Source organism: Enterobacter cloacae complex sp. ECL72 (assembly GCF_019056635.1).
Classification (GTDB): Bacteria; Pseudomonadota; Gammaproteobacteria; order Enterobacterales; family Enterobacteriaceae; genus Enterobacter; species Enterobacter hormaechei_C.
The window spans coordinates 1943345-2866090 of sequence record NZ_CP077659.1 but is presented as its reverse complement, the minus strand read 5'-3'; the positions used below and the strand labels follow the sequence as shown (position 1 = coordinate 2866090).

Sequence of the window (922746 nt, the reverse complement as noted above, 5' to 3'; positions counted from 1 at the left end):
GCTCAACGGCAACGGTAATCAGATCTTTTTTACCTTTCGTGCCTTTAATATAGCGAGACACACCGGTCAGCGTACCGCCGGTGCCTACGCCGGAGATAAACACATCAACCTGACCGTCGGTATCTTCCCAGATTTCCGGGCCGGTGGTTTTCTCATGAATTTCCGGGTTGGCCGGGTTGCTGAACTGCTGGAGCAGCAGATATTTTGCCGGATCGCTGGCAACAATTTCTTCGGCCTTCTGAATCGCGCCCTTCATGCCTTTTGCGCCTTCGGTCAGGACCAGGTTCGCACCCAGCGCTTTCAGCAGCTTACGACGCTCAATGCTCATGGTTTCAGGCATAGTCAGCGTCAGCTTATAGCCACGCGCCGCCGCAACATAGGCCAGAGCGATACCGGTATTGCCGCTGGTGGGTTCAACCAGCTCAACGCCAGGTTTCAGCACGCCACGCTTTTCAGCATCCCAAATCATATTCGCACCGATACGGCATTTAACGCTGAAGCTTGGGTTACGAGATTCGACCTTCGCCAGAATGCGTCCATTACCGATACGGTTCAGTCGAACCAGGGGCGTATGACCGATAGTCAGCGAGTTGTCTTCATAAATCTTACTCATGGCCTGTCCTTAACTGTATGAAATTGGGATACCGACCCAGCATACCTGTTGAACAGGTATGGGGAAGTAAGGAAATCGCATATCTATATGCTGCAAGGAAATAATGGGGATCAGTATGGAATAAGGGGCGGCATAAGCCACCCCTCTTTTACACATTTTTGCATTACTTCCATAACGCGTGCTTAGCACGGTAGCAGTCCACCCACATCGCCGTCGCGCCGCAAACGGCAACGGGCATGATGAACAAATTCAGGAAAGGGATCATGGTGAACAGGCTGGTCAGCGCGCCAAACTGCATGTTGGCAACCTTCTGAGTGCGCAGGGCAGTGCGCATCTCTTTAAACGGCACTTTGTGGTTATCGAACGGATAATCACAGTACTGGATAGCGAGCATCCAGGCGCTGAACAGGAACCACAGCACGGGCGCGACCGTCTGGCCAATCCCGGGTACAAAATAAAGAATAAGCAGCACAATCGCCCGCGGCAGGTACCAGGCGAACTTCTGCCATTCACGCTTCATGATGCGGGGGAGATCTTTCACGATCCCCAGTACGCCCGTGTCAGGTGGCGTCGCACCGGTCAGGCGCGCTTCCAGCTGTTCGGCCAGCAGACCGTTGAACGGCGCGGCTATCCAGTTTGCTATCGTCGAAAAGAAATAGCCGAAAACCAGCAGCACGGAGATAACCGCAATCGGCCAGAGCAGGTAGTCTAGCCACTGTAACCAGTCCGGCACATAGCTCATCAGGGAAGGGATCCAGCTTTCCAGTCTGGTGAACAGCCACCAGAAGGCCCCGCCCATCAGAATAATGTTGATCAGTAACGGCAAAATAACGAAGCGTCGAATGCCCGGCAGGGAGACCAGTTTCCAGCCCTGAGAAAAGTACCAGACCCCGCTGCGTGGGGCAGAAGAAGATGTTGAAACCATACCAGGCTGTACTCCTTTTTACACAACCAGTGGAATTGCCCGCCTATATTATCCAGTTACGGGCCAATGACCAGTTCGGAAATGTTCGAAAAACCAGCAAAAAGCACGATTTAGTTCATCTTTATGCTGTGAATGCTCTGCATACACTTGCACTTGACGTAAACGGCAAATACTCTTAGTGAGTAAATGTTTGCCGTGGTGGCAAGGTGTTAGAACAACAGAGAATATAATGATGCAGGATTTGCGTCTGATATTAATCATTGTTGGCGCGATCGCCATAATCGCTTTACTGGTACATGGTTTCTGGACCAGCCGTAAAGAGCGTTCCTCTATGTTTCGCGATCGTCCACTGAAGCGCATGAAGTCCAGTCGTGACGACGATGACGTTGAAGACGACATCGACGGTCCTGACGACGACGGCGTGGGTGAAGTTCGTGTTCATCGGGTCAATACTGCGCCCGGCGCAGCGCATGGAGAGCATGAAGCCCCCCGCGCTCCGCAGCACCAGTATCAACCACCGTATGCCTCTGCCCAGCCGCGCCAGCCAGCGCCGCCGCCAGTGGAAGAACCTGTTCGTCATCCGCCGCAGCAGCCTGTGCAACAGCAGCCCGTTGCGCCACAGCCTGTACAGCCACAGCCTGTACAGCCGCAACCTGTACAGCCGCAACCTGTGCAACAGCCTGCACAGCCAGTGCATCAGCCACAGCCTGTTCAGCAGCCGCAGCCGGTACAACAACCGCAGCCGCAGCCTGAACCGCCTGCGCCACAGCCCGCTCCGCGTGTTAAGCCAGAGCCGGTCGCAGAGCCAGAACCGGTTGTTGAAAAGCCGCAGCGTAAAGAAGCGGTGATCATCATGAACGTGGCTGCTCATCATGGCACCCATCTGAACGGTGACGTGCTGCTTAACAGCATCCAACAGGCAGGCTTCAAGTTCGGCGACATGAATATTTTCCATCGCCACCTGAGTCCTGACGGTAGCGGTCCGGCGCTGTTTAGCCTGGCCAATATGGTCAATCCAGGCACGTTTGACCCGGAAATGACCGGTGATTTCGTCACGCCGGGGGTTACGATCTTTATGCAGGTGCCGTCCTACGGTGACGAGCTGCAAAACTTTAAGCTGATGCTACAGTCCGCTCAGCACATCGCCGACGAAGTGGGCGGTGTGGTGCTCGACGATCAGCGTCGAATGATGACGCCGCAGAAACTGCGCGAGTATCAGGACCGCATCCGCGAAGTTAAGGAAGCGAACGCGTAATCGTCGCGTTAACTTCACCTCCTCCTCAACCCCCGCCTGTCGGGGGTTTTTCTCATTGATGGTGCGATATGGACTCAATCGAACAACAACTTACTGAACTGCGAACCACGCTTCGCCATCATGAATATCTCTATCATGTTATGGACGCACCGGAAGTGCCGGATGCGGAATATGACCGCCTGATGCGTGAACTGCGCGAGCTGGAAGCGCAGCACCCCGAACTGATTACGCCCGATTCCCCAACGCAGCGCGTCGGCGCGGAACCGCTGGGCGCTTTCAGCCAGGTGCGCCATGAAGTGCCGATGCTGTCGCTGGATAACGTGTTTGATGAAGAGAGTTTTCTGGCTTTCAACAAGCGTGTGCAGGATCGCCTGAAGAGCATCGACAATCTGAGCTGGTGCTGCGAGCTAAAGCTGGATGGTCTGGCCGTTAGCATTCTTTATGAGAACGGCGTGATGGTGCGTGCCGCAACGCGCGGCGACGGCACTACCGGGGAAGACATCACCACTAATGTGCGCACTATTCGTGCGATCCCGCTGAAACTGCGTGGCGATAACATTCCCGCCCGGCTGGAAGTGCGCGGGGAAGTGTTCCTTCCGCAGGCGGGCTTCGAGAAGATCAACGAAGAAGCGCGTCGTACCGGTGGGAAAGTGTTTGCAAACCCGCGTAACGCGGCGGCAGGTTCGCTGCGTCAGCTCGATCCACGAATCACCGCGAAGCGACCGCTTACTTTCTTCTGCTACGGCGTCGGGATCCTGGAAGGCGGTGACCTGCCAGATACTCACCTGGGTCGTTTAATGCAGTTCAAAGAGTGGGGGTTACCGGTTAGCAACCGCGTGCAGCTCTGCGACTCTCCGGAGGCGGTGCTGGCGTTCTATCACAAGGTTGAAGAGGATCGTCCCACGCTCGGGTTTGATATTGATGGCGTGGTGATCAAGGTTAACTCGCTGGCGTTGCAGGAACAGTTAGGATTTGTGGCCCGTGCGCCGCGCTGGGCGGTAGCCTTTAAGTTCCCGGCGCAGGAGCAGATGACCTTCGTTCGCGACGTGGAGTTTCAGGTAGGGCGTACGGGGGCGATTACGCCTGTGGCGCGTCTGGAGCCTGTGCAGGTGGCTGGCGTGCTGGTAAGTAACGCCACGCTGCATAACGCCGATGAAATTGCCCGCCTGGGCCTGCGCATTGGTGACAAAGTGGTGATTCGCCGCGCGGGCGACGTGATCCCACAGGTGGTTAACGTTGTTGAGTCTGAACGTCCTGCCGATACCCGTGCCATCGAGTTTCCAGCCCACTGTCCGGTATGTGGTTCGGACGTTGAGCGCGTGGAAGGTGAAGCGGTAACGCGCTGTACGGGCGGGTTAATCTGCGGCGCGCAGCGTAAAGAGTCCCTGAAGCACTTTGTCTCCCGCCGGGCGATGGACGTCGACGGAATGGGTGACAAGATTATCGACCAGTTAGTTGAGAAAGAGTACGTCCATACGCCAGCGGACCTCTTTACCCTGACGGCAGGTAAGCTGACCGGTCTTGATCGTATGGGGCCGAAATCTGCCCAGAACATCGTTAACGCGCTCGAGGCGGCCAAAAACACCACCTTTGCCCGTTTCCTTTACGCGCTTGGCATTCGTGAAGTCGGAGAGGCGACGGCGGCAGGGCTGGCGGCGTATTTCGGCACGCTGGACGCGCTGGAGAAAGCCACCATCGACGAGCTACAGAAAGTCCCTGATGTCGGCATTGTGGTCGCTACCCACGTTTTCAACTTCTTCGCCGAAGAGAGCAACCGTGAAGTGATCGGTAAATTACTGGAACAGGGCATTCACTGGCCTGCACCGGTAGTGGTTAATGCCGAAGAGATCGACAGCCCGTTTGCCGGTAAAACGGTGGTGCTGACCGGCAGCCTGAGCCAGCTCTCGCGCGATGACGCGAAAGCGCGCCTGGTGGCGTTGGGGGCAAAAGTGGCGGGCAGCGTATCGAAGAAAACCGACCTGGTGATTGCCGGGGAAGCGGCCGGTTCGAAGCTGGCAAAAGCGCAGGAGCTTGGCATCGAGGTAATCGACGAAGCGGAAATGATGCGCCTGTTAGGAGAGTGACGTGGAAAAAGAGCAGCTCGTTGAGATCGCCAATACGGAGATGCCGTTCGGTAAATATAAGGGTCGCAGGCTGATTGATCTACCGGAAGAGTATCTGCTGTGGTTTGCCCGTAAGGATGAGTTCCCCGCCGGGCGTCTGGGCGAGCTGATGGCTATCACGTTACTGATCAAAACGGAGGGGCTGACCCAGCTGGTTCAGCCCCTGAAACGTCCTTAAACTTTCGCGGCGCGGGTCTCTTCCTGCGCCAGCTTTTCAGTCTGCGCCTTGTAACGCCGCGCCAGTACCGCACACACCATCAGCTGGATCTGATGGAAAATCATCAGCGGCAACACCATCATCCCAATGACGGACGTCGGGAACAGAATATTGGCCATCGGGATCCCGTTGGCCAGGCTCTTTTTCGATCCGCAAAATACAATGGTGATTTCATCGGCCTTGTTGAAGCCGCATTTGCGGGCCACAAAGACGTTAACCGCGATGACAATGGCCAGAAGAACGATGCTTACCACCACAATAAACAGCAGCGATCCAGCGCCCACCCTGTGCCAGATACCGTTCACCACGGCTTCGCTGAAGGCCGTGTAAACCACCAGCAGAATTGAGCTTTGGTCCGTTTTCCCGATCCATTTTTTATGTTTCGCCACAAACGCCCCAATCCAGGGACGGGATAAGTGTCCGAGCACAAACGGCAGCAGCAGTTGCAGACAAATTTTACCCACCTGCTCCAGATTGCCTTCCGCCCCGTGCATGTTCATCAGCAGACCGACCAGCAGCGGTGAAACAAAGATCCCCAGCAGGCTGGAAGCAGAAGCAGAACAGACCGCCGCCGCGACGTTACCGCCCGCCAGCGAGGTAAAGGCAATAGCAGACTGCACGGTGGCCGGTAAAATGCACAGATAAAGGAAACCGGTATACAGCGCCGGATCGACATTCACCGGCGCCCACCAGGCGAACAGCACGCCCAAAACCGGGAAGAGGATAAAGGTGCTGCACATTACCCACAGGTGCAGTCGCCAGTGGCTACCGCCTGCAATAATGGCTTCCCGGGAGAGTTTGGCGCCATGCATAAAGAACAGCAGGGCAATGGCTGCCGTGGTCAGTCCTTCAATAACCGGAACGAAACTGCCCCGCGCCGGGAAGAACGAGGCCAGCAAGACGACACTAATCAGGGTCAGCGTAAACGGATCAAGGATACGAAAAAGTTTCATAATCACTCCTGAAAACAGATGCCGCTATTGTGCTTTCTTCCCTTTGAGAAATAAAATTGATTTATTGCATCCATTCATGAATTAAACAGATGAATTATTCGTTACGTCAGCTTCGCGTTTTCGTCACCGTCGCGCAGGCCCGCAGCTTTAGCCGGGCAGGGGAGATGATTGGCCTCAGCCAGTCGGCGGTGAGCCATAGCGTTAAGGAGCTTGAAACGCAAACGGGCGTGAAGCTGCTCGACCGTACGACGCGAGAAGTGGTGCTCACCGAAGCGGGACAGCAGCTGGCAACGCGTCTGGAAAGGCTGCTGGATGAACTGAACAGTACGCTCAGGGATGTCGGCCGGCTCGGACAACAGCTTTCCGGCACCGTGAGAGTGGCGGCGAGCCAGACGATTTCAGCGCATCTTATTCCCCAGTGCATCGCTGAAAGTAATCACCGCTATCCGGATATCGATTTTGTTTTGCATGACAGGCCGCAGCAGTGGGTACTGGAGAGTATCCGTCAGGGGGATGTGGATTTTGGCATCGTTATTGATCCCGGGGCGGTAAGCGACCTGGAATGTGAAGTGGTGCTCTCGGAGCCCTTTTTACTGCTCTGCCGCGATGATGATCCGCTGGCATCGCTGCCGCAGGTGGCCTGGCAGGCCTTGCAGGGGGCAAACCTGGTGTTACAGGATTATGCATCAGGTAGCCGCCCGCTGATAGATGCCGCACTGACCGCGCAGGGCGTTAAGGCAACCATTGTGCAGGAGATCGGGCATCCTGCCACGCTCTTCCCCATGGTCGAAGCGGGGATTGGCATCAGCGTTCTGCCGGCGCTGGCGCTGCCACTGCCGCAGGGGAGTCGTTTAACGGTGAAGCGTTTCGTACCCTGTGTCGAACGCCAGCTGATGCTGGTACGCCGTAAAAACAGGTCACTTTCCGGCGCGGCGCACGCCTGCTGGGATGTAGTACGTATGCAGGCCAGACGTTTGATGGAGGCCCGCACACGCGATCCACTCTTTAACGAAACCAATAATCAGATGTAGATATTAATCTGATGCTCCGCGGAGGGCTTATTGATGCCTTCCGCCACGGCCTGACCGTTTTCCTGCTTTGGCATCGCCTCTTCGGCCTGCTGACGCTGCAATTGCGCCAGCTGCGCCTGCAACATAGCCAGCTGAGATTCGAGTAATTCCTGCTGCTTTTGCTTCTCTTCTGCTGTGGCATCACCCATGGCCACTTCTTTGAGCTGCTGAGTGACTTTCGTTATCTGTTTGGTCAGACGGGTGATTTGAGAAGCAATGTCGTTTCCGCCGGAGCTGTTATCTACGCTGCCGATTTCCATCGCCGACAGAGAAACGGGCTTAAGAGTTGTCATATTGAGATCCTTTTCGCCATAAAATAGAGGTATCGGCAAAGAAGGCGTGAGCTTGAGTAAAACAAGCGGTCTGGCTGCAAGGGGGAATTGCTATATCGCAGATAGCAAAAAAGCGCCTTTAGGGCGCTTTTTTACATTGGTGGGTCGTGCAGGATTCGAACCTGCGACCAATTGATTAAAAGTCAACTGCTCTACCAACTGAGCTAACGACCCGAAATGGTGGGCGATGACGGGCTCGAACCGCCGACCCCCTCCGTGTAAAGGAGATGCTCTACCAACTGAGCTAATCGCCCATTTCGGAACTGCTGCGATAAGGTGAGAATGGTGGGCGATGACGGGCTCGAACCGCCGACCCCCTCCGTGTAAAGGAGATGCTCTACCAACTGAGCTAATCGCCCAATCTCAATGCTTATCTACACTGCGAGTCTACCGAAGTAGATGGTGGGTGATGACGGGCTCGAACCGCCGACCCCCTCCGTGTAAAGGAGATGCTCTACCAACTGAGCTAATCACCCCCGCTGTGTGGAGTCGCATTATAGGGAGAGTTGAAAATGAGTCAACGCATTTTCTAAAGTTTTTATTCGTTCGTCGTAAAATTAGTCAAAACGATCGCAAAACGGACTGTGGCGCATGATTTATAAACAAAAACAGCAATCTCGAACCGGATAAAGTGATCGACATTGAGGAATCGGCCCACAGTGATAGAATATTGCCCATTGTTTTCTTCCCGGAATTTGCCGATTACCGGCATCTTTATAACGTAAGGCCATTTCATGAAAATCAAAACTCGCTTCGCGCCGAGCCCGACAGGCTATCTGCATGTCGGTGGTGCACGTACCGCTCTCTACTCCTGGCTTTTCGCACGTCACAACAACGGTGAGTTTGTGCTGCGTATTGAAGACACCGATCTGGAGCGCTCAACGCCGGAAGCAATTGAAGCCATTATGGATGGGATGAACTGGCTGAATCTGGCGTGGGACGAAGGCCCATACTTCCAGACCAAACGTTTTGACCGCTATAACGCCGTAATTGACGAGATGCTGGTGGCAGGCACGGCCTATAAGTGCTACTGCTCCAGGGAGCGTCTGGATGCGCTGCGCGAAGAGCAAATGGCAAAAGGCGAAAAACCGCGTTATGACGGTCGTTGCCGCCATGACCACAGCGAGCATGCTGCGGATGAGCCTTGCGTAGTGCGTTTTGCTAACCCACAGGATGGCTCTGTTATCTTTGATGACCAGATCCGCGGCCCGATCGAATTTAGCAACCAGGAGCTGGATGACCTTATCATTCGTCGTACTGACGGATCGCCAACCTATAATTTCTGCGTAGTAGTGGACGACTGGGATATGGAAATCACTCACGTGATCCGTGGTGAAGACCATATCAATAACACCCCGCGTCAGATCAACATTCTGAAAGCGCTGAACGCGCCTGTACCGGTGTATGCGCACGTATCAATGATCAACGGTGACGACGGTAAAAAGCTGTCCAAACGTCATGGCGCGGTGAGCGTGATGCAGTACCGTGATGACGGCTATCTGCCGGAAGCGCTGCTGAACTACCTGGTGCGTCTGGGCTGGGCTCATGGTGACCAGGAGATCTTCAGCCGCGAAGAGATGATCGAGCTGTTCTCTCTGAACTCGGTCAGCAAATCAGCCAGCGCGTTCAACACTGACAAACTGCTGTGGCTGAACCATCACTACATCAATACCATGCAGCCAGAATATGTGGCGACTTATCTGCAATGGCACATTGAACAGGCAAACATCGATACCCGTACGGGCCCTGAACTGGCGGATCTGGTGAAGCTGCTTGGCGAGCGTTGCAAAACGCTGAAAGAAATTGCTGAAAGCTGCCGTTACTTCTATGAAGAGTTTGACGCGTTCGACGCCGACGCGGCCAAGAAACACCTGCGTCCGGTTGCGCGTCAGCCGCTGGAAGTGGTGCGTGATAAACTCGAAGCCATTACCGAATGGACTGCGGAAAATGTTCACCACGCGATTCAGGCTACCGCTGATGAGCTGGAAATTGGCATGGGTAAAGTCGGTATGCCGCTGCGCGTTGCGGTGACGGGGGCAGGCCAGTCTCCGGCGCTGGATGTGACCGTTCATGCCATCGGCAAATCACGTAGCGTTGCGCGTATCAACAAAGCGCTGGGCTTTATTGCTGAGCGTGAAAGCCAGCAGTAATACTCGTGTAATACAAAAAAACGGCAGGGTAACCTGCCGTTTTTTTATGCCTGTTATTCAGCAATACCAAGACGCGTGAGAAAACCCTGCAACCCTTCACGAGCGAGCAACTTGTGCAAACGTTCCTGTTCGACAGTCGTCATGTTTTCCAGCGAGTCGATAATTTGTGGAAGCAGGCTGGATGAGGTTGCCACGCCGTAGTGGGAAGGGCTTTCCGCCACATGGTAAACAGCCCGACGGTTACGAATGGCGGGAAGACTAATGATGTGCTCCTTAACGTGCGCATCAATACATATCACCCTCGCTCTTCCGCCTTTTACACCGTTGATACCCTCCGTTTTCCATCCTTTCTGTCGTATCCAGCGATTAACGGTTTGTCGGGCTACGCCCAGACTGTCCGCCAGCTCTTCCGTGGTCATTTTGCTGCGTAATCTTTTCATATCAGCGTTGGTCGCGAATCCCTAAACGTTGTAACAAGCCGGTAATCCCTTCCCGCAGTAACAGCGATGTCATCTGCTTTTGCTCTTCCGGCGTCATTTCATTCGCCAGCGTCAGGAGCAGGGCATGAAGCGAGCCCTCGTGGTACGCCTTATCTGGCAGTTCCGGCGTCTCTGTTGCCCTGCGCGCGCTGCGAATAAAGTCGCGCACTTTTTCATTGACGTGTACCAGACGCGCTTTGCCACCCTGAACGCCTGGCTTTGGCGATGTAATCCAACCCTCTTTGCGTACCCATTTATTGATGGTCTGTCGGCTATAGCCAGTGAGCAGGGCTAACTCTTCTGGCGTCATTCGTTCCTTGATCATACAATTTCCTGAATATCTGTGGGGTTAATTAGTGGTTCATTTTATAGCACCGTTTTACGTGAAAACGTGACAAGCTTAACTCCTGGCTGCGAGCAGGCTCTCAAAGTGATTCATTTGCATGATTTTTCGGCGATTGAAAGGCGGAGGCTGAATTTGCCGTTGACACTCTGCGGCGGAATTCATATTATGCCGCCCGTCAACATGACAGCTTTACGACGGGGCTATAGCTCAGCTGGGAGAGCGCCTGCATGGCATGCAGGAGGTCAGCGGTTCGATCCCGCTTAGCTCCACCAAACTCTGAACCCAACAGAGTGCGGTAGGTAAAGTAACATGTGGGGCTATAGCTCAGCTGGGAGAGCGCTTGCATGGCATGCAAGAGGTCAGCGGTTCGATCCCGCTTAGCTCCACCAAAATTTAAACCCTCGTCGCAAGACGGGGGTTTTTTTATAGCTTGTAAAATATTTTAGACTGTTTTTGTTGCAATTAACGTCGTTTTCTACACCTCACCTCAATCCAAATCAATAAACAAGTCTATAAATAGACCTGAACTTGATTCGTGTAATTAATAAACCTATTATCCATGCGGTCAATGAGACGATGGTAAAATAGATTATCCGGATTAATGAATAGAAAAATTTACAATAATGTAAAGATATTTATGATTGCCCTGGCGCTAAGCCTGATTGCGATTCCTTTTTCTCGTTATATCTCTCCACGGGCCATCGTCAGCGAAAATGATGTTTATCTGGCGTGGTTGCCCTTAAGTGCCATGCTCGCCATCGTGTTGTTATTTGGACGGCGGGCAATCATTCCTTTGCTGTTAAGTTTTAGTATTACTAATATTTATAATCTTGATTTAGCGCCACTACAATCTGCCGTATTATTATGTTGTCAGACGTTTACCGTCTTCGCCGCCTGTGGCGTCATCCGTCTGGTGCTGGGCAAGCGCTGGCGACACAGCATACCGAATAAGTACATTGGCATACGTATTTTCTGGCTCGGATTTATGGTGCCTGTGGGCATCAAATTATCGATGTATCTGGCGGGATATTTATTTGATTTTCCGGTGACAATCTCCTCCTATTTCGGCGAAGGCTCTGCAATTTATAACGTTATCGATATTCAGAGTCTGATTTGTGCCGCCCTGATTTTCACCATGATGTTCTATTACCCGTTAAGAATGATTATTAATCCTCGCTATGCCCGAACATTCTGGCGGCGAAGCGTGAAGCCCCTCTTTTGTCACAAAAAAGCGTTATTTATCGTTGTTTGGCTGATGCTGTTGACTTCGATGATCGCTATTTTATGCGCGCCTTTTGAGTCGCAGTTTATTGCGGGTTATTTGATGCCAATCGTTTTCATTCTTTTTACCCTGGGGATTGGTCGTCTGAGCTATGCGCTCATCTCTTTATTCTGGGCGGCCTCGGCGCTCATGCTGTTGACCTATAATTATAATTTTCTTAATGGCGTTGAATCGGGCCACTCGCTCTCCTTTATCCTGTCGGTGCTTATCTCTTTCGCCATCTGCCTGCTTTACATGTCGCGGATCTATCAGAAAAGTGAATGGCTGAAACAGGGGTGGCAGGAGAGGGCGCTTACCGATCCGCTCACCGGTCTGCCTAACATTCGTGCGCTGGAAGTGTTTTTACAGCACCATCCCGAGGCCAAAGTCTGCTGCCTGCGCCTGGATAATCTCGAATTCCTGAGCCGTCACTACGGCATCCTCATGCGTGTACATTGTAAAAAGATGATCACCGCGTCGCTGCAACCGTTATTGCAAAAAGACGAGAAGCTCTTCCAGTTGCCGGGCAGTGAGCTGGTGGTGGTCTTGCTGGGTCCGGGCACGGCTGAACGTTTGCAATATATGGTCGATCATCTGAACAGCCGTAAGATTATCTGGAACAAGACTGAGCTCGACATTGAGTTTGGCGCCTCCTGGGGGGAAGTGCCGGATGGAGAAAGCCTGCATCACACGTTGGGTCAGCTGAGCTGGCTTTCCGAGCAGTCCTGTGCCGGGCACAACGTCCTGGCGTTAACCAACAGTCTGGATGATGTCTCCGGTCAGACGACGGACAGAGTGCTGATGCTGGCCCGCATAAAACGCGCCCTTGATATCGGTGGGCTTCACCTTTACGCCCAGCCAATCCATAACGCGCGTGGGGAAGGGTACTTTGAAATCCTCTCAAGGCTTGAAAGCGAGGGGGAGATCATCACGCCTGATCGCTTTATTCCGCTGATTGCTCAGTTTAACCTGAGCCACCGATTTGACCTGAACGTGGTGGAAAAATTGCTGATGTGGATGCGCAGCCATCCGTCCGAACGGGCCGGAACGCGGTTCTCCGTAAATCTGATGCCGCTGACGCTGATGCAAAATGAGATTGCGGCTGAGATCATCGCGCTTTTTGAACGCTACGCCATTGCGCCGCAAGATATCGTCATTGAGATCACCGAGGAACAGGCTTTCTCTGACTCGGGAAGCAGCATCAACAATATCCAGCAGCTGCGGGATTACGGCTTCCGCATTGCTATTGATGACTTTGGTACCGGCTATGCCAACTTTGAGCGCCTGAAGCGGCTGGAGGCCGATATCATTAAGATCGATGGCTGCTTCGTGAAAGATATCTGCACCGACAGCATGGATGCGATGATCGTGCAGTCCATTTGCAACATGGCCAAAACGAAATCGCTTTGTGTGGTGGCTGAATATGTGGAATCGGCTGAACAACGCGAGATGTTGCTGCGATTCGGCGTGGACTATTTGCAGGGCTATTTGATTGGTAAACCACTGCCCCTGACGGCGCTGGAGGCATAAAAAAAACCGGGAGCGATGGCTCCCGGTTTTTATTGCACGGTATGAATTACAGAACCAGTGCTGCAATAGAGGCAGACAGGACGCTCACCAGCGTTGAACCGTAAACCAGCTTCAGGCCAAAGCGAGAAACGACGTTACCTTGCTCTTCGTTCAGGCCTTTAATCGCACCAGCGATAATACCGATGGAAGAGAAGTTCGCGAAGGAGACCAGGAAGACGGACAGGATCCCTTCCGCACGAGGGGAGAGTGTGCTGGCAATCTTCTGGAGATCCATCATCGCCACGAACTCATTGGAAACCAGTTTCGTTGCCATGATACTGCCCACCTGCAACGCTTCGTGAGCGGGCACGCCCATCACCCAGGCAATCGGGTAGAAGATGTAGCCCAGAATACCCTGGAAGGAGATACCGAGTACGGCCGCAAACAGGGCGTTCAGCGCAGCGATCAGCGCGATAAAGCCAATCAGCATCGCGGCGACGATAATTGCAACCTTGAAACCCGCCAGAATGTATTCACCCAGCATTTCGAAGAAGCTCTGTCCCTCGTGCAGGTTTGACATCTGAATGTTCTCTTCGCTGGCATCCACGCGGTACGGGTTAATCAGCGAAAGCACGATAAAGGTGCTGAACATGTTCAGAACCAGCGCCGCAACTACGTATTTTGGTTCCAGCATGGTCATATACGCGCCCACGATAGACATGGAAACGGTAGACATTGCGGTTGCCGCCATGGTGTACATGCGGTTACGGGACATCTTGCCGAGAATATCTTTATACGCAATGAAGTTCTCAGACTGACCCAGGATCAGCGAGCTGACTGCGTTAAAGGATTCCAGTTTGCCCATGCCGTTAACTTTCGATAACAGGAAGCCGATCGCACGGATAACCACCGGCAGAACGCGGATGTGCTGAAGGATACCGATCAGGGCAGAGATGAAGACGATAGGGCAGAGCACCTTCAGGAAGAAGAAGGCCAGACCCTGATCGTTCATGCTGCCAAAGACGAAGTTTGTCCCTTCGTTGGCAAATCCGAGCAGTTTTTCGAACATTTCGGAGAAGCCTTTCACGAAGCCCAGGCCTACGTTGGAGTTCAGGAAGAACCACGCAAGTAAAACTTCAATGACCAGCAGTTGGACAACATAGCGAATACGAATTTTTTTGCGGTCTGTGCTGACCAGCAATGCAAGTGCAGTAACGACAACGAGTGCCAGGACAAAATGAAGGACGCGGTCCATATTTGCTCCAAATATGAGGCAGGTTTAATTTCCGTGCACATTCTATGTAACAAGCACAAAGAAAACGAGATCAAGCCCACACTATAGTTACATCCTGTGACGAGTCTCAAAAATAGTGATCAACAAGACATTTTTGTTATGTTAGGTAAATGAGTGAAAAGTTAAGTTTGTGTGCTACGCTTCACAAATGTCTGCGCATTTTCACATTCTGTGACCTTGCTCCACCTGCCTGTCTATCGTTCCTGACTATCAGAGAAATCATGTTAACCGTTACAAATGAACTTGATAATCATTCTCATTTTGATAGCATAAAACATAGCAAAGGCTATATTTCCAGAGGCAGAAATGACGAATAGTCGCGTAGAGAGTAGCAGCGGCAGAGCGGCACGCAAGCTGCGGTTCGCATTAATGGGACCGGCATTCATTGCCGCGATTGGCTACATCGATCCGGGTAATTTTGCGACCAATATTCAGGCCGGGGCCAGTTTCGGCTATAAACTGCTGTGGGTTGTGGTATGGGCCAATCTGATGGCGATGCTGATTCAGATGCTCTCCGCGAAGCTGGGTATTGCTACCGGAAAAAACCTGGCGGAGCAAATCCGCGATCATTATCCACGTCCGGCAGTTTGGTTTTACTGGGTTCAGGCGGAGATTATCGCCATGGCTACCGATCTCGCCGAGTTTATCGGGGCGGCGATCGGCTTTAAGCTTATCCTGGGCGTCTCCCTGCTTCAGGGGGCCGTGCTGACCGGTATCGCCACTTTCCTGATTCTGATGCTCCAGCGGCGGGGCCAAAAACCGCTGGAGAAAGTCATCGGCGGCCTGCTGCTGTTCGTCGCTGCCGCCTATATTGTTGAGCTGATTTTCTCCCAACCGAATCTGGCGCAGCTGACGAAAGGGATGGTGATCCCGTCGTTACCCACTTCTGAAGCCGTTTTTCTGGCTGCCGGGGTGCTGGGGGCGACCATTATGCCGCACGTCATTTATCTGCACTCTTCATTAACCCAGAATCTGCATGGCGGGACGAGTAAAGAGCGCTACTCCGCCTCGAAATGGGATGTGACTATCGCGATGACCATTGCCGGATTTGTGAATCTGGCGATGATGGCAACCGCCGCCGCCGCGTTCCACTTTAACGGGCATACCGGGGTTGCCGATCTCGACCAGGCTTACCTGACGCTGGAGCCGTTGCTGAGCCATGCCGCAGCCACTATTTTTGGTTTAAGCCTGGTTGCTGCGGGTCTTTCATCTACGGTTGTGGGGACACTGGCCGGGCAGGTGGTGATGCAGGGGTTCGTACGTTTCCATATTCCGCTGTGGGTTCGCCGCTCGGTTACGATGCTGCCTTCCTTTGTTGTGATCCTGATGGGGCTGGATCCGACCCGCATTCTGGTGATGAGTCAGGTACTGCTGAGTTTCGGGATTGCGCTGGCGCTGGTGCCGCTGCTGATCTTCACCAGCAACAAATCGCTGATGGGCGATCTGGTGAATTCGACGTGGGTGAAGCGCGCCGGGTGGGCCATTGTGGTCGTGGTGGTGGCGTTAAACTTGTGGTTGCTGATAGGCACAGCCGCAGGCCTGTAAAAGAAAAAGGAGCCGGAAGGCTCCTTTTTGTTGTTAATGGTGATGGCCGTGACCGTGGCCTCTGCCTTTTCCGTGACCCCAGCCGCCACGGCGGTCGTCGCGATCGTTCCAGCCTTCGCGGTAGCCGCGTTCGTAAGCCTTACGCTTATCCCAGCCACGGTGATAGCCGTTATCGTGTTTCCACCAGCGGTTTTGACGCCATTCATAATGGCGATGCCAGTAGTCACGGTCGCGCCAGTAGCCACCGTCCCAGTATCTGCCGTAGTCATCACGATCGCCAATTTGTAATTTAATCGATGGCAACAGGGTGATTTCGCCCGCACTGGCGACCAGCGGGGCCGAAGCCAGTAATACCGCTGCAAGAATCAGTGACCTGAACATACTCTTCTCCTTCACGATCGGGGCCGCTGTGCGACCTGTTAACGCAATTTTACGAGTTGGTAAACATTCGTTTCATCGCCTCAACTCCTAAATCATGAACGAGAGCACTTTTTGCTAAAAGTGTTTTTAATCTGAACTGGACAGGATCGTATCTATCGTCTTCAGCTCTTCTGCCGTGAACCGACAATTCTCAAGCACGCCTGCTGCATCTTCAATTTGTCCGGTCTTGCTTGCGCCGATGAGCACGGATGTCACCGCATCGTGGCGCAGGATCCAGGCCAGTGCCATTTGCGATAGCTTTTGCCCCCGGTTTTCCGCCAGCGCATTCAGCTTGCGTACCTTTTCCAGCTTTTTGTCGGTGATCTGCTCCGGGTTAAGGAACTTACTGCCGCTTGCTGCGCGAGAATCCGCCGGGATACCGTTCAGATAGCGATCGGTCAACTGTCCGCCCGCCAGGGGGGAGAAGGGGATACATCCCACCCCTTTTTGCTGCAACACGTCCAGCAACCCCTCTTCAGGCGCACGTTCAAACATGGAGTACTTCGGCTGGTGGATCAGACATGGCGTGCCCAGATCCTCCAGTATTTCAATCGCCTGTCTTGCCCGTTCTGCCGGGTAGTTGGACAGACCGATGTACAGCGCCTTGCCCTGACGCACCACATGGTCAAGCGCTTTCATGGTTTCACGTAGCGGCGTTTGTGGATCCGGGCGGTGGTGATAGAAAATATCGACGTACTCCAGCCCCATACGCTTGAGGCTCTGGTCCAGGCTGGCGATCAGATATTTACGTGAGCCCCAGTCGCCATAAGGCCCGTCCCACATGGTGTAGCCCGCTTTAGTGGAGATGATCAGCTCATCGCGCCAGGGCAGGAAATCCTCCTGCAAAATGCGCCCAAAATTACGTTCGGCCGAACCAGGAGGAGGGCCGTAATTATTGGCAAGGTCAAAATGCGTAATACCCAAATCGAAAGCACGCTGTAAAAGTTGACGGCTGTTTTCGAGTAACGTCGCGTCGCCAAAATTATGCCAAAGCCCCAGCGAGATGGCGGGAAGCTTAAGACCGCTTTGTCCACAGCGGCGATATTGCATTGTCTGGTAACGATTTTTGTCAGGCTGATAACCCATTGGCGAGACCTCTGGCGCTGGAAAGAAACATCAGTGTATACGTTTACACTAACCTGAAGAAAATGAGCATAGCTCAGCTTTTTTCGTAAAGCATTCTTTCCAGACCCTGATTATCGCCAATTCTGGACACGCTTCACGCTTATTTAATACTCAGAGTGAGGTCAACGTCAGAAGGACACTTATAATATGCGTACCCCCTATTGCGTCGCCGATTACCTGCTGGACCGACTAACAGATTGTGGTGCCGATCATCTGTTTGGCGTGCCGGGCGACTATAACCTGCAATTTCTCGATCACGTGATAGACAGCCCGGACATCTGCTGGGTGGGCTGTGCCAATGAACTGAACGCGTCTTACGCCGCAGACGGCTATGCCCGCTGTAAGGGCTTTGCCGCGCTCCTGACGACATTCGGCGTTGGGGAGTTAAGCGCCATGAACGGTGTGGCGGGCAGCTTTGCCGAACATGTTCCCGTCCTCCATATTGTGGGGGCCCCGGGTATGGCGGCGCAGCAGCGAGGAGAGTTATTGCACCATACGTTGGGCGACGGCGAGTTCCGCCATTTCTATCATATGAGCGAACCCATCACCGTTGCACAGGCGGTGCTTACCGAACAAAACGCCTGCTATGAAATTGACAGAGTCCTGACCACTATGCTGCGGGAGCGCCGTCCGGGCTACCTGATGCTGCCCGCTGATGTGGCGAAAAAAGCCGCTACGCCCCCTGTAAGCGCTCTCACTGTTAACCCCGCACCGGCTGATTCAGCCTGCTTGCAGGCGTTCCGTGAGGCTGCCGAAAAGCGCTTGTCCACGAGCAAACGCACCGCGCTGTTAGCGGACTTCCTCGTACTCCGCCATGGTCTGCGCACGGCCCTTCAGACGTGGGTGAAAGAGGTGCCGATGGCACACGCCACCATGCTGATGGGCAAGGGCATTTTTGACGAACGACAGAGCGGTTTTGACGGCACCTACAGCGGATCGGCGAGCGCCGCGCCGGTCAAAGAGGCCATCGAGGGGGCTGATACGGTGCTGTGTATTGGCACGCGCTTTACCGATACGCTCACTGCCGGGTTTACCCACCAGCTGACGCCGGACCAGACGATAGAGGTTCAGCCCCACGCGTCCCGCGTCGGCGACGTCTGGTTTACGGGTATCCCGATGAGGGAGGCCATTGAAACGCTGACAGCGCTGTGTAAAACCTATGTTCGTGATACGCGAGCGCCATTGGATCACAGCGGCTTTTCGTTCCCGACTATCGAAGGGGCGCTGACTCAGGAGAGCTTCTGGCGTACCCTGCAAACGTTTATCCGCCCCGGAGACATTATTCTGGCTGACCAGGGAACGTCTGCTTTCGGCGCTATCGATCTGCGTTTACCGGCGGACGTGAACTTTATCGTCCAGCCGCTGTGGGGATCGATTGGCTACACGCTGGCGGCAGCATTTGGCGCGCAAACGGCGTGTCCGAACCGACGCGTGATTGTCCTGACGGGTGACGGCGCCGCGCAGTTGACCATTCAGGAGCTGGGATCGATGCTGCGCGACAAACAGCGCCCGATTATTCTGGTGCTTAACAACGAAGGATACACGGTGGAAAGGGCCATCCACGGGCCGGAGCAGCGCTATAACGATATTGCCCTCTGGAACTGGACGCAGATCCCGCAGGCGCTGAGCCTGGCGCCTCAGGCAGAGTGCTGGCGCGTCAGCGAAGCGGAAGCGCTGGCGGAGGTGCTGGATAAAGTGGCACACCATGAGCGGCTTTCGCTGATCGAGGTGATGCTGCCGAAAGCCGATATTCCGCCGCTGCTGAGCGCGCTGACCAAAGCGCTGGAGGCGCGCAATAACGCCTGATTACCTGTCGTTTCGCCATCCCATCAGCATCGGTTTGCCCGCCAGCAGGAGCCAGGCGGGCAACATCACGATACAGAGCAGCGGCAGAAGCGTGGTATCCGGCACGACAACGGCCGCCATAAACAGGCTCAGCCACGCATCGCGCGTGACCACCAGTACCAGCCCCAGAATGGAACAGGAGACGGTAATCGCCGCAGGGACAGCGTCAACGTGCTCATGCAGCATCAGCCCCAGCGCGACGCCAACAAATACCGCCGGGAAGATTCGACCTCCCCGGAAACCACAGGCCGCAGCGACCACCAGCGCCGCCAGTTTTACCAGCGCGAACAGCAGATAATCGGAGACGCTAAAGACCTGGCTGAAGGCCAGCTGCTGCATCTCGTCCAGACCCTTAAACAGCGTAACCGTCCCGCCGATGGCGCCTAAAACGCCCAGAATAAAACCCCCCATGCCCAGAATCAGCACCGGATGCTTCAGCCTGTGCATCAGGCGATGCAGGCGAGGGAGACACCACACCGCGACCATCCCCAGCGCAATGGCGATCGCGACGACGACGGCACCGCTGAAAATATCGGTGAGTTGCATCTGGCCGTAGTGGGGGATGGTGAGTGAAAAATGGGGATGGAAAAACAGGCTGGTGGTGAGGGCTCCCGCAGCGGCGGCCATTAGCGGCGCGAAGAGTTTATCCCACAGCGGTACTTCATGATCACTGCTGAGGGTTTGCGAAAAAATGAGCGCAGCCGCGACCGGAGTGCCAAACAGCGCCCCGATGGTGCCTGCTGACGCCAGGATCGTCCAGTCCAGCGCGCCAACGCGCGGGAAAAGACGCGCCCCCAGAAAGACCGCCAGCGCGATATTAACCGCCATAATGGGATGTTCAGGCCCGAGGCTTACGCCGCCCGCAAGACCGATAATCAGCGCGATAATAAGCCCCGGCAGAGCAGAGGGAGAGACAGGCGCGCCAATCAAGGGTTCCAGTGCCGGGTCCGGCCCGGCATGACCCGGGCTATAGCGGATCACCAGCCCTACGGCAATCCCGGTCAGGGTCAGCATCATCATGATCCAGCCCGGCGAGTCAATGCTGATGCCGAGTTTTACCGGAAGCGCGGTCCATAAAATCGTTTGCAGCACCGCCGCCACTTTCATGACGACGATGAGCACCAGGCTCGACGCCACGCCAATAATCAGCGCCGGGACAGCCAATAACAGCATGGTTCTGGCTCGCGGATGGAGCATGATGATTTCCTTGTACAAAACGGCTTAACGTTACTTTGCACAATCAGCATTGTGGCAATAGTGCAAAAGGTGCTGAAACGGTAAAGTTATAATGTGACGAAGATCGATAATCCATGGGCAGTCACCTTCTGGTCGTTGTTGTTATCACGCCTTGAATTTACAGTGTCCCAAAGATTTATTCTGACTTTAGCGGAGCAGTAGAAGAATGACAAAGTATGCTTTGGTAGGTGATGTAGGCGGCACCAACGCGCGCCTTGCCCTGTGCGATGTGAACAGCGGTGAAATTTCTCAGGCGAAAACCTATTCAGGGCTGGATTACCCAAGCCTGGAAGCGGTGGTTCGCGTCTATCTGGAAGAGCATAAAGTGAGCGTTGAAGACGGTTGTATCGCTATCGCCTGTCCGATCACCGGCGACTGGGTGGCGATGACCAACCACACGTGGGCCTTCTCAATTGCCGAAATGCGGAAAAACCTCGGCTTCTCGCACCTTGAAATTATCAACGACTTCACTGCGGTTTCCATGGCTATCCCAATGCTTAAACCAGAGCATCTGATTCAGTTCGGCGGTACGGCCCCGGTTGAAGGCAAACCGATTGCCGTTTACGGCGCGGGAACCGGTCTGGGGGTGGCGCACCTGGTCCACGTCGACAAACGCTGGGTCAGCCTGCCGGGCGAAGGCGGTCACGTGGATTTTGCGCCGAACAGCGAAGAAGAGGGCATTATTCTTGAGGAGCTACGCGCCGAGATCGGTCATGTGTCGGCCGAGCGGGTGCTTTCTGGTCCGGGCCTGGTGAACCTGTATCGGGCGATTGTAAAATCAGACGGTCGTCTGCCGGAAAATCTGCAACCTAAAGATGTGACCGAACGCGCGCTGGCCGACAGCTGTATTGACTGCCGCCGCGCGTTGTCGCTGTTCTGCGTCATCATGGGGCGTTTCGGCGGCAACCTGGCGCTGAACCTTGGCACCTTTGGCGGGGTCTATATTGCGGGCGGGATCGTACCGCGCTTCCTCGATTTCTTTACCGCCTCCGGCTTCCGTGGCGGCTTCGAAGACAAAGGCCGCTTCAGGAGCTATGTCCAGGACATTCCTGTTTACCTGATTGTCCACGACAACCCAGGCTTACTGGGCTCCGGGGCGCATCTGCGTCAGGTACTGGGTCAGATCCTCTGATGCTCATTCCCCTCTCCTGCGGGAGAGGGAACGCGCTACAGGTGCATGAGCTGGCGGAACTCTTTCACCCTGCTGCGGCTTACCGGCACCTGAAAATCCAGATCCTTCAGCCGCAAAATATAGGTGTTATTAAACCAGGGTTCGATTTCGCGGATCTTGTTCAGGTTGACGCAGAACGAGCGGTGGCAGCGGAAGAAGTGAGCGGCCGGGAGTTTATTGCAGAATTCGGTGATGTTCATCGCCATGACGTAGGATTCACGCCGCGTATAGACAAACGTCATTTTTTCATGCGCTTCGGCATAGTAAATATCGTCGACAGGCGTGACGATGATCCGTTCGTCCTTCACCAGATTAATGGTGTCGTTTTCCCGCGCTACCGGGCTGGCACTGGCGGGTAATGCTTGCTGCTGCCACGCGGCTTCCAGCTTATGCAGCATGCTGATAATACGCGACTCCTGGTACGGCTTCAGAATATAGTCAAACGCCTCAAGCTCGAAGGCTTCCACGGCATGCTCTTTCCACGCGGTGACAAACACAATAAACGGCTTGTGGGCGAACTGATTGATATTTTGCGCCAGCAGGACGCCGTCCAGCGACGGAATATTAATATCGAGGAATATCGCGTCGACCCGGTTATGCTGTAAAAATTTCAGCACGTCCAGACCATCCTCAAAACAGCCAACAATCTCCATCTGGCTGTGGGTTTTGATAAGCCAGCTCAACTCCTGTTGAGCCAGAAATTCATCTTCTACGATGATGACTTTCATCTGTTACTCCGGCCTACGGCAACAAGGATATGGGGGCATTCACGGGCGTTCGCTCATTCGGAACATAAAAGGCAATTTCGGTGCCCGGCTCAAGACGGTGAATATGCAGCCCGTCACCGTACAGCAGTTTGACCCGGTGATGCACATTCAGCAGTCCGATCTTGTTGCCCGGCATTTCGTTTGATTTGACGCGCTCGATGACTTTCGGATCGATGCCGTGCCCGGTATCGCGCACGGCGATGCGCACGCGGTTACCGCTTTCCGTCACGCTAATCGTTACTACGCCTTTGCCTTTACACGGCTGAATACCGTGAACAATGGCGTTTTCCACCAGAGGCTGGATCAGCAGGCTTGGGATCACGCAGCTGACCTCTTCATCAATATCGTAAATGACCGTGAGCTTATCGCCAAAGCGTGCCTGCTCGATGGCGATGTAATCCTTGATTTGATACAGCTCTTTTTTGATGTCGATCTGCTCGTCGTCATTTAGCTCAATGTTGTAGCGCAGATAGCGTGACAGATTAAATATCAGCTGCCGCGCGGTATCCGGATTCAGACGGATGGAAGAGGAGATAGCGTTCAGCGCGTTAAACAGGAAATGGGGATTGATCTTGCTTTGCAGGGCGCGCAGCTCTGCCTTATTTGCCATCTCGCGCAGCTGCTCTGCACGCGAAACCTCAAGTTGAGTGGAGATAATCTGCGACAGGCCAATCGCCATCTCCTGGAGCGAGGAGGTGATTTGGTGCGCATGGCAGTAGTAAATTTTCAGCGTCCCCGTGACCACGCCTTTTTCCCACAGCGGGATCACCAGCATTGAGTGGATCTCTGGCGTCCGGTGGGCTTCATCATTGTTTTTAATGATGATTTTTCCGTAGTTAATCGCCTGTCTGGTGGTCGGGCTGATGGTATCGTCGCTGTCGCGATAATTGTGCTCCCCGACGCCAACGTAAGCCAGCACGTGGTCAATATTGGTGATGGCGACCGCATCGGCGTGAATATCACGGCGGATGATATCGCAAACCTGACGTAAAGATTCGGCGTTAACGTGTCGGAAAAGCGGCAGCGTCTTGTTGGCGATATCCAGCGCCAGCTTGGCCTGACGCGCGGCGCTGGCCTCTTTTTCGCCCTCCACGCTTTGCACCAGTAGCACGATAAAACCGATACAGACGCTCCCGAGGATCATAGGAATACCGATCTTCGAGACGATATCCAGCCCCAGCGCAACGGTTGGCGCCCAGACGATGACCAGGATCATGGTCAGCGTTTCGCAGACCATCCCCGCGATAATCCCTGCACGCCAGTGCTGCTTTTTCGGGATTTTGCGGTTAATCCAGCCCGAGAGCAGCCCGGCAATAATGCTGGTGATAAAGCAGGGGACTGCCGTCACGCCGCCAATATCAATCAGGTATCGATGGGTGCCGGCGATGATGCCTGTGATAATCCCTACCCAGGGACCAAAGAGGATCCCGCCCGACATGACGGCGATGATGCGCACGTTCACCAGCGAGCCTTCTACCGGCACCCCGGACCAGGTGCTGAACAGGGCAAACATCGAAAAGATAAACGTGACGGCCAGCAGCTCTTTTGGCGAATGGGCAGATTTATGCAACAGTTCGCGGAACAAGCGGATGCGGATAAGGAAAAAGAGACAGATCAGCATTAATGCCGCGCGGTCGAACACCGCCAGGAGCATATTGAAGATTTCGTGCACGGTCAGGCCTGGGAAAACGGGAAAAATCTATGATAGAAAACATAGGGCCTGATGACCAGCTATCCATCAGATTTATCAAATGGGGAAAAACCATAATTCTCAAAGGGGATTGCTGGCTTTTGACTGAAAGCCGGTGCTTTTCCGTTTGGGGAGAAAAGTCAGGTAACGATACTGAAAATATTGTGTTAAATCGTAGCGCTTAAAACTGCCTGTTCGCGATAAGAGTTCCGCTTTTCACTGCAATCACATTCCCGTTTTAGCGCAAAATATTGTTTTGCCGTTATCCTCTCGACAGCGTCTTTTTCTTCAGGTTATTTTCTAAGCACGCCACACGGGTGGCAGCGTCGCTCGGACGGTCCGGGCGCTAACGTGACTCTGAGGAATCTATGGCTGAATTCAGTCCTGAACGCCGTTTTACGCGTATCGATCGTCTCCCCCCTTATGTTTTCAATATCACTGCTGAACTGAAAATGGCTGCGCGTCGGCGCGGCGAAGACATTATCGATTTCAGTATGGGTAACCCTGACGGCCCAACGCCGCCGCATATCGTTGAGAAACTCTGCACGGTTGCGCAGCGTCCTGATACCCATGGGTATTCCACCTCACGCGGCATTCCACGCTTACGTCGGGCGATCTCCCGCTGGTATCAGGATCGTTATCAGGTCGATATCGATCCTGAAAGTGAAGCGATTGTGACCATTGGCTCCAAAGAGGGGCTGGCCCACCTGATGCTGGCGACGCTGGATCACGGCGATACCGTACTGGTGCCGAATCCGAGCTACCCCATTCACATCTATGGGGCGGTGATTGCCGGCGCGCAGGTGCGTTCTGTCCCGCTGGTGGAAGGCGTCGACTTCTTTAACGAGCTGGAACGGGCGATTCGTGAAAGCTATCCGAAGCCGAAAATGATGATCCTCGGTTTCCCGTCAAACCCAACGGCACAATGCGTTGAACTCGAATTCTTCGAGAGAGTGGTCGCGCTGGCTAAGCGTTACGACGTGCTGGTGGTACACGATCTCGCCTACGCCGATATCGTTTATGATGGCTGGAAAGCGCCGTCAATTATGCAGGTACCGGGTGCCCGTGATGTGGCGGTTGAGTTTTTCACCCTGTCGAAAAGCTACAACATGGCGGGCTGGCGAATTGGTTTTATGGTGGGAAACAAAACGCTGGTGAGCGCCCTGGCGCGTATTAAAAGCTACCATGACTATGGCACCTTTACGCCGTTACAGGTCGCGGCCATCGCGGCGCTGGAAGGGGATCAGCAATGCGTGCTCGATATTGCCGCTCAGTACAAACGCCGCCGTGATGTGCTGGTAAAAGGGCTTCATGAAGCAGGCTGGATGGTGGAAATGCCAAAAGCCTCTATGTACGTCTGGGCGAAAATCCCTGAGCCGTATGCGGCGATGGGTTCTCTGGAATTTGCCAAAAAACTGCTTCAGGACGCCAAGGTTTGCGTCTCTCCAGGCATTGGCTTTGGTGACTACGGTGACACGCACGTGCGTTTCGCGCTGATTGAAAACAGCGACCGTATCCGTCAGGCAGTGCGGGGCATTAAAAGCATGTTCCGCGCGGATGGCCTGCTTGCAGCGAAGAGCGTTGCGGAACAACCCGAGTCGTAACGGACAACAAAAAAAACAGGCGCCAACGGCGCCTGTTTTTTTGACTGCATTTTCTTAACTAGATCATCAGAGCAAACGTTCCGGCCCAAACTAAAACAATAACCGAAATGCCCATAAAGAAATATTTCACGTTTCATCGCTCCGCGTATCTTCCGGTACGCATTAAAAAAACAGAGTCCAACTGAGTATAGAGAGTTGAAATCATGCGAAAGGGGAAATCGGAATTATCCCGTGACGTCGCTAACTTCAGCTCTGAATTCTGTGCTTTCCTGTCGCCAGACGGCGCTAATGTACGCCTAAATTTCAGGAGTGACAAGAGGCATTTTTTTAAATAATTTCCTACACTTACGAGTGTCGTGGAACGGCGACAGTTTGATTTCGGTACGCAATAAATGCCTTTTGAGCGACGGTCGAAAAAAGCCGTTACGCACTGCGATTACAGGTGTTTGAAAAGGTTAGTTTCTTAGCGAAACTAACCTTCGGCAGGGGTCAGATATAGAGTGAGGCTTCGCCCAGGGGACGGGTTTTAAAGCGGCGGTGCATCCACAGATACTGCTCAGGTGCACGCATAATCTCAAACTCAATCACCTTATTGATAAAGGTCGCGGCTTCACTCTCATCTTCAGGATAGTTCGCCATCTCTGGGGAGATATGCAGACGATAGCCTGACTTATCCGCTTTTCTGACCATGGTCACCGTCAACATCGCGGCGCCTGAGAGACGTGAAATCACAAAGGTACCGTTCGTCGTAGCGACATCTTTAACCGCAAAGAAAGGGGCAAAACTGCTGCCTTTAGGACCGTAGTCCTGGTCCGGGGCAAACCAGACGGCTTCCCCTTTTTTCAGGGCGCCAACCATACCGCGCAGATTGTTACGGCTGATCATCGCCTTATTTGAACGCATGCGGCCCCGCGTTTGTACCCATTCCATCAGCGCGCTGTTATGCGGGCGATAGGTTGCCATCATCGGCTGACAAAGACCCATAACGCGGCCGCCCAGCTCAAGCGACATAAAATGCACACCCACAACCATCACGCCGCGGTTTTGCATCTGGGCACGTTTCAGGTTATCCAGGCCTTCCACGTCAAACCATTTACGGACACGCTCATCTGGCCAGAACCAGGCCATACCGGTTTCAAGCAGCGCCATACCGATAGATTTAAAGTTTTCCGCAATCAGCGTTTCGCGCTGCTGGGCATTGTAATGCGGAAAGCAAAGTTCGAGATTTTTTCGGGCAATGGATTCACGGCGCTTAAGAAAGTAACGCGATGCGCTGCCGAGCTTAGAACCCAGGAAACGGATCACGGGATATGGAAGTTGAACCAGCAGCCAAAGCACGCCAAGGCCGAACCATGTAAACCAGTAGCGCGGGTGCAGAAACGCCCGCTGAAATTTGGATTGAGACAAAATAGTGGAACCTATGTGAAGCCTGTGAAGGTAGCGCAGACTTCGCGATACCACGTGCCATTGAGACCGTAGGACGAGGTCATGGTTGCAGGCTTTACCGTTCTTTACGACGTTGCCTGGCCATTGCTGACTTGGGTGGGCGGCATAATGTAGCACCGTTATACATTATGAGCTATCACTCGTTTTTGTTTAAAAAAGCGGCAATTGCGGAGTGGTTTGATTTTGCTATTGTTAAATCTGCGTTCCCGCATGTCTCCTGAAGGTGCAGACCATGGAAACCTACCTGCAAACGGTGAAAGAAGAGTGGGTGAAGCTGATTAATGAAACCGATCCCGATGTGCATCGGCTTGCGACTGAGCTTGCCAGGGATAATGCAATGCCACTGGTCGCTGAATTCTATCGTGTTGTGCTGGCAGATCCATCGGCAGCTGAATTCCTGACCACCGAACAGGTGGAGAGGCAGCTTCAGGAGGCGCTTCGTCGCTGGCTTATTGATGTGCTCTCATGCCGTGTGGAGCAGGTTGAAGAGCAGATGCGGGCGCAGCAGCGCGCTGCGGATGTTCATGCCCGTATTGGTATTTCGGTTGATTTAGTTGAAATGGGCTTCCGTGTTCTGAAAAAGCTGCTGTTACCTGTCATTACTACCAGCGCCCATTCGCCTGAGGTGAAGCTGCATATTTATCACTACGCGATAAACAGTATCGATCTGGCCATGGAAGTGATGTCGCGGGCCTATGTATTTAGCGAGAACAATGCGGCGAAAGAGGACGAAAATTATCGCATCTTTTCCTTAATGGAGAACGCAGAAGAGGAGAAGGAGAGACAGACCGCGGCGCTGCTGTCATGGGAAATGGTGCTTCTGTATAAGATCACGCTTAATTCCAGTATCGGCAACAGTCTGCCGCTGGGGCAGTCTGAATTTGGACTGTGGTTTAGCCATAAAGGTCGGCACTATTTCAGCGGCATCGCTGAGGCCGGTCATATCTCTCGTCTGATTCAGGAATTCGATGACCTTTTTAACGAGGTCCGTCTTGCAGGGCAGGGTCTGAGTGATAAAGCGCAGCGGGATAAATTCTTGCAGCGAATGCGTAATACCCTCTCGCAAATCATCACGCTTTTGCGCGAACTGTTTGACGAAGTGTCGCGACACGAGGTGGGGGTTGATGTCCTGACCCGCCTGTTGAATCGCCGTTTCCTGCCAACCATCTTCAAACGCGAAATCCTGCACGCCACCCGGGCGGGAACAAAGCTCTCGACGCTGCTGATTGACGTCGACAAATTTAAACAAATCAACGATACCTGGGGGCACAATACCGGGGACGAGATCCTGCGAAAAGTCTCCGGCGCGTTCTACGACAACGTGCGAACCTGTGATTACGTTTTTCGCTACGGCGGCGATGAATTTCTGATTGTGCTAACGGAAATCTCAGAGGTGGACGCGCTGCGAATTGCCGAGCGTATCCGCAGGCGGGTGGAAAAAATCAAGGTTAACTCCCCAACCGGCGATATTATCCCGCTCTCCCTCTCGATAGGCGTTGCGATGTTCAACGGGCATCCCGATTACGAGCGATTGATTCAGGCGGCGGATGAAGCCTTATACGGCGCGAAACGGCGTGGCCGAAACTGCGTGGAGCTTTGGAAGGGGGCGTAAGGAAAGACAGAAGTGTCCCCTGCAGGAATCGAACCTGCAACTAGCCCTTAGGAGGGGCTCGTTATATCCATTTAACTAAGGGGACGAAGCGGCAAGAGTATAGCGTTATTTACACTTTTCGTTAAGCGCATTGCCGCCTGACTGGTCAAAGAGTCACCGTTCACGCCGATTTTTCGGCAGTTTTATCCTTTTTTTCCTGAGCCTTAAGCTCGGCCTTACGCTTGTTGGACATGTCGTTACGGATTTGCGCATGGCTCAGCAGCGCAAAGATAAAGGTCCCGCCACAAATGTTGCCTGCGAGGGTAGGCAGGGCGAACGGCCAGAAAAAGTCGCTCCAGTGGAGTGTGCCGTTAAATACCAGATAAAGGATTTCAACAGTTCCGACAACAATGTGTGTGGTATCGGCGAGTGCGATAAGCCAGGTCATCAGGATAATTACCACGATTTTCGCGCTACCCGCTGACGGGAACATCCAGACCATAGTGGCGATGATCCAGCCGGAAATTATGGCATTAGAGAACATTTCAACCGGCGTGTTTTTCATCACATCCATGCCAATTTTCACAAATGCGTCGCGGGTCGGTTCATCAAATATTGGCATATACTCGAATGCCCAGGCGGCTATGCCCGTACCGATCAGGTTCCCCAGCAGCACGACGCTCCACAGGCGCATCAGTAAACCGAAATTACCGAGGGTCGGATTTTGCATGACGGGCAGTACGGCAGTGACGGTATTCTCCGTAAAAAGCTGCTGTCGCGCCATAATGACGATAATAAAGCCGAACGTGTAGCCTAAATTTTCAAGCAAAAACCCGCCCGGTACGCCTTCCAGCTGAACGTGAAATATCCCTTTGGCGAGCAGAGAGGCACCCATCGACAGACCGGCTGCAATGGCTGACCACAGCAGGGCCATCGCGTCGCGCTCCATCTCTTTTTCCCCGTCCTGGCGAATATGCTCATGAATAGCCATGGCGCGCGACGGCAGGCGCTCTTCATCGACTTCTATCTCTTCTCCCCGGTCTTTCTCCTCGCTTTCAATCTCATGTTCCTCTTTGCTTTCACCAATTTTCTCTTCGCTAATGTCTTTCATAACAGCTCCTTCGGGGTAATTGCTCATTTAAGCGTAGCGGCTTTTAGCGCTTTCCCCGTGGGGATGCTCTTAAATTGCTGAAAATGGCAATAAAGGTGAGACATCTCTTTCAAAGCCAATATAAAATTGCCAGCGAAACGAATTCCGAAAGACAGGCTATGCTGAAATTAGCGTGATGACGCGAGCGGGTCGACATTGTCCTCGTAGACATCGGTAAGAGTGCTGTTACAATCACTTGCACGTTTCAGGCGGAGCATCACCGGCTCCGTCACAGATGGCATTCAACGATAGCCATATTGAACAGGGAGAAATTTATGAAGCTTCGGCTGTCGGCGCTTGCGCTGGGCGTAACAATGCTTGTGGGCTGCGCCAGCTCTGGCGAGCAAACGGGACGCTCCGATCCTCTCGAAGGATTTAACCGTTCAATGTACAGCTTTAACTATAATGTGCTGGATCCATATCTGGTTCGTCCGGTTGCCGTGGCATGGCGTGACTATGTTCCGCAGCCGGCGCGTAACGGGCTGAGCAACTTTACCAGTAACCTGGAAGAGCCAGCGGTTATGGTCAACTACTTCCTTCAGGGCGACCCGTATCAGGGGATGGTGCATTTCACCCGCTTCTTCCTGAACTCCCTGCTGGGTATGGGCGGCTTAATTGATGTCGCAGGCATGGCGAACCCGAAATTACAGCGTGAACAGCCGCACCGTTTCGGCAGCACGCTGGGTCATTATGGCGTAGGTTATGGTCCGTATGTGCACCTGCCATTCTACGGCAGCTTTACCGTGCGTGATGATGGCGGCGACATGGTGGATACGCTGTATCCTGTACTGTCATGGCTCACCTGGCCGCTGTCGATTGGTAAATGGACCGTGGAAGGAATTGAAACGCGTGCGCAACTGCTGGATTCTGATGGTCTGCTGCGTCAGTCTTCCGATCCGTACATCATGGTGCGCGAGGCCTACTTCCAGAACCATGACTTTATTGCCAACGGCGGTAAGCTGAAGCCGGAAGATAATCCGAACGCGAAAGCCATCGAGAACGAATTAAAAGATATCGATTCGGAATAAAAAAAAGGTGAGCAATGCTCACCTTTTTTAATCGTGTTGGGATTAGAACGCGTAGTTGAAGTTGGTACCAAACAGCCAGGCTTTACCTTCAGAGGAAAACTCGTACGGGCCTTCCTGGAAGGTCACCTTCTGGCCATGCATGTACGACACGCCCGCGTCGATAGAGGCATTCTCGTTGAACGCGTAGGTTGCCCCCGCACTCACCCAGAAACGGTCCTGATCCGGAATGGAGATAGAACGTTTATCGGCCGGTACCGGGCTGTCATCAAATGCCACGCCGGTACGGAACGTCCAGTTGTCATCCATATAATAGGTCGTACCAAGCGCGATACGGTAAGCATCGTGGAAGCTTTCGTCTTTATAGAACAGCGTCTGGCCGTTGCTGCCGGTGGCTTTAAGCTCCTCGAACTGGCTCCAGCTGGTATACGCGAGGCTGTAGTGAATTGCCCACTGCGGCGCAACGCGGTTATAACCTGACACTTCCCACATTTCTGGCAGATGCAGCGACAGTGAACCCGGTACGGTTTGATTCGAGGTACCCCATGGAATGGTGGTGCCCGCGCCTGGGACCATACCGTTGACTGGGCTCAGGATGCCGCTTTTGTAATCGCCATCGAAATCAATTTTCACTTCTGAGCGATAGGTCAGACCCCAGCGGTTGTTTTTATCCAGTTCATACAGGATACCGGCGTTCCAGCCGTAACCCCATTCATCACCTTTCAGGCTGGCAATTTTATTGCTGTTTTTCGGCAGTGCAGCAGTTTGCTCCCCGGAGTAACGCTCGATTTTTGCATCGGCGTAGACAGCATCAAAGCCCAGACCAAAGCTCCAGTTATCGTTCAGACGATATGCGCCGCTCAGGTTGAGGTTCAGGGTCGTCAGGTCGGTTTTACCGCCGTATTCCCCGGCCGGATAGTTGTTATTGAACTCCGTTGCCAGGCCATAGTTAGAGGTGACAGAGGCACCCCAACCAAACTGTTCATTGATTGGCGCAACAAAGTGCAGGTTAGGCACCCACGCGGTCGGCGCAATGTTATCCGCCTTCAGATCTGCGCCGGTGAACTGAGATTTGCCAGAAATGTTGACATCAGGATCGATGTAAACCGCACCGGCAGAGAAGGTAGGGCGATCAAACATCATGATCAGTGCCGGGTTACGACTCGCGTTGCCTGCGTCATCGGCAATCGCACCTTCCCCGGAATACGCACGGCCAAGGCCAGAGGAAGAAAATTCGTTTAACTGGAAGCCCGCTGACCAGGCGGACGTTGAGACGATTGCCACTGCAACTGCTAAAGCAGTTTGTTTGAACAGGGTTTTCTGGCTCATGACCATAACCTCATTGAGTTATTTTTATTCAATAATTGTTACATACCGTAACAGGAGCGCGAAGTGTAGGGTCTGAGGTATGACTTACAAATCAGACCAGTGGCGAGAGTATAGGTCTGACCAGCTGGGATGTTGCAAGTTTGTTTATTAATATTTTCAGATATGTTTCTTGAAACGAGATCTGGTTGGCAAAATTGTGACCAGTGCGATTCCTCTGAAAAGGGGAATTTTGTTTTAGATCATTTTTTAGTGTGATATTGCTCACTTATCCGATTTTGCGCCATTAACGGCTGGAGGGGGCTCGTCCGGGGGCGTAAAATAGACGCATCGTGTTTATCTCGCGCCCTGCGCGAATACAGAGGAAATTGAGCTATGAGTAAATGCAGTGCTGATGAAACCCCGGTTTGCTGCTGTATGGATGTTGGCACCATTATGGACAACACCGATTGCACCGCCTCTTACAGCCGCGTATTCCCTAACCGCGCTGAAGCGGAAGAGACGCTGGCCGCGCTGGGCCAGCGCGCGCGTGAAGTCGAATCTGATCCGTGTGAAATCAAATCCACCTTCACGGAAGTGGAAGGCGGCGTGCGGCTGGATATCGACTTTGTGTTCGCCTGCGAAGCAGAAACGCTGATCTTCCAGCTGGGCCTGCGTTAATACTTTTTGCACGGGCTTACGATCGTGTAGGCCGGGTAAGGCAACGCCGCAACCCGGCAACAAACCGCATAAATGCCTCTGCCATGCAGGGGCATTTTCTTTTTCTTCTCTGTGCCTTAGCTCGCAATTTTTCGCTTCCCCGATTGGCTCAATGTAAAAAAATAGTTAAGACTATTATCAGGTCAGACCACTTAATGTGTGCGCAAAATTTTTTTACAGGGGAGTGTTATGAGTCAGGCATTACCGCTTATCACCCGACACGGTGACCGCATTGCCATTGTCAGCGGGTTACGTACGCCGTTTGCGCGTCAGGCAACCGCGTTTCACGGTATACCGGCTGTCGATCTGGGAAAAATGGTGGTGGGGGAGATGCTGGCTCGCAGCGAGATCCCGCCAGAGGTTATTGAGCAACTGGTTTTCGGCCAGGTGGTGCAAATGCCGGAAGCGCCCAATATCGCACGTGAAATCGTGCTGGGCACCGGCATGAATGTTCACACCGACGCATACAGCGTCAGCCGCGCCTGCGCCACCAGTTTCCAGGCGGTGGCGAACGTGGCGGAAAGCCTGATGGCGGGGACCATTCGCGCGGGGATCGCCGGCGGCGCGGATTCCTCATCCGTACTGCCCATCGGCGTCAGCAAACAGCTGGCCCGCATCCTCGTGGATGCCAACAAAGCCCGGACCACCGGTGCGAAGCTCAAACTCTTCTCGCGTTTACGTCTGCGCGACCTCATGCCCGTGCCACCTGCCGTTGCTGAATACTCCACCGGCCTGCGTATGGGCGACACTGCCGAGCAGATGGCAAAAACCTACGGTATTACCCGCGAACAGCAGGATGCACTGGCGCATCGCTCGCATCAGCTCGCTGCGAAAGCCTGGTCGGAAGGCAAACTTGCCGACGAGGTGATGACGGCTTACATCCCGCCTTTCCGCGAACCGCTGGTGGAAGATAACAATATCCGTGGCACCTCGACGCTGGAGGATTACGCAAAACTGCGCCCGGCGTTTGATCGTAAACATGGCACCGTTACGGCGGCGAACAGTACGCCACTGACGGACGGTGCCGCCGCCGTGATCCTGATGACGGAATCCCGGGCGAAAGAGCTTGGCATCACACCGCTGGGCTATTTGCGTAGCTACGCCTTTACCGCCATTGATGTCTGGCAGGACATGCTGCTCGGTCCGGCCTGGTCCACGCCGCTGGCGCTGGACCGCGCAGGGCTGACGCTCTCCGATCTCACGCTGATTGATATGCATGAAGCCTTTGCCGCACAAACGCTGGCAAACGTGCAGCTTATGGCGAGCGAACGTTTTGCCCGCGACGTGCTGGGCCGTACGCATGCCACAGGCGAAGTGGATCAGAGTAAATTCAACGTGCTGGGTGGCTCTATTGCCTACGGTCATCCGTTTGCGGCGACCGGCGCGAGAATGATAACTCAGACTTTGCATGAGCTGCGTCGCCGCGGCGGCGGTTTTGGTCTCGTTACCGCCTGTGCGGCGGGCGGCCTGGGTGCAGCAATGGTTCTGGAGGCTGAATAATGGAAACGACATCTGCATTTAATCTGGCTGTTCGCCTTGATAACGTGGCTGTTATCACCATTGATGTACCCGACGAAAAGATGAACACCCTGAAGGCCGAGTTCGGCGTTCAGGTGCGTGCGATGCTCAGACAGATCCGCGAAAACAAAGCGATACGTGGCCTGGTATTTATCTCGGCAAAGCCGGATAACTTTATTGCCGGGGCCGATATCAACATGATTGCCCGGGCGAAAAGCGCTCAGGAAGCAGAAGACCTGGCGCGTCAGGGGCAGCAGGTAATGGCGGAGATCCATGCGCTGTCGATACCCGTTGTCGCTGCGATCCACGGGGCCTGCCTGGGCGGTGGGCTTGAGCTGGCGCTGGCCTGTCACAGCCGCATTTGTACCGACGATGCGAAAACGGTACTCGGACTGCCGGAGGTTCAGCTTGGATTGCTGCCCGGTTCAGGGGGCACGCAGCGCCTGCCGCGTCTGGTGGGCGTCAGTACGGCGCTGGAGATGATTTTAACCGGTAAACAGCTGCGCGCCCGTCAGGCGTTAAAGGCGGGTCTGGTTGATGAGGTCGTTCCGCACGCCATCTTGCTTGAAGCCGCTGTTGAGCGGGCGCTGAAAGGTCGTCAGGCGAAACGCCCTCTGCCGGTGCGCGAGCGTATCCTCGCCGGGCCGCTGGGGCGCACGCTGCTGTTCAATATGGTGGGTAAAAAAACCGAGCAAAAAACCAAAGGGAACTATCCGGCAGCGACGCGCATTCTGAAGGTGATTGAAACCGGTTTATCGCAGGGCAGCAGCAGCGGTTATGCTGCGGAAGCGAAAGCCTTTGGCGAGCTGGCGATGACGCCGCAGTCGCAGGCGCTGCGCGGCATTTTCTTTGCCAGCACGGAGGTTAAAAAAGATCCGGGCAGTGAAGCTGAACCGGCTCCGCTGCGCGCCGTTGGCGTTCTGGGTGGTGGGCTGATGGGCGGCGGCATCGCATTTGTCACCGCCAGCAAAGGCAAATTGCCCGTACGTATCAAAGATATCAACCCTAAGGGTATCAACCACGCGTTGCAGTACAGCTGGCAGAACCTTGATCGCAAAGTGAAACGCCGCCATATCAAGGCCAGTGAGCGTGATAAAACCCTCGCGATGATCACTGGCGCCACCGACTACAGTGGGTTTGCACACCGCGATCTGGTGATTGAAGCCGTGTTCGAAGATCTCGCCCTTAAGCAGCAGATGGTGGCGGACGTTGAACAGCATTGCGCGCCGCACACCATTTTCGCGTCAAACACCTCGTCTTTGCCGATCGGCGACATCGCGGCGAAAGCCGTGCGCCCGGAGCAGGTGATAGGGCTGCACTATTTCAGCCCTGTCGAAAAAATGCCGCTGGTGGAGGTTATTCCACATGCCACAACCAGCCCGCAAACTATTGCCACCGTGGTGAAACTGGCGAAAAAACAGGGCAAAACCCCGATTGTGGTCGCGGACAAAGCCGGCTTCTACGTCAACCGCATTCTGGCGCCTTACATTAACGAAGCGATGCGGTTGCTGACGGAAGGGGAGAAAATTGAGCACGTCGATGACGCTCTGGTGAAGTTTGGTTTCCCCGTCGGCCCAATCCAACTTTTGGATGAGGTAGGAATTGATACGGGGACTAAAATTATCCCTGTGCTGGAAGCGGCTTATGGCGATCGTTTTGCGCCGCCTGCAAACGTTGTTTCTGCAATTTTGAAGGACGATCGCAAAGGCAGAAAAAATGAACGCGGTTTCTATCTTTACGCCGCGAAAGGGCGTAAAAGCAAGAAACAGATCGACCCTTCAGTTTATGCGCTTATTCCTGTTACGGGGCAGGGAAAACTGTCGGCGGTTCAGTGTGCTGAGCGCTGTGTGATGATGATGCTCAATGAAGCGGCGCGCTGCTTTGGTGAGCAGGTTATCAAAAGCGCGCGCGACGGCGACATCGGCGCCGTGTTTGGTATCGGTTTTCCGCCATTCCTTGGCGGCCCGTTCCGGTATATGGATACCCTCGGGGCGGGTGAAGTGGTTGCGATCCTGCAACGTCTGGCCTCGCAATACGGTCCACGGTTTACTCCGTGTGACGAATTATTGCAGATGGCGGAACGGGGTCAGACATTCTGGCCCGCAAGGGAAACTGATTGCGTAAACTGAAGTCAAAGAAGGGTAAATCCTGTGGTGAATGAACCTGTTCTGGCGAAATTGTAAACAGAGATTGACTATACTTACGCCATTGAGGTAAAAAACAGCGTTTCATTCACCGAATGGATCAGGCACAATGCCCGGCCATCGGGTTTTCTACCTCAGAGCATTAATCGCGGGTAGTTAACGCCGGTGATTCTGGTTAACAAAAGCGGTGCAATATGCAAGTTTTTATCATGCGTCACGGCGACGCGGCACTCGATGCCGCCAGTGACTCAGTACGTCCTTTAACCGTCTGTGGCTGTGACGAATCCCGTCAGATGGCGACGTGGCTTAAAGGTCAAAAAGTGGACATTGAACGCGTTCTGGTGAGTCCGTTCCTGCGGGCAGAACAGACGCTGGATGTGGTAGGGGAGTGTATGAACCTGCCATCCAGTGTGGATGTTCTCCCTGAACTCACGCCGTGTGGCGATGTCGGTCTTGTCAGTGCTTATCTTCAGGCGCTGTGCAATGAAGGTGTCGCTTCCGCACTGGTCATTTCCCACCTGCCGCTGGTCGGCTATCTGGTATCTGAGCTGTGCCCGGGCGAAACGCCACCGATGTTCACGACGTCCGCCATTGCCAACGTCACCCTCGACGAAACCGGCAAAGGGGTCTTTAACTGGCAAATGAGTCCGTGCAACCTGAAGATGGCAAAAGCCATCTGACGTGACGTGCGATATGGCGGGGTGCAGTGTGCCTCCCGCCATCCTGTCAGGGCAATTCTGGCGGCTGCCACTCCTCCACCTCAATCAATACCAGCAATGCGGCATCTCCGCCGTACTCTTTTGGCGCCTGATGAAAAGCCATCACGTGTGGATGCTGAGCCAGCCACAGCGGTGTCTGTTGCTTAAGAATATGTTTGCCGTGGCCGTGCATCACGCAGGCGCAAAAAACATGCTCGCGACGACATGCCGCGATCAACGCCCCCAGCTCCTGTTTCGCCTGCATCTGGGTCAACCCATGCAGATCGAGGAACAGCTCCGGCGAGTAATCTCCCCGGCGTAATTTTTTCAGTTCAAAATGGCTGACGTCTTCGCGCACGTATTTCACCGCACCCTGCGTATTTAGCAGCGGCTGAAACTCATCTGAAAAATAGTGGCTGTTATCGGCCTGCTCCTGGAGCAACCGTTTGACCGGTACCTCGCTGACTTTTTTACGCTGCGGGCGATGGACAATGGTGTCGTGCGTGATTTGACGCGTCCCGGTCATCAGCTGGCGGAATAGAGCCTGATCCTCCTCACTGAGCGATGTTTTCTTTTTCATTCGTCATTCTCATCTCGTATTTCCGATAGTGTACCCGACTAAACGCATTTTTTAACCTCAAGCGGTACGCGTCATTGCTGATTTATCGCCGTCTTCATGGCAAACTAGCCGCCGAAAATTATGCGAGCATGCCCTGGAGGAAAGAGTGGATAAAATTTTTGTCGATGAAGCAGTAAACGAGCTGCATACCATACAGGACATGTTGCGCTGGTCGGTTAGCCGCTTCAGCGCCGCCAATATCTGGTACGGACACGGTACCGACAATCCGTGGGATGAGGCCGTGCAGCTGGTGCTGCCGTCTCTCTACCTGCCGCTGGATATTCCGGAAGACATGCGCACCGCGCGCCTGACCTCCAGTGAAAAACACCGCATCGTTGAGCGCGTGATCCGTCGCGTAAACGAGCGCATTCCGGTGGCTTACCTGACCAACAAAGCCTGGTTCTGCGGCCACGAATTCTACGTTGATGAGCGCGTGCTGGTGCCGCGTTCGCCGATTGGCGAGCTGATCAACAACCATTTTGACGGCCTGATTAACCATCAGCCGCAGCACATTCTTGATATGTGCACCGGCAGCGGCTGCATCGCCATTGCCTGCGCGTACGCCTTCCCGGAAGCGGAAGTGGACGCCGTCGATATCTCCACCGACGCGCTGGCCGTCACCGAACACAACATTGAAGAGCACGGGCTGATTCATCACGTCACGCCTATCCGCTCTGACCTGTTCCGCGACCTGCCGACGCTGCAATACGACCTGATCGTCACCAATCCGCCGTACGTGGATGCAGAAGATATGTCCGACCTGCCGAACGAGTACCGTCACGAGCCGGAGCTGGGCCTGGCGTCAGGCTCTGACGGGCTGAAGCTGACCCGCCGCATCCTGGCCTGCGCGCCGGATTATCTGACCGACGACGGCTTTCTGATTTGTGAAGTAGGCAACAGCATGGTACATCTGATAGAGCAGTACCCGGATGTGCCGTTCACCTGGCTTGAGTTCGACAACGGCGGTGACGGCGTCTTTATGCTGACCAAGGCGCAACTGCTTGATGCACGCGAATACTTCAGCATTTACAAAGATTAATCCAGCGGGCTTCGGCCCGTTTCACAACGCTCAAACACAAACAACAACATCGGAGCCGTGATGGCAGGAAACAGTATTGGACAGGTATTCCGTGTGACCACCTTTGGCGAGTCGCACGGTCTGGCACTGGGTTGTATCGTTGATGGCGTCCCGCCAGGCATCGAACTGACCGAAGCCGATTTACAGCATGACCTTGACCGTCGTCGTCCGGGTACCTCTCGCTACACCACGCAGCGTCGCGAGCCGGACCAGGTCAAAATTCTCTCCGGCGTATTTGAAGGCCGTACCACAGGAACCAGCATTGGTCTGCTGATTGAAAACACCGATCAGCGTTCTCAGGACTACGGCGCGATTAAGGACGTTTTCCGTCCTGGTCACGCCGACTATACCTACGAACAAAAATATGGCTTTCGCGACTATCGCGGCGGCGGACGTTCTTCCGCGCGTGAAACCGCGATGCGCGTGGCGGCAGGGGCAATTGCCAAAAAATATCTCCAGCAGAAATTCGGCATCGTTATCCGCGGCTGTCTGTCCCAGATGGGCGACATTCCGCTGGCAATCAAAGACTGGGATCAGGTAGAGCTCAACCCGTTCTTCTGCGCCGATGCCGACAAGCTGGACGCGCTGGATGAGCTGATGCGTAGCCTGAAAAAAGAGGGCGACTCCATTGGTGCGAAAGTCACCGTGGTGGCCGACCGCGTGCCGGCTGGCTGGGGCGAGCCGGTATTTGACCGCCTTGACGCCGACATCGCCCACGCGCTGATGAGCATCAACGCGGTGAAAGGCGTTGAAATCGGCGACGGTTTTGACGTGGTCAAGCTTCGCGGCAGCCAGAACCGCGACGAAATCACGAAGGCGGGTTTCCAGAGCAACCATGCGGGCGGCATTCTGGGTGGCATCAGCAGCGGGCAGCAAATTATTGCCAATATTGCGCTGAAGCCAACGTCCAGCATTACCGTCCCGGGCCACACGATTAACCGCGCTGGCGATGAAGTTGAGATGATCACCAAAGGGCGTCACGATCCGTGCGTGGGGATCCGCGCGGTGCCGATCGCAGAAGCGATGCTGGCGATCGTGCTGATGGATCACTTCCTGCGCCAGCGCGCGCAGAATGCGGATGTGACGACCACCATTCCACGCTGGTAACTATGAAAAAAACCGCAATCGCTCTGCTGGCGCTGCTGGCCAGTGGAGCAAGCCTGGCCGCTACGCCGTGGCAGAAAATCACCCACCCGGTAGCGGGGAGTGCGCAGTCCATTGGCGCTTTCTCCAACGGGTGTATCGTAGGTGCGCAGGCGCTGCCGTTGCAGTCGGATACTTATCAGGTGATGCGTACCGATCAGCGCCGTTATTTCGGCCATCCTGACCTGCTGCTGTTTATTCAGCGTCTTGGCAACCAGGTGCATAACCTGGGGCTGGGGACGGTGCTGATTGGCGATATGGGGATGCCTGCCGGTGGTCGCTTCAACGGCGGTCACGCCAGCCACCAGACCGGACTGGATGTGGATATCTTCCTGCAATTGCCGAAAACGCGCTGGAGCTCAGCGCAGCTGCTGAAACCGCAGGCGCTGGATCTGGTCTCGGCCGACGGTAAACGGGTCGTCGCCTCGCGCTGGTCGCCGGAAATTTCCAGCATGATTAAGCTGGCGGCAGAGGATAACGACGTCACGCGGATCTTTGTTAATCCGGCCATCAAGCAGCAGCTTTGCCTGGATGCGGGAACGGATCGCGACTGGTTGCGTAAAGTGCGCCCGTGGTTCCAGCACCGGGCGCATATGCATGTTCGCCTGCGCTGTCCGGCGAACAGCCTGGAATGTGAAGATCAGCCGCTGCCACCGCCTGGCGATGGTTGTGGTTACGAACTGCAAAGCTGGTTTGAACCAGCCAAGCCTGGAACCTCTAAGCCTGAGAAGAAGACACCGCCTCCGCTGCCGCCTTCCTGCCAGGCGCTACTGGATGAGCATGTACTTTAATGGATAATTTCGTCGATCTGTTCATGGTGTCACCGCTGCTGCTGGCGGTGCTCTTTTTTGTTGCGATGTTAGCCGGATTTATCGATGCCCTGGCGGGCGGCGGCGGGTTGCTCACCGTTCCGGCGCTGCTGGCGGCAGGCATGAGCCCTGCCCAGGCGCTTGCCACCAACAAACTCCAGGCGTGTGGCGGTTCGCTCTCCTCGTCGCTCTATTTCATCCGGCGCAAAGTGGTGAATCTCGCCGATCAGAAGCTCAATATCCTGATGACGTTTATTGGCTCAACGGCGGGTGCGCTGCTGGTCCAGCACGTACAGTCCGACATTCTGCGCCAGATCCTGCCGCTGCTGGTTATCTGTATCGGCCTCTATTTCCTGCTGATGCCAAAGCTCGGGGAAGAAGATCGACAGCGTCGTCTTCACGGCCTGCCGTTTGCGCTGATTGCCGGTGGCTGCGTCGGTTTTTACGATGGCTTCTTTGGCCCGGGGGCAGGTTCGTTTTATGCGCTGGCATTCGTGACGCTGGCCGGGTTTAACCTCGCCAAATCCACCGCCCACGCCAAAGTCCTCAACGCGACCTCCAACGTTGGCGGTCTGCTGCTGTTTATCATTGGCGGCAAGGTTATCTGGGCAACCGGGTTTGTGATGATGGCAGGGCAGTTTTTGGGCGCGCGCGCAGGCTCGCGTCTGGTATTAAGCAAAGGGCAAAAGCTGATCCGCCCGATGATTGTTGTCGTCTCTGCGGTGATGAGCGCCAAACTTCTTTATGACAGCCATGGACAGGAGATCCTCACCTGGTTGGGGATGAACTAATGAACAGTACGCATAACTACGAACAGCTGATTGAGATCTTCGATAGCTGTTTTGCTGATGATTTTAATACCCGTCTGATTAAAGGCGACGACGAACCGATCTATCTTCCTGCTGATGACGAGGTTCCGTATAACCGCATCATCTTTGCCCACGGCTTTTACGCCAGCGGTTTGCACGAAATTTCGCACTGGTGTATCGCCGGGAAAGCGCGTCGCGAGCTGGTGGACTTTGGTTACTGGTACTGCCCGGACGGGCGCGACGCCACCACCCAGGGGCAGTTCGAAGATGTGGAGGTGAAACCTCAGGCGCTGGAATGGCTGTTCTGCGTAGCGGCGGGTTTCCCGTTCAACGTAAGTTGTGACAACCTCGAAGGCGACTTCGAGCCAGACCGTATCGTCTTCCAGCGCCGCGTTCATGCGCAGGTGATGGAATATCTTGAGAAAGGCATCCCGGCACGTCCGGCACGCCTGATCGAGGCTTTACAGAATTATTACCACACGCCGGAGATCACGGCGGAATGCTTCCCTTGGCCGGAAGATCTTTAACAGAGGAAAGAAGATGATCGCAGAATTTGAATCACGCATTCTGGCGTTAATTGATGACATGGTGGAACACGCCAGTGATGATGAGCTGTTCGCCAGCGGTTATCTGCGTGGTCACCTGACGCTGGCTGTAGCCGCGCTGGAAGCCGGGGACGATCACTCTGCCGACGCCGTTCACGCGGAAGTCACTCGCAGCCTGGAAAAAGCCATTCTGGCCGGGGAACTCTCTCCGCGCGACCAGTCTTTAGTGCTGGGCATGTGGGACAATTTGTTCCAGCAGGCGAAAGCGAAGTAAGTGTATCACCGCCCTCTCCCACAGGGAGAGGGCGGGGGTGAGGGCACCAGACCGCACCCTACTTGACCATTTTCCCCTTCAGCAATTTCCGCACCCACAGTCGGTTTGGATTCAGCCCCGCGAGCGTAACCCTGTCCAGCGGAACCGGCTCGTCGCTCATTTGCGCGGCTAACGCTTCAGCCAGCAGCGGCGCGGAGCACAATCCCCGCGAGCCTAAGCCACCCAGCATAAACAGCTCGGGATGAACGGGCGCGCTTACCGCCGTTTCTTTGTTGTCAGCAAGATCCTGATAGACTTCAAGCGTGGCGTCATAGTCCGGCACGTTTCCCGCCATCGGCAGGTGATCGCGGGTCGCGCAGCGTACGCCGCAGCGCGCCTGACCCTCACTGACATCCACCTCTTTTGCCCACGACGCATCCGGGAAACAGTCGAGCAGGCGCTGGCGGTTTTGCTGCTGATCCGCTTCGCTGTACTGCATATCTGTTTCACCGCGATGGTAGCTGGCACCGATGCAGTGATGGCCGTTGGACGGATTTTGCGGCGTCAGGTAGCCGTCGTAACACAGCACCTGACGCAGTTTGCTCAGTTGGGGGGCGGCAGGAATATGGCTCACCTGGCCGCCGACCGGATAAACCGGCAATGATGCTGTCTGGGTAAACTTGCTGATATGATGCCCGTTGGCCAGCACAACGCTGGCATGCTGGGCCTCTTTGCCGTCAGCGAAACGCAGTTTCCAGTGCGCAGTGCGGCTTAGCGATTGAACCTTATGGGCATAATGCACTGTCAACCCACACGACTGCCCGAGGGCTATCGCCGCAGAAGTCAGTTCAGCCGGACACAGCCAGCCGCCGAGTGGATACTGAATACCCCCGCAGCCGGTGTCGACGCCAGCGGTCTCAGCAACCTGCTGTGCCGTCACTGCATGGGCGATGGCCTCCGGCAGACCCAGCGACAGCATTTGTGTGATTTTCAGCTGGCTCTTCTCGTCCCAGCCGAGCTGCGTCACGCCGCACCAGTTGTGGTCGAACGCAACCGGCAGGCTATCGTAAAGGCGGCGAGCAAACGTAAACGCCGCCGGGAAGAACTGGAACAGTGCCGGATCGTGTGAACTTAATAAGGGATAAAGCGCGCCCTGACGGTTGCCTGATGCGCCCGTCGCCGGCGCCTCGTCAGCGCAGTAGAGCGTCACCTGCCAGCCACGGTGCAGCAGCGCCAGCGAGAGCAGGGCGCTGGCGATACCCCCGCCCACAATGGCGACCTCACGCGAGGTGCTGGCGCGACGGGCAAACCAGGGGGCCTGCGCCGGGATCGCCAGATCCTGTTCCATCACCCCGACCAGCATGTCGCGTTTGCGGCCAAAGCCTTTGGTTTTCCGCATGGTAAACCCCGCCTCCTGCAACCCACGGCGAACAAATCCCGCCGAGGTGAAGGTAGCAAGCGTCGCGCCCGGGCGCGCCAGACGTGCCATGGCGCTGAACAGGTGCGGGCTCCACATGTCCGGGTTTTTGGCGGGCGCAAAACCGTCCAGGAACCAGGCGTCCACCTTCTGATTCATTGAGTCATCAAGCTTATCGGTCAGGTCATTAATGTCGCCAAGCCACAGGTCGAGCGTGACGCGTCCGTCGTCCAGAATCAGACGATGACAGCCACCGATAGCCGGAGGCCACTGGGCCTGAAGCTGTTCCGCCCAGTGGGTAAGCTCCGGCCAGCGCTGATGGGCAAGCCGCAGATCGTGCGCGGTAAGCGGAAATTTTTCGAAACTGATGAAATGTAATCTTTGTAAGGTAGCCTCGGGGTGTGCAGCGCGAAACTGGTCGAACGCCTGCCAGAGGGTCAGAAAATTCAGCCCGGTGCCGAAACCGCTCTCCGCTACGACAAACAGGCTGCGCGGATGCTCAGGGAAGCGGGTGCTGAGATGATTTCCTTCGAGGAAGACATAGCGCGTCTCTTCCAGTCCGTTATCATTAGAAAAGTAGACGTCATCAAAATCTCGGGAAACAGGTGTACCCTCAGTGTTGAATTCGAGGTTGGCAGGTTGTATGGCGTTTTGTTTCACGTAAGTTACTCGTCCGACAGGCAGTGGCACGATCTTAGCGATGTGAGCCCATCGGTGCAAATTTCCACAGAAAATGGCTGATCGGACTTGTTCGGCGTACAAGTGTACGCTATTGTGCGACTCGAAACTTTTTATAGTGCGACTTACAGAGGTATTGAATGAAACGTGCAGTGATTACTGGCCTGGGCATCGTTTCCAGCATCGGTAATAACCAGCAGGAAGTCCTGGCATCTCTGCGTGAAGGACGCTCCGGGATCACTTTCTCTGAAGAGTTTAAAGATTCTGGAATGCGTAGCCACGTATGGGGTAACGTTAAACTGGACACCACCGGTTTAATTGACCGTAAAGTGGTTCGTTTCATGAACGATGCCTCTATCTACGCCTATCTTTCCATGCAGGAAGCGATCAAGGATTCTGGTCTGAGCGAAGACGCTTACCAGAACAACCCACGCGTGGGCCTGATTGCAGGCTCCGGCGGTTCCTCTAAAGCTCAGGTGTTCGGTGCTGACGCCATGCGCAGCCCGCGCGGCCTGAAAGCGGTCGGTCCATATGTTGTGACCAAAGCCATGGGTTCAGCGGTTTCCGCGTGCCTGGCAACGCCGTTCAAAATCCACGGTGTGAACTACTCCATCAGCTCCGCATGTGCGACCTCCGCACACTGTATCGGTAATGCGGTTGAGCAGATCCAGCTGGGCAAACAGGACATCGTATTTGCTGGCGGCGGCGAAGAGCTGGGCTGGGAAATGGCCTGTGAGTTTGACGCAATGGGCGCACTGTCCACCAAATACAACGAAACGCCAGACAAAGCGTCCCGTACTTATGACGCACACCGCGACGGTTTTGTTATCGCTGGCGGCGGCGGTATGGTTGTGGTTGAAGAGCTGGAACACGCGCTGGCGCGTGGCGCGCACATCTATGCTGAGATCGTGGGCTACGGCGCAACGTCTGACGGCGCTGACATGGTTGCTCCATCCGGTGAAGGCGCGGTGCGCTGCATGAAGATGGCGATGCACGGTGTTGATACTCCAATCGACTACCTGAACTCCCACGGCACCTCAACGCCGGTAGGCGACGTGAAAGAGCTGGGTGCGATCCGTGAAGTGTTCGGCGACAATAGCCCGGCTATCTCTGCAACCAAAGCCATGACCGGTCACTCTCTGGGAGCGGCGGGCGTGCAGGAAGCGATCTACTCTCTGCTGATGCTGGAAAACGGCTTTATCGCGCCAAGCATCAACATCGAAGAGATGGACGAGCAGGCGGCTGGCCTGAACATCGTGACCGAAACCACCGAACGTGAGCTGACGACCGTTATGTCCAACAGCTTCGGTTTCGGCGGCACCAACGCCACGCTGGTGATGCGTAAGCTGAAAGCGTAAGCGTTTGAAGGTATAGTAGAAGGGAGCCGCGCGGCTCCCTTTTTTATGCCTGAACACGGAGTTATGCATGAAGGCTGTTACCCCTGAGAAGAGCGCTCCTTCCGGGAACCTTTCCCTTTTCCGCATCGCCTTTGCGGTGTTTCTGACCTATATGACCGTTGGCCTGCCGCTGCCGGTGATCCCCTTGTTCGTTCACCAGGAGCTGGGCTATGGCAACACCATGGTCGGCATTGCGGTGGGCATTCAGTTTTTAGCGACGGTATTAACCCGGGGCTACGCCGGTCGCCTGGCGGATCAGCACGGCGCAAAACGCTCGGCGTTGCAGGGCATGTTTGCCTGCGGGCTGGCGGGGGGAGCCTGGCTGCTGGCGGCGCTGTTGCCGATAGATGCAGCGTATAAATTCGCGCTGCTGGTGGCAGGGCGTCTGATCCTCGGCTTTGGCGAAAGCCAGCTGCTGACCGGCACCCTTACCTGGGGAATGGGGCTGGTGGGGCCTGCGCGTTCCGGAAAAGTGATGTCCTGGAACGGGATGGCGATTTACGGCGCGCTGGCGGCAGGCGCACCGCTGGGGCTGCTGATCCACAGCCAGTTTGGTTTTGCGGCGCTGGCAGGCACCACCATGGTATTGCCGCTGCTGGCGTGGGCGTTTAACGGTTCGGTGCGTAAGGTGCCCGCCCATAAAGGCGAGCGTCCTTCGCTGTGGAGCGTGGTGGGGCAAATCTGGCAGCCGGGGCTTGGGCTGGCGCTTCAGGGGGTGGGCTTCGCGGTTATTGGTACCTTTGTCTCCCTCTATTTCATGAGCCGCGGCTGGGCGATGGCGGGCTTTACGCTGACGGCCTTTGGCGGCGCGTTTGTATTGATGCGCGTGCTGTTTGGCTGGATGCCGGATCGCTTTGGCGGCGTGAAGGTGGCCGTGGCGTCACTTGTCATTGAGACCGTGGGTCTGGTACTGCTCTGGCAGGCAACCTCTGCATCCGTTGCGCTGCTGGGTGCGGCGTTAACCGGCTGCGGCTGCTCGCTGATCTTCCCGGCGCTGGGCGTTGAAGTGGTGAAGCGCGTGGCTCCGCAAGTGCGCGGCACGGCGCTGGGCGGCTATGCGGCGTTTCAGGATATCTCATACGGGGTCACCGGGCCGCTGGCGGGGCTGCTTGCAACGTCGTTTGGCTATCCTTCCGTCTTCCTGGCCGGTGCGGTGTCAGCGGTGGTGGGAATTGTGGTGACGCTGGTGGCGTTTCGCAGGTCGTAGTTTTTTGCCCGGTGGCGCTTCGCTTACCGGGCCTACAACCGCGCGAACCGTAGGCCGGGTAAGGCGTAGCCGCCACCCGGCAGTTTTAAGCAACCAGCCAGAAAATCGCCAGCGCAATCACCAACGCGATAAACATCAATCCCGGACGGGCAGAAAGCGTTTTGAACGTATCAACTACGGGGGCAAACAGCGGGCTGTAGATCGGCTGAATGTTTCTTACCTCCGGCACGCCGCCTTCCCGCTCGGCGCGGCGAATGAAGATCTGATTGAGCACATCCTGCACCTGCGCGGTGGTCAGCACCGTTTGCGGCGTAGCCTGCCAGCTCTGCTGAGCGTAATCCCGAATCATATCGAACTCGTGCGGTTCCAGCGGTTGTTTCAGCGCCGCCTGTACGCTGTGCAGGGTCGGGGCGCTCTGGGTGCTGAGCGTCTGACGCGCCTGGAGCCAGGTGACCAGATGGGTAAACTGTTTTGCCGGGATCATCTCGCCCGCTTTCACACCGGAAAGTTCCAGCATGGATTGCCAGATAAGCTTTGTGGGTTCGCCGGTAGCGGCAGCCAGCTTAGTGACCATCTGCTTGAGCGTATTATGCTCCGCAGGCTGCAATGGCCGCTCTGTAGACGGGCGCTGTTGCGGCTGCGGGATAGAAAGCTGATTGCTTTGCAGCAGGGTCAACACGGTTTTCAGCTGTTCCGGAGAAAGCTGGCTCAGGGCGGTATGACCGTACTGTTGACGGATAAAATCACTCACCGCCTGGCGATTATTCCCCTGGCCCAATAGCTCGGTCAGCTGCGAGATAATCTGGCGGGTAGTATGTTGCTGCTGTGCGCTGGTAAGACGCTGGTTAAGGTTTTGTTCGGCGGCAGGGAAATGGCGCGACTGTAGCGGCGCATCGTTTCTGACGCCCAAATCGTGCTTAACGCCGGCCCATACCTCTGCGTTTTGCTGTGAGGTTAACGCAATAAGACGCGTGATCAGACGCTCCAGTACGGTGCGTTGCTGCGTGGAGAGCGGTTGTTCGCCTGGCGTGTTGGGCGTTACGGGGCCTTCACCCGGAGGGCGCGGAGGCGTACCTGAAATGGGCTGCATCGTCAAAAATCCTTAAAGTCAAACTCTGCGTAACCGGGCGGAGATATATGCCCGGCGGCGAGATTATGGCACACTTGGCAGGTTTACTTCCTCTCAAACAGGTACTCAGACGTGAAAATCCTCGTTGATGAAAATATGCCTTACGCCCGTGAGCTGTTCAGCCGCCTGGGTGAGGTTAAGGCTGTCCCTGGTCGCCCGATTCCGGTCAGCGAACTGGACGATGCAGACGCCCTGATGGTGCGATCGGTGACCAAAGTAAATGAGGCACTGCTCACCGGCAAAGGGGTTAAATTTGTCGGGACGGCAACGGCCGGGACCGATCATGTGGATGACCAGTGGCTTAAGCAGGCGGGGATTGGTTTTTCCGCGGCGCCAGGCTGTAACGCCATTGCCGTCGTGGAATATGTTTTCTCCTCGCTATTGATGCTGGCCGAGCGCGATGGTTTTGCGCTGAAAGACCGCACCGTCGGGATTGTGGGTGTGGGCAACGTGGGCGGACGTCTGCAAAAGCGTCTGGAAGCCTGGGGTATCCGCACCCTGCTGTGCGATCCGCCGCGTAAGGATAACGGCGATGAAGGCGACTTCCGCACGCTGGATGAGCTGGTCGACGAGTGCGACGTCATCACCTTCCATACACCGCTCTTTAAAGAGGGGCCGTACAAGACTCTGCACCTGGCCGACGAAAAACTGATCCGCCGTCTGAAGGCTGGCACTATTCTGATAAATGCCTGCCGGGGACCGGTGGTGGATAACGCGGCGCTGCTGGCATGTCTCGACGAAGGACAAGAGCTTAGCGTCGTGCTGGACGTCTGGGAACCAGAGCCGGATCTCAACGTCGCCTTGCTGAATAAGGTGGACGTGGGTACCGCGCATATCGCGGGTTATACCCTTGAAGGCAAAGCGCGTGGTACAACCCAGGTGTTTGAGGCTTACAGCGCCTTTATCGGCCATCCGCAGCAGGTGGCGCTGGATACGCTGCTGCCCGCCCCGGAATTCGGCCGCATTACCCTTCATGGCCCGCTGGATGAGGCAACGCTGAAAAGACTGGTGCATTTGGTGTATGATGTGCGCCGCGATGACGCGCTGCTGCGTAAAGTGGCGGGTATTCCGGGTGAGTTTGACAAGCTGCGCAAAAATTACCTTGAGCGCCGCGAGTGGTCTTCCCTGTATGTCATGTGCGATGACGCGTCAGCGGCGGGGCTGCTGCATAAACTGGGATTTAACGCCGTTCACCACCCGGCACGTTAATGTCTTCTTAATGCTCCCTGTCGGATATTCCGGCAGGGACGCTTTTTATTTCTGGAGTAAACCACCATGTCTGAAGGCTGGAACATTGCCATTTTGGGTGCCACTGGCGCCGTGGGCGAAGCCCTGCTTGAAACCCTTGCTGAGCGTCAGTTCCCGGTGGGTGAGATTTACGCACTGGCGCGTACCGACAGCGCAGGAGAACATCTGCGTTTCGGCGGCAAATCCGTGATGGTGCAGGATGCCGCCGCGTTTGACTGGACGCAGGCTCAGCTGGCGTTTTTTGCCGCAGGTGCGGAAGCCACGGCGTCTTACATTGAAGAAGCGACCAGTTCAGGCTGTCTGGTGATCGACCTGAGCGGCCTGTTCTCCCTGGAGCCGGATGTGCCGCTGGTGGTGCCGGACGTCAACCCGTTTGTGCTGGCTGACTACCGCAACCGCAACATCATTGCAGTACCGAACAGCCTCACCAGCCAGCTGCTGACCGCGCTGAAGCCGCTGATCGACGACGGTGGCCTGTCGCGTATTTCCGTGACCAGCCTGCTTTCAGCCTCCGCTAACGGTAAAAAAGCCGTAGACGCACTGGCAGGGCAGAGCGCGAAGCTGTTGAACGGTATCCCGATCGACGAAGATGATTTCTTTGGCCGCCAGCTGGCGTTCAACATGCTGCCGCTGCTGCCGGATCGTGAAGGTTCGGTGCGGGAAGAGCGTCGTATCGTCGATGAAGCACGCAAAATTTTGCAGGATGACGGGCTGATGATCTCCGCGAATGTCGTGCAGTCTCCGGTCTTTTACGGCCACGCGCAGATGGTCGGGTTTGAAGCCCTGCGTCCGCTGGCGGCTGAAGAAGCCCGCGACGCGTTTGGCCGCGGTGAGGACATTGTCCTGTCCGAAGAGAGCGAATTCCCGACGCAGGTGGGCGACGCCACCGGCAGCGCGCATCTCTCTGTGGGCTGCGTGCGTAACGATTACGGTATGCCGGAGCAGGTGCAGTTCTGGTCCGTTGCCGACAACGTGCGTTTTGGCGGCGCGCTGATGGCGGTCAAAATCGCGGAAAAACTGGTGCAGGAGTATCTGTACTGATGTCAGATGTGGAACAAAAGCCGGTCCACAGAATTGCCCTCGGCATTGAATACGATGGCAGTAAATACTATGGCTGGCAGCGGCAGAATGAGGTGCGCAGCGTCCAGGAGAAGCTGGAGAAAGCGCTCTCTCAGGTGGCGAATGAACCGATAAGCGTCTTCTGTGCGGGCCGCACCGATGCCGGCGTTCACGGCACGGGGCAGGTGGTGCATTTTGACACCACCGCCGTGCGCAAAGCCGCGGCCTGGACGCTGGGTGTAAATGCGAATTTGCCTGGTGACATTGCCGTGCGTTGGGTGAAAGCTGTGCCGGATGATTTTCACGCGCGTTTCAGCGCGACGGCGCGGCGCTACCGTTATGTCATCTATAACCAGCGCCTGCGCCCGGCGGTGTTAAGCCAGGGCGTGACGCATTTTTATGAACCGCTGGATGCAGAATGTATGCAGCGTGCGGCGCAGTGTCTGATTGGAGAGAATGATTTTACGTCGTTTCGTGCGGTGCAGTGTCAGTCCCGTACGCCGTGGCGTAACGTCATGCACATTAACGTCAGTCGTTATGGCGCGTATGTGGTGGTGGATATCAAAGCCAATGCCTTTGTACATCATATGGTGCGGAATATTGTAGGCAGCCTGATGGAAGTGGGCGCCGGACACCAGCCGGAGAGCTGGATTGCAGAACTGCTGGCAGCGAAGGACAGAACGCTTGCGGCAGCAACGGCGAAAGCGGAAGGTCTGTATCTGGTTTCGGTGGATTATCCGGACCGGTTCGACCTGCCAAAACCGCCAATGGGCCCGCTGTTTTTAGCGGACTAAACAAAGGTGCAATTAAGGCTTAGACAATATGGACGTAATACGTTTTCTGATTGATTTCATCCTGCATATTGATGTTCACCTGGCGGAGCTGGTCGCGCAGTACGGCGTCTGGGTGTACGCCATTCTGTTCCTCATTCTGTTCTGTGAAACCGGCCTTGTGGTTACCCCGTTCCTGCCGGGAGATTCACTGCTGTTCGTGGCGGGCGCGTTATCCGCACTGCCAACGAATGACCTGAATGTCCATCTGATGGTGGTCCTGATGATCATCGCCGCGATTGTTGGTGATGCGGTCAACTACACCATCGGGCGGGTGTTTGGCGAGCGGTTGTTCAGTAATCCGGACTCGAAGATTTTCCGCCGCAGTTATTTAGATAAGACCCATGCGTTCTATGAGCGCCATGGCGGTAAGACCATTATCCTGGCCCGTTTTGTGCCTATTGTACGTACATTTGCACCGTTTGTGGCGGGAATGGGTCACATGTCCTATCGTCATTTTGCCATGTATAACGTGGTGGGCGCGCTGCTGTGGGTGCTGCTGTTCACCTATGCAGGCTACCTGTTTGGCGATCTGCCGGTGGTTCAGGAAAACCTTAAGTTACTGATTGTAGCGATTATTGTGCTTTCCGTACTGCCTGGCGTCATCGAAATTATCCGTCACAAACGCGCGGCGGCAAAGCAAGCGAAGTAAATGCACGCTGGCGGTTCGACCACTTTTTTATCCAAAGTTTCGGGCTGTTATGTTTTAATGTGCAACATTCATGGTCTGTTGGAGGCAAAAATGGCATTATTCGCCTCTTACAGCAAAACTGGCATACGACCAGGTTCAGGCAGAAAGGTTATCAATGAGCTGGATTGAACGAATTAAAAGCAACATTACCCCAACGCGTAAAGCGAGCATTCCTGAAGGGGTATGGACGAAGTGTGATAGCTGCGGCCAGGTTCTGTATCGCGCAGAGCTGGAACGCAATCTTGAGGTGTGTCCGAAGTGTGACCACCATATGCGTATGTCGGCGCGCAACCGCCTGCATAGCCTGCTGGACGAAGGTTCTCTGGTAGAACTGGGCAGCGAACTGGAGCCAAAAGATGTGCTTAAGTTCCGCGACTCCAAAAAATACAAAGATCGTCTGGCCTCTGCACAGAAAGAGACCGGCGAGAAAGACGCGCTGATCGTCATGAAAGGCACCCTGCACGAGATGCCGGTGGTTGCTGCCGCGTTTGAGTTCTCCTTTATGGGCGGCTCAATGGGCTCTGTGGTTGGCGCGCGCTTCGTGCGTGCCGTTGAGCAGGCGCTGGAAGACAACTGCCCGCTGATCTGCTTCTCCGCCTCCGGTGGCGCACGTATGCAGGAAGCGCTGATGTCCCTGATGCAGATGGCGAAAACCTCTGCGGCGCTGGCGAAAATGCAGGAGCGCGGTCTGCCGTACATCTCGGTACTGACCGATCCAACTATGGGCGGCGTTTCTGCAAGCTTCGCGATGCTGGGCGACCTGAACATCGCTGAGCCAAAAGCGCTGATCGGCTTTGCGGGTCCTCGCGTTATTGAGCAGACCGTACGTGAGAAACTGCCGCCGGGCTTCCAGCGCAGTGAGTTCCTCATTGAGAAGGGCGCCATCGACATGATCGTCCGCCGTCCGGAAATGCGCCTGAAACTGGCAAGCGTCCTGGCGAAGCTGATGAATCTGCCGGCGCCGAACCCGGACGAGCCGCGCGAAGGCGTGGTGGTACCGGATCAGGAACCCGAGGCCTGATAACTGAAAAGGGCAGGGCCGAATGGCGCTGCCCTTTTGCTTTCTAAACCGTTAATGACAACCGGGCATCATGGAAAATAAAAGCATTCCTCAAGCCACGTCGCCCCTGGCCGCGTGGCTTTCTTATCTGGAAAACCTGCACAGTAAAACTATCGACATGGGCCTTGAGCGCGTAAGCCAGGTTGCCGCGCGTCTTGACGTGTTGAAACCCGCGCCTTTCGTATTTACCGTGGCCGGCACTAACGGTAAAGGCACCACCTGCCGCACGCTGGAATCTGTCCTGATGGCTGCGGGGTACAAGGTTGGCGTTTACAGCTCGCCGCATCTGGTGCGCTATACCGAGCGCGTGCGCGTGCAAAACACCGAGCTGGCGGAATCCGCCCATACGGCGTCGTTTGCCGCTATCGAAGCTGCGCGCGGCGAAACCTCATTAACCTATTTCGAATACGGCACCCTGTCGGCGCTGTGGCTGTTTAAGCAGGCGCAGCTGGACGTGGTGATCCTGGAAGTGGGATTGGGCGGGCGTCTGGATGCCACCAATATGGTGGATGCGGATGTCGCCGTCGTCACCAGCATCGCGCTGGATCACACCGACTGGCTGGGCCCGGACCGCGAGAGCATTGGCCGTGAGAAGGCCGGTATTTTCCGGGCCAATAAGCCTGCCGTGGTAGGCGAACCGGACATGCCGCATACCATTGCTGAGGTAGCGAAAGAGAAGGGCGCTCGTCTGCTGCGTCGCGGCGTGGACTGGCAGTATGAGGTGCAGGACAAAGGCTGGCGCTTCAGCGATGCGCAGGGCGTGCTGGAGAATCTGCCCCTGCCGCAGGTGCCACAGCCTAACGCGGCGACTGCGCTGGCAGCCCTGCGCGCCAGCGGATTAGCGGTAAGCGAGCAGGCAATCCGCGACGGCATTCAGAACGCACTGTTACCGGGACGTTTTCAGATTGTGAGTGAGTCACCGCGTCTGATTCTGGATGTTGCACATAACCCGCATGCGGCGGCGTACCTCGCAGGACGTCTCAAATCGTTACCAAAAACCGGGCGCGTGCTGGCGGTTATCGGTATGCTTCATGATAAAGATATCGGCGGCACGCTGGCCTGCATGGAGAGTGTGGTCGATAGCTGGTATTGTGCTCCTCTGGAAGGGCCGCGCGGCGCGACTGCTGAGCAGTTGATGGAACATCTCGGCAAAGGCGAAATCTACAGCAGTGTGGTTTCGGCCTGGCGTGCCGCGATGGCGGAGGCTAAACCAGAAGATACCGTGCTGGTGTGTGGGTCATTCCACACGGTGGCACATGTCATGGAAGTGATGGACGCGGGGAGAACCGGTGGCGAGTAAGTTTCAGAACCGTTTAACAGGAACCATTGTGCTGGTCGCGCTCGGGGTGATTATTCTCCCGGGACTGCTCGACGGGCAAAAAAAGCATTACCAGGATGAATTTGCGGCCATTCCTCTGGTACCCAAACCGGGCGATCGCGACGAGCCCGATATGCTGCCAGCGGCAACGCAGGCGCTGCCTGCCCAGCCGCCAGAAGGTGCAGCGGAAGAGGTGCGCGCAGGTGATGCAGCCGCGCCGTCTCTTGATCCGTCGCGTCTGGCCGCGAATAACAACGTTGAAATCGATCCTGTACCGGTAGAGCAACCCAAACCGGTTGAAAAACCGAAGCCGGTAGAGAAAACGCAGCCTAAACCGCAGCGTGACAAAGCCGACGAGCAGCTGGCTGCGGCAACGGAAACGCCGCCACCGGCCAAACAGACCCAGCAGGAGGCCGCCCCTACGGGTAAAGCCTATGTCGTTCAGCTCGGTGCGTTGAAAAATGCAGATAAGGTCAATGAGATCGTGAGTAAACTGCGCGGCGCGGGATACCGTGTTTATACTTCACCCACCACGCCGGTACAGGGTAAAATTACCCGTATCCTCGTGGGGCCGGATGCGTCTAAAGATAAGCTCAAAGGTTCGCTTGGCGAGCTGAAGCAAATCTCCGGCCTGAGCGGTGTGGTGATGAACTACAGCGCAAACTGATAGAAATTACCCCCTCACCCTAACCCTCTCCCCAAAAGAGCGAGGGGACGGTTTGCTCCCTCTCCCTTGAGGGAGAGGGCCGGGATGAGGGGGAGGCAGACGTTCACAGAAACGTCAAAGGTGCGGGGGCGTTGAGCATTTTTTCAGCGCCTTTTTTATTTACGCGTGGGAAGGAAATCCCTACGCAAACGTTTTCTTTTTCTGTTAGAATTCGCCCCGAACTGGATGACAGGGCGTTTAATCGTGGGACACATATGGTCTGGATTGATTACGCCATCATTGCGGTGATTGGTTTTTCCTGTCTGGTTAGCCTGATCCGTGGCTTTGTTCGTGAAGCGTTATCGCTGGTAACCTGGGGTTGTGCTTTCTTTGTTGCCAGTCATTACTACACTTACCTGTCTGTCTGGTTCACGGGCTTTGAAGATGAACTGGTCCGAAACGGAATCGCCATCGCGGTGCTGTTTATCGCGACGCTGATTGTCGGCGCTATCGTCAATTACGTGATAGGTCAGCTGGTCGAGAAAACCGGTCTGTCAGGAACGGACAGGGTACTCGGCATCTGTTTCGGCGCGTTGCGAGGCGTGCTCATTGTGGCCGCGATCCTGTTCTTCCTGGATACCTTTACCGGGTTCTCCAAAAGTGAAGACTGGCAACAATCGCAGCTCATTCCGGAGTTCAGCTTCATCATCAGATGGTTCTTTGACTATCTGCAAAGCTCGTCGAGTTTCTTGCCCAGGGCATAAACCCTGAGATGTGGCTTAACGAGGAAAAGACGAATGTGCGGTATTGTCGGTATCGCCGGTTTCATGCCGGTAAACCAGTCGATTTATGACGCGTTAACGGTGCTTCAGCACCGTGGGCAGGATGCTGCGGGTATCATCACCATTGATGCAAACAACTGCTTCCGTTTACGCAAGGCGAATGGCCTGGTAAACGATGTGTTTGAAGCCCGCCATATGCAGCGTCTGCAAGGTAATATGGGGATCGGTCACGTTCGTTATCCTACTGCTGGCAGTTCCAGCGCCTCTGAGGCTCAGCCTTTTTACGTTAACTCCCCGTATGGCATCACGCTTGCCCACAATGGCAATCTGACCAATGCCCACGAGCTGCGTAAAAAGCTGTTCGAAGAGAAACGTCGCCACATTAACACCACCTCTGATTCTGAAATCCTGCTCAATATCTTTGCCAGCGAACTGGATAACTTCCGCCATTATCCGCTGGAAGCAGACAACATTTTTGCCGCCGTTGCCGCGACTAACCGCCTGATCCGTGGCGCGTATGCTTGCGTGGCGATGATCATCGGTCACGGCATGGTGGCCTTCCGCGATCCAAACGGCATTCGCCCGCTGGTGCTCGGCAAACGTGACCTCGGCGATGGCCGTTCCGAGTACATGGTTGCCTCCGAAAGCGTGGCGCTGGACACTCTGGGCTTCGAATTCCTGCGTGATGTCGCGCCAGGCGAAGCGGTCTACATCACTGAGAAGGGCCAGCTGTTTACCCGTCAGTGCGCCGACAACCCGGTGAGCAACCCGTGCCTGTTCGAATACGTTTACTTCGCGCGTCCGGACTCGTTCATCGACAAGATTTCCGTTTACAGCGCGCGCGTCAACATGGGGACGAAGCTGGGTGAGAAGATTGCCCGCGAGTGGGACGATCTCGACATCGACGTCGTCATCCCAATCCCTGAAACCTCCTGTGATATCGCGCTGGAAATTGCCCGTATTCTGGACAAGCCGTACCGTCAGGGCTTCGTGAAAAACCGCTACGTGGGCCGCACCTTTATCATGCCGGGCCAGCAGCTGCGTCGTAAGTCCGTACGTCGTAAGCTGAACGCTAACCGTGCCGAGTTCCGCGACAAGAACGTGCTGCTGGTGGACGACTCCATTGTGCGCGGCACGACGTCTGAGCAGATCATCGAGATGGCGCGTGAGGCCGGGGCGAAGAAAGTGTATCTCGCCTCCGCAGCGCCGGAAATTCGCTTCCCGAACGTGTATGGCATTGATATGCCAACCGCTAACGAGCTGATTGCTCACGGTCGTGAAGTAGACGAAATTCGGCAGATCATCGGTGCCGACGGCCTGATTTTCCAGGATCTGAACGATCTGATCGACGCGGTGCGCGCCGAGAACCCGGATATTCAGCAGTTCGAATGCTCGGTATTCAATGGGATCTACGTAACGAAAGACGTTGACCAGCAGTATCTCGACTATCTGGATTCGCTGCGTAACGACGATGCGAAAGCCGTCCAGCTGCAAAACGATCTCGAAAGCTTAGAGATGCACAACGAAGGTTGATGCGTATGCAGGTGAGGGCGCTCGCCCTCACTTGCAACTCCCCGTAAAATCCTGCACAGTCTGCCCTGAAATCAGCAAGGGCGAAAATCATGAAACGACTCATTGTAGGGATCAGCGGTGCCAGCGGCGCGATTTATGGCGTCCGGCTGTTACAGGTGCTGCGTGACGTTGCAGGCGTAGAAACCCATCTGGTGATGAGCCAGGCGGCGCGTCAGACCCTCTCTCTTGAAACCGATCTCTCTCTGCGCGACGTTCAGGCCCTGGCTGACGTTGTCCACGATGCCCGCGATATCGCCGCCAGCATCTCTTCGGGCTCGTTTAAAACGGCCGGCATGGTTATTTTGCCCTGTTCGATTAAAACCCTTTCCGGCATTGTAAACAGCTATACCGACACGCTGGTGACGCGTGCAGCGGATGTGGTGCTAAAAGAGCGTCGTCCTCTGGTGCTCTGCGTGCGGGAAACGCCGCTGCACCTGGGACATCTGCGTTTAATGACGCAGGCAGCCGAACTGGGGGCCGTGATTATGCCGCCGGTCCCCGCGTTCTATCATCGTCCGCAAACGCTGGACGATGTCATCAACCAGACCGTTAACCGCGTACTGGATCAGTTCGATATCGACCTGCCGGAAGATCTCTTTACCCGCTGGCAGGGGGCGTGAAGCTGTGCACAAACAAGGTGCATGAAAAGACAATTTGCCCTGTTTCAGGGCAAAACTGCAACCGCGATCATATCCTCGACATTTAATCCGCTTTTTCCCTTTTTCTCTTTCCGGTTCGTTCGGCAGACCTGCTATCTTTCACCATTAAGGCAGTATCGCAACGTTTTATTAACATATTTAACGTCGTAGTTTTAACCCGACGACAATGTGGCATAAGACCTGCAAGAACAGCCTGCAACACAACACACAACATAAACCATAATAAAATCACGGTTCTTGAGGGTAAATGTATGAAGAAGACGGTTCTGGCTCTGTCTTTGCTCGTGGGCTTGAGTGCAGCAGCAAGTAGCTATGCAGCGCTTCCACAGACAGTTCGTATCGGTACAGACGCAACTTACGCGCCATTCTCCTCCAAGGATGCGAAAGGCGACTTCGTGGGGTTTGATATCGATCTGGGAAATGAGATGTGCAAACGCATGGAAGTGAAATGCACATGGGTGGGCAGTGACTTTGATGCGCTGATCCCGTCGCTGAAAGCCAAGAAAATTGATGCCATTATCTCTTCTCTTTCCATCACGGAAAAACGTCAGCAGGAGATCGCCTTCTCTGAGAAGCTCTACGCTGCCGACTCACGTCTGATTGCCGCGAAAGGCTCGCCAATCCAGCCGACCATCGACTCGCTGAAAGGCAAACATGTTGGCGTGCTTCAGGGCTCGACCCAGGAAGGTTACGCCAATGCTAACTGGCGCGAGAAGGGCGTCGATGTTGTGGCTTACCAGAACCAGGATCTGATCTACTCTGACCTGGCGGCAGGCCGTCTGGATGCCGCGTTTCAGGATGAAGTCGCCGCGAGCGAAGGCTTCCTGAAACAGCCTGCGGGTAAAGAGTACGCCTTTGCTGGCCCGTCGGTAAAAGACAAAAAATACTTTGGCGACGGTACCGGTATTGGCCTGCGTAAGGATGATACCGAGCTGAAAGCCGCCTTCGACAAAGCGTTTAATGAGCTGCGTAAAGACGGTACCTACGACAAACTGGCGAAGAAATACTTCGATTTCAACGTCTACGGTGATTAATGCCTGAATAAGATGCACTGAAGTGGTGCATCTTAACGGGGTTATGTTCCAGTATGGTGCAACACATGCACCATACTGGATCGCTGTGTGCATAGTTAAGCATTTAAAATGCAAAAATTCCCGTTCAAAGGCATTAATCTTTGCTTGAATGAGGGGATTAATGGCACATTAACAACACCCCGTCGTCGTAAAAATCTCGTATTAAGACAGTTTGTTGAGGACAGATATGAAAAAACTGGTGTTGTCACTTTCTCTGGTACTGGCTTTTTCCAGCACCACCGCGGCATTCGCAGCAATTCCGCAGAAAATTCGTATTGGAACTGACCCAACCTATGCACCTTTCGAATCGAAGAATGCGAAGGGGGAACTGGTCGGTTTTGACATCGATCTGGCTAACGAGCTGTGCAAACGCATTAAAGCGCAATGTACCTACGTTGAAAACCCGCTGGATGCGCTGATCCCGTCCCTGAAAGCGAAGAAAATTGACGTGATCATGTCCTCCCTGTCCATCACAGAGAAACGTCAGCAGGAGATTGCCTTTACGGACAAACTCTACGCGGCAGATTCCCGTCTGGTGGTGGCCAAATCCTCTGACATTCAGCCAACCCTCGAATCTCTGAAAGGCAAACGCGTGGGCGTGTTGCAGGGTACGACGCAGGAAACCTACGGCAACGAGCACTGGGCGCCAAAGGGGATTGAAATTGTCTCTTACCAGGGCCAGGAAAACATTTACGCAGACCTCACGGCAGGCCGTATTGACGCGGCATTCCAGGATGAAGTGGCGGCAAGCGAAGGCTTCCTGAAACAGCCTGTGGGTAAAGATTACAAGTTCGGCGGTCCGTCCATTAAGGACGAAAAACTCTTTGGCGTCGGTACCGGTATGGGCCTGCGTAAAGAAGACAACGAACTGCGTGAAGCCCTGAACAAAGCGTTCGCCGAGATGCGCGCGGACGGCACCTATGACAAGCTGGCTAAAAAGTACTTCGATTTTAATGTTTACGGCGGCTAATCGCCCCGTCTGATAACGTGCGGCCCCTCCCGTTGCGGGAGGGGAAAAGACACGGTTCCACCACTCACGAGACGACAGGGCACGCGGTATGCTGTACGGATTTTCTGGCGTTATTTTACAGGGCGCGCTTGTCACCCTTGAGCTGGCTATCAGCTCCGTGGTGCTGGCGGTGCTGATAGGCCTGGCGGGCGCGGGGGCAAAATTATCCGCCAACAGACCGCTGGCGCTGATATTTGAAGGCTATACCACGCTGATTCGCGGCGTGCCTGACCTGGTGCTGATGCTGCTGATCTTTTACGGCCTGCAAATCGCACTTAACGGCGTGACGGATGCCATCGGCATGGAGCAGATCGATATCGACCCGATGGTGGCCGGTATTATTACCCTTGGTTTTATCTACGGTGCCTATTTCACTGAGACTTTCCGCGGCGCTTACATGGCCGTGCCGAAAGGGCATATTGAAGCGGCGACCGCCTACGGTTTTACCTCCTCACAAACGTTTCGCCGGATCATGTTCCCGGCCATGATGCGCTACGCGCTGCCGGGTATCGGTAACAACTGGCAGGTTATTCTCAAGGCAACGGCGCTGGTCTCCCTGCTGGGCCTGGAAGATGTGGTGAAGGCCACGCAGCTGGCGGGTAAAAGCACCTGGGAACCGTTCTATTTTGCGGTGGTTTGCGGCGTAATTTATCTGGTCTTTACGACCGTCTCCAATGGTGTGCTGCTTCTGCTCGAACGTCGCTACTCCGTGGGTGTGAAGAGGGCTGACCTGTGATTGAGATTATTCAGGAGTACTGGAAATCCCTGCTGTGGACGGATGGCTACCGCTTTACTGGCGTGGCCATCACGCTGTGGCTGCTGATCTCCTCGGTGGTAATGGGCGGCATTCTGGCGGTGTTTCTTGCCATTGGCCGCGTGTCGAACAATAAATTTATCCAGTTCCCTATATGGCTATTCACCTACGTGTTTCGCGGTACGCCGCTGTACGTGCAGCTACTGGTGTTCTATTCCGGGATGTACACGCTGGAGATCGTGAAAGGCACCGAGATGCTGAACGCGTTCTTCCGCAGCGGTCTGAACTGTACGGTGCTGGCGCTGACCCTCAATACCTGCGCCTATACCACCGAGATCTTCGCCGGGGCCATCCGTTCTGTGCCGCACGGTGAGATCGAGGCGGCGCGCGCGTACGGCTTCTCGTCCGTGAAGCTCTACCGCTGTATTATTCTGCCTTCGGCGCTGCGTATTGCGCTGCCGGCCTACAGCAACGAAGTGATTTTAATGCTGCATTCGACGGCACTGGCGTTTACCGCCACGGTACCTGATCTGTTAAAGATTGCCCGCGATATTAACTCTGCCACCTACCAGCCGTTTACGGCGTTTGGCATTGCGGCAGTGCTCTATTTGATCATTTCTTACGTCCTGATCAGCCTGTTCCGTAAGGCTGAAAAACGCTGGTTGCAGCATATAAAACCGTCGACGCACTGAGAATTTATGATGGCTGAGAACAAATTAAACGTAATTGATTTGCACAAGCGCTACGGCGAACATGAAGTGCTGAAAGGGGTGTCGCTGGAGGCTAACGCGGGCGACGTGATCAGTATTATCGGCTCATCAGGTTCGGGTAAAAGTACCTTCCTGCGCTGCATCAACTTCCTCGAAAAGCCGAGCGAAGGATCGATTGTGGTGAGCGGACAGAACATCAACATGGTCCGTGATAAAGACGGCCAGCTTAAAGTGGCGGATAAAAACCAGCTGCGCCTGCTGCGTACACGCCTGACGATGGTGTTCCAGCACTTCAACCTCTGGAGCCACATGACGGTGCTGGAGAACGTGATGGAAGCGCCGGTTCAGGTGCTCGGCTTAAGCAAGCAGGAAGCCCGCGAGCGTGCGGTCAAATACCTGGCGAAAGTGGGTATCGACGAGCGGCAGCAGATCAAATATCCGGTGCACCTGTCAGGGGGGCAGCAGCAGCGTGTTTCCATCGCCCGTGCGCTGGCGATGGAGCCGGAAGTGTTGCTGTTTGACGAACCGACTTCCGCGCTGGATCCTGAACTCGTTGGCGAAGTGCTGCGCATCATGCAAAAGCTGGCGGAAGAGGGCAAAACGATGGTGGTGGTGACGCACGAGATGGGCTTCGCCCGTAACGTTTCTAACCACGTTATCTTCCTGCATCAGGGGAAAATTGAAGAGCAGGGTCATCCGAATGAGGTGCTGGCGAACCCGCAAAGCCCGCGGTTGCAGCAGTTCCTGAAAGGCTCGTTGAAGTAGGTTTGGCCTTTCTCCCTCTCCCTGTGGGAGAGGGCCGGGGTGAGGGCATCAGGCCGCAGAGCCGCCCAATTGCCCGGTGGCGCTTCGCTTACCGGGCCTACAAAACCCGTAGGCCGGGCAAACGCAGTGCCGCCCGGCATTCAACACTCCAGCCGATACACCCAGTCGTCATACCGTACGCCGTTAATCTCGTACGCCTTCTCCAGCACCTGCGTGCGCACAAAACCCGCTTTCTCAAGGACCCGCACCGACCCAACGTTATCTGCCAGCACGTACGCGTTTATCGCCTTCACGCCCGTCTGGTTAAATGCATACTCGCACACCGCGTGCAGCGCCTCGCTGGCAATGCCTTTTCCCTGCGCGGCAGTCACAACCGTGTAGCCAATATCCGCCTCTTCACGGTTCGCCGCACTGATTTGCAGGCCGATATCCCCGAGCGGCGTAACGTCGTTATGCAGACGGATCACAAAGACATGCTCCGCCATCAGGCGCGCGGCAAATACGCGGCGCGTCTCTTTTTCCGGCGTGATAGCGGCCATATAGCGCATGATGGCGGGGTCTTCACGCAGAGAGCGGAAGAACGCCCAGTCAGAAGGTTCGAAAGGGGTGAGGTGAAGCCGGGTTGTGGTAATGGTTGCCATAGTTACGCCATCTCATCCAGACATGGCGTATAACTCTAACATATTCACTGCACCACATCCCCCAGCGCCTCTTCCAGGTCATACCAGCGGAACGTGAACCCGGCCGCTTCCAGCCGTTTTGGCAGCGCGCGTTGCCCGCCCAGCGCCAGCACCGAAGACTCACCCATCAACAGACGAATCGCCGTTGCAGGCACGCGCAGCACCGCCGGGCGATGCAGGGCATGCCCCAGGGCGTGAGCAAATTGTTCATTACGTACGGGGTAAGGGGATACCATGTTAAATGGCCCGCGCAGATCGTTATCCAGCAGCCAGAGAATGCCGTTGACCATATCGTCGATATGGATCCACGCCAGATACTGACGACCGTTGCCGATGGGCCCGCCAAGCCCCATTTTAAACGGCGGCAGCATTTTACCGAGAATACCACCCTTCGGCGCAAGTACCACGCCGGTGCGCAGCAGGCAGACGCGGGTACGATCGCTTTGCGCCGCGCAGGCGATGCGCTCCCACTGGGCGCAGAGTTTATGGGTAAACTCGTTGTGCGGCGGCTCCTCTTCGGTCACCACCACTTCACCGAGATCGCCATAGTAGCCTGTAGCAGAGCCGGAAATCAGCACCGAAGGCGGCGTCTCGCTATTGCGAATCAGCTCAACCAGCCTTTCGGTCATGTTCCAGCGGCTGCTGCATAAACGCTGTTTTTGCTCTTCGGTCCAGCGTTTATCGGCGATAGGTTCGCCAGCAAGGTTGATGACGGCGTCAAAGCCGTTCAGATCCTGCCTTTCCGCCAGGCCTTTCCAGATCTCAACGCCGACGCCCAGCACCTGGCGCGCTTTCTCCGGGCTGCGCGTGACCACGGTAATGTCGTGATGCAACGCCTGCAAACGTGGAATGAGATGGCGACCAATCAGGCCCGTACCGCCGGTGAGCAGGATCTTCATACAACCTCCAGGTTTACGCCTGGCGCTGCCAGCTTAACGTCATGGAGACGGAGTCGGCGTAGCGCAGGGCGTGAAGTTTATCGATCTCCACTTCAGCATAAGTGACCCAGTGGTGTTCGCGTGCGATGTCGAGCACATCCTGAGTTAATTTTTCCAGTAGCGCAAAACGGTTGTTCTCAACGTACTGGATGATGCTTTTGGTGATCGTGCGATAGTTCAGCGCGTCATTGATGTCCTCGCTGGCACGCGCCTTGTCTGCCGGGTAGTGGATCACTACATTCACCACGATATCCTGGCGATTCGCGATCTCCTCCTCTTTGATACCAATGAACGTGCGTAAACGTAAGTTTTTTATACGAATAATAGCGTCATGCTGGGACATTGCAGGTCTTCTCCGTGTCAGTATTTTCACCTCATCATACATGAGGAAAACACCTGCACCCAACGGGGCGCAGGCTCAAATCTGATGGATTTTTTGCATGGCGCGTTCGGTGGCCGGGCGCGTCCGGATGCGCTCAAACCAGTTGTTCACTGCCGGATAAGTGGCCAGATCGATCCGGTGGCGTTCATGGGTGTTAATCCACGGCCAGCAGGCGATATCTGCAATGCTGTAATGCTCACCTCCCAGCCACGGTGATTTTTCCAGCCGACGGTTCAGGACCCCGTACAGGCGCTGGGTTTCGACCTGATATCGCTCAATGGCGTAAGGGATCGTCTGCGGCGCATAGGCGGTAAAGTGGTGATTCTGCCCCAGCATTGGCCCCAGGCCGCTCGACTGCCAGAATAACCATTGCAGCGTGTGATGACGCTCGCGCAACTCACCGCTCAGGAGCTTGCCGGTTTTCTCTGCCAGATAGAGCAAAATCTCTCCAGACTCAAACAGGCTTAACGGTTTTCCGCCGTCAGAAGGCAGGTTATCAATGATGGCCGGAATTTTATTGTTGGGCGATATGGCCAGAAAAACGGGGCGGAACTGGTCGCCTTTACTGATATCCACGCGAATGATCCGGTAGTCCACTTCGGCTTCTTCGAGAAAGAGGGTGATCTTATGGCCATTAGGGGTGGGGGCATAATAGAGATCTATCATTCTCAACTCCTGTCAGTGCGAATAGTGTTGCCATAAAAAATCAGTATAGGTGCTTGTTGTAAATCGTGAGTTTTCATCAAGTGACAGCGAGGCAAAGAGATTATATGTTGAGTGAAAACCGATCAGCCGATGAGGATGTTATGAGCCAGCCTGTAATAACGTTGTGGTCCGATGCGAACTTTTTTTCTCCTTATGTCATGAGCGTTTATGTGGCGCTGGCAGAAAAGGGGCTTACTTTTAGTCTGAAAACCGTCGACCTGGACAGCGGCGAACATCTGAAGCCCCAGTGGCAGGGCTACGCGCTCACTCGCCGAGTCCCTGTGCTGGAGATCGACGGTTTTGAGTTGAGTGAATCCTCGGCGATTGACGAGTATCTTGAGGACCGCTTTGCCCCGCCAGAGTGGGAACGCATCTATCCTCACGATCTGCAAAAGCGCGCCCGCGCTCGCCAGATCCAGGCATGGCTGCGTAGCGACCTGGTGCCGATTCGCACAGAACGCTCTACGGACGTGGTGTTCGCTGGCGTCAAAAAGCCCGCCCTCAGCGAGGAAGGCTTATCCAGCGCCCGGAAGCTGATCGAAACTGCCTCATCGCTGCTGGCGCAGGGTAACCCCAACCTGTTTGGCGAGTGGTGTATTGCCGACACCGATCTGGCGCTGATGCTCAATCGCTTGATCCTCAATGGCGATGACGTCCCACAGCTGCTGGTGGATTACGCCACATTCCAGTGGCAACGCGCGTCGGTACAGCGCTATCTGGCACTCTCTGCTAAGCGCGCGGGCTGATAAGACGGGGCGCTTGAGGTATGATAGGGGCAGTCTGAATTCCTGAGGAGTAACTGATGAAACTGATGTTTGCGTCGGATATTCATGGATCGCTGCCCGCGACCGAACGCGTGCTTTCTCTGTTCGCCCAAAGCGGAGCGCAATGGCTGGTGATCCTGGGCGACGTGTTAAACCACGGCCCACGCAATGCGTTGCCGGAAGGCTACGCTCCCGCGCAGGTGGCGGAAAAACTTAATCATTTTGCCTCGCGCATTATCGCCGTTCGCGGCAACTGTGACAGCGAAGTTGACCAGATGCTGCTGCATTTTCCCATCACCGCTCCCTGGCAACAGGTGTTGATGGAAAACAGCCGTTTGTTCCTGACCCACGGGCACCTGTTCGGCCCGGATAACCTGCCGTCACTCGCCGCTGGCGATGTCCTGGTTTATGGTCATACTCATATTCCGGTGGCGGAAAAACGCGGGGCGTTTTATCACTTTAATCCCGGGTCTGTCAGCATTCCTAAAGGCGGCAATCCGGCAAGCTACGGCATGTATGAAGACGGGACATTAAGCGTTATCGCACTTAATGATCAGCAAGTTATTGCGCAGATAGCGATTAATCCGTAAGTTACACCACAACTGCAAACGCGCCGAAAGAGCGCTTAGACGAGAAGGTTTCCCGATGGTGGAGCAGAATCATTTGGCAAGTACTGAGTGGGTTGACATTGTCAGCGAAGAGAATGAAGTGATCGCGCAGGCCAGCCGCGAACAAATGCGTGCGGAGCGTCTGCGTCACCGCGCGACGTACATCGTTGTTCATGATGGCATGGGCAAGATTCTGGTCCAGCGTCGCACCGACACCAAAGATTTTCTTCCTGGTATGCTGGATGCCACAGCAGGTGGCGTTGTGCAGGCCGATGAAGTATTGCTGGATTCCGCGCGTCGTGAAGCGGAAGAAGAGTTAGGTATCGCTGGCGTGCCGTTTGCCGAGCACGGGCAATTTTATTTCGAAGATGAACATTGTCGCGTCTGGGGCGGGCTGTTTAGCTGCGTTTCCCACGGACCTTTCGCCTTGCAGGAAGAGGAAGTGAGCGAAGTGTGCTGGATGACGCCGGAAGAGATCACCGCGCGTTGCGACGAGTTCACGCCAGATTCCCTTAAAGCACTGGCGCTGTGGATGACCCGCAACGCCAAAAACGAATCCGCTAAACCGGAAAATAAGGCGGAAAAAGAGGAAGAGGCTGAGTAAGCCTTAACAGCTTTCCCGCATACACAGGCTGGACGCGATGGGTTTATGATCGCGCCAGTCTCCGTCATTCAGACGTTCCAGTAACGCTTTCCCGGCTTCAATCCCAATCTTGCGATGCGGTACTGCCATCGTTGTCAGCGGCGGCTGACAGACGCGGCTGACGTCGCTGTCACCAAAGCCCACGACCGCTAAATCGTCCGGCACTTTGATGCGTCGACGCTGGCACTCATACAGCGCGCCGCAGGCCAGTTCATCTGATACGCACACCAGCGCATCCAGTTCCGGCCACGCCAGCAGGAACTCTGGCAGTTGTGCCGCGCCGGTGGAGAAGTTCGGCGGCATGGCGGCATTAATCACTCTGTTCGGCGACAGGTGGTGGCGCAGCATCGCCTTGTACCAGCCCTGCAAATGCTGCTGAAAAATCCACTGCTCCTGGTTAGCGCACAGCAGGCCGATATTCTGGTAGCCACGCTGAATCACCATCTCGGTAAGTTCATACATGGCGGCGACGTTATCAATCCCGATATTCATATCAATCGGATCGGCACGCATTGCACCCATTTCCATCACCGGGATAGAGGCGTTTTTCAGCCAGTGGCGTACGGTATCGGAGTGCTCGACGCTGAGCAGTATCGCCGCGGCGATATTCGAGGCCAGCAGCGTTTCGAGCAGTTTCTCTTCCTGTTCAAGACGATGCTGAGATTCCGCCAGCATGATCTGATATCCGGCTGGCTGGAGCACCTGCTGTAGCCCGGCGAACATCTCGGAACAGCCAGCTTCGGAAAGATTGGGAACTACCATCGCGATCGTCCATGACGACGCCGATGCCAGTGCGCTGGCGGCAAGATTGGGCATATAACCCAGCTCCTGCACCGCGGCTTCAATTTTTTCACGCAGTTTATCGGAAACCTGTTCGGGCGTGCGGAGGGCACGGGAAACAGTCATCGTGCCTACGCCGGCAAGCTGTGCGACATCCGCGAGCGTTACTTTTCCGGTACTGCGCCGTTTTCGGGTTAAAGACATACATCTTCCTGCTGACAGGACGCGATTCAGTTTCATCCTTCATTTTACGTGACAGGCAGTATACGCCTTAAATCCCTTTTTTTGCTGTGATTTCGCACCATGATAGCAATTTGATAGCGCTATCACAGTTCTGCATGTTAGTCGTTGGTAGCGCTATCTTTGTGATCGCGATCGCAGTCATTGATTGATGGGTTGAATAGAGTTTGCCCATGTCTGGTCTTTAGCGGGAGTGAAAAATGCTCAAAAAGTGGATATATGATACAACCATCATCCTACAGGATAGCGTTGAAAGCTGGCCCCAGGCGCTGGAACTGTGCGCGAAACCGCTGCTGGATTTGCAGGTCATTGCGCCGGAATATGTCACGGCTATCATCGAGCAGCACCAGACGTTAGGTCCCTACTATGTGCTGGCTCCAGGGCTGGCAATGCCACATGCGCGACCGGAAGAAGGGGCGAAAGGACTTGGCCTGTCATTATTAAAACTAAAACAGGGCGTCTCTTTTGGTGCCGGTGAGTTTGACCCCGTCGATGTGATTGTGATGCTGGCGGCACCGGACAAGCATAGCCATATCGAAATGATCTCAGCCTTAGCGGAATTATTTTCCAGCGACGAAGATATGGCTGAATTACATCGGGCGAATACGCTGGAGGAGATAAAAACCGTTATCGATCGCTTCTGATTTAATTATTTAATCCGATTCATCTCAACATTACGCGTCAGCGTGATGGGGCGTATTCTACTCAAAAAAGGGGATAACAATGAAAATCATGGCTATTTGCGGCTCCGGCCTGGGCAGCAGTTTTATGGTCGAAATGAATATTAAAAAGGTGCTCAAAAAACTGGAAATTGAGGCCGAAGTTGAACACTCCGATCTCTCCTCGGCCACGCCGGGCGCGGCGGACCTGTTTGTAATGGCGAAAGACATTGCCGCCAGCGCCAGCGTGCCGGAAAGCCAGCTGGTGGTAATCAACAATATCATCGATATCAACGAACTCGAAGCGCAGCTGCGCGCCTGGTTCGAAAGACAATAATCCTGATAAGGCGAGGTGGATATGTTTATCCTTGAAACGCTGAATTTCGTTGTTGATATTTTAAAAGTCCCTTCAGTGCTGGTCGGGTTAATTGCTCTGATTGGTCTTGTGGCGCAGAAAAAAGCCTTTTCGGATGTGGTAAAAGGCACAATTAAAACCATTCTCGGCTTTATTGTACTGGGCGGCGGCGCAACTGTGCTGGTGGGCTCTTTAAATCCGCTCGGCGGTATGTTTGAGCACGCCTTTAATATTCAGGGCATTATTCCCAACAATGAAGCTATTGTCTCGATTGCCCTGGAGAAATATGGCGCTTCCACCGCGCTCATTATGGCCTTCGGGATGGTGGCGAATATTATTGTTGCGCGCTTTACCCGCCTGAAATACATCTTCCTCACCGGGCATCACACCTTCTACATGGCATGCATGATCGGCGTGATCCTGACGGTTGCAGGCTTCGAGGGGGTCGGGCTGGTCTTTACCGGTTCGTTGATCCTCGGCCTGATTATGGCCTTCTTCCCGGCGATTGCGCAGCGCTATATGAAGCGTATTACCGGCAACGATGAGATCGCCTTCGGTCATTTCGGCACGCTGGGCTACGTGCTGTCCGGCTGGATTGGCAGCAAGGTCGGGAAAGGCTCGCGCTCCACCGAAGAGATGAACCTGCCGAAGAACCTTAGCTTCCTGCGTGACAGTTCAATCTCCATCTCCCTTACCATGATGATTATCTACCTGATCATGGCGGTGAGCGCCGGACGTGAGTACGTGGAGGCCACCTTCAGCGGCGGCCAGAACTACCTGGTGTACGCCATCATTATGGCCATCACCTTCGCGGCAGGCGTGTTCATCATCTTGCAGGGCGTGCGCCTGATTCTGGCGGAAATCGTCCCGGCCTTTACCGGCTTCTCGGAAAAACTGGTGCCCAATGCGCGGCCTGCGCTGGACTGCCCGGTGGTCTACCCGTATGCGCCAAACGCGGTGCTGATTGGCTTCCTGTTTAGCTTCCTCGGCGGGATTGTGGGCTTGTTCATCTGCGGTCAGTTTAGCTGGGTGCTGATCCTCCCGGGCGTCGTTCCGCACTTCTTCACCGGCGCAACGGCGGGCGTGTTCGGTAACGCCACCGGTGGACGCCGCGGGGCAATGATTGGCGCCTTTGCTAACGGCCTGCTGATCACCTTCCTCCCGGTCCTGCTGCTGCCTGTTCTGGGCGCAATTGGCTTTGCGAATACGACCTTCTCGGACGCTGATTTTGGTGCGGTCGGGATTGTGCTGGGCAACCTGGCACGCTTCCTGTCGCCGCTTGCCATCACCGGACTGGTTGTTGTGTTGTTCGCGCTGCTGGTGGCCTACAACGTCTTCGCTAAAAACAAACCTGCCAGCGGTAACGCGCAGGAAAACCCCGGAGCCAAATCATGAATGAGAATGAAATAACCGACCTGGCGCGTCAGATCCGCCTTGAGACGCTGAAATCCCTTACGCAGCTGGGTTTTGGTCACTACGGCGGCAGCATGTCAGTCGTTGAAACGCTGGCCGTTCTGTACGGCGCGGTAATGAAAATTGACCCGGCCGATCCGGACTGGCCAGAGCGCGATTACTTTGTGCTGTCGAAAGGCCATGCGGGGCCGGCGCTGTACAGCACGCTGGCGATTAAGGGCTACTTCCCGATTGAAGAGTTGAGCACGCTGAACCAGAACGGGACGCGTCTGCCAAGTCACCCGGATCGCCTGAAAACACGCGGCGTGGATGCCACCACCGGTTCACTGGGGCAGGGGATCTCCATCGCTGGCGGCATGGCGCTGTCGCACAAGCTGGCAGGAAGGCCAAACCGGGTGTTTTGCATCGTTGGCGACGGAGAACTGAATGAAGGGCAGTGCTGGGAAGCCTTCCAGTTTATCGCTCACCATCGACTGAACAACCTGACGGTATTCGTGGACTGGAACAAACAGCAGCTCGACGGCGAGCTGGACGAAATCATCAGCGCCTTCGACCTGGAAGGCAAATTCCGCGCCTTTGGTTTTGACGTGGTGACGGTGAAAGGGGATGACATTCCGGCGCTGCTGGAGGTGACCGCGCCGATCCCTGAGGCCGATGCGCGTCCGCGGGTGGTGATCCTCGACAGCATCAAAGGGCAGGGGGTGCCATATCTGGAACAGCTCAGCAACTCGCATCACCTGCGATTAACCGAGGAGAGCAAAGCGGCGCTTAACGAGACGATTCGCCAACTGGAGGCTTCACATGATTAAGGTTGCACCGACAGGACAGAAAGATGCCGTTGAGATGCGTAAGGTCTACGCGGGTTTTGTGGCAAAACAGATTGAGGCCGGGAGCGAGATCATTGCGCTCGAAGCGGATCTGATGAGTTCGATGGCGATGGACGGCGTAGCGCGTGATTATCCACAGCACGTTATCAACTGCGGCATTATGGAGGCCAACGTGATTGGGACGGCCGCCGGGCTGTCGCTCACCGGACGTAAGCCGTTCGTCCATACCTTTACCGCCTTTGCCAGCCGTCGCTGCTTCGACCAGCTGTTTATGTCCCTGGACTACCAGCGCAATAACGTGAAGGTGATTGCCTCGGATGCGGGCGTGACGGCCTGCCACAACGGCGGGACGCATATGTCTTTTGAGGATATGGGCATCGTGCGCGGTCTGGCGCATTCAGTGGTGCTTGAGGTGACCGATGCGGTGATGTTCGAAGATGTGCTGCGTCAGCTTATCGACCTGGAAGGCTTTTACTGGGTAAGGACCATCCGTAAACAGGCGCCGAGCGTGTATGCCCCGGGGTCAACCTTCACCATCGGCAAGGGCAACGTGCTGCGCGAGGGAACCGATATTACCCTGATTGCTAACGGCATTATGGTGGCGGAAGCGCTGGAGGCGGCGCGCCAGCTGGAGCAGGAGGGGGTAAGCGCAGCGGTCATCGACATGTTTACCCTGAAGCCCATCGATCGGATGCTGGTGAAAAACTATGCCGAGAAAACCGGGCGTATTGTGACCTGCGAAAATCACAGCATTCACAACGGGCTGGGGTCGGCGGTGGCGGAAGTGCTGGTGGAAACCTGTCCGGTGCCTATGCGGCGGGTGGGGGTGAAGGAACGGTATGGTCAGGTGGGTACGCAGGACTTCTTGCAGAAGGAGTATGGCCTGACGGCACATGACATTGTGTCGGCGGCGCGGGAGCTGCTGTAATAAAAAAGGCGACCATTTGTGGTCGCCTTTTTGTTGCCCGGTGGCACTCGCGCTTACCGGGCCTACGGTCCTGTAGGCCGGATAAGCGAAGCGACATCCGGCAAGACCTTACAATTACTGCTGCTGCGAAGACTGGATCGCGGTCAGCGCGATGGTGTAGACGATATCGTCAACCAGCGCACCACGGGACAGGTCGTTCACAGGTTTGCGCATGCCTTGCAGCATTGGCCCGATGGAGATCAGGTCTGCTGAACGCTGTACCGCTTTATAGGTGGTGTTACCGGTGTTCAGATCCGGGAAGATGAACACGGTAGCGCGACCTGCAACCGGCGAGTTCGGCGCTTTGGATTTCGCCACGTCAGCCATTACCGCGGCATCGTACTGGAGCGGGCCGTCGATCATCAGATCCGGACGTTTTTCCTGTGCAATGCGGGTCGCTTCACGGACTTTCTCTACGTCACTACCTGCACCAGAGGTGCCGGTGGAGTAGGAGAGCATCGCGACGCGTGGTTCGATACCGAAGGCAATCGCGGAGTCCGCAGACTGGATAGCGATTTCTGCCAGCTGCTCTGCGGTTGGGTCCGGGTTGATCGCGCAGTCGCCGTAAACGTAAACCTGTTCAGGCAGCAGCATGAAGAACACGGAGGAGACCAGAGAGCTGCCCGGTGCAGTTTTGATCAGCTGCAACGGTGGACGGATGGTGTTCGCGGTGGTGTGAACCGCACCGGAAACCAGACCGTCAACTTCGTCCTGCTCCAGCATCAGCGTACCCAGCACCACGTTGTCTTCCAGCTGCTCGCGCGCAACGGCTTCGGTCATGCCTTTGTTCTTACGCAGCTCAACCAGACGGGCAACGTAGCTTTCGCGGACCACGTCAGGATCAACGATTTCGATGCCCGCGCCGAGCTCAACGCCCTGAGACGCCGCAACGCGGTTGATCTCATCCGGGTTACCCAGCAGCACACAGGTCGCGATACCGCGCTCTGCACAGATGGCTGCCGCTTTAACGGTACGTGGTTCGTCGCCTTCTGGCAGAACCACGCGTTTGCCCGCTTTACGCGCCAGCTCGGTCAGCTGGTAACGGAAGGCTGGAGGAGACAGACGACGGCTGCGCTCGGAGGTCGCCGTCAGGGATTCGATCCAGTCTGCGTTGATGTAGCCCGCAACGTATTCCTGAACTTTCTCGATACGCTCGTGGTCATCAACCGGCACTTCGAGGTTGAAGCTTTGCAGGCTCAGGGAGGTCTGCCAGGTGTTAGTGTTCACCATGAAGACTGGCAGGCCAGTGGCGAACGCACGTTCGCACAGCTTGCTTACGCGTGGGTCCATCTCGTAGGCACCGGTCAGCAGGATCGCGCCGATCTCCACGCCGTTCATCGCGGCCAGACAGGCTGCAACCAGCACGTCCGGACGGTCTGCGGAGGTTACCAGCAGGGAACCTGCACGGAAGTGCTCCAGCATGTGTGGAATGCTACGTGCGCAGAAAGTTACGGACTTCACGCGGCGGGTGTTGATATCGCCTTCGTTGATCACGGTGGCGTTCAGGTGGCGCGCCATATCGATTGCACGGGTGGCAATCAGATCGAAGCTCCATGGCACCGCGCCCAGAACTGGCAGCGGGCTGGAATCCTGCAACTTAGCCGGGTCAACTTTAATGACTTTCGCTTTGGAAGAGTCGTCAAAAATTTCGGACAGGTCAGGACGCGTACGGCCCTGCTCATCTACTGGCGCGTTCAGCTTGTTAACAATCACGCCGGTGATGCTGGTGTTTTTCGCACCGCCGAAGCTGCTGCGCGTCAGTTCGATACGCTCTTTCAGCTGCTCTGGGGTATCCGTGCCCTGAGACATCACGAAAACAATCTCTGCGTTGAGGGTTTTCGCGATTTCAAAGTTCAGAGACTGGGCAAACTGGTGTTTACGGGTCGGGACCAGGCCTTCAACCAGCACCACTTCCGCGTCCTGCGCGTTTGCGTGGTAGTTGGCAATGATCTCTTCCATCAGCACGTCTTTCTGGTTGCTGGAGAGCAGAGATTCAACGTGGCTCATCTTCAGCGGTTCAGCCGCTGGCAGATTGGAGTTCTTGCGAACGATGGTGGTGGTCTGGTCTGGCGCATCGCCACCGGCACGTGGCTGGGCGATAGGCTTAAAGACGCTCAGACGAACGCCTTTGCGTTCCATAGCGCGGATCACGCCGAGGCTGACGCTGGTCAGGCCGACGCTGGTTCCGGTAGGGATCAGCATAATAGTACGGGACACGGTTTATCCTCTTTCGTTACCGCCGCGTTGGGCGGGTTACAAAACAGCACCGCCAGCATTGCTGGCGGTGTGGAATCAGGCAGTCAGGCGGTGCGCGTCTTGCGCGATGACCAGCTCTTCGTTAGTTGGGATAACGATAGCAGGGCGGGTGCCTTCTTTGTTGATGAAGCCAGACTTGCCGAAGCGGGCAGCCAGGTTACGCTCATGATCAACTTCGAAGCCCAGAACGCCCAGTTTGCCCAGGGACAGTTCACGTACCATTGCCGCGTTCTCACCGATACCGCCGGTGAAGATAACAGCATCCAGACGGCCTTCCATCAGCGCGGTGTAAGAACCGATGTACTTCGCCAGACGGTGGCAATAAACGTCCATTGCACGTTTAGCGTCAGCTTTTTCTGCGTAGTTGTCTTCAACGTAACGGCAGTCGCTGGTGACCTCGGTCAGGCCCAGCAGGCCAGACTCTTTGGTCAGCATTTTGTTGATGTCGTCAACGCTCATGCCCAGGGTGTCGTGCAGGTGGAAGATGATCGCCGGGTCGATATCACCGGAACGGGTACCCATCACCAGACCTTCCAGCGGGGTCAGACCCATAGAGGTGTCAACACACTTCCCGTTGCGGATAGCGGAAACAGAACCACCGTTGCCCAGGTGGCAGGTGATGATGTTGACTTCTTCAACCGGCTTGTTCAGCACTTTTGCGGCTTCCTGAGTCACATAGAAGTGGCTGGTACCGTGAGCGCCGTAACGACGGACGCCGTGCTCTTTGTACAGGCTGTATGGCAGGGCATAGAGGTAAGACTCTTCCGGCATGGTCTGATGGAACGCGGTATCAAACACGGCCACGTTTTTATCTTTCAGACTCGGGAAGGATTTCAGTGCTTCAGCGATACCGATCAGGTGAGCCGGGTTATGCAGCGGTGCGAAAGACGCAGAGTCTTTGATACCCTGGATCACGGAGTCGTCGATTACCACGGAACTGGTGTATTTTTCGCCGCCGTGGACGATACGGTGACCAATTGCGGTCAGCTGAGCAGACAGTTCTGGTTTTTGTGCCAGAATAGTGTTAACGATAAAGTTCAGCGCTTCACTGTGAGCGGCGCCTGCACCTAAAGCCGCTTCTTGTTTGCTGCCGTCCATCTTCCACTTGATACGTGCTTCAGGCAGATGGAAACATTCGGCCAAACCAGAGAGGTACTCGTCACCGTTGAGCGCATCGATGATGGCGAATTTCAGTGAGGAGCTACCGCAGTTCAGAACCAGTACTAACTTACTCGACATGGAAGTACCTATTATTGATACGTGGCTAAAAAAACGTCAGTGAGTCTAAAAGCGTAACGCATGCTGACCCAGACATTTATGATTAACATCATGCCAAACAAACATTCTGGCAGGATGGAAGAAATACCTATGATTTTAAGCCATTTTGAACATTTTTCAGACAATGGCATAATATGCGATAATTTGACGAGTTAACGCTTATCGTCTACGGCCCTATCAGGCTGGCACAGGATACCCGATACGGGGTAGCGATGACAAAATATTTTGAACGTTGTCATAGCCTGTTGTGGTTTTGCACGAAAATTTTAATTTTTATATGTGAAGTTGAGGTACAGCCATGTCGACACCCGAAATCCCGTCCGTGAACTTTTTTAGTCTGTTTCGTCGGGGACAGCATTACGCAAAGACATGGCCGATGGAAAAGCGCCTCGCGCCCATGTTTATTGAAAATCGCACTATTCGCGCCACGCGCTATGCGATTCGCTTTATGCCCCCGATTGCCGTTTTTACCCTGTGCTGGCAGATAGCGTTAGGTGGACAGCTTGGCCCTGCCGTCGCGACGGCGCTTTTTGCGTTAAGCCTGCCGATGCAGGGGCTATGGTGGTTAGGCAAACGTTCCGTCACGCCACTTCCGCCTTCTGTTTTACACTGGTTTTATGAAGTGCGTGGAAAACTGGAGGAGGCGGGCCAGGCGCTGGCACCGGTTGAAGGCAAGCCAGACTATCAGGCGCTGGCGGATACCCTCAAGCGTGCGTTTAAACAGCTTGATAAAACATTCCTCGATGACTTGTGATTGATCATCGAAACGACGACCAAAAGAAGGCACAGTAACAATCAGTTACCGTGTCTTTTTTTTACAGTGCAATGCGCTACAGGAGTCGAAAGATGGAAATGACCCATGCTCAACGTCTGATTTTGTCTAACCAGTACAAGATGATGACTATGCTTGATCCCGATAACGCTGCGCGCTACAGCCGCCTGCAAACCATTGTTGAACGTGGTTTTGGCTTGCAGATGCGCGAACTGGATCGCGAATTTGGCGAACTGAAAGAGGAAACCTGCCGTATCGTTATCGACATCATGGAGATGTACCATGCGCTGCATGTGTCCTGGACCAATCTGAAGGACCAGCAGACCATTGACGAGCGCCGCGTGACGTTCCTGGGCTTTGATGCTGCGACGGAAGCGCGCTATCTGAGCTATGTACGCTTTATGGTGAATACCGAAGGGCGTTACACCCATTTTGATGCGGGTACGCACGGCTTCAACGCCCAGACCCCGATGTGGGATAAGTATCAACGTATGCTGAGCGCGTGGCACGCCTGTCCGCGTCAGTACCATTTAAGCAGCAACGAAATTCAACAAATCATTAATGCCTGACGGAGGTGTGTGTGCAGTGTAAAGGTTTTCTGTTTGATCTGGACGGTACGCTGGTGGATTCGCTACCGGTGGTGGAGCGCTCGTGGTGCCACTGGGCCGACCGGCATGGCATCGACCATCAGGACGTACTGAATTTCATCCATGGCAAACAGGCCATTACCTCATTGCGGCACTTCCTTGCGGGACGTTCTGAGGAAGAGATTCAGGCGGAGTTCCGCTATCTTGAGCAGATTGAAGCTACCGATACCGAAGGCATCACCGCGCTGCCCGGTGCGCGTGAACTGCTTGAGCACCTGAATGAAGCGCAGATCCCGTGGGCTATCGTCACCTCCGGCTCGGTTCCCGTCGCGCATGCCCGTCATAAGGCGGCAGGTTTACCGACGCCGGACGTCTTCATTACCGCTGAGCGCGTGAAGCGCGGCAAGCCTGAACCGGATGCGTTTCTGCTCGGCGCAGAACTGCTTGGCCTTGCGCCAGCGGAGTGCGTGGTGGTGGAAGACGCGGCGGCAGGCGTGCTGGCCGGGCTGAACGCCGGAAGCCACGTCATTGCCGTTAACGTCCCGGCGGGTTCCCCCCGGCTGGAAGAGGCGGATTTCGTGCTTAACACCCTGACCGCCATCGACGTCTCGAAGGCGTCAGACGGAGTTGTAACCGTCTCGCTAAAAATGTAATCCCATGATATAGCCCCGCATTACCGGGGCTTTTTTATGGCAGAATTGCTTCTCCTCCACTGACAAGGACATGTTGTGAACGGTGAACTGATTTGGGTCCTGAGCCTGCTGTTAATCGCCATCATTCTTTTTGCCACGGGCAAGGTGCGCATGGATGCCGTCGCCCTGTTTGTGATTGTCGCATTCGTTCTGAGCGGTACCCTTTCCCTGCCGGAAGCCTTTTCCGGGTTTAGCGATCCCAACGTTATTTTGATTGCCGCCCTGTTTATTATTGGCGACGGGCTGGTACGCACCGGCGTGGCGACGATGATGGGGTCGTGGTTGGTTAAGGTGGCGGGCAGCAGCGAAACCAAAATGCTGATTTACCTGATGCTGACGGTCGCCGGGCTGGGCGCGTTTATGAGCTCTACGGGCGTCGTGGCCATCTTTATTCCGGTCGTGCTGAGCGTCTGCATGAGGATGCAGATCTCCCCGTCGCGGCTGATGATGCCGTTGAGCTTCGCCGGGCTCATCAGCGGCATGATGACGCTGGTCGCAACGCCGCCGAACCTCGTCGTGAACAGCGAACTGATCCGTGAGGGGCTTGAGGGGTTTAGCTTTTTCAGCGTTACGCCGATCGGGCTGGTGGTACTGGTGATGGGCATTATCTATATGCTATTGACCCGTTTCGCGCTGAAAGGGGAGAAGCAGGATAAAGCCAAAGAGGGCTGGAAGCGGCGCTCTTTCCGCGATCTGATTAAAGAGTATCGTCTGACCGGGCGTGCCCGACGTCTGGCTATCCGCCCGGGATCGCCTATGGTGGGGCAGCGGCTGGATGACCTTAAGCTACGCGAACGCTATGGCGCGAACGTCATCGGGGTTGAGCGCTGGCGTCGTTTTCGCCGGGTGATCGTTAACGTGAACGGGGTGTCAGAGTTTCGCGCGCGTGACGTCCTGCTGATTGATATGTCCACCGCGGACGTGGATCTGCGCGAGTTTTGTAGCGAACAGCTGCTGGAGCCGATGGTGCTGCGCGGTGAGTATTTCTCCGACCAGGCGCTGGATGTGGGAATGGCCGAGGTGTCCCTGATCCCGGAATCGGAGTTATTGGGTAAAACCGTGCGTGAAATCGGCTTTCGTACCCGCTATGGCCTCAACGTGGTGGGCCTGAAGCGCGATGGCGTAGCCCTTGAAGGGGCGGTGGTGGATGAGCCGATCCTGCTGGGGGATATCTTCCTCGTGGTCGGCAACTGGAAACTGATTAGCCAGCTCGGGCAGAAAGGCCGCGATTTTGTGGTGCTGAATATGCCGATTGAAGAGAACGATGCATCACCGGCGCACAGCCAGGCGCCCCATGCGATTTTTTGCCTGGTATTGATGGTCGCGCTGATGCTGACGGACGAGATCCCTAACCCGGTGGCGGCGATAATCGCCTGTCTGTTAATGGGCAAATTCCGCTGTATTGACGCCGAAAGCGCTTACAAAGCGATTCACTGGCCGAGCATCATTCTCATCGTCGGGATGATGCCCTTCGCCCTGGCGCTACAGAAAACCGGCGGGGTGGATTTGATCGTGAAAGGCCTAATGGACGCGGGCGGGGGATATGGTCCGTACCTGATGATGGTTTGCCTGTTCGTCATGTGTGCCACCATCGGTTTGTTCATCTCCAATACCGCAACGGCGGTGCTGATGGCGCCCATTGCGCTGGCGATGGCAAAATCGATGGGCGTTTCGCCGTATCCGTTTGCGATGATCGTTGCGATGGCGGCGTCCGCGGCATTTATGACGCCGGTCTCTTCCCCGGTCAATACGCTGGTGCTGGGGCCCGGGAATTATAGGTTCAGTGATTTCGTGAAGCTGGGTGTGCCGTTCACCGTGCTGGTGATGGTGGTGTGCGTGGTATTGATACCGGTCCTGTTTCCGTTCTGAGCATTTTGCCGGGTGGCGGCTACGCCTTACCCGGCCTACAACCCCGTAGGCCCTGCAAGCGCAGCGCCGCTGGGCGAAAATCAGAGTGGCGAATCCTGGCTAATCTCATCCAGCGACAAATGGAAGCTCGGCACAAACACGCGCATAAAGTAGTCCATCTCTTCGCTGCGACGAGATTCCAGCGTTTTTTCCAGACGCGTTTTTGCCAGTAAAAATTCGTTATTCCCGGCGGACAGTTCTTCCAGACACTTCAGGTAGGCGCACAGCGCATCGGCCTGCTTAACCAGGGATTTCTCCTCTTCCGTATACTGATGCTCATCGATCAGCGGCCCGAAGATATCGCGCAGCTCTTCAGGCACCATGTCGATCAGCTTCTGCTGGGCAATCTTCTCAATGGCCTTATATTCCTGGGCAATCTGCGAGTTGAAATATTTCACCGGCGTAGGCAGATCCCCGGTCAGCACTTCCGATGCATCGTGATACATCGCCAGCAGGGCGATACGTTCGGCATTCACCTGCCCGTTGAATTTGCGGTTTTTAATCGCGGCCAGCGCGTGCGCGACCATGGCAACCTGCAAACTGTGCTCAGACACATTTTCAGTACGCACATTGCGCATCAGCGGCCAGCGGTTGATGAGTTTCAGGCGGGAGAGGTGGGCAAAGAAATGACTCTGACTCATAGGTTACCTTATGTCTTCACTGCGACAGACTTCATTGTGCGGGGAGGGGAGGGAAGATGCAAATTTGCGGATGTTGCAGGCCGGGTAAGCGCAGCGCTACCCGGCGGAAAGTCAGCGTTACTGATGGTACCCGGAGAGGAAGCGCCCGAAGCGGCTGATGGCCATCTCGAGATCGTCTTCGCGCGGCAGGGTGACGATACGCACGTGATCCGGCCACGGCCAGTTAAACGCCGTCCCCTGAACCAGCAGCACTTTTTCCTGCAACAGGAAGTCGAGCACCATTTTCTGGTCGTCGTGAATATTGAAGCGCTTCGCGTCGATTTTCGGGAACATGTACAGCGCGCCGTTAGGCTTCACGCAGGAGACGCCCGGAATATCATTAATCAATTCCCATGCGCGGTTGCGCTGTTCATACAGGCGGCCGCCTGGAACGATAAACTCGCTGATGCTTTGATAGCCGCCGAGTGCTGTCTGGATCGCATGTTGCGCCGGTACGTTGGCGCACAGACGCATGGATGCCAGCATCTCCAGCCCTTCAATGTAGCCTTTCGCATGTTTTTTCGGACCGTTCAGTACCATCCAGCCCTGACGGAAACCGGCAACGCGGTAAGTTTTAGACAGTCCGTTAAAGGTGACCGTCAGCAGATCGGGCGCCAGCGCGGCGATAGAGTGGTGCTGCGCCGCGTCGTACAGGATCTTGTCGTAAATCTCGTCGGCAAAGATGATCAGGTTGTGCTGGCGGGCGATCTCGACGATCTCCATCAGCAGCTCTTTTGAATAGACCGCACCCGTCGGGTTATTCGGGTTAATGATCACGATACCCCGGGTGCGCGGGGTAATTTTGGCGCGAATATCATCCAGATCCGGGAACCAGTCAGAGGATTCGTCGCACAGGTAGTGCACCGCTTTACCGCTGGACAGGGACACCGCAGCCGTCCACAGCGGATAATCCGGGGCAGGAACCAGCATTTCATCGCCGCTGTTCAGGAGCGCCTGCATCGCCTGAACGATCAGCTCCGAGACACCGTTGCCAATGTAGATATCTTCAACGGTGACGTCGCGCATACCGCGAGCCTGATAGTGCTGCATGATGGCTTTACGGGCGGAATAAAGCCCTTTTGAATCGCAGTAGCCTTGTGCAGTGGGCAGGTTACGGATCACATCCACCAGGATCTCATCCGGCGCTTCAAAACCAAATGGCGCGGGGTTGCCGATGTTGAGTTTCAGAACCTTATTGCCTTCCTCTTCAAGGCGTTTTGCCTCTTTGAGTACCGGGCCACGGATGTCGTAACAGACGTTGTCGAGCTTGCTGGATTTTTCGATAGGGGACATGAACCTTTAACCTTTTCGCTATTATTGCAACTTCCTGCCGTGGAAGTGAGCACGGAACAATGTACTCCCACCGCGCTTCGTTTTGAAGGGCGCACAGAAGAAGATTTCGTCCAACCGGGCAATGCCGCGGTGATCGCTTACTCTAAAGACGGAGTGATTTTGTGCCTGAATTTATCGTGATAAAGAGGGGTTCTGGGTGGTTTATGCTAAAAATTTCATATAAGGATGAATATTATTCTGGAATAAATAAAAAGACGATTCGGGCTGATGCATTAGTCCCCCTGAGTGACCATTCGCAAAACCTGAATGCTAAGATACCGATTGCCATATTAGCAAAGCCAGGTTAAAAGTTACTCATGTGAAATTAATGTTAAGGGTTATTAATGAATGGCCTGAATCTAAATTAAACTTTATTTATTATTAACGACGAAAATGCAACTTTCGTTAATTTTAATAAAAAGAGTGTAGTTGCTTATCATTGGCGGTAAATCCTTAATATTGCAATAAGACTTATAAATATAGTGGATTTGGGTTAAGATGTGTTTCGGGAATGCAGCATAGCGATAGGCCTGTTACGTATATCGGATACTGCTTTCCTGTATTAATCGATTGTTATTGTTAAAATTATCTCTGGCTGATTGGGTAAGTCACATCTTGCTACGTTGCCAACGCTGCGATATAGATGGCAGAAAACATGTCTTACTCTTTATGGTATTAACATCGACCTGCAAACAACGAAATATCCTGGACGCAAGAGAATAAAAATAACGTCATGAAACGTGATTTCTGACTGGTGATATACCGCAGTACAATAACTATCTGTCAGGCAGTCTGCCGGGCCGGGATGCGAGGGAAACTCTTCAGAAGGAATTGCTTAACTGTTACACACAGCTTCAACCCGGGCAGCTCCGCACGAGCAACCTGAAAGTGAAAAGATATGATAAATGCAAATCGTCCGATAATGAATCTCGACCTCGATCTGCTGAGAACGTTTGTTGCGGTCGCCGATCTCAACACTTTTGCAGCAGCTGCTGCCGCCGTTTGCCGTACCCAGTCCGCCGTGAGTCAGCAAATGCAGCGGCTGGAACAACTGGTTGGTAAAGAGCTTTTTGCGCGTCATGGACGTAATAAGCTTTTAACAGAACATGGTATTCAGCTTCTGGGTTATGCCAGAAAGATACTGCGCTTTAATGATGAAGCCTGTATGTCATTAATGTTTAGCAACCTTCAGGGAGTGTTAACATTAGGGGCGTCAGATGAATCAGCAGATACCATTTTACCCTTCCTTCTCAACCGAATTAGCTCGGTTTATCCGAAGCTTGCCCTGGACGTTAGCGTTAAACGCAATGCTTTCATGGTTGAGATGCTGAAAGAAAACGAGGTTGACCTGGTGGTCACGACGCATCGACCTGGCCAGTTTGACAGCCTGACGCTGCGTACTTCTCCAACGCACTGGTACTGTGCCGCGGAGTATGTATTGCAGAAAGGTGAGCCGATACCCCTGGTCCTGCTGGACGATCCGAGTCCGTTCCGCGATATGGTGCTGGCTGCGCTCAACGAAGCCGGTATTCCATGGCGCCTGGCGTACGTGGCGTCAACCTTGCCCGCAGTGCGAGCGGCGGTGAAGGCCGGGCTTGGCGTAACGGCCCGTCCGGTGGAGATGATGAGCCCCGATCTGCGTGTGCTGGGTCAATCCGAGGGACTCCCGTCGTTGCCGGATACGGAGTACCTGCTGTGCCATAACGCCGCCAGCAACAACGAGCTGGCAAAAGTGGTGTTCGAGGCAATGGAAAACTACCACAATCCATGGCAGTACGCGCCTGTTACTCCCGAAGGAGGGGACGACTCCCTGATCGTGGAAGGGGATTTTGAGTGATCATTCCCTCAAAATTCTCGTAACAAAATGTAAGTGCAAAAAAGAGCCACTCGCATGATTTTTTCCTGCGAGTGGTTTTTTTTGTTATTCATAACCGTGAACGGAGCAGGGATAAAGCAAATACCGCTTATTTATCAATGCAGTAAATGTTTTTGGTTAAGATGTAAACAATACCTGTTCTAACTTACCTCATACCCCGCCGATGTTAAAAAAACAGGAAATATGTTGCTGTTTTTTTGATTGAATTAACAAAAGCGTGTCTCAGATCAAGAAAATACTCCCATTTGGGGGGAGGAATCGTTGGCAAATCCTGTCAAAATAGGAGGGTTATTTTTTTTACTTCCAAAACGGACACGATTCAACAAGATGCATTTGACGGAAAGTCATGTACCCACCAGGGTTAAAGGGCACCAAATGTTAATGAGAATCGCACGTTGTAATTTAATGTGAAGAAACCTTTGTTAAAGTTGACAAAAGGTTATAGAAAGGAGTAAAAAACCCCATCATTTTGCTGTCTATGTCTCATTTCTGACAGTTAGTGTAAGGTTATTTTGTTCCTCCCCATGAATCGATGTGATGCCCATCTGCCAGCAAGAGCAGTGTCGTCGGTATCACTTTTGATGAGTAAGCAATGAGTATGTCAACATCCACAGAAGTCATCGCTCATCACTGGGCATTCGCAATCTTTCTTATTGTAGCCATTGGCCTGTGCTGCCTGATGTTAGTCGGCGGCTGGTTCTTGGGCGGTCGCGCCCGCGCAAGGCACAAAAACACACCTTTTGAATCAGGTATTGATTCAGTAGGTACCGCTCGCTTACGCCTGTCTGCCAAGTTCTACCTGGTAGCCATGTTCTTCGTCATTTTTGACGTGGAAGCGCTTTACCTCTTCGCGTGGTCTACCTCCATTCGCGAAAGTGGTTGGGTGGGCTTTGTCGAGGCCGCAATTTTCATTTTAGTGTTACTGGCCGGTCTGGTTTATCTGGTGCGTATTGGCGCGCTGGACTGGACACCTGTGCGTTCACGCCGTGAACACATCAACCCGGAAAACAGTATCTCTAATCGTCAGCAGTAACAGCGAGGCAATAAGATGGATTATACGCTCACCCGCATAGATCCTAACGGTGAGAATGACCGTTACCCCCTGCAAAAACAGGAGATCGTAACCGACCCCCTGGAGCAAGAAGTCAACAAAAGCGTGTACATGGGCAAGCTCGAACATGCCATGCACGACATGGTCAACTGGGGTCGTAAGAACTCCATCTGGCCATACAACTTTGGCCTTTCTTGCTGCTACGTTGAAATGGTGACGTCATTCACTGCGGTGCATGACGTTGCGCGTTTTGGGGCCGAGGTACTGCGTGCTTCTCCACGTCAGGCTGACCTGATGGTGGTGGCCGGGACCTGCTTTACCAAGATGGCACCGGTTATTCAGCGTCTTTATGACCAGATGCTGGAGCCAAAATGGGTTATCTCCATGGGCGCATGTGCAAACTCCGGCGGTATGTACGACATTTATTCCGTTGTGCAGGGCGTTGATAAGTTCATTCCGGTGGATGTGTACATCCCGGGCTGCCCGCCGCGTCCAGAGGCCTATATGCAGGCGCTGATGCTGCTCCAGGAGTCAATTGGTAAAGAACGCCGCCCGCTTTCATGGGTTGTTGGCGATCAGGGTGTCTATCGCGCGAACATGCAGTCTGAGCGCGAGCGTAAACGTGGTGAACGTATTGCCGTCACCAACCTGCGTACGCCTGACGAAATTTAATTTGCGCCTGTGGGCCTGGAGAACACCTTCGCATATCACTACTCAAATAGCGCGAAGCCAGGCTTAACAGTCACCACGGACCATTTGCAATGGTGAACAATATGACCGACTTAACCGCGCAAGAAGCCGCCTGGCAGACCCGGGATCATCTCGATGACCCCGTCATTGGCGAACTGCGCAACCGTTTTGGGCCGGATGCCTTTACTGTTCAGGCCACCCGCACCGGGGTACCCGTTGTTTGGGTGAAGCGTGAGCAATTACTGGAAGTTGTCGATTTCCTCAAGAAATTGCCAAAACCTTACGTCATGCTGTTTGACTTACACGGCATGGACGAACGTCTGAGAACGCACCGCCAGGGTCTCCCTGCTGCGGATTTTTCCGTTTTCTACCACCTGATCTCAATAGACCGCAACACGGATATCATGCTCAAGGTGGCATTGTCTGAAAACGACATGCATCTGCCGACGATCACCAAACTTTTCCCGAACGCCAACTGGTACGAGCGTGAAACCTGGGAAATGTTCGGCATGACCTTCGACGGTCACCCGCATCTGACGCGCATCATGATGCCGCAGACCTGGACCGGCCACCCGCTGCGTAAAGACTACCCGGCACGCGCCACCGAATTTGACCCGTTTGAGCTGACCAAAGCCAAGCAGGATCTGGAGATGGAAGCGCTGACCTTCAAGCCGGAAGACTGGGGCATGAAGCGCGGCACCGAAAACGAGGACTTCATGTTCCTCAACCTCGGTCCAAACCACCCGTCTGCGCACGGTGCATTCCGTATTATTCTTCAGCTTGATGGCGAAGAGATTGTCGACTGCGTGCCTGACATCGGCTACCACCACCGTGGTGCCGAGAAGATGGGCGAGCGTCAGTCCTGGCACAGCTACATTCCGTACACCGACCGTATCGAATACCTCGGCGGCTGCGTGAACGAAATGCCATACGTGCTGGCCGTTGAGAAGCTGGCAGGCATCACCGTCCCGGATCGCGTTAACGTGATTCGCGTGATGCTGTCTGAACTGTTCCGTATTAACAGCCACCTGCTGTACATCTCCACGTTCATTCAGGACGTCGGCGCGATGACGCCGGTCTTCTTCGCCTTTACCGACCGTCAGAAAATCTACGATCTGGTGGAAGCGATTACCGGTTTCCGTATGCACCCGGCCTGGTTCCGCATCGGCGGTGTGGCGCACGATCTGCCGCGCGGCTGGGACCGTCTGCTGCGTGAATTCCTCGACTGGATGCCAAAGCGTCTGGCGTCTTACGAGAAAGCCGCGCTGCGTAACTCCATCCTGAAAGGCCGTTCCCAGGGCGTTGCTGCCTACGGCGCGAAAGAAGCGCTGGAGTGGGGAACCACAGGTGCAGGTCTGCGTGCGACCGGGATTGATTTCGACGTGCGTAAAGCCCGTCCTTACTCTGGTTACGAGAACTTCGACTTTGAAGTCCCGGTGGGCGGCGGCGTATCCGACTGCTATACCCGCGTGATGCTGAAAGTGGAAGAGCTGCGCCAGAGCCTGCGCATCCTAGAGCAGTGCCTCAACAACATGCCGGAAGGCCCGTTCAAGGCGGATCACCCGCTGACGACGCCGCCACCGAAAGAGCGCACGCTGCAACATATCGAAACCCTGATCACCCACTTCCTGCAAGTTTCCTGGGGCCCGGTCATGCCGGCACAGGAATCCTTCCAGATGATTGAAGCGACCAAGGGTATCAACAGCTACTACCTCACCAGCGACGGCAGCACCATGAGCTACCGCACCCGCGTGCGTACGCCAAGCTTCGCACACTTGCAGCAGATCCCGGCCGCCATTCGCGGCAGTCTGGTCTCCGACCTGATTGTGTATCTGGGTAGTATCGATTTTGTTATGTCAGATGTGGACCGCTAATTATGCACGAGAATCAACAACCACAAACCGAGGCTTTTGAGCTGAGTGAAGCAGAGCGTGCCGCCATTGAGCACGAGATGCACCACTACGAAGACCCGCGTGCGGCGTCCATTGAAGCGCTGAAAATCGTACAGAAACAGCGTGGTTGGGTGCCGGATGGGGCGATCTACGAGATCGCAAAAGTGCTGGGCATTCCGGCAAGTGACGTAGAAGGCGTAGCCACGTTCTACAGCCAGATCTTCCGTCAGCCGGTAGGCCGCCATGTGATCCGCTACTGTGACAGCGTGGTCTGCCACATCACCGGTTATCAGGGCATTCAGGCTGCGATTGAGAAGAAACTCAATATCAAGCCGGGCCAGACCACCTTCGACGGACGCTTTACTCTGCTGCCAACCTGCTGCCTGGGTAACTGCGACAAGGGGCCGACCATGATGATTGATGAGGACACTCACAGCCATCTGACGCCGGAAGCGATTCCTGACCTGCTGGAGCAGTACAAATGAAAACTGTAATTCGTACTGCTGAGACGCATCCGCTGACCTGGCGTCTGCGTGATGACAAACAGCCGGTCTGGCTCGACGAATATCAGAGCAAAAACGGCTATGCCGGCGCGCGTAAAGCCCTTGGCGGCATGGCGCCGGACGACATCGTTAACGCGGTGAAAGAGTCTGGCCTGAAAGGCCGCGGGGGCGCGGGCTTCTCCACCGGTCTGAAGTGGAGTCTGATGCCGAAAGATGAATCCATGAACATCCGTTACCTGCTGTGTAACGCCGATGAAATGGAGCCGGGTACCTATAAAGACCGCCTGCTGATGGAACAGCTGCCGCACCTGCTGGTGGAAGGCATGCTGATCTCCGCGTTCGCGCTGAAAGCGTACCGTGGCTATATCTTCCTGCGCGGTGAATACATCGAAGCGGCTGAAAACCTGCGTCGCGCGATTGCCGAAGCCACTGAAGCCGGTCTGCTGGGTAAAAACATCCTGGGCACCGGGTTTGACTTCGAGCTGTTCGTGCACACCGGTGCCGGGCGTTATATCTGCGGTGAAGAAACCGCGCTGATTAACTCCCTGGAAGGCCGCCGCGCGAACCCGCGCTCCAAGCCACCGTTCCCGGCAAGCTCCGGCGTGTGGGGTAAACCGACCTGCGTCAACAACGTCGAAACCCTGTGCAACGTCCCGGCGATCCTCGCGAACGGCGTGGAGTGGTATCAGGGCATCTCCTCAAGCAAAGATGCCGGTACCAAGCTGATGGGCTTCTCCGGTCGCGTGAAGAACCCTGGCGTCTGGGAGCTGCCGTTCGGCACCACCGCACGCGAAATTCTTGAAGACTACGCCGGCGGCATGCGCGATGGCCTGAAATTCAAAGCCTGGCAGCCGGGTGGGGCAGGGACGGACTTCCTGACCGAAGCCCACCTTGACCTGCCAATGGAGTTCGAAAGCATTGGTAAAGCAGGCAGCCGTCTGGGTACGGCGCTGGCGATGGCCGTCGACCATGAGATCGGCATGGTATCCCTGGTGCGTAACCTGGAAGAGTTCTTCGCCCGCGAGTCCTGCGGCTGGTGTACACCGTGTCGTGATGGTCTGCCGTGGAGCGTGAAGATCCTGCGTGCTATCGAACGTGGCGAAGGCCAGCCTGGCGATATCGAGACACTTGAGCAACTGTGTCGATTCTTAGGGCCGGGTAAAACCTTCTGTGCCCACGCACCGGGCGCCGTCGAGCCGCTGCAAAGCGCGATTAAATATTTCCGCGACGAATTCGAAGCAGGCATCAAGCAGCCGTTCAGCAATACCCATTCGATCAATGGTATTCAGCCGAACCTGCTGAAAGCGCGCTGGTAAAAACAGAATTTTGATTAACGCTCGGTTTCGGCCGAGCCAACTGGAAGCATGCTAATGGCTACGATTCATGTAGACGGCAAAGAATACGAAGTCAACGGGGCGGACAACCTGCTGGAAGCTTGTCTGTCTCTTGGCCTCGATATTCCGTACTTTTGCTGGCATCCGGCGCTGGGCAGCGTCGGTGCTTGCCGCCAGTGTGCGGTGAAGCAATATCAAAACGCGGAAGACACGCGTGGTCGCCTGGTGATGTCCTGTATGACGCCAGCCGCCGAAGGCACCTTTATTTCGATTGATGACGAAGAAGCCAAACAGTTCCGCGAAAGCGTGGTGGAGTGGTTGATGACCAACCACCCGCACGACTGTCCGGTGTGTGAGGAGGGCGGTAACTGCCACCTTCAGGATATGACCGTCATGACCGGTCACAGCTTCCGTCGCTATCGCTTTACCAAGCGTACCCACCGTAACCAGGATCTGGGGCCGTTCATCTCTCACGAAATGAACCGCTGCATCGCCTGCTACCGCTGCGTGCGTTACTACAAAGATTATGCAGACGGACAGGATCTGGGCGTATATGGCGCGCATGACAACGTCTACTTCGGTCGTCCGGAAGACGGTACGCTGGAAAGCGAATTCTCCGGTAACCTGGTAGAAATCTGTCCGACCGGCGTATTCACGGATAAAACCCACTCTGAACGTTACAACCGTAAATGGGACATGCAGTTTGCGCCAAGCATCTGCCAGCAGTGCTCCCTTGGCTGTAACACCAGCCCGGGTGAACGTTACGGCGAACTGCGTCGTATCGAAAACCGTTACAACGGTACAGTTAACCACTACTTCCTCTGCGACCGCGGTCGTTTCGGCTATGGCTATGTGAACCTGAAAGACCGTCCGCGTCAGCCGGTTCAGCGCCGTGGCGATGACGTCATTACCCTGAACGCTGAGCAGGCGATGCAGGGCGCGGCAGATATTCTGCGTCAGTCGAAGAAAGTGATCGGCATCGGTTCCCCGCGCGCCAGCATCGAAAGCAACTTCGCGCTGCGCGAGCTGGTTGGGGCGGAAAACTTCTATACCGGTATCGCCCAGGGCGAGCAGGAACGTCTCCAGCTGGTGCTGAAAGTGCTGCGTGAAGGCGGCATTCATACGCCTGCGCTGCGCGAAATCGAATCTTATGATGCGGTTCTGGTGCTGGGTGAAGACCTGACGCAGACTGGTGCACGCGCGGCTCTGGCGGTTCGTCAGGCGGTGAAAGGCAAAGCACGTGAAATGGCAGCGGCGCAGAAAGTGGCTGACTGGCAGATTGCGGCCATTCTTAACATCGGCCAGCGCGCGAAGCATCCTCTGTTTGTGACTAACGTCGACAACACCCGTCTGGACGATATCGCCGCGTGGACCTACTGCGCGCCGGTTGAAGATCAGGCGCGCCTCGGCTTTGCCATTGCCCACGCGCTGGACAGCAGCTCGCCGGCCGTTGAACTGGATCGTGACCTGCAAAACAAGGTCGACGTGATTGTTCAGGCGCTGGCGGGGGCGAAGAAACCTCTGATTATTTCCGGTACCAACGCCGGTAGCGCTGAAATCATTCAGGCCGCAGCGAACGTTGCCAAAGCCCTGAAGGGCCGCGGCGCTGACGTCGGTGTGACTATGATTGCCCGTGCGGTGAACAGCATCGGTCTGGGTATGATTGGCGGCGGCTCGCTGGAAGACGCGTTAAGCGAACTGGAATCCGGTGCCGCTGACGCCGTTGTGGTGCTGGAAAACGACCTGCATCGCCATGCTTCTGCCGCTCGCGTTGACGCCGCGCTCTCCAGAGCGCCGCTGGTGATGGTTATCGACCATCAGCGCACCGCGATCATGGACAAAGCGCACCTGGTGCTCTCTGCGGCAAGCTTCGCAGAAAGCGACGGGACGGTGATCAACAACGAAGGCCGCGCCCAGCGTTTCTTCCAGGTTTATGACCCGGCCTACTACGACAGCAACACCGTGATGCTGGAAAGCTGGCGCTGGCTGCACTCTCTGCACAGCACCGTGCAGAGCCGTGAAGTGGACTGGACGCAGCTCGACCACGTTATTGACGCGGTTGTTGAGAAACTGCCTCAGCTGGCGGGCATTAAAGACGCCGCGCCTGACGCAAGCTTCCGCATTCGCGGCCAGAAACTGGCGCGTGAGCCGCACCGCTACAGCGGTCGTACCGCGATGCGCGCCAACATCAGCGTGCACGAACCGCGTCAGCCGCAGGATAAAGACACCATGTTTGCCTTCTCGATGGAAGGGAACAACCAGCCGTCTGCGCCGCGTTCGCAAATCCCGTTTGCATGGGCACCGGGCTGGAACTCCCCGCAGGCATGGAACAAGTTCCAGGCTGAAGTGGGCGGTCACCTGCGCCACGGCGATCCGGGCGTGCGTCTGATTGAAGCCTCCGAAACCGGTCTGGACTTCTTCACCACCGTTCCGGCGAGCTTCCAGGCGCAGGAAGGTCACTGGCGTATTGCACCGTACTACCATCTGTTCGGTAGCGACGAAATGTCCCAGCGTTCTCCGGTATTCCAGCAGCGTATGCCGCAGCCGTACATCAAGCTCAACCCGGCGGATGCCGCGAAGCTTGGCGTTAACGCGGGTGCGAACATTGCCTTTAGCTACGACGGCCAGACAATCAGCCTGCCGCTGATTATTTCTGAACGCCTGTCAGCAGGGCAGGTGGGTCTGCCGATGGGTATGCCTGGCATCGCGCCGGTCCTGGCGGGTGCGCATCTTGATAACCTTCAGGAGGCAAAAGCATGAGTTGGTTAACGCCGGATCTTATCGACATCCTGCTGAGCATTCTGAAAGCGGTTGTGATTCTGCTGGTGGTCGTCACCTGCGGCGCGTTCATGAGCTTTGGTGAACGTCGTCTGCTCGGTCTGTTCCAGAACCGTTACGGACCGAACCGCGTGGGCTGGGGTGGTTCACTCCAGCTGGTCGCGGACATGATCAAGATGTTCTTTAAAGAGGACTGGGTTCCACGCTTCTCGGACCGCGTGATCTTTACGCTGGCGCCGATGATCGCCTTCACCTCGCTGCTGCTGGCGTTTGCTATCGTTCCGGTCAGCCCGACCTGGGTGGTGGCTGACCTGAACATCGGCATTCTGTTCTTCCTGATGATGGCAGGCCTCGCGGTTTACGCGGTGCTGTTCGCAGGCTGGTCCAGTAACAACAAATACTCGCTGCTGGGTGCGATGCGTGCTTCCGCGCAGACGCTGAGCTACGAAGTGTTCCTGGGTCTCTCCCTGATGGGCGTGGTGGCGCAGGCCGGTTCATTTAACATGACCGACATCGTCAACAACCAGGCCGACATCTGGAACGTTATCCCGCAGTTCTTTGGGTTTATTACCTTTGCCATCGCGGGCGTGGCGGTGTGTCACCGTCACCCGTTTGACCAGCCAGAAGCCGAACAGGAACTGGCCGACGGTTACCACATTGAATATTCCGGTATGAAGTTCGGTCTGTTCTTCGTGGGCGAGTACATCGGTATCGTCACCATTTCCGCGTTGATGGTAACGCTGTTCTTTGGTGGCTGGCATGGCCCGTTCTTACCGCCGTTCATCTGGTTCGCGCTGAAAACCGCGTTCTTCATGATGATGTTCATTTTGATTCGCGCAGCGTTACCGCGTCCGCGTTATGACCAGGTAATGTCCTTCGGCTGGAAAGTGTGCCTGCCGCTGACGCTCGTCAACTTGTTGGTAACGGCGGCTGTCATTCTCTGGCAGCAGCCATAAGGGGCTTTGAGATCATGACCTTAAAAGAATTATTGGTAGGTTTCGGCACCCAGGTACGCAGTATCTGGATGATCGGCCTGCATGCGTTTGCCAAACGCGAAACCCGGATGTACCCGGAAGAGCCGGTATATCTGCCGCCGCGCTACCGTGGACGTATCGTGCTGACGCGCGACCCGGACGGTTCCGAGCGTTGCGTTGCCTGTAACCTGTGTGCGGTAGCGTGTCCGGTGGGCTGTATCTCTCTGCAAAAAGCAGAGACGGTAGACGGCCGCTGGTACCCTGAGTTCTTCCGCATCAACTTCTCACGCTGCATTTTCTGCGGTCTGTGTGAAGAAGCGTGCCCAACCACGGCGATTCAGCTGACTCCAGACTTCGAGCTGGGTGAGTACAAGCGTCAGGATCTGGTGTACGAGAAAGAGGATCTGCTGATTTCCGGTCCGGGCAAATACCCGGAATATAACTTCTACCGGATGGCGGGTATGGCAATCGACGGCAAAGATAAAGGCGAAGCAGAGAACGAAGCTAAGCCTATCGACGTCAAGAGCCTGTTACCGTAAGGAGAGGGCAATGGAATTCGCTTTTTATATCTGTGGCCTTATCGCCATCCTGGCTACGCTGCGAGTGATCACGCACACCAATCCGGTGCATGCGCTGCTGTATTTAATCATTTCGCTGCTGGCTATTTCCGGGGTGTTCTTTGCGCTGGGCGCGCACTTCGCTGGTGCGCTGGAAATCATCGTCTACGCCGGGGCCATCATGGTGCTGTTTGTGTTCGTGGTGATGATGCTGAACCTGGGCGGCTCTGAAATTGAGCAGGAACGTCAGTGGTTAAAACCGCAGGTGTGGATTGGTCCGGCAATTTTGTCGGCCATCATGCTGGCGGTGATTGTTTACGCCATTCTGGGCGTCAACGACCAGGGTATCGACGGGACGCCAATCAGCGCGAAAGCTGTGGGTATCACCCTGTTTGGTCCGTACGTTCTGGCGGTTGAGCTGGCCTCAATGCTGCTGCTGGCGGGTCTGGTTGTGGCCTTCCACGTTGGCCGCGAAGAGCGTGTCGGCGAGGTGCTGAGCAACCGCACTGACGACCGCGCGAAAAGAAAAACGGAGGAACGCGCATGATCCCCTTAACACATGGACTGATCCTCGCTGCGATTTTATTCGTTCTGGGCTTAACCGGTCTGGTTATCCGCCGCAATCTGCTGTTTATGCTGATCGGTCTGGAAATCATGATCAACGCTTCCGCGCTGGCCTTTGTGGTCGCCGGTAGCTACTGGGGCCAGACCGATGGTCAGGTGATGTACATTCTCGCCATCAGCCTCGCGGCTGCTGAAGCGAGTATTGGCCTGGCGCTGTTGCTACAGCTCCATCGTCGCCGCCAGAACCTGAACATCGATTCAGTAAGTGAGTTGCGTGGATGAACATGCTTGCCTTAACCATTATTTTTCCGCTGATTGGCTTCGTGCTGCTGGCGTTTTCTCGCGGCCGCTGGTCTGAGAATCTGTCTGCCACCGTGGGCATTGGCTCTATCGGCCTGGCTGCGCTGGTCACAGCGTATGCGGGTATCGACTTCTTTAACAATGGACGTCAGGCCTACAGCGTACCGCTGTGGAACTGGATGTCGGTCGGTAACTTCAACATCGGTTTCAACCTGGTGCTGGATGGTCTGTCTCTGACCATGCTCTCCGTAGTTACCGGCGTCGGCTTCCTGATCCACATGTTCGCCTCCTGGTACATGCGCGGTGAAGAGGGATACTCCCGCTTCTTCGCCTACACCAACCTGTTTATCGCCAGCATGGTGGTTCTGGTGCTGGCCGATAACCTGCTGCTGATGTATCTGGGCTGGGAAGGCGTGGGTCTGTGTTCTTACCTGCTGATCGGTTTCTACTACACCGATCCGAAGAATGGCGCAGCGGCCATGAAAGCGTTCGTCGTGACCCGTGTGGGTGACGTGTTCCTCGCTTTCGCGCTGTTCATTCTTTACAACGAACTGGGCACGCTAAACTTCCGCGAAATGGTGGAACTGGCGCCGGCGCACTTCGAAGCAGGCAACAACATGCTGTGGTGGGCAACGCTGATGCTGCTGGGTGGCGCTGTGGGTAAATCCGCGCAGCTGCCGTTGCAGACATGGCTGGCCGACGCGATGGCGGGTCCAACCCCTGTCTCCGCGTTGATTCACGCCGCGACCATGGTCACCGCCGGTGTCTACCTGATTGCGCGTACCCATGGCCTGTTCCTGATGACCCCGGAAATTCTGCATCTGGTGGGTATTGTCGGTGCGGTTACGCTGGTGCTGGCAGGCTTTGCCGCGCTGGTGCAGACCGACATCAAACGCGTGCTCGCGTACTCCACCATGAGCCAGATTGGTTACATGTTCCTGGCGCTGGGCGTTCAGGCGTGGGACGCGGCCATTTTCCACCTGATGACGCACGCGTTCTTTAAAGCGCTGCTGTTCCTCTCATCCGGTTCGGTGATTCTGGCCTGCCACCACGAGCAGAACATCTTCAAAATGGGCGGACTGCGTAAGTCCATCCCGCTGGTTTATGTCTGCTTCCTGGTAGGCGGCGCGGCGCTGGCGGCACTGCCGCTGATCACCGCGGGCTTCTTCAGTAAGGACGAAATCCTGGCGGGCGCCATGGCGAATGGTCATATCAATCTGATGGTTGCGGGTCTGGTCGGTGCGTTTATGACCTCCCTGTACACCTTCCGTATGATTTTCATCGTCTTCCACGGTAAAGAACAAATTCACGCTCACGCAGGGAAGGGGATTACCCACCACCTGCCGCTGATTGTGCTGCTGGTCCTGTCCACCTTCGTTGGCGCGATGATTGTGCCACCGTTGCAGGGCGTACTGCCGGCGACAACCGAGCTTGAGCACGGTCGCGTTCTGACGCTTGAAATCACCTCCGGCGTAGTGGCTATCGCGGGCATCCTGATTGCCGCATGGCTGTGGCTGGGCAAACGCACGCTGGTGACTGCCGTTGCCAACAGCGCGCCGGGCCGTCTGCTGGGCACCTGGTGGTACAACGCATGGGGCTTCGACTGGCTGTACGACATGATCTTCGTGAAGCCGTTCCTGGGCATTGCGTGGCTGCTGAAGCGCGATCCACTGAACAGCCTGATGAATATCCCGGCGATCCTCTCTCGCTTTGCAGGTAAAGGCCTGCTGTTCAGCGAGAACGGTTATCTGCGCTGGTATGTGGCGTCCATGAGCATCGGTGCGGTTGTCGTACTGGCGCTGCTGATGGTGTTGCGTTGATTTTGAGTTAGCGGGGATTGTCGGGTGGCGCTAGCGCTTACCCGACCTACGGACCGTAGGCCCGGTAAGCGAAGCGCCACCGGGCAAAAGGCCCCGCACTCAAACGTGAATTTTGTCGAATTCGTTGAAAATCGGTCCCTGAGGGACTTTAACAAGGAATAAAAATCGCCATGTTACTACCCTGGCTAATATTAATTCCCTTCATCGGCGGCTTCCTGTGCTGGCAGACCGAACGCTTTGGCGTGAAGATGCCGCGCTGGATCGCGCTGATCACCATGGGATTGACGCTCGCGCTTGGTCTGCAACTCTGGTTGCAGGGTGGCTACTCACTGACCCAGTCCGCGGGCCTTCCGCAGTGGCAGTCTGAGTTCATTCTGCCGTGGATCCCACGTTTCGGTATTACGATCCACCTCGCGATTGACGGTCTGTCGCTGCTGATGGTGGTGCTGACCGGTCTGCTCGGCGTTCTGGCGGTACTCTGCTCCTGGCGAGAAATCGAAAAATACCAGGGCTTCTTCCACCTGAACCTGATGTGGATCCTGGGCGGCGTGATCGGCGTGTTCCTGGCCATCGACATGTTCCTGTTCTTCTTCTTCTGGGAGATGATGCTGGTGCCGATGTACTTCCTGATCGCGCTGTGGGGCCACAAGGCATCCGACGGTAAAACGCGTATCACGGCGGCCACCAAGTTCTTCATCTACACCCAGGCGAGTGGTCTGGTGATGTTGATTGCCATCCTGGCGCTGGTATTTGTGCATTACAATGCGACCGGCGTGTGGACCTTCAACTACGAAGACCTGCTGAAGACCCCGATGTCTCACGGTGTGGAATACCTGCTGATGCTCGGCTTCTTCATCGCCTTCGCGGTGAAAATGCCGGTCGTACCGCTGCACGGCTGGCTGCCGGACGCGCACTCTCAGGCGCCAACGGCGGGTTCCGTTGACCTGGCGGGTATCTTGCTGAAAACGGCGGCCTACGGTCTGCTGCGTTTCTCCCTGCCGCTGTTCCCGAACGCCTCCGCAGAGTTCGCGCCGATTGCCATGTGGCTGGGCGTGATCGGTATCTTCTACGGTGCATGGATGGCCTTCACGCAGTACGACATCAAACGTCTGATTGCTTACACCTCCGTTTCCCACATGGGCTTCGTGCTGATTGCCATCTACACCGGCAGCCAGCTGGCATACCAGGGCGCGGTGATCCAGATGATTGCGCACGGCCTGTCTGCTGCCGGTCTCTTCATCCTGTGTGGTCAGCTGTACGAACGTCTGCATACCCGCGACATGCGTATGATGGGCGGCCTGTGGGGCAAAATGAAATGGCTGCCGGCGCTCTCCATGTTCTTCGCGGTGGCGACTCTGGGTATGCCGGGTACCGGTAACTTCGTCGGCGAGTTTATGATCCTGTTCGGCAGCTTCAACGTGGTACCGACGATCACCGTCATCTCCACCTTTGGTCTGGTATTTGCCTCCGTGTACTCGCTGGCGATGCTGCACCGCGCTTACTTCGGTAAAGCGAAGAGTGAAATTGCTGCACAAGAACTGCCGGGGATGTCGCTGCGTGAGCTGTTCATCATCCTGCTGCTGGTCGTACTGCTGGTGCTGTTGGGCTTCTATCCGCAGCCGATTCTGGATACCTCGCACTCCGCGATGGGTAACATCCAGCAGTGGTTTGTTAATTCTGCTTCTACTACAAGGCCGTAATTCGCCATGACAATAACTCCACAACAACTGATCGCGCTGCTACCGCTGCTGATCGTCGGATTGACGGTGGTGGTTGTGATGCTCTCCATTGCGTGGCGACGCAATCACTTCCTGAATGCGACCCTGTCCGTTCTGGGTCTGAACGCTGCGTTAGTTTCCCTCTGGTTTGTTGGCCAGGCGGGAGCGATGGACGTCACGCCGCTGATGCGCGTTGACGGTTACGCCATGCTCTACACCGGTCTGGTGCTGCTGGCGAGCCTGGCAACCTGTACCTTTGCGTACCCGTGGCTCGAAGGTTACAACGACAACAAAGAAGAGTTTTACCTGCTGGTACTGATTGCCGCACTGGGCGGTATTCTGCTGGCGAACGCGAACCACCTGGCCGCGCTGTTCCTCGGTATTGAGCTGATCTCACTCCCGCTGTTCGGCCTGATTGGTTACGCTTTCCGCCAGAAGCGCTCTCTGGAAGCGGCAATCAAGTACACGATCCTGTCTGCTGCCGCGTCGTCGTTCCTGCTGTTTGGTATCGCGCTGCTGTACGCACAGACGGGTAATCTCTCCTTCATGGCGCTCGGTAAGAGCCTTGGCGACGGCATGATGCATGAGCCGCTGCTGCTGGCGGGTCTGGGCATGATGATTGTTGGCCTTGGCTTTAAACTCTCACTGGTTCCGTTCCACCTGTGGACGCCAGACGTATACCAGGGTGCCCCTGCACCGGTCTCGACCTTCCTGGCGACGGCGAGCAAAATCGCTATCTTCGGTGTGGTCATGCGTCTGTTCCTGTACGCCCCGGTGGGCGACAGCGAAGCGGTCCGCGTGGTGCTGGGCATTATCGCGTTCGTGTCCATCATCTTCGGTAACCTGATGGCGCTGAGCCAGACCAACATCAAGCGTCTGCTGGGCTACTCCTCTATCTCCCATCTGGGTTACCTGCTGGTGGCGCTGATTGCGCTGCAAAGCGGTGAGATGTCGATGGAAACTGTGGGCGTCTATCTGGCCGGTTACCTGTTTAGCAGCCTCGGCGCGTTCGGCGTGGTGAGCCTGATGTCCAGCCCGTACCGTGGCCCGGATGCGGATTCCCTGTTCTCCTACCGTGGTCTGTTCTGGCACCGTCCGATTCTGTCTGCGGTAATGACCGTGATGATGCTCTCTCTGGCGGGTATCCCGATGACGCTGGGCTTTATCGGTAAGTTCTACGTGCTGGCCGTCGGTGTGCAGGCGGGTCTGTGGTGGCTGACGGCGGGTGTCGTTATCGGCTCCGCGATTGGTCTCTACTACTACCTGCGCGTAGCGGTGAGCCTGTACCTGAGCGCGCCTCAGCAGCTCAACCGCGATGCGCCGTCTAACTGGCAGTACAGCGCGGGGGGGCATTGTGGTGCTCATCTCCGCGCTGCTGGTGCTGATCTTCGGTATCTATCCGCAGCCGCTGATTGATATCGTGCAGCGCGCGATGCCGCTGATGTAAAAACAAAAAACCCGCCTCGGCGGGTTTTTTATTGTTTTCTCCCTCTCCCCGTGGGAGAGGGCCGGGGGTGAGGGCACCAGCCCGCACAGAGTAAAACATGCCCAGCGGCGCTACGCTTGCAGGGCCTACGGGTCTTGTAGGTCGGGTAAGCGTAGCGCCACCCGACTAAGCCAGCTGCTTGCGGCTAATCAACGGCCCGTCAATCTTCTTCATCGAGCGGTCCAGCACCTCTTCAATCACCGACGACAGCTCGTTCAGCTCAAACTTCGCCACATAGCCGTCCGCCTTCACTTTGCGAATATGATCTTCGTTCGCGTTGCCGGAAAGAGACGAGTGGATCACCACCGGAATATCTTTCAGTACCGGGTCGGATTTGATTTTTCGCGTCAGCGTAAATCCGTCCATCTCCGGCATTTCGAGGTCGGTTAATACCAGGGCAATCTTATCGGTAACGGGAACGCCCTCGGCCTGTGCCTGCGCGGCCAGCTGAGTGATTTTCTCCCACGCGTCTTTGCCGGTGATATGCAGCTGGGCCGGGATCTCCATCGCCTGCAATCCCTTCTCCAGCATTGAGCGCGCTACTTTTGAATCTTCTGCAACAATCGCGACAGAGCCAGGCTTGATGTTGAATTTGGTGGTTTCCAGATGGGTGGCGTGCAGATCGTGGTTCGCCGGGGTGATGTCGTACAGGATCTGCTCCACGTCCAGCACCATCGCCAGATCGTTGGTATCGGTCTTCTCGTCCAGACAGGCAATGCTGGTGATGTAGCGACCGCTGACGGCGGTTTCCGCGGCGTGCACCTGCTTCCAGTCCAGACGCATGATGTTTTCCACCGATTCTACGGCAAACGCCTGCACGCTGCGGGCATATTCGGTGATCAGCAGGATGTTCAGCCCGGTGGCTGGTTTGCAGCCGGCGACGGCGGCCAGATCGATCACCGGGATCACCTGGTCACGAATGTTCACCATCCCCATCAGCGGAGACTTCATTCCCGCCGGTTTGGTGAAGGTCGGCATCGGCACAATTTCGCGCAATTTGAATACGTTGATGCCGAACAGCTCGGATTTATTTTCGTTCAGAGAGGTGCCAAGACGGAACAGCAACAGTTCAAAACGGTTGGACAGGGTCAGGTTTGCCCTGTCATCAATATCTTTCTGGAAATTATCCATTCTACCCTCAAGAGAAATGCTGGCCTTTTAATCGTTATCGGCACGCTGAGGGAAAAATGAAGGACTAAACGCTGACCTGAGCAAAATCTTCCGCCAGCTCGCATGCCGGAAATACTTCCCGGCACTCTGCCAGCAGGCTTTCAGCGCCGCGGACGTCATAGCGTGAGCTGACGTGAGTAACAATCAGTTTCCGGACGCCGGCCTCACGTGCCAGCTGCGCCGCCTGACGCGTAGAGCTGTGCCCCCGGCTGTTGGCTTTTTCTTCCATCGCCGCTTCCAGCGTCGCCTCATGCACCATCACATCCACACCCCCGGCAAGCCTGAGCGCCGAAGGGCAGGGGGCGGTATCCCCAAAAATAGCCAGTTTTTTGCCCGGCTGCGGTGGGGCGAGGTAATCCTGACCGTTGATGACGCGCCCGTCTTCCAGCGTGACGGTCTCGCCGTGCTTCAGACGCTGGAACAGCGGGCCTGGTTTCACCCCATCAGCCTGCAACGCGGCGGCGTTCAGCGCCCCGGGCTTGTCATGCTCCTCAACGCGATAGCCGTAGCATTCCACCGGATGGTTAAGCGGGTAAGCGCGCACCAGGTAATCTCCGTCATCGAACACCAGACCCTCGCCGATCTCTAACACCTCCAGCGGATAATCGGTCCACGAGCCGCTCAGGCGCAGCGTGGTTTCAACGAATTCCTGAATACCCGCGGGGCCATAAATGGTCAGCGGGTTAGCGTTACCGGCCATCGAACGGCTGCACAGCAGGCCCGGCAGGCCAAACAGATGGTCGCCGTGCAGATGGGTGATAAATATTTTATCCACTTTCCCCGGGTGGTATGAGGTATGCAGCAGCTGATGTTGCGTACCCTCGCCGCAGTCAAACAGCCACAGCCCACCGCGGGTAGGATGCTTAAGATCCAGCAGAATCGCCGTCACGTTTCGTGAGCGGGTTGGCACCCCGGCGGACGTACCCAGAAAAATCAGTTCCATAACGCAATCAGCCCTTTGCCGAATGGGAAGGGGTTTAGTATAACGTGATGAACACCAGGAAGGAGAAACACATGATCCAGTGGCAAGATCTACACCACAGCGAACTGACCGTGCATTCACTCTACGCCCTGCTCAAGCTGCGCTGCGAAGTCTTTGTGGTTGAACAAACCTGCCCGTATCAGGATATCGACGGCGATGACCTGATCGGCGAGAACCGGCACATCCTCGGCTGGCGCGATAACGAGCTGGTGGCGTATGCGAGGATTCTGAAAAGCGAAGAGGATTTTGACCCTGTCGTCATTGGCCGCGTCATTATCAGCGGCCGCGCGCGCGGTGAAAAGCTGGGCTATCAGCTGATGGAAAAAACGCTGGGCGCATGCCAGAAACAGTGGCCGGACAAGGCGTTATACCTGGGCGCGCAGGCGCATTTGCAATCATTCTATGGCCATTTTGGTTTTACCCCGGTCACGGACATTTACGACGAAGACGGCATCCCACACATCGGCATGGCACGCGAAGCGAAACAGGCGCAATAGCAATACGTTGTCTATAGTTACCGGACTGGTGTACTAACATGGAGAAAAATATGTCATTTCAATCCTGGGATACCCGAGTCGACGACGACCTGACGCTGCTAAGCGAAACGCTGGAAGAAGTGCTGCGCTCTTCAGGCGATCCTGCCGATCAGAAGTACATTGAGCTCAAAGCCCGCGCCGAGCAGGCGCTGCATGACGTGAAAAACCGCGTCAGTAACGCATCCGACAATTACTACTACCGCGCCAAGCAGGCGGTTTATCGTGCCGACGATTATGTGCATGAAAAACCGTGGCAGGGCATTGGGGTCGGTGCGGCCGTAGGGCTGGTGCTGGGTCTGCTGTTAGCCCGTCGTTAAGCCGGTAAACCACTCCCTACACGTGGGTACTGCTATTTATCGTCAGTACCCCGTATAATATAAGGCTTTAACAGGGAGAGGTTCGCGTGCACTCGATTTTCCTCGCGCTGCAAAGCCTGCGTACTCAGCTTGCGCAAGCATTGCCAGCTACACCCGGTTTACGCCATTTCGATGTCTCTTTCCCGTTAAACGACGCCTTCGATCCGCTGGCCTGGCTCGGTGTGCAGCGATGCTATCCTCAGTTTTACTGGCAACAGCGCAGCGGTGATGAAGAACTTGCCGCGCTCGGAAGCCTCGCCCATTTCGATTCTCTGGCCTCGGCCTCGCGGTTTTTGCACACCCACGACGTAGCCAATGACACCCGTATCTGCGGCCTGAACGCCTTCAACCCGGCGCAGGGCAAGCTGTTTTTACCGCGCCTTCTCTGGCGACGGTCTGGCGGGGTCGCCACGCTGCGTCTGCAACTGTGGAGCGAAACGTCGCTGCGGGAAGATGCCCGTGAGGCGCTGAATTTTGTCGATAACCTGCGCGACGCCGCGCCGATCCGCCCGTTGTCCGTGCAGATTGTGCAGGAAACCCATCATCCGGAAAAACCGGAATGGCTGGCGTTGATTCGTCAGGCGACGGATACCCTTGCTCGCGGCGATTTTGAGAAAGTGGTCCTCGCACGTGCTACAGACGTGCATTGCCAGCAGCCCGTGAACGCCATCGCGCTGATGGCTGCCAGCCGCGCGCTAAACCTCAACTGCTATCATTTTTGTATGGTCTTTGACGCCAGCAACGCGTTCCTCGGCTCGACGCCTGAACGCCTGTGGCGGCGACGCGGCACGCTGCTGCGCACTGAAGCGCTGGCAGGCACCGTCGCCAGCCATTCTGACGATAAGCAGGCTCAGCGTCTGGGCGACTGGCTGATGAACGACGACAAAAATCAGCGGGAAAATATGCTGGTGGTGGAAGATATCTGCCAGCGTCTTCAGCACCATACCCGGACGCTGGAGATCCTGCCTGCGCAGGTGCTGCGTCTGCGCAAGGTGCAGCATTTACGTCGCTGTATCTGGACCGAACTTAAACAGCCTGACGACGAGCAGTGCCTGCATATTCTGCAACCGACGGCGGCGGTGGCCGGGCTGCCGCGACAGGCGGCGCGAGAATTTATTGCGAAAGTGGAGCCGTTTGACCGGGAGTGGTACGCCGGATCGGCGGGCTATTTATCGCGCGATCAAAGCGAATTCTGTGTGGCATTACGCTCCGCCCGCGTTCACGACGCTGCGCTGCGTCTTTATGCGGGGGCGGGCATCGTCAGCGGCTCCGATCCGGAGCAGGAGTGGCAGGAGATCGAAAACAAGGCAGCCGGGCTGCGTTCCCTTCTCCTAAGGGATTAATACTGATTCGTGCAATCCCGATTCATATCAAAATTCTGACTTTTTCTATTATTTATACTGTGTCGCATTCTTGATACTGGACAATCTCATGTCAGTAAGTTCTTTTAACCGACGCTGGGCGGCGGTGATCCTTGAAGCCCTGACCCGTCATGGTGTCAGGCATGTGTGTATTGCCCCGGGCTCTCGCTCCACGCCGCTCACCCTTGCTGCCGCGGAAAACCGGGCTTTTATTCACCACACCCATTTTGATGAGCGGGGTCTGGGCCATCTGGCGCTCGGGCTGGCGAAAGTCAGCAAAGCGCCCGTGGCGGTGATAGTCACCTCCGGCACGGCGGTGGCGAACCTGTATCCGGCGCTGATTGAAGCGGGATTAACCGGCGAAAAGCTGATATTACTCACCGCCGACCGTCCCCCGGAACTTATTGACTGCGGCGCTAACCAGGCGATTCGTCAGCCTGGCATTTTTGCCTCGCATCCTTCACAGACGGTCTCGTTGCCGCGCCCCACTCAGGACATTCCCGCCAGCTGGCTGGTCTCAACTCTCGACCACGCCATGAACGCACTGCGCAGCGGCGGGCTGCACATTAACTGCCCGTTTGCCGAGCCGCTGTACGGCGAAATGAACGATACTGGCCTCGTCTGGCAACAGCAGCTGGGAGACTGGTGGGAGAGCGAAAAACCCTGGCTGCGCGAGCAGACGCATCTGGAAAGCGCAAAACAGCGCGACTGGTTCTTCTGGCGCCAGAAGCGCGGCGTGGTGATTGCCGGGCGGATGAGTGCGGCGGAAGGCAAGCTGGCGGCGGAGTGGGCACAAACGCTTGGCTGGCCGCTGATTGGTGACGTGCTTTCCCAGACGGGCCAGCCGCTGCCCTGCGCCGACCTCTGGCTGGGTAACGCGAAAGCGGTTACCGAACTGGCGCAGGCGCAGATTGTCGTCCAGCTGGGATCGAGCCTGACGGGGAAGCGTCTGCTCCAGTGGCAGGCCACCTGTACCCCAGAAGAGTACTGGCTGGTGGATCCGCTCGAAGGACGCCTTGACCCGGCGCACCATCGCGGCCGCCGCCTGGTGAGCAACATTGACAGCTGGCTGGAATTGCATCCGGCGGAAAAACGCAAACCCTGGGCGGTGGAGATCCCGGCGCTGTCACGTCAGGCGTGGGAACTCACCAAAGCGCAGTGCGAGGCGTTCAGTGAAGCCGGGCTGGCGCACCGTATCCGCAAATATCTTCCCGAGCAGGGACAACTTTTTGTCGGTAACAGCCTGGTGGTGCGCCTGATTGACGCCTTTTCGCAGCTGCCGGCGGGTTATCCGGTGTACAGCAACCGGGGCGCGAGCGGCATTGACGGCCTGATCTCCACCGCCGCTGGCGTACAGCGGGCCAGCGCGAAATCCACGCTGGCGATTGTGGGGGATCTCTCAGCCCTCTACGATCTCAACGCGCTGGCGCTCCTGCGTCGGGCGTCGGCCCCGTTCGTGCTGATTGTTGTGAACAATAACGGCGGGCAGATTTTCTCGTTGCTGCCGACGCCGCAAAGCGAGCGTGAGCGCTTCTATCTGATGCCGCAAAACGTGCAGTTCGAACACGCCGCCGCCATGTTCAGCCTGAAGTACCATCGCCCGGAAAACTGGGACGCGCTGGAGACGGCGCTGAACACCGCCTGGCGGCAGCCTGGCGCGACGCTGATTGAGCTGGTGGTAAACGATGCTGACGGCGCGCAGAAGCTGCAACATCTGCTTGCGCAGGTGAGTCACCTGTGATCCTCGCAGGCTTCTCCCAGCCAGGAAAACCAGGCTACCCCTGGCTGGTTTTCCTGCACGGTTTTTCCGGCGACTGTCGCGAGTGGCAGGCTGTCGGGGCGTCGCTGCATGACTACCCCCGGCTCTACCTTGACCTGCCCGGGCACGGTGGTTCAGCGGATACGGGCGTGACGGGGTTTGCAGAGGTAAGTGAATTGCTCTCGCATACCCTTGTTAGTTACAACATACTAAGATACTGGCTCGTGGGGTACTCCCTCGGCGGCCGCATTGCGATGTTCCATGCCTGCCAGCATCCTGCGGGGTTAGACGGGGTGATTGTGGAAGGTGGACACCCGGGCCTGCAAGACGCCGATGCGCGCCAGGCGCGGCTGATCGCTGACCGCCGCTGGGCGTCACGCTTTCGCAGTGAGCCGCTGGAGGCCGTCTTTGCCGACTGGTATCAACAGCCGGTCTTTGCCTCCCTTACGGATGATCAGCGCAGGGCGCTGATCGCGCTGCGCTGCCGGAACAACGGCCCGAGGCTGGCAGAGATGCTGGAAGCCACCTCGCTTGCCGTTCAGCCTGATTTACGTCCCGCGCTCACCGCGCGTGATTTTTCTTTTGACTATCTCTATGGCGAACGTGACGGGAAGTTTGCAGCCATCGCCGCTGAACTTAACGTCACGCGTCATGCTATCCCTCACGCCGGACACAACGCTCACCGGGACACCCCGGAAGCTGTTGCCGCGAGTCTGGCTCAGATACTGCGTTATCGAACAAAGGACACGCTATGATCTATCCTGATGAACACATGCTTTACGCGCCGGTTGAATGGCAGGACTGCTCCGAAGGCTACACCGACATTCGTTACCACAAATCCGCCGATGGTATCGCCAAAATCACCATCAACCGTCCACAGGTGCGCAACGCATTTCGTCCGCTGACCGTAAAAGAGATGATCCAGGCGCTGGCGGATGCCCGCTACGACGACACTATCGGCGTCATCATCCTCACCGGGGAAGGGGAGAAAGCCTTCTGCTCCGGCGGCGATCAGAAAGTGCGCGGTGACTACGGCGGATACCAGGATGATGCGGGTACGCACCACCTGAACGTGCTGGATTTCCAGCGCCAGATCCGCACCTGTCCAAAACCGGTGGTCGCGATGGTGGCAGGGTATTCCATCGGCGGCGGTCACGTGCTGCACATGATGTGTGACCTGACGATCGCGGCGGAAAATGCCATCTTCGGTCAGACCGGCCCGAAAGTCGGCTCCTTCGACGGCGGCTGGGGCGCGTCCTATATGGCGCGCATAGTCGGCCAGAAAAAAGCCCGCGAAATCTGGTTCCTGTGCCGTCAGTACAACGCCCAGGAAGCGCTGGATATGGGGCTGGTTAACACCGTTGTGCCGATCGCCGATCTGGAAAAAGAGACCGTGCGCTGGTGTCGCGAAATGCTGCAAAACAGCCCAATGGCGCTGCGCTGCCTGAAAGCGGCCCTCAACGCCGACTGTGACGGTCAGGCGGGCCTTCAGGAGCTGGCGGGTAACGCCACCATGCTGTTCTACATGACCGAAGAGGGTCAGGAAGGGCGCAACGCGTTCAACGAAAAACGCCAGCCAGACTTCAGCAAATACAAACGGAACCCGTAATGCGTCGCGCGCAGGTTTACCGCTGGCAGATACCGATGGACGCGGGCGTGGTGCTGCGTGAACGGCGGTTAAAAACCCGTGACGGCTTTTTCGTGCATCTTCGGCAGGGGGAGCGGGAAGGGTGGGGCGAAATCGCCCCGCTTCCGGGCTTTAGCCTGGAAACGCTGGACGAGGCGCAGGCTGCGCTGATGGCCTGGACGTACGAATGGCATGAGGGAGCAGCTCCGGCGCTGCCGGACGTTCCTTCCGCCGCGTTCGGCATCAGCTGTGCGCTGGCAGAGCTGGACGGCAGTTTACCGGACGCGGCGAACTATTGCGCCGCGCCGCTCTGTACCGGCGATCCGGATGAACTTTTCGCGCTCCTTTCCGCGATGCCTGGCGAGAAGGTGGCGAAAATAAAGGTTGGCCTGTACGAAGCAGTGCGCGACGGAATGGTGGTTAACCTGTTACTGGAAGCCATTCCCGATCTACACCTGCGCCTGGACGCCAACCGCGCCTGGACGCCGCTCAGGGCGCAACAGTTTGCGAAGTACGTCAACCCGGCGTACCGCAGCCGCATCGCGTTTCTCGAAGAGCCGTGCAAAACGCGCGACGACTCGCGCGCCTTTGCCCGGGAAACCGGCATTGCCATTGCCTGGGATGAGAGCCTGCGCGAAGCCGATTTCGCGTTTGCCGCCGAGCCGGGCGTCAGGGCAGTGGTGATTAAGCCAACGCTGACCGGCAGCCTCGACAAGGTGCGCGAGCAGGTTGCGGCGGCTCACGCCGCAGGGCTGACGGCGGTGATCAGTTCATCCATCGAATCCAGCCTCGGGCTGACGCAGCTGGCGCGCATTGCTGCATGGTTAACGCCGGACACCGTTCCCGGTCTCGATACGCTAAACCTGATGCAGGCCCAGCTGATTCGCCAGTGGCCTGGCAGCACCTTGCCGTGCCTCGATGTCGGGGCGCTGGAGCCACTGCGATGAGTTTTACCGACTGGCCGTGGCGGCACTGGCGCACCCGGCGTGCCGATAAACCTGCGCTGCGTTTAGACGATATAACGCTCAGCTGGTCTCAGCTGGGCGAGCGTATCGATCGTCTCGCAGCCGGTTTTCAGTCTCAGGGCGTTACGGACGGTGACGGCGTCATGCTGCTCGCCCACAACCATCCGCAGACCCTGCTGGCCTGGCTGGCCCTGCTTCAGTGCGGCGCCCGCATTTTGCCGGTGAACCCTCAGCTTCCCCGTCCGCTGCTGGACGTCCTCCTGCCGCAGATGACCCTGCGCTTTGCGCTGGTGCTTAACGGTGAGTATGACGGTCTGCCCGCGCTGGCATTAAGAGAGCGCGAGGGGCAGGGCGGCGTGACGTGGCGGGCAGAACGGCTGGCTTCAATGACGCTCACCTCTGGCTCCACCGGCTTGCCGAAAGCGGCGGTGCACACCTGTGCCGCCCACCTTGCCAGCGCAAAAGGGGTGCTGGCGCTGATGCCTTACGGCGATAGCGACGACTGGCTGCTCTCTCTGCCGCTGTTTCACGTCTCCGGTCAGGGGATTTTGTGGCGCTGGTTGCAGGGCGGAGGCCGTCTCACCGTGCGTGAAAAACAGCCGCTGGAGCAGGCACTACAGGGTTGTACCCACGCCTCGCTGGTGCCAACGCAGCTGTGGCGGCTGCTTAATTCACACCATCCCGTCGCGCTGAAAGCCGTGCTGCTCGGCGGGGCGGAAATCCCCGTTGCGCTGACCGAACAGGCGCGCGAGCAGGGGATCCGTACGTTCTGCGGCTACGGTCTGACCGAGTTCGCCTCCACCGTCTGCGCCAAAGAGGCCGACGGCGCGCCGGACGTGGGCAGCGCGCTGCCGGGCAGAGACGTTCAGGTGGTGAACGGTGAAGTCTGGCTCCGGGCGGAAAGCATGGCGGCGGGCTACTGGCGAGACGGCGCATTATTGCCGCTGGTCAATGAGCAGGGCTGGTTTGCCACCCGCGATCGCGGCGAGTGGCATGACGGACGCCTGACCATTCTGGGCCGAATGGACAATCTCTTTTTCAGCGGCGGAGAAGGGATCCAGCCGGAAGCGCTGGAGCGCGTTATCGCCACGCATCCGCAGGTAAGCCAGGCGTTTGTCGTTCCGCTGGATGATGCCGAGTACGGGCAACGTCCGGTGGCGGTAGTGGAATGCGACCCGGGCACGGATATCACGCTGTTGCCGGAGTGGGTTCAGGGCAGGCTGGCGCGCTTTGAGCAGCCGGTACACTGGCTGGCGCTGCCGTCAGAACTGAAAAATGGCGGGATTAAAATCTCCCGCCAGGCGTTAAAGCAGTGGGTCAATGCCCTGTTGAGGGGCTAATCAGCCGATATCCGGCTGCGGTTTGTGCTGGCGTCGGCGGACCCAGCGCAGCACCGGCGGCACGACAATCACCATAACCGCCATTGCCAGCAGGATCTTCGTCACGCTGCTCTCCCACAGGATCCCCATGTTGCCGTTGCTGATGGAGAGGGCGCGGCGCAGGTTCTGCTCCAGCATTTCCCCCAGCACAAACCCTAAAATCAGCGGCGACATCGGGAAGTGCATCTTGCGCAGAATGTAGCCCAGCACGCCGAGCAGCACCATCAACACCAGGTCGAAGGTGGTGCTGTGCACCGCGTACACCCCAACCGCAGAGACGGCGGCGATGGCCGGGACCAGGAACCACAGGGGAATGGTCAGCATACGGGTGAACAGGCCGATCAGCGGGATGTTCATTACCAGCAGCATCACGTTGGCGATCAGCAGGGCGGCAATCAAACCCCAGACGATATCGGGCTGTTCAGTAAACATCGCCGGACCCGGGGTGATGTTATAGAGCGTCAGCGCGCCCATCATTACCGCCGTGGTGCCGGAGCCCGGCACGCCGAGGGTCAGCATCGGGATAAACGAGCCGCAGGCCGAGGCGTTATTCGCCGCCTCCGGCGCCGCCACGCCGCGGATATCGCCTTTGCCGAAGCTGTCGCTGTTACCGCTCAGCTTTTTCTCGGTCATGTAGGTGATGGCGCTGGCGATAGTCGCCCCCGCGCCGGGCAGAATGCCGACGAAGAAACCGATCACCGACGAACGCAGGGTGGCACCAATACACTGCGCCCCCTCTTTGGCATTAAAGAGCATACGTCCGGTTTTACGCACCAGCGTCTGCCCGCTGCTGGTATGCTCCAGCATCAGTAAGATTTCTGAGACAGAGAACAGACCAATCACCACGACGATAAACTGCACGCCGTCGGAGAGGTGAACGCTGTCGAAGGTAAAACGATAAACCCCGGTGTTGGCATCCACGCCGACGGTGGCCAGACTGAGGCCAATCAACGCAGACAAAAACGACTTCAGCGGATTCTGCGCCATCATGCTGCCGAGACAGGCGATGGCGAACACCATCAGGGCAAAATACTCGGCCGGACCAAACGCCAGCGACCACTGGGCCAGCGCCGGGGCGAAGAGGATGATGCCGCCAATGGCGATCAGGGAGCCAAAAAACGAGCTGACGGCGGAAATAGAGAGCGCCACGCCGCCGCGTCCCTGCTGCGCCATCGGGTAGCCATCCAGCGCGGTCATAATGGCGGCGGCATCGCCGGGCACGTTAAGCAGTATCGAGGAAATACGCCCCCCGTATTCGCAGCCGATATAAACCGTCGCCAGCAGGATCAGCGCCGATTCCGCAGGCAGGTGCAGCGCAAAGGCCAGCGGCAGTAAAATCGCCACCCCGTTGATAGGCCCAAGGCCCGGCAGCAGGCCGACGATGGTCCCGACGAAACAGCCGATCAGGGCGATCACCAGGTTTTCCGGGGTCATCGCTACCGCGAACCCCTGAGAGAGATAGATCCAGGTATCCATAGCGTGCTCCGTTAGTTAAACCATGCGCCGAGTGGCAGGGTCACGTCCAGCAGGCGGTCGAAGGCGTACCAGAGTAAAATGCCCAGTACGACCCCGGAGATCCCCGCCGCAGGCAGCGAGGCGTTAAACAGTATGCCAATCACCATCGTCAGCAGGGCGGTGGCAATCGGGAAGCCGAGCCACTCAAAGCCCCACGCGTACATTAGCAGGACAATTACCATTACCAGCAGACGTTGCAGCGTACGGCGTGGCGGCCACTCCACGGTATCCGGATGGCGCAGCAGCAGCGCCACCGAGCAGAGCAGCATCAGGCCGACAATGCCGACGGGGAAGGGGCGTGGCCCCACGGGTTCATAGCTGTATTCGCTGTGGATCTGCCAGGCGACGAACATGCCACCAATGCAGAGCAGCAGCCATATCCCGGCAAAAATGCGATCGCTCATAGCGCCTCCGGTTATTTCGCCAGACCAAAGGCTTTCGCCTGTTCGCGGTAGTCATTCACCTGTTTTTTGACATACTCGTCCAGCTGCTTGCCGTTCAGGTTGAACTCAAACAGCCCGCGCAGATCGCGCTGTTTTTTGAACTCCTCGGTTTGCTGAAGTTTTGCGAAGGTATCCACCCACCACTGGTACTCGGCGTCGGTCACTTTTGGCCCGACGAAGAAGCCGCGGATGATCGGCCAGACCAGGTTATAACCCTGCTCTTTGGCGGTTGGGACGTCTGCCAGCGGGCCCGGCAGACGGTTTTCCGAGAAGACCGCCAGCACGCGGATCTTATCCCCGCTCAGGTAGGGCACCATTTCGCTGAGATCGCCCGATACCGCCTGGACGTGATTGCCCATCAGCGCCGTCACCGGCTCGCCGCCGCCTTCAAAGGCCACGTAACGCATCTTGTGCGGATCCACTTTGGCCTGCTGCGCCAGCAGCGCGGCTTTCATCCAGTCCTGGCTGCCGATAGAGGCGCCCGCGCCAATGACCACGCTGTTCGGATCTTTTTCCATGGCGGTCAGCAGATCTTTCAGGGATTTCCACGGGGAGTCCGCGCGCACGGCGATCATGCCGTAATCAGTGCCTACGGTGGCGAGCCAGCGCACGTCATTCACGTCATAACGACCAAATTTCCCCTGCGACAGGTTCAGCAGCGAACCGCCGGAGAAGGCCACCACGGTGCCCGCTTCGGCAGGGCGCTGCGCGACGATGGCGTTATAGGCTACCGCGCCCACGCCGCCGGGCATGTAGGTGACGCGCATCGGTTTCTCGATGGCCTTCGTCTCCAGCAGGCTGACCTGAATCAGCTTACAGGTCAGGTCGAAGCCGCCGCCGGGTTTGGCCGGGGCGATACATTCGGTACGGGATGGCGCGTCTTGCGCCTGGACGACAGAGGCACTCAACAGCAATACGCTTGCAGCAAGGGTAGAAAGTAATTGTTTTTTCATCGTTTATCCTCACGCCGGAGAACCGGGAGTACGGGTACGGGTGTATTTTTTCTGATTATGTGAACCACCTTGTAGCGGTTCCGTTGCGTGATTGTTAAAACAATAACCTTTCATTTCCCTTTCACTGCGACACCAACTTTACAGGATGTGATATGCGTCTCTTACTGGCGGAAGATAATCGTGAGCTGGCTCACTGGCTGGAAAAAGCGCTGGTACAAAACGGATTTGCCGTGGATTGCGTCAACGATGGACGGGCGGCCGATCATCTTTTGCAGGGAGAAAACTATGCCGTCGCGATCCTTGATATCGGCATGCCCGGCTTCGACGGGCTGGAGGTGGTGCATCGCCTGAGAAAACGCGGGCAGACGCTGCCGGTGCTGTTTCTTACCGCCCGCAGCAACGTGGCAGACAGGGTGAAGGGGTTGAATGCCGGGGCGGATGACTACCTGCCGAAACCGTTCGAGCTGGAGGAGCTTGATGCCCGCCTGCGCGCGCTGCTGCGCCGCAGCGAAGGACGAACCCAGGAGCGCCAGCGGCTGGGAGAGCTGGAGTACGATGATGAAGGCTTTTTTCTGCTGCGCGATGAACCCCTTTCCCTCACGCCGCGCGAACTCTCTTTGCTGAAGGTGCTGATGCACCGCCGGACCCGTCCCGTCTCCCGGCAACAGCTTTTCGACCAGGTATTCAGCCTGAACGACGACGTCAGCCCCGAGAGCATCGATCTCTATATTCACCGCCTGCGTAAGAAGCTGACCGGCAGCGGGGTGCGGATCATTACCCTCCGGGGGCTGGGCTACGTGCTGGAGTGCGGCGATGAGGTGGGTTAAGCCGCAGTCGCTTTACCTGCAACTTTTGCTTTTTCTGGGTTTGCCGCTGCTGCTGTTATGGGGGCTGTCAGCCTTTAACAGCTACGTTAGCGCGCTACAGGCGGCGACGCAGGCCTATGACCGCACGCTGTTATCCTCGGCGCGCACGGTGTCAGAGCGGCTGGTGGTGCACAACGGTAAACTCCAGGTGAACGTGCCCTGGGTCGTGCTCGACAGCTTCGAGCTGAACATGAACGATCGCCTCTATTACAAGGTCGTGGACCCTGACGGGCGGACGATCTCCGGCTACGACGATCTGCCGAATATGCCTCCCTCCACGTCGCGCACTACACACTATCCGGCGCTGGCTTGGTTTTATCATACCGAGTATCGCGGGCAGGCGATCCGCGTGGCGAAGCTGCTCCAGCCGGTTAACGAGGACAGTGTGTTCGGGATGGCGGAGATCTACGTCGCCGAAACGTTGCAGTCGCGGCGCTATCTGGCCACTCAGCTGCTGTTTTCCTCGCTCGTGTCGCAGGGGCTGCTGGTGCTGCTGACGCTGGTCCTGACCGCGTGGCTGCTGCGTCGCGTGCTGCGCCCGATGCGGCAGCTCTCGTCCCTGATGGTGCGCCGTGAGCCGGGGCTGCTGGCTCCGCTGCCGGAGCTGCTGCCCTGGTCGGAAACGCGGCTGCTGATTGTGGCATTTAACCGCTATATCGACAGGTTGCGCGGCGTACTTTCGCGGCAGGCGCGCTTTAACGCCGACGCCTCACACCAGCTCAAAACGCCGCTGGCGGTGCTGAAAACCCAGGTATCGGTTGCCCTGACGCGTAACGATCCGGCGCTGTGGCAGGAGAGCTTACGGGCGATGAACGTCACGCTGGATAACACCATCGTGCTGACGGAAAGGCTGTTGCAGCTTTCGGCGGTGAAGCGAAAAGAGCAGGGGGAGCGACAGTTTGCGCCTGTCGATCTGGTACAGGTGGTGCAAAACTGCTGCTTTTCCCGGCTGGCGCAGGCGCGCAGCAAGGGTATCGATCTCGGTTATGACGGCGTACAGCAGCCGGTAATGATTGAGGGGGATGACGTGTTGCTGGGCGAACTTTGCGCCAACCTGCTGGAGAACGCGATCAAATACACACCGGAGCAGGGCGTCGTGACGGTGTACCTGCGCACGGCTAACGATGCCGTTGAGCTGAGCGTGGAGGACAGCGGACCGGGCATTGCTGAAGACCAGATCTCCCAGGCCATGCTGCCGTTTCATCGGTTGGATAACGTGGGCGATGCCGCCGGGTCCGGCATTGGCCTGGCGCTGGCTAACGATATTGCCCGCCTGCACCGCAGCCATCTTCAGCTGATGCCCAGTGAAAATCTGGGTGGGCTGAGCGTGAAAATGCGCTTTCTGATGCAGGTATAAATGCCGATATTATCAAATCGTTACAAACTAATTGCCCGCCGCACGCGGAGTCCATTGATCACACAGGCAGTCAGGTTAAAATCTCGCGGTTTTTGGACATCTCTGAATAAATTGTGCGGGATCACGACAATGAAAAAAGTGGCATTAATGGGCTTAAGCGGCCTGATGTTTGTTTCAGCAGCGGCAAACGCAATTTCCTTCAACGGCTCGGCGGGACAAGATTATACCCATCTGGGCTTTGGTCTTGGCACGGATAGCGCAGGCCTGGCAATGACCGGCGGCTGGACGCACAACGACGACGATGGGGATGCGGCAAGCCTGGGCCTCGGCTTCAACGTGCCGTTGGGTCCCTTCCTGGCGACCGTCGGCGGTAAAGGCATTTACACCAACCCGAACGACGGCGACGAAGGCTACGCGGCGGCAGTGGGCGGCGGCTTGCAGTGGAAAATTGGCGACAGCTTTGGCCTGTTCGGTGAGTACTACTACTCCCCGGATTCCCTCTCCAGCGGTATCGACAGCTATCAGGAAGCTAATGCCGGCGCGCGCTGGACCATCATGCGTCCGATCACCATCGAAGCGGGCTATCGCTATCTGAACCTGGCCGGTAAAGACGGCAACCGCGACAACGCCCTGGCAGACGGCCCGTACATTGGCGTGAGCGCCGGTTTCTAATCCTCTCGGCGCGGCGTTCAGTCGCGCCAGTTTCTCTCTTCCCCCGGTCCTCGATTGCGCTATAGTGTTTTGACCATTGAAATGGGAGAACACAATGATAAATGTGGAAATGTTATCCACTGGCGACGAAGTGCTGCATGGGCAAATCATTGATACCAATGCCGCCTGGCTCGCCGATCTCTTCTTTGAGCAAGGATTACCGTTAACGCGCCGCAACACCGTAGGTGACAATCTTGAGTCGCTGGTCAACGTTCTGCGCGAGCGCAGCGAACGCTGCGACGTGCTGATTGTGAACGGCGGGCTGGGACCCACCAGCGACGATCTCAGCGCGCTGGCCGCCGCCACGGCCAAAGGCGAAGGCCTGGTTCTGCACGAGGCGTGGCTGGCACAGATGGAGCGCTTTTTCTCCGGGCGTGGCCGCGTGATGGCCCCCAGCAACCGCAAGCAGGCTGAAATTCCCGCCAGCGCGGAACTGATTGATAACCCGGTCGGCACCGCCTGCGGGTTTGCCGTTCAGCTGAACCGCTGCCTGATGTTCTTCACCCCGGGCGTCCCGTCGGAATTTAAAGTGATGGTCGAGCAGCAGATCCTGCCGCGCCTGCGCGCGCGCTTTACGCTGCCTGAACCGCCGCTGTGCCTGCGTCTGACCACCTTTGGTCGCTCGGAAAGCGATCTGGCCCAGAGCCTCGATCACCTGCAACTGCCTCCTGGCGTGTCGATGGGCTATCGCTCCTCCATGCCGATTATTGAACTGAAGCTGACCGGACCGGCGTCAGAGAAAGCCGCCATGCTGGCGCTGTGGCCGGAAGTGCAGCGCGTCGCCGGGGAAAGCCTGATTTTCGAAGGAACGGAAGGGCTGCCGGCGCAGATCGCAGCGCATTTGCAGTCCCGCCAGTTGAGCGTGACGTTAAGCGAGCAGTTTACCGGTGGGCTTCTGGCGCTTCAGCTTACCCGGGCGGGTGCGCCGCTGCTGGCCAGTGAAGTGGTGCCGTTCCAGCAGGAGACGCTGGCGCAGACGGCGCGCTGGGCGTCCGAGCGCAGAGTGAAGCATTTCGCCGGGCTGGCGCTGTTTGTGGGCGGGCTGGATGAGGAGCACCTCAACTTTGCCCTGGCAACGCCGGAAGGGACGCACGCCCTGCGGGTCAGGATGAGCATTACCCGCCACAGCCTGGCCGTGCGTCAGGAGGTGTGCGCGATGATGGCGCTGAACATGCTGCGCCGCTGGCTGAACGGGAAAGAGGTCGCCAGCGAGCACGGCTGGATCAACGTCGTCGAATCGCTGTTCGTGGAGTGAGAGTGTGCCGGGGCCGCGTCCCCGGCAACGGTTACGCCAGAGCTTTTGCCAGCAAGGTAATGGGATGTTCACAGCGTTTGCTGGTGGACATCTCGATCTGCCACTTGCAGGTTTCGCAGTCCGTCACCACGATATCTGCGCCGCTCTCTTCAATCTGCCGGAACAGCGGCGCGCCAATGGCCTGTGACGTTGGGTAGTTTTCACGCTTGAAGCCGTACGTGCCTGCGATGCCGCAGCAGCGTGAGTCCAGCACCGTCAGCTCCAGCCCCGGTATCAGCCGCAGCAGCTCAAGCGTATAGATCGACCAGCCCATCTTCTCCATATGACATGGCGTGTGATACACCACCTTCAGCGGCAATTTGCCCAGCGGTAACGTCTGCCCGCTGTCCAGTTTGCGCCAGAGAAAACGGGTCGCCAGCTCAATGTGCTCGCGCAGGCCGGTGTTATCTACATCCAGCAGATGCGGATATTCATCGCGCAGCGTGAAGGTACAGGTTGACGACGTCGCCAGTACCGGTATGCCTTTGTCGACGATCGCCTCGCGTAAAAAGGTGACGTTGCTGCTCGCCTGCTTGCGCGCTTTGTCGATGAAACCGTTGGCAATCAGCGGAACGCCGCAGCACTTTTCTTTGCTCAGCAGCTGAACGCCCGTTCCCATGGCGTTCAGCACTTTCAGCAGGTCTTTTCCCAGCTGCGGATGGTTGTAGTTCACGTAGCAGCCGTGGAAGAAGGCGACCTGCTCAGAGAACTGCGCCTGTTCTGCCGCCACGGATTTAAACCAGCGGCGGAAGGTGCCGTGAGAATATTTCGGCAGACTGCGGTGATGGTCGATTTTGAGCGTCGCATCCAGCAGCCTGCGCACCGGCTTCAGGGCGGTGGCGGCATTGACGACCGGCGCGAAAGGCGTCGAGAGGCTACCCATCAGATCGGTGTGGCTCAGTATCGCGTCACGCAGCGTCGGTTTTTGCGTACTGTAGCGGGCGCGGGCGCGCTGGATGATATCGCCTATTTTCACGTCCGACGGGCAGGCAACTTCGCAGCGTTTGCAGTTGATGCAGTATTTCAGCGCCTCGTCGTAGAGCGCGCCATCCTTCAGGCGCAGACGCTCCCCGTCGGGACCGGCCTGTTTCGGGCCGGGATAGCGCGGATCGACGCCGCTGACCGGGCAAACCGTGGTGCAGACCGTGCATTTGATACAGCTTTCAAATTGGGTGTCGTTCATTGTGCTCCCTCCCTGCGCTGGATAATCTGCTCCGCGACATGCAGCGCAGTGACGGCGCAGACGCCGCCACCGCAGCCCTGCGCCACGGGATCGTACCCGCCCAGAACCGAGCCGATGGCGTAAAGATTTTCAACCGGTTCCCCGCCCAGCCGCGGGCGCAGTTGGCTGTCGACGATCACGCCGAACTGCTGCCAGGGCTGCGGGGTGAAGAAATCGCTTTGATACCAGTCCGCGCGGGAAGCGCTTTGCCGGACGTCCAGACCGAGGATCGCCTCACGCACGCCATCCCGGCTGCTCAGCAGACCGTTACTGAAGAAACTGCCACTTGCCAGCACCGTAAAGCGTGCGCGAAGCGGGATGTCGCCGTGGTTGCGGGTCCAGATTTCGCTTACCGCGCCCTCAGCCAGGGTGATTTTTTTCACCTCGTCGCCTGCCATCCAGACGCCACCCTGGGCAACAAACTGACGCTGAAGCTGGGTGTGCAGACGAATGCCGGGCACGGAAGGGGGGAGCGTCGGCAGTAAACCGAGCGTACAGGGCAGGCGCGCCGAGAGCCAGCGCCAGAGCCGGTTGTCCGTTAAGCCAAAACAGGCGGGCATAAACAGGGCGTCGCAGGTCTTGCCGAGCGGTTGAAGCGCCGCGTACAGCTGCGGCCAATAACTTTCATTATCCAGCAGGCGGGCAATGTTCACCGCACGAAACTCGCTGGGGTTTTCGCGCAGCACGTCGAGTTCGGGGAGATCAATCTCCGCCGTATCCACCTGAACACCCTGCTGTCTGAGAGACGCGGCGGCCAGATGTGGCTGGAAATCGAGGAAGCCGCTGATCCCCACCACCCGCACGCGCTCGGCAGCGATGGGGGCGACAGGCACCTCTTCCGGGCTAAGCCAGGCGGCGCGCAGGGTGCCGAGCGGCGTGACGCGCTGATGATTTTGCTCGGCGTCACCCTGCATGCGTGCGCCGCAGGTGGTGAGCAGGTGTTCGGTTTCGCAGGCAAAGCGGGCCATATTCTCTGCGCCCGTCAGGCGGTAGGGATGTTCAGGCGGCAGATCGGCGAACGATAGCGCGCCCAGTAAATCCAGCGAGCCGGAAGAGAAGTGCAGGGCACTCTGACCGCGAGTGACAATGGCGCAGCGCAGACCCCGCTGCGTCAGTTTGAGGCCGCACAGCAGGCCCGCCAGCCCCCCACCCACAATCACGGTATCAAATTTCATGGTTGTGCTCCTTCTCCAGACCGCAAAGCCCCTGATAGACCCAGCGGGTAAACTCGCTTTCGCGCAGGGCATCGCCCCAGGCGACGGGCTGAATGCCTTTCCAGCGCTCGTTTAAAAAATCGCTGAGCTGGGCAAGCGACTGGGTTGACGTGGTGGCGTGAAAACGTTGCAGCAGCCCGGCGGCACGGCAGGCGCACAGCTCCCCCTGACAGGTGCCCATCCCGACGCGCGTGCGGCGGCGTAAATCGAGCAGGTTGTTCACCGTCAGGTTTTCCACGGCATACTGCACCTCGCCTGCGGTCACGGCTTCGCATTCGCACACCAGGCTGCGGCTGAGTCGCCCTTCACCGAGCCAGGTTGGGGTGCGGTCGCCGTGACGGTAAATCGCCGAACCGCGAAGCGGGGCAGGGAGTGAAATGATTTTGTGCAGCGTTTTTTCTGTCGATTGCTGCGAGCCGGGCAGAGCCTGTTCCGCCGTCACGCACGGTGCGGTGTTGCCGAGCTTACGGCAGACGGCATCGGTGGCCCACTGGGCCATCAGCCGGTAGGTCATCAGCTTGCCGCCGGTAATGGTGATAAACCCGTCCATGTCGTCGCGTTCGGCGTGATCGAGCAGCACGATGCCGCGGCTGACGTTACGCCCGCTCGGATCGTTATCGCTGGCGACGAGGGGACGCACGCCCGCGTAGGCACGCAGAATACGCGTCTGCGCCATCACCGGGGCCAGCTTTTCCCCTTCGCGCAGCAGGATATCCACCTCTTCAGCGGTGACGCGGTTGTAATCAATTTCGCTGTAGTCCACATGCATTGAGGTCGTGCCGATTAACGAAATGGTGTCCCCCGGCACGAGGATATCGGCGTCAGACGGTTTACGGCAGCGGTTGATGACATGGTTATTGATGCGGTGGTCGAGGATCAGCAGCGAGCCTTTCGCCGGGAACATGCGCACCGACAGGTCCGCGTATTCCGCGATGCGCTGGCCCCAGATCCCCGCCGCGTTGACCACGACGGCGGCATACAGCTCGCGGTGTTCGTTGTACTGCGCATCAAACACGCGCACCCCGCGCACGGTATTACCTTCACGAATAAGCCCGGTGACGTGATGCCCGGTCAGGATCTGGGCGCCATGTTCCCGCGCGTCGAGCATATTGGCGGCGGTCAGGCGGAAAGGATCAACGGTTCCGTCCGGTACTTTTACCGCGCCCAGTAACGCCGGGTTTACCGAGGGTTCAAGACGGCGCGCCTGCGCAGGATCGATCGCCTCGGCCTGAATGCCTGCCGCCGTGCAGGCGGTGATAAAGGTTTGCTGAAAGCCGAGGTCATCTTCTGGAAGGGTGATAAAAAGACCGTTGGTCGGTTCAACGCAGTGGCGGGCGATGCGCCTGAGGATCTGGTTTTCAGCGATACACTCGCGTGCTGACTCAGCGTCAGTGACCGCATAGCGGGCGCCGCTGTGCAACAGACCGTGATTACGTCCCGTCGCGCCGGTGGCGATATCGTGGCGTTCCAGAAGCGTGACGCTCAATCCCCGCAGGGCGCAGTCGCGTGCGATGCCGGCACCCGTCGCGCCACCGCCAATGATAATCACATCGCTGAAGCGTGGATCGTGAATTGTCATTGCCTTTCCTCTATGTTCGTTTTTTAGCATTTAGCCACATTGATCGTGTGGTTTGTTTGATTTCGAACATAAACGCGCGAAATTCGAAAGTGAAACGTGATTTCATGCGCTTTTTTGCGCATTCTGTCATATTTCTGTAACAATCTGTGCGTTGATTCACAGTAACATTCACCGTGATTTCTTAACATCGCCGCCTCTGTAGCCGGGCGCGAGATGCCCGGTCATTTTTTGAAAGGCCACGGAGGCTGTTATGCTCAGTATCTTTAAACCTGCGCCACATCGGGCGCGACTGCCAGAGGCAGAGATTGATCCTCTCTACCGCCGTCTGCGTTGGCAAATCTTCCTCGGGATCTTCTTCGGGTATGCGGCGTACTATCTGGTACGTAAAAACTTTGCGCTCGCCATGCCGTACCTGGTGGAGCAGGGCTTCTCTCGCGGCGATCTGGGATTTGCGCTGTCGGGGATCTCCATCGCGTACGGTTTTTCGAAGTTCATTATGGGGTCGGTGTCGGATCGTTCGAATCCGCGCGTGTTCCTGCCCGCCGGTCTGATCCTCGCGGCAGCGGTGATGCTGTTCATGGGCTTTGTGCCGTGGGCGACCTCCAGCATTGCCATCATGTTCGTGCTGCTGTTCCTCTGCGGCTGGTTCCAGGGGATGGGATGGCCGCCATGCGGACGCACCATGGTTCACTGGTGGTCACAGAAAGAGCGTGGTGGAATTGTATCTGTGTGGAACTGCGCACATAACGTCGGGGGCGGGCTTCCGCCGCTGCTGTTCCTGCTGGGGATGGCCTGGTTCAACGACTGGCATGCCGCGCTCTATATGCCAGCCTTTGGCGCCATTCTGGTGGCGATTATCGCCTTCGCTCTGATGCGCGACACCCCACAGTCCTGCGGCCTGCCGCCGATTGAAGAGTACAAAAACGACTACCCGGATGATTACAGCGAGAAGCACGAAGAAGAGCTGACGGCAAAGCAGATCTTCATGAAGTACGTGCTGCCGAACAAGCTGCTGTGGTACATCGCGGTGGCAAACGTATTTGTCTACCTGCTGCGCTACGGCATCCTCGACTGGTCGCCAACCTACCTGAAAGAGGTGAAGCACTTCGCGCTGGATAAATCCTCCTGGGCCTATTTCCTGTATGAATACGCGGGCATTCCCGGCACGCTGATCTGCGGCTGGATGTCGGACAAAGTGTTTAAGGGCAACCGTGGGGCGACGGGCGTGTTCTTTATGACGCTGGTCACCATCGCGACGGTCGTTTACTGGCTTAACCCGCCGGGGAATCCGGGTGTGGATATGGCCTGTATGATCGTCATCGGCTTCCTGATTTATGGTCCGGTTATGCTGATTGGTCTGCATGCCCTGGAGCTGGCGCCGAAGAAAGCGGCAGGCACGGCGGCAGGCTTTACCGGTCTGTTTGGCTACCTCGGCGGTTCGGTCGCTGCGAGCGCCATCGTCGGCTACACCGTCGACTTCTTCGGCTGGGATGGCGGCTTTATGGTGATGATTGGCGGCAGCGTGCTGGCTGTTCTGCTGCTGGTTGTTGTGATGATTGGTGAAAAACGTCACCACGCCGAAGTGCTGGCGCGTCGTCAATAAGGAGCATTGCGATGAAATTAACTCAGTTAGCGACAGGTCTGCTGCTGGCGGGCCTGATGACAGGCTCCGCGCTGGCGGCGGATAAGATCGTGATCGCCCACCGTGGCGCCAGCGGTTATCTGCCGGAGCATACGCTGCCGGCAAAAGCGATGGCCTATGCCCAGGGCGCGGATTATCTGGAGCAGGATCTGGTGATGACGAAGGACGACCAGCTGGTCGTTCTGCATGACCACTATCTTGACCGCGTGACGGACGTGGCGGAGCGTTTCCCGGATCGCGCCCGTAAAGATGGTCGCTACTACGCCATCGACTTCACGCTGGCGGAGATCCGCTCGCTGAAGTTTACCGAGGGCTTCGAGATTGAAAACGGTAAGAAGGTACAGGTCTATCCGGGACGTTTCCCGATGGGCAAGTCTGACTTCCGTATTCACACCTTCGAAGAGGAGATCGAGTTTGTTCAGGGGCTGAACCACTCGACAGGAAAAAATATCGGTATCTACCCGGAAATCAAAGCGCCGTGGTTCCACCATCAGGAAGGGAAGGACATTGCCGCGAAGACGCTGGAGGTACTGAAAAAGTACGGCTACACCAGCAAGCAGGATAAGGTTTTCCTGCAATGTTTCGACGCCGCGGAACTGAAGCGCATCAAAACCGAGCTGGAGCCGAAAATGGGGATGGATCTCAATCTGGTGCAGCTGATTGCGTATACCGACTGGAATGAAACCCAGGAAAAACAGCCGGACGGGAAGTGGGTGAACTACACCTACGACTGGATGTTTAAGCCGGGCGCGATGAAGCAGATTGCGCAGTACGCCGACGGCATCGGGCCGGATTACCACATGCTGGTGGCGGAAGGCTCAACGCCGGGTCACGTGAAGCTGACGGCGATGGTGAAAGAGGCGCATGCGAGCAAGATGCAGGTGCATCCGTATACCGTACGCGCAGACCAGCTGCCGGAGTATGCGACGGACGTGAATCAGCTTTACGACGTACTGTATAACCAGGCGGATGTGGACGGGGTGTTTACGGATTTCCCGGATAAAGCGGTGAGCTTTTTGAAGGATAAACGCTGAAATTGCCGGGTGGCGGCTGCGCCTTACCCGGCCTACGAACTGCGGTTTTGTAGGTCGGGTCAGCGAAGCGCCACCCGACATAATTACATCTCGATCTCAATATCGCCTTTTGCCCGGCAGCAGCAGGGCAAAATCTCCCCTTCACTGATAAAGGCCAGCGGTTCGGTCAGCCAGTCTACCTGGCCTGCGACCAGACGGCAGCGGCAGGAGCCGCAGTAGCCTTCACGACACTGGTACTCTACTTCTACCTGATGCGCTTCAAGCGCCACCAGCAGAGAAGGGTGCTCTTCCTGGCACAACACCTCTGTACCAGAAAGGCTCAGCGTTACGCGGCTCATCAGAGCTGGAAATCGCTCAGGTCGTCGGTGTTGACTTCAGAATCAATCTGACCGACCAGATAAGAACTCACTTCCACTTCCTGCGGCGCAACCTGCACGTTATCGGACACCAGCCAGGTGTTGATCCACGGAATCGGGTTAGAGCGCGTCTGGAATGGCAGATCGAGACCCACAGCCTGCATGCGGATGTTAGTGATGTACTCCACGTACTGGCACAGAATGTCTTTGTTCAGGCCAATCATGGAGCCGTCGCGGAACAGGTAGTCTGCCCACTCTTTCTCCTGCTGGGCGGCCAGCACGAACAGATCGTAGCATTCCTGCTTGCACTCTTCGGCAATCGCAGCCATTTCCGGGTCGTCCGCGCCGCTGCGCAGCAGGTTCAGCATATGCTGGGTGCCGGTCAGGTGCAGGGCTTCGTCACGGGCGATCAGGCGGATAATTTTGGCGTTACCTTCCATCAGCTTGCGCTCGGCAAAAGCGAAGGAGCAGGCGAAGCTTACGTAGAAGCGGATTGCTTCCAGCGCGTTGACGCTCATCAGGCACAGGTACAGCTGCTTTTTCAGGGCCCGCAGGTTTACGGTAATGGTTTTGCCGTTCACGTTATGCGTGCCTTCGCCCATCAGATGCCAGTAGCTGGTCATCTCGATCAGCTCGTCGTAGTAGTGCGCAATGCCTTCCGCGCGCTTCTGGATCTGCTCATTGGTGACGATATCGTCAAACACCACCGCCGGATCGTTCACGATGTTGCGGATGATGTGGGTGTAAGAGCGGGAGTGGATCGTCTCGGAGAACGCCCAGGTCTCTACCCAGGTTTCCAGCTCAGGAATCGAGATCAGCGGCAGCAGCGCCACGTTTGGACTACGGCCCTGGATGGAGTCCAGCAGCGTCTGGTACTTCAGGTTGCTGAGGAAGATGTGCTTTTCGTGTTCCGGTAGCGCCTGGAAATCGATACGGTCGCGGGAAACGTCAACTTCTTCCGGACGCCAGAAGAAGGAGAGTTGCTTTTCAATCAGCTTTTCGAAGATGTCATATTTTTGCTGATCGTAGCGTGCCACGTTGACCGGCTGGCCGAAGAACATCGGCTCTTTGAGCTGGTCGTTTTTCGTCTGTGAAAAGGTGGTATATGCCATTGCGGTGAGTCCTGTTGAGATTTTATTGCCCGGCGGCACTGCGTTTGCCGGGCCTACAAAACCGTAGGCCGGGTAAGCGTAGCGCCACCCGGCGAAGTGCTTAGATCTTACATGCGCCGCTTTCGCAGCCATCGTCCTGAATTGACGGCACCAGGTCGTCCTGGGCGTCTTCCGCACCATCACGGGTGTTGTGATAGTACAGCGTTTTCACGCCAAATTTGTAGGCGGTGAGCAGGTCTTTCAGCAGTTGCTGCATCGGAACCTTGCCAGACGGGAAGCGCGTTGGGTCGTAGTTGGTATTGGCAGAGATCGACTGGTCGATAAACTTCTGCATGATACCCACCAGTTGCAGATAGCCGTCGTTGTTTGGCATTTCCCACAGCAGCTCGTAGTTGTCACCCAGCGTTTCGTAATCCGGCACCACCTGACGCAGCACGCCGTCTTTCGACGCTTTGATGCTGACGTGGCCGCGCGGTGGCTCAATACCGTTGGTGGCGTTGGAGATCTGCGAAGAGGTCTCGGACGGCATCAGGGCAGAGAGCGTGGAGTTACGCAGGCCGTGAGTTTTAATGGACTCGCGCAGGCCTTCCCAGTCGAGGTGCAGCGGCTCGCTGACGATCGCATCCAGGTCTTTTTTGTAGGTGTCGATCGGCAGAATGCCTTTCGCGTAGGTGGTTTCGTTGAACCACGGACACGCGCCTTGCTCTTTCGCCAGCTCGTTAGAGGCTTTCATCAGGTAGTATTGGATCGCTTCGAACGTCTGGTGCGTCAGATTGTTGGCGCTGCCGTCGGAGTAACGCTTGCCGTTTTTCGCCAGCCAGTAGGCGAAGTTGATCACGCCGATACCTAAAGTGCGACGGCCCATTGCGCCGCGTTTTGCCGCCGGGATTGGGTAATCCTGGTAATCCAGCAGGGCGTCGAGCGCACGAACCGCCAGCACCGCCAGCTCTTCCAGCTCGTCCAGGCTCTTAATCGCACCCAGGTTGAACGCGGACAGCGTACAGAGCGCGATTTCACCGTTTTCGTCGTTCACGTCTTCCAGCGGTTTGGTCGGCAGGGCGATCTCCAGGCACAGGTTGGACTGGCGCACTGGGGCAACCACCGGATCGAACGGGCTGTGGGTGTTGCAGTGGTCAACGTTCTGGATGTAGATACGGCCGGTAGAAGCACGTTCCTGCATCATCAGGGAGAACAGATCGACCGCTTTCACGCGCTGCTTGCGGATGCTGTCGTCTTTTTCATATTTGGTGTACAGACGCTCGAATTCGTCCTGATCGGCGAAGAACGCGTCGTACAGACCCGGGACGTCGGACGGGCTGAACAGGGTGATGTCTTCCCCTTTCAGCAGACGGGTGTACATCAGCTTGTTGATCTGCACGCCGTAGTCCATGTGACGCACGCGGTTGCCTTCCACGCCGCGGTTGTTTTTCAGAACCAGCAGGCTTTCCACTTCCAGGTGCCACATCGGGTAGAACAGGGTCGCTGCACCACCACGCACGCCGCCCTGAGAGCAGGATTTTACTGCCGTCTGGAAGTGCTTGTAGAACGGAATACAGCCGGTGTGGAACGCTTCACCGCCGCGGATCGGGCTGCCCAGCGCACGGATACGGCCGGCGTTGATGCCGATACCGGCACGCTGGGAGACGTATTTCACGATGGCGCTGGAGGTCGCGTTGATAGAATCCAGGCTGTCACCACACTCGATCAGTACGCAGGAGCTGAACTGACGGGTAGGGGTACGCACGCCAGACATGATTGGCGTAGGCAGAGAAATCTTGAACGTAGAGACCGCATCGTAGAAACGCTTCACGTAGTCCAGACGGGTTTCACGCGGGTAATTAGAGAACAGGCAGGCGGCCACCAGAATATAGAGGAACTGGGCGCTCTCGTAGATTTCGCCCGTCACACGGTTCTGAACCAGGTATTTGCCTTCGAGCTGCTTCACCGCCGCGTAGGAGAAGTTCATGTCGCGCCAGTGATCGATAAACCCGTTCATCTGCTCGAACTCTTCTTCCGTATAGTCTTCCAGCAGATGCGTGTCGTATTTGCCCAGCTCGACCATTTTCACTACGTGATCGTAAAGCTTCGGCGGCTCGAACTGGCCGTAGGCTTTTTTACGCAGGTGGAAAATCGCCAGACGCGCAGCGAGGTACTGATAATCCGGTGCGTCGCGGGAGATCAGATCTGCCGCGGCTTTGATAATGGTTTCGTGGATATCAGACGTTTTGATGCCGTCGTAGAACTGAATGTGAGAACGCAGTTCAACCTGGGAGATAGATACGTTGTTCAGTCCTTCTGCTGCCCAGTCGAGAACTCGATGGATTTTGTCCAGATTGATACGCTCGGTGGTACCGTCGCGCTTTGTCACCAGCAGACTCTGATTCATGTGGGTTTTTACCTGTCCGTGAAATAAAAAAATATCCCCCGCTTATCCACAGAACCGTCTTGTGACTAACTCTGTGGATAAATACTACATATAGGGGTTTTGCGATAAGAAGAACGCTATATGGTGAGTATTCTAGTATCGAATCTTTTCAGCACAAGGGTTGATTTTGACGTTAAATTGAGGTTGTGAAAGGGTAAAAAAGGCTAAGTCCTCGTGCCGTAAGGCCTGGAAGAGATGTCAATAATTAAGAAAAAAAATTCAAAATTTGATCGAGTGCTGATTTCTTCAACGGGAGGTCAGAATTGCGCAACATGATGTCGCGCAATCATTATAAGAATAACGGATGACGTTAGTCGTTTTTGGCGGTTGTGTGCAACATATAGTTAACATCCACACCTGGGGCAAGTTTGAATTTATCCGTCAGCGGATTGTAGTGCAGACCCGTCATGTGCTGCTCCTTAAGCCATGTCTGGTCAACCCAGCCCAGCAGTTCGGCAGGCTTGATGAACTTCTTCACGTCGTGCGTCCCTTTCGGCACCATGCGCAGCACGTATTCCGCGCCTACCACGGCCATCAGCCAGGCTTTGCCGTTGCGGTTGATGGTCGAGAAGAAGACCTGTCCACCCGGTTTCACCAGTTTTGCACAGGCGCTGACCACCGACTGCGGATCGGGAACGTGCTCCAGCATCTCCATGCAGGTCACCACGTCATACTGGTGCGCATGTTTTGCCGCGTGCTCTTCCACGGTTTCCTGGACATATTCTACCTGTACGCCGGACTCCAGCGCATGAAGACGCGCAACCTGTAGAGGTTCGAAGCCCATGTCCAGACCGGTGACCGTGGCTCCTTCACGCGCCATACTTTCCGCCAGGATGCCGCCGCCGCAGCCGACGTCGAGCACTTTCTTACCGAACAGACCGCCGGAACGCTCCGCGATATAGCCCAGACGCAGCGGGTTAATACGATGCAGAGGTTTGAACTCACCTTCGAGATCCCACCAGCGGGACGCCACCGCTTCAAATTTGGCAATCTCTTCGTGGTCAACGTTGTGAGCCACCGGGGATTTTTCGGCATTCATGGGCGCTTTTACTCCTTATTTAGCAAGACAAATGAGTATATCAGGCAATCCCTGTGAATAAAGCGTATAGGTTTACCTGTATCACCGCGGCTGTGTTATAATTTGCGACCTTTGAATCCGGGATACAGTAGAGGGATAGCGGTTAGATGAGCGACCTTGCGAGAGAAATTACACCGGTTAACATCGAGGAAGAGCTGAAAAGCTCCTATCTGGACTATGCGATGTCGGTCATTGTTGGCCGTGCGCTGCCGGACGTCCGCGATGGCCTGAAGCCGGTACACCGTCGCGTACTATACGCCATGAACGTATTGGGCAATGACTGGAATAAAGCCTACAAAAAATCTGCCCGTGTCGTTGGTGACGTAATCGGTAAATACCATCCTCATGGTGATGTCGCGGTGTACGACACCATTGTCCGTATGGCGCAGCCCTTCTCGCTGCGTTACATGCTGGTAGATGGTCAGGGTAACTTTGGTTCTATCGACGGCGACTCCGCCGCGGCAATGCGTTATACGGAAATCCGTCTGGCGAAGATTGCCCATGAGCTGATGGCTGACCTGGAAAAAGAGACGGTTGATTTCGTTGATAACTACGACGGCACGGAAAAAATTCCTGACGTTATGCCAACGAAGATCCCAAACCTGCTGGTGAACGGTTCGTCCGGTATCGCCGTCGGTATGGCAACCAACATTCCACCGCACAATATCACGGAAGTGATCAACGGCTGCCTGGCCTACATTGACGATGAAGACATCAGCATTGAAGGGCTGATGGAACACATCCCGGGCCCGGACTTCCCGACGGCGGCAATCATCAATGGCCGTCGCGGTATTGAAGAAGCGTACCGCACCGGTCGCGGCAAGATTTACATCCGTGCCCGCGCCGAAGTGGAAGCGGACGCTAAAACCGGCCGTGAAACCATTATTGTTCACGAGATCCCGTATCAGGTGAACAAAGCGCGACTGATTGAAAAAATCGCCGAGCTGGTAAAAGAAAAACGCGTTGAAGGCATCAGCGCGCTGCGTGACGAGTCTGATAAAGACGGTATGCGCATCGTGATTGAAATCAAGCGCGACGCGGTGGGTGAAGTTGTGTTGAACAACCTTTACTCCCAGACTCAGCTTCAGGTCTCCTTCGGTATCAACATGGTTGCGCTGCACCATGGCCAGCCGAAGATCATGAACCTGAAAGAGATCCTGAGCGCGTTCGTGCGTCACCGCCGTGAAGTGGTGACCCGTCGTACCATCTTCGAACTGCGCAAAGCGCGCGACCGTGCCCATATCCTTGAAGCACTGGCCGTTGCGCTGGCGAACATCGACCCGATCATCGAGCTGATCCGCCGTGCGCCGACGCCGGCAGAAGCGAAGGCGTCGCTGGTTGCGCGTCCATGGGATCTGGGCAACGTGGCGGCAATGCTGGAACGTGCCGGTGATGACGCCGCGCGTCCTGAGTGGCTGGAACCGGAATTCGGCGTGCGTGACGGTCAGTACTACCTGACTGAACAGCAGGCCCAGGCGATTCTGGATCTGCGTTTGCAGAAACTGACCGGCCTTGAGCATGAAAAACTGCTCGACGAGTACAAAGAGCTGCTGGAGCAGATTGCCGAGCTGCTGCATATCCTGGGTAGCGCAGAGCGCCTGATGGAAGTGATCCGTGAAGAGCTGGAGCTGGTTCGCGATCAGTTCGGCGACGAGCGTCGCACCGAAATCACAGCCAACAGCTCTGATATCAACATTGAAGATCTGATCAACCGCGAAGACGTGGTAGTGACGCTGTCTCACCAGGGCTACGTGAAGTATCAGCCGTTGACCGACTACGAAGCACAGCGTCGTGGCGGTAAAGGCAAATCTGCGGCGCGTATTAAAGAAGAAGACTTTATTGACCGTCTGCTGGTGGCCAACACCCACGACACGATCCTCTGCTTCTCCAGCCGGGGCCGTCTGTACTGGATGAAAGTCTATCAGCTGCCGGAAGCGAGCCGTGGCGCGCGGGGTCGACCAATCGTCAACCTGCTGCCGCTGGAAGCGAACGAACGTATCACCGCCATTCTGCCGGTACGCGAGTACGAAGAGGGCGTGAACGTCTTTATGGCGACCGCGAGCGGTACCGTGAAGAAAACTGCGCTGACCGAGTTCAGCCGTCCACGTTCTGCCGGGATCATCGCGGTGAACCTGAACGAAGGCGATGAGCTGATTGGCGTGGATCTGACCTCCGGTTCCGATGAAGTGATGCTGTTCTCTGCCGCCGGTAAAGTGGTGCGCTTTAAAGAGAACGCCGTGCGCGCAATGGGTCGTACGGCGACCGGCGTGCGTGGTATCAAGCTGGCGGGTGAAGACAGCGTGGTTTCCCTGATCGTTCCGCGTGGCGAAGGCGCAATCCTGACCGTCACCCAGAACGGCTACGGTAAACGTACGGCGGAAAGCGAATACCCGACCAAGTCACGCGGCACGCAGGGCGTTATCTCCATCAAAGTGACCGAGCGCAACGGTTCCGTTGTTGGCGCGGTGCAGGTGGACGACGCGGACCAGATCATGATGATCACCGATGCCGGTACGCTGGTGCGTACCCGCGTGTCTGAGATCAGCGTGGTGGGTCGTAACACCCAGGGCGTTATCCTCATCCGCACTGCGGAAGATGAAAACGTCGTCGGTCTGCAACGCGTTGCTGAGCCGGTGGATGACGAAGAGCTCGACTCTATCGACGGCAGCGTTGCGGAAGGGGATGATGAAATCGCCCCGGAAGCGGACACCGATGATGAAGTAGCGGATGACGCTGACGAGTAACGTCTCCTGACGCATAAAGGGCCGGTTTCCGGCCCTTTGGTTTTGCGCAAGCAGACAAGTGAACGTTGCGACAAGCCGCGTTTACCGCTACCTTAACCACATTCTTTTTGACCCCGACGGCGGAGCCTCGCCCCTTTGAAATACCTCGTCTCCTTTCGTACCACGTTAAAAGTCTCTCGCTATCTGTTTCGGGCGCTTGCGCTACTGCTATGGTTGCTGGTGGCACTGCTCTCGGTGTTTTACATCGTTAACGCGTTACACCAGAAAGAAGCGGAGATCCGCCAGGAGTTTAACTTAAGCTCGGATCAGGCTCAGCGCTATATCCAGCGCACGTCTGACGTGATGAAAGAGCTTAAGTATATTGCTGAGAATCGACTCACGGCGGAGAACGGCATTCTTGCTATCCGCGGTCGGGATGAAAAAACCGAAGTACCTGATTTCGAACCGCTCTTCCCGGACTCCGATTGTTCCGCCATGAGCAAAGCCTGGCGTGGTTCACTGGAGTCCCTCTCATGGTTTATGCGCTACTGGCGCGATAATTTCTCGGCCGCCTACGATCTGAACCGTGTCTACCTGATTGGCAACGAAAATCTCTGCATGGCGGATTTCGGCCTGCGGGATATGCCCGTCGAACGCGAAGACGCGCTGAAAAGCCTGCATGAGCGTATAGTGAAATACCGCAATGCGCCTCAGGAAGAGCGCGGGAACAACATCTTCTGGATAAGCCAGGGGCCGCGCATGGGCGTCGGCTATTTCTATGCCCTGACTCCGGTTTACCTCGGAAACCGCCTGCAAGCGCTGCTGGGGATTGAACAAACCATCCGCATGGAAAACTTCTTCACACCGGGCAGTCTGCCGATGGGCGTGACCATTCTGGATGAAAACGGCCATCCGCTCATCTCCCTTACTGGGCCTGAAAACCGCCTGAAGGTGGAACCCAGCTGGATGCAGGAGCGGTCATGGTTTGGCTATACCTCCGGGTTCCGCGAGCTGGTGCTGAAGAAAAGTTTACCGCCATCGTCGCTGAGCATTGTCTACTCGCTGCCGGTGGACAAGGTCCTGGAGCGCATTCGCATCCTGATCCTTAACGCCATTTTGCTGAACATCGCGGTAGGCGTCGCGCTGTTTATGCTGGCGAGAATGTATGAGCGGCGGATCTTTATTCCGGCAGAAGCGGATGCTCAGCGTCTGGAAGAGCATGAGCAGTTTAACCGTAAAATTGTCGCCTCGGCGCCGGTAGGGATCTGCATCCTGCGTACTCAGGACGGGACAAATATCCTCAGTAACGAGCTTGCCCATAACTACCTGAACATGCTCACGCATGAAGACCGCCAGCGGTTAACGCAGATCATCTGCGGTCAGCAGGTTAACTTTGTGGATGTGCTGACCAGCACCCACACCAACCTGCAAATCAGCTTCGTCCATTCTCGCTACCGCAATGAAAACGTGGCCATTTGCGTGCTGGTGGACGTCTCTGCGCGCGTGAAAATGGAAGAGTCGTTGCAGGATATGGCGCAGGCGGCGGAGCAGGCCAGTCAGTCGAAATCGATGTTCCTCGCGACCGTCAGCCATGAGCTGCGTACGCCGCTGTACGGCATTATCGGTAACCTCGATCTGCTCCAGACCAAAGAGCTGCCGAAAGGGGTCGACCGGCTGGTGACGGCCATGAACAACTCGTCCAGCCTGCTGCTGAAAATCATCAGCGATATTCTCGACTTCTCTAAAATTGAATCCGAGCAGTTGAAAATAGAGCCGCGCGAGTTCTCCCCGCGCGAAGTGATGAACCATATCTGCGCTAACTACCTGCCGCTGGTGGTGCGTAAACAGCTTGGGCTGTACTGCTTTATCGAGCCGGATGTGCCGCTGACGCTGCATGGCGATCCGATGCGTCTGCAACAGGTCATCTCAAACCTGCTGAGCAACGCCATCAAATTCACCGATATCGGCTGTATTGTGCTGCACGTCTGTCGGGCAGGGGAGTACCTGACCATTCGCGTGCGCGACACGGGTGTTGGCATTCCGGCGAAAGAGGTCGTTCGCCTGTTCGATCCGTTCTTCCAGGTGGGAACCGGCGTCCAGCGTAATTTCCAGGGGACCGGGCTAGGTCTGGCGATTTGCGAGAAGCTTATCAGTATGATGGATGGAGATATCTCCGTCGATACAGAGCCAGGCATGGGCAGCCAGTTCACCATTCGTATTCCGCTCTATTCGGCGCACTATCCGGCGAAAACCACCGTCGACGGGCTGAGCGATAAGCACTGCTGGCTGGCGGTGCACAACGCCTCCTTACATGATTTCCTGACCTCGATGCTGACCAGCAGCGGCGTGCGGGTTTCACGCTACGAAGGCCAGACGCCGGACGCGGATGACATGCTGATCACCGACGTTGAGCCGGAGCAGGCGTGGGCGGGGCGCGGCGTAGTGATGTTCTGCCGCCGTCATATCGGTATTCCGCTTGAGCGTTCGCCTGGGGTATGGGTGCACAGCGTGGCGACACCGCACGAGCTGCTGGGCTTGCTGGCGCGTATTTACAGCGTGCAGCTTGAGGACAGCGACGGCGCGACCGTGCTGGCTTCCCCTGATGAACTGGCGTCGGTGAACGACGATATGATGATTCTGGTCGTCGACGATCATCCAATTAACCGTCGTCTGCTCGCAGATCAGCTTGGCTCTCTGGGCTATCAGTGTAAAACGGCCAATGATGGCGTGGATGCCCTGAATGTCTTAAGTAAGAACCATATTGATATTGTGCTCAGCGATGTGAACATGCCTAACATGGACGGCTATCGTCTGACGCAGCGTATCCGACAGCTGGGGCTGACGCTGCCGGTGGTAGGGGTGACAGCCAACGCGCTGGCGGAGGAAAAGCAGCGCTGTCTGGAGTCGGGAATGGACAGCTGCCTGTCGAAGCCGGTCACGCTGGATGTACTGAAGCAGACGCTATCCGTGTATGCGGAGCGTGTACGAAAAGCGAGACAATAAAAAAGGCCCGAAAGGGCCTTTTTTATTTCTCCGGCGGTTGTAGGCCGGGTAAGCGCGAGCGCCACCCGGCGTAGACAGCGAAGATCAATCTTTGTCCGTTGCGCTCAGCGTCACGGAAGAGAGATAGTTCAGCAGGGCGATATCGTTATCCACACCCAGCTTCATCATCGCGGATTTTTTCTGGCTACTGATGGTTTTAATACTGCGGTTCAGCTTTTTGGCGATTTCAGTGACCAGGAAACCTTCAGCGAACAGACGCAGAACTTCACTCTCTTTAGGCGAGAGACGCTTGTCGCCATAACCACCCGCGCTGATTTTTTCAAGCAGGCGTGAGACGCTCTCAGGAGTGAATTTCTTCCCTTTCTGTAGCGCCGCCAGCGCTTTTGGCAGATCGGTAGGTGCGCCTTGTTTCAGCACAATCCCTTCAATATCGAGATCCAGAACGGCGCTCAGGATCGCCGGGTTATTGTTCATGGTCAGAACAATGATCGAAATGTCCGGGAAGTGGCGTTTAATGTATTTGATGAGCGTGATCCCATCACCGTACTTATCTCCAGGCATGGAGAGATCGGTAATGAGCACGTGCGCATCAAGTTTAGGCAGATTGTTAATGAGGGCTGTGGAATCTTCAAATTCACCGACTACATTCACCCACTCGATCTGTTCAAGTGATTTGCGAATACCGAACAGTACAATCGGATGGTCATCGGCAATAATTACGTTCATATTGTTCATGTATAAGGCTACCTTGCTACAGCAAGCTCTTGACGTAAGCGTCAATGTCGCTGATGTATTTTTCAATGCCAGAGGCATCTTTCTCACGAATTAGATGTTCCAGCGTTTCACATAACTGCTTGCCGGGAACCAGATTAAGCATGGCAAACACCCCTTTAAGCCGGTGTGCTGTCTGTGCCAGCGCTGCAAAATCCTGCGCAGCGGACTCAGTATACAACCGCTTAACATCATCTGGTACTGTATCAACGAAGAGCGAATAATATCCGCTGGCATGGAGTTCGGCATTTTCATCGCCGCCTAACGGTGACTCGAGGATCTCTTCCTGCGCCAGATTCTCTTCAATCAGTTGTAATACAGCTTCCTGCATTGCATTGCTCATATTAAAGTTGACGCGCAGCTGCCCAGGGCCGATTTTCCGCACGCCTGGCTCATCATCGCTTAAAAGCAAGCCTGAGGCAGTAAGATTAGACGGATTATCAGTTAAAAATAGATCAAATTCTTGACTCGCGAGCCTTTCGTCCGGGGTAATGCAGGACGCCCCCCAGTTTTCCAGCTGACGAACGACGATATTACGGATCTCACTGGAGGTCACATCCACCATCACCACCACATCGTCCAGCAGACGCTCTTCATCCTCTTCCTGGGGATTCGCCGCCATTTTCACGTGTAAAGAGTAGCGGGTGCCGAGGGATTCGCGCGCCTTGATGTTCAGATGACCGCCCAGCTTACGCGCCAGCTGATCGCAGAGCCAGAAGGTGAGGGCATTCGCCTTACCGTAGTGGTCGCGCTGGGTATCGTTCAGGAACGGGAAGTGCAGGTTATCAATTTCGCTCACGGTGACGCCTTCGCCCGTATCCAGAATACGGAACGTCAGACGATCGTCGGTGGACTCATCGGTGCTGACTTCAAGGGTGATCTTGCCGATCTGCGTCGTGGTGACGGCATACTGTATCAACATCATCAGGATGCGACGCAGGGCATCGCGATCGCCGTGACGTTCGTCGTTGGCCGGTAAATGGTTGTTGATCAGCAGCTGGAGTCCCTTGCGCTTGATCACCGGCAGGACTTCCGGCACCACCTCATCAATCAGGTCCTGAATGGAGAAGAGCGTAGGGGTGCCCTTCCAGATGTCATTTTCCAGCATGTTCGCAAGCTGGATTTCGTCCACCAGACGAACCAGGGAGTCGGCCTGGCTGCTGAGCTGTCGGCTTTCCGGCGTGCTCAGATCAGCAATCTGCGTGGCGAGTGACTTCAACGGTTGTTTAAAGGCATCGCCAATATTTTGCATAAACGCCGCGCGGCCATGTTGGTTTTTCTCGTACAGCCTTTGCGCCTGCTTGAGCTTTTTATTCACCAGCACTTCGCGATCCTGATCGCGAATGATGAAGATTTGCGTGCGCGAGGCGACCTGACTGCGGAACTGACGGATCTCATACAGTTCATTATTAACGGTGGCCTGAATAACGCCCTGGTGCTGGTCCGCCATGGCCGTAATATTTTGCAGGTTAAGATGCGGCAGAAGGTGATCGGCAATTTTATTGCTCATTACCGTGCGGTTAGCCTCCTGGTCGTGAACGAGCACCCCAAGCGGCAGCACGGAAATAATCTCTTCATTCAGGGCACGAAGAATGCGCAACTCGTTGCTGGTCCCGGCTGATACCGACGTCGAGTCGCTCTGGCGGCCCGACTGGAAACGGAAGGTGCTGTAGCCAAACAGCGCCAGCGCCAGCAGGCCAATATTCAGCAACAGCGGCAGCAGAATGTTTTGCAGAGTATCAAGCATCAGGGTGCCAAAAGGCACCTGCCACACCAGACGCATACCGGTTGAGTTGAGCGATGAGGCAATCTCAATCTTTGAGCCATTAAAGGAGATCGCTACGCTGTCCGCGCCTTCTTTATCCGACGGCGTGCGCATATTTTGGGTGCTGTTGTCTGGCTCCAGACGGAAACTGTCCAGCGGCATATCCGGTGGGATGAGATCGTTAATCGGCAGGTCGAAGGCAACCACGGTCGCCAGATGGCCCGGCTGGTTAAAGGTGGTTCGCAGCGTAAAGTAGTGGCCATTCTGCCAGGCAAGACGGCGTAATGACGAGAAACTTTCTCGCTCGTCCAGCGCGTTGGCCTGTTGCAGCATTTCTGCCCGACGGGAATCCACAATACTGCCAACGGTGGTCTCTTTAAAGCCGGACGAGAGATCCTTAAGCGGCAGGGTCGAGATCAGGATCATGCTGTTGTCCTGACCGTTCAGGTAATACATTGACCACGGTACGGTCTCGGCGCCCCACAGGGTGTCCAGATACGAGGAGATCCGCTGCGTCATCTCAAGCGTTGCGCTGTCGTGCGAGCCGAAAATCAGGGCTTCCGTCTTGCGCTGCGGTTTTTCAAGGTAATACACATCCTGCTTAAGGCGCGTTTCCTGCAACCCTTCGCCTGACGAGGTGGCAGGCGCGGCAGCGATATTGTCGTAGATTTGCCAGGTCGCATAGCGCCACGTATCAATGCGCTTGTGCACCGCATGGGTGATATCGACGATTTGATAGCTTTTATCTTTAAGCCAGGTATTAACGGCGCTCTGAACCATCACCCCCATTGTGACTAACAGCACAACGATCAACAGAAGAAAGAAACGGGTGATGCTGCCCGGTAGAAGGGAGAATTTGCTCGGGGCGGTAGTTTCAGTCTGACTCATCGATGTGTTTAACCCGTAATGGCCGCGCGGTAATGGGATAGGGCAGTATAAAGGGTAATAACTGAATTTCCAGCGTCGTTAACGGTATGACCTTGACTTTTTATCCGGGTAACCGGCTTCAACGTCCCCGGATGAAAGGTGTACAAAACCCCGTGAAATGTATAAATACGCGATCGCACCGGCGGGAAAATAGCACGAATAAACAAGAAATTAATTTCAATAGCATAAAAAAGAATTCAGCGAAAGCCGGATGCTGGATTTAGTTAATAGTCGTTATCATTTCTGAGGGGTAGCACATAAAATGTAGGCTGACGTAAAGAAAGGTAAAAAAAAACCGAATGCGAAGCATCCGGTTCAATTAGGGATAAACAGACATTCAGAACTGAATGACGGTAATAAATAAAGTTAATGATGATAGCGAGAGTTATTTTAGTGGTGTTGAAGGGAATTTTTTTGTCATTCAGTGCTGTACTGTTTTTTAAGCTAATCAATTGTATTAAATAGAATATATTTTTGTTTTGATTATCCGTGCTATATTTTTAAACTATTTATGCTCTGTAAAAGTTCCTTCAAATTTACAAATTGAAACATGTTGATGGTAAAGTGAAACATCTTCAAAGTTTTCGTATCATATTCCTGTTGGATTATTCTGCATTTTTGAGGAGAATGAACTTGCCGACTGGTTAAGAGGGTTGACCAGTAAGCAGTGGTAAATAATAAGGCATATAACAGAGGGTTAATAAAATGAAAGTTAAAGTACTGTCCCTCCTGGTACCAGCTCTGCTGGTGGCAGGCGCAGCAAATGCGGCTGAAATTTATAACAAAGACGGCAACAAATTAGATCTGTACGGTAAAGTGGATGGTCTGCACTATTTCTCTGATGACGACAGTGCAGACGGCGACCAGACCTACATGCGTCTGGGCTTCAAAGGCGAAACTCAGGTTAACGACCAGCTGACCGGTTACGGCCAGTGGGAATACCAGATCCAGGGTAACTCTGGTGAGAACGAAAACAACTCATGGACGCGTGTGGCGTTCGCAGGTCTGAAATTCGCTGATGCGGGTTCATTCGACTACGGTCGTAACTACGGCGTTGTTTACGATGTGACTTCCTGGACCGACGTTCTGCCGGAATTCGGCGGCGATACCTACGGTTCTGACAACTTCATGCAGCAGCGTGGTAACGGCTTCGCGACCTACCGTAACCAGGACTTCTTCGGTCTGGTTGATGGTCTGAACTTCGCGTTGCAGTACCAGGGTAAAAACGGCAGCGCAAGCGGCGAAGGCCAGACCAACAACGGTCGTGACGCGCTGCGTCAGAACGGTGATGGCTACGGCGGCTCTCTGACCTACGATCTGGGCGAAGGCTTCGCTATCGGTACGGCAGTCACCAGTTCTAAACGTACTGCTGACCAGAACGCTGCGGGCTACTACGGTGAAGGCGATCGCGCAGAGACCTATACCGGTGGTCTGAAATACGACGCGAACAACATCTACCTGGCTGCACAGTATACTCAGACTTACAACGCGACCCGTGCGGGCGACCTGGGCTGGGCTAACAAAGCGCAGAACTTCGAAGTGGTTGCGCAGTATCAGTTCGACTTCGGTCTGCGTCCATCCGTGGCGTACCTGCAATCTAAAGGTAAGGACCTGGAAAACGGCTACGGCGACCAGGATCTGCTGAAATATGTTGATGTTGGCGCGACTTACTACTTCAACAAAAACATGTCCACCTACGTTGATTACAAAATCAACCTGGTTGATGAGAACGACTTCACTCGCGCAGCAGGTATCGGTACTGACGATATCGTCGCGCTGGGTCTGGTTTACCAGTTCTAATTGCTCATACAGCGACAAAGGGGCCATCAGGCCCCTTTTTTCATGCTTTTTTAGGGTCTTACAAATACGCTGTTTTAGTGTACTCTTGCCGCCCTGGCATGAGGATAATAACCAATGGATATGACTTTTTTACGCGCCAGCGTTCTGGCGACTTTTTTACTCCTGACCGCGTGTGACTCTTCCACACAGCCCGCAAAAATCGACGCACCCGCCGCGACGGTGCTGGAAGGGAAAACCATGGGGACCTTCTGGCGCGTCAGCGTGATGGATATTGATAAATCCCGCGCTGAAGAATTACGCGGTAAAATTCAGGCGCAGCTGGATGCCGACGATCAGCTACTCTCTACCTATAAAAATGACTCAGCGCTGATGCGTTTCAATCGCTCCAGCAGCACCTCGCTGTGGCCGGTGAGCGAAGCGATGGCCGATATCGTCACGGAATCCATGCGCGTGGGCTACAAAACCAACGGCGCAATGGATGTGACCGTGGGGCCGCTGGTGAACCTGTGGGGATTTGGCCCCAACAAGCAGCCGGTGACTACACCCGATCAAGCCGCCATCGACGACGCCCGCGCCCGTACGGGGTTACAGCATCTGGCGGTGATCTCCCAGTACGGTCAGCAATACCTGCAAAAAGATATTCCCGACCTGTTTGTCGATCTCTCCACGGTAGGCGAGGGGTATGCTGCGGATCATCTCGCGGCCCTGATGGCGCAGGAAGGCATTCCCCGTTATCTGGTTTCCGTCGGGGGCGCGCTCGTCAGCCGGGGCATGAACGCCAGCGGCAGGCCGTGGCGAGTGGCCATCCAAAAACCAACCGATCAGCAGAACGCGGTGCAGGCGATTGTCGACATCAACGGGCATGGTATCAGCACCTCCGGAAGCTACCGCAACTATTACGAGCTGGATGGCAAACGTATCTCGCACGTGATTGATCCGCAAACCGGACGCCCGATTACCCACAACCTGGTGTCCGTGACGGTGATAGCCCCAACCGCGCTGGAAGCGGATGCCTGGGATACCGGATTGATGGTGCTCGGCACGGAGAAGGCCAAAGAGGTGGTGCGTCAGGAAGGGCTGGCCGTCTATATGATCACCAAAGAGGCTGACGGATTTAAAACCTGGAGTTCGCCGCAGTTCAATAGCTTCCTGGTGAGCGAAAAAAATTAAAAAGCAAGGTTGCGGGTTTTTGTTCGGTGGCGTTCAGGCAAGCTGAGCGTATGCTTGTAAGAGGAGCCGATAATGAAAAACACAACCTATCTTACCGATGAGGATCGCTGGCAGGCCGTACTGGCCCGCGATCCGCGTGCGGATAACCAGTTTGTCTTTGCCGTGCAGACGACCGGCATTTATTGTCGTCCGTCCTGCCGCGCCCGCCACGCGCTGCGTAAAAATGTCTGCTTTTATCCTGATGCTCACCAGGCCGCGCAGGCGGGTTTCCGCCCCTGTAAGCGCTGTAGGCCGGACCAGGTCGACCCTATGGCGCAGAAAAAGGCCAACATTGCGCTGGCCTGTCGACTGCTTGAACAGGATGCCGCGCTGAACCTGGAGGCACTGGCGCAGCAGGTTGCCATGAGTCCGTTCCATTTCCACCGCTTGTTTAAATCCGTCACCGGCATGACGCCGAAAGCATGGCAGCAGGCCGCGCGTGAACAACGCCTGCGCACCCTGCTTGCACAGGGCGGTAAAATCACCGACGCCGTACTGGCCGCTGGCTTTCCGGACGGCAGCAGCTACTACCGTAAAGCCAACGGCGCGCTGGGCATGACGGCAAAACAGTACCGCAACGGAGAGGCTGCGGTCCGCTATGCCATCAGTGACTGCTCGCTGGGCCGCTGTCTGGTGGCGGAAAGCGAGCGCGGGATCTGCGCAATACTGCTGGGTGATGACGACGCCGGGCTGACGGCTGAGCTGCTGTCACTGTTTCCGCTTGCCGTCCGTGAACCGATGGAAGGCGCGTTTGCCGGGCGTGTTCGGCAGGTTATTGCCTCTGTCGACAGCCGCGCGACGCCGCTGATGCTGCCGCTGGATATCCGTGGTACCGCCTTCCAGCAGCAGGTCTGGCAGGCGCTGCGGGATATCCCCTGCGGTGAAACGGCAAGCTATCAGCAGGTGGCGAAGGCCATTGGTAAACCCAATGCCGTACGTGCCGTGGCGGGGGCCTGCGGTGCCAACAAACTGGCGATAGTCATCCCCTGTCACCGCGTGGTGCGTAACGACGGTGCGCTGTCGGGTTATCGCTGGGGCGCAGCGCGTAAGATGCTATTGTTGAAACGTGAGGCGAACAACCCGGAGGGATAATGCTCGATCTTTTTGCTGATGCTGAACCCTGGCACGAGCCGCTCGCGCCGGGGGCGACGATCCTGAGACGCTTCGCGCTTTCCCGCGCGGCGGCGCTGTTCGACGGTATTGATGCCGTTACCGCTTGTTCACCGTTTCGCCATATGGTTACGCCGGGCGGGTATACCATGTCCGTGGCGATGACCAACTGCGGCGAACTGGGATGGGCGACGAATGAGCGGGGCTATGTATATGCCGCGAACGATCCGCTGACGGATCAGCCGTGGCCGCCGATGCCGGAGGCGTTTCAGGCGCTGTGTCATGACGCCGCCGTGGCGGCCGGCTATCCTGATTTTCGACCCGATGCCTGTCTTATCAACCGTTATGCCGTTGGGGCAAAGCTCTCCTTGCATCAGGATAAGGACGAGCCAGACCTGCGCGCGCCGATTGTCTCGGTATCCCTTGGGCTGCCCGCTGTCTTTCAGTTTGGCGGCCTGCGGCGCAACGACCCGCTCAAACGGCTGATGCTGGAGCATGGTGATGTGGTGGTCTGGGGCGGTGAATCACGGCTTTTTTACCACGGTATTCAGCCGCTTAAACCTGGCGATCACCCGGTGGCGGGGGCATTTCGCTACAACCTCACGTTCCGTCAGGCGGCATACAGAGAATAAAAATAAGAATTATTCTTGATGTGTGTGAAAGGCAGTTTACACTGCTGGCTGATTTTTCTTGTCCGGATTGCTCTGCATGCAACTACTTCTTCTTGTCTGGCGGCAGTATCGCTGGCCTTTTATCGCGGTGATGGCGTTAAGCCTTGCCAGCGCGGCGCTGGGGATCGGCCTGATTGCCTTCATTAACGTGCGTTTGATCGAAATGGTCGACACGTCACTCTCCGTCCTGCCGGAATTTCTGGGTTTACTGCTGCTGCTGATGGCAGTCACGCTCGGGTCACAGCTGGCGCTGACCGCCCTCGGCCACCATTTCGTTTTCCGTCTGCGCAGTGAGTTCATCAAACGGATCCTTGATACTCAGGTGGAACGCATCGAGCAGCTGGGAAGTGCCTCTCTGCTGGCGGGGCTGACCAGCGATGTGCGCGCCATTACCATCGCCTTTGTGCGCCTGCCGGAGCTGGTGCAGGGGATCATCCTGACATTTGGCTCGGCAGCCTATCTCGCCTGGCTCTCCAGCAAAATGCTGGCGGTTACGGCGCTGTGGATTGTTATTACCATCTGGGGCGGGTTCCTGCTGGTATCACGCGTCTATAAGCACATGGCGGTGCTGCGCGAAACGGAAGACAAGCTCTATAACGATTATCAGACGGTGCTGGAAGGGCGCAAAGAGCTGACACTGAACCGCGAGCGTGCCGAGCATATCTTCAACCATCTCTATATCCCGGATGCGCACGAATATCGTCATCACATTATCCGCGCCGATACGTTCCACCTGAGCGCCGTGAACTGGTCCAATATCATGATGCTGGGCGCGATTGGCCTGGTGTTCTGGATGGCGAACAGCCTGGGGTGGGCCGATACCAACGTGGCGGCAACCTACTCCCTGACGCTGCTGTTTTTACGCACGCCGCTGCTGTCGGCCGTTGGCGCACTGCCGACGCTGCTGAGCGCTCAGGTGGCCTTCAACAAGCTGAAGAAATTCGACCTTGCGCCGTTTAAGGCTGAGTTCCCGCGCCCGCAGGCCTTCCCGAACTGGCAAACGCTGGAGCTGCGTAACGTTACCTTCCGCTATCAGGATAACGCCTTCTCCGTAGGGCCGATAAACCTGACCATTCACCGCGGCGAACTGCTGTTCCTTATCGGCGGCAACGGCAGCGGCAAATCTACGCTGGCGATGCTGCTGACGGGCCTCTACCAGCCGCAGGCGGGTGAAATTTTGCTGGATGGTAAAGCGCTGAGCGCGGAGAAACCGGAGGACTACCGCAAGCTCTTCTCGGCGGTATTTACCGACGTCTGGCTGTTCGACCGGCTGCTGGGACCGGAAGGGCAGCAGGCGGATCCGGCGCTGGTGGAGAAGTGGCTTGCGCACCTGCAAATGTCGCACAAGCTGGAGCTCCAGGATGGCAAAATCCTGAATCTGAAGCTGTCGAAAGGGCAGAAGAAGCGCGTGGCGTTGCTGCTGGCCCTGGCCGAGGAGCGTGACATCATCCTGCTGGATGAGTGGGCCGCCGATCAGGACCCGCACTTCCGTCGCGAGTTTTATCAGGTCCTGCTGCCGCTGATGCAGGCGATGGGAAAAACCATTTTTGCCATCAGCCATGACGATCACTACTTCATTCACGCCGACCGTCTGCTGGAGATGCGCGACGGCAAGCTGAGCGAGCTGACCGGCGATGAGCGCGATGCGGCGTCACGGGACGCGGTGGCGCGTACGGCCTGATTGCAATTGTGCCGGGTGGCGCCCGGCACACTAATTTTTCATATATGCCGTTTTTTTCTCCATCCCGACCCGCCGTTTATTCTTATTTACATATCCCCGCGCTATGCTTAACGCCAACTCATTTAATGGATTTATGATTGATGTCGGTATTAAAGAAAAACAGCGCCAGGCAGCGTGACCAGGAGCGTGCGCGGCTCATCTGGCTCCTGACGACCGATAAAGCGGTCACGTCAACGTTATTGGGTAAGCTAACCCTGGCTGAGCAATATGATGTCGGCACGCTGGCCGACGATATTGCTGAGGTAGGTGCGCTGGTTGCACATTTACCGCCCCCGGACCTGGCGGACACCCTGGAGGCATTGCCTTCCGAGGAGCGCCACGCCCTGTGGCGGCTGGTGCAGGATCACGAGCGCGGTCAGGTATTGCTTGAAGCCTCGGAAAACGTCTGGGATGACCTTATCGATGAGATGAGCGACCGGGACATCCTTGACGCCCTGCAAACGCTGGATATCGATGAGCAGATTTACCTCGTTCAGCATCTTCCGCGCAACCTGACCGGACGCCTGCTGGCTTCCCTGCCTGCTGAAGAGCGGGCGCGCGTGCGTCAGGTGATGCACTACGAGAAAAACAGCGTCGGCGCGATCATGGAGTTTGGCGTCATCACCGTGCGCCCGGACGTCACCCTGGGTACGGTGCAGCGCTATCTTCGTCGCCTGGGCAGTATGCCGGACAACACCGATAAACTGTTCGTCACCTCGCGGGATAAAACCCTGCTCGGGGAGCTGGAGCTGAAAACGATCCTGCTGAACAGCACCCAGCAGCGGGTGAGTGAGGTCATGGAAACCGAGCCGATGGTCTTCTCGCCGGAAGACGATGCCGAAAAAGCGGCGCGTACCTTCGAACGTGATGACCTGGTGAGCGCGGCGGTGGTGGATTCGGTGGGCAAGCTGATGGGGCGTCTGACCATCGATGAGATCGTTGACGTGGTCTATGAAGAGACCGATAACGACCTGCGTGCCCTTGGCGGGATCAGTGCCGAAGATGACGTTCATGCCTCCGTCGGCAAGGCCGTCAAAACGCGCTGGGCGTGGCTCGCCATCAATTTATGCACCGCGTTCGTGGCGTCCCGCGTTATTGACGGCTTCGAACATACCATTTCCCAGCTGGTGGCCCTGGCGTCGCTGATGCCGATTGTGGCGGGGATCGGCGGGAACACCGGTAACCAGACTATCACCATGATCGTTCGCGCCCTGGCGCTGGAAAACATACAGCCGGGTAATTTCTCGTGGCTGATTTTCAGGGAGATGGGCGTTGCGCTGATTAATGGCCTGGTCTGGGGCGGCATCATGGGCGGCATTACCTGGTGGCTGTATGATGATATGGCGCTGGGCGGGGTCATGATGCTGGCGATGGTGCTGAACCTGCTGGTGGCGGCGATGATGGGCGTGATTATCCCGTTGACCATGACCCGGCTGGGGCGCGACCCCGCGGTGGGGTCGAGCGTGATGATCACCGCCATTACCGATACCGGCGGTTTCTTTATTTTTCTTGGACTGGCGACGATTTTTCTTCTGTAGCCAGCGCTTTTTGCTTAAGTCGGGCAGGGAGGATGAACATCATCACAATCCCGCCCAGCACGCCAATCGCCAGGTTGCCGGTGAAAACCGTTGCCACAACCGTCACCAGCATCACGACGGTTTCAGCCACCGGCGCGTTTTTCAGCGTTCCAGGCTGAACGCTATGCCAGCTAAAGGTCTTGACGGCCACAATGGCCATAATTCCCGCCAGTACCGCCATCGGAATTTTGGCCATCACCTCGCTGAGCGCCGTAACCAGCACCAGCAATACGATGCCCGCCGCAAGGGTGGAGATACGGCTTCTGCCTTTCCCCATCTCCACGTTAACGATGGTCTGCCCAATCATCGCGCAGCCCGCAATGCCGCCGTAGAACCCGGCCATAATATTGCCCACGCCCAGTCCGATGCTCTCGCGGCGCTTACTGGAGGGGGTAGCGGTCAGCTCGTCCACCAGTTTTGCCGTCAACAAGGATTCCAGCAGGCCAACGAAAGCGATACTTAGCGCGCACGGCCAGATGATGCTCAGGGTTTCCAGATTGAGCGGCACCAGCAGTTGCGTAAAGCCCGGCAAACCGCCGCCCATGGAACCTTCATCCCCTACCGTCGGCAGGATTTGCCCGCTGGTGACGGTGAACAAAGTCAGCAGCACAATGGCAATCAGCGGGGAGGGCACGCTTTTGATATAGCGTGGCACCCAGAGCACAATCAGCAGCGTCAGCACGAACAGGCCCACAATCAGCGGGCTTCCGCTCCAGAAATGGGGCACCTGGGCAAAGAAAATCAAAATGCCAAGGGCGTTAACAAACCCGGTCATCACCGACTGGGGAATAAAGCGCATCAGCCGCGCCATACCCAGCGCGCCGAACAGGATCTGAATCACGCCTGCCATCACCACCGCGGGCAGAATGTACTGTACGCCGTGTTGATGGACCATCGGCCCAATCACCAGCGCGACGGAACCTGCCGCCGCCGTCACCATGGCCGGACGCCCGCCGAGCAGGGAAAGGGCGAAACAGAGCACCACGGAGGCGATAAGGCTCACTTTCGGATCCACGCCCGCGACCACGGAAAACGAAATCACTTCCGGGATCAGCGCCAGCGCGGTAATCACACCGGCCAGGGTTTCGCGCATCAGACGGTGAGGCGAACGTAAAACAGTGGCGACATGGCCTTCTTGAGGTACAGACGAGTGGGGTAATGACATAACAATTCGCTGGTAGGGGCAGGCTTCCGTGCGCGCGATCACAAAGTGCAGCATGATAGCCAGGAAAATCGTCGGGTGCCAGCCTGTCTGCCAAATCCCTACAAACAATCCATCATTAAATTTCACAATTACAATAATTTCGTAACCTTTAAACAATATTTAAAAGTTGCTACCGTGCCACCGCAGCGTGTTTCACCTGTAATTTCCACGCATCAAGCACTATTCAACTAAGGCATAAATGATGAAAAAAATGACTGCCGTGCTCTTTTCTCTGGCCGTGGGGCTGAACGTCGTCTCGCTGGCGGCGAAGGCTGACGCACCAAAAGAGCAGGAAACGGATGTCCTTTTAATTGGTGGCGGCATCATGAGCGCCACGCTGGGAACGTATCTTCAGGAATTAGAGCCGAACTGGTCCATGACCATGGTCGAGCGCCTCGATGGCGTGGCACAGGAAAGCTCTAACGGCTGGAACAACGCCGGGACGGGGCACTCGGCACTCATGGAACTGAACTATACGCCGCAGAAAAAGGACGGTTCCATTAGTATCGAGAAGGCGGTAGAGATCAACGAAGCGTTCCAGATCTCACGTCAGTTCTGGTCTCACCAGGTGAACAGCGGTGTGTTGCACAATCCGCACTCCTTCATCAACACCGTACCGCACATGAGCTTTGTGTGGGGCGATCAAAACGTCAACTTCCTGCGCGCGCGCTACGCTGCCCTGCAACAGAGCACGCTTTTCCGCGGGATGAAATACTCTGAAGATCACGCTCAAATCAAAGAGTGGGCGCCGCTGGTCATGGAAGGCCGCGATCCGAACCAGAAAGTAGCGGCGACCCGCACTGAAATTGGTACTGACGTTAACTACGGTGAAATCACCCGTCAGCTGGTGTCCTCTCTGAAGAAAAAAGAGAACTTTAACCTGCAACTCAGCTCCGAAGTGCGTGGTTTCAAGCGCAACGCGGATAATAGCTGGAGCGTGACCGTTGCCGATCTGAAAAACAACGAAGCCGAGCATGTGATTAAGGCGAAGTTCGTGTTTATCGGTGCGGGCGGCGCGGCGCTGAAACTGTTGCAGGAGTCCGGCATTCCGGAAGCAGACGACTACGCGGGCTTCCCGGTTGGCGGCCAGTTCCTGGTGTCGGAAAACCCGGAAGTGGTTAACCGTCATCTGGCGAAAGTGTACGGTCAGGCCTCTGTGGGCGCACCACCGATGTCCGTTCCGCATATCGACACCCGCATGCTGGACGGTAAGCGCGTAGTGCTGTTCGGGCCGTTTGCCACATTCTCCACCAAATTCCTGAAAAACGGTTCCCTGTGGGATCTGCTGAGCGCGACCACGACGTCAAACGTTAAGCCAATGATGGACGTGGGGCTGGATAACTTCGATCTGGTGAAATACCTGATTAGCCAGGTGATGCTCTCTGATGAAGAACGCTTCGAGGCGCTGAAAGAGTACTATCCGCAGGCGAAGAAAGAAGACTGGCGTCTGTGGCAGGCAGGTCAGCGCGTGCAGATTATCAAACGCGATCCGAAAGAGGGCGGCGTGCTGCGTCTGGGCACCGAAGTGGTAAGCGATAAGGATGGCACCATTGCCGCGCTGCTGGGGGCATCTCCGGGGGGCGTCTACCGCTGCGCCAATCATGCTGCACCTGATGGAAAAAGTGTTTAAGGACAAAGTATCCAGCCCGGAATGGCAGGCGAAGCTGAAAACCATTATTCCATCCTACGGTACGAAGCTGAACGGTAACGTTGAAGCCACGGAACAAGAGCTGGAATACACCAGCCGCGTTCTGCAACTGCAATACGTCAAACCGCAGGCTGCGGATGCTGCGCCTAAGGCAGAGCTGAAGCCTCAGGCGGAAAGCAAGCCGGTAGCGGATATCGCGCTGTAAGGTAAACGCAAAACGGTAACATCCGTTACCGTTTTTAGTGTTTTCTCCCTCTCCCGGTGGGAGAGGGTTGGGGGTGAGGGCACCAGAACGCACCCTTTCCTGGTCGGGTAAGCGAGAGCGCCACCCGACTTATTATTAACGAACTACCGCTTGTCCTACCGTCTCATCCGCCTTCCATACGCGATATTTCACATCCACGTTTTCCGGCGTGTATACGACGATCGGCAGCTTGCTGTTATAGCGCAGCAGACTGTTATCACCCAGATACGCGGTAATAAATTTCTTCTCTTTCTTGCCGTCCGGGCACGCCATCATGGTGGAGACTGGCGAGGTTACTTTGTCGAAGACATAGTAGTCATAGCCCCAGCCTTCCAGCGTTTTGCTTTCCAGCTGGCCGCCCAGGCGATGCTGGTTGCAATCCACTTCCAGCGTCTGGCCGATTAACAGCTCAACTTTGAAATTTGCTTCATCCTGCTGAGCCGGGAGCTGAATAACCTGGCGCTTCATCCCTTTGTCCGCTTGCGGATACGGAGCAACTTTTTCCAGCGGCTGCTCTTTCCGGGTTTCGCTGGCGAAAGCACTGGTGCTGGCGCACGCAGCGGCGATGAGGGCGATGGCAAATTTAGGTGCGTTTTTCACTGTCATTCCTTTTTGTTAAAACGATCCTGGAAAGACTAACATATAGTACGTGAATAGTTGGCGCAATTTACTCATATTTTCATTTTAAATGGAGTAATACACTGCTTTTATGTTTATTTATTGGTGTTTAATGCTGTGTTGGAGTCGATGCGGCAATCGTGTTATTTTAAGCGTTAATTATTGTTATTCATCTGTAAAGGGAGGGGAGATGGTACGGGAAAAACTGAAGACACCTGAAGGCCGCAAGTTCCTGCTGGCGTTACTGGTTGTGTTTATGATTGCTGCTGCATGCGTGGGGCGAGCAACCATTGTCGGTGTGATTGAGCAGTACAACATCCCGCTCTCTGCCTGGACAACCAGCATGTTTGTCCTGCAATCGGCGATGATCTTTGTTTACAGCCTGGTGTTCACCGTCCTGCTGGCGATTCCGCTGGGGATTTTCTTTCTCGGTGGGCGTGAAAAACACTAAGCATTGCGCATGCGGAGACAGGCAATAAAAAACCAGCCATAAGCGGCTGGTTTTTTTGTGTAGTTTTGGTCGGCACGAGAGGATTTGAACCTCCGACCCCCGACACCCCATGTCACTGCGTTAAAGCCGCTGCAACCCTTGTAAATACTGGTGCTGTGGCATGTTTGACTGTATATGCAAACAGTGCATATTTTGCAAAATCCGCTCTATATACATCAATGAGTTAGGGGGGAGTTCTTCCCCAATACTGTTCGCATTCGTTGACAAACAACATAGAAGAAAATGAACTATCATGAGTTAATCTTGATTAACTAAAGAACGCCTGTGAAGTTAACAAAAATCTGTTGATTTCTCATCTGGGAGTTGTTATCTTAGTCTCAGAGTCGAGTTGTATGTGACTCTTACGCACATTAGAGAGGCCAAAATATGTTAACGCCGTTTGGTAAGAAAGTTAGGAAATTACGTATAGACGTCGGTGTCACGCTGAAAAGCATGGCTGATGCTATGGGCGTGACCTCGTCTTACCTCTCAGCAATTGAAACAGGAAAACGCGCTGTTACTGATCCTGTGCTGAAAAGCATCATTAGCTATTTCAGTAATGAAGGTGTTCATGCAGGTGACGATTTAACAAAAGCAGCACGTGATTCTCAACAATCTGTTGAGATTAATCTGTCGGGTAAGAATCAGAATGCTCGGGAAGTAGCGATGGCATTTGCACGCAACTTTGATGAACTGAGCGATGATGAGTTTAAACGTCTACGTGAATTGTTAACGAAAAAACAATAAGTAGGAGGCTCTGTTTGAGCGGACAAGATTATCGAGTGCCACCTTTAAGCCGCAACGCGGTGCGTGGTTTAACCAACAACTTACGCTCGATGCTGAAGATACATGATTTGTATTTTCCCGTAATAGAAATGCTGGAGTTCGCGCTACCGCAGATCTTACCTAACTTTTCTTTTGAAACAGCTACGGAAAAGGAGATGGGGGGAACACATGGTCTTACTATGCCTCAGGACTCGTTAATCATTCTTCGTGAGGATGTCTATGAGGGTGCCCATGCTGGAAACGGTCGTGATCGTATGACTGTTGCTCATGAAATTGGTCATCTGCTAATGCATAAGAATATTGCTTTTGCCAGAGCGGCTCCAGGAGTGGAAATTAGAGCTTTTGAAAGCAGCGAATGGCAAGCTAAATGCTTTAGTGGAGAGTTACTCGTTCCCTACAGTCATGCGCCATTATTGCGGGGTATGTCTGTAGAGGAAATCGCAAAGGCGTGTGGAGTGTCTGCGCACGCTGCGGATTATCAAAAACAGCTGTTAAAAAAGTAAAAACCCTGACGGCGGCAACCATCAGGGTTTAACTAGGCGATGATACCAAGAGGCATCGCACCGTGAACTTCTCTATAAGCAGCCCGAACATAACACTTCGGGAGAGTAGGTTCAAGGAAAAATCTCTCTCGGTAAGGAGGTGTTTTATGAATGGGTTTGAAATCAATCGTTTCAAAAGCGGCACCAAAAGGGTTCCGTTGGGTTTTCTGCCGCTACCGCAAGGTACGTGGAAAATCCGCCAAAGTCCTTGATGCTCATGATTATGGGTATGAGGCGTGGGCGTTCTTAGTTCGTTGCTAAGAGTAACCACACAAGGCACCTTCGGGTGCCTTATTTAAGTCTTTATTCAAGGCACCCTTGGGTGCCTTTTTCTATGCCATTTTTATTTCTGCATGGGGTACTTCTACCCATTCAACATGGTTTTGGGTATAAATTTTTGTCGATTTTGCATCACTATGGGCCATCCTTGCCTGCGGATCGATGCCTTGTTTTTCGAAAATATGAGCTGCCAGCGCTCTAATCTCGTGAAAGGTTGGTCTTTCTTTGATAGGTAATTCTGCCGCTACACCTATCCGGTCCCGCAGCTCTGAAAATGCCCTGCTCAAATAATCAGGGGCCACCTGCGTTGGGTGGTTAACTTCCTTGCTTATAGGATTGCTTCTCTTTTCCAGAAGCCGGTGAACAACATAAGGACTGGCCACATTGTCTCTGCTGTTGTCGATGATCTCTTTCAGGGCCCTGCCGATCGGAATAGCAACGTGTGAGGCCTCTTTGTGCTGCACTTTTTGCCGATGAATGTAAAGTGTTCCGAATATGCCAGCCTCTTCCTGATCGAACCATACACAGCCGCAAACCCCTTCTTTAGGTTCCTTGATAGAGTACCGGATCCGGGAAACTTCCAGGCGCGCTTGCGTAGTTTGTATTGCAAGGTCCATTGCAGTCTTCAGCCAAGGTTCAGCAGCTGCATGTATGGCCAGGAACTGTTCCAAAGTAAGTCGCCGGCGGACCTTTTTATCGACACGCCGCATTTTTTTCCGTGTTGCAGGGTTATCCATCATTAGCGATTCATCCACAGCATAAGAGAATAGCTTTTTCAGGAAGCTAACTTTTCGGTTCTGAACATTGGCCGAAGATTCAGAATGGTAATTTCGTATGTAGGCATTTACGTGCTCAAGCTCAATGTCGCATGCGGGTATGTTGTTAAAAAATTCTTTAACCCTGATGGCATCATTATTCCAATCGTCAAGTGTGCTTTTAGAAGGCTGCTCATCTTTGATCGCTCTCTCCATAATGCGATCAACATGTTCAGAAAACGGGTGGGCTTCACCATTCAGCCCTCCAGATTCCCGAATTAATGAATCCATCGATGGTGTATTTTCAGGGCGCATCCTCAGGTTATATTCTCGGGCGATGGCGATAGCCATTACTCGATCCGAACCGAGAGTTTTCTTTTTCCCAGTTATAAGCGTGAACTTATACACGCCACGATCTTTATCAAAAAAAAGATAATCAGGAAGGTGGCGGTATTCTTTTTTTCGTGGCCTTGCTGCCATGGTCAACCCTCAATTATTAACTGACGTACCGCCTGATTAACAATTGAGTCAACTCCCCACTTTTCGGTTTCATAGACAAAAACTGAACCATCTACAATCCTTCCCATGAGTAATCCGTTTTCGACCCAACGTTTAATTGTACGGTTGTCAGGAATGGAGTCTTTGGTAAATTCGCGCTTACTCCAGAGACTCGCTTTCATTAGCTTTGCCATGGTTTCCTTCTCCATAAAGCCCGGCTGCACCCGGGCTGAGTGGTTTACTCGTTGGTGCTGGTGGCAGGGATAAGTTTCTGCCAAATTGCTGACACATATTTTGCCTGATGGCGCGCATCAGCCAGGGCGTTGTGAACATCGCCAATGAAAGGCATGTCACGTTTCGGATCGAAACCAACACTGCGACCGAGGGTAACGATCGTGCGTACATCGTGATCGTTCCAAAATTCCCACGGGCAAATGCGCCCGGCGCGTTCGTAAGCTCCGCGCAGAATCACATTGTCAAAGGTGGCCCCGTTACCCCAGACCTTCATGTATTTGAGATTATATGCATGCCGGTGAATGAAATGGCTAAGTTCCGACAGTGCATCAGTGATAGGCATCGCGTCATCAACACAAATAGCTGAGCGTGCTTCCGGGCTTTGTTTTAGCCACCAAAGAATTGTATCTCCATCCGGTACCGCACCTTGAGCCATTGCGCTTTCAAGCGAGACGGCCGTGTAAAATTCTTGGCCAAGTTCACCTGTTTGGGGGTTAAAAAAGACGGCACCAATTGAGACGATCGGCGCGTTTGGCTTTTTCCCCATTGATTCGAGGTCAATCATTAAGTCGTTCAACTGCTTTCTCCATTGCTAATTCTGCGATTAAAGCCGAGGGGACAACCACCGGCATTGGTACTCTGACGATCTGTGCTCGTACTCTATCGATTTCCCCTGCCAGCTCCAGCAGGCGGGAGCGGCAATCCTCTGCCTCTTCACGCCACCAGGCTACGTCGGCTTTAAGGCGGCGCAAGCGCCGCTGTTTGAGTTTACTGGGCATTAGGCCTCCGGTTTGGGCGCTGCTGCAATCATGGCTGCCCAGCACAGCTTCGCCCGGTGCGCTGCCTGCTGACATCCGCTCATGGCGTCGTATGCTTCCCAGACCTCCGCATCGCTAAAGCTCTCATCTGGCTCTGACTCGAACCCATTGACGATCATGTCTTCTGTCGGCTCAATCGGCACCGCCACCCACCCCTCTGGCAACTTGTAAGCCGTCGTTACAGGTTCGGCACCCTGAAGCATGGCGGCGGCGCGTTCTGCGTCATACAGCCATGCATCAATCGGATTAAGCGAGTTTTCGATTGGTGTCCCGCCTGACTGGTACATCAGAGCCTTTGCACGTAAAAACAGCTCTTTCACCACTTCCAGATCAGCCACACGCTTCTCTGCTTCGTCAGCCTTCACAACGGGAACATGGCCGTAACCGGGGTCCGTGCTACCGAACGCCGCCGGATGGATGTAATAAGTTTTCATGCTTCATCACCTGCTATCGGCTTAATGCTGCTCAGAATCAAACGGCGTGATGTCATCGGTGCACCGCTGCGGCGGCCATCTTCTTTCCGGTAGGTTTCAGTGCGGCCAACACACCAGGTCGTTGGAGTCTCGCGCAACTGCACGGTTTTCTCGCCATCTTTGGTGATGATGGTTCCGGTATGGGTTTTTATTTTCTGGTTTACTGCCATTATCGATTACCCCTTATCTGCTTAACCATGAGCTCTAAAAATTCCTGGCAACTGGCGCACGTTTGGCAGCCAGGCATTGCAACCCGGCGCGCCTCAGGAATGTCCTCTCCGCATTCAGAACAGTGCTCTGCAGAGACTGCATTCTGATCAATACGGTGTTTTTGTATGGCCAGCTGCAGGCGGTGCTCTACCAGCTCGTTTGCCTGATCGATGATGTCTGAACTCATACGGCGCGCTCCTGGCGAAGTAACGCATCGTGCAGCGCCATTGCACCCGCTTCACGGAGTGCAGCATCTTCATAACTGATGCCGTTCGAATCCATGATGCAGTCCCTATCGAGGTACTCCGAACAATCGTTGAGGGCAGATTTGATAGCGTGGGCACGCACTTCATCCAGTACAGCGTCGGTCACATTGCCTGAATGGTCTGGGTCGGTGAACTCGATAAGGACTTCATTTCCTCTCTGAAGAAGTTCTTCATCAGATGCATAGGGGAGTTCATCAGCAGTATTAAGGTGCCCATGATTATACCCAGCTGAATAAACCTGCCCGGCAGCCCATCGCACCGCCTGAACTTCCGCAGCCAGCGCAGCTACCTGCTTCTCAGCGTTTGACAGTTGAAGGAGGAGTTCTTCAACTAACGTCACACGCATCACTACCTTCTGGCAGTCGTTGCGTTTAGCTCTGGCGATGGTGCCGCGCAGAGTCGCGTATTTGTTGGTGGTCATTGGACGGACTCCTGACGAAGATGGTTAATTTCGGCGTCAAGGCTCATTCGCTGGTCCATCGATTCCGTCAAGGCGGCAAATGTAACGTCCAGGCGAGTGGCTACCTCACGCATCAGAGAGGCTTCTGCTGGTGGCAGTTTCCCCGCCGCAGCATGGGCTGCGGCTACCAGTTCTTTTATCTTCATGCGAGGCATGCGCGTGATTCCGTAAGCTCATTGAAACGGTTAATGAACAAGCCATATGCCTGGCCTGGGCGAAGAGGAACGATCTGGATAATGTCGCTGGCCGGAATACCTTCGAGGCAAGGCCAGAGTGAGCCGTCGTCGATATCCAGATCGCGGCGTTCAGTGGCAAGCATCACCAGATCGGCATATTTCACTACCGCTGACATATCAGGGGTGATGCTGAATTTGGCCCGGATCAGCTGTTCTACCTGCTCTTCAATGCGACGGTAATCTGGAAGCAACGCTTTCAGGGGGGCAGGGATGTCCTGGCAATATGCTTCTGCTGCGTCATGCATCAGGGCTTCAAAGGCGAACTCTGGCGGAACTAGCTGGCTGCACAGCACAGAGTGCTGGGCCACGCTGTAAAATTCCGGCAGATGACCAGTGAAGCGGCAGATGTGGGAAAGCGCGGTCGCAATATCCTCGATCTCCACATCGTCAGCAGTTGAATTGAGGTAATCGAATTTCTTACCTGAAAGTGTCTGGATATAACTCATCGTATTTTCTTCTCCATATTTGGCAGCTGCACCTGCGCCAGTTTTGGGTTGTACGAATCCCTCGCCATTGGCGATTAATAAAGGGAATTACGCTTCAATAAATCCCCGCGGCGCCGGGGATTTAATGCAGAGAAATTACGCTTTAAAGTTACCGATAAAGGTTTCAACCGGCTTGTCGGTGAACTTCTCGATCAGCAGGTCACGGAACTCGTTGGCGATAGCTTCTTCCTGGGCTTCCAGTTGAACGATGCGGAGTACAAACACCGGTTCCCCGCTTTTAAGCAGGCTGTTACGCAGACTAAAGCGGCGTTCGCCCAGGCCTTCATATGGCACGCATTTGAACTCGAAGGCGACAGGCATCACGTCTTTACTGCTGGCTTCAACGCTCTGCATCAGGGACTTTCTGCCGCCAAAATCTTCGTCTTCATGAGCTGCTTCCGAGACTTGTTTGATATTGACGCGACGAACGGCACCAGCTGCCTGCGCGATGGACAACACATTCCCGTCGGCATCAAATGCGCTCAGGAAGTCGGCCCAGTCCTCCAGCCATTCAGCAATTTCTTTCTGGCCCAGACGATCGCCGTTTACCTGAAGCAAGGCTCGGAATGGTGCTGTCTTTTTGAGGGTGATAGAGGCGACGTTATCAGCATGGCCAGGGTTAGCCAGCGTACCGATATTGAACACGGAGCGTGCGGTCATGTTGTCAGCATCGATAAAGCATCGTGCTGGTTCGTCGGCTTTGGCGTAGCCTGCGGCGTAACGCACAAAATCAGGAATACTGGTTGTGGTCATGGCGCCACGGAAGCGAAAACGCTCAAACTCGAAACGCTCGAGGCTTTCTACGTGAACCCCTTCAGGAAGCAGGGCCGTCGGGCATGCCGTAACTTTTGCTGCATCCAGGTGGTAACCGGAAAGAACCAGGTCTTTTACCTGCTGCAGGGCATTGCCGTCTAAAATCTGGGACATAAAATTTCCTTAATATGTGGTCATAGGGATGTCAGTGATTTGTCTGCTGCGGATCACTGTGCCGCTTTAAGCTTTCCGTCAACGCCGCCGTTGATCCCGAACAGCTGCCCCTGATCTTCCTGCAGGATGGTCAGCTTGCCGCCTTTGTTAACCCACATTGGTGTTTCGGTGGTGTCTTCTTCGGAGGCTTTACCGCGCGGGGTTGGGGTGACGTAGTTCAGCTTGTGCTTGATCTTGACGCGCTTCTCTTCGACGGAGTTACCCATACGCTCAATATCAAAGGTGAGGACTACTTTGCCTTTGGTACCGTTATTCAGAACGCCAAGCGCGGTAGTGTTTAAAGCTGCCGCGATCTTGTTCATGAACACGCCGGCATCCAGTTCGCCCAGGAAATCGGGCACTACGGTCATGCGGTCACTACTCATGGTTTAACCCTCTGTGAGGCGGCTGCCACCGCCAGTGGAACTTCTCCATACACAACAGAAAAGGGCACCTGCGCTTCGGCTATGGGTAGGTGGTCCATTTCCATAGCGCCCGGGTGGATTGGGGAATGAGCCCGTCGCCCGGTGATGCCCTTGTCTCTTGTGTAAAAAAGGTGCCCACCGATGTGATGGGCAAAGACTACACACAGCAATGATGTTGTTGTGGCGGTGGTGCCTCCACCTGCCGGACCGGCCAGAACCGGCGACGCTACACCACAAGAAACGTATTCATTTCAAATGTTGAAATAAAAACTTGTTGGCCTCGTCACGTGCGCAGAGCCGCATTACCACAACTGGAAGCGCACTCTTTCGGTAACAAACCTGCCCCCGCAGTGAAAGAGAGAAGGAGTGCGCTTTCACGTTGTGCCCTTAAAAAGCTGGCTGTCACCCTCAAGGGGAAAGTTAGCAGCCAGAACAGGGATCACTTCTTATTGCTTTGGCCTGCTTTTAACCACATCAGGCGCGGTGGTTTGGTGTCGACAGAAAAAATCTAACTTAACTTAGTTTATCGGTCAAGTGAAAACATCAAACTAAACTTAGTTTGATGCTTAGAGGAAGAGCGGGAAGGGATCAGAGTTCGTACTGAACCCCTTTAACAACGCCAATAATGAGGCAGTTACCATTGATCGGGATGTTGGGGTAGCGAGGATTTAGTGGCACTAAAAATTTTTGTGGGCCATCAATGACAAGTTTTTTAACAGTCGCTTCGTTAGTGCCATCAATACGCGCAACCACAATCTTGCCATGAAGGGGTTCGGCATCTGGATCAACAAGAACGGTTGCCCCTTCAGGGATTGTTGGGAGGCCATTTGGATTGGTCATTGAATCCCCTTTGACCTCTAAAGCGAACGAGCTATCCCCAATGCGAAGTGATGTTTCAACCCATTTATCGACATCACTGAATAAATCAGCGGCTTTACATTCCGTAAACTGCCCAGCTTGAACCAAGGAAATCACGGGCACACGCCTCATTTTAGTTATGAGGGTACCTTCAAATTCAGTGCCGTAAAGAATGTAATCTATTGATGTATTGAAGAATTTAGCCAGCTTAACCAGTGATTCCCCGTTTGGGATATTCACATCCTTTTCCCAATAACCCACCGCTACGTCACTAACCCCGCAGAACTTACCCAGTTCTTTTTGAGAGGTTTTTGTAACCCTGCGTAGAGCTTTAATGCGCTGACCAACCGTTTCCATGAAAGCACCAAATTTAAAAAAGACTAAGTAATCTTAGTTTTTATTGACCAAAGTTAGATTGGTTATTAATATCTAACCAAACTTAGCTAAGGAGGCTTCATGACAACCGACGAGATTGAACAACATTTCGGCAGCACTGAGAAAGTTGCCGAATTTTTTGGCATCACCAGTGAGGCCGTTTACCAGTGGCGTAATCGCCCCGGACGCTTAATCCCAAAAGGACGAGCTGCTGAAGCTGCGTATCGAACTGCTGGTGAACTGGAATTCAACCCAGAACGTTATGGCAAGAATACTTCGCCTAACGATCAGAAATAACCACAGAAGGGAGGAACTAGCCGTGGGTATAGAACCTGAATGGAAAGTAGATAAGCAGCCAGCCTGGCTGGTGGCCGCAATCAAAAAAACGATCACCGAGCTGCCTGGCGGATATTCAGAAGCTGCTGAGTGGTTGGGTGTGACCGAGAACGCGCTGTTTAACCGGCTGCGTACCGATGGCGATCAGATCTTCCCGCTCGGTTGGGCGATGGTGCTTCAACGTGCTGGTGGTTCAAACCACATAGCGAACGCTATTGCACGTCACTCGAACGGTGTTTTTGTGCCATTGGCTGATGTTGAAGAGATTGAGAACGGCGATATCAACCAGCGTCTCATGGAGTCAGTTGAGTGGATCGGCAGGCATTCGCAATACGTTCGTAAAGCTACCGCTGACGGCGTTATTGATGCTCAGGAACGCGCCCAGATCGAAGAGAACAGCTATCAGGTGATGGCTAAGTGGCAGGAACATTTGACGCTGCTTTTCCGAGTGTTTTGCGTGCCGGAAAAGAATGACGCCCGCGAGTGTGCAGCTCCGGGCGTCGTGGCAGACAAATCTTGTATGGAGAAGTAATCCGCATGACCAGTTTAACGGCTTTTAACCGTTTACCGCAACTCAGGATGATCCCGGTACCGGGCGCTCCGTTGTTTCGGTATGAACGCAGAATAGCAAACCGCTGGGTGCCATGTAACCACAGTCGGGCGGTCGCAATTGTGGGGGTTTACTACAGGAAGGCGAAACGCTTATGCGCGAAGTTAACCGAAGGTTCAAAGACCACAGAGGGATCCCCGTTCGGGTTATCAGGTGGGAGCCAGAGACTCAACGAGTTATCTACCTGCGGGATGGTTATGACCACGAATGTTTCAGCCCGCTCGAACAATTCAAGCGCAAGTTTACCGAGTTAAAGGACGACCATGAGCACTAAATTAACAGGTTACGTTTGGGACGCTTGTGCCGCTTCTGGCATGAAGCTGTCCAGCGTTGCCATCATGGCGCGTCTGGCAGACTTCAGCAGTGATGAGGGGGTTAGCTGGCCTTCCATCGCTACCATCGCGCGCCAGATTGGTGCTGGTGAGAGCACGGTTCGCACAGCCATATCTCAACTGGAAAAAGACGGGTGGTTAACCCGCCAGCAGCGCCGGAAAGGCAACCGCAATGCATCGAACGTTTACCAGCTCAATGTTGCGAAATTACAGGCTGCTGCCTTTTCTCACCTGTCAGATTCTGACGCATCAAAATCTGATGCCTCAAAAACCGACGCGTCAAAATCTGAGGCATCAAAAAACGATGAAAAAGGCGGTTTTCACCCGTCAGAATCTGGGGGGGATCCGTCAGTAAATACAACTACTGATCCATCAGATAAAAAACATTCTTGTCCGGTTGCTGCGCAACCCGACCCTGTGGTGGTTATCACCGATCAGGCGAAGCAGGTTTTATCACATCTGAACAAGACCACCGGATCACGGTATCAGGTCTGCAAATCATCCTTGGAAAACATCCGGGCTCGCCTGGCTGACGGGTTTACGCCCGATGAGCTGCTGTTGGTGGTGGATTACAGCGTCGAGAAGTGGGGCGAGGATCTGAAAATGGCCGAATATCTGCGCCCAACAACGCTGTTTCTGCCAACAAAATTCCCAGGCTACCTGCAATCCGCAAATAAGTGGAACGCAGCAGGACGTCCAGAACGACAGTATTGGGGCTCAATCCGTAAGCATGATCCGATGAAATTTGGTGGACCAGATAAAGCCATTCCAGCTGGCTTCAGGGGAGCGAAATGATGAGCATGAATGCTGATAACAAATATTGCCGCGCGCTGGCTGAACTGCGCTCAAAGCCAGCGCATGAATTGAAAGAGGTTGGCGATCAGTGGCGCACTCCAGATTTGTTGTTTTGGGGCATCAATTCGATATTTGGGCCGATGGTTCTGGATCTGTTTGCAGACGATAGCAATGCTAAATGCCCTGCATGGTATACCGCCGAGGATAACGCGCTGACGCAGGACTGGTCAGAGCGTCTGGCAGAACTCGGTGGCGCCGCGTTTGCAAATCCGCCATATAGCCGTTCTCAGTACCATGAAAAGCAGGCCATCACTGGCATGACCCACATCATGAATCACACAATGGCGATGCGTGATAAAGGTGGTCGTTATATATACCTCGTGAAGTCAGCCACAAGTGAAACATGGTGGCCGGAAGATGCCGATCACATCATGTTTATTCGTGGTCGTATTGGGTTCGATCTTCCTGTTTGGTTTGTTCCCGCTGACGAGAAGCAGCAACCCACCAGCGCATTTTTTGCCGGGGCAATCGCTGTCTTCGACAAAACCTGGCGTGGTGAAAGCTTCAGCTATATCAATCGCACCGAACTGGAAGAAAAAGGGCGTGCAGCATTGTCATTAGCTCAATTCGCCGCGGCAAAAATGGCCCTTCCGTCGGTGTCGGAAAAAGCAATGCCTACTCCCATTGCAACGGCAGATGCAGAGTCGCGCATCTGGCCTCTGGAGGTTGGTCTGGTATTCAATCAGGTCGAGGGGGCGGATTCTCTGGGGGTGAACCAACAGAACAAGTTGAAGGCCAACATCAACCAACTCTGGCTGGAGCGTGTGCCTACCAGCGAAATAATTAGCGTGGCCGGTGGTCTGGTTAGCAGTATGCAGGGGGCCGTCAATGCGTGAAATTATCGTTGATAACTTTGCTGGTGGTGGCGGCGCGAGTACCGGCATTGAACTGGCGATCGGGCGTAGCGTGGATATCGCTATCAACCACGACGAAAACGCTATTGCGATGCATAAGACGAATCACCCGGACACGCTGCATTATTGCGAGTCGGTGTTTGACGTTGACCCAAGCGCAGCCACCAGCGGCAAACCTGTCGGTCTGGCCTGGTTTAGCCCTGACTGCCGCCACTTTTCCAAAGCGAAGGGCGCTAAGCCGGTTAAGAGAGAGATTCGCGGGCTGGCGTGGATTGTCCTGCGCTGGGCGCTGGCAGTACGTCCCCGCGTCATGATGCTGGAGAACGTCGAAGAATTTAAGACATGGGGCCCGCTGCTGGATGAAGAATTACGCCCAGATCCTGAGCGTGCTGGCGAAACATTCGAGGCATTTGTCGGCATGCTGTCGACGGGGATCGCGGCGAATCACCCTGCGCTGGCTGAGGTTTGTGAATTCCTTGCCATTGAGCCGCACGGCCAGCAGGCGCAACAGCTGATCGCCGGGCTTGGTTATGAGGTTGATTATCGGGAGCTGCGCGCATGTGACTACGGCGCGCCGACGATCAGAAAGCGTTTCTTCATGGTCATGCGCTGTGACGGCCGCAAGATTCATTGGCCTGAAGCGACTCATGGGGATCCAAAATCACTGGAAGTACAAAGCGGCAAGCTGGCGCCATGGCGTACCGCGGCGGAGTGCATTGACTGGAATATCCCGGCCCGGTCCATCTTCGACCGCAAAAAGCCGCTGGCGGAAAATACGCTCAAACGTATCGCGCGCGGCATCCAGCGCTTTGTTATCGAAAGCGCATCGCCTTTCATCGTGAAGTGTAACCACACCACGGCGAAAGGAGGTTATGACTGTTTCCGCGGGCAATCGTTGTTAGAGCCATTGCAGACCATCACTAAAAAGCATGGCTACGCGCTGGCGGTACCGCATCTTACTAAATTCCGCACCGGGGCCACCGGGCAGCCAGTGACCGAGCCGGTTCCAACTGTCACCGCTGGTACGTCGGCGCGCCCGGGCGGGAATGGGCATGCGCTTGGCGTAGTTGAGGCCGCCCTGACACCGTTCCTGGCTGGCAATGGCGGCAGTGAGTACCAGGCAAAGCCACGCCCGCTGGATAAACCCGCTCATACAATCCTCAAGCAGTCCCGCGCGTGCGTGGTTGCGCCGGTCATCGCCCGCCAGTTTGGCGCCAGTGTTGGGCACAGGGCTGACGAACCGAGTGCGACGATTACTGCAGGCGGTGGCGGTAAGTCGCAGCTGGTAACTCCAACACTGATCCAGATGGGGTACGGCGAACGCCCAGGGCAAGAACCGCGTGTTCTTCAACTGAATAACCCGCTCGGCACGGTCACTGCTGGTGGTAATAAGTTTGCAACGGTTAGCGCGTTCCTGGCGAAGCACTATGGTGGGAATTACACGGGGCCGGGTGTTGGTATGGATGAGCCTGCCCACTCAGTCACTACTGTTGATCACCACGCGGTAGTTGCGTCGCACCTGGTGAAGCTACGCGGAACCTGCCGCGACGGTCAGACCATGGATACACCTATGCCGACTATTACCGCTGGTGGCCAGCACGTTGGCGAGGTCCGGACATTCCTCGAAACCTACTGCGGTGATAGCGAGGATGAATGGCTGGTGACGATCGAGGGGGTTAAGTACCAGATCGTCGATATCGGAATGCGCATGCTGCAACCGCATGAGCTTTATAAGGCGCAGGGCTTCCCTGACGGCTACGTTATCGATCAGGACTACCGCGGTAACCATTACGCCAAAGACAAGCAGGTAGCGCGCTGCGGTAATGCAGTACCGCCGCCGTTCGCCCGCGCGCTGGTTGAGGCAAATCTTCCTGAGTTCTGTTCTGACAACCAGCAGGAGGTGGCGTGAAACTGGTGCTTCCTTTCCCTCCGAGTGTGAACACCTACTGGCGTGCCCCTAATAAGGGGCCGCTGGCCGGTCGCCACTTAATCAGTGCTGAAGGCCGAAAATATCAAAGTGCCGCATGCGCCGCAATCATTGAGCAGCTGCGCCGTTTACCGAAACCAACTACCTCACCAGCCGCGGTAGAAATCACCCTGTTCCCTCCGGATATGCGCCGTCGGGATCTGGACAATTACAACAAAGCGCTGTTTGACGCGCTGACACATGCTGGCGTGTGGGAGGACGACAGCCAGGTAAAGCGCATGCTGGTGGAGTGGGGGCCAGTGGTGCCGAAAGGAAAGGTTGAAATAACGATCAGCATTTACGAACCGGCGGGTGCAGCCGCCTGATATGGAGAAATAGCATGAATCAATTAACCGCAAAGGGTGTTGTGACAATGTCCAGCCGTGAAATTGCCAGGCTGGTACAGAGCAAACATGGTGATGTGAAGCGCTCAGCTGAACGCCTTGCATCTGCTGGCATTTTAACCGCGCCGTTGGCGCACACCCCCTACACTCACCCGCAAAATGGGCAAACCTACGAGGAGTATTGGTTCAACAAACGTGATTCTCTGGTGATCGTCGCCAGGCTGTCGCCAGAATTTACCGCCGCTGTTGTCGATCGCTGGCAAGAGCTGGAGAACAGCCAGGCCGTAAGTGTCCCGCAAACATTGCCGGAGGCATTACGTCTCGCCGCGGATCTGGCCGAGCAGAAAGAACAACTCAGCCAGAAGTTAGCCGCTGCCGCGCCGAAAATTGAGTTTGTCGATCGGTATTGTACTGCCAAAGGCTCAATGTCTTTCCGCCAGGTGGCAAAGCTGTTGCAGGCCAATGAGACCGATTTCCGCTTGTTCCTCATTGAGAGCGACATTATGTACCGGCTCGGCGGGGTGCTGACACCGCGGCACCAGCACATTGCAGCCGGGCGGTTTGAAGTTAAAACTGGCACTTCGAGCGAAACTAACTACGCCTTTAGCCAGGCACGTTTTACACCCAAAGGCATCGAGTGGATCGGCGGCCTGTGGACGGCACACATCGCTAAGGGGCATGCCGCGTGAGAGGACTGTTTACTGCCGAGACTGTTCCGCGCCTTGGGCTGGTGGTGTTGAAGCCGGGTAGCGAACTGATGTCTCTGTTTCAACAGGGGCGTGTGCTGGTGGAGCCTCAGCCGAAAAGCATGGCTGGGCTTCCGTCGGGGCTCGTCCCTGATGCCAGGCAGCCGCTGGCAGAAGATAAGTCCCTCGAGGGATTCTTCACCGACGAGAGAGTTATCCGTGCAGCAGGCGGTTTGACCGCGTTGGAATCCTGGTTAGAGCGTAACGTGAAGGAATGCCAGTACCCGCACACTGATTATCACCATCATGAGCTGGTAACGATGCGACATCCCCCTGGATCAATGTTGCTCTGTTGGCATTGCGATAACCAGCTGCGCGAGCAAACCACCGCGGCGCTGGCAGAACTTGCCCGGCGTAATCTCATTAACTGGCTGATCGGTTCCATCCTGTCTTCGCTTGGCTACAACAACGAGCGTGAACTTTCCATCGGTGAATTGTGCTGGTGGGCCGTTTATTCAGGCATTGCCGATGCAATTACGGAAGGGATGGCCCAGCAAGCGCTTCGCTTACCGGGTGAGCCGTTTTTATCCGTATATCGAGAAAGTGACATTGTGCCGATGCCCCCGGCAAAAAGAATTTTGCAGAAGAAGGTCACCCCTGCGGTCACGGCTGCGAAATTAAAGCATGGAGCAAAACAGGAAGTAGCCTATGAACAGCCAAAGGTTCTAGCTCTGTATGCGGATCCTGAATCCCCTGAATCCTTCATGTTGCGTCCAAAACACCGCAGGTGGGTGAATGAGGACTATACCCGGTGGGTTAAAACCCAGCCCTGTGAAGGTTGCCGGCGGCCAGCGGATGATCCTCACCATGTCATTGGTCACGGCATGGGCGGTACCGCCACTAAAGCCCACGATTTGTTTGTGATCCCTCTGTGCAGAGAGTGTCACGACAAATTACATGCTGATGTTGCAGCGTTCGAGAAAAAACACGGTACCCAGCTGGAGCTGCTATTCCGATTTATGAATCGAGCGCTGGCGATCGGCGTAATAACAAAAGCGTAATTGTATGGAGCGCTGAGCATAATGAATTTACAAGAACTGGAATATACGCGGATTGAACTGCGCCGCGCGCTGGCGGATTTATCAGGATCGACAAAAGGACAGCTGCAGGCGTTCAGTGAGCATCCACCAGCAGATAAGAATAAATACCCTCGGCACCATCCTGAAATCGTCATGGAGGGTGGGGAAGGTTGTGGATCGAAGGTTGTAAAAACTCTGGCCACTCCGCTTTATGTTCTGGAGACAAGAAGCCGTCGACGCCCATTACCCCCTATGAAGGATGCCGAGTTTGCGAGTTCTGCGTGGCGCCGCTCGGTAAATGGCCTTGGAGAGCATCTGCAGGCGTGGGTCAGGTATTGCTATGGATATGATCTGTCTTTCCGGTACCAGACGTTGATGTGCCAGTACGTTTGGGCACAGTTTCAGCATCAGCAGGGCCGTAAGAAGCTCCAGGATAGAGTCACAAAAAAATTAGTGGGGCTTGTCTGGCTCGCGGCCCAGGAAGTTGCAGCATCACGCAATAACGATACGTACCAGGAATATGCGGGGGCGGCACTGGCCCGCATGGTGAGCGTGGAGCGTTCAACATGGCTCAGGGTATACGCTGCTCACTGGGCAGCATTTAAAGCAGCTTTCGTGGAAATGGACAGCCTGGCGTTACGTGAAAGCCTGGCGCGGTACGAAGAGTATGAAGAAGTGAAAGTGGTAGAAATGTGAAGTAAATTTCACTAACATCTTCAATCAGGCTTGCAAAATGCAACAAAATAAGCGATATTTGAAGCTAATTTGATATGTTGCCAAAAGTATATAAACCCGCCATTGAGCGGGTTTTTTAATGGCTATTTTCCCGGTCTTCTCGGGATGTCGGATTTTCCATTCGGATAATTGAGCGCCTCCAGATCCGGAGGCTTTCTGCTGTGAAAATGGGCGGCTGGTGGATGTTGGAGCACCCACCAGCCATCAGCTCATGCTTTCAGGTCACAAGCTAACCAAGGCCCACCGCTTTAGCGCAAAAGCATAGTGAGCCTATCAGAGTTACGCTTACTGATCTATGAAAAATACTGTAATTATAAACAGTGTTGAGTTAGTCAACGCTGATAGCCTGCAATACATCGCCACTATCCCTGATAACTCCATTGACCTGATAGTCACGGATCCGCCGTACTTCAAAGTGAAACCCAACGGCTGGGACAATCAATGGAAAGGGGATGAGGATTATCTTCGCTGGCTTGATATGTGCCTCGCACAATTCTGGCGAGTGCTAAAACCTGCTGGCAGTCTTTATCTTTTCTCCGGTCACCGCCTGGCGGCAGACATTGAGATCATGATGCGTGAGCGGTTCAACGTCCTGAACCACATCATCTGGGCTAAACCGTCGGGCCGCTGGAATGGCTGTAATAAAGAGAGCCTGCGCTCTTACTTCCCTGCAACAGAGCGCATCCTCTTCGCTGAGCATTACCAGGGGCCGTATAAACCAAAGAGCGACGGTTACGCAGAGAAGGGAAGCGAGCTGAAGCAGCATGTAATGGCTCCCCTCATTTCCTATTTCCGGGATGCACGTGAAGCGCTTGGCATATCTTCAAAACAAATCGCCGATGCGACAGGAAAGAAGAACATGGTGTCTCACTGGTTCAGCGGTAGCCAGTGGCAATTGCCGAATGAATCAGACTACCGGAAACTTCAGTCCCTGTTCACGCAGGTAGCCATCGAAAAGCACCAGAGTGGCGAACTGGCAACACCACACCACCAGCTGGTGGCTATGTGGCATTCGTTGAATCGCAAATATTCAGAGCTGCTCGAAGAGTACAAATCTCTTCGGCGGCATTTCTCTGTGACAGTAGCCGTGCCCTATACAGACGTCTGGACACATAAACCCGTCCAGTTCTATCCAGGCAAACACCCGTGCGAAAAGCCCGCTGATATGTTGCGGCAAATCATCAACGCCAGCAGCAGGCCCGGCGATGTGGTAGCTGATTTCTTTATGGGCTCGGGATCAACTGTTAAAGCAGCCATTGAACTGGGCCGCCAGGCTATCGGCGTAGAACTGGAAGAGGAACGTTTCAACCAGACGGTAAGTGAGGTAAGGCAGCTGGCAGGGGAATAAAAGCTTGGGTCGCTATCGCGGCCCTTTTTATTACCTCAACTGGACACCCGCAACGTAGCGAGGTGAGAGCATGTATCGCATGGAAAAAATAACCACTGGTGCTGCCTATGGCGCTTCAGCCGGGAGCATCCTAAACGGCATGCTTAATGCCTACAGCCCCGAGCAGTGGAACGCTATCGGCGTGCTGGTGGGTATCATCATTGCCGTACTGACGTATCTGACAAATCTCTATTTCAAGATCCGCGAAGACAACCGACGCAGCAGGAGCCGAGATGAACCCAACGTTGAGGAATAAGCTGGTGGGTGCCATCGTTGGCGGATCCGGAGCAATCACCATTGCTGCAGTAATGCTGGGCAATGCGGATGGGCTGGAAGGGCGGCGTTATTACGCCTATCAGGATGTGGTCGGCGTCTGGACTGTTTGCGATGGGCACACCGGTGCCGACATTCGCCGCGGTCACCGCTACACCGACAAAGAGTGCGACAACCTGCTGAAGGCAGATCTGCGAAAGGTGGCAAATGCTATCGACCCGCTGATCAAGGTTCGTATCCCTGAGCCTACCCGTGCAGCGCTTTACTCCTTTACCTACAACGTTGGCTCTGGTGCTTTTGCCAGCTCGACGCTGCTGAAGAAGCTGAACTCCGGAGACGTGCCGGGGGCATGCAAAGAACTGCGACGCTGGACGTATGCCGGTGGCAAGCAGTGGAAGGGGCTGATCACCCGGCGCGAGATTGAGCGTGAAGTCTGCGAGTGGGGCCAGAAATGAGCCGATTAACCGCAATCATCTGCGCTGTCGTTATCTGCCTGCTGGTTTCCATGGCCTGGGCGATTAACCACTACCGCGACAACGCCATCACCTACAAAGGCCAGCGCGATAAAGCCACTCAGAAGCTCATCCTGGCGAACGCCACCATCACCGACATGCAAAAACGTCAGCGTGATGTCGCTGCGCTCGATGCCAAATACACGAAGGAATTGTCCGATGCGAAAAAAACCATTAACGATTTGCGTCGGGATGTCGATTCTGGCGCTAAACGGCTGCGCATCGCCGCAACCTGCCCTGGAGTGTCAAAAGCCACCTCCGCCACCGGCGTGGATGATGCAGGAACCCCCGAACTTACTCCAGACGCTCGACGGAATTATTTCGATCACCGGGACGGAATCGCAACCGCTGACAAAATGATTCGCGGCATGCAGGACTACATCAAAGAGCAGTGTCTTAAGTGATTCGTCACCCAAATAACAGAGCCTGACTTCGGTCGGGCTTTTTTATGCCCGAATTTCACCGCGCACCGCAGCGCATTCAACCCACGTCGAACCATACCCTTTGAAATGAGCCTTTGAGGAAGTCAGTTAGTGCTGGCGAGCCTCGACGGGCTGATTTCCTATGCGGCAAAGGTTCATCTCAAAGAAAGGTACACGCTATGAATAATCCGTCAGTTATTCCGGCCTTCGACTTCCGCGAAATGGTCACGACCCTCGACAACAAGATAATCACCACATCACTCAAGGTGGCGGATTACTTTGGCAAGCGACACAAAGACGTTTTGCGTGCCATACGTAACCTGAAATGCTCCGATGACTTCACCCAGCGCAATTTTGCGCCCATTGATTTCATTGATAAAAATGGCGATGTTCAGCCTATGTATAACATCACCCGCGACGGATGCATGATGCTAGTGATGGGATTCACTGGCAAAACAGCTGCCGCAGTGAAGGAGTGTTACATCAATGCCTTCAACTGGATGGCCGAGCAGCTAAACCGGCGCATGGCGATGGGTGAAGAATTGCAGCATCGCTACGCCATCAAAGAAACGCGCTCAAAGCTGAAGGGAACGATCGGCAGCCGGTTGATGAACGAACGGAAGAAGGAAAAACGCGTGCTGAGGATCGAACATGAGCACATCATGCAGGTGACGCAGCCTGAGTTGCTGATTAGCTAAGCCGGCCATTACAAAGCTCACTTGCTGGTGGGCTTGATAATGGTTATTTCCCAAAAGGTAAAATCGTTCTAAAAGCCCTTCGTATCACGATGGGCTTGGTTAATTTAAATATATCATTAATTTCTAAAGATCCGACCCAAAGCAAGTAACGCTGCGCTTCTGGTTTCAGCGCCACCGTTCTCTGCGGCTTCTTTTAAGCAGTTGATTACTTCTTCCGTTGCTGGCGCACCTTCACCTAAGGCTTTAAGTGCTGCCGCTCTTGTGCTCGCTCCACCGGATTGAGTATTGCGGATAAGGAGATCGACTATATCTTGTGTCATGGCGTTTCCTATTCAGAGGTAATCAGCTATCCCTCCGGGCTTAAGTGCGCCAGTGTCCCAGTGTCCCACCACTGACGGGCTGAACTAACACCATATCGGGTAAATTAATAAAGTTCACGGGTAGGATGACAACCATAAATAGTAGGGGTTCATTCAACAAGTAGATGACATTGCAGCAGGCATTCGCTGAGTGACTGTGATAATGTTTTCGGACATATTATTCAAGGAGTTTATATGTCTGAATATCTTTTAACATGGGAATATTATGACCAGGACTGGAAGTTGCGTGAGAAAGGAAATTTTGTGATGAGGGTTAATAAAGGTGATTCTTTCTCAGATAACCTGACTGGTTACACCGAAGCGATGGCTGAAGCCAGAGGTGCAGAAAAGAACAGGGTCGTGGTTAGCTACTGCACAAAAATAAATTAGTCCTGAAACCAGCCTATAGCCTCGCACCTCGGGGCTTTTTAATGCGCATCGCTCGCGCACATCTAAGAAAGTCTTTCAGCTGTGAGACTGGGCAACCGTTAACTTTCGGTGGCTTTGCCGTGCAATAAAGCTTTACTAAACAGCATTCAGATTTATCCTAATAGCTCTTTAATAAAAGGAGTTAGGTTTATGAGAATTCTCTGGGCTATTTGTGTTGTATTCGGGGCTATTGGTTTTGTTCAAGGTATCGTTGGGGTTTTCGGCGCTGTCAGCGCGCCTCAGCAAGCAGCAGGAGCAGCCATGGGAGTTGCCTGGGCAGTAATTCCTTACTGCATTGTCCGAGCCATACAGCAGATGCGGCCGCAGGAAGTAGTGATTAAAAAAGAAGATTGATTATCATTATCCATATCAAACCAAGCCTCGCGTTAGCGGGGCTTTTTAATGTGCATCGTACGTGCAGATCGAAGAAGGTCTTTCAGATGTGAGCCTGGCCACTGCGGCGAAGCCGCGCTGCATGATATGGCCTACATTCAGCAACGAAAAACAGACGTTTAGATGTCTAAGTGATTGTTGGTGAATGTGTGTAAATGATAATCAATGTCATTATGGGTCCTTTCCGGCAATCCGCCCTGTTACGGGGCGGCGTCCGCGCAGATTCTCGCTATTTATGAAAATTTTCTGGTTTATGCCATTTCCGTTCTTCTTCTTGTTTTCTCATTGTTTTTGTTGAAAACATCCTTTCTCCAGAAAGGAAATGCTAAGCATGGAAAACGGAAGTTAACCGTTGATTGTTTCCTTTCTCTGTTTTGTGCCAGGAGTGAGCCATGGAGGTTAACAAAAAACGCTTATCCGAAATTTTCGGGGTGAGCGTCCGAACGATTCAGAACTGGCAGGAGCAAGGTATGCCGGTTGCCCGCGGTGGTGGCAAGGGTAATGAGGTTCTCTTTGAATCTGCTGCCGCAATCGAATGGTACAGTGCGCGCGATGCAGCCATAGAAAATGAAAAGTTGCGGAAGGAAGTTGAAGATCTCCGCATTGCTTCTGAGTCCGATCTTCAACCTGGCACGATTGAATATGAGCGACACCGACTTACGCGAGCTCAGGCTGACGCTCAGGAATTAAAAAATGCAAAAGAGTCCGCTGAAGTGGTGGAGACCGCATTCTGCACGTTCGTGCTGTCGCGGGTAGCCGGAGAAATTGCCAGCATTCTCGATGGAATACCTCTGTCGGTTCAGCGGCGCTTCCCGGAGCTGGAGAACCGACATATTGATTTCCTCAAGAAGGACATCATTAAGGCCATGAACAAAGCAGCTGCGCTGGATGAAATGATACCGGGGTTGCTGAGTGAATATATCGAACAGTCAGGTTAAGGGGCTGCAGCACTCTGCGCGGGCGGGGCTACGTTCGCTTTACCGGCCAGAACCGCAAACAGCGGTTGAATGGGCAGATGAGAATTACTATCTCCCGAAAGAGTCTGCCTACCAGGAAGGGCGCTGGGAAACACTGCCATTTCAGCGTGCAATTATGAATGCGATGGGCAACGACTATATCCGCGAAGTGAATGTCGTTAAATCTGCTCGTGTCGGCTACTCAAAAATGTTGCTCGGCGTTTACGCATATTTCATCCAGCATAAACAGCGTAACTCGCTAATATGGTTGCCAACCGACGGTGACGCTGAAAACTTCATGAAGTCTCATGTCGAACCGACCATTCGTGATATTCCGACGCTGTTGGCGCTTGCTCCCTGGTACGGCAAAAAACACCGGGACAATACGCTTAGCATGAAGCGTTTCTCAAATGGTCGTGGTTTCTGGTGCCTGGGCGGTAAGGCTGCAAAAAACTACCGTGAAAAATCCGTTGATGTGGCTGGCTACGACGAGCTTGCCGCTTTCGATGATGACATCGAGAAAGAAGGTTCTCCCACCTTTCTGGGAGATAAGCGTATTGAGGGTTCTGTATGGCCGAAATCCATTCGCGGCTCTACACCGAAAGTCAAAGGTACGTGCCAGATAGAAAGGGCTGCTAAGGAGTCAGAACATTTTCTTCGGTTCCATGTTCCATGCCCACACTGCGGGGAAGAGCAGTATCTGAAATTTGGCGATGAAGAGACACCATTTGGCTTTAAATGGTCTCCGGGAGAACCTTCCAGCGTTTACTACCTCTGTGAACACAATGCCTGTGTGATTAAACAACAGGAGCTGGACTTCCTTGAGGCCAGGTATATTTGTGATGAAACAGGTATCTGGACGCGAGACGGCCTTAACTGGTTTGCTTCATCCGGTACTGAAATTGAACCTCCTGACAGCGTTACATTCCACATCTGGACCGCTTACAGCCCGTTCACAACTTGGGTGCAGATCGTCAAGGACTGGATAAAAACAAAAGGTGATACGGGTAAGCGCAAAACCTTCGTTAACACGACCTTGGGCGAAACGTGGGAACCGAAAATAGGCGAACGACCCGATGCTGAAGTTTTAGCGGAGCGCAAAGAGCACTTTGAAGCGTCTGTGCCGGAGCGAGTGGCATATCTAACAGCGGGTATTGACTCCCAGCTTGACCGTTACGAAATGCGTGTATGGGGATGGGGACCGGGAGAGGAAAGCTGGCTTATCGACAAAATCATCGTTATGGGTCGTCATGATGATGAGTCGACTCTCGATCGAGTGGATGAGGCGATCAACAGGACATATAAGCGCCAGAACGGTCTCGAAATGGTTATATCCCGCACTTGCTGGGATATTGGCGGCATTGATCCCACCATCGTCTACAACCGCTCAAAAAAACATGGTCTGTTTCGTGTGATCCCTATAAAGGGTGCGTCGGTTTATGGAAAGCCGGTGGCGAACATGCCACGCAAGCGTAACAAGAGTGGCGTTTACCTCACTGAGGTAGGAACAGACACCGCAAAAGAGCAGATTTATAACCGTTTCACGCTGGTGGCGCAAAGAGACGAGCCGCTGGCTGGAGCGGTTCATTTCCCGAATAACCCAGAAATCTACGATCTAACCGAGGCCCAACAACTAACTGCTGAAGAGCAGGTGGAAAAATGGGTAGACGGAAAGAAAAAGATCGTCTGGGACAGCAAAAAACGACGAAATGAGGCGCTCGATTGCTTTGTTTATGCACTGGCGGCGCTTCGTATCAGCATATCCCGCTGGCAGCTAAATCTTGATTCACTTCTGGCCAGCCTGCTGGAGGAAGAAGGCAGCCGTAACAATAACAAGACCCTGGCGGATTACGCGCGGGCATTATCTGGAGATGAATAATGGCAACACAGACTGAACTGGATGCCGCGCGCGCTGCGTTACATGACCTGATGATGGGAAAGCGCGTGGCGACGGTACAGAAAGACGGTCGAAGAGTGGAATTTACAGCCACATCAGTCAGCGATCTCAAAAAATATATTGCTGACCTTGAATCTCAGGTTGGTACCACATCACGACGCCGGGGGCCAGCAGGGTTTTACGTATGAAAATACCATCTTTAGTGGGACCTGACGGGAAAACATCCCTTCGGGAATACGCGGGATATCATGGTGGTGGTGGCGGGTTTGGTGGGCAGCTGCGGGGCTGGAATCCGCCGAGTGAAAGTGCAGATGCCGCACTCCTTCCCAACTATTCTCGTGGAAATGCCCGCGCTGACGATCTGGTGCGAAATAATGGCTATGCAGCAAACGCCGTGCAGCTCCACCAGGACCACATCGTCGGGTCATTTTTCAGACTCAGTTATCGACCGAGCTGGCGCTATCTTGGCATCAATGAGGAGGATTCACGCGCATTTTCTCGGGATGTGGAAGCCGCCTGGAATGAGTATGCCGAAGATGACTTCTGCGGGATTGATGCCGAACGCAAGCGAACGTTTACGATGATGATTCGTGAAGGTGTAGCAATGCATGCGTTTAACGGTGAATTATGCATGCAGGCGACATGGGACAGCGATTCAACGCGTCTTTTCCGTACTCAGTTCAAAATGGTTAGTCCGAAGCGCGTCAGTAATCCAAACAACATCGGTGATACCCGGAACTGTCGCGCCGGGGTAAAAATCAATAATAGTGGTGCTGCGCTGGGATATTACGTCAGCGATGACGGTTATCCTGGTTGGATGGCGCAGAACTGGACCTACATACCTCGCGAGCTCCCCGGAGGGCGCCCCTCTTTTATCCATGTCTTCGAACCGATGGAGGACGGACAGACCCGTGGAGCCAATGCGTTTTACAGCGTTATGGAGCAGATGAAAATGCTCGATACCCTGCAAAACACCCAGCTCCAGAGTGCGATAGTGAAGGCCATGTATGCTGCCACCATCGAGAGCGAGCTGGATACGCAGACGGCGATGGATTTCATTCTCGGCGCGGATAATAAAGAGCAGCAGAGCAAACTGACGGGCTGGCTCGGTGAAATGGCGTCCTATTACTCAGCTGCGCCGGTTCGCCTGGGTGGGGCAAGGGTTCCACACCTGTTGCCGGGTGATTCTCTCAACCTTCAGTCGGCGCAGGATACCGATAACGGCTACTCGACTTTTGAACAGTCACTGCTGCGCTATATTGCCGCTGGGCTGGGTGTGTCGTATGAGCAGCTTTCGCGAAATTATTCTCAGATGAGTTACTCGACTGCGCGCGCAAGCGCTAACGAGTCATGGGCGTACTTCATGGGCCGTCGCAAGTTTGTGGCATCCCGACAGGCCTGTCAGATGTTTCTTTGCTGGCTGGAAGAGGCAATTGTCCGCCGCGTGGTCACACTTCCTTCAAAAGCCAGATTCAGCTTTCAGGAAGCGAGAACAGCCTGGGGAAATGCCAACTGGATCGGCTCAGGCCGCATGGCTATTGACGGGCTGAAAGAGGTACAGGAAGCCGTCATGCTCATCGAGGCTGGTCTCAGTACGTATGAGAAAGAATGCGCCAAACGCGGTGATGATTATCAGGAAATTTTTGCCCAGCAGGTCCGGGAAACCATGGAGCGTCGTGCTGCGGGTCTGAACCCACCGGCATGGGCCGCTGCCGCTTTTGAGGCTGGAGTGAAAAAATCAAACGAGGAGGAGCAAGATGGCGCACGAGCTGCGTAATCTTCCGCATATCGCCAGTATGGCCTTTAATGAGCCACTTATGCTTGAACCCGCTTACGCGCGGGTTTTCTTTTGTGCACTGGCTGGCCAGCTGGGCATCACCCGGCTGACAGATACCGTCTCTGGCATCACGCTTGACGCCGGACAAATAGCCGAACCGCTGGCGCTGTTTGGTGAAGATGATGACATGGATACCCGACCATCGCGCACCTATCAGGTGGCAAATGGTATCGCGGTATTGCCGGTTTCCGGCACGCTGGTGAGTAAAACCCGTGCGCTGCAGCCTTATTCCGGCATGACGGGTTACAACGGAATTATCGCACGCCTGCAGCAGGCTATCAGTGATCCCGGCGTCGACGGCATTCTGCTGGATATGGATACGCCGGGGGGAATGGTGTCCGGGGCGTTTGACTGCGCCGACATTATAGCCCGTATGCGCGATATCAAACCCATCTGGGCGCTGGCCAATGACATGAACTGCAGTGCAGGACAACTTATTGCCAGTTCAGCATCGCGACGGCTGGTTACGCAAACGGCCAGAACTGGCTCCATCGGGGTCATGATGGCGCATAGCAACTATGGTGCTGCGCTCAAAACTAACGGCGTTGAGGTCACGCTGATTTACAGCGGCGATCACAAGGTCGACGGCAACCCTTACGAAAAACTTCCGGAAGATGTGCGTGCTGATTTCCAGACACGTATCGATGCCACTCGTCAGATGTTTGCCGAAAAGGTTTCCGCTTATACCGGCATGTCCGTTCAGGACGTTCTTGACACCGAAGCGGCAGTATTCTCCGGCCAGGAGTCAGTGGACAACGGGCTGGCGGATGAACTTGTTAACAATACCGATGCGCTCGGCGTGATGCGCGAAGCACTCGACAGACGCAAAAAAACAACCATTGGAGGAACTATGCCATCACCTTCTGCATCTGCAGCGACCAACAATCCAGCCGACCAGGCATCTACTCAGACTACTACTTCAGCTGAACAGCTCACTGACGCTGACACGACCACTGCTGCCATAGCGGCCCCTGCAGACGTCAGTGCGCAGGTCTCTGCAGCAGTAGCTGCAGAGAATAGCCGCATCATGGGCATCCTGAACTGCGACGAGGCGAAAGGGCGTGAGTCACAGGCGCGTGCACTGGCCGAAACGCCGGGTATGACGGTAGAGAGCGCACAGCGCATTCTGGCTGCCGCACCGCAAAGTGCCCAGGCGCGGACCGACACGGCGCTGGATCGTTTGATGGAAACAGCACCAGGCGCACTCGCAGCAGGCAGCGCATCTGCCGATGCCGCTGACGATTTGTTAAACACCCCCGTTTAAGAGGCTATCATGGCAATTACCGAAGTTTTCACACATAACCAGCCGCTCGGTAACAGCGACCCGGCTCACACTGCGTATGGTCCTGGCGAACTAACGGCTTCCACCCCAGCCATGACACCGCTCATGCTGGATGCTACTTCTGGCAAGCTGACCGTATGGGACGGCGCTAACGCCGGCGCGGCAACAGGCATCCTGGCAGTGACAGCTGACCAGAACAGCGTAGAGCTGGCGTATTACAAATCCGGCTCTTTCCGTATTGAAGACGTCCTCTGGCCAGCTGCCGTCACCGACGAAAATATCAAGCGTAACGCGTTCGCCGGAACTGCTATCAGTATTGTTTAATCCGCGTTTTTACAACCATCATCATTCATAAAAGCCGCCTGCGCGGCTTTTTTTACGGGAAAAATCTATGTCTGTTTATACAACTGCTCAGCTGCTGGCGGTCAATGAGAAGAAATTCAAATTCGATCCGCTCTTCCTGCGCATCTTTTTCCGCGAAACCTATCCCTTCAGTACAGAGAAGGTTTACCTGTCGCAAATTCCTGGCCTGGTCAATATGGCGCTGTACGTTTCGCCGATTGTCTCCGGCAAAGTGATCCGCTCACGTGGCGGCAGCACATCTGAATTCACGCCGGGTTATGTGAAGCCGAAACACGAAGTCAACCCACTGATGACCCTTCGCCGTCTGCCTGATGAGGACCCTCAGAATCTCGCTGACCCGGTCTATCGCCGTCGCCGTATCATCCTCCAGAACATGAAGGATGAAGAGCTTGCTATTGCGCAGGTCGAAGAGAAACAGGCTGTTTCGGCAGTGCTCAGCGGTAAATACACCATGACCGGTGATGCGTTTGAACCTGTAGAAGTGGATATGGGCCGCAGTGCTGGTAACAACATTGTCCAGGCCGGTGCGGCAGCGTGGTCCACCCGAGACAAAGAAACGTATGACCCGACCGATGACATTGAAGCCTACGCGCTCAACGCCAGCGGTGTGGTCAACATCATTGTGTTCGATCCAAAGGGCTGGGCGTTGTTCCGTTCCTTCAAGGCTGTAGAGAAGAAACTGGACACGCGTCGTGGTTCTAACTCTGAGCTGGAAACCGCCGTGAAAGATCTGGGTATGGCTGTTTCATACAAGGGGATGTATGGCGATGTGGCCATCGTGGTGTACTCCGGCCAGTACGTCGAAAACGATGTCAAAAAGAACTATCTGCCGGACCTGACAATGGTGCTGGGGAATACCCAGGCTCGCGGCCTGCGTACATATGGTTGCATTCTTGATGCTGATGCCCAGCGCGAAGGTATCAATGCCTCGACACGCTACCCGAAAAACTGGGTGCAGTCGGGCGATCCGGCGCGTGAATTCACCATGATTCAGTCAGCTCCGCTGATGCTGCTGCCGGACCCTGACGCATTCGTGTCCGTCAAGCTGGCATAAATCCCCCCCTGTGGCCCTGTCGGGCCACCTTTCTGGAGTATTTCCCATGACAGAAAAAGAAAAGCTGATTGCTCGGCTGAATGAACTTGGTACCCAGCTTAACCGTGAAGTCAGCACCAGCGGCACCATTCAGGAACTTACGATGCGTATTGCTGAGCTTGAAGAGGAGCTGGACGGAGACGCCATCTCGGTTGACGGCGAAAGCGACGGGCAGAATGCTGCCGACAGCACCGACAGCACCGACAGCACCGACAGCACCGACAGCACCGACAGCACCGACAGCACCGACAGCACCGACAGCACCGACAGCACCGACAGCACCGACAGCACCGACAGCACCGGCAGCGATGTTACAGACGCAGCAAAAGTAAAAACGGGAGCGGGCACAACGGGTGAGCGGGTATCAGTAGAAACGCTGGCAACCCTGCATGTTGACGCACTACATGCCACGCGCAACGAACCGGTATCCATCGTTGAGCCCCGTGTGATTATCCGCGTATCCGAAAAGGATGCAGACGAGCTGATCGCAAAGGGGCTGGCTCGCGAAGTCTGAAGGGGGCCACATGGCTGATTTCGATAATCTCTTTGATGAGGCCATGTCGCGAGCTGATGGCACTATCCGCAGTGTGATGGGCACAGAGGCAAAGGTGATGTCAGGGGTATTGTCTGGCATCACGCTGGTCGGTGTTTTTGATGATCCAGAAAACATCGGTTATGCCAGTGCCGGGATTCGTGTTGAAGGTACCAGCCCGACGCTGTTTGTTAAAACCTCCACTGTCAGCCAGCTGCAGCGCATGGACAAACTGACGATTAACGGGCGGCAATTCTGGGTGGATCGTGTTGGTCCGGATGACTGTGGATCCTGTCACATCTGGCTGGGTAACGGCTCTCCGCCAGCTTCTTCTCGTCGCCGTTAAGGAGCGCCTATGTCAATAAAAGGCCTTGAACAGGCGATAGAAAACCTTAACAGCATCAGTAAAACGGCTGTCCCGCGTGCGTCGGCGCAGGCTGTTAACCGCGTGGCAAACCGGGCCGTCAGCCGCAGCGTGGCAGTCGTATCAAAAGATACGCGCGTACCGCGAAAACTGGTAAAGCAACGTGCCAGGGTGAAGCGTGCCACGGTCAATAAACCTCGCGCGCTTATCCGTGTAAACCGGGGCAATTTACCGGCTATTAAACTCGGTACCGCAAGCGTGCGACTTTCCCGCAGAAAACGGGACAAGAAAGGGGCCAACAGCGTTCTGCGTATAGGGCCGTTCCGTTTTCCGGGCGGTTTTATCCAGCAGCTTAAAAATGGCCGCTGGCATGTCATGAGGCGGACGTCAAAACCCCGTTACCCCATTGAAGTGGTCAGCATCCCGCTGGCAGCTCCATTAACTACGGCGTTTAAAGAAGAACTGCCAAAGCTTATGGAGTCAGATATGCCCAAAGAACTGCGGGCATCCCTTACCAACCAACTCAGGTTAATTCTGACACGATGAAACACAGCGATATTCGCAAGGTGATTATTGACGCGCTGGAGAGCGCGATTGGTACTGACGCCATTTATTTTGACGGCAGACCTGCAGTGCTCGAAGAGGGTGATTTTCCCGCTGTTGCCGTTTACCTGACAGATGCGGAATACACCGGGGAAGAACTGGACGCCGACAGCTGGCAGGCCATTCTGCATATCGAAGTCTTTCTTGAGGCTCAGGTACCTGATTCTGAGCTGGATGACTGGATGGAGACGCGAGTGTATCCGGTTCTCGCAGAGGTTCCGGGGCTTGAATCCCTTATCACCACAATGGTTCAGCAGGGCTATGACTACCAGCGCGATGACGATATGGCGCTGTGGAGTTCTGCGGACCTGAAATATTCCATTACTTACGACATGTGAGGACCCTATGCCCACACCAAACCCGCTGACACCAACAAAAGGTGCTGGTACCACCCTCTGGGTTTACACCGGAACCGGAGATCCATACGCCAATCCGCTTTCAGACGTTGACTGGCTGCGCCTGGCAAAGATTAAAGACCTGCAGCCCGGCGAACTGACAGCTGAATCGGAAGATGACACCTACATTGATGATGAGAATGCCGACTGGACATCAACGATGCAGGGGCAGAAATCAGCCGGCGAAACCAACCTGACGCTCGCGTGGATGCCGGGAGATTCCGGCCAGCAGGACCTGGTGACCTGGTTCGATGAGGGCACCGTGAGGGGATATAAAATCAAATACCCAAATGGTGTCGTCGATGTGTTTAAGGGCTGGGTGAGCAGCCTCGGTAAAACCATCACTTCCAAAGAGGTCATGACCCGCACGGCCAAAATCACCAACAACGGCAAACCATCGCTGGCAGAAGACAGCGGTACCGCGCCGATTGCAGTCACGGGGATCAGCCTGGATAAATCCACTGCGGCCGTGGCGATTGCGGCCACAACGCAACTGGTGGTTTCAGTCCTTCCGGCCAGTGCGTCAGATAAATCCTTCCGCGTAGCCAGCTCTGATCCTTCAAAAGCAACGGTCACCGTTAACGGCAATACCCTGACTGTCACCGGCGTGGCGGCGGGCACCGTAGAAATCATCGTTATGAGCAATGACGGTAACTTTGTGGCGATCTGCAAAGTCACTGTTTCCTGATAACCGGGGCGTGAGCCCCGTTCCGACCCGGAGTAAATATGTTTCTAAAGAGCGAACTGCTGGAAAGTAACGGCAGCAGCGTCACATTGTTCCAGCTTTCGGCGCTTCAGCGTATTGAATACCTCGAATACCTGAAGCAGCTGGAGGCAGTTGAAGCCGGCGATTTCCAGGCGGCCATCACCCTCACCGTAAAAAGTGGGGCGTTCCTCGTGGCGATGTCGCTCTGGCACGGCCACGAACTGAAAGGCTCCCAGGGAGAAAATGCGGCGGCGGAAGTGGCAAAGATTCAGGATGAGGTCATGCAGTCATGGCCGACCGAACTGGTTGCCGAAGCGGAATATAAGGTGAAGCTCCTGTCCGGGATGATTGCGCCGGTAACTGATGACCAGGCAGCGTCCGCCGAAGAAGGTTATAAACCCGCTGAACCCGTTACTGCGGAAAAGCCCTCGCCAGTGAGCTGAAATTTGCCATGAAACTGGCGCGTGAGTTCGGTCGCCCGGACTGGCGTGCCATGCTTGCTGGCATGTCCTCAACGGAGTACGGCGACTGGAAAATCTTCTATCAGGACAATTACTTTCATGATGCGCAGCTGGACGCACACTTCTCCGGCTTGCTCTACACCATCTCAACCCTGTTTTTTGCCGATCCGGAGTTAACCCCGGACAGTTTCAGCATTCTTAATACTGCACCGGAACCCATCGACATTGATGAACCGGATGACAATACGCTGATGGCGAAGGCTGCAGGTATTTCAGGAGGCGTGCGCTATGGCCCAGACGGCAGTAGGTGATCTGGTCGTTAACCTTGACGTTAACTCGTCGAAATTCAGCGAGCAGCTCAACTACGTCAAAAAAGAATTAAAACAGATCGGCAGTGCAGCAAACGACGAAGCGTTACGTATCCAGCAGTCCTTCAGCCGCCAGGAGAACGCCGCGCGCAAAGCGGGTATTTCTGTGGGTCAGTATAACGCCGCAATGCGTATGCTCCCGGCACAGTTTACCGATGTAGCCACGCAGCTGGCGGGTGGGCAGAACCCCTGGCTGATTCTGCTTCAGCAGGGCGGTCAGGTTAAGGACTCCTTTGGCGGGATCATTCCGACATTCCGGGCGTTGCTGGGGACGATTTCCCCGTTGATGGTCGGCATTGGTGCATTGTCCGTTGCAATGGGCGCGTTGTTCTATGCCTGGTACCAGGGCTCTTCCACCCTGTCTGATTTCAACAAAACGCTGGTACTGTCGGGGAACACAGCCGGACTGACCGCTGACCGCATGCTGGCACTGGCGCGTAACGGACAGGCAGCGGGGCTGACCTTCAACCAGACCAGTGAAGCGCTGACCGAACTTATCAACGCGGGTGTGCGTGCTGGCTCGCGCTTTGATGACATGAGCCAGGCGGTGGCGCGGTTTACCGATGCCTCCGGCGTGCCGGTGGAAAAGGTCGCAGCAGCCTATGGCAAGCTCGCAACTGACCCGACATCGGGCCTGATCGCGATGGCCCAGCAGTTCCATAACGTTACTGCTGAACAGATTGCCCATGTGGCGCAGCTGCAGCGTGCCGGTGATGAGGCTGGCGCACTGCAGGCGGCTAACGAGGCTGCTACAGCCGGATTCAACGATCAGACCAAAGCCATCCGCGACAATATGGGGACGATTGAATCTTCAGCGGACTCCCTGAAGCGCGCCTTCAAGTCGATGTGGGATGCAGCCCTCGATATTGGCCGACCTGACACCGCGCAGGAGATGGTGGCAAAAGCCGAAGCCGCGTTCAAAAAAGCCGATGAAATCTGGAACCTGCGTAAAGGTGACCGATATGTCAATGATGAGGCCCGCGCCCGATTCTGGAATGATCGCGAAACGGCCAGGCTGGCGCTGGACATGGCTCAGCAGCATGCGGGAATTGCCAGGGCGAATGAAGAGAATGCTTCGCGCGAAGCGGCTGCGGAATCGGATCGCCAGAAGTATGCTGCGCAGGCTCAGGCAAACTATGCCAAAACGCAGACGGCACTGGAGAAATACACGGCCAGGCAGAGCGAGCTCAACAAGGCGCTGAAAGAGGGGCGAATCCTCCAGGCTGACTACAACATCAACCTGGCTGCCGCGAAAAAAGAGTACGAAGACACCCTTAAAAAGCCGAAGAAGACCCCGGCAATCAGAACCCCCGCAGGTGCCCGTGCAACCGATACGGCCAGCGCCCAGACGCTGGAGCTGCAGGCACAGTTGCGCACCCTGCAGGAGCATAAGGGGATAAATGACACCATCAGTCAGCAGCGTCAGGAGCTGTGGCGTCAACAGTCCCGGTTTACAGTTCTGGAAGAGGCCGCGAAGACCCGGACGCTTTCTGCTGAGGAAAAATCCCTGCTGGCCAGTAAAAGCGAGGTGCTTTCCCGTGCAGAGCTGAACGCGAAGCTTGGCGATCAGATAGTGGCGCAGGAGCGGCTTAACCGCCTGCAGGATACGTCCCAAAAATACGTCACGCAGATCGGCGAGAAAACCAGGGCCCTAGCGGAAAGTGCTGGTATGAGCAGTCGTGCAGCACAACGCCGCAACGAGGAGGCCCAGCTTCTTCAGGGGTGGAAAAATGGTGGCGGTTCGGAGAACGACGCTGGTTATCAGAATGAGTTGCAGGCGCTGCAGGCGTATTACGCCGAGCAGGATAAGCTGCGGGACGACTGGCAATCCGGGGCCAAATCCGCATGGGCAGATTATGTTGATTCTGCTTCAGATGCTTATGGCCAGATGAAGTCGGCTGCTACCAGTACGTTTGATGGAATCGGGCAAAATATGGCTGACATGCTGACGCGCGGTAAGGCTGACTGGGCTGACTTCACCCGCTCCACGCTCTCCATGCTGACACAGATCCTGCTGAAACAGGCGATGGTAGGCTTAGTGGATTCAGCATCAACCGCGCTGGGATTTGCAGGTGGCGGTTATACCGGTTCAGGCGGGAAATATGAGCCAGCAGGTGTCGTTCACCGTGGTGAGTTTGTTTTCACCAAAGAGGCTACCAGCCGGATCGGCGTCGGCAATCTTTACCGGATGATGAAAGGCTATGCAACGGGAGGGTATGTCGGGGGTGGTGGTACAGGCCCGGCTGCAGCACCTTTCGGTGTCAGTGTATATGCCCCGGTGACGGTCGAGAATGCTTCCGGTAACGCACAGCAGCAAAACGACGGAGACAGGCTGGGTAAGGCGTATCAGCAGGTGATTAACAAATCTGTCAACGAGGGTATCGCCAGGGCAATCCAGCCCGGTGGGCTTATCTGGAATGCGACCAATCGCAGGTAACAGTTATGACGATAGAAACATTCCCCTGGGGCATTAAGGTTTCCAGCCAGCCCACCGAGGGAAGCAAAGACACAGTCAGGAAGGTCCAGTTCGGCGACGGGTACGCACAGGTGAGCGGCTCCGGCCTGAATGATGAGATTCGCACCTATGAATATTCTTTTTCAGGGGATCCAACTACAGCGAATGAAATTCACGCTTTCCTTCGGCGGCATAAAGTGAAGTCGTTTATTTTCACTCCGCCTTTCGGCGATTCCGCGCTGTGGCGTGTCGAGGCTGACACGCTCAAAAAGGTGGTTAAAAACGTAAAAGTGATAACCGTAACCGCAACGTTTGAACAGGCATTTGCACCATGAGTCTTAATGCTGATTATCAAAAACTCGAGCCGGGCAATGAAGTCCGGCTTTTTTCTGTCGATGGCACAGCGTTCGGTATGTCAGATGTACTCCGCTTCCACGCACACAATATCGCACACACCCCGGAAGAGATTGAGGCTGCAGGTGGGGATGAGAATAAACTTCCGGCGAAGTCCATCTGGTGGCAGGGGGAGGAGTATAAAGCCTGGCCGTGTCAGGTTGAGGGTATTGAAGCGACCACGGACGGTACCAGCCCACAGCCAAAACTGAGAGTGGCGAACCTGGACAGTTCGATCTCAGCGCTCTGTCTGGCGTATGACGATCTGCTGCAGGCGAAAGTGAGTATCCACGACACGCTGGCACAGTATCTGGACGCCAGAAATTTTCCGCATGGCAATCCCACTGCAGACCCGTCACAGGAAAAGCTGAAGGTCTTTTATATCGATGCCAGAAGCACCGAGACGGATGAAGTTGTCGAATTTACGCTTTCCAGTCCGATGGATTTACAGGGCCAGATGATACCCACGCGGCAGTTGCATTCGTTATGCAGCTGGTGCATCCGGAACAAGTACCGGACCGGCGACGGCTGCGACTATGCCGGAACGCGCTATTTCGACAAAAACAATAATCCGGTTGACGATCCCTCGCTGGATGTCTGCAACGGCACGCTGACGGCCTGCAAGCTCCGGCACGGAGACAGCAACGAGCTGCCGTTCGGTGGTTTCCCCGGTACATCTCTTATCAGGAGTTGATATGCGCCAGAAAACCATTGATGCCATCATGGCACACGCTGCAGCGGAATATCCGCGCGAGTGCTGCGGCGTGGTGGCACAGAAAAGCCGGGTTGAGCGCTATTTTCCCTGTCGTAATCTCGCAGCAGAGCCGACTGAACATTTTCACCTGTCCCCCGAAGATTACGCAGCGGCAGAAGACTGGGGGACGGTGGTGGCCATTGTTCACAGCCATCCTGATGCGACGACGCAGGCCAGCGAGCTGGATAAGGCACAGTGTGATGCAACGCTGCTGCCCTGGCATATTGTGAGCTGGCCAGAGGGGGATTTACGTACCATTCAGCCACGCGGGGAGCAGCCATTGCTGGAGCGTCCGTTCGTGCTTGGCCACTTCGATTGCTGGGGTCTGGTAATGAGCTATTTCCGGCAGACCCACGGTATCGAGCTCCACGATTACCGGGTGGATTATCCCTGGTGGGAAAACGACTACCCGGACAATTTCTATCAGGAGTGCTGGTACGAGTGCGGATTCAGGGAGTTTGATGGCCCGCCTCAGGAAGGGGACCTCGTCATCATGCAGGTGCAGGCCGATAAGTGGAATCATGCCGGGATTTTACTGGAGGGTAACATGCTGCTGCACCATCTTTACGGGCATCTGAGTCAGCGTGTTCCTTATGGCGGATACTGGCAGGAGCGCACGATGAAAATCGTTCGTTATAAAGATGTAATGGCAGGTGAAACATGCAGGAAGTAATGACCCGCATTGAGCTTGGCGGCGTGCTCGGGAAAACATTCGGTAAAATTCACCACCGCCTGATTTCCCGTGTAAGCGAGGCGGGAGTGGCGCTCGCAAAGACTATTCCGGGCTTTGAGCAGTTTATGATTTCCAGCCAGCGCCGTGGGCTCACATACTCCGTATTTAAGGGTAAAAAAAACATCGGTGTGGATGACCTCGGTTTCCCGGTTACCGGCGATGTTATCCGTATTGTCCCGGTAATCATCGGGAGTAAAAAAGCCGGTTTGATTCAAACTATCCTGGGCGCAGTATTAGTGATTGCATCGATCTGGATGCCAGGTCTGAGTATAGCTGCCAGCAATATGATGTTTGCTGCTGGTGCGTCCATAACGCTGGGGGGGGTAGTTCAGATGATATCCCCTCAGGCTACAGGGCTGGCCAGCAAACAGAGCTCAGATAACCGCGCCTCATACGCGTTCGGCGGAGTCACAAATACCGCCGCACAGGGTTACCCGGTTCCGCTCCTGTACGGCCGCCGGAGAATCGGCGGGGCAATTATTTCTGCCGGAATTTATGTCGAAGATCAGCAGTAGTTAACAAACCTTTTTACAAGCCACCTTCGGGTGGCTTTTTTTATGGGCGCGATATGGCTAAAACAATTACCGGACGAAAAGGCGGGAGCTCCAGTTCCCGAACTCCCACCGAACAGCCTGATGATCTGCAATCTGTAGCGAAGGCAAAGATCCTCGTTGCGCTTGGGGAAGGGGAGTTTGCTGGACAGCTCACCGGGAAGGATATCTACCTGGACGGAACGGCGCTGGAGAACGCCGACGGCTCCCAAAACTTCAGCGGCGTGGCGTGGGAATTCCGCCCGGGGACGCAGGCACAAAAATACATTCAGGGCATCCCCGGTACCGAAAACGAAATCAGCGTGGGCACCGCAGTTTCAAGCACCACCGCCTGGACACACACCTTTACCAACACGCAGCTGTCAGCCGTTCGCCTGCGCCTGAAATGGCCATCGCTTTTTAAACAGGAGAACGATGGCGATCTGGTTGGCTATTCAATTAACTACGCCATTGATCTGCAGACTGATGGTGGTACCTGGCAGACGGTACTTAATACCAGCGTAACCGGCAAGACAACTTCCGGCTACGAACGCAGCCATCGCATCGACTTACCACAGGCAGGCAGCACATGGACGGTGCGCCTGCGTAAGCTCACGGCGGATGCCAACAGCGCGAAAATTGGCGACACAATGACGCTGCAGAGCTACACAGAGGTTATCGACGCCAAACTGCGTTATCCAAATACCGCGCTGCTCTACATCGAATTTGACTCAAGCCAGTTTAACGGCTCTATCCCGCAAATAGCCTGCGAACCGCGAGGCCGTGTAATCCGCGTTCCGGATACGTATGACCCGGAGACCCGCACCTATAGCGGCACATGGACGGGGGTGTTTAAGTGGGCGTGGACGGATAATCCGGCCTGGATTTTTTACGATCTGGTGGTGAGCGACCGCTTTGGGCTGGGCAATCGCCTGACGGCGGCCAATATTGATAAATGGACGCTTTACCAGGTCGCACAATATTGCGATCAGCCGGTTCCCGATGGTAAAGGCGGTAGCGGCACCGAGCCTCGTTATACCTGCAACGTGTACGTGCAGGAGAGGAATGACGCCTATACCGTGTTACGTGATTTTGCGGCGATATTCCGGGGCATGACGTACTGGGGTGGCGATCAAATCGTTGCGCTGGCGGATATGCCCCGCGATGTGGATTACAGCTACACGCGTGCAAACGTGGTTAATGGGCGCTTTACCTATTCGGGCAGCACCACGAAAACCCGCTATACCACAGCACTGGTTTCCTGGTCCGATCCGGGTAATGCCTACGCGGATGCGATGGAGCCTGTATTTGAGCAGGATCTCGTTGCTCGCTTTGGCACAAATCAGCTCGAAATGACAGCCATTGGTTGTACCCGGCAGTCAGAGGCAAACCGCAAAGGGCGCTGGGGTATCCTGACCAATAACAAGGATCGCATCGTGTCGTTCGATGTTGGTCTTGACGGCAAGATCCCACAGCCTGGTTATATTATCGCGGTTGCCGATGAGCTGCTTTCCGGAAAAGTGATGGGAGGGCGCATCAGCGCGGTTAACGGTCGCGTTATCACGCTTGATCGTGATTCGGCAGCCGCTCCCGGAAGCCGTCTGATGGTTAACCTTCCGTCCGGCGCATCGCAGAGCAGGACGATACAGAGCGTAAACGGCCGGGCCGTCACCGTGACAACGGCATACAGCGAAACACCTGCAGTGGAATCGGTGTGGATTGTCGAGTCCGAAGAGCTTTACGCGCAGCAATATCGCGTTATCAGCGTTACGGATAATAATGACGGAACGTATTCGATTTCTGGCGCTTTGCACGATCCGGATAAATATGCGCGTATCGATACCGGTGCCATTATCGACCAGCGGCCAATAAGTGTTATTCCGCCAGGTAATCAGTCCCCGCCAGCCAACATCGTCATCAATTCATTCTCTGTGGTTCAGCAGAATGTGAACGTTCAGACCATGCGCGTCAGCTGGGACCAGGCGAAGAACGCCATCGCCTATGAAGCACAGTGGCGCCGCAATGACGGGAACTGGGTCAATGTGCCGCGCAGCTCCACCACATCGTTCGATGTTCCGGGTATTTATGCGGGACGATACCTGGTGCGCGTGCGTGCCATCAATGCCGCTGAAATTTCGTCCGGATGGGGATATTCAGAAGAGAAAACACTGACGGGCAAGGACGGGAATCCGCCGAAGCCGGTGGGTTTCATCGCGTCTGAAAACGTGGTGTTCGGTATCGAGCTGAACTGGGGGTTCCCGGCCAATACGGACGATACACTGAAGACGGAAATTCAGTACAGCCTGACGGGTACTGAGGACGATGCGATGTTGCTGGCCGATGTGCCTTACCCGCAGCGCAAATATCAGCAGATGGGCCTTAAAGCGGGGCAGATTTTCTGGTACCGCGCACAGCTGGTTGACCGAACCGGTAACGAGTCCGGTTATACCGACTGGGTTCGTGGTCAGGCAAGTATCGATGTTTCTGATATTACCGATGTGATCCTGGAGGACATCAAAGGGTCTGAGACGTTCAAGGACCTGATTGAGAATGCCGTTGATACCAACGAAAAAATTGCTGGTATGGCTGACGATATCCTGCAGGCGAATAATGAACTCGAACAGCAGGCGCTGAAGATAGCCAAAAACGCCCAGGACATCGGGCAGGTTCAGACCGATGTGAAGGAACTGACAAGTAACGTTGGGGATGTGTCGTCATCTCTGTCTCAGCTTGAGCAGACCGTCGCAACGGCAGATACCGCTCTTGGCCAGCGTATCGATAATATCAGCGTGTCCATGGATGGTATGGCAGGAGGCGTAAAAAACTCGGCTATCGCCATTATTCAGAACGGGCTGGCGCAGGTGGCCGCGCGTAAAACGTTGTCTGCATCGGTCGCAGGTAACAGCGCTCAGCTGGACCGTCTCGACGAAGTGATCGTCAGTGAGAAGGAAGCCACAGCACGTTCATTGATGAGCCTGCAGACGGACGTCAACGGCAACAAGGCATCCATCAACAGCCTCAACCAGACGTTCTCCGATTATCAGCAGGCCACGGCCACGCAGATAAACGGCATTACGGCGACGGTGAACGGGCATACCTCAGCTATCACAACTAACGCTCAGGCGATAGCGAACGTAAACGGCGGCCTCAGCGCGATGTACAACATCAAGGTGGCTGTAGATGCCAACGGACGTCAGTATGCAGCAGGGATGGGCATAGGCGTGGAAAATACCCCTGGAGGTATGCAGTCGCAGGTACTTTTCCTGGCGGATCGTTTTGCTGTGATGATGCAGGCAGGATCTACGCCTACCATCGTATTCACCACGCAAAATGGTCAGTTGATTATCCGAGATGCAGTTATCGGCGACGGAACGATCAGCAATGCCAAAATCGGCAACTATATCCAGTCGAATAACTATGTGGCTGGCTCAGTCGGGTGGAGGCTGGATAAGGCCGGTACGTTTGAGAACTACGGTTCGACAGCTGGCGAGGGGGCCATGAAACAGACCAACCAGACAATCAGTGTACGGGACTCCAACAATGTGTTGAGGGTGCAGATCGGGAGAATCACTGGTACATGGTGACGGGAGGCCTCTTGTGGGGCCTCTTTTTTTCAGGAGATACGATGGCGGAATACGGTGTTCAAACATGGGACGCATCAGGCAAGGTTAACAACTATGGAATTAAGCCAGTCAGCGTTTGCGGCTATCTGCAACTGGCCGTTAACCAGAAAACAGGCTCTTATTCCGTTGCCCTTCCACCGGGTTGCAAACTGACCTACTTTCAGGTCATGAACGATGATAAGTGGGGAACGGGAAGAAGGAAGATAACCATCTCAGGTGGCACTGCAACGGTTTCCTCAGTGGGGGATACCGACTACTCAGCAGGGACCGAACCCGCTGTTGCAGCTTTTCTCATTTTCCAGATCGAGAGGGCATAAATGGCGCAGTACGGCGGTTTACTGACGACGACGAGCGGTGAGGTGTGGGTTACCGCTAACAGCTCGCCAATTGCATTACAGGCGCGAAAGACAGCGGCACTGCAGGGAACATCGGGTTTTAATACCAAGGTGACGCACACCTTTCCCTCAGGTCAGCCCGTTGTGGCCTTCGTTCATTGCACGGTTGAGGTGGAAATCACTCAGACGGTAAGCGGAAACACCATCACGATTGATTTTCTCAGACCTAATGCAACCGGCACAGCGTATGTTTATTTTTTCACAATTTTCCCCCAGACAAAGCCAGATTATGGGATGGCCGTGTGGGATGCAACGGGGACCCTGATTTTAACCCACGAAACGCGCACGCTGAGCGATGTGGTCACTATCGGCACTGCCGGGGTGGATGCCAGCTCAGGCTACAACATCAATACAACCCGGGCGGGGAAGTGGGCCTGCATGCCTGTTATGCTCGGTCTGATCACAGGGGTTGTTTCAGCGGGCGGGCAACCGCAGCCATATGTGGCAATTTACAAAAGCATGGCGAAACTTGAGGGAAGTAACACCCGAATTTACGCCAGACCGCAAACAACACCCAGTGGCAGCCTGCAAAACGTTGCGTACTCAAACATGAGAAACGTAATCATGGCCATTAATTGCGCCAACTATGATTGATCGTTTTCAACGATCGATTGTGAATAATTGATCTACCAAATCAATTATATCCCGTTGATTCATATTGCTATTGTGTAACCTTGTGAATGCCCTGGGATATAACCACTATGAAAAACATGATTCTTTGCCTGGCGGTGGCGGTTTTGCTCTCCGGTTGCTCTGGCGTTATTGAGAAACAGCAGCCTGTGTGTTCCGGTACAGCCCTTATCGGCGGGCAGGAAAACAGCGTCCAGATTTACGGGGTGCGTAAACAAAACAATCAGACCCAGTACCGCGCCGGTTACCCCTTTAACTGGACCTGGGTTAGCGCCAACACGTTCACCAGTACGACCTGCAACTAACTCATTCTGTTTCAAAATAAACCTCGCTCAGGCGGGGTTTTTTATTGCCTGGAGAAAATATGCTTTATAACACTGGCACCATAGCCATTAACGGAAATACCGCAACCGGCACCGGAACTAACTGGACGGCACCCGCCAGCCAGGTTCGCTCTGGCCAGACGATTATCGTCATGTCTAACCCGGTGCAGCTGTTCCAGATTTCATCCGTGAACAGCGCCACGTCAATGACGGTTACGCCTGCCGCTTCCCCTGCGCTGAGCGGCCAGAAGTATGGAATCCTTGTGTCGGACATTATCTCGGTTGATGGGCTGGCACAGGCCATGTCGCAGCTCATCAAAGAGTACGACGAGAACATTGGCGCGTGGGAGACGTTCGCCACCACCTCCGCAAACCAGACTATCACCGTTACCATCAACGGGGCCTCCGTCAATATTCCTGGTATTGGCGCACTTGCCAGAAAGGGGGCAAACAGCGATATCACGGAGCTGAAAGGGCTCACTACTGCGCTTTCTATTGCACAGGGTGGCACCGGGGCAAAAACGGCAGAAGGCAGTCGCACAAACCTCGGTTTGGGAAGTAGCGCCACGAGGAACTCACTGGATTCTGAGATTGTTACCAATAGTGATACGAGTCAGATTCCAACGCTGAAAGCTCTAGGTTTGGGATATTCTCGTCATATCGACAACTTCTCAAACACAAACATGCTTGGATTCGGGCGCTTCACAAGTCAGACAGTCAATAATCCTGAAAATACCCACGGTGTAGGGGTGCAGCTACAATATGATGCTGGTCCATCCACGTCATGGTTCGTTTGGACGATCGATGGACAGGCATATATACAGACAAGCCATGTGCAGGGCACTACGTATCTATGGAAAAAGGTTTACACGACTGCAAACACTACTGTTGCATCAGATGGCAGCATTAAAGCAGCATCACCAGTGGCCCGTATTGTGACGAGTCGTGACGTATGCCAGCGAGCTGATATAGCGGAGGATGGTTTCTCCTGGTGCGGCTGTGGAACGGCGAACGCCGAGGCGGAGGGAATAATCATTTCCCGCCTTGATGTTGGGGTTTACATGCTCACCGGTTCGGCTGGTCTTGCCTCATCAGGCTGGCAATTACTGCCGCCAATGGACCCGGGTGGAATGGGAGAACTGGGTGTTGTTGAAGCGGAGCAGACAGAAAGCGGTGGGCTGACAATTCGGCTTTTTAAGCGCAAATACATGCTCAACGATGAAGGAGAGATCGTTAAAACGAAAGGGGCTGCTATGGATGTTCCGTCTAACAGTTGGATCGATGTGCGACTGGACATGCCTGAAAACAGTGTATGGAATCAACGCCAGAAAGCAGCCGTGGACGCTGCGGAGAATGAATCTGGTTCGTAAATAAATGTTGGCAGCCAGATAAAAATTGCTGCCAGATTTTGTCACATACCAACCTGACGGACTGTAGGAAACTCAGACACAAGCCACATGTCGGATTCATCAAACATTTCCTCCAGCATGCGATTCAGCTTTTCCCGATCGCTTTTGCTGGCATCACTATTCAAGCCGTTCGCCTGCATCGGTTTTACCTTCACTTTTGCCTCAGGAAAAATCTTGTGCACTCGCTTCGTTAGCTCAGCCAGGATGATCTCTCTGGCCCCTTGGAGCCCTTCAACATTTCGCTTGTCATAAACCAGTTCAACAAACATACCGATCCTCTTATAAGTGAAAAATTTCCTGTGCTTGATCTGTTTTTATAAAAATACTACTGTATATGCATACAGTCAATAAGCGAGTGAGGGTGTGTTCATGCCTCGTCAACCGGATATTCGTGCTGCTTTTATTGCGGCCATACAGCAAAACCCCAAGGGCTATCTCTGCCTGCATACAGACAAATTCATCGCTGAGCTGCAGGAGAGGCACTGGCACTTCAGCCAGGCGGATGCAAATTCATGGATCGAGCGATACCAGCCGGACTTCGCCGATAAGACGACAAACGGAAGTGAGAACCGATACTGGATCCTGCGTAACATGGGGAGGGTTTTCTAATGGGATTTCCATCGCCAGCCATAGATTACCAGGAGCAGCCCATGACAATAGATGTTATCTGCGGTGTAGATAACAACTGCCGGGTTATTGAAACTTCATGCGGCTGGGCCGTTATTAACGTCAGTCTGAAGCCAGAAGGAGGGGACACGTTGCTGGTTAACATGGACGGGAGAAACCAGTTTGTGAAGCTAATGGGCCAAGCGCTGATCACTCAAGATGGTGAAGCGATAGAAGGTGAAGCTTTGGATGACGTAACGGTACACGGCGTTCTTACACATACACTTAATCAAGTTAAAGACGATGAATCGCCTGTAATGTAGCGTGTAAAGGTCGGGGGTTATTCCCCCATTTTTCCCCAATGATTCCCCGTGCAAATTTTAAACATGAAAAAACCAGCCATAAGAGGCTGGTTTTCAATGTGTTTTTGGTCGGCACGAGAGGATTTGAACCTCCGACCCCCGACACCCCATGACGGTGCGCTACCAGGCTGCGCTACGTGCCGACGCATAAAAGGAATACTACTCGATTCCTTTTTGAATGCAAGGGGCAAGCAACGCTAACTGATTCATAAATAATCAGTTAGCGATAAAGCGCTTCTCGTCTGTCAGCACCTGCAACAGCAAACTGAGCTGCGGCTTCTGGTCTTTCAGCTTCTCACCTTCGAGGTTATACGTCTGGTAATTGCCATTGCTGTTCAGCACCAGGGACAACGTTGGCGTGGTCACCACCAGCGTGTTTCCGCCAGCAGCCGTGACCCAGTTATGACGCCGCGTGGCGCTAAAGAGGTCTTGTCCCTGCGAGTACTCAATTGCCGGTGTGCTGACGTGCAGCAGCCGTTGCATTAACGTGGTCATGACGTCTTTATGGTCGGTGAGCATGTTGATGCGCTGCGCGGGAGTGCCCGGCCAGTGGATCACAAGGGGAACATGCAGGTTCGGACGCGACCACTCCATGCCCTTCGCCTCGTCGCCGAGCGGCACGCCATGCCCCGCCGTGATAATCACGACCGTATTATCCAGCTTGCCCGCGTCGCGCAGGGCGGTCAGCACGCGGCCGATCTGCGCATCGACATCGCCCGCCGCACGGCTATAGCGGCGCGCGAAGCCTTTCTGATTGCTGTCATCAAGCGTTGTGCCGTTAAACGCAACCCAGGAGAACCAGCGGTTATCTTCCTGCGCATAGCGCTTCAGCCAGTCTATCCACTGGTCAGCGGTCCGATCGTCAGACTGGCTCTGCGCGGCGGGCAGTGAGAAATCAGACAGCAGCGCCTGGCGGTACAGCGAGCTGTTGAAACCATCAGAGGCGAACAGCCCCAGCTGGTAGCCCTGCTGATTAAGCCCGGTAATTAATGCCGCCGGAATACGGGCCGACAGCACGCCGTCCATATAGCTCGGTGAAATGCCGTAGAACAGGCCGAAAATACCCGCGTCGGTCGAATTACCGGAGCTCATATGCTGAGTGAATACGATGTTGTTCTCAGCGAATTCAGCCAGCGCTGGCATCTGCTTCTCATAGCGGGAATAGTTCAGGCCATCGACGGTAATCAGCAGCACGTTCTGACCGCGGCCCATGTCGCGATATTTCAGATCGCTCAGGGGATACTGCACGCTGACCGCTTCCGGATTACCCTGTTCGACCAGACGACGCTGATACTCCTGCGCGTCCAGCAGGCCGTGTTTTTCGAGGAAACGACGCGCCGTCATCGGATAGGAGAGCGGCAGGTTCGCGCGCTGCATGGTAATCGGGCGGTAGAAGTTCGCATCTGCCCAGATATACATCAGGTGCGAACCGATAAATGAGGCGAAAAAGAGCGCCGCGACGGGCTTCGCATAATGGCGGCGTCGGGTCAGACTGCGGAGTTTTTGCCAGCTCCACGTGGCGAACAGCATTTCGATCAGCAGGATAATCGGCACGCTGATAAACATCAGCTGCCAGTCGCGCGCGGTCTCGTTCTGATCCGGGTTAATCACCAGCTCCCAGACGACAGGATTCAGGTGCAGGTGGAAGCGAGTAAAGACTTCGCTGTCGATCAGCAACAGTGTCATGCCCGCCGTCGCAAGAATGGCGGACAGGAAGCGCATCAGCCGCTGCGACATGACGATAAACGTCAGTGGGAACAGGATCAGCAGATAGGTGGCGAAGACCAGAAAGCTAAAGTGACCAACAAGGCTCATCCACGAGTAGATGCGCCCGGTTAACGTGGTTGGCCAGTCCGCCACAAACAGATAACGGCAGCCGAGCACCATCGCCAACAGAATGTTGAACAGGGCAAACCAGTGCCCCCAGCTGACCATCTGGGAGACTTTTTCACGGTAGCGCTGACGATTCGTCACCATAAACTGTTGTTCGTTTCCCTTAGTGTGCCTGGTCGTCGCTAACGGAGGACTGCAAAGCCTGGGCGAAAGATTTGGCGATCGCCTGACGCTGAGCCGGAGCAACGCTGGTATTGATCAGGTTGGTAACCATATTTCCCAAAACCATCAGGGAGAGATCGGTTGGCGTTTTATGTTTTTCCAGTACGTTGACCAGCTCACTGAGCAATTGTTCAACGTGTTCGTCACTATAGCGGGAATGTTGTGGCATAAATCAAAATCAGTTTGTTGAGAGAAGGGCGACATATTACCGTAGCAACAGCTTTTTTTCCCCTTTTTTATCTTCTGTTGCACACATGCGTTGGTGGTGGTTGAATACCGCCCGGTCTAAAAGGAGAGTTTATCATGAGTCTGGAAATCAACCAGATTGCCTTGCACCAGCTTATCAAGCGTGATGAGCAAACCCTTGAAGTGGTGCTGCGCGATTCGTTACTGGAACCAACGCCTACCGTTGTCGAGATGATGGCGGAGTTGCATCGCGTCTACAGCGCGAAAAATAAAGCCTATGGCTTGTTCAGCGAAGAGAGCGAACTGGCGGATAGCCTGCGCCTGCAACGTCAGGGCGAAGAGGATTTCCTGGCATTCAGCCGCGCTGCTACTGGCCGTCTGCGTGACGAGCTGGCGAAATATCCCTTCGCCGATGGCGGTATCGTCCTGTTCTGCCACTACCGCTATCTGGCGGTAGAGTATCTGCTGGTCACCGTGCTGAATAACTTAAGCAGTATGCGCGTGAACGAGCAGCTGGATATCAGCTCAACGCACTACCTGGATATCAACCATGCGGATATTGTGGCGCGTATCGATTTAACCGAATGGGAAACCAACCCGGAATCAACGCGCTATCTGACCTTCCTTAAAGGCCGCGTGGGCCGCAAAGTGGCGGATTTCTTTATGGACTTCCTCGGCGCCAGCGAAGGGCTGAATGCCAAAGCGCAGAACAAAGGTCTCCTCCAGGCGGTGGATGACTTTACGGCTGAGGCGCAGCTTGATAAATCTGAGCGTCAGACCGTGCGTCAGCAGGTTTACAGCTACTGCAACGAGCAGCTACAGGCTGGAGAAGAGATTGAGCTGGAGTCGCTGTCCAAAGAGCTGGCAGGCGTCAGCGAAGTCAGCTTCCAGGAATTTACTGCGGAAAAAGGCTATGAGCTGGAAGAGAGCTTCCCGGCGGATCGCAGTACGCTGCGTCAGCTGACGAAATTTGCCGGTAGCGGCGGTGGGTTAACCATTAACTTTGATGCCATGCTGCTCGGGGAACGTATCTTCTGGGACCCGGCCACCGACACGCTGACCATTAAAGGCACACCGCCGAATCTGCGCGACCAGCTTCAGCGTCGCACTTCAGGCGGTAAGTAACAGCCATAAAAAAACCCCGCAAACGCGGGGTTTTTCTCGACAGGTTTGCGATTACGCGCGAACGAAGTCGATGTGAGTCAGTTTTGGCTTGAACGCGTGACGCTGAACAGCCTGAACTTTCACTTTTTCTTCTTTACCGTCAACAACGATGGTCAGAACTTCGCTGTAGAATTCAGCTTTGTTCTGCATGTTCCATACTTTGTCGTGATCCAGTTCAATAGCAACTGGAGCAGCTTCGCCACCGTAAACGATAGCCGGGAACTTGTTTGCGGTACGCAGGCGGCGGCTCGCACCCTTACCCTGCACGTTACGTACTTCTGCTTCGATAGTGAACATTGATTTCTCTCTGTATTTAAAACCCTACTACAGGCGACCCAGCAGCAGGTGAGTGTTCTGCCTCACGGATGTGAAGCGGGCGGCATTTTATACTCAAATGGCTCGCGCATCAACGAAAAGTCCCGTTAACCGCGCAATTCGTTTGCCCGGCGAAAGCGTCCTTCATAGTCAAAGACCTTCTCACGCACCTGCCAGAACTGCCCTTTTTTACGGGCGACAACAAAATCAGGATGGCGCAGTAACGCCTGCTGGCGCACGATATCGGCCACGGTTATCCAGCGCAGCGGCACGCCAGGCGTGCGGGTATGCGGGCGGATAAAGAGCTGCTCGAACGCGGTGCGCTGGGCGGGCGTCTGGACCCGGAACCGCTCGCTGACGTCTGCGCCATCCTCGTCGTAGTAGGTAATTTTTAGCCACTCGCCTTTTTCATCCGCGCCGGGCTGTAAGGCCATGCCGGAACAGCGCAGCACCAGCGCATCTTTCAGCTTCAGCGCCGCTTTCAGCATGTCGTCCGGGTCGACCAGGACCGTGTCGCACTCCCGACAGCGGCGGGCGGCAATGTCGTTTTCGGCATTGCACTGCGGGCAGTTTTTGAAGCGGAAGCGGAAATCACACTGTTCGCGATGGCCTTCATCGTCTTCAAACCAGCCCTGACAGCGGCGGCCAAAATGTTCGATCAGCGTGCCGTCGGCGGTGGTTTTCCCCCAGAAGGTGTTGGCAAACCCGCAGGCAGGGCAAAAAACCTGAACGGGCACGTTGTCGCTCTTGCCTTTTGGCGTGCCGACTTCCGGCGAATAGAGATCGTGCGGGTTACCGGCGTAATCAAGGATCAGACAGTCGGTTTTGCCCGGCGCCAGACGCAGCCCGCGGCCAACAATCTGCTGATACAGGCTGACGGATTCCGTCGGGCGAAGAATCGCAATCAGGTCGACGTGCGGGGCGTCAAAGCCGGTGGTTAGTACGGAGACATTCACCAGATAGCGGAACCGCTGAGCTTTGAAGTCCTCAATCAGGCTGTCGCGCTCCGGGCCGGGGGTTTCACCGGTAATTAACGCCGCGTCGTCGGCGGGCAGCAGCCCCGTAATTTCGCGCGCGTGTTCGACAGTGGCAGCAAAAATCATCACCCCTTTGCGCGTTTGTGCGAACTCTTCAATCTGGCTGATGATATGCGGCGTGATCCGCTTCTGTTTTTTCAGCTCATGGTTAAGATCTGCCTCGCTGAACAGCCCGTTGCTCTGCGCCTGTAAGCGGCTGAAATCGTACTGCACGACGGGCATATCCAGCCGCTCCGGCGGCGTCAGGTAGCCATGCTTGATCATGTAGCGCAGCGGAAGCTCATAGATACAGTCGCGGAACAGGGCCTTTTCATCGCCACGCACCATGCCGTGATAATGAAACTGATAAATCCAGCCCTTGCCCAGACGAAACGGCGTGGCGGTGAGGCCAAGCAGACGGAGGTGAGGATTCACCTTTTTCAAATTAGTGAGGATTTGCTGATACTGGCTGTCGTCGTCATCGCTGATGCGGTGACACTCATCGACAATCAGCAGGGAAAACTCGCTGCGAAACAGTTCCAGGTTGCGCGCAACGGATTGTACGCTGCCAAACACCACTTTTCCGTGGCTCTCTTTGCGCTTCAGTCCGGCGGCAAAAATGTCGGCCTCCAGGCCGAGCGCGCAATATTTGGCGTGGTTTTGCGCCACCAGCTCTTTGACGTGCGCCAGCACCAGCACGCGTCCGCGGGCCAGGCGCGCCAGTTCGGCAATCACCAGGCTTTTACCGGCTCCGGTCGGGAGAACGATGGCGGCGGGCTCCCGATGCTTGCGAAACCAGGCGAGGGTGGCATCAACGGCTTCCTGCTGATAGGGGCGTAATGTGAACGTCATGGCTTCTCTATTCAGTTAACTCGCATATAGTATGCCACGAAACTTTTTCCCTTGAGTGGCGCAACCAGACCATTATACTGAACTGTTTCTGACTGCTTCTTTTTCGGACGCGTAGTCCGACTTCCAGCACCATTAAGGCTAAAAAGATTTCATGCGACTTGATAAGTTTATCGCTCAGCAACTCGGCGTAAGCCGGGCTATTGCCGGGCGTGAAATTCGCGCCAGCCGCGTAACCGTGGACGGCGACATTGTGAAAGACAGCGCTTTTAAACTCCAGCCTGAGCACCAGGTGGAGTATGACGGCAACCCGCTGACCCAGCAGAATGGCCCGCGCTACTTCATGCTCAACAAACCGGAAGGTTACGTCTGTTCAACGGACGATCCGGATCACCCGACGGTGCTCTATTTCCTCGACGAACCTGTGGCGCACAAGCTGCATGCGGCAGGGCGACTGGATATCGATACCACCGGCCTGGTGCTGATGACCGATGATGGCCAGTGGTCGCACCGCATCACCTCCCCGCGCCATCACTGTGAGAAAACCTATCGGGTGATGCTTGAGTCTCCGGTCTCGGATGACACGGCAGAGCAATTCGCGAAAGGCGTTCAGCTGCATAATGAGAAGGATCTGACCAAACCGGCGGTGCTGGAAATCCTCACCCCCACGGACGTCCGTCTGACCATCAGTGAAGGCCGCTACCATCAGGTGAAGCGGATGTTTGCCGCCGTGGGCAACCACGTTGTGGGGCTGCATCGTGAACGTATCGGCGCGATTGAACTCGATCCAGACCTGGCCCCAGGGGAATATCGCCCGCTGACGGAAGAAGAGATTGCCAGCGTCGGGCTGCCTTCACGCTAAATTCAGGAGAACCCTGTGACCACCAGGCCACACTCGTCGTTTAAAATTGTATTTATCCTTGGCCTGCTGGCCATGCTGATGCCGCTGTCTATCGATATGTATCTGCCCGCGCTGCCGGTGATTTCCGCTCAGTTTGGCGTACCGGCAGGCAGCGCGCAGATGACGCTCAGCACCTACATTCTTGGTTTTGCCCTCGGTCAGCTCTTTTATGGCCCAATGGCCGACAGCCTGGGGCGTAAACCGGTTATCCTGGGCGGGACATTGATATTTGCCGCGGCGGCGGTGGCCTGCGCGCTGGCGCAGAGTATCGATCAGCTGATTGTGATGCGCTTCTTCCATGGCCTGGCGGCGGCTGCGGCAAGCGTGGTGATTAACGCGCTGATGCGCGACGTCTACCCGAAGGAAGAGTTCTCACGCATGATGTCGTTCGTCATGCTGGTCACGACAATTGCGCCGCTGGTCGCCCCCATGGTGGGCGGGGCGGTCCTGGTGTGGTTCAGCTGGCATGCGATTTTCTGGATCCTGGCGATTGCCGCGCTGCTGGCCTCGGTGATGATCTTCGTCTTTATCGATGAAACGCTGCCGGTCGAGCGACGTCAGAAGTTCCACGTTCGCACCACGCTTGGCAACTTTGCCTCGCTGTTTCGCCATAAGCGTGTGCTCAGCTATATGCTGGCCAGCGGCTTCAGCTTTGCCGGAATGTTCTCGTTCCTGAGCGCGGGGCCGTTTGTGTACATCGAACTGAACCATGTGTCACCCCAGCATTTTGGTTACTACTTCGCGCTGAATATTGTGTTCCTGTTTGTGATGACCATTATCAACAGCCGCTTTGTCCGGCGGGTTGGGGCGCTGAATATGTTCCGCGCCGGGCTGTGGATCCAGTTCGTGATGGCTATCTGGCTGGTATTGAGCGCGTTGCTGGGCGTCGGTTTCTGGGCGCTGGTGGTGGGCGTGGCGGCGTTTGTCGGCTGCGTGTCGATGGTTTCATCCAACGCGATGGCGGTGATCCTCGACGAATTTCCGCATATGGCGGGCACCGCCTCGTCGCTGGCAGGAACGTTCCGTTTCGGAATTGGCGCGATAGTCGGGGCGCTGCTCTCGACGGCGACGTTTAATACCGCCTGGCCGATGCTGTGGGCGATTGCCCTCTGCGCGACCTGCTCCATACTCTTCTATCTTTACGCCAGCCGGCCGCGAAAGACGGCGCATAAATGACCACTTAAGGCCCGTGACGGGCCTTTTTGTTGACCCATATCAACCAACCCTCCGTTCGTTTACCCTGTGTTTGTTTCTTTTATGTAAAATCTATTTATGTAAAAAGTCACATCATTGTATTTAAAAAGGTTGAGTTAGATCGCAGAAACGGGTACATATAGCGCCGACGCGAGCCTGCAACGCCTATAAAATCCGCTAAACAGTGCAGGTTGGCGATGATGTGTTACTATAAATGTAAATAAATTGTGAAGTAAATTTGCTTCCGGGGATCTGAACGTGAATACATTACAACTCTCCATTGTCCATCGCTTGCCCCAGAGCTATCGCTGGTCGACGGGTTTTGCAGGTTCGAAAGTTGAACCGATTCCGCAAAGCGTTACCGGGGAGGATAATTGTCTGGTGGCGCTTAAGCTGCTCAGCCCGAGCGATGAAAATGCGTGGCCGGTCATGGAACGTCTCAGCCAGGCGCTGACGGACATCGAAGTGGACAGCTCCGTGCTGGAATGCGAAGGTGAGCCGTGCCTGTTTGTTAACAGCCAGGATGAGTTTGCCGCCACCTGTCGGCTGAAAAACTTCGGCGTGGCCATTGCCGAGCCGTTCTCTGGTCAATATCCTTTCTGAGTGTTAGTCAGCGGACAATAGCTGGCGCGTGTAATCCTGCGTCGGCGCGGTGAATACGCGCTGGCACTCTCCCTGCTCAACGACTTCTCCCTGCCGCAATACCACCACCTGATGGCAAAGCGCACGCACCACCTGTAAATCGTGGCTGATAAAGATATAGGCCAGCCGATGCTTTTCCTGTAGCCCCTTCAGCAGCGCCAGAATTTGCGCCTGCACGGTGCGGTCCAGGGAAGAGGTTGGCTCGTCCAGCACGATCAGCTCCGGTTTCAGGATCAGCGCGCGGGCAATCGCTATACGCTGGCGCTGTCCGCCGGAAAACTCAGCCGGATACCGGTGCCGGGTCTCGGGATCTAAACCCACTTCCGCCATCACCCGCATCACGTCGATTTCACGCTGTTGCGCCGTCATTGTCGGCTGGTGGACGCGCAGGCCCTCCTCAATAATCTGTAATACGCTCAGGCGCGGGTTAAGCGAAGAGTTTGGATCCTGAAATACCACCTGCATCCGCGGACGCACGGGAAGCATCATCCGGCGATTCAGTTTTTGCAGCGGCATGCCGTCAAAAACAATGCTTCCCTGAGAGGCGATCAGGCGCAGCAGCGCCAGGCCGGTGGTGCTTTTGCCTGAACCGGACTCGCCCACAAGCCCAAGCGATTCGCCCGGACGCAGAGCGAAGCTCATGTCTTTCAGAACATGATTGTGATCGACCACGCGACGCAAAATGCCTTTGCGGATCGGGAATGACACCGACAGCCCCTCAACCCTCAGCAACGGCGCGCTGTCAGTGTTAAGCGGAACCGGGTCGCCAGCGGGTTCGCTATCGAGCAGGCGCTGTGTATACGGGTGCTGAGGCGCGCTCAGCAGGGCGGATGCCCGGTACTGTTCCACGCAGCGGCCGTTTTGCATCACGGCCACCGTGTCAGCGAGCTTTTTCACAATGCTCAGGTTGTGCGTAATAAACAGCAGGCTCATGTTCAGCTCGTCGCGCAGTTCGCGCAGCAGTTGCAGAATTTGTGCCTGTACCGTGACGTCCAGCGCGGTAGTAGGTTCATCGGCAATCAGCAGTTCGGGGCGCGTGAGCAGGGCCATTGCAATCATCACGCGCTGGCGCTCGCCGCCGGAAAGCTGGTGCGGGAAATCGTTCAGCCGTTTCGCCGCATTACGGATACCGGTGCGTTCAAGGCAGTCCAGAATTTCACCCCGCGCTGCCTCTTTACGCATTCCCCGATGAAGTGACAGCACTTCATAGAGCTGTTTTTCCAGGGTATGCAGTGGGTTGAGCGACACCATCGGCTCCTGAAAAATCATGGCGATGTTGTTGCCACGAATGCCGCGCAGGGTTTGCTCGTCAGCGTTCAGCAGCGATTGTCCATGGAACAGAATATCCCCCTGCGGATAGCTGACCGGCGGGGAAGGGAGCAGGCGCAGCACCGACAGCGCCGAAACGCTCTTACCGGAGCCGGATTCCCCGACCAGCGCCAGCGTCTCTCCGCGCTGGATCTGCAACGATAAGTCCGTCACCACCGTGCGTGATTCGCCCTGTTTTGAAAACGCAATCGACAGATTCTCTATGCTCAGAAGAGGCCGGGTCATGTCATACCGCCTTGTTGGGATCGAAGGCATCGCGCACGGCTTCGCCAATAAAAATCAGCAGGGAAAGCAGCACCGCCACGGAGAGGAATGCGGCGATGCCCAGCCAGGGGGCCTGGAGATTGTTTTTGCCCTGCAACAGCAGTTCGCCAAGGGACGGTGAGCCCAGCGGCAAACCGAAACCAAGAAAATCAAGCGACGTCAGGGTGGTAATGGAGCTGCACAAAATAAACGGCAGGAAGGTGAGGGTCGCCACCACCGCATTGGGAAGCATGTGACGGAAGATTATTGCGCCATCGCTCACGCCTAACGCCTGCGCAGCGCGAATATAGTCGTAATTCCGCGTACGCAGAAACTCCGCGCGCACCACGCCGACCAGCGCCATCCAGCCGAACAGGACGGTGATCCCGAGCAGCCACCAGAAGCCAGGCTGTACCACGCTGGACAGCAGGATAATCAGAAACAGCGTCGGCATACCGGACCAGACTTCAATCACGCGCTGTCCCCATAAATCTATTTTACCCCCGTAATAGCCCTGCACGGCGCCCGCCACAACGCCCATTACGCTGCTAAAGAGCGTCAGCAGTAGCCCAAACAGGAGCGAGATGCGGGTGCCATAGAGAATGCGCGCCAGCACATCGCCGCCGTTGGCGTCCGTTCCCAGCCAGTTTTGCGCGGAAGGCGGCGAAGGGAAGGGGGTGGACGTGGCGAAGTTAATACTGTTCGCGCCAAAACGAATCGGTGCCCAGATAGCCCAGCCGTGCTGCGCTATCTGTTCACGTAACCAGGGATCCTGGTACTCGGCTGGCGTCGCAAACGGGCCGCCAAAATCGCTTTCGCTGTAGGTGGTCAGCACCGGCACATACCAGCGGTCTTTGAAATGCACCAGCAGGGGTTTATCGTTGGCAATCAGTTCCGAACACATACTTAAGGCGAACAGGACGGCGAAGATCCACAGCGACCAGTAGCCGCGACGGTTGTGGCGAAAACGCGCCCAGCGGGCCTGATTGACGGGGCTTAAACGCGACATCAGCGGCCCTCAAAATCGATACGGGGATCGACCAGCGTATAGCTGATATCGCTGATGATGTTCAGCAGCAGGCCGATCAGGGTGAAAATGTAGAGCGTGCCAAACATCACCGGATAATCACGGGAGACGGTGGCCTCATAGCCCAGCAGCCCTAATCCGTTGAGCGAGAACATCACCTCTATCAGCAGCGAGCCGGTAAAAAACATACTGATGAACGTGGCGGGGAAACCGGCAATCACCAGCAGCATGGCGTTACGAAAAACGTGCTTCCACATGATCTGCTTTTCACCGACACCCTTGGCGCGCGCGGTGACGACGTACTGTTTGCGGATCTCATCAAGAAAGGCGTTTTTGGTCAGCATCGTAAGCGCCGCAAAACCGCCGATGACCGTCGCCAGCACCGGAAGCGTGATGTGCCAGAAGTAATCGGTGATTTTCTGATACCACGGCAGGGTGCTGAAATCCGCAGAGACCAGCCCGCGCAGCGGGAAGAGGTCGAAATAACTGCCGCCGGCGAAAAAGACAATCAGCAGCACGGCAAACAGAAACGCCGGGATAGCGTAGCCGATGATAATGAATGTGCTGCTCCAGATATCGAAACGGCTACCGTTGTATACCGCTTTTCGGATCCCCAGCGGAATGGAGACCAGATAAATAATCAGCGTCCCCCACAGTCCGAGCGTGATGGAAACCGGCAGGCTTTGTTTGATCAGGGTTAACACCGAGGCGCTGCGAAACAGGCTGTCGCCAAAATCGAAACGGACATAATCCCAGAGCATCCTGAAATAACGCTCGTGCAGCGGCTTGTCAAAACCATAGCGATGGGTGATCTCGGCGATCACCTCCGGATCCAGTCCGCGACCGCCCCGGTAGTGGCTTTCGCTGATGTTGCCCACGCCCGTCCGGGCATGGCTGGCCCCCATTCCTTCACCGCCGCCGCCCGGCATGCCGCCAGCGTGACCAAATTCTATAGCCGCAATTGCCTGGTCCACCGGACCGCCGGGGGCGATCTGGACGATAAAAAAGTTAATGGTAATGATGGCCCACAGCGTCGGGATCACTAACAGCAGCCGGCGGATAAGATAAGCGCCCATCGTCACTCCTTAACGCCGCTCTGCGGGCAGTTTTGCGGCTTTATTCACGTCATACCACCAGGTGTCAAAGCCGAGGGTGTAGACCGGGCGAACGGCAGGCAGGGAGAATTTATCCCAGCGGGCCACGCGATCTTCGCCCATATACCACATCGGCAGCATGTAATAGTTCCAGGTTAAGACCCGATCGAGCGCGCGGCCAAGCGGCAGAAGCTTGTTCTTATCGCCCTGAGCGGCGACAATTTTTGCAATCAGCGCATCTATCACCGGGCTCTTTACGCCCGGGGCGTTGTAGGAGGAGTCGATATACCCCGATGCCCAGGAGATTTGCAGATCTGAACTCGGCCACGGCTGCGCGGCCCACAGGGTCTGCATCATGTCGTAATCGCGACTGCGCTTGCGGTTGGTTAACTGGGCCATATCGACCTGGCGGATATTCATGGTGACGCCAAGCCGGGCAAGGTTCTTCTTAAATGGCAGCACCCACTGATCGTTTGCGCCGGAGGCAATCAGCAGTTCGAAGCTGAGCGGTTTACCGGTTTGCACATTAACCCGTTGCCGATTTTTCAGCACCCAGCCAGCATCATCCAGCAGGTTGCTGGCTTTCAGCAGGTTGTCCCGGTCGAACCCGTTTCCGTCGGATTTGGGCGGTTCAAATACGCGGGTGAACACCTCCGGCGGGAGCTCCGCTTTCATTGGCGCCAGCAAAACCAGCTCGTCCGCGTGGGGATAATCACGGGCGGCATATTCAGTATTCTGGAAATAGCTGTTCGCCCGGCTGTAGGCTCCGTAAAACAGCGCTTTGTTCATCCATTCGAAATCAAACGCCAGGGTAATGGCTTCACGCACCCGACGATCGGAAAAAACCGGGCGCTGAATATTAAACGCCAGCCAGCGCGTGTCCTGCGCGGATTCGTTTTTGTGTTCGTCTTTAACGATATAGCCTTTCGCGAAATTTTTTCCGATATAGCGGGTCGCCCAATTTTTGGCGCTGTTCTCGACACGTAAATCAAACGCGCCCGCCTTAAATGCCTCGAAGGCCACGTTATCATCCAGGTAGTAGTCGTAGCGGATTGTATCGAAGTTCCAGCGGCCCCGGTTTACCGGCAGCGTGGCTGCCCAGTAATCTTTCACCCGGGAATAGATCACGTACTGGCCCATTCGCCAGTCGGTAATGCGATACGGCCCTCCGGCCAGCGGCGGGGTAGAGAGGGGATCGCTCAGCTTATGATTTTTCCAGAAGGATTCGGGCATGACGGGCAGGGAGAACAGGCTCAGCATATTCTCTTTGTTCGGCTCAGGGAGTTCGATTCGCACGGTCAGCGGGGCGATGGCTTTCACCGTGGTGCCCTTGTACACCAGACGAAACTGCGGCACGCCTTCGGTCATAAATTTATGAAAGGTGAATGCCACGTCACGGGCGCTAACCGGCGTACCGTCGTGAAAACGCGCCCGCGGATTAATCGCGATTTCTGCCCAGCTGAAATCATCGGCGTAACGCACGTTCTCAGCAACCAGGGGATAATAGCTGCCGGGCTCGTCGTCGGAGGTGACGAACAGCGTGTCATAGAGGGATTCGGTACGCGCTGCCGCCACGCCGCGCAGGGCAAAGCGGTTAAAGTTGTCAAACGTTCCCGTGGCGGAAAGCGTCACGTTTCCGCCTTTCGGGGCGGCGGGGTTAACGTAATCGTAGTGGTTAAAGTTAACCGCGTACTTCGGCTCGCCAATGACGGCAAAGGCCGTGCTCTCTTTGATGGTCTGCGCCTGGCTCGACAGGCTCACCAGCGCCAATAGCGTCAACACAACGCGCATAATCATAGTGCGGCGGATCCCTTTGTTCACAGGCAGGCTCGGTTGAACAGAATAATAAGGGACAGCGCCGTGATTGTGAAATTATTCCCCGAGCGTGATGTCGGGTTGCCACGTCCTGAACTGCTCCAGCGACATCGGGCGGCCGATCCAGTAGCCCTGAAGATAGTTCACGCCATGCTCGCGCAGCCACGCCGCCTGCTCCGGCGTTTCAACACCCTCGGCAACGGTTAACATATTCAGGCGTTCTGCCAGCGTCAGCACCGCGTCAAGCACTGGCGAGGTGACGGTTTCAGTCCCGATGGCATTCACGAAGCCACGGTCAATTTTCAGGTAATCCATCGTAAAGCGTTCCAGATAGATCAGCGCGCTGTGGCCGGTGCCAAAATCATCGATGGCAATTTCAAAACCTTCTTCGTGCAGCCATTCGAACAGCTGATTAGCCTCGCGGTGGTTGATCATATCGCGCTCGGTTATTTCCAGCACAATCTGGAAGTGATCGGGTGGAAGGGCGGCGGCAAACGCGCGCATATCCTCTTTAAAGCTTTCCGCATGCAGATGCCCGGGCGCGATGTTGATCCCAAACTTGGCCCCAGGCGGGAGCACCGTTTGCAGGACAGGGGCATCGCGGATAATCAGGTCAAAAAGATGCAGCGTCAGTGGGACAATCAGCTTCTGCGCTTCAGCGAAATTAATAAAGGCATCCGGTGGAATTTCTCCCATCACCGGATGCTTCCAGCGCATCAGGACTTCCAGCCCGGTCATTTTGAGCGACTGCGCATCCACGACGGGTTGATAGACCACGTAAAACTGGTCGCGTTTGATGGCCGTTAGGATCTCTTTCCCCGGATTAAGACGGATAGTAAGAATATAGAAATTCAACAGGCCCGCCGCGATACCGCAGACCAGGCCGAAAAACAGGGCGTACAGCACTTCATCGGTCGTCCAGGCTTCCGCATAAACATGGATGGTCAGAGGCACATTTTTCAGCGTGGCGGTACGGACCGGGATATCAGGCAAATCACGCGCAGAGACCAGCGTTCCGGAATGGGTTGATAACGCATAATCGCCAATAATGATGGAAATACCGGCAAACTCATCCTGTCTTGAGGTGTAGAGGAGATAAGGAGTCAGGTTAAGATTAACGGAGGTAAATACACCGCCGTCCTTCACCAGTGGGTTGCGATACCAGATGGCAATCGCGGGCTTGTCCGGCATCATGGGGGTGCCCGGCAGGAGCGCCATATCAACCTGTTTATTGATGTGCAGTTCAGGAATAAGCGCTTCCAGAGGGACATTCATCGGGCCGGTGGCGGAAGAGCAGTAGGCGTTTTTATCCCTGACCAGCAAAAAGGCGCGCACGTTGATGCTAAAGGCCGCCCGGGAGGTCAGGGCGGCACTCACTTCCTCGCAGCTGTTTAGCGTGAGTGGCTGGAGTGTATCAATCGACATTTTGAGCTCATCGAAATAGCTCTCCATGTAGACGCTTAAATCGGTAATAAGGGTATCGAATCTGACGTCTCGCTTGTGGTAACTCCAGTAAAACTGTAATGCTCCCAGGAGCAGGGCAGTGAATAACCCCGTAAGGAAACTGAGAAACAGAATCTTGCGGTTGCTGGAGAAGTAGCGGGTAAACATAGATGTCGTGATTCCTGAAATGCCGCTGGATAGTTATCAGTGTAACGGGCAAAAAAAAACACTGCCGGAGCAGTGCTTTTTTTATCGTATCGCCAGCCAAGGGATAACCAACGATACGACAGCAATATTAACTACGGCTCAGAACGCGGCGAGCTTCGTTGTAGCGCTTCTTCCAGTAAGGTTCGTTCATGCTGGAAATCGTCACACCACTGCTGGTGGAAGCATGGACAAACTGATCGTTACCGATATAGATGCCAACGTGTCGACCGGTTGAACCCGCTCTGAACAGGACTAAATCGCCCGTGCGCAGTTTAGTGCGCGAAATGGATTTGCCCATTTCCTGCTGTTCATAAGTAGAACGCGGAAGGTCTAACCCAAACTGTTCACGGAACGTACGCTGTACGAATGCGGAACAATCGATGCCTTTCTTGGTGCTGCCGCCCAGACGGTAACGCACACCTTTCCAGTCAGCATACTGATCCATAATACGCGACTTAACGTCGAGATTACGTACCATATTTTCAAATTCATCCTGAGAGGCTTGCAGTGAAGAGGAATCTTCCATTCCCACAACACGCGTCTCAGGATGCATATTCTTCGCGGTATTCGTCGTACTACATGCCGAAAGCAGAACCGCCACTGCAATCGCCGGGATCCCCCGCAAGATATATCTCAAGATTGGTTGAGATTTGACCATTTTGTTTGTTTTCCCTTGAAGTCCTTAACGAAAATATCGTTATAAAAATGCCAACCGTGACGAGACTAATAATCTGTTCACAATGAGACAATTCTTTATGGTGAAAACTGTGGCTCAACGCACAAAATTATTCACCATGATAATAATTATCTCAGTGGGGCAAAACGAGTTCGAGGTTAACCGATTGCACGGGGTATTGCGAGCAAAAAAGTCCGTTTTTTTATAAGAAAATGTGATACACAAAGTTACAGCGCGGAATTGCTCAAAATGCCGCCATTCATATCGGTAATCCCTGCAATTGCTTCATTTTTATCACGAATTGTATGACGGGATGATGACAGCGTTGAATGACGCCGAAAAGAAGTGACGCAGGGATCGAAAACGATCCCTGATGAATGGTGTTAATTTTCGTTATTTATTTGTTTCCGGCTTGTTTAAATTTGCCAGGAAGATAGCGATCAAAAATGCCTATTATGCGATCGCTCAGTGGGGTCATCAGCACCCACGGTAAACCAATTAACACCGCCGTGAGGGAGCCTACGGCGATATCTGTCAGCCAGTGAGCGCCAATCATCACCCGCGGGAATGCAAATACCACCACAATAACCAGGGCGATGGTGAAGGCTTTTTTACCAAAATAGCGCAGCATGAAGCCTGCAAAAATCAGCAGCATCATACCGTGGTCGCCCGGGAAACTGTCCTTCGAGGCATCTTTGGTTGGAATATGAAGCAGCTCGCTGACGCGGTTAATATTCGGGAAAAAGAGCGAAGGACTGGCGCGTTTAACCGGCATCAGATGCTGCGCCAGCTGGTTAATAATCACGGCCGTCAGCAGCATCACCAGGCCGATAATCAGAATACGGCGACGACCCGTTTTGTCTTCCTTCAGCCAGAAGGAGAGCATCAGACAGCCCATTGCCAGCAGCGAACAGCCGTCAAACGCGCGGTTGTTGGTGATCGCCACCAGCCACAGGAAGGCTTCATTCTTCGCCAGCGCCTGGTTAAAGAAGTGGAACAGCCCGGAATCCAGCGGGAACCAGAAACCGTGATCCGCCGGGATATACCAGGAGAAAAAGATCGCCAGGCCGGCAGCGTTGAGCAATAAAATAGCAGGAAGTCGAGTCGTCATAGTCTTCAGCAATGTGTGAAATCAGGGGCAACGTTAGCCGCCCAAACTTAAACGAAGCTTCAACAGGCTTGACTGGAGGGCATTCCAGTCGGTATTAACCGCACTAATTAACTCTATCCGGCTGTCGGGTGGCGCGACGTTCTGGGTTTCAATAAAGAAATCCTCGCCCTGACGGTTAATGCGCACCAGACCATCCGGAGTGCGCATGATCCCTTTTACCCGCTCAACCGGCGCGAGTCTCGCCCATTCCAGTATACCAATGGTGTCGAAAACCGTATCGGCATCGAAGATCCACCCGCAGGCCTGGTGCCCCTGGCCGCTATTCAGGTTGCGACGCCAGCGCTGATGCTCCGGCAGGCTCAGTGCAGCCAGGCCTTGCTTCGCGCCGTGGCTATGCGAATGCTCAGCGCTGGCAGGCAGTTGCGTCTGGTTGAGGCGGGGAAGGTCGAGCAAGGCGCCATCAATGTTGCCCTGGGTCGTCTGCACATACTGACGTCCACCGCCAGCCTGCTGCCACCAGGACTGGAACGCGGCCTGACTCTCAGCCGTCGCGCGATCGGATTTATTCGCCACGATAATATCTGCCGAGGCGAGCTGGTCGCGGAAATTGTCATTATTGATCGCTTTTTCATCCAGCAGCTGGCGGGGGTCGAGCAGGCAAAGCGTCGCACGCAGCTCAAGCCACGGCTCGTATACCGGGGCGGTCAGTAAATCAAGGATTTGCTTAGGATGCCCCAGCCCGGTGGGCTCAATCAGCAGACGGTCCGGCTTGCCCTGACGCAGCAGCGTATTCAGCCCGACCTGCATCGGCAGACCATTCACGCAGCACATACACCCGCCCGGGATCTCTTTCACCATCGCGCCGCTGTCGGCGAGCAACGCGCCGTCGATCCCCACTTCGCCAAATTCGTTGACCAGCACGGCCCACTTTTCCGCCGGGTCTTTATTGGCCAGCAAATGCAGAATGGACGTAGTTTTACCGCTGCCTAGAAAACCGGTGATCAGGTTGGTTTTGGTCACGTGCGCTCCGATAAATAATTGTGATGTAGTAACAACTATCTATCATCCTGACGAAAAAATCGGGCATTGAGAAGAGGGAGGGCGAACGGATCATAAAACCGTTCGCCTTAAACGCAATAATCGTTAAATTTTTAACGTTTCGATAACGGCCTGGCGCGCGCCGAGCCGGACGAGGCGCTGGTACGCGCTGGTGATTGCCTCGACAAAGACAGGGTTTTGCGGCAGGTCGTCGCCAAAGATTTCATTTAGCGTCAGCAGGGCGCTAACGCGTTCTGCGTCGCTGCTGGTAGCGACAATGGCCTGAAACTTGTCGCTCAGCGGATCGCGTACGTCAATGGCGTTGCCCTGTTCGTCCGTACCGCTGACGTAGCGCATCCAGCCCGCCACCCCCAGCGCCAGTAATGGCCAGGCGGTGTTACGCTCAAGATGCATGCGGATCCCTTCCAGCATGCGCTGAGGCAGCTTCTGGCTGCCGTCCATGGCGATTTGCCATGTACGATGCTGTAGGGCCGGGTTGGCGAAGCGGTCAAGCAGGCTGTCAGCATAGGCTGTCAGATCAACGTTGGTGATGCGCAGCGTAGGGGCCTGCTCTTTCAGCATCAGCCTGCCGGCCGCCTCGCGGAAACTGTCGTCCTGCATACATTCATTTATGTGCGCGTAGCCGGCAAGGTAGCCCAGATACGCGAGGAAGGAGTGGCTGCCGTTCAGCATCCGCAGCTTCATCTGCTCCCAGGGCAGGACATCCTCAACCATCTGTACGCCTGCGACCTCCCACTCCGGACGCCCGGCGACAAAGTTATCTTCCACTACCCACTGAATGAACGGTTCACAGCTGATGGCGCAGGGATCTTCAACGCCAAGTTCCTGGGTGATTTCCGCGAGTGAGGCGTCGGTGGCGGCGGGCACGATTCGGTCGACCATGGTGCCAGGGAAGCTCACGTGCGCCTCGATCCATGCGGCCAGCTCTGCGGAACGCTTTCCGGCCATGCCGAGAACGGCATTTTTCACCACGTGGCCGTTGTCGGGAATATTGTCGCAGGAGAGCACGGTAAACGCCGGCAGGCCCCGCTCGCGGCGGCGATGAAGCGCTTCAACCAGAATACCCGGCGCGGAATGCGGCTCAGACGGGTGCTCGAGATCGTGCAGGATGCGGCTGTTCCGCATATCCAGTTTTCCCGTCGCCGGATCGATGCAGTAGCCTTTTTCGGTAATGGTGAGGGAGACAATTGCCACCTGCGGTTCGCAGAATTTCTCAATAATGGCTGCCAGCGAGTCGAGTTTTGCGTTCAGGCACTCTTTTACCGCACCGATAATAATGGGCTGATTGCCTTCGGCACCTTTCTCCAGCACGGTAAACAGATGATCCTGCGCCCGGAGCTGGCCCATAAGGACATCGCCGCTAAAGAGGCTAATCTCACAAATTCCCCAGTCGCCTCCTTTGGCATTCAGTACCCGGTTTGTTAACAACGCCTGATGCGCCCGGTGGAACGCGCCAAAACCGAAATGGACGATGCGGGAGCGTAACTGCTCGCGATCGTAGCGGGGCTGCTGGACATGAGCAGGAAGCGCGGTGGAGGCAATAGTCTTCATGTAATACACACCTGATTAACCATTAATTAACAATGCCAGTGTAAAGTTATATGACAACAAATTAAATTGGTAAGCCGTAAATATCCCTGTTATGTGAGTTTGATCAATCAATGCCGCGTGCTGTATTGACCACTTCGATTAAACATGTATGGTAGTCGTCATTGAAGTAACACATATTGGTATAACAACTTGAGAGGGTGGGGCAATGGAACAAACCTGGCGTTGGTACGGGCCGAACGATCCGGTTTCTCTTGATGATGTGCGTCAGGCTGGCGCAACGGGTGTGGTCACGGCGCTGCATCATATTCCGAACGGTCAGGTGTGGCCGGTGGAGGAAATCCAAAAGCGTCAGGCTCAGCTGGCAGAGAAGGGGTTAACCTGGTCTGTTGTGGAAAGTATTCCGGTTCACGAAGATATCAAAACCCACTCCGGTGAGTGTGATACCTGGATTGCGAATTATCAGCAGAGCATTCGTAACCTGGCAGCCTGTGGTATTGATACCGTCTGCTACAACTTTATGCCGATCCTGGACTGGACGCGTACCGACCTGGAATATGAAATGGCCGATGGTTCGAAGGCGCTGCGTTTCGATCAAATCGCTTTTGCGGCTTTCGAACTGCACATTCTGAAGCGTCCGGGGGCGGAAGCAGACTACACCGCCGAAGAGCAGCAGCAGGCGCTGGCGTGGTTCAATGCCGCCGGTGAAGCGGACATTGAGAAGCTGGTTCGCAATATCATCGCGGGCCTGCCCGGTGCGGAAGAGGGCTATACCCTCGATCAGTTCCGCGCGCGCCTGGCGGAATATGGCGATATCGATAAAAACCAGCTGCGTGAAAACATGGCGCACTTCCTGCGCGCTATTGTGCCGGTGGCAGAAGAAGTCGGCGTGCGGCTGGCGGTTCATCCTGACGATCCACCGCGCCCTATCCTCGGCCTGCCGCGTATCGTGTCTACGATTGAAGATATGCAGTGGCTGAAAGAGACGGTGGACAGCATCTACAACGGCTTTACCATGTGTACGGGCTCGTATGGCGTGCGGGCGGATAACGATCTGGTGCGGATGATCGAAACCTTCGGCGATCGCATTCATTTCACCCACCTGCGTGCAACCTGCCGTGAAGAGAACCCGAAAACCTTCCACGAAGCAGCCCATCTTGGCGGCGACGTGAACATGGTTGCGGTGGTGGATGCCATTCTCTCTGAAGAGGTACGTCGTAAGCAGGCGGGGGATGTGCGTCCTATCCCGTTCCGTCCGGATCACGGGCACCAGATGCTGGACGATCTGCGCAAGAAAACGAATCCAGGGTATTCGGCGATTGGCCGTCTGAAAGGGATGGCGGAAGTGCGCGGTATCGAGCTGGCGCTGAAAATGACGAAGTATCCTGAACTTCTTTAAGCCTGATCGCCCGGTGGCGCTACGCTTACCGGGCCTACGAAAAACCGGCTCTGAGGCCGGTTTTTGTGTTTTTGTAGGCCGGGTAAGGCGCAGCCGCCACCCGACAAACGCCGCAATCAGTCAGCACGACCCATATAGCGTTTTTCTTCGATATGGATACGGATTTTCTCGCCCGCCGACAGGTATTCTGGCACCTGTACGACCAGACCGGTAGTCAGGGTAGCCGGTTTGTTACGCGCACTTGCAGACGCGCCTTTGATGCCCGGCGCCGTTTCAACAATTTCCAGATCAACGGTCTGCGGCAGCTCCAGCGCCAGCAGCACGCCATCCCAGGTCAGCACCTGCATGTCCGGCATCCCACCTTCTGGAATAAACAGCAGCTCTTCTTCGATCTGATCTTTAGTGAAGATATACGGGGTGTAATCTTCTTTATCCATGAACACGTATTCGTTGCCGTCGATGTAGGAGAAATCAACGTAGCGACGGGTGAGGGTCACGGTATCGACGATATCGTCGCCTTTAAAACGTTCTTCCACTTTCAGGCCGGTGCGGACATCGGAGAAACGCATTTTGTACAGCGTTGCTGCGCCGCGGGCGCTGGGTGCCTGAATGTCGATATCTTTCACAATCAGCAGTTTGCCGTTGTAATTCAGTACCATACCTTTCTTAATTTCGTTCGCTCTTGGCATTGCAGTAATCCTGTTTACGGGAGGTAAAAAATATCGCGCCAAATTACTCGCGCGCGGCCTTTCAGGCAAGCGGAATTCGTGGGTTTTGCTATCAATACATAAAAGGTGTTACTGTGCGCGCAATGCCCGACTGCGCGGGCATCTGCCACCAACAGAGAGCATGTATGGATTGTCGTTCCGACTGTGGCGCGTGCTGTACCGCACCGTCCATCTCAAGCCCCATTCCAGGCATGCCGGAGGGCAAGCCTGCCAATACCCGCTGCGTTCAGCTCTCTGACACTAACCTGTGCATGATCTTTGGCTCGCCCCTGCGCCCGAAGGTGTGCTCCGGGCTCCAGCCAACCGCCGAAATGTGCGGCAGTACGCGCCAGCAGGCCATCACTTATCTGCTTGAGCTGGAAGCGCTCACCGCGCCTTAAACGTCTTTGATTCGCGTCAGGCAGCTCAGCGTCAGGACGCACATCACCAGCGCAATCCAGAACACCGTATGATAGTTCCAGATTTCAGCCACAACGCCCGCCAGTGAGCCTGCAATAATCCAGCCCACGCGGGTGGTATTAGTATAAAGGGTGGTGGCAGAGCCTGCCTGACCCGGCATCAGATCCTGGAAGTAGAGCATGCCGATACCGGCCAGGATACCGATGTAAATGGCGTTCAGCAGCTGTAAAGCAAGAAGCAAGGCTGGCGTATGAACCGTCAGCATACCGACATAAAACAGCAGCCCGGCTACGGCGGCGACGCGCATCAAAAAGCGCTTGCCGAAGCGCTTCGCGTAATAGCCCGCAATCAGCATGGTGGGGATCTCAAGCCCCGCGGCGGTTCCCATCATGATCCCGGCCAGCTTCTCCGGCAGATGCAACTCATCAATAATAAACAGCGGCATATTAATGATATAGAGGCTGTTGGTTCCCCACATTAGCGTACAAATAATGAATAACAGCAGCGCGTCGCGCCGGTTACGTCGCGGAGCTTCCAGCGTACCGGTCGCCACTTTCGGCTCTTTGCGCATGGAGGGCAGAAAGAACCAGACCATTGCGCCGCATACCACGAAGGCCACGGCTGCGCTGAGGTACATCACCGTAAAGCCAAAACCCATCGCCAGCGCGTAGGCGAGCGGGGGGCCAATCACCCAGGCCAGCGACACCTGCGCGCGCAGTATCGAACTGAACATCACCGCTTCTCGCCCGGTGCGGTCGGCATGCTCGCGGGCAAGGGCGAACATCTGTGGGTTGGCGGTCGAGCCGAAACTGCTCAGGAAGACGCCCACGAACAGCAGAATGAAGTAGTTACGGTTCCAGGCAAACAGCAGGCAGGCAAACACCCCGAGCAGGCAGCAAAAAACGATCAGGCTTTTGCGATCGCCTTTGCGGTCTGAACGCCCGGCAAGAAACTGGCTGACGAAAATGCCGATGATGGCGCTCCCGGTGAAGAAGAAGCCAACCATCGCCGGGCGGGCGTGGACTTCGTTGGTCAGAAACAGGCTCAGCGTAGGCGTTTGTAACGCACCGGCAATACCGGTGAGGAAAGCAACGATCAAAAACGCCGTTGACGTCAAATCAAAAGGCTTTGGTGAGGCGGCAGCGGGGGTGTTATGCATGTTCAGTCTTTGCGAGTAACAGAGAGAGGCGGAGTTTACGCCGCCTGTCATTAAATAAACAGAGGGCAAAATCAAGATTGCCACAATAAATCAAAATAGCATTTCAGTTTATCGCCGTTTCGCTGAAGCGTGCTGAACCTGTTTGCTGAACATCAGCAAAAACCTCCCGACTGAAAAAGAAATGTGCTGCACTTCTAAATTCTGCAACAAGAAATGTAACTTTTCTTGCAACCTTTTGTAGAAAAGACAAGACTTCTTGAAACGTTTCAGCGCTATCTTGCATGTCCTGACGAAGCAGGCTAGCGCTTATTTTCTCAGTTAAGCTGAAACGATTCAATTTCAGCAGGAGAGGAGAATCATGTTCCAGTTATCTGTTCAGGATATTCACCCGGGCGAACAGGCCGGGAATAAAGAGGAGGCTATTCGCCAGGTCGCCGCTGCGCTCGTGCAGGCTGGCAACGTGGCTGACGGCTATGTCAACGGCATGCTGGCGCGTGAACAGCAGACCTCCACCTTCCTCGGTAACGGTATTGCAATTCCGCACGGCACCACGGACACCCGCGATCAGGTGCTGAAAACCGGCGTGCAGGTCTTCCAGTTCCCGCAGGGCGTGCTGTGGGGCGAGGGGCAGGTGGCTTACGTGGCGATTGGCATCGCGGCCAGCGGTGACGAACACCTGGGCCTGCTGCGTCAGCTGACGCACGTGCTGAGTGATGATGCCGTCGCGGAACAGCTTAAATCCGCCACCACTGCTGAAGAGCTGCGTGCCCTGCTGATGGGCGAAAAACAGAGCGAAGCGCTGAAGCTGGATAATGAAACTCTGACGCTGGACGTCGTCGCGTCCGATTTGCTGACGCTCCAGGCGCTGAACGCGGCTCGCCTGAAAGAGGTCGGTGCGGCGGATACCACTTTTGTGACGCGCGCCATCAATGATAAGCCATTAAACCTGGGTCAGGGCATCTGGCTGAACGACAGTGCTGAAGGCAACCTGCGTAGCGCTATCGCGGTCAGCCGTGCTGCGGTTGCCTTTGAGACAGACGGCGAACGCGCCGCGATGCTGGTAACGGTCGCCATGGCGGACGATCAGCCGGTATCCGTGCTGAAGCGTCTGGGCGATCTGCTGCTGAACAATAAAGCTGAAAAACTGCTGAACGCAGACGCGGCGACGGTGCTGGCCCTGCTGACCAGCGACGATGCGCTGACGGATGACCTGCTGAGCGCAGAGTACGTGGTGCGTAACGAACACGGCCTGCATGCCCGTCCGGGCACCATGCTGGTGAATACCATTAAACAATTTGCAAGTGAGATCACCGTGACCAATCTGGACGGTTCGGGTAAACCAGCCAACGGGCGCAGCCTGATGAAAGTTGTCGCGCTGGGCGTGAAGAAAGGCCATCGTCTGCGCTTTACCGCGCAGGGTGCGGATGCTGAACAGGCGCTGAAAGCGATTGGCGACGCCATCGCGGCCGGTCTGGGGGAGGGCGCATAATGAGCAGACGTGTTGCGACCATTACGCTGAACCCGGCTTACGATCTGGTGGGCTTCTGCCCGGAAATTGAGCGTGGCGAAGTTAACCTGGTGCGGACGACCGGCCTGCATGCCGCAGGAAAAGGGATTAACGTGGCGAAGGTGCTGAAAGATCTCGGCATCGACGTCACCGTTGGCGGCTTCCTCGGTAAAGACAACCAGGACGGTTTTCAGCAGTTGTTCAGTGAACTGGGCATCGCTAACCGTTTTCAGGTTGTGCAAGGCCGTACCCGCATCAACGTTAAGCTGACCGAGAAAGACGGTGAAGTGACCGATCTGAACTTCTCCGGCTTCGAAGTGACCCCGGCTGACTGGGAGCGCTTTGTTGCCGATTCCCTGAGCTGGCTGGGCCAGTTTGACATGGTGTGCGTCAGCGGCAGTCTGCCGTCCGGCGTCAGCCCGGAAGCGTTCACCGACTGGATGACGCGCCTGCGCAGCCAGTGCCCGTGCATTATTTTCGACAGCAGCCGCGACGCGCTGGTCGCCGGTCTGAAAGCCTCGCCATGGCTGGTTAAGCCTAACCGCCGCGAACTGGAGATCTGGGCGGGCCGTAAGCTGCCAGAATTAAAGGATGTGATTGACGCTGCCCATGCGCTGCGCGAGCAGGGTATCGCTCACGTGGTGATTTCGCTGGGTGCAGAAGGTGCCCTGTGGGTTAACGCCTCCGGGGAATGGATTGCCAAACCGCCTTCAATGGAGGTGGTCAGCACCGTGGGTGCCGGGGATTCGATGGTTGGCGGCCTGATCTACGGTCTGCTGATGCGCGAATCCAGTGAACATACCTTACGTCTTGCTACCGCCGTTGCGGCCCTGGCCGTGAGCCAGAGCAATGTCGGTATTACCGATCGTACCCAGTTAGCCGCGATGATGGCGCGCGTTGACTTAAAACCTTTTAACTAACAGCAGGAGAGGAATAATGAAAACGCTGCTGATCATTGACTCCGGTCTCGGACAGGCTCGTGCCTATATGGCGAAGACCCTGCTGGGCGCGGCGGCACAAAAAGCGCATCTGGATATCATTGATAACCCGGGTGATGCTGAAATGGCGATTGTTCTGGGCGACAAAATCCCCGCTGACAGCGCCCTGAACGGCAAAAAAGTGTGGCTGGGTGATATTAATCGCGCGGTAGCCCATCCCGAGCTGTTCCTGAGCGAAGCAAAAGGTCATGCGACGGTTTACAGCGCACCTGTTGAGGCGGCGCCGGTTGCCGCCGCTGGGCCGAAACGCATTGTTGCGGTAACGGCCTGCCCGACAGGTGTGGCGCACACCTTTATGGCGGCTGAAGCCATTGAAACCGAAGCGAAAAAACGTGGCTGGTGGGTGAAGGTTGAAACCCGCGGCTCTGTTGGTGCGGGCAATGCCATCACGCCGGAAGAGGTGGCGGAAGCCGATCTGGTGATTGTGGCGGCGGATATCGAAGTGGATCTGGCGAAGTTTGCCGGCAAGCCGATGTACCGTACCTCTACCGGCCTGGCGCTGAAGAAGACCGCGCAGGAGTTTGATAAGGCGCTGGCAGAAGCCAAACCGTATCAGGCAACCGGTGCGGCTAAAACTGCGACCGAAGGGAAAAAAGAGTCTGCGGGCGCGTATCGTCACCTGCTGACCGGCGTGTCCTACATGCTGCCGATGGTGGTGGCGGGCGGCCTGTGTATTGCGCTCTCCTTCGCCTTTGGTATCGAGGCGTTTAAAGAGCCGGGCACACTGGCGGCCGCGTTGATGCAGATTGGCGGCGGCTCCGCGTTTGCGTTGATGGTGCCGGTGCTGGCGGGCTTTATCGCCTTCTCCATTGCTGACCGTCCGGGTCTGACGCCGGGTCTTATCGGCGGTATGCTCGCCGTGAGCACCGGTTCTGGCTTTATCGGCGGTATCATTGCCGGTTTCCTCGCCGGTTATGTGGCGAAGCTGATCAGCTCGAAGCTGAAGCTACCGCAGAGTATGGAGGCGCTGAAACCTATCCTGATCATCCCGCTGATTTCCAGCCTGGTGGTCGGTCTGGCGATGATTTACCTGATTGGTAAGCCGGTCGCGGGCATTCTGGAAGGTCTGACCCACTGGCTGCAAACCATGGGGACGGCGAACGCGGTGCTGCTGGGCGCAATCCTCGGCGGTATGATGTGTACCGACATGGGGGGGCCGGTGAACAAAGCGGCATATGCGTTTGGCGTTGGCCTGCTGAGTACCCAGACCTACGCGCCGATGGCGGCGATCATGGCGGCCGGTATGGTGCCTCCGCTGGCGCTCGGTCTGGCGACGATTATTGCCCGCCGTAAGTTCGATAAAGCGCAGCAGGAAGGCGGTAAAGCGGCGCTGGTGCTGGGCCTGTGCTTCATCACCGAAGGCGCAATCCCGTTTGCGGCACGCGATCCAATGCGTGTTCTGCCGTGCTGTATCGTGGGTGGTGCGGTGACGGGGGCTATCTCCATGGCGGTAGGTGCGAAACTGATGGCGCCGCACGGCGGTCTGTTCGTCCTGCTCATCCCTGGCGCCATCACGCCGGTGCTGGGTTATCTGCTGGCGATTGTTGCCGGTACGCTGGTGGCAGGCCTGTCTTACGCGGTGCTGAAGCGCCCGGAAGCGGAAGTGGTCGCAAAAGCAGCCTAAAAGAGGTGTCGGGTGGCGGCTTCGCCTTACCCGACCTACAAAAAAAGCCGGGTGCGTAAGCAGCCCGGCTTTTTTTATGCCGCCTGTTCAGCGGTTTGCTGCGCCTTCAGCCAGGCAATCTCTTCCGCCCAGATATCCGGGTTAATGGTTTCGAGCACCATCGGAATACCGTCGAAGCGGGCGTCCTGCATGATAAAGCGGAACGCATCATGGCCGATGTTGCCTTCGCCCAGGCTGTGGTGGCGGTCAACGCGGCTGCCGAACGCGCTTTTCGCATCGTTTAAGTGCATACCGCGAAGGTATTTAAAACCGACAATACGCTCGAACTCCTCGAAGGTATTTTTCGTGGCCTCGGTTGTGCGCAGGTCATAGCCGGCGGCAAAGGCGTGACAGGTATCGATGCACACCCCCACGCGGGATTTATCTTCCACGCCGTCGATGATCGCCGCCAGATGCTCAAACTTAAAGCCGAGGTTGCTGCCCTGACCGGCGGTATTCTCAATCACCGCCGTCACGCCCTGGGTTTTATCCAGCGTCATGTTGATGGACTCGGCGATGCGCGCCAGACAGGCGTCTTCGTCAATCTGCATCAGATGGCTGCCGGGATGGAAGTTCAGCAGCGTCAGCCCCAGCTGTTCACAGCGCTGAACCTCATCCAGGAACGCTTCGCGGGATTTTTCCAGCGCCTCGGCAACCGGGTGACCGAGGTTAATGAGGTAGCTGTCGTGGGGAAGGATTTGGCCAGGCCCGTAGCCGTATTTCTCACAGGCGGCTTTGAAATCATCAATCACTTCAGCGGTGAGCGCTGCGGCGCGCCACTGGCGCTGGTTTTTGGTGAACAGGGCGAAAGCGGTCGCCTCGATTTCGGCGGCGCGAATGGCGGCATTCGCAAGGCCACCGGCAGCGCTGACGTGCGCTCCAACATATTTCATAAAAAGACTCCTGTTAACCCGAAATGCCTATGATAGCGGGTTAACAGGAGAAGGACGAGATGGTTTATGCCAACAGGCTGTGTACCGCAAGGTTAATCGCACCACCGCCAACGATTAGCCAGATGAACAGCACCAGCGCCATCAGCAGCGGTTTCGCGCCGGCTTTTTTCAGCGCGCTGACGTGTGTGGTGACGCCCAGCGCCGCCATCGCCATCGCCAGCAGGACCGTATCCAGCGTCACCAGCATATCCACCATCGCTTTTGGCAGCAGGTGGAAAGAGTTGAAGACAGCGACCACGATGAACAGGATCGCAAACCACGGAATGGTGATTTTGCTTTTCTCGGTGCCGCCTGCCGGAGCAAGCTGTTTAACCCGCGCCGCGAGGAAAATCAGGAACGGGGCCAGCATCATCACGCGCAGCATTTTGGCGATGACCGCCGCGTTTTCCGCTTCCGGGTTAATGGCGTGACCTGCCGCCACCACCTGCGCCACTTCGTGCATGGTTGAGCCGATATAAATGCCGTAGGTTTCCGGACTAAACCAGTGCGCCACCAGCGGATACATGGCCGGATACAGGAAGATCGCCAGCGTACCGAAGATAACTACCGTCGCGACGGCAACCGTGACTTTACTGGCTTCGGCTTTAACGACGGGTTCTGTTGCCAGTACCGCCGCCGCGCCGCAGATGCTGCTACCCGCACCGATCAGCCAGCTGGTCTGTTTGTCCAGCCCAAAGATCTTCTGGCCGATAAAGCACGCCAGTAAAAAGGTGCTCGAAAGGGTCAGGACGTCAATGGCAATCCCGCTGACACCGACATCCGCAATCTGCGAAAAGGTGAGACGGAAGCCATAAAGGATGATCCCGAGACGTAATAAATGCTGCTTGGCGAAAATCACGCCGCCGTCGCAGGATTTCCAGATGTGTGGATAAACGGTGTTCCCGACCACCATGCCGAGCAGAATGGCCAGCGTCAGGGCGCTGAACCCTGCGCCGGCAACCGCCGGTATACTCCCGCCCCATAAAGCCACGCCGGTAACCACGGCGCTGAGCGCGAGACCCGGCACGAAGTGCCACACTGTACGATGATGTTGTAAGGTGATTTCTGACATAACCTTCTCCTTTGTCTGGCTAAAGGTTACGGCGCTGTAGCTTAAAAATAAAATTGATTATATATTTATAATCAATCTTTATAAGTGGTAAGCAACCATGCACATTACATTGCGTCAGCTGGAAGTTTTTGCCGAGGTGCTGAAAAGCGGCTCGACAACCCAGGCGTCACAAATGCTGGCGCTCTCGCAGTCCGCCGTTAGCGCGGCCTTGACCGATCTTGAAGGGCAACTGGGCGTTCAGCTTTTCGACAGGGTAGGAAAGCGGCTGGTGGTGAACGAACATGGCCGCCTGCTGTACCCGCGTGCCCTGGCCTTGCTGGAGCAGGCAACGGAGATCGAACAGCTGTTCCGCGAGGACAACGGCGCTATTCGCGTCTACGCCAGCAGCACGATCGGTAACTACATCCTGCCGGAAGTGATTGCCCGCTACCGCCGGGATTTTCCGACCCTGCCGCTGGAAATGAGCGTCGGCAACAGCCAGGACGTGATCAACGCGGTGATCGATTTCCGCGTGGACATCGGGCTTATCGAAGGGCCGTGCCACAACGTGGATATCATTGCGGAACCCTGGCTGGAGGATGAGCTGGTGGTGTTTGCCTCCCCGGCCTCTTCTTTACTCCAGGGCGAGGTGACGCTGGAGCGTCTGGCGCAGGCGCAGTGGATCCTGCGAGAGCAGGGCTCCGGCACGCGTGAGATTGTCGATTATCTGCTGCTGTCCCATCTGCCGCAGTTCCAGTTAGGGATGGAGTTAGGTAACTCCGAGGCGATTAAGCATGCGGTGCGTCATGGCCTGGGCATTAGCTGTCTTTCCCGACGGGTGATTGCCGAACAGCTGGAAACCGGCTCTCTGGTTGAGATCCCCGTTCCGCTGCCGAAGCTGGTGCGCACGCTGTGGTGCATCCATCATCGTCAGAAACACCTTTCCAGCTCGCTCCAGCGTTTTCTGCGCTACTGCGCCATTTAACGTTCCCCGGTGGCGCTTCGCTTACCGGGGCTATGTGCGCTTATCACCCCACATTTTTATGCTTTACTTATAATCCTGGCCGAGTCATGAAGCTCTCTTATAACTGAGCATTTCTGCCGGAAGCAACGCAGATCGTCTGCTACAATCGCGCCTCATTTATTGAATGGACAGCATTTTCACATGGTTTCAGAAACTAAAACCACAGAAGCGCCCGCGCTACGTCGCGCACTTAAGGCGCGTCACCTGACGATGATCGCCATTGGCGGCTCCATCGGTACGGGTCTTTTCGTTGCCTCTGGCGCAACAATTTCGGCAGCCGGCCCGGGTGGGGCACTATTCTCTTATATCCTGATTGGCCTGATGGTCTACTTCCTGATGACCAGCCTGGGTGAACTGGCGGCATACATGCCGGTGTCTGGTTCGTTTTCGACCTACGGACAAAAATACGTTGAGGAAGGCTTCGGCTTCGCGCTGGGCTGGAACTACTGGTACAACTGGGCGGTGACCATCGCCGTTGACCTCGTCGCCGCACAGCTGGTGATGACCTGGTGGTTCCCGGACACGCCAGGCTGGATCTGGAGCGCCCTGTTCCTGGCGGTCATCTTCCTGCTGAACTACATCTCCGTGCGCGGCTTTGGCGAAGCGGAATACTGGTTCTCTTTGATTAAAGTGGCAACCGTCATCATCTTTATCGTCGTCGGTGTGGCGATGATCGTTGGTATTTTCAAAGGGGCTGAACCGGCGGGCTGGAGTAACTGGACTATAGGCGATGCGCCGTTTGCCGGGGGCTTCTCGGCGATGATTGGCGTGGCGATGATTGTCGGCTTCTCCTTCCAGGGTACCGAGCTGATTGGTATCGCGGCCGGTGAATCCGAAAACCCGGAGAAGAACATTCCGCGCGCGGTGCGTCAGGTGTTCTGGCGTATCCTGCTGTTCTATGTGTTCGCGATCCTGATTATCAGCCTGATTATTCCGTATACCGACCCAAGCCTGCTGCGTAATGATGTGAAAGACATCAGCGTCAGCCCGTTCACGCTGGTCTTCCAGCACGCGGGCCTGCTCTCTGCCGCGGCGGTGATGAACGCGGTGATCCTGACGGCGGTACTGTCTGCGGGTAACTCCGGGATGTACGCCTCCACCCGCATGCTCTACACCCTGGCCTGCGACGGTAAAGCGCCGCGTATTTTCTCGAAACTGTCTCGCGGTGGCGTGCCGCGCAACGCGCTGTATGCGACCACGGTAATTGCGGGTCTCTGTTTCCTGACCTCCATGTTCGGCAATCAGACGGTCTACCTGTGGCTGCTTAACACCTCTGGTATGACGGGCTTCATTGCCTGGCTGGGCATTGCCATCAGCCACTACCGTTTCCGTCGCGGGTACGTCAAGCAGGGGCATGATCTGAATAATCTGCCGTACCGGTCAGGGTTCTTCCCGCTGGGGCCGATCTTCGCCTTCGTTCTGTGCCTGATCATTACCCTGGGTCAGAACTATGAGGCCTTCCTTGCGGACACCATTGACTGGGGCGCCGTCACGGCCACCTATATTGGCATTCCGCTGTTCCTGATCATCTGGTTTGGCTACAAACTGACGAAAGGAACACGCTTCGTTCGCTACAGTGAAATGGATTTCCCGGAACGATTTAAACAATAACCGCACTTCCTCTCTTTTAGCCCGCTCAGTTGAGCGGGCTTTTTTATGGGCAGATCAGAAGCTGTAGGTCATGCCGACGGTATAGCGACGGCCATCCAGCACGGTGTCATACGTATCGTAATCAATCTGCTTATCGAGCACGTTATACACACCGGCAGTAACCAGCAGGTTTTTGTTGGCGTTGTAGCGCATACCTACATCAACCTGAGTGTAGGACGGCGTACCCTGGGACATTGACGTGCGGCTCAGGTACTCAGACGTTTTACCGCGCAGGTTCAGACGGCTCCAGAATCCGACATCTGGCGTCGCCTGCCAGTCCAGGGTGGTGTTGAACATGTGTTTCGGCATTTTGTTCAGTGGCTTGCCGGAGAACTGGCCGCTCTTCTGCTCGGACTCCGTATAGGTGTAGTTTGCAGTCCAGTTCACATCACGCGTGATCTTCCACCCGAAGGAGGACTCCACACCGCGCATGTTGGCTTTGTCCACGTTGACGCGATCGCTGACGAAATCATAGCTGTGATCGCCAATCGTACAGGCGGGATCGGCGCTGCTGTTACAGCGGCGAACTTCCGTAATCTTGTCCTTGAAGTCGGTATTAAACAGCGTTACGCCGGCATTCAGGTTATCGTTGTTATCCCAGAGCAGGGCGAGCTCTTCGCTCAGGCTCTTCTCTGGTTTCAGATCCGGGTTGCCAACGATGATACCGTCAAGACGGCCGCCACCCGTTACCTGGCCCCAGCTGGCAGACGACTGACGCAGATCCGGCGCACGATAGCCAGCCGAAACCCCGCCTTTTAACGTCCACTGATCGGCCAGGTGCCATACGCCGTAACCGCGCGGCGTCCAGTTAGTACCGTAGTTTTGGTCTTTGTCCATACGCAGGCCGCCGGTCAACGTAAAGCTTTCCGTCATTGCCCATTCATCTTCGGCAAACAGGGCCCAGCTCCAGCGCGTCAGTTTGTTCAGGCCGTCAGCAGCTTCCAGCTGATTACCCTTGTCGCGCAGTTTCTCATAACGATACTGCCCGCCGAGGGTCAACGTATGATCGCCGAGGAAAATCTGGTTCTGGTTGTTGAAGGTGGTGTTATAGGAGCGCATTTTGCGACCTGGATTATTGGTCTCTTCCTGCTGGATATAGCTGGTGGTATTGAAGTCGTCGTAATACCCGCTGTGCGTTAAGGAGTAGGTCGTGTGCTCATAGCGCGAGTCGCTTTTGGTATTTGGCGTACAGGTTGTTCCCCGGCAGGTTTCAGCCGCTTTCGACATCCCCGGGGTGCTGTTTCTGTCCTGAAGCTCGCGAGCAAAGTCGAGGTCGAAATCGTTCTTCTCGTCCGGGGTGAAGTTCAGCGTAATGCCACCGTTACGCATTTTCTGCTCGTTATAGCCGTTCACGATTTTATCTTCTGCGCGGCGTGACAACAGCCCCGTCACTTTTGCGCCCAGCAGTCCGTCGATCAGGGGACCAGAAGCGTAGGCGTTGGTCTGGAAGATATCGCCGGAATCATGGTTTTCCTGGAAGGTCGCATCGCCATGCAACGAACCGGTCCAGGCTTTGGTGTTCGATACTTTTTTGGTAATGACGTTAATTACGCCACCCATAGCATCGGAGCCGTAAAGCGAGGACATCGGGCCGCGGATGACCTCGATGCGCTCAATGGACTCCAGCGGTGGCAGCCAGCCTTGTTCAATACCCGAGTTGTCGCTGTTGGGGCGGGTGCTTCGCGTACTGACGCGTTTGCCGTTCACCAGGAACAAGGTGTACTGAGAGGCCATGCCGCGAATACTAATATCACTGCTGCTCCCGCCGCCAGTGACGACAACGCCCGGGACGTCTCTCAGGGCATCGGTAACATCACGGTAGGCTTTATCTTCAATCTGCTGTTTTGAAATCACAGAGATGGAGGCGGGGGCATTCTGGATCTTTTGTTCAAAACCCGTCGCGGTGACGACAACGGTGTCCTGATCGGCTGCGTGAACGAAGGGGGAACATGTGGCAGCGCCAATGGCGACGGCCAGGAGCTTAATGCGCGGTATTGTCATTTGTACATTCCGTATAAAAATGAATAAAACTCCATCGGGATAACCCTGAGAACTGTATGATTTTGTCTTGTAAGAACTCTTTGAGATGGAGAAGAGCCTGGAATTGTACAAAAGAATGTAGAATTGTAAACACAAATGATAATTGAAATCATTTGTGTTTGGGTGTCGGCGACAGAAATCAGGCTGGATTCAAGCGGATAGAAGTATGTAAAGAGGGGAAGGGGAAGACCCGGTAGGCAGGAGGCGCTACCGGGCAAAAGGCGGAACTTATCTGAACAGATGCTCCGCATGGAAGCGGAGATGATCCTCAATAAAGGACGCTATGAAGTAATAGCTGTGGTCGTATCCCGGCTGAATGCGCAGCGTTAGCGGCCAGTCCTTCTGGCGCGCGGCTTCCGCCAGCACCGCAGGCTGTAGCTGTCCGGCGAGGAACTGATCCGCATCGCCCTGATCGATAAGCATTGGGATCGCATTCACCGAATCGCTCGCCAGCATCAACGCGCAGCTGTCCCATTCCTGCCATTTTTCTGCATCTTTACCCAGATAGTGCGTAAAGGCTTTTGGCCCCCACGGCACCAGCGTTGGGTTCACAATCGGCGCAAATGCGGACACGCTGGTGTATTTCCCCGGATTTTTCAGCGCCATTATCAGCGCCCCGTGGCCACCCATCGAATGTCCGCTTATCGCGCAGCGCTCGCTGACCGCGAACTGAGAGTGCACCAGGGCAGGAAGTTCATCGCGAATGTAGTCATACATGCGGTAATGGCTCGCCCACGGTTCTTCCGTGGCGTTGAGATAGAACCCGGCGCCTTTACCCAAATCGTATCCGGCATCGTCGGCCACGTCATCGCCACGCGGGCTGGTATCTGGCATCACCAGCGCAATGCCCAGTTCGGCGGCAATACGCTGGGCACCCGCTTTGGTGGTGAAGTTTTCGTCGTTGCAGGTCAGGCCTGAAAGCCAGTACAGCACCGGTGGATTGTCCACAGGGGGCAGGAAAATGCTGAACGTCATAGCACAATTCAGCGCGGTGGAGTCGTGCCGCCAGCGCTGCTGTCGACCTTCAAAACAACGATGCTCTTCGAGCAGTTCCATGCAGGGCTCCTTAAAGGTAAGACGATTCATAAAACGCATAATACAGAGTTTTCATTGACCTGTGAGCAACTTTCACTTTCGCAGGACGGCGAGATGTTGCATCATAAATTTACTTTTCTTTAACAATTGGAGCGATCATGGCGCTGCGTATCGCGCTCAGCGGATTTGTGGTTCTGGTCGTGGCGATGGGGATAGGGCGCTTCGCCTTCACGCCTCAGGTGCCGCTGATGATAGCCGCCGGGCAACTCACGCTTACCAGCGCGGGGCTGGTGGCGGCAATGAACTATCTGGGCTATCTGGTGGGGGCATGGGATGCCATGCGCGCCCATCGCTTCGTTGAAACGTGTCTCTGGCTTGGCATCACCGGTGCGGTGGCGCTAACGCTGCTCTCCGCGGCGGCAGATAATGCCGTTGTTCACGGTCTGCTGCGCTTTGTGATCGGCTGCATGAGCGGCTGGTCGATGGTGCTGATTGCCGCCTGGACCAACGAGCGGCTGGGGCAGCTGGGCAAACCGGGACTCAGTGCGGCCGTCTTTGCCGGACCCGGGGCCGGCATCGCCCTGAGCGGCCTGCTGGCGGTCTATATTCAGGCGAAATCCTTGTCCGCCGGGGCGGCATGGCAAATCTACGGCGTACTGGCGCTGGTGCTGATTGTGCTGGTGGCGCGCTACCTGCCGCGGTCCGGGCAGCTCCATCGGCCCGGTACCGCGCCTGAACCGCTGCTGCTGACCGCAGATCTCAAGCGTCTGGTCTGGAGCTACAGCCTGGCAGGGTTCGGCTATATCCTCCCGGCGACCTTTTTATCGCAAATGGCGGCGGTGCGTTTTCCCGGCAGCCTGTTTGCCCAGTTTGTCTGGCCGATATTTGGCGCCGCCTCGGTGGTGGGAATTGCGCTCAGCATTGCCCTGCGGCATACATCAAGCGCTAACCGCAGGCTGGCGATTGTTCTGTGGTTACAGGGGATTGGCGTGCTGGCGGCCTGGCTGCTGCCGGGCATAGGCGGCTTGCTGACGGGTGGGCTGCTGGTGGGCGGCGGGTTCCTCTGCGCCGTGCAGCTCTCTCTTTTGTACGGTCGCGAGCTGGCGCCAGACCACACGCGTTATATGGCGGGACTGCTCACCACCGGGTATGCCATTGGTCAGCTGGTGGGTCCGGTCACGTCGGCACTGTCGACCTGGCTCACACATCGGCTGGAACCTGCGCTGGGGCTGGCGGGGATCGCGCTGTTCGTTGGCGGAGCGTTAGTCTGGAACCGTCAGGCTGAAAGGCAACAGCAATTGCAATAATTATCGTCGTGAATACTGGATTATGTGCGTCGCCTCACGCACAATGAGCGCACACTTTTGCCACAACGAGGGCAAAAGACGCCACACCTGCAGGAGAAAAGAATGTCATCACTCAGTAAAGAAGCAGCCCTTGTCCATGAAGCGCTGGTTGCGCGCGGTCTTGAAACGCCACTGCGCCCGCCCGTGCAGGAGCTGGACAATGATACCCGCAAGAGTCTGATCGCCGGCCATATGACGGAGATCATGCAACTGCTGAATCTCGATCTGAGCGACGACAGCCTGATGGAGACGCCGCACCGCATCGCGAAGATGTACGTCGACGAAATTTTCTCCGGCCTGGATTACGCGAACTTCCCGAAAATCACCGTCATTGAAAATAAGATGAAGGTCGATGAGATGGTGACGGTACGCGATATCACGCTGACCAGCACCTGCGAGCATCACTTTGTGACCATCGATGGTAAAGCGACGGTGGCCTATATTCCAAAAGATACGGTCATTGGCCTGTCCAAGATCAACCGCATCGTGCAGTTCTTTGCCCAGCGTCCGCAGGTGCAGGAGCGTCTGACGCAGCAGATCCTGACCGCACTGCAAACTCTGTTGGGTACTAACAACGTGGCGGTGTCTATCGACGCGGTGCACTACTGCGTGAAAGCGCGCGGCGTGCGTGATGCAACCAGCGCAACCACCACCACTTCGCTGGGCGGCCTGTTCAAATCGAGCCAGAACACCCGCCAGGAGTTCCTGCGCGCCGTGCGTCACCACAACTAATCAGACAGGGCAGGGACCATGGAGCGAAACGTCACGCTCGATTTTGTTCGCGGCGTCGCCATTCTCGGTATCCTGCTGCTGAATATCAGCGCCTTCGGTCTGCCGAAGGCCGCTTATCTGAATCCTGCGTGGTATGGCGACATCACGCGCAGCGACGCCTGGACGTGGGCAATCCTCGATCTCTTTGCACAGGTTAAATTCCTGACCCTCTTTGCGCTTCTGTTTGGCGCGGGACTTCAGCTTCTCCTTAAACGCGGTACGCGCTGGATCCAGTCGCGTTTAACGCTGCTGGTTATCCTCGGTTTTATTCACGGGCTGCTGTTCTGGGACGGCGATATTCTGCTCGCGTATGGTCTGGTGGGGCTGATTTGCTGGCGGCTGATCCGCGACGCGCCCGGTGTGAAAAGCCTGTTTAATACCGGCGTGATGCTCTATGTCATGGGACTGACCGTGTTATTGCTGCTTGGCATGATTGCCGATGCTTCCACCAGTCGTTCATGGATCCCGGATGCGGCCAACCTGCAATATGAGCAGTTCTGGAAGCTGAAAGGCGGCATGGAAGCGATAGGCAACCGGGCCGATATGCTCGGCGATAATCTGCTGGCGCTGGGCGCGCAATACGGCTGGCAACTGGCGGGGATGATGCTGATGGGCGCAGCCCTGATGCGCACCGGCTGGCTGAAAGGGGAATTTAGCCTGCGACACTATCGTCGTACGGGAGCAGGGCTGGTGCTGCTCGGCGTGATCATCAACCTCCCGGCGGTGATGATGCAGTGGCATCTTCAGTGGGATTACCGCTGGTGTGCATTCCTGTTGCAGGTGCCGCGCGAACTGAGCGCGCCGTTCCAGACTATTGGCTATGCGGCGCTGATCTACGGCTTCTGGCCCCAGCTTTCCCGCCTGTGGATCGTCAGTGCGGTGGCCTGCGTTGGGCGGATGGCGTTAAGCAATTACATCCTGCAAACGCTGATATGCACCACGCTTTTCTACCGATTCGGCCTGTTTATGAAATTCGACCGCCTGACGCTGCTGGCGTTTGTTATTCCGGTCTGGATTGTTAACGTGGTGTTTTCGGTTGTCTGGCTGCGTTTTTTCCGCCAGGGGCCGCTGGAATGGGCATGGCGACGGTTAACCGTCCGTGCTTCGGGCGTGTCATTGCGTAATACATCCAGATAACGATCTGGATCACAATCATTAACAAAACGGATGTAAGCGTTTTCATCTGTGTGAGCTTCTTCACGTAGTCTCCTCTCTCTCGCTGCCAGAATAGCCACCTTGCTAAACACAGGGGGTGTCTGTGAGTTGCTGCAATCCTTTAAAGGGTGGTGAATATGATCACCATTCGTGACGTCGCCCGCCAGGCGGGTGTTTCTGTTGCTACTGTCTCCCGCGTGCTGAACAACAGTGCGCTGGTCAGTCCTGAAACGCGTGAAACCGTAATGAAAGCCGTGACCCAACTGGGGTACCGGCCAAACGCTAATGCCCAGGCGCTGGCGACGCAGGTCAGCGATACCATTGGCGTAGTGGTGATGGACGTGTCTGACGCCTTCTTCGGCGCGCTGGTCAAAGCGGTAGACGTCGTTGCCCAGCAGCACCAGAAATATGTGTTGATTGGCAACAGCTATCACGAGGCTGAAAAAGAGCGTTATGCCATTGAGGTACTGATCCGCCAGCGCTGTAACGCCCTGATTGTGCACTCTAAAGCCCTGAGCGATGAAGAGCTGGCCGGGTTTATGGAGCAAATCCCCGGCATGGTGCTTATCAATCGTATCGTCCCCGGCTACGCGCACCGCTGCGTCGGTCTGGATAACATCAGCGGCGCGATGATGGCGACGCGGATGCTCATCAGCAACGGCCATCAGCGCATTGGTTATCTGGCCTCCAGCCACGGTATTGAAGACGACATGATGCGCCGCGAGGGCTGGCAAAACGCCCTGAAAGAGCAGGGCATTGCGCCGCTGGAAAGCTGGGTAGGTACCGGTTCGCCGGACATGCAGGGCGGTGAAGCGGCAATGGTGGAACTGCTGGGGCGTAATCTTCAGCTGACGGCCGTGTTTGCCTATAACGACAGCATGGCGGCAGGTGCGCTTACCGCGCTGAAAGACAACGGCATTGCGGTGCCACAGCATTTATCGCTGATCGGCTTTGACGATATCCCGATTGCCCGTTACACCGATCCGCAGCTGACAACGGTGCGTTACCCCATTGCGTCGATGGCGAAACTGGCGACAGAGCTGGCGTTACAGGGGGCGGCAGGGCTGTTAGATCCTGACGCAACGCATTGTTTTATGCCGACTTTAGTACGCCGCCATTCGGTCGCTATCCGACAAACTGTGGCTCCGATCACTAACTGATAACATCACTTGATGTAACCGTTTTCAATCTGTGAGTAAATTCACAGTATCTTAACAAGCCGCTGTCTATGATGTCAGCGTTTTAGGGGCTGAAACACAATGTAACGGTGATTATTCACTTTTACCGTTACCAGCATGCCTCAAACAACGAATAAAACGCATTTCTGGAGCGTTACCGAACACGGAAGCTGGACATTTTATAAGTGAACTTCGGCGATCAGTAACGTTTTATTAACTTCTGCCCGCCGACCGTTTTTCACAAAAACTACCCTGCATAAAAAAAACCGGAGATACCATGAATAAGAAGGTGTTGACTCTGTCTGCTGTCATGGCAAGCATGCTTTTTGGCGCAGCAGCACACGCAGCGGATACCCGTATTGGCGTGACTATCTATAAATACGACGACAACTTCATGTCCGTTGTGCGTAAAGCAATTGAAAAAGACGCTAAATCAGCGCCAGACGTGCAGCTGCTGATGAATGACTCCCAGAATGACCAGTCCAAACAGAACGATCAGATTGACGTTCTTCTGGCAAAAGGCGTGAAAGCGCTGGCTATTAACCTGGTTGACCCGGCGGCGGCAGGCACGGTGATCGAGAAAGCGCGCGGCCAGAACGTGCCAATTGTCTTCTTCAACAAAGAACCTTCCCGTAAGGCGCTGGACAGCTACGATAAAGCGTATTACGTGGGTACCGACTCCAAAGAGTCCGGGATTATCCAGGGCGATCTGATTGCGAAACACTGGGCGGCGAACCCGAACTGGGATCTGAACAAAGATGGTCAGATTCAGTTCGTTCTGCTGAAAGGCGAACCGGGCCATCCGGATGCTGAAGCACGTACCACCTACGTTATTAAAGAGCTGAACGACAAGGGCCTGAAAACCCAGCAGCTGGCGTTAGACACCGCAATGTGGGACACCGCTCAGGCGAAAGATAAGATGGACGCGTGGCTCTCTGGTCCGAACGCCAACAAAATTGAAGTGGTCATCGCCAACAACGATGCGATGGCAATGGGTGCGGTAGAAGCGCTGAAAGCCCACAACAAATCCGCCATTCCTGTATTCGGTGTGGATGCCCTGCCAGAAGCGCTGGCGCTGGTGAAATCTGGCGCTATGGCCGGTACCGTGCTGAACGATGCCAACAACCAGGCGAAAGCCACCTTCGATCTGGCGAAAAACCTGGCCGACGGTAAAGGCGCCGCTGACGGGACTAACTGGAAAATTGACAACAAAATCGTTCGCGTTCCTTACGTGGGCGTAGACCAGTCCAACCTGGCTGAGTTTATCGGTAAATAAGTTATCTGCATTGTCTTCACTGGGCGCAATTCGTTGCGCCCTTTTATAACGCGATATGCGAGGCCAACAAGGTATAATTATGGTCAGCACAACTACTCAGTCGTCCGGTGAATACTTGTTGGAAATGACCGGTGTCAACAAGTCATTCCCCGGTGTTAAGGCGCTCGATAATGTTAATTTAAAAGTTCGTCCACACTCTATTCATGCGTTAATGGGTGAAAACGGTGCGGGTAAATCAACATTATTAAAATGCCTCTTTGGGATCTATCAAAAAGATTCTGGCAGCATTCTTTTTCAGGGAAAAGAGATCGACTTCCATTCAGCGAAAGAAGCGCTGGAGAACGGTATCTCGATGGTACACCAGGAATTAAACCTGGTTCTGCAACGTTCAGTTATGGATAATATGTGGTTGGGTCGTTATCCAACCAAAGGTGTCTTTGTCGATCAGGATAAAATGTATCGCGACACCAAAGCCATTTTTGATGAGCTGGATATTGATATCGACCCGCGCGCACGCGTCGGGACATTATCCGTTTCCCAGATGCAGATGATCGAAATTGCCAAAGCGTTCTCCTATGATGCGAAAATCGTGATCATGGATGAACCGACATCGTCATTAACGGAAAAAGAGGTTAACCACCTTTTTACCATTATTCGTAAGCTGAAAGATCGCGGCTGCGGCATTGTCTATATCTCACATAAAATGGAAGAGATCTTCCAGCTGTGCGATGAAATCACCATCCTGCGCGACGGCCAGTGGATCGCCACCCAGCCGCTAGAAGGGCTGGATATGGACAAGATCATTGCCATGATGGTTGGCCGTTCTCTGAACCAGCGTTTCCCGGATAAAGAAAACAAGCCAGGCGAAGTGATTCTGGAGGTGCGTAACCTGACCTCGCTGCGTCAGCCGTCTATCCGCGATGTCTCTTTCGATCTGCACAAGGGGGAGATCCTTGGCATCGCAGGGCTGGTGGGCGCCAAGCGCACCGATATCGTGGAAACCCTGTTTGGTATCCGTGAGAAAGCCGAAGGCACCATTACGCTGCACGGTAAGAAGATCAACAACCACAACGCCAACGAAGCCATTAATAATGGCTTTGCGCTGGTGACGGAAGAGCGTCGTTCCACCGGTATTTACGCTTATCTGGATATTAACTTTAACTCGTTAATTTCTAATATTCGCAATTACAAAAATAAAGTCGGGCTGCTGGATAATTCCCGCATGAAGAGCGATACCCAGTGGGTGATTGACTCCATGCGCGTGAAAACGCCGGGCCACCGCACGCAAATTGGCTCACTCTCGGGAGGGAACCAGCAGAAAGTCATTATTGGTCGCTGGCTATTAACCCAGCCTGAAATTCTGATGCTGGATGAACCTACGCGCGGTATCGACGTGGGTGCAAAATTTGAGATTTACCAGCTGATCGCCGAGCTGGCAAAAAAAGATAAAGGGATCATTATTATTTCTTCCGAAATGCCGGAATTGTTAGGGATCACAGACCGTATTCTGGTTATGAGCAATGGTCTCGTTGCCGGTATTGTTGAAACCAAAACGACAACGCAAAACGAAATTTTGCGTCTTGCGTCTTTGCACCTTTAAGATCAGGGGCTCCTCATGAGTGCGTTAAATAAAAAAAGTTTTCTCACTTATCTGAAAGAAGGCGGTATTTACGTTGTTCTTTTAGTCTTGCTGGCGATTATTATTTTCCAGGACCCTACGTTCTTAAGTCTGCTGAACTTGAGTAACATTCTGACCCAGTCTTCCGTACGTATTATTATCGCGCTTGGCGTGGCGGGACTTATCGTTACCCAGGGGACTGACCTTTCGGCAGGGCGCCAGGTGGGTCTGGCGGCGGTCATTGCGGCAACCCTGTTGCAGTCGATGGAAAACGCCAACAAGGTGTTCCCGGAGATGGCGACCATGCCGATTTTCGTGGTGATCCTGATCGTGTGCGCCATCGGCGCGGTAATTGGCCTGATTAACGGCATCATCATTGCTTACCTGAACGTGACGCCATTCATCACCACGCTTGGCACGATGATCATCGTTTATGGTATCAACTCCTTGTACTACGATTTCGTCGGCGCGTCTCCAATCTCTGGCTTCGACAGCGGCTTCTCGACCTTCACGCAGGGGTTTGTTGCGCTGGGCAGCTTCCGTCTCTCCTACATCACCTTCTATGCGCTGATTGCGGTGGCGTTCGTCTGGATCCTGTGGAACAAAACCCGCTTCGGTAAAAACATCTTTGCTATAGGCGGTAACCCTGAAGCGGCGAAAGTGTCCGGGGTCAACGTGGCTCTGAACCTGCTGATGATTTACGCCCTGTCCGGGGTCTTCTACGCCTTCGGCGGGATGCTGGAAGCGGGCCGTATCGGCTCTGCAACCAACAACCTCGGCTTTATGTACGAACTGGATGCGATTGCAGCCTGCGTGGTTGGCGGCGTCTCCTTCAGCGGCGGCGTGGGGACCGTGCTGGGCGTGGTGACCGGTGTGATCATCTTCACCGTTATCAACTACGGCCTGACCTACATCGGCGTGAACCCCTACTGGCAGTATATCATCAAGGGCGCCATCATCATCTTCGCGGTTGCGCTGGATTCACTGAAGTACGCGCGTAAGAAGTAAGATCTTCAGAATGAAAAGGCCCGCTCACGTAGCGGGCCTTTTTTTGCCTGGTGGCGCGACGCTTACCGGGCCTACAAAATCGCGATCGTAGGTCGGGTAAGGCGAAGCCGCCACCCGACAAAAGTTATTACTTCTTCTGAATTTCCAGCAACTGCTCTGGCGTTACCGCCGGGTAACCCTGTGCATTCTCCGGCACTTCGTGCATCGTTGGGATCGGCACCAGCGGGCCTAAAAAGCGCGGTTCACGTTTGAACAGGTACAGGTCAGCCAGCGCGCCAAAACGAGCGCCGAACTCACGTACGCGCACGCTCAGCATATCCTTTGGCGATGGCACCGCATAACACTGCGCCTGAATGCCCATATGCAGGGCGATAAACAGCGCCCGCTCGCAGTGGAAACGCTGGGTAATGATGATGAAATCATTGGTGTCGAACACCTTGCGGGTACGCACGATGGAATCAAGCGTGCGGAATCCGGCGTAGTCGAGCACGATATCGGCCGGGTCGACGCCTGCGGCAATCAGATCTTTGCGCATCGTCACCGGCTCGTTATAGCTTTGCAGCGCGTTATCGCCGCTCAGCAGCAGATAGTTCACCTTGCCGCTGTTATAGGCGTTCAGCGCGCCCTGAATACGATACCGGTAATACTGATTTATGACGCCAGTGCGGTAATACTTGGCGGTGCCAAGCACCACGCCAACCTGACGGTAGGGGAGATCCTGTAGGTCATCAAAAATGTAGGGGGCTGTTTTCCAGCTCATCCAGCGGTCGAGACCCAGCACGATCAACAGCAGTATGCCGACCAGGACAGACAGGCTGTAAAACACGCGCTTTAACATGCAGATGGCTCGTACCGATGATGAAATTTCCCTCAGGCTACTGTACCCGCCTGGTTAGCGCAAGAAACAGCGATTCAACTGAGGGGTTTTTCGTCAGACTGGCGGGCAACTCTGCCCGCCGAACAGATTATGCCAGCAGCACGCGGTCGATGGTTGAACAGCCCAGCGCTTTCAGCGTGGCTGCGGTCGCGTCCCACTGGATCAGCGGCGCATCGGCCTTTTCAGCCAGGATTGCGCGCTGAATATCCGGGTAGTCATACCCGTTCAGGCTAAGCAGGTTCAGGGCACCCTGGAGCGGAGGCAGCGTCGGGTTAAATGCGGCGTTCTCTGCATAGCTGCCGGTGAAGATGCGGCCGTCGCGGCACTGAAGGGCGACGCCGCTTGGAGATTTGCTGTATGGCGTGTGGCTTTTATTGGCGGCGGCAATGGCCGCTTCGCTCAGCTCATCTCCCGAGAGCGCATAACCGTGGTCCTGCTCGTCCATCAGCAGGGTTTTGATCTCAAGATCTTTCGGGCCGAAAGCATCCGGCAGGTAATCACCCAGCGTATGCGGTGCGCGTCCCGGCAGGTTGATACGCAGTTCAAGACCGCTGTTCAGCTCATTCATAAACTGGCGGCAGTGGCCGCAAGGGGTATAGTTGACGGTGATGGCGCGCAGGGCTTTTTCGCCGCGCAGCCAGGCGTGACTGATGGCGCTCTGCTCCGCGTGGACGGTTTGCTGCATGGTCGCACCAAGAAACTCCATGTTTCCGCCGAAGTACCAGGTTCCGCTCACGCCGCGCGCAATTGCGCCTACGTTAAAATGGGAAAGGTCAGCGCGGGCGCAGGCAGCCGCAAGGGGCAGCAGGGCGAAAGCCAGCGCGTCTTCGTCCAGCCCCGTTGCCTGTTTAAGGGCCGTGACCTGATCTGCCGTCAGCAGGGCGGGGAAATGCGCATCCGCCAGAACCGGAGCCAGGGCTGATTGCAAATTCTCTGCAAGCTGAGAGAAAGCAGCTTGAAAACGTGGATGCATGACGTTGCCTCATCAAGGTTAATGGATCGGTAGTGTACGGAGCCGTACGGCCTTTATATGTGATCCAAATCTCATTATGTGTGCAACTTATGAAATGAAAATGAAAATTGCGCGACGCATCGCAAATTTTAGCCCATGACTGCCAGAATAATCGGGAAGATAAACGGCGCGACCAGGGAAGTGATAATCCCGCAGATCACCAGCGCCAGCGAGCTGAATGCCCCTTCCTGATAATCCAGTTCCGCGCAGCGTGCGGTGCCCAGCGCGTGCGAGGCGGTACCCATCGCCAGACCGCGTGCCGCTTTGGTCCGAATTTTCATGATATTGAGCAGCGTATGACCAAACACCGCGCCCAGGATACCGACAAAAATCACGCACACGGCGCTGATGGCCGGAATGCCCCCGATGCTGCCGCCCACGGCCATGGCAATCGGCGTGGTGACGGATTTAGGCAGGATAGAGGCGGCGATCTGCGGCGACGCGCCCATCAATAAGGCCACCGAGGTGCCGGTGATCATCGCAACAAGGCTACCCACAAAGCAGATGGTAATGATGGATTTCCAGCGCGCGCGGATCTGATGCAGTTGCTCATATAAAGGAAACGCCAGCGCCACCACGGCAGGCTGCAACAAATCGTTGAGGATCTTGCTCCCGGCGAAGTAACGTTCATAAGGAATGCCGGTGAGCAGCAGAAAAGGAATAATCACCACCATGGCGACCAGCAGCGGGTTCAGCAACGGCATTTTGAAACGCACCGCTAGTTTACGCGCAGCAAAGAACACCACCAGGGTTAACGGCAGGGACCACCAGATATTCGCCATCATTTTTTTGTTTTCTCCCCGACCACTTTACGTTCGCCATGCACAATATGTGAACTCCAGCTGACGACCATGAAAACCACCAGCGTACTGATGGCGCAGGAGACCACAATCGGGCCGAACTGCGCTTTAAGCACATCGTAATACTGCATAACCCCAACGCCGATAGGCACAAAAAGCAGGGCCATATAGCGAATGAGAACGAAGCACCTTGGGTTGACCCATTTCGCGGGCAGCACCTGTAATGCCAGCAGCACAAACAAGATCAGCATGCCGATAATGCTGCCGGGTATCGTAATCGGCAGCAGCGAAGCGATAAAAATGCCGGCGTACAGGCAGGCATAAATCAGGACGAAGGCGCGAAGGTATTGCCAGATAGTATTCAGTGATTTGCTCATGGTGAAAGTCCTTGCTGAGACGTATTCATCATACAATTAAACCTGAAAATGTGCCACGGATCACATCATGAATTTTGGGCATACCAGACATTCCGCAATGGAACGCCGGGCTTTCAACATACATAGAGAGCAGCTACTATAGCGCGTCTTTTTTCACAGGTACTCAGAATGCGTGTTTTACTGGCCCCGATGGAAGGTGTGCTCGACTCTCTCGTGCGCGAGCTGCTTACCGAGGTGAACGATTACGATCTCTGCGTGACGGAGTTTCTGCGCGTGGTCGATATGTTGCTGCCAGAAAAATCATTTTATCGTCTCTGCCCGGAACTGCATCGTCAGAGCCGCACTCCGTCCGGTACGCTGGTGCGCGTCCAGCTGCTCGGCCAGTATCCTGAGTGGCTGGCTGAAAACGCCGCCCGCGCGGTAGCGCTTGGTTCGTACGGCGTCGATCTTAACTGCGGCTGTCCGTCAAAGCTGGTCAACGGCAGCGGTGGGGGGGCGACGCTACTTAAAGATCCGGAGCTGATTTATCGCGGCGCAAAGGCCATGCGTGAGGCGGTTCCATCGCATCTGCCGGTGACGGTCAAAGTGCGTCTGGGATGGGACAGCGACGACAAGCAGTTTGAAATTGCTGACGCGGTGCAGCAGGCGGGCGCCACCGAGCTGGTGGTGCACGGGCGAACCAAAGAGGATGGTTATAAAGCCGAGCGCATTAACTGGCAGGCGATTGGCGAGATCCGCAAACGGCTTACGATCCCGGTGATTGCCAACGGCGAAATCTGGGATTACGAGAGCGCGCAGGCCTGCCTCAAAGAGACCGGCTGTAATGCCGTGATGATTGGCCGCGGTGCGCTGAACGTGCCGAACCTCAGCCGGGTGGTGAAATATAATGAGCCGCGGATGCCGTGGGCGGATGTGGTGAAACTACTGCAAAAATACACGCGGCTGGAAAAGCAAGGCGATACCGGCTTGTATCACGTCGCGCGCATTAAGCAGTGGCTGAGTTATTTGCGTAAAGAGTACGACGACGCGCTGGGATTATTTCAGGAGATCCGTACGCTACAGACGTCTGCGGATATTGCCCGGGTGATCCAGTCAAAATCCTGAGCGAAGTGTGAAGTGTTTGCCCGGCGCGGAGCCGGGCAACGGAATCAGAAAATCATCTTGAATACGCCGGTTACCACCAGCAGCCCTATCAGAAATATAATCAAAATAACCCACAATAATATTTTCATTCGCCTCTCCTGCGTATGTCTGTCGAAGTAAGTGTAGCAGTCAATTCATAATTAGCATGAATACATGAAATTAAATCATTGTCTTGGGGAATAAATTTCCGGATATGAAAATGTATAACAATATGCAGATTGCCACGCGTTACTAAAAAACGGAACGTCAGTAAGCGTAAGTTGCGCCTTTATTTTTTTGAGTTCATGGCGTAATGAAACGTTCTCTTACTTTATCTCTGAGTGCTCCTCTTGTTTTTATGCTGGCCGCCTGCGCGCCGGAACATGCCACGGTGTCTCCAGTAAAAACGCAAGCCGCCGCCGCAGCTGTAAATACCCAACTGCGTCATGCCGACTGGCCAAAAAGCGAATGGTGGAAAGACTTTAACGACCCCCAGCTCAACGCGCTGATCGACAAAGCGCTGGCGGATGCGCCGGATATGCAAATTGCCCGTCAGCGTATCACCCTGGCGGAAGCACAGGCGAAAGCCGCTGTCGCTGCTGAGGGTCCACAGCTGGATTTTTCCGCAGATGTTGAACGGCAAAAAATGTCGGCAGAGGGGCTGATGGGGCCATTTGCGCTGACCGACCCGGCGGCGGGGACAACCGGCCCCTGGTACACCAACGGCACCTTTGGTCTGACGGCGGGTTGGGATCTGGATTTATGGGGTAAAAACCGCGCCCAAATTGAGGCCCGCATCGGTCAGGTGAATGCGCAAAAAGCGGAGCTGGAGCAGACCCGCCAGCTGCTCGCCAGCAGCGTCGCGCGGCTGTACTGGGACTGGCAGACCGAGGCCGCGGTGGGTGACGTACTCGCGCAAATCAAACGGGAGCAGGAAAATATCATCGGTGCCGATCGCGAGCTTTATCAGCACGGCATTACCTCCTCGGTGGAAGGCGTTGAAACGGATATCAATGCCAGCAAAACCGATGAACAGCTCGCTGACGTGCACGGCAAAATGAAGGTCATTGAGGCGCGTCTGAATGCGTTGACCCATACCCCTTCAGTCACGCTCGCCCGGCATGCCTTACCTGACGCAGAGGCGTCGTTGCCATCAACGCTCGGTTATGAACTGCTGGCTCGGCGCCCGGATTTGCAGGAGGCGCACTGGTATATCGAAGCATCCATGAGCGAAGTGGATGCCGCCAGAGCCGCGTTCTACCCTGACATCAATTTGATGGCATTCTTGCAGCAGGATGCATTGCACCTGAGTGACCTGTTCCGCTCATCTGCGCAGCAAATGGGCGTAACCGCCGGGCTGACGCTGCCAATTTTTGACAGCGGTCGGTTGAATGCGAACCTGGATATCGCCCAGGCGCAAAACAACCTCTCCGTGGCGAACTACAACAAGGCCGTGGTAGATGCCGTAAACCAGGTTGCCCGGACGGCCAGCGAAGTGGATACGCTGACCGCCAAAAATCAGCACCAGCAGCAGATCGAAAAAGATGCGGCGCGCGTCGTTGCGCTGGCACAGGCGCGTTTCAGCGCCGGGATCATTGCCGGCTCCCGGGTGAGTGAAGCAAAAATTCCGGCGCTCAAAGAGCGTATTGCCGGGTTGATGCTGAAAGGTCAATACGTGGATGCCACGCTCCAGCTCACCTCCGCGCTGGGTGGCGGATATCATCACGGCTAACATTGCGCATTATCTATACTTACCTCTTTGCAGATTATCAGGAGGTGAGTATGACGCGAGTCGCAATTGTTACCGCATCGGATTCAGGAATTGGCAAAACGACGGCCCTGATGCTGGCCGAACGCGGGTTTGATGTCGGAGTAACCTGGCATTCAGATGAGAAAGGGGCGCTGGCAACCTGCCGTGAAATTGAAGCGCGCGGGCAGCGTGCCGAGGCCATTCATCTCGACTTAAGCAATTTGCCGGAAGGCGCAAAGGCCATTGAAACCCTGATTACGCGTTTCGGGCGGCTGGATGTGCTGGTTAACAATGCCGGGGCGATGAATAAAGCGCCATTTCTGGACCTGTCGTTTGACGACTGGCGGCACATATTCACCGTTGACGTGGACGGCGCGTTTCTCTGCTCGCAAATCGCGGCGCGTCAGATGGTGAAGCAGGGGGAAGGGGGGCGGATCGTGAATATCACCTCGGTGCATGAACATACGCCATTGCCGGACGCCAGCGCCTATACGGCGGCCAAACATGCGCTGGGCGGGTTAACAAAGTCGATGGCGCTGGAGCTGGTTAAACATAAGATTCTGGTGAACGCCGTTGCGCCCGGAGCGATCGCCACGCCGATGAATGATATGGACGACAGCGAAGTGAAAGAAGGCGCAATGCCGGAAATCCCGCTGGCACGGCCAGGGCATACCAAAGAAATTGCCAGCCTGGTGGCGTGGCTGTGTGACAGCGACGCCAGCTACACCACCGGGCAGTCGTTTATCGTCGACGGCGGTTTTATGCTGGCGAATCCGCAGTTTAAGCCTGCGGAATAAGCATTCCCCTCACCTCAGCCCTCTCCCCCAAGGGGAGAGGGTGTATAGCGTTTGGGGAGAGGGGTAGGGTGAGGGGCAGCAGGCCGAACTCACTCTTCATCCCGCCGCTTTTCGCGATGCTTGAGCCACAGCCGTACCACAATCACCACCGCAACAACCAGGATCAACCAGGCCCAGTGTTTAAGATGTTGATCGAGATTATGCAGCCACGGACCTATTACTTCGCCACCCACGTAGCCAAGCGTGGTGAAAATCAGTGCCCAGGCAATCGCCCCGAGAATGTTCAGCGGCAGGAAGATTTTCGGCGGTAAGCGGCTCGCGCCAATCAGTATTGGCCCGATGATGCGAAAGCCGTACATAAAGCGGGTACCAATCACAAACAGCCAGGGACGTCGCTGGATAAGCCGCTGAGCACGGCGAATTTTCTTTTGATGCTTAGCAAAACGTTGCAAAAGCGTCGGGCCAAAGCGCAGCCCCAGAAAGTAGAGCAGCTGATCGCCAATCATACCGCCCAACGCGACGGCGGCGACCACCAGCGAGAATTTCAGCAATCCCTGATGTGCGGCCACCCCGCCCAGCAGCGTGATGGTTTCGCCTTCCGCGACGCTGCCGATCACCAGCGCGGCGTATCCATATTGTTCAATAAGACCGTTGATATCCATTACGTAAACGTCATCTCCCTTACTGTGCCTGCGTTAATCATATACCCCATCCATCAACCGCGCGGCAATCAACGGAAATTTCCCACTGTACATAAAATAATCTAAAGCCTGCATTATACTTAAGCTATCGCTGACGGGCCGACAACAAGGGGGCGTTATGAACCATGTCTGGGGACTTTTCTCCCATCCCGATCGTGAAATGCAGGTGATCCGTAACGAGAACGAAACGGTCGCGCATCACTATACCCACCATGTCCTGCTGATGGCAGCGGTGCCGGTGGTCTGCGCGTTTATTGGTACTACGCAGATAGGCTGGAACTTTGGTGACGGCACCGTGGTTCAGCTTTCCTGGTTTACCGGACTGTACCTGGCCATTCTGTTTTATGGCCTGATGCTGGCCGGGGTGGCGGTGATGGGGCGGGTCATCCACTGGATGGCGCGCAACTATCCGCAGCGCCCGTCGCTGGCACACTGTATGGTCTTCGCCGGATACGTCGCGACCCCGCTGTTTTTGAGCGGTATTGTCGCGCTCTATCCACTGGTCTGGCTGTGCGCGCTGATCGGTACGGTTGCCCTCTTTTACACCGGTTATCTGCTGTATGTAGGGGTGCCAACCTTCCTCAATATCAATAAAGAAGAGGGCCTGAGCTTCTCCAGCTCTACGCTTGCCATCGGCGTACTGGTCCTTGAGGCGCTACTGGCCCTGACAGTTATTCTTTGGGGTTATGGATACCGTCTCTTTTAAGTTCCCTGCATTGCTGGCGTAAATGCCAGCAATGCAGCATCTGGTTATGATTCTCCGCTGGCGACAACGCACGGTGAGCGCTATGATGCCGAAGCCAGCCTGTGTTTATCCGTTGACACAGGCGGTGTACGTCATAACGTGCGTGAATCATTATCAGAAGTCTCATCATGCTGAAATTTCGAGTGTCACTCCTTAGTCTTGCGCTGCTGCTGGGCGTCTCCGCTACCGCGCCAGCCATCGCCAAAACGACCGCAGTCGCCACCGCTGCTGCGCAACCCCAGATTGCGTCCGGCAGCGCGATGATCGTTGACCTGAATACCAACAAGGTGATCTACGCCAGTCATCCGGATCTGGTGCGCCCGATCGCTTCCATAACCAAAGTCATGACCGCGATGGTGGTGCTTGATGCACGACTGCCGCTGGACGAAAAGCTGAAGGTGGATATCAGCCACACGCCAGAGATGAAAGGGATCTACTCTCGCGTGCGTCTGAACAGTGAAATCAGCCGTAAAAATATGCTGCTGCTGGCGCTGATGTCCTCTGAGAACCGCGCGGCGGCAAGCCTTGCCCACCATTATCCTGGTGGTTACGACGCGTTTATCCGCGCGATGAACGCCAAAGCCAAAGCGCTGGGGATGAAAAATACCCATTTCGTAGAGCCAACCGGTCTGTCGATTCATAACGTCTCGACGGCGCGTGATTTAACCAAGCTGCTGATCGCCAGTAAGCAATACCCGCTGATCGGTCAGCTCAGTACCACGCGTGAGGAGATGGCGACATTCTCGAACCCGGCGTATACGCTGCCGTTCCGCAACACTAACCATCTGGTGTATCGCGATAACTGGAATATTCAGTTAACCAAGACCGGATTCACTAATGCGGCAGGGCACTGCCTGGTGATGCGCACCGTGTTTAACGGTAAGCCAGTGGCGCTGGTGGTGATGGATGCCTTCGGCAAATATACCCACTTTGCGGACGCCAGCCGCCTGCGCACCTGGATTGAAACCGGGAAAGTGCAGCCGGTGCCGGCTTCAGCGCTGGCGTATAAAAAGCAGAAAGCGGAACAGATGGCGACGGCGCAGAACGACTGAGCCGCCTGTCTGTGCCGGGTGGCGGCTTCGCCTTACCCGGCCTACGGCCCTAAAGCGGCCCCGATACGTAGGCCCGGTAAGCGAAGCGCCACCGGGCGAAAGCGCCTACTCCGGCAGCGTCCAGTCACCATCGTTGAGTGGACGCTGCATGATCAACGTATCCCGCCAGTCGCCCTTCTTATACCCCACGCTGCGCAGTTGACCGACAACCTCGAAGCCATGTTTTTTATGCAGCCGTAACGATCCCGCATTATTGTTTCCGTCACCAACCACGGCAATCATCTGCCGCCAGGGTCCTTGTTCACAACGGGCGATCAGTGCCTGGAGTAAGGCCGAGCCAAACCCGCGCCCGGTAGTGCTGGCATCCACATAGATGGATTCCTCAAGGGTGTACCGGTAGGCCTGGCGTGGACGATAAAACGTGGCGTAGCAGTAGCCGACAACAATGCCGCGATACAGCGCAACCAGCCACGGTAAACCGCTGTCGGTCACGCTCTTCATCCGCTGACGCATCTCATCGACGGTGGGAGGAATTTCCTCGAAGGACGCACGGCCATGAAGCACATGCCAGGCGTATATCGCCGAGATGGCATGCGCATCGTCAGGAAGGGCGTCGCGCACCTCGATTTCAGTTTCGGGGAAAATTTCTACAGCCGACATGTTCTGCCCGCTCCTTGTTTGGAAAGCCAGAGAAACGTTTCTCTGGCAACAGGCAGATACTCTAGTACGTTTGAGGAGGGCTTAACAATCTCTTAAATTTGGCTATAAGAGTTCATCAGAGGCTTGCGTATTGTGTTCCTCTGTTTCGGCACTCTCTTTCCAGTATTTCTTCCGCGTTGTCTTACCAATGCCCGGGTTCATACTGTTTGTAGGGTCATTTTTGCGATAAAACTGTTTAAGCGTCTCCGGCGCTTTGTACAGGTGTCCTACGTTGTGCTCGGCAGGATATTGCGCGCCACGCTCGTGCAGCAGCGCCAGCATCTGTTCTTTCAGCGCGTGTGCATCAACCCCTTTTTTGACGATGTAATCCTGATGGAAGACATAGCACATAAAGTGGCCGTAATAGAGCTTATGCACCAGCTTGCTGTCGATCTCCGGCGGCAGATGTTCAAACCACTCGGTATCGTTGCGACGCAGGGCGATATCCAGCGCCAGAATATCCTCCACCTCTTCGGAATGCACCGCCTGATAACGGATGGCAGCACCCGCCGCGGCGAAGCGGTGCAGGAAGGCTTTGCTGCCTTCTTCCGGCGTACAGGCAAAGAAATCCCCGTCGGCGGTTTTGAAGAATTCGGTGAGCCAGCTCTGCGCTTCGGCAATTCCGTCCCCGGCCATTTTCAGCAGCAGATGGTGCTCATACTTGTCGCGCCAGGTCTTCATCCGCTCCGGTAAATGCGCCGGGAAGACGTTACCCAGCTTCTGCATAAAGCGGTCGGTGAAGTGCGGTTTGAACAACGATACTTTCTCCAGCATCGCGTCGGTGCGGCCCTTCATAGTGAAGAAGAACGGCATTTTGTCGGTGCCGAGCTTGTCGATCATCAGGAAGGTATCTTTGCCGTAGCGCTCGGCGATGTCGTAAATGTCCCGGTGCATATACTCGCCCGCCACCGGCAGGTGAGTGAACTCGGCCAGAATATGACGACGGATCTCCGTCAGCACCTCCGGCTGATTGGTGCCGATGTAAAACACCTGCTGCTTTTTCTCTGCCGGGAAGGTATCGAGGCGCACCGCAAAAACGGCCAGCTTGCCCGCGCAGCCGGAGGATTCAAACAGGCGATCCGGATCGGCATTATAGCGCGCCGGCGTATCGGCATTGATATCGCGCACGCGGGTGATGTAATCGTGGTCATGCGCGTGACGGCCATCGTGCTGAACGTCTTCGTCCTTTACGCGGTCATCGTCGAGTTTGCTGAGGATCTGCTCTGGCGTTACGCCCAGATCGATCCCCAGATGGTTAACCAGCGTCAGCTTGCCGTTTTCATCGATACGGGCGAACAGCGACATTTCCGTGTAAGCCGGGCCGCGCTGCACCAGCGAGCCGCCGGAGTTATTGCAGATCCCGCCGATCACCGAGGCGCCAATGCACGATGAGCCGATCACCGAGTGCGGTTCGCGTCCCAGCGGCTTAAGCGCTTTTTCCAGCGAGTAAAGCGTGGTGCCGGGGAAGGCGAGCACCTGTTCGCCCTTGTCCAGCAGGTGCAGTTTGTCGAGGCGCAGGGTGCTGATAATCACGATGTCACGATCGTAATCGTTGCCGTTCGGCGTGGAGCCTTCGGTCAGGCCGGTATTCGCAGCCTGCATTAAAATAATCTTGTCTGCCGCAACGCAGGCGCTGAGCACGCGCCACAGTTCGAGCAACGTACCGGGGAAGACTACCGCCAGCGCGTCGCCCTGGCCGGAGCGAAAGCCCTTACGATAGCGGGCGGTTTTGGCCGGGTCGGTAAGCAGGTGAGAGTGACCAACCAGGCGAGACAGTTCGTTAATAAATGTAGTGTTATCGTCAGTTCGAACAGAAGACATCTTCCACTCCTTGTGGTGGGGCAAATTTCTCGCTGTAAAGCATAGCGCGATTAGCCGTTGAGCGGTCGGGTATTCATGAGAAAAATCAGAGAATAACCCTGCAAGGTTTTCAGGCTTTATGGCACACTGCGCTTTTCGCACGGTCTGGCCGGGTGCTTCCCGCGGTTATTGATGAGAGAGAATAACAACATGAAATGGCTATGTTCTGTAGGTGTTGCCGTCAGCCTGGCGCTGCAACCTGCGCTGGCAGAGGATTTGTTTGGTAATCACCCGCTCACGCCCGAAGCCCGCGACGCCTTTGTCACGGATTTACTCAAAAAGATGACGGTCGATGAGAAAATCGGCCAGCTGCGCCTGATCAGCGTCGGTCCGGATAACCCGAAGGAAGCCATTCGCGAGATGATCAAAGACGGGCAGGTAGGGGCCATTTTTAACACCGTTACCCGCCAGGATATCCGCAAGATGCAGGATCAGGTGATGGAGCTGAGCCGCCTGAAAATTCCACTGTTCTTCGCTTATGACGTGGTGCACGGCCAGCGTACCGTCTTCCCGATTAGCCTCGGCTTAGCCTCCTCTTTTAATCTTGATGCGGTGAAAACCGTCGGGCGCGTTTCGGCATATGAAGCCGCAGACGACGGCCTGAATATGACCTGGGCGCCGATGGTTGACGTCTCCCGCGATCCGCGCTGGGGCCGCGCTTCGGAGGGCTTCGGTGAAGACACGTATTTAACCGCCACGATGGGCAAAACCATGGTGGAAGCGATGCAGGGCAAAAGCCCGGCAGATCGTTACTCGGTGATGACCAGCGTCAAGCACTTCGCCGCCTATGGCGCGGTGGAGGGCGGTAAAGAGTACAACACCGTCGACATGAGCCCACAGCGCCTGTTTAACGACTACATGCCGCCATACAAGGCAGGGCTGGACGCGGGGAGCGGCGCGGTGATGGTAGCGCTGAACTCTCTCAACGGCACGCCTGCCACCTCCGATTCGTGGCTGCTGAAAGACGTGTTGCGCGACCAGTGGGGCTTTAAGGGCATTACCGTCTCTGACCACGGCGCGATTAAAGAGCTGATTAAACACGGCACGGCGTCCGATCCGGAAGACGCGGTACGCGTGGCGCTCAAGTCCGGCATCAACATGAGCATGAGCGACGAGTACTACAGCAAATACCTGCCGGGGCTGGTGAAGAGCGGCAAAGTGACGATGGCAGAGCTGGACGACGCCGCTCGCCACGTGCTGAACGTGAAATATGACATGGGGCTGTTTAACGATCCTTACAGCCATCTGGGGCCGAAGGATTCAGACCCGGCGGACACCAACGCCGAAAGCCGTCTGCACCGTAAAGAAGCCCGGGAAGTAGCGCGCGAAAGCCTGGTGCTGCTGAAAAACCGTCTCGACACGCTGCCGCTGAAAAAATCCGGCACCATTGCCGTGGTCGGTCCGCTGGCCGACAGCAAGCGTGACGTCATGGGCAGCTGGTCCGCCGCAGGCGTGGCGGATCAGTCCGTTACCGTGCTGACCGGCATTAAGAGCGCCGTGGGTGATAATGCAAAAGTGGTTTACGCCAAAGGCGCGAACGTCACCAACGATAAAGACATCGTGACCTTCCTCAACCAGTATGAGGAAGCGGTGAAGGTGGATCCGCGCACGCCGAAAGAGATGATCGACGAAGCGGTGAACGCCGCGAAGCAGTCCGACGTGGTGGTCGCGGTGGTGGGTGAAGCGCAGGGGATGGCGCACGAAGCCTCCAGCCGGACCGACATCACTATCCCGCAAAGCCAGCGTGATCTGATCGCGGCCCTGAAAGCCACCGGCAAGCCGCTGGTGCTGGTGCTGATGAACGGGCGTCCGCTGGCGCTGGTGAAAGAAGATCAGCAGGCTGACGCCATTCTGGAAACCTGGTTCGCCGGTACCGAAGGCGGTAATGCCATTGCCGACGTGCTGTTTGGCGATTACAACCCGTCCGGCAAGCTGCCGATGTCCTTCCCGCGCTCCGTCGGGCAGATCCCGGTTTACTACAGCCACCTGAACACCGGTCGCCCGTACAACGCCGACAAGCCGAACAAGTACACGTCCCGTTACTTCGACGAAGCTAACGGCCCGCTCTATCCGTTTGGCTATGGCCTGAGCTACACCACCTTCAAGGTGTCTGACGTCAAAATGTCGGCGCCGACCCTGAAGCGTGACGGCAAAGTGACCGCCAGCGTGGAGGTGACCAACAGCGGCAAACGCGAAGGCGCGACGGTGATCCAGATGTACGTTCAGGACGTCACGGCCTCCATGAGCCGTCCGGTGAAACAGCTGCGCGGCTTCGAGAAGGTCAACCTGAAACCGGGCGAAACCAGAACGGTCAGCTTCCCGATTGACGTGAATGCGCTGAAGTTCTGGAATCAGCAGATGAAATACGATGCCGAGCCTGGCAAATTCAACGTCTTCATCGGCGTGGATTCCGCCCGCGTGAACAAAGCCGAATTCGAACTGCAATAATCTTACCTTCCTCCCCATCCCCCGTCTGGCGGGGGATGCCTCTCATCTTGTACGAAAAACGGTTAAATTCGCTGTTTTAAGCTACGCTTTTGTCTCAAGCCTATGAAAAAGGCCACAAAATAATGAGGAAAGCAGAATGACGATTATTAAGGGGATAACAGGATCGGCGGTGCTTCTGGCGGCGCTAAGCCTGCCGCTACAGGCCGCAGAGCCGGTTAAGGTGGGTTCCAAAATTGATACCGAGGGCGCGTTGCTCGGCAATATCATTTTGCAGGTACTCGAAAGCCACGGCGTGAAAACGGTCAATAAAGTACAGCTTGGCACCACACCTGTCGTACGCGGTGCCATCACGTCCGGCGAGCTGGATATCTACCCGGAATACACCGGCAACGGGGCATTCTTCTTCAAGGATGAAAACGATCCGGCCTGGAAAAATGCCAAAGCCGGGTACGAAAAAGTCAAAAAGCTGGACGCGGAAAAAAATAAGCTGGTCTGGCTTACGCCGGCACCGGCCAACAACACCTGGACCATCGCGGTGCGTAAAGATATTGCCGAGAAAGGCAAGCTCACCTCGCTTGACGATCTCAGCCGCTACCTGAAAGAGAAGGGCGAGTTTAAGCTCGCGGCCTCGGCAGAGTTTATCGAGCGCGCTGATGCCCTGCCAGCGTTTGAAAAAGCCTATGATTTCAAGCTCGATCAGGCACAGCTGCTCTCGCTGGCGGGCGGCGACACGGCGGTGACCATTAAGGCGGCGGCACAGCAAACCTCCGGCGTCAACGCGGCGATGGCCTACGGCACCGACGGCCCGGTCGCGGCGCTTGGTCTGCAAACCCTGACCGACCCGAAAGGCGTTCAGCCAATTTACGCCCCAACCCCGGTCGTGCGCGAGGCGGTGCTGAAAGCCTACCCGGATATTGCGGAATGGCTCAAACCGGTGTTTGAAAAACTGGATGCGAAAACGCTGCAACAGCTGAATGCCAGCATTGCCGTTGAGGGGCTGGATGCCAAAAAGGTGGCTGCCGACTTCCTGAAACAACAAGGGCTTGTGAAGTAACGGGACAAGGCTGTGCCAATAAAATGTCATAACCGCGTCCTGCTGCTGTTGGCCTGTGTGGCCATTGCAGCGGTCGCGTTACCCTTTGTAAATGTCGCGCCAAACCGTCTGGTGTCGGGCGAACCGCGCGCGCTCTGGCAGATCTGGTCATTTACGCCGCTACTGCTGGGCGCGGCGCTGGCGAGTACTGTAGCCTTAGCCTTCTGGCCAGGGCGAGCCGCCCTTTGGCTGACGCTTCTGCTCAGCGAAGCACTGTTTATCGTGCTGTTCTGGAGCGCGGGACAGGCAGCAACGCAGATGGCCTCGGTTGAAAGCCCGCTGGCGCGCACGTCGATTGGCAGCGGGCTGTGGCTGTGGCTGGCACTTTGTCTGCTGGTCTGTAGCGATGCCATTCGCCGTCTCACGCCGCTACCCGTCTGGCGCTGGCTGCTGAACGCGCAATTCTGGGTTATCCCTCTGCTGATCCTCTTCAGCGGCGATCTGAATCAACTCTCGCTGTTAAAAGAGTACGCCAACCGCCAGGAGGTGTTTGACAACGCGCTGGCGCAACATCTGACGATCCTGTTCGGGACGCTGATCCCGGCGCTGCTGCTGGGCGTGCCGCTGGGCATCGGGTGCTACCGGCATCCCAGCCGCCAGGGCGCCGTCTTTACCGTGCTCAACGTTATTCAGACCATCCCCTCCGTTGCCCTGTTTGGCCTGTTGATTGCCCCCCTGGCCGGTCTGGTGAAATCCTTCCCTGCGTTGGCCGCGGCAGGCATTGCCGGAACCGGGCTGACGCCTGCCCTTATCGCCCTTGTGCTGTATGCGCTGCTGCCGCTGGTGCGCGGCGTGGTGGCGGGGTTAAGCCAGGTTCCGCCTGACGTGCTGGAAAGCGCCCATGCGATGGGGATGAGTGCGCGCCAGTGTTTCTGGAAAATACAGCTGCCGCTTGCGCTTCCGCTGCTGGTTCGCAGCCTGCGGGTGGTGACGGTGCAAACCGTGGGGATGGCGGTGATTGCCGCGCTGATCGGGGCGGGCGGCTTTGGGGCACTGGTGTTCCAGGGGCTGCTGAGCAGCGCGCTGGATCTGGTGCTGCTGGGCGTTGTGCCCACGATTGCGCTGGCGGTCGTACTGGATGCATTGTTTGCCCTGTGGCTCGCGCTGCTCAGGAGAAGAGCCAATGATTGAATTTCATGATGTGAGTAAAACCTTTGCGGGCCGTCCGGCGGCAAGCCACCTCAATCTGCATTTTGCCGAGGGGGCGTTCTCGGTATTGATCGGGACGTCGGGGTCGGGAAAATCGACGACGCTGAAGATGATCAACCGGCTGGTGGAACATGACAGCGGGACGATTCGCTTTGCCGGAGAGGAGATCCGCAGCCTGCCGGTGCTGGAACTGCGGCGGCGTATGGGCTACGCCATTCAGTCCATCGGCCTGTTTCCCCACTGGACGGTGGCCCAGAACATTGCCACCGTGCTACAGCTGGAAAAATGGTCCCGGGGGAAGATCAATGAGCGTGTCGACGAGCTGATGGCGCTGCTGGGCCTGGACGCGTCGCTTCGCGACCGCTATCCGCACCAGCTTTCCGGCGGACAGCAGCAGCGGGTCGGGGTGGCGCGCGCGCTGGCCGCTAACCCGCAGGTGCTGCTGATGGATGAGCCCTTCGGCGCGCTGGATCCGGTCACCCGCGGCGCACTTCAGGCGGAGATGAGTCGCATCCACCGTATTCTAGGGCGCACCATCGTGCTGGTGACGCATGATATCGACGAAGCGCTGCGGCTGGCCGATCGTCTGATACTGATGGATCACGGCGAAGTCGTCCAGCAGGGTACGCCGCTTGAGCTGTTAACCTCGCCGGCGAATGATTTTGTGCGTGAATTTTTTGGCCGCAGCGAGCTGGGCGTCAGGCTGCTCTCGCTACGCACCGTCAGGGACTATCTGCGTCCGCAGGATGCGCAAATCGGTGGTGAACCGCTGCACGATGGGATGAGCCTGCGCGATGCCCTGTCGGCGTTTGTCGCCCGGCAGTGCGAGGTGTTACCCGTTGCGGACGGGCAGGGGACGCCATGTGGGACGATCCATTTTCGCGATCTGCTGGCGGGGGAGGTGACGCGTGAAGTGGGTCCGTGATCCGTTACTCTGGCTGACAGGGCTGTTTATCGCCTTACTCTACCTGATGCCGCACAGCGCGGCGCTGTTTAATGCGCTTATCCCCGGGCTGCCGCGCCCGGTGTACCAGCAGGAGAGCTTTGTTAATCTCACCCTGGCGCACTTCTGGCTGGTGGCGGTGTCAAGCGTGATTGCCATCGTGCTGGGCACAGGCGCCGGGATTGCGGTGACGAGACCCGCGGGCAGGGAGTTTCGTCCGCTGGTGGAGACCATCGCCGCAACGGGGCAGACCTTCCCGCCGGTGGCCGTGCTGGCGATTGCCGTGCCGGCGATTGGTTTTGGGCAGGAGCCTGCCATCATTGCGCTGATTTTGTACGGCGTGTTGCCCATTCTGCAAGGGACGCTGGCGGGGATTGCGGCGGTGCCTGCATCGGTGCTGAGCGTAGCGGAAGGGATGGGGATGAGCGCCTGGCAGCGGCTGGTGAAGGTCGAACTGCCGCTGGCCGCACCGGTGATTATCGCTGGCGTGCGAACGTCCGTGATTATCAACATTGGTACGGCAACCATCGCCTCGACGGTCGGAGCCAATACGCTGGGAACGCCGATCATTATCGGGTTAAGCGGGTTTAATACGGCTTACATTATTCAGGGGGCGGTTCTGGTTGCGCTGGCGGCGATTGTGGTGGATCGCCTGTTTGAACGCCTGGCCGGATACCTCAGCCAACACCGCCGCGAACAATAAATGAATAACCTGCAAGCATAACGCCACCGATACCGCTGATGGCCATCAGTGCAAAGAGGGTAATTACGGCCAGTTTCGTTGCCTTCATCATGTGCTCCTGTTGTTAACGGAACAATTATACGGTGAAGCGCAGCTGTTAATGAACCATTAAATGCCGTTACGACGCATTTGGCCCCAGCGAGTAAACGGGATAACCATGTTCGCGCCATTCCGTCAGGAGCTGCTGCTGGGAAGCGGAGGGGACTTCGCCGCACCAGACCAGCAGCGTCTGTCCCTCAAACAGTTCCGGCCTGAGCTGGGCCAGGGAGTGGGCAAGCACGTCAACGCGCCAGCCCTGCTGGGTGGCAATCCAGGCTTCGAGCCACAGCCGGGTGGTATCGTGTACGTTCCAGCCGATCACCAGCGCATCTTTGCTGTTTTTATTCCGCGCTGAGGCAAGACAGACGGAAATATAGTTAATCAGCACGCCATCAAGCATGCTGAGCAGTGCCTGTAAGGTGGTTTGCTGACACTGAAGCCGACGCCGTAGGGGAATAAAAAGATGGGTGATCAAGGTTTGCGCCGGGTAGTCTCGACCCTGTTCTTTGATCCAGCCGCGCAAACGCTGCAAATTGCCACTCTGCAACAGCCTCAGCAGCGTTTCCTGCTGCTCGCGCCAGAGAAGCTGCGTATCTGGATCGTCCTGGCTCAGAAGCGATTTTACCTTGCCGACCTGTACGCCATTGTCGATCCAGCTTTTGATCTCGCGGATCCGGTCAATATCCGCATCGTTAAACAGGCGGTGCCCGCCGTCCGTTCTTTGCGGCTTAAGCAATCCATACCGTCGCTGCCACGCCCGTAGCGTAACGGGATTGATATCACACAGGAGTGCCACTTCACCTATTGTGTAAAGCGCCATTTTCGCCCCCAGGCTTGCGCGTCCCCAGCTTAACTGTAGACCCACTTTGCGGAACCAGGAAGATTTGATTCTTTTTTGTACAAATTATACGAAAGACAGGTTATCTCCGGCAAAAGGTGTGATGGCGGACACGATTTATCGCTTTTTTGGCACGTTTCAAAGAAAGTTAACCGCTATCAGTGTATGTTACGCGTTTTTAGAATGTGCGGTTTGTGAGTATGTACGAGTTTAATCTGGTGCTGCTGTTGCTTCAGCAGATGTGCGTGTTCCTTGTCATCGCCTGGTTGATGAGCAAAACGCGCCTGTTTATCCCGCTGATGCAGGTCACCGTCCGTCTGCCGCACAAATTCCTCTGCTACGTCGTATTTTCCATATTCTGCATTATGGGGACCTGGTTTGGTCTCCATATCGAAGATTCCATCGCCAATACGCGCGCCATCGGCGCGGTAATGGGCGGGCTGCTCGGAGGCCCGGTTGTCGGCGGTCTGGTGGGGTTAACCGGCGGCCTGCACCGCTATTCGATGGGTGGTATGACGGCGCTGAGCTGCATGATCTCCACCATCGTCGAAGGGCTGCTCGGTGGTCTCGTCCACAGCTATATGATTAAGCGCGGTCGCCCGGATAAAGTGTTCAGTCCCTTTACCGCAGGGGCGATTACCTTCGTGGCGGAAATGGCGCAGATGGCGATCATCCTGCTGATCGCGCGCCCGTTTGACGATGCGTTACATCTGGTCAGCAGCATTGCCGCACCGATGATGGTCACCAATACTGTAGGTGCGGCGCTGTTTATGCGCATTCTGCTCGACAAACGCGCCATGTTCGAAAAATACACCTCGGCATTTTCTGCCACCGCCTTAAAAGTTGCGGCGTCGACGGAAGGGATCCTGCGGCAGGGATTCAACGAGGAGAACAGTATGAAGGTGGCGCAGGTGCTGTATAAAGAGCTGGATATCGGAGCCGTGGCGATTACCGATCGCGAGAAGCTGCTGGCGTTTACCGGTACCGGCGACGACCACCATCTGCCGGGCAAACCGATCTCCTCGGCCTATACCCTGCGCGCTATTGAAACGGGTGAAGTGGTGTATGCCGACGGAAATGAAGTGCCGTACCGCTGTTCCCTGCATCCGCAGTGCAAACTCGGCTCTACGCTGGTCATTCCCCTGCGGGGTGAAAACCAGCGCGTCATGGGCACTATTAAGCTTTACGAAGCCAAAAACCGCCTGTTCAGCTCCATCAACCGCACGCTGGGGAAGGGGATCGCCCAGCTGCTTTCGGCGCAAATCCTGGCGGGGCATTATGAACGGCAAAAAGCGCTGCTGACGCAGTCAGAAATTAAGCTCCTGCACGCTCAGGTGAACCCGCATTTCCTGTTTAACGCGCTCAACACGCTGAAGGCGGTGATCCGCCGCGACAGCGATCAGGCCGCGCAGCTGGTGCAATTTCTCTCGACCTTTTTCCGCAAAAATCTGAAGCGACCCTCGGAGATCGTCACCCTCGCGGACGAGATTGAGCATGTAAACGCCTATCTGCAAATTGAAAAAGCGCGCTTCCAGTCACGTTTACAGGTGTCGTTATCCGTCCCGGACGATCTGGCGTATCAGCATCTTCCGGCCTTTACCCTGCAACCGATTGTAGAAAATGCCATTAAGCATGGGACGTCGCAGCTGCTGGGAAGTGGAGAGATTATGATTTCCGCTTCCCGTTTTAACCGCCATCTGGTGCTGGATATTGAAGACAACGCGGGGCTGTATGAAGCTTCCGCGTCAGGCGGTCTGGGCATGAGCCTGGTGGATAAACGCCTGCGCGCGCATTTTGGTAACGACTGCGGTATCACCGTCGCCTGTGAGCCAGACCGCTATACCCGAATTACTTTACGATTGCCGCTGGAGGAGAACGCATGTTAAGAGTGCTGATTGTCGATGATGAGCCGTTAGCACGGGAAAACCTGCGTGTTCTGTTGCAGGAGCAGAGTGATATCGAGATTGTGGGGGAATGTGCCAATGCGATTGAAGGCATCGGTGCGGTGCATAAACTGCGCCCGGACGTGCTGTTCCTCGATATTCAGATGCCGCGTATCAGCGGGCTGGAGATGGTCGGCATGCTCGACCCGGAGCACCGTCCCTATATCGTCTTTCTGACGGCCTTTGATGAGTACGCGGTAAAGGCGTTTGAAGAGCACGCATTTGATTATCTGCTGAAGCCGATTGAAGAGAAACGCCTTGAAAAGACCCTGACCCGCCTGCATCAGGAGCGTACCGTGCAGGACGTGACGCTGCTGCCGGAGCATCAGCAGCCCCTGAAGTTTATACCCTGTACCGGGCACAGCCGGATTTACCTCCTGCAAATGGACGACGTTGCCTTTGTCAGCAGCCGTCTGAGCGGGGTATACGTCACCAGCGCTGAAGGTAACGAAGGCTTTACCGAGCTGACCCTGCGCACGCTGGAGAGCCGCACGCCGCTAATCCGCTGCCATCGTCAGTATCTGGTGAACATGGCGCACCTGAAGGAGATCCGTCTGGAAGATAACGGCCAGGCCGAGCTGGTGTTACGTGCCGGGCAAACCGTTCCCGTCAGTCGTCGCTACCTGAAAAGTTTGAAAGAGGCGATAGGGCTGTAAAACTGGTACACTGCGCGCCATTGCATCATCGACATTCGAAGGCTCTATGCTAAGTAACGATATTCTTCGTAGCCTGCGCTACACCCTGAAAGCGAACAATAATGACATGGTGCGCATTCTTGCGCTCTCCGACATGGAATCCACGTCCGCCGGGTTCGACACCTGGATGACTAAAGAAGATGAAGAGGGTTTTGTTCGCTGCCCGGACATTATTCTGTCGGGCTTTCTGAATGGCCTGATCTACGACAAGCGCGGCAAAGATGAATCTGCGCCTGAGCTGGCGTTGGAGCGTCGGGTGAATAACAACACGGTGCTGAAAAAGCTGCGTATTGCTTTCTCCCTGAAAACTGACGACATTCTGGCGATCATGACCGAGCAGAAATTTCGCGTGTCGATGCCGGAAATCACCGCCATGATGCGCGCGCCGGATCATAAGAATTACCGCGAGTGTGGGGATCAGTTTCTGCGTTATTTCCTGCGTGGGTTGACGCAGCGGGTGCATAACCAGAAGGGGTGATTTTTAGCCGGGTGGCGCTTCGCCTGACCCGGCCTGCAAAACCTGTAGGCCCGTGCAAGCGTAGCGCCGCAGGGCAAAAAAAAGCCGGATTCTCATCCGGCTTTTTTGTTATTTCACCTGCTGACCCGGCTTCGCGCCTTCGTCAGGGCTTAACAGGAAGATATCTTTCCCGCCCGGGCCTGCGGCCATCACCATCCCCTCAGAGATGCCGAAGCGCATTTTGCGCGGCGCCAGGTTTGCCACCATCACGGTCTGACGACCAATCAGCACCTGCGGATCAGGATACGCGGAACGAATGCCGGAGAAGACGTTACGCTTCTCGCCGCCCAGATCCAGGGTCAGACGCAGCAGTTTGTCAGAACCTTCCACGAACTCCGCGTTTTCGATCAGCGCCACGCGCAGGTCGACTTTGGCGAAATCATCAAAGGTGATGGTTTCCTGAATCGGATCGTCCGCCAGCGGGCCGGTCACCGGTGCGGCAGCCGCTTTCACCTCTTCTTTGGATGCTTCCACCAGCGCGTCAACCTGCTTCATCTCGATGCGGTTATACAGCGCCTTGAAGGTGTTCACCTTGTGGCCGAGCAGCGGCTGCTGGATGGCATCCCAGGTCAGTTCGGTGTTCAGGAATGCTTCCGCGCGGGCTGCCAGCTGCGGCAGAACCGGCTTCAGCCAGGTCATCAGCACGCGGAACATGTTCAGACCCATGGTGCAGACCGCCTGCAAGTCGGCGTCGCGGCCTTCCTGTTTCGCCACCACCCACGGCGCCTGCTCGTCGACATAGCGGTTGGCCACGTCTGCCAGCGCCATGATTTCGCGAATGGCTTTACCGAATTCACGGCTTTCCCAGGCTTCGCCAACCGCAGCGGCGGCGTCGGTGAAGGTTTTATACAGCTCAGGATCGGCCAGTTCGGCAGAAAGCACGCCGTCAAAGCGTTTGGCGATAAAACCTGCGTTACGGGACGCCAGGTTCACCACCTTGTTGACGATGTCCGCGTTCACGCGCTGCACGAAATCTTCCAGATTCAGGTCGATATCGTCGATGCGGGAAGAGAGCTTCGCGGTGTAGTAGTAGCGCAGGCTGTCCGCGTCAAAGTGGTTCAGCCAGGTGCTGGCCTTAATAAACGTCCCGCGAGATTTAGACATCTTCGCGCCGTTCACCGTTACGTAGCCATGTACGAACAGGTTGGTCGGCTTGCGGAAGTTGCTGCCTTCCAGCATTGCTGGCCAGAACAGGCTGTGGAAGTAAACGATGTCTTTACCGATGAAGTGATACAGCTCGGCATCGGAATCTTTCTTCCAGTATTCGTCGAAGCTTACGGTGTCGCCGCGCTTGTCACACAGATTCTTGAACGACCCCATGTAGCCAATCGGCGCATCAAGCCAGACGTAAAAATATTTGCCCGGCGCGTTCGGGATTTCGAAGCCAAAGTAGGGCGCATCGCGGGAGATATCCCACTGTTGCAGCCCGGATTCGAACCACTCCTGCATTTTGTTCGCGACCTGCTCCTGCAACGCACCGCTGCGGGTCCACGCCTTCAGCATTTCGCTGAACGACGGCAGGTCGAAGAAGAAGTGCTCGGAGTCACGCATCACCGGCGTCGCGCCGGAGACCACGGACTTCGGTTCGATAAGCTCGGTCGGGCTGTAGGTTGCGCCGCACACTTCGCAGTTATCGCCGTACTGGTCCGGGGATTTACATTTCGGACAGGTGCCTTTGACGAAACGGTCCGGCAGGAACATGCCTTTTTCCGGATCGTACAGCTGAGAGATGGTGCGGTTTTTAATGAAACCGTTCTCTTTCAGACGGGAGTAGATCAGCTCTGACAGCTCGCGGTTTTCGTCGCTGTGCGTGGAGTGATAGTTGTCATAGCTGATGTCAAAGCCAGCAAAATCGGTCTGATGCTCCTGACTCATTTCGGCGATCATCTGTTCCGGGGAAATGCCCAGCTGCTGCGCTTTCAGCATGATCGGCGTGCCGTGGGCATCGTCCGCACAGATGAAGTTCACCTCGTGGCCGCGCATTCGCTGGTAACGGACCCAGACATCAGCCTGGATATGCTCCAGCATGTGGCCGAGGTGGATTGAGCCGTTGGCGTACGGCAGGGCGCACGTTACCAGAATTTTTTTCGCGACTTGAGTCATAGTAGGCATTACTTCTTTTAACTGTGAAAAGGGTTTTCGATATTACCAAAAGGGGCATTATTAAGTAAGCACAAACCGCGGCCTTTCAGGTAAACTTGTTTGTCTAAGGTCTTATTCACAAGAACAAAGGAGTCGGGATGAGTTCTCAATCCCAGGCCAAATCACCGGAAGCCTTACGAGCAATGGTCGCCGGGACGCTGGCTAATTTTCAGCATCCAACCCTGAAGCACAATCTCACGACGCTGAAAGCGCTTCATCACGTCGCATGGCTGGACGATACGCTGCACATTGAGCTACAGATGCCGTTCGTCTGGACCAGCGCCTTTGATGCCCTGAAAGAGCAAACCAGCTTTGAGCTGCTGCGCATTACCGGCGCAAATGCAATTGACTGGAAGCTAAGCCACAGCATCGCCACGCTCAAGCGCGTGAAAAATCAGCCGGGCGTTCACGGCGTGAAGAACATCATCGCCGTCAGCTCGGGCAAGGGCGGGGTGGGTAAATCGTCGACCGCCGTGAACCTGGCGCTTGCGCTGGCGGCTGAAGGGGCGAAAGTCGGCATTCTGGATGCGGATATCTACGGCCCGTCCATTCCAAACATGCTGGGGGCGGAAAACCAGCGTCCAACCTCGCCGGACGGCACCCACATGGCGCCAATCGTGGCGCACGGTCTGGCGACCAACTCCATTGGTTACCTGGTCACGGACGATAACGCAATGGTCTGGCGTGGCCCGATGGCCAGCAAGGCGCTGCTGCAAATGTTGCAGGAGACAATGTGGCCTGACCTCGATTATCTGGTACTGGACATGCCGCCGGGCACCGGTGATATCCAGCTGACGCTGGCGCAGAACATTCCGGTTACCGGCGCCGTCGTGGTCACCACGCCGCAGGATATCGCGCTGATCGACGCCAAAAAAGGCATCGTCATGTTCGAGAAGGTGGAGGTGCCGGTACTGGGTATCGTCGAGAACATGAGCATGCACATTTGCAGCAACTGCGGGCACCATGAGCCTATCTTTGGTACCGGTGGTGCCGAAAAGCTGGCGGCGCAATACCACACGCAACTGCTGGGGCAACTGCCGCTGCATATCACACTGCGTGAAGATCTGGATAGCGGTAAGCCGACGGTGGTCAGCCGTCCGGATAGCGAATTCACGGAAATCTATCGTCAGCTGGCGGGGCGCGTTGCGGCGCAGCTTTACTGGCAGGGCGAAGTCATTCCGGGTGAAATCGCCTTCCGCGCGGTGTAACGCCTCTGCGCGTTAGTGCCGGGTGGCGGCTTCGCCTTACCCGGCCTGGCTCGATTTTGTAGGTCAGGTAAGCGTAGCGCCACCTGACTTTACCCAAGCCGATAGTGCATCAAATAATACTCTCCGTCCGGAGAATCTCCCGTCGCCTCAATGTGCCAGCCGTGGCGCTGGTAAAACGCAACCGCCCGCTCATTCTTCACCAGACACTTGAGTGAACCCGTGCTGGTAAACGTCTTCTGCACGTGTTCAAGCAACACATGTCCGACGCCCAGGCTCTGATAGTTCGGATCGACAAACAGGTTGTGCAAAAAATTATCGTTCGTCGAGACTGAGGCAAAGCCAAGTCGGTGCCCATCCTGCTCCGCCACCCAAATCCCTTCGTCCAGGGTTGCCGCGTCAAAATCTTCAAGCTGCCACGCAGAACTGTCCATCCACGGCCAGGCTTCACGTCGGGCGTGAAGGAAGAGCGTGCGCAGGAAAGGGCGATCGCTCTCCTGCCACGGACGGATTAGGATCGTATCAGCGGTGATAGAAAATATCTCCGTTATAGGCTTTGTAGATTTTGCCATCGGCATCGCCAATCAGAACATAATTCTCACCCATGTAGGTCCAGTGTGTGCCGGCATCGGGCGCGGGAAGGTTACGCAGCTGGTACTGTTTGATGGTGTACTCAGGCGTCTGATACTGCGCGGGCGCGGTGTCGCCGATTTTAAACTTCGTAAAATCGGCAATAAACTCTTGCTCTTCATAGGCCTTGATGCCGGAAGGCGCTGTCGATGTTTGCGGTGCAGCGTGCGCGGCCCCCGCCAGTGACAGTAATACACCCAGAAGCAACAATTTACGCTTAGCCATTTTTTCTCCAGTCATATCGTTACTGATACTTTTTGTGTGCAGATCCGCTAACGGATGGCAGACAGTTCATTTTAAGTATCCTCACAGGGTGAGTTTGCAAAAAATGTAACAAAAGTGCACGGTTTTGTGTAGTCGCAACCGTCATTAATTATTACTTCGACGAATAAATATGAGCTTATACAGATAACATAATTATTGGTTTATTAATTAATTCTGAAAAAACATTTTCAAGGCAAATTTACTAAGATTCAGGCATGCATTCAACAAATAGAACATTTAAGATTGCCTGAAACCCTCTTTCCGAAAGCCTGATTAAGACAATGCAGGGCTGTAAAGTCTGCCCAAAGGAATGTCGTGTGGTTTTATAAATACTCTTTGTATTTCTGTTAATTCATTGAATAACAGCAAGTTGTGCTTGAGTGAAATGTTAATGTTTTATCCTGTATACGATAATCACTACTATAAAAGATATTATGTAATAAATGAAAAACACAACAGTTGTATCGATATTATTTTTAATTATTACCCCCTTATCTGGCTGCGTATTTTATCCTGGCCAGCATCTCGATCTCGCTGGGAAAAAGATAATTGCCGCAGAAGATGCAAATGATCGTCTTGAGAAACGGATTGATGTTTATCCTCTTACGCCTTCGTTAATTGAAAAATTGCGGCCATCGGTTTTGAAATCTCAGGCAAATCCTAATCTGGATGAACAGGTCAAAAACTGGGAATACCGTATCGGCATTGGGGATATTCTAACCGTCACCGTCTGGGATCACCCTGAACTGACAACCCCGGCAGGGCAGTATCGTAGCGCCAGTGACACCGGTAACTGGGTCAATGCCGACGGCACGCTTTTCTATCCCTATGTCGGTAAATTGCCGGTGGCTGGCAAAACGGTCGCACGGGTACGCGAGGAGATCACGGCCCGGCTGAACAATGTTATTGAAAGCCCGCAGGTGGATGTCAGCGTCGCCTCTTTTCGCTCACAAAAAGCCTATGTGACGGGCGAGGTGGTGAAGTCAGGGCAGCAGGCTATTACCAATATCCCGTTAACGGTCATGGATGCCGTGAACGCCGCTGGGGGGCTCTCTGCCGACGCGGACTGGCGCAATGTCGTGCTGACGCATAATGGGAAGGACACGCGCCTCTCGCTATATGCGCTGATGCAGCATGGCGATCTCACGCAAAATAAGCTGCTCTATCCCGGCGATATTCTGTTTGTCCCCCGTAACGATGCGCTGAAAGTGTTCGTCATGGGCGAGGTCGTTAAACAGAGCACGCTGAAAATGGATCGCAGCGGCATGACCCTGGCCGAAGCGCTGGGCAATGCCGGTGGGCTGAACCAGAATATGGCCGATGCCACCGGAATTTTTGTCATTCGTTCGCTGCCGAAAAGCGAGCGTTCAGAAAAAATTGCCAACCTCTACCAGCTCAATGCTCAGGACGCATCAGCCATGGTGTTAGGCACCGAGTTTCAGCTTGAGCCCTATGACATTGTCTATGTCACCACTGCACCACTGTCCCGCTGGAATCGTGTGATATCACAGCTTGTTCCGACCATCAGCGGGATGCATGACCTTACCGAAACGGTTCGTTACATCAGATCGTGGCCGCAATAATGTTCAAATCAATACTCGTGGTTTGCACCGGAAATGTCTGCCGTTCTCCGATTGGGGAGCGGCTTTTGCGCCAGCACCTGCCCGACAGATATATCGCCTCGGCGGGCATATTCGGGCTTGAAGGGTGCCCGGCGGATGACAGCGCCCAGGACGTAGCCTGGCGGCATGGGATTTCCCTCGACGGTCATGTGGCGCGCAGGCTGACACGCAATTTGATGCAGGGATCCGATCTTATCCTGGTTATGGAGCCGGAACATCTTCGCTTCATTGCGGCCATGGCGCCGGAGATTCGAGGAAAGTCGCTGCTTTTTGGGCAATGGCTGGAGCCGCAGGAGATCCCCGATCCCTACCGTCAAAGCCGGGAAGCGTTTGAATATGTGTTTGGGTTATTGGGTAAAGCCAGTCAGGAATGGGCACGTCGTTTAGGTCAGAAAGGAATGAAGCATTAATGTCGTCTTACACAACAGACAATTATGGTGCAGCGGCACCCCAACAACATGAAGTCGATCTCGTTCGTTTGCTCGTCGAGATGATCGACCACCGCACGATGATTCTGTGCGTGACGTTCCTGTTCATCCTGTGCGCCGGTCTCTATGCCTGGATTGCGCCACCTGTTTATCAGGCGGATGCCATGGTGCAAATTGAAAACAAACACGATAACAACCTGCTCAAAGGTTTGAGCCAGCTGGGCACCGATGTGTCGCCGGATGTTGCCCCTGAAATTTTACTGCTGAAATCCCGCATGATCCTCGGCGAGACCGTTGACAAATTAGCTCTGACACAGCAGGCAAAGCAGCGCGTTTTGCCTGTGGTGGGGCGTCTCTGGCAGCGTCTGCAAGGGCGTGAGCAGGGCAAAATCACGTTAGGCGAACTCCAGATCCCGCAGGTGGAAGGCAAAGCGCAAGAGCTCACGCTGACCGTACAGGAAGCGGGAAAATATCACCTGACGGGCGAAAACATTGAGGCCGACGGCCAGGTTGGGAAAACGCTGGTTACGCAAGGGATCGTTCTGCTGGTGACGTCGATTGAGGCTGAGCCAGGCACGCAATTTTCGCTTAAGTCGTTGACGCGGCTTGAGACGATCAACGCGCTGAAGAAACGTCTCACGGTTGCGGAATCGGAGAAACAGAGCGGTATCGTGACCTTAACCCTGACGGGCGAAGATCCTGACAGCATCGCCCGGGTGCTGAATGCAATTGCTGAAAATTATCTCCAGCAAAATATCGCGCGCCAGGAGGCTCAGGATTCTCGTAGTCTGGATTTTTTACAGGCGCAGTTGCCGAAAATCAGCGCGGACCTTGATCAGGCAGAAGCGCGGCTGAATGCCTACCGGGCGCAGCGAGACTCGGTGGACCTGTCTCTGGAGGCAAAATCTGTCCTGGATCAGGTTGTTAACGTTGAGAATCAGCTAAATGAGCTGACGTTCCGGGAGGCAGAGATCTCCCAGCTCTTTAAAAAAAGTCACCCTACCTATCGTGCATTGCATGAAAAGAGACAGACCCTTGAGCGGGAACGGGAGCGTCTCAATAACCGTGTGTCAGCTATGCCCTCCACGCAGCAGGAGATTTTACGCCTGAGCCGCGATGTTGAGTCGGGTCGCACGATTTATTTACAGCTATTGACGCGCCAGCAGGAGCTGAATATTTCCCGCTCCAGCGCTGTCGGAAACGTGAGGATCATTGATGAGGCTGTTACGCTGCCGGACCCGATAAAGCCGCGTAAAGCGTTAATCATCGTTCTTGGCGCGCTGTTCGGGCTAATGCTCTCAATGGGGACCGTGCTGGTACGTCAGGCGTTCAAACGTGGGATCACGCTTTCCGAACAGCTGGAAGCGCAGGGGATGCCGGTTCTGGCTACGTTGCCACGTTCACAGTGGCTGTGGAGTAAAACGCAGTTGCGCAGAAAAAATCCGTTTTCTCGTCGCTGGAAACACAAAACCTCGGATGTGCCTTTCCTGCCCGTCGATCGCCCTGCTGATATGTTTGTTGAAGCAGTACGCGGGCTGCGGACCAGTCTGCATTTCACCATGATGGAGGCTGAGAACCGCATTGTGATGATTTCTGGCCCCACGCAGGACTGCGGAAAAACGCTGGTGGCGACGAATCTGGCGGCCATCGCCGGGCAGAGCGGTCAGCGGGTGCTGTTTATTGATGCGGATATGCGCCAGGGCTATGTTCATAATATTTTTGGTCTGGAGAACCGCCACGGATTGTCCTGCCTGCTCGAAGGAAAACGCGACTTAGCGGAGGTCATTCAGCATGCTGAAAAAGGGGGAATTGACGTCATCACCTGCGGCCCGGACCCCCTGCGCCCGTTAGAATTGCTGTTAAGCGAAAGATTCCTTTCCGTCATGTCCTGGGTTAACGAGCAATATGACATTGTCATCATTGATACTCCGCCGGTCCTGGCCGTCACCGATGCCGCGCTGGTCGCCAGAGCAGCCGGAACAACGCTAATGGTTGCCCGTTTCGATAAAACCAGCGTGAAAGAGATGGAGAATACCGTTAAACGGTTACAGCACGTTGGCGTGAAGGTCAGCGGCACAATCCTCAACGATATTGTTAAATCCGCAGCGCTGTATTACAGCTCGGGGTACAGCCAGTATGAATACGGTTATGCTTCGAGGAAAAAAGGGGAAAGGCGTTAGCGCGGGAAAAACAATCCCTCTCCCGGGTGGGAGAGGGATAAGTATTACTTCGCCATCACTTCCTGCGCGGTACGCTCAACCAGGGACAGCAGGATTTTTACGTCCTCCAGCGTCACGGTTGGGTTCAGCAGGGTCAGCTTCAGGCAGGTGATACCGTTATGCTCGGTCACACCGACGTTTGCACGGCCAGACTCCAGCAGCGCATCGCCAATTTTCTGGTTCAGCAGGGCAATACCGGCGTCATCCATCTGCGCCTGTGGACGGAATCGGAACAGCACGCTTGCCAGCTGGGGTTGCATCACCAGTTCCAGAGCAGACTGCTCTTTCACGTAAGCCGCAACCTGCTGTGCCAGCGTCACGCCGTGATCGATGATTGCCGCGTATTGCTCCTGACCCAGCGCTTCCAGGCTCATCCACAGTTTCAGCGCGTCGAAACGGCGCGTGGTTTGCAGAGATTTGGAGACCAGGTTAGGTACACCCGCTTCTTCATCGAACTCAGAGTTCAGATAGGCCGCCTGATAGCGCATCAGTTCATAGTGACGCGCTTCTTTCAGCAGGAACGCACCGCAGCTGATGGTCTGGAAGAACTGCTTGTGGAAGTCCAGGGTGACGGAATCCACGAGCTCGATACCGTCCAGGTAGTGACGATACTGCTCAGACATCAGCAGCGCGCCGCCCCAGGCCGCATCAACGTGCACCCAGATATTCTGTTTCGCAGCCAGCTCAGCAATAGCACGCAGCGGATCGATAGCACCCGCATCGGTCGTACCGGCCGTGGCCACAATCGCCAGGATCTGCTCGCCGTTCGCGTTGCACTGTTCGATTTTCGCCGCCAGATCGGTGAGATCCATGCGGGAGAATTCGTCAGTTTTCACCTGCACCACGGACTGGTAGCCCAGACCCATCAGCGCCATGTTTTTCTGCACGGAGAAGTGGGCATTTTCCGAACACAGCACGCGGATCTTACGCAGATCGCCTGTCAGACCGTCCTGCTGAACCGAGTGGCCCTGACGCGCAAAGAACGCGTCACGCGCCAGCATCAGCCCCATCAGGTTACTCTGGGTGCCGCCGCTGGTGAAGACGCCTGCGTCGCCAGCCTGATAACCCACGCGGGTACGCAGCCATTCGATCAGTTTGATCTCAATGATGGTTGCGGACGGGCTTTGATCCCAGGAGTCCATACTCTGGTTAGTGGCGTTGATCAGCACTTCCGCCGCCTGGCTAACCACCAGGCTTGGGCAGTGCAGGTGCGCCACACACTGCGGGTGATGAACGGACAAACTATCTTTCAGGAAGAACTCCACGGCGCGTTCGATCGCCGCTTCGTTGCCCAGCCCTTTCGGGTTGAAATCCAGCTTAATACGGTCGCGCAGCTCCGCGACCGTTTTGCCCTGGTACATCTCAGGCTGTTTCAGCCACTGCATCACAGCCTGAGTGCTTTGTTCAATCGCCTGCTGGTAAGCTTCAATGCTCTGCGCAGAGGAGAACAAAATTGGGTTTGAATCAGACATCGTATTCAACAACTCCGGTTACGCCGGGCTAACGCCCGCAGCAAGCAGTGCCTGCTCGAATTTATCCAGGAAGACTTTCAGCTCGTCATCGCTGATCAGCAGAGAAGGCAGCAGACGCAGAACGATACCGTTACGGCCGCCACGCTCCAGAATCAGGCCGGCTTCGAAGCATTTCTTCTGGATCAGGGCAGACAGCTCGCCATCGCCCGGGAAGCAACCCATGTGATCGGCGGCTTCATGTGGCTTAACGATTTCAATACCGATCATCATGCCCAGACCGCGAACGTGGCCGATCACCGGATAGCGTTTCGCCATCTCTTTCAGCTGGCCTTTCAGCCATTCGCCCTGTGCAGCTACTTTGCCCGCGATGTTCTGGTCTTTCAGGATCTTCAGCGTGGTCAGACCGGTTGCCATCGCCAGCTGGTTGCCGCGGAAAGTACCGGTATGGTGACCTGGCGCCCATGCATCGAACTGCTTTTTGATACCGAGCACGGCCAGCGGCAGACCGCCACCGACTGCTTTAGACATCACGATGATGTCTGGCTCAATGCCAGCGTGTTCGAAGGCAAAGAATTTACCGGTACGGGCAAAGCCAGCCTGGACTTCGTCGAGGATCAGCAGGATACCGTGTTCCTGAGTGACTTTACGGATGCGCTGCAACCACTCAACAGGCGCCGGGTTCACTCCACCTTCACCCTGAACGGCTTCGAGGATCACCGCGGCAGGTTTACGCACGCCGCTTTCGACGTCGTTAATCAGATTTTCGAAGTAGTAGGTCAGCGCCTTCACGCCCGCTTCACCACCGATACCCAGTGGGCAACGGTACTCGTGTGGGTAAGGCATGAACTGGACTTCTGGCATCATACCGTCAACCGCTTCTTTCGGAGACAGGTTGCCGGTGACGGACAGTGCGCCGTGGGTCATACCGTGGTAACCACCAGAGAAACTGATGATACCGCTACGACCGGTCACTTTTTTTGCCAGCTTCAGCGCCGCTTCAACGGCGTCAGCCCCGGACGGGCCAGTGAATTGCAGGCAGTACTCTTTGCCCTGACCAGGCAACAGAGAGAGCAGGTATTCTGAAAACGCGTCTTTCAACGGCGTGGTCAGATCCAGGGTATGTAACGGCAAGCCGCTGGTAATGACATTTTGGATGCTTTTCAGCACATCAGGATGATTGTGTCCAAGCGCGAGGGTGCCTGCGCCTGCTAAACAGTCAAGGTATTCTTTATTATCTGCATCGGTGATCCACACGCCTTCTGCTTTCGTGATCGCTAAAGGCAATTTGCGCGGATAACTCCTGACGTTAGATTCAAATTCGGCCTGACGGGCCAGATAGGTTTCGTTGCTTTTGTGGGCATCTACGGTGTCAATACGGACTTTATCCGTCATCATATCACTCCTACAACCGCCGCTTCGTTATGAGCAACGATTGAATAAAAAGTTAAAAAACAGATGGGGCCTGAAAAAAACGCCGCCAATATAGAGCCTTTTGTCACCGGGCTCAATGGTTAATTTGCTTACTGTTTTGTGACACAGGGCACAGGGCAGGGAAGAACGCCGTTTGTATGGGGGAGATTGCACTTTATGCTAAATAAAAACAGTAGCTTACGTATGATTTATCCGCATTGTAAAATCAGACAAAAGAGTGTGACAAATCGTGCGATTGTCAGGTGAAAAGGAGGCAGTGAGCCTCCTTACGCTGTTTATTTCTGGCTAACGCGTAAAATACCGTGTTCGCGTCCCTTCGTTTTATTCCACGACGCGTCCGTAATACCGTTTTCATCCAGGCTTAGCGATATCACAAAACCATTACCACGGATCTCATAGAAATTCGCATTCAGGCGTTTAACGCTGGCTTTCTTGCCGTTAACGGTGGCGCTAAAAAAGCCGTTAGAAAGCGTGGCGTTAACCGTGTCCGACGAGAACGAGGCTTCACGCAGGGGATCGTGAACGGATGTCGCTGGTTCGTGTTGTGCCGCGTTTTCCGCTTTGGTTTTGCTGATATCACAAGAGCCATCGCCAGCGCTCATTTGCGTGCATCCCGAACGCTCTAATTGAGCGCGATAATGGGCGTTTATGGCGTGCGCCGGCGAGACACAACCTGCAAGCACGGTGGTACTTATAACGAACATCATTACTTTTTTCATTTTATCGCCTTAAAAACGACACAAATACCATGAGACATACATCACGCCGATCCAGATCCCGACCGAAATCAGCATCAGATACAGGGCTACCGAAATAAAAATATATTTAGACATCTTTTTGTATTAACAAAATGCCCATCCGCTAAAATGAGGCATTCTATTTTTCCCGATGATTATTTTACGCGTTAAAAGCCCATTCCAATCCCAACCGAAGCGCCCATATTATTCGCGGTATCATCTGAGAAGCTCACTTTCGTGATGACATGGGAATTAAAGTTAACGGACGCACCGACAGCAAGCGCGCTCTCGCTGTTGTAAGTCGCGCCGGCATCGCCTTTATCACCTTTCTCTCCATCTGTGCCGTTAGTCGCCACACCCTGTAGGGCCGTCTCACATCAGCAAGCGCACCGGCAAGCAACGCTTTCTGATGTGCGTCGTTAGCTATTTTATCCACGACTAACACACCTGGTTTTGTGGACTGAAGGTCGTCATTAACCTGCGTTAAGCGGTTATCCGTTGCGATATCACGGTTAATGCTATCAGCTTTGTTTTGTGCAATCTGATCCTGATGGTCATTTACAATATTAGTGATTTGCTGATCGTCCCAAACCGTATTCGCGGCTTCAGCCAGGCTCGTTGTACCCGCTAAGACAACGCCCATTACAAAAATAGCAATAAAGGTTTTATTCATAGATTTCATTTGAAAAGCTCACATCATAAACTGTTGAAAAAATACTGAAGCTGAACAGATTTATTTTCGGGATTCAAAAACGGTTGAACGTTGTCTAAATATTATTTAGTAACGCGAGTAAACTATCAATTAAACGCAAACCAATGATTTTGATCTAAGTCATAAATATTATGAATAGTTCCGACGACGTAAAATCATGTTGCGGTTGTTATTAATGTAAGCATTAAGGTGAGAATAACGTAGTGAATGAGATGGTTAAATTAAGTGTTTGACAGGAATGAAATTATGCAAGATAAATGTTTACATTAATATACGGGTTTATTTCATACGAAAGAAGATGGGCTGTCTTATAAAAGTACTCCCGGTGCGTCATTATGGATAAAAATAAAATTTCTCAGCATAGCGAGTGAATAATATTTTTCATGAGTTCTTAACAAATCTGGCGGGATAATTAACTGAACAATAATGTATACATATCAAGGGTAGTTAATATCTTGTCGTTTATTGTTCGTTACAGGGGGTTAACGGACAGCCCAAAACCCCTTGCACCCGGGTTACCCCCCGGTTACACTACATGACTACGAATTGCCATTTCGTAAGTAACTGTTTTATAAGTAATTTGACTCGGGGTGCCCTTCTTTGTGAAGGCTGAGAAATACCCGTATTACCTGATCTGGATAATGCCAGCGTAGGGGGCCAAAATTTGGCCTACTTATCATGAGATTGCATCTCTTTTTGTCCGTGCTGAATGCACTTGAGGTACAAAAAGGGCTTAATCATGAGGTACAGAACTCTTCCATACACGTTTCAACGAAACGGCAATTACTATCTGCAAATCCGGCTTTCAAATGGCAGGATGTATAAAAAATCCCTTCTCACTGATAGTTATCGTGAAGCATCTGCTTTGATGGTTGGTGTTATTCCGCACATTCCTTTTGTTAAATCATTAGCTACACCGATCCCGATGTTTGATGCTTTTGTGTCAAACCTGATTGTGTCAGAACGTAAGACAGTGAAAGTTCCGCAGTTACTCAGTCAGCCGATTGTTGTACCTACTGAAATCGTTGAGCCAGTGGCACAAGTTGTATCGGAAAGGATGCTAACCCTTTCGGATACATGGGCGATGTACAAAGATGAAAAAGGGCGCAACTGGACGAAATCGATCTCAATGGCAAATGAGCGTTACATGGAAGTGTTGCTAACTGTCTTGGGAGGCGAAACTGATGTAACGATGATCACAAAGCAGGACATTAAGCAGGTGATGGAAGTTGTTGAGAACCTCCCTAAGCGCGTTGTACAGCCTTATCGATCAATGACCATCCAGCAACTGATAGAATGTGATGATGTACCACCGGATGATCTCGTGGGTGTTGAAGCTATTCATAAGTACCTCAAAATCTACAAATCCTTGTTTAAAACTTTTCTCACTGAAAGCAAAGACGTTTTGCAGAAGTCCCCAACTGATGGAGTAGTGGCAGCACCTTCAAAAGCGAGGTTCGGTGCTTACAGCACAGCAGAGATGAAAAAGTTTGTGGGGTGGGCGCTAAAACAGCCTGACAACTGGCAAAAGTGGATCACATTGCTGCTGGCATACACCGGAGCCAGAAGAGGCGAGATTGCCAAACTGGAGAAGTCACAGATAAAATTCGATGAAGACAGCCAACGGCATTACTTCCTTATTGCAGAAGGAGGGCAGGGGAAAACTGAAAATGCTACCAGACAAGTAGTGATCCACTCGAAATTGATCGAATGGGGATTTATGGACTACGTTGATCGCCAATGGAAGGAGCGGATTTTCTCAGAAGTTGCAGGATCGAACATGACGAAGATAGGAAAAATGTTTTCAGATCTCCGTGATCAGCTTGGTATTGCGTATCTCGATGATTACGGGCAAAGACGACTTTTGCACAGTATTCGTCATTCTGTTTGCTCTACTGCGATGGCTGGATGGGTAAAGAACATTCTGCATCTACAACAAACGGTTGGTCACGAGAAAAGTGGCGGGATTACTAAACGCTATTTACATACATTCCCACTGCAAAGCATTTGCTATGTGATCGATGGTTTAAACTGGGAATGATAAATTTTGGTTATGTTCTTGTATTTGTTAGTTTTTTCATAGATGATGATTTATCTGTAGACTTCTAATTTATGAGGTTTGAGGTGTTACTAAATAAATTAACTGTTGAAAAATTCCATTCGATAATGGAAAGTATTCTTGAGCGATTAGAGAAAGATGACTATCTCTCATGGGATTTTATCAATCGGTTATCTAAAAATGGATGGGTTCCCCCATTAGCTTTTGATTGTTATGATTACTTTCAATGCCCGTCATCAGAATTATCAGATAAAGAAATTGAATTAGGGTTCATGAGTTTTTTTGAAATTAATTTTGAAAGCGTATTTTTCAAAATAATAAATCTTGAAGAGGAACAAAATCCTTTTATCCACAAGATGTTATTAGAGGTAATTCAAGCATACAGGCAAGGATTTTATCAAATTTGTATTCCTTCATTGTTTGCAATACTTGAAAGGTATTTGGCTGATCTTTCAAATGATGGTGACTTAAGTAATGTGAAGTATAGTATGGGTTTGGCACGAAAAGTTTGGATTGAAAACGATGAGAACGGTCAATTCATTGAAAATGATAGTGAAATTCCTTATCAGTTTGTGCAGAGTATCTATTTAATTAAACAATTCTTAGATAAGTATTTTATCAAGATTGATTTTGAAAGTTTTGATTCGTTGAATAGGCACGCATTTGCCCATGGAAGACAACAATACTATGCAACTCGTGTTGATGTTGTAAAGTTAATTTTTGTTATTACAAGCATTATTAGTATGTATTATGAAATTGAATTCATTACTTCTGAGGAATAGTAATAAATGGCTAATTCAGTTGTAACAAATAAAAATGGGAAAGGGATTTTTAAACGAGATGAATGGATTAAAGAGTCAAAAAGTCTTTATCTGTCTGCAAAGATACTACGTAGTCAAGGAGATGAGAGTAAAAGGAAATTCTCTGATGCTAATAAAAATGATAAGTCTATTTATGAATTGATAGACATAGCGACTGCAACAGATAAAAGCAGTCGTCTTTTATTAGGTTATGCTTTTGAATTGCTATTAAAATCAGCAGTTCTACTTATGAATTATGGCGCTACTGAAAATACAATCTCTCAAAAATTTAAGTTTTACAGCCATGATTTGCTATCTATGATTAAAGATTTAGAACTATCTTTATCAGATTATGATTTAAATTTATTGGATCTTTTGTCTCAAGACATAGTACAGCAAGCTAGGTATCCAATAGGAATTATAAAAGATGAGCTTTATTTAAAAACGATTAATGAAAGAAATGCTAACCTAGCAAATAATAAGTTGTTTAATGAAATGGTTTCCTTATACGATAAAATAAAGTCAATGGTGGTGAAATTAGATAATGATGTGGAGAATTGTGCTCATTTCAATTCATTAACTTTTAAAGATCTATCATTTTTTATGAGAGGCGGTGGAGGATTAAATGCTCGTTGCATCGTAATTTATTCCTCTGATTATCCTCAAGAGAAAAAAACAAAGTCTTATTTAAAAAGCATTCTTGACCGAAATCCAAATGGGATAATGCGTTGGTATACAGTTTATTGGGATGAATACAACTTTTTTGAAGATACAGGTAAAAAACTAATTCCATTGAAAGATTAATTTGGTTTGTTAAGTCATAGTAATTTGGTTTGTTAAGTAATAGTAATTTCTATGGCGAAATCGACTAAAGAGCAATTAGTCTTCATTGTCAAAAGGTGCGTGTGTGTTTGCAGTGTTCGGACGGTCTGATCGTCACTGTCTCTGTATAATTGGCATTGCTGTAAACGCAAAACTTCGCGTTGTCTGTCTCCCGTTCGTCTGTCAAAGTTAATGTGATCCCTGCGAGGGCCAGGGCTGGCAATAGTGTCAACGTTAGCACAAGGTGTTTCATTTATACCCCTTATAAGTCCATCTCATTGATCACACGGCTAACGGCTTGCTTGTCTAAGTCCAGATAGCGCCTGGTGTCGGTGATGTTGCTGTGATTGAGCACGGTCATAGCTAACGCGATGTTGTTTGCAGAGCGCTTGTAAATTGCATTACCTCCCGCCTTTCGAAAACTGTGTGCCGATACTGTGCCATGAATCCCGATAGCTTTAGCGGCTTCTGCAATCTGTTTGCTCACTTCCTCGCGTCGTACAGGCGTTTGCTTGTTCATCGAGCGGTTACGCTGGCTTCTGAACACATGCACATCATGGGGATACTCAGCACGGCGACGTGCGATCATCTGCATCACTGGAGCAGGAAGGGTGAGGGCTTTACGCTTACCTGTCTTCTGTTCTTCTATGTCTATCTCACCGTTGATCACTTCGTCGAAGCGTAACGCGACGGCATCCCCCACACGCAGTACGGCGGCTTGCATCATTAATGTAACGTCAGCTATCAGGCTCTTGTTATGAGCGTTTAGCCACTCTCTGATCGCTTTAGCTTGCTGTTCGTCTAACACTACTGCTCTGTTCAATTTACCCTCCTTCAAGGTCACAGATCTAAACCGATGAAATAAACATTATGATCAATTTCAGTAAGTTACAAGATAAATGATCAAAAATTGATCTGTGTTATGTGTGGTGGATGGCGCGATTATGTCCAGTGTTTAACGCAAAGATTAGGCACACCCAGATCGAAAATTGCACAACTCCCAAATATCATCAACAAAATCAATTGGTTGGCGTTTATGAACATGTGTTTAGACGTTGCAAAACCATTAGATCGGCACAAAAAAGGTTGGTAACACTGGAACATCACACTACAGATGGTTGTGTGTGGTTGTTGTCTATTTCATTGATTTTATGTTGGAAAATGTGAGGGTATTAGGCGAGGGTGGCGCTAACCTGCCAGTATGCACGGAGTATGCAGAGTTTATTCACTTGAAACTGATTGTGTAATGAAATGATTAGAATGCTAATGAAATGGTGGATTTTGGCATGAAAAAATCAGCGGCGTTTCATTTCGTGAAAACTCGTTCGACAAATGCACCTATCATGAAAGTGCTCATAGTGGACAATGATCGCTGTGAGCCGCACGGCGTAAGGCTTTAACAAGGTTAAGTGATTTTAAAATTAAAGTTGAAATTTAACTTAGGCTAAATTTTTCTTGTGTCAATGACGTTTCTTTACCTGCCAATTACCAGCGGATTACGGGCCAGTTTGATGGGAATTACACCAGGGTTATTGCATGGATAAATCGGAGTGAGCAGGGCGACGATTTACCGTCGGGTAAAGTGAGAAACAAGCACCCCTACAGAATTCTGTTACCCTTTGGACTTCTATGCACCAGTACACCTACAAAATACTGTGACCCTACCCCCACAGAAAACTGTTAGACCCCCCCACAGAATTTTGAGGAAGGGGGTAACAGAATTCTGTTAGCTATTAGATCACTTATTAAATTATTTTATTAGATCAGAACTTATGATCTTTTTACGCTGTTCCTGGTCGGTACTCTACGGGAAATCTCACCTACGCCACCCTTGACGGGCTGACGGTTCGACCCCGTACCGCTCAGGAACAAGCACAAGCGTAACTCTGTATCTTCTTGACTCGTGCAAACTTCGTTTCTGACGAACGTCAGGCACGAATGATTTTATGCCGTAGGCAAAGTACCGTTGCGCTGTGCGCGTAATAATCGTGTGCTTCGCCAGTGGCTAAAGTTCACTTACCCCCGTACCTCGTGCAAGTTCACTAAGCCTCAATCCAATACCAACTAACTACAATCCTGATAACTACCGTTATCCCTCTGTAGTTGTGCTATTGGTTTCGGGAGTAAGTGCCAGAGGTGCGCCCGTATGCCGTTATGCTTCACAGCAGCCTCATAGAGCGTTTTAAGCAGGGCAGGGAATACCTTTTAGCGCATGTGTATGCAAACCTCGCATAGCTCGATACAGCGCGTTTTATGGTAATTGGTAGAACTTGATCTCTTTTGGTGAGTATGCTATGATCTTAAATGGGTAAAAATAATTATTGACTTCTATCTTGTTTCGTGTTAGATTAGTATCAGGAGCTAAGAAAAAGATTCTTACCATCTATCTCTGAGGTGTTCAGCCTCCCAAAAATTCCAAATCGCAATGCACTTTGAGCCGTCAGGCTGCAAGGTGTTTTTATTTTATCTCAACTAAGGAGAACCGTTATTAAATACTTCGACATTGACACTACGGTGTCACAGCTTGTTAACGGTGAAGTCACCCGCTTCCAAATTAAAGCTATACGCAACACTAATCGTAAGCACGGCTATAAAGAGCGTGAAGAGTTCTTTAATGAAGTGCTACGACGCTTCGATCTAATTAGAGCAGCACAGAAAGAAACTGACAAATAAGCCAGAAGGAGAAAACCACATGAGCGACATTATAAATGCGATGAAACAACCGCGCACTTGCTTACACATTCCTGATGAAACGTTCCAGGCCTTATTTAAAGAGGCGAGAAATCAAAGAGTGACAGTTACAGAATACATCCTCAATGTTCTGAATAAAGAGGCAACCAATCTTAACAAGGGCAAGTGATCCAATTATCACCATAGTAGCGCCGTGAGCGCGATTACAATTAAGGATAAAATTTCAAATGACAACAAATGATGATCAATTTGTCAGGGTTCCTATGTGGATTCTGAAAATAAGCCACGTCAACGGGCATAAATTTACTGATGGTTCTAAAAATCTCTATTGCTATCTAAGGGGATTTGACCGCGCATTTCCTTCTTATGCAAAAATAGGTGATGTGTTTGGAATAACGCCAAGAGCCGCAGAGGAACGAGTTAAGAAACTGCTTGAAATGGGATTGATTATTAAAGATCCGCGCCCTGGGACTTCTAATCTTTATCAAGTATTAGAGATTCCACGAGAAGAATCTCCAGAACTACAGCCTACTCCCCTTGAAGTGCATGAAAGTGCTCCAGCACCTACGCCAGCCTCTGAACCAGTGAAGACCGCAGAGGAAAAGCCGGATGATGATGTGATTATTGATTCAGTGTGCGAACTGCTGTCAAAGCCTGACAGTTTACGACAGCAAAACAGGGGAGATACATTTATAAATTATGCTCGTCGTGTAATGCAAAGTAACCATAAGAAACTACCTTCCAGATTCGAAGATAAGTTAGAGATGAGATTTGAAAATCGTTATCCACACTTCTATGGACGATTCGGGATACCATTTTAACCAAGGGGAATAATGAACAAACTATACCTATTGAACGAAGCCACACATCATCAAATCGAATGTAACACTGTTTGCCAACGTCTTTATAAAGACAGGCTTTGATACTCGCTCAGTGGGGCCTGCTATCATGGATTGGTTGGGCGTTGGTAGTGGTAATGCTGGAACAGCGGCAAATCAATACAGCCTAAATGGTGATTCTCTTCGCGGTTCTGCAATGTCACTTAGCAGCGGCAATGCGCCAGTGTACACGGTGAACCCTACATTCAATCTAAATCTTGAGGCATCCGTACCGCTCACCATTGCAAGCGATAGCTCAAGATTAAGCGATTACATTGATTTCCAGGCGAGAGCTTCACAAGCCAGCTTTATGCAATCGCTCACGCTGTCAGCTTTAAGCGGTCAATCCTCTACAGGTGGATGAGTATGATACTGAATCAAGGTTATGATAAAATACTTAAGCCAAATTTCAATTAAAGGAATCGATCTTGAACTTTGATGATTTATCCTCTGATGAACTTGATCAGCATGTTATGGATCGCCTCGTATTTGAAGAAGAGGAATTATCTCCCATCTTAAAGGGGCATCTATTTATTGAGAAAGTTCTTGAAACATTAATTTCAAGAAACCTTGTTGAGCCTAAGGCATTTTTCAGGTCTACCCGTTCTTATGATTTAAAAGTAGATTTGGCCTTTGCTATGGGCTTGCTCAATAATAAATACTATTCTGCATTCAAAGCGATTAACAAAGTTAGAAATAACTATGCGCATAAGCATGATTACAAGGTTACTCTTGAAGAATTGAATGCTTTCAAATTTGATTGGGAAGAAATCCAGAATAAAGCATTTGCTGTGGCATGTGGAAAAAGTATTGGCGAGGGGGCAAGTATTGCCACAATGTTTTTATGTTGGAAAGCAATACATCTCCTCGACAAACAAGAAGGTTAAAAAAGGGGCTTGCGCCCCTTTTTATCATTTACGCCCTTTGTTGGACTGAGCCAGAACAGAGGCGGCAAGTTCTTTGGTCAATTCACTTGAGCGAGGGTTGTTGAGGGCAGCAGATGCTTTGTGTTCCATTGCACCGCTTGTTTGGTTCGAAGAACCCTTTTGAGACAGTGCTGAACCAGCAAGGCTCTTTTGGATTCCAGATGCGTTAGGGTTGTTCAAGGTTTGTGCTGCTACTGATGCGACTTTGCTTGATGTTTGCTTTGAATTATTAGCCATTCTCAACACCTATTCAGGAAGTGAATTTTTGCACATGTTGTATCTTATTTATGAATAAACACAACATGTAGTGTTAATGGTAATTCTCACCGCTTCGCTTTGCAACAATGAAAACGCAGTTTACTGGTTAAATTCACAGTTGGTAAATTGTGCGGTATTTTATGCTGCTCAAGTGACTTATTTTACGTGACTCATAGGTGATAACACTGGTTTTGTTGGTCGGTATTTGATCAATGGTTGTGAGTTTAGTGGGGTACAAACTGAGGTACAAGGTGGGGTACAGCGCGAAGAAGCGATAACCGGAAGGGCGAGCTTGCAACAGCAAGCCACTTCCCCTAAGCTGGCAAAAAGTATAGAGATTCAATCTACATGACTCGGGGTGCCCTTCCACGTGAAGGCTGAGAAATACCCGTACCACCTGATCTGGATAATGCCAGCGTAGGGAAGTCAGATGCCTACCCGGTCATCGCTTCTTCACGCACGGCAGGAGCGAAATCATGCAGCCTGACCTGCTAGACTCACACGTTTTACATCAATTCCGAACCCGTTCCCCGCTCACGCACTGTATGACCAACGATGTCGTGCAGACCTTCACCGCCAACGTTTTGCTCGCGCTGGGTGCTTCCCCGGCAATGGTGATCGAAGCCGAGGAAGCGGAACAGTTTGCCGCGCTTGCCGATGCCCTGCTCATCAACGTGGGTACACTCACCGCGCCGCGCGCCCAGTCGATGCGTCGGGCCATTGAGAGCGCGGTAGCCGCGGGTACGCCCTGGGTTCTGGATCCGGTTGCGGTTGGCGCGCTGGCGTATCGCACCCGATTTTGCCAGCAAATATTGTCCCTCAAACCTGCGGCCATTCGTGGAAACGCCTCCGAAATCCTCGCCCTTGCCGGAATGAGTGCGGGCGGGCGCGGGGTTGATTCCACCGATACGGCGGCGAGCGCGTTGACCGCTGCGCAGACGCTCGCCCGCCAGACCCACGCCGTTGTGGTCGTCACAGGAGAAGTGGATCACATCACTGATGGTCAGCGAACCCGTACGGTCGCGGGCGGCGACCCGCTGATGACCCGCGTGGTGGGAACAGGCTGTGCGCTCTCGGCGGTCGTCGCCGCCTGCTGTTCGCTGCCTGGCGACAGGCTTGATAATGCGACGGCAGCCTGCGGCTTTATGAAGCGCGCAGGGGCAGCTGCACTGACTCACAGCCGGGGCCCCGGCAGCTTTGCCCCGGCGTTTCTGGATGCGCTTTACGCGCTGGAGGAGCTGGTATGACACGCATTAATGCCCTGACTATTGCGGGAACCGATCCCAGCGGCGGAGCGGGGATCCAGGCAGACCTGAAAACCTTCTCTGCGCTCGGCGCTTACGGATGCTCGGTTATCACCGCGCTGGTGGCGCAAAACACGCGCGGTGTACAGTCGGTATATCGTATTGAGCCGGATTTTGTCGCCGCACAGCTGGATTCGGTATTCAGCGATGTACGCATCGACACCACCAAAATCGGCATGCTTGCAGAGGCGGACATTGTTGAAGCGGTCGCTGAACGTCTCAAACGTTATCAGATAAAAAACGTGGTGCTCGATACCGTGATGCTGGCCAAAAGCGGCGATCCGTTGCTCTCCGCCTCTGCCGTCGACACCCTGCGTAAAAAGCTGCTGCCGCAGGTGGCGCTGATCACGCCAAACCTCCCTGAAGCCGCCGCGCTGCTGGATGCGTCACACGCGCAAAACGAACGTGAGATGAAAGAGCAGGGCAATGCGCTGCTGGCGATGGGATGCAGCGCGGTGCTGATGAAAGGCGGTCATCTTGATGATGCAGAAAGCCCGGACTGGCTCTTCACCCGCGATGGCGCTCAACGTTTCACCGCCCCGCGGGTACAGACCAAAAACACCCACGGCACGGGATGTACGCTCTCGGCGGCGCTGGCGGCGCTGCGTCCCCGAAACGCGAACTGGGCGGATACGGTGCAGGAGGCGAAGATCTGGCTCTCGTGCGCGCTGGCAAAAGCCGATTCTCTGGAAGTGGGTCACGGTATTGGGCCGGTTCACCATTTTCATGCATGGTGGTAAGCCGTATACTGGCATAAAACCTTATGCCAGAGAAAAACAGAGATGGAACAAGCGCATACCCGGTTAATTGCTCAACTCAAGGAACGAATTGCCGCACCGGACAACACGCCGTTGTACCTGAAATTTGCCGAAACGGTTAAAAACGCGGTACGCAGCGGCGTGCTCGCGCACGGTAATATTTTGCCGGGCGAGCGCGATCTGAGCCAGCTGGCCGGTGTGTCGCGCATTACGGTGCGTAAAGCGATGCAGGCGCTGGAAGAGGCCGGCGTCGTCACCCGCGCGCGTGGATACGGTACGCAAATCAACAATATCTTTGAATATTCGCTAAAAGAGGCGCGCGGGTTTTCTCAGCAGGTGGTGCTGCGGGGCAAAACGCCCAACACGCTGTGGGTTAATAAACGCGTCGTGAAATGTCCGGAGGAGATCGCCCGCCACCTTTCCCTTGCGCCGGACAGCGATGTATTTCTGCTTAAGCGCATCCGCTACGTGGATGACGATGCGGTATCAATAGAGGAGTCCTGGGTACCGGTAGGATTAATCCCCAATCCGGACGACATCGGCGTCTCGCTTTACGATTACTTCCGCAGCCAGAATATCTTTCCGCAGCGCACCCGTTCCCGCGTCAGCGCCCGGATGCCGGACAGCGAGTTTCAGGCGCATATCAAGATGGACGATAAGATACCGGTGCTGGTGATCAAGCAAGTCGCGCTCGATCAACAGCACCGGCCAATTGAGTACAGCATCAGCTACTGCCGCAGCGACCTATACGTCTTTGTGTGCGAGGAGTAGGGCCTCGCGCGTGGGGGCGCAGTCGCCACCGCGATGGCTGACTACCCAGGCGGCTACGGCATTGCCAAGCTGCACCGCCTCTGGCAGTGACCATCCCGCGGCCAGCCCGGCAAGGGTACCTCCCGCATGGCTGTCACCCGCGCCGATGGTATCGACCACGGTAGCAGGAAACGCCGGAACGTGTCCGGAAGCGTCACCGTCGTACCAGACCGCCCCGTCTTTATCATGGCGTACGATCAGCGCAGCGCCAAACCTCTGCTGCCACCGTGTGCCGAGCTCTTCCACGTTTACGCCAAGCCATTCGGCGGCAAGTTCCGCCTCCTGACGATTGAGCGAGACGATTGGTTTGCAGGCCATGATCCGCGCCATCAGCGGGTCGGGAATATCCGCGATGCGCGGACCGAAATCGATAAAGAGCGTCGCATCCTGAAGACTTTCCAGCCAGGCCGTCAGCAGCTCACCGCTGGGGGACGCCAGCTGGTAGCCGGACAAAGAGATCAGGCTCCCTGCCGGCACGCTTAACCCGTCCAGCCAGCGCTGCTGCCACTGGTTCTCCACGCCGCTAAACGACATAAAGGTCCGTTCACCGTCAGGCTCCACCAGCGCCAGGCACCAGCCGTTATCGCCCGTTTCCGCTTCCACGGCGCTGTGCAGATCCTGCTTCGCCATGGCGTTACGGATAATATCGGCCCACACGCCGTGGCCGACGGGAAGGGCGTTTTGCGCAGCAATGCCGAGCCGCTTCAGGGCGATGGCGATATTCAGCGCGCAGCCGCCAATATTCACTCCCTGTTGCTTCAGCTCGATATCACACCCGCGCCAGGGCAGGGCGTAGGCGTCGGCAATCACGTCGATGACCGCCGCGCCGAGTACCGTTACGGGGCGCGTGGCGTGAAGGGTTTCGAGACGGCGGGCAAAAGCACTCATACGCCCTCCCTTTGCTCCCGGAAGTGCAGCAGTTTTTCGCAGTAGTGGCCGAAATCGAGCCGGTTTACGGCATCAAGTTCGTTTTTGAGTGCCGGATCAATGGCCTGTACACCGTGCAGCGCGCCGCAGATGGCCGTTGCCATCGCGCCGATAGTGTCAGTATCACCGCCCAGGTTGGCGCATAACACCGCGCAGCGGTTCGGATCGGTACCCGCGAGTTCGACCATCGCAATCGCCGCCGGAACGGACTCAAGGGTGCTCGTGCCCGCGCCAATAAGCTGATAGATCTGCTCGCTGGCGGACTCGGTACCGTTGGCTTCGCGCACGGTTTTCAGGGCCAGCTCAATACGAGCGGAAAGCGATGCGCTGAAGGTGGTCGTGTTCGCCTCCTGCGCCGCACGGGCAATACCCGGCAGGGCATCGGCGATGTGATGCCAGCGCTCGCCGTCGATAGCGCGTGAAACCGCCAAGGCGATCACCACCGCACCGGCGATGGCGAGATCCGATTTATGGGTCGGGCTGGAGGCTAACGCAACCTGTTCCACAAAGTGCGCCAGACGCGTGGCTGGCAGGAGGCATCCCAGCGGGGAGGCGCGCATCGCCGCCCCGTTGGTAACGCCGTTGTTTTCCAGCTGGCTCACCGGCTTGCCGTCACGGATGGCGTTCAGGGCAATTTTGGAGGTCGGGCCGAGCACATTCTTATTGAACGCGTCAAAATCCAGCGCCCAGTCCAGAATATGCTTACCGATAACGTCAGGGTTAATTTCCCCGTCGCATTCGATAATCGCGTCGGCCAGGCACAGCGCCATCGACGTATCATCCGTAAATTCGGCCTGCTTAAAGTAACAGGCGGCATTATTCTCAGCCGGGCCGGGTAAGAAACGGTCGATCCAGCCGAAGTGCGCTTTCACCCGCTTGCGCGGCCACAGCTCCGACGGCATCCCCATCGCATCCCCTAACGCCTGCCCGTAAAGAGCACCGAGAATACGGTCTTGTTTCATTTAACTTCCCCTCGTGTCAGCGCGGTATCGCCATCAACCACCTCAATTGCGGTGATCTCTTTATCCGATTCGCGGAAAAACAGCATAAACAGCACGGCAATCACCACAATCATGATTGCACCAAACGTCCACATTCCGGCCCAGTTGAAGGTCAGCCCATTCACCGGCTCTTTATATGCGAACATTTTTTCCATCATCACGCCGCCGAGACGGTAACCCAGCAGGCTACCAAAGCCCTGACAGCACAGCGTGATCAAGCCCTGCGCCGCGTTGCGCATGTGCACGGGCGCTTTTTTATCCACGTAGATGTACGCGGTGACGTAATAGAAGTCATAGCTTACGCCGTGCAGCAGAATGCCGAGGAACAGCAGGGCGTAGGTGAAGTATTGCTCGGCGCCGCCGTAAACAAAGAAACCGTAGCGAATGGCGGCGGTGATCAGGCCCAGCAGCAAGACCTTATTAATACCAAAGCGTTTGGTAAAGAATGGCAGAGCGAGCATGAAGAAGATTTCAGAGAACTGGCCGAGGGTCATCCAGCCGGTGGCGTTTTTCATCCCCACTTCGGTGAGATAGCCGTTGGCAAAGATATAGTAGAAGGCCAGCGGCATGGCGAACAGGAACGAGCAGAAGAAGAACACCAGGAAGTTTTTATCGCGCAGCAGGATCAGCGCATCCAGCCCCAGCATCACTTTGAAATCCAGCTTGCCGGTACTCTTCGGCGGGGTATTCGGCAGGAACAGCGCGAAGACGCCAAGCAGAAGGGAGCTGGCAGCGGTCATCAGCAGCGGGATATTGGTGTCAGAGATGTCGCTATAGCCCATCATCTGCGGCAGGAAGCCGCACGCCAGGCCGGAGGCAATCCAGCCGATGGTGCCCATCACGCGGATGCGCGGGAAATCAGCCTCCACGTCATCGACGTTCGCGAAGGCGATGCTGTTGGTCAGCGCGATGGTCGGCATATAGGTCAGGGAGTAGGCCAGCAGCAGCGGGAAGAAGGTGCTGAACTGGGTTTGCTGTGCTGCGAAATACATCAGAATCGCGCCAGCGAACATCAGCACGGCCAGCACTTTCTGGGCGGCGAAGAAACGGTCCGTCAGCGAGCCGACCAGGATGGGAGAGAGGATCGCGGCAATCGCGGTACAGGCGTACGACCAGCCAATTTCCCCGGCGGTAAACCCGCTCTTACTCAGCCACAGCCACAGCGGCACAAACCATGCGCCCCAGATAAACCATTCAACGAACATCATGAATGACAGTTGGACTTTCGTTTTCATTTTTTAATCCTGCATGTCAGAGGTACGCATGTAACATACCATGTGATAATACCTTTTAAATACCTTTAAGGCGATTGTTTGATCAGTGTAACAAAAATGTTGTACACGAAACGAGCCAGCAGATTGTGCTTAAAAAAGTTGCAAATGGTGGAAAATAGGTTAAGTCGGTACCAGGCTTAGTCTGCCTGCAAAAACGTGGGCTTGGATCACACGCTCCGACATCATGTCGGACTTACGGGAGCATCACTATGACTGATATTGCGCAACTGCTTGGCAAAGACGCCGACAGCCTTTTACAGCATCGTTGTATGACCATTCCAGCCGATCAGCTTTATCTGCCTGGCCATGATTACGTAGACCGCGTCATGGTCGACAACAACCGTCCGCCTGCCGTACTGCGAAACATGCAGACGCTTTACAATACCGGTCGTCTGGGCGGGACCGGGTATCTCTCCATTCTGCCCGTTGACCAGGGCGTAGAGCACTCGGCGGGAGCGTCGTTTGCTGCTAACCCGCTCTACTTTGACCCGAAAAACATTGTCGAGCTGGCGATTGAAGCGGGCTGTAACTGTGTGGCATCGACCTATGGCGTGCTGGCCTCCGTTTCCCGCCGCTATGCTCACCGCATTCCGTTCCTCGTCAAGCTGAATCACAACGAAACCCTGAGCTACCCAACCGAATACGACCAGACACTGTACGCCAGCGTCGAACAGGCGTTCAACATGGGTGCGGTAGCGGTCGGGGCGACTATCTATTTTGGCTCTGAGCAGTCGCGTCGGCAGATAGAAGAGATCTCTGCCGCGTTTGAGCGCGCGCACGAGCTGGGGATGGTGACCGTATTGTGGGCCTATCTGCGTAACAACGCGTTTAAGAAAGACGGCGTGGATTACCACGTATCAGCGGATCTGACCGGTCAGGCAAATCACCTGGCGGCAACCATCGGCGCGGACATCGTGAAACAGAAAATGGCCGAGAATAACGGCGGGTATAAAGCGGTGAACTTTGGCTATACCGACGACCGCGTCTACAGCAAGCTGACCAGCGACAACCCTATCGATCTGGTGCGCTACCAGCTGGCTAACTGCTACATGGGCCGCGCCGGGCTGATTAACTCCGGCGGTGCAGCAGGCGGTGAAACCGATCTGACCGACGCGGTGCGCACGGCGGTGATTAACAAACGCGCCGGCGGAATGGGGCTGATCCTGGGCCGCAAAGCGTTTAAAAAATCCATGGCCGACGGCGTGAAGCTGATTAATGCGGTTCAGGATGTCTATCTGGACAATAAAGTGACGATTGCCTAATCGCACGCATCTTCCTGCCGGGATAAGCGTGACCCGGCAGGAAAGTTCTCTCGCTTACTCCTTCAGCGTTTCAGGATGAGGAGTATTCAGCAGACCCGCCATCCCTCTCTTGCTGCTATTTGCTTTTTCTAAGCCCGGCTGCGTGACGCGGATAAAGGCACACAGAACAAAAGCCAGCAGATAAAGCACCGTATAGGCGATGACCACGCCGAGCGTGCTGAACCAGGGCAGCAGCACCACGGCAATCGCCGGCGCAAGGAAGTTAGACAGACCGGCTGACAGGTTATACACCGAAATCGCCGCCCCCTTGTGCCGCGGCTCCAGCGCCGGGAACACCGCCGCCATCGGTACGAAGGCCGCCACAAAAATCCCCAGCGCGATGGCCGGGACCAGCGCCATGGCAAAGTTATGCCCGAAGTGCTGCGGAATGTAGTAAAACGCCAGGCTCGAGAGCGCCATCCCGATGCAGCCAAACCAGCGCACCACCCGCATCCAGCCCATTTTTTCCGCCACCACGCCCCAGAAGACGTTCGAGAAGATGGTGGTGAAGAAGAATACCGCCCAGACCTGAAGCCACTCGGAGGTGGTGAAGCCCAGTTCGTCAACAAACATCATCGGCATGATGACGGCAAACCCGAACAGGGAGAGGGTGTTGATGATACGCACCATGCTGGAGAGCAGAATACTGCGGTTGGTGTAGAGCAGCGTCGCCGCACGGCCCAGCTCGGCGAATTTTTCCCGGGTGGAGAGATTATGCATGTGCGTTGGGGTTTTGACGCTGCGCAGGGATACCATGGCGATGACTCCCCCCGCCAGACAAAACGCCAGTGCCAGCCACAGGGTGCCCATCTCCCCGATGTGCGGAATGGTAAAGCTCGGAATATAACTGCCCGCCACGCCAATACCTACGGAATAAACCGCCCAGTACCAGCCCAGCGCCGAGCTGGATTTATCGCTACGCACATTATGAATAATGACCACGATGAAGGCGTACAAAAATAACGGGTAGGCCAGACCGCGGATCCCATAGAACAGCAGAATTAATGCGTAATTTGCCTGACTCAGACCAAAAACGAGAAACAGGACGTGGAAAACGCACCACAGGACGAAGCCAATCAGCATGGTTTTTTGCGGGGTGATGATTTCAGCCACCACGCCGGAGATCCACGCGGAGAGCGCCGCCGCGAGACCGTAAAGCGTGAAGGCGAAAGAGGCTTCAGCAGGCGTGAAGCCCAGTGATTTAATATAGTGCGACAGGAATGCCAGCTCGAAACCGTCACCCGTCATAAAGACCGCGATCGCCAGATATCCCCATAGCAGGTTCAGCGGCAATCCCAGCCACTGTTTATTTATTTCGGACATATTGACCTCGTTTGTAGCGTACAGGTAAGCCCACACCGGAAATATTCCGGCGTGAGTTTTCTTATTGTCTTTTTCTCTAAATATACTGACGTGTATTTATTCTCTGATTACTGTCGCAGTTTGTTGTAACTGCTTATAAGCCTCGTATCGACGCAGATGAAGGGACTGAAAGTTCGCTTGCGGATAGAAATATTTATCCACGTGGGTAAATTGTTTCATGGCATCGGTCACTGAAGGCGCTATATTTCCCGCCACCGCCCCGAGAATGGCCGAACCCAGTAATACCGGTTCGCTGCATTGGGTCGCTAACACCGGCAGCCCGCAGGTATCTGCCAGCAGCTGGCGAACGAAAGGGTGCTGGCCCGCGCCGCCGCTGATAACGATATTTTCGGTCTGTACGCCGCATTCACGCTGGGCGTCAATGATTTGTCGCAAACCGTAACCGATACCACACAGACCGGCCACATACAGTGCCATCAGGTTATTGATATCGTTCTCCATGCCCAGCCCGCAGATCGTGGCCCGCGCATGGGGATCGGCAAAGGGCGCGCGGTTACCCAGAAATTCGGGTACCACGTGCAGTCCTGCTGCCAGGTTCACCGCCTCTGAGGCGGTGGCGAAGGTCTGTAAAAGCCTGTCCGCCAGGTAAACCGGCAGCGGCAGGTCTGACTCCTGTGCCAGCTGGCGCGCTTGCGGTGCGGCAGGATGGAAACTTAATAACCGATCGATAGCGGCACCCGCGGCGCTTTGTCCGCCCTCAATCAGCCACAGTCCAGGTACCATCGCGCTAAAATAAGGCCCCCAAACGCCGGGCACAAAAACGGCGCTCTCGGCGCTGGTCATGGTGCACGATGAGGTGCCAAAGACATACGCAAGATTGTTCAGCGCGCCGCCGCCAACGCCCAACGTCCCGATGCCGCCAGCGTGGGCATCAATTAACCCTACCGCCACCGGCGTGCCTGGCAGCAAGCCCATCTCACGCGCGGCCTGCTCCGTTAAGCCCTCGCCGCAAGGGGTGCCGGGGGCGGCAATATGCTGCCCTATGCGGACAAAATCTTCTCCGGCCAGCTCGTCCAGGCCAACGGTGCGGAAATAGTCCGGGTCCCAGCGATTCTCATGGGCCAGCCACGTCCATTTACAGGTTACGGTACAGATGGAACGGGTGACATCGCCGGTCGCGCGCCAGGTCAGGAAATCGGCCAAATCGAAAAATTGCCAGGCGCGATCGTAGACCTCTCGGTGGTTTTCTTTCAGCCACAGCAGCTTGGGCGTCTCCATTTCGGGCGATATTTTCCCGCCAACGTAGTCCAGCACCGGATGATGGGTGGCGTTGATGCGCTCCGCCTGGTCTGTCGCACGGTGATCCATCCAGACGATGATATTGTTTTCCGCTTCACCGTCAGGGCTGACCGCCAGCGGTTCGCCATTGTTGTCCAACACCACCAGCGAGCAGGTGGCGTCAAACCCGATGCCGGCAACGCTCTGCGGAGTCGTCCCGGAGCGCGCCAGCGCCTCGCGGATGCAGCGGCAAACGGCCTGCCAGATCTCGGCGCTGGACTGCTCCACGCGGCTTCCGCTGCGGTGCACGGTGGCAATTTTCTGCGTCGCGTGGGAAAGCAGCCTGCCGCTGAGATCGAAAATGCCCGCGCGAACGCTGCCGGAGCCGACGTCTACGCCGATAACGGTTTCTGGTGTACTCTTCATCCTTACGGCCCTTAAAGATCGACGCTGTTAGGCAGAATCACCAGATCCCGGACGGTAACGTTCTTCGAACGGGTCACCATGAACAACACCGATTCTGCGACTTCAATCGGCTGCATCAGGCTGCCGTTTGCCAGCGCTTCATCCATTTTGGCCTGCGGCCAGTCGTCGAGCAGAGCCGTCACTACCGGCCCAGGCAGAACGGCTCCGACGCGTACGCCATGTTCCGCGACCTGACGACGGGTGGTATGCACGAACGCCTGAACGGCAAATTTGGACGCGGTGTAGATCGGCTCCCAGATAACCGGCACCACGCCCGCAATGGAGCTGGTGAAGATAATATCGCCTGACTTCTGCGCAATCATATGCGGCAGTACGGCGCGAACGCAGCGGAAGGCGGCGTTGATATTCAGGTTCAGTACGCGATCCCAGACGTCCGGGTCGCCTTCAGCAACCGGCCCGCCGATGTAGGCGCCTGCATTGGCGTGAAAAATATCCAGGCCGCCGGCGAGGCCGACAATGTCGCTCAGCATCGCGTCGACTTGCTCGGGTTTGAACAGATCGATTTGCAGGGCAAACGCGTTCTCGCCCAGCTCGGCGACAAGGCGCTGAAGCTTTTCGCCTTCCCGGTCGATTAATACCACCTTAGCGCCAGCGCCGAGCAGCGTTTTTGCACACTCCAGGCCAATACCTGAGGCGGCGCCAGTGATAGCAGCGACTTTGCCCTGAAGGGAACTATTCATGGAGGGGACAGAGTGATTCATTTTATAATCCTTTATGCAGAGATGATTTTTAGGGTGTGTCTGCTTTCGCGTGAAGAACGGGGGTTCTGACTGACGCGTGAAGCAAACTGCTCAATCGATGAAGCAGATCTAGCACTTGCTTATTTCTCCAGCAAGAGACATTCAAAATGAAGAGGCGATTTTGTGACGCGCGTTGAGAAAACGAAGAAAACGACCATTTACGATCTGGCGGAACTCACCGGCGTTTCTGCCAGCGCGGTGAGTGCTATTTTGAATGGCAACTGGAAGAAACGCCGCATCAGCGCCAGCCTGGCAGAGAAGGTAACCCGCATTGCACAAGAGCAGGGCTACGCGGTTAACCGTCAGGCAAGCCTGCTGCGCAGCAAGAAATCGAACGTTATCGGCATGATTGTGCCGAAATATGACAACCGCTATTTCGGCTCTATAGCGGAAAAATTCGAAGAGATGGCGCGTGCCAGAGGGCTGTTGCCGATTATTACCTGCACACGCCGACAGCCGGAACTCGAGCTGGATGCCGCCCGTGCCATGCTCTCCTGGCAGGTTGACTGGGTCATTGCCACGGGGGCGACACACCCGGACAAAATTGCTGAACTCTGTCATCAGGCGGGCGTACCTACGCTAAATCTTGATCTGCCGGGTACCCTGGCGCCCTCTATCATTTCGGATAACTACGGCGGCGCGAAGATGCTGACAGAGCGGATCCTCGCCAGCAGCTTTAAACGGTTTGGTTCGCTGGCTCCGCTGACCTTCGTTGGCGGACGCCGGAGTGATAACAACACCGCAGAGCGCCTGCGCGGGTTCCTTGATGCCCATCAGGCCCATGGGCTGACCGTTCCGGAACAGCAGCTGCTGGTCACCGGGTACTCGTCATCGCGCGTGGAGGAGCAGCTCAGAGCCACCTTCCCGTCGCCATCGACGGCGCTAAAGGGGCTGTTTGTCAATTCGACCATTTCGCTGGAGGGGGTGGTACGTTGGCTGGCCCAATACGGGCAGACCGGCCAAAATCAGCCGCCGATGGGTTGTTTTGACTGGGACCCATTTGTCTCTCTGCTGGGACATGATATCGACATGGTGCGCCAGGACGTCCCGGCGATGCTGGAGAAGGTATTTGAAATTCTCGATTCCGGTGATACCTCGGTCAGGCGTATTGAGATCCCACCGGAACTGATTGGCAGCCAGAGCGTCACGGCCTAGCCCTGACGCGTCAGCAGCCAGCGCGCGGTCTGTTCATCCGTCACCAGACCGTTTACCCAGCCGCCTTTGAGGGCGGCAAGGATCGCCGGGCGTTTATCCTCGCCGCAGGCGGCCGCAATACGTGGACACTGGCTCTGGCGAATATCGTAGCTGGTAATAAAGCGATTAATCTGGCTGTCGATGACCTTGCCGTCGGCATCGATAAAGCGTCCGAGTATTTCGCCAACGCCACCGCGCTGGGTCAACTCTTCCAGCTGTGCCTCATCGATAAACCCGTCTTTGAAGATAGGGCTCTGCCTGCCCAGCGCCCCGATGCCGACAAAAATCACATCGGCTGCATCCGCCACGGCGCAGACGTTACGGAACAGGCGGTTTGAGCACCACATCTCATGCTCCTCGCTGGACTGAGCATAGCGCGGCGCCGGCCACTGGTAATATTTTCCCTGAATTTTACGCGCCAGCAGCAACGGCACATCATCGTAATAGTTACATTGCCCGTGCTCGTTCATGGCGCTGATCAGGGCGACACAGCGGGTGTTGTGGCTGTCAAAATCGATACGCTTGATGGTTTTTTTTAGCGTCAGTCCGGAGCCAATTCCGACAACCGTGGGTTTATCACCTTGCAGGTAGCGGGCCATCAGCTGATAACAGCCAAACGTCACGCTATCCAGCGCGCTTTCATTGCGGTAGACGGGCACAATGTTGCAGTGGGTCAGGTGATATTTTTCCGCGAGAAGTTGCGCATAATCGAGGCAGTTAGCGACAGGGTGATGAAGCCCAATCGAGACAATGCCTTCCTCTTTCGCGGCGGCAATCAGCCGCTGCACCACCGGTCTTGATGTGCCGAGCTGGCTGGCAATTTCGCTTTGATTAAGCCCGGCGATGTAATACATCCATGCCGCCCGCACTTTTTGATCGAGCCTGATGTCATCTTCTTTGCTCACGTTTCCCTGCCTCAAGAGTGGGGTTGAGGGCGGTCAACACCCACAACAATTGTCTGTCATTCTGGCGGGTGCTCCGCGCTGAGGCAAGCGGTTTGCTCTTTATTGGTCATTTGTTATTTAAATGGTCATTTGTTCTTTTGTGATCTGTAGCTCTTATTTTAAGCAAATGATCATCTACAGTTCAGCCATAACCTCACTGGAGAACAGAACAATGACCGAGAAATACACATGGCTACATATTGGACTGGGGTCTTTTCATCGTGCGCATCAGGCGTGGTATCTGCACCGCCTTATTGCCGGCGGCGATACGCGCTGGCACATCGCTGCGGGCAACATACGCAACGATGCTGAACATGTGGTGCAGGCGCTGGCCGCGCAGAAGGGGCGATATGTACTGGAGACCGTCAGCCCGGAAGGCGAGAGAGACTATGAAGAGATCGCCTCGATTCAGACGCTGATCCCGTGGCAGGCGGATTTGCAGCCGCTGATTGCCGAAGGGGCGAACCCGCAGACTCGGGTCATCGCGTTTACCGTGACGGAGGGGGGCTACTATCTGGATACCAGCCACAGGCTGGATGTGGCCAATGCCGATCTGGCGAGCGATATTAAGGGCGGCTGTAAAACCATCTACGGGACAATTGCCCGCATCCTCGAAGCGCGTATGGCGAACGGAGCGGGTCCGGTAACCTTGCTTAACTGTGACAACGTGCGGCATAACGGCGAGCGCTTCCACGACGGGTTGATTGAATTCTTAACCCTCAGCGGCAAACAGAGGGTCATCGACTGGCTGAGCGCTAATGCGACCTGTCCGAATACCATGGTGGATCGCATCACCCCGCGTCCGGCGGCCGATCTCCCGGCGCGCATTAAGGCCCGGACGGGCATAGACGATAACGCCCCGGTTATGGGGGAACGCTTTATTCAGTGGGTGGTTGAAGACAATTTCTGCGACGTTCGTCCCGCGCTGGAAACGGTGGGCGTGGAGCTGGTGGGATCCGTCATCCCTTATGAAGAGGCGAAGATCCGCATCCTCAATGCCTCCCATAGCTGTATCGCCTGGGCGGGTACTCTGGTCGGGCAGCAGTATATCCATGAAAGCACGCTGACAGAGTTTATCTACAAGATTGCCGACCGCTACGTGACGGAAGATGTCATTCCCTGCCTGGGAGATAATGGCATCGATCTGCCAGCCTACCGCGACGTGGTGCTTAAGCGTTTTACCAACCCCTGGATTCAGGACACCAACCAGCGCGTCGCGGCCGACGGGTTCTCGAAGATCCCGGCGATGATAGCCCCAACGCTGCGTGAATGTTACCAGCGCGGCGTACGTCCTGACGCTACCGCTATGCTGCCTGCGCTGTTCTACGTCTATATGGAGCAGTGGCATCACGGCAAGCTGCCATATGAATACCAGGACGGTATCCTCAACGCCTCTGCGGTACATGCGATGTTCGAATCGGACGATCCGATAGCCCGATATGCCAGCGATACCGCTCTGTTTGGCGATCTGACCGGCCGGGAAGATTTTGCCGCGCTTCTGCGTGAAAAAATCGCTGACGTCTACGCGCTGATTAAGTGAGAGGTGGGTATGTATCTGGGCATCGATCTTGGCACATCAGAAGTAAAGGCGCTGGTCATTGACGAAAACAACGGCGTTGTCGCCACCCATAGCGCGCCGCTGACGATACAGCGTCCGAAGCCGCACTGGTCTGAACAATCGCCGGAAGCCTGGTGGGAGGCAACCGAATACCTGATTGCCACCCTCCGGGAGAAGTGCGGCCACCACTGGCAGGCGATAAAAGCCATTGGCCTTTCCGGGCAGATGCACGGTGCGGTACTGCTGGATGCCGCGGGTGAACCCCTGCGTCCGGCCATCCTGTGGAATGACACCCGCTGCGCGCAGGAGTGCGCAGAGCTGGAAGAGATGGCGCCCGAACTGCACCAGGTGGCGGGGAACCTGGCAATGCCGGGGTTTACGGCACCAAAGCTGCTCTGGGTGCGCCGTCATGAGCCGCAGAACTTCAGCCGTCTCGCCACCGTGCTGCTGCCGAAGGATTATCTGCGCTTCAAAATGACCGGAAAAAAAATCTCTGATATGTCGGACTCGGCCGGGACGCTGTGGCTGGATGTGGGAAAACGAGACTGGTCGGATGCACTGCTGGAAAAATGTGAGCTGTCGCGTGCCGCCATGCCTGCGCTGGTGGAAGGGTGTGAGGTCTCGGCGCTACTCGAACCTGCGGTAGCGCAGCGGTGGGGTCTGAACCCCTCGGTTATCGTTGCCGGCGGCGGGGGAGATAACGCCGTCAGCGCGATAGGGGTTGGGGCCGTTTCGCCGGGCGATGCGTTTATTTCGCTGGGCACCTCCGGCGTGCTGTTTGTGGTCACAGATGCCTACCGTCCGGCGCCCCAGTCTGCCGTGCACGCGTTCTGTCACGTGCTGCCAAACCTGTGGCATCAGATGAGCGTGATGTTAAGCGCCGCCAGTTGTCTACAGTGGTTTTGCCGTCTGGTGGGCGTCACGGAGCTGGCATTGCTTGAGGAGATCGCCCAGCTAAGCGATGCGGAGAAAGCGAGCGCGCCGATGTTCCTGCCCTACCTTTCCGGGGAACGTACGCCGCATAACGATCCCTGTGCACGGGGCATGTTCTGGGGGCTAACGCACTCCAGCCAGCGTGCGCTGATGGGGTATGCGGTGCTGGAAGGCGTCAGCTTCGGTATTGCCGATGGCCTTCGCGTGTTGCAGGAGAGCGGCACGCAGATTGAACAGTGCTCCCTCGTCGGCGGCGGGGCGCGGAGCCCCTTCTGGGCCCAGCTGCTGGCCGATATTCTGGCGATGCCGGTGGTGACGCATAAGGGCGGCGAAACCGGCGGTGCGCTGGGGGCTGCACGGCTGGCCTGTCTCGCAGCCGGTAAGCCGCTGGCTTCCGTGTGCGAAAAACCTGAAGTCTATAAAACCTGGCGCAGCGATCCGGCGCGCCACCGTGCGCTGATGACGCGTTACCAGCAGTTTAACGCGCTTTACCAAAACGACCTGAACTACCGAAACCCATAATTCTGTGGCAAAGACCCTCCGGTGATGCTGCCGGAGCGGTTCCCTGTACCCTAAAAACGAGGTCAATATGTCGTTAAATAACAAACAATGGCTGGGATTACCCCTAAGTCTGGTCTGGGGGTATATCGCTATCGCGGTCTTTATGACGGGCGATGGTTTCGAGCTGGCATTCCTGTCGCACTATATTAAGGCGCTGGGCTTCACGCCTGCTGAAGCCTCTTTCGCCTTCACGCTCTACGGTCTCGCGGCGGCGCTCTCCGCATGGATTTCCGGCGTGGTGGCTGAAATCATCACCCCGCAAAAAACCATGCTGATTGGCTTCGTCCTGTGGTGCGTTTTCCACGTCCTGTTTCTCGTTTTTGGTCTGGGTCAGGCAAATTACGCATTAATTCTGCTGTTCTACGGGATCCGCGGCTTGGCCTATCCGCTGTTCCTCTATGCCTTTATCGTCGCCATTGTGCATAACGTTCGCAGTGGCAGTACCAGCGCGGCGCTGGGCTGGTTCTGGGCGGTTTACTCTATCGGCATCGGCGTGTTCGGCAGCTACATTCCTAGCTTTACCATTCCGCACATCGGGGAGATGGGCACCCTGTGGCTGGCACTGGCGTTTTGCGTAACCGGCGGGATCATTGCGCTGGTCTCTATGCGTAAGGTGGAAACGCCACGGCATATGCAGACTCTCTCCACCCGGGAAAAATTCGCCGAGCTGGGCCGTGCGGCGACGCTGCTCTACACCAACCGCAGTATTCTGCTCTCCAGCATGGTGCGTATCATCAACACCCTCTCCCTGTTCGGGTTTGCCGTCATCATGCCGATGATGTTTGTTGACGAACTGGGCTTCACCACCTCCGAGTGGCTTCAGGTCTGGGCAGTATTCTTCTTCACCACCATCTTCTCGAACGTCTTCTGGGGCGTGGTGGCGGAAAAAATGGGCTGGATGCGGGTGGTGCGCTGGTTTGGCTGCATCGGGATGGCGCTCTCGAGCCTGGCGTTTTACTACATTCCGCAGCACTTCGGGCATAACTTTGCCATGGCACTGGTGCCGGCCATCGCGCTGGGGATTTTTGTGGCGGCCTTCGTACCGATGGCGGCGGTGTTCCCGGCGCTGGAGCCGCGGCACAAGGGGGCGGCGATTTCGGTGTATAACCTGTCAGCCGGCCTGTCTAACTTCCTTGCGCCGGCGATTGCCGTGGTGCTGCTGCCCTGGTTCAGCACGCTCGGCGTGGTCATTGCCTACACGGCGCTGTATGTCGTGGCCTTTATCCTGTGTCCGTTTATTCGGGTTGAACAGCCTGGGTTTGTTCGTCAGGAAACCTGCAAGGGTGAAACGGTCGGAATTTCGTAATTTATTAAGGCCTGACGGCAGCGTCGGGCCAATCACGGAGACGTATGATGGATGTTAAGGCGGTAATTTTTGACATGGATGGCGTCATCATTGACTCCGAAGGCCTGTGGCGTCAGGCGCAAAAAGCAGCTCTGGCAGGCTGGCGTGCTGAGGTCAGCGACGAAGAGTGTGAGTCACTGACAAAAGGCAAGCGGCTGGATGAGATTGCCCGGACCTGGTGCGAATATTGCAGGCTTGAGGCCGATCCTGCACTGATTGAAGCGGCCATCCGTCTGCGCATCATCGAACTGATTAGCCGGGAAGGCAAAGCGATAGAGGGCGTCTACGACGTGATGACATACTTCCGTGAGGCAGGCTACCGGATTGCACTTGCCACCTCTTCATCGTATGAAATCGTGCATGCTGTGCTAGAGAAACTCAGTATCGGCCACTATTTTGAGGTCATTTGCAGCGCCGACGATGAACGCTACGGTAAACCGCATCCTGCGGTCTATCTCTCTGCGCTGCGAAAATTAGGCCTGGCGGCCTCACAGTGCATAGTGATTGAGGACAGCCAGAGCGGCTACCGTGCCGCCCTGAGCGCGGGGCTCAAAACCCTCATCGTCTCGCCAGCGTGCCATCATGCCAGCTTTAACAATGCCAGTGGCCGGTATGCGTCTATGCATGCGCTGCTGGAAACGCTTGCCGTTCCAGCCCCGGAAGCGGGTTAGTTGACTGATTTGTAAGCGCAGAAGTTTCCGCGGGTTGTTGCCGGTCAGCATATTCCTGCTTCTGCGCTTACCTTCAAATAACGTCTCCCGATCAACCTCACATTTCCCCGCGCATTTGTGAAAATTGTCACGTCCGACCGTGCATATGCCCAAAAAATAGCCTCTCCTTAACGCGTTTTGTCCGAGGACGTGCTGATTTTTTATGCTTAAATTACATACTGAAACGCATTTTTAAAATCATAAAACCCCTTTGTCATTTTCTGCTTCTGGGCTTATCGCCGGACTTAAGGACCGATAATGAAAATTGAATCTGTAAACGTCACCGTTTTTCAGTACCCGACGCGTCGGGTCTCTGACGCCGCGGGGCATTCGCATCCTGGGCCGGAGAGCATGGCCAAAATGGCGATGCTGACCCTCACGGCAGAAGAGGGCTCCCGCGGATATTCGTTCGCGCCGCCGGAAGTGGTGCGCCCCTTTGTGGTCAATACCTTCTTTCGCAAAGTGCTGGTGGGGCAGGACGCATTCAACCGGGAACGCATCTGGCAGGATCTGGCGCACTGGCAGCGGGGAAGCGCGCATCAGCTGACCGAGCGTGCGCTGGACTTCGTTGAACAGGCGCTGTGGGATCTGATTGGCCGTAAGCTCAACCTGCCGGTCTGGAAACTGCTTGGCGGCTATCGCGATAAGGTGCCGGCCTATGGCAGCACCATGTGCGGCGACGATCTGCCGGGCGGATTATCCACGCCAGAGGAGTACGCCAGCTTTGCCGAAAAGCTGGTGGCGCGCGGTTACAAGGCCATCAAGCTGCACACCTGGATGCCGCCGGTCTCTTTCGCCCCCAATCCAAAGATGGACGTCAAAGCCTGTGCCGCCGTGCGTGAAGCGGTTGGCCCGGACATTGACCTGATGATTGACGGCTACCACTGGTACAGCCGTACCGAGGCGCTGTACATCGGCAAAGCGCTGGAAAAGCTTGACTTCGCCTGGTTTGAAGAGCCGATGGAAGAGGAGAGCATGGCCTCCTACGCGTGGCTGGCGGAGAACCTCTCGATTCCGGTTATCGGGCCGGAAAGCCTGGGCGGAAAGCACCACAGCCGTGCTGACTGGATCAAAGCCGGGGCCTGCGACATCCTGCGCGCAGGGTCGAACGGCGTGGGCGGCATTTCCCCAACGCTGAAGGTGGCGAACCTGGCGGAATCTTTTGGCATGGACTGCGAAATACACGGCAACGGCGCGGCCAGCCTGGCGGTGATTGGCGCCATCAAAAACTGCCGCTGGTACGAGCGCGGCCTGCTGCACCCGTTCCTCGACTACGACCAACCGGCGGCGTACCTCAACAGCCTGGTGGACCCGATGGACGAACACGGCATGGTCAGTCTGCCGACCCGCCCGGGGCTGGGCGAAGACATTAATTTTGCATATATCGAAGCCAATACCGTCAGCCACGACTGACAGATAAAAACGTACCCTACAGGCGATATATACATGAAACGATCTCCCTTAGCCGGGGCGTGCTTGCTCGCGCTCTCGCTGATGATGGGGAGCGGTGCGGCGTACGCGAAAACGCCGCCCGACCAGCTCATCATCGGCATGAACATGAATAACCTGCTGACTCTCGATCCGGCGGCAATGACCGGTAACGAAGTGGTCGGCATTGTGGTCAATCTCTACGACTCGCTGGTGGAGCTGGACCCGAACGCGCTCACCAACGTCAGGCCCGCGCTGGCGACGTCCTGGAATATTTCGCCGGACCGTAAAACCCTGACCTTTCACCTGCGTGACGACGTTAAATTCCACTCTGGCAACCCGCTGACGGCGGAGGATGTGGTCTGGTCGATGCGCCGTCTGCTGCACCTCAACCTTGCCCAGGCGTCGGTGTGGAAGTCGTATGGATTTTCTAAGCAAAACATCGACAGCCAAATCAGCGCCCCCGATGCCTACACGGTGCAAATTGTTCTGCCTAAGCCTAACGATCCGCAGCTGGTGATCTACTCCCTCGGCGCGCTCGGCAACCTCGGCGTGCTCGACAGCAAAACGGTGCAACAGCACGCGGTGAATAGCGACTGGGGCAACCGCTGGCTTACCACCAACGAAGCGGGTTCCGGCCCGTTTATGCTGGAAACCTGGCAGGCGAAGGACATGCTGCGCATGCAGCGCAACCCGCAATACTGGCGGGAAGAACCCAAAATGAGCCGGGTGGTGCTGCGTCATTTCCAGGAGTCACAAACCCTGCGCCTGATGATTGAGAAAGGCGATCTCGACGTTGCCAGCAACATGGCGGTGGCGGACATTAACGCCCTGCGCAAAGACCCGCAGCTCACCGTCGAAGCCGTGCAGAAAGGCACGGTCTACTACGTGGCGATGAGCATGAAAGAGGTCCATTTCGCTAACCCGAAGGTGCGCGAAGCGGTGCGCTATCTGATTGACTATCAGGGCATCAACAGCGCGCTGATGCCGGGCTACGGCGTGCTGCACCAGCGCCCGATCAAGGCGGGTATGCCGTCCACGCTGCCGGACCCGGGCTATAGGCTCGATATCCCGCGCGCCAGAAAGCTGCTGGCGGAGGCGGGCTACCCGGACGGGTTTGACACCACCCTGCGGGTGCTGGCGGATCAGCCGTTCCTCAATATCGCCATCGCCGTGCAGTCGACGCTGATGCAGGCGGGCATCAACGCCAAAATCATCACCGGCACCGGGAACCAGATTTACGGCGCAATGCGCGAGCGCAAGTTCGACATGCTGGTGGGGCGCGGCGGTAGCGGCGTCGAACCCCATCCGCACTCCAGCCTGCGGGCGTTGGTCTATAACCCGGACAACAGCGATGGAGCCCGTCTGACCAACTTCCAGGGCTGGCGTACCAGCTTCTACGACAAGCCGCTCAACGAAATGATCGACAAGGCCCTGCTGGAGCGCGATCCGGAAAAACAGATCGCCGACTACCAGCAGATCCAGGTCCGCTACGACGAACTGATCCCGGCGATGATCCCCCTGTCACAGATGGTCGATTCGGTGGTGGTGCGTAACGAGGTGAAGAACTTCCAGTCGCACCCGTCGGCCACCACCTTCCTGCGTGAGGTCTACAAAACCGGAGGTGACAAATGAGTGTGGCAATTCTCGCGCCCGGCTCACGGACCCGGCGCTTCTCAAAGCGGTTAACGCAGGTGGTGGTGACGCTGTTCGGCCTTCTGCTGCTGACCTTTTTCATCGGCCGCGTAATGCCCGTTGATCCGGTGCTGGCGATTGTCGGACCGGATGCCGACCACAGCACCTATCAGCAGGTCTATCACCAGCTGGGATTCGACCGGTCGCTGCTGGCTCAGTTCGGTATTTACCTCAATAACCTGCTGCACGGCGATCTGGGAAATGCCCTGCTGACGGGTAAACCGGTGACTGCCGATATTCTGCGCGTCTTCCCGGCGACGCTCGAGCTGGCGACGATGGCGATTATCGTCGGTGCGGGTCTGGGCATTCCGCTGGGCGTACTGGCGGCGGCGCGGCGCAACAGCGTTTCCGACTACGTGGTGCGCATCATCAGTCTGGCGGGTTATTCCACGCCGATTTTCTGGGTCGGGATGATGGGGCTGCTGCTGTTCTACGCCTGGCTTGGCTGGGTGGGAGGCGCGGGACGTCTGGATCTCGGACTGGAGGGGGTAGTCCCACGCCGCACCGGACTGATGACGGTGGATGCGCTGCTGGCCGGGAACGGCGCGGTGTTCTGGAACGCCATTAACCATCTGGTTTTGCCCGCGTCGCTGCTTGGCTTCCACTCGCTGGCCTATATCAGCCGTATGACCCGCAGCTTCATGCTGGCGCAGCTGTCGCAGGAGTTCATTATCACTGCCCGGGTGAAGGGCTTAACTGAACGTCAGGTGATCTGGAATCACGCGTTTCGCAACATTCTCGTGCAGCTCCTGACGGTAGTGGCGCTGGCCTACGGCTCGCTGCTGGAGGGGGCGGTGCTGATTGAAACCGTCTTCTCCTGGCCGGGCTTCGGTTCGTATCTCACCGGCAGCCTGCTGCTCGGGGATATGAACGCGGTCATGGGCTGCGTGCTGCTGGTGGGGGTCATCTTCGTGATGCTGAACCTGCTCTCCGACATGCTGTATCAACTCTTTGACCCGAGGACGAAATCATGACCGTTTCTCTGGATTCGCCGCTGGGGACCGGGCCATCCGAACGCCGCCAGCGTATCAGACGCACGCTGGGCCGCGCCGCGGGCTTCGTCGGCAAGATGGCGCGCAATCCGCTCACCGCCATCGGCGGCGGGATTATCCTGCTGCTGCTGATTGTGGCGGCGTTTGCCCCGCTGATCGCGCCGTACAACCCGCTGGTGCAGGACCTCAATAACGCGCTGGTCGCCCCGAACGCACTGCACTGGTTCGGCACCGACGAGTTTGGCCGGGACATCTTCAGCCGGCTGGTGTACGGCGCGCGCATCACGCTCTACATCGTGCTGCTGGTCTCCGTGACCGTTGGCCCGCTGGGGCTGCTGCTGGGCGTCACCGCAGGCTACTTCGGCGGCAGGGTGGACGCGGTGCTGATGCGCGTCACCGATATCTTTATCTCCTTCCCGAGCCTGGTGCTGGCGCTGGCGTTTGTCGCGGCGCTCGGGCCGGGGCTGGAGCACGTGGTGATTGCGATTACGCTCACCGCCTGGCCGCCGATTGCCCGTCTGGCGCGCGCCGAAACTCTCTCTCTGCGCCAGGCCGATTTTATCTCCGCCGTGCGGCTTCAGGGTGCTTCCCCGGTGCGCGTACTGTGGCGTCACATCGTCCCGCTGTGCCTGCCGTCAGTGATTATCCGCATCACCATGAACATGGCGGGGATCATTCTCACCGCCGCCGGGCTGGGCTTTCTTGGCCTTGGCGCACAGCCGCCGGAGCCGGAGTGGGGAGCGATGATCTCCAGCGGTCGTACCTACATGATGGAGTGCTGGTGGGTGGTGACTATTCCGGGGCTGGCGATCCTGATCAACAGTCTGGCGTTCAACTTCTTAGGAGATGGCCTGCGTGACATCCTCGATCCTCGTAGCGAATAACCCGATGCTCGACGTGCGCGATCTCCACGTCGATTTTATCAACGGCGGCGCGGTCACCCACGCGGTGCGCGGCGTCTCTTTCCAGCTCGGACGTGAAAAGCTGGCGATTGTCGGTGAATCCGGTTCCGGTAAATCCACCGTCGGGCGGGCGCTGCTACGCCTGCATCCGGCCAAAGCGCAGATCCGCGCCGCGCGGATGCAGTTTGGCGATGTCGATTTACAGGCCGTCAGCGAGGCGCAGATGCGCGGCATTCGCGGCAAGCGCATCTCGATGATCATGCAGGACCCGAAATACTCCCTTAACCCGGTGGTGTGCGTGGGCGACCAAATTGCCGAAGCCTGGCTGACCCATCATCCGGGGCGCAAGGCGGAAGCCAAAGCCAGAGTGCTGGAGATGCTCGACGTGGTGCGCATTCGCCACCCGGAGCGGGTGTATCACCTCTGTCCGCACGAGATTTCCGGCGGGCAGGGGCAACGCATCATGATCGCCATGATGCTGATCGCCGATCCCGAGCTGGTCATTGCCGACGAGCCGACCTCGGCGCTGGACGTGTCGGTGCGCTTGCAGGTGCTGGGGTTACTGGATGACCTGGTGCAGTCCCGCGGTCTGGGGCTGATCTTTATCAGCCACGACATCAACCTGGTGCGCAGCTTCTGCGACCGGGTGCTGGTGATGTACGCCGGACGGGTAGTGGAATCGATTGCCGCGAAGGATCTGCACAACGCCAGGCATCCCTACACCCAGGGGCTCATCAGCGCGCTACCGGAAATCAACCATCGCCGACCGACGCTGCCGGTATTACAGCGTCAGGCCAGCTGGCTCAACGAGTAAGGAGCAGAGATGATCGAGATACAACACCTTAACCTGACGTTTGGCGAGGGCGAGAAGCGTAATCAGGTGCTGGACGATGTGAATATCAGCGTGAGGGACGGCGAGATTTACGGCCTGGTGGGGGAGTCCGGTTCGGGCAAAACCACGGTGCTGAAATGCCTTGCCGGGCTGTTTACCCACTGGGAGGGCGAGCTGGCGATTAACGGCAAGCGGCTGGAAAAACGTATCAGCCAGGAACGCTGCCGCCGGGTGCAGATGGTATTTCAGGATCCGTACGGCTCTTTGCATCCGCGTCACACCATCGGCGATATTCTGGAAGAGCCGCTGCACATTCACCGCATAAAAGATCGGGAGCGGCGCGTTCACGCCCTGCTGGATAAAGTTGGGCTTAGCCGGGCGTTTCGCGATCGCTATCCGCACCAGCTTTCCGGCGGGCAGCGCCAGCGCGTGGCGATTGCCAGGGCGCTGATTCTGGAGCCGCAGGTGCTGCTGCTGGATGAACCTACCTCGGCGCTGGACGTCTCGGTGCAGGCGGAAATCCTCAACCTGCTGGCGGAACTTCAGCGTGAGTCGAACCTGACCTACCTGATGGTGACCCACGATCTGGGCGTGATTGCCCATCTGTGTCAGAAGGTGACGGTAATGCAGTATGGCAAAATCCTTGAAAGCCTGACGGTGGACGAACTGGTCGCCGGGCAGGCCAAAACCGACTATACGCGGATGCTGGTCAATGCCTCACAGCAGTATTCCCGCGAGATGGCGCGGGAGGTGGCGGTGTATTAGGTAGCCGGGTGGCGGCTACGCGATCGGTCCTGTAGGCCGGGTAAGGCGTAGCCGCCACCCGGCAAACCATCAGCGCAAGAGCTGACAATCCGGCGGTAATCGGCACTGCAACGCGCCCGGAACCACTTCGATGCGGAATTTCTCTCCGCTCAGCGGTTCGCCATCAAGGTTAAAGGTCATGCCGTGTGGGGCGATCACTTCAAACCACGCGGATTTCCCGGCGATAATATTGGGGCTCTCCTCTGGCTGCGTCAGCGTCGTAAACAGCGCGGGCAGCAGCCCGTCGCCAGTAAAAATGCGCAGCTGTAGCTGACCATCATTAATCAGGGCTTCCGGGCAAAGCTGCTGTCCGCCGCCTGCCTGACGTCCGTTGCCGATACCAATCACCAGCGCGTCGCCCTGCCAGTGGAAGTTCTCACCGTGGATTTCACAGCTGTCGGGCTTGAGGGTGTCCATGCGCATCAGGCCGTGAATGAGGTACGAGACGCCGCCCAGCGCGGCTTTCAGCTTCTCCGGCGTTTCGCTGGTGATCCGCGTGCCGAAACCGCCCGTTGCCATGTTGATAAAACAGGTTCTTTCATTCACCTGTGCAATGTCGACGGCGGTCGCTTTCCCGAGGATAGCCAGTTGCAGTGCTTTGCCTAAATCCTCAGGTATGCCGGCGCTGGTGGCAAAATCATTGGCGGTACCGAGCGGTAAAATGCCCATCACCGGGCGATGTGCTGTGTTGAGGTCAATAAGCGCACCAGCGATCTCGTTGATTGTTCCGTCGCCGCCGCCTGAAATGATGGTCTCAGCACCTAACCTGATGCCTTCGTCGATATAGCGTGCCGCATCGCCTTTTTCAAAGGTCACCCGCACGTGAATGCGCGCGCCATCTTCACGCAATTCGGTGATCGCCTGGCGCAACAGATCGTTGCCTGCACTTTTGCCATTGAGAATTAATAAACTGTCTGGATAGGATGCCATCCGGGTTGCTCCCTTTTTTAACTATAGAAAGAGTGTATCCCAGAGAAGGAAAAAGCGGGTAAGAACAGGATGAAAGGTAAAAAATAAGCCCGCGTAAGGGAGATTACGCAGGCTAAGGAGGTGGTTCCTGGTACAGCTAGCATTTATGGGTTATGTTTTTCAGCGGGGGGATAATACCCGTATTGAACGAAGCGGTATGTGATCCGATTCTAAGAATTATCCCAGCGTGAAAAAATCCCGTTGATTGACTATTTGCCGTGTGGATTTCGGGTATTTTCACCTTCAAAATTACGCATCAGCAGTGCAAACTCCAGCTCTACCTCTTCAGGAACCGGCAGCCAGACCACATGGCCGTCGCCAGGAGCGACCTCTATCGCCTCACCTTTTTTGTTTTCCAGGTGCTCCAGGCTGAAGTTCATGTTGCCCTGAGGCGTCATCAGCTCCAGGCTGTCGCCTTTAGTGAATTTGTTTTTTACGGCGACGGCGGCCAGCGGACCTTTACGTTCGCCGGTGAAGTCGCCTACAAACTGCTGGCGTTCGGAAATCGAGTAGCCATGCTCGTAGTTCTGGTAGTCGTCGTGGGTGTGACGACGCAGGAAACCTTCGGTATAGCCGCGATGCGCCAGACCTTCCAGCGTTTCCAGCAGGCTAGTGTCGAACGGTTTACCGGCGGCGGCATCGTCGATGGCTTTGCGATACACCTGTGCGGTACGGGCGCAGTAGTAGTAAGACTTGGTGCGGCCTTCGATTTTCAGGGAGTGTACGCCCATCTGGGTTAAACGCTCGACGTGTGCGATGGCGCGCAGATCTTTGGAGTTCATGATGTAGGTGCCATGCTCGTCTTCGAAGGCGGTCATGTATTCGCCCGGACGTTTGGCTTCTTCGATCATAAACACGCTGTCGGTAGGCGCGCCGATACCCAGCGTTGGCTCAACGTTGGTGACCGGGATCGGCTCGTGTTTGTGCACGATATTGCCGATGTCATCTTCTTTGCCTTCCTGAACGTTATATTCCCAGCGGCAGGCGTTGGTGCAGGTGCCCTGGTTCGGGTCACGCTTGTTGATGTAGCCAGAGAGCAGGCAGCGGCCGGAGTAGGCCATGCACAGCGCGCCGTGAACGAAGATTTCGATCTCCATATCCGGCACCTGGGTGCGGATCTCTTCGATCTCTTCGAGGGACAGCTCGCGGGACAGAATGACGCGGGTCAGCCCCATCTGTTTCCAGAATTTCACCGTTGCCCAGTTGACGGCGTTAGCCTGCACCGAGAGGTGAATGTCCATCTCCGGGAAGTTCTCCCGAACCAGCATGATTAAACCCGGGTCCGACATGATCAGCGCGTCCGGCCCCATCTCCACGACCGGCTTCAGGTCGCGAATGAACGTTTTCAGCTTGGCGTTGTGCGGCGCGATGTTCACCACCACGTAGAATTTTTTGCCCAGGGCATGCGCTTCATTGATGCCGAGCTGAAGATTCTCGTGGTTGAATTCGTTGTTACGCACGCGCAGCGAGTAGCGCGGCTGGCCCGCGTAAACGGCGTCGGCACCATAGGCGAAAGCGTAACGCATATTTTGCAGCGTTCCCGCCGGGGAAAGGAGTTCCGGTTTAAACATGTTTGTTCTCGTTCTGATGACAGGTCAGATCCGCGTGCACCTGGTGCAGCGGTAAGGGGAGATCCCCCACTTTAAGGGCGGGCATTGTAGCGCTGCGGGGCGGGGAGGTAAAGCGCCTCACCCCTTTCAGATGACATAATACTTCGTATCTTTAAACCATTAGCGATATGACATACAAACACAAATATATTAAAGCAAGTAGAATAATACCGGCGATAAGAATGAAACCAATGGCATTCATCGTAGCCGTTCCAGAATACTTGACTGTCCAGATGGCAACTGTTCGAATGTTATGCAGTATTTTTGTGATCATATAGCTGATGAAAACAATAAGCAGCGTCAATTGCGTAAACATGGAAAGGTAAAACATGATAGCCTGCGGAATGAAGTAGTTAGATATTGCCCCTTTTGAGGTAAAGATAATCATGGTTTCGTTATCGATGAAATCCAGTGAAGACCGTATCACTTCCAGCGGGTTCCATGTCATTACAGGTCTGTCTTCAAAATACAGGCCTTGCTGGATATAGAGGTCCTCAATCGAAGCATTTTTAAGATGGGTGACGATAAGTGTAAATGAGAGCATAACGCCCAGAACAATTGAAGAAAAATAAACGATCGATTTTACAGACGAAAACCCTTTCGATAGACCTGCGTTAATGTAAGCTCTGATAAGATAAATTGACATCACATCAAGCAGTAAAGAGTACCAAAAGCCAAAATGAATAAAGTCATGTAATGCAACTTTAATGGTCAATGGCAGATGTTGAGGAATGATGTGCTCAGGATTTCTAAAAGTCAGCACCCAGAGATACCAAACTACAAATAAGATACTGGAATATAAAATCAATAAAAACGGTATGGTAATTAATTGCCTTTTTGAGAATGCATGATTACCGAATGCCGGGAAAAAAGCGCTTACCCATTGCTCGGAAAACTTGGTTATTCTGTTTTTTTTAGGTATGAGGAGTTCTATTTTTTGTATTGCTTTTGTTTTCATTTTTTTATTATAAGCAAATAACCCCAAGAAAAGGCTGGCAACGCTTATAGCTGTGGTGATGATAATGAATAAATTACCAATAACATTTTGCATTTCTTGAAGCCGTAATATTGTGATTTATTTCGTTTTTAACATCAAACATTACAATTTGCAATTGTCAAATCAGGTAGGGGTGTTGTTAGAAAGTGAATGTTATGAAGAACGATGATTACCTGGGCAGGTAATCATCGTTAAAGCAAATATTAAGCAATCCTACACGCATCCGCTTCCCAGCGATAACCCACGCCGTACACCGCGCGAATAAACGACTGGTCGGCGTCGAGCGCCTCCAGCTTGCGGCGCAGGTTTTTGATGTGGCTGTCGATGGTGCGGTCGGTCACCACGCGGTAATCGTCATACAGATGGTTGAGCAACTGCTCGCGGGAAAACACTTTTCCCGGCTCGTGGGAGAGCGTTTTCAGCAGGCGGAACTCCGCTGGGGTAAGATCCAATAGTTTGCTGCGCCAGCTCGCCTGGAAGCGGCTTTCGTCGACGATCAGCGGGCTTTGCGCATCCAGCACCTGCAATTCACGCTGTGGCTTACAGCGGCGGAGGATGGTTTTCACCCGAGCGACCACCTCCCGCGGACTGTAAGGCTTGCAGATGTAATCGTCGGCGCCGATTTCGAGCCCCAGCAGACGGTCGATCTCTTCGATTTTGGCCGTCACCATCACGATGGGCACATCGGAGAAACGACGAATTTCCCGGCACAGGGTCAGGCCGTCGGTACCCGGCAGCATCAGATCCAGCAGGATCAGATCCGGCGGCGTCTGGCGCACGTAGGGCAGCACCTGGTCGCCGTGGCTGATAAGCGTTGGCGCGTAACTTGCGGCACGCAGATAGTCGATCAGCAGTTGCCCAAGTTTAGGCTCGTCTTCCACGATCAAAATACGCGGTGTGTTGTCGTCAATCGGTAACTCGGTCATGCTTCCCTCGATAAATCCCGTTCCAGAGGTAACTCTACTGTAATGCTAACCCCGCCAAAAGGCGAATGGGCGGCGCGGATGGTGCCGCCGTGGGCCTCCACAATGTTAACGCAAATCGCCAGCCCAAGGCCGGAACCGCCGCTGGCGCGGTTGCGTGAACCTTCGGTGCGATAGAAGCGCTCGAACAGTTTTTCCAGCTGCGCATCTTTCACGCCAGGGGCGGAGTCCGCAAAGGTCAGGGCAAAGCGCCCGTTTTCCTGCCTGCCGGAGATATGCAGCGCGCCGCCGCCGTCGGTGTAGCGGAGGCTGTTCTCCAGCAGATTATTGAACAGCTGCATCAGGCGATCTCTGTCGCCAAATACCACCGCGCTGTCCGGCAGCGAAAGGTTGATTTTCAGGTCACGGCTGGCGAAGCGTTCGCGGAATGCGCCGGTCACGACTTCAAGGATATTGATCACGTCGACTGGGGCTTTCTGGTAGGCCAGGGCGCCTTCGTCGGACATGGAAAGCTGATGCAGATCGTCCACCAGCTTGGTCAGCGTGCCGACTTCCGCCTGAAGCGAGGCCACGGACTCGGGGGTGAACTGCCGCACGCCATCCTGAATCGCCTCCAGCTCGCCGCGCAGCACCGCCAGCGGGGTGCGCAGCTCGTGCGAAATGTCGGCCATAAAGTCGCGGCGCATCTGCTGGTTTTTTTCCAGCGTGCTGGCGAGCTGGTTGAAGTCCTGCGCCAGCTTGCCCAGTTCATCCTGGCTGCGGGTGTCCACGCGGGTCGAGAAATCACCCGCCGCCAGCTTGTGCGTGCCTTCCACCAGGCGCTTAACCGGCGCCAGCAGGCCGCGCGCCAGCGGGAAGGTGGCGAGCGCCGCAAGCAGGGTAGAAAGCGCGACAATCAGCCAGCTGGTCTGACGCTGCTGGCGGTCAAAGTTGATGTCGGTGTTGCGCGTCAGCCGCTCGACCGGCGAGGCGATAACCCAGCCCACCGTCGCGCCGTTCGAGGTGATGGCGCGCTTTGTACCGTCCGGCGGTACCGGAGAGCGTGGGCCAACGAGCACGCGCATCTCCTGATCTATCACCCAGAACTGGGTGCGCCAGCCGTGCGGCGGCATGCCCAGCCCCGGGCGGTCGTCGTCATTATCGTGCTCCAGCGAGCGCAGGATTTGAAACACAAAGCGATCGTTATTGCGCAGAAAACGCCAGTTACCGTGCAGGCTATACTGTTCGCCCAGCGCGTCGCTTAAGCCCTGTAGTCGCTGTTCGTTACCGTGCTTAATGTAGTCAATAAAGCCGCGCTCAAAGCTGACCCGCACCGCCCAGTGCATGGTAATCAGCAGAACGATACAGGTGGCGAAAATCGCCACAAAAAGCTTACCGGTGATCCCCGGACGCCAGAATTTCATGGTGCACTCCTTTTGCCGCGTCGGATCACGACGTTTTTGGTCGTGTCATTCGGTACTCTGACAAAGATAAAAGCGGGCAGGGCGATAATTACCGCCATGCTGAGGTAAGTGTATAAAAATACCTGATGCGCGACGGGGGTGTCGGCGCTGAGATGGTGCTGCCCGTACATGCCGAGCAGCAATCCGGCGACCGTGACCCCCACGCTCATGGAGAGCTGCATGATCATCGACAGCAGGCTGTTACCGCTGCTCGCCAGCTCGTCCGGCAGATCTTTCAGCGTCAGGGTGTTCATCGACGAGAAGCGCATGGAGTTGATGATCCCCTGGCAGAACAGCACCAGCGGCAGGATGTAGTACCAGCCCAGCAGCGCCACGGCCATAAACAGCAGGCAAACCAACGCCAGCCCGATCGTGGCGGTCACCAGCACCCGGCGATAGCCAAAGCGGTTCACCACCTGCACCACAATACGCTTCATCCCCATGCTGCCGAGCACCATCGGGATCATCATCAGCCCGGCGTGGAACGGCGAGAAGCCCATCCCAATCTGTAAAAACACCGGCGTCATAAACGGCAACATGCCGCTGCCGATGCGTCCGGCAAAGCTGCCGAAGAGACCAAGACGGTAGGTGGGATTTCTGAACAGATTCAGGCTGAACAGCGCGTTAGCGTTGCCTCTGGCATGCCACAGATACCAGAGAATCGCGGTGATCCCCAGCGCCACCAGCAGGGCGAGCGACAGGGAGGAGATCCCCAGCCCTTTTTGCCCGTCGAGGGCCAGGGTGAGCGTCGCCATGCCAGCCGCCAGCAGGATAAAGCCAACGAAATCAAAGCGCCGGGTCTGCATTTTATAGTTCGGCATCAGCGTCAGGGTGGCAATCGCGCCGATAATACCGACCGGCAGGTTGATCAGGAAGATCCAGTGCCAGGAGGCATACTCCACCAGAATACCGCCCAGCGCCGGGCCAAGCAGCGGGCCGACCTGACCGGGCAGGGTGACGAAGGTCATCGCCGCCATATACTGCGCGCGCGGAACAATTTTCATCACCGTTAACCGCCCGACGGGCACCATCATCGCGCCGCCGACGCCCTGTAGCACGCGCGCCATCACCAGCTGGTCGAGGGTATTGGCCTGGGCGCAAAACAGCGACCCGGTGGTAAACAGCACAATGGCGGTGAAGAAGATGTTTCGCACACCGACTTTATCCGCCAGCCAGCCGCTGGCGGGCAGCATCACGGCGACCGTCAGCACGTAGGCGACAATCACCATATGCATGTGCAGCGGGCTCTCCCCCAGGCTTTTCGCCATCGAGGGGAGGGCGGTGTTCACGATGGTCGTGTCCAGCGACTGCATAAAGAAGCCGAACGCGACGATCCACAATTGCCAGCGAACATTACTGGGTAGGTCGGTCATTTACTCGGTCACCGTGGTTCTCTTTTTACGCGAAAAACGCAGCCGCAGTCGGTCAAAGAACAGATAGACTACCGGCGTGGTGTAGAGCGTCAGCAGCTGGCTCATCACCAGGCCGCCGACAATCGTGATCCCCAGCGGCTGGCGCAGTTCAGAGCCGTCACCACCGGATATGACCAGCGGTAGCGCACCGAACAGCGCGGCCAGCGTGGTCATCATGATCGGGCGAAAACGCAGCAGACAGGCCTGGAATATCGCCTCGTCCGGCGTCAGGTTGCCGTTACGCTGGGCGTCCAGGGCAAAGTCGACCATCATAATCGCGTTTTTCTTCACAATACCTATTAATAGCATGATCCCGATGAGCGCGATTAGGCTGAACGGGGCACCGAACAGCTCCAGCGCCAGCAGCGCCCCCACGCCCGCAGAAGGCAGCGTGGAGAGAATGGTCAACGGGTGCACATAGCTTTCGTACAGCACGCCCAGCACGATATAAACCGTGGCAATAGCCGCCAGGATCAAAATGACCTGCGAGTTCATGGTGTCCTGGAACACCTGCGCCGTACCGGCAAAGCTGCCGCGCACGGAGGAGGGCACCCCGAGCTGGGTCATGGCGCGGTTGATGGCGTCGCTGGCCTCAGACAGCGACGAGCCGGTTGGCAGGTTAAACGACACGGTCGAGGCGGCGGAAAGCCCCTGGTGGTTCACCGACAGCGGCGCGTTCGACGGCTGCCAGCTGGCGAAGTACGACAGGGGGATCGCCTTGCCGTCATTATTGATCACAAACATCTTGTCCAGCGCGCTGATGTCCTGGGTGTAGCGCGGATCAACTTCCATCACCACCTTGTACTGGTTCATCGGCTGATAGATGGTGGAGACTTCACGCTGCCCGAAGGCGTTGTTAAGCAGGCTGTTGGCCGCTTCAACGTTAATGCCCAGGCGGGACATGGTTTCGCGATCGTAGGTGAGCGCCATCTCGGCGCCGTTATTCTGGCTGTCGGAGTTCACGTCCGCCAGCTGCGGCAGCGCGGCCAGCGCTTTACGGATCTTCGGCTCCCACTCGCGCAGGGCGGCTAAGTCATCTGAGAGCAGGGTGTACTGATAGCTGGCGTTAGCCTGTCGTCCGCCGACGCGGATATCCTGAACGGCCATCAAAAACAGATTTGCCCCCGGCTCTTTGGCAAGCTTCAGCCGCAGGCGGTCAATGATCTGCTGCGCCGTTTCGTGACGTTCCCCGCGCGGCTTAAGGGTAATAAACATCATCCCGCTGTTAACGCGTGAGCCGCCGGTAAAGCCGGTGACGTTATCCACGGCCGGATCTTCCCGGATGATTTTCATAAAGTCTTGCAGTTTGCCCCGCATCGCCTGGAACGAAATACTCTGGTCCGCCTGAATACCGCCCATCAGCACGCCGGTATCCTGCTCCGGGAAGAAGGTTTTCGGGATGGTGATATACATCCAGACGTTGAGCACAATGGTGCCGATCAGCACCAGCCCGACAAGACGCGTGTGGTTCAGCACCCATTTCAGCGATTTGCCATAGCCTGACTGCATCGCCATCAGGACGCGGCCAAAGCCTTTCCTGCGCGGCTGCGAGTGAGGTTGGCTGCGCTTTAGCATCCAGCCGCACATCATCGGCGTCAGCGTCAGCGAAATCACCAGGGAGATACCGATGGCGACGGAAAGCGTGACGGCAAATTCGCGCAGCAGTCGCCCCGGCAGGCCGCCCATCAGCAGCAGCGGCAGGAACACCGCCACCAGCGACAGGCTCATGGACAGGACCGTGAAGCCCACTTCGCGCGTCCCCTGAAGCGCCGCCTGGAGCGGCTTCATGCCCGCTTCCAGATGGCGCGAGATATTCTCCAGCACCACGATGGCGTCATCCACTACAAACCCGGTGGCAATCGTCAGCGCCATCAGCGACAGGTTGTTAAGACTAAACCCACACAGGTACATGGCGGCAAAGGTGCCTATCAGCGATACCGGAACCGCCACCGCCGGGATCAGCGTGGCGCGCCCCGAGCGCAGGAACAGGAACACCACCAGGATCACCAGCGCGACGGAGATGATCAGCGTTTGCTCTACCTCCTCAAGCGAGGCGCGGATGGTAGGGGAGCGGTCCTGCGCAATCTGGAGGTCGATGGCCGCCGGAATCGTTTCCTGGAGCTCCGGCAGGCGCGCGCGGATGCTGTTCACCGTCTGGATAATGTTGGCTTCCGGCAGTTTGCGGATCATCAGCAAAATCGCCGGTTTGGCGTTAGTCATCCCGGCGTTACGCACGTCCTGCACCGAATCGGTGACGCTGGCGACGTCGCTCAGGCGCACCGCCGCACCGTTGTTGTAGTGAATAATCAACGGCTGATACTCGGCGGCGGTTTTCAGCTCGTCGTTGGTCTGGATCTGCCAGCGGTGGCTGTTGTCCTCAATCGCGCCCTGCGGCTTACGCACGTTGGCGTTGCTGATGGCGGAACGCACGTCGTCCAGCGATACGCCCTGGTTAAACAGCGCCTGCGGATTCAGCCCCACGCGCACGGCGGGCAGAGAGCTGCCGCCGACGTCCACGTCGCCCACGCCGTCAATCTGGGCGATGGTTTGCGCCAGCTGGGTGGAGGCAAAATCGTACAGCTCGCCCTGGGAGTAGGTCTCTGACGTGAGCGTCAGGATCATGATCGGCGCGTCGGACGGGTTAGCCTTGCGGTAGGTTGGACGGCTCGGCATGCCGCTTGGCAGCAGGCTTTGGGCGGCGTTTATCGCGGCCTGCACGTCACGCGCCGCGCCGTTGATGTCCCGGTCGAAGTTAAATTCCAGAATGATGCGCGTGCTGCCCAGCGAACTGCTGGAGGTCATCTCGTTAACCCCGGCAATTCGCCCAAGCGAGCGCTCAAGCGGCGTCGCCACCGATGACGCCATGGTTTCCGGCGAGGCACCCGGCAGCGAGGCGCTGACCATGATCACCGGGAAATCGACCTGCGGCAGCGGGGCCACCGGCAGCAGCCGGAAGCCCAGCACGCCGCACAGGGTAATAGCGACGGAGAGTAAAATCGTCGCCACCGGACGGTAAATGAAGAGGGCGAAAAACTTCACTTACGCCTCCTCTTCACGTTTCGGGAAGCGGCTTTTCGTCCACAGGGCCAGACGGTCAAACAGCAGGTAGATAACCGGCGTGGTAAACAGCGTCAGCACCTGGCTCACCAGCAGGCCGCCCACCATCCCGATGCCCAGCGGACGGCGCAGTTCGGCCCCCACGCCGGTGCTCAGCATCAGCGGCAGCGCGCCCAGCAGGGCGGCGAGGGTGGTCATCAGGATCGGACGAAAACGCAGCAGACAGGCCTGGTAAATGGCCTCGCGCGGCGCCATACCCTGCTCGCGCTCGGCGGCCAGCGCAAAGTCGATCATCATGATGGCGTTTTTCTTCACAATGCCGATAAGCAGGATGATGCCGATGATCGCAATGACGTCCAGCTCGCTCCCCGCCAGCATCAGCGCCAGCAGCGCCCCCACGCCCGCCGTCGGCAGGGTGGAGAGGATGGTGATCGGATGGATAAAGCTTTCATACAGCACGCCAAGCACGATATACATCGCCACCACCGCTGCGACAATCAGCCAGACGGTGCTGCCCAGCGCGGCCTGGAACGCCAGCGTACTGCCCTGGAACTGGGTCTGAATATCGGACGGGAAGCTGAGTTCTTTCTCCGCGCCCAGAATGGCCTCCACCGCTTCGCCCAGGGAATACCCGTCCGGCACGTTGAACGAAATGGTGGTGGACGGGAACTGATCGAGATGGTTAATCGACAGTGGGGTGTGGCGCTCTTCCACGCTGGCAATGGCGCTGAGCGGCACAATCCCGCCGTCTTTGCTGGTCAGGCGCACCGTGTCCAGCGCGGCCAGCCCGGGCGTGTTTTCGGTGTTATGTTCCAGCACCACGCGATACTGGTTGGCCTGGGTATAGATGGTGGAGATCAGGCGCTGGCCAAAGGCGTTATACAGGGCGTTATCCACGTCGGACATGGTAATGCCCAGACGGCTGGCGGTGTCGCGGTTGACGTTCACGTACGCCGCCAGCCCTTTATCCTGCCAGTCGCTGCTGACGTCAGAAACCTGCGGCAGTGCTTTCAGCTTGTCCACCAGCTGCGGCACCCAGGTGCTCAGTGCCTCAAGCGAGGTGGCCTGGAGCGTAAACTGGTACTGCGTGCGGCTCACCTGCGTATCAATGGTTAAATCCTGGATCGGTTGCAGATACAGCTCAATGCCCGGCACGCGCGCCACCGCGCTTTGCAGGCGTTCAATCACCGCGTTAACGCGATCGTCGCGGTCATCGAGCGGTTTAAGGTTAATTTGCAGGCGCGCGCTGTTGAGCGACGGGTTGGTGCCGTCCACGCCCACGTAGGCAGTCAGGCTTTCCACCGCCGGATCTTTCATGATGATCTCAGACACCTGCTGCTGGCGCTGCGCCATGTTGGCGAAGGAGACCGTCTGCGGCGCCTGAAGCGTGCCCTGAATAATGCCGTTGTCCTGAATCGGGAAGAAGCCTTTCGGAATGAAAATCCACAGCATGACGCTGAGCGCCAGGGTGCCGAGCGCCACGCCGAGCGTTGCCCACGGATGGTTCAGCACTTTCGCCAGCACGCGGCCGTAGGCGGCGATAATGCGCTCGAACATCCGCTCGGAGGCGCGCGAGAAGCGGTTTTGCTTGCGCAGGGACTCGTGGCTCAGCATGCGGGCGCACATCATCGGCGTCAGCGTCAGCGACACCACGGCAGAGATCAAAATGGCGACCGCCAGCGTCACGGCAAACTCGCGGAACAGCCGCCCGACGATATCGCCCATAAACAGCAGCGGGATCAGCACCGCAATCAGCGAGAAGGTGAGTGAGATAATGGTAAAGCCAATCTCCCCCGCGCCCTTCAGCGCGGCGGCTAACGGCTTTTCACCTTTTTCGATATAGCGCGAGATGTTCTCGATTACCACGATGGCGTCGTCCACCACAAACCCGGTGGCGATGGTGAGCGCCATCAGCGTCAGGTTGTTAATCGAGAAGTCGAGGAACACCATCACCGCGAAGGTGCCGACCAGCGAGAGCGGCACGGCGACGGCGGGAATGATGGTTGCCGGGACGTTGCGCAGGAACAGGTAGATGATCATCACCACCAGCGCAATCGCCAGCATCAGCTCGAACTGGGTGTCGGTCACTGACGCGCGAATATTCGTGGTGCGGTCAGAGAGCACTTTCACGCTGACCGATTTTGGCAGGCTTTCCACCAGCTGCGGCAGCATGGTGCGAATGCTGTCGGCGGTATCAATAATGTTCGCGCCCGGCTGGCGCTGAACGTTCATGACAATCGCCTGCTGCTTATTGGCCCACGCCCCGAGCCAGCTGTTTTCCGCGCCTTGTTCAACGGTTGCCACGTCGCCCAAACGGATCGGCGCGCCGTTCTGGTAGGCAATGATCAGCTGACGGTACTCATCGGCGGACTGCATCTGGTCGTTGGCGGAGAGCGTGACCGCGCGGGTCGGGCCGTCCAGCGAACCCTTCGCTGAGTTGACGTTGGCGCTGCTGATGGCGGTGCGAATGGTTTCGCTGGTTAACCCCAGCGCGGCAATGGCCTGGGCATTCAGTTTGACGCGCACGGCGGGGCGTTGACCGCCCGCCAGCGTCACCAGCCCCACGCCGGTCACCTGCGAAATCTTCTGCGCCACGCGGGTTTCAACCATGTCTTCCACCTGGGTCATCGGCATGGCGGAGGAGGTGACGGCAAGGGTCATGATCGGCGGATCCGCCGGGTTGACCTTGCTGTAAACAGGTGGATTCGGCAGGTCAGACGGCAGCAGGTTTGTGGCGGCGTTAATCGCGGCCTGCACCTCCTGCTCAGCGACGTCCAGCGACAGCGTGAGCTGGAACTGAAGCGTGACGACCGAAGCGCCACCGGAGCTCTGGGAGGACATTTGCTTCAGGCCAGACATCTGGCCAAACTGACGCTCCAGCGGGGCGGTGATGGCGGACGTCACCACATCCGGACTGGCGCCCGGATAGAGGGTGACAACCTGAATGGTCGGGTAGTCCACTTCCGGCAGCGCCGACACGGGCAGAAAACGGTAGCCAATGATCCCGGCCAGCAGGATCGCCACCATCAGCAGGGTCGTCGCAACCGGACGTAAGATAAACAGGCGTGATGGCCCACCTGTAGAGCTCGGCGGCAAGACCTGCATCAGGCTTTTGCTCCTGTATCCTGCGCTTCCACCACCTCGACCTGCGCCCCTTCGGTCAGACGGTCAATACCGTCGGTCACGACGCGGTCGCCAGCGGACAGTCCGGCGCTGATCACCACCGTCTGGCTGTCCTGGATGCCGGTTTTCACCAGATGTTTGCTGACCTTGTTTTCGCTGTTCAGCACCCAGACAAAGTTGCCTTCACTGCCCATTTGCAGGGCCGCCGTCGGGATCACTACCGCGTTTTCTTCGGTCGCGACCAGCATTCGCGCGTTGACGAACTGATTCGGGAACAGGGCATCGTCCTGATTGTTGAAGCGTGCTTTTAGCTTAATGGTGCCGGTGGTGGTGTCGATCTGGTTATCCAGGCTCAACAGCGAACCTTCGCTCAGCTTCTGCTTGTTGGTGCGATCCCAGGCTTCAACCACCAGCGCTTTTCCGGCCTTCTGCGCCTGTATCACCGTCGCAATGTCGCTTTCCGGCAGGGTAAAGACGAGATCGATAGGGTGCGTCTGGGTGATCACCACGATGCCCGTGGTATCGCCGCTGGAGATTTGGTTCCCGATATCGACCTGTTTCAGGCCCACGCGGCCGTCAATCGGCGCGGTGATCCGGCTCCAGTCGAGCTGGAGCTGGGCGCTGGCGACCGCGGCTTCGTCGGCCTTGATGGTGCCCTGAGATTCACTGACCAGAGACTGCTGGGTGTCCAGCTCCTGGCGTGACACGAGGTTGGTTTTTACCAGCTGCTGATAGCGGGCTAAATCGCGGCGGGCATTGGCGAGGGTGGCTTTGTCTTTCGCGAGCTGCCCCTGCGCCTGCGCCAGGGCCACCTTAAACTGGCTTGGATCGATTTCCGCCAGCAGATCGCCGGCTTTTACCTGCTGACCTTCCTGGAAATGGATGGCCATCAACTGACCGTCCACGCGGCTACGTACCGTCACGGTGTTGGCGGCGGTGATGGTTCCCAGCCCGGAGAGATAACGAGGCACCGCTTTATTCACCGCCGTTGCCGCCTGCACCGGTGCCAGCGCACCGCCGCGCATACCGTGGCGCCCGCCGCCCGTTGAGCGTTGTGAGGGGCTATTAGCGCCAGCAGGTGCCGTGGAGTTCGCGGACTGGCTGTGCCAGTACCAGGCGGCCAGGACCACCACAATCAGACCAACGGCGATTGCCCAGCGGGATTTGTTACTGCCTTTCATCGTTATACGTTCTCATCCTGAAACTCTTTCGGGGAATGATACTAGTTTAGTCAGCTAACACAGCGGAAAAATGGAGGAAATATGGAAGACTGTCGGGAATTGTCTGAGTGTGGCGCGCTGTTTCGCCTTCGCCGGGTGGCGCTGCGCTTACCCGGCCTACGGTTGGAGGATCTTGTAGGCCGGGTAAGGCGAAGCCGCCACCCGGCACAACCCCATTAGCTAAACACCACCTGCGCCCAGCGCGCCAGCCCTGCCGTAACGGAGCCAAAGTCATCGCCGCCGGCAATCGGGATCCCCGGCAGCTGTTCCGCCAGCGCTTTCTTGATCAGCGGCGAACGGGCGCTACCGCCAGTCAGGTAAATTACGTCCGGCTTCACGTTGCCGTTCTCAAGCGCCAGTTGCACCTGCTCCAGAATACGCTGAAGCGGCTGAGTCAGCGCCATTTCCAGCCCTTCCTGAGTGATAGCCGTAGCCAGATCGTCACTGATAAACGGCAGCGAAACCGTATGCTCTGGACGATCGGAAAGGGCAATTTTGCTCTCTTCGGCGGTGCGCACCACCCGGTAGCTCAGGCGCTGACGCCACACCTTATACAGAAGTGCGACCTTCTCTGCATCCTGCGCATCACGCACCAGATCGTTGAGGAAACGGCCATTCGCGGTGCTGTAAAAATCACTCTGGGCAGGGACGTCGTTGATGGCAATCGCGTTCCACCACGGCAGGATCGGCAGGGCGATGCCTTTATCGGTTTGACCGCCCATACCGAGCAGCGGCATCAGGCTCTTGAAGGCCAGGGCAATATCAAGATCGTTACCGCCCACGCGGCAGCCGCTGTGCCCCAGCAGACTATTTTCACGATCGCGACGGTGATGCCACTGGGGACCCATCAGCAGTAATGAACAGTCCGTCGTACCGCCGCCGATGTCCACCACCAGCACCCGTTTCTCTTCCGTCTGCGTGGCTTCAAAATCCAGCCCCGCCGCAACCGGCTCATACTGGAACACCACGTCGCGGAAGCCTGCCCGGTGCGCTGCACGCTCAAGGATCCCCTGCGCCTGCTGGTTGGCTTCGTCGCCGCCCAGCCCCTGAAAGTTAATCGGACGGCCAATCACCGCCTGGGTGATGGCATCCGGCACCTGGGACTGCGCCTGATTGCGGATGTGCAGCATCATCGCGCAGACCAGATCTTCAAACATCGCCACCTGCTGCGGCTTCAGGCCGCTGGCGCCGAGGAAGGATTTCGGCGATTTAACGAAGTAGACCTCTTCCGGGTCTTCAATATACTGCCCGAGGGAAGAGAGGCCGAACTGCACGCTGGACGGGGTAACGTCGATATCTTCCTCGCGGTTAAAGCTGACCGCACGGCGCAGCTGCGCCTGGGTCTCCGCCGCCGTGGCCGGAACCTGATGGTGGCGGAACAGCCACTCGCTCACCGCTTCACGCGTGGGCGCACAAAGCATTGACGGCAACAGCGTACTGCCGTTTTCCATTTTCAGGAGCTGCGGTTGTCCGTTTTGCATTATCGCAACCGAGCAGTTTGCGGTGCCGTAGTCGAATCCAATAAACACAATAAATCCCCATGCCGGTGAGAAGGGGCGAGACTTTAGCGAAATGTCTGCCAGGCGACAACAGGAATATGAAAGCAAGGCGCAAGGCGATCTTTCGGTTTATGCTGAGGTAAATACAAAAGGAGAGACGATGTACACCCTGAACTGGCAACCGCCCTACGACTGGTCGTGGATGTTTGGCTTTCTTGCCGCGCGTGCGGTCACGGGGGTTGAAACCGTTACGGAGGATTACTACGAGCGCAGTTTTGGCTATGCCGGGCACCAGGGCGTTTTCCGGGTTACGCCAGACAGCGCAACCCCTACGCTGGCGGTGTCGCTCAGCCCTGGCCTGATCCCGGTGGCGGATATCTGCCTCGACCGCATCTCCCGCCTGTTTGACCTCGATTGCGACCCGCTGCACATTGCGCAGACTCTCGGCGAGCTCGGCGCGGCGCGGCCGGGCTTACGTTTGCCCGGCGCGATGGATGCATACGAGCAGGGCGTGCGCGCCATTCTCGGGCAACTGGTGAGCGTGGCGATGGCGGCAAAACTGGCGTCACGGGTGGTGGCGCTGTGCGGTGAACCCATTGAGGATGCGCCGGGCTATCTCTGCTTTCCTCCGCCAGAGGTGCTGGCCGCGGCAGATCCGCTGGCGTTGAAAGCCCTCGGGATGCCGCTCAGGCGTGCGGAGTCGTTGATTCATCTGGCGCAGTCGGTGGTGGACGGTGAATTCCCGCTGTTCCCGCCTGCGAACGTTGAGGCCGGGATGAAGGCGCTACAGCAGCGCCCCGGCATCGGGCGCTGGACCGCGAATTATCTGGCCCTGCGCGGCTGGCAGGCGAAGGATGTTTTCCTGCCGGATGACTATCTGATTAAACAGCGCTTTGCCGGTATGACGCCCGCGCAGATCCGTCGCTATGCCGAACGCTGGCAGCCGTGGCGCTCGTATGCGCTGTTACATATCTGGTACACCGACGGCTGGTCGCCGTCAGTTGATGGCGAAATAGCTGGTATTCAGCAGTAGATCGAGCGGCTGCGCTTCCCCGATGGTGTCGCCGTAAATAAAATCAACGCCGATGCCCGACAGCGTATCCATCATGATCGACTGATGGCATGGCCCGGCAATGGTTTTTATGCCCAGACGCTGGGCGTGGCCCTGAATGATTGTCACCATCATCTTATCCATCAGATTGCCGTGGACGTTGGTCACCATGTCTGTATCCAGCAGCAGATAATCGGCGGTGTTGGCGCTGAGCTGGCTGAAGACGTTCATATCGCGTCCGACCCGGGTCAGCACCACGCGACAGCCGGCCTGACGAAGCTTTTGCAGACCCTGCTGCACGTTTTCATCCGTATTGCTCAGCACATCAACGGCGATCGCCAGATGCAGCAGCCGCGCCGGCAGCGGACCTCTGGTGATCAGGTCGAGCAGCTCATCCACCAGCGTGACGCTGGCTAAACCCGCTTCTGAGAGCGGCAGCGCGACGCCCATTCCTTTGGCCGCCACCTGTGCGGCATAGGTACGGAAAAATTCGCTGAATATCCGTCGGTCCAGGGCGTGCAGCAGCTCCGGCTCCGCCAGCCCGGCGCGGAAGGCATGCTCTTCCAGCACTTCCCCCTGGCTGGTCCACAGCCGCAAGGAAATCAGCCAGAAGCTACTGCTCTCGGGAATGCGCGGCGAGGCGACGCTGCGGGCGATCATCAGCAGATGGTTATCTTTAATCATGTGCCACTGCTCGTCCAGCGACATCATGCTGCGCGTGCTGTGGATCCGCTCCTGCTGGGGTTCGTAGACGGTGACCACGCCGCGCCCGCTGTTTTTCGAGGCGTAGCAGGCGATATCGGCCTGAGACATCACTTCCGCAGCCTGGTAATTGGTGTCGTCAATCAGCGTAATCCCCGCGCTGGCGCCAATGCGGTGCAGGCGTCCTTCCCAGGAAAAATGATAGTTGTTGATGGCGTCGATCAACCGGCCCGCAATATAGCGTGCGCTTTCGACGTTGCAGTCCGGCAGCAGCAGGCCAAACTCGTCGCCGCCCAGACGCGCCAGCACGTCGCTGGAGCGCAGCATGGTCAGCATTAGCGAAGAGAGTTCGCGCAGGAGAGCGTCGCCCGCCGCGTGGCCTGCCGTATCGTTCACCGCCTTGAAACGGTCAAGATCGATAAAGACCAGCGCGTGACGCTGATGGGTCTCCTGTACCGTCTGCAACAGGCGCTTAAGGTGGTTTTCAAAGCTGACGCGGTTCGCCAGGTGGGTAAGGGCGTCATGGGAAGCGCTGTAGCTCAGCTGGCGCAGCATTTTGCGCGACTCGGTGACGTCCTGAATCACCAGCACCGAGCCGATGGTGTGCCCTTCCAGAGTGCTGAGGGGGGTAATGCTGTAATGAATGTCGAAACTGCCGCCATTGCGGCAGTTAAGCACCACATCCTGTTCGATATCGGTACGGGACATATCGCCGCTGTGGATGTTTTCCATTAACGGACCGTTCTCGCCGAAGGTAATGTGCAGCACCTTCAGAACGGGCTGACCCAGCGCTTCGCTTTGCGACCAGCCGCTCATCTTCTCGGCGACCGGGTTCATAAAGGTGATGTTCATGTCGATGTCGGTACACAGCACCGCTTCGCCGATGGAGTCGAGGGTGATATGCAGGCGCTCTTTTTCCTGGAACAGCGCCTCGTTCAGCTGCTTCACCTCGGTCATATCCATGTTGATCCCTAACAGCCGCTCCACTTCGCCCTGTTTGTTCAGCACCCGGTTCGCCAGCGAACGAATGTGGCGAATGCCATCCTTGACGCGAATGCGAAATTCCAGCTTGAAAGGTACCCTGGCCTGGAGTGACTCACGCAGGACCTGTTCGGCGTGCGTACGATCTTCAGGCACCATGGCCGCATGCCAGAGCTGCCAGGTGGGTTTAATGTGCGAGGGGATCTCGTACAGCTCAAACATCCGTTTATCCCAGCTGATTACGTCCGGCTCGAGATCCCACTCCCAAATCCCGATTCCGCCGGCTTCGTTAGCGAGAGTGATACGCTCCATCAGACGCTTATTCACCCACTCGGTCTGTTTCAGATCGTTGATGTCTTCAATCTGGGCAATAAAGTAGAGCGGCGTGCCGTCGGCATGGCGCACAACGGAGACGGCCAGCAGCGCCCACACCACCTCTCCGCTGCGGGTGTAGTAGCGTTTTTCGAGGGTGTAGGTGTTGATCTCGCCGTGAATCAGCTGTTGCAACTGCTCCAGGTCGGTATTTAAATCTTCCGGCCAGGTTAACTGCTGGAACGTGAGCGACTGAAGCTCAGACTGGCTGTAACCGAGGAAATTGCACAGCGCCTTGTTGGCCTGGAGCCACTGGCCCTCAACGCCCACCAGCGCCATACCAATCGCGGAATACTCCATCGCATTGCGAAAACGTTCTTCGCTTTCCGTAATATGTTTACGCTCGGCCCGGAAGGCATACATCACCATCGTCATAATGTTGGCGGGGAGCAGCATCATCAGGAAGGGGAGCCACGGCGCGTTGAAGGTGACAATCATGGTGGAGGGCGTCATGGAGAGAGGATTTCGCGCCATCATCAGGGACACCATCATGATGGTGAATAAAAATATCAGGAACGCTTCCATACGCGGCAGACGGACCGCGCTCCACATCAGCAGAACGATAATGCAGGTGAATGGCCACGGCAGCCAGGTGATTGCCGTCCAGCTAAGAACCAGCGTGACGACCAGGGTCACCAGCGTTTCCAGCAGCAGTTTCGGGTTGCGGTGGCGCAGCAGGTAATGCGGTTTAAACAGCAGACCTAACGGCACCAGCGCCAGTGCGCCAATGGCTTCTGAAAGTACCCAGACAAGGAAATTACGCAGCGGCTCCGCGCTCGGCACCAGAAAATGAACCAGAACGCCCCCCACCAGCGGCGGCACCAGGGCACTGCCGAGGGCAAGCCGGACCCAGTCGTTGAGGTTTTGCAGCGGATTATACCAGGGGAGCAACTTACGCAGTAACAGCGCGCCAACCGTGGCCTCAATGATATTGATCGCCGTGTAGGTGATGTTGATCGATGCCCATGAGAAGAGCATCCACGAGGCAAAAATATTGCCAAAGGAGCAGGCGAGCGCAATGCCGGGCCACATTTTTCCCGCATGGCGGTAAAACGCCACCATCATAATTGAAGTCGGGAACCATAGTGGCGCCAGCAGCGTACCGAAGCGAGTCAGCTCGAGGGAAAATAAGGTGAAGATGAACGTGACCAGACCCAGACAGACAAGCCGCAGTAAAGGATGTGGGGTAGTAACCAAAACCCGCTGGTATTGTTTATTCATTACCGCTCTATCCAGGGACGCCATGTTGTCAGGAGCCAGGTCCGGACGCGTGAAATTAATAATTTGGTTTATGCTAGTACAAACATTTTACAATTCATATGCTGAGTGGTCAGATTTTGACTTCATAGACTTATAAAATAGTTACTCTGCGAAGAAGGGTGATGAAATGGCGAAAAACCGCGCGTAAAAATTTTGCTAAAGGCGTGAAACAGCGCTTTTCAGCCCGCCTCGCATAACCTGCGCATTCGACTGGTATCACGCCCCCGAAATCCCTATAATTGCCGCGTTTGACGCTCCGGCGTCGTCCTTCCTTACATCCAGGTTAATCAGGTCGCTAAATTTATGACTGATAAGTCTCATCAGTGCGTCATCATAGGCATCGCCGGCGCATCGGCTTCAGGTAAAAGTCTTATTGCCAGTACGCTTTATCGCGAACTGCGTGAACAAGTGGGTGATGAGCATATCGGTGTGATTCCCGAAGATAGCTATTACAAAGATCAATCCCATCTTTCGATGGAAGAGCGCGTAAAAACCAACTACGACCACCCCAGTGCGATGGATCACAGCCTGCTGTTCCAGCATCTGGAAGCGCTGAAGCGCGGCGAGGCGATTGAGCTGCCCGTCTACAGCTACGTGGAACATACCCGCACCCAGGAAACGATCCGTATCGAGCCCAAGAAGGTGATTATCCTTGAAGGGATTTTGCTGCTCACCGACGCCCGTCTGCGCGAATCTATGAACTTCTCGATTTTCGTCGACACTCCGCTGGATATCTGCCTGATGCGGCGTATTAAACGCGACGTTAACGAACGCGGCCGCTCCATGGACTCCGTGATGGCGCAATATCAGAAAACCGTTCGCCCGATGTTCCTGCAATTTATTGAACCTTCGAAACAATACGCCGATATTATCGTGCCTCGCGGCGGTAAAAACCGTATTGCCATTGATATCTTAAAAGCGAAAATCAGTCAGTTTTTTGAATAAGCCGTGTGAATTGTGTACCGTTCAGAGATAACCTGGTTTTGCCCTGACGCCGTAAGGCTTCAGGGCGCGATGCACGAAAGGAGAAAGTGCCATGCGTCTTTGTGACCGCGATATAGAAGCCTGGCTGGATGAAGGCCGCCTGTCTATCACCCCGCGTCCGCCGGTTGAGCGTATTAACGGCGTGACCGTCGATGTGCGTCTGGGGAATAAATTCCGCACCTTCAGCGGCCACACGGCACCGTTTATCGACCTCAGCGGGCCGAAAGACGAAGTCAGTGCGGCGCTGGATCGCGTCATGAGCGACGAAATCGTCATCGAAGAAGGAGAGGCGTTTTATCTCCATCCTGGCGAACTGGCGCTGGCGGTGACCTTTGAATCGGTCACGCTGCCTGCGGACCTGGTCGGCTGGCTTGACGGACGCTCTTCCCTGGCGCGTCTGGGCCTGATGGTGCACGTCACCGCGCACCGTATCGATCCGGGCTGGTCTGGCCGTATCGTGCTGGAGTTCTTTAACGCCGGTAAATTGCCGCTGGCGCTTCGTCCGGGAATGATGATTGGTGCGTTGAGCTTTGAACCGCTGACCGGCCCGGCAGACCGTCCTTATAACCGCCGTCAGGACGCAAAATATCGCGACCAGCAGGGTGCGGTTGCCAGTCGTATCGATAAAGACTGATCTGTGAGTTCACTGAGGAAGCCATGAGAAGAGTTCTGACAACGCTGATGATTTTGCTGGTGGTGCTGGTGGCTGGCCTTTCAGCGTTGGTGCTGCTGGTTAACCCGAATGACTTCCGGGCCTACATGGTGCGGCAGGTGGAAGCGCGCAGCGGGTATGAACTCAAGCTGGACGGGCCGCTGCGCTGGCACGTCTGGCCTCAGCTCAGCATTCTCTCCGGACGTATGTCCCTCACCGCGCCGGGTGCCGCGCAGCCGCTGGTCACGGCGGATAACATGCGTCTTGATGTCGCGCTCATCCCGCTCTTATCCCATCAGCTCCAGGTTGAACAGGTGATGCTGAAAGGGGCGGTGATTCAGCTTACGCCGCAAACCGAAGCCGTTCGTCAGGCGGATGCTCCGGTCGCACCGCGTGAAAACACCTTGCCTGACGTCCCGTCTGACACCGGCTGGTCGTTCGATATTGGTAATCTGAAAGTTGCCGACAGCGTGCTGGTTTTCCAGCATGAAGATGACGAACAGATCACCGTACGCAATATCAACCTCAGGATGGAGCAGGATGCCAACCATCACGCCACCATGGAGTTCTCCGGGCGGATCAACCGCAATCAGCGCGATCTCAACCTGTCGATGAACGCGAACGTGAACGCCTCTGATTATCCGCACCAGCTGACTGCGGACGTTCAGCAGCTTAACTGGCAGCTGACCGGCGCGGATTTACCCGCGAAGGGGATTGCCGGCCAGGGCACGATGAAGGCGGTGTGGCATGAAGAGCGCAAACAGCTCGAACTGAACGCGCTCAACCTCCAGGCCAACGACAGTGCCCTGAAGGGGCAGGCGAGCGTCACGCTTGATGAGAAACCTAAGTGGGTGCTGGATCTGCAATTCGACAAGCTGAACCTCGAGAACCTGCTTCCGCCCCAACCGGTGAACGCGACCGATGAGGGAGCCACGCAGGTGGGGCAAAGCCAGGTCACGCAGTCGCGTCCGGTGATCTCCTCAAATCTCGATCAGCCTGACTACAACGGCCTGCGCGGATTTACCGCCGACATTCTGCTGAAAGCGAACAGCGTGCGCTGGCGTGGGATTGATTTTACTGACGTCAGCAGCCAGATGTTCAACCACAACGGCCTGCTGGTCATCTCCGAGCTCAGCGGAAAAATGGGAGCAGGGAACCTCTCCCTGCCGGGCACGCTGGATGTACGCAAAGACGTTGCCAGCGCCGCGTTCCAGCCGCGTCTGGAAAACGTTGAGATTGGCACCATCCTGAAAGCCTTTAATTACCCGATTGCCCTCACGGGGCAGCTGTCGCTGGCAGGGGATTTCTCTGGTACGAAGATTGATGCGGACGCCTTCCGTCGTAGCTGGCAGGGGAAGGCGCACGTTGAGCTGAAAGATTCGCGCATGGAAGGGCTGAACTTCCAGCAGCTGGTGCAGCAGGCGGTAGAACGCAGCAGCAGCGTGAAAGCGAATGAAAACTACGACAGCGCAACCCGTCTGGACAGCTTTACCAGCGAGCTTGCCCTCGACAACGGTCAGCTCTCGCTTGACGACATGCAGGGGACGTCGTCACTGCTGGCGCTGACCGGAACCGGCGCGCTGGATCTGGTGAAAGAGACGGCAGACACCCGCTTCAACGTCCGCGTGAAGGCTGGCTGGGAAGGCGAAGGCCAGCTTGTGGAGTTCCTGAAAGAGACGCCGATACCGCTGCGCGTATACGGAAAATGGCAGGAGTTGAATTACAGTTTGCAGGTCGATCAGATCCTGCGTAAGCACCTTCAGGATGAAGCGAAACGTCGGCTGAATGACTGGGCGGACCGCAATAAAGAGTCTCAGTCAGGTAAGGACGTGAAAAAGCTGCTCGATAAGCTGTGATGCCTGTTGTGCCGGGTGGCGGCTTTGCCTTACCCGGCCTACAAAAGCCAGACACCGTAGGCCGGGTAAGCGAAGCGCCACCCGGCTTTTTTACACTTCAAAATCCATCTCATCTTCACCGCGCAGCGGTATCAGCTGCACCTTCTGCACGCGATGGCTCTCTACCTGCAAGGTTTTGATCATGTAATCCCCCACCTGGACCTCTTCGCCCGGCTGCGGAATACGTTGCAGATATTCCATCAGCAAACCGGCGATGGTGTGGTATTCGCGCTTCTCATCCAGCGGAAGCGGAACGAACTGCACCAGATCTTCGAGCGGCATATGGCCGTTGGCGGTCCAGCTGCCGTCGGCGTTTTTCTGAATATCGTGACGCGCATCGATCTCATCCACCTCATTAGGCAGATTACCGGCGATGGTTTCCATCACGTCGCTGAGCGTCACCAGCCCTTCCACAGAACCAAACTCATCAACGACAAACGCGAAGTGGGTACGCGCGTTGCGGAACTGCTCCAGCGCGGAGAGCAGCGGCAGCGCTTCCGGGAAGACCAGCGGCTGGCGCACCAGCGCCCGCAGGTTGAGCGGCTCGCCATGGAGCTGCTGTTGCAGGAGGTCAATCACGTGTACCACGCCCAGCAGCTCTTCTTCCTCTTCACCGCCGGTCACGACCACGCGGGTGTGCTGGTTTTTATCCAGCAGGGCGCGGATCTGCTCTTCCGGCGCCGTCAGGTCAATATGCTCAATGTCATGGCGGGAGGTCATGATACTGCTCACCGAGCGCTGGTTGAGGTTAAGCACGCGCTCTATCATCCGGCGTTCCTGCGGGTTGAAGATCTGCCCGTCGCTGTGGTCGGCAAGCATCGCCGCGGATTCAGCATCCAGCTCGGCATCCTCTTTTTTGCCGCTCAGCAGGCGCATCACCGTATCTGCGGTGCGCTGTCGTAATGTCTGGTTCGCGGAGAGAAAACGGCGACGGTTGAAAATGGCTAGCTGGTTGAGAAACTCAATCAGCACCGAGAAACCAATGGCGGCGTACAGATACCCTTTCGGGATATGGAAGCCAAAACCATCCGCCACCAGGCTAAAGCCAATCATCAGCAGGAAGCTCAGACAGAGGATGACGATAGTCGGGTGACTGTTCACAAAGCGCGTCAGGGCTTTGCTGGCGAGCACCATCAGGGTGATGGCGATGATCACGGCGGCCATCATCACCGCCAGATGGTCAACCATCCCGACGGCCGTGATCACGGAGTCGAGAGAAAAGACGGCATCCAGCACCACTATCTGCGCGACCACCGGCCAGAATTTTGCACCGCGTCGCTGGGTGGGGTTTTCACTGTCTTTTCCTTCCAGCCGCTCATTAAGCTCAACCGTGGCTTTGAACAGCAGGAACAATCCGCCGAAAAGCATGATCAGGTCGCGGGCGCTAAAGCTCAGACCCTGCACGCTGAATAAGGGTTTGGTCAGCGTCACCAGCCAGGAGATTGAGGCCAGTAACAGCAGACGCATCACCATGGCGAGCAGAAGATCCGTCACGCGGGCGCGGTCGCGTTGTGAAGGGGGTAATTTATCGGCAAGGATGGCGATAAACACCAGGTTATCAATGCCGAGCACTAATTCGATGACGACCAGCGTCACCAGCCCGGCCCAGATTGATGGATCGGCAATCCATTCCATAATAAATGCAATACCTTCTGTTATATGACTAATGTCACACTTCGATCATGGATAAAGCCGACGGAAATTGCAATGCCGGGGTGAGATTTCTCTTAATGCTACACTCTGGTAAACCCCATTTGCCGGGCGGTGTAAATAAGTTAATTGCGAAGATTTAATTACACAAGTCGATATTTAGGAAATATCGCAATAAATGGTCCGGCGATCTATTTTGTCAATATAAAGAAAATCCGAAAACCTTAAAACTTTGCTCTTAATATTAATCTTAAAAACGAATATTAGGACGGTTGTCTCCTTGCCTGCTATTAGGTTAGCTGCAACAATTCTTCCAGCATCAAATGTTAAATCTCCTTGTTGCTATTTTTGTTTCGGTCTTTGGTGAAGGTTATACATTATCAATCGCCCCTGTGAGGCGTTTGATATATTTCGCAAAAGGCCTTATCCAAGAGGGTGTCTAACCATAACGCATTGTTTAGTCAGTGGATTGGTAACTGAAAGCCAAGGGCGGTAGCGTGCCTGAAAGCGTGTGAATCAGCCTCAATTATTCTGTCAATAGCCAATGGATGAATAAGCTTTTTTTAGGACTGATGCCAGTTATATTGCTAAATGATTAACTGCATTCTGATTGTCACCACGACCCGCGCTTATTTTAATTGCACAGGATAATTACTCTGCCAAAGTGATAAATAATCAATGATGAAATCCAAAATGAAATTGATGCCATTATTGGTGTCTGTGACCTTGATGAGTGGTTGCACGGTCTTTCCCGGCAGCAATATGTCGACAATGGGCAAGGATGTGATTAAACAGCAGGATGCTGATTTTGATCTCGACAAAATGGTGAATGTGTATCCATTAACCCCACGTCTGGTGGAACAATTACGCCCACGTCCAAATGTTGCTCAGCCAAATATGTCTCTGGACCAGGAAATTGCCTCTTACCAGTATCGTGTGGGTCCGGGTGACGTCATTAATGTGACCGTCTGGGATCACCCTGAACTGACCACGCCTGCGGGCCAGTACCGCAGCTCAAGCGACACCGGTAACTGGGTACAGTCCGATGGCACCATGTTCTATCCCTACATTGGCAAAGTGCACGTCGCGGGCAAAACGCTTGCTGAGATCCGTAGTGATATTACCGGCCGCCTGGCGCAGTACATTGCTGACCCGCAGGTGGACGTTAATATCGCCGCGTTCCGATCCCAGAAAGCCTATATCTCTGGCCAGGTCAATAAATCCGGCCAGCAGGCGATCACTAACGTCCCGCTCACCGTTCTCGATGCGATCAATGCCGCAGGCGGCTTAACCGACGGCGCTGACTGGCGCAACGTGGTGCTGACCCACAACGGCAAAGAGCAGCGCATTTCGCTTCAGGCGCTGATGCAAAACGGTGACCTGACCCAGAACCGCCTCCTTTATCCGGGCGATATTCTGTACGTGCCGCGCAACGACGATCTGAAAGTGTTCGTGATGGGTGAAGTGAAGAAACAGAGCACCCTCAAGATGGACTTCAGCGGTATGACCCTGACCGAAGCGCTGGGCAATGCGGAAGGCATCGATCTGACCGCCTCCAACGCCAGCGGTATCTTCGTGATCCGTCCTATCAAAGGCGAGAACGCGAAGGGCAAGATTGCCAACATCTACCAGCTGGATATGTCCGACGCGACGTCCCTGGTCATGGCAACGTCGTTCCGTCTCCAGCCGTACGATGTGGTCTATGTCACCACCGCGCCGGTTGCCCGCTGGAACCGTCTGATCAACCAGTTGCTGCCTACCATCAGTGGCGTTCGCTACATGACGGATACGGCGAGCGACGTTCATAACTGGTAAGCCGCGATGTTTAACAAAATTCTGGTGGTGTGCGTGGGGAACATTTGCCGTTCCCCCACGGCTGAAAGGCTGTTGAAAAATTACCAGCCTGCGTTAACGGTCGACTCCGCAGGGCTGGGCGCGCTGGTCGGAAAAGGTGCCGACGAACGTGCCGCAAGCGTTGCCCTTGAGCATAACCTCTCACTCGACGGGCACGTTGCCCGTCAGGTCTCTGGCCGGATGTGCCGGGAATATGACCTGATCCTCGCGATGGAAAAACGCCACATTCACGCGCTGTGCGATATCGCACCGGAGATGCGCGGCAAGGTGATGCTGTTTGGTCACTGGGATGGTGAGCGCGAAATTCCCGATCCGTATCGCAAGAGCCGCGAGGCCTTTGAGGCGGTATACACCTTACTAGACCAGTCTGCCCGTCAGTGGGCGCAGGCACTGAAAGCTCAGCAGGGATAACAATGACAGAAAAAACAAGACCTTCTGCCGCCCCGACGTCGGGCAGTGATGAAATCGATATCGGTCGCCTGGTCGGGACCGTTATTGAAGCGAAATGGTGGGTGCTGGGTATTACCGCCATCTTTGCCGTGGCGGCGATCGTTTATACGCTGTTCGCGACGCCTATTTACAGCGCCGACGCGCTGGTGCAGATCGAACAAAATACCGGAAACTCGCTGGTTCAGGATATCGGCTCGGCGCTGGCCAACAAGCCGCCGGCATCGGAAGCCGAAATTCAGCTGATCCAGTCGCGCCTGGTACTGGGCAAAACGGTTCACGATCTGGGGCTGGATATCGCGGTCACCAAAAACACCTTCCCGGTATTTGGCGCAGGCTGGGATCGCCTGATGGGGCGCAGTAACGATACGGTAAAAGTGACCGACTTCGTGATCCCAAAAGGGGCAGGGGACCAAACCTTTACCCTGACCGTGCTGGGACCAAAACAGTATCAGCTGACCAGCGACGCGGGCTTCAGCGCACGCGGTGAGGTGGGGCAGATGCTGACTAAAGAGGGCGTCAGCATCAAGGTCAGCGCAATTCAGGCACATGAGGGCGGGGAGTTTACGGTCACCAAATTCTCGACGCTCGGGATGATCAACAACCTGCAAAACAACCTGACCGTCACCGAAAACGGCAAGGACACCGGCGTCCTGAGCATGACCTTCACCGGTGAAGACAAGGATCAAATTCGCGACATCCTCAATAGCATCACCCGCAACTATCTGGAGCAGAACGTTGAGCGTAAGTCAGCGGAAGCTGCAAAAAGCCTGGCGTTTCTCAGTAAACAGCTGCCGGAGGTGCGCGCCCGTCTGGATGACGCTGAGAACAAGCTGAACGCGTACCGTCAGGACAAGGATTCCGTCGATCTGCCGCTGGAGGCGAAATCGGTTCTCGACTCCATGGTGAATATTGATGCGCAGCTGAACGAGCTGACCTTCAAAGAGGCGGAGATTTCCAAGCTCTATACCAAACGTCACCCGGCGTACCGCACGCTGCTGGAGAAACGTCGTACCCTGGAAGAAGAGAAGGCGAAGCTGAATGACCGCGTGACCGCGATGCCGAAGACGCAGCAGGAAATTGTACGCCTGACGCGTGATGTGGAATCCGGCCAGCAGGTTTACATGCAGCTGCTGAACAAACAGCAGGAGCTGAAAATCACCGAAGCCAGCACCGTCGGCGACGTGCGTATCGTTGACCCGGCGATTACCCAGCCGGGCGTGCTGAAGCCGAAGAAAGCGCTGATTATTCTCGGCAGCATTATTCTCGGCCTGATGCTTTCCATCGTCGGCGTGCTGCTGCGCTCGCTGTTTAACCGCGGTATCGAAAGCCCGCAGGTGCTGGAAGAGAACGGGATCAGCGTGTACGCCAGCATCCCGCTCTCCGAGTGGCAGAAGTCCCGTGACAGCGTCAAAACCGTTAAGGGCGTCAAGCGCTACAAGCAGAGCCAGCTGCTGGCCGTGGGTAACCCGACCGACCTGGCGATTGAAGCGGTGCGCAGCCTGCGTACCAGCCTCCATTTCGCCATGATGCAGGCCAAAAACAACGTCCTGATGATGACCGGTGTCAGCCCGTCAATCGGTAAAACCTTCGTCTGCGCCAACCTGGCGGCGGTGGTGAGCCAGACCAACAAGCGCGTGCTGCTGATCGACTGCGATATGCGTAAGGGCTACACCCACGAGCTGCTGGGCACCAACAACGTTAACGGTCTGTCGGAAATCCTGCTCGGTAAAGGGGAAATCAGCGAGAGCGCCAAGCCGACGTCGATTCCGAAATTTGACCTGATCCCGCGTGGCCAGGTGCCGCCGAACCCGTCTGAACTGCTGATGAGCGAGCGCTTCACGCAGCTGATTGAGTGGGCGAGCAAAAATTATGACCTGGTGCTGATCGATACCCCACCAATTCTGGCGGTCACCGACGCTGCCGTGGTAGGGCGTCATGCGGGCACCACGCTGATGGTTGCACGCTATGCGGTGAACACCCTGAAGGAAGTGGAAACCAGCCTGAGCCGCTTTGAGCAGAACGGTATTGAGGTGAAGGGGGGTCATTCTGAACTCCATCTTCCGCCGCGCGACCGGGTATCAGGATTACGGCTACTACGAGTACGAATACAAGTCTGACAGTAAATAATAATCCCCCTCATCCTAACCCTCTCCCCAGGGGGGAGAGAGGACTGCATGGTGCAGCTTTTCTCCCTCTCCCTCCGGGAGAGGGTCGGGGTGAGGGATAAGGGGGAAGACCATGACCACACAACGCCCTTTGATTTCTATCTATATGCCGACATGGAATCGTCAGCAGCTGGCGATCCGCGCGATTAAATCGGTCCTGCGTCAGGATTACGATAACTGGGAACTGATTATCGTGGATGACTGTTCCTCCTCTTACGAACAACTGCAAAAGTTTGTTGAAGACCTGAACGACCCGCGCGTGGTGTACACCCACAACGCCATCAACTCCGGGGCGTGTGCGGTGCGCAACCAGGCGATTATGCAGGCGAAAGGGCAGTATCTGACCGGTATCGACGACGATGACGAATGGACGCCAAACCGTCTGTCAATCTTCCTGTCGCACAAAGCGCAGCTGGTGACCCACGCGTTTCTGTATGCCAATGACTATGTCTGCCAGGGCGAGGTCTATTCGCAGCCGGCCAGCCTGCCGCTGTATCCGAAATCACCGTATTCCCGCCGCCTGTTCTACAAGCGCAACATTATCGGCAATCAGGTGTTTACCTGGGCATGGCGCTTTAAGGAGTGCCTGTTCGATACCGAGCTGAAGGCCGCGCAGGATTACGACATCTTCCTGCGGATGGTGGTGGAGTACGGCGAGCCGTGGAAGGTGGAAGAGGCCACGCAGATCCTGCACATCAATCACGGGGAGATGCAAATCACCTCGTCACCGAAGAAATTCTCGGGCTACTTCCATTTTTACCGCAAGCACAAGGACAAGTTTGACCGTGCCAGCCGGAAGTATCAGCTCTTCACCCTGTATCAGATCCGTAATAAGCGCATGAACTGGCGCACGCTGCTGACGCTGCTGTCGGTACGTAACGGCAAGCGTCTGGCTGACGGGCTTCGGGGGAAATAATGTTTCTGGAAGATTGCCGCGCTAACAGCTGGAGCCTGCGCCCGTGCTGCATGGTTCTGGCCTACCGTATTGCGCACTTTTGCTCGGTGTGGCGCAAAAAAAATGTGCTGAACAATATCTGGGCCGCGCCGGTGCTGGTGCTGTACCGCATCATCACCGAATGCTTTTTTGGCTATGAAATTCAGGCCGCTGCCACCATTGGCCGCCGCTTTACCATTCATCACGGCTATGCGGTGGTCATCAACAAGTTCGTCGTCGCGGGTGATGATTTCACCATTCGCCACGGGGTGACAATCGGCAACCGCGGGCCAGATAGCCTGGCCTGCCCGGTGATTGGCAATAACGTCGAGCTGGGCGCCAACGTGGTGATGATCGGGGACATTACCGTGGGCAATAACGTGACGATTGGCGCAGGCAGCGTGGTGCTGGACAGCATTCCGGACAACGCGCTGGTGGTGGGCGAGAAAGCCCGCGTGAAGGTGATTAAATGAACATTCTGCAATTTAACGTACGCCTCGCAGAGGGCGGGGCGGCAGGCGTAGCGCTGGATCTGCACCAGCGCGCGCTGCAAAAAGGATTACAGTCGCGTTTTGTTTACGGTTACGGCAAAGGCGGCAAGAAAAGCGTCAGCCATGATAACTATCCGCAGGTGCTGAAGCAGACGCCACGTCTGACCTCCATCGCCAATATTGCGCTGTTCCGTCTGTTTAACCGCGACCTGTTCGGCAACCTGAATAATCTCTACCGCACCGTCACCCGCACTCGCGGCCCGGTTGTGCTGCACTTCCACGTGCTGCACAGCTACTGGCTGAATCTGGAAGAGGTGGTGGCGTTTTGTGGCAAGGTGAAGGCGCACAAGCCGGATACCCGATTTGTCTGGACGCTGCACGACCACTGGAGCGTGACCGGACGTTGCGCCTTTACCGACGGCTGCGAAGGCTGGAAAGATAACTGCCAGAAATGCCCTACGCTCAGCAACTACCCGCCTGTGAAGGTCGATCGCGCGCATCAGCTGGTTGAGGGTAAGCGTCAGCTGTTCCGCGATATGCTCTCGCTCGGCTGCACCTTTATCTCCCCAAGCCAGCACGTGGCGGACGCTTTTAATAGCCTGTACGGAGCAGGGCGCTGCCAGATCATCAACAACGGTATTGATGTGGCAACGGAAGCGATCCTGGCCGAACTGACGCCCGTAGCCGTTACCCCCGGTAGGCCGAAAATTGCGGTCGTCGCCCATGACCTGCGCTACGACGGCAAAACCAACCAGCAGCTGGTGCGCGACATGATGGCGCTCGGCGACAAAATTGAGCTGCATACCTTTGGCAAATTCTCGCCGTTTGATGGCGCTAACGTGGTGAACCACGGGTTTGAAACCGACAAGCGCAAACTGATGAGCGCGCTGAACGGTATGGACGCGCTGGTGTTCAGCTCCCGCGTGGACAACTACCCGCTGATCCTGTGCGAAGCGCTCTCCATCGGCGTACCGGTGATTGCCACCCACAGCGACGCCGCGCGGGAAGTGCTGGAGAAATCCGGCGGTAAAACTTTCAGTGAAAATGAGGTGCTGCCGCTGGTGCAGTTGTCGAAGGCCGATATCGCGCAGGCTGTTTTTGGCACGGACCTGGAATCGTTCCGCAACCGTAGCCGCAAAGCGTACAGTGGACAACAGATGCTGGAGGAGTATGTCTCGTTCTATCAGAATCTGTAGTTATCTGCTGCTGCCGCTGATCTACCTGCTGGTCAACGTTAAGATTGCCCAGCTCGGTGAAAGCTTCCCGATCACTATCGTCACCTTCCTGCCGGTTCTGCTGTTGCTTTACGTTGACAAGCTTAACCTCAAAAAGCTGATGATTTCACTGGGCATCGGGTTTGGTCTGACGGCGTTTAACTACATCTTTGGTCAGTCGCTGGACGCCAGCAAATATGTCACCTCCACCATGCTGTTTGTTTATATCGTTATCATTATTGGCATGGTGTGGAGTATTCGCTTTAAAACTATTTCTCCGCACAATTATAGGAAAATCCTCAGGTTCTTTTATATTGTCGTCGGGCTGATTGTTGTGCTTGCGGCAATGGAGATGGCGCAAATTATTCTCACAGGCGGCAGTAGCCTGATGGAAATAATTTCGAAATATCTTATATACAGTAACAGCTATGTACTGAACTTCATTAAGTTTGGTGGCAAGCGTACAACCGCGCTCTATTTTGAACCGGCGTTTTTTGCTCTGGCATTAATCTCAATTTGGCTCAGCATCAAACAGTTCGGTATCAAAACCCCCAAGACCGATGCTATGATTCTTGCAGGAATCGTTCTGTCAGGGTCGTTCTCCGGGGTAATGACGTTTATTCTGTTTTACCTGCTGGAGTGGGCGTTCCAGTACCTGAACAAAGAGGCGATTAAGAAAAAACTGCCGCTGGCGATAATCTCTCTGACGGTATTTTTAGTGGGCGTAATATTTGCGTTTCCGTACATTTCTGAACGTCTGGGTGATTTGGGAACGGAAGGTTCGTCGTCCTATTATCGCATCATTGGTCCACTGGTGATGGTGGGTTATTCCTTAACCCATATTGATGGCGTAGTAAGATTCGGCTCACTTTACGAATATGTTGCATCATTCGGAATCTTTAACGGTGCGGATGTCGGTAAAACCATAGACAATGGTCTGTATCTGTTAATTATCTATTTTTCCTGGTTCGCCGTACTGTTGACACTGTGGTATCTGTTTAAAGTTTTCAAAATGATGATTAACGCGTTTGGTGATAACCAGAACTTTCGCTTGCAACTTTATCTGTTCACACCGGTGTCGTTGTTTTTTACCGGGTCAATATTTAGCCCGGAATATGCATTCTTAATTGTATGTCCGTTTATTTTGCGCAAAGCGCTGAATATTACGAGCGTATGAAGAAATGAGGTGATTTATGTTTCTTAGCGTCATTACTGTCGCCTTTCGTAACTACGAAGGGGTGGTAAAAACCTGGCGCTCGCTGCGCAACCTGGCGCGCGATCCGAGCCTCACCTTTGAGTGGATCGTGGTCGATGGCGGCTCGAACGACGGCACGGCGGAGTTCCTGGAAAAACTCAACGGTGAGTTCAACTTACGTTACATCAGCGAGAAAGATAAAGGCATTTACGATGCCATGAATAAAGGCATCAACATGGCGCAGGGGCGTTACGCCATCTTCCTCAATTCCGGCGATGTGTTCCATGAAGATGTGGCGCTGTTTGCCCGTCAGCTGGCGCGCCAGAAAGAAGATGCCATGTTTATTGGTGATGCGCTGCTTGATTTCGGCGAGGGGAAAAAAGTGCTGCGCGGCGCGAAACCAGGCTGGTATATCTACCACAGCCTGCCGGCCAGCCATCAGGCTATTTTCTTCCCAATGAGCGGCCTGAAAAAACAGCCTTACGATTTGCGCTATAAAGTGTCATCAGATTATGCCCTGGCGGCCAGCCTGTACAAATCTGGCTACCCGTTCCGTCGAATTAAAGGACTGGTATCTGAATTTTCAATGGGTGGCGTGTCAACCTCGAATAATCTGGAACTGTGCCAGGATGCCAAAAACGTGCAGCGTAAAATATTACGCGTGCCGGGGTTCTGGGCGGAATTATCTTATTTCTTACGTCTGAAAACGACGGGTAAAGCGAAAGCCTTATATAACAAAGCCTGAGATATAAGGAAACGTAATGCAGGAATTAAATGGATTCTCCGTGCCGAAAGGTTTTCGGGGCGGGAGCGGTATTAAAGTTCAACTGTGGTGGGCTGTACAGGCAACGTTATTTGCCTGGTCGCCGCAAATACTGTACCGCTGGCGCGCATTTTTACTGCGTCTGTTTGGCGCAAAAATAGGAAAAAACGTAGTCATTCGACCTTCGGTGAAAATTACTTATCCCTGGAAATTAACGCTTGGGGATTACGCCTGGGTTGGGGATGACGCGGTGTTATATACCCTTGGCGAGATTACGATTGGCGCAAATTCGGTGGTTTCACAGAAGTGTTATTTGTGCACCGGCAGCCACGATTTTATGAGCCCGCATTTTGATATTACCGCTTCGCCTGTTGTGATCGGTGAAAAATGCTGGCTGGCAACAGACGTCTTTGTTGCACCCGGTGTTTCTGTTGGCGATGGCACGGTAGTCGGTGCCCGCAGCAGCGTTTTTAAATCGCTTCCGGCAAATAAAATTTGCCGTGGCAACCCCGCAGTGGTGATACGCGAACGCGTTGAAACTGAAAAACTTTGATAAGTACAGAGGAATATAAACATGTCTAAAGTCGCTCTCATCACCGGCGTTACCGGACAAGATGGTTCTTACCTGGCAGAATTGCTGCTGGAAAAAGGGTATGAAGTTCACGGTATTAAGCGTCGTGCCTCTTCATTCAACACCGAGCGTGTCGATCACATTTACCAGGATCCGCATGCGGCAAACCCGAAATTCCATCTGCACTACGGCGACCTGACCGATACCTCCAACCTGACCCGCATCCTGCAAGAAGTACAGCCGGACGAAGTGTACAACCTGGGGGCAATGAGCCACGTTGCGGTTTCCTTCGAGTCCCCGGAGTACACCGCTGACGTGGATGCGATGGGTACGCTGCGTCTGCTGGAAGCGATTCGCTTCCTTGGTCTTGAGAAGAAAACCCGCTTCTACCAAGCATCTACCTCTGAGCTGTACGGTCTGGTGCAGGAAATTCCGCAGAAAGAGACCACGCCGTTCTACCCACGTTCTCCGTACGCTGTGGCGAAACTGTACGCTTACTGGATCACCGTGAACTACCGTGAATCCTACGGCATGTACGCCTGTAACGGCATTCTGTTCAACCACGAATCTCCGCGTCGCGGCGAAACCTTCGTGACCCGCAAAATCACCCGCGCGATCGCCAACATCGCTCAGGGCCTGGAGTCTTGCCTGCACCTCGGCAACATGGATTCCCTGCGTGACTGGGGCCATGCGAAAGACTACGTGAAAATGCAGTGGATGATGTTGCAGCAGGAACAGCCAGAAGACTTCGTGATCGCGACCGGCGTGCAGTACTCCGTGCGTCAGTTCGTTGAGATGGCTGCGGCACAGCTGGGCATCAAGCTGCGCTTTGAAGGCACCGGCGTGGAAGAGAAGGGTATCGTTGTTTCCGTGACCGGCCACGACGCACCGGGCGTGAAGCCAGGCGACGTGATTGTCCAGGTTGATCCGCGTTACTTCCGTCCTGCTGAAGTGGAAACCCTGCTGGGCGACCCAACCAAAGCGCACGAGAAGCTGGGCTGGAAACCAGAAACCACCCTGCAAGAAATGGTATCCGAGATGGTGGCCAAAGATCTTGAAGCAGCGAAAAAACACTCCCTGCTCAAGTCTCATGGCTACGAGGTTGCCATCGCGCTGGAGTCCTGAGAATGACAAAACAACGTATTTTTGTCGCCGGTCATCGCGGAATGGTGGGTTCCGCGATTGTTCGCCAGCTGGAACAGCGCGGCGACGTTGAGGTGATTGTTCGCACCCGCGACGAGCTGAACCTGCTTGACAGCAAAGCGGTGCAGGACTTCTTCGCCAGCGAACGTATCGACCAGGTGTATCTGGCGGCGGCGAAGGTGGGCGGCATTGTCGCTAACAACACCTACCCGGCGGATTTCATCTACGAGAACATGATGATTGAGAGCAACATCATTCACGCGGCGCATCTGTACAACGTGAATAAGCTGCTGTTCCTCGGCTCATCCTGTATCTACCCGAAAATGGCGAAGCAGCCGATCGCCGAGAGCGAACTGTTGCAGGGCACGCTTGAAGCCACTAACGAGCCGTATGCGATTGCCAAAATTGCCGGGATCAAGCTGTGTGAATCCTACAACCGTCAGTATAACCGCGACTATCGCTCGGTGATGCCGACCAACCTGTACGGACCGCACGACAACTTCCACCCGAGCAATTCGCACGTGATCCCGGCGCTGCTGCGTCGTTTCCACGAGGCGACTGCCGAAAACGCCCCGGACGTGGTGGTGTGGGGCAGCGGTACGCCAATGCGTGAGTTCCTGCACGTGGACGACATGGCGGCGGCCAGCATTCACGTCATGGAGCTGGATCGCGAGGTGTGGCAGGAAAACACCGAGCCGATGCTGTCGCACATTAACGTCGGGACCGGCGTGGACTGCACCATTCGCGAGCTGGCGCAGACCATCGCGCAGGTGGTGGGCTACAAAGGACGCGTGGTGTTTGACGCCACCAAACCGGACGGCACGCCGCGCAAGCTGCTGGACGTGACCCGTCTGCATCAGCTGGGCTGGTATCACGAGGTCTCACTGGAGCAGGGGCTGGCCAGCACCTACCAGTGGTTCCTGGAAAACCAGCACCGCTTCCGGGGGTAATGATGTTTTTAAGTCAGGAAGATTTTGCCACGGTAGTGCGTTCCACTCCGCTGATCTCAATCGATTTGATCGTGGAGAATGAACGCGGCGAGTTCTTGCTGGGGAAACGAACCAATCGTCCTGCACAGGGCTTCTGGTTCGTGCCCGGCGGGCGCGTGCAGAAGGATGAGACGCTTACCGATGCGTTTGAGCGTCTCACTCTGGCGGAACTGGGCCTGCAACTGCCGATGGCAGCGGGCCAGTTTTACGGGGTCTGGCAGCACTTCTATGACGATAACTTTTCAGGCACCGGGTTCACCACGCACTACATCGTGCTGGGGTTCCGCCTGAAGGTGAGTGAGGCAGACCTGCGTCTGCCTGATTCTCAGCATGACGATTACCGCTGGTTAACGCCAGAGGCGCTGCTGGCAAGCGACAACGTCCATGACAACAGTCGGGCGTACTTCCTTGCGGAACGTCAGGCCGAGGTGCCAGGTCTATGAAAATCCTCGTCTACGGAATTAACTACTCGCCGGAGCTTACCGGTATCGGGAAATACACCGGCGAGATGGTCGAGTGGATGGCGAGCCAGGGACATGACGTGCGGGTGATTACTGCCCCGCCGTATTACCCGGAGTGGAAGGTAGGCGAACGCTATTCCAGCTGGCGCTACCGCCGCGAAGAGGGCGCCGCGATCGTCTGGCGCTGCCCGCTCTACGTGCCGAAACAGCCCTCGACGCTGAAACGTTTAATTCATCTGGGCAGCTTTGCCCTGAGCAGTTTCTTCCCGCTGATGGCGCAGCGTCGCTGGAAGCCGGATCGCATCATCGGCGTGGTGCCGACGCTGTTCTGCACGCCAGGCATGCGCCTGCTGGGCAAACTCTCCGGCGCGCGCACCCTGCTGCACATTCAGGATTATGAAGTGGACGCCATGCTCGGGCTGGGGATGGCCGGGAAAGGCAAGGGCGGCAAGGTGGCGAAGCTCGCCAGCGCCTTTGAGCGCAGCGGCCTGCACAACGTGGATTACGTCTCGACCATTTCGCGCTCGATGATGAACAAGGCGCAGGAGAAGGGCGTCCCGGCGGAAAAAGTGATCTTCTTTCCGAACTGGTCCGAAGTGGCGCGCTTCCGCGATGTGACAGACCAGGATGCGCAGGCGTTACGCGCGCAGCTCGGGTTGCCTGCTGAGCAAAAAATCATTCTTTACTCAGGCAACATCGGCGAAAAACAGGGGCTGGAGAGCGTGATTGACGCCGCGCTTCAGCTGAGCGAACACCCGTGGATGTTCGTGATAGTCGGGCAGGGCGGCGGTAAAGCGCGGCTGGAAAAAATGGCCAGCGAGCGCGGACTGACCAACATCCGCTTCTTCCCGCTTCAGTCTTATGACGCGCTGCCCGCGCTGCTGAAAATGGCGGATTGCCATCTGGTGGTGCAAAAACGCGGCGCGGCGGATGCGGTGCTGCCGTCCAAGCTGACCAACATTCTGGCAGTGGGCGGAAACGCGGTGATTACGGCAGAAGCCGCAACAGAATTAGGCCAGCTGTGCAACAGCTACCCGGGCATTGCCGTTTGCGTGGAGCCGGAATCGGTTCCTGCGCTGGTGACCGGAATTGAGCAGGCACTCGCCATGCCAAAAGAGAACACGGTGGCACGTGAATATGCCGAACGCACGCTCGAGAAAGAGAACGTGCTGAGCCAATTTATTGCAGATATACGGGGATAAATCATGAGTCAAACCACTTTGTATCCGGTCGTAATGGCGGGTGGATCCGGGAGCCGGTTGTGGCCACTGTCCCGCGTGCTTTATCCAAAACAATTTCTGTGCCTGAAAGGCGACCTCACCATGCTGCAAACGACGGTTAACCGTCTGCACGGCGTGGAGTGTGAAAGCCCGGTGGTGATCTGTAACGAACAGCACCGCTTTATCGTTGCCGAGCAGCTGCGCCAGCTGAACAAACTGACCGAAAATATCATTCTGGAGCCTGCCGGACGCAACACGGCGCCTGCCATTGCCCTTGCGGCGCTGGCGGCAAAACGCAGCAGCCCGGACTGCGACCCGCTGATGCTGGTGCTGGCGGCTGACCACGTCATCCAGCAGGAAGAGGCCTTCCGCGACGCGGTACGCGCGGCGATTCCTTACGCTGAGAACGGCAAGCTGGTGACCTTCGGCATCGTGCCGGATCTCCCGGAAACCGGCTATGGCTACATTCGCCGCGGCAGCGTTACGCCTGGTGAAGGCGACAGCGTGGCCTTTGACGTGGCGCAGTTTGTCGAAAAACCGAATCTGGAAACCGCGCAGGCGTACGTGGCCAGCGGGGAATACTACTGGAACAGCGGTATGTTCCTGTTCCGCGCCGGTCGCTACCTGGAAGAGCTGGAAAAATATCGCCCGGATATCTTGCGCGCCTGCGAAAAAGCGATGGCGGTGGTGGATCCGGATCTCGATTTTATCCGTGTGGACGAAGAAGCCTTCCTCGCCTGTCCGGAAGAGTCCATTGACTATGCGGTAATGGAACGTACGGCAGATGCGGTAGTGGTACCTATGGATGCGGGCTGGAGCGACGTCGGCTCCTGGTCGTCACTGTGGGAGATCAGCGCGCATACCCCGGAGGGTAACGTCCATCACGGGGATGTGATCAGCCACAAAACGGAAAACAGCTACGTCTACGCCGAATCTGGCCTCGTCACCACGGTAGGGGTGAAGGATCTGGTGGTCGTGCAGACCAAAGACGCGGTGCTGATTGCCGACCGTAATGCCGTGCAGGACGTTAAAAAAGTGGTGGAGCAGATCAAGGCCGATGGCCGCCACGAACACCATATTCACCGCGAAGTCTACCGCCCGTGGGGCAAATATGACTCCATCGACGCCGGCGAGCGTTACCAGGTGAAACGCATCACCGTGAAGCCGGGAGAAGGGCTGTCGGTGCAGATGCACCATCACCGCGCCGAACACTGGGTGGTGGTGGCGGGGACCGCCAAAGTGACCATCGACGGTGAAGTGAAGCTGCTCGGTGAAAACGAGTCCATTTATATTCCGCTGGGGGCGACGCACTGTCTGGAGAACCCGGGGAAAATTCCGCTCGACTTAATTGAGGTGCGTTCCGGCTCCTATCTGGAAGAGGACGACATCATCCGCTTCCAGGATCGCTACGGGCGCGTGTAGCACTCCGCATCATGCCCGGTGGCGCTGCGCTTTCCGGGTCTACGAATGACAAAAATTAATTTGGCCATTACATGGTCAGGGCCAACTGTTGCCTGAAAAAGGGGTCATCATGGAAAAATTAACCTGTTTTAAAGCCTACGATATTCGCGGCAAGCTGGGCGAAGAGCTGAACGAAGACATTGCGTGGCGCATCGGCCGCGCGTACGGCGAATACCTGAAACCACAAACTATCGTGCTGGGCGGCGACGTGCGTCTGACCAGCAAATCCCTGAAGCTGGCGCTGGCGAAAGGGCTACAGGACGCGGGCGTCGATGTGCTGGACATTGGCCTTTCCGGCACCGAAGAGATCTATTTTGCCACCTTCCACCTGGGCGTGGACGGCGGTATCGAAGTGACGGCCAGCCATAACCCGATGGACTACAACGGCATGAAGCTGGTGCGCAAGGGCGCGCGTCCTATCAGCGGCGACACCGGCCTGCGTGACGTGCAGCGTCTGGCCGAGGCCAACGACTTCCCGCCGGTGAATGAAGCCACACGCGGCAGCTATAAGCAGATTAACCTGCAAAAAGAGTACATCGACCACCTGCTGGGCTACATCAACGTGGCGAACCTCAAACCGCTGAAGCTGGTGATTAACTCCGGCAACGGCGCGGCAGGCCCGGTTGTCGATGCACTTGAAGCCCGCTTTAAGGCGCTGAACGTGCCGGTGACCTTCGTCAAAGTGCACAACACGCCTGACGGCAACTTCCCGAACGGTATTCCTAACCCGCTGCTGCCGGAGTGCCGCGACGACACCCGCAACGCGGTGATTGAGCACGGCGCCGATATGGGTATCGCCTTTGACGGCGATTTCGACCGCTGCTTCCTGTTCGACGAGAAAGGGCAGTTTATCGAAGGCTACTACATCGTTGGCCTGCTGGCGGAAGCGTTCCTCGAGAAAAACCCGGGGGCGAAAATCATTCACGATCCGCGTCTTTCCTGGAACACCGTCGACGTGGTGAAGGCCGCGGGCGGCGAGCCGGTGATGTCCAAAACCGGCCACGCGTTTATCAAAGAGCGTATGCGTGAGGAAGACGCCATCTACGGCGGCGAGATGAGCGCCCACCACTATTTCCGTGATTTTGCCTACTGCGACAGCGGGATGATCCCGTGGCTGCTGGTGACTGAGCTGCTGTGCCTGAAAGGGCAGAGCCTGGGGTGAACTGGTGCGTGACCGCATGGCGGCGTTCCCGGCGAGCGGCGAGATCAACAGCAAACTGGCACAGCCCGCTGAGGCCATTGCCCGCGTGGAACAGCACTTTGCCATTCATGCGCTGGAGATTGACCGTACCGACGGTATCAGCATGGCGTTCCCGCAGTGGCGCTTCAACCTGCGCTCCTCCAACACCGAGCCGGTGGTGCGCCTGAACGTGGAGTCCCGCGCCGATACCGCGCTGATGGAAGCCCGAACGAAGGACATTCTGGCGCTGTTGAATCAGTAAAAAGAAAACCTTACCCCTCACCCTAACCCTCTCCCCAAAGGGGAGAGGGAACTTGAACACCCTCTCCCCTTTGGGGAGAGGGCCGGGGTGAGGGGCGAGGGGTAAGGTTTAGAACTAAAGGAACAACGATGACAAATCTAAAAAAGCGCGAACGAGCGAGAACGAATGCATCGTTAATCTCTATGGTGCAGCGTTTTTTCTGATATCACCATCATGGTCGGCGGACTGTGGGCGGTGTGTTGGGTCAGCGGGCAGTCGTTCTTATACATGCACTTGCTGATGGCGTTGATTGCGCTGGTGGTGTTTCAGATGATCGGCGGCATGACCGATTTCTATCGTTCATGGCGCGGCGTCAAAATGACCACCGAACTGATGCTGCTGCTCCAGAACTGGACCTTAAGCCTGGTTTTCAGCGCAGGGCTGGTGGCGTTCAGCCATGATTTTGATAACCGTCTTGTGACCTATCTCTGCTGGTATCTGTTAACCAGCATTGGCATGGTGGTCTGCCGCTCGCTGATCCGCTTTGGCGCGGGCTGGCTGCGCAACCGCGGGTATAACCGTCGCTTCGTTGCCGTGGCGGGCGACCTGCCGGTGGGACAGGTGTTGCTCGACAGCTTCCGCAAAGAGCCGTGGTTAGGTTTTGAAGTGGTCGGGATTTATCACGACGCGAAGCCCGGCGGCGTGCCGTCCGACTGGGCAGGTAACTACGAACAGCTTATTGACGATGCGAAAGCCGGCAAAATTCATAACGTCTACATCGCCATGCAGATGAAAGATGAATCCCGCATCAAGAAACTGATGCGCGAGCTGGCGGATACCACCTGCTCGGTGATCCTCATCCCGGATGTCTTCACCTTCAATATTCTCCACTCCCGTATTGAAGAGGTGAACGGGGTACCGGTTGTTCCACTGTACGACACGCCGCTGTCGGGGATTAACCGCGTGCTGAAGCGCGTGGAAGATATCGTCCTTTCGTCCCTGATCCTGCTGCTCATCTCCCCGGTGCTGTGCTGCATTGCGCTGGCGGTGAAGCTCAGCTCGCCGGGGCCGATCATCTTCCGTCAGACCCGCTACGGCATGGACGGTAAGCCGATCATGGTGTGGAAATTCCGCTCCATGAAGGTGATGGAGAACGACAAGGTGGTGACCCAGGCGACGCAGAACGATCCGCGCGTCACCCGCGTGGGCAACTTCCTGCGCCGTACCTCGCTCGATGAGCTGCCGCAGTTCATCAACGTGTTCACCGGCGGGATGTCCATCGTCGGGCCTCGTCCTCACGCCGTGGCCCATAACGAGCAGTACCGCACCCTGATTGAAGGCTACATGCTGCGCCATAAGGTGAAGCCAGGCATCACCGGCTGGGCGCAGATCAACGGCTGGCGCGGCGAGACCGACACGCTGGAAAAAATGGAAAAACGTATCGAGTTCGATCTGGAGTACATCCGCGAGTGGAGCCTCTGGTTCGATATCAAGATTGTTTTTCTGACCGTTTTCAAAGGTTTCGTGAACAAAGCGGCGTACTAAGATGAGCTTACGAGAAAAAACCATCAGCGGCGCGAAATGGTCAGCCATGGCCACCATCGTCATCATTGGCCTCGGCCTGGTGCAGATGACGGTGCTGGCGCGCATTATCGATAACCACCAGTTTGGTCTGCTGACCGTCTCGCTGGTGATTATCGCCCTGGCCGATACGCTGTCGGACTTTGGTATCGCCAACTCCATTATCCAGCGCAAGGAGATCAGCCACCTGGAGCTGACCACCCTCTACTGGCTGAACGTCGGGCTGGGTATCTTCGTCTTTGTGCTGGTGTTCCTGCTGAGCAATGTGATTGCCGGCGTGCTGCATAACCCGGATCTGGCGCCGCTGATGCGCACCCTGTCGTTCGCTTTCGTGGTGATCCCGCACGGGCAGCAGTTCCGCGCGCTGATGCAGAAGGAGCTGGAGTTCAACAAAATCGGCATGATTGAAACCAGCGCCGTGCTGGCGGGCTTTACCTTCACCGTGGTCAGCGCCCATTTCTGGCCGCTGGCGATGACCGCCATCCTCGGCTACCTCGTTAACTCTGCCGTGCGCACGCTGCTGTTTGGCTTCTTTGGCCGTAAGATTTATCGCCCGGGGCTGCATTTTTCGCTGGCGTCTGTTTCATCCAACCTGCGCTTCGGCGCGTGGCTGACGGCAGACAGCATTATCAATTACGTGAATACTAACCTCTCCACGCTGGTGCTGGCGCGCATTCTGGGCGCGAGCGTCGCGGGTGGCTACAACCTGGCGTATAACGTCGCGGTTGTCCCGCCGATGAAGCTCAACCCTATCATTACCCGCGTGCTGTTCCCGGCGTTCGCCAAAATTCAGGACGATACCGAAAAGCTGCGCGTGAACTTTTACAAGCTGCTCTCCGTCGTGGGGATCATCAACTTCCCGGTGCTGCTGGGGCTGATGGTGGTCGCCAGCAATTTCGTACCGCTGGTGTTTGGCGAGAAGTGGAACAGCATCATCCCGATCCTGCAACTGCTGTGCGTCGTGGGGCTGCTGCGCTCGGTGGGGAACCCGATTGGTTCTCTGCTAATGGCGAAGGCGCGCGTGGATATCAGCTTCAAGTTCAACGTGTTTAAAACCTTCCTGTTTATTCCGGCAATTATTGTGGGCGGCCACACGGCGGGCGCCATTGGCGTGACGCTCGGCTTCCTGCTGGTGCAAATCGTCAATACCGTGCTGAGCTACTTCGTGATGATCAAACCGGTGCTGGGCTCCAGCTACCGTCAGTACATCCTCAGCCTGTGGCTGCCGTTCTATCTCTCCTTACCGACGCTTGCGGTGAGCTACGGCCTGGGCGTGGTGCTCAACGGGCATCTGCCGCTGGCGGCGCTGCTTGCGGTGCAGGTCGCGGCAGGCGCGCTGGCGTTCGGCGTGATGATTGTGCTGTCACGTAATGCGCTGGTGGTCGAGATGAAGCGCCAGTTTTGCCGTAACGAAAAAATGAAAACGCTGCTTCGCGCAGGCTAATTTTACGAGGCCATTATGAAATTACTTATTCTTGGCAACCATACCTGCGGCAACCGTGGCGACAGCGCCATCCTGCGCGGTTTACTGGATGCAATTAACACCCTTAAGCCTGAGACAGAAGTGGATGTGATGAGCCGTTATCCGGTCAGCTCATCCTGGTTACTGAACCGCCCGGTGATGGGCGACCCGCTCTACAGCCAGATGAAACAGCACAACAACGCCGCGGGCGTGATGGGGCGCGTGAAGAAAGTGCTGCGTCGCCGCTACCAGCATCAGGTGCTGCTTTCTCGCGTGACCGACACCGGCAAGCTGCGCAACATTGCCATCGCGCAGGGCTTTACCGATTTTGTTCGTCTGCTGTCCGGCTATGACGCCATTATTCAGGTGGGCGGTTCGTTCTTCGTCGATCTGTACGGCGTGCCGCAGTTTGAGCATGCGCTTTGTACGTTCATGGCGAAAAAGCCGCTGTTTATGATCGGCCACAGCGTCGGGCCATTCCAGGATCCGCAGTTTAACCAGCTGGCGAACTATGTCTTCGGCCACTGCGACGCGCTGATCCTGCGTGAATCGGTCAGCCTCGACATGATGAAACGCAGTGAAATCGACACCACCAAAGTGGAGCACGGTGTGGACACCGCCTGGCTGGTGGATCATCAGGATGACAGTTTCCAGGCCAGCTACGCGGTACAGCACTGGCTGGACGTGGCGGCAAAGCAGAAAACCGTCGCCATTACCCTGCGTGAACTTGCGCCGTTCGATAAACGCCTCGGCACGACCCAGGCGGCGTACGAGAAAGCCTTTGCCGACGTGGTGAACCGCGTGCTGGACAGCGGTTACCAGGTGCTGGCGCTTTCCACCTGTACCGGTATCGACAGCTACAACAAAGATGACCGTATGGTGGCGCTCAACCTGCGCAACCTGGTGAACGATCCGTCCCGCTATCATGTGGTGATGGACGAGCTGAACGATCTGGAGATGGGCAAGCTGCTCTCCGCCTGCGACCTGACCGTGGGCACGCGTCTGCACTCGGCCATTATCTCGATGAACTTCGGCACGCCAGCCATCGCCATTAACTACGAACACAAGTCTGCGGGCATTATGCAGCAGCTCGGTATGCCGGAAATGGCCGTCGATATTCGTCATCTGCTGGACGGGTCGCTGGGTGCGATGGTGGGCGACACGCTCGGTCAGCTGCCTGCGATCAACGAACGTCTGGCGGTGGCGGTAAAAGCCGAACGCGAAAAAGGTATTGGCATGGTGAAATCCGTACTCGACCGCGTCCGGGAGGGGAAATGAAGGTTGGTTTCTTCTTACTGAAATTTCCGCTGTCGTCTGAAACCTTTGTGCTGAACCAAATCACCGCGTTTATCGATATGGGGTATGACGTGGAGATTATCGCCCTGCAAAAGGGCGATACGCAAAACACCCATGCGGCGTATACCCGGTATGGGCTGGAGGCGAAAACCCGCTGGTTGCAGGATGAACCCACCGGACGAATGAACAAACTGCGCCATCGCGCCAGCCAGACGCTGCGCGGCCTTCATCGCGCCTCGACGTGGCGGGCGCTGAATATGTCGCGCTATGGGGCGGAGGCCCGCAACCTGATCCTTTCCGCCATTTGCGGGCAAACGGCCCAGCCGTACCGGGCCGATGTCTTTATCGCCCACTTTGGCCCGGCGGGCGTAACTGCGGCAAAACTGCGTGAGCTGGGGGTGATTGACGGCAAAATCGCAACCATTTTCCACGGTATCGACATCTCCAGCCGGGAAGTACTGAACCACTACACGCCGGAATATCAGCAGCTGTTTCGCCGTGGCGACATGATGCTGCCGATAAGCAACCTGTGGGCCGGACGCCTGAAAACCATGGGGTGCCCGAGCGAGAAAATCACCGTTTCACGCATGGGCGTGGATATGGAACGTTTCACTCAGCGACCGGTTAAGGTGCCGGGCAAGCCGCTGCAAATTATCTCTGTTGCCCGCCTGACCGAAAAGAAAGGGCTGCACGTAGCCATCGAAGCCTGTCGCCAGCTGAAGGCGCGCGGCGTGGACTTCCACTACCGCATCCTGGGTATCGGGCCGTGGGAGCGTCGCCTGCGCACGCTGATTGAACAGTATCAGCTGGAAGACGTGGTCGAGATGCCGGGCTTCAAGCCGAGCCACGAAGTGAAAGCCATGCTTGATGACGCGGATGTGTTCCTGCTGCCTTCCGTAACCGGCGCTGACGGCGATATGGAAGGCATTCCCGTGGCGCTGATGGAGGCGATGGCGGTCGGCATTCCGGTGGTCTCGACCCTGCACAGCGGGATCCCGGAGCTGATCACCTCTGAACACTCCGGCTGGCTGGTCCCTGAAAACAATGCGCTGGCGCTGGCGGATCGTCTGGCCGCGTTCAGCGATATCGATCAGCAGACGCTGATCCCTGTGCTGCAAAATGCGCGGCAAAAAGTTGAAGCAGAATTCAATCAGCAGGTGATTAATCGCCAGTTAGCGAGCCTGCTGCAAACGCTGTAACGCTGAGGTTGTATGCTGAAAAAGATTACCCGACGCCGATTTGTCTCTTCTTTATCCGTCCTGGCTGCCATGCCGCTGCTGTCGCCCCGCGCTGTGCGGGCGGCAACCGGGAAGACGGTTTCTGTCGATCGCTACAACAATAACGACTGGATCGCCGCCTTTAAGCAGGCATTTACCGAGGGCGATACCGTTGTTGTTCCCGCCGGGTTAACCTGTGAAAACATCAATACCGGCATTTTCATTCCTGATGGCAAAACCCTGCTGATCCGCGGTGCGCTGAAGGGCAACGGCCGCGGGCGGTTTGTGCTCCAGGAAGGCTGTAAGGTCATTGGGGAAGGAGAGGGGCGCACGCATAACATTACGCTGGACGTGCGTGGCTCCGACTGTGTCATTAAAGGGCTGGCGATGAGCGGCTTCGGCCCCGTCACCCAGATCTACATCGGCGGTAAAAAGCCGAGAGTGATGCGTAACCTGCTTATCGATCGTATTTCCGTGAGCCAGGCCAACTACGCCATTCTGCGCCAGGGTTTTCATAATCAGGTGGACGGTGCGCGCATTACCAACAGTAAATTCAGCCACTTGCAGGGGGACGCGATTGAGTGGAACGTGGCGATTAACGATCGCAATATCCTGATCTCTGACCACGTGATCGATAACATCAACTGCACAAACGGCAAGATCAACTGGGGCATAGGCATTGGGCTGGCTGGCAGCACGTACGACAATGACTATCCGGAACAGCAGACCGTTAAAAACTTCGTGGTGGCAAATATCACCGGCAGCAACTGTCGGCAGTTGGTCCATGTTGAAAACGGTAAACACTTTGTGATCCGTAATATCAAGGCCAGCAATATTACCCCCGACTTCAGTAAAAAGGCCGGAATTGATAACGCGACGGTAGCTATTTATGGCTGTGATAATTTCGTTATTGATAATATCGATATGGTGAACAGCGCCGGAATGTTAATCGGGTATGGCGTGATCAAGGGCGATTATCTGTCGATACCGCAAAACTTCAAACTTAACGATATTCGCCTGGATAACCGCCAGCTGGCCTATAAGCTGCGCGGGATACAGATTTCCTCCGGCAATGCCACCTCGTTTGTTGCCATCACCAACGTCAACATGCAGCGAGCAACGCTTGAGCTGCACAACAAGCCACAGCATCTTTTCTTGCGTAATATCAACGTGATGCAGGAGTCAGCGACGGGACCAGCGCTTAAGATGAACTTCGACTTGCGCAAAGACGTGCGCGGGAAGTTTATGGCCAAAAACGAGACGCTGTTGTCGCTCGCGAACATAAAAGCGGTTAATGAAAAGGGGCAGAGTTCGGTGGATATTGATCGGGTCGATCAACACGTGGTGAATACGGAACGGTTGAATTTTGCGCTGCCGCACAGGTAATCCTACAGCCTATTTTGCGACTATTCCTGGTACGGAATCGCGATCTATTCAGATTACAACTACTGTAATTTGTGGTGGGGTGACCTAGGATTACTTCATATTTACGGCAAAACATGCTGGCGAAAACAGGTTTAAAAGCTATAATTCGTCAACCATTTTAAGGTGGAAGAAATAATGATTAATTTGAAAGCAGTCATACCGGTAGCGGGTTTGGGCATGCATATGTTGCCCGCCACAAAGGCCATTCCTAAAGAGATGCTGCCGATCGTTGACAAGCCGATGATTCAGTACATCGTCGACGAGATTGTTGCTGCGGGGATCAAAGAAATCGTTCTGGTGACGCACTCTTCGAAGAATGCCGTTGAGAACCACTTCGACACCTCTTATGAACTCGAGGCGCTGCTTGAGCAGCGTGTTAAGCGCCAGCTTCTGGCAGAAGTTCAGTCTATCTGTCCTCCTGGCGTGACCATCATGAACGTGCGTCAGGCGCAGCCGCTGGGTCTGGGGCACTCAATTCTCTGCGCGCGCCCGGTGGTGGGTGATAACCCGTTCATCGTGGTTCTGCCGGACATCATTATTGATACCGCTTCCGCCGATCCGCTGCGTTACAACCTGGCGGCAATGGTCGCGCGCTTCAACGAGACGGGCCGTAGTCAGGTGCTGGCGAAACGTATGAAGGGCGATCTCTCTGAGTATTCTGTAATTCAGAATAAAGAGCCACTGGAGACGGAAGGGCAGGTGAGCCGTATCGTTGAGTTTATCGAAAAACCCGATCAGCCGCAGACCCTGGACTCCGACCTGATGGCAGTTGGCCGTTATGTGCTGAATGCGGATATCTGGGCTGAGCTGGAAAAAACTGAGCCGGGCGCCTGGGATCGTATCCAGCTGACCGATGCGATTGCTGAGCTGGCGAAGAAGCAGTCTGTTGATGCCATGCTGATGACCGGCGATAGCTACGACTGCGGTAAGAAAATCGGGTATATGCAGGCATTTGTGAACTACGGTCTGCGTAACCTGAAGGAAGGGGCGAAGTTCAGAAGCCGGATTGAGAAGCTGCTGGCTGAAGACTGATAGTACTTGAATGATCTGTGCAAACGGCAGTCATCATAAGGATTGATTTCAATTAACCGATATGATGACCGCCGTTTTTTGTTACAAACTTAAATGCATTCCGCTTTGATGAACATGTAAACACATGTTCAAGAGATTTTTGCTTGTTTCTGAAGGCATTTAGGACGACAATTACAGTCGAAATGTAGCTGTAGTTCAAAAATCACTTATATAGTGAGGCTGCTGCAAATGAAACATTATCATATTACTCAGTGCACTGGTAGCTGTTAAGCCAGGGGCGGTAGCGTTAATCTCATTTCCATAAATGACACAAAGCTTGCCGCAAAAATAAACTATAGAATAACCTATTGAATAATAGTAATAATTTTTTATAAATTATATTACGGAACAGCTTCTACAGTAAAATCATTAATTAATGATAAATCTTATATTATATGAGATTAAGTATTCTTACATTTGAAGAGAAGTAAATGACAAGGTTAAAAAAAAATATATTCTCGCTTTTTATACTCCAGGGCTCAAATTATCTCATCCCCCTCATTATTTTCCCTTATCTTGTCAGAGTGCTGGGGCCTGCGGAATATGGAAGGATAGGGTTGGCGACAAGTATAATTCAGTATTTTTGCCTGTTTATTGATTTCGGATTCAACCTCACAGCATCGAAAGCTATAGCAGTGAGTAGTAAAACAAAAGAAGAAATTAGTGCTATTTTTTTTAAAACAATGCTAGCTAAATTGTTTTTATTGTTATTATCTATCGGCCTGATTTTTTTTCTTTCCTGCAAGGTTGAGCAATTTCATAGTATCAATTCATTGCTGCATATATTATGCTTTCAGTTAGTAGGGGCCATGTTGTTACCCGTTTGGTTTTTCCAGGGCGTTGAAAAAATGTCCTCTGTTACGATAAGCTATATTTTAGCAAGAGGGTTGAGTATACCCTTGACATTTATCTTCGTTCAAGAACAGAATGATATAAATATCGCAGCTTTAATTCAGGGAGGAGCGACTTTCGTAGCGGGAATGATTTCGATTTATTTTGTTTATAAAACAAATTGTATTACTTTGAAATTTAGATTACGAATATCTGAAGTATTTGACACGTTAATTAAATCATCGCCAATATTTATCGGAAGTATTGCCATGAGTTTATATACGATGAGCAATCCATTTATATTGGGAATGGTGAGTCAGGTTGAGCAGGTAGGAATATATGTCGCTGCTGATAAACTAAGGCAGGCTTTAATGGGCGCTTTCTTGATTTTAGGTGGTGCTTTATATCCAAGAGTTAATGCTCTTTTTAAAGAATCAAGAGAAATTGGATTTTCTTTTGTTAAAAAGATAATTTTGATACAAGGCGGTTTGGCTTTAATCGCAAGCATAATGTTTTATATATGCTCGAAATATATTTCAAACTTTATGCTTGGCAAAGATTTTGAAGAAGCTATCATTATTCTAAAATTAATGTCACCAATGATAATCTTGATAGTATTATCTGTAATTTTATGCAATTATGTGCTTTTACCTCTTGGGCATAATAAACTATATGCAAAGCTGCCTATTGTTACGGGGTTGCTGCATTTATCTTATGCTATTCCTCTGTCTTCTTTATATGGTGCATCTGGCGCATCATTGTCTATACTTATTACAGAAATACTTACTTTTATTATGCTATTGATAATTACCTTCAAAAAAGGATATCTGAAAGAAATATGGAACAGTTATGAGTGATATTACATTAAGTATTATAATACCATGCTACAATGTTGAAAGTTATATAAAAGAATGTTTAGATTCAGTATTTATACAGTTGGATGCGAATAGTGAAGTTATCATTGTAAATGATGGTTCTACCGATAGCACAAAAAATATTATTGAATCTTTATGTGTTGGTAAGAAGAATATAAAAATAATCAATCAAATCAACGTTGGACTTTCAGGTGCTAGAAATGCTGGTTTAATAAAAGCGCAGGGAAAATATATTGCATTTTTGGATGGTGATGATGTTCTCCATCCAGAATATATACGCAATGTTTCGAATGCTATTTTTGAGTTTTGCCCTGATATTATTGAGATAGATGCATATCGGTTTACTAAAGAATCTACTGAGACTTTTAATTTATGTACTTATTCTGGTCAAAAAGTAATCGATAATAAAATAGAATTAATGCCTGTTTTTGAACTCAACCAGTGGTATGTTTGGGGCAGAATTTACAGTAAAAAAATTATTAATTGTGTATATTTTGAAGATGGGCGTCGATACGAAGATATTATGTTTACTCCCTATCTTTACCTGAAGGCAAAGATTATTTATAGCATAAATAAGCCATTGATTGGTTATAGGCATACTCCTAATAGTATTACCAAGAGTATAAAAGAACGTGATTACCTTGATATAATTTACGCATTGCAAAAGTTTAAAAACCATGCAAACAAAGAAGTTGGTAACGAGGAAAAAATCCTTTTACTTTACTCGAGGGTTCGTACATTTAGTTATCTGAAATTTATTAGTAACAATGTTAATGGATATTTTAGAACTTTAGAAGAAACAAAACGCATTGCAAATGATATTTTAAATGATAATAATTCTTTGGATGTAAAATATCAAATAAAATGGTCAAAATTAATAACTGTAAAATACTATCGATTATCAAGCACATTTTCATGGTTCAAAAAAAAACTCAAGGCCGCTCTCAATTAACTCCTTACATTTTCTAATTAAGCTATTAAATCCAGAGTTTGATAAATGAAAAATAAAAAGATTTGTCTCTTCATTAATGCCCTGCATAATTCCGGTGGTACAGAAAGAATTATCACCGTATTGGCAAATGAACTTACAAAAATTAATTATGAAGTTCACATTGTCACGATTCTAAAAAATAGTAAGCCCTTTTTTCACTTAAACGAAGAAATAAACTTAGTAAGTTTATGCAATTATGAATCATTAACTTCGCATTGGGATAGGTTAAAAATAATTTTAGCGCTCCGAAAATATTTACAAAATTATGAAATTAACACTGTCATTACGGTTGATTCATTATTATGCATATATTCATTACCTGCTGTACTGTTTACTGATATTCGTCATATATGTTGGGAGCATTTTAATTTTAAGATTGATCTTGGTGTAAAAACCCGTAGTTTAGCGAGACAGTTATCTGGATTATTTTCGGATGAAATTGTTGTATTAAGCGAAAAAGATAGAAAATATTGGCAAGAAAATCTCTGGTTAAATAAAAGCAAATTACAAGTTATTTATAATGCCTCACAGTTTCAAATAACTACTAATGATTATCCTGTGGAAAGCAAAAACATATTAAGCGTAGGAAGATTAACAGATCAAAAGGGCTTTGATCTTCTTATACAGGCTTGGGAAGAGGTTCATAACGAATTTCCTGATTGGACTTTAACAATTATTGGGAGTGGTCCCAACAAAGACAGTTTAGAGAATTTAGCAACAGAATTAAGTTTGAACACGTCGATAAAATTCATTGCTGCTACACAAAATATTACTGATTATTATCAAAATTGTGCATTTTTATGTCTCCCGTCCAGATATGAAGGATTTGGCTTGGTTCTCATTGAAGCTATGTCTTTTGGCGTTCCGGCGATTGCGTTCGATTGTGATTGCGGACCTTCTGAAATATTAGATATGGATAATGGAATCTTAGTTCCAAATGAGAACATTAAAATATTCGCTGAATCTTTAAGATTGATGATTAGTCAAAAAGTTTTAAGAATAAATATGTCCAATAATGCTAAATTAAAGGCTAATGCGTTTACAGTTAAAAGATTTAGAGACCGCTGGAATACTATACTAAAAAATGAGAAAGTATAATGTATTGGATTATTTTTTTAACTCTGCAATTGATATGTGTTTTATTAGGTTGGCAATTCCCACCTATTAAAAAAATCATATTTAAATTAATGATTTTTACATTTATGCTTTTTATGGTTGATGGATATTTTAACGGTATCGATTGGGTAAATTATTATTATGGGTTTATTACTTATACAGATTTAGTAGAGTATTTTTCATCATATGAACCTTTATTCGGTTTCGAGGTTTATATTCTCAAGTATTTATTTACGGATTTCTATTTATCTGTAGCTATGTACTATCTTATATTATCGGTGTTGCTTTATTTCGCTATAATAAAACTAAGGGGTTTATTTGATTTTAATATATGTCTGTTCCTCTTCTTGCTAATCATAATCAATGGTATAGATCTATTTAATGATCAACTTAGACAAGCAATGGCATTTGTGATGGCAATGTTTGCTTTTATCCAATTATTAAAAAATGAGAAAACTCGATTTATCATTCTTTCATGTTTAGCTATTTGTTTCCATTTTTCCGCCGCCGTAGTGTTATTGTTTTACCCTCTGGTAAAGAAAAATAAAATAAGTGTTATTTTCTTTGGCAGTTGTTCCGCATTTTGTATAGTTATACTTAGTCTTTCGAATGAACTGTTTTCTAATATAATATCTTTATTAGGTACACCAGGTGCTGTTATCTCAACAAAAATTAAAGTCTATTTTTCACAATTTGAACCTACATTCGGATTGCTCGCTATTATAAATTTGTTGATTATATTTAGATATATCATTGTAAAAAAACATGAAACTGAAATTGAACGTATTCTTTGGAATGGAAGTTTTATTGCCTCTTTATTACATTTGTCGTTTTATTTTTTCCCAATACTGCATCGTTTAAATCCTTATTTTAATCTATTTTATTGTTTGCTTTGTGCATATTACCTGCGTAACTTAACAAGAGTGTTAACAATAAACAGGATTGTAAACTACATATCAATATTACTAATCATTACCTCAGTGAATATATCCTATTTCAATGATCCCGCAAGGCCTGAAAATTATAGGGGATATATCTTAGATTATTGGCTAGGATATTATGATATCGATAATGATAAAATCAAAAGATGTGACTCATTTAATACAGATGTTCCTTTTTGTCGGTGGTAATTTATGAAAGTTGTTTTTTCTTCAAATACAGCATGGTATCTATATAACTTTAGAAAAGGTACTATAAAAAGATTTATTGAAAAAGAATATGAGGTTGTTATTATAGCGCCTACTGATAAATATTCCTATCTATTAAAAGAATTAGGCTGTAAAATTAATCATTTATATATACGTAGTAATTCACTTAATCCAGTCCATGATAGTGTCACTTTAGTGCATTTACTATCTTTATACATCAAGATAAAGCCTGATATTATTTATAACTTTACGCCAAAGATTAATATATATAGTTCTCTTGTCTCATACTTTTTTCCCCGAGTAAAGGTAATTAATAATATTGCTGGGTTAGGCACGGCATTTATTAATGAAGGTATGAAAAAAATTTTTTTAACTTACTTATATAAGCTTTCACAGAAAAGAGCAGATTTTGTTTTTTTCCAAAATAATGAGGACCATAACTACTTTGTCAAAGAAAAAATCGTTTGCGAGAGTAAAAGTAAAAGAATTTTAGGTTCTGGTGTTAATTTAGATTTTTTTAAACCTACTAAAATAAATAAAGAAGATCATATTAAATTTTTGCTTGTGGCTAGATTGATCGAACAAAAAGGTATCAGGTTATATGCTGAGGCTGCGAAAATTATAAAAGAGAAATATCCTCATGTTGAGTTTTCTCTTTTAGGTCCAATAATTTCTAACAATCCGTTTGCTATTCATGAAAAGGAAATAAAAAATTGGGAAGATTTGGGGACTCTTAATTATTTAGGTCATTCTGATAATGTGGCAGAAGTCCTTATTGATTATGATTGCGTAGTTTTGCCATCATTTTATCGCGAGGGTGTTCCAAAATCTCTACTCGAAGCTGCTGCTTCAGGTAAAATTATTATTACGACAGATAATATTGGTTGTCGCGATGCTGTTATTGATGGTGTAACAGGTTTTTTGTGCAAGCCAAAATCTTTAGAAAGCTTATTGGAAGCTTTTTATAAAGTATTACAATTAGATTACGATAGCTTCGTAAAAATGAAAATAGGTGCCAGAGAACTAGCCAAGGCAAAATTTGATGAGAATATTATAATTGAAGAATACCTCAAAACAGCATCTAATTAGAAATCTATACTTACACTTTGAATGAGGAGTGTTGTGAACATAATTCTTAGCTCACTGTATTATGAGAAAAATCGAGTAACTGGTGCTAATAAGCGATTCGATTTTTTTGGGAAGAACTTACAATCAAGGGAAAATATAAATCTTACTGTTTTGGTCAGAGAAGGTGAAACTCCTGACTGGGCTGAAAATATTATTACCCTCCCTCGCTATGATTCAATGCCTTCTGTCATCCGTCGGCTTGTCTATTGTATAAAATTGACTTATATTTTTTATAAGCATGAAGGAGTGATTATTAATGATTTTATGCCAGTCCCGTTAGTTTTTTCGAAACGTAATTATTACTATCAACTTGTCCATGATATTAGAAATTTCACCGATTTTAATCGCGCGGCAGTAAAAAAAATCTCAAGTTTGTTTCAAAAAATACAATGGAGAATAGTGCCAAATATTCTTACTGTAAGTTCTTTCACCAAAAATCAGTTAATTAAATATTGCAATGTTAACCCATATAAAATTGCTGTATCATACAATGGAATTGATCCTGTAAAGCGCAAAAAAGTTAAAAAAGATATTGATTTTTTATATATAGCCACATTTGAAAAGCGGAAAAATCATGATAACTTAATTATAGCTTTTTCTAACTATGTAAAAAAATATGAACAGCATGCTACATTATTTCTCATAGGTCGTGACCTGGGTTATCGAAAACACATTGAGGCCTTGATCTCAAAATATCAGATTGGTGAGTTTGTAACTATTATTGAAAAAATATCTGAGAGCGAATTAAACATTCTTTACGAACGAACTTACTGTTTTGTTAACCCATCTCTATATGAAGGCTTCGGTATGCCATTAATTGAAGCTATGTATTTTGATTGCCATGTTATTTGTAGTGATATAGATGTTTTCCATGAAATTGCTAAAGAACATGCATATTATTTTGATCCCCTCGATCATGAAAGTATTCTCAACGCGATGAAGGAAATCAAGAATACTGAGATAAAAGATGGATGCAAAACAAGCTATGCAATAAAAAACTTTTCATGGTCTGCAATTGCTGATAATTTTATAAACTTATTGGTCAAATAAAATGATACTACCAATCGTTATCGCTGGAGGTACAGGGTCGCGCTTATGGCCCCTTTCGAGGAGTCAATATCCTAAACAATTTTTATCTTTATTGGATGAAAATAGTTTACTTCAAAACACCCTTTCCCGTTTGAAAGAAATTAAACATGCCGCACCAGTTGTTATTTGTAATGAAGAGCATAGATTTATTGTTGCTGAGCAACTGCGAGACGCTAAAGTTGATGTCAATGGTATTATTCTTGAACCCATAGGTAAAAATACAGCTCCAGCAGTTGCTCTTGCTGCTTTTTTTTCTAAAAAAATAAAAGAAAGTCACGGCGATGATCCACTGCTGCTTATTTTGGCCGCGGATCATGTTATTAAGGATGTTGATAAATTTAAAATTGCTATTGAGCATGCCTTGCCTTTAGCTAAACAAGGCAAGATTGTTACATTTGGCGTGGTGCCAACCCATCCTGAAACTGGATATGGATATATCCAAACTGGTGAATTTTTGGCTGAAGATGCCTACGGAATTATTTCTTTCAAAGAAAAACCTGATCTCCAGACTGCACGTAATTATGTTAAAAGCAAGGGTTTTTTGTGGAATAGTGGAATGTTTTTATTCCGCGCTTCTTCTTATCTTCAAGAATTAAAAAAATATCACCCCGAAATATATGATATCTGTAGTGCCTCGATTGCATCCGCAAAAAACGATTTAGATTTTACGAGAGTCGATCGTGAAATTTTCTCTTTATGTAAATCTGAGTCGATTGATTATGCAGTTATGGAGAAGACAGATAAGGGCGTAGTTATTTCTCTAGATGCTGGTTGGAGTGATGTTGGTTCATGGTCATCACTATGGGAGATAGATATAAAAAATGAGGATTATAATGTCATACATGGTGATGTTATAGCACACAATTCCATAAATAACTACATATATTCAGAGTCAGCTTTAGTAGCTACAGTTGGAATACAAGACCTTATTGTTGTTCAAACAAAAGATGCAATACTCATAGCTCAAAAATCTGAATGCCAAGATGTAAAAAATATCGTTGAACGACTTAATAGTTCCAATAGACAAGAATATCGTTGTCATCATACTATATATCGCCCGTGGGGCAAATATGACTCCATCGACGCCGGTGAGCGTTACCAGGTGAAACGCATCACCGTGAAGCCGGGAGAAGGGCTGTCGGTGCAGATGCACCATCACCGCGCCGAACACTGGGTGGTGGTGGCGGGGACCGCCAAAGTGACCATCGACGGTAAAGTGAAGCTGCTCGGTGAAAACGAGTCCATTTATATTCCGCTGGGGGCCACGCACTGTCTGGAAAACCCGGGGAAAATTCCGCTCGACTTAATTGAGGTGCGTTCCGGCTCCTATCTGGAAGAGGACGACATCATCCGCTTCCAGGATCGCTACGGGCGCGTGTAGCACTCCGCATCATGCCCGGTGGCGCTGCGCTTTCCGGGCCTACGAATGACAAAAATAAATTTGGCCATTACATGGTCAGGGCCAACTGTTGCCTGAAAAAGGGGTCATCATGGAAAAATTAACCTGTTTTAAAGCCTACGATATTCGCGGCAAGCTGGGCGAAGAGCTGAACGAAGACATTGCGTGGCGCATCGGCCGCGCGTACGGCGAATACCTGAAACCACAAACTATCGTGCTGGGCGGCGACGTGCGTCTGACCAGCAAATCCCTGAAGCTGGCGCTGGCGAAAGGGCTACAGGACGCGGGCGTCGATGTGCTGGACATTGGCCTTTCCGGTACCGAAGAGATCTATTTTGCCACCTTCCACCTGGGCGTGGACGGCGGTATCGAAGTGACGGCCAGCCATAACCCGATGGACTACAACGGCATGAAGCTGGTACGCAAGGGCGCGCGTCCTATCAGCGGCGACACCGGCCTGCGTGACGTGCAGCGTCTGGCCGAGGCCAACGACTTCCCGCCGGTGAATGAAGCCACACGCGGCAGCTATAAGCAGATTAACCTGCAAAAAGAGTACATCGACCACCTGCTGGGCTACATCAACGTGGCGAACCTCAAACCGCTGAAGCTGGTGATTAACTCCGGCAACGGCGCGGCAGGCCCGGTTGTCGATGCACTTGAAGCCCGCTTTAAGGCGCTGAACGTGCCGGTGACCTTCGTCAAAGTGCACAACACGCCAGACGGCAACTTCCCGAACGGTATTCCTAACCCGCTGCTGCCGGAGTGCCGCGACGACACCCGCAACGCGGTGATTGAGCACGGCGCCGATATGGGTATCGCCTTTGACGGCGATTTCGACCGCTGCTTCCTGTTCGATGAGAAAGGGCAGTTTATCGAAGGCTACTACATCGTTGGCCTGCTGGCGGAAGCGTTCCTCGAGAAAACCCGGGGCGAAAATCATTCACGATCCGCGTCTTTCCGGAACACCGTCGACGTGGTGAAGGCCGCGGGCGGCGAGCCGGTGATGTCCAAAACCGGCCACGCGTTTATCAAAGAGCGTATGCGTGAGGAAGACGCCATCTACGGCGGCGAGATGAGCGCCCACCACTATTTCCGTGATTTTGCCTACTGCGACAGCGGGATGATCCCGTGGCTGCTGGTGACTGAGCTGCTGTGCCTGAAAGGGCAGAGCCTGGGTGAACTGGTGCGTGACCGCATGGCGGCGTTCCCGGCGAGCGGCGAGATCAACAGCAAACTGGCACAGCCCGCTGAGGCCATTGCCCGCGTGGAACAGCACTTTGCCATTCATGCGCTGGAGATTGACCGTACCGACGGTATCAGCATGGCGTTCCCACAGTGGCGCTTCAACCTGCGCTCCTCCAACACCGAGCCGGTGGTGCGCCTGAACGTGGAGTCCCGGGCTGATGTGCCACTCATGGAAGAAAAAACAGAGGAAATTCTTGCGTTGCTAAGAAAGTAATTGTCAAAGCCTGCATTCTTTGGCGGTTTAAATGTACCAGGATTATGCAATCGATGTGACATAGGTCAGCAAAAGCTATTCTTATCATCCGATCCTGAGTTAACATCAGATACACATTTGAAGCCGCGCTTTAGTCGCGGCGACCACACCTGACAGGAGTATGTAATGTCCAAGCAACAGATCGGCGTTGTCGGTATGGCAGTGATGGGGCGCAACCTGGCGCTCAACATCGAAAGCCGTGGTTATACCGTCTCCGTTTTCAACCGCTCCCGTGATAAGACCGAAGAAGTCATCGCTGAGAATCCAGGCAAAAAACTGGTTCCTTTCTATACGGTTAAAGAGTTCGTTGAGTCTCTGGAAACACCTCGTCGTATCCTGTTAATGGTGAAAGCGGGCGCAGGTACCGATGCAGCTATCGATTCACTGAAACCATATCTGGATAAAGGCGACATCATTATCGATGGCGGCAACACCTTCTTCCAGGACACCATTCGTCGTAACCGTGAACTGTCTGCTGAAGGTTTCAACTTCATTGGTACCGGCGTATCCGGCGGTGAAGAGGGCGCTCTGAAAGGTCCATCCATCATGCCTGGCGGTCAGAAAGAAGCGTACGAACTGGTTGCGCCTATTCTGACTAAAATCGCAGCCGTAGCTGAAGACGGCGAGCCATGCGTGACCTATATCGGTCCTGATGGCGCTGGTCATTACGTGAAAATGGTTCACAACGGCATTGAATACGGCGATATGCAGCTGATTGCTGAAGCCTACTCTCTGCTGAAAGGCGGTCTGAACCTCTCCAACGAGGAGCTCGCAGAGACCTTCACCGAGTGGAACAAAGGCGAGCTGAACAGCTACCTTATCGACATCACCAAAGATATCTTCACCAAGAAAGATGAAGAGGGTAAATACCTGGTTGATGTGATTCTGGATGAAGCCGCTAACAAAGGTACCGGTAAATGGACCAGCCAGAGCTCTCTGGATCTGGGTGAGCCGTTGTCCCTGATCACCGAATCCGTATTTGCACGTTATATCTCTTCTCTGAAAGAACAGCGCGTTGCAGCGTCTAAAGTGCTGTCTGGCCCGCAGGCTAAACTCGCTGGTAATAAAGCGGAGTTCGTAGAAAAAGTTCGTCGCGCGCTGTATCTGGGTAAAATCGTCTCTTACGCGCAGGGCTTCTCTCAGCTGCGCGCGGCATCTGACGAGAATAACTGGGATCTGAACTACGGTGAGATTGCGAAGATCTTCCGTGCCGGTTGTATCATTCGCGCTCAGTTCCTGCAAAAAATCACCGATGCTTATGCTGAAAATGCAGGTATCGCGAACCTTCTGCTGGCGCCTTACTTCAAGCAGATTGCTGACGAATATCAGCAGGCGCTGCGTGATGTTGTTGCGTACGCGGTGCAGAACGGTATCCCGGTTCCGACCTTCTCCGCTGCGGTGGCATACTATGACAGCTATCGTGCTGCCGTTCTCCCAGCGAACCTGATTCAGGCACAGCGTGACTACTTCGGTGCGCATACCTATAAGCGTACGGATAAAGAAGGTGTGTTCCACACCGAATGGCTGGATTAATATACGGTTAGTCATGCCATCAAGCCCGGTAGAGATACCGGGCTTTTTTATCTTGCCCGATCCACCTACTGTTTAATGGAATAGATTGCGTGAAAATTCTAGTTACTGGCGGTGCCGGTTTTATCGGTTCCGCGGTTATCCGACATATTATTAGCAATACTCGGGATAGCGTTGTTAACGTTGATAAATTGACCTATGCCGGTAATCTGGAATCCTTGCGTGAAGTAAGCGATAGCGAACGCTATGTTTTTGAGCATGCCGATATATGTGATAAAGAGGCAATGGCGCGTATTTTTGCTACCCATCAGCCTGATGCGATAATGCACCTGGCTGCCGAGAGCCATGTCGACCGTTCTATTACCGGTCCCGCTGCGTTTATTGAAACCAATATTGTTGGCACGTATATCCTGTTAGAAACAAGCCGTGCTTACTGGTCTTCACTGGATGAGGCAGCAAAATCTACTTTCCGTTTCCATCACATTTCAACTGATGAGGTTTACGGCGATCTGCCTCATCCCGATGAACATTCTGACTCCACCCTGTTACCGCTGTTTACCGAGAAAACAGCGTACCAGCCAAGTAGCCCTTACTCAGCGTCAAAAGCGTCCAGCGACCATTTAGTTCGTGCCTGGATACGCACCTATGGTTTACCTGGGATTGTGACAAATTGTTCGAATAATTATGGCCCATACCACTTTCCTGAAAAGCTGATCCCACTTGTTATCCTCAATGCGCTGGATAATAAACCATTGCCGATTTATGGAAAGGGCGATCAGATCCGTGACTGGTTATACGTTGAAGATCATGCTCGTGCACTGTATACGGTTCTGACCACGGGTAAGCCGGGAGAAACCTATAATATTGGCGGTCATAACGAGAAGAAAAATATTGAAGTTGTTCAGACCATTTGTGATCTGCTCGATGAAATGGTACCGAAAGAAACATCCTATCGCGCACAAATTACTTATGTCGCGGACCGACCAGGTCACGACAGACGTTATGCAATTGATGCTCATAAAATTAGCGACGAGCTTGGATGGACTCCTGTGGAAACCTTTGAAAGTGGCATCCGTAAAACGGTTGAATGGTATTTGAATAACCAGGAGTGGGTATCGAATGTAAAAAGCGGCGCCTATAAGAGCTGGATTGAGCAAAATTATGGGGAGCGTAAGTAAATGACGAAACGTAAAGGGATTATATTAGCTGGCGGATCGGGTACACGTCTTTATCCCGTGACTATGGCCGTAAGCAAGCAATTGTTGCCAATTTACGATAAGCCAATGATCTATTATCCGCTCTCTACGCTTATGCTGGCAGGTATACGGGATATTCTGATTATCAGCACGCCTCAGGACACTCCGCGTTTTGAACAACTGCTCGGGAACGGTAGCCAGTGGGGATTGCATATCCAGTACAAAGTGCAACCAAGTCCTGATGGACTGGCACAAGCTTTTATTCTGGGTGAAGAGTTTATCGGTGAGGATAATTGTGCGCTGGTATTAGGCGATAATATTTTCTACGGACACGATCTCCCCAGACTGCTTGAAGGCGCAGCAAGCCAGCAAGAGGGTGCGACCGTATTCGCCTATCATGTCAGCGACCCGGAACGCTATGGCGTCGTTGAGTTTGATAAAGACGGTACTGCAATTGGCCTTGAGGAGAAGCCGCAGCAACCCAAGAGTAATTACGCAATAACCGGTCTTTATTTTTACGACAACGATGTGATTGAGATGGCCAAAAGCTTAACGCCGTCCGAGCGAGGTGAACTCGAAATTACCGACATCAACCGCATCTATATGCAGCAGGGACGATTGTCTGTCGCGATGATGAGACGCGGTTATGCCTGGCTGGATACCGGAACGCATCAGAGTATGATCGAGGCAAGCAATTTTATCGCCACAATTGAAGAGCGACAGGGGCTAAAAGTTTCATGTCCTGAAGAGATTGCGTTCCGACGAGGTTTTATTGATGCCGAACAACTTCGGGTACTCGCTGAACCATTGAAAAAGACCGGGTATGGTCAGTATCTGCTGAATCTGACCAAGGGATTAGTCTGATTTGACGCAGTAAGCAGTTTTCCTCTGCTTACTGCCGAGTGCCTCTTAACGTCTTATTGTCGCTGTAAAACAGGTACTTTACTTAGTGTAACGACAGGTCTTTTTGTTGAGCAAAACATTTTTCAAAAAACCTGAAACCTTGACAGCGAATGAAGGTTAGCGATAAAAAACGCTTAGTTAATCATTGTGGTGACTGTGTTATGGTCATCAAAAACTCAAACGTGTAGAAGTCAAACAAATGAAAATAACCATCTCCGGAACAGGCTATGTTGGTCTCTCAAACGGTATTCTGATTGCACAAAACCATGAAGTGGTTGCGCTGGATATCGTGCAGGCAAAAGTGGACATGCTTAACCAGAAGAAGTCCCCGATCGTCGATAAAGAGATTGAAGAATACCTCGCGACCAAACCGCTGAACTTCCGCGCTACCACGGACAAAGAAGATGCTTACCGCGATGCGGATTTCGTCATCATCGCCACCCCAACCGACTACGATCCTAAAACTAACTACTTCAATACCTCAACCGTTGAAGCGGTGATTAAAGACGTTACGGCAATCAACCCGAACGCAGTGATGATCATCAAGTCGACAATTCCAGTGGGTTTCACCAAATCGATTAAAGAAGAGTTGTGTATTGATAATGTCTTCTTCTCGCCGGAATTTCTCCGCGAGGGCAGGGCGTTATACGATAACCTGCACCCATCCCGTATCGTGATTGGCGAGCGTTCCGAGCGTGCGGAGCGTTTTGCTGCGTTGCTTCAGGAAGGTGCAATCAAAAAAGATATTCCGGTCCTGTTCACCGATTCAACCGAGGCAGAGGCCATTAAGCTTTTCGCCAATACCTATCTGGCGATGCGTGTGGCTTACTTCAACGAACTTGACAGCTATGCCGAGAGCTTAGGTCTGAACACCCGTCAGATCATCGAGGGCGTGTGTCTTGACCCGCGTATCGGTAACCATTACAACAACCCGTCCTTCGGTTACGGTGGTTACTGTCTGCCAAAAGATACCAAGCAGCTGCTGGCTAACTATCAGGCGGTGCCGAACAACCTGATTTCCGCCATTGTGGATGCCAACCGCACGCGTAAAGACTTCATCTCGGATTCCATTCTCGCGCGTCAGCCGAAAGTGGTGGGCGTGTATCGCCTGATCATGAAGAGCGGTTCCGATAACTTCCGCGCTTCTTCCATTCAGGGGATCATGAAGCGTATTAAGGCGAAGGGCGTGCAGGTCATTATTTATGAACCGGCCATGCAGGAAGACGAGTTCTTCCACTCTCGCGTCATTCGCGATCTGGATGCATTCAAGAAAGAAGCGGATGTAATTATCTCCAACCGTATGGCGGAAGAGCTGGCGGACGTGAAAGATAAAGTCTATACCCGCGATTTGTTCGGCAGCGACTGATTAAAATCGTGATATAAAAAAACCCGGCAATCTGCCGGGTTTTTTGTTTTTAAACGTTATAGAAGTTGCGGTACCAGTCGACGAAGTTTTTCACGCCTTCTTTGACTGAGGTTTGTGGTTTAAACCCAATAACGTCATACAGCGCTTTGGTGTCCGCACTGGTCTCCAGCACGTCCCCCGGCTGGATCGGCATCATATTTTTCACCGCTTCTTTGCCCAGCGCCTCTTCAAGCGCGGTGATGTAATCCATCAGTTCGACAGGTGAACTGTTACCGATGTTATACACGCGATACGGGGCAGAACTGGTTGCTGGCGAACCGGTTTCGACCGTCCAGTCGGCATCGGCCTGAGGAATGACGTCCTGTAGGCGAATAATCGCCTCCGCAATATCATCGATATAGGTGAAGTCGCGCTTCATCTTGCCGTAGTTGTATACGTCGATGCTGTTGCCTTCAATCATGGCTTTGGTGAATTTGAACAGCGCCATGTCCGGGCGCCCCCACGGGCCATAGACGGTAAAGAAGCGCAGGCCAGTGGTCGGCAGGTTATACAGATGCGAATAGGTATGCGACATCAGCTCATTGGCTTTTTTGGTTGCGGCATACAGCGATACCGGATGATCTACGGAGTCGTCAGTAGAAAACGGCATCTTACGGTTGAGGCCGTACACAGAGCTGGATGACGCATACAGAAGATGCTGAACCTTATTGTGGCGACAGCCTTCCAGCACGTTCAGGTGACCTACCAGGTTCGCATCAGCGTAGGCATGCGGGTTTTCCAGCGAGTAACGCACGCCCGCCTGTGCGGCAAGATGGATTACGCGGTCAAATTTCTCATTGGCGAAGAGCGCAGCCATGCCCTCGCGGTCCGCTAAGTCCAGCTTGTGGAAGGTGAAACTCTCGGATTTGAGCAGTTCGAGGCGAGCGAGTTTGAGGTTAGGGTCATAGTAATCATTCAGATTATCAAGCCCAACAACTTCATGCCCTGCATCAAGCAGGCGCTTGCTGACATGAGAACCGATAAAGCCCGCCGCGCCCGTTACCAGAAATTTCATAGCTTCCCTCATATAATCTGTATTCTTGCTGATGCCAGTGGGCATCAAAGTCCATCTATGATAACGCGTTGGGCTCGACAAACATAACCCATCTTTCCGATATAACTCATCGGATTCTTATAGAAAAATCGCCAGCAACGGATACACTAAGGAGATAAGATTATGTTTGCCCTTTTTTATCTGTTAGGGATTGTATGACGCAAAACAACAACAACCTGGTCACACGCAACAATGACCCGGAGCAAATTGATTTACTGGATTTAGTGCTACAGCTGTGGCGTAGTAAGTGGGTAATTGGGGCATTTGTTGCTGCTTTCATTGTTCTCGCCGTTATTTATATTACTGTAGCCAAAGAGAAATGGACGTCATCTGCTATCATTGCTCAACCTGATGCCGCACAAATAGCTACCTATTCCAATGCGTTGAATATTCTTTATGGCGGTGCTGCACCGTCGATGCTTGATATTCAGAATCGTGCAATAGGTCGTTTCAACTCCTCGTTCTCTGCATTAGCCCAGGCGCTTGATAATCAGGAAGATCCAGAAAAACTGACAATCGAACCGACTGTTAAAGGACAGGGATTACCCTTAACGGTGACCTATCAGGGCGAATCGGCTGAAGCGGCTCAAAAACAACTTGCTCAGTACATCCAGCAGGTTGACGAACAGACAGCAAAAGAACTTACGCTTGACCTCAGAGACAACCTCAAGCAACAGATCACAACCCTGAACGACTCTCTTCTGAACCAGGAGAAAGTGGCACAGGAGCAAAAAGATCTGCGTATCAAGCAAATTTCTGAGGCGCTTAAGAACGCGGAGGCGGCGAAAATTAGCACACCGCAGCTCCAGCAAACGCAGGATGTTACTCAGGAAACCATGTTCCTGCTGGGCACCGTAGCGCTCAAATCAATGGTTGATAACGAGGCGTCCCGTCCGCTGGTCTTCCCTGGCTCTTACTATCAGACCAAAAAGAACTTACTGGACATTGAAAACCTCAACGTTAACCCAGACACGTTACATGTCTATCGTTACGTAATGAAACCAGATCTGCCAATCAAGCGTGACAGCCCTAAAAAGGCCATCATCCTCATCCTTGCCGTTCTCCTCGGCGGGATCATCGGTTCTGCTGTCGTCCTCGGCCGTAACGCGCTGAGAAACTACAAACCAAGAGCCTGATTTACACACAAAAAAAGACCGGGTCTCCCCGGTCTTTTTTTATTTATGTCGTTTCCGCAAATTCTCAATCACCGTCGTTAAATCCAGCTCCTGATCCTGAAGCAGCACCAGCAGGTGATACATCAAATCCGACGCTTCATTCGTCAGCTCCTCCCGGTCATGCACGGTGGCCGCCAGCGCCGTTTCAACACCTTCTTCACCCACTTTCTGCGCAATCCGTTTGGTGCCGCTGGCGTACAGCTTCGCCGTGTACGAGCTCTCAGGATCCGCTGATTTACGCTCTGCCAGCAGCTGTTCCAGCTGATAGAGGAACAGCCACTGGTGGCTCGCCTCGCCAAAGCAGCTGCTGGTACCTTTGTGGCAGGTCGGCCCAATCGGGTTTACCAGCACCAGCAGGGTGTCGTTGTCGCAGTCTGGCGTAATGCTGACCACATTCAGGAAGTGACCCGAGGTTTCCCCTTTCGTCCACAGGCGCTGTTTGGTGCGCGAGAAAAACGTCACCTTGCCGCTGTCGATCGTTTTTGCCAGTGCCTCCTGGTTCATGTATCCCAGCATCAGCACTTCGCCTGAAACGGCATGCTGTACAACCACCGGCAGTAATCCGTCAGTTTTTTCCCAGTCCAGCTGCGCTTGTTGTTGCTCTGTTAACATACCCTGATCTCCACGCCCTGGTCGGCCAGGTACGTTTTTAACTCACCAATATTGATAATCTGTTTGTGGAACACGGAAGCGGCCAGCGCGCCGTCTACGTTCGCATCGCGGAAGGCTTCAAGGAAGTGTTCCATGGTGCCTGCGCCGCCGGAGGCAATCAGCGGAACCTGGCACACCGCGCGCACTTTTTTCAGCTGCTCGAGGTCGTAACCGTTGCGTACGCCGTCCTGGTTCATCATGTTCAGCACAATTTCACCCGCACCGCGTTTTTGTACTTCCTGCACCCAGTCCAGCGTCTCCCATTGGGTGACGCGCGTGCGGCTTTCATCGCCGGTGTACTGGTTAACGTGATATTTGCCTGTCGCGGAATCAAACCAGGTGTCGATCCCCACGACAATGCACTGCACGCCAAACCGGTCCGCCAGACGCGTAATCAGCTCCGGATCTGCAAGCGCAGGGGAGTTAATCGAAATTTTGTCCGCACCGAAAGAGAGAATTTTCGCCGCATCGTCAGCAGATTTAATCCCGCCCGCCACGCAGAAGGGAATATCAATCACCTCTGCCACGCGCGCCACCCAGCTTTTATCCACCACGCGGCCATCGCTGGAGGCGGTGATATCGTAAAATACCAGTTCGTCTGCGCCTTCTTCGGCATAGCGTTTTGCCAGCGGAACGATGTCGCCAATGATCTCGTGGTTGCGGAACTGCACGCCTTTTACAACCTGACCATCACGCACGTCCAGGCAGGGAATTATCCGTTTTGCCAGCATTGAATCGCCTCCTTCACCGTAAATTTGCCTTCCAGCAGCGCGCGACCCACAATCACGCCGCGTACACCGGTTCCGCGCAGAGCGGTGATATCCGCCAGGTCGCCGATACCGCCAGAGGACTGAAACGCCACCTGCGGATAACGCGCGCAAACCTCTTCATACAGCGAGACGTTCGAGCCTGCGAGCGTACCATCGCGTGAAATATCCGTGCACAGGACGTGCTTCAGCCCTACCGGAAGATACATCCCGACCAGCTCTTCCAGCGTTACGCCGGAGTTTTCCTGCCAGCCGCTGACCGCGACCTGCTTTTTACCCTGCGCGTCAATGCGCACATCCAGCGCCAGCACCAGCGCATCCGCACCGAAGCGGCGGAACCAGCCCTTGACCGTCTCAGGATCTTTCACAGCGGTCGAACCGACCACCACGCGCGCCACGCTCGCGTCCAGTAAGGCGGCAACATCGGCTTCCGTACGCACGCCGCCGCCAACCTGCACGGGGACGTCCACGCCAGCCACCAGTGTTTTAAGCAGCGGGATCTGGCGCTTCGACGGATCTTTCGCGCCGGTCAGATCGACCAGGTGCAAAACCTCAGCGCCCTCGGCGGCGTAAGCCTGTAACCGCGGCAGCGGATCGTTGCCGTAGTCGCGCTGCTGCCCGTAATCGCCCTGGTGGAGACGAACAACCGTGCCGTCAATTAAATCTAAAGCGGGAATTATCATCACATCTCCAGGAAATTTTTCAGCAGTTGCGCACCGGCTGCGCCGGAGCGTTCCGGGTGAAACTGCACGCCGTAAAAGTTATCTTTCTGCACGGCGGCGGTGAACGCCTCGCCGTAATTGCACTGGGCGATGGTATAGGTATTCACGGGCATGGCGTAGCTGTGAACGAAATAGAAGTACGCGCCGTCTTCGATACCCTGGAACAGCCTGTTGCCCGCCTTCGGATAAACGCGGTTCCAGCCCATGTGCGGCAGCGGTAGGCCGTGGTCGGTCATTTTCGGCACGTCTTCTTCTATAATGCCCAGCAGATCAACGCCGTTGCTCTCTTCGCTGCGGCGGCCAAGCAGCTGCATGCCGAGGCAAATGCCCAGCACCGGTTGAGTACAGGCTTTGATGAGCTCCACCAGCTCGCGCTCATGGATCTGATCCATCGCCGCCTGGGCGGTGCCAACGCCCGGCAGAAAGAGTTTATCCGCGCGTAGCACCACGTCCGGGTCGCGGCTCACCACCGGCTCGTAGCCGTGGCGCATAATCGCCGACTGTACGGAGTTCAGGTTGGCGCATCCGGTGTCCAGAATCACCACGTTCATTACAGCACTCCTTTCGACGAGGGCAGGGCGTCACCTTCCACGCGGATCGCCTGGCGCAGGGTACGGCCAAAGGCTTTGAACAGGCTCTCGACGCGGTGGTGATCGTTTTTGCCTTTGGTTTTCAGGTGCAGCGTCAGGCCCATAGTGTAAGAAAGCGAGCGGAAGAAGTGCTCCACCATCTCGGTGCTGAGATCGCCCACGCGCTGGTAGGTAAAGTCGGCTTTATATTCCAGGTGCGGACGCCCGGAGATATCCATCGCGCAGCGCGCCAGGCACTCGTCCATCGGCAGAACAAAGCCGAAGCGGTTGATGCCGCGCTTGTCGCCGAGCGCCAGCTTCAGGGCTTCGCCCAGCGCCAGGCCGGTATCTTCCACGGTGTGGTGATCGTCGATATACAGGTCGCCCTTAACGGTGATCTCCATGCGGAAGCCGCCGTGAGTGGCGATTTGATCCAGCATGTGGTCAAAGAAACCGACGCCGGTGTGGATCTTGCTGCCGCCTTCGCGGTCCAGCCAGACCTTCACGTCGATCTGCGTCTCTTTGGTGTTGCGTTCAACGTGGGAATAGCGGTCGCGTCGGGTGAGCTGCTCGCCAATCATCGCCCAGTTTAGCGTGTCGCGGTTATAGCGCAGGCCCGCAATGCCCATGTTGTCCGCCAGCGTGATATCCGTGACGCGATCGCCGATCACATAGCTGTTGCCTTTATCCAGCGCCTCTTCCGCCAGATAACGCTCAACAAGCTTCACTTTTGGCTTGCGGCAGTCGCACTCGTCGGCAGGCATATGCGGGCAGATCAGCACTTCGTCGAAGGCGATGCCCTGCGAGGTCAGCACCTGCATCATCAGGTTGTGCGGGCCGTCAAAGTCTACCTGCGGGAAGCTGTCGGTGCCCAGACCGTCCTGGTTGGTGATCATCACCAGCTTATAGCCTGCTTTCTGAAGCTTCAGCAGCACCGGGATCACGTCGGGTTCAAACGCCAGTTTGTCGAAACGATCGACCTGAAAATCGCTGGGTGGCTCCGAGATGATGGTGCCGTCACGATCGATAAAGAGATACTTCTGACTCATACTTTCTCCGCTTTCAGGGCGTCAATCACGCGCTGGCTCTCTGCACGGGTGCCGACGGTAATACGCAGGCAGCCGCTCAGGGTAGGTTGTTTATTCTGGTCTCGTAAGATAATGCCCTGATCCCACAACGATTTAAATATCGCGCTTGAGGCGGTGAAGCGCACCAGGATGTAATTGGTTTCCGAGTCGAACACCTGCTCCACGCACGGAATCGTTTTAAGGGCATCGACAAGATACTGACGCTCTTCCAGGATCTGCGCCACACGCTCGCGCATCGCGCTGATGCCCTGCGGGGCCAGCGCCTGTGCCGCAATATCGGCAACCGGCGTTGAGAGCGGATACGGGGCGATCACTTTCAGCAGCAGGTCGATAACCGCTTTATTCGCCAGCGTAAATCCACAGCGAAGGCCGGCGAGGGCGAAGGCTTTGGAAAGGGTACGCAGCACAACGAGATGCGGATACTCCTCAAGCCAGCCTGCCAGCGTCGCCTGCGGGCAGAACTCAATATAGGCTTCATCAGCGACGACCAGCGCCTTGCCGCGCGTCATCTCCAGCAGGGTGCGGATATCCTGCGGATGAATAATCTGCCCGGTGGGGTTGTTCGGGCTACAGACAAACACCACCTTCACGCCGTCGAGGTTATCGGCGATGCCCTGCAAATCCAGCTGCCAGTTGTCGAGCGCCTGCACGTTGCGGCAGGCTACGCCAAAGGTTTCGGCGCTGACGCTGTACATCCCGTACGTGGGCTGGCAGTACATCACCGCGTCTTTACCCGGCTCACAGAAGGCGCGGATCAGCAGCTCAATCCCTTCATCAGCCCCACGGCTGACCAGCACCTGCTCAGGCTTCACGCCTGCATACTGCGCATAGTTCTCGATCACCGCTTTCGGCTGACACTCCGGGTAGCGGTTCAGCGTCTGCTGCGAAAGCTCAAAGGCCACCGCCGTGGGATATTCATTGGCATTCAGCCAGACGTCGCCGTTCCCGCCCAGACGACGCGCAGACTGATAGGGCGTCAGGCGACGGACATTTTCGCGGGCTAATTCTTCGATGTTCATGCTTGCTCCTTCAGGGCGGCAACGCGCAGCGTCACGGCATTTTTGTGGGCAGTCAGGCGCTCGGCGGCGGCCAGGGTTTCAATGGTCGACGCCAGCGAGGCAAATCCCTCGCGGGAGAGTTCCTGCACGGTCATGCGCTTCTGGAAATCCGCCAGCCCCAGGCTGGAGCAGGTTGAGGTATAACCATACGTCGGCAGCACGTGGTTGGTGCCGGAGGCGTAATCCCCGGCGGATTCCGGTGACCAGTCCCCGAGGAACACTGAGCCTGCGCTGGTTATGCTGTCGACCAGATCGCGCGCGTTGCGGGTCTGAATAATCAGGTGCTCAGGACCGTACTGGTTGGAGATGGCGATGCACTGGTCAAGATCGCGGGCCACAATCAGGCGGCTGGCGGATAGCGCCTGACGCGCCGTTTCCGCACGCGGCAGGTCAGCCAGCTGACGCTCAACGGCGTCGCCCACGCGTTTTGCCATGTCGGCATCTGGCGTCAGTAAAATCACCTGCGAGTCAGGGCCGTGCTCGGCCTGCGAGAGCAGGTCAGAGGCCACGAAATCCGGTGTAGCGCCGCTGTCGGCAATCACCAGCACTTCAGACGGACCGGCAGGCATATCAATCGCCGCGCCGTCCAGACGCTGGCTGACCTGACGCTTCGCTTCGGTCACGTAGGCATTGCCCGGGCCAAAGATTTTGTCGACCTTAGGAATGGATACTGTTCCGAACGCCAGGGCAGAAATCGCCTGCGCACCGCCCACTTTATAGATCGCCTGCACGCCGCACAGCTTCGCCGCGTACAGGATCTCATCGGCGATTGGTGGCGGAGAGCAGAGCACCACCTTCTGACAACCGGCAATACGTGCCGGGGTGGCCAGCATCAGGACGGTCGAAAACAGCGGGGCAGAGCCGCCGGGAATATAGAGGCCGACGGACGCCACCGGGCGTGTCACCTGCTGGCAGCGTACGCCGGGCAGGGTTTCCACATCCACCGCCTGCAATTTCTGCGCGGTGTGGAAGGTATCAATATTTTTCACCGCGACGGCCATCGCCTGTTTGATGTCATCACCCAGACGATTGCTGGCATCAATGATGTCCTGCTCGGTAACCTGTAACGCGTCGACCTCAGTTTTATCAAACTTCGCGCTGTACTCGCGCAGCGCGTCGTCCCCGCGGGCTTTGACGTTATCGAGGATCTCCGCCACAGTGCGGGTGATGCTCTCCGAGGCGGAAATTGCCGGGCGCATCAGCAGCTCGCGCTGTTGCGCGTCGCTACAGGTATTCCAGTCGATGATTGTGTTAAAGCTCATGGTCGTTACTCCATCATCTTCTCAATTGGCAGCACCAGAATGGAGCTTGCGCCCAGCGCCTTCAGTTTTTCCATGGTTTCCCAGAACAGGGTTTCGCTGCTGACCATGTGCATCGCCACGCGCTGCTGGTCGCCCGCCAGCGGCAGAATGGTTGGACGCTCAGCGCCCGGCAGCAGGGCAATCACTTCGTCCAGGCGCTCGGTCGGCGCATGCATCATGATGTATTTGGATTCACGCGCCTGAATCACGCCCTGAATGCGGGTCAGCAGCTTGTCGATGAGCTGCTGTTTGGCGTCGGCCATCTCGCCGTCGCGCTGGATAAGGCACGCTTTGGAGCGGTAGATCACCTCCACTTCGCGCAGGCCGTTCGCTTCGAGCGTGGCGCCGGTGGAGACGAGGTCACAGATGGCATCGGCCAGGCCCGCACGCGGCGCCACTTCAACGGAGCCGTTCAGCAGACAGGATTTAAACTGCACGCCTTTTTGATCGAGGTAACGTTTCAGCAGGTGAGGGTAAGAGGTGGCGATACGTTTGCCGTTCAGCGCGGCCGGGCCGTCCCAGGCTTCATCGACCGGCGTAGCCAGCGACAGGCGGCAACCGCCAAAGTCCAGACGACGCAGGGTAAAGTAGCGCGGATCTTCGCCCTGCGCGCGGCGGGTTAATAACTCTTCTTCCAGTACGTTTTCGCCGATGATGCCGAGATCAACGACGCCATCCATCACCAGGCCCGGGATATCGTCATCACGTACGCGCAGAATGTCGATCGGCATATTTTCAGCCAGGGCGATCAGGCGCTGGGTGTGCAGGTTGATTTTAATCCCGCAGCGGGCCAGCAGTTCGCGTGAATCGTCGCTTAAACGGCCTGATTTTTGAATAGCTATGCGTAAACGTGAGTTATCTAACATTCTGTGTTCCTCGTTAACCTGTTTTAACCTGTCTGAATGCGGTCCAAAAAAAAGCCCCCGGAAGAAGATCTTCCGGGGGCTTTTTCATGCGTTCATGCACCACTGGAAGATCCAAACGTCTTCCAGCACACATCGCCTGAAAGACTAGTCAGGATGATGGTGATGATGGTGGTTTTTAAAAGGAACGCGTGTCATATAAATTCTCGTTGAATGCTTATGCATTTGATGTCTTTTAACCTAAACCAGTTGTACGCCATAAAGCAAGGGCTTTTTTTGATCATTAATTCATTTCATATTGATGGTATGAATTGTGCGTTCCACCAGGCTGGCGTAGCCTTATAACAGGCATCGTTAAGCGGAGAATGTAATGAAAAAGGTCGCGATTGTCGGGTTAGGATGGTTAGGAATGCCACTGGCGATGTCATTAGCCGCGAAAGGCTGGCAGGTGACAGGGAGTAAGACCACCCGAGATGGGGTTGAAGCGGCACGCATGTGCGGCATTGATGGTGTTGAGCTGCGTCTCGAACCCGAGCTTATCTGCGATACCGACGAGCTGGATGAACTGATGAATGTGGACGCGCTGGTCATTACCTTACCGGCGCGGCGCAGCGGCCCGGGTGAGTCTTTTTACTTGCAGGCGGTGCAGGAGATCGTCGACAGCGCCCTGGCGCACCATATTCCGCGTATCATTTTCACCAGCTCCACCTCCGTCTATGGCGATATCGACGGTACGGCGAAAGAAAACACCGAGCGCCGTCCGGTGACCGCCAGCGGCCGGGTACTGAAAGAGCTGGAAGACTGGCTGCACAATCTGCCTGGCACGCAGGTGGATATCTTACGTCTGGCCGGGCTGGTGGGGCCGGGGCGTCATCCGGGGCGCTTCTTTGCCGGTAAATCCGCGCCGGATGGCCAGCACGGGGTTAATCTTGTGCATCTTGAGGATGTTATCGGCGCAATAGAACTGCTTTTGCAGGCTCCGAAAGGGGGGCACATCTATAATATATGTGCGCCTTCGCATCCGCCGCGCAGTACCTTTTATCCGCTGATGGCGCGCCAGCTGGGTCTGGCGCCGCCGGTATTCAGCGAGGCGCAGGGGGAACGCAAAGGCAAAATTATTGATGGTAATCGTATTTGCCATGAACTGGGATTTGAATATCAGTATCCCGATCCGCTGGTTATGCCCATGGAATAATTGCGCCGGCGGAGACAATCGCACACCGCAAGGGGGCGAAGATGAAACCGCTGCTGGATGTTCTTGTTATTCTGGATGCGCTGGAAAAAGAGGGGAGCTTTGCCGCCGCCTCGGCGAAGCTCTATAAAACCCCTTCGGCTCTGAGCTACACCGTGCAAAAGCTCGAGAGCGATCTTAATATCCAAATCCTTGACCGCACCGGGCATCGCGCGCGTTTCACCCGTACAGGGCAGATGCTGCTGGAAAAAGGGCGTGACGTGCTGCATACGGTTCGCGAGCTGGAAAAACAGGCCGTCAAACTTCACCAGGGCTGGGAAAATGAGCTGGTGATTGGGGTTGATGATACATTCCCTTTCTCCCTGCTTACCCCGCTTATTGAGGCGTTCTATCAGCGCCACAGCGTCACCCGGCTGGTTTTTATCAATGGCGTGCTGGGCGGTTCCTGGGAGGCCCTGACGCAGGGCAGGGCGGATATCATCGTTGGGGCGCTGCATGAGCCTCCCCAGTTGAGCGAATTTGGTTTTGCGCGGCTCGGCGTTCTGGAGCAGGTTTTTGCCGTTGCGCCTCATCACCCGCTGGCGAATGAACCGGAGCCTGTTACCCGACGCGTCATTAAAAACTATCGCGCCATTGTGGTTGGAGACAGTTCTCGCCCGGAATGCGGCATTTCATCGCAGCTGCTGGATGAGCAGGAGGCCATCACCGTTTTTGATTTTAAAACCAAACTGGAGCTGCAAATAAGCGGCCTGGGGTGCGGTTACCTTCCCCGTTATTTAGCGCAGCGGTTTATTGACAGCGGAGCGCTGGTGGAAAAACAAGTTTTAGCGCAAAGCAGTAACGAATCGGTATGGGTAGGCTGGAATGAACAGACCGCCGGGCTTGCCAGCGCCTGGTGGCGAGACGAAATTTTAGCAAATAGTGCTATCGCCACAGTTTACGCTCAGGCAGATGATGGGAAATCAATCAGTTAGTAAAATTAATTTATGGGCAGGTTTCTCAATGTATTGCCTTTTGTATCTGGAATAGGGCAAAATGCCGCCGCTGCAAACAAATGAATAATCGACGATATAAAAGGCGTCGGTTATTTTTTTTTGCATGTACGAAACGAAACTAAAAACCAAGAGGCCGGGCTTCGTACCGGATAGATATTTACTAAAATCCGACAGTTGTTGTCGCTGAGGAAGAAAGAAATGGGGCAATTTTTCGCTTACGTGGCGGTTATCACCGTAAAGGAGAATAACTATGTCGCATAACGCAACTCCAAACACCTCTCGCGTGGAATTACGTAAAACGCTTACGTTGATTCCGGTTGTTATGATGGGCCTTGCCTATATGCAACCGATGACGCTGTTCGATACATTCGGTATCGTATCAGGCCTTACTGACGGTCACGTTGCAACGGCGTACGCCTTTGCGCTGGTCGCCATCCTCTTTACAGCGCTGAGCTACGGTAAACTGGTTCGCCGTTTCCCGTCCGCAGGCTCTGCGTACACCTATGCTCAGAAGTCCATTAGCCCGGCGGTTGGCTTTATGGTGGGCTGGTCATCACTGCTGGACTACCTGTTCATGCCGATGATCAACATTCTGCTGGCAAAAATTTACTTCGAAGCGCTGGTGCCTTCCGTGCCGTCGTGGATCTTCGTTGTGGCGCTGGTGGCCTTTATGACCATCTCTAACCTGCGCAGCATCAAGACCGTGGCTAACTTCAACACCCTGATTGTGATCCTTCAGATGGGGATTGTTGCGGTTATCGTTGGGCTGATCATCTACGGCGTTTCCCACGGGGAAGGCGCAGGTACGCTGACCAGCACCCGTCCGTTCTGGTCTGAAGGCGCTCACGTAGTGCCGATGATCACCGGTGCAACTATCCTGTGCTTCTCGTTCCTGGGCTTCGACGGTATCTCTTCTCTGTCTGAAGAGACCAAAGACGCTGAGCGCGTGATCCCGAAAGCGATTTTCCTGACCGCGCTGATTGGCGGCCTGATCTTCATCGGTGCGTCTTACTTCTTACAGCTGTACTTCCCGGATATCTCTCGCTTTAAAGATCCGGATGCATCACAGCCTGAAATTATGCTGTACGTGGCGGGTAAAACCTTCCAGTGGGGCGTGCTGATCTTCTCCAGCGTCACCGTACTGGCTTCCGGTATGGCAGCGCACGCGGGCGTCTCTCGTCTGATGTACGTGATGGGCCGTGACGGTGTGTTCCCAACCCGCTTCTTCGGTTACGTGCATCCTAAATGGCGTACCCCGGCGTGGAACGTGCTGCTGGTGGGCGCTATTGCCCTGCTGGCGATTAAATTCGACCTGGTAACGGCCACGGCGCTGATTAACTTTGGTGCGCTGGTGGCGTTCACCTTCGTTAACCTCTCCGTGATTTCGCAGTTCTGGATCCGTGAGAAGCGCAACAAGACGCTGAAGGACCACATCAACTATCTGGTGCTGCCAGTGTGTGGTGCCCTGACGGTGGGTGCGCTGTGGATTAACCTGGAAGAGAGCTCAATGGTTCTGGGTCTGATCTGGGGTGCGATCGGTCTGATTTACCTGGCTTGCGTGACCAGAAGCTTCCGCAACCCGGTTCCTCAGTACGAAGACGTCGCGTAAGACTGTGTCGGGTGGAAGACGTCGCGTAAGACTGTGTCGGGTGGCGGCTACGCACCCGACCTACGGACTTCTAAACCGTAGGCCGGGTAAGCGTTAGCGCCACCCGGCAAAAAAAAGCCGGAGACATCGCCTCCGGCTTTTTTGTACCCGCTACTCAGACAATTTCTTGCGCATACTGGAACAGCGCTTTCAGCAGCGCCTGCTTCTCAGCATTCCCTTCATACTGACCGTAAAGCATCTCCAGCTCCTGGGCGTAGCTATTAAGAAACTCCGGCGTAAACACGTTGCGCCGATGCTGTAACCAGCGTTCCTGCTCTGCTTCATCCAGCGTGCCGGGATAGTTGCGCGCGCGATAATTAAACATCAGCTTCTCAATGCGCTTATCTGCGAAGGTGATATCCAGCGCGGGCAGGTTACGCGGGTCGGTTTGCAGCACGATATTCATCGCCGCGCGATCGGCGTCGCTGAAGAAGCCGTTATAAAGCTGCGCATCCACATTCACAGACGGCACGAACGGCTCTGATTCGGCAAAAATGGCGACGACTTTCTCGCGCACATGCGGGTTGTCGCGCAGCACTTTCAGGTTATCGAGGCAGTGCTGACGGTTAATCCCCAGCCGATCGGCGTCTTCCGGGCGCAGCGTGTTGGCCTGCGCCAGCACCGGGCACTTATTGATGTGCACCAGTTTTACCGGTACGGCTGGCAGGGCACCCAGCGCCTCTTTCGGCGTATAGAGCCGTTCACGTAAGGTGTCGCTGTCGAGCTCAAGCAGCGGGGAGATATCTCCGGCGAGATCCACCATGATGACGGCGTTACGGTTGTCCGGATGCCAGGCAAGCGGCGCCACCCAGCTTGTATTCCCGCGCCACGCACCGAACATCCCTGAAATATGCACCAGCGGTTTCATCTGCGGCACGTCAATTAGCGTCATCAGCTTTTGCTTGCTGCGATGGCTCAACAGATACTCAAACAGGCGCGGCTGCGCGGTTTTTACAAGTTTCGCCATAGCGATGGTCGCGTAAACGTCTGCCATCGCGTCGTGGGCGTTGCTGTGCTCAATGCCGTTGGCCCGCGTCAGGTGCTCGAGCCTGAAGCTCGGCAAGCCGTCGTCGTTCTCCGGCCAGTTAATCCCCTCCGGGCGCAGCGCATAGCAGGCGCGCATGATATCCAGCAAATCCCAGCGTGAATTACGGTTCTGCCAGCTCCAGGCATACGGATCGTAGAAGTTGCGATAGAAGATATTGCGCGTCACTTCATCGTCAAAACGGATGTTGTTGTAACCCACCACGCAGGTATTGGGCACCGTGAACAGGTCGTGGATGCGACGGGCAAATTCTGCTTCGCTAACGCCTTTATCCCGCGCTTCCTGAGGCGTGATGCCCGTCACCATTACCGCGCCCGGCTGCGGCAGATAGTCATCGGCGGGCTTACAGTAAAACACCTCGGGTTCGCCGATGACGTTAAATTCGTCATCGGTACGGATAGCCGCAAACTGCGCCGGTCGGTCCAGCGCCGGATGGGTGCCAAAGGTTTCGTAATCGTGGAACAAAAAAGTCGGGCGCGCGGCAGAGTCAGACACCAGTAATCTCATCCTGTTAAAAATTGACGTCTCTATGGTAAACGATTGGGGTGAGCAGTCCGAATAAAAAGCACCGTCAGGCAAGAAATTTGCGAGATTTGTTCCGAAAAAATCAGCGTGCTGTCACATTTTTTTGCAATTAAGGCAGGTAACGACATCAGAACTCCCGTAAAAAGGTCATCGATTTTTACTGACCTGAGGATATACCGTTGAAACGCCGTCTGTTTATTGCTGTTTCTTTACTCGCTTCGAGTATTTCATCCGCGCTGGCTGCCGAGCCGCTGGATTTTTCACCTCAGCCGCCTGCCATCCAGGCTGGCTCCTGGGTATTGATGGATTACACCACGGGTCAAATCTTAACGGCGGGCAACGAACATCAGCAGCGTAATCCGGCGAGCCTGACCAAACTGATGACGGGGTACGTTGTCGATCGTGCTATTGATAGCCACCGCATCAGCCCCGATGACATTGTGACGGTCGGACGTGACGCCTGGGCAAAAGGCAATCCGGTCTTTGACGGTTCGTCGCTGATGTTTCTGAAGGAGGGCGATCGGGTTTCCGTGCGCGATCTCAGCCGCGGCCTGATTGTTGATTCCGGCAATGACGCCTGCGTGGCGCTGGCGGATCACGTGGCGGGCGGTCAGCCGCAGTTCGTCAGGATGATGAATGACTACGTTGAAAAGCTGAACCTGCGCGATACCCACTTCGAAACCGTACACGGGCTGGATGCACCGGGTCAGCACAGCTCCGCTTACGATCTCGCCGTGCTTTCCCGGGCCATCATTCACGGCGAGCCTGAGTTCTATCACATGTACAGCGAAAAGAGCCTGACCTGGAACGGCATCACCCAGCAGAACCGCAACGGCCTGCTGTGGGATAAGACCATGAACGTGGATGGCCTGAAAACGGGTCACACCTCGGGCGCGGGCTTTAACCTGATTGCCTCCGCGGTGGACGGTCAGCGTCGACTGATTGCGGTGGTGATGGGGGCAGACAGCCCGAAAGGACGTGAAGATCAGGCGCGCAAGCTGCTGCACTGGGGACAGCAAAATTTTGATACGGTGCAGATCCTGCATAACGGTAAAAAAGTGGGAACCGAGCGCATCTGGTACGGCGATAAAGAGCAGATCGCGCTGGGCACGGATCAGGACTTCTGGCTGGCATTACCCAAATCGGAAGTGCCGAACATCAAGGCGAAATACGTGATGGATAAAAAAGAGCTGGAAGCGCCGATCGCCGCGCATCAGCGGGTAGGGGAGATCCAGCTGTACGATCGTGACAAGGTGGTAGCGCACTGGCCATTGGTTACGCTGGAAAGCGTTGAAAAGGGCGGCCTTTTCTCCCGCCTCGGCGATTATCTGCATCATAAACTCTGACCTTTTTGGGCAGACTGGCAGTGTTGCGAGTCTGCTCACATAATAAACACTCCTGGTTTGCCGATAATCTCGATTCTGCTTTACAGTGTATATATATGGGTCTTCCCCGATCATGGTGGGAAGGCTCAGAACGCCATATTCAGCTTTCCGTAGTGGAACATCACCCCCAGTTTAAAGCGCTCCCGGTTTCGGTATCCCCTGGCTTTTATCCTCAGCAGCCTGATCTTGCTGTTAAGTGCCTCCGCATTTCCGTTTGAGACACTGTGTCGCATCGCATTCAGGATCCCGTACAGCCTTTTTCCTATCGTTTTCGCGGCATTTTTCATCATGGGAACGTCACTGTTAGCCGCCAGCGCCAACCATCTCTGCCAGTCACTCCGTCTTTCCTCGCTCCATGGCCTGTTCCAGATATCCTTTGCCAGCTCTTTCAGCGCCCAGCACTGGCTCGTCAGCTTCATCTGTGCACGCAGCCACATCAGCTTTTCCTGCCGGGATTCGGTCATCCACTTATCGCTGTACTGCCACAGGAAGCGGGTTCCTTTTGCCTGGTGTCGGCTTTCAACAGGGAGGTGCGGATGTTCATTCTGACGGGTTTTATCAACTACCTCGCCCAGTTGCTTCGCCACATGGAAGCGGTCAAAGGCGATTTTCTCAACCGCACTGGGTAAGTGGATACGCGCTGCTCTTATATAGCCCGCGTTCATGTCCATTGAGAGCGTTTTGATAGCCAGCAACTGCCCATCAGTGAGCGTGCGAAGATAGCCGGCAAGACTCTCTGTGCCGCGATCATCCGTTAAGGCCAGCGCCCGACCATCGCGATCGGAGATCACCGTTATGTAACGATGTCCTTTTTTAAAGGCGACCTCATCCACATTCATATGACGGGCGGATAATGGCTTTTTTATCCGGGCAAGACCTCGCTTAACTGCCCGGGTCATAATGCCGTCAACCGCATTCCAACTGAGCTTAAGTTGCTTCCTGACAGCATCAACGGTGCTGATTTTCAGCCATGAGAGAACGAACGATTCGAATAGCAACGTATACCGGCTTCCGGGGCCAGCCCACGGAACAGGCAACGTCAGGCAGCCATGCTCCGGACACATAATTCGTGGAACATCGGCTTCAACAATAGTGGTGAACTGGCAGGTATCAAGATGGCGCCATTTACGATGACGGTGATCGTGAACAGAACAGGATTTACCGCAGGTCGGACAGGCTAGCCGGGTGTTTTCAGCGATCTCAATAGTGACAGTAACAGAACCGGCATTTTCATCGAGAGAAAGGGACTTTACCTGCCACGGATCGGACAGGTTGAGAATATGAGCGTAGAGGGACTTTTCGTCCATGGCGGTGACCTCTGGCGATTAAATACACCATTATCATGCCTTCAGCCACCACAACAAGGGAAGACCCATATATATACAGTAATAAACGGAGGCAGCATGGACTACAGCATCAGGCAGCAACAGAAACGTACGATCGCTGGCTTTCATCTCGTGGGGCCGTGGGAAAAGACGGTCAAGCAGGGATTTGAACAGCTGGTCATGTGGGTAGACGGGCGTCATATTCAGCCGCAGGAGTGGGTGGCCGTTTATTATGACAATCCGGATGACGTGCCGGCAGAAAAGCTCCGCTGCGTTACCGCCGTAACGGTAACGGACGATTTCACTATCCCTGAAAACAGCGAAGGGGTGATGATGACCGAAATTGCTGCCGGAGAGTATGCTATTGCCGCCGCGCGCGTCGAAAATCATGATTTCGCCACTCCGTGGTATCAGTTCTTCAACTCCCTGCTGGAAGACAACAAATTCCAGATCGCGGCAAAACCCTGCTTCGAACGCTATCTGAACGATGGCAATGCTGACGGCTACTGGGATATTGAGATGTTTGTACCGGTAGAGCACAAAGTGGGATAATCCTGCGGAATGCAGGGTTTTTCAGCCGGGCGCGATCCACCCGGCTGAAAACACAGTACAATTGTGGTTTGCCGTAGAGCTGGAGACGGGTGTGCGCCCCGACAAGTCATTAACCCCTTTTGAAATTCGGTTATACAAACATTATCGCGTGGTGCACGGTTGCCGCATTGCGCTGGCGTTTGTGTTGACCTTCGTACTGGTTCGTCTGCTGGATATCCCGGAAGGGACGTGGCCGCTGATCACGCTGGTGGTGGTGATGGGGCCGATCTCATTCTGGGGGAACGTGGTCCCGCGCGCTTTCGAACGCATAGGCGGCACCGTTTTAGGCTCAGCGCTTGGGCTTATCGCCCTGAAGCTGGAGCTGATCTCGTTTCCGGTCATGTTGCTGTGGTGCGCGGTGGCGATGTTTCTTTGTGGATGGCTTGCCCTTGGCAAGAAACCGTATCAGGCGCTGCTGATTGGCATTACGCTCGCGGTTGTGGTCGGCGCACCGGCGGGCGATATGACCACCGCATTGTGGCGAAGCGGGGACGTGATCCTTGGCTCGTTGCTCGCCATGCTGTTTACCGGCATCTGGCCGCAGCGCGCCTTCCTGCACTGGCGCATTCAGATGGCAAACTACGTCACGGCATTTAACCGGGTCTACCAGGCCGGGTTTTCGCCGAATCTGATTGAGCGCCCGCGTCTGGAAAAGCACCTGCAAAAAATCCTCAATGATGTGGTCAAAATGCGCGGGTTGATTACCCCGGCAAGCAAAGAAACCCATATCCAGAAAGCCATTTTTGAAGCTATTCAGACGGTCAGCCGTAATCTGGTCTGTATGCTTGAACTGCAAATCAATGCCCACTGGGCCTCACGCCCCAGCCATCTTCTGATGCTCAACGCGCATACGCTAAAAGAGACGCAGCAGATGACGCAACAAACCCTGCTGACCATCGCCCATGCGCTCTACGAAGGTAACCCACAGCCGATACGGGCGAACAGCGAGCGGCTGAACGAAATCGTCGCCGAGCTTAAACAGCTGATGAATGAGCGCCAGGGCGACAATGTGGCGGAAACGCCCATCCATGGTTATGTCTGGCTGAGTATGGAGCTGGCGCGACAGCTGGAGTTGTTATCGCAGCTGATTTGCCGGGCGCTGCGCAAATAAAAAGCGTATGTGATGCCTGCTGCTTCGATTCAGCAACAATTAGGGTTATGATGGTTTTAAACGATATACTCATTGTCATTCGCAGCCGCTGTCTGTTAAAACGGTTGCTTTAACGAATCCGAATCTCACATTATCAGGGGTATAAAAATGGAAACTACCAAGCCTTCGTTCCAGGATGTTCTGGAGTTCGTCCGCCTGTTCCGCCGCAAAAACAAGCTACAGCGCGAAATCCAGGACGTAGAGAAGAAGATCCGTGACAACCAGAAACGTGTCCTGCTGCTGGACAACCTGAGCGACTACATCAAGCCTGGCATGAGCGTTGAAGCTATTCAGGGCATCATCGCCAGCATGAAAAGCGATTATGAAGATCGCGTTGATGACTACATCATCAAAAACGCTGAGCTGTCCAAAGAGCGTCGCGACATCTCCAAGAAGCTGAAAGTGATGGGCGAAATCAAAAACGTCGACGCTAAAGGCGAGTAATCGCACACTCTGTTGCCCGGTGGCGCTGCGCTTACCGGGCCTACAGGACTGTTATCATGTAGGTCGGGTAAGGTGAAGCCGCCACCCGATAATTTCACGAACGCAAAAAAGCAAAAAGCCTGCTCTAAAAGCAGGCTTTTTAAATTTGGCTCCTCTGACTGGACTCGAACCAGTGACATACGGATTAACAGTCCGCCGTTCTACCGACTGAACTACAGAGGAATCGTTGTGGAGGCTTATCTTAGCGGCGAAAAAACTTTTGTCAAACCTGATCTCAGGCAAAAGCGTTTGTTTGATGATTCTGTCGTCATTTTGTTGTAAATCCAAACATAATTTTATGGACAATACTTTGCAGGATACGCATTTCTGCCCCATCATTTGAAATGGAGTTTCAACTTTCTCTCTAAGGTCCATTTTGAACGTCACCGCACCCCTACGCCAGGCGATTATGCGCACGCCCTGGTATGCAAAACGTAAGAGCTATCGAGTTCTGTTCTGGCGTGAAATCACCCCCCTTGCCGTGCCTATTTTCCTGGAGAATACCTGCGTCCTGCTAATGGGGGTGCTGAGCACCTTTCTGGTGAGCTGGCTCGGTAAAGAAGCCATGGCCGGGGTAGGGCTGGCGGACAGTTTCAACATGGTTGTGATGTCCTTCTTTGCCGCTATCGATCTCGGTACGACGGTGGTGGTGGCGTTTAGCCTGGGCAAGCTTGATCCGAAGCGTGCCCGCGAAGCGGCCAGACAGTCGCTAATGATCATGACCCTCTTTTCGATCATCCTTGCGGCGGTTATCCATTATTACGGCAAAGAAATTATCGACATTGTCGCGGGAGAAGCGACCAGCGAGGTGAAGGATCTGGCTCTCACCTACCTGGAAATGACGGTGCTGAGTTATCCGGCGGCTGCCATCGCGCTGATTGGTAGCGGTGCGCTTCGTGGAGCAGGAAATACCAAAATTCCGCTGCTGATCAACGGCGGCATGAACATCCTGAATATCATTATCAGCAGCGTTTTGATTTACGGCGTCTTTTCCTGGGAGGGGCTGGGCTTTGTCGGCGCGGGTTTAGGGCTGACCATTTCCCGCTATATTGGTGCGGCGGCGATAATTGGCGTACTGATGGCGGGAATTACGCCATCGCTGCGCCTGACGCTGAAAAGCTATTTCCGTCCGCTTAACTTCGCCATTATCTGGGAAGTGATGGGGATCGGGATTCCGGCCAGCATCGAATCCGTGTTGTTTAACGGTGGGAAACTGCTGACGCAGATGTTTGTTGCCGGGATGGGAACAGACGTCATCGCCGGCAACTTTATTGCCTTCTCCATCGCCTCGCTCATTAACCTGCCCGGAAACGCGCTGGGGTCGGCGTCGACGATCATCACCGGCAGACGTCTCGGAAAGGGGCAGATAGGGCAGGCGGAACGGCAACTTCGGCACGTCTTCTGGCTTTCAACTATTGGACTGACGGCGATTGCGTGGGGAACTGCGCCTTTTGCCGGGCTGATGGCCTCGTTCTATACGCATGAAAATGACGTGAAAGAGGTCGTGAAGGTGCTCATTTGGCTCAACGCGGCGTTTATGCCAATTTGGGCCGCGTCCTGGGTACTTCCTGCCGGGCTGAAAGGGGCGCGCGATGCCCGGTTTGCGATGTGGGTCTCCATGCTCGGCATGTGGGGCTGTCGCGTTGTGGCGGGCTACACGCTGGGGGTAATGTTGGGTATGGGCGTTGTCGGCGTCTGGCTGGGGATGTTCCTTGACTGGGCCGTGCGCGGGGCGCTGTTCTACTGGCGCATGGTGAGCGGGCGCTGGCTGTGGAAATATCCGCGAAAAAAACCGGAGCAGGAGGTTTCGGAAACGGCAAGTGCCTGACAAATGTGCGAAGTGGAGAATAAATCGGCAAACGATTGAAAATCTGCATTCACCCTTTGACATCCTCAGGGCGCATCGATAATATGCGCCCCGTTCACACGATTCCTCTGTAGTTCAGTCGGTAGAACGGCGGACTGTTAATCCGTATGTCACTGGTTCGAGTCCAGTCAGAGGAGCCAAATTTGAAAAGCCTGCTTTTAAAGCAGGCTTTTTGCTTTTCTGCGTTCGGTCAGTTTGTCGGGTGGCGCTCCGCTTACCCGACCTACGGAATCCCAGGCCGGGTGAGTGGGTCCTTGTTATCAGCGGAACGGTGGCTCATTGAAGGTGCGCAGCTTGCGGGAATGCAGTTTGTCGCCCTCTGCACGCAGTAAATCGATGGCGCGAATACCAATCTGAAGATGCTCTGAGATCGCCCCTTCGTAAAAACGGTTCGCCTGGCCCGGCAGTTTGATCTCGCCGTGCAGCGGTTTATCGGACACGCACAGCAGCGTGCCGTAAGGGACGCGGAAGCGATAGCCCTGCGCGGCAATGGTGGCGCTTTCCATATCGATTGCGACCGCACGGCTGAGATTGAAACGCAGGGCGGAGGCGGAATAGCGCAGCTCCCAGTTACGATCGTCGGTGGTGACGACCGTACCGGTACGCAGGCGCTGCTTTACCTCTTCACCCGGCATGCCGCTCACCTCTTTGGTGGCGTCGTACAGGGCGCGCTGCACTTCCGCGATACTCGGGATAGGAATATCCGGCGGCAGAACCGCGTCAAGGACATGGTCGTCACGCAAATAAGCGTGGGCGAGGACGTAATCGCCAATCAGCTGACTTTCACGCAGGCCGCCGCAGTGGCCGATCATCAGCCAGACGTCCGGGCGCAGTACCGCCAGATGGTCGCAGATGGTTTTCGCATTCGACGGGCCAACGCCGATGTTAATCAGCGTAATGCCCTGACCGTCGGCGGTGATCAGGTGCCAGGCTGGCATCTGGTGCTTTTTCCACGCCAGGTCGGAGATGGCCTCTTCCGGTGCTTCGGTTTCGGCGGTGATCCATATCCCGCCCGCGCAGGATAGGGCGATGTAAGGGCTGTCCGGATCGAGGATCTGGCTACAGCCCCAGCGGACAAATTCGTCCACATAGCGGGTGTAATTGGTAAACAACACGAACGGCTGGAAATGTTCGGCTGGGGTGCCGGTGTAGTGGCGCAGGCGTGCCAGCGAGAAATCGACACGGCGGGCATCAAAGTGCGACAGCGGTGAAAACTCTGCCGGGTGATAGATCCCGTCCGCCGTCTCATCGCCAATCTGCGACAGCTCAGTGGTCGGGAAGTGGCGGGTCAGCCCCGCGCTCATGGAGCGATCCAGCGTCAGCGCTGAACCGTCTATCACGTACGGGTAAGGGATCTCGTGCAGGGACGGTTCAACGCTGATATGCGCGCCGTAATCCTGATACAGCAGGGTAAGCTGCTCTTCCAGGTAGGGGCGGAACAGCGCAGGTCGCGTGATGGTCGTGCTGTAACAGCCGGAGTGGGTGAAACGCGCATAGGCGCGGGTTTTCGGATTGCTGCTGGCGCTGCCGTCCCAGGTGACAGAGAGCGATGGATAAACAAAAAGGCCTTGGGTTCTGGCCTTTTCATCGGGAAGTTTCCCTGTTTCGATATAGTCACTGATGGCGCTGCGCAGTGCATTGACGGACTGTTCATACAGCGCGTCGAGTTTTTCCAGCGCCTGAGCCGGGTTCAGGCTGGAGCCCTTATTATTCATGTCTGTCTCCTTGTTCCACAGGTGTGCGGCTATACCCGATAGTATGTCACACGCCTGTGAAACAAAAGTGAGGAGATCAGCTGTGCGCGGTTTCCTTCATCAACAGAGCGGTGGCGGCAGAAAGCAGGCAACCCGCCAGCAGATAAATCGCCACGCTGTGCCAGTTACCGCCGGAAAACGTCACCAGCGCGGCGGCGATAAACGGTGTAAACCCGCCGCCGACCACGCTCGCCACCTGATATCCCACGCCCGCGCCGCTGTAGCGGTAGCTTGCGCCAAACAGCTCGGTGAACATTGGCTGCTGCACGCAGACCACCATATCGTGAGCGATGTTCGCAAGCATGATCGCGAAGAAGACAATCCAGAAGACCGACTGTGCCTCCAGCGCCATAAAGAACGGCCAGGCGCTGAGTGTGCCGATCAGCGCCCCGGTGATATACACCCGTCGACGGCCAAAGCGATCCGCCAGCCAGGCGAAGCAGGGGATGGTCAGGCAGCTGATCCCGCCCACCACCAGGCCAATATTCAGGAACAATTCCCGCGGCAGGCCGAGGTTTTGCGTGGAGTAGTTCAGGGCAAAGGCGGTGACGATATACATCGTCAGCAGTTCGCACAGGCGCAGGGCGATAATTTTCAGAAAAGCGCCAGGGTGCTGCACCAGCGCTTCCATCACCGGCAGCCGTTTCTTCGCGACCGGTTTTTCGCGCTGCTGCCGTTCAAACTCAGCCGACTCTTCCATGCCGTTACGGATCCACAGGGCCACCACGACCAGCACAATGCTGAAGATAAACGGAATACGCCAGCCCCAGCTCAGGAACTGCTCGTCTGTCGTGAGCTGACTTATTAGCGACACCAGGCCCGTGGAGAGCAGCAGACCCACGCCATAACCCACCTGCACGCCGCTGCTGTAAAACGCTTTCTTATTCTTCGGAGCGCTTTCCACGGACAGCAATGCCGCGCCGCCCCATTCGCCGCCGACGGCAAAGCCCTGAATGGCGCGCAGCGTCACCAGCAACACCGGAGCCCACCAGCCAATCGAGGCAAAGGAGGGCAAAATACCGATCAGCGCGGTGGCAATGCCCATCATCCAGACGGTGAGCATCAGCATACGTTTCCGGCCAAGGCGGTCACCGAAGTGGCCGAAAATTATCCCGCCCAGAGGACGAAACAGAAAACCGACGCCGAAGGTGGCAAACGCAGCAAGCGTGCCCATGGCGGGGCTGATCTGGGGAAAGAATTCACGGTTAAAGACCAGCGCAGCGGTAATACCGTAGAGCAGAAAGTCATACCAGTCGACGACGGCACCTGCGAAGCTACCTAAAGCGGCGCGGCGGGCGCGGTTAAGCGAAGGTGTCTCCTCGTTGCGGCGAGCGGAGATAAGGGTGGAGTCCATAGTTGTCCTGTCTGTACTGATTTTTAATTATTGGTATAAGAAAAGGTCACTCACATCACGGCCATCATATTGACGGAATGTATGAGACTACCGCGACAGGCGGCCTGAGAAAACGTTTTTATCTTTCCTGAAAGCGCAGAATAAATAAATTTCATCTTATCGGGCGACAACATAAATCAGCCTGTTTGGCTCCGGTTAGGGCTGAATGGTTTACAGTAATAACGATCGCTGCGTGACGTAAGCTGAGGGTATAACGATGCAACGCCTCTTTCCTGCACTGTGGGTAGTCCTGTTTTTAGTCGTATCTCCGCTGCATGCGGAGCCGAAAGTCTATGGCGAACAGCGTATTCACCGCTGGTGGGATGCAGTAACGGACGATATTGCGCAAACCTGGGAACAGCCGGATCGTTACGATCTCTACCTTCCGTTTCTGAGCTGGCATGCTCGATTCATGTATGACAAAGAGAAAACCGACAACTACAACGAAATGCCGTGGGGCGGGGGGCTGGGCGTGTCCCGCTACAACGACGAGGGCAACTGGAGCGCCCTCTTTGCCATGATGTTCAAAGATTCACATAACGAATGGCAGCCTGCTATGGGCTACGGCTGGGAGAAGGGCTGGTATCTGGATAACGCAAAAGATTTCCGTCTGGGGCTGGGGGCCGCTGCGGGGATCACGGCACGCGACGACTTTGCCAACTATGTCCCGCTGCCGTTTATCTTCCCGCTTTTCTCTGCCGGATATAAGCGCGTCACCGTCCAGTTCACCTATATTCCCGGGACCTACAACAACGGCAACGTGCTGTTTGCCTGGCTGCGCCTGGGCTTTTAGAGGGTGATCACTTTTTTGGCCACTGCGTTGGACAGGATCAGCAGCGAAAACAGGACCGACGTAACAAACGTAATCACAATCAGAGCAAGTTTGGTGCTCAGGGACGTCACCGGAATGAGCGCGGTCAGCAGGTGAAACACCGAGTAGTGCATAATATAGACCCCGGTCATGGTTTTGCTAATGGCGGCCAGCACGGACTCTTTAAACTCCGCATTGCGGCGAAACCGCACGCCGTTGGCCGCAATCACCAGGGCAATAATCAGAATGTAGATTTGCGATCCGGTGAGGATAAAGGCGTTTCTGTCTGCTTTAAATAGCGCAAAAAAGAAGTGCCGCTCGTAAAACCACGTGAAGAGATAAATAAACGGTATGGCAATCACCGCTGCCCTGACCACATTTTTGCGGCCGATCCACGCCGCGATCTGCGGATCGCAAAAGAGCTGCCCCGTCAGATAAAACAGCAGCCACGTCCACAGGCGATACTGCGGCGACAATGAAAGGACATGGGCATCAGGATAGAGGGCTGACAGTAAATCGTACCCGTATGAGAAAAGCAGCAGGGCGGCAATTACCCCGCAAAAGAGCGTTCGTCGCTGGCTGAGCCACTCCACCACCGGGTGAAACGTGTAAATCACGATAAACGCGAACACGAACCAGGGCTGGATCAGATATCCGCGCTGATAGGGCTCCCACAGGTAGTAAATCGTTACCCAGAACAGAAAGACGATCACCAGGCTTTTGATCTTATCCAGCTGCCAGCGCGTGCCGTGTCGGGATTGCCCGTCCAGATACCCTGCAACCACAAAAAATAACGGCGTGGCGATGGTCGAAATGAAGGTTAAAAAACCGAGGATCCAGTGATAGTCATAATCGTAATGATCCCAGGTGTTGTAGATGGTGAAAAAGGTAACCGCCGTCATACACCCCAGCGTCTTGATGATATTCAGCCCTGTCGCATTCATTGTTGTTCAGCTTTGTCCTTACGATGGAAACACGCGTAAATTACGGGGAGTACCAGCAGCGTCAGGATTGTAGCAAACCCAAGCCCAAACATAATCACAACGGCCATGCTCTGGAAGAACACATCCAGCAGCAGAGGGGCGAGGCCGAGTACGGTCGTAAAGGCGGTGAGCAGGATGGGACGCAGGCGCGACGTGGCGGCGTACACGATCGCACTGTGCTGATCCTGCTGCGCTTTCTGCTGTTCTATCTCTTCCACCAGCACAATGCCGTTGCGGATCAGCATCCCGCTCAGGCTCAACAGGCCAATCAACGCCATAAAGCCAAAAGGGATGCCGGTAATTAAAAACCCCGGCGTCACGCCGATCAGCGCCAGCGGCACGGTCAGCCAGATGGCGACGGCGTTTTTCACCGAACTGAACATCAGCACCGTGATCACAAACATCACCAGATAGCCGAGCGGCAGCGTGGTAAATAGCCCCTGCTGCGCTTCGCTGGAGTTCTCCGCGTCACCGCCCCACTCAATGCTGTAGCCGTGGGGCAGGGGCAGGGCATCAATTTGCGGCTTCACGCGGGCGAGAATATCGCCGGAGGTTTGCTGGCTTAGCGGGTCAGGGTCGGTCTGCACGGTCAGCACGCGGGAGCGGTCACGGCGAAGGATCAGCGGATCTTCCCACTCCAGCGCGAAGCCGCTGATGACGTTGCTCAGCGGAATATACTGCTGCCGGGTCTGGCTCCAGACCAGAACGTTATTCAGGTGATTGGCGTCCAGCCGCTCGCTTTCCGGCGGGCGCACCACCACGGGCAACAGGTCGCTGCCTTCTCTGTACAGTCCTGCCCGACTGCCGGAGAAATTCATCTCCAGTGCGTTATCGACGTCCTGCTTATCCACGCCAAGCTCACGTCCCAGCGCGGTGACGTACTGCGGGCGGATCACTTTGCTACGATTTTGCCAGTCGTTCCTGACGCTGTCCGTCGCCGGATCGCGCGTAAGGATGTTGTCTACCTGGCTGGCGATCAGACGCAGCCTGTCCGGATCGGGGCCTTTAATACGTATTTCAATGGCGCTGTCGCCGGAGGGGCCAAACATCACCCGCTTCGTGCTGGCGTTAACCTGCGGATAGTTCCGTGCGATGTACTCATCCACGTGGCGGGTCAGGGCGGGGATGTTACGCTGGTCGTCCATTCTCACCATAATTTGCGCATAGTTGCTGTACTGCCGCTGTCCGCTGTAGGTCAAAATAAATCGCATACTTCCCTGACCAATCGTCGAGACCGTAGTTTCCACGCCTGGCTGGCCGTTAATGGTTTTCTCGATATCACCGGTCATCTTCTCGGTCCAGTTAATGTCGGTACCGTAAGGGAGCCAGAGGTCGACAAAGAAAATTGGCGTACTGGAGGAGGGGAAGAAGTTCTGCCGCACCGAGCCAAAGCCCCAGATGGCGGCGGCCAGCAGTGCGGCCATCACTACCAGCGTTGGCGCTTTACGCCGTAACAGCGCGTTGAGCACACCCTGATAGATCCCATAGATGCGTTTGTCATAGGGATCCGTTTTGTCGGCCTTTGGCGGTGCAGCATCTCGTTTAAACAGCCACCACTTAATCAGCACTGGCGTAATGGTGAGGGCTGAGAACCAGCTCAGCATGAGCGAAATCAGCAGAACCTGAAACAGCGACTTACAGTATTCGCCGGTGGAATCCTGCGACAGCCCGACGGGCGCAAAGGCCAGGATGGCAATGACCGTCGCTCCCAGCAGCGGCAGCGCAGAACGGCGAATAATGTCGCTAATGGCGTTCATCAGGGACGAGCCCTGCTGCCGGGCTACCAGTACCCCTTCGACAATAACAATGGCATTGTCGACCAGCATGCTGAGGGCGATGATCAGCGCACCCAGTGAAATGCGCTGTAGTTCAATACCCCAGAGATACATGATCAGCAGCGTGCCCAGCACGTTGAGGGCGAGGGAAAAGGCGATAATGATCCCGCTGCGTAAGCCCATAAAGATCAACAACACACCGATGACAATCGCCAGCGCCATCAGGAAGTTAATGATAAATCCGTTAACGGAATGCCCGACCTCCGCCGCCTGATCGTAAAACAGGTCGATATGGATACCTGCCGGTTTCTCGGCTGACATCTGCTCTAGCTTCGCCTCCAGGGCATGTCCCACGTCGATCACGTTAACGCCGGGGATAAAGGAGACGCCCATGGTGACGGCTTTTCTGCCGTTGGCATGGTAGATGCTGGCAGGGGACGCATCCAGCCCGCGTGACAGGGTGGCAATATCCCGTAAACGGGTAGCCGCCCCAACGCCCGGCGGGGTCACGATGAGATCGGCCAGCTCGTCAATACTTTCGAATTCACCGGTAGGATGCAGGCGAATTGACTCAGTACCGGAGGGGATCTCTCCCGCGCTGGAGACCACGTTCAGCCTGCTGAGCTGGGCAGAAAGCTGGTTCAGCGTTATCCCGCGTGCGGCCATTTTGCTCAGAGAAATGTCCACGTTAATCTGTTGGGTGAGGGCTCCGCCGATGGCCACTTTGCCCACGCCTGGTACGAGGACCAACTCCCGGCGCAGCTGCTCGGCATAGCGAACCAGTTCCGGATTGCTGAATTCATCTCCGGAAATGGCAAAGAAAAAGCCGAACACATCGCCAAAATCGTCATTCACAAACGGATTCACTACGCCGGGTGGAAACTGTCGGGCGGCATCTCCCACCCGGCGACGCAGTTCATCCCAGATTTGCGGCAGTGCATTTGAGTGGTAGCGCGAGGCTATGTTGACGGTGATCTGCGACAGGCCGTTGGAGGAGATGGAGCTGACGTTATCCAGGTAAGGTAACTGCTGAAGCGCGTTTTCCAGCGGCAGGGTGACCTCTTCCTCAACCTGCTGCGCCGACGCGCCCGGATAATGGGTGATCACCACCGCCGTTTTGATGGTAAACGCCGGATCTTCCAGTCTGCCGATGTTCAACAGGGCAATAATGCCGCCTACGCCCAGCAGCAAAATCGTCAGCCAGACGCGAACCGGGTTGCTGATAAACTGACGAGAGATATCCATTACAGTCCCCGTTCACGCGTCCAGATACGTACCGGCTGGTTGGGATGTAGCTCCCCAACGCCTGCGGCCACCACGCGTTCACCGGCCTTAAGCCCACCGACGATGACGACCCCCTCAGCGCTGACTTGCCCCACGCTGACCTTACGATCTTCAAGGTGCAACGTATCGCCTTCGCCCGTCACCACCCAGACATGTGGCTCATTGCGCGGGCGGTTATCCGGGTTAAAGACCGCTTCAACCGGCACTACCAGCGCCTCACTGCCCACACCAGCCGGAAGGTTGGTTAAATTGATGGTGACCGTTCCGCTGACGCCGCCCACGACGGGAAAATCATCCGGGCGGGGCATGGTTAAAATCACCTGCCAGGTCAATGTGTTGCTGTCGCTACTGCCTGAGTGCTCTTTGTACACAGCGGTAAACTCGCGACCGGGCAGGGCATTGATCCTCACTACCGGTTTGTACTGCGCATTGCGAATATCGAAGGTATTAAACAGGTTCTCTGGAAGGCTGAACACCACGTCAAGCAGATCGGTACGGGTCAAAGTGACGACGGGCTGGCCGGCGGAGACGACCTGATGATTTCGCACATGGACGCTGGCCGCTGTCCCGCTAAAGGGGGCGATGAGCGTCATCTGGCTTAATTCTTCGCGCGCAATCTGTAGCGCGGCGTTTGCTGAATCGCGGTTGGCGCGCTGGACATCCATCTCGGCTTTCGACACGGCCTGGCGTCCCGCCAGGGTCTGGAAGCGGTCGAATTGCCGCTGAGCCAGGGTCGTCGCCGTTTGCCTGTCGTTCAGGCGCTGCCGGGCTTCACGGGCGTTGAGGCTGGCGAGTCGTTGCCCCTGTTTGACAACGGCACCCTGGCGAATGTCCAGGGTCTCAATCTGCCCGGCTCGTTTGAACGCGAGATCCGTGGCGTCGCCGGATTCAATACGGGCGGGAAACACGCGCTGCTGCGCGTTGCCGGCCTTGACCACCTCTGCGACTTTTACCATTTTCGGCAGGGGCGCGGCGCGGTCGGGTTTCGGATCGCACGCCGTCAGCAGCAATAAAACAGCAGGCAGAAGAGAGAGGTAGCGCTTCACAGTATTCCCCTGATAATAATTGTTTTATTTATTTCGTCATCAATGCTGGGGTGGCGCTATTCTGCCAGGGCCGAGACGACCACATAGGTAAATAAACCGATTGCTGTGCTGGCGATAATGGCGAGCGCAATAAACAAACCAAGGCGAATCAGGCTTAAACCGTACATGCATTCCTCCATGAGGTTGAAGGTGGCGCGGGATAAAGAGAATAAACGTGTTGCATGCCTGACTATGAGCATAGTCGGTGAATAAATAAATGTTAAATAACCATTATTAGTGGCGTGACATACTCAGGCGAAACAAGCGTTACGATGGTGTATCCCCTTTGAATAACATCCTGATATTCCTGTGCTACGTTTAATAGCATCCATTCCTTTTTTCCGTAAAAGGCATTCACGCCTGTACCCATGGGTTTGATGCGATCTCTCCTGATTCACTCACTGTTGTGTTGGTTATAAAAAAGGATGCTTGATATGTATAAAACGATACTGGTGCCGGTGGACGTATACGAAACAGCGTTGTCTGACAAAGCGCTACAGCATGCCCAATTCCTGGCGCAAAGCGCATCGGGTGATGTCCATCTGCTGTACGTTATGCCAAAGTTCTCGGCAGAACTGACCCGCGGTTTTATTGCAGACGCGAGAAAGATGGATGAATATATGATTAATAATGCTAAAGAAAAACTGGCTGCGCTGGTAAAAAAAATCAACCTGCCGGAAGCGAATGTCCATCTTCATGTTCGCAGCGGGAATATACGTGATGAGGTAATCAAACTGGCGGATGAACTTAACGTCGGTGCGATTATTGTGGGATCGCGTAATCCCAATATTCAAACCCATTTATTAGGGTCAGAGGCGGCGAGTATCGTTCGTTATGCGCATGTTCCTGTTTTCGTTATTCGTTAATGACATGAAAGCAAGGTGATTTCTGAAAAGAACCTGAGGAAGGAACGATGATAACAGAAAAGCCTCACCGCCCGTATTATCAACAGACCGTTGATGAAACCCTGACAAATATCCAATCCAGCCTCGACGGACTCAGCAGTACAGAAGCGACCGCCAGGCTGGAAAAATACGGCGAAAATGCCTTACCGCAAAAACCGGGTAAACCTGGCTGGCTGCGCTTTCTGGCCCATTTCAACGATGTCCTTATTTACGTCCTTCTGGCGGCGGCGCTGCTGAAGCTGATAATGGGACACTGGGTGGATATGTTTGTCATTCTTGGGGTAGCCATCATTAACGCCCTGATTGGCCATATTCAGGAGAGCAATGCGGAGAAATCGCTGCAAAGCATTCGCAATATGCTCTCCAGCGAGGCTGTGGTCATCCGGCAGGGCAACCATGAAACTATCCCGACGACAGCGCTGGTGCCCGGAGATATCGTCGTGATACGCGCCGGGGATCGCATTCCTGCCGATCTTCGCGTGACAGAGGCGCACAACCTGCGGGTGGAAGAAGCTATTCTCACCGGCGAATCCACTGTAGTGGAGAAAAGCAGCGATGCGCTCCACGGGGAGTTGCCGTTAGGCGACCGTTACAACCTGCTTTATTCTGGCACCACCGTCAGCTCCGGCGGGGGAAAAGGGCTGGTGGTGGCGACCGGTGGGGAGACTGAACTCGGCCATATCAACCAGATGATGTCAGACATTGAAAAACACCGTACCCCGTTGATGGTGCAAATGGACAAGCTCGGCAAGACCATTTTTATCACCATTCTGGTGATGATGCTGGCGCTGTTCGTTTTCAGTCTTATCTTCCGTGATATGCCCGTATCAGAGCTGGTGCTGTCGCTGATTAGCCTTGCGGTGGCGGCGGTGCCGGAAGGATTACCGGCCATTATCTCGATCATCCTCTCCCTGGGCGTGCAGGCGATGGCGCGTCGCAAGGCGATTATTCGCAAGCTGCCTACCGTAGAAACGCTGGGTGCGATGACGGTTATCTGCTCGGATAAAACCGGCACCCTGACCATGAATGAGATGACGGTAAAAGCGGTGATTACCGCGGACACCACCTACCGCGTGGAGGGAGACAGCTATGAGCCGGTGGGCGCGATTCACCCTGTTGACGATCCGACACCGGTCACCGTGACCCAGGGATCTGTGCTGGAGCGCTATCTGCGCACCGTCGATCTCTGTAATGACAGCCAGCTGATCAAAGATGAGCAGGGGCTGTGGAAAATCACCGGTGGGCCAACTGAAGGCGCGCTGAAGGTGCTGGCCGCCAAAATCCCGCTTCCGGCAATTGACGCCGAACTGCACAGTAAAATCCCATTCGATTCGCAATATAAATACATGTCCACCCTCTATCGCCTGGGTGACGAAGAGGTGATGTTAATCACCGGTGCGCCGGACGTCCTTTTCCGTCTTTGCCAGCACCAGCAGACCCAAAACGGGCTGGAGCCGTTCAACCTGCACTACTGGGAAGAGAAGATTGAAGAGTATGCGCGCGAGGGATTGCGCATGGTGGCTGCGGCCTGGAAACCGGCCGCCAGCGGGCAGCGCGAGCTGACGCATGCGGATCTGCAAGAGGGGGTCATACTGCTCGGCATTGCGGGCATGATGGATCCCCCGCGCCCGGAAGCCATTTCGGCCATTGCCGACTGCTTGCAGGCGGGTATTCGCGTGAAAATGATTACCGGGGATCATCCACAAACGGCGATGAGCATTGGACAGATGCTGGGTATTGGCAACGCGGCGAGCGCCATTACCGGGCGCGAGCTGGAGGCGATGGACGACCACCAGCTGAGCGAGGCGGCGCAAAAATACGATATCTTTGCCCGCACCAGCCCGGAAGATAAATTCCGCCTGGTGCAGGCGCTGCAAAGTAAGCAGGAAGTGGTCGGTATGACCGGGGACGGGGTGAACGATGCGCCTGCGCTGAAGCGGGCGGATGTCGGCATCGCGATGGGGATCAAAGGTACTGAAGTCACCAAAGAAGCCGCCGATATGGTGTTAACGGATGATAACTTTGCCACCATTGCCCGGGCGGTCCATGAAGGGCGTCGGGTCTACGACAACCTGAAAAAGACCATTTTGTTCGTTATCCCGAGCAACATCGCCCAGGCCTTGCTGATCATAATTGCCCTGCTGGCGGGAAACCTGATCCCATTAACGCCGGTACTGATCCTGTGGATGAACATGGCAACCTCGGCAACGCTGTCGTTTGGCCTGGCGTTTGAAGCGGGTGAGAAGGACATCATGAACCGGCCGCCGCGTAAGTCTAACCTGCATGTGATGGACGGTTATGCCATCTGGCGAGTGGTGTTTGTCGGCCTGATGATTGCCATCAGCGCCTTTGTGCTGGAGGCCTGGCTGCAACCACGCGGCTACTCACCGGAGTTCATTCGCACCGTGTTGCTGCAAACGCTGGTCACCGCCCAGTGGTTTTACATGCTCAACTGCCGCGTCACCGACGGCTTCTCCCTGAGTAAAGGTCTGCTGGCTAACAAGGGGATATGGATCGTGAGCGGCGTACTTCTGGCCCTTCAGCTTCTGATCATCTATGCGCCGTTCATGCAAATGCTGTTCGGTACCGAAGCGCTACCGTTCCGCTACTGGATCATTACCTTCCTGATTGGGTTTGCGATGTTCATGATTGTTGAAGCAGAAAAAGTCCTTACCCGGAGATGGCGCACGACGAAAAGATGACTGAATGAGCAGGCTAAGCCTGCCCACTGGCAGGCTTTCTCTTTGACTGAGTACAGAACACTATGATTCGATTTGCCTCGTTCGTTTTTACGCTTGGTATTCTGGTTCCCGCTGCATCTGCTGTAACCTACCCCCTCCCTCCCGAGGGCAGCCGCCTGGTGGGGGCACCGATCACCATCACCGTGCCTGAGGGCAATACTCTGCCGCTCGAAGCGTTTGCAGCGCAGCACGGACAGGGGTTGAGCAATATGCTGGAAGCCAACCCGGGGGGGGATCCGTTTTTACCGCGAGCCGGAACACAGCTGGTGGTACCCCAGCAGCTTATTCTGCCGCCAACGGTGCGCGAGGGGATTGTGGTGAACGTCGCGGAAATGCGACTTTACTATTATCCACCCGGCAGCAACACGGTTGAGGTGCTGCCTATTGGCATCGGTCAGGCCGGGCGCGAAACGCCGCGTAACTGGGTAACCGCCGTTGAGCGCAAACAGGAAGGCCCAACCTGGTCACCCACGCCAAATACGCGACGCGCTTACGCGAAAGAGGGGAAAACGTTGCCCGCGTTCGTTCCCGCCGGGCCGGATAACCCGATGGGGCTGTATGCCCTCTATATCGGCAGGCTGTACGCGATCCACGGTACCAACTCAAATTTCGGCATTGGTCTGCGCGTCAGCCAGGGGCTGCATTCGCCTGCGTAATAACGATATCAAATACCTGTTCGATAACGTTTCGGTGGGGACGCGGGTACAGCTTATCGATCAGCCCGTAAAAGTGACCACCGAGCCGGACGGTAGCCGTTGGGTAGAGGTTCACGAGCCGCTGTCGCGCAATCGCGCGGAATTTGAATCGACAAATAAGGTGCCGCTGCCCATTTCGGCCACGCAAAGGACGCAGCTGATAAGTGAAGGGGCGGGCGCTGAACTGGAACGGCGGTCGGGGATGCCGGTGAAGCTTGCTATGCCCGGTGGCGCTGCGCTTACCGGGCCTACAGGACCGTAGGTCGGGTAAGGCGAAGCCGCCACCCGACAATTTTACCGAACGCAGAATGTAGGTCGGGTAAGCGCAGCGCCACCCGACAAACTGACCGAACGCAGAAAAGCAAAAAAGCCTGCTTTAAAAGCAGGCTTTTCAAATTTGGCTCCTCTGACTGGACTCGAACCAGTGACATACGGATTAACAGTCCGCCGTTCTACCGACTGAACTACAGAGGAATCGTGTGAACGGGGCGCATATTATCGACCTGCGTACGCCTTGTCAAAGGATGGATCGCCGACTTTGAACTGTTTGCTGACAAAACCAGCAAAGTGACGTTTTTGCCAACGGAATGCACCATTATTGTGCAGATATACCCCGAATGGGGCAGATCGGAAACCGTTGTCCCCATCTCAAAACAGGCACCAGTGATTGGCTTTCCTTATTTTCAGCCGCTTAGCAGCGACATACACCCGCTGCAAAAAACTGGCATCCATATTGCAAAACCTGTTTAACAACACAGCCGTTACCGGCACGCTATTTTCGAACAGGGGGCAACATGAACTTAAGACGACTGAAATACTTCGTAAAAATCGTCGATATCGGCAGCCTGACCCAGGCGGCTGAAGTGCTGCATATCGCGCAGCCTGCGCTGAGCCAGCAGGTCGCGACTCTGGAAGGCGAAATGGACCAGCAACTGTTGATCCGCACCAAGCGCGGCGTAACGCCTACCGAAGCGGGAAAAATTTTATATACCCATGCCCGCACGATCCTGCGTCAGTGTGAACAGGCGCAGCTGGCCGTGCACAATGTGGGTCAGACCCTGAGCGGCCATGTCTCCATCGGGCTGGCGCCGGGAACGGCCGCATCGTCTGTCACCATGCCGCTGCTTCAGGCGGTGCGCGCGGAGCTACCGGAAGTGCTGGTTTATCTGCATGAGAACAGTGGTTCCGTGCTCAATGACAAACTGCTCAACGGTCAGCTGGATATGGCGGTGCTGTACGATCGCTCCCCGGTTGCCGGGATCACCAGCCAGCCGCTGCTGAAGGAAGATCTTTACCTGGTCGGTACCCGTGATTGTCCCGGTCAGAGCATTGATTTAACCGCTGTGGCAGAGATGAACCTGTTCCTGCCGCGCGACTACAGTGCCGTGCGCGTGCGCGTTGACGAAGCGTTCTCGCTGCGCCGTCTGACGGCGAAGATCATCGGCGAGATTGATTCCATCTCCACGCTGACTGCCGCCATTGCCAGCGGCATGGGTGTAACGGTTCTGCCCGAGTCTGCCGCACGTTCACTGTGCAGCGCGGCGAACGGCTGGATGGCCCGCATCACCACGCCATCCATGAGCTTACCGCTGTCGTTGAATATGTCCGCGCGCGGCTCCCTGTCACCGCAGGCGCAGGCGGTGAAAGAGATCCTGATGTCTCTGGTCAGTAAGCCGTCGCTGGAAAATCGCGAGCTGCAACTCGTCAGCTGATATTCCAAATAAGCATAAGATGCTGGTTTTTATTATTTGTTCTCCAGCCCGCCTGACTCTAACAATAGCCTTATGTCAGATGCGCCGGAGTGAATTGTGAATTTCCAGCAACTTAAAATTATTCGTGAGGCGGCCAGGCGGGATTACAACCTGACCGAAGTCGCCAATATGCTTTACACCTCTCAGTCGGGCGTCAGCCGACATATCCGCGAGCTGGAGGAGGAGTTAGGCATTGAGATTTTTATCCGTCGCGGCAAGCGCCTGCTGGGTATGACCGAGCCAGGCAAGGCATTGCTGACCATCGCTGAGCGCATTCTCAACGAGGCCAGCAACGTTCGTCGGCTGGCGGATCTCTTTACCAACGACGCTTCCGGTGTGCTGACTATCGCCACCACCCATACACAGGCGCGTTACAGCCTTCCGACGGTTATCAAAGCATTTCGTGAGATCTTCCCGGACGTACGTCTCGAACTGATCCAGGGCACGCCGCAGGAAATTGAAGTGCTGCTGCATAACGGTGGGGCCGATATCGGTATCGCCAGTGAACGGCTGAGCAATGACCCGCTGCTGGTGGCGTTCCCGTGGTTCCGCTGGCACCACAGCCTGCTATTACCCGCCGAACACCCGCTGAACCAGGTTTCACCGTTGACGCTGGAAGAGATCGTCAAATGGCCGCTTATCACCTACCGGCAGGGCATTACCGGGCGTTCGCGCATAGATGAAGCGTTCAAGCGTAAAGGGCTCACGCCGGACGTGGTGCTGAGCGCGCAGGATTCCGACGTGATCAAAACCTACGTCGAGTTAGGGCTGGGGATTGGCCTGGTGGCCGAGCAGTCTGGCGGAGAATATGAGGCTGGTAATCTGGTGCGTCTGGATACACGTCATCTGTTCGATGCGAACACCGTCTGGCTCGGGCTAAAGCGCGGACAGCTTCAGCGTAACTATGTGTGGCGTTTTATCGAGCTGTGCAATGCGGGGCTCTCCGTAGATGAGATCAAACGCAAGGTGATGGAGCCGGAAGAGGTGGCGATTGATTATCAGATTTAACTACGCGTTTGCCCGGGTGCGCTGCGCTTTCCGGGCTTGTATTCCCCCTTCACCCTGTTTCTCCTTTATTTCTGAAGACGGCTTCCATATTTTGCATCCTTAACCTGCATACCAGCCAATCTGTCTGCATAATCGGCACTATAGTTTTGCATCTATATAGTTTTTGATCTATGTTGTACAAGGAGGTCCCGTGTGGGCGATTAAAACTACGGACAGGTTTGACGACTGGTTCACCTCATTAAACGATAGCGAGAGAGCCAGCGTACTGGCCGCGCTACTTGTTTTGCGGGAGAGGGGACCGGGTCTGTCCAGACCGTATGCCGATACGCTGAAAGGCTCCCGCCACAGCAACATGAAAGAGTTGCGTATCCAGAGTAAGGGTGATCCGCTGAGGGCATTTTTCGCTTTCGATCCGAACCGTACGGGTATTGTACTGTGTGCGGGCAATAAGGTCGGTAATGAAAGGCGATTTTACGATGAGATGCTCCTCGTTGCGGATCGGGAATACACTCGCTGGCTGAACACATTAAAAGAAAGGAATTAACGCGATGGGCAGAACCCTGGAGCAGCTTATTGCAGATGAAAAACCTGAGGTTGTTGCCAGCGCACAGGCAATGGCAACGGATATTTTGCTCAATATCCATCTGGCCGAGTTACGTGAAAAAGTGCAAAAAACGCAGGTAGATATGGCCAGGGCGTTGGGTATTAAACAACCTACTGTCGCCGTCATGGAAAAGGCAGGACGCGATATTAAGCTTTCTTCTTTGAAACGCTACGTTGAGGCCGCCGGAGGGAAGCTACGGCTGGATGTAGAACTACCCGATGGTTCTCATTACGAGTTTGTGTTGTAACCCACAAAAGCAAAAAGCCTGCTCTAAAAGCAGGCTTTTCAAATTTGGCTCCTCTGACTGGACTCGAACTTCATCTGTATCTCCTGTTGTTACTGATTTTGTTAAGTTTAACTATATTTTTACCAACATATTTACCATCATTATTGTTTTCTTATCAATAAAATGTCAATTAAAAACAATTGGTTGTTGTCATAACCATCTAACTATACGAATCTTATTTAACTTTATCTATCAACATGATGTTGTCGTTATTTTTGTTAAAGTAATTGATATAAAACAATTAGTTAATTTTTAGTAAAGAAACGATGTTTAGTCAAGATTAAAGCACTTACATCCAAGATCACTTATCTGCTCTCACACCATTTTGAAAACCCGCCCCTCTTTTCCACTTTCTCTATGATGTTGAATGGGTTAACTTTTATGAAACTTAAAAGCAATCGGTAGAATAATGACTACACAAAAGGAAATGGAAGAAATCAGGACTGCATTATCTTGGTTTGATGTACGCCGATACGATGGCCTGAAAGACCTGACCCTAGAACAAATCTATGCAGAGCTTGAAAGACGGATGTTGGCTTACAAAACAAGGCAACAATGGGAAACAGCAGGCAAAGATAATCAAATGCAAGCTATATACCATGATGCCAAAATCCGATGTGGTGATGTGATACTTCAATCGGACTGGATTTCAGGCAATCACAGACTGTCACATAGCTATGCTGTAAGACCAATGAGCAGAGTTCAATTGTTCAACTATGGGCGGGCTATGTATCGGCTGGAGAATTCTGAGCAAACAGACCCTGTTGCTGTGAGTTCTGACTACATCTCTGAGTATCTGAAACAAGGTGGCATGAATCCTGCCAACAAAATACTGGTTGAAATTGACTTGGAAGAAGCCAGCAGCGACGATCTCGCAGAACACCTGAAGGTGCTGATTGCTCTATGGCAAAAGCAGCTTAAAACGGCAAAACCACCAAAACGAACTTTTCGGTTTGGTCATAAGACTTTTCAAAGAATACTTGATTACAAAGTCATCCCTTTGATGGATTTGATCTCATGGGAACAGCTCTACAACGAAGGTAAGAACATACCTTTCAACATCTTAGCTGACATTCTACATGGTACTGGTGGGATTCGGAGCCGTGATAACATCAAAGATACTGATTATGATTACGCGAAAAGTTATCTTGATAACGATGAGTACTTCAAGGTTTTAAATGATTTTTATATTAAAAACAATATGTTAAAGGACTGGAAGATCACTGACGTGATAACATTTAACGATAAAGCCACGGATAAAAACAAAAAGTAAACACAAGGGATGTTCACAAGCTGCGAATGTCCCTATAAAGAGTATCCCTCCAAAAATTTCCGCGAAACTCACGGTTGGTGAACATCCCTAGTTTAGAACCCGCTAAAATCCTAGAATTATCTCCATCGAACAACACAGGAGATAAACATGGTTCAAAACAAAACAGATAAAACTTTAAAACTTATTCGCTTATCAGAAGTAATAAGGAAAACCGGGTTCGGCAAGACGTGGATTTATAAACTTATCAGCGCGGGGAAATTCCCCAAACAAATAAAAATCGGTGAAAGAGCTGTTGCTTTCATTGAAAGCGAAGTTGATGAGTGGATTTATAAAGCTATAACTGCTTCTCGTAATACATCTAACTAATAAAAGGAAAATAACATGAAAAATATAAATGTGCCTGAAATATCATTTATCTTTGATAATGATAAAACTGAAGTTTTCTCAAGAATGGCAATGGATAACTTAGCTCTTTATGTGGAAAATATGTTTAAGATAATGGGTGATCAATTTGAACGTCATCTTTATGATGAAAAATATATGAATATGGTTATGGATCATATTATTTATATCACAAAACCAGACTTCCTCAAGTGGGTGAGAGACAATAATGTTGGGGAATGTATTTTTTTGATTGATGAAGTTATGGAAGATTTAAAATACTCTTATAGAGAGTTCAAAAAAATCTATCCTAAACTTGGCATTAAATAAAGAGGAAGAAATCATGAATAAAGATCTGAAAAAAGAAGCAAACAAGATATTACTGCATTTATCTAAACAATGCTTTGAATTGCGTGTGAGTTCTATTATTCAGAACCATCCTGAACAAGTAGAACAACTCAAGCATGAAGAAGCTTTTATGATGAATACTTATAAGGACAGTATTAAAGTAGCAAAACAGATGTTCCCTAAAGTCGTAAGGAATACATTCTTTGATGTAAAGTTATCACCAAGACTCATTGATAACGATTTTATATTGAAAGCATTAAAGGCATTTCATAAACAAATGGATTTTATGAAAGATTTTCAAAAGTAGTTTTTTGTTTTAGCCCCGTATTCAGGGGCTGAAAATAAGAGTAAGTTAAAATATATCATGTAAAAATGAGGAGTAATCATGACTAAAAATATTGAAATTAAAAATACATCTACTGAGCTGTTCTATGATCTGGCAAAGCGTTCTTTCGAAGCAAGCTGGAAAACAATGCAAGATATGTGTAGTGACAGCATTTCGCATCTTGTCGATGATGCTGATTTTATGAGCGCATTTATACGGCTCACTATTAATCATATTTGTCATAACTTTGAGAAGTTTACTACACAAGAAGGAAATCAAGGACACCTTACAGAGGTCAACTTTGAAGAGGTTGCAGAACGGCTTGTGCGTAATGCTTGGGTGTTTTGTTAATACCTGCGACTACTTTTTATTAAATACTAAATATCAATAAGAGAGGATATAAATGAAAAAAAACAAAATGAATAAAAAAGATGAAACGATGATCTTTGCAATATCAGTGACATTAATGTTATACGTAAACAGGATTTACGGGATGGCAAGTGTAAATGATGAAGATGTTATGACTTTTGTAAAAGAAGAGGATGCTGTTGATTCACTGTTACGTGCTCAAATGTTAGAAATCATTAATGGTTTCGATTATTACAAAGGTCTTTATGGTTCGGGTAAAGAAAAAAAGGAGCATATAGATATGGCAGAGCTATTGGAGAGAGTAACATTTTATTATGACCTTTATATCAGGGATATGTTGATAAGAAATCTGGAAAAAGGACAATCCTTAGTTGATAATGGAGTGCTGGACTGGGATCTGGACATAAATAGATAACATCAGGAAAATGTTATTTAGAGGAATGTATGAGTATATCAATAGTGTAATGACGGAATGGATTCCAGTATTACATATAGCCTGATTTTTAAAACCGTCAAAATATATTGACGGCCTTAGAATGATCAGATTGCGAAGTCTTCCAGTGTTTTACCTGCTTCAATAGCAGTAGCAATTGCTTTAGGAGTACGGCCCTGACCAGTCCAAGTCTGCTCATTGCCATTATCATCTGTATATTTGTATTTGGCAGGGCGTGGAGTTCGTGTCGATTTGGTTTTAGGCTTAGTTGAACCAACCGCTAAAAGTAGTTCAGCAGGATCGATACCATCTTCTAACAGTTTCTGGCGGAAGGCTTCAAGCTTAGCCTGACGTTGTTCTTGTTCCTTGAGTATTGCCTGTTCTTCCTCACGGCGCTCATCAACGATAACAGAGAGTTTTTCCAGCATCTCTTCCAGAGTTGCCAGATCTGTTTCACGAGCCTGTGCGCGGAGTGTACGGATATTATTCAGTGCCTTGAGAGTTTCACTCATACGATGCCTTCCTGTGTTTAAAATGGGGATTTATACAGTTAATGTATAGGATGCGATTGAACAGCCAAAAATATACTAACCGATAAATAATATAGTAAATACTATCGGTTAATCAATCTAATAAATTCCATTTTACACTGAATAGCACAGGATAAGTTTTACAGAGGCATTTTCCTGCGTATCTGACTTGATGGTTTGAACTCTGACGAAATGCGGGAGAGTTGCTCAAGGCTCTGTTCAATAGAACGCTGAAACTCCAGAGCGGCTTCTGTACGCTGTTTTACGACCAAGGCAACAATTTCTTCATCACTTTTTTCTGAAAGTGTTTTGGAATAAAGCATTCTCTCATGCAGTACATCAAAATTACCTGATGATTTTGCTGCTGTTCGTGCTGTTGAACTGCTTATCGGGTTAAGTTCATCAATAAACAATTCAATAAGAGATTCTCTCTTTTTATCCAGTCTGCGAAGTTCGGTATGGGCAGACTTAAATTTTTGAATCTTAATCCACGGAATATTATCAGAGCATAGTTTACGATATTCATTTCGGTATTCCTCTATCGGAATATGATTTTTTAGTTCTTTTACTGTATCTAAATATTGGATTAAATCACTGTTGTCTGTTTTTACTTTTCTCATATAAAACCTCGTTAATAAAATAATGTATATATTTATATTACGAGATATGGTGTAAGTGTCAAATGACCTAATATATAGGCAAAAGTTTTATATGTTTTCTTCTTCATCAAACTCATCTTCTTGAGAATAATCATCAAATATGCTGTCTTCTGAAACAGAGTCCCAGTCAATATCTTCGTCGGGAGTAGAAAGTAAAGGTTTATCATCTTCTTTATCGATTGTTTTCTCTACGTTATTTGTAAGTACCGTATCTTTATAAACGGTGACGAATACGTCTTCTATGCCTTCACTGGTCGTTCTCAGCGACTTCTTAACATATTCTTTCCTTGTGGCATTTAATGTTCTGTACTGGCCTTTCAGAAAGAGATTTGCGTTTATCATGGTATGCTTCCCTTCTTTGACCAGAATTCCTTTATTTATTAGCTTATTCCAGCATTTACATACGTTAGATTTGCTCATATTAAGCTCTTCTGCGAGTGCCGACTGAGATATACTGGCAATGAGGTTTCCATGCTGCATGAGTTTACATAAGCGGATCATTATTGTGTATTCTGCACCAGACATATTTTTTCCGAGTTTTTCCAGATTATCAAGAAAAGCATGAACATAGGATATTCCCGGTTGAATATCAGAACTTCTCTCTTTTTTTACATTTACGGTTATTTTATCTTTTCTGTTTCTGTTATAAAAACTGTAAATTTCCAGTTTCTGTTTGTCAGTAAAATGATTTCTGTTGATATATTCTTCGACTTCTTCACTGCTGGAGGTCATTATTGTATTGTAATCAATGCTCATTGGTTATCCTTTTATTGTTATTATGTTTATTCTATATAATGCAGGATATACTTTTGTCAAAAATAAATGTGAAAAAAGGAAAAATAATACACTTCTGCGAAATAGTGTTCACTTCTTTCTGGGCGTTTTAACTATAAAAAAGTTTCCACAGAAGAAATTTTGGTTTCCGTACAGGAAACTTCGGTTTCCACAGAAGAAACTTAAATTTCCGTACAGGAAACTTTTTCCGTGAAATCTCTTTTAAATATAATAGGTTACACCTCCTTAATACTATAATATGTTTAATAACCTTAACGGGGAGTGTGCCGGTTAAATGGCACCGTCTATTTTTCTACTTTGTTTTTACTTGATGTTATGGACAGCAAGTGATTGTTTTATACAATCACGAAGCGCTGCTGATTTTTTAGTAAATATACAATTGTTTTTCCTCTACGTTATAGCGGCTACGCCGCAATTCTTTATGGATAAATCCATCATTAACAGGGGTGAACCCTGTTTCAGCAGTGTGATTGTCTTGAGCAATCACTAAGTGCTGCTTCTATGAATATAGTTTTCCTATGCGTTTAAGAGCAAATACTATATTTTTTTTAGTGCTAATGCTGTTATGAAATATAGGATCGAAAATATTTAATCATGAATAAAAGAATAGATGTTGATCCTTTTGGCTTTACCCTAAAACATAGCAAGGACCATTGTTAAATCGTTAAATATATTTTACAGTGTTAGGGCGTAGCCGTGCGTCAGCACATGAGCTTTAGCTCATAAGATAAATATCTTTTCAAAAGAATAAGAAAAAACAGGTAAAACGTTTATTAAATGAGTTAAATTTGATTTTTACCGATTCGATATGGTATTAAATAATAAAAAAGAATGAAAATAAAGAATGAACAACATTAAGATTATTACGTTTTTTCATACAAATAAAAAAACCATTTATGACTTGTATTGTTAAAGATGTTGAAGAGAATGAACAAGTAATAAAACTCACTTTGCAAAATGGTGATAATATCCATGTCAAAGATTATGACTATTTCTTCTTATCAGAATCAGCACATGAGTGTGATCAGGAACGAATGATTAACACATACAGAAGATTGATTTCTGAACTGAGCCAAATTAGTGAAGAAACAATAGAGTCCTTAGTTCCGATGATATCGAATAATATGAAAACCAATTTCCCGGCAAGCGGTGTGAGTGCTTTGGAAGATGATTGAAAAATCTGAATGGTAGCAACCATTCCATATGAAACAGCATATTAAAACATGCGTTGCATACAGGTTTTTGCAACACCATATCGGAAGATAGCTACGTTACCTGAGATCTAACAATCCCTGTCTGCGTAATGGTCGACAGGGTATTATCTGTTCCGACCTATACCTTTCTATCTCCATCCATGTGCAAACAGCTACTGACATGGCTCTTCGTGTACATTACACCTCTTATTGATCGATATAAAAGATCAATAAGCTATATTTAATAGATTTTAACTATCAAATTAGCGTCAATTGATCGGTGTTTTAATTGTTTATATCGATCGATTATAGATATGTGATAGTTTTAATCTATTAAATGATTTGAATTCGATCGATACAAACGATATGACGAACAGAAAAATAAATTGAATCCTATCAATTGATTAATGCTTTTTTACAGCCCAGAGAGACCAACCTATGGGTAGGGCTGTCTTTGACATAAAGTTTCCACACATTGGGGATAGATATGAAATTACGGATAGTGATGCCACTGGTACTGTCTGCTGCCGCACTAACAGGTTGCCAGCAGCTCAACGATGGCGTGAATACAGTTAATGGAGCAATCAGTTCTTCGTTGTCTTCAGTAGGTAAAGCGCTGGGGGGAACTGCCACCACTCAAAGCCTTGGCCCGGTATCGTCTGTATCTGGCCTTGGTGCTGTCTGCAAAGACTATGAAGAAAACGCAATGGCAGCAGAGAAAAAATGGACGGGAAAACGGATCTCAATCGCAAATGCGACTGTTCTTGAAGTTACGAAAGGCAGAAGTGCCAGCGATATGATGACGGGGATGCCTAAATCAGCCCCTAACTATTATCTGCTCTTTAAAACAGCCGATACAAGCTACTGCGGCGGGATGGTTTGGCTGGATTACTACTCTGGTATTGATGATGCCGTTCTTACTTACAAGAAAGGCCAGAAAGTCAGCGTTACTGGAACGATAAACAATTTCGAAGTCCGTGGATTTGCCACAGTAAACAATGCCGATATGCCAGTTCGTCTGGTTGTTCTGAGAAACGGCACTATCAATCATTAAAAGGAATAATAACCATGCGTAAAATTTTAGCCATTACTGGCCTTGCCATGTTGTTATCAGGCTGTGGTGAAAAAGGCGATTTTGAGAAAGCTATCAATGCGAAGATTTCACATTCAAAGCTGTGCTACTCCTTGCAGGATAATGACATTGTGTTCAATAAGGGCTTCCCCATCCGGGTCAACCATGGCTACCGTTCAGCGGGGTATAGTGCCAGTGATGAAATATTGAAAGGTCTGGCTAATCAGGGGCTGCTTGATGTTTCTCAACAAGCTAATGGTTTCAGTAGTGTCGATGTTCTGGAAGTAACAGACAAAGGCCAAGCGGTTGAGTTTTGGGATCGTAAAGATGGTGCCTGTGTTGGTCATCGTGCGGTTGCTGAGATAAAGGAATGGACTGAACCGGGAAACGGTAATCAGAAAGTTGTTCGCGTGTCTTATACATGGAAGTTGGCGGATGTTCCTTCATGGGTAGACAAAAAAGTGTTCTCAAGTGTCAAGGGTATGAATGAACCTGAAGAGAGCATGATTAATCTTGTTAAAACCAGCAATGGCTGGAAAGCGATCTAAGGGGGCATCATGGAAAACAACACAATTAAATGCCCTTTCTGCCTGAAAGAAAGCCAAAGGGGTGTTCATGTCTGCACCGGCTGCATGGCGACGGTTCTGTATGGAACCTTCCCCGGCTGGTATGCTTTCGTGGTTATATTATTGACCTTCGGCCTGTCTATACTGATCGGAATGTCTACAGGTATGGCGGGAGCTACTATCAGCCTACCAATCATTGCTGCTGTTGGGTTTATAGCTGGTAAGGCAATTTTCTCTGATAATGTTGTGTTTAGGCGAAGGATGTAGTGACAGTAGTTGGTTTGGGGCCAAAGGCCCCAAACTATAATAAGTTAAACTGAACTATTTTCAATTGCGGAGATAATATTATTTACAATTGAATTTGAGTTCCAGCCTACAATAACATCAGCATTCTCTTGAATTATTACAGGGATGCGTTCTGCCCCCCTAGGTTTCACAGCGATTACAGGAATGTTATTCTTTTTAGCTGTTTCAATTTCCCACTTCATCCAATCACTGTATGACGTATACATTCCAGCCATAACCAGAAAAACATCGGAAGAAATAATTCTTTTCTTCAGGACGCCTCGGATATAATCTCTTTGCTCTGAATTAATGCGATTATCTACAGTAACTTCAGAGTAATCGATAGTAATTGTACTATTTTTTTCAATGAGACTTTTCAAATTTTTCAATTGCTTATCATAATCCCATGAGTGACTAACAAATGCGGTGTAGTTTTTCGTTGTCATATTATTGTTTCCTTAATTTGTTTTTACAGAAGGTTTCAATATCCCATGAATTGTCACAGAATGCTTTAAATCTATCAAAGTAGGTTGAGGATTTATCTGAATCTCCAATATAGTTGGCGGCTTGACATGCTGATGCGAAGACCCATTTTTGGTCACTTCGCTCATCAAAATAATTGGAGTTAATTATTTCCTCTGTTATACCAAGCACTGAGTTGAAAATCATTTCAGCACTTACTTCGTGGTATGCAATTTCCTTGTTTAAATTAGCAGATGTTGCATTTAAGTTTTTGAGGTATTCCATCTTTTCATGATGGCAAATCGCAAGGTTCTCACCATTATAATAATCTTTTTTAATCGTATAACCACGTTCATATAAAAGAATGGCTTTATCTAAAAAAGAAATATCTTTGATTTCTCGCCAAATATTTTTGCTAATAGCTCCAGCTAAACCAGTAGTTTCAGGATCGTTACTGGTATCAGGAGAAAGAGCAGAAAGAATGGACATAGCATCGAAGCAAGCCATAACGGGGCTGATATTATCCGATACGTCCTTATAAGTACAAAGGGTCAGTCGTTGCAAGAGGTAATCATCATTTGGTCTTAATTCGATAGCCTGACTATAATATTTTTTTGCCTCAGTGAAATTACCTTCCTTTAAAAGTTTTTCTGCATTATTGAAAACATCAACCCACTCTTTTTCTGATTCATTCGATTCTTCAACAATTTCTTCTATTTCTTTTTCACTGAATGTTGGTGTTTTTAAATCAGGTAGAAATGTATAAATTGGGCTGTCCGTTTTGCTTTCTTGTAAAGCAGTAGATATCAATTTTTGTAGCTCTGACCTTTTCTTTCTTGCCTCAGAACAACCAATATCATCGCCTAAATGTTCATATATTAGGGTTGCGGTATGATTGAGATCGAAATGAAGAACCCCACTTTTTTCAGACATTATAATGGTTGTTCCCTTCTTGAGGGCATGTCGTACGCCAAGTTCATAGAGTGCATTTGCATTGTTGGTAGATATGTCGGCAATTACAACATCTGCAAGAAGCAATTTCCTGTACATCTCCCTGTCAATAGAACCAGAATGACAAACCTCATCGGCTCTTATGCACTCTATACCACACTCTTCTGCAGCTGGCTTAATAATTTCATAATAAGTTGCGTCTAAATTTAAGGTTTTACCTGATTTGTAATCTGTTTTTTTTCCAAATCCCATAATGACGAAGCATAATTTCTTTTTGGCTGAGGAAGGGGACTTTTTCATTTAATATCCGTGTCATTAAACGTTAAAGCGATAAATTTATCATATAGTAAGTTATTTCACAATGTTTTTTATATGGATCATTGGAGTGTATCATTTTTTGGCAGTTTAGCGTATTCATTGACAATAATTTGGTGTTTTAATTCGTTTACTTGATTTAACCAAATCTAATCAGGAACGGCCAGAGTCATAGTCAGCCTACCAAATATGATGGTTTGGTTAAAGATAATATTTTGCATGATTTCTCGTTTAGGTGAGTTACATAAGACGAATGTTATGCATTTGTCCTAACGCCATTGTTTGTAACTTTGCATTTATTTGACATTGAGTCTTATTTTGTTAATTAATGATAAAAAGGAGAAAATATGAAAGTATTAATTAAATTGAGTAATGACTGGCCTGAACATGTGAGTGGCAATCCAGTCCTTGATAAGTGGGTTCACAAGATTCCTTGGTCCGGCATCGAATGCTTTTTATTATGTGAAGATGGTAATGTTTATCAGTCATATATAAAAATGCCTTTTTCTGTAGAGATAAAAGAATTTCAACTTTTCAGGCATACACACATAGATGAAACTTCATTTATGATTGAAGAAATCAATGAATAGCCTGAAGGCGTTAACACAAGAAAAGGTTTTATATCAAAAATAGATAAAAGACATCCATATAATAAAAAAGAAAATGGCTGCTGGTATGTATCACCTGAAGGGAATGATGCAGTAATTATTTTTGATGCCCCTGAAATTCAGGAGCATAAAAATAGATATAAAGAGATGCCAATTATCTCATGCGAGGTCTTAAAGTAGACTTTAATTTTTCTTCAAGCTCGGCCTTTTTTAGCTGGGCTTCTTCTAAAGAACCATAAATCCCAACAATTTCCTGAGAAATAATATCGAACACGATATAAAGAGGGATTTCCTGAGTGATTTCCTCTCCTTCCCCGATTCTGTAAGTAAGTGTGGTGCTATGTGGAGTAATCAAGAAACGGTCTGTCATTTTTAAACCCTCTGATTTTATAAGACAAGGATTATGTCAGGGGGCATCTGTTTTTCAAGTTCAATGAACGAGGTCAGTGCGGTAAAAACCATCTTATTTTGGGGGGAACCCCGGCGGTCTTAATTTTGTCCCATTGCGCTTACCAGATGAGAGTGTAGGTATGTAGTCTGGTGTGTTACTGGGTTGTTCAGATTTTTTCACACGACTTGGGAAACGATAAATTTCACCTGCCGCTGGTTTCGTGGCGCAGATCTCAGTTTGTTTTTGTTTTTCATCATTATTGAATTTAGCACGTTGTTCATATTCATTACGTGAAACATGACGGCCTAATACCTCATCAAAGACATAGTTTTCAGCAATACGCTTATCATGTTCTTCACTGATAAGATCAATTTGGGATTTGTTTGCTTTAGCCCATATGAATTTATCCCTGATAAAATCAACTAAAAGGGCTGTAAAGCGTTTAAAGACATTCTCCTGACGTGGAGTAGCCTGTTTCCTTTTAAGACGTTTAGGGGCGCTTCTTGATGCCCTGTTTGGGTTTTGAGATATGGATGTTATCAGTATAGTATTTGTTCCAGAATCAGAAATACTGACTGATGGTTTCTTACCAGCAACAACCTTACTAACTTTGGATTTATCACGGTAAGATTTAACACCACGCACATGAGTATGAGGAACTGGTGCTACTAATACAGGCCTTTGTGTTTCATCAGTAGAAGAGCCGGAGTGTGTTTCAGGTAATACGATTTGTTCTGGTTCAGCAAGAGCAGCCACGGTGAAGCTTCTGACATCAACGACGATTTCAAGATCAAGATCGCTGAAAGTCTTGTAGACTTCAACCGCTTCCTGCTTGGCAGCATCACGAACAGCCTGTTCTGCTGCTCTTTGCTCTTGTGCTGCTTTACTACGCCATTTGGCACTATGGATACGCTTCATTGGAGGACGGTTTGTTTCAGCGGCTTTAGCAAGCCATAGTGCTTTTTCTTCATTATCCAGAGCAACCGCCGCTTTTTCTAATGCCTCTTCATGCTGGGCCTGAAGGGAACGATGATCAATACGTTCTGACGAACCAGCAGCAGCAAGGTAGCTGTTAGCCATAGATGCCCATGATTCACGCCACAACACAGACATTTTTCTGTCGTTCCAGCTTCTTTCTTTTTTACCAAAACCTTCAGGGCCTATGGTTTTTAATGTCAACATAACGTGAGCGTGTGGGTTATCGCTATCAAGATCATGAAAAGCGATATCGGCAATCATGCCTTTATCAACGAAATTTTTCTGACAATACTCAAGGACAAGTTTTTTCTTGTCGTCATTGTTTAACTCGGTGGGAATAGCAACATCGAAATAACGTGATGTTTGACCATTTTGCTGACGCTCGACCCGTTCAACTTCATTCCACAATGCTGTAGAGTCTTTTATGATATGTTCCGGTGCATTAACTGGAGCTAATATGAAATGCCCATATAAATCGGTACGGCGGCTATAATCATACGTATCACCTGTTCTTTCATCTGTTATACGTGTACGAGCATGATAGGCAGCCTTCGCAACGGAAGACCTACCTTCTGAACGTTTCACAATTTTAAAATCAAGATGAAAAATAGCCATGCAATAAAAACAACCTCAATATAAATTTAAATATCAAACTAAAATATAAATCTCCAATGCGACTATGCCGGTTTTAGTTTTTCGCAAGAAAAACTCTGGTGTTGACGTTGACCTTGCTTTTAGCCTGCGGCAGGCAACCGTCGGTAGACCCCACACACTGCGTAGCAGTGTATAGGTGGGCATTGCTTTATTTTTATATCTCCTAAAGGAGCTAAAAATAACGACAATGTTTAAAGTTTTTCTATACTTAAATAATAACTCTAGTTTTACTGTCTGTGAAATTTACAAGGCTAGAATCGGATGAACGGCTGAGGTATTACACGAATATTAATGATTATGGTTTTAGAGAGCGCCCGTAAGGGCAAAAGTAGTTTAATTAGTCTCCCGCCGTAGGCGGGAACGTGAATTTTATTAAAATTGAGTTGAAAATCTTTAGTTGATAACTGAAATTCCTAAAATAACAGACTCTTTTATGTGCTGCACAAATCACAGCTTAGTTATGAGAAATAGAATGGATATTAACAGGTTAAATGAAAAGCACTAATATGTAAAAATAAGTAACGCGGAGAGGTCTGGTTTTGAAAGCTAGGTGGATTTTACATATCATGTTTTTAAATTTCATTATTTCCAATATTCCATCACTTTTAGTTTAATTGGTCTAACCTGTTTTATGTGAGTGAGCGCTAGCAAGGTATGAGAATAAAACCCATGATTGGAACAAACCATCATTAATAGGGCAAGCCCTATTCAGCATAGTGATTGTTTATGACAATCACGAAGTGCTGTTTTTGACAAAAGCAAATAAATATAAGAAGAGTATTATCTATTTAGCTGAGGGTGGATAAGATGAGTGAATATAATTCAAATAATAATGAGAAGAAAAACAAAAAACAACTTGAACATATTAATCTATGCATTACACGAGATTTTTATTTTTATGGTAAGTTTTACGATGAGCTAAAAGGTATCATCAAATCATATAATGATGAGATAATGGAAATCAAAAGCGATATAGGCGAAAAAATATCTTTAAGTCTTTTGTGTGATCATGGTGATAAAATTAATAGCGAAATAAAAGAGGTGATGGATGATGCTGATATATCATTTAAAACTGTGACTGAACGTTTCAGAGAGAGTGTTTTGGAAAAAATGATTAATTGGCTAGATAGTGGGAGGATTGTGCATTCTGACGTTCCGATGATTATTACAATTTTTCAACAGGAAGTTTATGGGTTCAATTTTAGAAAATTAAAAATAAGATCATATATAAATGACGGGTTAATTAAGAAGTTCGGTAAAAGTATTGATCATGGGATGGTTAAATGGTAGAAGGCTCAGGCTGCGAAAAAGAGAATATGATTGGCTATAGCTCAATACATAATAATTTGAAAGCTATGTGTGGAAAATATTTTATTGATTATTATTTGACAAATAAAAAATGTCGATGTAAATAAAATGAAGATACAAAAAAAGCCAACTTATCAAAGTTGACTTTTTAAGGACTAAAAAAGTTTTGCCGACTTTTGAAGCCTTGTAATCAGTTAAACAGGAACATGATTACAAATATAAATAAAGTATTATCTAATTAACTTGTATTTGTCAAATCTAAATTTCAACTTTTTACAAGCCTGTCAAATACCATTTCCAAAAACATTTTAGTTCTCGAAAGCAATAACGTTAAACCTGATTGTACGGGTCTGAGAAGGTAGGAGCGACAGTGTTTGATTCATTCTCAAGGTTATTGTTGATGCCAAAGCGGGGAGTCTGCGTAACATCAACTTGAAGCGCACATCTAAGGCTTTTAGAAACAGCAGTATAATTTCTTTAGTAAAACGAGAAATGTTTTTAAAGTTATGATGTTGTCTATGGGAGTGCAGAAGGGTGTCGCAATATGGAAACGTATTGTAGCTCTAAGCCATAGCATGAGAAGCGCCTTTTCCTATTACGTATTATAAAAAATTTAAACCAGTTTCAACAATCAGTTTTAATACTGGTATGTTTTGATTTTTGTTTTTTATATGCGGGTTAGGAGAGGCGAAGCTCTAGAAAAACAAAGTTTTCCTTCGGAAAACTACTACAACTGAAAGTCGCTATCTAAAACCCCAGATCCTAAATTAATTAAATTAAAGTACTACTAGTACGAAATTTTTTAAATAAAATAAAAAAGTTAAATTCCAGAGAATAAATAAGTAAGGTGCCATTTTATAAAGGCACTAACGACAAATAATTAGAACTATAAGATAAATAAATTACATAGATTAATTTGAGTTTCTTTTGTTTTAGTTGTATTAATTAGTAAATTATGAAAAATAAGGAGAATATAGTGATTAATAAAATACAAGCGGCTGAAAATGTAACTGATAACACTTCAAAAAAATTAAAAAATGAAAAGCAACATAGTGGTGGAAGATTGCAGCGAGTGTCATTAACGGAAAAGCGATTTCTTGATGACGCTGTTCATGCAGCGGCTAGAGTTAAAGGGAAAAAATTAACAGCAGAGGAGCGAAGGAAAGTATTATGTGTTGCAAGAGAACAAATACGTTCTCAACGTAAGGCTGAGCAGATTAAAAATGAAAGAAATAAAGAAAGGTTTGAAGCAGAGTTTGAATGGAAAAAACCAGTGTCATTTCGTCGTTAAAGCATCCATTCATTAATGATGATATTATTATTTTTTATAAGAGGGAATACATGGGGAAATTGAAAACAAAAAATCTTAAGGAAAGTGAGTTTATAAGATATATAGAAACTCATCCAGTTTTTTCAGAGTCTTTATGTAAGAAGCATGGGGTTTCTGTTGTATCACTAGGTTATTCCCTTTATGTCCATAGTAATCATTTTTTTCTGGAGAATGGTTATGTGTCAGATGATATTCATTATGACATGGTTAAAAATAACTTAATCATCATGAAACCAACTCTTAAACGATTTTATAAAAGAACAAGGCAGGTAGATTATAATGATTATACTTTCATATCGGGGATTAAAGAGCATCAAGACTATTGTATGTTATTAACGCTTTGTTGCTATCATTGGATTGCCGATGTGTTCACTGTCTATAATCATAATAAAGGGAGTGATATAGTCGTTGACGTTGCCAATGAGCTTTTACAAAGAAGCATTGACTACTTTTCAATTGAACATCAAAACGTAGTTGAATGTTTTAATGAGTTAAAACATAAGTTCCCACATTATAGAAAGCGATAAGAATAATTACTTAAATGTCGGATCTTTTGTAAAAGTCGATTTGACGATAAAGTTCTATTGTTGTATATGATCCATATATAACCGATAAGAGGAACGATTATGGATGACATATCAGAAAAGCAAAAAAACAGAACTAAGCCACGTATTAAAAAGACATTAGAACAGCAGTTGGCTTCAGCTCAGATGCGTTTAAATCGCTTACAACATAAATCCAAGCAAGAAACTAAACAGATTGAAACTCGTCAGAAGATCATTCTAGGTGCAGAAGTTGCTAAAGCATTAGATTGTGATGTTTTCACGGTTGATAAGGAACTGGTTTTAGGAATGCTGTTGGAGACCCCAAATCTACATCCTGACGATAAGGTGAGATTTAGAAAAAATGGGTTGTTATTTCTGGCTAGCATGAAAGGTAGAAAAACTTAATATAATCTTCAATATTTAATTTGACATGCAAACAATAATATTTTAATTAACATCATATGTTGATTTCTAAATTAACACATTCAATCCTTATATAATAAAATACATTTTTTCACGTCCTGACAACAAGCCGCCCTATTTAACCCTTATAGGTCGGTTGTTGTTTTTTATTTTTCTTAATTAATGGCATGTTTCTTTAAAAATTTTTGACAAATACTTTTTTTAATTATATTTTATAAATACTACTACAGATGAATAACTCCATATTCAATCTTGTAAATCTGCGGTGGTTTTAATAAAGTCAGGAAGTTCTCTTCCAGTTAAAGGGTTGGGTTTATCCCGGCCCTTTTTCTTTTAAAATAATCATCAATTATCTAAGTATCCATTAAATTGAAAGTATTATTTATCATCCAATAGAAAAAATCTTGTTTTTCCTCTGTGTTTTTTTGTTCTTTAAAGGTCGTCCGTTTATCGGTTAAGTTTAGATAAAGTTTTATTTGGTATTGTTTTATATGATTTATCCGCTATCTATTTTATATCTTTCAAGTTAACCAAGGAGATATAAAGGAAATGAAAAAAACAGTATTAATTAAAAACAAAAAAAGTAAAAAAGGTTTCTCTCTTTTAGAGCTATTACTTGTTTTAGGTATTATCGCAGCCTTAGTTGTAGCGGCTTTTATAGTATATCCTAAAGTACAGGCATCACAGAGAGCACAGGCTGAAAGTAATAACATCGCAACGATACAGGCTGGTGTGAAAGCACTCTTCACTTCTGCCTCCAGTTTTACTGGATTAACTAACTCTGTTGCTGTTCAGGCGAAGATATTCCCGGATAACATGTTGAGTGGTTCTGGTTCAGCCGCTAAGCCCATCAATGCTTTCAAAGGAGATGTTACATTGGCTGCGGATAAAACTGGTCCGTCAGGGGCGGATGGTTCTTCATTTACTATCACCTATTCAAACGTTCCCGCATCTGAATGTACCAAAATTATCACTGCGGCAGCAGGAAACTTCTACACGGCTGGTGTAGGAACGGCAGGTAATGTTAAAGCAGCAGGTGGAGTTTTAAATGTGGCGTCTGCTGCTACAGAGTGTGATAAAGGTGGAAACAGTAATAAGTTGATTTTCACGTCCATATAAATTGTTTTTCTCTCTCGTGTAATAATCTCACCATCACAGTGAGATTATTATTTTAATAATAAGTATCATTTTCTTAGAATACATCCAGTAGCCCGTCCGTCTAATTTTCATACATGCTTTCTATATTTGTGTTTTTGCGGCCTTGATTTATTTTACACCTCTGTTAATTGTAGGGTTATATATTTTATTATGTGAGGTGGGAAATGAAAATGTTTGGTATAAAAAAGGGATTTTCACTATTGGAGCTGATCCTTGCTCTAGGCATCGGCAGTGCAATAGCTTTAATAAAATTCCAAGATATGAAAGTTGAACAAGAGGATTTAGTTGCTAAAACAGCAGGGGAACAAATTAAACAATTAGGTGAGGCAGTTAATGGTTATATCAGTATGAGATATGATAAGCTATCTACACTGACATCAAGCAGTAATCAAAGTAGCGATCCGGGACCAAGAACCTGTAATTCTACAGGCTGTGAAATTGATTACCATACTCTTGTTAATGAGGGATTACTACCTGCATCATATAACGGGAATAACATATATAAGTCTCCCTATAAAATTATACTTAAACGTGAAGGAACCGCACCTAACTATGTTATTAACGGTTTGATTACAACATCATCAGCATGGATCGAAGGCGGACACATCCGTTATGATCTTCTTGGTAAAGCAATGCAAGTTGCTGGTGTTGACAGTGGTATGACAAAGGATGCGACCTCTGTTGCTGGATTCCAAAGCCAGTGGAAGGAACAAAACACCGCATTCAACAATATTACAAGAGATGGATTACTTGCCTTCAGAGTCGGGTATAACAGCTCGTTATATGCTATCTATCTTCGTCGTGATGGAACATTACCTATGACGGGTAATCTAAACATGGGTGGGAACGATATAAATAATGTTAAAAATATTACTGCATCGGGAACAGGTAATTTCGGTGGTAATATTACTACGGCAGGAAGTGTCACTGCCACTGGTCAGGTTACTGCTCATAATGGGTATGGTGATACTATTACATTCGGTGGCGATGGCGCTGGCGACGATTATGAAATCAGGCTCAGCAATGGTGTTCGCCCCTTAAGTATCTACTCTCCTAATGCTGCAAATTATACAACTGTATTAAAAGTATGGAAAAATGCTTTGATACAACAACGCCTTTCTACCAATGGTCTTGATCCTAATGATTTGCCTTCAGGCTGGAGTGGTGGTTTAAGAACTAATGATGTCTATGCTGCTGGTACGGTTGGTGCTGGTTCAGGTGGTGCTGTTAATGCCTATATGAACAGCAGCGGTAATATATACGCTTCCAATGATGTTAATGTCGGGCATCAGGTTAATGCTCAGTATGTCTGGGCCTCGGGTAATCTTAACTCTAACTATATTCATTCCAATGGTAATATTGATGCTGATGGCAGACTGAATGCAGGGGAGTTCCTATATATTAATGGGAAAGCAAATGTAGGAGCAAACTGTTCACCAAATGGTTTACAGGGCACGGATTCAACGGGATTGTTGTTGTCATGTGTCGGTGGTAAATGGACAAAAGCTTCTGGTGGCGGTGGTGGGCTTTACTCTACTAATACTAAAGATGGTAATAGTGCAACATGTTCGACTCCAAATACAGATACAAACGCATGTTCTTGCCCATCGGGAAAAACATCAGTGGTCATAATGAGTTCAATATCAACAAGCGTTACAATCCGTCCAGATAATGGGCAGGGTGTGACTACAAAAAGTACACAAAGATTATATCAATGTAGATGATTTATAATAAATTTAATATATTAAAATACATTATAAAAATTGAAAATCAAAAAATAATATATTAAATAATAAGAACCTATCCCAAAAGAAATTATCATATTGCATTATCTGACAATTCCTTATGGGATAGGTTCTTAGTGTATGGTGCTTCAGTGTGTTCTAATGGAAAAACATCAACGGCTACATGTACGAGTGGTAGTAAATTTATTTCTGGAAGATATAATTTAACCAGTTGGTATGGAAGTGAAGGAAGGAATGCTCCTGATTCTTCTTATCCTACGACTACAGGATTCGTAGTTGTACCACCGGGAAGTTTTGAAGGTTGTGTTAGAGCTGTTGCATTGTGTTCAAAACTTTAAAACCAGCCAGATTTCACGTAGCACCGCCATCAGACGGTGCTTTGAGTAATTTAAAAAGAGTTAGTGGTATCTACCTAATCGCCAAGATATATCATTTATAAAAATCAAATGCTGCTTATTACTTCTGTAAGATTTGTCGCTCTGATATATTTTGCTGCATTAGTGTTTTCTTCTTTTAAAGCACTGAAATGAGCTGTTCCACAAGTAATTTTCGCATCTTCTTCATTACCAAGACCAATGTGTTTACTTTTTGTTTCTACAACAAAGTAAATATGTTCTTCACCATTGTCTTCAATAACTAAGGCCCAGTCAGGATTGTAAGTTCCCAGTGGAGTCGGAATTTTAAACCAACCGGGAAGCTTCACATAAAGCTTAACTTCATCCTGTTCTTCGAGTTCCTGAGCGAAACGGCTTTCGACTTCAGAATCTTTAGGAACGTATTCGTAAACTGACTTAGACGAGGTTTCAAAAAGATTACGGGCATATCCTGTTAGCTCTTTATCCATAAAGAGACTTTGCGCATACACCTCTCCTTTTAGTGGATAATATTTAATACCATCAACAATTGACAGGCGTTTGCAGTAGTTGATTCGGCCTATAGCTTCACTGATAAACTGCTGTGGATTTTTAGCAAAATCAGCGAGTCTTCCACTCTCTTTCAGGATGGTGCTTAAACTGCGTCTTGTCAGTCCGGTTTTTTCCTGTAGAACACCAAGAATATCTGGCAGTGGCTGCTCTGCAACATCTATAACAGCGCTTGTTGTCCCATTAGACTGAGCTTTGACATCAAGTCCAGATTGACTTTGTTTGATTGTTGCTTTGCTGAAACTGACCATTGCTTTTGCTACAGGCTGCATTTCAGAAAGTGATTTTATACAGGACTTGATCAATACATCTTCATCAAATGCCAGACGATACAGTGTTTTTTGGCAAATGCGCTGCCATAACGCTTCGAATTCAGGGCTGTTTAAGACCTCTTTCCGGTATTTGATTACTTTACGCTCATCAGCATTATTTATATTGAGTCGCCCTGCTGATTTACGCAGGATAGCCTCAATTTGCTCCTGAAGAGGAAGGAACCTTTCGCTAACAGCAAAAGTGCCATCGAGAAGAGTTTCTTTCAGGGTTTTAGTGATTTTTCCCGATTTTTCCAGATAACCTTCAGTCTGTAGTTCAGACCAGATGTCATGCGAACCGGTGATTCCTACACCTTGTGAGGAATCAGAGAAGATCAGATGGGCGAATGCATCTTTTTCGATAATACCAAAACGGATACCCGTTTCGCTCTCAATTTCAGACTGTAATCGTTCAGCGTAGGCTTCGTAATTTTCACTGGCAACGACAGTCAGAATGTTAATGCTGTCATCACGAACACGTTCACCTTCTTGGTTAACGCACAGACGAAGACCACGCCCTAATGTTTGACGACGTTCTCGTTCACTTCCCATCTCTCGAAGGCTACAGATCTGGAACACATTGGGGTTATCCCAGCCTTCTTTCAAAGCAGAGTGTGAAAAAATAAACCTCACCGGATTCGAGAAACTCAAAAGCTTCTCTTTATTTTTCATGATGAGGTTATAACCGCGTTCCGCATTTTCGCGGCCTGCATTATTGCTTTCGGTTGTTTCAGCCCATCCACCTTTTTTATCAATGGAGAAATAACCATCATGAACGTCTTTAGCATGTTCTGGATGAGAAGGGAGCAAATCTTTATATGCGGGGCTTTTGATCGCTTTTAGATATTCTTCTTCAAAGATACGAGCATATTCACCCGGTTCACGAAGTCCTTCTTCATTAGTCTGGCGATAGAAATCAACCTTATCAATGAAGAACAGGGTGAGAACCTTGATTTGCTGGGAATTCAGTCGAAGTTCTTTATCAAGATGTTCACGAATTGTACGCCTAATCATATGACGCTGGATGAGCATCGGGTCAATATCACCCACGACATCACCAACTTGCATATAGTAGGTATTAGAAGGCGTTTCCAGTGTCAGATAGCCTTCTTTGCCCGTGCGGATCTCGCTTATCCTGTATCCCTGATAAATATCACGCCCCGTTTCGTCATCAAGTGCCGTACCGTCATACACGGTAATCTCAGAACGATTCACGCCCCCTTTTTTATCGGCTATATCAACAATAACAGTCGCGCTAATGCTATTCTTCTTACTGTTAATACTGACCAGTTTTACATAGGGGCTATTGCTTGCATTCTGGACTTCAAGCCCGGCAACTTCAATTTGTTTGACCAGTTTCTGATTGTAAGCATCAATGGCATCGAGGCGATACACCATATGATGTTTATGCACATGTGTCGCTGAATAGCGTAAGGTGAACATTGGGTGCATAGCATCAAGTGCGGTTTTACCCGCACCATTTAAGCCACCATCAACACTTTGCGGTTCATCTACAATAATAATTGGGCGTGTAGCACGTATCAGATCAATTGGCTTATCCAGATCGTCAACGGTTGTTTTTTCACTGGACTGATAGAGCTTATTAACGTCTTTTTTGTTAATCGCACCAACTGTCATTACCATGATCTGCATAACAGAGCTGGTTGCAAAATTTCGCACATCCGCAGGTTTAGACGAGTCATACAGATAGTATTCGTATGGAATTCCCGCATAGAGGCTTTTAAAATGTTCTTCAGTGATTTGTAGTGTTTTATAAACGCCTTCCTTGATGGCAACGGAAGGAACTACGATGATAAATTTGCTCATGCCATATCGTTTATTCAACTCAAGCATGGTGCGAAGATAAACATACGTTTTACCTGTCCCTGTTTCCATCTCGACAGTAAAATCATGGCTGTCGAGCACAGGTGAAGGTGGAAGCTGATTCTTCAACTGAACATTGTTTAAGTTTTTCAGCAGAACATCATCTTCGGGTATCTGTGGGTTTACAGGCATTGAACCTGTTGCGCCTTCAAATGAGAGTGCACCCTGAGCTGGGGCCAGCACAGTCATTTCGCTCTCCCACTTCTCCTGTCCCACAAACAAATCACAGACCGAAGTTATGGCGTTTTGCTGATAGGTAAGGTCAGATTCAAAATGTAGTTTCATCTCTTTCCCTTACAGGCTGTGCAGGTTAGTCAGGCCATGCTGTTCCAGAATGGCGCAAAGATTTGTTTTAGCAACGTTATTTTCAAACGCATCATCAAGGAAATAGCAGACCGTATCTTTCCCAACTTTTAAACTCTTATGCCAGTCGATGATCCCCTTGGTCAGTTCTTCTACTGAAGATGCAGGGATTTGTTTGGCAAAGCAGGTAAACAATTTGCCACCGTCAACGCAAGAAACGGTTAATCCATCAAACTGACGGGTTTCAACGTTTACACTCAGATCAATACCACGCTTAAGCATCAGTTCAGTCAGCAAGTCTTCTTCACTACGACCTTCAAGGATTGGGCTTACATAAGCATCAAGCTGTTCTGAAAGGGTTTCTGCTGTGGCTTCCCACGGACGAATGTTAGATGTATCGAGTTTAAACACACGAAAACCGACATCACCATTCCAGTCAGGATTATCTTCACGAACCTTTTTACCTGCACGGCGTAGGCGCTCTTTTGTGATTTCTGATATTTTTAAAGACATTCCATGCTTCTTCAAAAAAGCTGCTGCAATGGCTTGTTCCTTAGTGTTTTCGTCAACTAATTCTGGTAGTTGCGCAATCACAAATTTGATTTTCCTATTCTTAATTGCATTGGCTGTGAAAACAGCGTGACCAAAAGTTCCTGAACCGCCAAAAAAATCAAGTGCTATGCATTCCTCATTAGGGTAAGTAGCTATTTCTATTATGCGAAGAAGAGTGCCTAAAGGTTTTGGTCTAGAAAAAACTTCTTTGTCGAATCCAATTTCAATAAATTGTTCACTTCCTCTTTCACTATTTACGTCTCTATGTGTCCATGAGGAGGTGGCTTTTACCGCATCCCTTTTGGATAGATAGTCTTTCTCCATGATGCCCCACATTTTTTTAGTAGGCATAAATTTAGCGTATACACTCTCGATTTTTGTTTTTGCTGTATCAAATCCCCATCTCCATCGGCCATCCGTACCATCATCTCGAATAGGTTTTATTTCGATAAGACCATCATTTTTTTGATCTTTAGAGACAGATAATTTGTTTTTTACTTCATCATAGTAGAAATAATAAAACATATCAGGTCGATCTTGTCTTCGGTCCGCATCACCTGTTTTACGTAAATCCATATCACGAAAGACTTCACCTGCTTCATCAATCTTATTATATCTTTTTAGGATTTTATCATCAGGTTCAAACCCATAAGTTTTAGCATGGGTTATATTTTTTGTCATTACAAGTATATATTCATGAGCAGTTGCTATGAATTTATCATCAGAGCGACCTTTAGGATTGTTTGTATTAGCTATAAGAGCTATAAAATTCTCTTCTCCAAATATCTCAAAACATAAACTACATAAGTTATGGACTTCATGTTCGTCGATTGAAATAAAAATAAAGCCAGAGTCAGAAAGTAAGTTTCTGGCTAATTTTATACGGGGGTACATCATATTCAACCAATCGGTATGATAACGACCACTGGTTTCTGCATTTGTACTTACCCGGACACCTTCTTCTGTTTGCCCTGTGATTTCAAGATAATTTTTCATATTATCTTGGAAGTTATCAGGATAAACAAAATCTTTCCCGGTGTTGTAAGGAGGATCAATATATATAAGCTTAACTTTTCCAGTGTAGCTTTTTTGAAGAAGCTTTAACACTTCAAGGTTATCACCCTCGATCATGAGGTTCTTGGTGTTATCCCAATCAACGCTTTCATCTTTACATGGGCGTAAGGTGCCACGGGAAGGGGTAAGAGCAAGCTGACGAGCCTGACGCTTACCATGCCAGTTCAGGCCATAGCGTTCTTCTTTTTCGTCTACATTTTCACCCAAAAGCTGTTTTAAAACGTCAAAATCAATGCCGTTTTCATTAAAGGCTTCAGGAAACAATGATTTAAGCTTGGTGATGTTATCAGCAGTGATATTCATTGATTGCAGTTCGGGCATTTCAGGCGAAAGTTTGTTCATTGACCATTCCACGTATCTGTATCAGGTTACTGTGTGATGGGGGATATTTTACGGTAAATAGTGCATTTCATCAATGAACAGTGTGCTACAGATTTCTTTTTAAATCATTATGTTAATGCATTTATTGAATATCCTGTCCTTGTATTAGTACAATTAGCTTTTATGCGTCTACCAAACATTATCAGGATGTGATGATGGCTAAACTGAACAAGAAACAACTTGCTTTACTCAAGGAAATGCCTGCCGATCAACTCATGCAAATAATTTGTGATATTGCAGAGAATAATGGTCAGGCAAAATCCTTTATTATTAATAAATATCTGTTAACTCCAGAAGAATCACTGAAAAAGGCTGAGGCTGAATACAAAAGGGTAATTAAAACAAAACGCTTCTATGATTATTATGAAGCAGCGGTTTTTTTTGAGGGGCTATACAGGAATGTCATATTTCCACTTGAAAAGACGGTATCAACGCTGCCTGAAAAAACCGAGGCGTTTTGCCATGATTTACTGCTCTCATTTGATAAAATCAGCGAAATTGCTGATACATCAGATGGATCATGGATGGACTATTATAATGGTGCTGTCGAAACATGGTTAAAATCCCTGTCCCTACAAAAAGACAAAAGCATTGATGTTATAGCGGATAAAATACTTTCCGTGCTTAAAGGTGATGTATATTTTAACTTTGATATTTTTGATAAGTATAAAAAAGAGCTGGGATACAATGTTATTCGTGCTTTAAGGGAAAGTCTTCTTAAGACAGGTGATGTTAATTATGCTGTGGAGTTAAGTCTGTATATCAGGGATGTTGATTTCATCAGGCAATGCTTTGAGAAAAGAAAACTGAACCAGCCAGAATACATCATTAAGTTTGCTGAGTTGCTGGTTGATGAACTGTGCACTGAGGAAGCCATTCAGGTTCTCAATAAAATCAAAGAAGATAAATCAGTTGATCAGGCAGGGCTTCGTGATAAATGGACTGAGGTGTTGGCTCTGGCGTTGATTGAAGAAGGCGAGATTCAGCAGGCAAAAACAATTTGTATAGACGGATTTAAGAACAGGTGTGATGTTATTTTTTATAATATCTATAATCGGGTAGAGAAAAATAATGACTCACTGGATTTGTTCTCTGGCATAGCAAAGAACAAAGGCTTTCCGTTTGTTATTCTTTTCTTGTCCGGGACAGATAGTTATGGAAAACTTGATTCTGAAGTCATGAATGCGAGTGAAAATGAAATCGCAGAGATGATGTCTTTATTACGCGGTTCTTTTGTTCGTACCTTATCGAGTGAGCTTTACAGGCATGGCTATGCATGTTCTGCAATTCTGCTCCGTAGAGTGCTGGCAGAGGACAGTATCAGTCGTTCTCAGAGTAAATACTACACCTATGCGGCATCTGATATGAAAAAAAGCATTGATTACAGTAAAGATATTGCATGGACTGAAAAAATCCCTTCAACAGAAGAGTATTTAAAATCTCTGTTTATTGAGCACAAAAGAAAATACGCACTCTGGGAAATAATGCTGGAAAAAATCGCTGGTTTAGCGATAGAAAAAGATTCAGTATCATATTCAGCATAGACTGTAATTAAGTATGAAGTTGAAAGGCCGCGAACGGCCTTTCCCTTTATTTATTTGTAGCAAACTCAAACGGCCTTACCATACCGTTTCTGCTTGCATCAAGGTAGTCAGCCCACCATTGGAGCATCAGACCGCGTTGATCAAGGTGTTTAGCCTTGTGGGTATAAGCAGCACGGACGCTGTTGCTTTCCTTATGGCTCATTTGAAGCTCTACAGCGTCTTCTGACCATAGGCCGGACTCAATTAAGGCACTACAGGCCAGAGTGCGGAAACCGTGTCCACAGATGTCCTGCTTCGTGTTATATCCCATATTACGCAGGGCTTTGTTGATGGTGTTTTCACTCATGGGTTTAAACGAGTCATAACAGCCAGTAAAGATTAATCCATCATCATGGCCTTCTTCATAAGTCAGTTGTCGGATCTCTTTTAGTATCCTCATAGCTTGCTTACAAAGGGGAACGAAGTGCTTACGCTTCATTTTGGCACCACGAGTCGAATGTTTGACGTTTTCAATTGCTTCACGCTGTTCGGGTATCACCCATAACTTACTTTTGAAATCAATTTCAGACCAGCGAGCGAAACGAAGCTCACTGGAACGAATGAAAATCATCAGATTGAGCTGTATTGCCAGTATGGTTAACCTGCGGCCTTTGTATTCGGCAATTTTGTTCAGTAGCTGGGGTATTTCTTCCAGCTCAAGTGCAGGGCGGTGTTCAGTTTGTGGTTTCTGAACTGCACCTTCCATATCATAGGCTGGGTTATGGCGTATCAGCTTTTGCTGGACGGCATGACGTAGGATCGCGGTAATGTATTGTTGAATGCGCATGGCAACTTCAAGATAACCAAGAGCCTCAACTTTTTTCACCGGAACCAGCAGATCACCCGTATCCAGTTCGGCAACATCTTTGTCACCGATTACCGGGAAGACATAAGTGTCAAGGCGCTTCCATACGGCATCACCATAATCATCAGACCATTTTGTTTTCGTGGAGAACCACGCTTTGGCTACTGTTCTGAAGGAGCGTGTATTATCACGTTTGGCTTTAAGCTCTTTAACCTCTGCCTGTTTCTTTGCATTAGGGTCAATACCCTGAGCCAGAAGCCTTCTGGCCTCATCACGGCGTTGCCTTGCGTCAGAAAGAGAAACAGCAGGGTAAACACCAATAGAGAAGAGTTTTTGTTTCCCTTCGAAGCGGTAAGCCATTTGCCAGTATTTGGAACCCTTCGGGGTAACGCGAAGGAACATACCAAAGCCATCAGTCAGCTTGTATTCCTTCTCAAGGGGTTTTGCATTTTTTGCTTTGATATCAGTCAGTGACATAAAAATATCCCCTCGTTTGTTGGTAAAAGGGAAATCGAACCAGCATTACCAGCATTTTTACCATCAAAATGATATGGCTTCGAGTGGTTTTTAGTGAACGAGGGTGAACGACTGAGAGGGGATAACCAATTGATAGAAATGCAGAAAGCAGACGTTAGTGAACGTCTGCTTTCTTGAAAATGGCTCCTCTGACTGGACTCGAACCAGTGACATACGGATTAACAGTCCGCCGTTCTACCGACTGAACTACAGAGGAATCGTGTGAACGAGGCGCATATTATCGACCTGCGTGCGCCTTGTCAAAGGGGAAAACACCGTTTTTGTTCGTTTGCCGAGAATTTCAGCAAACCGATGATTTAATAGCAAATTTGCTTTCAAATTGCACAGCAAATCGCGCCGCCCGCAGGCGGCGCGCAGGATCAGAACAGAACGGAGTAGTTCAGGCCAAACGTACGTCCACGGCCTTTATAAGTATAAAGACCCGGTGAGCCATAGGTTGGGCTATACAGCCCCGGTGCGCGCTGGCCCCAGGCGGTGGTGTAGTCTTTGTCCAGCAGGTTTTCCACGCTGAAGCTGACTTTGCCCACCGGCAGGGCGTAGCTGCCAAGGAAATCAACGGTGTTATAGCCATCAATCTTCTTACCGTCGGCGTCAGACACGTCGAAGGTTTGTGTGCTCTGCACGCGCAGGGCCCAGTCGCCCGGCGCCCAGTTAACCCATGCGCTGGCTTTAGACGGGCTGGCGCTGTCGACCGTCAGCTTCTCCCATTTCCCGTTTTCACGCGTTTCGGACTTGATGGCGTTAAAGTTCGCCCCGGTGCTCCAGTCGCTGTCGGTGAAGAAATAGTCCACCTGGCCTTCAACCCCATAGATACGACGTTTGTCGTCCTCCAGGTTGATGGTCATGTCGCTTTTGTTGATGGTGATGGTTTTATCCGAGAGCGAGTAGTACGCCGCCACCTGGGTACGCAGGTTATCGCCGGTGAAGCGCCAGCCCAGCTCGTAGGCATTGACCTTAATACCGTCCAGCGTTGAGTCGTTCACGTTGACGCTGTTTTGCAGGCGATAGTGACCATCGACCAGCTGATAGGTGCCGGAGCCGTAGTACTTCGCCAGGTCCGGGATCTCGAAGCCCTGGGAGAAGTTAAACCACAGCTGCTGCTGTTCGGTAAGACGTCCAAGGATCCCGGCGTTAAACAGGAAGTTGTTGTAGTCGGTTTTCCCGCCCGGCACCGCGTCAGCGGAGGTCGCTTTGCCCGTGGCGATTGCCTGCTGCTGGGCGTAGCCGACAAAATCGTCCACCTTGTTTTCGGTGTACTGGTAACGCACGCCGCCGCTGAGGGTGATGGCGTCAATGTCATAGCTGGCTTGCAGGAACGGCGCGAGGTTGGTAATGCTGTAACCCGGATAACGGCCCACGTTGTAGGCATTGTCCAGCTCCATGCCGCCGCTCGCCGCCGCTTTGCTCAAGTCAAAGAACTGCTGGTTGGCATCGAACGTTTCGTGGTCGGCATCCACACCCCAGGTGAGGGTCAGGTCGTCTATCGGCTTGCTGTTCAGCGTCAGCTTGCCGCCGTAAAAATCGGTTTTCTGCTGGGATGCGCCAATGCTGGTCACCGCGCCTTTGCTCAGCGTCGGGAACGGGTAGTAGGTCAGGCTCTCGTCACGGTAGTAAATCTGCGCAACCAGATCCTGACCCCAGAAATCGGTGTTCGAGTATTGCAGGTTGATCAGGTGACGCTCTGTGCCCGGGATACGGTCAGAGTTCAGGTTATCTTTGTTATAGGCTTTGGCATCGCCCGTGACCGCAGCGAAATTCTCCCCAAGGAACAGGCCGTGCTTGCCGTCGGATTCGCTCTTGTAGTACTGCGTGGTTAACTGGAGCTGCTGATGATCGTCGATGTTGATGGTGCCTGTCCCCATCACGTCGATACGGTCGGAATACTGCAAGCCGGTCTGGGTGTTATCGATAATCACCTCGTCGCCGTTGCCGTCATACCAGCCGCCGTAGCGCTGATAGGAGACCGACAGACGGCCAGAGGCGTTGTCATTGCCGCCGCTCACGGCTGCGGAGACGTTCTCATCATGGTCGTTATGGCTGTTAAACCCGCTTTTTGCCCCGGTCTGGAACTCCACCTCGGTCTCCGGCTGGCCTTTTTTGGTGACGATGTTCACCAGCCCGCCGGTACTGCCGCCGCCGTACAGCGAGGTGGCGCCGGAAATGACTTCGATACGGTCAATGTTGAACGGATCGATAGAGTCGAGCTGGCGGCTGTCGCTGCGGGAAGAGTTCAGACGTACGCCGTCCACCATCACCATCATGGAGCGACCGCGCAGGTTCATGCCGTAGTTGGTACGTCCCTGGCTGCTGACGTCCATGCCGGGGATCAACTGGGCCAGCACGTCTTTAATCTCTTTCCCGCCCTGAACCTGCTGCTCAATTTCCGCCCGCTCAATAACCCAGGTGGTTTGCGCCATCTCTGCCACGCTGCGATGTGCCCGGCTGGCGGAGACCACAATATCTTCTTCCTTTTGTTCTTCCGCCCACGCAGAGGTAGAAAGCATGGCAAGCAAGCACGGATTTAAAACCCAAAGATGAGAACGTTTCATTGTTATGTTGATCCTGAATGTGTGTGTCAGTACTCGGTGGTCTTCATTAATGATTTAAAAACCTGGCTGCTCTCCGGGCTGGTGGTGCTCCGCCAGTGGATCACGCCGGGGGTGGTTGCCAGCTCAAACGGCTCGTCATCGTGAGCGCGATTCAAAATTCGCGCCGCGCGCCAGGCCATCAGGCTGAGCTGGGGTTCGGCAATACCGAGACGGTGCATCCCGGCATTGACGGCAAACAGGCGGTTGCTCTGCGGGCCGTCCCATTCAAGGGTGAAATCGTTGTTGATGCAGAAGGCTTCATCCTCATCCAGACGCAGTCGGGAAGAGAGCGGGGCGAGAAACGCGGGCTGCACGGCGCGGTAGCCGGTGGCGAAAATCACCACGTCGCTCTCCAGCTGTTCGCGCCCGCCGTCCAGGTGATGCTGGATGCTGAGGCGATGTCCGGTTTCCTGGCGCGTCAGCGCCGTCACCGAGCGGGACGGCATCAGATGCGCCCAGGGTTTTTCGCGCAGCACTTCGAAGCGGTGATACATGGCGCGATAGATGGCCAGCAGCGACTCCGTGGTGATCCCGTCGGAGGTCATCTTCTGCTCCTGCAACATCTGACGTCGGGCGTCGTCACCAAGGGTCGAGAAGCTGTCCACGTACTCCGGCGTGAAATACTCATTGGCAAACGCGGCTTCATCCAGCGCGTTGTAGTTGTTGCGGCGCGACACCCAGTTGAGGCTCAGCGGCTGCCCCCACTCCCCACGGAAGATATTTAAAAACAGATCCGCACCGCTCTGGCCGCCGCCGACGACGGTGACGCGCTTGCCCGCTAAATCCGGCGTGCGCAGCATCATTTCGCTGGCGTGGAAGCAGGTGTCGTCCTGCGCGGTGACGCAGTCTGGGAGATTGATCTGCTTCCCAATCCCCACGCAGACGTGGCGCGCCAGGAAGCGATCCCGCTGGGTCACGACCTCAAACAGGCCGTTTTGCTCATCAAAGCTGACCTGCTGTACCTGCTGGCTGAAGGCCAGGTTAGTGAGGTTATCCGCCGCCCAGCACAGGTAGTCGGCAAACTCCTCGCGCGACACGGTGCGCTGCTCGGTGGTGAGGAAACGGTAGAACTTTTTGCGCTGTACCAGATAGTTCAGAAAGCTGTGGCGGTTGGTAGGCTCCACGGCGCTCACCAGATCCTTCAGGAAGCTGGTCTGCATATGGCAGTCCGGCACCATCATCCCCGGGTGCCAGGAGAAGTGCGGCTTGCGTTCAAGAAACAGCGAGCTAAAACCGTCCAGCCCCTCTGCCAGCGCGGCAATACTGAGGTTGAACGGACCGATACCAATGCCGATGAAATCATAGGTTTTCATTGCGCTGACTCCCGGGAGACCAGAAAAAGAGGGTTATCAAGATCGCAGACGTAGTTCGGCAGCATGCGGCTGCCGCCGTCGTGTTCAGAGAAGGTAAGTTTGACTGGGTTGAGGATCACGCGAATAATCTGCGGCTTAAACAGGTCGAATTTGGCGAAGCGCGCCGCAAGATCCGGATGGGCGGCCATATAGCGACGTAACACCAGCGCCAGGATCTGATAGAAGCGGGTTTCGCTCACGCCGCATTGCAGGGTGAGGCGGGATATAAAGCGCAGCACCGTGACAAAGTTGCCGGTTTGCAGGTCGTGGATGATGTAATCCGCGCTGAGGCGCGCCGTCACCGCTTTTACCTGCTCCGGCAGGCTCTGCGCCTGCGGGAAATCTTCATCCACCAGGCGCATATCGCCCTGAAAATCCTTCAGGAAAATGCGCTGCGGAACGTAATCTTTCATCACCAGCGTGACGTTCTGGCCGTGGGCGATGAGCGCCACCCCGTAGCGACAGAGCAGGTGATAGAAGGGGATCACCGTCGCCTCAAACAGCTTTTCCAGCCATGCGTCAGCGGTTAACCCCGAGCGTTTGATCCACGCGTCAATCAGCGGGCGCCCCTGGTTATCGGTTTCCATCAGAGCCGCCATCAGCACCGCCTGTTCGCCATCCTGTAAATAGCAGGATGGGTTCTCGCGCCAGATCACCCCCAGCATCTCCTGATAGCGGTACGGCGCCTCAGGCAATGCGGTATAACCCGGATGCGACAGATATCCGGCTGCGGGTTCGCCAAGCACCTGCGCCCCGGAGTGAATCAGCGTGGCATCGCTGGCGAACTGCTGCTGTAGCCAGCGCGAGGCCAGCGGACCGGCGGCGATATACTTGCCCGGAATACCGCGATAGCAGGAGGTGTTGTAGATAGTCAGCGGCAGCTTGATGTCATACGGCGCGCGACGGCTGGCGTTGGTCAGCGTGCGCAGGGACTGCTGCGCCAGATACTCATCGCCGAACTCACCCAGCTCTACCATCTCACCGCGCGCGAGCTGCGCCAGGAAATGAATGGCAATTTTTTGCTGCCACTGCCACGGGTGCAGCGGCACCGGCAGCCAGCTGTCGTCCAGATCCAGCTCCTGCCAGCGGGCGTCGAACCGCTCGCGCTCGGCATCGTCCATGGCGCTGGAGAGCAGGGCGTTAATATCGCAATCGGCGTCGCTGCTCCAGACCAGACGCTCGCGCTGCACGGCGACCCAGTGCAGGCGGAAACGCCCGCGATATTCCGGCGCGTACAGGCGCAGGGCATCCAGCCCCCAGCCGCGGCGTCCCTTGTTGAAAATAAACTTCGGGTGACCGCGCATCAGGCACTGTAGTTCGTCCGGGTCGAGGTGGATCAGCGCATCGGCATCCAGCGTTTCACGCGCCTGCAACAGCTGCATGTCACCCCGCAGCGTGGCGTAGAGATCTTCCATGTGCTCCGCCGTTTGCGCGTCGCTCATCTCCAGCACGGTGGCCAGTTGCAGCAGCGCGTTTTCCGCTTCGACCGCCGCGCCGCTGGTGGTGGTCAGGGTATCAGGGTCAATATGCAGCCAGCCCCATATCCCACGCGTGGCGCGAAACTGCCAGCACGCGTTGCCCATACTGATGCGCCAGTTGTCCGCCGAAACCGGCTCGGCGCGCAGGGTGCGTTCATATTCCAGTTCGGCGAGGATCTTCGCCACCATCTCGCGGTTCACTTTCTGCCAGAGTGCGTTCACAGTTCCACCTCGTGGAAGAAGTGATGACGCTCGCTCATGATCAGACGGGAGCGTTTGTGCGGGAAGTCGAACTCTTTCACCGTGTCGAAACCGACGGACGCCAGATGGCGGAACAGACGCTGGTTGTCGAAGCGCGGTTCCGCCACAATGCGCGCCGTGCGCGGTTCATCGAGATACAGATAGTGGCTGAGGCCGCGCAGCCAGCTGCGGATGTATTGCGCGCCGCGCCAGTTTTCTTCACCCACCAGCATGTGCAGCCCGCGGTCAAACGGCTGCCAGCGATAGTGGCGGCCAATGCGATCTTCTGCCGCCCAGTAGAGTTCAAAATAGCCGAACGGCTGGTCATCGAAGCAGCCGATAACCGGGTAGCAGTACGTCGAATCAAGCTGGCGGCGCAGGTAGTTCTCCTGCTCGGCCTGCGGTCCCGCCATCTCCCAGAAAGCGTTCACGCGCGGGTTATTCATCCAGCGGGTAAAGCGCTCGCCGTCCTGGGCCACATCGGCCACGCGGAAGCTCAGGGTGCGTTTAATTTGCGGATCGTAACGGCGATACACCTCACCCTGCGGGCGGTGAGGGCGCAGCGGGAAGTACAGCTGACGGCTTTCGTCAAACTGCATTCCGCCGCTCGCCTGCGGACGTTCGCCTTTCAGCCACAGCGGCAGCTGCCAGAAAATTTCACGCGCCAGATAATCCCCGTGAACGAGGCTAAACAGCGCCTGCGCCTGAGGTTCATCCTGCCAGGCTGCCCACGGCAGGGTAATGCCGGTCAGGGCGGGCGCGGCAACAAACAGCTGGTCGAGGGCGTCCACCAGCCAGCCGTCCGGGAGCCCGGTCAGCCGCTCCAGCACCGCGCTGCCGTCGAGACCCAGCGTCAGCGGCAGGTTTTGTTCCGTGACCGTGCAGCGAAAGCCGTAGCCGGAATGGACGATATTCGCGTTTGCCATCACGCCTTCTCCTTATAAAACGGGTTGCTAAAGTCGAAATAGATCACCGCCGGATCGACGATGGTGTTTTCGTTGCGATCGTGCAGATAGCAGAAGAAGTTGCCTTTGCAGTTCCAGGTCGGGCTGTCGAGCACGTAATCGAGGCAGCGGGTCTGCTTCGCCGTCGTGCGCAGTTCGGCCAGCGCGTCACGCACGCGGGACATCAGGTTCTCTTCGCTGTCGAAGCCGGCGGCGGCGAGCGCGGCGGTGACGGCAAGGGTAGAGTTCAGCAGCAGGTAATAAGGGAAGTAGCGCAGCAGCTGGCTCTCACCGAAGCGGTTTTCCACCTCGGTTTCACCTGCCTCTTTCAGCCACGCGTCGGCCCCTTCGGTCCAGGCGCTGCCCTGGCAGTCGCGGTAGATCAGCCCAACGGGGAAATCCTGCTGCATCTCAACGAGGATATTTTGCTGGTGCGCCAGCAGGACCAGACCGTAGTCCGCCTCGGCGCTGAACAGCGGAAGCAATACCCGGTCGCAGTAAGCGTCCAGCCAGCAGCGCGCGGCCTGGGCGAGCGGGAGATCCAGACGCTGGCTCAGACGACGCACCGCCGCGGCGAGCAGGCTGTCGCCGCCGTCCGGCGCGGCCTGGGTCAGGCTCACCAGCACGTTGGTTTGCGTTTCAGGGGTATCGAACAGCAGGTTGACGCGCAGGGCCATCAGGCTCTCTTCCTGGACGACGCCGTGCTCATCGCACAGCCCCGCCCAGCCGTCCTCCTGCATCACGCGCATGGTCGGGTAGCGCGCCTGAAGTTCCTGCCAGCGTGCCGTTTTCGCCAGTCGCGCCAGGCGCATGCCGCGCTTAACCTCTTTCACCGACAGCGTGCGCACGGAGTTGGTCAGCCGCACGCTCAGGGAAAACTTAATCATGTCGCTGTTGGTTTCACTGTACAGCGAGCGGGAAGAGCTGGTGGGCAGCCATTGCGCACCGGCTTCGCCCAGATCGCGCAGGGCGCCTTTTTCTACCAGACGCTGGCACCAGTCCTGCTCCAGCAGATAGTCGGCCTGCCACGGGTGCATCGGCAGCATCCAGCAGGTGTCGGTGAAGTGACCGAGAAGGGCCGGCGCGCTCTGCGCTGCAAAGCGCAGCAGACGTTCCCGCAGGGAGACATTCAGGCTGTCGCCGGTAATCAGCTCATGCTCAACCGCAAACCAGCGCAGCGGGAAGCGGGAGGCGAAATCCGGCAGATAGCGACGCGCCTCGGCCTCGTTGAACGGCTCGTGCGACTTTGGGGCAGGATGAAAAGCATGGCCGACCAGCAGCGCCTGTTCCGCTTCGGCAAACGTCAGCGGCTTATCGCGCAGGTTTGCCCAGTTGTGGCGTAAATCAATGGCCTGCCAGGTGTGCGTATGGCTTTCCAGGACGCGCTGCTTAAAGCGAGCCAGCGTATCGGCATCCAGCTCGCCTTTTACCGTCTCTTTTTGAAGAATGAAATCAATCAGTTGATGAAATGTGACCGTGTCACCGCCGTCGCTGTCGGCCTGAATCAGCGTTGCCGGAAAACGATACTGGTGATGCTGCGTGGGGGAGAAATAGCGTACCGGAACCCGAATGGCCTGGGTTGGGGAGAGCGGGATATGAATCTGTGATAACTCATCCGCACGGGTTGCGGGAAGATAATGCCAGTCCTTCGTTTCGCGCAGCAGCGCGTTCAAAAAACACTGGGCCGCAACATCTGTACCGGCGGAGCGGGGCAGAGTACGCATAGTTGTACCTCATTCCATGACTGATAATAATTCTCGTTATGATATTCATTCTGTTTACAGTGGCAACTATTTTTGCAATATTTGTTTTCATAAACTTCATAATTTCCACACATTTATTGACATTATCTTCACAATTTTATGCGCACCCGTACTGAGAATCTCACTGACGTTGTGACCCCTAAAGCTAACTGGCCCCTGGCACTGGGCGCCGGTTTATTAGGTATTGGGCAAAACGGTTTGCTGGTTATGCTGCCGCAGCTGGTCTCCCTGACCGGACTGTCGCTCTCCGTCTGGGCCGGGCTGCTGATGTTCGGCTCAATGCTCTTTTTACCCGCATCGCCCTGGTGGGGACGCCAGAGCGAGCGGCACGGCTGTAAGATCGTTATGCTGGCCTCGCTGGGCGGCTATCTGGCGAGCTTTGTCGTGATGGCGCTGGTGGTCTGGGCGATGGCGAACGGCGCGCTGAATGCTCTCTGGGGAATGGCAGGCCTGGTGCTGTCGCGCATGCTGTACGGCCTGACGGTATCAGGGCTGGTGCCTGCGGCCCAGACGTGGGCCATTCAACGCGCGGGGCTGGATAAAAGGATGGCGGCGCTGGCGACGATAAGCTCTGGCCTTAGCTGCGGGCGTCTGCTGGGACCGCCCCTGGCCGCGCTGATGCTCAGCGTCAGCCCGGTCGCACCGCTCTGGCTGATGGCGCTGGCGCCGTTTATCGCGCTGCTGCTGGTGCTGCGCGAAGCCGCCGATCCCCCGCTGCCGCCGGTGGTGCACCAGTCGACGCGGTTACAGGCCTCCATGCTGCCTTTCCTGGTGCTGGCACTGCTGCTGGCGGCGCTGGTCAGCCTGATGCAGCTTGGTTTATCGCCGCATCTTCACCCGTTATTTAATGGCGATGCCGTGCAAATCAGCCATCATGTCGCGCTGCTGCTGAGCCTGGCCGCGCTGGCGACCCTGGCGGCGCAGTTTCTGGTGGTACGCCCGCAGCATTTTACCCCGAGAGTTTTACTCTTAATTGCCGCGGTCTTGATGGTGGCGGGTCTTGGGCTGATGTGTCTCGCCAGTTTAGCCCTGTTCTACGTGGGAATTGTCATCACTTCGCTGGGGGCCGCCATGGCAACGCCGGGATACCAGCTTTTGCTCAACGATCGGCTGACGACGGGCAAAGGCGCAGGGGTGATCGCCACCAGCCATACGCTGGGATACGGGGCCAGCGCGCTGCTGGTACCCGTGGTGACGCGCTTTTACGGTGAGCAGTTTTTGATTACTGCCGCATGGGGAATGGCGCTGCTGTTTCTCGCGGTGAGCGTGTGGGTACGATCGACCGATCGTACCCCTTAAACATTAGTGGAACGGATGAGGGGAGGTGCTGGCTGCGTCCTCACTTTGCCGCAGACGCTGGAGCGGATCCTGCTGATAAAACTGGCAAAAACGCTGCCACAGCGCCGGGAAGCGCGGAGCGAAAAGCTCAGGTGCGCTAAAGAAATACTCGGACAATACCGCAAAACACTCGGCGGGATCGGTCGCGGCATAGGCATCAATGCTGGCCGCGCTTTCACCCACCAGGTCTATCTCATCCTGAATGTTTTCCATCGCCGCGTGCAGGTCGTGCTCCCATCCCGCGACTTCACGCAGCGGGATCAGCGGCACGCCGCTGGCGCGATCGCCGTTGCGGGTATCCAGCTTATGCGCCACTTCGTGAATGATCAGGTTGAAGCCCGAGGCATCGAACGAGTCCTGAATATCCAGCCAGTTGAGGATGATTGGCCCTTGCTGCCAGCTTTGCCCGGACTGCACCATACGCTGGTTGTGCACCAGCCCGATGTCATCCTCCCACTCATCATCGACGATAAACGGCGCCGGGTAGATCAGCACTTCGTGGAAGCCATCCAGCCATTCGATACCCAGCTCCAGCACCGGCAAGCAGAAGAGCAGGGCGATGCGGGAATTTTTAAGCGGATCCAGTTCGAAGCCCTGTAGCGGTACCAGCCGTTTTTGCTGTAAAAAACGCTCGGCTAGCTGAATCAGCTTTGATTGCTCTTCAGGCAAGAGATTCGCCAGCACGGGGATCGCCAGAGCCTCATCCCAGGGCAGCGCCATATTTCGACCAGCGTCGTTCGTTTTCCAGGGCCACTTAATCATCGCTTTGCTCGTTACTCGCACGTGAACAAAATGGAAAGGTCAGGGGCTGTTAGCATGCCAACATACTCTGTTAAGCAGTATGACACTCCTCTTCGGCTGCATGCAGACTGGCAGCCTGTTTAAGAGGAATCCAGCCCGCATAAACTATCACTATGTGCCGTCAGGTTGATAGCGCTTTAGGGGTATCCCCTTCATTTTGTGAAGTATGTCGTGCACGACTATGATAAATCTCTTCTTACCCTACCGTGCTTAAGGATCCCGTCAGTATGCCCGTCAATTTTGACCTCAACGATCTCTATGCCTTCCGCGCTTTACTGGAATATGGCAATTTCCGTCTTGCGGCGGAGTCTATCTGCCTTTCCCAGTCGGCGTTGAGTCGCAGAATTGAAAAGCTCGAGGCGGCACTGGGGACAAAACTGTTCGACAGAACCACCCGGCGCGTCACGCTGACCCTGTATGGACAGACCTTTGCCGACCGATGCGGACAGCTGCTTGCTGATGTGGAGTCCATGCTTTCGGATATCGATAAGGCCAGCGAGGAGCGTACGGGGCTAATCACCGTGGCGACGGTGCCGTCCGCCGCCTGTTACTTTATGCCGGATGTTATCCGCCGTTTTCAGTCCCGTTACCCCCGCGTGCGCATAAAACTGATCGACAGCAGCGCCGGAAATGTTATCGAGGCCGTCACCCGCGGACAGGCGGATTTTGGTATCTGCTTTGCCCGGAGTTTGCAGCCCGACATCGAGTTTGTCCCGCTGGTGGAGGATGTCTACGTGGCTGCCTGCCGGCGCGACAGCCCGCTTGCAAAAAGAAAAAGCCTGACGTGGCAGGCTTTTTATCAGCAGGATTATATCGGTCTGGATAAGACCTCCGGCAACCGCAATCTTCTCGACCAGCGGGTCGGGCATATTCGGCCTGAAAGCCCCAGCATCTGCGAAACGCGGCACGTGACGACCATGCTGGGGATGGTTGAAGCCGGGATCGGCATTGCGGCCGTTCCCGCCATGTCAATGCCCCGCGCAGAGCATTCGCTGCTGACGTCGGTGCCCTTAACCGAGCCTGAAGTCAGGCGAACCGTGGGGCTGATCCGCCGCCGCGGGCGGATCCAGTCCTATATTGCTGCCGAACTCGAAACGCTGATCACCGAGCAGTATCGCGAGGTGCACTGACGGGCGTTAAGCCCGTTGCCGTAATGACGCTGGCGGCCTGTGGCGAGGCGAGAAAAGTCAGCAGCGCTTTTCCCTGTTCGGGATGGTCGGCCTTCTGCGTTACGGCTCCGGCGAAACGGGTAATGTACTGCATGTCGTCAGGCAACTTACCGACAAACGTCACCCCCGGAACCGGCAGAAGCTCGCTCACCTGCTGAAAGCCGAGATCGTATTTCCCTTTTGCCACTTCAGACGCCACCGGGATACGCTCAACCCGGTGCGCTTTATCGTGGGCCTGGCCGTCGATGCCCAGCTTACGGAACAGCTGGCTCTCTACATACCGGCCGCTGGCGCTGTCGGAATAAGCCATGGAATGCGCCTTCAGCAGCGTTTGCCGCAGGGCGGGCACCGTACTGATATCCGGCACCGGCGCGCCCGCTTTGACGACCATCCCGACGGGCGAATCCGCCAGCTCCACGCGGGAGCCCGCCGCCGTCCTGCGATCCTGTTCCAGTTTCGCCAGCGCATCGCCCACCATAATCACCACGTCCGCTTTTTCGCCCCGGGCGAGCCGGGCCGGAATGGCCTGCGGCGTTTTGCCCATCGACGGGCCGGAGATCACAATGAGCCTGTCGCCGCTTTGCGCTTCGTACTGCGGCGTCAGCTTCTCCAGCGCCGCTTTGAAGCCGCCAGAAATCATCACCGTCACATCCTGCGCAAGCGCGCCCGCGCTGAGGGTGGCGAAGGTCAGGGCGGCAATCACCGTTCTGAATGTAAGCATGAGGGATCACTCCTTAACGGCAGTTTGCAGGATTAACGTGCGACGACGATAGAGATAAAGCGTTGCCAGCAGGGCGCAAACGGCGGCAAAGCTCATCCAGTAGCCCGGGGAGGCTTTGTCGCCGGTGTACTCAATTAAGGCAGTCGAAATCACCGGCGTGAAACCGCCAAAGACCGCCGTTGCCAGGCTGTAAGCCAGTGAGAAGCCCGCCACGCGCACCTCTGCTGGCATGATCTCCGTCAGGGCCGGGATCATCGCGCCGTTATACAGGCCGTAGAGGAAAGAGAGCCACAGCAGCACGGTCAGCATCATTGAGAAGCTCGGGGCTGCGGCCAGCATCGTCAGCGCCGGATAGCTGGTCGCCAGCGCCAGCAGCGTCATGGCGATCAGCACCGGTTTACGCCCGAAGCGATCCGACAGCGCGCCGCCCACCGGAAGCCAGATGAAGTTGGACACCGCCACCAGCAGCGTGACCAGAAGACTGTCCGACGCGCTAAGCATCAGGACTTTTTTACCGAAGGTCGGCGCGTAAACGGTGATCAGGTAAAACGCGGTGGTGGTCATCGCCACCATCAGCATGCCCGCGACGACTACCGGCCAGTTGGCGAGCAGCGTTGTGAAGACCTGACGCATTGCCAGATGGTGGCGACGGGCGCTGAATTCCTCGGTCTCTTCGAGCTTGCGGCGCAGGAAAAAGATAAACGGCACAATCAGACAGCCAAACAGGAACGGAATACGCCATCCCCATTCGCGAATGGCACTCTCTTGCAGCACCACATTCAGCGCAAATCCCATCGCCGCCGCGATCATAATGGCGACCTGCTGGCTACCCGACTGCCAGCTGGTGTAGAAACCCTTGCGGCCCGGCGTGGCGATCTCCGCCAGATAAACCGAAACCCCGCCCAGCTCGGCGCCTGCCGAAAAACCCTGCAACAGGCGGCCGGTCAGCACCAGCAGCGGCGCCCACAGGCCAATGCTCTGGTAAGAAGGGATCAGCACGATCAGGAAGGTTCCGGTGGCCATAATTGACAGGGTGACGATCAGCCCTTTACGGCGACCCACTTTATCAATTTAAGCCCCCAGCACAATGGCCCCGATCGGACGCATCAGGAAGCCCGCGCCAAAGACGGCGAAGGTCATCATCAGGGACGCAAATTCACTGCTTGCCGGAAAAAAAGTATGGGCGATGTAGGTGGCATAAAAGCCGAACAGAAAGAAGTCGAATTGCTCAAGAAAGTTGCCCGACGTGACGCGGAAAATCGCGCCCGCTTTGGCACGAAGCGTTGCAGGTGAGGTTGAGGAAACCATGATTATCTCCAGTTTTATAGTGACGTTATGCTCGTCTGTTTCTGAAAACTGGATCAGGAAGTGGAAATTAATAAGCGCAAATAGCGCATGGACTGATGCGTGTGGTGCATTAATGACAAAGCGTTGACCAGTATTTACATATTCAACAATAACTTAACATTTTGGTGATCTTTTATTTACTCGATTTCGCTAAGTTGCTGATATATCGGTTTTGTGACATCGCGCAGGTGAGAAGCCAGGCGGGGCCTGGCTTGGGATTATCAGCGCAGCGCGTTCGCAATCGCGCTAAACATCAGCGACGCTTCCAGCGGCTGGGCGCTGAATGACGGCTCTGCCTGCGGCCAGGTGGACCACTGGACGATAACCAGATTTTCTTTCTGATTAACCATGATCATCTGACCAAATATACCCAGCGCCCACAGGGAATCCTTCAGCGAATTTTCGACTTTCGGCTCCACGTGTGTGGCGGTGGCTGGTACTTCGTTGTTCCACCACTGGTAGCCGTATAACCCCTTCGGATGCGCGTCGGACACCGATCCTTTGGCCTGTGTCCAGGCTGAGGACTGTTTCACCCAGCCCTCGGGGAGGATCTGCTTCCCGTCCGGCAGCGTACCGTTATGCAGGATAAACTTCCCGAAACGCCCCCAGTCTTCCAGCGTGGCGTTGAACCCATGCGCACCCACGTCGTGCTGGCCTTTGCTGTAGGCATGCCACACGCCGTCGCTCGCCATGCCGTACGGCTGCCAGATGGTCTTCTCCAGATACGCCGCGAGCGTCATGCTGGTGGCGCGCTCAAGCACATCGCCTAACAGCCAGGCGCCACCCGAGGAATAGGACCAGTTTTCGCCCGCCGGGTGTTCACGGTGTAACCCCTTCACCAGGGTGCGCACGCAGTTGTAGGTGCCCGGCTTCGCTTCGCATTCGGTAAGCCGGGCGAAGTCAGATTGCGGGTTGGTGTAATCTTCGTTCCACGCCACGCCAGAGGTGTGGGTGATGAGCTGTTTTAGCGTTACGCCCTCCCAGGCGGTGCCTTTTAAATCAGGTTCGTATTGGGTGACAAGGTCGTCCAGGGAGTGGATTTTCCCTTCTTTAATTGCAACACCCACCAGCGCGGAGACTACGGATTTGCCCACGGAGCGCGACGTCCAGAGCGTTGAGTCGGTATTGCCTTCTCCCAGGTATTTATAGGCCACTTTGCCATTTTTCAGCACCAGCATGCCGCTGACGTTCTGGCGTTTCAGGTAATCCTGAAGAGTGTAACTCTTACCCTTCACCTGATAGCGGGCATCGGTGAGCGGTTTTTCTGCGGGTAGCAGCGGCGTAGCGTTGCCGTGGCGGAACACATCCCCCGCGTAGTTGCGGTAGTCATTGCGAAAGCCCACCACGCGATCGGCCTGGCTCCAGGTGAGCATGGTATGTGCGTCCGGGAGTCTGGCGTCGAAAGGCGCCGGACAGGTGGTGAGGTCGGTACCGTTGCAGGCCGCCATAACAGCGGGCGAGAGCAGGCTGCTGACAACCAGCGCCGCGAGCAGCGTGCGGTTTGTTTTGATTTTCATATTTATCTCGTTTGGCTCAGGAAGGACTTCAGTTTAAGAACCTGCGGCCTATAATAAAAAACGCGTTATGGGGGAAAATCCCCCGGAAAATCGCGTGGAGAATGACGTGGCATCACTGATCTATTCCTTTGCCCAGCTTGAGGCGTTCACCGCCGTCGCTGAACACGGCAGCCTGATGAAGGCGGCCAGTAAACTCGGCAAAGATCGTACTACCCTGCGGGATCTGATCGATTTTCTTGAGGATGGGCTGGGCTACGCTCTGTTCCTGCGGGAGGGGCGCAGCCTGCGCCTGACGCCGGAGGGGGAGCAGCTTCAGCGGCAGGCACACCTGCTGATGCGGCAGGTCAAAGCGTTTGAGGCGTTTGCCAGATCGGTACCGGACAGCGCGACGCAGGACATCGCCCTCGTTTACGATCCGTTCACCCCCAGAGCTTTTTTACAGGCGCTGATTGCCACACTGGCGGCGAAAAAGATCCGCCTGAGCCTGACCAGCGCATCGCGCGATGAGGCGGAAGCGATGCTGGCAAACGGTCAGGCCGATCTGGGGATCTGCCAGGCGCGCAACCGCAGCGTAGGCAATGAGATGGAGTGGCGGGCGCTGGGGGCGATCGAAATGGATTTTTACGCTGCAACGGCGCTTTTTGCGGAGGTTGCGTCGCCGGTGTCGCTGCTCGCTCTCTCTCTGGTGCCACAGGTGATTATGCATGCCGCATCAGACGAGCCGGTCGCCCGTCGCCTGCAAATTTCAGGGCACACGCTTTTCACTAACGAACTGGAGATGCTGCGCGGCCTGCTGGAGCAGGGCTGCGGCTGGGGGTTTTTGCCGACCCATCTTCAGGCAACGCAGTGGAAAAATGTAAAAAGGCTGCCCACCGAAGTGGGCAGCCAGGGAATAAGCCAGACGATGGTCACTATCTGGAAGCCGGGCAGCGACAAGCGCGGGTTGATCAACGATACGCTGTTGCTGCTTCCGGCGTTATGGAAACGCTCAGCGCTGTGAGCACCCTTTGCACTGTTTATTCTGGATCTGCTGGAAGAAGTCGTTGCCTTTGTCATCCACCAGGATAAACGCCGGGAAGTTCTCCACTTCAATTTTCCAGATCGCTTCCATTCCCAGTTCAGGATACGCCACGCACTCCAGGCTCTTGATGCTGTTTTGCGCCAGCACCGCCGCCGGGCCGCCGATGCTGCCGAGGTAGAAGCCGCCGTGCTTATGGCAGGCGTCGGTGACCTGCTGGCTGCGGTTACCTTTGGCCAGCATGATCATGCTCGCACCGTGGGATTGCAGTAGGTCCACGTAGGAGTCCATACGCCCGGCGGTGGTTGGGCCTAAGGAGCCAGACGCGTAACCTTCTGGCGTTTTCGCCGGGCCTGCGTAGTAAATCGGGTGATCTTTAACGTACTGCGGCAGTTCTTCCCCGTTGTCGAGCAGCTCTTTCAGCTTCGCGTGGGCGATATCGCGCGCCACGATGATGGTGCCGCTCAGCGACAGGCGGGTGGATACCGGGTGCGAGGAAAGCTGCGCCAGAATGTCGGGCATCGGCTTGTTCAGATCAATGCTTACCACGTCGCCTTCTCCCTGCTGGCGCAGGGATTCAGGAATATACTGGCCCGGATTGTGCTCCAGCTTCTCAATCCAGATCCCCTCGCGGTTAATCTTCGCCTTGATGTTGCGGTCAGCGGAGCAGGAGACCCCCATGCCGATCGGGCAGGAGGCGCCGTGGCGCGGCAGACGGATCACGCGAATATCGTGCGCGAAGTATTTCCCGCCGAACTGCGCGCCAAGGCCGAGGTTTTGCGCTTCCTGAAGCAGTTCCTGCTCAAGCTGGACGTCGCGGAACGCCTGGCCGTGCGCATTGCCTTCGGTTGGCAGGCCATCGTAGTAGCGCGCAGAGGCGAGCTTGACGGTTTTCAGCGTGGCTTCCGCTGAGGTGCCGCCGATAACGAAGGCGATATGGTAAGGCGGGCAGGCCGCGGTACCCAGAGTTCGCATCTTCTCAACCAGATAATTTTTCAGCTTCGCCGGGGTGATCAGCGCTTTGGTTTCCTGATACAGATAAGTTTTATTGGCGGAACCGCCGCCTTTCGCCATGCACAGGAATTTATACTCGTCACCATCAACGCTGTAGAGGTCGATCTGCGCGGGCATGTTGGTGCCGGTGTTCACCTCTTTATACATATCCAGCGCCGCATTCTGCGAGTAGCGCAGGTTGTCTTCAATATAGGTATTATACACGCCCTGACTCAGCGCCGCTTCGTCGTCGCCGCCGGTCCAGACGCGCTGGCCTTTCTTACCCATAATGATTGCCGTACCGGTATCCTGACAGGTGGGCAGCACGCCTTTCGCCGCAATCTCGGAGTTGCGCAGGAATTGCAGGGCAACGTACTTATCGTTCTCGCTGGCTTCCGGGTCGCTCAGAATAGCCGCAACCTGCTTCTGGTGAGAGGTGCGCAGCATAAATGCCGCGTCGTGGAAGGCCTGCTGTGCCAGCAGGGTCAACGCCTCTGGCTCGACTTTCAGCACTTCCTGACCGTCGAACTCGGCAACGGAAACGTGCTCTTTGGTCAGCAGATAATATTCGGTGTCGTCATGCGCGAGGGGGAAGGGGTTCTGGTAGATAAAGGGTTTGTTTGACATAGCTTGCTCCACAAAAATTTAACCGCCGGAGGAAATGTCCGGCGGTCAGGAATCAGAACATCATGGACATCCACGGGTAACCAATCAGCAGCAGAGCTGCCAGGAAGATGGCACCGAAGATGGTACCGAGGCGCCAGTAGTCTTTGGTTGGCAGGTAGCCGCTACCGTAGTAAATCGGGCTTGGACCCGTACCGTAGGGGGTAATGATCCCCATCACGCCCAGCGAGGTCACCATCAGCAGAACGAACACTTCCATATTCATGCCCGGAATGGTGGAGGCGATGGTCAGCATCGCAGGCAGCAGCGCCGTGGTGTGCGCGGTGGTGCTGGCGAACAGGTAGTGCAGCAGGTAGAACGCCAGCAGCAGCACGATGGTGGCGACACCCGGAGAAATACCGCTCATCAGCAGGCCGCCTTCTTTACCCAGCCAGCTGATAAAACCGGTGGAGGAGAGGCCATCCGCCAGCGCCACCAGGGTGGCGAACCAGACGAAGGTATTCCACGCGGCTTTGTTACCGGTGATATCGTTCCACTCCAGCACGCCGGTCCACAGCATCAGGCCAACGATCAGCAGGGCAGCCATGGCCGGTTCAATCCACGCCGCGGCGAAGATCCACATCAGCAGCGCACAGCACACGAACACCAGCAGCAGGATCTCATTGCGCGACAGTTTGCCCAGTTTTTCCAGTTCACGGGTCGCCCACAGCGGTACTTCGTTGTTTACCTTCACTTCCGGCGGGTAGAACCAGTAAGCCAGCAGCGGCATGGTCAGGATCAGCAGGATGCCCAGCGGCAGGAAGGCGAGGAACCAGGTCCCCCAGGAGATATCAATTCCGACCGTGCTTTTTACCAGCGCCAGCGCCAGCAGGTTAGGTGCCAAAGCGGAAAGGAACATCGAGCTGGTGATACAGGCCGCGGTGATGGCTACCCACATCAGATACGAACCGATTTTGCGCGCGCTTGGGTCATTGGGTTTTGAACCGTACAGCGGCGGCAGGTTGGCGATGATCGGGTAGATGGTCCCGCCGCTGCGCGCGGTGTTGGACGGGGTGAACGGGGCCAGCAGCAGGTCCGCAAACGTAATGGCGTAACCGAGCGTGAGGCTGCGACGGCCCAGGTACTTCACCAGAATCAGCGCCAGACGGCGGCCGAAGCGGGTTTTGTCGTAGCCTGCGGCGAACATAAAGGCACCGAAAATCAGCCAGACGGTGGAGTTACCAAACCCGCTGACCGCCCATTTAAAGGAGGCGCCCGCCAGCTTGAATTTTGGGTCAGCCAGCTGTTCCGGGCTAAAGAGCACCCACTGGCTGCACAGCGCAATCGCCACGACGCCGGTAAGACCGATCACGGCGCCCGGCAGCGGTTCGAAAATTAAGCCGACGATGACGCCGACAAAGATGGCGAAGTAGTGCCACGCATAAGGCGGCAGCCCTTCCGGAACGGGGACAAACAACAGCAGGACGGCAACAATGACGGGCAAAGCCATCATCAGCAGTCGTTTTGCTGTTCCATTTGATGCCAGATTCGCCGCAGGAGGCGTTACAGCAGTTTTTGTATTCATAGTTTCACGTCTTAAGTTGTCAAAAATTCGTCGCCCGGCGAAAACACAAATTCTATTGAAATATCCTTTTTGCTTTTTTTAGTTATTTAAGGTGCGGATTTGTGTTTTCACTAATAGTGATTTAACGCATTTTGGTTTGCGCTAAATAAAAAATGATGATGTTTTTATATTGCTCTTTTGAATGCCATAACTATTGATCGCGATCAAAAAAACGGAACTGAATGGCTATTTTTATATTTTTTATAATAACCACTCTGAGTAGTGTGGTTATTCGCTAATTTTACGCATTTTATGTATCAAAACTATAACATTTAAATTCTGGTGCTTTTGTTTATCGTTGTTTTATAAGGTTTTTTGATAGATTTGGTGTATTGGTTTGACCTTTTATAATTTAACTTTTTTTAAATTCTTGTGAACGAGTGAAACATTCCCGCTAACACCAATGTGTTATTAATGTTATCGAAGGGATTAAATAGTTTATTAACTAACGTAATGACTTTAGAAACTAAAAAAAGCTTTATATTACTATCATGACATCGGCAAAAAACACGAAATAAAAAATCATCCCGATAACGAATTCTTAATTTTTAAAGTTTGGAGTTTCTATTATGAGCACTAACGAACGTATTTTAAGCCCCTTCACATTACCGAATGGTACTGAACTGAAAAACCGTTTGTTAATGGCCCCGATGACAACCTGTACCGGTTATTACGATGGCACCGTGACCAGCGAGCTGGTGGAGTACTACCGCGCCCGCGCGGGCAGCATCGGCACCATCATCGTTGAGTGCTGTTTTGTTGACGATCTCGGCCTGGCGTTCCCGGGCGCAATTGGTATTGATAACGACGAGAAAATCGCCGGGCTGGCAAAAATCGCTGACGCTATCAAGTCAAAAGGCTCCAAAGCCCTGCTGCAAATCTACCACGGCGGTCGCATGGTCGACCCAAAACTGATCGGCGGTCGCACGCCGGTTGGCCCAAGCGCCGTTGCCGCGCCGCGTGACGGTGCCGCCACGCCGGTTGCCCTGACCGCGGAAGAGGTGGAAGGCATGATCGGCAAGTTTGGCGAAGCCGTGCGCCGCGCAATTCAGGCCGGGTTCGACGGCGTCGAAATCCACGGGGCGAATACCTATCTGATCCAGCAGTTCTTCTCCCCGAACTCTAACCAGCGCGACGACGAGTGGGGCGGCAGCCGCGAAAACCGCGCGAAATTCCCGCTGGCGGTGCTGGACATTACCCACAAGATGGTGCGCCAGTACGCGGACGACGCGTTTATCATTGGCTACCGTTTCTCTCCGGAAGAGCTTGAAGTCCCGGGCATTCGCTTCGAAGACACCCTGTATCTGCTGGAAAAACTGGCCGCGCGCGGGGTGGATTATCTCCACTTCTCCCTTGGCGCCGCCCTGCGTCCTTCTATCGTCGATACTCAGGACCCGACGCCACTTATCGAAAAATACTGCGCCATGCGCTCTGACACGCTGGCGCAGGTACCGGTGATGGGCGTTGGCGGCGTGGTGAATGCCACGGATGTGAATGAAGCACTGGATCACGGTTACGACCTGATTGCCGTTGGCCGCGCCACCATCGCCTATCCGGACTGGACCGATCGCATCGCGGCGGGCGAAAGCCTGGAGCTGTTTATGGACAGCACCCGACGCGAAGAACTGAGCATCCCGGAACCGCTGTGGCGCTTCTCGCTGGTGGAAGCGATGATCCGCGACATGAGCATGGGCGAATCTAAATTCAAACCGGGCACCTTTATTGAAAAAGTGCAGGACGATGCTAACGAACTGGTGATTAACGTCAGCCTCGAAACCGACCGCATCGCCGATATCGAACTGGCCTCCGGCCCGAGTGAAGACGTGGAGTTTGTCACCAGCTTCGAAGAGATCCGTACCCGTATTCTGGATGCCAACACCCCGCACGTGGACGCGATTACGGGCGCGACCAGCCAGAGCGAGGCGGTGAAAAAAGCGGTCTCGAAGGCGATGCTGAAATCCAGCAAAGCGCTGGCGGCGGAAGAGGGCGCAGACCCGAATGAGACTAAAAGCGTGGATGTGGTGGTGGTCGGCAGCGGCGGCGCCGGTCTGGCAGCGGCGATTCAGGCGCATGACGAAGGCGCGAGCGTGCTGATCGTCGAGAAAATGCCCACCATCGGCGGGAACACCATTAAAGCCTCGGCCGGGATGAACGCGGCGGAGACCCGCTTCCAGCGCGTGAAAGGTATTCAGGACAGCAAAGAGCTGTTCTACCAGGAAAGTCTGAAAGGCGGTGGCAACAAGAACGACCCTGAACTGCTGCGTCGCTTTGTCGAGAACGCGCCGCAGGCCATCGAATGGCTGGCCACGCGCGGCATTATGCTGAACGACATTACCACCACCGGCGGGATGAGCATCGACCGTACGCACCGTCCGAAAGACGGTTCCGCAGTGGGCGGGTATCTGATCAGCGGCCTGGTGCGTAACGTCAACAAGCGCAACATCGAGGTGATGCTGGATACCTCCGTGAGCGACATCATTTTCGAAAATGGCGAAGTGACCGGCGTGCGTCTGACCACCGAAGAGAACGAAACCCTCACCGTGGCAACCAAAAGCGTGATTGTGGCAACGGGCGGCTTCAGCGCCAACAGCCAGATGGTGGTGAAATACCGTCCGGATCTGGCAGGGTTCGTTACCACCAACCACAAAGGGGCGACCGGAGGCGGTATCGCGCTGCTGGAGCGTATCGGTGCGGGCACCGTGGATATGGGCGAAATTCAGATCCACCCAACCGTTGAGCAGAAAACGTCGTATCTGATTTCCGAATCCATCCGCGGCGGCGGGGCGATTCTGGTAAACCAGCAGGGCAACCGCTTCTATAACGAAATGTCGACCCGCGACAAAGTCTCGGCGCAGATCATCGCGCTGCCGGAGAAATACGCTTACATCGTCTTTGACGAGCATGTTCGCGCCAAAAACAAAGCCGCGGATGAGTACATCGCAAAAGGGTTTGTTACCAGCGCCAGCTCGCCAAAAGCCCTGGCGGAAGCGCTGGGGATGGATCACCACCAGTTCCTGGCAACGCTGGAACGCTACAACGGCTTTGTGGAGAAACAGCACGACGATGATTTCGGCCGCACCACCGCGCTGCGTGCGCCAATCAACGAAGGGCCGTTCTACGCCATTCAGATTGCACCGGGCGTTCACCACACCATGGGCGGCGTGACCATTAACACAGAAACCTGCGTGCTGGACAGCAACCACAACGTATTGCCGGGAGCGTTTGCTGCGGGTGAGGTTGTCGGGGGCATCCATGGCGGTAACCGCATCGGCGGTAACGCGGTGGCAGATATCATTATTTTTGGTACGCTTGCAGGACATCAGGCGGCTATGCGTTCGAAAACACGGTAAGGCTCCTGTTTCCCCGGCGGCGTGGTGCCTGCCGGGGCTACATCTGAGGACTCATGAAATGCCTGATAGCCATCGCGTTTACAGCTACTCCGCCGTTCTGATGGGATCGCCCATCCTCCTGAAACTCTTTTCCTATGACGAAGCGCTTGCCTCTCGCGTGTTTCGCCTGATCAAACAGTACGAAGATCTGCTTACCGTTAACCGAGCGCACTCCCAGGTAATGGACATCAACCATGCGGCCGGTCAGCATCCGGTTGCCGTCAGTCGCCCGGTGTTCGAGCTGATCCGCTGCGCGAAAGCGGCCAGCCTGCTTAAAGACAGCGCCTTTAACCTGGCGATCGGCCCGCTGGTGAAGCGCTGGAAAATTGGCTTTAAGGGGGACGCTGTACCGCCCGCGGACGAGATCGCCGCCTTGCTGGGCATCACGCATCCTGCGGACGTGGTGCTGGATGAAGCCAACAGCAGCGTGTTCCTTACTCGCCAGGGAATGGAGATCGATCTGGGGGCCATTGCTAAAGGCTATATCGCCGACAGGGTGCGGGATTACCTGCATAAAGAGGGCGTTGAACTTGGGCTGATCAACCTTGGCGGCAACGTCCAGACGTTAGGCTCGCCGGAGGGCGGCTGGCGCGTCGGCCTGAAAAAACCGTTCGCCGGTGACGCGCTGATTGGCGCCATGACGGTCGAAAACCGGTCGGTGGTGACGTCAGGCACCTATGAGCGCTACTTCGAGCTGAACGGCAAACGTTATCACCACATACTTGACCCACGCACCGGCTACCCGCTGGATAACGAACTGGACAGCGTGACGATTATTTCGCCAGACTCCCTCGACGGCGATATCTGGACCACGCTGATCTACGGCATGGGCGTGGAAAAGGGCTGCGCCGCGCTGCGTTCGCGCCCCGATATTGAAGCCATCTTTGTCACCAAAACAAAAGAAGTGGTGATCTCCTCGATGCACCACTTCCGTTTTACCCTTCTGGACGACAGCTACCGAATTACTGGCAGTACTGTTTGAGTAGGCCGACCTGTTCCGGCTGCAAACGGTAGCGATAAACCGGCCGGCCGGTAGCGCCGTAGTGAATGCTGGTGAACAGGATATTAATTTGCGCCAGCCAGATCAGGTATTTGCGGCAGGAGACGCGGGAAATGTTGACCGCATTCGCCAGATCGTCGGTGGAAAATTCTATCTCCGGATGGCTGTAGATCCACTGGCAAATGGTGCGCAGCGTCTGCGGCGTCAGGCCTTTCGGTAATTTTTTGCTGTCGGCCAGCTCCGGCGCGCCGCCGTGGATCAGCCTGTCGACGTCGGCCTGTTCATAATACTGATGCGATCCCATCAGGCTGCGCTTTGCCTTCCAGCCGTTCAGCGCCTCTTCAAAACGCGGGAACTGGAACGGTTTAATCAGGTAATCCACCACGCCATAGTGCATTGAGGTCTGGATCGTTGCGGCGTCGGAGGCCGACGAGATCATGATGACATCAATCGGGCGGCCCGAAGCGCGGATGATGGGCAGCAGATCCAGCCCGTTATCCTGCTGCATATAGACATCCAGCAGCACCAGATCGATCGGCTGGCCTGGGTTGGCGATCAACGCCTCGGCCTGGTTGAGCGTGGAAGCGACGCCGCAGCAGCTAAAACCCTCAACGCGGTTAACATACAGACGGTTGAGGTCGGCTACCATGGCGTCATCATCGACAATTAACACATTTATCACGCGATATTCCTCTCGCTATCCCAGGGGATCTGAACAAAAAATTGGGTAAATACGCCAGGCTCCGACTCGACGGTAATATCTCCGCCCAGATTCTGGATCTGCTGACGCGCAAGGAACAGCCCAACGCCGCGGTTTTCACCTTTTGTTGAGTAGCCCTTTGTAAAAATAGCCTCCAGCCGCTCGGGATCAATGCCGGGACCGTCATCGCTGACCTCACCGCTCAGCCAGCCGTTCTGATAATGCAGCAGCAGGCCGATCTCGCCTTCCGGCTGGCCTTCCATCGCATCCAGGGCATTTTCGATTAAATTGCCCAGCACGGTGATCAGCACCGCAACCTGCTCTTCATTGGCGGTGTCGGGAAGCTGACTCTCCTCCGCCAGCGTCAGGGTCACTCCGGCCTCTTTAGCGCGGTTAATTTTACCCAGCAGGAAGCCCGCAATGACCGGCGATTTAACTTTGCGCTGTATTGCGCCGATATCCGTCTGATAATTCTGCGCGGTCTGGATGATGTACTCCTCCAGCTTATCGTAGCGCTTCATGTGCAGCAGGCCGAGGATCACGTGCAGCTTATTCATAAACTCATGCGTATGGGAGCGCAGGGCATCAACGTAGCTGACCATGCCATCAATACGCTGCATTAACTGGCTGATTTCGGTTTTGTCGCGGAACGTGCTGATCGCCCCGATAACCTGATTCTGGCTTTTCACGGGGACCATGTTGCACAGCAGCAGCCGCCCGTTACAGCCGATCTCCTGATCCTGGCGGGCAATGCCGGTCCTGGATACTTCGCGCAGGCTGGCCAGCAGCGGTTCACTGCTGCTTTCGGAGTGCTGGCCCGAGGTCAGGAGTAATATTTCTCTGGCGGTGTGGTTAATCATCGTCACGCGCCCGTGCATATCCACGGCCATCACGCCTTCGCGCAGGGACTGCAACATGGCCTGGCGCTGCTCAAAGAGGGCTGAGATTTCGTAAGGCTCCAGCCCAAAGAGGATACGTTTCAGAACCCGGACCAGACCCCATATCGCCACTGAGCTCATCAGAACGCTGAATAAGATGGTCCACACGGCGTTGAGCCGCCCGCGGGCAATCTGATCTTCAACTTTATTCAGCGAAATACCCACCACCACCACGCCGATCTGGTCGTGCTGGTCGTCATACACGGGCGTAAAGACGCGCAGCGCTTCCGCGAGCGCGCCGCGGTTAACGGAGACATTCTCTTTCCCTTCCAGGGCGGGCGTCAGATCGTCGCCAATAAAATGCAAACCTAACAGCGCTTCGTTTGGATGGGAATAGCGGATCCCACGCAGGTCGGTGACCACGGTAAACAGCAGGTCGTTGCGCTTCGTCACCGCCTCGGCAATCGGCTGGATGATGCCAGCCTGCGGCGATTCCATCAGGCCACGCTTGATCTCCGGGCTGTCGGCCAGCGTCCTGGCGATACCCAGCGCGGTATCTTTCACGTCATCGCGCGTGGCGCGGGTGATCTGCACAGAGTACAGCGCGAAGACCACCAGCAGCACCGAGCCGATAATCGCGCACACCATCAGCGTAACCAGCGTATTCAGCTTCATAGGGCGCTTGCGCGTCGGGGGGAAGGGCTGCAAATCGCTCATTAACACTCCGCGATGAATAAGAAAGGGCTAATTATCGCTGATGACGGGCGTTTCATAAAGCCATGTAAAGAGAGGCGTTTCGTGAGCCTCCTCTCAGGTGACCTATATAAAACACTTTATAGTGTGAGGGTACTCATAATAAGGAGGCAGTTTATGAGCATTATGCTTACCGGTACGGCCAGGGAAAGACGGCACGCCAGCACCACGAACATCGACAGATTATCGACGCTGGATATGCTTAACGTCATACACCAGGATGACGCGCAAATCTCTTCTGCACTTACCCCTCACTTAAGTATGCTGGCCCGCGTGGTGGATAACGCGGCGGCGACGCTTAGCCACGGCGGACGTCTGGTACTGACCGGCGCGGGCGCGTCCGGACGCGTGGCTGAACAGGCGGCAGAAGCGTTTGCGCCGGGAAAACATCCCGTCATTGCGATGACAGCAGGCGATCACGCCGGTAGCTACGTGCGCGGCGTTGCCGACCTTCAGACGATAGAATTTGGCGAGCATGACATGATGCTGGCGCTGTCCGTCAGCGGCAAAACCCCATGGGTATGGGGCGCGATGCGTCATGCGTGGTCTCTGGGCTCAACGGTTGCGATCATTACGGAGGATGCGCAAAGTGAAGCGGCGCAGCTGGCGAGCATGGTCATTGCTCCCGATCTGGGCGCGGATGTGGTGGCCGGATATACCAACGCTAAAGCAGGCATTGCGCAAAGCATGATCCTGCATATGATTACCACCGGTCTGGCGGTACGTTCCGGACGGGTGTACAGCAACCTGCGCGTTGATCTGGAGGCAAGCAACACCAGATGGGCCGAACGACAAATTGCCATTGTGATGGAAGCGGGGGGATGTAGCCGGGCGCAGGCGAAGGCCGCGCTGGAAAGCTGTAACCACCAGTGCAAAACGGCGGTACTGATGGTGCTGACGGGGCTGGATGCCTGGAAAGCACACGAATTGCTGGCGCAGAATAACGGGTTTGTTCGCCTGGCCTTGCAGGAAGCGCCGTAATATTTCAGTGTCAAATAAAAAAAGCCCGCATCGCGGGCTTTAATATTGAGGGAGATTAGAACTGGTAGGTCATGCCTACGCCAACGATGTCATCGGTAGCAATACCGTTGTCATTGTAGAAGGCATCATCTTCGTCCAGCAGGTTGATTTTATAATCAACGTAGGTGGAGAAGTTTTTGTTGAAGCTGTAGGTCATGCCCACGTCGATGTAGTTAACCAGATCCTGGTCTACATAGTCATAGCCATTGCCTGGGTGATAATCGTTACCGCCCAAATCGATGCCTTTAGAATAGACCCACGCCAGGGATGGACGCAGACCGAAGTCAAACTGGTACTGCGCTACGGCTTCAAAGTTCTGGGTTTTGTTGGCGATGCCATCGTTGCCGTACGGAGTCATGTTACGGGTTTCCGCATACATCATGGCCAGGTAGACATCATTAGCATCGTATTTAGCGCCGATTGTCCACGCTTCCGCACGTTCACCGCCAGCATATTTGCTGAAGCGGTTATAGGTGCCAGCGCCGTAAGCGACCTGGTCGTTAGTACGGTCGGAGGAAGAATAAGCCGCACCCAGCGTCAGGCCGAAATCGAAGTCATAGGTGGTAGACATACCGAAGCCGTCGCCGTTCTGGAAACGAACGTCATCATGGCCATTTTTGGTGCCTTCCTGATTTTCGTTTGGTCCACCTTCATTATTTCCCTGATATTGCAGCGCAAAGTTCAGGCCGTCGACCAGACCAAAGAAATCATTGTTACGGTAGGTTGCCACACCGTTAGTACGGCCAACCATATAGTTATCCGTCCAGGTGTAAGAATCTCCACCAAATACCGGCAGCATATCGGTCCAGGCTTCAACGTCATACACGACGCCGTAATTACGGCCGTAATCAAATGAGCCGTAGTCGCCATATTTCAGGCCAGCGAATGCCAGACGGTTGAAAGATTTATCCCCTGCGCCTTCGGTGTCGTTAGCGTAGGTTTTATATTCCCACTGGCCATAACCTGTCAGGTCGTTCGTGATCTGCGTTTCGCCTTTGAAACCCACCTGTACATAGGTTTCATCACCGTCGTCGCCTGGGTTGTCGGAGAAGGTATGACGCGCATCAACCTTACCGTACAGGTCAACTTTGTTGCCATTCTTGTTATACATTTCCGCCGCATTTACTGCGCCAGCCATTAATAACGCGGGTACGAGAATTGCCAGAACTTTTCTTTTCATTATATATTCCCTTTAAATATAAATTGTCTGAATATATGTAATTACCCTCCGTAACTACATGGCTGATACTATTCTATGGATTATTATTTAGGTTCAAAAATAAATGTAATTAAAGTGGTAAAAATATTACAAAATATTTCTTTTTATCTCTTTATTTTTCATATGAATTAATTCATTGAAAATATAGCGGGTAATTATTATTAAGTATTTCGTAATTCTATTTATAAAGGATTTTAATTCGGGTGTATTATAATTCACTCACTTTTGAGCAACAGGATGGGATGATGGAACTTGCGCAGTGGCAGCACCGTTATGAGCGCTGGCTCGACGAAAATCATTTTACTGATGATGCGGCGCACGATATCGCCCATTTTCGCCGCGTCTGGATGACCGCGCAGGCCATAATGGCTGACGAGGATAGCGATCCGCTGGTTGTGCTGACCGCATGCTACTTCCATGACATTGTCAGCCTGCCGAAAAATCACCCGCAACGTAGCCACTCCTCGCGGCTGGCAGCGCGAAAAACGCGCGAAATCCTGAGTCGCGACTTTCCTGATTTTCCGCCCGATCGTTATGCAGCTGTTGAACATGCTATTGAAGCGCACAGCTTCAGTGCCGGTATCGCGCCGCAAAGTCTGGAGGCCAAAATTGTGCAGGATGCCGACCGGCTGGAGGCGTTAGGCGCTATCGGCCTGGCGCGCGTCTTTGCCGTGTCAGGTGCGCTGGGCGCCGCGCTGTTTGATGCCGACGACCCGTTCGCCGGAACACGAGCGCTGGATGATAAAGCCTTCGCGCTCGACCACTTTCAGACCAAACTCCTGCGCCTGCCTGACACCATGCAAACCGCGCGGGGGCGCGAACTTGCGCGTCACAATGCCGATTTCCTAATCCAGTTTATGGCGAAGCTGAGTGCCGAATTACAGGGCGATTACCTCGGAACCGACAGCCAGATATTGACCCATTTCCGTCGCAGTGTGCGATCCTGAACTGTGGTACTCTGTTTTCTGTCTTTATTGTCCGGTTAAGAGAATGCAGGAAAATCGATCAGTGACTGTGCCCGCGCCTGAGCGGGTTGAGAAATCAACGGCAGCCGTGCAGGCACTCCTGCGTCAGCTGCTGGAAATGTATGATGCTAAAACGCTGGCAAACCAGCTGGTGGCCCATGGCGAGAGCCACTGGAGCCCGGCGATACTCAAGCGGCTTCTGATAAGCGACAGGGCAGGGCACCGCCTGAGCGACGGTGAGTTCCGCTATCTGCAAAATTTGCTGCCGCGTCCTCCTGCTGCGCATCTAAATTATGCCTTTCGCTTTATCGATCTCTTTGCCGGTATCGGCGGCATTCGCCATGGCTTTGAAGCTATTGGCGGGCAGTGTGTATTCACCAGTGAATGGAACAAACATGCCGTCCGTACCTATAAAGCCAACTGGTATTGCGATCCCGACGCGCACCAGTTCAACGCGGATATTCGGGATGTCACGCTGAGCCACAAAACTGGCGTCAGCGATGAAGAGGCCGCCGAACACATTCGCAATACCATTCCGGCTCACGATGTGCTGCTGGCGGGCTTTCCGTGTCAGCCGTTCTCGCTGGCTGGCGTGTCGAAGAAGAACGCGCTGGGACGCGCACACGGCTTTGCCTGCGATACGCAGGGCACACTGTTCTTTGATGTTGCCCGGATCATTGATGCCCGCCGCCCGGCAATTTTTGTGCTGGAGAACGTCAAGAATTTAAAGAGTCATGACGGCGGCAAAACCTTCCGCATTATCATGCAAACGCTGGATGAACTGGGTTATGACGTGGCGGATGCAGAGGACATGGGGCCGGACGATCCGAAAATTATCGACGGCAAACACTTCCTGCCGCAGCACCGCGAACGCATCGTGCTGGTGGGCTTCCGCCGCGATCTCAATCTGAAAGGCGATTTTACGCTGCGTGATTTGCCCTCGCTGTATCCGGCGCGCCGCCCGACGGTGGCCGATCTGCTGGAGCCCGCCGTCGATGCGAAATTCATTCTGACCCCGGTGCTGTGGAAATACCTCTATCGCTATGCCAAAAAGCATCAGGCCAAAGGCAATGGCTTTGGGTTTGGCATGGTCAATCCGCTTAATCCTGACAGCGTGACGCGTACGCTGTCGGCGCGCTATTACAAAGATGGTGCGGAAATTCTTATCGATCGCGGCTGGGATAAGGCGCTGGGCGAAAAAGATTTTGACGATCCCCAGAACCAACAACACCGACCGCGGCGCTTAACGCCGCGCGAGTGCGCCCGCTTAATGGGCTTTGAGACGCCGCAGGGCTACAGTTTTCGCATCCCGGTGTCGGATACCCAAGCCTATCGTCAGTTTGGCAACTCGGTGGTGGTGCCAGCCTTTGCCGCGGTAGCTAAACTGCTGGCCTCACGCATCAGCAAGGCCGTTCAGCTTCGTCAGAGCGAGGCCGTCGATGGCGGACGTTCACAATAAGGCCACGCGCAGTAAAAACATGCGTGCCATCGGCACGCGTGATACCGCGATTGAAAAACGGATCGCGGGCCTTCTGACCGCCGCCGGGTTTGAATTCAGGGTTCAGGATGCCACGCTTGCCGGGCGTCCTGATTTCGTCATCGACGCGTACCAGTGCATCATCTTTACCCACGGCTGTTTCTGGCATCATCACGACTGCTATCTGTTTAAAGTCCCGGCGACACGCACCGACTTCTGGCTGGAGAAGATTGGCAGGAACGTCGAGCGTGATAAACGCGATGTTTCTCAGCTTTACGCTCAGGGCTGGCGGGTGCTGATTGTCTGGGAGTGCGCGCTGCGTGGAAGAATGAAGCTGAATGACTTGGAACTGACGGAGCGGCTGGAAGAGTGGATCTGCGGCGGCGGTCAGGCCGCGCAGATCGATACCCAGGGCATTCACCCGATCACGGTTTCTCCACCTCACACCTCGTGACAATCGGTTTCGCGGGCAGCAAATATTTACCCAGCGTGACCAGTACCACGGCAAAGACAATCACACCCAGCGCCAGCCATTCAATCGTCGACAGCACTTCGCCCGCAAAACCGGTACCCAGCAGCACGGCAACCACCGGGTTAACGTAGGCGTAGCTGGTGGCAACCGCCGGTGAGACGTTGCGAATCAGGTACATATAGGCGTTGATGGCGATAATCGAGCCAAACAGCGCCAGATACCCGACGGCCAGGAAACCTGAAAGGTCTGGCATCGCCGTCAGTTTTTCACCCGTCAACGCGGAGGCCATCAGCAGCACAATGCCCGCCGCGAGCATCTCAATCGCACCTGCCATCATCCCGGAGGGCAGCTCGATGCGTGAACCGTAGACCGAGCCGAAGGCCCAGCTCATGGAGCCGATCATGATCAGAACGGCAGCCCAGGGGTTCCCGCTCAGGTTACCGCCGCTGTTCAGCAGGATGATACCCACAAGCCCAATCGCGATGCCCAGCCATTCGAGCTTACGGGTGCGGATCCCGAAGAGGCGACTAAAGCAGAGCGTAAACAGCGGCACGGTTGCGACGACCACTGCGGCGATGCCCGACGGCACGTTCTGGTGTTCGGCGACGGTTACCGCGCCATTGCCCACCGCCAGCAGCAGCAGGCCAATCAGGGCGGCGTTAAGCAGGGGACGCAGCGGCGGTAGTCTGTGGCCGCGCAGCAATAAAAACGCCATCAGCAGCACGCCGGCCGTAAGGAAACGAATACCGGCCATCATCAGCGGGGGCCAGCTTTCCACGCCTATACGAATGACAAAATAGGTGGACCCCCAGATGATATACAGGGAAAAGAGTGCTCCAATGAGCGGTAATAAATGCCGGAAACGCATAGTCCCTCACGACGAAATAAAAAGTTCGCTCATAGTTAACGCCAAAACTATCAGCCTGGCGAGTGCTTTAATTGTATTGTTGATGTGAAATTTTTGTTGACGCGAGGTGCCAGTTTCCGGGCGGTGAGTTTTGTTCCATACTATTCACTTAATTAGCAAAAAAAGAAGGAAAGAGATTTTGGCAGGAAGTAGCTTATTAACATTACTGGACGACATCGCCACCTTGCTGGATGACATTTCGGTTATGGGAAAACTGGCGGCGAAAAAGACCGCCGGGGTACTGGGAGATGATTTGTCGCTTAACGCGCAGCAGGTCAGCGGCGTGCGGGCGAACCGTGAGTTGCCGGTGGTGTGGGGCGTTGCGAAAGGGTCCTTTATTAACAAGGTGATCCTCGTTCCGCTGGCGCTGCTGATTAGCGCCTTTATACCCTGGGCCATTACGCCCCTGCTGATGATTGGCGGGGCGTTCCTGTGCTTCGAGGGTGCCGAAAAAGTGTTGCATATGTTCGCTGCACGCAAAGAGAAAGACACCCCGGAAATGCGCCAGCAGCGTCTGGAAGCGCTGGCCGCGCAGGATCCAAAAACGTTCGAGCGCGATAAGGTCAAAGGCGCGATCCGCACGGACTTTATCCTCTCGGCCGAGATTGTGGCGATTACGCTGGGGATCGTCTCAGATGCCCCTCTGATGAACCAGGTGCTGATCCTGTCCGGCATTGCGATCCTCGTGACGATAGGGGTTTATGGCCTGGTCGGGCTGATCGTCAAGCTGGACGATATCGGCTTCTGGCTGGAAAAAAAATCCAGCGCAATTGCGCGCGGCATTGGGAAAAGCCTGCTGGTGCTGGCGCCGTGGCTGATGAAAACCTTGTCGGTGGTGGGAACCCTGGCGATGTTCCTGGTCGGCGGCGGAATTATCGTGCACGGTGTTGCTTCGCTGCATCACATGATTGAACATTTTGCGTCAGGCCAGGGAGCGGTAGTTGCTGCAATTCTGCCCACACTGCTTAACCTCGTACTGGGCTTTATCGTCGGTCTGATTGTGGTAGCCGTTGTTAAGCTGGTTGAAAAAGTACGCGGGAAATCGCATTAATTATTGCTGACCCCGGATGCAAAAAGACTATTCCTCGTCTAAATTGAAAACGTTTCACCCTGATACAGGAGGCAGGTATGGTCTTTTTGATCAGTGATGAAGTTAAGCCTAAAAATGGTGGTCCAGGCATGATCGTCACCGGGTATTCCAGCGGAATGGTGGAGTGTCGGTGGCATGATGGATACGGCATTAAGCGGGAGGCTTTTCGCGAAGACGAGCTTCAGCCTGCTAATAAAAGGCAAAAACGCGACAAGGCTTAATCACACAACGCCCGGCCTTGCCGGGCGTTTTTACTGGCAGAAGACTTATCATATCGGATGGTGAGCGACAATCAGGAAGTGTGTGTGCAGCACGATACCTTTGTTGTAAAACAATCTTTTTTGCAGTGGCTGCATAAGCGTAGCAATCCCCGTTTGATTGTTAACTTCTGTTTTATCGTTGTCCTGATCTTTTCCACCCTCCTGACCTGGCGCGAAGTTGTGGTACTGGAAGATGCTTATATCTCCAGCCAGCGTAACCATCTGGAAACGGTTGCCAGTGCGCTGGACAGACAGCTTCAGTTCAGCGTCGATAAGATATTGTTTTTTCGCCACAGCATGCGTGATGCTCTGGAAACGCCGCTGGCGTTTGGCGTGCTGCATGATGCGGTAAAGCGTTTTGCGCATTTGCGCACGTCCCCCAGCTGGCAAATTGCGGTTGATAAACAGCGCACGTTACCGATCAACGGTGTTTCGGATGCCTTCGTTGAAAAGACGACCCTTCTGAACCGTGATGATGAGTACCTTGATAATGAACTGTCCGCCGCGCTTGAAGTGGGGTATTTGCTGCGTCTGGCATCCAGCCCTTCCCGCAACGAAGAGCGCGTGATTTATGTCTCTCGCGCCGGATTCTTTCTGGAAACGGATACGCCGGGAAATTCCAGCGATATCGTGCAGCGCTATTACCATCTGGTCACTCAGCCCTGGTTTACCCAACAGTCCGAGCGTGAAAACCGTGCGCGTGCCGTGCGCTGGTTTATCTCGCCGCCTTCCACCTTTGTCGGCAAAAAGCCGCTGATCACCGCCAGCGTGCCGGTTTATTACAATCACGTCTGGTATGGCGTGGTGGCGATGGATTTCACCTTTGCCACCCTGCGTCGCCTGCTGGTGGAAGCCGTGGGCGATAACCCGGAAGGGGAATACCAACTGTATGACAGTCGGCTTACTCAGCTTGCAACGTCTGAATCACCGGCTGCGGACGTTAATCATTTTGACGCGCGCGAATTAGCGCAGATAGCGCACGCGATAGAATCGGATTCCGAAGGCGGCATTCGCCTGGGGAGTCGTTTTGTCAGCTGGGAGCGTCTCGACCATTTTGATGGCATCGTCCTGCGCGTGCACACCCTGGATGAAGGGGTGCGCGGTGATTTCGGCAGCATCAGCATTGTGCTGGCATTGCTTTGGGCGCTGTTCACCGCGATGCTGCTCATCTCATGGCTGGTGATCCGGCGCATGGTCAGTAATATGTATTCGATGCAGAACTCGCTGCAATGGCAGGCCTGGCACGACCCTCTGACCCGGCTGAATAATCGTGGGTCGCTGTTCGAGCAGGCGAAAATGCTGGCGAAGCAGTGTGAACAGCAGTCGCTGCCTTTCTCGGTCATTCAGATCGATCTTGATTGCTTCAAGAGCATCAATGATCGGTTCGGGCATCAGGCGGGTGATAAGGTGTTGTCCCATGCCGCGGGTCTGATTGTCAGCACCCTCCGGACTAAAGATATTGCCGGACGCGTCGGGGGCGAAGAGTTCTGTGTGGTGCTGCCGGGCATGACGCTTGAAGAGGCGGCGGAAGTCGCAGAGCAGATCCGCGAGCGTATCGACAGCAAAGAGATCCTGATTAAGAAAAGTACCACCCTGCGCGTAAGTGCGTCGTTTGGCGTCTCTGGCGCGCAGGAGAAGGGCAATTATCACTTCGAAAATCTGCAATCCACCGCCGATGCGCGTCTGTATGAGGCGAAACAGCGCGGGCGTAACCGGGTCATCTGGCAGGATCACGTCAAAAAGTAATCAAGCCCCTCGCACCAGCCGGTCGGCCCGGTGTGCTGAGTGTGATAAACCCGGGCGGGATCGTTGTTCTTAAGGCTGACGCCCTCCCGGTTGAAGCCTTTCACCACGACGGCAAAGCCTACGCTGTCCAGCAGCGGGGCATCATTCGGGCCGTCGCCCAGGCCCAGCGTCGTCGGTTCGGAACCCTCGTGCAGGCGATACTGGTCCACAAGCCAGTGAACCGCCGCGTCTTTGCCGCAGCAGGTGTCCAGGATATGCCAGAAGCGTGCTCCCTGGACAATCTTCAGCCCCTGCCGGGCGAGTTCGGCGGCAAAGCGTTCCATTTGTTCATCACTGTCACGCCAGATCAGCGTCACGGAAGCCTCGTGTTTACGCGCAAGCACTGAGCGGGGACAACTCAGCCCAGTCCATCCGGCGACCACGCGCTCATCTACGTCATCGAAGGTGGTGAATTTAAGATGCATTTCCTGACGTACCCGGGCAATACACTGCCGGATATCGTCATGCTTCTTTTCTGAGATGAACCGTGCGGCGTTTTCCCACCGTACGTCAGGCTGGATCACCGCGCCGTTTTCCGCAATATAGGGCAACCCGCCAAGCCCCAGCTCCTGCTGGATGTCATCCATCTCGGACGCGGTTTTGCTGCTGCACAGAATGACCGGTACCTGTTCATCCATTAACTTTTCCAGCCAGGGGGCCGCAGGCCGCCAGTCGAGTGTGTGAAAATCCAACAGCGTGCCGTCGAGGTCGGTAAAAACAAGCAGAGTCTCCTCAAACGAAGGCATAACGTCTCCCGGGTGATGATTTCACCTAAGATAAATCTTAAAAAAACAGGCATTGACGCGCCGTTGAAGTGGAAACGATCCCGACAAACCCACAGGCGGCGCATGTTTATACTCATAACCAAAATTCACATGTATAAAATATAATATTCGCTAAGAGAATATATGCTTGTAAGACTATTCCGTTGGGGATAATGTCTTACCTGCATCAGATTTCCTGGTGTAACGAATTTACAAGTGCTTCTTGCATAAGCAAGTTTGATCCCGGTCATCCCCATGACCGGGATTTTTTTCGCCTTAGCGGTTCGTCTCCGAGACGCTAAAGTCATGGATATCCAGCTCGAATGCTTCAGCCAGTTCACGGTAGGTATGGTAATCCCTACCATTGACCACGACACGGTCGGAATTATCCTCCGCGCGATGAACTTCGGACTCACTGATTTCATTGATGGCGGCAAGCAGGGCATCGACATCCACTTCAACCTCACGCTTAATGGTGTCGCTGTACTCTTTGTCGGTCTTCATGGCGGGTTCCTCATTTAATCGTCTCAACAGTTAAGTATAGACCGCACACAAAAACGCCATTCGCGCCAGGTGGCGATGCCAGGCAATGCAATTTGTTCTACACTGGCTCAAAACCACAGGAGGAATGTATGAAGGTCAACGATCGGGTAACCGTCAAAACGGACGGTGGGCCGCGCCGCCCGGGCGTGGTGCTGGCTATAGAAGAGTTTAATGAAGGCACAATGTATCTGGTGTCGCTGGAAGATTACCCGCTCGGCATCTGGTTCTTCAACGAACTGGGGCACCCGGATGGGATCTTTGTGGAAACGGCGGAATAGGGCGGCGTCGGGGGCGTCTTCTCCCCGGCTCCGGCTACTGAAAAGCAAAATCTCTGGCCAGGCCAGAGATCAAGGTAGGGTACAACATGGCCGTGCAAATTAGCGCATATTAACGAAAATCCCATTCGTCACATTATCTGTCAGGCGTACGACATGGTATATGACTTGCTTATTATGCGTTTTAATTTTCCTTTTAATATTTCCTTTGTGTGACGATACTGTTTTTGCCTTGATATTCATCTGGTCTGAGATCTGAATTGTCCCTTGTCCAGCCATCCACATTCTTAGCATACTTGATTCAGTTCTGCTTAATGATAGGGTGGGTAAGTTAACCGCCCCCTACATTCTTAACTTCTTTATTCAAATAATCGCCCAGGATATCATCAAGCGACTCTGGTTTAATCGATTTCGAACTGATTAATAAGTTTTTTACGCACCAACAAATACTCATCGAAATGAATATTGGCGATCGCCATAAAAACAATAAACAGGGTCTTAGGATGCTGATTAATGATCTGCTTAATGTGCTGACTGTTAGCGGGGTCGTGAATGAAACAGTCCTCATTAATAAACACCACGCCGGGCTTGTGGGCGTCACAAGCGGCTGCGAGTTCTTCAACGGTGTGTGCATCGTTGATGTCTCTCTTTCTTACCCCTCTGCTTGCTAAGTACCCGGTTAACCCTAGCCGGGTGTAGCTGCATAAATCCATAATGATCGTTGACATGGCATACCCTCACTCAATGCGTAACGATAATTCACCACCTGCCTGAGAGCTCATAAACAGCCATACGGGATGGAAAAAATCTAATAAAACCTGTGAGCATGACAAAGACTTTCAGGCGAACTCACTATCCCGTAAAGTTACGTATAATTTGCCAGGAATCATCTTAAAGTAAAGTAAATATTAAGTATTGTGAGGTGGTTAGAAACATTTAAACCGCGTCAGATATATCCTGGTAGATGTTTTTCGAGATTATTTTTAGGAATATCCTCAGAAAGACATTGCAAACACTGGGGGTTATTATTTGCGTGGAAGTTCGCTGACAATATCCGCTAACAGATTGAATATCTCGCTGAATAAATGCTCGCAGAAGGGGGCTATAAGTGGCATCAATAATGACATTAATAAAAGGCCAACCGTCAAAGTCACCGGAAAGCCGATGACGAATACCGACAGCTGCGGAGCCATTCGGTTGAGTAAACCTAATGCGAGGTTAACGGTGAGCAGCAGGGTAATGATCGGCAGCGCCAGCATCAGCCCGTTGAGGAAGATCAGCCCGGCAGCCCGCACCAGCGCCAGAAACGCGTTGCTGTTTACCGGGTTGTCGCCAATCGGCAGCGTGTGGAAGGTGTCCACCAGCATCGAGATGAGCCACAGGTGGCCGTTGAACGAGAGAAACAACAGCATCGCCAGCAGGTCGATAATACGCGCCAGCACGGGCATATTCAGATGGCTGCCCGGGTCAACGAACGTCGCGAAAGACAGGCCCATCTGCAAACCGATAAGTTCACCCGCCGTTCGTACCGCGGCGAAGGCGAGCTGCATCGTAAACCCGACCGCCACGCCAATCATCACCTGTTGCAGGGCAATCCAGATCGCATTCGGGGAAAAGATCGGGATATCCACCGCCGGCAGGGTAGGGGCAACGATAATCGTGATAACGATGCCCAGCCCAATTTTGACGCGTTTAGGCACCGACTTTTCACTGAGTATGGGGGCGGTGGAGATCAGCGCCATGATGCGCAGCATCGGCCAGAAATAGATCCCGAGCCACTGAACAAACTGATCGCTGGTGAAATGCAGCATCGTCCGTCAGCCGATGATGTAAGGCAGATTGGTGAACAGGTTGCGCATATAGTCCAGCAGCAAATTGAGCATCCATGGCCCGGCAACGATAATCGCCACGAATACGGCAATGATCTTCGGGATGAACGACAGGGTCATTTCGTTAATCTGCGTGGCGGCCTGGAGAATACTGATAATCAGACCGGTGACCAGCGCAACCAGCAGCAGGGGCGCGGCGACGGCAATCGCGACTTTCATCGCCTCCGTGCCCATCATCATGACCGACTCAGGCGTCATTGCGCGCTCCTCAACTGTAGAAACTCTGCGCCAGCGAGCTGACCAGCAGCTGCCAGCCGTCGACCAGCACGAACAGCATGATCTTAAAGGGCAGGGCAATGGTTGCGGGCGGGACCATCATCATCCCGAGCGCCATCAGGACGCTGGCGATCACCAGGTCAATAATCAGGAACGGAATGAAAATGGTGAAGCCAATCTGGAACGCCGTTTTCAGCTCACTGGTCACATACGCCGGGAGCAGAATGCGCATCGGCACCGCTTCCGGCCCCTGTAACTCACCGGTGTTAGCGAGACGGGCAAACAGGGCCAGATCCGCTTCGCGCGTCTGGCGAAGCATAAATTCACGTAATGGCTGCGCGCCCTTTTCCAGGGCAACCTGCATGGAAATTTTATCTTCGCTGAACGGCTGGTAGGCCTCGGTGTAAATCTTGTCGATCACCGGCGACATAATGAAAAAGGTCAGGAAGAGGGCTAAACCCAGCAGCACCTGATTGGGCGGCGCGGACGGCGTGCCGAGCGCGTTGCGCAGCAGGCCAAACACAATGATGATGCGGGTGAAGCTGGTCATCATTAGCAGGATCGCCGGAATAAAGGTCAGCGAGGTGATGAATACCAGCGTCTGCACGGACAGGGACCAGCTTTGTCCCCCGTTCGCCAGCGGCGTGGAAACCAGCCCCGGCAGTTGCGCATACACAGAGGGCGCGAACAGGCCCAGGCCTGTCAGCGTAAGGAATAACAAACGGCGCATCAGGATCTCCCGGGACGCTTGAGCAAACTCTTCATTACGGACTGGAAATCCGCAGTGGCCTGGGCGTTAGCCTCCACCGTGACAGGCGCAGGGGGAAGCGTGTGAAGGACGTTAATGCTGGAGGCGGTCACGCCCAGCACCAGTCGTGCATCTTCCACCTCCACAATGACCACGCGCTCGCGCGGTCCTAGCGGGGTGCTGGCGCTGACCTTCAACCCGCGGGTACCGGCCGTTTTCCCCGCCAGACCGAAACGCTTTGCCAGCCAGGCGGCGATAAGGATAAAGGCAATAATACCGAACAGCGCGCCGCTCACCTGGAGCAGCGGTGAGCCGGGTACGGCGGAGGGCGCGGACAGTGTTGCCTGGGTTTTCATACTTAACGACTCAGACGACGCATGCGTTCGGAAGGGGTAATGATGTCGGTGATACGTACGCCGTATTTATCGGCCACCACCACTACTTCGCCCTGTGCAATCAGGTAGCCGTTGATCAGAATATCCAGCGGCTCACCCGCTAAACCGTCAAGCGCCACCACGGAACCCTGCGTCAGGCGCAGCAGCTCTTTAATGGTCATGCGGGTGCGACCCAGCTCAACGGTCAGCTTGACCGGAATGTCCATAATCAGGTCGATGTCCTGCAACGTGCCGCTGACGTCGCCGCCGCCTAACTGCTGAAAGACCGCGTCTGCCGCGCTTTTCGTCGGCGTCGTTTTCTGCTCGTTTAACGCGTCAGCCCACAGATCGTCCAGTGCTCCGCTGTTTTCATCGGACGGATTGTTCATGTCACTCATTTGGGCTGTTCCTCATTCAGCGAATTCAAAATCGGGTTGATCAAGTGCTCAACGCGTAACGCATACTGGCCGTTAATCGTGCCGTACTGGCTTGTCAGCACGGGTACGCCATCCACATGGGCAATAATGCGGTCGGGTTTATCTATCGGCAAAACGTCGCCGGGTTGTAATTTCAGGATCTGCGATAACCGCATGGAGATGTCGGCGAAGTTGGCTACCAGCTCCAGCTGCGAATGCTGCACCTGACGCACCAGGTTTTCACGCCAGTTCTGATCTTCGTGACGTGAGTTCTCCAGCGGCGGGTTCACCAGCAGTTCGCGCAGCGGTTCAATCATGCTGAACGGCAGGCAGATGTTGAACTCGCCCGTCAGGTTGCCGATCTCGACGTGGAACGGGGTGTTCACGACGATGTCATTCGGGGAGGTGGTGATGTTGGTAAACTTCACCTGCATCTCGGAACGCACGTACTCCACTTCCAGCGGGTTAATCGCTTTCCACGCGTCGCTGTAGGATTCCAGCGCCAGCTTCAGCATGCGGTTAATCACACGCTGTTCGGTATGGGTAAACTCGCGGCCTTCCACTTTGGTCGGGAAACGGCCATCGCCACCGAACAGGTTATCCACCGCGATGAACACCAGGCTTGGCGAGAACACAACCAGGCCGGTACCGCGCAGCGGTTTCAGATGGATCAGGTTAAGGTTGGTTGGCACCGGCAGGTTGCGGGCAAACTCATGATACGGCTGAATGCGGATCGCACCGACGGTGATATCCGGGCTACGACGCAGCAGGTTAAACAACCCCATACGGAATTGACGTGCGAAACGTTCGTTGATGATCTCCAGCGCCTGTAAACGCTCGCGCACCACACGACGCTGGGTATTGGGATCGTAGGGACGAATATTATCATCGCCGGTCAGACCCGGTTTCGGTTCGTCACTTTTATCGCTGTCGCCGTTGAGCAGCGCATCGATTTCTGCCTGAGAAAGAATACTGTCGCCCATGTCGTTACCGCAGAATGAAGGCTGTATACAGAACGTCAGTGACTTCCTGCTTAGGTTGGCCGTTTACCAGCGGGGTCGCCAGCGTCTGTTTTATGGCATCGACCAGCTTTTGCTTGCCCACATCGGTGGCGAGCGCGGAGGCATCCTGACGAGAAAACAGCAGCAGCAGACGGCTACGCACTTCTGGCAGGTAGTCGTTCAGGCGTGCACGGGTCGCTTCATCTTTCAGACGCAGCGTAATACCCACGTAAAGCACGCGATCCGCATCGCCCAGGTTCACGGTGAACGTATCCAGCGGGTAGAAGACCGGCGCCGGTGGAGGCGGCGCTTCAGCTTTGGCGGCCGCGCTGGAGGGTTCCTGCTGCATACGCCAGTAACTGTAGCCTGCGGTGGCGCAGGCCGCGAGGGTAATCAACACCAGCAGCGGGATCCAGATGGAACGCTTGCTTTTTTTGGTGATAGCGGAGTCTGTCATCTGATACGAGCTTCCTGTTTCGGTACAGCTTAATACGGTGATTATCCCGTGTCCGGCTTAGGTCAAAGCGTGGAAAAGACGGGGATAATCACGTTACCTCTGGCGTTTAGGCAAAGATGTCTACGGCACGGCTGCCGCGCGCGGCGGATTGCAGGGCGGCAGGGGCAGGCAATAACTCTTCACTCTCATCGTTAAACCCGCCATGCTGGCCGGAACGCGAAGCGTGCTGTTGCTGCCCGGATGAGGACTGCTGTTGCCCGGCAAAGCCCTCGCTGCTGACGCTGCTTTGGGAAAGCTGAATGCCGTTTTCCGCAAGCTGCGTGCGCAGGATCGGCAGGGCCGCTTCCAGCGCCGCGCGGACGTGGCTGTGGGGCGAAACCATCTGCAACTGCGCCTGGTTGTCATCCAGCTTAAGCGAAATTTGCACCTGACCCAGATCCTCCGGGTGCAGACGCAGCTCTGCGGTCTGCTGTCCCTGCTTTGTGAACAGGGTGATGTGCTGGCTCAGATTCTGCTGCCATTCGTGCGTGCCCAGAGGCTGGCTTAACACCGGCGCTGTCGCAACGGTAGCGGCAGGCTGTGAAGGCGCCAGGTGACTGACGATCGGCGCCAGCGTCGCGGTTGGGCTGGCGGCAGACGACGCCGCGCTCGCTACGTCCTGCTTCTCTGCGACGGCGGCGACGGCTGGCGTAACGGCTGCCGTGGCGGGCAGCGACGTGTCGCTGTCCTGAACCGGCATTTTTTCCTGACCCGTTAACGCATGGCTAAGCGGCTGATGCTGGCCGTTGTCCGTCTGGGCTAGCGCAGAGGGGAGGGCAGCTCGGGGGGCGATCTCCCCTGTGCTCGCAGGCTGCGTCGCTACCGGGGTGGTGGTCTGCTGGTGCGGTAACATCGCCATCAGCGCGCTTAACCCGGCCAGCTCCTCTTCTTCAGTCGTGGTCTCGCTGTTTGTTTTCGCCTCCGGCTGGGTCAGCGTCTTCAGCGCATCCGTATTCGCTGCGGGGTTCAGGCCGGAGACGAGGCTTTGCAGGGAGACGGCGGTATCTTCACCAGTCAGGGTCTCCTGACGGGAGAGCAGTTCGGCGATTTTGGCCTGGAGCGTGGTATCACCGTTTTTTTCCTTTGCCGCTGTCGACAGCTTGCTGCCCGCCGCTTTTAGGTCCGCCAGCGTCAGCGGGGCATCTTTGCCTTTGCCGGTGGTCTCGGTCAACGCGCCCGCCAGCAGAGAGAGAAAATCTTGCGCGCCCTCAGCGCCTTTTCCGGTCAGCGTGCCGCCGGACGGGTCGCTGTCGGTCATCAGCAGTTGTTGCAGTGTGATCATTCTGGTTTCCTCATTGATGCGCGCTGGGCAAACTCATCCATTTTTTTCTGATCCAGACGGTTTTCCGCCAGGGTCGAGGCTGCAATCTGCCGGTCCTGTAAGGTTTGCCAGGCCTGCAACCGCTGTTTTTTCTCGCGCCAGAAATTCAGCGCGGTATCGACTTTTTGCGTCCACTGGTTAAGCTGCTGGCGATGCTGCTCAATCGCCTTTTCCAGCGTCTGGATAAACTGCTGATAGTTAATCCAGCGCTGGCTACCAATGCCCTGCGTCATGTCGGTGTTAAGGTTGGTGCGATATTCATGCTGATAGTCGATTAACATCTTCAACTGTTCTTCAGCCTGCTGGCACCCGCGTCGCATTGCGCCAAGCTGCAATGCGGCATCATCAACTTCTTTTTCAGCCAGATCTTTCAGCGTTGATAACGCACTGTTCTGCGCCATGACCTTCGCCCTCCACCTGTGTTACACCTGCGGGAAAATCAGCTCCAGTGCCTGGAGGGAATCTTCCCAGTCGGCGCGTTCAAAAATACCCTGTTGCAGAAATGCCTCCAGCTGCGGCCACAGGGCAATCGCTTTATCGAGCATCGGGTCGCTGCCTTTGGCGTACGCCCCGACGCTCACCAGATCGCGGTTGCGCTGGAAGCTGGAGAGCAGTTGTTTGAAGTTACGCACGCGGGCGTAGTGTTGCTCGGTGATCAAGGCCGTCATCGCACGGCTGATCGAGGCTTCAATATCAATTGCCGGGTAGTGCCCGGCTTCGGCCAGACGGCGCGACAGCACGATATGGCCGTCGAGAATCGCTCGCGCGGAGTCGGCAATCGGGTCCTGCTGGTCATCGCCTTCGGTCAGTACCGTATAGAACGCGGTGATGGAGCCTCCGCCGCTGATGCCGTTCCCCGCGCGCTCAACCAACGCCGGGAGCTTGGCGAAGACCGACGGCGGGTAGCCTTTGGTCGCGGGCGGCTCGCCGATGGCCAGCGCAATCTCACGCTGCGCCATCGCGTAGCGGGTCAGGGAGTCCATAATCAGCAGCACGTGCTGGCCCCGGTCGCGGAAATCTTCCGCAATACGCGTGGCGTAGGCGGCACCCTGCATACGCAGTAGCGGCGACACGTCCGCAGGCGCGGCGATCACCACCGAGCGGGCGCGGCCCTCCGCACCCAGAATGTTTTCGATGAAATCTTTGACTTCGCGACCACGCTCACCAATCAGGCCAACCACGATAACGTCCGCCTGGGTATAACGCGCCATCATGCCGAGCAGGACCGATTTACCCACGCCGGAGCCGGCAAACAGCCCCATACGCTGGCCGCGTCCCACGGTGAGCAGGGCGTTAATCGGCCGCACGCCGGTATCCAGTACGTGCTCGATTGGCGTGCGTTGCAGCGGGTTGAAGGGTTGGGTGATCAGCGCGCCGGTTTCGGTGGTATCAGGGGAGGGCAGGCCATCGAGCGGTTTGCCGCTTCCGTCCAGCACGCGGCCCAGCAGCGCCGGACCGAGCGGGAGCTGTTTGCCGCTTTGCAGGCCGTCACCGCTGATGTTTTTCGCGTAGACGCGGGCGCCGGGCAAAATCCCTTCCACTTCTTCAAGGGGCATCAGAAACAGGCGCTGACCGTTGAACCCGACCACTTCGCTTTCCACTTCACGCGTCTCCCCCCCGTCCTGACGCTCAATCACGCAGGTGGCGCCGAGCGGAAGTTGCAGCCCAGTGGCTTCCAGGACCAGACCGGTGGCGCGCGTCAGGCGTCCATAACGACGAACGGATGGCAGCTGCGCCATCTTCGTTTCAAAATTATCGAGCGTGTTAAGCCAGCGCGTAAGGCGAGCGGTCATCAGATGACTCCCGGTGCCGCCAGGCGGCACAGTTCCTGCCAGCGGGTCGCGACGCTGGCATCCAGATCGCCCTCATCCGCCGAGACCTTACAGCCTCCGTGATGGAGCGACGGATCGCCGCGCAGCCGCCAGCCGTGCAGGCTCAGCGTCGCGCCGAGGCTCTCTTCCACGCGCTGCAAATCATCAGGATGAACGCGCAGCTGCGGTTTGCCGCTGAACAGCGGCTCCTGCTGGAGCAGCCCCTGGATCTGCTTAATCAGCGCGGCGTTATCCACTACCGGCGTCTGGCCGATCACCTGACGGGCCGCCTCCAGCGCCATCTGCATCAGGCGCGAAGCAATCACGCTGTCGAGCGCATCCAGCGTGTGCTGAAACTCGCTCACCAGTTGCTGCATGCGGGCATGCAGCGGCGCCTGCTGCTGGCGCGCCTGCTCGATGCCCTGCTCTAAACCTTTCGCCAGCCCTTCCTGATAGCCCTGTGCGTGCCCGGTCTGACGGCCTTCGTTCATCCCGGCGTTGAAGCCCTGCTCGTGCGCCTGCATTTGCATCTGGGCCAGCATCTGGGCGCGTTGTTCCTCTTCACTCAGCTCGGGGATGCCCGCCCCGGCGTCGCCCTCGTCGGACGACACAACGGCAGGGGTGAACTCTGCGGTGGGAGGGGAGAGGTCGTCAGGCGTCCAGCGCTTCCACGACAGTTCATCAGACATAGGTGTCGTCTCCGCTGCCAATCACCATCTCGCCGGTTTCTGCCAGACGACGAACAATAAGCAGGATCGCCTTCTGTTCGTTTTCCACCTGAGACAAACGCACCGGGCCACGGTTGGCCAGGTCGTCGCGCAGGATATCGGCCGCACGCTGGGACATGTTGCGCAGGAATTTCTCGCGCAGCGGCTGCTCGGCGCCTTTGAGGGCGATAAGCAGCGATTCGGAGTCCACCTCCTGGAGCAGGCGCTGGATGCTGCGATCGTCCACTTCGACCAGGTTTTCGAACAGGAACATCTCGTCGATAATTTTCTGCGCCAGCTCGCCGTCGAACTCGCGTACCGCCGTAATAACCGCCTCTTCCTGCTGCGTTTTCATCAGGTTGATGATTTCCGCTGCCGTTCTCACGCCACCCATTTTGCTGCGCTTGAGGTTCTGGCCGTCGAGCAGGTTGTTCAGCACTTCGGTCAGCTCCGCCAGCGCGGCTGGCTGGACGCCGCCGAAGGTGGCGATACGCAGCATCACGTCGTGGCGCAGGCGCTCGTCAAACAGCGCCAGAATATCGGCTGCCTGACCCCGTTTGAGGTGGACCAGAATGGTGGCGATAATCTGCGGGTGCTCGTCGCGAATAAGATCGGCGGCGCTTTGCGGCTCCATAAAGTTGAGCGTTTCGATCCCGCTGGCGGTGTCGCGCGTTTCGAGAATATCTTCCAGCAGGCTGGCGGCGCGCTCTTCGCCCAGCGCCTTAACCAGCACGGAGCGCAGGTATTCGTTGGCGTTGACGTTGAGCGCGGCAAACTGCTCGGCTTCCTGCTCAAACTCCGCCAGCACTTCTGTCAGCTGCTTGTTGGAGATCTGGCGCACGTTGGCCATCGCCGCGCTGAGGATCTGCACTTCTCGCTGGGAGAGATGTTTAAACACTTCCGCCGCGCGATCTTCGCCAATGGTCATCAGCAGGATGACGCTCTTATCGGTGCCTGTAAGCGTATTACTCATGTTCGTTACCCATCCAACCGCGGATGACCAGCGCGACGACGCGCGGATCGTTATCTGACATTTCGCGAATGCGCTGGCTCATCACCTCTGCGCCCATACGCTGGTTAGCACGGCGCTGCTGCATCTGTTCATCTTTGCTGAGACGAACTTCAACCGCTTCTTCCTCGTCCGGACGCGCGTTCTTCTGTTCCAGCGCGGCTTTCTCGGCTTCAGCACGGCGCTGTAGCTGAGGACGAACGCCCTTACGCCACAGCAGCCACGCGACAATCAGCACCAGCAGCCAGCGGCCTGCGGACATCAGCTGATCGAAGAACGCCTGCTGTTGCCAGAACGGCAGTTCGCCACCGGTCTCATCCACCGGGTTGAACGGTGAGTTCACAACGTTGAGGGTATCGCCACGTTTTTCAGAGAAGCCCATCGCTTCGCGGGTTAAATCTTCGATCTGCTTCATCTGCTCCGCCGTGAGCGGCAGCGGTTTACTGTCCGGCAGCGTTTTGTAGTTCACCACCACGGCAACAGAGAGACGCTGAATATCCCCCGTGTTCAGTTTGGTATGGCGGATAGTCCGGTCGACTTCGTAGTTGGTCGTTTCGTTACGGCTGCTGTTACGCGGGCCGGTACTGTTCGCGGTCGAGGTCGTCTGCTGATTCGTTTGCTGACCGTTCTGCGGGTTTGCCGGCGGGGTGGAGATTGGCGCGGCGTTGGCAGGCGCAGGCTGGTTAGAGAGCGCGCCCGGCACACCGCCAGGATACTGTCCGCCGACCTGTTCCGTCTCATTGATCTGACGCGAGCGTAACACGGCGCGGGAGGCATCCCCGTTCGGAGCGTACTGCTCTTCGGTCTGTTCTTTATTCGAGAAATCAATCTGCGCGGTGACCTGCGCGTGTACGTTGCTGCTGCCGACCACCGGGCCCAGAATCGCTTCGATGCGACGCTGGAGACGGCCTTCCACATCCGCGGCGTATTTCAGCTGGGCGTCATTGAGATCGCGCCCGGCGGTGTTGGACTGCGTCAGCAGATGACCACTCTGATCCACCAGCGTAACGTTACCCGGCGGCAGGCCGGCCACCGCACTGGAGACCAGGTGCGTGACGGCGCTGATCTGCCCTTCATCCAGCGCACGGCCAGGTTCGAGGTTAACGGTCACAGAGGCCGAAGGGGACTTTTGTTCACGGACAAACAGGGACGGCTTAGGCATCGCCAGGTGCACGCGGGCACTTTTCACCGGGCCTAAGGTTTCAATCGTACGGGCCAGCTCACCTTCCAGTGCGCGCTGATAGTTAACCTGCTCGCTGAACTGACTGATGCCGAATTTTTCCTGATCCAGCAGCTCAAAACCAACCGCGCCGCCTTTTGGCAGCCCCTGCTGGGCGAGACGCAGGCGAAGCTCGTGCACTTTATCTGCCGGTACTTCAAGCGCACCACCGTTATCGGCAAAGCGATACGGGATGTTCATCTGGGTTAACTGGGTGACGATGGCACCGCCATCCTGGTCAGAAAGGTTGCTGTAGAGCGTGCGGTAATCCGGGCTTTTTGCCCATAAGACCATCGCGACAACGATCGCAATGGCGGCAGCGCCTGCCACAATCAACGGGATCTTAGGGTTGGCGCGAAGGCGGTTCATCCACTCGAGTGATTTATTCTGTGGCGCTGTCGATGCTGCTGTCGCACTCATTGCGCACCTCTTAAATCCTGGTGGTTTACGTTATTCGTGTAGAGAAACAAAACTGACTCCCGGGTCGGCAAACACGACAAAAGTTCCATACTGATGGCCCTGCCATTATTTGATGATTCGGGATTTTCTATGCGTCAAATAACCTGGTTTTTTAACGCTATTTACCGCCATTATCTTATTGACAAGCTGTTAGTCTTGACCTCGTAAAAAACCATCCAGGGGAGAGTCATGGCTATACAGGGCATTGAAGGGGTACTCAGTCAGTTACAGGCAACGGCGATGACCGCCCGTAATCAGAGCGTGGCTGACCAGCCGCCGGGCGTTAGCTTCGCCGGTCAACTGCATGCGGCGCTGGACCGGATCAGCGACAAGCAAAACGCGGCCCGTACCCAGGCTGAGAGATTTACCCTTGGCGAACCCGGCGTGGCGCTCAACGATGTGATGGCCGATCTGCAAAAAGCGTCGGTGTCATTGCAGATGGGGTTGCAGGTGCGTAACAAGCTGGTGTCGGCATACCAGGAAGTGATGGGGATGCAGGTTTAATCAATACCTATCTTACGCTGGCAGCCTGATGGCTTTAATGCCACAATATTTTTTTCTTCGCATGCAGGAAAGATGATGAAAAAAGTAGCAATTGTGGCTGCGATGCTGACGTTAGCGGGATGTGTTCAGGTAGATAACTATCAGGAAGTGATTAAGCACCCGGTACCTTCGCAACTGGCAGGTTACTGGCAGTCGAAAGGGCCGCAGAGCGCGATGGTGAGCCCGGAAGCGATCGCCACGCTGGTGGTGACGCCAGAGGGGGATACGCTGGATTGCCGTCAGTGGCAGCGCGTTATCGCGGTGCCGGGTAAGATCATGCTGCGTTCAGATGATTATTACAACGTGACGCGTAAGCTGGATGTCTATCCGCTGGAGCGTGATGGGGCGGCGCTGGAGTATGACGGTATGGAACTGTACAAGGTTGACCGTCCAACAGTGGAATGCGCAGATTACCTGAGCAAGAATCCGCTGGAGAGTAAGCTTCCGTAGCGGTAAAAGCAAAACGGCAATCATATTGCCGTTTTTAGGGTTTGCTCCCTCTCCCTGTGGGAGAGGGTCGGGGTGAGGGCATCAGGCCGCACTTTCCCAGCACTACAGCGCGTCCTCAATCACCCAGACGCTGACGCTTCCCCCGTTACAGAAGAACGTCCCTTCGCCATCCGCCGCCGTGGTCACGGTTTCCTCGCGGTTGCCTAAAAAATCACGCCAGGTCTTGTTGCCGTAATTCTCCCCGAGGCAGATCGTCTTCTCGCCGTCATCGCCATTCGACAGCACCACAACACAGCCCGGGTGTTCCTCAGTCCCGCTGCGGCTGAACGCAATGCAGTTTGGATGATCGAAAAACAGCGTCTGCACGCCGTGGGCAAAACGCTGCCGGGCGAGGATCAGCTCGTGGAGCTGTTCAATCACAGGCATATCGATGTGATACGTCTCGCCATCCCCGCCGGTGTCGTCATAGCTGGCGCCAAAAAGATCCGGGTAGAACACGCTCGGCACGCCGTTTTCACGCAGCAGGATGAGCGCGTAGGCCAGCGGTTTGAACCAGGCTTCAACCGGGGCTTCCAGCGCCTGCAAGGGTTGGGTATCGTGGTTGGCAACCAGCGTCACGGCATGGAACGGATCGGCTTCCACCAGCGTACCGGTGAAAATCTGGCTCATATCGTAGTCGCGTCCCTGGCGTGAGGCTTCGTGAAATTTCATTTGCAGTGGCGCATCAAACAGCATGGTTTTACCGTCCACCTGATTGATGTAGTGCTGCAATTTATCCACTTCGTGAGACCAGTATTCCGCCACAATAAACAGCGGCTGCGGGGCCACCTCCTGGACGTGCTCAATCCACTCTTTATAGAACCAGGCCGGGATGTGTTTTACCGCGTCCAGGCGGAAGCCGTCGCAGTGGGTTTGCTCCATCACCCAGCGCGCCCAGTATTTGATCTCCTCCGTCACCGCATGGTTGCGAAAATCGATATTTTCACCCATCAGGTAATCGAAATTGCCCATCTCGTCGTCGACCTGATCGTTCCAGCCTTCGCCGGTGTAGTCGTTCACGATTTTGAAGATACCGTCCTCATTGGGGTTTTCAATGTGGTCGATACCGCTGAAGCATTTGTAATCCCAGATAAATTGCGAATACTGCCCGGCCCGAACGGGGAAGGTGTAACGCGTCCAGGCTTCGCATTCGATGATCTCATCGCTGATTTGGGTGCGATCCTGAGCATCCACGCGCTGCACGCGGACGGGTTCCTTTTCATCGGCCCCCATTTTATGGTTGACCACCACGTCCAGAAGCACCGCAATCTGGTTGCTTTTTAAGGCGTTGATGGCCTCCAGCAGCTGGGCTTTATCGCCGTATTTGGTGGCGAAGCTGCCTTTCTGGTCAAACTCACCGAGGTCGAAAAGGTCATAAGAGTCATACCCGACGGAATAGCCGCCGGATGCCCCTTTGTATGCCGGCGGTAACCAGACCATATTGATGCCGATTTCGTTCAGGTTGGGGGCTAATGCCGTGACTTCTCGCCACAGTTCACCGCCGGTGGGGTAGTACCAGTGAAAACATTGTAAAAGTGTTGGGTTGCGCATGCACCATCTCCATGAGGTCGCGAAACTCAAGTATGGAGCAGGTTTGGCAGAAATGCCTGGCGAACGAAACGGTTAACGTTTGCCCGCCAGTTAAATGGCTAATTAATATCGCTATTACTTTGCGGAACCAGGACATGACCGCCCTGGTTACCGTAGGTGGAGAGAACGGTTTTCTGGATGGAGGATTGCCCAACCAGCTTCGCCAGTTCATCCATTCTGGCTTGCAGCAACGTTTTTACCTGGCCTTCGTTGTCCAGGATCACCCGCAGCGTCGGGCGAAGCTGCTCCTGAATCTGCATCGAAGGTTCACTTTCCTGAGTGAGACGAGCCAGTGAGTGCACCGCATTAACATAGTCGGTTTCACAGATGATCAGATCATCCCATAGTCCCTGCCGGGCCAGTCGCAACATCAACTGGCTCTGCTCAAGGAGTTGCTGATAAAGGGCATAAAGTTGCGGTGCGTTACTCATTAGACGGCGTCCTGGACAAGAGTTGGTATACCTGCAGCCTCCTTCCAGCCATCCGCAATATTGCGCAGTAAACTCTCCACCTCTTCGATGGCACTGGCATCATTGCGAAGGTTGGCCTGAAGCAGGCGACGAACCATATAGGCATAGAGAGCGATCAGGTTTTGTGTTAACTCGTCTTTACTCTCTTCATCCAATCCGACCTTCAGGCCATTTTCGATGATATTAATCGCTTTGGAGAGTGCCAACCCTTTTGCCGGGATATTACCGTCTGCTAGGAACAGACGCGCGCGTACCAGCGCGCTGAGGGCACCATCAAATAGCATGATAACCAGTTGCTGCTGGCTGGCGCTCATCACCGCGCTTTCAACTTCTATCTTTGCGTAGGCTTGCGTGCCTTTTGCGCCGTACATGTTATCCCCCTCGGGTCTGATTATCTGTTACTACTTGTTGGAAGACGTATTTTCGAACTGCTGTGTAAGGTAACTGCTGGTGTTGTTTAGTGATGTCATCATTACATCCAACTGGGTAAATTGAGCTTTGTACCGTGCGACAGTGTTATCAATTCGCTCGCTAACAGCATTGTATTGAGCCGTCAAATTGTTCAGTGTTTTGCTTACGCCATCCTTCGCTGCCTGGATAATGCCTTTAGTTGATAGCCAGTCAGTCAGATTGGTTGCCATTGCAGTAGTGATACCGGTTTTTTTGCCATCACCGACGATGAGTTCTTTGACGCCTGATGAATCTTTGCTGAGTGCAGTTTCAAGCTTGGTGTTATCTAGTTCAAGTTTCCCTGTGCTTGGGTTACTGGTAATACCAATTTGTGAAAGTGACTTAATGTTTGATGTACTAGCAGAATTACTCAGCATGCTTTTAAGCTGTGTCTGGATTGTACGCAAAGTAGTGTCACCAAGTAGTGCACCATTACTTGTGTCTTGCGCATCACTTCCGGCATCAACGGCTGTGTATTTTGTTAATGAGGCGAAGGTATCCTGAAGCGAGTTATAAGCATCTACCCAAGCTTTGATAGCTGTTTCAGCTTTGGATGCATCTTTGGCAATAGTAATTGTTTGATTATCTTTCGTAACATTGTTTAGATTAAGCGTGATGTCTTCCAGAGCATCACTGATGGTGTTGCTACTGTTTTCAATATCAACGTTATTGATCTTCAGTTTTGCATTTTGAGCCGTTACGCTCTCTGTCATGCCGTTACTGGCATCATCGCTGGTACCGTTGTAACCCAAAAAGCTTTTGAGTGTGCTATCACCGCTAACGCTAATACTGACCGCGTTATTTGCCCCTGTTTCAGTTGAGGTCACAGAAAGGCGATACTGCCCATTCCCAACATTAATGATACTTGCTGACACACCCGCATTAGCTTTGTTGATTGCATCGCGGAGCCCAGTTAAGGAAGAGTTTCCTGCACTGATATCAATGGATACCGGATCTTTACCATTCCCCGGAGTAAAGGTGATCTTACTGTCTGTTGATGCGATTGCCGTTTTGGTGTCGGGTTGGGTGTTTTTAGTTGTCAGCGTTTGCGCCTGAGCAAGCTGAGAAATGCTGATGGTGTATTTGCCCGGAATGGCGCTGCCTGTTGTGGTTGCACTGAATGCGTCACTACTGCTCGTCGTAGTTGTAGCCGTAAATAAATCAGCTTTGTTTAACGCTGTATTTGCGGTTTGAAACGCTTCCAAAGAACTTTTCAACGTGCCGTATGCACTCAGCTTGGCTGTATAGGATGTCTGTTGTTTTGAGATCGGCGTTAGCTGGGCTTTTTCCGCTGCAGTCAGGCTATCCAGAATGTCTGCCAACTTAAGGCCAGAACCGATTCCCAATGATGAAATACTTGCCATATTTATTCCTTAATCTATCGACACGTAGAACGACTAGTGGGGTTATCGGCCTCAATGGGGGAAAGTTTACGGTTAATTTCTTTTTTTTAATGGCGGGAATAGCGGTAATAGAGAAGAGCTTTTCCGTGGCTAAAAAAATTATCGCGATCCTGAAAAAATATCTAAAGGTTGGTCTGGACCAGACGATAACACCTTTGACGGCGATGAAGCCGAAGGGTGGAAACCCAAATCTAACCAAACAGATTTGATGAACAACAGGAATCGAAATCATGGCACAAGTCATTAATACCAACAGCCTCTCGCTGATCACTCAGAACAATATCAACAAGAACCAGTCCGCTCTGTCTTCTTCTATCGAGCGTCTGTCTTCTGGTCTGCGTATCAACAGCGCGAAAGATGACGCTGCGGGCCAGGCTATCGCTAACCGCTTCACCTCTAACATCAAAGGTCTGACTCAGGCTGCACGTAACGCTAACGACGGTATCTCTCTGGCGCAGACCACTGAAGGCGCGCTGTCTGAAATCAACAACAACCTTCAGCGTGTTCGTGAACTGACCGTTCAGGCAACAACCGGTACTAACTCTGATTCTGACCTCTCTTCAATCCAGGACGAAATCAAATCCCGTCTATCTGAAATTGACCGCGTATCTGGTCAGACTCAGTTTAACGGCGTGAACGTTCTCGCTAAAGATGGCACCATGAAAATCCAAGTTGGTGCGAATGATGGTGAGACCATCAGTATTGATCTCAAGCAAATTGACGCGAAAACATTGGGCCTCTCTGGCTTCAATGTTGACGGTGCTCAGAAAGTTACCGCTGGTACGTTGATCGCTGACTTTGGTGCAACTGGTACTGATAACTATTCAGTAACTTCTGGCGGTACAACTTCAACTTATCATGTTGATGTTAAAACTGGCGCTGTAACTGATGATGCAGCTACACCTGCTGCGCAGTATATCGATGCTGCAACTGGTAACTTGACAGGTGCTTCCAAGACAACCAACACTGCGGCTATTGATACCACTGACAATACGCAAGCACAGGCAATTGCTGCATTGGCTGCTGGCAAGGCTGATGGCGCGAAAATCAATTATAATGGTGTTGATCTTACACTTGTGGGTGCAGCTGACGCTAACGGCAACGCAACCCTGAAAGCAAACGTTGATGGTAAAGATGTAACGCTCAAAGTTGGTACTTCTACCGCACCTGCAGGTACTGGCGCAACCTTCACTACGACTGATTCAATTTATACCGATGCGGCATCTGGTCAATTGACTACAGCTGCATCAACGGCTAACCGTGAAGCCAAGCTGTCTGACCTTGACCTCCAAGGGGCCACTAAAACCGGTAGCACACTCAAAATTAATGGCAAGCAGTACGACGTGGATTCAACTGGAAATGTAACTTCACTGTTTACTGACCCTGCTAACCCAACGGGTCCACAGATTTCAGAAGATGTTTATCTTGGTAAGACGGCAGCTGGTGCAACAACTCTGATCAGTGCTGATGCTGCAAAATCTCAACAGTCTACTAATGATCCACTGAAAGCATTGGATGATGCTATCGCTCAGGTAGACAAATTCCGTTCTTCACTGGGTGCTATCCAGAACCGTCTGGATTCTGCTGTAACCAACCTGAACAACACCACCACCAACCTGTCTGAAGCGCAGTCCCGTATTCAGGACGCCGACTATGCGACCGAAGTGTCCAACATGTCTAAAGCGCAAATCGTTCAGCAGGCCGGTAACTCCGTGTTGGCCAAAGCTAACCAGGTTCCTCAGCAGGTTCTGTCTCTGCTGCAAGGCTAATCGCCTGATTAAGCTCAAACCCCGCTTCGGCGGGGTTTTTTCTGTCCGCATTTACGCGTAACCCCCCAAATAACCCCTCATTTCACCCACTATTCACCCGATTAAAACCCCTCCAGAATCGGATAATCATGCCGATAACTCAACTAACGCAGGGCTGTTTATCGTGAATTCACTCTATACCGCTGAAGGTGTAATGGATAAACACTCGCTGTGGCAGCGTTATGTTCCGCTGGTGCGTCACGAAGCATTGCGCCTCCAGGTGCGTTTGCCGGCGAGCGTGGAACTGGACGATCTGCTACAGGCGGGCGGTATCGGGTTATTGAATGCAGTTGACCGGTACGACGCTCTGCAAGGAACGGCATTTACGACTTACGCAGTGCAGCGTATTCGTGGTGCGATGCTGGACGAGCTGCGCAGCCGCGACTGGGTGCCGCGCAGCGTTCGCCGCAACGCGCGCGAAGTGGCGCATGCGATGGGGCAGCTGGAACAGGAGCTGGGGCGCAACGCGACGGAAACCGAAGTGGCGGAGCGTCTGGGCATCCCTGTTGAAGAGTATCGCCAGATGTTGCTCGATACCAATAACAGCCAACTCTTCTCCTATGATGAGTGGCGCGAAGAGCATGGCGATAGCATCGAGCTGGTGACCGATGAACACCAGCAAGAAAACCCGTTACACCATTTACTGGAAGGGAATTTACGCCAGCGCGTGATGGAAGCGATTGAAGCTTTACCGGAACGTGAGCAACTGGTGTTAACCCTCTATTACCAGGAAGAGCTCAATCTCAAAGAGATTGGCGCCGTGCTGGAGGTGGGCGAGTCACGGGTGAGCCAGCTGCACAGCCAGGCCATTAAACGCCTGCGCACAAAACTGGGTAAGTTATAGGTGAGTTATTCGCCTTGGAAATGCCGCACAACGTATTGACAACCAGGAGTTATCATGACGGTGCAGCAATCTAAAAGACGGCCTTTAAGCCGCTACCTGAAAGACTTTAAACACAGCCAGACGCATTGCGCCCACTGTAAAAAATTACTCGACCGCATCACGCTGGTTCGTCGCGGTGAAATCGTGAATAAGATTGCGATTTCCCGCCTCGACACGCTGATGGATGAAGCCGCCTGGCTTGAAGAGCAAAAAGAGTGGGTAGCGCTTTGCCGTTTCTGTGGCGATCTCCATTGCAAAGAGCAAAGCGACTTCTTCGATATTATCGGCTTCAAGCAATTCCTGTTTGAACAAACGGAGATGAGTCACGGCACCGTGCGTGAATACGTGGTTCGCCTGCGCCGCCTGGGTCAGCATTTGACCATGCAAAATATCTCCCGCGATCTGCTGACGACCGGATACCTGGATGAAAATCTGGAACCCTGGTTGCCCGCCACCAGTACCAATAATTACCGCATCGCGCTGCGAAAGTACGCGCAATATAAAGTCCAGATGCCGGGCGTCATAAAGCAGAAAGTCCGCGCCGGAACAACTTCTGATATATATTAAAAAAGAATAAGATGTAGCGCAGCCGCCTTTGACGTTGCAGGCGATTTCTCTACACTACTCAAAAATTCCACTGTATCGGGGTACTTATGAAATTAGCACTTCTGGGTCGTCAGGCGCTGATGGGGATGATGGCCGTTGCGCTGGTCGCGGGGATGAGTGTGAAAACGTTCGCGGCAGAGAATCTGCTCAACAAAGTTAAAGAGCGCGGCACGCTGCTGGTTGGGCTGGAAGGAACCTATCCTCCGTTCAGCTTCCAGGGCGACGACGGTAAACTGACCGGTTTTGAAGTGGAGTTTGCGCAGGAGCTGGCGAAACACCTCGGCGTTAAAGCCTCCCTGAAACCCACCAAATGGGACGGGATGTTGGCGTCACTGGATTCCAAACGTATTGACGTGGTGATTAACCAGGTAACCATTTCTGACGAGCGTAAGAAGAAGTATGACTTCTCCACGCCGTACACCGTGTCCGGTATTCAGGCGCTGGTGAAGAAAGGTAACGAAGGCAGCATCAAGTCCGCAGCGGACCTGAAAGGTAAGAAAGTCGGCGTCGGTCTGGGCACCAACTACGAAGAGTGGCTGCGCCAGAACGTGCAGGGCGTGGACATCCGTACCTACGATGATGACCCGACGAAATACCAGGATCTACGCGTAGGCCGTATTGACGCCATTCTGGTTGACCGCCTGGCAGCGCTGGATCTGGTGAAGAAAACCAACAATACCCTGGCTGTCGCGGGTGATGCGTTCTCCCGTCAGGAGTCCGGCGTGGCGGTGCGTAAAGGTAACGAGGATCTGCTGAAAGCCATCGACGGCGCCATTGCTGAGATGCAGAAAGACGGCAGCCTGAAGGCGCTTTCTGAGAAGTGGTTCGGCGCAGACGTGACGAAATAAGTCTCTGACTGACAAAAAAAGGCGCTTTTAAAAGCGCCTTTTTTATTTCTCGCGCGTCTGCGTGCATAATGAAATAACAATTGTTTGCGTGACCGGAGGAACCATGTCACTACAGAATTTAACGCGCTTTCCCCGTCTGGAATTTATCGGCGCACCCACGCCGCTGGAGTATCTGCCGCGATTTTCTGACTACCTGGGGCGCGATATATTCATTAAGCGTGACGATGTGACGCCCATGGCGATGGGCGGAAATAAGCTGCGCAAGCTGGAGTTTCTCGCCGCCGATGCTCTGCGTGAGGGGGCGGACACGCTGATCACCGCCGGGGCAATTCAGTCTAACCACGTTCGCCAGACGGCGGCAGTGGCGGCGAAGCTGGGACTCCACTGCGTAGCCCTGCTGGAGAACCCGATCGGGACGCAGGCAGAGAATTACCTGACTAACGGTAACCGTTTGCTGCTGGATCTGTTCAACGTGCAGGTTGAAATGGTCGACGCGTTGACCGACCCGGCTGCACAGCTCGACGAGCTGGCGACGCGTCTGGAAGCGCAGGGTTTTCGTCCGTACGTGATCCCGGTTGGCGGCTCGAATGCGCTGGGTGCCCTCGGCTATGTTGAGAGCGCGCTGGAAATCGCTCAGCAGTGCGAAGGCGCGGTGAGTTTATCCTCGGTGGTGGTGGCGTCCGGCAGTGCGGGGACCCATGCTGGTTTAGCGGTCGGGCTTGAGCAACTGATGCCGGAGGTCGAGCTGATTGGCGTGACGGTTTCCAGAAGCGTTGCGGAACAGAAGCCGAAAGTCGTCACCCTGCAACAGGCGGTGGCTGAACAGCTTGCGCTTCAGGCGAAGGCGGAAATACTGCTGTGGGATGACTATTTCGCGCCGGGCTATGGCACCCCCAATGATGAAGGGATGGAGGCGGTTAAGCTGCTGGCCCGTCTCGAAGGTATTCTGCTTGACCCGGTCTATACCGGCAAGGCAATGGCGGGCCTGATCGACGGCATCGCCCGCAAGCGCTTTAAGGATGAAGGACCCATTTTGTTTGTTCATACTGGCGGGGCGCCTGCGCTGTTTGCCTATCATCCTCATGTCTAAAAATCAGGTAGAAAAATAATAATGCAAGAAAGTATTCAACTGGTTATTGATTCGCTGCCGTTCTTGCTTAAGGGCGCGGTGTTTACTTTACAGCTCAGTATCGGCGGGATGTTCTTCGGGCTGGTGCTCGGGTTTGTGCTGGCACTGATGCGCATGTCGAACATCTGGCCGGTGCGGTGGCTGGCGCGGTTTTACATCTCCGTGTTCCGCGGAACGCCGCTTATCGCCCAGCTGTTTATGATTTACTACGGGCTGCCACAGTTTGGTATTGAGCTGGATCCGATCCCGGCGGCGATGATTGGCCTGTCGCTGAATACCGCGGCGTACACCTCTGAAACGCTGCGTGCGGCGATCTCCTCCATCGATAAAGGACAGTGGGAAGCGGCGGCCAGTATCGGTATGACCCCGTGGCAGACGCTGCGCCGGGCGATCCTGCCCCAGGCGGCGCGCGTGGCGCTGCCGCCGCTGAGCAACAGCTTTATCAGCCTGGTGAAAGACACCTCGCTTGCGGCGACCATTCAGGTGCCGGAGCTGTTCCGTCAGGCGCAGCTGATCACCTCGCGCACGCTGGAAGTGTTTACCATGTATCTGGCGGCCTCGCTGATTTACTGGGTGATGGCGACGGTACTGTCCGCTCTGCAAAACTATTTTGAAAACCAGCTTAACCGCCAGGAGCGTGATCCAAAATGAGTGCAATTGACGTCAAAAACCTGGTGAAAAAATTCCATGGACAAACGGTGCTGCATGGCATTGATCTTGAGGTTGAGCAGGGCGAAGTGGTAGCAATTATCGGCCCGAGCGGGTCAGGCAAAACCACGCTGCTGCGCAGCATCAATTTACTGGAGCAGCCCGAAGGCGGGACGATCCGCGTGGGTGATATCACCATTGATACCGGGAAACCCATCAGCCAGCAAAAAGGGCTGATTCGCCGCCTGCGCCAGCATGTCGGCTTCGTGTTCCAGAGCTTTAATCTCTTTCCGCACCGCACGGTGCTGGAAAACATTATTGAAGGGCCGGTCATCGTCAAGGGGGAACCTAAGGAAGACGCGACGGTCCGCGCCCGCGAGCTGCTGGCGAAGGTTGGGCTGGCAGGGAAGGAGACGAGCTATCCGCGTCGCTTATCTGGCGGGCAGCAGCAGCGTGTCGCCATTGCGCGCGCGCTGGCGATGCGCCCGGATGTGATCCTGTTTGACGAACCCACGTCCGCGCTCGATCCTGAGCTGGTCGGGGAAGTACTGAACACGATCCGACAGCTGGCGCAGGAGAAACGCACGATGGTGATTGTGACGCATGAAATGAGCTTCGCTCGCGACGTTGCCGATCGGGCTATTTTCATGGATCAGGGGAGAATAGTTGAGCAGGGGCCGGCTAAAGCGCTGTTTGCCAATCCGCAGCAGCCCCGAACCCGTCAGTTCCTTGAAAAATTCTTAATGCAGTAGCATTTTAGCGTTCAATTTGCTCCAGATGCCGCTTCTGGAGCAAATTATCCTCCCTTAAACTCCGTTCTGTTGCTTTTTTATTCCGACTGATGTGGATAAGCCATCGCCAAATTAAAGATAATCTGCCTGTGGCCGATATTTTATATAAATAATCATGCTTTATGTGTTAGGTTATATTCACCATAATAATGATTATCTTTATCAGAGGCTTCATTCAGTAAGTATGAGGGATATAGACTTTTTCACCTGGCGACGGGAATGCTTCCTCCGGTTTCAGGAAATGACCTGTGCCGAAGAGGTATATCAGGAACTTCAGCGACAAACGCAGGCGCTTGAATTCGATTATTATGCGCTTTGTGTTCGACACCCTGTGCCATTTACCCGCCCGCGAACCTCCGTCCATTCCAGTTATCCGCAACAATGGATGGCGCAATATCAGTCCGAGAATTATTTCGCCATTGACCCGGTGCTGAAGCCGGAGAATTTCATTCAGGGACATTTGCCCTGGACGGATGAATTATTCACGGATGCCCAGCAATTATGGGACGGCGCGCGGGACCACGGATTACGCAAGGGAATAACGCAGTGTCTGATGATGCCAAATCATGCGCTCGGTTTCCTCTCCGTGTCATGTACCAGCTTACAGGCACACTCGATATCCAGTGAAGAAGTTGAGCTGCGTTTACAAATGCTCGTCCAGATGGCGCTCACCACACTGTTACGCTTTGAACATGAGACGGTGATGCCGCCTGAAATGAAATTCAGCAAGCGTGAGCGGGAAATTCTGAAGTGGACCGCAGAAGGGAAGACGTCGGCAGAAATCGCCATCATTCTCTCCATCTCGGAAAATACCGTCAATTTCCATCAAAAGAATATGCAGAAGAAATTCAACGCACCGAATAAGATCCAGATAGCGTGTTATGCCGCGGCGACGGGGCTTATCTGACTGATATCACGTTCTGCGTGTCAGACGAGAAAACGGCTGAATGCTTTGCATCCAGCCGTTTTTGTTACTGGCGGTAGGCTTGTTTAATTTGCTTAACCGTATTGGCAAAAACAGCGGATTCCGCCTGGTCTTCCATCTGCGCGATCTGTTTTTCCATTTTAATGATCACACGACCAGCATCAGCCTGGCCCATCGCCTGTAGCATAAGCGTCAGCAGCGACTTCAGGCAGTTTACTTCCTGTGCCAGTTCCTGGTTATTCTCGGCAGTGGCAAATTCAGGTGTGCTCATTTATTTTCCTCATTATAAAACAGCGCATGAGCGCGACGATGAAAGTTAAGGCGGCGGAGTATACCACAAGCTACGGCAAAAAATGCAGTGGTTGTTTTTTATACTTATCGCGCAGTGATTATTGGGCGGCGCGGATTATGAAGGTACCCTGTCCAATATGTTAGCGACAATTAAATGTTTATCCCCGGTTCGCCATTCGTTAATTGTTGTTACAAAAAATCGCGCGCTCTTTTTCGTTTGAGTTAACAACTGTTTTAGTAACTTTTCGAATGTCGATGCTAAAAAATAGCGGTAAAAGCCCGGCGGGCAAGGGTTTTCTTTCCACTTACTGTACAGCTTAATTTCCAAAAACGAGACCAGAATCGAATAGCCGATTTTTTAGCGTTTTAATCTTGCATGGAAAACCGTTAATATAAACCCAATTAGCAGTCAGTAGCGTTATCCCTATTCTGGAGACATTTCCTTTGATCAACGTCCTTCTTGTTGATGACCACGAACTGGTGCGCGCAGGGATACGACGCATTCTTGAAGATATAAAGGGTATTAAAGTTGCCGGCGAGGCGTGCTGTGGCGAAGATGCCGTCAAATGGTGTCGCGCTAACTCCGCAGACGTGGTGCTGATGGATATGAACATGCCCGGTATTGGCGGGCTTGAAGCCACGCGCAAAATCGCGCGCATGTTCGTTGATACCAAAGTTATCATGCTGACCGTCCATACCGAAAATCCGCTGCCTGCCAGGGTTATGCAGGCGGGTGCTGCCGGGTATCTCAGTAAAGGCGCCGCGCCGCAGGAAGTTGTCAATGCGATCCGCACCGTACACGCCGGGCAGCGCTACATCGCTTCTGATATTGCTCAACAGATGGCTCTGAGTCAGATTGAACCGGAAAAAACGGAATCTCCGTTTGCCAGTTTGTCTGAGCGCGAATTGCAGATTATGCTGATGATCACTAAAGGTCAGAAGGTGAATGAGATCTCAGAGCAGCTGAATCTCAGCCCGAAAACGGTCAACAGCTATCGCTATCGAATGTTCAGTAAACTGAACATTCACGGTGATGTCGAACTGACTCACCTGGCCATTCGCCATGGTTTGTGCAATGCGGAGTCGTTAATAAGTCAGTGAGTGAAGCGTTCGATTCAAAAGCATTTCTGAAAACCGTCACCAGCCAGCCAGGCGTCTACCGTATGTACGATGCTGGCGGTACGGTTATCTATGTCGGTAAGGCGAAAGATCTGAAGAAACGCCTTTCCAGCTATTTCCGCAGCAACCTTGCCTCCCGTAAAACCGAAGCGCTGGTCGCACTTATACATAACATTGATGTCACCGTAACGCATACGGAAACGGAAGCGCTGCTCCTTGAGCACAACTACATTAAGTTGTATCAGCCGCGCTACAACGTTCTGCTGCGCGATGACAAATCCTATCCGTTTATCTTCCTGAGCGGCGACACGCACCCGCGGCTGGCGATGCATCGTGGCGCTAAGCATGCGAAAGGTGAATATTTCGGCCCGTTCCCGAACGGTTATGCCGTGCGGGAAACGCTGGCGCTTTTGCAAAAAATCTTTCCTGTTCGCCAGTGCGAAAATAGCGTTTATCGCAACCGCTCCCGGCCATGCCTGCAATATCAGATTGGCCGCTGCCTGGGGCCGTGCGTTGAAGGGCTGGTGAGCGAAGAAGAGTACGCGCAGCAGGTGGAATATGTCCGCCTGTTTTTAGCCGGGAAAGACGATCAGGTGCTGACGCAACTGATTGCCCGTATGGAAAAAGCCAGCGCGGCGCTGGAATTTGAGGAGGCCGCACGCATCCGCGACCAGATTCAGGCGGTGCGCAGGGTGACCGAGAAGCAGTTTGTTTCCAATACGGGCGACGACCTCGATGTTATCGGCGTAGCCTTTGACGCCGGTCTGGCCTGCGTTCATGTGCTTTTTATTCGTCAGGGCAAAGTGCTCGGCAGCCGCAGCTACTTCCCGAAAGTGCCGGGCGGCACTGAGCTGGGTGAAGTGGTGGAGACCTTCGTCGGCCAGTTTTATTTGCAGGGCAGCCAGATGCGTACGCTGCCCTCGGAGATCCTGCTCGACTTCACGCTCGATGATAAAACCCTGCTGGCGGAGTCGCTTTCAGAGCTGGCAGGCCGCCGGGTGAATGTTCAGACGAAACCGCGCGGCGATCGTGCGCGTTATCTGAAGCTGGCGCGAACCAATGCCGCCACGGCGCTGACCACCAAACTGTCCCAGCAGTCGACCGTCAGCCAGCGTTTAACCGCGCTTGCTACGCTGCTTAAGCTGCCGGAAGTGAAACGCATGGAATGCTTCGACATCAGCCATACGATGGGTGAGCAGACCGTGGCGTCGTGTGTGGTCTTTGATGCCAACGGTCCGCTGCGGGCAGAGTATCGTCGCTATAACATCACCGGCATTACGCCCGGTGACGATTATGCCGCCATGAACCAGGTGCTGCGCCGTCGCTATGGTAAAGCGATTGAAGAGAGCAAAATCCCGGACGTTATCCTTATCGACGGCGGGAAAGGGCAGTTGGGGCAGGCGAAAGCGGTATTTGAATCACTCGACGTGGAGTGGGATAAGAACCATCCGCTGCTGCTAGGGGTAGCGAAAGGGGCAGATCGTAAGGCTGGCCTGGAAACGCTGTTCTTTGAGCCGGAAGGCGAGGGCTTTAGCCTGCCGCCGGATTCCCCTGCGCTGCACGTGATCCAGCATATCCGCGATGAGTCGCACGATCACGCCATCAGTGGGCACCGTAAAAAACGGGCAAAAGTGAAAAATACCAGTACCCTTGAGACGATTGAAGGCGTCGGGCCAAAACGTCGCCAGATGCTGTTGAAGTATATGGGCGGATTGCAAGGATTACTCAACGCCAGTATGGAAGAAATTGCAAAAGTGCCGGGTATTTCGCAAGGGCTGGCAGAAAAGATCTACTACTCGTTGAAACATTGAGGGCTCTGTAGCAACATAGAGCTAAATTTTACTGACAACAGACAGTTACCGTCATCATGCGATTTAATATCCCTACGTTGCTCACTCTCTTTCGCGTTGTGCTCATTCCGTTCTTCGTCCTGGCATTTTACCTGCCGGTCGTCTGGGCGCCTTTTGCCTGTGCGCTTATTTTCCTGATCGCTGCCGTGACGGACTGGTTTGACGGTTATCTGGCGCGTCGCTGGAACCAGAGTACCCGCTTTGGCGCGTTCCTCGATCCGGTTGCGGATAAGGTGATGGTGGCAATCGCGATGGTGCTGGTGGCGGAACATTATCATACCTGGTGGGTAACGCTGCCTGCCGCGACCATGATTGGCCGTGAGATTATTATCTCTGCCCTGCGCGAGTGGATGGCGGAGCTGGGTAAACGCAGCAGCGTGGCGGTGTCCTGGATCGGTAAAGTTAAAACCACCGCACAGATGGCGGCGCTGGTATGGATGCTGTGGCGTCCGAATGCCTGGGTAGAGTGGGCCGGCATTGGTCTGCTGTGGGTTGCGGCGGTGCTGACGCTGTGGTCAATGCTGCAATATTTGAACGCTGCGCGCGGTGATTTGCTTGAACAGTGATCGTTTCGGCTTAATTTTCAGCAAACGATCCTGAGATGCAAAAAATAACGTTGACTCAAAACGTCATATCAGTAGAATGCAACGCATCGAACGGCGGCACAGTTAGCCGGACGACAATGAAATCAAGTGGTTAGGAAGTAGTTAAATAGTTACTTGATGACATGCGGGAATAGCTCAGTTGGTAGAGCACGACCTTGCCAAGGTCGGGGTCGCGAGTTCGAGTCTCGTTTCCCGCTCCAGATTAATGCATCGGCAGCTTGCGGGTGCAGGTCGAAAGACAACAGATTTAAGGCGCGTTAGCAAAGCGGTTATGTAGCGGATTGCAAATCCGTCTAGTCCGGTTCGACTCCGGAACGCGCCTCCACTTTCTTCCCTGGCCGGATGGTGGAATCGGTAGACACAAGGGATTTAAAATCCCTCGGCGTTCGCGCTGTGTGGGTTCAAGTCCCACTCCGGCTACCATGGGAAAAAGCAGAATAATCAAAGCAATAAGCAGTGTCGTGAAACCACCGAAAGGTGGTTTTTTTGTGCCTGCAATCCCCCCTTCCTGACAACAAATCTTATTTTCCAGCCCGGCACAGGGACAACTTTAACATGGCTCTCCGGCGACAAGCTCTCAAACGTCCAGGATGTGAACTGGTTTTTAAGTGAAAAATAAGCGGAACGGTAGTGAACCGACCAGCGCATAAAAGCTTCTCAGAAAGCTGTGTAGGGAGGTACGCAGAGGGTATGAAAACGGGAATGCCTCGGGCAAAGCGAACGGAAACTGGTACAACAGGTGGACGAACTGAGGCAGTGCCGCCGTACAGCATTGTCACTTACTGCCCAATCATCTGACTGTAAGCGCCGGGTATAAAAGCATGTGGCGATAATGCACTATGTGGCCGTGTGCACTTTGTATAAGAAATTTCACCTCTTAGCTGCTGCAAACGCATATATGTAAACGACTATTGAATGTCGTCTAAACGCATGTAGTATTGATGATCATCATTTGTAACATGGAGGTGGAATGTATAATCATAATCGTGATAAAAGTCATTTTGAGCATAAAATCCGTGAAATTGAGCTGCTCACAGAGCAAATCGCCGCAAAGCATATACTTTATGGCACTTCAAATCTGTTTTTTGAAATCCAACAGCTTGTGGGGAATTTGAAAAGAGAGATTGAATCCCATTGTCTTACCTATTCTGGGGGGACACATATCCTTGATGAACAGATACGGCACCTCCATGAACAGGATGAGCTGCTTACTTTTAACCGAGCGAAGATATACATAGTTGTCGAAAAAAATCGGACGACAACGACAACCATCGCGCTCAAACAGATTGGCTTCGTCGCCGGTGGCGCATAAGTTTATGGGGGCGCTAGTTTATGTGTTGGTTCGCTGGGTCTGGCATGTGCTGCGTACGGCGCCCCTATGATCGCTCATGGTTTAAATAATATGTACGAAAATGGCTATTATCTCCTTTTCCGTGAAGAACAATCAGGAACCCTGAGAGATGCATATAGATTTGCTGCTACGAAGTTAGGTTATGGTAATAACCAGGCAGACTTAGTCTATGGCGTCGTTGATCTCTCTTTATCAGCATATGGTGCGGGCAGAAAAGTTTTGGGCCCCAGAGAAAAGTCCTGGAGTTTATTCCACAATATCCAATCCGATTATATCAGAGGTTGGCAAGAAGCGTCTAAAACCGCAATGGCGCTGGATTTGACCAGTGGAAGTATTACGGGTTGGCAGATGTACCAGATAGCTAAAGAGAATTGATTATGTCACAAGAATTAGAATTTTCGCTTCATCCACCTGTTTGGCCTGCTATCGTGTATTTTGTTGTATCTGTGGCAATTTTTTTCCTGCTTTATCTCGGTAAACTAAAAGTTAACAGGCTGCGTAAATACCCGCTATTTATCGCATATATGGTGTTTGTAATCGCTGTTGCAGCCGTTCAGATAAACATCTTTGCTAATGGCTACGAGTTTGTCCGCAGCTTTTTGCATATCGATTTTGACCCCTATCGATATGACTCGGTATATTGGGGATCATTGTGTTTCTCCATAATTTACTTGCTGGCGTTGCCCCGGAACAAGTTTTAGCATAATGAAATTTTCATTTAAGGGACGCTATGTCTTTACCGCCATTGTATGCACTGCGTGCGTTTGAAGTTGCTGCGCGGTTGAACTCCTTCAGTAAAGCCGCTGAAACGCTCAATATTACGCCGGGCGCGGTCAGCAGACATGTTCGTACCCTTGAACTGTGGTTCGACTGCGAGCTTTTCAAAAGGCAAGGTCCTCGCGTGGAGGTCACTGAAGCCGGGCGAGTGCTTGCCGGGCAGCTGAACGAAAGCTTCACGAGCATTGAATGGGCCTGCCGGGTATTTCGCAGTGAAAACCACCTGCTGCGGTTAAAAGCGCCCAGCACCCTGACCATGAGATGGCTTCTCGACGTGCTGCGATCTTTTCGCAACAACCATGCAAAACCACAGGTTGAGATTGCCAGCGTCTGGATGGACATTGACACCGTTGATTTCAATCTTGAGCCCTACGATTGCGCCATTCTTCTCGGCAATGGGCGTTTTGGTGACACAACGGAAAGCCAACTGCTATTTCATGAATGGCTTATCCCGGTTTGTACTCCATCGCTTATCGAACCGGCCCGGCAGCGGCTTCCGCAATGCGATCTGATCCATCCTTCACCGGACAGACGTGACTGGCGGCGCTGGCTGCGAAGAACAGGATTGTTCCCGGGGCTCGATATGAGCAGCGGTATGGTGTTCGATACCCTTGAACAGGGAAGTATTGCCGCGATGAACGGGCACGGCATCGCTATCGCCGACCTGCATCTCACGCTTGATGCCCTGAAAAGTGGCCTGCTGGGCCTGCCTTTCAGGGAAGCTATCGCGACGGGGGATGGCTACTACCTCGTCTGGCCAAAAAATTCACTCAAAAGAGAGAGCATTCAGCATCTTCTGGCCTGGCTGCAAAACCATACCCCGGTCGTTCCGGCGCTGGATATCGATTATCTAGCATACGATGACAGTCGGATTTATTAATACCGTTATGAATAAGATATATTTGCCATCTTTTTATAACGTTCTGGCAAAGCGCTGTTCAGGTTGAGCACCTTATCCAGAATATAAAATGCTGGCGTGTTTTTCTGCTGTTCAGCGTCAATAATTGCCGCGCGTAATAGCGTGGCGGCAGACGAAATCTTGTTAAAATAGTCCTCAGACTCCGGCGTCTGTAATTCACCAGAAGTGGCGTAACGCACGTCCGGCCAGCCAGAGAAGTTGAGCAGCGGGAGAGGGTTGCCTGCTTCGGGCTGACAGGATGAAAGCAACGCAGCTGCTTTTTGGGGATCGCGATAGGCAACTGAAAGCATATACGCGCGCTGCGAAAACGGTAACAGGGCGTCAGAATGATTTTTGGTGGAGATAAGCATGGTCATAAAATTCGCTAAATCGCCACCTGATGGTGTTTCAGATGGCGATATAATTTTCATTAACTGAAATAAAGCATCAAGTGTCATGTTTGCCCCGGTTCCTCACATTATGACTATTCAGTTTGCGCCTGAATGTTTTAATTGGCCCACCGTCCGGGTAGGTCGAGAGGATAATATTGGAAGGCGTACGTTTTTGAAAAACGATTAATAATCGCAATCACTGTGAGTTTTTCTCACTATAGCCTTTTCGTTTCACACGCCACCCAGATACGCCTTTCTCACCTCCGGATCCTTCAGCAACGCCTCGCCGCTGCCGCTTAACCGAATCTGCCCGTTAACCATCACATAGCCGCGGTCGGACAACTTCAGCGCGTGGTGCGCATTCTGCTCGACCAGAAAAATCGTCATTCCGTTACGGGCCAGTTCGCGCAGCGTCTGGAAAATCTGTTTAACCACGATTGGCGCGAGGCCGAGGCTGGGTTCATCCAGCAGCAGAAGTTTAGGACGGCTCATCAGCGCGCGGGCGATAGCCAGCATCTGCTGTTCACCGCCGGAGAGCGTCATCGCCCGCTGGTTACGTCGCTCCTTGAGGCGGGGGAAGAGGTCGAACATGCTTTGCATATCTTCCGCTGCATGCTGATTGCCGACGGGGATTGTCCCCATCAGCAGGTTCTCTTCTACAGACATATCCGGGAAAATGCGTCGTCCCTCAGGTGCCTGCGCGATGCCACCGGTGGCAACATAGTGGGTGGATTTGTGGCTGATATCCTCGCCGCAGAAGAGGATCTGCCCGTTGCGGATCCGGGGCTGACCAAAGACAGACATCAGTAATGTTGACTTCCCCGCGCCGTTAGCGCCAATCAGGGCCACAGTTTCCCGTTTGTTAACCTCAAGCGAAACCTGCTTCAACGCCTGGATCACCCCGTAGAAAACATCCACATCCTGAAACTGAAGCATCGGTTCGCTCACAGATTTACCTCGCTTTCGTCGGTGCCCAGATACGCGGCAATCACTTTTTCATTGTGCTGGATCTCAGCTGGTTTACCTCTGGCAATCACATCGCCATGATCGAGCACAATGATGTCATCTGAAATGCCCATCACCATCCCCATATCATGCTCGATCAGCAAAACCGTGATGTCATGGTGGTCGCGCAGGAACCGGATGATCTCACTCAGCTTGTGCGTTTCCACCGGGTTCAGGCCGGCAGCAGGTTCATCGAGACAAATCATCTCCGGGCCGGTACACATGGCGCGGGCGATTTCGAGGCGTCGTTGCTGGCCATAGGACATTTCCCCGGCCAGACGGTTCGCGCAATCCACCAGATCCACCACCTCCAGCCAGTAAAACGCCCGGTCCAGCGCATCGTTCTCTGAGCGACGATACGCAGGGGTGTTCAGCACCCCCGCCAGCAGATTGCGGTTGACGCGCATGTGCTGTGCCACCAGCAGGTTTTCCACAACGGACATCTCGCGGAACAGGCGGATGTTCTGAAACGTGCGCGCAAGACCCGCGCGGTTCACCAGATGCGTGCCGCCAAACATCTTATAGAACAGGCGTTGACCAAGCTGCGCCGGGTTGAGCCAGTCGCCCGGCTGGAATTTCTGGCCGAGCACCTGAATGACATTGGTGGTTTTATTTCGTGCATTGAACAGAATGTTGCCGCCGGAGGCCCGGTAGAAACCGGTCAGGCAGTTAAAGACGGTCGTTTTTCCCGCGCCGTTAGGCCCAATGAGTGCGGTAATGGAGCCGCGCTGCACCTCAAGATTGACGTCGTTTAAGGCCTTGATCCCGCCGAAGTGCATCATCAGATGTTCTACACGTAAAATCGTTGCGTTCATGGCACCACTCCTTTACGCACGGCAAATCCGCTGCGGTTGATGCGGATCAGACCGCGAGGACGCCAGATCATCATCACCACCATCAGCATGCCAAACAGCAGCACGCGATATTCCGCAAAGCTGCGCAGCAGTTCCGGCGTGACGGTCAGCACAAAGGCGGCCAGTACGACGCCGACGGTGGAGCCCATCCCGCCCAGGACCACAATGGCGAGGATCAGGGCCGATTCAAAAAAGGTGAAAGAGGTCGGGTTAACAAACCCCTGGTAGGTGGCAAAAAACACCCCGGCGATACCTGCCGTCGATGCGCCCAGGGTGAAGGCCGAGAGTTTGACCAGAACGTGATTCAGCCCCATGGAACGGCAGGCAATCTCATCCTCACGGAGCGCTTCCCACGCCCGTCCAATGGGCATTCGGGTCAGCCGGTGTTTAATGTACAGCACCAGCATGACTACCAGGAACAGCACCGCATAGATGAAGATAAACTTCAAGTTGGGGTTATAGGTCAGGCCGAAGAACTCGTGGAAGGGGACGCCGCCTTCTTTGGCGCGTCGGCCAAACTCCAGACCAAAAAAGGTCGGGGCAGGGGCTGAAACGCCGTTAGGCCCGCCGGTGAAGGTGAGCCAGTTGTTCAGCACCAGGCGGATGATCTCGCCAAACCCGAGCGTGACGATGGCGAGATAATCCCCGTGCATGCGCAGCACCGGAAAGCCGAGCAGGGCGCCCGCGCCCGCGGCCATTAGCGCCGCCAGCGGCAGCATGCTCCAGAACCCAAGCCCCAGATACTGATACCCGAGCGCCAGCCCGTAAGCGCCGATGGCATAGAAGGCGACATAACCCAGATCCAGCAGCCCTGCCAGGCCAACAACAATGTTCAGCCCAAGACCGAGCAGGACGTAGATCAGTCCGAGAATGGCAACCGTCAGAACGTATTTAGTGGCCACAAACGGGAAGCAGATCGCCAGCGTGACAATCAGCGGAATGATCCAGCGCATGCGGCTTTTATACGCCGGCGGCCGGACATACACCCCCGCATTGTCGGATTCAAACCGTGCCTGTAAACGTCTTCCGGCCGCCGTAGCTGAAAAGGCGCTCAGTAAAAAGCGTCCCACCATCACCGTGCCTACAATCCACGCCAGCCGCTGGCCGTCAAAGGTAAAGCTGTAACCATCCAGTATCACGCCCGCAATCGGGCCGAAAATAATCAGGGCGATCATTCCGGAAAAAATCGAGTCCAGAATGCAGCGCTTCAGGGAAAAACCGTCAGAGGTCATCGCGTTGTTCCTTACACTTTAGCCACGACGGGGCGGCCCAGCAGCCCCTGAGGACGAAAGATCAGAATTAAGACCAGCAATCCAAACGAGAACACGTCTTTATAATCCGAGTTCACCATCCCGGAGAATTGCGCTTCTGCGACGCCCAGAATCAGCCCGCCAAGCATCGCACCGGGCAGAGAGCCGATGCCGCCCAGCACCGCCGCCGTAAAGGCCTTGATGCCGATAACAAACCCGACGTAAAAATCAAAGGTGCCGTAATTCATGGTGATTAGCACGCCCGCCAGCCCGGCCATGGCTGCGCCGATAACAAACACCAGCGAAATAATTCTGTCGGTGTTGATACCCAGGATGGAGGCCATCTTACGATCCTGCTGTACCGCACGGCACATGCGTCCTAAGCGGGTACGGTTGATAATCCAGGTCAGCACCAGCATGCCCGCGAACGAGGCGATGAGAATAAAGACTTTGGTATAGGTTATCTGGACAAACCCTTCGCCGAGGTGAAAACGCAGCACGCCATCAAGCATGGTGGGCACGCCCTGCTGGCGCGGGCCCTGGCTGAGCTGGACGTAGTTTTGCAGTATCAACGACATCCCGATGGCCGAAATCAGCGGTGCCAGACGCGTCGAGTTGCGTAGCGGCTTATAGGCGATGCGCTCAATCGTCCAGCCATAAACGCCGGTGACCACGATGGTGAAAACCAGCGTCCCCAGGATCAGCAGCGGAAAGGAGTGGAGTCCAAAAAACGCCAGCAGGGCCAGGCCAATGGCCGAGAGATAGGCGGAGATCATATACACTTCGCCGTGGGCGAAATTGATCATACCGATGATGCCGTACACCATGGTGTAGCCGATGGCGATAAGACCGTAGACCGAACCCAGCGTTAAGCCATTAATTAATTGTTGCAGGAAGAATGTACTCATGGTCGCGCACCTGAATAAAGGGTTACGCCGACAGTCAGACCTGCCGGCGCTGAGCAGATTCCGTCCCGTTATGGCACTTCTTTATATTTGCCTTTGTCATCCCACTGATAGACCACGTAGTCAGAGACTTTGAGGTCACCTTTGCTGTCCCAGGCTTTTTTACCCATCACCGTGTCGACAGGGTTGGCCTTCAGCCACTCGCTGGCTTTTGCGGAATCCGTCCCTTTCGTGGCCTTGAATGCCGCCGCGATAGCCTGCACAGACGCGTAGGCGTAGAGGGTGTATCCTTCAGGTTCAAATTTACCGGTGCGGAATTTCTCGATGACGGCTTTTCCGTCCGGGATCAGGCGCGGATCTTTACCGAAGGTCATGTAAATACCGTTGGTGTATTGCGCCCCACCGGCGGCGGTGACCATCTCTTCATTGACGATACAGTCTCCCGAGAAGAACTTCGCCTGCACGCCCTGTTCACGCATCTGGCGAACCAGCGGACCCGCTTCCGGGTGACAGCCCCCGAAGAACACCACGTCCGGTTTTTGTGCGCCAATTTTGGTCACCAGCGCGTTAAAGTCTTTCTCCCCGCGGGATAACCCTTCGTACATCACCTCCTTCACGCCGCGTTTCGCCAGCGCCGCCTTAGTGGCGTCCGCCAGCCCCTGACCGTAGGTGTCTTTATCGTGGATGATGACCACCCGTTTGGCTTTCAGCTTATCAAGAATGAAATCGCTGGCGACCTGGCCCTGCTGGTCGTCACGTCCGCACATGCGAAATATATCGCTCATGCCACGTTCGGTAATAAGCGGGTTCGTTGAGCCGGGGGTGATGGAGAGGATCCCGGCATCGCTGTAGACCTCGGAGGCGGGCATGGTCGACGAGGAGCAGAAGTGGCCGACGACCGCTTTCACCTTATCCTGATCGACTAAGCGGTTGGCAACGGCGACGGCCTGTTTGGGCTCGCAGGCGTCGTCGCCCTGAACCAGTTTGATTTTCTCACCGTTGATCCCGCCGGCGGCGTTAATGTCTTCCGCCGCCTGCGTAGCGCCATGCCAGTATTGATCGCCGTAGGTTGCGTTCGGGCCTGTGAACGGCCCGGCCACGCCGATGACGATATCGGCCTGCGCGGAAAAGGCCGTCACCAGACAACCGGCCAGCACCAGGGAGAGGGGAGTTTTGGTAAATTTCAGCGACATTATTATGTTCCTTAGCAAAGAGGTTTTTGCACCAGGTATAAACCCGAACGCCTGATGGCATCGTAAATCCAAAAACAAGAGCGAGAACAAAATGCACTTTAGAAGCAATCTCATGCTTAATACGGCGAGGATCCCACGCACCGCGAAGCGCGCAGAATATTAAGCAAAAAGGTTGCCAGAATGGTTAATCCCTTGACCGGGTCACAACACGTTGAGTATAGAGCGCCGTTTTATGCGCCTTTGCGGGATGAGATGAATTTACAGCGGAGATCACATCTCCTTAACAACAAAGCCCATAAGTTGTGCAACGGTCACGATTTGCACGTTTTTGCAGCAATAAAGACCTAAACTTCAGATAGGCACGCGTGGCGATATATGTCAGGATCGTTTTTTTTATCAGGAGTATCAGCAATGGCTGAAGGCCCATTAAATGAAAGCGAGATGGCGTGGCTGGAAGAGACATTAATCTCTTACGGTCACGACGATGCATCCGTGATTGACGTGTCCGAACTGGACGGCATGCTTACCGCAGTACTTTCCGGTCCCGTTGTGGTGGAGCCCGACACCTGGCTGGTGGCGGTCTGGGGTGGTGAGAAATATATTCCGCGCTGGAAAAACGATCGTGAGATGAACCGTTTTATCGATCTCTGCTTTAAGCACATGAACGATATTGCCGAGCGTTTGAGCGAATACCCGGATCAGTTTGAACCGCTGTTTGGCTATAACGACGTTGACGGTCAGAGCTATACCGTGGTGGAAGAGTGGTGCTATGGCTACATGCGCGGCGTGGCGCTGACGGACTGGTCATCCCTGCCGGAAGCGCTGGAAGCGGACCTGGCGGTGATTGCCCTGCACGGGACGGAAGAGAACAGCGAGAAGCTGGATGCGCTGACCGAAGAGGAGTACATGGCCAGCATCGAGAGCATTCAGCCTGCGGCGCTGCGTTTGTATAACTACTGGGTGGCTAACCCGCAGCAGCCGGAAGCGAAAAAGCCGATCGTGAACGGGTCGAAGGTGGGGCGTAACGATCCGTGCCCGTGCGGGAGTGGGAAGAAGTTTAAAAGCTGCTGCCTGCATTAAATCATTAATTACTGTGGCCTGAATGGGGCACGGGTGTTGAGTCCCCGCTAAAATCGGCGAACCGGAGACCAGATGACAAGGGCTGGACGCCATGGATGGCGGCCAGAGGCGAATCGAGACAGGATGTCGAGTTGAGCCGACCGCAGGCAGATGGTCGGGAGGTGAGCGCAGTGCGAAGCACCGATTTTCCGCGGGGCCGCGGGGATTGATAAGGGGGCCGCGGCGGCCCCCTTATCCCGTTCACATGCTGTGAAAAAATTATATTCTGTTGATCTTAAGGTGAACGGAACAGTACCTCAGGACCTGTATAAATAAGTTATCCCACTTCCGGCAGCATCCCCGCTGCAATCAAAATCTGCACCAGAATAATCACCACCCCACAACCAAACACCGCGCAAAGCATTGGCGTACCGCCCGCTACGCGATACCCCTGCTGCGGATGTTGCTGGCGGCTCTTCCACGCCAGCAGGGAAGGCAGCAGCAGGGCCAGTACCGATAACGCCACGCCAGCATACCCCAGCGCCATCACAAACCCGCGCGGGTAAAAGAGCGCGAAGGCCAGCGGCGGCAGGAAGGTCATCGCCCCCGTCTGTAAGCGTCCGGCAACGGTATTGCGACGCTGGAACAGATCCGCCATATAGTCAAACAGGCCAAGCGCTACGCCGAGGAAGGAGGTTGCCAGCGCCAGGTCTGCAAACAGATGTACCGCCAGCTCCACGTGTGAAGAGGCCACCACGTTACGCAGGGCAACCAGGAATCCATTCAGACCAGAATGCTCTGCCATCAGGCCGATAAAGGTATTGGAATCAATACTGCCCAGCGTCACCAGCTGCCAGAACAGGTAAGCAATCAACGGAATGGCGCTGCCGATAACAAAGACGCGGCGCAGCTTGCGAATATCACCGTTCATATAGCTCACGATGCTCGGCACGCTGCCGTGAAAACCGAAGGAGGTGAAAATAACCGGGATGGCCGAAAGCGCCAGACCTTTCTCCAGCGGGAGGGAGAGCAGGTTAATCTTGTGAACATGCGGTGCCAGCAGCACCAGCATCACAATCAGGAAGAGAATTTTGGCGCTGAACAAAAAACGGTTAAACAGATCGACCAGCGATGTGCCCGCACAAACCACGCCGCCACCGATCAGCGTAAAGACAATGGCGCCTGTTTCCGGTGAAAGTGACGCACCGAAGCCGTCATTGATACTTGACGCAATCAGCTCCCCGGCGCCGCTGATGTAAGCGGCAGTCAGGGCGTACATCAGGAACATCATGCTGAAACCGGTGATCCACTGCCCGTAGCGTCCAAGATAGCGTGCAGCCAGGGAGCCTAAGCCAGTATCGGCAGGGACATGCTGATAAACCTCCAGCAATAATAGCGCGGTGTAACACATCAGGGCCCACAGACCGCCCAGCAGCACTACGGTAACCCCAAACCCGACGCCGGCGGCAGCCAACGGCATGGCCAACATTCCTGCGCCAATTGTCGTTCCGGCGACGATAAAAATACTTCCCAGAGTTCTGTTCTTCACGCTTTCCTCTACAACGCTTCCATACCGCGACTCATTCTGCGGCGCAGAGTAAGGGAAAAGCACCATCTCGTCAAATCACCGTTACATAGGGTGTAATAATTAATTTACAAAAAGAAAAGGGTAACCTGCGCCAGCGCAAAGCGTGCCGTAGAGGGAACGTTTAGTCTGCTTTTTATTTGCGAGAGGTAACCATGTCAATTCACGGACACGACGTGCTGAATATGATGATTGAGTCAGGTGAGCGCTATACGGAGGAGAGTCTGGTTGAGGCGATACATGCCCGCTTTGGCGAAGCGGCGCGTTTCCATACCTGTTCAGCTTCGGAGATGACGGCCGCGGAGCTGGTGGCGTTTCTGGCGGCGCGCGGAAAATTCATTCCAGCAGCAGACGGATTTTCCACTCACGAAAGTAAAATCTGCCGCCATTAAATAATGCGGTGCTGAAAACTCAGCACCGCTTTTCTGTTAATTCTGGGTATCGAGCGTCGACAGCTCTTTATCAATGAAGTACAGACCTTCCCCGGATTTACCTGCCAGAGATAATTTATCCAGCACGGATTTAAACAGCTTCTCTTCTTCGTGCTGTTCAGCCACATACCACTGAAGGAAATTAAAGGTTGGATAATCTTGGCTGGTCATGGCGGCATGAGCCAGTTCATTAATTTTCTGGGTGATCAGCTGTTCATGCTCATAGGTGGCGCGGAACAGTTCATCAAGAGAGCCGTATTCGGCAAAAGGCGATGCCACGTTATCAATGCGCGGCAGGCTGCCGGTGTCCGTCAGGTAATCAAACAGACGCTGCATGTGCGTCATCTCTTCCTGGGCATGACGACGCAGGAAGGCGGCCGCCCCTTCAAAGCTGTGATAGCTGCACCAGGCGCTCATCTGCTGATAAAGCAGGGAAGAAAAAAGCTCAAGATTCATTTGCGCATTGAGCTTGTCGATCATTTCAGTTTTTAACATGGTGCAGCTCCGGTTTATTAATTCTGGTTCACGATGAGCGACACTATAATTTGTTATTTAATTATTTGCAAAAAGTAAAATAAATATTTATTTATTAAAAATACGAATGGGAATAAAACGCATTGCCGTCATTTATATTTATTAATGAGAATTGTTTTAGTTCTTGTTAAATAAACTGCCAGCGTGACTGGCAGTAGCGGTTAATACCACGGATTCTGGCTGGAAGAGGTAACAGCATATCCCTGACATTTATACTGAATGGTCACACTTTCGTTCAGACAGAGTGAACCGCTGATCAGGGTGCAGGTTTTAATTGGCTGCCCGTAGGCTGACGCAGTGGCGTAGCCCATATGTTGACAGGCTTTGGTTGCCGTACCGTTATTAACATACTCATCAGACCAGGCGTTTTGCAGCATGGCCTGGCCATAGTCGAGGCGCACAATTCCGTTTGGGGCATCCGTACTGCTGACTTCTGCCTGACGGTTGATACTGCACCCGGCGAGCAACAGGATCGTTCCGGCTATGATTACACGTTTCATGGTTCACTCTGCGTGACGGGAAATACGCCATTTTAACCAACGCGATGGCACGCAATGGCCGGAATAGCCAGTGGATCTGCCCTTTCACCGTGCAACGAGCCGCGCCAACGCGCGAAATTGTGAGCGCATCTTTGTTTTTTAAAACAAGTTTTCACTTAATTTGAAAGTGCGTTTGTTTGATAGTAAGGTTAAGTTGAAAAGGTATCCACAGCGGGATCGCCCGCCATGCATTCAGGAGAGACAAGATGAAAATTGCACTGATGATGGAAAACAGCCAGGCCGCTAAGAATCCCATCATCCTTAATGAGCTGAAAGCCGTTGCTGATGAGAAAGGTTTTCCGGTCTATAACGTCGGTATGAGTGATGAGAACGATCATCATCTCACCTATATTCACCTGGGCATCATGGCGAGCATTCTGCTTAACGCTAAAGCCGTTGATTTTGTTGTTACCGGCTGCGGTACCGGGCAGGGCGCGCTGATGTCCCTGAACATCCATCCGGGTGTGATTTGCGGTTACTGCATCGATCCTGCGGATGCTTTCCTGTTTGCGCAAATCAACAACGGTAACGCGCTTTCTCTGCCGTTTGCGAAGGGCTTCGGCTGGGGGGCAGAACTGAACGTACGCTTTATCTTTGAGAAAGCGTTTACCGGACGCAATGGCGAAGGCTATCCACCAGAGCGTAAAGAGCCGCAGGTGCGTAACGCCGGGATCCTGAACCAGGTGAAAGCGGCGGTGGTGAAAGAAAACTATCTGGATACCCTGCGAGCAATCGATCCTGAGCTGGTTAAAACCGCCGTATCAGGCCAGCGCTTCCAGCAGTGCTTCTTCGAGAACTGCCAGGACAAAGAGATTGAAGCCTTCGTGCGCGGTATTGTTGGCTGATTTACTTTGCCGGGCGGTGCGTTGCCTGCCCGGCAGATAGCGTTACTTTTTCGATGAGACCGCGCTGCCCGCATCTTTGGTCAGACGCAGCGTGTCAACCATTCCCACCAGGCAGATCAGCGCGATTGCCACAAATGCCAGCCGGAAGCTCATTCCCGGCATACCGGCAATCCCCATCGCCTCACTGACTTTTTCCCCGATACGAATACCAATCGCCCCGAGCGTGATCCCAAGCCCCACGGCAAGCTGCGTTGCGGTTGAAAACAGGGTATTGGCATAGCTCATCTGCGCCGATGGCACATCCGCAAAAGCCAGCGTACTGATGGCTGTAAACTGAATCGAACGGAAAACGCCGCCCAGATAAAGGATCAGCATGATGAGCCACGCGGGCGTCTGCGGCGTAAGAAACGCGCAGGCCAGCAACGCCAGGACATTCAACGCACCGTTAATCAGCAACAGCCGCTTAAACCCCAGGCTGCGGATAAGCGGCGTCGTCGCCGGTTTAATGGTGAGATTGCCAACGAAAACCGCCAGCACCAGCAGGCCAGAATGGAACGCGTCCATGCCAAAGCCGACCTGGAACATCAGCGGTAACAGGAACGGAACCGCGCTGATGGAGGCGCGAAACAGCGATCCGCCGTACAGGGTGACGCGAAACGTCGGCACCTGCATCGCATCGAGCCTGATCATCGGCCAGGTTGCCCGCTTAAAGTGACGCAGCGCCAGGCTTAAGGCGACGACACCGACGATAAACAGCGTGGCGGTTAATCCTGTTCGCAGAGGCTCTGCGCCCATCAACTCCATCGCATAAACCAGGCTCACCATGGCAAGGGTGGTGACAACAAAACCCGGTAAATCAAACGGTCGGCGCGTATCTTCATGCAGGTCTGGAATGATGCGCAGCGCCAGCAAAATGGCGATTATCCCCAGCGGCACGTTAATAAAGAAGATCCAGCGCCAGTCGGCATAGCTGGTAATGAACCCACCCAGCGGCGGGCCGATGATCGGCGCGACCAGCGCAGGCCACGTCAGGGTGGCGATTGCCGTGATGAGCTGATGTTTTGGCGTGGTGCGTAGCACGGCCAGGCGACCTACGGGCACCATCAGCGCGCCACCCATGCCCTGGAGGACGCGCATCGCAACGAACTGATCGAGCGTGGTGGACAGGCCGCAAAATACCGAGGCCAGCGTGAAGATCGCCAGCGCGAGGGCAAACACTTTTCGCGCGCCGAAGCGGTCGGCGATCCAGCCGCTGGCGGGGATCAGTACGGCCAGGGTGATCAGATAGGCGCTGATGCCGATATTCAGATCCACCGCCTGGTCGCCGAAGCTTTTTGCCATATCCGGCAACGCGGTGGCGATCACCGTCCCATCCAGAAACTCCATAAAGAAAGCACCGGCCACCAGCAGCGCCGCAGGCGATAATCCACGGCTCTCTTTGCCGGATACGTTTTCACTCATTCTCTTCCTGCCCGCTCAAAAAATTTTATAAACATTTACTGGAATTTATAAGCCTGTAACGTGCGGATTTATCATGGCTTTTTTTAACAAACCAGCAGCACTGAGGGTTTAATAACCGTGATGCAGGTCACAAAATGGTTGATTTTTGTGATGGTGGTCATATTATAAGCGTATTGACAATAACACCTGCATAACACGTTACTGGAGCAACATAATGAAACTGCGCAAAATCCTGAAAAGCATGTGGGCAAACTACTGCACAACGTTTAAAGACGTCCCACCGGGTGCGATGTTCTGATAAAAAAACCTGCTTCGGCAGGTTTTTTTATGTCTGCGGACGACGAGAGGGAGATGGAAGGGCGTCTATTTTGCTACTATGGCGCCCTTTGAATAAGGAGAACCCCATGTCACAAAACCTGAGCGCCGATCAGGAACTGGTATCTGACGTCGTCGCCTGCCAGCTGGTTATCAAACAAATCCTTGATGTGATTGACGTTATCGCGCCGGTTGAGGTACGCGAAAAGATGTCGACCCAGCTGAAAAACATCGATTTCACCAACCATCCTGCTGCGGCGGACCCGGTTACGCTCCGCGCGATCCAGAAAGCGATTGCGCTGATTGAACTCCGCTTCACACCGCAGGGTGAGTCACACTAAAATAAACCGATGTTTTAAAATTAGAAACTCTTTTCTGCTTTTACGTCGAAGGGCGACAGAGCCTGTCGCCCGCAGAAGGATCAGAAGAACGTCTGCACCAGCAGATAGCTCACCACGCAGGCACAGCTGACGCCAATCAGCCCCGGCAGAATAAAGCTGTGGTTGATGATGAATTTACCGATGCGGGTGGTGCCGGAGCGATCGAACCCGATACAGGCCAGATCGCTCGGATAGGTGGGCAGCACAAAGTAGCCGTAGGATGCCGGGAAGAAGGCCACCAGCATTTTCGGATCGATGCCCAGCATCAACCCCATCGGGGCGACCGCGGTCAAGGCCGCAGCCTGGCTGTTGACCAGTTTTGATACCAGGAACAGCACGATGGCATACGTCCAGGGATGACTTTTCACCACCCCCTCCAGCGCCATTTTCAGCTCGTCGAGATGCGCCTGAAAAAAGGTATCGCTCATCCACGCCACGCCAAACACCGAGAAAATCGCGACCATCCCCGCCTTAAATACCGCCCCGTTTGAAATGGCCGACGCATTCACCTTGCAGGTCATCAGCATGATGGCCCCGGCGATCAGCATCATCATTTGAATGACAAGGTTCATCGACAGGGCTGTCATTTTCCCTTTGATCTCAAACGCCGGACGCAGCTCGGGCAGCGCACCCAGCAGGACCACTACGGCAATCCCGGCGAAGAAGATCCACGTGGACCAGTAGGCCTGTTTCGGGAAACGTTGATCCATCAACGTCTCCGTTCCTCCATAGATAAACTCCCGCTGTTTCGGATCTTTCAGCTTTTCCTGAAATTCGGGATCGTCTGCGAGGTTTTTCCCGCGACGCAAGCTCCACAGTGCCGCAATGGCGACGCCAGACAGTGAGGCCGGTACGGAGACCGCAAGAATTTCAAGGATCCCCCACGCGTGGCCGATACCGTGCTGCGCACCAAGAATCGAGACCAGCGAAACGACGGCCACGGAAACGGGGGAGGCGGTGATCGCCATCTGAGATGCCACCGAGGCCACCGCCATCGGCCGTTCCGGGCGTATGCCTTTTTTCAGGGCGATATCCGCGATAATGGGAAACATGGTGTAGACGACGTGCCCGGTCCCGCACAGGAAGGTCAACATCCAGGTGGTAAACGGTGCGAGAAGGGTGATGTGCTGGGGATGTTTACGCAGCAGGCGCTCTGCAAACTGCATCATTACATTCAGGCCACCGGCGGTCTGTAGCGTGGCCGCACAGCCGATGACGGCGAGGATCGTGAGCATCACGTCAACCGGCGGTTTACCGGGTTGCAGACCAAAGACAAAACTCAAAACAAACAGGCCGATGCCGCTTATCAGCCCCAGGCCCATCCCGCCGAAGCGGGTGCCTATCAGCAGGCAGAGGATAATGACAATAAACTCAATGGTGATCATGATGCTCCCTCGTTAATGAATGTAATTAAACAAATCATTACACGATGTATGGCTATTCATTGGGAGCAAGATCTGATTTGTTAAATGTCAGCAAAAGCAGGAAGTTGGTACCCACTCCCTGACGGGAGTGGGTGAAGGGACTTAGTAGTGTTGCACGGTAGCAATGTCGAGAAGATGGCGGTCCGTCTGCTCCAGACAAATCCCCGCGCGTTTCGCGTTGCGGATTTCATCTGCGAGCGTCTTCAGCAGCATGCCATCCTGCTGCTGCTCTCTGTCCATATCACGTAAAAACTTGAGGGTAATGATGTCCCGTTGCGCTTTGGCTTCATCAGCCAGTTTGCTCAGCTTCGCACAGCGTTGCTCATACTCTTCGAGCGTTTTCTGAAACAGTTCTTCCAGAGAAGTGTAATTATCTTCAATCGTTTCAAGCTCTTTGACGGTAGGGTTTGCGCCGACAGCTTTCAAAAAGTTAAAGACGCGCATCATGTGCGTGACGTTACTTTGCGCCTGAGTACGAAAGAAGGTGGCAGTGCCGTTGAGGCTTTTTCTGGAACACCACGCGCTCAAATGCAGATGCAGATTTGAAGCATAAAACTCCAGGTTCATCTGGGCATTCAGTTTTTGCATCATCGTTTGGGTAGTCATTCTCATATCCTTATTGACTGTGGGACTTGATGTCCGCTACTTAACCTGACCCGGCAGGTATTGACGATTGAATGGCAGAAATAGATTTCTGCAAGGTAAAAAACTCGAAAATTCACTTCCTGTGTTCGATTAAAATAAGCATACGCTTCTCTTTGACTTAAGAAAACTCTTAATTGGGCTGTGTTTACCATACATTACAAATTTAAATATAGCCCAGAACAGAAAGAGGGGTAAGAGATTGAATTTGATATAACCTGTTGATTTTAATGGGTGTGAAATTAATATCGCTCATTTTTATCGTTTCAGGAAACGTTCTTTGGCGGGAAATTCTGTAAAAGTGTTAAATCAGAAATAATATCTGCAAATATATCCTGTCGTATCAAATTTGAGCTAAATCAATTTTCACTTAATATACGGTTCTGTGATCGCGTCGCAAGATTGTGATCTGATAAAGAGTGAAAATGAAACACTGTTTTACATCGTTTAATTCGTTGAGGTTTATGATGGCTAACGTTGCGGTGCTGCTGGCACCCGGTTTTGAAGAAGCAGAAGCGATTATCACGATTGATATTCTGCGGCGTTTACAGATTGAGGTGGAGACGCTGGCCTGTGCGGCGTCCCGTGCGGTAGTGAGTTACCACAATATCCCCATGGTGGCTGACAGTACGTTAACGGAGCGCATTAATACGCTGTATGACGCGGTCGTGTTGCCCGGTGGGCCGCAGGGGAGCGTCAATCTTGCGGCTAACCAAGAGGTGATCCGCTTTGTTTCCGCCCATGACGAGCAGGGCAAACTCATCTGCCCGATCTGCTCTGCGGCCGCGCGGGTGCTGGGCGGTAACGGGCTACTGAAGGGGCGCCGCTACGTCTGTTCCGGCGACCTCTGGCAGAGCGTTGATGATGGAGTATATGTGGATGCGCCGGTCGTGGTAGATAATAACCTCATCAGCGGCAAGGGGCTGGGGCACGCTTTTGACTTTGCGCTGGCGCTCTCTGCTCGTCTGTTGGGTGACGACGCCCCCGTGCGCGATCATGCTGAACACATCTATTACCGCTGGTAATTTTTTCTGCCGGGCGCTAAGGCGTCCGGGTTACAGGGATTTCTTAGCTGACCTTATGGATAATCCTGCTTAACTCCTTTCCATTTGTAGGACAATTACGTCCTTTTTTATGTCATTTTTCGCTGAATTTATGTACGCAATTACTGTAATTCTGCGGTGTGATGTCGCTCTCTTATGGATGATTAATTTCCCGCTAAAACTATCTCCAGCAATAACGCTTATGACGAGGTAAGCGCTAATGCCTTGTTTTAAGTCCGATTAAATAAGTTGTTCGCCATTATTCCCTACAGATAAGAATGCTAAAGCTGGAGTTTACCATGCACAAATTTACTAAAGCGCTGGCGGCCATCGGCCTGGCTGCCGTTATGTCACAATCCGCTATCGCTGAAAATTTAAAGCTCGGTTTTCTGGTTAAACAGCCGGAAGAGCCGTGGTTCCAGACCGAATGGAAATTTGCTGATAAAGCCGGAAAAGATTTGGGATTTGAGGTAATTAAAATCGCCGTACCTGACGGTGAGAAAACGCTGAACGCCATTGATAGCCTGGCGGCCAGCGGCGCGAAAGGTTTCGTTATCTGTACGCCGGATCCAAAACTGGGGTCAGCGATTGCCGCGAAAGCGCGCGGTTACGACATGAAAGTGATTGCGGTGGACGATCAGTTCGTGAACGCCAAAGGTAAACCGATGGATACCGTTCCGCTGGTAATGATGGCGGCCACTAAAATCGGTGAGCGTCAGGGCCAGGAGCTCTACAAAGAGATGCAAAAACGCGGCTGGGATGTCAAAGAGACCGCCGTGATGGCCATTACCGCTGACGAGCTGGACACCGCCCGTCGTCGTACCACCGGGTCCATGGACGCCCTGAAAGCGGCTGGCTTCCCGGAAAAACAGATCTACAAAGTTCCGACCAAATCCAACGATATTCCGGGCGCCTTTGATGCGGCGAACTCCATGCTCGTCCAGCATCCGGAAGTGAAGCACTGGCTGGTGGTGGGGATGAACGACAACACCGTACTGGGCGGCGTGCGTGCAACGGAAGGCCAGGGCTTTAAAGCACCGGACGTGATCGGGATCGGCATCAACGGCGTTGACGCCGTTAGCGAACTGTCTAAAGCGCAGGCGACCGGCTTCTATGGCTCTCTGCTGCCAAGCCCGGATGTCCACGGTTATAAATCCAGCGAAATGCTCTACAACTGGGTGACTAAAGGGGTTGAGCCGCCGAAATTCACCGAAGTGACCGATGTGGTGCTGATCACCCGCGATAACTTCAAAGAGGAGCTGGCGAAAAAAGGACTGGGCGGTAAGTAATACGCTGTGATTGCGCCCCTCACTCACCGTGAGGGGCCAGACGTACACACTACAGGAATCACGGAGTCGTTATGCAACAGTCTGATCCGTATCTCTCTTTCCGCGGCATCGGTAAAACGTTCCCCGGTGTAAACGCGCTGACCGATATCAGCTTCGACTGCTATGCCGGCCAGGTTCACGCCCTGATGGGGGAGAATGGCGCGGGAAAATCCACGCTGCTAAAAATTCTCAGCGGCAACTACACGCCCACCACCGGCACGCTGGCTATTCGCGGCGACGAGGTGGCCTTTGCCGACACCACGGCAGCGTTAAATGCGGGCGTCGCCATCATCTATCAGGAGCTGCATCTCATTCCTGAAATGACCGTGGCGGAGAACATCTATCTGGGCCAGCTTCCGCATAAAAGCGGCGTGGTCAACCGCTCGCTGCTCAACTATGAAGCGGGCTTGCAGCTCAAGCACCTTGGGCTGGATGTCGATCCGCAAACGCCCCTTAAGTATCTCTCCATCGGCCAGTGGCAGATGGTGGAAATTGCCAAAGCGCTGGCACGTAACGCCAAAATTATCGCTTTTGACGAGCCAACCAGCTCGCTCTCGGCGCGTGAAATAGAAAATCTCTTTCGCGTGATCCGCGAGCTGCGCAAAGAGGGCCGCATCATTCTGTACGTTTCTCACCGAATGGAAGAGATTTTTGCCTTAAGCGATGCCATCACCGTGTTTAAAGATGGCCGCTACGTGCGCACCTTCACCGATATGCAGCAGGTTAACCATGACCAACTGGTGCAGGCGATGGTCGGACGCGATCTGGGGGATATTTACCACTGGAAACCGCGCGAGTATGGCCCTGAGCGTCTGCGTCTGGATAACGTCAAAGCCCCGGGCGTGCGCACGCCCATTTCACTCTTGGTGCGCAGCGGCGAAATCGTCGGGCTGTTTGGCCTTGTGGGGGCAGGGCGCAGCGAGCTGATGAAAGGGCTGTTTGGCGGCACCCGAATAACCCAGGGCCAGGTTTTCGTCGACGGGAAAAAGGTCGATATTCAGAAGCCTGCGCAGGCGATTAACGCGGGGATTATGCTCTGCCCGGAGGATCGAAAGGCCGAGGGCATTATTCCGGTGCACTCGGTGCGCGACAACATCAACATCTCTGCCCGGCGCAAGTTCATCCGTGCGGGATGTCTGATTAACGACGGCTGGGAGGCGAGCAACGCGGATCACCATATCCGTTCGCTGAACATCAAAACCCCCGGGGCTGAACAGCTGATCATGAACCTGTCCGGCGGCAATCAGCAAAAAGCCATTCTGGGGCGCTGGCTGTCGGAAGATATGAAGGTCATTTTGCTGGATGAGCCAACGCGCGGTATCGACGTGGGGGCGAAACACGAAATCTATAACGTCATCTATGAACTGGCAAAACGCGGTGTGGCGGTCCTGTTCGCCTCCAGCGATCTGCCTGAGGTGCTGGGCGTCGCCGACCGCATTGTTGTGATGCGTGAAGGTGAAATTGCCGGTGAATTGCTGCATGAACAGGCGAATGAACAACAGGCGTTGAGTCTCGCCATGCCTAAAGTTAGCCAGGCTGTCGCCTGAGTAAGGAGTCAATGATGTCCTCTGTTACTACATCCGGAGCGCCGAAGTCGGCTTTCAGTTTTGGCCGCATCTGGGACCAGTACGGCATGCTGGTGGTCTTTGCTGCCCTGTTCGTCGCCTGCGCGATTTTTGTGCCGAATTTCGCCACGTTCATCAATATGAAGGGGCTGGGGCTGGCTATCTCCATGTCCGGCATGGTGGCCTGCGGAATGCTATTCTGCCTGGCCTCCGGCGATTTTGACCTGTCGGTTGCCTCGGTGATTGCCTGTGCAGGCGTCACCACTGCCGTGGTGATCAACATGACCGAAAGCCTGTGGATCGGCGTGCTGGCCGGGCTGCTGCTCGGCGTGCTGAGCGGCCTGGTGAACGGGTTTGTCATTGCGCGCCTGAAGATTAACGCCCTGATTACGACGCTGGCGACCATGCAAATCGTGCGCGGTCTGGCCTATATCATCTCCGACGGGAAAGCCGTGGGGATTGAAGACGAGCGCTTCTTCACGCTGGGCTATGCCAACTGGCTGGGTCTGCCTGCGCCAATCTGGCTGACGGTAGGCTGTTTGATCCTGTTCGGTTTCCTGCTTAACCGCACCACGTTTGGCCGTAACACGCTGGCGATTGGCGGCAATGAAGAGGCGGCGCGTCTGGCGGGTGTCCCGGTCGTACGGACCAAGATCATTATCTTCGTGCTTTCCGGGCTGGTATCGGCGGCGGCGGGGATTATTCTGGCGTCGCGTATGACCAGCGGCCAGCCAATGACCTCCATTGGTTATGAGCTGATCGTCATCTCAGCCTGCGTTTTAGGGGGCGTTTCCCTCAAGGGCGGCATCGGAAAAATCTCATATGTGGTGGCGGGGATCCTGATTCTGGGGACCGTGGAGAACGCCATGAACCTGCTTAATATTTCTCCGTTCTCTCAGTACGTCGTACGCGGCCTGATCCTGCTGGCAGCGGTGATCTTCGACCGTTACAAGCAAAAAGCGAAGCGTACCGTCTGATTTATTTTTAGCCATCAATATGCTCAACTATTAACCATAGTTGACCCCCTGACCGGCCCGCCAGTTTTGCTGACGGGCCGGTTGCCAAATGGCGAGCACCGTCACACTGTCTATACTTACATGGCTGTTTTGTTCACTGTAAGGAGGATTAGGGTGGCTGACTTGTTAACCGCACCGCCTGTACTGCCCGGAAAATTTGCTTTCTTTTTTGACCTCGACGGGACGCTCGCCGGGATTGAACCGCATCCGGATGACGTCGTTGTACCGGACACGGTGTTAGAGAATTTGCAGCAGCTCTCCCGACAGAACGAGGGGGCACTGGCATTGATTTCAGGGCGCTCAATGGCCGAGCTGGACGTGCTCGCCAGTCCTTATCACTTTCCGCTGGCCGGTGTGCACGGAGCGGAGCGCCGCGATATCCATGATCAACTGCATATAGTTTCACTCCCCGACACGCTGATTCAGGCGCTGCATACGCAACTCTCTTCGGCTCTGGAAATGCTTCCCGGTACGGAACTGGAAGCCAAAGGCATGGCCTTTGCGCTGCACTACCGTCAGGCGCCCCATCATGAGGCGGCGATCTTTGCGGTGGCAAGAAGCGTGGCGGAAGCCCATCCGGAGCTGGCGTTACAGCCGGGTAAATGTGTGGTCGAGATTAAACCGGCAGGAATTAATAAAGGCGCTGCCATTGCAGCGTTTATGGCGGAAGCGCCGTTCAAAGGGCGTACGCCAGTCTTTTTTGGGGATGACCTGACCGACGAGGCCGGGTTCAGGGTGGTAAACCAGGCCCAGGGCATGTCTGTCAAGGTTGGATCTGGTGAAACCATTGCCGGATGGCGGCTGGAAAATGTCGCCAGCGTCTGGCAGTGGATATCTGACGTCGCTAACCAGCAACAACAACAAATAGCGCAAAACAACGGGAGAAATCATTATGGGTCGCTTAGTCGTCGTCTCTAATCGCATCGCACCGCCGGATGATAAAAAAGCCAGTGCCGGTGGCCTGGCGGTCGGGGTATTAGGTGCCCTCAAAGCCGCGGGTGGTCTCTGGTTTGGCTGGAGCGGGGAAATCAGTAATGATGAGAAACCGCTAAAAAAGGTGTCACGGGGCAATATCACGTGGGCCTCCTTCGCCCTTAGCGAGAAGGACTACGATGAATATTATTCCGAGTTCTCAAACGCCGTGCTGTGGCCAGCGTTTCACTATCGTCTGGATCTGGTGAAATTCCAGCGTGAATCCTATGAAGGCTACATGCGCGTTAACGCGCTGCTGGCAGATAAACTGCTGCCGCTAATCGAAGAAGACGATATTTTATGGATCCACGATTACCATCTGCTGCCCTTCGCCAGGGAGCTGCGTAAACGGGGTGTGAAGAACCGGATCGGCTTCTTCCTGCATATTCCGTTCCCGACCCCGGAGATCTTTACGGCGCTACCGCAGCATGATGAAATTCTTGAAGCATTGTCTGATTACGACCTGCTCGGTTTCCAGACGGAAAATGACAGGCTGGCGTTCCTCGACAGCGTGTCGGGTAAAACCCGGCTGGTCACTCACGGCGGCAAATCTCACACCGCGTGGGGACGAAATTTCCATACCGAAGTCTACCCGATTGGTATTGAGCCTGACGAAATCGCCGAGCAGGCCTCTGGTCCGCTGCCGCCGAAGCTTGCCCAGCTCAAGGACGAACTCAAGCACGTTAAGAATATCTTTTCGGTTGAACGACTGGATTATTCCAAAGGGTTGCCGGAGCGATTCCTCGCTTATGAAACCCTGCTGGATAAATTCCCGCAGCATCACGGCAAGATCCGCTATACCCAGATAGCGCCGACCTCGCGCGGTGAGGTTCAGGCTTACCAGGATATTCGTCACCAGCTGGAGACCGAAGCAGGGCGCATCAACGGGCGCTATGGTCAGCTCGGCTGGACTCCACTTTTCTATCTGAATCAGCACTTTGAGCGCAAAATCCTGATGAAAGTGTTCCGCTATGCGGACGTCGGGCTGGTCACCCCGCTGCGCGACGGGATGAATCTGGTGGCAAAAGAGTATGTAGCAGCACAAGATCCTGCTGACCCGGGCGTGCTGGTGCTGTCCCAATTTGCCGGTGCGGCAAACGAGTTAACCTCGGCGCTGATTGTGAACCCTTACGATCGCGATGACGTGGCAAATGCCCTGAACCGCGCGTTAACCATGCCGCTTGCGGAACGTATTTCACGTCATTCAGAAATGATGGAGACCATCGTCAAGAATGATATCAACCGCTGGCAGGCGCGTTTTATTGACGATTTGCGCGCGATCCAGCCGCAAACTCAGGAAGGTGATCTGCAAAAAAAGATCGCGACCTTCCCTAAACTCGCCTGATTTTCTCCGGGGGCATTAATTGCCCCCGAGAGGCACCAGCAGGACATCCACCTGGCTTGACGAAACGATGGATTTTGCCGAGCATGCCGCCCGGGAAAAAAAGCTCTGGTTATGATTTCCGCAAATGACAAGGTCAACATTCTGTTTCTGACAAATGTCGAGAATATGTCCACTTAACTCGCCGGTGGCAATCACCGTCTGGTGGACAGGATATTTTGCCCGCTCAACCAGCTCGCGCAGAAATTGCTGCGTTTCCTCCTGAAGAACCTCACGAATATCTTCCAGCATTGGCGCTGCCAGTTGATTATACATTTCGGGTTCAGCTGCCAGGGTGATCAGACTTATGCGGGCATTATTCGGGCGGGCAATGGAAACGGCACGGGCGACGAGTTGATGACTTTCGGGGGAAACCGCAACAGAAACAAGAAGATGGGAGTAACTCATCACACACTCCTTTTATGTCAGAATGACACGTTTCTCAAGCTTTACCGCGAATCTGCCGCTTCTGCAAGAGGCACATGCGACAATAGTGTGAAGCTTATCATAATTATTCATTAATTATTCTTATAAGAAGAATAACGAAATGGGGACGCTAAATGAAAGTAATTAACAACTTAACGTAAATCACACATTTAGCCTTCCGTGCTGTTAAATCGCGTTAACCGATCGTCAACGCAAGCGTGATGGTTACCCATGGAAACTTTTTTCTCGAAAGGAAAACTTAAGCTGCTGTTTTTACTTAATTAACTCCGCCTCTTCTCTGGCGTTCGCGCCCGTTGTGACGCGAAAGGGTAGTGCTTCTTCGACGTAGCAATTTTCATACCCGATCCCCTCATCCCTCTGCATGAGTATTCGTTCCATAAGAATATAAACAAGCTTCAGTTGCTCAATAAATAGTCAAATTACAAGTCACGCTGATGGATTTATGGGTTACATTCGCGTAAATTATGTGACGTAGATCACATTTTTTTTAAATTCCAGGGGGGGCTGCATTGTATGTGTCAAAACTGACGAGTAGAGTTTGCGTCGAATTAGGAAAAATCTTAGTTATTTGTAAGAAAAGATAAAATGTGTAACCGACATTTTGGCCATGTTAACCGGTCACGCGCTTTACGACGTACAAACCTAAATTCAACTATGCATTTGGCCTTTTCTTTTTATACCGGGTGATTTCCCGGCGACATCACGGGGTGCGGTCTTTCCGCATAAAAATAATAGTTGGTTATTCGGGATGGGAAAAATGCATACATCCGAGTTGCTAAAACATATTTATGACATCAATTTGTCGTATTTATTGCTCGCGCAGCGTTTGATTAGTCAGGACAAACCGTCAGCGATGTTTCGTCTGGGTGTTAACGAAGAGATGGCAACCATGCTGGGTGGATTAACCCTCCCGCAAATGGTCAAGCTGGCTGAAACCAATCAACTTGTCTGCCAGTTCCGTTTTGATAACCCGCAGACCATTACGCGTCTGACTCAGGAATCCCGCGTGGACGATCTGCAACAGATCCACACTGGTATTCTTCTCTCCACCCGCCTGCTCAACGAAATCAGCCAGCCTGATGACGTAGCCCGGAAGAAAAGGGCTTAACAATGAGCGAAAAAAGCATTGTTCAGGAAGCCCGTGATATCCAGCTGGCGATGGAACTCATCACGCTCGGTGCGCGTTTACAAATGCTGGAAAGCGAGACGCAGCTGAGCCGTGGTCGTCTGATCAAGCTGTACAAAGAATTGCGTGGTAGCCCGCCGCCAAAAGGCATGCTGCCGTTTTCGACTGACTGGTTCATGACCTGGGAGCAGAACATTCATGCTTCCATGTTCTGTAACGCCTGGCAGTACCTGCTTAAAACGGGCTTATGCAGCGGCGTTGATGCCGTGATCAAAGCCTACAAACTTTACCTTGAGCAATGCCCGCAGCAGGAAGAGGGACCCCTGCTGGCGCTGACCCGCGCCTGGACGCTGGTGCGTTTTGTTGAAAGCGGAATGCTTGAATTGTCCCGCTGCAACTGCTGTGACGGCAATTTCATTACCCACGCGCACCAGCCTGCGGGCAGCTTCGCCTGTAGTTTGTGCCAGCCTCCATCCCGAGCCGTAAAAAGACGTAAACTTTCCCGGGATGCTGCCGATATTATTCCACAACTGCTGGATGAACAGATCGAACACGCTGTTTAACCCGAACCTGTGGGCAAGATTCCAGCAGCGGTAAGCGATTACCGCTGCTTTTTTTTACCCTGCGTTCAGGTCATGCGCTCGAAATGAACGTCCTGCCATAGTCACTAGCGGAAGGATGATGTCGTGCTTATCTTATTAGGTTACCTGGTAGTTCTCGGTACAGTTTTCGGCGGTTACATGATGACCGGCGGGCACCTTGGAGCACTCTATCAACCGGCTGAACTTGTCATCATCGGCGGTGCAGGGGTAGGGGCTTTTATCGTTGGTAACAACGGTAAATCGATCAAGGGCACGCTGAAGGCGATTCCGCTGCTGTTTCGTCGCTCGAAATACACCAAAAGCATGTATATGGATCTGCTGGCGCTGCTCTATCGCCTGATGGCGAAGTCACGTCAGCAGGGGATGTTCTCGCTGGAGCGGGACATCGAAAACCCGAAAGAGAGCGAAATTTTCGCCAGCTACCCGCGTATTCTGGCCGACGCGATGATGCTCGATTTTATCGTCGATTACCTGCGACTGATCATCAGCGGCAACATGAACACCTTCGAAATTGAAGCCCTGATGGACGAAGAGATCGAAACCCACGAGAGCGAGTCCGAAGTACCGGCCAACAGCCTGGCGCTGGTGGGCGACTCGCTTCCGGCGTTCGGCATCGTGGCGGCGGTCATGGGCGTCGTTCATGCCCTGGCCTCGGCGGATCGCCCGGCGGCTGAACTGGGGGCGCTGATTGCCCACGCGATGGTGGGGACGTTCCTCGGTATTTTACTGGCCTACGGCTTTATCTCCCCGCTGGCGAGCGTGCTGCGCCAGAAGAGCGCCGAAACCACCAAAATGATGCAGTGCGTGAAAATTACGCTGCTCTCAAACCTCAACGGCTATGCGCCACCGATTGCCGTCGAATTTGGTCGTAAGACGCTTTACTCCAGCGAACGTCCGTCGTTTATCGAACTGGAAGAGCACGTGCGCGCGGTGAAAAACCCTAACCAACAGACGACAACTGAGGACGCATGAAAAACCAGTCCCATCCGATCGTCATCGTAAAAAAGCGCAAGCATAAGGGGCACGGGCACGGTTCTCACGGCTCCTGGAAGATCGCGTACGCCGACTTTATGACCGCCATGATGGCCTTCTTTCTGGTGATGTGGCTAATCTCCATCTCCAGCCCGAAAGAGCTTATTCAGATTGCGGAATATTTCAGAACGCCGCTGGCGACGGCGGTTACCGGCGGGCCGCGCATTTCTAACAGCGACAGCCCGATCCCCGGCGGCGGTGACGATTACACCCAGCAGCAGGGTGAAGTGAAAAAACAGCCTAACATCGACGAGCTGAAAAAAAAGATGGAGCAGGCGCGTCTGAAAAAACTGCGCGGTGACCTGGATCAGCTGATTGAAGCAGACCCTAAGCTGCGCGCGCTGCGTCCGCATCTGAAAATTGACCTGGTACAGGAAGGGCTGCGTATTCAGATCATCGACAGCCAGAACCGGCCGATGTTTAAAACCGGCAGCGCCGACGTGGAGCCCTACATGCGCGATATTCTGCGTGCGATTGCACCGGTGCTGAACGGTATTCCTAACCGCATTAGCCTGTCCGGACACACGGATGATTTCCCGTACGCCACGGGAGAGAAGGGATACAGCAACTGGGAGCTTTCTGCCGATCGCGCCAACGCCTCGCGTCGCGAGCTGGTGGCGGGTGGGCTTGATGATGGCAAGGTCCTGCGCGTGGTCGGCATGGCTGCAACCATGCGCCTGACTGACCGCGGACCGGATGACGCCATCAACCGTCGTATCAGTCTTTTAGTGCTGAACCAGCAGGCGGAGCAGGCCATCCTGCATGAAAACGCCGAAAGTCAGAATGAGTCACTGGACGATTTAAAACAGCCTGGGGCCGTCCCTTCGGCTGCCGTTCCAACATCGCCACCAGCCAATCCGAGGTGATAGCGTGAGCATGGATATTACCGATTTTTACCAGACATTTTTTGATGAAGCCGACGAATTGTTGGCCGATATGGAGCAACATTTGCTGGATCTGGTGCCCGAGGCACCGGACTCAGAACAGCTCAATGCCATCTTCCGTGCGGCGCATTCCATTAAAGGCGGAGCCGGAACGTTTGGATTTACCATTTTGCAGGAAACCACCCATTTAATGGAAAACCTGCTGGATGAAGCACGACGCGGTGAGATGCAGCTCAATACCGACATTATCAACCTGTTTTTGGAAACGAAAGATATTATGCAGGAACAGCTCGACGCCTATAAAAGTTCGGCAGAGCCTGATGCCGCCAGCTTTGAATACATCTGCAACGCGCTGCGTCAGTTAGCGCTGGAAGCCAAAGGTGAGGCGTCTGCGCCCGCTGTCCCTGCGGCAAAACTGAGCGTTGTTGACGCCGTGGCCGAACCCGATACGGCGCCTGACGCGCCCGCAGGAAAACTGCGCGTAGTGCTGTCACGTCTGAAGGAGAACGAGGTCAACCTGCTGGAAGAGGAGCTGGGGAACCTGGCGACGCTCAGCAACGTGGTGAAGGGCAAAGACAGCCTGGCCGCGACGCTCGACGGCGGGATTGGCCAGGATGACATCGTGGCGGTGCTCTGCTTCGTGATTGAAGCGGATCAGATTGCGTTTGAAACCGAGGCGGCGGCCGTTGAAGCGCCTGCTCCGGCAGAGAATACCCCTGCGGTAGTTGCCGCTGCCCCGGCCCTGAAAGCCGTGCCAAAAGAGACGGCCGCTCCGGCCCGCGGTGAAAAACCAGCGGCGCGTTCCAGCGAGTCCACGAGCATTCGCGTGGCGGTGGAGAAAGTGGATCAGCTGATCAACCTGGTGGGTGAACTGGTCATCACCCAGTCGATGCTGGCCCAGCGCTCCAACGAGCTGGACCCGGTGACCCATGGCGATCTCATCACCAGCATGGGCCAGTTACAACGTAACGCCCGCGATTTACAGGAATCGGTGATGTCCATCCGCATGATGCCGATGGAATATGTCTTCAGCCGCTTCCCGCGCCTGGTGCGCGACCTGGCCGGCAAGCTCAACAAACAGATCGAACTCACGCTGATGGGCAGCTCCACCGAGCTGGACAAGAGCCTGATTGAACGCATTATCGATCCGTTAACGCACCTGGTGCGTAACAGCCTCGACCACGGCATCGAGCTGCCGGAAAACCGCGTAGCAGCCGGAAAATCGCCCGTGGGCAACCTGATCCTGTCAGCGGAACATCAGGGCGGCAACATCTGCATCGAAGTGACCGATGACGGCGCGGGCCTGAACCGCGAGCGCATTCTGGCGAAGGCGATTTCGCAGGGAATGGCGGTCAACGAAAATATGACCGACGAAGAAGTGGGTATGTTGATTTTTGCCCCGGGCTTCTCAACCGCAGAGCAGGTCACCGACGTTTCCGGCCGCGGCGTGGGCATGGACGTGGTGAAACGTAACATTCAGGAGATGGGCGGTCACGTTGAGATCCAGTCTAAGCAGGGCGCGGGCACCACGATTCGTATCCTGTTGCCGCTGACGCTGGCCATTCTTGACGGCATGTCCGTTAAAGTGGCGGACGAAGTCTTTATTCTGCCGCTGAACGCGGTGATGGAGTCCCTCCAGCCGCGTGAAGAAGATCTGCATCCGCTGGCGGGCGGCGAGCGCGTGCTCGAAGTGCGCGGCGAGTACCTGCCGCTGGTGGAACTGTGGAAAGTGTTTGAAGTGGACGGGGCAAAAACCGAGGCCACGCAGGGTATCGTTGTGATCCTGCAAAGCGCCGGACGCCGCTACGCGCTGCTGGTCGATCAGCTGATTGGTCAGCATCAGGTGGTGGTTAAGAACCTGGAAAGTAACTACCGCAAAGTGCCGGGGATCTCTGCTGCCACCATCCTGGGTGATGGTAGCGTCGCGCTGATCGTCGATGTATCGGCACTTCAGGGATTAAATCGTGAACAACGTGTGGCGAACACAGCCGCCTGATTAAGTAAAAGGTAATAACATGACCGGTATGAGTAACGTAACGAAACTGGCGGGCGAGCCATCTGGACAGGAATTCCTGGTTTTCACTTTAGGGGATGAAGAGTACGGTATCGACATCCTGAAAGTGCAGGAAATTCGCGGTTACGACCAGGTAACGCGCATTGCGAACACGCCAGCGTTTATCAAGGGTGTGACCAACCTGCGCGGTGTGATTGTGCCTATCGTGGACCTGCGCGTGAAGTTTAGCCAGGGCGATGTGGAGTACAACGATAACACGGTGGTGATCGTCCTGAATCTGGGGCAGCGCGTGGTGGGGATCGTGGTGGATGGCGTGTCTGATGTGCTGTCGCTGACCGCCGATCAAATCCGTCCTGCGCCGGAGTTTGCGGTCACGCTGTCGACGGAATACCTGACGGGGCTGGGTGCGCTCGGCGAGCGTATGCTGATTCTGGTGAATATTGAGAAGCTGCTGAACAGCGAAGAGATGGCGCTGCTGGATATCGCGGCGAATCATGTAGCATAAAACAAAGCCGGGTGGCGGCTTCGCCTTACCCGGCCTACAAATGGCTCGAACACGTAGGCCGGGTAAGCGTCAGCGCCACCCGGCTCTTTTGTAACCTTACGCCTCCTGCTCCACCAGCGCTGCTTCCGCTTCCCGCGCCCCTTCATTCTGCGACAGCATCGCCGTTGCAATCCCGTTCCCCAGCACGTTGATGGCCGATCGTCCCATATCCAGGAAATGGTCAATCCCCATCAGGAGCAGGATCCCGGCCACCGGAATGTTAAAGCTCGGAATGGTCGCCGCCAGCACCACCAGCGACGAGCGCGGTACGCCCGCAATCCCTTTCGAGGCCAGCATCAACGTTAACATTAGCACCGTCACCTCGGTGAAACTCAGGTGAATGTTGTATGCCTGGGCGATAAACATCGAGGCGAACGAGCAGTACACCATGGAGCCGACCAGGTTAAACGAGTAGCCGATCGGCAGGACGAAAGAGGCGATATTACGTGAACAGCCGAAGCGCGCTAACTGCTCCAGCGTTTTCGGGTATGCCGCTTCTGAGCTGCTGGTGGTAAACGCGACCAGCACCGGATCTTTCAGCATCGCCACCAGACGTAAAATCTCTTTTTTCAGTACCATGTAACCTACCGCCAGCAATACCAGACAGGTCAGAAGGATCGCCACATAGTAACCGCCAATGAACGAGGCATAGTTCAGCAAAATGCCCAGACCCTGAGTGGCAATCACGGACGAAATCGCGGCAAAAATGGCCAGCGGCGCAACGTACATCACGTAGCCCGTCACTTTCAGCATAATGTGGGAGACCACATCCAGCGCCGCCACCAGCGGGGAGTTGAATTTTTGACCTAATGACGCGCCGCCGATGCCGAAGAACATCGAGAAGACCACAATTTGCAGGATCTCATTGTTCGCCATCGCGCCGGCAATGCTGGTTGGAATGGTGTGTGACAGGAAGGCTTTCAGCGACATCCCGCTAACGGCCAGGCCGGTATCAACCGTCTCTGTCGGAATGCTCAGGTTCAGACCGCTGCCGGGTTGTTCAAGGGTAACAATAAACAGCCCCACCAGAATGGAAAGCACGGATGAGCTGATAAACCACACCATCGCTTTACCCCCGACGCGTCCAATCGTCGACGTTTCACCCAGCTTCATAATGCCCACCGTCAGGGTGCTGAACACCAGCGGGGCAATCACCATCTTAATCAGCCGCAGGAAAATATCGGTCAGCAGGGTGATGTTCTCCGACCAGGCCTGTATCGCGTCGGGCGAAGCATACTCATGGATTGCCGCACCTGAAAGAATGCCCGCCAGCATGAAAATCACGATGAAGAGCGTGAGTTTGTTTGCACTTGCCACAAAAAGATCCTCTATGCGCTAAAAGAGTTTCCTGCGTCAATGCATACAAAATTTTTATTTAAGCGCAGGAAAATATTCGGGGCATAAATTGAAGTAAAGCTGCGTGAGTTACAACTTGTTTTTAATTTTTATGAAATTCGTTGTTTTTACAATGACGATATATTGTGACGCGGATCACATTACAGGCGATATATCCTCAAATTAAGCAAGAATAATGCCCGTTTTATTTTGCTAACTCTTTGTAATGTTTGTTAATAGTCTGTTAATTGGAGGGCGGGTGTCTCACCTTCGTTGAAAGTGGTTGAAGCGTGAACCATAAACTAAATTCTCAGTAACCGCGCCGGGGAATGTTTAAGCGGGGCTAACATATTGAACAGTATGAATAAAATAGGGCAAGCGAACCATTATTTCTTCTGGAGGGTGGTAAATGAAAAGAAAACTTCTTTTTATCTGCGCGGGTACACTGCTGTCGGCGGCGACTGTCGGTCAGGCGCTGGCAGTCACCAGTAGCGGTACTATCGGGGCGACGCTGACGCTGACGAACGGTTGTTTGATCAACGGCTCGCCAACGCAAAACGGCATTAACTTCGGGACACTCGATTTCGGGACCCATCCTGCGACATTCTCCACCCTGACAACCCAGTTAACCGGAGCCAGCAGCGGAAACACCTTTACCATTCAATGTACCACTGCCAGTTACACGGTGGCGATCACCGGCAACACCAACGCGACCGCACCCGGAACCGTTGTTGGCACCCCTGGCACACCCGCCCGCTATCTGGTGAACACCGCCAATGCGGCACAGGGCGTGGCATACAGCCTCTATAGCGACAGCGGGTACAATAACGTGATCGCTAACAACGCCGCGTTGCCCGTAGCTTCCACAGCGGGCGGGGTGAACAGCTATACCCTCTACGGGCGCATAACGGGCGGCGGCAATAGCGTAACGGTTGTACCGGGAACCTATACCGACACGATTAACGTCAGCGTCACCTACTGATTCAGCCATGAAGGCATTGTGTTTATGTCTGCGCGAAAGCGCAGAGGGCGTCGTGCACCCTTTTTTGGCTCTGATCGTCGCGCTGATGATGATCTGCGACGCCGGGGCGGTAACCTCCCAGTCCTTCAGGGTGAGCGCGACGGTAGTACCAGGGTGCTCGGTGAGTACCGGCACGGGCGGGCGCTTTGGGACGCTGGATTTTGGAACCCGCAATGGCGTGGACAACACGCCGGTCAGCACCAGCTTTGTCGCCGACGGCGCGTTGTCCATCGCCTGCACGCCGGGCGTGGCGCTGAGCATGAGCATTGACGGCGGCCAGAATTACAGCTCGGTGCGACGGATGACGCGTTCAGGCGGGACCGAAGTTGTTGGTTACCGGCTCTATAGCAGCAGCTCTCTGGCGGCGAACAGTGAAATTGGGGTTAACCAGGCCATACCGATTACCTATACCAACAGCAATAACATCGCGCTGCCTCTTTTTGGCGTCGCGCTCCTGACGGGGTTTAGCCTGCCGGGAACATATTCAGATCAACTCACCGTGACCTTGTCATGGTAGGAAAGGGAGAACATCGATGAAGCCATTTTTCAGGCGATCGGGCCTGGTGGGTCTGTTGGGGGCAACGGCTCTGGCAGCGGGCCAGGCGCAGGCAGCGGCAACCATTCTTCTGTGGCCCATCGATCCGTGGCTGTCGGCAGAGGCCAGAGCAACTGAATTGTGGATCCAGAATCAGGGCAACAGCGCCACGACAATGCAGGTGCGTATTGTGCGCTGGAAGCAGGAGGGAGGATATGAGCGATACACCGCCCAGCAGGATGTGGTTGCCAGCCCGCCGATCGTGACCATCGCCAAAGGCAGTAAACAGCTTATTCGCCTCATCAAGCAGGGGACGATCCCGTCGGGGGTTGAGCAGGCTTACCGCATTATTGTGGATGAAATTCCCCAGCCGGATGCCAAAGCGGAACCGTCCATGGGCCTCAAACTGCAAATGCGCTATTCGATTCCTTTATTTGTTTATGGGCAGGGGATCCACACCCTCAACGAAGGGGCGCACCACGCGCTGGCGAACACGCAACAGCTGAGCTGGCGGGTCGTTCAGGAGGGGGGGAAACCCGCGTTTCAGGTCCGTAATCAGGGGGATGTTCACGTCCGGCTCAGCCAGGTTGCGGTTGAGCAGGGCGGGCAAAAACGCACGGTTGCCGAGGGGCTGCTGGGTTATGTGCTGCCAGGCAGCACCCGAAGCTGGCCGCTTCCGGCAGGGATTTATCAGCCGAACCGGATGAGCGCGCAAATTAATGCCAGGGATACGCAATGGCAATCGACGCCCGTCAACTGAAACCGGCGATGATGATCCTGCTTTGCGTCAGTACCAGCGCCTTTGCCGAAACCGGCGACGACAGTTTACCGCCGCCGCCGGATGCACGGACGATGAACGGCGAAGCAGTATTCCAGCTCGCCCTGGTGCTGAACCACTATGACACGGGTCTGGTGGTGCCGGTGACGCAGCGTGAGGGCGCCTGGTTTATTTCGGGCGCGGATTTGCTCCGCGCCGGGCTGCCGCCCGCGCATGTGCCAGCCGGAGAGGTGAATCTCTCGACGCTTACGTCGGTACGCGCAGAGTACGACAGCACGGCCCAGCGCCTGTTGCTGACGGTCCCCCGGGACTGGGTTGCCGCGCGGATCACGCCTTTCAGTGAGCAGAGCACGCAAAGCAAACCGCACTATGGCCGCGGCGCGCTGCTCAATTACGACGTTTATACCAATCATTCCGAACACACGGGCGGCCAGGCGTCGGTCTGGCACGAGTTCCGTTATTTCAATGAGGATTATTCATTTTCATCGACGGGCTACGCCCGGCAGAATTTCACCGGTAACAGCGGACAGCAGGAAGGGTATGTGCGTTATGACTCTACGTTACTGATCACCAACGAAGAGGATGCCACCACCTGGTCCGCCGGGGACGTCATCAGCGATGCGCTGAGCTGGAGCACCAGCGTGCGCATGGGCGGGATCAGCTACGGGCGCGACTTCTCCCTGCGTCCGGATCTGGTGACCTGGCCACTGCCCGCGTTTTCCGGCGAGGCGGCCGTCCCGACCTCGGTCGATCTCTTTATTAATGGCTACCGTTCCGGCTCCACCCGCCTTCAGCCGGGGCCGTTTACCCTCACCAATCTGCCGTATATCAACGGTGCCGGGGATGCGGTACTGGTTACCACGGATGCGCTGGGACGTCAGGTGAGTACCACGCTGCCGTTTTATGTCAGCAGCGATCTGCTTAAGCAGGGGTTAAGCGACGGCGCCGTGACGCTGGGCAGCCTGCGGCGTAACTACGGTATTGAGAATTTTGACTATGGCCCGGCGGCGGGCAGCGGATCGTACCGCTACGGGGTGACCGACTGGCTGACGCTGGAGGGGCATGCGGAAGGGGCGGAGTCGCTGGCGCTCGGCGGTGCGGGCACGGTGCTGAAGCTCGGGCGTTTTGGCGTGGTAAATACCTCGTGGACCCAAAGCCGCATGCGCGGCGATAGCGGCGGCCAGATAAACTGGGGCTATCAGTACAACACCAGCGAGTTTAGCGTAGCGACCCAGCATACCCGACGCGACCGTGGCTTCGGCAATCTCGCCCTGTACGATCAGCCCACCGTTTATGATGAAAATGATAACCCCGTTGCCAGCCTGAGCCGCAATACCGACCAGTATTCCTTAACCTTTAACCTCGGCGGATACGGCAATATCGGCGCGGCGTGGATCGGCGTTGAGAGTTTTGACAGCCAGAAAACTGAACTGCTCAACCTCTCCTGGAGCCGTAATCTGTGGGGCTCAAGCAGTATTTATCTGGCTGCCAGCCGTGACCAGCAGCGAGGCGACTGGACGGTTGCGCTGTCGTTGCAGGTTCCCCTCGGCGAACGTGACAGCGCCGCCGTCACCTTTGAAAACACCCCTGACGCAGGCAGCACTCAACGCATTAACTACAACCACTCGATGCCTTCAGACGGCGGCTTTAGCTGGAACATGGCCTGGGCCAACCAGTCGCGGTCGAGTAACTATCAGCAGGCCACGCTCGGCTGGCGGAATAACAACGTGGAGCTACAGGGCGGCGGCTACGGTGAGAAGGGCATGATGACCTGGTGGGGCGAGGCGATGGGCTCTGTCGTGCTGATGGACGGTGAGCTGTTTGCGGCGAACAAAATCAACGATGCGTTTGTGGTGATCAGCACCGACGGTCATCCGGATGTTCCCGTCAGCTACGAAAACCAGCCGGTCGGAAAAACCAATAACAAAGGCTATCTGCTGGTGAGCGGCGTTTCCGCCTATTACCCGGCAAGTTACCGCATTGATACCCTGAACTTACCTGCGGATACCCGGCTGAAAGAGACCGAGCGTCGGGTGGCGATTCGTCGGCATAACGGTTATCTGGTGGATTTCCCGATGGAGCAGGAGCGGGTTGCCAGCGTGATCCTGCACGATGCGCAGGGCAATGCGATCCCGGTAGGAAGCCAGGTCAGACGCGCGTCCCGCAGCAGCGCGGTTGTCGGCTACGACGGCCTCGCCTGGCTGGAAAACCTCAACGACGTGAATCCGCTCGAGGTCATCACCCCGGAGGGTAAACGCTGTACGGCAACGCTGACCGTTGGCGCAAACCCTGAACATAAGCTGCAAACCTACGGTCCGCTGACCTGTCGGGAGGCGCCGTGAGACGCCTGTTAATCGCGCTCCTGCTGCTGTGCTCCGGCGGCAGCTGGGCGGCCTGTACCGTCAGTACGGTGAATGCCTCGTTTGGCAGCGTCACCTCGTTCGCACTCAGCGGCACCGGGGAAGTGGAAACGACGGGCACGCTGGTGGTGACCTGCGATACCGTTCTCAACCTGTTAACTAACGACTCGGTGACGCTGAATTACACCTCGGCATCCGTCTTCGCGAATAGCCGGGCGACCATGAAGCGTACGGACAACGCGGCTATTACCGATGTCATCCCTGCGCGGCTGTGCGGGGCGTCCGGCTGCGGCGGAAACAGTGAAATACAAATCAGCAAAGCCTATACCTGGAGCGGAAACACGCTGCTCGGGCTGCTGGGTTCAAGGCGCTACAACATTCCCCTTTATTTCCGGACCGTAATGGGGCAGAACGTCACCGCCGGGCCGTATCAGGTGTTGTTAACGTTCAGCATTAACTACAACGTGTGCGCCGTTGGCGCGGTCGGAGCGTGCCTGACCCCGCAAACCGGTACGGCAACCACCTCGATCCTCCTCAACATGACCGTCACCAACGATTGCAGCACCATGACCACGCCGGACGTGAATTTTAACAGCGCGCCGCTGGTGCAAAATTTTCCCACCGTTTCACAGTCGGTTGCCGTCACCTGCACCAAAGGCAGCACCTACACCATAGGCATTAATAATGGGGCAAATGCCCTGAACAACGTGCGTCGTATGGTCAGCGGCAGCAACTTCATGAGTTACGACATCTACAAAGAGGCGACCAGCAACCGCTGGGGTAGCAGCGGCAGCGAGCGCTGGGCCAGCGCCAGCTCATCGCAGGTCAGTACGGACGGGCTTTTACGTACCTACAACTACACCGCCAAAGTTCTGACCAGCCAGGCCACGCCGCCTGCCGGAACCTATACCGACACGCTGATTGTCGACGTCGCATTCTGACTCCCGCGCTTTTCCCTTTCGCAAATGTAAAGTTCCTGTGGCCTGTGCCGATAACACCGTTAATAAATCTATGAGAAGGTGTTGTATGTTGAACCGTATCCGCGTTGTCACAATGCTTATGATGGTGCTGGTCATTTTCGCACTTCTTCAGCTTACTTCTGGCGGCCTCTTTTTCTCGTCGTTAAAACAGAACCAGGACAGCTTCGCGGCCTCGAACGATTTGCGTATGCAGCAAAGCGAACTGACCACGACCTGGGATCTGATGTTGCAGACGCGTATCAACCTGAGCCGCTCGTCTGCCCGCATGATGATGGACCCAAATAACCAGCAGAGCAGCGCAAAAACGGAACTGCTGAAGAATGCGCGCGCCACGCTGGCAGACGCGGCGAAACATTACGACGCCTTCAAAAAAATCGCCCCTCAGCCGGCAATGGCGCAGGCGAGCGCGAACATAGATGAAAAATATCAGGCCTACTTCGCCGGCCTCACGGAGCTGGTGCAGTTCCTGGAGATGGGCAATATGGACGCCTATTTCGCGCAGCCGACCCAGGGAATGCAGAACGCCCTCGGCGCGGCACTCGGCGAGTACGCTAAAGCCAGCGGCGAGCTTTATCACTCCGCGTTCACGCAAAGCCAGAACGACTACCGTTTCGCGAAATGGCAGATGGCGGTTCTCGCCCTCGCGCTGGTCATCGTACTGGTGGCCGTGTGGTACGGCATTCGTCATATCCTGCTTAACCCGCTTGGCCGCGTCATTGCCCATATCCGTGATATTGGCCGGGGCGATCTCACGAAAACGCTGACCGTTTCTGGCCGCAATGAGATCACCGAGCTGGCAACCAGCGTCGACCATATGCAGCGTTCGCTGATTGATACCGTCGCCAACGTGCGCGAGGGGGCGGATGCCATCTATACCGGCACGAGTGAAATCGCGATGGGCAACAACGATCTCTCGTCCCGTACCGAACAGCAGGCATCCGCTCTGGAAGAGACGGCGGCCAGCATGGAGCAGCTCACCGCGACCGTGAAGCAGAATGCCGACAATGCCCGCCAGGCGTCGCAGCTTGCAGAAAGCGCGTCCGACACCGCCCAGCGCGGCGGTCGGGTGGTCGACGGCGTGGTGAAAACCATGCATGACATTGCCGACAGCTCGAAGAAAATCGCCGACATCATCAGCGTAATCGACGGTATCGCCTTCCAGACCAATATCCTGGCGCTGAACGCGGCCGTTGAAGCGGCGCGTGCGGGCGAGCAGGGGCGCGGGTTTGCCGTGGTCGCCGGCGAAGTGCGTAACCTCGCCAGCCGCAGCGCCAATGCGGCGAAAGAGATCAAAGCCCTGATTGAAGACTCTGTTTCACGCGTGGATACCGGCTCGGTGCTGGTGGAAAGTGCGGGTGAAACCATGAATGACATCGTGAATGCCGTGACGCGCGTGACGGACATCATGGGTGAAATCGCCTCTGCATCGGATGAGCAGAGTCGTGGTATTGACCAGGTCGCCCTGGCGGTATCGGAAATGGATCGTGTGACGCAGCAAAACGCCGCCCTGGTGCAGGAGTCCGCTGCCGCGGCCGCTGCGCTGGAGGACCAGGCGAGCCGCCTGAAAATGGCCGTCTCGGCGTTCCGTCTTACTTCAAAAACGACAAATACGGTCAGCTCGCGGTCGGCGTACAGCGAAGCAACCCCGGCGCCCGTGACAACACGTACGCGCGCAGCGGTGACCGGACAAGATGAAAACTGGGAAACATTTTGACTGACAATTAAACCGCGGCTGCTTGCCGCTTGATGGGAGCGTGGATGTTAAATCGTATTCGTATCTCGACCACACTGTTTTTGATTCTGATCCTGTGTGGGGTTTTGCAGGTTGGCAGTAACGGGTTGTCTTTCTGGGCGTTTCGCGATGGCTATCAGAATTTGCAGGAAGTTGAGACGAGTAATCAGCAGCGCTCCGCACTGGCACAAACGCGTGCCGTGCTGTTGCAGGCAAGCACTGCGCTGAACAAAGCAGGGACGTTAACCGCGCTGAGCTATCCGCCGGAGGATATTAAGGCGCTGATGGTCGTGGCCCGCAGCAGCCTGAAGCAGGCCGACGCGCAGTTTAAGGCCTTTACGGCGCAGGAGGCGGTCAGTGAGAAAGAGAAAGCGCTGAAAGTCGCCATGAAAAAGACCTTTGATGTGTGGTACGGCGATCTCGACCATCAGGCGACGTGGCTGGAGAACAACCAGCTTTCTGACTTCCTGACCGCGCCGGTGCAGGCGTCTCAGGCGGCGTTCGACGGCAGCTTTAACGCCTGGCAGCAGGATATTAACCAGTTTGTGGCGCGTGCCGGTGCGGACAGCCGTACCAGCTACCGCATGTCAGGGGCGATTTTCCTGACCATGGTGATCCTGGCCGCCCTGCTGACCGGCGGCTCGCTGTGGTGGTCGCGCAAAATGATCGTCCAGCCGCTGGCCATCGTCAGCAGCCACTTCGACAGTATGGCGAAGGGCGATCTGGCGCGTCCGGTGGCCGTGTATGGCAGGAATGAAATATCAGCGATTTTCGCCAGCCTGAAGGCGATGCAGGGGTCGCTGCGGGAAACGGTAAGCAACGTTCGCCAGGGCAGTTACGCCATGCATACCGGGATCTCCGAGATTGCGGCAGGCAATAACGATCTCTCATCCCGCACCGAACAGCAGGCGGCATCGCTGGCGCAGACGGCGGCCAGCATGGAGCAGCTGACCGCGACGGTAAGCCAGAACGCCGATAACGCGCGTCAGGCGTCCGACTTGTCAAAACAGGCGGCGATGACGGCGAAACGTGGGGGCGATCAGGCCTCTCACGTCGCCAGTACGATGCAGGAGATTGCCGCCAGCTCGCAGAAAATTGGCGACATTATCAGCGTCATCGACGGGATCGCGTTCCAGACCAATATTCTGGCGCTGAACGCGGCCGTTGAAGCGGCGCGTGCCGGGGAGCAGGGGCGCGGGTTCGCGGTAGTTGCCGGTGAAGTCCGAAACCTCGCCAGCCGCAGCGCCAATGCGGCGAAAGAGATCAAAGGGCTGATAGAAGAGTCGGTCTCCCGCGTTCAGCAGGGCTCCGCGCTGGTGGATACCGCCGCGCAGACCATGCACGAGATTGTCACCTCCGTGACGCGGGTTAACGACATTATGGGCGAGATTGCCTCGGCGTCTGATGAACAACGCCGTGGTATTGAGCAGGTGGCGCAGGCCGTTACACAGATGGATCAGGTTACGCAGCAGAACGCCTCACTGGTGGAAGAGGCGGCGGCGGCGACCGATCAGCTGGCAAACCAGGCGGATCACCTTACCGGGTTGGTCGCCGTATTTAATGTGAAAGAGCACGTTGAAGCAGTAACAGAAGTCGGACGGTCACAGGCCGTGCCCGTTGTATCCTGAATGTGATTAAGAAGGCGCTATGACATCACCCATGCCCTCAGGGCAAACGTCATTATTGTTGCAGATGACACAGCGCCTCGCGCTGTCCGACGCGCATTTTCGTCGGATATGTCAGTTAATCTACCAGCGTGCGGGGATCGTGCTTGCGGACCATAAGCGAGACATGGTCTACAACCGGCTGGTGCGGCGCTTGCGTACGCTGGGGCTGGATGATTTTGGCCGCTATCTGAGCATGCTCGAAGCGAACCAGAACAGCGCCGAATGGCAGGCATTTATCAACTCATTAACCACCAACCTGACCGCGTTTTTCCGCGAGGCGCATCACTTCCCGGTGCTGGCGGAACACGCCCGTCGCCGTAGCGGAGAGTATCGCGTCTGGAGCGCGGCGGCCTCTACCGGGGAAGAGCCGTACTCGCTGGCCATCACCCTGGCGGACACCCTGGGCATGGCGCCGGGCCGCTGGAAAGTGTACGCCAGCGACATCGATACCGAAGTGCTGGAAAAAGCCCGTAACGGCGTTTATCGCCAGGATGAGCTTAAAACGCTGTCTCCTCAGCAGCTACAGCGTTACTTCATGCGCGGTACCGGCCCGCATGAAGGACTGGTGCGCGTACGCCAGGAGCTGGCGAACTGCGTGGAATTTGCTCCCGTTAATTTACTGGATAAGCAGTACAACGTGCCGGGGCCATTCGACGCCATTTTTTGCCGTAACGTGATGATCTATTTTGATAAAACGACGCAACAGGACATCCTGCGTCGCTTTGTTCCGTTGCTCAAGCCTGACGGTTTACTGTTTGCCGGGCACTCGGAAAACTTCAGCAACCTCGTGCGTGAGTTTAGCCTGCGTGGGCAAACGGTATATGCGCTGAGTAAGGAAAAAGCATGAGTAAAATCAGGGTATTGTCTGTCGATGATTCGGCGCTGATGCGTCAGATCATGACCGAAATCATCAATAGCCACAGCGATATGGAGATGGTGGCGACAGCGCCCGATCCGCTGGTCGCGCGGGATTTAATCAAAAAATATAACCCCGACGTGCTGACGCTGGATGTTGAAATGCCGCGCATGGATGGCATCGATTTCCTGGAAAAATTAATGCGCCTGCGCCCGATGCCGGTGGTGATGGTGTCATCTCTGACCGGTAAAGGTTCAGAAATCACCCTGCGCGCGCTGGAGCTGGGGGCGGTGGATTTTGTCACCAAGCCGCAGCTCGGCATTCGCGAGGGGATGCTGGCGTACAGCGAGATGATCGCCGAGAAAATCCGTACCGCGTCGCGCGCAAAACTCGCGGCCCACAAGCCGATGGCAGCTCCGGCAACCCTGAAGGCAGGGCCGTTACTCAGCTCGGAAAAGTTGCTGGTCATTGGGGCGTCAACCGGAGGAACAGAGGCAATTCGCCATGTACTCCAGCCATTGCCGCTCTCAAGCCCGGGTATTCTGATTACGCAACATATGCCGCCAGGGTTTACCCGTTCGTTCGCGGAGCGCCTGAATAAGCTGTGCCAGATCAGCGTGAAAGAGGCGGAAGACGGCGAGCGCGTGCTGCCGGGTCACGCCTATATCGCCCCGGGTGACAAGCACATGGAGCTGGCGCGCAGCGGGGCGAACTATCAAATCAAAATTCATGACGGGCCGCCGGTTAACCGGCACCGTCCGTCGGTGGATGTGCTGTTTCATTCGGTGGCGAAACATGCGGGGCGCAACGCCGTTGGGGTGATCCTGACGGGGATGGGCAACGACGGCGCCGCCGGAATGCTTGCGATGCACCAGGCTGGCGCCTGGACGATTGCGCAGAATGAAGCAAGTTGTGTGGTGTTCGGCATGCCGCGCGAGGCCATCAATATGGGTGGCGTAAGCGAAGTGGTCGATCTTAGCCAGGTAAGCCAGCAGATGCTGGCGAAAATCAGTGCCGGACAGGCAATACGTATTTGACTCAGGAGTATTATTTTATGGCGGATAAAGAGCTTAAGTTTTTGGTTGTGGATGACTTTTCCACCATGCGTCGCATTGTGCGCAACCTGCTGAAAGAGCTGGGCTTCAACAATGTTGAAGAAGCAGAAGACGGGGTGGATGCGCTGAACAAACTCCAGGCTGGCGGGTTTGGTTTTGTGATTTCCGACTGGAACATGCCGAACATGGACGGTCTCGAACTGCTGAAAACCATCCGCGCGGATGCGGGCATGGCCTCTCTGCCGGTGCTGATGGTGACCGCAGAAGCGAAGAAAGAGAACATTATTGCCGCTGCACAGGCGGGCGCAAGCGGCTACGTGGTGAAGCCATTCACCGCGGCGACTCTGGAAGAGAAGCTCGGGAAGATCTTCGAGAAACTCGGCATGTGAGGTGATGGATATGTTGCAACCTGCTATGAAACCCGTTGAAGAACATTCGCCGAGCGACATTATTGCCCGCATTGGTAGCCTGACCCGCATGCTGCGCGACAGCCTGCGCGAGCTGGGGCTGGACCAGGCTATCGCCGAAGCGGCGGAAGCCATCCCTGACGCGCGCGACCGTCTGGACTACGTCGTGCAGATGACCGCGCAGGCGGCCGAGCGTGCGCTGAACAGCGTTGAAGCCTCGCAGCCGCACCAGGATGCGATGGAGAAGGGGGCGAAAGCGCTGAGCAAACGCTGGGATGAGTGGTTTGAGAACCCTATTGAGCTGGCGGATGCCCGCGAACTGGTAACGGATACCCGTCAGTACCTGGGTGACGTGCCGGGACACACCAGCTTCACTAACGCCCAGCTGCTGGACATCATGATGGCACAGGATTTCCAGGACCTCACCGGCCAGGTGATCAAGCGCATGATGGATGTGATTCAGGAGATTGAACGTCAGCTGCTGATGGTGCTGCTCGAGAACATACCGGAACCGGCTGCCCGTCCGAAACGCGAGAACGAAAGCCTGCTCAATGGTCCACAGCTTGACACCAGCAAAGCGGGCGTGGTGGCGAGCCAGGATCAGGTGGACGATCTGCTGGACAGTCTTGGTTTCTGATTGCCCGTTCTGCCTCAGGTCGTTAACGCGGCCTGAGGCAGCTCAGAACAAAAACAGTGAAAAGAGCCCGAATAAACGGGCTTTTCCCGCCATTGGATTTTCTCTGCGCTGGCATGATACCCGTGAATTAATGGGCTGCGAGCAGGCACAGTGGCAGAAGAGAACGACGACAAAACAGAAGCCCCCACACCCCACCGACTTGAAAAAGCCCGTGAGGATGGGCAGATCCCCCGATCCCGAGAGCTGACATCCCTGCTGATCCTGGTGGTGGGCGTCTGCATAATCTGGTGGGGCGGGGAGATGCTCGCCCGCAGACTGGCGGGAATGCTCTCGGCTGGCTTACGTTTTGATCACAGCATGGTCAATGACCCCAATCTGATCCTCATTCAGATCATCAACCTTGTGAAAAGCGCGATGATCGCCTTGCTGCCGCTGATCGCGGGGGTGGTCATCGTGGCCCTGGTTTCGCCGGTCATGCTCGGTGGCCTGGTGTTCAGCGGAAAATCGCTGCAACCGAAATTTTCTAAGCTCAATCCGTTCCCCGGCATTGCGAAAATGTTTTCCGCGCAAACCGGGGCTGAGCTTCTTAAAGCGATCCTGAAATCGCTTCTTATGGGCAGTACCGCCGGGTTTTTTCTGTGGCACCACTGGCCGGAGATGATGCGCCTCATCAGCGAGTCCCCGATGACGGCGATGAAGAATGCCCTGAACCTGGTCGGGTTATGCTCGCTGCTGGTGGTACTCAGCATTATTCCGATGGTGGCGTTCGACGTTATCTTCCAGATCTATTCCCATATCAAAAAGCTGCGAATGTCGCGTCAGGACATCCGCGATGAATATAAACAGATGGAAGGCGACCCGCACGTTAAGGGCCGTATCCGCCAGATGCAGCGCGCCGCCGCGCGTCGGCGCATGATGGAAGATGTGCCGAAAGCCGACGTCATCGTCACCAACCCGACTCACTATTCCGTGGCGCTTCAGTACGACGAAAACAAAATGAGCGCGCCGAAAGTGGTGGCGAAAGGGGCCGGGCTGATTGCGCTGCGCATTCGTGAAATTGCCACGGAAAACCGTGTGCCGATCCTGGAAGCACCGCCGCTGGCTCGCGCGCTGTATCGCCACGCGGAAATTGGACAACAGATCCCGGGCCAGCTCTACGCCGCTGTCGCAGAGGTGCTGGCCTGGGTGTGGCAACTGAAACGCTGGCGTTTAGCGGGCGGTCAACGACCTGTAAAACCTGAGAACCTGCCGGTGCCTGAAGCACTGGATTTTTTGAACGAGAAGGACACTGATGGCTAATCTGGTGGCAATGTTGCGCCTGCCCGGCAACCTGAAATCGACGCAATGGCAGATCCTTGCCGGACCGATTCTGATCCTGTTAATTCTGTCGATGATGGTGCTGCCGTTACCGGCATTTATCCTCGACCTGCTTTTCACCTTCAACATTGCCTTGTCCATCATGGTGTTGCTGGTGGCGATGTTCACCCAGCGCACGCTGGAGTTCGCCGCGTTTCCAACGATCCTGCTGTTCACCACGCTGCTGCGCCTGGCGCTGAACGTTGCCTCCACGCGTATCATCCTGATGGAAGGGCACACCGGCGCGGCGGCGGCGGGCAAGGTGGTCGAAGCCTTCGGTCACTTCCTGGTGGGCGGCAACTTCGCCATCGGTATCGTGGTGTTCGTCATTCTGGTGATTATCAACTTCATGGTTATCACTAAAGGGGCGGGGCGTATCGCTGAAGTGGGCGCGCGCTTCGTGCTCGACGGGATGCCGGGCAAGCAGATGGCCATCGACGCCGACCTGAATGCCGGGCTGATCGCGGAAGATGAAGCGAAAAAACGCCGTGCCGAAGTGACCCAGGAGGCAGATTTCTATGGCTCCATGGACGGTGCGAGTAAGTTTGTGCGCGGTGACGCCATCGCGGGCATTCTGATCATGGTGATTAACGTCGTCGGCGGCCTGCTCGTCGGCGTGCTGCAACACGGCATGGACATGAGCCACGCGGCGGAAAGCTATACGCTGCTGACCATTGGTGACGGTCTGGTGGCGCAGATCCCGGCGCTTGTGATCTCCACCGCGGCGGGCGTGATTGTGACTCGCGTCAGTACCGATCAGGACGTGGGCGAGCAGATGGTGGGGCAGCTCTTCAGCAACCCGCGCGTTATGCTGCTCTCCGCGGCGGTGCTGGGCCTGCTCGGTATGGTGCCGGGCATGCCAAACCTGGTATTCCTGCTGTTCACCGCTGCGCTGCTGGGGCTTGCCTGGTGGATGCGTGGCCGGGAAACGCAGCCTAAGGCAGAGCCTGCGCCGGTCAAAATGCCTGAGAACACCCAGGCGGTGGAAGCCACCTGGAACGACGTACAGCTCGAAGATTCGCTGGGGATGGAAGTGGGGTACCGCCTGATCCCGATGGTGGATTTCCAGCAGGATGGTGAGCTGCTTGGCCGTATCCGCAGCATTCGTAAAAAATTCGCCCAGGATATGGGCTTCCTGCCGCCGGTGGTCCACATCCGGGACAATATGGATCTCCCGCCCGCGCGCTACCGCATCCTGATGAAAGGGGTGGAAATCGGCAGCGGTGATGCGTACCCCGGCCGCTGGCTGGCGATTAACCCGGGCACCGCCGCAGGCACGTTGCCGGGTGAGCAGACGACCGACCCGGCCTTTGGTCTGGCGGCAATCTGGATTGAGAGCGCCCTGAAAGAGCAGGCCCAGATTCAGGGTTACACGGTCGTTGAGGCCAGTACCGTGGTGGCAACGCACCTCAACCACCTGATTGGCCAGTTCTCCGCGGAACTGTTTGGACGTCAGGAGGCGCAGCAGCTGCTCGACCGCGTAACGCAGGAGATGCCGAAGCTGACCGAAGATTTGGTGCCGGGCGTACTGACCTTAACCACCCTGCACAAAGTGCTGCAAAATCTGCTCGATGAGAAGGTGCCCATTCGCGATATGCGTACCATCCTTGAGACGCTGGCCGAACATGCGCCGCTGCAAAGCGATCCGCACGAACTGACGGCGGTGGTGCGCGTGGCGCTCGGACGCGCCATTACCCAGCAATGGTTCCCGGGAACCGGCGAAGTGCAGGTCATTGGCCTGGACACGCCGCTGGAACGTCTGCTGCTTCAGGCGTTGCAGGGCGGTGGCGGGCTGGAGCCGGGTCTGGCGGACAGATTACTGGCGCAAACCCAGGAGGCGCTGGCGCGTCAGGAGATGCTGGGCGCGCCGCCGGTGCTGCTGGTGAATCACGCGCTGCGTCCGTTGCTGTCGCGCTTCCTGCGCCGGAGCCTGAACCAGCTGGTAGTGCTGTCGAATATGGAGCTGTCCGATAACCGCAATATTCGCATGACGGCGACCATAGGAGGGAAATAATGCGTAAGTGGCTGTGGATCTTACTTTTCCCGCTGGCGGCGCAGGCCGCAGGCGAGGGGGCATGGCAGGCCAGCAGTATCGGCTTGACGCTCAACCATCGGGGGGAGTCGATCTCCTCCCGTCCGCTGTCCGCCTCTGAGCCCGTGTCCGGGCAGATGACGCTGGTGGCCTGGAATTACACCCTGACGGGACCCACACCGGCCGGGTTGCGGGTGCGGCTGTGCTCGCTGACCCGCTGCGCGGAAATCGAGGGTCAACGTGGCACTACCCAGGCCTTCAACGGGGTGTCTGCTCAGGAGCCTTTACGCTTTATCTGGGAAGTGCCAGGCGGTGGACGTCTCATCCCGGCGCTGAAGGTTCAGCGCAACGAGGTGCTCGTCAACTACCGCTAACTGCCCGCCTTTTCGCCAGTCTCCAGGCATTTCTGAAGGCTGGCTCGCAAAAATGACCTTCCCTTTTGATACAAAAGAAACGCTGTTTTATAAATCAGTGACACGCGTATTGACACTCTTTGCGTTTTTGCCATTCACCACTTTGTGATGGCAGAAACAGAAAGGTATCAACAGGTCGATACTTTTACTGTAGCCGTGTAAAAACTCCCGGACGAGGTTGCTTACAGGGAGTCTCCCAAAACTGATTAGGGTTGACGGCAATGAAAACACGTAAAATTGGACTCGCAAATTATTTTGCTTACGGGTCAGGGGACTTCCTCGGGGGCGGGGACTACCGCCCTGACGGCCGCCTGGCTTTTGTATTTTTATACCACCTTCTGTGGACTCACACCGATTGAAGCAACCTTTATCTTCGCTGCCGCAAGGGTGCTGGATGCGGTTGTCAGCCCGTTAATGGGCTTTTTAACCGATAACTTTGGCACCACCTGGCTGGGCAAGCGCTTTGGCCGTCGTAAGTTCTTCATCCTGCTCGGTATTCCCTGCGTTTTCAGCTACTCGCTGATGTGGGTAGGGGACATGAGTTTCTGGTACTACCTGCTGACCTATCTGATCTTTGATATCGTCTACACCATGATCCTGGTGCCATACGAAACGCTGGTGCCGGAGATGACGGACGATTTCAAACAGAAAACCAAATTCTCCGGGGCGCGAATCTCTATGGCGCAGATGTCCGCCATTCTGGCCTCCTTCCTGCCGGGGATCCTGCTCACGCATTTCGGCAAAGACAACGCGATCTCCTTCTTCTATGCAAGCCTGGTCTTCTCCGTACTCTGCGCGCTGATGCTTACTTTCGTCTGGTTCTTCACCTGGGAGCGTCCGCGCGAAGAGTGGTCTGAAGCGGCTCTGCGTGCCGAGGAAGAGAAGAAAAAGCTGACCCTGGGCCAGAGCCTGAACCGTCTTTTTGTCGAATTAAGTTCGACGCTGCGCATCAAGATTTTCCGCCAGCATCTGGGGATGTACCTTGGCGGCTACATCGCCCAGGACGTCTTTAATGCGGTGTTCACCTATTACGTGGTATTTGTGCTGATGCAGGAGGCGTCAATGGCGTCCAACCTGCTGGGCACGATGGCCATCTTCCAGTTCCTCGCCGTGATCGGCATGATCCCGCTGTGCATTCGCTTCGGACCTGCGCCGTCTTACCGCATGGTGGTCGTGCTGTTTGGTCTGGCCTCGCTCTCTTACGCGGTGCTTTATTACGCGGGCCTGAGCGACGTTTACGCTCTGCTGCTGCTGATCTCTGCGGTTGCCGGTCTTGGCCGCGGGGGTATCAACTACGTACCGTGGAATACCTACACCTACATTGCTGACGTGGACGAAGTGATCACCGGTCAGCGTCGCGAAGGGATCTTCGCGGGCATCATGACGCTGACCCGTAAAGCGTCTCAGGCCGGTGCGGTGATGCTGGTGGGGATCGTGATGCAGATGTCGGGCTTTGTCAGCGGGCAAAAAGTGCAACCTGCGGAAGTGAGCCACACCATTCTGATGATCCTGAGCGTTGGCACTATTCTGGTGCTGTTCTGCGGCTTCCTTGTCTCCCTGCGCTTCAAACTCAATTTGCAGACTCACAGCACCCTGCGTGAAGAGACCGCGAAAATGCGCGAGTCCGGCCATGCGATGCCAGAGGCGGTGACCCCGCAGGCCCGCGCTACCGTGGAGATGCTGGCCGGTATGCCGTATGAATCCCTGTGGGGCAACAACAACATCGGTTATCTGAATCGCAATAAGCCGGCGGCCCCTTCGCTGAAGGATCGCGCGGTACTGAATTCGACATACAACAGAGGTTAAGATGATGAAAGTTTGGCCTGTCAAACATAGCCCGTTACTGCGTCAGCCTGAGCGCTTTATCGCCAGGGATGAGCTGAAATCGCTGATTCAAAAGGTGACGCATAACCTGGTCAATATCCACGACAAAACGGGTGAGTTTTTGCTGCGGCTGGACGACGGGCGCGTGATCGACACCAAAGGCTGGGCCGGATGGGAATGGACCCACGGCGTCGGTTTATACGGTATCTGGCAGTATTACTGCCAGACCGGTGACGAAGGCATGCGCGAGATTATCGACAGCTGGTTTGCTGACCGTTTCGCTGAAGGCGCAACCACCAAAAACGTGAATACCATGTCGCCGTTCCTGACGCTGGCGTATCGCTACGAAGAGACCAAAAATCCTGCCTGGCTGCCGTGGCTGGAAAGCTGGGCGGAATGGGCGATGAATGAGATGCCGCGCACCGAACATGGCGGCATGCAGCACATCACCCTGGCGGAAGAGAACCATCAGCAGATGTGGGATGACACGCTGATGATGACGGTGCTGCCGCTGGCGAAAATCGGCAAGCTGCTGAACAAGCCGGAGTACGTCGAGGAGGCGATCTATCAGTTCCTGCTCCACGTACAGAATCTGATGGATCGGGAGACCGGGCTGTGGTTCCACGGCTGGAATTACGACGGCAATCACAACTTTGCCCGGGTCCGCTGGGCGCGCGGCAACAGCTGGCTGACCATCGTCATCCCGGATTTCCTCGAGCTGGTGGATCTGCCGGAAAACAACGCCGTTCGTCGCTATCTGGTGCAGGTACTGAACGCGCAGATCGCCGCACTGGCAAAATGTCAGGACGAGAGCGGATTGTGGCATACGCTGCTGGACGATCCTGATTCTTATCTGGAGGCGTCGGCCACGGCAGGGTTTGCCTACGGCATCCTGAAAGCCGTGCGCAAGCGTTATGTCGGCGCAGAGTACGCAGAGGTGGCGGAGAAAGCGATTCGCGGCATCGTGCAAAACATCTCCCCGGAAGGGGAGCTGCTGCAAACGTCCTTCGGGACGGGGATGGGAAGCGATCTGGCGTTTTACCGCCAGATACCGCTGACCTCGATGCCGTATGGCCAGGCAATGGCGATTCTGTGTCTGACGGAATATTTGCGGAAATATTTCTGATAATAAAAAACCCGGCGCTCGCCGGGTTTCTTTTTTACATACGTTCTACGGTTTCGATACCCAGGGTATCCAGACCGAGCTTCAGTGTCTTCGCCGTCAGCTGCGCCAGCTTCAGGCGGCTGTGACGCACCGCTTCACTCTCAGCAGAGAGGATAGGGCAGTGTTCGTAGAAGCCAGAGAACAGACCGGCCAGATCGTACAGGTAAGCACACATAACGTGCGGCGTACCGTCACGCGCGACCACGGAGAGCGTCTCTTCGAACTGAAGCAGGCGGGCAGCCAGCTGTGCTTCACGATCTTCGGTAAGGGTCACCGTGGCATTCGCCAGCACGCTTTCGTCGATATTGGCTTTACGGAAGACGGAGAGTACGCGGGTATAAGCGTACTGCATATATGGCGCCGTGTTGCCTTCAAACGCCAGCATGTTGTCCCAGTCGAAGATATAGTCGGTGGTACGGTTCTTGGAGAGATCCGCGTATTTCACCGCGCCGATCCCAACCGCGTTAGCCAGTTTCTCCAGCTCGTCAGCAGGCATATCCGGGTTCTTCTCGGCCACCAGGCGACGCGCGCGTTCCAGCGCTTCATCCAGCAGTTCGGAAAGCTTCACGGTGCCGCCCGCACGGGTTTTGAACGGCTTACCGTCTTTACCCAGCATCATGCCGAACATGTGATGTTCCAGCGGCACGGAATCCGGCACATAACCCGCTTTACGCACGATAGTCCACGCCTGCATCAGGTGCTGGTGCTGACGGGAGTCGATGTAATACAGCACGCGGTCCGCATGCAGGGTTTCGTAACGGTATTTCGCACAGGCGATGTCGGTGGTGGTGTAGAGATAGCCGCCATCCTTTTTCTGGACGATCACACCCATCGGTTCGCCTTCCTTGTTTTTATACTCATCAAGGAACACCACCGTTGCGCCTTCGCTTTCCACCGCCAGATTTTTAGCTTTCAGGTCCGCCACAATGCCTGGCAGCATCGGGTTATACAGGCTTTCACCCATCACGTCGTCACGGGTCAGGGTCACGTTCAGACGGTTATAGGTGAGCTGATTCTGGGACATGGTAATGTCCACCAGCTTGCGCCACATCTCGAGGAAGTACGGGTCGCCACCTTGAAGTTTTACCACGTAGCTGCGCGCGCGCTCGGCGAAGGCTTCATCTTCGTCATAGTGCTTTTTGGCTTCACGGTAGAAACCTTCCAGGTCTGCCAGCGCCATTTCGCCTGCGTTTTCCTGCTGCTGCTTTTCCAGATACGCGATCAGCATGCCGAACTGCGTGCCCCAGTCGCCTACGTGGTTAGCGCGGATCACCTTGTGACCAAGGAACTCCAGGGTACGCACCGCCGCGTCACCGATGATGGTGGAGCGCAGGTGACCGACGTGCATCTCTTTCGCCACGTTTGGCGCGGAGTAGTCAACCACCACGGTCTGGGCTTCTGGCTGAGCCACGCCCAGACGGTCAGACTTCAGCGCCGCGTCAACGTGGCTTGCCAGGAACGCAGGCTCAAGGAAAATGTTGATAAAGCCTGGACCGGCGATTTCGGTTTTGCTGGCGATGCCGGTGAGATCCAGATGCGTCAGTACCTGCTCAGCGAGCTGTCGCGGCGGCATGCCCAGTTTTTTAGCCACTGCCATCACGCCATTAGCCTGATAGTCGCCAAACTGTACTTTCGCTGACTGACGAACCTGTGGTTCGCAATCCGCAGGCGCACCTGCGGCAATCAGTGCCTGACTGACTTTTTCTGAGAGAAGAGCCTGAATATTCACCTGGATACCTTACGTTTTTGATGCGGGTAAAAAACACCCACGCCAGTTTAAGAATTTAGGGCGGGAGTATACTGCAAATGCCTTCGGGCGTCAGCCCTGCGGGGGGCGAAGATCGCTCAGAATCCAGGCGAAGACGGTATGCATAATCATGCAGTCGAAAAAACCGTGATTCTGCGGTTGGTCGACAGAGGGCAACAGAGTAAATTAGCGGCTTTGCGACACGAAACGAGACTGACCTATGGCGAACTGGCATACCATTGACGAACTGCATGATATTTCCGCAGATTTACCGCGCTTCATTCAGGCGTTCACAGAACTTGCCACCCGTCTCGGGCTGGATATCGCGCCGCTTGAGGCCGATCACATCTCTTTGCGCTGCCACCAGAATGCCACCGCCGAACGCTGGCGGCGTGGCTTTGAGCAGTGCGGAGAACTGCTGTCGGAGAATATCATTAACGGTCGCCCGATCTGCCTGTTCAAACTTCACGCGCCGGTAACGGTGGCGCACTGGCAATTCACCGTTGTGGAACTGCCCTGGCCAGGAGAGAAGCGTTATCCGCACGAAGGCTGGGAGCATATCGAAATTGTTCTGCCTGGGGAGCCCGAGACGCTGAACGCCCGTGCGCTGGCGCTGCTTTCCGACGAGGGGTTAAGCCAGCCGGGTATTTTCGTCAAAACCAGCTCGCCAAAAGGGGAGCGCGAACGCTTACCGAACCCTACGCTTGCCGTAACGGACGGCAACGTGACGGTGAAATTCCATCCCTGGACTATCGAGCAGATCGTCGCCAGCGAAGCGTAAGCATTGTGAGCGTCGATCCAGACATCAATCGGGCAACGTGCCACGATGGTACGTTGAGTGAAATTTAAGGAGGATGACATGGCGCTGCTGGAAATTTGTTGTTACAGCGTGGAGTGTGGCGTCACTGCGCAACGGCACGGGGCCGATCGCATCGAGCTTTGCGCGGCACCGAAAGAAGGGGGATTAACCCCGTCCTTTGGCGTGCTGAAATCAGCCCGCCAGGCCATCACCATTCCGGTGCACCCGATTATTCGCCCGCGCGGCGGTGATTTTTGTTATACGGCGGGTGAGTTCAGTGCCATGCTTGAGGATATCGCCCTCGTCCGTGATTCCGGTTTTCCGGGGCTTGTGATCGGTGTGCTGGACGAAGACGGCAACATCGATCTTCCGCGTATGCGTCAGGTCATGCGCGCCGCCCGGGGGATGGCGGTCACTTTTCATCGTGCGTTCGATATGTGTAAGGATCCGATACAAGCCTTTGATACGCTGGCAGAACTGGGCGTGGCGCGCGTTCTGACGTCGGGCCAGCAGTCCTCGGCTGAAAAAGGACTGAAATTAATTACGGAACTAAAAGCACATTCCGGTGTTCCAATAATCATGGCGGGCGCAGGAGTACGCGCCAGCAATCTGGAACTGTTTTTAAACGCAGGGGTGGAAGAGCTGCACAGCTCGGCGGGTAAATGGATACCTTCACCCATGCGTTATCGCAATACAGGGTTGTCAATGTCGACGGATGCTGAAGCGGATGAGTACTCGCGCTACGGTGTGGATGGAGAGTCGGTTGCGGTAATGAAATCGTTGATTGAACGTCATCACGTGTAGCAACGTACCGATTTTTTACCGCGCATCATGTCGCCCAATATGATGCTTGCTTGTACCAGGCCCCTGCAAATTACACAGGGGCCTTTTTTTCTTTTTTCTTTTTTGCCCGGTGGCGCTGCGCTTACCGGGCCTACGAAATCACGCGTAGGCCGGGTAAGGCGCAGCCGCCACCCGGCTAAAGGCTACGGCTTGGTCGCAATCAATACCGCACGCATCGGGGCCGGATAGCCTTCGATGGTTTTACTGTGATCGTCCGGGTCGAGGAATTGCTCCAGCGATTCGGTGATCATCCAGTCGGTGCGGCGCTGTTCCTCAACTGACGTCACGCACACATCGGCGATGCGTACATCGACAAACCCACATTTCTCCAGCCAGTTCTTCAGCGCCAGCGCGGAAGGGATGAAGTAAACGTTGCGCATCTGCGCATAGCGATCGCCCGGCACCAGAACGGCATGTTCATCGCCTTCGATGACCAGCGTTTCCAGCACCAGTTCGCCGCCGCTGACCAGCTGATCTTTCAACTGCCAGAGATGCTCCAGCGGGGAACGACGGTGGTACAGCACACCCATCGAGAAAACGGTATCAAACGCTTTCAGGGCAGGGAGTTGCTCGATACCCAGCGGCAGCAGGTGCGCACGCTGGTCGTTACCCAGGAGCTTACGCACCGCTTCAAACTGGCACAGGAACAGCTGCATCGGATCGATACCGACGGCCAGATGCGCGCCTGCGCCGATCATGCGCCACATGTGATAGCCGCTACCGCAGCCCACGTCCAGAATGGTGCGCCCGGTCAGGTCGGATAAATGCGGCAGAACGCGATCCCACTTCCAGTCAGAGCGCCACTCGGTGTTGATATTTACACCGTACAGCGAGAACGGCCCTTTGCGCCACGGCATCAGGTTACGCATCAGCGTTTCGATGCGGTTGATCTGCCCGGCCGGGAGCGGCTCTTCGCTCTCCGCCGTCACGCTGTGCAGCAAATCCAGACGATGAGGCGTCAGTTCAGGCAGAAACTCCACGGCGTTGGACCACTGCTTCAACAGACCATGCTGCTGATCGCGCTGCCAGGCGGCAATTTGCGCAGGCAGGGTTTCCAGCCAGTGGGAAAGGTGGTTTTTGGCAATCAGCTGATAGAAATTACCGAACTCGATCATGCTGCGTCTCCGGCTTTAAGCGCCACCAGAGAACCAAAGTTAAAGCACTGGAACCACAGTTCGCTGTGTTCAAATCCGGCTTTGCGCAGGCGCGCTTTGTGGGTTTCTACAGAATCCGTCAGCATGACGTTTTCAAGCATGCTGCGCTTCTGGCTGATCTCCAGCTCGCTGTAGCCATTTGCACGCTTGAAATCATGGTGCATGTTGAACAGCAGTTCGCCCACGCTGGCGTCTTCAAAGCTGAATTTCTCAGACAACACCAGCGCGCCGCCCGGGTTCAGGCCCTGATAAATCTTATCCAGCAACCGCTGACGATCGTCCGGTACCAGGAACTGAAGGGTAAAGTTCAGTACCACCATCGAGGCGTTCTGGATGTCGATATCGCGGATATCGCCTTCTACCACCTCCACAGGCGTAGGGGCTTTATACGCATCAATGTGGCGACGGCAGCGTTCAACCATAGCCGGTGAGTTATCGACAGCCACAATCTTGCAGCCTTCGTGATGAACGTTACGACGAATAGACAGCGTTGCCGCTCCCAGCGAACAACCCAGGTCATAGACCTGCGTGCCGGGTTGAACAAAACGCTCCGCCAGCATGCCGATCATGGAGATAATATTGGAATAACCGGGAACAGAGCGCTGGATCATATCCGGGAAGACTTCGGCTACCCGTTCATCAAAGGTCCAGTCGCCCAGGCTGGCGATAGGCGCGGAAAAAAGCGTGTCGCGATCTGACATAACGTAAAAATCCGGGAAAAATAAAGGGGCATATTGTGCGCTAATGGAAGGAGAAAACCAACTCCCACGGCATATACCAAAGGTTAGCCAGCACCATCAGCAAAAGCGAGCACCAGGTCGCGCTCATGCCGGAACGACGCCAGCGGATCAGGCGGTGGTGAAAACCATAATAATGCATCAAACGCCCTGCAATCAGCAGCAGCCCACAGACGTGCACCATCCAGGTTTCAGCGCCATCCATCTCCATTAACAGCAGTAAAATTAACGCGACGGGAATGTACTCGACCGCGTTGCCGTGGATGCGGATTGCGCTTTGTAGCTCAGAAAAGCCCCCGTCACCGTACGAGACGCGGTACTGCATTCTCAGGCGCACAACATCAAATGAAAACTTAATCAGCAGTAATGCACCTAACACCGCATACAGCGCGCTGACCATACTAACTCCCTGTTTTTGGCAGATGGCACGTCTCTATGATAGGGGGTGATTTCAGAAAAGAGAAGATTGTTGTGGGATGGACGGCGCGGGGCCAACCGACGGAACCGCCTGCTGCAAGGCCTGCCAGAGAGCATCGACCAGTTCAGGCGCCTGTGCGATATCCGGCGTATGTAAAAAAAGGTACGGCGTGGTGGTGTGCTCCCATTTCGCCAGCGTTTGCAGCCAGACGGCGAACATCTCCTCATTTTGCTGCATGTTATCGCTGCCGATAAACCGGACCATCGGGTTCTGTGCCGTTACGATCGCGTGGACGGGCACTTTCGGTTTTTTGCGCTGGGCATCAACAACGGCTTCGCTGTGCGGGATTGCGCTATGTACGGGGCGGCTGTCGAGGATCACGCGGTTGACCGATCGTTCATGCAGGCCGCGATTGAGCGCTTTCTCCGCGTCGCCCTTGGCAAAGAATTCCGGATGCCTTACTTCTACGCCGTAGGTGAAGCCATGCGGCAGGGCGTCGAGAAACTGCCAGAGGGCAGGCAGGTCGCGCGGGCCAAACGTGGCGGGAAGCTGGAGCCAGTACTGGCCAATACGGTTGGCCAGAGGCGACATCCGGGTGAAAAACTCGTGGGTTAAATCATCGCAGTTGCGCAGCGCGGCGTTGTGGGAGATGGTCGCCGGGAATTTAAAGCAAAAGCGGAAGTCGTCGCTGGTTTGCTCGCGCCAGCGTTCGACGATCTCCGCGCGGGGCAGAGCGTACAGCGTGGTATTGCCCTCCACGCAGTTAAAGTGTCGGGCATACTCTTCAAGGCTGGTAATACCCAGGCGCACCCATTTCGGGTGCGACCACTGGGGCAGGCCCACGTACATCATAGCGCGCTGAGGATCTCATCCGTGCTGCGCACGCGACCGATACGCGGGAAGATATGGGTCATGCTGCCCTGGTGCTGATCCGCAGAGGCTGCGCTGCACGCATCTTCCGCGATCACCAGGTTAAAGCCCAGCTCCCAGGCGTTACGGGCGGTGGATTCCACACCGATGTTGGTGGAGATCCCGCACAGAATAATAGTGTCGATCCCGCGACGGCGCAGCTGGAGCTCCAGGTCGGTGCCGTAGAATGCGCCCCACTGGCGTTTGGTGACTTCTATATCGCTGTCGCGTTTACCGAGCGAGACAGGATATGTCCACCAGTTGTCCGGCAGCGCCTGCGCCGGGGCCTTGGCATCAACCGGCTGTTTTAACGCTTCGGCGAAATCAGCGGACCAGCCGACGCGCACCATAACAACAGGCGAGCCGCTGGCGCGGCATTTTTCTGCCAGGCGCGCAGCGCGGCTGACCACATCGTCAGCGGTGTGCGGACCACCGGCAAAAGGCAGAATGCCTTCCTGTAAATCAATGACCACAAGGGCGGTTTTGGTGGCATCAAGTGTAAACATCGTCACTCCCGTCAAATGATTGCTTTTCTACACCTTACGACGTGATGGCCTGTTATCGGTCGGATAATTTTGTTAATTTTTGTGAGAATAGGCAATAAGAGTTCAGCAAACGCGCGTCAGGCCGTGCTTCGCTCTTATCGTGCGGCAGAATTTCCAGTATAATAGCCGCCTTTTTTCATCCAGTTGTGACATACAGAAAGCTGCGACATCGTAGCCTGCGAGACAGGCGACAATCAGCCTGCGGCTAATTAAGGGATATCTCATGCGTACAGAATATTGCGGGCAGCTGCGTCAGTCCCACGTCGGGCAGCAGGTCACCCTGTGTGGTTGGGTCAATCGTCGTCGCGATCTTGGTAGCCTTATCTTTATTGATATGCGTGACCGCGAAGGTATCGTTCAGGTGTTCTTCGATCCGGATCGCGCTGATGCGTTGAAGCTGGCTTCTGAGCTGCGCAATGAGTTCTGCATTCAGGTGACGGGCACCGTGCGTGCGCGTGACGAGAAAAACGTCAACGCCGACATGGCGACCGGCGCTATCGAAGTGCTGGCGTCCGATCTGACGATCATCAACCGCGCGGAAGCGTTGCCGCTGGACTCCAACCACGTCAACACCGAAGAAGCGCGTCTGAAATACCGCTACCTGGATCTGCGTCGTCCGGAAATGGCTCAGCGCCTGAAAACCCGTGCGAAAATCACCAGCCTGGTGCGCCGTTTTATGGATGACCACGGTTTCCTTGATATCGAAACCCCGATGCTGACCAAAGCCACGCCGGAAGGCGCGCGCGACTACCTGGTGCCATCCCGCGTCCATAAAGGCAAATTCTACGCGCTGCCGCAGTCACCACAGCTTTTCAAACAGCTGCTGATGATGTCCGGCTTCGATCGCTACTATCAGATCGTGAAATGCTTCCGCGACGAAGACCTGCGCGCTGACCGTCAGCCAGAATTTACCCAGATCGATGTGGAAACCTCCTTCATGACCGCTGAGCAGGTGCGTGAGGTGATGGAAGCCCTGGTGCGTAGCCTGTGGAACGACGTGAAAGGCGTTGAGCTGGGCGATTTCCCTGTCATGACCTTCGCGGAAGCCGAGCGTCGCTACGGTTCTGACAAACCAGACCTGCGTAACCCGATGGAGCTGGTGGACGTGGCAGACCTGGTGAAAGCCGTTGAGTTCGCGGTCTTTGCTGGCCCGGCTAACGATCCGAAAGGCCGCGTGGCTGCCCTGCGCGTTCCGGGCGGTGCTGCCCTGAGCCGTAAGCAGATTGACGACTACGGCAGCTTCATCAAGATCTACGGCGCGAAAGGTCTGGCCTATATTAAAGTAACCGAGCGTGCAAAAGGTCTGGAAGGCATCACCAGCCCGGTGGCGAAGTTCCTGAATGCGGACATCGTGGAAGCGATCCTTGAGCGCACCGGCGCGCAGGACGGCGACATGATCTTCTTCGGCGCAGACAACAAGAAAGTGGTTGCGGATGCGATGGGCGCGCTGCGTCTGAAGCTCGGCAAAGACCTGAACCTGACCGACGAAAGCAAATGGGCGCCGCTGTGGGTGATCGACTTCCCGATGTTTGAAGACGACGGTGAAGGCGGCCTGACCGCGATGCACCACCCGTTCACCTCGCCAAAAGAGATGACGGCGGCAGAGCTGAAAGCGGCGCCGGAAGACGCGGTGGCAAACGCCTACGATATGGTCATCAACGGCTACGAAGTGGGCGGCGGCTCCGTGCGTATTCACAGCGGTGAAATGCAGCAGACCGTGTTCGGCATTCTGGGCATTAACGAGCAGGAGCAGCGCGAGAAGTTTGGCTTCCTGCTGGACGCCCTGAAGTACGGTACCCCTCCGCACGCGGGTCTGGCCTTCGGTCTTGACCGTCTGACCATGCTGCTGACCGGCACCGACAACATCCGTGATGTGATCGCCTTCCCGAAAACCACCGCAGCGGCGTGTCTGATGACTGAAGCGCCAAGCTTTGCCAACCCGGCCGCGCTGGCTGAGCTGGGCATTGAGGTGGTGAAGAAGGAAGAGAAAAACTGATATGGCATATAAGCGTCCCGTTTCGGTTCTGGTGGTCATTTATGCAGAAGACACGAAGCGGGTGCTGATGTTGCAGCGGCGCGACGATCCGGATTTCTGGCAGTCGGTTACCGGCAGCCTGGAAGAGGGGGAGACCGCGCCGCAGGCCGCCGCGCGTGAAGTAAAGGAAGAGGTCGCCATTGATGTTGCTTACGAGCAACTGACCCTGAAGGACTGTCAGCGCACGGTGGAGTTTGAAATTTTTAGCCATTTACGTCATCGCTATGCACCGGGCATTGAGCGCAATACGGAATCGTGGTTCTGCCTTGCGCTTCCCCATGAGCGGGAGATCGTGTTCACGGAACACCTGACCTACCGCTGGGTGAATGCGGCGGATGCCGCCGCACTGACCAAGTCGTGGAGCAACCGGCAGGCGATTGAAGAATTTGTAATTAACGCTGCCTGAGAAGGCGCGATTTTTGGAGAACTTTTTATGGCAGGTCATAGTAAGTGGGCCAACACCAAACACCGCAAAGCGGCACAGGATGCCAAACGCGGTAAAATCTTTACCAAAATCATTCGTGAGCTGGTGACAGCGGCGCGTTTGGGCGGCGGCGATCCGGCCTCTAACCCACGTCTGCGCGCGGCGGTGGATAAAGCCCTGTCCAACAACATGACGCGTGACACCCTGAACCGTGCCATCGCACGTGGCGTGGGCGGTGATGAAGACGCGAACATGGAAACCATCATTTATGAAGGTTACGGTCCTGGCGGTACGGCGGTGATGGTTGAGTGTCTGTCCGACAACCGTAATCGTACCGTTGCGGAAGTGCGTCACGCGTTCACCAAAACTGGCGGCAACCTGGGCACTGACGGTTCTGTAGCGTACCTGTTCAGCAAAAAAGGCGTCATCTCCTTCGAGAAAGGCGACGAAGATGCGATCATGGAAGCGGCGCTGGAAGCCGGTGCGGAAGACGTGGTGACCTACGACGACGGTGCTATTGATGTTTACACCGCATGGGAAGAGATGGGTGCCGTGCGCGATGCGCTGGAAGCGGCTGGCCTGAAGGCGGATAACGCTGAAGTCTCCATGATCCCGTCTACCAAAGCGGACATGGATGCGGAAACCGCACCGAAACTGCTGCGTCTGATCGACATGCTCGAAGACTGCGACGACGTGCAGGAAGTGTATCACAACGGTGAAATCTCTGATGAGGTTGCAGCGACTCTCTGATGAGAGCCTGTAAACCGTTTACGGGAGACGCGTGATGTCGATTATTCTCGGGATTGACCCCGGCTCACGCGTCACCGGCTATGGCGTTATCCGTCAGGTGGGACGCCAGCTAACCTACCTCGGCAGCGGCTGTATTCGCACCAAAGTGGACGATCTGCCATCGCGCCTGAAGCTCATCTATGCGGGCGTGTCGGAGATCATCACCCAGTTCCAGCCGGACTATTTCGCCATCGAGCAGGTCTTTATGGCGAAAAACGCTGACTCGGCGTTAAAGCTCGGTCAGGCGCGCGGCGTGGCGATTGTTGCCGCCGTGAACCAGGATCTGCCGGTGTTTGAGTACGCGGCCCGTCAGGTTAAGCAGACGGTGGTGGGCATTGGTAGCGCGGAGAAAAGCCAGGTGCAGCACATGGTGCGTACCCTGCTGAAGCTCCCTGCGAACCCGCAGGCCGACGCCGCGGATGCGCTGGCCATTGCGATTACCCACTGTCACGTCAGCCAGAATGCGATGCAAATGAGCGAGTCGCGGCTCAATCTGGCGCGAGGCAGGTTACGATAATGACAAATCAGGCTGGATGTTTATCCAGCCTTTTTTTATTATGTCGGCAGATAATTTCTTCCAGAACGCAGGAGCGTCACGTGATAGGCAGACTCAGAGGCATCATCATTGAAAAACAACCCCCGTTAGTGCTGCTGGAGGTGGGTGGCGTGGGCTATGAAGTCCATATGCCGATGACCTGCTTCTATGAGCTGCCGGAGGCGGGCAAAGAGGCGGTTGTCTTTACCCAGTTTGTGGTGCGTGAAGATGCTCAGCTGCTGTACGGCTTCAATAACAAACAGGAACGCACACTGTTCCGCGAATTGATTAAAACCAACGGCGTCGGGCCGAAGCTGGCCCTGGCGATTCTGTCCGGTATGTCAGCGCCACAGTTTGTGAACGCCGTTGAGCGTGAAGATCCAGCTGCGTTAATTAAACTTCCGGGCATCGGGAAGAAAACCGCCGAGCGCCTGATTGTCGAGATGAAGGACCGCTTCAAAGGTCTGCATGGCGATCTGTTCACGCCGGCAGCCGATCTGGTGCTGACTTCCCCGGGCGCGCCTGCATCGGATGATGATGCCGAGCAGGAAGCGGTTGCCGCGCTGGTGGCGCTGGGCTATAAACCTCAGGAGGCCAGCCGGATGGTGAGCAAAATTGCTAAACCGGATGCCAGCAGTGAAACTCTGATTCGTGAAGCGCTGCGCGCTGCATTGTGAGGTAAAGGATGATTGAAGCAGACCGCCTGGTATCGGCAGGCACTATTCAGCCAGATGACGTGGTGGATCGCGCGATCCGTCCCAAACTGCTGGATGAGTACATCGGCCAGCCGCAGGTTCGTTCTCAGATGGAGATTTTCATCCAGGCGGCAAAGCTGCGCGGCGATGCGCTCGATCACCTGCTGATTTTTGGGCCGCCGGGGTTAGGTAAAACCACCCTGGCGAATATCGTCGCCAATGAAATGGGCGTTAACCTGCGTACCACCTCCGGCCCGGTACTGGAGAAAGCAGGGGACCTGGCGGCGATGCTGACCAACCTCGAACCGCATGACGTGCTGTTTATCGATGAGATCCACCGTCTTTCACCGGTGGTGGAGGAAGTGCTCTATCCGGCAATGGAGGATTACCAGCTGGATATCATGATCGGTGAAGGCCCGGCCGCGCGCTCGATCAAAATCGATCTGCCGCCGTTTACCCTGATTGGCGCCACGACCCGCGCCGGCTCTCTGACCTCTCCGCTACGCGACCGGTTTGGTATCGTGCAGCGTCTGGAGTTTTATCAGGTGCCTGACCTTCAGCATATTGTGGGCCGCAGCGCGCGCTACATGGGGCTGGATATGAGCGAAGAGGGGGCGTTTGAAGTGGCGAAGCGCTCCCGCGGTACGCCGCGTATCGCCAACCGCCTGCTGCGCCGGGTGCGTGACTTTGCCGAGGTGAAGCACGACGGCACCATATCGGCCGAGATCGCCGCCCAGGCGCTGGATATGCTGAATGTCGATGCCGAAGGCTTTGACTATATGGACCGTAAGCTGCTGCTGGCGGTGCTGGATAAGTTCTTTGGCGGGCCGGTAGGGCTGGATAACCTGGCGGCGGCAATTGGCGAAGAGCGTGAGACTATCGAGGACGTGCTGGAGCCGTATCTGATCCAGCAGGGCTTCTTGCAGCGTACCCCGCGTGGTCGTATGGCAACGGTGCGGGCGTGGAATCATTTCGGCATTACGCCGCCCGCGATGCCGTAAGCAGCGATAAATTGTAGCCCCGGTAAGCGAAGCGCCACCGGGGACATGCTGACTACTGCGCGGTCTTTTTCATCATACTGAAAATAAACAACACCGCCGCGCACAGTACCACCGACGGCCCCGCTGGCGTGTCATAAAACGCCGAGAAGGTTAACCCGCCCGTCACCGCAATCATTCCGATAATCACCGCGATACCGGCCATTTGCTCCGGCGTACGCGCAAAACGGCGCGCAGTGGCGGCAGGAATTATCAGCAGCGACGTGATGATCAGCGCGCCGACAAACTTCATCGCCACGCCGATGGTTAACGCCGTCACCAGCATCAATAGCAGCTTCACGCGCTGAAGCTTCACGCCGTCGACAAAGGCCAGATCCGGGCTGACGGTCATAGCCAGTAAATTTCGCCACTGCCACAGCAGGATCCCGAGCACCACTGCCACGCCAATGGCAATAGAAATCAGATCTTCGGGCGTGACGGCCAGCAGATCGCCGAACAGATAGGCCATCAGGTCTACGCGGATGTTTGACATCAGGCTCACTACCACCAGGCCCAGCGACAGGACGCTGTGCGCCATAATGCCGAGCAGGGTATCAATTGCCAGGTGAGGGCGTTTTTCCAGCCAGACCAGACCGGCAGCCAGCAGCAGCGTGACGACAATCACCGCATAAAACGGGTTCACGTCCAGTAACAAACCAAACGCCACACCCAGCAATGAAGCATGGGCCAGCGTATCGCCGAAATAGGACATTCTGCGCCAGACGACAAACGAGCCGAGTGGACCCGCGGCGCAGGCAAGCATAATCCCGGCCAGCCAGCCGGGCAGTAACAGTTCAATCATGAGTGTCCATTTCCCCGACGCAGGACGATTCGTCCCTGTAAATCATGGCGGTGATTGTGATTATGACGATAGATGCCCAGCTGTTCGGCGCCGCGATGGCCAAACATAGAGATAAATTCCGGATGCATTGACACCACTTCCGGCGTGCCGGAACAACAAATGTGATGGTTCAGGCACAGCACTTCGTCGGTTTTGGCCATCACCAGGTGCAGATCATGGGACACCATCAGCACCGCGCAGTTTAGCTCCCGACGGAGCTGGTCAATCAGATCGTACAGCGCAACCTGACCGTTGACGTCAACACCCTGCGTCGGCTCGTCCAGGACCAGCAGCTGAGGGCTGCTGAGCAGGGCGCGGGCAAGTAATACGCGCTGGGTTTCACCGCCCGACAGCTTTTGCAAGGGCGCCTCAACAAGATGTCCCGCCTGAACGCGTTTCAGCGCCGGGAGGATATCCGCTTTACGCGTACCGGGACGGAGGCGCAGGAAGCGGCTCACCGTCAGGGGCAGGGTGGCATCGAGGTGTAATTTTTGCGGCACATAGCCGATACGCAACTTGTCTTGGCGGACGATAACACCTGCATCAGGGGCTACCAGGCCTAATACGACGCGTACCAGCGTCGACTTGCCTGCACCGTTAGGGCCGAGCAGCGTGAGTATTTTGCCGGGCTTCAGATTCAGCGACACCTCAGAAAGGACGCGGCGCTGGCCGAATGAGACCGAAACATTTTCAAGAGAAACTAAAGTCGTCATGTCAATTTAAGCTTGCAGAAGTCATCGAATGTTATAATATCACATCCAACGCATTCATTACGATGATTAGTCGCATTATGTTACAGAAAAATACGCTTCTTTTCGCAGCTTTATCCGCTGCTCTTTGGGGTACAACAGCACAAGATGTTAACGCCGCCGTTGTCGCTTCGCTTAAACCGCTTGGATTTATCGCCTCTGCCATCGCGGATGGGGTCACTGAGACCCAGGTTCTGCTGCCTGACGGTGCTTCCGAGCATGATTATTCCCTGCGTCCATCTGATGTAAAACGCTTACAGAACGCGGACTTAGTCGTCTGGATTGGTCCTGAGATGGAAGCGTTCATGCAGAAGTCAGCCAGTCAGCTTCCCGCTGAGAAACAGGTGACGATTGCCGGGCTGTCCGGCGTGAAACCGTTACTCATGAAAGGAGCTGAGGACGAGGGTGACGAACACGACCACGACCATGCTCACGGTGAAAAAGGTGACGACCATCACCATCACGGCGAATACAACATGCATCTCTGGCTCTCCCCAGAGATAGCGCGGCTTACAGCGGTTGCAATCCACGACAAATTAGTGGAACTTATGCCGCAAAGTCGAATCAAACTCGACGCCAACCTGAAGGATTTTGAGGCTCAATTAGCCGCAACCGACAAACAGGTGGGTAACGAGCTCGCACCGCTTAAAGGAAAAGGGTACTTCGTTTTTCATGATGCCTACGGGTATTACGAGAAACATTACGGTCTGACCCCGCTGGGGCATTTTACCGTCAACCCTGAAATTCAGCCTGGTGCGCAGCGTTTACATGAAATCAGAACACAGTTGGTTGAGCAAAAAGCGACATGCGTTTTTGCTGAGCCACAGTTCAGGCCAGCGGTCGTAGAAGCCGTGGCCAGGGGAACATCCGTGCGCATGGGAACCCTTGACCCGCTAGGTACGAACATCCAGTTGAGCAAAGCGAGCTATTCGCAGTTCCTCAGCCAACTGGCGAATCAGTATGCGAGCTGCCTGAAAGGAGATTAACGAGGAAGTGAATACGTGCAACAGATAGCCCGCTCTGTCGCCCTGGCATTTAACAATCTGCCTCGACCCCACCGCGTTATGCTGGGGTCGCTTACAGTTCTCACATTAGCGGTCGCCGTCTGGCGGCCCTATGTTTACCACCCGAGTTCCGCCCCAATCATTAAAACCATCGAACTGGAGAAGAGCGAGATCCGCTCTCTGCTGCCTGAGGCCAGCGAGCCTATCGATCAGGCCGCTCAGGAAGATGAAGCGATTCCCCAGGATGAGCTGGATGACAAGATCCAGAATGAAGCCGGCATTCATGAATATGTTGTATCTACTGGCGATACGCTGAGCAGCGTCCTGAACCAGTACGGTATCGACATGGGCAACATCAGCCAGCTCGCCGCATCCGATAAAGAGCTGCGTAACCTGAAAATTGGTCAGCAGCTTTCCTGGACCCTAACGCCCGACGGCGATCTGCAACGTCTGACCTGGGAGATGTCCCGTCGCGAAACCCGCACCTACGATCGCACTGCAAACGGTTTCAAAATGACCAGCGAATTGCAGCAGGGCGACTGGGTTAACAGCGTCATGAAAGGGACCGTCGGCGGCAGCTTTGTTTCCAGCGCACGCGATGCCGGCCTGACCAGCGCTGAAATCAGCTCGGTGATCAAAGCCATGCAGTGGCAGATGGATTTCCGCAAACTGAAAAAAGGCGATCAGTTCTCTGTCCTGATGTCCCGCGAAATGCTGGACGGTAAGCGCGAGCAGAGCCAGCTGGTGGGCGTTCGTCTGCGTTCAGACGGCAAAGACTACTACGCTATTCGCGCGGAAGACGGTAAGTTCTATGACCGCAGCGGTACGGGTCTGGCAAAAGGCTTCCTGCGTTTCCCAACGGCGAAACAGTTCCGCGTCTCCTCCAACTTCAACCCGCGTCGTCTGAACCCGGTAACTGGCCGCGTAGCGCCGCACCGTGGCGTTGACTTCGCCATGCCGCAGGGCACGCCAGTGCTGGCGGTAGGGGATGGTGAAGTGGTCATGGCGAAACGCAGCGGTGCTGCTGGCTACTACGTTGCTATTCGTCACGGTCGTACGTACACCACCCGCTACATGCACCTGCGTAAACTGCTGGTCAAACCGGGCCAGAAAGTGAAACGTGGCGATCGCATCGCGTTGTCCGGTAACACCGGCCGGTCGACGGGGCCGCACCTGCACTACGAAGTGTGGGTCAACCAGCAGGCAGTTAACCCGCTGACGGCAAAACTGCCGCGCACCGAAGGGCTGACCGGCAAAGATCGCAAAGATTACCTGGCGCAGGTGAAAGAGGTGATGCCGCAGCTGCGCTTCGACTAAGCTCTCCTGATTTAAAAAGCCGGCGTCAGTATGCGCCGGCTTTTTCTTTTGTGCGCGGGCGGCAGCCTCGCTACACTATCCGAATATATTTTTGCGTCACCAGACCCTGGAACCCGCATGGAAACCAAAAAAAACAATATTGAGTACATTCCTGAGTTCGAAAAATCTTTTCGCCACCCGCGTAACTGGGGCGCCTGGCTTGGCGTATACGCGTTTGCTGGCATGGCGTTGCTACCTGCCTCCCTCCGCGATCCGGTGCTCGGCAAAGTGGGGCGCCTGGCAGGGCGCTTAGGTAAAAGCGCACGCCGCCGCGCGCAAATAAATCTGTTGTACTGTTTTCCGGATAAAAGCGACGCCGAACGCGAAGCAATCATTGATGACATGTATACCACCGCGCCCCAGGCCATGGCGATGATGGCGGAACTGGCGCTGAAAGGGCCGGAGAAGATCGTCGAACGCGTTGACTGGAAAGGGCTGGAGATCATCGACGAGATGCGTCGCAATGATGAAAAGGTGATTTTCCTGGTGCCGCACGGCTGGGGGGTAGACATTCCGGCGATGTTAATGGCGTCGCAGGGCCAGAAAATGGCGGCGATGTTCCATAATCAGGGAAACAAAATCTACGACTTCGTCTGGAATACCGTGCGCCGTCGCTTTGGCGGGCGTTTGCACGCCCGAAACGATGGCATTAAGCCTTTCATTCAGTCGGTACGTCAGGGTTACTGGGGCTACTATCTGCCCGATCAGGACCACGGCCCGGAACACAGCGAGTTTGTCGATTTCTTCGCAACCTATAAAGCCACGCTACCCGCGATTGGTCGCCTGATGAAAGTCTGCCGCGCCCGCGTGATCCCACTGTTCCCGGTTTATGACGGTAAAACGCATCGCCTGAGCATTGAGGTACGTCCACCGATGGACGATCTGCTGACCGCAGACGATCACACCATCGCACGTCGCATGAATGAAGAGGTGGAGGTGCTGGTGGGGCCGCATAAGGAGCAATATACGTGGATCCTGAAGTTGCTCAAAACGCGTAAACCTGGTGAAACAGAGCCGTACAAGCGTAAAGAGCTTTTCCCGAAGAAATAGGAAACCTTCACCCCTCTCCCCATAGGGGAGAGGGGATCGGAGCTTACTCTACGGTCAGTACGCGGGTGGTATTGGTTGAGCCGATGGTGCTCATCACGTCACCCTGCGTCACGATAACGATATCACCGGATACCAGATAACCTTTGTCGCGCAGCAGGTTCACGGCATCGTGCGCGGCGGCCACGCCGTCGTTGGTGCTGTCGAAGTATACTGGCGTCACGCCGCGATACAGCGCCGTCAGGTTCAGCGTACGCTCGTGACGGGACATGGCGAAGATCGGCAGACCGGAGCTGATACGGGACGTCATTAGCGCGGTACGGCCAGATTCGGTCATGGTGATGATCGCCGTGACCCCTTTCAGGTGGTTGGCTGCGTACATCGCAGACATCGCAATCGCTTCTTCCACATTGTCGAACTGGATATCCAGGCGGTGCTTGGAGACGTTAATGCTTGGGATCTTCTCTGCACCCAGGCACACGCGCGCCATGGCGGCCACGGTTTCTGCCGGATACTGACCTGCCGCGGTTTCCGCTGACAGCATCACCGCATCGGTACCATCCAGCACGGCGTTCGCCACGTCCATGACTTCCGCACGGGTTGGCATTGGATTGGTGATCATGGATTCCATCATCTGGGTGGCGGTGATCACCGCGCGGTTCAGCTGACGCGCGCGACGGATCAGCGCTTTCTGGATACCGACCAGTTCAGGATCGCCAATTTCCACGCCCAGGTCACCACGGGCAACCATCACCACGTCAGACGCCAGGATCACGTCGTCCATCGCGTCCTGATCGCAGACCGCTTCAGCGCGTTCCACTTTCGCAACGATTTTCGCATCGCAGCCTGCATCGCGCGCCAGGCGGCGAGCATAGTTCAGATCTTCGCCGCAGCGCGGGAAGGAGACGGCCAGGTAATCCACGCCGATCTGCGCTGCGGTCACGATATCCGCTTTGTCTTTATCGGTCAGCGCTTCGGCAGACAGGCCACCGCCGAGTTTGTTGATGCCTTTGTTGTTGGAGAGCGGGCCGCCGACGGTCACTTCGGTGAATACCTTCATACCCTGAACTTCCAGCACTTTCAGCTGTACGCGTCCGTCGTCCAGCAGCAGGATGTCGCCAGGCACAACGTCAGCAGGCAGACCTTTGTAGTCGATACCCACTTTTTCCTTATCGCCTTCGCCTTTACTCAGGTTGGCATCCAGCAGGAATTTATCGCCGATGTTGAGGAAGACTTTGCCTTCTTTAAAGGTCGATACGCGGATTTTTGGACCTTGCAGGTCACCGAGGATAGCAACATGGCGGCCCAGTTTAGCTGCGATTTCACGCACTTTGTCGGCACGTAATTTATGGTCTTCTGGCGTACCGTGAGAGAAGTTCATGCGCACCACGTTGGCACCCGCGGCGATAATCTTTTCGAGGTTATTATCGCGGTCGGTGGCCGGGCCTAAGGTGGTGACGATCTTGGTTCTGCGAAGCCTTCTGGACATGTAATACTCCGTTGACTGAAACAACTTTGGTGTTGCGTGAACATAGAATCGGCCTTCATCTATCGCAAGGCAGTAGCGAGGGGACCGAATGCCGTAAATCGTACATCGTAGTTATTAGGGAACATCGCTCTTTATAAGCAATTCTTTATCAAAACGCGATTCTTTCAGGGCTTCCTTGACCCGCTTCAAGTTATCCCGGAATTTTGCGCCCCGGCGTAAGGTAAAACCGGTCGCCAGCACGTCGATGACCGTCAACTGCGCCAGGCGGGAGACCATCGGCATGTACATGTCGGTGTCCTCCGGTACGTCCAGGGTAATGGCGAGCGTTGCTTCCCGGGCCAGCGGCGTACCTGCCGTCGTCAGGGCGATGACCATCGCATCGTTGTCACGCGCGAGCTGCGCCAGCTCCACCTGGCTCTTGGTGCGGCCCGTATGGGAGATGAGTACCACGACATCATCTTCACTACAATTCATACAGCTCATGCGTTGCAGCACAATGTCATCGGAGTAAATCACCGGCACGTTAAAGCGAAAGAACTTATTCATGGCGTCATGCGCCACGGCGGCGGACGAGCCAAGGCCAAAGAAGGCAATCCGTTTGGCCTGCGTGAGAAGATCGACCGCGCGATTCACTGAACTCATGTCCAGAGACTGGCGAACGTGGTCGAGCGTGGCCATAGCCGATTCAAATATTTTTGCGGTGTAAGCATCAACGCTGTCGTCTTCATCTACATTGCGATTAACATACGGGGTGCCGTTTGCCAGACTTTGGGCCAGATGCAGTTTAAAATCAGGAAAGCCGCGCGTGTCCAGACTACGACAGAATCGATTGACCGTCGGTTCGCTGACGCCCGATTCCTGTGCCAGAGCGGCGATGCTTGAATGAATCGCCTGAGCGGGCGCGGCGAGAATAACTTCAGCCACTTTGCGCTCGGATTTGCTAAGGTGTTCCAGTTGAAACTGGATTTTTTCCAGCATGTTCATTGTTAACAAGACGCTCATGAGGGCATAAACGATTTCATAAAGAGATGAAATCTTGATTCGATTTAGCCGATATTACCCCCGGGACTCCCGAAAGGGTAATCGTCGACAAGAAATGTTGTTGTTTTTTTTCATTACTTGATCGACGTCGGGTTTTGCTCTGACCCTGTTGCGCAAAGAATCGACGTTTGTTGCGTCATCAGACGGGCGTAATGGCCCGGGCGACGAAAAATCACCGTATCGCACGCGACGTTAAGCGCTAATGGTTTCAGGAAACGCGTAAAAGCAGTACAGTGCATTGTAATAAAATTACAACGATACCTGGCAGAGTACCAGGCGATCTAACTGAGGAGAATGACATGGCGGTAACGCAAACAGCCCAGGCATGTGACCTGGTCATTTTCGGCGCGAAAGGCGATCTTGCACGCCGAAAATTGCTGCCTTCCCTGTATCAGCTCGAAAAAGCGGGCCAGATCCATCCCGACACCCGAATCCTTGGGGTAGGGCGCGCAGACTGGGATAAGGAGGCTTATACCAAAGTCGTGCGCGAGGCGCTCGAAACGTTCATGAAAGAGAAAATCGATGAAAGCCTTTGGGATAAGCTGAGCGGGCGTCTCGATTTCTGCAACCTGGACGTCAATGATGTAGGCGCCTTTACCCGTCTGGGTGAAATGCTTGACCAGGAAAATCGTGTCACTATTAACTATTTCGCGATGCCGCCAAGCACCTTCGGCGCCATCTGCAAAGGTCTGGGCGAGGCGAAGCTGAACGCCAAACCGGCGCGCGTGGTGATGGAGAAACCGCTGGGTACGTCGCTGGCGACCTCGCGTGAAATCAACGACCAGGTGGGCGAGTTCTTTGAGGAGTGTCAGGTTTACCGTATTGACCACTATCTGGGCAAAGAGACGGTACTGAACCTGCTGGCGCTGCGTTTTGCCAACTCCCTGTTCGTGAACAACTGGGACAACCGCACTATCGACCACGTGGAAATTACCGTGGCGGAAGAGGTGGGCATCGAAGGCCGTTGGGGCTACTTCGACCAGGCCGGCCAGATGCGGGACATGATCCAGAACCACCTGCTGCAAATTCTGTGCATGATTGCCATGTCTCCACCGTCAGATCTGACGGCCGACAGCATTCGTGATGCCAAAGTGAAAGTGCTGAAATCACTGCGCCGTATTGACCGCTCCAACGTGCGTGAGAAAACCGTGCGCGGCCAGTACACCGCAGGTTTTGCCCAGGGGAAAAAAGTTCCTGGCTATCTGGAAGAAGAGGGCGCGAACAAGTCCAGCAACACCGAGACGTTTGTGGCGATCCGCGTGGATATCGACGACTGGCGCTGGGCCGGTGTGCCGTTCTACCTGCGTACCGGTAAACGTCTGCCAGCAAAATGCTCCGAAGTGGTGGTCTACTTCAAAAATCCGGAACTGAACCTGTTCAAAGAATCCTGGCAGGAACTGCCGCAGAACAAACTGACCATCCGTCTGCAACCGGACGAGGGTGTGGATATTCAGATCCTCAACAAAGTGCCGGGCCTTGATCACAAACACAACCTGCAAACTACTAAGCTGGACCTGAGCTACTCTGAAACCTTCAACCAGACGCATCTCGCCGATGCTTACGAGCGTCTGCTGCTGGAAACCATGCGTGGTATCCAGGCGCTGTTCGTCCGCCGCGATGAAGTGGAAGAGGCGTGGAAGTGGGTCGACTCCATCACTGAAGCGTGGGCAGCCGATCAGGACGCGCCAAAACCGTATCAGGCGGGAACCTGGGGACCTGTCGCCTCCGTTGCGATGATCACCCGTGATGGCCGCTCCTGGAACGAGTTTGAATAACCACCTTCTCTAGCCCAAAGGTGTTATTTTACCGGTAACATGATCTAACACAGCAAGTGGCATAATTTTTATCTTTTAAGCTCCGCGTGGATTCACCCGCGGAGCTTTTTTTATTACACTCCCTTCAGACATTTTGCCCCTGTGCTCCGGATATCAGGCGTTTCAGCGTTGTTAACAACCGTCAGAAACTGTGTAAACTCCCGAGCCTGGACAGATAAATTAGAGGAGCTTTTATGAATCCGACATTGTTACGCGTAACACAACGCATCGTTGAACGCTCGAAAGAGACCCGTGCTGCCTACCTTGCCCGCATCGAACAGGCGAAGAGTGAAACTGTCCATCGCTCTCAGCTGGCCTGCGGGAATCTGGCCCACGGCTTTGCGGCCTGCCAGCCTGGTGATAAAGACGCGCTGAAAAGCATGTTGCGTAACAATATCGCCATCATTACCTCCTATAACGACATGCTTTCAGCCCACCAGCCGTATGAGGCCTACCCGGCTATCATCCGCAATGCGCTGCACAGCGTGAACGCGGTGGGCCAGGTTGCAGGCGGCGTGCCGGCCATGTGTGATGGCGTAACCCAAGGCCAGGACGGTATGGAGCTGTCCTTGCTGAGCCGCGAAGTGATCGCCATGTCGGCGGCAGTGGGCCTCTCTCACAACATGTTTGATGGCGCGCTCTATCTGGGCGTGTGCGACAAAATCGTCCCGGGGCTGGTGATGGCCGCGCTGTCGTTTGGCCATCTGCCAGCGATTTTTGTGCCGTCAGGCCCGATGGCTAGCGGTCTGCCAAACAAGGAAAAAGTCCGTATCCGCCAGCTGTATGCCGAAGGAAAAGCGGACCGTCAGGCACTGCTGGAAGCGGAAGCCGCGTCCTATCATGCGCCGGGCACCTGTACGTTCTACGGTACGGCCAACACCAACCAGATGGTGGTGGAGTTTATGGGTATGCAGCTGCCGGGCTCGTCGTTCATCCAGCCGGATGCGCCACTGCGTAAAGCGCTGACCGAAGCCGCAGCCCGTCAGGTGACGCGCCTGACCGGTAACGGCAACGAGTGGATGCCAATGGGCAAAATGGTGGATGAAAAAGTCATCGTAAACGGGATTGTCGCCCTGCTGGCGACCGGCGGTTCAACCAACCATACCATGCACCTTGTCGCGATGGCGCGCGCGGCGGGCATTCTGATCAACTGGGATGACTTCTCCGATATCTCCTCCGTGGTACCGCTGATGGCGCGTCTGTACCCGAACGGTCCGGCGGACATCAACCACTTCCAGGCCGCGGGCGGCGTGCCGGTGCTGATGCGCGAGCTGCTGAAAGGCGGCCTGCTGCATGAGGATGTCAACACGGTGGCGGGCTTTGGTCTGCATCGCTATACCCTTGAACCCTGGCTGAACAACGGTGAGCTGGACTGGCGCGAAGGGGCGAGCGACTCGCTCGATCCTCAGGTTATCGCAACCTTCGAACAGCCGTTCTCTCCTCACGGCGGCACCAAAGTGCTGAGCGGTAACCTTGGACGTGCCGTGATGAAAACCTCTGCCGTGCCGGAAGAGAATCAGGTTATCGAAGCCCCGGCGGTGGTGTTTGAAAGCCAGCACGACGTTTTACCTGCCTTTGACGCGGGTCTGCTTGATAAAGACTGCGTGGTCGTGGTGCGTCATCAGGGACCAAAAGCGAACGGGATGCCAGAATTACATAAACTTATGCCGCCGCTTGGTGTATTATTGGACCGCCGTTTCAAAATTGCGCTGGTAACCGATGGACGCCTCTCGGGGGCATCCGGTAAAGTGCCTTCAGCGATTCATGTCACCCCGGAAGCCTACGACGGCGGCCTGCTGGCGAAAGTGCGTGATGGTGACATGATCCGCGTTAACGGTCAGACAGGCGAGTTAACCCTGCTGGTGGATGAAGCAGAGCTGGCGGCGCGTCAGCCACATATTCCTGACCTGAGCGCGTCACGCGTGGGTACCGGACGCGAAATGTTTGGTGCGTTGCGTGAGAAACTCTCCGGTGCGGAGCAGGGCGCAACCTGTATTACGTTTTAAGACGACTTGATTTTAACGATCTGGCGAGAGAAAACTCTGATGAAAAACTGGAAAACAAGTGCAGAAGCAATCCTGACCACTGGCCCTGTCGTGCCGGTTATTGTGGTAAACAAACTGGAGCACGCTGTCCCAATGGCGAAGGCGCTGGTTGCGGGTGGCGTTCGTGTTCTGGAAGTGACCCTGCGTACGGCCTGTGCGATGGATGCGATCCGCGCTATCGCCAAAGAAGTGCCGGAAGCGATCATCGGTGCAGGTACGGTTCTGAATGCGCAGCAGCTGGCGGAAGTGACCGAAGCGGGCGCACAGTTTGCCATCAGCCCGGGGCTGACTGAGCCGCTACTGAAAGCCGCAACCGAAGGTTCTATTCCGCTGATCCCGGGTATCAGCACCGTTTCTGAACTGATGCTGGGCATGGACTACGGCCTGAAAGAGTTCAAATTCTTCCCGGCTGAAGCGAACGGCGGCACCAAAGCGTTGCAGGCCATTGCGGGCCCATTCTCCCAGGTGCGTTTCTGCCCAACGGGCGGCATCTCTCCGGCCAACTACCGTGACTATCTGGCGCTGAAAAGCGTGCTGTGCATCGGCGGCTCCTGGCTGGTTCCGGCGGATGCGCTGGAAGCAGGCGACTGGGATCGCATCACTAAACTGGCTCGCGAAGCGGTAGAAGGCGCGAAACAGTAAGTTTGTTTGCCGGGTGTCGGCTGCGCCTAACCCGGCCAGCCAGACAGTTAAAACGGGCCTTTCGGCCCGTTTTTTTATCCTGCTACGCTGACGTTCGCAGCCGCTCTTTTTGCTCTCGCGACGGCTTCGTCCACATTTTCCCCGGTCGCTAATGCCACGCCCAGACGACGGCTTCCGTCGATCTCCGGTTTGCCGAACAGCCGGACCTGCAAGCCTGCGCCAACCGCACCTTCGACGTTATCAAAGGTGACATTCTGGCTGGTCAGCTGCGGCAGGATCACCGCCGAGGCTGCCGGGCCGTACTGACGGATGCCGCCAACCGGCAGACCGAGGAAAGCGCGTACATGCAGCGCGAACTCAGAGAGATCCTGTGAAATCAGCGTAACCATCCCGGTATCGTGCGGACGAGGGGAGACTTCGCTGAAGATCATCTCGTCGCCGCAAACAAACAATTCCACGCCGAACAGGCCGTAGCCGCCCAGCGCCAGCACCGTCTTGCGGGCGATCTCCTGTGCGCGTGCCAGCGCCAGCGCGCTCATCTGCTGCGGCTGCCAGGATTCGCGATAATCGCCGTCTTCCTGCCGATGACCAATCGGGTCGCAGAAATAAACGCCATCCACGGCGCTGACGGTGAGCAGGGTAATTTCAAAATCAAACTTCACCACGCCTTCCACGATGACGCGCCCGGCCCCGGCTCGGCCTCCCTGCTGGGCATAGTCCCAGGCGTTGTCCAGCGTGCTGCTGTCGCGGATAAAGCTCTGCCCTTTGCCGGAGGAGCTCATTACCGGCTTAATGATGCACGGGTAGCCAATCTCCTCTACGGCCTGGAGAAACGCAGCTTTATCCCCGGCAAAACGGTAGCTGGAGGTCGGGAGCTGTAATTCTTCTGCCGCCAGGCGACGAATGCCTTCCCGGTTCATGGTCAGTTTTGCCGCAGTGGCGCAGGGCACCACGCGCTGGCCTTCCTGTTCAAGGGCAATCAACATCTCAGTGGCAATGGCCTCAATTTCAGGTACCACGAAATCCGGTTTTTCGTCGGCAATTAACCCCCGCAGCGCATTACCGTCAAGCATATCGATGACGTGCGAGCGATGCGCGACGTGCATGGCGGGCGCATTCGCGTAACGGTCCACCGCAATCACTTCCACACCTAAACGCTGGCATTCAATGGCCACTTCTTTACCCAGTTCACCCGATCCCAACAGCATGACGCGCGTCGCGGCGGGACGCAGCGCGGTTCCTAAACGAGTCATAAAAATCCCCCTGAAAAAGATGCGGGCAGTATAAACGAAAACGTTTGCGTCTGTCTTGTATGGGGATAACCGGACAGCAGGGAAATTTGCGCTTCTTTAGTACTGACAGACATTTCCTGACACCCGCTCGCTTAGGCTGTGAAGGTTACGCACTGTTACGTGAGGAAAAATATGTCAGGCTGGATGAATCAACTGCAATCCCTGTTGGGACAAAAAGGCTCGTCGTCCGGCGAGCAGGGTCTGAGCAAGCTGCTGGTGCCGGGTGCGCTCGGCGGGCTGGCCGGTTTGCTGGTTGCCAATAAATCATCGCGGAAACTGCTTACCAAATATGGTACCGGCGCGCTGCTGGCGGGCGGAGGGGCTATTGCAGGCTCCGTCTTATGGAACAAATACAAAGACAAGGTGCGCAGCGCGCATCAGGATGAACCGCAGTACGGGAAGCAGGTATCGCCGTTAGATTTACGCACCGAGCGGTTGATCCTCGCCCTGGTCTTTGCGGCCAAGAGCGACGGGCATATTGATGCCAGTGAACGTGCCGCAATTGAACAGCAGATGCGGGAAGCGGGCGTTGAGGAACAGGGCAGGGCGCTGGTGGCGCAGGCCATCGAACAGCCGCTTGATCCGCAGCGTCTGGCGCAAAGCGTGAAAAACGAAGAAGAGGCGCTGGAACTCTATTTTCTGAGCTGTGCCGCCATCGATATCGATCACTTTATGGAGCGCAGCTACCTGAACGCCCTGGGCGATGCGCTGAAGATCCCACAGGACGTTCGTGAGGGAATTGAGCAGGATATTCAGCAGCAGAAGCAGACCCTCGTGGGCTAGAAGGCCATGTTTCGCTTGCATCATACGCGTGTTTTGCCAACCTTATAGGATGTAAAACGAAAAAGTAAGAATGCCATGCCTCCAAAAGCCCGACGTACTCCTTATGCGATCACCACGCATGGCGATACGCGTATAGATAACTACTACTGGCTGCGGGACGATTCTCGTTCCCGGCCAGAGGTGCTGGACTATCTGCACGAGGAAAACGACTATGGCCGCCAGGTCATGGCCAGCCAGCAGGCGCTTCAGGATCAACTTCTGAAGGAAATGGTGCAGCGTATCCCCCAGCGTGATGTCTCTGCCCCGTGGTGCAAGAACGGTTATCGCTATCGCCATATTTATGAGCCGGGAAACGAATATCCCATCTACCAGCGCCAGTCTGTGCTGAGCGCCGAGTGGGATGAATGGGAGATCCTGCTGGATGCCAACAAACGTGCTGCCCACAGTGAGTTTTATACGCTGGGCGGCATGTCCATTTCCCCCGATAACGCCATTATGGCGCTGGCTGAGGATTACCTTTCCCGCCGCCAGTACGGTTTGCGTTTCCGCAATCTTGAAACGGGAAACTGGTATCCCGAAATGCTGGATAATGTCTCCCCCGATTTCGTCTGGGGTAACGATTCAGAAACGGTCTACTACGTTAAAAAGCATGTCTCAACGCTGCTGCCTTATCAGGTCTGGCGTCATACGGTGGGGACCGATTCCGCCGACGATGAACTGGTGTATGAGGAAAAAGATGAGACGTTCTATGTCAGCCTGCACAAAACGTCGTCTCGCCACTACGTGATCATTTTCCTCTCCAGCGCCACCACCTCAGAAGTGCTGCTGCTGGATGCAGAGCTGCCGGATGCGCAGCCTCTGTGCTTCCTGCCGCGCCGTAAAGATCATGAGTACAGCCTGGATCACTTCCAGCACAGCTTTTACTTGCGTTCGAACCGCGAGGGCAAAAACTTTGGCCTTTATAAAACCAAAGTGCGCGATGAACGCAAATGGGAAGTGTTAATTCCCGCGCGCGATCAGGTGATGCTGGAGGGGTTCACCCTGTTTACCGACTGGCTGGTGGTGGAAGAGCGTCAGCGCGGACTGACCAGTATCCGCCAAATCAACCGCAAAACCCGCGAAGTGGTGGGCATTGCGTTCGATGACCCGGCTTACGTAACGTGGATCGGCTTTAACCCGGAACCGGAATCGTCCCGCCTGCGGTACGGCTATTCGTCGATGACCACCCCGGATACGTTGTTTGAACTGGATATGGACACCGGGCAGCGTCAGGTGATTAAACAGGCTGAGGTCCGGGGTTTTGAGTCGGAAAATTATCGCAGTGAGCACCTGTGGGTGACCGCACGTGACGGCGTTGAAGTCCCAGTGTCGCTCGTCTATCACAAGGCGCACTTCAACAAAGGTAAAAACCCCATCCTCGTCTATGGCTATGGCTCCTATGGATCCAGCATGGACGCCGATTTCAGCAGCAGCAGGCTGAGCCTGCTCGACCGCGGTTTTGTTTATGCGATTGCCCATATTCGCGGCGGCGGCGAGCTGGGTCAGCACTGGTATGAAGACGGAAAATTTCTCAAAAAGAAAAATACCTTTAATGACTACCTTGATGTTTGCGATGCGCTGATCGCGCAGGGTTATGGCGATCCGCAGCTCTGCTTTGGCATGGGGGGCAGCGCCGGGGGCATGCTTATGGGCGCCGTGATCAACCAGCGGCCTGAACTGTTTAAAGGCGTTATCGCCCAGGTGCCGTTTGTGGACGTGGTGACGACCATGCTGGATGAGTCCATTCCACTGACCACCGGGGAGTTTGAGGAGTGGGGGAACCCGCAGGATGAAACCTATTATCGCTACATGAAAGAGTACAGCCCGTACGATAACGTCGAGGCGAAAGCCTATCCGCATATGCTGGTGACCACCGGCCTGCACGATTCCCAGGTACAGTACTGGGAGCCCGCGAAATGGGTGGCGAAGTTGCGTGAGCTGAAAACTGACGATAATTTACTGCTGCTGTGTACCGATATGGACTCGGGGCACGGAGGGAAATCAGGGCGATTTAAATCCTATGAAGGGGTGGCGCTGGAGTACGCCTTTTTGATTGGCCTGGCGCAGGATACGCTGCCAGGCCGGGCGGGGACTCAGGCTTCGCCTAAATAATGCTTCAGCGTCAGGCGCAGTTCCGGGCTCATTCTGTCGAGGTTGTTGTACAGCCAGCGCAGATAGCCCGGATCTTTGTCCGCCACTTCCGATACTGGCTTCCCGCGATATTTTCCGAACGTAAAGGTGGTCAGTAGCGCGGGGCGCCCGGTAATGGTCGCCATATCGTCTGGCGTCCAGCCGGAAGTATTCATGATATCAATCAGGAGCGCTGCGGTGATGTAGCAGTCGTAAAGAGCGCGGTGATGATGCAGCCCTTCCGGCGTCCGTACGCTGAGTTTGCGCGACTTATACAGCGCCATATTGCTGTATTTGATCCCCGGCCACAGACGGCGCGCCAGCTTCATAGTGCAAATCCATTCGCCGGGCATCTCCGGCAGCACGCGGCGGTCAAAGCTGGCGTTATGGGCCACATACCACTGGCTACCGTGGTAAAGAGGGATGATCTCTTCAATCCACGGCTTATCCGCCACCATCGATTCCGTAATACGATGTATCGCCATCGCCTGCGCACTGATGGGACGATCCGGGCGCACCAGATGGCTCATGGGGTTGACTATCTTTCCGTCAATCACGTCGACAGAAGCGACTTCCACAATTCCACCCTGCAAATCACAGGTTTCGGTATCGATAACGCGCAGCATTGATCGCTCCTGATCCAAAAATGCCTAGCCTAATGGAATGATATCGCCTTGCCAACCCTGTTGGCCTAAAGAACCGGTTAGCAGCAGTTCTCCCTTATCGGCACGTACGATCAGCTGACCTTTTTCATCCCATAACGCGCTACCGCCGCGCGCGTTCGCCATTAATACCGCGATGGCGTACTTGTGCGCGAAGCGTTGTAACGAACCGATGGATTGCCGCCAGCGATGCTCGCCCACGGCCAGGCTGCTGGTGAACAGCGTTGCCTCCGGGTCCAGTTCCGGGGCGTCAGCCTGGTTATCCACGATGGTTAACCGTTTATCGCCAGGAATAACACCTGCACCGTTGCCCTGCGGATAACGCCGGATGGTCGACAGGTTAGGGGGTGAAAAGCGCGAGTCCTTTCTGGCGCTGGCCGTGTTGCTGGAGTGTAATACCAGCAATCACCGTGATGAAACGTGACTGGGCGGCGTGAAGGAGGGGGGCAAGCTGCAAATCGTCAGGGGGTGGGGGTAAGGATGTTCCGCCTGGGCCGGTAAGCGAAAGCTCCGGAAAGACGATTAAATCGCACCCATGCCAGGCAGCCTCGGCAATAAAGTGCAGGTGATGTTTTACGTGCTCATCAACACAGTTGTGCCGCGGGGCATACTGAGCCGCGGCAATATTCCATCGTGACATCGTGACTTCCTTATACACTAAGTCGCTGGGATTTTAAGATTACACCTAAATTTATCAGGGTTTTCTTATCCTGCCACATAACGCGTAAGGAAGTGTAACGAGACGTTAAGCTTATTTAACTTTAGGTTCGTACGGCAGGCGCGAGAGATTGACGGAGGCGAGGCGATGCGCAATGAGACGTTCGCGAAACCAGTCGCGCAGATGCGCGGGTTGTTCACGCTCTACCACTTCAGCCACGACGGGCATGTTGTAACGCTCTTTGAATGCGACCCCCGCGGCGGCGAGATCGACATTCACTTTGTCCATCTCGTCCTGAGGAAGGGCGGCCAGGTTAACGTTCATTTCCTTCTCCTTTTTCTGCGGCGGCAACGTTACCGCGATTGTTCAACGATGACAAGGGAGCAAAGGATGTTCCTCGACTCGTTAATTATACAGAGTTATTCTTTAGCATTCAGGCATAACGAAAAGGAATGATTGTGATGCATTTTACCCCTTCCCGTGTCGCGTGCGCGCTGGCATTTCTGCTCTCTTCAGCCATCACGCCCTCAGTTCTGGCCCATGCGCATCTTAAGCAGCAATCCCCGCAGGAAAATACCGTTGCGGTGGCACCAGAGGTCATTACCCTGAACTTCTCGGAAGGCATTGAGCCAGCCTTCAGCGGCGTGGTGGTGACGGACGCGCAGCAGCACAAGATCCAGACCGGCGCGGTGAAGCGTGACGAGAAGGATAACGCAAAGCTGATTGTTCCTCTTGAGAAACCGTTGACGTCCGGCACCTACACGGTGGACTGGCATGTGGTCTCCGTGGATGGCCACAAAACCAAAGGCAGCTATCACTTTAGCGTGAAATAGCATGCTGACCCTGAGCTACGTCGCGTTACGCTTTATCCATTTTGCTGCGCTGATGCTGCTTTTCGGCAACGCGCTCTACAGCGTCTGGTTTGCGCCGTCTTCGTTGCAGCGCCTCATGACCCGGCGTTTCCAGCGGCAGCAGAAACTCGCGGCCTTAATCAGCCTGATAGCGGCTCTGCTGATGTTTGGCCTGCAAAGTGGGTTGATGGGCAACGGATGGGGCGATGTCATTCGTCCGGCGGTCTGGCGCAGCGTGCTGGGAACGCAATTTGGCGGCGTCTGGTTGTGGCAAATGGTGCTGGCCGCTGTGACGGCGGGCGCTGCATGGCTTACCCCGCAAAAAGGCTCACGGCTGTTACTGCTCGCGATGGGGCAGCTGGTGCTGCTGGCGGGCGTGGGACATGCCGCGATGAACGGTGGCGCACCGGGAGCGTTGCATCGTCTCAACCATGCGCTTCACCTGCTCTGCGCCGCGACCTGGGTGGGTGGTTTACTGCCGCTGCTGTTTTGTATGCGTCTGGCGAAAGGCCGCTGGCAGCCAGCCGCTATCTTTACCATGATGCGCTTCTCCCGCGTGGGGCATTACGCCGTGGCAGGCGTGCTGCTGACCGGGATAATCAATACGTTCTTTATTGTTGGCATAAACGTGCCGTGGCAGGCGCCTTATGTCCAGCTGTTGTTGTTCAAATGTGCGCTGGTCATGATGATGGTGGCAATTGCGCTGGCGAATCGGTATTTTCTTGTGCCACGCTTTCGCCCGGAGGCCGGGCGGGAACAACAGATTTTTATCAGGATGACACAGGCAGAGGTGGTGCTGGGCGCGCTGGTACTGGCCGCCGTCAGCCTGTTCGCGACCTGGGAACCCTTCTGACAAGGTTAAATAACATATGAAAAAGACACTGCTTTCTCTTTTACTTCTCACCTGTGCCAGCAGTGCGTTAGCCGCGCCGCAGGTCATCACCGTCAGCCGGTTTGAGGTGGGTAAGGACAACTGGGCATTTAATCGTGAAGAAGTCATGCTTACCTGCCGTCCCGGTAACGCGCTGTATGTCATCAATCCCAGTACGCTCGTGCAGTATCCGTTAAATGACGTGGCGGAGCAGCAGGTTGCCAGCGGGAAAAGTAACGGACAGCCTGTCAGCGTGATCCAGGTAGATGACCCGGCAAACCCCGGGCAGAAGAAGAGTCTGGCACCGTTTATTGAGCGCGCTGAAAAGCTCTGCTAGCCGTCAGGTTTCCAGTAAAAAAAAACCGCAGGTGCTTGTAAAAGCTCTGCGGTTTTTCACATTTAGTGATGTTCTGACGCTTTTTTTCAGACCACTTTTGCTGTGGACTGGAAAACCTGACGTCGTCATCTATTCTTAAAGGGCAAGGCGATTGAGCCTGCATTAATGCCAACTTTTAGCGCACGGCTCTCTCCCAAGAGCCATTTCCCTGGACCGAATACAGGAATCGTATTCGGTCTCTTTTTATCTGCTTGAAAATAAACGATAAAATCCGGTTTTCGTCTCAGCAGAAGGTTCACTTCCTGTGCGCCTGCCTCAAACATACCACAACCCGGCAGGCGTAAGTCCAGTCCTTTTTGGCTGTTTTGTTAAATTTTTGTTTGTATTTTGCCTGAGACGACTGCGGGATCAATGCGCGCATGTACGGAAGCCGCAATATCATCAAGTAACGCAAAGCGGCGACGGTATTCGGCGCGTTTTTTGCTGGCAATCTCCTCCAGTGCTTTACGCTCCATCTGGAGCGGCAACTGCCAGCAGAAGGGGGAGAGTTTCTTTCCGTTCAGGCCTTCCCAGAACTCGTCGTAGCTGGCGTGAAAATGACGGCCTTTGCTCAGACGGTAGCGCAGCGCGCGGAAAACATGGCCTTCATCGCTGACGGCAAAAATCGCGCTAATGTTCGAGCGTGAGGCAAGCTGGAAGATCACCTCCATCAGCACGCGTTTCGGGAAAAGCCCATGGCAGGCACGGGTAGCCTGCTTAATCACCTCCCGTGAAACATGACGACGTGGACCCTGAAGGCCGCCGATCACCAGCACCGTACGGCCGTTACTGCGTGCGACACAGAACGTCAGGCTGGCAAGCAGCGTATTGTCATTGTCGTGCAGCCAAAGCGTGCTTTCGCCTTCGCGTTCGGCCTTACCTGCGGACGAGGCGTGGACGGTATAGATTTCGCCGTTTTTTGCCTCGAACCGGACAACCGGCACCTCTTGCGGGCTGGTCAGCGCGTGGGCGAGGGCGATGTTTTTCAGACTATCAATCCACTGATAGTGGCTGATGATAGCATCGGCCCGATCGTTTGAGTTCAGGCCGCGCATCAGATACTGGCGGTGAGTTTTGCTCGGCAAGGTAATTTGAGAGGTGAGCAGCCTGTCGAAATCATCGCGCCCGGACAGGGCCTCCAGCATGCGATGGGTGGAGGACCAGAATAAAAGCGAGCGTAGAAGGAACTTTAACCGGTAATCACGTTTGTGCCAGATTGGGCCGGGAACGCGTTTTCCTCTCACCAGTTCAGAAATAATATTTGTGCGATGCGGATAAAAAACATCGTTTTGCAGGTGTATGTTTGACACGTGAAAATCCCTCTTTTTATTCCGCTCTATTTTAAAGGCCAGGGAATAAGGGATTAATAGCGCAGCGATCTTTATTTCCTGCTGGTTTATGGTTTGTTTGGATTGGCAAAATCCAACGCCAGCTCATGACATTTTCTGTGGCAGCTATACTTCTTACAGGAGGCGTTATGTATCAGAAAATAGAGGGAGAACACTGGCGTCATGTCTGGGTTGTCAGCGATATTCATGGTTGCTATCAGTGGCTTATGGATGAGCTGAAACGACGGCATTTTAATCCTGATACGGATCTGCTGATCTCGGTGGGGGATATTATCGATCGCGGGCCTGACAGCGTAAAATGTTTACAGCTGATGCAGGAAAACTGGTTTTATGCGGTACGCGGCAATCACGAGCAAATGGCGTTAGATGCGCTTGAAAATAATGATTTTAGTCCCTGGTCGATAAATGGCGGTAACTGGTTTACCGGGCTTAAGGACGCTCAACAAAAACAGGCGAAGGGTTTACTCGATGCGTGTCGGGACTTACCGCACATTATTGAAATAACCTGCAAAAACGGTCTGAACGTGATTGCTCATGCGGATTATCCCTCCGCCGAATATGGCTGGCATAAGCCGGTGGATGCCCAGCGCGTGCTGTGGGATCGCGACCGGCTAATGGGCTTTATGGTGGGCAAAGGGCAGGGCATTAGCGGTGCGGATCACTTCTGGTTTGGACATACGCCTGTGGACAAACGCTACGATTTTAACAATCTGCACTACATTGATACGGGGGCAGTATTCGGGGGCTTTCTGACGCTGGCGCAGCTTCAGTAATAAATAACCCGCCTTCGGGCGGGTTCTCTTTGGGTCAGGCAAGACGCAAGACCCAGGCATCGGTTTTACTGTCGTAATGCTCACGGTACAGAACGGAATGTTCCCCATCAAGGATCGCCGGGACGCTGGTATCTGCATCCCAGGCGTCCAGCTGCATGCACAAATCCGGATCGGATTTGCAGGGAATACTTAACGTTCGTTCGCCTTGTGATTCGCCGCGCAATTCAGCGTCGTCGATTTCAAAAGCGCCAATGCGTACGCTGGTTTTCGTCATAATGCTCTCCGGTTTGTTGCCCAAAATCTGGTATGACCAGTGCAGTCACCCATTTTTGATCCTAGACAAGGAGAGCGAAATCGCCAGTAAAAAAATGCGCTTTTTTTCAGGCGCTGCGGTTGTTACCGGTAAACAGGCGGCCATCGCGTACCAGTTCGCGCGGATAGCTGTTTTTCAGCCGCGAGCCGACTTTTTTCGCCAGCCCCAGCGGATAGCCCTGATACGTCACGATGACTTCATCCTGTGACGGGCCGTCTTCCGGGTAAACGTCACGACCGCGATACCACTCTTCCGCTTCCTGATGCGTCAGGGCAAAGGTGTTCTCACTGCCGTCCAGCGCAATGACCGCTTCGTGCTGCCAGCGATAGCCTTTGTTGTGGATCTCCGCCAGGCGAATACCGAGGCGGGAGAAACGCACCTTACCAATCAGCGGTTCGATGTTGACCGGGAACAGCCACAGCTCTTTGTCACGCATCCAGAGGCGCAGGCTCTCATCCCAGTGCAGGCCGACTTTGCTCGCAGCCGCTTGCGCCTGTGCCGCCTCACGGCCTTTGACCGGCGTGAACGGGAAGTTGCCGACCTTAAACTTAGGGGCAGGCAAGGGATCGACGGCGCGGGTTTTACGCAGACGGGCAACAAAGAAGCCTTCGCAATCGTAAATCTGTGGGAAGACATGCAGGAAGCCTTCAGGCGTGGCCGCATGACTGGCCGAGTCGAAGAGGGTGTCCAGCGGCAGAAACTCGACGGCATCCGCATAGCGTTGCTTGAGCCACAGGCAGACGTCCTCGTTTTCATCGCGATTCAGCGTGCAGGTGGAATAAACCAGCGTCCCGCCTGGGCGCAGGGCATGAAACGCGCTGTCGATCAGTTCGCGCTGTGTGGCGGCGATCTCCAGGTTGCTTTCAACGGACCAGTTTTTTAACGCATCAGGATCTTTACGCACCACGCCTTCGCCGGAGCAGGGCGCGTCGAGCAGGATGGCATCAAAGGCTTCCGGCAGGGCAGCGCCAAACACGCGACCATCGAAGTGCGTTAACGCGACGTTGTGGATCCCGCAGCGGCTGATATTGGCGTGCAGGACTTTAACGCGGCTGGCGGAAAATTCGTTGGCGAGGATCGCGCCGCGGTTATTCATCCGGGCGGCAATCTGCGTGGTTTTAGAGCCCGGCGCCGCCGCGACATCCATAACCCGCTCAGGCTGGTTCCCGTCGGCAAACAGCGCAGCAACCGGCAGCATGGAGCTGGCTTCCTGAATATAAAACAGCCCGCTCAGGTGCTCGGCGGTGCTGCCGAGCGGCAGGCTCTCCTCGTCATCCCGTTCGATCCAGAAACCCTCTTCACACCACGGCACTGGCGTTAATTGCCAGCCGTAGGGGGAGACGAGATCCAGAAACGCCCCGACGCTGATTTTCAGCGTATTGACGCGAATACTCCGGCGCAAAGGGCGCTGGCAGGCGGCAACGAAATCGTCGAAAGAGAGATGAGCTGGAAGCGCCTCGCGCATCTGTGCGAGGAATTGTTCGGGAAGAAATACGGAGTTTTGAGCCACGGGCACACCACAGGGAAACATTCAGGCGCGCAGTGTAACATAAAGGCTCCGGCGCGTTGACACCGGAGCCTGCAAGATTAACGCGGCAGCGCCGTTCCCCATTCGCGCCACTCTTTCGGTTCACTTTCCAGCAGCAGGAAGTGCTTACCTGCCTGCGCCTTAGGCGCCAGAGGCGTGCCAGGCGGCGTCGCGAAGGCAATGCCGCCGCGAATGAACTGATTAAAGGTCCCCGTTTTGACCACGCCACCGGTCAGGCCGAAGTCCAGCGAGTAGCCTGAAGCGAGCCAGAACACCGAGTTGTTGCGCACCAGATGCTGATAACGCTGGCTGATGCGCAGGCCGACCATCACGCGATCGGACAGATTACCCAGCGTCAGGCTTGTTACTGTCCCTACTTCAATGCCGCGGAACAGGACCGGCGTACCGATGCCCAGCGAACCGGCTTCCGGCACTTCAACCACAATGCTCAGACCGTCCAGGTAACGGGAGTCGGTGATGGTGGCCTCCTGCAACTCAAATTCACGACGTGCGTTGCCGCGACCCGGTTCAACGTTAATGTACGGCTGAAGTATGGTATCGAGATGCTCAACCCCTGCGGCAGAAATTTGCGGCGTAACTACCGAGAAGCGCGAGCCTGCCCGGGCAAACGTCTGCACATATTCCGGATAAAGCACGGCGGTCGCCTGCACTTCATTGCGTGCGGTGATCAGCGTCAGCTTCTGGACCTGCCCGATATCAATGCCGAGATAGCGGATGGGCATGCCTTCTGCCAGTTTACCGGCATCAAAGGTGTGCAGGGTAATCTGCCCCCCGACCGCGCGCGCCGCGGTTTCGGACGGGAAGAGGATCCGCTTGTCACCTTTACGCATGTTGCCGCCCGCGCCGCTCAGGTTATCGAAGCTGATCGCACCGCGCAGGGCACGGGAGAGAGGCGATGCCTGTACGGTCAGCCCGCTGCCGTTGAGCTGCACTTTCGCGCCACCCTCAGCCCAGAACACGCTGTTTGGCGTGAGCAGCTTGCGGTACTCCGGCTTGATATGCAGTTCGATATCAAACGCGTCCGCACGAGGACGAACGGTGATCACTTCCCCCACCTCAAACTTACGGTAAAGCACGACGGAGCCTGCCTGGACATCCGGCAGCGTTTCAGCGCTTAAGGTCAGCGTGGTGGTTGGCAGGTCGCCAAGGCTATTTTCAATGGCTTTGTCCAGATTGGCGAACAGCGGATAGCTTTCGCGCAGCGCACCTTTGCTGCCCGGCAGAATGCGGATCCCGCCGTTAACCCACTCGCTGGCGCTGGCGCCGAGGAACTCAACCCCGTCCAGACCCACCTTCACGTCGACCCGGCTGTTAACCACAAATTTACTGTCGCCGTGGACCAGGTTGCCATACTGCGGATCGATGGCGGCGGAGAAGGAGACCCCTTTTTCCGACAGCTTACGTTCGAGGACCTGGCCCACCTGCACACCGTGCAGGATCAGCGGTTGCCCGGCCTCGATACCGTAGCTTTCCGGCGCATTCAGCGTAACCGTCAACACGCCCGGTTTTTGCAGCAGGGCTTTATCCGCCGGCGCGATAACAAAGTTTTTGTTCGGCGCGCCTTCACCGGGGATCAGCTCAAAGGTGCTTCCCGTCAGCAGAGAACTAATGCTGGCGTCGCTGAGGGAGAGCTTCGGATTACGCAGTTCAATGCGCGTTTTTTCCCGCAGGAGATCCACCACACTCGGATCCACCGTCATTTCGCCGGTAACGGAACCGCCCGCATTGAGGGTTAATTTTGTCAGTTGCCCGACCTCTAAACCCTGGTACATCAGCGGGGTCGAACCGGCTTTCAGGCCTTTGGCATCCGGCAGGGTCAGCTTGACGATGACACCGCGCTGGCTGTGCGCCAGGTCGGCGTACAGGCCAAAGGTATCTTCTGCGGCGGCAGGGCTGGAGTTAGCAGGTGAGTCGAAGGCGATAGCGCCATTCACCAGCGCCGCCAGGCTCTCAAGCTTCACTTTCGCACCGCTTAAGCTCAGGTCAGCATCGACGCCTGAGACGTTCCAGAAGCGGCTGCCTTTTTTCACCAGGTTGGTAAAACGGCGCTCGATGAGTACATCAATGGTCACGCCATCTTTGTTCGGGTTAATGGCGTAGTCGTAAACGCGGCCTACCGGAATTTTGCGGAAATAGACCAGAGAACCACTGTTCAGCGAGCCCAAATCCGGCGCGCGGAGATGGATCATCAAATCGCCGTTATTCAGCCGATATTTCGGCTGGGTATCCAGCGCAACAAAGTGATCCTGTGGCTCACCTTTGCCGGGCATCATGCCGATATAGTTACCGCCCACAAGCGCATCCAGTCCGGAAACGCCGGCCAGGGAGGCTTTAGGCGTGACCAGCCAGAACTGCGTTTCGGCACGCAGGGCATCCTGCATATCAGACTTAATGCTCGCCCGGACCTGGATTTTGTTCAGCCCTTTGCCAAGCGAAATATCCTGCACGGTACCCACTTCCACCCCCTGGAAGCGAACGGGGGTACGTCCGGCGACAATGCCGTCCGCAGACTGGAAATCAATCGTGATGGTACTTCCGCGATCTTCATAGCTCGTCCAGATAAGCCAGCCTGCGATCATCAGCGCGATGACAGGCAGCAACCAGAATGGCGAAATGCGGCGTTTTGTTTTAATTCTCGCTTCAGTCGGCGAAGCGGGCGTTTCCTGACTCATGTGCGTCCCAAAGTAAGCGGCTGTCCAGCCATTCCACTGCAAGAATAGTCAATATCACCGCAGAGCCGAAATAAAAAGCTGCGGGTCCCATGGTAAAAGCAAGTAACTGATCGCGATTGATGAGCGACATCATCAGCGAAATCACGAACAGATCCAACATCGACCAGCGACCAATCCAGGTCACAAATCGCAGAAGCAGGATGCGGGTGCGTAGTCCTTGTTCGCATTTAAAGTGAATGCTGATAAGCAGCGTAAACATCACCACCACTTTGGTAAAGGGCACCAGAATACTGGCGATGAAAACAATGGCGGCGACCCCCACGTTACTGTGCGCCAGAGAGATAATCCCCGAAAGGATAGTATCTTCCTGACGGGCGCCGTTCACATAAATTACGGAGATCGGCAGCATGTTGGCCGGGAATAAAAATACCAGGGAGGCGATTAGCGCCGCCCAGCACTTTTGCAGGCTGTTGTTGCGTCGCAATCTTAACGGAATGTGGCAGCGTGGGCACCTCCCGCGTTTATCCGGAAAACCGGTGTAATGGCAGCCCAGGCAGACGCGCAGGTTTTCATCAGGCCGGGTCGCGGGGCGCTGCGGGTAAAATCGCTCCCAAAGCTGTTCAACATTGAGATGAATCAGGGTCAAAATACTCAGCAGGACCAGTGAAATAAACGCGAAAAGTCCAATGCCGGGTTGTAAAAACGCATAATCCTGCACCTTGATGGAGGCCACGCCAATGCCTACCAGATAGATGTCCAGCATCACCCACTCCTTGAGCTTTTCCAGCATGAGCAGGACAGGGCGCAGGTTCATCCCCAGAATGTTGCCAAACCACAGGTAGGCAATTGCCGCGACCAGCACCAACGGCGCGCCGACGACGCAGAACAGCACCATGGCGGCCGTAAGCGGATCGCCCTGGCGCGTCATCTGCCAGATCCCCTGCAACACGTTAGCGTCAATACGCACGCCAAGCAGGTAGAGCTTTAACAGCGGCTCGGTCCAGGCGAAGGGCATCAGCAGCAGCATGGTGACCGCCATTGCCGCCAGACGCGTCAATGACCAGTCCCGGCCATCGCGGATTTTGGCATCGCAGCATGGACAAAAAGCACTTTGGTGCGATTTCATCTTCGGCAACATAAAAAGCGTATCGCACTGGGGACAACGCTGATAATGTGCACGGGGCAGAGCCTGGCTTACCGTACGGACAACGATCTTTCGTGTCGGCGTAATTTGGGGTGTTTTTAGGGCCATCAGTCGCACACAGATTAGTATTGTTGAAAGTTATAATAACTCATGAACGGATTCATCTTGAGCATGAGCGCATTTAATGCTTATTTTAATAGGCTATGCGGTAACTATGTAAGATAACTAAGTGATTGAATAATGAACAAAACAGAATTCTACGCGGATCTGAATCGCGATTTTAAGGCATTAATGGCAGGGGAAACCAGTTTCTTAGCCACTCTGGCAAATACCAGTGCGTTACTGTTCGAACGCCTTTCTGACGTGAACTGGGCGGGCTTTTATCTGCTGGAAGGTGACACGCTGGTGCTGGGGCCTTTCCAGGGTAAACTCGCCTGCGTACGCATCCCGGTAGGTCGTGGCGTGTGCGGTACCGCAGTGGCGACCCGTCAGGTTCAGCGTGTCGAAGATGTTCATGCGTTTGACGGCCACATTGCCTGCGATGCCAGCAGCAATTCTGAAATCGTACTGCCGCTGGTGGTTAAAAATCAGATTATTGGCGTTCTGGATATCGACAGCACGGTCTTCAGCCGCTTTACTGCCGAGGATGAGCAGGGGCTGCGCGCGCTGGCCGCAAACCTGGAAAATGTTCTGGCAGAGACCGATTATCATAAATTCTTTGCGAGCGTCGCAGGATAATCAACGGATAACGTAGCATTTACTGATAGCGTCATTATAATGTCGCCTGTTCATGCCTGCGCTTGTTGGCAACGTCCGTTGTAATCAGGAAATTTCATGGAAAATCAACCTAAGTTGAATAGCAGTAAAGAAGTTATCGCATTTCTGGCCGAGCGTTTCCCGCAGTGCTTCAGCGCTGAAGGTGAAGCGCGTCCTCTGAAAGTCGGTATCTTTCAGGATCTGGTCGCGCGCGTTGAGGGGGAGATGAACCTCAGCAAAACGCAGCTTCGTTCTGCCTTGCGCCTTTATACCTCGAGCTGGCGTTACCTGTACGGTATCAAGCCGGGTGCGACCCGTGTCGACCTTGACGGCAACCCGTGCGGTGAGCTGGACGAGCAGCACGTAGAACATGCGCGTAAGCAGCTTGAAGAAGCCAAAGCTCGCGTGCAGGCACAGCGTGCGGAACAGCAGGCGAAAAAACGCGAAGCCGCAGCGGCAAACGGTCAGGAAGACGCCCCTCGTCGCGAGCGTAAACCGCGCCCGGCACCGCGTCGTACTGAAAATAACGATCGCAAACCGCGTGCTGACAAACCCGCAGCTAAAGCCCCACGTGCGCCGCGCGAAGAGCCGCGTCACACCCCAGTTTCTGACATCAATGCGCTGAGCGTAGGTCAGTCTCTGAAGGTGAAAGCGGGTAACAACGCGATGGACGCCACCGTACTGGAAATCACCAAAGATGGCGTTCGTGTACAGCTGACTTCTGGTATGTCAATGATTGTACGCGCAGAACACTTGTTGTTCTGAAACGGAGGCCGAGCCTGGCATGAACACTTTTTTTAAGCTCACCGCGCTGGCTGGCCTGTTTGCTATAACAGGCCATGCTTTCGCTGTGGACGATATTACGCGTGTTGATCAAATTCCGGTTCTCAAGGAAGAGACTCAGCACGCGACGGTGAGTGAGCGCGTGACGTCGCGCTTTACTCGTTCGCACTATCGTCAGTTCGATCTCGATCAGGCCTTTTCGGCCAAAATCTTTGACCGTTATCTGAACTTGCTGGATTACAGCCATAACGTACTGCTGGCCAGCGATGTCGAACAGTTCGCTAAACGCAAATCCGAAGTGGGTGATGAGCTGCGCTCCGGAAAGCTCGATCTGTTCTACGATCTGTACAACTTATCGCAAAAGCGCCGTTTTGAGCGTTATCAATACGCGCTGAAAGTGCTGGAACGTCCGATGGACTTCACCGGCAACGACACCTTTAATCTGGACCGCAGCAAAGCGCCATGGCCGAAAGACGAGGCTGAACTGAATGCGCTGTGGGACGGAAAAGTCAAATATGACGAACTGAGCCTCAAGCTTACAGGCAAAGACGAGAAAGAGATCCGTGAGACGTTAAATCGTCGATACAAATTCGCTATTCGTCGTCTGGCGCAGACCAACAGTGAAGATGTTTTCTCGCTGGCGATGACCGCGTTTGCGCATGAAATTGATCCGCACACTAATTATCTCTCTCCACGTAACACCGAACAGTTCAATACCGAAATGAGCCTGTCTCTGGAAGGTATCGGTGCTGTGCTTCAGATGGACGATGACTACACCGTAATCAACTCCATGGTGGCCGGTGGCCCTGCGTCGAAAAGCAAAGCGATCAGCGTAGGCGACCGTATTGTCGGTGTGGGTCAAACCGGAAAGAGCATGGTGGACGTGATTGGCTGGCGTCTTGATGATGTTGTTGCGCTGATCAAAGGGCCGAAGGGCAGCAAAGTTCGCCTGGAGATCCTGCCAGCCGGTAAGGGGACTAAAACCCGTATCGTTACTCTCACCCGTGAGCGTATCCGTCTGGAAGATCGCGCGGTGAAAATGTCGGTGAAAACCGTAGGTAAAGAGAAGGTTGGCGTTCTGGATATCCCAGGTTTCTACGTCGGCCTGACCGATGATGTGAAAGTGCAGCTCCAGAAGCTTGAAAAGCAGAATGTCAGCAGCGTGATCATTGACCTGCGCAGCAACGGCGGCGGGGCATTGACCGAGGCCGTCTCGCTTTCCGGGCTGTTTATCCCGTCTGGCCCGGTGGTACAGGTGCGCGATAACAACGGTAAAGTGCGTGAAGATGCCGATACCGATGGTGTGGTCTACTATAAGGGTCCGCTGGTGGTGCTTGTCGATCGCTTCAGCGCCTCTGCATCGGAAATCTTCGCTGCTGCCATGCAGGATTACGGCCGGGCATTAATCGTCGGCGAACCGACGTTTGGCAAGGGCACCGTTCAGCAGTACCGCTCTCTGAACCGTATTTACGACCAGATGCTGCGCCCTGAGTGGCCTGCGCTGGGCTCAGTACAGTACACCATTCAGAAGTTTTACCGCGTCAACGGCGGCAGTACGCAGCGCAAAGGCGTGACGCCGGATATCATGATGCCGACAGGTACCGAAGAGACGGAAACGGGCGAGAAGTTTGAAGATAACGCGCTGCCGTGGGATAGCATTGATGCCGCGACATTCGTGAAATCAGGTGATATGAAACAGTTCGGACCGGAACTGCTGAAAAATCACAACGATCGCATCGGGAAGGATCCGGAATTCCAGTACATCATGAAGGACATCGCGCGTTTCAACGCTTTGAAAGCGAAACGGAACATTGTGTCTCTGAACTACGCCCAGCGTGAGAAAGAGAACAATGAAGATGACGCGACACGTCTGGCGCGTATCAACGATCGCTTCAAACGTGAAGGCAAGCCTCTGCTCAAAAAACTGGACGATCTGCCTAAGGATTACCAGGAGCCCGATCCGTATCTGGACGAGACGGTGCATATCGCGCTTGATCTCGCGAAGCTGGAAAAAGAGAAACCTGCCCTGCAACCTGCTCCGACAAAATAATCCCCCAACAGGCACAAGAAATTGTGCCTGTTTCTTTATGTACCTCCTCCTTCCGTCAGGCAGATTTCCAATTGTGTAAAGTTGTGTCTTTCTGGTGACTTACGCCGTCTGGATGCTTGAAAATAGCCGTAATACCCATACGATGTGGGTAATCGCATAGTGCGTTTTGTTAAACTGAGGTTAAAAGAATATTATGATGCGAATCGCGCTCTTCCTGCTCACCAACCTGGCGGTGATGGTGGTATTCGGGCTGGTGCTAAGCCTGACGGGAATTCAGTCGAGCAGCGTTCAGGGTCTGTTGATTATGGCGCTGCTGTTTGGTTTCGGTGGCTCTTTCATTTCACTGCTGATGTCCAGGTGGATGGCACTGAAATCCGTGGGCGGTGAAGTTATTGAGCAACCGCGTAACGATATGGAGCAGTGGCTGATGAGCACGGTTGCTCAGCAGTCAAAGCAGGCGGGCATTGCCATGCCGCAGGTAGCCATCTACCACGCGCCGGATATTAACGCGTTTGCTACCGGTGCGCGTCGTGACGCGTCCCTGGTGGCCGTCAGTACCGGCCTGCTGCAAAACATGAGCCGTGACGAAGCGGAAGCGGTTATTGCTCACGAGATCAGCCATATCGCCAATGGCGATATGGTCACCATGACCCTGATCCAGGGTGTGGTGAACACCTTCGTTATCTTTATTTCTCGTATTCTGGCACAGATTGCTGCCGGGTTTATGGGTGGCAACCGTGATGAGGGTGAAGAGAGCAACGGCAACCCGCTGATCTATTTTGCTGTTTCAATGGTGCTGGAGCTGGTGTTCGGTATCCTGGCAAGCATCATTACCATGTGGTTCTCCCGTCATCGTGAGTTCCACGCGGATGCCGGTTCCGCGAAACTGGTGGGTCGTGAAAAGATGATTGCTGCGCTGCAACGTCTTAAAACCAGCTACGAGCCGCAGGAAGCAAACAGCATGATGGCCTTCTGCATCAACGGCAAATCAAAGTCGCTGAGCGAGCTGTTTATGTCTCACCCGCCGCTGGATAAACGTATTGAAGCGCTGCGTAGCGGCGAATACCTGAAGTAACGTAATCGGGTTGAAAAGAACCGGGCTGGAGCCATTCTCCGCCCGGTTTTTTTATGCCTGCGCCTTTGGCTGGGTGACGCGAAGGCCGCTAATGACAGCCGCGAGGGTCGCCAGGGTCCCTGCGGTAATCAGCGCAACGTGTGTCGCATTCTGCCCGGCAAGGTTAAACATCAACGCCACCAGTGCGGCCCCGGTGCTTTGCCCTAACAGTCTTGCCGTGCCCAGCATCCCGCTGGCGCCACCGCTGCGATGACGTGGGGCAGAGGTGATAATCGTGTGGTTATTAGGGGACTGGAACAGACCAAAACCGGCCCCGCACAGGATCATGCGCCAGATAATATCCAGATCCCCCGGCGAGGCGGGCAGGAGCGCCAGCGCAAACAGCCCCACCGCCATGACAACCAGTCCAATCGCCCCCAGAAGCCCGGCATGGACGCGCTCAATAAGGTAACCGGCCAGCGGGGCCATCACCATGGTTGCCAGAGGCCAGGGCGTGAGCAGCAAGCCTGTCTCCACTTCCGAACGGCCAATCACGCTCTGCAAAAAGAACGGCAGCGCAACCAGCGCCAGCATCTGGGCGCAGAACGAGCAAATGGAGGTACAAATGGATAGCGAAAACAGCGGAATACGCAGCAAATCCACCGGCAGTAACGGCACGGGCAGCGCCAGCTGACGTCGTACAAAGAAAAAGCCGATGATAAGCATGGCAACGATTTCTGTGGTAATGAGCGACAGAGACTGTCCCTGCGCAAATCCGCTCAGCGCGGTAATCAGCAGGCCAAAGGTCAGCGCGTTCATCACAGCGCTGGGCAGATCGAAACGTGGCATGGTGTTTTTCGGACCATTTTCCGGAAGATAGCGCAGGGCGAAGAAGATCGCCACAATGCCCAGCGGCACGTTAATGGCAAACAGCCACTGCCACGAGGCAACGGACAGGATGGCGGCGGCAATCGTCGGCCCGGCGGCGGACGACACGGCCACAATAAAGGAGTTAATGCCCATCCCGCGCCCCAGGTGGCGGTGAGGGTAGATAAGCCGTATCAGGGCCGTGTTCACGCTCATTAGCGCCGCACCGCCAAAGCCCTGTGCGATACGCGCCAGCGTAAGGGTGTGCAGTGAATCTGAAAGGGCACAGAAGAGCGAGGTGAGGGTAAAGACCACCAGCCCGCACTGGTACACCCGGCGATAACCAAACATATCGCCCAGGAAAGAGAGTGACAAAAGGGAAATCACAATCGCTATCTGGTACGCGTTGACAATCCAGATGGAGCTGGCCGGCGAAGCATTCAGGTCTTTGGCAATGGTAGGAAGAGCCACGTTGGCAATCGCACCGTCAAGGACAGCCATCGAAATACCGATGACAATAGTGGCAATTGCCCCGTACCGCTGCGGTAAGGGCAGGCCATCAGAAACGTTTTTTTGCATGGGAAAAGAATGACTCAGCGTGAAATTATTTTCAGAGTAACTATTTTAGCATCGTTATTTCGGTTTTATGTCGCAGATTTGTAACGAAGTAAACCCAGATAGATTGCAGCACGCATCACACGAATTTATAATAAAAACCGGTTCTGATTTTTATAAAACACTCTCCATGAGGTGATAAATGGCAATCGCAGATTTGGATAAGCAGCCAGATTCTGTTTCTTCCGTGCTGAAGGTGTTTGGCATCTTGCAGGCGCTCGGAGAAGAGCGTGAAATTGGTATTACAGAGTTGTCGCAGCGTGTGATGATGTCGAAAAGCACCGTTTATCGCTTTTTGCAGACGATGAAATCATTGGGTTATGTCGCGCAGGAAGGAGAATCAGAAAAATATTCTCTGACCCTGAAACTGTTTGAACTGGGCGCCCGCGCCTTGCAGAACGTGGATCTGATCCGCAGCGCTGACATTCAGATGCGTGAACTTTCACGACTGACGAAAGAGACAATTCACCTCGGTGCGCTGGATGAAGACAGTATTGTTTACATCCACAAAATTGACTCCATGTACAACCTGCGCATGTATTCACGCATCGGTCGTCGTAACCCGCTGTACAGCACCGCAATTGGTAAAGTACTGCTGGCCTGGCGCGATCGCGAAGAGGTGAAGCAAATCCTTGACGGGGTGGAATACAAACGCAGCACCGACCGCACGATTACCAGTACGGAAGAACTGCTGAGCGTGCTGGATAAAGTGCGTGAGCAGGGTTACGGGGAAGATAACGAAGAGCAGGAAGAGGGGCTGCGTTGCATCGGTGTGCCGGTGTTTGACCGCTTCGGCGTTGTCATTGCGGGCCTGAGCATTTCGTTCCCAACGCTGCGTTTCTCTGAAGAGCGTCTTCATGAATATGTGGCGATTCTGCATACCGCAGCGCGCAAAATTTCAGAGCAGATGGGCTATAACGATTATCCGTTCTGATCGACGCCACCAATAGAAACGCCGCACTTTTGCGGCGTTTCTGTAAGCGAAATTCAACGCGGATTAACCGTTATCAACCACAACAGATGATTTACGCAGCACAGGACAGTTGGTTAACCCGATGATCCCGCTGTCGGAATGGATGTACTGAGCCGTGCTTATCCCCTGGGCGGTAAGATATTTACACTGGATACCCAGACCCGCGGCATTTTCTTTGCTCCCCATTAATACGCCGTACCCACTTAATAACAGGCCGATCCAGACAATAGCCAGTACAATTACTGTACGAATAAGTAAACGCATCGTTGCCTCTTTTTTCTTTGTTGTCATAGAGTAAGCGTAACGGCTTTACGCAGTGAAACAAGTGCACGATTCCGAAAAGCGTCTGTTGAAGGTACAGTTAGCCCCTGTTTAAGATAACCGTGATAACCTGGCTGTATCAGGTCATAAGACGGAGTGTGGAGTGAAAAAAATACGCTGGGTAATTCTGATTATAGTGTTGATAGCATGCGTGGTGCTGTGGACGCAGACTATCAATGTGATGTGCGATCAGGATGTACAGTTCTTTAGCGGCATTTGTTCAATCAATAAGTTTATCCCCTGGTAGAGACCATTTTTACGCTGAGTGATGTCCTTACGCGGCGGCAGTGGTAAAATGGCGGTTTTTACTGAGGTGGTGAAATGGGTGAGTTACTGAATTCGGGGCTGCTGAGCATCGCATCCCTGGTAATGTCTTTGGTGGTGCTGGTCGTTGGGCTGGTGCTGTGGTTTTTCGTTAACCGCGCCAGCTCCCGCACAAATGAGCAGATTGAGCTGCTGGAAGCATTGCTCGATCAGCAGAAACGGCAGACTGCGCTGCTGCGTCGTTTGTGCGAAGCCAACGAGCCGGAGGAGAAAGCGGTACCGAAGGACGCTGTTGCTCAACAACAAGACGAGGAAGACTTCATTCGCCTGGTAGCTGAGCGATAGTCTGCCCGGAGCGGGGAGGTGGCCTGACGTACGGCGTAAATCCCCTCCCTTATCAAATGCATCCCACAACTTCCCGGCATTTAATTAAGCAGCAGTTAACTCATGTTTTAGCACACTGAAAACTGGCGAATATTTATCCTTATTTAACAAATTCAGTTTCGTTGAATAAATAGTGTGCTTTATCTTTCCTGAAGTGTTTTATTTTTATCGAAACGTTTTGCTTGCCTTGTTTTGAGGCAGAGTCATAAAAATTTCATTATTTTGGTGCAGAATAACACTTATTAAATGGTGGTTTTTAATACAGTTAGCAAAATGTAATTAACATCGTATATTCCCTGACACATGTTGGTGCGTTGCAATGTTTTCAGCATAACTTTTCACAAAATGTTCTAACTCAGTCATTCTTTTAAAGAAACTCTGGGATTGGGATGGACGCTTTGAAATGATTGAGCTATGTTTAAAAAGTCTTTGATTACAGGGCGCGTCAACGCACCCTGCGGGCAGTGAGGTCAGGTGGCGCTTCATTTGACAATTCGCATAACTGTGCAGATTGTTATGGAGTAACGTCTGAATTTGTGCGGCGGATCGAGACACGTTTAAAAATGGCTTGCCATATTAAACGTTGTGTGTGATAACACGTTTTGGGTCAAACGAGGTACAGTTCTGTTTATGTGTGGCATTTTCAGTAAAGAAGTCCTGAGTAAACACGTTGTCGTTGAATACCGCTTCTCTGCCGAACCTTATATTAGTGCCTCAAGCAGTAATGTCTCAGTTTTATCTATGTCAAAGCCCGCGGGCTAAGAAAACACTCTAAGGAATTTTGCAAATGGCAAAGATTAAAGGTCAAGTTAAGTGGTTCAACGAGTCTAAAGGTTTTGGTTTCATTACTCCTGCTGACGGCAGCAAAGACGTGTTCGTACACTTCTCTGCAATCCAGGGTAACGGCTTCAAAACTCTGGCTGAAGGCCAGAACGTTGAGTTCGAAATTCAGGATGGCCAGAAAGGCCCAGCTGCGGTTAACGTAACTGCTATCTGATCGAATCACTGCTGACTGAAGCGCTCAGCGCTTCGATCTCAGACATAAGCCTCGCCGATGCGGGGCTTTTTTATTCGCTTATTTTTCAAAATATTACGTAATCCTCCTCTGTTATTATCTTGTTGCAAACCCGCGAGATTATTAGCATTGTTTTCCCGCCTTATTATCCGCTTTTCTCGTTAAATCAGGGCGTTGATTAACAGCCCTGGGGTTAAGGTGAAAAAAAAGACAATAACCACCACCGGAAATTTTACTCCGGCACGTTTTGCACTTCTGTGTCTCGCCATCTTTTGTAGCCTTGCGTTTCTGCTGGGCCGCGTAGCGTGGCTACAAATTATCAAACCGGATAATCTGGTGAAGCAGGAGGATATGCGCTCCCTGCGCGAAGTGGCGATAGACGCCCCGCGTGGGATGATTGTTGACCGTGAAGGGCGACCCCTTGCGGTGAGCGTACCCGTCCAGGCCGTCTGGGCCGATCCCAAAACAGTGCTGCAAAAAGGGGGGATCGGTTTTGACTCGCGCTGGCAGGCCCTGGCAAATGCCTTACACCTTTCTCTGAGCACGCTCGCATCGCGAATTAACAGTAACCCGCACGGGCGATTTATTTACCTGGCCCGTCAGGTTGATCCCGCCCAGGCAAAGTGGATCGATAAGCTGCGTCTCCCCGGTATCAACCTTCGCGATGAGTCCCGCCGCTTTTATCCTGCCGGGCACGTGGCGGCGAACCTGATTGGCTTCACCAATATTGATGGTCAGGGCATTGAGGGCGTCGAGAAAAGCTTTAACACGCAGCTTACCGGGAAGGCAGGCGTGCGGCTGGTCAGGAAAGATCGCTACGGACATGTGGTGGAGAACCTTACGGAGGTGGCTCCCGTACCTGCACATAATATCCAGCTTAGTATCGATGAACGCCTGCAAACTATCACCGAAGACGCGCTGGATAATGCCGTGGCGTGGAACAAAGCCGAGTCAGGCGCGTCGGTGCTGATTAATATCCGGACGGGCGAAATTCTGGCGATGGCGAGCTTCCCCGACTTCAATCCCAACAACCGGGAAGGGGCAACGCTGGATGATTTTCGCAATCGCGCGATCAGCGACACCTTTGAACCTGGCTCGACCGTTAAGCCTCTGGTGCTGATGACGGCGCTACAGCAGGGGCTGGTACAGCCTGACAGCGTGATAGATACGCATCCCTACACCATTGATGGTCATCGTATTCGTGATGTGGGCTACTACCCCGAGCTGACGATGACCGGGATTTTGCAAAAATCCAGCGACACAGGCGTATCCCGTCTTTCGCTGGCGATGCCCGTGCAACGGTTACTGGATACCTATAAAAACTTTGGTTTTGGCGAGAGTACCGGGCTTGGTTTAACGGGAGAAAGCGCAGGTTTACTGCCGCAGCGAAAATTCTGGAGTCAGTTAGATCGGGCGACCTTTGCCTTTGGGTATGGCCTGATGGTAACCCCCCTCCAGCTGGCGCATGTGTATGCCACCATCGGCAGCTACGGCATTGAACGGCCTCTGTCCATCACCCGTATTGACCCGCCGGTGATTGGCAAGCGGGTGATGCCCGAGGAAATTGTTCACGAGGTGGAACATATGATGGAGAGCGTTGCGTTACCCGGCGGTGGCGGGGTCAAAGCGGCGGTGCGTAACTATCGCGTGGCGATAAAAACCGGGACGGCCAAAAAAATCGATGAACATGGTAAGTATGTGGATAAATACGTCGCCTATACCGCAGGCGTTGCGCCTGCCAGCGATCCCCGTTTCGCGCTGGTGGTGGTGATCAACGATCCGCAAAACGGTGCCTACTATGGCGGGGCCGTTTCTGCGCCCGTGTTCAGCGAAATTATGGGTAACGTCCTGCGCCTGGAAAACGTGAAGCCAGACGGGCTGCCGGCAGATTCTGACCATCTGATCGTGATGCGTCACCCAGCCGTTTATAACCCTGGCGAATAGCGGTACACTTCGCCTTTTGGTTTACGCCCTGGAGCTGTCATGTCTTTCAGTTGTCCCCTTTGCCACGCGCCGCTGACGCGCGCGGAGAAAACGTTTATCTGTCCACAGGGACATCAGTTTGACCGGGCGAAAGAGGGCTATGTAAATCTTCTGCCGGTACAACATAAGCGCTCCCGGGACCCGGGTGACAGTGCGGAGATGATGCAGGCGCGCCGGGCGTTTCTCGATGCCGGGCACTATCAACCGCTCAGGGATGCCGTTGTCGCCTTACTCCGTCAATATCTGACAGAAGGCGCATCCGCCATGCTGGATATCGGCTGCGGCGAAGGTTACTACACCGCCACGTTTGCTGACGTGGCGGCTGAGAAGGGTGCCGAAACTTTCGGGCTGGACGTGTCGAAAGTGGCTATCCGTGCGGCAGCCAAACGCTATTCAGCGGTAACGTTCTGCGTGGCCTCCAGCCACCGCCTGCCGTTTGAGGAAGCGAGTATGGACGCCGTGGTGCGTATCTATGCGCCGTGCAAGGCAGAGGAGCTGGCGCGCGTCGTTAAGCCCGGCGGCTGGGTTATTACCGTCACGCCAGGGCCGCGTCATCTGCTGGAGCTAAAAGGGCTGATCTATGATGAAGTTCACCTGCATGCGCCGCACTCTGAACAGCTGGCGGGCTTTGCGTTAAAGCAGGCGTAGTCGGTAGCGTATGAAATGACGTTGCAGGGAAGTGAAGCGGTGGCGTTACTGCAAATGACGCCGTTTGCATGGCGGGCAAAACCAGAGGTGTGGGAAACGCTGGCAGCGCAGACAGAATTTCGCTGCCAGACGGATTTCAGCATTCATTGCTGGCAGCGCGAAGGTTAACCCGCGAAGTGTGCCCAAAGGATTTGGGCACCAATCCCGATCAACACGATACCGCCCAGAATTTCGGCTCGTTTGCCTAACAGCGGGCCAATGAACCGACCCACCATCATCCCCAGCGTTGACATGATCAGCGTGGCGCAGCCAATCGCCAGCGCGGTGGCGATAATATTGACCTGCAAAAACGCCAGACCGACACCCACGGCCATTGCATCCAGGCTGGTTGCGATGGCGGTTGTCACCAGAAGCCAGAAGCCGTGGCGTTGCAGCGGCGCATCATCTTCATCGCCGTTACCACGAAAGCCTTCAATCACCATGCGTCCGCCGAGGAACACCAGCAGCACGAAAGCAATCCAGTGATTCCACTCCAGCACGAACTGGCTGGCGAGCATCCCCAGACCCCAGCCGATAAGCGGCGTCAGCGTTTCGATAGCACCAAAGATGAGACCGGTACGCAGGGCGTCGGAAAATTTAGGTTTATGGAGGGTGGCACCTTTACCAATAGAGGCGGCAAATGCGTCCATGGACATGCCAAAAGCCAGAAGGATCGTAGCGGAGATATTCATAAGAGCGTCCAGACCGGGGATATCCATATGACACATCACTGCCCCCAGTAAACAGCAGTTGATGTATCTATGGTCTCGCCTGATCGCTTTTGGCACAGTCAGTGTGCTGAAAACGATCCGTACGCGCCACGTTTTTCAACGAGTATGTTGACACGTACATTTCCCGCAGGCAGGAAATCGGCTACTCCCCAACGACGGGCGCAACCTTAACATATTTTGAGAATATAAAACAACAACGAAGATGGCTTTATATAGCCACTATATTGATAACGATTTTCATTTAGATTTATGCGTGAAAATATCGTTAACAAATATAAGGCAATTAACAGAGGAGATATAGCACCGGCTATATTGCTGGTTTAAGAATAATGCAATATATAGCCGATGCTATAATATTAACTCATTGAGTTTTAACGAGTAATTTGTAGATCTTTTCCAGGTCATCAATATTTTTGACCCGGATGAGCAGGCGGCGTTGTTCTAATTGCATCACCAGAACCCCGTCTTCGGATAAATTCATCTCTTTAATACGGTTATATTCTATCCAGACATTAGCGAAGAAGAATCCGTGTTTTTTAAAAATGAGTTTTGGCGAGCGGATCCAGAACAGGTAAATCGCCATTAATGCCAGCGCACATAATAACCATGTGGTTAATATTGCGCCGTGGCTGGTCACATTATTGTAAATCAGGATGACTACCAGACCGGCGAAGATAAACGCATCAATGCGTCCACGGCGTAAGAGGGGAAGGGTCAGCAGCGTCTCGCCGTGGCGGCGAGGCATAATGAACTCGTCATAGATCGCGTAAGCCAGAAGGGCAACAATAAATAAAACCAGTACGGTGTCCGTGACAGTCATTCATCCTCCAGATAAAAAGACCGGGGGCAAGCCCCCGGTCGGTAACGCATTTTATTACAGACCCAGCAGGCCGACGGCGTAGCCCGCGATACCGATGACGAAGAAGCCAACGATGATCCACAGCGGGTTCACTTTCTTACGCAGCAGCCACATACAGGCGAAGGTTAGCAGCAGCGGTACCAGGCCCGGCATCAGCTGGTCCAGAATCGTCTGCACGGTGGTAACGCGCGTCTGACCATCCTGACCAGTGATCGTCGATACCACCAGCGGGATGTTCACGTGCGTCCACTTGTTAACCAGCGCCCCCATTACAAACAGGCCGAGGATTGACGCCCCCTCAGTCAGTTTTTGCAGGAAGCCGCCGCCCATATCCTTAACGATATCCACCCCTTTACGATAACCGTACGCCACGCCGTAGTAACGGGTCAGCAGACGCACCGCGTTGAACAGGATGAAGAACAGCAGAGGACCGAGCAGGCTGCCGCTCATGGCGATCCCGGCGCCCAGCGCCGCAAAGACCGGACGCACGGTACCCCAGAAGATCGGGTCGCCCACGCCTGCCAGCGGCCCCATCAGACCAACTTTGATACCGTTGATGGCACCATCGTCGATCTCAGCCCCGTTCGCACGCTGCTCTTCCATTGCCAGCGTCACGCCCAGAACAGGCGCCGCAACATAAGGATGGGTGTTGAAGAATTCCAGGTGACGCTTAATTGCCTGACGGCGTGCTTCGTTGTTTTCCGGATACAGGCGTTTGATGGCCGGCACCATGGAGAAGCAGAAGCCGAGCGCCTGCATACGTTCGAAGTTCCATGAACCCTGAAACAGGTTAGAACGGATGAACACGCCACGAATATCACCCGGAGTGAGTTTTTTCTCAGTGGTAGTTTTTGTCATATCAACCATTTCGCTCACCTGTTAGTCCAGTTCGTTATCGAGATCGTTGTTACCAGCAGCCTGCGCAGGGGCACCCGCGACACGGTTGTATTTCGGGCTGAGCTGGATATAAAGAATCGCCATCACCGCACCAATCACACCCAGCGCAACCAGGTTGAAGTTGGTGAACGCAGCGGTAACGAAGCCAAGGTAGAAGAATGGCATCAGGTAGCCTGCGCGCATCATGTTGATGACCATCGCATAACCGACCACCACGATCATACCCCCGGCGATATTCAGACCGCTGGTAACCACTTCAGGGATCGCATTCAGCATGCCCTGAACTTCGCTGGTACCGACAGAAATCGCCACGATAACCGCAGGGATTGCGATACGCATCGCTTGCAGGAACAGGGAAGAAACGTGGATCCAGGAGAGCGCGGTGAGGTTGCCGTTTTCGGCCGCCTTATCCGCCGCGTGCTGGAAGGCAACGGTAATAGTACGGACGATAATGGTCAGCACCTGACCCGCTGCGGCCAGCGGGATGGCCAGCGCGATACCGGCACCAATACTCTGATGACCAGCGATAACCAGAACGGTTGAAATAATGGACGCCAGCGCGGCATCTGGCGCAACTGCCGCACCGATGTTCATCCAGCCGAGGGCGATCATTTCCAAAGTACCACCGATGATGATACCGGTTTTCATGTCACCGAGAACGGCGCCAATCAACGTACAGGCCACCAGAGGGCGGTGGAACTGAAATTCATCAAGTACGGACTCCATACCCGCAATACATGCGACGATGAACACCAGCACAATCTGAAGAGTAGTAATCTCCATTGCACTTCTCCTATTACATAAGCTCTATATGAAAAACCGGCCCGGGCTTATTTCCCCACTTTGCCGATCAAATCCATCATTTTCAGTTTCTGGTCCGTGGAAACCTTACGGGCTTCCAGTTCGATACCGCGTGCATTCAGTTTGTTGAAGGCCTCGATATCTTTCGCATCCACTGAAATCGCGTTGTTGACCTGCGTTTTGCCCTGACGGAATGCCATACCGCCAATGTTAACGGAGGTGATTTTCACGCCGCCTTCAACAATGCGTTCGACGTCTGTCGGGTTGGTGAAGAGAAGCATCACGCGCTCACCCGCATATTTCGGGTTGTTGTAAACGCGGATCATTTTGGCGACATCCACGACGTGCGCGGTGACGCCCGGCGGTGCAACCTGGGTAAGAAGGGTTTTACGGACAGTGTCGGCGGCCACTTCGTCACTGACCACGATGATGCGTTGTACGTTGGTCTCTTTGGTCCAGCGTGTTGCCACCTGGCCGTGGATCAGACGGTCATCAATACGCGCAAGGCCGATAACCATGTAATCGTTCGGACCCATTGGCTTCGCCGGTGCTGCCGCCCTTGGTGCAGCAGGGGCAGGGGCCGGTTTTTCAACCGGCTGCGCTTTCAGCGCCTTCACGCCTTCGCGACCGGTTTCCACCGCCAGTGCCACCAGTTCATCAAAACCTGGGTTGTCGTCACGCGCCATGAAGGTTTCCACCAACATCGGGATATTCACCCCGGCGACGACTTCATAATGCTCTTTATCGACGACAATGCGGCTGGCAGCGTTGAACGGGCTGCCGCCCCATGTATCCACGAGAAACAGCACGCCTTTGCTGGTATCCAGCTTCTCAAGCTGAGCAGTGTATTTTTCAATCAGCGTCTCGGCATTTTCACCGGGAACGAAATCGATCCAGCCGACGTTTTCCTGCTCGCCCAACAGCATTTCTGCCGTTTTGAGTAACTGCTCCGCAGCCCAACCATGTGTGCCTATGACAATAGCAATGGTCACTTGCTACCTCCTTTTATTATCATGTATACGTCTGCCAGGCAGGCGTACTGAGAATCGTATTGGCGAACCGAATCGATTCAGATAAGGGTTAGAGTTCAAAAAACTAAGACTTCCGCGAATTATTTTAGATAGTGAAAAAATAATTTATGTGATGAAGATCCGTAATTTAGCTAAGCCTTACAGATTTTTCTTTAAGTTAATCCGCGTGTGTTACAGAAGTTTGCAAAGGAACGTAAATCTTTGCTAAAAACCAATTGTCTCTGATATGTTTAGCGTCCGTTTAATTATTCAGGAGTATAGGGCTACAGCCCACTATATGGACCGTCACCGACGTCAGTCATCTTCCAGGCCACTCCGCGCCTTATTCATCGGCGATCTTCGCCACGCATCGACTCTCATTCCTTTTGAAATGCCCGAAATTAGCGGGGCACCGTTTTGTCATTCCTTTAGCAGGAGCGTGTCATGGAATTCTTAATGGACCCGTCAATCTGGGTAGGCTTGCTTACGCTGGTCGTGCTGGAGATCGTTCTCGGTATTGATAACCTGGTGTTTATCGCCATCCTCGCGGATAAGCTCCCGCCGAAACAGCGTGATAAAGCCCGTCTGATCGGCCTCTCGCTGGCGCTGATCATGCGTCTGGGCTTGCTGTCTGTGATCTCGTGGATGGTTACCCTGACGAAGCCGCTGTTCACCGTCATGGATTTCACCTTCTCCGGCCGCGATTTAATCATGCTGGTGGGGGGCCTGTTCCTGCTGTTCAAAGCCACAACAGAGCTGCATGAACGGCTGGAGAACCGGCAGCACGATGATGGCCACGGTAAGGGTTACGCCAGCTTCTGGGTGGTTGTTCTCCAGATTGTGGTGCTTGATGCGGTCTTCTCTCTGGATGCGGTGATTACGGCAGTCGGCATGGTGAACCATCTGCCGGTGATGATGGCGGCGGTGGTGATTGCGATGGCGGTAATGCTGCTGGCGTCAAAACCGCTGACGCGTTTCGTCAACCAGCATCCGACGGTCGTTGTGCTGTGTCTGAGCTTCCTGCTGATGATTGGTCTGAGCCTGGTGGCAGAAGGGTTTGGCTTCCATATTCCGAAAGGCTACCTGTACGCCGCGATTGGCTTCTCGATTCTGATCGAGCTGTTTAACCAGATTGCGCGCCGTAACTTTATTAAGCAGCAGTCGAATCAGCCGCTGCGAGCCCGTACCGCAGATGCGATTCTGCGACTGATGGGTGGACGTCGTCAGGTCAACGTGCAGGCTGATAACGAGAACCGTAACCCGGTTCCGGTGCCGGAAGGCGCGTTTGTGGAAGAAGAACGCTACATGATCAACGGCGTGCTTTCGCTGGCTTCCCGCTCCCTGCGCGGCATTATGACGCCGCGCGGTGAGATCAGCTGGGTGGACGCCAACCTGAGCGTCGACGAAATTCGTCAGCAGCTGCTCTCCTCGCCACACAGTCTGTTCCCGGTCTGCCGGGGTGAGCTGGATGAGATCATCGGTGTCGTACGCGCGAAAGAGATGCTGGTGGCGCTGGAAGAGGGCGTTAACGTCGAGGCCGTAGCGGCCGCGTCGCCCGCCATCGTAGTACCGGAGACGCTGGATCCGATCAACCTGCTGGGCGTATTGCGTCGTGCCCGCGGGAGCTTTGTTATCGTCACCAATGAATTTGGTGTGGTACAGGGCCTGGTGACGCCGCTGGACGTGCTGGAAGCCATTGCCGGTGAATTCCCTGATGCGGATGAAACCCCGGAAATCGTTGCCGACGGTGACGGCTGGCTGGTGAAAGGCACCACCGACCTGCACGCGCTCTCGCACACGCTGGGCGTCGAAAACGTGGTCAATGATGATGAAGACATTGCCACCGTCGCGGGGCTGGTGATTGCCGTTAACGGGCAGATCCCGCGTATTGGTGATGTGCTGGAGCTGCCGCCGCTGCAAATTACTATCGTCGAAGCCAACGACTATCGCGTTGATATGGTGCGTATTGTTAAAGAGCACTCTGCACACGACGAAGAAGAGTAACGCTATCTAGCGTAACGGCAGTAAGGGCACGATGTGTCCGTTGTGGCGGGCTGGCGGAGAGTGACTTTCCGCCAGCCATTTCGGAAACTCGCGCAGCGGCATTGGCCGCGCATACAAGTACCCCTGCAAAATATGTACGCTGTGACGGCGCAGGTAGCGTGACTGCTCCTCGGTTTCCACCCCTTCCGCAACCAGTTCAATATTCAGCCGCTGACCCAGCGCAATAATAATATCCGTTACCGTTGAGTTCACGGCGTCGGTGCCGATCGCGGTGGTGAAGGATTTATCAATTTTCAGCACATCCGGATGCAGTTTTTCTAGCCATGAAAGTGAGCTGTTGCCGGTACCAAAGTCATCAATCGCAAGTTTCACCCCTTTGCGGTGCAGCTCCCGCACGATGCGGTAATCCACATCCAGCAACGCATCGCGTTCGGTTAACTCCACGATCAACTGTTGAACAGGGCTGGCGTTAAACCAGATGCGGTTGAGATCCTGGATCAGCGCAGCGCGGCGAAAATGGCTGGCGGCCACGTTAATGCCGATATGGAAATCGCGCGAGGCCGGGAAATAGCCTATCTGCCGCACCGTTTCGCTGATGACGTAGCGGGTAAGCGGAACAATCAGGTTATGTTCTTCGGCCAGAGGGATAAAGACATCGGGCGAAATCCATCCCTGACGCGGGTTGTTCCAGCGCAGGAGGATCTCGACGCCGACGCATTCCCGGGTGCGGGCATTCACCAGCGGCTGGCAGAAGAGCTCAAACTCCCTGGCCGCAATTCCCATATTGATTTCCCAGGTGAAACTGATGCGCCGCGCGGTGGCGAGCCAGGCGATATAGCCCATCAGTAAGCTGAGCATTAACGCCAGCGGCAGCTGGGTGGGCAGATTTTTTAACGCCATTTCGCCAGGCCCGGGGCCACTCACCGTGACGCTGAAAGGGTAATGCTGTGACGATTGTTCCAGCAGGGAGGCGTTTTCATCGAAGGTCGGCGTAGTCGTCACCTGTTGCCCGTCGCGGAGGAAGTTATCTCCTACTCTCAGGACAACGTCGGTGATCTGCGGCCGCTGCGGCTCGAGAATCATTTTAGTGATGAGATCGATATTCACCACCTCCATCACCCCGTCGTTGCCGTCGCTCGCGAGGGGAGACCACTGAATCAGTACCGGGCTGCCTTTTACCAGCCACCGATCGGTCAGCAGCAACAGCCTGGATTCACTGACCGGCAGCTCCGGCACAAACTCACTGACGGGCACATTACGGCTGCCAAAGACGCTTGAGCAATACAGTATTCCGTCTTGAATGAGGGCGATGGAGCGTACGGTCTGGAGGATCGCCGCCTGTTTTCGCAGGATCAGATTTGCTTCGGAACAGGGTATGCCAACCAGTGAAAGTAGCGTTTCCCGCTGGGCCTCTAACGAAAGAAGCACCTTATCAAGCGCACGCACGGTGTGGTGGGTAAAGTCGTGGATCCGATCCTGATTTATGTTGCGCTGTGAAATAAAGCGAATACCCAGCGTCAGGACGAGCGTAACGAGCGCAACCGTGACACAGACGATAACGCGTTTTCGGCGATAGTCTTTAATGATCGTTTGTGCAGTTTGCATGAACGGTCGCCTGTTAAGCACCGGCCGGAAAAGCCAGACGCAACAGTGACAGTGTAGTGGGGAATACGTGAAGCGACGAGACGAGAGGGGAAAATTCGCCCATCCGTTGCAGATGGGCGAAAGGAAGGCTTAGTCGCACTGCACCTTAATGGCCAGACCGCCGCGCGAGGTCTCACGGTACTTCGCGTTCATGTCCTTGCCGGTTTCGTACATGGTTTCAATAACCTTATCCAGCGACACGCGTGGCTCGCTGGTACGGCGCATCGCCATACGCGAGGCGTTGATCGCTTTGACGGAGGCGATGGCGTTACGCTCAATGCACGGCACCTGCACCTGACCGGCAACCGGGTCACAGGTCAAGCCGAGGTTGTGCTCCATGCCGATTTCCGCCGCCACGCACACCTGCTCAGGGCTTGCGCCCAGCAGTTCCGCCAGACCCGCTGCCGCCATGGAGCAGGCCACGCCCACTTCACCCTGACAGCCCACTTCAGCGCCGGAGATGGACGCATTCATCTTGTACAGCGCGCCGATAGCGCCTGCCGCGAGGAAATAACGGATGTAGATGTCCGGCGTCACGGGCTCAATAAAGTGATCGTAATAGGCCAGCACCGCCGGAACGATACCGCACGCGCCGTTGGTTGGCGCGGTCACCACGCGGCCCCCTGCGGCGTTCTCTTCGTTCACCGCCAGAGCAAACATGTTCACCCAGTCGACCACGTTCATTGGGTCATTGGAGAACTTGTCGGTAGTGACCAGCATGCGGCGCAGCGCAGAGGCACGACGCGGTACGCGCAGTGGCCCAGGCAGAACGCCTTCGGTGTTCATCCCGCGGTCAATACAGGCGCGCATGGTTTGCCACACGTTAGCAAAATAGTCTTCGATCTCTTTCTTACTGTGCAGCGCCAGTTCGTTCTGCATCACCATGCCTGACAGGGACAGACCGGTCTCTTTGCAGTAGCCCAGCATCTCGGTGGCCGATTTAAACGGATAGGGCACATTGACGTCGCCCGCGCTCTCTTTACCAAAGTGTTCTTCGTCAACGATAAAGCCGCCGCCTATGGAGTAGTAAGTTTTGCTGTAGATCTCTTTTTCGCCACTCCAGGCGTGGATGGTCATGCCGTTTTCATGCAGCGGCAGGTTGTCGCTACGAAAACGCATCCCGTCATCCTGCGGGAAGTCCACTTCGTGCTGGCCGTTAGCCAGCAGCAAACGACCGCGCGTTTCCACGTCGCGGATAAATGCCGGAATGGCATCAATATCAACTGTGTCCGGCATATTGCCCGCCAGACCCATAATAATGGCGATATCGGTGTGGTGGCCTTTACCCGTTAATGACAGTGAACCGTAAACGTCTACGGCGACACGAGTAACGCTTTCCAGTAATCCTTCTTCGACCAGATCATCGACGAACTGTTTACCGGCCTTCATCGGCCCTACAGTGTGGGAAGAAGATGGACCAATCCCCACTTTGAACATGTCGAATATACTAATCACTTTCACACTCCTGACAGGGTTACTGGGGTTCCAGTAACGATGTTATAACTGCGCATAGTGTAAGAGGGAACACCAACCTCGGCTTAACTATTCACATGAATTAAACTAATGGTTAACGATGGTTTTGCTAATAGCGCGACGCCGATCGCAAACCTGCCAGAAAAGGGTGGAATGTAAAGTATAGTCAAGGCTTCAGGCCGATTTGCAGGGCCAGCTCACGAATGATGCCTGCCGTCATGCCCCAGACAAAATAATGCTGATACCACGACAGCCAGACCCGATGATCGTGTCCGCGGCGGTGAATATCCAGCGGGTGATAGCGACCCAGACGAAGGGCCTCTTCCAGCGGCATTTCGAATACCGCTGAAACTTCATCGACGCTGGCGTGATACTGAAGATCGGGCGGAATAATGCCAACGACCGGCGTGACCTGAAAACCGGTTACGCTGTCCACTGGCGGCAGCACGCCGATCACCTCGACCGCCTCCGGGGGGATCGCCACTTCCTCATGCGCTTCGCGCAGTGCGGCGGCAATCAGGGATGCATCGGTGCTGTCCACCGCGCCGCCCGGGAACGCAACCTGACCGGCGTGTTTTCGCATATGCGGTGAGCGCTGGGTAAGCAACAGACCCGGCTGCTCACGACGCACGACCGGGATCAGCACCGCCGCCTGACGTTGATTCAGCGTGGCGCGGTTAACCTGGGGCCGCAGAAGCTGAAAGCGCGACAGAAAATCATCCAGCGTCAGGTTGTCTTTCTTCACCGTGAGTTCTCCAGTTGTTTCAGGATACGATTCACTTTATCAAAGGTTTCCTGATATTCCGCCTCCGCCTGGCTGTCGGCCACAATGCCACCGCCTGCGGAACAGTACAGGTTACCGTCGCAGGCCGTCAGGGTGCGAATAGTGATGCTAGTATCCATGGTGCCGCACAGACTCACATAGCCGATGCTGCCGCACCAGGCGTTGCGGCGATGCGGTTCCAGTTCGTCGATGATCTCCATCGCCCGGACCTTCGGCGCGCCGGTAATGGAGCCGCCCGGAAACGCGGCGCGGAGCAGATCGCAGGCGGTTCGCGAGGCCGGCAGACGTGCGGTGATGGTGCTGACCAGATGATGCACCGCCGGGAATGGCTCCACGACGAACAGCTCCGGCACGCGCACGCTGCCCGGCTCGGCGACGCGGCCAATATCATTGCGCATCAGATCGACAATCATCAGGTTTTCAGCGCGATCTTTCGGCGAGGCCGCCAGCGTCTCCGCCTGCTGACGGTCGGCGTCGGCATCGGCAAGGCGCGGCAGGGTGCCCTTTATCGGGCGGGTCTGAATCATACCGTCAGCCAGGTGAATAAAACGCTCAGGCGAAAGGCTGAGGATGGCGCCGTGTTCAAGGCGTAAAAATGCACTGAACGGGGCCTTATTGCTGGCATTGAGGCGGGTAAACGCCTGCCATTCGTCTCCCTCGTATGCCGCCTGGAAACGCTGGGCGAGGTTGACCTGATAACAGTCGCCGCTGTGAAGATACGCCTGCACGCGGGAGAATTTTTCCGCGTATTCCTCCGCGCTCATGTTCGAGCGCCAGCCGGAGGTTAGCATAAAGCGTTCCGGGGCGGCGGGCCGTTGCGCCTCAAGCCAGGCCAGACGCGCCTGCACGTCCCGGTGGCTTAGCAGAGAAACCGTCTGCTTACGGTGATCCACGATCAGCGCCCAGTCATAGAGCCCCACCGCCATATCCGGCAGGGAAATATCCGCCTGCGCATGCTCGGGCAGCTTTTCGAAACGGCGACCCAGATCGTAACCAAACAGGCCCAGCGCGCCCCCCTGGAAAGGCAGATCCGGATCCGGTGTGGCAGATAAGCCCAGAGCATGGATCTCGTTCTGAAGCCGCATCAGCGGATCGTCCGTTGGCGACAGCGCATCGGTCGTCAGCGTTTTAACCGGGTCGGCCACCAGAATATCAAAGCGGCTGTAGGGGTGATCCGCATGCCCTGAGTGCAGCAGCATGGCAAAAGGAAGGTGGCTCAGACGGGCAAACCAGAACTCGGCGGCGTCTGCACGCCAGGGCAAGGTCATAACAGTGGGGAAGCGCATGTTCATGTATGGCATACTACCGGGCAGCGTGAAATAATTAGCGCGAATAATTTAGCAGGAGTTAACGATGTTTGCAGGTTTACCTTCTCTCAGCCATGACCAACAGCAGAAAGCCGTTGAACGTATTCAGGAGCTGATGTCCCAGGGGATGAGCAGCGGACAGGCAATTTCCCAGGTCGCGGAAGAACTTCGCGCCACCCATACCGGCGAGCGGATCGTGGCGCGCTTTGAGGATGAAGATGAAGAATAACCGGCTTACACTGCCGCGATAATCTTGATCTCAACCTTATATTCCGGTTTCATCAGCGTGGCCTGTACGGTGCAGCGTACAGGCGCGTGACCCGCCACCACCCACGCATCCCAGGCTTTATTCATCGCCGCGAAATCGTCTTTATTCGCCAGAAAAATCGTCGCATCCAGAATGCGGGATTTATCGCTGCCCTGTTTTTCCAGTACGGCGTCGATCTGCGCCAGGGTGTTGGCGGTCTGCTCGAAGGCGTCAGCGTCCAGATTGGCAGGGACGCCGGTGTAGTACAGCGTCTGGTTGTGGATCACCACGTCAGACCAGCGGGCTTCGGCATCAATGCGCGTAATTGTCATAAACGTATCCTCGTTATCTTTCGTCGTCAGGCGGCAAGACTGCCATAATGTTCCGCCGTCGTCACTATTTGGGGTGGCACCGGAGAGAAGGGGCTGACATAATCCCTGTGCAAAAATACAGTGAGAGAACACCGTGGCAGACGATTTTTCCCCAGAAGGTCAGTTAGCACAGGCTATTCCCGGCTTTAAACCGCGCGAACCCCAACGTCAGATGGCGCATGCCGTCGCGCACGCCATCGACAAGGCGCAGCCGCTGGTCGTGGAGGCCGGCACCGGTACGGGGAAAACGTATGCTTACCTCGCTCCTGCGCTGCGGGCGAAAAAAAAGGTGATCATCTCTACGGGATCAAAAGCGCTCCAGGATCAGCTCTACAGCCGCGATTTACCCACGGTGGCGAAAGCGCTGAAATACAAAGGGCGTCTGGCCTTGCTGAAAGGGCGTTCTAACTACCTGTGTCTGGAGCGTCTTGAACAGCAGGCGCTGGCGGGCGGCGACCTGCCGGTACAAACCCTGAGCGATGTGATCGTCCTGCGCGCCTGGGCCAACCAGACGGAGGAGGGGGACATCAGCACCTGCGCGAGCGTGCCGGAAGACTCCCCGGCCTGGCCGCTGGTGACCAGCACCAATGACAACTGCCTCGGCAGCGACTGCCCGCTGTATAAGGACTGTTTTGTGGTGAAAGCGCGTAAAACCGCGATGGACGCCGACGTGGTGGTGGTGAACCATCACCTGTTTCTTGCGGATATGGTGGTCAAAGACAGTGGTTTCGGCGAGCTGATCCCGGAGGCGGAGGTGATGATCTTCGATGAAGCCCATCAGCTACCGGACATCGCCAGCCAGTATTTTGGTCAGTCGCTCTCCAGCCGTCAGCTTCAGGATCTGGCGAAAGATATTACCATTGCCTATCGCACCGAACTCAAAGATACCCAGCAGTTGCAGAAGTGCGCGGACCGCCTGGCGCAATGCGCACAGGATTTCCGCTTACAGCTTGGCGAGCCGGGCTATCGCGGCAACCTGCGCGAACTGCTCGCAGACAAAAATATCCAGCGCGCGCTGCTGCTGCTCGATGATGCCCTTGAACTCTGTTACGACGTGGCGAAGCTGTCCCTCGGACGTTCAGCGCTGCTGGACGCCGCTTTCGAGCGCGCCACGCTCTACCGTGGGCGGCTGAAGCGGCTGAAAGAGATCAACCAGCCGGGCTATAGCTACTGGTACGAATGTACCTCGCGCCACTTCACCCTGGCGCTCACGCCGCTGACCGTTGCTGATAAATTCAAAGAGGTGATGGCGCAAAAGCCCGGCACCTGGGTCTTTACCTCGGCCACGCTGTCGGTCAATGACGATCTGCACCACTTTACCGAGCGCCTCGGCATTGAGCAGGCGGAATCCCTGCTTCTGCCGAGCCCGTTCGACTATGAGAAACAGGCGCTGCTGTGCGTGCCGCGCAATCTGCCGCTGCCTAACCAGCCGGGCGCGGCGCGCCATCTGGCGGCCATGCTGAAGCCGATGATTGAGGCCAACAACGGGCGCTGCTTTATGCTCTGCACCTCACACGCCATGATGCGCGATCTGGCCGAGCAGTTCCGCGCCACCATGACGCTACCGGTGCTGTTGCAGGGGGAAACCAGCAAAGGCCAGCTGCTCCAGCAGTTTGTCAGCGCCGGTAATGCCCTGCTGGTGGCGACCAGCAGCTTCTGGGAAGGGGTGGACGTGCGCGGCGATACGCTCTCGCTGGTGATTATCGATAAGCTGCCGTTCACATCGCCGGACGATCCGCTCCTGAAAGCGCGCATGGAGGATTGCCGTCTGCGCGGGGGCGATCCGTTCGACGACGTCCAGCTGCCGGACGCGGTCATCACGCTTAAACAGGGGGTAGGGCGACTGATCCGCGACGTCACCGACCGCGGGGTGCTGGTGATCTGCGACAACCGCCTGGTGATGCGTCCCTACGGCGCCACCTTCCTCGCCAGCCTGCCGCCCGCGCCGCGCACGCGGGATATTAAACGCGCGGTCCGCTTCCTGGCGAACCCGACGGCGGAGTAATTCTTCCCGGAGTGTGTTAAGATGCGCGCCATTTTGTGACTGACCATTGCGAGAGCGCGACGACTGATGCGAATTCTGGCTATTGATACCGCGACAGAGGCCTGTTCCGTTGCCCTGTGGAACGACGGTACGACTTTTGCTCATTTCGAAGAGTGCCCACGGGAACACACCCAACGTATTCTGCCCCTGGTAAAAACCATTTTAACCGAGGGCAACACCGCCCTGACTGACCTCGACGCGCTGGCCTACGGCCGTGGTCCGGGCAGCTTTACGGGCGTACGTATCGGGATTGGCATTGCGCAGGGGCTGGCGCTGGGCGCTGACCTGCCGATGATCGGCGTCTCAACGCTTGCGACCATGGCTCAGGGCGCCTGGCGCATGACCGGCGCCACCCGCGTGCTGGCTGCGATTGATGCCCGCATGGGGGAAGTCTACTGGGCGGAGTACACCCGTGACGAAAACGGCGTCTGGCACGGCGAAGAGACGGAAGCGGTGCTTAAACCTGAAGCCGTCACCGGGCGCCTGAAGCAGCTCTCCGGTGAGTGGGCGACGGTCGGAACCGGCTGGCCGGCATGGCCTGAGATGGCGAAGGACACCGGCCTTACGCTGGTGGACGGTAACATGCTCCTGCCTGCCGCCGAAGATATGCTGCCGATTGCCTGTCAGCTGCTTGCCGCAGGAAAAACCGTGGCGGTTGAACATGCTGAACCGGTTTATTTACGAAACACCGTCGCGTGGAAGAAACTTCCTGGCCGCGAGTGAATCTCAGTAACAGGAACTGAGAAAAAGGAGTCGCATCATGGCGGTTCAGACTAAAGTTGTACGCTTTCTTATGGCAGGCGCGGTTGCCATAGCACTGAGCGGGTGCGTCACCGTTCCTGATGCGATCAAGGGCACCAGCCCGACGCCACAGCAGGATCTGGTACGCGTGATGAATGCCCCGGAGCTGTATGTCGGGCAGGAAGCGCGGTTTGGCGGCAAGGTGGTTGAAGTGATAAACCAGCAGGGTAAAACCCGACTGGAGATTGCCACTGTCCCGCTGGACGACGGCGCGCGGCCTGTTCTGGGTGAAGCCTCGCGCGGGCGGATCTACGCTGACGTCAGCGGCTTCCTCGATCCGGTAGATTTCCGCGGGCAGCTGGTAACCGTCGTCGGGCCGATTACCGGTTCGGTGGCGGGGAAAATCGGCAATACGCCATACAAATTTATGACCATGCAGGTGAACGGCTACAAACGCTGGCGTATCGCCCAGCAGGTGGTGATGCCGCCACAGCCAATCGATCCGTGGATGTGGGGACCGCATCCGTATCGATACAGCTACGGTGGCTGGGGTTGGTACAATCCAGGCCCTGCACAGGTTCAAACAATCGTAACTGAGTAACTTACTGTTATTGTTAGGAAAGAGACAGCGGCTCAGCCGCTGTCTCTGTTTTTTTACGGATAAAACGAAAAAAAAGAGTGACGCGCTTCGCAACCTGCAATCTGAACAATTAATAAACTGGTACGCTGAGTTAATATAATGTTAACAAACTGTTTATTATCGGGGCTGTGATGACGACGAACACTCATTTCAGAGGTGATGCATTGAAAAAGGTTTGGCTTAACCGTTATCCCGCGGATGTTCCTGCGGAGATCAATCCTGACCGTTATCAATCCCTGATTGAATTATTTGAACACTCGGTACGGCGTTACGCTGACCAGCCTGCATTTGTGAATATGGGTGAAGTGATGACCTTCCGTAAGCTGGAAGAGCGCAGCCGGGCGTTTGCAGCCTATTTACAGGAAGGGTTGGGCTTGCAGAAAGGGGATCGCGTCGCGCTGATGATGCCAAACCTGCTGCAATACCCGGTGGCGCTGTTCGGGATCCTCAGGGCAGGGATGATCGTGGTTAACGTTAACCCGCTCTATACCCCGCGCGAGCTGGAACATCAGTTGAATGACAGCGGCGCGGCGGCGATTGTGATTGTCTCCAACTTTGCCCACACGCTGGAAAAAGTCGTTGAAAGAACCCAGGTTAAACACGTCATCCTGACGCGCATGGGCGACCAGCTCTCTACCGCGAAAGGTACGCTGGTCAACTTTGTCGTTAAATACGTTAAGCGGCTGGTGCCGAAATACCACCTGCCGGATGCCATCTCTTTCCGCCGCGCCCTGCATGCGGGCTACCGGATGCAGTACGTGAAGCCGGAGATCGTGTCCGAGGATCTGGCATTTCTGCAATACACGGGCGGTACCACCGGCGTGGCGAAAGGGGCGATGCTGACCCATCGAAATATGCTGGCGAACCTTGAGCAGGTTAATGCCACCTACGGGCCGCTGCTGCACCCGGGCAAGGAGCTGGTGATCACCGCGCTTCCGCTGTATCACATTTTTGCGCTGACCATGAACTGCCTGCTGTTTATTGAGCTTGGCGGTCAAAACGTATTGATCACCAACCCGCGCGACATTCCGGGGCTGGTCAAAGAGCTGGCGAAATACCCGTTCACCGCCATGACCGGCGTGAACACCCTGTTTAACGCGCTGCTTAACAATAAAGAGTTCCAGCAGCTCGATTTCTCCACGCTGCACCTCTCTGCGGGTGGCGGGATGCCGGTTCAGCAGGCGGTTGCCGAGCGCTGGGTGAAACTCACCGGGCAGTATCTACTGGAAGGCTATGGCCTGACGGAGTGCGCCCCGCTGGTCAGCGTTAACCCGCATGATATCGACTATCACAGCGGCAGTATCGGTCTGCCGGTCCCGTCGACGGAAGCAAAACTGGTGGATGATGAGGATAACGAAGTGCCTCACGGTGAGCCAGGGGAGCTGTGCGTCAGAGGGCCGCAGGTGATGCTGGGCTACTGGCAACGTCCGGATGCCACGGATGAGATCATCAAAGACGGCTGGCTGCACACGGGCGACATCGCGGTGATGGATGACGAAGGCTTCCTGCGCATCGTCGATCGCAAGAAAGACATGATCCTGGTGTCAGGGTTCAACGTCTATCCGAACGAAATCGAAGACGTGGTGATGCAGCACAGCGGCGTGCTGGAAGTGGCGGCGGTGGGCGTTCCCTCCGGCAGCAGCGGTGAAGCGGTGAAGATATTTGTGGTCAAGAAAGATCCTTCTCTGACCGAGGATGCGCTGATAACGTTTTGTCGCCGTCAGCTGACGGGCTATAAAGTGCCGAAGCTGGTGGAATTTCGGGATGAGCTGCCGAAATCCAACGTCGGGAAGATATTACGACGAGAATTACGTGACGAAGCCCGTGCCAAAGTGGACAATAAGGCCTGAGCTTCACGTTAATCGCCCAGACGCCGGTTAAGCCGGCGTTTTTTATGGGCGCAAACAAAAGAGAGTCCGATTTGAATTACCAGATGATCACTACCAACGACGAGCTGGCTTCGCTGTGCGAGGTGACGCGTGAATTTCCCGCTATCGCCCTGGATACGGAATTTGTCCGCACCCGAACGTACTATCCGCAGCTGGGTCTGATTCAGATGTATGACGGCAAACACGTGTCGTTGATTGACCCCCTCGGCATTACCGACTGGGCGCCAATGCGCGAGCTGTTGCTGGATACCGCCGTGACCAAATATCTGCACGCGGGCAGTGAAGATCTGGAAGTCTTTCTCAACACCTTTGGCATCATGCCGCAGCCGCTGATTGATACCCAGATCCTCGCGGCGTTCAGCGGTCGTCCGCTCTCCTGGGGCTTCGCCGCGATGGTGGAAGAGTACACCGGTCTGACGCTGGATAAGAGCGAATCGCGTACCGACTGGCTCGCGCGTCCGCTGACGGCGCGTCAGCTTGAATACGCCGCGGCAGACGTCTTTTACCTGCTACCGATTGCCGGCCAGCTCATGAAAGAGGCTGAGGCGTCCGGTTGGCTGTCTGCCGCACTGGACGAGTGCCGCATGACGCAGCAGCGTCGTCAGGAAGTGGTTGATCCGAAAGAAGCCTGGCGTGACATCACCAACGCCTGGCAGCTGCGCACCCGTCAACTGGCCTGTCTGCAATTGCTGGCTGACTGGCGTCTGCGTAAAGCGCGTGAGCGCGATCTGGCGGTTAACTTCGTGGTGCGTGAAGAACACCTGTGGGCGGTGGCGCGCTATATGCCGGGTAGCCTTGGTGAACTGAACAGCATTGGCCTTTCCGGAAGTGAGATCCGTTTCCACGGTAAAACGCTGCTCGCGCTGGTAGAGAAAGCTCAGCAGCTGCCGGAGGACGCACTGCCAGAACCGCTGCTTAACCTGATGGATATGCCGGGCTACCGCAAGGCGTTCAAAGATATCAAAGCGCTGGTGCAGACGGTGGCGGGGGAAAGCAAACTGAGTGCCGAACTGCTGGCTTCACGTCGTCAGATTAACCAGCTGCTGAACTGGCACTGGAAGTTGAAACCGCAAAATGGTTTACCGGAACTGGTCGCCGGATGGCGGGGGGAACTGATGGCCGAACGCCTGAATACCCTGCTGGAAGGGTATCCGCGCTAAAGAATTGTAGCCCCGGTAAGCGCAGCGCCACCGGGGAAATTGCCGGGCGGCGCGATGCTTACCCGGCCTACAAAACCACAAACGGATTAACGCGACTCTTCCGCTTCCGGAAGCGTCACGTTCAGCTCCAGAATCGAAATATCCCCGTCTTTTTGCTCCAGCTGAACGGTGACCATTTCCGGGTCAATCTGCACGTATTTGCAGATCACTTCCAGAATGTCTTTGCGCAGCTGCGGCAGGTAGTGCGGTTCGGCGTCGCTACGACGACGTTCCGCCACAATGATTTGCAGACGTTCTTTTGCGATGTTGGCGGTGCTTTTTTTCCGCGAGAGAAAAAAGTCCAGTAATGCCATAACTTATCCTCCGAACAGGCGTTTGAGGAAACCTTTCTTCTCTTCTTCAATGAAGCGGAAAGGACGTTCTTCTCCCAGCAGACGGTCAACGGTATCCGCATACGCTTTACCTGCGTCTGCCTGTGTATCCAGGATCACGGGCTCGCCCTGGTTAGAGGCGCGCAACACGGACTGATCTTCCGGGATCACGCCAACCAGTTTGATGCGCAGGATCTCCAGCACGTCTTCCATGCTCAGCATGTCACCTTTGTTCACCCGGCCCGGGTTGTAGCGGGTCAGCAGCAGGTGCTCTTTGATTGGCTCCTGGCCATTTTCCGCGCGACGGGATTTCGAGGCCAGAATGCCGAGAATACGGTCGGAGTCACGTACTGACGAGACTTCCGGGTTGGTGGTGATGATGGCTTCATCCGCGAAGTAGAGCGCCATCAAAGCCCCGGTTTCGATACCGGCCGGGGAGTCGCAGACCACGAAGTCGAACTCCATCTTTTTCAGATCGTCGAGCACCTTTTCCACGCCTTCGCGGGTCAGGGCGTCTTTATCACGGGTCTGGGACGCCGGAAGAATGTAGAGGTTCTCGGTACGCTTATCTTTAATCAGCGCCTGGTTAAGGGTGGCATCGCCCTGAATGACGTTCACGAAGTCATACACCACGCGACGCTCGCAACCCATGATCAGGTCCAGGTTACGCAGACCGATATCGAAGTCGATTACGACGGTTTTCTTTCCCTTCTGGGCCAAACCAGTAGCGATGGCCGCGCTGGAGGTGGTCTTGCCAACGCCTCCTTTACCCGAAGTCACAACAATAATGCGTGCCATAGAAATTCCTTGTTAAAAGGGATCAATTTAACGGTTGAACGGTCAAAGCGTTATCTGCCAGTTGCAGACGGGCCGCTTTGCCATAAAATTCGGCTGGGATTTTATCGCTCAGCCAATATTCACCTGCGATAGACACCAGTTCTGCCGTCAGGTGAGTACAAAAAATTTGTGCTTCTCGATCGCCGCTGGCGCCCGCAAGCGCACGCCCACGCATCATACCGTAAACGTGAATATTGCCATCTGCAATCAGTTCTGCGCCCGCACTGACGTGGCTTGTAACAATCAGATCACAGTTTGGCGCATAAATGCGCTGACCGGAACGAACCGGCAGATCAATCAATCGCGTTTTTGTGACTGGGGCTACATTTTGCGCCGGAGGCGGGGGAGCGGGAACGGTTGCAGGCGTTGCACGCGGGGCTTTTTCTTTGCCCTCGTTTAACAAGGGCAAACCCGCGCGTTCAATTTCGGCTTTTAACTCTGCGTCTTTGCAGCCGCTAATACCCACGATGCGCAACCCCGTGGAGACGACGGCCTGCTGGAGTCGCTTCCAGTTAACCGGCCCCTCAAGGTCGCTTACATTGACGACGACAGGAGCATGCTTAAGAAAAGCGGGAGCCTGCGCGATTTTGTCTTCTAACGCCTGACGAATAACCTCGGGTTTTGCATCATGCAAATGAACCACTGATAAGGTGAAGCTACTGCCTTTAAGCTCGATGGGCGTATTTGACATCCTGGCCTTACTCAATTTGCTATTAACCGCAACACATCGCCGCGATATTCCGAAGAGTATCAGGCATGTTATAGTCAGGAGTATATTGAGGCAAGCAACCACCCGTTAATTCAGAGTAAAAACATGTTTTGTGTGATCTACAGAAGTACCAGCCGCGACCAGACCTACCTTTATGTCGAAAAGAAAGACGATTTTTCCCGCGTGCCTGAAGAATTAATGAAAAGCTTTGGCCGACCGCAGCTGGCGATGCTGCTGCCGCTGGACGGCCGTAAGAAGCTGGTGAACGCCGATCTTGAGAAAGTCAAAAAGGCGTTAATCGAGCAGGGCTATTATTTACAGCTTCCGCCGCCACCGGAGAATTTATTAAAACAGCACCTTGAGCTGAGCGGAAAGAAATAAGCCCGGGACCTTCCGGGAACAACTCATCAACCGATTAGGGGGCGACCATGTATCAACATCATAACTGGCAAGGTGCATTACTGGATTATCCCGTCAGCAAAGTGGTCTGCGTGGGCAGCAACTATGCAAAACATATTCAGGAGATGGGCAGCGCCGTGCCGGAAGAGCCAGTTCTGTTTATTAAGCCAGAAACCGCACTGTGCGATATTCGCCAGCCGCTGGTTCTGCCGCAGGGACTGGGCTCGGTGCATCATGAAGTGGAGCTGGCGGTGCTGATCGGCGCGACGCTGCGCCAGGCAACTGAAGAGCATGTAGAGAAGGCGATTGCGGGTTACGGTGTCGCGCTCGACCTGACGCTGCGTGACGTCCAGGGCAAAATGAAGAAAGCGGGGCAGCCGTGGGAAAAAGCCAAGGGTTTTGATAATTCATGCCCGATTTCTGGTTTCGTTCCGGTGAGTGAATTTACCGACGATCCGCAGAACACGCCGCTCAGCCTGAAGGTCAACGGCGAGATCCGCCAGCAGGGAACAACCGCTGACATGATCCATAAGATCGTTCCGCTGATTGCCTACATGAGCCGCTTCTTCACCCTGAAACCTGGCGACGTGATCCTCACCGGCACTCCGGAAGGTGTGGGGCCGCTGCTTAGCGGCGACGAACTGGACGTCAGTTTTAACGGCCTGTCGCTGAAAACCCGCGTGCTGTAAAAGCACCTTGCCGCCTGAAAAGGGCGGCAAAACTTGCATCAACGTGCCAGACTCGTTATAAGGTGCGCTCTATTTTGACGTGTGGACATCCCGATGAACGACATTCCTTTCTGGCAAAGCAAAACTCTCGACGACATGACCGACGCGGAGTGGGAATCGTTGTGTGACGGCTGTGGGCAGTGCTGCCTGCATAAGCTGATGGATGAAGATTCGGACGAGATCTATTTCACCAACGTAGCCTGCAAGCAGTTAAACATCAAAACCTGCCAGTGCCGCAACTATGAGCGCCGTTTCGAATATGAGCCGGACTGCATCAAGTTAACCCGTGAAAATCTGCCGACCTTTGAGTGGCTGCCGCATACCTGCGCGTATCGCCTGCTGGCGGAAGGAAAAGATCTGCCCACATGGCATCCGCTGTTGACGGGGTCGAAAGCGGCGATGCACGGTGAACGTATTTCCGTGCGCCACATTGCGGTGAAAGAGTCCGAGGTGCGCGACTGGGAAGACCACATTATGAATCACCCTAATAGGTGACAATAAAAAACCCGCCGAGGCGGGTTTTTTATTGTGCGCAATTTTGTCGGGTGGCGCTGCGCTTACCCGATCTACAAAACTGACGTTGCCGTTTTGCTTTTACCTTCCAAAAAGATCGCGTTTCTTTGGTTTGAACGGCTGGGCAATCAGCACCAGCAGCGCCACCACAAAGTAGGCGACAAAAATGCCCACCAGCCACTGCGGCATCTCCAGCGTCAGGAACTCCCACTGGCGTACAGAGCAGTCACCGGAGGCCACAAACACCTGCGGCAGCCATTTATCCAGCGGCAGCCAGCTCGGGAAGCGGGCGGCAAAATCGCAGGTCATAAACGGCGACGGGTGAAGCTGCATCTGGGTGTGCTCCCAGGCAAGCGCAATCCCTTTCCCGGCGCTGTACAGCCAGATGGCAATTGCCGCATAGCGTAACGGTGATTTGGGTGCAATCGCACCTACCAGACCCGCGCCCATAATGCCGAACAGCGCACAACGCTCATAAATACACAGTACGCAAGGTTTCAGCCCCATCACATGCTGAAACCACAGCGCGACCATTTCCAGCGCAAAGGCGGTCAGGGCCATCAACAACCACGCTCCGCGACCGCGTGAGCACTGGTTCAAAAATCGCAACATAATCATTTCCCTGGAACATGCTTAGACAGCGCAGTGTAAACGAATTTTAATGCGCCGCAAGTATACCTGCTTGCAATAACCATTGCGTACAGGGAACGAGAGTAATTTTGATGCACAGCAAACCAACCAGGGTAAGCACCAGCGTATACGGCAGCGCCATCCAGACCATTCTTCCATAAGAAAGTCGTATGAGTGGTGCCAGCGCCGAGGTCAGCAGGAAGAGGAATGCCGCCTGACCGTTCGGGGTTGCCACGGAGGGGAGGTTGGTTCCGGTGTTGATCGCCACCGCCAGCAGCTCGAACTGTTCACTGCTGACAATCCCTTGCTCCATCGCGGCTTTGGCCTCATTGATGTATACCGTCCCGACAAAGACGTTATCGGATATAGAGGACAACAGACCGTTAAACAAATAGAACAGCGTTAGCTGCGAATCTGGCGTAGCCTGAAGCACAAACGCGATGATCGGCGCGAACAGATGTTGGTCAATAATCACCGCCACGACCGCGAAAAACACCGCCAGCAGGGCGGTAAACGGCAGCGCTTCGGTAAAGGCTTTTCCGATAGCATGTTCGTCCGTAACGCCGCCCAGGCTGGTTGCAAGGATAATTACCGACAGGCCAATCAGCCCCACCTCGGCAAGGTGGAAGGCCAGCGCAGCGATAAGCCACACGCCGATGAAACCCTGTGCAATCAGACGCAGCGTCTCCTGGCGCGTGCGTTGTTTGCGGCTCTGCTCGTCAAACTTATGCAGCTCCTGGCGGACCTGATCGGGCAACTTAGCGCCATACCCAAAGAGGTTGAATTTTTCGACCAGCACACAGGTTGCTAACCCGCAGACCAGCACGGGCACGCTGACGGGCGCCATGCGCAGGAAAAATTCGCCAAAATGCCACTCAGCCGCTTTGGCGATAATCAGGTTTTGCGGCTCCCCGACCATGGTCATCACGCCGCCCAGCGCCGTCCCCACGCCCGCATGCATCATCAGGCTGCGCAGAAACGCGCGGAACTGTTCCAGCACATCGCGGTTGTGCGCCTCAACGTGACTGTCGTCCTGCAAGTTATCGCCAGGACGAGACGAGGCCACCCGGTGGTAAATCCCGTAAAAGCCGACGGCGACGCTGATCACCACCGCAACGACCGTCAGCGCATCCAGGAAGGCAGAGAGGAAGGCCGCGGCGAGGCAAAACGCCAGCGAGAGCAGCGTTTTCGATGGAATGCTCAGCAGCAAACGGGTGAAGATAAACAGCAGAAGCTGCTTCATAAAGTAGATCCCCGCCACCATGAAGATCAGCAGCAGCAAGACTTCAAGATTCGACGCTATCTCGTTTTTAACATGCTCCGCGCTGGTCATTCCAATGACCACGGCTTCCAGCGCCAGCAGCCCGCCGGGCAACAGCGGATAGCACTTCAGCGCCATCGCCAGGGTAAAGATAAACTCGGCGACCAACATCCACCCGGCAACGAAGGGATCCAGCAAAAAGATAACGGGATTAACGACCAGGAATACCAGTAAAGTAAGTTTGTACCAGTCAGGTGACTGACCTAAAAAGTTGCGCCACAGCGCGCGCCCAAATGAAATTTCCACGACAGACGTCCTTTACCCGTCAAATAAGACAAGACATCAGTATACGCAAAAATGGCGGCAGAGCGGGGGATTAAGCCATTTGTAAATTTCATAAAAATGAAACGGCGATCCCTCTTTTCTGTCTCTGCTGCGCTATCTGCCTCTGCGCGCCTCTGGTATGATGAGTGCAATTTGCTAAAGCTGTGTAATGGAAATCTCACTATGGTCATTAAGGCGCAGAGCCCGGCGGGTTTCGCGGAAGAGTACATCATTGAAAGCATCTGGAATAATCGTTTCCCTGCGGGATCAATTCTACCTGCTGAACGCGAACTCTCTGAACTGATTGGCGTCACCCGTACCACGCTGCGAGAAGTGCTCCAGCGTCTGGCGCGCGATGGCTGGTTGACGATACAGCATGGCAAACCCACTAAGGTGAACAACTTCTGGGAAACGTCCGGGCTGAACATTCTGGAAACGCTGGCGCGTCTCGACCACGAAAGCGTACCGCAGCTGATTGATAATCTGCTTTCCGTGCGCACCAACATCGCCACCATTTTCATCCGCACCGCGTTTCGTCAGCATCCTGAAGATGCGCTGAAAGTGCTTGCCACCGCTAATGAGGTGGAAGACCACGCGGATGCCTTTGCGACCCTGGATTACAACGTGTTCCGCGGTCTGGCGTTTGCTTCCGGCAATCCGGTTTACGGTCTGATCCTGAATGGAATGAAAGGGTTATATACGCGCATTGGTCGTCACTACTTTGCTAACCCTGAAGCCCGCAGCCTGGCGCTCGGCTTCTACCATAAACTGAGCAAACTCTGCACCGAAGGGCTGCACGATCAGGTCTATGAAACGGTGCGTCGTTACGGCCACGACTCCGGTGAAATCTGGCATCGGATGCAGAAAACGCTGCCGGGCGATTTAGCGATTCAGAGTCGCTGAAAGAAAAAACCTCTCGATTGGGAGGTTTTTTTTCGCCGGGTGGCGGCTTCGCCTGACCCGGCCTACAGGTCCCGTAGGCCCGGTAAGCGTAGCGCCACCGGGCAAAAAATCCCACTACAGCGTATTCAACCGCGCCGGACACCGCTCCAGCAGCTCCACGCTGCCATCTTCGTTCTGCTGCTCCAGCAACACGTCAAATCCCCACAGGCGATGCACATGCTTCAGCACTTCCTTACGCCCCTTATCCAGCGGCGCGCGGTTGTGCGGAATATAGCGCAACGTCAGGGAGCGGTCGCCGCGCAGATCCACGTTCCAGACCTGAATGTTCGGTTCAAGATTACTCAGGTTGTACTGGGATGACAGGCGCGAGCGGATCTCGCGATAACCCTCTTCGTTGTGGATCGCGGAGATCTCCAGGTAGTTGTTGCGGTCATCATCCAGTACGGTGAAGAAGCGGAAATCACGCATGATCTTCGGCGACATGAACTGGCTGATAAAGCTCTCATCCTTAAAATCACGCATCGCGAAGTGCAGCGTTTCCAGCCAGTCGGAACCGGCAATATCCGGGAACCAGTATTTGTCCTCTTCGGTGGGCGACTGACAAATACGCTTGATATCCTGGAACATGGCAAAGCCGAGCGCGTACGGGTTAATGCCGCTGTACCACGGGCTGTTATATGCCGGCTGGAATACCACGTTGGTGTGGCTGTGCAGAAACTCCATCATAAACCGCTCGGTGACTTTTCCTTCGTCGTACAGGTGGTTAAGAATGGTGTAGTGCCAGAAGGTCGCCCAGCCTTCGTTCATCACCTGGGTCTGCTTCTGCGGATAGAAATACTGGCTCACCTTGCGCACGATGCGCAGGATCTCACGCTGCCACGGCTCCAGCAGTGGGGCGTTTTTCTCCATAAAGTAGAGCAGGTTTTCCTGCGGCTCGGAAGGGTAGCGACGCGCCTCGGCGACGGTTTTCTCCTCTTCACGTTTCGGCAGGGTGCGCCACAGCATATTCACCTGGCTTTGCAGATACTCCTCGCGGCTCTTCTGCCGGGCTTTCTCTTCCTGCAATGAGATCTTCTGCGGGCGCTTATAGCGGTCAACGCCGTAGTTCATCAGCGCGTGGCAGGAGTCCAGCAGCTTCTCCACCTCGTCCACGCCGTAGCGCTCTTCGCAGTCGGTAATGTATTTGCGGGCGAAGATCAGGTAATCGACGATGGAGCTGGCGTCCGTCCAGCTGCGGAACAGATAGTTATTTTTGAAGAACGAGTTATGTCCATAGCAGGCGTGCGCCATCACCAGCGCCTGCATGGTAATGGTGTTCTCCTCCATCAGATAGGCAATACACGGGTTAGAGTTAATGACGATTTCATACGCCAGTCCCTGCTGCCCGTGCTTATACAGCCGCTCTGTTTCAATGAATTTTTTGCCAAACGACCAGTGCGGATAGTTAATTGGCATCCCGACGCTGGAGTAAGCGTCCATCATCTGTTCCGAGGTGATGACTTCAATCTGATGGGGATAGGTATCCAGACGATAGAGTTTGGCCACCCGGTCGATCTCCGCCAGGTAGACATCCAGCAACTCGAAGGTCCAGTCGGGTCCATCGCTCAGACGGGTGCTGTCCCTGGACATGGAATCTAGTGTAGCCATTAGCGCGCCCTCGTTGTTGGTCGCTCTCTCTGACTGGAGAGCCTCCTTTCAAGCATAGATCACCCCATTCAAATACGCGGGGCGCAGAAATTTTTTCTTTGCGATTTCGCGTTTTCGATACGGCAAATAAAGCGGTGCTCACAGAATTTTCTACTGGTTAAAAATAACGCGCAGCAGGAGATCCCAAATAAGCGCCATCCCCTGATACAGCGGGATATGTGAGTTGAGTCACCATAAAAAAGTCATATGTTGAATAATATTTTCAACTAGGTTATCAATCTGTAATTAGATGATTGTTCTTTTGCTCATAATGGAGTGGCTATGCGTGTTGTCATACTGGGAAGTGGTGTCGTTGGCGTAACCAGCGCCTGGTATTTAAGTCAGGCGGGACATGAGGTTACCGTTATCGATCGCGAATCCGGTCCGGCGCTGGAAACCAGTGCGGCGAATGCGGGGCAAATCTCTCCGGGCTACGCTGCGCCGTGGGCGGCCCCGGGCGTTCCGCTGAAGGCGATCAAATGGATGTTTCAGCGACATGCGCCCCTGGCGATCAGCCTTGACGGCACGCAGTTCCAGCTTAAGTGGATGTGGCAGATGCTGCGCAACTGCGACACCCGCCACTATATGGAAAACAAGGGGCGTATGGTGCGGCTGGCGGAATACAGCCGCGACTGCCTGAAGGCGCTGCGTGCCTCAACGGGCATTGAATATGAAGGGCGTCAGGGCGGCACGCTTCAGCTGTTCCGTACCCCGCAACAGTACGAAAACGCGACCCGCGATATCGCCGTGCTTGAAGATGCGGGCGTACCGTATCAGCTGCTGGAAGCCAGCCAGCTGGCGCAGGTGGAGCCAGCGCTTGCCGAGGTCGCGCACAAGCTGACGGGCGGTCTGCGTTTACCGAACGATGAAACCGGCGACTGCCAGCTATTCACCCAGCGTCTGGCGCGCATGTGTGAGCAGGCCGGGGTGAAATTCCGCTTCAATACTTCTGTCGACAAACTGCTGTCGGAAGGTGAGAAGATTTACGGCGTGAAGTGTGGGGAAGAGGTAATTAAAGCCGATGCCTACGTGATGGCGTTTGGCTCCTACTCAACCGCGATGCTGAAAGGGATCCTGGATATCCCGGTCTATCCGCTGAAAGGCTACTCCCTGACCATTCCTGTGAAAGAGGACAGCGGCGCGCCGGTCTCGACCATTCTTGATGAAACCTACAAAATCGCCATCACCCGCTTCGATAACCGGATCCGCGTCGGCGGCATGGCGGAAATCGTGGGCTTCAATACCGAGCTGCTCAAACCGCGTCGTGAAACGCTGGAGATGGTCGTGGGCGATCTCTTCCCGCGCGGCGGCTTCATTGAGCAGGCGACGTTCTGGACCGGCCTGCGCCCAATGACCCCGGACGGCACGCCGATTGTGGGCCGTACACCATACAAAAATCTGTGGACTAACACCGGCCACGGCACGCTTGGCTGGACCATGGCCTGCGGTTCGGGCCAGCTGCTGAGCGACCTGATCTCCGGACGGACGCCGGCAATTCCGTTTGACGATTTGAGCGCCGCACGCTATCAATCAGGGTTTACCCCATCGCGTCCACAACACCTGCACGGCGCGCATAATTAAGGAGTCGTCATGTCCCGTCCCATTCTGGCCCAGCTGGATTTGCAGGCGCTGAAGGATAACCTGCAAATTGTTCGCCGTGCTGCGCCGGGTTCTCGTGTCTGGTCGGTGGTGAAAGCCAACGCCTACGGTCATGGTATCGACCGTATCTGGAGTGCGCTCGGCGGCACCGATGGTTTTGCCTTGCTGAATCTGGAAGAGGCCATCCTGCTGCGCGAGCGCGGCTGGAAAGGACCGATCCTGCTGCTGGAAGGATTCTTTCATGCGCAGGATCTGCCTCTGCTGGATAAGTACCGCCTGACGACCAGCGTTCACAGTAACTGGCAGATCAAGGCCATCCAGGACGCGAAGCTGCATGCCCCGCTGGATATCTATCTCAAAGTGAACAGCGGGATGAACCGTCTGGGCTTCCAGCCTGAACGGGTGCATACGGTCTGGCAGCAGCTTCGTGCTCTGAAAAACGTCGGTGAGATGACGCTGATGGCGCACTTCGCCGATGCGGAAAAGCCGGACGGCATTGCCGATGCCATGGTCCGCATTGAGCAGGCGGCAGAAGGTCTGGACTGTCCGCGCTCGCTGTCGAACTCAGCGGCAACGCTCTGGCATCCCGAGGCGCACTACAACTGGGTACGTCCGGGGATCGTACTGTACGGCGCGTCACCCTCAGGTCAGTGGCAGGATATTGCCAACAGCGGCCTGAAGCCGGTGATGACGTTACGAAGCGAGATTATCGGCGTGCAAACCCTGAAAGCGGGCGATACGGTGGGCTATGGGAGCCGCTATCGGGCAGCAGGTGAACAGCGCATCGGTATCGTGGCGGGGGGGCTATGCAGATGGTTATCCGCGCATCGCCCCGAGCGGCACGCCGGTGTGGGTCGATGGCGTGCGCACCGGCACGGTAGGTACCGTCTCCATGGACATGCTGGCCATCGATTTGACGCCGTGTCCCCAGGCGGGGATCGGCTCACCGGTTGAGCTGTGGGGCAACGAGGTTAAAATTGATGATGTGGCCGCTGCGGCGGGCACCGTCGGGTATGAGCTGATGTGCGCGCTGGCGTCAAGAGTGCCTGTTGTGACGGTGTAACTTGTGTGTGCCGGGTGGCGCTAACGCTTACCCGGCCTACGTTCGGGGTTTTGTAGGCCGGGTAAGCGTTAGCGCCACCCGGCAAAAAAGCAGCTACTCCGCCTCCTCCTCCATCGGCCTTACGCCGACTTTGCGCACCGCGTTATCTTCTTTCTCCGCTACCGTCCAGATCATCCCGGCAAACTCCACCTGGTCACCGACGACCGGCGCAGCCCCTAATAATTGCTGAATAATCTCACCCAGGGTTTGCTGGTTATCGCGATTCTCCAGTCCACCTTCCAGGCCATAAATCAGCGCCACATCCGCAAAGCGGGCGCTGGCTTCGAGGATAAAATCGCCGAAGAAACGCTGATCCAGCGCCACCGGGGGGCGACTGGCTGAAGAGCTTGCCTAGGGCAGGTAGGTCGCGCTCGCGGCCAATCACGCAGAGGATATCGTTCTCACGCAGCCGCGTGCTGCCGGTCGGGTGAAGCAGGGCGTTATCACGGAACAGGGCGGCAATGCGCGTTTCAGCGGGCATATGCAGATCGCGCAGGGATGCGCCCACGCACCACTTATCGGCGCTTAGCTGGTAGACAAACTGTTCCCAGGGATTCTCAGGGTGAATATCCAGCCCCACGCGGGAGACCGGCCAGCCAATGGGCGGTACCACCACTTTGGCTTTTTTCGCCGCCCAGCCCAGCGACGTCCCCTGGAATAGCAGCGACACCAGCACTACGAAGAAGGCGACGTTGAAGAACAGACGGGCGTTGTCCAGCCCGGCCATCATAGGGAACACTGCCAGAATAATCGGCACCGCGCCGCGCAGCCCCACCCAACTGATAAATATCCGCTCACGCAGGTTAAACCCGCGGAACGGCAGCAGCCCGGCAAACACCGACAGCGGACGGGCGAAGAAGATCATCCAGGCCGACAAAAGCAGCGCCGGCACGGCGATAGGCAGCAGGTCCGACGGCGTCACCAGCAGGCCCAGCACCAGGAACATGGCGATCTGCGCCAGCCAGGCCAGACCGTCGAAGTTCTGCAAGATGGCGTGACGGTTGCGAATCGGTCGGTTGCCCAACAGGAAACCGCAAAGGTAAACCGCCAGAATACCGCTGCCGTCCAGCGCGGTGGTGACGGCAAAGATCAGGATCCCACCGCTCAGGGCCAGCAGCGGGTAAAGGCCGGAAGGCAGCGTAATACGGTTAATCGTATGCTGTAACAGGTAACCGCCGCCGAGACCAATGATAATCCCGAGGCCAAACTGCTGGAGGATGTGCCAGGCGAACATCCAGCTCAGGCCGGTTTCGTGCTGCTGGATCATCTCAATCAGGGTAATGGTCAGGAACACCGCCATCGGATCGTTACTGCCGGATTCAATCTCAAGCGTGGAGCCAACGCGTTCGTTCAGCCCCTTGCCGCCGAGCAGTGAGAAAACCGCCGCCGCATCGGTAGAGCCGACAATCGCGCCAATCAGCAAGCCTTCCATTATATCGAGGTTAAACAGCCAGGCCGCCATCATGCCGGTCAGGCCGGAGGTGATCAGCACGCCGATGGTCGCCAGAGACAGCGCCGGGCCTAAGGCAACGCGAAACGAACTTGCCTGGGTGCGCATGCCGCCGTCCAGCAGAATCACCGCCAGCGCGAGGTTACTCACCATATAGGCGAAAGGGTAATTATCGAAGGGGATACCGCCGATACCGTCGATCCCGGCAAGCATGCCGATAGCCAGGAAAATGACAAGAATAGGTATGCCAAGACGCGATGAAAATGAACTTAATAAAATGCTAAAGGTTACCAGGATGGAACCCAGAATGAAAAGACTGATTATCGCTGTGGCACCCAATGTCGTCTTACTCCCACCTCAATGTGAACGCTGTTATTAAAACCCTAACATAATAACAACGTTAACTGCGTTTTATTGAGGGGGAATAACGGCTTTTTTATGCCTTTAAGACCGGATGACCGCTGATTGTTAACCGACTGCCTGAATTATCGTGTACAAGGTGCGCCTGGGCACCCAGCGGCAGGGTAACGGTTTGCTGCTCATGGCCGAAATCCAGACCGGCGATCACCGGGATATCCAGCCGGGAACGAATGAAATCAATCATCGTCTCCAGGGAATAGCCCGCATCGTAATCGTTGGGGGCTGAACCACTAAAACTGCCCAGCACAATGGCCGACTGCCGATCCAGGATCCCGGCGTGATACAGCTGCAACAGCATACGTTCGACGCGGAACGGGTGTTCGTTGATATCTTCCAGCACCAGTATGCCGTCCGTGATCTGCGGCAGCCACGGCGTTCCAATCAGCGACACCAGCATCGCGAGGTTGCCGCCCCACAGCTGTCCTTCACATTCCCAGTGCGGTCCATTGCCTTGCCACTCGACGGTGAACGTCGGGTTTTGCAGGGCGCGCCAGAAATGGTCCTGCGTAAATGCATCCAGCTCCGGCGCACCAAAGTTGCCGGCCAGCATCGGGCCGCTAAAGGTAATGACGTTATGCAACGCAAGCAGGCCGAGCTGGATCGCCGTGAAATCGCTGTGTCCGCAGATTAACAGCGGATCCTGCTGCTGGCGCGCGGCCAGCCCGGCCCAGTCGATGCTCTCCAGCAGCCGGCTTGCGCCATAGCCGCCGCGCACGGCCAGCACAATGGTGTTTTCACCTTCCAGCGTCGTCAGGCTGTTGATATCGCTCAGTCTCTGCGCCTCCGTACCGGCAAAACGCTGCATGCGGCGGGGGATAATTGTCTGATTTTCTACCTGATGGCCCATTTCCAGCAGGCGCTGAACGCCCCGCTGTGCCGCCTCCTGGTTGATGCAGTAGCCTGACGGTGCGATGAGATGAAACTGAGGCATGGCAATTCCTTGCTGAATGAGAATCTAATTGTCTATATCATGCCGCTTATACGCCGCCTGCTTCAAGGGGCGACGTACCGCGATGACCGGCTATAAGGATAGATGACGTGAAATTGAGATGGTTTGCTTTTTTGATTGTGCTGCTCGCTGGCTGTAGTTCAAAACATGATTATCAATATCCCCCCTGGAACCCTGAAGTGCCGGTAAAGCGGGCCATGCAGTGGATGCCGATCAGCGAACAAGCCGGGAAGGCCTGGGGCGTGAGCCCGCGTCTGATCACGGCGATCATTGCCGTGGAATCCGGTGGCAACCCGACGCTGGTGAGTAAATCGAATGCGGTGGGGCTGATGCAGTTAAAAGCCTCGACGGCGGGAAGAGAGGTCTATCGCTACATGGGCTGGAAGGGACAGCCATCCACCAGCGAGCTGAAAAACCCGGAACGTAATATCTCTATGGGAACCGCTTACCTGAGTATTCTCGAGCATGGCATTCTGAAGGGGATTGACGATCCGGAAGTGATGCAATATGCGCTGGTGGTGTCGTACGTTAACGGAGCCGGCGCGCTGCTCCGAACCTTCTCATCCGATCGCAAAGAGGCGATAGAAGAGATTAACGATATGGATAAAGATGAATTCTTCGAGCACGTTGTGAAGAATCATCCGTCAGCACAGGCTCCACGTTATATCTGGAAAGTACAGAAAGCGATGGACGCCATGTAACGCCTTTGTCGGGCGGCAGCATGCTGCCCGACGCCTTTCAGCGCACTTTGTTCGCGCGTTCCCGCGCTTCACGCTCCAGTGAGAAGATGATGCGCTGTAGTTCGCGTTCGGCGCCTGGCCCGACATTCAGAAAGCGAAAGCTCAATCGCGGCGTGGTAATGGTTTCGTTTTTGCTGTCCACCACCTTACGCTCGCTGATGGCAATCAGCTGGGCGTCAAACCAGAAGCGTCCCCATCCGCCCATATCCAGCTCAATCTGACTAAAACGCATGCCTTCCACCAGTCCTTCCGGCTTCGGCGTATCCATTAACGCGCCCATCCCGCCCAGTGACAGGTCGAAGAGACGAAAGCGGATCTCTTTTTTGTCCGGCATTTTTGCCTTACAGAAATAGGCCGGGTGAAGCGGGGCGCTGATGCGAAAAAACTCGCGGCGTTGCACGAACCAGAGGTTAGCGGGCAGGGGAGCGATAAACGCAGGCAAACCCTGGTACGCGATCGTGGTCAGGCGGGGCAGTATAAACTCGACTTTAGCCCCCTGCGTTTCGGCCATCACCGAGAGGTTTTCTGCCTGGAGCGCGGCACGGTTTTCTTCGCTCTGGCTACCCAGATCCACGATCAGGTGTTCTGCCGTCACGTCCAGGATCTTGCTGATAAACTGGCTGGTTGACCAGTTGATGCGCAGCGGCACCTCGCCCTTTTTCAGGTCGCGTAACACCCCTAATACAGCCAGCGGATTTTGTTTCAGGAACTGCTCACTGTAGCTACTCACGCCAGATGGCTCCTCGATAGATGACAGACTGTCTCTGGGTTATCGGCACGCTGGCATGAAACTTAATACAAACGATCTGTTTTTCTCCGCCGATATTGATTTGCTAATGGAAATGATAATAATTGGCGTTCCCAATAGCATCTAATAACAAGACGACACTATGAGCACCTCACGTTTTGCGTTATGCGCGTTGGCAGGCGCCGTCACGCTGGCATTGCAAACACAGGCTTTTGCAGAAGAACCCACCATCGTGGTGACCGGTACAGAGCAGGGCAGCGCGCTCCCTGCCTGGACCAACAGCGCCACGAAATCAGCCGTCGCGGAAAGTAAAACGCCCCAGGTGATCAACACCATCGCCGCTAAAGAGATTGAGCAGCGGCACGCCAGTTCGGTAAACGAGATCCTGCGCTATGCGCCGGGCGTTTCCACGGAGGTGCGCGGGAGCACCTCTTACATGAGCGAGTACAAAATCCGCGGGTTCAACGTCGAGCAGGAGTTCTACAACGGCCTGCAACTTCCCTATAACGTCACCGGGAACACTAAAGCGCGAATCGATCCGCTGCTGATTGAGAGCGTCGATATCCTGAAGGGGCCGTCATCCGTGCTGTATGGCGGTGGCTCCCCGGGCGGGCTGGTCAATATTCAGAGTAAAAAGCCGCAGAAAGAGGCGAAAACAGAACTGGGCTTTAACACCGGAAACCGCAATCTGAAAGAGGGGTACCTGGATTCCACGGGGCAGATTGCGACCAGCGACTGGAACTATCGCCTGCTGGGTAAAGCGACAGAGAGTGACGAACAGGCGCACACCACGCGCTATGAAAACTATCTGGTGGCCCCCTCCGTGACCTGGCAGCCGGATGACAAAACGCGCCTGACCATTGACGCGCTGGCGCAAAATACGCCGAGCCTGACGCCGTCTGATCCGATGCCGCTTAGCTATCTGCGGTCTAAATACGCCGATCGTCGTGACTATGCCGGGGATGAGTGGAGCGGCTTTAAGCAGCGCCAGTGGATGCTGGGCTACAGCTTTGAGCACGAGTTTGACAGTGGCTGGGGCTTTAATCAGAAAGCGCGCTACTTTGACGTGGACACCCACCAGCGCAGCGCCTATTCAACCGGGACGGGCAGCGAGGTCTACCAGCTTAACCGCTTCGCCTATACCACGGATGAAGATTTACAGAGCTTCAACATTGATAACCAGGTCACCCGAACCGTCGCGCTGGGGGACTGGAAACATCATCTGCTGGCGGGCTTTGACTACCAGAAGCTGAACTCTCACTTCCATTATCGTTACGCCTCGTCCACACCGGGTATCGATATGCGTAATCCGGATCACTCGCAGATCGATAACGATGCGCTGGGGCTTGAAACCGCGCAGAAAAACCGTCTCAGCTATCAGCAGAATGGCTATTACCTCCAGGATCAGATTGCGTTTGGCGGGCTGAACGTGTTGGCCAGCCTGCGCTATGACGACTACCGTTCCGTCACCACCAACTATCTGCAAAACGGTGACAAAGCCTGGGTATCGCAGGATCGCCTCACCAAGCGACTGGGCGCGCTTTATGCCTTCGACAATGGTCTCTCGCCGTTTATCAGCTATTCGGAAGGGTTCGCCCCGGTATCGCCGCAGGGCACGCTGACCGCGAAAGACGTTAAGCCCACCACCAGCAAGCAGGTGGAGGGTGGGGTGAAATACCTGCTGGCGGAATACGCAACCACCTTCACCGCCTCGGTGTTTAACATTCGTCAGAAAAATGTGGTGACCAGCGATCCGGGCTTCCTCAACTATCGCCAGACCGGGGAAGTGGAATCGAAAGGTGCGGAGCTTTCCGCTATGAGTCGTCCAACGGATAACCTGACGCTGATTGCCAACTATGCCTACACCCACGCCATCAATACCGAAGATGACAAGTACCAGGGCAAACGACCGACGCAGGCCCCTGAGAACGCCTTTAATCTGTGGGGAGATTACACCTTTGACAGCACGCCGCTGAGAGGGTTAACGCTGGGGGCAGGGGCACGCTACACCGGGCCGATGGAGATCTCGCCAGCCAACGACGCAGGCAAGCTGGGCGGTACGACGCAATACGATCTGGCGGCGTCTTACCGCATGGGCGAGCTGGCGCCATCGCTGGAGGGGCTGACGTTGAAAGCGAGCGCGCAGAACGTCACCAACAAAGAGACGCTCACCTGCTATGACGCGACCAACTGCTGGATAGGCCGCGACCGCACGTTCCAGGTCGGGGCGAGTTACAGCTTCTGAAAAAAGCCCGGTGGCGCTTCGCTACCGGGCCAATCTATTGCACGGAACCATCCCCTCGCCCCACCGGGGAGAGGGTCAGGGTGAGGGGCGCTACTGCGCCGCCTGTTTCGCAGGTGCAACATCATCGTTTGCCGCAGGCTGATTCTCCGGTACGCTGTCGCACGGCTTCTCTTTCGGACAGACCATGTCCAGCATTCTGAGCGTCACGCCGTTACTCCAGCCGAAACCGTCCTGCAACGGATACTCACCGCCGCCACCGCCGGTACCGGTCGAAGAGACATCGTACTTCTCAACCAGTTTCTTCTCGCGATCGTAGGTATGCTGAACGTTTTTCAGGAAACGCCAGGTTACGTCCATCGCCACTTTCTGCTGACCATAGTTCTGCAACCCTTCCACCGCTACCCACTGCAACGGCGCCCAGCCGTTCGGCGCATCCCACTGCTGCCCGCTGTTGATGGTGGTGGTAGAAATACCGCCCGGTTTCAGCAGGCGTGACGACGCGGCTGCGGCCACTTTATCGGCGCGATCCTGTGATGCGGCCTTCACATACAGCGGGAAGAGGGCTGCGGCCGTCAGCTGATTACGCACCTTCCCGGTTTTCAGATCGTAATCCGCATACCAGCCCTCTTTATCGTTCCACAGGTGGCTTTCCATGGCTTTCTGACGTGCGGAGGCCAGCGCGTCATATTTACTTGCACTGGCGTTATCGCCGTCTTCCTGACTGGCGCGGGCCAGCAGTTTTTCCATCTTAAACATCAGCGCATTCAGATCCACCGGCACGATGCTGGTGGTGCGGATGGTACCCAGCTTCTGTGGATCGTCCATCCAGCGGGAGCTGAAATCCCAGCCCGAGGCCGCGGCAGAGCGCAGATCGCGGTAAATTTCGGTGGCCGGACGGTTAGGGTTATTTTTGGCGGTGGTCACGTCATCCAGCCACGACTCAGGGCGCGGCGTGTCCCGATCGTCCCAGTAGCGGTTGAGGATCGAGCCGTCATCCAGCTTCACCACGCGTTTGTTCGCCTGACCAGGCTGGAGCCCATCAGCCCCCTCCATCCAGTAAGCGTACTCTTTCTCCATCTGCGGACGGTATTTCTTCAACGCGTCGCTGTCATGCGTGGCCAGCAATTCCACCATCAGCGAGAAGAAAGGCGGCTGAGAGCGGCTCAGGTAGTAGCTGCGGTTACCGTTAGGGATATGGCCCCAGGTATCAAGCTCGTAAGCGAAGTTGTCCACCATGTCGCCGATCTTATCCCAGTGGCCGCTCTCGGCCAGGCCCAGCATGGTGAAATAGCTGTCCCAGTAATAGACTTCGCGGAAGCGTCCTCCCGGCACGACATAGGGCTTTGGCAGGGGCAGGAGGGAGTCCCATTTGTTCGCTTTGTCAGTGGTGCGGGTCAGTACAGGCCACAGATCGTCTATGTGTTCGCGCAGGCTCTGGCCCTCAGGGGGAACGTATTTCTCACCTTCCTTCGGCAGGATAAAGTTCATCTCCACGAAGTGGCGCAGGTCAAAACCGGACTGGGTATGCTGCATCCGGTAATCCGCCAGGATGGTTAGCGGGTCGCTTTTGGGAACGGCATCCGCGAAGGTTTTCTGATCCGGGAACAGTTTGGCACTCTGTACTTCATTAAAGAGGGGGCCAAGGAGAATATCAGGTGAGCTTTGCTGGCTCGTTGGCTGGTCTTCAGCATAACCAAATGCGGTAACACCGAGTAGGGCGCCTGCCAACGTAAGGTGTAACAAGCCAGGGCGTAGCATTCGAGTTTTTATCATCGGTTCATCTCCATTCGTCGCTGGGCAGCGTCACCGCTGTCGTCAATCACCTGAAAACCTTAGACGAATATTGCCCGCTTCGCGTGTTAGATATCCCATTTTGCGCATTACCAGACAATTTACCGCCGCGCCCGGACGTGAGAAGCGCGCCGAAAACTATTTACTCGGGGAATGTTTTTTGGGGAATGATTTTAATTAAATATCCTGTCAGGGCACACTATGAATATTGACCAGGCTTATGGGTTGCAACCTTTTTTAATTCTGTGAGCGGGATTGTGTTTCTTTATTACATTCCGCGAATAACTTTCCGTGAAGGTCACACAAAGTAAAAAACATAACCGACATAACAAAAAACATAATAGCCTGCCGAAAAACATTTAGACGAAATAGAGTGGCCCATCACTTCGGGTATTCACTTTTATTTCAGGATGGATTCTATGCAATTAAAAAAAATGGTTGTCCTCGTGGGGGCACTCTGTTCTGGCTCTCTTTTTGCGGCACAAAGCGCGACGAGCGTAGATGAAAAACTGGCGCAACTGGAGGCGCAAATCGAGGCGTTGAAACAACAGCAGGCGGCCAGTCAGCAGGCTGCTCCCGTGGTCGTCCAGTCAGAAGAGCCCGTCAATAAAGACGCACCACCGAAGCTGACGCTTTCGGGCTTTGGAGATATAAAATTTTATGGCGATGTGGAATTTAATATGGATGCTGCCAGCAAAACCGGCAGTCTGACTTCTGTTAAGCAAAGTGCTAATAGCGACTGGGCACCGGGAGATAAAGAACGGTGGGATATTAATGGTCGTATTTTGCTGGGGTTTGATGGTTATCGAAAAATGGATAACGGCCATTTTTCCGGATTTTCTGTACAACCACTGGGCGATTTGGCAGGGCAAATGTACCTTGATGATGCGGTATTTTTCTTTGGCGCAGAAAACGACTGGGAAATTAAAGTTGGACGTTTTGAAGCCTACGATATGTTCCCGCTCAACCAGGATACCTTTGTTGAATACTCAGGCAATACAGCGGACGATCTTTATAGCGACGGCTATGGTTACATTTATATGCTGAAAGAGGGGCGTGGCCGTACCGACAGCGGCGGTAACTTCCTGATGAGTAAAACGCTGGATAACTGGTATTTCGAGCTGAATACGCTGTTCAAAGACGGCAGCGATCTGTACGTCGACCAGCGCTACCATGGCGCGGAACTGGAAAATGATAAGAACGTCGCCTATGTCCGGCCAGTTATTTCGTGGCAGGACGGCCCGTTCTCAACGGCCGTCGCCATGGAAACCAATCTGGTCAACAATGCTTATGGCTATCGGGATGACGCGGGTCGTTGGGTCGATCAGTCTGACCGCACCGGTTACGGATTCACGATGACCTGGGATGGTCTGAAAGCCGATCCTGAGGATGGCATAGTCGTGAATCTCAACACAGCGTATCTTGACGCCGCAGACGAAACGGACTTCACCTCCGGCGTCAATGCCCTGTGGCGTAACGCTGAGCTGGGCTATATTTATGCGCATAACGAAATCGACGAATTTAACACTTCAACCTTTGACGCAGAGTGTGAGAATGATTGCTGGATCACCGATCCGGGTGAGTATGATATTCACACTGTCCATGCGTCGTACCTTATTCCCAACGTAATGAAGATGAAGAACTTTAACATTTACCTGGGCGCCTACGCTTCGTGGGTGAACGCGTCGCCGAAAAAGGGAAGCGATAAGAACGACGATCGTTATGGCGGTCGTGTGCGGTTTAAATATTATTTCTGAAGAGTGTCATGATGCCCCTCTGTTAGCAGGCAGAGGGGCCATTTTGCAGGCCGGGTATGCGCAAGCGTCACCCGGCAATACGATCGGCTACAACCCTTTCTTATCCATCAGCACCGCCAGATCCACCAGACGGTTCGAGAAGCCCCACTCGTTGTCATACCACGACAGGATCTTCACCATATTCCCGCCAATCACCAGCGTTGAAAGCCCGTCGATGATGGATGAGCGCGGGTCGCCCTGATAATCACGGGAGACCAGCGGTTCATCGCTGTAGCCCAGGATGCCTTTCAGCGGCCCGCTGGCGGCAGCCTGACGGAACGCGTCATTCACCTCTTCGGCGGTCACGTTGCGGCTCAGCGTCACCGTCAGATCGACAATCGACACCACCGGAACCGGCACGCGCAGAGAATACCCGGTGAGTTTACCGTCAAGCTCGGGGATCACTTTCCCGAGCGCTTTTGCCGCGCCGCTGGAGTAAGGCACAATGGATAATGCTGCCGCGCGCGCGCCGCGCAGATCTTTTTCCGGCTGGTCATGCAGCGCCTGGCTGTTGGTGTAGGCATGCGTGGTGTTCATCAGCCCGTGCTCAATGCCAAACTGCTGGTGCAGCACCTGCGCCGCTGGCGCCAGACCATTAGTGGTGCAACTCCCGTTGCTGACCACAAAATGCTGGGCCGGATCGTACAGCGTGTGGTTCACACCCATTACCACCGTCAGATCATCATTTTTAGCCGGGGCGGAAATAATGACGCGTTTTGCGCCGCCGCTCGTGATATGCACCGCCGCCTTTTCACGTTCGGTAAAGAAGCCGGTTGCTTCAATTACCACCTCAACGCCTGCGTCTTTCCACGCAATGTTTGCCGGGTCGCGTTCACTGAATACGGTGATGCGTTGCCCGTCAACCTGTAGCGCGCCGTCCGCCGCTTCAACGGGCACCGGCAGCGTGCCGAGCAGAGAGTCATATTTCAGCAGATGGGCGAGGGTTTTACTGTCCGTCAGATCGTTAATGGCCACAATCTGGAGATCCGGGTTGCCCAGCGCCGCGCGCAGGACATTACGTCCGATACGGCCGAAACCGTTAATACCGACCTTAACCATGATGCACTCCTTATCTGTGTTGTCTGGAGTTACTGTAGGCGTCAGGTCAGATGGCGTAAATGACAAAAAAGGATCATATTACGCCATTCTGCGGCAGTGGAAGCGCTGGCGGTATTCGCCCGGCGTGAGATGAAGCTGCTTTTCAAAAACGCGGCGCAGGTTGATGCTGGTACCAAACCCGCTTTTTTCGGCAATGATCTCAAGCGGATCCTGGGTCTGCTCCAGAAGCTGTCGGGCGGCGGCCAGGCGCGCTTCGGTGACATAACGGGCCGGAGGCACACCCACGTCACGCGTGAACACGCGGGTGAAATTGCGCGGGCTCATGGCGACCCGTTCGGCCAGCCTTTCGACGCACAAATCTGCGGTGAGGTTTTGCAGGATCCAGCTTTGCAGTTCGCTGACCGGTCCGCTCGCGCCGGACTGCTCCAGATTATAGCGGCTGAACTGTAGCTGGCCGCCAGGCCGACGCAGGTACATCACCATATCCTGCGCCACGTTGCGGGCGAGGGTGAAGCCGTAATCATCCTCCACCAGCGCCAGCGTCAGGTCAAACCCGGAGCTGACGCCGCCGGACGTCCAGACGGGGCCATCCTGAACATAGAGCGGGCCGCCCTCAACGTTGACCGCAGGATAGCGGGTTTTCAGGGTTTCCAGAAGCCGCCAGTGGGTCGTTGCCCGGCGCCCATCGAGCAGTCCGGCCTGTGCCAGCAGCAGGGCCCCGCCGCAGACAGAGGCGACGCGTCGCGCATGCGGCGCGGCCAGGTGCAGCCAGTCCACCACGGCGGTGCTCTCCAGCTCATTCATGCCGCGGCCGGTAATGATGATCGTGTCCAGCGGCTCGCGCGGATCAAGCTCCGGCAGGCGATAGTCCGCCAGCAGGTTCAAGCCGGACTGGCCGTGGATCACCAGATGAGGCTGGGTGGTGGCGATAATGATGCGGTAGCGGGGCTGCGCAAGGCCGTCCGGGTGCAGCCGGTTGGCCTGCATCAGAATGTCGGCGATACCGGCGGCCTCAAACAACATGCCACCATCAGGAACGATAATCAGGATCTTCTTCATGTCCTGAAAAGTACCTTTATCACAAAATAAGTCAAGCGGAAGGCGAACATTGTAGAAGAGACAAATGAGGTGTGCCGGGTGAAAGAGTAGAACGGCAGATGTTGGGAAGAAGTAAAAGAAATATGTAGTAACGGTAAAACTTCTTGCGTGAGGTTCACTGTCAGCGCCGCTGAACCCCCCAGTTTATGGGCTGCAAGGGAGCGCGCTGAACGATGAGAGAGCAAAAAGATGTAGCCGGGCTTAATTGTTTAGGTGCAAAAAATAACCCCAAAGGGGAATTTTGCTCAGGTTATTTCGGATCGCGAAATTAAATTTCTGCCATTTTCTTAGCCGCCATTTGTTTATGCGGGACGCTCGTGCACAATAAAAGTTATCTTCTGAATGCAACAATGAAAATATCCCAGATATATCCCGCAGCGCACAGAAAAAATGAAATTCTACTAATTATGGTAGTGGAGATAATAAGGGGTTACGTTAATGATAGTGGTTCTCTTTTTCCTGTTTAGCCATTAATTTTCATAGAGTTATGCTCGAAATCTGTCTAAGAAAAAGACGATTTTACCTAAGTGCGCATTTTTTATGAGATTAATCCTATAATGCATTGGGCGTATCATTAAACGCCATTAAGCAGGTGGGAAATATTGAATTGATGACAAGCTCATGTAAACTTGTCTACCGTTTGTCAAAATATGTCAGGAGCATGCTGGGCCCATTTCTGTCGGGTTCGTGCGGTAGCTATGCCTTAAAATAGTTACCTGCTGAAAATATTCCGACTATTTTAACAATAGCACCTAAGTCAAATTTTATCCCCTCTCTTCATCCTCTAAATATCGCTACGGAAAAGCATATGAAACTGCGCGTATTGTTATCACTTCTGTTTGTTATGGCGGTGGCGGGCTGTAAGGCGCCGCAGAAACCAGCGATCACCGATGATACGATTGTGACCAGCCAGGTGAATGGCATCACGCTGACGCACCGTCACGCTGTTACCCCTCCGGCGGAGTTCACTCAGGTGAATGAACCGTACCGTGCCATGTACCCGGCATCCCTGATGAGCCGTCCTGACTACGGCGGAAAAGTGATCCGTACGCTTGAGACCGGTAAAACTTACGTCGTGCTGGGGCAGGTTGAACATTTCTGGATGGCGCTGGCCGATGAAGGGAGTGAACAGCTGATTGGTTATGTGCCGATGCGTGCCGTAATCAAGGCTGACCAGTACGAAGCCACCGTGCGTAAACAGGCACTGCGCCCGAAAGCGCGCAAGAAAACCACCTGTGTTGATGTCGATGGCAACAGCAAAGCCTGCAAAGACAGCGCGAACGGTACCTGGATCCTGAACTAAACGGGTTTCACGAGCATATTTTTATGAATAATAAAAATTTTCATCGGATGTGGTTCCCTTTTTTTGCGTTGATTTTCGCGCTGATCGGTGGTTGTACGTCGTCTTCACACAGCGACCCATCCCGCTACAATCTTCAGTTTCAGGCTCATCCTCAAATCAATGATTCTGCGCCGCTTAAGGTCAGAGTGTTGCTGCTGAAATCCGATGCGGATTTCATGTCCAGTGACTTCTACTCCTTACAGAACAACGCGTCAGCCACGCTTGGCGCGAATCTGCTGAACAGCGATGTGTTCTTCCTGATGCCGGGCCAGCTTTCGAAAACCCTGAGCGGACAAAGCTCACCGGAAGCGCGCTATATCGGCGTGATGGCGGAATACCAGGCGCTGGACGGCAAAAAATGGCGCGTCTCACTTCCTTTGCCTGTTCCCGGCGAAAACGCGATTTACCAGTTCTGGAAATGGTCCGCAGATGAACTCCAGGCCAGCGTCTTTCTTGACGTAAATGGTATCCGGGTCATCAGCCAGTAACGCCCTTCATAACAGGAAAGAGATCATCATGACGAAAGCAGAAAAGGTCGTCTGGACCGAGGGCATGTTCCTGCGTCCCCACCATTTTCAGCGGACAGAAAGCTACCTCCTCAACCACGTTCGTGAGTGGGGGGCCTTGCAGCGATCGTATCTTTGGGGCTTTCTCGACCTTGAGCTGGATGAAGCGATGCTTCGCCAGGGCTGTATTGCCCTGAGCTACTGTAGCGGTTTGCTGCCTGACGGCACCTTTTTCCAGGTTCGCAGCGACCGCAACGGTCCGGCTCCGCTAAAAATCCCCGATAATCTGACCAATGAAAAGGTGGTGCTTGCGCTGCCGGTTCGTCGCGGTGGCCGTGAAGAGGTGATTTTCAGCGAGGAGCAGTCTTCTCTGGCGCGTTTTATTACCTTTGAACAAGAGGTGGAAGACGACAACGCCATGTCGGTCGGGGAGGCGACGGTCCAGTTTGGCCGCCTGCGTCTGACCCTGATGCTGGAGAAAGATCTGACGGCAGAATGGACCGCCATCGGCGTGGCGTACGTCACCGAAAAGCGCAACGACAACCACGTGCGGCTGGATAACAGCTACATTCCGCCAATGCTGAACGCCAATAACAGCCCGCAGCTGTACGGCATGATCAATGACCTGCACGGCTTGCTGGTGCAGCGTAGCCAGCAGATCGGCGGTCGACTGCGCCAGCCGGGGCGTTTCAATACGTCCGAGATGGTTGAGTTCACGCTTCTCTCGCTGATCAACCGCCACCTTGGCGACGTCTCACATTTAAAAACGCTGCCGCTGCTTCACCCGGAAGCGCTCTGGCGCAGCTGGCTGCCGTTTGCCACGGAGCTCGCCACCTGGACGCCGCAGCGTACCGCAGAGAGCATACTGCCGGTATACGACCATGACGATCTCGCCGTTTGCTTCAGCAAACTGATGCTGATGCTGCGTCAGGGGCTGTCGCTGGTCATGGAAGATCATGCCATCCAGCTGCCGTTGCACGAACGCTCCCACGGGCTGAACATCGCCACCGTGCCGGAGACCAGCATGGTCCGCGAATTTGGCTTCGTGCTGGCGGTAAAAGCCAATGTCCCCGGCGAACACCTGCAAACCCATTTCCCTGCCCAGATGAAGGTTGCGCCAGTGTCGAAAATTCGCGATCTGGTTCAGCTCCAGCTGCCGGGCATCATGCTTCGGGCAATGCCCGTCGCGCCGCCGCAGATCCCGTGGCATGCAGGCTACAGCTATTTCGAGCTCGAGAGGGGCAGCGAACTGTGGCACGAGATGGACAAGTCCGGGGCATTCGCGCTGCATCTCGCAGGGGAGTTCCCGGGTCTCGATATGGAGTTCTGGGCCATCCGTAGCCCGACAGAATAATAAAGCGAGCGCTTAATATGCAGGAACGACAGGATACCGGCAGTGATGCCGTGTTTACCGGAGCCAGTGGGAACAATCAGCTGGTGGCGGCCGCCAATCCGCTGCTCAATGCGATTCCGCAAATCCGTCATTCGGTTTCCCACGACGATCAGGTCGGGCTGCGCCAGCGCCTGATTGACGAAATTCGCCGTTTCGAAGTGCGATGCCAGCAGGCGGGCTTACCGTATGAAGTGATTGTCGGCGCGCGCTACTGCCTCTGCACGGCGCTGGACGAAGCCGCCGCGCTGACCCCGTGGGGAAGCAGCGGCGTCTGGTCAAGCAATGGTCTGTTGGTGACGTTTCATAACGAAACCTGGGGCGGTGAGAAGTTTTTCCAGCTGCTGGCGCGTCTGTCGCAGAATCCGCGCGAACACATTCTGCTGCTGGAGATGATCAACTACTGTCTGCTGCTCGGCTTTGAAGGCCGCTACCGCGTGCTGGACAATGGCCGGACCCAGCTTGAAACCATCAAACAGCGCCTGTGGCAGATGATCCGTGGCGTGCGCGGCAGCTATCCGCCGCCGCTCTCGCCGCACCCGGAAGATCGCCCCGTTCTGCGCAAGCTCTGGCGGCCGATGATCCCACTCTGGGCGTGCGTGGCGCTGGTCGGCTTTATCGCCTGCCTGTTCTATATCGTGCTGAACTGGCGTCTGGGTGATAACACCAGCCCGGTGCTGGCGAAAATTTACCAGTCCCAACTGCCGGAAACCACCATCCAGCAGCCTGCGCGTCAGCTGCCAGCGGTGCTGAACCTGCGCGGCTTCCTGAAACCAGAAATTGATGCCGGTCTGGTGGCCGTTAAGGATGAGGCGGATCGCAGCGTGGTGATCCTGAAAGGGGACGGACTCTTTGCCTCGGCCTCAACGGTGGTGCGCGATCGCTATGAGCCGGTCATCGACCGCATCGCCCAGGCGATGAATAACGTCAGCGGCAAAATTCTGGTGGTGGGGTACAGCGACAACGTGCCGATCCGCAGCGCACGCTTCGCTTCTAACTATGAACTCTCGCTTGAGCGCGCCCGTTCGGTGCAAAAACAGCTCCAGGGTAGCCTCTCACAGCCTGAGCGCGTCAAAGCCGAAGGGCGGGGTGAGATCAACCCGGTAGCGCCTAACACCACGCCTGAAAATCGCGCCCGTAACCGCCGCGTAGAGATTACGCTGCTGGTATCGCCTGACAATACCCAGGCCGAGCTGAACGGATTGCCGCAAGGAAACTAAGGATGCTGACAACTCTACTTTCTATACTGACCAATCGCATTCTGTGGAGCTTCCTGGGCGTAACGGCGCTCGCGGCGGTCATCTGGATGATTGGCCCGCTGTTGTCCATCGTGGATACCCGGCCCCTTGAATCAGAGCAGAACCGCGTCATCAGCATTGCGGTGGTCTACCTGATTTGGGCCCAGAGCCACATTCTGCCGCGGCTGTATAACGCCTGGCTGAACCGTAAGCTGATGGACAAGCTCAACGAAAATACCACCAGCCCGGAGGCGGCCGATCCGCAGAAACGTCTGAACAGCGAGGAGCAGATCCTTGCCGGGCGTTTCGATGAAGCCGCCCAGATGCTGAAAAAAGCCCACTTCAGCAAAGCGGGACATGGCGCGCAGTGGACGCAGCGCTTCAGCACACAGTACCTCTATCAGCTGCCGTGGTACGTCATTATTGGCGCGCCGGGTTCAGGTAAAACCACCGCGCTGGCCAACTCCGGGCTGCAATTCCCGCTGGCGGATCGCTTCGGTAAAACCGCGCTGCGCGGCATTGGCGGCACGCGCAACTGTGACTGGTGGTTTACCAACGAGGCGGTTCTGCTGGATACCGCGGGGCGCTACACCACTCAGGAGAGCGAGCAGGTTCAGGACGCTGGGGAGTGGCTGGAGTTTATCAACCTGCTGCGTAAATACCGCCGTCGCCAGCCCATTAACGGCGTGATTATCACCATCAGCATTTCCGACCTGCTTTCGCAGTCCGCTGAGGCCTCGCGCCAGCAGGCGGTCAACCTGCGCCAGCGTCTCTCCGAGCTGCATGAACAGCTGGGTATTCGCTTCCCGGTGTATGTGATGGTGACCAAAGCGGACCTGCTTAAAGGCTTCCGCGCCTGGTTTGCGGATTACGACAAAGCCCAGCGCGACCAGATCTGGGGCTTTACGCTGCCGTGGGAGCAGACCAAACACGCTGATTACGACCTGATGGGCAACTTCCAGCAGGAATTTTCCCTGCTGCAACAGCGTCTGGACGCCGGCCTGCCGGAAACCATGCTCAAAGAGCATGACGCCAAAACCCGTGCGGAAGCCTATCTCTTCCCGCAGGAGTTCGCCGCGCTGCGTCCGCTGCTGGCAGACTACCTGAGCACGGTCTTTGCCCGTTCAAACTTCGAAACCGAATTTTCGCCGCGCGGCATCTACTTTGCCAGTGGCACTCAGGAAGGGATGCCGTTTGACCGCGTGATGGGCGAGCTGAACCGCGCGCTCTCCTTACCTGAAGGGGGGGAAAGCACGCGCTGGGATTCGGTGAGCAAAGAGGCGCCGATCCCGGGCGCGAAGGGCCAAAGCTTCTTCATTAAAAACCTGCTGCAAAACGTCATTTTCCAGGAAGCGGGCATCGCCGGGGAAAACCGCTGGTGGGAGCTACGCAACCGCGCGGTGATGTGGTCCGGCTACGCGGCGCTGCTCGCTCTGCTGGTGATCCTGGGTGGCCTGTGGCTGACCAGCTACGCCAAGAATAAAGCCTATCTGGAAGAGGTGGATGCAAAAGTGCCGATGCTGGAGCAGCAGAGCAAGGCGCTGCAAAACCAGCCCCAGCGCGATCTGTTTGTGCTTCTGCCGCTGCTTAACAGCCTGGTGGATCTGCCGAAAAGCGATGCCTTCGACGTTAACGACCCGCCGGTTTCCCGCCGTATGGGGCTTTATCGCGGGGATGACGTCAGCGATGCCTCGCAGTCTTTGTATCAGAAGGCGCTGGATCAGATGCTGCTGCCCGCCGTGGCAATGCACATTACCACCTGGCTGCGCAACGACAACGGCAGCGACGTGGAGTACAGCTATGAGGCGCTGAAAGCCTATCAGATGCTCTACCAGCCGAAGCACTATGACGGCAAATTCCTGCACTCGTGGGTGATGCTCAACCTGCAACGCAACCTGCCGCAGAACGTGACGCAGGCGCAGCTTCAGGAGCTGGAATGGCACCTGACCCAGCTGCTGGAGCCAAAAATTCAGGCTTCACCGTATGCGCAGGATGAGGATCTGGTGGCACGTGAAAGGGCGCTTATCAACCAGCAGCCGCTCTCAACACGCGTATATGGCCGCCTGAAACGTCTGCTGGAGCATGATGAGAACCTGAAGCCGGTTTCGCTTTCAGATCTCGGCGGCCCGCAGAGCGAGCTGGTGTTTTCCCGTAAAAGCGGCAAGCCGGTGAGTGAGGGCGTACCGGGCCTCTATACGCCGGACGGCTACTGGAAGAGCTTCAACGACCAGATCGACAGCGTGACCACCGCCCTGCACGAGGACGACGCCTGGGTACTGGGAGCAACCACCGCCCAGGAAGATAAACAGCAGATCGATAACGCCGTGCGCCAGCTCTACATGCGCGACTTTATCGTCAACTGGGATCGCTTTCTCGCTGACATTCAGCTCAACAACAGCGCCGATCTTTCCCAGCGCATTAACACCGCGCGCCTGCTTTCAGGCACCAACTCGCCGCTGCGCCGTCTGGTGCTTAACCTGAGCAAGGTGCTGACCCTGTCGCGCACTGCGCCAGCGCCGGAAGATGCGCAGAAAGCGGAAGACCAAAGCAACCGCGCCACCCGCACGCTGGAAGCGCTGTTCAGCAACGGTGACAACGCCCCGACGCAGGGCGCGGTTGTGACGCAGGCGCCTGAACAACTGGTGACTGACCACTATGCGCCGATGATTGAGCTGGCGCAGCCGCTGGAGAAGGGTGGCAAGACCATCGTCTTTGACGATTTTCTTAAGCAGGTTGACGAGCTTTATCGCTACCTGACCGCCGTTCAGGATGCGGCAAACAGCGGTATGCCCGCGCCGGGCGGCGATGCAATCAGCCGCCTGCAAGCCAGCGCGGGACGTCTGCCGGGCGGGCTGCAAACCATGTTCAGCAATATGGCCGTCGGCGCCAGCAGCGACACCCAGCGTCGCGATCTGGAGAACGTGCGTAAGCGCATTAACGTGGAAGTGGGTGGGTTCTGCCGTCAGGCGATTGCCGGGCGTTATCCACTGGTGCGCAGCGCCAGCACCGAGGTGACGCCGGACGATCTCGCCCGCATGTTCGCGCCGGGCACCGGACTGATGGACACCTTTTTCCGCGACAACCTGACCAACAAGGTGGACACCACCCAGGCGAACTGGCGCTTTATGCCGGGCATCGACGGTAAAACGCTGCCGGGCAGCGAAGGGCTGTTGCGTCCGTTCCAGCAGGCGCAGTCTGTCCGCGATGCCTTCTTCGCCAACGGCGCGACCACGCCATCCTTCAGGGTGACGGTGCGCACCGTGCGGATGGACAACACCATTCTGAACCTGACGCTGGACGTGGACGGCCAGCTGCTGCGCTACAGCCACGGTCCGCAGGCGGTGCAGATCATGACCTGGCCGGGGCCGGGCGGGACGAACCAGGTGCGTATGCAGCTCGGTCTGGCCAATGGCAGCACCGCAACGCTGGTAACTAACGGTTCCTGGGCGCTCAACCGCTTTTTCGACAAGGCGCGCACCAGCCCTGGCGCGGGTAGCCTGAGCCGTCAGGCGACCTTCAACGTCGACGGACATCAGGTCACGCTGGAGTTTGCCCCGAACAGCATCCGCAACCCGTTCCAGCTTCCCCGTTTCACATGCCCATAACCGCAAGGACAGCCGTATGACGAATACCCCTGCGATGAACCGTTATAGCTGGTATGGCAAATTACCCAGCGCCGGAGATTTTTTGCAGCGTCGCTTTCCGGATACCCTGCAACGCCAGTGGTCGCACTGGTTCCAGGTCGGCCTGCTGGCCTGGCAACAGGAAGAGCAGCGCAGCGGCGAGCGCCCGTTTTCAAAAGCCCCGGTGTGGAACTTTGTCGTCCCGCCGATGCTCGGTAGCCAGATGATTCAGATGGGCTGCCTGCTGCCGGGCCGTGACAGCGTAGGCCGCCACTATCCGGTATGCCTGCAACTGAGCTTCACCCCCGCCGAGTGGTCATCCCGCCTGCTCGGGCAGGCTGAAAGCTGGTACCAGCAGCTTGGCCGTCTGGGGCTGCACGCGGTGCGTAACAGCTATTCTGCCTCCCAGCTGGATGAAATGCTGATGACCATCCCGGCGCCCCAGCCGGTTGAGCCGCAAAAGCGTTCCGACATTCTCGACGTGATTGGCTATGACGACGATGGTCAGAGCACGCTGGGCTGGCCGCAGGCGGCGGAGTGTTTTGATCCGCTGCGCCAGACCAGCTACTGGTGGACAAACCGCTGCGACGGCTATCCGCTGTACACACACGTCCACAGTGGAAACTTCACCGGGCAGCTCTTTACGCTGCTGTTCGATCCGGCAGGCGGCGCCCGTCCGGGCCGCCACGGTCTTTACCCGCCTATGTTTGAATAAGCAGGGATCTTATGAATATCGATGAATTTCTCGCGCCGATAAGCCCCGATAACCCCTGCGGTGAAAACCTGGAGTACGACGCTGATTTCCAGGCCATGGGTCAGGCCAGTCAGGGTAAAGCCGAGCAGCAGTTTGGCGACACCATCATTCCGGCAGAGCCTGCCGACTGGAACACGGTGGAAAAACTCGCCACCAGCCTGCTGGGTCGCACCAAAGATCTTCGCGTCATGCTGGCGTTAACCCATGCCTGGACGCGTCGTCGCGGGCTGGCAGGTTACGCCGACGGGCTACTGCTGGTGCAGGAAGCCCTGTCCCGTTACTGGGAGCAACTTTACCCGCTGCTGGAAGAGTATGGCGAAACCGATCCGTTCTACCGCATCAACGCCCTCGCCGGGCTGAGTGATAAATCTGACCTGACGGTCGCGGTGCGTAACGCCTCACTGCTCCGCTCAAACGGCGATGAGATTTCGCTCCGTGACGCCCAGGCGCTGCTTGACGGCAGTAAAACCGAGTGTCCGGATTATCCGGGCGGTCGTCCACGACTGATCGATGAGCTGGCCCGGGGCGATCAGCCCGGCACCGAAGCGGTAATCGTGATCAACGAACGCCTGCTGGCCATCCGCGAACTGCTTACCGGCTATCTCGGGGAAAGTGGCGTCCCGGAGATGGAACAGCTGTTGAAAACCGTCGGACTGGTTTCCAGCGCCTGTCAGGTGACCGATATCAGCAAGCTGCTGCCGAACCGTGACGCGCAGGCTGAACAGCACGCCGAGCCGCAGCCGGTGGCCGCGTCGCCCGTTCAGCAGGTGACGGACTGGCGCAGCGTGCAGGTGACCAGCCGCGCCGACGCCCAGCTGATGCTGGAAAAAGCGAAACAGTATTTTGCGCAGTACGAACCCAGCCATCCCGCACCGCTGATGATTGAACGGGTGCAGCGGCTGTCTGAACTCAACTTTATGGACATTATTCGCGACCTGGCGCCAGACGGCGTTAACCAACTGGAAAACATCTTTGGACGCCGCGAATGACGCGTCCTGGCATTATGACGACAGGCATGGAGTCTGCCGTTTCACCTTCACCGCGCATCTTTGATGGAGAACATCATGGCAATGAGTAACAGTGGACAGAAATTCATCGCACGCAACCGTGCTCCCCGCGTGCAGATCGAGTACGACGTAGAGATCTACGGCGCAGAACGCAAAATTCAGCTGCCGTTTGTGATGGGCGTTATGGCCGATCTGGTTGGCAAGCCGGTGGAAAACCTGCCAGCCGTCGACGAGCGTAAGTTCCTGGAAATCGACATCGACAACTTCGACGAACGCATGAAGGCGCTGAAGCCGCGCGTGGCGTTCCAGGTGGATAACACCCTGACCGGCGAAGGTAAGCTCAACGTCGATCTGACCTTCGACAGCATGGACGACTTCCTGCCGGACGCGGTGGCCCGCAAAGTAGAGCCGCTGAACAAGCTGCTGGAAGCCCGTACCCAGCTCTCCAACCTGCTGACCTACATGGACGGTAAAAACGGTGCGGAAGAGCTGATCGCGAAAATTCTCCAGGATCCGACGCTGCTCAAATCCCTGAGCCAGTTGCCAAAAAATGACGAAAGTGCGAAAGGTAGCGAGGAATAATCGATGAGCAACCAGACTCAACAACACGATCAGCAGGCAGGCCAGGCGTTCAGCCAGGACGAGTTCAGCGCGCTGCTGAATAAAGAGTTCCGCCCGAAAACCGATCAGGCGCGCTCTGCCGTAGAAAGCGCGGTTAAAACCCTGGCGCAGCAGGCGCTGGAAAACACCGTGACCTTCTCAAACGATACCTACCGCACCATTCAGAACCTGATTGCCGGTATTGACGAGCAGCTTTCACAGCAGGTGAACCAGATCATTCACCACGAGGAGTTCCAGAAGCTGGAGAGCGCCTGGCGCGGGCTGAGCTACCTGGTGAACAATACCGAAACCGACGAGATGCTGAAGATCCGTTTTATGAGCATCTCCAAGCAGGAGCTGGGCCGCACCCTGAAGCGCTACAAGGGCGTGGGCTGGGACCAGAGCCCGATCTTCAAAAAAATCTACGAGCAGGAGTACGGCCAGTTCGGTGGCGAGCCGTTTGGCTGCATCGTGGGCGACTACTACTTCGACCACAGCCCGCAGGACGTTGAGCTGCTGGGCGAGATGGCGCGCATCGGCTCTGCGGCCCACTGTCCGTTCATCACCGGCACCGCGCCGGGCGTGATGCAGATGGAGTCCTGGCAGGAGCTGGCTAACCCGCGCGACCTGACCAAAATCTTCCAGAACACCGAATACGCTGCCTGGCGTTCACTGCGTGAATCCGAAGATGCCCGCTATCTGGGTCTGGTGATGCCGCGCTTCCTGTCGCGTCTGCCGTACGGCATTCGCACCAACCCGGTCGACAGCTTTGATTTTGAAGAGCAGACCGACGGCGCGAACCACAACAGCTACTCGTGGGCAAACGCTGCCTATGCGATGGCGGCCAACATCAACCGCTCCTTCAAAGAGTACGGCTGGTGCACCTCGATTCGCGGCGTGGAATCCGGCGGGGCGGTGGAAAACCTGCCGTGCCACACCTTCCCAAGCGATGACGGCGGCGTGGACATGAAGTGCCCGACCGAGATCGCCATCAGCGACCGTCGTGAAGCGGAACTGGCGAAAAACGGCTTTATGCCGCTGGTGCACCGCAAAAACTCCGACTTCGCCGCCTTCATCGGCGCGCAGTCCCTGCAAAAACCGGCCGAGTACCACGACCCGGATGCCACCGCTAACGCGCGCCTGGCCTCCCGTCTGCCGTACCTGTTCGCCTGCTGCCGTTTTGCTCACTACCTGAAGTGCATCGTGCGCGACAAAATCGGCTCCTTCCGCGAGCGCGAAGAGATGGAACGCTGGCTGAACGACTGGGTGATGAACTACGTGGACGGCGACCCGGCGAACTCCTCCCAGGAAACCAAGTCCCGCAAACCGCTGGCGGCGGCGGAAGTGCAGGTGCAGGAAATCGAAGACAACCCGGGCTACTACGCCGCGAAGTTCTTCCTGCGTCCGCACTACCAGCTGGAAGGTCTGACCGTTTCCCTGCGTCTGGTATCTAAACTGCCGTCGCTGAAGACGAAGGACGCGTAATGATAATTGCCGCCGGGGGGCCATGCCCGGCGTTAGCTTTATAGTATGGAAATTTGAGAGGAAATATGACCGCGAGACCTTCGTTTGTTGCTGCCTGGGCGGCGGCAACACGTATTTACGATGCAAATGATTCTATCGGCAAAGTTAAGCAAGTTATCGGCGGCAAAGTTAAGCACAATTTCGAAATAGCGCCAGATGAGGGCGGGTGGTCAAATAGTTGTGCCGTACGGATGAGTTATGTTCTTAACTATACCGGGCATCCCGTTCCGCGTATTGCAAATCTCACGGTATCCGGTGCTGATAATAAATGGTACTTCTACCGCGTAAAGGATGTCATTGCCTGGTTGACGCGTCAGTGGGGTAAACCTGACATGATCGTGAGTTATCCTTCCTTACCCGTTGAGCAATTAGCCAACAAAAAGGGCGTAATTCTGTTTGAGGTACAGGGCTGGAGTGACGCCGCAGGTCATGCAACATTCTGGAATGGTTTAACCTGTTCGGATCACTGTTATTTCAATGCGCCGGAGACGAATTACACGACGACCAAAGCTAATTTTTGGGAGTTGCCATGAAAAAAATGATTGCTAGTCTACTGTTGCTCACCAGTTCCGCCTCTGTGTATGCAACTGACGATCCGGTGTCGTTTGTCAAAAAAATGCCTTATAAGCAAGTTGTTAAAGACGTTGTTTTTTCTCGCTGCCTGGCACAAGTTGCAGATGATAAAAGCCAGTTTTCTCTGGATGCAGCCCGTAGCAGTAGCGCATTACTGGAATGGGTGCCTTTCGATATTGAAAATGGCAATGACAAAATTAATGCTCTTATTAATAAATATAAAGGTGCAACCAATGCCTTTCATTTTGAGAGAAAACCCGATGTAAAAGGCGTAACCTTAAACTGCCTGCGTCTTTATCATAGTGACGAACTTAATCAACTTGCTCCTCAATTAATCATCGGAAATCCTGACCGCACCTGGATTCAGGATAATCCACAATAGTATAAGACTTCACATTCTTTCCTTTCGTTCAGGGGGAATGTAAGACTGTCAAATGACACGGGTCGTTTGATATGAGGCAGAGGTAAAATATGGACGGTTTTATTCAGCCCCATGCTTTCCTGTTTGCCATATAAGGGCTTTTTCGAAAGCAATATTGTTCATCCACGAAGAGTAGATATTATGGCTATTGATATGTTTCTGAAGGTCGAGGGTGTTACGGGCGAATCTAAAGATTCTAACCACACCGGCTGGACTGATATTACCTCCTTCTCCTGGGGCGCGTCCCAGCCAGGTAATATGAGCGTTGGCGGTGGCGGCGGTGCCGGTAAAGTGAACTTTAACGATCTGCACGTTAACGCTCTGATCGACAAATCCACTACAGCAATCCTGAAACACTGCGCAAGCGGTAAACACCTGACCAAAGTTGAACTGTCCGTCTGCAAAGCGGGTGGTCAGCAGGTTGAATACACCCGCATCACCCTGGAAGACGTTCTCGTGACTTCCGTTCAGTACACGGGGGCAGACAACGGCGATACCGTTGGCGTGACCTATGCATTCCAGGCTGCGAAAGTGAAACAGCAGTACTGGGAGCAGACCACTGCCGGTGGTAAAGGTGCTGAAAGCAGCGCTGGCTGGAACATCAAAGAAAACAAAGAAGCGTAATTGCGCGCGTGACCGGGGAGTTTTCCCCGGTCATTATTTATAGAGACTTAATTTCGTTTGCAAAGGGATGTCAATATGAGCGTAAAATCAACGGTTGCTCCTGGTTATTGTGTTGTTCAGCAGGCTGGTACGTTAGATTTCCAGGCAAGACTACTGTTCAATAAACCAGACAGTGAAGCGGCACGTTATTTTATGCAAGTGAACAGGGACACACGGTGGTTAAAACCCGGGCAAATATTGATCCTTAATGCTCCGGGTGCTGAAAATGCGGTTCAGCTAAAACAATTACAAAATGCAAAGCAAAAGGTTAATGGAGCATTGGCAGAACTGAATACAGATGAAGCTAATTTCTTTAACAAGCATTTTAGTACCATCGCAGCATTAACTAATTTTATGGATAAATCTCTCGGGGTGGTTGCTGATGCAGGTGAAAGGTACTTTAGCGAAATAGAAAAGAAATTAAAAGCTATCGAACTGGCTTATCAAAATCAATACAGAACGCAAGGCACATTGATCGGGCAGCAGTTTTTTGTTGAAAGGCAAAAACTTTTTTCTGAGATGGACGTTTTATTAAATAAGCTGTCCAGACTAACGCTGAAACTGAAACCTTATGAAGAAATCAAGCACGCTTTAGGTTTATCAAGCAGGTCAATTGTCCACGAATGGAGTACTGCGGGTGTTGCCTCGATACGAGGGTATTCAACATATGTAGACAATGCTTCAAAAGCTGCCCGTTTTCTGAAAATGGGAGGATGGCTTGCTATCGGCTTCGCTGGTGCAAACACAACCAATGAAGTTTACGATGCCTGTACAGTAGGTAGAGAGCAGAGTTGTTCCAAAGTCGCCGTTAAGAAGTACAGTCAATTTGGCGCCAGTCTTGCGGGCGGGATTTATGGCGGAAAATATGGCGCCATGGCTGGGGCTGGCGTATGTGTTGCATTGGGCGTGGCAACAGGTGGTGTAGGGTTGCTCGCGTGTTCTGTGGTAGGAGCCGCTGCGGGTGGATACATTGGTGGCGAAGTTGCCGGTGGAGCAACTGAATATGTCATGGATAAGCTATGGTGAATTTAGAAAATATTCTTTTATTTCTGATTGTTGTTTTATTTTTACTTGTCGTAATTATGGACTTCATCAGTTCCCGTTATTTTAAAAAACACGAGGCCGAATATAATCAGCTTCTTTCAGAATATAGGCAAAAAGGCTACGATCTCGATCTGGTGACAAATTACGCATCATTTTTTGGTTCGCTGGCGAACTATCAAAAAATAATCTGGTTTGTTCGTCTTCGCAAAGGCGTGAAGATGAAATTTACCAAAGACAGAAATGTTCAGGACGATGCCTATAAATTCGTTCAGGCTTTACCGGAAGAGAGAATCGGCTGGATATTAAAACTGCATCGACGCTATAAAGCTCAGGCCTTACTTTTTACGCTATGGCTGCTTATCGGCATTATTTTCCTGAATGTAGTCAAATAGCTTTAATCAGCCCTTAACCCCCAAACCCCGCCGTTCTCACCCCCGAGAGCGGCAGCGTTTGAGCGCTAATCATACCAGCAGGAATACGCCATGCGATTCACGATTATTTCTACGAAACCCGGTCATCAGCCGCCGCAAAGCAGCTGTGATTTTTATGCCCCGGGCGGCACCATTGGGCGCGGTACGGATAACAATCTGGTGCTGCCGGACAATGACCGCACCATCTCGCGTTTGCAGGCCATCGTTCACGTCGACGCCAGTGGCGAATGCCGCGTCACGAACCGCGGCAGCGTTACCCGCGTGGTACTGAATGATATCCCGCTGGAGCGTGGGCGTCAGGTTGAGCTTCAGGATGGGGATATTCTCGGTATTGATGATTATCGCATTGAAGTCAGCGAACTCATTCATGACACCCAGCCCGTAAGCCGCATGGCGGCCAGCATGCAGCAGGCGCGCCCAGTGGCGACACCTGCACCAGCGCCGCAACCGAAACCGGCCAGCGCCGCGCCTCGTGGAAAAGCTGAACCTACGGCCGTGCCGTCGGAAATCTGGGACAGCCTGATGCAGGAGTTTTCCATCTCCGACAGCATCTCCAGCAACCGGGCAAAACCACAGCCCGCCGCATCCCACGATCCGTTCTCTCAGCCTGCGGCCCCGGAGCGGAATGCCGAAGATCCGCTGGCAATGTTTAACGACGCCGAACCGTCGCTTGAACGTAAAAACGTTGACCCGGACACGCTGTTTAGCGATGAAGCGTTGTTTAAAAAAGAGAGCATCTTTGACGATGTCACCCCTTCAACGCTGGTACAGCCGGACGAAAGCAAACCTGCCCAGCCAAAGGAAGAGGCGTCGGACGAACTCGATCCGTTAGCCCTGTTTGGCGGGTCGGCGAGCGCACCTGCCGCGCGTCATGATGACCCTCTCGGCCTGATGGGCGGCGCGCCGTTAACCCATCCGGATGAAATCGTGGCCGATAAGCCGGAGCCAAAGCCTGAAGCGCAAGCCGCACAGGAAGAGGATGCGCTGGCCAGCTCACCGCTGTTCGATCCGGAACCGACTGAACCACAGGACGCGCCGCGCGCGGAAGAGGAGCCCGCGCGCCCCGATTACGCTGGCTTCACCATGCCAACGCCGCAGGCCGTGGCGCGCAGCAACGCGCAGGCGCCTAAAGGCCGCCTGCGTATCGACCCGGTTAAAAACGCTGCATCGCCTGCTGCCTCCGCGCAGACCGGCGAGCGGGGCGAGGTGCTTCAGGGCGAACTGCTGGAGGCGCTGCTGGAGGGCATGGGCCTGAGCGAAATGCAGCCGGTACCGCAATTCGACCGGGAAAATATGCGTCAGCTGGGGCAGATCCTGGGCATGTTCTCGCAGGGGACCGTGGCGCTGCTCTCCTCGCGCTCCATCCTCAAGCGTGGGGTGAAAGCCGATATGACCATGGTGCTCGACGATGCGAACAACCCGTTCAAACTGTTGCCGACCGGGAAAACGGTGCTGATCCAGATGTTCGGCACGCCGATGCCGGGCTTTATGCCGCCGACCAAATCGGTGCGTGATGCGCTGATCGATCTCCAGGCACACCAGCTAGGGATGATCTCTGGTATCCGCGCCATTATCGCCGCCATGCTGCAATCCTTTAACCCGGAACAACTGGAAGAGCAGGCGAAGCAGAACGGGATGACGTCACGCCTGGCGCTGCCGGGCAGCCGTAAAGCCGCGCTGTGGGATTATTTCGTTCGCAGCTATGGCGAGACGGCGGGCGAGATCGAGGACGACTTCCATACCCTGTTTGGCGAAGCCTTCCTCCATGCCTATGACATGGAGGTCAATCAGTACAAAGACTCACAAAGCGGATCGGAAGAAAAATGAATATCGCAACGGCTTCTCTCTCCCGCCAGGGGACGCGCGCCAGCAACCAGGATCAGACGGGAGAAACCATCGGGGAACGTTCAGCCTGCTTTGTCGTCTGTGACGGCATCGCGGGCCTGCCGGGCGGCGAGGTGGCCGCTGAGCTGGCCCGCAACAGCATTATTTCCCGCTTTGACGGCGACAAGCACCTGAATGCGCAGCATATTCGTGACTACGTCCAAACGGCGAACCGCACCATCCTCAGCGAACAACAGGCCGTGCAGGACTATCGCCGGATGGGCACCACGCTGGTCAGCCTGTTTATCGACAGGGATTACCGTCTGGCTTACTGGGCGCACGCCGGAGACAGCCGCCTGTACCTGTTTCGCCGCGGCTGGCTGTGGCATGTCACCACCGATCACAGCCTCGTCCAGCAGATGAAAGATGCCGGGCATCAGACCGACGATCTCAACAGCAACCTGCTGTATCTGGCGCTGGGTATTGAGAATGGCGGACCGGAAGCGAGCTACAGCGATGTCGTGCAGGTTGAGGACGGTGATGCCTTCCTGCTCTGCACCGACGGTTTCTGGCACGGCGTCAGCGAAGAGCAGATGAAGCAGTCGCTGCACATGGTCAATACGCCACAGGAGTGGCTGACCTTAATGAACCAAATCATTCAAAAGAATGCCGAACAGGAGGGCAATGCTCAGGATAACTATACCGCCGTGGCGGTGTGGATGGGCAACCCTCAGGACACCACTTTGCTGCATACGCTCTCTGACGCAGCACAATTTCTTCCCTGCGGAACTGATTAGACACACAAGGATTGATATGAAACTTTGGCTATCGGGTTTGGCTCTTCTGACGGTGGCGACCACCGCACAGGCTGAAAACTTCCGCATCGTGCAGTCTCCTGCGCAGAAGCTGGATATCTGGATCGACAACATTAAAGACAATACGCCGCAAAGCTGGTGTAAGGCGGACGTGGCGCTGCGTATCGTGGCGAACGGCAAGAAAGAGGTTTCGGTGCTGGAAAACTTCGTGCCGCGCCTTGGCTCGCTGCTGGAGCACCAGTGCAGCAAGCTGAATACCCTGAACTGGACGCTTAACGATCCGGAAGGCACGACGCTTGCCCGGGGCACAGCGGCTAAAGCGCAGGACTGGGCGCTGGTGGTGAAGCAGCAGGAAACGGCGGCGGCAACGACCCCCACCTCAGGCGCGCTGCTGCCGCCTGACCAGAATCCGGAGACGCACACCGTGGCGGCAGATCGTACGCCATGGCAGGAGTTCACCCTTCAGGACGGTTGCCACCTGCGCACCTTCTGGGAGGGCGGTTCCTCCGCGCCAGCGCTGTTTATTCCGGATTCCGACACCACCCGCTGCGGCAACGGCAGCTGGCTCAGCGGCCACTCCGTGGTGACGCAGAACCGTAACGGGACGCAGAAAGCGATTCCGGTCACCTACATTCACGGCTTCCCGGTGATGGGGCTGAACAACGCGGTCGATCCTGAAAAGGCGCTGATCACCTCCGTCAACAAAGAACGCATGGTCTTCAGCACCCAGAACAGCGACCAGAGCTGGATGATCCTGCCGTACGACAGCACCCTGAACGGCTGGAAGAGCAACGGCACGGTGGCGGTGGAAATCACCCGTGAGATCGCCAGCGACGACGCCAGACTCCAGGCGCGTATCGCAGAGGTGAAGAAGATCTGGAGCGCATGGGTTGCACCGGGCGCGGAGCTGAACGTTGTTCTGATTGACACGCTGCGTCCGCAGCTGCGCGATCCGGCAGTGGGCGCCTGGCGCGCGGCGAATTAAGGAGGGGCTATGAATACGCTTTATCAACGTCTGGCGGGGGAGTCGATTAGCGACGCGCTGCTTCGCCTGGAAGCCGATATCAAAGCCCGTCCGGCGGATGCCGATCTGCGCGCCGCGTTTGTGCAGTTTCTGATCCTCAGCGGCAACTGGGCGCGCGCCCTGACCCAGCTGAAAAGCTGGCTGGCGCTGAAGCCGCAGGCAAAACCGACCGTAACGCTGCTGGAGCAGGCCATTCAGGGTGAACAGCAGCGTGCGCGCGTGTTCGCGGGAGAGGTACGACCGGCAATGCCCGAGGCGCAGTGGCCGTGGCTGACGACGTTAGCCCAGGCGCTGACCGAAAGCGCAGGGCAAGCGCAAACGCTGCGCCTGGCGGCACTCGAACAGGCCCCGGCAAGCCGCGGGCAGGTCACGCTGGAGAATGAAGAGAGCCACACCTTTGAATGGCTGATGGACGGCGATGCCCGTCTGGGGCCGGTGTGTGAAACCCTGGTCAATGGCCGTTATTTCTGGGTGCCGTTCTGCGCCATCGACGCGATCCGTTTTCAGGCTCCGGCCAGCGTGACCGATCTGGTGTGGCGTCATGCGCTGGTCCGCCTCACGGACGGCACCGAGCAGGTGTGTCAGATCCCGGCGTGTTATCCGTTTGCTGACGGGGCGCCAGACAGCGTTAAGCTGGGGCGCACCACCGAATGGCTCCCGCTGGACGATGACGGCGCCCTGTATGAAGGCATGGGACAGAAAGCCTGGCTGAGCGAGCAAAGCGAAAGCCCGCTGCTTACCCTGAGCCTGGTGACATTTACCTCGGATGGTGCGGATGAGTAATCCCGCAGGCGAAGGCGATCTGCTGCGCAGCGGCTGGCAGGCCCGCAGCAGGCAGGAGAAAGTGGGGGCGCGCGACAAAATGCAGCCCTCACTGCTGGATCGCCTGACGGATAACGATCCGGAAAAAAAACGCGAGTCCGCCAACAGCAATCTGATTACCCACGCCGCGCTGCGTCGTAACGTCCTGCGGGATTTACAGTGGTTGTTTAACACCATTAACCACGATGCCTCCAGCGATCTGAGCGGGTTGACGCAGGTGAGCCGTTCCGTCGTGAATTTTGGCGTGGCGCCGCTGGCGGGGAAAAGAATGTCCGATATCGAATGGCACGACATTCAGCGCAAGCTCACCGAAGCGATTATTAACTTTGAACCGCGGATCCTGCCGCAGGGGCTTCAGGTTCGCTGCGTGTCCGATACCTCCTCGTTAGATCTGCACAACGTTCTGTCTATCGAAATCAAAGGTCGCCTGTGGTGCGTGCCGTATCCGCTGGAATTTCTCTTTCGCACCGACGTCGATCTTGAGAACGGCCATTTTGAACTGAAGGATGCGGGGTAATTATGGAAAGCAAACTGCTCGAATATTACAACCGTGAACTGGCCTATCTGCGCGAGATGGGCGCAGAGTTCGCCGAGCGCTACCCGAAAGTGGCGGGGCGGCTCGGCATGCGCGGCATCGAAGTGGCGGACCCGTACATTGAGCGCCTGATGGAAGGTTTCGCCTTCCTGACCTCCCGCGTGCAGATGAAAATGGACGCCGAATTCCCGCGCTTTTCACAGCGTATGCTGGAGATGATTGCGCCAAATTATCTGGCGCCTACGCCGTCGATGGCGATCGCTGAAATTCAGCCCGACAGCAGCCGGGGCGACCTGAGCAAAGGCTTTATTGTGCCGCGCGGCACCATGATGGACAGCCTGGCGCTGAAAAAGACCGGGGTTACGTGCAGCTATACCACGGCGCACGAGGTCAACCTGCTGCCGTTAAAAATTGAGCGGATCGAGCTGGGCGGCGTTCCCGCCGATCTGCCGCTGGCCCAGCTCGGCCTGAGCCAGCGGGGGATCAGCAGCGCCTTGCGGGTCCGCATTGCCTGCGATGGCCCGCAGCATCTCGGGCACCTGGACTTTGACCGCCTGGAGTTCTTCTTAAGCGGCCCGGACATCGAGGCGCTGAAGCTGCTGGAGCTGGTGATGGAGCACCACGCGGGTATTGTCTGCCAGACGGTCAGCAAGCAGCCCCAGCGCCAGCTGCTGTCGTCTGACGCCCTGCGTCAGGAAGGCTTTAATGCGGACCAGGCGCTGCTCCCGGACGATCTGCGCAACTTCGACGGCTATCGCCTGTTGCAGGAGTACTTTGCGTTCCCGGCGCGTTTTCGTTTCATCAGCCTGAGCGGGCTGGGCAAGCTGATCCAGCGCTGCGAAGACGAAAAAGCGTTTGATATCTTCATTCTGCTCGACAAGAGCGACGATCAGCTGGAGCGCGTGGTGGATGCCAGCCACCTGGCGCTGCACTGCACGCCGGTGATCAACCTGTTCCCGAAAGTGGCGGCCCGGCAGAAGCTGAGCGAAAGCCAGCATGAATACCACCTGGTGGTGGATAACATCCGCCCGCTGGATTATGAAATTTATGCCGTGAAAAAAATCTATGCCAGCGCGGATGGTCAGCGGGACGACCAGACGTTTCGTCCGTTCTGGAGTACCTGGAGCGGAGACGCGGGCAACTACGGCGCCTATTTTTCCCTGCGCCGTGAGCAGCGCGTTCTCTCCGAACACGCGCTGCGCTATGGCACCCGCACGGGCTATATCGGCTCGGAGGTCTTCGTCTCGCTGGTGGATGCGCAGCACGCGCCGTGGCAGGAGAATTTGCGCTACATTTCCGCCGAGGTGCTGTGCACCAGCCGCGACCTGCCGCTGATGCTCCAGCAGGAGCTTGGGCAGTTTATTATGGCCGACTCCATGCCGGTGAAGGCGTTAACCCTGCGTAAAGGCCCGACGCCGCCGCGTCCGGCGCTGGCCGAAGGGTTCAGCACCTGGCGGCTCATTAGCCAGCTGCAAATGAACTACCTTAGCCTGATGGACAGCGAAAACGAAGAGGGCGCAGCCGCGCTGCGTCAGCTGTTAGGGCTATACGCCAACCTCGCCGAGACGCCGGTTGCCCGTCAGGTGGATGGCGTTCGTCACTGCGTGCTGGAGCCGGTGCACCGCCGCGTGCCTGAACCCGGCCCGGTGGTGTTCGCCCGCGGGATCGGCATCACCCTGACGGTGGACGAACGCGCCTTTTCCGGCGCCAGCCCGTGGCTTTTCGGCAGCGTGCTGGAACGCCTTTTTGCCCGCCTGGTCTCCATCAACAGCTTTACGGAGTTCACGCTCAAGAGCCAGCAGCGCGGCGAAATCGGCTACTGGGCGCCGCGCATGGGTAAAAGGGCGCTGGTATGAGTGAAGTTGCCCCTGTAACGCTGCGCGTGCATCGCCTGACGCCGCTCCCCGATGCGTTCTGGCGCGGGGTGCGCGAGACGCCGTGGCGCTACGATCTGTTCCAGCTGTTAAGACGCATTGATGCCCAGGGCAGTGAGCGTTACCCGCTGGGGCGCGCGCCGCTGCCTAAATTTGAGCCGCTGCGTATTGGTCAGCAGCCTTCAATGGGCTTTGCGCCGTCAACGGTTGCTGAGGTCCGGCAGCGGGAAGAGAACGGACTGCATGACGTTTCCATACTGAGCTTCGGCCTGTTTGGTCCTAACGGCCCGCTGCCGGTGCACATGACTGAGTATGCCCGCGAGCGTATTCATCATCATCAGGATCACAGCCTCAGCGCGTTTGCCGACCTCTTTCACCACCGCCTGACGCTGCTGTTCTACCGCGCCTGGGCGGACGCGCAGCCTGCCGTTTCACTGGATCGCAACGACAACAGGCGCTTCGAAGGGTATCTGGCATCGCTGATTGGCATGGGGCAGCCTGCCCAGATGTCGAAAGGCAGTCTGAGCGCGCACGCCCGCTTTACTCACGCCGGGCACCTGACCCGCCACGGACGGGACCCGGAAGGGCTGGAGAAAATCCTGCGCAACTATTTCAACGTGCCGGTCAGGCTGGTGGCCAACGTCCCGCAGTGGATGCCGCTCTCAATGCGGGAGCAGGCACAGCTGGGTGAGGGGCGTCGCCTGCCGCGCATGGGAGAGTCCGCTTTTCTCGGCATTGCGGTACGCGACGTGCAGCATAAATTCCGGCTCGAGATTGGCCCGTTGAGCGCAGACGACTACAACCGTTTTCTGCCGGGCGAAGGATGGGTGACCGAGCTGCGCGACTGGGTGCGACAGTACGCCGGGGTGGAATTTGAATGGGAAACACGGGTGATCCTGCGCGCCGATGCGGTGCAGGGCGCCACGCTCGGTAGCGCCGGGCGATTAGGGTACAACACCTGGCTCGGCCTTCAGCCTCAGCCTGTTCCGCGTGGCGATCTGGTGTATCGCGCAGAGCGATAATCCTTCCGTATACCGAATCATTGTTAATGGAAACTAACATGTCAGAAATTAGCCGTGCCGTGCTTTTCGGCAAACTGGATACGCTGTTATTTACCTCTCTGGAAAGCGCGACTGCCTTCTGTAAGCTGCGCGGCAACCCGTACGTTGAGCTGGTGCACTGGCTGCATCAGCTGATGCAGCAGCAGGATGGCGATCTGCAACAGGTCATCCGTCACTTCGCCCTTGATGAACAGCAGCTGACACGCGATATCGTGGCGGCGCTGGATGCCCTGCCGCGTGGCGCGAGTTCCGTGTCTGATCTTTCCGAGCATATCGACAGCGCCGTCGAGCGCGCCTGGGTCTACGGCTCGCTGAAGTTTGGCGTCAGCCGCATCCGCGGCGGCCATTTGCTGATCGGCATACTGAAAACGTGGAATCTGGCTAACGTGCTGAAAAGCATTTCGGCGCAGTTCACCCGTCTTAACGTCGAGGTGCTGATCGAGCAGTTCGACGCCATTTGCGCCAGCAGCAAAGAGAGCCAGCAGGCCGCCGCCGCTGCGGACGCGCCTGCCGGGGCAGTACCGGCTGCGCAGGGCACGCTGGCGCAGTATGGTCAGGATCTGACGGCGCGCGCCCGGGAAGGGAGAATCGACCCGGTGGTGGGGCGCGATGAAGAGATCCGCCAGATGGTCGATATTCTGATGCGTCGTCGCCAGAACAACCCCCTGCTGACCGGGGAAGCCGGCGTCGGGAAAACGGCGGTGGTGGAAGGGCTGGCGCTGCGTATCGCTGACGGCGACGTGCCGGAGCCGCTGCAAAACGTTCAGCTGTGGCTGCTGGATATCGGCATGCTTCAGGCCGGCGCGGGCATGAAAGGGGAATTTGAGGCGCGCCTCCAGGCGCTGATTAACGAGGTGCAGTCCAGCGCCACGCCAATTATTCTGTTTATCGATGAGATCCACACTCTGATTGGCGCTGGCGGTCAGCAGGGCACCGGCGATGCTGCTAACCTGCTCAAGCCTGCCCTGGCGCGCGGGCAACTGCGCACCATCGGCGCGACCACCTGGGCGGAATACAAAAAATACATTGAGAAAGATCCGGCGCTGACCCGCCGTTTCCAGACCGTACAGGTTCACGAGCCGGACGAAGCCAAAGCCGTGCTGATGCTGCGCAGCACCGTGTCGCCGCTGGAAACCCATCATCAGGTTTTACTCCTCGACGAAGCGGTCAGCGCGGCGGTGAAACTGTCGCATCGCTATATTCCTGCGCGTCAGCTGCCGGATAAAGCGGTGGCGCTGCTGGACACCGCCTGCGCGCGCGTGGCCGTCAGCCAGAGCGCGCCGCCTGCCCAGCTGGAAGACTGTCTGCGTCACCTGGCGGCCCTGGACGTGGAGCTGGAGATTGCTGAACGCGAAGTGCGCGTGGGGGCGGGCGATCCGGCGCGTGTGGCGGCCTTAACCGCCGAACGTGACGCGTTCGAAACCCAGCGCGAAGCTCTGGCCCGTCGCTGGGAAGAAGAGCGCACGCGGGTGCAGGAGATTATCCGTCTGCGTGCCGCGCTGTTTGCGGCGGGTGATGAGGATACGGCTGAACTGCGCGGCCAGCTGGCAGAACAGCAGCAGGCGCTGAAGACCTTACAGGGTGACGAACCGCTGCTGTTTGCCGCGGTGGATGAGAACGTGGTGGCTGCGGTGGTCTCAGACTGGACCGGGATCCCGCTGGGCCGGATGGTGAAAAATGAGATTGACGCGGTGCTGAACCTGGCCGACACGCTGAACCAGCGGGTTATTGGTCAGCGTCACGGTCTGGATCTGATTGCCCGTCGGGTAAAAACCTCGCGGGCGAAGCTTGACGATCCGAACAAACCGGTCGGCGTATTCATGCTCTGCGGGCCATCCGGCGTGGGTAAAACTGAAACCGCGCTGGCGCTGGCGGAGTCGCTTTACGGCGGCGAGCAGAACGTTATTACCATCAACATGAGTGAATTCCAGGAAGCGCACACCGTTTCGACGTTAAAAGGTGCGCCTCCGGGCTATGTGGGCTATGGTGAAGGCGGCGTCTTAACCGAGGCCGTGCGCCGCCGTCCCTACAGCGTGGTGCTGCTGGATGAAATTGAAAAAGCGCACCCGGACGTGCACGAGATCTTCTTCCAGGTCTTCGACAAGGGCTGGATGGAGGACGGCGAAGGGCGTCACATTGATTTCCGTAACACCATTATTATTCTGACCTCTAACGTCGGCACCGACCTGATCGCAGCCATGTGCGCCGACCCGGAACTGATGCCGGAGCCTGACGCGTTAAGCGGCGCCCTGCGCCAGCCGCTGCTGGAGGTGTTCCCGCCTGCGCTGCTGGGCCGCCTGCTGGTGGTGCCGTATTACCCGCTGAGCGACGAGATGCTGGGGCAGATTGTGCGTCTTCAGCTCAGGCGCATTCAGCGTCGTCTGGAAGAGAATCACAACATTATTTCTGAATTTGACGACAGCGTGGTCGAACAGATTGTTCAGCGCTGTACCGAGGTTGAGTCGGGCGGGCGTATGGTGGATGCGATTCTGACCAATACGTTGCTGCCTCAGATGAGCCAGATTTTACTTACCGCCAGCCGCAGCGACGAGCAGTACCGACGTCTGCATGTCACCTGCGAGCAGGGCGAGTTCCACTGTCAGTTTGCCGCGTAATAATCATCAAGAGAACTGTAAAAGATGACGGATAATGATAACAATCGGACTGTCCCAAACGCGCTCCCGGTCGGGTACCGTTTCAATGAGTTTGAGATAAAAGAGGTGATTGGCGGCGGCGGATTCGGCATCGTCTATCGCGCCTGGGATCACCAGCTCGAACGCACTATCGCTATCAAAGAATTTATGCCTTCCTCCCTCGCCGTGCGCGGCGAGGATATGACGCTGGTGCTGCGCAGCGAGCGCTTCGGCAAAGCGTTTTCTGCCGGTTTGAACAGCTTCATCCAGGAAGCCCGCCTGCTGGCGCGCTTTAACCACCCGAACCTGCTGCACGTACTGCGTTTCTGGGTGCAAAACGACACGGCCTATATGGGGACGCTGTTTTACAGCGGTACCACGCTGTCGCGTCTGCGCGAAGAGAAACCGGAGCTGATTAACGAGGCGTGGATCCGCCGCATGCTGCCAATGCTCTTCGGCGCCATCAAAACGATCCACGACGAGGGTTATCTACACCGCGACATCTCGCTGGATAACATTCAGATTCAGGATAACGGCCTGCCGGTGCTGCTCGATTTCGGATCGGCGCGCCGCACCATCGGTAATCTCTCGGATGAGACGGAAACCATGCTGCGTCCGGGCTTCGCGCCTATCGAGCAGTATACCGACGACAATGAAAGCGAGCAGGGGCCGTGGACGGATATCTACGCGCTCGGCGCCGTATTGCGCACCCTCATCGTGGGCTCTCCGCCACCGGTCAGCGTGGTGCGCTCGATTCAGGACACCTGCAAACCGCTGGTGGAGCTGATGCCGCAGGGGTATTCCATCCCGTTGCTACAGGCCATCGACAAGGCGCTGGCGCTGCATATGGAAGACCGTCCGCAATCCATTGAGGAGTTCGCGGCGCTGATCGAGATGCCCGTCGCCGGTATCGACGAGGTGCTGACCGCGAAGAAGACCGGCACGATGCTGGTGCCGGTGGAAGAGGAGACATCTGCTTCCGCGCTGGACTGGCGACGTTACAAGCTTCCGGGGCTGGTGGCTGCGGGCGTGCTGGTTGGGGTGGTTGCCGGTGCGATGCTGTTCGGCGGCGACAGTCAGGAAACGCCAGCGCAGACGGCGCAAACGCCTGCCGTGAGCCCTCCGGCTGAGACCTCCGCCCAGGCGGAAACCAGACCGGCAACGGCAGACGTGAGCGAGCCGGTTGCGCCACCTGCTTCGGCGCAGCAGAGTGCGCCGCCTGTCGACGCCAGCCCGGTCGCGTTGGTCTACATTCGCATGCTTGATGGCGAGACGCTGAAGGTGAACGGCGAGTCTAAAGCGCTGCGTCCGGGGAATAACGGTTACGCATCGCTGAAATTGCCTGCGGGCGAGACCCGCATTGAACTGGAAGGCAATGGAAGAACGCGTACCCAGACGCTGGATATTGCGAAGCCAGGCACCTGGCTGGTGAATCCGTAAGCCTGCGGGTAACAGGACGGAGCGAATGTATAACATCAAGTTTGTCTATCTGTTCCACGAGAACGTCTCGCCAGCGCTGTTTGCGAAAATAATCCGCCCGTCCGTTGCCGGACAGTGGATTATGTCGGTTCCCGACCATTCGCTGCGCTCGCTCTTCACGCGCTACGATCTGCTGCGCACGATCACCGGTGCGAATCCTTATCAGTCCGGGCGCGATACCCGCACGCTGATCGCGCAGGATTTAGAGATGGGCAGAGTGGTTGCCATTGACGAAAGTTTTCGTGACTGGTCATCAGTAACGGAAATTTTTTACATCAATGCCAAAGGGCAACTCCAGGCTGCCTCGCTGGTCGGCCTGGGCTGGTATCCGGTGAGTACGATTGTCGACCGCTACGAAGCCATGGTGAGAACGTACGGATCTCGCCCTGCGCCAACGGTACTGCCAAAACAGGTGGTGAAATCTAAAACGGCACAGGTGCCGGATGAACCTACTCCGGGCAAGGACGGTAAAACCTATGCCGGGCAGCTTCAGAAGATGACCAAAGCAGAGCGCTGGCAGGCGCGTAAAGATCTGATTGCGAAGGGGAGCAATAGCCTTTATCCGGATGCCCAGATCGCCGCGAAGCGTCTGGCGGCGAATAATATCGCGGTGGAAAAAGCGAAGCTTGCGGAAAATATTTATAAGACCGTGAACCCGCTGGAAACCACACCGGGCGTGCCGGAGGGGTGGACGGATATCAGTAATGACGATGCGCTGTTAGGAAAGTTCGGGCTGAACAAATCAATGCTCTTTGACGATGATACGTCCCCCAATTTTCTGGCGCGCGTCTATCAACCGAAGCCGGAAGTGTTTGGTACAGATATGAACCCCACACTGGTATTCAGGGGATCGCGCGAGCCTGGTTTCGCCTCTCTGTCTGAGAATGTCTCCTCTTTACTGACCAAAGGGGAGCTGGCGCCGGTGGTAAACGGGGCTGACTGGTCGAATAACTTCTCACAGGGCATGGGTATGGCTTCAGATTATTATAAAAAGGCCGTGAGTATTGGTAAGGAGCTGGCAAGGTCAGGCCAGAATATTGATATTGCCGGTCATTCCCTTGGCGGTGGCCTCGCCTCTGCAACCTCTATGGGCAGCGGGAAAGCGGGGTGGACGTTCAACGCCGCCGGCCTGAATGCCGGAACCGTAGAAAAATACGGCGGTAAGATATTAGGCAGTACGGATAATATCCAGGCGTATCGGGTTGAAGGTGAACTGCTGACGAAGATTCAGGAAGTTAACCCCTGGGAAGATCTGAAAACGATGAAAGGGCATGTCCCTTCGTGGATCCTCAAAGAGGAAATCTCTGCGCTGAGCCCTAATGCTGCCGGAATACCCCACGATCTTCCCGGTGGAACCGGAAGCGCGCTGGACCGCCACGGGATTAATCAGGCGATTGATTGCATAGAGCAACAGAAGGACGAGGATATTTCGATAATCGGGAGTCGATTGTGAAAAAACGGTTGATGGCTTTTGTCGCGTTATGTTTTTTATTCATGATTCAGGGGTGTAAGCAGGATATGGACCTTAATCCACAGGACTACTTCAGCGGTCAGCAGCTTGAACTGGCGAAAGCGATTGAAGAAGGTGATGTCGACGCGGTGAAGACGCTTGCACCAGAAAGCGATCTTAATAAACCGGGAAAGCAGGATATGACCCTGCTTTTTTGGGCCATCGGCAACGCGATTAATGATAAAAAAACATCGCCCCATTTAAAGGTGATTACATTGCTTGTTAAGGCCGGCGCAGATCCGCTCCAGCCTCGACCGCAGGGAAAAAGCAGCCCTGCCGAATTTGCCCTGAAGGGGGACAGCGCGGATTGGATCGATGCGATGCTGGACGGTGGCCTCTCACCCAACGTGAAAGATAAGGTCTTCCACGAACCGATCGTCTTCCAGTCGCTTAAAGCGAAAAACACAGAGACTCTGGAAGCCATGCTCGATCGCGGAGCTGACGTCAATGCAACCAATTCACTGGGTAAAACGCTGGTGTTTGATGCGCTGGATAACCAGGCTTACGAGCATGTCTTGTTACTGCTCGATCGTGGAGCGGACCCGTCAGTTAAGGCTAAAAATGGCTGGTCAATGAGTAATGCGCTTGCGGACGCGCTGAGTGGACTTGATAGAGGCAGCGAGCAATACGAGAAGTTAAATGAAATAAAAGAGAAACTTATTCAGAAAGGGGGCGTGTGGCCACCTGCGCCGGTTAAGTGATTGCTCAACTTTCATGAAAGCCAGAGATAAGGTTTTTTCCGGAGTTTCCATTAGCCTGCACTCTTTGGATTTATAAAAACGAAAGTTCGTACCTCCAGACAAATCAACCCAGCATTGCATCAATCCAAAACCACCTCGTCGAAATTAGCTTTACGTTCATAAACGTTCCCAGCATAAACCATTACGGAATAAAGATTATGCTCAACCGAATTACCGTCCAGCTCCCGGTTGAGGGGCTGCTTTTCTGGAAACTCTCCGGCCGTGAGGCGATGTCCGAGTCGTTCGCGCTGACGCTGACCCTGCTTGGTACGGACGCGCGCATTGACCGCAGCAAGCTGCTGGGCCAGCCGGTCACGGTGACCATCCCCACGCAGAACCTGCTCACCCCCCGCTATATCAACGGCAAGGTGACGCGCGTGGCGGTGAGCGCCGTGGAGCTGACGGGCACCCGCTACGCGGTGTACCAGCTGACGGTGGAGCCGGACCTGTGGCCGATGAAGCGCGACCGTAACCTGCGTATCTTCCAGGGCCAGACGGTACCGCAGATTGTCAAAACCCTGCTGGGTGAGCATCAGGTTAACCTCGAAGACAAACTTACCGGCAGCTACCGGGTGTGGGACTACTGCGTGCAGTATCAGGAATCGAGCCTGGACTTCATCAGCCGCCTGATGGAGCTGGAGGGGATTGCGTACTACTTCAGCCACGAGGCCGACAAGCATACCCTGGTACTGACCGACGCCGCGACCCAGCACCAGCCGTTCAGCGGCTATGAAGTCATTCCTTACCACCAGACGCCGTCCGGCGGCAGTACGGATGAAGAGGGCATCAGTCAGTGGGCACTGGAGGACAGCGTGACGCCGGGGATATACAGCCTCGACGACTATGACTTCCGCAAGCCGAACGCGTGGCTGTTCCAGGCGCAGCAGAACCCGGCGTCCCCGAAGCCGGGCAGCATCGACGTGTACGACTGGCCGGGCCGCTTTGTGGAGACAGGCCATGCGGAGTTCTACGCCCGAATCCGTCAGGAGCGCTGGCAGGTGGAGCATCAGCAGATTCAGGCGACGGCCACGGCGGCGGGCATTGCGCCGGGCCACATCTTTACCCTGTCCAACGCGCCGTTCTTCAGTGACAACGGGGAGTATCTGGTGACGGCGGCGGGTTACCACTTCGAGGAGAACCGCTACGCGAGCGGTGAGGGGGAAACCATTCACCGCACCGATTTCACCGTTATCCCGGCGTCGGTGTCCTACCGTCCGGCGCAGAGCACGGCGTGGCCGCGCACCTACGGCCCGCAGACGGCGAAAGTCGTGGGACCGCAGGGGGAGAGTATCTGGACGGACAAATATGGCCGCGTGAAGGTGAAGTTCCACTGGGACCGCCTGGCGAAGGGCGATGACACCAGCTCCTGCTGGGTGCGCGTGTCGAGCGCCTGGGCGGGCCAGGGCTACGGCGGGGTGCAAATCCCGCGCGTCGGCGATGAGGTGGTGGTGGACTTTATCAACGGCGACCCGGACCGTCCGATTATCACCGGCCGCGTATACAACGAAGCAAGCATGCCGCCGTGGGCGCTGCCGGCTGCCGCGACGCAGATGGGCTTTATGAGCCGCACGAAAGACGGTTCAGTCGACAATGCCAACGCCCTGCGCTTTGAGGACAAGGCGGGCGCGGAACAGGTGTGGATCCAGGCCGAGCGGAATCTGGACACCAGCGTCAAGAATGATGAAACGCACAGCGTTGGCGGCGCACGCAGCCATTACGTGAAGAAAAATGAGCTGCATCGCGTGGAGGCTAATCAGATCCAGGCCGTGAAAGGCGGAACCGAGATCCTGACGGGTAAAGGCAAGCTGGATGCGGCGGTAGAGCAGTATGTTATTGCTTCCGGGACGAAGCTGCGGCTGGTCTCGGGCGAGAGTGCTATTGAGCTTAACGCTAACGGCAAAATTAACCTGATCGGCAAAGAGTTCAACTTCTTCGTTGAAGGGGACGGCTATATCACCACGGGCGGCAAGCTGCACCTGAATACGTCGGGCACCCAACCGGGCACAACGGCGCCGGGGTCAGGGCATAAAGGGGATATTGATGCGGCGGTGCAGGAGAAATTTACGCCCCCGGAAGAGTAACCGCTTTCTGTCTGCCGCCGGGTTGTCCGTGGCGGCACGTAAAACCCTTTAGCAATTTTAGACGCGAGTTCACCGATGAAATACACCCTCCAGGAAGGTTCCTTTACCCTTTTTCCTGCCGCCTGGCAGGACAACAGCATGAACATCATTCGCGATGACGAAAGCGGGCTGTCCGTGGTGGTCAGCCGCGGCGTTATCCCGGATGGCAGCGACTACGAACAAGAGTTTCACCGCCAGTGGGACGTGCTGCGTCCTCAGATGGGTGAGATCGCCCAGAGCGAATTTCAGCACGTAAAAGCCGGGCCTGACGGAAAAATTAACGGGCTGGAAGTTGAGACCACCTTTGACCGTAACGGCCAGCGCCTGTGGCAAAAACAGCTGGCCGTGCAGACGCCGGGCAAACCGGTACTGATAATTTTTACCCTCTCGGCCTTAAAAGCCTTTACGGAAGAGGACGAGGCGCGCTGGAGCGCACTGAAGCAGAGTCTGACGCTAAACGACAACCGGAATGTGTAAGGCATGAGCGATAACAACGCGGCCCGTAAGGGCGACGAGATTATTCACTCCAGCATTTTTGCTGATATTACCAGCATTGTGGCGGAAGGTGCCGCCTATGCGGTGATTGGCGCGGCGGTGGGCGCGGCAGCGACCGTCGCGGCCCCACTGCTGGGAGCCGGGGCCGCAGCAGCAGGCGTGGCGGCGATTGGATCCAGCTGTCTGTTGAGCGGCATTATCGGCGGGGTTCTGGCGAACGTCGCCGGGATCACCGACGATATCAGCAACGCCGCTGAAGGGCTGGGTAACGCGCTTTTCCCGCCGTCGCCCGCGGGCAAAATCACCACCGGTTCGAGCAATGTTCTGACAAATAAACTTCCCGCTGCACGCGCCGCCGGGACGTTAACCCCTGCCGATACCCCGTCCCCTGAGCCGCAGTCGCCGGGCAGCTTTGCCGACTACGCGGGCATGCTGCTCTCCGCTGCCGGACAGTTCGGCAGCGAGATGTGGCAGCCGAGCGTCGCCTCTGCCGCCGCAGGGACCTCGCCGCTGGAAGAAGACAAGGTGGCGTGTGATAAACACTCCGGGCCGCAGTATCTGGCGGAAGGCTCGAAAAGCGTCTTCATCAACGGACAGCCTGCGGTGCGCGCAAAAGATCGCACCACCTGCGAGGGCACCGTTTCCGACGACGTCTCCCCGAACGTGATCATAGGCGGCGACACGCTCACGGTCCGCGATATCAAAAGCGGTAAAACGCCGGGTCTGGCGCTGGGGATGATTGCGCTCTCCCTGCTGCGCGGGCGGCCAGGCAAGATCCTGAAAAACATGCCCTGCGCGCTGGCTGCTGCCGGTGGCGGGATGCTGGCGGATATGGCCGTCAACGCCGTGTTCGGCTCCTCGCACCCGGTTCACGCCGCTACCGGCGTGAAGGTGCTGAATGACGACGACGAACTCGATTTCTCGCTGCCAGGGCGCTTTCCGCTGCGCTGGCAGCGCAGCTACAACAGCCTGACCACCCGCGAAGGGCTTTTCGGTCTGGGCTGGGCTACCACCTTTGACAGCTATCTGGCGCTGGAAGAAAACAACGCCACCTGGTTCGATGAAACCGGGCGCGAGCTGAGCTTTGAACTGCCGCCGGTCGACCGCGCGTTTTACAGCATCAGCGAAGGCATCATTATCCGCCGCAATGAGAGCGGCGACGTGGCGATAGCTGACGATGACGGCGCGGTGTGGCGTCTGTATAAACCGACCCGCGCTAACCCCTCCATCCTGCGCCTGGCCTCCCTCAGCGACGAGTACGGCAACGCGTTGCTGACGGAATGGGATGAGCACGGGCGGCTGGTCGGTCTGCACGATGAGCCGCGAGCGATCGATGTCACCCTGCGCTATGACGATGAACGTTTCCCGCAGCGCGTTACCGCTGCCAGCCATTTTGACGGCAACCAGACATGGCCGCTGATGCAGTGGGGGTACGACGCGCGCGGCCAGCTGGCCAGCGCAACGGATGCCTCCGGCGTGGTAACCCGTGAATACCGTTATAACGATGATGGCCTGATGGTCTGGCACCGTCTGCCGGGCGGGCTGGAGAGCGAATACCGCTGGCAAAAATTCGACCACTGGCGCGTGGTGGAAAATCGCACCAGCACCGGCGACGGCTGTCGCTTTACCTACGATTTAGCCGCCGGGCTGACGACCGTCGATCACTACGACGGTCAGACGCGAAAGCATTACTGGAACGCGCAAAACCTGATTGTTCGCTACGTTGACGAGCGCGGTGAGAACTGGCGCTACGAGTGGGATGACAACGAACTCCTCACGCGTCGCATCGATCCGCTGGGTAATGCCGTTACCTTCGTCTATGACGAGATGGGCAACCGGGTGCAGGAGATCGACGCCGACGGCAATACCCGCACCACCACCTGGCTGGAGCACCGTGCGCTTCCGGCGTCCATCATCGAAGCCGACGGTAGCGCCACCCGGTTCCTGTATGACGAACATCACGGGCTGAAACGCGTGGTGGATCCGATGGGGCAGACCACGCTGCTGCGTCGGGACGAGTTTGGTCAGGTTGTGGAAGAAGTTGATGCCGCCGGGAACAGCCGCTACCAGGAGTACAACGAAGCCGGGCAGATGGTGCGTGCGACGGACTGTTCTGGCCGCGTGACACAATACCGTTATCATCCGCTGGGCTGGCTGGTGGCTGAGATAAGCGCCGACGGCGAAGAGACGCGTTACCGCTACGACGCCGCGGGGCGTCCGGTGCAGCTCGACCGATCAGAAGGCTGGACCGAGTCGCTCAAATGGAACGAACGTGGTCTGCCGGTGAAGCATGCGGGCGCCGACGGGAAAGAGAGCGAGTTCAGATACGACGAGGCAGGGCGCTTAACCGCCACCCGCAATACGCAGGGTGAAGAGGTGCGCCGCCGCTGGGACAGCCGCGGACGGCTGGTCGCCATGGAAAACGAAAACGGCGAAGCGTATCAGTTCCGCTGGGGCGCAGACTCGCTGCTGCTGGAAGAGGTGGGACTCGATGGCGTGGCCTCGCAGTATCGCTACGATGCCTGCGGACGTACGATAGCGCGCACCTTTGCCGCCGGACATCCGGAGGCCATCACCCACGCTTTCGCCTGGAGCGCGAGCGGCCAGCTGGTCGCCCGCACCACGCCGGAGGGGCAGACCCGCTACCACTACACCCCGTCCGGCCTTCTGAGCCGGATTGGGCTGCATCCCGCGCTTTCAGAAGATGCCTGGAGCGCCGAGGCCGAGCAGGAGCTTGTGTTTGAGTATGACGCGCTCGGGCGCGTCACGCGCGAAACGGGCGAACACGGGGAGCTGGCGTGGGAGTATGACGCGCTGGGTAACCGCACCTCCGTCACGCTGCCCGATGGTCGGGAGCTGAAACAGTTCTACTACGGTAGCGGGCATCTGCTCAGCATTGCCCTTGATAAGCTGTCGGTCTCCGACTTTACCCGCGACGAACTCCACCGTGAAACCAGCCGTACGCAGGGGCTGCTGACCACCCGCAGCGAATACGACCGCCTTGGCCGACTGCATCGCCGGGACGTCTTTACCGGCAATGCCCAGCGCCCGTCGCCGCGCCGCTGGTCCCGCCGCTGGGATTACGACTATCGCAATAACCTGGTGCGGGAAGAGCGGGACGATAACCCGTTCAGCTGGTACCGCTGGCAGTACGACAGCGCCGGACGTCTGCTGGTTCAGGACGGCACGCTGCCCGGCCAGGAGCAGTGGCGCTGGGATGCTGCCGGTAACCCGCTCGAAGGCTCTGCTGAGAAGGTCACGCACAACCGTCTGACGCACCTCAACGGCATTCGCTGGCGCTATGACATCCACGGCCGCACCGTGGAGAAGGATAACGGCCAGACCCGCTGGAACTACCGCTACGACGGCGAGCACCGCCTGACGGAGGTCATCAGCCAGCCGCGGGACCGCAACAGGCCGCAGACGCAGGTCAGCTTCCGCTATGACCCGCTCGGGCGACGCATCAGCAAAACGCGCCGCCAGATGCTGGGCGGCCAGCCAACCGGCAAGCCGGTCACCACCCGGTTTGTCTGGGAAGGGTTCCGGCTGTTGCAGGAGGTGCACGGGGATGTGCCGCTCACCTACGTCTACAGCGATCAGGACAGCTACGATCCGCTGGCACGTATTGACGGCGTTGATGCCCCGGAATTCTTCTGGTTCCACTGCCAGCCCAACGGCACGCCGGAGCGGATGACGGATAGCGAAGGGCAGGTGCGATGGGAAGGGGTGAACAGCGCCTGGGGCAAACTGCTGCGGGAAAGCGAGACGCAGGTATCAGGATATTCCCAGAACCTGCGTATGCAGGGGCAATACCTGGACCGTGAGACAGGGCTGCACTACAATCTGTTCCGGTATTACGACCCGGACTGCGGAAGGTTTACGCAGCAGGACCCGATAGGGCTGGCGGGAGGGATTAACCTTTACCAGTATGCGCCGAATGCGCTGGGTTGGGTGGATCCATTAGGTTTACGATGTGGGCGAACTAATACTTGGAATGATTTTCAGCGGCAGCATAAAGGTCGTTTCAAATCATCAACTGAAGCGGCTTCTGCTTATAACAAATTAGTGAATGAACAATCGCCTTGGCCATTAAATGAGCCTCCTTTAGATGCAACATTAGTCCCAGGGACTCGAGTAAAAATGGCCGTATCTCCAGGCCAGCCAGCGACGAGACCTGGAGGGTTTGCTACATTTGACGATATTCCTAATGCTTCATATGTTAGAAATGAGCTCGCTGTGAAGATGGAATGGAAACCGGATATTGATAGAGTAATAACTTATGAAGTTAAGAAACCATTACCAGTTAAAATTGGTGCAGTTGGACCTCAAGTTGATAAAGGTGCGAATGTATATCTGCCTGGCGGCGGTTCACAAGTCGAAATGGCTGTGCCACCTGCAGAACGCATGAATTATTTGGAAGTTATTGACGAGTCGTTGCTCAAGCCCTAAGTTATAAAATGAGATTAAAATGATTAATAATTTTACCTGTGATAAAGAAAAGAATGAATTGCATTGGATATATAATACACACCAAGTAGCTATCGTTATAGATGATTTAGATCTGGCAATGATAGATGAAAAGAGAAAATTAATTTTTGTATTGAGTAAACCATTACCCTTACCCGTGTTATTAACTGTTTTAAATATTGATGGGACTTTGCTTTCAACATTTGCGCCTCCAGAAGGTGCGTCTTTTTCTTATTTGACATTAAACGATAAAAAAGAGGTTTTGATTGTCTGCTCCTTTTCGGAAAAAATAAATGGTTGGTATGATTGGCATTATTCTTTAGACTTGGATAAAAAAGTGATAACAAGAATGGCGCCATCTTATTAGAATCTGATAAAGCCATTTTAAAGTAAAGTTTTTGTGGATTAATACAATCATAACACTAAACACGAGGCTCATCATATTCTTAGCCATAGCTATCCAGATAATAAACTTTGCTGGCCCGTATTGTCAGCCTTGAAGCGACGGAGAACTTCTGATTCCACGGTTTGCCCAGCGGTACGCTGGAGCTGATAACTTATGTAGAAAGGCAGTAACTCTGGTGCGGCTTCAAGTATTATATTGGTAATGTTTTATCAGAATTGCCAGATGTTACAAGAATAAAAGTCAAGGTAAAATAATGAATAATAAAAACATACAAACAGTTGATCTACTTATCACACATAGTCAAATATTGCTACGATCACGAGACTATGATGAAAAACTGAGCCAGTGGGGCAAAGGTAATGTATCTCAAGGCGCTGTGATTCATAAAGATTATGTTATTTTTGATCCTTTACCTGAGGACGCATTTGGAGCAAACGTAAATATTAAAATAGAAAATACTTTTAATTTAGATGAAAATGCTCAACGCTGCATTGTAGTGCCATTTTTTATTACAGATAAAAATAAGCTTCAGGTGGCTTCTGCGACAGAGAAATTTGACATAAACATAAATGTAACCAACAAAACGTATTCGCTCTATTATGAGATTTGTGAAGGGGATGAAATTTATTACAATTTCACTCTTGTGCCGGAAAAAGACACTGTCACAGCTAAGTTTTTATTAGACGACCCTTGGGGCGGAAAAAAAGATAATCCACTCAAAGAAGGTGTTTTTTAACGTTAATAATAACTAAATAAGAACGAAAAAAAATCCACGCCAAAGCGTGGATTTTTTTCATTCAAAACAAATCAAACATTAAACAAGAAGTTCATCACGTCGCCATCTTTAACGATGTAATCTTTCCCTTCCGCACGCATCTTGCCTGCTTCTTTCGCGCCTTGCTCACCCTTGTAGGTTATGAAGTCTTCAAACGCGATAGTCTGCGCACGAATGAAGCCTTTCTCGAAGTCGGTGTGGATCTTACCGGCCGCCTGAGGCGCGGTCGCACCGACAGGGATGGTCCACGCACGCACTTCTTTTACACCAGCGGTGAAGTAGGTTTGCAGGTTCAGCAGCTCATAGCCCGCGCGGATCACGCGGTTCAGGCCCGGCTCTTCCAGACCCAGCTCGGCCATGAACTCTTCGCGGTCGGCGTCGTCCAGCTCTGCAATATCAGATTCAACGGCAGCGCAAACCGCTACCACTACAGAGCCTTCAGCCGCAGCGATTTCACGCACTTTGTCCAGATACGGGTTGTTCTCGAAACCGTCTTCGTTAACGTTGGCGATGTACATGGTAGGCTTCAGGGTCAGGAAGCTCAGGTATTTGATCGCCGCTTTGTCTTCGTCAGTCAGGTTTTTCAGCGCGCGCAGCATGCCCGCGTTTTCCAGCTGTGGCAGACATTTTTCCAGCGCAGCCAGTTCCGCTTTCGCGTCTTTGTCGCCGCCTTTGGCTTTCTTCTGCACGCGGTGAATGGCGCGCTCGCAGGTGTCGAGGTCAGAGAGGGCCAGCTCGGTGTTGATGACGTCGATGTCGTCAGCTGGATCCACTTTGTTGTTAACGTGGATAATGTTGTCGTTCTCGAAGCAGCGCACAACGTGGCCGATCGCTTCGGTTTCACGGATGTTGGTCAGGAACTGGTTGCCCAGGCCTTCACCTTTGGATGCGCCTTTTACCAGGCCCGCGATGTCCACGAACTCCATGGTGGTTGGCAGAATGCGCTGCGGCTTCACGATTTCCGCGAGCTGGTCCAGACGCGGATCGGGCATAGGAACAACACCGGTGTTCGGCTCGATGGTACAGAACGGGAAGTTCGCCGCTTCAATACCTGCTTTGGTGAGCGCGTTGAACAGGGTGGATTTGCCCACGTTTGGCAGACCGACGATACCGCATTTGAATCCCATTTCTAAATCACCTTAATATCTTGATAATCAATCCGTTAACGATAACCGATTGAAGAAAAGTAAATAACTACGCCTATTATACACGTAACCCGCGCGACGCGCGGTAAAAAGGCCCCAGGGCGCCGATTATTGCGCTTTGAAAGCGTGCAGTCGATTGGTGGCTTTCGTCAGGCCATCCTGAAGCCAAATCTCGGTGCAGCGGGCCGCTTCGTCCACCGCTTCGTCAATCAACTTCTGCTCAGAAACCGGGGGTTTACCCAGTACGAAACCAACAACTTTGTTTTTATCGCCCGGATGGCCGATTCCCACGCGCAAACGGTGGAAATTAGGGTTATTACCCAGTTTGCTGATGATGTCTTTCAGACCATTATGGCCGCCATGACCGCCGCCCAGTTTGAACTTCGCCACGCCTGGCGGCAGGTCCAGTTCGTCGTGGGCCACCAGGATCTCATCCGGATTGATGCGATAAAACGTTGCCATGGCCGCCACGGCTTTGCCGCTCAGGTTCATAAAGGTGGTTGGCACCAGCAACCGCACGTCAGCACCCGCAAGATTGATGCGTGAGGTATACCCGTAAAACTTGGGTTCTTCACGCAGGGGAGCGCGCAAACGCTCCGCCAGCAGATCAACATACCAGGCGCCGGCGTTATGGCGGGTAGCGGCATACTCTGCGCCCGGATTGGCGAGGCCGACAATCAGTTTAATCGTCACGATTTACTTCCTAATGGGTTCCAGATCTGGCGCGTAGTTTACTGTCTGGCGCGCCGCTTGACAAAGTTCTGCCTGCTGTACACCGAAATGCGAATAATTTCCTCTTTGAACAATTAGAATTTCAAGCTGTTCAATGTCTTATTTGTAAATTTTTGTCCGGGAGTTATCAGTAAATGTGATCATTCACGCAACTCATATAAGAGGCGTTGTCTATACTTTACACACAAGGAGAAGGGGCTTTTCCCCTGACAACCCAAAGTTCCGGAGGTGACATATGAAACGCAAAAACGCTTCAATGCTCGGTAACGTGCTAATGGGGTTGGGACTGTTCGTGATGGTCGCCGGTGTCGGTTATTCAATCTTAAACCAATTACCGCAGCTTGACCTCCCACAATACTTTGCGCATGGCGCGGTGCTGAGTATCTTCCTTGGTGCGGTATTGTGGCTCGCCGGGGCGCGCGTGAGCGGACATGAGGAAGTCTGCGATAAATACTGGTGGGTGCGCCATTACGATAAACGATGCCGCCGCGACCAGCACAAGCATAGCTAGTGCCCCATAAAGAACACCGAAACGACTTCATCTGAAGTCGTTTTTTTTGCATGACGCATTGACCCTCACGTAACGTAAGGCTTCAGAGTAACGACACTGGCAGAACAAAAGGAGCCGTTATGTTGATACAGGTGGGTGAACTGGCGAAACGTGCCGGGATCACCGTGCGGACTTTGCATCACTACGAGCAAACAGGGCTGTTGTTACCTTCTGCCAGAAGCGCGGCAGGCTACCGGCTTTATAACCTGGCGGATGTGCAGCGTCTGCATATGATCCAGGCGCTGGCAAAAGCCGGACTGGAGCTTGCCGAAATCAGGGATTTTCTGGAACAGCGTTCGCTGTCATTAGCCGAATTACTCGACGGGCAAATCACTCTGCTGGACAAGCAACTGCGTAGCATCCATACGCTGCGCAACCGGCTGGTGGAATTGCGTACCGGGCTGACCGACGATGCGACGCCGGATCTGGAATCCTGGCTACAGACTCTGGAGTTAATGAATATGTACGATCGCTGGTTTAGCAAAGAAGAGTTGCAGCAACTACCGTTTGCGGTAGAGAAAGAGGCGCTGGCGGATATCTGGTCGGGTCTGGTGACGGAGGTTAAACACTTGCTGGAACAGAACGTCAGCGTCACGGACGCGCGGGCGACCGATTTGGCTTCACGGTGGATGGAACGCCTGGAGCAGGATACCGCAGGCAAACCGGAATTTTTGACCCGTCTGAACGAGATGCACAGCGTGGAGCCGCAGATGCAGGAGCAAACCGGCATTACGCCGGAGATAACTGATTACATCACGCGGGCGTTTGCCGAATCAAAGCTCAGCATCTGGGAGAAATATCTCACTGCCGAAGAGATGGCCTTTACCCGGGCGCACTACTTTGACCGGATGATGGAGTGGCCGCCGCTGGTGGCGAAGCTGCATCAGGCGCAGCAGGATAATCTCAGTCCCGCTTCTGACGATGCGCAAAAGCTGGCAGAAAAGTGGCTGGTTTTATTCCAGTCCTATGCAGGAACAAACCCGCAGACCCAGCAAAAATTTCGCCTCGCCATGCAGCAGGAGCCGCATCTGATGAAAGGCACGTGGATGACGCCTGCCGTGCTTGAATGGCTCCAGCAGGCGATCGGGGTGATGATGCAAAGACGAGTCTCTGCATCAGATGACTCACAGATCCGCTAACGCAGCTTCACGGTTAGGGTAGAAGGACAATCGGCCAGGGATCGGCTGCACGCCCGCGCGCGCCATGGTGCGCAGGGGCTGGAATTCAAGGTTACTTATCCGCAGCTCGCAGCCTTCCGGCAGGCGGGCAACAAAGCGCTGGAAGGCATCCAGACCGCCGGCATCCAGCACCGGGACGGCATCCCACTTCAGCACCACAATCCGTTTGCCCGCGATGCGGGATTCCAAATCGCTGAACAAACCTTCCGCTGCGGCGAAGAACAGCGGACCAATCACGCGCAGCACCAGCACATCGTCAGGCACCTCAACGTTAACCGGGGAGAGACGCGTCATCTGCGCGATGCGGCGCATAAACAGCAGCGAGGCCAGCACAATGCCGACGCTGATGGCGATAACCATATCGAACAGCACGGTCAGCGACATGCAGATCAGCATCACGATAATGTCGTCTTTCGGCGCACGGCGCAGCAGGTTAACCACCTTATGCGCCTCACTCATGTTCCAGGCCACCATCAGCAGCAACGCAGCCATGGCAGAGAGTGGAAGCCATGAAAGCAGCGGGGCAAGGATAAGCAGCGCCATGATCACCAGCAGGGAGTGAATGACCGCCGAAACCGGTGATGTCGCGCCCGCACGTACGTTCGCGGCGGAACGGGCAATCGCAGCCGTAGCGGTAATACCGCCGAAGAACGGTGCAACGATGTTCCCTATGCCCTGGCCGACCAGCTCGCTGTTGGCTTTGTGCTTAGTTCCGGTCATGCCGTCGAGCACGACGGCGCAGAGCAGGGATTCAATCGCGCCCAGCATAGCCATGGAGAACGCGGCAGGCAGCAGAGCGCGAAGGGAATCCCAGCTTAGGGTGAAGCTTGAGCCCGGCATGTCCCACGGCAGAACCAGCTGCGGCAGCAGCTGCGGAATGCCGCTGCCCTGTGAGCCGTCCGCCAGAATATAGTGGAACTGGGAGCCAATGGTGGCGACCTGTCCACCGAGCAGGTTGACAACGCCCATCACCGCGCAGCCCAGCAGCAGAGCGGGCAGATGCCCCGGGAGACGAATGCCTAAGCGAGGCCAGACGATAAGTGTGCCGAGGGTAACGATGCCAATGGCTGCATCGCCCAGGTTGGCCGTCGGCAACGCCATAAACAGCGCGCCCACTTTCTGTAAATAGTGCTCCGGAACATGGGCCATTTGCAGGCCGAGGAAATCCTTAATCTGCATGGTCCCGATGGTAATCCCAATCCCCGAGGTGAACCCCAGCGTTACGGAAAGGGGAATATATTCAATCAGGCGACCAAAGCGGGCCAGACCAAACAGAATTAAAAAGATGCCGGACATTAGGGTGGCAACCAGCAGGCCTGCCAGACCAAACTGTTGGGAAACCGGGTAGAGGATCACCACAAAGGCGGCAGTCGGGCCGGAGACGCTGAAGCGGGACCCGCCCGTCAGCGCAATCACAATCCCCGCAACGGCCGAGGTGTACAGCCCGTACTGCGGCGCGACGCCGCTACCAATCGCCAGCGCCATCGCCAGCGGGATGGCAATAATCCCGACGGTGATCCCGGCTATCAGGTCACGAACAAAGCGTGACGATGTGTATTTCTCTTTCCAGAAGGCGTCGATGAGGGCGCGAAAGGGCAGAACATGTGAGGAGGTTACGTTTTTCACAATTATCTATCATCCGTGTGCGCATCATCTGTCATGTGAATGGCAGGTGAAGGAGGCATAAGTCATACAAATAAATACTATAAACAAAAAAACCCGCCGTAGCGGGTTTTTTGGCCGTGTTCGATCAGTGTTCGAACATTGCAGAGATCGATTCTTCGTTGCTGATACGACGAATCGCTTCGGCCAGCATCCCGGACAGAGTCAACGTACGCACGTTTGGCAGCGCTTTGATCTCGTCGCTCAGTGGAATGGTATCGCACACCACAACTTCGTCAATGACGGAGTTACGGAGGTTGTTTACCGCATTGCCGGAGAAGATCGGGTGAGTGGCGTAAGCGAATACGCGTTTCGCACCACGCTCTTTCAGCGCTTCAGCGGCTTTACACAGCGTACCGCCGGTATCGATCATGTCGTCCACCAACACGCAGTCGCGGCCAGCCACGTCACCGATGATGTGCATCACCTGAGAAACGTTAGCGCGCGGACGGCGTTTGTCGATGATCGCCATGTCGGTATCGTTCAGCAGCTTCGCGATAGCACGAGCACGTACCACGCCGCCGATGTCCGGAGAAACCACAATCGGGTTGTCCAGATTCAGTTGCAGCATGTCTTCCAGCAGGATTGGGCTGCCGAATACGTTATCAACCGGCACGTCGAAGAAGCCCTGGATCTGCTCTGCGTGCAGGTCAACCGTCAGTACGCGGTCAACGCCGACGCTGGACAGGAAGTCAGCGACAACTTTAGCGGTGATTGGCACACGCGCGGAACGGACGCGACGGTCCTGACGTGCATAGCCAAAGTAAGGAATAACAGCAGTGATACGGCCAGCAGAAGCACGACGCAGCGCGTCGACCATAACAACCAATTCCATCAGGTTGTCATTCGTTGGAGCACAGGTGGACTGGATGATGAAAATATCACCACCGCGTACATTTTCGTTAATTTGTACGCTGACTTCGCCGTCGCTAAAGCGACCTACAGCGGCGTCGCCGAGGGAAGTGTACAGGCGGTTGGCAATACGTTGTGCTAGTTCCGGGGTGGCGTTACCAGCAAAAAGCTTCATATCAGGCACGAGAAGAACCTCAGGCATGCGTCCAGTGGTGGATAGCGTTCGCCGCAAACTGCGGGGCCTAAGCAAACGCTATCCAGGCGGTGTATTAAAGAGCGCGATGCAACGTCTGGAACAGGGTGACGTTGTCACCGAAACTCAGTCTGCGCCAGAATGGCCTGCTGTAGGGGGGAGGTGTTCATCCCGCGTGCTACAAAACCATGCAGCCAAACCGGCGCTTGCTCAAGCACCTGACGGGCGGCGGTTTCGGTGTCAAATTCAGCAAAGACACAGGCCCCTGTACCGGTCAGGCGCGACGGCGCGTATTCTAACAGCCAGGAAAGCACCGCATCAACCTCGCGAAAACGTTTTCTTGCGATATCCTCGCAATCGTTGCTGAATTCACAATTTAATAACGTTTTTATTGACCGTGCCGGGGTATTTCTTTTCAGGTCAGGATCTTTAAAGATGACCGGGGTAGGAATGCTCACGCCGGGGTGAACGATCAGATACCATTTTTCCGGCGGATCGACCGGCGTGAGGATTTCACCGACACCTTCAGCGAACGCCGCGTGGCCGCGCACAAACACCGGTACATCGGCGCCCAGCGTCAACCCTAACGCTGCCAGTTCGTCCGTCGTCAGACCGCAGCCCCAGAGGTGGTTAAGCGCCACCAGTACGGTCGCGGCGTTTGATGAGCCGCCGCCAAGACCGCCGCCCATCGGCAGGCGTTTGTCGATACGGATATCCGCACCGCTTCCCGCCGGCAGACGACCCGACGTCGACGCCGTTTTCATTAGCAGGCGGGCAGCGCGCACGATCAGGTTATCGTCATGCGCCACGCCGTCGACCGGCGTCAGCAGGCAAATCTGCCCGTCCTGACGCGGTTCGATGGAGATGGTGTCGCCGTAATCGACAAACTGAAACAGCGTTTGCAGGGTGTGATAGCCGTCAGCGCGCTGCCCGGTAATGTAGAGAAACAGGTTCAGTTTTGCGGGAGAGGGCCAGTGGGTCATCATTTAACGATCCAGTTGTCCATTTTCAGCTTGATACGCTGGCTACCCTGCGTCAGCTCCATATTGGACGGCAGCGACGGTTGCGTCTTGCTGTCATACGCGCTGTACACCACTTTCCAGGTTTTACCGCCCTGGGTGTAGTTCACCTGGCTCAGACGGTATTGATCGTCGAGCGTATAGTCGGTTGCGTCACCCGGCAGGCCGAGGATCCACTGGCGCAGACTATTGAGCGGAATCGGCATTCCGGTCAGCTTGCCAATCATCTCTTCGGCGTCGGTTGCCGTGTAATGCTGGCCTTTGTTATCGGTGATCTGCGCTTCGCCAGGCTTCGCGTTAAGCTCCAGCTCGGTGCTGCCCAGCGGGTTCAGCAGCAGCAGGCGATAGTTGTCCTGACCCGTTTGCTGCCAGAAGAAGCGAGCGTAAACTTTTTGTTCGTCAGAGAGATAAGCAAATGCACCGCGGGTCTGGTACTGGCTTAATTTCAGCACGTCCTGCTGGTGCTGACGCCACTGCGGTGAGTCAGGGCTTTTGCCCGGGCCTTTCGGCTGATGAACGGAACAGGCGGTCAGAACCAGGGCCGCCAGAGGCAGCAGGCGAATCATTCGGGTCATAATGATGACAAATCCTTGAGATACGTTGCAGTTATAACTGTTAATGCTAGCGTTGAAGGGTGCCACCGTCTACGTTCAAATTATCTCAAAGCGTGGCGTAAGCTATTACTCCGAAAGGGGGCAGTCTCTTTTATTGATCTCGCGCATCCTGTATGATGCGTCCTGCTAACCTTATTAACGCTGGTACTACTCCCGCTCAACATGACCCTATTAGCACTCGGTATTAACCACAAAACGGCCCCGGTTTCACTGCGAGAACGCGTTACGTTTTCGCCGGATACGCTCGACCTGGCGCTGGACAGCCTGCTTGCACAGCCGATGGTGCAGGGTGGCGTGGTGCTGTCGACGTGCAACCGTACCGAGCTGTATTTGAGCGTAGAAGAGCAGGACAACCTGCACGAGGCGCTGATCCGCTGGCTGTGTGACTACCACAACCTCAACGAAGAAGAGCTGCGCAACAGCCTGTACTGGCATCAGGATAACGATGCGGTCAGCCATCTGATGCGCGTGGCCAGCGGTCTGGATTCGCTGGTGCTGGGCGAGCCGCAGATCCTTGGCCAGGTGAAAAAAGCCTTCGCGGATTCCCAGAAAGGGCATCTGAAAGCCAGCGAACTGGAACGAATGTTCCAGAAGTCATTCTCCGTGGCGAAGCGTGTGCGAACCGAAACCGACATTGGCGCCAGTGCGGTTTCGGTTGCTTTCGCGGCCTGTACCCTTGCCCGTCAAATTTTTGAATCCCTGTCGACCGTCACCGTACTGCTGGTGGGAGCGGGCGAAACCATCGAGCTGGTGGCGCGCCATCTTCGCGAACACAAGGTGAAGAAGATGATCATTGCCAACCGCACCCGCGAACGTGCGCAGGTGCTGGCGGACGAAGTGGGCGCTGAGGTGATTGCGCTGAGCGACATCGATGAACGTCTGAAAGAGGCGGACATTATTATCAGTTCTACCGCCAGCCCGCTGCCGATTATCGGGAAAGGGATGGTCGAGCGTGCGCTGAAATCCCGCCGCAATCAGCCGATGCTGCTGGTGGATATCGCCGTTCCGCGTGATGTCGAACCGGAAGTGGGCAAACTGGCGAACGCCTACCTGTACAGCGTGGATGACCTGCAAAGCATCATTTCGCACAACCTTGCCCAGCGTAAGGCGGCGGCTGTGCAGGCGGAAACCATCGTTGAACAGGAAACCAGCGAATTTATGGCCTGGCTGCGCGCGCAAAGCGTCAGCGAGACCATCCGCGAATACCGCGGTCAGGCGGAGCAGGTGCGTGATGACCTGACGGCCAAAGCGTTAGCGGCCCTTGAACAGGGCGGCGACGCGCAGGCGATTATGCAGGATTTAGCCTGGAAACTGACCAACCGCCTGATCCATGCCCCAACCAAATCTCTTCAGCAGGCTGCCCGTGACGGGGACGATGAACGCCTGACTATTCTGCGCAACAGCCTCGGGCTGGAATAGCGCCCTATACCCATTTTCTAAGACAAGGTGCATTTACGCCTATGAAGCCTTCTATCGTCGCTAAACTGGAAGCTCTGCACGAGCGCCATGAAGAAGTCCAGGCGCTGCTCGGTGATGCCGGGACCATTGCCGACCAGGAACGTTTTCGCGCGCTGTCGCGTGAATACGCGCAGTTAAGTGATGTTTCAAAATGCTTTACCGACTGGCGACAGGTCCAGGAAGATATCGAAACCGCGCAGATGATGCTCGACGATCCTGAGATGCGCGAGATGGCGCAGGAAGAGTTACAGGATGCGAAAGCGCGTTCAGAAGAGATGGAGCAGCAGCTTCAGGTGCTTCTGCTGCCGAAAGATCCGGATGATGAGCGTAACGCCTTTGTGGAAGTCCGCGCCGGTACCGGTGGCGACGAAGCGGCGCTGTTCGCCGGAGATCTGTTCCGTATGTACAGCCGGTATGCCGAATCCCGTCGCTGGCGCGTGGAGATCATGAGCGCCAACGAAGGCGAGCATGGCGGCTACAAAGAGGTTATCGCCAAGATCAGCGGCGACGGCGTGTACGGTCGTCTCAAGTTTGAATCCGGCGGTCACCGCGTGCAGCGCGTGCCTGCGACAGAATCTCAGGGACGCATTCATACGTCAGCCTGTACGGTGGCGGTGATGCCGGAGCTGCCGGAAGCGGAACTGCCGGATATCAACCCGGCAGATCTGCGCATCGACACCTTCCGCTCATCAGGGGCAGGTGGTCAGCACGTTAACACCACCGACTCCGCTATCCGTATTACTCACCTGCCCACCGGGATTGTGGTTGAGTGTCAGGATGAACGTTCCCAGCACAAGAACAAAGCTAAAGCGTTATCCGTGCTGGGCGCCCGTATCCACGCGGCGGAAATGGCGAAACGCCAGCAGGCGGAAGCCTCTACCCGCCGTAACCTGCTGGGCAGCGGCGATCGTAGCGACCGTAACCGTACCTATAACTTCCCGCAGGGTCGCGTAACCGACCATCGCATCAACCTGACGCTCTACCGTCTGGATGAGGCGATGGAAGGCAAGCTCGATATGCTGATTGAGCCTATCGTGCAGGAATACCAGGCCGACCAGCTGGCGGCACTATCCGAGCAGGATTAATGGATTTTCAGCGCTGGTTACGCCATGCCGCCAGTGAGCTTTCTGCAAGTGAAAGCCCGAAGCGCGACGCCGAAATTCTGCTTGAGCATGTGACGGGTAAAGCCCGCACGTATCTTCTGGCTTTCGGCGAAACCGCTCTGACCGCTGAACAGCAATCGCAGCTGGAGGCGCTGCTTGCCCGCCGTAAAACCGGCGAGCCGGTGGCGCATCTGGTTGGCGAACGCGAGTTCTGGTCACTTCCGCTGTACGTTTCAGCGGCCACGCTGATCCCGCGCCCGGACACCGAGTGTCTGGTGGAGCAGGCGCTGGCGCGGTTACCGGCGCAGCCGTGTCAGATCCTCGATCTCGGTACTGGCACCGGCGCGATTGCGCTGGCGCTTGCCAGCGAGCGACCGGACTGCACCGTGACGGCGGTAGACGTGATGCCTGATGCGGTCGCCCTCGCGCGGCGCAACGTTGAACGGCTGGGGCTGAACAATGTTTCCGTTCTGCAAAGCAGCTGGTTTGCCGCGCTTGAAAGCCGCATGTTTGAAATGATTGTCAGCAATCCGCCCTACATCGACGAAGACGATCCGCATCTCGCGCAGGGCGACGTGCGTTTTGAACCTTTGACCGCGCTGGTCGCTGCGAATCAGGGACTTGCGGATCTCGATCACATTGTGACAACGTCACGACAACATTTGCTTCCCGGTGGCTGGCTGCTGGTGGAACATGGCTGGACGCAGGGAGAGGCGGTGCGAGCGCTGTTTACGCGTGCCGGATACGCTGCCGTGGAAACCTGCCGGGATTACGGCGGCAATGAACGTCTGACGCTGGGGCAGTGGTCATGAGCCTGTTTACGCTGCTGATCTCCGTTCACCTGATTTCCGTTGCCCTGACCATTGGCTTTTTCATTGCCCGCTACTGGTGGCGCTACAGCAACAATCCGCTGATTAACGCCCGCTGGGTACGCATCGCCCCGCACTGTATCGACACGGTGCTGTTCCTTTCCGGAGCCGGGTTAATGTGGAAAACCGGCTATCTGCCATTTACTGATAAAGGCGCATGGCTGACTGAAAAGCTGTTTGGCGTTATCATCTACATCGTTTTGGGTTTTATCGCGCTTGGGCGTCATCGTCCGCGCAGCCAGCAGACAGGGTTTATCGCCTTTTTGCTGGGTCTGGTGGTGCTGTACATCATCATTAAACTCGCCACCACAAGAATACCGTTACTGGGGTAAGTCATGAGGTCCTTAGCCGATTTCGAATTTAACAAAGTGCCGCTCTGCGATGGTATGATCCTGATTTCAGAGATGATCCGCGACGATTTTACGTCACAGTACGTTTACGCTGAACTGGAGAATCTGGTCAGCCTGGCGCGCGAAGAGATCAATCAGGCACGTCCGCAGGACTGGCAATTAGAGAAGCTGATTGAGCTTTTCTACGGCGAATGGGGTTTCTGCGACACGCGAGGCGTGTACCGCCTGTCTGACGCACTGTGGCTGGACCAGGTGTTGAAAAATCGTCAGGGCAGCGCCGTCGCGTTGGGCGCCATTTTACTGTGGGTTGCGCACGAGCTGGATATTCCACTGGTGCCGGTCATTTTCCCGACGCAGATGATTTTGCGGGCGGAGTGGCTGGACGGTGAGATGTGGTTAATCAATCCGTTTAACGGCGACACGCTGGATGAGCATACGCTGGACGTCTGGCTGAAAGGCAACATCAGCCCGATAGCTGAGCTGTTCAATGAAGATCTCGATGAAGCCGATAACGCCGAAGTGATCCGTAAGCTCCTGGATACGCTGAAGTCTGCGCTGATGGAAGAGCGTCAGATGGAGCTGGCTCTGCGCGCAAGCGAAGTGCTGTTGCAGTTCAATCCGGAAGATCCGTACGAAATCCGCGACCGCGGCCTGATTTATGCGCAGCTCGACTGCGAGCACGTGGCGCTGAATGATTTGAATTATTTCGTCGAGCAATGTCCGGAAGACCCGATCAGCGAGATGATCCGCGCGCAGATTAACGCGATCGCGCATAAACACATTACACTGCATTAATCTTAATTCCGATTCACACCTGAATAAGGCGATCCTATGAAACAAAAAGTGGTTAGCATTGGTGATATCAACGTGGCAAACGACCTGCCGTTCGTGCTGTTTGGCGGTATGAACGTTCTGGAATCCCGCGATCTCGCTATGCGCATCTGCGAACACTACGTGACCGTGACCCAAAAGCTGGGCATCCCGTACGTGTTTAAAGCCTCTTTTGACAAAGCCAACCGCTCCTCCATTCACTCCTACCGTGGCCCGGGCCTGGAAGAGGGGATGAAGATTTTCCAGGAGCTGAAACAGACGTTTGGCGTGAAAGTGATCACCGACGTGCACGAAGCGTCTCAGGCACAGCCCGTGGCTGATGTGGTAGACGTGATTCAGCTTCCGGCGTTCCTCGCTCGCCAGACTGACCTGGTAGAAGCGATGGCGAAAACCGGTGCCGTGATTAACGTGAAAAAACCGCAGTTCGTGAGCCCTGGCCAGATGGGTAACATCGTCGACAAGTTTATCGAAGGCGGTAACGACCAGGTGATCCTCTGCGACCGTGGTTCAAACTTCGGTTATGACAACCTGGTTGTAGATATGCTGGGCTTCAGCGTGATGAAGAACGTCTCTAACCAGTCTCCGGTGATTTTCGACGTGACCCACTCCCTGCAATGCCGCGACCCGTTTGGCGCCGCGTCTGGCGGGCGTCGTGCGCAGGTGACCGAACTGGCGCGCGCCGGTATGGCAACCGGCCTGGCGGGTCTGTTCATTGAAGCGCACCCGGATCCGGCTAACGCGAAATGCGACGGTCCATCCGCGCTGCCGCTGGAGAAGCTGGAGCCGTTCCTGAAACAGATCAAAGCGATTGACGATCTGGTGAAGAGCTTCGACGAGCTGGATACCAGCAACTAATAAAAAAACCCGCTTCGGCGGGTTTTTCTTTGCCCGGCGGCGCTACGCTTGCGCGAGCCTACGGGTTTCGTAGGCCGGGTAAGCGTAGCGCCACCCGGCAAAAAAATTACGCAAATATCGTCATCAGATACGCAATAAACAGCGCCATATGCGCCGCGCCGTTCAGCACATTGGTGCGGCCGGTGGAGAAGGATATCTGGCACAGCAGCAAGGATGCCACCATCACAATCATCTCTGGCGCACCCAGCGCAAACTGCAATTCATTTCCCGTCATAAAGGCAATCAACGTCACCACCGGAACGGTAAGGGAGATGGTCGCCAGAACGGAGCCGAAGAACAGATTCATCGCCCGCTGCACCTGATTATTGAGCACCGCTTTCAGCGCTCCCAGGCCTTCTGGCGACAGGATCAACAGGGCCACCAGGAAACCGGTAAAGGCGACCGGCGCGTTCAGTTCAGTTAATAGCGCCTCCAGCGGGTTCGCATTCATCTTGGTGACCGCAATAACGGCAATCAGATGCACGATCAGCCAAACCGTATGCCACGCGCTGCTGTGCGCCGACGGCTTACCGTGATGCGGGTCATCGTCGTCGCCGTCGTCTTCATGCTCGTAAACAAACAGGCTCTGGTGCGTTTTGGTCTGGATCAGCAGGAACACGCCGTACATCGCCGCGGAAATCAGCGCCACCAGCAGCGCCTGGCCGGTGGTGAAATTTGCACCCGGCAGCGCCATCGGAAATACCAGCACAATAATCGCCAGCGGGAACAGGGCGATCAGGTACTGTTTAATGCCAAAGAGGTTCATGTACTGGGTGGCAAATTTGCGACCACCTAATAAAAGTGAAAAACCGACCAGGCCGCCGGTAACAATCATAATGATGGAGTAGAGCGTATCGCGCATTAGCGTTGGCGCGGCGTCGCCGGTGGCCATTAATGCGGAAATTAAACTGACTTCAAGAATCACAACCGAAAGGCTTAAAATTAATGACCCATACGGCTCTCCAAGACGGTGGGCTAACACATCCGCATGGCGTACCACGCTAAATGCACTGGTTAAAATACCCACCAGAGCCAGAATATTGATCCCCACAACCACTGGCAATGACTGACTGCTTCCCCAGAAGAGCAGCACAGCCAGTGCCAGAACCGGGAAAATGAGAGAGGTCTCCTTGTGGCGGGTTTTTACCGCCTCGTGTGTTGCTGTCATGTGTTTCTCCAACAATGCAGGTGCTTGTAATTATAGATAGATTTTAAAGGTATTAAATTAACAGAAATCTGTTAAATACCCTGTATTTTTTACTTAATTTTACCCTTTATTATAATTTTTATGTCTGAGGCTTATAATGCCTTATCTCTGTTAAATATTAGTTTAATAACAATGAATTACATTTTTATATTGTTCATTTCTTTCTGTCGAGTGGCACCCTCGCGTATCGTCGTCCACACTTATCTTTTAGCCAAAAGAGAGGTTAACGATGCCATACAAATCGAAAAGCGAATTACCGGATAACGTGCAAAACGTATTGCCTGCCCACGCCCAGGATATCTACAAAGGAGCCTTTAACAGCGCCTGGGATCAGTACAAAGATAAAGAAGATCGCCGGGACGATGCCAGCCGTGAAGAGACGGCGCATAAGGTGGCCTGGGCCGCCGTGAAAAATGACTATGAGAAAGGGGACGATGATAAATGGCACAAAAAGAAATAGCCGCCAAATAACACGCTGCCTCCATTTTGACATTTCAGGCGGTTGACCTGCCGCTGTATTGCATCTGGCCCGCGAATTGCTTATCGTTGCTCAACTGCTGTTAAAATGAACAGCACAGAATGCCGGGAAGGCGAATTACAGATGTCGCAAGGAAGCATGCAGTGGCGGAGGTGGAATGTGTTAACGCGTGATTTCTTGATGAAGGCAGATTGTAAGACGGCATTTGGTGCTATTGAGGAATCGCTTCTGTGGTCGGCTGAACAACGTGCGGCGTCGCTTGCGGCAACGCTGGCCTGCCGCCCGGATGATGGCCCGGTCTGGATCTTTGGTTACGGCTCGCTGATGTGGAACCCGGCGCTCGAATTTGTTGAATCAGCAACCGGAACGCTGCCTGGGTGGCACCGCGCCTTTTGTTTGCGCCTGACCGCCGGACGTGGCAGCGCCTGTCAGCCTGGCCGCATGCTTGCACTAAAAGAGGGCGGGCGCACCACGGGCGTGGCATACCGGCTGCCGGATACCACGCTGGAAGATGAGCTGACGCTGCTGTGGAAGCGCGAGATGATCACGGGCTGCTATATGCCCAGCTGGTGCAAGCTGGAACTGGATGACGGGCGCACCGTCAACGCGCTGGTGTTCATTATGGATCCGCGCCACCCGCTGTATGAAGCCGATACCCGAACCCAGGTGATTGCCCCGCTGATTGCCGCCGCCAGCGGACCGCTGGGCACTAACGCCCAGTACCTTTTCTCGCTCGATCAGGAGCTGACGCGTCTCGGTATGCAGGACGACTGTCTGAGTGAGCTGGTGGTGAAGGTGAAAGCGCTGCTGGAAGGGAACCCGCTCAGCAATACGCTGCGGCCGGGTTTTGCCTGATAATACGCCCGGCTGACCGGGCGTTTACGGTTATGCCGCCACGTAACTTACGGAATGTTCGAGCGACTGGCTGTGGCTGTCGATCAGCACATCCCAGGGTGCCGGTGTAAGGCACCGTCAGCCAGGCCTTATCGTCCTGGACGGTAAGGATATCTGCCTGCGATTGCTTCTGTCCTTTTGTACTCATCAGATGGATGCGGCAACGCTCTGAGCAACGCACCACTACCGTATCCCCGCCAAACAGTTTCAGACTCGTTTTAACTCGTGCCATTTTATACCCCGTCGTTTTTGCCCATCCCGAGCGTGATGTTGTTCACAATTTACTCATTGCATAACACCAAAGGGGCAGGGGTGGGATGCTGATTTCGATCAAAAAATGGCGCAACGATTAAACAAAAATGACAAAATCCCTGAAACCTTTCAGCGGACGCGCGTTTACCCTGCTTAACGCGCGCCCGGGAAAAATTATATGCGGAAATGGCCAGCGGTCTCAGCAAGGTCGCCTGCCTGGCTTTGCAGCGCGCTGGCCGCAGCAGCAGACTGTACAACAAGTTCGGCGTTCTGCTGCACCATGCGATCCAGGTGAGTCACCGCGTGGTTAATCTCATGGATCCCTTTCATCTGCTCGCGGGTGGCAATGGATATTTCACGCATAATGCCTGACACGCTCCCGACGCTGGCGCGGATCTCATCCATGCTGTCGCCCGCAAGGTGCACAAACCGGGAGCCGGTTGCAACGCTTTCGGTGGTGGAATCAATAAGGGATTTGATCTCCTTCGCCGCCTGAGCACTGCGGCTGGCCAGGTTACGTACTTCCCCCGCAACGACCGCGAACCCACGGCCTTGCTCCCCGGCACGCGCCGCTTCCACCGAGGCGTTAAGCGCCAGAATATTGGTCTGGAAGGCGATGCCGTCAATGACGCTGGTGATATCGCCGATTTTCGCGGAAGCCAGTTCGATGGACTGCATGGTGCTGATGGCCTGAGCGACGACGTCGCCGCCGCGGGATGCGGCGGCAGAGGCCTTGCTCGCCTGTTCGTTCGCTTCTGCTGCCGACTCGTTTGACTGCGTAACGGAGGCCGTGATCTCTTCCACGGCGCTGGCGGTTTCGCGAAGGCTTGATGCCGCCTGCTCGGTACGCCCGGAAAGATCCTGATTACCTGCCGCAATCTCATGCGCGGCGTTTTTCACTGAGGCGCTGGCATCACGCAGCTGAACCATCACCACAGAAAGCTTATCGCTGAAGGCGTTAAACGCCTGCGCGATTTGCGCCACTTCATCGCCCCCCTTATCCGGCAGACGCTGCGACAGATCGTTAGTACCGTTGGCAATGTTGTTCATCGCGTCACGGATACCGGACAGCCGCTTAAGCAGGCGGGCAATCAGGAGGTGCATGAGGGCTCCGCTCAGCAGGGCAAGGATCGCCAGAGATAGTGCAGATGCTTTCAGCAATGACCGCATCCCGGCGGTGGCATCGCTGTTATCGAGCGCCACAACCAGCAGCCAGTGCGTCCCCGGTACGGCGGTGGCCAGGAACGTTTTTTCGCGTCCGTTAAACGTTCCGTCAATCAGGTTGCCGCTTTTCAGGGCGGCAAAATCGGTCCCTTTGATCGTCTCCGTAAAAGGCTTAAGCGTCAGCGCAGGATCGCTGCCGGCAATAACGGTGCCGTTGCTGTCCAGAAGCAGTCCGCTGCTGGCCGGGGTCGGGTGAATACCGCGCACGTTAGCTACCACGCTGTCCATTGCCACATCGCCCGCCACCACCGCTTTCAGGGCACCTTGCTCTTTAACGGGTACCGCGAACGTCACCACCAGTTTCCCGGTGCCCGCGTCCACATAGGGTGCAGTCACTACCGGGCCATCAGCGCTGACGGCCTGCTGATACCACGGGCGAAGGGTGGGATCGTAATCTGCGGGTACCCCGGTTGGGTCAGAAAATTTAGCCGTTTTGCTGGCATAACCCACGTAGACGTTGGTGAATCCACCCGCCAGCGCAAGCTGTTTAAACACCGGAACCGGATCGTCGCTGAGCGCGACCGGCTGCGCCGAGGTGATGACGGTCATTTTGCTGTTCACCCAGTCGGCAATCGCCATGTTGTGGCTGGCGCTGGTGCTGGTCAGAATATCGCGCTGCGACTGCTGATTATCCTGGCGCGTGACCTGAAAGTTAATAATGGTATTAAGAAGAAGGGCGACGACCAGACAGCCTGTCGTCGCGGCAATGATGCGGGCGCGAATGGATCTGAACATAAGTGTAATACCTGCTGTGTTGTTTCCATGCCTATCGGCAACGGTGCAGGTAAACTTGATGCTGAAACCGCGTCCATAAGAAAATAATATTTTTATCGGGTTATTATTAAAAAGTTAATACTTTATCGGCGGAAAGCGTCCATTCAGCCAGCTCCACCAGCGTGCCAATTTCCACGCCATCAATCAGCGGTAGCCCGGTAATGCCGCGCCCGTCGGTACAGGTTTTGCACAGTTTGACCGCAACGTTTTGCGCGGTCAGGATCTCCAGCATTTGTTGAATGTTGTAGCCCTCTGCGGGTTTCTGCCCCTTCAGCCCGGCCGTGACGGCATCGGACATCAAAAAGAGGCGCAGCTCCAGCTCACTCTCCTTATCGCGCAGCGCGATTGCCAGGCGCAGGCTGTTAAAAAGGGATTCACTGCCGTAGGCCGCACCGTTGGCGACGATCACAATCTTCTGCATGTTGACTCCTGTTCTTTGAAAAGGCACGAATATTGCTTCTCGTACCGAAGAATACGTATCGGGGAGAGAAACGATGACGATAGTGGCTGGCAGTTCCCCTGGCGCAACCGAATGGTTCCAGCGTGCGAGAATGTTGCGCGAGGAACAGCTCGGCAGACTGGCGCAGCTGGGCGCACTGGTGAACGGCATCAGTCGACTGGTGCATATGCTACAGTGCGAGCGCGGTGCGTCAAATGTCTGGCTCTGCTCGCAGGGCAAATTGTACGCGCCTGAATGCAAGGCCAGCAGGGCCCTGGTGGATGAAAACCTCGCCGCATTGCACCGTCTGTTTAACGAACCGCTGCCTGGCAGCGCCCTGTGCGAACGTATTGCCAGCGCACTGCACGGCCTTGAGACGCTAACGGCGCTGCGTGATGGCGTTACAGGTCAACGCGTCACCGCGCCGCAGGCGATGGAACATTACAGCCGCATACTGCGTCATTTGCTCAGTATCGTACCCCAACTCAGCGACAGCATTGACGATCCGCACATCGCGGGCCGATTTGTGGCCCTTTACAGCCTGATGCAGGGCAAAGAACTTGTGGGACAAGAGCGGGCGCTGGGGGCTATTGGTTTCACCCAGGGATTCTTTGACGATGAAACCCGCCAGCGGCTGGTGGATCGCATTGATGGCCAGCAGGCCTGCTTTGAGGTTTTTATCTCCCATTGCACTCCAGACGTGCAGGAGTCATTTACCCTCAACTGCCTGCCGGGTCTGGAGACTGAAAAACTCAGGCGTGAAGCGTGCACCCGCCAGCCTCCGGCAGATAACGGCGATACCGCCCTCAAATGGTTTGCCCTGCAAACCGCGCGCCTTGAGCACCTGCGCACGCTGGAGGAGGTGGCAATTGCCGATCTGATGACGGCAGTTGAGGAGCGCCGCTATAGCGAAAACCTGCACGCAGACGATGAGCACGACGATATCCTGGCGCGATTTCCTGACAGACCGCTGCTGCCGTTGGTGCGCCAGCAGGCGCGTGAAATTGAGCAACTCTCCCGTCAGCTTGCTTCCCTGCGCGACACGCTGGAGGAGCGTAAGACCATCGACAAAGCCAAAAGCGTGCTGATTACGCACCAGAACATGAGCGAGGAGCAGGCGTGGACCGCCCTGCGCAAAATGGCTATGGATAAAAACCAACGCATGGTGGATATCGCCCGTGCGCTGCTTACGGTGAAAAATTTGTGGAAGATACCCTCTGGGGAGTAGTTGCACAGTCAGTGGGCATTTTGTGCCTGATTGAGGTGCGTAATACAGCGCTCTTCTTGCATAAACCCCGTAACGCCGGGGATGAAAAGCTGGCATTACCTTTGCATTAACAGATTAACCATTTTCGACGATGCGCCAACGGCGGTGCATGCGTCTTCGGGATAAAGGCGTCCACCGGTGCTTCAGCACCGTCGGGCGCTTTTTTTTGCCTTTTTTCAGGAGCAATTATGGCGGATTTGTCGAGACGGCGGTTATTGCAGGCCAGCATGCTGGCGAGTGGTGCGATGCTGTTGCCGGGTGTCATGCAGGCCGCATGGGCGGCGGGGTCAGATAAGCCGGAGCAGGATACCGTGCGTATCGGGTTTATCCCCCTGACCGACTGCGCGCCCGTGGTTATCGCGGCCCTGAAGGGGTTCGATAAAAAACACGGCATTACTATTGTGCCGACCAAAGAGGCGAGCTGGGCGGCGGTGCGCGACAAGCTGGTGGCGGGCGAACTGGACGCCGCGCACATTCTTTACGGCCTGCTGTACGGTCTGGAGCTGGGTATCGCGGGCAAGCCGCAGCAGATGGCGAACCTGATGACCCTCAACCAGAACGGTCAGGCCATTACGCTCTCCAGCGATCTGGCGGAGAAGGGCGTTCGTGACCTCGACGGGCTGAAAAAGCTGATTGCGCAGCAGGCGCCGGGAACCTACACCTTCGCGCATACCTTCCCGACGGGAACGCACGCCATGTGGCTCTACTACTGGCTGGCCAGCGCGGGGATTAACCCGTTTGACGACGTGCGCACCGTGGTGGTGCCGCCGCCGCAGATGGTGATGAACATGCGCATTGGCAACATGGTCGGGTTTTGCGTTGGCGAGCCGTGGAACGCGCGGGCGATTAACGACCGCATCGGATTTACCGCCGCCACGTCGCAGTCCATCTGGGCCGATCACCCGGAAAAGATCCTCGGTACCCGACGCGACTGGGTGGCGAAAAATCCGCACACCGCACGGGCGCTGGTGAGCGCCGTGATGGAAGCCGCGCGCTGGATCGAGGCGTCAGCGGAAAACAAACGCGAAACCGCGCAGATCCTCTCGCGCCGCGCCTGGCTCAACTGCAAGGAACAGTATCTCACCGGACGTATGCTTGGCGAGTACGACAACGGGGTCGGTCAGCGCTGGCAGGATGCGCACCCGATCCGTTTCTTCAACGAGGGTGCCGTGAGCTACCCGTATCTCTCAGACGGGATGTGGTTCTTAACCCAGTTCCGCCGCTGGGGCTTGCTCAACGCCGCGCCGGATTACGCGGGCATTGCACAGCGCATTAACCAGACCGCGGTCTGGCAGGATGCCGCGACCGCCGTGGGCGGCATGTCCACACCGTCATCACCATATCGCAGCAGCACCCTGATGGACGGCACCGTCTGGAACGGCACCGATCCGGAAGGGTACGCCAACCGCTTCGCCATTCACCGTAAAGGGGCCTGAGTATGCAGCATCTGCAAAATACAAAACCACAAGAGACGTCAGAGAGCGGGGAAGTGATTGTCCTGCCTCCGCTACAGGTTCGCCGTCGTGCGCCAGCGTTTACGCGTCGGATGAATGATTTTTTACAGCGCGTCATCCCGGCGCTGCTCGGTCTCGGCCTGCTGGTGGTGCTCTGGCAGCTGGCAGCGATAAACAGTAAAGGCTTTCCGACGCCGCTCAGCACGCTCGATTCGGCCATGACCCTGTTTGCCGATCCGTTTTATCGCGACGGGCCAAACGATATGGGCATTGGCTGGAACGTGCTGGCGTCGTTGCAGCGCGTCGCCATCGGCTTCGGTCTGGCGGCGATGGCGGGCATTCCGCTGGGCTTTTTGATTGGCCGCTTCACCTTTTTCTCGCGCATGTTCAACCCGCTGATCGCGCTCCTGCGTCCGGTCAGCCCGCTGGCCTGGCTGCCTATCGGCCTGCTGCTGTTCCAGAAAGCGGAGCCTGCATCGAGCTGGACCATTTTTATCTGCTCCATCTGGCCGATGGTGATCAACACCGCTGAAGGGGTACGCCGTATTCCGCAGGACTACCTCAACGTGGCCCGGGTGTTGCAACTCTCAGAGTGGACCATCATGCGCCGCATTCTTTTCCCCGCCGTGCTGCCTGCGGTGCTGACCGGGGTACGTCTTTCCATTGGCATTGCCTGGCTGGTGATTGTCGCCGCCGAGATGCTCACCGGAGGTTTAGGCATTGGATTCTGGATCTGGAATGAGTGGAACAACCTCAACGTCGAAAACATTCTCATCGCCATCGTCATCATTGGCGTGGTCGGGTTGCTGCTGGAGCAGGGGCTGATGCTGATCGCCCGTCGCTTTAGCTGGCAGGAAAAATAAGGAGTGAAGATGAAACCGTTAATTCAGGTCCAGGCCGTGAGCCAGCGTTTTTCCACCGCCAGCGGCGAGTTTCTGGCGCTGCAAAACGTCTCTTTTGATATCCACGAGGGCGAAACCGTCAGTCTGATTGGTCACTCCGGCTGCGGCAAGTCGACGCTGTTAAACCTGATCGCCGGGATCACGCTGCCGACGGAAGGCGGGCTGATTTGCGACAACCGCGAAATCGCCGGGCCGGGGCCAGAGCGCGCGGTGGTGTTCCAGAACCATTCGCTGCTGCCGTGGTTAACCTGCTTCGACAACGTGGCGCTGGCGGTGGATCAGGTCTTCCGTCACACCATGAGTAAGGCCGAGCGCAAAGCGTGGATTGAACACAACCTCGACCGGGTGCAGATGGGCCACGCGCTGCATAAGCGCCAAGGGGAGATCTCCGGCGGCATGAAGCAGCGCGTCGGGATTGCCCGGGCGCTGGCGATGAAGCCGAAAGTGCTGCTGATGGATGAGCCGTTTGGCGCGCTCGATGCGTTGACGCGTGCCCATCTTCAGGATTCGGTGATGCAGATCCAGCAGGCGCTGAACACCACCATCGTGCTCATCACACACGACGTGGACGAGGCGGTACTGCTCTCTGACCGCGTACTGATGATGACCAACGGCCCGGCGGCCACCGTGGGTGAGATCCTGCGCGTCGATCTGCCGCGCCCGCGCAACCGGGTGCAGCTGGCGGACGACAGCCGCTATCACCACATGCGCCAGCAGATCCTCCATTTCCTCTACGAAAAACAGCCGAAAGCGGCGTAATGAGGGGGCACGATGCGACTGGTCATTATCGGTAATGGTATGGCGGCAGCCCGGCTGATTGCGTCGCTCACCGGGCGTGTTCCCGGTCGTTTCGCTGTCACCGTCATCGGTGACGAGCCGGAGCAGGCGTACAACCGCATCCAGCTTTCGCCGGTGCTGGGTGGCGAAAAGCAGGCGGAGCACATCTGTCTGCACGATGAAGACTGGTACACGGCACGAGGCGTGACGGTGCTGCGAGGAGAAAAGGCGCTCGCAGTAGACGTCAACGCGCGTGAAGTGCATACCTCTGCTCGCACGCTGGGCTGGGATGCGCTGGTGTTTGCCACCGGGTCTACCCCTGTCGTGCCGCCGATCCCCGGGGGCGATGCGCCGCATGTGTTCACCTTTCGCACCCTGGCAGAGACCCGCGCCATCCGGAACCTCTCCGGACCGGCGGTAGTGCTGGGCGGCGGCGTACTCGGCGTGGAGGCCGCGGCAGCGCTGGCGCGCAACGGTGACAACGTCACGCTCGTGCATCGCGGTCCGTGGCTGATGGAACAGCAGCTGGATCAGCAGGCGGGACTGCTGCTGGAAGAGGCGCTGGCGGTGCGGGGCGTACGCTGTGAACTCGCCTCCGGCATCACCGCCATCGCTGACGATGCCGTGACGTTGCTCGACGGACGCCGCATCGCCGCCACGCGCGTGGTGCTGGCCACGGGCGTGCAGCCCAACGTTGCGCTGGCAAAAGCCAGCGGCATTCGCTGCGCGCGCGGCATCGTGGTGGATCAGCAGATGCAAACCTCCGTGCCGGATACCTACGCCATCGGCGAGTGCTGCGAAATTGACGGCCAGACGTTTGGCCTGGTCGCCCCCTGTCTGGCGCAGGCGGATATTCTTGCCGCGCGGCTGGCCGGGGAGGTCACCGCGCCGTTTACCCTGACCGACAACGGCGTGCGCCTTAAGGTGACCGGCGTGGCGCTGTTCAGCCTCGGACGCGCGACGGCGCAGGCGGACGATGTGGTCTGGAGTTCATGGGATCCGCTCACCCGTCACTATCGACGTTTACTGATCCATCAGGGGGCGCTGGCTGGCGTGCTGCTGATGGGTGACTGCCGCAGCGCGGCAACCTTTACCGATTTACTGGCAACGGCTGCGCCCGCCCACGCGGACTGGCTGTTCGATCGTTTCACAACGCAACCGCAGGTTGCAGGACAGAACGCTATGACAAAACCTACTCTGGTGGTGGTTGGGCACGGTATGGTCGGCCATCATTTCCTCGAAGACTGCGTTAACCGCAATTTGCATCAGCAGTATCAGATTATTGTTTTTGGCGAAGAGCGCTATGCCGCCTATGACCGCGTGCATCTGTCGGAATATTTTGGCGGACGCAGCGCGGACTCGCTCTCGCTGGTGGCGGGGGCGTTCTTTGCCGATAACGGCATTGAGCTGCGCCTCTCGCAGCAGATCGTCGCTATCGATCGTGATGCACACGTAGTGCGCACCGCCAGTGGCCATGAGACCCACTGGGACAAACTGGTGCTGGCGACCGGCTCGTACCCGTTCGTCCCGCCCGTTCCGGGCAACGATCTGCCGGGGTGTTTTGTCTACCGCACCCTCGACGATCTGGACAACATTGCGGCCCATGCGGCAGGCTCTCGCCGCGGTGTGGTGATTGGCGGCGGCCTGCTGGGGCTGGAGGCGGCAAATGCGCTTAAGCAGCTCGGGCTGGAAACTCACGTGGTGGAGTTTGCGCCGAACCTGATGGCGGTGCAGCTCGACAGCGACGGCGCGGCAATGCTGCGCAAGAAAATTGAGGCGCTGGGCGTAGGAGTACACACCAGTAAATCGACGACGGAGATTGCCACCGCAGACAACGGGCTGGTGCTGCGCTTTGCCGATGGCGAGCAGCTGGAAACGGACATGGTGGTCTTCTCTGCCGGTATTCGGCCGCAGGACGCGCTGGCGCGCAGCAGCGGGCTGGCTGTCGGCGAGCGCGGCGGGATCTGCATTGACGACGGCTGCCGGACCTCCGATCAGGACGTGCTTGCCATCGGCGAATGCGCGCTGTGGGAGGGGAAAATCTTTGGCCTGGTGGCACCAGGCTACCAGATGGCGCGCGTGGCCGCCGCTGTGCTGGCGGGTGAGGAGAAGCGCTTCACCGGCGCGGATATGAGTACCAAACTCAAGTTGCTGGGCGTGGATGTGGCGTCGTTTGGCGATGCCCACGGGCGCACGCCGGGGGCGCTGAGCTACCAGTGGACGCACGGGCCGCAGCAAATCTACAAAAAGATTGTGGTCAGCCACGACAGCAAAACCCTGCTGGGTGGCGTGCTGGTGGGCGATGCCAGCGAATACGCCACGCTGGTGCAGATGATGCTCAACGGCATCAGCCTGCCAAAAGAACCGGAAACGCTGATCTTACCCGCGTCGTCAGGCGGCGCGCCGAAAGCGCTGGGCGTGGCGGCGCTGCCGGAAAGCGCGCAGATCTGTTCGTGTCATAACGTCAGCAAAGGGGATATCTGCCAGGCGGTAAGCGCGGGTGCGACGGATATCGGCGCCATTAAGCAGTGCACCAAAGCGGCGACCGGCTGCGGAGGCTGTAGCGCGCTGGTGAAGCAGGTGATGGAGTTCCAGCTTGCGGAGCAGGGCGTGGAGGTGAAGAAAGATATCTGCGAACACTTCCCGTACTCGCGTCAGGAGATTTACCACCTGGTGCGCGTCAACCATATCCGCACCTTCGACCAGCTTATCAGCCGCTACGGTCAGGGGCACGGATGCGAGATCTGTAAGCCGCTGGTGGGGTCGGTATTGGCTTCCTGCTGGAACGAGTATCTGCTGAAACCGGCGCATCTGCCGTTGCAGGACACCAACGACCGCTATTTCGCCAATATTCAGAAGGACGGAACCTACTCCATCGTCCCGCGGATGCCTGCGGGTGAAGTGACCGCCGACGGGCTGATCGCCATCGGCCAGATCGCGAAACGCTATAGCCTTTACAGCAAAATTACCGGCGGGCAGCGTATTGACCTGTTTGGCGCCACGCTCGAGCAGTTGCCTGAAATCTGGCAGGCGCTGGTAGAGGCCGGGTTTGAGACCGGACATGCTTACGGGAAATCCCTGCGCACGGTGAAATCCTGCGTCGGGTCGACCTGGTGCCGCTACGGCGTGCAGGATTCCACCGGCCTCGCGGTCAGGCTGGAGCACCGCTACAAGGGGCTGCGCGCGCCGCACAAAATCAAAATGGCGGTCTCCGGCTGTACCCGTGAGTGCGCAGAGGCGCAGAGCAAAGACGTAGGGGTGATTGCCACGGACAAAGGCTGGAACCTCTATCTGTGCGGCAACGGCGGGATGAAGCCGCGCCACGCGAATCTCTTCGCCAGCGATCTGGACGACGAAACGCTGATCCGCACCGTTGACCGTTTCCTGATGTTCTACATTCGCACGGCAGATCGTCTGCAACGCACCAGTACCTGGATGGATAACCTGGAAGGCGGCCTCGACTATCTGCGCGAGGTGATCCTCAACGACAGCCTGGGGATCGCCCACGAGCTGGAGCAGGAGATGGCCCGGGTGGTGGAGACTTACCAGTGCGAATGGCAAACCACCCTTAACGATCCTGACCGCCTGGCGCTGTTCCGCACCGCGGTGAACGTCCCCGCCGCGGAGGAGAACAAGCGCTGGCAGGAAATTTGTAATATCGACGAGATCCCGGAGCAGGCGGGCATTGGCGCGCATCTTGGGCGCAAACCGATTGCGCTGTTCCGCTTTGGCAAAACCGTTTATGCCCTCGACGATCGGGAGCCGGGCAGCCGCGCGAACGTGCTCTCACGCGGCATCCTCGGCGATGCGGCGGGGGAACCGGTGGTGATCTCGCCGCTCTACAAGCAACGTATTCGTCTGCGCGACGGGTGTCAGGCTGAGAGCGGGGCGCCTGCGGTGCGTGCCTGGCCGGTAAAAATTGAAAACGGCAAGGTGTGGGTTGGAAATGAAGAGCTGGTGATGCGCGCGGAGGCCTCATGACGGAAACCCGGACAACGTGCCCTTACTGCGGGGTGGGCTGCGGCGTGGTCGCCAGCGCAGACGGTGAAAAGGTGAGCATTCGGGGGGATGAAACTCATCCGGCGAATTTCGGTCGTCTGTGCGTAAAAGGATCCGCCCTTGGGGAAACCACGGGGCTACAGGGACGACTGCTGCGCCCGGTTGTCGATGGCCGGGAGGTGGCATGGCCGCAGGCGCTGGGCGAAGCGGGCGAGCGGCTGCGGAACATTATCAACGAATGGGGGCCGCAGGCGGTGGCGTTTTATGCCTCCGGCCAGCTGTTGACCGAGGATTACTATGCCGCCAACAAGCTGATGAAAGGCTTTATCGGGGCGGCGAACATTGATACCAACTCGCGGCTGTGCATGTCATCGGCGGTGGTGGGCTACAAACGCGCCTTCGGTGAGGACGTGGTGCCGTGCAGCTACGAGGACGTGGAAAACAGCGATCTGGTGGTACTCGTTGGCTCGAACGCGGCCTGGACGCATCCGGTGCTGTATCAGCGGCTGGTGCAGGCAAAACACAACAATCCGCAGATGAAAGTGGTCGTGATCGATCCGCGTAAAACCGCCACCTGCGATATCGCCGATCTCCACCTCGCGCTCAGACCCGGCAGTGACGCCGGGCTGTTTGTGGGGTTGCTCAATCTGATTCAGGGGCGCGGCGAGTGGCCGATCCCTCGCGTGGCGGCGTTTTGCGATCTGCCTTCAGACGAGATTGGCACCTTCTACGACTGGTTTGTCACCGCGCCACGCGCGATCACGCTCTACACCATGGGGATCAACCAGTCCTCCAGCGGCAGCGACAAGTGCAACGCCATCATTAACGTGCATCTTGCCAGCGGAAAGTTCAACCGTCCTGGCTGCGGCCCGTTTTCGCTGACCGGACAACCAAATGCCATGGGCGGGCGGGAAGTGGGGGGACTGGCGAATCAGCTGGCGGCGCACATGAACTTCGAGCCGGACGATCTCGCGCGCGTGGCGCGTTTCTGGGGAACGGAACGGCTGGCGCAGACCCCGGGCCTGATGGCGGTGGAACTGTTTGACGCCATTGCCCGCGGCGAGGTGAAGGCGGTGTGGATCATGGGCACCAACCCTGCCGTGTCACTTCCCGACAGCCACGCGGTGTGCCAGGCGCTGGCGGCCTGCCCGCTGGTCATGGTATCTGAGGTGATGCAGGAGACGGACACCAGCCGGTTTGCCCATATCCGTTTTCCCGCCCTGGGCTGGGGCGAGAAAAACGGCACGGTGACCAATTCAGAACGCCGTATCTCCCGCCAGCGCGCCTTTCTGCCTGCGCCGGGCGAGGCCAGACCGGACTGGTGGATCATCGCCCGGATCGCAGACCAGCTCGGTTATGGCGATGCCTTCGCCTGGGAACACCCTCAGGAGATATTTTGTGAACATGCGGCGCTGACGGCGTTTGAGAATAACGGCGAACGGGCGCTAAACCTGCGCGAACTGGCGTCGCTGTCGCGAGAGGCGTGGGATGAGCTGGCGCCGTATCAGTGGCATGCCGGTGATTTCCCGCAAAGAACGCTTGTTCCGGTTGACCCCTCCCCGCATGGGGCAGGCGTCGACGAATTGTACCCCTTGATACTGAATACCGGGCGGATCCGCGATCAGTGGCACACCATGACCCGCACGGGGTATGTTCCGCGCCTGATGCAGCATATCGATGAGCCTTTTGTTGAGACGAACGCAACCGATGCGGCGCGCGCTGGGCTGACTGACGGCCAGCTGGCGCGGGTAAGTTCCCCGCGCGGAGTGATGGTTGCCAGAGTACGTATCTCCACCGCGCAGCGTGCAGGCGAGCTGTTTGCGCCGATGCACTGGAACGCGCAATTTGCCCGACAGGGTAAGGTCAATGCGCTGGTGGAAGGGCGGGTTGATGCCGGGTCCGGCCAGCCGGAGAGTAAACAAACCGCGGTGAGGATCATACCCTGGCTACCCGCCTGGCAGGGTGAACTGTATGCCCGCGAGCTGCCAGCGCTGCCGCCGTCGGTCTGCTGGTGGCGTAAAGCCTCACGTCTGACGGTGGCGGGGGAGCAGCCGTTGCTGTCGTGGATCATGGCGTACGCCAGCGGTCGGGGCTGGCAGTTACAAGTGGCACAGACGGGAGAACGCAGCAGCGTGCTCGCCTGGCATCACGGTGAGCTGATGCTGGGCTACTGGGAGGGCCATACGCTGCCGGCGCTGGCGCATGCGTTTATTGAAGAAGCCTTTGCTGCTGCGCCCGTCCAACTTGCTGAACGCCATGCGCTGCTGCACGGGCAACGGCCGGACGAAGATGCCGATCCCGGGCGAATTATCTGTAGCTGCTTCAGCGTGGGTGAAAATACGATACGTAAGGCAATAGCCGGAGGCTGTGATTCTGCCCCAGCGCTGGGCGTGAAGCTGCGCTGCGGCACGAACTGTGGTTCCTGCGTGCCGGAGCTGAAAGCGCTGTTGGGATAATAGTGTAAGGGCGTCGGGTGGCGGCTTCGCACCGGTACGAATTTGTAGGTCGGGTAAGGCGAAGACGCCACCCGACAAATCTTTTCAGGATATTCCTGAAATTTCTCTTAAGACTGGTTTTCAGGGCTTATGGCGTTAACATAATAAGTGTTTGTTCATAAACACAGGTTCTGATTGACGACGTTGAAGGCTGTATCGTCCCGCATCCGTTTTTTGCTGTTACTCCCCCTTTTTACGGCTGGAGCCGTTCATGGTGCGCCGAAATCCTTCGTGCAGCAGGCGCAAAATCCGTTTGATAACAACGGCGATAGTCTGCCAGATCTCGGCATGGCGCAACCGACCAGCGAAGGCGAAAAGCATCTGGCTGAAATGGCTAAGGCCTTCGGTGAAGCCAGTATGACCGATAACGGCCTGACGGCCGGGCAGCAGGCGCGACAGTTCGCGTTTGGCAAGGTGCGGGATGCCGTGAGCGGGGAAGTCAACGAGCAGATTGAATCCTGGCTTTCACCTTGGGGAAACGCCAACGTCAATGTGCTGGTGGATGACGACGGCAACTTTAACGGCAGCAGCGGAAACTGGTTTATCCCCTGGAACGACAACACCCGCTATCTGAGCTGGAGCCAGCTTGGGCTGACGCAGCAGACAGACGGGCTGGTGAGTAACGTCGGGGCAGGTCAGCGCTGGGTTGCCGGAAACTGGCTGCTGGGCTACAACACTTTTTACGACAACCTGCTGGAAGACAACCTGCAACGTGCCGGGCTGGGCGCAGAGGCGTGGGGTGAAAACCTGCGCCTGTCGGCCAATTACTACCAGCCGTTCGCTGGCTGGCAGCCGCGTTCCGACATCCGCGAGCAGCGCATGGCGCGCGGGTACGACGTAACGGCCAAAGCCTGGCTTCCCTGGTTTCACCACCTGAACACCAGCGTCAGCTTTGAACAGTATTTTGGCGATAACGTCGATCTGTTTAACAGCGGTACGGGGTATCACAACCCGGTTGCGGTCAACCTGGGGCTGAACTATACCCCCGTACCGCTGGTCACCCTGACGGCTGCCCATAAGCAGGGGGAGAGCGGCGTTAGCCAGAATAACCTCGGGCTGAAGCTCAACTATCGTTTTGGCGTGCCGCTGGCGAAACAGCTTTCCGCCGGGGAAGTGGCGGCGACGCGCTCGCTGCGGGGGAGCCGCTATGATTCACCCGATCGCGATAATCTGCCCGTGATGGAATTCCGTCAGCGCAAAACCCTCTCGGTATATCTGGCCACGCCGCCGTGGGATCTTAAGCCAGGCGAAACGGTGATGCTGAAGCTGCAAATTCGCAGCACGCACGGTATCCGGCAGATCCACTGGCTGGGTGATACCCAGGCGCTCAGCCTGACCTCACCGGCAAACGGCAACAGCAGCGATGGCTGGAGTGTGATCATGCCTGTATGGGATGATTCAGAAGGGGCGAAAAACGCATGGCGGCTTACGGCCGTGGTGGAAGATAAGGATGGGCAGCGTGTCTCCTCCAATGAGATCACGCTTTCCGTGGTGCAACCGCTCGTCGCAATGCCTGCCGACGATCCACGGTGGAAGTTGCTGCCGGATGAGTAAGTTAAAAAATGCGCTCCTGATGCACCCAGACGGCGGCTTCGACGCGGGATTTTAACTTCATTTTTTTCAGCATGTGTTTGACATGCACTTTGACCGTGCTCTCGGTGATGTCCAGACGGCGGGCGATCATTTTGTTCGGCAGCCCCTGGGCAATCAGCTTCAGAATGTCACGCTCACGCGGGGTCAACTGGCTGACGTCACGATCAGACGTGGCGCGGTTCGCACGCAGGCTGGCGGCCAGTACCGGCGTTAACGCTTCACTCAGCACCATCTCGCCTGCGGCAGCCTGTTGCAGCGCCTTGAGCAGATCTTCCGGCTCCATATCTTTCAGCAGATAGCCGTCTGCCCCTCGCTTGAGGGCGGTGACCACGTCTTCTTCATGGTTTGAGACGCTGAAGACCACCACCCGGCCAGAGAGGGATTTCTCCCGCAGCTTGTCGAGGGTTTCCAGGCCATTCATGCCCGGCATGTTGAGATCGAGCAAGATCAAATCAGGATCGAGCGATTCGGCAAGTTCAATACCCTGTTCGCCGTTACTGGCTTCCCCGACGACGGTGATATCTGGCGCCATGCTGACAAGCTGTTTAACGCCAGTGCGCAGCATCGGATGATCGTCAATCAACAGGATAGATGCCGGTTCCTGATTAGTCATGGTTTTCTCCTTGAGCAGTTATGAGGGGCTTTTCGGGTATAAAGGTGACCACAACTTCGGTGCCACCTGACTCTCCCCGGCGAACCTGGCAATCACCGCGCAGGCTTTGCGCGCGGTCTCGCATGATAATTAAACCATAATGGTTCGTTCGTTCGGCATTTTCCGGCACGCCGCGGCCGTTATCCTGAACCCTGAGCTTCACCTGATTATCCTGGCAGCTGACGGTGACCGTGACGGCCGTCGCCTCGGCATGCTTGAGCACGTTGCTCAGGGCTTCACGGGCAATTTGCAGCAAATGGATCGTCTGGTGAGAGGGAACAAAACGCGGTGGCAACTGGTAATCCAGTTTCACCGGGAAGCCCAGCCGGGCACTAAACTCCTGACAGCTGGACTCCAGCGCAGGGCGCAGCCCCGGCTCGGTGAGCTGCAAACGGAAGGTGGTCAGCAGCTCGCGAAGCTGAACCCACGAGGTGTTAAGCTCGTTGCGGATCTGGCTGAGCAGCTGTTTGCTGCTCTCGGGCATGCCTTCGTCCTGCATTTGCAGGCAGCTCACCTGCATCTTCATGCAGGAGAGGGACTGGGCGATGGAGTCGTGCAGCTCGCGGGCGATGGTGGCACGCTCCTCCATCACGATCAGCTGCTGCTGTTTCTCCTGGTGGCGGTCGAGCGCCAGCGTGGCCGTGAGCTGCTCAACAAGCGTATCGACCAGCTGCTGCTGGTCGTGGCTCAGGTGACGTCCGGCGGGCAGGGTGGCCAGCAAAATACCGTACTGGGTATGGCTGTCCATCAGCCGCCACTTGAGGGTCGTGCCGCTGGTGGTAAGCGGCGGCAAGCCGCGCGGGCACAGATGACACCCTTTATCGTCGCAGGAGATGTCCGACTGACAGGTAAATTCCTGATGGTTTTCCTCATCTTCAACGTCGTAAACCCGTAGCTCAAGATCGTGGAGCAGAGTCAGGTTTTGCAGGCCGTTCAGTACCGGCGAGAGACGTTCGCAAAGCGGGACCTGCATATGCAGGCGACGGTTTGCCTGCCAGAGGAAAGAGAGGATCTCGTTTTTCTGCTCAAGCCCGGCGGTTTTCTCCTGGACGCGTTGTTCCAGTACCGCGTAGCTTTCTGATAGCTCTGCCGACATGGTGTTGAGCGCCTCGCCGAGCATCGCCATTTCGTTGCGCCCGCTGATGTGCGTGCGCTGGGTAAAATCGCGCTGTGTGACGGCGCGGGCCATCGCCAGGAGCTGTTTCCAGGGGTTAAGCAACCGCGCGCGCAGCCAGATAACCGTGAAAATCAGCAGCAAACCCATAAACAGCGCCATTGCGCGGTGAACCATCACCACACGGTCAATGCGTAACTCCGTGGTGCGATCGAACGAGGAGACAAGATGATCGATGCGTGATACAAACCCGGCGACATCCCGGGCGACCGTTTCCCGGTCTTCCGCCCGCTTTAATCCGGGCTCCAGTTGGGTATGCCAGTAGCCCTGAAGCGCCTTAAGCTGAGATTGCTGACCGTCACGGATGGCGGCTCTTTCCAGTTCAGGGCTGAATGCGGTACGCTCCATTTCGTCGATAAGCGGTTGGTCAGCCTGCGTCAGCGGCACCGACGCCAGCAGCCGGTAACTCTGCATACGTAGCGAGCCTGCCTCGTTGATGGCATGCGCGTTACCCTGTACACCCTGTACCAGCCAGCCAGAAATAGCCATGCCGGTCACGCCGATAGCGGTGGACAGCAGAACAATAAGCGCCAGCTGGTTAACCAGCGTCAGCGGAGATAAACATCTTTTTAACATAGAGTTGCCGGGCTCCTGACGTGACCTGATTGCAGGAATGGCGCTATTCTGGTGCATACCTTGGAGTATACCCATACCAATAAAGGATTACCTCTAAATTGCCAGAGGGGTAACGGTTAGTGGGTGGACGAAGCAGGGATGCGTCAGCACCGTGAAAAACCACACCTTTTTTACGTTTTGCATCTACTCATTAAGAGTGATGGCTTTTTTTTCGCCGCAAAACCTCCCACTTTTCCTTTGATTTATATCAACTTACCGCCGCCCTAAAGCCCTAATGTTTGCAGCATCATTCGAGAATCAGAGGTGTCTATGAGTCACTCTTCCGCTCCCGAAAGGGAAACTGGTGCCGTTATTACAGACTGGCGTCCAGAGGATCCGGCGTTCTGGCAACAGCGCGGCCACCGTGTAGCAAGTCGTAATCTGTGGATTTCCGTTCCATGTCTGTTACTGGCGTTTTGCGTCTGGATGTTGTTTAGTGCGGTTGCGGTTAACCTGCCAAAAGTGGGCTTTACCTTTACCACCGATCAGCTGTTTATGTTGACCGCGTTGCCGTCGCTTTCAGGGGCACTGCTGCGCGTTCCTTACGCGTTTATGGTGCCGGTCTTTGGCGGTCGTCGCTGGACGGCTTTCAGTACCGGGATCATGATCGTACCGTGCGTGTGGCTCGGTTTTGCGGTGCAGGATACCTCCACACCGTTTAGCGTATTCGTGATTATCTCTCTGCTGTGCGGTTTTGCGGGGGCGAACTTTGCGTCCAGTATGGCAAACATCAGCTTCTTCTTCCCGAAAGCGAAGCAGGGTGGTGCGCTGGGCATTAACGGCGGCCTCGGTAATATGGGCGTGAGCGTGATGCAGCTGATTGCCCCGCTGGCGATCTCTGTCTCCATCTTTGCGGCCTTTGGCGGCGGCGGTGTGACGCAGCCCGACGGTTCCGTGCTGTTCCTGCAAAACGCCTCCTGGATTTGGGTACCGTTCCTGGTGGTCTTTACCCTGGCGGCGTGGTTCTTCATGAACGATCTGTCCGCGTCCAAAGCGTCACTGAGCGAGCAGCTGCCGGTGCTGAAGCGTGGCCACCTGTGGGTGATGGCGCTGCTGTATCTGGCGACCTTCGGCTCGTTCATCGGTTTCTCCGCAGGCTTTGCCATGCTGTCTAAAACCCAGTTCCCGGACGTGCAGATCCTTCAGTTTGCCTTCTTCGGTCCGTTTATCGGCGCGCTGGCACGTTCGCTGGGCGGGATGATCTCCGACCGTCTGGGGGGAACGCGCGTTACGCTGGTGAACTTTGTTGTGATGGCCATCTTCTGTGCGCTGCTGTTCCTGACGCTGCCTGCGGGTGGTGAGGGGGGTAACTTCTTTGCCTTCTTCGGCGTCTTCATGGTGCTGTTCCTGACCGCCGGGCTGGGCAGTGCGTCTACTTTTCAGATGATCTCTGTCATCTTCCGCAAGCTGACCATGGACCGCGTGAAAGCGCAGGGCGGGAGCGACGAGCAGGCAATGCGTGAAGCTGCCACCGATACCGCTGCGGCGCTTGGGTTTATCTCTGCGATTGGCGCGATTGGCGGCTTCTTTATTCCAAAAGCGTTCGGTATCTCACTGGATCTGACCGGCTCTCCGGCGGGTGCGATGAAGGTATTCCTCGTCTTCTATATCGCCTGCGTGGTCATCACGTGGCTGGTATATGGCCGTAATACCAAGAAAAACAAGTAAGCTTGATTATCCGTTTGCGCGGCCTGAGTGCCGCGCTTTTTTTAAACACTGAATAGTTACAACATACTATCGACGTTACCCGTGATCACCCGTAGGTAACGCTGTGATCGCCATCGCTTTACAGGTGTGTCTACCCCTTAATACCTAAGATGTTAAATTTTGCCTCGACTATTGTACGATAAATAAAATATATCTATATAAATCATAAAGTTAAAAAATATTAACGGCTACCGCTTTGGTGGTATTTGATCTAATACCCCCCTTCAGAGACCCCCTTCGTCTTGATCGTTATCAATTCTCACCATCTTTCATAGCGTTACCTTCGCTGCAAATCAGCAATGTCGATTTAGAGAGCCACAGGCTCCACACAGGAGATACCCGATGAGCAAATTTTTGGACCGGTTTCGCTACTTCAAACAGAAGGGTGAAACTTTTGCCGATGGGCACGGCCAGGTTCTGGATACCAACCGGGACTGGGAAGACGGTTACCGTCAACGCTGGCAGCATGACAAAGTTGTCCGTTCTACCCACGGCGTAAACTGCACTGGCTCATGTAGCTGGAAGATTTTCGTTAAAAACGGTCTGGTGACCTGGGAAATGCAGCAGACCGATTATCCGCGTACCCGTCCGGATATGCCGAACCACGAGCCGCGCGGCTGCCCGCGTGGGGCCAGCTACTCCTGGTATCTCTACAGCGCCAACCGTCTGAAATACCCGCTGATGCGTAAACGCCTGATGAAAATGTGGCGTGAAGCGAAAGTGCAGCACAGCGATCCGGTTGATGCCTGGGCCTCCATTATTGAAGATGCCGACAAAGCGAAAAGCTTCAAACAGGCGCGTGGTCGCGGTGGTTTCGTTCGTTCTTCCTGGAAAGAGGTGAACGAGCTGATTGCGGCTTCTAACGTCTACACCGTGAAAACCTACGGTCCTGACCGTGTGGCAGGCTTCTCGCCAATCCCGGCGATGTCGATGGTCTCTTACGCCTCCGGCGCGCGCTACCTGTCACTCATCGGCGGTACCTGCCTGAGCTTCTACGACTGGTACTGCGACCTGCCGCCAGCGTCGCCTCAGACCTGGGGCGAGCAGACCGACGTGCCGGAGTCCGCTGACTGGTACAACTCCAGCTATATCATCGCCTGGGGCTCTAACGTTCCGCAGACCCGTACCCCGGATGCGCACTTCTTTACCGAAGTACGTTACAAAGGGACCAAAACCGTCGCCGTGACCCCGGACTACGCCGAAATCGCCAAACTGTGCGACCTGTGGCTGGCGCCGAAACAGGGTACCGATGCCGCAATGGCGCTGGCGATGGGCCACGTCATGCTGCGTGAATTCCACCTCGACAAGCCAAGCCAGTATTTCACCGATTACGTGCGTCGCTATACCGACATGCCAATGCTGGTGATGCTCGAAGAGCGTGACGGCTATTACGCCGCAGGCCGTATGCTGCGTGCCGCGGATCTGGTGGATGCGCTGGGTCAGGAAAACAACCCGGAGTGGAAAACGGTCGCCTGCAACAGCAACGGCGAGCTGGTGGCGCCAAACGGTTCTATCGGCTTCCGCTGGGGCGAAAAAGGCAAATGGAACCTGGAGCAGCGTAACGGCACCACGGGTGAAGAGACGGAGCTGCGTCTCAGCATGCTGGGCAGCCAGGATGAGATCGCCGATGTCGGCTTCCCGTACTTTGGTGGTGAAGGTTCCGAGCACTTCAACAAGGTTGAGTTGCAAAACGTTCTGATGCACAAGCTGCCGGTGAAGCGCCTGCAACTGGCGGACGGTTCTACTGCTCTGGTCACTACCGTCTACGATCTGACCATGGCGAACTACGGCCTGGAGCGCGGCCTGAACGACGAAAACTGCGCGACCAGCTATGATGACGTGAAGGCTTATACCCCAGCCTGGGCGGAGCAGATCACCGGTGTGCCACGCGCCCAGATCACACGTATCGCCCGCGAATTTGCGGAAAACGCCGACAAAACCCACGGTCGCTCCATGATCATCGTCGGTGCCGGTCTGAACCACTGGTATCACCTCGATATGAACTATCGCGGCCTGATCAACATGCTGATCTTCTGCGGCTGCGTCGGGCAGAGCGGCGGCGGCTGGGCGCACTACGTGGGCCAGGAAAAACTGCGTCCGCAGACCGGCTGGCAACCGCTGGCGTTTGCCCTTGACTGGCAGCGTCCGGCTCGTCACATGAACAGCACCTCCTACTTCTATAACCACTCCAGCCAGTGGCGCTACGAGACGGTTACCGCCCAGGAACTGCTGTCGCCGATGGCGGATAAATCCCGCTACAGCGGCCACCTGATTGACTTCAACGTGCGCGCTGAGCGTATGGGCTGGCTGCCGTCTGCGCCGCAGCTGGGTACGAACCCGCTGCGTATTGCGGAAGCGGCGAAGAAAGCGGACATGTCACCGGTGGACTACACCGTTAAATCCCTCAAAGACGGCTCAATCCGCTTCGCGGCAGAACAGCCGGAGAACGGTAAAAACCATCCGCGTAACCTGTTCATCTGGCGCTCTAACCTGCTGGGTTCTTCCGGTAAAGGCCACGAGTACATGCTGAAATACCTGCTCGGTACCGAAAACGGTATTCAGGGTAAAGATCTCGGCAAGCAGGGCGGCGTAAAGCCGGAAGAGGTGGAGTGGAAAGACAACGGTCTCGACGGCAAGTTGGATCTGGTGGTGACGCTGGACTTCCGTCTGTCCAGTACCTGCCTGTACTCCGACATCGTGCTGCCTACTGCCACCTGGTACGAAAAAGACGATATGAATACGTCGGATATGCATCCGTTTATTCATCCGCTGTCTGCGGCCGTTGACCCGGCATGGGAATCAAAAAGCGACTGGGAAATCTACAAAGACATCGCGAAGAAATTCTCTGAAGTCTGTGTAGGGCACCTGGGCAAAGAGACCGACGTGGTGACGCTGCCAATCCAGCACGACTCCGCTGCCGAACTGGCTCAGCCGCTGGACGTGAAGGACTGGAAAAAAGGCGAGTGCGATCTGATCCCGGGCGTAACCGCGCCGCACATTATTCCGGTTGAACGTGATTACCCGGCAACTTACGAACGCTTTACCTCTATCGGCCCGCTGATGGAGAAGATCGGTAACGGCGGTAAAGGCATCGCCTGGAACACCCAGAGCGAAATGGTTCTGCTGCGCAAGCTCAATTACACCAAAGCAGACGGCCCGGCGAAAGGCCAGCCGATGCTGAACACGGCAATTGATGCGGCAGAGATGATCCTGACCCTGGCCCCGGAAACCAACGGCCACGTGGCGGTGAAAGCCTGGGCGGCCCTGAGCGAGTTTACCGGTCGTGACCACACGCACCTGGCGAAGAATAAAGAGGAAGAGAAAATCCGCTTCCGCGATATTCAGGCCCAGCCGCGCAAGATTATCTCCAGCCCGACCTGGTCTGGCCTCGAAGATGAACATGTGTCCTATAACGCCGGATACACCAACGTTCACGAGCTGATCCCATGGCGCACGCTTTCTGGCCGTCAGTCTCTGTATCAGGATCACCAGTGGATGCGTGACTTCGGTGAAAGCCTGCTGGTTTACCGTCCGCCAATCGACACCCGCTCCGTGAAAGCGGTGATGGGCGCGAAATCGAACGGTAACCCTGAGAAGGCGCTGAACTTCCTGACGCCGCACCAGAAGTGGGGTATCCACTCCACCTACAGCGACAACCTGCTGATGCTGACGCTGTCGCGCGGGGGGCCAATCGTCTGGATGAGCGAAGCGGACGCCAAAGATCTGGGTATCGAAGATAACGACTGGATCGAAGTGTTCAACAGCAACGGCGCCCTGACGGCACGTGCGGTGGTGAGCCAGCGTGTACCGGCCGGGATGACCATGATGTACCACGCGCAGGAACGTATCGTTAACCTGCCGGGGTCTGAGATCACCGAGCAGCGCGGCGGTATTCACAACTCCGTGACCCGTATTACGCCGAAGCCGACCCACATGATCGGTGGTTATGCCCAGCTGGCCTACGGCTTTAACTACTACGGCACCGTAGGATCGAACCGCGATGAGTTCGTGGTGGTACGTAAGATGAAGAATATTAACTGGTTAGATGGCGAAGGTAATGACCAGGTACAGGAGAGCGTAAAATGAAAATTCGTTCACAAGTCGGCATGGTGCTGAATCTGGATAAATGCATCGGCTGTCATACCTGCTCAGTCACCTGTAAAAACGTCTGGACCAGCCGTGAAGGTATGGAGTACGCCTGGTTCAACAACGTGGAAAGTAAGCCGGGCACCGGCTTCCCGACCGACTGGGAAAACCAGGAGAAGTGGAAGGGCGGCTGGATCCGTAAAATCAACGGCAAACTGCAACCGCGCATGGGTAACCGTGCCATGTTGCTGGGAAAAATCTTCGCTAACCCGCATCTGCCGGGCATTGATGATTACTACGAGCCGTTTGATTACGACTACCAGAATCTGCACAACGCGCCGGAAAGCAAACACCAGCCGATCGCCCGTCCTCGCTCGCTGATCACCGGCCAGCGCATGGACAAAATTACCAGCGGTCCAAACTGGGAAGAGATTCTGGGCGGCGAGTTTGAAAAACGCGCCAAAGACCAGAACTTCGAGAACATGCAGAAGGCGATGTACGGCCAGTTCGAAAACACCTTCATGATGTACCTGCCGCGCCTGTGCGAACACTGCCTTAACCCGGCGTGTGTGGCGACCTGCCCAAGCGGCGCCATCTACAAGCGTGAAGAAGATGGCATTGTGCTGATCGACCAGGACAAGTGCCGCGGCTGGCGTATGTGCATCACCGGCTGCCCGTACAAAAAAATCTACTTCAACTGGAAGAGCGGTAAGTCTGAGAAGTGCATCTTCTGCTACCCGCGTATCGAAGCCGGTATGCCGACAGTCTGCTCAGAAAGCTGCGTAGGTCGTATCCGCTACCTCGGCGTGCTGCTGTACGACGCGGACGCGATTGAAAATGCCGCAAGCACCGAGAACGAGAAAGATCTGTATCAGCGTCAGCTGGACGTCTTCCTCGATCCAAACGATCCGAAGGTTATTGAGCAGGCGCTGAAAGACGGTATTCCGCAGAGCGTGATTGACGCCGCACAGCAGTCCCCGGTGTACAAAATGGCGATGGACTGGAAGCTGGCCCTGCCGCTGCACCCGGAATACCGCACGCTGCCGATGGTCTGGTACGTGCCGCCACTGTCTCCGATTCAGTCTGCGGCGGACGCGGGTGAACTGGGCAGCAACGGCATTCTGCCGGACGTGGAAAGCCTGCGTATCCCGGTTCAGTATCTGGCCAACCTGCTCACCGCAGGGGATACCCAGCCGGTACTGCTCGCGCTGAAACGTATGCTGGCGATGCGTCACTTCAAACGTGCCGAAACCGTTGACGGCGTTAACGATACCCGCGCGCTGGAGGAGGTTGGTCTGACCGAAGCGCAGGCGCAGGAGATGTACCGCTATCTGGCAATCGCTAACTACGAAGATCGTTTCGTGGTGCCGAGCAGCCACCGTGAACTGGCTCGCGAGGCCTTCCCGGAGAAAAGTGGGTGTGGCTTTACCTTTGGCGACGGTTGCCACGGGTCAGACAGCAAATTCAACCTGTTCAACAGCCGCCGCATTGACGCGATGGATGTGACCAGCAAAACGGAGCCGCACCAATGATTGAACTCGTCATTGTTTCGCGTCTGCTCGAGTACCCTGATGCTGCGCTTGTGCAGCATCAACAGGAACTCTTTGATGCACTCGCGTCATCTGAAAACCTGGATAAAGAGGATGCCCAGAAGCTGGGCGTTTTCCTCCGCGATCTGCTGGCACGCGATCTTCTTGATGCGCAGGCGGACTACAGCCAGCTGTTTGACCGGGGCCGTGCCACGTCTCTGCTGCTGTTCGAACACGTTCACGGTGAATCCCGCGACCGTGGTCAGGCGATGGTGGATCTGATGGGCCAGTACGAGCAGCACGGTTTGCAACTCGACAGCCGCGAGCTGCCGGATCACCTGCCGCTGTATCTGGAATATCTGGCGCAGTTGCCGAAAGAGGAAGCGCTGGGCGGGTTGCAGGACATTGCTCCCATTCTGGCGTTGCTCGGCGCGCGTCTCCAGCAACGTGAGAGCAGCTATGCAGTCCTGTTCGATCTGCTGGTGAAACTGGCTAACGCCTCGGTTGACAGTCAAAAAGTGGCGGAAAAAATCGCGGATGAAGCCCGTGACGATACCCCACAAGCACTGGATGCCGTCTGGGAAGAGGAGCAGGTGAAATTCTTTGCTGACCAGAGCTGTGGCGAATCTGAAATCTCCGCGCATCAGCGTCGTTTTGCCGGAGCGGTGGCTCCGCAATATTTGAATATCTCTAACGGAGGACAGCACTAATGCACTTCCTGAATATGTTCTTCTTTGACATTTACCCGTATATCGCGGGCACCGTATTCCTGGTGGGAAGCTGGCTGCGTTATGACTATGGCCAGTACACCTGGCGTGCTGCCTCCAGCCAGATGCTGGATCGTAAAGGGATGAACCTGGCGTCAAACCTGTTCCACATCGGGATTTTGGGGATTTTCGCCGGTCACTTCCTGGGGATGCTGACCCCGCACTGGATGTACGAAGCGTGGCTGCCGATTGACGTGAAGCAGAAGATGGCGATGATTGCCGGCGGCGCCTGCGGCGTGATGACCCTGGTGGGTGGTCTGTTGCTGCTGAAACGCCGTCTGTTCAACCCACGCGTGCGGGCTACCACGACCGGAGCGGACATCCTGATCCTCTCCCTGCTGATGGTGCAGTGTGCGCTTGGTCTGCTGACCATTCCGTTCTCTGCGCAGCATATGGACGGCAGCGAAATGATGAAGCTGGTGGGATGGGCGCAGTCTGTCGTGACCTTCCGCGGGGGCGCTTCTGAGCATCTGGACGGCGTGGCGTTTATCTTCCGCGTTCACCTGGTGCTGGGTATGACCCTGTTTGTGCTGTTCCCGTTCTCTCGCCTGGTGCACATCTGGAGTGCGCCGGTGGAGTACCTGACGCGCAAATATCAGATTGTGCGTGCTCGTCGCTGATTCGCTGTATTAATACAACCCCGCATTTGCGGGGTTTTTTTTGTCCCCGATCCAGCGGGGCGTGCGGATGCCGGGTGGCGGCTGCGCCTTACCCGGCCTACAGACCCTATTTGTAGCCCCGGTAAGCGAAGCGCCACCGTGGAAAACAGGCAGGGAAGGATTACTCCCGGCATCGAGAAATATGGTGCATTGTGCTTGAATGAGTGCTTAAGAATCTGGAAGTGATGGTGGTGGGGGAAGGATTCGAACCTTCGAAGTCGATGACGGCAGATTTACAGTCTGCTCCCTTTGGCCGCTCGGGAACCCCACCAGGGGTAATTCATATTTTGAGGTAAAGCTGGAGATGGTGGTGGGGGAAGGATTCGAACCTTCGAAGTCGATGACGGCAGATTTACAGTCTGCTCCCTTTGGCCGCTCGGGAACCCCACCACGGGGTAATGCTTTTAACTGGCCTGCTTCCTGTTGGAAGCGGGGCGCATCATATCAAATGAGACGCCCCTGTAAAGCATTCCTTTAGGGAAATGAAGCTGTTTGCCTGCTTTTTATCCGTAAAGGCGTAAAGCTAATCAATTCATTTTCCGAAGGATTAAAGAATAATCGTTCTGTTGCCGTACACAAAGACGCGCTGGGCAAGTACCTGATACAGCGCACGGCTCAGTACGTTCTTCTCAACGTCACGGCCAGCACGCATCATATCTTCTGCCGTGTAGGTGTGATCCACGTGAATTACGTCCTGCATGATGATTGGGCCTTCGTCCAGATTGTCATTCACGTAGTGCGCGGTTGCGCCAATGATCTTCACCCCACGCTCGTATGCCTGGTGATACGGACGCGCGCCAATAAAGGCGGGCAGGAAGGAGTGGTGGATGTTGATAATCTTGTTCGGGAAGCGCGCCACGAAGGATGGCGTTAGCACGCGCATATATTTCGCCAGCACCACGTAGTCCGGGTTATGCGCTTCAATCGCAGCAGCCATCAGGTTGTCGTGCTCTTCACGGGTATGGCCTTCGTGACTGACCAGTTCAAACGGAATGTCGAAACGTTCAACCAGCGTACGCAGCGTCTCGTGGTTGCCAATGACGGCGGCAATTTCGACGTCCAGGCCACCGTAGTTGGCTTTCATCAGCAGATCGCCCAGGCAGTGCGCCTCTTTGGTGACCAGAATGACAATGCGGCGACGGCCCGCCGGGTTAAGCTCACGCACCGAGCCTTCCGGCAGGGCGCTGTCCAGATCGGCAAGCAGGGTTGTGTCGTTGAAAATGCCTTCCAGTTCGGTACGCATAAAGAAGCGACCGGTACGGTGGTCAACGAACTCGTTGTTCTGCACGATATTCAGTTCATGCTTGTAGCAAATGTTGGTAATTCGTGCGATCAGCCCTTTTTGATCGGGACAGATAGTGCGCAGAACTTTACGTTGTAATGATTGCATCGCCGGGAAATCCTGTTTATGTATTTGCGAAGTCTGAGTTGTCAGGCATTACTGCCGCAACACTTTTTAAATTTTTTTCCTGAACCACAGGGGCAGGGATCGTTACGACCGAATTGCGGACGTGTGCCGTCAATATAATACCATTGCCCGCTGTCCTTTAAGAACCGTGAGCGTTCAATGATGGCGCCGGGTTTGTTTTGTTCGCTAAAGCGGGCGACAAAACTGACATAGCCCTCGTTGGCATCGCGGCCGGGAGCGGCTTCAAAGACGGTGAGGCCCAGCCAGACGGTGTTGGCAAATCCGGCTTCAATCTCTTGGCGAAAATCGGCAGCATGGCAGGACGGATGCCAGGTTTTAATCAGGTAGTCTGCGTTTTTGATCACAAAAGCAGTATACCGCGAGCGCATAAGGTGTGACGGGTCTGGTGCAACCTGCTCGCCAGAAAGATATCGCTGGCAACATAGGCTATACTCCAGAGCGCTACCACAGGGGCAGAGTTGAGACACGATTCTCTTCCTGGAACAAAAAATAAGGCGTTAAACGCTTAAGGTAGCAATATGTTAACTGAGCAGGTGCGTTGACGCTATGTCGGGAATCCAGGGGAAGTAAAACAGGGCTAATGAGAAAGGTAAAAATTGGACTGGCGTTGGGCTCAGGTGCAGCCCGGGGTTGGTCACATATTGGCGTTATCAATACCTTAAACCAGATGGGGATTGACGTTGATATTGTCGCAGGATGTTCTATCGGGTCGCTGGTCGGATCCGCGTACGCCTGCGGTAAGCTTCCGGAGCTTGAAAGCTGGGTGCGCTCCTTCAGTTACTGGGATGTGCTGCGCCTGATGGATCTCTCCTGGCAGCGTGGCGGCCTGCTGCGCGGCGAACGCGTGTTCAATCAGTTTCGTAAGATAATGCCCCTCGCTGACTTCAGCCACTGCCAAATGCCTTTCGGGGCCGTTGCAACCAACCTCAGTACGGGCAGGGAGTTATGGCTCACTGAAGGGGATATACATCTCGCCGTTCGTGCATCCTGTAGCATGCCGGGGTTAATGGCGCCTGTGCCTCACAACGGCTACTGGCTCGTTGATGGGGGCGTAGTGAATCCTGTCCCTGTCTCTCTGACGCGCGCCATGGGGGCGGATATCGTTATTGCCGTGGATTTACAGCACGACGCACACCTTATGCAGCAGGATTTGATGCCGGTTAATCTTCAGAGCGATGACACGGAAGAAGAGAAACTTGCCTGGCATGCGCGATTACGCGGCAGAATAGGGCGCCTGACCGCCCGTCGCGCGGTGACCGCGCCGAACGCCATTGAAATCATGACGACCTCTATTCAAATCCTTGAGAATCGCCTGAAGCGAAACCGTATGGCTGGCGATCCTCCGGATATTCTTATTCAACCCTATTGTCCACAAATCTCTACCCTTGATTTCCACCGGGCTGAGGCCGCCATAGCAGCGGGCTCGTTAGCCGTCGAAAAGAAAATAGATGAACTGTTGCCTTTTGTGCGTACAGCACGTTGAGCACTTTTTTGATTACTTCAGCAAAATCTGACAGGCGATAGTACCAATAGCATGCCACTATTGAGTAACTGTCAGCCAGGGGAGGAACCATGACACAGCCATTGGCCGGAAAACATATTTTGATAGTAGAAGACGAGCCCGTTTTCCGATCGCTACTGGATTCGTGGTTATCCTCACTGGGTGCAACCACGTCCCTTGCCGAAGATGGCGTCGAGGCACTGGAAAAAATGGCCAGCATGGCGCCTGATCTGATGATCTGCGACCTTGAAATGCCGCGCATGGACGGATTAATGCTGGTGGAAAACCTGCGTAATGAAGGTTATCAGACACCGATACTGGTGATCTCGGCAACCGAAAATATGGCGGATATTGCTAAGGCGTTGCGTTTAGGTGTGCAGGATATTCTGCTCAAACCGGTTAAAGATTTGAACCGTCTGCGTGAAACGGTGTTGGCCTGCCTGTATCCCAATATGTTTAATTCCCGGGTGGAAGAAGAAGAACGTCTTTTCCAGGACTGGGATGCTTTAGTCAGTAATCCGCTCGCGGCCGCGAAGCTGCTTCAGGAACTTCAGCCGCCGGTGCAGCAAAATATCTCTCATTGCAGAGTAAATTATCGCCAGCTGGTAGCGGCTGACCAGCCTGGGCTGGTGCTGGATATTGCGCCGTTATCAGATTCTGACCTCGCTTTTTATTGCCTGGATGTTACCCGGGCGGGAGATAACGGCGTTCTGGCGGCCTTATTACTCCGTGCGCTGTTTAATGGATTGCTACAGGAACAATTATCCCATCAGGGGCAACGACTTCCTGAGTTAGGCAGTTTACTAAAACAGGTCAACCAACTTTTTCGCCAGGCCAATTTGCCGGGGCAGTTCCCGCTTCTGGTTGGCTATTATCACAGCGGGTTGAATAACCTTATTCTGGTCTCTGCGGGTTTAAATGCCACGCTGAATACTGGCGAACACCATATTCAGGTGAGCAACGGCGTGCCGTTGGGTACGCTGGGAAATACTTACCTTAATCAAATTAGCCATCGCTGCACCTCCTGGCAGTGCCAAATTTGGGGTGCCGGAGGGCGGTTACGCTTAATGTTGTCCACGGAGTAAGCAGTCAGATTTTATTTTTCAGATTGCTTTACCTGTTTTTTTGCTGGCAGTGCTACTATCGCTGCAAGTTTCATGCGTATTTGTCTTAATTGATCGGCAACGCGTTCTTTTCAGACCCGTATTAGTGGCTGAGACTGTATACTCAACGCGTTATTCAATGCATAAAAGTTCAAAACTTGAACAGTTCAGGAGAGTTTCAATGGCTGCCCTTAATTCGAAAGTCAGAAAGGCCGTTATCCCGGTGGCGGGATTGGGTACCAGGATGTTGCCAGCGACGAAGGCAATCCCAAAAGAGATGCTGCCTCTGGTTGATAAGCCATTAATCCAGTATGTCGTGAATGAATGTATTGCAGCAGGTATCACCGAAATTGTGCTGGTGACGCATTCATCTAAAAACTCTATCGAAAACCATTTCGATACCAGTTTCGAACTCGAAGCAATGCTGGAAAAACGCGTTAAGCGCCAGTTGCTGGAGGAAGTGCAGTCTATTTGCCCTCCACACGTTACCATTATGCAGGTTCGTCAGGGCCTGGCGAAAGGCCTGGGGCACGCAGTATTGTGTGCACACCCGGTAGTGGGTGATGAGCCGGTCGCGGTTATTCTGCCTGACGTGATTCTTGATGAGTACGAGTCCGATCTTTCCCAGGAAAACCTGGCGGAAATGATTAAACGCTTCGACGAAACCGGCAGCAGCCAGATTATGGTTGAGCCAGTCGACGACGTGACCGCTTACGGCGTGGTTGACTGCAAAGGCGTTGACCTGCAACCTGGCGAAAGCGTACCGATGGTTGGCGTTGTTGAAAAACCTAAAGCGGACGTCGCGCCGTCTAACCTTGCTGTCGTTGGTCGTTACGTACTGAGCGCTGAAATTTGGGCTCTGCTGGCGAAAACGCCTCCGGGTGCGGGCGATGAAATCCAGCTGACGGATGCTATCGATATGCTGATCGAGAAAGAGACCGTGGAAGCCTACCATATGAAAGGTAAGAGCCATGACTGCGGGAATAAGCTCGGTTATATGCAGGCATTCGTCGAATATGGTATTCGCCATAACAGCCTGGGTGAAGAATTTAAAGCCTGGCTCAAAGGTAGCGTGGGTATTAAGTAATAAACTCACAGCCCAGTGAACAAGACCGGTGGAGCGATGCCCACCGGTTTTTTTATGCCTGTCGCTCCGTAATTGGCGGAGGATTGTCAAGGACGTTAAATAGGGAGCCTCACAATATGACAGAATGTAAGGAGATGTTCGGGCAAATATTACAGGCATAAAAAATCCCGCATTAAGCGGGATTTTTCAGAATCTTTCCAGATTAATCCTTGATCAGGAAGTCATCCAGTTGTTTACCTTGTTCGTCCATTGCTTTCTTGATTACAGCAGGAGTACGGCCCTGGCCGGTCCAGGTTTTCTCTTCGCCGTTCTCATCGATGTAGCTATATTTAGCAGGACGTGCCGCGCGTTTTGCTTTGGTACCGGTTTTAGCCGCAGCCATGCTGTTCAGCAATTCGTTTGGATCGATACCATCGGCAATCAGCATTTCACGATACTGTTGCAGTTTACGTGTACGTTCTTCGATTTCAGCCGCAGCAGCGCTTTCTTCTTCACGACGTTCGTTAACTACAACTTCTAATTTTTCGAGCATTTCTTCAAGCGTCTCAAGGGTACATTCTCTTGCCTGCGCACGAAGAGTACGGATGTTGTTCAGAATTTTAAGTGCTTCGCTCATTGTAGTAATCTCAAACTTATAATGGGGTTGGGTTTGTTGTCCTAATAATAGAGCCTTAATTTCACTTGTGCAATAGGTGGGAATGTAAGGAATTCAAAAAATACAAAATAAACGACGCTATTATTAATTACGCTAACTTAAATTTCATTGTTTGTTGGGTCTGTGAGATATCGTTTCAAACGGCAAAAGCGCGTCATTTGCGTGTATGTTTTGTGACTTTTACCTCAGGAATTATAGTTGCGATTGATAAATATCAGCCTTTTGTATTACCCCGAGTAAGCGCAGCGAAGACAAGAATAGTTAATAAATAGTGAATTTTAATGAACGAAGAAGACACTATAAAAAGAAGTGTTATCTCTGGTTGCGGACTCACCTTATTGTCAGTGTTTAATGCCTTTACTGCCTGTTTTAACGCATTATTTTGCGCTATTCGCGAAGGATTTACTGATGCATGGCAGGCTGGAGAGCGCAGCCCGCCGCTGATGACGGTACAAAATATGGTACAATGATCCATCGGGAATATTACACATTGATTAGGGTTCTTCGGCCAATGGCACAACTTTATTTCTACTATTCGGCAATGAATGCAGGGAAATCGACGGCGTTACTGCAATCCTCATACAATTATCAGGAGCGGGGGATGCGTACCGTTGTTTATACCGCCGAAATCGACGATCGCTTTGGGGCAGGGAAGGTGAGCTCAAGAATAGGGCTCTCGTCGCCTGCAAGGCTGTTTAACCCTGAAACGGACCTGCTGGAGGACATTCGTGCCGAGCATGCCTTCAAGCCTGTCCATTGCGTTTTGGTAGATGAAAGCCAGTTCCTGACCCGAGAGCAGGTCCATGCGCTTTCAGAGGTCGTTGATGAGCTGGATATTCCCGTTCTTTGCTATGGATTACGTACCGATTTTCGTGGGGAATTATTTGCCGGCAGTCAGTATCTACTGGCCTGGTCGGATAAGCTGGTTGAGCTGAAAACAATCTGCTTTTGTGGCCGCAAGGCAAGTATGGTTCTTCGCCTGGACCAGTCGGGTAAACCCTATGCTGATGGCGAGCAGGTGGTGATAGGAGGCAATGAACGTTATGTCTCGGTCTGCCGCAAGCATTATAAAGAGGCGCTGGCTGTAGGCTCGCTGACGGCGTTACAGGGCGACAATCGAAAATAATAAGAATGTTTTACGGATCCTCAGATATAAAAAAACCCGCCAGCGGCGGGTTTTTTTATCATACTGTCAATCAAGCATTTTTCTTCGCTTTCTTGTCAGCCTTTACAACTGCGGGGATTTCAACTTTTACGGCAGCGACATCGCTTTCAGTGAAGTTACGACCGTAATAAGTATCCAGCAGGATCTGTTTCAGTTCGGAAATCAGTGGGTAGCGCGGGTTAGCACCAGTACACTGGTCATCGAATGCATCTTCAGACAGCTTATCTACGTGAGCGAGGAAGTCAGCTTCCTGAACGCCTGCTTCGCGGATAGATTTAGGAATACCCAGTTCAGCCTTCAGGCTCTCCAGCCATGCCAGCAGTTTCTCGATCTTCGCGGCAGTACGGTCGCCCGGTGCGCTCAGACCGAGGTGATCTGCGATTTCAGCATAACGACGGCGCGCCTGTGGGCGGTCGTACTGGCTGAATGCAGTCTGCTTGGTTGGGTTGTCGTTGGCGTTATAGCGGATAACGTTGCTGATCAACAGGGCGTTCGCCAGACCGTGAGGAATGTGGAACTGTGAACCCAGCTTGTGCGCCATGGAGTGACAGACACCCAGGAAGGCGTTAGCAAACGCAATGCCCGCGATGGTTGCCGCACTGTGTACACGTTCACGCGCAACAGGGTTTTTCGAACCTTCGTTGTAAGAAGCTGGCAGGTTTTCTTTCAGCAGTTTCAGCGCCTGCAAAGCCTGACCGTCAGAGAACTCAGAAGCCAGTACGGAAACGTAAGCTTCCAGAGCGTGAGTTACCGCATCCAGACCACCGAACGCACACAGTGATTTCGGCATTTCCATGACCAGGTTGGCGTCAACGATAGCCATATCTGGCGTCAGTGCGTAGTCAGCCAGCGGGTATTTCTGACCAGTTGCGTCATCAGTCACAACGGCAAATGGCGTCACTTCTGAACCGGTACCGGAAGTGGTGGTGACGGCGATCATTTTCGCTTTCACGCCCATTTTCGGGAACTTGTAGATACGTTTACGGATATCCATAAAGCGCAGCGCCAGTTCTTCGAAGTGAGTTTCCGGATGTTCGTACATCACCCACATAATTTTCGCGGCGTCCATTGGGGAACCGCCACCCAGTGCGATGATCACATCAGGTTTGAAGGAGTTCGCCAGTTCAGCGCCTTTACGTACAACGCTCAGGGTTGGGTCAGCTTCAACTTCAAAGAAGACTTCAGTTTCGACGCCAGCCGCTTTCAGAACAGAGGTGATCTGGTCTGCATAGCCATTGTTGAACAGGAAACGGTCGGTCACGATGAGCGCACGTTTGTGGCCATCAGTAATCACTTCATCCAGCGCGATTGGCAGAGAGCCGCGGCGGAAGTAGATAGATTTCGGAAGTTTGTGCCACAACATGTTTTCAGCTCGCTTAGCAACGGTTTTCTTGTTGATCAGGTGTTTTGGACCAACGTTTTCAGAGATGGAGTTACCACCCCAGGAACCACAACCCAGAGTCAGGGAAGGTGCGAGTTTGAAGTTGTAAAGGTCACCGATACCACCCTGAGAAGCAGGGGTGTTGATCAGGATACGTGCCGTCTTCATCTTCTGACCGAAGTAAGCAACACGCTCAGGCTGGTTATCCTGGTCGGTGTACAGGCAAGAGGTGTGGCCGATACCGCCCATCGCCACCAGCTTCTCTGCTTTATCTACCGCGTCATCGAAATCTTTCGCACGGTACATTGCCAGCGTCGGGGAGAGTTTCTCGTGAGCAAACGGCTCACTTTCATCAACGACTTTCACTTCACCAATCAGAATCTTGGTGGTAGCAGGGACGCTAAAGCCAGCGAGCTCAGCGATTTTATACGCAGGCTGACCTACGATAGCCGCGTTCAGCGCACCATTTTTCAGAATCACGTCCTGAACGGCTTTCAGTTCTTTACCTTGCAACAGGTAGCCGCCGTGGCTGGCGAAACGTTCACGAACGGCGTCGTATACCGAATCAACCACGACAACAGACTGTTCAGATGCACAGATAACGCCGTTATCGAAGGTTTTAGACATCAGCACAGAGGCAACAGCACGCTTGATATCAGCCGTTTCGTCGATCACCACAGGGGTATTACCTGCGCCTACGCCGATGGCTGGTTTACCGGAGCTGTACGCTGCTTTAACCATACCAGGACCACCGGTCGCCAGAATCAGGTTAATGTCCGGGTGATGCATCAGGGCGTTGGACAGTTCAACAGAAGGTTGGTCGATCCAGCCGATGAGATCTTTTGGTGCACCCGCCGCAATAGCAGCCTGAAGCACGATATCTGCTGCTTTGTTGGTGGCGTCCTTCGCACGTGGATGCGGGGAGAAAATGATTGCGTTACGTGTCTTCAGACTGATGAGAGATTTGAAGATGGCGGTAGAGGTTGGGTTAGTGGTTGGAACGATACCGCAAATGATGCCGATCGGTTCTGCGATGGTGATGGTGCCGAAAGTATCGTCTTCTGACAGCACACCGCAGGTTTTCTCATCTTTATAGGCGTTGTAGATATACTCTGAAGCAAAGTGGTTTTTGATCACTTTATCTTCAACGATACCCATGCCGGATTCGGCAACGGCCATTTTAGCGAGAGGGATTCGAGCATCAGCAGCAGCCAGAGCGGCCGCGCGGAAGATTTTATCAACCTGTTCTTGGGTGAAATTGGCATATTCACGCTGGGCTTTTTTTACGCGCTCGACGAGGGCGTTCAGTTCAGCGATATTGGTAACAGCCATAATGCTCTCCTGATAATGTTTAAACTCTTTTAGTAAACCAGCGCTCGATACGTCTGACAGTATAGTCAGAGCCGATCCCACTTGCGTAACACACAGTAAAACAAAGGATTACTCACTGCTCCAGCTCACTAATTTACTAAAAGAGCCTTACCTTAGCATCATACCTTTTTGATAGGTGATCTCCCTGGCGGCGTAACCAAGATTACTCACTTCTGAGTACGAAAATTATGATCGAGATCAATTTTGTCCTAAGCTGATACCTTTCAGCAGGGTTATTTTGTGCTAATTATTCTACTGTTAAATAATTAAGTAACTATTGGAAGCAGCGATATCATTGATTACACAAATGTTTAACATCATGAATTGATAACGTTTAAGAACAGATTTCTGGTGAAGTATGCGGCTAAAAAGCGTATCTTCAGCGCGGATTTATCATGACACGCAGTTTCTCCCTGGCCATGCTCAATTGCGGAGCTTAATGTGATTCAAACGCTCTTTGATTTCCCTACATATTTCAAGTTTTTTATCGGCTTGTTTGCTCTGGTTAACCCGGTAGGGATCATCCCTGTCTTCATTAGTATGACCAGCTATCAGACGGCTGCGGCACGAAATAAAACCAACCTGACGGCAAACCTGTCGGTGGCGATCATCCTACTTACGTCTCTTTATCTCGGGGACGCCATTCTTCAGGTCTTCGGCATCTCGATTGATTCGTTCCGTATAGCAGGCGGGATCCTGGTGGTGACGATTGCCATGTCGATGATCAGCGGCAAGCTGGGGGAGGATAAACAGAACAAGCAGGAAAAATCAGAGACAGCTATCCGCGAGAGCATCGGGGTTGTGCCACTGGCGCTGCCGCTGATGGCGGGCCCGGGGGCGATCAGTTCCACTATTGTCTGGGGAACGCGCTACCACAGCCTGATGCACCTGATTGGCTTTTCCGTCGCTATTGCGCTGTTCGCGCTGTGCTGCTGGGGTGTATTTCGTATGGCGCCATGGCTGGTTCGCTTGCTGGGACAAACGGGCATCAACGTGATTACCCGTATCATGGGTCTGTTGTTAATGGCGTTGGGCATCGAATTTATCGTTACCGGTATTAAAAGTATATTCCCCGGGTTAGTACACTGACTTTCATTTGAAAGAGCGGAGCCAGCGGCTCCGTTTTTTTTACGTGATTATCTGCAAATCATATAAATAAAGTTGAAATAGGCGCCAGTCATAATAAGTTCTACTAATAATCCTCTTCTGTTGTTTTTCAAGGGGTTGTTTATTTTCATTTCCCCTTGCCGCGCATAAATCCCTCAAACCCTCTGTTATTTTACTCACATGATACTCTGGGGCTTGCTGACAGATAACCGAAATGATATTAGTAATTTCGACGCTGGCTCAGACGAATGTGCTAAATAATAATCAATTGTTAAATTATCGTGAAAAATCGTTCAGCCAAGCTTTGTCGTCGCGTTTGTAGCAACAAAATTTCTTATCTGTATGAATTACTTCTCTTTTTTTTGATTTCGGCGTAAGCCAGGGTTGGCACCACAGTTATGCCAGCCATCGTAAAAGAGAAATGCTTAACAAATTTGCAAAATGTATTGGCGAGAGTTGGCACCATTTGGTACTTTCCGGCCTTATATTTTGCAGCATTAAACAAGTTGATGAGAACTATTTTCATATAGCCCTCACATAAGATATCCAACGCATCTCTCTGACAGGGGAGAGGTGTAAAGAATCGACGCAAGACCGCCGTACGAGCGGTCAGTAATAATGAAGTCGGTGATAGCAAGAAGTAAAAAAAGAACCTGACAGTAGCAAAAAAAACTCCTGCGCTGTACAGGCCCCAACAGGGGATTACACAACTGGCGAAGGCCGGTCATTATAATGAGTGGAGTATCAACACAATGTCCATCATCACAAAAAAAAGTCTGGTAGCGGCGGGGATTTTAACTGCGCTAATCGCGGGCAACGCTGCAATGGCTGCGGACGTTCCTGCTGGTGTTCAGCTGGCTGAGAAGCAAACGCTGGTACGTAATAACGGTGCGGAAGTGCAGTCTCTTGATCCGCACAAAATTGAAGGTGTTCCAGAGTCTAACGTTAACCGCGATCTGTTTGAAGGTCTGCTGGTGACTGACGTAGACGGCCACCCGGCTCCGGGCGTGGCGGAAAAATGGGACAACAAAGATTTTAAAGTCTGGACCTTCCATCTGCGTAAAGATGCGAAATGGTCCGACGGTACGCCGGTTACCGCCGAAGATTTCGTCTATAGCTGGCAGCGTCTGGCGGATCCGAATACCGCCTCCCCGTATGCGAGTTACCTCCAGTATGGCCATATTGCCAATATCGATGACATCATCACGGGTAAAAAGCCAGTAACCGACCTGGGCGTAAAAGCCATCGATGCCAACACCTTTGAAGTGACGTTGAGCGAACCTGTTCCGTACTTCTATAAGCTGCTGGTTCACCCGTCCGTCTCCCCGGTACCAAAATCCGCAGTAGAAAAATTTGGTGAAAAATGGACGCAGCCTGCGAATATTGTGACCAACGGTGCATATAAGCTGAAGGACTGGGTCGTTAACGAACGTATGGTGCTGGAGCGCAACCCGCAGTATTGGGATAATGCGAAGACCGTTATCAATCAGGTCACCTACCTGCCAATCTCTTCTGAAGTGACGGACGTAAACCGCTACCGCAGCGGTGAAATCGACATGACCTATAACAATATGCCGATTGAACTGTTCCAGAAGCTGAAAAAAGAGATCCCTAAAGAAGTTCACGTCGATCCGTATCTGTGCACCTACTATTACGAAATTAACAACCAGAAAGCACCGTTCACCGACGTACGTGTTCGTACCGCACTGAAGCTGGCTCTGGATCGCGACATTATCGTGAATAAAGTGAAGAATCAGGGCGACCTGCCGGCTTACAGCTACACCCCGCCTTACACCGACGGTATGAAGCTGGTTGAACCTGAATGGTTCAAATGGTCCCAGGAAAAACGTAACGAAGAAGCGAAAAAACTGCTGGCTGAAGCTGGCTATACCGCCGACAAGCCGCTGACCTTTAGCCTGCTGTACAACACCTCCGATCTGCATAAAAAACTGGCTATTGCCGTCGCGTCAATCTGGAAGAAAAACCTCGGCGTGAACGTGAAGCTGGAAAACCAGGAATGGAAAACCTTCCTCGATACGCGCCACCAGGGAACCTTTGACGTGGCACGTGCAGGATGGTGTGCGGACTATAACGAACCGACCTCATTCCTGAACACCATGCTGAGCGACAGTTCGAACAATACCGCACACTATAAGAGCCCGGCGTTTGATAAGCTGATTGGCGAAACCCTGAAGGTGGCAGATGACGCCCAGCGCGCCGATCTGTACGCGAAATCAGAACAACAGCTCGATAAAGACTCTGCGATCGTTCCGGTTTACTACTACGTTAACGCCCGCCTGGTGAAACCATGGGTAGGGGGTTATACCGGTAAAGACCCGTTGGATAATATTTCCGTTAAGAATCTTTATATTATCAAGCATTAATGGCAATACGTGGGGCGAGCGAGCTTGCCCCACTGTGTCTATTTTGTAACATTCATCAGGCACACGCCAGAAGGTACGGGCAATGTTGAAATTTATCCTGCGTCGCTGTCTTGAAGCGATTCCAACGTTATTTATTCTAATTACAATTTCCTTCTTCATGATGCGTCTTGCACCGGGCAGTCCTTTTACCGGTGAACGCACGCTTCCGCCAGAAGTTATGGCCAACATCGAAGCGAAATACCATTTAAACGATCCTATCACCACGCAGTACTTCAACTATCTGAAGCAGCTTGCACACGGTGATTTTGGTCCGTCATTTAAATATAAAGACTATTCCGTTAACGACCTGGTGGCGTCCAGCTTCCCGGTATCGGCTAAATTAGGGGCTGCTGCATTTATCCTGGCCGTTGTTCTCGGTGTCACTGCGGGCGTTATCGCTGCGCTAAAACAAAATACCCGATGGGATTACGCCGTAATGGGGCTCGCAATGACCGGGGTGGTTATCCCCAGCTTCGTTGTCGCGCCGTTGCTGGTCATGATATTCGCCATAACCCTGAAATGGCTTCCCGGGGGCGGCTGGAACGGCGGGGCGCTGAAGTTCATGATATTGCCGATGGTGGCATTATCTCTGGCCTACATCGCCAGCATCGCCCGTATTACCCGCGGTTCAATGATTGAAGTCCTGCACTCGAACTTCATCCGTACCGCCCGTGCGAAAGGGCTGCCGATGCGCCGGATTATTTTCCGTCATGCCCTCAAGCCTGCACTGTTACCGGTACTCTCCTATATGGGTCCGGCTTTCGTCGGCATTATCACGGGTTCAATGGTGATTGAAACCATTTATGGTCTGCCGGGCATCGGGCAGCTGTTTGTTAACGGGGCGCTTAACCGTGACTATTCGCTGGTGCTGAGCCTGACGATCCTCGTGGGCGCGCTGACCATTCTGTTTAATGCCGTTGTCGATGTGCTGTATGCCGTTATCGACCCGAAAATCCGTTACTAACTGGAGCACGCCATGATGTTGAGTAAGAAAAACAGCGAGGCGCTGGAAAACTTCAGTGAAAAGCTGGAGGTCGAAGGTCGTAGCCTTTGGCAGGACGCCCGCCGTCGTTTTATGCATAACCGTGCCGCCGTTGCCAGCCTGGTCGTGCTGGTGCTTATCGCGCTGTTCGTAACCCTGGCACCAATGCTCTCTCAGTTCACCTATTTCGATACGGATTGGGGCATGATGTCCAGCGCGCCGGATATGGAATCCGGGCACTATTTCGGCACCGACTCCTCCGGGCGTGATTTGCTGGTGCGTGTGGCGATTGGCGGCCGTATCTCCCTGATGGTTGGCATCGCGGCGGCGCTGGTGGCGGTGATTGTCGGCACGCTTTACGGCTCGCTTTCCGGTTACCTCGGCGGGAAAGTGGACTCCGTGATGATGCGTCTGCTAGAAATCCTGAACTCCTTCCCGTTCATGTTCTTCGTCATTCTGCTGGTGACCTTCTTTGGTCAAAATATCCTGCTGATCTTCGTGGCGATCGGGATGGTGTCCTGGCTGGATATGGCGCGTATTGTGCGCGGCCAGACGCTGAGCCTCAAACGTAAGGAGTTTATCGAAGCCGCACAGGTTGGCGGCGTTTCTACCGCCAATATTGTGGTGCGTCATATCGTTCCTAACGTGCTGGGCGTGGTGGTGGTGTACGCCTCCCTGCTGGTGCCAAGTATGATCCTGTTTGAATCTTTCCTGAGCTTCCTGGGATTAGGTACGCAAGAGCCGTTGAGTAGCTGGGGCGCTCTGTTAAGTGATGGCGCAAACTCCATGGAAGTGTCACCGTGGTTACTGCTGTATCCGGCGGGCTTCCTGGTCGTTACCCTGTTCTGTTTCAACTTTATCGGCGATGGCCTGCGTGATGCCCTCGACCCGAAAGACCGTTAAGGAGCGCCGTCATGACCATTATTGAAACGGCAACCGCGCCACAGGCGCAACAGCGGACCAGCGCACTGCTGGACGTTAAAGACCTCCGCGTGACGTTTAAAACCCCTGACGGTGATGTTACTGCCGTTAACGATCTCAACTTCGACCTGCGTGCCGGTGAAACGCTGGGCATTGTGGGCGAATCCGGTTCCGGTAAATCCCAGACCGCATTCGCGCTGATGGGCCTGCTGGCGTCAAACGGCGTGATCGGCGGTTCGGCGACGTTTAACGGGAAAGAGATCCTGAATTTGCCGGAACATGAGCTGAACAAGCTGCGCGCCGAGCAGATTTCAATGATTTTCCAGGATCCGATGACGTCCCTGAACCCCTATATGCGGGTGGGTGAACAGCTGATGGAAGTGCTGATGCTCCACAAGGGGCTGGGCAAAGCCGAAGCGTTTGAAGAGTCCGTCAAAATGCTGGATGCGGTGAAAATGCCTGAAGCACGCAAGCGCATGCGCATGTATCCACACGAGTTCTCCGGCGGTATGCGCCAGCGCGTCATGATCGCGATGGCATTGCTTTGCCGACCAAAACTGCTGATCGCTGATGAACCGACCACCGCTCTGGACGTGACCGTCCAGGCGCAGATCATGACGTTGCTGAACGAGCTGAAGCGCGAGTTCAATACCGCCATCATCATGATCACCCACGATTTAGGCGTCGTTGCCGGGATCTGCGACAAAGTGTTAGTCATGTATGCAGGCCGCACGATGGAATACGGTAATGCTCGCGATGTGTTCTACCAGCCAGCCCATCCGTACTCTATCGGGCTGCTGAATGCCGTTCCGCGTCTTGATGCGGAAGGGGAGTCGCTGCTGACTATCCCGGGCAACCCGCCAAACCTGCTGCGTCTGCCAAAAGGCTGCCCGTTCCAGCCGCGTTGTCCGCATGCGATGGAAATCTGTAACAGCGCACCGCCGCTGGAAGCGTTTGCCCCAGGCCGTCTGCGCGCCTGCTTTAAGCCGCTGGAGGAGCTGATATGAACGCGATCGACGAAAAAAGAAATGTGCTGCTCGAAATCGCTGACCTGAAGGTCCATTTCGATATCAAAGACGGTAAACAGTGGTTCTGGCAGCCTGCCAAAACCCTGAAAGCGGTGGATGGCGTCACGCTACGCCTGTACGAAGGCGAGACCCTGGGCGTGGTGGGCGAATCCGGCTGCGGCAAATCGACGTTTGCGCGGGCGATCATCGGCCTGGTGAAGGCCACCGACGGGAAAGTGGCCTGGCTTGGCAAAGATTTGCTGGGGATGAAGCCGGATGAATGGCGCGACGTGCGCAGCGACATCCAGATGATTTTCCAGGATCCACTTGCGTCCCTGAACCCGCGTATGACCATTGGCGAAATCATTGCCGAGCCGCTGCGCACCTATCATCCGAAGATGCCGCGCCAGGAAATTCGCGATCGGGTGAAAGCGATGATGCTCAAGGTGGGTCTGCTGCCTAACCTCATCAACCGCTACCCACACGAGTTTTCCGGCGGTCAGTGCCAGCGTATCGGTATCGCACGCGCGTTGATCCTTGAACCAAAACTGATTATCTGTGATGAGCCAGTTTCGGCGCTGGACGTTTCCATCCAGGCCCAGGTGGTTAACCTGCTACAGAAACTGCAACGGGAAATGGGGCTGTCGCTGATCTTCATCGCCCACGATCTGGCGGTGGTAAAACACATTTCGGACCGTGTGCTGGTCATGTATCTGGGCCACGCCGTAGAGCTGGGCACGTATGATGAGGTGTACCACAATCCTCTGCACCCTTATACCAAAGCGCTGATGTCTGCGGTTCCCGTTCCGGACCCCGATCTGGAAAAAAATAAAACCATTCAGCTTCTGGAAGGTGAACTGCCTTCGCCAATCAACCCGCCTTCAGGCTGCGTATTCCGTACTCGATGCCCAATAGCCGGGCCGGAATGTGCAAAAACACGGCCGGTTCTGGAGGGCAGTTTCCGACATGCGGTTTCCTGCCTGAAAGTAGACCCGTTATAATCGCAAGGGCTGACATGATGTCAGCCCTTATTTTTCGAGGTTAATGTGTCGCGATTATTCACGTCGGCCCGCCAGCGGCTGTATCACCTTTTATTTGATCCTGAAACGGTTTCCGGTCGCCGCTTCGAAGGTCTGTGTGGTTTATTTGCGCTGATTAGCGTCATTATTATCTTTATCGAATCCGGCGCCGGAACGCAGTACCACATGACGTATGAGGAGTGGCACGTTTTCGTCTGGCTGGAATTGATTGTCACGCTGGTGTTTACTGCGGAATATGTGCTGAGGGTCATTAGCTGGCCAAATCCGGCGAAATACGTTTTCAGCTTCTGGGGATTTATTGATTTAGCCACCATCCTGCCGCTGTATGTCATGTGGCTGTGGCCTGAGATCAGCCTGAATTATGTGTTTGCCTGGCGTGCAATGCGGGCGATTCGTGTGTTACGGATTCTCAAACTGCTGCGCTTTATGCCGTCGCTGCGGGTTTTTTGGGTTGCCATTGTCAGCGCCCGCCACCAGCTGATTCTCTTCTATTCGTTTATTGCTATCGTGATGATCGTTTTTGGCTCCCTGATGTATTTAATCGAAGGGCCGAAATACGGGTTTACCACGCTTAATGCGTCTGTTTACTGGGCTATCGTCACGGTGACCACCGTGGGCTATGGCGATATTACCCCGCATACGCCGCTCGGACGTATTGTGGCATCGGTTCTTATCCTGATCGGCTATTCGGTGATAGCGATTCCGACGGGGTTAATTACCACCCATATGAGCAGCGCCTTCCAGAACAGCAAGCAGCAACGCAAATGTCCGAATTGTCAGCAGGGGAATCATGAACCCGGCGCGCGGTTTTGTCACCGCTGTGGAAATGCCTTACCGGATTAAATAAAAAGGCTGCGCGGGCAGCCTTTTTTATTATTCGCGCCAGAGGATATGGCACAGTTTGTGATCTTTCTCGCGGCACAGCAGGACGCGGGCAAAGATGTCGTTAATTTCTCCGCCGTCTTCATCTGCAAGGCCAATCACCACCTCGGCGAAGAAGTCCGGGTTGAGATCAAAATCGACATGTTCGGCCCAGTCTTCAGCCGGATCGAACAGCTCTGCACCGCCACGCTCTTCGAATTGCAGGTTGAAAAGAATGACGTCAGCAGGGTCGAGATTATCGACCGCCAGCTCGAGAAAAATATCGTAGGCCTGTTCGAGCGTTTCGTCTTCGGTCAGGCGATTGTTCAGATCCATTTCCATGATGACTACCTGTTAAACATCGTTGGGCACGTTTTACAGCAACGGACTAAAGAAGTAAAACAGTCGTTCGGCAATTCGCTGCCAGAGCGGACGTTTCGCCCACAGTCTGGCGTCCAGCAGGCGTGAGCGGGAGATATAATCGTCCTGAACCGCCGCCAGATCGCCACCGAACCCGGCGTCATCAATGACCAGCGTAATTTCAAAATTCAGCCACAGACTGCGCATATCGAGGTTGACGGTACCCACCAGGCTCAGCTCTCCGTCCACCAGCACGCTCTTGGTGTGTAACAGGCCGCCTTCGAACTGATAAATTTTAACGCCTGCGGCCAGCAGCTCACTAAAGAACGCGCGGCTTGCCCATCCCACCAGCAGCGAATCGTTCTTGCGCGGCATAATAATGCTCACATCCACTCCGCGCTGTGCCGCTGTACAGATGGCATGCAGAAGGTCGTCGCTGGGAACGAAATAGGGCGTGGTCATGATCAGATATTCCCGCGCGGAGTACGCGGCGGTCAGCAGTGCCTGATGGATCAGATCTTCCGGGAAGCCAGGACCGGAGGCGATAGTGTGGATAGTGTGCCCGCTGGCTTCCTCAAACGGCATGATATTGCCATCCGGCGGTGGGGGAAGAATGCGTTTACCGGTTTCAATTTCCCAGTCGCAGGAGTAGACGATGCCCATTGAGGTCGCGATCGGTCCCTCCATCCGCGCCATCAGATCGATCCATTGCCCCACGCCGGAATCCTGCTTGAAGAAGCGGGGGTCAACCATGTTCATGCTGCCGGTGTAGGCGATGTAGTTATCGATCAGAACCATTTTCCGGTGCTGGCGGAGATCCATGCGGCGCAGAAAGACGCGGAAAAGATTCACTTTTAGCGCCTCGACCACCTCGATACCGGCGTTGCGCATCATGCCTGCCCACGGGCTACGGAAAAAGGCCACGCTGCCGGCGGAGTCCAGCATCAGGCGGCAGTGGATACCGCGACGTGCAGCGGCCATTAGCGATTCGGCGACCTGGTCCGCCATGCCGCCCGGCTGCCAGATATAAAACACCATCTCGATATTATGCCGGGCGAGCTGGATATCACGGATCAGCGCCTGCATCACATCATCAGAAGAGGTCATCAGTTGCAGCTGATTGCCTTTTACCCCAGCAATCCCCTGGCGGCGTTCGCACAGCTTGAACAGAGATGCGGCCACGCTGCTGTTCTCTTCAGCGAAGATATGCTTGCAGGCTTTAAGGTCGGCAAGCCATTTCGCCGTGGAGGGCCACATGGCGCGGGCGCGTTCGGCCCGGCGTTTACCCAGATGAAGTTCACCGAAAGAGAGATAGGCAATGATGCCCACCAGCGGCAGAATGTAGATAATCAGAAGCCAGGCCATGGCGGAAGGTACCGCTCTGCGTTTCATCAGAATGCGCAACGTCACCCCGGCAATTAACAGCCAGTATCCTAAAATGACCAGCCAACTCACCACGGTGTAGAAGGTTGTCATAAATAAAAAATCCTTTTGAAAGCGTATTGTTATGAGTTTACGCATCAGGATTCATCTGGCAAATAAAAACGGCAGATAAAAGCGCTGGTTTGCCGCCTGCTTAGGCATATAATGGCATCTCTGTTAGAGAAAGAGTTGTAGACATGAAGCGCAGTAGAACTGAAGTTGGGCGCTGGCGCATGTTGCGACAGGTGAGTCGTCGTAAGGCTCGTTGGCTGGAAGCACAATCCCGCCGCAATATGCGTATCCACGCCATCAGAAAATGTGGCCTGAACAGACACCGTAACGCGCTGTTGTTCGCGGTCCAGGACATCTGAAAAGCATGAAGGGCACCGTAAAGGTGCCCATTAAATATCCAGGCTATCAATTTTTGCAGTCTATTCCCATCTGCTTTCCGCGATATACTAAGTCCCCATAACGTCATGATATTAAAAGATGAATCCTTATCTCTGGATTTTTATTGTACTTTTGGCGCTGGATGCGCTCAGGGAAGATTTAGGACTTTCGTCATTTTCCTCATTGGCAGATTATGTTTTCGCATGGGGAATACATTGGCTTTATTAAAGGAACAAAGGATGAACGGAAAAGTAATGGCAGTACTCTTTGGGATTGCGATATTAAGCGGTTGTGCCAGCAGCAAAACCTCACCCGAACGGCACGCGTTTTATTTCGTGTCGCATCAGTCCAGCTTTACTGGCGGCAATTACACCTCCAGCGTGCAGAAAAATTATCAGTTGAACGTGGCGCAGTTCCGCGAGCTTTATGCCCGGGGCAAAGCTGACCGCGCGGAAGGGCGGACTGAGGCTGAAGCCAGTGAATACGCGCAAAGCATTCGCGATCAGCTAAAAGAAAATGCGAAGTCGCAGGAATTGTTCGCAGGCAACGCGAAGGATAAATGGTCTTCGGACATGGACACTAAAGACGCCATATTATTTGGTAACGAACTGGCCGCGACTTATCTTGATGGCTATAACGGCGTACAATAGCGCAACTGATTCAGGGGATACCGTAATTACCGGTATCCCCGCTGTTTTTGAGCGAAAGGAGTGAGACGTGTTTGCGGAGTTTGGTGTACTGAATTTCTGGACCTATGTTGTCGGCGCATTTTTTATCGTGCTGGTTCCAGGACCGAACACCTTGTTTGTGCTTAAAACAGGGATTGGCCACGGCGTTAAGAAAGGCTATCTGGCAGCCACCGGTGTGTTTATTGGTGATGCCGTGCTGATGTTTCTGGCCTGGGCGGGCGTCGCCGCGTTGATCCAGACCACTCCGGTTTTATTTAATATTGTCCGCTATCTGGGCGCGTTTTATCTGCTGTGGCTGGGCGGAAAAATGCTCTGGTCCGTTATGACGCGTCAAAAAAATGCGCACGAAAGTAGCGCCGAACCGGCAAGCGCAATCCTTAAGCGTTCGCTGGTGCTGAGCCTGACGAACCCGAAAGCGATTCTCTTTTACGTGTCGTTCTTCGTGCAGTTCATTGATGTCAATGCGAAGAATACCGGCACGTCGTTCCTGATCCTCGCCACAACGCTTGAGCTGATCAGCTTCATGTACATGAGCTTCCTGATTTTCTCAGGCGCGTTTGTCACGCGTTACCTCAAAACCAAAAAGAAACTGGCGAAGCTGGGGAACGGGCTGATAGGTCTGCTGTTTGTCGGATTTGCGGCGAGGCTGGCGTCGCTGCACTGAATGAAGAAAAGGCTCCCGAGGGAGCCTTTCGTTTCAGAATACTTTTTTATACGGACGAACCGTGACTTTCTCGTACACGCCGGCTGCGACGTACGGGTCTGCTTCTGCCCAGGCCTGCGCGGCTTCCAGAGATTCAAACTCGGCAATCACCGTGGAGCCGGTAAAACCCGCCGCGCCCGGATCGTTGCTGTCAACGGCAGGCATCGGGCCTGCGGTCAGCAACCGACCTTCATCCTGTAGCAACTGTAAACGCGCCAGATGAGCAGGGCGAACGGAAAGACGTTTTTCCAGAGAATCAGGTACATCTTCAGCGTAAATCACGTAAAGCACGGCAAAGCTCCTTAACCGGTAAAAGTGACAATTACGTTATGTGAAAGCGCAAATGACTGCAATGTAAAGATAATAACAATGTTAAAACCCTGATCTGGATGCCCCTTTTTTGCCCTCATGTACGCTTAAATTGCGCAAGGACAAAGTGTCTTATTGAATATGATTGCTATTTGCATTTAAAATCGAGGTTCGGTTTTTTAACGTTGATGATTATGACTTCGATGACCCTTGATTTACCTCGCCGCTTTCCATGGCCGACGCTGCTTTCCGTCGTTATTCACGGTGCTGTCGTGGCGGGTCTGCTCTATACCTCGGTTCATCAGGTTATTGAAATGCCGGCGCCAGCGCAGCCAATTTCTGTGACCATGGTATCGCCTGCGGATCTTGAGCCGCCGCAGGTTGCGCCGCCGCCGCCACAGCCCGTTGTTGAACCCGAGCCAGAGCCCGAGCCGGTTCCTGAACCGCCGAAAGAAGCGCCGGTAGTGATCCATAAGCCGGAGCCGAAACCTAAGCCGAAGCCAAAACCCAAGCCGGTCAAAAAGGTGGAAGAGCGTCCGAAACGCGAAGTGCGTCCGGTTGAGCCACGCGCCACGCAGCCGGTTGAAAATGCCGCCCCGTCACGTCCGCTGATGAATAACACCACGACCGCGACAAAACCGACGGTAACGGCGCCCGCGGGCCCGCGGGCGCTGAGCCGTAACCAGCCGCAGTACCCGGCACGTGCCCAGGCGTTACGTATTGAAGGGCGTGTACGGGTGAAATTCGACGTTACGGCCGATGGACGTGTCGATAACGTGGAAATCCTGTCCGCACAGCCGGCGAATATGTTTGAACGCGAAGTTAAATCGGCCATGCGCAGGTGGCGCTATGAAGCCGGTAAACCCGGCAATGGGTTGATTGTGAACATTGTCTTCCGCCTGAACGGCGGGGCACAGATGGAATAAAAGAAGCCTCCGCAAGGAGGCTTTTTTTACCTGAGGATCAGCTCCGTGGGAGCTGGCGGGGCTTACCGTCGCTATCCACCGCCACATAGATAAATAATGCCTCCGTCGCCTTATAGCGCTGACCAATCGGCTCAGAAGAGACTTTTTTCACCCATACTTCAATGTTGATGGAGACAGACGTATTGCCGCGTTTTACGCAGCGTGCGTAACAGCACACCACGTCCCCCACCGCGACAGGGCGCAGAAAGGTCATGCCATCGACCCGGACTGTCACCACGCGCCCGTGTGCAATCTCTTTTGCCAGGATTGCACCGCCCATATCCATCTGCGACATCAACCAGCCGCCAAAAATATCGCCATTGGCATTCGTATCCGCAGGCATTGCCAGTGTGCGTAAAACCAGTTCGCCCTGTGGGGCGTCATTTGTTGTCATTGTTTTTAAACTCGTAACTGAAGACTTCAGGCGGGATGCTACTATGATTTCTGGCTGGAGAGAATAGGGTTAGCGCCCGCAGAGCAGGCGCCAGCGGGTCAGAAGGACAGGGTCACGCCGGCGTAATACGCACGGCCTGGTTCGTTATAGGTCGATGCACCGTCATTTTCTCGGTAAATTTGCTTATCAAAGAGGTTGCTGATCCCGGCATTCAGGCGGAGATCTTTTGTCAGTTGATAGTTACTACCGATCCCAACGATGGAATAGGCGCCAATCTCTTTATCTGACATCGCATTCTGCTCTTTGCGGATTTCAGCATTTTCTCTTGGCTTCTGGCGGCCATACGTCGTCCAGCTAAGGTTCGCTGAAAGTTTGCTGTTAACCTGCCAGTCGAGCATCGTGTTGACGGTATATTTTGGGATAATCGACAGAGGGTTGCCGGTGTCCTTACTTTCAGACTGAATCATATACGTCGCATTGGTACGCCAGGTTAGCGTGTCGCGGATAACCGGGACGGTGAGGTTGCCTTCCAGCCCCTCAACAACAGCCTTTCCTCCGTTCTGCCACTGAAGGATATTTGCGCCGCTGCTTGTCTGGCCCAGTACATCCGTTCCTGAAACAATCTTGTTTTTGTAATCGTTGCGGAACCAGGTTATGCCAGCCTCGTAGCCTTCCAGCGCAAAGGCCAGGCCAATCTCTTTGTTCACGCTGATTTCAGGATCCAGATCCGGGTTACCTAACAGGTAACAGCTTCCTTCGGAAACGTTGTTCGGGCAGCCATTACCGCGGGTGGAAAGCAGATAGCCTTCGCTGGATTGATACAGGTTTGGCGCTTTAAATACCCGAGCGATACCCGCTTTAACCTTGAACATGTCACCCAAATCCTGAGAGAGGTTCAGGCTAGGACTCCAGTTGCTGCCAAACTGATTGTGATAATCAAAGCGGAGCCCTGGGATCAGGTTGGTGCCCTGGCGCGCTTCAATATTGTCCTCAAGATAGATGCCAGTGAGGTCAGCGCTGTTTTTGCTGTTGCGCTCAGAAGCCGTACCGGGAACGCCGTTAATCACTTCTCCCGACACATTTGTCGCCTGCATTGAGGCCGGATCGTTCAGTTCATCACGGTTCCATTCTGCACCCACGGTTAGCGTCTGTTCGACCAGCCAGAAGAAAGGCATGTTAAGTTCACCCGTTGAACGGTATGACTCCAGCCGGCTGGTATCGTATTTATCGCTATTGATCATCCCCTCAACTTTGCCCGTAGAGCCTTCTTCCAGGCGGGTGTTGTTGGTCTTTTCATAATAAACACCGAACTTAGACTGACCCCACTCCCAGATGCCGTTGTGCGTAATGCCATAAGACTGGCGGTACATTCGGTTCGTTTCGTGTCCATACAGGGACGACACCAGACCGTCAGGGCTGACGTTGCTGTTGCTGTATTGAGTATCACCCGCGTAGATATTGCCCTGGCGGCTGTAGCTGTAGTCGAAATCGATAATCTGCTGTGGCGTGAGTTTCCAGGAGAGCAGGGCATTAATGTCCTTGTTGCGCACGCCTTCACGCCCGGCGGCGTAAGAGCCGTTTTGCGCGGTGTTGATGTCCTGAGCATCTGCGTCAGTTTTGTTGATATTCCCGTACAGGCGCATCGTTAACGCATCGCCCGCAAGGGGGCCGCTCAGATCAAAATTAGCGCGTTTCGTCGCTCCCTCTTTATCATTTTCAGGCTGGTTAGTGTACAGGGAGAGCGAGCCGTGCCAGTCGTTGGTCGGGCGTTTGGTAATGATGTTGACGACGCCGCCGGCCGCCCCCGAACCATAGCGGGCGGCAGCAGGTCCCCGGAGCACTTCAATGCGCTCAACCATCTCTGGCGGAACCCAGTTGGTATCCCCGCGGGTGTCGCGCTCCCCGCGCCAGCTGTAGCGCACCGAGTTACGTGACGTCACCGGCACACCGTCAATCAGAATCAGCGTGTTCTCCGGCCCCATACCGCGGATGTCGATCTGGCGGTTGTTACCGCGGCTGCCTGTCGCGCTGTTTCCGGTGAGGTTAACCCCGGGCATTTTGCGAATAATTTCAGAAAGATCGTTCACCGGTGGATCCTTTTCTATGTCCTTTGCCGTGATGATGGAAACCCCCGGCTGTTGCTTCAGCGCCTCTTCAGCGGTGGCCTGAACAACCATTGTTTCACCATCGGCTAGAGGATCTTCCGCTGCGTGTGCGCTCTGATAAAGCGTTGAAAGAATGGCGAGCGTAAGTGTAGCCGGGGCAAATCTTATTATGTTATTCATCAACTCATTTCCATTTGTTAAAAATGCGATGACGAATATTAATGATAGTCATTCTCATTACAATAAAGTGACAGCAATCTCCATAAAATCTTCATGATTCAGACATTTTCGCAGGAAGGATGTAGAGAAAAGAGAAGGCGGGAAAAGAGGCCAGACCGCGTGGCGATCTGGCCAGAAGGATCAGTGCTTGTCATCCTGCGGCATGTGGCGATAAATATAAACGCCGCTGAGCAGGGTGAAGATAAGAGTCAGCGCCGTCAGGCCAAACACCTTGAAGTTGACCCAGATATTCTGCGGCAGCCAGAATGCGATATAGATATTCGCCAGACCACACAGAATAAAAAATAGTGCCCAGGCGATATTCAGACGCCCCCACACAGCCTGCGGCAGGGTCAGTTCTTTCCCCAGCATGCGCTGGATCAGCGGCTTCTTCATCACCCACTGGCTGATGAGGAGTGCGCCCGCAAACAGGCCGTAAATCACCGTGACCTTCCATTTGATAAATTCATCATTGTGGAAGAACAACGTCAGACCTCCAAACACCGCCACCATCAGGAAGGTGATGAGCGCCATCTTTTCAACTTTGCGATAGCGAACCCAGCTGTAAATCAGCACCACAGCCGTTGCCACAATCAGCGCCAGCGTACCGGCATAAATGTCGTACAGCTTATAAAAAGCGAAAAATACGATCAGCGGTAAAAAATCAAGAAACTGCTTCATTCTGCGATCCCAGTTACTGACGAATTAACATGTACAGGCGGAACAAATAGACCAGCAGCACGGCTGAAATCAGATTGCTCAGCGTATTGGCGACAACCGCTCCGACGTTTGGCGTTAACACCGCAAAATTCGGCGCAAACAGCAACAGCAGAGTTTTGGCCAGCAGCCAGCTGATAACGGCCGGGGCGACCAGTCGCATATTGGCCCATGCGAGCCTGATGCTGCTGCGCATGGCGGTGAAAATGCCCATTTTGTCCTGCACAACCATTACTGGCGCGAATGAAAGCACGATAGCCAGCAGCACGCCCGGAACGACAACCAACATTATCCCCATCTGGACCAGCAGCGTGGTCAGGAAGATGAGGATAAACAGTTTTGGCAGCACCGGAGCGCTGGCCCCGATTGCACGTAACGCGCTGACGCGTTGGCCGGCAGACACCAGCTGGATCATCAGCAACACGCCACCCGCCAGAATGGCGTTGCCAATCAGGCCCGAGAAGGTAGATGCCGCAGATGCGCGCAGCAAGATTTGCTGTTGCTCTGGCGTCATATTCTGCACAAGGTCAAACAACCCTGCGCTGCCTGCAAGATTTTCCCCCTGGCTCAGCGTGGCAATCTGTTCATCACTGGGTGAGAACGCATGACCCAGCACCACCGTAATAAAGGCGCACAACAACGCGATCAGTAAAAAGGTAATGAACTGATTGCGGAAAAAATTTCCCGTGTCACGGTAGACAGACTTCGCCGTGATAGACATGCACTCTCCTTGAGTATTGCAGGTGTTAATTAGCCGGCAATTGTACACCGGATAACACGCTGGTGGCAGCATCAAGGCTTGTATGGAAAAGCATATCTTTGTAAAGCGGCGGTAATCCATAGCGGGCGCGGGCGCGATTGCATGCCTCATTGACCTGCCCATCCTCTCCCGACATCGCGAAAGTGCGACACGGGCTGGGGCGATCCGCGTAAATGGAACAGCGGGTGGATACCCCAGGCTCACCTTGCAGTGCCACACAGCGGCTCTGTTTTTGGTTGGTGCCGCGCATACAGCGCAGAAAAGGGGTTAAGGGTTCAGTGAGATCAACCGGAACGGTGCCGCCGCCATCGCTGGCTTCAGCCCAGTAGAAAGAGACTCGAAAATACGCACAACAGGCTCCGCACGTCATGCACGGGTTATGATCACTCATGGCACACCTGCAAAAGTAGAACGCATCAAATCACATTGTGAGAGCGATAAATTATCCAGCCGCTACAGGAAGCGCAAGAGAGGGAAAACAGAAAATTTTGTAACCATGAGATGCCAAAAATTGACGCGGTAACAACTTATTGCTTTATGAGGTGTCACCAAAAATTAACCTAGATCAATGAATGTTAACTTACTGGTTTTAATGTGATCTGTGTTAGATCACTTATTACTCATTTGTGAGTATATTCTCCTCCGCAATTAAAACCACAACGATGGAGCGGATATGAAAAAATTAGCGGTGGCAGCCCTTATCTTAAGCAGTCTCTCTGGCGGCGCGTACGCGCATGAAGCAGGCGAATTCTTTATTCGTGCCGGTTCGGCAACGGTACGTCCAACGGAAGGGTCCGATAATGTACTGGGTATGGGCGGGTTTAACGTCAGCAATAACACCCAGTTAGGCCTGACGTTTACGTATATGGCAACGGATAACGTTGGCGTCGAGCTTTTAGCCGCCACGCCATTCCGTCACCGCGTCGGTTTAGGACCGACCGGGGACATTGCCACGGTTCACCATTTGCCACCAACGCTGATGGCGCAGTGGTACTTCGGCGATTCCAGCAGCAAGGTGCGCCCTTATATTGGTGCAGGGGTTAACTACACCACCTTCTTTGATGAGAAATTTAACGATACCGGTAAAAAGGCCGGGCTCTCCGATCTCAGCCTGAAAGACTCGTGGGGTATGGCGGGGCAGGTTGGTCTGGATTATCTGATTAACCGTGACTGGCTGATCAACGCCTCGGTCTGGTATATGGACATTGATACGGACGTGCGCTTTAAAGCTGGCGGGCAGCAGCAAAGTATCAATACCCGACTGGATCCGTGGGTATTTATGTTCTCAGCAGGCTATCGTTTCTGACAGAAGATATATCCCCTGTCAGCCGGTGATTGCTGTATGGTGGTTGTTCCATACACCTGGCTGGAGGGGATATCCCCAACATCAAATTTGAGTGTCCGGTTTGTGCAGGTAAACAGTTTCAGTTCACGACGTTCAGCCCAGCACATAGCCTACCTCACGGTGCTATCTGTTCCGTTTGCGGAACACGTCTCACCATTCATTCATGCCTGCCGAAGCTCAGACGACGACGGTGGCCAAAGCCAGTAAACTAGAAAAGGCCTCTGAGAGGCCTTTTTAGATCGTGAAGTCACTTCTGAATTAAATAACGAATGGTTGGTCCGTCCTGCTGGATATCCAGCACGGTATAGCCGTGATTTTTGGCATCAAGAGGAATGTTATTGATCGACTGGGGGCAATCGCTCACCACTTCCAGAATTTCACCTTTCTTTAGCTGCGGTAGCGCTTCAAGCGTGGCGACGGCCGGGTAAGGGCAAGGTTCACCCACCATATCGAGACGATAATCAGGCACGATCTCTTTCATGCGGCATTCTCCTGAGTTTCAGTTTTGGCGGTGGCGCGTCGGAAGAAGCGCTTCTCTTGTGCAACAACCAGTAAGAAGGCGATAAGCAGCAGGGCGTAGTTCACCAGGAGTCCTCCGAGTGGACCAAAGGTTTTCAGCAGGTTGACCTTGTCCCAGTTTGTTGCCAGTACCGGAGAGACGTCATCCCAGTAGTAGGCCAGAATGGTAGCGCCAATCACGTTACCCAGACCCACCCACCAGTAATGCACCTGGCCTTCCACAGCGCGATACATCCAGCCGGTTTCACACCCGCCCGCCAGCACGATGCCAAAACCAAACAGCAGCCCGCCAATGACGGCATTTGGGCCCGCCCACATGATTTTCGGTTCCACGCCGAGCTGAACGTAGCTGAAGATGCCGATCGCGCTCACGGCCATACCGGCAATGATCGCCTTCGCCATCATGGTGCGTCCGGTGATCCACATATCGCGAAACGCGGAGGTAAAGCAGATCTGCGCGCGTTCAATCAGCAGACCAAAACCGACGCCGAACAGCATGGCCAGGCCAAGTTTTGGCTGATTCATCGCCGTGCAAATCGCCCAGGCAACCATGGCAAAAAAGACCAGCATACCGAGGCGGAAGCGACGACGCGCCTGATCGGGTTTTTGCGTTAACGGAGAGGCAGCGCTAACTTTCGTCATTTTCACCGGAATGCGGAACAGCGGCAGCAGGGTGAATTTAGCACCGAAGTAGGAGCCGATGGCGGTGGCGACGGCAAAGAACCAGGCATGCAGCGAGAACTGCGGAATACCGGTAAAGAACGCGGCCAGATTACAGCCCATCGCCAGGCGGGCGCCAAACCCGGCAATGATGCCGCCGACCACGGCCTGCATAATGCGGATGCGGCTTTTCGGCATGCGCAACTTAACGTTGTTGGCCCACAGCGCGGCCGCAAAACAGCCGCCGAACATGCCAATGATCATCATCCCGTCGATGCGGGTCAGCGGTGTGCCATCAAGATGGATCAGTTTGAAGTAGCCCCACTCTTCGGCATGGACACCTGCCAGCTGTAATAGCTGCCCACCCCAGCGGGTAAACTCGCCCGTAACAGCCCAGAAGGTGCCGGTAATACCGAAATAATAAGTAGAGAGAATGCCTGCCGCGATAACGGCCGGAACAGGTGACCAGAACTTAACCAGGTAAGTCTGTTTGAAGGAATGCCATGACATGAATAACCTCTGAACTCAGAAGGGTAACGCTAAAAAGAGCCCAGATCATACGCTTACGCGAAAGTTTGGAAAGTCATTCACACCGAAAATATCGACAGGATCAATTTTGACCTGCTTCTTTCAGGAAGAGAGAAGGGAAAACCGCCTGACGCCGGGGCCAGACGGTGTTAACGGTTACGCCTTGCGCGTGGCCGCTTTCATGGATGTGACGAATGCGTGTAACTCAGCCAGCATCTGCTCTGGCTTATCCACGTTCTTCTCGATGATTTTCACGATAGCCGAACCGGAAATGGCTCCGGCGGCTTTCGCGTCAATTGCCGCAGTAACCTGATCCGGTGAGGAAATGCCAAAGCCCTGAAGCGGCGGTGCAGCATGGTATTCTGCCAGCTTCTCCACCAGATGATGCAGCGGCAGCGCGGCTTTGTTTTCCGCACCGGTGACGCCCGCACGGGAGAGCAGGTAGGTGTAACCTCGTCCGTAAGAGGCAATCTGGCGCAACAGATCGTCATCGGCATTCGGTGGACAGATGAAAATCGGCGCGACGTTGTGGCGCATTGCCGCCTGACGGAATGGCGCAGACTCTTCAACGGGCACGTCAGCCACCAGCACGGAGTCAACGCCCACGCGGGCGCACTCTGCGTAAAACGCATCAATACCGCGGCTGAACACCAGATTGGCGTACATCAGCAGGCCGATCGGAATGGTCGGGTGCTTCTGACGGATCGCCGCCAGCATTTCAAAGCACTGGCTCGGCGTCACGCCCGCGGCAAACGCGCGTAGCGTTGCGTTCTGAATGGTCGGGCCATCCGCCAGCGGATCGGAGAACGGAATACCGAGCTCCAGCGCGTCGGCACCGGCATCAATCAGGGTGTCGATAATCTTCAGCGACTGCTCCGGGCCGGGGTCGCCCAGCGTCACGAAGGGAACGAAGGCGCCTTCCTGGCGAGCTTTCAGTTGTGCAAATGCGTTGTCGTAGCGTTCCATCAGATTTCCCCTCGTGCTTTCAGAATATCGTGAACGGTGAAGATATCTTTGTCACCGCGACCGGAAAGGTTTACCACCAGCAGCTGCTCTTTTTCCGGGTTTTCCTTCATCATTTTCAGCGCGTGCGCCAGCGCGTGGGAAGACTCCAGCGCCGGGATGATCCCTTCATTGCGGCACAGCGTTTTGAAGGCCTCCAGCGCTTCGTCATCGGTGATGGAGACATAATCCGCGCGGCCGGTGCTGTTCAGGAACGCGTGCTGCGGCCCTACGGACGGGAAATCCAGCCCGGCAGAGATCGAGTAAGACTCCTCAATCTGCCCTTCATCGGTCTGCATCATCGGGGCCTTCATGCCGAAGTAGATCCCCACGCGGCCATGCTTCAGCGGCGCACCATGCTCGCCCGTTTCAATACCGTGGCCGGCAGGCTCAACGCCAATCAGCCCAACGCTGGTTTCGTCGATAAAATCGGCAAACATGCCGATGGCGTTAGATCCGCCGCCAACGCAGGCGATCACCGCATCCGGCAGGCGACCCTCTTTTTCGAGGATCTGCGCTTTAGTCTCTTCGCCGATCATGCGCTGGAATTCACGCACGATGGTCGGGAACGGGTGCGGGCCCGCGGCGGTACCGAGCATGTAGTGGGCGGTTTCGTAGCTGCCAGACCAGTCGCGAAGCGCTTCATTACAGGCATCTTTCAGCGTGGCAGAACCGCTGTGCACCGGGATCACTTCCGCCCCCATAAGACGCATACGGAACACGTTTGGCGACTGGCGCTCAACGTCCTTCGCCCCCATGTAAATGCGGCATTTCAGACCGAGCAGGGCGCTGGCGAGCGCTGAGGCCACACCGTGCTGTCCCGCGCCGGTTTCGGCGATGATTTCGGTTTTACCCATCCGCTTCGCGAGCAGCGCCTGGCCAAGCACCTGGTTAGTTTTATGCGCGCCACCGTGCAGCAGATCTTCACGCTTAAGATACAGCGTAGTTTTAGTGCCTTCGGTCAGGTTGCGGCACTTTGTCAGCGCCGTCGGACGACCGGCGTAGTTTTTCAGCAGGTCGGTAAACTCCGCCTGAAACGCCGGATCTTTCTGTGCGCTCACGAACGCTTCTTCCAGCTGGCGCAGCGCGGGCATCAGGATTTGTGGGACATACATCCCACCGAACTCACCAAAATACGGGTTAAGTAATGTCGTCATCTTCTCTTCCTTAATATGCACGCAGAGTTTTAAATACCGATGCCAGCTTGCTGGCGTCTTTAATGCCCGGTTGGGACTCTACGCCTGAATTGAAATCGAGGCCTGCGCAGCCGGTTTTGGCCGCTTCCACACAGTTATCGGGGCTTAATCCCCCCGCCAGCAGGACATTGTCCAGCACTTCGCCACGCAGCAGTGACCAGTCAAAACGCTGCCCCGTGCCGCCCTGGCCGTTGTCGAGCACGTATTTATCAACATGCTTCAGGTTACGCGCGGGCAGGGTGGCGCCAACGCTTTGCGCTTTCCAGATCTGAACCTGAGGCGCCAGAACATGTCGCAGAGCATCGATGTACGCCTGATCTTCATCGCCGTGCAGCTGGATCGCGCTCAGGGATAACGCGTCCGCTTTTGCCGCAACTTCGTTAATATCCGCATTGCGGAACACGCCCACGTAGCTCAGTGGCGCAGCCGCCATCACCTTGCGCGCCTGTTCTTCATTTGCTGCGCGAGGAGAGGACTCAACAAAGATCAGACCACCATAGATTGCGCCCGCTTCATATGCGGCCTGCGCATCCTGTTCACGGGTCAGGCCGCAGACTTTGTTCTCACCCAACAGTACGCGGCGCACGGCCGCGTTAAGGTCTTCGTGTTCCATCATTGCGGAACCTATCAGGAAACCGTTGGCAAAGTGGCTGAGTTCGCGCACCTGAGCGTAGCTGTTAATCCCGGATTCGCTGATCACCGTGACGCCCGCGCCCAGACGCGGCGCAAGCTGGCGCGTACGGTTGAGGTCAATCGACAGGTCGCGCAGGTCGCGGTTGTTAATGCCGACCACTTTGGCTTCCAGCGCGATGGCGCGCTCCAGCTCCTCTTCGTTGCTCACTTCGGTCAGCACGCCCATATTCAGGCTGTGCGCGACGGCGGAGAGCTGGCGATACTGCTCGTCATCCAGAACGGAGAGCATCAGCAGGCAGGCATCTGCCTGGTAAAAGCGCGCCAGCCAGATCTGATACGGGTCGATAATAAAGTCTTTGCACAGAATCGGCTGCGGCGCGATGCCGCTGACAACGGGCAGAAAATCGAAGCTGCCCTGGAAATATTTCTCATCCGTCAGCACAGAAATGGCAGACGCATGATGCTTGTAGATACCGGCAATACGCGCCGGGTCGAAATCGTCGCGGATCACGCCTTTGGACGGAGACGCTTTTTTACACTCCAGAATAAACGCGGTACGCGCGCCCTGGAGCGCATCATAAAAACGACGGCTGCTCGGAACGACGTCATTCTGAAAACTGGCGAGCGGCTGCTGTTGCTTACGGGCTTCCACCCAGATGGCCTTATCGGCGACGATTTTCGCTAAAACGGTCTGCATTATTTACCCTCTTGCCGCAAGTGCGGTAACGCGATCGTAAGCTGCACCGGAGCGCAGTACGTCCAGAACTTTTTGGGCGTTGGCTTTCAGATCTTCCTCGCCATGTAAACGCATCAGCATGGCTACGTTGGCCGCCACGGCGGCCTCATGGGCGGCCTCACCTTTACCTTGTAATAAGCGCGTGAGAATGTCACGGTTTTCTTCCGGCGTGCCGCCCGCCAGGGCGTCCTGATGGTACGGGGTCAACCCGAAGTCAGCGGCCTCAAGCTGATAGTTCAGCACTTCGCCGTTATTCAGTTCCGCCACCAGCGTGGGCGCATGCAGGGAAACTTCATCCATCCCGCCGCTGTGTACCACGGCGGCGCGTTGGTAACCGAGGACGCGCAGCGTCTCCGCAATCGGCAGGACCAGTTCCGGGCTGTAAACGCCAATCAGCGCCAGCGGCGGGTGCGCCGGGTTAATGAGTGGACCGAGCACGTTAAACAGCGTACGGGTTTTGAGCTGCTGGCGAACCGGCATCGCGTGGCGGAAACCGGTGTGATACTTCGGCGCGAACAGGAAACAGACGCCCAGGTCATCCAGCGCTTCACGGGAACGCTCGGCGTTCATGTCCAGGTTGATACCGAAAGCCGCCAGCAGGTCGGACGATCCTGAACGGCTGGACACGCTGCGGTTGCCGTGTTTCGCCACCTTCAGACCGCATGCCGCGGCCACAAAGGCGCTGGCGGTGGAAATATTGATACTGTTACTGCCGTCGCCACCGGTCCCGACAATATCGGCAAACGGATAGTCCGGGCGCGGGAACGGGGCGGCATTTTCCAGCAGCGCGGTTGCCGCGCCGGCGATCTCCTGCGGGCTTTCGCCACGTACCTTCATGCTCACCAGCGCAGCGGCCAGCTGCTCAGGCTTCAGCTCGCCGCGCACGACGGCGGAGAACAGCTGATGGCTCTCCTGCTGGCTCAGGGTCTGAGCCTGATACAGTTTTTCCAGAATCGGTTGCAGGGTGTTGGTCTGCTCCAGCTTTTGTAGCGCCCAGTCGAGCGTTTGCTCCAGCAGACGCGCGCCGTTGGACGTCAGGATAGATTCCGGGTGGAACTGCATCCCGCAGACGCGATCCGCATCGTGACGCACCGCCATCACCATCCCTTCAAACGAGGCGTTAATGGTCAGCCCGGCCGGAATGTTGCTGCCGACCAGCGAGTGGTAACGCGCTACCGGAAGCGGGTTCGGCAGACCGGCAAACATCGCCTGACCGTCATGTTCAATACTTGACGCTTTACCATGGAGGATCTCCCCCGCCTGACCCACGTAACCGCCGTAGGCTTCGACAATCGCCTGGTGGCCGAGGCAGATGCCGATAATCGGCAGCTTGCCGCGCATACGGGTCAACAGCTCAGGCATACAGCCTGCTTCGCTCGGTGCGCCTGGGCCCGGGGAGAGCATCAGCACCGGGTTTTGCATGGTCGCCAGACGGTCAATTAGCGTCTGGGCCGGAACGTGGTTGCGATAGATAACGACATTGTGACCATTCGCACGCAGCTGATCTGCCAGGTTGTAGGTAAAGGAGTCGATATTATCGAGCAGCAGAATGTCAGCCATCAGAAAATCTCCTGTGCATGGTGTGCGGTAGCAATGGCGCGCAGTACCGCGCGCGCTTTACTGCGGGTTTCGTCGGCTTCCGACTGCGGAACAGAATCCAGCACAATTCCGGCCCCGGCCTGGACGGTGGCAATGCCGTCCTCAACGTAGGCGGAGCGGATCACGATGCAGGTATCAAGGTCACCGTGAGCGGTGAAATAGCCCACGGCACCACCGTAGCTGCCGCGACGGCGTCCTTCCGCTTCGGCGATCAGCTGCATGGCGCGGACTTTCGGCGCGCCGCTCAGGGTGCCCATGTTCATGCAGGCGCGGTAGGCATGCAGAACGTCGAGGTCGTGGCGCAGTTCACCCACCACGCGGGATACCAGGTGCATGACGAAGGAGTAGCGGTCGACTTTGGTCAGGTCCGCCACGTAGCGGCTGCCTGGGGTGCAAATACGTGCCAGATCGTTACGCGCCAGGTCAACCAGCATCAGGTGTTCGGAGAGCTCTTTATGGTCGGTACGCATTTCCAGTTCGATGCGGCTGTCGAGATCGCGGTCCAGGGAGCCATCGGCACGACGGCCGCGTGGACGGGTTCCCGCTATCGGGTAGATCTCAATCTGGCGGCTGGTGGCGTCGTACTTGAGGGAGCTTTCCGGCGACGCGCCAAACAGGGTGAAATCATTGTCCTGCATAAAGAACATGTACGGGCTTGGGTTGCTCTTTTTCAGCACATCGTAAGCCGCCAGCGGCGACGGGCAGGGCAGTGAGAAGCGACGGGACGGCACTACCTGGAAAATCTCCCCGGCACGAATCGCTTTTTGCATCTGACGTACCACCGCGCCGTACTGATCGTCGGTCTGACTCACCTCGCAGGTCATCTTTTCAACACGCTGCACCGGGAGCGCGGGCGGTGCTTCTGACATCTGCTGTTGCAGTTGGGCGATGCGCTGCGCGAGGCGATTTTTCTCAGACTCAGACGGAGTGAAAAGGCTGGCCTGGATGCGGGTATATTTTTTCTGATGGTCGATCACCAGCAGGGTTTCGGCCAGGTAGAAACAGTAGTCCGGGCAGCGGTTTCCCTGCTCGGTTTCCGGTAAATCTTCAAAGCCAGCAACCAGGTCGTAAGCAAACAGCCCGCCAAAAAACATTGCTTCGCGCTCAACTTCCGGCACGGCCACCAGATTTTGCAGCAGGCGAAAGGCGTCAAAAACGGAGAGCGAGCAGAGGCGGGCATCCTCATCCAGCAGCTGGCTCACCGGCGGGAAATGCAGAATACGCAGGTCCGGGTGGCGTTCATTTTCAATGCCTGAAGGCAGCGCCGCATCCAGCAGCGGCAGGAGCGACGCGCCATTGTCAGACAACGCCCTGATAGTGACGGTGTCACCTAACGCGGTAATGCGCAGCGCGCTGTCAACCAGCAGCAGGCTTTTGAGGTCGTCCTTACTGTCGATATCAGCTGACTCCAGCAGCAGCGTCGCGGGACGTGCGCCGCACACCTGATGAAACAGCGCGGTAGGGTTATGGCGATAGGCCGCCTCGCAGGTCAGCAGTTCGAGATGAGGTTTGGCTGTTTGCATGTTGTTGTTCTCATATTCTGTTCAAAAAAAAGCCCGCTGGGTAGCGGGCCGGGTATCTGTTTGCATTTCGCAGACGCGTGACACTGCCCGAAGATCAGGAAGTACGCCACCAACCGTGCAGAGCGAAATGTGCTGTCATTTTCAGATACCTTTCTCGTGTGAACTTGCGTACTAGTTAACTAGTTCGATGGCGTGTTGTCAACCCCTGATTTCAGTATTTCACGGTTAGTCGGTATCATAGGGGCTTCGGATGTCTCCAACCTGTTATGGGAAGTGCTTTGAGCGATACCACCTACGCCGTAATTTATGATTTACACAGCCATACGCAGGCTTCAGATGGCCTGCTGACACCCGAAGCTCTGGTCCATCGCGCCGTTGAAATGCGTGTCGGCACGCTGGCAATAACCGATCACGATACCACTGACGGCATTCCTGCCGCGCGCGCCGAGATTGCCCGCAGCGGACTGGCGCTGGATCTGGTGGCCGGGGTTGAGATCTCGACGGTCTGGGAAAACCACGAAATTCATATCGTTGGCCTGAATATCGATACAGAACATCCGGCCATGCGTGCTTTTTTGCAAGAACAAAAAACACGCCGCAATCAACGCGCGGAGATGATTGGCGAACGTCTGGAAAAAGCGCATATTCCCGGCGCGCTGGAAGGCGCGCGAACGCTGGCGAACGGTGGGGCGGTGACGCGCGGCCATTTCGCCCGTTTTCTTGTGGACGCCGGTAAGGCGACGACCATGGCGAATGTCTTTAAAAAGTATCTGGCGCGCGGGAAAACCGGATACGTTCCCCCACAGTGGTGTACAATAAAACAAGCTATTGATGTGATTCATCATTCTGGCGGTAAGGCCGTGCTGGCCCATCCGGGGCGGTATAATCTTTCTGCTAAATGGCTGAAAAGACTGCTGGCACACTTTGCCGAATGCGGCGGTGAGGCGATGGAAGTTGCCCAGTGTCAGCAGGCACCCAATGAGCGTTCGCAGCTCGCGACCTACGCCCGTCAGTTTGGTCTGCTTGGGTCACAGGGTTCAGATTTCCATCAGCCCTGCGCGTGGATTGAATTGGGGCGCAAGCTCTGGTTACCCGCGGGCGTTGAGCCTGTCTGGCAGCTCTGGGAACAGCCACAGCAAATTGAAGAGAGGGAAGTATGAGTCAGTTTTTTTATATCCATCCGGATAACCCCCAGCCACGTCTGATTAATCAGGCCGTGGAGATCGTCCGCAAAGGCGGCGTTATTGTCTACCCAACCGATTCTGGCTACGCGCTGGGCTGTAAAATTGAGGATAAAGGGGCGATGGAGCGCATCTGTCGCATCCGCCAGCTGCCGGATGGCCACAACTTCACCCTGATGTGTCGCGATCTCTCTGAGCTGTCGACCTATGCTTATGTTGATAACGTGGCCTTTCGTCTGATTAAAAACAACACGCCGGGTAACTACACCTTCATTCTGAAGGGGACAAAAGAGGTGCCGCGTCGTCTGTTGCAGGAAAAACGTAAAACCATCGGCATGCGCGTGCCGTCGAACCCGATTGCCCAGGCGCTACTGGAAACCCTCGGCGAGCCGATGCTCTCCACATCGCTGATGCTGCCGGGCAGTGAGTTTACCGAGTCCGACCCGGAAGAGATCAAAGATCGTCTGGAGAAGGTGGTGGAGCTGATTATTCATGGCGGCTATCTTGGCCAGCAGCCGACCACCGTGGTGGATCTCACCGAAGACGCGCCAGAAGTGATTCGTGAAGGCGTGGGCGATGTTAAGCCTTTCTTGTAAGGGTGTAAGCAGATATACTACGCGGCCATCAAAGCAGGGCGCCGCCCTGTTTTTGACCTGATTCGACGCCTGTGAAGGCGCACAAGATAAATATTAAATCTTTTGCAATCAATTAGTTAATGTGTCTCGGTTAATGGTTATTACCAGCTTGTGTGACAGCCATTAGCTACATCTCGACTCTCATCATGTATGTACACGTTTCCCTACCATTCCTGTCTTCGTTGGTACTGTTCCTTACTTGGTATTAATACGACAAATTGGAAAGCCTCATCGATTCTCTCGCTCAAAGACAACGCTCATTTGTCGAAATGATGCTTGATAGTAAACGCGAAGACTATCCCATCTGGAACAATACCTAACTGTAATTATCCTCTCATCATATGCACGTGTTAGAACTTCCTGTTCCGGAAGCTGGAATACATCATCAAATAGCGTTTCAGATTGCGTAATGTCATCAGATTCATTAGCGTTTGTGGTCGCATCCTTTTGTTGCGAATGTAGTACAGGGTGAAAAGCTGATATTTTTTACTCGATACGTCTAATTTTGCTTTGTGCTTCCGGTAAAAATCCAGATAACCTGAAAACTTACGTCCTGAGCAGGTGATGCGGACCTCACCGTGATTGACATATAGCACCTGAGTTATCACGTCCAGTTTGAAAGGATCGCCATAGGTTTCAGCCAACCGGTAGAATGCATCATAATCCTGAGCGGCGGTCAGGTGTTCATCAAACAGAACCTGCTGCATCCGGCTGGTTAAAGTAAGCATCTGGTTGCCGATAATATTCCGCTTATCAAACAGGTTCTTTTTATAGGGAGGTTTAGGGTAAACCTGTAATTCATTAAGGTGCTTGTATCCGGTGCTGTCGCAAAGGTAATCATCAGCGTATAAGAAGCTGTGCTGTTGAAGTTTATGTTGGCAGGCAAGAAAGGAGGACAGGCGTGTCGGCAGCCATTCATCATCATCATCCAGACCCGTTATCAGATATCCCTTGGCCATTCGTATCGCCTGATTCCGGACGGCACAGGCTCCGGAATTAAATTCATTGCGGATGTAGGTAATGCGCGGGTCATTCAGATCGGCGATATAAGTCTGAAGTTTATCAAATGACGATGAGAAATCATCGATAATAATGAGTTCCCAGTGTGTATAATCCTGTTTCAATACTGATTGTATAGCCCTGATCGTCAGTGTTTCACGGTTCCAGGTAGGCATATAGACGGAGATGAGCGGTCGGGATGAAAGCGTGTCGCTGCTAATATCCACACGCTCTGTCAGTGCCCCAGTAAAAGTAGCTTTTTGTATGTCGCTCCCTGAAAAGTCCACTCCGGTACAGTTCGCGTGACTGAAAATCGCCCCTTCCGTTTTACAGTGGCTGAGATTTGCCCCTTTCAGAGAGGCATATGAGAAATCGGCTCCCCGAAGATCGCTGAACGAAAGATCGCAACCCGATAAATTAATATTACGCAAGTTAAACCTCCTAAGATCCATAAACCGCAGGTCCGAACCTGCCAGATCCGACTGGTGACGAGGGTTCTTAAGGTCAATGTGATGATATTTCAGCAGTTTTTTTTGAATTCTATTTTTGCTGTTCATGTTCAGCTTACTGTGAGTATCGATAATAAATTAGGCTTGCAGTTAATCACTCCCCATATCATTCTGCAATTGTACCCATTCATTTTCAGAAATATTCCCAAAGACAAACTGACGTTATGTAACATTTGTTTATAGTCGTCTGGCGTTCGCCAAGGATGGCAAAACTGCCAACGTCAGCACATTCAAACTTTTCATGGTGATCACCATTCTAAAGAAAACTCCTCTGTTAAATCGTCCTGCACGTCCTGACCGTACCCGATGTAATACATGGTTGAACGTGGATCTGTCTGCCCCAGGAAATGGGCGATAGTTTCAATAGCTACTCCATTTTCGAATAGGATTCGCCCCCGACTTTTTCGCGGCGTATGGCAGCCCACGTTAGAGAATCCGGCTCTACGTCCCATCTTCCCAAATTCAGTGAATACCGTGTTACGGGTTACTGCGTTGCCTTTACTACGTAGATCGCCCTTGCTAAAGATGAAATCCGTCTTCACTGGCAAATCGGCTTGCTCTGCCTTACGTTGCGCTACGGCTGACAGCATCGCGGCTGTCACCTTTGGCCTCACTACGTTTCCGGTTTTCTCCTGCTTCACCTTAAGGTGAGATTGCCCTTCTACATCTTCGTACCGGAGTTTGAGCACATCAGAGATACGTAGACCGCTTTCATACATAAACACCCACAAGCAATAAAACAGGTTGCTTCTGGCGTTGCGCTGTAGCTCTGCTGCTACTGCCTTAACTTCGTCTGCACTCTTTAGCGCCTGACTAATACCTTTCATCTTTACCCCTCCTTATGTTCGTTTCGGTGAAAACATCATTGATCAGAAATTGATCATTTTCAACAGGTTGTACGATACGTATGTTTAAGAAGAGCACAAAATGATCAAAATGTGTGCGCGGTTGCTTGAGTTGCTTAACGGCGTGATCAAGGCCGCCCCAATTCTGCTGTCCGTCAGCACCGAATATCTGTAACAGATTGAAAATTAACAATAAATTCAATTTAGCCAATGATTCATGAAACGGTGGTTATGTCAAGAAATTTATTTTCGATGACGGGGAGTTACCCCTGTTTGCACGGCGAAGTGATGGAAAAGTGTACTGATTGAATAAAATCAAATAGTTACAAAATACACTTTACGAAAGTGTATCGACGCGGGGCGAAATTGCACGATAGATGATAATGATTCTCATCTGAATTGATTGCATTAAGAAACAATTAGAATGCTAACTAAATGGCGGGTTTCAGCATGGAAAAAAGCGAATTGTTACTTTATAACAATAAAATGAGAAACTCGTTCAACAAATCCGGCACGCGTGCAAAGTGGTTTTTCATGACAAACAGCGGCGTATCCCACGCTACACAACGGTTTAGCTAAGTGGGTCATTCTTACAATGAAAGTAAGATGTTCACTTTGGCTTACATCTACACCAATTCTTTACCTGTCATTTATGAAAGGTTTTGACGATATTAATGTAGTGATTTGATAGGGATAATCTAAGATTTGCCTCTGGCTGTTCTTAGGATTGTTGCATGTGCGATTCGGAGTGAGCAGGGCGACGATCTACCGTTGGGTGAAGGTCTGATCGGTAATCGACGCGAAGCGCCGGAACCATACTATTATGCGCTGGCCTTGGTGCCAGGCTCACGCCGCGCATGAAAGATAGCCATACAGGAGAGATCATTTTTGACAAGTTACCTTCATCAAAGGTGCTTCTCCTGTGCAGATGCTTGTTATGCTCGCTACGCTCCCAAACAGAAACCCATTAAACCCAACTAACTTAAGGTTAGTTAATTGGTTTTCTATCTCTTGGGCTACTACCGCCCAAACTTTGCTTAATGCCATCCAGCGACTACGCCGCCATTAACAACACTCCACAATGATCCAATGGCATTCCTGCTTAATGTCATCCACCGATCTTGATTAACCACCAACCAAACAACCACCCTAAATCCTTAGGCTGTCTGTTTATCTGGTGCAAGGTAGCTATGACATTACCATACGTGCAAACACCCCAATCCAATCATCACTGATTGTCTCGTGCTGATGCACTTCAGTGCAGAGAGAATCTCTCTACTATTATAGCGGATTTGATAGGTGACTGTATTTAAAGGAAAAAATAGGGTGAAAATCGCCATTTTTCACTTTTTTTCTCAAGAAATGGCGAGATGGTGTTCGTGAATGGAAGGCATGGCTGTCTTCTCTGGTGGCAATTTCTACCACAAAAATAGATTGACTTCTATTGTTTATTTCGTTTATAAAGAGCACTAATCGCAAAGCAAAAATGCAACACATTGAAAATGATCAGAAATATTCCAAGAAATCATCGTTTGGGTATTGACAAACGTTAGTGAAATAGTGTATTATGGTAAGTATGAAGGGGAGAAAACCTTCTGAACTTTTCAGCCCTGGGCGGGGTAACTGCCTGGGGCTTTTTGCATCCAAAATCCGAAGGAGGCCGGTATTGAAGTATTTCAGCAGTGACCAGGTTTTTAATGATCTGGTGAGCGGCGAAGTGAAACGCCACGTTATTTACGCATCCAAGCAAGCAGCACAATCGAGAGGGTACACAGACCGAATGGAAATGTTCGCTGACGCTCTCGCCCGTTATGACCAGCACCGAAAGGGGAGCAATAACTAAGGAGGAACATTGATTCAGGCATACGAAGACGGTTATTTTTACAGAGACACCCCGCAACACGATCACCCGCTTTCAGCATTTTCCAGACAATCTCATCAACTCACCGTTATTGATAATGTTCTGTACGTTGTCGATATGGATACTGGTGAAATTCTTCGCTACGACTATACAGAGTATTTGCTGGATGGTGGCATTGTTCAGGATCTGCATTTGAGCTACTCGACAGCAGACACAGCCAGATCAAAACAGGCACACCGTGAATACTCCAATAAGCTGGGCGACCTTCCAGTCAAAGCAGCCTATAACGGGATCAAGGAGTTTGCAGACGTATTAAGCAAGCCCGATTTCACGAAAGTATTTGCATTATGTAACGAAGTTGACAGGCGAAACTTGGCATTTTTAACACGCGCGGAACTGTGCGCAATACTGAACACCACACCGGATCACCTCAACCGTGTTTTATCCGGTCTTGAGCGTAAAAAGTACATCAAGGTTGATAAAGCTGAACACCAGAAAGGCGTATTAAAGGTATGGGTTAATCCTTCGTTTGTCTGGAAAGGTGATTTAGCTAACCGCTACTTATCTGGACATTTGCAGGGCTTCCCAATCTTGGAACGTAAACGCCCAGTAAAACGCTCTGAGGTGCTCGACACGCTCACGGCGGCGGCAATGGCTGCTTATGATGCCTGGCACATTGAAAACGGTTATAAGGCCAATCAGCCTTATTCTAATGAATGGTATGCAGAGATCTCGCTCTACGATAACGCCCACGGCGAAGGAGTAAGGCTTGCAGCAGAAAATCAGACATTGAATGGATTATTGAATCCGGCGACAGCAGAGGGTGATTTCATCCGTGAGTTATTTACTCCAGCTCAATACCAAACCTTATTAAGAGAAACCACGAAGAAAACAAGGAGAATTTATTGAACAACCTTTACCTATTGAACGAAGATACAAACTTTCAACTTGGCTGTAAAGATGTATGCAGACGAATCTATAACCACCTTGCAAGCCTACATCGAGAGAATGGAACCTTCCCTTCCAGCGTCAAAACTCTGGCATCTGCCCTGGGATACTCGGAAAGCGGGATCAGATATTGGCTATCCCTTCTTCGCGATGCCAAAGTGATCGCCATCTCTCGCGGGGGCAGTTATTACGATTTCGACGTTATTCACAACGTTTCTTTCATCACCTCTAATCACTAAGACGAGGTGCAATGTCTAAGAAAGAACGGAATAATATTCTACGAATCGGTAAAGCAGCGCAAAAACAGCAACAGCGATTATTAATCACTTCTCTCGAAGAAATCCCAGGCACATTGATAGAACATGTTGAAGAAGTGCATTCAACACCGCCCTCTGTGGAAGAGTGGGCTGCGTTAAATGATCTCCTCGAATGTTCAAGCGGAGTTTATTACCGACCACGTAAACGCAAGGTTTACACCTGGGACGATAGCCAGCTTAAAAAATGGCAAATGTTGGGCTTCACCTCTTTACGCCATTACCTCAATTACAACGCAATGAATAACACCGTGGCGGGAGCCAGGGATTTTGATGAACTATTTCACATTGGAGACAGTTACACAGAATAATGCATACACAGACAATACAAACCAAACGATTCGCCCAGAACGTTAAATGCTGCGAATGGTATTACGATGAAATCGAGAATGTCATCAATGATGCTTTTCTGACAGATGAAGAAAAAATAATGGCACTTGATGACCTGGAAAACAGAATCCTCACTCTCGCAGCGCCTTTTCTGGCTGCTGCAAATAAAATCAAAATGACAATGGAACAAATGGAAAATGACTAAAACCGATATTGACCTAATGCTACAGGAATTTCACGAGCAACTACACATTCCGCTTCTTGAGGCAGTGAACACCGTATATAAGGCAAGCCCTGAGAATGCGCCTGAGAGCCTCTCTGACGCTGTTAAAATGCTTCACCTGTCAGCGGTGGCGCTGGAAGGGATTATGCTCTCTGTAGAGCGCTCAGACAGTCTACGCGAGGATCAGGAACTGATAGGAAAGGTTACACAGTCGGCGCTGTCTCTGGAAGCGTGTAAGGATGAATTAAGCGACCTGCTCGCACAGTGTGATGAAAATAATTCTCAATATGATAATGATTCCTATTGACATTCATAACGAAATCGGTTATACTTAGATATGGGTGAGATAAAACTCATTCCTCTGCTTCATCTATAGATTCCTCCTTATAGATCCTTGGTAGCTCCAGGTAAGGGGATGGCTACGAAATTAGCCCTCTTCTCTAAAATCGTTACTTCTCTCTTACGGTTTTGTTATGTGTCGTTTCACTTTCCTTGATATCGGTCTAACAAGGGGAGAGCGCTGCCCTGTTCCGGGATGATCCGGGGATAATCCGGCGCTCTCTTCCTTCCTCTGAGAACTCATTATTTTAGAGAAGAGCATTCCGCTCTTTAACTCTCATTCACTCCGTTAGGGTGGATGTTGTCAGACAAAACTAAGCGTCAATGATGTTTCTGCGTTACGTCTGGCATTCTCCTATTGTTGTTTCCAGCAATGATATTGAGATTCCATTGATCACATCTGCCAGCGTGAAAGCAAATCACGTGATAGTGATCAGCGGGGTTTTTCTCCTTAGATTATTCCCCCGCTCTAATAGAGCCGACCGTAACAAGTTGGCTTTATTTTTATTTCGGTCATAACAAGATTAGTTAGGAGGAACGATATGTTCCTGATGAACTCTACGACGCATATTAACAAGCTGGCTGATGAAATAACATCTTATACAGATGATCAGCTTTCAGTTATTGCCAAATGTGCAGGGTGCTCAGTTGAAGAGTTAAAATCTTCACAGCAGACAATAACCAAAACCTTAAACACCCCTGTTAATCCTCTTGAAGGACTACAGGCACGGTTAAAAACATTAGCTCAAGGAAAATAGTAATGCAGTTTGGACAATTTCAAACATTAAACGGGGATAACAGCCACGCCCGTTACAAAGTGGTGGCATATTGCGACGATGCAATTCTCCAGGACAAGCTGATCCGTGTGGAATCCGGTATTCCCGATTCTCTCATTGTTGGCGACCTCGTAACCGCAACAGGTGCAAAAGCTGTCACCCCAGGTGACATTGCTTACGTAGTGGTCGAGCCAGTCAAAGCAGGAAGCAAAGCCTTTATTGTGGCTTCCCCTGTACACGTCATTCTATCCCTTGCGGGGATTGAGTTTGGCGATCTTGATGAGTCATTAGCTCAGGCACAGCTTGCAACGCTTGGATTCACTTTCTCCGATTTCGACACTGTAGCGCTTCGCACTACGTAATAACCTCGAGGATAATAATAACAATGGCAAAAGATCTATTTAGCGGCGCTATTTACGAATCATTTACAAGCCCGTTCGTATTCAGTACCCAACTTAATACTATCATTACCAATCTCGGATTATTCCGAGAGGAACACCACGCAGTCAATACAATCGCGCTTGAAAAAATAACCGATGTAAAAAATCTGGTGGCGAAGGAAAATAGCCCATACTCTCAATCAGATTGGTCGAGTGCTAAACGACCTGACTTTTCTAACTCATTGTACCAGATGAAATTTTTTGGGATTCTCAACAGTATTACATCGCTTGATCTCCAGCAATATGCAAGCCGTGGAGTTAGTGACACAGCCGATCAGGTGAGTATTGCCCTAAGCGATTTCTCTGATGCACAGTATTCAATGGCGAATAACGCTGTTGAAGTGGATTTGGTTAACGCTCTGCTTGGTCTGCGTGTTGATAGCGAGTTTGCCGGACAGGGTGATCTTGATTTCCTCGCTGGCGGTAGTCGCACAGAATACACCCTCGACGTGAGCGACACGGCGAACATTTTCGAGCAACTAAGCGAAATCACACGTATTCAGAATGTGGCGCTTGGTGATGGTCTGGCACAGCAGAAACAAGGCACTGTGATCCTGGCGGCTGGTAAGGCTGCTAAAGCCCTACGCTATCACCCATCGGTGAAAGATTTCATGGTGTACACACTGCCACTTCAAAGCGGTGAAAACTTCGCTACACGTACAGCGTCAGCAAATCCGGCCTATGAAGTTTGGACTCTGAACGGAGTCACTGTGATCGATGTGACAGGCTACTCTCTCATCACAGACAAAATCGGTGTGGACGGGTTCGCCGTCACCCCTCGAATGGCTGACAGCGCTAATGCGCTGGTTCTCCACACCGGAATCGGAGTGCGTCACCTGACGTTAGGTAAAGAGGCCGCATTGCATCACCAATATGTGATTGCAGATGCTAAATGGCAGTTCCCAACTATTGCGACGGAATCAAGTTTTTTAGCGATTAACAATATTCCTACGGCTATTGTGTTCGGATCTCTGTCTGAGTAATCCCGATTAAAGAGAAAACCACGAGAGGGGGAGGGCGTAGAAATACGCCTTCCCCTTTTTTGTTTAAGAGGTAAATAATGGAACTTATCCTAAAGAGTGCCACATCAGGTACAGTGAAAATAGACGATGCTACTGAGTTATTAACATTAGCTCAGATCTGCAAGATTTACGGCGTGAGTTATAACGGAGTTCGTCAGCGTATGCACCAATACGGCGAATCCCCGTCAAAAGCTATCGACTTCTTTATTGAGAAACAAGGCGGTGGTAATGCTTGAGATTCACACAAGTTCTATCGTCAACACGGTACGTTTTTAAGTTTCGAAAGACGACATTGCAGAGGCGAAAAAAGCCGCTGATGATCTTCAACGCCATTTTTCTAAGATTAAAGATCCGAAAATTCGGTTTCAGGCTCAGAAGCAGCGCAGACAGAAAGCCCGTCAACAAGCCGATGATGCACGTTTTAATGCTAAACCTCGTGATACGAAGGAAATGAAAGCCCAACGTGCGGCGGAGAAGCAGAAAGCCAGGGATGAAAAGGCCAATCTGAAAGCGAAGCAGCAGCTACAGAAGCGCCAGGAAGTAGCCGAGCTTAAACTTCGCCATGCAGGGCTGCAAGTGTCAGGAATTAAAGGTAAATACGGGCTTGATCCTAAATCTCAGTATGAAGCGTTACGTTATATTCATCAGCAAAGCGAAGAGTTTGCGAAGGGGAATATTAGCTCTCAACGTATGAATGCGCTTATACGCGAGCGTGTAACCCTGTTACGCAGAGAAGCCGCACAGCAAGCGAAGGTGACACAGGCACAGCGTACCCAGTATGCAGCAGTAGCCACTAAGCTAAAGGCTCAGAAGGGCGGGAATGCTCCTATCGTCGGTGGTGGAGTGTTGGGAAGTCTTGCGTTAACGGCTGGCTCCTTCGGAGTGGGGCAGCGAATTATTGACAAAGGGAATGAGAATCTTGACTTGGTTAGACAATCGGCACTGGTAAAAACCAATCCGAACGCCATAAAAACTATGGTGACGTGGGGGCAGCAACATGGGGTTGACTCAGCTAATACATCTAAAGCCGTTGATAATATGAAAGATGTGCGTGAACGTCTCGCCATGACTGTTAACGATGCTCAAATGAAGAATGGTGAATGGAAGGGCGGTGATGGGGGCATTACGTCCATCATGAACAAATTTGGTTGGGGGATTGAGGACGTTAAGACATTTCAAAATAGACCTCTTGACTTTATCCAAGCAACCGTGAATGAAGGGCAACGCCGTGGTATGTCACAGGCTCAGATTGGTACGCTGATCGAGAGCTTAGGTGATGACCTGATGCACTACACCGATATGTTCATGAATAACGGAGCGGAGTATAACAAGACGCTGAAAACTCTCGTTGAATCGGGGCAGACGCTGAACGACGAGCAAATCCGCCAGGTATCTGTTTACGGCGATCTGTCCGTGGCAATGGGTAATCTGATGAATGGAATAGACAATCAGTTGTTTACAGGCTGGATGAAAGGCTTTGCCGATGGGGGCGACGATCTGGTAAGGAACACCAAAGTGATCACAGAATCAGCCGGATTGCTCGGAGAGGGATTAGGCGACCTTGCTAAACAGGTGACGGGCTTTGTTGGAGAAATCTCCAGCGTAGTGTCCGATCTGAATGCTGGCATTCGTGAGAAGTTCCCAGATTGGTTTAGCGAAGCTAACAAGCCAGCGGCCCAGGCGGTAATAGATGGTGTAACAGGTAGTGCTGATAGTGCGGCTTCTTGGGTGCAGGACAAGACAGGGTTTAATACCCGTAGTGTCGGTCATGCAGTTAAAGGTTGGTTAGGAATAGATGATCAGCCTACAGGGACAGCGGTAGAACAATACGGCCTGAATGGTGATTCTCTGCAAGGGGGAGCGCTTCGTGATTCTGCTATATCATCCCTAACCAGCACCAATAGTGCGCCATCGTACAATCTTGCACCTGTATTCAATCTCAATCTTGAAGCGTCTGTTCCGCTCACCATCGCCAGCGATAGCTCAAGATTAAGCGATTACATTGATTTCCAGGCGAGAGCCTCACAAGCAAGTTTCGCACAGTCACTAACCTTGTCAGCCTTGAGCGGTCAAAGCAGTACAGGCGGGTGATACATCAAAGGGGCGTAAGCCCCTTTTTTGATGGTTTCAACACTACAGCAATAAATCCACGTTTTTAAAAGGGACAGATTTAAAAAGATACCCCTGTAATCCCCAAACCCCCACCTCACGCAGTATTCCCATATGATCTCTATTCTCAATCCCTTCAATAATAATTTTGTCACAGTGTTTTTTGATTGATGCAATCAGCGGGTAGAAGGTTGGCTTCTGCACCTGCTGATTAAAGAAGCAGCGATCTACCTTTACAACCTCAAAGTATCCTTCCATCAAACTAACAACATTCGCGTTTCCTGCACCAAGGTCATCGAGCCATAGCCCATTTACACCCTGGCTCAGCGATTTTAATAAGGGACTTTTCAATCCCTTATCCAAACCAAGGAAATGCTCAGAAAGTTCAAGTTTGATGAATGGCATCGATTCGAAAGTTTGTCTAAGTATGTAGTCATGGCGTATCAGAAAAGCCATTTGCTGATCAATGTTCAGTGTACAAAATAGATTCTTTTGCTCGAACCACGTTTGCTTAATGGCAATGTTTCCACATTGTTCGTATAGGAAAAGCCGCTTCCTATCTAAATCCCAAGATGAAATCACGAACTCAGGGTGAAGGGGACGTCCATCTGAGGCAATGAAGCGAGTGAGAAGCTCAACGCCTAACAACCTCTCGTCAATGCTCACAATTATTTCCGCGATAAATTGAGTCTGCATGTGTTTACTCCATGAATGTAACAGACTGATAATGATGCATTTAAAAATGCTGATCAATAAAAGCGATCAATTAGCAATATACGATTGATAATAACGATTGATATAAGAGATTGAAATATAAGGGGAAAATAAATTTCAGATCATTCCTAATCATGGGTTAGGAGGCTGAGGATTTATGTGTTCTTGAGCGGGAAGATATAAATGGGGCATCAGCCCCTTTTTTAGTTCTGGAAGTCAACTACACATAACAGGTCTTTAAGCGGTGGGCGATGCGTGTAAATAGAGGTGACGCCTAAACTTTGGGTTCGGGAATGACCAACTACAAACTGCATCAAAGGTAAAGACACGCCCCCAGATGCAAGGCAATGGCTTACGAAGGTGTGACGAAGACTATGTATGCGCCTTTTTAGCCCAAACTCATCATAATCAGGGATACCTGTTTCATTCATCAACTTACCCCATTCGACTGTTGCTGTGGTGTAGTTAGGTAAGTCACTGAAAATCAGATCACCATCGTTTAGAGCATCGGCAAGACTGAGTAAACCTGACTCTAAAACCTTATTGAGTGGTATCTGGCGTTGGGCATGTTCGGTTTTCCCGTCTTCTATATAAATGTACCAGCGTGAAGTTTCTTCATCTAAACGGATGTCCCGCTTTCTGATAGAGGCAATCTCGCCACGTCGAGCACCAGTATAAATGAGGGTGAGAAAGTACCATTTGCGCCAATCGTTATTTTCCAGTGAGAACAGCTTGGTTTTAAGCTTACTCAACTCAGTGTTGCTGAAATGACCTCTCCGATTAGGCTTCACCTCATATGTGATTCCATCGGTTGGGGATTTCTCTAACTGGTCTTTGGTTTCGACGAGGTAAGTTTTAAAAAGCGAGCGCCAGATCTTGAGATGTTTTTCAACATGCTGACTACTGATCAGATCTTCCTCTGGTACGTCATAATCAATGCATTCAGGCAAAGATAGGCGCTTGTATGGCAGCTTAGTACGAGTAGGTAAGTTTTCGGTCACTTTCAGCGCTTCACGAATATCTTGCTTAGTAACCCGATCAATCGGTTTATCACCAATAACGTAAATCAGCACATCAAAGAAACGCTGGTTCTCGTTAGCGATGCTTGCTCGCCATTTTTGACCTTTTTCTTCAACATACTGCGTCCATGCTTCGGAAAGTTTGATTGCTTGGCTTGCGGTATCTTTAACTTCCGTTGAAAAAGCCTGGTTTGTTTCAACCCTACTTTGGGGTGAAGATTTTAGTTTCTGCTCTTCTAACTGATTTTGCAGTGTTGCAATGAGTTGGCGATATCGTAGCAAATCTTTCGAATAGAATGCTTCATAGGCTTGCGCGACGGTCGCGCGGCTCATATCAAGTGCAGCACCTACTTGATTCGCAAAGGGCAAATCTCCCTTGGAAAGTTCAAGTTTCTTCATGTGAAGACTTGCAAGCACTTCGTTTGCTGTCTGATCGCTACCATTAACCATGCGTTGGAAGTGAGCTTCCGAATAGCCTTGTGCGGCTTCTACCGTATCTGAAGCAGATAATAGACAATTAGGATGTATGTTTCTGTGCCACTGTCCTAACTCCGGCAGACGCTCCACCTCTGCAATATCTCTTTCGAGTGCATGTAGAAGATAGTTGTCAAAGTCCTGCTTAGTGGCAGCTCGGTAGCCTTGCATTTTGCGTTTGAACTCTTCGAGGCTCATCGTTCCATTCTGCACAAGGGGAATGAAAGGGCGGATCTGATTCATGATCACTTCTGCTTGCTTTCGGCTATCAGTACCGAGACTCAGACGCACAAAACTTGTTGAATCATTTAGTCTAAAGTTAGTGTAGTATGTGCGCCCACGAATCATTGTGTGTGACAGCTTGTGTGACACGTTGTTTGCCATGCTGTGTACCATGAAAGAGTTACAGATCAGTGAGTTAAGTCGATTTATTGGCTAACTCGTTGTTTTAGAAAGTATACCAGACGCCTGTGAAGGCGACACCTGAGGAAGCTCAATGAGCGAGAAGTTACAGAAAGTGCTGGCGCGTGCCGGCCACGGTTCGCGCCGTGAAATCGAAGCCATTATTGAAGCAGGCCGCGTGAGTGTGGACGGTAAAATCGCCACGCTCGGTGACCGCGTTGAAATCGTACCGGGGCTGAAGATCCGCATTGACGGCCATCTTATCTCCGTGAAAGAGTCTGCTGAACAGATCTGCCGCGTACTGGCTTACTACAAGCCGGAAGGCGAACTGTGTACCCGCAACGACCCGGAAGGTCGCCCGACGGTGTTTGACCGTCTGCCAAAATTGCGTGGCGCCCGCTGGATTGCCGTAGGGCGTCTGGACGTGAACACCTGCGGCCTGCTGCTGTTCACCACCGATGGTGAACTGGCAAACCGTCTGATGCACCCGAGTCGTGAAGTGGAACGTGAATATGCCGTTCGTGTTTTCGGCCAGGTTGATGAGAACAAACTGCGCGACCTGTCGCGTGGTGTTCAGCTGGAGGACGGCCCTGCGGCGTTCAAAACCATCAAGTTTACCGGTGGTGAAGGCATTAACCAGTGGTACAACGTTACCCTGACAGAGGGACGTAACCGCGAGGTGCGTCGACTGTGGGAAGCGGTCGGTGTCCAGGTGAGTCGCTTGATTCGCGTCCGCTATGGCGACATTTTGCTGCCGAAAGGCCTGCCACGTGGCGGCTATACCGAACTGGATCTGACGCAAACCAACTACCTGCGCGATCTGGTTGGCCTGACGCCAGAAACCACGTCGAAAGTGGCGGTAGAGAAAGATCGTCGTCGCATGAAGGCGAATCAAATCCGCCGTGCGGTGAAACGTCATAGCCAGGTCAGCAGCAATCGCCGCTCTGGCAGCCGTAATAACAACGGTTAATTGAAAAGCCCGGTGAATATACCGGGCTTTTTTTTCAGTAATCAATCCCAATTTGCGCTTTGATACCCGCATCGAACGCATGCTTAACCGGACGCAGCTCGCTGACGGTATCGGCCAGCTCCAGAATGTCCCGATGACACCCGCGCCCCGTGACGATCGCCGTCTGGTGTGCAGGGCGGTTCCTGAGGGCCTCCAGCACGGCTTGCAGCGGCAGGTAGTCATACGCCACCATATAGGTGATCTCATCCAGCAACACCATGTTCAGCGACGGGTCTGAAAGCATTCTTTTGGCATGCTCCCAGACGGCGAGGCAGGCTGCGGTATCGGTTTCCCGGTTCTGGGTATCCCAGGTAAAACCGGTTGCCATTACCTGAAACTCAACGCCATGCGGCTCGAGCAGATTACGCTCGCCGTTGGGCCATTCACCCTTGATAAACTGGATCACGCCCACTTTCTGCCCATGCCCGACTGCGCGGGTGGCGGTCCCAAATGCGGCGGTGGTTTTGCCTTTGCCGTTGCCGGTGAACACGATTAGGATACCGCGCTCGTCCTGAGCGGCCGCCACGCGTGCATCAACCTGTTCTTTCAGACGCTGCTGGCGCTGCTGATGACGATCATCACTCATTGCGATATCCCCGGTTTGCGGCCTGGCTGGGCATCGAAGGTCATTCCGGTTTTGCGACGGCTGTCGTCACCCATCAGCCACAGGTAAAGGGGCATGATATCGGCCGGGGTTTTAAGCTTCTGCGGATCTTCTGTCGGGAAGGCGCTGGCGCGCATTTTGGTGCGCGTACCGCCTGGATTAATACAGTTAACCCGCAGGTGGCGGCTTTGGTACTCTTCGGCCAGCACCTGCATCATTCCTTCGGTGGCAAATTTTGAGACGGCGTAAGCCCCCCAGTTCGCACGCCCCTGACGCCCCACGCTGGAGGAGGTAAATACCAGCGAGCCGGAATCGGAGTTGAGTAATAAAGGAAGCAAGGCCTGGGTCAGGAAAAACGTCCCGTTGACGTTAACCTGCATCACCTGCTGCCAAATCTCCGGATCCTGTTCATCCATCGGGCGCACTTCGCCCAGTAACCCCGCGTTGTGCAGTACGCCGTCCAGACGCGGATAATGTGTGCTGATCCGCTGGGCAAGGGCCTGACATGACGCTGGCGTGCAGGTCAGCAGATCGAGCGTATACCAGGGCGTGGGGGTACCGCCGGCGTTTTCGATTTCACGGGCGACGGCCTTGAGCTTTTCTTCATTACGTCCAAGCAGAATAAGGCTCGCACCGTATTCAGAATAGGTCAGCGCCGCTTCGCGACCAATCCCGTCGCTGGCACCGGTAACCAGAATGATGCGGTTCTGTAGAAGGTTTTTTTGTGGCTGATAATGCACGGTGGCTCCTCAGGCGCATTGGGCGTGACTTGCACCTTTATTTATGACTTTTCGGCTTTATGCCCGAAACAGCGTCAGAATTCAATCAGTCTACAGGACAGAACGCTGGGAAATTAACAATTTGCAAAGATTTAAACCAGAAGCGGGGGATTCCTGAAGCCGCCTCGCAGAGGTAATGTCCAGAGCGAGACGCCTGCGCAGGGCTGTTGTACACTGGCGTGAAAGATTCGTGGTTAAATCAAGGTGGAACGCGTGGAATTACTTTCTCAGTATGGGTTGTTTTTGGCCAAAATCGCGACGGTGGTTATTGCTGTCGCGGTGATTGCCGTCCTGATTGTCAACCTGACGCAGCGTAAGCGTCAGCGTGGTGAGTTACGCATTACCCGCCTGAGCGAGCAGTATAAAGAGATGCAGGAGGAGATGTCTCTGGCGCTGCTTGACGATCATCAACAGAAGTTGTGGCTAAAAGCCCAGAAGAAAAAACATAAGCAGGACGCCAAAGCCGCGAAGGCGAAAGCTAAGCTCGCCACGCCACAGGCTGACGCAAAACCGCGCGTCTATGTGCTCGATTTTAAAGGTAGCATGGATGCGCATGAAGTCTCCTCTCTGCGTGAAGAAGTGACGGCGGTGCTGGCCGTGGCGACAGCCCAGGATCAGGTGGTGGTACGCCTTGAAAGCCCGGGCGGCGTAGTGCATGGGTATGGACTGGCGGCTTCGCAGTTACAACGTCTGCGGGATAAACAGATCCCACTCACCGTTGCGGTAGATAAGGTCGCGGCGAGTGGCGGCTATATGATGGCGTGCGTGGCGGATAAAATCGTCGCGGCACCGTTCTCCATTATCGGCTCGATTGGGGTGGTCGCGCAGATCCCTAACTTCAATCGTTTCCTGAAAAATAAAGAGATCGACATCGAACTGCATACGGCGGGTCAGTACAAACGTACGCTGACGCTGCTCGGCGAAAATACCGAAGAGGGACGGCAGAAATTCCGGGAAGATCTGAACGAAACCCACCATCTGTTCAAAGATTTCGTGCACCGCATGCGCCCAACGCTGGACATTGAGCAGGTGGCTACGGGCGAGCACTGGTACGGCACGCAGGCGCAGGAGAAAGGGCTGGTGGATGAGGTGGGTACCAGCGACGACCTCCTGCTCAACCTGATGGAAGGCCGTGAGCTGGTGGGGGTGCGCTTCACCCGACGTAAGCGCCTGCTCGACCGTTTTACCAATAGCGCGGCAGAAAGCGCGGATCGCCTGCTGCTACGCTGGTTGCAGCGCGGACAAAAGCCGCTGCTGTAAAGAAAAACGCGAGGCAGATGCCTCGCGTTTTCGTTTTAATCGACCAGGTGGTACTTCTCTGAGAGGGTATGCGCCAGGTATTTAAACATGTTAAACACGGCGGTGCTTTTCGGGGTGGGTAGCCCTTGTTCATCAAGGAAGTATTCACCGCTGAACACCAGCACGCCATTACGTTGTTCCACGCCAGTCGCTTCAATTCCCGCCAGGGTGTCTTCATGGTCGCGAATGAGTTTGTTTGCTTCGATAAGCAATGAAGCTCGGTCAATGGGTTGGGTCGTATTCTGCATATTCCACTCCTTAAACAGTGACAATAGTCTACGCCTGGGTCGCTTCGGGGGCAAATTTTCCCTGTTATCCGAGGGGATAAGAAACAGGGGCTGGCTGGCGGGATTTGCTTTTGCATGCTAATAAAGTTGCGTAACGAATTTTATCAGGTACAGTGTGCGCTTTCGTCATTCTGGCAACAGAATTGCTTGACATTCGACCGGGAATTCGTCACGAATGAACTTTGATGTGAGAAAAATACCCGAAAACTCAATGACCTGGATGTCGCCATTCTGACGTTCGGTAACACATAGGGGTTGATATCCCCTGACGATGTCGCAATATCAATGGCTCGTCGTCAGCGGAAGGGAAATCAACGTGCGGCGTATTCCTGGAAGAATTAAATTAGGTAAAGGTGAATATGGGTAAAGCTCTCGTCATCGTTGAGTCCCCGGCAAAAGCCAAAACGATCAATAAATATCTGGGCAATGACTACGTGGTTAAGTCCAGCGTTGGTCACATTCGCGACTTGCCGACCAGTGGCTCAGCCAGCAAAAAGAGCGCAGACTCTACCTCCACCAAAGGGGCTAAAAAGCCTAAAAAGGATGAACGTAGCGCGCTTGTCAACCGCATGGGTGTTAACCCATGGCACAACTGGGATGCACATTACGAAGTGCTGCCAGGCAAAGAAAAAGTCGTTAACGAGCTGAAACAGCTTGCTGAAAAAGCAGACCACATTTATCTCGCAACCGACCTTGACCGCGAAGGGGAGGCCATCGCATGGCACCTGCGGGAAGTGATCGGGGGTGATGACAAACGCTACAGCCGTGTAGTGTTCAACGAAATTACAAAGAATGCGATTCGCCAGGCGTTTGAAAAGCCGGGTGAACTGAATATCGACCGTGTTAACGCTCAGCAGGCGCGTCGCTTTATGGACCGCGTTGTAGGCTACATGGTCTCGCCGTTGCTGTGGAAAAAGGTCGCTCGCGGCCTGTCTGCGGGGCGTGTGCAGTCTGTGGCTGTTCGTCTTGTTGTTGAGCGTGAACGCGAGATCAAAGCGTTCGTCCCGGAAGAGTTCTGGGAAGTGGATGCGAATGTCACCACGCCGGGCGGCGATGCGCTGCCGTTGCAGGTGAGCCATCACAACGACAAACCGTTCCGTCCTGAAAATCGCGATCAGACCATGGCCGCCGTGGCGCTGCTGGAAAAAGCGCGTTATCAGGTTCTGGATCGTGAAGATAAACCAACCAGCAGCAAGCCTGGCGCACCGTTTATCACGTCAACTCTCCAGCAGGCGGCAAGTACCCGTCTGGGTTACGGCGTGAAGAAAACCATGATGATGGCCCAGCGCTTGTATGAAGCGGGTTACATCACCTACATGCGTACTGACTCCACCAACCTGAGCCAGGACGCTGTCAACATGGTGCGTGGCTATATCGAGGACAACTTCGGTAAGAAATACCTGCCGGACGGGCCTAATCAGTACGCCAGCAAAGAGAATTCTCAGGAAGCGCACGAAGCGATTCGTCCTTCTGACGTTTCCGTTCTGGCTGAATCGCTGAAAGATATGGAAGCGGACGCCCAGAAGCTGTATCAGCTGATCTGGCGCCAGTTCGTAGCCTGCCAGATGACGCCAGCGAAATACGACTCCACCACGCTGACGGTCGGCGCGGGTGATTTCCGCCTGAAAGCGCGCGGCCGCATTCTGCGCTTCGACGGCTGGACAAAAGTGATGCCAGCGTTGCGTAAAGGTGATGAAGACAGAACGCTGCCTTCAGTCAACAAAGGTGACGAGCTGTCGCTGGTTGATCTGGTCCCGGCTCAGCACTTCACCAAGCCACCTGCGCGCTTCAGCGAAGCATCGCTGGTGAAAGAGCTGGAAAAACGCGGCATCGGTCGCCCGTCCACCTATGCGTCAATCATTTCGACCATTCAGGATCGTGGATACGTTCGCGTCGAGAACCGTCGTTTCTATGCTGAAAAAATGGGTGAGATTGTCACCGACCGTCTGGAAGCGAACTTCCGCGAGTTGATGAACTATGACTTCACCGCGCAGATGGAAGACAGCCTCGATGAGGTTGCCAGCCATAAGGCAGAGTGGAAGAAAGTTCTCGACAGCTTCTTCAGCGATTTTACCAATCAGCTTGAGAAAGCCGAGAAAGATCCTGAAGAGGGCGGCATGCTGCCTAACCAGATGGTACTGACGAGCATCGACTGCCCAACCTGCGGCCGTAAAATGGGGATCCGTACCGCGACCACGGGCGTGTTCCTCGGTTGCTCTGGCTATGCGCTGTCGCCGAAAGAGCGTTGCAAAACCACCATCAACCTCGTGCCGGAGAACGAAGTTCTCAACGTGCTGGAAGGTGACGATGCGGAGACCAACGCACTGCGCGCCAAACGCCGCTGTAAGAAATGCGGCACGGCGATGGACAGCTACCTGATCGATCCAAAACGCAAACTGCACGTTTGTGGCAATAACCCGACCTGCGATGGTTATGAGATCGAAGAAGGTGAGTTCCGTATTAAGGGCTATGACGGTCCAATCGTTGAGTGTGAGAAATGTGGTTCCGAAATGCACCTGAAAATGGGACGCTTCGGTAAGTACATGGCATGCACCAACGACGACTGTAAAAACACGCGTAAGATCCTGCGTAACGGTGAAGTTGCGCCGCCGAAGGAAGACCCGGTTCCGCTTCCTGAGCTACCGTGCGAGAAGTCAGACGCGTATTTCGTTCTGCGTGACGGTGCTGCCGGGGTATTCCTGGCGGCCAACACCTTCCCGAAATCGCGCGAAACCCGTGCGCCGCTGGTAGAAGAGCTGTACCGCTTCCGCGACCGTCTGCCGGAGAAACTGCGTTACCTGGCCGATGCGCCACAGCAGGATCCGGAAGGCAACAAAACCGTGGTGCGCTTCAGCCGTAAAACGAAGCAGCAGTACGTGGCGGCAGAGAAAGAGGGCAAAGCGACCGGATGGTCAGCCTTCTTTGTCGACGGGAAATGGGTTGAAGGCAAGAAATAATCTTCCCTTACCGTAACTTACCTGTAAAAGGGCCGGACTTCCGGCCCTTTTTTATTACGTAGTTATTATTTTTTTTTCCGTACTATACAGCCTGGCTATAAATGATATAGTGGTTATAGTTAACCCGTTTCTTATTATCAAATCGTCTTAAGCGATTGACGCATGCGCTAAATCGGATGGTCTGGCATGAAATTACAGCAGCTTCGCTATATCGTTGAGGTCGTCAATCATAACCTCAATGTCTCTTCCACCGCAGAAGGTCTTTATACCTCTCAGCCCGGCATCAGTAAGCAGGTGCGTATGCTGGAGGATGAGTTAGGTATTCAGATATTTGCCCGCAGCGGTAAGCACCTGACTCAGGTCACCCCGGCAGGACAGGAAATCATACGCATCGCACGGGAAGTGCTCTCCAAAGTCGACGCCATTAAATCCGTCGCCGGGGAACATACCTGGCCGGATAAAGGCTCTCTGTATATTGCCACCACGCATACACAGGCGCGTTATGCGCTTCCCGGGGTGATCAAAGGCTTCATAGAACGCTATCCCCGCGTTTCCCTGCATATGCATCAGGGATCACCGACGCAAATCGCAGAGGCCGTGTCTAAAGGCAATGCAGACTTCGCTATCGCGACGGAAGCGCTCCATCTGTACGATGATCTGGTCATGCTCCCGTGCTACCACTGGAACCGCTCTATTGTCGTGACCCCGGATCACCCGCTGGCGGGGAAGGGCGAAGTGACAATCGAAGAACTGGCGCAATACCCGCTGGTGACCTATACGTTCGGCTTTACGGGCCGGTCTGAACTGGACACCGCGTTTAACCGCGCCGGATTAACGCCACGGATTGTCTTTACGGCGACGGATGCGGACGTCATAAAAACGTATGTACGTCTGGGCCTGGGCGTTGGGGTTATTGCCAGCATGGCGGTGGATCCTGTCTCAGACCCGGATCTGGTGCGTCTGGATGCGCATGATATTTTCAGCCACAGCACCACCAAGATAGGTTTTCGTCGCAGCACGTTCCTGCGCAGCTATATGTATGATTTTATTCAACGCTTTGCGCCACATTTAACGCGCGATGTGGTGGATACAGCTGTGGCGTTACGCTCCAATGAAGACATCGAAGAGATGTTTAAAGACATTAAACTTCCCGCCAAATAATCACTCCCGGTATCTTTCTCTTGCGGAAAGATACCGTCATTCCGCTTAAACCTGAATTAGAATTATCATCATCTACGCCCACTGTCATATATCGTCATAACCCATTTGATGACTATGGTTTTACTGTCGCAAATTTGCGACAAAAGTAGAAACTAATTTACAGCTGTGCAAATTATTCTTTTCAATTATTTATTTCGGGTCAAAAGATTGAATTTTCCCGGGCTCGGATACGTAAATTCACTGGCTTTTCGGCTAAAGTTTCTTTAGGATTTATCTCATCAGATGATTACTTGTGCCAATTGTTTGGTCTCTAAATGATAAGCGATATCGATTGTATGAGGTTAGCAATGCCGTCAGGAAGTGAAGAACCGCAAAGGGATCCCGCGCTTAAGCGTAAAGCCTGGCTGGCGGTCTTTCTTGGCTCTGCCCTGTTCTGGGTGGTGGTTGCTCTTCTTGTCTGGAATTACTGGGGTTGATTATGGTCATGACGGTGCGTACAGAAGCGAGAAAAGAGATGTGTCAGCTTCGTGATAATGCTCACAAAGCCCGTAAGGTGCCAGCAACCAGCGTGCCAGCTTCCTGGAAACTGACGCCGCAGCAGCAGGCCTTTATTGATGTGTTCGCGGAAGACGAACCCAAAAAACAATAATTTTGATTTTTGCGTAATGATGCAAATAGTCTGAATATAGACTGTGCACTTTTGTACTCCTTAATAAATACACATCAGCAATATAGAACGAGGGCAGACCTCGCAACCTTAAATAATTAAAGACTGGTGTCCCTATGATGAATAACATGACAACCGTAAAATACTGGTCATGGCTCGGCGTATTCTCAGCGTCGATCCTCTTCTGGTGTCAGCTCCTCTGGCTGGCCCTGCACTAAATCGTAAAACCTCGCCACGGCGGGGTTTTTTGTTTTATCCCTCGCGTTGGACCATTCCTAAATTTATCAATTTGGGTTGTTATCAAAACGTTACGACATCTTTGTGTTATCTTTAATTACAGCCCTGATGATTGTCAGGACATCCCTGTTTTTAAGGAGGAGCTTATGTCGTTAACCCTACGCGAAGCCAGTAAGGACACATTACAGGCGGAAAATAAAACCTGGCGCTACTACAGCTTACCGCTGGCTGCCAGAACGCTTGGGGACATTTCGCGGTTACCCAAGTCGTTGAAAGTCTTACTGGAAAACCTCTTGCGCTGGCAGGATGGCGACTCGGTTACCGAGGAGGATATCCAGGCTCTGGCAGGGTGGCTGAAAAATGCTCATGCAGACAGAGAAATTGCCTATCGCCCGGCCAGAGTGCTGATGCAGGATTTCACCGGCGTGCCAGCGGTGGTGGATTTGGCAGCTATGCGTGAAGCCGTTAAGCGTCTCGGGGGCGATACAGCTAAGGTTAACCCCTTGTCCCCGGTAGACCTCGTCATTGACCACTCCGTCACCGTCGATCACTTTGGTGACGACGATGCTTTCGGCGAAAACGTCCGTCTGGAGATGGAACGTAACCATGAACGCTACGTATTTCTGAAATGGGGTCAGCAGGCGTTCAGCCGCTTCAGCGTTGTTCCACCGGGCACTGGCATTTGTCACCAGGTCAACCTGGAATATCTTGGCAAAGCCGTCTGGAGTGAATTGCAGGATAAAGAGTGGGTGGCTTACCCTGATACGCTGGTGGGCACCGATTCACACACCACCATGATTAACGGCCTTGGCGTTCTGGGCTGGGGCGTCGGTGGTATTGAAGCGGAAGCGGCCATGCTCGGCCAGCCGGTATCAATGCTCATTCCCGATGTGGTGGGCTTTAAGCTGACCGGTAAGTTGTCCGAAGGCATTACCGCCACGGATCTGGTTCTGACGGTCACCCAGATGCTGCGTAAGCATGGCGTGGTGGGTAAATTCGTTGAATTTTATGGCGATGGTCTGGATTCACTGCCGCTGGCGGACCGGGCCACCATCGCCAACATGGCGCCGGAATATGGCGCGACCTGCGGCTTTTTCCCGATTGATAGCGTTACGCTGGAGTATATGCGCCTCAGTGGTCGCAGCGAGGAGCAGGTGGCTCTCGTTGAGGCCTACACCAAAGCGCAGGGCATGTGGCGTAACCCGGGTGACGAGCCGGTATTTACCAGTACGCTGGAGCTGGATATGGGCACAGTTGAGGCAAGCCTCGCAGGGCCAAAACGTCCGCAGGACCGCGTCGCCCTGAGCAACGTTCCGAAAGCCTTTGCCGCCAGCAATGAGCTGGAAGTTAACGCCGCACAAAAAGATCACCGTCCGGTGGACTATGTTCTGAACGGGCATCAGTATCAGCTCCCTGACGGCGCCGTGGTGATCGCCGCTATCACTTCCTGTACCAACACGTCCAACCCGAGTGTGTTAATGGCTGCCGGGCTGCTGGCAAAAAAAGCGGTAGAGCTGGGGCTCAAGCCACAGCCTTGGGTTAAAGCCTCCCTGGCGCCTGGTTCGAAAGTGGTATCCGATTACCTGGCACAGGCCAGACTCACGCCTTACCTCGACGAGCTGGGCTTTAACCTGGTGGGCTACGGCTGTACGACCTGCATCGGTAACTCTGGTCCACTGCCTGAACCTATTGAAATGGCGATCAAGCAGGGGGATTTGACCGTTGGCGCGGTACTTTCCGGTAACCGAAACTTTGAAGGGCGTATTCATCCGCTAGTGAAAACCAACTGGCTGGCCTCGCCGCCGCTGGTTGTAGCCTATGCGCTGGCCGGAAACATGAACATTAACCTGGCGACCGATCCGATTGGTCACGATCGCAAAAATGAACCGGTCTATCTGAAAGACATCTGGCCATCATCGCGCGAAATTGCGCGCGCGGTAGAGAAAGTTTCCACCGAGATGTTCCGCAAAGAGTATGCGGAAGTGTTCGAAGGCACAGCGGAATGGAAAGCGATCGACGTGGTGGGTTCCGATACCTATGACTGGCAGGATGATTCCACCTATATTCGCCTGTCGCCATTCTTCGACGAAATGCTGGCGGAGCCTGCACCGCTGAAAGATATTCACGGCGCGCGCATTCTGGCGATGCTGGGCGATTCCGTCACCACCGACCATATCTCCCCTGCGGGTAGCATCAAGGCGGACAGTCCGGCAGGTCGGTATCTGCAAAGTCGTGGCGTGGAACGTCGCGATTTCAACTCCTACGGTTCGCGCCGCGGTAACCACGAAGTGATGATGCGCGGGACCTTTGCCAACATCCGCATTCGCAATGAAATGGTCCCAGGCGTGGAAGGGGGTATGACGCGCCACCTGCCGGATACAGAGGTCATTTCAATTTATGACGCAGCCATGAAGTATCAGCAGCAGGGTACGCCGCTGGCCGTTATTGCCGGTAAAGAGTACGGCTCCGGTTCCAGTCGCGACTGGGCGGCAAAAGGTCCGCGTCTGCTCGGGGTTCGCGTGGTGATTGCCGAATCCTTTGAACGTATCCACCGCTCAAACCTGATCGGGATGGGGATCCTGCCGCTGGAGTTTCCGCAGGGCGTAACGCGTAAAACGCTGGGTTTGACCGGGGAAGAGCAGATTGATATCAGCGGTCTGCAAAATCTGCAACCGGGTAAAACCGTTCCGGTGAAGTTAACGCGCGCAGATGGAACGACAGAAGTGCTGGATTGCCGGTGTCGTATTGATACGGCAACAGAGCTGACCTATTATCAGAACGACGGCATTTTACATTATGTGATTCGTAAGATGTTGGACTGATAAAACTCGCCCGGCACATGTGCCGGGCCGTTTTGCGTTTACTCGCTCAGCAGATGCCCCATTTTGGCAGCTTTGGTATCGAGGTAGTGCGCGTTTTTCGGGTTGCGGCCGACAATCAGCGGTACGCGTTCCACAATATTGATGCCCGCTTCAGTGAGGATTTCCACTTTTTTCGGGTTATTGGTCAACAGACGCACTTCGTCCACGCCCAGCAGCTTGAACATATCCGCGCACAGGGTGAAATCGCGCTCGTCAGCAGCAAAGCCGAGCTGATGGTTCGCTTCGACGGTATCGTAGCCCTGATCCTGCAACGCATAGGCGCGGATTTTATTCAGCAGGCCAATATTGCGACCTTCCTGACGGTGATACAGCAGAACGCCACGTCCTTCCTCTGCGATATGAGAAAGGGCGGCTTCAAGCTGAAAACCGCAGTCGCACCGCAGACTGAACAGCGCGTCACCGGTCAGACACTCTGAATGAACGCGGGACAGCACCGGCGTTTGCCCCGAAATGTCGCCGAACACCAGGGCGACGTGATCTTGCCCGGTTGCCAGTTCTTCAAAACCCACCATCAGGAAATCGCCCCATGGGGTTGGCAGTTTGGCTTCTGCCACACGTTTAAGCTGCATGTGATTCTCCAGACCAGGCTGACACGTTTCGTGCCTTTGCCCCATTATGCTTTCTGTATCGGACTATTTTGCCACAAGCCCGGCAACTTCACCTAATCACCACCACGCTTTACAAACGTTAAACGCACAATCCGACATATCCACCAGAATGATGAAATTCAGTTATGATTGTGGTGCTTAGTGAAAAAGGAGAGGACATGCTTTCAATTGCCAGACGAACGGCCGCAGGAGCCGCCGTATTGCTCGTTATACCCCTGGTCGTTTGGTTCTCCGGCTGGATGTGGCAGCCCGGACAAAACGAGACGTGGCTGAAAGCCTTATACTGGATAACCGAGACGGTCACCCAGCCGTGGGGGATTATTACGCACGTGCTGCTCTGTGGCTGGTTCCTGTGGTGCCTGCGCTTTCGCCTTCGCGCGGCGCTGGTACTGTTCGCTATTCTCGGCGGCGCCATACTTATCGGGCAGGGGGTGAAGTCGTGGGTCAAGGATCGCGTGCAGGAACCCCGTCCTTTCGTCGTCTGGCTGGAAAAAACGCATCATGTTCCGGTGGATGAGTTCTACAATTTAAAGCGTAAAGATCGCGGTGCGTTGGTAAAGGAGCAGCTTGCAGAACAGCAGGATATCCCGACCTTTTTACGCAAACACTGGCAAAAAGAGACCGGCTTTGCGTTTCCTTCCGGGCATACGATGTTTGCTGCCAGCTGGGCGCTACTTGGCGTGGGACTGCTGTGGCCGCGTCGGCGTACCCTCACGATTGCGATTTTGCTGGTCTGGGCGACAGGCGTAATGGGCAGCCGGATGCTGCTGGGGATGCACTGGCCGCGTGATTTGGTGGTGGCAACGCTGATCTCGTGGGTACTGGTGACGCTGGCGACCTGGCTTGCACAACGTTTTTGTGGACCATTGACGCCGCCGCCGGAAGAGAAGGAAGAAATAGCCGAAAGGGAGTCTGGCGGAACCTGAAGGTTGATATTCCGCATTTTGACCATAAATCCATGTAGGGCGCGTTACTTTTTCCATTTCGCGCCCGCCACTAAAATGGTAGCTTATAAGGCTGATTGCAGTGAGTTGAACACGCTTTATACGCTCGAACCACATAACGGGAAGTCATGTGAAATATTTACTCATTTTCTTACTGGTGTTGGCGATTTTTGTCATTTCAGTCACATTGGGCGCGCAAAACGATCAACAGGTAAGTTTTAACTATCTGCTGGCGCAGGGCGAGTACCGGGTGTCGAGCCTGCTGGCGGTGTTATTCGCGGCGGGTTTTGTCATCGGCTGGCTTGTATGCGGCCTGTTCTGGCTTAAGGTTCGTGTTTCTCTTGTTCGCGCTGAACGTAAAATTAAACGACTTGAACATCAACTTACGCCTGCGTCTGACATTCCGGCGAGCTCTGGTGTGCCGGTAGTCAAGGAATAATCGAATATGCTGGAGTTGTTGTTTCTGCTTTTGCCTGTCGCCGCAGCCTATGGCTGGTATATGGGCCGCAGAAGCGCGCAACAAACAAAACAGGATGAAGCAAACCGACTCTCCCGTGACTACGTAGCGGGGGTGAACTTCCTGCTGAGCAATCAGCAGGACAAAGCGGTGGATCTGTTCCTCGACATGCTTAAAGAGGATACCGGCACCGTTGAGGCGCATCTCACCCTGGGAAACCTGTTCCGCTCGCGCGGAGAGGTTGACCGTGCCATTCGTATCCACCAGACCCTGATGGAAAGCGCTTCGTTGACCTATGAGCAACGGTTGCTGGCCGTGCAGCAACTTGGGCGGGATTACATGGCCGCGGGGCTTTACGATCGCGCCGAGGATATGTTCTCTCAGCTGGTGGATGAGACGGACTTCCGTATCGGTGCGCTTCAGCAGCTTCTGCAAATCTATCAGGCCACCAGCGACTGGCAAAAAGCGATTGATACCGCCGAACGGCTGGTCAAACTCGGTAAAGACAAACAACGCGTCGAAATTGCCCACTTCTATTGCGAGCTGGCTCTCCAGCAGATGGGTAGCGATGACATGGATAAAGCCATGGCATTGTTAAAGAAAGGCGCTGCGGCCGATCGCAACAGCGCGCGCATCTCGATCATGATGGGGCGGGTCTTTATGGCTAACGGTGATTACGCCAAAGCCGTGGAGAGCCTGCTTCGCGTTATCGACCAGGACAAAGAGCTGGTCAGCGAAACGCTGGAAATGCTGCAAACCTGCTATCAGCAGTTAGGTAAGCAGGACGAGTGGGTTGCGTTTCTGCGTCGCTGCGTTGAAGAAAACACCGGCGCCACAGCCGAACTGATGCTGTCAGATGTCGTCGAAGAGCACGAAGGGAGTGATACCGCCCAGGTATACATTACCCGTCAGTTGCAGCGTCATCCTACCATGCGGGTATTCCATAAGCTGATGGATTACCACCTTAATGACGCAGAAGAAGGGCGCGCTAAAGAGAGCCTGATGGTGCTGCGAGACATGGTGGGTGAACAGGTGCGCAGCAAACCGCGCTATCGCTGCCAGAAATGCGGCTTCACCGCCTATTCGCTTTACTGGCATTGCCCTTCCTGCCGGGCGTGGTCCACCATTAAGCCAATCCGAGGTCTGGACGGGCAGTGATTTTTTAAAACGCCGCATTTTAGTTACAACATACTAATGGTTGCAGTGATTTCGTCAGCACCGTGCGGTCTGGGGTTCGGCAGGAAAATCATTCGATTCTGTTCATTTACCCCGAGGGCAGGTAGAATGCACGCCGTTTATCTGTTCCGCGCCGCTGCGCGCCCATAGACGAAAAGGGCTGGTCATGACGTCTGTTACATCCTCCACTTCCCGCGTAGTTACCGATTCTCCCGTAGTTGTCGCTCTGGATTACAATAACCGTGACGCCGCACTGGCCTTTGTTGATGGCATTGATCCCCGCGATTGCCGTCTGAAAGTAGGCAAAGAGATGTTTACGCTGTTCGGCCCGTCAATCGTCCGCGATCTGCACCAGCGTGGCTTCGACGTTTTCCTCGACCTGAAATTCCATGATATTCCAAATACCACTGCGCACGCCGTTGCTGCGGCGGCTGAACTGGGCGTGTGGATGGTTAACGTTCATGCATCCGGCGGGGCACGCATGATGACGGCTGCGCGCGAAGCGCTGGTGCCGTTTGGTAATGACGCTCCGCTTCTGATCGCCGTCACCGTGCTGACCAGTATGGATGAATCCGACCTGCGCGATCTGGGTGTGACGTTGTCACCTGCCGAACACGCGGAGCGTCTGGCGCGCCTCACGCAACAGAGTGGTCTCGATGGCGTGGTCTGTTCGGCTCAGGAGGCGGTTCGCTTCAAAGCTGAGCTAGGCCGCGACTTTAAACTGGTAACGCCGGGCATCCGTCCGGCAGGCACCGAGTCTGGGGATCAGCGACGCATCATGACGCCAGAGCAGGCGCTGAGCGCGGGTGTAGACTATATGGTGATTGGTCGCCCGGTGACGCAATCCGCTCATCCGGCAGAGACCCTGAAAGCGATTAATGCATCACTGAAAAAGGGGGCATAATGCGTGACGCCAACAGTCGTCTGGTCTATTCAACGGATACCGGGCGCATTGAAGAGCCAAAAGAGAAAGCTGAACGTCCGAAAGGCGATGGTATCGTGCGAATTCAGCGCCAGACCAGCGGCAGGAAAGGTAAAGGGGTTTGCCTTGTCACTGGCATTGATCTGGATGATGCAGACCTGGTAAAGCTCGCCGCTGAACTTAAAAAGAAGTGCGGATGCGGTGGGGCAGTAAAAGACGGCATTATTGAGATTCAGGGTGATAAACGGGATTTAATTAAAACGCTGCTGGAAGCCAAAGGAATGAAAGTTAAACTGGCGGGCGGCTAAAATAAATGAGCCACGGACATTGCCGTGGCTCTTTTTTTTACGTGCGTAAGTCAGACCTGAAAATACAAAATATATTATTATACCGGTGAGAGCCGTTATGGTGATTATTTGCCCACCTGGTGGCCGATAACACCACCTACGGCAGCACCACCTAATGTACCCAGCGTACTACCATCCGTTAATACTGCACCACCAAGCGCACCAGCACCGGCACCAATCGCGGTATTACGGTCACGTTTAGACCAGTTAGAGCAAGCGCTCAGGGACATTGCTACAGTGATTGCCAGAACAGCGGCGGCTAATTTTTTGCTGGTAAAGGTCATAATACTTTCTCCTGAATTATCGATTCACGGAAAGGAATGCACTTTAAGTATAGACAATATCCATACTTAAATTCTGTTCCCGTGAAACCTGGTCGCGCAGGCGTTTCATCATCACGCAGGTGATAGTCACTTCCTGTTTTATCGCTAATATTAATTTTACGTGTTTAGAACGGTTTCAACAGGTAAAAACTCTTAAAGGCAGGGTCAGAATACTCTCAGAGAAAGGTTTAAGTGCGCCCATTATTCGGGCGCAGCAGGATAATCAGGCCGTTTTTTTCACAATATCGACAGTCAGGCCGTCTTGTTCTAATTGCTGGCGATATTCATCGCGCAAACGCTCATCCGTGATCACGCGGCTGAAGCGCGAAGCCGGACCCATCGTATAAGGGTGTACGGCGCCAAACTTAGAGCTGTCGGTCAGCACTATCGCTTCACACTCTTTGGCGAGTACTGCGTTAACCACGTCTGAACGCATCATGTCGCGACCAGTAAAGCCGGTGTCGGGCTGCCAGCCGTCAATACCAATGAATGCTTTACTGAAGTGAACCTGCTGAACATATTGACGCGTTAATGGCCCCACCATGCTTTCGCTTTTCTTCTGGAAAATGCCGCCCAGCAGTATCACCTCGCACTGAGTTTCCTTCAACAGATGGGCGATATAGCTGCTTACGGTGATGATGGTAACGTCTTTTTGATCGGCGAGCGTGCGCGCCAGAAGGGCGTTACTGCTGCCATTTTCAATAAAGACGGTCTCACCGTTATTCACTAAGGATGCAGCAAACTCCGCCAACTCCCGCTTGAGCGCATAATTGTTCATCATGCGGGTTTCGACGTCGTCGCTGTCCAGTGGAACGGCATATCCGTGCGCACGCCGCAGGTAGCTCTGTTTTTCCAGCAGATTCAGATCCTGACGAATGGTGACTTCAGAAACGCCGGTGGCTTTAGCGAGATCGACCACGCTTACGCGTCCCTGATCGATCACCATCTGCAAAATGATTTGTTGTCGGGAATTCATAGCATCCATTTAAAAGGCAAGGGCGGAAACGACGTGGCTACACTTCCCACGGGGCTTTAGGTTGAGTGGATTCTGGAGCGTTATCAGCGCCGTTCTCAGCCAGCAGTTCAGACTTGAGGATTTCAAGGTTACGGATAGCAGAGTGATAATCGCCTGCGACAAGAATATCCAGCACAGTATCAATACGCTGTGCCACGGCTTTTGCATCAATGTTAGACATAAGCTCACCCTGAAGCGAAAAGTTAATATTATCAATGATGCAGAAAATTGATTCAAAAGAGAAGGTAAAAAATGCAATAACCAAAGTTCATAAATGAAAGTGATAAATTTAACCCCCGTATGCTGCGGGTTGTAGGGGTGGATTAGTCTAAAACTGCGCGCAACGCGCTTTTTTATAAGAGGAATTCGACTATGACAGTTATCAACCAGACAACCTGCACATTGTTTACTGATGCTGAACGATTCACTCAACTGGCGGCTTATTATGAGGCCGAACGGCGTACGGTGTGGATGATGTTACGTGCCACGCCACGGCCTTGCTTCAATCATGCGCTGATCGAGGAGATCATGAATCTCTCCTGGCTGGTTCGACAGTCCGGATTTGTCGTTGATTTTTGGGTCACCGGATCGCTGGTCCCCGACATCTACAATACCGGCGGTGATTTACAGTTCTTCGTTGAGTGCATCAAAAACAACCGACGCGAAGCGTTACGCGCCTATGCCCGGGCCTGTGTGGACTGCGTTCATGCCGCCTCGCGAGGGTTTGATACCGGTGCTGTCACGCTGGCTATGGTGGAAGGAAGCGCGTTAGGGGGCGGGTTTGAAGCCGCGCTGGCGCATCATTTCATTCTGGCCCAGCGCGATGCCCGATTAGGCTTTCCGGAAATCGCGTTCAATCTGTTCCCGGGCATGGGCGGCTATTCACTGGTGGCGCGTCGCGCCGGCATGAAAATGGCGGAGGCGCTGATCTACAAAGGTGAGACGCATACGGCGGAATGGTATGAGCAGCATGGTCTTGTGGATCTCTTATTCGAGCCGTTACAGAGCTATGTTTCGGTGCGGACGTTTATCGACACGCTACAGCCGAAGCTGAACGGCGTAAGGGCCATGCTGCGTGCGCGTACGCGCGTGCTGCCACTTCCGCGAAGCGAGCTGATGGACATTACCGAGGATTGGGTTGATGCCGCCTTCTGCCTTGAACCGAAGGATATCGCCTACATGGAGCGGCTGGTTATGCTGCAAAATCGCCATCAGGCGACGGGCTTACGCAAAGCCAACTAACGGACATTTCTGGCCTGATAGCGCTTTAGCCATCGCTCGAATGCGGCAGCGGGCATGGGCTTAGCAAAAAGATAACCCTGCCGTTCGTTGACGCCATTCTTCGTCAGAAAGGCGTCTTCTTTTGCACTTTCCACCCCTTCAGCAATGACCTGCAAATTTAACGCCTGCGCCACGGCGACTATCGCACGCACCAGCGACTGTGAAATGGACTGCTTATGGATGTCCCGCACGAAAGCCTGGTCAAGCTTAATGGCATCGATAGGGAAGCGCGCCAGCTGCGACAGGGAAGAGTACCCCGTACCAAAGTCATCCAGGTGAATTTGCGCTCCCAGGCGGCTAAATTGCTGGATCACTGACAGGGCCAGCTCTTCATTTTCAATGAGACAGCTTTCGGTCAATTCCACGTCAATCGGGCAGTATTCAAAACTCAGGTCTTTCAGCGCCTGCTTCAGGTCGCTGAAGATGGTCTGGTCCGCCAGCTGACGGGCGGAGACGTTGACCGCGACGCGAAGGTTGATCCCCTTGTCGCGCCATTTCGCCACCTGGCGCACCACATCAAGCATAACCCAGCGGCCCAGGGGCACAATCAGCCCTGACTCCTCAGCATAGGAGATAAATTCCATCGGCGGGATCAGGCCACGCTCTGGCGACTGCCAGCGCACCAGCGCCTCCAGACTTCTGACTTCGCCGCGCCAGGTTATTTTGGGTTGGTAGTGGATTAACAGCTGATCGTTATCCAGCGCTTTACGCAGGTTGGTATCCAGCCACAGGTATTCAAATACGCGCTGGTTCATCTCTGGCGAGAAGACGCAGAATTTGCCCCGGCCATTTTCTTTGGCGGTGTACATGGCGGTGTCGGCATTACGAATGACGCTTTCGCGATCGTTACCGTGCTGGGGCGCAAGCGCGATGCCCAGCGAGCAGCCGGTGTAAACCTCTATCAGCCCGATGCGGAAAGGCTGACGAAGTCGGGTCAGTATGCGCGATGCCATGGCTTCCAGCGCGCCCTGCGAGGTATCGGTGGCTAGCACGATAAACTCATCCCCACCCAGGCGCGCCAGGGTTTGTCCTTCGTCCAGGCAGCTCAGGATCGCCAGCGCAACGGCCTGTAGCAGCTGGTCGCCAAACATATGCCCATAGGCATCGTTCACTTTTTTAAAGTTATCCAGATCGAGATAAACCACGCCTACCTGGGTGTCACCCCGAGCGGTGATGGCATCAGAGATCAGCTCATGGATGGCGTTTCGGTTAGGCAAACCGGTAATCGTATCCGTATTGGCGAGTACGCGCAGGCGCTCCTGGGCCCGACGCTCTTCGGTTATGTCGGTACCTGAACAGATGAGGAAAATTTCATTTTTCCCGCTGCCGCTGTGAACAAATTTATTTCTGAAGAGAAACAGGCGCTGCCCTTTGCGGGTCTTGATCCAGCGTTCAACTTCGTACGAGCTGCCGTTACGAAAAAAACCGGTGATGTTGCGTTTGGAGGCCGCGGCTTCGCTACGGCTCATAAACAGTTTGAACACGTTTTGCCCGATAACTTCCTGTTCCTTCAGGCCCGTATATTCTTCACTTAAACGGTTGAAGCGCTGAATATTCCCGTTCTGGTCGAGGATCACAATCACGGAGTTAGCCTCGGAAACCACCTGTTCGGCGAAGGAGAGCCCCTGCGCCAGGTCGCGCGCCACGGAAGGGGTATCGTTCCAGGCTGATGCCGTTCCTGCCCACTCATTTTTGTTAATTTTACGGCCGACAAGATGAACGGGAACGTCCACACCGTACAAGGGCAGGGTCATGGCAATGCTGGAGGTTATCACGGTGAGCTGGCGGATCAGCGCGGCCTGCTCATCATCCAGCGCCACCACCTGAATGATGTCAGCGCTTTCACTGGCAGCAAGATGCAGAGCATTGCTGTCTGCTGTCAGTCGCCACCAGGGGCTATGCGTACCCATGTAACGAAACAGCAAATTCTGCTCCAGATCGTCCATCACGTTTTCTCCCGCGGCTGCTGAGTAGCGCACAAATTATTCATTTGCAGTCGACAATGACGGCTCTCTTTTACTGTAGATAATTCTGGCGAAATGTGGCGATGGGAAACAGAAAAGTGTGAGAAAAAACGATGATTTTGCGGGAGATAATACAGAAGAGAACTCCCGGCCACCCCTTAACGGAACGGCCGGAAGTTTACGCGGTTATCAGGCGACAGGGCGCGCGATAATACTGCGGGTTTCCATGCGCACTTCAGCGATGGTGACATCAATCACGTCAGTGACCTTGTAAACCGTTTCGCCTTTAATTTGCACGGTCCCGTTTTCCTGGCCACAAACCAGTTCGTCGCGAACGGCATGCAGGAACGGGGCAGGAATAAAGGCAACGGCGCCATTATCCACCAGACGAACGCGCATACCGCCGCGGCTGATGTCAATGATTTCAGCCGGGAAACGGGTGTCAGTCCCTGCCTTATCATTCAGGAAGCGCGCGTATAACCAGTCGCCGACATCACGCTCCGCCATACGGTTAAGACGGCGACGTTCTGCCATCTGCAACGTCGTATCATCCTGTGGGCGGGCAACAGATTCCCCTTTGATGATCGCTTTCAGCAGACGATGGTTAACCATATCGCCGTACTTACGGATCGGGGAGGTCCAGGTCGCGTAAGCCTCAAGGCCAAGGCCGAAGTGCGGGCCTGGCTCGGTGCTGATTTCCGCAAAGGACTGGAAGCGGCGAATACGGCTGTCAAGGAACCCTGAAGGCTGCGCGTCCAGCTCGCGGCGCAGTTTGCAGAAACCTTGCAGGGTCAGCACTTCCTCAGGATCGACGTGTACGTCATGGGTTTTCAGCAGGGCAGCCAGCGCTTCGGTGTTCGCTGGATCAAACCCGGTGTGCACGTTGTAAATGCCAAAGCCTAATTTGTCGCGCAGCACGCGGGCGGCACAAATGTTGGCGGATATCATCGCTTCTTCAACGATGCGGTTGGCAATACGGCGCGGCTCAGCGACAATATTCAGCACTTCACCTTTTTCACCCAGCACAAAACGGTAGTCCGGACGATCTTTGAAGACCAGCGCGTGAGTTTGACGCCATTCGCTGCGGCTCAGGCAGACGCGGTGCAGCAGACGAATTTGTGCGGCAATGTTGTCGGACTCAGGTTTCCAGCTACCCGTGTTCTCCAGCCAGTCGGACACGTCGTCATAGGCCAGCTTGGCTTTGGATTCGATGGTGGCGGCGAAGAATTCAATATCTTCTTCAATGGTACCATCAGCCGCAATGGTCATCCGACAGGCCAGCACCGGACGCACTTCATGCGCACGCAGCGAGCAAAGATCGTCGGAGAGTTCACGCGGCAGCATCGGAATGTTAAAGCCCGGCAGGTAGTTGGTGAACGAGCGCACTTTGGCCATCTCGTCCAGCTTGCTGCCTTCGACAATCCATGCGGTAGGGTCGGCAATGGCGACGGTCAGATGCAGTTTGCCATCGGCTGTATCTTCGGCATACAACGCATCGTCCATATCCTCGGTGCTGGCGCTGTCAATGGTGACAAAGTCCAGCGCCGTCAGATCGCGACGTTCCAGACCTTCGTTCTGCATTTCAGTCGCCACGCCCTCAGGCGCTTCTTTTTCGAGGTTGTGGCGCGCCAGCGTCACCCACCATGGGACGAAATGGTCGTCGCCGAAGGTAATGTATTGAGTAAGCTCGGCGTAAAAACCGCGATCGCCTTTTAAAGGATGACGGCGCATCTCAGCAACCGCCCAGTCACCCTCAACAAAATCATGCTCAACGCCACGCGCGGCGCGGCACGGAATAGCATCTTTCAGGAGAGGATGGTCCGGCACGACAGAAAGACGATCGTCTTTTTTATGCACTTTCCCGACAAAGCGGGTCAGGAAAGGTTCGATCAGTGCTTCCGGCTCGGCAGACTCTCGTTCCTTTTCGGTATGAATAACGGCCGAAATGCGGTCGCCATGCATCACTTTCTTCATCTGAGGAGGCGGAATGAAGTAGCTCTTCTGCCCGTCAACTTCAAGAAAGCCAAAGCCCTTTTCCGTGGCTTTTACGACCCCTTCTGCACGCGGCGTCTGGGAATGCAGTTGCTGTTTAAGCTGCGCTAGCAGCGGGTTGTCCTGAAACATAATGTTCTATTTTCGTAGCCATTGAGCGGCTGACAGTTTTACGCGAATCTCACTGCTACAGCAAGCGCTCTTTAGGTAAAGAGTATGGTTATTCCTCTTTACCGAGCGCCGCGCGCAGACGGTCCAGCCAGCCATAAAATGCATCTCGCGTAAGCAGGTTGATGGCCTTCTCTGGCGAGAGACCTGACCCGGTCAGGGGCGTTAACTGGGCGGCGCTAAAGCGATCCGGAGAGGCGACAAGCAGCGCACGAGCGGCTGAGAGCATCGAAGAGGCGGGACCTTCACTTCGCGGATGGTTAAGCAGAATTTCGCCCGTCAGATCAAGCAGCATCGGCTCATGACACAGCACAGGAGTAAGCGCTTCGAGTGCCGGTTCCGCCTGCCAGCGTGAGAGCGCCTCAAGCTGAAGCGCACTGGCATATTTTAGCTCAACCGCGGGTAGCGTGGCGGTCCATCTGCTGAAGCTGACCGGCAGCGTATGGGGCTGAATGTGATGCCCGGGCAGCCAGCGTACCGGATGGCCAAGCAATGCCTGAAATACCGCGACCACTCGCGCCTGAAAACCGACAAAGCCGATGATCTGGTTGATAAGCACAATGTCATACGTTGTGAGTCCAACCTCATCAAGCTGGTTTTGGGCTTTATCATCGATGACATCGGGTGAGCTGGCTAACTGGCGGGCATACTGGGTAATTTCTGCAAGGCGTCGATTGCTTTCCCGGGAGGAGTCCGGCCCCGGAAGAGGGGCGAGCAGAGCAGCGTAGTGGTTACAGAGCCGCTGAACGCCACACGCCTGGGCAACCGTTAATGCCGTGCTCAGCCTGTCGTAGGCGCTGAGCGTATGCAGACGGTTCACGGGAGTATCAAGTGGGAACAAAAGATGACAGAGGGTTCGGGCAGGCGTAAGCCAACCAGCACAGCTTGCGAGAATGTCATCGGGCAGGGCTAAATCGAGCAAAAAACGGTCGTCGACGTTAGCGGCTTCGGGCACCAGCGGCAGAACGTCCGTCTGCGAATGATTCGACTGGGTTTCATGATACCAGTGGCCTTTGCCGGAAAAACGGCGTTGTTCCATGGGCGTTCCTTGATCTCAAAATGGCGATCAATATCCTGGCGTAAGGCGGATGAGGGGAAAAATATTGTTAGGTGATAACAAATAGCTGAACGGAATAACGAGGGGCGGGAGGAAACTCTCTTCCCTGGCGGGAAGAGAGTGACAAGCTTATTTGATTTCCAGCTCGTTCATTGCAGCGATGTTGAAGCCGCCGTCAACGTGAACCACTTCGCCGGAGATGCCCGCGGAAAGGTCAGAGCACAGGAATGCCGCAGAGTTACCCACATCTTCGATGGTAACGGTACGACGAATCGGGGTAACCGCTTCGCAGTGTGCCAGCATTTTACGGAAATCTTTGATACCGGAAGCGGCCAGGGTACGGATTGGACCCGCAGAAATAGCGTTAACACGCACGCCTTCAGGACCCATCGCGTTCGCCATGTAGCGCACGTTGGCTTCCAGAGATGCTTTCGCCAGACCCATAACGTTGTAGTTAGGGATAGCACGTTCTGCGCCGAGGTAGGACAGAGTCAGCAGGGCTGCGCCCGGGTTCAGCATCGCGCGGCAGGATTTTGCCATTGCAACGAAGCTGTAGGAGCTGATGTCGTGGGCGATTTTGAAGCCATCACGGGTAACCGCGTTCACGTAGTCGCCGTCCAGCTGGTCGCCAGGAGCGAAGCCGATGGAGTGAACAAAACCGTCGAATTTCGGCCATGCTTTTGCCAGTTCAGCAAACATGCCATCAATGCTTTCGTCTTGTGCAACGTCACATTCCAGAACAATGCTGGAACCCAGCTGCGCGGCAAATTCTTCAACACGGCCTTTCAGCTTGTCGTTCTGGTAGGTGAACGCCAGCTCAGCGCCTTCGCGATGCATTGCCTGTGCGATGCCGTATGCGATGGACAGTTTGCTGGCAACGCCAGTCACCAGAATGCGCTTACCGGAAAGAAAACCCATAGCTTTAATCCTTATATTCATTTCTTATTTTGCCTTGTAATTCATAGCGTTACAGGCAGTATTTCAAAATCATTCGAAATTAGCTCGAAATTATAGCCCACTCACAGCCCCTTGTGTCACGATATTTCTTGCTCCTGCGCCGTGAATGGGCTCACGGAAGAGGTCGAACTGTCTCTTCATCAGGCTGTTTCGTGTGTATCCCAGCAGTATATCACCGCACGCGGGGTTCGCCTCATCCAACCAGCGGGCACCGTGACGCCGCCCTCATGCTGATGTGTCCAGCGCCTTTTGCGCAAAATGATCCGTTTAGCCCTTTAAACGCTTTAAAATTGCGTGAGGGTTGATAACGGCTATGCCATTTTGCGTCTTTATCTGTGTGCGGTAAGAAGGAAGATGAAAAATATTACGTTGGCCGAAAAACTGATCATGCTGTCAGGTGCGGTGCTTTTCGCACTTATGATCGCGGTGAACTCCTTTTGCGTGAATGATAATCCTGGTTTCAGGGTGCCTATGACCACCTATTTGATCGTCATGATTGCGCTGTTCTTTCTGGATACCATTATCTTTATTTTTATCCAGATGCTGTATGCCTCCGACCGAACGCGTTTTTCATTATTCATTCTGAGCCTGGCATTTCTTAGTGGGCTGGTTTATTTTATTGAGACGATCATTGTTATTCAGCTTCCGGAGCATGCTGGTTTTACCCAGGCGGCAAAAACCAACGATACGGCGGTATTCCATTTTTTCCGGCAGCTGAGCTTTATCGTATTACTGGCGCTGGCGGTCCGTGTGGAGAAAATCACGATACGATCCACGCTCAGATTCCGAAATAAGATCAGCATGACGTTAGCATTAATGATGTCACTGGTTATGTTTCCGATGCTGGCCCATTATCTCAGCAGCTACCATCCGGCCTGGACATTAACGATTGCAGCATACGAAGATGAACATCATCATCCTGTCTGGGATATCAGGTACGTAAACGTTCTGATCCTGCTCTGGTCGGCTTTACTTTGTTATATGATTTCAGTGACACGCCTGGCGTCCGGGATCTGGAACAGTATTATTGTGGTCTGCCTTTCCGCCATCGTTTACAATTTTTTCCTCTTACTGCTTGATACCTACAATCTGTCGCTCTGGTATATCAGCCGGGCAGTAGAGGTCCTCAGTAAATTATTTGTGATTTGTACCTTAATGTTCCATGTCTTTAACCTGTTGAAAATTTTCGGCGATCGGGTTGATCGCGATCCGCTTACTCAGATCTACAACCGTAAATATTTTTACGAGGCACTTCCGCGGATCCGCTCGCTCAGGACAGAAAAGGGGGCCAGCATCATGATGCTGGACATCGACAACTTTAAGTCGATTAACGATAACTGGGGCCATCTTGTGGGGGATCGCGTGATTCTGGCGGTCGTGGATATTATCAAAGACAGCATTCGCGATAACGACATCTTTGCCCGACTGGGAGGCGAGGAATTTGGTCTTCTGCTGCCGGATACGGACAGTAGGCAGGCTATTGCCGTCGCGGAACGTATTCGCCAGAACGTTCAACAGCGCACCGGGCCGGGCTACCATTATGCTCTCCCTGTAAAGGTCACATTAAGTATCGGCGTGTGCTCAGCCATTCAGAATAACGTCAACAGCAATGATATTATGCGTGACGTGGACGAGGCGTTGTATGAGGCTAAGCACAACGGTAAAAACAGAATCGTTACCAGACAGGCGGAATGCAGCTGAGGTTACAGGATGGGGATGAAAACATCAAAATCGACACGCTCATCGCTGTACGCATTAACTTTCATCAGGTAAATACCGTCGCGCAACGTCAGGCGTTTATTTACCATCGCCTTAACGAAGCCAATCTTGTTAAACGCGCTGTAGCTTTCCCAGCTACCGCTAAAGGGCATTCTTGCGTATCTCCCACGCACAACGCGGGATTTTTTATTTGTCACCGTGTCGCTTTGTAAAGCGTACGATATTAATACCTCGACCAGATACGATCGGCTTTTGCCTAACTCGGGGCGGCGGGGCATCAGAATAATTTTATCGATATCATGGCGGTTTTCTGTCAGGAGCTTTTTGATTTTTTTAGTAATATCATGCACCGAGGTATCAAAAAGATGATCGTGCTCGATAATTTCATGCGTATAGACAAACGTTTCATCTAGAAAGCAGACCTCGAGCTCAGGCGTTTCCAGTTCGCTTAATAAAAAAGAGGGCTGTAAGATGTCAAAATTCCACCCTCTGGCACATCTGTACTCAGAGGGTGTCAGCCCCATCATTTTTTTAAAGGCTCTGGAGAATCCCTGGCTGCTCTGGTAATGGAATAAATACGCAATATCCGTCACCGGAATCGACGTCATTCTCAGCATAATGGCGGCACGGCTTAACCTCCGTCGGAGAATATACTCACCTAGAGAGAGCCGATACTTCTCTTTAAACCATGTTTCGATGGTTCTTCTGCTGTATCCAATATCTGCAACCAAATCATCAATGTGTAAAATAGTAAAGTTATTTTCTTCTACCCAGGAGAGAATATAGTTACTGATGCTGTCTTTCATTTGTGCGTCAGTGATAGTTTAACGGTAAATCAGTTTGCTGCCAGATGTTAATTCGCGGGCGTAGGGATCCTGGCGATAACCTTAATTTCGAAATCAAAACCCGCAAGCCAGTTAACGCCTATTGCTGTCCAGTTTGGGTAAGGAGCGTGCGGAAATGCCAGTTTTTTCGCCTCCATGATGACGGGAAACTGGTTTTCAGGATCGGTATGAAACGTCGTGACATCAATCAGATCGTCAAAAGTACATCCCGCGGCTGCCAGGATCGCCCGTAAATTATCGAACGCCAGCTGCACCTGAGCGGGAAAGTCGGGTTCAGGTGTGCCATCGCTGCGGCTGCCAACCTGACCGGAAACAAATAACAGATCGCCAGAGCGGATTGCAGCTGAATAGCCATGCTCTTCATAGAGGGCATGTCGGTTAGCCGGGAAGACGGGATCACGTGAAGGCATGGCTTTTCCTTTTCTGTCAGAGGTATTGTTGTGCTTACGCGGTAGAAGTAACATACGCGATGTATGTGAAAAATGTAATTCACATACGTCGCGTATGTCAAATTATAGTTATCGCTTAATTAAGGAAGTCCCATGGCTACAAAACGTCGCGCTGAAACGGCCCAGGAAAATCGCGAGAAAATGATTCAGGCGGCGCGGAAGGCGTTTGCTGAAAAAGGCTATGCCGCAGCGTCAATGGATGAACTCACGGCAAGCGTGGGGTTAACACGCGGCGCGCTATATCATAATTTCAACGATAAAAAGGGATTACTGGCGGCGGTGGTCGCGCAGATAGACAGCGAAATGGCAGCAAACGCAAAAGCGATTGCCGCCGCCGCCGAAGATGACTGGGAGCGACTGCTGGCGGAGGGCATCGCCTATATCAAAATGGCGCTCGTTCCTGAAGTTCAGCGTATCGTCCTTCTTGACGGTCCGGCTGTTCTGGGCGACCCGGCGCAATGGCCCAGCCAGAACAGCTGCCTTGAGTCGACCCGTCAGACCATCGAAAAAATGATGGAGTGCAACGTAATCAAAAAGATGGATGCCAGAGTCGCAGCCCATCTGCTGAATGGCGCTGCTCTGAATGCGGCTCTGCTGATTGCCGCGAGTGATGAACCGCAGAAGACTCTCCCGCATGCCATAGAGGTGTTTACTCTGCTGGCAAGCGGGTTACGCAGCGGCTAACGATCTTTACGCCACGCGTCCGCCGTCAACGCTTCACCAAAGTGTCCGGCAATCAGGCGTTTCGTCAGGTCATGGAGCGGGGAGGCCAGTACGTCAGCGGTACTGCCGCGCTCGACAACTTCTCCCTGGTGCATCACCAGCACCTGGTCGCTTATGTGCTTCATCATGCCCAGATGCTGAGTCACGTAAATATACGAGATCCCCTGCTTTTCCTGTAACTCCAGCATCAGGTTAATGAGCTGCGAACGCATCGACATATCCAGCGACGCCAGCGCTTCGTCGGCGATGATGACCTTCGGGCGCAGGATCAGCGCGCGGGCCAGACCGAGACGCTGTTTTTGGCCCGGGGCCAGCATGTGCGGGTAATAGCTGACATGGTCGGGCAGGAGGCCTACCAGACGCAGGGTTTCGACAATCCGTTTGCGACGCGCTTCCGGCTCCAGGTCGGTATTCAACCGCAGCGGGAAATCCAGGATCTGGGAAATACGCTGACGCGGGTTCAGGGACGTCGACGGATCCTGAAAAATCATCCGGATGCGCTGACTGCGAAAAGAGTAGTCCCCAAATTCCAGAGGATGATCGTCAATCAGTATTTCACCGCCGCTCGGCTCGACCATACCCGCGAGCATTTTTGCCAGGGTCGATTTGCCCGAGCCGTTTTCACCGATAATCGCCAGCGTCTGCTTTTCGCGCAGCGTAAAGCTCAGCGGTTTAACAGCCTCGACGGTCTGACGGTGAAACAGGCCGGTGCGATAGCGAAAGGTCTTACTCAGGTTACGTACTTCCAGTAAGGTTTCGACCATTTCACTCTCTCTCCATGTTCAGCGGGAAATGACAGGCAAACAGATGGTTTTTCGGCCCTGTCAGGCGCGGTGTTTCAATGCATTTGCGCTGAGCATACGGGCAACGCGGACCCAGACGGCAGCCAATGGGCAGCGATTCCAGCAGCGGTATCGCGCCAGGCAGTGTATTCAGCCGGCTTTTGTGCGGCATCGCGCTGCCAAAGTCCGGGATCGCCCTGATCAGCGCCTGCGTGTAGGGATGATGCGGCGTCGTCACCAGGTCTTCGCTTGGCGCGGTTTCTACCGTCTGGCCGCAATACATTACATCAATTTTATCCGCCCATTTGCTCAGCATTTGCAGGTCGTGGCTGATCAGCAAAATGGTGGTGTTGTTATTCTGGTTCAGACGCGTGAGCAGGCGGAAAATCTGGGCCTGGGTGGTTGGCTCCATCGCGTTCGTTGGTTCGTCCGCAATCAGCAGACGCGGCTGATTCGCCAGGGCGATGGCAATCATCACTTTCTGGCATTCACCGTCGGTCAGTTCGTAGGGGAAACTGCGCATCGCGTCTTTATGGTCTTTGATCCCGACACGGTGCAACAGCTCAATGGCACGGCGTTTACGCCAGCCGAAACGCTGCCACCAGCGGCCTTTATAGGTCCACCCGGGGATGTTCTGCATCAGCTGTTTCCCGACGCGCTCGGACGGATCGAGACAGGATTGAGGCTCCTGGAAAATCATCGAGACGTTATGGCCCACCAGTTTACGGCGTTCGCGCGGGGAGAGACGCAACAGATCGATGTCGTCGAAGCGCATACGATCGGCGGTCACCCGCCAGTTGTCCTTCGCCACGCCGCAAATGGCCTTGGCGATCAGACTTTTCCCTGAACCCGATTCGCCCACCAGCCCGCGGATTTCGCCCTCTGCGAGCGTAATACTGATGCGATCCACGGCCTTGACCCAGCCTTCGCCCGTTTTAATTTCGATCGTGAGGTTGCGGATATCGAGTAACGGCATTATTGCACCCCCGCATTGATTGCGCGGCGGATCCCGTCGCCCAGCAGGTTAACGAGCAGCACGCTCACCATGATGGCCGCGCCCGGCAGCATGACCGTCCACGGCGCAACGTAAATCAGCTCCAGCGCATCGCCAAGCATAGCGCCCCATTCCGGGGAAGGGAGCTGCGCGCCAAGGTCCAGGAAGCCCAGCGCTGCGATATCCAGAATCGCCATCGACAGGGCGCGGGTGATCTCCGTCACCAGCCCGGCGGCAATGTTAGGCAGCACGGCAAACCACAAAATATTAAACGTGGTGGCGCCATCCAGACGGGCGGCGACGACATACTCTTTCTCCAGCTCGTCGTGAACCAGGCTGTAAACCGAGCGCACCATGCGCGGCAGAATGGCCAGCCAGACGGCGAACATCGCATGGGTGAGGTGCGGCCCCGCGAAGGCCACGACGATAATCGCCAGCAGCAGCGAAGGAATAGAGAGCAGGGTATCAAGAATATGGTTAAGCACGGCCGACCGCAGCCCGTGGGTTGAGCCGGCAAAAATGCCCAGCGCCAGGCCGCAGATCGCGGCAGCCAGGGTGACCACGAACGCGCCGCCCACCGTAGGTGCGGCGCCGCTCAGCAAACGACTTAGCACGTCGCGTCCGAGATCGTCAGTCCCCAGGAAGAACGAAACCTCCCCGTAGCGCGACCACGACGGCGGTAAAAGCTGATAGCCAAGGAACTGCTGATCGATGCCATACGGCGCAAACCACGAACCCAAAACGCACAGCAACACGAGGCCAATGCAGCCGTAAAAGCCGATCATCGCCGTGGTGTCGCCGTAAAAATTACGCCACACGGTGCGTAGCGCACCGGGCGTGCGCTTTTCGCTGTAGACGTTATCGTAAGGCATACCATTCCTTATGCTTCAATGGGTTGGCCATGGCACCCAAAATATCGGAAATAACGTTAACAATAATGACCAGCGAGCCAATCACCATCACGCCGGCGGAGATCGCCGCATAATCCTGCTGGCGAATGGCATTGATCATCCAGCGCCCAAGGCCCGGCCAGCTGAAAACCATCTCGGTGATCATCGCCAGCGTCAGCATGGTTGAGAATTGCAGCCCAAGACGTGGGATTACGGGGGGCAACGCATTGTGCAGCACATGGCGACGTAAAATCGTCAGGCGAGACAGTCCGCGCGTGGCGGCGGCTTTCACATAGTTTTGATCGAAGACGTCGATAGTGCTGATGCGCATCAGGCGGATCACCTCGGTCGTCGGCGCGACGGCCAGCGTAAGCACCGGCAGCACCATGTGGCGCAGCGCACTCACGATCATTTCGTCGCGCCAGACTGAATCAGAAAGCCAGGCGTCAACGATGGCGAAGCCGCTAACCGTTTGCACGTTATACAGCAGGTCAAAACGGCCAGATACCGGCAGCCAGCCTAACGTCAGTGAGAAGAAGAGGGTAAGCAGCAGCGCCAGCCAGAAAACAGGGATGGAAAAGCCAATTAAGGCAAGCGCGCTAATAAATTTATCCTGCCATTTATTACGATAAATTCCCGCCAGCATTCCCACCGGGATCCCCACCATGAGGGCAAAGCCAAAGGCGAGTATACACAGCTCCATGGTGGCCGGGAAAACCACTTTCAGCTGTTCGGAGATGAGCTGTCCGTTGATGCTGGACACGCCAAAATCCCAGTGCAGCAGGCCATTAAACCAGAACAGCCAGGCGTCCCAGAGAGATGAGCCCTGAAGCGGGGCGTGCGGCGTAAAGTAGCTCAGGCTAAAGCCGACAAAGGTCAGGAAGAACAGGGTCACCAGCAGTAACAGTAGCCGACGCAAGGTAAATATAATCATGGTTTCTTCACCTCTTGTTCTTTCTCACGGGTCACGCCCGCGAAGGAGGCGTTACCAAACGGGCTGAGTACCAGCCCTTTAATATCGTAACGGTAGGCCTGGAGGCGCAGGGAAGAGGCAAGCGGCAACACGGGAAGTTCTCTGGCCAGAATATTTTGCGCTTCATCGTAGGCCTCAATGCGTGAGGCAAGCTGTTGAGACGCCAGCGCTTTTTGCAGCACGGCATCAAATTCCCGGTTACACCAGTGGGCGTAGTTGGTCTGGGAGTTGATTGCCGCACAGCTCAGCAGCGGACGGAAGAAGCTGTCCGGGTCGTTACTGTCGGTGGACCAGCCAGCCAGCGTTAAGTCGTGATTCATGTCCATCAGACGCGCCTCCTGGAAACGGCCTTCGACAGGCACGATGATCACCTTAACGCCCACCTGCGCCATATCAGCCTGCAACAGCTCAGCCGTTTTCAGCGGGCTGGGGTTCCACGCCTGAGAGCTGGTGGGCACCCACAGCTGTAGCGTCAGGTTTTCTGCCCCCAGCGCTTTAAGCTGTTCGCGCGCTTTCGCCGGATTATATTCCGTAATCTTCGCCTCGCCGTCATAGGCCCAGGAGGCGCGCGGAAGAATAGAGGCGGCGGTTTCCGCGGTACCGTAGTAAATCGACTGCATCAGACGCTGGTTGTTGATCGCTAACGCCAGCGCATGGCGCACGGCCGGATTATTTAGCGGCGGCTTATCGGTGTTAAACGCCAGATAAGCGATGTTCATGCCCGGGCGCAGGGTCAGGCGCAGGCGTGGGTCGTCGCGCAAAATGGTCAACTGGCTGGCCGCAGGCCAGGCAAGCACGTCGCACTCGCCGGTCAGCAGTTTGGAGAGTCGGCCTGTTCCACCTGAACCCAGATCAACAATAACCTGCGGCATCAGCGGCTTGCCGCGCCAGAAACGATCGTGGCGTTGCAGGCGAATGTATTGTCCGGCGCGGTACTCTGCTAACTGGAACGGACCGGTGCCTACAGGCTCACGATCGAGACGTTCCTGACGATCCTTTTTCGTCAGCTGATCCGCGTATTCGGCTGACATGACCGAGGCGTAGTGCGTCGCCAGATGCCAGAGGAAGGAGGCATCCGGGCGATTCAGACGAAACTCAACCGTACGGTTATCCAGTTTGCGAACGCTTTTGACCGAGTCCGCGAATTGCAGACTGTCGAAATAGGGGAAGTTCCCGCCATTAACGTTATGCCACGGATGATTGCGGTTGAATATGCGCTGGAAGGTGAAAACCACGTCATCCGCGTTGAGCTTACGGGTTGGGGTAAACCACGGGGTGTGCTGAAATGCGACATCATCGCGTAGACGAAAGCGGTATGTGGCACCGTTATCAAGCACTTCCCAACTTTCAGCAAGCTCCGGAACCAGCCGATAGGTATAAGGATCGACGTCGAGCAGGCGATCGTAGAGCTGTGCGGCCAGCGTATCGACAATCAGGCCGCTCCCCGCTTTTTGCGGATTAAAAATATCAACTTGCCCGCTGACGCAGTAGACGAAACCACTATCACGGATATCAGGAGGCACAGCTCGATCGGGCGCAGCAAAGGCCAGATTGCTGAACAGACCGAGTGCAAACAGGGACGATAAAACCAGGCGCATAGTTTTTAAGGTTTTTAGATTCGATCTGCAAAGTGTATCGCACTTACGCCTGCTTCGTAAAAATGTCTGGGGGTAAGTGCTGATAATGTCAGCGCATTTGATGTTTTTTGAGCAATGCCCTTAACTGATGGTAGGTCAGGCCCAGCAGTTCAGCTGCCCGTTTCTGATTATATTTCGCCTCTTTCAGGCTCTGCTCAAGCAACTGTTGCTCCTGCTGATGCTGGAAGTGGCGTAAATCGAGCGGCAACGCCGGAGCCTGCTGGCGCGTCGCCGGAGCAGGGAGCTGTTTCTCCTCGCGCCGAAAAGGATCGAGAATAATGTTGTCCAGTTCGGTCTCGCTGCTGCCATGCCGGTAAACGGACCGTTCCACCACGTTTTTCAGTTCACGAATATTGCCCGGCCAGTGGTAACCGAGCAGGGTCCCGGTGGCCCGTTCGCTGAAGCCCGGAAAGAGAGGCAGACCCAGTTCCCGGCACATCTGAATGGCAAACTGATCGGCCAGCAGCATGATATCGCTGCGCCGCTCCCGCAGCGGCGGCAGCTGTACAACATCGAAAGCCAGCCTGTCCAGCAGGTCGGCGCGGAATTTGTCCTCAGCCACCATCGCGGGCAGGTCGGCGTTGGTGGCGCATACCAGGCGAACGTTGACCTGGAGGGGCTGACTGCCGCCAACGCGTTCCAGTTCACCGTACTCAATGACGCGCAGCAGTTTTTCCTGCACCAGCATCGGCGCGGTCGCCAGCTCGTCGAGAAAGAGCGTTCCGCCATCGGCGCGCTCAAAGCGTCCGGGATGGCGTTTTTGTGCGCCGGTGAAGGCGCCAGCTTCATGACCAAACAGCTCGGTGTCGAGCAGGTTTTCATTCAGCGCCGCGCAGTTAAGGGAAATAAAAGGGCCGTCCCAGCGGCCAGACAGAAAGTGCAGGCGGTTAGCGATAAGTTCTTTACCCGTTCCGCGCTCACCGATAATCAGCACCGGTTTATTCAGTGGCGCGAGGCGCGATACCTGTTCAAGCACTTCCAGGAAGCTGTTGGCCTCGCCAAGCAAATTATCTTTATATTCAGCCATGATGAAATTAACCACTCCTTAGTGATATTCACCAGGTGAGAATAGCCGCTGGCTGGATAAATATCAATCACACTCAGTAAAATCAATAAGATAAAAAGTTGGCATGGGATTTGTATTAACTACTCAGCAGGGCATCGCCCGATAACAGAACTATGAGGATTGAATTATGGGTATTTTTTCTCGTTTTGCCGACATCGTGAACGCCAACATCAACTCGCTGCTGGAGAAAGCGGAAGATCCGCAGAAGCTGGTGCGCCTGATGATTCAGGAGATGGAAGACACGCTGGTTGAAGTACGCTCCACCTCCGCCCGCGCGCTGGCAGAGAAAAAGCAGTTAACGCGTCGTATCGAGCAGGCAACTGCCCAGCTTAACGAATGGCAGGAAAAAGCGGAACTGGCGCTGCGTAAAGATAAAGAAGATCTGGCTCGCGCTGCGCTGATTGAGAAGCAGAAGCTGACCGACATGGTTGCCACGCTGGAACACGAAGTGACGCTGGTGGATGATACTCTGGCGCGTATGAAGAAAGAGATTGGTGAGCTTGAAAACAAACTCAGCGAAACCCGTGCACGTCAACAGGCGCTGGCGCTGCGCCACCAGGCTGCAAGCTCGTCTCGCGACGTGCGTCGCCAGCTGGACAGCGGCAAGCTGGATGAAGCGATGGCCCGTTTCGAATCGTTTGAACGTCGTATCGACCACATGGAAGCTGAAGCCGAGAGCCACAGCATCGGTAAACAGAAAACCCTCGATCAGCAGTTTGCTGACCTGAAGGCCGATGATGAAATTAGCGAGCAACTGGCTGCGCTGAAAGCCAAAATGAAACAAGACAACCAATAATAATTCCTGCGGCACCTGAGCGTGCCGCATCGTAAGACAAGGAGTACACATGAGCGCGCTTTTTCTGGCTATACCCCTGACCATTTTCGTGCTGTTTGTTCTGCCCATCTGGTTATGGCTGCACTACAGCAACCGCTCTTCACGCGGTGAGCTGTCGCAGAGTGAACAACAGCGGCTGGCGCAGCTCTCTGCCGAGGCAAATAAAATGCGCGAACGTATTCAGGCGCTGGAAGCTATCCTGGACGCGGAACACCCGAACTGGAGGGAACGGTAATGGCTGGACTGAATCTGAATAAAAAACTGTGGCGGATCCCACAGCAGGGCATGGTTCGGGGCGTTTGCGCCGGGCTGGCGCACTATCTGGATGTTCCGGTAAAACTGGTGCGTGTGGTCACCGTATTGTCGATTTTCTTCGGCCTGGCCTTTATTACACTGGTGGCATACATCATCCTGTCGTTTGTACTCGATCCTATGCCGGAAGGTGAGCTGGATGCGGAGAACACGCCAACCAGCAGCGATCTCCTGAACGCGGTGGATGAACAGCTGAGCGCAGGGGAGAAGCGATTGCGCGAGATGGAACGTTATGTCACCTCCGATACCTTTACGCTGAGAAGTCGTTTTCGTCAGCTTTAAGAGAGAACTTACATGAAACAAAACTGGCAACAGGCCGGTCAGAAGGTAAAACCCGGCCTGAAAATCGCAGGTAAACTGGTTCTGATGACGGCGTTACGTTATGGCCCGGCCGGTGTGGCGGGTTGGGCGATCAAGTCTGTTGCCCGCAAGCCGGTCAGAATGATGCTGGCGGTCGCTCTGGAGCCGCTGTTACAGAAGCTGGCAAAACGCGTTTCCCGGCGCTACCTGTCACGCTAGTTCCTCCCGCATAAGCCCTTTCTCGCCCAGAGAAGGGGCATGACTTTCCCTTCTGCGTTTCTTCTGCTTTTCTGCTTTCTTTGCGGCAGCTCACAATAATGCGTTGCGCTGCGCTGAGATTGCTGCTTTCTGCCCCCGGGTCCGTTGACAGATATTTTACATGGGAGTAGATTGCCAATCCGTGGGACCGCTACCACGGAAAATAATGTGAACGCAAAAATTAAAAAACTTATCAATCATATTTACGGTGAATCATTTTCAGATGCACACCTTAACGTGTTATTAACTAAGCTTGAAAAGGCGGCGGTTAATATTACGGAAAAGCGTAAGTCAGGCTGGGATGAAAAAGACGTTGTGCTGATTACCTATGCCGATCAGTTTTCCGCGAAAGGGGAGAAAGCGTTGCCGGTATTTACCCGTTTCTATAATGAATGGCTTTCTCGCACGTTTTCTCATGTCCATCTGTTACCGTTTTATCCGTGGTCGTCGGATGATGGATTTTCCGTTATTGATTATCACGAAGTTGCACCTGAAACCGGAACCTGGCGAGATGTCGCGGAATTAAAACAGTCTGCCAGCTTAATGTTTGACTTCGTTTGCAACCATATGTCAGCGAAAAGCGAATGGTTTGCTAATTATCTGGCGCAGAAGCCGGGCTACGAAGATTTCTTTATTTCTGTCGATCCCGAAACCGATTTATCGGCGGTGACGCGTCCCCGCGCATTACCGCTGCTGACGCCGTTTACGCTTAATGATGGCAGCGTTCGTCATCTGTGGACCACATTCAGCGATGACCAGATCGATCTCAATTTCGCCTCGCCGCAGGTGCTGATTGCCATGGTTGACGTTCTGCTCCATTACCTCATGGAAGGGGCGCGTTATATCCGTCTGGATGCGGTCGGGTTTATGTGGAAGATCCCGGGAACCACCTGTATCCATCTGGAACAAACCCATTGCCTTATCCAGCTGTTCCGCGCCATTACGGACGCCGTGGCGCCTGGAACGGTGATCATCACTGAGACAAATGTTCCCCACAAAGACAATATCTCTTACTTCGGTGATGGTGAAAATGAAGCCCAGATGGTCTATCAGTTTTCCTTACCGCCGCTGGTGCTGCACGCCGTTCATCGTCAGGATGTTAAAGCCCTGTGCCGGTGGGCGGGCTCGCTGGCGCTGCCTTCAACTTACACCACCTGGTTTAATTTCCTGGCTTCACATGATGGTATCGGATTGAACCCATTACGCGGCATCCTTCCGGAATCAGAGATCCTTTCGCTGGTCGAAAAGCTTCAGCAGGAAGGCGCGCTGGTCAACTGGAAAAATAATCCTGACGGAACGCGAAGCCCCTATGAAATTAATGTCACCTATCTTGATGCGTTGAGTTTGCGAGACAGCTCAGATGATGAGCGCATTGCGCGGTTCATCCTGGCGCATGCTGTGTTGTTAAGTTTTCCTGGCGTACCGGCTGTATATATTCAAAGCATTCTTGGTTCGCGTAACGATTATGAAGGTGTCGAACGTCTCGGATATAATCGCGCGATAAACAGGAAGAAATACACCGCAGGTCAGGTTGATCGTGAGCTTAATAATAATAAGAGTATACGTTATCAGATTTATTCTCATTTGAGTGAGCTTATTGCTATTCGTCGCGGCGAGCGTGCGTTCCATCCGGATAGTCAGGCTATTTTTGACGCAATCGGTGAAAATATTCTTAAAATTGTTCGTGTTGCTGAAAATGGCGAGCGAATGACAGCATTATTTAATTTTAGCAATAAAATGCAGACCGTTTATGGACAAACGCTCTTTGGTAGGGAATTACTCTCAGGACAAGATATTAGCGGTACGGAACTGACCCTCAATCCATGGCAGGTAATGTGGATTAAAGAAAACTAAAAAGGACCCTAAAATGAAAATGCCCAAAATTGTGCTGTTATCAGCACTGGTTTCGTGCGCCCTGTTATCAGGCTGTAAGGACGATAAAGCATCTCAGGTCACCATTGAGTTTATGCACTCGTCGGTAGAACAGGAGCGTCAGGCAGTTATTACGAAACTGATCGAAAAATTCGAGAAAGAAAACCCGACTATTACGGTGAAACAGGTCCCCGTTGAGGAAGATGCCTATAACACCAAGGTCATTACGTTGGCCCGTACCGGCGCGCTGCCGGAAGTGATTGAAGTCAGCCATGACTACGCCAAAGTCATGGATAAAGAGCAACTGCTGGACCGTGACGCGATCGGCAACGCGATTAACGCCGTCGGCGAAGATACCTTTTACGACGGCATTTTACGCGTTGTTCGCACCGAAGACGGCAAGGCATGGACGGGGGTGCCGGTTAGCGCGTGGCTGTCCGGCGTCTGGTATCACAAAGACGCGCTCGCGGCAGCGGGAATCGAAGAACCGCACAACTGGGAGCAACTGCTGAAAGCCAGTCAGGCGCTCAACGATCCGGCGAAAAAACATTACGGTATCGCGCTTCCAACCGCAGAAAGCGTCATGACGGAGCAGGCCTTCTCGCAGTTTGCGTTGTCAGGCGGAGCCAACGTCTTTGATGCAAACGGCAACGTGAAAATCGATACCCCTGAAATGTCGAAAGCGCTGGCGTTTTATCGGGCACTGGCCGCGAACACCATGCCGGGCTCGAATGATGTCATGGAGATCAAAGACGCCTTTATGAACGGCTCTGCGCCGATGGCCGTTTACTCCACCTATATCCTGCCCGCGGTCTACAAAGATGGCAATCCGGCCAACCTGGGGTTCGTGGTCCCGACGGAAAAATCATCAGCCGTGTACGGCATGATCACCTCGTTGACGATCACGACCGGCCAGACCGAAGAGGAAACGCAGGCGGCAGAAAAATTTGTGACCTGGATGGAGCAGGCTCAAAACGCGTCTGACTGGGTGATGATGTCCCCTGGTGCGGCGCTGCCGGTGAACAAACTCGTGGTGGGCACTGAAAGCTGGAAAAACAACGACGTGATCAAAGCCTTTGGCCAACTGCCTTACGAGCTGATTGCCCAGTTCCCGAACGTCCAGGTATTTGGCGCCGTAGGCGACAAAAACTTTACCCGCATGGGAGATGTTACCGGCTCCGGCATTATCAGTTCCATGGTGCATAACGTGACGGTGGGACAAAAAGATCTCAATGCGACGTTAAGCAACAGCCAGAAGAAACTGACTGACCTGATAACACAACGATAGGAGCGCTTTGCGAAGGGAATTATGAAGACGTTGTTTTCTGGTCGTTCAGATATGCCTTTCGCCATGCTGCTGTTGGCCCCCAGCCTGATTTTGCTGGGGGGCCTGGTGGCCTGGCCAATGATTTCCAACATTGAAATCAGTTTTTTACGTTTACCGCTGAACCCGCGTATTGATGCGGTGTTTGTCGGCCTGGATAACTACATTCGCATTCTGGGCGATGCTGCGTTCTGGCACTCCCTGTGGATGACGTTCTGGTATACGGCGCTGGTCGTCCTCGGCAGCACCGGGTTGGGACTGGCCGTAGCGATCTTCTTTAACCGTGAATTCCGCATGCGGAAAACGGCACGTTCACTGGTGATCCTGTCATACGTGACGCCGTCTATTTCACTGGTATTTGCCTGGAAATACATGTTCAACAACGGCTACGGGAATGTGAACTACCTGGGCGTGGATCTGCTGCATCTCTACGATCAGGCGCCGCTGTGGTTCGATAATCCTGGCAGCAGTTTTGTCCTGGTTGTGCTGTTCGCCATCTGGCGTTACTTCCCGTATGCCTTTATCTCGTTCCTCGCGATTTTGCAGACCATTGATAAATCGTTGTACGAAGCGGCAGAGATGGACGGAGCGAATGCCTGGCAGCGTTTTCGTATCGTGACGTTGCCCGCCATCATGCCGGTGCTGGCCACGGTGGTCACGCTGCGAACCATCTGGATGTTCTACATGTTTGCGGATGTGTATCTGCTCACCACCAAGGTCGACATTCTGGGCGTATATCTCTACAAAACCGCCTTTGCGTTCAATGACCTGGGTAAAGCAGCCGCCATTTCCGTTGTGCTGTTTGTGATCATCTTCGCTGTCATTCTGCTGACCAGAAAAAGGGTAAACCTCAATGGCAACAAATAAACGCGTTCTGGGCCGTATCGGTTTTTATCTGGGACTGGCGCTATTTCTGATTATCACGCTGTTTCCGTTTTTTGTGATGTTGATGACGTCGTTCAAAAGCGCGAAAGAGGCGATCTCGCTGCACCCGACCATTCTGCCGCAGGAGTGGACGCTACAGCACTACATCGACATCTTTAACCCGCTGATTTTCCCGTTTGTGGATTACTTCCGTAACAGCATGGTGGTGTCGCTGACCTCCTCGGTCATTGCGGTGTTTCTCGGCACGCTGGGCGCGTATGCGTTATCCAAACTGCGCTTTAAAGGGCGCACGACGATCAATGCGAGCTTCTACACCGTCTATATGTTCTCCGGGATCCTGCTGGTGGTGCCGCTGTTCAAAATCATCACCGCGCTCGGCATTTATGACACCGAACTGGCGCTGATCATCACCATGGTCACGCAGACGTTGCCTACCGCGGTCTTTATGCTGCGCAGCTATTTCGACACCATCCCGGACGAAATCGAAGAAGCCGCGATGATGGACGGCCTGAACCGCCTGCAAATCATCTTCCGCATCACCGTGCCGCTGGCGATCTCGGGTCTGGTGTCGGTCTTTGTCTACTGCTTCATGGTGGCGTGGAATGACTATCTGTTCGCCTCCATTTTCCTGTCCAGCGCCAGCAACTTCACGTTGCCGGTCGGGCTGAACACGCTCTTCAGTACGCCAGATTACATCTGGGGTCGCATGATGGCGGCATCGCTGGTCACGGCACTTCCGGTCGTCATTATGTATGCCCTGTCTGAACGTTTCATTAAAAGTGGTTTGACCGCCGGCGGCGTGAAGGGCTGAGGCGGCCGATTTTAACAAGGAGTCAGTCATGAAAAAATTAGTTGCGACAGCGCCTCGTGTAGCGGCGCTGGTGGAATACGAAGATCGTCCTGTTGCAGCACATGAGGTGAAGATTCGTGCCCGTTATGGCGCCCCGAAACACGGCACTGAAGTCGTGGATTTCCGCGCGGCAAGCCCGTTCATCGATGAAGAGTTCAACGCGGAGTGGCAGATGTTTACCCCGCGTGAAGAAGGTGCAGCGCGCGGCATCGAATTTGGTAAATTCCAGCTGGGGAACATGATCGTCGGCGACATCATCGAATGTGGTGCGGACGTGACCGAATACCAGATCGGCGACAGCGTCTGCTGCTACGGCCCGTTGCAGGAAACGGTCATCGTTAACGCGGTGAACAACTATAAGCTGCGCAAAATGCCGCAGGGTGCATCCTGGAAAAATGCCGTTTGTTACGATCCGGCGCAGTTCGCCATGAGCGGCGTGCGTGATGCTAACGTCCGCGTAGGGGATTTCGTCGTGGTTGTGGGGCTGGGCGCGATTGGCCAGATTGCGATTCAGCTGGCGAAAAAAGCCGGCGCGTCAGTGGTTATTGGTGTCGATCCTATCGAACATCGCTGTGAGATCGCCCGCCGTCACGGTGCAGACCACTGCCTGAACCCAATCGGTACCGATGTTGGTCTGGAAATTAAGAAACTGACCGGCAAGCAGGGCGCAGATGTGATCATCGAAACCAGCGGATTCGCAGATGCGCTGCAATCTGCGCTGCGCGGTCTCGCCTACGGCGGCACCATCTCCTATGTGGCTTTCGCCAAGCCGTTCGCGGCGGGCTTCAACCTTGGTCGCGAAGCACACTTCAATAACGCCAAAATTGTCTTCTCCCGCGCATGCAGTGAACCCAACCCGGATTATCCGCGCTGGAGCCGCAAGCGTATTGAAGAGACCTGCTGGGAATTGCTGATGAACGGTTATCTCAATTGCGAAGATCTGATCGACCCGGTCGTCACCTTCACCACCAGCCCGGAAAGCTATATGAAGTATGTCGATCAGCACCCGGAACTCAGTATCAAAATGGGCGTCACTTTTTAAGCTAAGGACAGCAAATCATGAAAATCGCAACACAAAACCAGGCCTTTTTCCCGACCGCTATCATGGAAAAATTCGAATACATCAAAGGGATGGGATTTGATGGCTACGAAATCGATGGCCGACTGCTGGTGGAAAATCTCGACGAAGTAAAAGCGGCTATCAAAGCCACCGGCCTGCCGGTCACGACGGCCTGTGGCGGATACGATGGCTGGATCGGGGATTTCATCGAAGAACGCCGCCTGAACGGTCTACAGCAGATTGAACGCATTCTGGAAGCGCTGGCAGAAGTGGGCGGAAAGGGGATTATCGTTCCGGCTGCCTGGGGGATGTTTACCTTCCGTCTGCCGCCAATGACTTCGCCACGTAGCCTGGACGGCGATCGCAAAGCGGTCAGCGCTTCCCTGCGCTGGCTGGATGAGGTGGCAGCGCGCACCGGTACTACCGTCTACCTGGAGCCGCTGAACCGCTATCAGGATCATATGATCAACACCCTGGCCGACGCGCGTCGTTATATCGTAGAGAACGGCCTGAAGCACGTGCAGATCATCGGTGATTTCTACCACATGAATATTGAAGAAGACTCCCTGACGGAAGCGCTGCATCACAACCGCGACCTGCTGGGTCATGTGCACATTGCTGATAACCACCGCTATCAGCCGGGCAGCGGCAGCCTCGATTTCGCCAGCCTGTTCGATCAGCTGCGTGCCGATAACTATCAGGGTTACGTCGTGTACGAGTGCCGGGTGCGTGCCGACGATCCGGCTCAGGCCTATAAGGACTCTCTCACTTACTTGCGTGAATGCTAAGGATGACGAGCGTGATGAGTGCTTCTACACCTTTGCCTCTGCGCGTCGCCATTATTGGCGCCGGGCAGGTTGCAGACAAAGTGCATGCCTCGTATTACGCCACGCGCAGTGATGTTCAAATGGTGGCTGTCATGGACAGCCGCCTTGAGCAGGCACAGGCGTTCGCGGAACGTTATGCTATTCCATCGGCATGGCAGGACGCTCACGAGATGTTGCAGGAAGTAAAACCGGATGTGGTGAGCGTCTGTTCGCCTAACCGGTTCCATTTTGAACATGTGATGGCGGCTCTCGAAGCAGGCTGTCATGTGATGTGTGAAAAGCCGCCGGCGATGACGCCGCACCAGGCAGATGAGATGCGTCTCGCGGCGCGCAAGGCCGGAAAAGTCCTCGCGTACGATTTTCACCATCGCTTTGCCCTGGATACCCTGCTCCTGCGCGAGGCGGTAATGAACGGAACGCTCGGTGAAATTTACTTCACCTCCGCGCAGGCCCTGCGTCGCTGCGGTGTGCCGGGGTGGGGCGTGTTCACCAATAAATCGCTCCAGGGCGGCGGGCCGCTGATCGATATCGGCATTCACATGCTGGATGCCGCGATGTATGTGCTCGGCTTCCCGACCGTGAAACGGGTAACCGCGCACAGCTTCCAGAGACTGGGGAACCGGAAACACACCGGCCAGTTTGGCGAATGGGATCCTGCGCAGTTTACCGTGGAAGATGCCCTGTTTGGCACGATTGAGTTCTGCAACGGTGGCATTCTGCGTCTGGACACCTCTTTTGCGCTTAATATCCGCGAGCTGTCGATCATGAACGTTTCTTTCTGCGGTGAGAAGGCGGGTGCAACGCTGTTCCCGGCACACATTTATAACGACGAAGCCGGTGTTTTGCAGACGCTGATCCAGCGTGAAGAAGCTGACGATCGGAGACATCTGCGCAGTATGGACGCGTTTGTTCGCCACGTATTGGGCGAGCCGGTCATGATTGCCGATGCGGAGCAGGGGCTGGTGATCCAGCAATTAGTCGCGGCGTTATATGAAGCCGCGGAAACAGGGGAAAGCGTGACGTTATGCTGAACCAGTCTGTATTAACCGATCCGGGCTTTTGCCCGCATAGTCTGAATAAGTACGCGTCCATTATGGCCTGCGGCAATGGCTACATGGGCATGCGCGCCACGCATGAAGAAGATTACACCCAGCAGACCAGAGGCATGTATCTCGCGGGGCTGTATCATCGCGCGGGACGCAACGAAACCACTGAGCTGATCAATCTGCCGGATGTCACCGGGATTGAAGTTGAGCTGGACGGCGTCAATTTCACGCTCCTTTCAGGCGAAATTCTTGAGTGGCAACGCGAGCTGGCCTTTGCTAACGGCGAACTGCATCGTAACGTTGTCTGGCGTTCGCCGGACGGAAAACGCTATCGCCTCGAGAGCCGTCGTTTTGTTTCGCTGGACCAGTTGCCCTTAGTGGTAATGCAGCTCTCGATCACACCGCTTGACGGCGCCGCTCAGGCCGTGCTGAAAACCGGCATAGATGCGACACAAACGAACAGCGGCAGGCAGCACCTGGATGAAATCTCGGTCAGGGTCTTTGACCAGCACTACATGCAGGGTGTGTATGAAACGCAGGACCGGGCGTCTGAAGTTGTTGTTTCGGCGTTTTGTCAGCTCTCCGCTAAGAGCGACAGTTGTTTCACCGCCAAAAATCGTCGCCTCAGCGTTCATCATTCTCTGACTATCTCGCAAGGTGACACTGTCACGCTTGAAAAAATCGTCTGGCTGACGCATCGCTGCGATAAATCGCTCTCTCAGGAGTCTTTCGCCCGCAACGCGCTGGCCGATCTCAAAGTCTGCGCCGCAAGAGGCTACGATGCGTTGCTTGAAAGCTCAGCGTACGCCTGGAAAGCGGTATGGCGTGACGCTCGGGTGGAAGTGACGTGTGCAGAACAGCAGGATCAGCTGGCGCTGGATTACGCCGTCTGGCATCTGACGACAATGACGCCTGCTCATGATGAGCGAAGCAGTATTGCGGCGAAAGGGCTGACGGGTGAGGGGTATAAGGGACACGTCTTCTGGGATACCGAAATTTTCCTGCTGCCGTTCCATCTGTTTACCCGTCCACAGATTGCCCGCAGTCTGCTGCGCTATCGCTGGCTCAATCTTTCGGGCGCGCGTGAAAAAGCACGCCGTAACGGTTGGCCGGGCGCGTTGTTCCCGTGGGAAAGCGCCGCCAGCGGACAGGAAGAGACGCCAGAATTTGCGGCCATTAACATCCGCACCGGGGTTCGCCAGAAGGTCGCCTCCGCACTCGCTGAACACCACATCGTGGCTGATATTGCCTGGGCCGTTGTCGCTTACTGGCAGGCAACACACGACGATGCCTTTATGCGCAATGAGGGCCTGACGCTGCTGATGGAAACCGCTTCGTTCTGGATGGGACGCGCGGCGGAAATTAATGGTCGTCTTGAGATCCATGACGTAATCGGACCGGATGAATACACCGAGCATGTCAACAACAACGCCTACACCAACTATCTGGCCTGGCACAACGTTGCCTGCGCGCGTCAGTTTATGGCGATGTTTGGGCGTGAAGATGCGCGTTTTACGGAGAATGCCGGGACGTTTCTGGCGCGCCTGTGGCTGCCAGAGGCCGACGCAGAGGGTGTGATCCCGCAGGATGATACCTTCATGGCAAAACCTGCCATCGATCTGAGCCGCTATAAAGCCAAAGCGGGTAAGCAAACCATTCTGCTTGATTACTCTCGCGCGGAAGTGAACGAGATGCAGATCCTGAAGCAGGCCGACGTGGTGATGCTTAACTACCTGCTGCCGGAACGGTTTACGCCGCAGCAATGTGCCGCCAATCTGGCGTTCTACGAGCCACGCACGATCCATGATTCATCCCTGAGTAAAGCCATTCACGGCATTGTGCTCGCACGCTGCGGTGACACCGACGGGGCGTATGCCTTCTGGCGTGATGGGATTGCCATCGACCTGGGGGACGACCCGCACAGCAGCGATGATGGTATTCATGCCGCCGCCACCGGTGCGATCTGGTTGGGCGCCATTCAGGGATTTGCTGGCCTGCACATTAGCGAAGGGGAGCTGCATCTTGCGCCGAAGCTGCCTGCTCACTGGCAGAAACTCGCCTTTCCGCTGCGGTGGCGGGACGCAACGATGCACATTACCTGTGAAGATGACCAGTTAACCATTGAAACCACCGCACCTGTCACGTTGACGCTGTGGGGTAAAACGCTGCACGTATCAGGGCGAAAGGTCTGTGAGCGTAAGGACTTTCTTGCATCTGTTAATGGGACCGCTACCACGGAGGGGCGCCATGACACTTAACGCTGTTGTATTCGATCTGGACGGGGTGATCACCGATACCGCGCATCTTCACTTTCTGGCCTGGCGCGCCGTGGCGGAGGAGATTGGTATCACCTTCGATGAAGTATTTAACGAACAGCTGAAGGGAATAAGCCGTATGGATTCCCTCCAGCGCATTCTGAAACATGGCGGGAAAGAGGGGATGTTCAGTGACGAGCAGCGCCTGGCGCTGGCGACGAAAAAAAACGCGCTTTACGTCCAGTCGCTGGCATCACTGACGCAGGATTCGCTGCTGCCGGGTATTCGCGACGTGCTGGCGGATATTCGCGCCGCGAAGGTCAAAATTGGCCTGGCATCCGTATCGCTTAATGCTCCTGGGATTTTGCACGCGTTGGGTATTCATCAGGCTTTCGATTTTTGCGCCGATGCTTCGCGCATTTGCCGCTCAAAGCCGGACCCGGAAATCTTCCTTGCGGCCTGTAAAGGACTGAACGTGCGTCCTGAAGAGGCCATTGGTATCGAAGATGCCGCCGCAGGAGTAGATGCGATTAACGCCGCAGGAATGCTGTCGGTCGGGATTGGGCCTGGCCTGAACCATGCGGGATTACAACTTCATTCAACGCAGGAACTGACTTGGGAACGCCTGACGGCGTTCTGGGCATCCCGGGCGTATTGATAAGGAATTAATAATGGCTCAACTGTCTCTGAAACACATTCAGAAAATCTATGATAACCAGGTCCACGTGGTGAAGGATTTCAACCTCGAAATTGAAGACAAAGAATTTATTGTCTTCGTCGGTCCATCGGGCTGTGGGAAATCCACGACGCTGCGAATGATTGCCGGCCTCGAGGAGATCAGCGCGGGTGAACTGATTATTGACGGGGTTTGCATGAATGATGTTCCCGCCAAGTCCCGTGATATTGCGATGGTCTTCCAGAACTATGCGCTCTATCCGCATATGACGGTCTACGACAACATGGCGTTTGGCCTGAAAATGCAAAAAATTGCGCCCTCCGTCATTGAAGAACGCGTTACCTGGGCGGCACAGATCCTGGGCTTGCGCGACTATCTCCAGCGTAAACCTGGTGCGTTGTCCGGCGGTCAGCGCCAGCGCGTGGCGTTAGGCAGGGCGATAGTGCGCGAAGCGGGGGTCTTCCTGATGGATGAGCCTTTATCCAATCTCGATGCCAAACTTCGTGTGCAGATGCGCGCTGAAATCAGCAAGCTGCACCAGAAGCTTAATACCACCATGATTTACGTGACGCACGATCAGACGGAAGCCATGACGATGGCGACCCGCATCGTGATTTTAAAGGACGGCATCATTCAGCAGGTGGGCGCGCCGAAGCAGGTATACAACGAGCCGGCGAATATGTTCGTTGCAGGGTTTATTGGTTCGCCTGCGATGAACTTCATTCGTGGCGCGATCGACGACCGCTACTTTGTGACGGAAACGCTGCGCCTGGAGATCCCGGAGGACAAGCTGGCCGTACTGAATGCGCAAGGTTACCAGCGTAAAGCGGTTGTCTTTGGGATCCGTCCGGAAGACATTCTCACCGCACAGCGAAGCGGTGAAAACATCACGGCGAAGATCAGCGTTGCTGAGCTGACCGGGGCTGAATTTATGCTTTATGCCACCGTGGGTGGGCATGAACTGGTTGTCCGTGCGGGAGCGGCGGATGATTACGTTGCCGGAGATAATATCGGCATCCAGTTCGATATGAATAAGTGCCATTTCTTCGATGCTGATACTGAAACAGCTATTAGATAAGAAAGGTGTTCGCCGGAAATGAAAGTTTCCGGTTTTTTGTGTGTTAATTATAAAGGAATATTTTAATGAGTACTCTACTAAGAAGTGCTGCGCTCGTCCTGTGCGCAGGGGTGAGCTGCGCGCAAGCAACAGAATCAGCCAAACAGTGGGAATTTAATATTGGCGCCATGTATGAAATTGAAAACGTCGAAGGTCAGGCCGACGATAAAGATGGATTATATGAACCCTCCGTGTGGTTTAATGCCACATGGGATGCCTGGACCATTTCGCTGGCTATGTATCAGGAAGGGCCGGTCGATTACAGTAGCATGACGCGCGGCACCTATTTCGATCGTCCTGAAGTAGAATTACGCTATCGTTTTATCGGCACCGATGATTTTACGTTCGGCCTGACCGGTGGCTTCCGTAATTATGGCTATCACTTTAAGGATGAGCATGGTGCTAAAGACGGTAGTGCTAATATGCAGCGCTATAAAGTTCAGCCTGACTGGGATATTAAACTAACCGACGACTGGCGTTTTGGCGGCTGGTTTGCCATGTATCAGTTTGCCAACGATCTGGAAAAAACCGGCTATTCTGACAGCCGCGTCGAGACCGAAACCGGTTTTACCTGGACAATTAACGAAACGGTCTCGGCAAAAGTTAATTACTATTTAGAGCGCGGTTTTAATATGGACGGCTCACGAAATAACGGTGAATTCTCCACTCAGGAAATTCGCGCCTATCTGCCGATTTCATTGGGTCAGACGACGCTAACGCCTTATACCCGTCTGGGACTCGATCGCTGGTCAAACTGGGACTGGCAAGACGATCCTGAGCGTGAAGGACATGATTTCAACCGTTTGGGTATGCTGTACGCCTATGATTTTAACAATGGTTTATCCATGACGCTGGAATATGCCTACGAATGGGAAAACCATGACGAAGGGGAAAGTGACCGCTTCCACTATGCCGGTATCGGCGTGAATTACGCGTTTTGATAACACTTCACCAGGGGCGTTTGCCCCTGGTTTTTAGCGTAATGAAGCCGCATCTGAAAAATGCGTTTCAACCAATATCTTATGCGGGGCAGGTTTACCCGCTATGCACCTGAACAACACATCGCAGCTCTCTTCGCCCAGCTTTCTGGTGGGGATATCAAAGCCGCCAGGCGCAGGGGTTAAAATGAGAGATAGCATTGGGTCGCTGTATCCTGCCATTGCGACCTGTTCGGGGATCGTCAGGTTTAGCGCATCCGCGGCACGATAAAGACTCAGCAATTTCATACTGTCTGTCGCAAAAACCGCATCGGGCGGGTTGTCTGAAGAGAGTAGCTGACAGGCCGCCTGAAGCGCGCTTTCATGGGTATATCCGCCATCAATAACCCAGTCCGGGTTAACTGCAATACCCTGCTTCTCAAGACTCGATTTATAGCCCGCCAGGCGATCGATAGAAACGTGATAATCGAGCGGGGCATGCAGGCAGGCAATTTTAGTGCGACCATGTTTGATAAATGAGTCGGTTAATATGGCGCTGTCGCGGAAATTATCCGTGTCGACAGAATAGATATTCTGGTAATTACCTTCCACTTTACCAATAACGACCACGGGCACGCCATATTCGTCCAGCGTCGCGAAAAAAGACTCGTTCGCCGGCGAGCTTAGCATGATGATCCCCTTGATCATCTTCTGCTTTATTTTACCCACGCATTTTTGCAGATCATCTTCGCTGCTTTTGGACGTTTGTAAAATAACATCAAAACCCTCTTCTTCTGCTTTTGCCGTAATGGCATGTAGTACATCAGAGAAAAACGGATTGCCTGCGGTGGTTTTGGTTGAACGGGTCGAAATAACCATAATGGCGTCGAAGCCAGAAGAGGTGAGTGCGCGGGCAAGTTTATTCGGTTGATAATTTAATTCTTCTATCGCCTTCAACACCTTTTCGCGCGCTTCAGGAGAAATATTCGTTTGTTTATTCAGAACGCGCGACACGGTTGATTTCGAAACGCCAGCAACGCGGGCAATATCATAGATGGTGGGTGACATACACCTTACTCACTCCAGACGGACAGCAATTGCGCCCATCTTACTGGAGAGAAAACGGCAATAGCAATAATTAAGAATTGATAATCAACGATCTGCCCCAATTTACTGTATTCTGAAGTGACTTTTTTCAGGGTTCCAGGCAATGAAGGACGGCGATGAAGCGACTTAAAAACGAATTCAATTCTCTGGTGAACCGTGGCGTTGATCGCCATCTGCGTCTTGCCGTGACGGGGCTGAGCCGCAGCGGTAAGACAGCATTCATTACGGCGATGGTCAATCAGCTGTTGAACCTGCATGCAGGGGCGCGCCTGCCACTGCTTAGCGCAGTGCGCGAGGAGCGGTTGCTTGGGGTGAAACGCGTACCGCAACGTGATTTTGGCATACCCCGTTTCACCTATGATGAAGGTCTGGCGCAGTTATACGGGGAGCCTCCCGCCTGGCCCACCCCGACGCGTGGCGTGAGCGAAATCCGGCTTGCGCTTCGTTTCCGCTCGAATGAATCCCTGATGCGTCACTTCAAAGAAACGTCCACGCTCTATCTCGAAATTGTGGATTACCCGGGAGAATGGCTGCTCGATTTACCGATGCTGGCGCAGGATTACCTGAGCTGGTCCCGACAGATGACCGGTCTGTTGCAGGGGCAGCGGGCAGAGTGGTCGACCAAATGGCGCCAGCTTTGCGAAGGACTGGATCCGCTGGCACCGGCGGATGAAAACCGTCTGGCCGTCATAGCCGAAGCCTGGACGGATTACCTGCATCAGTGCAAGCAGGAGGGGTTGCATTTTATTCAGCCGGGCCGCTTTGTTCTGCCGGGTGATTTAGCCGGTGCTCCCGCGCTACAGTTTTTCCCGTGGCCGGACGTTGACAGCATCGGTGAATCGAAACTGGCGCAGGCGGACAAGACCACCAACGCCGGTATGCTCCGCGAGCGATACAATTATTACTGTGAGAAGGTGGTTAAGGGCTTTTATAAAAATCACTTTTTACGCTTTGACCGCCAGATCGTGCTGGTGGACTGCCTGCAACCGCTCAACAGCGGGCCGCAGGCGTTCAATGATATGCGGCTGGCGCTGACGCAGCTGATGCAAAGCTTTCATTATGGCCAGCGTACGCTGTTTCGCCGTTTGTTCTCGCCGGTCATCGACAAGCTGCTGTTTGCCGCCACAAAAGCTGACCATGTGACGGTCGATCAGCACGCCAACATGGTATCCCTGCTGCAACAGCTGGTGCAGGATGCCTGGCAGAATGCGGCCTTCGAAGGGATCAGCATGGACTGTCTGGGGCTGGCGTCCGTACAGGCAACGCAGAGTGGGTTGATTGACCTGAATGGCGAGAAAATTCCGGCCCTGCGGGGCAACCGTCTCAGCGACGGTGAGCCGCTCACGGTCTATCCGGGGGAAGTTCCGGCGCGTCTGCCGGGCCAGGCTTTCTGGCAAAGCCAGGGTTTTCAGTTCGAAGCCTTCCGTCCGCAGAGCATGAACGTTGACCAGCCATTGCCGCATATCCGTCTGGATGCCGCGCTGGAATTTTTAATTGGAGATAAATTGCGATGACGGAACCGTTAAAACCACGCATTGATTTTACCGGCCAGCTTGAGCAGTCCCCGCATGAGGCGTTTAAAACGGCGCAAACCTTCAGCGGCTCGCAGGCCGACAACTTTGCTCCCGTGCTGGCAGACGAGCCGTTGGTTGAAGAGGGGCAGGCGGAAGCGGTTGTTGATGCGGCACTGCGCCCGAAACGCAGCCTGTGGCGCAAGATGGTGACCGCCGGGTTAGCCCTTTTTGGTGTGAGCGTAATCGGCCAGGGCGTGCAGTGGGGCATCAATGCCTGGCAAACGCAGGACTGGGTGGCGCTGGGGGGATGCGCCGCCGGGGCGTTGATTGTTGGTGCGGGCGTTGGCTCGGTCGTCACCGAGTGGCGTCGCCTCTGGCGTTTGCGTCAGCGTGCCCACGAACGCGATGAGGCGCGGGATCTGCTGCACAGTCACGGCACAGGAAAAGGGCGTGCTTTTTGTGAAAAGCTTGGGGCTCAGGCCGGGATTGATCACTCTCACCCGGCGCTTCAGCGCTGGTATGCGGCGATCCACGAAACCCAGAATGACCAGGAAGTGGTCACGCTCTATGCCCACATTGTTCAGCCGGTGCTGGATGCGCAGGCTCGTCGTGAGATCAGCCGCTCGGCGGCGGAATCTACCCTGATGATCGCCGTCAGTCCGCTGGCGATGGTGGACATGGCCTTTATCGCCTGGCGCAACCTGCGCCTGATCAACCGCATCGCCAGACTGTATGGCATTGAGCTTGGCTATTACAGTCGGCTGCGCCTGTTCAAACTGGTATTGCTGAATATCGCCTTCGCCGGGGCAAGCGAACTGGTGCGGGAGGTCGGGATGGACTGGATGTCGCAGGATCTTGCGGCCCGTCTCTCTGCCCGGGCGGCGCAGGGGATTGGTGCCGGTCTGCTTACGGCACGCCTGGGCATCAAAGCGATGGAGGTTTGTCGTCCACTCCCCTGGATCGATGGCGATAAGCCGCGGCTGGGGGATTTCCGTCGCGAATTGATTGGCCAGCTTAAAGAGACGCTCAATAAAAAACCTGCTCAGTGAGGTTTTGTTTACTAATCGTGCGGGCTGTCAATATTTGTTGACAGCCACCTTCCCGAATACCGTTATCTGACATATCATTTTATTGTTATTGGCTTAAACGGTGAATTTCCCATGCGTCTGGAAGTCTTTTGTGAGGACCGTCTCGGTCTGACCCGCGAGTTACTCGATCTTCTTGTTTTACGTAGCATTGATTTACGTGGCATAGAGATCGACCCTGTCGGGCGAATTTACCTCAATTTTGCCGAAATTGAATTTAATACCTTCAGTAGCCTGATGGCGGAAATCCGCCGTATCGCTGGCGTTACGGATGTACGCACCATCCCCTGGATGCCGTCCGAGCGGGAACATCTTGCGCTGAGCGCGCTGCTGGAAGCAATGCCGGAGCCGTTTCTCTCTCTCGATCTGAAAAATAAAGTCGAGCGCGTTAACCAGGCCAGCTGCCAGCTGTTTGCGCAGACTCAGGAAAAACTTATCGGGCACCACGCCACGCAACTGATTACCGGTTTTAATTTCCAGCGCTGGCTGGACAGCAACCCGCAAAATACCCATAGCGAGCATGTCGTTATCAACGGACAGAATTTCCTGATGGAGATCACGCCGGTCTACCTGAAAGGGGAAAATGCCGCGCGGGTGCTCACCGGCGCGGTGATCATGCTGCGCTCCACGGTGCGCATGGGACGCCAGTTACAGAATCTTTCCAGCCAGGACGTCGGCGCATTCAGCCAGATTATTGCGGTGAGCCCGAAGATGCGTCATGTAATCGACCAGGCGCGCAAGCTGGCAAATCTTACGGCGCCGCTGCTGATTACCGGGGATACCGGTACGGGGAAAGATCTGCTGGCGCATGCTGTGCACATGGCCAGCCCGCGTGCGGCAAAACCGTATCTGGCGCTGAACTGCGCGTCTATTCCTGAAGATGCGGTGGAAAGTGAGCTGTTCGGGCATGCGCCGGAAGGCAAAAAAGGCTTCTTTGAACAGGCGAACGGCGGCTCGGTGCTGCTGGACGAGATTGGCGAAATGTCGCCACGCATGCAGGCGAAACTGCTTCGTTTTCTCAATGACGGCACGTTTCGCCGCGTGGGGGAAGATCATGAAGTACACGTGGATGTGCGCGTCATCTGCGCCACCCAGAAAAACCTGGTGGAGCTGGTGCAGAAAGGGGTATTCCGCGAAGATCTCTACTATCGTCTCAACGTTCTGACGCTCAATATTCCGCCGCTGCGCGATTGCCCGCAGGACATCATGCCGTTGACAGAACTGTTCGTGGCCCGTTTTGCCGACGAGCAGGGCGTGCCGCGTCCGAAGCTCTCTGCCGACCTGGGCACCGTGCTGACGCGTTACGGCTGGCCGGGCAATATTCGTCAGCTTAAAAATGCGGTCTATCGCGCATTAACTCAGCTTGAAGGGTATGAACTGCGCCCTCAGGATATTCTTTTGCCGGATTACGATGCCGGGACGGTCTCGGTAGGCGAAGAGGTAATGGAAGGCTCGCTGGATGACATCACCAGCCGTTTCGAGCGTTCGGTGTTAACGCAGCTTTATCGCAGCTATCCGAGCACGCGCAAGCTGGCTAAACGTCTTGGGGTGTCACATACCGCGATTGCGAATAAGCTGCGCGAGTATGGGTTAAATCAGAAGAAGGGTGACGAATAAATAAAAAAGCCTCTTTGCAGAGGCTTTTTTACGTTTAGGCTTTAAGCGCCTCAAGTGCAGCGGTGTAATCCGGTTCGGTAGTGATTTCGTTAACCAGCTCACTGAAAACAACGTTGTCGTTTTCGTCGATCACCAGTACCGCACGAGCAGCCAGACCTTTCAGCGCGCCTTCGGAAATGGCAACACCGTATTTTTCCAGGAAATCCGGGCTGCGCAGAGTGGAAAGGGTGATGACGTTGCTCAGGCCTTCAGCGCCGCAGAAGCGGGACTGGGCAAACGGCAGGTCAGCAGAAATGCACAGCACTACGGTGTTGTCCATTTCGGTCGCCAGCTGGTTGAATTTACGCACTGATGCAGCGCAAACGCCAGTATCGATGCTTGGGAAAATGTTCAGGACTTTACGTTTGCCAGCAAACTGGCTCAGCGTGACGTCAGACAGATCTTTAGCCACCAGAGTAAAAGGCTGTGCTTTGCTGCCAGACTGTGGGATGGAACCTGCAACAGCAACCGGGTTGCCCTGGAAATGAACGAGTTGTGACATAGATATCTTCCTGTTTACAAATAGTTAACGTCGTGGCTAGTGTATGTCATCCGCAGTTAGCACGGCAAACCAATTTTCTGCCTTTCCGGCCTGCAAGGAGTCAGTGATGAGAAGCGTTAAGGTCTATGAAGAAGCCTGGCCATTGCACACCCCGTTTGTGATCTCGCGCGGCAGCCGTAATGAGGCCTGTGTGGTCGTGGTTGAATGTGAAGAGGACGGCGTAAAAGGCGTCGGGGAATGTACCCCTTATCCTCGCTACGGAGAAAGCCTGGCGTCAGTCATGGCGCAAATTATGACGGTGGTGCCCGAGTTGCAGGCGGGTCTGACGCGCGAGGCTCTTCAGCTTCGGTTGCCGGCCGGCGCGGCACGCAACGCGATTGACTGCGCACTCTGGAGTCTGGAAGCGGCGAAACAACAAAAACCGCTGCCTGCGCTGCTGGACGTTACGCTGCCGCAATCGATCGTCACCGCGCAAACGGTGGTCATCGGTGAACCAGAGCAAATGGCCGCCAGCGCTCAGGCGTTGTATGCCACCGGTGCAACATTATTAAAGGTGAAGCTCGACGATCGTCTGATTAGCGAACGCATGGTCGCCATTCGTGCGGCGGTGCCTGATGCCACTCTTATCGTCGATGCGAACGAATCATGGCATAGTGAAGGGCTGGCAGCTCGTTGTCAGCTGCTTGCCGATCTGGGCGTTGCCATGCTGGAGCAACCCCTCCCGGCAGAAGACGATGCCGCCCTGGCGAATTTTATTCATCCGCTTCCCGTCTGTGCAGATGAAAGCTGTCATACCCGTGAGAGCCTGTCAGCTCTCGAGGGACGCTACGAAATGGTGAACATTAAGCTGGATAAAACAGGTGGATTAACCGAAGCCCTGGCACTGGCACAAGATGCGCAGGCGCAAGGCTTTGCTCTGATGCTGGGCTGCATGTTGTGCACGTCCAGAGCGATCGGCGCTGCGCTCCCGCTGGTGAACAGCGTGCGTTTTGCCGATCTTGACGGCCCAACCTGGCTGGCGGTTGACGTATCACCCGCCCTGAATTTTACCTCCGGTGTACTTCATCTTTGAGGCTGCCAGCGCAGGAGCTCTGTCATCGCCCGCAGGTATTTTTCGCTCGCTTCATCCGAGGAGATGGGCGGAAACTCTGCGGTGATACAGTGAAGGCTAAGGTCCGCGCACCAGCTGCCAAACGACCCGGGTGTTTCATAGCCAACGCTGCTCACCAGAGGCAGAGCAAACGCATCCGCCAGCCACTGCCCGAGCGCCGTATGACGAGGATCTTCAATACAGGCGAGGGGATCGTGGAAAGAGACAACCCAGGCCGGGTGGATCTTATGAATAAGCTGGCACAGCGCCTGAGTCTCCGGTTCGGAACCGGGTTTGTCTCCCGTGAGCAGGACCACATCTCGCTCCTGCGCCGAACTGTTCCAGCGATACACCGTTTCACCGGCGCGCCAGTTTGCCGCCGGGAAGTTCCTGTTCAGGTCAACGCCGCGTGCATTCGCCCGTAATCCAAGCTGACAACCGTCCGGGTTGACGGTCAAAATCACATGATGACGTCGTAAATCGGGGGTCAGCGTACGTAGCGCGCACGAGAGCGTCACGACAGACGAGTTTTCATCGCCATGCGTGCCTGCAATGATTAAGCCGCTATTGCGATCGGCCTCGGGGGCCGGAAACCAGATCAGAGGCGCGCCTAAAAATGAGCGTCCATAATGTTCAGTACCGGGCGGGAAGGCGCCGCGTTCCGTTCTTGGTCGGGTAGTTGCCATAGTAAACCCTGATGATAAAGTCACTTCTGGCAGTGTTGTGCAAAAGCCGCGCTTAATCAAATAGTTTCCGTGTGTGTGGAAAATTGCTTGACATCAACTTTCCGGAGGAAGCATTTGCATTTCTCCGTTTCGAAACAAATAATTACGCATCTGTCTGTTACCTGACATCATTAAGGGGATCGTATGAAGCATCCTGTTTCGCTTCTTTGTACTGCGCTGTGGCTGTGCGGGCTTTCTTCACTTTCATATGCTGCGGAGGTTCCCGAAGGAACGGTTCTGGCGCAAAAGCAGGAGCTGGTTCGACATATTAAAGATGAGCCCGCTTCGCTCGATCCGGCAAAAGCGGTGGGGTTGCCCGAGATACAGGTGATCCGCGACCTCTATGAAGGGCTGGTAAATCAGAACGAAAAAGGGGAGTTAGTTCCCGGCGTGGCGACGCGCTGGCAGAGCAATGACAACCGCGTCTGGACGTTCACGTTGCGGGATAACGCTAAGTGGTCTGACGGAACCCCGGTGACGGCACAAGATTTTGTCTATAGCTGGCGTCGTCTGGTTGATCCTAAAACAACGTCACCTTTCGCCTGGTTTGCGGCGCTGGCGGGCATTAACAATGCCCAGGCCATTATCGACGGCAAAGCTGCTCCGGATACCCTCGGCGTGACGGCGGTGGATGCTAAAACGTTGCGCGTGCAGCTGGACAAACCGCTGCCCTGGTTCAGCAATCTGACGGCTAATTTCGCGTTTTATCCTGTTCAAAAGGCCAATGTGGAAAGCGGTAAGGAATGGACGCGCCCTGGCGCGCTCATTGGCAACGGTGCGTATGTGCTGAAAGATCGCGTGGTGAATGAAAAACTGGTGGTTGAGCCGAATTCTCATTACTGGGATAACGCCAGGACCGTGCTTAAAAAAGTCACCTTTGTGCCAATCAATCAGGAGTCCTCAGCGACCAAACGCTATCTGGCGGGCGATATCGATATTACAGAATCGTTTCCGAAAAACATGTACCAGAAGCTGCTTAAAGATATTCCGGGTCAGGTATATACACCCCCACAGCTTGGGACCTATTACTACGCGTTTAACACGCAAAAAGGCCCAACCGCGGATGCCCGCGTACGTCTCGCGCTCAGCATGACTATCGACAGACGTATTATGGCGGAAAAAGTCCTGGGGACCGGTGAGAAACCGGCCTGGCATTTTACTCCCGATGTCACTGCGGGTTTTACGCCGGAAGCCTCGCCATTTGAGCAGATGACGCAGCAGGAGCTGAATGCGCAGGCGAAAACGTTGTTGCAGGCGGCAGGCTATGGCCCTCAGCGGCCGCTAAAATTAACGCTGCTGTACAACACGTCTGAAAACCATCAGAAAATTGCGATTGCCGTCGCATCCATGTGGAAGAAAAATCTGGGTGTTGACGTTAAGTTGCAGAATCAGGAGTGGAAAACCTACATCGACAGCCGCAATACCGGGAATTTTGACGTCATCCGTGCATCGTGGGTAGGGGACTACAATGAGCCGTCAACATTCCTGTCGCTGCTGACATCCTCCCATAGCGGGAATATCTCACGATTCAACGATCCTGCTTACGATAAGATTATTCATCAGGCGACGCTCGAAACTACTGAAAAAGCGCGTAATGCCGACTACAACATGGCCGAGAAGATCCTCACCGAGAAAGCACCGATTGCCCCTATTTATCAATACACCAATGGCCGTCTCATCAAGCCCTGGGTTAAAGGTTATCCGATAAATAACCCAGAGGATGTTGCATACAGCCGAACAATGTATATTGAAAATCATTAAAAAAGAGGTCAGGGCGCTACGTGATTATGGTAAACACCCTTTAACCGCATAAGCGCCCGCTCTAAGGGTTGATAGTTTTACAGCATGGTTATTACCGAATATCCCCTTCATATCAGCCCATCACTCATTGTCATGATGAATATCTTCAGAGAGATTCTTCCTCCCGTTTATCGAAAAACGCGTAGTCATTTATTCGCCATTCCTGTAGCAGTGTAGTCATTACTGTTTTTAAGATTAAATTTGTCCGATACAGGATTTTTTCATATTCAGGCCATTTATTGAATTAAAACCTTATTTCTCTGCACTGTTACGGGACGCGTTAATAAATGCATTGATGTAAATCAATTATTCAACCTCATGGAACAATAAGTTCAATATTTCCAATCAAAGCAGTCATTTCTGCCAAATTAATGTGAATAAATAGTTAATTTTTACTGTGTATCATGTATCTATGGCATTTATGAGTACAATGATTTAGTGGAATATTCTTAAGAAAAGTCTAATGGTAGATCTTTGATCTGGGAAGTTGATTTTAAATGGGCTTTTGCTCTAATATGGTTTTGTAAAGAAACGTCACTCACTTAACATTTATTTCTTTTAAAGAAAGGGACTGCTATGGCCGATTCATTCCAGAATGAGGTGCCCAAGGCACGCATAAACTTAAAGCTGGCTCTGCATACAGGTGGCGCGCAGAAGAAAATCGAACTGCCGCTTAAACTCCTCACCGTCGGTGATTTCAGTAATGGAAAAGAGAATCGCCCATTATCGGAAAGGGAGAAAATTAACGTCAATAAAAATAACTTCAACAGCGTACTTTCGGAATTTAACCCGGAAGTGAATCTGACGGTTCCTAACACAATGGCCGGGGATGGTTCGGAAGAAAGCATAAAACTGAATTTCTCCGATATTAAGGATTTCGAACCTGAACAGGTTGCCCGCCAGATCCCCCAGCTCCGCGCCATGCTGGCCATGCGTAATTTATTACGCGACCTCAAATCCAATCTCCTTGATAACGCCACTTTCAGAAAAGAACTCGAGAAAATTCTTAAAGACCCGGCGCTGTCTCAGGAATTACGCGACGAAATGAGTGCACTGGCCCCGAAATAAGCGGCATGTGTAATTTAATGGATTAACCGGGAATATGCTGATGTCTGTGAATACTGAAACCGCCTCCGCGCAGGGGCAGACCACCGTACTGGAAAAAGAGGGCGTTTACGCCTCCCTGTTTGAAAAAATCAACCTGACCCCGGCCTCCAGCCTGGGGGATATCAATGCGTTTCTGGATGACGCCGCGCTTTCTGACGCTCCGGCGGGTGAACGCCTGACGGCGGCGATGCAGGTGTTTATGGACTGCATCCGCAAATCCGGTCAGCCGGTGGAGAAGCTCGACAAAACGCTGATTGACCACCATATCGCTGAGCTGGATTTCCAGATCAGCCGTCAGCTGGATGCCGTAATGCATCACCAGGAGTTCCAGAAGGTGGAGTCCCTGTGGCGCGGCCTGAAGCAGCTGGTGGACAGCAACGACTACCGCCAGAACGTGAAAACCGAAATTCTGGATGTGTCGAAAGAAGATCTGCGTCAGGACTTTGAAGACGCGCCGGAACTTATCCAGAGCGGCCTCTACTGGCACACCTATACCGCCGAATACGACACCCCGGGCGGCGAGCCGATTGGCTCCGTGATTTCATCCTATGAATTTGACGCCAGCCCGCAGGATGTGGCGCTGCTGCGCAACATCTCTAAAGTGTCAGCTGCCGCACATATGCCGTTTATTGGCTCTGTCGGTCCGAAATTCTTCCTGAAAGATTCGATGGAAGAGGTCGCTGCAATTAAGGATATCGGCAACCGGCGCTGTACGACACCGCAGATGCCACGGCCAACAGCCGCATCAACGCACGTCTGCCGTACATCTTCCTGCTGTCGCGTATTGCGCACTACCTGAAGCTCATCCAGCGCGAGAACATCGGCACCACCAAGGACCGCCGCCTGCTGGAACTGGAGCTGAATACCTGGGTGCGTAGTCTGGTGACGGAAATGACCGATCCGGGCGATGAGTTGCAGGCTTCTCATCCGCTGCGTGACGCGAAGGTGGTGGTGGAAGATATCGAAGACAAGCTACGGCGACCGTCTGGTGCAGCAGGCGCTGACGCTGTGGCCTGAAGAGGCCAAACCCCTGGCGCAACAGTGGCACAAGCAGATTAGCGTTGCCGGACTTGCAGAGTCAGAGCTGAATGGCTGGCATCAGGGAATGACGCAGTTACAGCAGTTGACGAACAGGCTAAACGCGCTGGATGAACAGAAGGGGAAGTACATGACGGTCAGCGAACTGAAATCAGCCGTGTTTGCCATGTCGCAGTCCTTCAGCCATACCGTTCCGCTTGAGGAGCAGCTTCGTCTGCTTTCCATTTTACCTGCCGGGCAACCCGTGTCAGCAGCGCAGCTAAACCAGGCCGAACAGCATCTTCAGCAGTTGATTGCCAGCTATGCCTTGCTGAAGCACCAAAAAGAATAATGAGACTGGCGAAAAACACGGAGTTGACATGTCAGCAAGAGAGCGTTTTTTTAAGAAAGTGCAACAGAATATCGGGGACAAACCAATCTATGTTAATACGGCTGAGGCCGAAGTCAGGGCGTTTTGTGAGAGGATGGAGGATCTTGCGCAGCAAATCATCACATGGTTTGAAGGTTCTGGTATTGAAATATTTTTATCTAAAAAACATATCACCGATTTAAGTACGGTTGGCTACAGCCTCAGTAGCGGTATATGTCGTTATGCCATTGCGACGATCATTTTGCAAAATGGGGATCGCAGCGTCACCATTATGCCAGAACAGGTGATCAGGGGGCCGGAGAAGGGGTGTGTGACGATGAGTATTAATGTCCCCGATAGTCTGTCGGGGGCGAGGATATTCCATTTAAGCATGGCGCCTGAAACAGGCTGGTATATTCGTCGCGGGCATCAAAGTCCAAAAGAGAATATCCTCATGACAGAGGACCGTTTTTTCCAGACTATCGACTGTCTGGCCTGAACGTAACTCACCCTAACGGAAGGAGCGCGCATTAACTACGTTAACTTATTAAGTGCCACTAAACAACGGCGACCTACAGTACCCCTCCTTAAATATATAATTACCATTTTTCAAGGGGTATCAGTAACCCAACGACAAGCCAGATATTTAGCGTAAAACATGCTTTTTGTCCGCCTTAAGTAAAACTGCGCAAATCAAACTGCAAAACAACAAACCAGCGACGAACGTGAGGACAAATTCGTATGGCAATGCTATAACCCTTAATGCCAACCAAAATATAATGTCCCAGGAAAACGTATGCTACGAAATATTAGTGTCAGAACGTTCATTGTCTATTTCCTTTTATGTGTATTTTTGGTAAGTGATGGAGTTATAGCGCTATTTTCACGGAATTCTTCGCTTTTTATTGCAGTCATAATTGTACAATTCATCGCCTTATTTTTGCTTTGGGCGTACATGACAAAATATCTTGTGACGCCGATCAATACGGTGAAAAAAAGTATTGAAGAAGTGACGTCAGGCAAACTTGGCGTGTCGATACCTGAATTTGGCAACAACTGTGCGGGACGACTGATCCCGGGGATTAACAGTCTCTCCAGCAACATTGCAACGCTGGTCCGTGAGATCCGCGCCTCCTCGCAAACCGCGATGACCCTGTCAGATCAACTCTCTTCACGCAGCGCGCAGCTTTCCGTCAAAACAGAACAGCAGTCAGCTTCGCTGGTGCAAACGGCAGCAAGCATGGAAGAGATGGCTGCAAGTACAAAAAATAATGCCGACAATACCCGTTTAGCCAGCGAGCAGGCGAATATCGCGACGTTACAGGCGCGTAAAGGCGGAGAATTAATGGGGCAGGTCGCGAACAATATGCAGTCGATTACCGACTGCGCCCAGCAAATGACAGAGATTATCTCGCTGATTGACGGTATCGCTTTTCAGACCAATATTCTGGCGCTTAACGCCGCCGTTGAAGCGGCAAGAGCGGGCGACCATGGTAAAGGGTTTTCTGTGGTCGCGGGTGAGGTGAGAAGCCTGGCGCATCGTAGCGCCGAAGCGGCAAAAAATATTAAGTCACTGATTGAAGTTACCAGCCATAACGTGACGCAGGGCGTTAACGTGGTCTCTGAAGCCGAAAAAAACATGCATGACATTGTTACCGGTTCGGGCAATGTCAGCAGACTGATGGATGAAATATCCGCCTCAACATCAGAACAGGAAAAAGGTATTTCACAAATTACGCAGGCATTGTCAGAGCTTGAACGCGTAACGCAGAGCAACGTGTCAATGGTTGAAGAACTCAATGGATCGTCAGATGTGCTGCGCAATCAGGTGATTGAGCTTCAGACACGAACACGTAATTTCCGTCTGGAAAATGAGTTCCAGACTGATAATGCATTAAAAAGCCGCGAATGGGCGGTGAATTCCTGAACGTATTCAGGACGATGCCTCACATAATTATTGCTTAACCCTCGGCGAAAGCTAGACTGACACCGAAAGAGATAAAACGGTGGAGGCGCTGTGGAGAGCATTAAAGGGTCTGAGGTTAACGTACCTGACGCAGTTTTTGCATGGGTGTTTGATGGACAAGGCGGCGCAAGGCCGCTTGAAGATCAGGATCACATCGACAGCGAACATCCATGCTGGCTGCACCTCAACTACACGCACCCGGACAGCGCCGAGTGGCTCGCGTCCACGCCGCTATTGCCCAACAACGTTCGGGATGCGCTGGCGGGAGAAAGTCTCAGACCCCGCGTCAGCCGGATGGGTGAGGGGACGCTAATTACGCTGCGTTGTATAAACGGCAGTACGGATGAGCGTCCGGATCAGTTGGTGGCAATGCGTGTTTATATGGATGAACGGCTGATTGTTTCCACCCGCCAGAGAAAAGTGCTGGCGCTGGATGACGTCATTAACGATCTGAAAGAGGGCACCGGACCTACGGATTGCGGCAGCTGGCTGGTGGATGTGTGTGATGCGCTGACCGATCATGCCAGCGAGTTTATAGAAGAACTTCACGATAAAATCATCGATCTGGAAGATAACCTGCTCGATCAGCAAATCCCCCCACGTGGTTTTCTGGCGCTGCTGCGTAAGCAGCTCATCGTGATGCGCCGCTATATGACCCCTCAGCGCGACGTTTATGCGCGGCTGGCCAGCGAACGCATGAGCTGGATGAACGACGATCAACGCCGCAGAATGCAGGATATCGCTGACCGGCTCGGACGTGGACTGGACGAGATTGACTCATGTATTGCCAGAACGGCAGTCATGGCGGATGAGATAGCCCAGGTGATGCAGGAGTCGTTAGCCAGGAGAACGTACACCATGTCGCTGATGGCGATGGTCTTTTTACCGAGTACCTTCCTGACGGGGTTGTTTGGCGTAAACCTCGGAGGAATCCCCGGCGGTGAATATCACTATGGCTTCACCACGTTTTGCGTCATGTTAGTGGTTTTGATTGGGGGTGTTGCATGGTGGTTGCATCGTAGTAAATGGCTGTAAATTTACGCTTTTCTGTGGCAGAGTCGGCTTCAAAACGACATTTTAATTGAGCGAAATCAATAAACTCCGACCATGTTAGGTGCAATATTACTCCCGCAGGTGAATGCAACGTCAAGCGATGGGCGTTGCGCTCCATATTGTCTTACTTCCTTTTTTTGAATTACTGCATAGCACAATTGATTCGTACGACGCCGACTTCATAGTCGGCTTTTTTTTGCCTCCTGTTTATCTGCGTCTACCCTTTAGGAGTAAGCACCCTAATCTGGAGGAAAAGATGAGTATGCTACTTGCCCTGCAACGCCTTAACACCTGGCAGTCCGATCCGGTGCCCATCGATCCGACGCCGATACCCGATCCTGTCCCACGTCCGCAGCCGATGCCGGATCCGCCGCCCGATGAAGAACCGATTAAATTGTCGCATCGTTAGCGCAGATCTGCGAGGATACGCGCCATCTGACTGCAATCATTACCACGAGAGTATATTGTGACCGCTTTTTCCACGCTGAACGTTCTGCCTGAAGCCCAACTGACTAACCTGAATGAGTTGGGCTATCTCACTATGACCCCTGTCCAGGCCGCCGCGTTGCCGGCTATCCTTGAAGGCCGTGACGTGCGCGTGCAGGCGAAAACCGGCAGTGGAAAAACGGCTGCATTTGGGCTAGGCCTGTTACAACACATTGATGCAACCCTGTTTCAGACCCAGTCCCTGATACTCTGCCCGACGCGCGAGCTGGCCGACCAGGTCGCGGGTGAGCTGCGTCGTCTGGCGCGTTTTTTGCCTAACACTAAAATTTTAACGATCTGCGGCGGGCAACCGTTCGGTGCGCAGCGCGATTCCCTTCAGCACGCGCCGCATATCATTGTGGCAACGCCGGGCCGTCTGCTCGATCACCTGCAAAAAGGCACCGTTTCACTCGATGCACTGCAAACGCTGGTGATGGATGAAGCTGACCGCATGCTGGATATGGGCTTCAGCGATGCGATTGACGAAGTGATCCGCTTTGCCCCAGCCACACGCCAGACGCTGCTCTTTTCTGCCACCTGGCCAGAGGCGATAGCGGCGATCAGCGGGCGCGTGCAGAAGAACCCGCTGACCATTGAAATCGATACTGTCGATGCGTTACCGGCGATTGAGCAGCAGTTCTTCGAGACATCGCAGCACGGCAAAATTCCACTGCTACAAAAATTGCTGAGCCAACACCAGCCAGCGTCCTGCGTGGTGTTCTGTAATACCAAAAAAGATTGTCAGGCGGTGTGCGATGCTCTGAATGATGCCGGACAGAGCGCATTATCGCTGCATGGCGATCTGGAACAGCGCGAGCGCGATCAGACGCTGGTGCGTTTCGCTAACGGCAGCGCTCGCGTGCTGGTTGCAACGGATGTGGCGGCCCGTGGCCTGGATATTAAATCGCTTGAGCTGGTGGTGAATTTCGAACTGGCATGGGATCCGGAAGTGCATGTCCACCGCATCGGGCGTACCGCGCGCGCAGGTAACAGTGGTCTCGCCATCAGCTTCTGCGCACCTGAAGAGGCGCAGCGCGCCAATATTCTTGCGGAAATGCTGCAACTAAAACTCAACTGGGTGAATGCCCCAGGTAATATCAGCATCGCTCCGCTGGCGGCGGAGATGGCCACCCTGTGCATCGACGGCGGTAAAAAGGCCAAAATGCGTCCCGGTGACGTTCTGGGGGCGTTAACTGGGGATATCGGTCTCGACGGGGCAGATATTGGCAAGATCACGGTCCATCCTGCGCATGTCTACGTAGCGGTTCGCCAGTCGGTTGCACATAAGGCCTGGAAACAGTTGCAGGGCGGGAAGATTAAAGGGAAGACCTGCCGCGTTCGACTGCTGAAATAAGCTTAAAACGCGTCTCAGAAATGATATCTGAGACGCTGCCAGGTTACTTGACTTCTACCACGTTCAGGCGCAGTTCATCGAATTGCGCATCCTCTTCCTCTGGCTGCCAGCCAGCAGGCTGCATCGGGATCTCTTCGCGGTCAAACGCCAGATCCCCGCCATTCACCACCTCTGAACCGTGGTTAATCCCTTTGAAATCGAACAGTTCAACGTCGGCGAGGTGCGAAGGCACCACGTTCTGCATGGCGCTGAACATGGTTTCGATGCGGCCCGGATAGCGTTTATCCCAGTCACGCAGCATGTCGCCAATGACCTGACGTTGCAGGTTCGGCTGTGAGCCGCACAGATTGCACGGAATGATAGGGAAGGCTTTGGCCTGGGAGAAACGCTCAATGTCTTTCTCGCGGCAGTAGGCGAGTGGGCGGATCACGATGTGTTTGCCGTCGTCGCTCATCAGCTTCGGTGGCATTCCCTTCATTTTGCCGCCATAGAACATATTCAGAAACAGCGTTTGCAGAATGTCGTCCCGGTGATGACCAAGCGCAATCTTGGTGGCGCCCAGTTCGGTTGCGGTGCGGTACAGAATGCCGCGACGCAAACGTGAGCAGAGCGAGCAGGTCGTTTTGCCCTCTGGGATCTTCTCTTTAACAATGCCGTAGGTATTCTCTTCTACGATTTTGTACTCAACGCCCAGGTTCTCAAGGTACTCCGGCAGGATATGCTCCGGGAAGCCCGGCTGTTTCTGATCGAGGTTAACCGCGACCAGGGAAAAGTTCACCGGTGCGCTTTGCTGTAGATTGCGCAGGATCTCCAGCATGGTGTAGCTGTCTTTACCGCCCGACAGGCAGACCATGATGCGATCGCCTTCTTCAATCATGTTGAAGTCTGCAATGGCTTCGCCCACGTTACGGCGCAGTCGCTTTTGCAGTTTATTCAGGTTGTACTGTTCTTTCTTGTTAATTTCTTGATTTTGTTGCATCTATTCGTTACTCAGATCTCAAATGGGGCACAGGGTGAGGAAAACGATTTCAAAGCGTCAGCTTCGTGTTCATCTCTTCTATCCATGTAGCATAGATTTCATACACCATCTGCGCATTTACGTGCCCCATCTGGTTAGCGATAAAAGACGGGTTTGCGGCTACCGGTAAAAACCAGCATGCGAAAGTGTGTCGTGTATGGTACGGATTGCAGCGCCGAATGCCAGCACGATTTACAAATGAGCTCCACAGGAGAAGTTTGGTTAAGACTGAAGGGTTGTCTACACTTACAGCTTACGCAGTAAAAACGGAGGTGAAAATGACTGACCGTCCCGTTAATGGTGACCATCCTGATTATAATCCCAGCCCGGATAACCCGGACAAGGATGGAAAAAAACCGAAAGATGATCCTGGCTCAGCGCCTGAATCAGGCGATAAAGATCCAGAGTAATGACCTGCCGCCTTTTCGAAGGCGGTTTTAACACCCATTCGGCCTCTCTATGCGCACCGCTATTCATGTTGTCCTCTTCAACGTTGTCTGATAACCGCTCAGAACCCCTACTGTTTTGCCTGGCGAACAGCTGAGATAAAGCACGGATCTCATTCCCGCGTACCAGCGCGTTTTACATTTCTCCTGCTACGCTTTTGAGGGGGACAAGGGAGCGCTTCTATGAAAAATAAAGACGAGCAGACAGGATTAGTTGGGCTGGCGATTGGTGCCGCCGTTATCGGGCTGGTTTCATCCCAGAAGATCATCAACCGTGAAAGTATTGTCGCTGAGCTGGTAAGGCTCGGCAGGCAGAAGGGGGATGGTGTCGAAGATGAGGTCTTTTTAAAAGCGGCTGAGTTAGTGAGAAAAGGAGTATAACGATGGCTGACATTCGTCATGCACAGTGTCATTGTGGGGCGGTGAAATTTACGGTTGAGCTGTCGGACGGCCTGAATACCGCTCGTCGATGTAGCTGCTCGTTTTGCAGGATGCGTGGGGCGGTCGTGGTTTCCGCACCTTTGACGGGCATTAAGGTGACGCAGGGCGCGGACACGCTCACAGAGTACCGTTTCAACACCGGCACGGCGCGCCATTTCTTCTGTTCGATTTGCGGTATTTACACGTTCCATCAACGACGTTCCAATCCCAATGAATATGGTGTGAATGTCGCCTGTCTGGAAAATGTCACGCCATTCGACTTCCCGGAAGTGGCGGTAATGGATGGAGTAAATCACCCTATGGATGGCGACAGCGGGGTAATTGGTTATCTCTCTTTTCGCAAAGAACAGGCGAAACAGCGATAAAAATTAGCCCGCAGATCGCTGCGGGCTAACGGGATTAGAACTGGTAAACCAGACCTAACGCTACAATGTCATCCGTACCGATGCCATTGTTTTTGTAGAACGAATCATCTTCATCCAGCAGGTTGATTTTATAATCAACATAGGTGGACATGTTTTTGTTGAAATAGTAGGTAGCACCGACGTCAGCGTATTTCACCAGATCTTTATCGTCCTGGCCATTGCCCAGGTCTTTACCTTTGGACTGTAAATAGGAAATAGCCGGACGCAGACCGAAATCGAACTGATATTGTGCGGTGACTTCGAAGTTCTGGGTTTTGTTTGCAATACCGCCGCCATCTTGGCTATCGGTTGAACCATAAGGGGTCATATTGCGGGTTTCGGAATACATTGCCGCCAGGTAAATATTGTTAGCGTCATATTTCAGGCCAGCAGTCCATGCATCCGCCTTATCGCCACCTGCATACTGAGATGCTGCGCCAGTGCCAGCACTAACCTGATCGTTGGTACGGTCAGATGACGTATATGCCGCGCCTGCGCTGAAGCCCATGCCAAAGTCATAGGTGGTGGAGATACCGAAGCCATCACCGTTTTGATTACGAATGTTGTTATCTGAACGGTTATTAGTGCCTTCCTGAGAGCAGCCATACTCGTCACAGTTGCTGCCTTCATTATTACCCTGATACTGCACCGCAAAGTTCAGACCCTGCACCAGACCAAAGAAGTCGGTGTTACGGTAGGTCGCCACGCCGTTTGCACGACCGGTCATAAAGTTATCGGCATAAGTATAAGAGTCGCCACCAAATTCTGGCAGCATATCGGTCCAGCCTTCAACGTCGTACAGGACGCCATAGTTACGGCCGTAATCGAAGGAGCCGTAATCGCCCACCTTCACACCCGCGAAGGCCAGACGCGTCCAGGACTGATTGTCAGACCCTTCGGTGTTGTTTGCCTGAATGTTGTATTCCCATTGTGCGAAGCCGGTCATCATGTCGTTGATTTGGGTTTCACCTTTGAAGCCCAGTCGCATATAGGTTTGATCGCCATCTTTAGACGCGTCGTCAGAGAAATAATGCAGACCATCTACTTTGCCATACAGATCCAGTTTATTGCCGTCTTTATTATAAATTTCAGCTGCGTGAGCGGCGCCAGCCATTAACAAAGCGGGGATCATCAGTGCCAGTACTTTTCTTTGCATTTTGATTATTCCTTTGCAGTTATTTTTTATTACTTCGTGAACTTTCCGGGCTGGAAAGCTGTCCCATGCTAAATCACTCTGACGGCGGATGAATAAAATATAATTGTTACGGGTTAAGTAAAATCTAAACTAAATGATGCGGTAGAAATAACGATTGATGCCATGAATGAATTATTATAATTAATACAAAATAAAAATTATTAATTACGTGGAAAACAAGGTAACCTCCACGCCGTTATATGCCTTTAAGATTTTTTCATCCATAATTCACGTGAATATTGTTCAGAACATTGAGGCAATTTTCACCGATCTTCTGGATTCGCCCGGTGCACGTGCATCGGGCTTTTTTTGGCAAAAAAATGCCCGGACAAGCCGGGCATAAAGTTATTCACTGGTCGATTTTTCGGCTTTCCCCGCCAGTTGCGCCAGGAAGTCATAACGCTTCTGTAGATCCGCTGCCGCATCCTTCCATAGCTGCTCTGCCACTTCTGGCTGTTGAGCGTTCAGCCTGCGGAAACGCTGCTCCTGAAGTAAGGTTTCGGCAAGGGCGTCTGACGGCGGACGCGAATCCAGCGCCAGCGGCAATTTCCCTTCATCGGCACGGCGCGGGTCAAAGCGGTACAGTGGCCAGAAGCCGGTTGCGGTGAGCTGACGCATCTGGTCGTGGCTGAGCGCCAGATCGTAGCCATGCTCCTCACACGGACTGTAGGCGATAATCAGCGACGGCCCTGGATACGCTTCCGCTTCCTGAATGGCTTTCACCGTCTGGTTGAGCTGCGCCCCCAGCGAAATCTGCGCGACGTAGACGTGTCCATACATCATCATGCTGACGCCCAAATCTTTACGCGCCTTGCGCTTGCCGTGCTCACCAAATTTCGTGACCGCCCCCAATGGCGTTGCTTTCGAGGCCTGTCCGCCGGTGTTGGAATAGCACTGAGTATCAAGCACCAGAATATTGACGTTTTCGGTCAGGCTCAGGACATGATCAAGACCGCCGAAACCAATATCGTAGGCCCACCCGTCGCCGCCGATCAGCCAGATAGATTTTTCAACCAGCGCGTCAGCATCAGTCAGGAGTTGTTCAGCCCCTTCAACACCCTGAAGCGCGTTGCGCAGTTCAGCAACCTGCGCGCGACGAACGTCAGGTGTGGCCTTCGCATGCAGGGCATCATTCAGTTCTGTCGGGATCTTATCGGCAAACTGTGCCAGCAGACGCATTACGCGGGCGCGGTGCTGATCGACCGTCAGACGGAATCCCAGACCAAATTCTGCGTTGTCCTCGAAAAGCGAGTTTGCCCACGCCGGGCCGCGACCGTTCGCGTCGGTGGTGTATGGCGTAGACGGCAGGTTACCCCCATAGATTGACGAGCAGCCCGTCGCGTTGGCAATCAGCATTCGGTCACCGTAAAGCTGAGTGAGCAGTTTGATATACGGTGTTTCGCCGCAGCCGGAGCACGCCCCGGAGTACTCGAAGAGCGGGGTGATGAGCTGCGAGGTACGAATGTCAATGCGTTCCAGCTTGTTGCGATCGATTTCGGGCAGGTCGAGGAAGAAATCATAATTCACTTTCTCTTCTTCAACATGTTCAAGACGCGACATCATATTGATGGCTTTGATTGACGGGTCCTGACGATCTTTCGCCGGGCACACCTCGACGCACAGGTTACAGCCGGTACAGTCTTCCGGCGCCACCTGTAGGACATATTTCTGACCACGCATATCGCGGGATTTTACATCCAGCGCGTGCAGACTTTCCGGTGCGCCATCTAACGCTTCTGGCGACACCACTTTGGCGCGAATGGCCGAGTGCGGGCAGGCCGCCACGCAGTGGTTGCACTGGGTGCACAGCTCTTCTTTCCAGATAGGAATCGCTTCGGCAATGTTGCGTTTTTCCCAGCGGGTCGTGCCCATCGGCCAGGTGCCGTCAGGCGGAAGCGCAGAGACGGGAAGGGTGTCGCCCAGTCCGGCAAGCATCGCCGCCGTGACGGTTTTGACGAAATCCGGGGCGGCGTCAGACACCACTGGCGGCCGGTTCGGACTGCTGGCATTGACCGGCTGCAACGGCACCGCGAACAGCGATTCGCGGGCCAGCGCCAGCGCCTGCCAGTTGCGCTCAACCAGTTCCTGACCTTTGCTGCTGTAGCTTTTGGCGATTGCACCCTGAAGCTCCATCAGCGCGCTGTCGCCCGGCAGAATATTGGTCAGGTGGAAGAACGCCATCTGCATAACCGTATTGATGCGCGCCGCCAGGCCGCATTCGCGGGCGATCTTCGCGGCGTTAATGACATACAGGCGCGCCTGTTTCTGGTTAAGCACCGCCTGCACTTCCTGGGGCAGGCGTGCCCAGACCTCGTCGGCGCTGTAAGGGGTGTTGATCAGGAAAATACCGCCGGGCTTCAGGCGCTCGGCCATCTGATATTTATCAATGAACTGGAGCTGGTGACAGCCAACAAAATCCGCCTGAGAAATCAGGTATGCCGAGCGGATCGGGTGTTCGCTGACGCGCAGATGGGAGACGGTCAGTCCGCCCGCTTTTTTGGAGTCGTAGACGAAATATCCTTGCGCATACCACGGCGTAGAGTTGCCGATAATTTTGATGTTGTTCTTGGTCGCCGAGACGCTGCCGTCGCTACCCAGACCGTAGAACAGCGCTTCCAGTTTCGCAATCGAGGGCAGGGTGTTTTCCGGCAAGGGCAGAGAAAGGTTAGTCACGTCATCATAAATGCCGACCGTAAAGCGCGGCTTCGGTTTTGCCTCGCGGAGTTCAGCAAATACCGCCAGGACGCACTCCGGTCCGAACTCTTTGGAAGACAATCCATAACGCCCGCCAATGACGCGCGGCAGCGTTTTGCGCTCACCGCGGTTAAACGCCTCAGCCAGAGCGGTCATCACATCCAGATAAAGTGGCTCAGCCTGTGCGCCAGGCTCTTTGGTGCGGTCCAGTACCGCCACTGCACGCGCGCTGTCCGGCAGGGCTGCGAGCAGGTGTTTCGCTGAGAAGGGACGGTAGAGGCGAACTTTGAGCACGCCAACTTTTTCACCACGCGTCAATAGCTCATCAACCACCTCTTCACAGGTGCCGATGGCAGAGCCCATCAGGACGATCACGCGCTCGGCCTGCGGATGACCGTAATATTCAAACGGCTTATATGCGCGGCCCGTCGCAGCGGCAAAATCGTCCATCGCCTGTTCAACGTGCTCATAGACCGCGTTGTACCACGGGTTTGTCGCCTCGCGGGACTGGAAATAGGTATCCGGGTTCGCAGAGGTACCCCGGATCACCGGATGTTCCGGATTGAGGGCGCGAGCGCGATGCGCATCGATGTCAGCCTGCGGCAGCAGATTCAGAAGGGTGTCGTCCGGCAGCGGAACGATTTTATTGATCTCGTGGGACGTGCGAAAACCATCGAAGAAATGAATAAATGGCACTCGGCTTTTCAGCGTGGCGATATGCGAAATCAGTGCGAAGTCCTGCGCTTCCTGCACGCTGCTGGCGCAGAGCATAGCGCAGCCGGTCTGACGCACGGCCATCACGTCTGAGTGGTCGCCAAAAATAGAGAGCGCGTGAGTGGCTACGGTGCGTGCGGCAACGTGCAACACAAACGGCGTTAATTGCCCTGCCAGCTTGTAAAGCGTGGGGATCATCAACAGCAGCCCCTGAGACGACGTGAACGAGGTCGACAGGGCACCGGTCTGCAACGCACCATGCACGGTGGCAATGGCACCGGCTTCGGACTGCATCTCTACAACCCGCGGGACATCGCCCCAGACGTTTTTTATCCCATTACCAGCCCAGGCGTCAGCCTGTTCAGCCATCGTGGAGCTGGGAGTGATGGGGTAGATGGCGATCACTTCGCTGGTACGAAACGCAACAGACGCGACTGCACCATTGCCGTCAATAGTTTGCATAGGACAACACCCTTACATTGCGCAAAAAGAGGGGCCTGAAAAACGACGACAGACCCTGAATATTATCTGTGTATTTTAGCAAAGCTCAGGTTTTACGATTTTCGCTTTTGTGTCCTTGGTATGCGCTGTATCAATGACTCGATGGCTACTCGCGTTAAAAAATTGCGAGAAATTGTTACCAGGGCGCATAAATACGCACATCCGCTCTCGACGATGCGGCGCGTGATGCCTATTATGCATAGGTTTCGCTTTATTTATGGGGAGGAAGGTATGCGTTCAGCATTTTGGGTCGGATGTGCCGCGTTACTGTTGTCGGCATGCAGCAATGAACCTGTACAGCAGGCGACAGCGGCACACGTTACGCCGGGTATGCGAGCGGCGATGTCCAGTTCAGGTCAGGCCAACTGCGCAATGATCGGCGGTTCACTCTCCGTTGCCCGTCAGCTCGACGGCTCCGCCATCGGCATGTGCGCATTGCCAAATGGCAAACGCTGTAGTGAGCAGTCGCTTGCCGTAGGTTCGTGCGGAAGTTACTGAGTTATTCGACTCGCTTAAACATCAATGTTTTATTGGCTGTCGCCAGCGTTAACTGGTCTTCGGTCAGGTCTACCTGTGCGCCTGCGCGTAGCATATCGGCGATGGTCTGATCCAGTTCATTTAGCTGCGGCTCGGTGCAGAGTTTCCGCGTCATTGCCAGCGTTTTGACCGTCAACTCGCCTTCGGACAGTTTCCCCTGGCCATTGAAGCCGTTGCACATTGTGCCGGAGACGACAATGTTGTTAATCAGGCTGATATTGGGTTGCGCACTGAAGCGAATTTCAGGCTGCGTTTTCCCGCCTTTAACCGCTTTGCCATCCACATTTTCCAGAACGAAACGATGATTCTCTAGCTGTTCGGTCTGAACGGAGGCTTTACCAGGATTAACGCATCCAGCCAGTGCGAGGCTGATTAAACTTACTGCCGCGAGCTTTTTCATTTTTTTTCTCAAACTATCAATACCGTAAATATTTTTTCAGTGTAACCATACCCTCCTGGGTGTTAATGGGGTTTATCTGAAAGTGCGGGAAGGGACCGGGCGGCGGCGCACCCGGTCAGTGAGTTAGTGCGATTTAAATCCGGCTGCGGCCATCAGCATTTTAAAGAGCATACTTACGCAGGCCAGCGCCAGAACGCTGCCGCCCCAGATGATGGCAAGCCACATCAAACGTTTCCATACAGGTTGTTGCATCAGTGATAACCCTCCCCATGCTGTACTTTTCCGCGAAAAACGTAATAACTCCAGAAGGTGTAGACCAGAATCACGGGAATGATCAACAGTGCACCCACTAACATAAAGCCCTGGCTTTGGACTGGCGCAGCGGCCTGCCACAGGGTAATGTCCGGCGGGATAATATGCGGCCAGATGCTGATCCCAAGCCCGCTAAAGCCAAGAAAAACCAGCCCTAATGTCATAATAAACGGCAGAGTATGGCTCGCAGGATCGTTCAGGCAGCGCCACTGGCACAGACTCAGGATCGCAACCAGCGCAGGAACGGGCAGCAGATAAAACAGATTCGGCAGCGTAAACCAGCGCGCAGCAATAGCTGGTTGGGCGAGAGGGGTCCAGATACTGATTACTGCAATGAATACCAGAAGCAGGAGCAGAAGCACTTTCGATACCTGACGCATCCGCTGTTGCAGGGCATTTTCGCTTTTCATTACCAGCCACGTTGAACCTAGCAGTGCGTAAGCCACTACAAGACCCGCACCGCAGAAAAAATTGAACGCGGTAAACCAGTCAAACGGACCACCGCTGTAAGCGCGACCAGTGACGCTGAACCCATGGATGACCGCGCCGACGGTGATGCCCTGGCTAAAGGTCGCCACAATTGATCCACCAATAAAGGCCTTATCCCAGAACGGGCGGTGCGCCGGAGTGGCCTTGAAGCGAAATTCGAAGGCGACGCCACGAAATATAAGCCCGATCAGCATTATTGTCAGTGGAATGGTTAGCGCATCGATGATAACCGCATAGGCGAGAGGAAAGGCGCCAAACAGGGCCGCACCGCCAAGCACCAGCCAGGTTTCGTTGCCATCCCAGACGGGAGCCACGCTATTGACCATCACGTCGCGGTCTTCCGCATTCGGCGTTGCCGGAAACAGGATGCCTATCCCCAAATCAAAACCGTCCATCACGATATACATCAACGTGGCGAAAACGATAATCACGAACCAGATAATGGAAAGATCGATACCCATTACGGTTACTCCTTAAATTCAGTGGTGACGGCAGAAAGCGGACGAGCAGGGCGGCCATCGGATTCAGTCGCGAAGGATTCATGGGGCTGCGGCCCTTTTTTAATCAGACGCACCATATAGCTGTAACCCACGCCGAATACCGCGGTATAAACCACGAAGAAGGCCAGCAAACTGACGCTCATGTGCAGATCGCCATGCGCGGAAACCGCATCCTTTGTACGCTGTAGACCATAGACGACCCAGGGCTGGCGGCCGACCTCCGTTGTTACCCATCCGGCGAGGATCGCGATCAGCCCGGACGGCCCCATCAGCAGGGCAAACCACAGGAAGGAACGTGAGGTATAAAGGCGCTGTTTATAACGCAGCCAGATTGCCGTCACGCCCAGGAGCAGCATCAACATTCCCAGGCCGGCCATGATGCGGAAAGACCAGAAGACAATGGTGGCGTTCGGGCGATCTTCTTTTGGGAACTCCTTCAATGCCGGAACCTGTTTATCGAGACTGTGGGTCAGGATCAGGCTGCCGAGAGCGGGAATTTCCAGGCCAAAACGGGTCCGTTCCTGCTCCATATCCGGCCAGCCAAATAGCAGCAGTGGGGTAGGCTCACCCGGCGGATTCTCCCAGTGGCCTTCAATGGCGGCTATTTTCGCTGGCTGGTGTTTTAAGGTATTAAGCCCGTGCATATCCCCCACCAGCGCCTGGACGGGGGCCACGATCAACGTCATCCACAACGCCATGGAGAACATGGTGCGAATAGCGGGCGTATTGTTTCCGCGCAGCAAATGCCAGGCCGCGGAGGCACCGACAAACAGCGCGCTGCTGAGAAATGCCGCTATCGACATGTGCAGAAGGCGGTAAGGGAAGGAGGGGTTAAACACCACGGCAAACCAGTCCACCGGAACGACCTGACCGTTGATGATTTCATACCCTTGCGGTGTCTGCATCCAGCTGTTTGACGAGAGGATCCAGAACGTAGACATGAGGGTCCCCAGTGCGACCATGCAGGTCGAAAAGAAGTGCAGCCCCGGCCCGACCTTATTCCAGCCAAACAACATTACTCCGAGAAACCCCGCCTCAAGGAAGAACGCGGTAAGCACTTCATAGGTCAGCAGGGGGCCGGTAATACTGCCCGCGAACTGGGAAAACCCACTCCAGTTAGTGCCAAACTGATAAGCCATCACCAGGCCAGAGACCACGCCCATCCCAAAGTTGACGGCGAAGATCTTCGACCAGAAATGGTACAGCGAGCGCCAGACGGGATTTTTTGTTTTCAGCCACAGCCCTTCCAGCACGGCGAGATAGCTCGCCAGGCCAATGGTTATCGCCGGAAAAATAATATGAAAGGATACGGTAAAGGCGAACTGTATTCGCGCAAGATGAAACGCATCTAAACCAAACATGCACTGCCTCAATGTTAAACGGTGTACTGTTATGATAGAGAGGCGGCAAATGAGATATCAGAAGCAGAATTTGATAAATTATCTATAACAGTTGTGGGAAAAGCTTAACTTTATCTGGCTGATATAGTTAACAAGGAAGAATAAAAAATTTCTTTTTATGATTTTTACGCATTAATCAGCTTGCTTTGTCGCCAGCAACATGCGTTAATGGATTTCTGGTTTTGAATCCAAATAAATATCTGACGTAGTTTTATAAAGCAGTTCTCATCACGTTGTGCCTCTCCGCAGCCTCTCTTGGGTCTTTATCTACATTCCGATTAGTTTTGTATCGAACCATTTTTTGCCTGATCGGCTCATGAGTAATTTACGTTTTTACGTTCAAAGGAGAATCCTATGACTTCTTATATCCATTTCCGCTGCCCATGCTGTCATGGCTCGCAGTACCGCACCTCAGCTTTTGATGTGTCTGACAAAAATCCGTTCGGCGCGAAATGCATTTTCTGCAAATCGTCGATGATCACGCTCGACCACCTGGCCGCAGCGCGTTCTGCTCAGAATCACATTACAGAGTACCGCAAGTAATCTGCCGCGTTTCCTATAACAGTTAGCAAAATCTTCTCTTTTTCTCCTGCTGATATACACTGTCAGCAATAAGGAGAATCTGATGAAAAAATACCAGCGTCTGGCGCAACAAATTATCTCGCAGATTGAGCTTGGCGTATGGTTGCCGGGCGATAAGCTGCCTTCTCTGCGAGAGCAGGTGGCAAGCAGCGGCATGAGTTTTATGACCGTGGGCCACGCGTATCAGATGCTGGAAAGTCAGGGGCGCATTGTTGCCAGACCGCAGTCAGGCTATTACGTTGCCGCCCGCCCGACCACACACCAGCCTGCACCGCCCGCGCAGGTGATGCGCGATGAAGTGGTCGACATCAACACCTATATTTTCGACGTGCTACAGGCCAGCCGCGACCCCTCCGTTGTCCCTTTTGCCTCGGCATTTCCCGATCCGCGCCTTTTCCCGCTTCAGCAACTCAACCGATCGCTGGCTAACGTCAGCAAAACGGCTACCGCCATGAGCGTGATCGAAAACCTGCCGCCGGGTAACGTCGACTTACGTCATGCCATTGCCCGTCGCTACGCTCAGCAGGGAATGAATATCTCCCCGGATGAAATTGTGATCACCGCGGGCGCGCTTGAGGCGCTCAACCTCAGTTTGCAGGCTGTGACTGAACCAGGGGACTGGGTTATCGTTGAAAACCCCTGTTTTTATGGCGCACTCCAGGCGCTTGAACGTCTGAAACTGAAAGCGCTGTCGGTTGCCACTGACGTGCGTGAGGGCATCGATCTCAGTGCCCTTGAGCAGGCGTTAAATGATTATCCGGTGAAAGCCTGCTGGCTGATGACCAACAGTCAGAACCCGCTCGGCTTCACGCTGAGTGCAGAGAAGAAAGCTCAGCTGGTGGCCTTACTCACCCGGCATAACGTCACGCTGATTGAAGACGATGTTTACAGCGAACTCTACTTTGGCCGCGAAAAGCCGCTTCCGGCAAAGGCCTGGGATAAGCAGGATATGACGTTGCACTGCTCCTCATTCTCCAAGTGTCTGGTGGCCGGTTTCCGTATTGGCTGGGTGGCGGCGGGAAAACATGCGCGCCGTATTCAGCAGTTGCAGCTGATGAGTACGTTGTCCACCAGCTCTCCCATGCAACTGGCGCTGGTGGATTACCTGGCGACCAAACGTTACGACGCCCACCTTCGCCGTCTGCGACGCACGCTTGCTGAACGCAAACAGCAGGCCTGGCAATCGCTTTTGCGTCATATGCCTGCCGGCGTCAAAATCCATCATAACGACAGCGGCTATTTTTTATGGCTGGAACTGCCTGAACAGCTGGATGCGGGGCGGTTGAGTGAGAAGGCGTTAACCCATCAAATCAGCATTGCGCCCGGCAAGATGTTTTCCACCTCCAATATCTGGACACCGTTTTTCCGTTTCAATACCTCATGGGGCTGGGGCGAGCGGGAAGAGCAGGCGGTCATCCAGCTGGCGGGGTTAATCCGCGAAATGATGCTGCACCCAGTCACACCTTGATGAAAATTCCTGAAGCGACATAACGCGCAGTCTACCTTTAGTAAGGGAGCGCGGATTGGTAACGTGACGTTGTCACGTTTCTGCCCGCCAGAACGTGTGCTGACAGCGAAAACAATGTCGATTTCAACAGGACGATGCTATGCAAAATCAATTGCTGATTAATGGTGAACTGGTGACCGGCGAAGGTGAGAAGCAGGCGGTTTATAATCCTGCCACGGGTGAAGTGCTGCTGGAGATTGCTGAAGCGTCGGCAGCACAGGTGGACGCTGCCGTCCAGGCTGCCGATCGCGCGTTCACAGAGTGGGGACAAACGACGCCGAAAACGCGCGCCGAATGTCTGTTGAAACTGGCTGATGTGATAGAAGCCAACGCTGACGCGTTCGCAAAAGTGGAGTCCCTTAACTGCGGGAAACCGCTGCACTGTGTTCAGGGAGATGAGATCCCGGCCGTGGTCGATGTGTTTCGCTTCTTTGCCGGGGCCGCCCGCTGCCTGAACGGGCTGGCTGCCGGAGAATACCTCGAAGGACATACCTCAATGATCCGCCGCGACCCGGTTGGCGTTGTCGCCTCTATTGCGCCCTGGAACTACCCTCTGATGATGGCGGCGTGGAAGCTGGCGCCCGCGCTGGCGGCGGGAAACTGTGTCGTCATCAAGCCGTCTGAAATTACCCCGTTGACGGCGCTGAAGCTGGCGGAACTGGCGAAAGATATCTTCCCGCCAGGCGTGCTGAACGTGCTGTTTGGTCGCGGAAAAACCGTAGGAGATCCGCTGACCGGCCACGAAAAAGTCCGTATGGTTTCTCTCACCGGCTCTATTGCTACCGGAGAACATATTATCGGGCATACCGCATCTTCAGTTAAACGTACCCATATGGAATTGGGCGGAAAAGCCCCGGTCATTGTCTTTGACGATGCAGATTTGGATGCCGTGGTTGAAGGCGTGCGTACGTTTGGTTTCTACAATGCTGGTCAGGATTGTACCGCAGCCTGTCGTATCTATGCCCAGAAGGGGATTTACCCCGCGCTGGTCGAAAAGCTGGGCGCAGCCGTTGCCAGCCTGAAAATGGGCGCGCCGGACGATGCGTCAACCGAGCTGGGACCGCTCAGCTCCGCAGCGCATCTTTCCCGCGTTTGCGCTGCCGTGGACGAAGCCAAAACCCTTGGACATATCCGCGTCGTCACCGGTGGCAGTAAAAGTGAGGGGGCAGGATATTACTTCCAGCCAACGCTGCTGGCCGGGGCGAAGCAGGAAGATGCGATCGTCCAGCGAGAAGTGTTTGGCCCGGTGGTCAGTGTGACAGAATTTGAGGATGAAGCGCAGGTGCTGAACTGGGCTAACGATTCGCAATACGGCCTGGCCTCGTCCGTCTGGACAAAAGACGTCGGACGCGCCCATCGCCTCAGCGCACGGTTGCAGTATGGCTGCACCTGGGTCAATACCCATTTTATGCTGGTGAGCGAAATGCCGCACGGCGGGATGAAGTTATCCGGTTATGGCAAAGATATGTCGGTCTACGGACTTGAGGATTACACGGTAGTCCGGCATGTCATGATAAAACACTAACATGTGACTAAGTGGCTGTAATATAAACCAATTATATTCCGGCCACTTTATTGTGGGGCATCTGTGGGGCATTGAAGTCAAAATTTGTGTTCAGCAGAGCTACCTGGTCGCCGTTTTGTTCAGACATCCATTTACCATATACGTTGAAAACCATCTGTGCATTAGTGTGTCCCATCTGGTTTGCAATGAAACTCGGGTTCGCCCCGGCACTTAATGCCCAGCAAGCGAATGTATGATGAGATTCATAAGCTTTCCTGTGCCTGATGCCTGCTCTTTTCAACAGGTGATTCCATGAAGAGGCTATCGACCCTGGTATGTAGCAAATGCTTTTTGATGGGTAACGCGCCGAGACATTCGGATTGAATACAAAGGTGCATAGGTCTGTTCTTTGTTTTCCGTACTCCCTGAGATGAACAACAATTTCATGCTGCTCCTTCATTCGTGTGAATTGCATCTGACTTTTAAGAGCCTCGATAGCTGGCTGAGTCAGGTTGATTGTCCTTATACCGCTTTCTGTTTTAGGTGGTGAGAAGTGATCAGAGATCGCCAGGTTTCTGTTAACTTTTATCGTCCATTTCACGATGTCTACATCCTCCCAGGCTAAAGCACAAATTTCACCATGACGCATGCCGGTACTTACGGCCAGAACCCAAAGATTTCTGATCTGCTGGTGATTAGTAGCCTGAAGCAAGCGCATAAACTCTTCTTTGGTGAGCGGGTCAGGCTCTGATTTTGATTTCCTGAGTGGACGAATATCAGATATGACCGAGCCATTTGTGTAACCGTTGCGCTCCGCAAACTTAAGCATCTCGAGCATCACAGCCATATAGCCGTTCACCGTTCGTACAGTTCTCCCTTTTTTGTGGGAGCGCTCAAGAGTTTTACCGATGAGCTGATAGCCAGTTAGAAGTTCATGCCTGAGAGACATGAGATCCTCGTGGGTAAGTGCTGAAATGGGCATCTCATCGTCCAGAATGCGAAGGCACATTTTCACGTACGACGTATACCGCATATGGGTGTTCTTCGCCAAAACCGTTTGCTTCAGGGCCAGCCATTTGTAAGCCATTTCCGAAACGGACGTCTTTAGTTTGCGATCGTCAATCACTTGAGCTCGTGGTGAGTTAGGGAACTGGGCGGTATAGTCGAATGTGCCGGTCCTGATGGCGTAGCAAATCGAAGTCCTCAACTCTCCAGCTATTTTTCTGTTTTTGGGTGTATCGGGAACGCCAAGACTTTCACGAACCCGCTCCCCCTGGTACATAAACCACAGGCGCAATGAGCCCCCGTGATTCTCTACCCCGGTTGGATATTTAGACATGCCTTTTCCTCGTTGTTAAACGCAGGGCTATTTAAGCAGATTTCTGGCGTGGGATCGCCGGGCGTTGCTTTTCAACCCAGTTATCGACTTCGAAACGGTTGTAAAGGATAGGTGAGTTGTCTTTAGGCTGAAGGTCTCCGGAATAGTGCTTATACTCGCGACCCTCAAGCCAGCTTTTTTCACGGGCCGACTTGATTGCATGCTTTGTCAGCCCGGTTAATGCAATCAGTAGTTCTTCTGATACCCATTTATTGGGTACCAGTTGGATCGTATCGCTCATGGGTGTCTCCAGGCAAAAAAGAAGCCCGGCGCGGGGCCGGGCAAAAGGGATGACGTTGCAGTGCTTTCGCACCCAATAGCCAGCTCATAACTGGCTATCAGTTGCGTCAGGCGAATCTGATTGTTCTGCGCTGCTTGTCGTCGCCTCGCAGTTTTTTAATCAGGTTGTATGCATCAGGAGCGCGCCATCTTTCACCAACGCACTCACGGTTCATCACCTCGACCAGATCATCCCACTGCTCAATAATCCCTTTGAAGGTTGGAACTCGTTTGGCGATAGCAGGGAAGTGATCCCGAATCTCCTGGATGGCTTCCAGTAACTTCATGCAACGCAACATATCGGATGGGTCATGCGGTGCGCCGAAATGGCTTCCGTAAAATGGCTTATCCAAACCCAAAGCAATGGATGCCATCGTCGCACTGCTAACGCCGACATCGCCTGTCGCCTGCCACTGCAAAACCTTCATTGCTAAATTTGACATAATTTCTCCTCATGCCGCGCGCCGGGCACGCAGCGATTTAATATGCTCGCTCGTCTCCAGTTCGGAACGTATCTGCGCCGACTCACGGTGATCGAGCGGTTCGAAGTCTTGGGTAAATCTGTCGATTGACGCGGTGTTGATCCGGCCCTGTCGCCAGTAGCGGACTATCTGAGAAGTGCAGCTTTGGATGATGACTGGCCAGCCGTGCTGGTCAGCGTAAATCTGACCCCGTTGAATTAGCTGGAACATTGGCTGACTCCTGGAAAGGTGAGAACTCTCCGTGGTTTTTGATAGAGAATTCACGGTAAGCCTCAGCAGCAGACTCAGCCGTCAAGAATGTACCGATATGGATTTTTTTCCCATTCAGCCTCGCCTGTGCTCTGAATTTTCCGCCTTTAAGTTTCGTCACCCCTTTGTAACCGGTGGTGTTGTTTGAGAAAAGTTTGGAGTTATAAGAGTTTCCTTTTCTATTGGTTTCCCTCAGGTTGCTTATCCTGTTATCGGCGCGATTCCCATTGATGTGATCGATAAGAGATGATGGGTAGTATCCATATGTGAAAGCCCAGGCAAGCCTGTGCAAACTATAGTGCTTGTTGTTATGGAAAATGCTCAGATAGCCTTTAACACCAAGCGAACCAACCTGTTCACCAATCACTCCTCTCCCAGTTCCGTTCAATTTATTCTTTCTAGTAAATTCACCGGTATCAGGATTGTAGGAATATAGTTCCTTCAGCTTACTTATCATCTTTCCCTCCCTGCACCATGAGGAAGACAATCATTGCGGCACGAAGTGGGTTATCGTTAAAGCTATATGCATCGTTGGGATGAAAAGCCTCAGCCCCCCAACCGCCTCTTTTGTCCGCGTCGCTCATTGCGTAAATGCTGATTTTATTTGCGGTGATTATCGGCCATGCGGCAGCCGCATCGTTGCAGTAGTCGGGAAGCGGTGATAGCGGGTTGAGCGAAGCATCCGCGTTACCGTAATACCATGAGTCACTTTTATTTCCCGCAGTGCCCGGCCTGCATGACCATAGTCCTTTGAAAACGACATCGCCGACCAGTTTGTTTATCTCAAAATCGCCTAGCTTGCTGTAATCCATCACATCCCCCTCTGCTTATTCCTCAATTCGATAACACCCTGGCAACTGGCGCACGTCTTGCAACCGGGAACGGCAGCGCGCCGCGGCTCGGGAATTGGTTCGTCGCATTCTTCACAACGCTCAGCCGATACGGCATTGCGGTCGATGCGGTGAGCGGAAAGGGCAGCGTTACGCTGAAGCTCTTCAATCTCTGCTGCGGTATCGATGATATCGGCCATGGTCAATGCTCCCGGAACTGTCGGTTAATTCGGTTGAAGGTGAATGCCAGCAATAAAAAAGGCCGCTTTAGCGACCTGGTGATTAGTGCCTTCATGCGGCACCGCCTTCATTCTTCTCGGCTTCGAGAGCCATATTTTCAAGCCGTCGCGATAGCTCGGCGGCCAGTGTCTGGAATTCTTCTTCTGTCGCCACCGGGATCGGCACAAAGCGAATCCCGATATGCGCCAGGTGGTTTGCAATTTCGAGGCTTTTCCTCAAATCAACTGGTGAGGCCCTGTTCATTCCGTACTGCCATTTTTTTCAGTTAGCACCAGCCTTCCGTCGCATAGAGCGCGGACGATTTCCTGATACTCCCAGCCGAAGTACATGCTTTCGACGTAGACTCGCAGAGGAGGATAATCATGCTGTTTGCGGCGAATGAAAGCCTCCGCTGCTTCACGGGTAAAATGAGCGTTGATGTTCTGCCACTCTTTGCGTGTACCGCAGACAGTGTGGCCATCAAGGTCAGTCAGCACTTCCCACTGAGCGTCTTCATCGAGATCCGTAAAGGCTGTGTCGCACTGGTCAATGCAGAAGGCGTTTAACTCTTCCTGCTGCTGTTCATCAAGATCATCCCAATACTCCTGCGGGCTGTCCCATTCGCATTCCTCGAAATGGACTATCTTCGATTCGCCGTACTCTTCTGCCAGGCCATAAATGGTTGCCTGCTTCTGAACCATGAAAATCGGATCGGCGGTGGCGTGACGATTAACACCATCGCCGCGATGGTGATACCTCAAGCGCTCAATGAAATCTGCGAATGTTTCCGGAGTTAATTTCGCTCCGTCTGCTATCGAATTGCTCATGAATCCACTCCGAAGCGGCGATTAAGCCGACCTGTGTATACAACGAACTCCAGGAGGCTAACTCCCAGATCTTCAATTTTCTTGTGATGCTTGTTGATGATGGGAGGCACCGTTTCGTTCCAGTTAGGCTTTGGCTTCTTGCGCATGGCCTGCTGGATTTCCTCTGTGCAGCGTCGGCAGGCTGAGCGGATGGCGTTGTCTGTTTCTGGCGTCATGCGGCCTCCGTTTTCACAACAACGATGGCACAACCGGGCAGCAGTTCTACCGCGGCGGTGTCGCACTGATTTCCCCAATGATCCCAGCCCGGCGCCGCGCAGCGGCTAAACAACTCAATGCGCGGAACATCACCGTAAAGCAGCTCCAGCCGGTGGCGCACTTCCCATGGCTTTTCGCTGTGCGCGCCGAGTGGGCTGTAGACCACCTGCTTAATCCCGGCGTGCTTTCGTTCCAGCCCGGCGCCGCGGGTAGCAATCAGCAGGTCTTCGGTATTGGCCCGGGTGTGGTTGCCACCGTTCATGCGCGTCTCGGCGTTAAGCAGATCGAGGAAGTCGTAAAAGTCGGTGACTTCACCCTCGGCCAGCGCCTTGTTGATGCGCAGTTCCGCGTTCTGGTTCAGCTTCACCCAGGTAAAGCCCTTCATCGTGCGAACGGTAAAACCCCAAGCCTCGGCCAGCTCGATAGCCTCCTGGTTATGCGTGCCGGTGTACCACATCGCCAGCACCGCATTTTCGGCGGCAAGCTCCCACACTGGCAGACGCTTGATGTCGATTAACTTCATTGTGGTGTAGTGGTCTGCGGCAGCGCCGTTGCTGATGGTGTTGCCGTAAGACCAGGGTGGATCGACATACAGAAGTGAGTATTTCGCTGTCATGCCGCCTCCTGCCTTTCCCGATATTCCTCAGCGAGCCGCTGGGCCTTTAATGGATTGCTGACCACTTCACCCCATGGCATTAGCCAGCCGTTACCAATGAAGGGAAGGCACATAGTGCCAACCCTGATGTCGTCGTGAGCGTGAGTCATAGGATGGACTCCATTTCGTCGATGTAGAGGCCCTGAGCAATCAGGCGGCGACGGCGTGCGGCACGCGCTATGCACGCCTGCCGCCTGCCTTCTTGCGACTGCTCTATGGCGCGCCGGGTGAAGAGGCGCGATTTACCTTGAGGCGTGATGACTTTTGGCTTCGTGACCAGGTCGAATGTCCGGTCACAGATGCCGTCCTCGTTGAGCCATTTTTTCGACTCAACGATCTGCGCTATCTGTCCGGTACCGCGGGTGATGCCGTTGGCGACCCGGTTGAACTCGATGAGCGTTACGCCGAACTTCTCCGCGATTTCGCTACCGGTTACCGGGCGGCCGCGCGTCTGAATCATCCAGATAACGCGCTCACGGAGGCCAGAGAATTGCCCGGTTCGCCCGGGCCTGCGGTAGAAGGGAGTGCGTTTCATGCTGCACGCTCTGTGATTTTCTGAATTTCCGATTCCAGATCTGCAAGGAAGCTCTTAACCTCAGACTCGATTTCGCGCGCCAGATCTTCATCGAAATGAATGCGCTTCTTGAAATAGGCGAGGTCAGGCGGCAGGCGATCATCGAAACTAACGAAATCACACCATTTCCGCCCGGTGCACATCATCTGTGCATGCATTTGCAGCATGTACTGGCGCTTTGGCTCGTCAGTTTTCAGCGTTTCAAGATGGGTCCAGGTGTTGGGGCATTTGATTTCGATAAGCCCGTCGTCGTTAACAAGTCCGTCCGGGCTGGCTGCGAATCCGGGTATGGTTGGGTGATCGATGAGTCCAACTTCAGTGATTTCCGCATCGAACTCATTCAGCGCGTACATTTCGCGCGCCACTGGCTCAAGTTCAGTGCCGCGCATCATCGCGGCATTCGAAAAACCTTCCTCCAGCTTCCCGGTCAGTCGTTGGCAAATCAGCTCGGCCATGTAGTTCTGGCGGCTGGCGGAGTAGCCCGACTTAGTTCGGGCCATGACATCAGCCAGGCGGCTGGCAGTGACCTTGCCGCAGCGCGCAGCAAACCATTCAGGGGTGCGTTGCTCCATCATTCAGCCTCCGTCTCTGCGACATTGACAGGTTCGGCGTTATCGACAGCAAGACTCATGTCATACATGCGTCGCTTCTCAACTGCGCCGATCACCTGCTTCTCTTCAGCGCTCAGCGCCACCCAGAACTCTTGATACTTAACGGTTCCAAGGCGTGCGGCAGACTCACCTTTTGCGATCAGATCCGGGCGACGGCTATCTGATTCATGGCCCGCATGAACCTCTGCCGTTGTTCCTTCAATAACTCGCTCTGCCTCGTCCTGGTCGAAGATGCCAGCGAAACCAAAGGCCAGGCGCGCGCATTGGATAAGCGTCTTGTGGCGAAGCATGCGGGTAGGGTGGGACTGCCATGGCTGAGTGTTGCGCTTACACTCTCCCATGTACTCGGTGACGATAGTCGGGTGCTTACGGTCTTTGCGGTAAATCTTGCAGGTGCACGCGCCTTCCTCTTTGTCGTAAGAGAACTCCATGCCGTCAAACTGAGGATGTTCGTTGATAATGCGAGCCCATCCATCAACGCCGACGACCGGGACAATCCCGCCTTTATCTGGGAATGCGTAAATCTCTTTGGTCCATGGGTTCAGGCCGTACTGGTTGGCGACGATCAGCAGGGCAGTAAACTGCTCGTCGGTGACGTTACCGCCTTTGAACGCTGTGTTCTTCAGCGTATTCATCAGGTCCGTACCGGCATCCATGCCGAGGCGTGCGGCCAGTTTCCCGGCCATGGTGGAAAGTGCAGTACTCATTGTTAATCCCCTCAAAAATTAAAACGGACAGCCGGTACGGTGTTCCCAGTCGTGTTCCGCCTGGGCGTAAGCAACTGCCGAAATGAAATCGTTGTAGGCCTCGCCAGCTTTATCGCTGCGAAGTCCTTCGTATGGGCTGGAGTCAATCGGGACCGTGAAGTGGAAGAGGCCGGACGGCTCTTTCGGCATCATGTCGATGATTTCCCGCGCCCGGTCGCCGATCCACTTCTCTTTTTCGTCGGTGAGTTGCTGCTCAGCCCATCGCCGATCTTCGATGCGGTCGTAAGTTAGGTATGCGTTCATGGTTGCCTCAGTAATGAATTTTCGCGCAGGGGATCAGGTCATCTTTTAGAGCGGTAAGAACTTCGATAGCCTGTTCGCGGGTTAAGCTGGTATTGCTGGTGAGCGCGTTAACGATGTTGGTGCCGACCGTCTTGCGGTGCTTTACGTCAGCTTCGCGCTTTGCCTGTTCGTCTGCGATGCGCTTCTCTTCGGCTAGGCGTTTCTCTTCTGCCTGTTTTGCCTTGAGGCGCTCAGCTTCCACTGCCGCGGCTTTTTCGCGTTCCGCCCGGGCTTCTGCTTCCTGCTTCTCGCGAGCTGCACGCTGTTCCGCTTCGACGCGCTGGCGCTCCGCAGCTTCTGCACGTGCTTTCTCATCAGCTTCACGGCGTGCTGCGGCTTCAATCTCCGCTTTGTGCTTCGCTTCGGCATCGCGGCGGGCCTGTTCTGCCGCTTCGCGCTTAATGCGTTCTTCGTGCTCACGCTGAGCCTGTTCCGCCAGGCGGCGCTGCTCTTCGCGGTCACGGTCAAACTTTTCATTCATCAGCAGAGCCATTTCGTGGTCTGCTTCGATCTGCGCGGCGCGCTGGTCATCGAACATCTTGTTCATCACCAATGCTTCTTCGTGCATAGCGTTCCAGGCTTCTTCCACCCGGATTCGTTCCTGCTCAGCTTCCCATTCGGTTAGAGGACGGCGCACTTCATCCTTAAGCGCGTCCAGCCGCTCACGCACAATGCGGCGGCTTTCGTCGATCTGCTTAGGCAGGGCTTTAAGCTCAGCAACCAGATCCTTACCGGCGTTGTCGATGTAGGTTTTGGAACGGGCAACCTTATGCGCCATGGATGCGATAGCGTCACGGCCTTTGCGGGTCGACACATCCGGCACCAGGCTGCGAGCTTCTTTCTCGATCGCCTCAATAATCGGGTCGAGCTGCTCTTTGGTGGTGAATACCGCCATTGCGTTCTGTTTCTCAATGACGACTAAATCCGTTACTTCGCTCATGGTTTCTCCTGAAATTTGGATGTGCAGATCCCGCCCGCAGAAAGCCAGGCCGATCGGTTGAATAGGGTGGTTGGTATCAGTGAACCATCGGCTCGCCGCGCTCATTCAGCAGCACAACGACGGAATCACTTTTGATGATGGTTTTTTCGAAGATGTTGAAGGCGTACAGGCCTTTCTCAACGTTCGCAGAGGCGCGATAAGTTTTGCCGTGGTGTTGCAGCATTGTGCCCGGTAAAACCTCGCTACGTGGCACTGATGCGGTGCCATAGTGCATTCCGATCATACCTTCACCTCAACCTGTTTCAGGAGGCCAGCGATATGCATCTGCTGGCGGTTAAGTACCAGCTTTTCACGCGGCGCCGATATCGACGTCAGCTGCCACTCGTTATCGTTGAGCTTTTTTGCGGTGTACTGCTTACCGTTGTGGGTGACAGTCATGATTCAGTCTCCAAGTGGCCGTTGCTGCGCAACCATGCGATAACGTCATCTGCATCAAGCCGATCAAGAATGTCGTCGATGTGACCTGCGGCCTCAGCCCAGTCGATGTAGTCATTAAGATCGATTTCCTGAAAGAGCGCTTTCCCTTCAATTTCAGAGACAAGATCAGAGAGCTCTACGCCGCGGACTTCTAAATTTACGTGGTCACGGTAACCACTTGTTGAAACATCAATACCTGTAGCTTTCACTTCAAAATCAATTGCCATGATTTCCTCTTGGCCTTATCGCGGCGAACGGAACTGTTAATACAAGACTTCAACGCATTTATTCAGTGTTTCAATGGGCGGTGGATGGCCGCCGGTTGTCATAACTAAGTCGCCTCGGTGAAGCGACTGAGGTATGAAAAAAGCCGCTGGTTAGGCGGCCTTGATGGTGATGTCATCTGAATCGAGTATTCCTGAAACGTCTACATGAGTTATCTTTATGCCCTCGCTGCCGTCCATTGGAGGCCAGCCTTCAACCCCTTCACCCTTCGACCAGTCGAACTCACTAACAACGCCGTAGGTGTTGTAGTTTTGGCTCAGCGCAATGAGCAGAGCCTCTTTTGCCAGCATGACCAGCACCGCATTCAAAACTGATCCTTGGCGCTCCAGTCGGTAATCGGCGTTCGACCAGAAATTGTTAATCTCATGCAGCTTTTCATCGGTCATTACGTCGTGGTCTATCTCAACCGTTAGCTCCGCCTTCCAGTCGTAGTCGACTGTGTATTTTTTAACGTTCCCCATCGCCTTACCCTCTGTCGTTACCCGCTGATGCGGGAGAAATGCTTTGGCGCTGGCTCCCCACAATGAAGCAGGGAAGGCCGTCGTCGCCTTGGTGAGCCATTACCTCACCAACTAGCTGATAACCGTCTGCCAGCCCAAAGCACTTCGCCACACTCTCGCAGTGGCCGCGCTCATGCCCTTGAGACTCCGTCGCTCATCGCCGCTCATAACCGGTGCGCGTCTGGCGTTCGCGCTGCTTTACCGGCATACCCTTTTCCTCGATTAACCCTCACCAGCGGTATGTCGCAGTTCGGACCTGCGTCTGGCTCTCATAGAGACTCGGGGCCACATCACTACTGCGGCTTGATTGCGCGGCCTGGCCGCTTTAGTGCTTCATTGGAATCACTCCTCTAAGTTGAATCAGCGCCAACTCCCTGCCAGTGTTGCCTGTTCTCACGCCGTTCTCGCTCTCGCGCGGGGATACTCTCTCACCGACCGGATCGCACCCGGTGATACAGCACGTTTCTCGTGTAAGGGTCTAAACAGGTCATTGACGCTGTAAATCTGCATGTTGTTAATGAGCAGGCTACTTGCTGTCCGCCGCTGGCTAACTTCGCTCAGCTGTCGATGTTTCGTTTCGATGGGTTAACAATACTAGCGGTATTAATATATAGCAATACCGCCAGTATTAATAAATCTTTGATTAATACTAAGAGTATGAATTTGATGTGATTTTATTTTTGTAAATACCAGTGCTACGCTTAAAAAAACAGCAGGAGGGATGTGCATGGTTCTGGATGAAGAGCGTATAAGCATGAAAATTCAGGCGATGGGGCGGGCGGTGATGGAATTGTCACTGGCTGATTTACCCATGACCCAGCAAAACATCATCGACAAGCTGGAGCAGTACCGGAAGGAAACAGGAAACGTGATAGGGAAGGGAGTGAACAGGGATGCGGCGGAGTTGGTGCGGAAGGGTAAATAAAAACCCGGCGCAGTGGCCGGGTGGTGGTGAAAAATACTATTTGGCATCCACTATAAATAGCCTATTTATTTGCCCTTTTTTCACAGTGGCCTTTGCAGTTATTGTGAATATGGATGATATGTCGCCCTTCGTTGAGATATAGGCGCTAAGGGCATTGAGGTAGGGGTTGTTCTTTTTGCTTGCAGCAGGATCACTGATTTCAGAAGTTATTCTCTTCTTCGAATCATCTCCTTCAAGTATGATCTTTGCTGTCATATTCTGTGCGTCAAACTCCGTAAGGTAAGCTCGATACTCTCTTAATCCTACAACCTCATCATCTTCAAGCTTGTCTATCTGCTCTTTATCCGCCGCGTCCACCTTTAAAAGACACCCATCTTTGTTAGTGGAAATGCTGATTTGATCACATGTGTTTCCAATCGGAGAAACGGCCTGCCGAACTGCGGGGCGAAGTTCTACAGCCATCTTATCAATCACTGAGATTAACTTATCGATGGTTCCAGAGTCCTTGTTACCTAGCGCCTCTATGGCCTTTTCGAGAACCTGCTGTAGAGCTTTCATTTCATCTTTCTTGTTCGAATTTCTCGCAAATATATATTGAAGTATCGCACCCAGTATAGTTGCGGCGATCCCTGAGAACAACTGATTCTGAGTAACGAAATTTAGCGCAGCTGATCCTACCCGCGTAATATGGACACAACCCTAAGCGAGGTTCTGGTTTTCAAATTGTTCCGGACTAAGACCGCCACAGGCACTGTGACGACGCCACCGATTGTAATCACACTCAATATAATTAAACACTGCTGTCCGCATGATTTCCCGGCTGACAAAGTCCTCTCCGTGGATACATTCCACCTTCAGCGTATGGAAGAAGCTTTCCGCACAGGCATTGTCGTAACAACAACCTCTGGCGCTCATACTCCCCCGCAGATTGTGGCGTTTCAGCAAGCTCTGGTAATCCGTTGAACAGTACTGACCGCCTCTGTCTGTATGCACGATGACGTTTTCCGGACGTTTACGCCGCCACAGCGCCATCTGTAACGCATCGCAGGCAAGTTGTGCTGTCATCCGTGAGGACATCGACCAGCCAATGACTGACCGCGACCACAGATCGATAACCACGGCCAGATAAAGCCAGCCTTCACCAGTGCGAAGATACGTGATGTCACCCACCCACTTCTGATTCGGGCCGCTGGCGTAAAAGTCCTGCTTCAGCAGATTCTCTGAGACTGGCAGACCATGTTCGCGGTAACTGACCGGACTGAACTTTCGTGAAGCTTTCGCCCGTAGCCCCTGACGACGCAGGCTGGCAGCCACGGTTTTCACGTTGAAGCGGTAACCCTGGGCACGAAGCTCATCCGTCAGGCGTGGCGCTCCATAGCGTTGTTTTGCGTCACTGAATGCTTCCCGGACGACGTTATCACAGACAAGGCGGAACTGCTGACGCCGGTTTACCTGATAACGACGCTGATGCCAGATGTACCAGCCACTACGGGTAACCTGAAGTACACGGCACATGGCTTTGATACTGAACTCAGCCTGATGTTTTTCGATGAAGACATACTTCATTTCAGGCGCTTCGCGAAGTATGTCGCGGCCTTTTGGAGAATGGCCAGTTCCTCATCCCGTTCTGCCAGTTGACGTTTCAGACGGGCGATCTCAGCGGACATTTCCTGCTCGCGTTCAGAAGAAGAGAACTGATTTTGCTGTTTGCTTCGCCAGTTGTAGAGCTGTGATTCATACAGGTTAAGTTCGCGGGCGGCAGCTGCCACCCCAATGCGTTCAGCCAGTTTCAGGGCTTCCTGACGAAATTCAGGAGTGTGCTGCTTGCGTGGCTTTTTGGTGGTTGATGTTGGTTTTGTCATGTGAGTCACCTCTGGTTGAGAGTTTACTCACTTAGTCGCGTGTCCACTATTGCTGGGTAAGATCACAGCTTCTAAAGTGAAGCAATTTGCCCTTGCCTCTCTCGCATATACCTTAACGTCTTGATATGTGGATATTTTGCTGTATTTCTGAGTGGCTGAAAATGATGCTGCTGTAGATAAAACTTTAGAGAATCCCTTTAGAGACTCCCCAAGGCAATTGAGATCAATTTCATGGTTTTCAGCGTCCTTACCGTCATATCTTAGTGATATCTTTATATCTTGTAATACCCCGTCATCCATAACTGCATCCTCAATTCATTGTCATTTGATCGTTCAGTTCACTCATCGGCTAAACCAGCCGCATCTTCGTCTCTACAGCAACACCGATAATTCGACAGTTACCATTCACCGCTACCAATGGCCACTGTGGATTTAAACCCTTCAGGTACTTCTGCGCACCGTCGATCACTAACTTCTTAAATGTTGCCTCGTTCGAATCGGATAGCTTTGCTATTACCAGACTGCCGTTGATTGCCTCGCGCCCAGTATCGAAGAGGACAAAGGTTCCTTCTGGGATGCTAAGACCCGCCGGTGCTGTCATTGAGTCACCATCAACCTGCAGCCAGAACGCCTCCCCCTGAATGTGAGCATCTGATTCAAGCCAAAGGTCTATATCCTTTAGGGTGTACGGCTCAACCGCTTCACACCAGGCGCCCGCCTGAACTTTGCTAATCACCGGATATTTTGAGCCAGGTGAATAATGCCCTGCGAAAGAAGTATTTTCCGACGCCACCGAGCTCATATCAGAGATATCCTTCGCAAGTGACGGGCTGAAATCAGAGACACTAATCCCAAGAAGCCTCGCAAAGACCGATGCTACCGCTGTATTTAAAGCGTTCCTTCCATTGAGATAATGGCCAACGGCACCTTGGGATATGTCCAGCGCGTCCGCAATGGATTGCTGAGTAATACCCAGTTCTTTTTTCTTCGCTTCGTAAAGGGCTTTTAAACGCTTTGAATCAGCCACTTGAGCGGGGGTGAGGATCTTTTTCTTTTCCATTTTCAGATATTAATACCAAAGCTCATATTTTTAAAATACCGGCGGTATTGATTTATCTAATACTTGTGGTATTGTTTTTGTATTAATGGTAAGGAGCAACGCTAAACATGAAAATTTCACTCGCCGAGTATGTCGACGAAGTTGGCCAGGTAAAAGCAGCTGATGCCATTGGTGTCCATCAAACGGCAATTAGCAAAGCGATCAGGGTCGGCCGTCAGATTTTCATCAACAAGCTTCCTACTGGCGAGGTTAAGGCGGTCGAGTACCGCGAATTTCCTCACAGTAAGAAACAGGAACATCAGGAATAGCAAATGCATTCACTTGCGTATCAACAAGGTAACAAATTTTCGCCAACGGCGATGATTTACCAGAATCGCCGGGAACCTGAATCCGCGGCGTTAAACATCGATGGGATCCGCGCAGCTGTTCGCGCCTGGGCAGCTGATTGCCGCAGCCGTGAATTTGTTGCGGCGCTGATTGTGGAAGAGTGGCGGTCAACCGGCGGAACCGGTCTGGATATCCCGACTGACTCGCACCGTCAGATGCAGAAAGTGTTTCGCTGGATCGATGGCGACACAGAGTACGCCGCCAACAACATTCGCCAGCTGGCGCCGGCAATCATGTCCGTCCTGCCGCTGGAGTATCGAAACCGCCTGGCGCCACAGAACGACACGATGTCGCTGATCGCCTCTGCGATGAAAGAGTGTGCCGAGGCTAAACAGGCCGTGCTGCTGGACGCTCCAGAGCATCAGAAGCTGAAAGAGGTAAGCGAGGGTATAGCGTCGCTGTTCCGCCTCATGCCGGAGCAGGTGGGGCCGCTGATGACGATGGTTACATCGATGCTGGGGGCCATGTGAGAACTACAGAAATGGAGAAAGCCGGTCTGCGCGAACAGAGCCGACTTTCTGGTGCAACAAACGCTAGTCAATTGCGAGGTCATTATGACAAACGCTAATCCAAAACGCCAGGCGCAGGAGGTTTAACTGTGTCGAACGTCGCTTACGCAAATTTCGCGGCGCATTCCGCCGCCAGGAGCAACCGGATGGAGAACCAGAAAACCGGATTCATCCCGTTGTACCGGAGTGTTCTTAAGCAAACCTGGTCGAAGGACGTCTTCCTGCGCACGCTGTGGGAAAACCTGCTGCTGTGTGCTGCTCGCCAGCCATATACAGCAAACTTCAAGGGGCGCAAATGGCCGCTGCAAACCGGACAACTGGTCACCACCTCAGCCGATCTCGGGCTGAATTTATGCGACAGGGAAGGGAAGCCATGCAGTCGCCACGCCGTAGACAGGATGCTTGATGTTTTCGAGCGTGAAGGGATGATTTCTCGCTCCGGAGAGAAGCGAAAGGGCTCTGTGATAACCATCACAAATTACGCTGAATATGCTCAAAAAATGGACGATTTACCCGAGCGTATCACCGCGCATATCTCCGCGCTTAATGCCGAGCATGGCGAATCCAGTAATGGCGCGGCTTCGGAAGGTTATGCCGCGCATAACGGAGCGCATTTACCCGAGCGTTTCACCGAGAATCATGAACAACAATGTAATAACAACAATAAAAACATTAAAAGATCTTCGTCCGAGAATTCTGACGAATCCTCTGACGCACGTCTGAAGAAATTTTTATCAGCTCATCCAGAAGCTGCGGTTTACACCCCATCCGGTGCGAAGTGGGGATCGGCTGAAGACCTCGAGATCGCTAAGTGGATTTCCTCCAGGGTGAAGCTGATTAACCCAACCTGCAAAGCCCCGGACATGACCTCCTGGTCTAACACCGTTCGCCTGATGCGCCAGATAGACAACCGGTCGCACCAGGACATCTGCGCGCTGTATGACTGGGCAAGCAAACACCACTTCTGGCAGACCAACATCCTGAGCCCGGAAAGCCTGCGTAAGCAGTGGGACAAACTGACAATGCAGCGTAATTCTGGAGGCGAGCAGCGCGCAGCTAAGCCGGATCTGGACTTCAACAACACTGACTGGGCCTATGAGGTGATTCGATGAAATCTCTTGCAGAGCAGATGCGTAACCACGACCGCGAGCAGATGAGCCGCATGGCCCACAACCTGCCAGAGCAGTACCAGGAGCGGGCGCCGGTCGAGCAGGTGGCTCAGGTATTCAACAAGCTGTTCAACGAGCTGCGCGCCGCGTTCCCGGCCAGCATGGCGAACTTCCGCAGTCAGGACGACCTGAACGAATTCCGCCGTCAGTGGCTGCTGGCGTTTCAGGAGAACGGGATCCACTCAATGGCCCAAGTCGATGCTGGTATGCGCATTGCCCGCCGCCAGGAGCGTCCATTCCTGCCGTCGCCGGGCCAGTTCGTAGCATGGTGCAAACAGAGCGGCGGGGTGCTGGGCGTAAACGTTGACCAGGTGATCGCCGAATACTGGGACTGGCGTAACCGCTCGTTCGAGTTCACTTCCAGTGAGCAATTCCCCTGGTCCCAGCCGGTCATGTACCACATCTGCGTTGAGTTGCGCCACCGCAGCACAGAGCGCCAGTTGACTCATGGTGAACTGGCACACGAGGCGGGCGATCTGCTGGACATGTGGGAGAAGCGCGTCACCGAGGGTAAGCCAGTGCCGCCGGTACGCCGGGCGATTGCCGCACCGGCTGCCGAGCATGGGCCAACGCCGATCCAGCTGCTGCTGGCGAAGTACAACCGCAACAAGTCTAACGGGATGGTGTGACATGACCATAACAATTCGTGGGCAGATTCTTGCAGCCCTGCGTAATAACCCGGGCCTGAATAGTGCTCGCATTGCCACCATGATCGGCATGACCACCAAAAAGATTTCCGGCCCGTTAAGTACGTTGTTTGCAGGCGGCCTGATCGAGTTCGAAGGAAAGCACGGCCAGCGGCTTTATCGGCTGACCAGCTACGGAATGAAATACGCACCGGAAACCATCCCTGCCATGCCGAAGGGTAATTCGAAGCTGGTGCAGCGCACAGAGACAAACGTGATCTGCCAGGAGTGCCGGAACAGTCCGGCGATGAAGCGAGTATTGATGGTTTGGGGGAGGGTAGGGGTATGAAAATTTACATCGCTGGACCTATGACGGGTTATGAAAATTACAACCGTCCTATGTTTAACGCAGTAGCACAGCAGATGTTATCAGGTGGTCATGTGGCATTAAATCCGGCCACGCTCCCGGATGGTTTATCTCAGCGTGAGTATATGGACATCTGCCTGGCGATGCTTCGCTGCGCCGACGCCATTCACATGCTGCATGGGTGGCAAGAGTCGGAAGGTGCCGTCGCTGAGCATGCCATGGCTAAAAAGTTGGGAATTAAAATTTCTTACCAATTTGAAGGAGCCGCCCAATGAGCAACATCGACAAACAGGCGCTGCGTGCTGATGCGCTGGAAGCAACGGGTGGTAGTTGGGTTAGAGAATCTGGTGAAGGCTGGGAGGCAATTTGTTGCGATGATGACCAGGGAAACGCCGGTTTTATCATTGCAGAGTTCCAGGGTGAAAATGCTACAGCCAATCGAAAATTTGTGCAGTCTGCCAACCCCGCCACCGTGCTGGCGCTGCTGGATGAACTGGAAGCCAAAGACAAGAGCATCAGCTTCCTGAAAAACCAACTCGCGCAGCTGGCAAACTTCAATCCTGATTGGGACAAGCTGGAAGCAGCAACTGACAGCCTCCGTGAGCACATGGCAGAACTCACAGCGGCACGCAAACGGATTGCTGAGCTATCACACCACCTGCAAAACGCGCACGAATTTATCGAGCATACAGAGGCATTCGGTCATGAAGCATCAAACGGGATTCTGTGTTGCGGCGATGCGCAGTGGAATATCGATGCTTCTAAGTCAGCGCTGTCCGCTTCTGGCTTCAACGGGGAGGTCTGATATGGCTCTTACCAAAAAGCAGCGCGCAGAACTGCGAGAAAAATTCGGCGGTCGCTGTGCGTATTGTGGCTGTGTACTCCCTGAAAAGGGCTGGCATGCGGACCATGTGGAAGCGGTGCTGCGCAAATCAGAGCAGTGTATGAAGGCTGCTGCGAAAGGCATCTTCAAACTAAAGGCGACGGGTGAATATTACAGACCAGAGGCTGAAAGACTGGACAACCTATTCCCGGCATGTGCGCCCTGCAACCTGCTGAAAACGTCCTATTCGCTGGAAATGTTCAGAAAGCAGGTGTCTCTCCAGGTGGATCGCGGGCGCAAAAGCAGCATCAATTTCCGCACGGCAGAGCGATTCGGCCTCATCGAGACAGTAGAAAAGCCAGTGGTGTTCTGGTTCGAACAGTACGAGGGGAGGACTAACCCATGACATTCACCAAAGAGCAGTTGATCGCCGCAGCTGTTGGGCGAATTGAAATGGCGGAAGAGGCACTCGCCAATGATTTGGTCCCTCTCGCCCGCCACACATTTGAAATTGATTTGGAGCTGGCGCGTATCGCGCTGGCATCACTCGAAGCGGAGGCTGTTGGCGAGGTTGTCCTCGGTGAGTTTGACGATGCCGGATGCCACCCGGATGCAAGGGTGGCGTGCATAGCCGCTGATGGTCAGGCTGACTGGGAGAATTTCAAAGATGGCACTCGGTTATACACCGCCCCGCCAGCGCAGGTATCTGTGCCTGATGCTATTCATTCTCAAGGCGAAAAGTCAGCCTCTGATGATTACTACGCGCTCGTCTGGAACGCCTGCCGCGCCGCCATGCTTCAGGGTGCCGATGGCAACGCTCCGGCGCACTTCCGTAGCCGACCAGCGCAAAGCAGCCTCTCTCCGGCGCAAGGCGGCAACTCTCCGGTGATTCCGGATGGTTGGGTGCTGGTGCCAGAAGAACCCACCCATGAAATGCTTGAGGCTGGTGATGAACAATTCGGAACTTATGATGTGTATCGCCGGATGGTAGCAGCATCACCGCAGCAGAAGTGATCTATAATCCCCTCAAATAACCGAGGGGGTTTTATGTCTAACGAAGAAATGACTCCAGCAGAAAAATATAAAGCTTCAATGAAAAGACATAAAAAGTTATGGAGGAAATCACAAATTGCAAATGCGAAACGGTTTGATGCTGGAGAGGTTGAATCTGTTGATGGTTTTAGATCTCCTTATGAGACCAGAAAGAAGAGAGGGAGGACTGCTGACTAATGTCTGACTGGAATATTGCTGCAAAGCCGCAGGAAGAGCGCGATAAGGTTAATGTTGACCTGGCGGCGTCCGGAGTGGCGTACAAAGAGCGCCTGAATATGCCGGTTATCGCAGACCAAGTAGCGCGTGAGCAACCAGAGCATCTACGCGAGTATTTCATGGAGCGCGTGCGATACTACCGCGAGCAGAGCATAAAGTTGCCGCTGGCATCCGATCCGCGTTATATCGAGATGGCCAGCCAGAACGAGAAAAAATAACTTAAGGGGATTTATGAGCCCAGACTCATGGAGTGCTATCGCTGGTTGCGCCTCTGCCGTCGCTGCTGGCATCAGTCTTTTTGTTACATGGAAAGGAATTAATTTTCAGAAGCAAGCATTTAGAGAAACATTAAGAAGAAATATTCAGGATGCACTCACTTATCAGGCCGAGAGGGCAAATTTATCTTCTACGGGGAAAAGTGACGCTGAATGGACTTTCCCGCAATTTGCGAACATTATTCTCGCCATCGATACGGCGAGAAATATGGTATCTCGTATGGATAAAAACGCAGGAATGAGCAAGGAAGAAGCGGGCGAATTTTTCTTAGAGCGGCTGAACCATAATATCGTAACCTCATTTAGAAACGGATCTCCACCTGATGGGGCCTTTCAAAGCAAAGGTCCTATATCGGAGATTCGTGAATTAGTTGCGCTATGGAATGCTAATGCCCATTTTCTGGGTTTTAGAGATGTGAATTTTAACCCTGACCTTTGATTTTCTACAATCAACCCGCCATAATCATGTCATCGGAGCCTGAACAACTCCGGTGACTTCTGCGCATTTAAGGGGACTTAAATGCGACCACAATCTGAACTCCTCACCTTGTCACAGATGCAGAAATGCACCTGCGATTTTCTGCATTCTGCGGTTTCCGTTAAGGAGGCCGTATGACTCTGCCCGTAGACGGCATCAAACTCCATCGCGGTAACTTCGCGGCCATAGGCCAGCAGATTCAGCCATTGTTGGATGCAGGGCAATGCTTCCGCCTTCAGGTTAAGCCATGGCGCGAGAAGCGCAGCCTGTCGCAGAACGCGCTCAGCCACATGTGGTACACGGAAATTAGCGAGTACCTGATCGCGCGCGGCAAGACCTTCGCTACGCCTGAGTGGGTCAAAGACGCGATGAAGCACACCTATCTCGGCTACGAAAGCAAGGACAGGGTAGACGTCGTGTCCGGCGAGGTCACCACGGTTCAATCTCTCCGCCATACGTCAGAGCTGGAAACTGGCGAGATGTACATCTTCCTGTGCAAAGTAGAAGCCTGGGCGATGAATATCGGCTGCCACCTGACCATCCCGCAGAGCTGCGAGTACCAGCAACTGCGCGATAAGCAGGAGGCCTGATGTCTACTCCGCTTTCTCGCGTCATCACCAACGAAATATTCCGCGTTCCGGCGCGCCGCCAGCGCAAGCCCGTGGTTAATCCGTCCGACATCCCGACACTGAAAGGCTACACCGCCCGCCTGGTGGATCAGAAATGGCTGCGTCTCGCGGCACGGAGGGCGCATGGCTAATTTATGCAAGGCGGCGCGCGGCCGCGAATGTCAGGTGCGGATCCCCGGCGTATGCAACGGCAATCCTGAAACCTCAGTACTGGCTCACATTCGTCTTGCTGGTCTCTGCGGGACCGGAATCAAGCCGCCTGACCTGATCGCCACCATCGCATGCAGCAGTTGCCACGACGAGATTGATCGCCGCACCCGTCTGGTAGATGCGGAATATGCAAAGGAGTGCGCGCTGGAAGGCATGGCTCGCACGCAGGTCATCTGGCTTAAAGAGGGGCTCGTAAAAGCATGAATGAATACCGCATTAGCCTCCCATGGCCTCCGAGCAACAACCGCTACTACCGACATAACCGCGGGCGCACGCACATCAGCGCAGAAGGGCAGGCGTACCGCGACAGCGTCGGCAGAATCATCAAAGACTCAATGCTGGATATTGGCCTTGCAACACCCGTGAAAATCCGTATCGAGTGCCACATGCCGGATCGCCGCCGCCGGGACCTGGATAACTTGCAAAAGGCTGCCTTCGACGCCCTGACGAAATCTGGGTTCTGGCTCGATGACCAGCAGGTCGACTATTACAGCGTGAAGAGGATGCCAATCGTCAAAGGCGGCAGGCTTGAACTGACCATCACCGAACTGGAGGCCGAATGAACCACACAGACTTCCTGCGGTATCAGGCCGAAAGCGTTAAGCGCGCCAGCATGCCGCCAGTAGCAAAGCACAGCCAGACCAATACCAATCAGCCACATAAGGAAGCCGCATGAACAGTCAGCAACTGGAATACGTACGTCAGCAGCTTATTGTGGCGACCGCAGATCTGAGCGGGGCTACGAAAGGGCAGCTGGTAGCTTTCGCCGAGAACGCGCAATTCAGCGCGACTGCGCGCAGCAGGGGACGGAAAAAGGTATTCGACAAAGATAAGCAGCGCATGGTCAACCCGGACGGCCCGCCGATGAGCGGTAGCCAGTCCCGCGCAAAGGGCTCATCCATCGCGCTGGTGGGCCCGGTTGAGTTCGTGACCGCATCCTGGCGCCGGGCTGTCCTGTCGCTGGATGACCACCAGAAAGCTTGGCTGCTGTGGAACTACAGCGAAAATATCCGCTTTGAGTACCAGGTAGCGATCACTCAGTGGGCGTGGGCAGAGTTCCTGGAGCAGCTCGGCGCGAAGAAAGTGGCCGGCAAGACGATGGAACGCCTGAAGAAACTGATATTGCTGGCGGCGCAGGACGTCAAAGCGGAGCTAGCAGGGCGTGAGACGTACGAATATCAGGCCCTGGCAGAACTGGCAGGTGTGGCTAAATCCACATGGACAGAGACATATCTGCCTCACTGGCTGGCAATGCGTAACAACTTTAAGCGGCTCGATAGCGGTGCGCTTATCTCTGTAACGCGATCACGTTCACAACAAAAGGCGACAAATTTAGATGTAAGTCTTGCAAAACCGAACTGAAACGCATATATTTCATGTAAATCTGATATCGTCGCCATAGCTTTGTAGGTCGACAAAAAATTACAAGCCTCGCCATCGTGCGGGGCTTTTTCGTTTCAGGGTCAGAAGCACAGCGGTTGTGCGTTCGGCTGTTAACCGAATGGTCGAAGGTTCGAATCCTTCCTGTCCCGCCAATTCTGCATCTGTCGTAGTTTGGGAATTACGTCTGGCTTCCAACCAGAAGATGCGGGTTCGATCCCCGCCAGATGCTCCAAATGCGCCGGTCTAGTTCAGTGGCAGAACGGCAGCCTTGTAAGCTGCGCGTCAGAGGTTCGATTCCTTTGCCCGGCACCAGAACCCACTACCTGGGACCCTTCGGCCAGAGAGCCGACATTGCCTTACCCTCATCTTCCCGGCCTGTCGCCGGGTTTTTTTATTCAGGCCGCAGACAATCAATTCCAGATGCCCCGTAGCAATCGTGTCTGACGGCCTTTTCCCACTACACGAACAGCACCCGCTAACTACGCGAGGTGAGAGCATGTATCGCATGGAAAAAATAACCACTGGTGCTGCCTATGGCGCTTCAGCCGGGAGCATCCTAAACGGCATGCTTAATGCCTACAGCCCCGAGCAGTGGAACGCTATCGGCGTGCTGGTGGGTATCATCATTGCCGTACTGACGTATCTGACGAATCTCTATTTCAAGATCCGCGAAGACAACCGCCGCAGCAGGAGCCGAGATGAACCCAACGTTGAGGAATAAGCTGGTGGGTGCCATCGTTGGCGGATCCGGAGCCATCACCATTGCTGCAGTAATGCTTGGCAATGCAGATGGACTGGAAGGGCGGCGCTATTACGCCTATCAGGATGTGGTCGGCGTCTGGACTGTTTGCGATGGGCACACCGGTGCTGACATCCGCCGCGGTCACCGCTACACAGATAAAGAATGCGACACCCTGCTGAAGGCAGATCTGCGAAAGGTGGCAAACGCCATCGATCCGCTGATTAAGGTTCGTATCCCTGAGACCACCAGGGCGGCGCTTTACTCGTTCACCTATAACGTGGGCGCTGGCGCGTTCGGCAAATCCACGCTGCTGAAAAAACTGAACTCCGGTGATGTAGCTGGTGCCTGCAAAGAACTGCAGCGCTGGACGTATGCAGGTGGCAAGCAGTGGAAGGGGCTTATTACCCGACGCGAGATTGAGCGTGAAGTATGCGAATGGAGCCAAAAATGAGAGTGGCATTACTGGTAGCTTTATTCATGCTTACGGCCTGTGATCGTGGCCCTGAGCCAGCAAAATCAACAATGGCTGTTTCCTCTCAACTGTCCTCTGACGCAGACCGCATTAAGGTGACCAAAATGTCAGAGTTCAGGGACACCCTGGCTTACGATAACTGGCGTGGCGTATACCTCATTCAGGATCAGCAAACCGGGAAGGAATACATCGGCATAAGTGGTATCGGCATTTCAGAAGTAGGTTCGCATACTCAACTGGTAGGAAAAGTTCAGCAATCCGTAAGGGATGAGCGATGAGCCGATTAACATCCATCATTTGCGCTGTCGTTATCTGCCTTCTCGTTTCCATGGCCTGGGCGATTAACCACTACCGCGACAACGCCATCGCTTATAAAGACCAGCGCGATAAAGCCACTGAGAAACTCAGCCTGGCTAACGCCACCATAAAAGACATGCAGATCCGCCAGCGTGATGTCGCTGCACTGGATGCCAAATACACGAAGGAACTCGCCGATGCGAAAGCTGAGAATGATGCTCTGCAGCGCAAGCTTGATAATGGTGGTCGGGTGCTCGTCAAAGGACGCTGTCCTGTGCCAGCCTCAACCGAAGCCTCCGGCACCTCCAGCTTGGGCCATGATGCCACCGTCGAACTCTCTGACGTTGCTGGACGAAACGTTCTCGGTATCCGATCCGGAATTAAGCAAGACCAGTCAGCCCTGAGAGTTCTGCAGGAATACATCAATACTCAGTTCTTGAAATAGAGCCTCATCCCTGAGGTTCTGACACAGTCTCTCCTCTGGACTTTAACCGTAGCAGAATCACAGAGCCTCGCATCGGCGGGGCTTTTTTGTATCTGAATTTCACCGCGCATCTCACGCGCACTTCACCACTCAGAACCTTTCAGGATGACCCTTGAGGATGCCGGCTGGCTGTCGGAGCCTCTGAGGGCCGGATTTCCTGTGAGACAAGGTTCATCACTAAAAGGTAATTACCGACATGACAAAACAAACCGTGAATGTCTACGGCATTTCTGTCCGGGTTGACTCCGCAGGGAGATATAACCTGAACGATCTGCATGCAGCAGCCGTTTCCAATGGTGAGGCGACAGAATCACAGAGGCCGAATAAATTCATACGAAGTGCGGCGGTAAAGCGCTTTGTTTCTGCACTGGATTCCAGAGGACAAAAATGTCGTCTGGAAGAAAATCAATCACTTAACATTGTGAATGGTGGTGTTAACCAAGGCGTCTGGGCTGCCGAGTTGTTAGCTATTCGCTATGCGGCATGGATTAGGCCTGAATTTGAAATCCGCGTTTATGAAACATTCCGGGAGGCGGTACTCAGCGGAATCAACAATATGTCTCGCCTCAATCGGCTTGACCTGCTGATCGCCAATGAGACTAAAGAGGTCAGCGCCTGCGCCAGAGCTATGAATAAATGGGGTGTAGGTGGTAGGAAGAAGCTACTTAACTGCGCACGTGAGAGGATTGTCAGCCAGATGGATCCTGATATGGTCGAGTTGATGGAAGCCAAAGCGTCTTAATTTACATCCCATACACCAGGGTTTGTAGCTAAGATCTACTTTCACAACGGCTCTTCGTTACGAGGTCAATCTCTTTTGTAACCAATAAGTGTTTTATAAGGGCTTAGCGAGTTATCTATTTTCTGTTATAAAATGCCTCTTTAACTGTAAAAAGGGGCTCTAAAATGGCAAATGAAGGTCAAAAATGTACTTTCCCAATTCACGGGGCAAGAGAGGAAGGCACATTCTTACAATTCGCTCCAATCGAAACTTACGACGATTCTAATCAGCTCCACACACCAGTGAAAGCATTAGTTGAGCGGGAAAATGGACAGGTTTTAGTGCTTAACCCTCAAAGTATTACTTTCGTTAAGTAATACATAATTTTTTAAGAACCGCCTCCCATGGCGGTTTTTTTATTTCTATTAAAAGCTCATCTACGGGTGGGCTTGATAATGCCGTAGCGTTTTAAAAGCGCAAGGCTGATTGCCAGGCAAAGTGTTCTGACAATCTGGTTGATGGATGGCGCGTAAGCAATGGCTAAAGAAATAATAAATTCTGAGAACATGTAACCTCCTATAGAAACGAGGGAGGCGAATTCCTCTCTCTATAGTGGTCTCTAATTATTTTGCTGCGGATCCCTTCCATCAGGAGTGGTCTTTAATGCAGAAATCACTTTGTCCAACATGTTGGACTTCACAAGCGGATAAAGAGGCTATCAATGTCCGACATCTACCAAATCACGCTAACCACCCAAACAGGCGAAACCTTCACGGGCAAGATGTCACGACGTCAGCCTGAGCTGGTTAACGGCTTTGTGCCGCTGGCGACAGAAACGGGCCAATGGCTGTATTTCGCTCCTGCCGATGTGAAGCGCGTGGAGTTCACGCCAGTATCGGCAGAGGAAGCACCGGCAGAGACTGAGGAGTCCGCATCATGAAGAGCGCATTTATCCCGGTTACCCTGAGTCTGGATGTTTCAGCGGCGGGAGAAGAGGCTCAGGTCGTAGCCAAAGAGCTACTGCGCCGCACTAACGGACTTAGCCCGCGCATCTCTGAAGACGAGGCGCTTCGAATCCTGCTGGTAGACGTGACCCGCGATTACCTAAAGGCCAAGGGAAAGGCAGAACAAACGACGGAGTAACCAATGAGCAAACCAGATTGGGAGGCCATTGAATCGGCTTACCGGGCTGGTTCATTGTCAGTAAGGGCCATCGGGGAAAAGCATGGCGTTAACCACGCCACCATCCTAAAGAGAGCAAACAAAGAAGGGTGGCAGCGCGATCTGACAGAAAAGGTCAGGGCGGCAACGAAAGCCAAGGTAACCAAGTCGGTAACCAAAGAAGGTAACCAGTCACTAGTGGTTACTGATGAGCAGATTATTGACCGGGCATCCGATGAGGCGGCCGCTGTAGTCATGGCTCATCGGGAAAGTTTGGCGGCATGGCGCGGCATCACCAATAAGCTCCGCGACTTCCTCGAAGACGCAGAAATTACGGAAGACAATCACGCCTCAATGTCTCGCTCGATCACTGCCGGTGTCGATGCTCAGATAAAAGTGATAAACGCTGAGCGTAAGGCGTATAACCTCGACACCGAGGAAGGCAATAAGACGGTTGATGACCTGTCTAACCTGATGGATTCACTGTCTCAGGGGGCGTAATGAAACCTGAGCATCTCAAGCTGCTGGCCGACAAAGACTGGCGGCTTAACAATCTCTACTGGATCACCGACAAAGAGGGTAAGCCAACGCGCTTCAGGATGACGCCTGAGCAGCGTGAATACTTTGAGGGGATCCACACCCGCAACATCATTCTGAAAGCTCGCCAGCTCGGTTTCACAACTGAAGTGTGCATCATCCAGCTCGACGCAGCCCTGTTCGAGTCGGCTAAATGCGCGCTGATCGCCCATACGCTGAATGACGCAAAGCGCCTGTTCCGCGAAAAGGTGAAGTACGCATACGACAAGCTGCCAGCAGAGATAAAGGCGGCCAACCCGGCGAGCAATGACTCGTCTGGTGAGCTGGTCTTTAAGAAGGGCGGCTCGCTATACGTCAGCACGTCGTTTCGTGGTGGTACGCTGCGCTACCTTCACGTTTCCGAGTTTGGAAAGATATGCGCCAAGTATCCGGACAAAGCCCGTGAGATCGTCACTGGTGCGTTTGAGGCGGTATCGACGGGATGCTTCGCTACTATCGAGAGCACGGCAGAGGGACGGGCGGGTTACTTCTTTGATTACTGCCAGATGGCAGAGAAAGCGTTGCTACAGGGCAAGCACTTATCCGCGCTGGACTGGAAGTTTTTCTTCTTCTCCTGGTGGAAGAACCCGCAATACGCAATCGACCCGGTTGAAACGCTGCCGGTGCGCCTGCTTGAGTACTTCGCTGAAATGGAGGCTAAGCACGGCGTAATCGTCAATGAGCGCCAGAAAGCCTGGTACTACGCCAAAGAGAAAACGCTCGGCGACGACATGAAGCGCGAATACCCGACCATTCCGGCCGAGGCGTTCCAGCAGTCTGTCGAGGGCGCGTATTACGCAAAACAGTTCCGCTGGCTCTACACCAATAAGAGGATCGGCCAAATCCCTGATAACTCGCACCTCCCGGTACACACGTTCTGGGATATCGGTGTGGGTGACTCCACGGCGATCTGGTTCGTTCGCGAGGTTGGCGAAGAGTTCCATATCATCGACTACTACGAAAACTCTGGTGAAGGCCTGCGGCACTACATGAAGGTGCTGAAGGATAGGGGTTATGAGTACGGTGAGCACTGGGGGCCGCACGACATCGATAATCGTGAATTCGGTGCTGACGCCAAATCCCGCAGAGAACTTGCCCGTGAAGGGTATGAAATCGACGGGCAGGTTTACAGCATGACATTCCAGGTGGTGCCAAAAGTCGGAGTTGATACCGGCATTGAGTCGGTGCGTGAAATTCTCCCATCCTGTGTTTTCGATGAAGAGAAATGCGCTGAAGGCATTTCCCACCTTGAGGGATATCGCAAGGAGTGGGATGTCAAGCGCGGCTGCTGGAAAGATAAGCCACTTCATGACTTCACATCACACGGCGCCGATGGCTTTCGCTACTTTGCGGTAGCGAAGAATAACCATAAACAGGTTGGAGCTATCTTCTTCACATAAGGAAAACTCAGTGAGTAACACTACAGAAATGCAAGTCCTCGCTGGGCTCATTGTGAACAGCCTTAACGAGGTTGGGCGCGCGCGCCAATTGTATGCATCAGGGCTTGGGAAGTCCGGTAACACGAAGCGTCACCATCTGTGGTGCGAATTTGGTTACCCGGAGAGACTCGACTTCGACCACTTCTACAACATGTATGAGCGTAACGGCGCGGCGTTCGGCGCGGTGCATAAGTTGCTCGATGCATGCTGGACCGATACCCCGGTGATCGTCGACGGCGATGAGACGAAGAAGTCGAAGAAGTCGACGCCGTGGGAAAAGAAAGTCACCAAGCTCATGAAGAAGCATTGGGCGAAAGTGAAGGATGCAGATCGGCGCAACCTGGTCGGGCATTACTCAGCACTTATCCTCCAGTTTGCAGACAGCAAGGAGTGGTGGGAGCCAGTCGATCGTAGCGTGATGCGTAATTCTCGCGAGCGCGGCCTGGTCAAGATGATCCCCGCATGGGAAGCGCAGGTTAAACCCGGTGAGCTTGAGCAGGACCAAAAGTCTCCAGACTACGGCATGCCGAAGTTCTACTATTTCCAGGAACAGCAGGTCGGCGATAACGGAAATATTCCCGGGCCGATGCGGTCTATTAAGATCCACCCTGAGCGCATCATCATGTTTTGCGAAGGGTCAGAAGACGAGACTTCGCTGGCTGGCATTCCTTTCTTACGTGCTGGTTATAACGATCTGCTCGACATGGCAAAGACCTCCGGTGGTAGTGCCGAGGGCTTCCTGAAAAACGCCAGCAGGCAGCTCGGCATTAACATGTCGAAGGATACAAACCTCAAGACCATTATCGAAGAGGCGAAGAAAGCTGGTTACTCAGGACTGGCTGAGGCGCTGAACGCCGCCATCCAGAAACTGAACTCAGGTACTGACTCGGCACTGGTTACTCAGGACGGAGAGGCTAAGGTTCTGTCTGTGGCTGCTGCCGACCCGAGCCCTACATGGACGGTCAGTGCAAATCAGTTCTCTTCATCCGTACAGATACCTTTCACCATTACTTTTGGTCAACAAACGGGCCGCCTGGCCTCCGATCAAGATAAGAACGACTTTGCTAAGCGTTGTAATGGACGTCGTGCTGGATTCCAGACTGGCCGTGTAACCGCTGTTATCGAACGCCTATGGACCGTGGAAGTTATCGAACCACCTAAATCTGGCGAAATCACGTTAACCTGGCCTGATCTGCTCGCTCCAAGTGAGAAAGAGAAGATTGCCAACATGAAGGAAATGGCTGCGGTGGCGAAGGATACCCAGCAAGCCTACGGCACACCGGCTGTTGATGAGAACGAGGTCAGGGAAGCGGGAGAACTTGAGCCGCGTGATGATATTAAGCCGCCTGACCCAAATAAAAAGGTAACGACCGATGATCCTCTTTCCGATGACACCGGAGCAAAAGACGAAAGTCGGGACACCGGTAGTTCCGCGCAGCAAGGTTGACCCGACCCGTTCGGCAAAGCAGGTTACCGCGATGTTCCGGGATATCGAGGAACGGTATCTCGGCATCAAGCGCGCACTGAAAGCTCTGTTCGACCAGCGCCTGACCGGGCGAGAGCGTGAGGTAAACAGCCATAACTGGCATTTCATGTGCCACGACCACGACCACGACCACGGCGCGGATATGCGGCTCTACCAGGTCAACGCCGGAAAGTTTATCTACGACATGTCGGCGCAGGAACTGGCGGACCTGCTGGAAGCAGTGCAGGCCATTCTCGACGATTACCTGTTGGATGGTGGCGAGAAAAACCTCTGGGCGATGGATTATGTCGTCGCAGAAGCGCAGCGCGGCACGCTGGAGGCATTCAACAACCTCTCGCAGCAGTCACAGGTGTACGCCAGCCAGACGACGCTACAGCAGCTTTTAAGCAGTCCCGGTTATCTAAACCAGATATCGGCGGCCAGGCTGACAACGTTCAGTGACTGGAAGGTCATCAGCGACACCGCCCGCGGCGACCTGACCAACATCATCACCGATGCGGTAGCGCGCGGCGTGAATCCTCGCGAGACGGCCAGCGTCATCAGTAAGCGCCTCGATGTGTCTATGTCGAAGGCGAAGAACATCGCTCAGACCGAGCAGGTCGGCGCGCTGCGTGAAGCTCAATGGAATGAGACGGACTGGGCTTCCGAGAGGCTCGGGCTGAATACTGGTCTTCTCCATCTATCTGCGCTGAAGCCTACCACTAGGACAACGCACGCATTCTGGCATGGAAAGGTCAGAACCGTGCAAGAGGTGCGCGACTGGTATGCAGTAGATGGTAACAAATACCACTGCTACTGCGGCCAGATTCCGGTGCTGCTCAACGACGACGGCAGCATTTTCAATGAAGGGCTGGAGGAGAAGTTGAAAAAAGAGCGTCAGCAGTGGAAAGCTGATTCTGATTAGTGCTAAATAGCATAATCATTTTTCATGGTCTTAAGTTGATGAGCATTATACCTCAGGAAGTTGGTTCATATATTCTAACCCTAATTGGCCCGATAACTATTGGGGTTGCGGTTGCTTGGTTTACTGCAAGTTTCGCTTTAAAGCGCTTTCACAATGAAAAGTGGTGGGAGAAGAAACATAAGGCTTATGGGGATCTTGTAGATATCCTTATTGAGATGAAAGCCATATACCATGCAGCGTCAAACCATTACGAAAGAATATATAGAGCTGAGCAAACACTGTCTGAAGTTCCAGATTATTATTTCGATTGGGATCAGTTTCATGAATTAAAGAAGCAATTGAGGCGCTCGTACGTTTTAGCTCCAATATCTTTAAGTGAAACAACTAAAGAGCATCTAACTTGGTTTTTTACGTTGGACGCTAATTCTGATGAGATGATACATGAGGAAAATTATCCTGAGCAGGCGGCTTATAACGATATGGCTCTTGAGGTAGATAATCTGATTGAGTTGATTGTTGACGATGCTAAACATGAACTTAACTTTAAGTGAATAAGATAGAACTATGAACCCGCTCCGGCGGGTTTTTTATTGCCTGAAATCCACCAATGAGGACGCAGCGTGAGCATTCCCGTACCTGATGAAGCACCGAAAGATATTAATCACGGTCGCCTGTTCACTGAGGCGCAAATCAGAGCCGCTTTCGTGAAGTGGTGCGACGACTATAAGCACAACCCTGGTGCTTACCAGGAAGGTGAATCCACCGACGGAGAGGCTTGTGCTGATTACCTGATTCAGGTGATGACCGAAAACTCCCACTAACGAGGACCCAGCATGAAACGCAACCGCGTCAACGTGCTGACCGTCGTCAACTCCGCTTCAAACATCACCACTAAAACCATCGACGGCAAGCCACATATCGTGGTTCGCGGCATCACGCCTGTCGTGGACGATATTGTGATGAACCGGAAGTTGTACCCGGCAGCAGAAATCGAAAAGGCCTACAACACGCTCGAGCGTAACCCGATGCCGCTGGGCCACCCTAAAGTGGACGGTAAGCATGTGTCGGCGCGGGATGTCCGGGCGGTGAACGAGTACCACGTCGGGGCCTGGCTACAGAACGTCAGCCACAAAGACGGGAAGGTGACGGGCGATATGTACGTTAACCGCCAGTACGCCGAATCCAGCGATAAGGGCAAACGCCTGATCAACCGCCTGGATGAGATGCTGGCCGGTACCAACTCCGACCCGATCCACATCTCCACCGGCCTGCTGTATTCCGGCATCGCCGCAAATGGCGAGTCAAAGGGAAAAAAGTACAACGAGATCGCCACAAACATGATGTTTGACCATGTTGCTGTGCTGCTCGATGAGCCTGGCGCCGGTACGCCGGAGGAGGGCGTGGGCATCTTCGTAAACGCCGAAGGTGACGAACTTGAAATCGAGGTCGTCAATCTCGAAGAGTCCAATAACCCAGACCCGCAAGACCCCGCTTTCAAATCATTTTTCAACCAGCTAAAGGCGTTTTTCGGCGCCAACAGCGATTCAACCCAGAAGGAAACAGACCCGATGAAAGAGCTCATCGTTAATGCGCTGAAGGCCAAAGGTAAATCGGTTGACGGTAAAACCGATGCCGAACTGATGGACGCATACAACCAGATGCTGGCAGAAAACGCCGACAGCAAAGAAGAAACGCCTGAAGAGAAGTCCGCACGTGAGAAGAAAGAGGCGGATGACAAGAAGGATAAAGAGCAGACCACCAACAGCGAAGAGATGCCAGCGTGGGCTAAGGCACTTACCGACCAGGTAACTGCTTTGAATAGCCAGATCAATGCCAACGCAGAAAGCGAGAAGGGCAACATGCGTGCTGCTGTGAAAGCCAAGTTTGGCATGACAGATATCGCTGTGAACGCACTGGACGGCGAGCCCCTGAAAGAGCTGTTCGCACAGTGCCAGACCTCAACCGGCCTGAACGGTGCATTCCGCCATCAGGCTACTAATACCCAATCAGTCAGCGAAATGCCGGAGTAAAAAATGGCTAAAGACGGAAAGCATATTATCCACGCCGGCGGCGTGTTCCCTAATCCGCTGCTTAACCGTGAAGGCGCAGCTGCGGCATCAACCCCTCCTGGAACCATTGGCTTCTTCAGCGCAACGGACAAATTCACGGCCTCAGTTGATGGTAATGAAGCTGCAATTCTCTACGTGGCCAACAAAGACTATCTGCGCTGCCTGTCAGTGGACGACGCTATCCCGGCTGGAGAGCTTGTCGTAGGTATTCAACCTCTGCCGGGCATGTTCCTGAACGTTCGTGCCGCAGCCGGCACCTACACCAAGGGACAAGCGCTCTCTATTGCAAACGGTCGAGTCAAAGTGGCTGCTGGCGATGAGTCAGTGCGCTGCTACGTCGAGGAAGACAAATCATACACAGCGGCGGCAGGCGATCTGCTTCGTGTCGTAATCAAATAAGGAGCGGATATGTTTGTATTCTCCAAGTCTATCGGTGAAAAGACCGGTAACCTCGCGGTAAATCAGGCGCAATGGCGTGCACTCGAAATTGAGCGAAACGCCAGTGCTCAGGCAGCAGCAGATTTTCTGGCGCGGACTCAGTTCCGTGGCGATGCAGAAAATGCTCCTTATCTCGATGCGGTGAATGCAGTTGACGATATTCGTCGCCTGTATCGCGCTTTCGACACAACTGTTCTTCAGCAGTTCGAGCCGAATACCGAGTTCACTCTGCTGAACGATCTGATGCCGCTTTCTCGCTCCGTTCGAATTGAGCAGTCTCGTTACGATTACGCTCGTACCGGTGGCCGCGGCTGGGCTCATACTTCCATGTCCGGTCAGGTTGGTGCGGCGCTGGATGCTCGCAGCTATTCCTTCGATGGCACCATGGTTCCTATCCACGATTCGGGCTTTAAGTTCGAATGGCGTGATCCAATCTTCAACAGCCCGCAGGCATTGCAGTCGCAGTCGGATGCTCAGCGTGGTTCTGTAGAAGATGTACAGCGTCGTTACGTTGACTACATTTTCAACGGCTTCCGCGATAAGGCTGGCAACTTTGCAGTATTCGACGGCCTTACCTGGAAAGGGCTGCGTGACGATGAGCGTGTAGCACAGATCGACCTTGGCGCTTCCGGCCTTAATATCGACTTCACCTCTGGCACCGCAACGTCTCAGGCTATCCGATCTGGGGCAATCGCGCTGCGTGATCAGATGCGTCGCGTAAACAATCAGTATGCAGAGCAGACTTGGTATGTATCCGGCGAAATCATCTCCAACCTGGAACGCTACTTCTCCGACAACTTTCAGTCCGGAACGATCATGGATGAAATCCTGAAGCTGACCGGCGTTGCGGCGATTAAAGAAGACAGCCAACTGTCAGGTAACGAAATCGTCATCGTTCCGCTGTCTGCTGGCGTCATTGCTCCAATCGTCGGCCAGGCTATCGGTACCGTTGCATCTCCGCGTCCTGAGTACAACAGCGACTACATCTGGCGCACCTGGGGTGCAATGGGGTTGATGGTCAAGCAGGACATCAACAACAAATACTCCGTAATTCACGCATCAAGCTAAGGATAAATCATGGCACTGGTAGAAATCGTGGCAAGCAACCTGCACGCCGGTGCCAACCTCCGCAAGCTGGAGGTTGGTTCAGTGGTGGATGTGGACGATGCAACAGCTGAGCGCTGGATCAGCACTGGCAAGGCGAAGGAGACCGACAAGAAGAAAGGCGAGAAGCTTACCTTCGAAGTGGCTACTCCTTCCGCTCCTGCGGCAGATCTGACGGCCCTTCAAAAGCAACTCGCCGACGCAGTGGAGCAGAACCAAAAGCTAATCGCCGATGGTGAAGCTAAAGACAAGGCTCACGCCGACACACTGGCAGCAGAAACCAAACGCGCTGACGAAGCCGAAGCGGCACTGGCGGAAGCAATCAAGAAGGCGAAATAACCATGGCTGACCCAATCACAGCGGCAGACGTGCAGGCGTTCCTCGGTGAGTTGGGTTACTCCATCCCGGGCGCGCTGCTGGATCCGATCCTCTGCGTGGTGAACAAGATTATTCCGTGCCTCGATGGTGCTGGGTATGACGAGTGCACCGCGAAGCTGATCCTGATGTATGCCGCAGCGCTTATGGCTACGTCCTCCGGCGCGCGCCGAATCAAATCGCAGGGGGCGCCGTCTGGCGCGTCCCGCTCGTTTGAATATGGCGACGACAGCATTACCTGGCTGCGTGACTCGCTGGCCCGGCTTGATACCAGCGGTTGCACCGGTGAGTTACCGATCAGCGCTGGTAATAGTGTCGGGTTGTTCATGGTGGTTGGGGGCTGCTGATGACATACAAATCAGTTAAGCACGGTCTACCGCGCTCGTTCACCCGCGTCTGGGTGATGACCGACACCGGGCGGGAGACTACCGGCTACGTGAAATCGGACGGCGAGTGGTATATCAACTGTGAGCGCATCCGGGCGACCGGCGCGAAGGTGCTGCGCTGGAAGGAGGGCTGATGTCGTCTACTGCTTCATGGTCATACAACAAGCCATGCACGATATGGCGCAAGGGAGCTGGCGGTAATGACGAGTGGGGCGATCCTGTCGAACCATATGAACCGCCTGAAACCATCATGTGCGACTACATCGGCGGCTTGTCGGCAAAGCTCGGCTCAATCGGTAAAGAAGTGGTCGTTAAGAACACCTTTTTCACGGCATACGCACTGGCCGATGAGGGCGACTACATCATGATTGGTGTAAGCGCTGAGCCGGATCCGGTCGTAGCAGGTGCTGATGAGGTCCGTCACGTGACGCGCTGGAACGACACTCTCGACGGTCTGGAAGATGACTGGGCGATAATTACGGGAGTGTAGCCATGGGCATCAAAGTGAAGGGCATCAGCCAGGCGAAGAAAAACCTTAATGCTCTGGTTGGTGATATTCAGGGGAGAAAGGTCGTCAGAGCCATGCAATCAGCTTTGATTATCGGCGGATCGCAAGCGACGCTCTATACCCCGATCGATACATCCACCCTCATCAATAGCCAGTTCCGCGAGATTACTGTAAATGGCAATCGCGTGACTGGCCGGGTGGGTTATTCAGCTAACTATGCTGCATACGTCCATGACCCAAGCGTACCTCAGAACTTCCGCCGGGCGACGGCCAGGAAGGAGTTTTTAACCAAAGGGTTTGATGATACCCGCAGGCAAATCGACGCGGTAATTAAGAAGGAACTATCACTTTGACCACTCCGATGTATAAGCGTGTTCGCAACGTGCTCGTTGATGCTGGGCTTACTACTGGCTACATCATCCAGTCTTTGTCTTGGGTAGATTCTGGAAAACTAACCGATCGGTTCATTGTCTTCCGCCCAAATGGCGGCACGGCGATAGACCGGGATATGGCAGCTGATTATTACGTTCTGGTTGACGTTATTGCAGGAACGGCTAAGGGCGATAAGGCCAAAGCCGAGGCCGATGTTGAAGCCATTATCGAATATGTGAAAGCCAATCCGATGACAAATCGCTGCCTGGGGCAAATCTCAAATATGGGCGGCATACCATCACCTGTAATGACTACCGAAGGGCGTATGGTGTGGCGCCTGCAATTTGCCTGTCTCTTCGGCGGATAGCTAAAAATCAACATCACACAAGGTCGCTCTGAGCGGCCTTCTTTATTATCAGAAATGAGGTAAGCAACGATGCAAGGCTGCTCCAATAACGAACAACTAATTGGTCGCGCGAAGACGCTGGAACTGGCGTACGGATGCGCTGACATGGTGCCGGAGGAAGGTGACTGGAAGTTGATGGGTCTTCCAACTTCGGCTACGTGGGATTTAAGTCCTGAGGCGCTGACGTCTGATGCGGATAATGGCGGATTCAGTTCAAACCTGATCTCCAGCCTCGATCCAACCTATTCGATTGAAGGTGAGGTGCGTGTTAAGGACCGCACCGACGAATTCGGCGTTCAGCAGTTCGTGAAGTATATCGTTGATGAGGTACGCGCCCGCCGTCAGCCTGGCGTGTGGATGCGTTTCCATTGGGGCGATTATTATCACATCGGCTACATGGTGCCGTCTGGTGCCAGTGATGGTGGCGGCGTAAAGGAAATTGTCACCTACAGCTTTGAGTTCAAGCTGGCAGATGGTTCTACTTTCCAGATCACCGAAGCTGATGGCGATATCGCGGTAACAGGCGTGACGGTTACACCAACCAGCAGTTCTATTGCGGCTGGTTCAAGTACAACGTTCACCGTGAACATTTCCCCAGAAGATGCTGACAATAAAGTATTTACTGTCACTTCATCCGTGCCAGCTCGCGCTACGGTGGCTTTCTCAGGTAGTACCGTAACTGTATCTGCCCCATCGGGGGCTACGGCGGGAATCGCAGTGATTACTGTCACCACTGATGATGGTGCATTCACGGCAACCCACACCGTAACTGTCACTGTGTAAGCAAAACAAAGGGTAGATCGCTGCCCTTGATTTTGCTTATGGGGGGATAGATGACACCAGTTAAAGAGTTTGGAGAATGCCTTATTAGTGTCGGGGATAAGGACTACTTTTTCCGCCCGTCATTTCTCGCGATATCAAGTATCGGCGATCCGGTAGAAATCGTTCAGACGTTTTACGATCTTTATAATGATGAGGCCGCTAATCTCATCAAGAAGGCTGCCGAATCCTACATTCATTCAGAATATGATAGCCTGCCTGAATATGTAATTCACTACATCAAGAGCGGCATACTAAGCCGTAAGGCGATCATGGCTGCGCATACGGTTTTGTCTGCATGCTGTGAGGATGATGTAGGGGATCTTATCGGCTGGATGAAGCCAAGTAAAAGCCGGAAGCGCGGATTTAGGTGGCGGCAGGGTATTATGTCGCCTCAGGAAATGGTCATTATCGCTCAAAGATTGATGATGCACGGTGTTATCGGGAAGGGAAAATTACGTAAGCTACAGCGCCACGAATCGAACGAGCCTACCAATGAATTCAGGGCGTCGGATTACATCATTGCTGCGAGAAATCACTTTAACATCAGCAAAGAAGAGGCCGCGCAGTTGACTATGACAGAGTTCCAGATGATGTTGGTTGCTAAATACCCTGAACAGAAGGGGTATACGCGGGATGAGTACGATAGCGCGGCAGATGACTACTTTGCGCGACGTAAGCGCAGGCTGGCAAGGGAGAATCAGAAGTAACCGAACTTCGGTCTACCAGCTTTTGAAGTCAATAAATCAGCCTTTTCCGTTGCAACTGTGCTATTCCTGGTTAGGATGTTTCCACTTTTACCAATGGGGAATAGAAAGATGCGTACATTAATTTTATTGGGAACGCTGCTCGCTGCACCTTGTGTTATGGCGGCTACTGATGCAGAAATTGTCAATGCTGTGAAACAAAGAGCAGAAAGCGGTTTCTTTCCAAAAGACGTAAAAGTCGTTTCATTAAAGGAAGTTAATTTCTTCCCTGACGACAGAGACACAGTGTACGCCAGATTTGGAAACGTATGCGGCAAGGCTGAAGTGACCAAAGGTGATAATAAAGCCTCATTGGTATTTATTGCCCCTGTGGTTGAAAAGGCAAGCCAGATTTCTATAGACGATCCGACAATTTACGATCTCACAAAGCAAGGTGAGATTGCAGAAAAAGACATTCCAAATAGATGTAAGTAATAAACACTTGAACATTAAAACCCGCTCCGGCGGGTTTTTTTATGCCCGGAGAAAAGCATGGCCAACAGTGAACAGGTTGGGAATATTGTTTATCAAGTCCAAATGGACGTAGCAGAGCTTATTGAAGCACAGCGTAAAGTAAACGATCGGCTTGATAAAATGGGCTCCAATTTCGACCGAGCATCCGGGTCGGTTAGCCGATTTGAGGGAGCGCTTAATAAAGTAGGAGTGGCGATTGCCGCAGCTTTCACCATCGAGACGGCCAAAAGGCTGATTGCGATTGGTGATGAGATGGCTACCTTGCAGGCCAGGATCACCAGGCTCAGCCCAAGTATTGATACAGCGAAAGAGACTATGTCAGCTCTTTCAGCTATTGCATCACAAACAGGTAACAGCCTTTCTGAAACAGAGCGTTTGTGGGAATCACTGACCACAGCATTAAAAAGCGCTGGTGCAACTAACTCTCAGATCCTTGCGCTTACTTCGACGCTTCAAAAGATAGGCACTATCGGTGGTTCATCCTCAGAGGAAATGGCTAACGCACTTCGCCAGTTCGGGCAGTCAATCGCCGGCGGCACAGTACGAGCCGAAGAGTTCAACTCCATCCTTGAGCAAATGCCAGAGCTTGCTCGCCAGATTGCGTCTGGACTTGGAATATCGATTGGTGATCTCCGCAAGAGAATGCTGGAGGGCAAGTTAACGGCTGAAGATGCCCTTAACGCTATTCAAAAACAATCCCAGTCTGTTAACGAAGAGTTCGACAAGATGCCTGTCAATATCGACAGGGCGAAAAATAGTCTGGACGTAGCATTTAAAAACGCCATTAACGACATCAATCAGGCGATTGGCTTGACCTCGACCCTGGCGGGGTTGATGCAAAGCGTTGCTGATAATCTTAATTACTACAATAAAAATGTCGGTGATTCTTCCAGAATGCCGAAGCTTATCAAGCTACAGCAAGAATTAAACTCCGAGCTTAAAGATGGTCAGCGCTGGTATGAGACAGACTCCGTATTCCAGACTCGTCGTGCGCAGGCCGCCGTTCAGTTAAAGCAGGTCGAAGGTGAAATTGCTCACATCAGAGCTAAAGCAGCAAGTGATGCTAAGAACAACCAAGGGTTCAAGACCGAAACAAGCGGAGACGATGCAGCAACATCCAAGCTGGTGAAAAACTCTGAGCGCAGGCTCGCTCTAGCCAAACTTGAAGGAGAGGCAAGAGCAAGGCTTCAGGCTCAGTATGATGCTGCCGACGCTGGGGTTACGGATCCGAAACGCATCAAGACTCTTCAGGATGAATATGCGGAGACGTACCGAGTAACCGAGGCGAGAAAGGAAAGCAATAAAACTGGCAAGAAAACTGAGGCGCAGTCCGAATCAATTGCAAATAAGCTTGAAAATTTGCGTCAGCAGTCAGAATTGGCAGCTGATTCAACGGAGGAGCTAAGCAGAAAGCAGGCCATATTACGTGCTCAGCAGTCACTGGGAAATTCTGCAACCCAGGAGCAAATCAAAAAGGCCGGTGAATATGCAGCAAAAGCATGGGATGCATCAGCGGCAGCCAAAGGGGTTACGGAATCACTTAAGGCAATGCCTTTGCAGGCGGAGAATAAATCCTACGCCGAATCCATGCAAAATCTGAAGGCCGCACTGAACGCTGGGAAAATAGATCTCAAGGAGTATAACGCTGCCACGGAGAAAATGGCGCTCGAGCACCAGAATAACCTCGCCAAGATTAACGCCCAGGCCACAGTCAATCCCGTAGCTTCTGCCCGAGCCGAAGTTGACCCGGTACAGCAACTGGTGAACGAAAATAACCAGAAGTTAGCCCTGATGCAGCAATATCAGCAGCAGGAACAGGCGATACTCCAGCAAAGTTACCAAAAAGGGAAAATAAATTACGATCAGTTCGTTGCTGCAAAGGCAGCTACCGATGCCCAGTACCTTGCCTTGAAGACTGCGCAGGAAAACCAGTTCAATGAGCAGATGACAGCCGCTCAGTGGCAATTGCTCAGTCAACAAGGTCTTGGTTATGAAATGCTGACAAGCGCGGTGGATGCGTTTTCAGGTAATGCATCTAATGCGTTAACCGGGCTGATCACCGGAACGATGTCAGCGCAGGATGCTATGCGTTCGCTCGGGAATACGATGCTGAACAGCGTGGTCAATGCGCTAGTCCAGGTTGGGGTTGAGGCACTCAAAAACTTCATTATCGGTCAGACATTGGGCGCAGCGGCTACTGCTGCTGGAGCATCTCAGGCTGCAATATTGGCTACAGCTTGGGCTCCTGCCGCCGCCATGGCTAGCCTCGCTTCATTTGGGGCCAACTCAGTTCCTGCCATGACAGGAATTGCTTCAACGGTAGGCCTGGCACAGGGCCTTGCTTTAACCGGTATGCGTTACAATGGCGGCCCGGTGAATGCAGGAGGTCTTTATCAGGTCGGTGAGCGAGGGAAGCCGGAGATTTACCAGGCCAGTACCGGTAAGCAGTACATGATACCGGGCGACAACGGCAGGGTGATCAGCAACAAAGATATGACCGCAGGGGGCGGAGTTAGCGTCATAATCAACGTTCAGAATATGACGAGTGCCACATTTGACGCTCAAGCTACGAACAACGGGGATGGTACAATAACCGTGGATGCCATTATTGCTGACTTGAATAATGGAGGTCCTATATCGCAGGCTATCACTGGCAATACAACTGCGAAAAGAACACCTCGAGGTCAGTTATAAGGAGATATATGTGGTTATTGAGCCAAACGATGTGCAATCAATACCAACAGAGATAGGCAAGCCTCATAAGCTTTATCCAAACAGGGCAGTAGAGTTTGTCTTTACTCTAAAGGATGGCTCTACAATTAAAGGCATTGCTCCTGCTGGAGAGGATCTGGAATTTATTAATCATGGGGATATCGTTGACATTAAAATCAATGTTTACGAAGCACCGCCTGGTCCAAGATCCGTTGAATAATCAAACCCGCTTCGGCGGGTTTTTTAATGCCTGGAGCTTAGATGCCAATTATCGACTATCCCGACTGGCTGCCGCTGGCGCAGAAGGCCAGCAAAAACATGACTCTCGATACCGGGTTCCAGACCGATCAGCCGGCGGTCGGCCCGGCTATCTTCCAGAACCTTACTGACGACCTGAAAGTGACCTGGTCCCTGACGTGGATTTTCACCTTGGCTGAGGAACGAGCATTCCAGCAGTGGCTACGCAGCCCGAACTATCTCAATCGGGGCCTGAACTGGTTCCGGATGAATATCAATCTGGGCGGTAGTGGCCTGCAACTCCAGGAACTTCACTTTACGCAGATGCCGGTGCAAACCAGTATCGATGGCGGAGTGGTGACCTGGACGGGAACCGTTATTGCGAACCACCTCTACAACGCCGACGACGAGTTCGACGACATCATTGTTGAACTGCCGCCGCCGTGGGATTCGTGGCTGGATATCGTTGTCACGGGTTATCCGGACGGGCGCGATCCGGAATCACTGCCGAGAGTGCCGTAATGCCAACATTCAGAGCTTATAAGCAGCAGCGCCCGACGCGCGGACTGTACGACACCATCACGTTCTACCATCCATCCTTCGGCTATGTCCGCCTGGTCGATAAGCAGTTCTTCCCGAAGACGCTTGGCGGCCAGACGTACACACCCGCCCGTTTTGAAATCGAAGAGAGCCAGCAGAGCGGTACGCCGGTGATCGACGCTACGGTGAAGTTAGGGCGTCTGTCGTCTGACATCAAAGCGCTGATGAAACAGTGGAAGGGTGCGGCCAGGCTGACTGCCATCACGGCCACGCGGCAGATCTTCGACAGCGGCGATGTGTCGGTGCCGATTAAGTCGTGGCAGCTCTACGTCAAGACGGTGGATATTGATGCCGACGCCGCATCGGTCACTCTGTCTGTTACCAACCCGCTAAACAACAACATCGGAAGGCTCTATGACCCAACGGAATACACTGGCCTTCAGTACCTCTGATTTTATCAGCAGGATGATCGGCGTGCCGTGGGCTAACCGGGCTTGCTCGTTCGATAAGGTCGATTGCTGGGGGCTGGTGGTGCTGTATTACCGACACGTTCTCGGGATTGAGCTTCACCAGACACCGGATTACGAAGCCGGGGCCGACTTCTTCACCTGCTATGAGGGTGACGTCGTTTTCTGGCGCCAGGTCGATAAACCGATCGAAGGCGGGATATTCGTCGGGTACCGAGGCGCGCAACCGGCGCATGTTGGGCTGGTGCTTAACAGGCAGGCGCTGCATTCACGCGGCGAGAACGGAAGCGTGCGCATGGACTCGTTGCTGGTCATTCAGCGGGCATTCAACAAAGTGGAGTTTTTCGAATATGGCGCTGGTTGAGATATCGAATTTTCCAGGAACGCCTAAGCTGCGTTGCAGGGTGCCAAACGGCACCCTTTTTTATGACTGGCTGGTGGCCAATGACGCTACTTTCCACCGCGACCTGCTGATCGTCCGCAACGGCGTAAGACTGGGCGACGATGATGAGCTGGCGTTTGAGCTGAGCGAGCTGGACCACATCCAGATTTTCGACCAGCCTAAGGGCATTGTCGGCGACATCCTGAGCCCGATATTTAAAGTGGTTGGCCAGGTGTTTTCGTTCCTGGCGCCGAAGCCGGCAATCGCGAACAACGGCGGCAATACCGTCGACTCGCCCAACAATAGCCTGACCGGTCAGACAAACACGGCGCGCGTATATAAGGCCAAACCGGACATCTACGGCCAGATTCGTTCGTTCCCGGATCTAATTCAGGAGTCTGTATTCGAATACGTTCACCAGACGTCTACCGACGGCGGCCTGAAGTACGTCACAGAGTGGATGTGCATCGGTATTGGAAAATACGATTACGAGTCCGTGCGCTACTCAGAATCAAGCCTCGGTTCACTGGCCGGTGCCGAATTCCAGTTCTTCCAGCCTGGCGAAGTTATCCCGCAGATCGTCGAGGGATACGGGTTCGATGACGTTGACGGTCAGGAGGTCCCAGGGCAGAACGAAGCCAGCGACTTCCCGATCGAAACAGCAACGGCAAACACAGTGGTCAGCGGAACGTATTCCGGCGGACAGATAGCGATGAAAATCGTCAAGCAGGCTGAGTTTGACTATTTCATGGGCCTGGTTCTGCCGCATGCGGTTACCTTCACCATCAACGTGACGTACAGCACGGCCTCCGGCACCGTGACTACCGATGCAACATTCTCCGGCACGCTGATATCCGCCGTTGAAACCAACGACGGCGCGGTTGTTAACCCGGTGCGCTGGTACACGTTTACGATGAACCAGCTGGAGGGGCCGCAGGACATTCCGGCTAACGCCACGATCAACACTACGAAGTTCATTCTGAACGATAACGAGGCGCTGGTGGTTGGGCCGTTCTTTTCTCCGGTCGAGTCAACGCAACTGTGGCTGCATACCCAGTCCAGCCTCGGCGGGAAGAAAGAGACCAACTGGAAGGTTGTCATCTGGAAAATCGACGACGACTACAACCAGGTGCCGGGAACGCAGCAGACGTTTACGTACCGGCAGACGACGCCGCACCAGTCGACGAGCGAGGTGTTTTATCGCACTGACAAGATCACTCCGACCGGCGGGTTCGGGAAATACGCGGTCAGCTTCCAGCGCACGGATAACTCCGGTGACGCGTCACTGCTCAAGGTCGAAGAGATCCACAGCATCAACATCAGGACAAACGTCGTTCACCCGACCGACACGCTTGTGCGAGTAAAAGTCCGGGCGACAGAGAACGCTCTTGGCAGCCGCGAGCGCAAATATAACGCACTGGTGACGCGCCACACCATTACGTACGACCTGGACACGCAGACGGTGGATTATACGCTGAGACCGTCGCGCTCGTTCGCTGATGCGGTGGCGCACACCTGGCTGATTATGGGTGAGCAACCGGTAAGCAGCATTGACCTGTACGGGCTGTACTCGATCGCCGAAAGCCTGCCGGATGAGCGCCTGGGTTACTTCGACTATACGTTTGACGACGAGAACGACTCACTGGGCGACCGCGTGCAGGCGATCTGCAATACGGCGTCGGTGGTGGCGTACTGGGATGACGGCGTGCTGACGTTTACCCGCGATCAGAAGGTTGACTACCCGGCGGCCGTATTCAACCGGGCCAACATGAAGACGGACGAGTACAAAATGACGTACGAGGCCACGCTTCCTGGTGGCTACGACGGCGTGCAGGTGTCCTACGTTCACCCGACCACGAACAATAAGACGTACATCAACTACCGCGTGCTGAACGGCGCCATCGTCGAGCAGGAAGCGGAAAACCCAAACAAGCTGGAGATCGTCGGCTTCCGTAATGAGTATCAGGCCCGGGAGCGCGCATTACGCGAAACCAAGCGCCTGATCTACTCGCGCGTGAAGATGAACGCCAAGGTGTTTGAGGACGGCATTATCCAGGTGGGTAGCGTCATCCAGATGCCAGACATCTACGACAGCAACCAGCAACAGGGTTACATCACCGGGCGCGCCGGTAATAACTTTGATACCAGCGAGCCGATCACGTTTACCGGTTCGATGTATGTGCTGGTGACAGACAGCCTGGGTAACCCGACGCTGCGCTATCCGGCAACCGCCCGCAGCGACACGAAGTATGGCTTCACCGCGGCTATCCCCAACATTCAGCTCAACATATGGAACGGAGACACTGTGCAGCTCCCGTCGCGCTATCTCATTGCGACAGTGGAGGAACTGGACAGTCAGCTATGGACGGTCAACAGCATCAAACCTAACACAGATAACACGGTATCTCTGACCGTCGCGGAATACAGCGACGCCATCTACCAATAAGAACCGTCCCCGACCAACCAGACCCGGCCACCGCGCCGGGTTTTTTTATGGAACTAATATGGCTACGACACCTACCAACCTGTCAGTACCGAGCGAGTCCCCGCGCGATCTGAAATTTAACGCAGGGAAAATTGATGAATTTGTGACATCGCTGGCACTTCAGTACATTGATCGCTTTGGTGATGCGCATTACACAATTGAAGGCCTGAAGGCTTTAGTGCTTCAGCAGATATATAATCTTGGCTGGAATCCGGTTGGAAGCTTCCAGGGTGGCGCTACAGTTTCTTCCGCAGGGGATATTATCCAGGATGAAACGAATGGTGTATGGTATCGCTGGGATGACCTCTCCAGCTTACCTAAGGCTGTTCAAGCAGGTTCCACTCCCGGTTCCACCGGTGGTATTGGTGAAGGGAAATGGCTAGCTGTCGATGTAAATGATGTCTTAAGAAAAGACCTTCATGGAAGCAATGGATCAACATTAATCGGTGGCTCTGTTTATGTAGTTGACTATTTTTCAGATGCCAAGGTGGCGAATGCCGGCAAGTCAAAGTACATCATGACGCGCGGTCATCATGAGATCGGAGTTGGTGCTGCGACATATTTTAGTGATGGCACAACTGGTGCGCCATCAACTGGTAATGAGCTCAAGTTTTACGATGCAACTGGAAATGGATGGTACCTTCGCCACGATGGAACCATTGATTGTCGTCAATTCGGCGTTGTGGCTGATGGTAGTGATGAGACAACAAAGTTGCAATTATGGTTAGATTGCTGCGCTCAATCTGGGGCCGAAGCGTATATACCCGTAAATGTTTTCCCATCTGCTGCTGGCTTAATTTGTACCTCGCAACATAATGGTTTGAAATTCAAATGGCATGGGTATGTTAAGCACTGGGGAGATGGAACAAAGCCTGCCACTGTTGTAGATTCATGGGACCCTTCATCTGGATATGTTCTTTACCTGAAAGAAGTAAGTGACCTCACTGGAGAGATAAGAATTGATGGTGTAAGGACATCTAAGATAGCCGATGAACACATCCATAATATACATTCCTATGGCGGGAAAAATCACGTATTGTCATTATTTTTCAAAGAAACAAGAGGTGATGGAATTTATCTTAATGCAGCACATGGTAACCAAGATTCAACACCTCCATCAAACATGACATATCCATTAGTAGAGAGCGTAAACTCTGACTATGACGGTAGAAATGCGATGAGCATTATTTGCGCGGATGGCGTTTCCATAGGCACATTTGTTTCGTATAAGCATGGTGGACGCATTGGCACGGTTATGCAGCCAGGTGGTTTGGATATTGAACCAAATTATAGCTACCAGCCATGTACTAACATCCAGATTGATAGCTATTACTCTCGCTCATGTGGAACAGGTTTTACTATTTTTGGTAAGGTAAATACTGGGAATATGGTTGTTAGAAACATCTCTATTTCGAAGATGGAAATTGTGATGGAGTATATTTCTTCAAATAACAATCAACTGCGTGGATCGCTTCTTATGGGTGCTGATGGTTTGTACATAGGATCATCACATATTCGATGCTTATCAAATTACACTGCAAACTCTCCGATTGGTGCGCAAATTGATGCCTGTTATAATGCAGATATCAATATTTCTACTGAGAGGTTTTACCAGGGAGCAGCAATTGGCATCAAGGCATGGACTGAGGTTGGAGGTATTGCCAGGATTGTAAATTCAAAAATATCTGTAACCCCTAGGATATTTCAACGAGGCGCAGTGATAGGTGATGTTAATGGCCTTGATTTTGTTTTGCGCGCTTTCACCCCTACATTGATGTCAGTTGGTAGCGATGTAGGGCTGGTTCAAACTATTCAGAGTGATGGTTTAGGTTCCTCTACATTTATAAAATCAGCCCGTCTATCAGTATCAAGTGGTCCTGGTGCTGCTATTACATGGGGTGTTTTCTGCGTAAACACAAACATTGGTCGTGAGACGTGCATAATTCATGATTCCGACTTATCTAGTATCGTGCACAATGGTACGACAACCAATAGACTAATCTCCACGGCAAACTTCCAAAAGAGGAACATAGCCGGTGTAACGCCGAAAGGAGGGGGTGATACAATAACAGGCACTGCAATTTGGGGGGTAGGAGATGTGGTTAATGACAATACTACATCATCAGCGGGTGGTTACATAGGAAAGATATACACAGCATCAGGATGGAAAAATTACGGAGCCATAAGCGCATAAAAAAAGCCCCGAAAGGGGCTTTAATTCAAAATGGAATACCATCATCATAAACTAGAATAGTCATTTTTTTAAATGTGAGCACTTCACTGGCGTAACCATAGCGCTCCTGTATACCAATGACGCACTTTTCTACGTCTGAACATTCTCTACCTTTTGAGATAGCGAAGAATTGTCTCTTCGGAAGACCATTTAGGAATTCTTCGGTATGCCATGATCGCATTGTTTGCCACCTCACTGAATATGGGTCCAGCCTATATCCATCACGAATGAATATAGGGAATATCTTTACATCCCCTCGACTAATCCAGTTAACAGTCATTGACTTATCCCAGAAATCACCGAAACCATATTGCAAGTCATGTTTCTTTAAGAAATCAATGTATTGATTATTCTCAGTTATTACACCTTTCGCCCACCACTTTTTCGTTTCATACGAGTTTATGGATGTAACAGCAAATAGAATAGTTATTACTAATAGTAACCTACTATATCTTCCCGATAGATTAATTGCTAGTATCGCGAATACACATGGAATTACGTTTACAAAAAAACGTGGTGGGCCTGGGAAAGACGAATTATTGCTTATAATGTATGAAGACACAATTCCGAGCAAAGAAAGGAATAATGTGATTGTTACATATCTCTTAATTCCACCACTTAGCCATCCAATCCAAACAGAAATAAGCACCAAAAACAACATTACAAAGAACGAAGCAATATAAAATATATTACCTTTCATTACAGAAATATTTATTGTTTCCCCTATCAATATGATGGAGCCATAAATGTTCTGCAACATCATACTGATATCAACAATTTCAAACTTCTGTATGTCGAAGCCCATCAGAATAGGCAGAACATGAGTAATTGATAATCCAAAAAAGGCGGCCATTACACAAAGATGAGATACTCTCCTTTCCTTTGAAAGGAATAGGTAGATCTCAACAAGAAGTATTGGCATAAAGAATGTAGGCGCGATCCACATATCAGATGAGTTCGCAATCAAACCTATAGCGGCTATCATCGTTGTTATGTAAATGTTGTTCTTTGATAGGTTTTTGGTAAACAGCAACAACATTAGAAATCCATACGCAGCAGTTGAATAATGCGCAAATGGATGAGCAACAAACCCATCAGTTAACATTATCTGAGGCAATAATGTAGTTCCTACGATAACCGAAACATAGCTCCACTTTCCATTTGATATTTTAGATATCTCAGAAGAAAACAATGTAACTAGTGCTGCAAATAATATAGTAGAAATCAGCAACGGAATTACACCATCATCTCCTAGCAAAAAGAAGATTGCGAAGTTAATTGGGTATACAGTAAAATACCAATTGTCTGGAGTGGGTCTCCAGTCAAAAAAAGAAGACACTCCCTTATCTAAAAACTCTCTCCATACTAATGGACTATTGGCATAATCAGAGTTTATTGGAAAGTATCTTGATATTATAAATGCCAAGAAAGAAAAAGAAATAGCATACATAATAATGGATGTGATTTTATTGTTTCTATTGTAATTCATAACTTAATTACCCTTTTTAATTATGTAACGAGGTCTGTGTTTAACCTCCACATAAATCCTGCCAATGTACTCGCCAAGAACGCCAATCCCGATCAGCTGGATGCCACCCAGGAACAAAACCGATACCAGCAGGGAAGGGTAGCCACGAACCGGGTTACCAAATGCTAGTGTGTCAACAATCATCCAGGCGCCGTACAGGAATGCAAGCCCGGCTACGAGCAAGCCAATGTAAGTCCACATGCGCAGCGGGAAAGTAGAGAAGCTTGTGATCCCCTCAAGTGCCAGGTTCCACAGTTTCCAGCCGTTAAATTTAGTGCTTCCTGCGACGCGTTCTGCGCGTGCATATTCAACGACATCGGTGCGGCCACCAACCCAACTCAGAACGCCCTTCATGAACAGGTTTCGCTCTGGCATGAGCTTAATGTTTTCCACCACCTCACGGGACATAAGCCTGAAGTCGCCCACGTTCTCCTCAATCTGCGGATTGCTGATTTTGTTGTGCAGTTTATAAAACCACTCAGCGGATTTACGCTTCAACCGGCTATCAGTGGAGCGGTCTGAACGCTTAGCCAAAACCATATCTGCCCCGGCTTGCCATTTCTCTATCAGGTGCGGAATGACCTCAATTGGGTCCTGCAAGTCTACGTCGATCGGGATAATCGCTTCACCGGTCGCATGGTCAAGGCCGGCGAACAGAGCGGGCTCTTTACCGAAGTTTCTTGTAAATGACAGAGGGACCACAAGAGGATCTGAAACAGCAAGCGCGTTGATAATTGATTCTGTCGCGTCTTTACTGCCGTCATTGATGAAGACTATCTCGACTTCATGCTGCTGAAGGCCTTCAAATTCCCGAACGGTTTTATAGAAGATAGGAATTGCTTCTTCTTCATTAAATACCGGAACGACCAGAGAAATTTTCATTTCGCATCCCTAAAGACAATGAACTTTGAATAAATAAAACCGCACACCAGACTGATTGCGGAGAAGAGAATGAGAGTCACAATTGGAGCCATGCCTGACTTATCGGCAGCCCAACCAACAGCTGCGCTCAAGGATCCCATAAACCCTACATACAGCATGTAGCGCATCGTGGTTGTCGAAGACTTAAACGTGAACCTGGCGTTTGCAAAGAAGCTGAATGACACCGCCACGACGAATCCGGCAAAGTTGCCAAGTGCCTGGCCTGTATGAAATGCGTAGATGCAAACAGCGAACACAACCCAGTGAATGAGCGTGTTGATAACACCTATTGATGTGTACTTGGCGAATAACTTTAACATTATAGAAATCAGTGAATTCGGAAAGGTCTGAAGTTTAGCATCACTGTCCAACTTGATCGACTCTCATATTTGACGATACTGTATATAAATACAGTTGTTTTGGGAGGTGGCCATGGAGGCAAAAGCTCAGCGATTCAGGCTTGAAAAATTATGTGGTGTTAACCGCAACTCATGCCTGGTTGAAACGTCAGGTGGATATGCGATTTTTCAGCCTGATCTTTCGCCCGCCAACGGAACGCGCGTGCTGGTGCATGCGTTCGGCCAGCTACAGTTCGCGGTCGTTATGGGCGGTGCGCTCATCACCGAAGACGGTGAAAGCATAGAGGGAGATGCTTTAGATGAAGTCGATGTCATGGGAGTTGTGACCTTTTTTATCAATGGCGCTGCGGCGTTCACAGACGACAATCCGGTGATGTGATGTTTGCCCTGGTCGATGTGAACTCATTTTATGCCAGTTGCGAGACGGTATTCAGACCAGACCTGCGTGGTCGGCCGGTGGTTGTTCTTTCGAATAATGACGGCTGCGTAATAGCGCGTAGCGCAGAAGCAAAGGCAGTCGGGATAGCGATGGGTGAGCCGTTCTTCAAGCAGAAGGAATTGTTCCGGCGCGCTGGTGTTGTTTGCTTCAGCAGCAACTACGAGCTGTACGCAGACATGTCCAGCCGGGTAATGACCACGCTGGAAGAAATGAGCCCGCGCGTGGAGATTTACAGCATAGACGAAGCCTTTTGCGACCTGACCGGCGTAAGGAACTGCCGGGACCTGACTGAATTTGGGAGAGAAATCCGCGCGACGATATTACAGCGAACGCATCTTACAGTGGGGGTCGGCATAGCTCAGACCAAGACGTTGGCTAAGCTGGCTAACCATGCTGCGAAAAAATGGCAGCGGCAGACGGGCGGGGTGGTTGACCTCTCAAACGTCGACCGGCAGCGAAGGCTACTGGCGCTTGTTCCTGTGGAGGATGTCTGGGGCGTTGGCCGGCGCATCAGCAAAAAGCTGAACGCCATGGGCATCAAAACAGCACTGGAACTCTCTGAGCAGAGTACATGGATCATTCGCAAACACTTTAACGTTGTGCTGGAGCGAACCGTCCGGGAACTGCGCGGCGAGCCATGCCTGGATCTGGAGGAGTTCGCGCCGGTGAAGCAGGAAATTGTATGCAGCCGATCGTTTGGCGAACGCATTACTGACTATGAGCAAATGCGGCAGGCTATTTGCAGCTACGCGGCCCGTGGTGCTGAGAAGCTTCGCGGCGAGCACCAGTATTGCCGTTTTATATCCGCCTTCGTTAAGACCTCTCCATTTGCCCTTAATGAGCCGTATTACGGAAATAGCGCATCGGTAAGACTGCTCACGCCAACGCAGGACAGCAGAGACATCATCAACGCCGCGGTAAAGTGTCTGGACAAAATCTGGAAGGACGGTCACCGGTACCAGAAAGCGGGTGTCATGCTGGGCGACTTCTTCAGCCAGGGCGTAGCCCAACTAAACCTGTTCGACGACAGTGCGCCACGAGCTGGTAGTGAGAAGTTAATGGAAGTGCTGGATCACCTGAATGCAAAGGACGGAAAGGGCACGCTCTATTTTGCCGGGCAGGGTATACAGCAGCAGTGGCAGATGAAGCGTGAAATGCTGTCGCCTCGATACACTACGAGATTTTCAGATTTGCTTGTTGTCCGATAAAAGAGGTGCGCACCTGATAAATCTTACAATCGGATCGGTGGTGATTATGCTGATGAAGGCATTGGGCGTAAAGCGGCAAGTTGCGAAACTGGAAGGAGCTACGCAAAGTTTGGCGGTGGGGCATGGTTGGGGCAAAAAATTAGCGCAAAACAACTCAAAACCTCATAAGGCAGTGATTCGTCTTGCGCTAATGCTTTGGTTTTATCTAGCTTCTGACTTACTTCAACTCAGTTCGTCAAAAAGATGCCGCACATCATGATCAAACACTAAACCCTCATGCCCGGCGCAGTGCCGGGCGATTCAGCTTACCAGCCACAGACCTCGTGTTCATTTTCCGTATCGTAGGCGCGAACGGTGTTCACCAGATCCTTCACGACATCTGCCGCGACGTCCGGGATCAACAGCTCCATTGGCGCTTCTGTTTCATAATCCACCGACACGCCGTTGCTGTTGTTGGTGACGGTCACGGTATAGGTAGCCTTACCCATTATCTACTCCTTATGCGTATTGACCACTTTACCGATGCCCGCACCGCTGAGCGTGACGGCAGGATCCGCAAAAAAGTCGATATTAAAATAGGTGTCGTCGGTCAGTAGCTCAATGCGGTGCCATTTTTGCGGTGGGGAGATGCCAAAAGAACCGGCCTCAATAACCACTTCCAGATCGGGCTCGGTGGCGTCGCCATCGGCAAAGCCAAAGTAACGCACCGCACCCTGCATGACGGACAACCGACCGTACACGCCGGCTTTGGTGTTGTGATGGGTAAAAAGCGCTTTTGGGGCGGTCTCTTTATTCCAGAACGGCGTCGAGCGGGTATGAACAAAGTTTTCAGGAATACGTAACATAATAGTTTCCTTCATGTTGGCGGGCGCTTAAAGGGACTTAAGCACCTCAGGTTCAACAAAGAATTCAATATTGAACAGGGTGTCGTCGGTCATCACCTCAATGTGGTGCCATCTCTCTGGCGGGAAAACGCCGAAACGACCCGCTTCAATGACGAGCTCGCTGTCAGGCTCAGAGGTAAATTCATCAGCATAGCCCAGATAACGCACTGCGCCACGCATCACCGACAGGCGAGGGTAAACGCCCGGACGCGTGCCCGTATCCAGGTGGCGTTTAAAAATGCCGGCGGGGGCCGTTTCTTTGTTCCAGAAAGGCGTGGAACGGGTGTGAATGCAACTCTGCGGAATGCGTAGCATGTTTCCTCCCTTAAAAGCCTGCTGGTATTAAACTGCTTTCTGAGGGGATGGATTTATCAAAAAGTGCATTTAATATGCATCTTATCAATAATAACCGTTTTGCTTTACCCGGCGTTGTTACACAAGGTACTCAGTTGTTATTATCCTTAGTATTTAAGTGGTTATGATGTAACGAAAAAACTTGATCTGTGTCAACATATGACGCATATTGCGTGCGGTTATTTTTCGGCTCAGGTAAACAGAATGACGTTGTATCAAAAGATGTTGGTGTTCTACGCAATCATGGCCTCCATCTGCGCATTAATCACCTGGTTCCTGTCTAAAGATCGTAAACGTATTCGCCTGTTGAGCGCATTCCTGGTGGGTTCCACCTGGCCGATGAGCTTTCCTGTTGCCCTGTTGATCTCTCTTTTCTGAAGCACGCTTCCAGAATCGGCATCCAGACATAGCATTCCATACATTGAGGCTGTATAAATATACAGTCCGTCATACATGGAGTGCTTATGATCAGTTTCTATTCGCAGCAAGCAGGCTGCACTGTGCGCTGGCAAGATCTTCCCGGTGTCGGTGACCCGGTTGTGTTTATCCACGGGTTGGGCTGTGCATCGTCGTATGAATATCCTCGTATTGTCTGTGATACCCGTTTCGGGGGGCGCAGAGCCATTCTGATCGATCTTCCCGGTAGCGGTTACAGTGACAAACCTGACAACTACCGTTATCGCACGAGCGAACAGGCGCAGGTGGTGGTTGAACTGTTAAACCATCTCGCCCTGGATAGTCTATGGCTGTATGGTCATAGCATGGGAGGGAGTATCGCGATCGAAACGGCAGCACTGTTAACGTCGCGCGTTAAGGGCCTGATAGTATCTGAACCCAATTTTCATGCGGGTGGCGGGATGTTCAGCCGAGCAATTGCGGCCCAAACGGAACAACATTTTCTGGCTCAGGGCTATGATGACATGCTGCGGGCGGAAACGTCGCCGTGGGCTGGAAGCCTTCAAAGCAATGCCCCCTGGGCCGTCTGGCGCGGCGCAACAAACCTGGTCGAGGGCGTTAAACCTGACTGGGCACACCTGTTCTTGTCATTGAGCTGCCCGGTAATGTTAGTTTTTGGTGAGCGATCCCTGCCTGATGACGATTTTAATCGCCTGCAACAAAACAATGTTGCTGTAAAAATTATCCCTGATGCGGGCCATTCAATGTCCTGGGAAAACCCGTCAGCGTTGGCTCAGGCTTTATCTGGCTTCATAAACGGCTCATGAAGGGGTAGCCCGCATTGCTGCGGGCTGCAATGATTAAGACAGCAGGGCAGACAAGGCTTTCCGCGCAGCAGGCTGAACGTCATACGGGCACTGATAATCCACGTTTTCAATCGCGCGGGTGTAGAGCGCAACCAGCCAGTCATAAACATAGGCTGTCGCCGCATGGACAGGCTGCTCGCCAAGTCGGGTAAGACGGGGAGAAGCGCTGCTCACAACTGGCGTCACAAAAATTGGCTGACCTTTGCGGATCCGGCTTGCAGGCCGTTCAGAAACGGGCGTCATTTCATAGCCAAGCCAGCTAATGAAATTGCCTGTCGCGGCATGTAGCTGCGCGGCACTGCTTTTATCTTTTTCTGCAATGCGTTGCAGTTGCAGCGGCAGATCCAGCCGGTAGCTGGTAACGATCAGCACATCCGCAATCTGCTGTAATACCTCTGCGTCCAGGCCCAGACGGGCAGCCGCCGCGTCGTTGCGACTCCACTGACGAAGATGGTTAACCCACACGTTATGGGCCAGCCGCGCCTTGTCTTTGGTCTGCAACGCGCCTGGATTTTCCTGCGTCTCTTCCGCAAACAGATCGATAACATCGTTAAACAGGCCGTTGACCTGTTCCTCACGAGGCTGGTGAACGGTCAGCAGCGTCTCAAACGCGTTTAACGGCGGCAGAAGTCCCTCAAGCAGTTCACCATGACGAGCGGCACTGCCTTGCAGCGTTCGGACCATTTTTTCGGCCTGTGCCCGCCCTGCGCCTGGCTCCTGAGTGAGAGGCGCGACATATGGGCGAATCAGCGTCGACAGCGACTCTTGTAACAGCCTTTTCAGCGCGCGGAGACGCTTCTGGCGCTGTGCCGGCAGGGTAGCCTGCGACAGCCACTCAATCACCCGCTGCATGCTGTGGGTATCGAGCGCCTGGAGCGTGCCCCAGCGCAGACCCGGCTGGCCCAGCAATTGCTGCACCGCTTCGTCCAGATTCTGCTTTGTGGTAAACCGCGCATCATGAGGGGTAATGGCCCAGACCAGCCCCGGCAATGCGGATTCTTCAACCGGCTGCGTCTCTTTGACCCAGTTTTGCAGGAGCCTTGCCGTTTTCGCGGTCTGCTGGTGGTGCGCCGTCGCATTGCAGATAACCAGGACATCCGGCTGAATGTGCTGACGATAATGCTCCAGCAACCACAGGCATTTTGCCTGCATTATCAGCGGCGTGTTTTCCTCAGAAATGGCAGGGATATCAATGACGTCAACGTTATCCAGCACGCAGTTCTCAACGGGCAGCACCACTTCGCGGGTCAGAGATGCCAGTACATCGACGGGCAGGCTAATGGCGTTAAGCAGCTCGCCGTTTTTTACCGGATGAAGCAGTGTTTCCTGTGCTTCCGGCACGGTAAACGCCCCGTGCGTAAGGAAGCCTTCGCAGGGCAGACCAAAGCTGTCCACCAGCAGACTCAACGGCGCCGCAAGCGCGCTGGCATGGCTGGTTTGATGCAGCACCTGGGCGAATTTAAGCCACTGCTGGGTTAACTCCTGCTGCTCACCCCACAGCAGAGACCAGACGCTGGCGCGGGTGCTGAGATCAAGCGACGGAACCAGCAGGGCAAACTGGTGCCACAGGGCATCATCAATATGCTGCTTAGCGCCGGGTACTACGCTTTGCCAGAACCGGGCAATGGTCGCGACTTCCCGCGCCGTCATTCCCGGCACGCTCTGCGGTTGACGCAGTGCACGCCACTTCTCAAGCCGGGCTTCAATCACCAATTTATCCACCGCGCGGATCTGCGGATCCAGCGTGGTGCGCGCGATAAACAGCTGCACCAGCTCGGCCTCCGTTACCAGGCGCAGGCGCAGGGGAAACGCGTCGTCTGCGACCTCGCGGGACGCTCTGCTGAAACGCACGGCCATGTTGGTCGGTGCATGCCCGGGGTTAATATGCGAGAAGTAATCAAACGTGCGTTGACCCGGCGTAACGTTCAGCCGTTCGTCCCCGCTGCCGCAAAGAGCAGCCAGCAGGTGCGCTTTCGCGGCCTGCGAGTGGCCATATAAGCCGATACTGCCTTGGCTGACAAGGGCGCGATCGAGCGCCTCTTCACGCGCGCTTACTGCGTTAAGGCGGGCAAGCAGGGCGTCGGCTTCGTTATCAAGCATCGGGGCGTGCTGTCGCGTCTCGTTGATCCACCCGATTAAGGCCTGAGTGGTGGCAGTCGTCGCAGTCATTTGAGGTATACGCTCCCGCTGTCGATCCAGTAGTGGCTGCCGCTGTGTCGGCGATCGGCCAGAGTATTCAGTTTAAAGGTCAGGGCATCCGGCGGCACGGGCGTGCCGTCCTGTAGCCAGGCATCACTCAGCTCGAAAGATTCCGGGCCTTCCTGCTTAGTGCCGCCACGCAGCTTCAGGCGCACGTTCAGTACGCCGTCGCCCGCAATGGCTTTCGCCAGCTCGGCTGAGTTGATGCTCAGGGTATAGAGCGGCGTCGCGGGCCAGCGGGCATTGGCCAACTGCCGGAAGCCGAGCGTAACGTTGCCGCGCAGCGGGAAGTGCAGACGGGCGTCCAGTTTCGCGCCGGGTTTATCGAGGTCGATATCGTGATACCAGACGTTCTCGTCCCGCAGGGTATTGATCGTGTTATCCAGCACGCCCAGATAGCGCACCGTAGAATACGCGCCGATATCCGCTGCTTTAAAGTTAAAGCGCGGCAGACGAAGATCCAGCGCCAGGCTACAGAGCATCGCTCCCACCGCAGCGGTGGATTTCGGGTTGCCGATCCGTCCCTGCTGGCTGAACGGATACCATTCATGAACCTGGTATTTATCCAGCCAGACGATGCGGTTGACGGGCACCGGTTGCAGGTGGCGAATCAAGGCCTGAACGCCCGGCAGACAGCCCGGCCGTCCCGTGATCAGCAGGATATCGCAGCTGTAATGAGAGATCGCCTCACATACCGCATGAAGCGGGGCGGCAAGCGTGAACTGACCCGCCAGCATGGCGTCCCGCATCTCCCGGAAGCTGACGTGCAGCGGTACGCTGAACAGATCAAAGTGTTCTGAGCCGGCAGGCAACGCATGGTCGATCGCCTGCTGGAGATAATTCATCACGTTGCGCGTCGGTTTTTGCGCAAGCAGATCGCCAAAGGTGGCATGCAGCCCGGCCAGCGGATCGTCAACATCGCTCGATTCCCACGCCGCCAGGATCGCGTGACCGATCGGCATAAAGAGCTGAAGCGCCGTCTGCTGGCGCAGGACCGCCTGGGTATCGATCCGCCCGGAGTCACCGAACAGGGATGCCATCAGCTGGGAGGCATCGGCTATGCCGGATTTCTGAAGCTGGGTTTGCAGGGCGGGCAGAACGTAGCGCTGGATCACGTCCAGCAGCGTGTCGTCACCGGCTACCTTAAACCCTTCGCGGAACAGCAGCTGCGGGGTGATTTTGACGTTATTCCCGGAACCATCATCTAACTGATAGTGCGTGATGGCCATATCCGTCGTGCCGCCGCCGATATCAATCGAGGCCACGCGCAGCGCACGCCCCGGCTGGACGCCAGGCTCAGGCGCGCGATCCGGACGGGCGAGGGAGGCGAAAAAGGCCTCGGTCTGGCCACCAAAATGGGAAATGGCTTCGTTATACAGCCACACCAGCTGGCCGCAGCTGGCCTCGTCCCACTCCATCTGGATCTCAGGGACCGGCACCACGCTTTTTTCCTGCTGCTTGCGGCTGGCAAAATCTTCATCCTGCGGGTGCCAGCCCATCGCTTTCCAGACGATGGCGATGGCTTCGAACATGCGGCGACGGAAAATCTCGCGCTCCTGTTTCGGCATCGCCGACGGCAGGGTGAGGATCAGCGTTCGCAACTGGCGGGGAGAGGCCGGGAAGCCGAGCCGCAGGCGGGTGGCCACGCTGTTAATCTGGCCAAGCGCCTGAGCCAGCAGCTCGCAGAGCATGTGCGTCATCAGGGTGCTGCGGCTGTACTGCGGAGAGAACACCGGCAGGCGCTCATCCTGCGGCAGCGTAAAGAGCGGTTCCCCGTCGTCGTTCATCAGGTTCATCAGCGGAAACGCAGTTGCCAGCGGTTCGCGCTGGGTTTTGCTGTTCATCTGGCTAAAGCGCCAGTCCTGCACCACCGGCGTCTCGTCCCACAGATAGCGACGCGGGCTGGAAATGCCGCTGTTGCCTTCGGTGCCCAGACGCTGCATTGCCAGCTTACGCGCTTCATCACCCACGCGGACAATCGACGGCCAGACGAATGCATCCTCCCGGCCGCTTTCCACCGAGAAGTGTTGCTTGCCAAAACGCGCTTCGGAAAACTCAAGACGGCTGGTAAACAGCGGCTCATTCAGGAACTGCGGCTCACTCAGCGATCGTACCTGAAGTTCAGCCGTCTGACGCAGGCCGTCGTTGGCATCACCATGATCTTCAATAATCACGCCGCAGGTGTGGGTGTTGCCTACGTCAAGGATCAAATCGACAGGAATAGCAGGGGTGCTCAGGGTATGGGTGACAAACTTCACTTCCGGCACGGTGAGTTGTTCACCGAGCATGGAGAGCAGGTTGAGCCAGTGCGCCTGATATTCAAAGCTGCGCATGGCCTGATGCAGCTCGCGCTCGGAGCGTTTTTCAACCCCGTCGGCAAACTGCGTGAAGGCTTCACGGAGCCAGCCGTCAATCCAGGTCTGGTCGAGGAAACTTTCAACCTCACTGTCGCGCCAGGCGAGCGCGAAACGTGTGCCGTTCAGGATATCGTTTTCAACCGGCGACAGGGCAGACGTCGCATGCTCTGCAATCTGGCTGTCGAGCGCGACGGTGACCCGGTGCGTATTGCCAGCTGCGTCGGGCGTGGAAAGCTTTCGTACCTGGACGCGCGCCCAGTTATCCGGGCCTTCAACAAACGTCCGCGGCGGGTTAAAGCGCAGGAAAGGGATCGGCAGCCAGACGCCGTCCAGCACGGTCAGGGAGTCATGCAGTGGAATGGTGCTTTCAGGCTTGACCACTTCCGGCTGCCCGCCATCGGTGGCAGGGAGCGTGTACCGGCCGTTAACCAGGTCAAAATCCAGACGCAGCAGCGGGCCATTTGCCGTTTTACGCACGAAACGCCCGTTGCTGGCGGTGTCCTGCGGAGTCAGGCCAAAATCGAGAAACTGCACGCCGCTGTTAGCAATCAGCGTCACGCTCTGTTTATAGTCGCAAAGATTAACCAGCATAGGATCAGACACCTGCTTTCTTGAACGTCAGAGGAACGACGGTGTTGGCATCGTAACGTGCGGTGCATTCCGCCACATCGCTGGCACCTGCCTTACAGGTCACTTCCGGCATCGGATAGCGTGAACCGTCGGTGCAACGCGCGTTTCCGCGCGTTTTGATCAACAGCTCGCCGTTGCTGTGTAATCCGGAAAAGACGTCTACCCGGCAGACAATGTTGTCGCCATGCACGACCCGGGCGAAACCTTTATTGTTCTGGATCTGGTAGCGCAGCGACGGCGGTTTGCCGGTGAGCGGATCCTGCACATCGAGAAACGCGCGCCAGGTGCCGTTCAGGAAGCGCGTTAACCCCGCTTTGACCTGGTTTGCCTCCATCACCATCGCATCTTTCGGTATCGCGGTAATGACCACCGGTTCGGCTGCCGGGGCAGGCGTTTTCACCTTCGGCTCTACCACTTCGGCTTGGTGCAGCGGGAGTTTCAGTTCAAGCGGCTCAACCGACTTTATGGGGGCCGGAGCAATGGCGACGGGTACTGGCGCTGGTGTGGCAACAGGCGCTGCGATTGGGGCCTGTTTTGGCCAGAGCAGCGGGGTGGCGATGGCTGCAATAATGACGGCGGCAACCGGCAGCAACCACAGGGGGGAGCGACGTTTTTTCTGTATGGCCGCCGGTGCGGGCTCTGGCGGCGCGGCGTTCATGCGCACCGGCTCTGGCGTATACAGTTCATCGTCGGTGATACGGACTGTAGTCACAGGCGTGATAAGCGGCGCGTCGGCCTGCTCAAAGGTCACCACCGGGGCCGGTTCTGGCTCCGGTTCAGGTTCAGGCTCGTTAATCACCACTGGCTCAGGTTCAGTGACCAACGATTCGCGCAGGCAGTCCAGCACGTCATCGCGCGCGTTTTCGTTAAGGTTGACGAAACCCCAGAAGCAGATCACCGGCTTGCCATCCACCAGGAAAACAAAGTTTTCACCGGGATACTGAAAGGCTTTTGAGAGCAGAGAGCCAAACAGTTGCTGCGCCGTTTTCGGTGACTGAAGGCATTTTTTACTCAGCGACTCCACGCTGGCGAGCGTGTTTTCCAGATAGCGCAGGGCGCGATAACGATCATCTTCATCCGCCGCCTTCCAGCTGGAGACGGTTCCCTCAACCGGGGAGTACCAGTCAACGCGATCGCCGCCGTCGTTGACTTGGGGGATGGCCAGGCAATCAACGATAGCCTGCTGTTTGCGCAACCGAAGCGCTTCGCGGATTTGCAGCGCTGATTCAAAAACGGCCTGTCCGCCGCCGCCAACGGCCTGAAAATCATCCAGATTACCGCTGCGTAAAAGTGTTTTTGCCACGATTTGGTCCTGTAGACTTTTTCACGCCATTACTTTAGCGAATCAGGTAAGCAAGCAAACGGCTGAGGAGACGGCAAAAGGGACGATTTCTTGCGGCATTGATCGTGACGGTTGTGCTTGACGAATAATGGACCTTAAGGCAAATCGGTTTCTGCGGGCTGATGCTAAAACCAGCGAAATGTACGGCTTTAGAATAACCTGATAGTGATTCGTTATTTGTCAGGCCAAAACGTCTGTGCTGTTATTACTGTTCACTATAATAAAACCGAAAGGGTAATAACCATGTCTACAGGGAAAACCGTGCTGGCCCTCGCGCTGAGCGCGCTGCTACCGGCAAGCGCCGCATGGGCGGAAAACAAAGACACCATTATCTACTGCTCCGAGGCGTCGCCGGAGTCGTTTAACCCGCAGATCGCCAGCTCTGGGCCCTCATTTGTCGCCAGCTCGCAAACGCTGTATAACCGTCTGATTAACTTCGACCCGGTAAAAAACACGCCGGTGCCTTCTCTGGCCGAGTCGTGGACCATTTCGCCAGACGGCAAAACATACACGTTTACCCTGCGTAAAGGGGTAAAGTTCAACAGCAATAAATACTTCAAACCGACCCGTGATTTTAACGCTGATGACGTTATTTTCTCCGTTATGCGTC

Annotated in this window: 879 protein-coding genes, 20 tRNA genes, 22 pseudogenes, 3 riboswitches and 2 other annotated features (2 of these 926 only partly in view); of the genes and pseudogenes, 573 read left to right on the top strand and 348 right to left on the bottom strand. The window is 54.3% G+C overall.

Features of this window, described 5'->3' with window-relative positions; genetic code table 11:
• Together cysK and cysZ are read right to left on the bottom strand one after the other, a co-directional pair.
• A protein-coding gene (gene cysK / locus KTH07_RS13920; RefSeq protein WP_006811453.1) for a cysteine synthase A crosses the window boundary here: on the bottom strand, window positions 1-613 show its 5' portion. The gene continues 359 nt to the left of window position 1, outside the view; the window shows 613 of its 972 coding nt (coding positions 1-613); it begins with the start codon at window positions 611-613; the stop codon falls past the left edge of the window.
• A gap of 163 nt (window positions 614-776) precedes the next feature.
• The gene (cysZ, locus tag KTH07_RS13915) at window positions 777-1538 is read right to left on the bottom strand and encodes a sulfate transporter CysZ (protein ID WP_006811452.1); all 762 of its coding nucleotides are present in this window, start codon (window positions 1536-1538) and stop codon (window positions 777-779) included.
• A gap of 229 nt (window positions 1539-1767) precedes the next feature.
• On the opposite strand from cysZ, the gene zipA reads away from it, so the two are divergent.
• The 3 genes from zipA to KTH07_RS13900 all read left to right on the top strand — a co-directional run bounded on the left by zipA (window position 1768) and on the right by KTH07_RS13900 (window position 5094).
• Entirely contained in the window at window positions 1768-2793 is a 1026-nt protein-coding gene (gene zipA, locus KTH07_RS13910; protein WP_032619294.1) for a cell division protein ZipA, read from the top strand.
• Between the two features lie 68 nt (window positions 2794-2861).
• A complete protein-coding gene (gene ligA / locus KTH07_RS13905; RefSeq protein ID WP_017383473.1) occupies window positions 2862-4877 on the top strand; it encodes an NAD-dependent DNA ligase LigA in 2016 nt (671 codons plus the stop codon).
• A gap of 1 nt (window position 4878) precedes the next feature.
• Window positions 4879-5094 carry a DUF3820 family protein gene (locus KTH07_RS13900; RefSeq protein WP_003861328.1) on the top strand — a complete coding sequence of 72 codons (216 nt, stop codon included), beginning with the start codon at window positions 4879-4881 and terminating at the stop codon, window positions 5092-5094.
• Here KTH07_RS13900 and KTH07_RS13895 read toward each other — a convergent pair.
• Window positions 5091-6086, bottom strand: a complete 996-nt coding sequence (locus tag KTH07_RS13895; protein WP_023304176.1) for a bile acid:sodium symporter family protein — start codon at window positions 6084-6086, stop codon at window positions 5091-5093. The genes KTH07_RS13900 and KTH07_RS13895 overlap by 4 nt on opposite strands.
• 89 nt (window positions 6087-6175) lie before the next feature.
• Between KTH07_RS13895 and KTH07_RS13890 the strand changes: the two genes are divergently transcribed.
• On the top strand, window positions 6176-7117 hold the full coding sequence (locus tag KTH07_RS13890) for a LysR family transcriptional regulator (RefSeq protein ID WP_023304175.1): 942 nt from the start codon (window positions 6176-6178) through the stop codon (window positions 7115-7117).
• On the opposite strand, the gene KTH07_RS13885 is transcribed toward KTH07_RS13890, so the two are convergent.
• The 5 genes from KTH07_RS13885 to KTH07_RS13865 all read right to left on the bottom strand — a co-directional run bounded on the left by KTH07_RS13885 (window position 7108) and on the right by KTH07_RS13865 (window position 7964).
• Window positions 7108-7449 (bottom strand): FlxA-like family protein, encoded by a 342-nt coding sequence (locus tag KTH07_RS13885; protein ID WP_023304174.1) that lies wholly within the window; start codon window positions 7447-7449, stop codon window positions 7108-7110. The genes KTH07_RS13890 and KTH07_RS13885 overlap by 10 nt on opposite strands.
• Window positions 7450-7586: 137 nt before the next feature.
• Window positions 7587-7662: transfer RNA gene (locus KTH07_RS13880), tRNA-Lys, on the bottom strand.
• Between the two features lie 4 nt (window positions 7663-7666).
• Window positions 7667-7742: transfer RNA gene (locus KTH07_RS13875), tRNA-Val, on the bottom strand.
• Window positions 7743-7771: 29 nt separating this feature from the next.
• Window positions 7772-7847 (bottom strand) — tRNA-Val (locus tag KTH07_RS13870).
• 41 nt (window positions 7848-7888) lie between these two features.
• A tRNA-Val gene (locus KTH07_RS13865) sits at window positions 7889-7964 on the bottom strand.
• A gap of 258 nt (window positions 7965-8222) precedes the next feature.
• Here KTH07_RS13865 and gltX point away from each other — a divergent pair.
• Window positions 8223-9638 (top strand): glutamate--tRNA ligase, encoded by a 1416-nt coding sequence (gltX, locus tag KTH07_RS13860; protein WP_015572231.1) that lies wholly within the window; start codon window positions 8223-8225, stop codon window positions 9636-9638.
• Window positions 9639-9691: 53 nt separating this feature from the next.
• On the opposite strand, the gene KTH07_RS13855 is transcribed toward gltX, so the two are convergent.
• Together KTH07_RS13855 and KTH07_RS13850 are read right to left on the bottom strand one after the other, a co-directional pair.
• Window positions 9692-10078 (bottom strand): YfeC-like transcriptional regulator, encoded by a 387-nt coding sequence (locus KTH07_RS13855; protein WP_017383469.1) that lies wholly within the window; start codon window positions 10076-10078, stop codon window positions 9692-9694.
• A 1-nt stretch (window position 10079) separates the two neighbouring features.
• The gene (locus tag KTH07_RS13850) at window positions 10080-10442 is read right to left on the bottom strand and encodes a YfeC-like transcriptional regulator (protein ID WP_015572232.1); all 363 of its coding nucleotides are present in this window, start codon (window positions 10440-10442) and stop codon (window positions 10080-10082) included.
• Between the two features lie 217 nt (window positions 10443-10659).
• Here KTH07_RS13850 and KTH07_RS13845 point away from each other — a divergent pair.
• From KTH07_RS13845 to KTH07_RS13835, 3 genes are all read left to right on the top strand, one after another.
• Window positions 10660-10735: transfer RNA gene (locus KTH07_RS13845), tRNA-Ala, on the top strand.
• Between the two features lie 41 nt (window positions 10736-10776).
• Window positions 10777-10852, top strand: a tRNA-Ala gene (locus tag KTH07_RS13840).
• Between the two features lie 212 nt (window positions 10853-11064).
• Window positions 11065-13254, top strand: a complete 2190-nt coding sequence (locus KTH07_RS13835; protein WP_032634977.1) for an EAL domain-containing protein — start codon at window positions 11065-11067, stop codon at window positions 13252-13254.
• A gap of 46 nt (window positions 13255-13300) precedes the next feature.
• Here the strand turns inward: KTH07_RS13835 and nupC are convergent, their stop codons facing one another.
• Window positions 13301-14488: a nucleoside permease NupC gene (gene nupC, locus KTH07_RS13830; RefSeq protein ID WP_006811440.1), complete on the bottom strand. Its 1188-nt coding sequence runs from the start codon at window positions 14486-14488 to the stop codon at window positions 13301-13303.
• A 345-nt stretch (window positions 14489-14833) separates the two neighbouring features.
• Here nupC and KTH07_RS13825 point away from each other — a divergent pair, with 345 nt between their 5' ends.
• Window positions 14834-16072: an Nramp family divalent metal transporter gene (locus tag KTH07_RS13825; protein ID WP_017383466.1), complete on the top strand. Its 1239-nt coding sequence runs from the start codon at window positions 14834-14836 to the stop codon at window positions 16070-16072.
• A gap of 33 nt (window positions 16073-16105) precedes the next feature.
• Here KTH07_RS13825 and KTH07_RS13820 read toward each other — a convergent pair whose 3' ends face one another.
• Window positions 16106-16453 (bottom strand): DUF2502 domain-containing protein, encoded by a 348-nt coding sequence (locus KTH07_RS13820; protein WP_015572233.1) that lies wholly within the window; start codon window positions 16451-16453, stop codon window positions 16106-16108.
• Window positions 16454-16579: 126 nt separating this feature from the next.
• Window positions 16580-17578, bottom strand: a complete 999-nt coding sequence (mgrA, locus tag KTH07_RS13815; protein ID WP_023304172.1) for an L-glyceraldehyde 3-phosphate reductase — start codon at window positions 17576-17578, stop codon at window positions 16580-16582.
• 186 nt (window positions 17579-17764) lie between these two features.
• On the opposite strand from mgrA, the gene ipdC reads away from it, so the two are divergent.
• Window positions 17765-19423, top strand: a complete 1659-nt coding sequence (gene ipdC, locus KTH07_RS13810; RefSeq protein WP_023304171.1) for an indolepyruvate decarboxylase — start codon at window positions 17765-17767, stop codon at window positions 19421-19423.
• Here ipdC and KTH07_RS13805 read toward each other — a convergent pair whose 3' ends face one another.
• A complete protein-coding gene (locus KTH07_RS13805) occupies window positions 19424-20659 on the bottom strand; it encodes an ion channel protein (RefSeq protein WP_032619299.1) in 1236 nt (411 codons plus the stop codon).
• Between the two features lie 205 nt (window positions 20660-20864).
• Between KTH07_RS13805 and glk the strand changes: the two genes are divergently transcribed.
• Window positions 20865-21830 (top strand): glucokinase, encoded by a 966-nt coding sequence (glk, locus tag KTH07_RS13800; RefSeq protein WP_003861352.1) that lies wholly within the window; start codon window positions 20865-20867, stop codon window positions 21828-21830.
• Between the two features lie 35 nt (window positions 21831-21865).
• Here glk and KTH07_RS13795 read toward each other — a convergent pair whose 3' ends face one another.
• Window positions 21866-22597 carry a LytTR family DNA-binding domain-containing protein gene (locus tag KTH07_RS13795; RefSeq protein WP_015572237.1) on the bottom strand — a complete coding sequence of 244 codons (732 nt, stop codon included), beginning with the start codon at window positions 22595-22597 and terminating at the stop codon, window positions 21866-21868.
• A 13-nt stretch (window positions 22598-22610) separates the two neighbouring features.
• Window positions 22611-24308 (bottom strand): sensor histidine kinase, encoded by a 1698-nt coding sequence (locus tag KTH07_RS13790; protein ID WP_032619300.1) that lies wholly within the window; start codon window positions 24306-24308, stop codon window positions 22611-22613.
• A 386-nt stretch (window positions 24309-24694) separates the two neighbouring features.
• Between KTH07_RS13790 and alaC the strand changes: the two genes are divergently transcribed.
• Entirely contained in the window at window positions 24695-25930 is a 1236-nt protein-coding gene (alaC, locus tag KTH07_RS13785) for an alanine transaminase (protein WP_023304168.1), read from the top strand.
• Between the two features lie 58 nt (window positions 25931-25988).
• On the opposite strand, the gene ypdK is transcribed toward alaC, so the two are convergent.
• Both ypdK and lpxP read right to left on the bottom strand, forming a co-directional pair.
• Window positions 25989-26060: a membrane protein YpdK gene (gene ypdK / locus KTH07_RS13780; RefSeq protein WP_099458937.1), complete on the bottom strand. Its 72-nt coding sequence runs from the start codon at window positions 26058-26060 to the stop codon at window positions 25989-25991.
• 359 nt (window positions 26061-26419) lie between these two features.
• The gene (lpxP, locus tag KTH07_RS13775) at window positions 26420-27340 is read right to left on the bottom strand and encodes a kdo(2)-lipid IV(A) palmitoleoyltransferase (RefSeq protein WP_026080619.1); all 921 of its coding nucleotides are present in this window, start codon (window positions 27338-27340) and stop codon (window positions 26420-26422) included.
• A 268-nt stretch (window positions 27341-27608) separates the two neighbouring features.
• Between lpxP and KTH07_RS13770 the strand changes: the two genes are divergently transcribed.
• Entirely contained in the window at window positions 27609-28988 is a 1380-nt protein-coding gene (locus tag KTH07_RS13770) for a diguanylate cyclase (protein WP_023304167.1), read from the top strand.
• A 13-nt stretch (window positions 28989-29001) separates the two neighbouring features.
• Here KTH07_RS13770 and KTH07_RS13765 read toward each other — a convergent pair.
• A tRNA-Arg gene (locus tag KTH07_RS13765) sits at window positions 29002-29073 on the bottom strand.
• A 75-nt stretch (window positions 29074-29148) separates the two neighbouring features.
• The gene (locus tag KTH07_RS13760) at window positions 29149-30078 is read right to left on the bottom strand and encodes a formate/nitrite transporter family protein (RefSeq protein WP_015572241.1); all 930 of its coding nucleotides are present in this window, start codon (window positions 30076-30078) and stop codon (window positions 29149-29151) included.
• A 314-nt stretch (window positions 30079-30392) separates the two neighbouring features.
• On the opposite strand from KTH07_RS13760, the gene mlaA reads away from it, so the two are divergent.
• Window positions 30393-31145 carry a phospholipid-binding lipoprotein MlaA gene (gene mlaA, locus KTH07_RS13755; protein WP_003861365.1) on the top strand — a complete coding sequence of 251 codons (753 nt, stop codon included), beginning with the start codon at window positions 30393-30395 and terminating at the stop codon, window positions 31143-31145.
• 42 nt (window positions 31146-31187) lie between these two features.
• On the opposite strand, the gene fadL is transcribed toward mlaA, so the two are convergent.
• Entirely contained in the window at window positions 31188-32471 is a 1284-nt protein-coding gene (fadL, locus tag KTH07_RS13750) for a long-chain fatty acid transporter FadL (protein ID WP_017383456.1), read from the bottom strand.
• A gap of 372 nt (window positions 32472-32843) precedes the next feature.
• Here fadL and KTH07_RS13745 point away from each other — a divergent pair, with 372 nt between their 5' ends.
• The 4 genes from KTH07_RS13745 to sixA all read left to right on the top strand — a co-directional run bounded on the left by KTH07_RS13745 (window position 32844) and on the right by sixA (window position 37509).
• Window positions 32844-33128: a YfcZ/YiiS family protein gene (locus tag KTH07_RS13745; protein ID WP_017692981.1), complete on the top strand. Its 285-nt coding sequence runs from the start codon at window positions 32844-32846 to the stop codon at window positions 33126-33128.
• A 228-nt stretch (window positions 33129-33356) separates the two neighbouring features.
• Window positions 33357-34667, top strand: coding sequence for an acetyl-CoA C-acyltransferase FadI (fadI, locus tag KTH07_RS13740; RefSeq protein ID WP_023304166.1), 1311 nt, complete (start codon window positions 33357-33359; stop codon window positions 34665-34667).
• Window positions 34667-36814 (top strand): fatty acid oxidation complex subunit alpha FadJ, encoded by a 2148-nt coding sequence (fadJ, locus tag KTH07_RS13735; protein WP_032634868.1) that lies wholly within the window; start codon window positions 34667-34669, stop codon window positions 36812-36814. Before fadI ends, fadJ begins: the two co-directional genes overlap by 1 nt.
• A 209-nt stretch (window positions 36815-37023) precedes the next feature.
• Entirely contained in the window at window positions 37024-37509 is a 486-nt protein-coding gene (gene sixA / locus KTH07_RS13730; protein WP_003861375.1) for a phosphohistidine phosphatase SixA, read from the top strand.
• A gap of 46 nt (window positions 37510-37555) precedes the next feature.
• On the opposite strand, the gene smrB is transcribed toward sixA, so the two are convergent.
• On the bottom strand, window positions 37556-38107 hold the full coding sequence (gene smrB / locus KTH07_RS13725; protein WP_015572246.1) for an endonuclease SmrB: 552 nt from the start codon (window positions 38105-38107) through the stop codon (window positions 37556-37558).
• A gap of 145 nt (window positions 38108-38252) precedes the next feature.
• On the opposite strand from smrB, the gene prmB reads away from it, so the two are divergent.
• Genes prmB through KTH07_RS13695 form a run of 6 tightly spaced genes read left to right on the top strand, consistent with a single transcriptional unit; the run spans window position 38253 to window position 42804 of the window.
• A complete protein-coding gene (gene prmB, locus KTH07_RS13720) occupies window positions 38253-39185 on the top strand; it encodes a 50S ribosomal protein L3 N(5)-glutamine methyltransferase (RefSeq protein WP_023304164.1) in 933 nt (310 codons plus the stop codon).
• A gap of 60 nt (window positions 39186-39245) precedes the next feature.
• Window positions 39246-40331 carry a chorismate synthase gene (gene aroC / locus KTH07_RS13715; RefSeq protein WP_023304163.1) on the top strand — a complete coding sequence of 362 codons (1086 nt, stop codon included), beginning with the start codon at window positions 39246-39248 and terminating at the stop codon, window positions 40329-40331.
• A gap of 2 nt (window positions 40332-40333) precedes the next feature.
• Complete coding sequence (gene mepA / locus KTH07_RS13710; RefSeq protein WP_015572248.1) at window positions 40334-41158, top strand: penicillin-insensitive murein endopeptidase; 825 nt, start codon at window positions 40334-40336, stop codon at window positions 41156-41158.
• Window positions 41158-41967, top strand: coding sequence for a sulfite exporter TauE/SafE family protein (locus tag KTH07_RS13705; protein ID WP_003861386.1), 810 nt, complete (start codon window positions 41158-41160; stop codon window positions 41965-41967). Before mepA ends, KTH07_RS13705 begins: the two co-directional genes overlap by 1 nt.
• Window positions 41967-42512: an elongation factor P hydroxylase gene (locus tag KTH07_RS13700; protein ID WP_023304162.1), complete on the top strand. Its 546-nt coding sequence runs from the start codon at window positions 41967-41969 to the stop codon at window positions 42510-42512. Before KTH07_RS13705 ends, KTH07_RS13700 begins: the two co-directional genes overlap by 1 nt.
• A gap of 13 nt (window positions 42513-42525) precedes the next feature.
• On the top strand, window positions 42526-42804 hold the full coding sequence (locus tag KTH07_RS13695; protein WP_017383451.1) for a YfcL family protein: 279 nt from the start codon (window positions 42526-42528) through the stop codon (window positions 42802-42804).
• Window positions 42805-42862: 58 nt separating this feature from the next.
• On the opposite strand, the gene mnmC is transcribed toward KTH07_RS13695, so the two are convergent.
• Window positions 42863-44860 carry a bifunctional tRNA (5-methylaminomethyl-2-thiouridine)(34)-methyltransferase MnmD/FAD-dependent 5-carboxymethylaminomethyl-2-thiouridine(34) oxidoreductase MnmC gene (gene mnmC / locus KTH07_RS13690; protein WP_023304161.1) on the bottom strand — a complete coding sequence of 666 codons (1998 nt, stop codon included), beginning with the start codon at window positions 44858-44860 and terminating at the stop codon, window positions 42863-42865.
• Between the two features lie 158 nt (window positions 44861-45018).
• Here mnmC and fabB point away from each other — a divergent pair, with 158 nt between their 5' ends.
• Window positions 45019-46236: a beta-ketoacyl-ACP synthase I gene (gene fabB / locus KTH07_RS13685; RefSeq protein ID WP_017383449.1), complete on the top strand. Its 1218-nt coding sequence runs from the start codon at window positions 45019-45021 to the stop codon at window positions 46234-46236.
• 67 nt (window positions 46237-46303) lie between these two features.
• A complete protein-coding gene (locus KTH07_RS13680; protein WP_032619305.1) occupies window positions 46304-47482 on the top strand; it encodes an MFS transporter in 1179 nt (392 codons plus the stop codon).
• A gap of 85 nt (window positions 47483-47567) precedes the next feature.
• On the opposite strand, the gene flk is transcribed toward KTH07_RS13680, so the two are convergent.
• Entirely contained in the window at window positions 47568-48572 is a 1005-nt protein-coding gene (gene flk / locus KTH07_RS13675) for a flagella biosynthesis regulator Flk (protein WP_023304159.1), read from the bottom strand.
• Between the two features lie 111 nt (window positions 48573-48683).
• On the opposite strand from flk, the gene pdxB reads away from it, so the two are divergent.
• The 15 genes from pdxB to hisP all read left to right on the top strand — a co-directional run bounded on the left by pdxB (window position 48684) and on the right by hisP (window position 62787).
• Complete coding sequence (gene pdxB, locus KTH07_RS13670) at window positions 48684-49820, top strand: 4-phosphoerythronate dehydrogenase PdxB (protein ID WP_017692991.1); 1137 nt, start codon at window positions 48684-48686, stop codon at window positions 49818-49820.
• A gap of 66 nt (window positions 49821-49886) precedes the next feature.
• The gene (locus KTH07_RS13665; RefSeq protein ID WP_023304157.1) at window positions 49887-50900 is read left to right on the top strand and encodes an aspartate-semialdehyde dehydrogenase; all 1014 of its coding nucleotides are present in this window, start codon (window positions 49887-49889) and stop codon (window positions 50898-50900) included.
• Window positions 50900-51712 (top strand): tRNA pseudouridine(38-40) synthase TruA, encoded by an 813-nt coding sequence (truA, locus tag KTH07_RS13660; RefSeq protein WP_023295093.1) that lies wholly within the window; start codon window positions 50900-50902, stop codon window positions 51710-51712. The genes KTH07_RS13665 and truA overlap by 1 nt, the downstream gene beginning before the upstream one ends.
• Window positions 51713-51740: 28 nt before the next feature.
• The gene (locus KTH07_RS13655; protein ID WP_003861406.1) at window positions 51741-52400 is read left to right on the top strand and encodes a DedA family protein; all 660 of its coding nucleotides are present in this window, start codon (window positions 51741-51743) and stop codon (window positions 52398-52400) included.
• Window positions 52401-52554: 154 nt separating this feature from the next.
• Window positions 52555-53460, top strand: coding sequence for an acetyl-CoA carboxylase, carboxyltransferase subunit beta (gene accD, locus KTH07_RS13650; protein ID WP_014884667.1), 906 nt, complete (start codon window positions 52555-52557; stop codon window positions 53458-53460).
• Between the two features lie 70 nt (window positions 53461-53530).
• Window positions 53531-54799, top strand: a complete 1269-nt coding sequence (gene folC / locus KTH07_RS13645; protein ID WP_023295092.1) for a bifunctional tetrahydrofolate synthase/dihydrofolate synthase — start codon at window positions 53531-53533, stop codon at window positions 54797-54799.
• On the top strand, window positions 54789-55484 hold the full coding sequence (gene dedD / locus KTH07_RS13640) for a cell division protein DedD (protein ID WP_017383444.1): 696 nt from the start codon (window positions 54789-54791) through the stop codon (window positions 55482-55484). The genes folC and dedD overlap by 11 nt, the downstream gene beginning before the upstream one ends.
• A gap of 254 nt (window positions 55485-55738) precedes the next feature.
• Window positions 55739-56227: a colicin V production protein gene (gene cvpA, locus KTH07_RS13635; protein WP_023304156.1), complete on the top strand. Its 489-nt coding sequence runs from the start codon at window positions 55739-55741 to the stop codon at window positions 56225-56227.
• Window positions 56228-56260: 33 nt separating this feature from the next.
• Window positions 56261-57778: an amidophosphoribosyltransferase gene (gene purF / locus KTH07_RS13630; RefSeq protein WP_006811407.1), complete on the top strand. Its 1518-nt coding sequence runs from the start codon at window positions 56261-56263 to the stop codon at window positions 57776-57778.
• Between the two features lie 89 nt (window positions 57779-57867).
• Window positions 57868-58437, top strand: coding sequence for a UbiX family flavin prenyltransferase (locus tag KTH07_RS13625; RefSeq protein ID WP_015572254.1), 570 nt, complete (start codon window positions 57868-57870; stop codon window positions 58435-58437).
• 290 nt (window positions 58438-58727) lie between these two features.
• Window positions 58728-59510 carry a lysine/arginine/ornithine ABC transporter substrate-binding protein ArgT gene (gene argT, locus KTH07_RS13620; RefSeq protein WP_015572255.1) on the top strand — a complete coding sequence of 261 codons (783 nt, stop codon included), beginning with the start codon at window positions 58728-58730 and terminating at the stop codon, window positions 59508-59510.
• Between the two features lie 226 nt (window positions 59511-59736).
• Window positions 59737-60519 (top strand): histidine ABC transporter substrate-binding protein HisJ, encoded by a 783-nt coding sequence (gene hisJ, locus KTH07_RS13615; RefSeq protein WP_032619306.1) that lies wholly within the window; start codon window positions 59737-59739, stop codon window positions 60517-60519.
• 88 nt (window positions 60520-60607) lie between these two features.
• Window positions 60608-61294: a histidine ABC transporter permease HisQ gene (locus KTH07_RS13610; RefSeq protein WP_015572256.1), complete on the top strand. Its 687-nt coding sequence runs from the start codon at window positions 60608-60610 to the stop codon at window positions 61292-61294.
• Window positions 61291-62004, top strand: coding sequence for an ABC transporter permease (locus tag KTH07_RS13605; protein ID WP_003861424.1), 714 nt, complete (start codon window positions 61291-61293; stop codon window positions 62002-62004). Before KTH07_RS13610 ends, KTH07_RS13605 begins: the two co-directional genes overlap by 4 nt.
• 9 nt (window positions 62005-62013) lie before the next feature.
• On the top strand, window positions 62014-62787 hold the full coding sequence (gene hisP, locus KTH07_RS13600) for a histidine ABC transporter ATP-binding protein HisP (RefSeq protein ID WP_017694749.1): 774 nt from the start codon (window positions 62014-62016) through the stop codon (window positions 62785-62787).
• A gap of 140 nt (window positions 62788-62927) precedes the next feature.
• Here hisP and KTH07_RS13595 read toward each other — a convergent pair whose 3' ends face one another.
• The 4 genes from KTH07_RS13595 to yfcG form a co-directional block, all read right to left on the bottom strand.
• Window positions 62928-63428, bottom strand: coding sequence for a GNAT family N-acetyltransferase (locus tag KTH07_RS13595; protein WP_015572258.1), 501 nt, complete (start codon window positions 63426-63428; stop codon window positions 62928-62930).
• Window positions 63429-63472: 44 nt separating this feature from the next.
• Complete coding sequence (locus KTH07_RS13590) at window positions 63473-64366, bottom strand: TIGR01777 family oxidoreductase (RefSeq protein ID WP_032619307.1); 894 nt, start codon at window positions 64364-64366, stop codon at window positions 63473-63475.
• A gap of 13 nt (window positions 64367-64379) precedes the next feature.
• Window positions 64380-64748: a dihydroneopterin triphosphate 2'-epimerase gene (gene folX, locus KTH07_RS13585; protein ID WP_003861432.1), complete on the bottom strand. Its 369-nt coding sequence runs from the start codon at window positions 64746-64748 to the stop codon at window positions 64380-64382.
• A gap of 75 nt (window positions 64749-64823) precedes the next feature.
• A complete protein-coding gene (gene yfcG, locus KTH07_RS13580) occupies window positions 64824-65453 on the bottom strand; it encodes a GSH-dependent disulfide bond oxidoreductase (protein ID WP_003861434.1) in 630 nt (209 codons plus the stop codon).
• 140 nt (window positions 65454-65593) lie between these two features.
• On the opposite strand from yfcG, the gene yfcF reads away from it, so the two are divergent.
• Genes yfcF through yfcD form a run of 3 tightly spaced genes read left to right on the top strand, consistent with a single transcriptional unit; the run spans window position 65594 to window position 67468 of the window.
• Window positions 65594-66238, top strand: coding sequence for a glutathione transferase (gene yfcF, locus KTH07_RS13575; RefSeq protein WP_017692996.1), 645 nt, complete (start codon window positions 65594-65596; stop codon window positions 66236-66238).
• A gap of 56 nt (window positions 66239-66294) precedes the next feature.
• Complete coding sequence (yfcE, locus tag KTH07_RS13570; RefSeq protein ID WP_017692997.1) at window positions 66295-66846, top strand: phosphodiesterase; 552 nt, start codon at window positions 66295-66297, stop codon at window positions 66844-66846.
• A gap of 55 nt (window positions 66847-66901) precedes the next feature.
• Window positions 66902-67468 carry an NUDIX hydrolase YfcD gene (gene yfcD, locus KTH07_RS13565; RefSeq protein ID WP_006811396.1) on the top strand — a complete coding sequence of 189 codons (567 nt, stop codon included), beginning with the start codon at window positions 66902-66904 and terminating at the stop codon, window positions 67466-67468.
• A gap of 3 nt (window positions 67469-67471) precedes the next feature.
• On the opposite strand, the gene KTH07_RS13560 is transcribed toward yfcD, so the two are convergent.
• Window positions 67472-68491, bottom strand: a complete 1020-nt coding sequence (locus KTH07_RS13560) for a LacI family DNA-binding transcriptional regulator (protein WP_017692998.1) — start codon at window positions 68489-68491, stop codon at window positions 67472-67474.
• Window positions 68492-68727: 236 nt separating this feature from the next.
• On the opposite strand from KTH07_RS13560, the gene KTH07_RS13555 reads away from it, so the two are divergent.
• The 5 genes from KTH07_RS13555 (at window position 68728) to KTH07_RS13535 (ending at window position 72709) form a co-directional block, all read left to right on the top strand.
• A complete protein-coding gene (locus tag KTH07_RS13555; protein ID WP_017383438.1) occupies window positions 68728-69171 on the top strand; it encodes a PTS sugar transporter subunit IIA in 444 nt (147 codons plus the stop codon).
• 79 nt (window positions 69172-69250) lie between these two features.
• Window positions 69251-69523 carry a PTS sugar transporter subunit IIB gene (locus tag KTH07_RS13550; protein ID WP_003861447.1) on the top strand — a complete coding sequence of 91 codons (273 nt, stop codon included), beginning with the start codon at window positions 69251-69253 and terminating at the stop codon, window positions 69521-69523.
• A gap of 21 nt (window positions 69524-69544) precedes the next feature.
• Window positions 69545-70936: a PTS ascorbate transporter subunit IIC gene (locus KTH07_RS13545; RefSeq protein WP_017383437.1), complete on the top strand. Its 1392-nt coding sequence runs from the start codon at window positions 69545-69547 to the stop codon at window positions 70934-70936.
• The gene (locus tag KTH07_RS13540) at window positions 70933-71763 is read left to right on the top strand and encodes a transketolase (RefSeq protein WP_015572264.1); all 831 of its coding nucleotides are present in this window, start codon (window positions 70933-70935) and stop codon (window positions 71761-71763) included. Before KTH07_RS13545 ends, KTH07_RS13540 begins: the two co-directional genes overlap by 4 nt.
• On the top strand, window positions 71756-72709 hold the full coding sequence (locus KTH07_RS13535; protein WP_015572265.1) for a transketolase family protein: 954 nt from the start codon (window positions 71756-71758) through the stop codon (window positions 72707-72709). Before KTH07_RS13540 ends, KTH07_RS13535 begins: the two co-directional genes overlap by 8 nt.
• Window positions 72710-72823: 114 nt before the next feature.
• Here the strand turns inward: KTH07_RS13535 and pta are convergent, their stop codons facing one another.
• Complete coding sequence (gene pta / locus KTH07_RS13530) at window positions 72824-74965, bottom strand: phosphate acetyltransferase (RefSeq protein WP_017383435.1); 2142 nt, start codon at window positions 74963-74965, stop codon at window positions 72824-72826.
• Window positions 74966-75040: 75 nt separating this feature from the next.
• Window positions 75041-76243: an acetate kinase gene (ackA, locus tag KTH07_RS13525; RefSeq protein WP_015572267.1), complete on the bottom strand. Its 1203-nt coding sequence runs from the start codon at window positions 76241-76243 to the stop codon at window positions 75041-75043.
• 337 nt (window positions 76244-76580) lie between these two features.
• Here ackA and yfbV point away from each other — a divergent pair, with 337 nt between their 5' ends.
• From yfbV to KTH07_RS13505, 4 genes are all read left to right on the top strand, one after another.
• Window positions 76581-77036 (top strand): terminus macrodomain insulation protein YfbV, encoded by a 456-nt coding sequence (gene yfbV / locus KTH07_RS13520; RefSeq protein WP_017383434.1) that lies wholly within the window; start codon window positions 76581-76583, stop codon window positions 77034-77036.
• A 92-nt stretch (window positions 77037-77128) separates the two neighbouring features.
• Window positions 77129-77623: a YfbU family protein gene (locus KTH07_RS13515; protein ID WP_003861461.1), complete on the top strand. Its 495-nt coding sequence runs from the start codon at window positions 77129-77131 to the stop codon at window positions 77621-77623.
• An 11-nt stretch (window positions 77624-77634) separates the two neighbouring features.
• Window positions 77635-78294, top strand: a complete 660-nt coding sequence (locus KTH07_RS13510) for a sugar phosphatase (RefSeq protein WP_003861463.1) — start codon at window positions 77635-77637, stop codon at window positions 78292-78294.
• A gap of 75 nt (window positions 78295-78369) precedes the next feature.
• Entirely contained in the window at window positions 78370-80202 is a 1833-nt protein-coding gene (locus tag KTH07_RS13505) for an SLC13 family permease (protein WP_017383432.1), read from the top strand.
• Window positions 80203-80282: 80 nt separating this feature from the next.
• On the opposite strand, the gene yfbR is transcribed toward KTH07_RS13505, so the two are convergent.
• Window positions 80283-80882 carry a 5'-deoxynucleotidase gene (gene yfbR, locus KTH07_RS13500; RefSeq protein ID WP_003861468.1) on the bottom strand — a complete coding sequence of 200 codons (600 nt, stop codon included), beginning with the start codon at window positions 80880-80882 and terminating at the stop codon, window positions 80283-80285.
• A 117-nt stretch (window positions 80883-80999) separates the two neighbouring features.
• A complete protein-coding gene (gene alaA, locus KTH07_RS13495; protein ID WP_003861471.1) occupies window positions 81000-82214 on the bottom strand; it encodes an alanine transaminase AlaA in 1215 nt (404 codons plus the stop codon).
• A 937-nt stretch (window positions 82215-83151) separates the two neighbouring features.
• On the opposite strand from alaA, the gene lrhA reads away from it, so the two are divergent.
• From lrhA to nuoN, 14 genes and pseudogenes are all read left to right on the top strand, one after another.
• The gene (gene lrhA / locus KTH07_RS13490; protein WP_017693002.1) at window positions 83152-84090 is read left to right on the top strand and encodes a transcriptional regulator LrhA; all 939 of its coding nucleotides are present in this window, start codon (window positions 83152-83154) and stop codon (window positions 84088-84090) included.
• Between the two features lie 631 nt (window positions 84091-84721).
• Complete coding sequence (nuoA, locus tag KTH07_RS13485) at window positions 84722-85162, top strand: NADH-quinone oxidoreductase subunit NuoA (RefSeq protein WP_003861475.1); 441 nt, start codon at window positions 84722-84724, stop codon at window positions 85160-85162.
• Window positions 85163-85177: 15 nt separating this feature from the next.
• On the top strand, window positions 85178-85852 hold the full coding sequence (gene nuoB, locus KTH07_RS13480; RefSeq protein WP_003861482.1) for an NADH-quinone oxidoreductase subunit NuoB: 675 nt from the start codon (window positions 85178-85180) through the stop codon (window positions 85850-85852).
• 89 nt (window positions 85853-85941) lie between these two features.
• The gene (nuoC, locus tag KTH07_RS13475) at window positions 85942-87744 is read left to right on the top strand and encodes an NADH-quinone oxidoreductase subunit C/D (protein ID WP_003861484.1); all 1803 of its coding nucleotides are present in this window, start codon (window positions 85942-85944) and stop codon (window positions 87742-87744) included.
• Between the two features lie 2 nt (window positions 87745-87746).
• Window positions 87747-88247: an NADH-quinone oxidoreductase subunit NuoE gene (gene nuoE / locus KTH07_RS13470; RefSeq protein WP_006176513.1), complete on the top strand. Its 501-nt coding sequence runs from the start codon at window positions 87747-87749 to the stop codon at window positions 88245-88247.
• Window positions 88244-89581 carry an NADH-quinone oxidoreductase subunit NuoF gene (gene nuoF / locus KTH07_RS13465; RefSeq protein WP_003861487.1) on the top strand — a complete coding sequence of 446 codons (1338 nt, stop codon included), beginning with the start codon at window positions 88244-88246 and terminating at the stop codon, window positions 89579-89581. Before nuoE ends, nuoF begins: the two co-directional genes overlap by 4 nt.
• A 54-nt stretch (window positions 89582-89635) precedes the next feature.
• Window positions 89636-92359, top strand: a complete 2724-nt coding sequence (gene nuoG, locus KTH07_RS13460) for an NADH-quinone oxidoreductase subunit NuoG (protein WP_015572271.1) — start codon at window positions 89636-89638, stop codon at window positions 92357-92359.
• Window positions 92356-93333, top strand: a complete 978-nt coding sequence (gene nuoH / locus KTH07_RS13455; protein ID WP_003861490.1) for an NADH-quinone oxidoreductase subunit NuoH — start codon at window positions 92356-92358, stop codon at window positions 93331-93333. The genes nuoG and nuoH overlap by 4 nt, the downstream gene beginning before the upstream one ends.
• Window positions 93334-93347: 14 nt before the next feature.
• Window positions 93348-93890, top strand: a complete 543-nt coding sequence (gene nuoI, locus KTH07_RS13450; protein WP_003861491.1) for an NADH-quinone oxidoreductase subunit NuoI — start codon at window positions 93348-93350, stop codon at window positions 93888-93890.
• Between the two features lie 10 nt (window positions 93891-93900).
• Entirely contained in the window at window positions 93901-94455 is a 555-nt protein-coding gene (gene nuoJ, locus KTH07_RS13445; protein WP_003861493.1) for an NADH-quinone oxidoreductase subunit J, read from the top strand.
• The gene (nuoK, locus tag KTH07_RS13440; protein WP_003861496.1) at window positions 94452-94754 is read left to right on the top strand and encodes an NADH-quinone oxidoreductase subunit NuoK; all 303 of its coding nucleotides are present in this window, start codon (window positions 94452-94454) and stop codon (window positions 94752-94754) included. The genes nuoJ and nuoK overlap by 4 nt, the downstream gene beginning before the upstream one ends.
• On the top strand, window positions 94751-96592 hold the full coding sequence (gene nuoL, locus KTH07_RS13435; protein ID WP_003861497.1) for an NADH-quinone oxidoreductase subunit L: 1842 nt from the start codon (window positions 94751-94753) through the stop codon (window positions 96590-96592). Before nuoK ends, nuoL begins: the two co-directional genes overlap by 4 nt.
• A 170-nt stretch (window positions 96593-96762) precedes the next feature.
• Window positions 96763-98292 (top strand): NADH-quinone oxidoreductase subunit M, encoded by a 1530-nt coding sequence (gene nuoM / locus KTH07_RS13430; protein WP_003861498.1) that lies wholly within the window; start codon window positions 96763-96765, stop codon window positions 98290-98292.
• A gap of 6 nt (window positions 98293-98298) precedes the next feature.
• Window positions 98299-99757 (top strand): annotated as a pseudogene (nuoN, locus tag KTH07_RS13425) (NADH-quinone oxidoreductase subunit NuoN).
• Between the two features lie 165 nt (window positions 99758-99922).
• Here the strand turns inward: nuoN and KTH07_RS13420 are convergent.
• Both KTH07_RS13420 and rnz read right to left on the bottom strand, forming a co-directional pair.
• Window positions 99923-100927 carry a chemotaxis protein gene (locus KTH07_RS13420; protein ID WP_023304150.1) on the bottom strand — a complete coding sequence of 335 codons (1005 nt, stop codon included), beginning with the start codon at window positions 100925-100927 and terminating at the stop codon, window positions 99923-99925.
• Window positions 100928-100991: 64 nt separating this feature from the next.
• Complete coding sequence (gene rnz, locus KTH07_RS13415) at window positions 100992-101909, bottom strand: ribonuclease Z (protein WP_023304149.1); 918 nt, start codon at window positions 101907-101909, stop codon at window positions 100992-100994.
• A 71-nt stretch (window positions 101910-101980) separates the two neighbouring features.
• Between rnz and KTH07_RS13410 the strand changes: the two genes are divergently transcribed.
• The 8 genes from KTH07_RS13410 to menE all read left to right on the top strand — a co-directional run bounded on the left by KTH07_RS13410 (window position 101981) and on the right by menE (window position 109892).
• Window positions 101981-102445 carry a GNAT family N-acetyltransferase gene (locus KTH07_RS13410; RefSeq protein WP_017693005.1) on the top strand — a complete coding sequence of 155 codons (465 nt, stop codon included), beginning with the start codon at window positions 101981-101983 and terminating at the stop codon, window positions 102443-102445.
• A 50-nt stretch (window positions 102446-102495) separates the two neighbouring features.
• The gene (elaB, locus tag KTH07_RS13405) at window positions 102496-102801 is read left to right on the top strand and encodes a stress response protein ElaB (RefSeq protein WP_017693006.1); all 306 of its coding nucleotides are present in this window, start codon (window positions 102496-102498) and stop codon (window positions 102799-102801) included.
• An 86-nt stretch (window positions 102802-102887) separates the two neighbouring features.
• A complete protein-coding gene (gene menF / locus KTH07_RS13400; protein WP_017693007.1) occupies window positions 102888-104183 on the top strand; it encodes an isochorismate synthase MenF in 1296 nt (431 codons plus the stop codon).
• An 88-nt stretch (window positions 104184-104271) separates the two neighbouring features.
• Window positions 104272-105942, top strand: a complete 1671-nt coding sequence (gene menD / locus KTH07_RS13395; RefSeq protein WP_023304148.1) for a 2-succinyl-5-enolpyruvyl-6-hydroxy-3-cyclohexene-1-carboxylic-acid synthase — start codon at window positions 104272-104274, stop codon at window positions 105940-105942.
• Window positions 105939-106715 (top strand): 2-succinyl-6-hydroxy-2,4-cyclohexadiene-1-carboxylate synthase, encoded by a 777-nt coding sequence (gene menH / locus KTH07_RS13390; protein ID WP_023304147.1) that lies wholly within the window; start codon window positions 105939-105941, stop codon window positions 106713-106715. Before menD ends, menH begins: the two co-directional genes overlap by 4 nt.
• The gene (gene menB, locus KTH07_RS13385) at window positions 106712-107569 is read left to right on the top strand and encodes a 1,4-dihydroxy-2-naphthoyl-CoA synthase (protein WP_003859452.1); all 858 of its coding nucleotides are present in this window, start codon (window positions 106712-106714) and stop codon (window positions 107567-107569) included. Before menH ends, menB begins: the two co-directional genes overlap by 4 nt.
• Window positions 107569-108534: an o-succinylbenzoate synthase gene (gene menC / locus KTH07_RS13380; RefSeq protein ID WP_023304145.1), complete on the top strand. Its 966-nt coding sequence runs from the start codon at window positions 107569-107571 to the stop codon at window positions 108532-108534. The genes menB and menC overlap by 1 nt, the downstream gene beginning before the upstream one ends.
• A complete protein-coding gene (gene menE, locus KTH07_RS13375; RefSeq protein ID WP_023304144.1) occupies window positions 108531-109892 on the top strand; it encodes an o-succinylbenzoate--CoA ligase in 1362 nt (453 codons plus the stop codon). The genes menC and menE overlap by 4 nt, the downstream gene beginning before the upstream one ends.
• On the opposite strand, the gene KTH07_RS13370 is transcribed toward menE, so the two are convergent.
• Genes KTH07_RS13370 through KTH07_RS13360 form a run of 3 tightly spaced genes read right to left on the bottom strand, consistent with a single transcriptional unit; the run spans window position 109893 to window position 112842 of the window.
• Complete coding sequence (locus KTH07_RS13370) at window positions 109893-111407, bottom strand: tripartite tricarboxylate transporter permease (RefSeq protein WP_023304143.1); 1515 nt, start codon at window positions 111405-111407, stop codon at window positions 109893-109895. It lies immediately after the preceding gene.
• An 11-nt stretch (window positions 111408-111418) separates the two neighbouring features.
• Window positions 111419-111850 (bottom strand): tripartite tricarboxylate transporter TctB family protein, encoded by a 432-nt coding sequence (locus KTH07_RS13365; RefSeq protein ID WP_003859443.1) that lies wholly within the window; start codon window positions 111848-111850, stop codon window positions 111419-111421.
• Window positions 111851-111861: 11 nt separating this feature from the next.
• A complete protein-coding gene (locus KTH07_RS13360; protein WP_023304142.1) occupies window positions 111862-112842 on the bottom strand; it encodes a tripartite tricarboxylate transporter substrate binding protein in 981 nt (326 codons plus the stop codon).
• 152 nt (window positions 112843-112994) lie between these two features.
• On the opposite strand from KTH07_RS13360, the gene tctD reads away from it, so the two are divergent.
• The 4 genes from tctD (at window position 112995) to KTH07_RS13340 (ending at window position 117031) form a co-directional block, all read left to right on the top strand.
• Window positions 112995-113669, top strand: coding sequence for a transcriptional regulator TctD (gene tctD / locus KTH07_RS13355; protein WP_006811361.1), 675 nt, complete (start codon window positions 112995-112997; stop codon window positions 113667-113669).
• Window positions 113656-115065, top strand: coding sequence for a sensor histidine kinase (locus KTH07_RS13350; RefSeq protein ID WP_023304141.1), 1410 nt, complete (start codon window positions 113656-113658; stop codon window positions 115063-115065). Before tctD ends, KTH07_RS13350 begins: the two co-directional genes overlap by 14 nt.
• 129 nt (window positions 115066-115194) lie before the next feature.
• Window positions 115195-115737, top strand: a complete 543-nt coding sequence (locus KTH07_RS13345) for a YfaZ family outer membrane protein (protein ID WP_017383419.1) — start codon at window positions 115195-115197, stop codon at window positions 115735-115737.
• A gap of 94 nt (window positions 115738-115831) precedes the next feature.
• On the top strand, window positions 115832-117031 hold the full coding sequence (locus KTH07_RS13340; RefSeq protein WP_017693016.1) for a nicotinamide mononucleotide deamidase-related protein YfaY: 1200 nt from the start codon (window positions 115832-115834) through the stop codon (window positions 117029-117031).
• 31 nt (window positions 117032-117062) lie between these two features.
• Here KTH07_RS13340 and glpC read toward each other — a convergent pair whose 3' ends face one another.
• Genes glpC through glpA form a run of 3 tightly spaced genes read right to left on the bottom strand, consistent with a single transcriptional unit; the run spans window position 117063 to window position 121085 of the window.
• The gene (gene glpC / locus KTH07_RS13335) at window positions 117063-118253 is read right to left on the bottom strand and encodes an anaerobic glycerol-3-phosphate dehydrogenase subunit GlpC (protein ID WP_023304139.1); all 1191 of its coding nucleotides are present in this window, start codon (window positions 118251-118253) and stop codon (window positions 117063-117065) included.
• Window positions 118250-119467, bottom strand: a complete 1218-nt coding sequence (gene glpB / locus KTH07_RS13330; RefSeq protein ID WP_032619312.1) for a glycerol-3-phosphate dehydrogenase subunit GlpB — start codon at window positions 119465-119467, stop codon at window positions 118250-118252. Before glpB ends, glpC begins: the two co-directional genes overlap by 4 nt.
• Window positions 119457-121085, bottom strand: coding sequence for an anaerobic glycerol-3-phosphate dehydrogenase subunit A (glpA, locus tag KTH07_RS13325; protein ID WP_063162039.1), 1629 nt, complete (start codon window positions 121083-121085; stop codon window positions 119457-119459). Before glpA ends, glpB begins: the two co-directional genes overlap by 11 nt.
• Window positions 121086-121335: 250 nt before the next feature.
• Here glpA and glpT point away from each other — a divergent pair, with 250 nt between their 5' ends.
• Window positions 121336-122688, top strand: a complete 1353-nt coding sequence (gene glpT, locus KTH07_RS13320; RefSeq protein ID WP_003859423.1) for a glycerol-3-phosphate transporter — start codon at window positions 121336-121338, stop codon at window positions 122686-122688.
• An 11-nt stretch (window positions 122689-122699) separates the two neighbouring features.
• On the top strand, window positions 122700-123761 hold the full coding sequence (glpQ, locus tag KTH07_RS13315; protein WP_023304137.1) for a glycerophosphodiester phosphodiesterase: 1062 nt from the start codon (window positions 122700-122702) through the stop codon (window positions 123759-123761).
• Between the two features lie 83 nt (window positions 123762-123844).
• Here the strand turns inward: glpQ and yfaE are convergent, their stop codons facing one another.
• From yfaE to ubiG, 4 genes are all read right to left on the bottom strand, one after another.
• A complete protein-coding gene (gene yfaE, locus KTH07_RS13310; protein WP_003859419.1) occupies window positions 123845-124099 on the bottom strand; it encodes a class I ribonucleotide reductase maintenance protein YfaE in 255 nt (84 codons plus the stop codon).
• Complete coding sequence (gene nrdB, locus KTH07_RS13305; RefSeq protein ID WP_032620274.1) at window positions 124099-125229, bottom strand: class Ia ribonucleoside-diphosphate reductase subunit beta; 1131 nt, start codon at window positions 125227-125229, stop codon at window positions 124099-124101. The genes yfaE and nrdB overlap by 1 nt, the downstream gene beginning before the upstream one ends.
• Window positions 125230-125329: 100 nt before the next feature.
• Window positions 125330-127615, bottom strand: coding sequence for a class 1a ribonucleoside-diphosphate reductase subunit alpha (gene nrdA / locus KTH07_RS13300; protein ID WP_023295072.1), 2286 nt, complete (start codon window positions 127613-127615; stop codon window positions 125330-125332).
• 349 nt (window positions 127616-127964) lie between these two features.
• On the bottom strand, window positions 127965-128693 hold the full coding sequence (ubiG, locus tag KTH07_RS13295; protein WP_006811346.1) for a bifunctional 2-polyprenyl-6-hydroxyphenol methylase/3-demethylubiquinol 3-O-methyltransferase UbiG: 729 nt from the start codon (window positions 128691-128693) through the stop codon (window positions 127965-127967).
• Between the two features lie 146 nt (window positions 128694-128839).
• Between ubiG and gyrA the strand changes: the two genes are divergently transcribed.
• Together gyrA and rcsC are read left to right on the top strand one after the other, a co-directional pair.
• A complete protein-coding gene (gyrA, locus tag KTH07_RS13290; protein ID WP_075606791.1) occupies window positions 128840-131476 on the top strand; it encodes a DNA topoisomerase (ATP-hydrolyzing) subunit A in 2637 nt (878 codons plus the stop codon).
• A gap of 135 nt (window positions 131477-131611) precedes the next feature.
• Entirely contained in the window at window positions 131612-134458 is a 2847-nt protein-coding gene (gene rcsC / locus KTH07_RS13285; protein WP_017693023.1) for a two-component system sensor histidine kinase RcsC, read from the top strand.
• 84 nt (window positions 134459-134542) lie between these two features.
• Here the strand turns inward: rcsC and rcsB are convergent, their stop codons facing one another.
• Together rcsB and rcsD are read right to left on the bottom strand one after the other, a co-directional pair.
• Window positions 134543-135193, bottom strand: coding sequence for a response regulator transcription factor RcsB (gene rcsB / locus KTH07_RS13280; RefSeq protein WP_003859405.1), 651 nt, complete (start codon window positions 135191-135193; stop codon window positions 134543-134545).
• Window positions 135194-135209: 16 nt separating this feature from the next.
• Window positions 135210-137882: a phosphotransferase RcsD gene (gene rcsD, locus KTH07_RS13275; protein ID WP_017383411.1), complete on the bottom strand. Its 2673-nt coding sequence runs from the start codon at window positions 137880-137882 to the stop codon at window positions 135210-135212.
• Window positions 137883-138626: 744 nt separating this feature from the next.
• Between rcsD and KTH07_RS13270 the strand changes: the two genes are divergently transcribed.
• The 6 genes from KTH07_RS13270 (at window position 138627) to mgtE (ending at window position 145969) form a co-directional block, all read left to right on the top strand.
• On the top strand, window positions 138627-139721 hold the full coding sequence (locus KTH07_RS13270) for a porin OmpC (protein WP_023304135.1): 1095 nt from the start codon (window positions 138627-138629) through the stop codon (window positions 139719-139721).
• A 114-nt stretch (window positions 139722-139835) separates the two neighbouring features.
• The gene (gene apbE / locus KTH07_RS13265) at window positions 139836-140891 is read left to right on the top strand and encodes an FAD:protein FMN transferase ApbE (protein WP_015572290.1); all 1056 of its coding nucleotides are present in this window, start codon (window positions 139836-139838) and stop codon (window positions 140889-140891) included.
• Window positions 140892-140963: 72 nt separating this feature from the next.
• The gene (gene ada / locus KTH07_RS13260; RefSeq protein ID WP_032619314.1) at window positions 140964-142022 is read left to right on the top strand and encodes a bifunctional DNA-binding transcriptional regulator/O6-methylguanine-DNA methyltransferase Ada; all 1059 of its coding nucleotides are present in this window, start codon (window positions 140964-140966) and stop codon (window positions 142020-142022) included.
• Window positions 142022-142672: a DNA oxidative demethylase AlkB gene (alkB, locus tag KTH07_RS13255; RefSeq protein ID WP_003859395.1), complete on the top strand. Its 651-nt coding sequence runs from the start codon at window positions 142022-142024 to the stop codon at window positions 142670-142672. The genes ada and alkB overlap by 1 nt, the downstream gene beginning before the upstream one ends.
• A 76-nt stretch (window positions 142673-142748) precedes the next feature.
• The gene (locus tag KTH07_RS13250; protein WP_017383408.1) at window positions 142749-144392 is read left to right on the top strand and encodes a multidrug ABC transporter permease/ATP-binding protein; all 1644 of its coding nucleotides are present in this window, start codon (window positions 142749-142751) and stop codon (window positions 144390-144392) included.
• 140 nt (window positions 144393-144532) lie between these two features.
• Window positions 144533-145969 (top strand): magnesium transporter, encoded by a 1437-nt coding sequence (mgtE, locus tag KTH07_RS13245; protein WP_006811337.1) that lies wholly within the window; start codon window positions 144533-144535, stop codon window positions 145967-145969.
• Here mgtE and KTH07_RS13240 read toward each other — a convergent pair.
• On the bottom strand, window positions 145932-147227 hold the full coding sequence (locus tag KTH07_RS13240) for a SulP family inorganic anion transporter (protein WP_032620276.1): 1296 nt from the start codon (window positions 147225-147227) through the stop codon (window positions 145932-145934). The genes mgtE and KTH07_RS13240 overlap by 38 nt on opposite strands.
• A gap of 187 nt (window positions 147228-147414) precedes the next feature.
• Here KTH07_RS13240 and mqo point away from each other — a divergent pair.
• Window positions 147415-149065: pseudogene (mqo, locus tag KTH07_RS13235) on the top strand (malate dehydrogenase (quinone)).
• Between the two features lie 135 nt (window positions 149066-149200).
• Here mqo and eco read toward each other — a convergent pair.
• Window positions 149201-149710: a serine protease inhibitor ecotin gene (gene eco / locus KTH07_RS13230; protein WP_015572295.1), complete on the bottom strand. Its 510-nt coding sequence runs from the start codon at window positions 149708-149710 to the stop codon at window positions 149201-149203.
• 202 nt (window positions 149711-149912) lie between these two features.
• Between eco and KTH07_RS13225 the strand changes: the two genes are divergently transcribed.
• The 3 genes from KTH07_RS13225 (at window position 149913) to KTH07_RS13215 (ending at window position 151501) form a co-directional block, all read left to right on the top strand.
• Window positions 149913-150173, top strand: coding sequence for a DUF2534 family protein (locus tag KTH07_RS13225; protein ID WP_006811332.1), 261 nt, complete (start codon window positions 149913-149915; stop codon window positions 150171-150173).
• A 426-nt stretch (window positions 150174-150599) separates the two neighbouring features.
• On the top strand, window positions 150600-150959 hold the full coding sequence (locus tag KTH07_RS13220; protein ID WP_039263194.1) for a helix-turn-helix domain-containing protein: 360 nt from the start codon (window positions 150600-150602) through the stop codon (window positions 150957-150959).
• 14 nt (window positions 150960-150973) lie between these two features.
• A complete protein-coding gene (locus KTH07_RS13215; RefSeq protein WP_039263193.1) occupies window positions 150974-151501 on the top strand; it encodes an ImmA/IrrE family metallo-endopeptidase in 528 nt (175 codons plus the stop codon).
• A 371-nt stretch (window positions 151502-151872) separates the two neighbouring features.
• Here the strand turns inward: KTH07_RS13215 and KTH07_RS13210 are convergent, their stop codons facing one another.
• From KTH07_RS13210 to KTH07_RS13150, 13 genes are all read right to left on the bottom strand, one after another.
• Window positions 151873-153054 carry a phage integrase Arm DNA-binding domain-containing protein gene (locus tag KTH07_RS13210; RefSeq protein WP_075606792.1) on the bottom strand — a complete coding sequence of 394 codons (1182 nt, stop codon included), beginning with the start codon at window positions 153052-153054 and terminating at the stop codon, window positions 151873-151875.
• A 2-nt stretch (window positions 153055-153056) separates the two neighbouring features.
• Window positions 153057-153266, bottom strand: coding sequence for a hypothetical protein (locus tag KTH07_RS13205; protein ID WP_001515618.1), 210 nt, complete (start codon window positions 153264-153266; stop codon window positions 153057-153059).
• A 44-nt stretch (window positions 153267-153310) separates the two neighbouring features.
• Window positions 153311-153883, bottom strand: a complete 573-nt coding sequence (locus KTH07_RS13200) for a 3'-5' exonuclease (protein ID WP_047363398.1) — start codon at window positions 153881-153883, stop codon at window positions 153311-153313.
• Window positions 153864-154085, bottom strand: a complete 222-nt coding sequence (locus KTH07_RS13195) for a hypothetical protein (RefSeq protein WP_047363402.1) — start codon at window positions 154083-154085, stop codon at window positions 153864-153866. Before KTH07_RS13195 ends, KTH07_RS13200 begins: the two co-directional genes overlap by 20 nt.
• The gene (locus tag KTH07_RS13190; protein WP_174570155.1) at window positions 154085-154558 is read right to left on the bottom strand and encodes a hypothetical protein; all 474 of its coding nucleotides are present in this window, start codon (window positions 154556-154558) and stop codon (window positions 154085-154087) included. The genes KTH07_RS13195 and KTH07_RS13190 overlap by 1 nt, the downstream gene beginning before the upstream one ends.
• Window positions 154555-154767, bottom strand: coding sequence for a hypothetical protein (locus KTH07_RS13185; RefSeq protein WP_059686776.1), 213 nt, complete (start codon window positions 154765-154767; stop codon window positions 154555-154557). Before KTH07_RS13185 ends, KTH07_RS13190 begins: the two co-directional genes overlap by 4 nt.
• Window positions 154767-154994 (bottom strand): TraR/DksA family transcriptional regulator, encoded by a 228-nt coding sequence (locus KTH07_RS13180; protein ID WP_059686777.1) that lies wholly within the window; start codon window positions 154992-154994, stop codon window positions 154767-154769. Before KTH07_RS13180 ends, KTH07_RS13185 begins: the two co-directional genes overlap by 1 nt.
• Window positions 154991-155494 (bottom strand): hypothetical protein, encoded by a 504-nt coding sequence (locus KTH07_RS13175; protein WP_032623249.1) that lies wholly within the window; start codon window positions 155492-155494, stop codon window positions 154991-154993. The genes KTH07_RS13180 and KTH07_RS13175 overlap by 4 nt, the downstream gene beginning before the upstream one ends.
• Window positions 155491-155688, bottom strand: coding sequence for a hypothetical protein (locus tag KTH07_RS13170; RefSeq protein WP_016247400.1), 198 nt, complete (start codon window positions 155686-155688; stop codon window positions 155491-155493). The genes KTH07_RS13175 and KTH07_RS13170 overlap by 4 nt, the downstream gene beginning before the upstream one ends.
• Entirely contained in the window at window positions 155676-156215 is a 540-nt protein-coding gene (locus tag KTH07_RS13165; RefSeq protein WP_075606793.1) for a hypothetical protein, read from the bottom strand. The genes KTH07_RS13170 and KTH07_RS13165 overlap by 13 nt, the downstream gene beginning before the upstream one ends.
• Before the next feature lie 135 nt (window positions 156216-156350).
• Window positions 156351-157181 carry a YfdQ family protein gene (locus KTH07_RS13160; RefSeq protein WP_075606794.1) on the bottom strand — a complete coding sequence of 277 codons (831 nt, stop codon included), beginning with the start codon at window positions 157179-157181 and terminating at the stop codon, window positions 156351-156353.
• A gap of 53 nt (window positions 157182-157234) precedes the next feature.
• On the bottom strand, window positions 157235-157606 hold the full coding sequence (locus tag KTH07_RS13155; RefSeq protein WP_023294084.1) for a hypothetical protein: 372 nt from the start codon (window positions 157604-157606) through the stop codon (window positions 157235-157237).
• Between the two features lie 627 nt (window positions 157607-158233).
• Entirely contained in the window at window positions 158234-158860 is a 627-nt protein-coding gene (locus KTH07_RS13150; protein WP_217310770.1) for a LexA family transcriptional regulator, read from the bottom strand.
• Between the two features lie 99 nt (window positions 158861-158959).
• On the opposite strand from KTH07_RS13150, the gene KTH07_RS13145 reads away from it, so the two are divergent.
• From KTH07_RS13145 to KTH07_RS13075, 15 genes are all read left to right on the top strand, one after another.
• Window positions 158960-159175, top strand: coding sequence for a Cro/CI family transcriptional regulator (locus KTH07_RS13145; RefSeq protein ID WP_001515606.1), 216 nt, complete (start codon window positions 158960-158962; stop codon window positions 159173-159175).
• A 22-nt stretch (window positions 159176-159197) separates the two neighbouring features.
• The gene (locus KTH07_RS13140) at window positions 159198-159746 is read left to right on the top strand and encodes a YmfL family putative regulatory protein (protein ID WP_062676856.1); all 549 of its coding nucleotides are present in this window, start codon (window positions 159198-159200) and stop codon (window positions 159744-159746) included.
• 172 nt (window positions 159747-159918) lie between these two features.
• A complete protein-coding gene (locus tag KTH07_RS13135) occupies window positions 159919-160098 on the top strand; it encodes a DUF4222 domain-containing protein (protein WP_032676944.1) in 180 nt (59 codons plus the stop codon).
• On the top strand, window positions 160088-160951 hold the full coding sequence (locus tag KTH07_RS13130) for a conserved phage C-terminal domain-containing protein (protein WP_023294082.1): 864 nt from the start codon (window positions 160088-160090) through the stop codon (window positions 160949-160951). Before KTH07_RS13135 ends, KTH07_RS13130 begins: the two co-directional genes overlap by 11 nt.
• Window positions 160948-161847 (top strand): phage N-6-adenine-methyltransferase, encoded by a 900-nt coding sequence (locus KTH07_RS13125; protein ID WP_371822017.1) that lies wholly within the window; start codon window positions 160948-160950, stop codon window positions 161845-161847. The genes KTH07_RS13130 and KTH07_RS13125 overlap by 4 nt, the downstream gene beginning before the upstream one ends.
• Window positions 161840-163774 (top strand): DNA cytosine methyltransferase, encoded by a 1935-nt coding sequence (locus KTH07_RS13120; RefSeq protein WP_062676857.1) that lies wholly within the window; start codon window positions 161840-161842, stop codon window positions 163772-163774. Before KTH07_RS13125 ends, KTH07_RS13120 begins: the two co-directional genes overlap by 8 nt.
• A complete protein-coding gene (locus KTH07_RS13115) occupies window positions 163771-164157 on the top strand; it encodes a RusA family crossover junction endodeoxyribonuclease (RefSeq protein ID WP_062676858.1) in 387 nt (128 codons plus the stop codon). Before KTH07_RS13120 ends, KTH07_RS13115 begins: the two co-directional genes overlap by 4 nt.
• A gap of 14 nt (window positions 164158-164171) precedes the next feature.
• Window positions 164172-164864 (top strand): phage antirepressor KilAC domain-containing protein, encoded by a 693-nt coding sequence (locus KTH07_RS13110; protein WP_075606795.1) that lies wholly within the window; start codon window positions 164172-164174, stop codon window positions 164862-164864.
• A complete protein-coding gene (locus tag KTH07_RS13105; protein WP_075606796.1) occupies window positions 164861-165922 on the top strand; it encodes a DUF968 domain-containing protein in 1062 nt (353 codons plus the stop codon). The genes KTH07_RS13110 and KTH07_RS13105 overlap by 4 nt, the downstream gene beginning before the upstream one ends.
• 21 nt (window positions 165923-165943) lie before the next feature.
• A complete protein-coding gene (locus tag KTH07_RS13100; protein WP_075606797.1) occupies window positions 165944-166636 on the top strand; it encodes a bacteriophage antitermination protein Q in 693 nt (230 codons plus the stop codon).
• Window positions 166637-166970: 334 nt separating this feature from the next.
• Complete coding sequence (locus KTH07_RS13095) at window positions 166971-168023, top strand: DNA methyltransferase (protein ID WP_075606798.1); 1053 nt, start codon at window positions 166971-166973, stop codon at window positions 168021-168023.
• A 70-nt stretch (window positions 168024-168093) separates the two neighbouring features.
• On the top strand, window positions 168094-168318 hold the full coding sequence (locus KTH07_RS13090; protein WP_023622516.1) for a class II holin family protein: 225 nt from the start codon (window positions 168094-168096) through the stop codon (window positions 168316-168318).
• Window positions 168296-168790 carry a lysozyme gene (locus KTH07_RS13085; protein ID WP_075606799.1) on the top strand — a complete coding sequence of 165 codons (495 nt, stop codon included), beginning with the start codon at window positions 168296-168298 and terminating at the stop codon, window positions 168788-168790. Before KTH07_RS13090 ends, KTH07_RS13085 begins: the two co-directional genes overlap by 23 nt.
• Window positions 168787-169251: a lysis protein gene (locus KTH07_RS13080; RefSeq protein WP_062676970.1), complete on the top strand. Its 465-nt coding sequence runs from the start codon at window positions 168787-168789 to the stop codon at window positions 169249-169251. The genes KTH07_RS13085 and KTH07_RS13080 overlap by 4 nt, the downstream gene beginning before the upstream one ends.
• A 197-nt stretch (window positions 169252-169448) precedes the next feature.
• A complete protein-coding gene (locus tag KTH07_RS13075) occupies window positions 169449-169967 on the top strand; it encodes a Rha family transcriptional regulator (protein WP_075606800.1) in 519 nt (172 codons plus the stop codon).
• Between the two features lie 116 nt (window positions 169968-170083).
• Here KTH07_RS13075 and KTH07_RS13070 read toward each other — a convergent pair whose 3' ends face one another.
• Window positions 170084-170287 carry a hypothetical protein gene (locus KTH07_RS13070; protein ID WP_062676968.1) on the bottom strand — a complete coding sequence of 68 codons (204 nt, stop codon included), beginning with the start codon at window positions 170285-170287 and terminating at the stop codon, window positions 170084-170086.
• 234 nt (window positions 170288-170521) lie between these two features.
• Between KTH07_RS13070 and KTH07_RS13065 the strand changes: the two genes are divergently transcribed.
• The 26 genes and pseudogenes from KTH07_RS13065 to KTH07_RS12940 all read left to right on the top strand — a co-directional run bounded on the left by KTH07_RS13065 (window position 170522) and on the right by KTH07_RS12940 (window position 193211).
• A complete protein-coding gene (locus KTH07_RS13065; protein WP_062676967.1) occupies window positions 170522-170716 on the top strand; it encodes a hypothetical protein in 195 nt (64 codons plus the stop codon).
• A 189-nt stretch (window positions 170717-170905) separates the two neighbouring features.
• Complete coding sequence (locus KTH07_RS13060) at window positions 170906-171109, top strand: hypothetical protein (protein ID WP_023292741.1); 204 nt, start codon at window positions 170906-170908, stop codon at window positions 171107-171109.
• A 431-nt stretch (window positions 171110-171540) separates the two neighbouring features.
• The gene (locus tag KTH07_RS13055; protein ID WP_016063400.1) at window positions 171541-172086 is read left to right on the top strand and encodes a terminase small subunit; all 546 of its coding nucleotides are present in this window, start codon (window positions 171541-171543) and stop codon (window positions 172084-172086) included.
• The gene (locus tag KTH07_RS13050; RefSeq protein WP_057072067.1) at window positions 172061-173983 is read left to right on the top strand and encodes a phage terminase large subunit family protein; all 1923 of its coding nucleotides are present in this window, start codon (window positions 172061-172063) and stop codon (window positions 173981-173983) included. Before KTH07_RS13055 ends, KTH07_RS13050 begins: the two co-directional genes overlap by 26 nt.
• Window positions 173983-174189, top strand: coding sequence for a phage head-tail joining protein (locus KTH07_RS13045; RefSeq protein WP_000235410.1), 207 nt, complete (start codon window positions 173983-173985; stop codon window positions 174187-174189). The genes KTH07_RS13050 and KTH07_RS13045 overlap by 1 nt, the downstream gene beginning before the upstream one ends.
• Window positions 174186-175778, top strand: a complete 1593-nt coding sequence (locus KTH07_RS13040; RefSeq protein ID WP_057072068.1) for a phage portal protein — start codon at window positions 174186-174188, stop codon at window positions 175776-175778. Before KTH07_RS13045 ends, KTH07_RS13040 begins: the two co-directional genes overlap by 4 nt.
• The gene (locus KTH07_RS13035) at window positions 175759-177102 is read left to right on the top strand and encodes a S49 family peptidase (protein ID WP_057072069.1); all 1344 of its coding nucleotides are present in this window, start codon (window positions 175759-175761) and stop codon (window positions 177100-177102) included. The genes KTH07_RS13040 and KTH07_RS13035 overlap by 20 nt, the downstream gene beginning before the upstream one ends.
• 9 nt (window positions 177103-177111) lie before the next feature.
• A complete protein-coding gene (locus KTH07_RS13030; RefSeq protein WP_057072070.1) occupies window positions 177112-177444 on the top strand; it encodes a head decoration protein in 333 nt (110 codons plus the stop codon).
• A 67-nt stretch (window positions 177445-177511) separates the two neighbouring features.
• Complete coding sequence (locus KTH07_RS13025; RefSeq protein ID WP_057072071.1) at window positions 177512-178537, top strand: major capsid protein; 1026 nt, start codon at window positions 177512-177514, stop codon at window positions 178535-178537.
• A 46-nt stretch (window positions 178538-178583) separates the two neighbouring features.
• Window positions 178584-179090, top strand: coding sequence for a DNA-packaging protein FI (gene gpFI / locus KTH07_RS13020; RefSeq protein ID WP_075606801.1), 507 nt, complete (start codon window positions 178584-178586; stop codon window positions 179088-179090).
• Between the two features lie 10 nt (window positions 179091-179100).
• On the top strand, window positions 179101-179454 hold the full coding sequence (locus tag KTH07_RS13015; protein ID WP_033487188.1) for a head-tail joining protein: 354 nt from the start codon (window positions 179101-179103) through the stop codon (window positions 179452-179454).
• 9 nt (window positions 179455-179463) lie between these two features.
• Window positions 179464-180018: a phage tail protein gene (locus KTH07_RS13010; protein WP_016063408.1), complete on the top strand. Its 555-nt coding sequence runs from the start codon at window positions 179464-179466 to the stop codon at window positions 180016-180018.
• Complete coding sequence (locus KTH07_RS13005) at window positions 180015-180413, top strand: phage minor tail U family protein (RefSeq protein ID WP_033487187.1); 399 nt, start codon at window positions 180015-180017, stop codon at window positions 180411-180413. Before KTH07_RS13010 ends, KTH07_RS13005 begins: the two co-directional genes overlap by 4 nt.
• 7 nt (window positions 180414-180420) lie before the next feature.
• Window positions 180421-181158: a phage tail protein gene (locus tag KTH07_RS13000; protein WP_075606802.1), complete on the top strand. Its 738-nt coding sequence runs from the start codon at window positions 180421-180423 to the stop codon at window positions 181156-181158.
• A 38-nt stretch (window positions 181159-181196) separates the two neighbouring features.
• Window positions 181197-181619, top strand: a complete 423-nt coding sequence (gene gpG / locus KTH07_RS12995; RefSeq protein ID WP_013096339.1) for a phage tail assembly chaperone G — start codon at window positions 181197-181199, stop codon at window positions 181617-181619.
• 8 nt (window positions 181620-181627) lie between these two features.
• Window positions 181628-181942: pseudogene (locus KTH07_RS12990) on the top strand (phage tail assembly protein T); the annotation flags it as partial.
• On the top strand, window positions 181926-184442 hold the full coding sequence (locus KTH07_RS12985) for a phage tail tape measure protein (protein WP_217310768.1): 2517 nt from the start codon (window positions 181926-181928) through the stop codon (window positions 184440-184442). The pseudogene KTH07_RS12990 and the gene KTH07_RS12985, both read left to right, overlap by 17 nt.
• A gap of 5 nt (window positions 184443-184447) precedes the next feature.
• The gene (locus KTH07_RS12980; RefSeq protein ID WP_013096342.1) at window positions 184448-184795 is read left to right on the top strand and encodes a phage tail protein; all 348 of its coding nucleotides are present in this window, start codon (window positions 184448-184450) and stop codon (window positions 184793-184795) included.
• Complete coding sequence (locus KTH07_RS12975; RefSeq protein ID WP_075606804.1) at window positions 184792-185547, top strand: phage minor tail protein L; 756 nt, start codon at window positions 184792-184794, stop codon at window positions 185545-185547. The genes KTH07_RS12980 and KTH07_RS12975 overlap by 4 nt, the downstream gene beginning before the upstream one ends.
• Window position 185548: 1 nt before the next feature.
• Window positions 185549-186280, top strand: coding sequence for a C40 family peptidase (locus KTH07_RS12970; protein WP_013096343.1), 732 nt, complete (start codon window positions 185549-185551; stop codon window positions 186278-186280).
• Entirely contained in the window at window positions 186268-186855 is a 588-nt protein-coding gene (locus KTH07_RS12965; RefSeq protein WP_044158363.1) for a tail assembly protein, read from the top strand. Before KTH07_RS12970 ends, KTH07_RS12965 begins: the two co-directional genes overlap by 13 nt.
• Before the next feature lie 53 nt (window positions 186856-186908).
• On the top strand, window positions 186909-190454 hold the full coding sequence (locus KTH07_RS12960; RefSeq protein ID WP_075606805.1) for a host specificity protein J: 3546 nt from the start codon (window positions 186909-186911) through the stop codon (window positions 190452-190454).
• Window positions 190455-190495: 41 nt separating this feature from the next.
• Complete coding sequence (locus tag KTH07_RS12955; RefSeq protein WP_010429919.1) at window positions 190496-190810, top strand: hypothetical protein; 315 nt, start codon at window positions 190496-190498, stop codon at window positions 190808-190810.
• Window positions 190811-191482: a hypothetical protein gene (locus KTH07_RS12950; protein WP_062676578.1), complete on the top strand. Its 672-nt coding sequence runs from the start codon at window positions 190811-190813 to the stop codon at window positions 191480-191482. It begins immediately after the preceding gene.
• 107 nt (window positions 191483-191589) lie between these two features.
• Window positions 191590-191823 carry a hypothetical protein gene (locus KTH07_RS12945; protein ID WP_062676577.1) on the top strand — a complete coding sequence of 78 codons (234 nt, stop codon included), beginning with the start codon at window positions 191590-191592 and terminating at the stop codon, window positions 191821-191823.
• A 59-nt stretch (window positions 191824-191882) separates the two neighbouring features.
• Window positions 191883-193211, top strand: a complete 1329-nt coding sequence (locus tag KTH07_RS12940) for a phage tail protein (protein ID WP_075606806.1) — start codon at window positions 191883-191885, stop codon at window positions 193209-193211.
• A 41-nt stretch (window positions 193212-193252) separates the two neighbouring features.
• On the opposite strand, the gene KTH07_RS12935 is transcribed toward KTH07_RS12940, so the two are convergent.
• Complete coding sequence (locus KTH07_RS12935) at window positions 193253-193519, bottom strand: DinI family protein (RefSeq protein WP_075606807.1); 267 nt, start codon at window positions 193517-193519, stop codon at window positions 193253-193255.
• A gap of 100 nt (window positions 193520-193619) precedes the next feature.
• Between KTH07_RS12935 and KTH07_RS12930 the strand changes: the two genes are divergently transcribed.
• Together KTH07_RS12930 and KTH07_RS12925 are read left to right on the top strand one after the other, a co-directional pair.
• The gene (locus KTH07_RS12930; protein WP_032623296.1) at window positions 193620-193859 is read left to right on the top strand and encodes a hypothetical protein; all 240 of its coding nucleotides are present in this window, start codon (window positions 193620-193622) and stop codon (window positions 193857-193859) included.
• The gene (locus tag KTH07_RS12925; RefSeq protein ID WP_075606808.1) at window positions 193859-194179 is read left to right on the top strand and encodes a hypothetical protein; all 321 of its coding nucleotides are present in this window, start codon (window positions 193859-193861) and stop codon (window positions 194177-194179) included. Before KTH07_RS12930 ends, KTH07_RS12925 begins: the two co-directional genes overlap by 1 nt.
• A gap of 105 nt (window positions 194180-194284) precedes the next feature.
• Here the strand turns inward: KTH07_RS12925 and KTH07_RS12920 are convergent.
• The 3 genes from KTH07_RS12920 to KTH07_RS12910 all read right to left on the bottom strand — a co-directional run bounded on the left by KTH07_RS12920 (window position 194285) and on the right by KTH07_RS12910 (window position 196442).
• Window positions 194285-194361, bottom strand: a tRNA-Pro gene (locus KTH07_RS12920).
• A gap of 73 nt (window positions 194362-194434) precedes the next feature.
• Window positions 194435-196195 carry an LPS biosynthesis-modulating metalloenzyme YejM gene (yejM, locus tag KTH07_RS12915; RefSeq protein ID WP_017383404.1) on the bottom strand — a complete coding sequence of 587 codons (1761 nt, stop codon included), beginning with the start codon at window positions 196193-196195 and terminating at the stop codon, window positions 194435-194437.
• Between the two features lie 19 nt (window positions 196196-196214).
• Window positions 196215-196442, bottom strand: coding sequence for a YejL family protein (locus KTH07_RS12910; RefSeq protein ID WP_001135586.1), 228 nt, complete (start codon window positions 196440-196442; stop codon window positions 196215-196217).
• Window positions 196443-196576: 134 nt separating this feature from the next.
• Between KTH07_RS12910 and yejK the strand changes: the two genes are divergently transcribed.
• A complete protein-coding gene (yejK, locus tag KTH07_RS12905) occupies window positions 196577-197584 on the top strand; it encodes a nucleoid-associated protein YejK (protein WP_017693031.1) in 1008 nt (335 codons plus the stop codon).
• 51 nt (window positions 197585-197635) lie between these two features.
• Here the strand turns inward: yejK and rplY are convergent, their stop codons facing one another.
• On the bottom strand, window positions 197636-197920 hold the full coding sequence (gene rplY, locus KTH07_RS12900) for a 50S ribosomal protein L25 (RefSeq protein WP_015572298.1): 285 nt from the start codon (window positions 197918-197920) through the stop codon (window positions 197636-197638).
• Between the two features lie 125 nt (window positions 197921-198045).
• The gene (locus tag KTH07_RS12895; protein WP_032619316.1) at window positions 198046-199806 is read right to left on the bottom strand and encodes a DEAD/DEAH box helicase; all 1761 of its coding nucleotides are present in this window, start codon (window positions 199804-199806) and stop codon (window positions 198046-198048) included.
• A 151-nt stretch (window positions 199807-199957) separates the two neighbouring features.
• Between KTH07_RS12895 and rsuA the strand changes: the two genes are divergently transcribed.
• The 3 genes from rsuA to KTH07_RS12880 all read left to right on the top strand — a co-directional run bounded on the left by rsuA (window position 199958) and on the right by KTH07_RS12880 (window position 202501).
• The gene (gene rsuA / locus KTH07_RS12890; RefSeq protein WP_017383401.1) at window positions 199958-200665 is read left to right on the top strand and encodes a 16S rRNA pseudouridine(516) synthase RsuA; all 708 of its coding nucleotides are present in this window, start codon (window positions 199958-199960) and stop codon (window positions 200663-200665) included.
• Between the two features lie 15 nt (window positions 200666-200680).
• Window positions 200681-201880, top strand: coding sequence for a Bcr/CflA family multidrug efflux MFS transporter (locus tag KTH07_RS12885; RefSeq protein WP_003859373.1), 1200 nt, complete (start codon window positions 200681-200683; stop codon window positions 201878-201880).
• A gap of 276 nt (window positions 201881-202156) precedes the next feature.
• Window positions 202157-202501, top strand: a complete 345-nt coding sequence (locus tag KTH07_RS12880; RefSeq protein ID WP_017383399.1) for a YejG family protein — start codon at window positions 202157-202159, stop codon at window positions 202499-202501.
• A 3-nt stretch (window positions 202502-202504) separates the two neighbouring features.
• Here the strand turns inward: KTH07_RS12880 and yejF are convergent, their stop codons facing one another.
• From yejF to KTH07_RS12835, 9 genes are all read right to left on the bottom strand, one after another.
• The gene (yejF, locus tag KTH07_RS12875) at window positions 202505-204094 is read right to left on the bottom strand and encodes a microcin C ABC transporter ATP-binding protein YejF (RefSeq protein ID WP_032619317.1); all 1590 of its coding nucleotides are present in this window, start codon (window positions 204092-204094) and stop codon (window positions 202505-202507) included.
• 1 nt (window position 204095) lies between these two features.
• A complete protein-coding gene (locus KTH07_RS12870) occupies window positions 204096-205121 on the bottom strand; it encodes a microcin C ABC transporter permease (protein WP_015572302.1) in 1026 nt (341 codons plus the stop codon).
• Window positions 205121-206215: a microcin C ABC transporter permease YejB gene (locus KTH07_RS12865; RefSeq protein ID WP_003859369.1), complete on the bottom strand. Its 1095-nt coding sequence runs from the start codon at window positions 206213-206215 to the stop codon at window positions 205121-205123. The genes KTH07_RS12870 and KTH07_RS12865 overlap by 1 nt, the downstream gene beginning before the upstream one ends.
• A gap of 9 nt (window positions 206216-206224) precedes the next feature.
• Complete coding sequence (locus KTH07_RS12860) at window positions 206225-208030, bottom strand: extracellular solute-binding protein (protein WP_017383396.1); 1806 nt, start codon at window positions 208028-208030, stop codon at window positions 206225-206227.
• Window positions 208031-208105: 75 nt separating this feature from the next.
• A complete protein-coding gene (locus KTH07_RS12855; protein ID WP_032619319.1) occupies window positions 208106-209659 on the bottom strand; it encodes a cyclic di-GMP phosphodiesterase in 1554 nt (517 codons plus the stop codon).
• A gap of 127 nt (window positions 209660-209786) precedes the next feature.
• Window positions 209787-210356 (bottom strand): bifunctional murein DD-endopeptidase/murein LD-carboxypeptidase, encoded by a 570-nt coding sequence (mepS, locus tag KTH07_RS12850; RefSeq protein ID WP_003859364.1) that lies wholly within the window; start codon window positions 210354-210356, stop codon window positions 209787-209789.
• Window positions 210357-210771: 415 nt separating this feature from the next.
• Window positions 210772-211485 (bottom strand): phosphatase PAP2 family protein, encoded by a 714-nt coding sequence (locus tag KTH07_RS12845; protein WP_063162041.1) that lies wholly within the window; start codon window positions 211483-211485, stop codon window positions 210772-210774.
• 33 nt (window positions 211486-211518) lie between these two features.
• Window positions 211519-212505 (bottom strand): GTP-binding protein, encoded by a 987-nt coding sequence (locus tag KTH07_RS12840; protein ID WP_017383393.1) that lies wholly within the window; start codon window positions 212503-212505, stop codon window positions 211519-211521.
• A 123-nt stretch (window positions 212506-212628) separates the two neighbouring features.
• Entirely contained in the window at window positions 212629-214095 is a 1467-nt protein-coding gene (locus tag KTH07_RS12835; protein ID WP_023304125.1) for a mannitol dehydrogenase family protein, read from the bottom strand.
• Between the two features lie 205 nt (window positions 214096-214300).
• Here KTH07_RS12835 and uxuA point away from each other — a divergent pair, with 205 nt between their 5' ends.
• Complete coding sequence (gene uxuA / locus KTH07_RS12830; RefSeq protein WP_017383391.1) at window positions 214301-215491, top strand: mannonate dehydratase; 1191 nt, start codon at window positions 214301-214303, stop codon at window positions 215489-215491.
• A 116-nt stretch (window positions 215492-215607) separates the two neighbouring features.
• Here the strand turns inward: uxuA and yeiP are convergent, their stop codons facing one another.
• Window positions 215608-216180 (bottom strand): elongation factor P-like protein YeiP, encoded by a 573-nt coding sequence (gene yeiP / locus KTH07_RS12825; protein ID WP_003859355.1) that lies wholly within the window; start codon window positions 216178-216180, stop codon window positions 215608-215610.
• A gap of 164 nt (window positions 216181-216344) precedes the next feature.
• Between yeiP and KTH07_RS12820 the strand changes: the two genes are divergently transcribed.
• A complete protein-coding gene (locus KTH07_RS12820) occupies window positions 216345-216599 on the top strand; it encodes a YkgJ family cysteine cluster protein (protein ID WP_003859353.1) in 255 nt (84 codons plus the stop codon).
• Here the strand turns inward: KTH07_RS12820 and setB are convergent.
• Complete coding sequence (setB, locus tag KTH07_RS12815) at window positions 216596-217777, bottom strand: sugar efflux transporter SetB (RefSeq protein ID WP_015572310.1); 1182 nt, start codon at window positions 217775-217777, stop codon at window positions 216596-216598. The two genes, KTH07_RS12820 and setB, sit on opposite strands and share 4 nt — an antisense overlap.
• Window positions 217778-217880: 103 nt before the next feature.
• On the bottom strand, window positions 217881-218060 hold the full coding sequence (locus KTH07_RS12810) for a hypothetical protein (RefSeq protein ID WP_139152746.1): 180 nt from the start codon (window positions 218058-218060) through the stop codon (window positions 217881-217883).
• Window positions 218061-218135: 75 nt separating this feature from the next.
• Between KTH07_RS12810 and fruB the strand changes: the two genes are divergently transcribed.
• From fruB to fruA, 3 genes are read left to right on the top strand one after another with little or no spacing between them, the layout of a single operon-like run.
• On the top strand, window positions 218136-219266 hold the full coding sequence (gene fruB, locus KTH07_RS12805) for a fused PTS fructose transporter subunit IIA/HPr protein (RefSeq protein WP_017693041.1): 1131 nt from the start codon (window positions 218136-218138) through the stop codon (window positions 219264-219266).
• Window positions 219266-220204: a 1-phosphofructokinase gene (fruK, locus tag KTH07_RS12800; RefSeq protein WP_006811313.1), complete on the top strand. Its 939-nt coding sequence runs from the start codon at window positions 219266-219268 to the stop codon at window positions 220202-220204. The genes fruB and fruK overlap by 1 nt, the downstream gene beginning before the upstream one ends.
• A gap of 16 nt (window positions 220205-220220) precedes the next feature.
• Window positions 220221-221906 carry a PTS fructose transporter subunit IIBC gene (fruA, locus tag KTH07_RS12795; RefSeq protein WP_015572312.1) on the top strand — a complete coding sequence of 562 codons (1686 nt, stop codon included), beginning with the start codon at window positions 220221-220223 and terminating at the stop codon, window positions 221904-221906.
• A gap of 74 nt (window positions 221907-221980) precedes the next feature.
• Here the strand turns inward: fruA and nfo are convergent, their stop codons facing one another.
• Together nfo and KTH07_RS12785 are read right to left on the bottom strand one after the other, a co-directional pair.
• Window positions 221981-222838, bottom strand: coding sequence for a deoxyribonuclease IV (gene nfo, locus KTH07_RS12790; protein WP_017383389.1), 858 nt, complete (start codon window positions 222836-222838; stop codon window positions 221981-221983).
• Between the two features lie 64 nt (window positions 222839-222902).
• Window positions 222903-223949, bottom strand: coding sequence for a YeiH family protein (locus KTH07_RS12785; RefSeq protein WP_032619320.1), 1047 nt, complete (start codon window positions 223947-223949; stop codon window positions 222903-222905).
• Window positions 223950-224046: 97 nt separating this feature from the next.
• On the opposite strand from KTH07_RS12785, the gene yieE reads away from it, so the two are divergent.
• Window positions 224047-224913, top strand: a complete 867-nt coding sequence (yieE, locus tag KTH07_RS12780; protein ID WP_017383387.1) for a DNA-binding transcriptional regulator YeiE — start codon at window positions 224047-224049, stop codon at window positions 224911-224913.
• 180 nt (window positions 224914-225093) lie between these two features.
• The gene (locus tag KTH07_RS12775) at window positions 225094-226563 is read left to right on the top strand and encodes an amino acid permease (protein ID WP_006811308.1); all 1470 of its coding nucleotides are present in this window, start codon (window positions 225094-225096) and stop codon (window positions 226561-226563) included.
• A 54-nt stretch (window positions 226564-226617) separates the two neighbouring features.
• Here the strand turns inward: KTH07_RS12775 and KTH07_RS12770 are convergent, their stop codons facing one another.
• Window positions 226618-228603: a ligand-gated channel protein gene (locus KTH07_RS12770; protein ID WP_032619321.1), complete on the bottom strand. Its 1986-nt coding sequence runs from the start codon at window positions 228601-228603 to the stop codon at window positions 226618-226620.
• Window positions 228604-228870: 267 nt separating this feature from the next.
• The gene (gene fghA, locus KTH07_RS12765; RefSeq protein WP_217310765.1) at window positions 228871-229698 is read right to left on the bottom strand and encodes an S-formylglutathione hydrolase; all 828 of its coding nucleotides are present in this window, start codon (window positions 229696-229698) and stop codon (window positions 228871-228873) included.
• A 137-nt stretch (window positions 229699-229835) separates the two neighbouring features.
• Here fghA and KTH07_RS12760 point away from each other — a divergent pair, with 137 nt between their 5' ends.
• The 7 genes from KTH07_RS12760 (at window position 229836) to mglC (ending at window position 238029) form a co-directional block, all read left to right on the top strand.
• Complete coding sequence (locus KTH07_RS12760) at window positions 229836-230984, top strand: YbfB/YjiJ family MFS transporter (RefSeq protein ID WP_032619323.1); 1149 nt, start codon at window positions 229836-229838, stop codon at window positions 230982-230984.
• A 102-nt stretch (window positions 230985-231086) separates the two neighbouring features.
• Window positions 231087-231755 (top strand): GTP cyclohydrolase I FolE, encoded by a 669-nt coding sequence (folE, locus tag KTH07_RS12755; protein WP_015572317.1) that lies wholly within the window; start codon window positions 231087-231089, stop codon window positions 231753-231755.
• An 18-nt stretch (window positions 231756-231773) separates the two neighbouring features.
• Complete coding sequence (gene yeiB / locus KTH07_RS12750) at window positions 231774-232931, top strand: DUF418 domain-containing protein YeiB (RefSeq protein WP_023304116.1); 1158 nt, start codon at window positions 231774-231776, stop codon at window positions 232929-232931.
• A 155-nt stretch (window positions 232932-233086) separates the two neighbouring features.
• Window positions 233087-234109, top strand: coding sequence for an HTH-type transcriptional regulator GalS (galS, locus tag KTH07_RS12745; protein WP_003859324.1), 1023 nt, complete (start codon window positions 233087-233089; stop codon window positions 234107-234109).
• Window positions 234110-234404: 295 nt separating this feature from the next.
• Window positions 234405-235403, top strand: a complete 999-nt coding sequence (gene mglB / locus KTH07_RS12740; RefSeq protein ID WP_017383382.1) for a galactose/glucose ABC transporter substrate-binding protein MglB — start codon at window positions 234405-234407, stop codon at window positions 235401-235403.
• Between the two features lie 79 nt (window positions 235404-235482).
• Entirely contained in the window at window positions 235483-237003 is a 1521-nt protein-coding gene (gene mglA, locus KTH07_RS12735) for a galactose/methyl galactoside ABC transporter ATP-binding protein MglA (protein WP_003859320.1), read from the top strand.
• Window positions 237004-237018: 15 nt separating this feature from the next.
• Window positions 237019-238029, top strand: coding sequence for a galactose/methyl galactoside ABC transporter permease MglC (mglC, locus tag KTH07_RS12730; protein WP_003859318.1), 1011 nt, complete (start codon window positions 237019-237021; stop codon window positions 238027-238029).
• Between the two features lie 127 nt (window positions 238030-238156).
• Here the strand turns inward: mglC and sanA are convergent, their stop codons facing one another.
• The 4 genes from sanA to KTH07_RS12710 all read right to left on the bottom strand — a co-directional run bounded on the left by sanA (window position 238157) and on the right by KTH07_RS12710 (window position 241095).
• Window positions 238157-238867, bottom strand: coding sequence for an outer membrane permeability protein SanA (sanA, locus tag KTH07_RS12725; RefSeq protein ID WP_017383381.1), 711 nt, complete (start codon window positions 238865-238867; stop codon window positions 238157-238159).
• Window positions 238868-238994: 127 nt separating this feature from the next.
• Window positions 238995-239879 (bottom strand): cytidine deaminase, encoded by an 885-nt coding sequence (gene cdd / locus KTH07_RS12720; RefSeq protein ID WP_017383380.1) that lies wholly within the window; start codon window positions 239877-239879, stop codon window positions 238995-238997.
• Window positions 239880-240007: 128 nt separating this feature from the next.
• Window positions 240008-240703: a CidB/LrgB family autolysis modulator gene (locus KTH07_RS12715; protein WP_015572322.1), complete on the bottom strand. Its 696-nt coding sequence runs from the start codon at window positions 240701-240703 to the stop codon at window positions 240008-240010.
• Window positions 240700-241095 (bottom strand): CidA/LrgA family protein, encoded by a 396-nt coding sequence (locus KTH07_RS12710; protein WP_217310763.1) that lies wholly within the window; start codon window positions 241093-241095, stop codon window positions 240700-240702. Before KTH07_RS12710 ends, KTH07_RS12715 begins: the two co-directional genes overlap by 4 nt.
• Window positions 241096-241263: 168 nt before the next feature.
• On the opposite strand from KTH07_RS12710, the gene dusC reads away from it, so the two are divergent.
• The 3 genes from dusC (at window position 241264) to KTH07_RS12695 (ending at window position 244764) form a co-directional block, all read left to right on the top strand.
• Window positions 241264-242199 carry a tRNA dihydrouridine(16) synthase DusC gene (gene dusC / locus KTH07_RS12705; protein WP_015572323.1) on the top strand — a complete coding sequence of 312 codons (936 nt, stop codon included), beginning with the start codon at window positions 241264-241266 and terminating at the stop codon, window positions 242197-242199.
• A 331-nt stretch (window positions 242200-242530) separates the two neighbouring features.
• A complete protein-coding gene (mdtQ, locus tag KTH07_RS12700; protein ID WP_032619324.1) occupies window positions 242531-243949 on the top strand; it encodes a multidrug resistance outer membrane protein MdtQ in 1419 nt (472 codons plus the stop codon).
• A 50-nt stretch (window positions 243950-243999) separates the two neighbouring features.
• On the top strand, window positions 244000-244764 hold the full coding sequence (locus KTH07_RS12695; protein WP_023295053.1) for an SDR family oxidoreductase: 765 nt from the start codon (window positions 244000-244002) through the stop codon (window positions 244762-244764).
• Between the two features lie 89 nt (window positions 244765-244853).
• On the opposite strand, the gene KTH07_RS12690 is transcribed toward KTH07_RS12695, so the two are convergent.
• Entirely contained in the window at window positions 244854-245426 is a 573-nt protein-coding gene (locus KTH07_RS12690; RefSeq protein WP_015572327.1) for a DedA family protein, read from the bottom strand.
• A gap of 157 nt (window positions 245427-245583) precedes the next feature.
• On the opposite strand from KTH07_RS12690, the gene KTH07_RS12685 reads away from it, so the two are divergent.
• Window positions 245584-246171, top strand: a complete 588-nt coding sequence (locus KTH07_RS12685; protein WP_003859296.1) for a Yip1 family protein — start codon at window positions 245584-245586, stop codon at window positions 246169-246171.
• A gap of 167 nt (window positions 246172-246338) precedes the next feature.
• Entirely contained in the window at window positions 246339-247262 is a 924-nt protein-coding gene (gene pbpG, locus KTH07_RS12680; RefSeq protein ID WP_015572329.1) for a D-alanyl-D-alanine endopeptidase, read from the top strand.
• A gap of 105 nt (window positions 247263-247367) precedes the next feature.
• Here pbpG and KTH07_RS12675 read toward each other — a convergent pair whose 3' ends face one another.
• A complete protein-coding gene (locus KTH07_RS12675) occupies window positions 247368-247922 on the bottom strand; it encodes a GNAT family N-acetyltransferase (protein ID WP_015572330.1) in 555 nt (184 codons plus the stop codon).
• Window positions 247923-248024: 102 nt separating this feature from the next.
• Window positions 248025-249782: a D-lactate dehydrogenase gene (dld, locus tag KTH07_RS12670; RefSeq protein ID WP_015572331.1), complete on the bottom strand. Its 1758-nt coding sequence runs from the start codon at window positions 249780-249782 to the stop codon at window positions 248025-248027.
• A gap of 189 nt (window positions 249783-249971) precedes the next feature.
• On the opposite strand from dld, the gene bglX reads away from it, so the two are divergent.
• The 5 genes from bglX (at window position 249972) to KTH07_RS12645 (ending at window position 256157) form a co-directional block, all read left to right on the top strand.
• The gene (gene bglX / locus KTH07_RS12665; protein WP_023304110.1) at window positions 249972-252269 is read left to right on the top strand and encodes a beta-glucosidase BglX; all 2298 of its coding nucleotides are present in this window, start codon (window positions 249972-249974) and stop codon (window positions 252267-252269) included.
• 136 nt (window positions 252270-252405) lie between these two features.
• Window positions 252406-253323: an ABC transporter substrate-binding protein gene (locus tag KTH07_RS12660; protein WP_023304109.1), complete on the top strand. Its 918-nt coding sequence runs from the start codon at window positions 252406-252408 to the stop codon at window positions 253321-253323.
• Between the two features lie 12 nt (window positions 253324-253335).
• Window positions 253336-254493 carry an ABC transporter permease gene (locus tag KTH07_RS12655; protein WP_017383374.1) on the top strand — a complete coding sequence of 386 codons (1158 nt, stop codon included), beginning with the start codon at window positions 253336-253338 and terminating at the stop codon, window positions 254491-254493.
• Window positions 254486-255436 (top strand): ABC transporter ATP-binding protein, encoded by a 951-nt coding sequence (locus KTH07_RS12650; protein ID WP_015572334.1) that lies wholly within the window; start codon window positions 254486-254488, stop codon window positions 255434-255436. The genes KTH07_RS12655 and KTH07_RS12650 overlap by 8 nt, the downstream gene beginning before the upstream one ends.
• The gene (locus tag KTH07_RS12645) at window positions 255420-256157 is read left to right on the top strand and encodes an ABC transporter permease (RefSeq protein WP_017383373.1); all 738 of its coding nucleotides are present in this window, start codon (window positions 255420-255422) and stop codon (window positions 256155-256157) included. The genes KTH07_RS12650 and KTH07_RS12645 overlap by 17 nt, the downstream gene beginning before the upstream one ends.
• Here KTH07_RS12645 and KTH07_RS12640 read toward each other — a convergent pair.
• Window positions 256132-256245: a protein YohO gene (locus tag KTH07_RS12640; RefSeq protein WP_017383372.1), complete on the bottom strand. Its 114-nt coding sequence runs from the start codon at window positions 256243-256245 to the stop codon at window positions 256132-256134. The two genes, KTH07_RS12645 and KTH07_RS12640, sit on opposite strands and share 26 nt — an antisense overlap.
• A gap of 69 nt (window positions 256246-256314) precedes the next feature.
• Window positions 256315-257055 (bottom strand): HTH-type transcriptional regulator MlrA, encoded by a 741-nt coding sequence (mlrA, locus tag KTH07_RS12635; protein WP_017693055.1) that lies wholly within the window; start codon window positions 257053-257055, stop codon window positions 256315-256317.
• A 218-nt stretch (window positions 257056-257273) separates the two neighbouring features.
• Between mlrA and KTH07_RS12630 the strand changes: the two genes are divergently transcribed.
• The 3 genes from KTH07_RS12630 to KTH07_RS12620 are packed head-to-tail and all read left to right on the top strand — an operon-like array spanning window position 257274 to window position 260189.
• Window positions 257274-258959: a sensor histidine kinase gene (locus KTH07_RS12630; RefSeq protein ID WP_217310762.1), complete on the top strand. Its 1686-nt coding sequence runs from the start codon at window positions 257274-257276 to the stop codon at window positions 258957-258959.
• On the top strand, window positions 258953-259672 hold the full coding sequence (gene btsR / locus KTH07_RS12625; RefSeq protein WP_023304105.1) for a two-component system response regulator BtsR: 720 nt from the start codon (window positions 258953-258955) through the stop codon (window positions 259670-259672). The genes KTH07_RS12630 and btsR overlap by 7 nt, the downstream gene beginning before the upstream one ends.
• A 46-nt stretch (window positions 259673-259718) precedes the next feature.
• Window positions 259719-260189 carry a DUF1456 family protein gene (locus KTH07_RS12620; protein ID WP_015572337.1) on the top strand — a complete coding sequence of 157 codons (471 nt, stop codon included), beginning with the start codon at window positions 259719-259721 and terminating at the stop codon, window positions 260187-260189.
• A 108-nt stretch (window positions 260190-260297) separates the two neighbouring features.
• Here the strand turns inward: KTH07_RS12620 and metG are convergent, their stop codons facing one another.
• Window positions 260298-262331 (bottom strand): methionine--tRNA ligase, encoded by a 2034-nt coding sequence (gene metG, locus KTH07_RS12615; protein ID WP_032619326.1) that lies wholly within the window; start codon window positions 262329-262331, stop codon window positions 260298-260300.
• Between the two features lie 137 nt (window positions 262332-262468).
• Here metG and apbC point away from each other — a divergent pair, with 137 nt between their 5' ends.
• Window positions 262469-263578 carry an iron-sulfur cluster carrier protein ApbC gene (gene apbC / locus KTH07_RS12610; RefSeq protein WP_063162042.1) on the top strand — a complete coding sequence of 370 codons (1110 nt, stop codon included), beginning with the start codon at window positions 262469-262471 and terminating at the stop codon, window positions 263576-263578.
• An 89-nt stretch (window positions 263579-263667) separates the two neighbouring features.
• Here the strand turns inward: apbC and KTH07_RS12605 are convergent, their stop codons facing one another.
• Window positions 263668-264147: a GNAT family N-acetyltransferase gene (locus KTH07_RS12605; protein ID WP_032619327.1), complete on the bottom strand. Its 480-nt coding sequence runs from the start codon at window positions 264145-264147 to the stop codon at window positions 263668-263670.
• A complete protein-coding gene (locus tag KTH07_RS12600; protein WP_017383366.1) occupies window positions 264098-264430 on the bottom strand; it encodes an RcnB family protein in 333 nt (110 codons plus the stop codon). Before KTH07_RS12600 ends, KTH07_RS12605 begins: the two co-directional genes overlap by 50 nt.
• A 482-nt stretch (window positions 264431-264912) precedes the next feature.
• Here KTH07_RS12600 and KTH07_RS12595 point away from each other — a divergent pair, with 482 nt between their 5' ends.
• Genes KTH07_RS12595 through KTH07_RS12585 form a run of 3 tightly spaced genes read left to right on the top strand, consistent with a single transcriptional unit; the run spans window position 264913 to window position 268699 of the window.
• The gene (locus tag KTH07_RS12595) at window positions 264913-266052 is read left to right on the top strand and encodes a polysaccharide export protein (protein WP_023304102.1); all 1140 of its coding nucleotides are present in this window, start codon (window positions 264913-264915) and stop codon (window positions 266050-266052) included.
• On the top strand, window positions 266052-266501 hold the full coding sequence (locus KTH07_RS12590; RefSeq protein ID WP_017383364.1) for a protein-tyrosine-phosphatase: 450 nt from the start codon (window positions 266052-266054) through the stop codon (window positions 266499-266501). The genes KTH07_RS12595 and KTH07_RS12590 overlap by 1 nt, the downstream gene beginning before the upstream one ends.
• Window positions 266501-268699, top strand: a complete 2199-nt coding sequence (locus KTH07_RS12585; RefSeq protein WP_023304101.1) for a polysaccharide biosynthesis tyrosine autokinase — start codon at window positions 266501-266503, stop codon at window positions 268697-268699. The genes KTH07_RS12590 and KTH07_RS12585 overlap by 1 nt, the downstream gene beginning before the upstream one ends.
• A 44-nt stretch (window positions 268700-268743) precedes the next feature.
• Here KTH07_RS12585 and KTH07_RS12580 read toward each other — a convergent pair whose 3' ends face one another.
• The 4 genes from KTH07_RS12580 to KTH07_RS12565 form a co-directional block, all read right to left on the bottom strand.
• Window positions 268744-270210: an aspartate aminotransferase family protein gene (locus KTH07_RS12580; RefSeq protein ID WP_023304100.1), complete on the bottom strand. Its 1467-nt coding sequence runs from the start codon at window positions 270208-270210 to the stop codon at window positions 268744-268746.
• Between the two features lie 18 nt (window positions 270211-270228).
• Window positions 270229-271605, bottom strand: coding sequence for a diaminobutyrate--2-oxoglutarate transaminase (locus tag KTH07_RS12575; RefSeq protein ID WP_015572345.1), 1377 nt, complete (start codon window positions 271603-271605; stop codon window positions 270229-270231).
• A gap of 311 nt (window positions 271606-271916) precedes the next feature.
• On the bottom strand, window positions 271917-272360 hold the full coding sequence (locus KTH07_RS12570; RefSeq protein WP_023304098.1) for a hypothetical protein: 444 nt from the start codon (window positions 272358-272360) through the stop codon (window positions 271917-271919).
• A gap of 185 nt (window positions 272361-272545) precedes the next feature.
• On the bottom strand, window positions 272546-272734 hold the full coding sequence (locus tag KTH07_RS12565) for a YadA-like family protein (RefSeq protein WP_071842891.1): 189 nt from the start codon (window positions 272732-272734) through the stop codon (window positions 272546-272548).
• Between the two features lie 932 nt (window positions 272735-273666).
• Window positions 273667-273762, top strand: a riboswitch (TPP riboswitch).
• 67 nt (window positions 273763-273829) lie between these two features.
• Between KTH07_RS12565 and KTH07_RS12555 the strand changes: the two genes are divergently transcribed.
• From KTH07_RS12555 to KTH07_RS12545, 3 genes are all read left to right on the top strand, one after another.
• Window positions 273830-275131, top strand: coding sequence for a tyrosine-type recombinase/integrase (locus tag KTH07_RS12555; protein WP_063162049.1), 1302 nt, complete (start codon window positions 273830-273832; stop codon window positions 275129-275131).
• Window positions 275132-275256: 125 nt separating this feature from the next.
• Window positions 275257-275931: a hypothetical protein gene (locus KTH07_RS12550; RefSeq protein ID WP_126514337.1), complete on the top strand. Its 675-nt coding sequence runs from the start codon at window positions 275257-275259 to the stop codon at window positions 275929-275931.
• A gap of 6 nt (window positions 275932-275937) precedes the next feature.
• On the top strand, window positions 275938-276753 hold the full coding sequence (locus KTH07_RS12545; protein ID WP_063162044.1) for a hypothetical protein: 816 nt from the start codon (window positions 275938-275940) through the stop codon (window positions 276751-276753).
• Window positions 276754-277033: 280 nt separating this feature from the next.
• On the opposite strand, the gene KTH07_RS12540 is transcribed toward KTH07_RS12545, so the two are convergent.
• Window positions 277034-277594 (bottom strand): tyrosine-type recombinase/integrase, encoded by a 561-nt coding sequence (locus KTH07_RS12540; protein WP_063162045.1) that lies wholly within the window; start codon window positions 277592-277594, stop codon window positions 277034-277036.
• A 1869-nt stretch (window positions 277595-279463) separates the two neighbouring features.
• Here KTH07_RS12540 and KTH07_RS12535 point away from each other — a divergent pair.
• From KTH07_RS12535 to KTH07_RS12520, 4 genes are all read left to right on the top strand, one after another.
• Window positions 279464-279631 (top strand): hypothetical protein, encoded by a 168-nt coding sequence (locus tag KTH07_RS12535; protein ID WP_164712049.1) that lies wholly within the window; start codon window positions 279464-279466, stop codon window positions 279629-279631.
• A 58-nt stretch (window positions 279632-279689) separates the two neighbouring features.
• Window positions 279690-280283: a transcriptional regulator gene (locus tag KTH07_RS23495; RefSeq protein WP_233465200.1), complete on the top strand. Its 594-nt coding sequence runs from the start codon at window positions 279690-279692 to the stop codon at window positions 280281-280283.
• A 127-nt stretch (window positions 280284-280410) separates the two neighbouring features.
• Window positions 280411-280704 (top strand): hypothetical protein, encoded by a 294-nt coding sequence (locus KTH07_RS12525; protein WP_234834304.1) that lies wholly within the window; start codon window positions 280411-280413, stop codon window positions 280702-280704.
• A gap of 64 nt (window positions 280705-280768) precedes the next feature.
• On the top strand, window positions 280769-281227 hold the full coding sequence (locus KTH07_RS12520; protein ID WP_063162046.1) for a hypothetical protein: 459 nt from the start codon (window positions 280769-280771) through the stop codon (window positions 281225-281227).
• A 24-nt stretch (window positions 281228-281251) separates the two neighbouring features.
• Here the strand turns inward: KTH07_RS12520 and KTH07_RS12515 are convergent, their stop codons facing one another.
• Window positions 281252-281503 carry a hypothetical protein gene (locus KTH07_RS12515; protein WP_071603011.1) on the bottom strand — a complete coding sequence of 84 codons (252 nt, stop codon included), beginning with the start codon at window positions 281501-281503 and terminating at the stop codon, window positions 281252-281254.
• A 365-nt stretch (window positions 281504-281868) separates the two neighbouring features.
• Window positions 281869-281965, top strand: a riboswitch (TPP riboswitch).
• A gap of 35 nt (window positions 281966-282000) precedes the next feature.
• Between KTH07_RS12515 and thiM the strand changes: the two genes are divergently transcribed.
• From thiM to KTH07_RS12500, 3 genes are read left to right on the top strand one after another with little or no spacing between them, the layout of a single operon-like run.
• The gene (thiM, locus tag KTH07_RS12510; RefSeq protein ID WP_023295038.1) at window positions 282001-282771 is read left to right on the top strand and encodes a hydroxyethylthiazole kinase; all 771 of its coding nucleotides are present in this window, start codon (window positions 282001-282003) and stop codon (window positions 282769-282771) included.
• On the top strand, window positions 282768-283568 hold the full coding sequence (gene thiD / locus KTH07_RS12505) for a bifunctional hydroxymethylpyrimidine kinase/phosphomethylpyrimidine kinase (RefSeq protein WP_017383356.1): 801 nt from the start codon (window positions 282768-282770) through the stop codon (window positions 283566-283568). The genes thiM and thiD overlap by 4 nt, the downstream gene beginning before the upstream one ends.
• A gap of 42 nt (window positions 283569-283610) precedes the next feature.
• A complete protein-coding gene (locus KTH07_RS12500; RefSeq protein ID WP_003859242.1) occupies window positions 283611-284357 on the top strand; it encodes a GntR family transcriptional regulator in 747 nt (248 codons plus the stop codon).
• Here KTH07_RS12500 and KTH07_RS12495 read toward each other — a convergent pair.
• Genes KTH07_RS12495 through KTH07_RS12485 form a run of 3 tightly spaced genes read right to left on the bottom strand, consistent with a single transcriptional unit; the run spans window position 284331 to window position 287559 of the window.
• A complete protein-coding gene (locus KTH07_RS12495; RefSeq protein ID WP_023295037.1) occupies window positions 284331-285284 on the bottom strand; it encodes a PfkB family carbohydrate kinase in 954 nt (317 codons plus the stop codon). The two genes, KTH07_RS12500 and KTH07_RS12495, sit on opposite strands and share 27 nt — an antisense overlap.
• Complete coding sequence (locus tag KTH07_RS12490; RefSeq protein WP_217310761.1) at window positions 285281-286285, bottom strand: ADP-ribosylglycohydrolase family protein; 1005 nt, start codon at window positions 286283-286285, stop codon at window positions 285281-285283. Before KTH07_RS12490 ends, KTH07_RS12495 begins: the two co-directional genes overlap by 4 nt.
• On the bottom strand, window positions 286282-287559 hold the full coding sequence (locus tag KTH07_RS12485) for a nucleoside permease (RefSeq protein WP_032619330.1): 1278 nt from the start codon (window positions 287557-287559) through the stop codon (window positions 286282-286284). The genes KTH07_RS12490 and KTH07_RS12485 overlap by 4 nt, the downstream gene beginning before the upstream one ends.
• 248 nt (window positions 287560-287807) lie before the next feature.
• Between KTH07_RS12485 and fbaB the strand changes: the two genes are divergently transcribed.
• On the top strand, window positions 287808-288860 hold the full coding sequence (gene fbaB, locus KTH07_RS12480) for a class I fructose-bisphosphate aldolase (RefSeq protein WP_015572352.1): 1053 nt from the start codon (window positions 287808-287810) through the stop codon (window positions 288858-288860).
• A gap of 54 nt (window positions 288861-288914) precedes the next feature.
• Here fbaB and KTH07_RS12475 read toward each other — a convergent pair whose 3' ends face one another.
• From KTH07_RS12475 to KTH07_RS12465, 3 genes are all read right to left on the bottom strand, one after another.
• Window positions 288915-290222 carry an RbtT/DalT/CsbX family MFS transporter gene (locus KTH07_RS12475; protein WP_032619331.1) on the bottom strand — a complete coding sequence of 436 codons (1308 nt, stop codon included), beginning with the start codon at window positions 290220-290222 and terminating at the stop codon, window positions 288915-288917.
• A gap of 96 nt (window positions 290223-290318) precedes the next feature.
• Entirely contained in the window at window positions 290319-291926 is a 1608-nt protein-coding gene (locus tag KTH07_RS12470) for an FGGY-family carbohydrate kinase (RefSeq protein WP_017693069.1), read from the bottom strand.
• An 11-nt stretch (window positions 291927-291937) separates the two neighbouring features.
• Window positions 291938-292687, bottom strand: a complete 750-nt coding sequence (locus KTH07_RS12465) for an SDR family oxidoreductase (protein ID WP_017693070.1) — start codon at window positions 292685-292687, stop codon at window positions 291938-291940.
• Window positions 292688-292849: 162 nt separating this feature from the next.
• On the opposite strand from KTH07_RS12465, the gene KTH07_RS12460 reads away from it, so the two are divergent.
• On the top strand, window positions 292850-293881 hold the full coding sequence (locus KTH07_RS12460) for a substrate-binding domain-containing protein (RefSeq protein ID WP_017383562.1): 1032 nt from the start codon (window positions 292850-292852) through the stop codon (window positions 293879-293881).
• Here KTH07_RS12460 and KTH07_RS12455 read toward each other — a convergent pair.
• A complete protein-coding gene (locus KTH07_RS12455; RefSeq protein ID WP_017383561.1) occupies window positions 293878-294825 on the bottom strand; it encodes a sugar-binding transcriptional regulator in 948 nt (315 codons plus the stop codon). The two genes, KTH07_RS12460 and KTH07_RS12455, sit on opposite strands and share 4 nt — an antisense overlap.
• A 211-nt stretch (window positions 294826-295036) precedes the next feature.
• Between KTH07_RS12455 and dalD the strand changes: the two genes are divergently transcribed.
• From dalD to KTH07_RS12405, 10 genes are all read left to right on the top strand, one after another.
• The gene (gene dalD, locus KTH07_RS12450; RefSeq protein WP_023304095.1) at window positions 295037-296404 is read left to right on the top strand and encodes a D-arabinitol 4-dehydrogenase; all 1368 of its coding nucleotides are present in this window, start codon (window positions 295037-295039) and stop codon (window positions 296402-296404) included.
• A 9-nt stretch (window positions 296405-296413) separates the two neighbouring features.
• Window positions 296414-297877 carry a xylulokinase gene (gene xylB / locus KTH07_RS12445; RefSeq protein ID WP_023304094.1) on the top strand — a complete coding sequence of 488 codons (1464 nt, stop codon included), beginning with the start codon at window positions 296414-296416 and terminating at the stop codon, window positions 297875-297877.
• A 67-nt stretch (window positions 297878-297944) separates the two neighbouring features.
• Window positions 297945-299222 (top strand): RbtT/DalT/CsbX family MFS transporter, encoded by a 1278-nt coding sequence (locus tag KTH07_RS12440; RefSeq protein ID WP_032619332.1) that lies wholly within the window; start codon window positions 297945-297947, stop codon window positions 299220-299222.
• 44 nt (window positions 299223-299266) lie between these two features.
• On the top strand, window positions 299267-299932 hold the full coding sequence (locus KTH07_RS12435; protein WP_077266483.1) for an HAD family phosphatase: 666 nt from the start codon (window positions 299267-299269) through the stop codon (window positions 299930-299932).
• Between the two features lie 297 nt (window positions 299933-300229).
• Entirely contained in the window at window positions 300230-301384 is a 1155-nt protein-coding gene (locus KTH07_RS12430) for a mandelate racemase family protein (RefSeq protein ID WP_032619334.1), read from the top strand.
• 33 nt (window positions 301385-301417) lie between these two features.
• Window positions 301418-303034 carry an ABC transporter substrate-binding protein gene (locus tag KTH07_RS12425; protein WP_023304089.1) on the top strand — a complete coding sequence of 539 codons (1617 nt, stop codon included), beginning with the start codon at window positions 301418-301420 and terminating at the stop codon, window positions 303032-303034.
• The gene (locus tag KTH07_RS12420; protein WP_017693076.1) at window positions 303031-304068 is read left to right on the top strand and encodes an ABC transporter permease; all 1038 of its coding nucleotides are present in this window, start codon (window positions 303031-303033) and stop codon (window positions 304066-304068) included. The genes KTH07_RS12425 and KTH07_RS12420 overlap by 4 nt, the downstream gene beginning before the upstream one ends.
• Window positions 304065-304970 carry an ABC transporter permease gene (locus KTH07_RS12415; RefSeq protein WP_015572358.1) on the top strand — a complete coding sequence of 302 codons (906 nt, stop codon included), beginning with the start codon at window positions 304065-304067 and terminating at the stop codon, window positions 304968-304970. The genes KTH07_RS12420 and KTH07_RS12415 overlap by 4 nt, the downstream gene beginning before the upstream one ends.
• The gene (locus tag KTH07_RS12410; RefSeq protein ID WP_023304088.1) at window positions 304942-305802 is read left to right on the top strand and encodes an ABC transporter ATP-binding protein; all 861 of its coding nucleotides are present in this window, start codon (window positions 304942-304944) and stop codon (window positions 305800-305802) included. The genes KTH07_RS12415 and KTH07_RS12410 overlap by 29 nt, the downstream gene beginning before the upstream one ends.
• 9 nt (window positions 305803-305811) lie before the next feature.
• Window positions 305812-306585, top strand: a complete 774-nt coding sequence (locus KTH07_RS12405; protein WP_023304087.1) for an ABC transporter ATP-binding protein — start codon at window positions 305812-305814, stop codon at window positions 306583-306585.
• A 69-nt stretch (window positions 306586-306654) separates the two neighbouring features.
• On the opposite strand, the gene yegS is transcribed toward KTH07_RS12405, so the two are convergent.
• The 10 genes from yegS to yegD form a co-directional block, all read right to left on the bottom strand.
• Entirely contained in the window at window positions 306655-307554 is a 900-nt protein-coding gene (yegS, locus tag KTH07_RS12400; RefSeq protein WP_015572360.1) for a lipid kinase YegS, read from the bottom strand.
• Between the two features lie 248 nt (window positions 307555-307802).
• Window positions 307803-309164, bottom strand: coding sequence for a tRNA 5-hydroxyuridine modification protein YegQ (yegQ, locus tag KTH07_RS12395; RefSeq protein ID WP_063161946.1), 1362 nt, complete (start codon window positions 309162-309164; stop codon window positions 307803-307805).
• Between the two features lie 151 nt (window positions 309165-309315).
• Window positions 309316-310254 carry a hypothetical protein gene (locus KTH07_RS12390; protein WP_217310760.1) on the bottom strand — a complete coding sequence of 313 codons (939 nt, stop codon included), beginning with the start codon at window positions 310252-310254 and terminating at the stop codon, window positions 309316-309318.
• A gap of 149 nt (window positions 310255-310403) precedes the next feature.
• A complete protein-coding gene (baeR, locus tag KTH07_RS12385) occupies window positions 310404-311126 on the bottom strand; it encodes a two-component system response regulator BaeR (RefSeq protein WP_015572364.1) in 723 nt (240 codons plus the stop codon).
• Window positions 311123-312526, bottom strand: a complete 1404-nt coding sequence (gene baeS / locus KTH07_RS12380) for a two-component system sensor histidine kinase BaeS (RefSeq protein WP_217310759.1) — start codon at window positions 312524-312526, stop codon at window positions 311123-311125. Before baeS ends, baeR begins: the two co-directional genes overlap by 4 nt.
• The gene (locus KTH07_RS12375) at window positions 312523-313938 is read right to left on the bottom strand and encodes an MFS transporter (protein WP_015572366.1); all 1416 of its coding nucleotides are present in this window, start codon (window positions 313936-313938) and stop codon (window positions 312523-312525) included. The genes baeS and KTH07_RS12375 overlap by 4 nt, the downstream gene beginning before the upstream one ends.
• Window positions 313939-317016 carry a multidrug efflux RND transporter permease subunit MdtC gene (gene mdtC / locus KTH07_RS12370; protein WP_017693079.1) on the bottom strand — a complete coding sequence of 1026 codons (3078 nt, stop codon included), beginning with the start codon at window positions 317014-317016 and terminating at the stop codon, window positions 313939-313941.
• The gene (locus KTH07_RS12365) at window positions 317017-320139 is read right to left on the bottom strand and encodes an MdtB/MuxB family multidrug efflux RND transporter permease subunit (RefSeq protein WP_032619335.1); all 3123 of its coding nucleotides are present in this window, start codon (window positions 320137-320139) and stop codon (window positions 317017-317019) included. It lies immediately after the preceding gene.
• On the bottom strand, window positions 320139-321338 hold the full coding sequence (locus KTH07_RS12360) for an MdtA/MuxA family multidrug efflux RND transporter periplasmic adaptor subunit (protein ID WP_032619336.1): 1200 nt from the start codon (window positions 321336-321338) through the stop codon (window positions 320139-320141). The genes KTH07_RS12365 and KTH07_RS12360 overlap by 1 nt, the downstream gene beginning before the upstream one ends.
• 215 nt (window positions 321339-321553) lie before the next feature.
• Complete coding sequence (gene yegD, locus KTH07_RS12355) at window positions 321554-322906, bottom strand: molecular chaperone (protein WP_032619337.1); 1353 nt, start codon at window positions 322904-322906, stop codon at window positions 321554-321556.
• A 130-nt stretch (window positions 322907-323036) separates the two neighbouring features.
• Here yegD and alkA point away from each other — a divergent pair, with 130 nt between their 5' ends.
• Window positions 323037-323909: a DNA-3-methyladenine glycosylase 2 gene (gene alkA, locus KTH07_RS12350; RefSeq protein WP_017693082.1), complete on the top strand. Its 873-nt coding sequence runs from the start codon at window positions 323037-323039 to the stop codon at window positions 323907-323909.
• Here the strand turns inward: alkA and KTH07_RS12345 are convergent.
• Window positions 323874-327203: a diguanylate cyclase gene (locus KTH07_RS12345; protein ID WP_063161945.1), complete on the bottom strand. Its 3330-nt coding sequence runs from the start codon at window positions 327201-327203 to the stop codon at window positions 323874-323876. The two genes, alkA and KTH07_RS12345, sit on opposite strands and share 36 nt — an antisense overlap.
• A 342-nt stretch (window positions 327204-327545) precedes the next feature.
• Between KTH07_RS12345 and udk the strand changes: the two genes are divergently transcribed.
• From udk to asmA, 3 genes are all read left to right on the top strand, one after another.
• A complete protein-coding gene (udk, locus tag KTH07_RS12340) occupies window positions 327546-328187 on the top strand; it encodes a uridine kinase (protein ID WP_000130320.1) in 642 nt (213 codons plus the stop codon).
• Between the two features lie 91 nt (window positions 328188-328278).
• Window positions 328279-328860 (top strand): dCTP deaminase, encoded by a 582-nt coding sequence (gene dcd, locus KTH07_RS12335; RefSeq protein ID WP_006811250.1) that lies wholly within the window; start codon window positions 328279-328281, stop codon window positions 328858-328860.
• A 23-nt stretch (window positions 328861-328883) separates the two neighbouring features.
• Window positions 328884-330734: an outer membrane assembly protein AsmA gene (asmA, locus tag KTH07_RS12330; protein ID WP_032619339.1), complete on the top strand. Its 1851-nt coding sequence runs from the start codon at window positions 328884-328886 to the stop codon at window positions 330732-330734.
• Window positions 330735-330824: 90 nt separating this feature from the next.
• Here the strand turns inward: asmA and KTH07_RS12325 are convergent, their stop codons facing one another.
• The gene (locus tag KTH07_RS12325) at window positions 330825-332408 is read right to left on the bottom strand and encodes a TerC family protein (protein ID WP_217310758.1); all 1584 of its coding nucleotides are present in this window, start codon (window positions 332406-332408) and stop codon (window positions 330825-330827) included.
• Window positions 332409-333101: 693 nt separating this feature from the next.
• Between KTH07_RS12325 and KTH07_RS12320 the strand changes: the two genes are divergently transcribed.
• The 33 genes and pseudogenes from KTH07_RS12320 (at window position 333102) to ugd (ending at window position 371877) form a co-directional block, all read left to right on the top strand.
• Window positions 333102-334238: a polysaccharide export protein gene (locus KTH07_RS12320; RefSeq protein WP_003862079.1), complete on the top strand. Its 1137-nt coding sequence runs from the start codon at window positions 333102-333104 to the stop codon at window positions 334236-334238.
• Window positions 334239-334244: 6 nt separating this feature from the next.
• The gene (gene wzb, locus KTH07_RS12315) at window positions 334245-334688 is read left to right on the top strand and encodes a low molecular weight protein-tyrosine-phosphatase Wzb (protein ID WP_003862078.1); all 444 of its coding nucleotides are present in this window, start codon (window positions 334245-334247) and stop codon (window positions 334686-334688) included.
• A 2-nt stretch (window positions 334689-334690) separates the two neighbouring features.
• Window positions 334691-336854: pseudogene (wzc, locus tag KTH07_RS12310) on the top strand (tyrosine-protein kinase Wzc).
• A 111-nt stretch (window positions 336855-336965) separates the two neighbouring features.
• The gene (wcaA, locus tag KTH07_RS12305; protein ID WP_017383272.1) at window positions 336966-337808 is read left to right on the top strand and encodes a colanic acid biosynthesis glycosyltransferase WcaA; all 843 of its coding nucleotides are present in this window, start codon (window positions 336966-336968) and stop codon (window positions 337806-337808) included.
• Complete coding sequence (gene wcaB, locus KTH07_RS12300; protein ID WP_003863505.1) at window positions 337808-338299, top strand: colanic acid biosynthesis acetyltransferase WcaB; 492 nt, start codon at window positions 337808-337810, stop codon at window positions 338297-338299. The genes wcaA (KTH07_RS12305) and wcaB overlap by 1 nt, the downstream gene beginning before the upstream one ends.
• Entirely contained in the window at window positions 338296-339513 is a 1218-nt protein-coding gene (gene wcaC, locus KTH07_RS12295) for a colanic acid biosynthesis glycosyltransferase WcaC (RefSeq protein ID WP_017383273.1), read from the top strand. The genes wcaB and wcaC overlap by 4 nt, the downstream gene beginning before the upstream one ends.
• Window positions 339488-340708 (top strand): colanic acid polymerase WcaD, encoded by a 1221-nt coding sequence (gene wcaD / locus KTH07_RS12290; protein ID WP_032619341.1) that lies wholly within the window; start codon window positions 339488-339490, stop codon window positions 340706-340708. Before wcaC ends, wcaD begins: the two co-directional genes overlap by 26 nt.
• A 16-nt stretch (window positions 340709-340724) precedes the next feature.
• Window positions 340725-341471: a colanic acid biosynthesis glycosyltransferase WcaE gene (gene wcaE, locus KTH07_RS12285; RefSeq protein ID WP_003863510.1), complete on the top strand. Its 747-nt coding sequence runs from the start codon at window positions 340725-340727 to the stop codon at window positions 341469-341471.
• Window positions 341472-341487: 16 nt separating this feature from the next.
• Window positions 341488-342042 carry a colanic acid biosynthesis acetyltransferase WcaF gene (wcaF, locus tag KTH07_RS12280; protein ID WP_015572376.1) on the top strand — a complete coding sequence of 185 codons (555 nt, stop codon included), beginning with the start codon at window positions 341488-341490 and terminating at the stop codon, window positions 342040-342042.
• 21 nt (window positions 342043-342063) lie between these two features.
• Window positions 342064-343185 carry a GDP-mannose 4,6-dehydratase gene (gene gmd, locus KTH07_RS12275; protein WP_003863514.1) on the top strand — a complete coding sequence of 374 codons (1122 nt, stop codon included), beginning with the start codon at window positions 342064-342066 and terminating at the stop codon, window positions 343183-343185.
• A 2-nt stretch (window positions 343186-343187) separates the two neighbouring features.
• Window positions 343188-344153, top strand: coding sequence for a GDP-L-fucose synthase (locus KTH07_RS12270; RefSeq protein ID WP_023303988.1), 966 nt, complete (start codon window positions 343188-343190; stop codon window positions 344151-344153).
• 2 nt (window positions 344154-344155) lie between these two features.
• Window positions 344156-344635 carry a GDP-mannose mannosyl hydrolase gene (locus KTH07_RS12265; protein WP_065186924.1) on the top strand — a complete coding sequence of 160 codons (480 nt, stop codon included), beginning with the start codon at window positions 344156-344158 and terminating at the stop codon, window positions 344633-344635.
• Entirely contained in the window at window positions 344632-345855 is a 1224-nt protein-coding gene (gene wcaI, locus KTH07_RS12260; RefSeq protein ID WP_045331693.1) for a colanic acid biosynthesis fucosyltransferase WcaI, read from the top strand. Before KTH07_RS12265 ends, wcaI begins: the two co-directional genes overlap by 4 nt.
• 3 nt (window positions 345856-345858) lie before the next feature.
• The gene (gene cpsB / locus KTH07_RS12255) at window positions 345859-347295 is read left to right on the top strand and encodes a mannose-1-phosphate guanyltransferase (RefSeq protein ID WP_017693088.1); all 1437 of its coding nucleotides are present in this window, start codon (window positions 345859-345861) and stop codon (window positions 347293-347295) included.
• Window positions 347296-347404: 109 nt separating this feature from the next.
• Window positions 347405-348776: pseudogene (gene cpsG / locus KTH07_RS12250) on the top strand (colanic acid biosynthesis phosphomannomutase CpsG).
• Window positions 348777-348904: 128 nt separating this feature from the next.
• Window positions 348905-350300: pseudogene (wcaJ, locus tag KTH07_RS12245) on the top strand (undecaprenyl-phosphate glucose phosphotransferase).
• Window position 350301: 1 nt separating this feature from the next.
• Window positions 350302-351780 carry a colanic acid undecaprenyl disphosphate flippase WzxC gene (gene wzxC / locus KTH07_RS12240; protein ID WP_032619345.1) on the top strand — a complete coding sequence of 493 codons (1479 nt, stop codon included), beginning with the start codon at window positions 350302-350304 and terminating at the stop codon, window positions 351778-351780.
• Between the two features lie 15 nt (window positions 351781-351795).
• The gene (gene wcaK, locus KTH07_RS12235; protein WP_006811234.1) at window positions 351796-353076 is read left to right on the top strand and encodes a colanic acid biosynthesis pyruvyl transferase WcaK; all 1281 of its coding nucleotides are present in this window, start codon (window positions 351796-351798) and stop codon (window positions 353074-353076) included.
• Window positions 353073-354293: a colanic acid biosynthesis glycosyltransferase WcaL gene (gene wcaL / locus KTH07_RS12230; RefSeq protein ID WP_017383280.1), complete on the top strand. Its 1221-nt coding sequence runs from the start codon at window positions 353073-353075 to the stop codon at window positions 354291-354293. Before wcaK ends, wcaL begins: the two co-directional genes overlap by 4 nt.
• 12 nt (window positions 354294-354305) lie before the next feature.
• Entirely contained in the window at window positions 354306-355697 is a 1392-nt protein-coding gene (gene wcaM / locus KTH07_RS12225; RefSeq protein WP_032619346.1) for a colanic acid biosynthesis protein WcaM, read from the top strand.
• A gap of 174 nt (window positions 355698-355871) precedes the next feature.
• On the top strand, window positions 355872-356768 hold the full coding sequence (gene galF / locus KTH07_RS12220) for a GalU regulator GalF (protein WP_032619347.1): 897 nt from the start codon (window positions 355872-355874) through the stop codon (window positions 356766-356768).
• A gap of 470 nt (window positions 356769-357238) precedes the next feature.
• A complete protein-coding gene (locus tag KTH07_RS12215; RefSeq protein ID WP_032619348.1) occupies window positions 357239-358495 on the top strand; it encodes an oligosaccharide flippase family protein in 1257 nt (418 codons plus the stop codon).
• On the top strand, window positions 358488-359465 hold the full coding sequence (locus KTH07_RS12210) for a glycosyltransferase family 2 protein (RefSeq protein ID WP_032619349.1): 978 nt from the start codon (window positions 358488-358490) through the stop codon (window positions 359463-359465). Before KTH07_RS12215 ends, KTH07_RS12210 begins: the two co-directional genes overlap by 8 nt.
• Before the next feature lie 45 nt (window positions 359466-359510).
• Complete coding sequence (locus KTH07_RS12205; RefSeq protein WP_050019402.1) at window positions 359511-360602, top strand: glycosyltransferase family 4 protein; 1092 nt, start codon at window positions 359511-359513, stop codon at window positions 360600-360602.
• Complete coding sequence (locus tag KTH07_RS12200; RefSeq protein ID WP_063162214.1) at window positions 360602-361750, top strand: EpsG family protein; 1149 nt, start codon at window positions 360602-360604, stop codon at window positions 361748-361750. Before KTH07_RS12205 ends, KTH07_RS12200 begins: the two co-directional genes overlap by 1 nt.
• A gap of 3 nt (window positions 361751-361753) precedes the next feature.
• Window positions 361754-362857: a glycosyltransferase family 4 protein gene (locus tag KTH07_RS12195; protein WP_032619351.1), complete on the top strand. Its 1104-nt coding sequence runs from the start codon at window positions 361754-361756 to the stop codon at window positions 362855-362857.
• Between the two features lie 33 nt (window positions 362858-362890).
• Entirely contained in the window at window positions 362891-363946 is a 1056-nt protein-coding gene (locus KTH07_RS12190) for a glycosyltransferase family 1 protein (protein ID WP_032619352.1), read from the top strand.
• Window position 363947: 1 nt separating this feature from the next.
• Entirely contained in the window at window positions 363948-365366 is a 1419-nt protein-coding gene (locus tag KTH07_RS12185) for a mannose-1-phosphate guanylyltransferase/mannose-6-phosphate isomerase (RefSeq protein WP_075606785.1), read from the top strand.
• 109 nt (window positions 365367-365475) lie between these two features.
• Window positions 365476-366843, top strand: a complete 1368-nt coding sequence (cpsG, locus tag KTH07_RS12180; RefSeq protein ID WP_254360258.1) for a colanic acid biosynthesis phosphomannomutase CpsG — start codon at window positions 365476-365478, stop codon at window positions 366841-366843.
• A 165-nt stretch (window positions 366844-367008) separates the two neighbouring features.
• Window positions 367009-368415 (top strand): NADP-dependent phosphogluconate dehydrogenase, encoded by a 1407-nt coding sequence (gene gndA / locus KTH07_RS12175; protein WP_032619355.1) that lies wholly within the window; start codon window positions 367009-367011, stop codon window positions 368413-368415.
• A gap of 89 nt (window positions 368416-368504) precedes the next feature.
• The gene (gene rfbB, locus KTH07_RS12170; protein WP_032619357.1) at window positions 368505-369590 is read left to right on the top strand and encodes a dTDP-glucose 4,6-dehydratase; all 1086 of its coding nucleotides are present in this window, start codon (window positions 368505-368507) and stop codon (window positions 369588-369590) included.
• A complete protein-coding gene (gene rfbA / locus KTH07_RS12165; protein ID WP_017693099.1) occupies window positions 369591-370472 on the top strand; it encodes a glucose-1-phosphate thymidylyltransferase RfbA in 882 nt (293 codons plus the stop codon). It begins immediately after the preceding gene.
• A 238-nt stretch (window positions 370473-370710) separates the two neighbouring features.
• Window positions 370711-371877 (top strand): UDP-glucose 6-dehydrogenase, encoded by a 1167-nt coding sequence (ugd, locus tag KTH07_RS12160; protein WP_032619358.1) that lies wholly within the window; start codon window positions 370711-370713, stop codon window positions 371875-371877.
• Window positions 371878-371926: 49 nt separating this feature from the next.
• Here the strand turns inward: ugd and KTH07_RS12155 are convergent, their stop codons facing one another.
• On the bottom strand, window positions 371927-372931 hold the full coding sequence (locus KTH07_RS12155; RefSeq protein WP_032619359.1) for an NAD-dependent epimerase: 1005 nt from the start codon (window positions 372929-372931) through the stop codon (window positions 371927-371929).
• Between the two features lie 194 nt (window positions 372932-373125).
• On the opposite strand from KTH07_RS12155, the gene wzzB reads away from it, so the two are divergent.
• Window positions 373126-374106: an LPS O-antigen chain length determinant protein WzzB gene (gene wzzB, locus KTH07_RS12150; protein ID WP_063161944.1), complete on the top strand. Its 981-nt coding sequence runs from the start codon at window positions 373126-373128 to the stop codon at window positions 374104-374106.
• A 39-nt stretch (window positions 374107-374145) separates the two neighbouring features.
• Here the strand turns inward: wzzB and hisIE are convergent, their stop codons facing one another.
• The 9 genes from hisIE to hisL form a co-directional block, all read right to left on the bottom strand.
• Complete coding sequence (gene hisIE / locus KTH07_RS12145) at window positions 374146-374757, bottom strand: bifunctional phosphoribosyl-AMP cyclohydrolase/phosphoribosyl-ATP diphosphatase HisIE (protein ID WP_017693103.1); 612 nt, start codon at window positions 374755-374757, stop codon at window positions 374146-374148.
• Window positions 374751-375527 (bottom strand): imidazole glycerol phosphate synthase subunit HisF, encoded by a 777-nt coding sequence (gene hisF, locus KTH07_RS12140; RefSeq protein ID WP_032619361.1) that lies wholly within the window; start codon window positions 375525-375527, stop codon window positions 374751-374753. Before hisF ends, hisIE begins: the two co-directional genes overlap by 7 nt.
• On the bottom strand, window positions 375509-376246 hold the full coding sequence (hisA, locus tag KTH07_RS12135) for a 1-(5-phosphoribosyl)-5-[(5-phosphoribosylamino)methylideneamino]imidazole-4-carboxamide isomerase (RefSeq protein WP_032619362.1): 738 nt from the start codon (window positions 376244-376246) through the stop codon (window positions 375509-375511). Before hisA ends, hisF begins: the two co-directional genes overlap by 19 nt.
• Complete coding sequence (gene hisH, locus KTH07_RS12130) at window positions 376246-376836, bottom strand: imidazole glycerol phosphate synthase subunit HisH (RefSeq protein ID WP_023300527.1); 591 nt, start codon at window positions 376834-376836, stop codon at window positions 376246-376248. Before hisH ends, hisA begins: the two co-directional genes overlap by 1 nt.
• On the bottom strand, window positions 376836-377903 hold the full coding sequence (gene hisB, locus KTH07_RS12125) for a bifunctional histidinol-phosphatase/imidazoleglycerol-phosphate dehydratase HisB (protein WP_015572397.1): 1068 nt from the start codon (window positions 377901-377903) through the stop codon (window positions 376836-376838). The genes hisH and hisB overlap by 1 nt, the downstream gene beginning before the upstream one ends.
• Window positions 377900-378961 (bottom strand): histidinol-phosphate transaminase, encoded by a 1062-nt coding sequence (gene hisC, locus KTH07_RS12120; RefSeq protein ID WP_017693107.1) that lies wholly within the window; start codon window positions 378959-378961, stop codon window positions 377900-377902. The genes hisB and hisC overlap by 4 nt, the downstream gene beginning before the upstream one ends.
• A complete protein-coding gene (hisD, locus tag KTH07_RS12115) occupies window positions 378958-380262 on the bottom strand; it encodes a histidinol dehydrogenase (protein WP_032619365.1) in 1305 nt (434 codons plus the stop codon). The genes hisC and hisD overlap by 4 nt, the downstream gene beginning before the upstream one ends.
• Window positions 380263-380267: 5 nt before the next feature.
• Window positions 380268-381167 carry an ATP phosphoribosyltransferase gene (hisG, locus tag KTH07_RS12110; RefSeq protein WP_000886595.1) on the bottom strand — a complete coding sequence of 300 codons (900 nt, stop codon included), beginning with the start codon at window positions 381165-381167 and terminating at the stop codon, window positions 380268-380270.
• A 45-nt stretch (window positions 381168-381212) separates the two neighbouring features.
• Window positions 381213-381336, bottom strand: a sequence feature (His leader region).
• Window positions 381312-381362, bottom strand: a complete 51-nt coding sequence (hisL, locus tag KTH07_RS12105; protein WP_099516347.1) for a his operon leader peptide — start codon at window positions 381360-381362, stop codon at window positions 381312-381314. It overlaps the preceding feature by 25 nt.
• Before the next feature lie 172 nt (window positions 381363-381534).
• On the opposite strand from hisL, the gene KTH07_RS12100 reads away from it, so the two are divergent.
• From KTH07_RS12100 to KTH07_RS12085, 4 genes are all read left to right on the top strand, one after another.
• The gene (locus tag KTH07_RS12100) at window positions 381535-382359 is read left to right on the top strand and encodes an SDR family oxidoreductase (protein ID WP_017383300.1); all 825 of its coding nucleotides are present in this window, start codon (window positions 381535-381537) and stop codon (window positions 382357-382359) included.
• A gap of 41 nt (window positions 382360-382400) precedes the next feature.
• On the top strand, window positions 382401-383330 hold the full coding sequence (locus KTH07_RS12095; RefSeq protein ID WP_015572401.1) for a LysR substrate-binding domain-containing protein: 930 nt from the start codon (window positions 382401-382403) through the stop codon (window positions 383328-383330).
• A gap of 219 nt (window positions 383331-383549) precedes the next feature.
• Window positions 383550-383612, top strand: coding sequence for a membrane protein YoeI (yoeI, locus tag KTH07_RS12090; protein ID WP_099458931.1), 63 nt, complete (start codon window positions 383550-383552; stop codon window positions 383610-383612).
• Window positions 383602-384960 carry an APC family permease gene (locus KTH07_RS12085; protein WP_006811203.1) on the top strand — a complete coding sequence of 453 codons (1359 nt, stop codon included), beginning with the start codon at window positions 383602-383604 and terminating at the stop codon, window positions 384958-384960. Before yoeI ends, KTH07_RS12085 begins: the two co-directional genes overlap by 11 nt.
• A 154-nt stretch (window positions 384961-385114) precedes the next feature.
• On the opposite strand, the gene sbcB is transcribed toward KTH07_RS12085, so the two are convergent.
• Window positions 385115-386551 (bottom strand): exodeoxyribonuclease I, encoded by a 1437-nt coding sequence (gene sbcB / locus KTH07_RS12080; protein ID WP_369797329.1) that lies wholly within the window; start codon window positions 386549-386551, stop codon window positions 385115-385117.
• A gap of 191 nt (window positions 386552-386742) precedes the next feature.
• On the opposite strand from sbcB, the gene dacD reads away from it, so the two are divergent.
• Window positions 386743-387915 carry a serine-type D-Ala-D-Ala carboxypeptidase DacD gene (gene dacD, locus KTH07_RS12075; RefSeq protein ID WP_047740833.1) on the top strand — a complete coding sequence of 391 codons (1173 nt, stop codon included), beginning with the start codon at window positions 386743-386745 and terminating at the stop codon, window positions 387913-387915.
• Window positions 387916-388040: 125 nt separating this feature from the next.
• Here dacD and KTH07_RS12070 read toward each other — a convergent pair whose 3' ends face one another.
• A complete protein-coding gene (locus KTH07_RS12070; RefSeq protein WP_000343760.1) occupies window positions 388041-389261 on the bottom strand; it encodes an ISL3-like element ISKox3 family transposase in 1221 nt (406 codons plus the stop codon).
• Between the two features lie 96 nt (window positions 389262-389357).
• Here KTH07_RS12070 and sbmC point away from each other — a divergent pair, with 96 nt between their 5' ends.
• The 3 genes from sbmC (at window position 389358) to KTH07_RS12055 (ending at window position 391464) form a co-directional block, all read left to right on the top strand.
• Window positions 389358-389831 carry a DNA gyrase inhibitor SbmC gene (sbmC, locus tag KTH07_RS12065; RefSeq protein ID WP_017383302.1) on the top strand — a complete coding sequence of 158 codons (474 nt, stop codon included), beginning with the start codon at window positions 389358-389360 and terminating at the stop codon, window positions 389829-389831.
• Between the two features lie 91 nt (window positions 389832-389922).
• Complete coding sequence (locus KTH07_RS12060) at window positions 389923-390981, top strand: FUSC family protein (protein WP_017693112.1); 1059 nt, start codon at window positions 389923-389925, stop codon at window positions 390979-390981.
• A gap of 147 nt (window positions 390982-391128) precedes the next feature.
• A complete protein-coding gene (locus tag KTH07_RS12055; protein ID WP_000450410.1) occupies window positions 391129-391464 on the top strand; it encodes a DUF496 family protein in 336 nt (111 codons plus the stop codon).
• Between the two features lie 146 nt (window positions 391465-391610).
• Here the strand turns inward: KTH07_RS12055 and KTH07_RS12050 are convergent.
• Window positions 391611-391686, bottom strand: a tRNA-Asn gene (locus tag KTH07_RS12050).
• Window positions 391687-391912: 226 nt separating this feature from the next.
• Here KTH07_RS12050 and emmdR point away from each other — a divergent pair.
• Both emmdR and KTH07_RS12040 read left to right on the top strand, forming a co-directional pair.
• On the top strand, window positions 391913-393331 hold the full coding sequence (gene emmdR / locus KTH07_RS12045) for a multidrug efflux MATE transporter EmmdR (protein ID WP_023294986.1): 1419 nt from the start codon (window positions 391913-391915) through the stop codon (window positions 393329-393331).
• A 103-nt stretch (window positions 393332-393434) separates the two neighbouring features.
• A tRNA-Asn gene (locus KTH07_RS12040) sits at window positions 393435-393510 on the top strand.
• Window positions 393511-393630: 120 nt separating this feature from the next.
• Here KTH07_RS12040 and KTH07_RS12035 read toward each other — a convergent pair.
• Both KTH07_RS12035 and shiA read right to left on the bottom strand, forming a co-directional pair.
• Window positions 393631-395085, bottom strand: a complete 1455-nt coding sequence (locus KTH07_RS12035; protein ID WP_032619367.1) for an AMP nucleosidase — start codon at window positions 395083-395085, stop codon at window positions 393631-393633.
• A 76-nt stretch (window positions 395086-395161) separates the two neighbouring features.
• Window positions 395162-396478 (bottom strand): shikimate transporter, encoded by a 1317-nt coding sequence (shiA, locus tag KTH07_RS12030; protein ID WP_017383305.1) that lies wholly within the window; start codon window positions 396476-396478, stop codon window positions 395162-395164.
• A gap of 256 nt (window positions 396479-396734) precedes the next feature.
• Here shiA and pagP point away from each other — a divergent pair, with 256 nt between their 5' ends.
• Window positions 396735-397310, top strand: coding sequence for a lipid IV(A) palmitoyltransferase PagP (gene pagP / locus KTH07_RS12025; protein ID WP_003859516.1), 576 nt, complete (start codon window positions 396735-396737; stop codon window positions 397308-397310).
• Here pagP and KTH07_RS12020 read toward each other — a convergent pair.
• The 3 genes from KTH07_RS12020 to KTH07_RS12010 are packed head-to-tail and all read right to left on the bottom strand — an operon-like array spanning window position 397307 to window position 402416.
• A complete protein-coding gene (locus tag KTH07_RS12020) occupies window positions 397307-398272 on the bottom strand; it encodes an acyltransferase (protein ID WP_023303955.1) in 966 nt (321 codons plus the stop codon). The two genes, pagP and KTH07_RS12020, sit on opposite strands and share 4 nt — an antisense overlap.
• The gene (locus KTH07_RS12015) at window positions 398269-401331 is read right to left on the bottom strand and encodes an efflux RND transporter permease subunit (protein ID WP_032619369.1); all 3063 of its coding nucleotides are present in this window, start codon (window positions 401329-401331) and stop codon (window positions 398269-398271) included. The genes KTH07_RS12020 and KTH07_RS12015 overlap by 4 nt, the downstream gene beginning before the upstream one ends.
• Window positions 401331-402416, bottom strand: coding sequence for an efflux RND transporter periplasmic adaptor subunit (locus tag KTH07_RS12010; RefSeq protein WP_023303953.1), 1086 nt, complete (start codon window positions 402414-402416; stop codon window positions 401331-401333). Before KTH07_RS12010 ends, KTH07_RS12015 begins: the two co-directional genes overlap by 1 nt.
• Before the next feature lie 473 nt (window positions 402417-402889).
• Between KTH07_RS12010 and KTH07_RS12005 the strand changes: the two genes are divergently transcribed.
• The 3 genes and pseudogenes from KTH07_RS12005 to ldtA all read left to right on the top strand — a co-directional run bounded on the left by KTH07_RS12005 (window position 402890) and on the right by ldtA (window position 407058).
• A complete protein-coding gene (locus KTH07_RS12005; RefSeq protein ID WP_023303952.1) occupies window positions 402890-403321 on the top strand; it encodes a universal stress protein in 432 nt (143 codons plus the stop codon).
• Window positions 403322-403368: 47 nt separating this feature from the next.
• Window positions 403369-406062, top strand: coding sequence for a cation-transporting P-type ATPase (locus tag KTH07_RS12000; protein ID WP_023303951.1), 2694 nt, complete (start codon window positions 403369-403371; stop codon window positions 406060-406062).
• Window positions 406063-406124: 62 nt separating this feature from the next.
• Window positions 406125-407058, top strand: a pseudogene (gene ldtA / locus KTH07_RS11995) (L,D-transpeptidase).
• A gap of 136 nt (window positions 407059-407194) precedes the next feature.
• Here the strand turns inward: ldtA and KTH07_RS11990 are convergent.
• A tRNA-Asn gene (locus tag KTH07_RS11990) sits at window positions 407195-407270 on the bottom strand.
• 320 nt (window positions 407271-407590) lie between these two features.
• Here KTH07_RS11990 and nac point away from each other — a divergent pair.
• The 10 genes from nac (at window position 407591) to KTH07_RS11940 (ending at window position 413556) form a co-directional block, all read left to right on the top strand.
• Entirely contained in the window at window positions 407591-408508 is a 918-nt protein-coding gene (gene nac, locus KTH07_RS11985; RefSeq protein ID WP_003859531.1) for a nitrogen assimilation transcriptional regulator NAC, read from the top strand.
• A gap of 96 nt (window positions 408509-408604) precedes the next feature.
• Entirely contained in the window at window positions 408605-409555 is a 951-nt protein-coding gene (gene cbl, locus KTH07_RS11980; RefSeq protein ID WP_032619370.1) for an HTH-type transcriptional regulator Cbl, read from the top strand.
• A gap of 190 nt (window positions 409556-409745) precedes the next feature.
• Complete coding sequence (locus KTH07_RS11975; RefSeq protein ID WP_017383312.1) at window positions 409746-410099, top strand: type II toxin-antitoxin system RelE/ParE family toxin; 354 nt, start codon at window positions 409746-409748, stop codon at window positions 410097-410099.
• A gap of 4 nt (window positions 410100-410103) precedes the next feature.
• On the top strand, window positions 410104-410406 hold the full coding sequence (locus KTH07_RS11970; protein ID WP_017383313.1) for a helix-turn-helix domain-containing protein: 303 nt from the start codon (window positions 410104-410106) through the stop codon (window positions 410404-410406).
• A gap of 448 nt (window positions 410407-410854) precedes the next feature.
• The gene (locus KTH07_RS11965) at window positions 410855-411718 is read left to right on the top strand and encodes a DUF6387 family protein (RefSeq protein WP_000211446.1); all 864 of its coding nucleotides are present in this window, start codon (window positions 410855-410857) and stop codon (window positions 411716-411718) included.
• Between the two features lie 147 nt (window positions 411719-411865).
• Window positions 411866-412084: an AlpA family transcriptional regulator gene (locus KTH07_RS11960; protein ID WP_002911792.1), complete on the top strand. Its 219-nt coding sequence runs from the start codon at window positions 411866-411868 to the stop codon at window positions 412082-412084.
• Between the two features lie 15 nt (window positions 412085-412099).
• Complete coding sequence (locus tag KTH07_RS11955) at window positions 412100-412429, top strand: hypothetical protein (protein WP_001588070.1); 330 nt, start codon at window positions 412100-412102, stop codon at window positions 412427-412429.
• Between the two features lie 13 nt (window positions 412430-412442).
• The gene (locus KTH07_RS11950) at window positions 412443-412754 is read left to right on the top strand and encodes a hypothetical protein (protein WP_001030749.1); all 312 of its coding nucleotides are present in this window, start codon (window positions 412443-412445) and stop codon (window positions 412752-412754) included.
• Between the two features lie 78 nt (window positions 412755-412832).
• Window positions 412833-413123: a hypothetical protein gene (locus KTH07_RS11945; RefSeq protein WP_002911787.1), complete on the top strand. Its 291-nt coding sequence runs from the start codon at window positions 412833-412835 to the stop codon at window positions 413121-413123.
• A gap of 52 nt (window positions 413124-413175) precedes the next feature.
• Window positions 413176-413556 carry a hypothetical protein gene (locus tag KTH07_RS11940; protein WP_004151487.1) on the top strand — a complete coding sequence of 127 codons (381 nt, stop codon included), beginning with the start codon at window positions 413176-413178 and terminating at the stop codon, window positions 413554-413556.
• 125 nt (window positions 413557-413681) lie between these two features.
• Here the strand turns inward: KTH07_RS11940 and KTH07_RS11935 are convergent, their stop codons facing one another.
• The 3 genes from KTH07_RS11935 to KTH07_RS11925 all read right to left on the bottom strand — a co-directional run bounded on the left by KTH07_RS11935 (window position 413682) and on the right by KTH07_RS11925 (window position 415519).
• Window positions 413682-414086 (bottom strand): H-NS family nucleoid-associated regulatory protein, encoded by a 405-nt coding sequence (locus KTH07_RS11935; protein ID WP_001588074.1) that lies wholly within the window; start codon window positions 414084-414086, stop codon window positions 413682-413684.
• Between the two features lie 158 nt (window positions 414087-414244).
• The gene (locus KTH07_RS11930) at window positions 414245-414724 is read right to left on the bottom strand and encodes a DUF4756 family protein (RefSeq protein WP_001588075.1); all 480 of its coding nucleotides are present in this window, start codon (window positions 414722-414724) and stop codon (window positions 414245-414247) included.
• 87 nt (window positions 414725-414811) lie between these two features.
• Window positions 414812-415519: a hypothetical protein gene (locus KTH07_RS11925; protein ID WP_004151486.1), complete on the bottom strand. Its 708-nt coding sequence runs from the start codon at window positions 415517-415519 to the stop codon at window positions 414812-414814.
• A 935-nt stretch (window positions 415520-416454) separates the two neighbouring features.
• On the opposite strand from KTH07_RS11925, the gene KTH07_RS11920 reads away from it, so the two are divergent.
• The 4 genes from KTH07_RS11920 to KTH07_RS11905 all read left to right on the top strand — a co-directional run bounded on the left by KTH07_RS11920 (window position 416455) and on the right by KTH07_RS11905 (window position 418656).
• Window positions 416455-416733 (top strand): hypothetical protein, encoded by a 279-nt coding sequence (locus KTH07_RS11920; RefSeq protein ID WP_052455524.1) that lies wholly within the window; start codon window positions 416455-416457, stop codon window positions 416731-416733.
• 505 nt (window positions 416734-417238) lie between these two features.
• Window positions 417239-417805: a hypothetical protein gene (locus KTH07_RS11915; protein ID WP_004198820.1), complete on the top strand. Its 567-nt coding sequence runs from the start codon at window positions 417239-417241 to the stop codon at window positions 417803-417805.
• A 14-nt stretch (window positions 417806-417819) separates the two neighbouring features.
• Window positions 417820-418371 (top strand): hypothetical protein, encoded by a 552-nt coding sequence (locus KTH07_RS11910; protein ID WP_004151482.1) that lies wholly within the window; start codon window positions 417820-417822, stop codon window positions 418369-418371.
• A 9-nt stretch (window positions 418372-418380) separates the two neighbouring features.
• The gene (locus tag KTH07_RS11905; RefSeq protein ID WP_004151481.1) at window positions 418381-418656 is read left to right on the top strand and encodes a hypothetical protein; all 276 of its coding nucleotides are present in this window, start codon (window positions 418381-418383) and stop codon (window positions 418654-418656) included.
• Window positions 418657-418700: 44 nt separating this feature from the next.
• Here the strand turns inward: KTH07_RS11905 and KTH07_RS11900 are convergent, their stop codons facing one another.
• Together KTH07_RS11900 and KTH07_RS11895 are read right to left on the bottom strand one after the other, a co-directional pair.
• Window positions 418701-419120, bottom strand: a complete 420-nt coding sequence (locus tag KTH07_RS11900; protein WP_000208713.1) for a TIR domain-containing protein — start codon at window positions 419118-419120, stop codon at window positions 418701-418703.
• Between the two features lies 1 nt (window position 419121).
• Entirely contained in the window at window positions 419122-420387 is a 1266-nt protein-coding gene (locus tag KTH07_RS11895) for a tetratricopeptide repeat protein (protein WP_000749528.1), read from the bottom strand.
• Between the two features lie 362 nt (window positions 420388-420749).
• On the opposite strand from KTH07_RS11895, the gene KTH07_RS11890 reads away from it, so the two are divergent.
• Window positions 420750-420992: a hypothetical protein gene (locus KTH07_RS11890; protein WP_004151480.1), complete on the top strand. Its 243-nt coding sequence runs from the start codon at window positions 420750-420752 to the stop codon at window positions 420990-420992.
• Between the two features lie 172 nt (window positions 420993-421164).
• Here KTH07_RS11890 and KTH07_RS11885 read toward each other — a convergent pair whose 3' ends face one another.
• On the bottom strand, window positions 421165-421380 hold the full coding sequence (locus tag KTH07_RS11885) for a hypothetical protein (protein WP_000132147.1): 216 nt from the start codon (window positions 421378-421380) through the stop codon (window positions 421165-421167).
• 93 nt (window positions 421381-421473) lie between these two features.
• A complete protein-coding gene (gene mobQ, locus KTH07_RS11880) occupies window positions 421474-422994 on the bottom strand; it encodes a MobQ family relaxase (RefSeq protein WP_075606783.1) in 1521 nt (506 codons plus the stop codon).
• An 846-nt stretch (window positions 422995-423840) separates the two neighbouring features.
• Here mobQ and KTH07_RS11875 point away from each other — a divergent pair.
• From KTH07_RS11875 to pilV, 6 genes are all read left to right on the top strand, one after another.
• Window positions 423841-424323 (top strand): hypothetical protein, encoded by a 483-nt coding sequence (locus KTH07_RS11875; protein ID WP_004151478.1) that lies wholly within the window; start codon window positions 423841-423843, stop codon window positions 424321-424323.
• 994 nt (window positions 424324-425317) lie between these two features.
• Window positions 425318-425632, top strand: a complete 315-nt coding sequence (locus KTH07_RS11870) for a hypothetical protein (protein ID WP_072065658.1) — start codon at window positions 425318-425320, stop codon at window positions 425630-425632.
• Window positions 425602-426198 carry a hypothetical protein gene (locus KTH07_RS11865; RefSeq protein WP_004151477.1) on the top strand — a complete coding sequence of 199 codons (597 nt, stop codon included), beginning with the start codon at window positions 425602-425604 and terminating at the stop codon, window positions 426196-426198. Before KTH07_RS11870 ends, KTH07_RS11865 begins: the two co-directional genes overlap by 31 nt.
• Before the next feature lie 99 nt (window positions 426199-426297).
• Window positions 426298-426621 (top strand): conjugal transfer protein TraD, encoded by a 324-nt coding sequence (locus KTH07_RS11860; protein WP_004151476.1) that lies wholly within the window; start codon window positions 426298-426300, stop codon window positions 426619-426621.
• A gap of 567 nt (window positions 426622-427188) precedes the next feature.
• Window positions 427189-427758 carry a type 4 pilus major pilin gene (locus KTH07_RS11855; RefSeq protein WP_004151475.1) on the top strand — a complete coding sequence of 190 codons (570 nt, stop codon included), beginning with the start codon at window positions 427189-427191 and terminating at the stop codon, window positions 427756-427758.
• Between the two features lie 203 nt (window positions 427759-427961).
• Window positions 427962-429521, top strand: coding sequence for a type II secretion system protein (pilV, locus tag KTH07_RS11850; RefSeq protein WP_004164871.1), 1560 nt, complete (start codon window positions 427962-427964; stop codon window positions 429519-429521).
• A gap of 463 nt (window positions 429522-429984) precedes the next feature.
• Here pilV and KTH07_RS11845 read toward each other — a convergent pair whose 3' ends face one another.
• Complete coding sequence (locus KTH07_RS11845; RefSeq protein WP_065519844.1) at window positions 429985-432945, bottom strand: type III restriction-modification system endonuclease; 2961 nt, start codon at window positions 432943-432945, stop codon at window positions 429985-429987.
• Window positions 432946-432954: 9 nt separating this feature from the next.
• Window positions 432955-434931, bottom strand: coding sequence for a site-specific DNA-methyltransferase (locus tag KTH07_RS11840; RefSeq protein ID WP_075606782.1), 1977 nt, complete (start codon window positions 434929-434931; stop codon window positions 432955-432957).
• A gap of 194 nt (window positions 434932-435125) precedes the next feature.
• Here KTH07_RS11840 and KTH07_RS11835 point away from each other — a divergent pair, with 194 nt between their 5' ends.
• Window positions 435126-436514, top strand: coding sequence for a SpnT protein (locus tag KTH07_RS11835; RefSeq protein WP_075606781.1), 1389 nt, complete (start codon window positions 435126-435128; stop codon window positions 436512-436514).
• Window positions 436515-436560: 46 nt separating this feature from the next.
• On the opposite strand, the gene KTH07_RS11830 is transcribed toward KTH07_RS11835, so the two are convergent.
• The 7 genes from KTH07_RS11830 to KTH07_RS11800 form a co-directional block, all read right to left on the bottom strand.
• Window positions 436561-437835: an integrase arm-type DNA-binding domain-containing protein gene (locus KTH07_RS11830; RefSeq protein WP_075606780.1), complete on the bottom strand. Its 1275-nt coding sequence runs from the start codon at window positions 437833-437835 to the stop codon at window positions 436561-436563.
• Between the two features lie 180 nt (window positions 437836-438015).
• Window positions 438016-438091, bottom strand: a tRNA-Asn gene (locus KTH07_RS11825).
• 163 nt (window positions 438092-438254) lie between these two features.
• Complete coding sequence (locus KTH07_RS11820; protein ID WP_023303946.1) at window positions 438255-440444, bottom strand: TonB-dependent siderophore receptor; 2190 nt, start codon at window positions 440442-440444, stop codon at window positions 438255-438257.
• Window positions 440445-440470: 26 nt separating this feature from the next.
• Window positions 440471-441796: a lysine N(6)-hydroxylase/L-ornithine N(5)-oxygenase family protein gene (locus KTH07_RS11815; protein ID WP_023303945.1), complete on the bottom strand. Its 1326-nt coding sequence runs from the start codon at window positions 441794-441796 to the stop codon at window positions 440471-440473.
• On the bottom strand, window positions 441793-443535 hold the full coding sequence (gene iucC / locus KTH07_RS11810) for an IucA/IucC family siderophore biosynthesis protein (RefSeq protein ID WP_023303944.1): 1743 nt from the start codon (window positions 443533-443535) through the stop codon (window positions 441793-441795). Before iucC ends, KTH07_RS11815 begins: the two co-directional genes overlap by 4 nt.
• Window positions 443532-444479 carry a GNAT family N-acetyltransferase gene (locus KTH07_RS11805; protein ID WP_032619373.1) on the bottom strand — a complete coding sequence of 316 codons (948 nt, stop codon included), beginning with the start codon at window positions 444477-444479 and terminating at the stop codon, window positions 443532-443534. The genes iucC and KTH07_RS11805 overlap by 4 nt, the downstream gene beginning before the upstream one ends.
• Window positions 444479-446221, bottom strand: coding sequence for an IucA/IucC family siderophore biosynthesis protein (locus tag KTH07_RS11800; protein ID WP_023303942.1), 1743 nt, complete (start codon window positions 446219-446221; stop codon window positions 444479-444481). The genes KTH07_RS11805 and KTH07_RS11800 overlap by 1 nt, the downstream gene beginning before the upstream one ends.
• Before the next feature lie 138 nt (window positions 446222-446359).
• Between KTH07_RS11800 and KTH07_RS11795 the strand changes: the two genes are divergently transcribed.
• Complete coding sequence (locus tag KTH07_RS11795) at window positions 446360-447559, top strand: MFS transporter (protein WP_032619374.1); 1200 nt, start codon at window positions 446360-446362, stop codon at window positions 447557-447559.
• Window positions 447560-447562: 3 nt separating this feature from the next.
• Here the strand turns inward: KTH07_RS11795 and mtfA are convergent, their stop codons facing one another.
• Window positions 447563-448360: a DgsA anti-repressor MtfA gene (gene mtfA / locus KTH07_RS11790; RefSeq protein WP_017693127.1), complete on the bottom strand. Its 798-nt coding sequence runs from the start codon at window positions 448358-448360 to the stop codon at window positions 447563-447565.
• 266 nt (window positions 448361-448626) lie between these two features.
• Here mtfA and KTH07_RS11785 point away from each other — a divergent pair, with 266 nt between their 5' ends.
• The gene (locus KTH07_RS11785) at window positions 448627-449529 is read left to right on the top strand and encodes a LysR family transcriptional regulator (RefSeq protein WP_032619376.1); all 903 of its coding nucleotides are present in this window, start codon (window positions 448627-448629) and stop codon (window positions 449527-449529) included.
• Here KTH07_RS11785 and KTH07_RS11780 read toward each other — a convergent pair.
• From KTH07_RS11780 to KTH07_RS11770, 3 genes and pseudogenes are all read right to left on the bottom strand, one after another.
• A complete protein-coding gene (locus tag KTH07_RS11780; RefSeq protein WP_032619377.1) occupies window positions 449501-450289 on the bottom strand; it encodes a substrate-binding domain-containing protein in 789 nt (262 codons plus the stop codon). The genes KTH07_RS11785 and KTH07_RS11780 overlap by 29 nt on opposite strands.
• Before the next feature lie 6 nt (window positions 450290-450295).
• Window positions 450296-451597, bottom strand: a pseudogene (locus tag KTH07_RS11775) (MFS transporter).
• A gap of 260 nt (window positions 451598-451857) precedes the next feature.
• Window positions 451858-453153 carry a serine hydrolase gene (locus tag KTH07_RS11770; protein WP_032103813.1) on the bottom strand — a complete coding sequence of 432 codons (1296 nt, stop codon included), beginning with the start codon at window positions 453151-453153 and terminating at the stop codon, window positions 451858-451860.
• Window positions 453154-453220: 67 nt separating this feature from the next.
• On the opposite strand from KTH07_RS11770, the gene KTH07_RS11765 reads away from it, so the two are divergent.
• Window positions 453221-454153 carry a LysR family transcriptional regulator gene (locus KTH07_RS11765; protein WP_023303936.1) on the top strand — a complete coding sequence of 311 codons (933 nt, stop codon included), beginning with the start codon at window positions 453221-453223 and terminating at the stop codon, window positions 454151-454153.
• On the opposite strand, the gene fumA is transcribed toward KTH07_RS11765, so the two are convergent.
• Window positions 454142-455791: a class I fumarate hydratase FumA gene (gene fumA / locus KTH07_RS11760; RefSeq protein ID WP_063161941.1), complete on the bottom strand. Its 1650-nt coding sequence runs from the start codon at window positions 455789-455791 to the stop codon at window positions 454142-454144. The genes KTH07_RS11765 and fumA overlap by 12 nt on opposite strands.
• A gap of 52 nt (window positions 455792-455843) precedes the next feature.
• Entirely contained in the window at window positions 455844-457352 is a 1509-nt protein-coding gene (locus KTH07_RS11755; RefSeq protein ID WP_017383327.1) for an anion permease, read from the bottom strand.
• A gap of 608 nt (window positions 457353-457960) precedes the next feature.
• On the opposite strand from KTH07_RS11755, the gene KTH07_RS11750 reads away from it, so the two are divergent.
• Window positions 457961-460741, top strand: coding sequence for a flavocytochrome c (locus KTH07_RS11750; protein WP_017693133.1), 2781 nt, complete (start codon window positions 457961-457963; stop codon window positions 460739-460741).
• A 58-nt stretch (window positions 460742-460799) separates the two neighbouring features.
• The gene (locus tag KTH07_RS11745; RefSeq protein WP_032619379.1) at window positions 460800-461762 is read left to right on the top strand and encodes an FAD:protein FMN transferase; all 963 of its coding nucleotides are present in this window, start codon (window positions 460800-460802) and stop codon (window positions 461760-461762) included.
• On the opposite strand, the gene dcuR is transcribed toward KTH07_RS11745, so the two are convergent.
• Both dcuR and KTH07_RS11735 read right to left on the bottom strand, forming a co-directional pair.
• Window positions 461743-462462, bottom strand: a complete 720-nt coding sequence (gene dcuR, locus KTH07_RS11740) for a two-component system response regulator DcuR (RefSeq protein ID WP_063161940.1) — start codon at window positions 462460-462462, stop codon at window positions 461743-461745. The genes KTH07_RS11745 and dcuR overlap by 20 nt on opposite strands.
• Entirely contained in the window at window positions 462459-464075 is a 1617-nt protein-coding gene (locus KTH07_RS11735; protein ID WP_032619380.1) for a sensor histidine kinase, read from the bottom strand. Before KTH07_RS11735 ends, dcuR begins: the two co-directional genes overlap by 4 nt.
• Before the next feature lie 153 nt (window positions 464076-464228).
• On the opposite strand from KTH07_RS11735, the gene KTH07_RS11730 reads away from it, so the two are divergent.
• A complete protein-coding gene (locus tag KTH07_RS11730) occupies window positions 464229-465092 on the top strand; it encodes an N-acetylmuramic acid 6-phosphate etherase (protein WP_032619381.1) in 864 nt (287 codons plus the stop codon).
• 55 nt (window positions 465093-465147) lie between these two features.
• Here the strand turns inward: KTH07_RS11730 and ompC (KTH07_RS11725) are convergent, their stop codons facing one another.
• Window positions 465148-466311: a porin OmpC gene (gene ompC, locus KTH07_RS11725; RefSeq protein WP_033486932.1), complete on the bottom strand. Its 1164-nt coding sequence runs from the start codon at window positions 466309-466311 to the stop codon at window positions 465148-465150.
• Window positions 466312-466595: 284 nt separating this feature from the next.
• Between ompC (KTH07_RS11725) and KTH07_RS11720 the strand changes: the two genes are divergently transcribed.
• From KTH07_RS11720 to KTH07_RS11710, 3 genes are read left to right on the top strand one after another with little or no spacing between them, the layout of a single operon-like run.
• Window positions 466596-467297 carry a phosphohydrolase gene (locus KTH07_RS11720; RefSeq protein WP_032619383.1) on the top strand — a complete coding sequence of 234 codons (702 nt, stop codon included), beginning with the start codon at window positions 466596-466598 and terminating at the stop codon, window positions 467295-467297.
• A 43-nt stretch (window positions 467298-467340) separates the two neighbouring features.
• Window positions 467341-468774, top strand: a complete 1434-nt coding sequence (locus tag KTH07_RS11715) for a DNA cytosine methyltransferase (RefSeq protein WP_094314610.1) — start codon at window positions 467341-467343, stop codon at window positions 468772-468774.
• Window positions 468755-469246, top strand: coding sequence for a very short patch repair endonuclease (locus KTH07_RS11710; protein WP_023303928.1), 492 nt, complete (start codon window positions 468755-468757; stop codon window positions 469244-469246). The genes KTH07_RS11715 and KTH07_RS11710 overlap by 20 nt, the downstream gene beginning before the upstream one ends.
• Here KTH07_RS11710 and yedA read toward each other — a convergent pair.
• A complete protein-coding gene (gene yedA / locus KTH07_RS11705) occupies window positions 469218-470132 on the bottom strand; it encodes a drug/metabolite exporter YedA (RefSeq protein WP_023303927.1) in 915 nt (304 codons plus the stop codon). The two genes, KTH07_RS11710 and yedA, sit on opposite strands and share 29 nt — an antisense overlap.
• Window positions 470133-470310: 178 nt before the next feature.
• Between yedA and KTH07_RS11700 the strand changes: the two genes are divergently transcribed.
• The 3 genes from KTH07_RS11700 (at window position 470311) to dgcQ (ending at window position 473267) form a co-directional block, all read left to right on the top strand.
• Window positions 470311-471222, top strand: coding sequence for a DUF808 domain-containing protein (locus KTH07_RS11700; RefSeq protein WP_017383336.1), 912 nt, complete (start codon window positions 470311-470313; stop codon window positions 471220-471222).
• A gap of 77 nt (window positions 471223-471299) precedes the next feature.
• Window positions 471300-471482, top strand: coding sequence for a YodC family protein (locus KTH07_RS11695; protein ID WP_003859574.1), 183 nt, complete (start codon window positions 471300-471302; stop codon window positions 471480-471482).
• Between the two features lie 84 nt (window positions 471483-471566).
• Entirely contained in the window at window positions 471567-473267 is a 1701-nt protein-coding gene (gene dgcQ / locus KTH07_RS11690; protein ID WP_023303926.1) for a cellulose biosynthesis regulator diguanylate cyclase DgcQ, read from the top strand.
• Here the strand turns inward: dgcQ and KTH07_RS11685 are convergent.
• Complete coding sequence (locus tag KTH07_RS11685; RefSeq protein ID WP_023303925.1) at window positions 473252-474052, bottom strand: mannosyl-3-phosphoglycerate phosphatase-related protein; 801 nt, start codon at window positions 474050-474052, stop codon at window positions 473252-473254. The genes dgcQ and KTH07_RS11685 overlap by 16 nt on opposite strands.
• Before the next feature lie 294 nt (window positions 474053-474346).
• Window positions 474347-474574, bottom strand: coding sequence for a YodD family peroxide/acid resistance protein (yodD, locus tag KTH07_RS11680; RefSeq protein WP_017383339.1), 228 nt, complete (start codon window positions 474572-474574; stop codon window positions 474347-474349).
• Window positions 474575-474702: 128 nt separating this feature from the next.
• Here yodD and dsrB point away from each other — a divergent pair, with 128 nt between their 5' ends.
• Window positions 474703-474891 carry a protein DsrB gene (gene dsrB / locus KTH07_RS11675; RefSeq protein ID WP_003859583.1) on the top strand — a complete coding sequence of 63 codons (189 nt, stop codon included), beginning with the start codon at window positions 474703-474705 and terminating at the stop codon, window positions 474889-474891.
• A gap of 99 nt (window positions 474892-474990) precedes the next feature.
• Here dsrB and rcsA read toward each other — a convergent pair.
• The 14 genes and pseudogenes from rcsA to fliF form a co-directional block, all read right to left on the bottom strand.
• Window positions 474991-475616: pseudogene (gene rcsA, locus KTH07_RS11670) on the bottom strand (transcriptional regulator RcsA).
• A gap of 290 nt (window positions 475617-475906) precedes the next feature.
• A pseudogene (gene fliR, locus KTH07_RS11665) lies at window positions 475907-476699 on the bottom strand (flagellar biosynthetic protein FliR); the annotation flags it as partial.
• A 6-nt stretch (window positions 476700-476705) separates the two neighbouring features.
• The gene (fliQ, locus tag KTH07_RS11660) at window positions 476706-476975 is read right to left on the bottom strand and encodes a flagellar biosynthesis protein FliQ (RefSeq protein WP_003859587.1); all 270 of its coding nucleotides are present in this window, start codon (window positions 476973-476975) and stop codon (window positions 476706-476708) included.
• Between the two features lie 10 nt (window positions 476976-476985).
• Complete coding sequence (gene fliP / locus KTH07_RS11655) at window positions 476986-477723, bottom strand: flagellar type III secretion system pore protein FliP (RefSeq protein WP_015572437.1); 738 nt, start codon at window positions 477721-477723, stop codon at window positions 476986-476988.
• Window positions 477723-478097, bottom strand: a complete 375-nt coding sequence (fliO, locus tag KTH07_RS11650; protein ID WP_017693142.1) for a flagellar biosynthetic protein FliO — start codon at window positions 478095-478097, stop codon at window positions 477723-477725. The genes fliP and fliO overlap by 1 nt, the downstream gene beginning before the upstream one ends.
• A gap of 2 nt (window positions 478098-478099) precedes the next feature.
• On the bottom strand, window positions 478100-478513 hold the full coding sequence (fliN, locus tag KTH07_RS11645; protein ID WP_003859592.1) for a flagellar motor switch protein FliN: 414 nt from the start codon (window positions 478511-478513) through the stop codon (window positions 478100-478102).
• Entirely contained in the window at window positions 478510-479514 is a 1005-nt protein-coding gene (gene fliM, locus KTH07_RS11640) for a flagellar motor switch protein FliM (protein ID WP_003859594.1), read from the bottom strand. Before fliM ends, fliN begins: the two co-directional genes overlap by 4 nt.
• 4 nt (window positions 479515-479518) lie before the next feature.
• On the bottom strand, window positions 479519-479989 hold the full coding sequence (fliL, locus tag KTH07_RS11635) for a flagellar basal body-associated protein FliL (RefSeq protein ID WP_003859598.1): 471 nt from the start codon (window positions 479987-479989) through the stop codon (window positions 479519-479521).
• A 106-nt stretch (window positions 479990-480095) separates the two neighbouring features.
• Window positions 480096-481310, bottom strand: coding sequence for a flagellar hook length control protein FliK (gene fliK, locus KTH07_RS11630; RefSeq protein WP_023303924.1), 1215 nt, complete (start codon window positions 481308-481310; stop codon window positions 480096-480098).
• Window positions 481307-481750, bottom strand: a complete 444-nt coding sequence (fliJ, locus tag KTH07_RS11625) for a flagellar export protein FliJ (RefSeq protein ID WP_006811155.1) — start codon at window positions 481748-481750, stop codon at window positions 481307-481309. The genes fliK and fliJ overlap by 4 nt, the downstream gene beginning before the upstream one ends.
• Before the next feature lie 21 nt (window positions 481751-481771).
• Entirely contained in the window at window positions 481772-483142 is a 1371-nt protein-coding gene (gene fliI / locus KTH07_RS11620) for a flagellar protein export ATPase FliI (protein WP_017693144.1), read from the bottom strand.
• On the bottom strand, window positions 483142-483849 hold the full coding sequence (gene fliH, locus KTH07_RS11615) for a flagellar assembly protein FliH (RefSeq protein WP_032619386.1): 708 nt from the start codon (window positions 483847-483849) through the stop codon (window positions 483142-483144). The genes fliI and fliH overlap by 1 nt, the downstream gene beginning before the upstream one ends.
• Window positions 483842-484840 (bottom strand): flagellar motor switch protein FliG, encoded by a 999-nt coding sequence (gene fliG, locus KTH07_RS11610; protein WP_003859608.1) that lies wholly within the window; start codon window positions 484838-484840, stop codon window positions 483842-483844. Before fliG ends, fliH begins: the two co-directional genes overlap by 8 nt.
• Window positions 484833-486515: a flagellar basal-body MS-ring/collar protein FliF gene (fliF, locus tag KTH07_RS11605; protein ID WP_023303922.1), complete on the bottom strand. Its 1683-nt coding sequence runs from the start codon at window positions 486513-486515 to the stop codon at window positions 484833-484835. Before fliF ends, fliG begins: the two co-directional genes overlap by 8 nt.
• A 228-nt stretch (window positions 486516-486743) precedes the next feature.
• Here fliF and fliE point away from each other — a divergent pair, with 228 nt between their 5' ends.
• Window positions 486744-487058: a flagellar hook-basal body complex protein FliE gene (fliE, locus tag KTH07_RS11600; protein ID WP_003859612.1), complete on the top strand. Its 315-nt coding sequence runs from the start codon at window positions 486744-486746 to the stop codon at window positions 487056-487058.
• A 75-nt stretch (window positions 487059-487133) separates the two neighbouring features.
• Window positions 487134-487547, top strand: coding sequence for a lipoprotein YedD (gene yedD / locus KTH07_RS11595; RefSeq protein WP_003859613.1), 414 nt, complete (start codon window positions 487134-487136; stop codon window positions 487545-487547).
• A gap of 102 nt (window positions 487548-487649) precedes the next feature.
• On the opposite strand, the gene amyA is transcribed toward yedD, so the two are convergent.
• From amyA to fliD, 4 genes are all read right to left on the bottom strand, one after another.
• Window positions 487650-489137 (bottom strand): alpha-amylase, encoded by a 1488-nt coding sequence (gene amyA, locus KTH07_RS11590; protein WP_032619461.1) that lies wholly within the window; start codon window positions 489135-489137, stop codon window positions 487650-487652.
• Window positions 489138-489235: 98 nt separating this feature from the next.
• Window positions 489236-489607, bottom strand: coding sequence for a flagella biosynthesis regulatory protein FliT (fliT, locus tag KTH07_RS11585; RefSeq protein WP_006811148.1), 372 nt, complete (start codon window positions 489605-489607; stop codon window positions 489236-489238).
• Window positions 489607-490017 (bottom strand): flagellar export chaperone FliS, encoded by a 411-nt coding sequence (fliS, locus tag KTH07_RS11580; RefSeq protein WP_023303921.1) that lies wholly within the window; start codon window positions 490015-490017, stop codon window positions 489607-489609. The genes fliT and fliS overlap by 1 nt, the downstream gene beginning before the upstream one ends.
• A gap of 30 nt (window positions 490018-490047) precedes the next feature.
• A complete protein-coding gene (gene fliD, locus KTH07_RS11575; RefSeq protein ID WP_023303920.1) occupies window positions 490048-491460 on the bottom strand; it encodes a flagellar filament capping protein FliD in 1413 nt (470 codons plus the stop codon).
• 269 nt (window positions 491461-491729) lie between these two features.
• On the opposite strand from fliD, the gene KTH07_RS11570 reads away from it, so the two are divergent.
• The 8 genes from KTH07_RS11570 (at window position 491730) to sdiA (ending at window position 499119) form a co-directional block, all read left to right on the top strand.
• Window positions 491730-493268: a flagellin gene (locus KTH07_RS11570; RefSeq protein WP_023303919.1), complete on the top strand. Its 1539-nt coding sequence runs from the start codon at window positions 491730-491732 to the stop codon at window positions 493266-493268.
• A gap of 163 nt (window positions 493269-493431) precedes the next feature.
• Window positions 493432-494151, top strand: coding sequence for an RNA polymerase sigma factor FliA (locus tag KTH07_RS11565; RefSeq protein WP_003859623.1), 720 nt, complete (start codon window positions 493432-493434; stop codon window positions 494149-494151).
• Between the two features lie 54 nt (window positions 494152-494205).
• A complete protein-coding gene (fliZ, locus tag KTH07_RS11560) occupies window positions 494206-494757 on the top strand; it encodes a flagella biosynthesis regulatory protein FliZ (protein WP_015570235.1) in 552 nt (183 codons plus the stop codon).
• Window positions 494758-494843: 86 nt separating this feature from the next.
• Window positions 494844-495644, top strand: a complete 801-nt coding sequence (gene tcyJ, locus KTH07_RS11555; protein WP_003859627.1) for a cystine ABC transporter substrate-binding protein — start codon at window positions 494844-494846, stop codon at window positions 495642-495644.
• A 103-nt stretch (window positions 495645-495747) separates the two neighbouring features.
• The gene (gene dcyD, locus KTH07_RS11550; protein WP_017384480.1) at window positions 495748-496734 is read left to right on the top strand and encodes a D-cysteine desulfhydrase; all 987 of its coding nucleotides are present in this window, start codon (window positions 495748-495750) and stop codon (window positions 496732-496734) included.
• A 21-nt stretch (window positions 496735-496755) separates the two neighbouring features.
• Window positions 496756-497424 carry a cystine ABC transporter permease gene (gene tcyL, locus KTH07_RS11545; RefSeq protein ID WP_003859632.1) on the top strand — a complete coding sequence of 223 codons (669 nt, stop codon included), beginning with the start codon at window positions 496756-496758 and terminating at the stop codon, window positions 497422-497424.
• Entirely contained in the window at window positions 497421-498173 is a 753-nt protein-coding gene (gene tcyN / locus KTH07_RS11540; RefSeq protein WP_003859634.1) for an L-cystine ABC transporter ATP-binding protein TcyN, read from the top strand. The genes tcyL and tcyN overlap by 4 nt, the downstream gene beginning before the upstream one ends.
• 223 nt (window positions 498174-498396) lie before the next feature.
• Window positions 498397-499119 (top strand): transcriptional regulator SdiA, encoded by a 723-nt coding sequence (gene sdiA, locus KTH07_RS11535; RefSeq protein WP_017384479.1) that lies wholly within the window; start codon window positions 498397-498399, stop codon window positions 499117-499119.
• 64 nt (window positions 499120-499183) lie between these two features.
• Here the strand turns inward: sdiA and KTH07_RS11530 are convergent, their stop codons facing one another.
• A complete protein-coding gene (locus tag KTH07_RS11530; protein WP_003859644.1) occupies window positions 499184-499408 on the bottom strand; it encodes a DUF2594 family protein in 225 nt (74 codons plus the stop codon).
• 464 nt (window positions 499409-499872) lie between these two features.
• Here KTH07_RS11530 and uvrY point away from each other — a divergent pair, with 464 nt between their 5' ends.
• From uvrY to KTH07_RS11485, 10 genes are all read left to right on the top strand, one after another.
• A complete protein-coding gene (gene uvrY, locus KTH07_RS11525; RefSeq protein WP_017384478.1) occupies window positions 499873-500529 on the top strand; it encodes a UvrY/SirA/GacA family response regulator transcription factor in 657 nt (218 codons plus the stop codon).
• Entirely contained in the window at window positions 500526-502358 is a 1833-nt protein-coding gene (uvrC, locus tag KTH07_RS11520) for an excinuclease ABC subunit UvrC (protein WP_017384477.1), read from the top strand. The genes uvrY and uvrC overlap by 4 nt, the downstream gene beginning before the upstream one ends.
• Window positions 502359-502414: 56 nt before the next feature.
• Window positions 502415-502963: a CDP-diacylglycerol--glycerol-3-phosphate 3-phosphatidyltransferase gene (gene pgsA, locus KTH07_RS11515; RefSeq protein ID WP_003859652.1), complete on the top strand. Its 549-nt coding sequence runs from the start codon at window positions 502415-502417 to the stop codon at window positions 502961-502963.
• Between the two features lie 163 nt (window positions 502964-503126).
• A tRNA-Gly gene (locus KTH07_RS11510) sits at window positions 503127-503202 on the top strand.
• Between the two features lie 51 nt (window positions 503203-503253).
• Window positions 503254-503327, top strand: a tRNA-Cys gene (locus KTH07_RS11505).
• Window positions 503328-503338: 11 nt separating this feature from the next.
• Window positions 503339-503425, top strand: a tRNA-Leu gene (locus KTH07_RS11500).
• A 547-nt stretch (window positions 503426-503972) separates the two neighbouring features.
• Complete coding sequence (locus KTH07_RS23490) at window positions 503973-504314, top strand: DUF4225 domain-containing protein (protein WP_223862348.1); 342 nt, start codon at window positions 503973-503975, stop codon at window positions 504312-504314.
• A gap of 66 nt (window positions 504315-504380) precedes the next feature.
• Window positions 504381-504728, top strand: a complete 348-nt coding sequence (locus KTH07_RS23485) for a DUF4225 domain-containing protein (RefSeq protein WP_230199855.1) — start codon at window positions 504381-504383, stop codon at window positions 504726-504728.
• A 2-nt stretch (window positions 504729-504730) separates the two neighbouring features.
• Window positions 504731-505054 (top strand): hypothetical protein, encoded by a 324-nt coding sequence (locus KTH07_RS11490; RefSeq protein ID WP_017384434.1) that lies wholly within the window; start codon window positions 504731-504733, stop codon window positions 505052-505054.
• 29 nt (window positions 505055-505083) lie between these two features.
• The gene (locus KTH07_RS11485; RefSeq protein ID WP_017384433.1) at window positions 505084-506010 is read left to right on the top strand and encodes a LysR substrate-binding domain-containing protein; all 927 of its coding nucleotides are present in this window, start codon (window positions 505084-505086) and stop codon (window positions 506008-506010) included.
• Window positions 506011-506015: 5 nt separating this feature from the next.
• Here the strand turns inward: KTH07_RS11485 and KTH07_RS11480 are convergent, their stop codons facing one another.
• From KTH07_RS11480 to KTH07_RS11455, 6 genes are all read right to left on the bottom strand, one after another.
• Entirely contained in the window at window positions 506016-506486 is a 471-nt protein-coding gene (locus KTH07_RS11480; RefSeq protein ID WP_017384432.1) for a hypothetical protein, read from the bottom strand.
• A 165-nt stretch (window positions 506487-506651) separates the two neighbouring features.
• Window positions 506652-507368, bottom strand: coding sequence for an ABC transporter ATP-binding protein (locus KTH07_RS11475; protein ID WP_032619512.1), 717 nt, complete (start codon window positions 507366-507368; stop codon window positions 506652-506654).
• Window positions 507365-508240: an ABC transporter ATP-binding protein gene (locus KTH07_RS11470; protein ID WP_015570244.1), complete on the bottom strand. Its 876-nt coding sequence runs from the start codon at window positions 508238-508240 to the stop codon at window positions 507365-507367. The genes KTH07_RS11475 and KTH07_RS11470 overlap by 4 nt, the downstream gene beginning before the upstream one ends.
• Window positions 508237-509511 carry a high-affinity branched-chain amino acid ABC transporter permease LivM gene (livM, locus tag KTH07_RS11465; protein WP_023303913.1) on the bottom strand — a complete coding sequence of 425 codons (1275 nt, stop codon included), beginning with the start codon at window positions 509509-509511 and terminating at the stop codon, window positions 508237-508239. Before livM ends, KTH07_RS11470 begins: the two co-directional genes overlap by 4 nt.
• A gap of 11 nt (window positions 509512-509522) precedes the next feature.
• A complete protein-coding gene (locus KTH07_RS11460; protein WP_003859667.1) occupies window positions 509523-510437 on the bottom strand; it encodes a branched-chain amino acid ABC transporter permease in 915 nt (304 codons plus the stop codon).
• A gap of 68 nt (window positions 510438-510505) precedes the next feature.
• Window positions 510506-511627, bottom strand: coding sequence for a branched-chain amino acid ABC transporter substrate-binding protein (locus KTH07_RS11455; protein ID WP_003859669.1), 1122 nt, complete (start codon window positions 511625-511627; stop codon window positions 510506-510508).
• 411 nt (window positions 511628-512038) lie between these two features.
• Here KTH07_RS11455 and KTH07_RS11450 point away from each other — a divergent pair, with 411 nt between their 5' ends.
• Window positions 512039-512707 (top strand): YecA family protein, encoded by a 669-nt coding sequence (locus tag KTH07_RS11450; RefSeq protein ID WP_003859671.1) that lies wholly within the window; start codon window positions 512039-512041, stop codon window positions 512705-512707.
• Window positions 512708-513023: 316 nt separating this feature from the next.
• On the opposite strand, the gene tyrP is transcribed toward KTH07_RS11450, so the two are convergent.
• Window positions 513024-514235, bottom strand: a complete 1212-nt coding sequence (gene tyrP, locus KTH07_RS11445; RefSeq protein ID WP_032620305.1) for a tyrosine transporter TyrP — start codon at window positions 514233-514235, stop codon at window positions 513024-513026.
• Between the two features lie 191 nt (window positions 514236-514426).
• Here tyrP and KTH07_RS11440 point away from each other — a divergent pair, with 191 nt between their 5' ends.
• Window positions 514427-514663, top strand: a complete 237-nt coding sequence (locus KTH07_RS11440; protein ID WP_003859673.1) for a YecH family metal-binding protein — start codon at window positions 514427-514429, stop codon at window positions 514661-514663.
• A gap of 36 nt (window positions 514664-514699) precedes the next feature.
• On the opposite strand, the gene ftnA is transcribed toward KTH07_RS11440, so the two are convergent.
• Together ftnA and yecR are read right to left on the bottom strand one after the other, a co-directional pair.
• On the bottom strand, window positions 514700-515197 hold the full coding sequence (gene ftnA, locus KTH07_RS11435; RefSeq protein ID WP_003859676.1) for a non-heme ferritin: 498 nt from the start codon (window positions 515195-515197) through the stop codon (window positions 514700-514702).
• Window positions 515198-515397: 200 nt separating this feature from the next.
• Window positions 515398-515736, bottom strand: coding sequence for a YecR family lipoprotein (yecR, locus tag KTH07_RS11430; protein ID WP_015570249.1), 339 nt, complete (start codon window positions 515734-515736; stop codon window positions 515398-515400).
• A gap of 245 nt (window positions 515737-515981) precedes the next feature.
• Here yecR and KTH07_RS11425 point away from each other — a divergent pair, with 245 nt between their 5' ends.
• Window positions 515982-516620 (top strand): RpiB/LacA/LacB family sugar-phosphate isomerase, encoded by a 639-nt coding sequence (locus KTH07_RS11425; protein ID WP_003859680.1) that lies wholly within the window; start codon window positions 515982-515984, stop codon window positions 516618-516620.
• Window positions 516621-516662: 42 nt separating this feature from the next.
• Here the strand turns inward: KTH07_RS11425 and KTH07_RS11420 are convergent, their stop codons facing one another.
• Window positions 516663-518081 (bottom strand): MFS transporter, encoded by a 1419-nt coding sequence (locus KTH07_RS11420; protein ID WP_017384426.1) that lies wholly within the window; start codon window positions 518079-518081, stop codon window positions 516663-516665.
• A 214-nt stretch (window positions 518082-518295) separates the two neighbouring features.
• On the opposite strand from KTH07_RS11420, the gene azuC reads away from it, so the two are divergent.
• Together azuC and KTH07_RS11410 are read left to right on the top strand one after the other, a co-directional pair.
• A complete protein-coding gene (gene azuC, locus KTH07_RS11415) occupies window positions 518296-518379 on the top strand; it encodes a stress response protein AzuC (protein WP_003859682.1) in 84 nt (27 codons plus the stop codon).
• A 106-nt stretch (window positions 518380-518485) separates the two neighbouring features.
• On the top strand, window positions 518486-518737 hold the full coding sequence (locus KTH07_RS11410; protein ID WP_003859683.1) for a DUF2766 family protein: 252 nt from the start codon (window positions 518486-518488) through the stop codon (window positions 518735-518737).
• Between the two features lie 80 nt (window positions 518738-518817).
• On the opposite strand, the gene KTH07_RS11405 is transcribed toward KTH07_RS11410, so the two are convergent.
• Together KTH07_RS11405 and KTH07_RS11400 are read right to left on the bottom strand one after the other, a co-directional pair.
• Entirely contained in the window at window positions 518818-520161 is a 1344-nt protein-coding gene (locus KTH07_RS11405) for an anaerobic C4-dicarboxylate transporter (RefSeq protein WP_017693227.1), read from the bottom strand.
• A 141-nt stretch (window positions 520162-520302) separates the two neighbouring features.
• A complete protein-coding gene (locus tag KTH07_RS11400; protein WP_032619513.1) occupies window positions 520303-520806 on the bottom strand; it encodes a non-heme ferritin-like protein in 504 nt (167 codons plus the stop codon).
• A 503-nt stretch (window positions 520807-521309) separates the two neighbouring features.
• Between KTH07_RS11400 and KTH07_RS11395 the strand changes: the two genes are divergently transcribed.
• The 6 genes from KTH07_RS11395 to otsA all read left to right on the top strand — a co-directional run bounded on the left by KTH07_RS11395 (window position 521310) and on the right by otsA (window position 528111).
• The gene (locus KTH07_RS11395; RefSeq protein ID WP_017384423.1) at window positions 521310-521867 is read left to right on the top strand and encodes a DJ-1/PfpI family protein; all 558 of its coding nucleotides are present in this window, start codon (window positions 521310-521312) and stop codon (window positions 521865-521867) included.
• Between the two features lie 317 nt (window positions 521868-522184).
• Window positions 522185-523174, top strand: a complete 990-nt coding sequence (araF, locus tag KTH07_RS11390) for an arabinose ABC transporter substrate-binding protein AraF (protein WP_017384422.1) — start codon at window positions 522185-522187, stop codon at window positions 523172-523174.
• A 71-nt stretch (window positions 523175-523245) separates the two neighbouring features.
• Entirely contained in the window at window positions 523246-524760 is a 1515-nt protein-coding gene (gene araG, locus KTH07_RS11385) for an L-arabinose ABC transporter ATP-binding protein AraG (protein WP_032619514.1), read from the top strand.
• Between the two features lie 14 nt (window positions 524761-524774).
• Window positions 524775-525755: an arabinose ABC transporter permease AraH gene (araH, locus tag KTH07_RS11380; RefSeq protein ID WP_003859689.1), complete on the top strand. Its 981-nt coding sequence runs from the start codon at window positions 524775-524777 to the stop codon at window positions 525753-525755.
• 153 nt (window positions 525756-525908) lie between these two features.
• On the top strand, window positions 525909-526712 hold the full coding sequence (otsB, locus tag KTH07_RS11375) for a trehalose-phosphatase (protein WP_023303910.1): 804 nt from the start codon (window positions 525909-525911) through the stop codon (window positions 526710-526712).
• Window positions 526687-528111, top strand: a complete 1425-nt coding sequence (otsA, locus tag KTH07_RS11370) for an alpha,alpha-trehalose-phosphate synthase (RefSeq protein ID WP_015570257.1) — start codon at window positions 526687-526689, stop codon at window positions 528109-528111. The genes otsB and otsA overlap by 26 nt, the downstream gene beginning before the upstream one ends.
• Window positions 528112-528126: 15 nt before the next feature.
• Here the strand turns inward: otsA and uspC are convergent, their stop codons facing one another.
• On the bottom strand, window positions 528127-528555 hold the full coding sequence (uspC, locus tag KTH07_RS11365; protein WP_017384418.1) for a universal stress protein UspC: 429 nt from the start codon (window positions 528553-528555) through the stop codon (window positions 528127-528129).
• A gap of 796 nt (window positions 528556-529351) precedes the next feature.
• Here uspC and flhD point away from each other — a divergent pair.
• The 6 genes from flhD (at window position 529352) to cheW (ending at window position 534757) form a co-directional block, all read left to right on the top strand.
• Window positions 529352-529702, top strand: a complete 351-nt coding sequence (gene flhD, locus KTH07_RS11360) for a flagellar transcriptional regulator FlhD (protein ID WP_003859693.1) — start codon at window positions 529352-529354, stop codon at window positions 529700-529702.
• Window positions 529703-529704: 2 nt separating this feature from the next.
• Complete coding sequence (gene flhC / locus KTH07_RS11355) at window positions 529705-530283, top strand: flagellar transcriptional regulator FlhC (protein ID WP_003859695.1); 579 nt, start codon at window positions 529705-529707, stop codon at window positions 530281-530283.
• 123 nt (window positions 530284-530406) lie between these two features.
• Window positions 530407-531294: a flagellar motor stator protein MotA gene (gene motA / locus KTH07_RS11350; protein WP_003859696.1), complete on the top strand. Its 888-nt coding sequence runs from the start codon at window positions 530407-530409 to the stop codon at window positions 531292-531294.
• A complete protein-coding gene (gene motB, locus KTH07_RS11345; RefSeq protein ID WP_017693230.1) occupies window positions 531291-532220 on the top strand; it encodes a flagellar motor protein MotB in 930 nt (309 codons plus the stop codon). The genes motA and motB overlap by 4 nt, the downstream gene beginning before the upstream one ends.
• Before the next feature lie 4 nt (window positions 532221-532224).
• Entirely contained in the window at window positions 532225-534234 is a 2010-nt protein-coding gene (gene cheA, locus KTH07_RS11340; RefSeq protein WP_017384416.1) for a chemotaxis protein CheA, read from the top strand.
• A gap of 19 nt (window positions 534235-534253) precedes the next feature.
• Window positions 534254-534757: a chemotaxis protein CheW gene (cheW, locus tag KTH07_RS11335; protein ID WP_003859699.1), complete on the top strand. Its 504-nt coding sequence runs from the start codon at window positions 534254-534256 to the stop codon at window positions 534755-534757.
• Between the two features lie 96 nt (window positions 534758-534853).
• Here cheW and KTH07_RS11330 read toward each other — a convergent pair whose 3' ends face one another.
• A complete protein-coding gene (locus KTH07_RS11330; RefSeq protein ID WP_023303909.1) occupies window positions 534854-536113 on the bottom strand; it encodes a dicarboxylate/amino acid:cation symporter in 1260 nt (419 codons plus the stop codon).
• A gap of 427 nt (window positions 536114-536540) precedes the next feature.
• Here KTH07_RS11330 and KTH07_RS11325 point away from each other — a divergent pair, with 427 nt between their 5' ends.
• From KTH07_RS11325 to KTH07_RS11250, 16 genes and pseudogenes are all read left to right on the top strand, one after another.
• Complete coding sequence (locus KTH07_RS11325) at window positions 536541-537113, top strand: spore coat protein U domain-containing protein (RefSeq protein WP_063161939.1); 573 nt, start codon at window positions 536541-536543, stop codon at window positions 537111-537113.
• A 7-nt stretch (window positions 537114-537120) separates the two neighbouring features.
• Window positions 537121-537669: a spore coat U domain-containing protein gene (locus KTH07_RS11320; RefSeq protein WP_015570265.1), complete on the top strand. Its 549-nt coding sequence runs from the start codon at window positions 537121-537123 to the stop codon at window positions 537667-537669.
• Window positions 537670-537685: 16 nt separating this feature from the next.
• Window positions 537686-538447, top strand: a complete 762-nt coding sequence (locus KTH07_RS11315; RefSeq protein ID WP_063161938.1) for a molecular chaperone — start codon at window positions 537686-537688, stop codon at window positions 538445-538447.
• Window positions 538423-540807 carry a fimbria/pilus outer membrane usher protein gene (locus KTH07_RS11310; RefSeq protein WP_023303905.1) on the top strand — a complete coding sequence of 795 codons (2385 nt, stop codon included), beginning with the start codon at window positions 538423-538425 and terminating at the stop codon, window positions 540805-540807. The genes KTH07_RS11315 and KTH07_RS11310 overlap by 25 nt, the downstream gene beginning before the upstream one ends.
• Complete coding sequence (locus KTH07_RS11305; RefSeq protein WP_017384412.1) at window positions 540804-541766, top strand: spore coat U domain-containing protein; 963 nt, start codon at window positions 540804-540806, stop codon at window positions 541764-541766. The genes KTH07_RS11310 and KTH07_RS11305 overlap by 4 nt, the downstream gene beginning before the upstream one ends.
• 85 nt (window positions 541767-541851) lie before the next feature.
• The gene (gene tar, locus KTH07_RS11300) at window positions 541852-543519 is read left to right on the top strand and encodes a methyl-accepting chemotaxis protein II (RefSeq protein ID WP_023303904.1); all 1668 of its coding nucleotides are present in this window, start codon (window positions 541852-541854) and stop codon (window positions 543517-543519) included.
• 44 nt (window positions 543520-543563) lie between these two features.
• On the top strand, window positions 543564-545165 hold the full coding sequence (tap, locus tag KTH07_RS11295) for a methyl-accepting chemotaxis protein IV (RefSeq protein ID WP_017693235.1): 1602 nt from the start codon (window positions 543564-543566) through the stop codon (window positions 545163-545165).
• Between the two features lie 19 nt (window positions 545166-545184).
• Window positions 545185-546051, top strand: a complete 867-nt coding sequence (gene cheR, locus KTH07_RS11290) for a protein-glutamate O-methyltransferase CheR (protein ID WP_017384409.1) — start codon at window positions 545185-545187, stop codon at window positions 546049-546051.
• Window positions 546048-547097 (top strand): chemotaxis response regulator protein-glutamate methylesterase, encoded by a 1050-nt coding sequence (locus KTH07_RS11285; RefSeq protein WP_014884341.1) that lies wholly within the window; start codon window positions 546048-546050, stop codon window positions 547095-547097. The genes cheR and KTH07_RS11285 overlap by 4 nt, the downstream gene beginning before the upstream one ends.
• A 17-nt stretch (window positions 547098-547114) precedes the next feature.
• Entirely contained in the window at window positions 547115-547504 is a 390-nt protein-coding gene (gene cheY / locus KTH07_RS11280) for a chemotaxis response regulator CheY (RefSeq protein ID WP_000763862.1), read from the top strand.
• A gap of 10 nt (window positions 547505-547514) precedes the next feature.
• On the top strand, window positions 547515-548159 hold the full coding sequence (gene cheZ, locus KTH07_RS11275) for a protein phosphatase CheZ (protein ID WP_003859718.1): 645 nt from the start codon (window positions 547515-547517) through the stop codon (window positions 548157-548159).
• Window positions 548160-548309: 150 nt separating this feature from the next.
• Window positions 548310-549458: a flagellar biosynthesis protein FlhB gene (gene flhB / locus KTH07_RS11270; RefSeq protein WP_006811100.1), complete on the top strand. Its 1149-nt coding sequence runs from the start codon at window positions 548310-548312 to the stop codon at window positions 549456-549458.
• Window positions 549451-551529 (top strand): flagellar biosynthesis protein FlhA, encoded by a 2079-nt coding sequence (flhA, locus tag KTH07_RS11265; RefSeq protein WP_023303902.1) that lies wholly within the window; start codon window positions 549451-549453, stop codon window positions 551527-551529. Before flhB ends, flhA begins: the two co-directional genes overlap by 8 nt.
• Window positions 551529-551921, top strand: a complete 393-nt coding sequence (locus KTH07_RS11260) for a flagellar protein FlhE (RefSeq protein WP_023303901.1) — start codon at window positions 551529-551531, stop codon at window positions 551919-551921. Before flhA ends, KTH07_RS11260 begins: the two co-directional genes overlap by 1 nt.
• Window positions 551922-552181: 260 nt before the next feature.
• Window positions 552182-553771 (top strand): annotated as a pseudogene (locus tag KTH07_RS11255) (MFS transporter).
• Window positions 553771-554910 (top strand): glycoside hydrolase family 105 protein, encoded by a 1140-nt coding sequence (locus KTH07_RS11250; protein ID WP_063161948.1) that lies wholly within the window; start codon window positions 553771-553773, stop codon window positions 554908-554910. The pseudogene KTH07_RS11255 and the gene KTH07_RS11250 overlap by 1 nt, the downstream one beginning before the upstream one ends.
• 34 nt (window positions 554911-554944) lie before the next feature.
• Here KTH07_RS11250 and argS read toward each other — a convergent pair whose 3' ends face one another.
• Window positions 554945-556678 (bottom strand): arginine--tRNA ligase, encoded by a 1734-nt coding sequence (gene argS / locus KTH07_RS11245; protein ID WP_063161937.1) that lies wholly within the window; start codon window positions 556676-556678, stop codon window positions 554945-554947.
• Between the two features lie 238 nt (window positions 556679-556916).
• On the opposite strand from argS, the gene KTH07_RS11240 reads away from it, so the two are divergent.
• Window positions 556917-557477: a VOC family protein gene (locus KTH07_RS11240; protein WP_032619519.1), complete on the top strand. Its 561-nt coding sequence runs from the start codon at window positions 556917-556919 to the stop codon at window positions 557475-557477.
• Between the two features lie 78 nt (window positions 557478-557555).
• Window positions 557556-558299: a copper homeostasis protein CutC gene (gene cutC, locus KTH07_RS11235; protein ID WP_023303899.1), complete on the top strand. Its 744-nt coding sequence runs from the start codon at window positions 557556-557558 to the stop codon at window positions 558297-558299.
• A 182-nt stretch (window positions 558300-558481) separates the two neighbouring features.
• Here cutC and cmoB read toward each other — a convergent pair whose 3' ends face one another.
• From cmoB to KTH07_RS11210, 5 genes are read right to left on the bottom strand one after another with little or no spacing between them, the layout of a single operon-like run.
• Window positions 558482-559453: a tRNA 5-methoxyuridine(34)/uridine 5-oxyacetic acid(34) synthase CmoB gene (gene cmoB / locus KTH07_RS11230; RefSeq protein ID WP_023303898.1), complete on the bottom strand. Its 972-nt coding sequence runs from the start codon at window positions 559451-559453 to the stop codon at window positions 558482-558484.
• Window positions 559450-560193 (bottom strand): carboxy-S-adenosyl-L-methionine synthase CmoA, encoded by a 744-nt coding sequence (cmoA, locus tag KTH07_RS11225; protein ID WP_003859735.1) that lies wholly within the window; start codon window positions 560191-560193, stop codon window positions 559450-559452. Before cmoA ends, cmoB begins: the two co-directional genes overlap by 4 nt.
• Before the next feature lie 40 nt (window positions 560194-560233).
• Window positions 560234-560629 (bottom strand): MAPEG family protein, encoded by a 396-nt coding sequence (locus KTH07_RS11220; protein WP_003859737.1) that lies wholly within the window; start codon window positions 560627-560629, stop codon window positions 560234-560236.
• A gap of 51 nt (window positions 560630-560680) precedes the next feature.
• The gene (locus KTH07_RS11215) at window positions 560681-561499 is read right to left on the bottom strand and encodes a DUF72 domain-containing protein (protein ID WP_023303897.1); all 819 of its coding nucleotides are present in this window, start codon (window positions 561497-561499) and stop codon (window positions 560681-560683) included.
• Complete coding sequence (locus KTH07_RS11210; RefSeq protein ID WP_015570278.1) at window positions 561496-562062, bottom strand: hydrolase; 567 nt, start codon at window positions 562060-562062, stop codon at window positions 561496-561498. Before KTH07_RS11210 ends, KTH07_RS11215 begins: the two co-directional genes overlap by 4 nt.
• A 262-nt stretch (window positions 562063-562324) precedes the next feature.
• Here KTH07_RS11210 and aspS point away from each other — a divergent pair, with 262 nt between their 5' ends.
• The 6 genes from aspS to ruvB all read left to right on the top strand — a co-directional run bounded on the left by aspS (window position 562325) and on the right by ruvB (window position 567580).
• Window positions 562325-564097, top strand: a complete 1773-nt coding sequence (gene aspS, locus KTH07_RS11205; protein WP_063161936.1) for an aspartate--tRNA ligase — start codon at window positions 562325-562327, stop codon at window positions 564095-564097.
• 1 nt (window position 564098) lies between these two features.
• Window positions 564099-564542 carry a dihydroneopterin triphosphate diphosphatase gene (nudB, locus tag KTH07_RS11200; RefSeq protein WP_023296808.1) on the top strand — a complete coding sequence of 148 codons (444 nt, stop codon included), beginning with the start codon at window positions 564099-564101 and terminating at the stop codon, window positions 564540-564542.
• Between the two features lie 27 nt (window positions 564543-564569).
• A complete protein-coding gene (locus KTH07_RS11195) occupies window positions 564570-565310 on the top strand; it encodes a YebC/PmpR family DNA-binding transcriptional regulator (RefSeq protein ID WP_003859747.1) in 741 nt (246 codons plus the stop codon).
• 34 nt (window positions 565311-565344) lie between these two features.
• On the top strand, window positions 565345-565866 hold the full coding sequence (gene ruvC, locus KTH07_RS11190; RefSeq protein WP_003859749.1) for a crossover junction endodeoxyribonuclease RuvC: 522 nt from the start codon (window positions 565345-565347) through the stop codon (window positions 565864-565866).
• 80 nt (window positions 565867-565946) lie between these two features.
• The gene (gene ruvA / locus KTH07_RS11185) at window positions 565947-566561 is read left to right on the top strand and encodes a Holliday junction branch migration protein RuvA (RefSeq protein ID WP_003859751.1); all 615 of its coding nucleotides are present in this window, start codon (window positions 565947-565949) and stop codon (window positions 566559-566561) included.
• A gap of 8 nt (window positions 566562-566569) precedes the next feature.
• Entirely contained in the window at window positions 566570-567580 is a 1011-nt protein-coding gene (gene ruvB / locus KTH07_RS11180) for a Holliday junction branch migration DNA helicase RuvB (protein WP_003859753.1), read from the top strand.
• Window positions 567581-567632: 52 nt separating this feature from the next.
• Here the strand turns inward: ruvB and znuB are convergent, their stop codons facing one another.
• Both znuB and znuC read right to left on the bottom strand, forming a co-directional pair.
• A complete protein-coding gene (gene znuB, locus KTH07_RS11175; protein WP_032619520.1) occupies window positions 567633-568418 on the bottom strand; it encodes a zinc ABC transporter permease subunit ZnuB in 786 nt (261 codons plus the stop codon).
• The gene (gene znuC, locus KTH07_RS11170) at window positions 568415-569170 is read right to left on the bottom strand and encodes a zinc ABC transporter ATP-binding protein ZnuC (RefSeq protein WP_023296807.1); all 756 of its coding nucleotides are present in this window, start codon (window positions 569168-569170) and stop codon (window positions 568415-568417) included. The genes znuB and znuC overlap by 4 nt, the downstream gene beginning before the upstream one ends.
• A 77-nt stretch (window positions 569171-569247) precedes the next feature.
• Here znuC and znuA point away from each other — a divergent pair, with 77 nt between their 5' ends.
• The 3 genes from znuA to lpxM all read left to right on the top strand — a co-directional run bounded on the left by znuA (window position 569248) and on the right by lpxM (window position 572616).
• Window positions 569248-570192 (top strand): zinc ABC transporter substrate-binding protein ZnuA, encoded by a 945-nt coding sequence (gene znuA, locus KTH07_RS11165; RefSeq protein WP_032103662.1) that lies wholly within the window; start codon window positions 569248-569250, stop codon window positions 570190-570192.
• 15 nt (window positions 570193-570207) lie between these two features.
• Window positions 570208-571527, top strand: a complete 1320-nt coding sequence (gene mepM / locus KTH07_RS11160) for a murein DD-endopeptidase MepM (RefSeq protein ID WP_023303894.1) — start codon at window positions 570208-570210, stop codon at window positions 571525-571527.
• Window positions 571528-571644: 117 nt separating this feature from the next.
• On the top strand, window positions 571645-572616 hold the full coding sequence (gene lpxM / locus KTH07_RS11155; RefSeq protein ID WP_015570283.1) for a lauroyl-Kdo(2)-lipid IV(A) myristoyltransferase: 972 nt from the start codon (window positions 571645-571647) through the stop codon (window positions 572614-572616).
• A 43-nt stretch (window positions 572617-572659) separates the two neighbouring features.
• Here lpxM and pyk read toward each other — a convergent pair whose 3' ends face one another.
• Entirely contained in the window at window positions 572660-574102 is a 1443-nt protein-coding gene (gene pyk / locus KTH07_RS11150; protein WP_003859767.1) for a pyruvate kinase, read from the bottom strand.
• Window positions 574103-574216: 114 nt separating this feature from the next.
• On the bottom strand, window positions 574217-575086 hold the full coding sequence (locus KTH07_RS11145; RefSeq protein WP_003859769.1) for a MurR/RpiR family transcriptional regulator: 870 nt from the start codon (window positions 575084-575086) through the stop codon (window positions 574217-574219).
• 356 nt (window positions 575087-575442) lie between these two features.
• On the opposite strand from KTH07_RS11145, the gene zwf reads away from it, so the two are divergent.
• The 3 genes from zwf to kdgA all read left to right on the top strand — a co-directional run bounded on the left by zwf (window position 575443) and on the right by kdgA (window position 579644).
• On the top strand, window positions 575443-576918 hold the full coding sequence (gene zwf, locus KTH07_RS11140; RefSeq protein WP_003859771.1) for a glucose-6-phosphate dehydrogenase: 1476 nt from the start codon (window positions 575443-575445) through the stop codon (window positions 576916-576918).
• Between the two features lie 233 nt (window positions 576919-577151).
• Window positions 577152-578963 (top strand): phosphogluconate dehydratase, encoded by a 1812-nt coding sequence (gene edd, locus KTH07_RS11135; RefSeq protein WP_017384346.1) that lies wholly within the window; start codon window positions 577152-577154, stop codon window positions 578961-578963.
• Window positions 578964-579002: 39 nt separating this feature from the next.
• Window positions 579003-579644 (top strand): bifunctional 4-hydroxy-2-oxoglutarate aldolase/2-dehydro-3-deoxy-phosphogluconate aldolase, encoded by a 642-nt coding sequence (gene kdgA / locus KTH07_RS11130; protein WP_003859774.1) that lies wholly within the window; start codon window positions 579003-579005, stop codon window positions 579642-579644.
• Window positions 579645-579718: 74 nt separating this feature from the next.
• Here the strand turns inward: kdgA and purT are convergent, their stop codons facing one another.
• On the bottom strand, window positions 579719-580897 hold the full coding sequence (gene purT / locus KTH07_RS11125; RefSeq protein ID WP_023303893.1) for a formate-dependent phosphoribosylglycinamide formyltransferase: 1179 nt from the start codon (window positions 580895-580897) through the stop codon (window positions 579719-579721).
• A 171-nt stretch (window positions 580898-581068) separates the two neighbouring features.
• Here purT and KTH07_RS11120 point away from each other — a divergent pair, with 171 nt between their 5' ends.
• Both KTH07_RS11120 and ptrB read left to right on the top strand, forming a co-directional pair.
• Complete coding sequence (locus tag KTH07_RS11120; protein ID WP_015570286.1) at window positions 581069-581719, top strand: tellurite resistance TerB family protein; 651 nt, start codon at window positions 581069-581071, stop codon at window positions 581717-581719.
• 75 nt (window positions 581720-581794) lie between these two features.
• The gene (ptrB, locus tag KTH07_RS11115) at window positions 581795-583870 is read left to right on the top strand and encodes an oligopeptidase B (RefSeq protein WP_017693247.1); all 2076 of its coding nucleotides are present in this window, start codon (window positions 581795-581797) and stop codon (window positions 583868-583870) included.
• Here ptrB and exoX read toward each other — a convergent pair.
• The 3 genes and pseudogenes from exoX to KTH07_RS11100 form a co-directional block, all read right to left on the bottom strand.
• Entirely contained in the window at window positions 583852-584514 is a 663-nt protein-coding gene (exoX, locus tag KTH07_RS11110) for an exodeoxyribonuclease X (RefSeq protein WP_015570288.1), read from the bottom strand. The two genes, ptrB and exoX, sit on opposite strands and share 19 nt — an antisense overlap.
• A 24-nt stretch (window positions 584515-584538) precedes the next feature.
• A pseudogene (locus tag KTH07_RS11105) lies at window positions 584539-585190 on the bottom strand (nitrilase-related carbon-nitrogen hydrolase).
• Window positions 585191-585301: 111 nt separating this feature from the next.
• A complete protein-coding gene (locus tag KTH07_RS11100; protein WP_003859784.1) occupies window positions 585302-585532 on the bottom strand; it encodes a DNA polymerase III subunit theta in 231 nt (76 codons plus the stop codon).
• Window positions 585533-585669: 137 nt separating this feature from the next.
• Here KTH07_RS11100 and yobA point away from each other — a divergent pair, with 137 nt between their 5' ends.
• From yobA to KTH07_RS11085, 3 genes are read left to right on the top strand one after another with little or no spacing between them, the layout of a single operon-like run.
• Window positions 585670-586041, top strand: coding sequence for a CopC domain-containing protein YobA (yobA, locus tag KTH07_RS11095; protein WP_017384342.1), 372 nt, complete (start codon window positions 585670-585672; stop codon window positions 586039-586041).
• Window position 586042: 1 nt separating this feature from the next.
• Window positions 586043-586912, top strand: a complete 870-nt coding sequence (gene copD / locus KTH07_RS11090; RefSeq protein ID WP_063161934.1) for a copper homeostasis membrane protein CopD — start codon at window positions 586043-586045, stop codon at window positions 586910-586912.
• A 16-nt stretch (window positions 586913-586928) separates the two neighbouring features.
• Window positions 586929-587267, top strand: coding sequence for a YebY family protein (locus KTH07_RS11085; RefSeq protein WP_003859787.1), 339 nt, complete (start codon window positions 586929-586931; stop codon window positions 587265-587267).
• Window positions 587268-587392: 125 nt separating this feature from the next.
• Here the strand turns inward: KTH07_RS11085 and KTH07_RS11080 are convergent, their stop codons facing one another.
• Together KTH07_RS11080 and KTH07_RS11075 are read right to left on the bottom strand one after the other, a co-directional pair.
• A complete protein-coding gene (locus KTH07_RS11080; protein WP_017693250.1) occupies window positions 587393-587590 on the bottom strand; it encodes a hypothetical protein in 198 nt (65 codons plus the stop codon).
• A 45-nt stretch (window positions 587591-587635) separates the two neighbouring features.
• Window positions 587636-588616, bottom strand: coding sequence for a VirK/YbjX family protein (locus KTH07_RS11075; protein WP_023303891.1), 981 nt, complete (start codon window positions 588614-588616; stop codon window positions 587636-587638).
• Between the two features lie 167 nt (window positions 588617-588783).
• On the opposite strand from KTH07_RS11075, the gene pphA reads away from it, so the two are divergent.
• On the top strand, window positions 588784-589428 hold the full coding sequence (gene pphA, locus KTH07_RS11070) for a protein-serine/threonine phosphatase (protein ID WP_017693252.1): 645 nt from the start codon (window positions 588784-588786) through the stop codon (window positions 589426-589428).
• Window positions 589429-589462: 34 nt separating this feature from the next.
• On the opposite strand, the gene KTH07_RS11065 is transcribed toward pphA, so the two are convergent.
• From KTH07_RS11065 to yebS, 4 genes are all read right to left on the bottom strand, one after another.
• Window positions 589463-589702 carry a YebV family protein gene (locus KTH07_RS11065; protein WP_003859885.1) on the bottom strand — a complete coding sequence of 80 codons (240 nt, stop codon included), beginning with the start codon at window positions 589700-589702 and terminating at the stop codon, window positions 589463-589465.
• A 106-nt stretch (window positions 589703-589808) separates the two neighbouring features.
• Entirely contained in the window at window positions 589809-591272 is a 1464-nt protein-coding gene (gene rsmF / locus KTH07_RS11060) for a 16S rRNA (cytosine(1407)-C(5))-methyltransferase RsmF (protein WP_032619523.1), read from the bottom strand.
• A 56-nt stretch (window positions 591273-591328) separates the two neighbouring features.
• Entirely contained in the window at window positions 591329-593962 is a 2634-nt protein-coding gene (locus KTH07_RS11055; RefSeq protein WP_017693254.1) for a PqiB family protein, read from the bottom strand.
• Complete coding sequence (gene yebS, locus KTH07_RS11050; protein WP_020480541.1) at window positions 593931-595214, bottom strand: membrane integrity lipid transport subunit YebS; 1284 nt, start codon at window positions 595212-595214, stop codon at window positions 593931-593933. The genes KTH07_RS11055 and yebS overlap by 32 nt, the downstream gene beginning before the upstream one ends.
• Window positions 595215-595346: 132 nt before the next feature.
• On the opposite strand from yebS, the gene KTH07_RS11045 reads away from it, so the two are divergent.
• From KTH07_RS11045 to htpX, 4 genes are all read left to right on the top strand, one after another.
• Window positions 595347-595844, top strand: coding sequence for a GAF domain-containing protein (locus KTH07_RS11045; protein ID WP_006811006.1), 498 nt, complete (start codon window positions 595347-595349; stop codon window positions 595842-595844).
• Window positions 595845-595940: 96 nt separating this feature from the next.
• A complete protein-coding gene (gene proQ / locus KTH07_RS11040; protein WP_003859895.1) occupies window positions 595941-596627 on the top strand; it encodes an RNA chaperone ProQ in 687 nt (228 codons plus the stop codon).
• A gap of 19 nt (window positions 596628-596646) precedes the next feature.
• Entirely contained in the window at window positions 596647-598695 is a 2049-nt protein-coding gene (gene prc / locus KTH07_RS11035) for a carboxy terminal-processing peptidase (RefSeq protein ID WP_015570296.1), read from the top strand.
• A 193-nt stretch (window positions 598696-598888) separates the two neighbouring features.
• Window positions 598889-599770, top strand: coding sequence for a protease HtpX (gene htpX, locus KTH07_RS11030; RefSeq protein WP_015570297.1), 882 nt, complete (start codon window positions 598889-598891; stop codon window positions 599768-599770).
• 51 nt (window positions 599771-599821) lie between these two features.
• Here htpX and KTH07_RS11025 read toward each other — a convergent pair whose 3' ends face one another.
• Window positions 599822-601195 (bottom strand): MFS transporter, encoded by a 1374-nt coding sequence (locus tag KTH07_RS11025; RefSeq protein ID WP_023303889.1) that lies wholly within the window; start codon window positions 601193-601195, stop codon window positions 599822-599824.
• Between the two features lie 178 nt (window positions 601196-601373).
• Between KTH07_RS11025 and kdgR the strand changes: the two genes are divergently transcribed.
• On the top strand, window positions 601374-602165 hold the full coding sequence (gene kdgR, locus KTH07_RS11020; RefSeq protein ID WP_015570299.1) for a DNA-binding transcriptional regulator KdgR: 792 nt from the start codon (window positions 601374-601376) through the stop codon (window positions 602163-602165).
• A gap of 63 nt (window positions 602166-602228) precedes the next feature.
• Here the strand turns inward: kdgR and KTH07_RS11015 are convergent, their stop codons facing one another.
• A complete protein-coding gene (locus KTH07_RS11015; protein WP_017384332.1) occupies window positions 602229-602468 on the bottom strand; it encodes a YobH family protein in 240 nt (79 codons plus the stop codon).
• A 160-nt stretch (window positions 602469-602628) separates the two neighbouring features.
• Between KTH07_RS11015 and mgrB the strand changes: the two genes are divergently transcribed.
• From mgrB to rlmA, 6 genes and pseudogenes are all read left to right on the top strand, one after another.
• Complete coding sequence (gene mgrB / locus KTH07_RS11010) at window positions 602629-602772, top strand: PhoP/PhoQ regulator MgrB (protein WP_003859906.1); 144 nt, start codon at window positions 602629-602631, stop codon at window positions 602770-602772.
• Window positions 602773-602846: 74 nt separating this feature from the next.
• The gene (locus KTH07_RS11005) at window positions 602847-603134 is read left to right on the top strand and encodes a YebO family protein (RefSeq protein WP_017693259.1); all 288 of its coding nucleotides are present in this window, start codon (window positions 602847-602849) and stop codon (window positions 603132-603134) included.
• A 669-nt stretch (window positions 603135-603803) separates the two neighbouring features.
• Window positions 603804-603948, top strand: a pseudogene (locus tag KTH07_RS11000) (DUF2627 domain-containing protein).
• 12 nt (window positions 603949-603960) lie between these two features.
• On the top strand, window positions 603961-604170 hold the full coding sequence (gene cspE, locus KTH07_RS10995; protein WP_001062678.1) for a transcription antiterminator/RNA stability regulator CspE: 210 nt from the start codon (window positions 603961-603963) through the stop codon (window positions 604168-604170).
• 216 nt (window positions 604171-604386) lie between these two features.
• Window positions 604387-606132 carry a peptidoglycan glycosyltransferase FtsI gene (ftsI, locus tag KTH07_RS10990; RefSeq protein WP_023303887.1) on the top strand — a complete coding sequence of 582 codons (1746 nt, stop codon included), beginning with the start codon at window positions 604387-604389 and terminating at the stop codon, window positions 606130-606132.
• A 39-nt stretch (window positions 606133-606171) separates the two neighbouring features.
• Window positions 606172-606987 (top strand): annotated as a pseudogene (rlmA, locus tag KTH07_RS10985) (23S rRNA (guanine(745)-N(1))-methyltransferase).
• Here rlmA and mntP read toward each other — a convergent pair.
• The 5 genes from mntP to manX all read right to left on the bottom strand — a co-directional run bounded on the left by mntP (window position 606984) and on the right by manX (window position 611138).
• Window positions 606984-607550 (bottom strand): manganese efflux pump MntP, encoded by a 567-nt coding sequence (gene mntP, locus KTH07_RS10980; RefSeq protein ID WP_023296797.1) that lies wholly within the window; start codon window positions 607548-607550, stop codon window positions 606984-606986. The pseudogene rlmA and the gene mntP overlap by 4 nt on opposite strands.
• A 1-nt stretch (window position 607551) precedes the next feature.
• Window positions 607552-607752, bottom strand: a riboswitch (yybP-ykoY riboswitch).
• 198 nt (window positions 607753-607950) lie between these two features.
• Window positions 607951-608409, bottom strand: coding sequence for a DUF986 family protein (locus KTH07_RS10975; RefSeq protein WP_015570303.1), 459 nt, complete (start codon window positions 608407-608409; stop codon window positions 607951-607953).
• A 54-nt stretch (window positions 608410-608463) separates the two neighbouring features.
• On the bottom strand, window positions 608464-609315 hold the full coding sequence (locus KTH07_RS10970; protein ID WP_006810994.1) for a PTS mannose transporter subunit IID: 852 nt from the start codon (window positions 609313-609315) through the stop codon (window positions 608464-608466).
• A 12-nt stretch (window positions 609316-609327) separates the two neighbouring features.
• Window positions 609328-610128 (bottom strand): PTS mannose transporter subunit IIC, encoded by an 801-nt coding sequence (gene manY, locus KTH07_RS10965; RefSeq protein ID WP_003859914.1) that lies wholly within the window; start codon window positions 610126-610128, stop codon window positions 609328-609330.
• Window positions 610129-610175: 47 nt separating this feature from the next.
• Window positions 610176-611138: a PTS mannose transporter subunit IIAB gene (gene manX / locus KTH07_RS10960; protein WP_017384327.1), complete on the bottom strand. Its 963-nt coding sequence runs from the start codon at window positions 611136-611138 to the stop codon at window positions 610176-610178.
• Window positions 611139-611403: 265 nt separating this feature from the next.
• Between manX and KTH07_RS23610 the strand changes: the two genes are divergently transcribed.
• Together KTH07_RS23610 and yoaE are read left to right on the top strand one after the other, a co-directional pair.
• Complete coding sequence (locus tag KTH07_RS23610) at window positions 611404-611613, top strand: hypothetical protein (RefSeq protein ID WP_077266479.1); 210 nt, start codon at window positions 611404-611406, stop codon at window positions 611611-611613.
• Window positions 611601-613160 (top strand): CNNM family cation transport protein YoaE, encoded by a 1560-nt coding sequence (gene yoaE / locus KTH07_RS10955; protein ID WP_006810992.1) that lies wholly within the window; start codon window positions 611601-611603, stop codon window positions 613158-613160. Before KTH07_RS23610 ends, yoaE begins: the two co-directional genes overlap by 13 nt.
• Window positions 613161-613166: 6 nt before the next feature.
• Here yoaE and KTH07_RS10950 read toward each other — a convergent pair whose 3' ends face one another.
• The 4 genes from KTH07_RS10950 to pabB all read right to left on the bottom strand — a co-directional run bounded on the left by KTH07_RS10950 (window position 613167) and on the right by pabB (window position 618353).
• Complete coding sequence (locus tag KTH07_RS10950; RefSeq protein ID WP_015570305.1) at window positions 613167-614765, bottom strand: EAL domain-containing protein; 1599 nt, start codon at window positions 614763-614765, stop codon at window positions 613167-613169.
• A gap of 129 nt (window positions 614766-614894) precedes the next feature.
• Window positions 614895-616259 (bottom strand): L-serine ammonia-lyase, encoded by a 1365-nt coding sequence (gene sdaA / locus KTH07_RS10945; protein ID WP_063161933.1) that lies wholly within the window; start codon window positions 616257-616259, stop codon window positions 614895-614897.
• Window positions 616260-616443: 184 nt separating this feature from the next.
• The gene (locus KTH07_RS10940) at window positions 616444-617022 is read right to left on the bottom strand and encodes a CoA pyrophosphatase (RefSeq protein WP_017384324.1); all 579 of its coding nucleotides are present in this window, start codon (window positions 617020-617022) and stop codon (window positions 616444-616446) included.
• Complete coding sequence (gene pabB / locus KTH07_RS10935; protein ID WP_017384323.1) at window positions 617019-618353, bottom strand: aminodeoxychorismate synthase component 1; 1335 nt, start codon at window positions 618351-618353, stop codon at window positions 617019-617021. Before pabB ends, KTH07_RS10940 begins: the two co-directional genes overlap by 4 nt.
• Window positions 618354-618414: 61 nt before the next feature.
• Between pabB and KTH07_RS10930 the strand changes: the two genes are divergently transcribed.
• Window positions 618415-618597, top strand: coding sequence for a YoaH family protein (locus KTH07_RS10930; protein ID WP_003859925.1), 183 nt, complete (start codon window positions 618415-618417; stop codon window positions 618595-618597).
• A 5-nt stretch (window positions 618598-618602) separates the two neighbouring features.
• Here KTH07_RS10930 and KTH07_RS10925 read toward each other — a convergent pair whose 3' ends face one another.
• Window positions 618603-618947 (bottom strand): RidA family protein, encoded by a 345-nt coding sequence (locus KTH07_RS10925; RefSeq protein ID WP_003859927.1) that lies wholly within the window; start codon window positions 618945-618947, stop codon window positions 618603-618605.
• Window positions 618948-619080: 133 nt separating this feature from the next.
• Here KTH07_RS10925 and KTH07_RS10920 point away from each other — a divergent pair, with 133 nt between their 5' ends.
• The 5 genes from KTH07_RS10920 to rnd all read left to right on the top strand — a co-directional run bounded on the left by KTH07_RS10920 (window position 619081) and on the right by rnd (window position 625460).
• Entirely contained in the window at window positions 619081-620991 is a 1911-nt protein-coding gene (locus tag KTH07_RS10920) for an ATP-dependent DNA helicase (protein ID WP_023303884.1), read from the top strand.
• A gap of 66 nt (window positions 620992-621057) precedes the next feature.
• A complete protein-coding gene (gene tsaB, locus KTH07_RS10915) occupies window positions 621058-621753 on the top strand; it encodes a tRNA (adenosine(37)-N6)-threonylcarbamoyltransferase complex dimerization subunit type 1 TsaB (RefSeq protein WP_015570308.1) in 696 nt (231 codons plus the stop codon).
• A gap of 37 nt (window positions 621754-621790) precedes the next feature.
• Complete coding sequence (locus tag KTH07_RS10910; RefSeq protein WP_032619526.1) at window positions 621791-622372, top strand: Slp family lipoprotein; 582 nt, start codon at window positions 621791-621793, stop codon at window positions 622370-622372.
• A 203-nt stretch (window positions 622373-622575) separates the two neighbouring features.
• Window positions 622576-624261 (top strand): long-chain-fatty-acid--CoA ligase FadD, encoded by a 1686-nt coding sequence (gene fadD / locus KTH07_RS10905; RefSeq protein ID WP_017693264.1) that lies wholly within the window; start codon window positions 622576-622578, stop codon window positions 624259-624261.
• Window positions 624262-624344: 83 nt separating this feature from the next.
• Window positions 624345-625460, top strand: coding sequence for a ribonuclease D (gene rnd / locus KTH07_RS10900; RefSeq protein WP_160863030.1), 1116 nt, complete (start codon window positions 624345-624347; stop codon window positions 625458-625460).
• An 86-nt stretch (window positions 625461-625546) separates the two neighbouring features.
• Here the strand turns inward: rnd and minE are convergent, their stop codons facing one another.
• From minE to minC, 3 genes are read right to left on the bottom strand one after another with little or no spacing between them, the layout of a single operon-like run.
• A complete protein-coding gene (gene minE / locus KTH07_RS10895; RefSeq protein ID WP_003859937.1) occupies window positions 625547-625813 on the bottom strand; it encodes a cell division topological specificity factor MinE in 267 nt (88 codons plus the stop codon).
• A 3-nt stretch (window positions 625814-625816) separates the two neighbouring features.
• A complete protein-coding gene (minD, locus tag KTH07_RS10890; RefSeq protein ID WP_003859938.1) occupies window positions 625817-626629 on the bottom strand; it encodes a septum site-determining protein MinD in 813 nt (270 codons plus the stop codon).
• 22 nt (window positions 626630-626651) lie between these two features.
• A complete protein-coding gene (gene minC, locus KTH07_RS10885; protein ID WP_015570311.1) occupies window positions 626652-627359 on the bottom strand; it encodes a septum site-determining protein MinC in 708 nt (235 codons plus the stop codon).
• A gap of 123 nt (window positions 627360-627482) precedes the next feature.
• On the opposite strand from minC, the gene KTH07_RS10880 reads away from it, so the two are divergent.
• From KTH07_RS10880 to KTH07_RS10870, 3 genes are all read left to right on the top strand, one after another.
• The gene (locus KTH07_RS10880) at window positions 627483-627758 is read left to right on the top strand and encodes a YcgL domain-containing protein (protein WP_015570312.1); all 276 of its coding nucleotides are present in this window, start codon (window positions 627483-627485) and stop codon (window positions 627756-627758) included.
• Window positions 627759-627805: 47 nt separating this feature from the next.
• Window positions 627806-628465 (top strand): fumarylacetoacetate hydrolase family protein, encoded by a 660-nt coding sequence (locus tag KTH07_RS10875; RefSeq protein ID WP_032619529.1) that lies wholly within the window; start codon window positions 627806-627808, stop codon window positions 628463-628465.
• Window positions 628466-628558: 93 nt separating this feature from the next.
• Entirely contained in the window at window positions 628559-628999 is a 441-nt protein-coding gene (locus KTH07_RS10870) for a YcgN family cysteine cluster protein (protein WP_015570314.1), read from the top strand.
• Between the two features lie 99 nt (window positions 629000-629098).
• Here the strand turns inward: KTH07_RS10870 and dsbB are convergent, their stop codons facing one another.
• Together dsbB and nhaB are read right to left on the bottom strand one after the other, a co-directional pair.
• The gene (gene dsbB / locus KTH07_RS10865) at window positions 629099-629629 is read right to left on the bottom strand and encodes a disulfide bond formation protein DsbB (RefSeq protein WP_017693268.1); all 531 of its coding nucleotides are present in this window, start codon (window positions 629627-629629) and stop codon (window positions 629099-629101) included.
• Window positions 629630-629675: 46 nt separating this feature from the next.
• The gene (gene nhaB, locus KTH07_RS10860; protein ID WP_017693269.1) at window positions 629676-631214 is read right to left on the bottom strand and encodes a Na(+)/H(+) antiporter NhaB; all 1539 of its coding nucleotides are present in this window, start codon (window positions 631212-631214) and stop codon (window positions 629676-629678) included.
• Window positions 631215-631415: 201 nt separating this feature from the next.
• Here nhaB and fadR point away from each other — a divergent pair, with 201 nt between their 5' ends.
• A complete protein-coding gene (fadR, locus tag KTH07_RS10855; RefSeq protein ID WP_015570315.1) occupies window positions 631416-632135 on the top strand; it encodes a fatty acid metabolism transcriptional regulator FadR in 720 nt (239 codons plus the stop codon).
• Between the two features lie 114 nt (window positions 632136-632249).
• On the opposite strand, the gene KTH07_RS10850 is transcribed toward fadR, so the two are convergent.
• Window positions 632250-633782 carry a SpoVR family protein gene (locus KTH07_RS10850; protein WP_032619532.1) on the bottom strand — a complete coding sequence of 511 codons (1533 nt, stop codon included), beginning with the start codon at window positions 633780-633782 and terminating at the stop codon, window positions 632250-632252.
• 321 nt (window positions 633783-634103) lie between these two features.
• Here KTH07_RS10850 and KTH07_RS10845 point away from each other — a divergent pair, with 321 nt between their 5' ends.
• Together KTH07_RS10845 and dadX are read left to right on the top strand one after the other, a co-directional pair.
• The gene (locus KTH07_RS10845; RefSeq protein ID WP_032619534.1) at window positions 634104-635402 is read left to right on the top strand and encodes a D-amino acid dehydrogenase; all 1299 of its coding nucleotides are present in this window, start codon (window positions 634104-634106) and stop codon (window positions 635400-635402) included.
• 9 nt (window positions 635403-635411) lie between these two features.
• Window positions 635412-636483 (top strand): annotated as a pseudogene (dadX, locus tag KTH07_RS10840) (catabolic alanine racemase DadX).
• A gap of 93 nt (window positions 636484-636576) precedes the next feature.
• On the opposite strand, the pseudogene KTH07_RS10835 reads toward dadX, so the two are convergent.
• Window positions 636577-638311: pseudogene (locus KTH07_RS10835) on the bottom strand (potassium/proton antiporter).
• Between the two features lie 97 nt (window positions 638312-638408).
• On the bottom strand, window positions 638409-639323 hold the full coding sequence (ldcA, locus tag KTH07_RS10830) for a muramoyltetrapeptide carboxypeptidase (RefSeq protein WP_032619539.1): 915 nt from the start codon (window positions 639321-639323) through the stop codon (window positions 638409-638411).
• 107 nt (window positions 639324-639430) lie between these two features.
• Between ldcA and emtA the strand changes: the two genes are divergently transcribed.
• The gene (gene emtA, locus KTH07_RS10825) at window positions 639431-640042 is read left to right on the top strand and encodes a membrane-bound lytic murein transglycosylase EmtA (RefSeq protein ID WP_032619542.1); all 612 of its coding nucleotides are present in this window, start codon (window positions 639431-639433) and stop codon (window positions 640040-640042) included.
• Window positions 640043-640079: 37 nt separating this feature from the next.
• Here emtA and KTH07_RS10820 read toward each other — a convergent pair whose 3' ends face one another.
• Window positions 640080-640811, bottom strand: coding sequence for a flagellar brake protein (locus KTH07_RS10820; RefSeq protein ID WP_017384309.1), 732 nt, complete (start codon window positions 640809-640811; stop codon window positions 640080-640082).
• A gap of 160 nt (window positions 640812-640971) precedes the next feature.
• Here KTH07_RS10820 and KTH07_RS10815 point away from each other — a divergent pair, with 160 nt between their 5' ends.
• Window positions 640972-643074 carry a TonB-dependent siderophore receptor gene (locus KTH07_RS10815; RefSeq protein ID WP_032619544.1) on the top strand — a complete coding sequence of 701 codons (2103 nt, stop codon included), beginning with the start codon at window positions 640972-640974 and terminating at the stop codon, window positions 643072-643074.
• 90 nt (window positions 643075-643164) lie between these two features.
• Here the strand turns inward: KTH07_RS10815 and KTH07_RS10810 are convergent, their stop codons facing one another.
• A complete protein-coding gene (locus KTH07_RS10810) occupies window positions 643165-644847 on the bottom strand; it encodes an alpha,alpha-trehalase (RefSeq protein ID WP_032619545.1) in 1683 nt (560 codons plus the stop codon).
• Between the two features lie 437 nt (window positions 644848-645284).
• On the opposite strand from KTH07_RS10810, the gene KTH07_RS10805 reads away from it, so the two are divergent.
• Window positions 645285-646622, top strand: a complete 1338-nt coding sequence (locus tag KTH07_RS10805; RefSeq protein ID WP_017384306.1) for a carbohydrate porin — start codon at window positions 645285-645287, stop codon at window positions 646620-646622.
• 87 nt (window positions 646623-646709) lie between these two features.
• Here KTH07_RS10805 and gap read toward each other — a convergent pair whose 3' ends face one another.
• Window positions 646710-647720 carry a type I glyceraldehyde-3-phosphate dehydrogenase gene (gap, locus tag KTH07_RS10800; protein ID WP_015570325.1) on the bottom strand — a complete coding sequence of 337 codons (1011 nt, stop codon included), beginning with the start codon at window positions 647718-647720 and terminating at the stop codon, window positions 646710-646712.
• 78 nt (window positions 647721-647798) lie between these two features.
• Window positions 647799-648779 carry a GlxA family transcriptional regulator gene (locus tag KTH07_RS10795; RefSeq protein ID WP_032634356.1) on the bottom strand — a complete coding sequence of 327 codons (981 nt, stop codon included), beginning with the start codon at window positions 648777-648779 and terminating at the stop codon, window positions 647799-647801.
• Between the two features lie 847 nt (window positions 648780-649626).
• Here KTH07_RS10795 and KTH07_RS10790 point away from each other — a divergent pair.
• The 30 genes from KTH07_RS10790 to comJ all read left to right on the top strand — a co-directional run bounded on the left by KTH07_RS10790 (window position 649627) and on the right by comJ (window position 686475).
• A complete protein-coding gene (locus tag KTH07_RS10790) occupies window positions 649627-650121 on the top strand; it encodes a hypothetical protein (protein WP_006810964.1) in 495 nt (164 codons plus the stop codon).
• Between the two features lie 23 nt (window positions 650122-650144).
• The gene (gene tssJ / locus KTH07_RS10785) at window positions 650145-650648 is read left to right on the top strand and encodes a type VI secretion system lipoprotein TssJ (protein WP_015570327.1); all 504 of its coding nucleotides are present in this window, start codon (window positions 650145-650147) and stop codon (window positions 650646-650648) included.
• Between the two features lie 28 nt (window positions 650649-650676).
• Window positions 650677-652020, top strand: a complete 1344-nt coding sequence (gene tssK / locus KTH07_RS10780; protein WP_015570328.1) for a type VI secretion system baseplate subunit TssK — start codon at window positions 650677-650679, stop codon at window positions 652018-652020.
• 17 nt (window positions 652021-652037) lie between these two features.
• Window positions 652038-653276, top strand: a complete 1239-nt coding sequence (locus tag KTH07_RS10775) for a DotU family type VI secretion system protein (protein ID WP_003859963.1) — start codon at window positions 652038-652040, stop codon at window positions 653274-653276.
• 2 nt (window positions 653277-653278) lie between these two features.
• Complete coding sequence (gene tssM / locus KTH07_RS10770) at window positions 653279-656899, top strand: type VI secretion system membrane subunit TssM (RefSeq protein WP_023303873.1); 3621 nt, start codon at window positions 653279-653281, stop codon at window positions 656897-656899.
• A gap of 16 nt (window positions 656900-656915) precedes the next feature.
• The gene (tagF, locus tag KTH07_RS10765) at window positions 656916-657632 is read left to right on the top strand and encodes a type VI secretion system-associated protein TagF (protein WP_015570330.1); all 717 of its coding nucleotides are present in this window, start codon (window positions 656916-656918) and stop codon (window positions 657630-657632) included.
• An 11-nt stretch (window positions 657633-657643) separates the two neighbouring features.
• Complete coding sequence (gene tssA, locus KTH07_RS10760) at window positions 657644-658660, top strand: type VI secretion system protein TssA (protein WP_015570331.1); 1017 nt, start codon at window positions 657644-657646, stop codon at window positions 658658-658660.
• A 75-nt stretch (window positions 658661-658735) separates the two neighbouring features.
• Window positions 658736-659260: a type VI secretion system contractile sheath small subunit gene (gene tssB / locus KTH07_RS10755; protein WP_008502644.1), complete on the top strand. Its 525-nt coding sequence runs from the start codon at window positions 658736-658738 to the stop codon at window positions 659258-659260.
• A 3-nt stretch (window positions 659261-659263) separates the two neighbouring features.
• A complete protein-coding gene (gene tssC / locus KTH07_RS10750) occupies window positions 659264-660763 on the top strand; it encodes a type VI secretion system contractile sheath large subunit (RefSeq protein WP_006810956.1) in 1500 nt (499 codons plus the stop codon).
• Between the two features lie 65 nt (window positions 660764-660828).
• Window positions 660829-661335: a type VI secretion system amidase effector protein Tae4 gene (locus KTH07_RS10745; RefSeq protein ID WP_017384301.1), complete on the top strand. Its 507-nt coding sequence runs from the start codon at window positions 660829-660831 to the stop codon at window positions 661333-661335.
• Complete coding sequence (locus KTH07_RS10740; RefSeq protein ID WP_063161932.1) at window positions 661332-661757, top strand: T6SS amidase immunity protein Tai4 family protein; 426 nt, start codon at window positions 661332-661334, stop codon at window positions 661755-661757. Before KTH07_RS10745 ends, KTH07_RS10740 begins: the two co-directional genes overlap by 4 nt.
• 180 nt (window positions 661758-661937) lie before the next feature.
• On the top strand, window positions 661938-662420 hold the full coding sequence (locus KTH07_RS10735) for a type VI secretion system tube protein Hcp (RefSeq protein ID WP_014884229.1): 483 nt from the start codon (window positions 661938-661940) through the stop codon (window positions 662418-662420).
• A 75-nt stretch (window positions 662421-662495) separates the two neighbouring features.
• The gene (locus tag KTH07_RS10730) at window positions 662496-663485 is read left to right on the top strand and encodes a hypothetical protein (RefSeq protein WP_023303872.1); all 990 of its coding nucleotides are present in this window, start codon (window positions 662496-662498) and stop codon (window positions 663483-663485) included.
• Window positions 663479-663895: a hypothetical protein gene (locus KTH07_RS10725; protein ID WP_015570334.1), complete on the top strand. Its 417-nt coding sequence runs from the start codon at window positions 663479-663481 to the stop codon at window positions 663893-663895. The genes KTH07_RS10730 and KTH07_RS10725 overlap by 7 nt, the downstream gene beginning before the upstream one ends.
• A 90-nt stretch (window positions 663896-663985) precedes the next feature.
• Window positions 663986-665761: a type VI secretion system-associated FHA domain protein TagH gene (gene tagH / locus KTH07_RS10720; protein ID WP_017384296.1), complete on the top strand. Its 1776-nt coding sequence runs from the start codon at window positions 663986-663988 to the stop codon at window positions 665759-665761.
• The gene (locus tag KTH07_RS10715) at window positions 665758-666555 is read left to right on the top strand and encodes a PP2C family serine/threonine-protein phosphatase (protein ID WP_003859969.1); all 798 of its coding nucleotides are present in this window, start codon (window positions 665758-665760) and stop codon (window positions 666553-666555) included. Before tagH ends, KTH07_RS10715 begins: the two co-directional genes overlap by 4 nt.
• Window positions 666556-666571: 16 nt before the next feature.
• Entirely contained in the window at window positions 666572-667558 is a 987-nt protein-coding gene (locus KTH07_RS10710; RefSeq protein WP_023296777.1) for a hypothetical protein, read from the top strand.
• 9 nt (window positions 667559-667567) lie between these two features.
• Window positions 667568-668380: a type VI secretion system accessory protein TagJ gene (locus tag KTH07_RS10705; protein ID WP_032619554.1), complete on the top strand. Its 813-nt coding sequence runs from the start codon at window positions 667568-667570 to the stop codon at window positions 668378-668380.
• Window positions 668373-668936 (top strand): type VI secretion system baseplate subunit TssE, encoded by a 564-nt coding sequence (gene tssE, locus KTH07_RS10700; RefSeq protein WP_015570336.1) that lies wholly within the window; start codon window positions 668373-668375, stop codon window positions 668934-668936. The genes KTH07_RS10705 and tssE overlap by 8 nt, the downstream gene beginning before the upstream one ends.
• A 2-nt stretch (window positions 668937-668938) precedes the next feature.
• Window positions 668939-670810, top strand: coding sequence for a type VI secretion system baseplate subunit TssF (gene tssF, locus KTH07_RS10695; RefSeq protein ID WP_015570337.1), 1872 nt, complete (start codon window positions 668939-668941; stop codon window positions 670808-670810).
• Window positions 670807-671850, top strand: a complete 1044-nt coding sequence (gene tssG / locus KTH07_RS10690) for a type VI secretion system baseplate subunit TssG (protein ID WP_032619556.1) — start codon at window positions 670807-670809, stop codon at window positions 671848-671850. The genes tssF and tssG overlap by 4 nt, the downstream gene beginning before the upstream one ends.
• Window positions 671851-671888: 38 nt before the next feature.
• Window positions 671889-674504, top strand: a complete 2616-nt coding sequence (tssH, locus tag KTH07_RS10685) for a type VI secretion system ATPase TssH (protein WP_023303869.1) — start codon at window positions 671889-671891, stop codon at window positions 674502-674504.
• A 24-nt stretch (window positions 674505-674528) separates the two neighbouring features.
• On the top strand, window positions 674529-675962 hold the full coding sequence (locus tag KTH07_RS10680; protein WP_015570340.1) for a serine/threonine-protein kinase: 1434 nt from the start codon (window positions 674529-674531) through the stop codon (window positions 675960-675962).
• Between the two features lie 25 nt (window positions 675963-675987).
• Window positions 675988-677454 (top strand): hypothetical protein, encoded by a 1467-nt coding sequence (locus KTH07_RS10675; protein ID WP_023303868.1) that lies wholly within the window; start codon window positions 675988-675990, stop codon window positions 677452-677454.
• The gene (locus KTH07_RS10670; protein ID WP_023303867.1) at window positions 677451-678212 is read left to right on the top strand and encodes an ankyrin repeat domain-containing protein; all 762 of its coding nucleotides are present in this window, start codon (window positions 677451-677453) and stop codon (window positions 678210-678212) included. The genes KTH07_RS10675 and KTH07_RS10670 overlap by 4 nt, the downstream gene beginning before the upstream one ends.
• A 197-nt stretch (window positions 678213-678409) precedes the next feature.
• Entirely contained in the window at window positions 678410-680332 is a 1923-nt protein-coding gene (locus KTH07_RS10665) for a type VI secretion system Vgr family protein (RefSeq protein WP_023303866.1), read from the top strand.
• 75 nt (window positions 680333-680407) lie between these two features.
• Window positions 680408-680848, top strand: coding sequence for a DcrB-related protein (locus KTH07_RS10660; RefSeq protein ID WP_023303865.1), 441 nt, complete (start codon window positions 680408-680410; stop codon window positions 680846-680848).
• A 3-nt stretch (window positions 680849-680851) separates the two neighbouring features.
• Window positions 680852-685315, top strand: coding sequence for an RHS repeat-associated core domain-containing protein (locus KTH07_RS10655; RefSeq protein WP_023303864.1), 4464 nt, complete (start codon window positions 680852-680854; stop codon window positions 685313-685315).
• Between the two features lie 19 nt (window positions 685316-685334).
• Entirely contained in the window at window positions 685335-685700 is a 366-nt protein-coding gene (locus tag KTH07_RS10650; RefSeq protein WP_032634362.1) for a hypothetical protein, read from the top strand.
• A 292-nt stretch (window positions 685701-685992) separates the two neighbouring features.
• On the top strand, window positions 685993-686475 hold the full coding sequence (comJ, locus tag KTH07_RS10645) for a competence protein ComJ (RefSeq protein WP_023303862.1): 483 nt from the start codon (window positions 685993-685995) through the stop codon (window positions 686473-686475).
• 71 nt (window positions 686476-686546) lie between these two features.
• On the opposite strand, the gene ychF is transcribed toward comJ, so the two are convergent.
• Complete coding sequence (gene ychF, locus KTH07_RS10640; RefSeq protein ID WP_003856650.1) at window positions 686547-687641, bottom strand: redox-regulated ATPase YchF; 1095 nt, start codon at window positions 687639-687641, stop codon at window positions 686547-686549.
• A gap of 126 nt (window positions 687642-687767) precedes the next feature.
• A complete protein-coding gene (gene pth / locus KTH07_RS10635; protein ID WP_006810922.1) occupies window positions 687768-688352 on the bottom strand; it encodes an aminoacyl-tRNA hydrolase in 585 nt (194 codons plus the stop codon).
• Between the two features lie 274 nt (window positions 688353-688626).
• Between pth and ychH the strand changes: the two genes are divergently transcribed.
• Both ychH and KTH07_RS10625 read left to right on the top strand, forming a co-directional pair.
• A complete protein-coding gene (gene ychH / locus KTH07_RS10630; RefSeq protein ID WP_032619557.1) occupies window positions 688627-688902 on the top strand; it encodes a stress-induced protein YchH in 276 nt (91 codons plus the stop codon).
• Window positions 688903-689021: 119 nt separating this feature from the next.
• Entirely contained in the window at window positions 689022-690080 is a 1059-nt protein-coding gene (locus KTH07_RS10625) for a MerR family transcriptional regulator (protein WP_023296767.1), read from the top strand.
• Here KTH07_RS10625 and dauA read toward each other — a convergent pair.
• The 4 genes from dauA to lolB all read right to left on the bottom strand — a co-directional run bounded on the left by dauA (window position 690066) and on the right by lolB (window position 694420).
• On the bottom strand, window positions 690066-691745 hold the full coding sequence (dauA, locus tag KTH07_RS10620; RefSeq protein WP_063161931.1) for a C4-dicarboxylic acid transporter DauA: 1680 nt from the start codon (window positions 691743-691745) through the stop codon (window positions 690066-690068). The two genes, KTH07_RS10625 and dauA, sit on opposite strands and share 15 nt — an antisense overlap.
• Before the next feature lie 124 nt (window positions 691746-691869).
• Window positions 691870-692817: a ribose-phosphate diphosphokinase gene (prs, locus tag KTH07_RS10615; protein WP_003856663.1), complete on the bottom strand. Its 948-nt coding sequence runs from the start codon at window positions 692815-692817 to the stop codon at window positions 691870-691872.
• Window positions 692818-692942: 125 nt separating this feature from the next.
• A complete protein-coding gene (ispE, locus tag KTH07_RS10610; protein WP_017693293.1) occupies window positions 692943-693812 on the bottom strand; it encodes a 4-(cytidine 5'-diphospho)-2-C-methyl-D-erythritol kinase in 870 nt (289 codons plus the stop codon).
• Window positions 693809-694420: a lipoprotein insertase outer membrane protein LolB gene (gene lolB / locus KTH07_RS10605; RefSeq protein WP_003856665.1), complete on the bottom strand. Its 612-nt coding sequence runs from the start codon at window positions 694418-694420 to the stop codon at window positions 693809-693811. The genes ispE and lolB overlap by 4 nt, the downstream gene beginning before the upstream one ends.
• A 201-nt stretch (window positions 694421-694621) precedes the next feature.
• Here lolB and hemA point away from each other — a divergent pair, with 201 nt between their 5' ends.
• The 6 genes from hemA to kdsA are packed head-to-tail and all read left to right on the top strand — an operon-like array spanning window position 694622 to window position 699925.
• Window positions 694622-695878, top strand: a complete 1257-nt coding sequence (hemA, locus tag KTH07_RS10600) for a glutamyl-tRNA reductase (protein WP_003856666.1) — start codon at window positions 694622-694624, stop codon at window positions 695876-695878.
• Window positions 695879-695919: 41 nt separating this feature from the next.
• On the top strand, window positions 695920-697002 hold the full coding sequence (gene prfA, locus KTH07_RS10595; RefSeq protein WP_003856667.1) for a peptide chain release factor 1: 1083 nt from the start codon (window positions 695920-695922) through the stop codon (window positions 697000-697002).
• Entirely contained in the window at window positions 697002-697832 is an 831-nt protein-coding gene (gene prmC / locus KTH07_RS10590) for a peptide chain release factor N(5)-glutamine methyltransferase (protein WP_023303859.1), read from the top strand. The genes prfA and prmC overlap by 1 nt, the downstream gene beginning before the upstream one ends.
• Entirely contained in the window at window positions 697829-698221 is a 393-nt protein-coding gene (sirB2, locus tag KTH07_RS10585; protein WP_023296762.1) for an invasion regulator SirB2, read from the top strand. The genes prmC and sirB2 overlap by 4 nt, the downstream gene beginning before the upstream one ends.
• A 3-nt stretch (window positions 698222-698224) precedes the next feature.
• Window positions 698225-699034 (top strand): invasion regulator SirB1, encoded by an 810-nt coding sequence (sirB1, locus tag KTH07_RS10580; RefSeq protein ID WP_006810913.1) that lies wholly within the window; start codon window positions 698225-698227, stop codon window positions 699032-699034.
• A gap of 36 nt (window positions 699035-699070) precedes the next feature.
• On the top strand, window positions 699071-699925 hold the full coding sequence (gene kdsA, locus KTH07_RS10575; RefSeq protein WP_023303858.1) for a 3-deoxy-8-phosphooctulonate synthase: 855 nt from the start codon (window positions 699071-699073) through the stop codon (window positions 699923-699925).
• 106 nt (window positions 699926-700031) lie between these two features.
• Here the strand turns inward: kdsA and chaA are convergent, their stop codons facing one another.
• Window positions 700032-701132: a sodium-potassium/proton antiporter ChaA gene (chaA, locus tag KTH07_RS10570; RefSeq protein WP_003856672.1), complete on the bottom strand. Its 1101-nt coding sequence runs from the start codon at window positions 701130-701132 to the stop codon at window positions 700032-700034.
• A gap of 268 nt (window positions 701133-701400) precedes the next feature.
• Here chaA and chaB point away from each other — a divergent pair, with 268 nt between their 5' ends.
• Both chaB and KTH07_RS10560 read left to right on the top strand, forming a co-directional pair.
• Window positions 701401-701631, top strand: coding sequence for a putative cation transport regulator ChaB (gene chaB / locus KTH07_RS10565; RefSeq protein ID WP_032619559.1), 231 nt, complete (start codon window positions 701401-701403; stop codon window positions 701629-701631).
• 177 nt (window positions 701632-701808) lie between these two features.
• On the top strand, window positions 701809-702504 hold the full coding sequence (locus KTH07_RS10560) for a gamma-glutamylcyclotransferase (protein WP_017384255.1): 696 nt from the start codon (window positions 701809-701811) through the stop codon (window positions 702502-702504).
• A gap of 30 nt (window positions 702505-702534) precedes the next feature.
• On the opposite strand, the pseudogene KTH07_RS10555 reads toward KTH07_RS10560, so the two are convergent.
• The 3 genes and pseudogenes from KTH07_RS10555 to KTH07_RS10545 form a co-directional block, all read right to left on the bottom strand.
• Window positions 702535-702775: pseudogene (locus tag KTH07_RS10555) on the bottom strand (hypothetical protein).
• 194 nt (window positions 702776-702969) lie between these two features.
• A complete protein-coding gene (locus KTH07_RS10550; RefSeq protein ID WP_023303857.1) occupies window positions 702970-704754 on the bottom strand; it encodes a methyl-accepting chemotaxis protein in 1785 nt (594 codons plus the stop codon).
• A 106-nt stretch (window positions 704755-704860) separates the two neighbouring features.
• A complete protein-coding gene (locus KTH07_RS10545) occupies window positions 704861-705214 on the bottom strand; it encodes a DsrE/DsrF/TusD sulfur relay family protein (RefSeq protein ID WP_017384253.1) in 354 nt (117 codons plus the stop codon).
• 73 nt (window positions 705215-705287) lie between these two features.
• Between KTH07_RS10545 and nasR the strand changes: the two genes are divergently transcribed.
• The 7 genes from nasR to KTH07_RS10510 all read left to right on the top strand — a co-directional run bounded on the left by nasR (window position 705288) and on the right by KTH07_RS10510 (window position 717680).
• On the top strand, window positions 705288-706460 hold the full coding sequence (gene nasR, locus KTH07_RS10540) for a nitrate regulatory protein NasR (protein ID WP_217310945.1): 1173 nt from the start codon (window positions 705288-705290) through the stop codon (window positions 706458-706460).
• 227 nt (window positions 706461-706687) lie between these two features.
• Window positions 706688-707935, top strand: coding sequence for a CmpA/NrtA family ABC transporter substrate-binding protein (locus tag KTH07_RS10535; RefSeq protein ID WP_023296759.1), 1248 nt, complete (start codon window positions 706688-706690; stop codon window positions 707933-707935).
• A 2-nt stretch (window positions 707936-707937) separates the two neighbouring features.
• Entirely contained in the window at window positions 707938-708816 is an 879-nt protein-coding gene (gene ntrB / locus KTH07_RS10530; protein ID WP_017384249.1) for a nitrate ABC transporter permease, read from the top strand.
• Between the two features lie 9 nt (window positions 708817-708825).
• Window positions 708826-709614 carry an ABC transporter ATP-binding protein gene (locus KTH07_RS10525; RefSeq protein WP_217310943.1) on the top strand — a complete coding sequence of 263 codons (789 nt, stop codon included), beginning with the start codon at window positions 708826-708828 and terminating at the stop codon, window positions 709612-709614.
• A 12-nt stretch (window positions 709615-709626) separates the two neighbouring features.
• The gene (gene nirB / locus KTH07_RS10520; RefSeq protein ID WP_023303854.1) at window positions 709627-713613 is read left to right on the top strand and encodes a nitrite reductase large subunit NirB; all 3987 of its coding nucleotides are present in this window, start codon (window positions 709627-709629) and stop codon (window positions 713611-713613) included.
• The gene (locus KTH07_RS10515; RefSeq protein WP_023303853.1) at window positions 713610-716087 is read left to right on the top strand and encodes a nitrate reductase; all 2478 of its coding nucleotides are present in this window, start codon (window positions 713610-713612) and stop codon (window positions 716085-716087) included. The genes nirB and KTH07_RS10515 overlap by 4 nt, the downstream gene beginning before the upstream one ends.
• A 174-nt stretch (window positions 716088-716261) precedes the next feature.
• Window positions 716262-717680, top strand: a complete 1419-nt coding sequence (locus KTH07_RS10510; protein ID WP_017693301.1) for a YchO/YchP family invasin — start codon at window positions 716262-716264, stop codon at window positions 717678-717680.
• 1 nt (window position 717681) lies between these two features.
• On the opposite strand, the gene narL is transcribed toward KTH07_RS10510, so the two are convergent.
• Together narL and narX are read right to left on the bottom strand one after the other, a co-directional pair.
• Window positions 717682-718332, bottom strand: coding sequence for a two-component system response regulator NarL (narL, locus tag KTH07_RS10505; RefSeq protein WP_003856701.1), 651 nt, complete (start codon window positions 718330-718332; stop codon window positions 717682-717684).
• Window positions 718325-720121, bottom strand: coding sequence for a nitrate/nitrite two-component system sensor histidine kinase NarX (narX, locus tag KTH07_RS10500; protein ID WP_063161930.1), 1797 nt, complete (start codon window positions 720119-720121; stop codon window positions 718325-718327). Before narX ends, narL begins: the two co-directional genes overlap by 8 nt.
• 309 nt (window positions 720122-720430) lie before the next feature.
• Here narX and KTH07_RS10495 point away from each other — a divergent pair, with 309 nt between their 5' ends.
• The 5 genes from KTH07_RS10495 (at window position 720431) to narI (ending at window position 728869) form a co-directional block, all read left to right on the top strand.
• Complete coding sequence (locus KTH07_RS10495) at window positions 720431-721828, top strand: NarK family nitrate/nitrite MFS transporter (protein WP_017384245.1); 1398 nt, start codon at window positions 720431-720433, stop codon at window positions 721826-721828.
• A gap of 381 nt (window positions 721829-722209) precedes the next feature.
• Window positions 722210-725953 carry a nitrate reductase subunit alpha gene (locus tag KTH07_RS10490; RefSeq protein ID WP_032619563.1) on the top strand — a complete coding sequence of 1248 codons (3744 nt, stop codon included), beginning with the start codon at window positions 722210-722212 and terminating at the stop codon, window positions 725951-725953.
• Window positions 725950-727485, top strand: a complete 1536-nt coding sequence (narH, locus tag KTH07_RS10485; RefSeq protein WP_017384243.1) for a nitrate reductase subunit beta — start codon at window positions 725950-725952, stop codon at window positions 727483-727485. Before KTH07_RS10490 ends, narH begins: the two co-directional genes overlap by 4 nt.
• Window positions 727482-728192, top strand: a complete 711-nt coding sequence (gene narJ / locus KTH07_RS10480; protein ID WP_017384242.1) for a nitrate reductase molybdenum cofactor assembly chaperone — start codon at window positions 727482-727484, stop codon at window positions 728190-728192. The genes narH and narJ overlap by 4 nt, the downstream gene beginning before the upstream one ends.
• A complete protein-coding gene (gene narI, locus KTH07_RS10475; protein WP_023303851.1) occupies window positions 728192-728869 on the top strand; it encodes a respiratory nitrate reductase subunit gamma in 678 nt (225 codons plus the stop codon). Before narJ ends, narI begins: the two co-directional genes overlap by 1 nt.
• 225 nt (window positions 728870-729094) lie before the next feature.
• Here narI and KTH07_RS10470 read toward each other — a convergent pair.
• The 4 genes from KTH07_RS10470 to KTH07_RS10455 form a co-directional block, all read right to left on the bottom strand.
• A tRNA-Tyr gene (locus KTH07_RS10470) sits at window positions 729095-729179 on the bottom strand.
• A 34-nt stretch (window positions 729180-729213) separates the two neighbouring features.
• Window positions 729214-729298 (bottom strand) — tRNA-Tyr (locus KTH07_RS10465).
• 157 nt (window positions 729299-729455) lie between these two features.
• Window positions 729456-730298, bottom strand: coding sequence for a formyltetrahydrofolate deformylase (purU, locus tag KTH07_RS10460; RefSeq protein WP_003856715.1), 843 nt, complete (start codon window positions 730296-730298; stop codon window positions 729456-729458).
• Between the two features lie 41 nt (window positions 730299-730339).
• A complete protein-coding gene (locus KTH07_RS10455) occupies window positions 730340-730804 on the bottom strand; it encodes a YchJ family protein (RefSeq protein ID WP_023303849.1) in 465 nt (154 codons plus the stop codon).
• Between the two features lie 113 nt (window positions 730805-730917).
• Between KTH07_RS10455 and rssA the strand changes: the two genes are divergently transcribed.
• The 3 genes from rssA (at window position 730918) to galU (ending at window position 734028) form a co-directional block, all read left to right on the top strand.
• Window positions 730918-731820, top strand: coding sequence for a patatin-like phospholipase RssA (gene rssA / locus KTH07_RS10450; protein ID WP_023303848.1), 903 nt, complete (start codon window positions 730918-730920; stop codon window positions 731818-731820).
• Between the two features lie 89 nt (window positions 731821-731909).
• Window positions 731910-732923: a two-component system response regulator RssB gene (gene rssB, locus KTH07_RS10445; RefSeq protein WP_003856721.1), complete on the top strand. Its 1014-nt coding sequence runs from the start codon at window positions 731910-731912 to the stop codon at window positions 732921-732923.
• Window positions 732924-733122: 199 nt separating this feature from the next.
• Complete coding sequence (gene galU / locus KTH07_RS10440; RefSeq protein WP_003856723.1) at window positions 733123-734028, top strand: UTP--glucose-1-phosphate uridylyltransferase GalU; 906 nt, start codon at window positions 733123-733125, stop codon at window positions 734026-734028.
• 202 nt (window positions 734029-734230) lie between these two features.
• Here the strand turns inward: galU and hns are convergent, their stop codons facing one another.
• A complete protein-coding gene (hns, locus tag KTH07_RS10435) occupies window positions 734231-734644 on the bottom strand; it encodes a histone-like nucleoid-structuring protein H-NS (protein WP_003856724.1) in 414 nt (137 codons plus the stop codon).
• 320 nt (window positions 734645-734964) lie between these two features.
• Here hns and KTH07_RS10430 point away from each other — a divergent pair, with 320 nt between their 5' ends.
• Window positions 734965-735153, top strand: a complete 189-nt coding sequence (locus KTH07_RS10430; RefSeq protein WP_123912598.1) for a hypothetical protein — start codon at window positions 734965-734967, stop codon at window positions 735151-735153.
• A 41-nt stretch (window positions 735154-735194) separates the two neighbouring features.
• A complete protein-coding gene (gene tdk, locus KTH07_RS10425; protein ID WP_026080678.1) occupies window positions 735195-735809 on the top strand; it encodes a thymidine kinase in 615 nt (204 codons plus the stop codon).
• A gap of 70 nt (window positions 735810-735879) precedes the next feature.
• Here tdk and adhE read toward each other — a convergent pair whose 3' ends face one another.
• Entirely contained in the window at window positions 735880-738561 is a 2682-nt protein-coding gene (adhE, locus tag KTH07_RS10420) for a bifunctional acetaldehyde-CoA/alcohol dehydrogenase (protein ID WP_032103375.1), read from the bottom strand.
• Between the two features lie 480 nt (window positions 738562-739041).
• Here adhE and KTH07_RS10415 point away from each other — a divergent pair, with 480 nt between their 5' ends.
• The 7 genes and pseudogenes from KTH07_RS10415 to KTH07_RS10385 all read left to right on the top strand — a co-directional run bounded on the left by KTH07_RS10415 (window position 739042) and on the right by KTH07_RS10385 (window position 746923).
• On the top strand, window positions 739042-739689 hold the full coding sequence (locus KTH07_RS10415; RefSeq protein WP_017384236.1) for a YchE family NAAT transporter: 648 nt from the start codon (window positions 739042-739044) through the stop codon (window positions 739687-739689).
• 770 nt (window positions 739690-740459) lie between these two features.
• Window positions 740460-742091: an oligopeptide ABC transporter substrate-binding protein OppA gene (oppA, locus tag KTH07_RS10410; RefSeq protein ID WP_003856736.1), complete on the top strand. Its 1632-nt coding sequence runs from the start codon at window positions 740460-740462 to the stop codon at window positions 742089-742091.
• An 82-nt stretch (window positions 742092-742173) separates the two neighbouring features.
• The gene (gene oppB / locus KTH07_RS10405; RefSeq protein ID WP_063161929.1) at window positions 742174-743094 is read left to right on the top strand and encodes an oligopeptide ABC transporter permease OppB; all 921 of its coding nucleotides are present in this window, start codon (window positions 742174-742176) and stop codon (window positions 743092-743094) included.
• A gap of 12 nt (window positions 743095-743106) precedes the next feature.
• Complete coding sequence (gene oppC, locus KTH07_RS10400) at window positions 743107-744015, top strand: oligopeptide ABC transporter permease OppC (protein ID WP_003856740.1); 909 nt, start codon at window positions 743107-743109, stop codon at window positions 744013-744015.
• An 11-nt stretch (window positions 744016-744026) separates the two neighbouring features.
• Entirely contained in the window at window positions 744027-745040 is a 1014-nt protein-coding gene (locus KTH07_RS10395) for an ABC transporter ATP-binding protein (RefSeq protein ID WP_023303844.1), read from the top strand.
• The gene (gene oppF / locus KTH07_RS10390) at window positions 745037-746041 is read left to right on the top strand and encodes a murein tripeptide/oligopeptide ABC transporter ATP-binding protein OppF (protein ID WP_017384233.1); all 1005 of its coding nucleotides are present in this window, start codon (window positions 745037-745039) and stop codon (window positions 746039-746041) included. The genes KTH07_RS10395 and oppF overlap by 4 nt, the downstream gene beginning before the upstream one ends.
• A 14-nt stretch (window positions 746042-746055) precedes the next feature.
• Window positions 746056-746923: pseudogene (locus KTH07_RS10385) on the top strand (ion transporter).
• A gap of 30 nt (window positions 746924-746953) precedes the next feature.
• Here KTH07_RS10385 and KTH07_RS10380 read toward each other — a convergent pair.
• Together KTH07_RS10380 and cls are read right to left on the bottom strand one after the other, a co-directional pair.
• On the bottom strand, window positions 746954-747283 hold the full coding sequence (locus KTH07_RS10380) for an HI1450 family dsDNA-mimic protein (RefSeq protein WP_003856748.1): 330 nt from the start codon (window positions 747281-747283) through the stop codon (window positions 746954-746956).
• 33 nt (window positions 747284-747316) lie between these two features.
• The gene (gene cls / locus KTH07_RS10375) at window positions 747317-748777 is read right to left on the bottom strand and encodes a cardiolipin synthase (RefSeq protein WP_003856750.1); all 1461 of its coding nucleotides are present in this window, start codon (window positions 748775-748777) and stop codon (window positions 747317-747319) included.
• 143 nt (window positions 748778-748920) lie between these two features.
• Between cls and KTH07_RS10370 the strand changes: the two genes are divergently transcribed.
• The 4 genes from KTH07_RS10370 to leuE all read left to right on the top strand — a co-directional run bounded on the left by KTH07_RS10370 (window position 748921) and on the right by leuE (window position 750466).
• On the top strand, window positions 748921-749094 hold the full coding sequence (locus tag KTH07_RS10370; RefSeq protein WP_017384232.1) for a YciY family protein: 174 nt from the start codon (window positions 748921-748923) through the stop codon (window positions 749092-749094).
• Window positions 749095-749212: 118 nt separating this feature from the next.
• Window positions 749213-749341, top strand: a complete 129-nt coding sequence (locus tag KTH07_RS23605) for a KPN_01571 family protein (RefSeq protein WP_208985927.1) — start codon at window positions 749213-749215, stop codon at window positions 749339-749341.
• A gap of 11 nt (window positions 749342-749352) precedes the next feature.
• On the top strand, window positions 749353-749763 hold the full coding sequence (locus KTH07_RS10360) for an Exc2 family lipoprotein (RefSeq protein ID WP_032619566.1): 411 nt from the start codon (window positions 749353-749355) through the stop codon (window positions 749761-749763).
• Window positions 749764-749830: 67 nt separating this feature from the next.
• On the top strand, window positions 749831-750466 hold the full coding sequence (gene leuE, locus KTH07_RS10355) for a leucine efflux protein LeuE (RefSeq protein WP_006810877.1): 636 nt from the start codon (window positions 749831-749833) through the stop codon (window positions 750464-750466).
• A gap of 33 nt (window positions 750467-750499) precedes the next feature.
• Here leuE and KTH07_RS10350 read toward each other — a convergent pair whose 3' ends face one another.
• Window positions 750500-750796: a YciI family protein gene (locus tag KTH07_RS10350; protein WP_003856755.1), complete on the bottom strand. Its 297-nt coding sequence runs from the start codon at window positions 750794-750796 to the stop codon at window positions 750500-750502.
• A gap of 221 nt (window positions 750797-751017) precedes the next feature.
• On the opposite strand from KTH07_RS10350, the gene tonB reads away from it, so the two are divergent.
• The gene (tonB, locus tag KTH07_RS10345; protein ID WP_032619568.1) at window positions 751018-751740 is read left to right on the top strand and encodes a TonB system transport protein TonB; all 723 of its coding nucleotides are present in this window, start codon (window positions 751018-751020) and stop codon (window positions 751738-751740) included.
• Between the two features lie 37 nt (window positions 751741-751777).
• On the opposite strand, the gene yciA is transcribed toward tonB, so the two are convergent.
• From yciA to KTH07_RS10320, 5 genes are all read right to left on the bottom strand, one after another.
• Complete coding sequence (gene yciA / locus KTH07_RS10340; RefSeq protein ID WP_003856759.1) at window positions 751778-752173, bottom strand: acyl-CoA thioester hydrolase YciA; 396 nt, start codon at window positions 752171-752173, stop codon at window positions 751778-751780.
• Between the two features lie 98 nt (window positions 752174-752271).
• Window positions 752272-754458, bottom strand: a complete 2187-nt coding sequence (locus KTH07_RS10335) for a TonB-dependent siderophore receptor (protein ID WP_023303841.1) — start codon at window positions 754456-754458, stop codon at window positions 752272-752274.
• A 180-nt stretch (window positions 754459-754638) separates the two neighbouring features.
• Complete coding sequence (locus KTH07_RS10330; protein ID WP_003856762.1) at window positions 754639-755178, bottom strand: septation protein A; 540 nt, start codon at window positions 755176-755178, stop codon at window positions 754639-754641.
• Window positions 755179-755191: 13 nt separating this feature from the next.
• Entirely contained in the window at window positions 755192-755935 is a 744-nt protein-coding gene (locus tag KTH07_RS10325; RefSeq protein WP_015570376.1) for a YciC family protein, read from the bottom strand.
• 25 nt (window positions 755936-755960) lie between these two features.
• Window positions 755961-756365 (bottom strand): YkgJ family cysteine cluster protein, encoded by a 405-nt coding sequence (locus KTH07_RS10320; protein ID WP_017384228.1) that lies wholly within the window; start codon window positions 756363-756365, stop codon window positions 755961-755963.
• Between the two features lie 282 nt (window positions 756366-756647).
• Here KTH07_RS10320 and ompW point away from each other — a divergent pair, with 282 nt between their 5' ends.
• Entirely contained in the window at window positions 756648-757280 is a 633-nt protein-coding gene (gene ompW, locus KTH07_RS10315; RefSeq protein WP_023303840.1) for an outer membrane protein OmpW, read from the top strand.
• Between the two features lie 286 nt (window positions 757281-757566).
• Here the strand turns inward: ompW and yedF are convergent, their stop codons facing one another.
• The 8 genes from yedF to trpL all read right to left on the bottom strand — a co-directional run bounded on the left by yedF (window position 757567) and on the right by trpL (window position 765854).
• Window positions 757567-757800, bottom strand: a complete 234-nt coding sequence (yedF, locus tag KTH07_RS10310; protein WP_003856774.1) for a sulfurtransferase-like selenium metabolism protein YedF — start codon at window positions 757798-757800, stop codon at window positions 757567-757569.
• Window positions 757797-759008: a selenium metabolism membrane protein YedE/FdhT gene (gene yedE / locus KTH07_RS10305; RefSeq protein WP_032619570.1), complete on the bottom strand. Its 1212-nt coding sequence runs from the start codon at window positions 759006-759008 to the stop codon at window positions 757797-757799. Before yedE ends, yedF begins: the two co-directional genes overlap by 4 nt.
• 174 nt (window positions 759009-759182) lie before the next feature.
• Complete coding sequence (trpA, locus tag KTH07_RS10300) at window positions 759183-759992, bottom strand: tryptophan synthase subunit alpha (RefSeq protein WP_015570379.1); 810 nt, start codon at window positions 759990-759992, stop codon at window positions 759183-759185.
• Window positions 759992-761185 (bottom strand): tryptophan synthase subunit beta, encoded by a 1194-nt coding sequence (gene trpB, locus KTH07_RS10295; protein WP_003856780.1) that lies wholly within the window; start codon window positions 761183-761185, stop codon window positions 759992-759994. Before trpB ends, trpA begins: the two co-directional genes overlap by 1 nt.
• Before the next feature lie 10 nt (window positions 761186-761195).
• The gene (gene trpCF, locus KTH07_RS10290; RefSeq protein ID WP_023303838.1) at window positions 761196-762554 is read right to left on the bottom strand and encodes a bifunctional indole-3-glycerol-phosphate synthase TrpC/phosphoribosylanthranilate isomerase TrpF; all 1359 of its coding nucleotides are present in this window, start codon (window positions 762552-762554) and stop codon (window positions 761196-761198) included.
• A 3-nt stretch (window positions 762555-762557) separates the two neighbouring features.
• Window positions 762558-764153: a bifunctional anthranilate synthase glutamate amidotransferase component TrpG/anthranilate phosphoribosyltransferase TrpD gene (gene trpD / locus KTH07_RS10285; protein ID WP_017384223.1), complete on the bottom strand. Its 1596-nt coding sequence runs from the start codon at window positions 764151-764153 to the stop codon at window positions 762558-762560.
• Window positions 764153-765715 carry an anthranilate synthase component 1 gene (locus tag KTH07_RS10280; RefSeq protein ID WP_015570383.1) on the bottom strand — a complete coding sequence of 521 codons (1563 nt, stop codon included), beginning with the start codon at window positions 765713-765715 and terminating at the stop codon, window positions 764153-764155. Before KTH07_RS10280 ends, trpD begins: the two co-directional genes overlap by 1 nt.
• A gap of 23 nt (window positions 765716-765738) precedes the next feature.
• Window positions 765739-765833 (bottom strand) — a sequence feature (Trp leader region).
• Window positions 765810-765854 (bottom strand): trp operon leader peptide, encoded by a 45-nt coding sequence (gene trpL, locus KTH07_RS10275; RefSeq protein ID WP_071524153.1) that lies wholly within the window; start codon window positions 765852-765854, stop codon window positions 765810-765812. (Overlaps the previous feature by 24 nt.)
• A 127-nt stretch (window positions 765855-765981) precedes the next feature.
• Between trpL and rnm the strand changes: the two genes are divergently transcribed.
• Together rnm and KTH07_RS10265 are read left to right on the top strand one after the other, a co-directional pair.
• Window positions 765982-766875 carry an RNase AM gene (rnm, locus tag KTH07_RS10270; protein WP_023303837.1) on the top strand — a complete coding sequence of 298 codons (894 nt, stop codon included), beginning with the start codon at window positions 765982-765984 and terminating at the stop codon, window positions 766873-766875.
• Window positions 766872-767492: an L-threonylcarbamoyladenylate synthase gene (locus KTH07_RS10265; RefSeq protein WP_003856793.1), complete on the top strand. Its 621-nt coding sequence runs from the start codon at window positions 766872-766874 to the stop codon at window positions 767490-767492. The genes rnm and KTH07_RS10265 overlap by 4 nt, the downstream gene beginning before the upstream one ends.
• A 389-nt stretch (window positions 767493-767881) precedes the next feature.
• Here KTH07_RS10265 and wcaA (KTH07_RS10260) read toward each other — a convergent pair whose 3' ends face one another.
• The 3 genes and pseudogenes from wcaA (KTH07_RS10260) to KTH07_RS10255 all read right to left on the bottom strand — a co-directional run bounded on the left by wcaA (KTH07_RS10260) (window position 767882) and on the right by KTH07_RS10255 (window position 769866).
• The gene (gene wcaA / locus KTH07_RS10260) at window positions 767882-768706 is read right to left on the bottom strand and encodes a colanic acid biosynthesis glycosyltransferase WcaA (RefSeq protein WP_044489111.1); all 825 of its coding nucleotides are present in this window, start codon (window positions 768704-768706) and stop codon (window positions 767882-767884) included.
• 123 nt (window positions 768707-768829) lie between these two features.
• Window positions 768830-768982, bottom strand: a pseudogene (locus tag KTH07_RS23480) (pentapeptide repeat-containing protein); the annotation flags it as partial.
• 305 nt (window positions 768983-769287) lie between these two features.
• Window positions 769288-769866, bottom strand: coding sequence for a tyrosine-type recombinase/integrase (locus KTH07_RS10255; protein WP_032619571.1), 579 nt, complete (start codon window positions 769864-769866; stop codon window positions 769288-769290).
• Between the two features lie 1870 nt (window positions 769867-771736).
• Between KTH07_RS10255 and KTH07_RS10250 the strand changes: the two genes are divergently transcribed.
• The 9 genes from KTH07_RS10250 to KTH07_RS10210 all read left to right on the top strand — a co-directional run bounded on the left by KTH07_RS10250 (window position 771737) and on the right by KTH07_RS10210 (window position 778228).
• The gene (locus KTH07_RS10250; protein WP_032619573.1) at window positions 771737-772654 is read left to right on the top strand and encodes a helix-turn-helix domain-containing protein; all 918 of its coding nucleotides are present in this window, start codon (window positions 771737-771739) and stop codon (window positions 772652-772654) included.
• 289 nt (window positions 772655-772943) lie between these two features.
• Complete coding sequence (locus tag KTH07_RS10245; protein WP_032619574.1) at window positions 772944-773318, top strand: hypothetical protein; 375 nt, start codon at window positions 772944-772946, stop codon at window positions 773316-773318.
• Entirely contained in the window at window positions 773318-773542 is a 225-nt protein-coding gene (locus KTH07_RS10240; RefSeq protein WP_032619575.1) for a hypothetical protein, read from the top strand. Before KTH07_RS10245 ends, KTH07_RS10240 begins: the two co-directional genes overlap by 1 nt.
• Window positions 773535-773867, top strand: a complete 333-nt coding sequence (locus KTH07_RS10235) for a hypothetical protein (RefSeq protein WP_032619576.1) — start codon at window positions 773535-773537, stop codon at window positions 773865-773867. The genes KTH07_RS10240 and KTH07_RS10235 overlap by 8 nt, the downstream gene beginning before the upstream one ends.
• A 574-nt stretch (window positions 773868-774441) precedes the next feature.
• Entirely contained in the window at window positions 774442-774657 is a 216-nt protein-coding gene (locus KTH07_RS10230) for a hypothetical protein (RefSeq protein ID WP_125183036.1), read from the top strand.
• A gap of 2 nt (window positions 774658-774659) precedes the next feature.
• Window positions 774660-775037, top strand: coding sequence for a hypothetical protein (locus KTH07_RS10225; RefSeq protein ID WP_032619577.1), 378 nt, complete (start codon window positions 774660-774662; stop codon window positions 775035-775037).
• A 23-nt stretch (window positions 775038-775060) separates the two neighbouring features.
• Window positions 775061-776098: a major capsid protein gene (locus tag KTH07_RS10220; RefSeq protein WP_032634367.1), complete on the top strand. Its 1038-nt coding sequence runs from the start codon at window positions 775061-775063 to the stop codon at window positions 776096-776098.
• 77 nt (window positions 776099-776175) lie between these two features.
• Entirely contained in the window at window positions 776176-776373 is a 198-nt protein-coding gene (locus KTH07_RS10215) for a hypothetical protein (protein ID WP_032619579.1), read from the top strand.
• 214 nt (window positions 776374-776587) lie between these two features.
• Window positions 776588-778228: a hypothetical protein gene (locus tag KTH07_RS10210; RefSeq protein ID WP_223862374.1), complete on the top strand. Its 1641-nt coding sequence runs from the start codon at window positions 776588-776590 to the stop codon at window positions 778226-778228.
• Window positions 778229-778270: 42 nt separating this feature from the next.
• Here the strand turns inward: KTH07_RS10210 and KTH07_RS10205 are convergent, their stop codons facing one another.
• Both KTH07_RS10205 and KTH07_RS10200 read right to left on the bottom strand, forming a co-directional pair.
• Entirely contained in the window at window positions 778271-778942 is a 672-nt protein-coding gene (locus KTH07_RS10205; protein ID WP_032619580.1) for an EAL domain-containing protein, read from the bottom strand.
• A gap of 221 nt (window positions 778943-779163) precedes the next feature.
• Window positions 779164-780696 (bottom strand): tyrosine-type recombinase/integrase, encoded by a 1533-nt coding sequence (locus tag KTH07_RS10200; RefSeq protein ID WP_080337562.1) that lies wholly within the window; start codon window positions 780694-780696, stop codon window positions 779164-779166.
• A gap of 253 nt (window positions 780697-780949) precedes the next feature.
• On the opposite strand from KTH07_RS10200, the gene rluB reads away from it, so the two are divergent.
• Window positions 780950-781825, top strand: a complete 876-nt coding sequence (gene rluB, locus KTH07_RS10195; RefSeq protein WP_003856794.1) for a 23S rRNA pseudouridine(2605) synthase RluB — start codon at window positions 780950-780952, stop codon at window positions 781823-781825.
• A gap of 34 nt (window positions 781826-781859) precedes the next feature.
• Here rluB and cobO read toward each other — a convergent pair whose 3' ends face one another.
• Both cobO and KTH07_RS10185 read right to left on the bottom strand, forming a co-directional pair.
• Window positions 781860-782450 carry a cob(I)yrinic acid a,c-diamide adenosyltransferase gene (cobO, locus tag KTH07_RS10190; RefSeq protein ID WP_032619581.1) on the bottom strand — a complete coding sequence of 197 codons (591 nt, stop codon included), beginning with the start codon at window positions 782448-782450 and terminating at the stop codon, window positions 781860-781862.
• Window positions 782447-783208 (bottom strand): YciK family oxidoreductase, encoded by a 762-nt coding sequence (locus KTH07_RS10185; protein WP_017384219.1) that lies wholly within the window; start codon window positions 783206-783208, stop codon window positions 782447-782449. The genes cobO and KTH07_RS10185 overlap by 4 nt, the downstream gene beginning before the upstream one ends.
• Before the next feature lie 252 nt (window positions 783209-783460).
• Between KTH07_RS10185 and sohB the strand changes: the two genes are divergently transcribed.
• A complete protein-coding gene (gene sohB / locus KTH07_RS10180; protein ID WP_023296716.1) occupies window positions 783461-784507 on the top strand; it encodes a protease SohB in 1047 nt (348 codons plus the stop codon).
• Between the two features lie 35 nt (window positions 784508-784542).
• On the opposite strand, the gene KTH07_RS10175 is transcribed toward sohB, so the two are convergent.
• Window positions 784543-784794 (bottom strand): YciN family protein, encoded by a 252-nt coding sequence (locus KTH07_RS10175; RefSeq protein ID WP_003856804.1) that lies wholly within the window; start codon window positions 784792-784794, stop codon window positions 784543-784545.
• A 398-nt stretch (window positions 784795-785192) separates the two neighbouring features.
• Here KTH07_RS10175 and topA point away from each other — a divergent pair, with 398 nt between their 5' ends.
• From topA to acnA, 6 genes are all read left to right on the top strand, one after another.
• Window positions 785193-787790 (top strand): type I DNA topoisomerase, encoded by a 2598-nt coding sequence (topA, locus tag KTH07_RS10170; protein WP_017384217.1) that lies wholly within the window; start codon window positions 785193-785195, stop codon window positions 787788-787790.
• 186 nt (window positions 787791-787976) lie between these two features.
• Window positions 787977-788951, top strand: coding sequence for an HTH-type transcriptional regulator CysB (cysB, locus tag KTH07_RS10165; protein ID WP_006810844.1), 975 nt, complete (start codon window positions 787977-787979; stop codon window positions 788949-788951).
• A 335-nt stretch (window positions 788952-789286) separates the two neighbouring features.
• The gene (locus KTH07_RS10160) at window positions 789287-789427 is read left to right on the top strand and encodes a YmiA family putative membrane protein (protein WP_213083754.1); all 141 of its coding nucleotides are present in this window, start codon (window positions 789287-789289) and stop codon (window positions 789425-789427) included.
• Between the two features lie 8 nt (window positions 789428-789435).
• Entirely contained in the window at window positions 789436-789600 is a 165-nt protein-coding gene (locus KTH07_RS10155; protein WP_162184607.1) for a hypothetical protein, read from the top strand.
• A 137-nt stretch (window positions 789601-789737) separates the two neighbouring features.
• Complete coding sequence (gene ymiC, locus KTH07_RS23475) at window positions 789738-789836, top strand: small membrane protein YmiC (protein WP_032103392.1); 99 nt, start codon at window positions 789738-789740, stop codon at window positions 789834-789836.
• Between the two features lie 165 nt (window positions 789837-790001).
• The gene (gene acnA / locus KTH07_RS10150) at window positions 790002-792677 is read left to right on the top strand and encodes an aconitate hydratase AcnA (RefSeq protein ID WP_017693321.1); all 2676 of its coding nucleotides are present in this window, start codon (window positions 790002-790004) and stop codon (window positions 792675-792677) included.
• 38 nt (window positions 792678-792715) lie between these two features.
• Here the strand turns inward: acnA and ribA are convergent, their stop codons facing one another.
• Window positions 792716-793306 carry a GTP cyclohydrolase II gene (gene ribA / locus KTH07_RS10145; RefSeq protein WP_003856813.1) on the bottom strand — a complete coding sequence of 197 codons (591 nt, stop codon included), beginning with the start codon at window positions 793304-793306 and terminating at the stop codon, window positions 792716-792718.
• Window positions 793307-793503: 197 nt separating this feature from the next.
• On the opposite strand from ribA, the gene pgpB reads away from it, so the two are divergent.
• The 5 genes from pgpB to yciH all read left to right on the top strand — a co-directional run bounded on the left by pgpB (window position 793504) and on the right by yciH (window position 797152).
• Window positions 793504-794271, top strand: a complete 768-nt coding sequence (gene pgpB / locus KTH07_RS10140; RefSeq protein ID WP_003856815.1) for a phosphatidylglycerophosphatase B — start codon at window positions 793504-793506, stop codon at window positions 794269-794271.
• A gap of 148 nt (window positions 794272-794419) precedes the next feature.
• Window positions 794420-794728: a LapA family protein gene (locus tag KTH07_RS10135; RefSeq protein ID WP_003856817.1), complete on the top strand. Its 309-nt coding sequence runs from the start codon at window positions 794420-794422 to the stop codon at window positions 794726-794728.
• Between the two features lie 6 nt (window positions 794729-794734).
• The gene (gene lapB, locus KTH07_RS10130; RefSeq protein ID WP_003856819.1) at window positions 794735-795904 is read left to right on the top strand and encodes a lipopolysaccharide assembly protein LapB; all 1170 of its coding nucleotides are present in this window, start codon (window positions 794735-794737) and stop codon (window positions 795902-795904) included.
• 184 nt (window positions 795905-796088) lie between these two features.
• A complete protein-coding gene (gene pyrF / locus KTH07_RS10125) occupies window positions 796089-796826 on the top strand; it encodes an orotidine-5'-phosphate decarboxylase (RefSeq protein WP_023303835.1) in 738 nt (245 codons plus the stop codon).
• Entirely contained in the window at window positions 796826-797152 is a 327-nt protein-coding gene (yciH, locus tag KTH07_RS10120; protein WP_003856822.1) for a stress response translation initiation inhibitor YciH, read from the top strand. The genes pyrF and yciH overlap by 1 nt, the downstream gene beginning before the upstream one ends.
• A gap of 104 nt (window positions 797153-797256) precedes the next feature.
• On the opposite strand, the gene osmB is transcribed toward yciH, so the two are convergent.
• From osmB to KTH07_RS10105, 3 genes are all read right to left on the bottom strand, one after another.
• Entirely contained in the window at window positions 797257-797475 is a 219-nt protein-coding gene (gene osmB / locus KTH07_RS10115) for an osmotically-inducible lipoprotein OsmB (protein WP_017384212.1), read from the bottom strand.
• 262 nt (window positions 797476-797737) lie between these two features.
• Window positions 797738-798490: a DNA-binding transcriptional regulator YciT gene (locus KTH07_RS10110; protein ID WP_063161928.1), complete on the bottom strand. Its 753-nt coding sequence runs from the start codon at window positions 798488-798490 to the stop codon at window positions 797738-797740.
• Between the two features lie 37 nt (window positions 798491-798527).
• The gene (locus KTH07_RS10105; protein WP_023303834.1) at window positions 798528-798710 is read right to left on the bottom strand and encodes a hypothetical protein; all 183 of its coding nucleotides are present in this window, start codon (window positions 798708-798710) and stop codon (window positions 798528-798530) included.
• Window positions 798711-798901: 191 nt separating this feature from the next.
• Here KTH07_RS10105 and KTH07_RS10100 point away from each other — a divergent pair, with 191 nt between their 5' ends.
• Window positions 798902-799771 carry a crotonase/enoyl-CoA hydratase family protein gene (locus KTH07_RS10100; protein WP_032619586.1) on the top strand — a complete coding sequence of 290 codons (870 nt, stop codon included), beginning with the start codon at window positions 798902-798904 and terminating at the stop codon, window positions 799769-799771.
• Here the strand turns inward: KTH07_RS10100 and pdeR are convergent.
• From pdeR to fabI, 4 genes are all read right to left on the bottom strand, one after another.
• Window positions 799768-801759 (bottom strand): cyclic di-GMP phosphodiesterase, encoded by a 1992-nt coding sequence (gene pdeR / locus KTH07_RS10095; RefSeq protein WP_032103394.1) that lies wholly within the window; start codon window positions 801757-801759, stop codon window positions 799768-799770. The genes KTH07_RS10100 and pdeR overlap by 4 nt on opposite strands.
• A gap of 204 nt (window positions 801760-801963) precedes the next feature.
• The gene (locus KTH07_RS10090; protein ID WP_032619588.1) at window positions 801964-803898 is read right to left on the bottom strand and encodes an exoribonuclease II; all 1935 of its coding nucleotides are present in this window, start codon (window positions 803896-803898) and stop codon (window positions 801964-801966) included.
• Window positions 803899-803986: 88 nt separating this feature from the next.
• Entirely contained in the window at window positions 803987-804973 is a 987-nt protein-coding gene (locus KTH07_RS10085) for a hypothetical protein (RefSeq protein ID WP_063161927.1), read from the bottom strand.
• A gap of 147 nt (window positions 804974-805120) precedes the next feature.
• Window positions 805121-805909 (bottom strand): enoyl-ACP reductase FabI, encoded by a 789-nt coding sequence (gene fabI, locus KTH07_RS10080; RefSeq protein ID WP_003856831.1) that lies wholly within the window; start codon window positions 805907-805909, stop codon window positions 805121-805123.
• Window positions 805910-806302: 393 nt separating this feature from the next.
• On the opposite strand from fabI, the gene KTH07_RS10075 reads away from it, so the two are divergent.
• A complete protein-coding gene (locus tag KTH07_RS10075) occupies window positions 806303-807649 on the top strand; it encodes a GGDEF domain-containing protein (RefSeq protein ID WP_032619589.1) in 1347 nt (448 codons plus the stop codon).
• A gap of 2 nt (window positions 807650-807651) precedes the next feature.
• Here KTH07_RS10075 and KTH07_RS10070 read toward each other — a convergent pair whose 3' ends face one another.
• Both KTH07_RS10070 and KTH07_RS10065 read right to left on the bottom strand, forming a co-directional pair.
• Window positions 807652-808473 carry a helix-turn-helix transcriptional regulator gene (locus KTH07_RS10070; protein ID WP_023303829.1) on the bottom strand — a complete coding sequence of 274 codons (822 nt, stop codon included), beginning with the start codon at window positions 808471-808473 and terminating at the stop codon, window positions 807652-807654.
• A 47-nt stretch (window positions 808474-808520) separates the two neighbouring features.
• Complete coding sequence (locus KTH07_RS10065; RefSeq protein WP_023303828.1) at window positions 808521-808922, bottom strand: RidA family protein; 402 nt, start codon at window positions 808920-808922, stop codon at window positions 808521-808523.
• A gap of 132 nt (window positions 808923-809054) precedes the next feature.
• On the opposite strand from KTH07_RS10065, the gene KTH07_RS10060 reads away from it, so the two are divergent.
• Window positions 809055-809645 (top strand): TetR/AcrR family transcriptional regulator, encoded by a 591-nt coding sequence (locus tag KTH07_RS10060; protein WP_015570397.1) that lies wholly within the window; start codon window positions 809055-809057, stop codon window positions 809643-809645.
• On the opposite strand, the gene sapF is transcribed toward KTH07_RS10060, so the two are convergent.
• From sapF to pspF, 6 genes are all read right to left on the bottom strand, one after another.
• Window positions 809642-810448: a putrescine export ABC transporter ATP-binding protein SapF gene (gene sapF, locus KTH07_RS10055; RefSeq protein WP_003856838.1), complete on the bottom strand. Its 807-nt coding sequence runs from the start codon at window positions 810446-810448 to the stop codon at window positions 809642-809644. The two genes, KTH07_RS10060 and sapF, sit on opposite strands and share 4 nt — an antisense overlap.
• A gap of 1 nt (window position 810449) precedes the next feature.
• On the bottom strand, window positions 810450-811442 hold the full coding sequence (gene sapD / locus KTH07_RS10050; protein ID WP_003856840.1) for a putrescine export ABC transporter ATP-binding protein SapD: 993 nt from the start codon (window positions 811440-811442) through the stop codon (window positions 810450-810452).
• A complete protein-coding gene (gene sapC / locus KTH07_RS10045; protein WP_003856843.1) occupies window positions 811442-812332 on the bottom strand; it encodes a putrescine export ABC transporter permease SapC in 891 nt (296 codons plus the stop codon). Before sapC ends, sapD begins: the two co-directional genes overlap by 1 nt.
• On the bottom strand, window positions 812319-813284 hold the full coding sequence (gene sapB / locus KTH07_RS10040; protein ID WP_017383081.1) for a putrescine export ABC transporter permease SapB: 966 nt from the start codon (window positions 813282-813284) through the stop codon (window positions 812319-812321). The genes sapC and sapB overlap by 14 nt, the downstream gene beginning before the upstream one ends.
• Window positions 813281-814921: an ABC transporter substrate-binding protein SapA gene (gene sapA, locus KTH07_RS10035; RefSeq protein WP_017383082.1), complete on the bottom strand. Its 1641-nt coding sequence runs from the start codon at window positions 814919-814921 to the stop codon at window positions 813281-813283. Before sapA ends, sapB begins: the two co-directional genes overlap by 4 nt.
• An 88-nt stretch (window positions 814922-815009) precedes the next feature.
• Window positions 815010-816002 carry a phage shock protein operon transcriptional activator gene (gene pspF, locus KTH07_RS10030; protein WP_163375074.1) on the bottom strand — a complete coding sequence of 331 codons (993 nt, stop codon included), beginning with the start codon at window positions 816000-816002 and terminating at the stop codon, window positions 815010-815012.
• A 151-nt stretch (window positions 816003-816153) separates the two neighbouring features.
• Here pspF and pspA point away from each other — a divergent pair, with 151 nt between their 5' ends.
• The 15 genes from pspA (at window position 816154) to KTH07_RS09955 (ending at window position 830584) form a co-directional block, all read left to right on the top strand.
• On the top strand, window positions 816154-816822 hold the full coding sequence (pspA, locus tag KTH07_RS10025; RefSeq protein ID WP_015570399.1) for a phage shock protein PspA: 669 nt from the start codon (window positions 816154-816156) through the stop codon (window positions 816820-816822).
• Between the two features lie 49 nt (window positions 816823-816871).
• Window positions 816872-817096: an envelope stress response membrane protein PspB gene (gene pspB / locus KTH07_RS10020; protein WP_003856853.1), complete on the top strand. Its 225-nt coding sequence runs from the start codon at window positions 816872-816874 to the stop codon at window positions 817094-817096.
• The gene (pspC, locus tag KTH07_RS10015; RefSeq protein ID WP_006810819.1) at window positions 817096-817455 is read left to right on the top strand and encodes an envelope stress response membrane protein PspC; all 360 of its coding nucleotides are present in this window, start codon (window positions 817096-817098) and stop codon (window positions 817453-817455) included. The genes pspB and pspC overlap by 1 nt, the downstream gene beginning before the upstream one ends.
• A 12-nt stretch (window positions 817456-817467) precedes the next feature.
• Complete coding sequence (gene pspD / locus KTH07_RS10010; protein WP_003856857.1) at window positions 817468-817692, top strand: phage shock protein PspD; 225 nt, start codon at window positions 817468-817470, stop codon at window positions 817690-817692.
• A gap of 207 nt (window positions 817693-817899) precedes the next feature.
• Window positions 817900-819585, top strand: coding sequence for a sugar phosphorylase (locus tag KTH07_RS10005; protein WP_045331927.1), 1686 nt, complete (start codon window positions 817900-817902; stop codon window positions 819583-819585).
• 13 nt (window positions 819586-819598) lie between these two features.
• Window positions 819599-820891, top strand: coding sequence for an ABC transporter substrate-binding protein (locus KTH07_RS10000; RefSeq protein ID WP_032619594.1), 1293 nt, complete (start codon window positions 819599-819601; stop codon window positions 820889-820891).
• A 21-nt stretch (window positions 820892-820912) separates the two neighbouring features.
• Complete coding sequence (locus tag KTH07_RS09995) at window positions 820913-821794, top strand: carbohydrate ABC transporter permease (RefSeq protein WP_063161926.1); 882 nt, start codon at window positions 820913-820915, stop codon at window positions 821792-821794.
• Window positions 821781-822623 carry a carbohydrate ABC transporter permease gene (locus tag KTH07_RS09990; RefSeq protein ID WP_015570402.1) on the top strand — a complete coding sequence of 281 codons (843 nt, stop codon included), beginning with the start codon at window positions 821781-821783 and terminating at the stop codon, window positions 822621-822623. Before KTH07_RS09995 ends, KTH07_RS09990 begins: the two co-directional genes overlap by 14 nt.
• A 28-nt stretch (window positions 822624-822651) precedes the next feature.
• Entirely contained in the window at window positions 822652-823704 is a 1053-nt protein-coding gene (locus KTH07_RS09985; RefSeq protein WP_015570403.1) for a zinc-binding alcohol dehydrogenase, read from the top strand.
• A gap of 17 nt (window positions 823705-823721) precedes the next feature.
• Window positions 823722-824510, top strand: a complete 789-nt coding sequence (locus KTH07_RS09980; RefSeq protein WP_032619596.1) for a sugar phosphate isomerase/epimerase — start codon at window positions 823722-823724, stop codon at window positions 824508-824510.
• 11 nt (window positions 824511-824521) lie between these two features.
• A complete protein-coding gene (locus KTH07_RS09975; RefSeq protein WP_087876610.1) occupies window positions 824522-825580 on the top strand; it encodes a Gfo/Idh/MocA family protein in 1059 nt (352 codons plus the stop codon).
• A complete protein-coding gene (locus KTH07_RS09970) occupies window positions 825574-827853 on the top strand; it encodes a glycoside hydrolase family 65 protein (protein ID WP_032619599.1) in 2280 nt (759 codons plus the stop codon). The genes KTH07_RS09975 and KTH07_RS09970 overlap by 7 nt, the downstream gene beginning before the upstream one ends.
• Window positions 827843-828508, top strand: a complete 666-nt coding sequence (pgmB, locus tag KTH07_RS09965; protein ID WP_022648295.1) for a beta-phosphoglucomutase — start codon at window positions 827843-827845, stop codon at window positions 828506-828508. Before KTH07_RS09970 ends, pgmB begins: the two co-directional genes overlap by 11 nt.
• 13 nt (window positions 828509-828521) lie before the next feature.
• Window positions 828522-829604, top strand: a complete 1083-nt coding sequence (locus tag KTH07_RS09960) for an ABC transporter ATP-binding protein (RefSeq protein ID WP_032619600.1) — start codon at window positions 828522-828524, stop codon at window positions 829602-829604.
• A 65-nt stretch (window positions 829605-829669) separates the two neighbouring features.
• On the top strand, window positions 829670-830584 hold the full coding sequence (locus KTH07_RS09955; protein ID WP_023303821.1) for an OmpG family monomeric porin: 915 nt from the start codon (window positions 829670-829672) through the stop codon (window positions 830582-830584).
• 33 nt (window positions 830585-830617) lie between these two features.
• Here the strand turns inward: KTH07_RS09955 and KTH07_RS09950 are convergent, their stop codons facing one another.
• Window positions 830618-831628, bottom strand: a complete 1011-nt coding sequence (locus KTH07_RS09950) for a LacI family DNA-binding transcriptional regulator (protein ID WP_017693340.1) — start codon at window positions 831626-831628, stop codon at window positions 830618-830620.
• A gap of 155 nt (window positions 831629-831783) precedes the next feature.
• Here KTH07_RS09950 and KTH07_RS09945 point away from each other — a divergent pair, with 155 nt between their 5' ends.
• From KTH07_RS09945 to tyrR, 3 genes are all read left to right on the top strand, one after another.
• Window positions 831784-833181, top strand: a complete 1398-nt coding sequence (locus KTH07_RS09945; protein WP_017382231.1) for a YcjX family protein — start codon at window positions 831784-831786, stop codon at window positions 833179-833181.
• A complete protein-coding gene (locus KTH07_RS09940; protein WP_032619604.1) occupies window positions 833178-834230 on the top strand; it encodes a YcjF family protein in 1053 nt (350 codons plus the stop codon). Before KTH07_RS09945 ends, KTH07_RS09940 begins: the two co-directional genes overlap by 4 nt.
• 111 nt (window positions 834231-834341) lie before the next feature.
• Complete coding sequence (gene tyrR, locus KTH07_RS09935) at window positions 834342-835883, top strand: transcriptional regulator TyrR (protein WP_075606772.1); 1542 nt, start codon at window positions 834342-834344, stop codon at window positions 835881-835883.
• Between the two features lie 34 nt (window positions 835884-835917).
• Here tyrR and tpx read toward each other — a convergent pair whose 3' ends face one another.
• Window positions 835918-836424, bottom strand: coding sequence for a thiol peroxidase (gene tpx, locus KTH07_RS09930; RefSeq protein WP_003856889.1), 507 nt, complete (start codon window positions 836422-836424; stop codon window positions 835918-835920).
• Between the two features lie 106 nt (window positions 836425-836530).
• Between tpx and ycjG the strand changes: the two genes are divergently transcribed.
• Window positions 836531-837496: an L-Ala-D/L-Glu epimerase gene (gene ycjG, locus KTH07_RS09925; protein ID WP_032619607.1), complete on the top strand. Its 966-nt coding sequence runs from the start codon at window positions 836531-836533 to the stop codon at window positions 837494-837496.
• Here ycjG and mpaA read toward each other — a convergent pair.
• Complete coding sequence (mpaA, locus tag KTH07_RS09920) at window positions 837487-838200, bottom strand: murein tripeptide amidase MpaA (RefSeq protein WP_032619609.1); 714 nt, start codon at window positions 838198-838200, stop codon at window positions 837487-837489. The two genes, ycjG and mpaA, sit on opposite strands and share 10 nt — an antisense overlap.
• Before the next feature lie 183 nt (window positions 838201-838383).
• Here mpaA and KTH07_RS09915 point away from each other — a divergent pair, with 183 nt between their 5' ends.
• The 9 genes and pseudogenes from KTH07_RS09915 (at window position 838384) to dbpA (ending at window position 847392) form a co-directional block, all read left to right on the top strand.
• Window positions 838384-840000, top strand: coding sequence for an ABC transporter substrate-binding protein (locus KTH07_RS09915; RefSeq protein WP_032619612.1), 1617 nt, complete (start codon window positions 838384-838386; stop codon window positions 839998-840000).
• 615 nt (window positions 840001-840615) lie between these two features.
• Complete coding sequence (tssB, locus tag KTH07_RS09910) at window positions 840616-841107, top strand: type VI secretion system contractile sheath small subunit (protein ID WP_003856899.1); 492 nt, start codon at window positions 840616-840618, stop codon at window positions 841105-841107.
• Window positions 841108-841141: 34 nt separating this feature from the next.
• Window positions 841142-842115, top strand: a pseudogene (locus tag KTH07_RS09905) (type VI secretion system contractile sheath domain-containing protein); the annotation flags it as partial.
• Window position 842116: 1 nt separating this feature from the next.
• Window positions 842117-842515: pseudogene (locus KTH07_RS09900) on the top strand (VasL domain-containing protein); the annotation flags it as partial.
• A 28-nt stretch (window positions 842516-842543) separates the two neighbouring features.
• Window positions 842544-843032, top strand: a complete 489-nt coding sequence (locus tag KTH07_RS09895; protein ID WP_023303810.1) for a hypothetical protein — start codon at window positions 842544-842546, stop codon at window positions 843030-843032.
• A 297-nt stretch (window positions 843033-843329) separates the two neighbouring features.
• Window positions 843330-844460, top strand: coding sequence for a methyl-accepting chemotaxis protein (locus KTH07_RS09890; RefSeq protein ID WP_023303809.1), 1131 nt, complete (start codon window positions 843330-843332; stop codon window positions 844458-844460).
• 90 nt (window positions 844461-844550) lie between these two features.
• The gene (gene zntB / locus KTH07_RS09885; RefSeq protein WP_017382256.1) at window positions 844551-845534 is read left to right on the top strand and encodes a zinc transporter ZntB; all 984 of its coding nucleotides are present in this window, start codon (window positions 844551-844553) and stop codon (window positions 845532-845534) included.
• Between the two features lie 280 nt (window positions 845535-845814).
• Window positions 845815-845961 (top strand): hypothetical protein, encoded by a 147-nt coding sequence (locus tag KTH07_RS09880; RefSeq protein ID WP_369700085.1) that lies wholly within the window; start codon window positions 845815-845817, stop codon window positions 845959-845961.
• A 57-nt stretch (window positions 845962-846018) separates the two neighbouring features.
• A complete protein-coding gene (gene dbpA, locus KTH07_RS09875) occupies window positions 846019-847392 on the top strand; it encodes an ATP-dependent RNA helicase DbpA (RefSeq protein ID WP_023303807.1) in 1374 nt (457 codons plus the stop codon).
• A gap of 43 nt (window positions 847393-847435) precedes the next feature.
• Here dbpA and ttcA read toward each other — a convergent pair whose 3' ends face one another.
• Window positions 847436-848371 carry a tRNA 2-thiocytidine(32) synthetase TtcA gene (gene ttcA / locus KTH07_RS09870; protein ID WP_001186974.1) on the bottom strand — a complete coding sequence of 312 codons (936 nt, stop codon included), beginning with the start codon at window positions 848369-848371 and terminating at the stop codon, window positions 847436-847438.
• 49 nt (window positions 848372-848420) lie between these two features.
• Window positions 848421-848618, bottom strand: a pseudogene (locus KTH07_RS09865) (tyrosine-type recombinase/integrase); the annotation flags it as partial.
• Window positions 848619-848688: 70 nt separating this feature from the next.
• On the opposite strand from KTH07_RS09865, the gene KTH07_RS23530 reads away from it, so the two are divergent.
• The 3 genes from KTH07_RS23530 (at window position 848689) to KTH07_RS09855 (ending at window position 849662) form a co-directional block, all read left to right on the top strand.
• On the top strand, window positions 848689-848820 hold the full coding sequence (locus KTH07_RS23530; protein ID WP_017693355.1) for a hypothetical protein: 132 nt from the start codon (window positions 848689-848691) through the stop codon (window positions 848818-848820).
• Window positions 848821-849039: 219 nt separating this feature from the next.
• On the top strand, window positions 849040-849237 hold the full coding sequence (locus KTH07_RS09860; RefSeq protein ID WP_000790642.1) for a hypothetical protein: 198 nt from the start codon (window positions 849040-849042) through the stop codon (window positions 849235-849237).
• Between the two features lie 2 nt (window positions 849238-849239).
• A complete protein-coding gene (locus KTH07_RS09855; RefSeq protein ID WP_017382259.1) occupies window positions 849240-849662 on the top strand; it encodes a GFA family protein in 423 nt (140 codons plus the stop codon).
• A gap of 34 nt (window positions 849663-849696) precedes the next feature.
• Here KTH07_RS09855 and ompC (KTH07_RS09850) read toward each other — a convergent pair whose 3' ends face one another.
• Window positions 849697-850857: a porin OmpC gene (gene ompC / locus KTH07_RS09850; protein ID WP_023303805.1), complete on the bottom strand. Its 1161-nt coding sequence runs from the start codon at window positions 850855-850857 to the stop codon at window positions 849697-849699.
• A 384-nt stretch (window positions 850858-851241) separates the two neighbouring features.
• Complete coding sequence (gene nifJ, locus KTH07_RS09845; RefSeq protein ID WP_023303804.1) at window positions 851242-854766, bottom strand: pyruvate:ferredoxin (flavodoxin) oxidoreductase; 3525 nt, start codon at window positions 854764-854766, stop codon at window positions 851242-851244.
• 270 nt (window positions 854767-855036) lie between these two features.
• Here nifJ and KTH07_RS09840 point away from each other — a divergent pair, with 270 nt between their 5' ends.
• Window positions 855037-855303, top strand: a complete 267-nt coding sequence (locus KTH07_RS09840; RefSeq protein ID WP_003856935.1) for a DUF333 domain-containing protein — start codon at window positions 855037-855039, stop codon at window positions 855301-855303.
• A gap of 1 nt (window position 855304) precedes the next feature.
• Here KTH07_RS09840 and hslJ read toward each other — a convergent pair whose 3' ends face one another.
• From hslJ to KTH07_RS09820, 4 genes are all read right to left on the bottom strand, one after another.
• Window positions 855305-855742, bottom strand: coding sequence for a heat shock protein HslJ (gene hslJ, locus KTH07_RS09835; protein WP_023303803.1), 438 nt, complete (start codon window positions 855740-855742; stop codon window positions 855305-855307).
• 123 nt (window positions 855743-855865) lie between these two features.
• The gene (locus tag KTH07_RS09830) at window positions 855866-855994 is read right to left on the bottom strand and encodes a DUF2474 domain-containing protein (protein WP_017693358.1); all 129 of its coding nucleotides are present in this window, start codon (window positions 855992-855994) and stop codon (window positions 855866-855868) included.
• Window positions 855994-857004, bottom strand: coding sequence for a cytochrome d ubiquinol oxidase subunit II (gene cydB, locus KTH07_RS09825; protein ID WP_023303802.1), 1011 nt, complete (start codon window positions 857002-857004; stop codon window positions 855994-855996). Before cydB ends, KTH07_RS09830 begins: the two co-directional genes overlap by 1 nt.
• 5 nt (window positions 857005-857009) lie before the next feature.
• Window positions 857010-858404 carry a cytochrome ubiquinol oxidase subunit I gene (locus KTH07_RS09820; protein WP_015570438.1) on the bottom strand — a complete coding sequence of 465 codons (1395 nt, stop codon included), beginning with the start codon at window positions 858402-858404 and terminating at the stop codon, window positions 857010-857012.
• 393 nt (window positions 858405-858797) lie between these two features.
• Between KTH07_RS09820 and KTH07_RS09815 the strand changes: the two genes are divergently transcribed.
• The 3 genes from KTH07_RS09815 (at window position 858798) to patD (ending at window position 862057) form a co-directional block, all read left to right on the top strand.
• The gene (locus KTH07_RS09815) at window positions 858798-858986 is read left to right on the top strand and encodes a hypothetical protein (protein WP_017693360.1); all 189 of its coding nucleotides are present in this window, start codon (window positions 858798-858800) and stop codon (window positions 858984-858986) included.
• Window positions 858987-859068: 82 nt separating this feature from the next.
• A complete protein-coding gene (locus KTH07_RS09810) occupies window positions 859069-860493 on the top strand; it encodes a PLP-dependent aminotransferase family protein (RefSeq protein ID WP_023303801.1) in 1425 nt (474 codons plus the stop codon).
• 139 nt (window positions 860494-860632) lie between these two features.
• Window positions 860633-862057, top strand: coding sequence for an aminobutyraldehyde dehydrogenase (gene patD, locus KTH07_RS09805; protein ID WP_023303800.1), 1425 nt, complete (start codon window positions 860633-860635; stop codon window positions 862055-862057).
• Between the two features lie 31 nt (window positions 862058-862088).
• Here the strand turns inward: patD and KTH07_RS09800 are convergent, their stop codons facing one another.
• From KTH07_RS09800 to KTH07_RS09700, 21 genes are all read right to left on the bottom strand, one after another.
• Window positions 862089-863375 (bottom strand): site-specific integrase, encoded by a 1287-nt coding sequence (locus KTH07_RS09800; protein WP_217310940.1) that lies wholly within the window; start codon window positions 863373-863375, stop codon window positions 862089-862091.
• Window positions 863376-863406: 31 nt separating this feature from the next.
• Complete coding sequence (locus tag KTH07_RS09795; protein WP_023306353.1) at window positions 863407-863655, bottom strand: excisionase family protein; 249 nt, start codon at window positions 863653-863655, stop codon at window positions 863407-863409.
• A gap of 106 nt (window positions 863656-863761) precedes the next feature.
• Complete coding sequence (locus tag KTH07_RS09790) at window positions 863762-864136, bottom strand: hypothetical protein (RefSeq protein WP_045331910.1); 375 nt, start codon at window positions 864134-864136, stop codon at window positions 863762-863764.
• 9 nt (window positions 864137-864145) lie between these two features.
• Entirely contained in the window at window positions 864146-864385 is a 240-nt protein-coding gene (locus KTH07_RS09785) for a DUF4222 domain-containing protein (RefSeq protein ID WP_045331908.1), read from the bottom strand.
• Complete coding sequence (locus tag KTH07_RS09780; protein ID WP_045331906.1) at window positions 864348-864881, bottom strand: HNH endonuclease; 534 nt, start codon at window positions 864879-864881, stop codon at window positions 864348-864350. The genes KTH07_RS09785 and KTH07_RS09780 overlap by 38 nt, the downstream gene beginning before the upstream one ends.
• Window positions 864871-865236, bottom strand: a complete 366-nt coding sequence (locus KTH07_RS09775; protein ID WP_059443472.1) for a phage protein NinX family protein — start codon at window positions 865234-865236, stop codon at window positions 864871-864873. Before KTH07_RS09775 ends, KTH07_RS09780 begins: the two co-directional genes overlap by 11 nt.
• Window positions 865236-865454 (bottom strand): TraR/DksA family transcriptional regulator, encoded by a 219-nt coding sequence (locus tag KTH07_RS09770; protein ID WP_048248461.1) that lies wholly within the window; start codon window positions 865452-865454, stop codon window positions 865236-865238. Before KTH07_RS09770 ends, KTH07_RS09775 begins: the two co-directional genes overlap by 1 nt.
• A 91-nt stretch (window positions 865455-865545) precedes the next feature.
• Window positions 865546-865737 carry a DUF1382 family protein gene (locus tag KTH07_RS09765; RefSeq protein WP_045332477.1) on the bottom strand — a complete coding sequence of 64 codons (192 nt, stop codon included), beginning with the start codon at window positions 865735-865737 and terminating at the stop codon, window positions 865546-865548.
• Window positions 865734-866300 (bottom strand): hypothetical protein, encoded by a 567-nt coding sequence (locus tag KTH07_RS09760; RefSeq protein WP_045332478.1) that lies wholly within the window; start codon window positions 866298-866300, stop codon window positions 865734-865736. The genes KTH07_RS09765 and KTH07_RS09760 overlap by 4 nt, the downstream gene beginning before the upstream one ends.
• Window positions 866297-866515, bottom strand: a complete 219-nt coding sequence (locus KTH07_RS09755) for a hypothetical protein (protein ID WP_045332479.1) — start codon at window positions 866513-866515, stop codon at window positions 866297-866299. The genes KTH07_RS09760 and KTH07_RS09755 overlap by 4 nt, the downstream gene beginning before the upstream one ends.
• Complete coding sequence (locus KTH07_RS09750; protein WP_045332480.1) at window positions 866512-867171, bottom strand: MT-A70 family methyltransferase; 660 nt, start codon at window positions 867169-867171, stop codon at window positions 866512-866514. Before KTH07_RS09750 ends, KTH07_RS09755 begins: the two co-directional genes overlap by 4 nt.
• Window positions 867168-867320 carry a DUF1317 family protein gene (locus KTH07_RS09745; protein ID WP_017383247.1) on the bottom strand — a complete coding sequence of 51 codons (153 nt, stop codon included), beginning with the start codon at window positions 867318-867320 and terminating at the stop codon, window positions 867168-867170. Before KTH07_RS09745 ends, KTH07_RS09750 begins: the two co-directional genes overlap by 4 nt.
• Complete coding sequence (locus tag KTH07_RS09740) at window positions 867317-867745, bottom strand: hypothetical protein (protein WP_059444916.1); 429 nt, start codon at window positions 867743-867745, stop codon at window positions 867317-867319. Before KTH07_RS09740 ends, KTH07_RS09745 begins: the two co-directional genes overlap by 4 nt.
• Window positions 867742-868359, bottom strand: a complete 618-nt coding sequence (locus KTH07_RS09735) for a lambda exonuclease family protein (protein ID WP_059444915.1) — start codon at window positions 868357-868359, stop codon at window positions 867742-867744. Before KTH07_RS09735 ends, KTH07_RS09740 begins: the two co-directional genes overlap by 4 nt.
• A complete protein-coding gene (bet, locus tag KTH07_RS09730) occupies window positions 868356-869102 on the bottom strand; it encodes a phage recombination protein Bet (RefSeq protein WP_044856898.1) in 747 nt (248 codons plus the stop codon). Before bet ends, KTH07_RS09735 begins: the two co-directional genes overlap by 4 nt.
• A gap of 18 nt (window positions 869103-869120) precedes the next feature.
• Window positions 869121-869405, bottom strand: a complete 285-nt coding sequence (gene gamL, locus KTH07_RS09725) for a host nuclease inhibitor GamL (RefSeq protein WP_059444914.1) — start codon at window positions 869403-869405, stop codon at window positions 869121-869123.
• A 7-nt stretch (window positions 869406-869412) separates the two neighbouring features.
• Window positions 869413-870384: a hypothetical protein gene (locus KTH07_RS09720; RefSeq protein WP_059444913.1), complete on the bottom strand. Its 972-nt coding sequence runs from the start codon at window positions 870382-870384 to the stop codon at window positions 869413-869415.
• Between the two features lie 76 nt (window positions 870385-870460).
• Entirely contained in the window at window positions 870461-870667 is a 207-nt protein-coding gene (locus tag KTH07_RS09715) for a cell division protein FtsZ (protein WP_001752704.1), read from the bottom strand.
• Window positions 870664-870822, bottom strand: a complete 159-nt coding sequence (locus KTH07_RS09710; RefSeq protein ID WP_059444912.1) for a hypothetical protein — start codon at window positions 870820-870822, stop codon at window positions 870664-870666. Before KTH07_RS09710 ends, KTH07_RS09715 begins: the two co-directional genes overlap by 4 nt.
• Complete coding sequence (locus KTH07_RS09705) at window positions 870819-871088, bottom strand: hypothetical protein (protein ID WP_059444911.1); 270 nt, start codon at window positions 871086-871088, stop codon at window positions 870819-870821. Before KTH07_RS09705 ends, KTH07_RS09710 begins: the two co-directional genes overlap by 4 nt.
• Before the next feature lie 150 nt (window positions 871089-871238).
• Window positions 871239-871607, bottom strand: coding sequence for a DUF2528 family protein (locus KTH07_RS09700; RefSeq protein ID WP_032667220.1), 369 nt, complete (start codon window positions 871605-871607; stop codon window positions 871239-871241).
• Between the two features lie 766 nt (window positions 871608-872373).
• Here KTH07_RS09700 and KTH07_RS09695 point away from each other — a divergent pair.
• Complete coding sequence (locus KTH07_RS09695) at window positions 872374-872571, top strand: hypothetical protein (protein ID WP_059444910.1); 198 nt, start codon at window positions 872374-872376, stop codon at window positions 872569-872571.
• Between the two features lie 36 nt (window positions 872572-872607).
• On the opposite strand, the gene KTH07_RS09690 is transcribed toward KTH07_RS09695, so the two are convergent.
• The 3 genes from KTH07_RS09690 to KTH07_RS09680 all read right to left on the bottom strand — a co-directional run bounded on the left by KTH07_RS09690 (window position 872608) and on the right by KTH07_RS09680 (window position 875493).
• Window positions 872608-873129 carry a hypothetical protein gene (locus KTH07_RS09690; RefSeq protein ID WP_075606770.1) on the bottom strand — a complete coding sequence of 174 codons (522 nt, stop codon included), beginning with the start codon at window positions 873127-873129 and terminating at the stop codon, window positions 872608-872610.
• A gap of 141 nt (window positions 873130-873270) precedes the next feature.
• A protein-coding gene (locus KTH07_RS09685) for an IS3 family transposase (RefSeq protein WP_100249791.1) occupies window positions 873271-874433 on the bottom strand; the annotation gives its coding sequence in 2 pieces (ribosomal slippage) (window positions 873271-874172 and window positions 874172-874433; 1164 coding nt in all).
• Window positions 874434-874782: 349 nt separating this feature from the next.
• Window positions 874783-875493 (bottom strand): LexA family transcriptional regulator, encoded by a 711-nt coding sequence (locus KTH07_RS09680; RefSeq protein WP_023303585.1) that lies wholly within the window; start codon window positions 875491-875493, stop codon window positions 874783-874785.
• A gap of 107 nt (window positions 875494-875600) precedes the next feature.
• Between KTH07_RS09680 and KTH07_RS09675 the strand changes: the two genes are divergently transcribed.
• The 54 genes from KTH07_RS09675 (at window position 875601) to KTH07_RS09415 (ending at window position 908614) form a co-directional block, all read left to right on the top strand.
• The gene (locus KTH07_RS09675; protein ID WP_006176184.1) at window positions 875601-875801 is read left to right on the top strand and encodes a Cro/CI family transcriptional regulator; all 201 of its coding nucleotides are present in this window, start codon (window positions 875601-875603) and stop codon (window positions 875799-875801) included.
• A gap of 3 nt (window positions 875802-875804) precedes the next feature.
• The gene (locus KTH07_RS09670; protein WP_063161924.1) at window positions 875805-876350 is read left to right on the top strand and encodes a toxin YdaT family protein; all 546 of its coding nucleotides are present in this window, start codon (window positions 875805-875807) and stop codon (window positions 876348-876350) included.
• Between the two features lie 185 nt (window positions 876351-876535).
• On the top strand, window positions 876536-877501 hold the full coding sequence (locus KTH07_RS09665; protein ID WP_059444907.1) for a replication protein: 966 nt from the start codon (window positions 876536-876538) through the stop codon (window positions 877499-877501).
• Window positions 877498-878187, top strand: coding sequence for a replication protein P (locus tag KTH07_RS09660; RefSeq protein WP_063161923.1), 690 nt, complete (start codon window positions 877498-877500; stop codon window positions 878185-878187). Before KTH07_RS09665 ends, KTH07_RS09660 begins: the two co-directional genes overlap by 4 nt.
• Window position 878188: 1 nt before the next feature.
• Window positions 878189-878533 carry a helix-turn-helix transcriptional regulator gene (locus KTH07_RS09655; RefSeq protein ID WP_063161922.1) on the top strand — a complete coding sequence of 115 codons (345 nt, stop codon included), beginning with the start codon at window positions 878189-878191 and terminating at the stop codon, window positions 878531-878533.
• Window positions 878530-878826 (top strand): DUF4406 domain-containing protein, encoded by a 297-nt coding sequence (locus KTH07_RS09650; RefSeq protein WP_017693170.1) that lies wholly within the window; start codon window positions 878530-878532, stop codon window positions 878824-878826. The genes KTH07_RS09655 and KTH07_RS09650 overlap by 4 nt, the downstream gene beginning before the upstream one ends.
• Window positions 878823-879356: an ead/Ea22-like family protein gene (locus KTH07_RS09645; protein ID WP_063161921.1), complete on the top strand. Its 534-nt coding sequence runs from the start codon at window positions 878823-878825 to the stop codon at window positions 879354-879356. Before KTH07_RS09650 ends, KTH07_RS09645 begins: the two co-directional genes overlap by 4 nt.
• Before the next feature lies 1 nt (window position 879357).
• Complete coding sequence (locus KTH07_RS09640) at window positions 879358-879780, top strand: HNH endonuclease (RefSeq protein WP_063161920.1); 423 nt, start codon at window positions 879358-879360, stop codon at window positions 879778-879780.
• Complete coding sequence (locus KTH07_RS23470; RefSeq protein ID WP_063161919.1) at window positions 879777-880388, top strand: hypothetical protein; 612 nt, start codon at window positions 879777-879779, stop codon at window positions 880386-880388. Before KTH07_RS09640 ends, KTH07_RS23470 begins: the two co-directional genes overlap by 4 nt.
• 33 nt (window positions 880389-880421) lie before the next feature.
• On the top strand, window positions 880422-880604 hold the full coding sequence (locus KTH07_RS09630; RefSeq protein ID WP_063161918.1) for a hypothetical protein: 183 nt from the start codon (window positions 880422-880424) through the stop codon (window positions 880602-880604).
• Window positions 880604-880861, top strand: coding sequence for a DNA polymerase III subunit theta (locus tag KTH07_RS09625; RefSeq protein WP_059509570.1), 258 nt, complete (start codon window positions 880604-880606; stop codon window positions 880859-880861). The genes KTH07_RS09630 and KTH07_RS09625 overlap by 1 nt, the downstream gene beginning before the upstream one ends.
• A 13-nt stretch (window positions 880862-880874) precedes the next feature.
• Window positions 880875-881357 carry a hypothetical protein gene (locus tag KTH07_RS09620; protein WP_063161917.1) on the top strand — a complete coding sequence of 161 codons (483 nt, stop codon included), beginning with the start codon at window positions 880875-880877 and terminating at the stop codon, window positions 881355-881357.
• Between the two features lie 173 nt (window positions 881358-881530).
• Window positions 881531-881986, top strand: a complete 456-nt coding sequence (locus KTH07_RS09615; RefSeq protein WP_032104836.1) for a YbcN family protein — start codon at window positions 881531-881533, stop codon at window positions 881984-881986.
• Window positions 881986-882156, top strand: a complete 171-nt coding sequence (locus tag KTH07_RS09610; RefSeq protein ID WP_047731075.1) for a NinE family protein — start codon at window positions 881986-881988, stop codon at window positions 882154-882156. The genes KTH07_RS09615 and KTH07_RS09610 overlap by 1 nt, the downstream gene beginning before the upstream one ends.
• The gene (locus tag KTH07_RS09605) at window positions 882149-882439 is read left to right on the top strand and encodes a DUF1364 domain-containing protein (protein WP_015964709.1); all 291 of its coding nucleotides are present in this window, start codon (window positions 882149-882151) and stop codon (window positions 882437-882439) included. The genes KTH07_RS09610 and KTH07_RS09605 overlap by 8 nt, the downstream gene beginning before the upstream one ends.
• Window positions 882436-882798 (top strand): crossover junction endodeoxyribonuclease RusA, encoded by a 363-nt coding sequence (rusA, locus tag KTH07_RS09600; RefSeq protein WP_060578461.1) that lies wholly within the window; start codon window positions 882436-882438, stop codon window positions 882796-882798. Before KTH07_RS09605 ends, rusA begins: the two co-directional genes overlap by 4 nt.
• Window positions 882795-882911 (top strand): hypothetical protein, encoded by a 117-nt coding sequence (locus KTH07_RS23465; RefSeq protein ID WP_100249779.1) that lies wholly within the window; start codon window positions 882795-882797, stop codon window positions 882909-882911. The genes rusA and KTH07_RS23465 overlap by 4 nt, the downstream gene beginning before the upstream one ends.
• Window positions 882908-883597 (top strand): bacteriophage antitermination protein Q, encoded by a 690-nt coding sequence (locus tag KTH07_RS09595; RefSeq protein WP_063161915.1) that lies wholly within the window; start codon window positions 882908-882910, stop codon window positions 883595-883597. Before KTH07_RS23465 ends, KTH07_RS09595 begins: the two co-directional genes overlap by 4 nt.
• Window positions 883598-883695: 98 nt before the next feature.
• Window positions 883696-883770, top strand: a tRNA-Asn gene (locus tag KTH07_RS09590).
• A 5-nt stretch (window positions 883771-883775) separates the two neighbouring features.
• A tRNA-Gly gene (locus KTH07_RS09585) sits at window positions 883776-883850 on the top strand.
• 5 nt (window positions 883851-883855) lie between these two features.
• Window positions 883856-883930, top strand: a tRNA-Thr gene (locus KTH07_RS09580).
• A gap of 184 nt (window positions 883931-884114) precedes the next feature.
• Window positions 884115-884339, top strand: coding sequence for a class II holin family protein (locus KTH07_RS09575; protein ID WP_023622516.1), 225 nt, complete (start codon window positions 884115-884117; stop codon window positions 884337-884339).
• Window positions 884317-884811 carry a lysozyme gene (locus KTH07_RS09570; RefSeq protein ID WP_063161914.1) on the top strand — a complete coding sequence of 165 codons (495 nt, stop codon included), beginning with the start codon at window positions 884317-884319 and terminating at the stop codon, window positions 884809-884811. Before KTH07_RS09575 ends, KTH07_RS09570 begins: the two co-directional genes overlap by 23 nt.
• Window positions 884808-885110, top strand: coding sequence for a hypothetical protein (locus KTH07_RS09565; protein ID WP_045622350.1), 303 nt, complete (start codon window positions 884808-884810; stop codon window positions 885108-885110). Before KTH07_RS09570 ends, KTH07_RS09565 begins: the two co-directional genes overlap by 4 nt.
• A complete protein-coding gene (locus KTH07_RS09560; protein WP_075607019.1) occupies window positions 885107-885574 on the top strand; it encodes a lysis protein in 468 nt (155 codons plus the stop codon). The genes KTH07_RS09565 and KTH07_RS09560 overlap by 4 nt, the downstream gene beginning before the upstream one ends.
• A 235-nt stretch (window positions 885575-885809) precedes the next feature.
• Window positions 885810-886355, top strand: coding sequence for a KilA-N domain-containing protein (locus KTH07_RS09555; protein ID WP_063161912.1), 546 nt, complete (start codon window positions 885810-885812; stop codon window positions 886353-886355).
• A 164-nt stretch (window positions 886356-886519) separates the two neighbouring features.
• Window positions 886520-886711 (top strand): hypothetical protein, encoded by a 192-nt coding sequence (locus KTH07_RS09550; RefSeq protein ID WP_032634152.1) that lies wholly within the window; start codon window positions 886520-886522, stop codon window positions 886709-886711.
• Between the two features lie 344 nt (window positions 886712-887055).
• Entirely contained in the window at window positions 887056-887274 is a 219-nt protein-coding gene (locus tag KTH07_RS09545; protein WP_063161911.1) for a hypothetical protein, read from the top strand.
• Window positions 887271-887477 (top strand): hypothetical protein, encoded by a 207-nt coding sequence (locus KTH07_RS09540; RefSeq protein ID WP_063161910.1) that lies wholly within the window; start codon window positions 887271-887273, stop codon window positions 887475-887477. Before KTH07_RS09545 ends, KTH07_RS09540 begins: the two co-directional genes overlap by 4 nt.
• A gap of 3 nt (window positions 887478-887480) precedes the next feature.
• On the top strand, window positions 887481-887996 hold the full coding sequence (locus KTH07_RS09535) for a hypothetical protein (protein ID WP_063161909.1): 516 nt from the start codon (window positions 887481-887483) through the stop codon (window positions 887994-887996).
• Window positions 887996-889471 (top strand): hypothetical protein, encoded by a 1476-nt coding sequence (locus KTH07_RS09530; protein WP_063161908.1) that lies wholly within the window; start codon window positions 887996-887998, stop codon window positions 889469-889471. The genes KTH07_RS09535 and KTH07_RS09530 overlap by 1 nt, the downstream gene beginning before the upstream one ends.
• A gap of 28 nt (window positions 889472-889499) precedes the next feature.
• Entirely contained in the window at window positions 889500-890957 is a 1458-nt protein-coding gene (locus KTH07_RS09525) for a DUF1073 domain-containing protein (protein ID WP_045332063.1), read from the top strand.
• Entirely contained in the window at window positions 890884-891900 is a 1017-nt protein-coding gene (locus tag KTH07_RS09520; protein WP_074147557.1) for a phage minor head protein, read from the top strand. Before KTH07_RS09525 ends, KTH07_RS09520 begins: the two co-directional genes overlap by 74 nt.
• 38 nt (window positions 891901-891938) lie before the next feature.
• Window positions 891939-892451, top strand: coding sequence for a hypothetical protein (locus KTH07_RS09515; protein ID WP_126530051.1), 513 nt, complete (start codon window positions 891939-891941; stop codon window positions 892449-892451).
• Window positions 892452-892520: 69 nt separating this feature from the next.
• Window positions 892521-892721 (top strand): hypothetical protein, encoded by a 201-nt coding sequence (locus KTH07_RS09510; protein WP_045332059.1) that lies wholly within the window; start codon window positions 892521-892523, stop codon window positions 892719-892721.
• 12 nt (window positions 892722-892733) lie between these two features.
• The gene (locus KTH07_RS09505; RefSeq protein ID WP_045332055.1) at window positions 892734-893930 is read left to right on the top strand and encodes a DUF2213 domain-containing protein; all 1197 of its coding nucleotides are present in this window, start codon (window positions 892734-892736) and stop codon (window positions 893928-893930) included.
• A gap of 3 nt (window positions 893931-893933) precedes the next feature.
• Window positions 893934-894368 carry a hypothetical protein gene (locus tag KTH07_RS09500; protein ID WP_045332052.1) on the top strand — a complete coding sequence of 145 codons (435 nt, stop codon included), beginning with the start codon at window positions 893934-893936 and terminating at the stop codon, window positions 894366-894368.
• A 9-nt stretch (window positions 894369-894377) separates the two neighbouring features.
• Entirely contained in the window at window positions 894378-895475 is a 1098-nt protein-coding gene (locus tag KTH07_RS09495) for a major capsid protein (protein WP_045332050.1), read from the top strand.
• Between the two features lie 9 nt (window positions 895476-895484).
• A complete protein-coding gene (locus KTH07_RS09490) occupies window positions 895485-895850 on the top strand; it encodes a hypothetical protein (RefSeq protein WP_063161906.1) in 366 nt (121 codons plus the stop codon).
• Window positions 895851-895852: 2 nt separating this feature from the next.
• Window positions 895853-896233 (top strand): hypothetical protein, encoded by a 381-nt coding sequence (locus tag KTH07_RS09485; RefSeq protein WP_032648628.1) that lies wholly within the window; start codon window positions 895853-895855, stop codon window positions 896231-896233.
• Window positions 896233-896406: a hypothetical protein gene (locus tag KTH07_RS09480; protein ID WP_045332043.1), complete on the top strand. Its 174-nt coding sequence runs from the start codon at window positions 896233-896235 to the stop codon at window positions 896404-896406. Before KTH07_RS09485 ends, KTH07_RS09480 begins: the two co-directional genes overlap by 1 nt.
• Window positions 896406-896762 carry a hypothetical protein gene (locus KTH07_RS09475; protein ID WP_045332040.1) on the top strand — a complete coding sequence of 119 codons (357 nt, stop codon included), beginning with the start codon at window positions 896406-896408 and terminating at the stop codon, window positions 896760-896762. Before KTH07_RS09480 ends, KTH07_RS09475 begins: the two co-directional genes overlap by 1 nt.
• A gap of 2 nt (window positions 896763-896764) precedes the next feature.
• Entirely contained in the window at window positions 896765-897133 is a 369-nt protein-coding gene (locus tag KTH07_RS09470; protein WP_045332038.1) for a hypothetical protein, read from the top strand.
• Complete coding sequence (locus tag KTH07_RS09465) at window positions 897130-897519, top strand: hypothetical protein (RefSeq protein ID WP_045332036.1); 390 nt, start codon at window positions 897130-897132, stop codon at window positions 897517-897519. Before KTH07_RS09470 ends, KTH07_RS09465 begins: the two co-directional genes overlap by 4 nt.
• 69 nt (window positions 897520-897588) lie before the next feature.
• Window positions 897589-898341, top strand: coding sequence for an Ig-like domain-containing protein (locus KTH07_RS09460; RefSeq protein WP_045142329.1), 753 nt, complete (start codon window positions 897589-897591; stop codon window positions 898339-898341).
• A gap of 50 nt (window positions 898342-898391) precedes the next feature.
• The gene (locus KTH07_RS09455) at window positions 898392-899087 is read left to right on the top strand and encodes a DUF6246 family protein (protein WP_045332033.1); all 696 of its coding nucleotides are present in this window, start codon (window positions 898392-898394) and stop codon (window positions 899085-899087) included.
• A 108-nt stretch (window positions 899088-899195) separates the two neighbouring features.
• Complete coding sequence (locus KTH07_RS09450; protein WP_032668722.1) at window positions 899196-899558, top strand: hypothetical protein; 363 nt, start codon at window positions 899196-899198, stop codon at window positions 899556-899558.
• A 57-nt stretch (window positions 899559-899615) separates the two neighbouring features.
• Complete coding sequence (locus KTH07_RS09445; RefSeq protein ID WP_063161905.1) at window positions 899616-902291, top strand: tape measure protein; 2676 nt, start codon at window positions 899616-899618, stop codon at window positions 902289-902291.
• A 10-nt stretch (window positions 902292-902301) separates the two neighbouring features.
• Complete coding sequence (locus KTH07_RS09440; RefSeq protein WP_032673497.1) at window positions 902302-902529, top strand: hypothetical protein; 228 nt, start codon at window positions 902302-902304, stop codon at window positions 902527-902529.
• A gap of 41 nt (window positions 902530-902570) precedes the next feature.
• Window positions 902571-903068, top strand: a complete 498-nt coding sequence (locus tag KTH07_RS09435; protein WP_045332028.1) for a hypothetical protein — start codon at window positions 902571-902573, stop codon at window positions 903066-903068.
• A complete protein-coding gene (locus KTH07_RS09430) occupies window positions 903068-903538 on the top strand; it encodes a hypothetical protein (RefSeq protein WP_045288362.1) in 471 nt (156 codons plus the stop codon). The genes KTH07_RS09435 and KTH07_RS09430 overlap by 1 nt, the downstream gene beginning before the upstream one ends.
• A complete protein-coding gene (locus KTH07_RS09425) occupies window positions 903501-903917 on the top strand; it encodes an NlpC/P60 family protein (RefSeq protein WP_230200613.1) in 417 nt (138 codons plus the stop codon). The genes KTH07_RS09430 and KTH07_RS09425 overlap by 38 nt, the downstream gene beginning before the upstream one ends.
• Window positions 903904-906381, top strand: coding sequence for a host specificity factor TipJ family phage tail protein (locus KTH07_RS09420; protein ID WP_045332020.1), 2478 nt, complete (start codon window positions 903904-903906; stop codon window positions 906379-906381). Before KTH07_RS09425 ends, KTH07_RS09420 begins: the two co-directional genes overlap by 14 nt.
• A 58-nt stretch (window positions 906382-906439) precedes the next feature.
• Window positions 906440-908614: a hypothetical protein gene (locus KTH07_RS09415; RefSeq protein ID WP_217310937.1), complete on the top strand. Its 2175-nt coding sequence runs from the start codon at window positions 906440-906442 to the stop codon at window positions 908612-908614.
• 25 nt (window positions 908615-908639) lie between these two features.
• Here the strand turns inward: KTH07_RS09415 and KTH07_RS09410 are convergent, their stop codons facing one another.
• From KTH07_RS09410 to KTH07_RS09400, 3 genes are read right to left on the bottom strand one after another with little or no spacing between them, the layout of a single operon-like run.
• Complete coding sequence (locus tag KTH07_RS09410; protein ID WP_126530052.1) at window positions 908640-910142, bottom strand: hypothetical protein; 1503 nt, start codon at window positions 910140-910142, stop codon at window positions 908640-908642.
• Window positions 910143-910145: 3 nt separating this feature from the next.
• Window positions 910146-911063 carry a glycosyltransferase family 2 protein gene (locus tag KTH07_RS09405; protein WP_045332016.1) on the bottom strand — a complete coding sequence of 306 codons (918 nt, stop codon included), beginning with the start codon at window positions 911061-911063 and terminating at the stop codon, window positions 910146-910148.
• Window positions 911060-911422 (bottom strand): GtrA family protein, encoded by a 363-nt coding sequence (locus tag KTH07_RS09400; RefSeq protein WP_045332015.1) that lies wholly within the window; start codon window positions 911420-911422, stop codon window positions 911060-911062. The genes KTH07_RS09405 and KTH07_RS09400 overlap by 4 nt, the downstream gene beginning before the upstream one ends.
• A gap of 112 nt (window positions 911423-911534) precedes the next feature.
• Here KTH07_RS09400 and KTH07_RS09395 point away from each other — a divergent pair, with 112 nt between their 5' ends.
• Both KTH07_RS09395 and KTH07_RS09390 read left to right on the top strand, forming a co-directional pair.
• Window positions 911535-911840 carry a hypothetical protein gene (locus KTH07_RS09395; RefSeq protein WP_052686387.1) on the top strand — a complete coding sequence of 102 codons (306 nt, stop codon included), beginning with the start codon at window positions 911535-911537 and terminating at the stop codon, window positions 911838-911840.
• Window positions 911840-913108 (top strand): Y-family DNA polymerase, encoded by a 1269-nt coding sequence (locus KTH07_RS09390; RefSeq protein ID WP_045332007.1) that lies wholly within the window; start codon window positions 911840-911842, stop codon window positions 913106-913108. Before KTH07_RS09395 ends, KTH07_RS09390 begins: the two co-directional genes overlap by 1 nt.
• Before the next feature lie 305 nt (window positions 913109-913413).
• Here KTH07_RS09390 and KTH07_RS09385 read toward each other — a convergent pair whose 3' ends face one another.
• Genes KTH07_RS09385 through KTH07_RS09375 form a run of 3 tightly spaced genes read right to left on the bottom strand, consistent with a single transcriptional unit; the run spans window position 913414 to window position 914307 of the window.
• Entirely contained in the window at window positions 913414-913596 is a 183-nt protein-coding gene (locus tag KTH07_RS09385; protein WP_003856955.1) for a DUF1869 domain-containing protein, read from the bottom strand.
• A 3-nt stretch (window positions 913597-913599) separates the two neighbouring features.
• Entirely contained in the window at window positions 913600-913953 is a 354-nt protein-coding gene (locus KTH07_RS09380; RefSeq protein ID WP_003856958.1) for a DUF1971 domain-containing protein, read from the bottom strand.
• 27 nt (window positions 913954-913980) lie between these two features.
• Window positions 913981-914307 (bottom strand): DUF1971 domain-containing protein, encoded by a 327-nt coding sequence (locus KTH07_RS09375; RefSeq protein ID WP_023303799.1) that lies wholly within the window; start codon window positions 914305-914307, stop codon window positions 913981-913983.
• Between the two features lie 243 nt (window positions 914308-914550).
• On the opposite strand from KTH07_RS09375, the gene KTH07_RS09370 reads away from it, so the two are divergent.
• Window positions 914551-914724: a GhoT/OrtT family toxin gene (locus KTH07_RS09370; protein WP_003856960.1), complete on the top strand. Its 174-nt coding sequence runs from the start codon at window positions 914551-914553 to the stop codon at window positions 914722-914724.
• An 86-nt stretch (window positions 914725-914810) separates the two neighbouring features.
• On the top strand, window positions 914811-915569 hold the full coding sequence (locus KTH07_RS09365) for an alpha/beta fold hydrolase (protein WP_063161903.1): 759 nt from the start codon (window positions 914811-914813) through the stop codon (window positions 915567-915569).
• A 33-nt stretch (window positions 915570-915602) separates the two neighbouring features.
• Here the strand turns inward: KTH07_RS09365 and KTH07_RS09360 are convergent, their stop codons facing one another.
• From KTH07_RS09360 to KTH07_RS09350, 3 genes are read right to left on the bottom strand one after another with little or no spacing between them, the layout of a single operon-like run.
• On the bottom strand, window positions 915603-917777 hold the full coding sequence (locus KTH07_RS09360; RefSeq protein ID WP_023303797.1) for a virulence factor SrfC family protein: 2175 nt from the start codon (window positions 917775-917777) through the stop codon (window positions 915603-915605).
• Window positions 917774-920755: a virulence factor SrfB gene (locus tag KTH07_RS09355; protein WP_032619621.1), complete on the bottom strand. Its 2982-nt coding sequence runs from the start codon at window positions 920753-920755 to the stop codon at window positions 917774-917776. The genes KTH07_RS09360 and KTH07_RS09355 overlap by 4 nt, the downstream gene beginning before the upstream one ends.
• Before the next feature lie 4 nt (window positions 920756-920759).
• On the bottom strand, window positions 920760-922097 hold the full coding sequence (locus KTH07_RS09350; protein ID WP_023303795.1) for an SrfA family protein: 1338 nt from the start codon (window positions 922095-922097) through the stop codon (window positions 920760-920762).
• A 282-nt stretch (window positions 922098-922379) separates the two neighbouring features.
• Between KTH07_RS09350 and KTH07_RS09345 the strand changes: the two genes are divergently transcribed.
• Window positions 922380-922746: the start of an ABC transporter substrate-binding protein gene (locus tag KTH07_RS09345; RefSeq protein WP_217310934.1), read on the top strand. Its footprint extends 1232 nt past the window's final position; the window shows 367 of its 1599 coding nt (coding positions 1-367); its start codon is at window positions 922380-922382; the stop codon falls past the right edge of the window.

What these genes read in the sequence shown, in the direction of transcription:
- cysZ (WP_006811452.1), bottom strand. Translation starts at nt 1,538, where the DNA reads ATGGTTTCAACATCTTCTTCTGCCCCACGCAGCGGGGTCTGGTACTTT.
- zipA (WP_032619294.1), top strand. Translation starts at nt 1,768, where the DNA reads ATGATGCAGGATTTGCGTCTGATATTAATCATTGTTGGCGCGATCGCC.
- ligA (WP_017383473.1), top strand. Translation starts at nt 2,862, where the DNA reads ATGGACTCAATCGAACAACAACTTACTGAACTGCGAACCACGCTTCGC.
- KTH07_RS13895 (WP_023304176.1), bottom strand. Translation starts at nt 6,086, where the DNA reads ATGAAACTTTTTCGTATCCTTGATCCGTTTACGCTGACCCTGATTAGT.
- KTH07_RS13890 (WP_023304175.1), top strand. Translation starts at nt 6,176, where the DNA reads ATGAATTATTCGTTACGTCAGCTTCGCGTTTTCGTCACCGTCGCGCAG.
- KTH07_RS13885 (WP_023304174.1), bottom strand. Translation starts at nt 7,449, where the DNA reads ATGACAACTCTTAAGCCCGTTTCTCTGTCGGCGATGGAAATCGGCAGC.
- gltX (WP_015572231.1), top strand. Translation starts at nt 8,223, where the DNA reads ATGAAAATCAAAACTCGCTTCGCGCCGAGCCCGACAGGCTATCTGCAT.
- KTH07_RS13855 (WP_017383469.1), bottom strand. Translation starts at nt 10,078, where the DNA reads ATGAAAAGATTACGCAGCAAAATGACCACGGAAGAGCTGGCGGACAGT.
- KTH07_RS13850 (WP_015572232.1), bottom strand. Translation starts at nt 10,442, where the DNA reads ATGATCAAGGAACGAATGACGCCAGAAGAGTTAGCCCTGCTCACTGGC.
- KTH07_RS13835 (WP_032634977.1), top strand. Translation starts at nt 11,065, where the DNA reads ATGAATAGAAAAATTTACAATAATGTAAAGATATTTATGATTGCCCTG.
- nupC (WP_006811440.1), bottom strand. Translation starts at nt 14,488, where the DNA reads ATGGACCGCGTCCTTCATTTTGTCCTGGCACTCGTTGTCGTTACTGCA.
- KTH07_RS13825 (WP_017383466.1), top strand. Translation starts at nt 14,834, where the DNA reads ATGACGAATAGTCGCGTAGAGAGTAGCAGCGGCAGAGCGGCACGCAAG.
- KTH07_RS13820 (WP_015572233.1), bottom strand. Translation starts at nt 16,453, where the DNA reads ATGTTCAGGTCACTGATTCTTGCAGCGGTATTACTGGCTTCGGCCCCG.
- mgrA (WP_023304172.1), bottom strand. Translation starts at nt 17,578, where the DNA reads ATGGGTTATCAGCCTGACAAAAATCGTTACCAGACAATGCAATATCGC.
- ipdC (WP_023304171.1), top strand. Translation starts at nt 17,765, where the DNA reads ATGCGTACCCCCTATTGCGTCGCCGATTACCTGCTGGACCGACTAACA.
- KTH07_RS13805 (WP_032619299.1), bottom strand. Translation starts at nt 20,659, where the DNA reads ATGCTCCATCCGCGAGCCAGAACCATGCTGTTATTGGCTGTCCCGGCG.
- glk (WP_003861352.1), top strand. Translation starts at nt 20,865, where the DNA reads ATGACAAAGTATGCTTTGGTAGGTGATGTAGGCGGCACCAACGCGCGC.
- KTH07_RS13795 (WP_015572237.1), bottom strand. Translation starts at nt 22,597, where the DNA reads ATGAAAGTCATCATCGTAGAAGATGAATTTCTGGCTCAACAGGAGTTG.
- alaC (WP_023304168.1), top strand. Translation starts at nt 24,695, where the DNA reads ATGGCTGAATTCAGTCCTGAACGCCGTTTTACGCGTATCGATCGTCTC.
- KTH07_RS13770 (WP_023304167.1), top strand. Translation starts at nt 27,609, where the DNA reads ATGGAAACCTACCTGCAAACGGTGAAAGAAGAGTGGGTGAAGCTGATT.
- KTH07_RS13760 (WP_015572241.1), bottom strand. Translation starts at nt 30,078, where the DNA reads ATGAAAGACATTAGCGAAGAGAAAATTGGTGAAAGCAAAGAGGAACAT.
- mlaA (WP_003861365.1), top strand. Translation starts at nt 30,393, where the DNA reads ATGAAGCTTCGGCTGTCGGCGCTTGCGCTGGGCGTAACAATGCTTGTG.
- fadL (WP_017383456.1), bottom strand. Translation starts at nt 32,471, where the DNA reads ATGAGCCAGAAAACCCTGTTCAAACAAACTGCTTTAGCAGTTGCAGTG.
- KTH07_RS13745 (WP_017692981.1), top strand. Translation starts at nt 32,844, where the DNA reads ATGAGTAAATGCAGTGCTGATGAAACCCCGGTTTGCTGCTGTATGGAT.
- fadI (WP_023304166.1), top strand. Translation starts at nt 33,357, where the DNA reads ATGAGTCAGGCATTACCGCTTATCACCCGACACGGTGACCGCATTGCC.
- fadJ (WP_032634868.1), top strand. Translation starts at nt 34,667, where the DNA reads ATGGAAACGACATCTGCATTTAATCTGGCTGTTCGCCTTGATAACGTG.
- sixA (WP_003861375.1), top strand. Translation starts at nt 37,024, where the DNA reads ATGCAAGTTTTTATCATGCGTCACGGCGACGCGGCACTCGATGCCGCC.
- smrB (WP_015572246.1), bottom strand. Translation starts at nt 38,107, where the DNA reads ATGAAAAAGAAAACATCGCTCAGTGAGGAGGATCAGGCTCTATTCCGC.
- aroC (WP_023304163.1), top strand. Translation starts at nt 39,246, where the DNA reads ATGGCAGGAAACAGTATTGGACAGGTATTCCGTGTGACCACCTTTGGC.
- mepA (WP_015572248.1), top strand. Translation starts at nt 40,334, where the DNA reads ATGAAAAAAACCGCAATCGCTCTGCTGGCGCTGCTGGCCAGTGGAGCA.
- KTH07_RS13705 (WP_003861386.1), top strand. Translation starts at nt 41,158, where the DNA reads ATGGATAATTTCGTCGATCTGTTCATGGTGTCACCGCTGCTGCTGGCG.
- KTH07_RS13700 (WP_023304162.1), top strand. Translation starts at nt 41,967, where the DNA reads ATGAACAGTACGCATAACTACGAACAGCTGATTGAGATCTTCGATAGC.
- KTH07_RS13695 (WP_017383451.1), top strand. Translation starts at nt 42,526, where the DNA reads ATGATCGCAGAATTTGAATCACGCATTCTGGCGTTAATTGATGACATG.
- fabB (WP_017383449.1), top strand. Translation starts at nt 45,019, where the DNA reads ATGAAACGTGCAGTGATTACTGGCCTGGGCATCGTTTCCAGCATCGGT.
- KTH07_RS13680 (WP_032619305.1), top strand. Translation starts at nt 46,304, where the DNA reads ATGAAGGCTGTTACCCCTGAGAAGAGCGCTCCTTCCGGGAACCTTTCC.
- flk (WP_023304159.1), bottom strand. Translation starts at nt 48,572, where the DNA reads ATGCAGCCCATTTCAGGTACGCCTCCGCGCCCTCCGGGTGAAGGCCCC.
- KTH07_RS13665 (WP_023304157.1), top strand. Translation starts at nt 49,887, where the DNA reads ATGTCTGAAGGCTGGAACATTGCCATTTTGGGTGCCACTGGCGCCGTG.
- truA (WP_023295093.1), top strand. Translation starts at nt 50,900, where the DNA reads ATGTCAGATGTGGAACAAAAGCCGGTCCACAGAATTGCCCTCGGCATT.
- KTH07_RS13655 (WP_003861406.1), top strand. Translation starts at nt 51,741, where the DNA reads ATGGACGTAATACGTTTTCTGATTGATTTCATCCTGCATATTGATGTT.
- accD (WP_014884667.1), top strand. Translation starts at nt 52,555, where the DNA reads ATGAGCTGGATTGAACGAATTAAAAGCAACATTACCCCAACGCGTAAA.
- folC (WP_023295092.1), top strand. Translation starts at nt 53,531, where the DNA reads ATGGAAAATAAAAGCATTCCTCAAGCCACGTCGCCCCTGGCCGCGTGG.
- cvpA (WP_023304156.1), top strand. Translation starts at nt 55,739, where the DNA reads ATGGTCTGGATTGATTACGCCATCATTGCGGTGATTGGTTTTTCCTGT.
- purF (WP_006811407.1), top strand. Translation starts at nt 56,261, where the DNA reads ATGTGCGGTATTGTCGGTATCGCCGGTTTCATGCCGGTAAACCAGTCG.
- KTH07_RS13625 (WP_015572254.1), top strand. Translation starts at nt 57,868, where the DNA reads ATGAAACGACTCATTGTAGGGATCAGCGGTGCCAGCGGCGCGATTTAT.
- argT (WP_015572255.1), top strand. Translation starts at nt 58,728, where the DNA reads ATGAAGAAGACGGTTCTGGCTCTGTCTTTGCTCGTGGGCTTGAGTGCA.
- hisJ (WP_032619306.1), top strand. Translation starts at nt 59,737, where the DNA reads ATGAAAAAACTGGTGTTGTCACTTTCTCTGGTACTGGCTTTTTCCAGC.
- KTH07_RS13610 (WP_015572256.1), top strand. Translation starts at nt 60,608, where the DNA reads ATGCTGTACGGATTTTCTGGCGTTATTTTACAGGGCGCGCTTGTCACC.
- hisP (WP_017694749.1), top strand. Translation starts at nt 62,014, where the DNA reads ATGGCTGAGAACAAATTAAACGTAATTGATTTGCACAAGCGCTACGGC.
- KTH07_RS13595 (WP_015572258.1), bottom strand. Translation starts at nt 63,428, where the DNA reads ATGGCAACCATTACCACAACCCGGCTTCACCTCACCCCTTTCGAACCT.
- KTH07_RS13590 (WP_032619307.1), bottom strand. Translation starts at nt 64,366, where the DNA reads ATGAAGATCCTGCTCACCGGCGGTACGGGCCTGATTGGTCGCCATCTC.
- folX (WP_003861432.1), bottom strand. Translation starts at nt 64,748, where the DNA reads ATGTCCCAGCATGACGCTATTATTCGTATAAAAAACTTACGTTTACGC.
- yfcG (WP_003861434.1), bottom strand. Translation starts at nt 65,453, where the DNA reads ATGATAGATCTCTATTATGCCCCCACCCCTAATGGCCATAAGATCACC.
- yfcF (WP_017692996.1), top strand. Translation starts at nt 65,594, where the DNA reads ATGAGCCAGCCTGTAATAACGTTGTGGTCCGATGCGAACTTTTTTTCT.
- yfcE (WP_017692997.1), top strand. Translation starts at nt 66,295, where the DNA reads ATGAAACTGATGTTTGCGTCGGATATTCATGGATCGCTGCCCGCGACC.
- yfcD (WP_006811396.1), top strand. Translation starts at nt 66,902, where the DNA reads ATGGTGGAGCAGAATCATTTGGCAAGTACTGAGTGGGTTGACATTGTC.
- KTH07_RS13560 (WP_017692998.1), bottom strand. Translation starts at nt 68,491, where the DNA reads ATGTCTTTAACCCGAAAACGGCGCAGTACCGGAAAAGTAACGCTCGCG.
- KTH07_RS13555 (WP_017383438.1), top strand. Translation starts at nt 68,728, where the DNA reads ATGCTCAAAAAGTGGATATATGATACAACCATCATCCTACAGGATAGC.
- KTH07_RS13550 (WP_003861447.1), top strand. Translation starts at nt 69,251, where the DNA reads ATGAAAATCATGGCTATTTGCGGCTCCGGCCTGGGCAGCAGTTTTATG.
- KTH07_RS13545 (WP_017383437.1), top strand. Translation starts at nt 69,545, where the DNA reads ATGTTTATCCTTGAAACGCTGAATTTCGTTGTTGATATTTTAAAAGTC.
- KTH07_RS13540 (WP_015572264.1), top strand. Translation starts at nt 70,933, where the DNA reads ATGAATGAGAATGAAATAACCGACCTGGCGCGTCAGATCCGCCTTGAG.
- KTH07_RS13535 (WP_015572265.1), top strand. Translation starts at nt 71,756, where the DNA reads ATGATTAAGGTTGCACCGACAGGACAGAAAGATGCCGTTGAGATGCGT.
- ackA (WP_015572267.1), bottom strand. Translation starts at nt 76,243, where the DNA reads ATGTCGAGTAAGTTAGTACTGGTTCTGAACTGCGGTAGCTCCTCACTG.
- yfbV (WP_017383434.1), top strand. Translation starts at nt 76,581, where the DNA reads ATGTCGACACCCGAAATCCCGTCCGTGAACTTTTTTAGTCTGTTTCGT.
- KTH07_RS13515 (WP_003861461.1), top strand. Translation starts at nt 77,129, where the DNA reads ATGGAAATGACCCATGCTCAACGTCTGATTTTGTCTAACCAGTACAAG.
- yfbR (WP_003861468.1), bottom strand. Translation starts at nt 80,882, where the DNA reads ATGAGTCAGAGTCATTTCTTTGCCCACCTCTCCCGCCTGAAACTCATC.
- alaA (WP_003861471.1), bottom strand. Translation starts at nt 82,214, where the DNA reads ATGTCCCCTATCGAAAAATCCAGCAAGCTCGACAACGTCTGTTACGAC.
- lrhA (WP_017693002.1), top strand. Translation starts at nt 83,152, where the DNA reads ATGATAAATGCAAATCGTCCGATAATGAATCTCGACCTCGATCTGCTG.
- nuoA (WP_003861475.1), top strand. Translation starts at nt 84,722, where the DNA reads ATGAGTATGTCAACATCCACAGAAGTCATCGCTCATCACTGGGCATTC.
- nuoB (WP_003861482.1), top strand. Translation starts at nt 85,178, where the DNA reads ATGGATTATACGCTCACCCGCATAGATCCTAACGGTGAGAATGACCGT.
- nuoC (WP_003861484.1), top strand. Translation starts at nt 85,942, where the DNA reads ATGGTGAACAATATGACCGACTTAACCGCGCAAGAAGCCGCCTGGCAG.
- nuoE (WP_006176513.1), top strand. Translation starts at nt 87,747, where the DNA reads ATGCACGAGAATCAACAACCACAAACCGAGGCTTTTGAGCTGAGTGAA.
- nuoF (WP_003861487.1), top strand. Translation starts at nt 88,244, where the DNA reads ATGAAAACTGTAATTCGTACTGCTGAGACGCATCCGCTGACCTGGCGT.
- nuoG (WP_015572271.1), top strand. Translation starts at nt 89,636, where the DNA reads ATGGCTACGATTCATGTAGACGGCAAAGAATACGAAGTCAACGGGGCG.
- nuoH (WP_003861490.1), top strand. Translation starts at nt 92,356, where the DNA reads ATGAGTTGGTTAACGCCGGATCTTATCGACATCCTGCTGAGCATTCTG.
- nuoI (WP_003861491.1), top strand. Translation starts at nt 93,348, where the DNA reads ATGACCTTAAAAGAATTATTGGTAGGTTTCGGCACCCAGGTACGCAGT.
- nuoJ (WP_003861493.1), top strand. Translation starts at nt 93,901, where the DNA reads ATGGAATTCGCTTTTTATATCTGTGGCCTTATCGCCATCCTGGCTACG.
- nuoK (WP_003861496.1), top strand. Translation starts at nt 94,452, where the DNA reads ATGATCCCCTTAACACATGGACTGATCCTCGCTGCGATTTTATTCGTT.
- nuoL (WP_003861497.1), top strand. Translation starts at nt 94,751, where the DNA reads ATGAACATGCTTGCCTTAACCATTATTTTTCCGCTGATTGGCTTCGTG.
- nuoM (WP_003861498.1), top strand. Translation starts at nt 96,763, where the DNA reads ATGTTACTACCCTGGCTAATATTAATTCCCTTCATCGGCGGCTTCCTG.
- KTH07_RS13420 (WP_023304150.1), bottom strand. Translation starts at nt 100,927, where the DNA reads ATGGATAATTTCCAGAAAGATATTGATGACAGGGCAAACCTGACCCTG.
- rnz (WP_023304149.1), bottom strand. Translation starts at nt 101,909, where the DNA reads ATGGAACTGATTTTTCTGGGTACGTCCGCCGGGGTGCCAACCCGCTCA.
- KTH07_RS13410 (WP_017693005.1), top strand. Translation starts at nt 101,981, where the DNA reads ATGATCCAGTGGCAAGATCTACACCACAGCGAACTGACCGTGCATTCA.
- elaB (WP_017693006.1), top strand. Translation starts at nt 102,496, where the DNA reads ATGTCATTTCAATCCTGGGATACCCGAGTCGACGACGACCTGACGCTG.
- menD (WP_023304148.1), top strand. Translation starts at nt 104,272, where the DNA reads ATGTCAGTAAGTTCTTTTAACCGACGCTGGGCGGCGGTGATCCTTGAA.
- menB (WP_003859452.1), top strand. Translation starts at nt 106,712, where the DNA reads ATGATCTATCCTGATGAACACATGCTTTACGCGCCGGTTGAATGGCAG.
- menC (WP_023304145.1), top strand. Translation starts at nt 107,569, where the DNA reads ATGCGTCGCGCGCAGGTTTACCGCTGGCAGATACCGATGGACGCGGGC.
- menE (WP_023304144.1), top strand. Translation starts at nt 108,531, where the DNA reads ATGAGTTTTACCGACTGGCCGTGGCGGCACTGGCGCACCCGGCGTGCC.
- KTH07_RS13370 (WP_023304143.1), bottom strand. Translation starts at nt 111,407, where the DNA reads ATGGATACCTGGATCTATCTCTCTCAGGGGTTCGCGGTAGCGATGACC.
- KTH07_RS13365 (WP_003859443.1), bottom strand. Translation starts at nt 111,850, where the DNA reads ATGAGCGATCGCATTTTTGCCGGGATATGGCTGCTGCTCTGCATTGGT.
- KTH07_RS13360 (WP_023304142.1), bottom strand. Translation starts at nt 112,842, where the DNA reads ATGAAAAAACAATTACTTTCTACCCTTGCTGCAAGCGTATTGCTGTTG.
- tctD (WP_006811361.1), top strand. Translation starts at nt 112,995, where the DNA reads ATGCGTCTCTTACTGGCGGAAGATAATCGTGAGCTGGCTCACTGGCTG.
- KTH07_RS13350 (WP_023304141.1), top strand. Translation starts at nt 113,656, where the DNA reads ATGAGGTGGGTTAAGCCGCAGTCGCTTTACCTGCAACTTTTGCTTTTT.
- KTH07_RS13345 (WP_017383419.1), top strand. Translation starts at nt 115,195, where the DNA reads ATGAAAAAAGTGGCATTAATGGGCTTAAGCGGCCTGATGTTTGTTTCA.
- KTH07_RS13340 (WP_017693016.1), top strand. Translation starts at nt 115,832, where the DNA reads ATGATAAATGTGGAAATGTTATCCACTGGCGACGAAGTGCTGCATGGG.
- glpC (WP_023304139.1), bottom strand. Translation starts at nt 118,253, where the DNA reads ATGAACGACACCCAATTTGAAAGCTGTATCAAATGCACGGTCTGCACC.
- glpB (WP_032619312.1), bottom strand. Translation starts at nt 119,467, where the DNA reads ATGAAATTTGATACCGTGATTGTGGGTGGGGGGCTGGCGGGCCTGCTG.
- glpA (WP_063162039.1), bottom strand. Translation starts at nt 121,085, where the DNA reads ATGACAATTCACGATCCACGCTTCAGCGATGTGATTATCATTGGCGGT.
- glpT (WP_003859423.1), top strand. Translation starts at nt 121,336, where the DNA reads ATGCTCAGTATCTTTAAACCTGCGCCACATCGGGCGCGACTGCCAGAG.
- glpQ (WP_023304137.1), top strand. Translation starts at nt 122,700, where the DNA reads ATGAAATTAACTCAGTTAGCGACAGGTCTGCTGCTGGCGGGCCTGATG.
- yfaE (WP_003859419.1), bottom strand. Translation starts at nt 124,099, where the DNA reads ATGAGCCGCGTAACGCTGAGCCTTTCTGGTACAGAGGTGTTGTGCCAG.
- nrdB (WP_032620274.1), bottom strand. Translation starts at nt 125,229, where the DNA reads ATGGCATATACCACCTTTTCACAGACGAAAAACGACCAGCTCAAAGAG.
- nrdA (WP_023295072.1), bottom strand. Translation starts at nt 127,615, where the DNA reads ATGAATCAGAGTCTGCTGGTGACAAAGCGCGACGGTACCACCGAGCGT.
- ubiG (WP_006811346.1), bottom strand. Translation starts at nt 128,693, where the DNA reads ATGAATGCCGAAAAATCCCCGGTGGCTCACAACGTTGACCACGAAGAG.
- gyrA (WP_075606791.1), top strand. Translation starts at nt 128,840, where the DNA reads ATGAGCGACCTTGCGAGAGAAATTACACCGGTTAACATCGAGGAAGAG.
- rcsB (WP_003859405.1), bottom strand. Translation starts at nt 135,193, where the DNA reads ATGAACAATATGAACGTAATTATTGCCGATGACCATCCGATTGTACTG.
- rcsD (WP_017383411.1), bottom strand. Translation starts at nt 137,882, where the DNA reads ATGAGTCAGACTGAAACTACCGCCCCGAGCAAATTCTCCCTTCTACCG.
- KTH07_RS13270 (WP_023304135.1), top strand. Translation starts at nt 138,627, where the DNA reads ATGAAAGTTAAAGTACTGTCCCTCCTGGTACCAGCTCTGCTGGTGGCA.
- apbE (WP_015572290.1), top strand. Translation starts at nt 139,836, where the DNA reads ATGGATATGACTTTTTTACGCGCCAGCGTTCTGGCGACTTTTTTACTC.
- ada (WP_032619314.1), top strand. Translation starts at nt 140,964, where the DNA reads ATGAAAAACACAACCTATCTTACCGATGAGGATCGCTGGCAGGCCGTA.
- alkB (WP_003859395.1), top strand. Translation starts at nt 142,022, where the DNA reads ATGCTCGATCTTTTTGCTGATGCTGAACCCTGGCACGAGCCGCTCGCG.
- KTH07_RS13250 (WP_017383408.1), top strand. Translation starts at nt 142,749, where the DNA reads ATGCAACTACTTCTTCTTGTCTGGCGGCAGTATCGCTGGCCTTTTATC.
- mgtE (WP_006811337.1), top strand. Translation starts at nt 144,533, where the DNA reads ATGTCGGTATTAAAGAAAAACAGCGCCAGGCAGCGTGACCAGGAGCGT.
- KTH07_RS13240 (WP_032620276.1), bottom strand. Translation starts at nt 147,227, where the DNA reads ATGCTGCACTTTGTGATCGCGCGCACGGAAGCCTGCCCCTACCAGCGA.
- eco (WP_015572295.1), bottom strand. Translation starts at nt 149,710, where the DNA reads ATGACAGTGAAAAACGCACCTAAATTTGCCATCGCCCTCATCGCCGCT.
- KTH07_RS13225 (WP_006811332.1), top strand. Translation starts at nt 149,913, where the DNA reads ATGGTACGGGAAAAACTGAAGACACCTGAAGGCCGCAAGTTCCTGCTG.
- KTH07_RS13220 (WP_039263194.1), top strand. Translation starts at nt 150,600, where the DNA reads ATGTTAACGCCGTTTGGTAAGAAAGTTAGGAAATTACGTATAGACGTC.
- KTH07_RS13210 (WP_075606792.1), bottom strand. Translation starts at nt 153,054, where the DNA reads ATGGCAGCAAGGCCACGAAAAAAAGAATACCGCCACCTTCCTGATTAT.
- KTH07_RS13205 (WP_001515618.1), bottom strand. Translation starts at nt 153,266, where the DNA reads ATGGCAAAGCTAATGAAAGCGAGTCTCTGGAGTAAGCGCGAATTTACC.
- KTH07_RS13195 (WP_047363402.1), bottom strand. Translation starts at nt 154,085, where the DNA reads ATGCCCAGTAAACTCAAACAGCGGCGCTTGCGCCGCCTTAAAGCCGAC.
- KTH07_RS13190 (WP_174570155.1), bottom strand. Translation starts at nt 154,558, where the DNA reads ATGAAAACTTATTACATCCATCCGGCGGCGTTCGGTAGCACGGACCCC.
- KTH07_RS13185 (WP_059686776.1), bottom strand. Translation starts at nt 154,767, where the DNA reads ATGGCAGTAAACCAGAAAATAAAAACCCATACCGGAACCATCATCACC.
- KTH07_RS13180 (WP_059686777.1), bottom strand. Translation starts at nt 154,994, where the DNA reads ATGAGTTCAGACATCATCGATCAGGCAAACGAGCTGGTAGAGCACCGC.
- KTH07_RS13175 (WP_032623249.1), bottom strand. Translation starts at nt 155,494, where the DNA reads ATGACCACCAACAAATACGCGACTCTGCGCGGCACCATCGCCAGAGCT.
- KTH07_RS13170 (WP_016247400.1), bottom strand. Translation starts at nt 155,688, where the DNA reads ATGCCTCGCATGAAGATAAAAGAACTGGTAGCCGCAGCCCATGCTGCG.
- KTH07_RS13165 (WP_075606793.1), bottom strand. Translation starts at nt 156,215, where the DNA reads ATGAGTTATATCCAGACACTTTCAGGTAAGAAATTCGATTACCTCAAT.
- KTH07_RS13160 (WP_075606794.1), bottom strand. Translation starts at nt 157,181, where the DNA reads ATGTCCCAGATTTTAGACGGCAATGCCCTGCAGCAGGTAAAAGACCTG.
- KTH07_RS13155 (WP_023294084.1), bottom strand. Translation starts at nt 157,606, where the DNA reads ATGAGTAGTGACCGCATGACCGTAGTGCCCGATTTCCTGGGCGAACTG.
- KTH07_RS13150 (WP_217310770.1), bottom strand. Translation starts at nt 158,860, where the DNA reads ATGGAAACGGTTGGTCAGCGCATTAAAGCTCTACGCAGGGTTACAAAA.
- KTH07_RS13145 (WP_001515606.1), top strand. Translation starts at nt 158,960, where the DNA reads ATGACAACCGACGAGATTGAACAACATTTCGGCAGCACTGAGAAAGTT.
- KTH07_RS13135 (WP_032676944.1), top strand. Translation starts at nt 159,919, where the DNA reads ATGCGCGAAGTTAACCGAAGGTTCAAAGACCACAGAGGGATCCCCGTT.
- KTH07_RS13130 (WP_023294082.1), top strand. Translation starts at nt 160,088, where the DNA reads ATGAGCACTAAATTAACAGGTTACGTTTGGGACGCTTGTGCCGCTTCT.
- KTH07_RS13125 (WP_371822017.1), top strand. Translation starts at nt 160,948, where the DNA reads ATGATGAGCATGAATGCTGATAACAAATATTGCCGCGCGCTGGCTGAA.
- KTH07_RS13120 (WP_062676857.1), top strand. Translation starts at nt 161,840, where the DNA reads ATGCGTGAAATTATCGTTGATAACTTTGCTGGTGGTGGCGGCGCGAGT.
- KTH07_RS13110 (WP_075606795.1), top strand. Translation starts at nt 164,172, where the DNA reads ATGAATCAATTAACCGCAAAGGGTGTTGTGACAATGTCCAGCCGTGAA.
- KTH07_RS13100 (WP_075606797.1), top strand. Translation starts at nt 165,944, where the DNA reads ATGAATTTACAAGAACTGGAATATACGCGGATTGAACTGCGCCGCGCG.
- KTH07_RS13095 (WP_075606798.1), top strand. Translation starts at nt 166,971, where the DNA reads ATGAAAAATACTGTAATTATAAACAGTGTTGAGTTAGTCAACGCTGAT.
- KTH07_RS13090 (WP_023622516.1), top strand. Translation starts at nt 168,094, where the DNA reads ATGTATCGCATGGAAAAAATAACCACTGGTGCTGCCTATGGCGCTTCA.
- KTH07_RS13085 (WP_075606799.1), top strand. Translation starts at nt 168,296, where the DNA reads ATGAACCCAACGTTGAGGAATAAGCTGGTGGGTGCCATCGTTGGCGGA.
- KTH07_RS13080 (WP_062676970.1), top strand. Translation starts at nt 168,787, where the DNA reads ATGAGCCGATTAACCGCAATCATCTGCGCTGTCGTTATCTGCCTGCTG.
- KTH07_RS13075 (WP_075606800.1), top strand. Translation starts at nt 169,449, where the DNA reads ATGAATAATCCGTCAGTTATTCCGGCCTTCGACTTCCGCGAAATGGTC.
- KTH07_RS13070 (WP_062676968.1), bottom strand. Translation starts at nt 170,287, where the DNA reads ATGACACAAGATATAGTCGATCTCCTTATCCGCAATACTCAATCCGGT.
- KTH07_RS13065 (WP_062676967.1), top strand. Translation starts at nt 170,522, where the DNA reads ATGTCTGAATATCTTTTAACATGGGAATATTATGACCAGGACTGGAAG.
- KTH07_RS13060 (WP_023292741.1), top strand. Translation starts at nt 170,906, where the DNA reads ATGAGAATTCTCTGGGCTATTTGTGTTGTATTCGGGGCTATTGGTTTT.
- KTH07_RS13055 (WP_016063400.1), top strand. Translation starts at nt 171,541, where the DNA reads ATGGAGGTTAACAAAAAACGCTTATCCGAAATTTTCGGGGTGAGCGTC.
- KTH07_RS13045 (WP_000235410.1), top strand. Translation starts at nt 173,983, where the DNA reads ATGGCAACACAGACTGAACTGGATGCCGCGCGCGCTGCGTTACATGAC.
- KTH07_RS13040 (WP_057072068.1), top strand. Translation starts at nt 174,186, where the DNA reads ATGAAAATACCATCTTTAGTGGGACCTGACGGGAAAACATCCCTTCGG.
- KTH07_RS13035 (WP_057072069.1), top strand. Translation starts at nt 175,759, where the DNA reads ATGGCGCACGAGCTGCGTAATCTTCCGCATATCGCCAGTATGGCCTTT.
- KTH07_RS13030 (WP_057072070.1), top strand. Translation starts at nt 177,112, where the DNA reads ATGGCAATTACCGAAGTTTTCACACATAACCAGCCGCTCGGTAACAGC.
- KTH07_RS13025 (WP_057072071.1), top strand. Translation starts at nt 177,512, where the DNA reads ATGTCTGTTTATACAACTGCTCAGCTGCTGGCGGTCAATGAGAAGAAA.
- gpFI (WP_075606801.1), top strand. Translation starts at nt 178,584, where the DNA reads ATGACAGAAAAAGAAAAGCTGATTGCTCGGCTGAATGAACTTGGTACC.
- KTH07_RS13015 (WP_033487188.1), top strand. Translation starts at nt 179,101, where the DNA reads ATGGCTGATTTCGATAATCTCTTTGATGAGGCCATGTCGCGAGCTGAT.
- KTH07_RS13010 (WP_016063408.1), top strand. Translation starts at nt 179,464, where the DNA reads ATGTCAATAAAAGGCCTTGAACAGGCGATAGAAAACCTTAACAGCATC.
- KTH07_RS13005 (WP_033487187.1), top strand. Translation starts at nt 180,015, where the DNA reads ATGAAACACAGCGATATTCGCAAGGTGATTATTGACGCGCTGGAGAGC.
- KTH07_RS13000 (WP_075606802.1), top strand. Translation starts at nt 180,421, where the DNA reads ATGCCCACACCAAACCCGCTGACACCAACAAAAGGTGCTGGTACCACC.
- gpG (WP_013096339.1), top strand. Translation starts at nt 181,197, where the DNA reads ATGTTTCTAAAGAGCGAACTGCTGGAAAGTAACGGCAGCAGCGTCACA.
- KTH07_RS12985 (WP_217310768.1), top strand. Translation starts at nt 181,926, where the DNA reads ATGGCCCAGACGGCAGTAGGTGATCTGGTCGTTAACCTTGACGTTAAC.
- KTH07_RS12980 (WP_013096342.1), top strand. Translation starts at nt 184,448, where the DNA reads ATGACGATAGAAACATTCCCCTGGGGCATTAAGGTTTCCAGCCAGCCC.
- KTH07_RS12975 (WP_075606804.1), top strand. Translation starts at nt 184,792, where the DNA reads ATGAGTCTTAATGCTGATTATCAAAAACTCGAGCCGGGCAATGAAGTC.
- KTH07_RS12970 (WP_013096343.1), top strand. Translation starts at nt 185,549, where the DNA reads ATGCGCCAGAAAACCATTGATGCCATCATGGCACACGCTGCAGCGGAA.
- KTH07_RS12965 (WP_044158363.1), top strand. Translation starts at nt 186,268, where the DNA reads ATGCAGGAAGTAATGACCCGCATTGAGCTTGGCGGCGTGCTCGGGAAA.
- KTH07_RS12960 (WP_075606805.1), top strand. Translation starts at nt 186,909, where the DNA reads ATGGCTAAAACAATTACCGGACGAAAAGGCGGGAGCTCCAGTTCCCGA.
- KTH07_RS12955 (WP_010429919.1), top strand. Translation starts at nt 190,496, where the DNA reads ATGGCGGAATACGGTGTTCAAACATGGGACGCATCAGGCAAGGTTAAC.
- KTH07_RS12950 (WP_062676578.1), top strand. Translation starts at nt 190,811, where the DNA reads ATGGCGCAGTACGGCGGTTTACTGACGACGACGAGCGGTGAGGTGTGG.
- KTH07_RS12945 (WP_062676577.1), top strand. Translation starts at nt 191,590, where the DNA reads ATGAAAAACATGATTCTTTGCCTGGCGGTGGCGGTTTTGCTCTCCGGT.
- KTH07_RS12940 (WP_075606806.1), top strand. Translation starts at nt 191,883, where the DNA reads ATGCTTTATAACACTGGCACCATAGCCATTAACGGAAATACCGCAACC.
- KTH07_RS12935 (WP_075606807.1), bottom strand. Translation starts at nt 193,519, where the DNA reads ATGTTTGTTGAACTGGTTTATGACAAGCGAAATGTTGAAGGGCTCCAA.
- KTH07_RS12930 (WP_032623296.1), top strand. Translation starts at nt 193,620, where the DNA reads ATGCCTCGTCAACCGGATATTCGTGCTGCTTTTATTGCGGCCATACAG.
- KTH07_RS12925 (WP_075606808.1), top strand. Translation starts at nt 193,859, where the DNA reads ATGGGATTTCCATCGCCAGCCATAGATTACCAGGAGCAGCCCATGACA.
- yejM (WP_017383404.1), bottom strand. Translation starts at nt 196,195, where the DNA reads ATGGTGACGAATCGTCAGCGCTACCGTGAAAAAGTCTCCCAGATGGTC.
- KTH07_RS12910 (WP_001135586.1), bottom strand. Translation starts at nt 196,442, where the DNA reads ATGCCACAACATTCCCGCTATAGTGACGAACACGTTGAACAATTGCTC.
- yejK (WP_017693031.1), top strand. Translation starts at nt 196,577, where the DNA reads ATGAGTCTGGAAATCAACCAGATTGCCTTGCACCAGCTTATCAAGCGT.
- rplY (WP_015572298.1), bottom strand. Translation starts at nt 197,920, where the DNA reads ATGTTCACTATCGAAGCAGAAGTACGTAACGTGCAGGGTAAGGGTGCG.
- KTH07_RS12895 (WP_032619316.1), bottom strand. Translation starts at nt 199,806, where the DNA reads ATGACGTTCACATTACGCCCCTATCAGCAGGAAGCCGTTGATGCCACC.
- rsuA (WP_017383401.1), top strand. Translation starts at nt 199,958, where the DNA reads ATGCGACTTGATAAGTTTATCGCTCAGCAACTCGGCGTAAGCCGGGCT.
- yejF (WP_032619317.1), bottom strand. Translation starts at nt 204,094, where the DNA reads ATGACCCGGCCTCTTCTGAGCATAGAGAATCTGTCGATTGCGTTTTCA.
- KTH07_RS12870 (WP_015572302.1), bottom strand. Translation starts at nt 205,121, where the DNA reads ATGTCGCGTTTAAGCCCCGTCAATCAGGCCCGCTGGGCGCGTTTTCGC.
- KTH07_RS12865 (WP_003859369.1), bottom strand. Translation starts at nt 206,215, where the DNA reads ATGGGCGCTTATCTTATCCGCCGGCTGCTGTTAGTGATCCCGACGCTG.
- KTH07_RS12860 (WP_017383396.1), bottom strand. Translation starts at nt 208,030, where the DNA reads ATGATTATGCGCGTTGTGTTGACGCTATTGGCGCTGGTGAGCCTGTCG.
- KTH07_RS12855 (WP_032619319.1), bottom strand. Translation starts at nt 209,659, where the DNA reads ATGTTTACCCGCTACTTCTCCAGCAACCGCAAGATTCTGTTTCTCAGT.
- mepS (WP_003859364.1), bottom strand. Translation starts at nt 210,356, where the DNA reads ATGGTCAAATCTCAACCAATCTTGAGATATATCTTGCGGGGGATCCCG.
- KTH07_RS12845 (WP_063162041.1), bottom strand. Translation starts at nt 211,485, where the DNA reads ATGACGACTCGACTTCCTGCTATTTTATTGCTCAACGCTGCCGGCCTG.
- KTH07_RS12835 (WP_023304125.1), bottom strand. Translation starts at nt 214,095, where the DNA reads ATGAAGACTATTGCCTCCACCGCGCTTCCTGCTCATGTCCAGCAGCCC.
- uxuA (WP_017383391.1), top strand. Translation starts at nt 214,301, where the DNA reads ATGGAACAAACCTGGCGTTGGTACGGGCCGAACGATCCGGTTTCTCTT.
- yeiP (WP_003859355.1), bottom strand. Translation starts at nt 216,180, where the DNA reads ATGCCAAGAGCGAACGAAATTAAGAAAGGTATGGTACTGAATTACAAC.
- KTH07_RS12820 (WP_003859353.1), top strand. Translation starts at nt 216,345, where the DNA reads ATGGATTGTCGTTCCGACTGTGGCGCGTGCTGTACCGCACCGTCCATC.
- setB (WP_015572310.1), bottom strand. Translation starts at nt 217,777, where the DNA reads ATGCATAACACCCCCGCTGCCGCCTCACCAAAGCCTTTTGATTTGACG.
- KTH07_RS12810 (WP_139152746.1), bottom strand. Translation starts at nt 218,060, where the DNA reads ATGCAAGATAGCGCTGAAACGTTTCAAGAAGTCTTGTCTTTTCTACAA.
- fruB (WP_017693041.1), top strand. Translation starts at nt 218,136, where the DNA reads ATGTTCCAGTTATCTGTTCAGGATATTCACCCGGGCGAACAGGCCGGG.
- fruK (WP_006811313.1), top strand. Translation starts at nt 219,266, where the DNA reads ATGAGCAGACGTGTTGCGACCATTACGCTGAACCCGGCTTACGATCTG.
- fruA (WP_015572312.1), top strand. Translation starts at nt 220,221, where the DNA reads ATGAAAACGCTGCTGATCATTGACTCCGGTCTCGGACAGGCTCGTGCC.
- nfo (WP_017383389.1), bottom strand. Translation starts at nt 222,838, where the DNA reads ATGAAATATGTTGGAGCGCACGTCAGCGCTGCCGGTGGCCTTGCGAAT.
- KTH07_RS12785 (WP_032619320.1), bottom strand. Translation starts at nt 223,949, where the DNA reads ATGTCAGAAATCACCTTACAACATCATCGTACAGTGTGGCACTTCGTG.
- yieE (WP_017383387.1), top strand. Translation starts at nt 224,047, where the DNA reads ATGCACATTACATTGCGTCAGCTGGAAGTTTTTGCCGAGGTGCTGAAA.
- KTH07_RS12775 (WP_006811308.1), top strand. Translation starts at nt 225,094, where the DNA reads ATGGTTTCAGAAACTAAAACCACAGAAGCGCCCGCGCTACGTCGCGCA.
- KTH07_RS12770 (WP_032619321.1), bottom strand. Translation starts at nt 228,603, where the DNA reads ATGACAATACCGCGCATTAAGCTCCTGGCCGTCGCCATTGGCGCTGCC.
- fghA (WP_217310765.1), bottom strand. Translation starts at nt 229,698, where the DNA reads ATGGAACTGCTCGAAGAGCATCGTTGTTTTGAAGGTCGACAGCAGCGC.
- KTH07_RS12760 (WP_032619323.1), top strand. Translation starts at nt 229,836, where the DNA reads ATGGCGCTGCGTATCGCGCTCAGCGGATTTGTGGTTCTGGTCGTGGCG.
- folE (WP_015572317.1), top strand. Translation starts at nt 231,087, where the DNA reads ATGTCATCACTCAGTAAAGAAGCAGCCCTTGTCCATGAAGCGCTGGTT.
- yeiB (WP_023304116.1), top strand. Translation starts at nt 231,774, where the DNA reads ATGGAGCGAAACGTCACGCTCGATTTTGTTCGCGGCGTCGCCATTCTC.
- galS (WP_003859324.1), top strand. Translation starts at nt 233,087, where the DNA reads ATGATCACCATTCGTGACGTCGCCCGCCAGGCGGGTGTTTCTGTTGCT.
- mglB (WP_017383382.1), top strand. Translation starts at nt 234,405, where the DNA reads ATGAATAAGAAGGTGTTGACTCTGTCTGCTGTCATGGCAAGCATGCTT.
- mglA (WP_003859320.1), top strand. Translation starts at nt 235,483, where the DNA reads ATGGTCAGCACAACTACTCAGTCGTCCGGTGAATACTTGTTGGAAATG.
- mglC (WP_003859318.1), top strand. Translation starts at nt 237,019, where the DNA reads ATGAGTGCGTTAAATAAAAAAAGTTTTCTCACTTATCTGAAAGAAGGC.
- sanA (WP_017383381.1), bottom strand. Translation starts at nt 238,867, where the DNA reads ATGTTAAAGCGCGTGTTTTACAGCCTGTCTGTCCTGGTCGGCATACTG.
- cdd (WP_017383380.1), bottom strand. Translation starts at nt 239,879, where the DNA reads ATGCATCCACGTTTTCAAGCTGCTTTCTCTCAGCTTGCAGAGAATTTG.
- KTH07_RS12715 (WP_015572322.1), bottom strand. Translation starts at nt 240,703, where the DNA reads ATGATGGCGAATATCTGGTGGTCCCTGCCGTTAACCCTGGTGGTGTTC.
- KTH07_RS12710 (WP_217310763.1), bottom strand. Translation starts at nt 241,095, where the DNA reads ATGAGCAAATCACTGAATACTATCTGGCAATACCTTCGCGCCTTCGTC.
- dusC (WP_015572323.1), top strand. Translation starts at nt 241,264, where the DNA reads ATGCGTGTTTTACTGGCCCCGATGGAAGGTGTGCTCGACTCTCTCGTG.
- mdtQ (WP_032619324.1), top strand. Translation starts at nt 242,531, where the DNA reads ATGAAACGTTCTCTTACTTTATCTCTGAGTGCTCCTCTTGTTTTTATG.
- KTH07_RS12695 (WP_023295053.1), top strand. Translation starts at nt 244,000, where the DNA reads ATGACGCGAGTCGCAATTGTTACCGCATCGGATTCAGGAATTGGCAAA.
- KTH07_RS12690 (WP_015572327.1), bottom strand. Translation starts at nt 245,426, where the DNA reads ATGGATATCAACGGTCTTATTGAACAATATGGATACGCCGCGCTGGTG.
- KTH07_RS12685 (WP_003859296.1), top strand. Translation starts at nt 245,584, where the DNA reads ATGAACCATGTCTGGGGACTTTTCTCCCATCCCGATCGTGAAATGCAG.
- pbpG (WP_015572329.1), top strand. Translation starts at nt 246,339, where the DNA reads ATGCTGAAATTTCGAGTGTCACTCCTTAGTCTTGCGCTGCTGCTGGGC.
- KTH07_RS12675 (WP_015572330.1), bottom strand. Translation starts at nt 247,922, where the DNA reads ATGTCGGCTGTAGAAATTTTCCCCGAAACTGAAATCGAGGTGCGCGAC.
- dld (WP_015572331.1), bottom strand. Translation starts at nt 249,782, where the DNA reads ATGTCTTCTGTTCGAACTGACGATAACACTACATTTATTAACGAACTG.
- bglX (WP_023304110.1), top strand. Translation starts at nt 249,972, where the DNA reads ATGAAATGGCTATGTTCTGTAGGTGTTGCCGTCAGCCTGGCGCTGCAA.
- KTH07_RS12660 (WP_023304109.1), top strand. Translation starts at nt 252,406, where the DNA reads ATGACGATTATTAAGGGGATAACAGGATCGGCGGTGCTTCTGGCGGCG.
- KTH07_RS12650 (WP_015572334.1), top strand. Translation starts at nt 254,486, where the DNA reads ATGATTGAATTTCATGATGTGAGTAAAACCTTTGCGGGCCGTCCGGCG.
- KTH07_RS12640 (WP_017383372.1), bottom strand. Translation starts at nt 256,245, where the DNA reads ATGAAGGCAACGAAACTGGCCGTAATTACCCTCTTTGCACTGATGGCC.
- mlrA (WP_017693055.1), bottom strand. Translation starts at nt 257,055, where the DNA reads ATGGCGCTTTACACAATAGGTGAAGTGGCACTCCTGTGTGATATCAAT.
- KTH07_RS12630 (WP_217310762.1), top strand. Translation starts at nt 257,274, where the DNA reads ATGTACGAGTTTAATCTGGTGCTGCTGTTGCTTCAGCAGATGTGCGTG.
- btsR (WP_023304105.1), top strand. Translation starts at nt 258,953, where the DNA reads ATGTTAAGAGTGCTGATTGTCGATGATGAGCCGTTAGCACGGGAAAAC.
- KTH07_RS12620 (WP_015572337.1), top strand. Translation starts at nt 259,719, where the DNA reads ATGCTAAGTAACGATATTCTTCGTAGCCTGCGCTACACCCTGAAAGCG.
- metG (WP_032619326.1), bottom strand. Translation starts at nt 262,331, where the DNA reads ATGACTCAAGTCGCGAAAAAAATTCTGGTAACGTGCGCCCTGCCGTAC.
- apbC (WP_063162042.1), top strand. Translation starts at nt 262,469, where the DNA reads ATGAGTTCTCAATCCCAGGCCAAATCACCGGAAGCCTTACGAGCAATG.
- KTH07_RS12605 (WP_032619327.1), bottom strand. Translation starts at nt 264,147, where the DNA reads ATGGCAAAATCTACAAAGCCTATAACGGAGATATTTTCTATCACCGCT.
- KTH07_RS12600 (WP_017383366.1), bottom strand. Translation starts at nt 264,430, where the DNA reads ATGGCTAAGCGTAAATTGTTGCTTCTGGGTGTATTACTGTCACTGGCG.
- KTH07_RS12595 (WP_023304102.1), top strand. Translation starts at nt 264,913, where the DNA reads ATGAAAAACACAACAGTTGTATCGATATTATTTTTAATTATTACCCCC.
- KTH07_RS12590 (WP_017383364.1), top strand. Translation starts at nt 266,052, where the DNA reads ATGTTCAAATCAATACTCGTGGTTTGCACCGGAAATGTCTGCCGTTCT.
- KTH07_RS12585 (WP_023304101.1), top strand. Translation starts at nt 266,501, where the DNA reads ATGTCGTCTTACACAACAGACAATTATGGTGCAGCGGCACCCCAACAA.
- KTH07_RS12580 (WP_023304100.1), bottom strand. Translation starts at nt 270,210, where the DNA reads ATGTCTGATTCAAACCCAATTTTGTTCTCCTCTGCGCAGAGCATTGAA.
- KTH07_RS12575 (WP_015572345.1), bottom strand. Translation starts at nt 271,605, where the DNA reads ATGATGACGGATAAAGTCCGTATTGACACCGTAGATGCCCACAAAAGC.
- KTH07_RS12570 (WP_023304098.1), bottom strand. Translation starts at nt 272,360, where the DNA reads ATGAAAAAAGTAATGATGTTCGTTATAAGTACCACCGTGCTTGCAGGT.
- KTH07_RS12555 (WP_063162049.1), top strand. Translation starts at nt 273,830, where the DNA reads ATGAGGTACAGAACTCTTCCATACACGTTTCAACGAAACGGCAATTAC.
- KTH07_RS12550 (WP_126514337.1), top strand. Translation starts at nt 275,257, where the DNA reads ATGGAAAGTATTCTTGAGCGATTAGAGAAAGATGACTATCTCTCATGG.
- KTH07_RS12545 (WP_063162044.1), top strand. Translation starts at nt 275,938, where the DNA reads ATGGCTAATTCAGTTGTAACAAATAAAAATGGGAAAGGGATTTTTAAA.
- KTH07_RS12535 (WP_164712049.1), top strand. Translation starts at nt 279,464, where the DNA reads ATGAGCGACATTATAAATGCGATGAAACAACCGCGCACTTGCTTACAC.
- KTH07_RS23495 (WP_233465200.1), top strand. Translation starts at nt 279,690, where the DNA reads ATGACAACAAATGATGATCAATTTGTCAGGGTTCCTATGTGGATTCTG.
- KTH07_RS12525 (WP_234834304.1), top strand. Translation starts at nt 280,411, where the DNA reads ATGGATTGGTTGGGCGTTGGTAGTGGTAATGCTGGAACAGCGGCAAAT.
- KTH07_RS12515 (WP_071603011.1), bottom strand. Translation starts at nt 281,503, where the DNA reads ATGGCTAATAATTCAAAGCAAACATCAAGCAAAGTCGCATCAGTAGCA.
- thiM (WP_023295038.1), top strand. Translation starts at nt 282,001, where the DNA reads ATGCAGCCTGACCTGCTAGACTCACACGTTTTACATCAATTCCGAACC.
- thiD (WP_017383356.1), top strand. Translation starts at nt 282,768, where the DNA reads ATGACACGCATTAATGCCCTGACTATTGCGGGAACCGATCCCAGCGGC.
- KTH07_RS12500 (WP_003859242.1), top strand. Translation starts at nt 283,611, where the DNA reads ATGGAACAAGCGCATACCCGGTTAATTGCTCAACTCAAGGAACGAATT.
- KTH07_RS12495 (WP_023295037.1), bottom strand. Translation starts at nt 285,284, where the DNA reads ATGAGTGCTTTTGCCCGCCGTCTCGAAACCCTTCACGCCACGCGCCCC.
- KTH07_RS12490 (WP_217310761.1), bottom strand. Translation starts at nt 286,285, where the DNA reads ATGAAACAAGACCGTATTCTCGGTGCTCTTTACGGGCAGGCGTTAGGG.
- KTH07_RS12485 (WP_032619330.1), bottom strand. Translation starts at nt 287,559, where the DNA reads ATGAAAACGAAAGTCCAACTGTCATTCATGATGTTCGTTGAATGGTTT.
- fbaB (WP_015572352.1), top strand. Translation starts at nt 287,808, where the DNA reads ATGACTGATATTGCGCAACTGCTTGGCAAAGACGCCGACAGCCTTTTA.
- KTH07_RS12475 (WP_032619331.1), bottom strand. Translation starts at nt 290,222, where the DNA reads ATGTCCGAAATAAATAAACAGTGGCTGGGATTGCCGCTGAACCTGCTA.
- KTH07_RS12470 (WP_017693069.1), bottom strand. Translation starts at nt 291,926, where the DNA reads ATGAAGAGTACACCAGAAACCGTTATCGGCGTAGACGTCGGCTCCGGC.
- KTH07_RS12465 (WP_017693070.1), bottom strand. Translation starts at nt 292,687, where the DNA reads ATGAATCACTCTGTCCCCTCCATGAATAGTTCCCTTCAGGGCAAAGTC.
- dalD (WP_023304095.1), top strand. Translation starts at nt 295,037, where the DNA reads ATGACCGAGAAATACACATGGCTACATATTGGACTGGGGTCTTTTCAT.
- xylB (WP_023304094.1), top strand. Translation starts at nt 296,414, where the DNA reads ATGTATCTGGGCATCGATCTTGGCACATCAGAAGTAAAGGCGCTGGTC.
- KTH07_RS12440 (WP_032619332.1), top strand. Translation starts at nt 297,945, where the DNA reads ATGTCGTTAAATAACAAACAATGGCTGGGATTACCCCTAAGTCTGGTC.
- KTH07_RS12435 (WP_077266483.1), top strand. Translation starts at nt 299,267, where the DNA reads ATGATGGATGTTAAGGCGGTAATTTTTGACATGGATGGCGTCATCATT.
- KTH07_RS12430 (WP_032619334.1), top strand. Translation starts at nt 300,230, where the DNA reads ATGAAAATTGAATCTGTAAACGTCACCGTTTTTCAGTACCCGACGCGT.
- KTH07_RS12425 (WP_023304089.1), top strand. Translation starts at nt 301,418, where the DNA reads ATGAAACGATCTCCCTTAGCCGGGGCGTGCTTGCTCGCGCTCTCGCTG.
- KTH07_RS12420 (WP_017693076.1), top strand. Translation starts at nt 303,031, where the DNA reads ATGAGTGTGGCAATTCTCGCGCCCGGCTCACGGACCCGGCGCTTCTCA.
- KTH07_RS12415 (WP_015572358.1), top strand. Translation starts at nt 304,065, where the DNA reads ATGACCGTTTCTCTGGATTCGCCGCTGGGGACCGGGCCATCCGAACGC.
- KTH07_RS12405 (WP_023304087.1), top strand. Translation starts at nt 305,812, where the DNA reads ATGATCGAGATACAACACCTTAACCTGACGTTTGGCGAGGGCGAGAAG.
- yegS (WP_015572360.1), bottom strand. Translation starts at nt 307,554, where the DNA reads ATGGCATCCTATCCAGACAGTTTATTAATTCTCAATGGCAAAAGTGCA.
- yegQ (WP_063161946.1), bottom strand. Translation starts at nt 309,164, where the DNA reads ATGTTTAAACCGGAACTCCTTTCCCCGGCGGGAACGCTGCAAAATATG.
- KTH07_RS12390 (WP_217310760.1), bottom strand. Translation starts at nt 310,254, where the DNA reads ATGCAAAATGTTATTGGTAATTTATTCATTATCATCACCACAGCTATA.
- baeR (WP_015572364.1), bottom strand. Translation starts at nt 311,126, where the DNA reads ATGACCGAGTTACCGATTGACGACAACACACCGCGTATTTTGATCGTG.
- baeS (WP_217310759.1), bottom strand. Translation starts at nt 312,526, where the DNA reads ATGAAATTCTGGCGTCCGGGGATCACCGGTAAGCTTTTTGTGGCGATT.
- KTH07_RS12375 (WP_015572366.1), bottom strand. Translation starts at nt 313,938, where the DNA reads ATGACCGACCTACCCAGTAATGTTCGCTGGCAATTGTGGATCGTCGCG.
- KTH07_RS12365 (WP_032619335.1), bottom strand. Translation starts at nt 320,139, where the DNA reads ATGCAGGTCTTGCCGCCGAGCTCTACAGGTGGGCCATCACGCCTGTTT.
- KTH07_RS12360 (WP_032619336.1), bottom strand. Translation starts at nt 321,338, where the DNA reads ATGAAAGGCAGTAACAAATCCCGCTGGGCAATCGCCGTTGGTCTGATT.
- alkA (WP_017693082.1), top strand. Translation starts at nt 323,037, where the DNA reads ATGTACACCCTGAACTGGCAACCGCCCTACGACTGGTCGTGGATGTTT.
- KTH07_RS12345 (WP_063161945.1), bottom strand. Translation starts at nt 327,203, where the DNA reads ATGAATAAACAATACCAGCGGGTTTTGGTTACTACCCCACATCCTTTA.
- udk (WP_000130320.1), top strand. Translation starts at nt 327,546, where the DNA reads ATGACTGATAAGTCTCATCAGTGCGTCATCATAGGCATCGCCGGCGCA.
- dcd (WP_006811250.1), top strand. Translation starts at nt 328,279, where the DNA reads ATGCGTCTTTGTGACCGCGATATAGAAGCCTGGCTGGATGAAGGCCGC.
- asmA (WP_032619339.1), top strand. Translation starts at nt 328,884, where the DNA reads ATGAGAAGAGTTCTGACAACGCTGATGATTTTGCTGGTGGTGCTGGTG.
- KTH07_RS12325 (WP_217310758.1), bottom strand. Translation starts at nt 332,408, where the DNA reads ATGGAATGGATTGCCGATCCATCAATCTGGGCCGGGCTGGTGACGCTG.
- KTH07_RS12320 (WP_003862079.1), top strand. Translation starts at nt 333,102, where the DNA reads ATGATGAAATCCAAAATGAAATTGATGCCATTATTGGTGTCTGTGACC.
- wzb (WP_003862078.1), top strand. Translation starts at nt 334,245, where the DNA reads ATGTTTAACAAAATTCTGGTGGTGTGCGTGGGGAACATTTGCCGTTCC.
- wcaA (WP_017383272.1), top strand. Translation starts at nt 336,966, where the DNA reads ATGACCACACAACGCCCTTTGATTTCTATCTATATGCCGACATGGAAT.
- wcaB (WP_003863505.1), top strand. Translation starts at nt 337,808, where the DNA reads ATGTTTCTGGAAGATTGCCGCGCTAACAGCTGGAGCCTGCGCCCGTGC.
- wcaC (WP_017383273.1), top strand. Translation starts at nt 338,296, where the DNA reads ATGAACATTCTGCAATTTAACGTACGCCTCGCAGAGGGCGGGGCGGCA.
- wcaD (WP_032619341.1), top strand. Translation starts at nt 339,488, where the DNA reads ATGTCTCGTTCTATCAGAATCTGTAGTTATCTGCTGCTGCCGCTGATC.
- wcaE (WP_003863510.1), top strand. Translation starts at nt 340,725, where the DNA reads ATGTTTCTTAGCGTCATTACTGTCGCCTTTCGTAACTACGAAGGGGTG.
- wcaF (WP_015572376.1), top strand. Translation starts at nt 341,488, where the DNA reads ATGCAGGAATTAAATGGATTCTCCGTGCCGAAAGGTTTTCGGGGCGGG.
- gmd (WP_003863514.1), top strand. Translation starts at nt 342,064, where the DNA reads ATGTCTAAAGTCGCTCTCATCACCGGCGTTACCGGACAAGATGGTTCT.
- KTH07_RS12270 (WP_023303988.1), top strand. Translation starts at nt 343,188, where the DNA reads ATGACAAAACAACGTATTTTTGTCGCCGGTCATCGCGGAATGGTGGGT.
- KTH07_RS12265 (WP_065186924.1), top strand. Translation starts at nt 344,156, where the DNA reads ATGTTTTTAAGTCAGGAAGATTTTGCCACGGTAGTGCGTTCCACTCCG.
- wcaI (WP_045331693.1), top strand. Translation starts at nt 344,632, where the DNA reads ATGAAAATCCTCGTCTACGGAATTAACTACTCGCCGGAGCTTACCGGT.
- cpsB (WP_017693088.1), top strand. Translation starts at nt 345,859, where the DNA reads ATGAGTCAAACCACTTTGTATCCGGTCGTAATGGCGGGTGGATCCGGG.
- wzxC (WP_032619345.1), top strand. Translation starts at nt 350,302, where the DNA reads ATGAGCTTACGAGAAAAAACCATCAGCGGCGCGAAATGGTCAGCCATG.
- wcaK (WP_006811234.1), top strand. Translation starts at nt 351,796, where the DNA reads ATGAAATTACTTATTCTTGGCAACCATACCTGCGGCAACCGTGGCGAC.
- wcaL (WP_017383280.1), top strand. Translation starts at nt 353,073, where the DNA reads ATGAAGGTTGGTTTCTTCTTACTGAAATTTCCGCTGTCGTCTGAAACC.
- wcaM (WP_032619346.1), top strand. Translation starts at nt 354,306, where the DNA reads ATGCTGAAAAAGATTACCCGACGCCGATTTGTCTCTTCTTTATCCGTC.
- galF (WP_032619347.1), top strand. Translation starts at nt 355,872, where the DNA reads ATGATTAATTTGAAAGCAGTCATACCGGTAGCGGGTTTGGGCATGCAT.
- KTH07_RS12215 (WP_032619348.1), top strand. Translation starts at nt 357,239, where the DNA reads ATGACAAGGTTAAAAAAAAATATATTCTCGCTTTTTATACTCCAGGGC.
- KTH07_RS12210 (WP_032619349.1), top strand. Translation starts at nt 358,488, where the DNA reads ATGAGTGATATTACATTAAGTATTATAATACCATGCTACAATGTTGAA.
- KTH07_RS12205 (WP_050019402.1), top strand. Translation starts at nt 359,511, where the DNA reads ATGAAAAATAAAAAGATTTGTCTCTTCATTAATGCCCTGCATAATTCC.
- KTH07_RS12200 (WP_063162214.1), top strand. Translation starts at nt 360,602, where the DNA reads ATGTATTGGATTATTTTTTTAACTCTGCAATTGATATGTGTTTTATTA.
- KTH07_RS12195 (WP_032619351.1), top strand. Translation starts at nt 361,754, where the DNA reads ATGAAAGTTGTTTTTTCTTCAAATACAGCATGGTATCTATATAACTTT.
- KTH07_RS12185 (WP_075606785.1), top strand. Translation starts at nt 363,948, where the DNA reads ATGATACTACCAATCGTTATCGCTGGAGGTACAGGGTCGCGCTTATGG.
- cpsG (WP_254360258.1), top strand. Translation starts at nt 365,476, where the DNA reads ATGGAAAAATTAACCTGTTTTAAAGCCTACGATATTCGCGGCAAGCTG.
- gndA (WP_032619355.1), top strand. Translation starts at nt 367,009, where the DNA reads ATGTCCAAGCAACAGATCGGCGTTGTCGGTATGGCAGTGATGGGGCGC.
- rfbA (WP_017693099.1), top strand. Translation starts at nt 369,591, where the DNA reads ATGACGAAACGTAAAGGGATTATATTAGCTGGCGGATCGGGTACACGT.
- ugd (WP_032619358.1), top strand. Translation starts at nt 370,711, where the DNA reads ATGAAAATAACCATCTCCGGAACAGGCTATGTTGGTCTCTCAAACGGT.
- KTH07_RS12155 (WP_032619359.1), bottom strand. Translation starts at nt 372,931, where the DNA reads ATGAAATTTCTGGTAACGGGCGCGGCGGGCTTTATCGGTTCTCATGTC.
- wzzB (WP_063161944.1), top strand. Translation starts at nt 373,126, where the DNA reads ATGACGCAAAACAACAACAACCTGGTCACACGCAACAATGACCCGGAG.
- hisIE (WP_017693103.1), bottom strand. Translation starts at nt 374,757, where the DNA reads ATGTTAACAGAGCAACAACAAGCGCAGCTGGACTGGGAAAAAACTGAC.
- hisF (WP_032619361.1), bottom strand. Translation starts at nt 375,527, where the DNA reads ATGCTGGCAAAACGGATAATTCCCTGCCTGGACGTGCGTGATGGTCAG.
- hisA (WP_032619362.1), bottom strand. Translation starts at nt 376,246, where the DNA reads ATGATAATTCCCGCTTTAGATTTAATTGACGGCACGGTTGTTCGTCTC.
- hisH (WP_023300527.1), bottom strand. Translation starts at nt 376,836, where the DNA reads ATGAACGTGGTGATTCTGGACACCGGATGCGCCAACCTGAACTCCGTA.
- hisB (WP_015572397.1), bottom strand. Translation starts at nt 377,903, where the DNA reads ATGAGTCAGAAGTATCTCTTTATCGATCGTGACGGCACCATCATCTCG.
- hisC (WP_017693107.1), bottom strand. Translation starts at nt 378,961, where the DNA reads ATGAACATCGAAGAATTAGCCCGCGAAAATGTCCGTCGCCTGACGCCC.
- hisD (WP_032619365.1), bottom strand. Translation starts at nt 380,262, where the DNA reads ATGAGCTTTAACACAATCATCGACTGGAATACCTGTAGCGACGCGCAA.
- hisG (WP_000886595.1), bottom strand. Translation starts at nt 381,167, where the DNA reads ATGTTAGATAACTCACGTTTACGCATAGCTATTCAAAAATCAGGCCGT.
- KTH07_RS12100 (WP_017383300.1), top strand. Translation starts at nt 381,535, where the DNA reads ATGAAAAAGGTCGCGATTGTCGGGTTAGGATGGTTAGGAATGCCACTG.
- KTH07_RS12095 (WP_015572401.1), top strand. Translation starts at nt 382,401, where the DNA reads ATGAAACCGCTGCTGGATGTTCTTGTTATTCTGGATGCGCTGGAAAAA.
- KTH07_RS12085 (WP_006811203.1), top strand. Translation starts at nt 383,602, where the DNA reads ATGTCGCATAACGCAACTCCAAACACCTCTCGCGTGGAATTACGTAAA.
- sbcB (WP_369797329.1), bottom strand. Translation starts at nt 386,551, where the DNA reads ATGAGATTACTGGTGTCTGACTCTGCCGCGCGCCCGACTTTTTTGTTC.
- KTH07_RS12070 (WP_000343760.1), bottom strand. Translation starts at nt 389,261, where the DNA reads ATGGACGAAAAGTCCCTCTACGCTCATATTCTCAACCTGTCCGATCCG.
- sbmC (WP_017383302.1), top strand. Translation starts at nt 389,358, where the DNA reads ATGGACTACAGCATCAGGCAGCAACAGAAACGTACGATCGCTGGCTTT.
- KTH07_RS12055 (WP_000450410.1), top strand. Translation starts at nt 391,129, where the DNA reads ATGGAAACTACCAAGCCTTCGTTCCAGGATGTTCTGGAGTTCGTCCGC.
- emmdR (WP_023294986.1), top strand. Translation starts at nt 391,913, where the DNA reads ATGCGCACGCCCTGGTATGCAAAACGTAAGAGCTATCGAGTTCTGTTC.
- KTH07_RS12035 (WP_032619367.1), bottom strand. Translation starts at nt 395,085, where the DNA reads ATGAATAATAAGGGCTCCAGCCTGAACCCGGCTCAGGCGCTGGAAAAA.
- shiA (WP_017383305.1), bottom strand. Translation starts at nt 396,478, where the DNA reads ATGGACTCCACCCTTATCTCCGCTCGCCGCAACGAGGAGACACCTTCG.
- pagP (WP_003859516.1), top strand. Translation starts at nt 396,735, where the DNA reads ATGCAACGCCTCTTTCCTGCACTGTGGGTAGTCCTGTTTTTAGTCGTA.
- KTH07_RS12020 (WP_023303955.1), bottom strand. Translation starts at nt 398,272, where the DNA reads ATGAATGCGACAGGGCTGAATATCATCAAGACGCTGGGGTGTATGACG.
- KTH07_RS12015 (WP_032619369.1), bottom strand. Translation starts at nt 401,331, where the DNA reads ATGGATATCTCTCGTCAGTTTATCAGCAACCCGGTTCGCGTCTGGCTG.
- KTH07_RS12005 (WP_023303952.1), top strand. Translation starts at nt 402,890, where the DNA reads ATGTATAAAACGATACTGGTGCCGGTGGACGTATACGAAACAGCGTTG.
- KTH07_RS12000 (WP_023303951.1), top strand. Translation starts at nt 403,369, where the DNA reads ATGATAACAGAAAAGCCTCACCGCCCGTATTATCAACAGACCGTTGAT.
- nac (WP_003859531.1), top strand. Translation starts at nt 407,591, where the DNA reads ATGAACTTAAGACGACTGAAATACTTCGTAAAAATCGTCGATATCGGC.
- KTH07_RS11970 (WP_017383313.1), top strand. Translation starts at nt 410,104, where the DNA reads ATGGGCAGAACCCTGGAGCAGCTTATTGCAGATGAAAAACCTGAGGTT.
- KTH07_RS11965 (WP_000211446.1), top strand. Translation starts at nt 410,855, where the DNA reads ATGACTACACAAAAGGAAATGGAAGAAATCAGGACTGCATTATCTTGG.
- KTH07_RS11960 (WP_002911792.1), top strand. Translation starts at nt 411,866, where the DNA reads ATGGTTCAAAACAAAACAGATAAAACTTTAAAACTTATTCGCTTATCA.
- KTH07_RS11955 (WP_001588070.1), top strand. Translation starts at nt 412,100, where the DNA reads ATGAAAAATATAAATGTGCCTGAAATATCATTTATCTTTGATAATGAT.
- KTH07_RS11950 (WP_001030749.1), top strand. Translation starts at nt 412,443, where the DNA reads ATGAATAAAGATCTGAAAAAAGAAGCAAACAAGATATTACTGCATTTA.
- KTH07_RS11945 (WP_002911787.1), top strand. Translation starts at nt 412,833, where the DNA reads ATGACTAAAAATATTGAAATTAAAAATACATCTACTGAGCTGTTCTAT.
- KTH07_RS11940 (WP_004151487.1), top strand. Translation starts at nt 413,176, where the DNA reads ATGAAAAAAAACAAAATGAATAAAAAAGATGAAACGATGATCTTTGCA.
- KTH07_RS11935 (WP_001588074.1), bottom strand. Translation starts at nt 414,086, where the DNA reads ATGAGTGAAACTCTCAAGGCACTGAATAATATCCGTACACTCCGCGCA.
- KTH07_RS11930 (WP_001588075.1), bottom strand. Translation starts at nt 414,724, where the DNA reads ATGAGAAAAGTAAAAACAGACAACAGTGATTTAATCCAATATTTAGAT.
- KTH07_RS11925 (WP_004151486.1), bottom strand. Translation starts at nt 415,519, where the DNA reads ATGAGCATTGATTACAATACAATAATGACCTCCAGCAGTGAAGAAGTC.
- KTH07_RS11920 (WP_052455524.1), top strand. Translation starts at nt 416,455, where the DNA reads ATGACTTGTATTGTTAAAGATGTTGAAGAGAATGAACAAGTAATAAAA.
- KTH07_RS11915 (WP_004198820.1), top strand. Translation starts at nt 417,239, where the DNA reads ATGAAATTACGGATAGTGATGCCACTGGTACTGTCTGCTGCCGCACTA.
- KTH07_RS11910 (WP_004151482.1), top strand. Translation starts at nt 417,820, where the DNA reads ATGCGTAAAATTTTAGCCATTACTGGCCTTGCCATGTTGTTATCAGGC.
- KTH07_RS11905 (WP_004151481.1), top strand. Translation starts at nt 418,381, where the DNA reads ATGGAAAACAACACAATTAAATGCCCTTTCTGCCTGAAAGAAAGCCAA.
- KTH07_RS11900 (WP_000208713.1), bottom strand. Translation starts at nt 419,120, where the DNA reads ATGACAACGAAAAACTACACCGCATTTGTTAGTCACTCATGGGATTAT.
- KTH07_RS11895 (WP_000749528.1), bottom strand. Translation starts at nt 420,387, where the DNA reads ATGAAAAAGTCCCCTTCCTCAGCCAAAAAGAAATTATGCTTCGTCATT.
- KTH07_RS11890 (WP_004151480.1), top strand. Translation starts at nt 420,750, where the DNA reads ATGAAAGTATTAATTAAATTGAGTAATGACTGGCCTGAACATGTGAGT.
- KTH07_RS11885 (WP_000132147.1), bottom strand. Translation starts at nt 421,380, where the DNA reads ATGACAGACCGTTTCTTGATTACTCCACATAGCACCACACTTACTTAC.
- mobQ (WP_075606783.1), bottom strand. Translation starts at nt 422,994, where the DNA reads ATGGCTATTTTTCATCTTGATTTTAAAATTGTGAAACGTTCAGAAGGT.
- KTH07_RS11875 (WP_004151478.1), top strand. Translation starts at nt 423,841, where the DNA reads ATGAGTGAATATAATTCAAATAATAATGAGAAGAAAAACAAAAAACAA.
- KTH07_RS11865 (WP_004151477.1), top strand. Translation starts at nt 425,602, where the DNA reads ATGGAAAAAACCAGTGTCATTTCGTCGTTAAAGCATCCATTCATTAAT.
- KTH07_RS11860 (WP_004151476.1), top strand. Translation starts at nt 426,298, where the DNA reads ATGGATGACATATCAGAAAAGCAAAAAAACAGAACTAAGCCACGTATT.
- KTH07_RS11855 (WP_004151475.1), top strand. Translation starts at nt 427,189, where the DNA reads ATGAAAAAAACAGTATTAATTAAAAACAAAAAAAGTAAAAAAGGTTTC.
- pilV (WP_004164871.1), top strand. Translation starts at nt 427,962, where the DNA reads ATGAAAATGTTTGGTATAAAAAAGGGATTTTCACTATTGGAGCTGATC.
- KTH07_RS11845 (WP_065519844.1), bottom strand. Translation starts at nt 432,945, where the DNA reads ATGAAACTACATTTTGAATCTGACCTTACCTATCAGCAAAACGCCATA.
- KTH07_RS11840 (WP_075606782.1), bottom strand. Translation starts at nt 434,931, where the DNA reads ATGAACAAACTTTCGCCTGAAATGCCCGAACTGCAATCAATGAATATC.
- KTH07_RS11835 (WP_075606781.1), top strand. Translation starts at nt 435,126, where the DNA reads ATGGCTAAACTGAACAAGAAACAACTTGCTTTACTCAAGGAAATGCCT.
- KTH07_RS11830 (WP_075606780.1), bottom strand. Translation starts at nt 437,835, where the DNA reads ATGTCACTGACTGATATCAAAGCAAAAAATGCAAAACCCCTTGAGAAG.
- KTH07_RS11820 (WP_023303946.1), bottom strand. Translation starts at nt 440,444, where the DNA reads ATGAAACGTTCTCATCTTTGGGTTTTAAATCCGTGCTTGCTTGCCATG.
- KTH07_RS11815 (WP_023303945.1), bottom strand. Translation starts at nt 441,796, where the DNA reads ATGAAAACCTATGATTTCATCGGCATTGGTATCGGTCCGTTCAACCTC.
- KTH07_RS11805 (WP_032619373.1), bottom strand. Translation starts at nt 444,479, where the DNA reads ATGGCAAACGCGAATATCGTCCATTCCGGCTACGGCTTTCGCTGCACG.
- KTH07_RS11800 (WP_023303942.1), bottom strand. Translation starts at nt 446,221, where the DNA reads ATGCGTACTCTGCCCCGCTCCGCCGGTACAGATGTTGCGGCCCAGTGT.
- KTH07_RS11795 (WP_032619374.1), top strand. Translation starts at nt 446,360, where the DNA reads ATGCGCACCCGTACTGAGAATCTCACTGACGTTGTGACCCCTAAAGCT.
- mtfA (WP_017693127.1), bottom strand. Translation starts at nt 448,360, where the DNA reads ATGATTAAGTGGCCCTGGAAAACGAACGACGCTGGTCGAAATATGGCG.
- KTH07_RS11785 (WP_032619376.1), top strand. Translation starts at nt 448,627, where the DNA reads ATGCCCGTCAATTTTGACCTCAACGATCTCTATGCCTTCCGCGCTTTA.
- KTH07_RS11780 (WP_032619377.1), bottom strand. Translation starts at nt 450,289, where the DNA reads ATGCTTACATTCAGAACGGTGATTGCCGCCCTGACCTTCGCCACCCTC.
- KTH07_RS11770 (WP_032103813.1), bottom strand. Translation starts at nt 453,153, where the DNA reads ATGAAAATCAAAACAAACCGCACGCTGCTCGCGGCGCTGGTTGTCAGC.
- KTH07_RS11765 (WP_023303936.1), top strand. Translation starts at nt 453,221, where the DNA reads ATGGGGGAAAATCCCCCGGAAAATCGCGTGGAGAATGACGTGGCATCA.
- fumA (WP_063161941.1), bottom strand. Translation starts at nt 455,791, where the DNA reads ATGTCAAACAAACCCTTTATCTACCAGAACCCCTTCCCCCTCGCGCAT.
- KTH07_RS11755 (WP_017383327.1), bottom strand. Translation starts at nt 457,352, where the DNA reads ATGAATACAAAAACTGCTGTAACGCCTCCTGCGGCGAATCTGGCATCA.
- KTH07_RS11750 (WP_017693133.1), top strand. Translation starts at nt 457,961, where the DNA reads ATGAGCACTAACGAACGTATTTTAAGCCCCTTCACATTACCGAATGGT.
- KTH07_RS11745 (WP_032619379.1), top strand. Translation starts at nt 460,800, where the DNA reads ATGCCTGATAGCCATCGCGTTTACAGCTACTCCGCCGTTCTGATGGGA.
- KTH07_RS11735 (WP_032619380.1), bottom strand. Translation starts at nt 464,075, where the DNA reads ATGAGCGATTTGCAGCCCTTCCCCCCGACGCGCAAGCGCCCTATGAAG.
- KTH07_RS11730 (WP_032619381.1), top strand. Translation starts at nt 464,229, where the DNA reads ATGAGCATTATGCTTACCGGTACGGCCAGGGAAAGACGGCACGCCAGC.
- ompC (WP_033486932.1), bottom strand. Translation starts at nt 466,311, where the DNA reads ATGAAAAGAAAAGTTCTGGCAATTCTCGTACCCGCGTTATTAATGGCT.
- KTH07_RS11720 (WP_032619383.1), top strand. Translation starts at nt 466,596, where the DNA reads ATGGAACTTGCGCAGTGGCAGCACCGTTATGAGCGCTGGCTCGACGAA.
- KTH07_RS11715 (WP_094314610.1), top strand. Translation starts at nt 467,341, where the DNA reads ATGCAGGAAAATCGATCAGTGACTGTGCCCGCGCCTGAGCGGGTTGAG.
- KTH07_RS11710 (WP_023303928.1), top strand. Translation starts at nt 468,755, where the DNA reads ATGGCGGACGTTCACAATAAGGCCACGCGCAGTAAAAACATGCGTGCC.
- yedA (WP_023303927.1), bottom strand. Translation starts at nt 470,132, where the DNA reads ATGCGTTTCCGGCATTTATTACCGCTCATTGGAGCACTCTTTTCCCTG.
- KTH07_RS11695 (WP_003859574.1), top strand. Translation starts at nt 471,300, where the DNA reads ATGGTCTTTTTGATCAGTGATGAAGTTAAGCCTAAAAATGGTGGTCCA.
- KTH07_RS11685 (WP_023303925.1), bottom strand. Translation starts at nt 474,052, where the DNA reads ATGCCTTCGTTTGAGGAGACTCTGCTTGTTTTTACCGACCTCGACGGC.
- yodD (WP_017383339.1), bottom strand. Translation starts at nt 474,574, where the DNA reads ATGAAGACCGACAAAGAGTACAGCGACACCATTAAGCGTGAGGTTGAA.
- dsrB (WP_003859583.1), top strand. Translation starts at nt 474,703, where the DNA reads ATGAAGGTCAACGATCGGGTAACCGTCAAAACGGACGGTGGGCCGCGC.
- fliQ (WP_003859587.1), bottom strand. Translation starts at nt 476,975, where the DNA reads ATGACGCCTGAGTCGGTCATGATGATGGGCACGGAGGCGATGAAAGTC.
- fliP (WP_015572437.1), bottom strand. Translation starts at nt 477,723, where the DNA reads ATGCGCCGTTTGTTATTCCTTACGCTGACAGGCCTGGGCCTGTTCGCG.
- fliO (WP_017693142.1), bottom strand. Translation starts at nt 478,097, where the DNA reads ATGAAAACCCAGGCAACACTGTCCGCGCCCTCCGCCGTACCCGGCTCA.
- fliN (WP_003859592.1), bottom strand. Translation starts at nt 478,513, where the DNA reads ATGAGTGACATGAACAATCCGTCCGATGAAAACAGCGGAGCACTGGAC.
- fliM (WP_003859594.1), bottom strand. Translation starts at nt 479,514, where the DNA reads ATGGGCGACAGTATTCTTTCTCAGGCAGAAATCGATGCGCTGCTCAAC.
- fliL (WP_003859598.1), bottom strand. Translation starts at nt 479,989, where the DNA reads ATGACAGACTCCGCTATCACCAAAAAAAGCAAGCGTTCCATCTGGATC.
- fliK (WP_023303924.1), bottom strand. Translation starts at nt 481,310, where the DNA reads ATGATCACACTGCAACAACTGCTGATGACCGACAGCGACCCGTCCGGC.
- fliJ (WP_006811155.1), bottom strand. Translation starts at nt 481,750, where the DNA reads ATGGCGCAGAACAGTGCGTTATCAACGCTGAAAGATCTGGCTGAAAAA.
- fliI (WP_017693144.1), bottom strand. Translation starts at nt 483,142, where the DNA reads ATGACCGCTCGCCTTACGCGCTGGCTTAACACGCTCGATAATTTTGAA.
- fliH (WP_032619386.1), bottom strand. Translation starts at nt 483,849, where the DNA reads ATGTCTGATGAACTGTCGTGGAAGCGCTGGACGCCTGACGACCTCTCC.
- fliG (WP_003859608.1), bottom strand. Translation starts at nt 484,840, where the DNA reads ATGAGTAATACGCTTACAGGCACCGATAAGAGCGTCATCCTGCTGATG.
- fliF (WP_023303922.1), bottom strand. Translation starts at nt 486,515, where the DNA reads ATGAGTGCGACAGCAGCATCGACAGCGCCACAGAATAAATCACTCGAG.
- fliE (WP_003859612.1), top strand. Translation starts at nt 486,744, where the DNA reads ATGGCTATACAGGGCATTGAAGGGGTACTCAGTCAGTTACAGGCAACG.
- yedD (WP_003859613.1), top strand. Translation starts at nt 487,134, where the DNA reads ATGAAAAAAGTAGCAATTGTGGCTGCGATGCTGACGTTAGCGGGATGT.
- amyA (WP_032619461.1), bottom strand. Translation starts at nt 489,137, where the DNA reads ATGCGCAACCCAACACTTTTACAATGTTTTCACTGGTACTACCCCACC.
- fliT (WP_006811148.1), bottom strand. Translation starts at nt 489,607, where the DNA reads ATGAGTAACGCACCGCAACTTTATGCCCTTTATCAGCAACTCCTTGAG.
- fliS (WP_023303921.1), bottom strand. Translation starts at nt 490,017, where the DNA reads ATGTACGGCGCAAAAGGCACGCAAGCCTACGCAAAGATAGAAGTTGAA.
- fliD (WP_023303920.1), bottom strand. Translation starts at nt 491,460, where the DNA reads ATGGCAAGTATTTCATCATTGGGAATCGGTTCTGGCCTTAAGTTGGCA.
- KTH07_RS11570 (WP_023303919.1), top strand. Translation starts at nt 491,730, where the DNA reads ATGGCACAAGTCATTAATACCAACAGCCTCTCGCTGATCACTCAGAAC.
- fliZ (WP_015570235.1), top strand. Translation starts at nt 494,206, where the DNA reads ATGACGGTGCAGCAATCTAAAAGACGGCCTTTAAGCCGCTACCTGAAA.
- tcyJ (WP_003859627.1), top strand. Translation starts at nt 494,844, where the DNA reads ATGAAATTAGCACTTCTGGGTCGTCAGGCGCTGATGGGGATGATGGCC.
- dcyD (WP_017384480.1), top strand. Translation starts at nt 495,748, where the DNA reads ATGTCACTACAGAATTTAACGCGCTTTCCCCGTCTGGAATTTATCGGC.
- tcyL (WP_003859632.1), top strand. Translation starts at nt 496,756, where the DNA reads ATGCAAGAAAGTATTCAACTGGTTATTGATTCGCTGCCGTTCTTGCTT.
- tcyN (WP_003859634.1), top strand. Translation starts at nt 497,421, where the DNA reads ATGAGTGCAATTGACGTCAAAAACCTGGTGAAAAAATTCCATGGACAA.
- sdiA (WP_017384479.1), top strand. Translation starts at nt 498,397, where the DNA reads ATGAGGGATATAGACTTTTTCACCTGGCGACGGGAATGCTTCCTCCGG.
- KTH07_RS11530 (WP_003859644.1), bottom strand. Translation starts at nt 499,408, where the DNA reads ATGAGCACACCTGAATTTGCCACTGCCGAGAATAACCAGGAACTGGCA.
- pgsA (WP_003859652.1), top strand. Translation starts at nt 502,415, where the DNA reads ATGCGATTTAATATCCCTACGTTGCTCACTCTCTTTCGCGTTGTGCTC.
- KTH07_RS23490 (WP_223862348.1), top strand. Translation starts at nt 503,973, where the DNA reads ATGTATAATCATAATCGTGATAAAAGTCATTTTGAGCATAAAATCCGT.
- KTH07_RS23485 (WP_230199855.1), top strand. Translation starts at nt 504,381, where the DNA reads ATGATCGCTCATGGTTTAAATAATATGTACGAAAATGGCTATTATCTC.
- KTH07_RS11490 (WP_017384434.1), top strand. Translation starts at nt 504,731, where the DNA reads ATGTCACAAGAATTAGAATTTTCGCTTCATCCACCTGTTTGGCCTGCT.
- KTH07_RS11485 (WP_017384433.1), top strand. Translation starts at nt 505,084, where the DNA reads ATGTCTTTACCGCCATTGTATGCACTGCGTGCGTTTGAAGTTGCTGCG.
- KTH07_RS11480 (WP_017384432.1), bottom strand. Translation starts at nt 506,486, where the DNA reads ATGACACTTGATGCTTTATTTCAGTTAATGAAAATTATATCGCCATCT.
- KTH07_RS11470 (WP_015570244.1), bottom strand. Translation starts at nt 508,240, where the DNA reads ATGAACGCAACGATTTTACGTGTAGAACATCTGATGATGCACTTCGGC.
- livM (WP_023303913.1), bottom strand. Translation starts at nt 509,511, where the DNA reads ATGACCTCTGACGGTTTTTCCCTGAAGCGCTGCATTCTGGACTCGATT.
- KTH07_RS11460 (WP_003859667.1), bottom strand. Translation starts at nt 510,437, where the DNA reads ATGAGTACATTCTTCCTGCAACAATTAATTAATGGCTTAACGCTGGGT.
- KTH07_RS11455 (WP_003859669.1), bottom strand. Translation starts at nt 511,627, where the DNA reads ATGTCGCTGAAATTTACCAAAACTCCCCTCTCCCTGGTGCTGGCCGGT.
- KTH07_RS11450 (WP_003859671.1), top strand. Translation starts at nt 512,039, where the DNA reads ATGGCTGAAGGCCCATTAAATGAAAGCGAGATGGCGTGGCTGGAAGAG.
- KTH07_RS11440 (WP_003859673.1), top strand. Translation starts at nt 514,427, where the DNA reads ATGTCAATTCACGGACACGACGTGCTGAATATGATGATTGAGTCAGGT.
- ftnA (WP_003859676.1), bottom strand. Translation starts at nt 515,197, where the DNA reads ATGTTAAAAACTGAAATGATCGACAAGCTCAATGCGCAAATGAATCTT.
- yecR (WP_015570249.1), bottom strand. Translation starts at nt 515,736, where the DNA reads ATGAAACGTGTAATCATAGCCGGAACGATCCTGTTGCTCGCCGGGTGC.
- KTH07_RS11425 (WP_003859680.1), top strand. Translation starts at nt 515,982, where the DNA reads ATGAAAATTGCACTGATGATGGAAAACAGCCAGGCCGCTAAGAATCCC.
- KTH07_RS11420 (WP_017384426.1), bottom strand. Translation starts at nt 518,081, where the DNA reads ATGAGTGAAAACGTATCCGGCAAAGAGAGCCGTGGATTATCGCCTGCG.
- azuC (WP_003859682.1), top strand. Translation starts at nt 518,296, where the DNA reads ATGAAACTGCGCAAAATCCTGAAAAGCATGTGGGCAAACTACTGCACA.
- KTH07_RS11410 (WP_003859683.1), top strand. Translation starts at nt 518,486, where the DNA reads ATGTCACAAAACCTGAGCGCCGATCAGGAACTGGTATCTGACGTCGTC.
- KTH07_RS11405 (WP_017693227.1), bottom strand. Translation starts at nt 520,161, where the DNA reads ATGATCACCATTGAGTTTATTGTCATTATCCTCTGCCTGCTGATAGGC.
- KTH07_RS11400 (WP_032619513.1), bottom strand. Translation starts at nt 520,806, where the DNA reads ATGACTACCCAAACGATGATGCAAAAACTGAATGCCCAGATGAACCTG.
- KTH07_RS11395 (WP_017384423.1), top strand. Translation starts at nt 521,310, where the DNA reads ATGGCTAACGTTGCGGTGCTGCTGGCACCCGGTTTTGAAGAAGCAGAA.
- araF (WP_017384422.1), top strand. Translation starts at nt 522,185, where the DNA reads ATGCACAAATTTACTAAAGCGCTGGCGGCCATCGGCCTGGCTGCCGTT.
- araG (WP_032619514.1), top strand. Translation starts at nt 523,246, where the DNA reads ATGCAACAGTCTGATCCGTATCTCTCTTTCCGCGGCATCGGTAAAACG.
- araH (WP_003859689.1), top strand. Translation starts at nt 524,775, where the DNA reads ATGTCCTCTGTTACTACATCCGGAGCGCCGAAGTCGGCTTTCAGTTTT.
- otsA (WP_015570257.1), top strand. Translation starts at nt 526,687, where the DNA reads ATGGGTCGCTTAGTCGTCGTCTCTAATCGCATCGCACCGCCGGATGAT.
- uspC (WP_017384418.1), bottom strand. Translation starts at nt 528,555, where the DNA reads ATGAGTTACTCCCATCTTCTTGTTTCTGTTGCGGTTTCCCCCGAAAGT.
- flhD (WP_003859693.1), top strand. Translation starts at nt 529,352, where the DNA reads ATGCATACATCCGAGTTGCTAAAACATATTTATGACATCAATTTGTCG.
- flhC (WP_003859695.1), top strand. Translation starts at nt 529,705, where the DNA reads ATGAGCGAAAAAAGCATTGTTCAGGAAGCCCGTGATATCCAGCTGGCG.
- motB (WP_017693230.1), top strand. Translation starts at nt 531,291, where the DNA reads ATGAAAAACCAGTCCCATCCGATCGTCATCGTAAAAAAGCGCAAGCAT.
- cheW (WP_003859699.1), top strand. Translation starts at nt 534,254, where the DNA reads ATGACCGGTATGAGTAACGTAACGAAACTGGCGGGCGAGCCATCTGGA.
- KTH07_RS11325 (WP_063161939.1), top strand. Translation starts at nt 536,541, where the DNA reads ATGAAAAGAAAACTTCTTTTTATCTGCGCGGGTACACTGCTGTCGGCG.
- KTH07_RS11320 (WP_015570265.1), top strand. Translation starts at nt 537,121, where the DNA reads ATGAAGGCATTGTGTTTATGTCTGCGCGAAAGCGCAGAGGGCGTCGTG.
- KTH07_RS11315 (WP_063161938.1), top strand. Translation starts at nt 537,686, where the DNA reads ATGAAGCCATTTTTCAGGCGATCGGGCCTGGTGGGTCTGTTGGGGGCA.
- KTH07_RS11310 (WP_023303905.1), top strand. Translation starts at nt 538,423, where the DNA reads ATGGCAATCGACGCCCGTCAACTGAAACCGGCGATGATGATCCTGCTT.
- tar (WP_023303904.1), top strand. Translation starts at nt 541,852, where the DNA reads ATGTTGAACCGTATCCGCGTTGTCACAATGCTTATGATGGTGCTGGTC.
- tap (WP_017693235.1), top strand. Translation starts at nt 543,564, where the DNA reads ATGTTAAATCGTATTCGTATCTCGACCACACTGTTTTTGATTCTGATC.
- cheR (WP_017384409.1), top strand. Translation starts at nt 545,185, where the DNA reads ATGACATCACCCATGCCCTCAGGGCAAACGTCATTATTGTTGCAGATG.
- KTH07_RS11285 (WP_014884341.1), top strand. Translation starts at nt 546,048, where the DNA reads ATGAGTAAAATCAGGGTATTGTCTGTCGATGATTCGGCGCTGATGCGT.
- cheY (WP_000763862.1), top strand. Translation starts at nt 547,115, where the DNA reads ATGGCGGATAAAGAGCTTAAGTTTTTGGTTGTGGATGACTTTTCCACC.
- cheZ (WP_003859718.1), top strand. Translation starts at nt 547,515, where the DNA reads ATGTTGCAACCTGCTATGAAACCCGTTGAAGAACATTCGCCGAGCGAC.
- flhA (WP_023303902.1), top strand. Translation starts at nt 549,451, where the DNA reads ATGGCTAATCTGGTGGCAATGTTGCGCCTGCCCGGCAACCTGAAATCG.
- KTH07_RS11260 (WP_023303901.1), top strand. Translation starts at nt 551,529, where the DNA reads ATGCGTAAGTGGCTGTGGATCTTACTTTTCCCGCTGGCGGCGCAGGCC.
- KTH07_RS11250 (WP_063161948.1), top strand. Translation starts at nt 553,771, where the DNA reads ATGAAAGTTTGGCCTGTCAAACATAGCCCGTTACTGCGTCAGCCTGAG.
- KTH07_RS11240 (WP_032619519.1), top strand. Translation starts at nt 556,917, where the DNA reads ATGGCGAACTGGCATACCATTGACGAACTGCATGATATTTCCGCAGAT.
- cutC (WP_023303899.1), top strand. Translation starts at nt 557,556, where the DNA reads ATGGCGCTGCTGGAAATTTGTTGTTACAGCGTGGAGTGTGGCGTCACT.
- cmoB (WP_023303898.1), bottom strand. Translation starts at nt 559,453, where the DNA reads ATGATCGAGTTCGGTAATTTCTATCAGCTGATTGCCAAAAACCACCTT.
- cmoA (WP_003859735.1), bottom strand. Translation starts at nt 560,193, where the DNA reads ATGTCAGATCGCGACACGCTTTTTTCCGCGCCTATCGCCAGCCTGGGC.
- KTH07_RS11220 (WP_003859737.1), bottom strand. Translation starts at nt 560,629, where the DNA reads ATGGTCAGCGCGCTGTATGCGGTGTTAGGTGCATTACTGCTGATTAAG.
- KTH07_RS11215 (WP_023303897.1), bottom strand. Translation starts at nt 561,499, where the DNA reads ATGATGTACGTGGGCCTGCCCCAGTGGTCGCACCCGAAATGGGTGCGC.
- KTH07_RS11210 (WP_015570278.1), bottom strand. Translation starts at nt 562,062, where the DNA reads ATGTTTACACTTGATGCCACCAAAACCGCCCTTGTGGTCATTGATTTA.
- aspS (WP_063161936.1), top strand. Translation starts at nt 562,325, where the DNA reads ATGCGTACAGAATATTGCGGGCAGCTGCGTCAGTCCCACGTCGGGCAG.
- nudB (WP_023296808.1), top strand. Translation starts at nt 564,099, where the DNA reads ATGGCATATAAGCGTCCCGTTTCGGTTCTGGTGGTCATTTATGCAGAA.
- KTH07_RS11195 (WP_003859747.1), top strand. Translation starts at nt 564,570, where the DNA reads ATGGCAGGTCATAGTAAGTGGGCCAACACCAAACACCGCAAAGCGGCA.
- ruvC (WP_003859749.1), top strand. Translation starts at nt 565,345, where the DNA reads ATGTCGATTATTCTCGGGATTGACCCCGGCTCACGCGTCACCGGCTAT.
- ruvB (WP_003859753.1), top strand. Translation starts at nt 566,570, where the DNA reads ATGATTGAAGCAGACCGCCTGGTATCGGCAGGCACTATTCAGCCAGAT.
- znuB (WP_032619520.1), bottom strand. Translation starts at nt 568,418, where the DNA reads ATGATTGAACTGTTACTGCCCGGCTGGCTGGCCGGGATTATGCTTGCC.
- znuC (WP_023296807.1), bottom strand. Translation starts at nt 569,170, where the DNA reads ATGACGACTTTAGTTTCTCTTGAAAATGTTTCGGTCTCATTCGGCCAG.
- znuA (WP_032103662.1), top strand. Translation starts at nt 569,248, where the DNA reads ATGTTACAGAAAAATACGCTTCTTTTCGCAGCTTTATCCGCTGCTCTT.
- lpxM (WP_015570283.1), top strand. Translation starts at nt 571,645, where the DNA reads ATGGAAACCAAAAAAAACAATATTGAGTACATTCCTGAGTTCGAAAAA.
- pyk (WP_003859767.1), bottom strand. Translation starts at nt 574,102, where the DNA reads ATGTCCAGAAGGCTTCGCAGAACCAAGATCGTCACCACCTTAGGCCCG.
- KTH07_RS11145 (WP_003859769.1), bottom strand. Translation starts at nt 575,086, where the DNA reads ATGAACATGCTGGAAAAAATCCAGTTTCAACTGGAACACCTTAGCAAA.
- zwf (WP_003859771.1), top strand. Translation starts at nt 575,443, where the DNA reads ATGGCGGTAACGCAAACAGCCCAGGCATGTGACCTGGTCATTTTCGGC.
- edd (WP_017384346.1), top strand. Translation starts at nt 577,152, where the DNA reads ATGAATCCGACATTGTTACGCGTAACACAACGCATCGTTGAACGCTCG.
- kdgA (WP_003859774.1), top strand. Translation starts at nt 579,003, where the DNA reads ATGAAAAACTGGAAAACAAGTGCAGAAGCAATCCTGACCACTGGCCCT.
- purT (WP_023303893.1), bottom strand. Translation starts at nt 580,897, where the DNA reads ATGACTCGTTTAGGAACCGCGCTGCGTCCCGCCGCGACGCGCGTCATG.
- KTH07_RS11120 (WP_015570286.1), top strand. Translation starts at nt 581,069, where the DNA reads ATGTCAGGCTGGATGAATCAACTGCAATCCCTGTTGGGACAAAAAGGC.
- ptrB (WP_017693247.1), top strand. Translation starts at nt 581,795, where the DNA reads ATGCCTCCAAAAGCCCGACGTACTCCTTATGCGATCACCACGCATGGC.
- exoX (WP_015570288.1), bottom strand. Translation starts at nt 584,514, where the DNA reads ATGCTGCGCGTTATCGATACCGAAACCTGTGATTTGCAGGGTGGAATT.
- KTH07_RS11100 (WP_003859784.1), bottom strand. Translation starts at nt 585,532, where the DNA reads ATGAACGTTAACCTGGCCGCCCTTCCTCAGGACGAGATGGACAAAGTG.
- yobA (WP_017384342.1), top strand. Translation starts at nt 585,670, where the DNA reads ATGCATTTTACCCCTTCCCGTGTCGCGTGCGCGCTGGCATTTCTGCTC.
- copD (WP_063161934.1), top strand. Translation starts at nt 586,043, where the DNA reads ATGCTGACCCTGAGCTACGTCGCGTTACGCTTTATCCATTTTGCTGCG.
- KTH07_RS11085 (WP_003859787.1), top strand. Translation starts at nt 586,929, where the DNA reads ATGAAAAAGACACTGCTTTCTCTTTTACTTCTCACCTGTGCCAGCAGT.
- KTH07_RS11080 (WP_017693250.1), bottom strand. Translation starts at nt 587,590, where the DNA reads ATGTTTGAGGCAGGCGCACAGGAAGTGAACCTTCTGCTGAGACGAAAA.
- pphA (WP_017693252.1), top strand. Translation starts at nt 588,784, where the DNA reads ATGTATCAGAAAATAGAGGGAGAACACTGGCGTCATGTCTGGGTTGTC.
- KTH07_RS11065 (WP_003859885.1), bottom strand. Translation starts at nt 589,702, where the DNA reads ATGACGAAAACCAGCGTACGCATTGGCGCTTTTGAAATCGACGACGCT.
- rsmF (WP_032619523.1), bottom strand. Translation starts at nt 591,272, where the DNA reads ATGTTTCCCTGTGGTGTGCCCGTGGCTCAAAACTCCGTATTTCTTCCC.
- KTH07_RS11055 (WP_017693254.1), bottom strand. Translation starts at nt 593,962, where the DNA reads ATGAGTCAGGAAACGCCCGCTTCGCCGACTGAAGCGAGAATTAAAACA.
- yebS (WP_020480541.1), bottom strand. Translation starts at nt 595,214, where the DNA reads ATGGCCCTAAAAACACCCCAAATTACGCCGACACGAAAGATCGTTGTC.
- KTH07_RS11045 (WP_006811006.1), top strand. Translation starts at nt 595,347, where the DNA reads ATGAACAAAACAGAATTCTACGCGGATCTGAATCGCGATTTTAAGGCA.
- proQ (WP_003859895.1), top strand. Translation starts at nt 595,941, where the DNA reads ATGGAAAATCAACCTAAGTTGAATAGCAGTAAAGAAGTTATCGCATTT.
- prc (WP_015570296.1), top strand. Translation starts at nt 596,647, where the DNA reads ATGAACACTTTTTTTAAGCTCACCGCGCTGGCTGGCCTGTTTGCTATA.
- htpX (WP_015570297.1), top strand. Translation starts at nt 598,889, where the DNA reads ATGATGCGAATCGCGCTCTTCCTGCTCACCAACCTGGCGGTGATGGTG.
- KTH07_RS11025 (WP_023303889.1), bottom strand. Translation starts at nt 601,195, where the DNA reads ATGCAAAAAAACGTTTCTGATGGCCTGCCCTTACCGCAGCGGTACGGG.
- kdgR (WP_015570299.1), top strand. Translation starts at nt 601,374, where the DNA reads ATGGCAATCGCAGATTTGGATAAGCAGCCAGATTCTGTTTCTTCCGTG.
- KTH07_RS11015 (WP_017384332.1), bottom strand. Translation starts at nt 602,468, where the DNA reads ATGCGTTTACTTATTCGTACAGTAATTGTACTGGCTATTGTCTGGATC.
- KTH07_RS11005 (WP_017693259.1), top strand. Translation starts at nt 602,847, where the DNA reads ATGGGTGAGTTACTGAATTCGGGGCTGCTGAGCATCGCATCCCTGGTA.
- cspE (WP_001062678.1), top strand. Translation starts at nt 603,961, where the DNA reads ATGGCAAAGATTAAAGGTCAAGTTAAGTGGTTCAACGAGTCTAAAGGT.
- mntP (WP_023296797.1), bottom strand. Translation starts at nt 607,550, where the DNA reads ATGAATATCTCCGCTACGATCCTTCTGGCTTTTGGCATGTCCATGGAC.
- KTH07_RS10975 (WP_015570303.1), bottom strand. Translation starts at nt 608,409, where the DNA reads ATGACTGTCACGGACACCGTACTGGTTTTATTTATTGTTGCCCTTCTG.
- KTH07_RS10970 (WP_006810994.1), bottom strand. Translation starts at nt 609,315, where the DNA reads ATGGTTGATATGACAAAAACTACCACTGAGAAAAAACTCACTCCGGGT.
- manY (WP_003859914.1), bottom strand. Translation starts at nt 610,128, where the DNA reads ATGGAGATTACTACTCTTCAGATTGTGCTGGTGTTCATCGTCGCATGT.
- KTH07_RS23610 (WP_077266479.1), top strand. Translation starts at nt 611,404, where the DNA reads ATGTTTAGCGTCCGTTTAATTATTCAGGAGTATAGGGCTACAGCCCAC.
- yoaE (WP_006810992.1), top strand. Translation starts at nt 611,601, where the DNA reads ATGGAATTCTTAATGGACCCGTCAATCTGGGTAGGCTTGCTTACGCTG.
- KTH07_RS10950 (WP_015570305.1), bottom strand. Translation starts at nt 614,765, where the DNA reads ATGCAAACTGCACAAACGATCATTAAAGACTATCGCCGAAAACGCGTT.
- pabB (WP_017384323.1), bottom strand. Translation starts at nt 618,353, where the DNA reads ATGAACATGCGCTTCCCCACTGTTATGACCTTGCCCTGGCGTGCAGAC.
- KTH07_RS10930 (WP_003859925.1), top strand. Translation starts at nt 618,415, where the DNA reads ATGTTTGCAGGTTTACCTTCTCTCAGCCATGACCAACAGCAGAAAGCC.
- KTH07_RS10925 (WP_003859927.1), bottom strand. Translation starts at nt 618,947, where the DNA reads ATGACAATTACGCGCATTGATGCCGAAGCCCGCTGGTCTGACGTGGTG.
- tsaB (WP_015570308.1), top strand. Translation starts at nt 621,058, where the DNA reads ATGCGAATTCTGGCTATTGATACCGCGACAGAGGCCTGTTCCGTTGCC.
- KTH07_RS10910 (WP_032619526.1), top strand. Translation starts at nt 621,791, where the DNA reads ATGGCGGTTCAGACTAAAGTTGTACGCTTTCTTATGGCAGGCGCGGTT.
- rnd (WP_160863030.1), top strand. Translation starts at nt 624,345, where the DNA reads ATGATCACTACCAACGACGAGCTGGCTTCGCTGTGCGAGGTGACGCGT.
- minE (WP_003859937.1), bottom strand. Translation starts at nt 625,813, where the DNA reads ATGGCATTACTGGACTTTTTTCTCTCGCGGAAAAAAAGCACCGCCAAC.
- minD (WP_003859938.1), bottom strand. Translation starts at nt 626,629, where the DNA reads ATGGCACGCATTATTGTTGTGACTTCGGGTAAAGGAGGCGTTGGCAAG.
- minC (WP_015570311.1), bottom strand. Translation starts at nt 627,359, where the DNA reads ATGTCAAATACGCCCATCGAGCTTAAAGGCAGTAGCTTCACCTTATCA.
- KTH07_RS10880 (WP_015570312.1), top strand. Translation starts at nt 627,483, where the DNA reads ATGTTTTGTGTGATCTACAGAAGTACCAGCCGCGACCAGACCTACCTT.
- KTH07_RS10875 (WP_032619529.1), top strand. Translation starts at nt 627,806, where the DNA reads ATGTATCAACATCATAACTGGCAAGGTGCATTACTGGATTATCCCGTC.
- KTH07_RS10870 (WP_015570314.1), top strand. Translation starts at nt 628,559, where the DNA reads ATGAACGACATTCCTTTCTGGCAAAGCAAAACTCTCGACGACATGACC.
- dsbB (WP_017693268.1), bottom strand. Translation starts at nt 629,629, where the DNA reads ATGTTGCGATTTTTGAACCAGTGCTCACGCGGTCGCGGAGCGTGGTTG.
- fadR (WP_015570315.1), top strand. Translation starts at nt 631,416, where the DNA reads ATGGTCATTAAGGCGCAGAGCCCGGCGGGTTTCGCGGAAGAGTACATC.
- KTH07_RS10850 (WP_032619532.1), bottom strand. Translation starts at nt 633,782, where the DNA reads ATGGCTACACTAGATTCCATGTCCAGGGACAGCACCCGTCTGAGCGAT.
- KTH07_RS10845 (WP_032619534.1), top strand. Translation starts at nt 634,104, where the DNA reads ATGCGTGTTGTCATACTGGGAAGTGGTGTCGTTGGCGTAACCAGCGCC.
- ldcA (WP_032619539.1), bottom strand. Translation starts at nt 639,323, where the DNA reads ATGCCTCAGTTTCATCTCATCGCACCGTCAGGCTACTGCATCAACCAG.
- KTH07_RS10815 (WP_032619544.1), top strand. Translation starts at nt 640,972, where the DNA reads ATGAGCACCTCACGTTTTGCGTTATGCGCGTTGGCAGGCGCCGTCACG.
- KTH07_RS10810 (WP_032619545.1), bottom strand. Translation starts at nt 644,847, where the DNA reads ATGATAAAAACTCGAATGCTACGCCCTGGCTTGTTACACCTTACGTTG.
- KTH07_RS10805 (WP_017384306.1), top strand. Translation starts at nt 645,285, where the DNA reads ATGCAATTAAAAAAAATGGTTGTCCTCGTGGGGGCACTCTGTTCTGGC.
- gap (WP_015570325.1), bottom strand. Translation starts at nt 647,720, where the DNA reads ATGGTTAAGGTCGGTATTAACGGTTTCGGCCGTATCGGACGTAATGTC.
- KTH07_RS10795 (WP_032634356.1), bottom strand. Translation starts at nt 648,779, where the DNA reads ATGAAGAAGATCCTGATTATCGTTCCTGATGGTGGCATGTTGTTTGAG.
- KTH07_RS10790 (WP_006810964.1), top strand. Translation starts at nt 649,627, where the DNA reads ATGAAACTGCGCGTATTGTTATCACTTCTGTTTGTTATGGCGGTGGCG.
- tssJ (WP_015570327.1), top strand. Translation starts at nt 650,145, where the DNA reads ATGAATAATAAAAATTTTCATCGGATGTGGTTCCCTTTTTTTGCGTTG.
- tssK (WP_015570328.1), top strand. Translation starts at nt 650,677, where the DNA reads ATGACGAAAGCAGAAAAGGTCGTCTGGACCGAGGGCATGTTCCTGCGT.
- KTH07_RS10775 (WP_003859963.1), top strand. Translation starts at nt 652,038, where the DNA reads ATGCAGGAACGACAGGATACCGGCAGTGATGCCGTGTTTACCGGAGCC.
- tssM (WP_023303873.1), top strand. Translation starts at nt 653,279, where the DNA reads ATGCTGACAACTCTACTTTCTATACTGACCAATCGCATTCTGTGGAGC.
- tagF (WP_015570330.1), top strand. Translation starts at nt 656,916, where the DNA reads ATGACGAATACCCCTGCGATGAACCGTTATAGCTGGTATGGCAAATTA.
- tssA (WP_015570331.1), top strand. Translation starts at nt 657,644, where the DNA reads ATGAATATCGATGAATTTCTCGCGCCGATAAGCCCCGATAACCCCTGC.
- tssB (WP_008502644.1), top strand. Translation starts at nt 658,736, where the DNA reads ATGGCAATGAGTAACAGTGGACAGAAATTCATCGCACGCAACCGTGCT.
- tssC (WP_006810956.1), top strand. Translation starts at nt 659,264, where the DNA reads ATGAGCAACCAGACTCAACAACACGATCAGCAGGCAGGCCAGGCGTTC.
- KTH07_RS10745 (WP_017384301.1), top strand. Translation starts at nt 660,829, where the DNA reads ATGACCGCGAGACCTTCGTTTGTTGCTGCCTGGGCGGCGGCAACACGT.
- KTH07_RS10740 (WP_063161932.1), top strand. Translation starts at nt 661,332, where the DNA reads ATGAAAAAAATGATTGCTAGTCTACTGTTGCTCACCAGTTCCGCCTCT.
- KTH07_RS10735 (WP_014884229.1), top strand. Translation starts at nt 661,938, where the DNA reads ATGGCTATTGATATGTTTCTGAAGGTCGAGGGTGTTACGGGCGAATCT.
- KTH07_RS10730 (WP_023303872.1), top strand. Translation starts at nt 662,496, where the DNA reads ATGAGCGTAAAATCAACGGTTGCTCCTGGTTATTGTGTTGTTCAGCAG.
- KTH07_RS10725 (WP_015570334.1), top strand. Translation starts at nt 663,479, where the DNA reads ATGGTGAATTTAGAAAATATTCTTTTATTTCTGATTGTTGTTTTATTT.
- tagH (WP_017384296.1), top strand. Translation starts at nt 663,986, where the DNA reads ATGCGATTCACGATTATTTCTACGAAACCCGGTCATCAGCCGCCGCAA.
- KTH07_RS10715 (WP_003859969.1), top strand. Translation starts at nt 665,758, where the DNA reads ATGAATATCGCAACGGCTTCTCTCTCCCGCCAGGGGACGCGCGCCAGC.
- KTH07_RS10710 (WP_023296777.1), top strand. Translation starts at nt 666,572, where the DNA reads ATGAAACTTTGGCTATCGGGTTTGGCTCTTCTGACGGTGGCGACCACC.
- KTH07_RS10705 (WP_032619554.1), top strand. Translation starts at nt 667,568, where the DNA reads ATGAATACGCTTTATCAACGTCTGGCGGGGGAGTCGATTAGCGACGCG.
- tssE (WP_015570336.1), top strand. Translation starts at nt 668,373, where the DNA reads ATGAGTAATCCCGCAGGCGAAGGCGATCTGCTGCGCAGCGGCTGGCAG.
- tssF (WP_015570337.1), top strand. Translation starts at nt 668,939, where the DNA reads ATGGAAAGCAAACTGCTCGAATATTACAACCGTGAACTGGCCTATCTG.
- tssG (WP_032619556.1), top strand. Translation starts at nt 670,807, where the DNA reads ATGAGTGAAGTTGCCCCTGTAACGCTGCGCGTGCATCGCCTGACGCCG.
- tssH (WP_023303869.1), top strand. Translation starts at nt 671,889, where the DNA reads ATGTCAGAAATTAGCCGTGCCGTGCTTTTCGGCAAACTGGATACGCTG.
- KTH07_RS10680 (WP_015570340.1), top strand. Translation starts at nt 674,529, where the DNA reads ATGACGGATAATGATAACAATCGGACTGTCCCAAACGCGCTCCCGGTC.
- KTH07_RS10675 (WP_023303868.1), top strand. Translation starts at nt 675,988, where the DNA reads ATGTATAACATCAAGTTTGTCTATCTGTTCCACGAGAACGTCTCGCCA.
- KTH07_RS10665 (WP_023303866.1), top strand. Translation starts at nt 678,410, where the DNA reads ATGCTCAACCGAATTACCGTCCAGCTCCCGGTTGAGGGGCTGCTTTTC.
- KTH07_RS10660 (WP_023303865.1), top strand. Translation starts at nt 680,408, where the DNA reads ATGAAATACACCCTCCAGGAAGGTTCCTTTACCCTTTTTCCTGCCGCC.
- KTH07_RS10655 (WP_023303864.1), top strand. Translation starts at nt 680,852, where the DNA reads ATGAGCGATAACAACGCGGCCCGTAAGGGCGACGAGATTATTCACTCC.
- KTH07_RS10650 (WP_032634362.1), top strand. Translation starts at nt 685,335, where the DNA reads ATGATTAATAATTTTACCTGTGATAAAGAAAAGAATGAATTGCATTGG.
- comJ (WP_023303862.1), top strand. Translation starts at nt 685,993, where the DNA reads ATGAATAATAAAAACATACAAACAGTTGATCTACTTATCACACATAGT.
- ychF (WP_003856650.1), bottom strand. Translation starts at nt 687,641, where the DNA reads ATGGGATTCAAATGCGGTATCGTCGGTCTGCCAAACGTGGGCAAATCC.
- ychH (WP_032619557.1), top strand. Translation starts at nt 688,627, where the DNA reads ATGAAACGCAAAAACGCTTCAATGCTCGGTAACGTGCTAATGGGGTTG.
- KTH07_RS10625 (WP_023296767.1), top strand. Translation starts at nt 689,022, where the DNA reads ATGTTGATACAGGTGGGTGAACTGGCGAAACGTGCCGGGATCACCGTG.
- ispE (WP_017693293.1), bottom strand. Translation starts at nt 693,812, where the DNA reads ATGATGACCCACTGGCCCTCTCCCGCAAAACTGAACCTGTTTCTCTAC.
- lolB (WP_003856665.1), bottom strand. Translation starts at nt 694,420, where the DNA reads ATGACCCGAATGATTCGCCTGCTGCCTCTGGCGGCCCTGGTTCTGACC.
- hemA (WP_003856666.1), top strand. Translation starts at nt 694,622, where the DNA reads ATGACCCTATTAGCACTCGGTATTAACCACAAAACGGCCCCGGTTTCA.
- prfA (WP_003856667.1), top strand. Translation starts at nt 695,920, where the DNA reads ATGAAGCCTTCTATCGTCGCTAAACTGGAAGCTCTGCACGAGCGCCAT.
- prmC (WP_023303859.1), top strand. Translation starts at nt 697,002, where the DNA reads ATGGATTTTCAGCGCTGGTTACGCCATGCCGCCAGTGAGCTTTCTGCA.
- sirB2 (WP_023296762.1), top strand. Translation starts at nt 697,829, where the DNA reads ATGAGCCTGTTTACGCTGCTGATCTCCGTTCACCTGATTTCCGTTGCC.
- sirB1 (WP_006810913.1), top strand. Translation starts at nt 698,225, where the DNA reads ATGAGGTCCTTAGCCGATTTCGAATTTAACAAAGTGCCGCTCTGCGAT.
- kdsA (WP_023303858.1), top strand. Translation starts at nt 699,071, where the DNA reads ATGAAACAAAAAGTGGTTAGCATTGGTGATATCAACGTGGCAAACGAC.
- chaA (WP_003856672.1), bottom strand. Translation starts at nt 701,132, where the DNA reads ATGACAGCAACACACGAGGCGGTAAAAACCCGCCACAAGGAGACCTCT.
- chaB (WP_032619559.1), top strand. Translation starts at nt 701,401, where the DNA reads ATGCCATACAAATCGAAAAGCGAATTACCGGATAACGTGCAAAACGTA.
- KTH07_RS10550 (WP_023303857.1), bottom strand. Translation starts at nt 704,754, where the DNA reads ATGTTCAGATCCATTCGCGCCCGCATCATTGCCGCGACGACAGGCTGT.
- KTH07_RS10545 (WP_017384253.1), bottom strand. Translation starts at nt 705,214, where the DNA reads ATGCAGAAGATTGTGATCGTCGCCAACGGTGCGGCCTACGGCAGTGAA.
- nasR (WP_217310945.1), top strand. Translation starts at nt 705,288, where the DNA reads ATGACGATAGTGGCTGGCAGTTCCCCTGGCGCAACCGAATGGTTCCAG.
- KTH07_RS10535 (WP_023296759.1), top strand. Translation starts at nt 706,688, where the DNA reads ATGGCGGATTTGTCGAGACGGCGGTTATTGCAGGCCAGCATGCTGGCG.
- ntrB (WP_017384249.1), top strand. Translation starts at nt 707,938, where the DNA reads ATGCAGCATCTGCAAAATACAAAACCACAAGAGACGTCAGAGAGCGGG.
- KTH07_RS10525 (WP_217310943.1), top strand. Translation starts at nt 708,826, where the DNA reads ATGAAACCGTTAATTCAGGTCCAGGCCGTGAGCCAGCGTTTTTCCACC.
- nirB (WP_023303854.1), top strand. Translation starts at nt 709,627, where the DNA reads ATGCGACTGGTCATTATCGGTAATGGTATGGCGGCAGCCCGGCTGATT.
- KTH07_RS10515 (WP_023303853.1), top strand. Translation starts at nt 713,610, where the DNA reads ATGACGGAAACCCGGACAACGTGCCCTTACTGCGGGGTGGGCTGCGGC.
- narL (WP_003856701.1), bottom strand. Translation starts at nt 718,332, where the DNA reads ATGACTAATCAGGAACCGGCATCTATCCTGTTGATTGACGATCATCCG.
- narX (WP_063161930.1), bottom strand. Translation starts at nt 720,121, where the DNA reads ATGTTAAAAAGATGTTTATCTCCGCTGACGCTGGTTAACCAGCTGGCG.
- KTH07_RS10495 (WP_017384245.1), top strand. Translation starts at nt 720,431, where the DNA reads ATGAGTCACTCTTCCGCTCCCGAAAGGGAAACTGGTGCCGTTATTACA.
- KTH07_RS10490 (WP_032619563.1), top strand. Translation starts at nt 722,210, where the DNA reads ATGAGCAAATTTTTGGACCGGTTTCGCTACTTCAAACAGAAGGGTGAA.
- narH (WP_017384243.1), top strand. Translation starts at nt 725,950, where the DNA reads ATGAAAATTCGTTCACAAGTCGGCATGGTGCTGAATCTGGATAAATGC.
- narJ (WP_017384242.1), top strand. Translation starts at nt 727,482, where the DNA reads ATGATTGAACTCGTCATTGTTTCGCGTCTGCTCGAGTACCCTGATGCT.
- narI (WP_023303851.1), top strand. Translation starts at nt 728,192, where the DNA reads ATGCACTTCCTGAATATGTTCTTCTTTGACATTTACCCGTATATCGCG.
- purU (WP_003856715.1), bottom strand. Translation starts at nt 730,298, where the DNA reads ATGCAATCATTACAACGTAAAGTTCTGCGCACTATCTGTCCCGATCAA.
- rssA (WP_023303848.1), top strand. Translation starts at nt 730,918, where the DNA reads ATGAGAAAGGTAAAAATTGGACTGGCGTTGGGCTCAGGTGCAGCCCGG.
- rssB (WP_003856721.1), top strand. Translation starts at nt 731,910, where the DNA reads ATGACACAGCCATTGGCCGGAAAACATATTTTGATAGTAGAAGACGAG.
- galU (WP_003856723.1), top strand. Translation starts at nt 733,123, where the DNA reads ATGGCTGCCCTTAATTCGAAAGTCAGAAAGGCCGTTATCCCGGTGGCG.
- hns (WP_003856724.1), bottom strand. Translation starts at nt 734,644, where the DNA reads ATGAGCGAAGCACTTAAAATTCTGAACAACATCCGTACTCTTCGTGCG.
- KTH07_RS10430 (WP_123912598.1), top strand. Translation starts at nt 734,965, where the DNA reads ATGAACGAAGAAGACACTATAAAAAGAAGTGTTATCTCTGGTTGCGGA.
- tdk (WP_026080678.1), top strand. Translation starts at nt 735,195, where the DNA reads ATGGCACAACTTTATTTCTACTATTCGGCAATGAATGCAGGGAAATCG.
- adhE (WP_032103375.1), bottom strand. Translation starts at nt 738,561, where the DNA reads ATGGCTGTTACCAATATCGCTGAACTGAACGCCCTCGTCGAGCGCGTA.
- oppA (WP_003856736.1), top strand. Translation starts at nt 740,460, where the DNA reads ATGTCCATCATCACAAAAAAAAGTCTGGTAGCGGCGGGGATTTTAACT.
- oppB (WP_063161929.1), top strand. Translation starts at nt 742,174, where the DNA reads ATGTTGAAATTTATCCTGCGTCGCTGTCTTGAAGCGATTCCAACGTTA.
- oppC (WP_003856740.1), top strand. Translation starts at nt 743,107, where the DNA reads ATGATGTTGAGTAAGAAAAACAGCGAGGCGCTGGAAAACTTCAGTGAA.
- KTH07_RS10395 (WP_023303844.1), top strand. Translation starts at nt 744,027, where the DNA reads ATGACCATTATTGAAACGGCAACCGCGCCACAGGCGCAACAGCGGACC.
- oppF (WP_017384233.1), top strand. Translation starts at nt 745,037, where the DNA reads ATGAACGCGATCGACGAAAAAAGAAATGTGCTGCTCGAAATCGCTGAC.
- KTH07_RS10380 (WP_003856748.1), bottom strand. Translation starts at nt 747,283, where the DNA reads ATGGAAATGGATCTGAACAATCGCCTGACCGAAGACGAAACGCTCGAA.
- cls (WP_003856750.1), bottom strand. Translation starts at nt 748,777, where the DNA reads ATGACAACCTTCTACACCGTGGTGAGTTGGCTGGTCATTTTAGGATAC.
- KTH07_RS10370 (WP_017384232.1), top strand. Translation starts at nt 748,921, where the DNA reads ATGAAGCGCAGTAGAACTGAAGTTGGGCGCTGGCGCATGTTGCGACAG.
- KTH07_RS23605 (WP_208985927.1), top strand. Translation starts at nt 749,213, where the DNA reads ATGAATCCTTATCTCTGGATTTTTATTGTACTTTTGGCGCTGGATGCG.
- KTH07_RS10360 (WP_032619566.1), top strand. Translation starts at nt 749,353, where the DNA reads ATGAACGGAAAAGTAATGGCAGTACTCTTTGGGATTGCGATATTAAGC.
- tonB (WP_032619568.1), top strand. Translation starts at nt 751,018, where the DNA reads ATGACCCTTGATTTACCTCGCCGCTTTCCATGGCCGACGCTGCTTTCC.
- yciA (WP_003856759.1), bottom strand. Translation starts at nt 752,173, where the DNA reads ATGACAACAAATGACGCCCCACAGGGCGAACTGGTTTTACGCACACTG.
- KTH07_RS10335 (WP_023303841.1), bottom strand. Translation starts at nt 754,458, where the DNA reads ATGAATAACATAATAAGATTTGCCCCGGCTACACTTACGCTCGCCATT.
- KTH07_RS10330 (WP_003856762.1), bottom strand. Translation starts at nt 755,178, where the DNA reads ATGAAGCAGTTTCTTGATTTTTTACCGCTGATCGTATTTTTCGCTTTT.
- KTH07_RS10325 (WP_015570376.1), bottom strand. Translation starts at nt 755,935, where the DNA reads ATGTCTATCACGGCGAAGTCTGTCTACCGTGACACGGGAAATTTTTTC.
- KTH07_RS10320 (WP_017384228.1), bottom strand. Translation starts at nt 756,365, where the DNA reads ATGAGTGATCATAACCCGTGCATGACGTGCGGAGCCTGTTGTGCGTAT.
- ompW (WP_023303840.1), top strand. Translation starts at nt 756,648, where the DNA reads ATGAAAAAATTAGCGGTGGCAGCCCTTATCTTAAGCAGTCTCTCTGGC.
- yedF (WP_003856774.1), bottom strand. Translation starts at nt 757,800, where the DNA reads ATGAAAGAGATCGTGCCTGATTATCGTCTCGATATGGTGGGTGAACCT.
- yedE (WP_032619570.1), bottom strand. Translation starts at nt 759,008, where the DNA reads ATGTCATGGCATTCCTTCAAACAGACTTACCTGGTTAAGTTCTGGTCA.
- trpA (WP_015570379.1), bottom strand. Translation starts at nt 759,992, where the DNA reads ATGGAACGCTACGACAACGCATTTGCACAACTGAAAGCTCGCCAGGAA.
- trpB (WP_003856780.1), bottom strand. Translation starts at nt 761,185, where the DNA reads ATGACGACATTACTTAACCCGTATTTTGGTGAGTTCGGTGGGATGTAT.
- trpCF (WP_023303838.1), bottom strand. Translation starts at nt 762,554, where the DNA reads ATGCAGACCGTTTTAGCGAAAATCGTCGCCGATAAGGCCATCTGGGTG.
- trpD (WP_017384223.1), bottom strand. Translation starts at nt 764,153, where the DNA reads ATGGCTGACATTCTGCTGCTCGATAATATCGACTCCTTTACCTACAAC.
- KTH07_RS10280 (WP_015570383.1), bottom strand. Translation starts at nt 765,715, where the DNA reads ATGCAAACAGCCAAACCTCATCTCGAACTGCTGACCTGCGAGGCGGCC.
- rnm (WP_023303837.1), top strand. Translation starts at nt 765,982, where the DNA reads ATGGGAAGTGCTTTGAGCGATACCACCTACGCCGTAATTTATGATTTA.
- KTH07_RS10265 (WP_003856793.1), top strand. Translation starts at nt 766,872, where the DNA reads ATGAGTCAGTTTTTTTATATCCATCCGGATAACCCCCAGCCACGTCTG.
- wcaA (WP_044489111.1), bottom strand. Translation starts at nt 768,706, where the DNA reads ATGCCTACCTGGAACCGTGAAACACTGACGATCAGGGCTATACAATCA.
- KTH07_RS10255 (WP_032619571.1), bottom strand. Translation starts at nt 769,866, where the DNA reads ATGAAAGGTATTAGTCAGGCGCTAAAGAGTGCAGACGAAGTTAAGGCA.
- KTH07_RS10245 (WP_032619574.1), top strand. Translation starts at nt 772,944, where the DNA reads ATGTCTAAGAAAGAACGGAATAATATTCTACGAATCGGTAAAGCAGCG.
- KTH07_RS10240 (WP_032619575.1), top strand. Translation starts at nt 773,318, where the DNA reads ATGCATACACAGACAATACAAACCAAACGATTCGCCCAGAACGTTAAA.
- KTH07_RS10235 (WP_032619576.1), top strand. Translation starts at nt 773,535, where the DNA reads ATGACTAAAACCGATATTGACCTAATGCTACAGGAATTTCACGAGCAA.
- KTH07_RS10230 (WP_125183036.1), top strand. Translation starts at nt 774,442, where the DNA reads ATGTTCCTGATGAACTCTACGACGCATATTAACAAGCTGGCTGATGAA.
- KTH07_RS10225 (WP_032619577.1), top strand. Translation starts at nt 774,660, where the DNA reads ATGCAGTTTGGACAATTTCAAACATTAAACGGGGATAACAGCCACGCC.
- KTH07_RS10220 (WP_032634367.1), top strand. Translation starts at nt 775,061, where the DNA reads ATGGCAAAAGATCTATTTAGCGGCGCTATTTACGAATCATTTACAAGC.
- KTH07_RS10215 (WP_032619579.1), top strand. Translation starts at nt 776,176, where the DNA reads ATGGAACTTATCCTAAAGAGTGCCACATCAGGTACAGTGAAAATAGAC.
- KTH07_RS10210 (WP_223862374.1), top strand. Translation starts at nt 776,588, where the DNA reads ATGAAAGCCCAACGTGCGGCGGAGAAGCAGAAAGCCAGGGATGAAAAG.
- KTH07_RS10205 (WP_032619580.1), bottom strand. Translation starts at nt 778,942, where the DNA reads ATGCAGACTCAATTTATCGCGGAAATAATTGTGAGCATTGACGAGAGG.
- KTH07_RS10200 (WP_080337562.1), bottom strand. Translation starts at nt 780,696, where the DNA reads ATGAATCAGATCCGCCCTTTCATTCCCCTTGTGCAGAATGGAACGATG.
- rluB (WP_003856794.1), top strand. Translation starts at nt 780,950, where the DNA reads ATGAGCGAGAAGTTACAGAAAGTGCTGGCGCGTGCCGGCCACGGTTCG.
- cobO (WP_032619581.1), bottom strand. Translation starts at nt 782,450, where the DNA reads ATGAGTGATGATCGTCATCAGCAGCGCCAGCAGCGTCTGAAAGAACAG.
- KTH07_RS10175 (WP_003856804.1), bottom strand. Translation starts at nt 784,794, where the DNA reads ATGCAGAATACGACCCAACCCATTGACCGAGCTTCATTGCTTATCGAA.
- topA (WP_017384217.1), top strand. Translation starts at nt 785,193, where the DNA reads ATGGGTAAAGCTCTCGTCATCGTTGAGTCCCCGGCAAAAGCCAAAACG.
- cysB (WP_006810844.1), top strand. Translation starts at nt 787,977, where the DNA reads ATGAAATTACAGCAGCTTCGCTATATCGTTGAGGTCGTCAATCATAAC.
- KTH07_RS10160 (WP_213083754.1), top strand. Translation starts at nt 789,287, where the DNA reads ATGAGGTTAGCAATGCCGTCAGGAAGTGAAGAACCGCAAAGGGATCCC.
- KTH07_RS10155 (WP_162184607.1), top strand. Translation starts at nt 789,436, where the DNA reads ATGACGGTGCGTACAGAAGCGAGAAAAGAGATGTGTCAGCTTCGTGAT.
- ymiC (WP_032103392.1), top strand. Translation starts at nt 789,738, where the DNA reads ATGAATAACATGACAACCGTAAAATACTGGTCATGGCTCGGCGTATTC.
- acnA (WP_017693321.1), top strand. Translation starts at nt 790,002, where the DNA reads ATGTCGTTAACCCTACGCGAAGCCAGTAAGGACACATTACAGGCGGAA.
- ribA (WP_003856813.1), bottom strand. Translation starts at nt 793,306, where the DNA reads ATGCAGCTTAAACGTGTGGCAGAAGCCAAACTGCCAACCCCATGGGGC.
- pgpB (WP_003856815.1), top strand. Translation starts at nt 793,504, where the DNA reads ATGCTTTCAATTGCCAGACGAACGGCCGCAGGAGCCGCCGTATTGCTC.
- lapB (WP_003856819.1), top strand. Translation starts at nt 794,735, where the DNA reads ATGCTGGAGTTGTTGTTTCTGCTTTTGCCTGTCGCCGCAGCCTATGGC.
- pyrF (WP_023303835.1), top strand. Translation starts at nt 796,089, where the DNA reads ATGACGTCTGTTACATCCTCCACTTCCCGCGTAGTTACCGATTCTCCC.
- yciH (WP_003856822.1), top strand. Translation starts at nt 796,826, where the DNA reads ATGCGTGACGCCAACAGTCGTCTGGTCTATTCAACGGATACCGGGCGC.
- osmB (WP_017384212.1), bottom strand. Translation starts at nt 797,475, where the DNA reads ATGACCTTTACCAGCAAAAAATTAGCCGCCGCTGTTCTGGCAATCACT.
- KTH07_RS10110 (WP_063161928.1), bottom strand. Translation starts at nt 798,490, where the DNA reads ATGAATTCCCGACAACAAATCATTTTGCAGATGGTGATCGATCAGGGA.
- KTH07_RS10105 (WP_023303834.1), bottom strand. Translation starts at nt 798,710, where the DNA reads ATGTCTAACATTGATGCAAAAGCCGTGGCACAGCGTATTGATACTGTG.
- KTH07_RS10100 (WP_032619586.1), top strand. Translation starts at nt 798,902, where the DNA reads ATGACAGTTATCAACCAGACAACCTGCACATTGTTTACTGATGCTGAA.
- KTH07_RS10090 (WP_032619588.1), bottom strand. Translation starts at nt 803,898, where the DNA reads ATGTTTCAGGACAACCCGCTGCTAGCGCAGCTTAAACAGCAACTGCAT.
- KTH07_RS10085 (WP_063161927.1), bottom strand. Translation starts at nt 804,973, where the DNA reads ATGGAACAACGCCGTTTTTCCGGCAAAGGCCACTGGTATCATGAAACC.
- fabI (WP_003856831.1), bottom strand. Translation starts at nt 805,909, where the DNA reads ATGGGTTTTCTTTCCGGTAAGCGCATTCTGGTGACTGGCGTTGCCAGC.
- KTH07_RS10075 (WP_032619589.1), top strand. Translation starts at nt 806,303, where the DNA reads ATGAAAAATATTACGTTGGCCGAAAAACTGATCATGCTGTCAGGTGCG.
- KTH07_RS10070 (WP_023303829.1), bottom strand. Translation starts at nt 808,473, where the DNA reads ATGAAAGACAGCATCAGTAACTATATTCTCTCCTGGGTAGAAGAAAAT.
- KTH07_RS10065 (WP_023303828.1), bottom strand. Translation starts at nt 808,922, where the DNA reads ATGCCTTCACGTGATCCCGTCTTCCCGGCTAACCGACATGCCCTCTAT.
- KTH07_RS10060 (WP_015570397.1), top strand. Translation starts at nt 809,055, where the DNA reads ATGGCTACAAAACGTCGCGCTGAAACGGCCCAGGAAAATCGCGAGAAA.
- sapF (WP_003856838.1), bottom strand. Translation starts at nt 810,448, where the DNA reads ATGGTCGAAACCTTACTGGAAGTACGTAACCTGAGTAAGACCTTTCGC.
- sapD (WP_003856840.1), bottom strand. Translation starts at nt 811,442, where the DNA reads ATGCCGTTACTCGATATCCGCAACCTCACGATCGAAATTAAAACGGGC.
- sapC (WP_003856843.1), bottom strand. Translation starts at nt 812,332, where the DNA reads ATGCCTTACGATAACGTCTACAGCGAAAAGCGCACGCCCGGTGCGCTA.
- sapB (WP_017383081.1), bottom strand. Translation starts at nt 813,284, where the DNA reads ATGATTATATTTACCTTGCGTCGGCTACTGTTACTGCTGGTGACCCTG.
- sapA (WP_017383082.1), bottom strand. Translation starts at nt 814,921, where the DNA reads ATGCGCCTGGTTTTATCGTCCCTGTTTGCACTCGGTCTGTTCAGCAAT.
- pspA (WP_015570399.1), top strand. Translation starts at nt 816,154, where the DNA reads ATGGGTATTTTTTCTCGTTTTGCCGACATCGTGAACGCCAACATCAAC.
- pspB (WP_003856853.1), top strand. Translation starts at nt 816,872, where the DNA reads ATGAGCGCGCTTTTTCTGGCTATACCCCTGACCATTTTCGTGCTGTTT.
- pspC (WP_006810819.1), top strand. Translation starts at nt 817,096, where the DNA reads ATGGCTGGACTGAATCTGAATAAAAAACTGTGGCGGATCCCACAGCAG.
- pspD (WP_003856857.1), top strand. Translation starts at nt 817,468, where the DNA reads ATGAAACAAAACTGGCAACAGGCCGGTCAGAAGGTAAAACCCGGCCTG.
- KTH07_RS10000 (WP_032619594.1), top strand. Translation starts at nt 819,599, where the DNA reads ATGAAAATGCCCAAAATTGTGCTGTTATCAGCACTGGTTTCGTGCGCC.
- KTH07_RS09995 (WP_063161926.1), top strand. Translation starts at nt 820,913, where the DNA reads ATGAAGACGTTGTTTTCTGGTCGTTCAGATATGCCTTTCGCCATGCTG.
- KTH07_RS09990 (WP_015570402.1), top strand. Translation starts at nt 821,781, where the DNA reads ATGGCAACAAATAAACGCGTTCTGGGCCGTATCGGTTTTTATCTGGGA.
- KTH07_RS09985 (WP_015570403.1), top strand. Translation starts at nt 822,652, where the DNA reads ATGAAAAAATTAGTTGCGACAGCGCCTCGTGTAGCGGCGCTGGTGGAA.
- KTH07_RS09980 (WP_032619596.1), top strand. Translation starts at nt 823,722, where the DNA reads ATGAAAATCGCAACACAAAACCAGGCCTTTTTCCCGACCGCTATCATG.
- KTH07_RS09970 (WP_032619599.1), top strand. Translation starts at nt 825,574, where the DNA reads ATGCTGAACCAGTCTGTATTAACCGATCCGGGCTTTTGCCCGCATAGT.
- pgmB (WP_022648295.1), top strand. Translation starts at nt 827,843, where the DNA reads ATGACACTTAACGCTGTTGTATTCGATCTGGACGGGGTGATCACCGAT.
- KTH07_RS09960 (WP_032619600.1), top strand. Translation starts at nt 828,522, where the DNA reads ATGGCTCAACTGTCTCTGAAACACATTCAGAAAATCTATGATAACCAG.
- KTH07_RS09955 (WP_023303821.1), top strand. Translation starts at nt 829,670, where the DNA reads ATGAGTACTCTACTAAGAAGTGCTGCGCTCGTCCTGTGCGCAGGGGTG.
- KTH07_RS09950 (WP_017693340.1), bottom strand. Translation starts at nt 831,628, where the DNA reads ATGTCACCCACCATCTATGATATTGCCCGCGTTGCTGGCGTTTCGAAA.
- KTH07_RS09945 (WP_017382231.1), top strand. Translation starts at nt 831,784, where the DNA reads ATGAAGCGACTTAAAAACGAATTCAATTCTCTGGTGAACCGTGGCGTT.
- KTH07_RS09940 (WP_032619604.1), top strand. Translation starts at nt 833,178, where the DNA reads ATGACGGAACCGTTAAAACCACGCATTGATTTTACCGGCCAGCTTGAG.
- tyrR (WP_075606772.1), top strand. Translation starts at nt 834,342, where the DNA reads ATGCGTCTGGAAGTCTTTTGTGAGGACCGTCTCGGTCTGACCCGCGAG.
- tpx (WP_003856889.1), bottom strand. Translation starts at nt 836,424, where the DNA reads ATGTCACAACTCGTTCATTTCCAGGGCAACCCGGTTGCTGTTGCAGGT.
- ycjG (WP_032619607.1), top strand. Translation starts at nt 836,531, where the DNA reads ATGAGAAGCGTTAAGGTCTATGAAGAAGCCTGGCCATTGCACACCCCG.
- mpaA (WP_032619609.1), bottom strand. Translation starts at nt 838,200, where the DNA reads ATGGCAACTACCCGACCAAGAACGGAACGCGGCGCCTTCCCGCCCGGT.
- KTH07_RS09915 (WP_032619612.1), top strand. Translation starts at nt 838,384, where the DNA reads ATGAAGCATCCTGTTTCGCTTCTTTGTACTGCGCTGTGGCTGTGCGGG.
- tssB (WP_003856899.1), top strand. Translation starts at nt 840,616, where the DNA reads ATGGCCGATTCATTCCAGAATGAGGTGCCCAAGGCACGCATAAACTTA.
- KTH07_RS09895 (WP_023303810.1), top strand. Translation starts at nt 842,544, where the DNA reads ATGTCAGCAAGAGAGCGTTTTTTTAAGAAAGTGCAACAGAATATCGGG.
- KTH07_RS09890 (WP_023303809.1), top strand. Translation starts at nt 843,330, where the DNA reads ATGCTACGAAATATTAGTGTCAGAACGTTCATTGTCTATTTCCTTTTA.
- KTH07_RS09880 (WP_369700085.1), top strand. Translation starts at nt 845,815, where the DNA reads ATGCTACTTGCCCTGCAACGCCTTAACACCTGGCAGTCCGATCCGGTG.
- ttcA (WP_001186974.1), bottom strand. Translation starts at nt 848,371, where the DNA reads ATGCAACAAAATCAAGAAATTAACAAGAAAGAACAGTACAACCTGAAT.
- KTH07_RS23530 (WP_017693355.1), top strand. Translation starts at nt 848,689, where the DNA reads ATGACTGACCGTCCCGTTAATGGTGACCATCCTGATTATAATCCCAGC.
- KTH07_RS09860 (WP_000790642.1), top strand. Translation starts at nt 849,040, where the DNA reads ATGAAAAATAAAGACGAGCAGACAGGATTAGTTGGGCTGGCGATTGGT.
- KTH07_RS09855 (WP_017382259.1), top strand. Translation starts at nt 849,240, where the DNA reads ATGGCTGACATTCGTCATGCACAGTGTCATTGTGGGGCGGTGAAATTT.
- ompC (WP_023303805.1), bottom strand. Translation starts at nt 850,857, where the DNA reads ATGCAAAGAAAAGTACTGGCACTGATGATCCCCGCTTTGTTAATGGCT.
- nifJ (WP_023303804.1), bottom strand. Translation starts at nt 854,766, where the DNA reads ATGCAAACTATTGACGGCAATGGTGCAGTCGCGTCTGTTGCGTTTCGT.
- KTH07_RS09840 (WP_003856935.1), top strand. Translation starts at nt 855,037, where the DNA reads ATGCGTTCAGCATTTTGGGTCGGATGTGCCGCGTTACTGTTGTCGGCA.
- hslJ (WP_023303803.1), bottom strand. Translation starts at nt 855,742, where the DNA reads ATGAAAAAGCTCGCGGCAGTAAGTTTAATCAGCCTCGCACTGGCTGGA.
- KTH07_RS09830 (WP_017693358.1), bottom strand. Translation starts at nt 855,994, where the DNA reads ATGCAACAACCTGTATGGAAACGTTTGATGTGGCTTGCCATCATCTGG.
- cydB (WP_023303802.1), bottom strand. Translation starts at nt 857,004, where the DNA reads ATGGGTATCGATCTTTCCATTATCTGGTTCGTGATTATCGTTTTCGCC.
- KTH07_RS09820 (WP_015570438.1), bottom strand. Translation starts at nt 858,404, where the DNA reads ATGTTTGGTTTAGATGCGTTTCATCTTGCGCGAATACAGTTCGCCTTT.
- KTH07_RS09815 (WP_017693360.1), top strand. Translation starts at nt 858,798, where the DNA reads ATGACTTCTTATATCCATTTCCGCTGCCCATGCTGTCATGGCTCGCAG.
- KTH07_RS09810 (WP_023303801.1), top strand. Translation starts at nt 859,069, where the DNA reads ATGAAAAAATACCAGCGTCTGGCGCAACAAATTATCTCGCAGATTGAG.
- patD (WP_023303800.1), top strand. Translation starts at nt 860,633, where the DNA reads ATGCAAAATCAATTGCTGATTAATGGTGAACTGGTGACCGGCGAAGGT.
- KTH07_RS09800 (WP_217310940.1), bottom strand. Translation starts at nt 863,375, where the DNA reads ATGTCTAAATATCCAACCGGGGTAGAGAATCACGGGGGCTCATTGCGC.
- KTH07_RS09795 (WP_023306353.1), bottom strand. Translation starts at nt 863,655, where the DNA reads ATGAGCGATACGATCCAACTGGTACCCAATAAATGGGTATCAGAAGAA.
- KTH07_RS09790 (WP_045331910.1), bottom strand. Translation starts at nt 864,136, where the DNA reads ATGTCAAATTTAGCAATGAAGGTTTTGCAGTGGCAGGCGACAGGCGAT.
- KTH07_RS09785 (WP_045331908.1), bottom strand. Translation starts at nt 864,385, where the DNA reads ATGTTCCAGCTAATTCAACGGGGTCAGATTTACGCTGACCAGCACGGC.
- KTH07_RS09780 (WP_045331906.1), bottom strand. Translation starts at nt 864,881, where the DNA reads ATGATAAGTAAGCTGAAGGAACTATATTCCTACAATCCTGATACCGGT.
- KTH07_RS09775 (WP_059443472.1), bottom strand. Translation starts at nt 865,236, where the DNA reads ATGGATTACAGCAAGCTAGGCGATTTTGAGATAAACAAACTGGTCGGC.
- KTH07_RS09770 (WP_048248461.1), bottom strand. Translation starts at nt 865,454, where the DNA reads ATGGCCGATATCATCGATACCGCAGCAGAGATTGAAGAGCTTCAGCGT.
- KTH07_RS09765 (WP_045332477.1), bottom strand. Translation starts at nt 865,737, where the DNA reads ATGAACAGGGCCTCACCAGTTGATTTGAGGAAAAGCCTCGAAATTGCA.
- KTH07_RS09760 (WP_045332478.1), bottom strand. Translation starts at nt 866,300, where the DNA reads ATGAGCAATTCGATAGCAGACGGAGCGAAATTAACTCCGGAAACATTC.
- KTH07_RS09755 (WP_045332479.1), bottom strand. Translation starts at nt 866,515, where the DNA reads ATGACGCCAGAAACAGACAACGCCATCCGCTCAGCCTGCCGACGCTGC.
- KTH07_RS09750 (WP_045332480.1), bottom strand. Translation starts at nt 867,171, where the DNA reads ATGACAGCGAAATACTCACTTCTGTATGTCGATCCACCCTGGTCTTAC.
- KTH07_RS09745 (WP_017383247.1), bottom strand. Translation starts at nt 867,320, where the DNA reads ATGACTCACGCTCACGACGACATCAGGGTTGGCACTATGTGCCTTCCC.
- KTH07_RS09740 (WP_059444916.1), bottom strand. Translation starts at nt 867,745, where the DNA reads ATGAAACGCACTCCCTTCTACCGCAGGCCCGGGCGAACCGGGCAATTC.
- KTH07_RS09735 (WP_059444915.1), bottom strand. Translation starts at nt 868,359, where the DNA reads ATGATGGAGCAACGCACCCCTGAATGGTTTGCTGCGCGCTGCGGCAAG.
- bet (WP_044856898.1), bottom strand. Translation starts at nt 869,102, where the DNA reads ATGAGTACTGCACTTTCCACCATGGCCGGGAAACTGGCCGCACGCCTC.
- gamL (WP_059444914.1), bottom strand. Translation starts at nt 869,405, where the DNA reads ATGAACGCATACCTAACTTACGACCGCATCGAAGATCGGCGATGGGCT.
- KTH07_RS09720 (WP_059444913.1), bottom strand. Translation starts at nt 870,384, where the DNA reads ATGAGCGAAGTAACGGATTTAGTCGTCATTGAGAAACAGAACGCAATG.
- KTH07_RS09715 (WP_001752704.1), bottom strand. Translation starts at nt 870,667, where the DNA reads ATGATCGGAATGCACTATGGCACCGCATCAGTGCCACGTAGCGAGGTT.
- KTH07_RS09710 (WP_059444912.1), bottom strand. Translation starts at nt 870,822, where the DNA reads ATGACTGTCACCCACAACGGTAAGCAGTACACCGCAAAAAAGCTCAAC.
- KTH07_RS09705 (WP_059444911.1), bottom strand. Translation starts at nt 871,088, where the DNA reads ATGGCAATTGATTTTGAAGTGAAAGCTACAGGTATTGATGTTTCAACA.
- KTH07_RS09700 (WP_032667220.1), bottom strand. Translation starts at nt 871,607, where the DNA reads ATGGGGAACGTTAAAAAATACACAGTCGACTACGACTGGAAGGCGGAG.
- KTH07_RS09695 (WP_059444910.1), top strand. Translation starts at nt 872,374, where the DNA reads ATGGTTCTGGATGAAGAGCGTATAAGCATGAAAATTCAGGCGATGGGG.
- KTH07_RS09690 (WP_075606770.1), bottom strand. Translation starts at nt 873,129, where the DNA reads ATGAAAGCTCTACAGCAGGTTCTCGAAAAGGCCATAGAGGCGCTAGGT.
- KTH07_RS09680 (WP_023303585.1), bottom strand. Translation starts at nt 875,493, where the DNA reads ATGGAAAAGAAAAAGATCCTCACCCCCGCTCAAGTGGCTGATTCAAAG.
- KTH07_RS09675 (WP_006176184.1), top strand. Translation starts at nt 875,601, where the DNA reads ATGAAAATTTCACTCGCCGAGTATGTCGACGAAGTTGGCCAGGTAAAA.
- KTH07_RS09670 (WP_063161924.1), top strand. Translation starts at nt 875,805, where the DNA reads ATGCATTCACTTGCGTATCAACAAGGTAACAAATTTTCGCCAACGGCG.
- KTH07_RS09665 (WP_059444907.1), top strand. Translation starts at nt 876,536, where the DNA reads ATGGAGAACCAGAAAACCGGATTCATCCCGTTGTACCGGAGTGTTCTT.
- KTH07_RS09660 (WP_063161923.1), top strand. Translation starts at nt 877,498, where the DNA reads ATGAAATCTCTTGCAGAGCAGATGCGTAACCACGACCGCGAGCAGATG.
- KTH07_RS09655 (WP_063161922.1), top strand. Translation starts at nt 878,189, where the DNA reads ATGACCATAACAATTCGTGGGCAGATTCTTGCAGCCCTGCGTAATAAC.
- KTH07_RS09650 (WP_017693170.1), top strand. Translation starts at nt 878,530, where the DNA reads ATGAAAATTTACATCGCTGGACCTATGACGGGTTATGAAAATTACAAC.
- KTH07_RS09645 (WP_063161921.1), top strand. Translation starts at nt 878,823, where the DNA reads ATGAGCAACATCGACAAACAGGCGCTGCGTGCTGATGCGCTGGAAGCA.
- KTH07_RS09640 (WP_063161920.1), top strand. Translation starts at nt 879,358, where the DNA reads ATGGCTCTTACCAAAAAGCAGCGCGCAGAACTGCGAGAAAAATTCGGC.
- KTH07_RS23470 (WP_063161919.1), top strand. Translation starts at nt 879,777, where the DNA reads ATGACATTCACCAAAGAGCAGTTGATCGCCGCAGCTGTTGGGCGAATT.
- KTH07_RS09630 (WP_063161918.1), top strand. Translation starts at nt 880,422, where the DNA reads ATGTCTAACGAAGAAATGACTCCAGCAGAAAAATATAAAGCTTCAATG.
- KTH07_RS09625 (WP_059509570.1), top strand. Translation starts at nt 880,604, where the DNA reads ATGTCTGACTGGAATATTGCTGCAAAGCCGCAGGAAGAGCGCGATAAG.
- KTH07_RS09620 (WP_063161917.1), top strand. Translation starts at nt 880,875, where the DNA reads ATGAGCCCAGACTCATGGAGTGCTATCGCTGGTTGCGCCTCTGCCGTC.
- KTH07_RS09615 (WP_032104836.1), top strand. Translation starts at nt 881,531, where the DNA reads ATGACTCTGCCCGTAGACGGCATCAAACTCCATCGCGGTAACTTCGCG.
- KTH07_RS09610 (WP_047731075.1), top strand. Translation starts at nt 881,986, where the DNA reads ATGTCTACTCCGCTTTCTCGCGTCATCACCAACGAAATATTCCGCGTT.
- KTH07_RS09605 (WP_015964709.1), top strand. Translation starts at nt 882,149, where the DNA reads ATGGCTAATTTATGCAAGGCGGCGCGCGGCCGCGAATGTCAGGTGCGG.
- rusA (WP_060578461.1), top strand. Translation starts at nt 882,436, where the DNA reads ATGAATGAATACCGCATTAGCCTCCCATGGCCTCCGAGCAACAACCGC.
- KTH07_RS23465 (WP_100249779.1), top strand. Translation starts at nt 882,795, where the DNA reads ATGAACCACACAGACTTCCTGCGGTATCAGGCCGAAAGCGTTAAGCGC.
- KTH07_RS09595 (WP_063161915.1), top strand. Translation starts at nt 882,908, where the DNA reads ATGAACAGTCAGCAACTGGAATACGTACGTCAGCAGCTTATTGTGGCG.
- KTH07_RS09575 (WP_023622516.1), top strand. Translation starts at nt 884,115, where the DNA reads ATGTATCGCATGGAAAAAATAACCACTGGTGCTGCCTATGGCGCTTCA.
- KTH07_RS09570 (WP_063161914.1), top strand. Translation starts at nt 884,317, where the DNA reads ATGAACCCAACGTTGAGGAATAAGCTGGTGGGTGCCATCGTTGGCGGA.
- KTH07_RS09565 (WP_045622350.1), top strand. Translation starts at nt 884,808, where the DNA reads ATGAGAGTGGCATTACTGGTAGCTTTATTCATGCTTACGGCCTGTGAT.
- KTH07_RS09560 (WP_075607019.1), top strand. Translation starts at nt 885,107, where the DNA reads ATGAGCCGATTAACATCCATCATTTGCGCTGTCGTTATCTGCCTTCTC.
- KTH07_RS09555 (WP_063161912.1), top strand. Translation starts at nt 885,810, where the DNA reads ATGACAAAACAAACCGTGAATGTCTACGGCATTTCTGTCCGGGTTGAC.
- KTH07_RS09550 (WP_032634152.1), top strand. Translation starts at nt 886,520, where the DNA reads ATGGCAAATGAAGGTCAAAAATGTACTTTCCCAATTCACGGGGCAAGA.
- KTH07_RS09545 (WP_063161911.1), top strand. Translation starts at nt 887,056, where the DNA reads ATGTCCGACATCTACCAAATCACGCTAACCACCCAAACAGGCGAAACC.
- KTH07_RS09540 (WP_063161910.1), top strand. Translation starts at nt 887,271, where the DNA reads ATGAAGAGCGCATTTATCCCGGTTACCCTGAGTCTGGATGTTTCAGCG.
- KTH07_RS09535 (WP_063161909.1), top strand. Translation starts at nt 887,481, where the DNA reads ATGAGCAAACCAGATTGGGAGGCCATTGAATCGGCTTACCGGGCTGGT.
- KTH07_RS09530 (WP_063161908.1), top strand. Translation starts at nt 887,996, where the DNA reads ATGAAACCTGAGCATCTCAAGCTGCTGGCCGACAAAGACTGGCGGCTT.
- KTH07_RS09525 (WP_045332063.1), top strand. Translation starts at nt 889,500, where the DNA reads ATGCAAGTCCTCGCTGGGCTCATTGTGAACAGCCTTAACGAGGTTGGG.
- KTH07_RS09520 (WP_074147557.1), top strand. Translation starts at nt 890,884, where the DNA reads ATGATCCTCTTTCCGATGACACCGGAGCAAAAGACGAAAGTCGGGACA.
- KTH07_RS09515 (WP_126530051.1), top strand. Translation starts at nt 891,939, where the DNA reads ATGAGCATTATACCTCAGGAAGTTGGTTCATATATTCTAACCCTAATT.
- KTH07_RS09505 (WP_045332055.1), top strand. Translation starts at nt 892,734, where the DNA reads ATGAAACGCAACCGCGTCAACGTGCTGACCGTCGTCAACTCCGCTTCA.
- KTH07_RS09500 (WP_045332052.1), top strand. Translation starts at nt 893,934, where the DNA reads ATGGCTAAAGACGGAAAGCATATTATCCACGCCGGCGGCGTGTTCCCT.
- KTH07_RS09495 (WP_045332050.1), top strand. Translation starts at nt 894,378, where the DNA reads ATGTTTGTATTCTCCAAGTCTATCGGTGAAAAGACCGGTAACCTCGCG.
- KTH07_RS09490 (WP_063161906.1), top strand. Translation starts at nt 895,485, where the DNA reads ATGGCACTGGTAGAAATCGTGGCAAGCAACCTGCACGCCGGTGCCAAC.
- KTH07_RS09485 (WP_032648628.1), top strand. Translation starts at nt 895,853, where the DNA reads ATGGCTGACCCAATCACAGCGGCAGACGTGCAGGCGTTCCTCGGTGAG.
- KTH07_RS09480 (WP_045332043.1), top strand. Translation starts at nt 896,233, where the DNA reads ATGACATACAAATCAGTTAAGCACGGTCTACCGCGCTCGTTCACCCGC.
- KTH07_RS09475 (WP_045332040.1), top strand. Translation starts at nt 896,406, where the DNA reads ATGTCGTCTACTGCTTCATGGTCATACAACAAGCCATGCACGATATGG.
- KTH07_RS09470 (WP_045332038.1), top strand. Translation starts at nt 896,765, where the DNA reads ATGGGCATCAAAGTGAAGGGCATCAGCCAGGCGAAGAAAAACCTTAAT.
- KTH07_RS09460 (WP_045142329.1), top strand. Translation starts at nt 897,589, where the DNA reads ATGCAAGGCTGCTCCAATAACGAACAACTAATTGGTCGCGCGAAGACG.
- KTH07_RS09455 (WP_045332033.1), top strand. Translation starts at nt 898,392, where the DNA reads ATGACACCAGTTAAAGAGTTTGGAGAATGCCTTATTAGTGTCGGGGAT.
- KTH07_RS09450 (WP_032668722.1), top strand. Translation starts at nt 899,196, where the DNA reads ATGCGTACATTAATTTTATTGGGAACGCTGCTCGCTGCACCTTGTGTT.
- KTH07_RS09445 (WP_063161905.1), top strand. Translation starts at nt 899,616, where the DNA reads ATGGCCAACAGTGAACAGGTTGGGAATATTGTTTATCAAGTCCAAATG.
- KTH07_RS09435 (WP_045332028.1), top strand. Translation starts at nt 902,571, where the DNA reads ATGCCAATTATCGACTATCCCGACTGGCTGCCGCTGGCGCAGAAGGCC.
- KTH07_RS09430 (WP_045288362.1), top strand. Translation starts at nt 903,068, where the DNA reads ATGCCAACATTCAGAGCTTATAAGCAGCAGCGCCCGACGCGCGGACTG.
- KTH07_RS09425 (WP_230200613.1), top strand. Translation starts at nt 903,501, where the DNA reads ATGACCCAACGGAATACACTGGCCTTCAGTACCTCTGATTTTATCAGC.
- KTH07_RS09420 (WP_045332020.1), top strand. Translation starts at nt 903,904, where the DNA reads ATGGCGCTGGTTGAGATATCGAATTTTCCAGGAACGCCTAAGCTGCGT.
- KTH07_RS09415 (WP_217310937.1), top strand. Translation starts at nt 906,440, where the DNA reads ATGGCTACGACACCTACCAACCTGTCAGTACCGAGCGAGTCCCCGCGC.
- KTH07_RS09410 (WP_126530052.1), bottom strand. Translation starts at nt 910,142, where the DNA reads ATGAATTACAATAGAAACAATAAAATCACATCCATTATTATGTATGCT.
- KTH07_RS09405 (WP_045332016.1), bottom strand. Translation starts at nt 911,063, where the DNA reads ATGAAAATTTCTCTGGTCGTTCCGGTATTTAATGAAGAAGAAGCAATT.
- KTH07_RS09400 (WP_045332015.1), bottom strand. Translation starts at nt 911,422, where the DNA reads ATGTTAAAGTTATTCGCCAAGTACACATCAATAGGTGTTATCAACACG.
- KTH07_RS09395 (WP_052686387.1), top strand. Translation starts at nt 911,535, where the DNA reads ATGGAGGCAAAAGCTCAGCGATTCAGGCTTGAAAAATTATGTGGTGTT.
- KTH07_RS09390 (WP_045332007.1), top strand. Translation starts at nt 911,840, where the DNA reads ATGTTTGCCCTGGTCGATGTGAACTCATTTTATGCCAGTTGCGAGACG.
- KTH07_RS09385 (WP_003856955.1), bottom strand. Translation starts at nt 913,596, where the DNA reads ATGGGTAAGGCTACCTATACCGTGACCGTCACCAACAACAGCAACGGC.
- KTH07_RS09380 (WP_003856958.1), bottom strand. Translation starts at nt 913,953, where the DNA reads ATGTTACGTATTCCTGAAAACTTTGTTCATACCCGCTCGACGCCGTTC.
- KTH07_RS09375 (WP_023303799.1), bottom strand. Translation starts at nt 914,307, where the DNA reads ATGCTACGCATTCCGCAGAGTTGCATTCACACCCGTTCCACGCCTTTC.
- KTH07_RS09370 (WP_003856960.1), top strand. Translation starts at nt 914,551, where the DNA reads ATGACGTTGTATCAAAAGATGTTGGTGTTCTACGCAATCATGGCCTCC.
- KTH07_RS09365 (WP_063161903.1), top strand. Translation starts at nt 914,811, where the DNA reads ATGATCAGTTTCTATTCGCAGCAAGCAGGCTGCACTGTGCGCTGGCAA.
- KTH07_RS09360 (WP_023303797.1), bottom strand. Translation starts at nt 917,777, where the DNA reads ATGACTGCGACGACTGCCACCACTCAGGCCTTAATCGGGTGGATCAAC.
- KTH07_RS09355 (WP_032619621.1), bottom strand. Translation starts at nt 920,755, where the DNA reads ATGCTGGTTAATCTTTGCGACTATAAACAGAGCGTGACGCTGATTGCT.